The sequence below is a fragment of the Nocardiopsis akebiae genome (genome assembly GCF_018316795.1).
Taxonomy (GTDB): Bacteria; Actinomycetota; Actinomycetes; order Streptosporangiales; family Streptosporangiaceae; genus Nocardiopsis; species Nocardiopsis dassonvillei.
Genome location: NZ_CP074132.1, coordinates 3782626 through 4702401, shown reverse-complemented (window position 1 = coordinate 4702401; position 919776 = coordinate 3782626). Strand labels below are relative to the sequence as shown.

747 protein-coding genes, 4 tRNA genes, 11 pseudogenes and 4 riboswitches (2 of these 766 cut by a window edge) are annotated in these 919776 nt (G+C 73.1%); of the genes and pseudogenes, 434 read left to right on the top strand and 328 right to left on the bottom strand.

Annotated elements, in window-relative coordinates; genetic code table 11:
- The 3 genes from KGD83_RS20150 to KGD83_RS20140 form a co-directional block, all read right to left on the bottom strand.
- Positions 1 to 227, bottom strand: the 5' portion of a protein-coding gene (locus KGD83_RS20150; RefSeq protein ID WP_249351968.1) for a carboxymuconolactone decarboxylase family protein. The gene continues 142 nt to the left of window position 1, outside the view; 227 of the gene's 369 nt are visible here — the first part of the coding sequence; the start codon lies at positions 225 to 227; the stop codon falls past the left edge of the window.
- A gap of 194 nt (positions 228 to 421) precedes the next feature.
- Positions 422 to 1771 carry an MFS transporter gene (locus KGD83_RS20145; RefSeq protein ID WP_212640661.1) on the bottom strand — a complete coding sequence of 450 codons (1350 nt, stop codon included), beginning with the start codon at positions 1769 to 1771 and terminating at the stop codon, positions 422 to 424.
- 91 nt (positions 1772 to 1862) lie between these two features.
- A complete protein-coding gene (locus KGD83_RS20140) occupies positions 1863 to 2462 on the bottom strand; it encodes a TetR/AcrR family transcriptional regulator (RefSeq protein WP_212640660.1) in 600 nt (199 codons plus the stop codon).
- A 90-nt stretch (positions 2463 to 2552) separates the two neighbouring features.
- Here KGD83_RS20140 and KGD83_RS20135 point away from each other — a divergent pair, with 90 nt between their 5' ends.
- The 3 genes from KGD83_RS20135 to KGD83_RS20125 are packed head-to-tail and all read left to right on the top strand — an operon-like array spanning position 2553 to position 7133.
- Positions 2553 to 4109, top strand: a complete 1557-nt coding sequence (locus KGD83_RS20135) for a class I adenylate-forming enzyme family protein (RefSeq protein WP_212640659.1) — start codon at positions 2553 to 2555, stop codon at positions 4107 to 4109.
- Positions 4110 to 4125: 16 nt separating this feature from the next.
- Positions 4126 to 5307, top strand: coding sequence for an acyl-CoA dehydrogenase family protein (locus tag KGD83_RS20130; protein WP_249352481.1), 1182 nt, complete (start codon positions 4126 to 4128; stop codon positions 5305 to 5307).
- Positions 5304 to 7133, top strand: coding sequence for an alkyl/aryl-sulfatase (locus KGD83_RS20125; protein ID WP_212640657.1), 1830 nt, complete (start codon positions 5304 to 5306; stop codon positions 7131 to 7133). Before KGD83_RS20130 ends, KGD83_RS20125 begins: the two co-directional genes overlap by 4 nt.
- An 82-nt stretch (positions 7134 to 7215) precedes the next feature.
- Here the strand turns inward: KGD83_RS20125 and KGD83_RS20120 are convergent, their stop codons facing one another.
- From KGD83_RS20120 to KGD83_RS20100, 5 genes are all read right to left on the bottom strand, one after another.
- Complete coding sequence (locus KGD83_RS20120) at positions 7216 to 7674, bottom strand: carboxymuconolactone decarboxylase family protein (protein ID WP_212640656.1); 459 nt, start codon at positions 7672 to 7674, stop codon at positions 7216 to 7218.
- Complete coding sequence (locus KGD83_RS20115; protein ID WP_212640655.1) at positions 7671 to 8066, bottom strand: GNAT family N-acetyltransferase; 396 nt, start codon at positions 8064 to 8066, stop codon at positions 7671 to 7673. Before KGD83_RS20115 ends, KGD83_RS20120 begins: the two co-directional genes overlap by 4 nt.
- A 165-nt stretch (positions 8067 to 8231) precedes the next feature.
- The gene (locus tag KGD83_RS20110) at positions 8232 to 9335 is read right to left on the bottom strand and encodes an LLM class flavin-dependent oxidoreductase (protein ID WP_212640654.1); all 1104 of its coding nucleotides are present in this window, start codon (positions 9333 to 9335) and stop codon (positions 8232 to 8234) included.
- Between the two features lie 177 nt (positions 9336 to 9512).
- On the bottom strand, positions 9513 to 9980 hold the full coding sequence (locus tag KGD83_RS20105) for a MarR family winged helix-turn-helix transcriptional regulator (RefSeq protein ID WP_212640653.1): 468 nt from the start codon (positions 9978 to 9980) through the stop codon (positions 9513 to 9515).
- Between the two features lie 156 nt (positions 9981 to 10136).
- Positions 10137 to 11078, bottom strand: coding sequence for a DUF5996 family protein (locus KGD83_RS20100; RefSeq protein ID WP_212640652.1), 942 nt, complete (start codon positions 11076 to 11078; stop codon positions 10137 to 10139).
- A 522-nt stretch (positions 11079 to 11600) separates the two neighbouring features.
- Between KGD83_RS20100 and KGD83_RS20095 the strand changes: the two genes are divergently transcribed.
- Positions 11601 to 12257, top strand: a complete 657-nt coding sequence (locus KGD83_RS20095; RefSeq protein WP_212640651.1) for a hydrolase — start codon at positions 11601 to 11603, stop codon at positions 12255 to 12257.
- Between the two features lie 128 nt (positions 12258 to 12385).
- The gene (locus KGD83_RS20090) at positions 12386 to 12694 is read left to right on the top strand and encodes a GNAT family N-acetyltransferase (RefSeq protein ID WP_212640650.1); all 309 of its coding nucleotides are present in this window, start codon (positions 12386 to 12388) and stop codon (positions 12692 to 12694) included.
- Between the two features lie 761 nt (positions 12695 to 13455).
- On the opposite strand, the gene KGD83_RS20085 is transcribed toward KGD83_RS20090, so the two are convergent.
- Positions 13456 to 14142: a CBS domain-containing protein gene (locus KGD83_RS20085; protein ID WP_212640649.1), complete on the bottom strand. Its 687-nt coding sequence runs from the start codon at positions 14140 to 14142 to the stop codon at positions 13456 to 13458.
- A 223-nt stretch (positions 14143 to 14365) separates the two neighbouring features.
- Positions 14366 to 17059, bottom strand: a complete 2694-nt coding sequence (locus KGD83_RS20080; RefSeq protein WP_212640648.1) for a bifunctional acetate--CoA ligase family protein/GNAT family N-acetyltransferase — start codon at positions 17057 to 17059, stop codon at positions 14366 to 14368.
- Positions 17060 to 17289: 230 nt separating this feature from the next.
- On the opposite strand from KGD83_RS20080, the gene KGD83_RS20075 reads away from it, so the two are divergent.
- The 3 genes from KGD83_RS20075 (at position 17290) to KGD83_RS20065 (ending at position 19904) form a co-directional block, all read left to right on the top strand.
- Entirely contained in the window at positions 17290 to 17970 is a 681-nt protein-coding gene (locus KGD83_RS20075; RefSeq protein WP_212640647.1) for a helix-turn-helix domain-containing protein, read from the top strand.
- 157 nt (positions 17971 to 18127) lie between these two features.
- On the top strand, positions 18128 to 18799 hold the full coding sequence (locus tag KGD83_RS20070) for a response regulator transcription factor (RefSeq protein ID WP_212640646.1): 672 nt from the start codon (positions 18128 to 18130) through the stop codon (positions 18797 to 18799).
- 199 nt (positions 18800 to 18998) lie between these two features.
- Positions 18999 to 19904 carry a universal stress protein gene (locus KGD83_RS20065; RefSeq protein WP_212640645.1) on the top strand — a complete coding sequence of 302 codons (906 nt, stop codon included), beginning with the start codon at positions 18999 to 19001 and terminating at the stop codon, positions 19902 to 19904.
- Positions 19905 to 19941: 37 nt separating this feature from the next.
- On the opposite strand, the gene KGD83_RS20060 is transcribed toward KGD83_RS20065, so the two are convergent.
- Positions 19942 to 20469, bottom strand: coding sequence for a flavodoxin domain-containing protein (locus KGD83_RS20060; RefSeq protein WP_212640644.1), 528 nt, complete (start codon positions 20467 to 20469; stop codon positions 19942 to 19944).
- A 201-nt stretch (positions 20470 to 20670) separates the two neighbouring features.
- Between KGD83_RS20060 and KGD83_RS20055 the strand changes: the two genes are divergently transcribed.
- Complete coding sequence (locus KGD83_RS20055) at positions 20671 to 21393, top strand: DUF4389 domain-containing protein (RefSeq protein WP_212640643.1); 723 nt, start codon at positions 20671 to 20673, stop codon at positions 21391 to 21393.
- 89 nt (positions 21394 to 21482) lie between these two features.
- On the opposite strand, the gene KGD83_RS20050 is transcribed toward KGD83_RS20055, so the two are convergent.
- From KGD83_RS20050 to KGD83_RS20035, 4 genes are all read right to left on the bottom strand, one after another.
- Positions 21483 to 21902, bottom strand: a complete 420-nt coding sequence (locus KGD83_RS20050) for an Hsp20/alpha crystallin family protein (RefSeq protein ID WP_071621695.1) — start codon at positions 21900 to 21902, stop codon at positions 21483 to 21485.
- Positions 21903 to 21905: 3 nt separating this feature from the next.
- Entirely contained in the window at positions 21906 to 24329 is a 2424-nt protein-coding gene (locus KGD83_RS20045; RefSeq protein WP_249351967.1) for a heavy metal translocating P-type ATPase, read from the bottom strand.
- Positions 24330 to 24430: 101 nt separating this feature from the next.
- Complete coding sequence (locus tag KGD83_RS20040) at positions 24431 to 25216, bottom strand: HAD family hydrolase (protein ID WP_212640641.1); 786 nt, start codon at positions 25214 to 25216, stop codon at positions 24431 to 24433.
- Between the two features lie 95 nt (positions 25217 to 25311).
- Positions 25312 to 26322, bottom strand: a complete 1011-nt coding sequence (locus KGD83_RS20035) for a zinc-dependent alcohol dehydrogenase family protein (RefSeq protein WP_212640640.1) — start codon at positions 26320 to 26322, stop codon at positions 25312 to 25314.
- A gap of 161 nt (positions 26323 to 26483) precedes the next feature.
- On the opposite strand from KGD83_RS20035, the gene KGD83_RS20030 reads away from it, so the two are divergent.
- Positions 26484 to 27338 carry a universal stress protein gene (locus KGD83_RS20030; RefSeq protein ID WP_212640639.1) on the top strand — a complete coding sequence of 285 codons (855 nt, stop codon included), beginning with the start codon at positions 26484 to 26486 and terminating at the stop codon, positions 27336 to 27338.
- A gap of 17 nt (positions 27339 to 27355) precedes the next feature.
- Here the strand turns inward: KGD83_RS20030 and KGD83_RS20025 are convergent, their stop codons facing one another.
- Positions 27356 to 29095 (bottom strand): sensor histidine kinase, encoded by a 1740-nt coding sequence (locus KGD83_RS20025; protein ID WP_249352479.1) that lies wholly within the window; start codon positions 29093 to 29095, stop codon positions 27356 to 27358.
- A 191-nt stretch (positions 29096 to 29286) separates the two neighbouring features.
- Between KGD83_RS20025 and KGD83_RS20020 the strand changes: the two genes are divergently transcribed.
- Both KGD83_RS20020 and KGD83_RS20015 read left to right on the top strand, forming a co-directional pair.
- A complete protein-coding gene (locus KGD83_RS20020) occupies positions 29287 to 29952 on the top strand; it encodes a CBS domain-containing protein (protein WP_212640637.1) in 666 nt (221 codons plus the stop codon).
- Positions 29949 to 32315: a glycoside hydrolase family 65 protein gene (locus KGD83_RS20015; protein ID WP_212640636.1), complete on the top strand. Its 2367-nt coding sequence runs from the start codon at positions 29949 to 29951 to the stop codon at positions 32313 to 32315. Before KGD83_RS20020 ends, KGD83_RS20015 begins: the two co-directional genes overlap by 4 nt.
- On the opposite strand, the gene KGD83_RS20010 is transcribed toward KGD83_RS20015, so the two are convergent.
- From KGD83_RS20010 to KGD83_RS19990, 5 genes are all read right to left on the bottom strand, one after another.
- Positions 32301 to 33242 (bottom strand): universal stress protein, encoded by a 942-nt coding sequence (locus KGD83_RS20010; protein ID WP_249351966.1) that lies wholly within the window; start codon positions 33240 to 33242, stop codon positions 32301 to 32303. The two genes, KGD83_RS20015 and KGD83_RS20010, sit on opposite strands and share 15 nt — an antisense overlap.
- 138 nt (positions 33243 to 33380) lie before the next feature.
- Entirely contained in the window at positions 33381 to 34346 is a 966-nt protein-coding gene (locus tag KGD83_RS20005) for a universal stress protein (RefSeq protein ID WP_212640635.1), read from the bottom strand.
- An 818-nt stretch (positions 34347 to 35164) separates the two neighbouring features.
- Positions 35165 to 35241 (bottom strand) — tRNA-Val (locus KGD83_RS20000).
- 16 nt (positions 35242 to 35257) lie between these two features.
- Positions 35258 to 35328, bottom strand: a tRNA-Cys gene (locus tag KGD83_RS19995).
- Positions 35329 to 35369: 41 nt separating this feature from the next.
- Positions 35370 to 35442: transfer RNA gene (locus KGD83_RS19990), tRNA-Gly, on the bottom strand.
- A 231-nt stretch (positions 35443 to 35673) separates the two neighbouring features.
- Between KGD83_RS19990 and KGD83_RS19985 the strand changes: the two genes are divergently transcribed.
- On the top strand, positions 35674 to 36855 hold the full coding sequence (locus KGD83_RS19985) for a molybdopterin molybdotransferase MoeA (RefSeq protein WP_212640634.1): 1182 nt from the start codon (positions 35674 to 35676) through the stop codon (positions 36853 to 36855).
- Between the two features lie 148 nt (positions 36856 to 37003).
- Here KGD83_RS19985 and KGD83_RS19980 read toward each other — a convergent pair whose 3' ends face one another.
- Positions 37004 to 37921: an MBL fold metallo-hydrolase gene (locus tag KGD83_RS19980; RefSeq protein WP_249351965.1), complete on the bottom strand. Its 918-nt coding sequence runs from the start codon at positions 37919 to 37921 to the stop codon at positions 37004 to 37006.
- 151 nt (positions 37922 to 38072) lie between these two features.
- The gene (locus KGD83_RS19975) at positions 38073 to 39848 is read right to left on the bottom strand and encodes an MFS transporter (RefSeq protein ID WP_212640633.1); all 1776 of its coding nucleotides are present in this window, start codon (positions 39846 to 39848) and stop codon (positions 38073 to 38075) included.
- A 184-nt stretch (positions 39849 to 40032) separates the two neighbouring features.
- Between KGD83_RS19975 and KGD83_RS19970 the strand changes: the two genes are divergently transcribed.
- Positions 40033 to 40584: a TetR/AcrR family transcriptional regulator gene (locus tag KGD83_RS19970; RefSeq protein WP_212640632.1), complete on the top strand. Its 552-nt coding sequence runs from the start codon at positions 40033 to 40035 to the stop codon at positions 40582 to 40584.
- A 30-nt stretch (positions 40585 to 40614) separates the two neighbouring features.
- Here KGD83_RS19970 and KGD83_RS19965 read toward each other — a convergent pair whose 3' ends face one another.
- Positions 40615 to 41112: a GNAT family N-acetyltransferase gene (locus KGD83_RS19965; protein WP_212640631.1), complete on the bottom strand. Its 498-nt coding sequence runs from the start codon at positions 41110 to 41112 to the stop codon at positions 40615 to 40617.
- Positions 41113 to 41656: 544 nt separating this feature from the next.
- Between KGD83_RS19965 and manA the strand changes: the two genes are divergently transcribed.
- Together manA and KGD83_RS19955 are read left to right on the top strand one after the other, a co-directional pair.
- Positions 41657 to 42841 carry a mannose-6-phosphate isomerase, class I gene (manA, locus tag KGD83_RS19960; RefSeq protein ID WP_212640630.1) on the top strand — a complete coding sequence of 395 codons (1185 nt, stop codon included), beginning with the start codon at positions 41657 to 41659 and terminating at the stop codon, positions 42839 to 42841.
- A 345-nt stretch (positions 42842 to 43186) separates the two neighbouring features.
- Positions 43187 to 43561 (top strand): FKBP-type peptidyl-prolyl cis-trans isomerase, encoded by a 375-nt coding sequence (locus KGD83_RS19955; protein ID WP_212640629.1) that lies wholly within the window; start codon positions 43187 to 43189, stop codon positions 43559 to 43561.
- 250 nt (positions 43562 to 43811) lie between these two features.
- Here KGD83_RS19955 and KGD83_RS19950 read toward each other — a convergent pair whose 3' ends face one another.
- Complete coding sequence (locus KGD83_RS19950) at positions 43812 to 44987, bottom strand: acyl-CoA dehydrogenase family protein (RefSeq protein ID WP_212640628.1); 1176 nt, start codon at positions 44985 to 44987, stop codon at positions 43812 to 43814.
- 268 nt (positions 44988 to 45255) lie between these two features.
- Here KGD83_RS19950 and KGD83_RS19945 point away from each other — a divergent pair, with 268 nt between their 5' ends.
- A complete protein-coding gene (locus KGD83_RS19945; RefSeq protein WP_212640627.1) occupies positions 45256 to 45891 on the top strand; it encodes a TetR/AcrR family transcriptional regulator in 636 nt (211 codons plus the stop codon).
- Between the two features lie 61 nt (positions 45892 to 45952).
- Here KGD83_RS19945 and KGD83_RS19940 read toward each other — a convergent pair whose 3' ends face one another.
- The 3 genes from KGD83_RS19940 to KGD83_RS19930 all read right to left on the bottom strand — a co-directional run bounded on the left by KGD83_RS19940 (position 45953) and on the right by KGD83_RS19930 (position 49737).
- Complete coding sequence (locus KGD83_RS19940; protein WP_212640626.1) at positions 45953 to 48517, bottom strand: MMPL family transporter; 2565 nt, start codon at positions 48515 to 48517, stop codon at positions 45953 to 45955.
- Positions 48518 to 48559: 42 nt separating this feature from the next.
- Complete coding sequence (locus KGD83_RS19935; RefSeq protein WP_212640625.1) at positions 48560 to 49222, bottom strand: TetR/AcrR family transcriptional regulator; 663 nt, start codon at positions 49220 to 49222, stop codon at positions 48560 to 48562.
- 209 nt (positions 49223 to 49431) lie between these two features.
- A complete protein-coding gene (locus KGD83_RS19930) occupies positions 49432 to 49737 on the bottom strand; it encodes a hypothetical protein (protein WP_249352521.1) in 306 nt (101 codons plus the stop codon).
- On the opposite strand from KGD83_RS19930, the pseudogene KGD83_RS19925 reads away from it, so the two are divergent.
- From KGD83_RS19925 to KGD83_RS19910, 4 genes and pseudogenes are all read left to right on the top strand, one after another.
- Positions 49684 to 49821, top strand: a pseudogene (locus tag KGD83_RS19925) (LuxR C-terminal-related transcriptional regulator); the annotation flags it as partial. The gene KGD83_RS19930 and the pseudogene KGD83_RS19925 sit on opposite strands and share 54 nt — an antisense overlap.
- Before the next feature lie 84 nt (positions 49822 to 49905).
- On the top strand, positions 49906 to 50349 hold the full coding sequence (locus KGD83_RS19920) for a nitroreductase family deazaflavin-dependent oxidoreductase (RefSeq protein WP_212644512.1): 444 nt from the start codon (positions 49906 to 49908) through the stop codon (positions 50347 to 50349).
- Positions 50350 to 50789: 440 nt separating this feature from the next.
- A complete protein-coding gene (locus KGD83_RS19915) occupies positions 50790 to 51236 on the top strand; it encodes a carboxymuconolactone decarboxylase family protein (RefSeq protein ID WP_212640624.1) in 447 nt (148 codons plus the stop codon).
- 126 nt (positions 51237 to 51362) lie between these two features.
- On the top strand, positions 51363 to 53165 hold the full coding sequence (locus tag KGD83_RS19910) for an AMP-dependent synthetase/ligase (protein ID WP_212640623.1): 1803 nt from the start codon (positions 51363 to 51365) through the stop codon (positions 53163 to 53165).
- An 84-nt stretch (positions 53166 to 53249) separates the two neighbouring features.
- Here KGD83_RS19910 and KGD83_RS19905 read toward each other — a convergent pair whose 3' ends face one another.
- Positions 53250 to 54008: an IclR family transcriptional regulator gene (locus tag KGD83_RS19905; protein ID WP_130397229.1), complete on the bottom strand. Its 759-nt coding sequence runs from the start codon at positions 54006 to 54008 to the stop codon at positions 53250 to 53252.
- Positions 54009 to 54212: 204 nt separating this feature from the next.
- On the opposite strand from KGD83_RS19905, the gene KGD83_RS19900 reads away from it, so the two are divergent.
- The 3 genes from KGD83_RS19900 to KGD83_RS19890 all read left to right on the top strand — a co-directional run bounded on the left by KGD83_RS19900 (position 54213) and on the right by KGD83_RS19890 (position 57254).
- Positions 54213 to 55565, top strand: a complete 1353-nt coding sequence (locus tag KGD83_RS19900) for an RraA family protein (protein WP_212640622.1) — start codon at positions 54213 to 54215, stop codon at positions 55563 to 55565.
- A gap of 88 nt (positions 55566 to 55653) precedes the next feature.
- The gene (locus KGD83_RS19895) at positions 55654 to 57000 is read left to right on the top strand and encodes a TRAP transporter large permease subunit (RefSeq protein WP_212640621.1); all 1347 of its coding nucleotides are present in this window, start codon (positions 55654 to 55656) and stop codon (positions 56998 to 57000) included.
- Between the two features lie 2 nt (positions 57001 to 57002).
- Entirely contained in the window at positions 57003 to 57254 is a 252-nt protein-coding gene (locus tag KGD83_RS19890) for a hypothetical protein (RefSeq protein ID WP_212640620.1), read from the top strand.
- Positions 57255 to 57452: 198 nt separating this feature from the next.
- Here the strand turns inward: KGD83_RS19890 and KGD83_RS19885 are convergent, their stop codons facing one another.
- Complete coding sequence (locus KGD83_RS19885) at positions 57453 to 57986, bottom strand: DUF7144 family membrane protein (RefSeq protein WP_212640619.1); 534 nt, start codon at positions 57984 to 57986, stop codon at positions 57453 to 57455.
- A 225-nt stretch (positions 57987 to 58211) separates the two neighbouring features.
- On the opposite strand from KGD83_RS19885, the gene KGD83_RS19880 reads away from it, so the two are divergent.
- The 8 genes from KGD83_RS19880 to KGD83_RS19845 all read left to right on the top strand — a co-directional run bounded on the left by KGD83_RS19880 (position 58212) and on the right by KGD83_RS19845 (position 64859).
- Positions 58212 to 58736, top strand: a complete 525-nt coding sequence (locus KGD83_RS19880; protein ID WP_212640618.1) for an ArsR/SmtB family transcription factor — start codon at positions 58212 to 58214, stop codon at positions 58734 to 58736.
- Between the two features lie 10 nt (positions 58737 to 58746).
- The gene (locus KGD83_RS19875) at positions 58747 to 59823 is read left to right on the top strand and encodes a serine hydrolase domain-containing protein (protein WP_212640617.1); all 1077 of its coding nucleotides are present in this window, start codon (positions 58747 to 58749) and stop codon (positions 59821 to 59823) included.
- Positions 59820 to 60203, top strand: a complete 384-nt coding sequence (locus KGD83_RS19870; protein WP_212640616.1) for a hypothetical protein — start codon at positions 59820 to 59822, stop codon at positions 60201 to 60203. The genes KGD83_RS19875 and KGD83_RS19870 overlap by 4 nt, the downstream gene beginning before the upstream one ends.
- A 270-nt stretch (positions 60204 to 60473) precedes the next feature.
- On the top strand, positions 60474 to 62090 hold the full coding sequence (locus KGD83_RS19865) for an ATP-binding protein (RefSeq protein ID WP_249351964.1): 1617 nt from the start codon (positions 60474 to 60476) through the stop codon (positions 62088 to 62090).
- A gap of 61 nt (positions 62091 to 62151) precedes the next feature.
- Positions 62152 to 62577, top strand: coding sequence for a roadblock/LC7 domain-containing protein (locus KGD83_RS19860; protein WP_212640615.1), 426 nt, complete (start codon positions 62152 to 62154; stop codon positions 62575 to 62577).
- Complete coding sequence (locus KGD83_RS19855; protein ID WP_212640614.1) at positions 62574 to 62936, top strand: DUF742 domain-containing protein; 363 nt, start codon at positions 62574 to 62576, stop codon at positions 62934 to 62936. The genes KGD83_RS19860 and KGD83_RS19855 overlap by 4 nt, the downstream gene beginning before the upstream one ends.
- Positions 62917 to 63597, top strand: coding sequence for a GTP-binding protein (locus KGD83_RS19850; protein ID WP_212640613.1), 681 nt, complete (start codon positions 62917 to 62919; stop codon positions 63595 to 63597). Before KGD83_RS19855 ends, KGD83_RS19850 begins: the two co-directional genes overlap by 20 nt.
- Positions 63594 to 64859 carry a cytochrome P450 gene (locus KGD83_RS19845; RefSeq protein ID WP_212640612.1) on the top strand — a complete coding sequence of 422 codons (1266 nt, stop codon included), beginning with the start codon at positions 63594 to 63596 and terminating at the stop codon, positions 64857 to 64859. The genes KGD83_RS19850 and KGD83_RS19845 overlap by 4 nt, the downstream gene beginning before the upstream one ends.
- Positions 64860 to 64885: 26 nt before the next feature.
- On the opposite strand, the gene KGD83_RS19840 is transcribed toward KGD83_RS19845, so the two are convergent.
- A complete protein-coding gene (locus KGD83_RS19840) occupies positions 64886 to 66112 on the bottom strand; it encodes a cytochrome P450 (RefSeq protein WP_212640611.1) in 1227 nt (408 codons plus the stop codon).
- Between the two features lie 277 nt (positions 66113 to 66389).
- On the opposite strand from KGD83_RS19840, the gene KGD83_RS19835 reads away from it, so the two are divergent.
- Positions 66390 to 67361 (top strand): alpha/beta fold hydrolase, encoded by a 972-nt coding sequence (locus tag KGD83_RS19835; protein ID WP_212640610.1) that lies wholly within the window; start codon positions 66390 to 66392, stop codon positions 67359 to 67361.
- A gap of 52 nt (positions 67362 to 67413) precedes the next feature.
- Here the strand turns inward: KGD83_RS19835 and KGD83_RS19830 are convergent, their stop codons facing one another.
- A complete protein-coding gene (locus KGD83_RS19830) occupies positions 67414 to 68430 on the bottom strand; it encodes a methyltransferase (protein WP_212640609.1) in 1017 nt (338 codons plus the stop codon).
- A 195-nt stretch (positions 68431 to 68625) separates the two neighbouring features.
- On the opposite strand from KGD83_RS19830, the gene KGD83_RS19825 reads away from it, so the two are divergent.
- Genes KGD83_RS19825 through KGD83_RS19815 form a run of 3 tightly spaced genes read left to right on the top strand, consistent with a single transcriptional unit; the run spans position 68626 to position 70163 of the window.
- The gene (locus tag KGD83_RS19825; protein WP_256448871.1) at positions 68626 to 69141 is read left to right on the top strand and encodes a nitroreductase family protein; all 516 of its coding nucleotides are present in this window, start codon (positions 68626 to 68628) and stop codon (positions 69139 to 69141) included.
- Entirely contained in the window at positions 69122 to 69439 is a 318-nt protein-coding gene (locus KGD83_RS19820) for a DUF6092 family protein (RefSeq protein WP_212640607.1), read from the top strand. Before KGD83_RS19825 ends, KGD83_RS19820 begins: the two co-directional genes overlap by 20 nt.
- Positions 69423 to 70163, top strand: coding sequence for a tRNA-dependent cyclodipeptide synthase (locus tag KGD83_RS19815; RefSeq protein WP_212640606.1), 741 nt, complete (start codon positions 69423 to 69425; stop codon positions 70161 to 70163). Before KGD83_RS19820 ends, KGD83_RS19815 begins: the two co-directional genes overlap by 17 nt.
- 84 nt (positions 70164 to 70247) lie before the next feature.
- Here KGD83_RS19815 and KGD83_RS19810 read toward each other — a convergent pair whose 3' ends face one another.
- The 8 genes from KGD83_RS19810 to KGD83_RS19775 form a co-directional block, all read right to left on the bottom strand.
- On the bottom strand, positions 70248 to 71279 hold the full coding sequence (locus KGD83_RS19810) for a methyltransferase (RefSeq protein ID WP_212640605.1): 1032 nt from the start codon (positions 71277 to 71279) through the stop codon (positions 70248 to 70250).
- Between the two features lie 171 nt (positions 71280 to 71450).
- Positions 71451 to 72308: an NAD-dependent protein deacetylase gene (locus KGD83_RS19805; RefSeq protein ID WP_212640604.1), complete on the bottom strand. Its 858-nt coding sequence runs from the start codon at positions 72306 to 72308 to the stop codon at positions 71451 to 71453.
- Positions 72309 to 72376: 68 nt separating this feature from the next.
- Complete coding sequence (locus KGD83_RS19800; protein ID WP_212640603.1) at positions 72377 to 73003, bottom strand: dihydrofolate reductase family protein; 627 nt, start codon at positions 73001 to 73003, stop codon at positions 72377 to 72379.
- Positions 73000 to 73494, bottom strand: coding sequence for an SRPBCC domain-containing protein (locus tag KGD83_RS19795; protein ID WP_249351962.1), 495 nt, complete (start codon positions 73492 to 73494; stop codon positions 73000 to 73002). Before KGD83_RS19795 ends, KGD83_RS19800 begins: the two co-directional genes overlap by 4 nt.
- Positions 73491 to 73829: an ArsR/SmtB family transcription factor gene (locus KGD83_RS19790; RefSeq protein ID WP_212640602.1), complete on the bottom strand. Its 339-nt coding sequence runs from the start codon at positions 73827 to 73829 to the stop codon at positions 73491 to 73493. Before KGD83_RS19790 ends, KGD83_RS19795 begins: the two co-directional genes overlap by 4 nt.
- A gap of 189 nt (positions 73830 to 74018) precedes the next feature.
- Positions 74019 to 77399 (bottom strand): pyruvate carboxylase, encoded by a 3381-nt coding sequence (locus tag KGD83_RS19785; protein ID WP_212640601.1) that lies wholly within the window; start codon positions 77397 to 77399, stop codon positions 74019 to 74021.
- Between the two features lie 284 nt (positions 77400 to 77683).
- A complete protein-coding gene (locus KGD83_RS19780) occupies positions 77684 to 78271 on the bottom strand; it encodes a DUF488 domain-containing protein (protein WP_212640600.1) in 588 nt (195 codons plus the stop codon).
- Between the two features lie 5 nt (positions 78272 to 78276).
- Positions 78277 to 78498: a hypervirulence associated TUDOR domain-containing protein gene (locus tag KGD83_RS19775; protein ID WP_212640599.1), complete on the bottom strand. Its 222-nt coding sequence runs from the start codon at positions 78496 to 78498 to the stop codon at positions 78277 to 78279.
- 280 nt (positions 78499 to 78778) lie between these two features.
- Here KGD83_RS19775 and KGD83_RS19770 point away from each other — a divergent pair, with 280 nt between their 5' ends.
- Together KGD83_RS19770 and KGD83_RS19765 are read left to right on the top strand one after the other, a co-directional pair.
- Positions 78779 to 79261, top strand: a complete 483-nt coding sequence (locus KGD83_RS19770; RefSeq protein WP_212640598.1) for a hypothetical protein — start codon at positions 78779 to 78781, stop codon at positions 79259 to 79261.
- Between the two features lie 86 nt (positions 79262 to 79347).
- Positions 79348 to 79920: a suppressor of fused domain protein gene (locus KGD83_RS19765; RefSeq protein ID WP_212640597.1), complete on the top strand. Its 573-nt coding sequence runs from the start codon at positions 79348 to 79350 to the stop codon at positions 79918 to 79920.
- Positions 79921 to 79960: 40 nt separating this feature from the next.
- Here KGD83_RS19765 and KGD83_RS19760 read toward each other — a convergent pair whose 3' ends face one another.
- Both KGD83_RS19760 and KGD83_RS19755 read right to left on the bottom strand, forming a co-directional pair.
- Complete coding sequence (locus KGD83_RS19760; protein WP_449411053.1) at positions 79961 to 81643, bottom strand: glycoside hydrolase family 10 protein; 1683 nt, start codon at positions 81641 to 81643, stop codon at positions 79961 to 79963.
- Between the two features lie 282 nt (positions 81644 to 81925).
- Entirely contained in the window at positions 81926 to 82969 is a 1044-nt protein-coding gene (locus KGD83_RS19755; RefSeq protein ID WP_212640596.1) for a LacI family DNA-binding transcriptional regulator, read from the bottom strand.
- Positions 82970 to 83406: 437 nt separating this feature from the next.
- Here KGD83_RS19755 and manD point away from each other — a divergent pair, with 437 nt between their 5' ends.
- On the top strand, positions 83407 to 84621 hold the full coding sequence (manD, locus tag KGD83_RS19750; RefSeq protein WP_212640595.1) for a D-mannonate dehydratase ManD: 1215 nt from the start codon (positions 83407 to 83409) through the stop codon (positions 84619 to 84621).
- 214 nt (positions 84622 to 84835) lie between these two features.
- On the opposite strand, the gene aztD is transcribed toward manD, so the two are convergent.
- The 4 genes from aztD to aztB all read right to left on the bottom strand — a co-directional run bounded on the left by aztD (position 84836) and on the right by aztB (position 89159).
- Positions 84836 to 86038, bottom strand: coding sequence for a zinc metallochaperone AztD (gene aztD, locus KGD83_RS19745; protein ID WP_212640594.1), 1203 nt, complete (start codon positions 86036 to 86038; stop codon positions 84836 to 84838).
- Between the two features lie 79 nt (positions 86039 to 86117).
- Entirely contained in the window at positions 86118 to 87083 is a 966-nt protein-coding gene (gene aztC, locus KGD83_RS19740) for a zinc ABC transporter substrate-binding protein AztC (RefSeq protein ID WP_212640593.1), read from the bottom strand.
- Positions 87077 to 88273 carry an ABC transporter gene (locus KGD83_RS19735; RefSeq protein ID WP_212640592.1) on the bottom strand — a complete coding sequence of 399 codons (1197 nt, stop codon included), beginning with the start codon at positions 88271 to 88273 and terminating at the stop codon, positions 87077 to 87079. The genes aztC and KGD83_RS19735 overlap by 7 nt, the downstream gene beginning before the upstream one ends.
- Positions 88263 to 89159, bottom strand: a complete 897-nt coding sequence (gene aztB / locus KGD83_RS19730; protein WP_212640591.1) for a zinc ABC transporter permease AztB — start codon at positions 89157 to 89159, stop codon at positions 88263 to 88265. The genes KGD83_RS19735 and aztB overlap by 11 nt, the downstream gene beginning before the upstream one ends.
- 63 nt (positions 89160 to 89222) lie before the next feature.
- Here aztB and aztA point away from each other — a divergent pair, with 63 nt between their 5' ends.
- From aztA to KGD83_RS19710, 5 genes are all read left to right on the top strand, one after another.
- Positions 89223 to 89912, top strand: coding sequence for a zinc ABC transporter ATP-binding protein AztA (gene aztA, locus KGD83_RS19725; protein WP_212640590.1), 690 nt, complete (start codon positions 89223 to 89225; stop codon positions 89910 to 89912).
- A 70-nt stretch (positions 89913 to 89982) separates the two neighbouring features.
- Positions 89983 to 91224 carry an MFS transporter gene (locus tag KGD83_RS19720; protein WP_212640589.1) on the top strand — a complete coding sequence of 414 codons (1242 nt, stop codon included), beginning with the start codon at positions 89983 to 89985 and terminating at the stop codon, positions 91222 to 91224.
- A 248-nt stretch (positions 91225 to 91472) separates the two neighbouring features.
- Positions 91473 to 92840, top strand: coding sequence for an L-lactate MFS transporter (locus KGD83_RS19715; RefSeq protein WP_212640588.1), 1368 nt, complete (start codon positions 91473 to 91475; stop codon positions 92838 to 92840).
- A gap of 84 nt (positions 92841 to 92924) precedes the next feature.
- Complete coding sequence (locus KGD83_RS28990; RefSeq protein WP_019610327.1) at positions 92925 to 93053, top strand: MFS transporter small subunit; 129 nt, start codon at positions 92925 to 92927, stop codon at positions 93051 to 93053.
- Between the two features lie 187 nt (positions 93054 to 93240).
- Positions 93241 to 93801 (top strand): hypothetical protein, encoded by a 561-nt coding sequence (locus KGD83_RS19710; RefSeq protein ID WP_212640587.1) that lies wholly within the window; start codon positions 93241 to 93243, stop codon positions 93799 to 93801.
- 59 nt (positions 93802 to 93860) lie between these two features.
- Here KGD83_RS19710 and KGD83_RS19705 read toward each other — a convergent pair whose 3' ends face one another.
- Entirely contained in the window at positions 93861 to 95336 is a 1476-nt protein-coding gene (locus KGD83_RS19705; RefSeq protein ID WP_212640586.1) for a potassium/proton antiporter, read from the bottom strand.
- On the opposite strand from KGD83_RS19705, the gene KGD83_RS19700 reads away from it, so the two are divergent.
- Complete coding sequence (locus KGD83_RS19700; RefSeq protein ID WP_249351961.1) at positions 95335 to 96207, top strand: universal stress protein; 873 nt, start codon at positions 95335 to 95337, stop codon at positions 96205 to 96207. The genes KGD83_RS19705 and KGD83_RS19700 overlap by 2 nt on opposite strands.
- Before the next feature lie 101 nt (positions 96208 to 96308).
- On the opposite strand, the gene KGD83_RS19695 is transcribed toward KGD83_RS19700, so the two are convergent.
- From KGD83_RS19695 to KGD83_RS19675, 5 genes are all read right to left on the bottom strand, one after another.
- Positions 96309 to 96788, bottom strand: coding sequence for an SRPBCC family protein (locus tag KGD83_RS19695; RefSeq protein ID WP_212640585.1), 480 nt, complete (start codon positions 96786 to 96788; stop codon positions 96309 to 96311).
- Positions 96785 to 97114 carry an ArsR/SmtB family transcription factor gene (locus tag KGD83_RS19690; RefSeq protein WP_212640584.1) on the bottom strand — a complete coding sequence of 110 codons (330 nt, stop codon included), beginning with the start codon at positions 97112 to 97114 and terminating at the stop codon, positions 96785 to 96787. The genes KGD83_RS19695 and KGD83_RS19690 overlap by 4 nt, the downstream gene beginning before the upstream one ends.
- 182 nt (positions 97115 to 97296) lie before the next feature.
- Positions 97297 to 97689, bottom strand: coding sequence for a DUF2267 domain-containing protein (locus tag KGD83_RS19685; protein WP_150254920.1), 393 nt, complete (start codon positions 97687 to 97689; stop codon positions 97297 to 97299).
- A gap of 109 nt (positions 97690 to 97798) precedes the next feature.
- Positions 97799 to 99022, bottom strand: coding sequence for an MFS transporter (locus tag KGD83_RS19680; RefSeq protein WP_212640583.1), 1224 nt, complete (start codon positions 99020 to 99022; stop codon positions 97799 to 97801).
- A 172-nt stretch (positions 99023 to 99194) separates the two neighbouring features.
- Positions 99195 to 99791: a TetR/AcrR family transcriptional regulator gene (locus tag KGD83_RS19675; RefSeq protein WP_212640582.1), complete on the bottom strand. Its 597-nt coding sequence runs from the start codon at positions 99789 to 99791 to the stop codon at positions 99195 to 99197.
- Between the two features lie 163 nt (positions 99792 to 99954).
- Between KGD83_RS19675 and KGD83_RS19670 the strand changes: the two genes are divergently transcribed.
- The 4 genes from KGD83_RS19670 to KGD83_RS19655 all read left to right on the top strand — a co-directional run bounded on the left by KGD83_RS19670 (position 99955) and on the right by KGD83_RS19655 (position 103195).
- Entirely contained in the window at positions 99955 to 100320 is a 366-nt protein-coding gene (locus tag KGD83_RS19670) for a VOC family protein (RefSeq protein WP_212640581.1), read from the top strand.
- A gap of 155 nt (positions 100321 to 100475) precedes the next feature.
- A complete protein-coding gene (locus tag KGD83_RS19665; RefSeq protein WP_212644507.1) occupies positions 100476 to 101156 on the top strand; it encodes a phosphoribosyltransferase in 681 nt (226 codons plus the stop codon).
- Between the two features lie 84 nt (positions 101157 to 101240).
- Complete coding sequence (locus KGD83_RS19660; RefSeq protein ID WP_212640580.1) at positions 101241 to 101900, top strand: dienelactone hydrolase family protein; 660 nt, start codon at positions 101241 to 101243, stop codon at positions 101898 to 101900.
- Positions 101897 to 103195, top strand: a complete 1299-nt coding sequence (locus KGD83_RS19655) for an erythromycin esterase family protein (RefSeq protein WP_212640579.1) — start codon at positions 101897 to 101899, stop codon at positions 103193 to 103195. Before KGD83_RS19660 ends, KGD83_RS19655 begins: the two co-directional genes overlap by 4 nt.
- A 270-nt stretch (positions 103196 to 103465) precedes the next feature.
- Here the strand turns inward: KGD83_RS19655 and KGD83_RS19650 are convergent, their stop codons facing one another.
- Positions 103466 to 103798, bottom strand: a complete 333-nt coding sequence (locus KGD83_RS19650) for a hypothetical protein (RefSeq protein WP_212640578.1) — start codon at positions 103796 to 103798, stop codon at positions 103466 to 103468.
- A 27-nt stretch (positions 103799 to 103825) separates the two neighbouring features.
- Here KGD83_RS19650 and KGD83_RS19645 point away from each other — a divergent pair, with 27 nt between their 5' ends.
- The 6 genes from KGD83_RS19645 (at position 103826) to KGD83_RS19620 (ending at position 110175) form a co-directional block, all read left to right on the top strand.
- Complete coding sequence (locus KGD83_RS19645) at positions 103826 to 104530, top strand: hypothetical protein (protein ID WP_212640577.1); 705 nt, start codon at positions 103826 to 103828, stop codon at positions 104528 to 104530.
- 112 nt (positions 104531 to 104642) lie between these two features.
- Positions 104643 to 104716 (top strand) — tRNA-Pro (locus KGD83_RS19640).
- 584 nt (positions 104717 to 105300) lie between these two features.
- Positions 105301 to 106749 (top strand): GntP family permease, encoded by a 1449-nt coding sequence (locus tag KGD83_RS19635; RefSeq protein WP_212640576.1) that lies wholly within the window; start codon positions 105301 to 105303, stop codon positions 106747 to 106749.
- A gap of 345 nt (positions 106750 to 107094) precedes the next feature.
- On the top strand, positions 107095 to 108270 hold the full coding sequence (locus KGD83_RS19630; protein ID WP_212640575.1) for a CaiB/BaiF CoA transferase family protein: 1176 nt from the start codon (positions 107095 to 107097) through the stop codon (positions 108268 to 108270).
- Entirely contained in the window at positions 108270 to 109139 is an 870-nt protein-coding gene (locus tag KGD83_RS19625; RefSeq protein ID WP_212640574.1) for an HpcH/HpaI aldolase/citrate lyase family protein, read from the top strand. The genes KGD83_RS19630 and KGD83_RS19625 overlap by 1 nt, the downstream gene beginning before the upstream one ends.
- Before the next feature lie 16 nt (positions 109140 to 109155).
- Positions 109156 to 110175 (top strand): LysR substrate-binding domain-containing protein, encoded by a 1020-nt coding sequence (locus KGD83_RS19620; protein ID WP_212640573.1) that lies wholly within the window; start codon positions 109156 to 109158, stop codon positions 110173 to 110175.
- A 39-nt stretch (positions 110176 to 110214) separates the two neighbouring features.
- Here the strand turns inward: KGD83_RS19620 and KGD83_RS19615 are convergent, their stop codons facing one another.
- Genes KGD83_RS19615 through KGD83_RS19605 form a run of 3 tightly spaced genes read right to left on the bottom strand, consistent with a single transcriptional unit; the run spans position 110215 to position 112851 of the window.
- A complete protein-coding gene (locus KGD83_RS19615; protein WP_212640572.1) occupies positions 110215 to 111048 on the bottom strand; it encodes an ABC transporter ATP-binding protein in 834 nt (277 codons plus the stop codon).
- 2 nt (positions 111049 to 111050) lie between these two features.
- Positions 111051 to 112082 (bottom strand): ABC transporter substrate-binding protein, encoded by a 1032-nt coding sequence (locus KGD83_RS19610; protein ID WP_212640571.1) that lies wholly within the window; start codon positions 112080 to 112082, stop codon positions 111051 to 111053.
- 25 nt (positions 112083 to 112107) lie between these two features.
- Entirely contained in the window at positions 112108 to 112851 is a 744-nt protein-coding gene (locus KGD83_RS19605; RefSeq protein WP_249351959.1) for an ABC transporter permease, read from the bottom strand.
- A gap of 605 nt (positions 112852 to 113456) precedes the next feature.
- On the opposite strand from KGD83_RS19605, the gene KGD83_RS19600 reads away from it, so the two are divergent.
- The 4 genes from KGD83_RS19600 (at position 113457) to KGD83_RS19585 (ending at position 119798) form a co-directional block, all read left to right on the top strand.
- Entirely contained in the window at positions 113457 to 114209 is a 753-nt protein-coding gene (locus tag KGD83_RS19600; protein ID WP_212640569.1) for a cupin domain-containing protein, read from the top strand.
- A gap of 368 nt (positions 114210 to 114577) precedes the next feature.
- Entirely contained in the window at positions 114578 to 117571 is a 2994-nt protein-coding gene (locus tag KGD83_RS19595) for a family 16 glycoside hydrolase (protein WP_212640568.1), read from the top strand.
- 229 nt (positions 117572 to 117800) lie between these two features.
- Positions 117801 to 118367 (top strand): type I-E CRISPR-associated protein Cas6/Cse3/CasE, encoded by a 567-nt coding sequence (locus KGD83_RS19590; RefSeq protein ID WP_212644506.1) that lies wholly within the window; start codon positions 117801 to 117803, stop codon positions 118365 to 118367.
- A 582-nt stretch (positions 118368 to 118949) separates the two neighbouring features.
- Complete coding sequence (locus KGD83_RS19585; RefSeq protein WP_212640567.1) at positions 118950 to 119798, top strand: SigB/SigF/SigG family RNA polymerase sigma factor; 849 nt, start codon at positions 118950 to 118952, stop codon at positions 119796 to 119798.
- Between the two features lie 78 nt (positions 119799 to 119876).
- Here the strand turns inward: KGD83_RS19585 and KGD83_RS19580 are convergent, their stop codons facing one another.
- The 10 genes from KGD83_RS19580 to eccD form a co-directional block, all read right to left on the bottom strand.
- The gene (locus KGD83_RS19580) at positions 119877 to 123185 is read right to left on the bottom strand and encodes a right-handed parallel beta-helix repeat-containing protein (RefSeq protein WP_212640566.1); all 3309 of its coding nucleotides are present in this window, start codon (positions 123183 to 123185) and stop codon (positions 119877 to 119879) included.
- 66 nt (positions 123186 to 123251) lie between these two features.
- A complete protein-coding gene (locus tag KGD83_RS19575; protein WP_212640565.1) occupies positions 123252 to 124982 on the bottom strand; it encodes a hypothetical protein in 1731 nt (576 codons plus the stop codon).
- A gap of 60 nt (positions 124983 to 125042) precedes the next feature.
- Positions 125043 to 125396: a hypothetical protein gene (locus KGD83_RS19570; protein ID WP_212640564.1), complete on the bottom strand. Its 354-nt coding sequence runs from the start codon at positions 125394 to 125396 to the stop codon at positions 125043 to 125045.
- A gap of 57 nt (positions 125397 to 125453) precedes the next feature.
- On the bottom strand, positions 125454 to 125792 hold the full coding sequence (locus KGD83_RS19565; protein WP_249351958.1) for a YbaB/EbfC family nucleoid-associated protein: 339 nt from the start codon (positions 125790 to 125792) through the stop codon (positions 125454 to 125456).
- Complete coding sequence (locus tag KGD83_RS28785) at positions 125683 to 128784, bottom strand: hypothetical protein (RefSeq protein WP_249351957.1); 3102 nt, start codon at positions 128782 to 128784, stop codon at positions 125683 to 125685. Before KGD83_RS28785 ends, KGD83_RS19565 begins: the two co-directional genes overlap by 110 nt.
- 36 nt (positions 128785 to 128820) lie before the next feature.
- On the bottom strand, positions 128821 to 131529 hold the full coding sequence (locus KGD83_RS19560) for a prolipoprotein diacylglyceryl transferase (protein ID WP_212640562.1): 2709 nt from the start codon (positions 131527 to 131529) through the stop codon (positions 128821 to 128823).
- Between the two features lie 119 nt (positions 131530 to 131648).
- Positions 131649 to 131951 (bottom strand): WXG100 family type VII secretion target, encoded by a 303-nt coding sequence (locus KGD83_RS19555; RefSeq protein WP_047871722.1) that lies wholly within the window; start codon positions 131949 to 131951, stop codon positions 131649 to 131651.
- A gap of 51 nt (positions 131952 to 132002) precedes the next feature.
- Positions 132003 to 132329 (bottom strand): WXG100 family type VII secretion target, encoded by a 327-nt coding sequence (locus KGD83_RS19550; protein WP_249351956.1) that lies wholly within the window; start codon positions 132327 to 132329, stop codon positions 132003 to 132005.
- A 22-nt stretch (positions 132330 to 132351) separates the two neighbouring features.
- The gene (gene eccB / locus KGD83_RS19545; protein WP_212640561.1) at positions 132352 to 133797 is read right to left on the bottom strand and encodes a type VII secretion protein EccB; all 1446 of its coding nucleotides are present in this window, start codon (positions 133795 to 133797) and stop codon (positions 132352 to 132354) included.
- A gap of 1 nt (position 133798) precedes the next feature.
- Complete coding sequence (eccD, locus tag KGD83_RS19540; RefSeq protein ID WP_212640560.1) at positions 133799 to 135217, bottom strand: type VII secretion integral membrane protein EccD; 1419 nt, start codon at positions 135215 to 135217, stop codon at positions 133799 to 133801.
- Positions 135218 to 135428: 211 nt separating this feature from the next.
- Here eccD and eccCa point away from each other — a divergent pair, with 211 nt between their 5' ends.
- Positions 135429 to 139391 carry a type VII secretion protein EccCa gene (eccCa, locus tag KGD83_RS19535; protein WP_212640559.1) on the top strand — a complete coding sequence of 1321 codons (3963 nt, stop codon included), beginning with the start codon at positions 135429 to 135431 and terminating at the stop codon, positions 139389 to 139391.
- Between the two features lie 138 nt (positions 139392 to 139529).
- On the opposite strand, the gene KGD83_RS19530 is transcribed toward eccCa, so the two are convergent.
- From KGD83_RS19530 to KGD83_RS19505, 6 genes are all read right to left on the bottom strand, one after another.
- On the bottom strand, positions 139530 to 140789 hold the full coding sequence (locus tag KGD83_RS19530; protein ID WP_212640558.1) for a S8 family serine peptidase: 1260 nt from the start codon (positions 140787 to 140789) through the stop codon (positions 139530 to 139532).
- 612 nt (positions 140790 to 141401) lie between these two features.
- On the bottom strand, positions 141402 to 152177 hold the full coding sequence (locus tag KGD83_RS19525; RefSeq protein WP_212640557.1) for a hypothetical protein: 10776 nt from the start codon (positions 152175 to 152177) through the stop codon (positions 141402 to 141404).
- 396 nt (positions 152178 to 152573) lie between these two features.
- Positions 152574 to 153320, bottom strand: a complete 747-nt coding sequence (locus KGD83_RS19520; RefSeq protein ID WP_212640556.1) for a hypothetical protein — start codon at positions 153318 to 153320, stop codon at positions 152574 to 152576.
- Positions 153321 to 154120: 800 nt separating this feature from the next.
- On the bottom strand, positions 154121 to 154336 hold the full coding sequence (locus tag KGD83_RS19515; protein WP_212640555.1) for a hypothetical protein: 216 nt from the start codon (positions 154334 to 154336) through the stop codon (positions 154121 to 154123).
- The gene (locus KGD83_RS19510; RefSeq protein WP_212640554.1) at positions 154333 to 166740 is read right to left on the bottom strand and encodes a protein kinase family protein; all 12408 of its coding nucleotides are present in this window, start codon (positions 166738 to 166740) and stop codon (positions 154333 to 154335) included. Before KGD83_RS19510 ends, KGD83_RS19515 begins: the two co-directional genes overlap by 4 nt.
- Entirely contained in the window at positions 166713 to 167975 is a 1263-nt protein-coding gene (locus KGD83_RS19505; RefSeq protein ID WP_212640553.1) for a hypothetical protein, read from the bottom strand. The genes KGD83_RS19510 and KGD83_RS19505 overlap by 28 nt, the downstream gene beginning before the upstream one ends.
- 566 nt (positions 167976 to 168541) lie before the next feature.
- Between KGD83_RS19505 and KGD83_RS19500 the strand changes: the two genes are divergently transcribed.
- From KGD83_RS19500 to KGD83_RS19435, 14 genes are all read left to right on the top strand, one after another.
- Positions 168542 to 169009: a DeoR/GlpR family DNA-binding transcription regulator gene (locus KGD83_RS19500; protein WP_249351955.1), complete on the top strand. Its 468-nt coding sequence runs from the start codon at positions 168542 to 168544 to the stop codon at positions 169007 to 169009.
- Positions 169010 to 169574: 565 nt separating this feature from the next.
- Positions 169575 to 170108, top strand: coding sequence for a hypothetical protein (locus KGD83_RS19495; RefSeq protein WP_212640551.1), 534 nt, complete (start codon positions 169575 to 169577; stop codon positions 170106 to 170108).
- On the top strand, positions 170102 to 170965 hold the full coding sequence (locus KGD83_RS19490) for a hypothetical protein (protein ID WP_212640550.1): 864 nt from the start codon (positions 170102 to 170104) through the stop codon (positions 170963 to 170965). Before KGD83_RS19495 ends, KGD83_RS19490 begins: the two co-directional genes overlap by 7 nt.
- Before the next feature lie 21 nt (positions 170966 to 170986).
- Positions 170987 to 171661, top strand: a complete 675-nt coding sequence (locus KGD83_RS19485) for an SAF domain-containing protein (protein WP_212640549.1) — start codon at positions 170987 to 170989, stop codon at positions 171659 to 171661.
- A complete protein-coding gene (locus tag KGD83_RS19480) occupies positions 171661 to 172434 on the top strand; it encodes a P-loop NTPase family protein (RefSeq protein WP_212640548.1) in 774 nt (257 codons plus the stop codon). The genes KGD83_RS19485 and KGD83_RS19480 overlap by 1 nt, the downstream gene beginning before the upstream one ends.
- Positions 172431 to 173789: a CpaF family protein gene (locus KGD83_RS19475; RefSeq protein WP_212640547.1), complete on the top strand. Its 1359-nt coding sequence runs from the start codon at positions 172431 to 172433 to the stop codon at positions 173787 to 173789. Before KGD83_RS19480 ends, KGD83_RS19475 begins: the two co-directional genes overlap by 4 nt.
- Entirely contained in the window at positions 173777 to 174664 is an 888-nt protein-coding gene (locus KGD83_RS19470; protein ID WP_212640546.1) for a type II secretion system F family protein, read from the top strand. The genes KGD83_RS19475 and KGD83_RS19470 overlap by 13 nt, the downstream gene beginning before the upstream one ends.
- A complete protein-coding gene (locus KGD83_RS19465; protein ID WP_249351954.1) occupies positions 174661 to 175554 on the top strand; it encodes a type II secretion system F family protein in 894 nt (297 codons plus the stop codon). Before KGD83_RS19470 ends, KGD83_RS19465 begins: the two co-directional genes overlap by 4 nt.
- Positions 175555 to 175581: 27 nt before the next feature.
- Positions 175582 to 175752: a hypothetical protein gene (locus KGD83_RS19460; protein WP_212640545.1), complete on the top strand. Its 171-nt coding sequence runs from the start codon at positions 175582 to 175584 to the stop codon at positions 175750 to 175752.
- Between the two features lie 38 nt (positions 175753 to 175790).
- The gene (locus KGD83_RS19455) at positions 175791 to 176117 is read left to right on the top strand and encodes a TadE family protein (protein WP_212640544.1); all 327 of its coding nucleotides are present in this window, start codon (positions 175791 to 175793) and stop codon (positions 176115 to 176117) included.
- Positions 176114 to 176548 carry a TadE/TadG family type IV pilus assembly protein gene (locus KGD83_RS19450; protein WP_212640543.1) on the top strand — a complete coding sequence of 145 codons (435 nt, stop codon included), beginning with the start codon at positions 176114 to 176116 and terminating at the stop codon, positions 176546 to 176548. Before KGD83_RS19455 ends, KGD83_RS19450 begins: the two co-directional genes overlap by 4 nt.
- Complete coding sequence (locus KGD83_RS19445; RefSeq protein WP_212640542.1) at positions 176545 to 176946, top strand: TadE/TadG family type IV pilus assembly protein; 402 nt, start codon at positions 176545 to 176547, stop codon at positions 176944 to 176946. The genes KGD83_RS19450 and KGD83_RS19445 overlap by 4 nt, the downstream gene beginning before the upstream one ends.
- A gap of 16 nt (positions 176947 to 176962) precedes the next feature.
- Positions 176963 to 180118: an OmpA family protein gene (locus tag KGD83_RS19440; protein ID WP_212640541.1), complete on the top strand. Its 3156-nt coding sequence runs from the start codon at positions 176963 to 176965 to the stop codon at positions 180116 to 180118.
- 114 nt (positions 180119 to 180232) lie between these two features.
- Entirely contained in the window at positions 180233 to 181252 is a 1020-nt protein-coding gene (locus tag KGD83_RS19435; protein WP_212640540.1) for a glutathione S-transferase family protein, read from the top strand.
- Positions 181253 to 181355: 103 nt separating this feature from the next.
- Here KGD83_RS19435 and KGD83_RS19430 read toward each other — a convergent pair whose 3' ends face one another.
- Together KGD83_RS19430 and KGD83_RS19425 are read right to left on the bottom strand one after the other, a co-directional pair.
- Entirely contained in the window at positions 181356 to 182609 is a 1254-nt protein-coding gene (locus KGD83_RS19430) for an FAD-dependent oxidoreductase (protein ID WP_212640539.1), read from the bottom strand.
- Between the two features lie 15 nt (positions 182610 to 182624).
- The gene (locus KGD83_RS19425) at positions 182625 to 183464 is read right to left on the bottom strand and encodes a TetR/AcrR family transcriptional regulator (RefSeq protein WP_212640538.1); all 840 of its coding nucleotides are present in this window, start codon (positions 183462 to 183464) and stop codon (positions 182625 to 182627) included.
- A gap of 449 nt (positions 183465 to 183913) precedes the next feature.
- Between KGD83_RS19425 and folP the strand changes: the two genes are divergently transcribed.
- The 3 genes from folP to KGD83_RS19410 are packed head-to-tail and all read left to right on the top strand — an operon-like array spanning position 183914 to position 186259.
- The gene (gene folP, locus KGD83_RS19420; protein WP_212640537.1) at positions 183914 to 184774 is read left to right on the top strand and encodes a dihydropteroate synthase; all 861 of its coding nucleotides are present in this window, start codon (positions 183914 to 183916) and stop codon (positions 184772 to 184774) included.
- 13 nt (positions 184775 to 184787) lie between these two features.
- Positions 184788 to 185504, top strand: a complete 717-nt coding sequence (locus KGD83_RS19415; protein ID WP_212640536.1) for a class III extradiol ring-cleavage dioxygenase family protein — start codon at positions 184788 to 184790, stop codon at positions 185502 to 185504.
- The gene (locus tag KGD83_RS19410) at positions 185486 to 186259 is read left to right on the top strand and encodes a pyrimidine reductase family protein (RefSeq protein WP_212640535.1); all 774 of its coding nucleotides are present in this window, start codon (positions 185486 to 185488) and stop codon (positions 186257 to 186259) included. Before KGD83_RS19415 ends, KGD83_RS19410 begins: the two co-directional genes overlap by 19 nt.
- A 27-nt stretch (positions 186260 to 186286) precedes the next feature.
- Here the strand turns inward: KGD83_RS19410 and KGD83_RS19405 are convergent, their stop codons facing one another.
- From KGD83_RS19405 to KGD83_RS19385, 5 genes are all read right to left on the bottom strand, one after another.
- On the bottom strand, positions 186287 to 186982 hold the full coding sequence (locus tag KGD83_RS19405) for a TetR/AcrR family transcriptional regulator (RefSeq protein WP_249351953.1): 696 nt from the start codon (positions 186980 to 186982) through the stop codon (positions 186287 to 186289).
- A gap of 146 nt (positions 186983 to 187128) precedes the next feature.
- Entirely contained in the window at positions 187129 to 188277 is a 1149-nt protein-coding gene (locus KGD83_RS19400) for a PrsW family intramembrane metalloprotease (RefSeq protein ID WP_212640534.1), read from the bottom strand.
- Positions 188274 to 188885: a hypothetical protein gene (locus KGD83_RS19395; RefSeq protein WP_212640533.1), complete on the bottom strand. Its 612-nt coding sequence runs from the start codon at positions 188883 to 188885 to the stop codon at positions 188274 to 188276. The genes KGD83_RS19400 and KGD83_RS19395 overlap by 4 nt, the downstream gene beginning before the upstream one ends.
- 157 nt (positions 188886 to 189042) lie before the next feature.
- Positions 189043 to 189984, bottom strand: a complete 942-nt coding sequence (locus tag KGD83_RS19390; protein ID WP_212640532.1) for an MBL fold metallo-hydrolase — start codon at positions 189982 to 189984, stop codon at positions 189043 to 189045.
- 60 nt (positions 189985 to 190044) lie between these two features.
- Positions 190045 to 190968, bottom strand: a complete 924-nt coding sequence (locus KGD83_RS19385) for a LysR family transcriptional regulator (protein ID WP_212640531.1) — start codon at positions 190966 to 190968, stop codon at positions 190045 to 190047.
- A gap of 216 nt (positions 190969 to 191184) precedes the next feature.
- Between KGD83_RS19385 and KGD83_RS19380 the strand changes: the two genes are divergently transcribed.
- The 5 genes from KGD83_RS19380 to KGD83_RS19360 all read left to right on the top strand — a co-directional run bounded on the left by KGD83_RS19380 (position 191185) and on the right by KGD83_RS19360 (position 196815).
- Complete coding sequence (locus tag KGD83_RS19380; protein ID WP_212640530.1) at positions 191185 to 191967, top strand: enoyl-CoA hydratase/isomerase family protein; 783 nt, start codon at positions 191185 to 191187, stop codon at positions 191965 to 191967.
- 47 nt (positions 191968 to 192014) lie between these two features.
- Complete coding sequence (locus tag KGD83_RS19375; RefSeq protein ID WP_212640529.1) at positions 192015 to 193661, top strand: acyl-CoA synthetase; 1647 nt, start codon at positions 192015 to 192017, stop codon at positions 193659 to 193661.
- A 135-nt stretch (positions 193662 to 193796) separates the two neighbouring features.
- Positions 193797 to 195119, top strand: coding sequence for an MFS transporter (locus KGD83_RS19370; RefSeq protein WP_212640528.1), 1323 nt, complete (start codon positions 193797 to 193799; stop codon positions 195117 to 195119).
- An 89-nt stretch (positions 195120 to 195208) separates the two neighbouring features.
- Positions 195209 to 196198, top strand: coding sequence for a phosphotransferase (locus KGD83_RS19365; RefSeq protein ID WP_212640527.1), 990 nt, complete (start codon positions 195209 to 195211; stop codon positions 196196 to 196198).
- Positions 196199 to 196362: 164 nt separating this feature from the next.
- Positions 196363 to 196815, top strand: a complete 453-nt coding sequence (locus KGD83_RS19360; protein WP_212640526.1) for a hypothetical protein — start codon at positions 196363 to 196365, stop codon at positions 196813 to 196815.
- A gap of 27 nt (positions 196816 to 196842) precedes the next feature.
- Here the strand turns inward: KGD83_RS19360 and KGD83_RS19355 are convergent, their stop codons facing one another.
- Entirely contained in the window at positions 196843 to 198312 is a 1470-nt protein-coding gene (locus KGD83_RS19355; protein WP_212640525.1) for a bifunctional phosphatase PAP2/diacylglycerol kinase family protein, read from the bottom strand.
- Between the two features lie 299 nt (positions 198313 to 198611).
- Here KGD83_RS19355 and KGD83_RS19350 point away from each other — a divergent pair, with 299 nt between their 5' ends.
- Genes KGD83_RS19350 through KGD83_RS19330 form a run of 5 tightly spaced genes read left to right on the top strand, consistent with a single transcriptional unit; the run spans position 198612 to position 204067 of the window.
- Positions 198612 to 199898: an NAD(P)/FAD-dependent oxidoreductase gene (locus KGD83_RS19350; protein WP_212640524.1), complete on the top strand. Its 1287-nt coding sequence runs from the start codon at positions 198612 to 198614 to the stop codon at positions 199896 to 199898.
- A complete protein-coding gene (locus KGD83_RS19345; protein WP_212640523.1) occupies positions 199895 to 200758 on the top strand; it encodes a DUF1365 domain-containing protein in 864 nt (287 codons plus the stop codon). Before KGD83_RS19350 ends, KGD83_RS19345 begins: the two co-directional genes overlap by 4 nt.
- Positions 200755 to 202005, top strand: coding sequence for an SAM-dependent methyltransferase (locus KGD83_RS19340; RefSeq protein ID WP_212640522.1), 1251 nt, complete (start codon positions 200755 to 200757; stop codon positions 202003 to 202005). Before KGD83_RS19345 ends, KGD83_RS19340 begins: the two co-directional genes overlap by 4 nt.
- Positions 202002 to 203264, top strand: a complete 1263-nt coding sequence (locus KGD83_RS19335; protein ID WP_212640521.1) for an SAM-dependent methyltransferase — start codon at positions 202002 to 202004, stop codon at positions 203262 to 203264. The genes KGD83_RS19340 and KGD83_RS19335 overlap by 4 nt, the downstream gene beginning before the upstream one ends.
- Positions 203264 to 204067, top strand: coding sequence for a DUF1295 domain-containing protein (locus KGD83_RS19330; RefSeq protein WP_212640520.1), 804 nt, complete (start codon positions 203264 to 203266; stop codon positions 204065 to 204067). The genes KGD83_RS19335 and KGD83_RS19330 overlap by 1 nt, the downstream gene beginning before the upstream one ends.
- 156 nt (positions 204068 to 204223) lie before the next feature.
- Here the strand turns inward: KGD83_RS19330 and KGD83_RS19325 are convergent, their stop codons facing one another.
- Positions 204224 to 205723 (bottom strand): DUF6882 domain-containing protein, encoded by a 1500-nt coding sequence (locus KGD83_RS19325; RefSeq protein ID WP_212640519.1) that lies wholly within the window; start codon positions 205721 to 205723, stop codon positions 204224 to 204226.
- Positions 205724 to 206001: 278 nt separating this feature from the next.
- Complete coding sequence (locus tag KGD83_RS19320) at positions 206002 to 207051, bottom strand: NAD(P)-dependent alcohol dehydrogenase (protein WP_212640518.1); 1050 nt, start codon at positions 207049 to 207051, stop codon at positions 206002 to 206004.
- Between the two features lie 328 nt (positions 207052 to 207379).
- Here KGD83_RS19320 and KGD83_RS19315 point away from each other — a divergent pair, with 328 nt between their 5' ends.
- The 9 genes from KGD83_RS19315 (at position 207380) to KGD83_RS19275 (ending at position 217130) form a co-directional block, all read left to right on the top strand.
- Positions 207380 to 208222, top strand: coding sequence for an alpha/beta hydrolase (locus KGD83_RS19315; RefSeq protein WP_212640517.1), 843 nt, complete (start codon positions 207380 to 207382; stop codon positions 208220 to 208222).
- Positions 208219 to 209232 (top strand): ATP-binding cassette domain-containing protein, encoded by a 1014-nt coding sequence (locus KGD83_RS19310; RefSeq protein WP_212640516.1) that lies wholly within the window; start codon positions 208219 to 208221, stop codon positions 209230 to 209232. Before KGD83_RS19315 ends, KGD83_RS19310 begins: the two co-directional genes overlap by 4 nt.
- Positions 209233 to 209279: 47 nt before the next feature.
- Positions 209280 to 210131 (top strand): ABC transporter permease, encoded by an 852-nt coding sequence (locus KGD83_RS19305; RefSeq protein WP_212640515.1) that lies wholly within the window; start codon positions 209280 to 209282, stop codon positions 210129 to 210131.
- A gap of 121 nt (positions 210132 to 210252) precedes the next feature.
- Positions 210253 to 211872: an MFS transporter gene (locus KGD83_RS19300; RefSeq protein WP_212640514.1), complete on the top strand. Its 1620-nt coding sequence runs from the start codon at positions 210253 to 210255 to the stop codon at positions 211870 to 211872.
- Between the two features lie 180 nt (positions 211873 to 212052).
- Positions 212053 to 212442, top strand: coding sequence for a VOC family protein (locus KGD83_RS19295; RefSeq protein ID WP_212640513.1), 390 nt, complete (start codon positions 212053 to 212055; stop codon positions 212440 to 212442).
- A 164-nt stretch (positions 212443 to 212606) separates the two neighbouring features.
- Positions 212607 to 213599: a sigma-70 family RNA polymerase sigma factor gene (locus KGD83_RS19290; RefSeq protein WP_212640512.1), complete on the top strand. Its 993-nt coding sequence runs from the start codon at positions 212607 to 212609 to the stop codon at positions 213597 to 213599.
- Positions 213600 to 213866: 267 nt separating this feature from the next.
- Entirely contained in the window at positions 213867 to 214070 is a 204-nt protein-coding gene (locus KGD83_RS19285; RefSeq protein ID WP_212640511.1) for a cold-shock protein, read from the top strand.
- Positions 214071 to 214316: 246 nt separating this feature from the next.
- The gene (locus KGD83_RS19280; RefSeq protein WP_212640510.1) at positions 214317 to 215828 is read left to right on the top strand and encodes a DEAD/DEAH box helicase; all 1512 of its coding nucleotides are present in this window, start codon (positions 214317 to 214319) and stop codon (positions 215826 to 215828) included.
- 519 nt (positions 215829 to 216347) lie between these two features.
- Complete coding sequence (locus KGD83_RS19275; RefSeq protein WP_212640509.1) at positions 216348 to 217130, top strand: MerR family transcriptional regulator; 783 nt, start codon at positions 216348 to 216350, stop codon at positions 217128 to 217130.
- Between the two features lie 104 nt (positions 217131 to 217234).
- Here KGD83_RS19275 and KGD83_RS19270 read toward each other — a convergent pair whose 3' ends face one another.
- The 3 genes from KGD83_RS19270 to KGD83_RS19260 form a co-directional block, all read right to left on the bottom strand.
- Positions 217235 to 219127: a S9 family peptidase gene (locus KGD83_RS19270; protein ID WP_212640508.1), complete on the bottom strand. Its 1893-nt coding sequence runs from the start codon at positions 219125 to 219127 to the stop codon at positions 217235 to 217237.
- A gap of 373 nt (positions 219128 to 219500) precedes the next feature.
- A complete protein-coding gene (locus tag KGD83_RS19265; RefSeq protein WP_212640507.1) occupies positions 219501 to 220016 on the bottom strand; it encodes an ATP-binding protein in 516 nt (171 codons plus the stop codon).
- Between the two features lie 182 nt (positions 220017 to 220198).
- Positions 220199 to 221344 (bottom strand): methyltransferase domain-containing protein, encoded by a 1146-nt coding sequence (locus KGD83_RS19260; RefSeq protein WP_212640506.1) that lies wholly within the window; start codon positions 221342 to 221344, stop codon positions 220199 to 220201.
- Between the two features lie 500 nt (positions 221345 to 221844).
- Between KGD83_RS19260 and KGD83_RS19255 the strand changes: the two genes are divergently transcribed.
- Both KGD83_RS19255 and KGD83_RS19250 read left to right on the top strand, forming a co-directional pair.
- Positions 221845 to 223338: a helix-turn-helix domain-containing protein gene (locus KGD83_RS19255; RefSeq protein ID WP_212640505.1), complete on the top strand. Its 1494-nt coding sequence runs from the start codon at positions 221845 to 221847 to the stop codon at positions 223336 to 223338.
- The gene (locus KGD83_RS19250; RefSeq protein ID WP_013152317.1) at positions 223335 to 223817 is read left to right on the top strand and encodes a hypothetical protein; all 483 of its coding nucleotides are present in this window, start codon (positions 223335 to 223337) and stop codon (positions 223815 to 223817) included. Before KGD83_RS19255 ends, KGD83_RS19250 begins: the two co-directional genes overlap by 4 nt.
- 208 nt (positions 223818 to 224025) lie before the next feature.
- Here KGD83_RS19250 and KGD83_RS19245 read toward each other — a convergent pair whose 3' ends face one another.
- Together KGD83_RS19245 and KGD83_RS19240 are read right to left on the bottom strand one after the other, a co-directional pair.
- Positions 224026 to 224919, bottom strand: coding sequence for an alpha/beta fold hydrolase (locus KGD83_RS19245; RefSeq protein WP_212640504.1), 894 nt, complete (start codon positions 224917 to 224919; stop codon positions 224026 to 224028).
- A 56-nt stretch (positions 224920 to 224975) separates the two neighbouring features.
- Entirely contained in the window at positions 224976 to 225341 is a 366-nt protein-coding gene (locus KGD83_RS19240) for a VOC family protein (protein ID WP_212640503.1), read from the bottom strand.
- Positions 225342 to 225499: 158 nt separating this feature from the next.
- On the opposite strand from KGD83_RS19240, the gene KGD83_RS19235 reads away from it, so the two are divergent.
- Positions 225500 to 226144 carry a TetR/AcrR family transcriptional regulator gene (locus tag KGD83_RS19235; protein ID WP_249351952.1) on the top strand — a complete coding sequence of 215 codons (645 nt, stop codon included), beginning with the start codon at positions 225500 to 225502 and terminating at the stop codon, positions 226142 to 226144.
- Between the two features lie 141 nt (positions 226145 to 226285).
- Here KGD83_RS19235 and KGD83_RS19230 read toward each other — a convergent pair whose 3' ends face one another.
- Positions 226286 to 226882: a TetR/AcrR family transcriptional regulator gene (locus KGD83_RS19230; protein WP_212640501.1), complete on the bottom strand. Its 597-nt coding sequence runs from the start codon at positions 226880 to 226882 to the stop codon at positions 226286 to 226288.
- A 121-nt stretch (positions 226883 to 227003) separates the two neighbouring features.
- On the opposite strand from KGD83_RS19230, the gene KGD83_RS19225 reads away from it, so the two are divergent.
- A complete protein-coding gene (locus tag KGD83_RS19225; protein WP_212640500.1) occupies positions 227004 to 227840 on the top strand; it encodes an alpha/beta fold hydrolase in 837 nt (278 codons plus the stop codon).
- A 172-nt stretch (positions 227841 to 228012) separates the two neighbouring features.
- On the opposite strand, the gene KGD83_RS19220 is transcribed toward KGD83_RS19225, so the two are convergent.
- The gene (locus KGD83_RS19220) at positions 228013 to 228579 is read right to left on the bottom strand and encodes a GNAT family N-acetyltransferase (protein WP_212640499.1); all 567 of its coding nucleotides are present in this window, start codon (positions 228577 to 228579) and stop codon (positions 228013 to 228015) included.
- Positions 228580 to 229939: 1360 nt separating this feature from the next.
- On the opposite strand from KGD83_RS19220, the gene KGD83_RS19215 reads away from it, so the two are divergent.
- On the top strand, positions 229940 to 230830 hold the full coding sequence (locus tag KGD83_RS19215) for a glycoside hydrolase family 19 protein (RefSeq protein ID WP_047870968.1): 891 nt from the start codon (positions 229940 to 229942) through the stop codon (positions 230828 to 230830).
- A gap of 115 nt (positions 230831 to 230945) precedes the next feature.
- Here KGD83_RS19215 and KGD83_RS19210 read toward each other — a convergent pair whose 3' ends face one another.
- Positions 230946 to 231428 (bottom strand): SMI1/KNR4 family protein, encoded by a 483-nt coding sequence (locus tag KGD83_RS19210; protein ID WP_212640498.1) that lies wholly within the window; start codon positions 231426 to 231428, stop codon positions 230946 to 230948.
- Between the two features lie 234 nt (positions 231429 to 231662).
- Here KGD83_RS19210 and KGD83_RS19205 point away from each other — a divergent pair, with 234 nt between their 5' ends.
- On the top strand, positions 231663 to 232430 hold the full coding sequence (locus KGD83_RS19205; protein WP_212640497.1) for a class I SAM-dependent methyltransferase: 768 nt from the start codon (positions 231663 to 231665) through the stop codon (positions 232428 to 232430).
- A 32-nt stretch (positions 232431 to 232462) separates the two neighbouring features.
- Here KGD83_RS19205 and KGD83_RS19200 read toward each other — a convergent pair whose 3' ends face one another.
- Together KGD83_RS19200 and KGD83_RS19195 are read right to left on the bottom strand one after the other, a co-directional pair.
- Positions 232463 to 233224: a phytanoyl-CoA dioxygenase family protein gene (locus KGD83_RS19200; RefSeq protein WP_212640496.1), complete on the bottom strand. Its 762-nt coding sequence runs from the start codon at positions 233222 to 233224 to the stop codon at positions 232463 to 232465.
- 361 nt (positions 233225 to 233585) lie between these two features.
- On the bottom strand, positions 233586 to 234425 hold the full coding sequence (locus KGD83_RS19195; RefSeq protein WP_212640495.1) for a helix-turn-helix transcriptional regulator: 840 nt from the start codon (positions 234423 to 234425) through the stop codon (positions 233586 to 233588).
- Positions 234426 to 234843: 418 nt separating this feature from the next.
- On the opposite strand from KGD83_RS19195, the gene KGD83_RS19190 reads away from it, so the two are divergent.
- From KGD83_RS19190 to KGD83_RS19180, 3 genes are all read left to right on the top strand, one after another.
- A complete protein-coding gene (locus tag KGD83_RS19190) occupies positions 234844 to 235791 on the top strand; it encodes an SDR family oxidoreductase (protein WP_212640494.1) in 948 nt (315 codons plus the stop codon).
- Positions 235792 to 235834: 43 nt separating this feature from the next.
- Positions 235835 to 237196 (top strand): MFS transporter, encoded by a 1362-nt coding sequence (locus KGD83_RS19185; protein WP_249351951.1) that lies wholly within the window; start codon positions 235835 to 235837, stop codon positions 237194 to 237196.
- A 162-nt stretch (positions 237197 to 237358) separates the two neighbouring features.
- Positions 237359 to 238540, top strand: coding sequence for an oxygenase MpaB family protein (locus KGD83_RS19180; RefSeq protein ID WP_212640493.1), 1182 nt, complete (start codon positions 237359 to 237361; stop codon positions 238538 to 238540).
- Positions 238541 to 238654: 114 nt separating this feature from the next.
- Here KGD83_RS19180 and KGD83_RS19175 read toward each other — a convergent pair whose 3' ends face one another.
- On the bottom strand, positions 238655 to 240286 hold the full coding sequence (locus tag KGD83_RS19175; RefSeq protein ID WP_212640492.1) for a BCCT family transporter: 1632 nt from the start codon (positions 240284 to 240286) through the stop codon (positions 238655 to 238657).
- 236 nt (positions 240287 to 240522) lie between these two features.
- Here KGD83_RS19175 and KGD83_RS19170 point away from each other — a divergent pair, with 236 nt between their 5' ends.
- The 4 genes from KGD83_RS19170 (at position 240523) to KGD83_RS19155 (ending at position 244150) form a co-directional block, all read left to right on the top strand.
- Complete coding sequence (locus tag KGD83_RS19170; RefSeq protein ID WP_212640491.1) at positions 240523 to 241443, top strand: TetR/AcrR family transcriptional regulator; 921 nt, start codon at positions 240523 to 240525, stop codon at positions 241441 to 241443.
- Positions 241444 to 241578: 135 nt separating this feature from the next.
- The gene (locus KGD83_RS19165; protein WP_212640490.1) at positions 241579 to 242478 is read left to right on the top strand and encodes a BKACE family enzyme; all 900 of its coding nucleotides are present in this window, start codon (positions 241579 to 241581) and stop codon (positions 242476 to 242478) included.
- 224 nt (positions 242479 to 242702) lie between these two features.
- Complete coding sequence (locus KGD83_RS19160) at positions 242703 to 243701, top strand: 3-hydroxyacyl-CoA dehydrogenase NAD-binding domain-containing protein (RefSeq protein ID WP_212640489.1); 999 nt, start codon at positions 242703 to 242705, stop codon at positions 243699 to 243701.
- A complete protein-coding gene (locus tag KGD83_RS19155; RefSeq protein ID WP_212640488.1) occupies positions 243698 to 244150 on the top strand; it encodes a thioesterase family protein in 453 nt (150 codons plus the stop codon). Before KGD83_RS19160 ends, KGD83_RS19155 begins: the two co-directional genes overlap by 4 nt.
- Positions 244151 to 244344: 194 nt before the next feature.
- On the opposite strand, the gene KGD83_RS19150 is transcribed toward KGD83_RS19155, so the two are convergent.
- The gene (locus KGD83_RS19150; protein ID WP_212640487.1) at positions 244345 to 244962 is read right to left on the bottom strand and encodes a stage II sporulation protein M; all 618 of its coding nucleotides are present in this window, start codon (positions 244960 to 244962) and stop codon (positions 244345 to 244347) included.
- A 109-nt stretch (positions 244963 to 245071) separates the two neighbouring features.
- Positions 245072 to 245728: a hypothetical protein gene (locus KGD83_RS19145; RefSeq protein ID WP_212640486.1), complete on the bottom strand. Its 657-nt coding sequence runs from the start codon at positions 245726 to 245728 to the stop codon at positions 245072 to 245074.
- Between the two features lie 310 nt (positions 245729 to 246038).
- Here KGD83_RS19145 and KGD83_RS19140 point away from each other — a divergent pair, with 310 nt between their 5' ends.
- Positions 246039 to 246779, top strand: a complete 741-nt coding sequence (locus tag KGD83_RS19140) for a MerR family transcriptional regulator (RefSeq protein ID WP_212640485.1) — start codon at positions 246039 to 246041, stop codon at positions 246777 to 246779.
- Positions 246780 to 246813: 34 nt separating this feature from the next.
- Here KGD83_RS19140 and KGD83_RS19135 read toward each other — a convergent pair whose 3' ends face one another.
- The 8 genes from KGD83_RS19135 to KGD83_RS19100 all read right to left on the bottom strand — a co-directional run bounded on the left by KGD83_RS19135 (position 246814) and on the right by KGD83_RS19100 (position 255261).
- Positions 246814 to 247818, bottom strand: coding sequence for an arsenic resistance protein (locus KGD83_RS19135; protein WP_212640484.1), 1005 nt, complete (start codon positions 247816 to 247818; stop codon positions 246814 to 246816).
- 254 nt (positions 247819 to 248072) lie between these two features.
- The gene (locus tag KGD83_RS19130; RefSeq protein WP_212640483.1) at positions 248073 to 248987 is read right to left on the bottom strand and encodes a cytochrome c biogenesis CcdA family protein; all 915 of its coding nucleotides are present in this window, start codon (positions 248985 to 248987) and stop codon (positions 248073 to 248075) included.
- A complete protein-coding gene (locus tag KGD83_RS19125; protein ID WP_212640482.1) occupies positions 248980 to 249828 on the bottom strand; it encodes a DsbA family protein in 849 nt (282 codons plus the stop codon). The genes KGD83_RS19130 and KGD83_RS19125 overlap by 8 nt, the downstream gene beginning before the upstream one ends.
- Positions 249829 to 250067: 239 nt before the next feature.
- The gene (locus KGD83_RS19120; RefSeq protein ID WP_212640481.1) at positions 250068 to 251027 is read right to left on the bottom strand and encodes a M56 family metallopeptidase; all 960 of its coding nucleotides are present in this window, start codon (positions 251025 to 251027) and stop codon (positions 250068 to 250070) included.
- Complete coding sequence (locus KGD83_RS19115; protein ID WP_212640480.1) at positions 251024 to 251392, bottom strand: BlaI/MecI/CopY family transcriptional regulator; 369 nt, start codon at positions 251390 to 251392, stop codon at positions 251024 to 251026. The genes KGD83_RS19120 and KGD83_RS19115 overlap by 4 nt, the downstream gene beginning before the upstream one ends.
- A 58-nt stretch (positions 251393 to 251450) precedes the next feature.
- The gene (locus tag KGD83_RS19110; protein ID WP_249351950.1) at positions 251451 to 252686 is read right to left on the bottom strand and encodes a PQQ-binding-like beta-propeller repeat protein; all 1236 of its coding nucleotides are present in this window, start codon (positions 252684 to 252686) and stop codon (positions 251451 to 251453) included.
- An 86-nt stretch (positions 252687 to 252772) separates the two neighbouring features.
- The gene (locus tag KGD83_RS19105; protein ID WP_212640478.1) at positions 252773 to 253498 is read right to left on the bottom strand and encodes a DsbA family protein; all 726 of its coding nucleotides are present in this window, start codon (positions 253496 to 253498) and stop codon (positions 252773 to 252775) included.
- A gap of 248 nt (positions 253499 to 253746) precedes the next feature.
- Positions 253747 to 255261 (bottom strand): FAD-dependent oxidoreductase, encoded by a 1515-nt coding sequence (locus KGD83_RS19100; RefSeq protein WP_212640477.1) that lies wholly within the window; start codon positions 255259 to 255261, stop codon positions 253747 to 253749.
- A gap of 502 nt (positions 255262 to 255763) precedes the next feature.
- Here KGD83_RS19100 and KGD83_RS19095 point away from each other — a divergent pair.
- The 4 genes from KGD83_RS19095 to KGD83_RS19080 all read left to right on the top strand — a co-directional run bounded on the left by KGD83_RS19095 (position 255764) and on the right by KGD83_RS19080 (position 258293).
- The gene (locus KGD83_RS19095) at positions 255764 to 256717 is read left to right on the top strand and encodes a GNAT family N-acetyltransferase (protein ID WP_212640476.1); all 954 of its coding nucleotides are present in this window, start codon (positions 255764 to 255766) and stop codon (positions 256715 to 256717) included.
- Positions 256718 to 256811: 94 nt separating this feature from the next.
- Positions 256812 to 256982: a hypothetical protein gene (locus tag KGD83_RS19090; RefSeq protein ID WP_212640475.1), complete on the top strand. Its 171-nt coding sequence runs from the start codon at positions 256812 to 256814 to the stop codon at positions 256980 to 256982.
- An 83-nt stretch (positions 256983 to 257065) separates the two neighbouring features.
- On the top strand, positions 257066 to 257716 hold the full coding sequence (locus tag KGD83_RS19085) for a hypothetical protein (protein ID WP_212640474.1): 651 nt from the start codon (positions 257066 to 257068) through the stop codon (positions 257714 to 257716).
- Positions 257717 to 257831: 115 nt separating this feature from the next.
- Positions 257832 to 258293 (top strand): PPOX class F420-dependent oxidoreductase, encoded by a 462-nt coding sequence (locus tag KGD83_RS19080; protein ID WP_212640473.1) that lies wholly within the window; start codon positions 257832 to 257834, stop codon positions 258291 to 258293.
- Between the two features lie 87 nt (positions 258294 to 258380).
- Here KGD83_RS19080 and KGD83_RS19075 read toward each other — a convergent pair whose 3' ends face one another.
- The 6 genes from KGD83_RS19075 to mgrA all read right to left on the bottom strand — a co-directional run bounded on the left by KGD83_RS19075 (position 258381) and on the right by mgrA (position 265693).
- Positions 258381 to 258725 carry a hypothetical protein gene (locus KGD83_RS19075; protein ID WP_212640472.1) on the bottom strand — a complete coding sequence of 115 codons (345 nt, stop codon included), beginning with the start codon at positions 258723 to 258725 and terminating at the stop codon, positions 258381 to 258383.
- Between the two features lie 31 nt (positions 258726 to 258756).
- Positions 258757 to 259161: a four-helix bundle copper-binding protein gene (locus tag KGD83_RS19070; RefSeq protein ID WP_212640471.1), complete on the bottom strand. Its 405-nt coding sequence runs from the start codon at positions 259159 to 259161 to the stop codon at positions 258757 to 258759.
- A gap of 54 nt (positions 259162 to 259215) precedes the next feature.
- The gene (locus KGD83_RS19065) at positions 259216 to 260682 is read right to left on the bottom strand and encodes a cytochrome P450 (RefSeq protein ID WP_249351949.1); all 1467 of its coding nucleotides are present in this window, start codon (positions 260680 to 260682) and stop codon (positions 259216 to 259218) included.
- A 436-nt stretch (positions 260683 to 261118) separates the two neighbouring features.
- Entirely contained in the window at positions 261119 to 263143 is a 2025-nt protein-coding gene (locus KGD83_RS19060; RefSeq protein ID WP_212640470.1) for a CocE/NonD family hydrolase, read from the bottom strand.
- 15 nt (positions 263144 to 263158) lie between these two features.
- A complete protein-coding gene (locus tag KGD83_RS19055; RefSeq protein ID WP_249351948.1) occupies positions 263159 to 264520 on the bottom strand; it encodes an ATP-grasp domain-containing protein in 1362 nt (453 codons plus the stop codon).
- Between the two features lie 174 nt (positions 264521 to 264694).
- Complete coding sequence (gene mgrA / locus KGD83_RS19050) at positions 264695 to 265693, bottom strand: L-glyceraldehyde 3-phosphate reductase (RefSeq protein WP_212640469.1); 999 nt, start codon at positions 265691 to 265693, stop codon at positions 264695 to 264697.
- Positions 265694 to 265994: 301 nt separating this feature from the next.
- On the opposite strand from mgrA, the gene KGD83_RS19045 reads away from it, so the two are divergent.
- From KGD83_RS19045 to KGD83_RS19015, 7 genes are all read left to right on the top strand, one after another.
- The gene (locus KGD83_RS19045; RefSeq protein ID WP_212640468.1) at positions 265995 to 266351 is read left to right on the top strand and encodes a hypothetical protein; all 357 of its coding nucleotides are present in this window, start codon (positions 265995 to 265997) and stop codon (positions 266349 to 266351) included.
- A 264-nt stretch (positions 266352 to 266615) separates the two neighbouring features.
- Positions 266616 to 267830: an SDR family NAD(P)-dependent oxidoreductase gene (locus tag KGD83_RS19040; protein WP_212640467.1), complete on the top strand. Its 1215-nt coding sequence runs from the start codon at positions 266616 to 266618 to the stop codon at positions 267828 to 267830.
- A gap of 55 nt (positions 267831 to 267885) precedes the next feature.
- Positions 267886 to 268851, top strand: a complete 966-nt coding sequence (locus tag KGD83_RS19035; protein WP_212640466.1) for a TIGR03557 family F420-dependent LLM class oxidoreductase — start codon at positions 267886 to 267888, stop codon at positions 268849 to 268851.
- Between the two features lie 57 nt (positions 268852 to 268908).
- Positions 268909 to 269088, top strand: coding sequence for a hypothetical protein (locus KGD83_RS19030; RefSeq protein ID WP_013152406.1), 180 nt, complete (start codon positions 268909 to 268911; stop codon positions 269086 to 269088).
- Between the two features lie 302 nt (positions 269089 to 269390).
- Positions 269391 to 270680 (top strand): cellulase family glycosylhydrolase, encoded by a 1290-nt coding sequence (locus tag KGD83_RS19025; protein ID WP_212640465.1) that lies wholly within the window; start codon positions 269391 to 269393, stop codon positions 270678 to 270680.
- Positions 270681 to 270928: 248 nt separating this feature from the next.
- Complete coding sequence (locus KGD83_RS19020) at positions 270929 to 271390, top strand: hypothetical protein (protein ID WP_212640464.1); 462 nt, start codon at positions 270929 to 270931, stop codon at positions 271388 to 271390.
- Positions 271390 to 271734: a transcriptional regulator gene (locus tag KGD83_RS19015; RefSeq protein WP_212640463.1), complete on the top strand. Its 345-nt coding sequence runs from the start codon at positions 271390 to 271392 to the stop codon at positions 271732 to 271734. The genes KGD83_RS19020 and KGD83_RS19015 overlap by 1 nt, the downstream gene beginning before the upstream one ends.
- Before the next feature lie 176 nt (positions 271735 to 271910).
- Here KGD83_RS19015 and KGD83_RS19010 read toward each other — a convergent pair whose 3' ends face one another.
- The 3 genes from KGD83_RS19010 to KGD83_RS19000 form a co-directional block, all read right to left on the bottom strand.
- The gene (locus tag KGD83_RS19010) at positions 271911 to 274403 is read right to left on the bottom strand and encodes an ATP-dependent Clp protease ATP-binding subunit (protein ID WP_212640462.1); all 2493 of its coding nucleotides are present in this window, start codon (positions 274401 to 274403) and stop codon (positions 271911 to 271913) included.
- Between the two features lie 341 nt (positions 274404 to 274744).
- A complete protein-coding gene (locus tag KGD83_RS19005) occupies positions 274745 to 276265 on the bottom strand; it encodes an MFS transporter (protein ID WP_212640461.1) in 1521 nt (506 codons plus the stop codon).
- 114 nt (positions 276266 to 276379) lie between these two features.
- Positions 276380 to 276991: an NADPH-dependent FMN reductase gene (locus KGD83_RS19000; RefSeq protein ID WP_394358078.1), complete on the bottom strand. Its 612-nt coding sequence runs from the start codon at positions 276989 to 276991 to the stop codon at positions 276380 to 276382.
- A 222-nt stretch (positions 276992 to 277213) separates the two neighbouring features.
- Here KGD83_RS19000 and KGD83_RS18995 point away from each other — a divergent pair, with 222 nt between their 5' ends.
- The 12 genes from KGD83_RS18995 (at position 277214) to KGD83_RS18940 (ending at position 292576) form a co-directional block, all read left to right on the top strand.
- Positions 277214 to 280888: an AfsR/SARP family transcriptional regulator gene (locus KGD83_RS18995; RefSeq protein ID WP_212640459.1), complete on the top strand. Its 3675-nt coding sequence runs from the start codon at positions 277214 to 277216 to the stop codon at positions 280886 to 280888.
- 324 nt (positions 280889 to 281212) lie between these two features.
- Entirely contained in the window at positions 281213 to 282211 is a 999-nt protein-coding gene (locus KGD83_RS18990) for a substrate-binding domain-containing protein (protein ID WP_212640458.1), read from the top strand.
- A 233-nt stretch (positions 282212 to 282444) separates the two neighbouring features.
- Positions 282445 to 283962 (top strand): sugar ABC transporter ATP-binding protein, encoded by a 1518-nt coding sequence (locus KGD83_RS18985; protein WP_212640457.1) that lies wholly within the window; start codon positions 282445 to 282447, stop codon positions 283960 to 283962.
- Between the two features lie 17 nt (positions 283963 to 283979).
- Positions 283980 to 284990: an ABC transporter permease gene (locus KGD83_RS18980; protein ID WP_212640456.1), complete on the top strand. Its 1011-nt coding sequence runs from the start codon at positions 283980 to 283982 to the stop codon at positions 284988 to 284990.
- A 26-nt stretch (positions 284991 to 285016) separates the two neighbouring features.
- The gene (locus tag KGD83_RS18975; protein ID WP_212640455.1) at positions 285017 to 286108 is read left to right on the top strand and encodes a zinc-dependent alcohol dehydrogenase family protein; all 1092 of its coding nucleotides are present in this window, start codon (positions 285017 to 285019) and stop codon (positions 286106 to 286108) included.
- The gene (locus KGD83_RS18970) at positions 286105 to 287412 is read left to right on the top strand and encodes a hypothetical protein (RefSeq protein ID WP_212640454.1); all 1308 of its coding nucleotides are present in this window, start codon (positions 286105 to 286107) and stop codon (positions 287410 to 287412) included. Before KGD83_RS18975 ends, KGD83_RS18970 begins: the two co-directional genes overlap by 4 nt.
- Positions 287413 to 287477: 65 nt before the next feature.
- Positions 287478 to 288233, top strand: coding sequence for an SDR family NAD(P)-dependent oxidoreductase (locus KGD83_RS18965; RefSeq protein WP_212640453.1), 756 nt, complete (start codon positions 287478 to 287480; stop codon positions 288231 to 288233).
- Between the two features lie 25 nt (positions 288234 to 288258).
- Positions 288259 to 288990 carry a FadR/GntR family transcriptional regulator gene (locus tag KGD83_RS18960; RefSeq protein ID WP_212640452.1) on the top strand — a complete coding sequence of 244 codons (732 nt, stop codon included), beginning with the start codon at positions 288259 to 288261 and terminating at the stop codon, positions 288988 to 288990.
- Positions 288987 to 290132 carry a galactonate dehydratase gene (gene dgoD, locus KGD83_RS18955; RefSeq protein ID WP_212640451.1) on the top strand — a complete coding sequence of 382 codons (1146 nt, stop codon included), beginning with the start codon at positions 288987 to 288989 and terminating at the stop codon, positions 290130 to 290132. Before KGD83_RS18960 ends, dgoD begins: the two co-directional genes overlap by 4 nt.
- 17 nt (positions 290133 to 290149) lie before the next feature.
- Entirely contained in the window at positions 290150 to 291010 is an 861-nt protein-coding gene (locus tag KGD83_RS18950; protein ID WP_212640450.1) for an SMP-30/gluconolactonase/LRE family protein, read from the top strand.
- Positions 291007 to 291987, top strand: a complete 981-nt coding sequence (locus KGD83_RS18945; protein ID WP_212640449.1) for a sugar kinase — start codon at positions 291007 to 291009, stop codon at positions 291985 to 291987. The genes KGD83_RS18950 and KGD83_RS18945 overlap by 4 nt, the downstream gene beginning before the upstream one ends.
- A complete protein-coding gene (locus tag KGD83_RS18940) occupies positions 291980 to 292576 on the top strand; it encodes a bifunctional 4-hydroxy-2-oxoglutarate aldolase/2-dehydro-3-deoxy-phosphogluconate aldolase (protein ID WP_212640448.1) in 597 nt (198 codons plus the stop codon). The genes KGD83_RS18945 and KGD83_RS18940 overlap by 8 nt, the downstream gene beginning before the upstream one ends.
- 81 nt (positions 292577 to 292657) lie before the next feature.
- On the opposite strand, the gene KGD83_RS18935 is transcribed toward KGD83_RS18940, so the two are convergent.
- Positions 292658 to 293629, bottom strand: a complete 972-nt coding sequence (locus KGD83_RS18935) for an aldo/keto reductase (RefSeq protein WP_212640447.1) — start codon at positions 293627 to 293629, stop codon at positions 292658 to 292660.
- A gap of 205 nt (positions 293630 to 293834) precedes the next feature.
- On the opposite strand from KGD83_RS18935, the gene KGD83_RS18930 reads away from it, so the two are divergent.
- Entirely contained in the window at positions 293835 to 296165 is a 2331-nt protein-coding gene (locus KGD83_RS18930; protein WP_212640446.1) for a tetratricopeptide repeat protein, read from the top strand.
- Positions 296166 to 296209: 44 nt separating this feature from the next.
- On the opposite strand, the gene KGD83_RS18925 is transcribed toward KGD83_RS18930, so the two are convergent.
- Positions 296210 to 297940 (bottom strand): hypothetical protein, encoded by a 1731-nt coding sequence (locus KGD83_RS18925; RefSeq protein ID WP_212640445.1) that lies wholly within the window; start codon positions 297938 to 297940, stop codon positions 296210 to 296212.
- A gap of 277 nt (positions 297941 to 298217) precedes the next feature.
- Positions 298218 to 299603 (bottom strand): xylulokinase, encoded by a 1386-nt coding sequence (gene xylB, locus KGD83_RS18920; protein ID WP_212640444.1) that lies wholly within the window; start codon positions 299601 to 299603, stop codon positions 298218 to 298220.
- 291 nt (positions 299604 to 299894) lie between these two features.
- Between xylB and KGD83_RS18915 the strand changes: the two genes are divergently transcribed.
- Positions 299895 to 300419 (top strand): cysteine dioxygenase, encoded by a 525-nt coding sequence (locus tag KGD83_RS18915; protein WP_212640443.1) that lies wholly within the window; start codon positions 299895 to 299897, stop codon positions 300417 to 300419.
- Positions 300416 to 300808 (top strand): rhodanese-like domain-containing protein, encoded by a 393-nt coding sequence (locus tag KGD83_RS18910; protein WP_212640442.1) that lies wholly within the window; start codon positions 300416 to 300418, stop codon positions 300806 to 300808. Before KGD83_RS18915 ends, KGD83_RS18910 begins: the two co-directional genes overlap by 4 nt.
- Here KGD83_RS18910 and KGD83_RS18905 read toward each other — a convergent pair.
- Complete coding sequence (locus KGD83_RS18905) at positions 300751 to 301377, bottom strand: winged helix-turn-helix domain-containing protein (RefSeq protein ID WP_249351947.1); 627 nt, start codon at positions 301375 to 301377, stop codon at positions 300751 to 300753. The two genes, KGD83_RS18910 and KGD83_RS18905, sit on opposite strands and share 58 nt — an antisense overlap.
- Before the next feature lie 245 nt (positions 301378 to 301622).
- Here KGD83_RS18905 and KGD83_RS18900 point away from each other — a divergent pair, with 245 nt between their 5' ends.
- Positions 301623 to 302561: a MetQ/NlpA family ABC transporter substrate-binding protein gene (locus KGD83_RS18900; protein ID WP_212640441.1), complete on the top strand. Its 939-nt coding sequence runs from the start codon at positions 301623 to 301625 to the stop codon at positions 302559 to 302561.
- A 221-nt stretch (positions 302562 to 302782) separates the two neighbouring features.
- Here KGD83_RS18900 and KGD83_RS18895 read toward each other — a convergent pair whose 3' ends face one another.
- From KGD83_RS18895 to KGD83_RS18885, 3 genes are all read right to left on the bottom strand, one after another.
- Positions 302783 to 303850 (bottom strand): pectinesterase family protein, encoded by a 1068-nt coding sequence (locus KGD83_RS18895; RefSeq protein ID WP_212640440.1) that lies wholly within the window; start codon positions 303848 to 303850, stop codon positions 302783 to 302785.
- Between the two features lie 93 nt (positions 303851 to 303943).
- Positions 303944 to 304969, bottom strand: coding sequence for a hypothetical protein (locus tag KGD83_RS18890; protein ID WP_212640439.1), 1026 nt, complete (start codon positions 304967 to 304969; stop codon positions 303944 to 303946).
- 1080 nt (positions 304970 to 306049) lie between these two features.
- A complete protein-coding gene (locus tag KGD83_RS18885) occupies positions 306050 to 306643 on the bottom strand; it encodes a Dps family protein (RefSeq protein WP_212640438.1) in 594 nt (197 codons plus the stop codon).
- Positions 306644 to 306897: 254 nt separating this feature from the next.
- On the opposite strand from KGD83_RS18885, the gene KGD83_RS18880 reads away from it, so the two are divergent.
- Entirely contained in the window at positions 306898 to 307335 is a 438-nt protein-coding gene (locus KGD83_RS18880; protein ID WP_212640437.1) for a hypothetical protein, read from the top strand.
- A 16-nt stretch (positions 307336 to 307351) separates the two neighbouring features.
- Here the strand turns inward: KGD83_RS18880 and KGD83_RS18875 are convergent, their stop codons facing one another.
- A complete protein-coding gene (locus KGD83_RS18875; RefSeq protein WP_212640436.1) occupies positions 307352 to 308533 on the bottom strand; it encodes a PucR family transcriptional regulator in 1182 nt (393 codons plus the stop codon).
- A 396-nt stretch (positions 308534 to 308929) separates the two neighbouring features.
- Between KGD83_RS18875 and KGD83_RS18870 the strand changes: the two genes are divergently transcribed.
- On the top strand, positions 308930 to 309766 hold the full coding sequence (locus KGD83_RS18870) for an aldo/keto reductase (protein WP_212640435.1): 837 nt from the start codon (positions 308930 to 308932) through the stop codon (positions 309764 to 309766).
- A gap of 39 nt (positions 309767 to 309805) precedes the next feature.
- Here the strand turns inward: KGD83_RS18870 and KGD83_RS18865 are convergent, their stop codons facing one another.
- On the bottom strand, positions 309806 to 309967 hold the full coding sequence (locus KGD83_RS18865; RefSeq protein WP_212640434.1) for a hypothetical protein: 162 nt from the start codon (positions 309965 to 309967) through the stop codon (positions 309806 to 309808).
- Positions 309968 to 310054: 87 nt separating this feature from the next.
- Between KGD83_RS18865 and KGD83_RS18860 the strand changes: the two genes are divergently transcribed.
- Positions 310055 to 310585, top strand: coding sequence for a RidA family protein (locus KGD83_RS18860; protein WP_212640433.1), 531 nt, complete (start codon positions 310055 to 310057; stop codon positions 310583 to 310585).
- On the opposite strand, the gene KGD83_RS18855 is transcribed toward KGD83_RS18860, so the two are convergent.
- Complete coding sequence (locus tag KGD83_RS18855) at positions 310533 to 311639, bottom strand: DMT family transporter (RefSeq protein WP_212640432.1); 1107 nt, start codon at positions 311637 to 311639, stop codon at positions 310533 to 310535. The two genes, KGD83_RS18860 and KGD83_RS18855, sit on opposite strands and share 53 nt — an antisense overlap.
- Before the next feature lie 83 nt (positions 311640 to 311722).
- Between KGD83_RS18855 and KGD83_RS18850 the strand changes: the two genes are divergently transcribed.
- Positions 311723 to 312316, top strand: a complete 594-nt coding sequence (locus tag KGD83_RS18850) for a TetR/AcrR family transcriptional regulator (RefSeq protein WP_212640431.1) — start codon at positions 311723 to 311725, stop codon at positions 312314 to 312316.
- Positions 312317 to 312397: 81 nt separating this feature from the next.
- Here the strand turns inward: KGD83_RS18850 and KGD83_RS18845 are convergent, their stop codons facing one another.
- A complete protein-coding gene (locus tag KGD83_RS18845; RefSeq protein ID WP_212640430.1) occupies positions 312398 to 313282 on the bottom strand; it encodes a sulfotransferase family protein in 885 nt (294 codons plus the stop codon).
- Between the two features lie 242 nt (positions 313283 to 313524).
- Between KGD83_RS18845 and KGD83_RS18840 the strand changes: the two genes are divergently transcribed.
- Entirely contained in the window at positions 313525 to 314325 is an 801-nt protein-coding gene (locus KGD83_RS18840; protein WP_212640429.1) for an SIR2 family NAD-dependent protein deacylase, read from the top strand.
- A gap of 61 nt (positions 314326 to 314386) precedes the next feature.
- On the opposite strand, the gene KGD83_RS18835 is transcribed toward KGD83_RS18840, so the two are convergent.
- The 8 genes and pseudogenes from KGD83_RS18835 to KGD83_RS18805 form a co-directional block, all read right to left on the bottom strand.
- Positions 314387 to 317629: an NACHT domain-containing protein gene (locus KGD83_RS18835; protein WP_212640428.1), complete on the bottom strand. Its 3243-nt coding sequence runs from the start codon at positions 317627 to 317629 to the stop codon at positions 314387 to 314389.
- A gap of 137 nt (positions 317630 to 317766) precedes the next feature.
- Positions 317767 to 318438, bottom strand: a complete 672-nt coding sequence (locus tag KGD83_RS18830) for a uracil-DNA glycosylase (protein WP_212640427.1) — start codon at positions 318436 to 318438, stop codon at positions 317767 to 317769.
- Positions 318439 to 318512: 74 nt separating this feature from the next.
- On the bottom strand, positions 318513 to 318695 hold the full coding sequence (locus KGD83_RS28780; protein ID WP_249352475.1) for a helix-turn-helix domain-containing protein: 183 nt from the start codon (positions 318693 to 318695) through the stop codon (positions 318513 to 318515).
- Between the two features lie 186 nt (positions 318696 to 318881).
- Positions 318882 to 319019, bottom strand: a pseudogene (locus tag KGD83_RS28775) (DUF2283 domain-containing protein); the annotation flags it as partial.
- 5 nt (positions 319020 to 319024) lie between these two features.
- Positions 319025 to 319246, bottom strand: a complete 222-nt coding sequence (locus tag KGD83_RS18820; protein WP_212640426.1) for a DUF4258 domain-containing protein — start codon at positions 319244 to 319246, stop codon at positions 319025 to 319027.
- A 12-nt stretch (positions 319247 to 319258) separates the two neighbouring features.
- Positions 319259 to 319654 (bottom strand): hypothetical protein, encoded by a 396-nt coding sequence (locus KGD83_RS18815; RefSeq protein WP_249351946.1) that lies wholly within the window; start codon positions 319652 to 319654, stop codon positions 319259 to 319261.
- 247 nt (positions 319655 to 319901) lie between these two features.
- Positions 319902 to 320948, bottom strand: coding sequence for a medium chain dehydrogenase/reductase family protein (locus KGD83_RS18810; RefSeq protein WP_212640424.1), 1047 nt, complete (start codon positions 320946 to 320948; stop codon positions 319902 to 319904).
- A 145-nt stretch (positions 320949 to 321093) separates the two neighbouring features.
- The gene (locus KGD83_RS18805; protein ID WP_212640423.1) at positions 321094 to 321933 is read right to left on the bottom strand and encodes an RNA-guided endonuclease InsQ/TnpB family protein; all 840 of its coding nucleotides are present in this window, start codon (positions 321931 to 321933) and stop codon (positions 321094 to 321096) included.
- A gap of 119 nt (positions 321934 to 322052) precedes the next feature.
- On the opposite strand from KGD83_RS18805, the gene KGD83_RS18800 reads away from it, so the two are divergent.
- Positions 322053 to 322694: a TetR/AcrR family transcriptional regulator gene (locus KGD83_RS18800; RefSeq protein WP_212640422.1), complete on the top strand. Its 642-nt coding sequence runs from the start codon at positions 322053 to 322055 to the stop codon at positions 322692 to 322694.
- Between the two features lie 163 nt (positions 322695 to 322857).
- Here the strand turns inward: KGD83_RS18800 and KGD83_RS18795 are convergent, their stop codons facing one another.
- Positions 322858 to 324663, bottom strand: a complete 1806-nt coding sequence (locus KGD83_RS18795) for a glycoside hydrolase family 15 protein (RefSeq protein ID WP_249351945.1) — start codon at positions 324661 to 324663, stop codon at positions 322858 to 322860.
- A gap of 604 nt (positions 324664 to 325267) precedes the next feature.
- Positions 325268 to 326002, bottom strand: a complete 735-nt coding sequence (yczE, locus tag KGD83_RS18790) for a membrane protein YczE (protein ID WP_212640421.1) — start codon at positions 326000 to 326002, stop codon at positions 325268 to 325270.
- 264 nt (positions 326003 to 326266) lie between these two features.
- On the opposite strand from yczE, the gene yczR reads away from it, so the two are divergent.
- Positions 326267 to 327733, top strand: a complete 1467-nt coding sequence (gene yczR, locus KGD83_RS18785) for a MocR-like transcription factor YczR (RefSeq protein ID WP_212640420.1) — start codon at positions 326267 to 326269, stop codon at positions 327731 to 327733.
- A 134-nt stretch (positions 327734 to 327867) separates the two neighbouring features.
- On the opposite strand, the gene KGD83_RS18780 is transcribed toward yczR, so the two are convergent.
- Positions 327868 to 328704 (bottom strand): alpha/beta hydrolase, encoded by an 837-nt coding sequence (locus KGD83_RS18780; protein WP_212640419.1) that lies wholly within the window; start codon positions 328702 to 328704, stop codon positions 327868 to 327870.
- Between the two features lie 321 nt (positions 328705 to 329025).
- Here KGD83_RS18780 and moaA point away from each other — a divergent pair, with 321 nt between their 5' ends.
- The 4 genes from moaA (at position 329026) to mobA (ending at position 332548) form a co-directional block, all read left to right on the top strand.
- Positions 329026 to 330033: a GTP 3',8-cyclase MoaA gene (moaA, locus tag KGD83_RS18775; protein ID WP_212644497.1), complete on the top strand. Its 1008-nt coding sequence runs from the start codon at positions 329026 to 329028 to the stop codon at positions 330031 to 330033.
- A 169-nt stretch (positions 330034 to 330202) separates the two neighbouring features.
- Positions 330203 to 331390: an RtcB family protein gene (locus KGD83_RS18770; RefSeq protein WP_212640418.1), complete on the top strand. Its 1188-nt coding sequence runs from the start codon at positions 330203 to 330205 to the stop codon at positions 331388 to 331390.
- 89 nt (positions 331391 to 331479) lie between these two features.
- Positions 331480 to 331917: a hypothetical protein gene (locus KGD83_RS18765; RefSeq protein WP_212640417.1), complete on the top strand. Its 438-nt coding sequence runs from the start codon at positions 331480 to 331482 to the stop codon at positions 331915 to 331917.
- Positions 331918 to 331948: 31 nt separating this feature from the next.
- A complete protein-coding gene (gene mobA / locus KGD83_RS18760) occupies positions 331949 to 332548 on the top strand; it encodes a molybdenum cofactor guanylyltransferase (protein ID WP_212640416.1) in 600 nt (199 codons plus the stop codon).
- A 155-nt stretch (positions 332549 to 332703) separates the two neighbouring features.
- Here mobA and KGD83_RS18755 read toward each other — a convergent pair whose 3' ends face one another.
- On the bottom strand, positions 332704 to 332913 hold the full coding sequence (locus tag KGD83_RS18755) for a hypothetical protein (RefSeq protein WP_013152454.1): 210 nt from the start codon (positions 332911 to 332913) through the stop codon (positions 332704 to 332706).
- A 545-nt stretch (positions 332914 to 333458) separates the two neighbouring features.
- On the opposite strand from KGD83_RS18755, the gene KGD83_RS18750 reads away from it, so the two are divergent.
- Positions 333459 to 333668, top strand: coding sequence for a dodecin (locus KGD83_RS18750; protein ID WP_013152455.1), 210 nt, complete (start codon positions 333459 to 333461; stop codon positions 333666 to 333668).
- Between the two features lie 117 nt (positions 333669 to 333785).
- Here KGD83_RS18750 and KGD83_RS18745 read toward each other — a convergent pair whose 3' ends face one another.
- The 3 genes from KGD83_RS18745 to KGD83_RS18735 form a co-directional block, all read right to left on the bottom strand.
- A complete protein-coding gene (locus KGD83_RS18745) occupies positions 333786 to 334574 on the bottom strand; it encodes a hypothetical protein (RefSeq protein WP_212640415.1) in 789 nt (262 codons plus the stop codon).
- A 155-nt stretch (positions 334575 to 334729) separates the two neighbouring features.
- Positions 334730 to 335494, bottom strand: a complete 765-nt coding sequence (locus KGD83_RS18740) for a cell wall anchor protein (RefSeq protein WP_212640414.1) — start codon at positions 335492 to 335494, stop codon at positions 334730 to 334732.
- Between the two features lie 127 nt (positions 335495 to 335621).
- The gene (locus KGD83_RS18735; protein ID WP_212640413.1) at positions 335622 to 337139 is read right to left on the bottom strand and encodes an LCP family protein; all 1518 of its coding nucleotides are present in this window, start codon (positions 337137 to 337139) and stop codon (positions 335622 to 335624) included.
- 495 nt (positions 337140 to 337634) lie between these two features.
- Here KGD83_RS18735 and KGD83_RS18730 point away from each other — a divergent pair, with 495 nt between their 5' ends.
- Both KGD83_RS18730 and KGD83_RS18725 read left to right on the top strand, forming a co-directional pair.
- Positions 337635 to 338543, top strand: coding sequence for an Lrp/AsnC family transcriptional regulator (locus tag KGD83_RS18730; RefSeq protein ID WP_212640412.1), 909 nt, complete (start codon positions 337635 to 337637; stop codon positions 338541 to 338543).
- Positions 338544 to 338986: 443 nt separating this feature from the next.
- Entirely contained in the window at positions 338987 to 339739 is a 753-nt protein-coding gene (locus KGD83_RS18725) for an RraA family protein (protein WP_212644496.1), read from the top strand.
- A gap of 210 nt (positions 339740 to 339949) precedes the next feature.
- On the opposite strand, the gene KGD83_RS18720 is transcribed toward KGD83_RS18725, so the two are convergent.
- Complete coding sequence (locus KGD83_RS18720) at positions 339950 to 340651, bottom strand: FadR/GntR family transcriptional regulator (RefSeq protein ID WP_047870336.1); 702 nt, start codon at positions 340649 to 340651, stop codon at positions 339950 to 339952.
- Positions 340652 to 340820: 169 nt separating this feature from the next.
- Here KGD83_RS18720 and KGD83_RS18715 point away from each other — a divergent pair, with 169 nt between their 5' ends.
- Positions 340821 to 342107 carry a CynX/NimT family MFS transporter gene (locus KGD83_RS18715; RefSeq protein ID WP_212640411.1) on the top strand — a complete coding sequence of 429 codons (1287 nt, stop codon included), beginning with the start codon at positions 340821 to 340823 and terminating at the stop codon, positions 342105 to 342107.
- On the opposite strand, the gene KGD83_RS18710 is transcribed toward KGD83_RS18715, so the two are convergent.
- From KGD83_RS18710 to aceA, 4 genes are all read right to left on the bottom strand, one after another.
- Positions 342076 to 342897, bottom strand: coding sequence for a CPBP family intramembrane glutamic endopeptidase (locus tag KGD83_RS18710; RefSeq protein ID WP_212640410.1), 822 nt, complete (start codon positions 342895 to 342897; stop codon positions 342076 to 342078). The two genes, KGD83_RS18715 and KGD83_RS18710, sit on opposite strands and share 32 nt — an antisense overlap.
- A gap of 115 nt (positions 342898 to 343012) precedes the next feature.
- Positions 343013 to 343282 (bottom strand): hypothetical protein, encoded by a 270-nt coding sequence (locus KGD83_RS18705; RefSeq protein ID WP_212640409.1) that lies wholly within the window; start codon positions 343280 to 343282, stop codon positions 343013 to 343015.
- A 195-nt stretch (positions 343283 to 343477) separates the two neighbouring features.
- Positions 343478 to 343690 carry a DNA primase gene (locus tag KGD83_RS18700; protein ID WP_249352473.1) on the bottom strand — a complete coding sequence of 71 codons (213 nt, stop codon included), beginning with the start codon at positions 343688 to 343690 and terminating at the stop codon, positions 343478 to 343480.
- A 264-nt stretch (positions 343691 to 343954) separates the two neighbouring features.
- On the bottom strand, positions 343955 to 345253 hold the full coding sequence (aceA, locus tag KGD83_RS18695; RefSeq protein ID WP_212640407.1) for an isocitrate lyase: 1299 nt from the start codon (positions 345251 to 345253) through the stop codon (positions 343955 to 343957).
- A gap of 215 nt (positions 345254 to 345468) precedes the next feature.
- On the opposite strand from aceA, the gene KGD83_RS18690 reads away from it, so the two are divergent.
- From KGD83_RS18690 to KGD83_RS18650, 9 genes are all read left to right on the top strand, one after another.
- Positions 345469 to 346908: a helix-turn-helix domain-containing protein gene (locus tag KGD83_RS18690; RefSeq protein ID WP_212640406.1), complete on the top strand. Its 1440-nt coding sequence runs from the start codon at positions 345469 to 345471 to the stop codon at positions 346906 to 346908.
- Positions 346909 to 347073: 165 nt separating this feature from the next.
- Positions 347074 to 348303, top strand: a complete 1230-nt coding sequence (locus KGD83_RS18685; protein ID WP_212640405.1) for an acyl-CoA dehydrogenase family protein — start codon at positions 347074 to 347076, stop codon at positions 348301 to 348303.
- 318 nt (positions 348304 to 348621) lie between these two features.
- The gene (locus KGD83_RS18680) at positions 348622 to 348804 is read left to right on the top strand and encodes a hypothetical protein (protein WP_212640404.1); all 183 of its coding nucleotides are present in this window, start codon (positions 348622 to 348624) and stop codon (positions 348802 to 348804) included.
- Between the two features lie 71 nt (positions 348805 to 348875).
- Positions 348876 to 349655: a hypothetical protein gene (locus KGD83_RS18675; protein ID WP_212640403.1), complete on the top strand. Its 780-nt coding sequence runs from the start codon at positions 348876 to 348878 to the stop codon at positions 349653 to 349655.
- 34 nt (positions 349656 to 349689) lie between these two features.
- Positions 349690 to 350367, top strand: a complete 678-nt coding sequence (locus KGD83_RS18670) for a TetR/AcrR family transcriptional regulator (RefSeq protein WP_212640402.1) — start codon at positions 349690 to 349692, stop codon at positions 350365 to 350367.
- 237 nt (positions 350368 to 350604) lie between these two features.
- Positions 350605 to 351003 (top strand): MerR family transcriptional regulator, encoded by a 399-nt coding sequence (locus tag KGD83_RS18665; RefSeq protein WP_212640401.1) that lies wholly within the window; start codon positions 350605 to 350607, stop codon positions 351001 to 351003.
- Positions 351003 to 351980: an aldo/keto reductase gene (locus KGD83_RS18660; protein ID WP_212640400.1), complete on the top strand. Its 978-nt coding sequence runs from the start codon at positions 351003 to 351005 to the stop codon at positions 351978 to 351980. The genes KGD83_RS18665 and KGD83_RS18660 overlap by 1 nt, the downstream gene beginning before the upstream one ends.
- A gap of 166 nt (positions 351981 to 352146) precedes the next feature.
- Positions 352147 to 354699: a hypothetical protein gene (locus tag KGD83_RS18655; protein WP_212640399.1), complete on the top strand. Its 2553-nt coding sequence runs from the start codon at positions 352147 to 352149 to the stop codon at positions 354697 to 354699.
- A complete protein-coding gene (locus KGD83_RS18650; RefSeq protein WP_212640398.1) occupies positions 354597 to 354821 on the top strand; it encodes a hypothetical protein in 225 nt (74 codons plus the stop codon). Before KGD83_RS18655 ends, KGD83_RS18650 begins: the two co-directional genes overlap by 103 nt.
- Before the next feature lie 113 nt (positions 354822 to 354934).
- Here KGD83_RS18650 and KGD83_RS18645 read toward each other — a convergent pair whose 3' ends face one another.
- Entirely contained in the window at positions 354935 to 357238 is a 2304-nt protein-coding gene (locus tag KGD83_RS18645) for a HelD family protein (protein WP_212640397.1), read from the bottom strand.
- Positions 357239 to 357632: 394 nt separating this feature from the next.
- Here KGD83_RS18645 and KGD83_RS18640 point away from each other — a divergent pair, with 394 nt between their 5' ends.
- The 20 genes from KGD83_RS18640 (at position 357633) to KGD83_RS18545 (ending at position 381281) form a co-directional block, all read left to right on the top strand.
- Positions 357633 to 359861: an anthranilate synthase component I gene (locus tag KGD83_RS18640; RefSeq protein WP_212640396.1), complete on the top strand. Its 2229-nt coding sequence runs from the start codon at positions 357633 to 357635 to the stop codon at positions 359859 to 359861.
- Between the two features lie 199 nt (positions 359862 to 360060).
- The gene (locus tag KGD83_RS18635) at positions 360061 to 360201 is read left to right on the top strand and encodes a GPGG-motif small membrane protein (RefSeq protein ID WP_013152479.1); all 141 of its coding nucleotides are present in this window, start codon (positions 360061 to 360063) and stop codon (positions 360199 to 360201) included.
- A 257-nt stretch (positions 360202 to 360458) separates the two neighbouring features.
- Entirely contained in the window at positions 360459 to 361256 is a 798-nt protein-coding gene (gene thyX, locus KGD83_RS18630; RefSeq protein ID WP_212640395.1) for an FAD-dependent thymidylate synthase, read from the top strand.
- A 507-nt stretch (positions 361257 to 361763) separates the two neighbouring features.
- Positions 361764 to 362081: a hypothetical protein gene (locus KGD83_RS18625; protein ID WP_212640394.1), complete on the top strand. Its 318-nt coding sequence runs from the start codon at positions 361764 to 361766 to the stop codon at positions 362079 to 362081.
- 281 nt (positions 362082 to 362362) lie between these two features.
- The gene (locus KGD83_RS18620) at positions 362363 to 363376 is read left to right on the top strand and encodes a Gfo/Idh/MocA family oxidoreductase (RefSeq protein ID WP_212640393.1); all 1014 of its coding nucleotides are present in this window, start codon (positions 362363 to 362365) and stop codon (positions 363374 to 363376) included.
- A complete protein-coding gene (locus tag KGD83_RS18615; RefSeq protein WP_212640392.1) occupies positions 363360 to 364328 on the top strand; it encodes a sugar phosphate isomerase/epimerase family protein in 969 nt (322 codons plus the stop codon). The genes KGD83_RS18620 and KGD83_RS18615 overlap by 17 nt, the downstream gene beginning before the upstream one ends.
- Positions 364325 to 365728: a M20/M25/M40 family metallo-hydrolase gene (locus KGD83_RS18610; RefSeq protein ID WP_212640391.1), complete on the top strand. Its 1404-nt coding sequence runs from the start codon at positions 364325 to 364327 to the stop codon at positions 365726 to 365728. The genes KGD83_RS18615 and KGD83_RS18610 overlap by 4 nt, the downstream gene beginning before the upstream one ends.
- Entirely contained in the window at positions 365725 to 366858 is a 1134-nt protein-coding gene (locus KGD83_RS18605) for an Ldh family oxidoreductase (RefSeq protein WP_212640390.1), read from the top strand. Before KGD83_RS18610 ends, KGD83_RS18605 begins: the two co-directional genes overlap by 4 nt.
- The gene (locus KGD83_RS18600; protein WP_212640389.1) at positions 366855 to 367787 is read left to right on the top strand and encodes a Gfo/Idh/MocA family protein; all 933 of its coding nucleotides are present in this window, start codon (positions 366855 to 366857) and stop codon (positions 367785 to 367787) included. The genes KGD83_RS18605 and KGD83_RS18600 overlap by 4 nt, the downstream gene beginning before the upstream one ends.
- Entirely contained in the window at positions 367784 to 368245 is a 462-nt protein-coding gene (locus tag KGD83_RS18595; RefSeq protein WP_212640388.1) for a DUF6917 domain-containing protein, read from the top strand. The genes KGD83_RS18600 and KGD83_RS18595 overlap by 4 nt, the downstream gene beginning before the upstream one ends.
- Before the next feature lie 186 nt (positions 368246 to 368431).
- Positions 368432 to 368959: an EF-hand domain-containing protein gene (locus KGD83_RS18590; protein ID WP_212640387.1), complete on the top strand. Its 528-nt coding sequence runs from the start codon at positions 368432 to 368434 to the stop codon at positions 368957 to 368959.
- A gap of 241 nt (positions 368960 to 369200) precedes the next feature.
- On the top strand, positions 369201 to 369725 hold the full coding sequence (locus KGD83_RS18585) for an EF-hand domain-containing protein (protein ID WP_212640386.1): 525 nt from the start codon (positions 369201 to 369203) through the stop codon (positions 369723 to 369725).
- 72 nt (positions 369726 to 369797) lie between these two features.
- Positions 369798 to 371003 (top strand): DegT/DnrJ/EryC1/StrS family aminotransferase, encoded by a 1206-nt coding sequence (locus KGD83_RS18580; RefSeq protein ID WP_212644495.1) that lies wholly within the window; start codon positions 369798 to 369800, stop codon positions 371001 to 371003.
- On the top strand, positions 371000 to 372151 hold the full coding sequence (locus KGD83_RS18575) for a DegT/DnrJ/EryC1/StrS family aminotransferase (protein WP_212640385.1): 1152 nt from the start codon (positions 371000 to 371002) through the stop codon (positions 372149 to 372151). The genes KGD83_RS18580 and KGD83_RS18575 overlap by 4 nt, the downstream gene beginning before the upstream one ends.
- On the top strand, positions 372148 to 373134 hold the full coding sequence (locus tag KGD83_RS18570) for a UbiA family prenyltransferase (protein ID WP_212640384.1): 987 nt from the start codon (positions 372148 to 372150) through the stop codon (positions 373132 to 373134). Before KGD83_RS18575 ends, KGD83_RS18570 begins: the two co-directional genes overlap by 4 nt.
- Entirely contained in the window at positions 373131 to 374501 is a 1371-nt protein-coding gene (locus KGD83_RS18565; RefSeq protein ID WP_212640383.1) for a protoporphyrinogen/coproporphyrinogen oxidase, read from the top strand. The genes KGD83_RS18570 and KGD83_RS18565 overlap by 4 nt, the downstream gene beginning before the upstream one ends.
- Positions 374498 to 376159: a class I adenylate-forming enzyme family protein gene (locus tag KGD83_RS18560; RefSeq protein WP_212640382.1), complete on the top strand. Its 1662-nt coding sequence runs from the start codon at positions 374498 to 374500 to the stop codon at positions 376157 to 376159. The genes KGD83_RS18565 and KGD83_RS18560 overlap by 4 nt, the downstream gene beginning before the upstream one ends.
- Positions 376150 to 378150 carry a CoA transferase gene (locus KGD83_RS18555; RefSeq protein ID WP_249351943.1) on the top strand — a complete coding sequence of 667 codons (2001 nt, stop codon included), beginning with the start codon at positions 376150 to 376152 and terminating at the stop codon, positions 378148 to 378150. The genes KGD83_RS18560 and KGD83_RS18555 overlap by 10 nt, the downstream gene beginning before the upstream one ends.
- Positions 378147 to 380696 carry an AMP-binding protein gene (locus KGD83_RS18550; RefSeq protein ID WP_212640381.1) on the top strand — a complete coding sequence of 850 codons (2550 nt, stop codon included), beginning with the start codon at positions 378147 to 378149 and terminating at the stop codon, positions 380694 to 380696. Before KGD83_RS18555 ends, KGD83_RS18550 begins: the two co-directional genes overlap by 4 nt.
- A 111-nt stretch (positions 380697 to 380807) precedes the next feature.
- A complete protein-coding gene (locus KGD83_RS18545; protein WP_212640380.1) occupies positions 380808 to 381281 on the top strand; it encodes an SRPBCC domain-containing protein in 474 nt (157 codons plus the stop codon).
- A gap of 66 nt (positions 381282 to 381347) precedes the next feature.
- On the opposite strand, the gene KGD83_RS18540 is transcribed toward KGD83_RS18545, so the two are convergent.
- The 4 genes from KGD83_RS18540 to KGD83_RS18525 all read right to left on the bottom strand — a co-directional run bounded on the left by KGD83_RS18540 (position 381348) and on the right by KGD83_RS18525 (position 384416).
- A complete protein-coding gene (locus tag KGD83_RS18540; RefSeq protein WP_212640379.1) occupies positions 381348 to 382616 on the bottom strand; it encodes a tetratricopeptide repeat protein in 1269 nt (422 codons plus the stop codon).
- A 197-nt stretch (positions 382617 to 382813) separates the two neighbouring features.
- Positions 382814 to 383032 (bottom strand): hypothetical protein, encoded by a 219-nt coding sequence (locus tag KGD83_RS18535; protein WP_212640378.1) that lies wholly within the window; start codon positions 383030 to 383032, stop codon positions 382814 to 382816.
- Between the two features lie 260 nt (positions 383033 to 383292).
- Positions 383293 to 383616 carry a hypothetical protein gene (locus KGD83_RS18530; protein WP_212640377.1) on the bottom strand — a complete coding sequence of 108 codons (324 nt, stop codon included), beginning with the start codon at positions 383614 to 383616 and terminating at the stop codon, positions 383293 to 383295.
- A 236-nt stretch (positions 383617 to 383852) separates the two neighbouring features.
- The gene (locus KGD83_RS18525) at positions 383853 to 384416 is read right to left on the bottom strand and encodes an ATP-binding protein (RefSeq protein WP_212640376.1); all 564 of its coding nucleotides are present in this window, start codon (positions 384414 to 384416) and stop codon (positions 383853 to 383855) included.
- A gap of 235 nt (positions 384417 to 384651) precedes the next feature.
- On the opposite strand from KGD83_RS18525, the gene KGD83_RS18520 reads away from it, so the two are divergent.
- The 3 genes from KGD83_RS18520 (at position 384652) to KGD83_RS18510 (ending at position 387654) form a co-directional block, all read left to right on the top strand.
- Positions 384652 to 385470 (top strand): helix-turn-helix domain-containing protein, encoded by an 819-nt coding sequence (locus tag KGD83_RS18520; protein WP_212640375.1) that lies wholly within the window; start codon positions 384652 to 384654, stop codon positions 385468 to 385470.
- 8 nt (positions 385471 to 385478) lie between these two features.
- The gene (locus KGD83_RS18515; RefSeq protein ID WP_212640374.1) at positions 385479 to 385676 is read left to right on the top strand and encodes a DUF397 domain-containing protein; all 198 of its coding nucleotides are present in this window, start codon (positions 385479 to 385481) and stop codon (positions 385674 to 385676) included.
- A gap of 391 nt (positions 385677 to 386067) precedes the next feature.
- Positions 386068 to 387654 (top strand): RICIN domain-containing protein, encoded by a 1587-nt coding sequence (locus tag KGD83_RS18510; protein WP_249351940.1) that lies wholly within the window; start codon positions 386068 to 386070, stop codon positions 387652 to 387654.
- 182 nt (positions 387655 to 387836) lie between these two features.
- Here KGD83_RS18510 and KGD83_RS18505 read toward each other — a convergent pair whose 3' ends face one another.
- Entirely contained in the window at positions 387837 to 388394 is a 558-nt protein-coding gene (locus KGD83_RS18505) for a chorismate mutase (protein WP_212640372.1), read from the bottom strand.
- 269 nt (positions 388395 to 388663) lie between these two features.
- Here KGD83_RS18505 and KGD83_RS18500 point away from each other — a divergent pair, with 269 nt between their 5' ends.
- From KGD83_RS18500 to KGD83_RS18490, 3 genes are all read left to right on the top strand, one after another.
- Positions 388664 to 389272, top strand: coding sequence for a DUF6309 family protein (locus KGD83_RS18500; RefSeq protein ID WP_212640371.1), 609 nt, complete (start codon positions 388664 to 388666; stop codon positions 389270 to 389272).
- A gap of 190 nt (positions 389273 to 389462) precedes the next feature.
- Positions 389463 to 390338, top strand: coding sequence for a PRC and DUF2382 domain-containing protein (locus KGD83_RS18495; RefSeq protein WP_212640370.1), 876 nt, complete (start codon positions 389463 to 389465; stop codon positions 390336 to 390338).
- 108 nt (positions 390339 to 390446) lie between these two features.
- Positions 390447 to 391838 carry a flavin monoamine oxidase family protein gene (locus KGD83_RS18490; protein WP_212640369.1) on the top strand — a complete coding sequence of 464 codons (1392 nt, stop codon included), beginning with the start codon at positions 390447 to 390449 and terminating at the stop codon, positions 391836 to 391838.
- 52 nt (positions 391839 to 391890) lie between these two features.
- Here KGD83_RS18490 and KGD83_RS18485 read toward each other — a convergent pair whose 3' ends face one another.
- Positions 391891 to 392823, bottom strand: coding sequence for a hypothetical protein (locus KGD83_RS18485; protein WP_249351939.1), 933 nt, complete (start codon positions 392821 to 392823; stop codon positions 391891 to 391893).
- A gap of 123 nt (positions 392824 to 392946) precedes the next feature.
- Here KGD83_RS18485 and KGD83_RS18480 point away from each other — a divergent pair, with 123 nt between their 5' ends.
- The 10 genes from KGD83_RS18480 (at position 392947) to KGD83_RS18435 (ending at position 407278) form a co-directional block, all read left to right on the top strand.
- Positions 392947 to 394734, top strand: a complete 1788-nt coding sequence (locus KGD83_RS18480; protein WP_212640367.1) for a carbon starvation CstA family protein — start codon at positions 392947 to 392949, stop codon at positions 394732 to 394734.
- 24 nt (positions 394735 to 394758) lie between these two features.
- Positions 394759 to 395064 carry a cory-CC-star protein gene (locus KGD83_RS18475; protein ID WP_212640366.1) on the top strand — a complete coding sequence of 102 codons (306 nt, stop codon included), beginning with the start codon at positions 394759 to 394761 and terminating at the stop codon, positions 395062 to 395064.
- Positions 395061 to 395984, top strand: coding sequence for an ArsA family ATPase (locus tag KGD83_RS18470; protein ID WP_212640365.1), 924 nt, complete (start codon positions 395061 to 395063; stop codon positions 395982 to 395984). Before KGD83_RS18475 ends, KGD83_RS18470 begins: the two co-directional genes overlap by 4 nt.
- Before the next feature lie 249 nt (positions 395985 to 396233).
- On the top strand, positions 396234 to 396989 hold the full coding sequence (locus KGD83_RS18465; RefSeq protein ID WP_212644493.1) for a CDP-alcohol phosphatidyltransferase family protein: 756 nt from the start codon (positions 396234 to 396236) through the stop codon (positions 396987 to 396989).
- Between the two features lie 155 nt (positions 396990 to 397144).
- Positions 397145 to 399691, top strand: a complete 2547-nt coding sequence (locus KGD83_RS18460) for a sugar phosphate nucleotidyltransferase (protein WP_394358077.1) — start codon at positions 397145 to 397147, stop codon at positions 399689 to 399691.
- A gap of 625 nt (positions 399692 to 400316) precedes the next feature.
- Entirely contained in the window at positions 400317 to 400859 is a 543-nt protein-coding gene (locus tag KGD83_RS18455; protein WP_212640364.1) for an FHA domain-containing protein, read from the top strand.
- Between the two features lie 170 nt (positions 400860 to 401029).
- Positions 401030 to 401503, top strand: coding sequence for a bifunctional nuclease family protein (locus tag KGD83_RS18450; RefSeq protein ID WP_047870924.1), 474 nt, complete (start codon positions 401030 to 401032; stop codon positions 401501 to 401503).
- Between the two features lie 465 nt (positions 401504 to 401968).
- Entirely contained in the window at positions 401969 to 402457 is a 489-nt protein-coding gene (locus KGD83_RS18445) for a MerR family transcriptional regulator (protein ID WP_019609133.1), read from the top strand.
- Between the two features lie 215 nt (positions 402458 to 402672).
- Positions 402673 to 402762, top strand: a riboswitch (glycine riboswitch).
- Between the two features lie 98 nt (positions 402763 to 402860).
- Positions 402861 to 405755 carry an aminomethyl-transferring glycine dehydrogenase gene (gcvP, locus tag KGD83_RS18440; protein WP_212640363.1) on the top strand — a complete coding sequence of 965 codons (2895 nt, stop codon included), beginning with the start codon at positions 402861 to 402863 and terminating at the stop codon, positions 405753 to 405755.
- Between the two features lie 254 nt (positions 405756 to 406009).
- On the top strand, positions 406010 to 407278 hold the full coding sequence (locus KGD83_RS18435; protein WP_212640362.1) for a tetratricopeptide repeat protein: 1269 nt from the start codon (positions 406010 to 406012) through the stop codon (positions 407276 to 407278).
- A 129-nt stretch (positions 407279 to 407407) separates the two neighbouring features.
- On the opposite strand, the gene KGD83_RS18430 is transcribed toward KGD83_RS18435, so the two are convergent.
- The 4 genes from KGD83_RS18430 to KGD83_RS18415 all read right to left on the bottom strand — a co-directional run bounded on the left by KGD83_RS18430 (position 407408) and on the right by KGD83_RS18415 (position 411145).
- Positions 407408 to 407596, bottom strand: coding sequence for a DUF5999 family protein (locus tag KGD83_RS18430; RefSeq protein ID WP_013152513.1), 189 nt, complete (start codon positions 407594 to 407596; stop codon positions 407408 to 407410).
- A 185-nt stretch (positions 407597 to 407781) separates the two neighbouring features.
- A complete protein-coding gene (locus tag KGD83_RS18425) occupies positions 407782 to 409212 on the bottom strand; it encodes a threonine/serine exporter family protein (RefSeq protein ID WP_249351938.1) in 1431 nt (476 codons plus the stop codon).
- A gap of 377 nt (positions 409213 to 409589) precedes the next feature.
- Positions 409590 to 410282: a response regulator gene (locus KGD83_RS18420; RefSeq protein WP_212640361.1), complete on the bottom strand. Its 693-nt coding sequence runs from the start codon at positions 410280 to 410282 to the stop codon at positions 409590 to 409592.
- A gap of 41 nt (positions 410283 to 410323) precedes the next feature.
- Positions 410324 to 411145 (bottom strand): RecB family exonuclease, encoded by an 822-nt coding sequence (locus tag KGD83_RS18415; protein WP_212640360.1) that lies wholly within the window; start codon positions 411143 to 411145, stop codon positions 410324 to 410326.
- A gap of 217 nt (positions 411146 to 411362) precedes the next feature.
- Here KGD83_RS18415 and KGD83_RS18410 point away from each other — a divergent pair, with 217 nt between their 5' ends.
- The gene (locus KGD83_RS18410; RefSeq protein WP_212640359.1) at positions 411363 to 412427 is read left to right on the top strand and encodes a site-2 protease family protein; all 1065 of its coding nucleotides are present in this window, start codon (positions 411363 to 411365) and stop codon (positions 412425 to 412427) included.
- Between the two features lie 6 nt (positions 412428 to 412433).
- On the opposite strand, the gene KGD83_RS18405 is transcribed toward KGD83_RS18410, so the two are convergent.
- A complete protein-coding gene (locus KGD83_RS18405; protein WP_212640358.1) occupies positions 412434 to 412907 on the bottom strand; it encodes a hypothetical protein in 474 nt (157 codons plus the stop codon).
- A 32-nt stretch (positions 412908 to 412939) separates the two neighbouring features.
- Entirely contained in the window at positions 412940 to 414217 is a 1278-nt protein-coding gene (locus KGD83_RS18400) for a helix-turn-helix domain-containing protein (protein WP_212644490.1), read from the bottom strand.
- A gap of 208 nt (positions 414218 to 414425) precedes the next feature.
- Between KGD83_RS18400 and KGD83_RS18395 the strand changes: the two genes are divergently transcribed.
- Positions 414426 to 414791, top strand: a complete 366-nt coding sequence (locus tag KGD83_RS18395; protein ID WP_212640357.1) for a hypothetical protein — start codon at positions 414426 to 414428, stop codon at positions 414789 to 414791.
- 234 nt (positions 414792 to 415025) lie between these two features.
- On the opposite strand, the gene ppgK is transcribed toward KGD83_RS18395, so the two are convergent.
- Positions 415026 to 415790, bottom strand: coding sequence for a polyphosphate--glucose phosphotransferase (gene ppgK / locus KGD83_RS18390; protein ID WP_212640356.1), 765 nt, complete (start codon positions 415788 to 415790; stop codon positions 415026 to 415028).
- Between the two features lie 191 nt (positions 415791 to 415981).
- On the opposite strand from ppgK, the gene KGD83_RS18385 reads away from it, so the two are divergent.
- The 3 genes from KGD83_RS18385 (at position 415982) to KGD83_RS18375 (ending at position 420696) form a co-directional block, all read left to right on the top strand.
- Positions 415982 to 417046 carry a tRNA (adenine-N1)-methyltransferase gene (locus tag KGD83_RS18385; protein WP_212640355.1) on the top strand — a complete coding sequence of 355 codons (1065 nt, stop codon included), beginning with the start codon at positions 415982 to 415984 and terminating at the stop codon, positions 417044 to 417046.
- Between the two features lie 346 nt (positions 417047 to 417392).
- Positions 417393 to 419162 (top strand): proteasome ATPase, encoded by a 1770-nt coding sequence (gene arc, locus KGD83_RS18380; protein WP_212640354.1) that lies wholly within the window; start codon positions 417393 to 417395, stop codon positions 419160 to 419162.
- Between the two features lie 265 nt (positions 419163 to 419427).
- Positions 419428 to 420696 (top strand): hemolysin family protein, encoded by a 1269-nt coding sequence (locus tag KGD83_RS18375; RefSeq protein ID WP_212640353.1) that lies wholly within the window; start codon positions 419428 to 419430, stop codon positions 420694 to 420696.
- An 89-nt stretch (positions 420697 to 420785) separates the two neighbouring features.
- Here the strand turns inward: KGD83_RS18375 and KGD83_RS18370 are convergent, their stop codons facing one another.
- The gene (locus tag KGD83_RS18370; RefSeq protein ID WP_212640352.1) at positions 420786 to 421121 is read right to left on the bottom strand and encodes an STAS domain-containing protein; all 336 of its coding nucleotides are present in this window, start codon (positions 421119 to 421121) and stop codon (positions 420786 to 420788) included.
- A gap of 273 nt (positions 421122 to 421394) precedes the next feature.
- Between KGD83_RS18370 and dop the strand changes: the two genes are divergently transcribed.
- A complete protein-coding gene (gene dop / locus KGD83_RS18365) occupies positions 421395 to 422912 on the top strand; it encodes a depupylase/deamidase Dop (protein WP_338036921.1) in 1518 nt (505 codons plus the stop codon).
- Positions 422913 to 422985: 73 nt separating this feature from the next.
- Here the strand turns inward: dop and KGD83_RS18360 are convergent, their stop codons facing one another.
- Positions 422986 to 424500, bottom strand: coding sequence for a PucR family transcriptional regulator (locus KGD83_RS18360; protein WP_212640350.1), 1515 nt, complete (start codon positions 424498 to 424500; stop codon positions 422986 to 422988).
- 290 nt (positions 424501 to 424790) lie between these two features.
- Between KGD83_RS18360 and KGD83_RS18355 the strand changes: the two genes are divergently transcribed.
- Together KGD83_RS18355 and KGD83_RS18350 are read left to right on the top strand one after the other, a co-directional pair.
- On the top strand, positions 424791 to 426089 hold the full coding sequence (locus tag KGD83_RS18355) for an MFS transporter (protein ID WP_212640349.1): 1299 nt from the start codon (positions 424791 to 424793) through the stop codon (positions 426087 to 426089).
- A 161-nt stretch (positions 426090 to 426250) separates the two neighbouring features.
- Positions 426251 to 427864: an amidohydrolase gene (locus KGD83_RS18350; protein ID WP_212640348.1), complete on the top strand. Its 1614-nt coding sequence runs from the start codon at positions 426251 to 426253 to the stop codon at positions 427862 to 427864.
- A 122-nt stretch (positions 427865 to 427986) separates the two neighbouring features.
- Here KGD83_RS18350 and KGD83_RS18345 read toward each other — a convergent pair whose 3' ends face one another.
- Positions 427987 to 429147 carry a S1 family peptidase gene (locus tag KGD83_RS18345; RefSeq protein ID WP_212640347.1) on the bottom strand — a complete coding sequence of 387 codons (1161 nt, stop codon included), beginning with the start codon at positions 429145 to 429147 and terminating at the stop codon, positions 427987 to 427989.
- A 758-nt stretch (positions 429148 to 429905) separates the two neighbouring features.
- Positions 429906 to 431051 (bottom strand): S1 family peptidase, encoded by a 1146-nt coding sequence (locus KGD83_RS18340; protein ID WP_212640346.1) that lies wholly within the window; start codon positions 431049 to 431051, stop codon positions 429906 to 429908.
- A 792-nt stretch (positions 431052 to 431843) separates the two neighbouring features.
- Between KGD83_RS18340 and KGD83_RS18335 the strand changes: the two genes are divergently transcribed.
- The 6 genes and pseudogenes from KGD83_RS18335 to KGD83_RS18310 all read left to right on the top strand — a co-directional run.
- A complete protein-coding gene (locus KGD83_RS18335; protein WP_013152531.1) occupies positions 431844 to 432047 on the top strand; it encodes a ubiquitin-like protein Pup in 204 nt (67 codons plus the stop codon).
- Positions 432048 to 432213: 166 nt separating this feature from the next.
- Complete coding sequence (gene prcB, locus KGD83_RS18330; protein WP_212640345.1) at positions 432214 to 433056, top strand: proteasome subunit beta; 843 nt, start codon at positions 432214 to 432216, stop codon at positions 433054 to 433056.
- Positions 433057 to 433110: 54 nt separating this feature from the next.
- On the top strand, positions 433111 to 433872 hold the full coding sequence (gene prcA, locus KGD83_RS18325; protein ID WP_212640344.1) for a proteasome subunit alpha: 762 nt from the start codon (positions 433111 to 433113) through the stop codon (positions 433870 to 433872).
- Positions 433873 to 433986: 114 nt separating this feature from the next.
- The gene (pafA, locus tag KGD83_RS18320) at positions 433987 to 435345 is read left to right on the top strand and encodes a Pup--protein ligase (RefSeq protein ID WP_047871713.1); all 1359 of its coding nucleotides are present in this window, start codon (positions 433987 to 433989) and stop codon (positions 435343 to 435345) included.
- Positions 435346 to 435497: 152 nt separating this feature from the next.
- Positions 435498 to 436601, top strand: a complete 1104-nt coding sequence (locus KGD83_RS18315) for an FKBP-type peptidyl-prolyl cis-trans isomerase (RefSeq protein ID WP_212640343.1) — start codon at positions 435498 to 435500, stop codon at positions 436599 to 436601.
- Positions 436602 to 436773: 172 nt separating this feature from the next.
- Positions 436774 to 437763, top strand: a pseudogene (locus KGD83_RS18310) (methionyl-tRNA formyltransferase); the annotation flags it as partial.
- Between the two features lie 805 nt (positions 437764 to 438568).
- Here KGD83_RS18310 and KGD83_RS18305 read toward each other — a convergent pair.
- A complete protein-coding gene (locus KGD83_RS18305; protein ID WP_212640341.1) occupies positions 438569 to 439684 on the bottom strand; it encodes a DUF3866 family protein in 1116 nt (371 codons plus the stop codon).
- Positions 439685 to 439782: 98 nt separating this feature from the next.
- On the opposite strand from KGD83_RS18305, the gene KGD83_RS18300 reads away from it, so the two are divergent.
- From KGD83_RS18300 to KGD83_RS18280, 5 genes are all read left to right on the top strand, one after another.
- The gene (locus KGD83_RS18300) at positions 439783 to 441834 is read left to right on the top strand and encodes a helix-turn-helix transcriptional regulator (RefSeq protein ID WP_212640340.1); all 2052 of its coding nucleotides are present in this window, start codon (positions 439783 to 439785) and stop codon (positions 441832 to 441834) included.
- A gap of 60 nt (positions 441835 to 441894) precedes the next feature.
- Positions 441895 to 442080 carry a hypothetical protein gene (locus KGD83_RS18295; protein WP_212640339.1) on the top strand — a complete coding sequence of 62 codons (186 nt, stop codon included), beginning with the start codon at positions 441895 to 441897 and terminating at the stop codon, positions 442078 to 442080.
- A 66-nt stretch (positions 442081 to 442146) separates the two neighbouring features.
- Positions 442147 to 442494: a Sec-independent protein translocase subunit TatA gene (gene tatA / locus KGD83_RS18290; RefSeq protein ID WP_212640338.1), complete on the top strand. Its 348-nt coding sequence runs from the start codon at positions 442147 to 442149 to the stop codon at positions 442492 to 442494.
- A gap of 155 nt (positions 442495 to 442649) precedes the next feature.
- Entirely contained in the window at positions 442650 to 443501 is an 852-nt protein-coding gene (gene tatC, locus KGD83_RS18285) for a twin-arginine translocase subunit TatC (protein ID WP_212644489.1), read from the top strand.
- Between the two features lie 105 nt (positions 443502 to 443606).
- Entirely contained in the window at positions 443607 to 444032 is a 426-nt protein-coding gene (locus KGD83_RS18280) for a DUF397 domain-containing protein (RefSeq protein ID WP_212640337.1), read from the top strand.
- A gap of 139 nt (positions 444033 to 444171) precedes the next feature.
- Here the strand turns inward: KGD83_RS18280 and KGD83_RS18275 are convergent, their stop codons facing one another.
- On the bottom strand, positions 444172 to 445128 hold the full coding sequence (locus KGD83_RS18275) for a sporulation protein (protein WP_212640336.1): 957 nt from the start codon (positions 445126 to 445128) through the stop codon (positions 444172 to 444174).
- Between the two features lie 500 nt (positions 445129 to 445628).
- On the opposite strand from KGD83_RS18275, the gene KGD83_RS18270 reads away from it, so the two are divergent.
- A complete protein-coding gene (locus tag KGD83_RS18270; RefSeq protein WP_249351937.1) occupies positions 445629 to 446039 on the top strand; it encodes a hypothetical protein in 411 nt (136 codons plus the stop codon).
- Positions 446040 to 446398: 359 nt separating this feature from the next.
- Here the strand turns inward: KGD83_RS18270 and KGD83_RS18265 are convergent, their stop codons facing one another.
- Positions 446399 to 447703 (bottom strand): HNH endonuclease signature motif containing protein, encoded by a 1305-nt coding sequence (locus tag KGD83_RS18265; RefSeq protein WP_212644487.1) that lies wholly within the window; start codon positions 447701 to 447703, stop codon positions 446399 to 446401.
- 885 nt (positions 447704 to 448588) lie between these two features.
- On the opposite strand from KGD83_RS18265, the gene KGD83_RS18260 reads away from it, so the two are divergent.
- The 4 genes from KGD83_RS18260 to KGD83_RS18245 all read left to right on the top strand — a co-directional run bounded on the left by KGD83_RS18260 (position 448589) and on the right by KGD83_RS18245 (position 453505).
- Entirely contained in the window at positions 448589 to 449008 is a 420-nt protein-coding gene (locus tag KGD83_RS18260) for a DNA-binding response regulator (RefSeq protein ID WP_212640335.1), read from the top strand.
- A gap of 117 nt (positions 449009 to 449125) precedes the next feature.
- Complete coding sequence (gene tatA, locus KGD83_RS18255; protein WP_212640334.1) at positions 449126 to 449419, top strand: Sec-independent protein translocase subunit TatA; 294 nt, start codon at positions 449126 to 449128, stop codon at positions 449417 to 449419.
- Between the two features lie 324 nt (positions 449420 to 449743).
- Positions 449744 to 450640: a diacylglycerol/lipid kinase family protein gene (locus KGD83_RS18250; RefSeq protein WP_212640333.1), complete on the top strand. Its 897-nt coding sequence runs from the start codon at positions 449744 to 449746 to the stop codon at positions 450638 to 450640.
- Between the two features lie 12 nt (positions 450641 to 450652).
- Positions 450653 to 453505, top strand: coding sequence for a DEAD/DEAH box helicase (locus KGD83_RS18245; protein WP_212640332.1), 2853 nt, complete (start codon positions 450653 to 450655; stop codon positions 453503 to 453505).
- 76 nt (positions 453506 to 453581) lie between these two features.
- On the opposite strand, the gene KGD83_RS18240 is transcribed toward KGD83_RS18245, so the two are convergent.
- The gene (locus KGD83_RS18240; RefSeq protein ID WP_249352471.1) at positions 453582 to 454586 is read right to left on the bottom strand and encodes a LacI family DNA-binding transcriptional regulator; all 1005 of its coding nucleotides are present in this window, start codon (positions 454584 to 454586) and stop codon (positions 453582 to 453584) included.
- Positions 454587 to 455005: 419 nt separating this feature from the next.
- Here KGD83_RS18240 and panD point away from each other — a divergent pair, with 419 nt between their 5' ends.
- From panD to KGD83_RS29040, 4 genes are all read left to right on the top strand, one after another.
- The gene (gene panD / locus KGD83_RS18235; protein WP_212640330.1) at positions 455006 to 455410 is read left to right on the top strand and encodes an aspartate 1-decarboxylase; all 405 of its coding nucleotides are present in this window, start codon (positions 455006 to 455008) and stop codon (positions 455408 to 455410) included.
- Between the two features lie 291 nt (positions 455411 to 455701).
- On the top strand, positions 455702 to 455959 hold the full coding sequence (locus KGD83_RS18230; RefSeq protein ID WP_212640329.1) for a hypothetical protein: 258 nt from the start codon (positions 455702 to 455704) through the stop codon (positions 455957 to 455959).
- Positions 455960 to 456054: 95 nt separating this feature from the next.
- Positions 456055 to 457356 (top strand): MFS transporter, encoded by a 1302-nt coding sequence (locus KGD83_RS18225; RefSeq protein ID WP_212640328.1) that lies wholly within the window; start codon positions 456055 to 456057, stop codon positions 457354 to 457356.
- A gap of 517 nt (positions 457357 to 457873) precedes the next feature.
- Entirely contained in the window at positions 457874 to 458683 is an 810-nt protein-coding gene (locus KGD83_RS29040) for a DUF4352 domain-containing protein (RefSeq protein ID WP_212644486.1), read from the top strand.
- Positions 458684 to 458716: 33 nt separating this feature from the next.
- On the opposite strand, the gene KGD83_RS18215 is transcribed toward KGD83_RS29040, so the two are convergent.
- From KGD83_RS18215 to KGD83_RS18205, 3 genes are all read right to left on the bottom strand, one after another.
- Positions 458717 to 459577, bottom strand: coding sequence for a (2Fe-2S)-binding protein (locus KGD83_RS18215; RefSeq protein WP_212640327.1), 861 nt, complete (start codon positions 459575 to 459577; stop codon positions 458717 to 458719).
- Positions 459578 to 459953: 376 nt separating this feature from the next.
- Positions 459954 to 460082, bottom strand: coding sequence for a hypothetical protein (locus KGD83_RS28985; protein WP_256448789.1), 129 nt, complete (start codon positions 460080 to 460082; stop codon positions 459954 to 459956).
- A gap of 494 nt (positions 460083 to 460576) precedes the next feature.
- Complete coding sequence (locus KGD83_RS18205) at positions 460577 to 460822, bottom strand: hypothetical protein (protein ID WP_212640326.1); 246 nt, start codon at positions 460820 to 460822, stop codon at positions 460577 to 460579.
- Between the two features lie 620 nt (positions 460823 to 461442).
- Here KGD83_RS18205 and KGD83_RS18200 point away from each other — a divergent pair.
- On the top strand, positions 461443 to 462237 hold the full coding sequence (locus KGD83_RS18200; RefSeq protein ID WP_212640325.1) for a TetR/AcrR family transcriptional regulator: 795 nt from the start codon (positions 461443 to 461445) through the stop codon (positions 462235 to 462237).
- 125 nt (positions 462238 to 462362) lie between these two features.
- On the opposite strand, the gene KGD83_RS18195 is transcribed toward KGD83_RS18200, so the two are convergent.
- Positions 462363 to 463394 (bottom strand): methyltransferase, encoded by a 1032-nt coding sequence (locus tag KGD83_RS18195; RefSeq protein WP_212640324.1) that lies wholly within the window; start codon positions 463392 to 463394, stop codon positions 462363 to 462365.
- Between the two features lie 445 nt (positions 463395 to 463839).
- On the opposite strand from KGD83_RS18195, the gene KGD83_RS18190 reads away from it, so the two are divergent.
- Positions 463840 to 464469, top strand: a complete 630-nt coding sequence (locus KGD83_RS18190; RefSeq protein ID WP_212640323.1) for a class I SAM-dependent methyltransferase — start codon at positions 463840 to 463842, stop codon at positions 464467 to 464469.
- Positions 464470 to 464588: 119 nt separating this feature from the next.
- On the opposite strand, the gene KGD83_RS18185 is transcribed toward KGD83_RS18190, so the two are convergent.
- The 4 genes from KGD83_RS18185 to KGD83_RS18170 all read right to left on the bottom strand — a co-directional run bounded on the left by KGD83_RS18185 (position 464589) and on the right by KGD83_RS18170 (position 469770).
- The gene (locus KGD83_RS18185) at positions 464589 to 465791 is read right to left on the bottom strand and encodes a JmjC domain-containing protein (RefSeq protein ID WP_212640322.1); all 1203 of its coding nucleotides are present in this window, start codon (positions 465789 to 465791) and stop codon (positions 464589 to 464591) included.
- Positions 465792 to 466027: 236 nt separating this feature from the next.
- Positions 466028 to 468208, bottom strand: a complete 2181-nt coding sequence (locus tag KGD83_RS18180) for a prolyl oligopeptidase family serine peptidase (protein WP_212640321.1) — start codon at positions 468206 to 468208, stop codon at positions 466028 to 466030.
- Positions 468209 to 468410: 202 nt separating this feature from the next.
- Positions 468411 to 469625, bottom strand: a complete 1215-nt coding sequence (locus KGD83_RS18175; RefSeq protein WP_212640320.1) for an ABC transporter ATP-binding protein — start codon at positions 469623 to 469625, stop codon at positions 468411 to 468413.
- Positions 469597 to 469770: a hypothetical protein gene (locus KGD83_RS18170; protein WP_212640319.1), complete on the bottom strand. Its 174-nt coding sequence runs from the start codon at positions 469768 to 469770 to the stop codon at positions 469597 to 469599. Before KGD83_RS18170 ends, KGD83_RS18175 begins: the two co-directional genes overlap by 29 nt.
- A gap of 467 nt (positions 469771 to 470237) precedes the next feature.
- Here KGD83_RS18170 and lnt point away from each other — a divergent pair, with 467 nt between their 5' ends.
- Positions 470238 to 471983 (top strand): apolipoprotein N-acyltransferase, encoded by a 1746-nt coding sequence (gene lnt / locus KGD83_RS18165; protein WP_212640318.1) that lies wholly within the window; start codon positions 470238 to 470240, stop codon positions 471981 to 471983.
- A 196-nt stretch (positions 471984 to 472179) separates the two neighbouring features.
- Positions 472180 to 472743 carry an FxsA family protein gene (locus tag KGD83_RS18160; RefSeq protein ID WP_212640317.1) on the top strand — a complete coding sequence of 188 codons (564 nt, stop codon included), beginning with the start codon at positions 472180 to 472182 and terminating at the stop codon, positions 472741 to 472743.
- A 124-nt stretch (positions 472744 to 472867) separates the two neighbouring features.
- Here the strand turns inward: KGD83_RS18160 and KGD83_RS18155 are convergent, their stop codons facing one another.
- The gene (locus tag KGD83_RS18155; protein WP_212640316.1) at positions 472868 to 473347 is read right to left on the bottom strand and encodes a nucleoside deaminase; all 480 of its coding nucleotides are present in this window, start codon (positions 473345 to 473347) and stop codon (positions 472868 to 472870) included.
- A gap of 180 nt (positions 473348 to 473527) precedes the next feature.
- A complete protein-coding gene (locus KGD83_RS18150; protein ID WP_212640315.1) occupies positions 473528 to 476182 on the bottom strand; it encodes an HAD-IC family P-type ATPase in 2655 nt (884 codons plus the stop codon).
- Between the two features lie 299 nt (positions 476183 to 476481).
- Here KGD83_RS18150 and KGD83_RS18145 point away from each other — a divergent pair, with 299 nt between their 5' ends.
- On the top strand, positions 476482 to 477294 hold the full coding sequence (locus tag KGD83_RS18145) for an NRDE family protein (RefSeq protein WP_212640314.1): 813 nt from the start codon (positions 476482 to 476484) through the stop codon (positions 477292 to 477294).
- Positions 477295 to 477391: 97 nt separating this feature from the next.
- Here KGD83_RS18145 and KGD83_RS18140 read toward each other — a convergent pair whose 3' ends face one another.
- Complete coding sequence (locus KGD83_RS18140) at positions 477392 to 478663, bottom strand: family 16 glycosylhydrolase (RefSeq protein ID WP_212640313.1); 1272 nt, start codon at positions 478661 to 478663, stop codon at positions 477392 to 477394.
- A gap of 570 nt (positions 478664 to 479233) precedes the next feature.
- Here KGD83_RS18140 and KGD83_RS18135 point away from each other — a divergent pair.
- From KGD83_RS18135 to mshC, 3 genes are all read left to right on the top strand, one after another.
- The gene (locus tag KGD83_RS18135; protein WP_249351936.1) at positions 479234 to 479443 is read left to right on the top strand and encodes a hypothetical protein; all 210 of its coding nucleotides are present in this window, start codon (positions 479234 to 479236) and stop codon (positions 479441 to 479443) included.
- A 228-nt stretch (positions 479444 to 479671) separates the two neighbouring features.
- Positions 479672 to 479854: a hypothetical protein gene (locus tag KGD83_RS18130; protein ID WP_013152576.1), complete on the top strand. Its 183-nt coding sequence runs from the start codon at positions 479672 to 479674 to the stop codon at positions 479852 to 479854.
- A gap of 627 nt (positions 479855 to 480481) precedes the next feature.
- The gene (mshC, locus tag KGD83_RS18125; protein WP_212640312.1) at positions 480482 to 481705 is read left to right on the top strand and encodes a cysteine--1-D-myo-inosityl 2-amino-2-deoxy-alpha-D-glucopyranoside ligase; all 1224 of its coding nucleotides are present in this window, start codon (positions 480482 to 480484) and stop codon (positions 481703 to 481705) included.
- A 340-nt stretch (positions 481706 to 482045) separates the two neighbouring features.
- Here the strand turns inward: mshC and KGD83_RS18120 are convergent, their stop codons facing one another.
- On the bottom strand, positions 482046 to 482573 hold the full coding sequence (locus KGD83_RS18120; RefSeq protein WP_212640311.1) for a nitroreductase family deazaflavin-dependent oxidoreductase: 528 nt from the start codon (positions 482571 to 482573) through the stop codon (positions 482046 to 482048).
- A 110-nt stretch (positions 482574 to 482683) separates the two neighbouring features.
- Here KGD83_RS18120 and KGD83_RS18115 point away from each other — a divergent pair, with 110 nt between their 5' ends.
- Together KGD83_RS18115 and KGD83_RS18110 are read left to right on the top strand one after the other, a co-directional pair.
- Positions 482684 to 483868 (top strand): hypothetical protein, encoded by a 1185-nt coding sequence (locus tag KGD83_RS18115; RefSeq protein ID WP_212640310.1) that lies wholly within the window; start codon positions 482684 to 482686, stop codon positions 483866 to 483868.
- A 157-nt stretch (positions 483869 to 484025) separates the two neighbouring features.
- Positions 484026 to 484436: an ABATE domain-containing protein gene (locus KGD83_RS18110; protein WP_212640309.1), complete on the top strand. Its 411-nt coding sequence runs from the start codon at positions 484026 to 484028 to the stop codon at positions 484434 to 484436.
- A 38-nt stretch (positions 484437 to 484474) separates the two neighbouring features.
- Here KGD83_RS18110 and KGD83_RS18105 read toward each other — a convergent pair whose 3' ends face one another.
- Positions 484475 to 485314: a PAC2 family protein gene (locus KGD83_RS18105; protein ID WP_212640308.1), complete on the bottom strand. Its 840-nt coding sequence runs from the start codon at positions 485312 to 485314 to the stop codon at positions 484475 to 484477.
- Positions 485315 to 485595: 281 nt separating this feature from the next.
- Between KGD83_RS18105 and metH the strand changes: the two genes are divergently transcribed.
- From metH to KGD83_RS18045, 12 genes are all read left to right on the top strand, one after another.
- Positions 485596 to 489066, top strand: a complete 3471-nt coding sequence (metH, locus tag KGD83_RS18100) for a methionine synthase (RefSeq protein WP_212640307.1) — start codon at positions 485596 to 485598, stop codon at positions 489064 to 489066.
- Between the two features lie 322 nt (positions 489067 to 489388).
- Entirely contained in the window at positions 489389 to 490102 is a 714-nt protein-coding gene (locus KGD83_RS18095; protein WP_212640306.1) for an HAD family hydrolase, read from the top strand.
- 233 nt (positions 490103 to 490335) lie between these two features.
- The gene (locus KGD83_RS18090; RefSeq protein ID WP_249351935.1) at positions 490336 to 490839 is read left to right on the top strand and encodes a cellulose synthase; all 504 of its coding nucleotides are present in this window, start codon (positions 490336 to 490338) and stop codon (positions 490837 to 490839) included.
- 639 nt (positions 490840 to 491478) lie between these two features.
- Positions 491479 to 492528 carry an ABC transporter permease gene (locus KGD83_RS18085; RefSeq protein WP_212640305.1) on the top strand — a complete coding sequence of 350 codons (1050 nt, stop codon included), beginning with the start codon at positions 491479 to 491481 and terminating at the stop codon, positions 492526 to 492528.
- Between the two features lie 102 nt (positions 492529 to 492630).
- Positions 492631 to 494379, top strand: coding sequence for an ABC transporter substrate-binding protein (locus KGD83_RS18080; RefSeq protein ID WP_212640304.1), 1749 nt, complete (start codon positions 492631 to 492633; stop codon positions 494377 to 494379).
- A gap of 88 nt (positions 494380 to 494467) precedes the next feature.
- A complete protein-coding gene (locus KGD83_RS18075) occupies positions 494468 to 495481 on the top strand; it encodes an ABC transporter permease (protein WP_019609205.1) in 1014 nt (337 codons plus the stop codon).
- A 45-nt stretch (positions 495482 to 495526) separates the two neighbouring features.
- A complete protein-coding gene (locus tag KGD83_RS18070; RefSeq protein ID WP_212640303.1) occupies positions 495527 to 497308 on the top strand; it encodes an ABC transporter ATP-binding protein in 1782 nt (593 codons plus the stop codon).
- 423 nt (positions 497309 to 497731) lie between these two features.
- A complete protein-coding gene (gene rpmG / locus KGD83_RS18065; RefSeq protein WP_013152592.1) occupies positions 497732 to 497896 on the top strand; it encodes a 50S ribosomal protein L33 in 165 nt (54 codons plus the stop codon).
- Positions 497897 to 498050: 154 nt separating this feature from the next.
- Positions 498051 to 498299 (top strand): type B 50S ribosomal protein L31, encoded by a 249-nt coding sequence (locus KGD83_RS18060; RefSeq protein ID WP_047870211.1) that lies wholly within the window; start codon positions 498051 to 498053, stop codon positions 498297 to 498299.
- Positions 498300 to 498366: 67 nt separating this feature from the next.
- Positions 498367 to 498537, top strand: coding sequence for a 50S ribosomal protein L32 (gene rpmF / locus KGD83_RS18055; RefSeq protein ID WP_013152594.1), 171 nt, complete (start codon positions 498367 to 498369; stop codon positions 498535 to 498537).
- A gap of 205 nt (positions 498538 to 498742) precedes the next feature.
- Positions 498743 to 499408, top strand: a complete 666-nt coding sequence (locus KGD83_RS18050; protein ID WP_212640302.1) for a TetR/AcrR family transcriptional regulator — start codon at positions 498743 to 498745, stop codon at positions 499406 to 499408.
- Positions 499409 to 499591: 183 nt separating this feature from the next.
- The gene (locus KGD83_RS18045; RefSeq protein WP_249352467.1) at positions 499592 to 501988 is read left to right on the top strand and encodes a lysylphosphatidylglycerol synthase transmembrane domain-containing protein; all 2397 of its coding nucleotides are present in this window, start codon (positions 499592 to 499594) and stop codon (positions 501986 to 501988) included.
- A gap of 14 nt (positions 501989 to 502002) precedes the next feature.
- On the opposite strand, the gene KGD83_RS18040 is transcribed toward KGD83_RS18045, so the two are convergent.
- On the bottom strand, positions 502003 to 502461 hold the full coding sequence (locus tag KGD83_RS18040) for a hypothetical protein (RefSeq protein ID WP_212640300.1): 459 nt from the start codon (positions 502459 to 502461) through the stop codon (positions 502003 to 502005).
- Positions 502462 to 502597: 136 nt separating this feature from the next.
- Between KGD83_RS18040 and KGD83_RS18035 the strand changes: the two genes are divergently transcribed.
- Positions 502598 to 503374, top strand: coding sequence for a class I SAM-dependent methyltransferase (locus tag KGD83_RS18035; protein ID WP_249351934.1), 777 nt, complete (start codon positions 502598 to 502600; stop codon positions 503372 to 503374).
- Between the two features lie 19 nt (positions 503375 to 503393).
- Here the strand turns inward: KGD83_RS18035 and KGD83_RS18030 are convergent, their stop codons facing one another.
- The 3 genes from KGD83_RS18030 to KGD83_RS18020 form a co-directional block, all read right to left on the bottom strand.
- The gene (locus KGD83_RS18030; RefSeq protein WP_212640299.1) at positions 503394 to 504668 is read right to left on the bottom strand and encodes an MFS transporter; all 1275 of its coding nucleotides are present in this window, start codon (positions 504666 to 504668) and stop codon (positions 503394 to 503396) included.
- A 235-nt stretch (positions 504669 to 504903) separates the two neighbouring features.
- On the bottom strand, positions 504904 to 505383 hold the full coding sequence (locus tag KGD83_RS18025) for a MarR family winged helix-turn-helix transcriptional regulator (RefSeq protein WP_212640298.1): 480 nt from the start codon (positions 505381 to 505383) through the stop codon (positions 504904 to 504906).
- A 232-nt stretch (positions 505384 to 505615) separates the two neighbouring features.
- Complete coding sequence (locus KGD83_RS18020) at positions 505616 to 506650, bottom strand: NAD(P)/FAD-dependent oxidoreductase (protein WP_212640297.1); 1035 nt, start codon at positions 506648 to 506650, stop codon at positions 505616 to 505618.
- A 65-nt stretch (positions 506651 to 506715) separates the two neighbouring features.
- Between KGD83_RS18020 and KGD83_RS18015 the strand changes: the two genes are divergently transcribed.
- The gene (locus tag KGD83_RS18015; RefSeq protein WP_212640296.1) at positions 506716 to 507324 is read left to right on the top strand and encodes a helix-turn-helix domain-containing protein; all 609 of its coding nucleotides are present in this window, start codon (positions 506716 to 506718) and stop codon (positions 507322 to 507324) included.
- A gap of 90 nt (positions 507325 to 507414) precedes the next feature.
- Here the strand turns inward: KGD83_RS18015 and KGD83_RS18010 are convergent, their stop codons facing one another.
- Both KGD83_RS18010 and KGD83_RS18005 read right to left on the bottom strand, forming a co-directional pair.
- Complete coding sequence (locus KGD83_RS18010; RefSeq protein ID WP_249352465.1) at positions 507415 to 508368, bottom strand: glycosyltransferase family 9 protein; 954 nt, start codon at positions 508366 to 508368, stop codon at positions 507415 to 507417.
- A gap of 94 nt (positions 508369 to 508462) precedes the next feature.
- Positions 508463 to 508885 (bottom strand): CBS domain-containing protein, encoded by a 423-nt coding sequence (locus KGD83_RS18005; protein ID WP_212640294.1) that lies wholly within the window; start codon positions 508883 to 508885, stop codon positions 508463 to 508465.
- A 272-nt stretch (positions 508886 to 509157) separates the two neighbouring features.
- Here KGD83_RS18005 and KGD83_RS18000 point away from each other — a divergent pair, with 272 nt between their 5' ends.
- The 13 genes and pseudogenes from KGD83_RS18000 to KGD83_RS17945 all read left to right on the top strand — a co-directional run bounded on the left by KGD83_RS18000 (position 509158) and on the right by KGD83_RS17945 (position 523097).
- Complete coding sequence (locus KGD83_RS18000; protein ID WP_212640293.1) at positions 509158 to 510813, top strand: carbamoyltransferase family protein; 1656 nt, start codon at positions 509158 to 509160, stop codon at positions 510811 to 510813.
- A complete protein-coding gene (locus KGD83_RS17995) occupies positions 510810 to 512306 on the top strand; it encodes an HAD-IIIA family hydrolase (protein WP_212640292.1) in 1497 nt (498 codons plus the stop codon). The genes KGD83_RS18000 and KGD83_RS17995 overlap by 4 nt, the downstream gene beginning before the upstream one ends.
- Complete coding sequence (locus tag KGD83_RS17990; RefSeq protein WP_212640291.1) at positions 512303 to 513319, top strand: glycosyltransferase family 9 protein; 1017 nt, start codon at positions 512303 to 512305, stop codon at positions 513317 to 513319. The genes KGD83_RS17995 and KGD83_RS17990 overlap by 4 nt, the downstream gene beginning before the upstream one ends.
- A complete protein-coding gene (locus KGD83_RS17985; protein WP_212640290.1) occupies positions 513316 to 514368 on the top strand; it encodes a glycosyltransferase in 1053 nt (350 codons plus the stop codon). The genes KGD83_RS17990 and KGD83_RS17985 overlap by 4 nt, the downstream gene beginning before the upstream one ends.
- Positions 514365 to 515627 carry a glycosyltransferase gene (locus KGD83_RS17980; RefSeq protein ID WP_212640289.1) on the top strand — a complete coding sequence of 421 codons (1263 nt, stop codon included), beginning with the start codon at positions 514365 to 514367 and terminating at the stop codon, positions 515625 to 515627. The genes KGD83_RS17985 and KGD83_RS17980 overlap by 4 nt, the downstream gene beginning before the upstream one ends.
- Positions 515627 to 516217: a D-sedoheptulose-7-phosphate isomerase gene (locus KGD83_RS17975; protein ID WP_212640288.1), complete on the top strand. Its 591-nt coding sequence runs from the start codon at positions 515627 to 515629 to the stop codon at positions 516215 to 516217. The genes KGD83_RS17980 and KGD83_RS17975 overlap by 1 nt, the downstream gene beginning before the upstream one ends.
- Positions 516214 to 517026: pseudogene (locus KGD83_RS29170) on the top strand (PfkB family carbohydrate kinase); the annotation flags it as partial. The gene KGD83_RS17975 and the pseudogene KGD83_RS29170, both read left to right, overlap by 4 nt.
- A 149-nt stretch (positions 517027 to 517175) precedes the next feature.
- Complete coding sequence (gene rfaE2 / locus KGD83_RS29165; protein ID WP_338036920.1) at positions 517176 to 517598, top strand: D-glycero-beta-D-manno-heptose 1-phosphate adenylyltransferase; 423 nt, start codon at positions 517176 to 517178, stop codon at positions 517596 to 517598.
- 88 nt (positions 517599 to 517686) lie between these two features.
- Positions 517687 to 518373, top strand: coding sequence for an SDR family oxidoreductase (locus tag KGD83_RS17965; protein ID WP_212640287.1), 687 nt, complete (start codon positions 517687 to 517689; stop codon positions 518371 to 518373).
- Positions 518374 to 518612: 239 nt separating this feature from the next.
- A complete protein-coding gene (locus KGD83_RS17960; protein WP_212640286.1) occupies positions 518613 to 519605 on the top strand; it encodes a UDP-glucuronic acid decarboxylase family protein in 993 nt (330 codons plus the stop codon).
- A 152-nt stretch (positions 519606 to 519757) separates the two neighbouring features.
- Entirely contained in the window at positions 519758 to 520633 is an 876-nt protein-coding gene (locus KGD83_RS17955; protein WP_212640285.1) for a glycosyltransferase family 2 protein, read from the top strand.
- Positions 520630 to 521529: a glycosyltransferase family 2 protein gene (locus KGD83_RS17950; RefSeq protein ID WP_212640284.1), complete on the top strand. Its 900-nt coding sequence runs from the start codon at positions 520630 to 520632 to the stop codon at positions 521527 to 521529. The genes KGD83_RS17955 and KGD83_RS17950 overlap by 4 nt, the downstream gene beginning before the upstream one ends.
- Positions 521530 to 521882: 353 nt before the next feature.
- Positions 521883 to 523097, top strand: a complete 1215-nt coding sequence (locus KGD83_RS17945) for an MFS transporter (protein ID WP_212640283.1) — start codon at positions 521883 to 521885, stop codon at positions 523095 to 523097.
- Positions 523098 to 523136: 39 nt separating this feature from the next.
- Here KGD83_RS17945 and KGD83_RS17940 read toward each other — a convergent pair whose 3' ends face one another.
- Positions 523137 to 523667: a DinB family protein gene (locus KGD83_RS17940; RefSeq protein ID WP_212640282.1), complete on the bottom strand. Its 531-nt coding sequence runs from the start codon at positions 523665 to 523667 to the stop codon at positions 523137 to 523139.
- Between the two features lie 56 nt (positions 523668 to 523723).
- On the opposite strand from KGD83_RS17940, the gene KGD83_RS29160 reads away from it, so the two are divergent.
- Positions 523724 to 524059: a MerR family transcriptional regulator gene (locus tag KGD83_RS29160; RefSeq protein WP_338036919.1), complete on the top strand. Its 336-nt coding sequence runs from the start codon at positions 523724 to 523726 to the stop codon at positions 524057 to 524059.
- Here the strand turns inward: KGD83_RS29160 and KGD83_RS17935 are convergent.
- The gene (locus tag KGD83_RS17935) at positions 523972 to 525768 is read right to left on the bottom strand and encodes an acyl-CoA dehydrogenase (RefSeq protein WP_212640281.1); all 1797 of its coding nucleotides are present in this window, start codon (positions 525766 to 525768) and stop codon (positions 523972 to 523974) included. The two genes, KGD83_RS29160 and KGD83_RS17935, sit on opposite strands and share 88 nt — an antisense overlap.
- 134 nt (positions 525769 to 525902) lie before the next feature.
- Between KGD83_RS17935 and aroQ the strand changes: the two genes are divergently transcribed.
- Positions 525903 to 526391 (top strand): type II 3-dehydroquinate dehydratase, encoded by a 489-nt coding sequence (gene aroQ / locus KGD83_RS17930; RefSeq protein WP_212640280.1) that lies wholly within the window; start codon positions 525903 to 525905, stop codon positions 526389 to 526391.
- Here aroQ and KGD83_RS17925 read toward each other — a convergent pair.
- The gene (locus KGD83_RS17925; RefSeq protein ID WP_212640279.1) at positions 526382 to 527017 is read right to left on the bottom strand and encodes a histidine phosphatase family protein; all 636 of its coding nucleotides are present in this window, start codon (positions 527015 to 527017) and stop codon (positions 526382 to 526384) included. The two genes, aroQ and KGD83_RS17925, sit on opposite strands and share 10 nt — an antisense overlap.
- Positions 527018 to 527226: 209 nt before the next feature.
- Between KGD83_RS17925 and KGD83_RS17920 the strand changes: the two are divergent.
- Positions 527227 to 528014, top strand: a pseudogene (locus tag KGD83_RS17920) (SAM-dependent methyltransferase).
- An 83-nt stretch (positions 528015 to 528097) separates the two neighbouring features.
- Here the strand turns inward: KGD83_RS17920 and KGD83_RS17915 are convergent.
- Both KGD83_RS17915 and KGD83_RS17910 read right to left on the bottom strand, forming a co-directional pair.
- Positions 528098 to 530413, bottom strand: a complete 2316-nt coding sequence (locus tag KGD83_RS17915) for an FdhF/YdeP family oxidoreductase (protein WP_212640278.1) — start codon at positions 530411 to 530413, stop codon at positions 528098 to 528100.
- Positions 530414 to 530529: 116 nt separating this feature from the next.
- Positions 530530 to 530970, bottom strand: coding sequence for an Lrp/AsnC family transcriptional regulator (locus KGD83_RS17910; protein ID WP_256448870.1), 441 nt, complete (start codon positions 530968 to 530970; stop codon positions 530530 to 530532).
- 38 nt (positions 530971 to 531008) lie between these two features.
- On the opposite strand from KGD83_RS17910, the gene KGD83_RS17905 reads away from it, so the two are divergent.
- The 3 genes from KGD83_RS17905 (at position 531009) to KGD83_RS17895 (ending at position 535051) form a co-directional block, all read left to right on the top strand.
- Positions 531009 to 531593 (top strand): POT-type proton-dependent oligopeptide transporter, encoded by a 585-nt coding sequence (locus KGD83_RS17905; protein ID WP_256448869.1) that lies wholly within the window; start codon positions 531009 to 531011, stop codon positions 531591 to 531593.
- A 291-nt stretch (positions 531594 to 531884) separates the two neighbouring features.
- Positions 531885 to 533708: a SpoIIE family protein phosphatase gene (locus KGD83_RS17900; RefSeq protein ID WP_212640277.1), complete on the top strand. Its 1824-nt coding sequence runs from the start codon at positions 531885 to 531887 to the stop codon at positions 533706 to 533708.
- Between the two features lie 158 nt (positions 533709 to 533866).
- Entirely contained in the window at positions 533867 to 535051 is a 1185-nt protein-coding gene (locus KGD83_RS17895; RefSeq protein ID WP_212640276.1) for an alcohol dehydrogenase catalytic domain-containing protein, read from the top strand.
- Between the two features lie 449 nt (positions 535052 to 535500).
- On the opposite strand, the gene KGD83_RS17890 is transcribed toward KGD83_RS17895, so the two are convergent.
- From KGD83_RS17890 to KGD83_RS17880, 3 genes are all read right to left on the bottom strand, one after another.
- On the bottom strand, positions 535501 to 536370 hold the full coding sequence (locus KGD83_RS17890) for a glycoside hydrolase family 16 protein (protein ID WP_212640275.1): 870 nt from the start codon (positions 536368 to 536370) through the stop codon (positions 535501 to 535503).
- Between the two features lie 309 nt (positions 536371 to 536679).
- Entirely contained in the window at positions 536680 to 537684 is a 1005-nt protein-coding gene (locus tag KGD83_RS17885) for an iron-siderophore ABC transporter substrate-binding protein (protein WP_212640274.1), read from the bottom strand.
- A 195-nt stretch (positions 537685 to 537879) separates the two neighbouring features.
- Entirely contained in the window at positions 537880 to 538659 is a 780-nt protein-coding gene (locus KGD83_RS17880) for a siderophore-interacting protein (protein ID WP_212644482.1), read from the bottom strand.
- Between the two features lie 295 nt (positions 538660 to 538954).
- Here KGD83_RS17880 and KGD83_RS17875 point away from each other — a divergent pair, with 295 nt between their 5' ends.
- Both KGD83_RS17875 and KGD83_RS17870 read left to right on the top strand, forming a co-directional pair.
- A complete protein-coding gene (locus tag KGD83_RS17875) occupies positions 538955 to 540718 on the top strand; it encodes an ABC transporter ATP-binding protein (RefSeq protein WP_212640273.1) in 1764 nt (587 codons plus the stop codon).
- A 163-nt stretch (positions 540719 to 540881) separates the two neighbouring features.
- Positions 540882 to 542687 carry an ABC transporter ATP-binding protein gene (locus tag KGD83_RS17870; RefSeq protein ID WP_212640272.1) on the top strand — a complete coding sequence of 602 codons (1806 nt, stop codon included), beginning with the start codon at positions 540882 to 540884 and terminating at the stop codon, positions 542685 to 542687.
- Positions 542688 to 542700: 13 nt separating this feature from the next.
- Here KGD83_RS17870 and KGD83_RS17865 read toward each other — a convergent pair whose 3' ends face one another.
- Positions 542701 to 543066 carry a hypothetical protein gene (locus KGD83_RS17865; protein ID WP_212640271.1) on the bottom strand — a complete coding sequence of 122 codons (366 nt, stop codon included), beginning with the start codon at positions 543064 to 543066 and terminating at the stop codon, positions 542701 to 542703.
- A 183-nt stretch (positions 543067 to 543249) separates the two neighbouring features.
- Here KGD83_RS17865 and KGD83_RS17860 point away from each other — a divergent pair, with 183 nt between their 5' ends.
- Genes KGD83_RS17860 through KGD83_RS17845 form a run of 4 tightly spaced genes read left to right on the top strand, consistent with a single transcriptional unit; the run spans position 543250 to position 545173 of the window.
- Entirely contained in the window at positions 543250 to 543609 is a 360-nt protein-coding gene (locus KGD83_RS17860; protein ID WP_249351931.1) for a hypothetical protein, read from the top strand.
- The gene (locus KGD83_RS17855) at positions 543606 to 544505 is read left to right on the top strand and encodes a hypothetical protein (RefSeq protein ID WP_212640270.1); all 900 of its coding nucleotides are present in this window, start codon (positions 543606 to 543608) and stop codon (positions 544503 to 544505) included. The genes KGD83_RS17860 and KGD83_RS17855 overlap by 4 nt, the downstream gene beginning before the upstream one ends.
- On the top strand, positions 544502 to 544795 hold the full coding sequence (locus KGD83_RS17850) for a hypothetical protein (RefSeq protein WP_212640269.1): 294 nt from the start codon (positions 544502 to 544504) through the stop codon (positions 544793 to 544795). Before KGD83_RS17855 ends, KGD83_RS17850 begins: the two co-directional genes overlap by 4 nt.
- Positions 544796 to 545173, top strand: a complete 378-nt coding sequence (locus tag KGD83_RS17845) for a roadblock/LC7 domain-containing protein (RefSeq protein WP_212640268.1) — start codon at positions 544796 to 544798, stop codon at positions 545171 to 545173. It begins immediately after the preceding gene.
- 136 nt (positions 545174 to 545309) lie between these two features.
- On the opposite strand, the gene KGD83_RS17840 is transcribed toward KGD83_RS17845, so the two are convergent.
- The 3 genes from KGD83_RS17840 to KGD83_RS17830 all read right to left on the bottom strand — a co-directional run bounded on the left by KGD83_RS17840 (position 545310) and on the right by KGD83_RS17830 (position 549374).
- Positions 545310 to 547706, bottom strand: a complete 2397-nt coding sequence (locus tag KGD83_RS17840) for an ATP-binding cassette domain-containing protein (protein WP_212640267.1) — start codon at positions 547704 to 547706, stop codon at positions 545310 to 545312.
- 178 nt (positions 547707 to 547884) lie between these two features.
- Entirely contained in the window at positions 547885 to 548682 is a 798-nt protein-coding gene (locus KGD83_RS17835) for a siderophore-interacting protein (RefSeq protein ID WP_249351930.1), read from the bottom strand.
- Between the two features lie 149 nt (positions 548683 to 548831).
- On the bottom strand, positions 548832 to 549374 hold the full coding sequence (locus tag KGD83_RS17830; RefSeq protein WP_212640266.1) for a hypothetical protein: 543 nt from the start codon (positions 549372 to 549374) through the stop codon (positions 548832 to 548834).
- Positions 549375 to 549569: 195 nt separating this feature from the next.
- Here KGD83_RS17830 and KGD83_RS17825 point away from each other — a divergent pair, with 195 nt between their 5' ends.
- The 4 genes and pseudogenes from KGD83_RS17825 to KGD83_RS17810 all read left to right on the top strand — a co-directional run bounded on the left by KGD83_RS17825 (position 549570) and on the right by KGD83_RS17810 (position 556636).
- Positions 549570 to 549941 (top strand): VOC family protein, encoded by a 372-nt coding sequence (locus KGD83_RS17825; RefSeq protein ID WP_212640265.1) that lies wholly within the window; start codon positions 549570 to 549572, stop codon positions 549939 to 549941.
- Positions 549941 to 550243 (top strand): hypothetical protein, encoded by a 303-nt coding sequence (locus tag KGD83_RS17820; protein ID WP_212640264.1) that lies wholly within the window; start codon positions 549941 to 549943, stop codon positions 550241 to 550243. The genes KGD83_RS17825 and KGD83_RS17820 overlap by 1 nt, the downstream gene beginning before the upstream one ends.
- A 186-nt stretch (positions 550244 to 550429) precedes the next feature.
- Positions 550430 to 550765, top strand: a pseudogene (locus KGD83_RS17815) (pyridoxamine 5'-phosphate oxidase family protein); the annotation flags it as partial.
- Between the two features lie 387 nt (positions 550766 to 551152).
- Entirely contained in the window at positions 551153 to 556636 is a 5484-nt protein-coding gene (locus KGD83_RS17810) for an ATP-binding protein (protein ID WP_212640263.1), read from the top strand.
- A 141-nt stretch (positions 556637 to 556777) separates the two neighbouring features.
- On the opposite strand, the gene KGD83_RS17805 is transcribed toward KGD83_RS17810, so the two are convergent.
- Positions 556778 to 557209, bottom strand: coding sequence for a PPOX class F420-dependent oxidoreductase (locus KGD83_RS17805; RefSeq protein ID WP_212640262.1), 432 nt, complete (start codon positions 557207 to 557209; stop codon positions 556778 to 556780).
- Between the two features lie 320 nt (positions 557210 to 557529).
- Positions 557530 to 557743: riboswitch (cobalamin riboswitch) on the top strand.
- 59 nt (positions 557744 to 557802) lie between these two features.
- On the opposite strand from KGD83_RS17805, the gene KGD83_RS17800 reads away from it, so the two are divergent.
- Genes KGD83_RS17800 through KGD83_RS17770 form a run of 7 tightly spaced genes read left to right on the top strand, consistent with a single transcriptional unit; the run spans position 557803 to position 567528 of the window.
- Positions 557803 to 558837, top strand: coding sequence for an ABC transporter substrate-binding protein (locus KGD83_RS17800; protein ID WP_212644479.1), 1035 nt, complete (start codon positions 557803 to 557805; stop codon positions 558835 to 558837).
- The gene (locus KGD83_RS17795; RefSeq protein ID WP_212640261.1) at positions 558834 to 559850 is read left to right on the top strand and encodes a FecCD family ABC transporter permease; all 1017 of its coding nucleotides are present in this window, start codon (positions 558834 to 558836) and stop codon (positions 559848 to 559850) included. The genes KGD83_RS17800 and KGD83_RS17795 overlap by 4 nt, the downstream gene beginning before the upstream one ends.
- Positions 559847 to 560902, top strand: a complete 1056-nt coding sequence (locus tag KGD83_RS17790; RefSeq protein ID WP_212640260.1) for an ABC transporter ATP-binding protein — start codon at positions 559847 to 559849, stop codon at positions 560900 to 560902. The genes KGD83_RS17795 and KGD83_RS17790 overlap by 4 nt, the downstream gene beginning before the upstream one ends.
- A complete protein-coding gene (gene cobN / locus KGD83_RS17785; RefSeq protein WP_212640259.1) occupies positions 560899 to 564534 on the top strand; it encodes a cobaltochelatase subunit CobN in 3636 nt (1211 codons plus the stop codon). Before KGD83_RS17790 ends, cobN begins: the two co-directional genes overlap by 4 nt.
- Entirely contained in the window at positions 564531 to 565274 is a 744-nt protein-coding gene (gene cobF / locus KGD83_RS17780; RefSeq protein WP_212640258.1) for a precorrin-6A synthase (deacetylating), read from the top strand. Before cobN ends, cobF begins: the two co-directional genes overlap by 4 nt.
- Complete coding sequence (locus tag KGD83_RS17775) at positions 565271 to 566812, top strand: cobyric acid synthase (RefSeq protein ID WP_212640257.1); 1542 nt, start codon at positions 565271 to 565273, stop codon at positions 566810 to 566812. The genes cobF and KGD83_RS17775 overlap by 4 nt, the downstream gene beginning before the upstream one ends.
- Positions 566809 to 567528, top strand: coding sequence for a cobalt-precorrin-6A reductase (locus tag KGD83_RS17770; protein ID WP_212640256.1), 720 nt, complete (start codon positions 566809 to 566811; stop codon positions 567526 to 567528). Before KGD83_RS17775 ends, KGD83_RS17770 begins: the two co-directional genes overlap by 4 nt.
- Positions 567529 to 567580: 52 nt before the next feature.
- On the opposite strand, the pseudogene KGD83_RS17765 reads toward KGD83_RS17770, so the two are convergent.
- Together KGD83_RS17765 and KGD83_RS17760 are read right to left on the bottom strand one after the other, a co-directional pair.
- A pseudogene (locus KGD83_RS17765) lies at positions 567581 to 567811 on the bottom strand (Uma2 family endonuclease); the annotation flags it as partial.
- Positions 567721 to 568467, bottom strand: coding sequence for a TetR/AcrR family transcriptional regulator (locus KGD83_RS17760; protein WP_249351928.1), 747 nt, complete (start codon positions 568465 to 568467; stop codon positions 567721 to 567723). The pseudogene KGD83_RS17765 and the gene KGD83_RS17760, both read right to left, overlap by 91 nt.
- A gap of 131 nt (positions 568468 to 568598) precedes the next feature.
- Between KGD83_RS17760 and KGD83_RS17755 the strand changes: the two genes are divergently transcribed.
- Positions 568599 to 569774: a winged helix DNA-binding domain-containing protein gene (locus KGD83_RS17755; protein WP_212640255.1), complete on the top strand. Its 1176-nt coding sequence runs from the start codon at positions 568599 to 568601 to the stop codon at positions 569772 to 569774.
- 107 nt (positions 569775 to 569881) lie between these two features.
- On the opposite strand, the gene KGD83_RS17750 is transcribed toward KGD83_RS17755, so the two are convergent.
- The 3 genes from KGD83_RS17750 to KGD83_RS17740 form a co-directional block, all read right to left on the bottom strand.
- Complete coding sequence (locus KGD83_RS17750; protein ID WP_212644478.1) at positions 569882 to 571348, bottom strand: cobyrinate a,c-diamide synthase; 1467 nt, start codon at positions 571346 to 571348, stop codon at positions 569882 to 569884.
- Positions 571349 to 571452: 104 nt separating this feature from the next.
- Complete coding sequence (gene cobO, locus KGD83_RS17745; RefSeq protein ID WP_212640254.1) at positions 571453 to 572067, bottom strand: cob(I)yrinic acid a,c-diamide adenosyltransferase; 615 nt, start codon at positions 572065 to 572067, stop codon at positions 571453 to 571455.
- Positions 572067 to 574166: a VWA domain-containing protein gene (locus KGD83_RS17740; RefSeq protein WP_394358120.1), complete on the bottom strand. Its 2100-nt coding sequence runs from the start codon at positions 574164 to 574166 to the stop codon at positions 572067 to 572069. The genes cobO and KGD83_RS17740 overlap by 1 nt, the downstream gene beginning before the upstream one ends.
- Positions 574167 to 574194: 28 nt before the next feature.
- A riboswitch (cobalamin riboswitch) is annotated at positions 574195 to 574336 on the bottom strand.
- 50 nt (positions 574337 to 574386) lie between these two features.
- On the opposite strand from KGD83_RS17740, the gene cbiE reads away from it, so the two are divergent.
- Positions 574387 to 575670 (top strand): precorrin-6y C5,15-methyltransferase (decarboxylating) subunit CbiE, encoded by a 1284-nt coding sequence (cbiE, locus tag KGD83_RS17735; RefSeq protein WP_212640253.1) that lies wholly within the window; start codon positions 574387 to 574389, stop codon positions 575668 to 575670.
- Here the strand turns inward: cbiE and cobM are convergent.
- Genes cobM through KGD83_RS17715 form a run of 4 tightly spaced genes read right to left on the bottom strand, consistent with a single transcriptional unit; the run spans position 575639 to position 579493 of the window.
- Positions 575639 to 576421 (bottom strand): precorrin-4 C(11)-methyltransferase, encoded by a 783-nt coding sequence (cobM, locus tag KGD83_RS17730; protein ID WP_212640252.1) that lies wholly within the window; start codon positions 576419 to 576421, stop codon positions 575639 to 575641. The genes cbiE and cobM overlap by 32 nt on opposite strands.
- The gene (locus KGD83_RS17725; RefSeq protein WP_212640251.1) at positions 576406 to 577944 is read right to left on the bottom strand and encodes a precorrin-2 C(20)-methyltransferase; all 1539 of its coding nucleotides are present in this window, start codon (positions 577942 to 577944) and stop codon (positions 576406 to 576408) included. Before KGD83_RS17725 ends, cobM begins: the two co-directional genes overlap by 16 nt.
- Positions 577941 to 578606 (bottom strand): precorrin-8X methylmutase, encoded by a 666-nt coding sequence (locus KGD83_RS17720; RefSeq protein WP_212640250.1) that lies wholly within the window; start codon positions 578604 to 578606, stop codon positions 577941 to 577943. The genes KGD83_RS17725 and KGD83_RS17720 overlap by 4 nt, the downstream gene beginning before the upstream one ends.
- Positions 578603 to 579493, bottom strand: coding sequence for a nitrite reductase (locus KGD83_RS17715; RefSeq protein WP_212640249.1), 891 nt, complete (start codon positions 579491 to 579493; stop codon positions 578603 to 578605). Before KGD83_RS17715 ends, KGD83_RS17720 begins: the two co-directional genes overlap by 4 nt.
- 54 nt (positions 579494 to 579547) lie before the next feature.
- A riboswitch (cobalamin riboswitch) is annotated at positions 579548 to 579754 on the bottom strand.
- Between the two features lie 391 nt (positions 579755 to 580145).
- Between KGD83_RS17715 and KGD83_RS17710 the strand changes: the two genes are divergently transcribed.
- Positions 580146 to 580313, top strand: coding sequence for a CsbD family protein (locus KGD83_RS17710; RefSeq protein WP_212640248.1), 168 nt, complete (start codon positions 580146 to 580148; stop codon positions 580311 to 580313).
- Positions 580314 to 580503: 190 nt separating this feature from the next.
- Here the strand turns inward: KGD83_RS17710 and nhaC are convergent, their stop codons facing one another.
- Entirely contained in the window at positions 580504 to 581952 is a 1449-nt protein-coding gene (gene nhaC, locus KGD83_RS17705) for a Na+/H+ antiporter NhaC (RefSeq protein WP_212640247.1), read from the bottom strand.
- Positions 581953 to 581987: 35 nt separating this feature from the next.
- Positions 581988 to 583121: a trans-sulfuration enzyme family protein gene (locus KGD83_RS17700; protein ID WP_212640246.1), complete on the bottom strand. Its 1134-nt coding sequence runs from the start codon at positions 583119 to 583121 to the stop codon at positions 581988 to 581990.
- Between the two features lie 364 nt (positions 583122 to 583485).
- Between KGD83_RS17700 and KGD83_RS17695 the strand changes: the two genes are divergently transcribed.
- Complete coding sequence (locus tag KGD83_RS17695; RefSeq protein WP_212640245.1) at positions 583486 to 584289, top strand: FadR/GntR family transcriptional regulator; 804 nt, start codon at positions 583486 to 583488, stop codon at positions 584287 to 584289.
- A 162-nt stretch (positions 584290 to 584451) separates the two neighbouring features.
- On the opposite strand, the gene ligK is transcribed toward KGD83_RS17695, so the two are convergent.
- The 8 genes from ligK to KGD83_RS17655 all read right to left on the bottom strand — a co-directional run bounded on the left by ligK (position 584452) and on the right by KGD83_RS17655 (position 592059).
- Positions 584452 to 585135 carry a 4-carboxy-4-hydroxy-2-oxoadipate aldolase/oxaloacetate decarboxylase gene (gene ligK / locus KGD83_RS17690; protein WP_212640244.1) on the bottom strand — a complete coding sequence of 228 codons (684 nt, stop codon included), beginning with the start codon at positions 585133 to 585135 and terminating at the stop codon, positions 584452 to 584454.
- A gap of 41 nt (positions 585136 to 585176) precedes the next feature.
- Positions 585177 to 586193 carry an amidohydrolase family protein gene (locus tag KGD83_RS17685; RefSeq protein ID WP_212640243.1) on the bottom strand — a complete coding sequence of 339 codons (1017 nt, stop codon included), beginning with the start codon at positions 586191 to 586193 and terminating at the stop codon, positions 585177 to 585179.
- Positions 586193 to 587455, bottom strand: coding sequence for a 4-oxalomesaconate tautomerase (locus KGD83_RS17680; protein WP_212640242.1), 1263 nt, complete (start codon positions 587453 to 587455; stop codon positions 586193 to 586195). The genes KGD83_RS17685 and KGD83_RS17680 overlap by 1 nt, the downstream gene beginning before the upstream one ends.
- Before the next feature lie 111 nt (positions 587456 to 587566).
- Positions 587567 to 588592, bottom strand: coding sequence for an ABC transporter substrate-binding protein (locus KGD83_RS17675; protein WP_212640241.1), 1026 nt, complete (start codon positions 588590 to 588592; stop codon positions 587567 to 587569).
- 85 nt (positions 588593 to 588677) lie between these two features.
- Positions 588678 to 589538 carry an ABC transporter permease gene (locus tag KGD83_RS17670; protein WP_212640240.1) on the bottom strand — a complete coding sequence of 287 codons (861 nt, stop codon included), beginning with the start codon at positions 589536 to 589538 and terminating at the stop codon, positions 588678 to 588680.
- Positions 589535 to 590302, bottom strand: coding sequence for an ABC transporter ATP-binding protein (locus KGD83_RS17665; RefSeq protein WP_212640239.1), 768 nt, complete (start codon positions 590300 to 590302; stop codon positions 589535 to 589537). The genes KGD83_RS17670 and KGD83_RS17665 overlap by 4 nt, the downstream gene beginning before the upstream one ends.
- Entirely contained in the window at positions 590299 to 591270 is a 972-nt protein-coding gene (locus tag KGD83_RS17660; protein WP_212640238.1) for a DUF6282 family protein, read from the bottom strand. Before KGD83_RS17660 ends, KGD83_RS17665 begins: the two co-directional genes overlap by 4 nt.
- 111 nt (positions 591271 to 591381) lie before the next feature.
- On the bottom strand, positions 591382 to 592059 hold the full coding sequence (locus KGD83_RS17655; protein ID WP_249351927.1) for a GntR family transcriptional regulator: 678 nt from the start codon (positions 592057 to 592059) through the stop codon (positions 591382 to 591384).
- Positions 592060 to 592141: 82 nt separating this feature from the next.
- Between KGD83_RS17655 and KGD83_RS17650 the strand changes: the two genes are divergently transcribed.
- Positions 592142 to 592906 carry a DUF1932 domain-containing protein gene (locus KGD83_RS17650; protein WP_212640237.1) on the top strand — a complete coding sequence of 255 codons (765 nt, stop codon included), beginning with the start codon at positions 592142 to 592144 and terminating at the stop codon, positions 592904 to 592906.
- A gap of 197 nt (positions 592907 to 593103) precedes the next feature.
- On the opposite strand, the gene KGD83_RS17645 is transcribed toward KGD83_RS17650, so the two are convergent.
- On the bottom strand, positions 593104 to 595638 hold the full coding sequence (locus tag KGD83_RS17645; protein WP_212640236.1) for a sensor histidine kinase: 2535 nt from the start codon (positions 595636 to 595638) through the stop codon (positions 593104 to 593106).
- Between the two features lie 277 nt (positions 595639 to 595915).
- Between KGD83_RS17645 and KGD83_RS17640 the strand changes: the two genes are divergently transcribed.
- Positions 595916 to 596680, top strand: coding sequence for a response regulator (locus KGD83_RS17640; RefSeq protein WP_212640235.1), 765 nt, complete (start codon positions 595916 to 595918; stop codon positions 596678 to 596680).
- On the top strand, positions 596677 to 598116 hold the full coding sequence (locus KGD83_RS17635) for a TrkH family potassium uptake protein (protein ID WP_212640234.1): 1440 nt from the start codon (positions 596677 to 596679) through the stop codon (positions 598114 to 598116). The genes KGD83_RS17640 and KGD83_RS17635 overlap by 4 nt, the downstream gene beginning before the upstream one ends.
- A gap of 144 nt (positions 598117 to 598260) precedes the next feature.
- Here KGD83_RS17635 and KGD83_RS17630 read toward each other — a convergent pair whose 3' ends face one another.
- The gene (locus tag KGD83_RS17630; RefSeq protein ID WP_212640233.1) at positions 598261 to 599511 is read right to left on the bottom strand and encodes an FAD-dependent oxidoreductase; all 1251 of its coding nucleotides are present in this window, start codon (positions 599509 to 599511) and stop codon (positions 598261 to 598263) included.
- 47 nt (positions 599512 to 599558) lie between these two features.
- On the bottom strand, positions 599559 to 600893 hold the full coding sequence (locus KGD83_RS17625; RefSeq protein WP_212640232.1) for a YeeE/YedE family protein: 1335 nt from the start codon (positions 600891 to 600893) through the stop codon (positions 599559 to 599561).
- A gap of 845 nt (positions 600894 to 601738) precedes the next feature.
- Here KGD83_RS17625 and KGD83_RS17620 point away from each other — a divergent pair.
- Positions 601739 to 602014, top strand: a complete 276-nt coding sequence (locus KGD83_RS17620) for a hypothetical protein (protein ID WP_212644475.1) — start codon at positions 601739 to 601741, stop codon at positions 602012 to 602014.
- A gap of 8 nt (positions 602015 to 602022) precedes the next feature.
- Here the strand turns inward: KGD83_RS17620 and KGD83_RS17615 are convergent, their stop codons facing one another.
- Positions 602023 to 602949, bottom strand: coding sequence for a universal stress protein (locus KGD83_RS17615; protein ID WP_212640231.1), 927 nt, complete (start codon positions 602947 to 602949; stop codon positions 602023 to 602025).
- A gap of 480 nt (positions 602950 to 603429) precedes the next feature.
- Complete coding sequence (locus KGD83_RS17610) at positions 603430 to 603630, bottom strand: hypothetical protein (protein ID WP_212640230.1); 201 nt, start codon at positions 603628 to 603630, stop codon at positions 603430 to 603432.
- A gap of 302 nt (positions 603631 to 603932) precedes the next feature.
- Here KGD83_RS17610 and KGD83_RS17605 point away from each other — a divergent pair, with 302 nt between their 5' ends.
- Positions 603933 to 604469, top strand: a complete 537-nt coding sequence (locus KGD83_RS17605; protein ID WP_212640229.1) for a class IV adenylate cyclase — start codon at positions 603933 to 603935, stop codon at positions 604467 to 604469.
- Between the two features lie 5 nt (positions 604470 to 604474).
- On the opposite strand, the gene KGD83_RS17600 is transcribed toward KGD83_RS17605, so the two are convergent.
- Both KGD83_RS17600 and KGD83_RS17595 read right to left on the bottom strand, forming a co-directional pair.
- Complete coding sequence (locus tag KGD83_RS17600) at positions 604475 to 604690, bottom strand: helix-turn-helix domain-containing protein (protein ID WP_212640228.1); 216 nt, start codon at positions 604688 to 604690, stop codon at positions 604475 to 604477.
- Between the two features lie 175 nt (positions 604691 to 604865).
- Positions 604866 to 605318 carry an ATP-binding protein gene (locus KGD83_RS17595; RefSeq protein ID WP_212640227.1) on the bottom strand — a complete coding sequence of 151 codons (453 nt, stop codon included), beginning with the start codon at positions 605316 to 605318 and terminating at the stop codon, positions 604866 to 604868.
- A 241-nt stretch (positions 605319 to 605559) separates the two neighbouring features.
- Between KGD83_RS17595 and KGD83_RS17590 the strand changes: the two genes are divergently transcribed.
- Positions 605560 to 606375 (top strand): helix-turn-helix domain-containing protein, encoded by an 816-nt coding sequence (locus tag KGD83_RS17590; protein ID WP_212640226.1) that lies wholly within the window; start codon positions 605560 to 605562, stop codon positions 606373 to 606375.
- Positions 606372 to 606551: a DUF397 domain-containing protein gene (locus KGD83_RS17585; RefSeq protein ID WP_013152689.1), complete on the top strand. Its 180-nt coding sequence runs from the start codon at positions 606372 to 606374 to the stop codon at positions 606549 to 606551. Before KGD83_RS17590 ends, KGD83_RS17585 begins: the two co-directional genes overlap by 4 nt.
- A 46-nt stretch (positions 606552 to 606597) precedes the next feature.
- Here the strand turns inward: KGD83_RS17585 and KGD83_RS17580 are convergent, their stop codons facing one another.
- Positions 606598 to 607365 (bottom strand): AraC family transcriptional regulator, encoded by a 768-nt coding sequence (locus KGD83_RS17580; protein ID WP_212640225.1) that lies wholly within the window; start codon positions 607363 to 607365, stop codon positions 606598 to 606600.
- Between the two features lie 83 nt (positions 607366 to 607448).
- Between KGD83_RS17580 and KGD83_RS17575 the strand changes: the two genes are divergently transcribed.
- Complete coding sequence (locus tag KGD83_RS17575; RefSeq protein WP_212640224.1) at positions 607449 to 608261, top strand: sulfite exporter TauE/SafE family protein; 813 nt, start codon at positions 607449 to 607451, stop codon at positions 608259 to 608261.
- Between the two features lie 144 nt (positions 608262 to 608405).
- Positions 608406 to 609122, top strand: a complete 717-nt coding sequence (locus KGD83_RS17570; protein WP_212640223.1) for an SDR family NAD(P)-dependent oxidoreductase — start codon at positions 608406 to 608408, stop codon at positions 609120 to 609122.
- Between the two features lie 155 nt (positions 609123 to 609277).
- Here the strand turns inward: KGD83_RS17570 and KGD83_RS17565 are convergent, their stop codons facing one another.
- Both KGD83_RS17565 and KGD83_RS17560 read right to left on the bottom strand, forming a co-directional pair.
- On the bottom strand, positions 609278 to 610177 hold the full coding sequence (locus KGD83_RS17565; RefSeq protein ID WP_212640222.1) for a macrolide 2'-phosphotransferase: 900 nt from the start codon (positions 610175 to 610177) through the stop codon (positions 609278 to 609280).
- A 208-nt stretch (positions 610178 to 610385) separates the two neighbouring features.
- Entirely contained in the window at positions 610386 to 611327 is a 942-nt protein-coding gene (locus KGD83_RS17560; RefSeq protein ID WP_212640221.1) for a LysR family transcriptional regulator, read from the bottom strand.
- Between the two features lie 114 nt (positions 611328 to 611441).
- Here KGD83_RS17560 and KGD83_RS17555 point away from each other — a divergent pair, with 114 nt between their 5' ends.
- Positions 611442 to 611969, top strand: a complete 528-nt coding sequence (locus tag KGD83_RS17555) for a sugar O-acetyltransferase (protein ID WP_212644474.1) — start codon at positions 611442 to 611444, stop codon at positions 611967 to 611969.
- A 12-nt stretch (positions 611970 to 611981) separates the two neighbouring features.
- Here the strand turns inward: KGD83_RS17555 and KGD83_RS28755 are convergent, their stop codons facing one another.
- The 3 genes and pseudogenes from KGD83_RS28755 to KGD83_RS17545 all read right to left on the bottom strand — a co-directional run bounded on the left by KGD83_RS28755 (position 611982) and on the right by KGD83_RS17545 (position 612795).
- Complete coding sequence (locus KGD83_RS28755; RefSeq protein ID WP_249351925.1) at positions 611982 to 612215, bottom strand: hypothetical protein; 234 nt, start codon at positions 612213 to 612215, stop codon at positions 611982 to 611984.
- A gap of 202 nt (positions 612216 to 612417) precedes the next feature.
- A pseudogene (locus KGD83_RS29155) lies at positions 612418 to 612561 on the bottom strand (amidohydrolase); the annotation flags it as partial.
- Between the two features lie 57 nt (positions 612562 to 612618).
- Positions 612619 to 612795, bottom strand: a complete 177-nt coding sequence (locus KGD83_RS17545) for a hypothetical protein (protein WP_249351923.1) — start codon at positions 612793 to 612795, stop codon at positions 612619 to 612621.
- Here KGD83_RS17545 and KGD83_RS17540 point away from each other — a divergent pair.
- Positions 612794 to 613546, top strand: coding sequence for a LysR substrate-binding domain-containing protein (locus KGD83_RS17540; protein ID WP_249351922.1), 753 nt, complete (start codon positions 612794 to 612796; stop codon positions 613544 to 613546). The two genes, KGD83_RS17545 and KGD83_RS17540, sit on opposite strands and share 2 nt — an antisense overlap.
- Before the next feature lie 41 nt (positions 613547 to 613587).
- On the opposite strand, the gene KGD83_RS17535 is transcribed toward KGD83_RS17540, so the two are convergent.
- On the bottom strand, positions 613588 to 614727 hold the full coding sequence (locus KGD83_RS17535) for a sensor histidine kinase (protein WP_249351921.1): 1140 nt from the start codon (positions 614725 to 614727) through the stop codon (positions 613588 to 613590).
- Positions 614728 to 615100: 373 nt separating this feature from the next.
- Between KGD83_RS17535 and KGD83_RS17530 the strand changes: the two genes are divergently transcribed.
- The 4 genes from KGD83_RS17530 to KGD83_RS17515 all read left to right on the top strand — a co-directional run bounded on the left by KGD83_RS17530 (position 615101) and on the right by KGD83_RS17515 (position 620424).
- A complete protein-coding gene (locus tag KGD83_RS17530) occupies positions 615101 to 616369 on the top strand; it encodes a DUF418 domain-containing protein (protein WP_212640219.1) in 1269 nt (422 codons plus the stop codon).
- A 208-nt stretch (positions 616370 to 616577) separates the two neighbouring features.
- Positions 616578 to 618467: a S9 family peptidase gene (locus KGD83_RS17525; protein ID WP_212640218.1), complete on the top strand. Its 1890-nt coding sequence runs from the start codon at positions 616578 to 616580 to the stop codon at positions 618465 to 618467.
- A 166-nt stretch (positions 618468 to 618633) separates the two neighbouring features.
- A complete protein-coding gene (locus KGD83_RS17520; RefSeq protein WP_212640217.1) occupies positions 618634 to 619317 on the top strand; it encodes a hypothetical protein in 684 nt (227 codons plus the stop codon).
- A gap of 123 nt (positions 619318 to 619440) precedes the next feature.
- Positions 619441 to 620424, top strand: a complete 984-nt coding sequence (locus KGD83_RS17515) for a hypothetical protein (RefSeq protein ID WP_212640216.1) — start codon at positions 619441 to 619443, stop codon at positions 620422 to 620424.
- Positions 620425 to 620634: 210 nt separating this feature from the next.
- Here the strand turns inward: KGD83_RS17515 and KGD83_RS17510 are convergent, their stop codons facing one another.
- Positions 620635 to 620877, bottom strand: a complete 243-nt coding sequence (locus KGD83_RS17510; RefSeq protein ID WP_212640215.1) for a PLDc N-terminal domain-containing protein — start codon at positions 620875 to 620877, stop codon at positions 620635 to 620637.
- 325 nt (positions 620878 to 621202) lie between these two features.
- Between KGD83_RS17510 and KGD83_RS17505 the strand changes: the two genes are divergently transcribed.
- Entirely contained in the window at positions 621203 to 621577 is a 375-nt protein-coding gene (locus KGD83_RS17505) for a DUF427 domain-containing protein (RefSeq protein WP_212640214.1), read from the top strand.
- Positions 621578 to 621642: 65 nt separating this feature from the next.
- Here KGD83_RS17505 and KGD83_RS17500 read toward each other — a convergent pair whose 3' ends face one another.
- On the bottom strand, positions 621643 to 621852 hold the full coding sequence (locus tag KGD83_RS17500; protein ID WP_212640213.1) for a hypothetical protein: 210 nt from the start codon (positions 621850 to 621852) through the stop codon (positions 621643 to 621645).
- On the opposite strand from KGD83_RS17500, the gene KGD83_RS17495 reads away from it, so the two are divergent.
- Positions 621844 to 622572, top strand: coding sequence for a hypothetical protein (locus KGD83_RS17495; protein ID WP_212640212.1), 729 nt, complete (start codon positions 621844 to 621846; stop codon positions 622570 to 622572). The genes KGD83_RS17500 and KGD83_RS17495 overlap by 9 nt on opposite strands.
- A 12-nt stretch (positions 622573 to 622584) precedes the next feature.
- Here KGD83_RS17495 and KGD83_RS17490 read toward each other — a convergent pair whose 3' ends face one another.
- Positions 622585 to 622794, bottom strand: coding sequence for a hypothetical protein (locus tag KGD83_RS17490; RefSeq protein WP_249351920.1), 210 nt, complete (start codon positions 622792 to 622794; stop codon positions 622585 to 622587).
- 880 nt (positions 622795 to 623674) lie between these two features.
- Between KGD83_RS17490 and KGD83_RS17485 the strand changes: the two genes are divergently transcribed.
- The 3 genes from KGD83_RS17485 to KGD83_RS17475 are packed head-to-tail and all read left to right on the top strand — an operon-like array spanning position 623675 to position 626705.
- On the top strand, positions 623675 to 624322 hold the full coding sequence (locus tag KGD83_RS17485) for a TetR/AcrR family transcriptional regulator (RefSeq protein WP_212640211.1): 648 nt from the start codon (positions 623675 to 623677) through the stop codon (positions 624320 to 624322).
- A gap of 8 nt (positions 624323 to 624330) precedes the next feature.
- Positions 624331 to 625185, top strand: coding sequence for an ABC transporter ATP-binding protein (locus KGD83_RS17480; RefSeq protein WP_212640210.1), 855 nt, complete (start codon positions 624331 to 624333; stop codon positions 625183 to 625185).
- Positions 625182 to 626705: a fluoroquinolone export ABC transporter permease subunit gene (locus KGD83_RS17475; RefSeq protein ID WP_212640209.1), complete on the top strand. Its 1524-nt coding sequence runs from the start codon at positions 625182 to 625184 to the stop codon at positions 626703 to 626705. Before KGD83_RS17480 ends, KGD83_RS17475 begins: the two co-directional genes overlap by 4 nt.
- 193 nt (positions 626706 to 626898) lie before the next feature.
- Here KGD83_RS17475 and pepE read toward each other — a convergent pair whose 3' ends face one another.
- Together pepE and KGD83_RS17465 are read right to left on the bottom strand one after the other, a co-directional pair.
- Positions 626899 to 627657, bottom strand: coding sequence for a dipeptidase PepE (gene pepE / locus KGD83_RS17470; protein WP_212640208.1), 759 nt, complete (start codon positions 627655 to 627657; stop codon positions 626899 to 626901).
- A gap of 9 nt (positions 627658 to 627666) precedes the next feature.
- A complete protein-coding gene (locus KGD83_RS17465) occupies positions 627667 to 628518 on the bottom strand; it encodes an IclR family transcriptional regulator (RefSeq protein WP_212640207.1) in 852 nt (283 codons plus the stop codon).
- A gap of 216 nt (positions 628519 to 628734) precedes the next feature.
- On the opposite strand from KGD83_RS17465, the gene KGD83_RS17460 reads away from it, so the two are divergent.
- The 4 genes from KGD83_RS17460 (at position 628735) to KGD83_RS17445 (ending at position 632889) form a co-directional block, all read left to right on the top strand.
- The gene (locus tag KGD83_RS17460) at positions 628735 to 630384 is read left to right on the top strand and encodes an OPT/YSL family transporter (RefSeq protein ID WP_212640206.1); all 1650 of its coding nucleotides are present in this window, start codon (positions 628735 to 628737) and stop codon (positions 630382 to 630384) included.
- 14 nt (positions 630385 to 630398) lie between these two features.
- Positions 630399 to 631106 (top strand): AroM family protein, encoded by a 708-nt coding sequence (locus tag KGD83_RS17455; RefSeq protein WP_212640205.1) that lies wholly within the window; start codon positions 630399 to 630401, stop codon positions 631104 to 631106.
- Positions 631103 to 631780, top strand: a complete 678-nt coding sequence (locus KGD83_RS17450) for an aspartate/glutamate racemase family protein (RefSeq protein ID WP_212640204.1) — start codon at positions 631103 to 631105, stop codon at positions 631778 to 631780. The genes KGD83_RS17455 and KGD83_RS17450 overlap by 4 nt, the downstream gene beginning before the upstream one ends.
- A gap of 158 nt (positions 631781 to 631938) precedes the next feature.
- Complete coding sequence (locus KGD83_RS17445) at positions 631939 to 632889, top strand: DUF1177 domain-containing protein (protein WP_212640203.1); 951 nt, start codon at positions 631939 to 631941, stop codon at positions 632887 to 632889.
- A gap of 175 nt (positions 632890 to 633064) precedes the next feature.
- Here KGD83_RS17445 and KGD83_RS29150 read toward each other — a convergent pair whose 3' ends face one another.
- The gene (locus KGD83_RS29150; RefSeq protein ID WP_338036917.1) at positions 633065 to 633616 is read right to left on the bottom strand and encodes a hypothetical protein; all 552 of its coding nucleotides are present in this window, start codon (positions 633614 to 633616) and stop codon (positions 633065 to 633067) included.
- Between the two features lie 62 nt (positions 633617 to 633678).
- On the opposite strand from KGD83_RS29150, the gene KGD83_RS29145 reads away from it, so the two are divergent.
- From KGD83_RS29145 to KGD83_RS17425, 3 genes are read left to right on the top strand one after another with little or no spacing between them, the layout of a single operon-like run.
- Positions 633679 to 634332, top strand: coding sequence for an MmyB family transcriptional regulator (locus KGD83_RS29145; protein ID WP_338036916.1), 654 nt, complete (start codon positions 633679 to 633681; stop codon positions 634330 to 634332).
- A complete protein-coding gene (locus tag KGD83_RS17430) occupies positions 634229 to 634594 on the top strand; it encodes a helix-turn-helix transcriptional regulator (RefSeq protein ID WP_338036961.1) in 366 nt (121 codons plus the stop codon). The genes KGD83_RS29145 and KGD83_RS17430 overlap by 104 nt, the downstream gene beginning before the upstream one ends.
- A gap of 20 nt (positions 634595 to 634614) precedes the next feature.
- Positions 634615 to 635025, top strand: a complete 411-nt coding sequence (locus KGD83_RS17425; RefSeq protein ID WP_019611340.1) for a VOC family protein — start codon at positions 634615 to 634617, stop codon at positions 635023 to 635025.
- A 101-nt stretch (positions 635026 to 635126) separates the two neighbouring features.
- Here the strand turns inward: KGD83_RS17425 and KGD83_RS17420 are convergent, their stop codons facing one another.
- The 4 genes from KGD83_RS17420 to KGD83_RS17405 form a co-directional block, all read right to left on the bottom strand.
- Positions 635127 to 636050: an RNA polymerase sigma-70 factor gene (locus KGD83_RS17420; RefSeq protein ID WP_212640201.1), complete on the bottom strand. Its 924-nt coding sequence runs from the start codon at positions 636048 to 636050 to the stop codon at positions 635127 to 635129.
- A gap of 132 nt (positions 636051 to 636182) precedes the next feature.
- Positions 636183 to 636656: a carboxymuconolactone decarboxylase family protein gene (locus KGD83_RS17415; RefSeq protein WP_212640200.1), complete on the bottom strand. Its 474-nt coding sequence runs from the start codon at positions 636654 to 636656 to the stop codon at positions 636183 to 636185.
- 253 nt (positions 636657 to 636909) lie between these two features.
- Positions 636910 to 637950, bottom strand: a complete 1041-nt coding sequence (locus KGD83_RS17410) for an SMP-30/gluconolactonase/LRE family protein (protein WP_212640199.1) — start codon at positions 637948 to 637950, stop codon at positions 636910 to 636912.
- A 169-nt stretch (positions 637951 to 638119) separates the two neighbouring features.
- Positions 638120 to 639937: a flavin-containing monooxygenase gene (locus tag KGD83_RS17405; RefSeq protein WP_212640198.1), complete on the bottom strand. Its 1818-nt coding sequence runs from the start codon at positions 639935 to 639937 to the stop codon at positions 638120 to 638122.
- 219 nt (positions 639938 to 640156) lie between these two features.
- On the opposite strand from KGD83_RS17405, the gene KGD83_RS17400 reads away from it, so the two are divergent.
- Positions 640157 to 640633, top strand: coding sequence for a MarR family winged helix-turn-helix transcriptional regulator (locus KGD83_RS17400; RefSeq protein ID WP_041552577.1), 477 nt, complete (start codon positions 640157 to 640159; stop codon positions 640631 to 640633).
- 91 nt (positions 640634 to 640724) lie between these two features.
- Here KGD83_RS17400 and KGD83_RS17395 read toward each other — a convergent pair whose 3' ends face one another.
- The gene (locus tag KGD83_RS17395) at positions 640725 to 641282 is read right to left on the bottom strand and encodes a nuclear transport factor 2 family protein (RefSeq protein WP_013152735.1); all 558 of its coding nucleotides are present in this window, start codon (positions 641280 to 641282) and stop codon (positions 640725 to 640727) included.
- Positions 641283 to 641459: 177 nt separating this feature from the next.
- Here KGD83_RS17395 and KGD83_RS17390 point away from each other — a divergent pair, with 177 nt between their 5' ends.
- A complete protein-coding gene (locus KGD83_RS17390; protein WP_249351919.1) occupies positions 641460 to 642272 on the top strand; it encodes a helix-turn-helix transcriptional regulator in 813 nt (270 codons plus the stop codon).
- Between the two features lie 6 nt (positions 642273 to 642278).
- Here KGD83_RS17390 and KGD83_RS17385 read toward each other — a convergent pair whose 3' ends face one another.
- Genes KGD83_RS17385 through KGD83_RS17375 form a run of 3 tightly spaced genes read right to left on the bottom strand, consistent with a single transcriptional unit; the run spans position 642279 to position 643581 of the window.
- Positions 642279 to 642710 carry an HIT family protein gene (locus KGD83_RS17385; RefSeq protein WP_212640196.1) on the bottom strand — a complete coding sequence of 144 codons (432 nt, stop codon included), beginning with the start codon at positions 642708 to 642710 and terminating at the stop codon, positions 642279 to 642281.
- A gap of 53 nt (positions 642711 to 642763) precedes the next feature.
- Positions 642764 to 643153 carry an MFS transporter gene (locus KGD83_RS17380; protein ID WP_212640195.1) on the bottom strand — a complete coding sequence of 130 codons (390 nt, stop codon included), beginning with the start codon at positions 643151 to 643153 and terminating at the stop codon, positions 642764 to 642766.
- Positions 643150 to 643581: a hypothetical protein gene (locus KGD83_RS17375; RefSeq protein WP_212640194.1), complete on the bottom strand. Its 432-nt coding sequence runs from the start codon at positions 643579 to 643581 to the stop codon at positions 643150 to 643152. The genes KGD83_RS17380 and KGD83_RS17375 overlap by 4 nt, the downstream gene beginning before the upstream one ends.
- A gap of 245 nt (positions 643582 to 643826) precedes the next feature.
- On the opposite strand from KGD83_RS17375, the gene KGD83_RS17370 reads away from it, so the two are divergent.
- From KGD83_RS17370 to KGD83_RS17355, 4 genes are all read left to right on the top strand, one after another.
- Positions 643827 to 644078 carry a metal-sensitive transcriptional regulator gene (locus tag KGD83_RS17370; RefSeq protein WP_047872072.1) on the top strand — a complete coding sequence of 84 codons (252 nt, stop codon included), beginning with the start codon at positions 643827 to 643829 and terminating at the stop codon, positions 644076 to 644078.
- Between the two features lie 229 nt (positions 644079 to 644307).
- Positions 644308 to 644880, top strand: coding sequence for a rhodanese-like domain-containing protein (locus KGD83_RS17365; protein ID WP_212640193.1), 573 nt, complete (start codon positions 644308 to 644310; stop codon positions 644878 to 644880).
- Positions 644881 to 644980: 100 nt separating this feature from the next.
- Positions 644981 to 646399, top strand: coding sequence for an MBL fold metallo-hydrolase (locus KGD83_RS17360; RefSeq protein WP_212640192.1), 1419 nt, complete (start codon positions 644981 to 644983; stop codon positions 646397 to 646399).
- A 171-nt stretch (positions 646400 to 646570) separates the two neighbouring features.
- Entirely contained in the window at positions 646571 to 647446 is an 876-nt protein-coding gene (locus tag KGD83_RS17355; RefSeq protein WP_212640191.1) for a sulfite exporter TauE/SafE family protein, read from the top strand.
- 278 nt (positions 647447 to 647724) lie between these two features.
- Here KGD83_RS17355 and KGD83_RS17350 read toward each other — a convergent pair whose 3' ends face one another.
- Entirely contained in the window at positions 647725 to 648300 is a 576-nt protein-coding gene (locus tag KGD83_RS17350) for a snapalysin family zinc-dependent metalloprotease (RefSeq protein WP_212640190.1), read from the bottom strand.
- 218 nt (positions 648301 to 648518) lie between these two features.
- Between KGD83_RS17350 and KGD83_RS17345 the strand changes: the two genes are divergently transcribed.
- From KGD83_RS17345 to KGD83_RS29140, 3 genes are all read left to right on the top strand, one after another.
- A complete protein-coding gene (locus KGD83_RS17345; protein ID WP_212640189.1) occupies positions 648519 to 649556 on the top strand; it encodes a DUF6924 domain-containing protein in 1038 nt (345 codons plus the stop codon).
- A 69-nt stretch (positions 649557 to 649625) separates the two neighbouring features.
- Positions 649626 to 650228: a helix-turn-helix domain-containing protein gene (locus KGD83_RS17340; protein WP_212640188.1), complete on the top strand. Its 603-nt coding sequence runs from the start codon at positions 649626 to 649628 to the stop codon at positions 650226 to 650228.
- 222 nt (positions 650229 to 650450) lie between these two features.
- Positions 650451 to 651641: a mycothiol transferase gene (locus KGD83_RS29140; protein WP_212640187.1), complete on the top strand. Its 1191-nt coding sequence runs from the start codon at positions 650451 to 650453 to the stop codon at positions 651639 to 651641.
- A 67-nt stretch (positions 651642 to 651708) separates the two neighbouring features.
- On the opposite strand, the gene KGD83_RS17330 is transcribed toward KGD83_RS29140, so the two are convergent.
- Positions 651709 to 652989, bottom strand: a complete 1281-nt coding sequence (locus KGD83_RS17330) for an MFS transporter (protein WP_249351918.1) — start codon at positions 652987 to 652989, stop codon at positions 651709 to 651711.
- A gap of 60 nt (positions 652990 to 653049) precedes the next feature.
- On the opposite strand from KGD83_RS17330, the gene KGD83_RS17325 reads away from it, so the two are divergent.
- The 9 genes from KGD83_RS17325 (at position 653050) to KGD83_RS17285 (ending at position 660395) form a co-directional block, all read left to right on the top strand.
- Positions 653050 to 653409 (top strand): ArsR/SmtB family transcription factor, encoded by a 360-nt coding sequence (locus KGD83_RS17325; RefSeq protein WP_013152750.1) that lies wholly within the window; start codon positions 653050 to 653052, stop codon positions 653407 to 653409.
- Between the two features lie 321 nt (positions 653410 to 653730).
- On the top strand, positions 653731 to 654162 hold the full coding sequence (locus KGD83_RS17320) for a hypothetical protein (RefSeq protein ID WP_212640185.1): 432 nt from the start codon (positions 653731 to 653733) through the stop codon (positions 654160 to 654162).
- Positions 654163 to 654289: 127 nt separating this feature from the next.
- Positions 654290 to 654976 carry a DsbA family protein gene (locus KGD83_RS17315; RefSeq protein ID WP_212640184.1) on the top strand — a complete coding sequence of 229 codons (687 nt, stop codon included), beginning with the start codon at positions 654290 to 654292 and terminating at the stop codon, positions 654974 to 654976.
- Positions 654973 to 655617: a vitamin K epoxide reductase family protein gene (locus tag KGD83_RS17310; protein WP_212640183.1), complete on the top strand. Its 645-nt coding sequence runs from the start codon at positions 654973 to 654975 to the stop codon at positions 655615 to 655617. The genes KGD83_RS17315 and KGD83_RS17310 overlap by 4 nt, the downstream gene beginning before the upstream one ends.
- A 98-nt stretch (positions 655618 to 655715) precedes the next feature.
- Positions 655716 to 656837 carry an NAD-dependent epimerase/dehydratase family protein gene (locus KGD83_RS17305; protein WP_212640182.1) on the top strand — a complete coding sequence of 374 codons (1122 nt, stop codon included), beginning with the start codon at positions 655716 to 655718 and terminating at the stop codon, positions 656835 to 656837.
- A gap of 18 nt (positions 656838 to 656855) precedes the next feature.
- Positions 656856 to 657626: a glycosyltransferase family 2 protein gene (locus tag KGD83_RS17300; RefSeq protein ID WP_212640181.1), complete on the top strand. Its 771-nt coding sequence runs from the start codon at positions 656856 to 656858 to the stop codon at positions 657624 to 657626.
- On the top strand, positions 657623 to 658291 hold the full coding sequence (locus tag KGD83_RS17295) for a TIGR04282 family arsenosugar biosynthesis glycosyltransferase (RefSeq protein ID WP_212640180.1): 669 nt from the start codon (positions 657623 to 657625) through the stop codon (positions 658289 to 658291). Before KGD83_RS17300 ends, KGD83_RS17295 begins: the two co-directional genes overlap by 4 nt.
- Positions 658288 to 659001: a class I SAM-dependent methyltransferase gene (locus tag KGD83_RS17290; protein ID WP_249351917.1), complete on the top strand. Its 714-nt coding sequence runs from the start codon at positions 658288 to 658290 to the stop codon at positions 658999 to 659001. Before KGD83_RS17295 ends, KGD83_RS17290 begins: the two co-directional genes overlap by 4 nt.
- Positions 658998 to 660395 (top strand): hypothetical protein, encoded by a 1398-nt coding sequence (locus KGD83_RS17285; RefSeq protein WP_212640178.1) that lies wholly within the window; start codon positions 658998 to 659000, stop codon positions 660393 to 660395. Before KGD83_RS17290 ends, KGD83_RS17285 begins: the two co-directional genes overlap by 4 nt.
- Positions 660396 to 660525: 130 nt before the next feature.
- Here the strand turns inward: KGD83_RS17285 and KGD83_RS17280 are convergent, their stop codons facing one another.
- The 5 genes from KGD83_RS17280 to KGD83_RS17260 all read right to left on the bottom strand — a co-directional run bounded on the left by KGD83_RS17280 (position 660526) and on the right by KGD83_RS17260 (position 667083).
- Positions 660526 to 662130 carry an alpha/beta hydrolase gene (locus tag KGD83_RS17280; RefSeq protein WP_249351916.1) on the bottom strand — a complete coding sequence of 535 codons (1605 nt, stop codon included), beginning with the start codon at positions 662128 to 662130 and terminating at the stop codon, positions 660526 to 660528.
- Between the two features lie 145 nt (positions 662131 to 662275).
- The gene (locus tag KGD83_RS17275; RefSeq protein WP_212640177.1) at positions 662276 to 662683 is read right to left on the bottom strand and encodes a hypothetical protein; all 408 of its coding nucleotides are present in this window, start codon (positions 662681 to 662683) and stop codon (positions 662276 to 662278) included.
- Positions 662684 to 662892: 209 nt separating this feature from the next.
- Positions 662893 to 663525, bottom strand: a complete 633-nt coding sequence (locus tag KGD83_RS17270) for a DUF2461 domain-containing protein (RefSeq protein ID WP_212640176.1) — start codon at positions 663523 to 663525, stop codon at positions 662893 to 662895.
- A 109-nt stretch (positions 663526 to 663634) separates the two neighbouring features.
- Positions 663635 to 664486, bottom strand: a complete 852-nt coding sequence (locus KGD83_RS17265; RefSeq protein ID WP_212640175.1) for an LLM class flavin-dependent oxidoreductase — start codon at positions 664484 to 664486, stop codon at positions 663635 to 663637.
- A 101-nt stretch (positions 664487 to 664587) separates the two neighbouring features.
- Positions 664588 to 667083: an ATP-binding protein gene (locus tag KGD83_RS17260; RefSeq protein WP_249351915.1), complete on the bottom strand. Its 2496-nt coding sequence runs from the start codon at positions 667081 to 667083 to the stop codon at positions 664588 to 664590.
- A 293-nt stretch (positions 667084 to 667376) separates the two neighbouring features.
- On the opposite strand from KGD83_RS17260, the gene KGD83_RS17255 reads away from it, so the two are divergent.
- Positions 667377 to 668051, top strand: a complete 675-nt coding sequence (locus KGD83_RS17255; RefSeq protein ID WP_212640173.1) for a hemerythrin domain-containing protein — start codon at positions 667377 to 667379, stop codon at positions 668049 to 668051.
- Between the two features lie 359 nt (positions 668052 to 668410).
- Here the strand turns inward: KGD83_RS17255 and KGD83_RS17250 are convergent, their stop codons facing one another.
- Complete coding sequence (locus KGD83_RS17250) at positions 668411 to 669535, bottom strand: MFS transporter (RefSeq protein WP_338036915.1); 1125 nt, start codon at positions 669533 to 669535, stop codon at positions 668411 to 668413.
- On the opposite strand from KGD83_RS17250, the gene KGD83_RS17245 reads away from it, so the two are divergent.
- From KGD83_RS17245 to KGD83_RS17205, 9 genes are all read left to right on the top strand, one after another.
- Positions 669525 to 669671: a hypothetical protein gene (locus KGD83_RS17245; RefSeq protein ID WP_212640172.1), complete on the top strand. Its 147-nt coding sequence runs from the start codon at positions 669525 to 669527 to the stop codon at positions 669669 to 669671. The genes KGD83_RS17250 and KGD83_RS17245 overlap by 11 nt on opposite strands.
- A gap of 300 nt (positions 669672 to 669971) precedes the next feature.
- Positions 669972 to 670205 carry a hypothetical protein gene (locus tag KGD83_RS17240; protein WP_212644645.1) on the top strand — a complete coding sequence of 78 codons (234 nt, stop codon included), beginning with the start codon at positions 669972 to 669974 and terminating at the stop codon, positions 670203 to 670205.
- Between the two features lie 330 nt (positions 670206 to 670535).
- Complete coding sequence (locus KGD83_RS17235; protein WP_212640171.1) at positions 670536 to 673376, top strand: DUF4040 family protein; 2841 nt, start codon at positions 670536 to 670538, stop codon at positions 673374 to 673376.
- On the top strand, positions 673373 to 673681 hold the full coding sequence (locus KGD83_RS17230) for a sodium:proton antiporter (protein WP_013152765.1): 309 nt from the start codon (positions 673373 to 673375) through the stop codon (positions 673679 to 673681). The genes KGD83_RS17235 and KGD83_RS17230 overlap by 4 nt, the downstream gene beginning before the upstream one ends.
- Positions 673678 to 675195, top strand: a complete 1518-nt coding sequence (locus tag KGD83_RS17225) for a monovalent cation/H+ antiporter subunit D family protein (RefSeq protein WP_212640170.1) — start codon at positions 673678 to 673680, stop codon at positions 675193 to 675195. The genes KGD83_RS17230 and KGD83_RS17225 overlap by 4 nt, the downstream gene beginning before the upstream one ends.
- Entirely contained in the window at positions 675192 to 675569 is a 378-nt protein-coding gene (locus KGD83_RS17220) for a Na+/H+ antiporter subunit E (RefSeq protein WP_212640169.1), read from the top strand. Before KGD83_RS17225 ends, KGD83_RS17220 begins: the two co-directional genes overlap by 4 nt.
- The gene (locus KGD83_RS17215) at positions 675566 to 675823 is read left to right on the top strand and encodes a monovalent cation/H+ antiporter complex subunit F (protein ID WP_212640168.1); all 258 of its coding nucleotides are present in this window, start codon (positions 675566 to 675568) and stop codon (positions 675821 to 675823) included. The genes KGD83_RS17220 and KGD83_RS17215 overlap by 4 nt, the downstream gene beginning before the upstream one ends.
- On the top strand, positions 675820 to 676170 hold the full coding sequence (gene mnhG / locus KGD83_RS17210; RefSeq protein WP_212640167.1) for a monovalent cation/H(+) antiporter subunit G: 351 nt from the start codon (positions 675820 to 675822) through the stop codon (positions 676168 to 676170). Before KGD83_RS17215 ends, mnhG begins: the two co-directional genes overlap by 4 nt.
- Before the next feature lie 57 nt (positions 676171 to 676227).
- Positions 676228 to 676971 carry a GIDE domain-containing protein gene (locus KGD83_RS17205; RefSeq protein ID WP_212640166.1) on the top strand — a complete coding sequence of 248 codons (744 nt, stop codon included), beginning with the start codon at positions 676228 to 676230 and terminating at the stop codon, positions 676969 to 676971.
- A 162-nt stretch (positions 676972 to 677133) separates the two neighbouring features.
- On the opposite strand, the gene KGD83_RS17200 is transcribed toward KGD83_RS17205, so the two are convergent.
- On the bottom strand, positions 677134 to 677517 hold the full coding sequence (locus KGD83_RS17200) for a winged helix-turn-helix transcriptional regulator (protein WP_212640165.1): 384 nt from the start codon (positions 677515 to 677517) through the stop codon (positions 677134 to 677136).
- Between the two features lie 83 nt (positions 677518 to 677600).
- Here KGD83_RS17200 and KGD83_RS17195 point away from each other — a divergent pair, with 83 nt between their 5' ends.
- Complete coding sequence (locus KGD83_RS17195; protein ID WP_212640164.1) at positions 677601 to 678011, top strand: RidA family protein; 411 nt, start codon at positions 677601 to 677603, stop codon at positions 678009 to 678011.
- Between the two features lie 333 nt (positions 678012 to 678344).
- Positions 678345 to 679208: a SigB/SigF/SigG family RNA polymerase sigma factor gene (locus KGD83_RS17190; RefSeq protein WP_212640163.1), complete on the top strand. Its 864-nt coding sequence runs from the start codon at positions 678345 to 678347 to the stop codon at positions 679206 to 679208.
- Between the two features lie 261 nt (positions 679209 to 679469).
- Here the strand turns inward: KGD83_RS17190 and KGD83_RS17185 are convergent, their stop codons facing one another.
- Together KGD83_RS17185 and KGD83_RS17180 are read right to left on the bottom strand one after the other, a co-directional pair.
- Positions 679470 to 680576: a serine hydrolase domain-containing protein gene (locus KGD83_RS17185; protein ID WP_212640162.1), complete on the bottom strand. Its 1107-nt coding sequence runs from the start codon at positions 680574 to 680576 to the stop codon at positions 679470 to 679472.
- A gap of 599 nt (positions 680577 to 681175) precedes the next feature.
- A complete protein-coding gene (locus KGD83_RS17180; RefSeq protein ID WP_249351913.1) occupies positions 681176 to 682471 on the bottom strand; it encodes an MFS transporter in 1296 nt (431 codons plus the stop codon).
- 88 nt (positions 682472 to 682559) lie between these two features.
- On the opposite strand from KGD83_RS17180, the gene KGD83_RS17175 reads away from it, so the two are divergent.
- Entirely contained in the window at positions 682560 to 682922 is a 363-nt protein-coding gene (locus KGD83_RS17175; protein ID WP_212640161.1) for a hypothetical protein, read from the top strand.
- Positions 682923 to 683030: 108 nt separating this feature from the next.
- Here KGD83_RS17175 and KGD83_RS17170 read toward each other — a convergent pair whose 3' ends face one another.
- Positions 683031 to 684092 (bottom strand): class I mannose-6-phosphate isomerase, encoded by a 1062-nt coding sequence (locus KGD83_RS17170; protein ID WP_212640160.1) that lies wholly within the window; start codon positions 684090 to 684092, stop codon positions 683031 to 683033.
- A gap of 11 nt (positions 684093 to 684103) precedes the next feature.
- Positions 684104 to 684943 (bottom strand): SDR family oxidoreductase, encoded by an 840-nt coding sequence (locus KGD83_RS17165; RefSeq protein ID WP_212640159.1) that lies wholly within the window; start codon positions 684941 to 684943, stop codon positions 684104 to 684106.
- A 330-nt stretch (positions 684944 to 685273) separates the two neighbouring features.
- Here KGD83_RS17165 and KGD83_RS17160 point away from each other — a divergent pair, with 330 nt between their 5' ends.
- The 10 genes from KGD83_RS17160 (at position 685274) to KGD83_RS17115 (ending at position 695514) form a co-directional block, all read left to right on the top strand.
- Positions 685274 to 685579 carry a hypothetical protein gene (locus KGD83_RS17160; protein ID WP_212640158.1) on the top strand — a complete coding sequence of 102 codons (306 nt, stop codon included), beginning with the start codon at positions 685274 to 685276 and terminating at the stop codon, positions 685577 to 685579.
- 714 nt (positions 685580 to 686293) lie between these two features.
- On the top strand, positions 686294 to 686893 hold the full coding sequence (locus KGD83_RS17155) for a DUF7691 family protein (RefSeq protein ID WP_212640157.1): 600 nt from the start codon (positions 686294 to 686296) through the stop codon (positions 686891 to 686893).
- A 134-nt stretch (positions 686894 to 687027) separates the two neighbouring features.
- A complete protein-coding gene (locus KGD83_RS17150; RefSeq protein ID WP_338036914.1) occupies positions 687028 to 687324 on the top strand; it encodes a helix-turn-helix domain-containing protein in 297 nt (98 codons plus the stop codon).
- A gap of 145 nt (positions 687325 to 687469) precedes the next feature.
- A complete protein-coding gene (locus KGD83_RS17145) occupies positions 687470 to 687835 on the top strand; it encodes an ArsR/SmtB family transcription factor (RefSeq protein ID WP_212640156.1) in 366 nt (121 codons plus the stop codon).
- Between the two features lie 3 nt (positions 687836 to 687838).
- Positions 687839 to 690004, top strand: coding sequence for a heavy metal translocating P-type ATPase (locus KGD83_RS17140; RefSeq protein ID WP_212640155.1), 2166 nt, complete (start codon positions 687839 to 687841; stop codon positions 690002 to 690004).
- A gap of 78 nt (positions 690005 to 690082) precedes the next feature.
- Positions 690083 to 690799 carry a GntR family transcriptional regulator gene (locus KGD83_RS17135; RefSeq protein ID WP_212640154.1) on the top strand — a complete coding sequence of 239 codons (717 nt, stop codon included), beginning with the start codon at positions 690083 to 690085 and terminating at the stop codon, positions 690797 to 690799.
- A complete protein-coding gene (locus KGD83_RS17130; protein WP_212640153.1) occupies positions 690796 to 692049 on the top strand; it encodes an MFS transporter in 1254 nt (417 codons plus the stop codon). Before KGD83_RS17135 ends, KGD83_RS17130 begins: the two co-directional genes overlap by 4 nt.
- Before the next feature lie 339 nt (positions 692050 to 692388).
- On the top strand, positions 692389 to 693225 hold the full coding sequence (locus tag KGD83_RS17125) for a S1 family peptidase (protein ID WP_212640152.1): 837 nt from the start codon (positions 692389 to 692391) through the stop codon (positions 693223 to 693225).
- A gap of 240 nt (positions 693226 to 693465) precedes the next feature.
- The gene (locus tag KGD83_RS17120; RefSeq protein ID WP_212640151.1) at positions 693466 to 694842 is read left to right on the top strand and encodes a UDP-N-acetylmuramoyl-tripeptide--D-alanyl-D-alanine ligase; all 1377 of its coding nucleotides are present in this window, start codon (positions 693466 to 693468) and stop codon (positions 694840 to 694842) included.
- A gap of 93 nt (positions 694843 to 694935) precedes the next feature.
- Positions 694936 to 695514 carry a DapH/DapD/GlmU-related protein gene (locus KGD83_RS17115; RefSeq protein WP_212640150.1) on the top strand — a complete coding sequence of 193 codons (579 nt, stop codon included), beginning with the start codon at positions 694936 to 694938 and terminating at the stop codon, positions 695512 to 695514.
- A gap of 11 nt (positions 695515 to 695525) precedes the next feature.
- Here the strand turns inward: KGD83_RS17115 and KGD83_RS17110 are convergent, their stop codons facing one another.
- Positions 695526 to 695912 (bottom strand): pyridoxamine 5'-phosphate oxidase family protein, encoded by a 387-nt coding sequence (locus tag KGD83_RS17110; protein ID WP_019607553.1) that lies wholly within the window; start codon positions 695910 to 695912, stop codon positions 695526 to 695528.
- 595 nt (positions 695913 to 696507) lie between these two features.
- Entirely contained in the window at positions 696508 to 697527 is a 1020-nt protein-coding gene (locus KGD83_RS17105; protein ID WP_212640149.1) for a LacI family DNA-binding transcriptional regulator, read from the bottom strand.
- A gap of 322 nt (positions 697528 to 697849) precedes the next feature.
- Between KGD83_RS17105 and KGD83_RS17100 the strand changes: the two genes are divergently transcribed.
- The 4 genes from KGD83_RS17100 (at position 697850) to KGD83_RS17085 (ending at position 703305) form a co-directional block, all read left to right on the top strand.
- The gene (locus tag KGD83_RS17100; protein ID WP_212640148.1) at positions 697850 to 700204 is read left to right on the top strand and encodes an AbfB domain-containing protein; all 2355 of its coding nucleotides are present in this window, start codon (positions 697850 to 697852) and stop codon (positions 700202 to 700204) included.
- Between the two features lie 475 nt (positions 700205 to 700679).
- Complete coding sequence (locus tag KGD83_RS17095; RefSeq protein WP_249351912.1) at positions 700680 to 701180, top strand: substrate-binding domain-containing protein; 501 nt, start codon at positions 700680 to 700682, stop codon at positions 701178 to 701180.
- A 233-nt stretch (positions 701181 to 701413) separates the two neighbouring features.
- The gene (locus KGD83_RS17090) at positions 701414 to 702649 is read left to right on the top strand and encodes a hypothetical protein (protein WP_212640147.1); all 1236 of its coding nucleotides are present in this window, start codon (positions 701414 to 701416) and stop codon (positions 702647 to 702649) included.
- Positions 702646 to 703305 (top strand): hypothetical protein, encoded by a 660-nt coding sequence (locus KGD83_RS17085; protein WP_249351911.1) that lies wholly within the window; start codon positions 702646 to 702648, stop codon positions 703303 to 703305. Before KGD83_RS17090 ends, KGD83_RS17085 begins: the two co-directional genes overlap by 4 nt.
- Positions 703306 to 703310: 5 nt before the next feature.
- On the opposite strand, the gene KGD83_RS17080 is transcribed toward KGD83_RS17085, so the two are convergent.
- Together KGD83_RS17080 and KGD83_RS17075 are read right to left on the bottom strand one after the other, a co-directional pair.
- A complete protein-coding gene (locus KGD83_RS17080; RefSeq protein WP_212640146.1) occupies positions 703311 to 705437 on the bottom strand; it encodes an AAA family ATPase in 2127 nt (708 codons plus the stop codon).
- A gap of 598 nt (positions 705438 to 706035) precedes the next feature.
- Positions 706036 to 709218 carry an AfsR/SARP family transcriptional regulator gene (locus KGD83_RS17075; RefSeq protein ID WP_212640145.1) on the bottom strand — a complete coding sequence of 1061 codons (3183 nt, stop codon included), beginning with the start codon at positions 709216 to 709218 and terminating at the stop codon, positions 706036 to 706038.
- Positions 709219 to 710009: 791 nt separating this feature from the next.
- Here KGD83_RS17075 and KGD83_RS17070 point away from each other — a divergent pair.
- Complete coding sequence (locus tag KGD83_RS17070; protein WP_394358119.1) at positions 710010 to 711155, top strand: UDP-N-acetylglucosamine--N-acetylmuramyl-(pentapeptide) pyrophosphoryl-undecaprenol N-acetylglucosamine transferase; 1146 nt, start codon at positions 710010 to 710012, stop codon at positions 711153 to 711155.
- A gap of 136 nt (positions 711156 to 711291) precedes the next feature.
- Here the strand turns inward: KGD83_RS17070 and KGD83_RS17065 are convergent, their stop codons facing one another.
- From KGD83_RS17065 to KGD83_RS17055, 3 genes are read right to left on the bottom strand one after another with little or no spacing between them, the layout of a single operon-like run.
- Positions 711292 to 711897, bottom strand: a complete 606-nt coding sequence (locus KGD83_RS17065; protein WP_212640143.1) for a response regulator transcription factor — start codon at positions 711895 to 711897, stop codon at positions 711292 to 711294.
- Complete coding sequence (locus tag KGD83_RS17060) at positions 711894 to 713063, bottom strand: sensor histidine kinase (protein WP_212640142.1); 1170 nt, start codon at positions 713061 to 713063, stop codon at positions 711894 to 711896. Before KGD83_RS17060 ends, KGD83_RS17065 begins: the two co-directional genes overlap by 4 nt.
- Positions 713064 to 713079: 16 nt before the next feature.
- Positions 713080 to 714138 carry a CPBP family intramembrane glutamic endopeptidase gene (locus tag KGD83_RS17055; RefSeq protein ID WP_212640141.1) on the bottom strand — a complete coding sequence of 353 codons (1059 nt, stop codon included), beginning with the start codon at positions 714136 to 714138 and terminating at the stop codon, positions 713080 to 713082.
- A gap of 165 nt (positions 714139 to 714303) precedes the next feature.
- Between KGD83_RS17055 and KGD83_RS17050 the strand changes: the two genes are divergently transcribed.
- Positions 714304 to 714840: a hypothetical protein gene (locus KGD83_RS17050; protein ID WP_212640140.1), complete on the top strand. Its 537-nt coding sequence runs from the start codon at positions 714304 to 714306 to the stop codon at positions 714838 to 714840.
- Positions 714841 to 714951: 111 nt separating this feature from the next.
- Here the strand turns inward: KGD83_RS17050 and mug are convergent, their stop codons facing one another.
- Complete coding sequence (gene mug, locus KGD83_RS17045; protein WP_212644470.1) at positions 714952 to 715497, bottom strand: G/U mismatch-specific DNA glycosylase; 546 nt, start codon at positions 715495 to 715497, stop codon at positions 714952 to 714954.
- Between the two features lie 227 nt (positions 715498 to 715724).
- On the bottom strand, positions 715725 to 716675 hold the full coding sequence (locus KGD83_RS17040) for an MSMEG_6728 family protein (RefSeq protein ID WP_212640139.1): 951 nt from the start codon (positions 716673 to 716675) through the stop codon (positions 715725 to 715727).
- Positions 716676 to 716951: 276 nt separating this feature from the next.
- Here KGD83_RS17040 and KGD83_RS17035 point away from each other — a divergent pair, with 276 nt between their 5' ends.
- The gene (locus KGD83_RS17035) at positions 716952 to 717884 is read left to right on the top strand and encodes a polyphosphate polymerase domain-containing protein (RefSeq protein WP_249351909.1); all 933 of its coding nucleotides are present in this window, start codon (positions 716952 to 716954) and stop codon (positions 717882 to 717884) included.
- Between the two features lie 41 nt (positions 717885 to 717925).
- Positions 717926 to 718612 carry a DUF4956 domain-containing protein gene (locus KGD83_RS17030; RefSeq protein ID WP_212640138.1) on the top strand — a complete coding sequence of 229 codons (687 nt, stop codon included), beginning with the start codon at positions 717926 to 717928 and terminating at the stop codon, positions 718610 to 718612.
- 252 nt (positions 718613 to 718864) lie between these two features.
- On the opposite strand, the pseudogene KGD83_RS29135 reads toward KGD83_RS17030, so the two are convergent.
- A pseudogene (locus tag KGD83_RS29135) lies at positions 718865 to 719173 on the bottom strand (zinc ribbon domain-containing protein); the annotation flags it as partial.
- A gap of 98 nt (positions 719174 to 719271) precedes the next feature.
- A pseudogene (locus KGD83_RS29130) lies at positions 719272 to 719349 on the bottom strand (helix-turn-helix domain-containing protein); the annotation flags it as partial.
- Between the two features lie 110 nt (positions 719350 to 719459).
- On the opposite strand from KGD83_RS29130, the gene KGD83_RS17020 reads away from it, so the two are divergent.
- Entirely contained in the window at positions 719460 to 721070 is a 1611-nt protein-coding gene (locus tag KGD83_RS17020; RefSeq protein WP_212640137.1) for a CotH kinase family protein, read from the top strand.
- Positions 721071 to 721548: 478 nt separating this feature from the next.
- On the opposite strand, the gene KGD83_RS17015 is transcribed toward KGD83_RS17020, so the two are convergent.
- Both KGD83_RS17015 and KGD83_RS17010 read right to left on the bottom strand, forming a co-directional pair.
- Positions 721549 to 723015, bottom strand: coding sequence for a sensor histidine kinase (locus KGD83_RS17015; protein WP_212640136.1), 1467 nt, complete (start codon positions 723013 to 723015; stop codon positions 721549 to 721551).
- Positions 723012 to 723737 (bottom strand): response regulator transcription factor, encoded by a 726-nt coding sequence (locus KGD83_RS17010; RefSeq protein ID WP_212640135.1) that lies wholly within the window; start codon positions 723735 to 723737, stop codon positions 723012 to 723014. Before KGD83_RS17010 ends, KGD83_RS17015 begins: the two co-directional genes overlap by 4 nt.
- A gap of 515 nt (positions 723738 to 724252) precedes the next feature.
- Here KGD83_RS17010 and KGD83_RS17005 point away from each other — a divergent pair.
- Both KGD83_RS17005 and KGD83_RS17000 read left to right on the top strand, forming a co-directional pair.
- Positions 724253 to 725482 carry an anhydro-N-acetylmuramic acid kinase gene (locus tag KGD83_RS17005; RefSeq protein WP_212640134.1) on the top strand — a complete coding sequence of 410 codons (1230 nt, stop codon included), beginning with the start codon at positions 724253 to 724255 and terminating at the stop codon, positions 725480 to 725482.
- 4 nt (positions 725483 to 725486) lie between these two features.
- The gene (locus KGD83_RS17000; RefSeq protein ID WP_212640133.1) at positions 725487 to 727064 is read left to right on the top strand and encodes a sodium:solute symporter; all 1578 of its coding nucleotides are present in this window, start codon (positions 725487 to 725489) and stop codon (positions 727062 to 727064) included.
- Positions 727065 to 727187: 123 nt separating this feature from the next.
- Here the strand turns inward: KGD83_RS17000 and KGD83_RS16995 are convergent, their stop codons facing one another.
- Genes KGD83_RS16995 through KGD83_RS16985 form a run of 3 tightly spaced genes read right to left on the bottom strand, consistent with a single transcriptional unit; the run spans position 727188 to position 730342 of the window.
- On the bottom strand, positions 727188 to 728744 hold the full coding sequence (locus KGD83_RS16995) for a tripartite tricarboxylate transporter permease (protein ID WP_212640132.1): 1557 nt from the start codon (positions 728742 to 728744) through the stop codon (positions 727188 to 727190).
- Entirely contained in the window at positions 728745 to 729356 is a 612-nt protein-coding gene (locus tag KGD83_RS16990) for a tripartite tricarboxylate transporter TctB family protein (protein WP_212640131.1), read from the bottom strand.
- Positions 729353 to 730342 carry a Bug family tripartite tricarboxylate transporter substrate binding protein gene (locus KGD83_RS16985; protein ID WP_212640130.1) on the bottom strand — a complete coding sequence of 330 codons (990 nt, stop codon included), beginning with the start codon at positions 730340 to 730342 and terminating at the stop codon, positions 729353 to 729355. The genes KGD83_RS16990 and KGD83_RS16985 overlap by 4 nt, the downstream gene beginning before the upstream one ends.
- A 306-nt stretch (positions 730343 to 730648) precedes the next feature.
- On the opposite strand from KGD83_RS16985, the gene KGD83_RS16980 reads away from it, so the two are divergent.
- From KGD83_RS16980 to KGD83_RS16970, 3 genes are read left to right on the top strand one after another with little or no spacing between them, the layout of a single operon-like run.
- Positions 730649 to 731443, top strand: coding sequence for an IclR family transcriptional regulator (locus KGD83_RS16980; RefSeq protein ID WP_212640129.1), 795 nt, complete (start codon positions 730649 to 730651; stop codon positions 731441 to 731443).
- Positions 731440 to 732690, top strand: a complete 1251-nt coding sequence (locus KGD83_RS16975) for a CaiB/BaiF CoA transferase family protein (RefSeq protein ID WP_212640128.1) — start codon at positions 731440 to 731442, stop codon at positions 732688 to 732690. Before KGD83_RS16980 ends, KGD83_RS16975 begins: the two co-directional genes overlap by 4 nt.
- Entirely contained in the window at positions 732687 to 733556 is an 870-nt protein-coding gene (locus tag KGD83_RS16970) for a citryl-CoA lyase (RefSeq protein WP_212640127.1), read from the top strand. The genes KGD83_RS16975 and KGD83_RS16970 overlap by 4 nt, the downstream gene beginning before the upstream one ends.
- Before the next feature lie 70 nt (positions 733557 to 733626).
- On the opposite strand, the gene KGD83_RS16965 is transcribed toward KGD83_RS16970, so the two are convergent.
- The 4 genes from KGD83_RS16965 to KGD83_RS16950 form a co-directional block, all read right to left on the bottom strand.
- Positions 733627 to 734928, bottom strand: a complete 1302-nt coding sequence (locus KGD83_RS16965) for an MFS transporter (protein ID WP_212640126.1) — start codon at positions 734926 to 734928, stop codon at positions 733627 to 733629.
- A 480-nt stretch (positions 734929 to 735408) separates the two neighbouring features.
- A complete protein-coding gene (locus KGD83_RS16960; protein WP_249351908.1) occupies positions 735409 to 736293 on the bottom strand; it encodes a universal stress protein in 885 nt (294 codons plus the stop codon).
- A gap of 248 nt (positions 736294 to 736541) precedes the next feature.
- Complete coding sequence (locus tag KGD83_RS16955) at positions 736542 to 736850, bottom strand: hypothetical protein (protein ID WP_212640125.1); 309 nt, start codon at positions 736848 to 736850, stop codon at positions 736542 to 736544.
- 234 nt (positions 736851 to 737084) lie between these two features.
- The gene (locus KGD83_RS16950) at positions 737085 to 738530 is read right to left on the bottom strand and encodes an MFS transporter (RefSeq protein ID WP_212640124.1); all 1446 of its coding nucleotides are present in this window, start codon (positions 738528 to 738530) and stop codon (positions 737085 to 737087) included.
- A 100-nt stretch (positions 738531 to 738630) separates the two neighbouring features.
- Between KGD83_RS16950 and KGD83_RS16945 the strand changes: the two genes are divergently transcribed.
- From KGD83_RS16945 to KGD83_RS16905, 9 genes are all read left to right on the top strand, one after another.
- Positions 738631 to 739254 (top strand): TetR/AcrR family transcriptional regulator, encoded by a 624-nt coding sequence (locus KGD83_RS16945; RefSeq protein ID WP_212640123.1) that lies wholly within the window; start codon positions 738631 to 738633, stop codon positions 739252 to 739254.
- A gap of 621 nt (positions 739255 to 739875) precedes the next feature.
- Positions 739876 to 740763: an alpha/beta fold hydrolase gene (locus KGD83_RS16940; RefSeq protein ID WP_338036912.1), complete on the top strand. Its 888-nt coding sequence runs from the start codon at positions 739876 to 739878 to the stop codon at positions 740761 to 740763.
- Positions 740764 to 741019: 256 nt separating this feature from the next.
- Positions 741020 to 741655, top strand: a complete 636-nt coding sequence (locus KGD83_RS16935) for a maleylpyruvate isomerase family mycothiol-dependent enzyme (RefSeq protein ID WP_212640121.1) — start codon at positions 741020 to 741022, stop codon at positions 741653 to 741655.
- 76 nt (positions 741656 to 741731) lie between these two features.
- Positions 741732 to 742043 carry an ArsR/SmtB family transcription factor gene (locus KGD83_RS16930; protein WP_212640120.1) on the top strand — a complete coding sequence of 104 codons (312 nt, stop codon included), beginning with the start codon at positions 741732 to 741734 and terminating at the stop codon, positions 742041 to 742043.
- Positions 742040 to 742432, top strand: a complete 393-nt coding sequence (locus tag KGD83_RS16925) for a VOC family protein (protein ID WP_212640119.1) — start codon at positions 742040 to 742042, stop codon at positions 742430 to 742432. The genes KGD83_RS16930 and KGD83_RS16925 overlap by 4 nt, the downstream gene beginning before the upstream one ends.
- Positions 742433 to 742671: 239 nt before the next feature.
- On the top strand, positions 742672 to 743232 hold the full coding sequence (locus tag KGD83_RS16920; RefSeq protein WP_212640118.1) for a TIGR03086 family metal-binding protein: 561 nt from the start codon (positions 742672 to 742674) through the stop codon (positions 743230 to 743232).
- Positions 743233 to 743517: 285 nt separating this feature from the next.
- Positions 743518 to 744021, top strand: a complete 504-nt coding sequence (locus KGD83_RS16915) for a 2Fe-2S iron-sulfur cluster-binding protein (RefSeq protein ID WP_212640117.1) — start codon at positions 743518 to 743520, stop codon at positions 744019 to 744021.
- Positions 744018 to 745010 carry an FAD binding domain-containing protein gene (locus KGD83_RS16910; protein ID WP_212640116.1) on the top strand — a complete coding sequence of 331 codons (993 nt, stop codon included), beginning with the start codon at positions 744018 to 744020 and terminating at the stop codon, positions 745008 to 745010. The genes KGD83_RS16915 and KGD83_RS16910 overlap by 4 nt, the downstream gene beginning before the upstream one ends.
- Entirely contained in the window at positions 745007 to 747100 is a 2094-nt protein-coding gene (locus KGD83_RS16905) for a xanthine dehydrogenase family protein molybdopterin-binding subunit (protein WP_212640115.1), read from the top strand. Before KGD83_RS16910 ends, KGD83_RS16905 begins: the two co-directional genes overlap by 4 nt.
- A 410-nt stretch (positions 747101 to 747510) precedes the next feature.
- Here the strand turns inward: KGD83_RS16905 and KGD83_RS16900 are convergent, their stop codons facing one another.
- A complete protein-coding gene (locus KGD83_RS16900) occupies positions 747511 to 748416 on the bottom strand; it encodes a manganese catalase family protein (protein WP_212640114.1) in 906 nt (301 codons plus the stop codon).
- A gap of 247 nt (positions 748417 to 748663) precedes the next feature.
- Here KGD83_RS16900 and KGD83_RS16895 point away from each other — a divergent pair, with 247 nt between their 5' ends.
- A complete protein-coding gene (locus tag KGD83_RS16895; protein ID WP_212644467.1) occupies positions 748664 to 749710 on the top strand; it encodes a sodium:calcium antiporter in 1047 nt (348 codons plus the stop codon).
- Between the two features lie 145 nt (positions 749711 to 749855).
- Here the strand turns inward: KGD83_RS16895 and KGD83_RS16890 are convergent, their stop codons facing one another.
- From KGD83_RS16890 to KGD83_RS16880, 3 genes are all read right to left on the bottom strand, one after another.
- Positions 749856 to 750350: a metallophosphoesterase family protein gene (locus KGD83_RS16890; RefSeq protein ID WP_212640113.1), complete on the bottom strand. Its 495-nt coding sequence runs from the start codon at positions 750348 to 750350 to the stop codon at positions 749856 to 749858.
- Between the two features lie 106 nt (positions 750351 to 750456).
- The gene (locus KGD83_RS16885) at positions 750457 to 751128 is read right to left on the bottom strand and encodes a lysophospholipid acyltransferase family protein (protein WP_212640112.1); all 672 of its coding nucleotides are present in this window, start codon (positions 751126 to 751128) and stop codon (positions 750457 to 750459) included.
- Positions 751129 to 751276: 148 nt separating this feature from the next.
- Positions 751277 to 752200 (bottom strand): threonine/serine dehydratase, encoded by a 924-nt coding sequence (locus tag KGD83_RS16880; protein WP_212640111.1) that lies wholly within the window; start codon positions 752198 to 752200, stop codon positions 751277 to 751279.
- Positions 752201 to 752301: 101 nt separating this feature from the next.
- On the opposite strand from KGD83_RS16880, the gene KGD83_RS16875 reads away from it, so the two are divergent.
- Complete coding sequence (locus KGD83_RS16875; RefSeq protein ID WP_212640110.1) at positions 752302 to 753270, top strand: LysR substrate-binding domain-containing protein; 969 nt, start codon at positions 752302 to 752304, stop codon at positions 753268 to 753270.
- On the opposite strand, the gene KGD83_RS16870 is transcribed toward KGD83_RS16875, so the two are convergent.
- Positions 753225 to 753857, bottom strand: coding sequence for a trimeric intracellular cation channel family protein (locus KGD83_RS16870; protein WP_212640109.1), 633 nt, complete (start codon positions 753855 to 753857; stop codon positions 753225 to 753227). The genes KGD83_RS16875 and KGD83_RS16870 overlap by 46 nt on opposite strands.
- A 299-nt stretch (positions 753858 to 754156) precedes the next feature.
- Here KGD83_RS16870 and KGD83_RS16865 point away from each other — a divergent pair, with 299 nt between their 5' ends.
- Positions 754157 to 755515: a dihydrolipoyl dehydrogenase family protein gene (locus tag KGD83_RS16865; protein WP_212640108.1), complete on the top strand. Its 1359-nt coding sequence runs from the start codon at positions 754157 to 754159 to the stop codon at positions 755513 to 755515.
- A 109-nt stretch (positions 755516 to 755624) separates the two neighbouring features.
- Here the strand turns inward: KGD83_RS16865 and KGD83_RS16860 are convergent, their stop codons facing one another.
- Positions 755625 to 756476 carry a siderophore-interacting protein gene (locus KGD83_RS16860; RefSeq protein ID WP_212640107.1) on the bottom strand — a complete coding sequence of 284 codons (852 nt, stop codon included), beginning with the start codon at positions 756474 to 756476 and terminating at the stop codon, positions 755625 to 755627.
- Positions 756477 to 756853: 377 nt separating this feature from the next.
- Positions 756854 to 757870 (bottom strand): N-acetylglucosamine kinase, encoded by a 1017-nt coding sequence (locus KGD83_RS16855; protein WP_212644466.1) that lies wholly within the window; start codon positions 757868 to 757870, stop codon positions 756854 to 756856.
- A gap of 267 nt (positions 757871 to 758137) precedes the next feature.
- On the opposite strand from KGD83_RS16855, the gene KGD83_RS16850 reads away from it, so the two are divergent.
- Together KGD83_RS16850 and KGD83_RS16845 are read left to right on the top strand one after the other, a co-directional pair.
- Positions 758138 to 759406: a GNAT family N-acetyltransferase gene (locus tag KGD83_RS16850; RefSeq protein WP_212640106.1), complete on the top strand. Its 1269-nt coding sequence runs from the start codon at positions 758138 to 758140 to the stop codon at positions 759404 to 759406.
- A gap of 612 nt (positions 759407 to 760018) precedes the next feature.
- Entirely contained in the window at positions 760019 to 761626 is a 1608-nt protein-coding gene (locus tag KGD83_RS16845; protein ID WP_212640105.1) for an ABC-F family ATP-binding cassette domain-containing protein, read from the top strand.
- Between the two features lie 255 nt (positions 761627 to 761881).
- Here KGD83_RS16845 and KGD83_RS16840 read toward each other — a convergent pair whose 3' ends face one another.
- Positions 761882 to 762343: a GNAT family N-acetyltransferase gene (locus KGD83_RS16840; RefSeq protein WP_212640104.1), complete on the bottom strand. Its 462-nt coding sequence runs from the start codon at positions 762341 to 762343 to the stop codon at positions 761882 to 761884.
- Between the two features lie 354 nt (positions 762344 to 762697).
- On the opposite strand from KGD83_RS16840, the gene KGD83_RS16835 reads away from it, so the two are divergent.
- The gene (locus KGD83_RS16835) at positions 762698 to 763963 is read left to right on the top strand and encodes a GNAT family N-acetyltransferase (RefSeq protein ID WP_212640103.1); all 1266 of its coding nucleotides are present in this window, start codon (positions 762698 to 762700) and stop codon (positions 763961 to 763963) included.
- A 70-nt stretch (positions 763964 to 764033) separates the two neighbouring features.
- On the opposite strand, the gene KGD83_RS16830 is transcribed toward KGD83_RS16835, so the two are convergent.
- Both KGD83_RS16830 and KGD83_RS16825 read right to left on the bottom strand, forming a co-directional pair.
- Complete coding sequence (locus KGD83_RS16830) at positions 764034 to 765092, bottom strand: aminotransferase class V-fold PLP-dependent enzyme (protein WP_212640102.1); 1059 nt, start codon at positions 765090 to 765092, stop codon at positions 764034 to 764036.
- A 154-nt stretch (positions 765093 to 765246) separates the two neighbouring features.
- Positions 765247 to 765780: a MarR family winged helix-turn-helix transcriptional regulator gene (locus KGD83_RS16825; RefSeq protein ID WP_212640101.1), complete on the bottom strand. Its 534-nt coding sequence runs from the start codon at positions 765778 to 765780 to the stop codon at positions 765247 to 765249.
- A 358-nt stretch (positions 765781 to 766138) separates the two neighbouring features.
- On the opposite strand from KGD83_RS16825, the gene KGD83_RS16820 reads away from it, so the two are divergent.
- The 5 genes from KGD83_RS16820 to fahA all read left to right on the top strand — a co-directional run bounded on the left by KGD83_RS16820 (position 766139) and on the right by fahA (position 772464).
- Complete coding sequence (locus KGD83_RS16820; protein ID WP_071622006.1) at positions 766139 to 767101, top strand: MBL fold metallo-hydrolase; 963 nt, start codon at positions 766139 to 766141, stop codon at positions 767099 to 767101.
- Positions 767102 to 767175: 74 nt separating this feature from the next.
- Positions 767176 to 768960, top strand: coding sequence for an FAD-dependent monooxygenase (locus KGD83_RS16815; protein ID WP_212640100.1), 1785 nt, complete (start codon positions 767176 to 767178; stop codon positions 768958 to 768960).
- Positions 768961 to 768996: 36 nt separating this feature from the next.
- The gene (locus KGD83_RS16810; RefSeq protein ID WP_212640099.1) at positions 768997 to 770205 is read left to right on the top strand and encodes a homogentisate 1,2-dioxygenase; all 1209 of its coding nucleotides are present in this window, start codon (positions 768997 to 768999) and stop codon (positions 770203 to 770205) included.
- Positions 770202 to 771050: a hypothetical protein gene (locus tag KGD83_RS16805; protein WP_212640098.1), complete on the top strand. Its 849-nt coding sequence runs from the start codon at positions 770202 to 770204 to the stop codon at positions 771048 to 771050. The genes KGD83_RS16810 and KGD83_RS16805 overlap by 4 nt, the downstream gene beginning before the upstream one ends.
- A 196-nt stretch (positions 771051 to 771246) precedes the next feature.
- Positions 771247 to 772464, top strand: coding sequence for a fumarylacetoacetase (gene fahA, locus KGD83_RS16800; RefSeq protein ID WP_212640097.1), 1218 nt, complete (start codon positions 771247 to 771249; stop codon positions 772462 to 772464).
- A gap of 308 nt (positions 772465 to 772772) precedes the next feature.
- On the opposite strand, the gene KGD83_RS16795 is transcribed toward fahA, so the two are convergent.
- Positions 772773 to 772991 (bottom strand): hypothetical protein, encoded by a 219-nt coding sequence (locus KGD83_RS16795; RefSeq protein ID WP_212640096.1) that lies wholly within the window; start codon positions 772989 to 772991, stop codon positions 772773 to 772775.
- A 181-nt stretch (positions 772992 to 773172) separates the two neighbouring features.
- Complete coding sequence (locus tag KGD83_RS16790) at positions 773173 to 773622, bottom strand: ATP-binding protein (RefSeq protein WP_212640095.1); 450 nt, start codon at positions 773620 to 773622, stop codon at positions 773173 to 773175.
- Between the two features lie 251 nt (positions 773623 to 773873).
- Here KGD83_RS16790 and KGD83_RS16785 point away from each other — a divergent pair, with 251 nt between their 5' ends.
- From KGD83_RS16785 to KGD83_RS16775, 3 genes are read left to right on the top strand one after another with little or no spacing between them, the layout of a single operon-like run.
- Positions 773874 to 774683, top strand: a complete 810-nt coding sequence (locus KGD83_RS16785) for a helix-turn-helix domain-containing protein (RefSeq protein WP_256448787.1) — start codon at positions 773874 to 773876, stop codon at positions 774681 to 774683.
- Positions 774680 to 774847: a DUF397 domain-containing protein gene (locus KGD83_RS16780; protein ID WP_212640093.1), complete on the top strand. Its 168-nt coding sequence runs from the start codon at positions 774680 to 774682 to the stop codon at positions 774845 to 774847. Before KGD83_RS16785 ends, KGD83_RS16780 begins: the two co-directional genes overlap by 4 nt.
- Before the next feature lie 3 nt (positions 774848 to 774850).
- Positions 774851 to 775024, top strand: coding sequence for a DUF397 domain-containing protein (locus KGD83_RS16775; protein ID WP_212640092.1), 174 nt, complete (start codon positions 774851 to 774853; stop codon positions 775022 to 775024).
- Between the two features lie 421 nt (positions 775025 to 775445).
- Here the strand turns inward: KGD83_RS16775 and KGD83_RS16770 are convergent, their stop codons facing one another.
- Both KGD83_RS16770 and KGD83_RS16765 read right to left on the bottom strand, forming a co-directional pair.
- A complete protein-coding gene (locus KGD83_RS16770) occupies positions 775446 to 775604 on the bottom strand; it encodes a hypothetical protein (RefSeq protein WP_212640091.1) in 159 nt (52 codons plus the stop codon).
- A complete protein-coding gene (locus KGD83_RS16765) occupies positions 775601 to 776332 on the bottom strand; it encodes a hypothetical protein (protein ID WP_212640090.1) in 732 nt (243 codons plus the stop codon). Before KGD83_RS16765 ends, KGD83_RS16770 begins: the two co-directional genes overlap by 4 nt.
- Before the next feature lie 106 nt (positions 776333 to 776438).
- Between KGD83_RS16765 and KGD83_RS16760 the strand changes: the two genes are divergently transcribed.
- The 3 genes from KGD83_RS16760 (at position 776439) to KGD83_RS16750 (ending at position 777977) form a co-directional block, all read left to right on the top strand.
- Positions 776439 to 776969 (top strand): hypothetical protein, encoded by a 531-nt coding sequence (locus KGD83_RS16760; protein WP_249351907.1) that lies wholly within the window; start codon positions 776439 to 776441, stop codon positions 776967 to 776969.
- A gap of 133 nt (positions 776970 to 777102) precedes the next feature.
- Positions 777103 to 777564, top strand: coding sequence for a DUF3592 domain-containing protein (locus tag KGD83_RS16755; RefSeq protein WP_212640089.1), 462 nt, complete (start codon positions 777103 to 777105; stop codon positions 777562 to 777564).
- Between the two features lie 236 nt (positions 777565 to 777800).
- Entirely contained in the window at positions 777801 to 777977 is a 177-nt protein-coding gene (locus tag KGD83_RS16750; protein ID WP_212640088.1) for a hypothetical protein, read from the top strand.
- A gap of 21 nt (positions 777978 to 777998) precedes the next feature.
- Here KGD83_RS16750 and KGD83_RS16745 read toward each other — a convergent pair whose 3' ends face one another.
- Positions 777999 to 779216, bottom strand: coding sequence for an MFS transporter (locus KGD83_RS16745; protein ID WP_212640087.1), 1218 nt, complete (start codon positions 779214 to 779216; stop codon positions 777999 to 778001).
- A 118-nt stretch (positions 779217 to 779334) separates the two neighbouring features.
- Between KGD83_RS16745 and KGD83_RS16740 the strand changes: the two genes are divergently transcribed.
- The gene (locus KGD83_RS16740; RefSeq protein ID WP_212640086.1) at positions 779335 to 780267 is read left to right on the top strand and encodes an MmyB family transcriptional regulator; all 933 of its coding nucleotides are present in this window, start codon (positions 779335 to 779337) and stop codon (positions 780265 to 780267) included.
- A gap of 132 nt (positions 780268 to 780399) precedes the next feature.
- Here KGD83_RS16740 and KGD83_RS16735 read toward each other — a convergent pair whose 3' ends face one another.
- Together KGD83_RS16735 and KGD83_RS16730 are read right to left on the bottom strand one after the other, a co-directional pair.
- Positions 780400 to 780633: a tectonin domain-containing protein gene (locus tag KGD83_RS16735; RefSeq protein WP_212640085.1), complete on the bottom strand. Its 234-nt coding sequence runs from the start codon at positions 780631 to 780633 to the stop codon at positions 780400 to 780402.
- 506 nt (positions 780634 to 781139) lie between these two features.
- A pseudogene (locus KGD83_RS16730) lies at positions 781140 to 781801 on the bottom strand (class I SAM-dependent methyltransferase).
- A gap of 315 nt (positions 781802 to 782116) precedes the next feature.
- Between KGD83_RS16730 and KGD83_RS16725 the strand changes: the two are divergent.
- The 3 genes from KGD83_RS16725 (at position 782117) to KGD83_RS28730 (ending at position 784208) form a co-directional block, all read left to right on the top strand.
- Positions 782117 to 782329: a cold-shock protein gene (locus KGD83_RS16725; protein WP_013152914.1), complete on the top strand. Its 213-nt coding sequence runs from the start codon at positions 782117 to 782119 to the stop codon at positions 782327 to 782329.
- A gap of 448 nt (positions 782330 to 782777) precedes the next feature.
- Positions 782778 to 783476 carry a hypothetical protein gene (locus tag KGD83_RS28735; protein ID WP_249351906.1) on the top strand — a complete coding sequence of 233 codons (699 nt, stop codon included), beginning with the start codon at positions 782778 to 782780 and terminating at the stop codon, positions 783474 to 783476.
- Between the two features lie 129 nt (positions 783477 to 783605).
- Positions 783606 to 784208, top strand: coding sequence for a hypothetical protein (locus KGD83_RS28730; protein WP_249351905.1), 603 nt, complete (start codon positions 783606 to 783608; stop codon positions 784206 to 784208).
- 57 nt (positions 784209 to 784265) lie between these two features.
- Here the strand turns inward: KGD83_RS28730 and KGD83_RS16715 are convergent, their stop codons facing one another.
- From KGD83_RS16715 to KGD83_RS16705, 3 genes are all read right to left on the bottom strand, one after another.
- Positions 784266 to 785237, bottom strand: a complete 972-nt coding sequence (locus tag KGD83_RS16715; protein WP_212640084.1) for an MsnO8 family LLM class oxidoreductase — start codon at positions 785235 to 785237, stop codon at positions 784266 to 784268.
- Positions 785238 to 785546: 309 nt separating this feature from the next.
- On the bottom strand, positions 785547 to 788066 hold the full coding sequence (locus KGD83_RS16710; protein ID WP_212640083.1) for a DUF1963 domain-containing protein: 2520 nt from the start codon (positions 788064 to 788066) through the stop codon (positions 785547 to 785549).
- A 123-nt stretch (positions 788067 to 788189) separates the two neighbouring features.
- The gene (locus tag KGD83_RS16705; RefSeq protein ID WP_212640082.1) at positions 788190 to 790520 is read right to left on the bottom strand and encodes an ATP-binding cassette domain-containing protein; all 2331 of its coding nucleotides are present in this window, start codon (positions 790518 to 790520) and stop codon (positions 788190 to 788192) included.
- Between the two features lie 417 nt (positions 790521 to 790937).
- On the opposite strand from KGD83_RS16705, the gene KGD83_RS16700 reads away from it, so the two are divergent.
- Positions 790938 to 792386: a serine hydrolase domain-containing protein gene (locus KGD83_RS16700; protein WP_212640081.1), complete on the top strand. Its 1449-nt coding sequence runs from the start codon at positions 790938 to 790940 to the stop codon at positions 792384 to 792386.
- A 25-nt stretch (positions 792387 to 792411) separates the two neighbouring features.
- Here KGD83_RS16700 and KGD83_RS16695 read toward each other — a convergent pair whose 3' ends face one another.
- The 3 genes from KGD83_RS16695 to KGD83_RS16685 all read right to left on the bottom strand — a co-directional run bounded on the left by KGD83_RS16695 (position 792412) and on the right by KGD83_RS16685 (position 796971).
- Entirely contained in the window at positions 792412 to 793323 is a 912-nt protein-coding gene (locus KGD83_RS16695; RefSeq protein ID WP_249351904.1) for a class I SAM-dependent methyltransferase, read from the bottom strand.
- 123 nt (positions 793324 to 793446) lie between these two features.
- Positions 793447 to 794034, bottom strand: coding sequence for an XRE family transcriptional regulator (locus KGD83_RS16690; protein WP_212640080.1), 588 nt, complete (start codon positions 794032 to 794034; stop codon positions 793447 to 793449).
- Between the two features lie 147 nt (positions 794035 to 794181).
- Positions 794182 to 796971, bottom strand: a complete 2790-nt coding sequence (locus tag KGD83_RS16685; RefSeq protein WP_212640079.1) for an ATP-binding protein — start codon at positions 796969 to 796971, stop codon at positions 794182 to 794184.
- A gap of 185 nt (positions 796972 to 797156) precedes the next feature.
- Between KGD83_RS16685 and KGD83_RS16680 the strand changes: the two genes are divergently transcribed.
- Together KGD83_RS16680 and KGD83_RS16675 are read left to right on the top strand one after the other, a co-directional pair.
- Positions 797157 to 798062, top strand: coding sequence for an MBL fold metallo-hydrolase (locus tag KGD83_RS16680; protein ID WP_212644463.1), 906 nt, complete (start codon positions 797157 to 797159; stop codon positions 798060 to 798062).
- Positions 798063 to 798077: 15 nt separating this feature from the next.
- Positions 798078 to 799580, top strand: a complete 1503-nt coding sequence (locus tag KGD83_RS16675; RefSeq protein WP_212640078.1) for a carboxylesterase/lipase family protein — start codon at positions 798078 to 798080, stop codon at positions 799578 to 799580.
- A gap of 13 nt (positions 799581 to 799593) precedes the next feature.
- On the opposite strand, the gene KGD83_RS16670 is transcribed toward KGD83_RS16675, so the two are convergent.
- Positions 799594 to 800451: a helix-turn-helix transcriptional regulator gene (locus KGD83_RS16670; protein WP_212640077.1), complete on the bottom strand. Its 858-nt coding sequence runs from the start codon at positions 800449 to 800451 to the stop codon at positions 799594 to 799596.
- A 170-nt stretch (positions 800452 to 800621) separates the two neighbouring features.
- Between KGD83_RS16670 and KGD83_RS16665 the strand changes: the two genes are divergently transcribed.
- The 7 genes from KGD83_RS16665 (at position 800622) to KGD83_RS16635 (ending at position 808943) form a co-directional block, all read left to right on the top strand.
- On the top strand, positions 800622 to 801452 hold the full coding sequence (locus KGD83_RS16665; protein ID WP_212640076.1) for a Rossmann-fold NAD(P)-binding domain-containing protein: 831 nt from the start codon (positions 800622 to 800624) through the stop codon (positions 801450 to 801452).
- A 301-nt stretch (positions 801453 to 801753) separates the two neighbouring features.
- Positions 801754 to 803478, top strand: a complete 1725-nt coding sequence (locus KGD83_RS16660; RefSeq protein WP_212640075.1) for a SpoIIE family protein phosphatase — start codon at positions 801754 to 801756, stop codon at positions 803476 to 803478.
- A gap of 498 nt (positions 803479 to 803976) precedes the next feature.
- A complete protein-coding gene (locus tag KGD83_RS16655) occupies positions 803977 to 804681 on the top strand; it encodes a class I SAM-dependent methyltransferase (protein WP_249351903.1) in 705 nt (234 codons plus the stop codon).
- Between the two features lie 317 nt (positions 804682 to 804998).
- Positions 804999 to 805973, top strand: coding sequence for a SagB/ThcOx family dehydrogenase (locus tag KGD83_RS16650; RefSeq protein WP_249351902.1), 975 nt, complete (start codon positions 804999 to 805001; stop codon positions 805971 to 805973).
- A gap of 4 nt (positions 805974 to 805977) precedes the next feature.
- A complete protein-coding gene (locus KGD83_RS16645) occupies positions 805978 to 807258 on the top strand; it encodes an MFS transporter (RefSeq protein ID WP_212640073.1) in 1281 nt (426 codons plus the stop codon).
- A gap of 138 nt (positions 807259 to 807396) precedes the next feature.
- Complete coding sequence (locus tag KGD83_RS16640; RefSeq protein WP_212640072.1) at positions 807397 to 807987, top strand: TetR/AcrR family transcriptional regulator; 591 nt, start codon at positions 807397 to 807399, stop codon at positions 807985 to 807987.
- A complete protein-coding gene (locus KGD83_RS16635) occupies positions 807984 to 808943 on the top strand; it encodes an EamA family transporter (RefSeq protein WP_212640071.1) in 960 nt (319 codons plus the stop codon). The genes KGD83_RS16640 and KGD83_RS16635 overlap by 4 nt, the downstream gene beginning before the upstream one ends.
- Before the next feature lie 18 nt (positions 808944 to 808961).
- On the opposite strand, the gene KGD83_RS16630 is transcribed toward KGD83_RS16635, so the two are convergent.
- The 4 genes from KGD83_RS16630 to KGD83_RS16615 all read right to left on the bottom strand — a co-directional run bounded on the left by KGD83_RS16630 (position 808962) and on the right by KGD83_RS16615 (position 812191).
- On the bottom strand, positions 808962 to 809861 hold the full coding sequence (locus tag KGD83_RS16630) for a Vgb family protein (protein ID WP_212640070.1): 900 nt from the start codon (positions 809859 to 809861) through the stop codon (positions 808962 to 808964).
- A gap of 13 nt (positions 809862 to 809874) precedes the next feature.
- The gene (locus tag KGD83_RS16625) at positions 809875 to 810765 is read right to left on the bottom strand and encodes an alpha/beta fold hydrolase (RefSeq protein WP_212640069.1); all 891 of its coding nucleotides are present in this window, start codon (positions 810763 to 810765) and stop codon (positions 809875 to 809877) included.
- A 234-nt stretch (positions 810766 to 810999) separates the two neighbouring features.
- Positions 811000 to 811890: a dihydrodipicolinate synthase family protein gene (locus KGD83_RS16620; protein WP_212640068.1), complete on the bottom strand. Its 891-nt coding sequence runs from the start codon at positions 811888 to 811890 to the stop codon at positions 811000 to 811002.
- A gap of 106 nt (positions 811891 to 811996) precedes the next feature.
- Positions 811997 to 812191 (bottom strand): hypothetical protein, encoded by a 195-nt coding sequence (locus KGD83_RS16615; RefSeq protein ID WP_047868584.1) that lies wholly within the window; start codon positions 812189 to 812191, stop codon positions 811997 to 811999.
- Positions 812192 to 812565: 374 nt separating this feature from the next.
- Between KGD83_RS16615 and KGD83_RS16610 the strand changes: the two genes are divergently transcribed.
- Positions 812566 to 813366: an SDR family NAD(P)-dependent oxidoreductase gene (locus tag KGD83_RS16610; protein WP_212640067.1), complete on the top strand. Its 801-nt coding sequence runs from the start codon at positions 812566 to 812568 to the stop codon at positions 813364 to 813366.
- Between the two features lie 74 nt (positions 813367 to 813440).
- Here the strand turns inward: KGD83_RS16610 and KGD83_RS16605 are convergent, their stop codons facing one another.
- Positions 813441 to 815483, bottom strand: coding sequence for a BCCT family transporter (locus KGD83_RS16605; protein WP_212640066.1), 2043 nt, complete (start codon positions 815481 to 815483; stop codon positions 813441 to 813443).
- 1463 nt (positions 815484 to 816946) lie between these two features.
- Positions 816947 to 817849: an oxidoreductase gene (locus KGD83_RS16600; RefSeq protein ID WP_249351901.1), complete on the bottom strand. Its 903-nt coding sequence runs from the start codon at positions 817847 to 817849 to the stop codon at positions 816947 to 816949.
- Between the two features lie 274 nt (positions 817850 to 818123).
- On the opposite strand from KGD83_RS16600, the gene KGD83_RS16595 reads away from it, so the two are divergent.
- Positions 818124 to 818999, top strand: a complete 876-nt coding sequence (locus KGD83_RS16595; protein ID WP_212640065.1) for a helix-turn-helix transcriptional regulator — start codon at positions 818124 to 818126, stop codon at positions 818997 to 818999.
- A gap of 26 nt (positions 819000 to 819025) precedes the next feature.
- Here the strand turns inward: KGD83_RS16595 and KGD83_RS16590 are convergent, their stop codons facing one another.
- Together KGD83_RS16590 and KGD83_RS29035 are read right to left on the bottom strand one after the other, a co-directional pair.
- Positions 819026 to 819457 carry a transposase gene (locus KGD83_RS16590; RefSeq protein ID WP_256448786.1) on the bottom strand — a complete coding sequence of 144 codons (432 nt, stop codon included), beginning with the start codon at positions 819455 to 819457 and terminating at the stop codon, positions 819026 to 819028.
- 85 nt (positions 819458 to 819542) lie between these two features.
- On the bottom strand, positions 819543 to 820154 hold the full coding sequence (locus KGD83_RS29035; RefSeq protein WP_275956914.1) for a TetR/AcrR family transcriptional regulator: 612 nt from the start codon (positions 820152 to 820154) through the stop codon (positions 819543 to 819545).
- A gap of 187 nt (positions 820155 to 820341) precedes the next feature.
- On the opposite strand from KGD83_RS29035, the gene KGD83_RS28980 reads away from it, so the two are divergent.
- Positions 820342 to 820692, top strand: coding sequence for a transposase (locus KGD83_RS28980; RefSeq protein ID WP_338036911.1), 351 nt, complete (start codon positions 820342 to 820344; stop codon positions 820690 to 820692).
- A gap of 34 nt (positions 820693 to 820726) precedes the next feature.
- Here KGD83_RS28980 and KGD83_RS16575 read toward each other — a convergent pair whose 3' ends face one another.
- Positions 820727 to 823060 carry a tetratricopeptide repeat protein gene (locus tag KGD83_RS16575; RefSeq protein ID WP_212640064.1) on the bottom strand — a complete coding sequence of 778 codons (2334 nt, stop codon included), beginning with the start codon at positions 823058 to 823060 and terminating at the stop codon, positions 820727 to 820729.
- Positions 823061 to 823770: 710 nt separating this feature from the next.
- Here KGD83_RS16575 and KGD83_RS16570 point away from each other — a divergent pair.
- On the top strand, positions 823771 to 824178 hold the full coding sequence (locus tag KGD83_RS16570) for a hypothetical protein (protein WP_249352460.1): 408 nt from the start codon (positions 823771 to 823773) through the stop codon (positions 824176 to 824178).
- Positions 824179 to 824514: 336 nt separating this feature from the next.
- Here KGD83_RS16570 and KGD83_RS16565 read toward each other — a convergent pair whose 3' ends face one another.
- On the bottom strand, positions 824515 to 825414 hold the full coding sequence (locus KGD83_RS16565) for a helix-turn-helix transcriptional regulator (protein WP_212640062.1): 900 nt from the start codon (positions 825412 to 825414) through the stop codon (positions 824515 to 824517).
- Between the two features lie 194 nt (positions 825415 to 825608).
- Between KGD83_RS16565 and KGD83_RS16560 the strand changes: the two genes are divergently transcribed.
- Together KGD83_RS16560 and KGD83_RS16555 are read left to right on the top strand one after the other, a co-directional pair.
- A complete protein-coding gene (locus tag KGD83_RS16560; RefSeq protein ID WP_212640061.1) occupies positions 825609 to 826043 on the top strand; it encodes a nuclear transport factor 2 family protein in 435 nt (144 codons plus the stop codon).
- 206 nt (positions 826044 to 826249) lie between these two features.
- Positions 826250 to 827086: an SDR family oxidoreductase gene (locus KGD83_RS16555; protein WP_212640060.1), complete on the top strand. Its 837-nt coding sequence runs from the start codon at positions 826250 to 826252 to the stop codon at positions 827084 to 827086.
- A 246-nt stretch (positions 827087 to 827332) separates the two neighbouring features.
- On the opposite strand, the gene KGD83_RS16550 is transcribed toward KGD83_RS16555, so the two are convergent.
- Positions 827333 to 828250 carry a cytochrome P450 gene (locus KGD83_RS16550; protein ID WP_338036910.1) on the bottom strand — a complete coding sequence of 306 codons (918 nt, stop codon included), beginning with the start codon at positions 828248 to 828250 and terminating at the stop codon, positions 827333 to 827335.
- Positions 828251 to 829689: 1439 nt separating this feature from the next.
- Here KGD83_RS16550 and KGD83_RS16545 point away from each other — a divergent pair.
- From KGD83_RS16545 to KGD83_RS16480, 14 genes are all read left to right on the top strand, one after another.
- Positions 829690 to 853128, top strand: a complete 23439-nt coding sequence (locus tag KGD83_RS16545; RefSeq protein WP_212640058.1) for an SDR family NAD(P)-dependent oxidoreductase — start codon at positions 829690 to 829692, stop codon at positions 853126 to 853128.
- 2 nt (positions 853129 to 853130) lie between these two features.
- Positions 853131 to 866891 carry an SDR family NAD(P)-dependent oxidoreductase gene (locus tag KGD83_RS16540; protein ID WP_212640057.1) on the top strand — a complete coding sequence of 4587 codons (13761 nt, stop codon included), beginning with the start codon at positions 853131 to 853133 and terminating at the stop codon, positions 866889 to 866891.
- Positions 866888 to 875122, top strand: coding sequence for an SDR family NAD(P)-dependent oxidoreductase (locus tag KGD83_RS16535; RefSeq protein ID WP_212640056.1), 8235 nt, complete (start codon positions 866888 to 866890; stop codon positions 875120 to 875122). Before KGD83_RS16540 ends, KGD83_RS16535 begins: the two co-directional genes overlap by 4 nt.
- Positions 875115 to 884327: an SDR family NAD(P)-dependent oxidoreductase gene (locus tag KGD83_RS16530; RefSeq protein ID WP_212640055.1), complete on the top strand. Its 9213-nt coding sequence runs from the start codon at positions 875115 to 875117 to the stop codon at positions 884325 to 884327. The genes KGD83_RS16535 and KGD83_RS16530 overlap by 8 nt, the downstream gene beginning before the upstream one ends.
- A 1-nt stretch (position 884328) precedes the next feature.
- Entirely contained in the window at positions 884329 to 893559 is a 9231-nt protein-coding gene (locus tag KGD83_RS16525; RefSeq protein WP_212640054.1) for an SDR family NAD(P)-dependent oxidoreductase, read from the top strand.
- Positions 893556 to 894929: a PfaD family polyunsaturated fatty acid/polyketide biosynthesis protein gene (locus KGD83_RS16520; RefSeq protein WP_212640053.1), complete on the top strand. Its 1374-nt coding sequence runs from the start codon at positions 893556 to 893558 to the stop codon at positions 894927 to 894929. The genes KGD83_RS16525 and KGD83_RS16520 overlap by 4 nt, the downstream gene beginning before the upstream one ends.
- On the top strand, positions 894926 to 896092 hold the full coding sequence (gene fabD, locus KGD83_RS16515) for an ACP S-malonyltransferase (RefSeq protein WP_338036909.1): 1167 nt from the start codon (positions 894926 to 894928) through the stop codon (positions 896090 to 896092). The genes KGD83_RS16520 and fabD overlap by 4 nt, the downstream gene beginning before the upstream one ends.
- A 48-nt stretch (positions 896093 to 896140) precedes the next feature.
- A complete protein-coding gene (locus KGD83_RS16510) occupies positions 896141 to 897400 on the top strand; it encodes a hydroxymethylglutaryl-CoA synthase family protein (RefSeq protein WP_212640051.1) in 1260 nt (419 codons plus the stop codon).
- Positions 897388 to 898170: an enoyl-CoA hydratase/isomerase gene (locus KGD83_RS16505; protein ID WP_212640050.1), complete on the top strand. Its 783-nt coding sequence runs from the start codon at positions 897388 to 897390 to the stop codon at positions 898168 to 898170. Before KGD83_RS16510 ends, KGD83_RS16505 begins: the two co-directional genes overlap by 13 nt.
- Before the next feature lie 3 nt (positions 898171 to 898173).
- Entirely contained in the window at positions 898174 to 898926 is a 753-nt protein-coding gene (locus KGD83_RS16500) for a polyketide synthase (RefSeq protein ID WP_212640049.1), read from the top strand.
- Positions 898927 to 898930: 4 nt separating this feature from the next.
- Positions 898931 to 899176: an acyl carrier protein gene (locus KGD83_RS16495; protein WP_212640048.1), complete on the top strand. Its 246-nt coding sequence runs from the start codon at positions 898931 to 898933 to the stop codon at positions 899174 to 899176.
- A complete protein-coding gene (locus KGD83_RS16490) occupies positions 899157 to 900413 on the top strand; it encodes a beta-ketoacyl synthase N-terminal-like domain-containing protein (protein WP_212640047.1) in 1257 nt (418 codons plus the stop codon). The genes KGD83_RS16495 and KGD83_RS16490 overlap by 20 nt, the downstream gene beginning before the upstream one ends.
- 109 nt (positions 900414 to 900522) lie before the next feature.
- On the top strand, positions 900523 to 901476 hold the full coding sequence (locus tag KGD83_RS16485) for an acyltransferase domain-containing protein (RefSeq protein ID WP_212640046.1): 954 nt from the start codon (positions 900523 to 900525) through the stop codon (positions 901474 to 901476).
- A gap of 28 nt (positions 901477 to 901504) precedes the next feature.
- Positions 901505 to 902374, top strand: a complete 870-nt coding sequence (locus tag KGD83_RS16480; protein ID WP_212640045.1) for an SDR family NAD(P)-dependent oxidoreductase — start codon at positions 901505 to 901507, stop codon at positions 902372 to 902374.
- Positions 902375 to 902481: 107 nt separating this feature from the next.
- On the opposite strand, the gene KGD83_RS16475 is transcribed toward KGD83_RS16480, so the two are convergent.
- The 3 genes from KGD83_RS16475 to KGD83_RS16465 form a co-directional block, all read right to left on the bottom strand.
- Entirely contained in the window at positions 902482 to 903714 is a 1233-nt protein-coding gene (locus KGD83_RS16475; protein ID WP_212640044.1) for a cytochrome P450 family protein, read from the bottom strand.
- 65 nt (positions 903715 to 903779) lie between these two features.
- Positions 903780 to 904475, bottom strand: a complete 696-nt coding sequence (locus tag KGD83_RS16470; RefSeq protein WP_212640043.1) for a formylglycine-generating enzyme family protein — start codon at positions 904473 to 904475, stop codon at positions 903780 to 903782.
- A gap of 200 nt (positions 904476 to 904675) precedes the next feature.
- A complete protein-coding gene (locus KGD83_RS16465) occupies positions 904676 to 905056 on the bottom strand; it encodes a DUF4180 domain-containing protein (RefSeq protein ID WP_212640042.1) in 381 nt (126 codons plus the stop codon).
- 776 nt (positions 905057 to 905832) lie between these two features.
- Here KGD83_RS16465 and KGD83_RS16460 point away from each other — a divergent pair.
- Both KGD83_RS16460 and KGD83_RS16455 read left to right on the top strand, forming a co-directional pair.
- A complete protein-coding gene (locus tag KGD83_RS16460; RefSeq protein ID WP_212640041.1) occupies positions 905833 to 906396 on the top strand; it encodes a TetR/AcrR family transcriptional regulator in 564 nt (187 codons plus the stop codon).
- A gap of 265 nt (positions 906397 to 906661) precedes the next feature.
- Positions 906662 to 907222, top strand: a complete 561-nt coding sequence (locus tag KGD83_RS16455) for a DUF4865 family protein (protein WP_212640040.1) — start codon at positions 906662 to 906664, stop codon at positions 907220 to 907222.
- Here KGD83_RS16455 and KGD83_RS16450 read toward each other — a convergent pair.
- The 3 genes from KGD83_RS16450 to KGD83_RS16440 all read right to left on the bottom strand — a co-directional run bounded on the left by KGD83_RS16450 (position 907202) and on the right by KGD83_RS16440 (position 909797).
- The gene (locus KGD83_RS16450; RefSeq protein ID WP_212640039.1) at positions 907202 to 907432 is read right to left on the bottom strand and encodes an IS3 family transposase; all 231 of its coding nucleotides are present in this window, start codon (positions 907430 to 907432) and stop codon (positions 907202 to 907204) included. The genes KGD83_RS16455 and KGD83_RS16450 overlap by 21 nt on opposite strands.
- Before the next feature lie 1089 nt (positions 907433 to 908521).
- Positions 908522 to 908983 (bottom strand): type II 3-dehydroquinate dehydratase, encoded by a 462-nt coding sequence (locus tag KGD83_RS16445; protein WP_212640038.1) that lies wholly within the window; start codon positions 908981 to 908983, stop codon positions 908522 to 908524.
- A gap of 10 nt (positions 908984 to 908993) precedes the next feature.
- Positions 908994 to 909797, bottom strand: coding sequence for a shikimate dehydrogenase family protein (locus KGD83_RS16440; protein ID WP_212640037.1), 804 nt, complete (start codon positions 909795 to 909797; stop codon positions 908994 to 908996).
- Positions 909798 to 909967: 170 nt separating this feature from the next.
- Between KGD83_RS16440 and KGD83_RS16435 the strand changes: the two genes are divergently transcribed.
- Complete coding sequence (locus tag KGD83_RS16435; protein ID WP_212640036.1) at positions 909968 to 910291, top strand: TfoX/Sxy family protein; 324 nt, start codon at positions 909968 to 909970, stop codon at positions 910289 to 910291.
- Positions 910292 to 910297: 6 nt separating this feature from the next.
- Here KGD83_RS16435 and KGD83_RS16430 read toward each other — a convergent pair whose 3' ends face one another.
- The 10 genes from KGD83_RS16430 to KGD83_RS16385 form a co-directional block, all read right to left on the bottom strand.
- The gene (locus KGD83_RS16430) at positions 910298 to 911251 is read right to left on the bottom strand and encodes an SAM-dependent methyltransferase (RefSeq protein WP_212640035.1); all 954 of its coding nucleotides are present in this window, start codon (positions 911249 to 911251) and stop codon (positions 910298 to 910300) included.
- Between the two features lie 18 nt (positions 911252 to 911269).
- A complete protein-coding gene (locus tag KGD83_RS16425; RefSeq protein ID WP_212640034.1) occupies positions 911270 to 911668 on the bottom strand; it encodes a VOC family protein in 399 nt (132 codons plus the stop codon).
- A 70-nt stretch (positions 911669 to 911738) separates the two neighbouring features.
- Positions 911739 to 913247: an aldehyde dehydrogenase family protein gene (locus tag KGD83_RS16420; RefSeq protein ID WP_212640033.1), complete on the bottom strand. Its 1509-nt coding sequence runs from the start codon at positions 913245 to 913247 to the stop codon at positions 911739 to 911741.
- Positions 913244 to 914206 carry an ROK family protein gene (locus KGD83_RS16415; protein ID WP_212640032.1) on the bottom strand — a complete coding sequence of 321 codons (963 nt, stop codon included), beginning with the start codon at positions 914204 to 914206 and terminating at the stop codon, positions 913244 to 913246. Before KGD83_RS16415 ends, KGD83_RS16420 begins: the two co-directional genes overlap by 4 nt.
- A 3-nt stretch (positions 914207 to 914209) precedes the next feature.
- Positions 914210 to 914911, bottom strand: coding sequence for an HAD-IA family hydrolase (locus tag KGD83_RS16410; RefSeq protein WP_212640031.1), 702 nt, complete (start codon positions 914909 to 914911; stop codon positions 914210 to 914212).
- Complete coding sequence (locus tag KGD83_RS16405; protein ID WP_212640030.1) at positions 914908 to 915867, bottom strand: transglutaminase domain-containing protein; 960 nt, start codon at positions 915865 to 915867, stop codon at positions 914908 to 914910. Before KGD83_RS16405 ends, KGD83_RS16410 begins: the two co-directional genes overlap by 4 nt.
- A gap of 33 nt (positions 915868 to 915900) precedes the next feature.
- Entirely contained in the window at positions 915901 to 916272 is a 372-nt protein-coding gene (locus KGD83_RS16400) for a hypothetical protein (protein ID WP_212640029.1), read from the bottom strand.
- A complete protein-coding gene (locus KGD83_RS16395) occupies positions 916265 to 917338 on the bottom strand; it encodes a Gfo/Idh/MocA family protein (RefSeq protein ID WP_212640028.1) in 1074 nt (357 codons plus the stop codon). Before KGD83_RS16395 ends, KGD83_RS16400 begins: the two co-directional genes overlap by 8 nt.
- Positions 917338 to 918081: an SDR family NAD(P)-dependent oxidoreductase gene (locus tag KGD83_RS16390; protein ID WP_212640027.1), complete on the bottom strand. Its 744-nt coding sequence runs from the start codon at positions 918079 to 918081 to the stop codon at positions 917338 to 917340. The genes KGD83_RS16395 and KGD83_RS16390 overlap by 1 nt, the downstream gene beginning before the upstream one ends.
- Positions 918078 to 919776: the 3' portion of an AMP-binding protein gene (locus KGD83_RS16385; protein ID WP_212640026.1), read on the bottom strand. 611 nt of this gene lie beyond the right edge of the window; 1699 of the gene's 2310 nt are visible here — the last part of the coding sequence; its start codon lies off the right edge, out of view; the stop codon is at positions 918078 to 918080. The genes KGD83_RS16390 and KGD83_RS16385 overlap by 4 nt, the downstream gene beginning before the upstream one ends.

Genomic DNA, 919776 nt, shown 5'->3' with positions numbered 1-919776 from the left:
GTCGGATCGAGCACCGTCAACGACTCCGCCAGTTCGAGTGCGGCCCTCTGCTGATCGGTGAACAGCCCGGCCTCGCGCCAGGCGGGCAGTACGTCCGGGGCGCTCTGCCTCACCCCCGCCTCCCGTGCCGCGGTCCTGGAGGCCGCTGCGGCCTTGGGCATCGCCCCGTAGACCTCGGAGTGCTCCTTCCAGCGGCGGTGCACACCGGAGGGTGAGGACGTGAACACGGGGAGAACAGGGGTGTTCGCGGCGGCCTGGGAGCCTCGGGAGGCGGCGTGTTCCCGGGCTCTGGCGCCGCGCGGCCCCGGGGGAGGGTGTCCCGGGACGTCGCGCACACCCCGCCGTGCGCCTCTGCGGGGAGTCCCGGGTCCGGGCGGTCCGACCCCGGTTGGTCCGGGAACCCCCGGGTGTTCCGGGGCCCTCAGGAACTTCGGGAGTCCCCGGAGGTCTCGGCCGCGGCGACGGCCGCACCGGCCTCCTCCGCCGACGCGGAACCGGGTGCGCGCCGCAGGCGGCCCTGGACCTGCGTGGTGACGACCGCGAAGGCCGCTGTCGTCACCAGGGTGACCGTCATCCACACCCGCCAGTCGCCCACCGCGACCACCTGCGGCGCGAACAGCACCGCGGCGAGGATGAACAGCCGGCTCACGAAGTGGTTGAGGCCGAAGGCCACTCCCTGGGCGTCCGGGTGGACCTCCTCGGTGTACTCCGAGAAGCTGGCCATCCACGGGCCGAGGACGGAGCCGAGGGAGATGCCGACCCCTGTCAGCAGCACGACGACCAGCGGCAGCGAGACGGACGCCCCCGCGCCCATCGCGACCACGAGCGCCCCGAGCAGCAGCGTCGCCGCCAGCGCCCCGAAGACCAGGAACGGCTTGCGGTTCTGCGCCCTGTCGGAGAGCCGGGCGAAGAGCAGGCTGGCCGCCAGGTTGCCGACCCAGAACGACATCACGATCGCGGACGCCGTGCGCACCTCGACGGCGAAGTGGTCGACCAGCATGGTCTGGCCGTAGGCGTTCATGGTGGCGAGCAGTACGTAGAGCAGCGACATCGCGGCCACGTGCGCCCAGACGACGCGGTGGCGCAGGAGCAGCCGCAGCCGGTGCCCGGCGGGGGCCGCCCCGCTCCCGCGGGTCGCCTGTTCGGTGAGGCGGATGGTGCGCCGCAGGTTCGGAGCCAGGTCGCGCAGGGTGAGGGCGACGACCGTCGCGCCCACGAAGGCCAGGCCGGACATCAGGAAGATCTGCGCACGCCAGGAGCCGTCGAACAGGTCGAGCGTCAGCGCGGCGACGGCCGCCGCGAAGAAGTTGGCTCCGACGGGGCCCCAGCTCCAGAACGCGAAGGCCTGGGCCCGGCCCATCCGCGGTGTGAAGTCCCGGATCAGCGGCTGGGTGCCGGCCATCGCCACTCCCTCGACGAAGGCGAGTAGGACACGCGCGGCGGTGAAGTGGACGACCGACTGCGACAGCGCCATGAACAGGCACGCCGCCGCGGACAGGAACATGAACGGCACCAGTACGCGGACGCGGCCGATCCGGTCGACCAGCTCACCGCCCAGGTAGCCGGACACGGCGCCGAACAGCAGCGACACGGCGGTGATCAGCCCGTAGACCTCCAGGGACAGCCCGAGGTCGGCCAGCAGCAGGGGCAGGACCGGTGCGAGCTGTCCTTCGAAGGCCGAGATGAACAACGCCAGGACGACGACGGCGAGCAGGAGCCGGCGCCGGGCTCCGGTGGGGTACTCGTGGAGCAGTCTGCGGTACGACGGCACGGCACCGACCCTTCTCTCATTCCTGGACAGAACGTCCGATAACGTTCTGTGCGTCCAGAACATAAGGGCAGTGACCCGCGCCACACAACCCCTACGTGGGAACCGAGTCGAAACCCGTCGCCCAGTAGCGTCCGCGCCGGGACAGCTCGACCAGCGTCTCCACCACCTGTTCCGCCCCGGGGCGCGGCGCGGGCAGCTCCAGCCACCACAGGAGCACCGAGACCTGCTCTCCGACCCAGGCCCGCGCGATGACGCGCAGGTCCACCCGCGGGCTGGTCCGCTGGGTCCGCGCCCGTTCGGCGAAGATGTCGTGGGCCGCCGTGGTCCACGCCTCGACCAGGGCCCGCAGGCCGCGGCCGTCGCCCTCGCCGCGCAGGATCAGCCGGTAGACGTCGGGCTGCTCGGCCGCGTGGCGGAAGAGCTCTGCCACCGGCCGCCCGGTGAACCCGACCCCCTCCCAGTCCGCCGGGGTCATCCGCTCCCGCAGTTCGGCCAGGACGACCTCGACCACGTGGTCGTAGAGGGCCTCCTTGTCGCGGAAGTGCGTGTAGAACGTCGCCCTCCCGGTGTCGGCCGCCGCGGCGATGTGCTCCACCCTGACCCCGGCGTATCCGTGTTCGAGCACCTGGGCGACGAAGGCCGCCCGCAGTGCGGCCCGCGTGCGCAGGGTGCGTCGATCCTCGTTTGTCATGAGGCCTTTCTAGCAACGTTCACGCCGCTGGACAGATCCTGGACAGTATGTCTAGTATCTTCGCGTTCGCTCGTCGTCTCTGGAGGGTCCGTGAACCTTGGTGGCTACCTCACCCGAAGCGCGTCCTACTGGCCGCAGGCGCAGGCCCTGGTGTCCGGGGACCGGCGCTGGAGCTACCGTGATCTCGAACAGGAGGCCAACCGGCTCGCCTCCGCCCTGCTCGCCCGCGGCCTCGGCCCCGGCGCCGCGGTCGCCACCCTCGCCGGCAACCGCGGCGAACTGGTCGTCGCCGAGATGGCCCTGTGCAAGGCGGGGTGCCTGCGCGTGCCGATCAGCGCCCGTCTGGCGGCGGCCGAGGTCGAACACGTCCTGCTGGACGCGCGGGTGCGGCTGATCCTCGTCGACGCGGCCAACCTCGGGGCGGTGCGCGAGATCGTCGACAGGCGCGCGCCCGACTGCCTCGTCGTGGCCTTCGACGAGGGGGCCGACGCGCCCCTGACCTACACCGCCCTCCTCGCCGAGGGCGGTCCCGACCCGGTGGCCGTGGACCTCGACCCCCACGCGCCGGCGGTGCTGAACTTCACCTCCGGTTCCACGGGCACCCTCAAGGCGGCCGTCCAGACGGTCGAGAACCGCCTGTCCAACATGCGCAAGCTGGCGATGAACCCGCAGGGCTCGGTCGGACAGGACTCGGTCTACCTCGCCCCCGGCCCCATCACCCACGCCAGCGGCATGGGCATCCTCGGCTGCTTCTTCCGCGGCGCCGCGGTCGTGGTGCTCCCGTCCTTCGACGCCGAGGCCTACCTCGACGTCCTCGAACGCGAGGGCGTCACCCACACCTTCCTGGTGCCGGTGATGCTCAACATGGTGCTGGCCTCCCCGACCGCGGGTCGCCGGGACCTGTCCCGGCTGCGCAGCGTCACGGTCGGCGGCGCGCCGGTGAGCCCCGCGCGCCTGCGCGAAGCCGTCGAACTGTTCGGGCCCGTGGTCAACCAGGGCTACGGGCAGGGGGAGACCACGAGCGCCGTCACCTTCCTCACCTCGGAGGACGTGGTACGGGGGATCGAGTCCGACCCCGAACTGCTGCTCTCCTGCGGCCGTCCGGTCTTCGACACGGAGGTCCGTGTGGTCGACGACGGGGGAGAACCGCTGCCCGCGGGCGAGGTGGGCCAGATCGTGGCGCGGGGGCCCGACTGCGTCCGGGAGTACCACCACGCCGCGCAGGCCACGGCCGAGACCTTCCGCGACGGCTGGGTGTACACCGGCGACCTCGGCTTCCTGCGCCAGGACGGCTACCTGTTCATCGTGGACCGCCAGAAGGACATGATCATCTCCGGCGGCTACAACGTCTACTGCACCGAGGTGGAGGCCGCCCTCTACGAACACCCCGCCGTCTTCGAGGTGTGCGTGGTGGGCGCCCCGGACGAGCGGTGGGGGGAGACCGTCAAGGCGTTCGTGGTGCTCCGGCCCGGCGCCGGGGCCAGCGGGGAGGAACTGCGCGAGTTCTGCGCGACCCGGCTGTCCCGGGTCAAGCTCCCGCGCGTCGTCGAGTTCGTCCAGCAGCTCCCGCGCAACCGCAACGGCAAGATCGACCGCCGCGCCCTTCGCCAGCGCGAGTGGGCGGGCACCGAACGAAAGGTGGGGTGAGCGGGCCGTGACCTTCATGCTGCGACCGGGCTACCACGACAATCCGCGCCTCGACGCGCTGGTCACCGGGCTCCGGGACTACCTGTCCGGAGAGCTCGCCGACTACGAGGAGGAACTCGGACTGACCCCCGAGGCCGAGCTGCGCCGGTCCGTGCTGGAACCGGTGTGGCGGCGCAGCCGCGAACTCGGCTTCTACGGCGTCCACCTGCCCGAGCACCTCGGCGGGCAGGGACTGTCCCACACGGAGTTGGCGGCGCTCAAGGAGGAGGTGGGCGCCTCCGGCCGCGTGCTGGCCACGAGCGTGCTCGGCGACATGGGTGGACCGCTGCGGATCGGCGCGATCTTCGAGCACGCCACCGAGTACCAGACGGAGAAGTACCTGCTCCCGGTCGTCAGGGCCGAGCGCGCGTGCTGCTTCTCCATGACCGAGGACGACGCGGGCTCCGACGTGCGCCGTATGCGCACGACCGCGACCCCGGTCGCCGGTGGCTACCGCGTCACCGGGCACAAGGTGTTCAGCACCGGGGGCACCTTCGCGGACTTCTCGATCCTGGTCGCCCGCCTGGACTCCTCCGACGACCGGTACTGCGCGTTCTTCGTCGACCTGGACTCCCCGGGCTGCCGCGTCACACCCGGCAGGACGCCCCTGTCGGGCCAGAACATCGAGAGCGACGTCGTCCTCCAGGACTGTTTCGTCCCCTCGGAGAACCTGCTCGGCGAGGAGGGGCAGGGCCTGCGCATCGCCCTCGGCCGGGTCACGACGAACCGGCTGCTCCACTGCCCCACCGCGCTCGGCGCGGCCCGGCGGGCCATCCGGCTGGCCCTGGACTTCGCCGCCACGCGCCAGGTGTCCGGCGGACTCCTCATCGAGAAGCAGGCGATCCAGCACAAGCTCGCCGACATGGCCACGGACTTCTACGCCGCCCGTTCGATGACCTACGACGCCCTCGCCGCGCTCGACGCGGGGGAGCGGCCCCGGGTGGAGTCCTTCATGTGCAAGCTGTTCGTGGCCGAGCGCGCGTTCGCCATCGCGGACCAGGCGATGCAGATCCACGGCAAGGCCGGGATGGTGCGCGGCGCCCCGGTGGACGTGATCTGGCGGCAGCTGCGCATGTTCCGCGTGCTGACCGGCGCGTCGGAGATCCAGCGCAACGGCATCATCCGCGAACTCGTCAGAGCCGAGGGGGCCCCGGCATGACCGACGCGAAGCCACCGGAGCCGAACCTTCCCGCCGAGGACGGGCAGGACACGCGCGACGCCGAACGCGGCTTCCTGGGGACTCTGGAGCCCGCGCGCGTCACCGACGCCGCCGGACGCGTCGTCTACGACGCCGACGCCTACGCCTTCCTGGACGCACCGGCGCCCGCGACGGCGAACCCGAGCCTGTGGCGGCAGAGCCGGCTCGCGGCCGGGCATGGCCTGTTCGAGGTCACCGAGGGGATCTACCAGGTCCGCGGGTTCGACCTGGCCAACATGACCCTGGTCGAGGGCGACTCCGGCGTCATCGTGATCGACACGCTGACCTCGACCGAGACCGCGGCCGCGGCGCTGGCGCTCTACCGGTCCCACCGGGGCGACCGGCCGGTCACGGGCGTGGTCCTCACCCATCCGCACGCCGACCACTTCGGCGGTACGGGCGCCGTCCTCGCGGACGCGGCCGACGACGTCCCCGTGCTCGCGCCCGAGGGCTTCATGGAGCACGCGGTCTCCGAGAACGTCTACGCCGGACCGGCGATGGCCAGGCGGTCGGGTTTCATGTACGGCACCGCGCTGGAGGCCTCCGCCACGGGGCACCTGGGCTGCGGCCTGGGGCAGCGCCTGGCCGCCGGCACGATCGGACTGGTCGAGCCCACCGAGTCGATCACCCGGACCGGCCAGGTCCGGGTGGTCGACGGCGTGGAGATCGAGTTCCAGCTCACGCCGGGGACGGAGGCGCCGGCCGAGATGAACATGTACTTCCCCGCCCGGCGGGCGCTGTGCCTGGCCGAGAACGCCGTGCACACGATGCACAACATCATCACGCTGAGGGGCGCCCAGGTCCGCGACGCCCGGCAGTGGGCGCGCTACCTCACCGAAGCCCTCCAGCTCTTCGGCGGCCGATCCGACGTCGCCTTCGCCACCCACCACTGGCCCACCTGGGGCGCCGACCGGATCGAGGAGTTCCTGACCGGGCAGCGCGACCTCTACGCCTACCTGCACGACCAGACGGTGCGCCTGATCAACCGGGGCCTCACCCCCCGCGAGATCGCGGAGGAGCTGACGCTGCCGCCCGCCCTGGACCGGCGGTGGGCCAACCGCGGCTACTACGGATCGCTGAGCCACAACGTCAAGGGCGTCTACCAGCGCTACCTCGGCTGGTTCGACGGCAACCCCGCCCACCTGTGGGAACACCCTCCGGAGGAGGAGGCCAGGCGGTGGATCGGCCTGCTCGGCGGCGTCGACCGGGCGCTCGCGCACGCGGACGCCCTGGTCGAGGAGGGCGACCTGCGCTTCGCGGCCACCCTGCTCAACCACGCGGTCTTCGCCGAGCCCTACCACAGCGGTGCGCGGCAACGGCTGGCCGACGTCTACACCGCGCTCGGCCACGGCTGTGAGAACGCGACGTGGCGCAACTACTACCTCACCGGGGCCAGGGAGCTCCTGCACGGCCCCGGGACCGCGCGCCGCCCCGGCGGCCCGCGGCTGCTGGCGGCCCTCGACACCGGTCAGCTGCTCGACTCCCTCGCCGTGCGGGTCGACGGGCCCGCGGCCTGGGAACTCGACCTGCGCATCGACCTGCGCGTCGACGACGAGGAGGCCCTGTGGCACCTGCGCCTGGCCAACGGCGTGCTCGTGCACTTTCGCGGACCCGACCCCGACCCGCGGGCCCAGCTGACGCTCACCACGACCAGGAGACAGCTGGTCGCCGTCATGACGGGCCGCGGGTGGGAGGAGGTCGAGTACGAGGGCGACCTGCGGGTGCTCCGGGCGCTGCTCGACGTGCTGGAGGCGCCTGACCCCGCCTTCGACGTCGTGCGTCCCTGATCCGCCCGGCCCGGACCCGTGGCCGTGCCCCCGGCCCGGCCACGGGTCCGCCGTCCTCCCGCCGGTGCGGACGGTCTCCTCCCTACTGCCCGACCACCGGGTGGCCGCTGGCGATCGAGACGCGGTTGAAGGCGTTGATGAGGGTGGTGGTCCACTCCACCGCGGAGATCTGGGCGGTGGTCAGACGGGCCGCCGCGCGTGCGTTGACGGCCTGTCGGTCGACGGTCGGGTCGAGCACCGTCAACGACTCGGCCAGTTCGAGCGCGGCCCTCTGCTGATCGGTGAACAGTCCCGCTTCGCGCCAGGCGGGCAGCACGTCCAGGGCGCTCTGCTCGACACCCGCCTTGCGCGCCTTGGGGATGTGGACGCTCAGGCAGGTGGGGCACCCGTTGATCTGGGACACCCGGATGTTGACCAGTTCGATGGTGTCGTCGCCCAGGCCCGCCTGTCGTGCCGCGGTCCTGGAGGCCGCCGCGGCCTTGAGCATCGCCCGGTAGACCTCGGGGTGCTCCTTGTCGATGTAGGGGCGCTCCGCTCTCACGCGCCGCCCCCCTCGACGGTCTCCTCGACCAGGGCGAGGTCGGCCGGCCTGGGCCGACGGAACCGTCCGCCCCGGGCCGCGTACTCGTCGCCGTGCTCCCGCAGGTGCCTGGCGAAGAGCGGGCACACGGGGACGACGGTGAGCTCCCTGCGGGCGCTGTCGGCCAGCGCCTCACCGACCAGCAGCCCGGCCAGGCCCCGGCCGCCGAACTCCGGTGCGACCTCGGTGTGGAAGAAGACCCGCTCACCGGGGTCCCGGGGCGGGTCGACGAAGTCCGCGCGCCCGGCGAGGGTGCCGTCGTCCAGGCTCACGGTGTAGGCGCTGACGGCGCGTGACTCGTCCAGCGCGATGTGGACGACGGCGCCGGTTCTGTCTGTTCGCGGCTCTCTCATGGAAGGTCTCTCCGGTGGGGAAGGTGTTCGGTTCGGTCGGTGGCGGACAGGGGGCGCTCGGCCCGGGCGGGGTGGACGCGGGTCGGGCGCCCCGCCGCCGGCGCGGGGGAGTCGGGTTCTCGCCGCGGCCGGAGGGGGTTCGCAGCGCGGGTGCGCCGTCGGGGCTCAGCCCGTCGCCGCCGCGGAGGTGTTCGCGGCGTCTCGGGCGGCGAGCAGTGAGGCGTGGGTGGGCGCGTCGGGCACGTGCGCGGGCCGCCCGGCCGCGAACTCCTCGCGCAGCACCGGAACGACCTCCTCGCCGAGCAGGTCGATCTGCTCCAGGACCGTCTTCAGGGGTGTCCCGACGCCGTCGACGTTGAAGAGCTGGCGCTGGTAGTGGCCGAAGCTGTCGCGGAAGGAGAGGGTCTTGTCGATGACCTGCTGGGGACTGCCGACGGTCAGCGGGGTCTGGTCCATGTACTCCTCCAGCGACGGCCCGCCGCCCATCAGGGGGTGGTGGTCGAAGTAGGGGCGGAACTCCTTCACCGCGTCCTGGGAGTTCTTGCGCATGAACACCTGTCCGCCCAGGCCGACGATGGCCTGCTCGGCTCTGCCGTGCCCGTAGTGCTCGAAGCGGCGGCGGTAGAGCGAGATGAGCTTCTTGGTGTGCGTGGCGGGCCAGAAGATGTTGTTGTGGAAGAAGCCGTCCCCGTAGTAGGCGGCCTGCTCGGCGATCTCGGGGCTGCGGATGGAGCCGTGCCAGACGAACGGGGGCACGCCGTCCAGGGGGCGGGGGGTGGAGGTGAAGCCCTGCAGCGGGGTGCGGAACTCGCCCTCCCAGTCCACCACGTCCTCGCGCCAGAGCCGGTGGAGCAGGTTGTAGTTCTCCAGTGCCAGCGGGATGCCCTGGCGGATGTCCTGGCCGAACCAGGGGTAGACGGGGCCGGTGTTGCCGCGGCCCATCATCAGGTCCACCCGGCCCTCGGCCAGGTGCTGGAGCATGGCGAAGTCCTCGGCGATCTTGACCGGGTCGTTGGTGGTGATCAGCGTGGTGGAGGTGGACAGGACGAGCCCGTCCGTACGGGCCGCGATGTAGCCGAGCATCGTGGTGGGTGAGGAGGCCACGAACGGCGGGTTGTGGTGCTCGCCGGTGGCGAAGACGTCCAGGCCGACCTCCTCGGCCTTGAGCGCGATGGTCACCATCGCCTTGACGCGCTCGGCCTCGGTCGGCGTACGGCCGGTGGTGGGGTCGGTGGTCACGTCGCCGACGGTGAAGATCCCGAACTGCATCGCACCCGTCTCCCTGTGGTCGCTGTGCCGACTGCCGTGGCGGACACGGTCCCGGGCGTGGTCGCCCCCGTCGCGGCGTCATCGTCTTTTTGTTGATGTGTCAACCATGATAGCCCAAGAGGGGGTTGATCCATCAACGGAATCAGTGCGGTGCTCCCCGGGCTGCGCGCCGCCCGCTTAGTCCGGCTGCTTCTCCATGTGGTCCACGACGCGCTGGGAGAGCCGGGCGAACGTCCTGAGCTGGTTGGGGGACAGGGCGTCGACGAACAGGCGGCGGACGTGCTCGACGTGCAGGGGCGCGGCCTCCTCGATCGCCGCGTATCCGGCCGGGGTGGCGACGATGAACGCCCCGCGGGCGTCGTCGGGGCATTCCTCCCTGGCCACGAGCCCGCGCTTGGCCATCCGCCGGACCTGGTGGGACATCCGACTCTTCTCCCAGTTCACGAGCCTGGCCAGTTCCAGGAAGCGCATCCTGCCGTCGCTCGTCGCGGTGAGGTTGACGAGCACGAGGTAGTCGGAGGCGGACATCCCGGAGTCGGCCTGGAGGAGACGGGACAGCCGCCCGACTAGCGTCTCCTGCATGCGGATGAAGCTGTCCCAAGCGGCCTTCTCATCCGCCTCCAGCCAGCGCGGAGTCTCGTTCATGGGCGCAGTGTAACGAAGAAGTTGACACCTCATCCACTTGGGGCGAAGCGGCCGGGAGGCGGCCCTCCGTCGTGCCGGGCCCTCCGAAGGATCGGAGGGGACCCGTCGACGGGGGCCCTCACCCCGGCCCGGTCCGTCCCGTCGTCCCTCAGTCCCTCAGGAAGCGGAGGCGCCCTGCCACCGCAGGGGGTCGTCCTCCAGCGCGGAGCGGTCCCAGTTCCCGAGGTTCGCGGCGGCCTCGTAGGTGGTGCGGAGGAACTCGGCCACCGCGCGGTCGGGGTCGGGCGCGGTGCGGGCGGCCTCGTAGGGCAGCAGGAACTGCTGGAACTCGGTGCTGTAGTACGCGCCCTCGGGGCCCACCGGCTGGTCGGCGAACCCCTCGGGTGCGGGGTAGGCGTAGGAGTAGAAGGCGCCCTCCTCGCCGCCGCCGGGCCAGAACCCGCAGCTGGACAGCTCCCGGGAGTAGCCCTCGACCATGACCCAGTCCCCGCAGTTGGGCGCTCCGCCCGGGTGGGGCGGGGCCGTCCGTCCGGAGAAGCGGGTGCAGGCCAGGTCCATCGCCCCCCAGAAGAAGTGCACCGGGCTGACCTTGCCGACGAAGTGCGACCGGAACTCGCCGATCACCCGGTTCGCCTGGAGCAGCTGACGCCAGAACAGGGCGGCCGCCTCCCCGTCGTAGGAGGCGTGCTCGTGGTCCTCGGCGAAGGGGATCGCGGGCTCGACCTCGTTGGGGCTCGGCCGGATCGGCGCCTCGATCCCGAGCTGGCCGAGCATGTCCATGATCCGGGTGTAGAACTCGGCGACCGGCATCGGCCGCAGCGGGAAGCTCCGCTCGCCGCCGTCGCTGCTGCGGATCCGGAGCTGGTGGCCGACGAAGTCGAACTCGATCTCGAAGGCCCCCGTGCGGTAGGGGACGGCCGAGGTCGTCAACCCGCGCGGACTGACGTAGAGGGTCACCTGCCACCAGTGGTTGATCAGCGGTGCGTGGGCCATGCGGATCTTGCCCACGATCTGGGTCCACATGTGCAGGGTGTCGCGGGTGGGGGTCCAGTCCGAGACCCGAAGGCTCGGCCAGTTCGTCGCTGACGGGCTGGTCATCGCTCACTCACTTCCTTCCGTGCGCCAAGGGGCGGAGGCGGCCGTGCGCCGCGGACGGGTGTCCTGGCCCCCGGCCCCTCCCGGAGCGGGGCGGCCCGCGGTGCTGTCGGCCCCCGCAGCGCCCCCACGGCGGCCGACGGCCTCCCGGCGGGCGCTGCTCCGCCTCGCCTCCGGGCGCGAGACCCCCGCTGGTCGTTGATACATCATCCGGACAGTAGGTGACAAGTCAACTTGCTGGTGGGCGATTCGCGCTCGGTGCGGCGCTGGGCGCGTGGTCGAATTTGGTTGACACATCATCCAATGATGCTAATTTTGGTGATGCATCACCTAACTCGGCGGAGGCGGTCCGTCACCGGCGCGCAGGGCCGTCGCCCGTGCGGAGAGGTCGCGCCGGTCCGCGCCGACCGGCCGACGCAGCGCGGCGTCGGCGGGTCCGGGCGGAACGGGCGCGTGCGCCCGCGCGGCGACCGGCGGTGTCCCGGCCGAGCCCCCAGAGCACGAAACCCCTGAGAGGAACCCCCTGTGAGCACCAAGGCCAAGAACGGACTCCAGGCACTGCTGACGCCGGAGGAGAGCGTCCTGGTCCTGATCGACCACCAGCCGTTCCAGTTCGCCAACCTGAACAGCCACGAGCCCTCCATGGTCGTCAACAACACCGTCGGCCTCGCCAAGGCCGCCAAGGCGTTCGGCGTTCCGACCATCCTGACGACCGTGCTGGAGGAGCGCGGCGGCTACCTCATCCAGGAGCTGCAGGACGTGTTCCCGGAGCAGAAGCCGATCGACCGCACGTTCATCAACACCTGGCAGGACGAGCGCGTCGTCGACGCCGTCGAGGAGACCGGCCGGAAGAAGGTGGTCATGGCCGGTCTGTGGACGGAGATCTGCCTGGCCATGCCGGCGATCCAGGCGGCGGGCGAGGGCTTCGAGGTCTTCGCCGTCACCGACGCGTCGGGCGGTGTCTCGGCCGAGTCCCACGACATGGCCGTGCGGCGCATGGTCCAGGCCGGAGTGGCGCCGATCACCTGGCTGGCCGTGGCGGGCGAGTGGCAGCGCGACTGGGCCCGCGAGGAGACCATGCAGGGCATGGTCGACGTCCTGACCCGGCACGGCGGTGCCACCGGCATCGCCTTCGCCTGGGAGACGCAGATGCTGGCCAGCCGCGCCGCGAACGGCGCCTGAGGACACGACCGGGCGACGGGGCCGGGCCGCGGCGGGCGCGGCCCGGCCCCGACCGGTCCCGTCGCCGACGAGGACACCGCCGCTCGGCGGTGTGAACAGGCTGACACACCGACAGGAGGGGAGGACCCGTGGCGGTCCAGGTGGACGACGTGCCCCAGGCCAAGCGCTATGAGGCCCGCGTCGACGGAGAACCCGGGGTCGCGGGCGTCGCGGAGTACATCCGCACGCCGGAACTCGTCGCGTTCGTGCACACCGAGGTCGCACCGGAGTACGAGGGGAGGGGGGTCGGGTCCGCGCTGGTGCGCACCGCCCTCGACGAGGCGCGGTCCGCGAACCTGCGCGTGCTGGCGACCTGCCCCTTCTTCGCGGGCTGGATCGCCCGTCATCCCGACTACCAGGACCTGCTGTACCGGTCCCGGAGCAGGGCCAGCGACTGAACGGTCGGCCACGGCGGTCGTCGACGTCCCCCGACCGGGGATACGGCCGCGTCGTCGGGACGCCGTGCGGAACGCCTCCCTGACCGAAGCAACCGCTGACGGTCGTCCCGGGGTTTGAACACGCGTGCGCGGGAGGGCGGAGCCGCGGCTCCGCCCTCCCGCCGCGCTGCCCGGAGACGACCCGGGCCGGAGCGTGCGCTCCGGCCCGGGAAGGTGGTGGGCGATACAGGATTCGAACCTGTGACCTCTGCCGTGTCAAGGCGGTCCCGGCTCCGCAGCGACCTGCGCCGATGAGCGTCCACCCGGGTCGGAGGATGATGAGCGTCCACCCCGGTCGGAGGGTTCCGTTGAGGGATCTTCACGGCGGTTGGGAGCCGTTGGCAGACGGGTGTCTCCCACCCCGCCCGGCAGGGCGCTTCCGGTTCCGTGAAGGCCCCTCGGCCACCGGGAGAGGGCGATCGGGACGTAGTCCTCCCGCTGGCCACGCTGGGTCACCATCGCGGCTGTTCTGCTGCTCGCAGGCGTCGCCGCGGTGGCCGACCCCACGCTGTGGTCGCGGATCATCCACGCCCGGCCGGGCTTCGCGCTCATCGGTGCCCGCGAGCTGCTCGTGAGGGAGTTCCGCACGACGGCGAGGAGCTTACGCACCGCGTCCGCAGACGATGGACAGACGACGAAACCGATATTCGAAGCGAAGACCGAGGAGGCTCAGGACTCCATCGCGCCGGAGCGCCGATGGCGGTGGGCCGGAACCCGGAGCGTCAGGGCGTCCCCGCCCGCCACTGGACGTGCTGGGGAACGACGTCGTCGGCGTGCCAGCGCAGTTCGGAGTCGACGGCCACCACGCCTTCGATCTGCCGAACGCGGTGGATCAGCTTCTCGACGTCGCTGCGGTGCTCCACGTCCCCGGCGAGCCTCACCACCCCGTCCTCGACCGTGGCGGTGGGTTCCGGCAGGACCTCCCTGATCACGCCCCGCGTCTCCTCGGCGATGTCGTCGTCCTCCCGTACGAAGACCGACAGCAGGTCCCGTCTGCTGACGATCCCGAGCAGGTGTCCGTCCCCGTCGACGACCGGCAACTGTTTGACCCCGTGCCGCTCCATCAAGCGTGCGGCGAGGACCACGGACGCGTCGGAGGACACCGTGACGGCGGGGCCGGTCATCAACTCGGCCGCGTTCCTCGCCGCGGCCTTGTCACCCGCACTGCCTCCCGAACCCAGCCGGGCGCGCAACCGGGCGCGCAACGGAGGAGCGTAGTCCCCTCCTGTGAACTCCTCCTTGTGGAGCAGGTCCTCCTCCGAGACCAGGCCGAGCACACAGCCCTCCGCGTTGGTCACGGGCAGAGCGCTCACACCGTGCTTGACAAGCATCTCGGCGATCTCGCGGTAGCCGGTGTCCCCGGTGACGGAGAAGACCTCGGTCGTCATGACGTCGCTCACAGTGTGCATCGCGAACTCCCCTCGTGTACCGTCCCGTACTGCGGTCGGCACGGTCCCGTTCCCACGGGAACGCTCCTCGGGCGCTCCGGTTCCGCTCCGTCTCCCCTCCCAGCCTTCTGCGATGGCGGTCGGCGCACCAGGGTCGTGGGCCCCGGCGGCGTCGGGCCCTATGGCTCCTCCGTCAGGGACCCGTGTTCTCGGACGGACCGCGTAGCCGCGGCTCCGGCGACGGTCACAGCGGTCGGAGCGCGCGCAGGTACGGGTCCCCGTGCGGATATCTGGCCACCCGGACGCGGGCGTCGACGCACACCGCCGACGAAGGACCGATGACGACCGGGTTCATCTCGAGTTCCGCGATCTCCGGCAGGTCCTCGACCAGCTTCGAGAGCCTCAGCAGGGGCTCCCGCAGTGCCGCGGGGTCCGCGCCCCTCTCACCTTGACTTTCGCCCAGGCGCCTGAACTCGGGTACGGACCGGATCATCTCGTCGGCGCCGGTGTCGGTCAGTGGAGTGAGCCGGGACGTCCGTGAGCCCAGTACCTCGGCGTAGCTTCCGCCGGTTCCGCACGCGATCACGGGGCCGAAGTCGGGCTGCTGGACCGAGCCGATCAGGGCCTCGAAACCGGGAGGGGCCATGCCTTGGACGACGAAGCCGCGGACCCTTCCCCGGAACCGCTCCGCCAGCTCACGGTAGGCCTTCCGGAACCGCTCCTCCCCGGTGAGGCCGAGGTACAGGGCTCCGGCGCGGCCTCGGTGGACGACGCCCGCCACGTCCGCCTTGAGGGCGACCGGCCCGGGGATCTCCGCGGCCGCGCGCAGCGCCTCCTCCTCGTCACGTGCGCGGCGCCACGGTGCGAGGGCCATCCCGTAGCAGGCGAGCAGCTCCATCACACGGTGGAGGGGCAGCCACCCGCCCTGGGCGGGAGAGGCCAGGGACTCGTCCACGATCTCGGCCGCCCGGTACGAGGCCACGTCGGAGAGTTCTGGTGTCCTCCCTGACGGGCGGGCCAGCCATGAGGAGCGCCGCCACGCGGCGCCGAGCGCGGCCGCCGCCGACTCTGGTCCGTTGTAAGAGGGCACCGGTCTTCCCCCGCCCCCGAGGACGGTCACGGCCTCGGGCTGTTCGGGCGCGACCGCGACCACCGGGACGTCCCGCACCGCCGTGCTGACGGCCGGAGCCGGATCGGCCAGGGCCGTGGGGACCGTGACGACCATGACGGCGTCCACCTCCGGGGCCGCCGACAACAGCTCCAGACACGCGCGCAACTGGTCGCTGCGGACCTCCGGCGTGGTGTCGACGGGGTTGGCGCACACCGCTCCGGAGGGCAGCGACTCCTCCAGGCCGCGCCGCGTCCGCTCGGACAGTTCGACGATCTCCAGACCGGCGTCGCAGCACGAGTCGGCGGCCATTCCCCCCACTCCGGCGGTGTTGGTCAGGACCGCGACACGAGGGCCCCGGGGGAGGGGCTGGTGGGCCATGAGGGCCGCTGCTTCGACCAGTTCGCCGACCCCGGACACGGCGGTGACCCCGGCCTGGGCTAACAGGGCGTCGGCGGCCGGGACGGACGGCAGGGGGGAACCGCTGCGCGCCAGGGCCGCTCGCCTCCCCGCCTCCGAACGCCCCGCGTGCACGGCCAGGACGGGCATCCGCCGTCCGACCCCGCGGGCGAGGCGGGCGAACTTGCGGGGGTTGCCGAAGGACTCCACGTGCACCACCGCCATGGTGGTCGACCCGTCCGCCTCCCACCAGCTCAGCATGTCGTTGCTGCTGACGTCCAGGCGGTTGCCCACCGCCAAGAACGAGGACACCCCCACTCCCAGACGGGTGAGGTGGTCGAACAGGCTGATCCCGACGCCGCCCGACTGCACGACGAGGCCCGCGCCTCCGGGGGAGGGCGGACGCGCGGCGAAGGTCGCCTGCAGGCTCACCCCGGGCTCGGTGCAGACGACACCGAAGCTGTCCGGGCCCACGAGCCGCATCCCGCTGTCCCGGCAGACCGACAGCAGCTCCCGGCTCGTGTCGGGGCCGAGGGCCGGGGTAACGACCAGGAGCGCCCTGATCCCCCGCGCACCGCACGACCGCGCCACGGGGACCACGGCGTCGGGAGGGACCGTCACCACCGCCAGGTCCGGGGGCTCGGGAAGTTCCGCGACGGAACGGTGGACGGGCAGGGAGACGTCGGCCACACCCGACGCCTGGGGATGGACGGCGTACGTCGGACCGGTGAAGCCGTGGCACACGATGCTGCGAAGGACCGCGTTGCCGACCGACACCGCGCGGCTCGTCACACCGATGACCACGGCCGAACGGGGACGCAGCAACCGCTTGAGGCTCTCCCTGCTGGCCTGTGCCTCCCTGCGTACCACGGCGTCGACGTAGCGGTCGTCCTGCTCCAGGGGCAGGGTCAGCTCCACCACCCCCGCGTCGGTCCTGCGACGCGACCGCAGTCCCGCGTCGTCGCACACGCGCAGCATCTCGTGGTTGGCTGCCAGGACGTCGGCGTGGAAGGCCCTGACACCGCGTTCCCGTGCCACCGAGGCCAGGTGTTCCAGAAGCAGGGTGCCCACACCGCGTCCGTGCGCCCCTTCCGCCACGGCCAGCCCCAGCTCCCCGATGTGGGACCGCTCGGACGCGTCGTAACTCGCGACGCCGACCACCTCGCCGTCGAGGACCGCGAGGAGGGCCGCGCAGCGGGTGCCGCCGCCCACGCAGGCCCGCTCGGCCGCCACTCGGGCCGAAGACGTACTGGGCAGGAAGAAGCGCATGCGCAGGTTCTCCTGCGTCATCCCCTCGTACAGCTTCCGGACCCTGGTGACGTCCTCGGCCCGGGCGGGACGGATCAGCGCGACGGCGCCGTCGGACAACAGGGCGTGGGAGGTGCCCCGGTCCGTCGTCCGTACCGTTTCTTCGTCGAGTCGGCCGGTCATGGTCACCCTCCCCCGGGTCCTCGCGTCCGAGCCGCTGGTGTCGGCCCAAGGCGCGTCGTCGCGTGCGGCGCGGTGCGCTTCCCAGTCTTCTCCCTGTCCGCGGATGCGGCCCGGGGACGGAGGTCGCTCGCATCCGGGCCCAACGGCCCGTGCCGGGTGACTCCGCGACCGGTGAGGATGCGGGTAGTACGGGACGCGGGAGCGTCTTCTTCGGGCTGGGGGGCCGCACCATGACGCGGGAAGAGGGCACGGGCACCACTGGCAGCGACCTCGGGCGCAGGGCCGCCGCGCGCCGGGCCGAACTCGGTCTGACCCGGGAGGAGGTCGCGCACCTGGCCGACATGGACCCCGGGTACGTGGCCTACCTGGAGGAGTACGCCCCCCACATGACCAGGCAGGCTCTCCACCGCCTCGCGGAAGCCCTGAACACCACGCAGGACTACCTGCTGGGAAGCGCCACCGACGTACCGCCCGGCTCCGCGACCACCTCGGTCCTCCTTCCGGAGACGACCGTGCTCCCTCCGGAGAGGTGCATGGAACTCATCGGTCCGGGCGGTGTGGGACGCATCGGCTTCATGCCCGAGGGCGCGAAGGCGCCGATCATCCTTCCGGTGAACTACCTCGTCCGCGGCGAAGCCCTCGTGTTCCGGACCACGGACCGCGGAGTGATCGCCCGGCACCTGCCCTGCGGCGCCGCCTTCGAGGTCGACCGCGTCGACGGAGCGACGAGCGAGGGGTGGAGCGTCCTGGTCACCGGCCGGGCCGCACCGGTGACCGATGAGGCGGAGGCGGCCTCTCTGCGCACGAGCGCTCCCGTGCGCCCGTGGGCGGGAGGCGAACACGACCTCTTCGTCCGTGTCGTGGCGTACGAGGTCAGCGGGCGCCGCGTGGGGGGCCGGAGCATGCGCTGACGCGTGTCGGCGTCCCGCTTCGGGGCGGGTCCGCCGCTGGTATCCGACCGCCTTCGCGGGTAGGGGACGAGGCACACGACGGTACGCGGTCCGGCCGCGTACCGGGTCGCCCGGCCCCGTCGGGCGAGCCCGCCCGGGTGGGAGGAGATGACGGCCTATGCAGGAGGAGAGCCGGGCCATCCGCGTCTTCCTGGTCGACGACCACGACGTGGTGAGGCGGGGGATCACCGCCCTGCTCCAGGACGAGGGGGACATCGAGGTCGTCGGGGAGGCCGCCACGGCGGCCGAGGCGCTCGGCCGCGTACCGGCCGCACGACCCGACGTGGCGGTCCTGGACGTGCGTCTGCCGGACGGCAGCGGTGTGGAGGTCTGCCGGGAGCTGCGGTCGCGGTTCCCGGACCTGGCGTGTCTGATGCTGACGTCCTACTCCGACGACGAGGCCCTCTACGACGCCGTCCTGGCGGGCGCGGCGGGCTACGTGCTGAAGCAGATCCACGGTTCGGACCTGGTGGGGGCGATCCGCACGGTCGCCTCCGGGGAGTCCCTGCTGGACCCGCACAGCACCTCCCTCGTCATGCGGCGCATACGCGAGGGAGCGGAGTCGGCCGACCCCCTCGCCGGGTTCTCCCCCCAGGAACGGCGCGTGTTCGAGCTGATCGGCGAGGGGCTGACCAACCGGCAGATCGGCGAACGGGTCTTCCTGGCGGAGAAGACGGTGAAGAACTACGTCTCCAGTGTGCTGTCCAAGCTGGACATGCAGCGCCGTGCGCAGGCGGCGGCGTACGCCGCGCGGCTCAAGGACCGTGCCGCGCGCGGCGGATCCGGATGAGACCGCGCGTTCGCCCGGGTCCTGCGTCGTGCTCCGGAGACGGGCGGACACCCGGGCGGGCCGCACGGCGTCAAGTGGCACAGGTCCCGGATCCGCCACGGCCTTGGAGACCGCCCGACCGCGACACCCGTACCTGGTGCGCCCGCGCGGACGCTCCTAACGTGGCACGAGAGGGCTCCACAACCGGTGGGAGGCAGCCATGGACCAGGCAGCGAAGGCGCCCGTGGTGGCGGCGGTCAACGGAACGGCGGCGAGCGGACGGGCCCTGGACTGGGCCGCGGACGACGCGGGACGGCGGGGACGGGGGCTGCGTGTCGTGTACGCCTTCGACTGGCCGCTCTACCACTCCCTCCCCCGCGGCCTGCCGGGATTCGACGTGGACGAGTTCGCGCGCCGCATCGTCGACGAGGCGCGCGAACGTGCGCTGGAGCGGGTTCCGGACCTCGACGTCATGGCGGTGCACGTCACGGGCGACCCCGCGCCGGTGCTGCTGACCGAGAGCCGCAGCGCCCACTCCCTGGTCGTGGGAGCGCACCGCATGACGACCATGGACAGGGTCGTACCGGACTCCACGGCCCTGGAGCTGCTGGCCGACGCCTCGTGTCCCGTGGTGGTCGTCCCCAACCGGGAGCCTGGCCCCTTCCACGGCCGCCTCGTGCTGGGAACGGACGGGTCGCGGTCCGCACGTGCCGCCACGGAGTGGGCGTTCGCCACGGCCGGGACCTGGGGGGCGCGGCTGCGCGCGGTGACGGTACGCGAGCAGACCCGCTGGTGGCGCTTCGGCGCGTTGGAGGACCCGACCTGGACCATGACCGAGGAGGAGAGGAAGCGGGCCGAGGACGAGGACGTGCGCCGCGCGCACCGGGCCCTGTCGGAGGCGATCGGGGAGGAGCGGGCGCGCTGGCCGGGAGTGCGTGTCGAGGAGGTCGTGGAGACGGGCCACCCCGTCGAGGTCCTGTGCGCCGCGGCCCGGGACTGCGACCTGATGGTCGTGGGATCGCACGGACGGGGAGGCTTCGCCGGGATGCTGCTGGGGTCGGTGAGCCGCAACGTGATCTCACACAGCCCCGTTCCGGTCGCGGTGGTACGCCCTCCCCGGCACTGAGAGCGGCGGCCGGGCACGCCCGGGGCGCCGCGGACGGTCACACCGGTGCGGCGCCCGACGTCCCGGCGCCGGACAGGTCGGCGGCGATCGCGTCGGCCCAGCCGTCGATCTCGTCCCAGTCCCGGAAGTCTCCGTAGCGCCCCCTCATGAGCCGGTAGACCACGCGCCCGAACCGCGGCAGGTGTTCGGGCCGCAGGGATCCGGCCAGGAGGCGGTGTTCGCGGAAGCCCAGGGCGTCGCGCAGTTCGGCGACCTCCGCGGGTTCTTGGGCGTGCTTCTCGAACCAGCCGCCGACGACTCGCGCCAGGCCCACACTGAACAGCCAGACCGGCATCCTGCCGAGCGGCGCGGCGTTGGCGTGGAGGTAGCGGGAGGCCTCCGGGATCCAGGAACCGCCGTGGACCGCGCTGCCCAGCACCGCGGCCCGGTAGGCCCCGGCCCCCGGCGCTTCCGCCAGGGACCGCACGTCCGCCGTGTGGCCGCGTTCGCGCAGACGACCGGCGATCCTCTCCGCGATCTCCCGTGTTGAACCGTGCTCGCTCGCGTAGCCGACCAGTACGGACATGGCGGTACCTCCTTCGAGCGTCCTCCGTCACAGTCCAGTCTGGGCGCGCGGAGTCGCGCCGCCTCAGGGGCCTACCTCCCCGCGTACGGGGACGTAGGGCCCGTCCGGGCCAGCCGCTCGGCCCTGCCAGGAGGACGGATACGCAGGCAGTGTCGGAGGGGAGGGGGAGGCGGGCGTCTCCCCGGGGGGAGGTGTCCCGAGATGGCTCAAGGCACGCGCTACCCGGTTGTGGTCGAGGCCGATCCGGACCCGACGGCGGGCCGCTGGCTCTGGTTGGTCAAGTGGCTGCTAGCGATCCCCCACTACGTGGTGCTCGTCTTCCTGTGGATCGCCTTCCTCGCGCTGACCGTGGCGGCCTTCTTCGCGATCCTGTTCACCGGCCGCTACCCGGCGGGGATGTTCCGGTTCAACACCGGAGTCCTGCGGTGGAGCTGGAGGGTGGGGTTCTACGCCTACTGGGTGCTGGGGACCGATCGCTATCCGCCCTTCACCCTGTCCGGGGACGTGGACTACCCGGCCCGACTGACGATCAGGGAGCCGGGGCGGATGTCCCGGGGGCTGGTGCTGGTCAAGTGGTGGCTGCTGGCCCTGCCCCAGTACCTGGTGGTGGCACTCTTCGTGCGCGGCGGCGTGACCGTGGTGGCGGAGGACCCGGAGGCGGGGTCCGCCGAGACCTGGGAGGCGATGTACCAGTCACCCGGCCTCATCGGCCTCCTGGTGCTGTTCGCGGCCCTTGCGCTGCTCTTCACCGGGGCCTATCCGCGGAGCCTGTTCGACCTCGTGGTCGGGCTGAACCGGTGGGTCCTGCGCGTCGTGGCCTACGCCGCGCTCATGACCGACCGCTACCCGCCCTTCCGACTGGACACGGGCGGGCGGGAACGGGACGGGACCCGGGGAGCGGTTACCGGAGACGGGACGACCTGATCCGGCGGGCCCTGCCGAGGCGGAGCACGTGCGCGGGACCGGTGCCGGAGCACCGGTCCCGCGGCGTGGGCCTGAGCCGGCCCGGGCGGCTACTCCTCGGCCTTGCGCGAGATCGGCACCTTGCGGCTGCCCTCGGGCTTCTGCGACAGTCCGACGCTCACCTCCAGGATGCCCTGGTCGTATGAAGCGGCGACGTCCTCCTCATCGGCGTCGGCGGGCAGCGCGAGCGTGCGGCTGAAGGAACCGTAGCGGAACTCCGAGTGCTGGGGAGTCGACGTGCTCTCCCCGCGCTCGGCCCGGATGGTCAGCGTGCCGTGCTCGACGGTCACGCTGAGGCCGTCCTCGGGGTCCACGCCGGGCACCTCGGCCCGGACCAGGTACCGGTCGTCGCGCACCGAGGTCTCGACCCTCAGGTTGGAGGGCGAGCGCGTCGAGAAGAACGGGGCGTCGAACAGCTCGGCCAGGTCGGGGAAGCGCCCCAGCCCCTCACGGCGGGAGATCGCGTTCATGTCCTACCTCCTCCGGTTCGGGTTCCCGCGGCCGCCGCGCTTCGGCCGGGCCACGGCCTTCCACCCCCACCCAACACCGGTACGCGGACCTGCGCCAGGAGCCGAAGGCTCGGGACCGCCGGGCCGTTGGTCCCCCCGCCCACCATGCCCTTCGGGGTCGGCGAGCACGTGGAAGCTCTCCTCCTCCTGGGCGAAGTGCAGGCGCAGGACCGCGTAGAGCTCGACGGCCAGCCGGGCCGCGCGACGGCGCGCGTCCGCGCCCCCGACGCCGTCCACCTCCTCCAGGCACGTGCGCAGGCGCAGGCACAGTTCGGCGATCTCCGTGTGCCCGCGGCTCATCGCGGCGGTGGTGTCGGGTCCGCCCAGAGCCCGCGCGACCCTGGGGTAGAGCAGGCGCTCGTCCCGCTCCTCGTGGGCGGTCAGTGCGTCGATGAAGTCCCTAAGGCCGGCGGTCTCGGCGGACGCATCGCCTCCCTGACGGGTCAGGGCCTCCGCCGCGCGCGGCAGCGACTCGATCCCCGGCCACAGCCGGACGTGCTCCTCCTGCAGGGCGCGCACCAGGTCGGCGTCGTCACCGCGCAGCTCCGGGACCCGGTTCCCTCGCCCGCCCGACAGCGCGCGCAGGGCGTTGAGGATGACCGCGACGTCGATCGCCTCCTGGGTCAGCGCCCCCGCCGTCGGGGGAAGCAGCCCGACCGCGGCGACGGCCATCGCGGCCGCGGACAGCAGCATGCCGACGGCCGCGCTCTGCCGCGCGATCGCCAGGGTGCGCCGGGCGACGGCCAGGCTCTCGGCGACCCTGGTCAGGCGGTCCACCGTGACCACCACGTCCGCGGCCTCCGACGAGGCGGTCGAGCCGCGGGCGCCCAGGGCCACGCCCACGCCCGCCGCCGCCAGCGCGGGCGCGTCGTTGACCCCGTCTCCGACCATCACCGTGGGGGCCCGCGCGCTCTCGTCGCGTGCCACGGCGACCTTGTCGGCCGGGGACTGCTCGGCGTACACCGCGTCCGCCCCCACGTGCGCGGCGATGCGCTCGGCGACGTCCCGCCGGTCGCCGGTGACCATCACCGCGCGCTCGATCCCCGCCAGCCGTAGCAGACGCAGGGTGCGCGGGGCGTCCGCGCGCAGCCGGTCGCGCAACAGCAGTACCCCGCGCAGGACGCCGTCGACGCCCACGAACACGGTGACCGACCCGTCGCGCGCCGCCTCGGCGCGGGCCCGGGCGGCCCATCCGGGCTCGGCTCCCCCTCCCGCGGCCCACGCGGCCTTGCCCACGCGGACAGACCTGCCGCCGACCGTGCCGCCGATGCCCCGCCCCAGTTCCTCGACCACCTCACCCGGCTGTTCCAGACGCGCACCGCGGTCCCTGGCCGCGCGCACGATGGCCGACGCCAACACGTGCGGGGAGGCCTGGTCGAGCGAGGCGGCCAGGCGCAGCACCTCGTCGGCCGACGCGTCCTCCCCGGTGACGACCCGGCCCAGCACCGGGCGGCCCTCGGTGACGGTGCCGGTCTTGTCGAAGAGCAGCACCCGGGCGCGCGCCAGCCTCTCCAGGGCGTCGCCCCCGCGCACGATGACCCCCCGCCGGGCGCTGCGCGACATGCCGGAGGTGAAGGCGACGGGTGCGGCGAGGATGAGGGGGCACGGTGTGGCCACGACCAGCACGGCGACGGCGCGCACGGCCTCCCCCGACAGCCACCACGCCGCGCCGGTCAGCAGCAGTGTGAACGGCAGGAACAGGGCCGCGTAGCGGTCGGCCATGCGGACGAACGGTGCGGTGCGCGCCTGGGCCTCGCGCGCGAGGCGCACGATCGCGGCGAACGAGCTGCCCTCGGCGTCGGTCGTGGCGCGCATGCGGAAGGGGCCGCCCGCGTTGACGGTGCCGCCCCGCACGTCCTGGTCCGCGGACCGTTCGACGGGCAGCGGCTCGCCGGTCACCACCGACTCGTCCACCACCGCCGTACCCTCCGTCACGCGTCCGTCCACCGGCAGCGCCTCTCCCGCCAGGACCAGCAGCACGTCCCCGGGGCGCACCTCGTCCGCGGGCACCGCGGTCACCCGTTCGCCGTCGATCCGGTGCGCGACGCGGGGAGCCCGGGAGGCCAGCGCGCTCAGATCGCGCCGCGCACGGCGCGCGGCCCCGTCCTCCAAGACCCTTCCCCCGGTCAGCATGACGGCGACGATCGCGCCCGCGAGGAGTTCACCGACCAGCGCGGAGCCGACCAGCGCCAGCAGGGCGACGACGTCGCTTCCCAGGCTCCGGCGCAGCAGCGCCCGGACGACCCACACGGTCGAGGCGACGGCGGCGACTGCCGTGGCCGCCAACCACGCCGCGTCCGAGGCAGCGGTGAACCCCGACAGCCGCAGCGCCCCTCCGACGACGAGCCCCGACAGACACAGGAGCAGCAGCACGGTCTCGCCGGTCACGTATCGCGAACTGTCTCCCCGTCCTGTGTCCATACCGCCACTGTGTTCCGCGACGGCAGGGGGCGGCAGGGCTGGAGGTCGTGTCCGCAAGGGGTCGATGGTCACGCGTCCGGTGGAGTCAACCCGGCCTGCGAGGGGAGGAGCTCGGACAGGTCGGACACCACGACGTGCGCTCCCAGGGCCAGCATCCTGCGGCGGACACCGGTGCGGTCCACCCCCACCACCAGGCCGAACCCCCCGCGCCCGGCCGCCTCCACACCGACCAGCGCGTCCTCGGCCACGGCGGCCGAGCCCGGTTCGACCCCCACCCGACGGGCGGCCTCCAGGAACAGCGCCGGGTCGGGTTTGGCCGCCAACCCGAGCCGTGCCACGTCGACGCCGTCCACGCGGGCGTCGAAGAGGCCGTCGACCCCGGCCGACCGCAGCACCCTGGCGCAGTTGCGGCTGGCCGAGGCCGCCGCCACCGGCACGCCCGCCGAGCGCAGTGCGCGCACGAACTCCACAGTCCCGGGAAAGGCCCTGACCCCGTACCGGGACACGAAGTCCAGGAAGTACCCGTCCTTGCGGTCGGCCAGCCAGTCCGGCGTCACCCCCTCGGCTCCGTCCGGCGACGAGTCCTCGGGCAGGTGGACACCACGTGAGGCGAGGAAGGACCGCACCCCCTCCGCGCGCGGTCGGCCGTCGACGTGGCGCAGGTAGTCCTCGCGCATGTCGAAGGGGCGGAAACGCGTGCCCTCGGCACGGGAGCGTTCGAGCAGGAAGGCGTCGAAGACGCGCTTCCACGCCGCGGCGTGCACCGAGGCCGTGTCGGTGATGACTCCGTCGGTGTCCAGGACCGCCGCGCGTACGCGGTCGAGCGCCAGGCCGCTGTTCTCCCCCGCGTCCATGTGGTCGGCTCCTTCCCGCCCCGGTCGGCGAACGCCCGGCCGGGGGCCCGCCTCCACCGCGTCCACCGGTGCGGCGACGGCCCCCGAGCCCGTCCTCAGAGCCGCAGCACCGCCGCCCCGTCCACCCGGTCGGCGGCCAGGTCCGCCAACGCGAGGTCCGCGGACTCGAACGGGTACGGCGTCACCGTCACCGCCAGCTCGTGCCCGGACGCGAAGTCCAGGAACTCGCGCGCGTCCGCGCGGGTGTTCGCGGTCACGCTGCGCAGCGAACGCTCCTGGAACAGGTGTCTCCGGTAGTCCAGGGGAGGGATCACGGACAGGTGGACACCGGCCACCGCGAGGGTCCCTCCCCGGTCGAGGGCCCTGAGCGCGGTGGGCACCAGCTCTCCCACGGGAGCGAACAGGATCGCGGAGTCCAGCGGTTCCGGAGGCGTGTCGTAGGCGCCCGCCGCCGAGTGGCAGCCCAGCTCCAGGGCCAGCTCGCGGGCCCGCCGCGACCGCGTCATCACGTGCACCGTCGCCCCCCGCGCGAGGGCGACCTGGGCGGTCAGGTGGGCGGAGGCACCGAACCCGTATATGCCGAGCACCCCTCCCTCCGGCAGTTCGGCGCGGCCGAGGGCGCGGTGTCCGATGACCCCCGCGCACAGCAGTGGCGCCGCTGTCGTGTCCGGCAGTGCCTCGGGAAGGGGGTGCACGAAACGCTCGTCGGCGGTCAGGTAGCGGGCGAACCCGCCGTCGCGGTCCCAGCCCGTGTAGGTGGAGTCCGGACACAGGTTCTCGTCACCGCGCAGGCAGTAGCCGCACTCGCCGCACGTGGAGGCGAGCCAGGCGACGCCGACACGGTCCCCCGGCGCGTACGAGTCCGCGTGCGGCCCGAGGGCGTCCACCCGGCCGACCACCTCGTGCCCGGGGACCGTGTCCGGACGGCGCGGCGCGAGGTCTCCCTCGGCCAGGTGCAGGTCTGTACGGCACACGGCGCAGGCCAGCACCTCGATCAGCAGCTCGTGCCCCCGGGGTTCGGGGACGCGTCGGCGCACACGGCTCAGGGGTCCGCTCGCGATCGGTCCGGGACGGGTCACCGCCCAGGCGTCCATCATCGGTTCCATACGCCGAGTCCAGCACGGCGGCGGTGTCCGGGCCAGGGGTCCACGGTCCCGGGGCCGGAGGCCTTGTGCCCCCGACGCCCGGACGTTGGACCGTGGCGTGCGCCACGCCCCGGGCGTGACACTCGAAGACGGAGACCGAGCTGTTCGAGGGAAGGTGCGCCGTGCGTGAGAACATCCTCGTCGGAACGGACGGGTCGAAGAACGCGCTGGTGGCGGCCGAGTGGGCCGTCCGGGAGGCACGACGGCGGGGCGGTACGGTCACCGTCCTCGGCGTCTATGACGCGGACGTGGTCCTGAAACTGGTGATGAGGCCGTCGGACCTGCTCGAACGCGAGGCGCACAGGGCCGTGAGGGCCGCGGTCGAGCACGCCCGGGCGATCGCTCCCGGAGTCGAGGTGGTCCCGTGGACGGGTCCGGCGGCGTCGCCGGTCCAGGGCCTGCTGCGGCACGCGGAGTCGGCGTCGATGCTGGTGGTCGGCGCGCACGGGGTCAGTGCGCTGCTCGGATCCCGGCTGGGCTCGGTGTCCGACCAGGTGGCCGCGCACGCCCGGGTGCCGGTGGTCGTGGTGGGACCGGAGCCGGTTCCGGAGGACGCGCGCGAGGTGGTGGTGGGCGTCGACGGCTCCCCGGGGTCCCGAAGCGCCGTGTCCGCCGCGCTGGAGTCCGCCTCGGCGGACGGCGGCCCCGTGCGCGCCGTCTGGGCCTGGTCGGCGCCGACCGACATGGTCCCGTACCGGTCCGACGCGGAGGAGGAGTTGCGCCGGTGGCACCTCCAGGAACTGGAGGGGGCCCTGGAACCGGTGCTGGCCCGCCACCCGGGCACCGAGGTGGTCCGGGAGGTCTCGCGTGAGCACCCGGTCGGGGCCCTGCTGGCGCGCACGCGGAACGCGCGCCTGTTCGTGGTGGGAGCCCGAGGCGCGCGCGGCTTCGCGCAACTGGCCCTGGGCGGGGTCGCCCGCGGTGTCCTGTACCGGTCCGACCGTCCCGTGATGGTGGTCCACCGCTCCCAGGACTGAGAGAGGGGGCGGCTCCCTCACCCGAGGTCGTCGGGAAGGGGAACGCTCCACCGCACAACGGTCCCGCCCTCCGGGCCGGGGCCGGCCTCGAAGGTCCCTCCGAGCCGCGCCGCGCGCTCGGCCAGGTTGCGCAGACCGCTGCGGCGGCCACCCGGACGCAGACCCGCGCCGTCGTCGCAGACCTCGACCGTCAGGTCGCCGTTCACCCCCACCCTGGCGTCCACACGCCCGGCCCCCGCGTGCCGGGCCGCGTTGGACAGCGCCTCCTGGAGCACGGCTACCGCCTCGTCCGCGATCCGTTCGGGAACACGGCTGTCGAGGGGCCCGTCCATCCGGAGTCCGACCGCGAAGCCCAGGGACGGGGCGGCGACGTTGACCGCGTCCACGAACCTGTCACGCGGCCAGGGCTTCTCACGGTCCTCGCTCACCGCGGTCAGGGCGAAGATCGTCGTCCGGATCCGGCGGACGGTGTCGTCGAGGTCGTCCACCGCCCGCCGGACGCGTTCTGCGGCCTCGGGGTCGTCGATGCGGCCCCGTACCGCAGTCAGGGACAACGCGACCGCGAAAAGCCGCTGGATGACGGTGTCGTGCAGGTCGCGCGCGATGCGGTCCCGGTCCTCCAACACGCTGACCCGCTCGGCGTCCGCGCGCGCCGCCGCGAGTTCCAGGGCGATCGCCGCGTGTTCCGCGAAGGCCTGCAGCGTCCGCGCCGTCGAGGAGGGGAAGGGCTCGCCGCCCTCCCCCCTGCCCAGGCACAGGACGCCGCGCGCGGCGTCCCCCCTTCCCAACGGGACCAGCAGGACGGGGCCGACGCCCATACCGTGCAGCAGCGGAGCGCCGTGCCGACCGGGACGGGACAGGTCCGTGGACACCGGTTCGCCGGAGACGTAGGCCCTGCCGACCAGGGACCCCTCCACCGCCACACTGCGCTCCCCGAGGCGCTCGGCGCCCTCGCCGCTCGCCGTCCGCACCACGAGCTGCCGCCCGGAGGGGTCGGGGCCGACGATGACGGCTGTGTCGGCCCCCGACATCCGCCGGGCCCGCTGGGTGATCATGAGGAGGACGCTGTCGGCGTCCTCTCCGCTGAGCAGATGGGTCTTGACCTCGTCGGAGGCGTCCAACCACATCTCGCGGTGCTGTGTGCGCTCGTAGAGGCGGGCGTTCTCGATCGCCGCTCCCGCCGCCGAGGCCAGCGCCACCACCACGGACTCGTCGGCCTCGTCGAAACGGTCCCCTCCGCGCTTCTCGGCGAGGTAGAGGTTGCCGAACACCCTGCCGCGCACCTGGACCGGCACCCCCAGGAAGGAGCGCATGGGCGGGTGCCCCTCGGGAAAGCCGTGAGAGGCGGGATGGGCGCAGATGTCGTCCACGCGCAGCGGCCCCCGGGACCGGGCCAGCAGCCCGAGTACGCCCCGGCCCTCGGGCCAGCGCTCTATCCGGGCGATCCGCGCCGCGTCGACGCCGACCGGGATGAACTGCTCCAGCCGGCCGTCGTGCCCGACCACGCCCATGGCTCCGTACCGGGCACCCGCCAGGTCCATGGCGGCCTCGACGATCCGACGCAGGGTCTCGTGCAGGTCCAGGCCGCCACCGACCACGACCACGGCGTCCAGAAGCGCACGGAGGCGTTCGCGGTCGGCCAGCGCCTCGCCGACCAGCGACCGCAGTTCCCCGGGCAGCCGGGAGAGCTCGGCGTCCACGGCCCGCCCGTCCGTCGGCCCCCTCCGGAGCCGGGAGTCCTCGCTCACAGCCACCACCTCGCGATTCACCACCGCGCTCGGCCTCGTTCCCATCCTAGGTACGCGCGGCCCGTGAGGCGAAGGTCGTCCCCGGTACGGGTCCAACGTCCCCGTACCGGGGCCGTTCGCTCCGGTGCGCGGCGGAGCGGCTCCGGGCAGGTTCGGGGTGAGCACGATGGGCCGGACGGGTTACCGAGATCGGAGGCCCCATGACCAAGAGCGTCGGCGACCTGATGACCACGAGTGTCCTGGCCGCCCGGGACGACGCCGGGTACAAGGAACTGGCCGCCTTCATGCGGGACCACCATGTCAGCGCGGTGCCCGTGGTGGACTGCGGGCACCGCGTCCTGGGCGTCGTGTCGACCGCCGATCTGCTGCTCAAGCTCGCCGACCCCGACCCGGAGGAGGGGTACACCGGCGAGCCCTTCCGTGAGCGGCTCGCCCGGATCAAGAGCACGGGCACGACGGCTCGCGAGCTGATGACCTCTCCGGCGGTCACCGTCACCGCCGACACCGCGCCCCGTGAGGCGGCGGGGCTGATGAGACGGCACGGGTTCAGGCGGCTGCCCGTGGTGGACGGGGACGGGCGCCTCGTGGGCCTGGTCGGCCGGTCGGACCTGCTGCACGTGTACGCGGTGGACGACGCGGACCTCGAACGGCGGGTGCGGGAGGACGTCGTCCGCGGCCGGTTCGGGCTGACCGGCGTGGAGACCGGCGTCAGCCACGGAGTGGTCACCCTGAGCGGCGAGGTCGCGCGCCGGTCCGACATCCCGCGTCTGGCGCACGCGGTGCGCGGTGCCGAGGGCGTGGTCCACGTCCGCTGCCACCTGACCCACCGCCTCGACGACCTCACCCTCGGAGGAGCGCCCCGGTGAGCCGCTGGACGCTGGTCTACGAGGGGCCGGACCCGGATGGCCAGGGCGTACGCGAGACCCTGTGCACCCTTGGGAACGGCTACTTCGCCACGCGCGGCGCACCGCCCGAGGCCCGTGACGACGGAGTCCACTACCCGGGCACCTACGTCGCCGGCTGCTACGACCGCGCCGTCTCCGAGGTCGACGGGCACCGGGTGGAGAACGAGGACCTGGTCAACGCCCCCAACTGGCTCCCCCTGACCTTCCGCGTCGGTGACGGCGACTGGTTCGAACGACCCGACCCGGCGCTCCCGCAGCGCACCGAGCTGGACATGCGCCGAGGAGTGCTGACGCGGACCTTCCACGTGGTGGACGACGGCAGGAGGACACGGGTGGCCCAGCGGCGCCTGGTGTCGATGGACGCCCCGCATCTGGCCGCCCTGGAGACCACCCTGGTGCCCGAGGGCTGGAGCGGGACCGCGGTCGTCCGGTCCGCCCTGGACGGGAGGGCGGCCAACCGCGGCGTGGCGCGCTACCGCGACCTGAACGGACGTCACCTCCACCCGCTGGGCACCGGCTCCGACGGTCCCGGCCTCCACTGGCTGCGCTGCCGGACCCTCACCTCGGGCGTCGAGGTCGCGCTCGCCTCCCGGACCCTGGTCTCACAGGGGCCCCGGCCCGTGGCCCGCGAAAGCCCCGCGGGCGACGGCTGGGCGGCCACCGACCTGACCCTGGACCTGAGGAGCGGTGAACAGACCACCGTGGAGAAGACGGTGGCCCTGTACACCTCGCGCGACCGCGCCGTCGGCGACATCCTCGACGCGGCCCGCGACGCCCTGGAACGGGCGGGCGGATTCGACGAACTGCTGCGCCGACACACCACCGCCTGGCACCACCTGTGGCGGTCCTGCGCCCTGGAGGCCGGGGACGAGGAGGAACAGCGGATCCTCAACCTGCACCTCTTCCACCTCCTGCAGACGCTGTCGCCCCACACGGCCGACCTCGACGCGGGTGTTCCGGCGAGGGGCCTGCACGGTGAGGCCTACCGCGGCCACGTCTTCTGGGACGAGCTGTTCGTCCTTCCCTTCCTCAACCTCCACTTCCCCGAGACCGCGCGAGCCCTGCTGCGCTACCGGTGGCGCAGACTGCCCCAGGCGCGGGCCATCGCCCGCGCCGCGGGGCTGAGGGGCGCTCTCTTCCCCTGGCAGAGCGGGAGCGACGGCAGCGAGGAGTCCCAGCGCACGCACCTCAACCCCCGTTCGGGGAGGTGGATCCCCGACCACTCGCACCTGCAGCGCCATGTCGGGCTCGCGGTCGCCTACAACGTCTGGCAGCACCACCAGGCCACCGGCGACACCGCCTTCCTGACCGGGTTCGGCGCGGAGCTGCTGCTGGAGGTCGCCCGCGCCTTCGCGGACATGGCCGTCTACGACAAGGCGCTGGACCGCTACGTGATCCGCGGTGTGATGGGCCCCGACGAGTACCACGATGGCTACCCCGGCCGCGAGGAACCCGGTCTGGACGACAACGCCTACACCAACCTCATGGCGGTGTGGGCCATGCTGCGGGCGCTGGACACGCTGCGGGCGCTGCCGGGCCCGAGCCGCAGGGACCTGGAGGAGTCCCTCGGGCTGGACGCGGACGAGGTCGAGCGGTTCGAGACCCTCACCCGCAAGATGCGCGTCCCCTTCCACGAGGGAGTCATCAGCCAGTTCGCCGGTTACGGGGATCTGGAGGAGCTCGACTGGCGGGCCTGCCGCGGCGTCCGGCGCCTGGACCGCTTCCTGGAGGCCGGGGGCGACAGCTGCAACCGCTACAAGGCGTCCAAGCAGGCCGACGTGCTGATGCTGTTCTTCCTGCTCCCCGCGGAGGAGATCGCCGACATGCTGCGCCGCCTCGGCTACACCTACGATCCCGGGCTCATCCCCCGCACGGTCGACTACTACCTCGCACGAACCTCGCACGGGTCGACCCTCAGCTCCGTGGTGCACTCCTGGGTGCTGTCCCGGACCAACCGGGAGGAGTCCTGGGACTTCTTCCGCAGGGCGCTGAGCACCGACGTCGACGACGTCCAGGGCGGGACCACGGCCGAGGGCATCCACCTGGGAGCCATGGCGGGCACCGTTGACCTCCTCACCCGGTGCTACACCGGCCTGACCACACGCGGTGGAGCCCTGCACCTGAGCCCCCTGCTGCCCGCCGAACTGGACCGCCTCTCCTACGGTCTGCGCTACCACGACCACTGGGAGGTGGGCGTGGACGTGCGCCGCGACCACGTGCGGGTCACCCTGCCACCGTCGGCCGGGCCGCCCGTCCGGGTCCGGGTCAAGGAACGCGGTGCCCTGATCGCCCCCGGCTCGTCCTGTGTCCTACCCCTGCGGTGACCGGGCCGACGTAGCGCTCCGACCGGGGTGCACGCGTGCTACGACCACCGGGACGGGGCTGCGGTGCAGCACCTTCTGGCTGACCGAGCCCAGCAGCAGACCCCGGAAGCCTCCCGTACCGCGGGAGCCGACGACGACCACGTCGGCGGCGCCCGCGGCCTCGACGAGGGCGTGCGCCGGGTGGTCGTGGCGTACCAGGACCAGGACCCGGACGGCGACGTCCCCGGTCCGCTCGTCGCGGGCCTCGTCCACCATGCGGTGCATCCGCCTCTCGGCGTGCAGCATCACGGCCTCCGGTCCGACCAGGTCCAGCGTCAGCCGGCCCACCGCCTCGGCCGAGGGGCGGACGTGCAGGACCGTCAGGCGCGCGCCGCGCCGGGCGGCCTCCTCCAGCGCGAACCGCAGGGCGGCGTCCGAGTCGGGGGAACCGTCCACACCCGCCACCACGTGGCCGCACCGCTCCAAGGACGCCTGCGGCGGCACCACCGCCACGGGGCACGCGGCATAGGCGCACACACGGGGTCCCACCGCACCCGGTGGGAACCTCAGGGTGTCCGGCTCCCGGGAGCCCACCACGACCAGGGCGGCCCGACGCGACGCGGCGACCAGCGCGGCGGACGGATCGGCCCGCACGGACTCGGCGCGGACCGCGAGTCCGGGGTGGTCCCGGGCCGCCAGGGCGGCTTCCTCCGCCGGAGCGTGCCCAGCCCCGCCGTCCCCGTGGCCGAAGAGCGACGTCCGGAGGCGGACGAACGGCTCTCCGGCGTGCTCCGCGCCCTCCGCGCGCACGACGACCAGCTCCGCCCCCCGGTCGGCGGCCTCCTCGGCGGCCCAGCCCACCACCGTCCGGTCCCCGCAGGTGTGGCCGACACCGACGACGACCGGCCCACTCGCTTCCCAGGCGGTGTCCACGCCCTTCCCGACCACGGCGCTCCTCCTCCATCACCCGAACGGCGGTGCGGGGCGACGTCGCCCCGAGGGCGCACACGGCGGTGCGCGACCGTCGGTGTCGTCCTACCCCGTGACGCGGCCTCCTTCCGGGTTCTCCGGAAGGCGGTTCCGGGATCAGTCCTCGCTCCTCCCCGGGCGGGAGCGCGCCACGACCACCGGCACGCGGGCGTGGTGCAGCACCGTCTGGCTGACCGATCCCAGCAGCAGACCGGCGAAACCACCGCGTCCCCGCGAACCGACGACGATGAGGTCGGCATCATCGCCCCTGGTCAACAGGGCGTGGGCGGCCTGATCCTGAACGACCTCGACCCTCACCGGAACGTCTCCGGTGCGCTCGCTGCGGCCCTCTTCGACCAGGGCGCGCACGTGTTCGTCGGCGCGCGAGACCAGGTACTCGCGGACCGCGGTGTGAGCGGCGGGATCCAGCGCCGTGACGTCGACGGGGTTCGGTACCTCCCAGGCGTGCACCGCCACGAGTTCGGCGCCGGTACGGGCCGCCTCGTCCAGGGCGAAGCGCAGCGCGGCCTGTCCGCCCGCGGAACCGTCCAGTCCGACCACGACGCGCCCGCGCTCCCCTCGCACGCGGTGCTCCCCTCCGCCGACCGCCTCGTCGGGGCCCGGCACCACGGCGACGGGACATGTCGCGTGAGCGCTGACGCGGACGCTCACCGAGCCCAGGAACACCGAAGCGGTACCGCCCAGGCCGCGCGAGCCCACGACGGCCATCCCAGCCGACCGCGAGGCCGCGAGCAGGGCGCGGGCCGGATCCAGCTTGGAGACCTCGGTGCGCGTCCCCAACCCGGGACGGGTCCGCGCAACGTGGTCGACGGCTTCCCGGAGCAGGCGCTCGGCCCAGTCCGCGAGCTCCGGTGTGGGCGGGACCCGCCCCGTGAACCCCAGCGGTGCGCTGATCACGGGCATGCTCAGCGCGTGCAGGACCAGCAGTTCCAGACCGCGGTCGGCCGCCGCTCGGGCCGCCCAGTCCAGTGCCGCGCGGCTCCCCGGCGAGCCGTCCACACCCACGACGATCCCCTCCGTGCCGCCGTGTGCCCGGACGTCCTCTTCGTTGGCCTTACCCATGGGCGCGGTCCTCTCCTCGAAGGCGCGTCCACGGGACGCGCTCTGCGTCGGTGGGCGGGCGGTGTCCGCGCGTCGCGTACCGGACCCACAGCGCGGGTCGCCCCCCGCGCCGACTCCACCGGAGGAGCCGTGCGTGGCGACGGGGGCGTGTGTTCCGAAACCCGCGGTCCCTCTTGTCGGGACACCGTCATGCACCCGTGCCTTCGAGCCTGCCCGGAAACACTCTCGGGGGTTAGAGCCGTCGTACCCGGCGTGAGACGACCTTCGTCCCGGTCCGGCCGTCCGGCTGCGAGGTCAACGAACTTGGACTGGTCACCGCGGCGACCGGCCCGCGGGGCGACGAAGGGGGCGCGCAGGCTTCGGCCTCCACGTCATTGACGCGCTACGGCGCGCTCGGCCGCCTGACACCCGTGGACAGCCGAGCGCCGTGGCCCGAGGATCCGAAAACACCGCTCCACGAGCCCCGGTGGAGGTCGATCCGGGGTGGTCGCGCTCACCGCTCCTGCCGGGCTTCGCCTTCCACGAGGGACGTCACACGCACCGCACGTGGCTGGCCTAGCACGTGACCCGGGAGATGAGGCGGGCGTGTGCTCAGCGCGCCGGAGAACCGGTGGCGGGGGAGCGTGGCGGCTCTCACGGCCCGGGAGCGCGAGTGGCTCTTCGCCGTGGCGCCGGTGCTCGAAGAGCACTACCGTGGAAACAGCGAAAGCGGGCTCCGAGAGGAACCCGCTTCGAAGACGATCTCCCAGATATCTCCCAGTCTGGGCCGGCCGGTCTTCGCTCACATGTCAGATGAACCCTCTGACCTGTGGTGATGCTGGTGGGCGATACAGGATTCGAACCTGTGACCTCTACCGTGTCAAGGTAGCGCTCTAACCAACTGAGCTAACCGCCCGCGTGTAGCGATGGGGAGGTGGAGACGGGATTCGAACCCGTGTAGACGGCTTTGCAGGCCGCTGCCTCGCCTCTCGGCCACTCCACCGAGTTGCACGTAAGGCGCCGGGGCACCTCGCGTCTCCTCCGAGCGGACGACGGGATTCGAACCCGCGACCCTCACCTTGGCAAGGTGATGCTCTACCAGCTGAGCCACGTCCGCTTGCTGCCTGGCGTCCGGCCCGTGGGCCCCGCCGTGCTGCTGGTAAGAACTCTAGCGGAAAGTCGGCAGACGGCAAATCGGCGCTGGGAGGGGCCGGTTCGGCGCTCCCGGCGCGGGTGGGCGGCCGCGCTGTCGCAGGACGCGCCGGGGCCGTCGGAGCGGACGTTAACGTCCGCGCCATGCGCCCGGGTGGACAATGGAGGGCACCGGCGTGACGAGGGGGAGACGGGTATGGGAGCGGGCGGCGGCACCGGGGGACACGGCGGGCACCGGTCGTGGCCGCGGGCGCGCGAGGCCGCCCGGCTCCTGGGCGGCGTCAGGCCCCCGGCTCCGCAAGAGCTTCCCCTGGAGGACGCCCTGGGCGCCGTCCTCGCCGCGGACGTACACGCGCTGACGGGCTTGCCCGCCTTCGACGCCTCGGCCATGGACGGCTTCGCGGTGTCGGGCCCGGGGCCCTGGCGGCTGGTCGGCAGGCAGCTGGCCGGAGCGGCTGAGGCGCCCGTGGGCCTGCGCCCGGGCGAGGCCGTCGAGATCGCCACCGGCGCCCGTGTGCCCAAGGACACGGAGTGCGTCGTGCCCTACGAGCTGGCCGCCGTCCGGGACGGGACGGTGGACGGGCCCTCGGAGGCGGGCCGCCACGTGCGCTGGGCGGGGGAGGAGACCGCCCCCGGCGAGACCGTGCTCGAACGGGGGGCGGTGGTCGGCCCCGCCGCGCTGGGCCTGGCCGCCAGCCTGGGCCACGACACCCTGCCGGTGCTGCGCCCCCGGGTCTCGGTCCTGGTCACCGGTGAGGAGATCACCACATCGGGACTGCCCGGCGACGGCAGTGTGCGCGACGCCATCGGTCCGGCGCTGCCCGGGGTCGTCGAGCGCGCGGGAGGCCGGATCGCGTCCCTGCGCCACCTGGGCGACGAGCGGCGGCCGCTGCTCGACGCGCTGGCGGGCGCGGACGGCGACGTGGTCGCGGTCTGCGGTTCCTCGTCCCGGGGCCCGGCCGACCACCTGCGTTCGGTCCTGGAGGATCTGGGCGCCGAGGTCGCGGTGGACGGGGTCGCCTGCCGTCCGGGCCATCCGCAGCTGCTCGCGCACACCGACCGGACCGTGTTCGTGGGCCTTCCCGGCAACCCCGGGGCAGCCCTGGTCGCCGCGGCCACCCTGCTGGTCCCCCTGCTGGCCGCCATGACCGGCCGCCCTGACCCCGGAGCGGGACTGGCCCGCGCCGCCCTGGAGGGTGCCGTCACCGCCCACCCCCGGGACACCCGGCTGGTAGCGGTGCGTCTGGACGGCGGCCGGGCGCGGCCGGTGGGCCACGACCGTCCGGGCAGTCTGCGCGGCGCCGCGCTGGCCGACGCCTACGCCGTGGTGCCGCCGGACTGGGACGGCGGCGAGGTGGAGCTGCTCCGCTTGCCCTGAGACCGCCCTCACTCTCGGGGGCCGTTCTTCGGAGCCTCGTGTTCCCGCCCCGCGTAAGCGCCCTCCCGGGCGCCCTGCGCACCGGTACGGGAGCTCGCCGTCATCCGGTGCGGCCCCGCGCCCGCTCGGAGACCGGCCCCGCTCCCGTTCAGAGACCCGACCAGGGGTCCTCGCGCTTCCACAGGGAGGGGAAGTGCACCGGGACGCCCTGTTCGGCGGCGAGCCGGTCCAGGACGCCCATGGTGGCGTCGAGGTCGTCGCCGAGGTAGGGCAGCGCGCGCAGGGGTTCGTCGAGCGGCCGGAAGAAGTCGTCCCAGTGGACGAGGACGACCCGGCGCGCTCCCACCGCCTCGACCGTCTGCCTCCAGTAGGCCCGGATGTAGGCCTCCCCGCGCAGGCCCAGCTGGCCGACGCCGAGGTAGACCACCTCGGCCTTGTGCCCGTCCAGGGCTCCCGGGACGAAACCGGCGCTGCCCTGGACCAGGGCGGTGCGGCCTCCGGTGTGCTCCACCAGCAGGGACCAGGTCTCGCCGCAGCGGTAGGCCGAGGCCCGCACCGGCGGCACGACGGGTTCGGCGATCTCTCCCGGGTAGCGGTCGGGCGGGCAGTGGCGGGATCCGATCAGCGTCAGGGTGAAGGCGCCGCACGCGATCCGGTCGCCGGACACGGCCCGCGCGATCCGCGCTTCGGGCAGGCCGCCGCCGCGTCCGATGCGGGCCGCGGACGCGCCGCCCACCAGGCGTGCTCCGGTGCGGGCGGCGACCAGCGCCGTGTCCATGGCGTGGTCGAAGTGGGTGTGCACGGGGACGATCGCGTCGAGCGACTCCACCCCGGCGCGGGCCAGGGCGGCGTCCACGCGCGCGGGGTCCGGGGCGATGCGCCGCGTGCCCACGGCCGCGAGTGGGGGCCGGGAGAAGAACCCGTCGGTCATGACGGCCGAGGTCCCGTCCCTCATGAGGAGGGTGGTCACGCCCAGGAAGGTGACGGACGGTCCGTGACCGGCCTCGGGCAGGTCGAACCGGTCCGCGTAACGGGAGACGTCGGGACGACCGAACCGCATTCTCATGCGAGGACCCTACAGAACCCCTCGGCGCGGTCGCGCGGTGCCGTCCGTGGAGGCCACCGCGTCCGTTCCGCGCCAGCGGGCACCGGCGGGGCCCCGGACACGCGTCGGGCCCCGGAGGGCGTCGCCTCTCCAGGGCCCCGATCTTCGCGTGTCAGCCGCCGGACCGCTCCTGCCGCGGCGCGGCCGAGGCGTTCCCGGCCACCGAGTCGGCGGCCACCGGGCCCGGCTTCTCTGCGGAACCCTGGGTCTCCTCAGCACCCGCGGTCTCAGCGGCGACCGTGGCCCCCGCGGCCCCGGCGGTGCCCACGGCCTCGACCGCCTCCTCCGCGGCTCCCTCGGCGGGCCCCTCCACCGGCTCCACCGCGGGGTTGCCCCGACCGCGCAGCAGCACCCACGCCTGCGCGGCGGCCGACAGGACGATCACCACGGCGATGACGCTGGTCAGGTGCATGCCGTCGGTGAACGCCGTCCGCGCGGCGAGCATCAGCGCGTCGCCCGCGGCGCCGCCCACGTCGGCGGCGGCGTTCGCGGCTCCGCCCAGGGTCTCCCGGGCGGCGTCCACGGCCCCCGGGGGCACGCCCTCCACGGCGGTCAGGTTCGCCCGGTAGGACGCGGTCAGCACACTGCCCAGCAGTGCGACGCCCAGCGCCGCGCCCAGCTCGTAGGCGGTCTCGGAGATCGCCGAGGCCGCGCCCGCGCGCTGGGGAGGGGCCGCCGACATGATCGCGCCGTTGGTCAGCGTCTCGGCGAACCCGGAGCCGGTGGCGATCAGCGCGAAGCCCGTCGTCACGAGTGCCACACCGGTCACCACGTTCCCCTGCGGAGCGAAGACCAGGACCGCGAACCCCGTCGCGGTCACCAGCAGGGACCCGCCGATCACCGTGGCCAGGCTCAGGTGGCGCGACAGCCGCACCGCCACCAGTCCGGCCAGCACCGACAGCACCAAACCCGGCACCAGCACGAAACCGGCCCGCATCGGCGAGACGCCCAGCACCAGCTGGAGGTACTGCGTCAGGAAGAACAGCGACGACACCAGCGAGAACACGATCATCAGGTTGGTGGCCACCGCCACGCTGAACACGCGGTACCGGAACAGGCCCACGTCGATCAGCGGGTCGTCCAGGGCCTTCTGGCGCCGGACGAACAGGTAGCCCAGGACCAGACCGGCCACCAGGGACGCGACCGGGGCGACCGCCGGGCCCTCGGTGGCCAGGTTCTTGACGCCGTACACGACGGGCAGGATCGCGGCCATGGACAGGACCACGCTCAGCGGGTCCAGACGGCCGGAGCCGGGGTTGCGCGACTCGCGCACCAGCAGCGGGACCAGCACCAGGATCAGCGCCATCACCGGCAGGTTGATCAGGAACACCGAGCCCCAGAAGAAGTGCTCCAGGAGCCAGCCGCCCAGGATCGGGCCGAGCGCCGCGCCGCCGGAGAACCCCGACGCCCACAGGGCGATGGCCAGCAGGCGCTGGCGCGGGTCCAGGAAGATGTTGCGCAGCAGCGACAGGGTCGAGGGCATCAGTGAGGCGCCCGCCAGCCCGAGCAGGGCGCGGGCCGCGATGAGCACCTCGGCGGTGGGCGAGAACGCGGCGAGCAGCGAGGCCGCGCCGAAGGCGGCCGAACCGATCATGAGCAGGCGCCGCCGACCGATGCGGTCGCCGAGCGAGCCCATGGTGATCAGCAGTCCGGCCAGGACGAAGCCGTAGACGTCGACGATCCACAGCAGCTGGCCCGCGTCGGGCCGCAGCTGCTCGCTGAGCGCGGGAACGGCGAACCCGAGCACGGTGGAGTCGACCGAGATCAGGATCACCGGAAGGACCAGGACGGCGAGCGCGGTCCATTCGCGCGGGCCCGCGAGGGCGGGCGCCGCGCCGTCGCGGCCGCGCGCGCCGGCAGTGCCGTTTCCGGTCTGGGCGGAGCTCATCTTTCCTCGTTACGTGTCGCTTGTGTGCGCGCCGCACGGCTGTGAGGGCGCGTTCGGACCGGCGGGATGCGGAGGGCGAACGGCCGGGCGGAAGGACGGGAAGGCTGGTCGACCGGGGACGTACTTCCGGGACTCTTCGACCGTCCAGACGGTACAGTACCGTCCAGCCGGTACAGTGTCAATCGTGAACGCTTCGAACACCCGCGACCGCATCCTCGACTCCCTGCAGGACATCCTCGTCGGTGAGGGTTATTCCGCGGTGACCCTGGAGGCCGTGGCCCGTGACGCCTCGGTGTCCAAGGGAGGACTGCTGTACCACTTCCCGTCCAAGGCCGCCATGCTCACCGGGCTCATCGAGCGCCTACGCGTGCTGGCGGAGGAGGAGTTCCGGGAGGCCGTGGAGGGGGAGGAGGGCGTGGTCCGCGTCTTCCTGCGCACCTCGCTGCCCCGCAGCCCGGAGGAGCGGGAGCTGTACTGGGCGGTCATCGCGGCCCTGCGCGGCCAGGAGGACATGCCCGAGGAGGCCGTCCGCACGGTCCAGGGCCTCTTCAGCCGCTGGGGCGACCTGCTGCACGAGGAGCTCACCGACCCGGTCCTGGCCGAGATCATCCTGCGCGCGGGCGACGGGCTGTACATGGCGGCGATCGCCGGGTTGCCCCAGCCCGACCCGGCGCTGACGCAGCGGATGATCGACCGCCTGGTGGAGGCCTCCGACAAGGTGCGCCGCGAGCGCTGAGCGTCCGCCGTCCGGGCCGGCCGGGTCGGTTCAGACCCGGTACTCGAACATCTGGACCTCGGTGCCGCCCACCGGCACCCGCTCGACCGCGGTGAACCCCTGCCCCTCGTAGTAGCGCACCAGGGCCCCGTCCCCGCCCGCCCAGCAGTCCACCCGCACCAGCCCGACGCCGCGTTCGCGCGCCCGCCTGCGGGCGAAGGAGAGCAGTTTGCCGCCCACGTCGCGTCCGGAGTAGGCGCGCGAGACCAGCAGCAGGTGGACGTAGAGCTCGCGTTCGCGTACCCGCGGCGCGTAGCCGGGAGCCCGTTCGGTGACGGTGAGGAACCCGGCCGTGCCGTCACCGACCTCGGCCACCCACAGGCCCTCGGCGACCAGCTCCTTCACGCGTGCGACCCGACGGGGATCCTGTGACCAGGGGCGTTCGCCCCACTGCGCGGAGCGCCCGTGCTCGACCAGCCACGCCACGGTGGCGTCGAAGGTCTCCAGTACCGCTGACAGGTCCGCTGGTCCGCCCTGGCGCAGCCTCAAGTGTCCGCCTCACACGTCGGGGAACAAACACGACCAGAGCACGTTAACCGGTCGCCCGTCCGCCGGTCACCCCGGTTCCCCGGCGGGAGGGAGTGGCTTCGGCGGCGCGGCGGGTAGGCGGTTCCAAAGACGGGGCCGTGGCACCCCGGGCGCCGCTGCGGGACAATGGCGGAACCCCGCCCGGGGCGCGGTGGCCCGTGAACCGCACGGTCCGCGCGGTGGCGGCCGGTCGCCTCCAGGGGGGCGGTCGGTGCGGGATTCCCGCCGCTTCGCGGGGCGCCCGGCCCGTCGCCGGGTGGAAGGAGGAGGTCAGGATGTGGCGCTGTTCACGTGCTTCCGATCATGGTTTACTTCCCGGTAACTTCGTTGCCGCAGCCGGTACCCGTGTTCGTGGGGTGCCCGCCCACCCCGCGAGGTGAAGTGTGCACTACCTCAAGGTGTGGGGCGCGCCGTGTCGACCCGGACAGCGCCCTCCACGAGACTGTTGCAGCCTCGCCGGGGTGTCCACGGGGTGAGAACACGCAGACGGGAAAGCGGGGGGCGCATGCACAGGCTCACCAACCAGGTAAGGCCTTACGCCTGGGGAGCGCGCACGGCCATCCCGCGGCTGCTGGGCGCCGAACCCGACGGCACGCCCCAGGCCGAACTGTGGCTGGGGGCCCACCACGGCGCGCCCAGCACCGCCCACTGCGAGGACGGCCCGCGCTCACTGCCCGGCCTCATCGCCGACAACCCCCACCGCGTCCTGGGGCGGCGCACCGCCGAACGCTTCGGCGGGCGGCTTCCCTTCCTCCTCAAGGTCCTTGCCGCCGAGGCGCCCCTGTCCCTCCAGGTCCACCCCGACGCCGTCCGCGCCCGCGCCGGGTTCGAGGCCGAGGAGCGCGCGGGCATCCCCCTGGACGCCCCGCACCGCAACTACCGCGACCCCCACCACAAGCCCGAACTCCTCCTGGCACTGGAGCCCTTCGAAGCGCTGTGCGGCTTCCGCGAACCCTCCGCCGCCCAGGCCGACCTGCGCGGACTCACCTGCGAACTGGCCGTCGCGCTGCGCGGCGACCTCGGCCTGACCGACGCCGGAACCGCCCTGCGCGGCGCCCTCACCCGCCTGCTCACCCTCTCCGGGGCCGAGCGGGCCCGGCTGCTGGACGACTTCGTGCGCGAGTGGTCGGACTCCGGTCCGCGCGGGTCCCACGGCGCCATCGTCGCCGACCTGGCCGACCGCTACCCGGGCGATCCCGGCGCGGTGGCCGCCCTGCTGCTCAACCGGGTCACGCTCTGGCCGGGCCAGGCCCTGTTCCTGCCCGCGGGGAACATGCACGCCTACCTCCAGGGCACCGCGGTCGAGGTGATGGCCAGCTCAGACAACGTGCTGCGCGCCGGACTGACCGGCAAGCACGTGGACGCGCCCGAGCTGCTGGACGTGGTGGACTTCTCGGTGCTGCCCATTCCCTACGCCAGACCGGGCGTCTGCGAGGGGCGCCGGGAGTTCCGCACGGCCGCCCCGGAGTTCGCGCTGCACGAGATCGGCCCCGGCCGCATCACCGCCCACCTGCCGGGGGAGGGGCCGACCGTGCTGCTCGCCCTGCACGGGCAGGTGGAGCTGGTCGCCGAGGTCGGTCAGGGGATGACCCTCCAGCGGGGTGAGTCGGTGTTCGTGCAGGCCGACAGCGGGCCGATCAAGGTCGAGGGCCACGGCCACGTCATCGCCGCCACCGTCGGTGATATCTGAGACCCGGATCTGCGGAACCGAGACCGTACACCCGGGACTCGGGACCCCGGACCCCACGACCGAGTCACCGCATCCGAGATCCGGGACCTGAGACCTGGGACCCGAGGTTCCACACCCGAGGACTCACACCCCAGACCTGGGATCCGGCTCCCCGGACCTGAGACCCGTAGCCCGGGTTCCTCGACCCGAGACCCCAGATCCGGGTTCCCACACCTGGGTTTCGAGACCCGGGACTCCGGGCCTGAGAAGAGCACCCGGGCGGGACGTCCGTTTTGCTCCGGGAGGTTCCCGCGCACCGATACCCTGGGCCCCTCTGTTCACTGTGACCACACGAGGGGTACCACCATGGCGCTTGAGCGTCCCGAGATCGACTTCATCGAGGGCCCGCCGCCCGCCGAGCTGGAGGTCACCGACGTCCAGGTCGGTGAAGGCGCCCAGGCGGGCCACGGCAGCACCGTCGACGTCCACTACGTGGGCGTGTCCTTCTCCAGCGGCGAGGAGTTCGACGCCAGCTGGAACCGCGGCGCTCCGCTGAGCTTCCGCCTCGGCGCGCGCCAGGTCATCGCGGGCTGGGACCAGGGCGTCCTGGGTATGCGCGTGGGCGGCCGCCGCAAGCTGGTCATCCCGCCGCACCTGGCCTACGGCGAGCGCGGCGCCCCCGGAGCCATCGCGCCGAACGAGACCCTGATCTTCGTCTGCGACCTGGTCGGCGTCCGCTAGGTCCCTCCTCCTGCCCGCGGGGACTCCGCGTGGTCGCCGCAGCCCGCCCGCGGCCCCTTCCGGTCCGGGCCGCTCCCGCGCGTCCGGGCCCGGGGCCCGGCTCCCGCGGCGGCCGGTCGGGACACGCGCCCGCTCCGGCCGGGGCGCGCACCCGGCCCGCTCGGGGCGGAGGCGCCCGGGTCCGGGCACACGCGTACGGCAGGGGCCCGTGCCGCGCTCCCACGTGCGGCACGGGCCCCTCGTCCCGCCGCTAGCCCAGGGTTGCGCCCACCTTGACGTGGCCCTTGAGCAGGTCGCGGGCGATCGTGCGGCGCTGGATCTCGTCCGTGCCCTCGAAGATGCGCAGCAGCCGCACGTCGCGGTAGAAGCGCTCGATGGGCAGTTCACGGGTGTAGCCCATGCCGCCGTGGATCTGCATCACGCGGTCGACGATCTCGTTGGCCTTCACACCGCCGAAGAGCTTGGCGATGGACTGGGCGTGCCGCGAGTCCCGGCCCACCGACACCTGCCACGCGGCGTGCAGCACCAGCAGGCGCAGTGCCTCGATCTCGGTCTGGGAGTCGGCGATCATCCACTGGATGGCCTGCCGGTCGGCGATGGGCGCTCCGAAGGTCTCGCGGGTGCGCGAGTACTCGATCGCCATGTCCAGCAGGCGCTCGCAGCCGCCGAGCGCGCGGGCGGGCAGCAGGTAGCGGCCCTTGCCGATCCACTTCATGGCCAACTCGAAGCCGCGGCCCTCCTCGCCCAGGATGTTCTCGTGCGGCACGCGCACGTCCTGGAAGACCAGGGAAGCGGGCCGGCGCTCGCCCATGGTGTCGATGGGCTCGGAGGTCCAGCCCGCCTCGCGGTCGACCAGGAAGCAGGTCACGCCCCCGTCGGCGCCCTTGTCCGGGTCGGTGACCGCGAAGACCATGGCGAAGTCGGCCTCGTTGCCGCCGGTGATGAAGGTCTTCTCGCCGTTGACCACCCACGCGTCGCCGTCGCGGACCGCGCGCGTGCGGATGGCCTTGGCGTCGGAGCCCGCGCCGGGCTCGGTGATGGCGAAGCAGGAGCGGCGCTCACCGGCGATGGTGGGCAGCAGGTAGCGCTCCTTCTGCTCCTCGTTGGCGTGGTAGAGGATGTTGTCGGCCTCGCCGCCGAACTTGAAGGTCAGGAAGGTCCTGCCCAGCTCGATCTCGATGATCGCGGCGGTGACCGGGTCCAGACCCATGCCGCCGTACTCCACCGGCGTCTCCACGCCCCAGAAGTCGGACTTGCGGGCCAGTTCGCGCAGCCGGGTGCGCTCCTCGGCGTTGAGGCCGGGCGGCTGCCCCTCGCGCTCGCGGCGCAGCACGTCGTTCTCCAGCGGCATCAGCTCCCGCTCGACGAAGGTCCGCACCCAGTCGCGGACGGCGCGCTGCTCATCGCTCAGTGAGAAATCGATCACGGCCTGTCTCCCCAATAACCTAACGGCGTTCGGTTTGAGGGTACGGTCTTCCCCGGGGTGCGTGCAAGAGGTGCCGCCGAACAGGAGGAAACGGGTTCTGCTTCCGGTTCCGGACAGATCCCCGTGCCGGGGCGCGTGGGACCCGAGGACCGGCTCTCAGGTGCGCGAACACCGCCAGAGGGCCGCACGCGGTGTGCCGGCGTGCGATGATCGGGCCGGACGCCGGAGGGTCCGGTCCGTCCGCCGCAGTGGAGAAGGGGATCCCTCCGTGGCCCGACCCAAGACGCCGATCCTGAGCCGTCCGGGCATCCGCCGCGCGGCTCTCGCGCTCATCGACCGCGACGGGCTGGACGGCCTGTCCATGCGCAAGCTCGCCCAGGAGCTCGACGTGCAGGCGGCCTCCCTCTACAGCCACTACCGCACCAAGGAGGAGCTGCTCACCGAGGTCGCGGACGAGGTCACCTCGCGCATCGACGTCTCGGGCTTCGAGGGCGGGGACTGGCGCCGGGGACTCACCGTCTGGGCGCGCTCCTACCGCGACGCCCTGGCCGAGCACCCCCACCTGCTGCCGGTGGTCTCCTCCGGGCCCGGGCGCCGCGAGGAGGCGCTGCGCCGCGCCGACGCGGTGCACGGCGGCCTGGTGGGCGCCGGATGGCCGCCCCGCTACGCCACGATGATCGGCGCCTCCACCAAGTACCTGGTCGTGGGGGCCGCCACCAACTCCTTCGCGCGCGGGTTCGACGACGACGTGCGCGTCTACCGGGACCGCTACCCGAACCTGTCCCAGGCCCACCGGCTGCCCGAGCACGCCGCGGAGATCGACGACGCGAGCTTCGAACTCGCGCTCTCGGCCTTCCTGGACGGGCTGACCGGAGTCTTCGACGAGGTCGGGAACCGGGGCTGAGCGCCCGCACGCGAAGGGCCCGGGGGGCGGCCGCCCCCCGGGCCCGTGGAACGCGTGCGCCTCAGCGCCGCTCGGAGGACACCCGGTCCGTGTCGTCCTCCTCGTGGGAGGGCGAGCCCGTGTCCCCGGCGGCCGACGCGTCGCCGGTCGTTCCGTCGCCGTCGGCGTCCCCGCCGGTCCCGGCTTCCCGCTCACGCGGGTGGCGGCGCTCCAGGGAGGCGCCCTCCACGTCGATGTCGGGCAGGATCCGGTCGAGCCACCCGGGCAGCCACCACGCGGCGTTGCCCGCCAGGTGCATCAGCGCGGGGATCAGCGCCATGCGCACGACGAAGGCGTCGATGAGCACGCCGAAGGCGAGCGCGAAGCCGATCGAGCTGATCATGACGCTGTGCGAGAAGACGAACCCGCCGAACACCGAGATCATGATGATCGCGGCGGCGGTGACCACCGAGCGTCCGGCCCTGAAGCCCTGCACCACGGCCAGCCGTGAGGGAGAACCGTGCACGTAGGCCTCGCGCATGCCCGTGCCGATGAAGAGCATGTAGTCCATGGCCAGGCCGAACAGGATCCCGACCAGCAGCGTGGGCAGGAAGTTCAGTACCGGTCCGGTGTTCTCCAGTCCGAAGAGGCCGCCCAGCCAGCCCCACTGGTAGACGGCGACCACGCCGCCCAGCGCCGCGAAGAAGGACAGGATGAACCCGAGCGTGGCCACGACCGGCACGAAGATCGACCGGAACACCAGCAGCAGGATCACCAGGGACAGGCCCACGACCACCGCGAGGTAGGTCGGCAGCGCGTCGCTCAGCGTCTCGGAGATGTCGATGTTGCCGCTGGCCATGCCCGCGACGCCCAGCGGGCCGGTGCCCTCGATCGGCTCCATCGCGCGCAGGGTGTGCACGAGTTGCTCGGTGGAGGCGCTGGCCGGTCCCTCGACGGGCACGACCTGGAAGATGGCCAGGGTGTGGTCCTCGGATACGCCGATGGGCGCCACCGCCGCCACGTCGTCGTGGGAGTAGATCTCCTCGGCGACCAGCGCCTGCTCCTCCTCGGCGTTGCGCTCCGCGGACTCCTCGTCGGGTCCGCCGGTCAGCTCGGCCACGACCAGGAGCGTGCCATTCTGCCCCGCGCCGAAGTTCTCCTCCACGGCGGTGAAGGCCCGGTACTGGGTGGATTCGGTGGGCTCTGAGGAGCCGTCGGGCATGCCCAGGCGCAGGTCCAGCGCGGGCAGGGCGACCACGCCCAGGGCGATCACGGCCACCGCGGCCTGGGCCAGCGCGCGGCCGGTCGACATCGGCTTGACCCGCTCCGCCCCGTGCGCGCCCCCGCCGGCGGCGGAGGTGCTCTCGGCGAGACGGGCGCGCTCGCGGCGCGACAGGATGCGCGCGCCCACCAGCGACAGCAGCGCCGGAACGAGCGTGATCGCGATGAACACGGCGATGGCGATGGAGACGGCTGCCACGCTGCCCATCAGGCCCAGGAACCCGATCCCGGTCAGGTTCAGGCCCAGCAGCGCGATGAGCACGGTCGTGCCCGCGAAGACCACGGCGTTGCCCGCGGTCCCGTTGGCCAGGCCGATGGACGCACCGACGCCGACGCCCTGCTTGAGCTGGCGGCGGTGCCTGTTGATGATGAACAGCGCGTAGTCGATGCCGACGGCCAGGCCCAGCATCAGGCCCAGGATCGGTGTCACCGAGGCCATCTCCAGCACTCCGGACAGCGACATCGCGATCAGGGTGGCCACGCCGACGCCGACGAGCGCCGTCAGGATCGGCAGGCCCGCGCCCACCAGGGTGCCCAGCATGACCACCAGGACCACACCGGCCACGATCACGCCGATCACCTCGGCGGTGCTGACCAGGGAGGGCATGGTCATGGCCATGTCGTTGCCGAAGTCGACCGTGGTGCCCGGCACGGGGTCGCTCTCGAAGACCTCCATGACGGCGTCACGGGTCTCCGGGGTGATCTCGGTCTGGCTGTCGCTGAAGGCGATACGGACCAGGGCGGTGTCGCCGTCCTCGGAGACCGAACGGATCTCCGAGGCCATCTCCAGCATGGCCTCGCCCCGCTCCAGCTCCTCCAGGCCCGCGTCCAGCTCCTCGCGGTTCTGGTCGATCACGGCCTGTTCGGCGTCCAGCCCGGGGCCGACCTGGTCGATCAGCCCGGCGGCCTCGGCCTGCTCGCGGCCCGCGTCGAGCTCGGCCTGACCGGCCTCGAGCTCCTCCAGGCCGCTCTCCAGCTCGTCGCGGCCCTCCTCCAGCTCCTGCTGCTGGTCGGCGCGCTGCTGTTCCGTGGCGAACGGGTCGATCGCGTCCTCCACACCGGAGAGCCCGGCGGCCTGCTCGGTGCGGTCGGCTATCGCCTCCCGCTGCTCCTGGGTGAAGTCCGAGCCGTCCTCGGTCTGGTAGACGACGGTGCCCGAGCCGCCTCCCATCCCGGAGAACTCCTGCGACAGGAGCTGTTCCACCTCGTCGGTGGGCGTGCCGGGGATGGAGAAGCTGTCCTCCAGCTCGCCGGAGAAGAGGAAGAAGGCGGTGCCGGAGGCCACCAGGAGGGCCAGCCAGACCGCGATGACGGTTCGGGCGCGACGTGCGCACGCACGCCCGAGTCTGTAGAGAAATTCAGCCATGGTTCCTGCAAACGGAGTGGGTGGGAGGGAGCGCGTGTGCGCTCAGGAGGTGGGTGATCCGGCGTTCCCGTAGCCGTCACGGGTCACGGCGAGCATGCGGTCCAGCAGGTCGGCCCAGACCCGGCGGGAGTCGTCGTTGTCGACCCCTCCGGTGGTCTGCTCCCAGCGCTGGACCGTGATCGTGCCGCCGCTGATGACCGCGCCGCACATGAGGTCGACCACGAGCGGGTCGGCGTGCGGGTGGCGGCGCGTCATGATGGCCGCCAGGCGGACGCTCACGTCGTTGATGGCCCGCTCGAACAGCGCGGCCTGGCTCGGGGCGGGTTCGTTCCCCTGCTGCCGGAGGAGGCGCTTGAGCCGGGTGACCGGGGTGACCAGGTCGGTCCGGCGGATCGCCGCCGCGAACTCGTCGAACATGCTGCCCGCCCGCTCGCCGGTGACGGCGGGCAGGTTGGCCTCGATGCTGTCGACGATCGCCTCCAGCATCTCGCCGAACACCTCCAGGACGATGTCGTCCAGGGACCTGAAGTGGTTGAACACGGTTCTCCGGGAGACGTCGGCCCGTTCGGAGAGCTGGTCGACGGTGAAGCCGGTGTCCCCGCGTTCGGTCATCAGCGCGGCGGCCGCGTCCACGATGGCGCGGCGGTGGCGCGACTTCAGTGCCTCACGCCGGTCACGTGCGGGCGTTTCGTGCTGATTGTCCACGTCTCCACGGTACGGAGGTGGTTGCACCAAGTGCAACGAAGCACTGAGTGCACCCAGTCACACTCGGGGTGCGGGCTCGCGTCGGCCTCGGGGGTCGGCGGGGGTGTCCCGTGGCGCTGGTGGGGTGGACGGCCGTTCCCGCCGGGAGCGGCCCGCACGCGAGAAGGCGGCCGCGCGGCCCAGTCCCGGGTCGCACGGCCGCCGGCCCCTCAGGAGCCCGTCGGCTCGGTCTCGGCGTTGCCCTCGATCGCCGACCGCTCCAGGCGGTCCAGCCATCCGCCCCGTTTCGGTACGGTCTGGAGCGCGGCCTCCCGGCCGTACCTGATCCGGGTGGAGGTCTCCGGAAGCCGCGCCTCCAGCCTCCGGTAGGCGACGCGGCCCAGCAGCCGGGCCACGAAGCCCCCGTTGAACACGCCCACCGGTACCGCCAGCCACGGCAGCCCCCGCAGCGACAGGAACCCGACGCCGAGATCGCCGAGCGGCTGTACATGTCGACGGGCACCGTGAAGGCGCACGTGTCCAGCGCGCTGACCAAGCTGGACCCGCCCGGGCGGGTCCAGTTGGCGCTGCTCACCCACGACGCCCGCACTCCCGACTGACGTGGTACGGATGAGCCCCGTGGGGAAGTGATGTTGGCAGTGCTGCCGGCCAGTACGACGAGCAACGACGAGGGAGACGATTTCATGCCGCTCGAAGGCGAGTACGAGCCGAGTCCGACGGAGTGGGTGCGCGACCAGGTCGAGCAGATCGAGCGCTCCGGCGGGAGGGAGGGGATGACCCTGCGCGGGATGCGGGTCATCCTGCTCACCACGCGCGGGGCCAGGAGCGGCAAGCTGCGCAAGACGCCGCTGATGCGGGTGGAGCACGAGGGGCGCTACGCCGCCGTCGCCTCGCTCGGCGGTGCGCCCAAGCACCCCGTCTGGTACTTCAACGTCCTCGCCGAACCCCACGTGGAGCTGCGGGACGGGACCGTGAACCAGGACATGGTGGCCCGCGAGGTCACGGGCGAGGAGAAAGCGGTCTGGTGGGAGCGCGCGGTGGCGGCGTTCCCGGACTACGCCGACTACCAGAGGAAGACCGACCGGGAGATCCCGGTCTTCGTGCTGGAGCCCGTCGCCGAGAAGTGACGCGTCTGGAGGGCGGACCGGCCGGGGAAGGCGCCCCGGCCGGTCCGTTCGTGGTGGGGGGCGTTCGCGCTCACGCCAGCCCGTGGGGGTCGGGGAGGGCGCGGCCACACATCCTCAACCCTCAAAGACGTTGAAACCAAGACCTTATGAGAGCTGACGCGGGCGCCACCGCTTGAAGGTTGGTCTCAAGCCCCTCGAATCGTTCTTCGGCCCGCGCTCTGTGCCCGCTGGCAAAACGGTGAAGCAGAAACAAGGGAGATTCTGTGCTCTGTTGTCCCGGATTGGATTACGGAAAGCCGAAGAACACACGAAACTACCTTGATCTGGCCTTCCGTCTCCGGTTTCGGCATTGACCCCGCCGTGCCCGGACCCCGTTGGTAGCGTTGTGGTCCGGGTCCCGGCCGGGACGGTGAGAGTGTTCGACTAGGAGGGCGGCCCCCGTGGCGAAAGAACGCGTGATCTGGGCGAAGAAGCTTCCCGAGGTCTACAGCAAGCTGGACGAGATCGACAAGGTCATCTCCGGACACCTGGACCTCGGCCTGCTGGAACTGGTCAAGCTGCGCGCCTCGGTGCTCAACGGGTGCTCCTTCTGCATCGACCTGCACACCCAGCGCTCCCTGGAGGCGGGGGAGTCCCAGCAGCGGCTCTTCCTCGTGTCCGCCTGGTACGAGGCCGGTGAGATCTTCACCGACGCCGAGCGGGCCGCTCTGGCGCTCACCGACGAGATCACCCGCCTGGGCGAGCACGGGGTGTCCGACGAGGCCTACGAGGGCGCCGCCGAGCACTTCGAGGACCAGGAACTGGCCGCGCTCATCGCCGGCATCGCCATGATGAACCTCTACAACCGGCTGGCCGTCACCAGTCACCTGCACCCGCGCAAGCGCTGAGCCCGGCTCCGCTCCCGCTGCCGAGGAGTCGGCAGCGGGAGCGGAGCACCCGTTTCCCGGGTAGGGATGAGTGCACCCGACACTCCTCGTCGGCCGTGCACGGAGATCCCGGACCCAGGAGCGCCCATGCCCCCCACCGGACGAACCCTTCCGAGCCTGCTCGCCCGCAACGCCGCCGACCACCCCGACGCGTCCGCCCTGTCCTGGCGCGCGCCGGACGGCGGCGACTGGACCACCCTGACCTGGTCGCGGGTGCGCGACCGCGTCGCCGCGCTCGCCGAGGGCTACGCCGCCCTGGGCGTCGAACCCGGCGACCACGTCCTGATCATGATGGGCAACCGCCCCGAGCACTGGCTGTCCGACCTCGCCCTCGTCCACGCGGGCGCGGTTCCCACCACGGTCTACGACACCGCCGCCTCAGAACAGGTCGCCCACATCGCCCGGCACAGCCGAGCCCGTCTCGCCGTGGTGGGGGACAGCGCGGCCGCCGCCGCGTGGGAGGGCCTGCTCGCCGACCCCGAGGTGCCCCTGGCCGCGCTGGTCGTCGTGGACGGGGCCGACCCCGGCCGCGGCCACACCGACTACGCCTGCCTGGAGGGCGTCCCCGACGCCCCCGCCGGTACGGCCTTCGAGCGCTGGCGCGACCTGACCCCCGACGACCTGCTCACCGTCGTCTACACCTCCGGGACCACCGGGGACCCCAAGGGCGTGGCCGTCACGCACCGCGACGTGCTGGCCAACGCCACCGCCCTGGACGCGGCCGTCGCCCTCCCCGAGCACCCCGACCACGTGTGCTACCTGCCCCTGGCGCATATCGCCGAACGCATGCTCGGCCTCTACCTGCCGGTCTTCCGCGCCTCCCACGTGTGGATGTGCGAAAGCCTCCAGGACCTGCCCGGGGTCCTGCGGCACGTGCGTCCGCCCCAGTTCTTCGGGGTTCCCCGGGTGTGGGAGAAGTTCGCCTCCGCCCTGCGCGCGGGGCTCGCCCGCATGCCCGAGGAGAGGCGCGCCGCCGTGGACGCGGCCACGGCCGTGGCCGCCGAGCACGTCGCCCGCCGCGAGCGCGGCGAGGAGGTCCCCGCCGAACTGGGGGAACGCTTCGAGCGGGCCCGGACCGAGGTCCTGCTCCCCCTGCTGGCCCGGGTGGGCCTGGACCGGGTGAGCTGGGCCTCCAGCGCCTCCGCGCCGATGCCGCTGGACGTGGTGCGGTTCTGGGCCGGGTTCGGGGTGGTGGTCATGGACGCCTGGGGCCTCACCGAGTCCGTGGGCGTGGCCACCGTCAACAGCCCCGCCACCGGCTTCCGGCTGGGCTCGGTCGGCCGCCCCATCGCGAGCGTGCGGGTGCGGGTGGCCGAGGACGGCGAGGTGTGGCTGCGCGGGGAGTCGGTCTTCGGCGGCTACCTCCAGCCCGACGGTTCGGTGCGCCCGGCCACCGACGCCGGGGGGTGGTTCGCCACCGGCGACGTCGGCCGCGTCGACGGGGACGGCTACCTGTGGATCACCGACCGCAAGAAGGAGCTCATCGTCACCTCCCAGGGCAAGAACGTCGCGCCCGCGCCGGTGGAGAACGCGCTCAAGGAGCACCCGATCATCGGCCAGGCCTACGTGCACGGGGACCGCAGGCCCTACCTGGTGGCGCTGCTGGTGCCCGACCGCGAGACGCTGCCGGTGTGGGCGGCGGCCCGGGGCGTCGACACCGGCGGGGACTGGGAGGCGCTGGTCGCCCACCCCGAGGTGGCGGCGGAGGCCGAACGCGCGGTCGCGGCGGCCAACGCCCGGTTCAGCCGCGCGGAGGGGGTCAGGCGCCACCGGCTGCTCCCGGAAGAGTGGGGCCCGGACACCGGTGAGCTGACCCCCTCGCTCAAGCTCCGGCGCCGGGTCGTCCGGGAGCGCTACGCCGACGCCCTGGCGGAGCTGTACCGCGCCTGACCCGGGTCCGGTCAGCCGCCGCCCAAGCCCGGAACCTACCCGGCCGGGACCCGAGCGTGCCCGCCCGTCCCGGCGGGCGACTCCTCATGCGCGCACCCCGATGGCGTTGGCGCCCCGTGACAGCTCAGGAAGCTGGGACAGCAGTTCCTCGGGGCTGGTCCGGTCACTGGTGGTCACCAGGTTGACGGCGCCCAGGGTCTCGCCCTCGGAGTCGTACAGCAGCCGGGTCAGGCTGAGGGCGCCGGGTTCCCGCTCGGACTCGGCGAGGTGGTAGCCGACCTCCCGGATCCGCTCGATCTGCGCCCGGAGGTCGGCGGCGTCCTGGGTCCTGCCCGAGGCCAGGCGCACCTCGGCGTGGTCGGCGAGGTAGGCGTCGAGCTCCTGGTCGTCCCAGTCGCTGAGCAGCACCTTGCCGCCGCCGATGTAGAGGGGCACCCGGCGCCCGATCGGGAACTGGTAGCGCAGCGGGTCGGCTCCGTCCACGCGCGCGATGAGGATGCGCTCCTGTCCCGAGCGCACGTAGACCGACGAGGTCAGACCGGTCGTGGCCGACAGTTCGGTGAGGATCGGCGTCGCGACGCTGCAGAGGCGGTCGTTGACGACGAAGGAGTGCGCCAGGGACAGCACCACCGGCCCGAGCGAGTAGCCCAGGCGCTCCTGCTGGACGTACCCGCGCCGTACCAGCTGGTTGACGGTGCGCTGCGTCGTGGCCAGGTGGAGCCCGCTCTCCCGCGCGATGTCGCTGAGCCGCAGGGGGCCGCGCGCCCGCTCCAGGCACTCCAGCACGTCCAGAGCCCGGTCCAGGGTGCGCCCCTGGTTGCCACCCCCAGCCGTCGCTCCCATCCGTGCCCTCGCCCGCCCTTCCGTCGTCGTTCGCCCCGTCCCGGGAGAGGGCCGGTGTGCCCGTCCCCAAGGCGATGCGCGCATCGCCGCCCTCCCTCAACGTAGCGGACGGGTTTCCGGCAGGTTGACACCGCGAAGCGTCGCAGGTCACACTCACTATCAACAGGCAACAGAAGCTATCACTCAATGATAGAGGGTGGGATCATGAAGGTCGCCGTGCTCGGGCTCGGAGAAGCCGGTGCCGTCTACGCCGGCGCGTTCGCGGCCGCCGGTTGGCAGACCGTCGGCTACGACCCCTCGCCGGGGGCGCGGACGCCCGAGGGGGTGGCGCGGGCCGCCTCGACCGGCGAGGCGGTCGCCGACGCCGACTTGGTCCTCAGCCTCACCACGGCCGCGTACGCGGTGACCGCGGCCGAGGACGCACGGCCGGTGCTGCGCCGGGACGCGGTGTACGTGGACCTCAACGCCGCCGCTCCGGCGACCAAGACCGGGGTGGAGGCGGCCCTGGGGGAATCCGCCCAGGTCGTGGACGGTGCGATCATCGGTTCGGTGCTCAGGTACGGTGCCGAGGTCAACGTCCTGCTCTCCGGCCCCGCCTCGGAGGCCGCCGCCCGGCTGCTCCGGGCGGTGGGCTCCGACGCCGAGCCCGTCGGCGGCGAGGTCGGGGCCGCGTCACGGCGCAAGCTGCTGCGCAGCGTCTTCATGAAGGGCCTGGGAGCCCTGATCACCGAGGCCGTGGACGCCGGGAGGGCCGCGGGGGAGGAGGCGTGGATGCGCACGCAGGTCGCCGACGCGCTCGCCGACGGCACGTCCGCGCTGGAGCGCCTGGACAAGGGCACGCGCCTGCACGCACTGCGCAGGGCGCACGAACTCCGCTCCAGCGTCGAACTCCTCGGTGAACTGGGCGTCGAGGCGCCGGTGAGCACCGGGGCCGCCGACCGCCACCTGTACCTGGCGCGCTCGGGCGGGGAGGACGCGCGCGAGTTGGCGGACGCCTACGCAGGCGTCCCCACCGCCGCCATCGGCGACGGCCGCGACCGGCTGGGCTTCGTCTCCTCGCGCGTCCGCCCGGTCTGGCCCGGGGCGAGCGTCACCGGACGGGCGCTCACCGTCCTGACCCGTCCCGGCGACAACCGCGCCCTGCACCGGGCGCTGGCCCTCGCGAGGCCGGGGGACGTCCTGGTCGTGGACGGCGGGGGCGACACCTCACGCGCGCTGCTGGGCGAGCTCATCGCCGAACGCGCCCTCAACCGGGGCGTGCGCGGCATGGTGGTCGACGGTGCGGTCCGGGACGCCGACGAGCTCCGCGAGCTGGGCTTCCCCGTCTGGGCGGCCGGGATCTCGCCCGCCGGTCCCTACAAGGACGGCCCCGGGCACGTGGGCCGGACGGTCTCTGTGGGCGGCGCGGTCTGCTCCACCGGGGACATCGTGGTCGCCGACGGCGACGGGGTGTTCTTCGTCCCCCGCCTGGAGGCGGAGCAGACCCTGAGCGCGGCCCGTGAGGTCGTCGCGGAGGAGGAGCGCCGCCGCGGCGCCATCAGGGCGGAACGCCGGTGAGCGCCCGCCCCGCCGACCCCCGGCCGGACCGTTCCCCCGCCGCACCCGGCCGCCACCACTCCCCGACTCCCCTCCCGAAGGTCCACCCATGCCCATCGCACTCCTAGCCCTAGCGGCCTTCATCGCCGTGATCATCGTCTGGAACGTCGTGTTCAAACGGAACATGGGCGAGGCGATGCTGCTCGGACTGGTCGTCACCGCGCTGTTCGCCGGGGCGCAGGCGCCCGCGTACCTGCTCCGGGGGCTGGTCGACGCCCTCACCCACGAGGTGCTCTACGCGGCCCTGGCCTTCGTGTTCATGGCCTACCTGATCGACGTCACGGGCCTGATCCAGCGGATCCTGGCCATCCTCAACTCCCTCTTCGGGCGCGTCCGCGGCGGCCCCGCCTTCATCGACACGGCCGGTTCCGCGGTCTTCGGCGCCCTGTCCGGGTCCAACTCCGCCAACACCGCCTCCAGCGGCTCCTTCACCGGACCCTGGATGGTGCGCACGGGGTGGTCCCCCACCCGCGCCGCCACGGTGATGGCCGGCAACGGGGGGATGGGCGCGGCCCTGCCCCCCAGCGCCTCCATGGTCATCATGATCGGCTTCGCCGGGGGCATGGTCAGCACCGGCCAGGTCTACATGGGCCTGCTCGCGGCCGGGGCCTACCAGATCCTGCTCAGGTTCGCCCTGATCGCGTACTTCGTGCGCAGGGACGGCATCCCCAGGGCCGACGAGGCCGACCTGCTGCCACTGCGCGAGTCCCTGCGCCAGGGCGCGGGAGCCCTGACCATCTTCCTGGGCGCGCTCATCCCGATCGTGGTCACGGCGGGGCCCCTGGCCGACTACCTGGAGGACTCCACCCCGCTCGGCGAGGCCATGGGGGAGATCTCGCTGCTGATCTGGATCCCGATCCTGATCATCGTGTTCTCCCTCGTCGCCGGACGCGACCGCCTGCCCAGGAACCCGCGGGACTGGTCGGCCCTGCTCGACGGCGCCCTGCCCAAGTTCGCCACCATCGGGGCCCTGCTGTTCTTCGCCATCGCGGCCAGCGAGATCCTGGCCCGCCTCGGGCTCGCGGAGGACGTCAACACCCTGCTGGAGAACCTGCCGGTCAACCGCGTCCTGCTGGTGGTGGCCGTCGGACTGGTCATCGCCCTGGTCGCCGGGCCGCTCTCCTCCACGGCCACCCTCACCGCGGTCGGGCAGATCTCCTTCCTGGCACTGGTGGGCGTGGGCGTCGACCCGCTGCTGGCGGTGATCGCCATCCTGGTGTTCGCGTCCACCGAGGGGGCCTCGCCGCCCGCGTCCGGGTCGATCTTCGTGGCGGCCGGACTGACGGGAGCCCGGCCCGAGAGCACCTTCCTGCCGCTGATCGTCTACTACATGATCCCGATCTTCCTGATCGGCTGCCTCATCGGTTGGGGCGTCCTACCGGTCTTCGGAGGCTGAACATGACCACCATCAGATCCCGCGCCCTCCTCGTGGTGCGCACCCTGTTCAAGCTGGGCCTCCTCGCCTGCTTCCTCCTCGGCGCCCTGCTCGTCGCCGGCCAGCTGGCCGGGGTCGTCGCGCGGCGGCCGGACTGGATCACGACCACCTCGGACCTGCTCTTCGTCCCCGCGGTCGCGGCCGCGGCTGCCTTCGGGGTCCTCGGGTTCCTGGCCAACTACCTCACCGACGACAGGGGCGGGGGAGAGGACTGAGGCGCTCCGCGGGGGAGCGACCGACCCGCCGGGGGCGGCGGCCGAGGCCGCCGCCCCCGGCGGTGTCCGCGGCGGCCGTCCCCGGGCGAGCGTAGGTGACCTCCCCCCGGTCCGACGGTCCCACCACCGGCCGCGCGCGGTCGCGGGCGCGCGAAACCGCCCCCGTCCTGGGGAACGGGGGCGGCCCGGGAGGGGCTCTCAGTAGTTCTGCCCGCTGGTCTGCTGCGGTCCCGCCGTCTGCTGCGGCGAGCCGGTGCCCCCCTCCGGGGACCGCGCGGGCCTGGGCGCCGCGTGGGCGGCGTTGTATCCGCTCTGGTAGGCGCCCTCGTGGTGTTCGGTGCGCCCGGACCCGCGCTCGCGGTCGGGCCAGCCGGCGGTCAGGCCGTAGATCACCAGCAGGTCCACGGCGATGGCCACCATCGACCACAGCGGCATCGCCATGACGAAGCCCAGTTGGGCGACGGCGTTCACCGAGGCGAGGATCAGGGCGAAGCCCCGGGCCCACGTGCTGCGGGACAGCACGGCCAGACCGGCGACGATCAGCACCGCTCCCCACAGGCCCAGCAGTACGCCCCAGGAGGTGTACCCCACCAGGAGCACGTCCGTGCTCTCCACGGCGTAGAACTCGGGGGTCAGGAGCGCCACCAGTCCCTGGATGACGTTGACCGCCCCGATGACGATCAGCAGTGTCGCGACGAAGAACTGCCAGCCGTTGGCTGCCTGCGTTCGCATGTTCCGGATCCTTCCCGGCCGTCCCCGCTGGCCTCTGCGCGGTCCGGGACGTGGGAACGGCCGCTCGGGTGTCCCTCTGGCGGATGCGCGATCCGCGCGCCTTGTCTTCATCATCCGACTCCGCGGGTCAGCGACACCCCACCCGTTCCTACGGATCGGGCAAAGCTCACGGGTCTGCTAATCTATAATTACGTAATTACGGAAAACCATGTAAGGTGGGGCGCGGTGGACGGGACGACGGAGGAGCGGCTGGCCGAGCTGGAGGCGCGGGTCGGCGCCCTGGAGGCGGCCGGCGAACGCGCGGCCGCGTCACCCCGGGCGGAGGCGCTCGGAGACGTGTTCTTCGCGCTCAACGCCCTGCGGGAGCGCGTCACCGGACACGGCGGCGTGGTCTTCGCGGGGATCGTCCGCGACGGCGAGGGGGAGGAGGACGCGCTGGAGTGGCAGCAGGGACTGCCGGTCGAGCGCCTGGAGGAGTCTGACTGGGCCCGCCACGCCGCCAGCCTCGACGCCCTGGGCAACCCCGTCCGGCTCCAACTGCTGCAGGCGGTCTGGAGGGGCACCGGGACCGTCTCCGCCCTGGCCGAGCGCTCCGACTTCGGCACGACCGGCCAGATCTACCACCACGTCAACCTGCTCGCCGCCGCCGGATGGCTCATCACCGTCCGGCGCGGCCGCTACGTCATTCCACCGGAACGCGTCGTCCCCCTGCTCGCCATCCTCACGGCGGCCGGGGGAGCGCCCCAGTAAGGAGGGTTCCGTGAGAGCCAGGAGGGGGACCGTCGCGGTCGCCTGCGCGGCGGCCGTCCTGGTCGTCGCGCTCGGGATCGCCGCACGGCCGCACACACCCGCCCTGTCCGCTGAGGAGTCCGGGGACCCCGGACTCCTGGACCGGGCGCGCCCGCTGCTGTCCGAGGGCGTGCGCGACCGCGTCAGCGTCGTCGAGGTCGACGGCGGACGGGTGAGCTTCGCCCACTTCGGCGCCGACGACGGCACCGGCTACGAGATCGGCTCGGTCACCAAGGGCATGACCGGGATGCTGCTCGCCATCGCCGTCGAACGCGGCGAGGTCACCGCGGACACCCGGCTCGGGGAGCTGGTCGAGCTGGACGGCGCCCCGGCCGCCGACGTCACCCTGGCCGAGCTGAGCAGCCACCGCTCCGGACTGCCCCGGCTCTCCCCCCGCCTGCCCGACGTCGTGGTCTCGGCGGCGGCCTCCTACCTGGGCAACGACCCCTACCCCTACGACTACGACGACCTGGTAGCGCAGGTGGCCGCGGCGGAGCTGTCCGACCGCGGCGAGTCCCACTACTCCAACATGGGCACCGCCGTCCTGGGCCACGCCCTGGCCGACGCCGCCGGGACCGACTACGCCACCCTGCTGCGCGAGCGGCTGCTCGACCCCCTGGGCATGGACGACACGGTCCTGCCCGACTCCGGGGACGACCTGCCAGAGGACGCGGTGCAGGGCTACACCGACAGGGGGCGCCGGGCCGATCCCTGGCTGGCCCGCGCCTACGCGCCCACCGGGGGCGTGCGCTCCACCCCCGCCGACATGGCGCGCTTCGCCGGGGCGCTGCTGGAGGGCACCGCCCCGGGCACGGCGGCCCTGGAACCGCGCTGGGACGACGGGCCGGACCGCCGGATCGGGTTCGCCTGGATCACGCAGGAGCACGGCGGCACCGAGGTCACCTGGCACAACGGCGGCACCGGCGGCTTCTCCTCCATGGTCGCCCTGGACCGGGAGGGCGGACGCGCGGTGCTGGCCTTCGGCAACACGACCACCGGACTGGAAGGTCCCGTCCTGGAGCTGTTGGCGGGGGAGGGCGCCCGATGAGCGCGATGGACGTGCTGCCCTACGCCGGGGCCGTGTTCCTCAACGGCGTCTGCGTCCTGAGCGCGGCGGACGTGCTCCTGCGGCTCCGGGGCCGGGGCAGGTTCCGCTTCGCGGACCGCTGGGACGTGCTGAACCGGACGGTCAACACGCTCCTCTTCCTGGTGCTCTCGCTGCTGCTGACCACATGGGCCCTCTTCCCCGTGGCTGTCTGGTACCTGGACGTGGCCCTGAGCGCGGGGGCCGCCGCGGCCGCGGTGCTGTGCTGGCCCGGCCTGCCCGCGCGCGCCGACGACGCGGGCGCCGCCTCCCGGCGCCACTCCGCGATCGGCACGCTGGTCCTCCTTGCCGTGGTCCCCGCGGTCTTCCTCCTCTTCGCCTGACCCGAGCCGCCGCGCGGAAAGTTCGCAATGCAGGGGTATGTCGGAATTAAGAAGAGCGGAAAAAGCGGGATGACGCACTTCTCCGCCGTCTGAACGGGGTTCCTCGCGAGAAAGCCCACGTGCCTTTCGCCCGTGGTCTACGGTGATTTCCGTCCGCCCTCGAATTCCCCCGAGGGAAAACCGGGTGGACCTCCCCTGCCCGGAGACCGGGCGACGGGACCGGGCACGGCCCCGCCCCCTTCGCACGATTGCCCCGCGAGGAACCCGCCCATGCCAGTTCACCCGCCCGACCGACGACGGCGGCCCCCGCGCCCCGGACGACAGGCCCTGGTGGCCCTGTTCGCCGTGACCGCGCTGGCGGTCCCCGCCTGGTCCTGGGCGGTCGTCACGGCCCACCCCGACGCCCGCCAGAGCGTGGCCTTGCTCGTCGGCGCGGCCGGAGCCGCCCTGTGCGCCGCCGTCACCGCGGCGGCGCACCAGGCCGCGGCGGCCCGCGCCGCCCGCGAGCACGGCACCCGGGTCGACGCCACCGCCCAGGCCCTCGAACGCGAGGCCGAGCACCTGGTCGACCAGCTCCTGCCCGCCCTCGTCGAGGGCCTGCGCGCGGGCCGCGCCGCCCGCGAGGTCCTCGCCGAGCACCCCCAGCCCCGCCACGTCGCGCTGCACCGGCTCACCCACGCCGTCACCGCCGAACTCGACACCGCGCGCGTGCGCGCCGCCGACGCCCTGGCCCGGCGCACCGCCCTGGAGGAGCAGATCGCCGACCTGGACCGCGTCGGCCTGCCGCTCATGGTCGCCCGCATCCGCGAGGACCGCGTCAGCGCCGCCGAAACGCTCCGGGAGGAACTGCCCCCCGTCCACGACGCCCTCGCCCGCCTGCGCGCGCACACGCTGGAGGAGCTGCTGGCCGCGGACCGCCGCTCCGCCTCGGCCATGGAGACGACCGCCGCCTCCGGCGCCCGTATCCAGGCCCACCTGACCTCCCTGCTGGCCAAGCTCCGCGAACTCCAGGACCGCTACGGCGACAGCCCCGGCGTCTTCGGCGACCTCCTGGACGTCGACCACGGCGTCTCCCGCACCGGCCGCCTCGCCGACGGCCTCGTCGTCCTGGCCGGTGGGCGCTCGGGCCGTCGCTGGACCCGGCCCATCGTCATGGAGAGCATCCTGCGCGGAGCCATGGGCCGCATCAGCGCCTACCGCCGCGTGCGCCTGCACAACACCAGCACCGCATCCATCGCCGGGCACGCGGCTGAGGGGGTCATGCAGGCCCTGGCAGAACTCATGGACAACGCCGCCAACTTCTCCGCCCAGGGCACCGAGGTGCACGTCTACGTCCAGGAGGAGGACACCGGCCTGTCCGTCACCGTCGAGGACAGCGGACTGGGCATGCGCGTGCGCGAGCGCAGGCTGGCCGAGAGCCTTGTCACCGAGCCCCGCGACCTGTCCACGCTGCACGGCACCCGCACGGGCCTGGCGGTCGTGGGCCGACTGGCCGACAAGCACGCGCTCGGCGTCAGCTTCCGTCCCTCGGCCCGCGGCGGCGTCGGCGTCGTCGTCCTCGTTCCGCCGCACCTGGTCACCGAGTCCCGACCCGCGCACGGCGGTCCGCGCGCCGGGCACCGCCCCCAGCGCCCCGAGGGGCCCGCTCCCGCCTCGGGGCCGGATCTCCGGACTGGGGCGGCCCCGGGCCCCGGTGCCGCCGCCGCGCCCGCCCGCGCATCCTCCGGGCTGCCCCGGCGGCGGCGCGGCCAGACCCTGGCCGCTGCGCTGCGGGAGGAGCCCGACCAGCTCTCCGCGGCTCCGGCCGCGCCCGCGCCCGGCGGCGACCCCGGCACCAGGTTCGCGTCCTTCCGCAACGCCCGCCAGCCACAACGAGCCGAAGAGTAGAGAAGAGAAACGGAGGGAGGGGCACGCGACCGGATCCGCGCGCGGCTGCCCCGCGACCCCGATGAACACCATGGACACCAGCCTCGACTGGCTTCTGGAGAACCTGCGCCACCGCACACCCGGCATCCGCCACGTGCTCGTGCTGTCCAGGGACGGACTCAGGATGTGCCACACCCGCGAGCTGCACACCGACCGCGCCGACCAGCTCGCCGCCATCGCCGCGGGAATCCAGAGCCTGTCCCTGAGCGCCTCCGCCGAGTTCGGCGACCGCGGCGGCGCGGGCCAGGCCATGGCCGAGTTCGGCGGAGGAGTCCTGCTCATCATCCGCGCCGGGGAGGGCGCCCACCTGGCGGTGATCACCGACGGGGACGCCGACGTCGGCGTGATCGGCCACAGCATGAACGAACTCGTCGAGCGGATCGGCTGCTTCCTGACGGCCGCCCCGCGCCGCGGCGAGCGGGCCCGCACGGGCGCCGAACAGCGGTGACCCACCACGACTCCCTCCGGGGAGAAGCCCCCGACCGCCTGTACACCGTGACCGGTGGGCGCTCCGACGCGGACACCCGTGCCCTCGACTCGGTCACCCTCATCGTCGCCGAGTGCGACCCCGTGCCCGGCATGCAGTCCGAGCACGCCGCGATCCTGCGCCTTTGCGCGTACCCGACCGCCGTGGTGGAGCTGTCCGCGGAGCTGCGGCTCCCCGTCAGCGTCGTGCGGATCCTCCTGCTGGACCTGCTGGACACGGGGCGGGTGACGGCCCGCCACCCGGTGGTCCCCACCCGGCAGGAGGCCGGACACGACCCCGAGACCCTGAAACAGGTGCTCCTTGCCCTCCAACGCCTCTGAACGGTTGGCGCAGCCGCGCCGGACCCCGCTCGCCGCTACGGCCGACAACGCGCTCAAGATCGTCATCGTCGGCGGATTCGGTGTCGGCAAGACCACCCTGGTCGGCTCCGTCAGCGAGATGCGCCCGGTGAGCACCGAGGAGGTCATGACCCAGGCCAGCGCCGGGATCGACGACCTCAGCGCGGTCCGCGACAAGCGCACCACCACCGCGGCCTTCGACTTCGGGCGCATCACCGTGGACGAGCGGCGGGTGCTCTACCTCTTCGGCGCCCCCGGCCAGAAACGGTTCTGGTTCCTGTGGAACCAGCTGTTCGAGGGCAGCCTGGGCGCGGTCGTACTCGTGGACACCGACCGCATCCAGGACTCCTGGTACGCCGTGGACCGGCTCGAACACCACCGCACGCCCTTCGTCGTCGCGGTGAACCGCTTCGGCCCCGGACCCGGCCTGCCCGAGGTGCGCCGCGCCCTGGACCTGTCCGAACGGGTTCCCATGGTGGACTGCGACGCCCGCAGCCGCGAGTCCAGCCGCGACGTCCTGATCACCCTGGTCCAGCACGTGTCCGGACCCGTGGCCGGGTATCCGTCCGAGCCGGCGGCGGCGTTCGCACCCGGGTCCGGCTCCGCATCCGTATCCGCGCCGACCCAGGAGGAGACGACGTGAACCGAACCCCGGGCCCGGAGGCCGCGGCACCGGCCAGCAGCGGCCCGCCGCCACCCTCACCGGACCACGCGGGCGCCGCCCGCCTCTACGGCCCCGACATCGCCCGCGACCCCGCCGGGCTCTACGAGGAGCTGCGCGGGCGCTACGGCCCGGTAGCGCCCGTGCTGCTCGACGGCGACGTTCCGGCGTGGTTCGTCATGGGCTATCGGGAGCTGCACCACGTCACCAGCAGGCCCGAGTGGTTCGCCCGCGACTGCCGCCGTTGGAACCAGTGGGACCGCGTCGGCCGCGACTGGCCGCTGATGCCCTACGTGATGTGGACGCCCTCGGTCATGTTCGCCGAGGGGGCCGAGCACCAGCGGCGCGCGGGCGCGATCGGCGACGCCCTGGACGCCGTGGACCGCGCCGACCTCAGGGCGCTGTGCCAGCGGGCCGCCGACACGCTCGTCGACGCCTTCCGCACGGAGGGCGAGGCCGACCTGGTCTCGCAGTACGCGCACCACATCCCCGCCATGGTGGTCGCCCGCCTCTACGGCCTGCCGGAGGCGGAGGTTCCGGCTCTGGTGCGCGACGTCGTGCTCTCGCTCGACGTCACCGCGGACGCGGGCGGCGCCCATCGGCGCCTGCACGCCCGGCTGGACGCCCTGGTCGCCGACCGCCGTGCCGCGCCCCGCGACGACGTGCCCTCGCGGCTGCTGCTGCACCCGGCGGGGCTGAGCGACGCCGAGGTGGTCGTCGACCTGCTGGTGGTCCTCGCCGCCGCCCAGGCGCCCACCGGCAACTGGATCGGCAACACCCTGCGCCTGATGCTCACCGACGACCAGTTCTCGCTCGTCCTCCAGGGCGGTCGCAGCAGCGCGGGGGAGGCCCTCAACGAGGTGCTGTGGAAGAACACCCCCACCCAGAACTTCATCGGCCGGTGGGCCGTTCAGGCATGTGAGCTGGGCGGACGAGGTATCCGTCGCGGCGACATGCTGGTGCTGGGGTTGTCGGCGGCCAACGCCGACCCCCGCCTGCACGCGGGGCTCCCCGACGTCTGCGGCGGCAACCGCGCGCAGATGTCCTTCGGCCACGGCGAGCACGGGTGCCCCTTCCCGGCACCGGAGATCGCGGAGACGATCGCCCGCACGGCGGTGGAGAGCCTGCTGGACCGGCTGCCCGACGTGCGGCTGGCGGTGACCCCGGAGCGGCTGGAGTGGCGGCCGTCGTTGTGGATGCGCGGACTGTTCGAACTCCCGGCCCGCTTCACGCCGCAGCGATAGGGGACGGACGCGCGCCGCGCTGCCGGTCAGCCCCGGTAGGGGACCGGCGTGAAGCGCAGCGGCAGCCGGGACAGCCCCCGGGTGAAGACCCCCGTCTCCTCCAGGGTGACGCCCTCGGCCAGGCGGACGTCGGGCATGGCGTCCAGCAGCTGGTTGGTCGCCACCCGCACCTCCGCCTCGGCCAGCAGCGCGCCCACGCAGAAGTGGCGCCCCAGGGCGAAGGCCAGGTGCTCGGCCGCGGCGGAGAACGAGGTGGCCTCCCCGAGTTCGGCCCGGTGGACGTCGAAGGAGTCGGGGTCGGCGAAGCGGTCGCCGTCGCGGTTGGCCGAGCCGATCAGGCAGATGACGGTCGCTCCGGCGGGCACGGTCCCGCCGCCCAGTTCCACGTCGTGCGCGGGCTGGCGCATGATCATCTGCACGGGAGGGGTGTAGCGCAGCGTCTCGGCGAACGCGCGCGGGACCAGGCTCCGGTCCTCGCGCACCCGCGCGAGCTGCTCGGGGTGGGTGACCAGGTTGGCGAACATGCTGGACACGGCCTTGTCGGTGGTCTCCCCGCCCGCGGCGAGCAGCAGGCTGCAGAAGGCCTTGACGTCCTCGTCGCTCATCCGGGTGCCCTCGACCTCGGCGGTGCACAGGGTGGACAGCAGGTCCCCGCCCGGGTCCGCCCGCCGCTCGCGGATGATCGGCAGCATGTACGCGGCGAACTCCTCGCGGGTGCGCAGTCCCTCCTCGGCCACCCGCGGGTCCTGCGACAGGTTGCCCAGGAAGGCGATGATCGCGGTGTACCAGCGGTGGAACCGGTCGTGGTCCGCCCGTTCCAGGCCGAGCATGTCCGCGATGACGTTGACGGGGAAACGGGTGGCGAACTGCGCGACCAGGTCCACCTCGCCCGTGTGCCGGAAGGCGTCGATCAGCTCGCCGCTGTTGCGCTCGATGACGGGCCAGAACCTCTCGCGCAGTTCCCTGCCGCGGAAGGCCGGCGCCACCAGGGCGCGGCGCACCGCGTGCTCGCGTCCGTCCAGTTGCAGGATGGTGCGCCCGTGCACCGGTTCCAGCTGCCAGTCGTAGTTGCGGGTGGTGAAGGCCTCGTCCCGGAAGGCGCGCCGGACGTCCTCGTACCGGGAGACGACGTAGCTCTGGGTGGCCTCGTGCCAGAACAGGGGAGCCCGTTCGCGCATGGTGCGGTAGGCGGGATAGGGGTTGGCAAGGAATTCCGGGGAAAGGATGTCCGGAACCTCGGGAGCCGCGGTCATGGCCGATTCTCCTCACCGTTGGGGGTAGGCGCGGGCCTCCACCGTAGGTTTTTCCGCCACCCCAGTCCAGTGGGTCAGTTTTTTCGGGCATGTAGTATCAAGAGTTTTCTGGGTTGAATTCCTTTTATGTCAGATAGGTCGTTTATGGGGCTGGAGTGAAAGTGCGGCGCCGCCGGTCGAAGGCGCGCCCGCCGGGTCCCCGGGAGCCGGGAGGACCGGCCCCGCTGGGATAGCGTGACTGCGCCCCCACCCCTCAGCGACGAGGAGCACGTACGCCATGAACGTGGAACACAGGGACGTCGAGGTCAACGGAATCCGGCTGCACGTCGCCGAGCAGGGCAGCGGACCGCTCGTCCTGCTCCTGCACGGCTTCCCCGAGAGCTGGTACTCCTGGCGCCACCAGTTCGCCCCGCTGGCCGGGGCCGGGTACCGCGTGGTCGCCCCCGACCAGCGCGGTTACGCCCGCAGCGACCGGCCGGAGGCGGTGGACGCCTACACCCTGCCCCACCTGGTCGGCGACGTCGTCGCCCTCGTCTCCGCGCTGGGGGAGGAGAGCGCGGTCGTGGTCGGCCACGACTGGGGGGCGCCGGTGGCCTGGGCCACCGCCATGATGCGCCCCGACCTGGTCCGCGGCGTGGCGGGTCTGAGCGTTCCGCCCGTTCCGCCCGCCATGATGCCGTCTGTCTCGTCCTCCCGCGCCGTCTACGGCGACGGCTTCTACCAGGCCTACTTCCAGGAGCCGGGCGTCGCCGACGCCGAGCTGGCCGCCGACCCCGCCTCGACCCTGCGCCGCCTCCTGGTTGGGGCCTCCGGCGACGCCCCCTCCGACCGGCCCCGGCTGTGGATCGTGCCCGAGGGAGAGAGCGCGCTGGGCTCCCTGCCCGAACCGGAGGAGCTGCCCTCCTGGCTCACCGAGGAGGACCTGGCCGCCTTCACGGCCGACTACTCCGACCCCGGCGCCTTCACCGGTCCGCTCAACTGGTACCGCAACATCGACCGCAACCAGGGGCTCATGTCGCCCTTCCAGGGGCGCGTCATAGACGTGCCCGCGCTTTACGTGGGCGGGGACAAGGATCTGGTCAGGGCCATGCGCGGTGTTCCCGAACTCCTGGAGAACCTGTCGTTGGTCGCACCGGGGCTGCACGCCGGCGTCACCCTGCCCGGCTGCGGCCACTGGACCCAGCAGGAGCGGCCCGAGGAGGTCAACGCGGCCCTGCTGGACTTCCTCGCCGCCGTCCACGGGGGCTGAGCCGTGCCCGTGCGCGCCGGGGTCGGCGGCGCGCACGGCACCGGTGCGCCGCTCAGGCGCGCACCCCCTCGACGATGCTGGTCCCGTAGCTGGGCAGGACGCGGGTCAACTCCAGTCCGGCCTGCTCGAAGAGGTCGGCGAACTGGGCCCTGGTGCGCTGCTTGCCGTCGCAGTGGGCGAGCATGCTCAGGTCCATGAACTTGGCGGTCCGGGCGGGACCCGGGGAGTCGGGCACCACCACCTCCGCGAGCAGGACGCGCCCGTCGCGGGTCATCGCCTCACGGCAGTGGGAGAGGATCCGCGCGGCGTCCCGGTCGCCCCAGTTGTGGATGACGTTCGACAGCAGGTAGGCGTCTCCCCCTTCGGGAACGAAGGAGAGGAAGTCCCCGCTGACGACGCGGCACCGTTCACGTACGCCCTCCAGCACCGGTCCGGCGTGGGCGACCACGTCGGACCGGTCGAAGAGCACGCCGTGCAGACCGGGATGGGCCGACAGCACGATGGACAGCAGCCTGCCCCGGCCCCCGCCGACGTCCACGAGGGTGTGGTGCGCGCCGAAGTCGTAGCTGCCCGCCACACCCCGGGTGAGCTGGGCGGAGATGTCGGTCATGCCCTCGTCGAAGACCGCCGCGGTCTCGGGGTGCTCGTGCAGGTAGGCCCACGCCGTCAGACCGTGCACCTCCTCGAAGACCGAGCGCCCGGTCCGCACCGCCCTGGCCAGGTGGGCCATGGTGGACCGCTCGGCCTGGCTGCCGACCCACCGGGCGTAGCCGCGCATGGAGTCGGCCGCGTCCCCGCGCAGGGCGCGGCCGAGCCCGGTCAGGGCGAAGTGCCGCCTGGGCCCCTCCTCGACCAGGTCGAGGTCGGCGCAGGCGCGCAGGAGGCGGTGGAGGGCGTCGGCGTCGGCGCCGATCCGCTCGGCGATCTCGTCGACGGGCAGGGGTTTGAAGGTCATGGCGTCGGCGACGCCGAGTTCGGCCGCCGCGCTCACGGCGGCCGACACCCAGCTGGCGGTGATGAGCTCGAACAGTTTCGTGGCCGAAGGACTCGGGGGTGCGGATGCGGACATCGCGGTCCTTTCAGGTGGTGCCCCTCCGGGGGTGCGGAGAGGGGCGGCCAGATGCGCCCATGCGGCATCGATGGAGCCGTATAACAGGGTAAACTACGGAGCGTGCTTAGAAAATCGCATACTGTGGACACAGGTTCGAGTGAGCCGGATGCGAACCCGTGCCCCTCTCAGCGGTCACCACACGCCCTACAGACCCTGACCACCCGCCGTGCCGTACGCGCCTTCACCGACCGGCCGGTGGACGACTCCCTCCTCGAACCCATGCTGGACGCCATGCTCGCCGCCCCCTCGGCGTCCAACAAGCAGGCGTGGGCCTTCGTCGCCGTCCGCGAGCGGCGGAGGCTGAGGCTGCTGCGCGCGTTCGCCCCCGGGATCATCGAACTCCCGCCCCTGGTCGTGGCGGCCTGCTTCGACCGCTCTCGTGCGGTGGGGGGCTCGGGCGGTTCCACGGACTCCGGGGACTCCTGGGACGAGGGCATGCTCTGCGTCGCGATGGCGGTGGAGAACCTCCTCCTGGCGGCCCACTGCCTGGGGCTGGGCGGATGCCCGTCCGGGAGCTTTCGGAGGGGCCCCGTCCGCAGGCTCCTGGGTCTGCCCGACCACCTGGAACCCCTGCTCCTGGTTCCGATCGGGCACCCCGCCCGGCCGCTCGCACCCGCACCCCGACGAGACCGGAACGAGGTGGTCGGCCATGAGCGCTGGGGAACCTGAGGTCCGACAGGTCGGCGAGGAACTCCTCCTGCTCGCCGCCTACCTGCTCAGCAGCGGCCGCGGCCTGCTGGACGAGCCACGGCAGTACGGCACGTTCCGCTGCCTGGACGCCGCCCGGCGCGTCCTGGCCCTCGCGGCCGGAACCGGCCCGCACCACCCCGAACTCGACGCCCTGCGCGGTCGGATGGACGACGTCATGTGCGGGCCGATGGGCGACCGCGAACTGGACACCCTGCTCGACCAGCTGTGCGAGCGGCTGGCAACCGTCCTGGAGGACCCCGATGTCATCTCCGCCTGAGTTGGAGCCGCCCCCAGAGCCCGAGGAGGCCTTCGACGTCCTGCCCTTCACCGGTTCCTGCCGCCGCGTGTTCGAGCGCGGAGAGCACGCGCTCATCGGGATCAGTGCCGGGAACAGCTACTTCAGCCAGGAGCGGATCGCGCAGCTCCTGCGGTGGGCGCAGCGGCACTTCGCCGAGGTCGACGTGCTCTACGCCGACCTGCACCTGGAAACCATGTACATGGCGTCAGGCGGCAGCAGGGAGCACGCGTCGTCGCGGGCGAACAGGGCGCTCAAGGACGTGCGGCGGCGCATCCGGCGCGCCGTGGAGTCGGCCGCCCCGGACGCGGGGAACGTGCGCGTGCGCGCCCTGTCCCAGTGCACGGGCCTGCCCGGCTACCGCGACGTCGTGTACCGCCTCGACCGGGAGCACGCCACCGACGGCAGAGTCCGCCGCGCGTGCGAGGAGCACGTACGGCACGTCATCGGAGCTCAGCCGGACCCGGACGGGGCCAGGCTGCGCGCCGGGCTGGCCTACCTGCGCGCCGAACTGCCCCTTCTGCTCAGTACCCCGGGGGTGTTGGGGTTGCCCTCCTCGGTGTGCTGCTACCACGCCCTGATGCCGATCCTGTCCACGCTGCGCGGCGCCACCTCCTGCTTCCACCCGGGGCAGGGCCACGTGGTCGTCCGCCCGGCCCTGAGGCGCCGTACCTCCCCGGAAGCGGAGGCGCTGGCGTCCCCGTGACCGCCGAGCGGTGGCGCTCCGGGCGGGGCGCCACCGGACGGAGCGGTTGCGGCCGGGGCGTCGTCCCGGGCGGGGCGGGGCACGCTACGCGCGGCGGACGTCCATGACCGACTCCCCGTCCTCGACCCGGTGCACGGCGTGCAGCGCGAGGCCGGCCTCGGCGAACAGTTCCCGGTACTCCTCCGCCGTACGCAGCGGGGCGCCGTAGAGCACGAGCATGTACACGCTCATCGCCTGGAGGAAGGGGGTGGCGCCCTCCCGCTGCGGCAGGTGTCCGACGATCAGCAGCCGGGACCGCTCACCCATCGCCGCGCGGACGTTGCGCAGGATCCGTACCGCCTCCGGCCGGGGCCAGTTCTGCATCACCCGCGCCATCAGGTAGACGTCCGCGCCCGTCGGCACCCCGTCGAAGAAGCTGCCCCCCACCACGGCGCACCGGTCCGCCACGCCCCGCTCCCGCAGCAGCGGCCCGGCCCCGGACACCACGTGCGGAAGGTCGAACAGCACTCCCTCCATGCGCGGGTGGTGCCGCAGGAGGGCGGCCAGCAGCGAACCCTGGCCGCCGCCGAGGTCCGCCACGCGTTCGGTCCCGGACAGGTCCGCGTTCTCCAGCAGGGTGTCGGCGGCCACGGACGTGACCATCGCCCTGCGGAACAGGGCCTCGGCGTCCCCCCGCTCCTGCTCCAGGTAGGCGAACAGCGGGTGTCCGGTGTGCACCTCGAAGGCCGTACGGCCGGAACGCACCGCCTGCGACAGGCAGGTCCACGCCTGGAGGAAGGCGCCGTGCGTGCACATCCGGAAGAGGTCGTACAGGCCGCTGGGGTCCCCGGCGCGCAGGTGCCCGCCCGCCGCGGTCAGGGCGAACGACCCGGGCACGGGCTCCGAGAGCAGCCCGCTCACCGTCCCGGCCCGCAGCACCGCCGTCAGGGTCTGCTCGGGCACCCCGGTGCGGCGGACCAGGTCCGCCACCGGGCGCGGCCCGTCCGCCAGGTCCTCCACCACGTCCAGTTCGACTATCGCGACGACGGCGTGCATGAGCATGGCCGACGCCACCAGTCGGTTCAGCGGCAGGTCCGTGCGCTCCGCGCGTACAGCGGCCTCGTCCGTCGCACCCACAGTCGGTCCTCCCCGGGGGACGTCGTCATCGGGGCCGGCGCGGCCTCCCCCGGGACACGGCGCCGACCTCTCAAGACTACGGTGAGTGCGCGGGTGTGTTCCCGGGGTTGTGGAAAACGTAACCGGGCGGGAAGGAGCGGGGGACCGCGGCGACGGCGGTCGGCGGCCGGATCAGACCGGGGCGGCGTCCCCGGCCTCGTAGGCGTGGACCAGGGCGGTGAGCACCTCGGAGCAGCCCGCGTCGACGGTGAGCGCTGCGACGTCGTCGGCGCGGGTGGCGCCCCGGTTGAGGACCACCACCGGCTTGCCCTGCTCGACGGCCCGCTTGACGTAGCGCCGCCCCGAGAAGACGGTCAGGGACGAACCCGCCACCAGCAGCGCCCGCGCGCCGTCCACCATCGCGTAGCCCTCCAGCACGCGCGCCTTGGGCACGTTCTCGCCGAAGTAGACGATGTCGGGCTTGAGCACGCCGCCGCAGCCCTCGCAGTCGGCCACGCGGAACCCCTCGGTGGAGGCCAGGACCGCGTCGGCGTCGGGGGCGATCTCCACGTCGGGGACCCCGTCGGCGAAGTCGGGGTTGAGCGCGCTCAGACGCCCGGCCAGGCTCTCGCGGGAGGTCACGGCCGAGCAGGCCAGGCAGATGACGCGGTCGTAGCGGCCGTGCAGGTCGATCACCCGCCTGCTGCCCGCCGCCCCGTGCAGGGTGTCCACGTTCTGGGTGATGACGCCGGCCAGGGCGCCGCCCGCCTCCAGCGCGGCCAGCGCGCGGTGGCCGTCGTTGGGGCGGGTCCGGTGCACGTGGCGCCAGCCCACGTGGTTGCGGGCCCAGTAGTGGCGTCGGAAGGCGGCGTCGCCGACGAACTGCTGGTAGGTCATGGGCTTGCGCGGCGGTGAGTCCGGACCGCGGTAGTCGGGGATGCCCGAGTCCGTGGACAGGCCCGCGCCGGTCAGCGCGACCACCGGGCCCGAGCCGAGGACCTCGCGCATCCGGGCCGCCAGGGCCGCCGGGTCGTCGAGCGTGTTCCTCACGCCTTCGAGGGTACGCGGCGCCCCGGTGCGGCCGCCGCCGCACCACCGGGTTCCGGCCGGGCGGCCGTTCACACGAGGTCGGTGACCCCCTCGTACCGGCTCCGGCGTGCTCGGCCGACGACCTCGTACTCCAGGAGCAGCAGACCGTTCGGCGTGGCCTCGTGGTGCGCCAGACGCAGGTCGAGGGGCGCGCCGCGGTCCGTCAGCAGGCGCCGGCCGCTTCGTACGACGGTGGGCGCGACCACCAGGCGGAGCACGTCGACCAGGCCCGCCGACAGCAGCGAGTCGCCGAGCCGGGCGCTGCCGTGGATCTGGAGTTCCCGTCCCGGCCGGGACCTGAGTTCGCCGACCGTCCGGGCCGGGTCTCCCCTGAGGACGGTCGTGGGGTGCCAGGTCCCCTCGGTGAGCGTGTTGGTCACGACGTACTTCGGCAGGCTGTTCATCCGTTCGGTGAACGGGTCCTCCGGGTCGGTGATCCGCGGCCAGTCGCGCGCGAACGCCTCGTAGGTGCGGCGTCCGAGCAGTAGTCCGTCGGCGAGGTCGAGCCAGTCCGAGGCGCGCTGGACGAACGTCGCGTCCATGTGGGGGACGAGCCACCCGCCGAGTGTGAAGCCGTCGCTGGTGTCCTCCTCCGGCGAGCCGGGCCCCTGGCTCTTCCCGTCGAGTGTGACGAATTCGGTGATGGTGATCCTCACGGCGAGACCGTCCTTTCGGCGAGAGCGGTCAGTTGGTCGGCGACCGAACCCCATCCCTCCAGGAAGCCGAGCTTCTCGTGGCGGGCGCGGGACTCCGGGTCGCCGTGCCGGACGAGCACCCGGTAGCGCGTGCCCTCCGGGTGCTCCTCCAGTGCGATCGCGGCGGTCATCGCGACAGGTGCGGGGGCCGCCGGACGCCACGTGCCGTCGATCGCGTTGGTGAACACGATCCGTTCGGGTTCGTCGACGACGAGGAAGCACGCGTCCGTGTGCGGCAGGAACCCGGCGCCGTCGTCGCTCAGCCGGGTCACGAAAGCCCCTCCCGGCCGCGGCTCCAGGCGGTCCACACGGCAGCGGGACGGCGCCGGGACCCACCATCGGGCGAGCTGGGAGGGGTCGGTCCAGGCGCGCCACACGGTCTCGCGCGGGGCCCGGATGACCCGCTCCAAGGTGAGGTCGAGGTCGGGGTCGATGTCGGAGCCTGGGTTCACGGCCTGCCCTCCTGCGGATCGGTGACGAACTGTTCGAGTCGGTCGGTGCGCTCCTCCCAGATCCTGTGCTGCTCGGATAGCCAGTCACTGACGAGGGCGAGCCGCTCGCGGTCGAGTACGCAAGTGCGCACACGGCCGGTCTTGACCGTGCGGATGAGCCCGTTCGACTCGAGTTTGCGCACGTGCTTCATGAAGGAGGGGAGGGTTATCGGGAACTCGCGGGCGAGGTCGCCGACGGTGGAGGGCCCGCGGCCGAGGCGCCGGACGACGGCGCGTCGGGTCGGATCGGCGAGGGTGACGAGGACCCCGTCGAGTTCCGCCGAATACTTTGCCATGCGGCTAAGTATGACGGCTCGTGACGGTTAGCTCAAGGGCCAAGTGTTGGGACGTGCGCACGACCGCGAACCTGCGCCCGAGCCCCGGGTGGATGCCTCCGGAACCGCCCGGCCCGGGGCCTGCGGGCAGGGAAGGGCCCGGCGGGCGCCCGCGGGCGCCCGCCGGACCCGAACGACCGGACGTCCGGCTCAGCCGAGGCGGACCAGCAGGTCGCCGCCCTCCACCTTCTGCACCCGGTCGACCGCCACCCTCGTGACCGTCCCCGACACGGGCGCGGTGATCGCGGCCTCCATCTTCATCGCCTCGATGGTGGCCACCGTCGCACCGGCCTCCACCGCGTCGCCCTCGGCGACCGTCAGGGTCACCGCGCCCGCGAAGGGCGCCGCGACCTGCCCGGGGTCGTTGCGGTCCGCCTTCTCGGCGGTCCGCACCTGCGAGGCCAGGGCCCGGTCGCGGATCTGGAGCGGGCGCAGCTGGTCGTTGAGCGTGGCCATCACCGTGCGCACGCCGCGCTCGTCGGCCTCGCCCACCGCCTCCAGCTGGATGAGCAGCCGCACGCCCGGCGACAGGTCCACCGCGTACTCCTCGCCCGCGCGCAGGCCGTAGAAGAAGTCCGCGCTGGAGAGCACGCTGGTGTCGCCGTAGGCCGCCCGGTGCTCCTCGAACTCCCGCGTCGGGCCGGGGAAGAGCAGCCGGTTGAGCGTGGCCCGCCGGTCCCCGGCCAGCCCCGCGCGGTCCTGCCCGCTCAGCTCCTGCGCGGGCCGCGCCTCGGAACGCCCCTGGAGCGCCCGCGTGCGGAAGGGCTCGGGCCACCCACCGGGCGGGACGCCCAGCTCACCGCGCAGGAACCCCACCACCGAGTCCGGGACGTCGAAGCGCCCGGGGTCGGCCTCGAAGGCGGCCGGGGAGACCCCCGCGCCGACCAGGTGCAGCGCCAGGTCGCCCACGACCTTGGAGGAGGGGGTGACCTTCACCAGGTGCCCGAGCATCCGGTCGGCGGCGCCGTACATCGCCTCGACCTCCTCGAAGTGCTCGCCCAGCCCCAGCGCGACCGCCTGCGTGCGCAGGTTGGACAGCTGCCCGCCCGGGATCTCGTGGTGGTACACCCGGCCCGTGGGTGAGGACAGCCCGGCCTCGAAGGGCGCGTAGACCCGGCGCACCGCCTCCCAGTACGGCTCCAGCTCGTTGACCGCGTCCAGGCTCAGGCCCGTGGCGTGCTCGGAGTGGTCGAAGGCTGCCACGATCGCCGACAGGGACGGCTGCGAGGTGGTGCCCGCCATCGACGCCACCGCGCCGTCCACGGCGTCCGCCCCGGCGTTGACCGCCGCCAGGTAGGTGGCCAGCTGCCCGCCCGGGGTGTCGTGGGTGTGCACGTGCACCGGCAGGTCGAACTCGCTGCGCAGCGCCGTGACCAGCTTCGCCGCGGCCGGAGCGCGCAGCAGGCCGGCCATGTCCTTGATCGCGAGCACGTGCGCGCCCGCCTCCACGATCCGCTCGGCCAGCTTGAGGTAGTAGTCCAGCGTGTAGAGCTTCTCGCCCGGGTCGGACAGGTCCGAGGTGTAGCACAGCGCCACCTCGGCCACCGAGGTCCCGGTCGCGCGCACGGCCTCGATGGCCGGGCGCATCTGCTCGACGTCGTTGAGCGCGTCGAAGATCCGGAAGACGTCCACGCCCGTCTCGGCGGCCTCGCGCACGAACGCGTCGGTCACCTCGGTCGGGTAGGGGGTGTAGCCCACGGTGTTGCGCCCGCGCAGCAGCATCTGGAGGCAGATGTTGGGCACCGCCTCGCGCAGCGCCGCCAGCCGCTCCCAGGGGTCCTCGGCCAGGAAGCGCAGCGCCACGTCGTAGGTGGCGCCTCCCCAGCACTCCAGGGACAGCAGCTCGGGCAGGGTGTGCGCGACCGCGGGCGCCGCGGCCAGCATGTCGCGGGTGCGCACCCGCGTGGCCAGCAGCGACTGGTGGGCGTCGCGGAAGGTGGTGTCGGTGACGCCCAGGTTGGGCGACTCGCGCAGCCACCGCGCGAACCCCTCCGGGCCCAGCTCGGCCAAACGCTGGCGCGAACCCGGGGGCGGGGGCCCGGCGGGCTCGGGCAGCGGCGGCAGCTTGGTGGCGGGGTCCACCAGTTGGGGGCGCTCCCCGTGCGGCTTGTTCACCGTGACGTCTGCCAGGTAGGTGAGCAGGCGAGTGCCGCGGTCGGCGGAGGGCCGCGCGGTCAGCAGGTACGGGCGCTCCTCGATGAAGGAGGTGGTGATCCGCCCCGCTTGGAAGTCGGGGTCGTCCAGCACCGCCTGGAGGAAGGGGATGTTGGTGGCGATGCTGCGGATGCGGAACTCGGCCACGGCCCGGCGCGCCCGGCTGACCGCGGTGGCCAGGTCGCGCCCCCGGCAGGTGAGCTTGACCAGCAGCGAGTCGAAGTGCGGACTGATCTCGGTGCCCGCCGCCGAGGTGCCCCCGTCCAGGCGGATGCCCGAACCGCCGGGGGAGCGGTAGGCGCTGATGGTCCCGGTGTCGGGGCGGAAGCCGTTGGCGGGGTCCTCGGTGGTGATGCGGCACTGGAGAGCCGCGCCGCGCACGTAGACGCCCTCCTGGGAGATGCCCAGGTCGGACAGGGTCTCGCCGGAGGCGATCCGCAGCTGGGACTGCACCAGGTCCACGTCGGTGATCTCCTCGGTCACCGTGTGCTCGACCTGGATGCGCGGGTTCATCTCGATGAAGACGTGGCTGCCGTCCGCGCCGACCAGGAACTCGACCGTGCCCGCGTTGCGGTAGCCGATCCGGCGGGCGAAGCGAACCGCGTCCGCGCAGATGCGGTCGCGCAGGTCCGGGTCGAGGTTGGGCGCGGGGGCCAGCTCGATGACCTTCTGGTGGCGCCGCTGGAGGGAGCAGTCGCGCTCGTAGAGGTGCACGACGCCGCCCTCGCCGTCGGCGAGGATCTGCACCTCGATGTGGCGGGGGTCGACCACGGCGCGCTCCAGGAACACGGTGGCGTCGCCGAACGCGGCGGAGGCCTCGCGCATGGCCGCCTCCACCGCCTCGCGCAGCCGTTCGGACTCCTGGACGCGGCGCATGCCCCGCCCGCCCCCTCCGGCCACGGCCTTGACGAAGAGCGGGAAGCCGATCCGCTCCGCGGCGGCCACCAGGGCCTCCACGTCGTCGGAGGGCTCGCTGGACTCCAGGACGGGCACTCCCGCCTCCCGGGCGGCGGCCACGGCGCTGGCCTTGTTGCCGGTCAGTTCCAGCACGTCGGCGGGCGGGCCCACGAAGGTGATCCCGGCGCGCTCGCACGCGCGGGCCAGCTCGGGGTTCTCCGACAGGAAGCCGTAGCCGGGGTAGACGGCGTCGGCCCCGGCCCGGCGGGCGGCGCCCACGATCTCGTCCACGGACAGGTAGGCGCGCACCGGGTGGCCGGGTTCGCCGATCTGGTAGGCCTCGTCGGCCTTGAGCCGGTGCAGGGAGCCGCGGTCCTCGTGGGGGAAGACGGCGACGGTGCGGGCGCCCAACTCGTAACCGGCGCGCAGCGCGCGGATGGCGATCTCGCCCCGGTTGGCCACGAGCACTTTGCGGAACATGGCGCACTCCTCCTGGTCGGTCAGGCGTGGTGCCGGGGCGCAATAACCGGCACCGTCGCCGGGGGCCCGCGGCCGGGTGGAACACCCGTACGTTAACCAGAAGAGGGTTCGCCGGGGCCCACCGGGTCCGTCCTTCGCGCCGAGTACCGCCTCCGGCGGGCCTTCCGGGACGTCGGCGTGTCGCGCGGGACGGGGGGCGCGACGAGCCCGGGCGGGTGTCGCGGGCTGTTCGCGTGCGCCGGTGGCCCCCGGCACGGTGCGCCCCGCCCGGGGCCGGGCTCGCGTCACCCCTTGGGCGGCCCGTCCGCCTGGGAGGCCCCGCCGTCGTTCGCGTCCGTGGACCGCACCGGGTAGGTGACGGTGCGGTCGGCGTGCACGACGGCCCCCGGCGTGAGCCGGGCGGCCTCCACGCGGTGGGCGGCCATGACGTGGAGGACCTCGTGGCCGCGGGCGAGCAGGTGGTCGGCGATGATGCGCCGGTGGCACCGCCACCACACCGCCTCCGAGCACATCACGGCGGCGCGGCTGGCCGCGCCCGCGTCACCCAACCGGGCGAGACCCGATCCGAACCCGGTGGAAAGCGCGTAGTCGGCGTAGTTGTGGAAGCTGCGGTTGCGCCAGAACCCGTTGACCTCGGGGGAGACGTCCTTGGCGACCGGACGCCGTCCACCGAGTTCCGCGACGCGCGAGTAACGTACGCCGACGTTCCGCAGGGCCCCGGAAAGGGTGTCCTCGTCGAACTGCGGGTTGCGGCGCGAACCCGGGAGTCTGCGTACGTCGACCACCACGTGCACGTCGTTCTCGCGCAACAGCGCGGCGAACTCCTCGAACGTGCGGTCGGAGTGGCCGACGGTGAGGAACGGCGGCGCCATCGCGGTCAGCTGTCGCCGGAGACCCGGGTCAGGGCCCCGTCCTTGTGCGCGGCGACGCGGTCGGTCCTGTCGCTCCTGATCTCGTACTGCGGCTCGTCCTCGGAGGCGCGGCGCGTACGGCCCCTGAACTCGAAGTCGCCGGTGTGCACCCTCGTGATCGTGCCGGACACCCGTCCGGCCTCGGAGTTCCAGCTCACGTGGTCACCGACGTCGAAACGGCGTGTCATCGCGTACACCCTCTCCTCCGGCCGTGGCGCAGCGGCACCTGGTGGGACGGGTCCTCGCCTACCCCGGACGGCCTCGGGGTATGCGGGCGGGCGCCCGGCGCCCTCCGCACGCGCTCCGCGGCGTGGTCTTCCGGCCGGACCCCGGACCGGACCCAGGGGAACCCCGGGCTAGTGTTCCCGTCAGACGGGGCCTGCGGCGCGTCCGCACCGCTTCCGGCCGTCCGGGCGCCTGCCGCCGCGACGGCCGGGCCCGTGCTCCCCGGAGAGAGGCGGACCACCGTTGCGCGACACGGTACGAGTACCCCCGTGGCTGAGGACGGCCCTGTGGGCGACGCGGTGGCTGATCGCGCTCGTGGTCCACTTCGCGGTCCTGGTGGCCCTGCTGATGGCGTGGGGGACGGTCTTCCCGCACCTGCACTACGGGACCATGGTGCTGACCATGGCCTCCGGGTTCGTCTACGCGCCCTTCCACCTCCTGGTCCTGGTCGTACCGCTGTGCACGGCGGGCGAGTACATGGCCGACACGCGCGGCGGCAACCGGGTGGGGTGGTCGCTGCTGCTGGCGGTGGTGCCGTTGCTCCTCGGGACCGTGGCCCTCTACCTCCTCGTGCCCCTGGTGTGGGTGGTCTACATCGTGTATTTCGCTTCCGGGACGCTGTTCAGCGTGACGGCCGTCTACTCGGCTCTGCCCAACCGCTCCGGCCGGGACGCGAAGGAGCGGGCGGAGGCCGCCGACGCCCGTCCCTGCGTCGGGACGCCGTAGTCTGTCCGTTCCAGATGTCCGTATATCGGGCGCCTCGGGAGGGCCACCCCCCTGGCGGCCGAAGGCACAGCGGGGGGCCGGGTTCGTTGACGACCGGGGAGGACGCGCGGATCCGCGCGCTCGAACGCCACGTCCGGGAGTTCTGGCAGGGCCACGCCGTGGAGCCCGCCACCTGGGAGGAGGGGCCCATCCTCGACCGGGTCCCGGGCTTCGCCACCTACCGGGTGGCGCCCCGGAACGAGGGCGAGGGCTGGACCTACGTCACGGTGGGCTCGTCCGTGCACGAGGCGGAGGGCGGCACCGAGTTCTTCCTCATGTCGCCGACCGCGGAGCAGGAGCACGCCGAGACCCTGGCCATGGTCAGCCACCTGCACTCCTTCGAGGAGTACCGGCTCGGCGTCGGTTCGGTGATCGACGCGGGCCGCCCGTGGACGCGGGGCTCGCGCATGGACCACCTGCTGGTGAGCCTGCCCTACCCCCACGGGCCCGCGCTGGAGTGGGCGCCCGCCGAGGCCGGGGGAGCGAGGTTCCTGTGGCTGCTCCCCCTCCACCGGAGCGAGGCCGCCTTCGTCGCGGCCGAATCGCTCGACGCCTTCGAGGAGGTCCTGGAGGCGGAGGGCGTCAACGTGCTGGACGCCGACCGGGCCCCGCTGGTGTGAGCCGGCCCGGTCCGGTGTGAGCCGCCCCCGCCCGCCGGGGTCAGCCGCGCGGGTCGGCGATCCCGCCGACCGGGCCCTCCACGCGGTAGTCGTCCAGCGCGGTGACCACGTACGCGGAACCGGACTCCTCGCCGTCATCCTCGGCCTTCGCGGCGTCCTCGGCGGTGTGGCCGGAGTCCTCCAGCGAGGTCCCGCCGGTCACGCCCACGAGGTTGTCGGAGGAGAGCACGTCGCAGTACTCCTCCGGGTCGCCCGAGTCCGCCCGCGCGGCCTCCTGCGCGTCCAGGCGGTAGACGGCGTAGAAGCGCGCGTCCTCCACCCGCTCCCACTCCACCGAGGTGTGCTCGTCCGCGACCTCGGCGGTCACGTCGTCCACCGGGCCCGCCAGGGACTCGCCCCCGCGGTCGCCTCCGGCCAGGGGAGGCAGGGCGGGGTCGCCGTAGTGCTCGTCGGCCAGGTGCGCGTAGGCCTCCTCGGCCACGCCCGTCAGGGACTTGAAGGAGAAGTAGACGTCGCCGTCGACCTCGGGGTGGTCGGAGGAGTAGTCCAGCTGGGTGCTCAGCGCGTCCTCGCCGGTCCAGTTGCGGTCACCGACCCGGTACGCGCCCTGGCCGATGTACAGGTCCACGTCCGTGCCCTCGACCTGCTCGGCCCACCACGGCAGCAGCTCCTCGTAGTCGGCGGCGTCGAAGCCCCGCTCCCAGTACAGCTGCGGGACGACGTAGTCGACCATCCCCTCCCGGATCCAGGCGCGGGTGTCGGCGTGCTGGGCCCCGTAGGACTCCAGGCCCGAGGTGTCGGACCCGGCGGGGTCGTTCTCGGCGTTGCGCCAGATGCCGAACGGGGAGATCCCGAAGCGCACCCAGGGCTTGGCCTCCTCGATGCGCTCGTGCACCCCGCTGACGAAGTCGTTGACGTTGTCGCGCCGCCAGTTCTCGCGGTCCTCGAAGCCGCCGCCGTGCTCCTCCCACGTCCGGTCGTCGTCGAACTCCTCGCCGTCCTTGGGGTAGGGGTAGAAGAAGTCGTCGAAGTGCACGCCGTCGACGTCGTAGCGCTCCACCACGTCCATGATCACGCGGGTCACCCACTCCTGGACCTCGGGCCTGCCCGGGTCGAGGAAGCCCTCGCCGCCGTAGCGCACCAGCCAGTCGGGGTGCTCCCTGACCGGGTGGTCCTCGGCCAGCTCCTCGATGTCGGAGTCCATGCCGACCCGGTAGGGGTTGAACCAGGCGTGCAGCTCCAGGCCGCGCTCGTGCGCCCCGGCCACCGCGTACTCCAGCGGGTCGTAGCCGGGGTCGCCGCCCTGCTCGCCGGTGAGGTACTTCGACCACGGCTCCAGGTCCGACTCGTAGACCGCGTCGGCGGTGGGCCGCACGTGCAGGAACACGGTGTTCAGGCCGAGGTCCACCGCCTCGTCCAGGCGCTGGTCCATCTCCGTCTTTTGGTCCTCGGCGGACAGGCCCGGCTCGGAGGGCCAGTCGATGTTGCCGACCGTGGTCAGCCACGCCCCGCGCATCTGCCGCTTGTCCTGGGCGGCCTCGCACCCGGCCGAACCGGGGCCGGGGAAGGAACCGGAGGGGGAGTGGGCGGCGCCGACGAGGGCGTATCCGGAGATCATGAGCCCCGACGCGGCGGCGGCGGCCACCCACCGGGAGCGCCAGCGCGGTGAGAGGCCGGCTCGTCGTCCAGGGGTCAAGGAAACTCCTCTGAGCTGCGTTGACATCCGTTTGACGTCACGTCGGGCATCAGAGTAAGCGAAGAAGTAACGTTTTGGAAAACATGGGCGGTTTTGGTGGTTTGAATCTCATCTGCCTGGGGAGGGCAACCATCCGCCATCCCGGGCGGCACGCGGCCCGGTCCGTCCGCCGGAACCGCCCGCGAGGAAGGCCCCCGCCGCGGACCGGAACCGCCCGGCCCCGAGCGCGCGCCTCAGACGGGGACGGGCGCGCGGACCAGGCGCGGTCCAGGGAGCCCAGCGGCGGGCAGGGGTCCGCGCCGTCTTCGCTCAGTCCCCGGGCGGCGCCGTGGACTCGCGCACCACGAGCCCGGGAGGGGCGATCGCCGGCACGTCGGCCGGGGGCCCGTCCAGGGCGGCCACGAGCGTCAGCGCGGCGGCCCGACCGAGTCCCACCAGGTCGTGGCCGACCGTGGTCAGGCGCGGCTGCACGAGTGCGCCCAGGGGCAGGCCGTCGTGGCCGACGACGGACAGGTCCCGTGGCACCTCCAGCCCCCGCCTGCGCGCGGCGCTGATCCCGGCGATCGCCATCATGTCGTTGGCGAACAGGATCGCGGTGGGACGCTCGACCGCCGACAGAGCCTCGTCTGTGGCCGCGGCCGCCCCCTCGGTGGTGAAGTCGGGGACGGTCAGCACGACGGCGGCCAGCCCGTGCCGCCGCACCTGCTCCTCCACGATCCGGCGGCGGAACCCGGTGTGCACGCGGTCCTCGGGGCCGCACACGTAGGCCACCCGCCGGTGCCCCAGCGAGGCCAGGTGCCGGACCGCCTCGACCAGCCCCCGCTCCTGGTCGGGGGCGAGCACCGAGGCGACCGGGTCGTCGCGCCAGGGCATGCCGATCAGCACCGAGGGGAGCCCGAGCCGCCGCAGCAGGTCGAACCGGGGGTCGCGGACCAGGCTCTCGGTGAGGATGACGCCGTCCACCCGGCGCTCCTCGGCCAGACGGCGGTAGGCGCGCCGTTCGGCGTCCTCCTCCTCGCCCACGATGTGCAGCAGCAGGCCGTAGTCCAAGGGGGCGAGTTCGCGCTCGATACCCGAGATCAGCACGCCGAAGTGCGGGTCGTAGGACAGCAGGTCGGGGGAGCGGCGCGAGACCATGCCGATGGCCCGGGTGCGCGCCCCGCGCAGCGCCACGGCCGCGGCCGAGGGCGACCACTGGAGCTTGTCCACCGCGTCCAGGACCCGCCGCCGGGTGGGTTCGGCGATGCGGCCCTTGTTGTTGACCACCTTCGACACGGCCGAGACCGACACCCCCGCCAGCGCGGCGACGTCGGAGATCGTGGGGCGGCCGGTGGATCCGCGGACGGCCGTCACGGCGTCCTCCGGCCGGACGTGGCCCCGGGGGTCTGCTCGCGCACCAGTGCCGCTCCCTTCGCTGTGGCGGGCCCGGCCGCGTTCGCGCCGCCGTTCCCGGGTGTGGCGGGGCGGGCGGGGCCGGGGCGCGGACAGGCTACCAGTGGGTGTGTGGAGGGCCTCCCGGCGCGTACCGGAGAGCCCTTGGGAAAACGATGACCCCGGACTTTTCGGCGGACCCTACCGCATTGAGCGCGGTTTATCCAGGCCTCGACACCCGCATGGGAAAACGATATACCTACGACGTCAGGTACAGCGCGGGGAGTCGGCGCAAGCGCGGCGCGGCTCCGCCGGGCTCACCAGGGCCCCGGGCCGCGGGGGCGCGCCACCGTCCGGCCGCTCCCGCGGCCCGGTTACGCCGGGTGTCGCGGTACACCCCCACCCACGAGGAAGCACCCATGAGGATCACCTCCGCCGACGTCATCGTGACGTGCCCGGGACGCAACTACGTCACCCTCAAGATCACCACCGAGGACGGGACCACCGGCCTCGGCGACGCCACCCTGAACGGCCGCGAGCTCTCCGTCGCCTCCTACCTGCGCGACCACGTCTGCCCGCTGCTCGTGGGCCGCGACTCCGGCCGTATCAACGACATCTGGCAGTACCTGTACCGCGGCGCCTACTGGCGGCGCGGTCCCGTCACCATGACCGCGATCGCCGCCGTGGACTGCGCCCTGTGGGACATCCTCGGCAAGCAGGTCGGCAAGCCCGTCCACCAGCTGCTCGGCGGCGCCGCGCGCGACGGGGTCATGGTCTACGGACACGCCAGCGGCCGGTCCGTGGACGACCTCCTGGAGTCGGTCGGCGGCTTCCTGGACCAGGGGTACCGGGCGGTGCGCGTGCAGGCCGCCGTCCCGGGCCTGGAGAGCACCTACGGACTGCACCACCCCGGCACCGGCCACACCTACGAGCCCGCCGACGCGGCGGTGCCCACCGACAACGTCTGGCACACCCCCGCCTACCTGGACTTCGCGCCCGAGATGATGGAGGCGGTCCGGGAGAGGTTCGGCTACGGCTTCCACCTGCTGCACGACGTGCACCACCGGCTCTCCCCGCTGGAGGCCGCCCAGCTGGGCAGGTCGCTGGAGCCCTACCGCATGTTCTGGATCGAGGACCCCACCCCGGCCGAGGACCAGGAGGCGTTCCGCACGATCCGCCAGCACACCACGACCCCGCTGGCGGTGGGGGAGGTCTTCAACACGATCTGGGACTGCCAGCACCTGATCACCGAGCGGCTCATCGACTACATCCGCATGTCGGTCTCGCACAGCGGGGGCATCACGCACCTGCGCCGGGTCTTCGACCTGGCCGACCTGTACGGGGTGCGCACCGGCTCGCACGGCGCGGGCGACCTGTCGCCGGTGTCGTTCGCCGCGGCCCTGCACCTGGACCTGACCGTGCCCAACTTCGGCATCCAGGAGTACATGGGGCACCTGGAGCCCGCCGGCGAGGTGTTCCGGACCTCCTACACCTTCGCGGACGGCTACATGCACCCGGGCGACGCCCCGGGTCTGGGGGTGGAGATCGACGAGGAGGCCGCGGCCCGCTACCCCTACGAGGCCCGGTACCTGCCGGTCAACCGCAGGCTCGACGGCTCGATGCACGACTGGTGAGGCGCCCGCTCCGGGTCGGCGGGACCCGGTCCCGTCCTTTACCGGCCTCAGCTCGCGGGGGTCCGGTCCGGGCGCGCACGGGCCCTGCCCGCCCGCGCCCGGCATCGCAGACCATCCGGCCCGCGGCGCGCTGTGCCCGACCGGCGCGTTCCGGTACCGGAACGCACGTCGGGGCGGGCGAGCGGGGGACGCGCGCCCGCCCCGGACGAGGTGGCTAGGACGCCGCGCCGCTGAGCTCGTTGGGCTCGGCGTCCAGGGTCACCGAGGCGGTGACCTCACCGGACTCCAGGTCCAGTGCGTGGACCTGCTTCGTGGCGGGGTCGCTCACGTAGGCGGTGGCACCGCGCACGAACAGCGCCGGGCGGGGCTGCTGCCACTCCAGCGGCTCCCGCCACTCGTCCATGACCTCGATGCTGTCCACGACCTCGCCCGCCTCGGGGTCGATCACGTGCAGGCTGCCGTCGGTGCCCAGGACCAGGGCCTCCCCCTCGGGTCCGCGGCCCAGGGAGCGGAAGGTGTAGCTGGCGGGCAGGTCGACCAGGGTCAGTTCTCCGGCGGCGGTGTCCACGAGCGCGACCCGTTCGGGGCGCTCCAGTTCGGCGTCGGGGTCGGTCTTGTAGTCGCCCAGCACGATCGGCGACTCCTCGCTTCCGGCCTGGTTGCCGATGCGCCCGTACTCGTCGGGGCTGTCCACCTTGGTGAACTCGCCGTCCCGGTGGACCAGGACCCCGTCCTCGCAGCCGATGACGACGGCCTCGCCCTCGGCGGTGGTCTCGCCGTGCACGCCCGGGCACTCCTCGCTGCGGGCGACCTCCTCGCCGGAGGCGTCCAGGACGACGGCGCCGACCCGCTCCTCCTCGTCGCCCAGGGTCAGCAGCATCCCGCCGTCGGCCAGCTCCACGGCCACGCCGTGGTGGGCCTCCTCGGCGCTGCTCACGTCGGTCTCGGGCAGGCCGTCGCCCAGGGAGTCGGTGTCGAAGGCGGTGATCTCGCCGCTGCCGTCGGCGAACAGGACGGTCCGGCCCGCGTGCCGGACGACGTGGCCGGGGGTGTCGGCGGGGAAGAGGGTGTCGGTCAGCTCCGCGCCGGCCGCGTCCAGGACCCGGAAGCCCTCAGAGGTGGAGACCAGCACGTGCCGGTCGTCGCCCGCCGGGTTGATCCGGTTGAACCCCTCCAGGGCGATGTCCTGGACGACCTCCAGGCTCTGGCCGTCCAGGACGTACAGGCCGCCGTCGTAGGTGGTGACGACCGGGTTCTCCACCACGGCCTGCGCGGCGGCCTGCTCCTCGCCGCCCTGCTCCCGGCCGGTGTCCTCTCCGGTGCCGCAGGCGGTCAGCAGCAGTCCCGCGGACAGCAGCACGGGCAGCGCCGCGCGTGCCGGGAACAGCGTCGTCGCGTCGTTCGTCGGGGTGTTCACGTTTCTCTCTTTCGGGGTGGAAGGGTCCGCCGCGGGCGGGGGGAGGGACCGCAGCGGTCGTGCCGGGGCTGTGGCCCGGTCACTCGCCACGCAGTCCGGTGGCGATGGCCTCGGTGTTGGAGCGCATCATCTCCAGGTAGGTGGCCGCGCCCCCGCCCTCCTCGCTCAGCGACTCGGAGAAGAGGGGGACGACCTCGATGTGCACGCCCGCCTCCTCGGCCATGGCCGAGGCCAGGCGGTCGGGCTGGGAGGAGTCGGCGAAGACGGCCTCGACGCCCGCCGCGCTCACGGCGTCGGCCAGGGACTTGAGGTCGGAGCTGCTGGGCGAGGCCAGGGTGGTGCCGCTGGGGATCACGGCGCCCACGACCTCGAACCCGTAGCGTTCGGCGAGGTAGCCGAACACGTGGTGGTTGGTCACCAGGTTGCGGTCCTCCTCCGGGATCGCGGCGAACTCCTCGGCCATCCACGCGTCCAGCTCCTCCAGCTGCGCGGTGTAGGCCTCGGCGTTGGCGCGCACGGCCCCGGCGTCCACGCCGTCCACCTCGGCGACCACTTGTTCGGTGATCAGCTCGACCGCCCGGACGACCCGCCGCGGATCGGTCCAGAAGTGGGGGTCGGGCTCGCCCTCGTCCTCGTTGTCCGCGGCGTCCCCGCCGGGGGAGAAGGCCAGGGGGTCGACCTGCGCGCCGACCTCCAGGGCGGGTGTCCCGGCCTCCTCGGCGGCGGCGACGTTGCGCAGCACGCCCTCCTCCAGGCCGAGCCCGTTGTAGACCACGAGCGCCGCGTTCTCCACGAGCGCGGCCTCGCGCGCGGAGATGCCGAAGGAGTGCGGGTCGGCGTTGGGCTTCATCAGGACGGTGACCTCGGCCTCCCCGCCCACGACCTCCCGGGTGAGGTCGCCCAGGATGTTGGTGGTCACCACGATCCCCTCGCCCCCGCCCTCCGAGGGGGAGCAGGAGGCGGTGCCGAGGAGGGCGGCCCCGGCCAGGGCGGCGGCGGTCGCGGCGCGCGGGAGCGCCTTCGGAGCCGTCACTGCGGTCACCATCCCGTCTCGACCATGAGGTGCGGCGCGATGCCCGGGTCGAGGGTGCGCGCCACGCGCAGGTCGTCGTTGTAGTCGATCTCGTGCACGAGGCCGCGCCCGGTGTCGTTGACGTAGGCGCGGCTGGTGTCCGCGCGGATGACGGGGGCGTGCGCGGTGCCGGTGCCGTCGAGCAGGTCGGCGGAGGCCAGTTCCCCACCCGAGGCCGGGTCCAGGGAGTGCAGGGTCCCGTCGCCGGTCAGGGCGAGGACGGGGGCGCCCTCTCCGACGGCCGTCGCGGTCACGGCGCCCTCCAGTTCCAGCGCGGTCCACCCGGGTCCGGCCAGGTCCAGGACCCACAGGTCGCCGCCGGTCGAGACCGAGGCCAGGGTCGCCGAACCGGGGCGGTGCCCGAACTCCTCGACCCGTCCCTCCGATTCCCCGGGGTATGCGACGATCTCGCCGGAGAGCTCCCCGTCCTCCTCGGTGACGTGCAGGGCGCCCTCGGCGCAGCCGATGACCGCGCCGCGCCGGGTGAGCGCCTGGCCGAGGGGGTCGGTGCAGGCGGCGTCGAGCGTGGCGACGGGGGAGCCGTCCCGGTCACGCACCTCGACCGCGCCTTCGGAACCGCCCCCGGCCACCAGGAGGTGCTCGGCGAAGGGCAGGACCACCGAGGCGCCGTCGGGCGGGGCCGCGGCCTCCTCGACCGAACCCTCCTCCAGAGCGGCCCGGTCGAGCACGGCGGCGCCGTCCGCCGCGGTCAGCGCGGTCAGGGCCGCGTCGGAGGCGACCCGGCCCGCGGCCAGGCCCTCCACCGTGCCCGCGAGCCCGACGCCGGTCCGGTAGTAGTGCTTGTGGTCCCCGTGGTCGACTGTCCACGCACCGCTGTCCACCACGGTGGTCATCCGGTGGTCGGATGAGTACAGGTACGCGAAGCGGCCGTCCCCGGCGATGCCGTCGAGGCCCTCCACGGGGTCGAGTTCCGTCGTCTCCTCGGTGATCAGGTCGAGCACCCGGACGTCTCCGCTGCCGGGGTCGGCGACCACGAGGCGGGACTGGGGCTCGGCGGTCTCCTCGGCGCCCTCGACGTAGCCGTGCGGGACCTCCTCCTCCGGCTGCTCCGCGCCGTCCTGCGCGGCGCCGCAGCCGGTCAGCAGGACGAGGGCGGACAGTCCGGCCGCGCCCAGCGCGCCGGTGCGGTGTTCACGCCTCATGTGTCATCGGCCTCTCCATCTGTGCGGGGTGGTCTGGGGTGGTGTCGGGGGTCGGGTCGGGGTAGCCGCGCCCGCGGGAGCGCACGGCCGCCGCGAGCGCGGAGGCGAAGAAGAACGCTGTGGCCGTGGCGGCGATCGTGGCCCCGGCCGCCGTCTCCCAGTGCCAGGAGGCGAGCAGGCCGAGGAAGGTCGCGGCGCTGCCCAGCACGGCCGCGCCGAGCATGATCGCGGGCACGCTGCGCGCCCACAGGGCCGCGGCCGCCGGAGGCGCGATGAGCAGCCCGAACACCAGCAGCGTGCCGACCACGTGGAACGAGGCGACCACGGCCAGGGTGACCAGGCCGAGCAGGACGCCGTGGGCGGCCCGGGGCGCCAGCCCCAGGGTGGCGGCCTTGCGCGGGTCGAAGGCCAGGGCGAGGAAGGCCCGGTGTCCCGCGACGGCGACGACCAGGGACGCGGCCAGCGCCAGGCCCAGGTGGACCAGGTCCTGTTCGCGCACCGCCAGGACGTCCCCGAACAGGAAGCCCGTGAGGTCGACCGCGAAGGAGGACGAGTGCGAGACCAGGATCACGCCGAGTGAGAGCATCCCGACGAAGAGCAGCCCGATGCTCGTGTCCTGGGACAGCCGGGACGAGCGGCCCAGCGCGGTGACGCCCGCGGCCATCGCCCCGGCGGCCAGGGCCGCGCCCAGCATGAGGTTCTGGCCCAGCAGGGACGCCAGGGCCACCCCGGGCAGCATCCCGTGCGACATCGCGTCGCCGAGGAAGGCCATGCCGCGCAGCACCACCCAGGTACCGGCGACGGCGCAGATGAGGGAGACCAGGATGCCTCCCCACAGCGCACGCTGCACGAACACGACCCCGAACGGGGCGAACAGAGCTTCCATAGTGGGACACTGTATAACGATAACCATTGTCATTTGCACATCGGGGTGAGCGTGAGGAGCGGGATGAACCGTCTGGAACTGGACGGCGTGTACGCCGGGTACGGGCGTGAGGACGTCCTGCGGGGCGTCGACGCGGCGGTCCCGGAGGGCGCGGTCACGGCGCTCGTGGGGCCCAACGGATCGGGCAAGTCCACGCTGCTCGGCCTCATGGCGGGCACTGTCGCGGTCCGCCGGGGCGGGGTCCGGGCCTCGCGTCCGGGCCGCCCCGCCTTCGTGGTCCAGCGCAGCGCCGTCCCCGACGCCCTGCCGGTCACGGTGCGCGAGGCCGTCGCTATGGGGCGGTGGGCCCACCGGGGGTTCTGGCGGCCGCTGACCCGGCGCGACCGCGCCGTGGTCGCGGAGTGCCTGGACCGCCTGGACGTCGCCGACCTGGCCGACCGCCGCCTGGGGGAGCTGTCGGGCGGTCAGCGCCAGAGGGTGCTCATCGCCCAGGGCCTGGCGCAGGAGGCGGACCTGCTCCTGCTGGACGAGCCCTCGGCCGGGCTGGACCACCGTGCTCGCGAGTACGTGCGCCGCGTCCTGGAGCGTGCCCGCGCCGACGGTGTCACCGTCGTGCACGCCACCCACGCCCCCGACGAGGCCCTCGACGCCGACCACTGCCTGGTGCTCGCGGGCGGGCGGATCGCGGCCTCGGGGCCGCCGGAGGAGGCCGCGCGGGCCTGGGAGGGGGCGCGGAGCGCCGGATTCGGTTAGGGGGACCGGCGGGACGCGGCCGGGCCGGGGCGGCGGACCCGGCGGGCGACGCCTTCCCTAGGCTGGCCGGATGCTCGTACGGAACCGCTGGACCGTCCTCTCGGTCAGCATGGTGGCGCAGGTGGCCAGTGTGTCGGCGATGTTCGGCGTGCCCGTCGTGCTGCCGCAGCTCAGGGAGGCCTTCGGCGTCACCACGGCGCAGGCCGGGATGCTGGCCGGACTGCCCTCGCTCGGCCTCCTGCTTACGCTCCTGGTGTGGGGCCTGGTGATCGACCGGTTCGGGGAGCGGCCGACGATGGCGCTGAGCCTGGTGCTCACGGCGTGCGCGCTCGGCTCGCTCTGGGCGGTCTCTGGGCTGTGGGGGGCCGTCGCGGTCCTGCTGCTGGTGGGCGCGGTCGGCGGCCCGGTCAACGCGGCGAGCGGGCGGCTGGTGCTGTCCTGGTTCTCCGAGCGCGAACGCGGCCTGGCCATGGGCGTCCGCCAGTCGGCGCTGCCCCTGGGCGTGGGCCTCTCCGCCCTGGCGCTGCCCTGGGCCGCGGGCGCCTGGGGGTTCGTCGGCGCGATGACCCTCCCGGCGGTGCTCGCGCTCCTGGCGGTCCCGTTCGTGCTGGCGATGCCCGCCTCCGCCCCCGGGCGGCCCCCGGCGCCGGAGGCGGCCCGCGCCCCCGCGGGCGCGGACACCTCCGACGACGCCGTGCACGCCGAGGCCGCAGAGGCGGGTGAGGCCGCCGCGCGCCCCGCGGCCGGATCGCCCTACCGGCACGGGCACATCTGGCGGGTGCACGGGGTGAGCATGCTGCTCGGCGTCCCGCAGATCGCGCTGATGACCTACGCCGTCATCTACCTGGTGCAGGAACAGGGGTGGAGCCCGCCCGCCGCGGGCGCGGTCGTCGCGGTGGCGCAGGTGCCCGGGGCGGCCGGGCGGCTGCTGCTGGGCGTCTGGTCGGACCGGAACGGGGACCGGATGCGCCCGGTGCGGTGGCTGGCGGCGGTCTCGGGGGTCTGCCTGGTGCTGCTCGCGGCGCTGCCGATGGCCTGGGGGTGGACGGCCGTGCCGCTGCTCCTGGCCTGCCTGGTCCTGACGATGTGGCACAACGGCCTGACCTTCACCGCCGTCGCCGAGACGGCGGGGACCTCCTGGGCGGGGCGGGCCCTGGCCGCGCAGAACTGGCTCCAGGCGGTCAGCACGACCCTGACGCCGGTGCTCATGGCGGCGGTGATCACCCTCGCGGGCCTGCCCTTCGTCTTCGCGGTGAGCGCGCTCTTCTCCGCCGCGGCCCTCGCGGTGGTCCCGGTGACGCGGAGGAGCTGAGAGAAATGGGGTATTTGACCGGTTTGTGGGTACTGAGGTCTTGATCACGAAGCCCTCATCACATAAGTTCGCTTCCGGCACAGACGTTCGACATTCGCACGGTCACTTTCCGTGAGGATGCTGCTCCCGAAAGGGTGGAACACCCCGCCCAGCCAGGTTCCCGGCGACCCCGGGATGACCCCGGACCGGCAGGAGCGGCCCCGGCGTCCGCGCCCCCACCGCGACAAGCAGAACACGAAGCGGAATCCATGACGCGCACCAGTCCCCTGACCTCGTTCCTCGACTACGAGAGGAGCATCGCGCCGCCCGGCTACAGCCGGTGGCTCATCCCGCCCGCCGCCCTGGCGGTACACCTGTCCATCGGCCAGGTGTACGCGTTCAGCGTCTTCCGCAACCCGCTGGTCGAGCGGTTCGACACGTCGCTGACCGCGATCGGGGTCATCTTCAGCATCGCCATCGTCATGCTCGGCCTGTCGGCCGCGTTCGGTGGCAAATGGGTGGAGCGCAACGGCCCGCGCAAGGCGATGTTCGCCTCCGGCCTGTTCTGGTCCGGCGGGTTCGCGGTCGCCGCGCTCGGCGTGGCGACCGGCCAGCTCTGGCTGGTCTACCTCGGCTACGGCGTCCTCGGCGGGCTCGGCCTGGGCATCGGCTACATCTCGCCGGTCTCCACCCTCATCAAGTGGTTCCCCGACCGGCCCGGCCTGGCCACGGGCATCGCGATCATGGGCTTCGGCGGCGGCGCGCTCATCGCCTCGCCGCTGTCCTCCGAACTCCTGCGGCGCTACGCCGACACCCCCGCGGACGCCATCGCCCCCGCGTTCCTCACCCTGGGCGCGGTCTACTTCGTGATCATGATGCTGGGCGCCTTCACCGTGCGCGTCCCCCCGGCCGGCTGGCGGCCCCGGGGCGCCGCGGCCGAGGAGCCGAAGGGCGCCTCCGCGGACGCGCCCCCGGCCCTGGAGGGGGTGTCGGTGGAGACCGCCGTGCGCACCCCGCAGTTCTGGCTCCTGTGGACCGTGCTCTTCTGCAACGTCACCGCGGGCATCGGAATCCTGGAGCAGGCCTCGCCCATGGTGCAGGAGTTCTTCACCGGGGTCGGCCCGGCCGAGGCGGCGGGCTACGTCGGCTTCCTCTCCCTGTGCAACATGCTCGGGCGGCTCGTGTGGTCCTCGGCCTCCGACGCGATCGGCCGCAAGCGCGTCTACATCGGCTACCTCGGCCTGGGCGGGCTCCTCTACCTGCTGATCGCCATCGCCGGAACCAGCTCGATCGTGCTGTTCGTGGCGCTGACCGGCGTCATCCTGTCCTTCTACGGCGGCGGCTTCTCCACGGTGCCCGCCTACCTGAAGGACCTGTTCGGCACCTTCAACGTGGGCGCCATCCACGGCAGGCTCCTCACCGCCTGGTCGCTGGCCGGGGTCGCCGGGCCGATGATCGTCAACGTCATCGCCGACGCCCAGCTGGCCGCCGGACGCGACGGGGCCGAGCTCTACGGGCTCTCCCTCTACGTCATGGTCGGCGTCATGGCCGTGGGCTTCCTCGCGAACATGCTGGTCCGGCCCCTGCCCGAGCGGGTCCACCAGCGCGACCGGGAACGCGTCGCCGGGCGCGGCTGAGCCCGGAACCGGGAGCGGGGCCGCGACGTGTGCCTCCCCCGGAACCCAACACACGCCTCACCGGTCACCGAGGAAGGGCCACACATGTCAGGCAACCGGACCACCAACGCCTCCACCGTCACCGCGATCCTGCTGTGGGTGATCGTGCTCGCCGCCCTGGCCTACGGGGTGGCGCAGACCGCGGTGGACGCCGCGGCGCTCTTCGCCTCCTGAGGGGCGGTTCCGCCGAATCCGCCAGGCGGTACGCCGCCGCGCCGACCGCCCACCGCTCCACCCCCGTGGGGAGCGGTGGGCGGCCGGCGTTTCGCACGCTCCCCTCCGGGAATCGCGGCCGTGTGCCCGGGGGCGACGACGGGTCCTGCGGCCGACCGGCCGCCAGTGGAGAGCGGGGGAGTGGAGCGTGGACCGGCCCGAGGGGTCAGCGGAGGAAGGACCGCAGCGGGAGGAGACGCCTCGCGAGCGGACGAGGCGCCGTGCCGTCGGCCTCGGGTTCGTCCTGGGTGTCCTCGCCGGGGCGGTAGCGCTGATCCTCGGCCTGAACGCGGCGGGAGCACCGCGGCAGGCCTCCTGGATCGCTACGCCGCTCCTGGCCGCCGTGCTGTGCCGGGCCGTCCCCCGCAGGTGGGTGCTCCAGGCGATCATCCCCGCCGCCTGCGCCGTTCTGCTGATGATGCCGGTGGCCGTGGTCGTGCAGCAGTTCGTCGACTGGCTGCCCTTCTACTCGGTTCTGGTCTCAGCCATCCCCGGGATCGCTGTCGCGATCCCGGTGTGGCGCCGAACGCGCGCAGACGCGGCCGACGCCACACCGGTCGGGGACCCGCTCCAGGAGGCGCACCGCCGGGACGGAGGGGAGCCCCGGCGTCCCGACCGTCGCCGGGGCGCGGAGAATCCGCTGATCCTCGGACGCCTGCGCCGTTACCTCGACGGCCCCGGGAACGCCTCCCGGGGCGGCCCGTCCTGACCCGGGGAGCGGCCGGACCCGGCTCCCCGGCACCCGCCCCGGACCGGTTCAGGGCTCCGCTATCCGGCCCCGCCCGTGTTCTCGCCCTTGGCCCAGGCGGTGACCAGCCTCTGGGCGTCGGGGCGGCGCGGCATGGCCACGATGAGCAGGTCGTTCTCACGGACCCGGGTGTGCGCCGAGGGCACCAGCACCCGCTTGCCCCGCACGATCGTGGTGACCAGGCCGTGCGGCGGTTCCAGCTCCCCGAGCAGCCTGCCCACGATGTACAGCCCCGGCGCCGCGCGCACCTCGATCAGCTCGGTGCCCAAGTCGCTGATGGGCACGTCCGCCACCACGGGTTCGAGCGAGTGCCCGCCCCGGGTCAGCCCCAGCAGACCCGCCACGGTGCGGATGCTGGTGCCCTGCACCGCCGCTGAGACCAGCACGACGAAGAAGACGATGTTGAAGATCAGGGCGCCGTCGGGGTACCCGGCCACGAACGGGAACGTGGCCAGCACGATCGGCACGGCACCGCGCAGCCCCACCCAGCTGACGAAGGCGGTCTCCCGCCACGTGTAGTCGAACCACACCAGGCACAGCGCCACCGTCGCCGGACGGGCCACCAGCACCAGGACCGCGCTGACGGCCAGCCCCGAGAGCGCCACCCCCGGCAGGTCGGAGGGGAAGACCAGCATCCCCAGCAGCAGGAACAGCCCCACCTCGGCGGTGCTGGACAGCCCCTCGTGGAAGGTCCGGATGCCCCGCCGGTGCAGGGGCGCGCGGGCGCCCACGACCAGCCCGGTCACGTAGACCGCCAGGAAGCCGGAGGCACCCGCCAGCGCCGCGGCGCCGTAGGAGACCCCGGCCACGCCCAGCGCCAGCACCGGGTAGACCCCCGCCGGGCCCAGGTTGACGCGTGTCAGCAGCCAGCTTCCGGCCAGTCCCGCCACGGCGCCCACGACCAGGCCCCCGACCAGCTGCATGAGGGCGAACAGCGCCCATTCGGCCGGGGACGGCGCGTCCTGCCAGGTGGCGATGAGGCCGATGGTGAGCAGGACGGCGATCGGGTCGTTGGCGCCGGACTCCACCTCCAGCAGGGACGCGACCTTGCGGGGCAGCGGGGCCCTCCGTAGCATGGCGAACACCGCGGCGGCGTCGGTGGAGGCCACGACCGCGCCGATGAGCAGGGCGGTCAGGGGGCGCACGTCCAGCAGCAGGTACGTGCCCGCCGCCAGGACCAGCGCCGTGCCCGCCACGGCCACGGTGGCCAGCGCGAACCCGGGCGCGGCGGCGCGCCTCAGGTCCCCGGGCTTGGTCGTCAGGCCGCCCTCGAAGAGGATGAGGATCAGCCCGACGGCTCCGCCGATCTGGGCGACCTCGGGGTTGTCCAGCCGGACCAGCCCGAGCCCGTCGTCGGCGATGAGCATGCCCAGCGCCAGGAACAGCAGCAGGCCGGGCAGCCGGATGCGGTTGGCGAAGCCCGAGGCCAGGATCGCCGCCACCAGCAGGAGTCCGGCCGCCAGGATCCACCCGTCGGCGGGCAGGTGTACTGTCATGGTCCCCCGTCGTCGGCTCTGGGACGCGGTGGAGGGGGGAGTGCCGATGGCCGCCGGTGGTGAGGACGGCACCGCACGGGCCCCCGCCCGCGCCATCACCCGGTTCCTGGTGCCCCTGGACGGCACCGCCGGTGCGGCGGCCGCCCTCGGCCCGGCGCTGCGCGCCGCCCGCGTCCTGCGGGTCCCCCTGGAACTGCTGACCGTGCGCGACCGCGTGAACCGCGCCTGGGTCGAGGACGTCGACGCCGTCGCGGCGGGCCTGGACTACGACCGCGTCGAGGTCTCCATGGTCGGCTCCGGCTGGCCGGGGGACGTGATCGTCGACGCGGTCGCCGAGCAGACCGGAACGGTCGTGTGCATGGCCACCCACGACCGGGACCGGTTCTCACGCCTGATGGCGGGCAGCGTCACCGGACACGTGCTGCGCCAGGCCGCCGCCCCGGTGCTCATGATAGGTCCCGGGTACCTGTGTGACGGGGGAGGCGGGGCCGGTGGCCGCGCCCTCGTGTGCCTGGACGGCGGTTCCCGCGACGCAGACACCCTCGCCCTGGGGCGGGGGTGGGCCCGCCAGCTCGGGCTGGAGGTGGAGCTGGTGCACGTGGCCTCGCCCGGCGGGGCGGCCGTGGCCGGGGCGCGGCTGTCGGGGGCCGCGCGGAGGCTGGAGGCGGACGGCCTGGCGGTGCGCACGACCGTGCTGACCGGCACCGACCCCGCGGGCGGCATCACCGGGCTGCTCCACCGCCGCCCCGGTGCCCTGGCGGTGCTCGCCAGCCGCGCCCGGGTGGGGATTCCCAAGCTCGTCCTGGGCAGCGTCAGCTCGCGCATCCTCGCGGCCAGCCCCCGCCCCGTCCTCCTCACGCGCTCGTCCTGAGGCCGCGCTCCCCGACGCACTGACCGCAAGCGCCGTCCGCGCGGCGCTGGGGACCCGGCCCCTGAGCGCGCGGGGGTCGGCGTCCCCGCGCGACCGGTGCGTCAGTCGGCGGCCAGGGTCTGGCGGTAGTGCGCGATGAGCGCCTCGTCGGGACCGGCCTGCGCCGGTTCCGCGCGTCCGTCCAGCACGGCGGCGAGCGTGCGCAGGCACACGTCCCACCCGGCCGCGGTGTTGGCCGTCCACGCCGGGTCGGCGACGGTGTTGGACAGGCGCAGCACGCACCCGTCGCCGTCCTCCTCCAGGGTCCAGCGCAGGTCCTCGCCGTCCCAGCGGAAGGCCAGGACGTGCGGCGGCGCGAACTCGGTGATCGGCGCGGTCGACGGTTCCTCGCCGGGGAAGGTGAGCGTGAGCGCGCCGCCCTCGCGCGCGTCGATCGCCACCCGGCAGGGGAACCACCGGCTGAGCGCCTCGTCGGTGGTCAGCGCGGCCCAGACCGTCGGCAGGGGGTGCGCGTAGCGGCGGGTGAATCGCAGTACGGGAGCGCCGGACGTGTTCGTCCCGACGCGGACCTCGGTGCTCATGGCTGCTGCCCCTCCTGCGGGTGCGTGGAGTCCAGGTACTCGCCCAGTTCGTCCAGCCGGTCCGTCCAGAACGCCCGGTAGGGGCGCAGCCAGTCGTCCAGGTCGCGCAGCGCCTCGGCCCGCAGGCGGTAGCGCCGCCCCTGCCGCTCGGCGGTCTCGGAGACCAGCCCGGCGGTGCGCAGCACGCGCAGGTGCTTGGAGACGTTGGGCTGGCTCATGTCCAGCCCGGCGACCAGGTCCTTGACGAGCAGGCCCTCGCTGCGGCGCAGCGCGTCGAGGATGCGGCGCCTGCTGGGTTCGGCCAGGACGGCGAACAGATCGGGCATACATTGAGTATGGCTACTCGGTTATATAACCGTCAAGGCATACATGGGGGGCGGTGTGTTCCCCTGGGGAGGGGCCTGGCCTGCCCGGGAGCGGCGCCGGACGGCCGTCCGGAGGACCGGCTGCCCGAAGGGCCCGGCCCTCCTGGCGCGCCCGACGGGGCCCGGAGCGGTTCAGCCGCCCGTCAGCCGCTCAGCTCCGGCTTGCCGAACAGCGCGGCGTAGCCGGAGGGGAGCTGGCTGAGGATGTGGTTGAGCTGACCGCCGGTGACCCGGCGGGAGACGGTGGTGAGCACGGCGCTGGCGTCCCACTCGGCGGTCCGGGGCCGGGCGCCGGTGGCGGCGCCCACCCGGGTGAGGAACTCCTCCACACCGAAGGACTCCGCCTCCAGCAGTTCGCCCTGCTGGATCGCCTCGCCCAGTTCGTCGGGCAGCTGCGCGACCAGGTGTTCCGCGCCGTTCGCCTGGAGCCGGGGCGCCAGCACGCCCAGTACCGCCCGGCTGACCTGCTCGGCCTCGTCGCGGTCGGCGTATTCGCCCAGCTCGCGGACCTCGTTCAGGAATTCGTCGTAGTGCATCTCGACCTCCACGTGGTGGCGGATGTCCGGGTCCCCTGCCCGCTCCCCGGCGGAGGCAATCACCGGAGGAGCGGACGGGGTCCGCGCAGTTCGGAGCCTTCGGAGGAAGTCAGGCGTCCGTGGCGTGCGTGATCGGGTCCCCCTCCGTCGGACCCGGTGCGGGCGGGCCGTACAGGTCGGTGGCCTCGTGGCCCACCCTGCGCGCGGTCAGGGCCGCGGGCACCATGGCCAGCAGCGCGAGCAGGGCCAGGCCGACGCCGACCCACAGCGGTGCGCGCAGTCCGAAGGCGTCGATGCCCATGCCGCCGATCCAGGAGCCGACGACCACGCCCATGGTGATGAACGAGGAGTGGACGGTGTTGACCAGGGCGCGCGGGTTCCCGGCCCGCTGGACGCGGGTGATCATCGCGGGATTCAACGTGATGCCCACCAGGCCGATGCCCGCCATCGCCAGCAGGGCGGGGACCGGCAGGTCCGCGAAGAGCGCGAAGACGCCCAGGAAGACCGTGTTGAGCGCCAGACCGGCCACGATGACGGTCACGGTGCGGGACATGGCCAGGCGGCCGACCACGATGTTGCCGATGACCGTGGCCCCGCCGTAGCCCAGGAGCAGCAGCGGCACGATGTCGCGGGAGAACCCGGTGACCTCGGTGAGGATCGGTGTGAAGTAGGAGAACGCCGCGAAGGTGGCGCCGATGATGAGCGTGGAGGTGGCCATGACGGTCCACAGGCGCGGGCGGCGGAACACCTCCAGTTCGGAGCGCAGGGCCCCGGCCTCCTCGGCCCTCTCCAGGCGTGGCAGGGCGAGCGCGGTGGCCACGGCCACGACCACGGTCAGCACGCCGACGGCGGCGAAGGCGGCGCGCCAGCCGAACCGGCCGCCGATGAGCGTGGACAGCGGAAGGCCGAGCAGGGTGCCCACCATCAGGCCCTGGAGGGCCGCGCCGGTGGCGCGCCCGCGCAGGTGCGGCGCGGTGACCTGAGCGACCGCCGACAGGGCGACGCCGAAGAAGGCTCCGGCGGCCGCTCCGGTGACCACGCGGGCCACGAGCATGGGCCAGTAGGAGGTGGACAGGGCGGCCAGTGCGTTGCCGACGAAGAAGACGGCGAAGAGCACCATCAGGGCGTGGTTCGTGCGCAGACGGAGGACCGACAGGGCCACCAGCGGACCGCCGAGCGCCATCGCCAGTGCGAACGCGGTGATGAGGTAGCCGATCTGCGGGATGGTGACCCCCAAGTCCTCCGACATCTGCGGCATGAGTCCACCGACGAGCAGTTCGCTGGTGACCATGGCGAAGATGCCGAGCGCCATGAGGTAGACGGATACGGGCATGGGTTTCCCTCTCAAGTTTTGTATCGATCAGACCAAAATGAGAGCGCGCGGAGCGACGTGTGGAGAGGTGTACGGCGAACGCGCGGCAGCACCGGCGCCGAGCCGCGGGGGTCGCGCGGGCACACGGGGTCGGGGGCGGAGGGAGGGGCGGGAAGGGCGGGGGGAGCGCGGGTCAGGGGCGGAGCGCCCCGATCCCGGTGGAGGCGATGCCCTCCAGCACCGCCCTCCCGGCGCCCGACTGGGCCGCGACCCTCATCCCGGAGATGAGCGAGACCACGTACCAGGCCAGGTCGCCGGGGTCGCGGTCGGCGGCGACCGAGCCGTCGAGCTGGCCGTCCATGACGGTCAGGCGCAGTGAGGACAGGCGTTTGTGCAGGTCGGCCTCCACCACCTGGGCGACTTCCGGGTTGCGCGAGGCGATCGTGGTGATGGTGTTGACGGTGAAGCATCCTGCTCCGCGGCCGCTCTCCCGGTTGGCCGCCTCGTCGGCCACGATCACGGCGAGCAGCGCCCCGATCCGGTCCAGCCCGCTGCCCTCCGCGGAGTCCAGCACGGTCCCCTGGCGCGCGGTCACGGTGGTGACGTAGTGGGAGAGCGCCCGGCGGAACAGGTGCTCCTTGGAGTGGAAGGTGTTGTAGAGGCTGCTGCGGGTCAGTCCGGTCGCCTGGCACAGGTCGGCCGTGGAGGTCCCGTCGAAGCCCTTGGACCGGAACTCCTCGTAGACGGCCCGGATCACGTGCTCCTCGTCGAACTGGCGTGGTCTGCCCATGCTTCAAACGGTACCACTTTATGGACTGAGCGTCACAAAAATCGAGGGCGGAACCGGGGTGCCGACCGGCGCCGCGGGGTCTCCCGGAGTCGCGGGTCCGCGTCGTAGGGTGGCCGTGCGGTCCGCGGCCGCGGACCGCACGGCCCATCGAGGGGACCGCCACGTGCGCCTGGTCTGGGTACTCGACACCAACGACCTCCACGCCGCCGCCGACTTCTGGTGCGCCGTGCTGGGCTTCGAGCGCGAGGAGGGCCAGCACCCGGTCTACCTCGCCCTGAAGGACCCGGGCGGGCGCTGGCCCAACCTGGTCCTCCAGAAGGTGCCCGAGCCCCGTTCCGGCAAGAACCGGATGCACCCTGACCTGGTCGTCCACGACCTGGACGCGGAGGTCGAGCGGGTGCGCGCGCTTGGCGCGCGGGTGCTGCGCCCGGCCTACGAGGAGGACGGGCACCTGCTGACGGTCCTGGCCGACCCCGAGGGCAACGAGTTCTGCGTCGTCGAGCGCCTCGACGGCACCCTGGACGGGTAGCGCCGGACCGGTCCCGGAGGGCCCGGCCGGTCCATGTGTGCGCCGAGGGCCCCGGGGTAGCGCTCACCACACGGCCCGCGCGCGCCGCCGAGCCGCGCGGACGCGGGCCGTCGCGCCACGGGATCCAGACGAAGCGACCGGGTGAGGTGGCACACGTGTTTCGGGACCGGCGAGAGGCGGGCGAGCGGCTGGCCCGCGCGGTGGCGGAGCGGGCGGGACCGCGCCCGCGCGTGCTGGCCCTGCCCCGGGGCGGGGTCCCCGTGGCCGAGCCCGTCGCCGAGGCCCTCGGCGTACCGCTGGACATCGTGGTCGCGCGCAAGATCCCCGCCCCCGGGAGCCCGGAGACGGCGATCGGCGCGACCACGGCCGAGGGTCCCGCTCTGTTCGACCAGAGGGCATTGGACCTGCTGGGCATCCCCGAGGGGCGCCTGGCCGACATGGTCGGGGCACAGCGGGCCGAGGCGCGGCGCAGGCTGCTGGCCTACCGCGGGGAGGCCCCCGAACCCGGGGCCGCCGGATACGACGTGGTGGTGGTCGACGACGGGCTGGCCACCGGACTGAGCGCCCGGGCGGCGCTGACCTCGGTGCTCGCCCGGCGCCCCGCGTCCCTGACGCTGGCCGTCCCCGTGGGCGCGCCCGAAGCCCTCCGCGCGCTCTCCGACGTCTGCGACCGGATCGTCTGCCTGGAGACGCCGCAGGACTTCGGCGCGGTCAGCCTCTGGTACGAGAGGTTCGCGCAGGTCACCGATGACGAGGTGCGCGGCCTGCTGGCGAGGCCTCCCCGAGGCCCCGGAGACTCCGGCGGCCCCGGCGGCGGCCCTCCCGGCCGCCCCTGACAGCCACCGGCCGCCGTGCACGCGGCGGCCGACACCGGGTCGGCGCACCGCACGGGAGCCCGGCCCCCACGAAGGGAGAGGACCATGACCGCTGTCGACGTGACGGTACGCACGCCGGACGCGCTACTCGACGGGCGGCTGGCCGTGTTCCCCGGGGCGACCGCGGTCGTGGCCTTCGCGCACGGCAGCGGAAGCTCACGCCACAGTCCGCGCAACCGGGCCGTAGCCGAGGAGCTCAACCGGGTCGGGGTCGCCACCCTCCTGCTGGACCTGCTCACCCCGGAGGAGGAACGCGCCGACAGCGCGACCGGGCGGCAGCGCTTCGACATCGACCTGCTCACCCGGCGGCTCACCGGAACCGTGGACTGGCTGGCCGCGCACGAGGACACCGCGGGCACGCCCATCGGCCTGTTCGGCGCCAGCACCGGCGCCGCCGCCGCGCTGAGGACCGCCGCCGAGCGCCCGGACCTGGTCGCCGCGGTCGTCTCGCGCGGCGGCCGCCCCGACCTCGCGGGCACCGAGGCGCTCCAGGTCGTGCGCGCCCCCACGCTGCTCATCGTCGGCGGCGCGGACACCGAGGTCCTGCGTCTCAACGAGGACGCGGCCGACCGGCTCAGCGCCCCGCACCGGATCCACGTCGTCCCCCGCGCCACCCACCTGTTCGAGGAACCGGGCGCGCTGGCGGAGGTGGCCGACGCCGCCTCCGGCTGGTTCGCGGGCATCCTGGGCGAGGTGGAGCGATGAGCGGCGGAACCCTCCCGGACGCCTTCCCGCGGCTGACCGGACCGAGGTCGCTGGACCCGCTCGTGGAGCGGATCGGCGACGCGCGTTACGTGCTGCTGGGCGAGGCCTCTCACGGCACCGCCGAGTTCTACCGCTGGCGGGCGGAACTGACCCGGCGGCTGATCGAGGAGGCGGGCTTCTCCTTCGTCGCGGTGGAGGGCGACTGGCCCGACTTCCAGCAGCTGCACTGCGGCGTCGTGGGCGCGCAGGGGGCGCCCGAGGACCCGAAGGAGATCCTGGAGGGCTTCCGCAGGTGGCCGCAGTGGATGTGGGCCAACACCGAGGTGCTGGAGTTCGCCCGGTGGCTGCGCGGACACAACCTGGGGCTCGCGCCTGAGCGGCGCGCCGGGTTCTTCGGCCTGGACGTCTACAGCCTGTGGGAGTCGCTGTACGCGGTGCTGGGGTGGCTGCGCGAGAACATGCCCGAGCAGGTGGAACCGGCCCTGAACGCCTACCGCTGCTTCCAGCCCTACGGCGAGGACCCCCAGGCCTACGCACGAGCGACGCGGCTGGTGCCCGAGAGCTGCGAGGCGGAGGTCGTGCGCCTGCTGGCCGGACTGCGCGCCCGGGCGGGGGAGGCCTCCGCCGCCGAGGACCTGGCCGAGTTCGCCGCGCGCCAGAACGCCGAGGTGCTCGCGGACGCCGAGCAGTACTACCGGGCGCTGGTGCGCGGCGGCCCCGAGTCGTGGAACGTCCGCGACCACCACATGGCCGATACGCTCGACCGGCTCATGGAGTACCACGGGCCCGGTGCCAAGGCCGTCGTGTGGGAGCACAACACCCATGTCGGCGACGCGCGCGCCACCGACATGGCCACCGCGGGCATGGTCAACGTGGGGCAGCTGGTGCGCGAACGCCACGGCGACGAGGGCGTGGTCCTCGTCGGCTTCGGCACCTACGAGGGCCGGGTCATGGCCGCCCGGGCGTGGGGGGAGACCCCCGAGCCGATGCCGGTGCCCGCCGCGCGCCACGGGAGCGTGGAGGCGCTGCTGCACCAGTCGTTCGAGGGGGAGACGGGCCTGCTGATCCTGACCGGCGACGGCGCGGCCGATCCGTTCGCGGGCGAGGTCCTGCCGCACCGCGCCGTCGGCGTCATCTACCACCCCGGACGCGACGGGCTGCGCAACTACGTCCCGACCGTGCTGGGGGAGCGCTACGACGCCTTCGTGTTCGTCGACCGCACCCGCGCGCTCACGCCCCTGCACGAGGTCGAGGAGGACTCGGGCGAGGAGGAGACCTGGCCCGGCGGCCGGTGACGCGTACCGGCTGCCCCTGACACGCGCGTGGATTCCGGCCGCTTGCACGGATTCCATCCGTGTGCGCGCATTACAGCCTTGTGCATGGTTTCCGTCTGAGTGCAAGGATTATGGATTTATGTCTGGAACCGGGCGGGTAGGCGGGCGGCACCGGACGCCCCTGCCGTCCGGGTCGCGTCCGCTGCTAGGTTGTCCGCGGACATGACCGACGGTGCGGCCGCGCCGACACGGCCGCAGCGTGTGGGCCGACGACGCGCACGTCTACGTGCGCTACGTCCGCGGCGAGGTTCCCGAGGGCGCCGAACCCGGCGCGGACGGGGAACCGGTGGAGCGGACCACGGCGGTGCTCGACATCGCGACCGGCGAGGTCACCGGCGAGCACACCGCGCTCCAGCCGGACGGGTGGGGCGGTCTCGTCGCGATGACCCCCGAGGCGCGGATCGGGCTCGTCCGGACGGGGCCCGGCGGCTCGCTCACGCTGAGCGCCAGGGCCCTGGGCGGCGGAGAGGAGCTGTGGTCGCGCGCGCTGACGGAGGCCGACGAGGGCCGGGCCTGCCGCAACGAGGACCCCGGCGGTACGGCGACCTCCTGGTCACCCTGCACGGGTGCGCTCCCGAGCGGCAGAGCAGGTTGGGGGACCACTCGGACTACGAGGGCTTCTCCGACCTCTTCTCGGGTGAGGACCGGGTGGAGGTCGCGGTCACGGCGGTGGACCTCACCACCGGGGAGGAGACCTGGCGCCACACCTGGGACGCCGAACCGGGGCGGACGGCCCCCGAGCCGGTCGGAGGCGGTTACCCGGGCGGAGAGGGTGATCCGGTGGTCGCGCTGGAACAGTACGACGCCGATCCGGTCCTGCGCGTGCTCGACGCGGCAACCGGGGAGCGGATCGACGTCCTCCCCGACATCGTGGCGGACGAGGACTGGGGCGGGGACGAGGACTACGAACCGGAGAGCGTGGTGCGGGCCGGCACCACGGGCGGCGTGCTTCACGAGGACCTGCGCGGCGGTTCGCTGTTCCACCGCGTGGACGCCTCCGGCGGCATCACCGCGACGGCCGACCCGGGCGACCTCCTCAGCGGGCTCGCGAGCATGGAGAACGTGGTCGCTCTGGAGGAGGCGGTGGTCGTCCCGCGCGTGCCGCCCACCGCCTGGGGCGACGAGAGGGTGGTCGGGGTGGCGGTCGCGCCCTTCGGCCGTTCGGTGTCCCGGGACACGTCGCGGTGGATCGTCCCCGAGGGCCGGGTGCTGGTCGACGTGCTCGCGGCCCCGGGAGCGGTGGTCGTGCACACGGGCGACGACGAGGAGTCCCTCGTGGAGGGGCTGGTGTCCTGAGCGGGGCCCTCCGGACCCGGCGTCCGCGGCCCGGTATCCGGTTCGAGAGCCCTGCCGGATGCGATACAGTTTCACCTGTTGGCGGCGCCGGGAGCGGCGTTCGCGCAGCGGACGGGACGTAGCGCAGTTTGGCAGCGCACTTGACTGGGGGTCAAGGGGTCGTGGGTTCAAATCCCGCCGTCCCGACAGAGGAATAGCAGGTCAGCGAGGGGTCCACCATCAGGTGGGCCCCTTTCTGCGTCTCCGGTGGGGTGGAAGTGGGGCTGTAACCGGGGCGTGCGGCCCGTCAGCCCACGTCGTCGGGGAGGCCGTCGGCCTCCCGTGCCGTCGCCCGCCCGCCGCCCCCGTTCGCGCGGGGCACCGCCGCCCGCCTCCGGAGCCATCGACGCGGCTCGCCGTACCGGGCGCTCGCCCAGGTATAAGCCCTGCTTATGAGCCCCATGGGGACGGGCCCCTACCAGGCGGCCCCGACTTCGTGTTGCATGGTCAGGTCTGTGGCGCGGACCACAGGGCGACGCGTCCACCCGCCGCCGCGCGGCGCAGCGCCGTTCGCGGCCCTCCGCGGGACGTCCCGCCCGCGATACGGCACCGGCGCACGTCGGGGGCGGACCCGCTCACGCCGTTCAAGTGCGGATGTGCGAGCGTTTCCGCCAAGGAGGCCGCGCTTTCGCGCGGCCTCAGGCGGTGGAGGGACCGGACCGGTCGCGGTCCGCCTCAGTGACCCAGAGCCTGACACCGCCCCCCATCAGGTATGAACGGAAAAGAGCCAGATGACTGACACCTTGGTCGTGGCGCACACGGCGATAGCGATTATCGGCGTGGTGCTGCTGATCCTGGCCGCCCGCGTCGAGCCGGTGATCGCACTCGTGATCGGGTCGATCTACCTGGGACTCGCGGCCGGGCTGGGGTTCGAGAAGACCATCTCGACCATCGCCCAGGGCTTCGGCGACATCATGACCGAAGTCGGGCTGCTCATCGGATTCGGCGTCCTCCTCGGGTCGCTGCTGTTCCGCATGGGCGCCCTGCAGAAACTGGTGGAGCTGCTGCTGAGACTGCTCGGCCCCAAGCGGCTCCCCTACGCGCTCGCCTCCGTGCTGAGCACGGTCTTCCCGTCCATCTACGTGGACGTGCAGCTCGTGCTCGCCGCCCCGCTGGCCCGCTCCGCCGCGCCCGGCCTGGGCCGCAACGGCGTCGGCATGATGGGCGGCGCGCTCAGCACCGGCATCCTCGTCGGCTACGTGTTCGTGATCCCCGGTCTGGGAACCGTGTCGATCGCCGGTCTGCTGGGCGTCCCGCTCGGCACGATGCTCCTCTACGGCTTCGGGGTCGGACTGGCCACGGCGGTGCTCACCGTGTTCCTCTACGGGCTCCTGCTGAAGGTCGGGTTCTGGAACCCCGACAAGGACGAGACCGCCCCGGCGGCGGTCGGCGACCGCGAGCCCGCCGGTGCCGTGCAGCCCGCGGGCGCCGCCCCCGGCGGCAGCGGCAGCGGCGGAACCGGTGGAGTCGGCGACGGCGGTGGCGGCGACGGCACGGCGAAGGTCCCCGAGACGGCACCGCGGACCCCGCCGCTCTACGTCTCCCTGCTGCCCATCCTCATCCCGCTGGTCATGATCGCCGCCGGGGCGATCGCCGAGGCCGCGGGCGTGGCGTCTCCCGTGATCGCCTTCTTCGGCGACCCGGTGCTGGCGCTCTTCGTGGGCCTGCTCGGCGCCTACCTGCTGTCGCGGGGCGTGCTGGGCAACGCGCGCACCAACGACGCGCTGGGCGAGGGACTCAACACCACCGGGCAGATCCTGCTGGTCACCGGTGTCGGCGGTTCGCTGGGCGCGGTGATCGGCGAGACGGCCCTCGAAGGGGTCCTGGGCGGCCTGTTCTCGGCCGACGCGGGCACGCCGACGCTCGTGGCGGTGCTGCTGGCCTGGCTGGTGGCGGCCGTGCTGCACGTGGCCATCGGCTCGATCTCCGTCGCCGCCATCGCGGCCGCGGGCATCCTCGCCCCGATCATGGGCAGCCTGGACCTGCCGCCCGCGGTCCTTGGGCTGTCCATCGGCGCGGGCGCCCTGTTCGCGCTCCACGTGAACAGCAACTTCTTCTGGATGTTCCAGTCGCTGCTCGGCGTGACCACCCGGGGCACGCTCAAGGCGCTGACCTTCGTGACCTCACTGGCCTCGGTGGTCTCGCTGGTCATCGTCGTGGGCATCAGCCTCGTCGTCTAGGGAGTGTTCCGCGGAGGCCTTCGGAGCAGCGAGCGGCCGTCCGGGCGATCTCCCGCAAGACGGTTCGCGCGGGTCGGCCGTTGGCCTTGCAAGCGGAACCGGCGCAGCGGGAGGCGGCCCGGTGCTCGCGGAGGTACCGGAGCCGAAGGCCCTCCGTCGAGGGCGGCGGAGGGCGACGGGCTGGACCGAAATGCTCCGAGGAACACGACCCAGCCGGGACGACCGCCGCGAGCCGCGGCCACCGTCCCTACGGGTCGCCGCGCACGCGGCGGCCCGCGGGGACGCGGCTCGCGGCACCCCCGCACGCGTGGCGCGCCCGACCTTCACACACACAGGAGAGAAACCATGCAGCCGCTTCGCGGTGTAACCGTCGTGTCCCTGGAGCAGGCCATCGCCGCTCCCTACGCCAGCCGCCACCTGGCCGACATGGGAGCCCGCGTCATCAAGGTCGAGCGCCCCGGCACGGGCGACTTCGCCCGCGGCTACGACTCCCGCGTCAACGGTATGAGCTCGCACTTCGTGTGGGTCAACCGCAACAAGGAGTCCCTGACGCTGGACATCAAGGACCCGCGCGGCAACGAGGTGCTGCGCCGGCTGCTGGCCCGCGCCGACGTCTTCATCCAGAACCTGGCGCCCGGGGCCGCGGCCCGCGCCGGGCTGGGAGCCGCCGAGCTGCACGCGCGCCACCCCGAACTCATCGTCTGCGACATCTCCGGCTACGGTTCCCCCGGCCCCTACGAGACGATGAAGGCCTACGACCTGCTGGTGCAGAGCGAGTCGGGGCTGCTGTCGGTGACGGGCAGCGGAGAGGAGATGGCCAAGGTCGGCATCTCGGTCTCCGACATCGCCGCGGGCATGTACGCCTACAGCTCGATCCTGGGCGCTCTGCTCGAACGCGCACGCACCGGGAAGGGCGTCCACCTGGACGTGTCGATGCTGGAGGCCACCGCCGAGTGGATGGGCTTCCCGCTCTACTACGCATACGACGGCCAGGAACCGCCGACGCGCGCCGGCGCGGCGCACGCCACGATCTACCCCTACGGCCCCTTCGTCGCGCGCGACGGGCAGGTGGTCCTGATGGCGATCCAGAACGAGCGCGAATGGCGCGCGTTCTGCGAGCGCTTCCTGGAGCGCCCCGCGCTCGCCGAGGACCCCGACTACGCCACCAACGCCGCCCGCAGCGCCAACCGCGACACGCTCAGGGCCGTCATCGCCCGGCGCTTCGCCGAACTGGACGGTGACGAGGCCACCTCCCTGCTCGCCGACGTCCCGGTCGCCTACGCCCGGGTGAACAGCCTCGCCGACGTGTGGAACCACCCGCAGCTCGCCGCGCGCGGGCGCTGGCACCAGGTGGACACGCCGACGGGGCGGGTCCCGGCGCTGGCGCCGCCAGGACCGCGCGACCCGGCCCCCCGCATGGACCCGGTTCCCGGTCTCGGCGAGCACACCGACGCCATCCTCGGCGAACTGGGGATGACGGCCGAGGAGACCGGCGAGCTGCGGTCGGGCGGGGTGGTCTGATGGCGCCGCCGCGGACGAACGCCGCGCGCGCGGACGCGCTCGCCTCGGCCGTCACCTGGCTGTTCGTGCCCGCGTCCCGACCCGACCGGTTCGCCAAGGCGGTGCTCAGCGGCGCCGACGCCGTCATCGTCGACCTGGAGGACGCCGTCCCGGCCGACGGCAAGGACGCCGCGCGCGAAGCCCTGCGGGCCGGGTGGCCGAGCGTCGCCGACTCCCGTCCCCCCTCCGGCCGCGCCCCCGCCGTGGCCGTGCGCGTCAACGCGCGCACCACCTCCGAGTTCGCCGCCGACACGCGGCTGTGCCGTGAGCTGGCGCCGGACGCCGTCGTCCTGTCCAAGGCCGAGTCCGGTGACGACGTGCGCGCCGCGGCCGAGGCGAGCGGGGCACCGGTACTGCCGCTGATCGAGTCCGCCCGCGGGCTGGTGGAGCTCTCCGGCATCGCGAGCCGCACCGAGACGGTCCGGCTGCTGTTCGGCGGGATCGACCTGGCCCTGGACCTGGGCACCGCCGACGACGCCGCGCTGGACCCGTCGCGGAGCGACCTGGTGCGCTGGTCGGCGGCGTGCTCGCTGCCGCCGCCGGTCGAGGGCGTCACCACGGACGTGCGCGACGGCGCGGCCGCGGCACGCGACGCCGCCCGCGCCCGCCGCTGGGGGTTCGGCGGCAAGCTGTGCGTGCACCCCGCCCAGGTAGCGCCGGTGGACACCGCCTTCGCCCCCGACGCCGCCGAGCTGGAATGGGCGCGCGGGGTACTCGCCGCGGGGGACGGGGGCGCCGTGCGGCGCGGCGGTGAGATGATCGACCGGCCGGTCGTGGAACGCGCCCGCCGACTGCTGCGGCGCGCCGGGGGGAGGGACCGGACCGTGTAGGCCGAGGGGACAGCCAGTGGACATCGCCCAGTTGCGGGACTTCATCGCGGTCATCGACAGCGGGAGCTTCACCCGCGCCGCCTCGGTGCTGTTCGTCTCGCAGCCCGCGGTCAGCCAGCGGATGAGGCAGCTGGAGGGCGAACTGGGCGTGCGGCTCGTGCAGCGCGGCCCACGCGGGGTGGTGCCCACACCGGCGGGGCGGACCCTGTACCGGGACGCCCAGCAGCTCATCCGCCGGTTCGACCAGATCGCCGAGGACGTGGCCAAGGAGCCCCGGGCCATCCGCGGTCCGGTGGCCGTCGGGCTGCCCACCGCGGCCGCCGTCCACCTCGCTCCGGCGCTGTTCTCCTGGACGAAACGGCACTACCCCGGCGTCCGCCTGCGGCTGTTCGAGTCGGTGAGCGGGTACATCCAGGAGCTGCTCACGGTCGGGCGGATGGACCTTGCCGTCCTGTACCGCGACGACGCGGCGCCCCGACCGGCCGAGACGCCGCTGTACTCCGAGGAGCTGTACCTGGTCGGGCGCTCGGACGCCGAGGAGCCGCCCGCGGGCGGCCGGGCCGCCGGGCCCGCCCCGGTCGGCCCGGCCGCGGCCGGCACCGCGGCTTACGGGGACATCAGCCTGGCCGACATGCTCCGGGTGCCGCTGGTCGCCCCTGGAGCACGCAGCAACCTGCGCGTGCTCATCGACCGCGTCTTCACCGAACACGGCGCGGTGCCCACGATCGCCGCCGACGTGGAGTCCCTGGGCACGATGGTGCGCATCGCCGAGAGCGGGGAGGCCTGCGCCCTGCTCCCGCTGTCCAGCGTCGAGGCGTTGCGCAGCGCCCCCGACCTCGTGGTGCGGCGGGTCGTGGACCCCGTGATCGAACGCCACATCGCCGTGTGCGCCGGTTCGGACTACTACGAGCCGCGGGACGCGGTGTCCGTCGTCCGGCACGGCATCGTGCAGGTGACGACCCGGCTCGCCGAGCAGGGGGCCTGGCCGGGGATCCGCCTGGCGGCCCGGACCGAACCGCGCGCCGGCCGGCCCTGACCGACCGCGTCCGCGCGCGGCTCCGGGCACCGTACGGGCTCAGTCGGCGGTGGCGGTGGAGCCCAGCAGCTCGCGGACGCGTCCGGCGATCCTGTGGAACTCGGGGTTCTCCAACGTGGGCTCGTACTCACGGCGGCCCGGGATGCCGATGGTGAACTCCTCGATGACGCGTCCGGGGCGCGGCCCCATCACGACGGCACGGGTGGCGAGGTAGACGGCCTCGGCCACGGAGTGCGTCACCAGCACGACGGTCATGCCGGTGGCCTCCCAGATGCGGCGCAGTTCGACGTTCATGTTCTCCCTTGTCAGCGCGTCCAGCGCGCCGAAGGGTTCGTCCATGAGAAGGACGTCCGGTTCGTGGAGCAGGGCTCTGCACAGGGAGACGCGCTGTTGCATGCCGCCCGAGAGTTCGAAGGGCATGGCCTTCTCGAAGCCGGTCAGGCCGGTCATCTCGATGAGTTCGTCGGCCCGTCGACGGGACCACGCCTTGGGAAGTCCGCGCATCTCGGCCTGGAACAGGATGTTGTCGCGGGCGTTGCGCCATTCCAGGAGCGCGGCGCGCTGGAAGACGAAACCGACGTCGCGTCGGGGCCCCTCCACCGGGGTGCCGCGCAACGTCACCCCGCCCGCGCTCGTCGCGGTGAGTCCGGCGATCACCCGCAGCAGGGTCGACTTCCCGCAGCCGGAGGGCCCCGCGATGGTGAGGAACTCGCCGCGTTCGACGGTCAGGTCGATTCCGCTGAGGGCGTGCACCGTGCGCGCCCTGGTCCGGAAGGTGACGTCGACCCCGTGGATACCGACCATCGGGCCCCCGGGTTCCGGGGAGCCCGCGCCCGCCTCTTCCGGCGTGCTGTCCGCTGCCCTGGCGAACATGCTCACCGCTCCTCCGCCGTGAACGAGGCGTCGAAGTAGGCGCTCGTCTCCTTGGCCTCCTCGACCAGCCCGGCCTCGGCCAGCACCTCGATGGTCTGGCGCCAGTCCTCCTCGGCGGTGACGCCCGGAGCCCGGCCCCGGGTGTTCTCCGTGTGCAGCAGCGGGATGGTCTCCTCCCACTGGTGGAGGAGCACCTCCGCGCTCGGCAGCTGCGGATCCCGGCCCTCCATGGCGGCGACCGCTTCCCCGGGCGCCTCCTGGGCGGCGCTGTAGGCCTGCGAGGTGGCGGCGACCATCCGCTCGACCAGATCGGGATCGTCCTCGATGGTGGAGGTGTGGGCGAGGAGGCCGTTGCTGAAGAAGTTCAGTCCGGCGTCGGTGTAGCGCAGGTAGCTGACCTCCTCGCCGCTCTCCTCGGCGAGCTTGGGCCCCTGGTCGTGCGCGAAGCCGATGAGGCCGTCGACCTGGCCCGACATCATCGCCGCGTTCTTGCCGGCGGCGTCGAGGTTCTGCTGTTCGACGTCGTCCTCGGTGAGTCCGACGGCCTCCAGGTACAGGGGAAAGGTGGTCGTGACCGCGTCACCTGCGGAGACCGCGATCGTCCTGCCCCTGAGATCCTCCGGTTCCGTGATGCCCGTTCCGGAGAACACCTGGACCGCCGAGGGCGTGGACTGGAGGAAGACGCCCACGGACCTGACGTCGACCCCCTGGTCGATGTTGGCCAGCAGCGCTGGTGCGTCGGCCCAACCGAAGTCGTAGCTCTGCTGGCCGACGGCCTGCACGGTCTTGCTGGAGCCCTGCCCGGCCTCGATCGTGAGCGAGATCCCGTGCTCCTCGAAGATCCCCTGCTCCACGCCGTAGTAGAAGGGGGCGTGCTCGCCGTAGGGGTACCAGTTGAGCTGCAACGTGACCTCGTCGCCGCCGCCGTCCGAGCCCCCTCCGCCTGAGCAGGCGACGAGGGAGAGGACGCCGCTCGCGGCGGCGAGTGCGGCCAGTACCGAACGCTTGGGAGGGGGGAACATGCGAGTGGCCATGGGAGTCCTTCGTGGCGAGGGGTGGTCAGCCTCGGTTGCGGCGCGACGCGTGCCAAGGGATGAGGAACGTCTCTGCGACCTGGATGACGGCGAAGAGCAGGACACCGAGGGCCGACATGATGAAGAGCGCGGCGAAGAGCATGGCGGTGTCGATGTTGCCGTTGGCCTGGAGGATCACGTATCCGAGGCCGGAGTTGGCGCCCACGAACTCGCCCACGACCGCGCCGGTGACCGCCAGTGTCGCCGCGACCTTGAGCCCGGACAGCAGCTCGGGCAGCGCCGCGGGGAAGCGGACCTTCCAGAAGGTCTTGATCCGGGACGCGCCCATGGTGGAGGTGAGTTCGAGGAGTTCGGGGTCGACGGAGCGCAGGCCGCTGATACCGGAGATGACCACGGGGAAGAAGGCCATGAGCACGGCCACGAAGATCTTCGGGCTGGCACCGAAGCCCAGCCAGACGACGAACAGCGGCGCGATCGCGATCTTCGGAATGACCTGCGCGAACAGGACGAGCGGGTAGAAGGTCCTCTCCACCGTGGGGGAGTAGACCATGAGCACGGCGACGACCACGCCGACCAGGGAGGCGATCACGAAGCCGACGACGGTCTCCACCGTGGTGACGACCGTGTGCGTCCACAGGTAGGCGGTGTTGTCAGCGAACGCTTCCCACGTGTCCGCGGGGGAGGGGAGAACGTAGGGCTCGACGAGCCCCCCGGTGGTGACGAGGAACCACGACAGCGCGAGCAGTGCGAGGAAAACGAGGGGGTACATCAGCCCGAACGAGCTGAGCGGACGGCGGATGCGGGACCTGCGGAACGTGTCTGGCGCTTGTGCCTGCGGTGCGCGGGGAGCTTGTTCTGCCTGTTGAGTCATGTCCGACCTGATATCCCTCGTAGGGAGTGGGCGGTGGCCTGGGCCAGAAAGCGCTTTCCGTCTCAGGGATGTTAAATACACCACAGCGGAGATGTCAACGCCCCTTTCGGGCGGGGTGGCGGGGCGCGGCGCACGCGGCCCGGGGCGGATGCGGCGGATTCCGGTGCGTCGTGGAAGGCCGTCGGTCGACGGTTCCAGGGGGTCCGCGGGGAAGGGCCGACGCGTGAACTCTTCGTGATGTGATGTTGACAACGTGTGGACGCGCACGTACTTTTGCCGCACAGAAAGCGCTTTCTTTCGAGCGATCGAGGGTCTGCCCATGAGTACACCGCCGTCCTGTCCCCACCGGCCGAGACTCTCGGGCGGCGCGGTCCTCGCCGCCGTCCCGGCGGTCTCCCGTCCCGCGTTCCCCCGTCCAACGGCACCGGACCCGCCCGCCGCCGCGCATGGAAGGCGGCGGTCCGATCTGCGGAGCGCCAGCGGAGCGGTGAAGGGACTCGGCGTTGAACGCGGGGCCTGAGGCCTCCGCCTCCGAGGCGCCGTCGCCGCCTGGCGGGATCGGCCTGTCCCGGCTGCGCGTCTACGACTGGCCGGCCGCCCAGGGCTCCGACGGCCTCTGCGGCGGCACCCCGCACATGCACCTGGCCTGCGCCGAGGCCTACGCGGTGGTCGGCGGATCGGGCGCTGTGCAGACCCTGACCACGGACGGCTTCGCCTCGACCCCGCTCGCCGAGGGCGACCTCGTGTGGTTCACACCCGGAACGGTGCACCGCCTCGTCAACGACGGAGGCCTGCGCATCATCGTCCTCATGCAGAACGCGGGCCTCCCCGAGGCGGGTGACGCCGTCCTCACCTTCCCCCCCGACGTGCTCTCCGACGCGCGGGCCTACGCGGAGGCGGTCTCCCTCGATCCGGCCGACCCCGAGCGCGCCGCCAGGGCCCGACGAGACCTCGCCCTCTCCGGCTTCGCCGAACTGCGACACCGCCTGGAAGCGGGTGACCGGTCCGCGATGACCGACTTCCACGTATCAGCCCTGCGTCTGGTCTCCGCGCGTCTGCCCGACTGGCGCACCCGGTTCGAACGGGGTCCGGCGGCGGAGGTCTCCCGCACGGCCGCCCACCTCGACGCGCTCGCCGGGGGCGACACCGCGCACCTGTCCTCCGCGGCGGTCTACCGGGGCGAACCGGGCCCGGCCTGGGGCATGTGCGGACGGCTCGACAAGTTCGGGGAGGGCGGGGTGTCCCGCCTCCTCTGAGAAACCCCGAATCCTCCGAACGACCCCCGCCACGACTCCCCGACAGAGAACCCACCGAACCCACCGAACCCCGAAGGGCCCTTTCCGGAAACCCTTGCCTCCCTCGGACCCCCGGCCTTCCCGGGATGCTCCCACGCCTCTTCCCCCCTCCACCGCTGGCAGCCGCTCTCCTTCCGAGTGAGAGCCCTACCCCCCTTCCCCCCGCCCCGGCCGATCCTCTCGCCGCCCCCACCCACGTCCGCCAGGCGCGGCGGTCCACCGTGCCCCGACCCCCGACTCGTACCGCGTCCGCGCGTGCGCCCGGCACGGGCCAGCGCCGACGCGCGCCGACGAAGACGACGACACCCAGTCACGCGAGGTGATAGTCCATGCCTGCTCGACCACGCGGTTACCTGGCCGCGGCCCTGGGGTCCACCCTGGCCGCCGGGTTGCTCCTCCCGGCGGGAACCGCCGCCGCCGATCCCGCCGACCTGCCGCCGCAGGAGCCCGGAGTCACGCTCCAGGTCTTCGACGTCGGTTTCGAACCGCAGGAGATCTGCACCCTGACCGAAGGGCAGACGCCCAACGTCGACGTCCTGCGTTCGGACGTGGACTGGGAGACCACCGAGGAATTCGGCGGTATCGCCAACAACTTCATGGCGCGCGTGACCGGGAACGTCCACGTGACCGAGGAAGGCCTCTACGACTTCCGGATCATCAGTGACGACGGGTCACGCCTGGACGTCAACGGCGAGGAGATCATCGAGAACGACCGGAGGCAGCCCCCGACCGCGGCCGACGGCTCGGTCGAGCTGACCGCTGGCGCGCACGCCCTGCGCATCGACTACTTCCAAGGGGCCTTCGACAAGGCGCTGCGCCTGGAGTGGAGACCACCCGGAACGGACGGGTTCGTCCTCGTTCCCGAGTCGGCGCTGACCACCGACGCCGACGTCACCCGTGTGACCGCGCCCGGCGTGAAGACGTGCACCGACGCCGACGACAGTCCCGGTGACGGGGCTCCGCTGGCCGGAGTGCACCCGAACTACACCCTGACCGACCTGCGGCCGGAGGGCTACGAGCCCATGGTCACCGGCATGGACTGGTTCGACGACGGCCGCATGGTCATCACCACCTGGGCGGGGCGCGAGAGCTTCGACGGCGCCGTGGAGATCGTCGACGGCACCGTGGGGGAGGGCGCCGGCTCCGGCACCACCACAACGGAGGTCGTCGCGACCGACATGAACGAGCCCCAAGGGGTGCTCGTCGACGACGGCGAGGTCATCGTCTCTGAGAAGCACCAGCTCAGCCGACTGGTCGACGAGGACGGCGACGGGTTCTACGAGGCCACCGAGGCCATCGCCACCTGGCCCTCCGGCGGGACCTACCACGAGTTCGCGTTCGGACTCCTGGCGGACGAGGACCACTACTACCTCAACCTGTCGGTGGCCATCACGCCCGGCGGCCGGACCACGGTGCCCCAGCACGTCGAGAACCGCGGCACCTCGGTGAAGATCGACAAGCGGACCGGCGAGGTGGAGTACGTCGCCGGGGGTCTGCGCACCCCGAACGGCATCGGCTGGGGCCCCGGGGGCGAGATCCTCGTGGCGGACAACCAGGGGGACTGGCTGCCTGCCTCCAAACTGGTCGAGATCGAACCGGACGCCTTCTACAACCACTACACCACCCCGGCGGGGCCCTTCGACGACCAGCCGGTCACCGAGCCGGTGCTGTGGCTGCCGCACAACGAGATCTCGAACTCGCCCACCAACCCGGTGCTGGTCGAGGAGGGTCCGTTCGCGGGGCAGATGGTGTTCGGCGACGTCACCTACGGCGGGATACAGCGGGCCTTCCTGGAGGAGGTCGACGGAAGGAAGCAGGGCGCGGTGTTCCGGATGACCCAGGGCCTGGAGTCCGGCGTCAGCCGGCTCGCCCTGGGCCCGGACGGCTCGTTCTACGTCGGCGGAATCGGCGGAGGCGGCAACTGGGAGCAGCCGGGCAAGCTCCCCTACGGCCTGCAGAAGCTGACGCCCACGTCCGAGGAGGCCATGGACATCGTGTCGATGCAGGTCACGGAGACCGGGTTCGACATCACCTACACCCAGCCGGTGGCCGACGACGTGGTCGAGAACGTCGGCGAGCGGTACGAGGTCGAGCAGTGGTCCTACACCCCGACCTCGCAGTACGGCGGACCCAAGCGCAACGAGGAGACCCTGGCCGTCACCGGTGCCTCGGTCTCCGACGACGGGCGCACGGTGAGCCTGGACATCGCCGGTCTGCGCGAGGACCGCGTCGTGCACGTGCGCTCTCCGAGACCGTTCGCCTCCGCGGACGGCACCGAGCTGTGGAGCACCGAGGCCTGGTACACCGTCCACTCCATCCCCGGCTACGTCGAGCCGCCCAACGGGACCGGCGTGTACGAGGCCGAGGACGGGACGCTGCGGGGCGGCGCGGACATCGACGACGAGCACCCCCACTTCACCGGCGAGGGCTACGTCGACGGCTTCGGCGGCGTCGGCGCCTCTCTGACTTGGGAGGTCGGGGTCGACGAGGCAGGGACCTACCCGGTGACCCTGCGCTACTCCAACGGCCCCGACCCGTTCGCCGGCACCAAGACGATCTCGCTCGCCGTCAACGGTGAGGACCGGGGGCAGATCGCGCTGGAGACGACCGGGACCTGGCAGACGTGGGCCGACCACGTCGAGCGGCTCGACCTCCGGGAGGGGACCAACACCATCACGCTCTCCGCCGACGAGGACGATGACCGCCACCTGAACTGGGACCACCTGCGGGTCCAGCAGGAGTCCTGCGTCCCGGCCGAGCCGGACGAGGGCTACCGCATGCTCTTCGACGGCACCGAGGAGAGCTTCGCCGACTGGGAGATGGTCGGGCCCGGCGGCTTCGTCACGCAGGCCGACTGCACCATGCGCTCCATCGGCGGGCTCGGCCTGATCACCCACCCGGAGGAGCTCACCGACTACAGCCTGACCCTGGACTGGAAGATGGGCGGCGACGACAACTCCGGCGTGCACATCGGCCTCCCCGACCCCGAGGGCGGCCCCGGAGTACGCAACCGCGCCTTCGAGGTGCAGATCGACGCCACGGACGAACCCGAGCTCACCACGGGAGCGATCTACGACTTCCAGGGGGCCGACATCGAGGCCAGGGACGAGGCGCTCAACCCGCCGGGGGAGTGGAACACCTACGAGATCGTGGTCGAGGAGCTCAACGTCACGGTCTACCTCAACGGCGTGCTGATCAACGAGTTCGACACCGAGGGCGCCCACCCCGACCGGGACCTGTCCTCGGGCCGTGTCGGATTGCAGAACCACCACACCGGTTCCGACGTCTGGTTCCGTAACGTGCAGGTGAGGGACCTGGACTGAGGCAGCCGTCGGTTCCACACGTCCTGAACCGATGAACCGCTCCCCGGGAGCCGGGCCGGGAAGACCGGTGCCGGCTGCCGGGGAGCGGCCCCGTGCGGACGGGCCGAGCCGGGGCACGATGCCTCGTACAGTGGGAACTCCGTTCCGGGCGGAGGCGATCCTCGACGGCCCGAGACCGAACACGAACACCGACCCCCGCCCCGGCGGGGACGCCCCGGAGGGGAACTCCTTGTACCTGTCCCGCATCAACCTCGACCCCAAGCGCAGCGCCCGGATGGACCAGTGGGCGGTCATGGGGCAGGCCGTGCGCAGAGCGGTCGATCCCGACCCCGAGTCCGACGCCCGCGTGCTGTGGGCGCGCACCTCGCCGAGCACGCTGGTGGTCAGCTCCGACACCGCCCCCGCCTGGGGCAAGGTCCCCGGCGCGACCTCCGCCGCGATCCACCCGATGCCGCGCTACTCCGAGGGCGAGACCGTCCGCTGGGAGCTCATCACGGCGCCCGCCGCGCCGCGCGGTGCCGGGGCCTCCGGCGAGGGGGCGCGCCCGCGCGGCAAGCGGGTCCCCCTCGCGGAGGAGGAGTTCGAGGGCTGGCTGGACGGCAAGCTCGCGGGCGCGCTGGACATCACCTCGGTGCGGTGGAAGCACCTGGGCGGCAGGCCCGCGCGGTACCACTTCACCGGTGAGGCCGTGGTGCACGACAGCGAGGCGCTCCAGGAGCTGTGCCTGGACGGCGTCGGCGCGGGCACGGCCACGGGGGCCGGGCTGCTCCTCGCCAGTCCGCTCGCCCCGAGGTAGACCCGGGCTCCCCGGACGCCCTGCGAACCCCCGGACCCCGCCGGTCCCGCACGCCCACCGCGTCCTCGAAGCACCGGTCCGGAGCCCCTCCCGGCGGGGCCCGGGGGCCCGCCCGCCGCCGTCCCCGGTGACGGAGGCGGGCGGGCCGGGCGTCTCGCGCACGTGTCGGACCACGTCCGTAGCCCGGAACCGTGCGACTGTGTATCCGACCGACGCGGACGCCTCAGACCGGGCGAGCGGGCCGCGGTGCCTCGGGAGCACTGGCGGCGGTGCCACGGGACGAATGGATATTCGTGTCGGATTTGATGTAATTTGACGATTTTTGCAAGATAATTGTCGTATTGCAACAAAAATTTGGATTCGTGGCTTTTGAAGCCGTTCCTGACGGAACCTAGTCTGTGCATCGCGGCTGTCCCGCCAGCCACAGGGCCACCGGCCCCGCGGGTCGCGCGCGGGTTCGCGCCGCCGGTGTCCTGCCCAGGCAGGTACATGAGCACACAGGACAGAGCACCGGGGGGTTTCCTCTTGTCCACGTCTCTCAACGAAACACACACGTCGACGACCGTCACCGACCGACTGCCCGTGATCCCCAGACCGCGCAGGCCGGTCGAGGACACCGTTCCCGACGACGCGGGGAACGAAGACGTCCGGGAGGCCGGGAAGGTCCGCCCCGAGGAGCTGATCTCCCAGCTGCGCGACCTCGCCGAGGACGACCCCAGGGCCGACGACCTGCGCGAACGGGTGGTCGTGCTCTACCAGCCCCTGATCAACAAGATCGCGCGCCGCTACGGGGGGCGCGGCGAGCCGCTGGAGGACCTGAAGCAGACCGCGATGGTGGGTCTGGTCAAGGCCGTGCGCGGCTACGACCCGGACCGCGGCAAGCCCTTCGTCTCCTACCTGCTGCCCACGGTGACGGGGGAGATCAAGCGGCACTTCCGTGACCACACCTGGGCGGTGCGGGTGCCGCGCCGCCACCAGGAGAACCGGGTGAGGCTGCGCCGGGTGACGGGGGAGTTCCAGCAGGAGCACGCGCGCACGCCCACGATCGCGGAGCTGGCCCACGAGATGGGGCTGCCCGAGGCCGAGGTCAGCGAGCTGGCGCAGGTCTCGGAGTCCTACCGGTCGCTGTCGCTGGACGCGCCCGACTCCTCCGACGCCGAGGGCCAGGAGGGCACGCGCCTGGAGGACCACCTGGGCTGTGAGGACACGGCATTGGACCGGGTGGTGGAGCGCGAGTCGCTCAGGCCCGCGCTGGCGCGGCTGCCCGCGCGGGAGCGGGAGATCCTGCGGTTGCGGTTCTTCGGGGACCACACCCAGTCCGAGATCGCGGACCGGTTGGGCTACTCGCAGATGCACGTGTCGCGGCTGCTGTCGGGGGTGCTGGAACAGCTGCGCGAGGAGGTCGGCGGGCACGCGCCCGGCCACGGCTGAGTCCGCGGCCGGGCCGCCTCCCGGAGGACGGCCCCCGTGGCGCCCTCCGGGAGGCGGCCCCGCCCCCGCAGCGCGGGGTCAGCGGGCCGGGATGTCCTCGGGCAGCAGGGTGGTGAAGTCCTCCCGGGTGGCGTTCTGGACGCCGTTGACGAGGCGGCCCGCCTGCCGGGTGATCATCCGCTCCAGCACCTGGCGCGCGTAGCGGGCGTTGCCGAAGTTCACGTCGCGGACCACCCCGGAGAAGTGCTCGTGCAGGGCCGCCGTCGTCTGCTCACCGCAGGTGTAGCCCGACCCCTTCGCCATCCGCTCGACGATGGTGACCAGCTCGTCGTCGCTGTAGTCGGGGAACTCCACCTGGTGGTTGAACCGCGAGGCCAGACCGGGGTTGGAGTCGAGGAAGCGCTGCATCTCGTTGGTGTAGCCGGCGACGATGACCACCGCCTCGTCGCGGTGGTCCTCCATGAGCTTGACCAGGGTGTCGATGGCCTCCTGGCCGAAGTCGTTGCCCGCTCCCCGAGGCGCCAGCGAGTAGGCCTCGTCCACGAACAGGACGCCGCCCTTGGCCCGCTCGAACACCTCGGCGGTCAGTTGGGCGGTGTGCCCGACGTAGCGCCCGACCAGGTCCGACCGGGCCGCCTCCACCACGTGGTCGCCGCGCAGCACCCCCAGGGCGTGCAGGAGCTTGCCGTACAGACGGGCCACGGTCGTCTTACCGGTACCGGGGGGACCGGCGAACACCAGGTGGTGGCTCATCGGCGCCACCTGGAGCCCCATGGCGCGCCGCTGCTGCGACATCAGCAGCAGGTTGGCCAGGTCGTTGACGGTCTCCTTGACGCTGGCCAGGCCCACCATGGCGTTGAGCTCCTCGCGCAGGGCCGCGATCCCGTCCGCCGTGCCGCCGAGCTGCTCCTCCTCGGCCGCCTCTCCCAGGTCCTCGGGCAGAAGGAGGGTGAGCGAGTCCGGGCTGTCGGGGATGCTCCCGCCCAGCCGGAACGCCTGGCGGTCGATCATCTCCTCGAACAGCTTGCGGGCCTCGCGGCCGTTGCCGAACGCGGGTCCCTTGGGCACCCGCTCGAAGTGGGCGAGCAGGGCCGCCTCGGTCTCCTCCGCCATCCGGTAGCTGTGGGAGACGCACATGTTGCGCACGATCTGCGTCAGCTCCTCCGGCGAGTAGTTGGTGAACTCGATGGTCCGGCTGAACCGGGAGGCCAGGCCGGGGTTGCTGTCGAGGAAGCTCTGCATCTCCTCGGTGTAGCCCGCGACGATCACCACGACCTCGTCGCGGTGGTCCTCCATGAGCTTGACCAGGGTGTCGATGGCCTCCCGACCGAAGTCCGGGCCGCTGCCGCCGCCCTCGCTGCCGTTGGCCAGCGTGTAGGCCTCGTCGACGAACAGCACGCCGCCCTTGGCCCGCTCGAACACCTCGGTGGTCTTGATCGCCGTGCCGCCCACGTACTGCGAGACCAGGTCGGCGCGGGCCACCTCCACCACGTGCCCGTAGCGCAGCACGTCCAGTTCGGCGAGGATCTGCCCGTACAACCGCGCCACGGTGGTCTTGCCCGTACCGGGCGCGCCGCCGAAGACCAGGTGGCGGCTCATGGGCGGCGTGGGCAGGCCCATCTCCGCCCGGCGCTGGGCCATCTGGTTGCGGGTGACGAGCGTCTTGACCTCGTGCTTGACCCCGGCAAGACCCACCAGCCGGTCCAGCTCCATCATGGGGCCGACCTCCTCGGCCTCCCCGTCCCCCTCCTCGGAGACGGGGGCCTCCGGCATCGGAACGGGCGCGCCCGCCAGGTCGCCGAACGCGTCCGGGGCCCCGTTGCCGCGGCTGAGCAGCTCCTCCGTGCGCATGCTCTGGCTGGCCACGGTCTGGCGCAGCCCGGAGCGGCCGTTGTCGCGCACCGAGCAGTCCTCCACCGCCACGTCCTCGGCGGAGTGCACGAGGATGCCGTCGGCGCCGTTGCCGAACACCTCGCACCGGCGCAGCGTGGCGCTCGCCTTGGCCGCCACCAGCACGCCGTTGCGGCGGCCGTTGTAGACGCGGGTGCGCAGCACCGTCGCCCTGCCCCCGGCCCGCACGGCGACGCCGTCGCCCGTGCACTCGGACACGTCGCAGTCGCGCACGTCGGCGGACGCGCCCGAGCCCACCGAGATCCCGGCGTCACGGCTCCCGGTGATCTGCACGCCGGTCAGCAGGGGCGCGCCGCCCTCCTCCACCGACACCGCGCTCTTGCCGGTGCGCTCCAGGGTCACGTCCTCCAGGCGTCCGCGCCCGCCCTTGCCGAACACCACGCCCTGGCTCCTGGTCCCGGTGATCGCGGTCGCGCGCAGGAACGGGGCGCACTGCTCGACGACCACGCCGGGACCGGCGGTCCCGCTGACCAGGCCGCGGTCGAACTCCACGGTGCTGTCGCCGCCCAGGCTCAGCCCCTGCCCGCCGCGCACGACCAGGCCGAGGAAGGCGGTGGAGGCGCGCTCCTCCGCGCGCACGGCGTCGCCGCCCGCCTCCTCCACCTCGCACTCGGTGAAGGTTCCGCGCGCCCGGCCCGACAGGTGGATGGCCACGCCCTTGGCGCGCACCACCCGCACCCGGGCCACCTGCGGGTCCGATCCGTTGTGCACGGTGAGGCCGCGTCCGCCCACGTCCTCGAACACGCAGTCCTCGACCACCGGCCGCGACCTGCTGGAGACCACCAGACCGTCGCCCTCGGTGTCGTGCACGCGCGTGCCCAGCAGCGAGGCGGCCGATCCCTCCTCCATCGCCACGGCGGGCTTCTTCGTTCCCGAGATCTCGCAGTCGCTGATCGTGCCCCCGGACTGCCCGCTGGCGAACACCCCGTTGCCCCCGGCGTCGCGCAGCACGCAGGAGCGGACCGTGGGGCGGGCCCGCTCGCCGATGACCACGGCGCTGGTGTCGACCTCCTCGACCACGCAGTCCTCGATGACGCTCGGTCCGGAGGAGGTGATCACCACACCCGCTCCCGCCGAGCAGGTGACGCGGCTGTCGCGCATGGCGAGCGCTCCCTCGCCGCGCACCGACACCGCGGTCCACGAGGCGCCCTCCACCTCGCAGTCGGCCATCTCCAGCTGTCCGAGGGGGATGTCCACCGCGGGGTAGTCGGCGTGGCGGCCGCGCAGGACCAGCCCCGACAGCTTGACCGCCTCGGCGCCCGAGACCACGGCGCAGCCGCTGGCGGTGGTGATCTCCACGCTGCCCAGGCCGTCGCGGGCCATCAGGGTGACCACGTCGCGCAGGACGAGGCTCTCCTCGTAGCGACCGGGGGCGATGGTGATGAGGGCGCCGCTGTCAGCGGCCTCGACCGCCTCGGTGATCGTCGCGTGCCCGTCCTGAGCGTCGGCGTCGACGGTGAGGAGCTGCCTGGTCATCGGTGTCTTCCTAAGTCGGGGGAGGGGCGGTGGCGGGGCGGCCGGAGCCGCCCCGCCGGTGTGGGGTCAGGAGCAGGACGCGCGCACGGCCGAGGCGGCCACGTGCGAGCTGGCGTGCTCCCTGTCCGCGAGGGCGTCGGTCCCCGCGTTGGTGAGCTTGACGGTGAACTCCTCCGTGGGGGAGGTGAACCCGGTCACCTGCACCCAGCCGCCCCGGATCCCCGCCTGGTCGATCCCGAAGACCGCCACGGGCGACCCCTCGGCCGAGGGCCCGGAGAAGAGCTGGTACTTCGCCTCCTCCGGTGAGATCCACAGCGGGCTCTCGTCGTCCGGCACGTGTACGTACAGTTCGCACGACACGCCCGCCTCTCCCGGGGTGAACGTCCAGGTGGCGTACTGGCCGTTGCCCCGTTCCGGGTCGCCCGAGACGGGAAGGGCCTCGTAGCCGCCGTCACAGCCCTCCTGAGCGTACCCGCCGGGCCGGGTGGCCCAACTGGCGGTGCCCTCCGCGCTGTCCCAGCGCCCCTCGTTCGCGTAGGAGGCTCCGGGGGAGTCCTTGCAGCCGGGTCCCGCCACGGCGAGGAAGGACTCCTGCTCGGAGGCCCCCGCCATCGCGCCCGAGTCCGCCAGGACCGAGCCCCCGCCCTCCGAAGGCGGAGGGTCGGCGACCTGGCCGTCGCCGGGAGCCGAACCGCCGCCCGCGGCGTCGCCGTTCCCGGCGGCCCCGTTCTCGCGGGCGGTGTCCCCGGAACCGCCGGTGTCGGCGAGGGGGGAGTTCATCTCCTGCCCGCCGGAGCCGTTCCCAGCGTTCCCGGTGCCGGTGTCCCCGTTTCCGGCGGTATCCCCGGCTCCTCCGTCGGTCTCGCCCTCCCCGGAGGTCCCGGCGCCCTCGTCGCCCCGGGCTGGCGCGTCCTCACCGGCCGCCCCGTCCGAGCCCTCCTCTCCGGCGGGCGCGTCGGCCGAGTCGCCCTCCTCCGCCGGTGCGCCACCGGCAGAGGCGTCCCCGGCGCCCTCGGCGCCGTCGGCGCCGTCGGCCGTGCCGCCCTCCGTCCCCGGCTCTCCGTCCGTCGCGGAATCCGCGTCGTCCGGCTCCCCGGCCGTGGTGGCCTCGCGAGAGCCCTCCCCGGCCTCCAGGCCAGCGTCGGCGTCCGTGTCGGGGTTCTCCCGTGCGGCCGGGGCCGCCTCCACGGGGTCCTCACCGCCCCCGGCGGCGGTGCCCGGATCGGGCATCGTCGGAGTCCCGGCCGCGTCCCCGCTCACCTCGGGAACGTAGCCGGTCTCCTGGGGGGCGGCGCCCTGCTGGGGCGCGGGCGCCGCGCCCGCGTCCGCCGGTGCCGCGACGGTCCCGGACTCGCCGCCCGCGGAAGCCCCCGCCTCAGCGGTGTCCGAGGTCTGACCGCCGAGGGCGTCCGCTCCGCCCGCGCCCGAGGCGAGCGGTGTCGTCTCCAGGGTCACCCCGGGCACCCCCGCCGTCATGGCGAAGGGGGCGGCGACCAGCAGCAGACCCGCGATGGCCGCGCCCGCCAGGGCGGGCTTGCCCGGACGGTCCAGCGCCTCCTCCGGTACCTGTGGGGCGGCGGGTTCGTTCAGGGCACCGGTGATCCGGGGGCCCTGGACGGCCTCGGCCGCCACCGCGCCCTCTGGGGCCTCCCTCGGCGGGGAGGGGGAGCCGGGCAGTGCGGGCTCCTCCGCCCCGCCCGAGACCGTGGCGCCAGCACCTCCGGAGAGGGCCGAGCGGAACCCGGACTCCGCCGCGGAACGGCCGTCCTCGCCGCGCGCCTGCGCGTTCTCAGACATCGCAACTCCTTCTCAGGGGGCCCGGGCCGCGGCCCGGGGGCATGGGTACCGGGGCGGTGGTCACCGGCGTCCTCCGCGTCCGCCCGTGGTGTCCAGGTCCGGGACGTGGTTGGTGTTGTTCTCCTCCGTGCGGACGACGCTGTCCGTGGTCTTCAGGAGGATGTCGCTCGAGTCCTCCGCCGCGGTGGCGATGAGACCCACCAACTCGCTGAGGGAGGTCTTGAGCTCCCCCAGGGACTTGTCCATCTCCTTGGCGAACTTGTCTCCCTTGCCCCAGATGGGCTCCAGGGGTGCCAGCTCGCCGTCCAGCCACTGCTGAAGCTCGCGGGCGTAGTCGGCCGCTTCACGGACTTTCTGGCTGTTGCCGGTCATGCCGTCGGGGTCGGCGAAGAAGCCGTCGTTGCCGGACGCCATGTACGTCTCCTCTCCGTGTCCTCGTCCTCAGCCGCGGGCGGCGGCGGTCGGTGTCCTCTACTGCCTGGGGTCGTCGGAGGGGATGCCCAGCCGGTCGAGCAGCTTGAGCGGGTCGAGTTCGCCGCGCATGACCTCCTCCGCGCCCGCCATGTCCGGCATGAAGGGGCCGTAGGCCTCCGAGACCCGCTCGGCCATCTGGCTCCGCGCCTTGTTGACCACCTCGGTGATGGCGGCGGCCAGCTCGGTGGGGGCCATGTCCCGGTAGGCCTGGGTGTGGAACTTCAGCTCAACCAGTTCCCCCGTCGCGTCCACCTTCGCGCCCACGAGCCTGTTCTTGGCCACGACCTCTTCTGTTGCCGACTCCAGGCTTGCGCTTGCGTCCGCCAGCCGGTCCATCGTCTTGTGAAGCTGTGCCAGTTCCTCTTCCATCTGGCGCTGCATCTGCGAGCTCATGCCGCTGTGTTCCCTTCTTGTTCTGGCCGGGGACGGGTCGTCCCAGCGCGGACTTCTGGGCGTCGGCCGTGGTGCCCCAGACCTTCTCGTCCTCGGAGAGCCACGTGGAGCGCTGGCGGTCGCGGTTGTTGTCACCGCCGCCGCCCATTCCGCCGCCCATACCGCCCATCATGGGGGGCATCATCGGCATTCCGCCCATTCCGCCCATTCCGCCGCCCGCACCGCCGGCGCCTGCTCCCGCGCCGCCCTGGCCGTTCAGGCCGTTCAGGCCTCCCGCGCCGCCAGGGGCGCCCTGCCCGCCGGAGGAGCCGTTGGGGCCGCCCGTCTGGTACTGGGTGCCGTCGGGGTTGGCGAACAGCGAGGAGCGGTCGGAGCTGTCCGGCGCTCCCGGACCGTCGTTGGAGTAGGGGCCGGAGGCGGGGCTGAGGCCGCCGTAGTTGAGGCCCAGGTCCTCGGGCGACTCCAGAGGCGGAAGCTCGCTGGGGCGCGGCTGCGAGGGGCCGAGACCATCGAAGCCGTTCGTGATCGGCGCCCCGGTCTCGGGGTCGATCGGGTAGGGCTTGCCGGTGATCGGATCGATGACGTAGGGCTCGCCGGTGATCGGGTTGATCGGCACGTCCTCACCGGTGCCGGGCCCGTTGAGTCCGAGGTCCGGCGGGGGTGTGGGCACGCCGTTCCCGTAGTCGTAGCCGTCCTGCCCGGTGCCCGGACCGTTGAGCCCGAGGTCGGGCGGGGGCGTGAACGTGGGTGCCTGGCTCCCGTAGTCGTAGTCCGTAGGCAGTCCGGTCTCGGGGTCGATGCCGACCGGTTGTCCGGTGACGGGGTCGATGGGCAGGACCTGCCCGGTCTCGGGGTCGTAGTTGATGGGCAGGTCGGTTTCGGGGTTGTAGGGCAGTCCGGTCTCGGAGTCGATGGGGTAGGGCTGGCCGGTCTCGGGGTTGAGCGGGAGCCCCGTCGCCGGGTCGAACTCCAGGGAACTGCCGGTGCCCCCTTCGGGGACCGGTTGTCCGGTGACGGGGTCGATGGGCAGGACCTGCCCGGTCTCGGGGTCGTAGTTGATGGGCAGGTCGGTTTCGGGGTTGTAGGGCAGTCCGGTCTCGGAGTCGATGGGGTAGGGCTGGCCGGTCTCGGGGTTGAGCGGGAGCCCCGTCGCCGGGTCGCGTTCCAGGGAACCGTCGTAGCCCTGTGGGCGGCCGGAGCCGGAGCCGGGGCCGTTGAGGCCGAGGGGCGGCGGGGGTACGGGCATGGGCGGGGGGACCATGGGCCCGTTCTCGCCGAGGTTGTCGCCGGGGCTGTTGAATCCGGGCTCGTTGGAGCCGGGGCCGTTGAGACCCAGGGGCGGCGGGACCGGCGGTGGTGTCAGACTGCCGTTGTTGCCCAGGCTGTCGCCTGGTCCGTTGGAGCCGGGGCCGTTGAGACCGAGGGACGGCGGGATCGGCGGCGGTGTGAAGGATTCGGGGCCGCCGTCGCCCCGGGTGTCGCCGGGGTTGTCGATCTCCTGGTTCACCGGGGGCGGCGGGGTGAGGCCGTCGGGGCCGCCGCCCAGCCCGTTGGGGCCGTTGAGTTCCTGTTCGTTCGACGGCGGGTCGATACCCAGTTCGTCGAAGACATCGTTGAGGTCGACATGTTCGGGGCCGTCCTCGCCGTTGCCGGGGCCGTCCTCGCCGTCGCCTTCTCCGTCACCGAAGAGGTCGTCGAGGTCGATCTCGTCCGGGCCGCCGTCGCCTTCTCCGTCACCGAAGAGTTCGCTGAGGTCGATCTCGTCGGGGCCGCCGTCGCCGTCGCCGTCGCCGTCGCCTTCTCCGTCGCCGAAGAGCTCCTCGAGATACTTTTCGAGGTCGTCATCGCCGCCTCCGGGGCCGTCTCCTGTTGGAGTGGGCGTCTCCGTCGGTAGCGGCGGTGGAGCATCGACGGGCTTCAGGTCCGTCTTGACGTCATCGTAGGTGGTCTCCATCTTGGTGTACAGGCTGTTGGCGTACTCGTGGACGGCCTTGTAGTGGTCACGGAACCTCTGGTACAGAGCGTTGTTGACATTGGTGTCGGTGGGGGCGTCGCCGACGATGCCGCGGACCTCTCCCCGCTCCGTCCCGTCCGCGTTGGTCCCGGCCGGGATGATGAGGATGTCGAACTGGTCCCGGTGATCGACCCACTTCTCCGACCCCGCGGAGACTTGGAAGTACCAGTCGTCGACCACGTCACCGATCTGCCCCCCGCGCGTTTTGAGAGCCTTCTGGACTTCGTCGGCGAGGTCCATGGCGGGGTTCTTCAGGTCGTCGACGATCTTCTTCAGCCCAGCTTTGAGATTGGGCACCGCCTTGTAGAAATGTTCCATGCGGTGCGCCAGGTCCATGAGGCGGTACTTGTACGCCGCTGCGGCCGAGCCCCTCATAGGGCCGTCCGGGGTGTCGATCGCCTGCCAGAGCTTGTTCAGTACACCGCCGCCCTCCCCGTCGATATAGGGCTTCATCGCATCCCGAAAGTCGTCCAGATGGTCGATGGTGGCCTGTAGCCGGTCGAGATCCCAGTTGTCGGACTTCAGTTTGTTCGTGGCGTAATCGGCGAGGGAAGACAGGTTGTTCAATGATTGGCGGAACCCGACCTGGTCGCCGCCCTCAGCATGTTCGTCTTCGTCGGCCCCCCATACCTCTTTCTGCATGTTGTAGCCGGCGTAGTCATAACCGGTGTAGTCGTAGCTGTAGGAGGTGTACCCGGCGGTGAAGTACGACGTATGGGTTTCCCCATGCTTCCACCAGCGGTCAACTTTCTTGTCGCCACTGCCGGTCCAGTCCTTGAAACCGGTGGTCTCGTGGAAGTGGTAGCGCCCGTGGTCGAGCCAGGGGGAGTCGAAGAGCTTCTCCATGGACTCCATTTTTCCATAATCGCCTTTTTCATTGGCGAAGATGTTCAGGATCTCGTGAACCGGCTTGTCCGGCATCTCTTATTCCCTCCCCTCGTGGGCTGTGCTCAGGGCCTAGTTCTCGGTGCTGTCCTCGTCCTGTTCGCCGTCGTCATCGCCACCACCGCCACCACCACCGCCGCCACCGCCGCCGCCAGAGCTGCTCTGGTTCGAATAGATCAGATTTTGGACATCCTGAGCAGTGAGGTTCGCCTCGTCCTCGATTTCCAGGAATTTCCGAGTTGTTTCCGAGAGTCGGTTGTCGATCTGCAGCAGTTCTTTTTGCAGTCCGGTGATGAACTTGGAGAACTCGGCCATTGAAGCGTCGATTTCTTGGGTGAGTAGACCGGCCGGCTCGAACAGATTAGGATTTCCGAGCCTCTGGTAGCCGCCCTCGGTGTTGTAGCGGGCGAATTGCGTCTCCAGGCTTGCGACGTCTTCCATGAGTGGGATCACGACATCGGTCTGGAATTTATTTATCGCTTCCATGTCGATCTTGGTGCCTTTGTCGCCCTTGCCGTCGCCCCCCTTTCCGTCTCCCTCGCCCTTGGTGTCGTCCGTGCCGCCCTCGTCTTCGTCCTCGTCGTCCTCGTCGCCCTCCTCGTCCTCGTCGTCCTCGTCGCCCTCCTCGTCCTCGTCGTCCTCGTCGCCCTCCTCGTCCTCCTCGTCCTCGTCGCCCTCCTCGTCGTCCTCCTCGTCTTCGTCCTCGTCGCCCTCGTCTTCGTCCTCGGTCGTGCTTTCCGGGTCGGTGATGACCGCGGGGTCGAAGGGGCGGGTTTCGGGGGACTCGCCGCCGTCGCCTCCGCCGTCGCCTCCGCCCTCGGTGTCGTCTCCGCCGTCGTCTTGGGTGGTGGTTTCGGGTTTGACGGAGGTGACGGGCTCGATGGGGTGGGTCTCGTCGGGGGGCTGGCTGCCGCCGCCGTCTTCGGCTTCCGGAGTGGTCGTGGTTTCCGGGTCGGTGATGACCGCGGGGTCGAAGGGGCGGGTTTCGGGGGACTCGCCGCCGTCGCCTCCGCCGTCGCCTCCGCCCTCGGTGTCGTCTCCGTCGTCGTCTTGGGTGGTGGTTTCGGGTTTGACGGAGGTGACGGGCTCGATGGGGTGGGTCTCGTCGGGGGGCTGGCTGCCGCCGCCGTCTTCGGCTTCCGGAGTGGTCGTGGTTTCCGGGTCGGTGATGACCGCGGGGTCGAAGGGGCGGGTTTCGGGGGACTCGCCGCCGTCGCCTCCGCCGTCGCCTCCGCCCTCGGTGTCGTCTCCGTCGTCGTCTTGGGTGGTGGTTTCGGGTTTGACGGAGGTGACGGGCTCGATGGGGTGGGTCTCGTCGGGACCGCCACCGCTCTCCTCCCCGGGGTCGGAGGAGTCCTCGTCAGAGGGCGACGTGCTCTCGGTCGGAGGTGAGGTGGGGGTCTCCTCCGAGGCGTCGGAGTCCTCGTCCGGGGTGGGCTCGGGTTCGTCCCGCGGAGTCTCGTCCGTGACCGGAGGCGTGGTCCCGCCCACAGGGGTGCCCGGAGCTCCGCCGCCGCCCGGGTCGGTTCCGCCGGGGCGGTCGGGGTGGTGGCTCTCCACGTGCTCGGAGGAGTCATCCTGGCCGGTTTCGTCAGGCTTGTCCTTGCCCCCGCCGTCGCCGTCGGGGCGGTCCTCTCCGGGGGTCTCCTCCTCACCGGGGCCGTCGCCGCCCGGCCTGTCCTCGCTCCCGCCGTCCTCTTCGCCGTCCTCGTCCTTCTCCGAGACGGTGATCAGACCCGTCTCGGGGTCGACCTCCACCCGCCCGTCGCCGGGGTCGAAGGAGACCTCGCCGGTCTCGGGGTCCAGGGTGAGCTTCAGGTCGCCGATCTCGATCGTGGTGGGCAGGGCCTCCTCACCGTCGCCCGGGCCGGCCGTCTCGATCTCGACGGTGCCCTCCGCCGGGTCGATGGTCAGGCCCAGGTGTCCGGCCTCGATCGTGACCGGTGCCGCCTCGGGGTCGAGGGGTACGTTCCTGTCGCCGGGCTCGATCTCGATCGTGCCGGTGTCCGAGTCCAGGACGAACCTCAGCTCGCCCGCCTCGACGGTGGTGACACCCGTCTCGGGGTCCAGGGTCACGACCGGCGCCCCCGGGATCTCGTCACCGGCGGTTTCGCCGTACTCGGGGTCGTCGGCGTCGGCGGAGATGGGCTCCACGCCGGTGTCAGGCTCTCCGGCGGGGTCCCGGTCCGACTCCAGCGTCGCGTCCCGCTCCTCCTCCCGCTCCTCCTCGTTTCGGGGCTCGGTCACCAGGGCCGTCGTCTCGCCTTCGAGGGCGTCCGTCTCCTCCGAGGACATGTTCGAGGAGATGATCCGCGGTTCGGCGGGCACGCCCGGCTCCACGGGCACGCTCGGTTCGAGCGGGACGGTCGGCTCCGAGGCGCGCAGGGGCTCGAAGTCCTGTGCCCTCTGCTCGGTGAGGTCCTCGGCCTCGGGGGCGGACACCGCGACGACGTGCTCGGTGTCCTGACCGGCGAACAGGTGCGGGGAGGCGCTGTCCTCCGACCGCTGCGCACCGAACAGCATCACTCCGTCGTCGCCGACGGTCACCTCGGAATCGCCGGGGTCGAGCACCGCCTCCTGCGTGGCGGTGTCCACCTCCACGGAGGAGCCGGCGTGCCTCAGCAGGAGCAGGCCGCTGGTCAGGTCCACGCTCACCGGAGCCGAATCCGACCGGTTCGCGCCGGCGTTCTGCTCTTGGAGGAGGGTGGCCTCCTCGGCCTCGGTCGGGTCCGGCTCCTCCCCTGACAGGGCAGCACGGAAGTCGAAGAGGGGGGACTCCACGTCAGGACCTCCTTACCGCCCGTAGGGCGGCTGTTCGTGTGGGGTTTCGGAGTTGGGGGCGGGGCGGGCGGCCGCGAGGGGAGTGGTGGGCCGCCCGCCCCGGGGGGAGGGGGAGCGGACTACAGCAGCGCTTGCCAGTTCATGGCCTCGCGCCCGTCGGTGGAGGAGTAGTTGTTGCGGATCTCGTTCAGGGCGGCCTCGGCCTTGCCCAGCAGGAGCTGCATGTCGGCGACGTTGGCCCGCCAGGAGGCGACCTTGCGGTCGTACTCCGCGGCCATGGCGCCCTCGAGCTCGGCCTTGACCGTCTGCATCTGGGCGTCGAGCGACTCGATCTGGTTCTGCACGGCCTGCGTCTGTGTGCGCAGTTCGCTGGTGGCCTCGTCGACGTAGGCGTAGCTGACGTCGAAACCGTTGATGCTCATGGTCTCGCCTTCCGGAGAGGGGCTGGTTCGGTTGGAAGCGGCTGTCCTGCCTCAGCCGGACTGGTTCGGGTTGAGCTCGTTCATCCACCGCGAACCGGTGATGATGGCCGCGTCCTCCGTGGCGTGCATCGCGTGGACGGTGCCGCCGAAGGTGCCGATCATCTGGTTCATGTCGTTGGTGATGAGCCGCAGCTCCTCCAGCCAGCCGACGACCGCCTCGCTGTACCTGTTGGAGGCCGCGCCCTGCCAGGACATACGCAGCTTGTCACGTGTGTTGTCCACGTTGGTGTAGATGGTGTTGCAGTTGCTGTGGGCCTCGGTCATCGCCTCCTGGGCGATGCGCTCGGCCTCGTCTGTAGTCCTCGTCCTCTGGTTCACGGACTCTCCTCGGTTCTTTCCATCAGGGACATCCTGCGTCCTCGACCACGGACGAGGACGCGAGGGGGAGGGCAGCCGCGTCCGGGTCGAGCACCGGACCGGAGGGCAGCAGCCTCAGGAGGGAGGTCGGGACGGGGACGGCCTGGGCCGCCTCGTACCCGAGTGAGGTCAGGGCGGTCTCGTCGACCACCGGGTACTTCGCCGCGCTGTCGGTGACGAGGTAGTGGGTGGTGGCGCCTCCACCGCCGCCCACGGGTCGGGCCGCGGCGAGCGTACCCCGGCCGGAGGCGATGCCCACCAGGTCGGGGGTCGGACATCCCGGAGCGATCCCGGGCCGCTCCTGGACCGGCCACGCCTCCACCCCGGCGGGGTCGTCTACGGACAGCGACAGCGAGCCGTCCGGGGCCAGTCTCAGGCACGGCGCGCCCGCTCCGGTCCCCACCAGCTCCGGCGGGGTCTCGGGGTGGCGCTCCTCGCGCGGCCCCTGAGCGTCGGAGAGCCTCGTGTGCGCCTCGCCCGCGGGCAGCGGCAGGGCCTCGGCAGGGGCGTCGGGGTAGGCGGCGTCCGCGACGTCGGGATCCGCCAGCAGCAGCAGGGCCTGCGTCACGGAGAGGGGGACCAGGCCGTCCCGGGTGAGGAGGTAGTGCTGGTCGCTCTGGCCCGGGGTGGACACCGCGAACACCTGTCCCACCAGCCGGGGCTCGCCCGCCATCTCTCCGCCGTCCTCACCGGCGCCCGGAACCTCGACCGCGGTCAGGTCCGGGCCGGTGGGCACGGTGTTGAGGAACGCCGAGGTGACGGGCAGGGCGCTGCTCGTCCCGTAGCCCAGGGCCTGGACGGCGCCGCCCTCCGTGTCCAGGCGCAGCCGGGTACCGTTCCACAGCAGGTGCTGGCCCCCGTCCGGACCTGAGACCAGCACCGCCTGCTCGGCGGACGGGTGGAACGGGGCGGGCGCGGTGCCGACCACCAGAGCCGTACGTCCGAGCTCGCCCTCCTCGTCCTCGGGCCGCAGCGCGCACACCCGCCAGACCGCCTCCTCCAGGCCCGCCTCCGTGGGAAGGGAGTCGGGCGCTCCGGCGATCCCTACGGGCCCGCCCACGGGCACGCCCTCCAGGGACTTGGCCGAGACCAGGCTCACCGCGGCGTCGGCGCCCTGGATCAGACGGGCGGAGGCGCCGTTGGCCACGGGGCGCAGCACCCCGGCGGAGTACACGTAGGAGGCGCCGGTGTCGCGGTCCACGATCAGCCGGCCCTCCTCCCGCCAGCTGGTCGCGCCTCCGGGGAAGATGAGGCCGAACACGAGGAAGCCGATGCACAGCACGGCGCCGATCGCGATGCCGATGTAGGTGCCGGTACGGGTCCGGCGCATGGGCGCGTCGACCGCGTCGGGGTCGCCCTCCAGCATGGCCGTGCCCAGTCGGCCCACGGTGAAGTTGTGGGCCATCACCCTGTCGCGACGTGACTGCATGTCAGCCGCCGATTCCGCGCAGGAGCGAGAACACGCCGAAGATCGCCAGGACCAGGGGCACGATGGCCACCGTCAGCAGCGACTGGATGATCTCCGCGGCCCGGCCCCAATGCGGCAGCGGCCGTGTGCCCGGCAGGTTCCACGACACCACGGCCAGGATCGCGGACGCGGCGAACAGGCCCACCAGGGCCAGGGTGCGGGGCAGGGGCTCGGCGGTCCACACCAGGACCAGGACCAGCGCGGTCAGCCCGATCCAGGGCGGGGCGACCACGAAGGCCCGCTGCCAGGCGCTGGCCAGTCCCCGCGACTGCAGCAGCATCACCAGTGACACGATCACGCACAGGGTGATCGGTATCCATCCGGGAGAGGCGCCGAGCACGACCAGGCAGACGGCCAGGACCGCGCCGGTGGACGCGTACAGGGATGTCTGGAAGCGGTCGGCCAGTTCGGCCCGGTCCAGTACCCCGCGCGCCGGGTAGGGATCGATGCCCTCCTGGAGCTGTTCGGGGTTGGACGGCAGCGGCGGCAGCTTCAGGCCGGACAGCCGGAAGGCCAGCTGGGGAGCGAACGTGCCCAGCAGCAGCGCCATGAGCGCGACCAGAGCCGCCACCGCGGGGACGGTCGCACCGGGGATGAACATCAGGGCCAGGGCGCCCAGCGCGCACAGGACCTCGGCGGTGAACAGGCCGACGAAGAAGGGCACGGAGCCCGCGACCGCCGCCAGGCCGAGCACGCTGGCCCCTGCGGCGGTCACCGCGCCCGTCAGGACGCGCGCTCCGGTCAGCGCGGTGCCGGCGTCACCGGAGGGCACGGACGCGCCGGCCACCGCCATGTACAGGCTGGCCGCCGCGGCCAGACCGGTGGCGGCGGCCAGGTCGCCCATGGCCCGCGAGGCCGCCCACGCCGACAGCAGCATCAGCAGCGCCGAGCACGCGGCAGACACGGCCGTCAGGAGGCCGGGGCCACCGCTGACCAGGACGGCCAGTCCGGTGAACAGCACCACCAGGCCCAGCGTCTGGAGCAGGACCCGTGTGGCCTCGGGGCGCCACCGGTCGGCGCGCTCGCCCATGCCGGTGGCTACGCCGTCGGTCAGGTCGTCGAAGTGCACCGGCGGCAGCTGGTCGCGCCGTGGCCGCAGGTAGAGGGTCTCTCCGTGGCAGAGTCCCAGGGAGCGGAGGGTCTCGTCCTCCTCCAAGGGCTCGTCGCCCAGTTGCTGGAGGACCCAGCCGTCGTGCTCCAGACCGCTCTCGTCCAGGTCCTCGCCGTTGTCACCCTCGGCGTACAGCACGAGCGTGGGCAGGATCTCGGAGAGGGGGACCTCGGTCGGCGCGGCGATCTCGAAGGAACGCTCGGGAGCGCGGATCAGCAACCGGCACAGGTCCGGGGAGGCGACATCGTTCATCCGGTGGGGGCCCATCATGAGGCGGGGTCGTGACAGGGGTGGAAGTGACGGTAACACTCCGACGACCCATTTTGGAGGTGCGTTGTTTTAAATTTTGGTATCTGTCACTTTAGTTGGCAACGGTAGTGTTCTGGTTTCGGTCCCCGATTCCGGATACTGGTTGCGGTCCCGGTGCCGGAGCGGTGCCGGCCAGTCCCTGTCGCCCCCTGCAAGGTGAGGACCCCGTCCTGTGAGTACCATCCTCGTCCGGCGCCCTCCGCGGCGCCCCGGGCCGGACCTGCCGTCGGGTGAGGTCAGCCTCCAGGAGCCCCCGGAGCTGCCCGAACCGCAGGCGAACGTTTCGGCGGTGTTCATGTACCTGCCGATGGCGATGACGTCGATGGCGATGCTCCTGATGATCATGAGTCCCGGCCGTATGGGGGGCGGCAGCAGCATCATGCCCTACATCGCGGGTGGCATGATGCTCGTGGGAGCCGTCGCGATGCTCGGCGGCCAGTACCTGCGCGGCATGCTGGAGCGCCGCCGCCAGCTCAACGACGACCGCCGCGACTACCTGCGCTACCTCAAGCAGATGCGCACCCGCCTGCGGAGCGTGGTCACCGAGCAGCGGGACGCGATGCTGTGGAGGGCGCCCCACCCCGACGCCCTGTGGTCGATCGTGCGCACCTCCCGGCTGTGGGAGCGCAGGGGGACCGACGACGACTTCGCCGAGGCGCGCATGGCCGTCGGCGAGCAGGCACTGTCCATGACCATCTCCCCGGTCTCCTCCAAACCGGTGGAGGACCTCGAACCCCTCAGCGCCCACGCCCTGCGCCGCTTCATCCGCGCCTACGGCACCGTCGAGGACCAGCCGGTCCAGATCTACCTGCGCGGCTACTCCCGCATCACCATGCGCGGCGACCTGGACACCAGCCGGGGCCTCGTCCGCGCGCTCGTCGGCCAGCTCGCCGTCTTCCACGCCCACGACGAACTGCGCGTGGCCGTGTGCTGCTCGGAGGAGGCGCTGCCGCTGTGGTCGTGGGCCAAGTGGCTGCCCCACAGCCAGCACCCCACCGCCCGCGACGGCGCGGGTCAGGCCCGGCTGCTGTGCACGGACGCGATGGAACTCGAACAGCTAGTCCCCGACCTGGCGGACCGCCCGCGCTTCGACCCCACCGCCGCCCCCAGCCGGGAGGAGCCCTTCACCGTCGTCGTCGTGGACGGCGGACGCGTCCCCCCGGGCTCGCGCATGCTGGGCGGCGGTTACCGCAACGCGGTCGTCGTCGACGTCGCCGACCCGATGCCCCCCGAGGACGACCCCTACACCCTGGCCCTGCGGGTGGAGCCCGAGCGCCTGGTGATGCTCTCCCGCGACCACAGCGGCCGCGACACCGAGGAGGTGCTGGGCAGGCCCGACTCCTTGAGCCTGAACCGCGCCGCGTCCCTGGCCCGCCTGCTCTCGCCCTACCGGATCGGCATGGTCGTCGAGGTCACCGAGCCGCTCACCACAGACTTCGAGCTGACCACCCTCCTCGGCATCCCCGACCTGCACCGGCACGACACCGAGCGCATGTGGAGCGAGCTGCACGAGAAGGACCGGCTGCGCGTGCCGATCGGCATGAACTCCGACGGCGCGCCGCTGGAACTGGACCTCAAGGAGTCCGCGCTGGGCGGCATGGGGCCGCACGGCATGCTCATCGGCGCCACCGGTTCGGGCAAGAGCGAGCTGCTGCGCACCCTGGTGCTCGGCCTGGCCCTGACCCACTCTCCCGAGACCCTCAACTTCGTACTCGTCGACTTCAAGGGCGGCGCGACCTTCATCGGCCTCGACAAGCTCCAGCACACCTCAGCGCTCATCACCAACCTCGCCGACGAGGCCATCCTCGTGGACCGCATGCAGGACGCCCTGCACGGCGAGCTGGTCCGCCGACAGGAGCAGTTGCGCGCCGCGGGCAACTACAGCTCCGCCCTGGAGTACGAGAGGGCGCGCGAGACCAACCCCCACATGGAGCCGATGCCCACGCTGTTCGTGGTCGTCGACGAGTTCAGCGAGCTGCTGGCGGCCCACCGCGACTTCATGGACCTGTTCGTGATGATCGGCCGCCTGGGCCGCAGCCTCGGTGTCCACCTGCTGCTGGCCTCCCAGCGCCTGGACGAGGGCCGCATGCACCAACTGGAGGGCCACCTGTCCTACCGGATCGCGCTGCGCACCTTCTCCGCCATCGAGAGCCGCGGGGTGCTCGGCGTCCCCGACGCCCACCAGCTCCCCTCCGCCCCCGGCAACGGCTACCTCAAGACCGACACCGAGACCCTCACCCGGTTCAAGGCCGCCTACGTCTCCGGTCCCTACCGCGTCAAGCGCCGCGCCGCCCGCAGGAACACGGTCGGCGGCGAGGTGGTGCTCTTCGCCGACACCGCCGTGTCCGCGGCCGTCCCCGAACCCGAAGAGCCCGAGGTCCAGCTGGAGGAGACCAGCGAGTCCCTCCTGGCGACCGCGCTGGCGCGCATGGACGACCTCGGGCCCGCCGCACGCGAGGTCTGGCTGCCTCCCCTCGAGGTGCCGCCGCTCGTGGACGAGCTGCTCGCCATGGTCGGCACCCGGCTTCCCGAGGGCGGTCTGGCCTGGAAGAAGGAGACGACCCTGCGCGTGCCGCTGGGGATCATCGACCGCCCCTTCGAGCACAAGCGCCTGCCCCTGGTCGCCGACCTGTCCGGCGCGGGGGGACACGTCGGCATCGCGGGCGGCCCCCAGAGCGGCAAGAGCACCATGCTGGCCACGCTCCTCCTCACCCTCGCGGTCTGCAACACCCCCGCCCAGGTCCAGTTCTACGGGATCGACTGCGGCGGCGGCGTGCTGACCTCGCTCAAGTCCCTGCCCCACATGGGCAGCGTCGTCACCCGCACCGACGAGCGGCGCATCACCCGCACCATCATGGAGATGAACGAGATCCTCACCAAGCGTGAGGTCTTCTTCGCCGAGAACGGCATCGACTCCATGGGCACCTACCGCAGGCGCCGCGCCGCCGGGGAGTTCGCCGACCAGCCCCACGGTGACGTCTTCCTCGTCATCGACGGCTGGGGCACCATCCGGCAGGACTACGCGGACCTGGTGGGCCCCATCGTCCAGCTCGTGCAGCGCGGTCTCAACTACGGCGTGCACGTCGTGGTCGCCTCCCCGCGCTGGGCCGACTTCCACACCTCGGTCCGCGACCTGATGGGCACCCGCTTCGAACTGCGCATGGGCGACCCCGTCGACTCCATGGTCCACATGCGCGCCGCGCAGACGGTGCCCCGCGTGCCGGGCCGCGGCATCACCGACACCAAGCACCACCTGCTCACCGGACTTCCCCGCGCGGACGGCCACGCCGACTCCGTCACGCTGTCCGAGGGCATGACCGAGCTCGTCGAGCGCGTGCGCGCCGCCTGGGACGGCCCGTCCGCGCCCGCTGTGCGCACACTGCCCCCGATCCTGCACGCCCGTGAGCTGCCCGAGCCCAAGCTCACCAAGGCCAACGGCCTCAAGGTGCCCATGGGTCTGGAGAGCCGCCGGATGCAGCCGTTCTGGCACGACTTCGGTGTCACCCCGCACCTGCTCGTGGTCGGCGACACGGAGACGGGCAAGACCACGCTGGTGCGCCACATCACCAACGCGATCCGCAGCCACTACGGTCCGACCACCGCCAGGGTCGTGCTCGCCGACCAGCGCCGCCAGCTCTACGACGCCGTGCCCAAGGAGATGCAGCTCGGCTACGCGGTGTCGAGTGACAACGTCAAGGAGATGATGGCCGCCGCCGCCCAGGCCATGAAGGCGCGTCTGCCCGGGCCCGACATCACGCCCGACCGCATCCGCAAGCGCGACTGGTGGACCGGTCCCGAGCTGTTCGTCCTCATCGACGACTTCGAGATGGTCTCCGGAAGCGGCCCCAACCCGCTGACCCCGCTGCTGCCGATGCTCAGCCAGGGCGCGGAGATCGGCCTGCACGTGGTGCTCGTGCACGCGGCGGGCGGTTTCGGCCGGGCCTCCGGCGACCCCGTCATCCGGTCGCTCATCGACTCCAACACGCCCAGCATCCTGTTGTCCGCACCGTCGTCGGAGGGCATGCTGTTCGGCAACATCCGGCCGCGGACGATGCCCCCGGGGCGCGCCCTGTGGATCTCGCGCCGCGACCCGGTGGAGGTGCAACTGGCCATCGCCGAGGGCGCCGAGGAGTGATCGGGGCCCGCCCGACCCGCCGGCCACGGGCTGGTTCCGGCGGGGCGGGCGCCCCCTCTCCGCCGTGGGAGGGAGGGCACGGTTCCTGGAGCACAGCCGCGGAGGGGAGTCCGGCGCGCCGGACTCCCCTCCCGCGCGTCAGCGCACCGGCTCCTCGGAGCGCATCGGCACCGGATCGCCCGCTGCGGCGGGGCGCCACCCGCGCGCGCGTCCGAGCTTGATCACCGCCCCGCCCAAGCCGCACAGCACTATGAGCAGCAGTGCGACGGACACGACGGCGACCGTGGACGGCGCGTCCACCGAACCGTAGGTGGAGGGATCGGGTACGAACCCCTCACCCGCCACCCCGGCGGGGTCACCGCCCGGGGCGATGGCCATCGCCGCCAGCGGGTCGAGCCTGCCGTGTCCCGTCAGCGGGTCCGCTCCCCCGAGGGGAGAGGAGTAGGCCGTGGTCGTCAGGCGTTCGCGCACCTGCTCGGCGCTCAGGTCCGGTTCCCGTGCCATCAGCAGCGCCGCGGCCCCTGCCGCGAACGCCGCGGCCACGCCGTCGCCCGCGATGGCCACGTGGCCGCCGCCCGGGCCGGTCCCCACCACCCGGTCGCCCGGCGCGGTCAGGTCCACACGTGCCAGGTCCCCGCTGGGCAGGATCAGCGGCCCCTGGGCCACGGGGAGACCCTCCACGTCGTGCGCGGCCACGCTCAGCACAGACGCGTGCTGGGCGGGCTGGCCGGGCAGCGGTCCCCGTGAGGTGGGGACCGTCGCGGGGGCCACCACGAGCGCATCGGCCTCCTCGGCGGCGGCCACCGCCGACTCCAGGGCTTGCGACCCCTCCCACGTGCCTGTACCCACCAGGACCACCCGGGCCCCGGCCTCCACCGCGGTCCCGATACCGGCGGCGATCTCCTGCGGGGAGACCATGCCTGTCTGGGGACTGCCGGTGGCCACGGCCGTCACCGACGCGCCCGGGGCCACCCCGACCAGGCCGCTGCCCTCCACGGGCCGGGCGGCGAGCACCCCGGCCAGTGACGTGCCGAACCCCAGGCAGTCGGCGGACTGCCCTCCCTCCACGGCCTCGGTCAGCGCGGGGACGCCGCCGTCCACCTCAGGGGCCAGCAGCGCCACGCCCACCCCCTCGCCGGTGCTCAGGTCGTGGGCCCGTGACAGGCCGAGGAAGAGGTGCGTCCAGGGCGTCTGCTCCACGACGTCCCCGCCGGGGGCCGCGCACGGCTGGCTGTCGGCCTTGAAGGGGTGGACCTGCGCGAGCGAGACCGGGTCCTGGGGGGCCTCGGCCGCGGCCGGGGCCGAGGGGAGGGTTGCGAGGAGCCCGAGGGCCAGCGCCGCGGCGGCGGTGCGGCGGCGCCGGGACCGGGCGGTCCCCGGATCGGTGTGTGCGGTCACCTGACGTGTGCTCCAGACTCTCATGGGTGTCCTGGGGGCGCTTCGCGCCCGGTGGGGCGGCCCGGACGGGGCGTGGGGGGAGCGGGACGGGGGACCCGACCCTACGCCAACCCCACGCGGAACACCGGAACGGGAGGCACGCGCCGTCGCGGGGTCCTCTGCGGCGCCGTCCCGCGGTGCCCTTCCGCGCGGGGGGCGGGGCTGTGAACGCCGCCGTTGGCGCGCCGTCCGTGCGGGCGGGGCCCCGGACGGGAGGGCCGACTGCGGTAGCGTACTCGGTTTCCCGTGTACGTTCCATGAGCGTCCGGTGCCCGGTCCGCGTCGTTCCCCTCCGGAGCGCGGGCGCCACGGATCCGGGGACGGCGGCTCCGGGGTCCCCGGCGCGGTGTGCTGCTCCGCGCCGCGGGCGCCGTACGGTGCTTCCGTTCGGTGCTTCCGGCCGGGTGCTGGGGAGCGCCGGTGGGCCGTGCCGCGCCCGCCCCGGCTGTTTTCCACGTCCGCCCCCTCGGTCGCCGCCGCGTCCGCGGGGTAGCCCGTCGCCGCCCCGGTCGGCGGAGTCGGAGGGTCCGTTCGGGGGCGCCTGGGTGTTGCGCCACGGGACGCGGGGGCGTCCTACGGGTTTCCCGAGCCGCCGTTGTCCCCGAGCGCGGGCATCACCAGGAAGTCGGTCACCGAGCCGGGCGGAGGCTGGTCGAAGCCGGACCCGGGATTGAGCAGATCCAGGAAGTCGTCGGGGGAGGGCGTGGAACCGGACGCGTCGGAGGGACCGTTCTCCCTCTCCGCGGAGCCGGAGGAGGCGCGGTCCCGGCCCCGCGACGGTCGGATGCGCGGTTCGTCGAACGCCGATCCGCTGGGCCGCTGTACCGGTGTGCCGGGGAGGTCGTGCGGGGGCGGGCCGTCGTCGCCGTCGTAGACCTCCGTGCCCGGGACCGTGTCCCCGCCCGGTACGGCGCCGGGGCGGACCGGTGTCCCCCCGCGGCTGCGGTTCGCGCCGCCCCGGCGGCCTCCACGCGGGGACCGGTCCTCCTCTCCCCGCCCCTCGCGGCCCCCCTCCCAGGAACCGTCGGCCGAGCGGTCACCCCCACCGGCCCTGTCGCCGTCACCGCTGCCGTCCTGGCCGCCTGCGCCTCCGGAGCGGTCCCCACCGTTCCCCCCTGAGCGGTCCTCGTCATCACCGCCGTCGTCGCCGTCCTCGTCCTCGTGCTCGTCCTTGGCGTCGGCGGGGGCGTCCGCGGACTCCTCCCCAGCGTCATCCTTCTCCTTCTCCTCGTCCCGCGCGTGCTCGGGGTCGTTCGCCGTCTCCCCGCCCCCGGTCCCGGGCTGTTCCCGGGACCGTTCGGACCCGGTGCCCGCGGGTCCCGTCCCGGGCGCCGAGGTCCCCCGGCCCCCGTCGTCGGCCGACGCGGACCCGGCGGCCGCCTCCTGAGCGGAGTGGGATCCCGTGGCGCCCCGCGCGGAGCGGCCGTTCCCGCTGCCCGTGGGACCGTTCAACTCCTGGTCGAAGAACGCGAACAGGTCGGACGCCGGGCCGGGGCCGGTGGGAGCCTGCTCCGCCTGGGGTGCGGTCCCCTCCCGCCGCGAGGTGTCCGCGCGGTCCCACGACGGCGCGCGGGAGCCCTCTTCGCCCTGTCGCGGGGACAGGGGCCGGGACGCGGCGTCGGGGTCCGAAGGGCCCCCTGCCGGGGCGGGGGCGTGCTGGTCCCCGAGGCCGCCCGCCGGCTCCGTGCCGTTCGGGGGCGGTCCATCCCCCTCGGCGGGGAGCTTGCTCGGTGAGCGCGGCCGTTCCAGCCCGAGCCGTGTGTCCTCGGGCGCGTCCGGGGCCGGCGAAGACGGTTCCCGGTCCGGTCGCAGGTCCGTACCGTGGCCGTGTGCCGACCCGCTGCCGGAGGAGAGGCGCCGCCCGTCGAAGGCGGGCACCGCGTCCTCGAACGTTCGGTCCGGCGCGTCGTCCTCGGGCGGTGCGGGCCGCGGCCGCCGGCTCCCGACCTCGTCCGAGCGGTCCCGCTCCTGCGGCGTACCGGGCTCGGTGGAGGGGCGGAGCGGGCCGTCGGCGCCCTCTGCCGGCACGGAGTCCTGATCCGCCTGCGTGGCGAGCCGGTCATTGTCGCGGGGGCCGCCCGGGTCCATCTCGTACCGGAATCCCTCGGGCCGGGGCGGGCCCGCCGCCCGCTCCCGTCCACCGAGTGGTCGCGACAGCCGGTCGCGCTCGTCCCGGCTGAGCGAAGACGCCTCCGGGTAGCGCCTGTCGAGCCAACGGACGCGCGGCACTTCCTCCCCGTCGCCGTCGTCCTGGTCGCTGGCCTCGTACAGGTTCTCCGAATCGTCCGCCACGGGCCCGTCCGTGCGGTCGTCGGCGTGCTCCGGTACCGCAGAGCGCCGTGTCTCGGGCTGGTCTGAGGGGCGCCGTTCGGCCAGGTCGGCGCCGTGCGGGGACAGACCGCTCCCGTTCGCCGACAACAGCGGCCGACCGTTCGAGAGGTCGGGCAAGAGCCGCTCCGGCTCCTCCGCGGACTCCGGCGCCCCGCGGGTCCCGAGCAGACCGTCGGCCCCCGGTCCGTCGACGGGGCCCTCCCCGTCCGGGCGGACCCGTTCCTCCCCGCGCGGCTGTGCCGGGCCCTCCGCCGGCCGGATGCCGAAGTCCGAACTGAGCGTGTCCAGCATGCTGGTCCCGGTGCCGTGCCGTCCGGTGTTCCGGTCCGGCAGCTCGATGGCGGCCGGGTCGGCCGCGGGGTCGTCCGCTGGACCCGGAGCGCCGCGCTGCGGTGGAGGGGGAGGCGGCGGCTCCTCCTGGATGGTGTCGAGGGTCGGCGCGCTCACGGTCCGCGGCCTGGGCGGGGACGAGGGGGCGTTCAGGCCGCCGCGGAGCTCCCGGAGCGCCGCCTCCCAGTCGCGCAGCGCCGCGTTGAAGGCCTCCAGCCGGTCCTCGTAGGTGGACTCCAGATCGGCGTAGCGCTGCTGGATCCGCGGGTCGTCGGGGGAGGCGATCCGGTCGGATGCCGCGGCGTCGAGCGGCAGTCGGGCCTCGAGGTAGGCCTTCTCCGCGTCGCCGAGCGCCTTCTGGAAGCCGGCGAATCGCTCGGTCAGGGGAGCGATCCGGTTGGCGTTGTCGGGGGTGATGAGGCCCAGCCTCACCGCGTCACCGTGGGAGACCCACACCGTCACCTTGGCGGAGGTCTCGCCCCGCTGCCACCGGGCGGGACGGGACGGCGGCGGGGCGGGGGTGCTCCGGTCGCCGAACACGCCGCGCACCTTGGCCGCGGTGTACCTGCCCGCGGCCGCGGTCCTGTCCCCCACGTAGCGCGCCGAGCGCTTGTACCAGGGGCCGCGCAGCTCGGACCTGACGCCGATGCCCCAGGTGGTGTCGATCTCCACCAGGTAGGCGGGGCCGGTGCGGACGCGGTCGGAGTGGGGCGGCTCCTTCGGTTTACTGCCCCGTGCGGTGTCGCCCCCGGACGTGGACGATCCGGTGGCGTTGGCCCCGCCGTAGTGGATGGCCGTCGTCGGCGGTCCCGTTCCGGTGCGTCCCGAGGGGCGTGCGTCGACCCCCATGGTCGCCGTGGACGACTCGTTGTGGAACGGGGAGAACGTCCTGCTCGACTCCGAGGAGTCGGTCAGTCGCACGCTCGGGTTGAAGTCGATGACGCGTGCCGACTCCGGCCGGGGCACGGCGCGTATCCCCCACGTGGTCCGGCCCATCTCGATCAGCTCGGTGCCCGACTCCGCGTTGGCCTGGGGGAAGAGGGCCTTGAGGGCGATCGCGTTGAGGGACTGGTCGATGGCGTTGTTGCGGGAGTTGAGCTTCAGTTTGTCCGCCGCGTACCCGGCCGCCTGTTCGATCGCCCGCGGAGTGTAGCGCCCGTCTCTGACGGAGTCGGCGGGCGGGTTCCAGCCCAGCGACTTGGCCACGACGACGTGCGCGAGGTCGCGGACGTCCCTGCCGTTGTTCTCGACGGCCACGGGCATGACCACGCCGTCCTTGAAGTCTCCCCTGGCCCCGGGGTCCGTGGCCCGCGACCAGTCGCGCATCATGTCGGGCAGCGAGGCGTGGTGGTCGTGGGAGGGGTTCTCCGGCGGGGGCAGGTCACCCGTCCGCTGACCACCGCCCGTCGGCCTCGCACCGGCGGAGGTGCCGCCCGTGGCGCTGGGGGGCGCGGTCCGGCTGTCGGCGGGCCGGGCGGTGCCGCTTCCGCCCGCCGCGTCGCCTTCGTCACCTGTGGTCGCGTCGCCGGTCGTCTCGGTGGTGACGGTCCCGTCGGTGGTGTTCCCCGCTCCCGAGATGTCGAGGTAGGGGGTCGGGTAGAGCGCCTCCACCCGGCCCGAGCCGCCCGTGCCGGTGAAGTTCCGGCGTCCGCCCGCGCCCGGGGTCTCTCCCGTCAGAGTGTTGACCACACCCTGCTTGTCGGAGATGTGCAGGTCGATGGTCAGCCTCGTGTCCGACGACACCCGCGCGTAGGGCGTCTCCATGGTCAGCCCGATGGAGCGCTTGTCCGTGTCCCGGGTGATCAGGCCGTCGCCGTGCGCGTTCATCGCGGAGGCGTCGCCGTACACGCCCATCAGGTAGGGGCTGCTCGACGGGGTCGGGCCCCCGGTCTGGTCGCCCCCCGACCGCGGCAGCTGGGGCAGGAGAGCTCCTTGCGGGCCCGCGGACGCGGAGCTCTCACCGCCCCGCTGGAACCGGTCCCCGTCCTCCCAGTCCTGACGCTGCCGGTACTCCGTCTTGCCGCCCAGGTACGTGACCTCCGTGTCGCCCCTGTCGAGCCGCAGGTTCACGGTGGCGTCCAAGGACAGCGGAGCGGTGGTCGGCGCGTTGAGGTCGCCGATCGAGTGGTCGATGGCGCGGACCTTCACCGTCACCGGCGTTCCGGTGTTGGGGTTGAGCCCGGTGTGGGAGTTGAGGGTGTGCAGGATGGTCTCCCGGCTGTCCTTCGTCAGCTCCCATCCCTGCGAGGCCAGGTCGTCGGTGAGGCTCCGGAGGGCCTCGTCCGGGTTGGCCGGCCGCACCATCTTGCCGGATTCCTCGAAACCCGGGCGCGCCCTCACGGCCGCGGGCCGGTCGGGTTCGGGCTGTGAGACGCGGACCAGTCCGTCGCCGGACTCCTCGACCCTGTCCTGGACCAGGCCCGACTGGTGGGCGTCGCGGATGTGGATCAGCCCGGTGACCAGGTCGCGTACATCGGCCTGCCAGCCCCGGTAGCGCGCTGCCCGGGGGATCGTCGGACCGATGCTCCAGTGCTTGACGAACTCCACCGCCTGCGTCACGCGCCCCGAGGCGGAGAAGGAGTACGACATCGGGATCTTGGGGTGGAACTCGACCGTCTCGGAGAACTTCGACGCGGGCCTGGCGTTGGTGTAGCGGTCGAACAGGCTCTTGCCCGCGGAGGGACCGAGTTGGATCAGGGGAGCGCCGGCGGAGTTGGGCGGCGGCTCGGTGCCGCCGGAGGTCTGGCCGGCCGGTTGGACGGGGTTGGGGTTGTACCGGCCTCCGCCCGTGGCCAGGATGGTCCCGTCGGTCCTCCTGCCCTCCCTGGTGAACACCTCCAGGGTGTTCTTGTCCTTCCAGACGATCGCGCCGTCGGACTGCTCGAAGCGGTCGACCGAGTCGATGTCGAACCGGGTCGCCGTCGTCGCGCGGACGTCGTGCGGGGAGAGCGGGCCGCCGCTCATCTCGGTACGCGTGCGTGCGCCGCCGGAGGACTGCAACGCCGGATTCCCCGCGAGGTTCTCCGGGGACAGGGCGTTCTCGTAGAACTGCCTGCTGCCCTGGCCCCGGACCAGGAAGTGCCGCAGCTTGCGCTCGAACCCGAACCTTCCGGGGGTGCGCTCGACACCGTCGCGCGTCTCCCACTGCGGAACGGAGGAGAAGTTCTCGTAGGAGGCGTCGAGCAGGCTGCCCATCCGGTTGCCGTCGCCGGTGGAGAAGCGGGTGTTGACGTGCTCGACGGTCGGTCCCAGGTCACGGATCAGCTCGGCCCGGCGCTGTCCGGGTGTGCGGACGCCGGGGGTGTTCCCGGTGGTGTCCCGCGGACCGGTCGCCGGCGCGGGGGCCCGCCCGGCGGGAGGCCGCCCGTCCTGTCCCCCGCCGAACCACCTCCTGACCGTCCCGGTCACGTCGCGCCGCTTGCGGACGCCGTCCGGTGTCGGTGCCGTGCCGCCGTCGATCATCTCCTTGGCCCGGTCGACCGGTATCGGTCGGATCCGGGTGGCCCGCGGGGCGCCGCCGTCCCTGCCGCCGCCTTCCCCGTTCGGAACCGCCTTGGGTGTGTCCATCGTGGCCAGCGCCTCGATCGGGGCGTCGAGCAGGTCGTGTCCGCGGTCCCCCAGCGGCCTGTCACCGCCCAGGACCATGCCGATGTCGTCGTTCTCGTAGAGCTTCGCCGAGAACCGGACCGTGGAGTTCCAGACGCTGGAGTCCTCGGCGTACTGGATGATCTCCTCGCTCTGGGTCTTGACGCCCAGGCCCCGGCCGCGGCCCCTGGTGCTGTTCAGCTGGCCGGAGACCGAGAAAACGCCGCCGTCGCTCGGGTTGTCGGCCGCGTCCACGGTGTCGATCCGGCGGACGTAGGCGCCGGTGGTGACCCGGACCGACCTGCGGGTCTGCGAGCCGTCCGCGGTGGTGCGCTCGGACGCGCCCGCGTACTCGCCTCCGGTTCCCCTCGTTGTCTCCCCCGCGTGCCTGAGCGGGGAGAAGTCCGCGGTGACGCGCACCGCGACGAACGGGGGACGCAGCACCTTCTCACCCGGCTTGAGGAGTGCGCTGGGGTCGAACCTTCCGGTGTCGATCAGGTGGATGGGCTGGCCGTGCAGCGTCAGGTCGTCCTCGCCGCTCTTGAACACGGACGCGGAGATGGCGTCCATGACCCTGTGCGTGTTGAAGACCGCGACGTCGTGGTCGCGCCGGAAGGGACGGTGCTCACGCGTGGATCCGGTGAACGGTCCTGTTTCCTCGTGACCGGGCCGCCGGGCGAAGTTCTTCTCGTCGCGTGCCAGCTCGGGCAGGACCAGGCCGGGCCGCTTGTCCGCCAGGCCGGTCAGCACCTCGTGCGCGATCTGCTGGTAGACGGTGCGCTGCCGACCGCCGACGTCGCGGTACTGGCTGCCGTCGGGCCAGGTGAAGTCGCGGGGCACGGAACCGTGGAAGGTGACCGGCCGCTCCTGGGCCAGGTTCGCACGAGGGGGCCGCGGTTCCCCAGACCTCTCGTTCCGGGGGCGCTCTTCCCCCGGCGGCTGGTCTCCGGGCGGCCGTTCCGCGTCGTGTCCGTTCCCCCGTTCCCGGTCCCGTGCCCCGTCCCGCTCGTTCCCGTCCCGCTCGTTTCCGGGCCGTTCCTCCGGAGGCTGTTCGCCCTCGGCCCGTCCCGCCGTCTCCCGCCCGTCGCCGCGCTGCCCGTCCCCGGGCCGCTGGTCGCCTGCGGCGCCGGGGGCCGCCCCGGGGGTGTTGGCCAGCGGCGCCGTCGTGTTCCCCTGGGTCCGGACGGGGGCTGGGGGCCCGGGCACCTTGTCCGAGGGCTCGTCCCCGTTCAGGATGCGGGCCTCCTGGACGGTGAGGATCTCGACCGTTTCGCCCTGGAAGCGGTACACGGTGCCGGGTTCGCCGTCGAAGTGCACGTAGTAGTTGCGCTGGACGTCGTAGGCGGACGACTCGGTCTTGCCGTAGTTCAACCTGTTGGCCGATCCCGACGAGGACCGCGTGCTCTCGTCGACTCCCCGGCCCCGCAGGCCCCCCTCCACGGAGAACGCGTCGGCGCGGACCATGTGTGTGCCGCCCGGTGTCCCCGCGTCGACGCTCACTCCCGCGCCCAGGCTTCCGCCGAGGAAATCGGTGTGGCGGAGAGAGGTCCCGATCGCGCGTTCGGCCTCGTTGCCCTTGATGTACTTCGCGGGCTGGATGGTGTGGGGCCTGGCCTCGTAGGAGGTGGGCACCGACTGGACGCTCACCAGTCGGCGGGTGCCCGAGGGATCGGTGATGGTGAAGACCGCGGGCGCCGAGGTCATCTTCGGCAGGTTGTTGCGGACGGACTTCTCCGAGAAGGTCTCACCGACCTGGTCGCGGAAGGCGTCCAGCTTCTCCTGCCTGCGCTTGTCGACGAACCCCGGTGTCACCGTGTCGACCACCGACCTCCACCGTCCGCGCTGCCGCTCGGGGGACCAGAGGTGGTCGGCTATCCAGTCGGGGAAGGACTTGTCCGAGGATCCGTCGCTCAGGCGGATGTCGCCCACCGACACGGGGTGCCCCTTGTCGGAGTGCGGGCCCGCTGGTCTGGCGTCGTCGTCCCGGCCCCGCTGGTGGACCTCGGTCGCGAAGGGGTCGCGCAGGCGGATCGTCCTCGGACCGGCGTTGGCCACGACCTCGCCCGGAAGGACCAGGAGCACTCCGTTGGGGGACTCGGCCCGCGTGCGCACGGCCCGGTCCGCGGGGTCGGTGCCGTTCGCCGGAGCGTCGCCGTCCACGGGCCCGTCCCCGCGCGCGGGCCCGTCCTCCGTTCGGGGGAGGGGGGTCAGGTCGAAGGACATGGTCAGATCGGAGACGTAGACCGCGGGCTTGCCCTTGATCTCGTAGCTGCTGTAGCCGTCGTGGATGCTCGCCGCTGTCTCAGCGGTCTGCCGTTGGCGCGTTCCACCCGAGAAACTGACGGTGAAGCGGGGACCGATGTCGGTTCCGCTCACCGTGCCGAGGAGCAGCGGGGAGACCTGGAATCCCAGTCCGACGAACTTGGTGCCGCCGTGGTTGCCGCCGCCCTCGGCCGGATTGGCCTCCCCGGCCTCGTCCACCAGCTTGAGTTCGGTGGAGTTCGACCCCAGCACCGGCCGTGTGGGCGTGTGGTGGAAGCCGTCCTGGGAGGAGTTCAGCCGCAGGTCCGCCCGCCACCTGGAGCCGTCCGCCCCGGTGACCGTCGTGGAGAACCCCTCCGGGCGGAAGAACACGCCCGTCTGCCTGCGCGCCTGTTCGTCGACCCGCTCCCTGACCGCGTCGCGCACGGCGGCGTCGACGTGCCCGGCGTCGTCGGTGAGGGAGTCGTCCACGAACGAACGCAGGTGCTCCGCGTGGACCATGCTGGAGTTGACCAGGCTGGACGTCAGCAGGTAGCCGATGTCGTAGGCGGTGCCCGTCCGGTCCGTCGTGACGGAACCCGGGTAGTGACGGGGCGGGGGTTCCTCCCGCTGCCGCGTGCCGCCGGTGTCGGCGGTGGTGTTCCCGCCGTCGGTGCCGTTCCCGGTGTCGGTGTTGTGCTGCGCGGGCCGCTCGGGCGGGGGAGGCTGCGCTGAGGGAGGTGCGTGCTCAGTGCCGTCGGTGTCGGCGGGTTGTCGAGTCGACGTCTCCCCTCGCGCACCGTCGTCCTCCCTCGGAGCGGGCGCGGGGAGCGGCGGACGCGCCCTCTCCTCACCGTCGCTGCTTCCGGGCCGTGATACCTCCCGCGTGTTCGCGGGCGCCTCGATCCCGGTCGGCACGGGCGTGCGCACCGGCTCCCGCGTCGACTCCTCGGCCGTGACGGGCGGTGGGCTCGGAGGAGTCTCCCGCTCCCGCGGGACACCCTCCGTGTTCCGGGACGGGGCCTCTCCGGGCACCTCGTCCATTCTTGCGGGGGCGCCCTCGCGGGTCTGCCCCCCGTTCCCCTCCCGGCCGTCCTTCTCCTCGGCGGGGTCCTCCCCGTGCACGGACTCGCCGTCGCCCTTGGGTTCTCCGTCATCGTTCCCTGAGCGGTCCTTGCCGCCGTCCGATCCTTCTCTGCTCCCATCGGGACGCTGGCCGTCGCCGGAGCCGTCGGTTCCCTCGTCCGGCCGCCCGTCGTCGCCGGACCGGTCCTCGGCTTCGTCCTGGGAGCGGTCGTCTTCGCGGGAGGCGTCCTCGTCGCGCCCGTCGGACCGTTCGGCGTCGCGCTCGGGAGCGGTGCGTCCGCTGTCCTCGGTGTCCCGGGGCGGTCCGCTCTCGGTCCCGGGACCGGTGTCGTGCTGGTCGCCGGCGCTCTCGGCCGCGGGCTGCGGGGGCGGCGCGCTCTGCGTCCTGGGTCCGGTCTCGTGCTGGTCGTCGCCGGTTTCGGCGACGGGCCGCGGAGACGGCGGGACGTCCTCCGAGGCGGTCCGCTGCTCGGGTGCGGGTGCGGGTGCGGGTGCGGTGTCGGACTGTGGCGTGCTCTCGCCGGTACCGCGCGCACCGTCGCCGTTCGTCCCCTGGGGAGAACGTCCACCGTTGTCCCGCTCCGAGGACGCGGGGCGCTGGCTGTTGTCTGGGGTGGTGTTCTGCGGTGTGTTCGCGGGTGGTGCGGTGGTCTGGCCCGCGGGGGGTGCCACGGCCACGGGGGCGGGGGTGTGCCGCTGCTCTGGAGCGGGGTCGGGGCGGTCGTTCGGGTTGGTGTCGCCGGTGTCCCTGTTGTTGCCGGTGTCGCCGGTGTTGTCCGGGTGGGGTGTGGGCTGCTCGGTGCCGGGGGGCGGGTTCGTCATCGGGTTGTCGGGGACGATGGCGTTGAGGAAGTTCACGGTCAGGGGACCGTCGTTGGCTCCGGGATGGAAGGGACCGCCGCTCGGTGCGGGGTGTGGGGTGTCGGCGGAGTGGAAGGGGTCCTTGCCGGGGTCGGGGTTCTTGAGGGGGTCGGACGCGAGGGTGGGGGCGTCCTCGTCGCGGTGCACGTCGACGTCGTCGTCGAAGGTCCGGTCGCGGTCCTCGGGCCCGCCGGACTCGGTGTCGGTGTCGGTGTCGCCGTAGTCGGAGCCGGTGTCGCTGATCAGGTCGGGGACGTCGTCGACCTCGGGAACACCGTCACGGTTACCGGTCCCCTGCCCGGAGGACTCCGGAGCACCGTCGCCGTCGGGCCGCCTTTCGTCCCAGCGGTCGGGGCCGCCACCGTCGCGTCCGGTCCCCTCGCCCTCACGGTTCGTCCCGCCCGGGTTCTGTGCGCCGGACCCCTCGTCCCACCGGTCGGCCCCGTCTTCGAAGAGGAGCGAGCCGTTCCCGCCAGCCGGGGTTTCGGACCCCCTTCCGGCGTAGGAGCCGCCTTCGGTCGGGGGTGGTGGTACCGACAGGTCGGGTGGGGTCTTGAGCAGGTCCATACCGCGCAGGGCCCCGTCGGTGGCGCCCTGCTGGATACCGGCCTGGGAGGCGCCCGCGGTGGCCGACCACACCGAGGCCTGCCAACCGCGTCCGTCCATGAGGCTGCCCAGCCCCTCGCCCAGGTAGCCCTCCAGGGCTCCGGAGCCGAGGCTGCCCCCGGTCTGCTGGGCGTAGGCGCTGGCGGTGGAGAAGTAGTCGTTGAGGGGTTGGCGCAGGTTGACGGGCACGTCGGACAGGTGGTCGCGCATGTGCGGGGGCAGACGGTCCCCGATGCTCTGGCGCAGGTGCTGGCCCAGGGCGGGGTCGTTCCAGTGCCGGGTCAGGGCGCGGGCGTAGTCGCGGCCCAACTCGCGCGCCGCTTGGTGGCCCAGGTGGTCGCCGAAGTGGCGGGCGAACAGGTCGGCGAACTCCTCGCGGGCGGCGGCGGCCTTGGCGGGGTTGTCGAAGGCGCCCGCGCCGGGGGCGCTGCCGGGGTGGTAGGGGTCAGGAGTTCGTCGTTGTGGCGGCCCAGGATCTGGGCCAGGTCCTTGTTCAGGGTCGGTGGCGCCAGGGGTGTGCTGGTCGGGTCGTTTTGGGTGTGGGGGAGTCCGGGCCCCGGTCGGGGCTGGTGGGCGGGTCGTCCTTGACGGGTCCGGTGGGGGGCGTGTCGGGTCCGCCGCCGGGGGGCGGTCCGGGCGGGTCCTCGGGGCTCGGGCGCAAAGGGGGGCCGGGTGGTGGGGGGCCGCTCTCGCCGGTGGTGCGGGTCAGGGGCGGGGGTCGGGCAGGTCGTCGAGGTTCTTCAGGCCGATGTTGAACAGGTCGGTGAGGTTCTTGGCGAACAGGGTGTCCAGGCCCGCGGAGAGCAGGGCGGAGAGCAGGCCCTCGGCGGCGGCTCCGGTGTGGGCGCTTTGGGTGAGTTTCTTGTCCTGGTGGTGGCGGGTGCCGCGGCCGATCTGGATGCGCTGGATGATGCTGTCCATGCTCGCGAAGATCTGGCTGAGGATCTGGTGGCTGGGCACGGTGAAGGCGAGCCAGGCCAGGATGCGGCGCATGGCCAGGCTGCGGATGGCCTTGAAGACGGGGATCCACTTGAGGGAGGCGCCGAAGGTGAACTTGGCGGTGGCGATGGCCCAGGCGATCTCGACCAGGAGCTGGACGAACTGGCCGATGACCATCATGTGCATGTACTCGACGTTGGCGCGGGCCTTGAAGAGTTCGGTGGACATGACGGTGGAGTTGTTCTGGGCGGAGCCGACGTAGTTGTTGTCGCCCTTGGTGAACTGGTCCAGGGAGCGTTCGTAGTAGTCGGCGGTCTTGCCGTCGAAGTGGCGGCGGGCGTGGGAGCGGCTGAGGGCGAGGAGTTCCTCGAGGTGTTGCAGGCGTTGGGTGAGGGTGCCGTAGACCTCGGAGGCGCGGCCGAGTTCGAAGAGTCCGGCGCGGGGGACCTCGATGCCGGTGAGGACCTTGATCGCGTCGCGTGAGGAGTCGGACATGTTCGGGTCCAACGGCATGCCTACTCTCCCTCTACCCCCTGGTGCCGCTACGCGGCCACGAAGGTAACACCGGAGAATCAGTGCGATCCGGTTTTTCCATTCCCGGTTTGGAACTCGGTTCCGGGGTCGGATCGTCGAATCTGCTGAGGTCATGCGCGCGTTCCGCCGGCTGTGGGAGTTTCCTGAAACGCGTTCCACCCGATCGGGGTGCCGAGTATTTCCGCAACGGTTCCCCTGAAGCCGTCCGGATATTCTTTCTCTGTTCTCCTTGCGCGCCTGCTTCCGGGGTGGAGGCGCAGCCAGGGGCATGGCCGGGTGCCTGGTGGGGGCGGAGTGGGACGCTGTTCGGCCCGTGTCGGCCGACACCGTTCACCGCGTTCGCGCAGGAGTCGTCCCGGGCTCCGGATGAGTGGAGTCGGGCGTGGGGGCGCGTGAGGGCGTGCGAATGCGAGTTGCCCGCGGGGAAGCGGAGGTTCAGCCCCTGTTTATCGGGAATTTGCTGATCCGCTGTGGTTGGTAAAACTCTTTATTGCGATCGGGTGAATTCCAGGAGAACGGTTCGCGGAAATCATGGAAAGGGCCCTCCGCGAGGAGGGCTGCCATCTTTGTGGTATCGCGCGCGAAGGAGAGGGGGAGTCCCTTCGAGCAATCCTCGGAGCCGGCGGGCGCGGTGGTCCGTGCCGGACGCGGGGTCGTTCGGGTGCCGGGTCACGGGTTTTCCGGTGGGTGGCCGGGCCGGGGCGGGCCCGTTTCCGACGCCTTCGGCGAAGGCGCGCGTGCCGGTCCGGCCCCGGCGGTCGTGTCCAGGGCGGACCCGGTCACTCCGGTTCCTCGAAGTAGCGGACGTAGGCGTTGGACTGCGCGGCGCACTCGTGGAATATCCGCTCGCCGGACCAGCCGCGCGTGGCGCGCAGGCGCGGGATCGCTGCTGCCGTCTCGGGGTCGTGGGCGGTGAGGCTGCCGTCGTCGTGCAGTGTCAGGAACGCCCGTGTCCGCTGTGTGCGGCGGTCCTGGGCATAGAGCACACGGGTCATCGGCCGCCTCCCGCGAGAAGGCTGCTGGTCCCCCGCGCGTTACGGGCCAGCATGTCGAAGCGCTGGATCATCTCGTCGAACCAGCCGGACCGTCCCAGGCGGTCGAACTCGCCGGAGAGCCCGGCGAGCCGGGTCCGCAGGAACCGGATGTCGGCCCGGGTCAGCGGGTTGGCGATCCACGTATTGGCCTCGAAGTCGTAGAAGGGCCGCATGCCGTTGGTGTAGGCCAGCCCCTCCAGGTCGGTGGGGTCCTCCGGGGTGTACTCGTACTTGAACCAGGCCTTGCCGTGGTCGATGCCCGCCACGCGTCCCCCGCCCTGGTCCAGCCAGTTGCCCGGGTTGCGGTCGCCGTTGGCGATCAGCAGGTCCAGCAGGCCCAGCACGTGCCCGTCCCACGTGTTCAGGAGCGGGGACTGCGGGTTGTCCAGGTGGGTGAACCCGGACGCGCCGTTCATGAAGTGCATGAACACCTCGGTCTCACCGATGCGCAGGACACCAGGCACGTTGGCGCCGATGGCGCGGCCCACCAGTGAGGCGAGCTGTTCGGCGTCGGCGCGGTCGCGGGCGAAGGTGGCTCCCTCGGTGTCCTTGTAGACCGCCTGCGCCCCGTTCGCGAAGCGCATGAGAGTGGTGCTGCCGTCGGAGCCGTCCTCGACGAGCTCCTCCTGGTGCACCACATCGAATCCGGTGGTCTCGGCGAGGTCCTGGATACCGGCGAAGGTCCCGTTCCACATCATGAGCGTTTCCATCCGCGCGTCCTGGTCACCGCCTCGGTCCTGCGCGGGCTCCTCGGTCGAAGCCGTGGGCCGGTCGTCGTACTCCTCGGTGGAGTAGCCGTACGAACCGGTGGGGTCCTGGGTGTACTGGAGCGGGGTGGGGTACTGGGAGACCTGCGTGCCTTCGGGGTAGGCCGGGCCCGGGGCCGCCTCGTCGTCGTTGGTGTCCGCGTACCGCTCGGAGGGGTCGGCCTGCGTGCGGTGGCCGTGGTGGCGCCGGTGGTGGCCCGCCATGAAGACCTGGGTCTGTGCGTCCTGGGCTGTGCGGTGCCCGAGGTCTTCGAGCCCGTAGCGGTAGGTGAGGTCGGCGATGACGTCCTCGACCGTGGAGGGCCGATCGCCGTTCTTCTTGTCCGCTGAGATGAGCGTGCTCAGGTCGGGCCTGCTCGGAGGGTTGCCGCCCCACGGGTCGCCGGGATCGGCCGACGGCGTCTCCCGTGTGCGCGCCGTCGGAGCAGGGTCGTAGAAGTCGTCGGCGGGGTCGTCGGTCCGGTGCTGGTCGCTCTCCCGGCTCCGGGGCGCCTGCGCCGCGGGCGGCGGGGTGAGCGTAGCGCTGAACAGCTCGACGATGTCGCTGTGGGGCGGTCCCACCGTGGGTGACGGCTCGGGGGTATCGGTGGCGTCGTCCGACGCGGTCTGGGGGGAGGTGGTCCTCTGCCCGCCCGACCGCTCGCCGTGGCCGGTCCGGTCCCGGCCGTCACCGGACCGGCCCTCTCCCACGTCCTGGGAGCGGCCCTCGTCCGGGCCGCCGTCGCGCCGGCCCGGCTGCTGGTCGCCGCCTCGCCCCGCGGAGCCGGACGCGTCCGCTGACGGCTGGTCGTTACCGCGGGGACCGGTGGAAACGCTGGCGGGAGGCTGGCCGTTCTCCCCGTCCGCGGACACGGCGCCCCGCTGCCCCGGGACCTCGGTCAGGGGGTAGGCCACGATATCGGTCAGCGAGCCGGGCAGGGGGCTGTCGTTTCCGAAACCGGCGTCCAGGAGGCCGAAGGAGGCGTCCTGGGATTTGGGGTCGAGGAAGCCCAGGCCCTCGCTGCCGTAGCCGGAGTGTTTGGGGTCCGGGACGTGGTCGTCGCGGTCCCACCGGGGCGCGGACGGGAAGTCGTCGCCGAACGGCGAGCGCCGGGGACCCTGTACCTGTGTGTCGGGGTAGTCGTACAGGGACATGCCGTCGTCGCTGTCGTCCGAGCCGGAGTCCAGGTCCGGAACCGAGTCGGTGTCCGAGTCGGCGTCCGAGCCGGTGTCGCGTGGGGACGGATCGCCGCTGTCGCGGATGTTGCGTCCACCCTGGTCGCCGCCGCGCGAGGAGTGGCCCTCGCCCCCGCCTGTTCCGCGTTTACGTCCGTCCCCCTCGGGGCCGCGCCTGGTGCCGGAGTCGTCCCTGGTATCGGAGCGGCCGTTTCCGCCGCTGTTCCCGGACCGGCCGCCACTGCCGCCCGAACCGTCCTCGTCCTTCTTCCGGTGGTTCTCGGGACCGTTCCCGGAGTCGTCGTCGGAGTCTGATTCGTCGGAGTCGTCCCCGTCCTTGTCCGCGGGGCCGCCCTCGGACGGCGTCCTCCCCGGATCCGCGTTCGCGGCGAGCCTTTCCAACAGCTTCCGTACGTCTCCGACGCGCTCACGGGCTTCGCGGGAGATGAGCTCGGCGTCGTCCCGGGCCTCCTCGGCGGTCTCCGCGGCCTCCGCCGCACGCTCGGCCGCGGCCGCCGCCTTCTGGGAGGCCTGCTGCGAGGCCCGATGCGCGCTGCGGGCGAGGGCCGCGGCTTTGTCGGCGTTCTCCACGATCGTGTTGGTGGTGCCCTGGACCTGCTTGGCGATCTCCCATGCCTCTTTCGCGCGGGCCCTCGCCGCCCCGGCCTCGCGCACGGTGGTGTCCGCTTCGGTGCGCAGGTCCTCCGCCCGCTGGGCCAGCCGAGACGCGTCCTCGGCTGCCCGGGTCGCGCTCTCCGCGGCGTCACGGGCGGTCCGCCGAGCCTCCTGCGCCCTCGCCCGCGCGTCCTCCGCGTCCCGGCGAGCGGCCTCGTTCCGATTCTCCGCCGTCCTCCGGGGGCCGGTGCCGCCCGACTCCGGCTTCCCCGCGGGGGAGGGCCGGGTGGCCTTCGCCGCCGCCCGGGCGGCGAGGTCCGCGGCGGTGCGGGCCGCGCGGGCGTCGGCCGCGGCCCGCGCCGCGTCCCGGACGGCGTCGGCGGCGCGGTCGCCCACCTCGGCGGCTCTGCCCGCCGCCGCCTCCGCGGCGGTGCGGGCGGCCTTGGCCGCGTCGTAGGCCCGCCGTGCCGCCGCACCGGCGTCCTGGGCGTTCTGGACGGCCTGATCCGCTTTGTCCCTGTGGCCGGACGCGTTGGCGCTGAACTCCTCGGCCCATGTCCGCAGGGCCTCGGCGACCGTGGCCGCCCGGTCGGCCTTCTCCCGCGCGGTGTCGGCTTCCGCTTCCGCCTTCTCGGCCTCCGTCGCGGCCGAGTCCGCCTCCTCCCGCGCGCTGTCGGCGCGATCGGCGATTCCCTGCAGGTCGGGGATCAGGCTGTCGGCCTCGTCGCGCGCCCTCTGCACGGCCCGGTCGCTCACGGCGGTCTCGAGTGCCCGGTACCGCGGCAGGGTCCGGTCGAACTCGTCCCTGAGCCCGTCGACGGTGCCCTCGTGCTCGCCCGCGGTGTCCTGGGCTTCGGTCGCGGAGGTGTTCGCGCGCTCCACGTCGGAGACGGCCTCGCCGACGCGTTCGGTGAAGGCTTCTCGATCGGGTTCGGGCATCCGTGTGAGGGCGTCGTCGCGGAAGGCGTTGAATTCATCGCGAACGGTGGTGGAGTCGCCGTACGCCGTGTCCGCGGCCTCACGCGCGTCACGTTTCCGCCGTACCGCCGAGGGGGCTTCACCGGCACCGCTTCCGGCGTCGGGTGCTCCGTCGCCGGAGCCCGTGAGGAGACGGTCGCCCTCCCGGAGGTCGGCGTTGCCACGGTCCAGGGTGGCCGAGAGGGCGTTCGCGTCATCGTGTGCCCGACGGGCCTCCCGGGCAGCGGTGGCTGCGGTGTCGGAGGCGCGCTCGGCTCGCGCGTCCACGGTGTCCGTGTTCCGCTCCCGGCCGCTCCGGGGGCCGTCGGAGCCCTCCGGGTCCCGCGTGCCGGAATCCCCGGCCGGGGCGGCGTGCTCCGGCGCACGCAGGTTCAGCTCCGACAGGAAGCGGTCGACCAGGTCCTGGCGCGGTCCCGCGGGCGCGGGCTCCGGGGCCGGCGGGGTGACGGTGAGGGTCGGCGGGGAGCCTCCGGCGGCCGTGGCGGCCGTGTTCCCGGTGCCGGTGTTCCCAGCGGTCGTGTCGCCCGTGTCCCCGGTGGCCGGCGCACGGGTCGTCGTCCCCCCGTCGCCGCTCGCCGTGTGCACGGGCGGAACCGTGCCGCCCTCCCTTTCCCGCCCGGTGCCCCCCAGCGTGGAACGCGTGTCGTTCAAGGTCTCGACCAGGGCGTCGATCTGGTCGTTGAAGTCGGACAGCGCCTCTCTGTACTTCTCCTCCTGCGCGTTGTAGGCGCTCTCGGCGCTCCGGTCGCGCGGGGCGGCCGCGTACCCCCGGGCCAGGTCCTCCAGCGGGGCCCGGGTGTCGGCGTACGCGGCCTCCGCCTCGCTGAACTCCTGCCGCGCCTTGTTGACCCGGTCCATTACGGGGGCCAGGTCCTTCGCCTGGTCCGGCGTGAGGAAGCCCATCGCGACCGCGTCGGCCTCCGAGAACCAGCCCGCCATCCTGACCGTGACGTCGTCCATGTTCCAACGGGTGGGCCGGGAGTAGAACGAGCTCCGCGAAAGACCGGGATCGTTCGAGTGGAAAGCGGCGGGCGCCTTGAGCTTGCTCCCCGCGGCGAACGCCCAGGTGGCGTCGTACTCCACGAAGTAGACCGTCCCCTGGCGGAGCTGGTCGGACTCCTGATAGCCCTTGACGGTCTGGTTGGAGCCCCTCTCGTTCCCGTGGGACGAGCTGGTGTTCACCGCCGCCGAACCGGTGTGGATGCCCTCGTGGTTGTCGTAGGGGAGGCCGCCGGTGGTCAGCCCGGACGGGCGGAACTCTCCGCCGCGGCCCTGGCCCCCGCCCTGGGAGTCGCCGAAGCTGTGCGTACGGGGCTGGACACGGGAGTCGCTGAGCTGGCTTCCCGGCAGCGCGTCCAGGATCCTCGCGCCCTGGCTGCTCGGCACGACCTTGGCGCCCCAGCCGGTGCGGCTGATGTCCGTGAACCGCACACCGTCGGAGTTGCGTGAGGCCGAGGGGTACACGCCCTTGATGGCCTTGTCGGTGAGGCTGTGGTCGATCTGGTTGTACACCGGGTCCTGGCCGTAGGCGTCGGCGAGGTAGGCGCGCGCCGCGTTCGCCGTGGCGCGGGTCGGCTGCCCCCCTTCGGGGGTCTCCGCGGGTGGCTGCCAGCCGAGGGACCGGGCGATGACGACGTTTGCCTTGTCGCGCAGCGCCTGTCCGCCGTCCTCCACCATGACCGGCTTGGTGACGGCTGTGTCGTTGCCGGGCCGGGGGCCGGCGTCGTCCGACCAGTTGCGCAACGCGTCGGACACGGACGCGTAGACGGGCGCGCCGGGCCGCCGCGTCGTGCCGCCGTCCTCCGTGTCGGCGCGCTCGTCCCCGGCCGGGTCGGTCGCCGTCCGCTCACCGGTGCCGTCCCCGCCCTCCGCCTCCGGGAGGGTGCTCCGGTCGGCTGGAGCGTCCCGCGTGGGGCCGGTGCCGTCCTCGGGTGAGGCGGGGGGAGGCGTCGGCGCTTCGGCGCCGTTGTCCCGCGTGTCCTCTCCCGTGGTGGTGGTCTCCGGGGGGTCGAAGGTCATGTAAGCGAACGGGTACAGCGTCTCCACCCGCCCGCTGTCAGCGGCGCCCGTGTACGTCGACCGCGCGGGGTTGCCGTTCTCCCCGCCCTTGGGCTTGCCGAGTTCCAGTGTGAGGGTCAGCCTCGTGTCCGCGCCGACCTTGGCGTACGGGGTGTTCAGGTGGAGTTCGACGGTGCGGGCGTCGTCCTGGGCCACTCCGGACGAGCGGCCGTCGTTGCCGGATGAGGACACCGCTCCGGCGGGGGCGCCGAACAGCGGACGGGCCTCCGGCTGCCCGTCCGCCCCCTGGCCGTCCTGGGGGTAGGGGAGGGGCTGCAGCAGCGTGCCGTCCGCGCCCACGGTCGTGCCGGTCCCCCTGCTCCTCGAGCTCGCGTCGGTCGACTTCCACGTGTGCGACTCGATGTAGTAGCCGGACTGGCCGACGTATGAGACGTCGGTGCGGTTCGGGTCCCTGGTCAGGTTCACGTAGACCTTCGCGGGGGTGGCCCAGCGCATGCTGTGCGGCCCCGAGTCCGGGGAGGGCTCGGGCCCCATCGCGCGGACCTTGACCGGTACCGGGACGGTGGGGTCCGGGTTCTGGCCCAGGTGCGTGGTCAGTTTCTGGAGCAGGGCCTCCCGGCCGCCGCCCGTCAGTTCCAGTCCGTTCCGGGCGAGGTCGTTCACGAGCTCCTGGATGGCGGCCTCGGGGTCGGCGGGCTGGATCTGCCTGCCGTTGTCCTCGAACCCGGGGCGCACCCGAGCGGTATCGGGCGTCTTCGGGTTGGGCTGCGGGGACAGGTCCACCCCCGTCCCGCTCTCGTTGGGGGTCGCCCGGTCCATCACCAGCCCCTCCTGCTGGGCGTCGCGGGAGTGCACGTAGCCCGCGAGCAGGTTCTGGACGGGGGCCGTCCACCCGTGGAACAGGGTCTTCCAGTTCAGGGGCGGGCCGACGCTCCAGTTCTTCGTGAACTCGATCGCCTGGGTCAGGCGACCGGAGGCGCGGAAGGCGTACGCCTTGGTGTTGTCCGGGATGAACAGCACCGACGACGTGAACGAGGAGGCCTGGGTCTGCGATCTGCCGCGTGAGAAGAACGTCCGGTAGACGGAGGGCCCCAGCAGCGGGATCGGCCTGACGGCCTCGCTGGGCAGGGAGCCGTCCGAGGGGTACGGGTTGGGGTTGCGGCCCCCGCTCCCCCCGAACTTGGGACCCAGGCTTCCGCTCAGGGAGGAGTTGGTGGACAGTGTCACCTCGCTGCCGCCGTTCCACCGCATCTGGGCGTCGATGGGGCGGAAGTCGGTGAGGGCGTCGATGTCGACCTTGGTGGCGATGGTGGCGCGGACGTCGTGGGGTGACCAGAATCCGCCGCTCATCTCCTGGCGGATGCGGGAGCCCGAAGGCGTGGTCGCGCTCTTGCTCGTGGCGAGTTCCTCCGCCGACAGGTGGTTCTCGAACTGCCGACCGCCCCCGGAGGACTGGGAGAGGAAGGACTCGAGCTTGCGCCGGTAACCGTCGTGGAGTCCGCTGCGTGTGTCGGAGAAGGTCCGGTACGTCTCCTCCAGCAGCCCGCGCATGCCCCGGCTCCCGGCGTCGAAGTGGGTGTTCACGCGCTCGAAGGTGCCGCCTATGCGGCGGATCGCCTGGGCGCGGGTCTGGTCCAGGGTCGGCGGTCCCTGCTGGGGGCGGTCGGAGGGGGCGTCGTCGCCGTTCCTGTCGTCTCCTGGAGGAGTGCTGTCCGGCGTCGTCCCGGTGGTGGTGTCCGTGGTGCCTGGGGGAGGCGGTGGGGTGAGGGTGGTCGGCTGGTCGGTGCCGGTGGTGTTCGCGGTGGTGTTCTGGGGAAGGGGGACGACCTCGGTGCCCCCGCCGAACAGCCGTCCCCAGGTCTGCACGGCCCCGTCCCGGATCACGGTCCACCGGCCTCCACGGTCGTCGCCCGCCGTGTCGCCCGTGGTCGTTCGCGGAACGAAGTTCCGGATGATCATGTCCCGTGCCTGCTCGGGTGTGAGCGGTTCCCGGCCGAGCGTCGTGGCGGGCGCGGTGTCCTCGGCGGTGTCCGTCCGCGCGGAGTCCCCTTCCCGCGTGGCGGGGGTGTCGGTGGCCTCGGGGGTGTCGCGGGTCTCCCGTCCGTCGGAGGAGGTGACGGTCTCGCCGTCGCGGGTCGTCTCCGTCGGGTCGGACACGGTGTTCGGGGCGTCGGAGGCCGTCGGCGGCATCTTGGGCGTGAGGAGGAAGGCCTGGGCCTCCATCCCGTCCCCCAGGAGCGGGGTGCCGCGTTCGCGCTGGGACTGGTCGCCGCGCGCCATGCCGATGTCGTCGTGCTCGAACAGCCGTGCCGTGAATCGGGTGTTGGACGTCCACACGTCGGAGTCCACGTTGAACAGCACCGTCTCCTCGGAGCTGTGCGCGAGGCCCTGGCTGGAGCCCTTGCCCGTGTTCAGGGACGCGTTCAACGAGGCCGAGGGGTTTCCCAGGACCCGGGGGACGCCGCGTGCGTCGCCGCCCTCGTCGGTGCGCACGCTGGCGCCCGCGGTGATGCTGAGCGTGTGGCTGACGCCCGACCCCTTCGTGGTGGTGATCCCGGCCGAGCCCGCGAACCGGGCGCCCCCGCTGGCGGTCGTGTCCTCCCGGTGGACCAGGCGGTCGAAGTCGCCGTATACGCGCACGGTCACGGTCCCGGGTCGGCCGCCCCTGTCCTTGCGGATCATCTTCGGGTCGATGACGGCGGATTCCTTGAGACGGACCGGAACACCGTCGCCGGGCAGGTCGGAGGCACCGCTCCTGAGCCCGGACTCGGAGAGCGCGTTGAGGACCTTCAGGGTGTTCTCCCGCGCCGTGTCCGCGTTGCGGCGCAGGCCCCAGCGTTCGCGGAAGCTGCGGACCGCGTCCGTGTCCATGTGGCTGGGGCGGACGGCGTAGTCCTTGTTGGTCCGGGCCAGGTCCGGGATGACCATTCCGGGGCGCTTCTCGGCGATGGCGCTGAGCACGCGGTACGCCAGGTCGTCGTAGAAGGAGCGCTTCGGTGAGGAAGGAGACTGGCTGTCCCCGGTGGTGTCCGTCCCCTCGCCGTTGTCCTCGGGAGGGGGCGGGGGGAGGTGGTCGAACCCGCGTACGGTGGCCCCGCTGAGGTCGGTGGGGCGGTCCACCGCGAGGTTCGGGAAAGGGGGCCGGGGCGGTGCGGTCGACCCACCGTCCGGGTCCGGTGCCTTGGACGGTTCGCCGTTGAGCTGGCGGGCGTCCTCGATCGTGAGCAGCTCGACGGAGTTCCCCTCGAAGCGGTGTGCCCGCGGTTCGCCCTGGAAGCGGACGTAGTAGTCGCGCTTGACGTCGTAGGCCGCGTGGCCGGAGGGGGCGTGCACGACATGGCTGTTCGTCCCCGAGGTGTTGAGGGCGGTCCCCGTGCTCTTCTCGAACTTCGCCGAGTACTCCACGAAGGGCAGGTCCAGCCGGACGCTCTTGCCGTTGGGCAGTTCGAGCCAGATGCCGAAGCCGCCGCCGACCGAACCGGACGCCATCGCGGAGTGGTTCACGCTGGAGGAGTCGCCCTTGACCGCGGTGTTGCTGTGCAGGAAGTCGACCAGGTCGGGGGCGAAGTCCTTGCGGTTGTACTCGGTCGACACCGACCACATCCGCATGATGCGGGGACGGGTGTCGGGGAACACGATCCGGATGTGCGCGGAACCGTTGGACATCTGCGGCAGGTACTGCTGGACCCGGTCGTTGTCGAAGGTGCGCTCGATCCGGTCGCGGTACTCGTTGTCGCGCCGCTCCTTCCTGGAGGGGGTGTGGTCCCCTCCCCGGCTCCCCTCGGGGCGGGGGCCCAGGAGGTGGTCGGCGAGCCAGGTCCCCAGAGTGCCCTTCCCCGGTCGGCCGCCGCCCGTCGTCGCGCCGGTGCCGTCTTCGCGGTCGCCTTCGCGGCGACGGCCGGTCCCGCCGTCGCCGGACGTGGTGTCCCCGCCGGTTCCGCTGTCGGATGTCGCGGGGACCGGGGAGAAACGGGTGATCTCGAGCGGGTGGCTGGCTCCCACGAACGGCCGGTTGACCGGCTCGCGGTTCCCGTTCGCGTCCACCGGCCCGTTGTCGGGCACGATGCGCTGAGGGGCGTCTGGGGAGGAGACCGCCTCGCCCGGCAGGTTCATGGCCAGTCCGTTGTACGCGGTCCCCTCCCGGACGTGCGGCGAGGTGAGGCCGGGGCCGTTGACGGACATCCTCATGCCCAGGTCACCGACGTAGATGCTCGGGGCTCCGAGCAGCTCGATGCCGCTGGCGGCGTTGGCGCTGTTCGAGGCCGATCCGCCGGTGCCCCGAACCCTCATGCCGCCCCGCCCGCCCACGGCCCCGATCGGTCCGGCGTCGTTGCCGTCGATGCCCGTCACGTAGAAGGGGCTGAACGTGAACTTGCCGCCGACGGTCTTGCCCGCGCCGCGTGACCCGCCGTCGCTGGAATCCACCCCGGGGCCGTTGTCGTGGAGCCTCAGGAACCTGGAGTCCCCGCCGCCGCCCGGGACCTCGGTGTCGACGTGGTAGAAGTCGTCGCCGAGGGAGCGCAGATCGATGTCGGCGCTCCACGTCTGCCCGTCGTGCGTGGTGCTGACGGTGTGTCCGTCCTCGCGGAGGAAGGGGCGCGGCCCCTCCCTCGTGAGGATGTCCACCACGCGGTCGACGATCCCCTGCCGTGCGGGGTCGGGCATCCCCGGAGTGTCGGCCAGGACGTCGTCGACGAACCCCGGCAGGTGCTCGGCGAAGAGCATGTGCGGCCCGACGAGGGTCGACGTGGTCAGGTAGCCGAGGTCGTAGCTCTGACCGCTCCGGTCCGGCACGAAGCCGCCGTCGTAGGTGAGGGACGGCGGGGGCGTGCCCTCCGGCGGCGCTTCCTCCGGCGGAGTCCCCTCCGGGCGAAGGGGCGGGTCGGTGTCGAGGGGTTCGAGCCGGATGTCCCTGCTGGTACCACCCAGGGGGACGGGGCCGGTGTCGCCGCTCGGGCCCGCGGGACTCTCCAGGACGGTCATGACGGTGACCGGTTGGTCGGTGCGCAGCAGGTCGGCCTGCATCCGGGCGAGGCCGTCGTAGTTGCGGTAGGCCTCGTTGGCCTCGCGCTGTGCCTCGTGGGCACGGGCGCGCAGGTCGGCGGCGTCGGGGCGGCCCTGGCTCTCGGCCTCCCTGGTCTGGTCGACCAGGTCCTGGGCGCGTTGGTAGCCGCTGATCGCGTCCTTGATGCTGGCGGAGGCCATCTCCCCGAGCCGTGTGGCGGTGGTGATCCTGTCCGAGGCGGCCTGGGGGGAGGGAACCTCCTGGCGGCCGGGGGCCGACGGCGGGGGTTGGGGAGCGTCCACCGGCTCCGGTCGCCGTTCGGAGCTGTGTGCGGTGTCGGACTCCTTTCGCTGCCCGTCGGTCGAGCCGCCGGTGTCGTCCTGTCCGGTGGTGTCGCCGGTGGTCTCGGTCTGCGGCGCGGGAGTCGGGCTCTCGGTGGTGGGGCGCGCGTCGTCACCGGTCGTCTCACCCGCGGCCGTGTCCGGAGCGGCGGTCTCGTCGGCGCGCTGGGACGGGCGTCCGCCGCTGCCGTCCTCGCCGGTACCGCGCGCACCGTCGCCGTTCGTCCCCTGGGGGGAGGAGTCCGGCGCGCGGTTGTCGCTGGTGCGCTGGGGCGCGCGTCCGCCGCTGTCTGGGGTGGTGTTCTGCGGTGTGTTCGCGGGTGGTGCGGTGGTCTGGCCCGCGGGGGGTGCCACGGCCGCGGGGGCGGGGGTGTGCCGCTGCTCTGGAGCGGGGTCGGGGCGGTCGTTCGGGTTGGTGTCGCCGGTGTCCCTGTTGTCGCCGGTGTTTTCCGGGTGGGGTGTGGGCTGCTCGGTGCCGGGGGGCGGGTCCGTCATCGGGTTGTCGGGGACGATGGCGTTGAGGAAGTTCACGGTCAGGGGACCGTCGTTGGCTCCGGGATGGAAGGGACCGCCGCTCGGTGCGGGGTGTGGGGTGTCGGCGGCGTGGAAGGGGTCCTTGCCGGGGTCGGGGGTCTTGAGGGGGTCGGGCGCCAGGGTGGGGGCGTCCTCGTCCCGGTGCACGCCGACGCCGTCGTCGAAGGTCCGGTCGCGGTGCTCGGGCCCGCCGGACTCGCTGTCGGTGTCGGTGTCGCCGTAGTCGGAGCCGGTGTCGCTGACCAGGTCGGGGACGTCGTCGACCTCGGGAACACCGTCACGGTTACCGGTCCCCTGCCCGGAGGACTCCGGAGCACCGTCGCGGTCTCGCTCCAAGACCGAGCCGTTGCCGTGCGAGGGCGACCCGTCGTCCCGCGGGGACGGCACGGGAACCCCGTCGCGGTCCTCTTGCCGGTGGGAGCGGTCACCGCCGCGCTCGGGGGCACGGTCACCGTCCTGGTCGGGACCGCCGTCTCCCTGCGCCCAGGGGTTGGTGCCGCCGGGGCCGACGCGGTTACCGCTCTGGCCGCTGATGTCCTCACTCGTGGTTTCGGTCGGGGGTGGTGGTACCGACAGGTCGGGTGGGGTCTTGAGCAGGTCCATACCGCGCAGGGCCCCGTCGGTGGCGCCCTGCTGGATACCGGCCTGGGAGGCGCCCGCGGTGGCCGACCACACCGAGGCCTGCCAACCGCGTCCGTCCATGAGGCTGCCCAGCCCCTCGCCCAGGTAGCCCTCCAGGGCTCCGGAGCCGAGGCTGCCCCCGGTCTGCTGGGCGTAGGCGCTGGCGGTGGAGAAGTAGTCGTTGAGGGGTTGGCGCAGGTTGACGGGCACGTCGGACAGGTGGTCGCGCATGTGCGGGGGCAGACGGTCCCCGATGCTCTGGCGCAGGTGCTGGCCCAGGGCGGGGTCGTTCCAGTGCCGGGTCAGGGCGCGGGCGTAGTCGCGGCCCAACTCGCGCGCCGCTTGGTGGCCCAGGTGGTCGCCGAAGTGGCGGGCGAACAGGTCGGCGAACTCCTCGCGGGCGGCGGCGGCCTTGGCGGGGTTGTCGAAGGCGCCCGCGCCGGGGGCGCTGCCGGGGTGGTAGGGGTCAGGAGTTCGTCGTTGTGGCGGCCCAGGATCTGGGCCAGGTCCTTGTTCAGGGTCGGTGGCGCCAGGGGTGTGCTGGTCGGGTCGTTTTTGGGTGTGGGGGAGTCCGGGCCCCGGTCGGGGCTGGTGGGCGGGTCGTCCTTGACGGGTCCGGTGGGGGGCGCGTCGGGTCCGCCGCCGGGGGGCGGCGTGTCGGTGTCGCGGCCGGGTCCGTTGGTGGGCGGGTCGTCCTTGACGGGTCCGGTGGGGGGCGTGTCGGGTCCGCCGCCGGGGGGCGGTCCGGGCGGGTCCTCGGGGCTCGGGCGCAAAGGGGGGCCGGGTGGTGGGGGGCCGCTCTCGCCGGTGGTGCGGGTCAGGGGCGGGGGGTCGGGCAGGTCGTCGAGGTTCTTCAGGCCGATGTTGAACAGGTCGGTGAGGTTCTTGGCGAACAGGGTGTCCAGGCCCGCGGAGAGCAGGGCGGAGAGCAGGCCCTCGGCGGCGGCTCCGGTGTGGGCGCTTTGGGTGAGTTTCTTGTCCTGGTGGTGGCGGGTGCCGCGGCCGATCTGGATGCGCTGGATGATGCTGTCCATGCTCGCGAAGATCTGGCTGAGGATCTGGTGGCTGGGCACGGTGAAGGCGAGCCAGGCCAGGATGCGGCGCATGGCCAGGCTGCGGATGGCCTTGAAGACGGGGATCCACTTGAGGGAGGCGCCGAAGGTGAACTTGGCGGTGGCGATGGCCCAGGCGATCTCGACCAGGAGTTGGACGAACTGGCCGATGACCATCATGTGCATGTACTCGACGTTGGCGCGGGCCTTGAAGAGTTCGGTGGACATGACGGTGGAGTTGTTCTGGGCGGAGCCGACGTAGTTGTTGTCGCCCTTGGTGAACTGGTCCAGGGAGCGTTCGTAGTAGTCGGCGGTCTTGCCGTCGAAGTGGCGGCGGGCGTGGGAGCGGCTGAGGGCGAGGAGTTCCTCGAGGTGTTGCAGGCGTTGGGTGAGGGTGCCGTAGACCTCGGAGGCGCGGCCGAGTTCGAAGAGTCCGGCGCGGGGGACCTCGATGCCGGTGAGGACCTTGATCGCGTCGCGTGAGGAGTCGGACATGTTCGGGTCCAACGGCATGCCTACTCTCCCCTCCCGCTCGCTTCCCGGCGAGAGAATTGAAGGTAGCACCAGTACGCTTGAATGTGGAAGTAGTTGTTCTTCTGTTTCCGTTCTCGTCCGTATACGTTGCGTTGCCCGCCCGGCGGTTGTGGTAGATGTGCCTGCGGACGTCCTCCGCCCCGGATCCGGGGTCGGCTCGCCCCCTCGACGGAGCCGCCTCGCAGGTCGGCGGTGCTCCCCGAGGCTGCCGCGCGGGCTTATGTTGTCATTTCGCAACGATTTCCCCCGAACAGTGGGGGTATTCGCATACCGTTCCCTCTTGGCCGGGATCTTTGCTCCGCCGGGAAACAGAGGGCCCGATCGGATTCGCTCGGCGGGCGGAGAGAACGGCTTCCTCGGTCAAGGGGTTGACCATCGACGGATCGGAGGACCTTGTGAGTGGTCTCAGCGGTTGTGTTACGACTGTCGGTCATCCGGCGCGAGCGAACGCCACGACGACACCGTCCGGAACGGGGCGGCTCTCGGCCGCCGAGGGCAGGATCGCCAGGGCCGCGTTGTCGGAACTGCCGTACGATGGGGTGATCATGCTCGACGCCGGGTTGATGGCCGAGCGGATCGCGTGGCTGCTTCCCGTCGGCTGCGGGCTGAACGTCCTGACGAACTCGGTCCCCGTAGCGCTGGGACTGGCGTCGCGTCGCGACATCTCCGTGCACCTGCTGGGGGGACGTGTGAGCGCGGCGGCCGGCACCACGCTCTCCTCCGCGCGCCTGCTGGAGCAGCTCCACGTCGACGTGGCCTTCGTGGTCGCCGACGGTGTGTCCCCCGAGCGAGGCCTGACCTGTGCCGACCCCGCGGAGGTGACGACCAGGCAGGCCGTGGTGCGGGCCTCGTCCAGGGTCGTGCTGCTGGCGGACCACACCAGGATCGGCGGCGACCGCATCGCCCGCTTCGCGCGGCTGCGCGAGATGGACTGCCTCATCACCGACACCGGCACCGCTCCCGAGGACGTCCGCAGGCTGCGCGGACGCGGCCCGCGCGTGCTCGTGGTCTGAGTCCTCTTCGCCTGTCGGCGCGTCCGAAACGCAGACGGGTGTGTCGCGCTCCACACCCCGGGGCTCTTCCGCCCCGCCTCCGTCCCGTTCCGCGGCCCGGAGGCGGGGAAAGAGTCCTGACTGTTATGTCGTTCAGATGTTGTTTCGCGTGTGTTTGTCGGAGAGAAGTAGGTGTGTGGTCTTCCCGGGCTGACTCGAGGCCGGGATGTACGTAGGCTCGACCCGCTGACAGTCACAGAAGGGGCACGGGGGTTGTTACGGCAGGCGACTTCTCTATAAGCTCACGCAAGGACAGATAAAACCCAACCAATACCACGTGGTTTCGGTCAGTCCTCGGGCTCCGCCCCGCGCGACTCGGGTCACGCCAGCCCGCGGCGGACCGCAACCCGGGCGGAGGATCCCCTCCTCGGCCCGTTCCGCTCGACGGCCTCCGCGTCCGGTCCCGTGACCTCCCGGCGCAGGAGACCGTCCCCGCCCCTCGTCGGAAGGGAAAGGGCCCGTTCACCGGGTCGGTTCCGCCATGCTGCACCACCCCTCCCCTTCCAAGGCAGTGGAGAACGCACCGATGACGACAGCCGCGAGAAGAACCGGTGCCGTCCCGCGCGCGGCGGCGGTCGCGGTATGCTGCGCAGTCCTCGCCCTGGCCGCGGGCTGCGCGTCCTCCGATGACTCTGCTTCAGGGGCGGAGGCCGCACCGAGCACCCCGGCCGCCCCGTCCGGTGAGGAGGAGGCCGCGGCGCTCGCCGCCTACACCGGCATGTGGGACACGGTCGTGGCCGCCTCCCACGAGGGCGGCGAAGTTCCCCCCGAACTCCAGGACTACGCCGTGGGCGGCGCCTACGCCCTCATGAGCGCTGCCCTGGAGGGCGCCCGCACCTCCGGCGCGCAGGTCACCGGCGAACCCGCCCTCGACCCCGTCGCCGCGGTCGAGGGGCCCGACAACGCGACGGTCGAGGACTGCCTCGACGACTCCGCGTGGAACCTCGGCGTGGGCGGCTCCTCCGGGCAGGGTCCGCGCCTCGTCGAGGCCACACTCGTTCACGACGGACTCGCCTGGCGCGTGTCCGACCTCAGGATCTGGGAAGCGGGATCATGCTGAGACTCGTACGACCCGCGGCCACGGCCGCGGTACTGACCCTGCTGGCGGCCGGAGCCGTCGCCACTCCGGCGCAGGCCGACGAGGGCTCCTTCCTCGGCCAGGTCGAGTGCGGCAGCTCGGGCGGCCTGGGCTGCTCGATCCTGCTGCGCTGGTGGCAGACCCACGCCGGTCAGCAGGGCTCCGGCGGCTCCGGAGGCTCCGGCGACCCGGGCGCCCCGGCAGCCCCCTCCGACGGCGTCGACTGGAACGCCATCGACTGGGACGCGATCGACTGGTCCCAGGTGGACTGGGACGCCATCGACTGGGACGCCATCGACTACAGCGGAGAGGGGGAGACCCCCACCGACCCGGTCACCCTCATCCAGGAGTCCATGGCCGACTTCGAGCTGCCCCCGCCCCGGATCGAGACCTCCCCGGGCAGCGGCTCCCTGGTCCTGGTCAACACCCCCGTGTGGCTGTGGGTGGAGTCCCAGGACTGGGAGGCCGCCGAGGCCTCCGCCGAGGTCCAGGACTGGTCCCTCACGGTCACCGCCACGCCCACGTCCACCGTCTGGAACCTGGGCGACGGCACGCAGATCCGCTGCGAGGGCCCCGGAACCCCCTTCGACCCGGCCGTGCACGACCCCGAGTCGGCCTCCCCCGACTGCGGGCACGTCTACACCCTGCCCTCCGCCAGTCAGCCCGGCGGTGTCTACCCCGTCTCCGTCCAGGTCGGCTGGGACGTGGGCTGGGAGCTCTCCGAGGGCGAGTTCGCCGGGGGCGAGACGGGCGCGCTCGACTCGGTCACCACGACCTCGCAGGTCGAACTCCAGGTGGACGAATCCCAGGGCCTGGTCACCGGCACCGGCAACCGCTAACACCGAAAGAAGACGACAGACGTGGTGGACACGAAGACGGCACCGGCCCCCGCAGCCGCCCCGAGGCAGGGTGAGACCCCTCCGGTGCGGCTCCTGGGCAGCGGACCCCGCCGCTGGCGGTGGCTGGTCCTGGCCCTGGGCATGATGACCGCGGGCGGCCTGACCGGCGTGGTGGCCCTTGAGCAGATGGACGACCGGCAGGGTGTGCTCGTCGCCGACACCGACCTGCCCGCGGGCCACGTGGTGACCGCGGAGGACCTGCGGGTCGCGCGGATCTCCGTCGCCGACGGGGTCTCCTTCGTCGGCGCCGACCGCTTGGAGGCGACCGTCGGCCAGACCCTCACCGTGCCCGTCACCGAGGGCGGCCTCCTCCCCGAGGCGGCCCTGGGCGCCGAGGCCGCCTTCCCCGAGCGCGACCGCGCCGTGCTCGGCGTGGCCCTGCGCGTGGGCCGCTTCCCCGCCTCGATCGGCCCCGGCGCCGCGGTCTCCGTGGTGGTCCACCCCGAGGAGGGCGCCACGGGCGGCGGCGTGGAGGCCTACCGCGCGCTCGTGCGCGACGTCCAGCCCTCCGCCGCCGAGGACGGCTCGGTGGAACTCGAACTCGTCGCCTCCTCCGCCGACGCCGCCGCCATCGCCTCGGCCGCCGCCGTCGAGCGGGTCAGCGTCGTCCAGGTCAACCCCCGGGGAGGCGCGTGATGCCCCGGACCGTGGCGCTCTTCTCCCTGGGCGGAGCACCCGGCGTCACCTGCGCGGCCATGGCGCTGGCCGCGGTCTGGCCCGGCGGGGCCGGAGCCGTCCTGGTGGAGACCGACGCCTCCGGCGGCGACGTCGCCACCTGGCGCCGCCTCCAGCCGGACCCCGGCCTGACCGGCCTGGCCGCCGCGGCCCGGCACGGCGGGGCCTCCGCCGACCTGGCCGCGCACACCCAGATCCTCCCCGGAGGGCTGTCGGTGTGCCACGCGCCCGTCACCGCCGACCGCGCCGAGGGCGCGGTGCGACTGCTCGCCCAGAACCCCGGCGTGCTCGTCTCCGCCGACGGGCCCGCGGTCGTCCTGGACCTGGGCCGCCTGACCCCCGGCGCGTCCGCCGCCGGACTGGCCGCGTGGGCCGACGAGGCCCTGCTGCTCGTCGCCGACGACCTGGCGCAGCTGCGCCGGGCCAAGGAGGCCTCCGAGGCCCTGACCCGCAGCCTGCCGCGCCTGCGCACCGTCGTCGTCGGCGGCTCCGGGAACGTCCGCGAGATCGTGGGCGCGCTGGGCCCGGGCGTGTGGGGGCGGCTCCCCGACGACGCCCGCTCCGCGGCCTTCCTGCGCGGGGAGGCCAACCCGCGCAAGCCGCAGAGCAGGCCCCTGCTCAAGGCGGCGGCGCGCCTGGCGAAGGACCTCGCCGAGGGCGCGCGCCCCGCTGAGCGGGCCGACGGCACCGGAGTCCCGGCGCCGGCGCCCGAGGCGACGGGGGTCCACGCATGAGCAGCGGACACGACGCCGGATACGACATCACCGACGGCTACTTCCTGGACACCGACCGGGCACGCACAGTGGCCGACCGCGTGGAGCGGACCGTCACCGAGGCCACCCGGCGGCTGAGCGAGGAGACCCGCGGCCAACCCGAGGACACGCCCGAGGAGTACCGCGCCCGCGCCGAACGCGTCATCGCCCAGATCCTCGACGAGGACGCCAGCCGCGCCCTGTCCGAGGGCAGGCAGGTGCTCGACGCCACCACCGAGGCCTCCGTCGCCGCTGGCGCCCTGGCACGGGTGTGCGGGCTCGGCCCCCTCCAGCCGCTCCTGGACGACCCCGGGATCGAGAACATCAACATCAACGGCGTGCACGTGTGGGTGCGCCGCGCCGACGGCAGCCGCGAGCGGCACGACTCCCTCTTCGACGACCCCGACGAGGTCGTCGCCCTGGTCCGGCGCCTGGCGTCGGAGTCCGCCACGGGGGAGCGCCGCTTCGACCCGGGAGCGCCCATCCTCGACATGCAGCTTCCCGGCGGCGAGCGCCTCAACGCGGTCATGGAGGTCGCCCGGCAACCCTCGGTGTCCATCCGCCGCCACCGCTACGGCCGTACCACCCTCGAACAGCTCCACGAACTGGGCACGATCGACGACACCCTGGTCGCCCTGCTGCGCGCGGGGGTGCGCTCCCGCCGCAACATGGTCATCACCGGCGGCACCGGCGCGGGCAAGACCACCCTGCTGCGGGCCCTGGCCGCCGAGATCCCCGTGGACGAACGCCTCGTCACCATCGAGGACGTCTTCGAACTCGGGCTGGACCGCGACCGCGACGCCCACCCCGACTGCGTCGCCCTCCAGGCCCGACCGGCCAACGTCGAGGGCGTCGGCGAGATCACCATCGCCGACCTGGTGCGCACGGCCCTGCGCATGTCGCCGGACCGGGTCATCGTCGGTGAGACGCGCGGCCACGAGACCGTTCCGCTGCTCAACGCTATGAGCCAGGGCAACGACGGCAGCCTCACCACCCTGCACGCCGCCAACTCCGCGGGCGCCTTCACCAAGCTGGGCGCCTACGCCGCCCAGTCCGCCGAGCGCCTGCCCCTGGACGCCACCGCGTCCCTGGTGGCCGCCGCCGTGCACCTGGTCGTGCACGTGTCGGCGCTGCCCACGGGCGGGCGCATGGTCACGAGCGTGCGCGAGGTGGTGGGCGCCGAGGGGCAGAACGTGGTCTCCAACGAGGTCTACCGGCGCGACCGCAACGGGCCCCTGCCCGCGGCGCCGCCCAGCCCCAACACGCTCGACGCCCTGGCCGAGGCCGGGTTCGACCCGGCGATGCTGAACCCGGAGACGGTGGGGTGGGCGCGGTGACGACTCCTGTTCTGCTCGTCGCTGCCGCGGGCGTCCTGCTCGGCGCGGGGCTGTGGCTGGCCCTGGCGTCGCTGGCGGCGTCCGGTGGTAACTCGCGTACCTCGCGGGTTCCGCGGTGGCGCGCGCTCCTGTTCGGCCGCCAGCGCCCGTTGAGGCTGGTCGCGGCGATCGTCGGCGGCCTGCTGGTCTGGTTCGCCACCGGGTGGCCGGTGGCCGGTGTGCTCGCCGCCGCGGGCTGCTGGTGGGGCCCGGCGGTGCTGGGTCCCGACCGCGGTCATGAGAAACAGGTGGCGGGGGTCGAGGCCGTCGCGGCCTGGACCGAGATGCTGCGCGACCTGATGGCCGGTGCGGCCGGTCTGCACCAGGCCGTGGCCGCCACGGTGCCCATCGCGCCCGAGCCGGTGCGCGAGCCGGTCACCAGGCTGGCGGAGCGGCTGCGGTCCGGTCAGTCCACGCAGGGCGCGCTGCGGGCCTTCGCGGACGAGGTGGACAACCCCACCGCTGATCTGGTGGCCGCTGCTTTGAGTACAGCTGCCACCCGGCACGCCACCGACCTGGGCGTTCTACTGGGAACCTTGTCCGAGGCGGCCCGGGAGCAGGCGGCGATGCTGGTGCGTGTGGCGGCGAGCCGTGCGCGGCTGCGTACGTCCACGCGGATCATCGTCGGCGCCACCCTGGGTATGGCAGCGTTCCTGCTGCTGCTGAACGGAGAGTACATGGAGCCGTTCGACAGCCTCCTCGGTCAGTTGGTGCTCGCCAGTATCGGTGGCCTGTGGGCGGGTGCCTTGGTCTGGCTTTCCTACATGTCTCGTTTCGACCTGGGACCGCGTGTGCTTGCTCCTGCTCCCTCCCGAACCTCGGAGGCCGCCCGATGAACCCTGTCCTGGCCGCCGCTCTCGCGGGTGCTGCTCTCGGACTGGCCCTATGGGCGCTCTTCGCGGCTCGCTGGGCGGGTCCCACGCTTGCCGAACGTCTGGCCGCGCCGCCTCCTCCCCGGCCCGTCATTGTCGCGGGCCCAGACACCGGGGTACTGACGCGACTGGGAAAGTTCGGCGCCCCGATTCTTGAAGGCTTCGGCATGCCTGGACCCCGCACACGACGCAACCTGATGGTGTGCGAGCGTTCACCGGCCTCCTACCTCGCTGAGAAGTCCACTGCTCTGGTGCTGGGGCTTGCTTTCCCTCCGCTACTAGGCGGCATGCTTTCCCTGACAGGTGTTGTACTGCCAGGTGTCATCGCCGGAGCTATGTGGGTGGCCTTCGCTCTGATCGTTTGGTTCGCCCCCGACCTGTCTCTACGTGACGAGGCGGGTAAGCGTCGAGAACAGATGCGTCGCGCCTTGGCGAGTTTCGCTGACCTGGTCGTGGTGTCCCTTGCTGGAGGGGCGGGAGTCAACGGCGCTCTGGCTGACGCCGGTGCTGCAGGTAACGGATGGGCCATGGTTCGCATTCGTGAGAGCCTGCGCGAGGCGATACTCATGCGTCAGCCGCCCTGGGCCGCACTGCGTGACCTCGGGGAGCGCTACGACACCTCCGAGTTCGCTGAACTCGCGGCTAGCCTGCAGCTTGCTGGGGCCGACGGCGCGCGTATCCGCAGTTCACTGGCTGCTAAAGCCAAGACCCTGCGTACCCAGTTCTTGTCCGAGATGGATGCCCAAGCCCAATCCGCCACAGAGCGGATGAGCTTGCCGGTAGTCCTGCTCTTCGCTGGGTTTCTGGCTCTCTTGGGCTACCCGGCGATGAGTCACATTCTGTTCAGCTCATGAAACCCCGACGCACCTTGGAGACCTCTGATGCAGCGCATCACCGCCTACCTCAGTTCTCTGCTGTTCAGCCGGAGGGACGACGGCTACTCCACCGAGACAGTTATTGTCACAGCCTTGCTCGTCATCATGGCTGGCGGAGCGATCGGCATCATCACCACTGCAGTAATGGAACGAGCCGGGTCGGTTCTCGGTGGCTAACCTTGCGCACTTGGCGGGATGACCGCGGTAGCGCCGAGATGGTGGTCGCCGCGCCTCTCATGCTGCTCTTGGTGTTCCTTGTCATCCAGATGGCTCTGTGGATGCACGGCGATCACGTCGTTGCCGACATCGCTCGAAGGACCGCCGAACAGTCGCGTACGGCGGGCGGCGGCACGTCGGTGGCCGAGAGCGGCGGGAGCTCCTTCCTCTCCGGCCTCGACGTGTCCGTCAACCGCAGTGCGGAGGAGGTGCGTGTGGTGGTGGACGCCGAGGTGCCCAGCATCATCCCCGGCCTCAGTTGGCCGGTGGGCCACGAGGTCACCGCGCCCGTGGAGCGTTTCGTTCCTGCGGAGGTTACCCCGTGAGTTCTCGACAGCCCGCCGAAACGGCTCAGGGGGACCGCGGATCTGCCTCGGCGGAACTGGCATTGCTCACTCCCGCCCTCCTGGCGTTCGCCATGCTCATGGTGCTCGCCGGGAGGGTGGCGGACGCCAACTCCACCGCCGACCAGGTTGCGCACTCCGCCGCCCGGGCGGCCTCCCTCGAACGCAGCGTCGCCTCCGCTGAGGGGGCCGCTTCGAGCACCGCGGCGAGCTCCCTCGCCGAGAACGGTCTGGTCTGCGGCGATCACTCCGTCACCCTCGACCACGGCGGACTGACCCCCGGAGGGGCGGTCACCGCCGTGGTCGAGTGCCGGGTCGGGCTGAGCGATCTGACCGGACTGAGCGTTCCAGGTACCTTCGCAGTCACCGGGGACGCCACCGTCGTCGTCGACACCTTCAGGGGGCAGCCGTGAGACGCACGGACGACAGGGGTCAGGCCACGGCGTTCGTCGTCGTCATGGCGGCTGCCTTCCTCCTCTGCCTGGGCCTGGTCACCGACGGCGGCGGAGTGCTGCGCGCCCGCAACGAGGCCGCCACCCTGGCCCAGGAGGCCGCCCGGGCGGGCGTCCAGCAGCTCGACTGGTCCTCCTACCGCGAGGGCACGAGCGAGGTCGCCCTCGACCCCTCGGCGGCCTCCGCCGCCGCGCAGTCCTTCCTCAGCGCCGCCGGTGCCGCCGGTACGGTCGCGGTCAGCGGCGACACCGTGACCGTGACCTGCTCGGTCGACTACTCCTTCACCCTCCTGCCGATGGGCTCGACCACCGTCGACGCCACGGCCACCGCACGTCCCCACACCCAGCCGACTCCCTAGCTCCAGTGAGGCGGACATGACCCAGATCCGACGGCTGAGCGCCCTCCTGCTCGCAGCGGCGATCCTGCTCGGCATCCCCTACCTGCTCCTGTGGCATCTGCCCTGGCCGCAGCTGCCGGACTCCTGGGCCGTGGCCGCGGCCCACCTGCGCGGCTGGCGTCTGCCACCGGGTGTGTTCACCGCCCTGCTCATCACCGTGCTGTGGGCCCTGTGGGCTCTGTACGCGGCAGGACTGGTCGTGGAGACCTTCGCCCGCCTGCGCGGCATGCCCCGCAGGCTGCGCCCCCTCGGGCCGCTCCAGGTGGTGGCGGCGGCCGCCGTGGGAACCGTGGCGGTCGCCCCGGCCGCCGCGTTCGCCGACACCGTCACCGCGCAGGAGGACCGCGAGGCGGACGGTGAGCAGGACGCCGACGCGGCCTCCAACCCCGAGGAGGCCCCGTCCGCGCAGCCCGTCGAGCGGGTGCGCACCGTCTCCGGCTTCGGCGTCGGCTCTGCTGAACTCACCGAGCAGATGCGCGACGACCTCGCGCCGGTCGCGGACATGATCGACTCCTACGGTGACACCGAGACGCCCGTGCGCATCACCGGTCACACCGACCCCAGCGGGAACGCCCAGCTCAACCAGGAGCTGTCCGAGCGCCGGGCCCAGGCGGTCGCCGATCACCTCGACGAGGTCCTGGGAGAGGAAGCCCCGGAGATGGAGGTGGAGGGCGTCGGCTCCGAGCAGCCCCGCGAGGGCGGCGCCGCCGCCCAGCGCAGGGCCGAGGTCGCCTACACCGTCGTCCCGCAGCCGACCTCCCTCCAGTCGCGTGTGATGGCCGCCGAGACGCCGGACCCCGGCGCCGGGGAGACCGCTGCCGCCGTCGAGGAGGACGACCCCGTGGAGGCGGCTGCCGCCGAGGCGGCCGAGGACGGCGAGAACGTCCTGGTCGTGGAGATTCCCGACGGCGCCGTCACCGGAGCGGTGGCCTTCGCGGGTCTGGCCGGGGGATACCTGCTGGGCAAGCGCGGCGTCCGCATGCCCCGCGTCAGCCTGAGCCTGCCCCGCCTGTTGCCGAGGGCGCCCCGCCGCCTGGCCCTGACCGCCCCGCCGCCCCGGCCCACCCCCGGGGACGACATCGACGAGCGGGTGACGGTGGAACTCGACCACGTGCCCGGCCTCGGTATCACCGGGCCGGGCGCGGCGGGGGCCGCCCGGCGCCTCATCGTCAACGCTCTGGACCGCCTCGACGACGACGCCGTGCGCGTGCTGCTCACCGAGGCCGAGGCCGTCCGCCTGGTCGGCGACCGGGGCCGCGACCTGCTGCGCGCACACCCCTGCGAGCCCGTGCGGATGGTCGGCACGACGGAGGAGGCCCTGGCGGTCCTCCAGCGCGAGCTGCACCAGATCGTCGAGGAGCCGGGGGAGCGTCCGCACACGCCCCTGGCCCTGGTGACCTCGCCCACCTCCGAGCACGAGACCGCTCTGTCGGGTCTGCTGCTGCACGGGCAGCAGCAGGGCATCACGGCCGTGGTCCTCGGCCGCTGGCCGCTCGGCGGCAGCTGCGTCATCGAGGAGGACGGCCTCATCACCGAGACCAGTCCTCCGCTCAACCCGGTCTTCCACTGCTCATGGCCCGGCGCTACCGCCGAGGAGGTCATGGACGCCGTCCGCGCCTACCGACACTCCTCGCCCGCCCTGGAGGAGACCGTCGACGGGGCGCCGAGTCCGGAGACCGCCGCGGAGACCGTCTCGGACGCCGCGGTGGAGGAGGCCGGTACCTTCGCCGAGCCCTTCCTCGGTGCCCTGGGGGAGCAGACCGCCGTTGAGACGGTGGAGACGAACGAACCGGTGGAGACGGCTGAGCCGACCGAGTCGGTCGATGCGGTCGATGCGGCTGTGAGCGAGGAGAAGGAGCAGGAGAAGGCCGAGACGGCCGCGAAGCCGAAGAGGGCCAAGGGGATCAGGAAGGCCAAGGCGGCCGACTCCTCGGAGGAGGGCTTCTGGGACGCCGACGTCTGGAACACCGACTTCTGGGAGACCGACGCGCGCGCGGCCTGGAAGGCCGACACCGCCCAGTCCGAGGCCGAGCCGGCCGACACCGCGCCGTCCGTGCCCGAGCCGGCGGAGCCCCGCAAGGAGGCGTCCGAGCCTTCCGAGTCCGAGCGCGCGGCCACCGCTCGGACGGACGCGGAACGCGCGGGCACCGGAGCGGACCGCTCCGTCCCCGAGCCGTCCGAGGCCGAGGAGGCCGAGCCCCGGCCGTCCGCGTTCGAACAGCTCGACGCCGAGGAACAGGTGTCCCGGGAGACCGCGTCGGAACCGTCCGGGTCCGCGCGGCCCGCCGCCTCCGAACCCGTTCCGGAGAAGGCCGCCGCCGCCGGGGGGACCGCGCCCGAACAGCGTGCGCCGTCGCGGTCCGCCCGGGAGGAGGGCGCCCCCGTGGCGTCCGCGTCCGAACGGCCCTCCGCCGAGCTGTCCGCCCCCGCGCCGTCCGCCGTCAGGGAACAGCGCGCACCCGAGGGGACCGCAGCCGGGGAGACCGCGTCCGCGTCGTCCCCGCCTCCGGGGTGCGCGCCCGCGCAGTTCACGGCTCAGGGGAAGCCCGTGGCCTCAAGGCCTCCCATCGGGCCCTCCACCTCCGAACAGCCCGAATCCGCGCCCCCGAGGCCGCTTCCCGGTCGTTCGAGCACGGGCACGGTTCCGTCGGTGGTCTCCTCTCCCGCCCGCGCGGAGCGCCCCTCCCAGGACAGGCGCACGACGCCCTCCGAGCAGGAACGGATCCCCGAGGAAGAGGAGTCCGGGCCCGTCCGAAAGGCCGCCAAGCGCGCCGTGCGCTCCCGCCTCCCGCAGTCCAGCGGGACGTCGTCCGCTCCGGTGGTCCCGACGGCTCCGGCCGGGAGGCCCGAGCTCCCGGAGCAGTCCGCACGCCCCGACCGGGCCCGCGCCCAGAGCGTGGCCGCGACCCCCGCGGGCCGTACCGAGGCTCCCGCCGGCCGCGGGGAACGCCTGGAGCGGCGCGCCAGGGCCGAGCGCGGGAAGGCCACCGCCCCCGCCGGAGCCGTCGCCGAGCACTCCGTGGCGGACGCCGGGACCGGGGAAGCGGACGAGGCCCAGTCGTCCCGTCCCCTGGTTCGCAAGCCCAAGAAGGCGGGGCGCGGAAGGAGCTGGCGCCCCAAAGACAACTCCTGAACCGCTGCTCGCCCCCAGGTGTCGTGGCGCGCCCGCCGGAGCCGACTCCGTACACTGCACGGACAGTGTGCGCGGCTCCGGCCGCGCCCCGCCAGCGTGACGAGGGGGTCGCAGATGAGGGCCAACCAGACGCCCACCGAGGAGATCACCCGCGCCCCGGCGGCCTTCGCCGACCGGGTCACCGCCGACGGCCGCTTCGGCCGCCGCGCCGAGCCCGGCCGCTACCGCCTGGTCGTCAGCCGCGCCTGCCCCTGGGCGCACCGGGTCGTGATCACCCGCAGGCTCATGGGCCTGGAACAGGCCGTCTCCCTGGCGGTCACCGACCCCCGCCAGGAGATCATCGAGGGCGACCCGCACTGGGTGTTCACCGAGGCGACCGGCAGCCCCGGCGACAGGGACCCCGTCCTGGGCATCCACGCCCTGCGCGAGGCCTACCTGGCGCGCGACCCCTCCTACGACGGCGGGGTCAGCGTCCCCGGTCTGGTCGACGTGCAGAGCGGCCACCTGGTGACCAACGACTTCGACCAGCTGGTCCGGGACATGGACACCGAGTGGGGCGGCCTGGTCAGGGACGGCGCCCCGGACCTGTACCCGTCCGCGCTGCGCGACGAGATCGACGCCCTGTCCCGGGAGGTCTACACCGACCTCAACAACGGCGTGTACCGGGCCGGGTTCGCCCCCGACCAGAGGCGCTACGACGCCGCGGTCGCCGCCGTCTTCGCCAGGCTCGACGCGCTGGAGGAGCGCCTCTCCGGCCGGCGCTACCTGGTCGGGGACTCGATCACCGAGGCCGACGTCAAGCTCTTCCCGACCCTGGTGCGCTTCGACGCGGCCTACCACGGCCACTTCAAGTGCAACATACGCAAGCTGTCGGAGTACCCGGCGCTGTGGGCCTACGCCCGCGACCTGTTCCAGACGCCGGGGTTCGGCGACACCACGAACCTCGACCACGTCCGGATCCACTACTACTGGGTCCACACGGGGATCAACCCCACGCGGATCGTCGCCGCCGGGCCCGATCCGCGCGGCTGGCTCACCCAGCACCACCGCGAGGAGCTCGGCGGCAGCCCCTTCGGCGCGGGGACCGCTCCGGGGCCGGTCCCGGTCGGCGAGCGCGTCCCCGACATCTCCTGACGCCACCGACCCGGTCGTGCCCCTGGCCCGCTGATGGACCGGCCGGAACCGTTGCCGGTGTGGCACCGGGGTCCCGACCTGCGGCGGCGGAGGCACACCACTCCTACCGGGCCGTGAGTGCGGGGCCGCGGCGGGCGAAACCGGGTATGTGTTCGGGGCGAAGGCCCTTGCCGATGAGGTAGGCGGGCACGAACGACAGCCAGGGCGCGCGGTCCAGGGCCGCCAGCACGGGCTTGGGCGGGCCCTGCCGCTCACCCCTGACGATCGGTTCGGCCAGCCCTCTGTGCATGAGGCGCTGGAGCGTCTGGACCGCGACCGTCGGCACGATCCGCCGCCTGCGCACTGCGGCCAGGTCGCTGGAGGCGAGCGAGCGCCCCTTCAGCGGCCGGGCCAGCAGCGTCGCGGCGGCCACGGCGTCCTGCACGGCGAGGTTGATCCCCACGCCCCCGAGGGGGGACATCGCGTGGGCCGCGTCGCCGATGCACAGCAGGCCCTCCACGTGCCAGCGGCGCAGCCGGTTGATCCGCACGTCCAGGTGCTTGACCTCGTCCATGGATCGCAGAGCCCCCACCCGGTCGGCCAGCTCCGGCATGAGTTCGGCGAGGTCGCGCCGGAAGGCCCCGATCCCGCGTGCGCGCAGCTCGCGGTCGGCTCCCTTGGGCCCGATGTAGGCGATCTGGAGGTAGCCCTCGCGCGGAATGACCACGGCGAACCTGCCCGGGGCCGCACGCGGGGTCAGGGTCGCGAGGTCCCCCGCCCCGCGTGGCAGGCGGAACCACCACGCGTCGATCCCCACCGGGAACTCCCGGGACACCAGGCCCGTCTCGCGGCGGGCCAGCGACCACCGCCCGTCGCAGGCCACCGTCAGGTCGGCGCGGATCTCCCCGCCGCCGTCGAGGTCCCGGTAGCGCACGCCCGCCACCCGGCCGGACTCGTGCAGCAGCCCCGTCACCTCGGTGTCCATCCGCAGGGTGAAGGCCGCCTCCTCGCCTCCCGCCTCGGCGATGAGGTTGAGGAAGTCCCACTGCGGGACCATCGCGATGTAGGGGTGGGCGAGCCCACGCAGCCTGCGGAAGTCGGCGATCGTCACGGTGCGGCCCCCGCCCAGCGGGAAGGCCACCTCGTCCAGCCTGCTGTGCGGCAACCGGGCGAACCGCTCGTACAGGCCCAGTTCCTCCAGCAGCTCCAGGGTGGAGGGGTGCACGGTGTCCCCGCGGAAGTCCCGCAGGAAGTCGGCGTGCTTCTCCAGCACGGTGACCTCGACGCCGGCCCTGGCCAGCAGCAGGCCCAGCACCATTCCGGCGGGGCCGCCGCCGACGACCACGCAGGTCGTACGCTCGCTCGTTCGTTCACTCATGGCGACTCCGCTCACTCATGGCGATTCCGGTGACGTGTCGGCGACGTTCGGATCGGTCGCGACGGCGCGCAGGAAGGACTCGGCCAGCACCGCGCCGACGTCCTCGATCGGGGGGAACGCGATCTCCTCCACCTTGTCCAGCGCCGGGCGCAGCATGCAGTGCACGGCGATCGGGGCGAGCATCTGCTGGGCCAGCAGGGGTACCGGCAGGTCGCGGACGCGGCCCGCGGCCACCTCGTCGGCCAGCCACCCGCCCAGTCCGGCGAGCATGCGCGGCAGGAAGAGCCGGATGAGCAGGTCGGAGGCGGGGCCCTCGGGGCGGGCGAACACGTCGGCGAGTATGGCGGGCAGCACCCGGGGTTCGCGGCTGAAGACGTCGCCCATCAGGCGGTAGATCGCCCGGACCCGGTCGGCCAGGTCCCCCGCCGGTTCGCTGAGTACCGCCTCCAGGTCCAGGATCGGGCCGTAGCGCTCGAAGACCGCGCGCAGCAGCTCGTCCCGTCCGCCGAAGGTCGCGTAGAGGCTGTGCACGGAGCATCCGGCGGAGGCGGCGACCGCTTCCAGGGTCGCCGCGGCCAGCCCCTGCCCGCTGATGAGGCCGCCCGCCGCCTCGACCGCGCGTTCCCGTACGGGGCGCTGCCCGCCCGGGTCCACGCCCGAGGCGCCTACCGCCTCGTCCAGCGACCGGCGCGAACCCCCCACGCGGCGCAGGAGGGTGCTGCGGGAGATCCCCGCCTCCTCCGCGATGGCGATCAGGGGCACGTCGGCCACGTCCCTTCCTAGGTTCTCCGAGGCGCGGACCGCCGCGCTCACGAGGTCGGCAGGGATCCGCGGACTACTGAAATCTGACATCATGGCAAAGGTAACATGTAATCGAGTGTCAGAGAAGGGTGGAAACCCGTCGTCCCCGCAGCGCCGGAGCCGGTCCGGCCCGCGTCCCCGGCGGACACCGGGCACCGGCTGAGGGGCCGACCGGAGCTGTTGCCCGTGTGCTCCAAGAGCCCTGAGTCGCGCCGCGACCCTGTACCCCTGCTGCGTACCCGGGGCCGCGCGCCGACCCGCCCGTGGTCGTGAAGGGCCACACCCGGGGACACGCGTGCGGAGAACCGCGTGTGCACCCGGGCCCCTGCGCGCGGGCAAGGACGCGTCGCCGGACCCCCTCGGGCGGACGTGCCCTAGTGTTGGCCGCTGGGGGAGGTTCCGTGCGAGAGGGCCGGTGCGGACACCGGCGACCGCCGCCCTCGCCCCGCCGGTCGAGCGGCCGGTCCGACGCCGACAGGGAGACAGAGAGAATTGAGCGGCCGGTGCTGAGACTGCGCGGTCGGGAGTACGACGCGGACACGACGCTGGTCATGGCGATCGTCAACCGCACCCCCGACTCCTTCTACGACAGCGGTGCCACCTGGGACGACGGCGCCGCCTTCGAACGCGTGCGCAGGGTCGTGGCCGAGGGCGCCGACATCGTGGACATCGGCGGCGTCACCGCGGGCTACGGCCGACCGGTCGGCGCCGACGAGGAGAAGCGCCGCGTGGTCGACTTCGTGGCCGCCGTCCGCGCCGAGTTCCCCCAGCTGGTGATCAGCGTGGACACCTGGCGCGCGTCCGTGGGCCGTGCGGTGTGCGAGGCGGGCGCGGACCTGCTAAACGACGCCTGGGGCGGGTACGACCCGGAGCTGGCCGAGGTCGCCGCCGAGTTCGACGCCGCCCTGGTGTGCACCCACACCGGCGGCACGGCCCCGCGCACCCCGCCGCACCGCGCGCGCTACGAGGACGTGGTGCGCTCGGCCGTCGAGGACACGGTCGCCCTGGCCGAGCGCGCGGTCTCCCTCGGCGTGCACCCGGCGTCGGTGATCATCGACCCCGCGCACGACTTCGGCAAGAACACCTGGCACTCGCTGGAGCTGACCCGGCGCCTGGACGAGATGACCGCCACCGGCCGGCCGGTCCTGGTGTCGCTGTCGAACAAGAACTTCGTCGGCGAGACCCTGGACCTGCCCGTCGGCGAGCGCCTGACCGGCACGCTCGCCGCGACCGCCGTGTGCGCCTGGCACGGGGCGCAGGTCTACCGCGTGCACGAGGTGGCCCAGACGCGGCAGACGCTGGACATGGTCGCCAGCATCCGCGGGGTCCGTCCCCCCGCGCGGGCCGTTCGGGGACTGGTGTGAGGGAGGAGAAAGCGTGATCGTCGCGACCGCCGTCTGTCCGCACCCGCCGCTGCTCCTGCGCGAGCTCGGCGGCGGCCTGGACCCGCTCGCCGAACTGCGCAAGGAGTGCGCTTCGGCGGTGGAGGCCCTGGCCGCGGCCGAACCGGACGTCCTCGTCGTCGTCGGCGGGCACGACGTCTCGGCGGAGCGCACCGAGGCGCTCGCGCCGGTCCGCGAGTTCGGCGGAACGGGGGAGCGGGTGCCCCGTGAGCGGACGCTGCCGCCCAGCCTGGGAGTGGCCCGACGCCTGCTCGACACCGTCGGCTACCGGGGGCGCGTGGAGATGCTCACCATCGCCTGGGACGCCTCCGCCGCCGAGGTGGAGGAGTCGGGGCGGCGGATCGCCGCCCGCACCGGACGGATCGGCCTGCTCGTCCTGGGCGACGGCAGCGCCCGGCGCGGCGACAGGGCCCTCGTGCGGCCGGACGAACGCGCCTACGCCTTCGACGAGGAGGTCCGCCGCTGCCTGTCCGAGGGCGACTGGCGGGGACTCGCCCGGCTGGACCCGGCCCCGGCCGCCGAGCTGATGGCGCAGGGCCGGGCCGCGCTCCAGGTCATGGCGCACGCGCTCACCGCCGACGCCGCCGCCGACGACGGCCGCGGCGGCGAACCGGCGCGGCCGCGCGTGCTCTACGCCGACGACCCGTTCGGGGTCATGTACTTCGTGGCGGTGTGGCCGTGCGACTGCTGATGAACGACGCCGCCCCCGGCGCCGCCTCTCCGGGCGACGCCCTGGACGCCTCCGCCCTGGAACGGCTCTACGCCTACCCCGACCGGCCCTGGCTGCGCGCCAACATGGTGGCCAGCCTGGACGGGGCGGCGGCCGGGAACGACGGCCGCACCGAAGCCCTCAACACCCCCGCCGACCTGGTGGTGTTCACGCTCCTGCGCGACCTGGCCGACGTGGTCCTGGTCGGCGCCGGAACCGCGCGCGAGGCGGGCTACCGCAGGACGGGCCCGCGCACCGGCGACCGGGCGGACCGCGCCGTCGCCGAGGGCCGCGCCGACCGGGCCGAGATCGCCGTGGTCAGCGGCAGCGGACGGGTTCCGCCGCTGCTGGCCGAGCCGACCGGGGACGGCGGCGGAGTGCTGCTGGTGACCTGCGCGGCTGCTGGGAACGAGGCCCTGGACCGGGCGCGCCTCGTCCTGGGCGAGGACCGCGTGCTGGTGTGCGGGCGCGAGCGCGTGGACCTGCGCGCGGCGGTCGGGGCCCTGGCACGGCGCGGCCTGCCCCGCATCCTGTGCGAGGGTGGGCCCCGGCTGCTGGCCGACGTGGCCGCGGCCGGTCTGCTGGACGAGATGTGCCTGACGGTCGTCCCGCTGATGGCCGGGGGAGCCCAGCAGCGCGTCGCGGTCGGCACGGCGGCCGACGCCCCGCTCGTGCCCGGTGTGCTCATCGAGTCCGAGGGCACCCTGCTCCAGCGCTGGCTGCGCCCGCGGGGCTGACCGCCGTGCCGGGGCGCGGCCGCTCGGTCACCGGTGTTTCCCGCTGTCGGCCGACCCCGCGCCGCTCCCGGAGGGCGCTCCGGCCCCGGCCGCGTCCACCAGCGGGGCCAGCACGAAGTCGGCCAGCGGGAACGCGTGCTCGTCCACGTGCTCGCGGGCGCGTTCGCGCTGGCCGGGGCCCATGGTCAGCGCGTGCACCAGGACCGTCCCGTACAGCGCCTCGCTGAAGGGCGCGGTGTCGGTGCCCGGCGCCAGCTCGCCGCGTTCGACGGCCCTGCGCACCATGTCCCCCATCCCGTCGCGGTGCACGCGCACCAGCCGTTCCTGGAGGCCCACGAAGGTCTCCATCCCCGTGGTGGCGTCCACGGCCACGCGCAGGGTGACCCAGCCCGACGGGGCCAGGAAGTGGCCGAGCAGGGCGGAGGCCAGCGCGCGGGTGTCGCCGCGCAGGCTGCCGGTGTCGGCCGCGGCGGGCGGCCGGGTGTGCTGCTCGATGGCGTCGGCGAGCAGGCGTTCCTTGGTCGGCCAGCGCCGGTACAGGGCGGCCTTGCCCACCCCCGCCCGGCGGGCCACCGCGTCCAGGGTGAACGCGGCCCAACCCGCCCTGCCGTACTCGGCCAGCGCCGCCGCCATCGCCCGCGGCGTGAGGCTGGGGTCGCGCGTGCGCCCCCGCCCCGTCCTCGGCGGTGTCGTCCTCGTGCCCCTCCGTGCTCGCTCACCCATGGGGCACGTTATGCCCAGGTAACGGCCGATGAAAATTTTCGCTTCCGCCCACCCGGGCGTTCGCGCGCTGCGGCCGGTGCCTCTCGCGCCCCACGTCCCGCCCGCTACCCGGTCCGTCCGCCGCCCGGTCGGCCCGTGCCCGCCGGTCACGGCGTCCGGCGCACCGCCCGGTCCTCGGCGATCGCCAGCATCTGCTCCTGGCGCCGTTCCACGGCGGGCCGCTCCGGTTCCGCTACGTGGCGCAGCTCTCCTGCGCGTCCGCGCCGGTTGGCCAGGGCCACCGCCGCCGACCGCCGCATGCCCAGCGCCCCGCCCTCGGAGGCCAGCGTCGCGCGCACCCGGCGCCGGTGGGCGTGCCGGACGGTGAAGTACACGGCCATCGTGGTCAGGAAGACCACCGCGACCTTGAACACGACGCCGCCGAACCCGTCGAACAGCGGCGAGTCCAACAGCCAGTGCAGCGCCATCGCCAGGACCACCAGCAGGAGCGCGGCCACGGCCCTGCGCCTGCCGGGCCGCCAGGCCACCGCCGCCAGCAGGCCCACGGCGGTGCCCGCGACCGCCGACATCGCCCAGTGCGAGCCCAGCCCGGTCAGGACCAGCCGCACCACGGTCGTCTGCACCACCGGTACCAGCCCGCCGGTACCGCCCGCCTGGACGATCGCGTTCATCGAGTAGACGAAGTTCTCCGTCACCTCGAAGCCCAGACCCACCAGGGACCCGATCACGAACCCGTCCACCGGGCCGCGCACCGAGGCGGGAAAGGCCACCGCCACCAGCACGATCCCGGCGAGCTTGAGCACCTCCTCGTTGAGCGGGGCGGTCATGGCCGCCCCCCAGACCTCGGAGAAGGGCAGCCCCAGGCTCTTGGACCAGATGGAGCCCAGGCCCGCGTTGGCCACGACCCCGCCCGCCGTCGCGGCGGTCAGACCCCAGGCCACCGCGGCCGCGGAGGCGTCCACTGCGGGGTCGCGCACCGGACGGATGCGGCGCAGCACCCAGAACCCGAAGGCCAGCGTCACCAGTCCCAGGAACACCGCCAGCGCCGCCTCGGAGAAGAAGACGCGCACCAGCCCGGTGAACCGCACCGCCAGGTAGCCCAGGCCCACCGCGCACAGCACCCCGATCAGGACGAGCGCGGCCAGCGCGGGCAGCCGCTGTCCGCGGGCGCGCCCGCCCCCGGTCGGCCGTTTCCACGCGTGCCGGGGCTCGGAGTCCTCCTGACGGGCGCGGCGCGGCGAGGGCACGGAGCCCCGGTCGGTCGCGGCCGGACGGTTCTCGGGTTCGGAGTTCACGAGCCCTCCCGGGTGAAGGAGACCGAGCGCACGACGTCGGCGACTGCGCTGAGGTCGGCCGGGGTGGCCTCGCGCCCGGCCAGGGTCATCTCCACGGCCAGCTGTCCGTCGGGGGAGGGGTAGACCACCACAGAGCCCGGCCCCTCGCGGCTCTCCAGGGCCCCGGCGAGCCCCTCGACGCCGCCCCGGGTGGAGATGGCCTCGGGGTCACCCAGCCTCGCCGTCGCCTCACCGGCGCGCACGATCCGCCGCAGGCCCGCCCACAGCTCCTCCAGGCTGGGCGGCGGCGAGGTCACGGGGGTGACCGAACTGAGCGTCAGCTCCACGGGCCCCCGTGTGAAGCGGTAGATCTGCCCGGCCTGGCTGGAGCCGGTGTTGAGGTGCCAGCCCTCCTGGGGGAAGGTGAGGGAGGCCCGGTAGCCGCCCGCGGACCCCACGGGCACCGGTTCGCCTGAGGGGACGGACTCCGAGCCCGGCAGGAGCGCGTTGGCCAGCGGCCAGGCCACCACCAGCAGCGCGATCGCCGCCGCGGCCACGCCCAGTGGCACCCAGTTGCTGCGGGGGCCGCGCCGCCGTGCGCGCGCGTCCTCCCCGGTCGCCTCCGCCATGGCGTTCCCCCTCGTCGCTCACGGTGATGCCCTGTCACGGCAAGCGAAACATCCGAGGGTGCGTGCGTTGGTGGAGCGACGTCGACTTGGCACACGTTTACGGTGATTTCACCAATTCGCGGGATCGGTGCGGGGCCCGGTGACCGGCCGGGAGCGCTCAGAGGCCGGTGGGCATCAGACCCCCGTTCCACTCGACGGCGTCGGACAGCGCCGCCACCGGGTCCATGTCGGTACCGGTGAGGTCGGCGTGGGCGCGGTGCAGGTTGAGCACGATGCGCTCGGCGTCGTCCCAGTCGCGGAACCCGCCCAGGTCGCAGGCCCCGGCGTTCTCCAGCGGGGTGAGCCCCCGGGCGACACCCTCCCCGGCGGTCTTCAGCACGAACCTGTAGTAGCGCTCGTGGTCGCCCAGGACCGCGTCCAGGTCGGCGGCGCCCAGCGGCGGGCCGTGCCCGGGGACCACGTGCTCGGGCCCGAACGCGTGCAGCCACTCCAGCGAGCGCAGCGCGCCCTCCAGCGAACCCGTGAACACCAGCGGGGTCAGCCCGTGGAAGACCAGGTCGCCGGTGAACAGCACCCGCTCCTCGGGCAGCCAGGCCACCACGTCGCCGGGTGTGTGCGCCGTGTGGCCGGGGTGGCGCAGCTCCACGCGCCGCCCGCCGGTGTGGACGGTCAGCTCCCGCTCGAACACGATCGACGGCAGGCGCCGGGTGACGTCCCCCCAGTCCGGCGGTGGAGACCAGAACGGCGGGCAGGCGTCTATGATCGGGTCGAGCGCGAGCGCCTCGCGCATGGCCGCCTGCCCGATGAGCACGGCGGACTCGGGCAGCAGGCTGTTGCCGTGGGTGTGGTCGCCGTGGTGGTGGGTGTTGACCGCCCACCGGATCGGCGCGCCGCCGGTGGCGCGCGCCAGGGCGCCGAGGAACGCGCGGGTGCGTGCCTCGGTCGCGCAGGTGTCCACCACCAGGAGCCCGTCGTCCCCGGCGACGGCTCCCGCGTTGTTGACCCACCAGGTGCCGTCCGGCTGCACCCAGGCGTACACGCCGTCCACGACCTCGGCCAGGCTCGCCGCCTCCGGCCCGGTCCGTGCGGTCCGGTTCATGGGGTCCTCCCTCGCGCTCGGGTCCGGAAGGGGGAAGGAAGAGCGTACAGCGCCCCGTGCTCACTCCTCGGCGGTGCCGGTCCCGGGCTGGATGACGTGCCCCGCCGCCTCCAGGCCCGCCGTGGCCGCCGCCACGAAAACCGCCACGCTCGCGTGCCTGCGGCGGGGCGGCCACACCACCGACGTGCGCCACGCCAGCGGGCCGCCCTCCAGGGGTGACCACACCAGTCCCTCGGGCAGTCCGCCCAGCGGGCGCTCGTTGAGGTGCACGCCCCGCCCGGCCAGCACCAGCCCGTCGACGAAGTGCGGGTTGCGCGCGTGCCGGATCGCGCCCGGCCGAAACCCCTCCGACCTGCACGCCGACATGATCTGGTCGTAGAGCATCGGCGCCATCGCGCGCGGGAAGACCACCAGCGGCATCCCGTTGAGGTCGCGCAGCCGCACCGGCCCGCCCGCCGCCAGACTGTGTTCGGCGGGCAGCAGCACCCCCAGCCTGCGGCTGGCCACCGGGCCCGACTCCAGCCCGGTGGTGTCGGAGGGGTGGCGCACCATCCCCGCGTCCAGTTCGCCCTCGCGCAGCGCGGCCAACTGCTCGTCCGTGGTCAGTTCGTGCAGGTCCACCAGGACGTCGGGCGCCAGGCGGGCCAGTTCGGCGGTCAGCGTGCGCAGCGTGACCGCCATGGTGTCCGGCGGGATCCCGGCGCGCAGTATCCCGCTCCGCCCCGGGCGGATGCGCCGCATGGCCTCGCGGGCGGACTCGGCGCTCTCCAGCACCGGCCGCGCGTGCTCCAGCAGCAGCGCCCCGGCCTCGGTCAGCCGCACCTGGTTGCGCCCCCGGTCGAACAGCCGGACCCCCAGCTCCCGTTCCAGGTCGCGGATGCGCTGGGACAGCGGGGGCTGGGCCATGTGCAGGCGGGCGGCGGCCCGGCCGAAGTGCAGCTCCTCGGCCAGCACCGTGAAGTAGCGCAGGTGGCGCAGTTCCATGCGGCGACCCTACCGGCCATACCAATGCGATATCGCGTGAGGTCGCAACTGGTGTTGGACGCCGGAGCCGACGGACTGTTCTCATGGCGTTCACCGGAAAGGACGAGCCGGCTTCCTCCCCCGCCCACGACGCGGCGGCCCCTCGTCCCCGGCACCCCGGCGAACACGACGGTGCACGCCGACCACCCTTGCTTGTGAACATGTGAAAGGATCCACGTGTCCGACGAACTCGTCTTGGCGCACCGCGAACCCCTCACCGAGGGCCACACGACCGTCATCACCCTCAACCGCCCCGCCAAGCTCAACGCCTGGACCACCGCCATGCGGGCCCGCATCGTCGAGCTCTTCACCGAGGCCGGGGGCGACCCCGATTGCCGCGCCGTCGTCCTCACCGGTACCGGAGACGCCTTCTGCGCCGGTCAGGACCTCTCCGAGACCCGGGCCATCGACCCCGCGGACCACGCCGCCGCCGAGGCCTGGATCGACGAGTTCGACGTCCTCTACCGGGCCCTGCGCGGCATCGACAAGCCCACCGTGGCCGCCGTCAACGGCGTCGCCGCCGGGTCGGGCTTCCAGTTCGCCCTCCTGTCCGACCTGCGCGTGGGCCACCCCGGCGTCCGCATGGGCCAGCCCGAGGTCCGCTCCGGCATCCCCAGCGTCACCGGCATCTGGGCCATGTGGGACATCCTCGGCAAGGCCCGCACCATCGAGTTCACCCTCACCGGCGACCTGGTCGACGGCTCCGAGGCGCACCGCCTGGGCCTGCTCACCCGCCTCGTCCCCGAACGCGGGGACGTGCTCCCCGCTGCCCTCGACCTCGCCGCCTCCCTGGCCTCCCTGCCCCCCGGCGCCGTCGCGCTCACCAAGGCCCGCCTGCGCGAGATCGACGACGCGGCCCTCACCGACGCCGTCGCCGCCGCCAAGGAAGTCCACACCCGGGCCTACGCCAGCGGCGAGCCCCAGCGCGAGATGGAGCGGTTCCTGGCCAAGCGCCGCTGAACCTCCGCTCCACCGCCAAGCCACAGCAGGAACAGGGGAACCACCCGATGACCACCACCGGAACCGAGGCCGCCGCCTCCCAGACCCCCGGCCCGGACGCGCTCGCCGAGGGGGAGCGCCTCTACCGCCGACTGCGCTCCGAGCAGCGCTGGCAGGTGCCCGAGCGGTACAACATGGCCGTCGACGTCGCCGACCACCACCCCGGGGACCGGGTCGCCCTCGTCTTCGAGGACCACACCGGGCACCGCGACGAGGTCACCTGGGACCGCGTCCGCGACCGGGCGGCCCGCGTCGCCGCCCACCTGCACGCCTTGGGCGTGCGCGAGGGCGACCGCGTCGCGGTGCTGCTGCCCCAGCGCCCCGACACCCCCGCCACCTACCTGGGCGTGCTGCGCACCGGCGCCGTCCTGGTCACCATGTCCCCGCTGTGGGCCGACGACCCCATCGCCTACCGGGTCGCCGACTCCGGCAGTACCGTCCTGATCACCGAGGACGCCGCCCTGGAGCGCGCCGCGGGAGCCGTCCGCGCCGCCCGCGCCTCCCACGGGCTCGACGCCGACGTCCGCGTCGTCAGCGTGGACGACCCGGCCGTGGCCGCCCGCGAGCCCCGCCACGAGGCCGCCGACACCGCCGCCGACGACCCCGCGCTCATCTTCTACACCTCCGGGACCACCGGCGCGGCCAAGGGCATCGTGCACGCCCACCGCACCCTGCTGGGCCACAACGAGTTCCGCTACTGCCACGACCTGCGCCCCGGCGACGTGTTCTACGGGGCGGGTGACTGGGCCTGGTCCATGGCCAAGCTCATGGGCCCGCTGCGCGCCGGGGCCACCCACCTGGTCTACCGCCCCCGCGCGGGCTTCGACCCCGAGGGGCTGCTCGCCGCGATGGCGCGCAACGGGGTCACCACCGCCCTGGTCAACCCCACCCTGCTGCGCAAACTCCGCGCCGAGGCGCCCGACGCCGGACGCCGCCACCCCCAGTCCCTGCGCGTGGTGTGCTGCTCCAACGAGCCGCTGACCGCCGACCTCATCGCCTGGTTCCGGGAGCAGTTCGGCGTCACCCCGTTGGACTACTACGGGTCCACCGAGTCCTACCCCCTGCTCGGGAACATGCCCGGAATCCCGGTCAAGCCCGGCTCGGTGGGCCGCCCGCTGCCCGGCTGGGACGTCGCCCTGCTGGACGCCCGGGACCGCGGGGTCCCCGACGGGGAACCCGGCGAGATCTGCCTGCGCGCCCGCAGCAACCCGCAGTTCCCGCTGGGCTACTGGAACCGGCCCGAGGCCTCCGCCGAGACCTTCGGCGGCGCCTGGTACCGCACCAAGGACCAGGCCGTCCGCGACGCCGACGGCTACTTCTGGGTCCTGGGCCGCACCGACGACGTCATCAAGACCTCCGGCTACCGGGTCGGACCCTACGAGGTCGAGGCGGCCCTGCGCGAGCACCCGGCCGTCGCCGACGCCGGAGTCGTGGGCCTGCCCGACCCGCTGCGCGGACAGGTGGTCAAGGCCTGGATCGAACTCGCCGACGGACACGAGCCCAGCGAGGAGCTCGCCGACCGGATCCGCGCCTTCGCCCGCGAGCACTACTCCCGCTTCGCCTACCCGCGCCTGATCGCCTTCGAGGAGCGCCTGCCCCGCTCCGCCACCGGCAAGGTCCAGCGCGCGCAGCTGCGCCGACGCGACACGGCCTGAGATCCGTGCGGCGGCGGTGGCCGCCGCCGCACCCGGCCGCGCCCGGCCACCCCGGCGGGCCGCCCCCTCTCTTGTCCCCCCTACCATCGAATCCGGGCCAGGCCCGGACCAGTGAGAAAGAGGAGTTCGGGTACGGTGCTCAACGACCCCAAAGCCCCCGCGATCCCGGCGGAGGACATCGGCCGCGTCCGCCGCCGCGTCACCGTCGCCACCGCCATCGGCAACTTCGTGGAGTGGTTCGACTCCGGCGCCTACGCCGTCATGTCGGCGACCATCGCGGTGCTGTTCTTCCCCAACTACGACCCCGCCGCCGCGCTGCTGGCGACCTGGGCGATCTTCGCCGCGGGGTTCATCGCCCGCCCCCTGGGCGCCCTGTTCTTCGGCCACTACGGCGACCGCATCGGCCGCAACCGCGCCCTGGCGCTGAGCGTGCTGTGCATGAGCGGCGCCACCCTCGCCATCGGCCTGCTGCCCACCTACGCCGCGATCGGCCTGGCCGCGCCCCTGCTGCTCCTGCTCATGCGCGCCGTCCAGGGATTCTCCACCGGCGGAGAGTACACCGGCGCCTCCTCCTTCATCATGGAGTACGCCCCCGAGGGCCGCCGCGCCCGCTACGCCAGCGCCGTCCCCATCACCGTGGGCGTGGCCGCCGTCGTCGGCTCGGGCGTGGGCGTGCTGCTCACCGGCACCCTCAGCGAGGAGGCCCTGATGTCGTGGGGTTGGCGGGTGCCGTTCCTGATCGCCGGGCCGCTGGGCGCGATCGGCCTGTACCTGCGCTCCCGGCTCGACGACACCCCCGTCTTCCGTGAGATGGCCCGGGAGGACAACACCACCCGCAGCCCGCTGCGCGAGGCCTTCCGCGTCTCCGGCCGCCAGATGTTCACGCTCTTCGGCTACAGCATCACCAACGCCGTCGGCTACTACTTCATGAGCTCGTACATGATCAGCTACATGTCGGAGTCGCTGGACTACACCAAGACCCAGGCGCTGACGACCAGCGTGGTCGCGATGCTGGCCTACACGCTGATGTGCCCGCTCATGGCCAGGGCCAGCGACCGGTTCGGGCGCCGCCCCATGCTGATGACCGCCTGCGCCGGGTTCGTGCTGCTGACCTACCCCGCGTTCCAGCTCATGGGCACCGGGCTGGCCGGGGCCGTGCTGGGCACCTCGGCGCTGGCCGCGCTCGTGGCGGTGATCGGCACCTCCAACGTGCCGATGATGGTCGAGATGTTCCCGGCCCACCTGCGCGCCAGCGGGTCGGCGGTCGGCTACACCACCGCCTACGTGCTCTTCGGCGGGACGGCCCCGTTCGTGGCCACCTGGCTGGTCGCCGCCTCCGGCAGCGCCCTGACCCCGGCGTTCTACCTCGTCGGAGTCGCCGCGCTCAGCCTCCTGGTGGTGCTCACCCTGGTCCGCGAGACCCGGGACCTGTCCCTGCACCGCACCACGGTGGACTGACCCGCCCCGGGGGCGCCCGCGAAGCCACGCGGGCGCCCCGGGGGAGGAGGTTCCCGGCCGCGGCGCGGACCGGCTGGTAGTTTCGCCGCATGCGCGAACGGCTGACGAACCTGGAACCACGCCTGCACGACGCGCTGGCGGCGTGGGGCGTCCACGCGACCGCGATCGACCACGTCCCCCTGGGCTACGGCGACCACCACTGGAGCGTCACCGACACCGCGGGCCGCCGCTGGTTCACCACCGTGGCCGACCTCGCCCACAAGTCCTTCCTCGGCCCGGACCCGGCCGCCGTGCGGCGGCGCCTGACCCGGGCCATGGACACCGCGGCCCGGCTGCACGACGACGAGGGGCTCGGGTTCGTCGTCGCGCCCCTGCGCACCCCGGGCGGGGACACCGTCGTCCCGGTCGGCGACGGGTACGCGCTCAGCGTCTTCCCCCGCGTGGAGGGCGAGTCCGGCGACTTCGGCCAGGAGTTGGCCGCCGACCGGCGGGCCCGGCTGCTGGACACCCTCGCCCAGCTGCACCGCAGCGCACCGGGCGACGCGCCCGCCGTCGAGACCCGCCTCCCCGGCCAGGACCGGCTCGCCGCGCTGCTGGACCGCCCCGCCGCCGTCGGCGACGCGGGGCCCCACGCCGCTCCCACCGCCGACCTGCTCGCCGAGCACGCCCCGGTGCTGCGCGAGCGCCTGGCCGAGTCCGACCGGGGCGCGGCCGCTCTGGAGGGCGCGCCGACGGTCCTCACCCACGGCGAGCCCCACCCCGGCAACCTGCTGTGGCACGGCGACCGCCCGCTCCTGGTGGACTGGGACACCGTCGGTCTGGCCGCCCCCGAGCGCGACCTGTGGCTGGTCACCGACGACCCCGCCGAACTGGACCGCTACGCCCGGGCCAGCGGGCACGAACCCGACCGCGCCCTGATGGACCTGTACCGGCTGCGCTGGGACCTGCGGGACGTGGTCGAGTTCGTCGACTGGTTCCGCGCGCCCCACGAGGGCGGCCCCGACACCTCCCGGGCCTGGCGGGACCTGGTCCGCATCGTCGAGCGCCTCGGCGCGGGGGAGCGGTCCGGAACCCGCTGACGCCGCCCGGATCCGGCGGCCCGGCGGGTCGCGGCCCGCCCGCACGGTTTGCGGTCGGTAACATCTCCCTGACTCTTGGCGACCGGAAAGACCTGTTGTCGGCGCGGCCGGGCTGGAACCGGCCGACCGGGCACGCCACGGACCCGACCAGCTGTTGGAGCGACATGAACCTGCCCCTGAGCACCCGCGACCTGCCGCTGCGCGTCATCACGGGGGCGTTCGTCCTCAACTCCGGGCTGGAGAAGCGCGGCGCCGACGAGGAGGCCGCGCAGGGCCTGCACGGGATGGCGGCGGGGACCTACCCCTTCCTCAAGGACGTGGACCCGGTGACCTTCGCCCGGCTGCTGTCTGCCGGTGAGATCGCCCTGGGCACCGCCCTGCTGATCCCCGTCGTGCCGAGCCGCGTCGCGGGCGCGGGCCTGACCGCGTTCGCCGCCGGCCTGCTCGGCCTGTACCTGCGCACCCCGGGCATGCGGCGCCCCCAGAGCCTGCGCCCGACCGAACAGGGGCTGCCCCTGTCCAAGGACTCGTGGCTGCTGGGGGCGGGGCTCAGCCTCCTGCTGGGCGGCGACACCGGTCGGGAGTCCTCCCGCGGCTCCCGGCGGTGCCGCCGCTGACGGTCGGGCGGACGCCGCTTCCGGGCTTCACCGGTCTGTCTCGACGGCGGGCACGAAGACCCGCAGGGCCGCGTGCCGCTTGGTGAAGACCACCGTGCGCGAGCCCTCCACGACCTCGCCGTCCACGGCCAGCAGCCTGGGCTCGCCCGGGATGGTCAGCGTCAGCCCCGTGGTCAGCCGCTCGGAGTAGCCCTCGCCGTGCGCGAACTTGCCCAGCAGCACGTCCGCGACGGCGCGCAGCCTCGGGAAGGGCGCCCGCGCGGTGAGCACCCGCACGTCCAGCCGCCCGTCGTCCAGCTGCTCGCGCAGCGCGGGCACCCGGCCGTGCGTGCGGTACTGGCAGTTGCCCACGAACGCCCACCACACCTTGGCGGGCTGGCCGTCCACCACCGCCGAGGTCGGACTCACCTCCCGCAGGTCCTGCCACAGGGCCAGCGCGAACGCGGGCCACTTGCCGATCCGGTCGGCCCACTTGTCGCGCCGGTCCACCATGCGCGGGTAGGAGCCGAAGGAGGACGTGTTGAGGAAGATCCGTCCGTCCACCTCGCCCACGTCCACCCGGGCCAGCCGTCCGTCGTCGAAGGCCCGCAGCGCGATGTCCACCGAGGACAGCCCGAGCGTGCGGGCGAAGTTGTTGAGGGTGCCGTCCGGCAGCACCAGCAGCGGGCGGTCGTGGTCCAGCGCCGCCTGCGCCCCGGCGTTGACGGTGCCGTCGCCGCCCGCCACCGCCAGCACGTCGCTGGTGCGCGCGGCCTGGTCCATGACCCCGACCACGTCGTCCTCGGCCGACAGCGGGATGATCCGCGCCTTGGGCAGCGCCCGCGCCACCCTGCTCGTGACGTCGGCCGCGGTCAGTCCGGGCATCGTGCCCGAGGCGGAGCGCGGGTTGACGACCACCGTCACCCCGGAGCCCTCGCGGTCCACGTCGGTCTCCCCGTCGGCGACGGTGCGCGCGCCGAAGACCAGTTCGGGCCGGGGCGGCACCACCGTCCGGGCGAGCAGGGCCGCGCCGCACCCGATGGCCACTCCGGCGAGCACGTCGCCGGGGTAGTGGACGCCGCTGTGCACGCGTGAGAACGCCACTCCGCCCGCCAGGAGGGCGACCAGCCCGGCCAGCGGCTTGGGCGCGTCGGTCATGACCCCGGCCGCGTAGGCCGCGGCGGCGGCGGTGTGCCCGGAGGGGAAGGAGGTGCTCGGGTAGGAGCGGTAGGGGCTGCGCGCGGCCGGGACGGCCGAGTTGTCCGGGCGGGTGCGCCCCGAGATCTGCTTGATCCCCGCCGAGACCAGGTTGGCGGTGCCCGCGGCCAGTATGGCGCGCAGGGCGGTGCGCCGCAGCCTGGGGCCGCCGGTGGCGGCGAGGGTGGCCGACATGAGGAACCACGGCGCCATGTTGTCCGTCGCCTGTACGAACTTGGGGGTGTAGGCGTCCAGGGACGGGGGTCCCAACCCCGTCACGTGGTCGTAGACCTTCTTGTCAGCCCGTTGCAGTCGACTCATAAGGCTCATTGCCCCAGATTGGGCAAAGTCCCGTCAGATGTCCATAAGGGCGCGCCAGCAGGAGAGCCTCCAGTGTGTTGATGACATCACACACGATGTTGGTTTCGGTCGGGCGCCGCCGCCGGTTCGCCGGTGCGACCGGGCCGTGACGCCCGTGCGGCGGCCGACGCCGGGGTGCTCGGCCCCCGGTCGTCACCTCACCTCTTTCGAGACCTTTTCGTGATTTCACGGACCAATCCGCCTGGTTCCCGGTACCGAATCACTTCCGCCACACAACCCCCGGAAGTGAAGAGGACGCATTGGGTACAGGGCAGCACACCCTCCGTCGGCGCAGGGTCGCGGTCATCGGCTCGGGCGTCTCCGGACTGACGGCGGCGCACGTTCTGCACCGGGACGACGACGTCACCCTGTTCGAGGCCGACGACCGCCTGGGCGGACACGCCCACACCCACCGGATCGGCGGCGGACCGGGCGGCGAGCTGGGGGTCGACAGCGGCTTCATCGTGCACAACAGGCGCACCTACCCCCACCTGCTGCGACTGTTCGACGAACTCGGCGTGCGCACCCAGCCCACCGAGATGAGCATGTCGGTCAGCTGCCGGGGCTGCGGCCTGGAGTACGCGGGCGCGCGCGGCATGCGGGCCATGCTCCCCAACCGGTCCCGGCGCAGCCCCGCCTACCTGCGCATGCTCACCGAGATCCCCCGCTTCCACCGGGCCGCCCGGCGCCTGCTCGCCGCTACCCCGCCGCCCGGCGCGGCCGAGCCCACCCTCGGCGCCTTCGTCCGCCACCACCGGTTCACGCCCTACACGGTCGCGCACTTCCTGCTCCCGCTGGTGTCGGCGGTGTGGTCCTGCCCGCCCGGCACCGCCACCGACTACCCCGCCCGCTACCTCTTCTCCTTCCTGGCCAACCACGGCATGCTCAGCGTGTGGGGCTCCCCCCGCTGGCGCACCGTCACCGGCGGCTCGCACGCCTACGTCGAGCGCGTCGCCAAGAACCTGCACGCGGTGCGCACCGGCACCCCGGTCACCTCGCTGGCCCGCACGGACCGGGGGGTGCGCCTGCGCGCCGGGGGAGAGCCCCTGGAGTTCGACGCCGTCGTCGTGGCCACCCACGCCGACCAGGCCCTCGCCCTGCTCGCCGACCCCACCGACGCCGAGCGCGAGGTCCTCGGCGCCTTCGGCTACTCGCGCAACCGCACCCTGCTGCACACCGACGCCTCCGTCCTGCCCGCCGACCGCGACGTCTGGGCCAGCTGGAACCACCGCCTGGCCTCCTGCGAGCCCGACACCGAGCCCGTGCGCGTGAGCTACCACATGAACCGCCTCCAGCGCCTGGACGCCGACGAGCAGTACGTGGTCACCCTCAACGGAGCCGACGAGGTCGACCCCGACCGGGTCGTGGCCGCCATGGACTACGCGCACCCCGTCTACACCCCCGCCTCCCTGGCCGCGCAGCGGCGGCTGCCCGAGCTCAGCGACCGGGTCGTCGCCTTCGCCGGGGCCCACCACGGGTGGGGCTTCCACGAGGACGGGTGCCGCTCGGGCGTCCGGGCCGCCGCGAGCCTGGGGGTGCACTGGTGACGCCCTCCCCGGCGCCCGCGCTGTACGAGGCCACCGTCCGCCACGTCCGCTCCGAACCCGTCCGCAACGCCTTCGCCTACGGCACCTACTACTGGCTGGTGGACCTGGACGACCCGCCGCGCCTGCGCTGGCCGCTGCGCGTCCTGGCCGGGTTCCGCGCGAAGGACCACGCCGTGGACGGCGACCGCTCACCGGCCGCCACCCGCGCCCTCCCCGAAGCCGGTGCCCCGGCCGGCCCCCGCGTCCCGGCCGACACCGGTACCGCGCGCCGCGACCGCGCCGACGGCTGGGCGCGGGAGCTGCGCGCCGACATCGACGCCCTGCTGGCCGAGCACGGCGTGGACCTGGACGGCGGCCGGGTGCTCATGCTCGCCCACGCCCGCGTCCTGGGCCACGTGTTCAACCCCCTGACCGTCTACTGGTGCCACCACCGCGACGGCCGCCTCAGCCGCGTCGTCGCCGAGGTCCACAACACCTACGGCCAGCGCCACCGCTACGTCCTGGACGTGGACGGCCGCGGCCGGGCCGAGGCGGACAAGGCCATGTACGTCTCCCCGTTCAACGCGGTGGACGGCCGTTACCGCCTCAGCCTCCCCGAGCCCGGTGAACGCCTCGCGCTCACCGTCGCCCTGCACCGCGACGGGCGCCCGCCCCTCACCGCCTCGGTGCACGGCCTCCGATGCCCCGCCACCACCGCGTCCCTGCTGCGCAGGGCGCTGCGCCACCCCCTCGCGCCGCTGGTCGGCGCGCTGCGCATCCGGCGCCAGGGCATCGGCCTCTACCTGCGCGGGCTGCCCGTCCAGCCGCGCGGGCACACGCACACACCAGCGACCGAACGGAAGACCAGGACACGGCCATGACCACGACCAGCCCCCACACCCACCCGCCCCTGGACGCACGGCGCTGGCCCGACGTGGCCCGGGTGCCCGGCGGACGCCTGCGCGCGGCCGTCGCCCGCGCCATCGTCCGCCACGCCACCGCGCGCTCGGGCGTGCGCGTGCGCACCGGCTCCGCCGCGCCCGCCGCGGACGACGGCGCGCCCGTCCTGGAACTGCGCGACCCCGACGCCTTCCACCGCCGTCTGGCCGCGGGCGGCCTCATCGGATTCGGCGAGTCCTACATGGCCGGGGAGTGGGACTCGCCCGACATCGTCGCCCTGCTCACCCGCCTGGCCGCGGACTACGAGAACCTCGTGCCGCGCCCCCTCCAGCCCCTGCGCCACGTCACCCTGCCCCGCAGACCCGCCTCGGACCGCAACACCCGCGCCGGGTCCAGACGCCACATCAGCCACCACTACGACCTGTCCAACGACCTGTTCGGCCTCTTCCTCGACCGGACGATGACCTACTCCTCCGCGCTGTTCGAGGACGGCGAGGCCCGCGACCGCGACACCCTGCCCCGCGCCCAGGAGCGCAAGATCGACCGCCTCCTGGACGCCGCGGGCGTGGCCGAGGGCGTCGAACTGCTGGAGATCGGCACCGGCTGGGGCGAGCTGGCCGTGCGCGCCGCCCGCCGCGGCGCCCGCGTCACCACCGTCACCCTCTCCGCCGAGCAGCGCGACCTGGCCGTCGAACGCGTCGCCGCCGCCGGGCTCTCCGACCTGGTCGACGTCCGCCTGTGCGACTACCGCGACGTCACCGGAACCTACGACGCCGTGGTCAGCGTGGAGATGATCGAGGCCGTGGGCGAGCGCTACTGGCCCGCCTACTTCGCCGCCCTGGACCGGCTCGTGCGCCCCGGCGGACGCGTGGGCCTCCAGAGCATCACCATGGAGCACGCCCTGATGCGCGCCTCGCGCCGCTCCTACACCTGGATGCACAAGTACGTCTTCCCCGGCGGACTCATCCCCTCGGTCACCGCCGTCGAGGAGCAGTTGCGGGCGGGCACCTCCCTGCGCGTCACCGACCGCCTGTCCTTCGGCCGCGACTACGCCGACACCCTGCGCGTGTGGCGCCGGAACTTCACCGACGCCGCCGAACGGGTGGAGGCCCTCGGCTTCGACGCCACCTTCCGCCGCATGTGGTCCTTCTACCTCGCCTACTGCGAGGCCGGCTTCCTGTCCGGAATCATCGACGTCGAGCAGATCACCATGGAGAAGGCCCGATGAGCACCACCGCGACCACCGCCCCGCCCCGCGGGGCCGCCCACTTCCTCGCCCCCCTGGCCGCCGGGCTGTTCAACGGGGTGCTCCCCGTCCGGCTGCGCGCCTGGGACGGCAGCGAGGCCGGTCCCGCCGACGCCCCGCTGGCCGTGCTGCGCGACCGCGACGCCCTGCGCCACATCCTGGCCCGCCCCGGCGAGCTGGGCCTGGCCCGCGCCTACGTCACCGGATCGCTGGACGTGGAGGGCGATCTCACCGACGCCCTGAGCCGGGTGTGGGCGAGCGTGCGCGAGAACGGCACCTCGCTGCCCGGCCCCGCCGAGTGGGCCCGTGCGGCCCGCACCCTCCTGGCCCTTGGCGTGGTGGGCACCCCGCCGCCCGTTCCGCCGACCGAGGCGCGCCTGCGCGGACGCCCGCACTCCAGCGAGCGCGACGCCGCGGCCGTCTCCCACCACTACGACGCCGGGAACGACCTGTACGAGCTGCTCCTGGACGAGTCCATGGCCTACTCGTGCGCCTACTGGACCAGCGACGCCCCCGGCTACGGCCTCGCCGAAGCCCAGCGCGACAAGCTCGACCTCGTCTGCCGCGAACTGCGCCTGGACGAGGGCGACCGCCTGCTCGACGTGGGGTGCGGCTGGGGATCGCTCACCCTGCACGCCGCCCGCCACCACGGCGCGCGCGTCACCGCCGTCACCCTCTCGGCGCGCCAGCGCGACCACGTCGCGGCCCGGGTCCGCGAGGAGGGCCTGTCCGACCAGGTCGAGGTGCGCCTCCAGCACTACCGCGACGTCACCGACGACGGCTTCGACGCCGTGGCCGCCATCGAGATGGGCGAGCACGTGGGCCGCGACGAGTACGCGCCCTTCGCCCGCCGCCTGTACGACCGGCTGCGCCCCGGCGGGCGCCTGCTGGTCCAGCAGATGTCGCGGCGCGGCGCCCAGCCCGGCGGCGGCCCGTTCATCGAGCGCTACATCGCCCCCGACATGCACATGCGCCCCCTGGGCGAGACGGTCGGGCTGCTGGAGGACGCCGGACTGGAGGTGCGCGGCGTGCGTGCCATGCGCGAGCACTACGTGCGCACCGCCCGCGCCTGGCTGGAGGTGCTGGAGCGCCGCTTCGACGAGCTGGTGGCCCTGGCCGGACCCGAGACCGCCCGCGTGTGGCGGCTCTACCTGGCCGGGGGCGCGCTCGCCTTCGAGGAGGGGCGCATGGGCGTGGACCAGATCACGGCCGTTCGCCCGGACCGCGCCGGGAGCCGCTGATGGACGCCTCCGCGCTCGCCGCCACCCTCGGGCTGTCCGCCCTGGCCGTGCTGGCGCTCATGCTCGCGACCTTCGCCCTCGCGCTGCGCCTGGGCAGGCACAGCGTGGTGGACGCGGCCTGGGGGCTCGGTTTCGCCGCGGTGGCGGCGGTCGGCGCCCTGACCGCCTCGGGCGACCCCGCACGCGCCTGGCTGCTTGCCGGGCTCACCGCCGTGTGGGGACTGCGCCTGGCCGTGCACATCGGGCTGCGCTCCCGGGGCAAGGGCGAGGACCCCCGCTACGAGCGCCTGCTGGCCGGGGCGCCCGGGAACCGGAACGCCTACGCCCTGCGCGTGGTGTACCTGCTCCAGGGATTCCTGGTGTGGCTGGTCGCCGTCCCGATCCAGGTGGCGGTGCACACCGGCGCGCCCCTCCTCGGATCCCCGCAGGTGTGGCTTGCCGCAGCCGGTGCGGCCGTGTGGCTGCTGGGGTTCGTGTTCGAGACGGTGGGCGACGCCCAGCTCGCCCGCTTCAAGCGCGACCCCGCCAACAGCGGGCGGATCATGGACCGCGGCCTGTGGGCGTGGACCCGCCACCCCAACTACTTCGGCGACGCGTGCGTGTGGTGGGGGCTGTTCCTGGTCGCGCTGTCGGGGTCGTGGTGGGTGCTGCTCACCCTGCCCGCGCCCGTGGTGATGACCTACCTGCTGACCCGGGGGTCGGGCCAGCGGCTGCTGGACGAGCACATGTCCGGTCGGCCCGGCTGGGCGGAGTACGCCCGGCGCACCAGCGCGTTCGTGCCGATGCCGCCCGGCAGGGGCTGAAGGCCCCGGGCACGGGTTCCCGCCCCGGGGCCCCACGGAAGGGGGAGGGCCCCGGGTCGGGCCGTCGGATGCTTCCGCGCGGCGGACCGTGACGTGGTCCGACCGGGGCATCGCGCGACCGTGGCCGTTTCCGGCCGACCCCCGGCGGGCGGTCCGCTAGGACATCGTCTCGTGCGCCAGGCCCCAATCGACCCGGTTCAGGCTGCCGTCGCGCGCGAAGCGGACCCGTACCGCGTGCAGCCCCATGAGGCCGCCCAGTTCGTCGGGGCCGAAGACGTCCATGGGACGCACGCCGTGGCGGTCGAAGTAGCCGAGGACCATCGCCCGCATGGCCTCCCGCCTTCCCTCCTCCGGTACCAACGGATGCGTGAGGTCGGCGGCCCCCTCCAAGTCCTGGGAGGTGACCCGGGGGTCGGTGCCGGGAACCGGAATCCGCGTGTCGGTGACGGCCAGGTGGACCTGCTGCCCGTCGGGTGTCCCCACCACCGTCCAAGCCCCCGCGCCGTCGATGTCAGCCGCCGTACGGGAGAGGACCTGCGCGACACTACCGGGCAGATGGTGGGCGGACAGGTCGGCGCTGTCGGCGTCCAGGTCCGCGGCGCCCCCCTCGCGTGCCGCCGAGCGCAGGACGGACGCGCCCTCGGACGCGGCCCACTCCCACAGGCCCCGCCCGGGGGTGAAACGGCCGAGCTCCCGGGCCTCCAGCTCCACGCACCCGGGGTAGCGCAGGACCCCGGAGGCGGAGTCCCACTCGGGCTCGGAGCCCGCGGTCCACCCCAGGTCTTTGAGGTACTCCTCCAGCGCGGCCTCCCGGCGCAGCGTGGCACCGACCCTGGGCATCACGTGGGCCAGCACGCCCTGGGGTATTCTCTGGAAGCTCCCTGCGCCGGCCGCGTCCTCCGTGGCCGCGGGCACCCGGTGAGCGGGCTCCTCCACCGGCGCCGCACCGCCCGGTCCGGTCACGAACACGGACTCGACGTTGTCGGAGTCGTCCAGTGCCACGGTGACCCGGTTGCCGCTGGGCAGCTCCAGGGTGTTGCGCCCCGCCGAGCGCTCGACGTGCAGCCCGTGGTGCTCGGCGTAGCCATCGACCACCGACGCGGCGTAACCCCGGCCCTCCAGGATTTCCGGGCCGGGGACCAGCATCGCGCCCAGACGCAGGAACTGCTCGGCGGTGGCGGTCCGCGGAGGGGCCCACGGGATTCCGGGGTCGGTGACCGTGAGGAAGGTGCGCGCCCGTCCCGCATGGTTGAACACTATGCCGCCGCGTCCGCCGAGCAGGCCCATCGCGATGAGGGACATGTGGTCGGAGGCGAGCCGAGGGTCGGGGAGGTGGTTGAGGTCCACCAACCCCTCGGCCAGCTCCGGCACCGCGTGGCGTTCGCCCGTCTCACGCAGGCGCAGGGTGTCGGCGACCACGGGTCTCCCCTCGAAGGCCGGGTTCGCCCAGCCCCACAGCCACGTTCCGTCCTCGGCGTAGCTGCCGAGCAGCCCGACGCGCAGGCGTCGACCGCCGCGCCACGCCGTTTCCTGGGCGAGGTCGACCTCGAACTGGTCGAACGGCACGGTCTCGTCGAAGAAGGTCGTCTGCTCAACGACCCAGGCCAGATGGGGCTGAGCCATGCGTAGCAGGGCCGGGCTGAAGAAACCCGTCATTCCGCTCCTTCTCGCTTGCCCGGACGGCGGCACTTCGCCGCTCCTGCGCCGCCGCTCCGGCCGATTGTCGTGTTCTCGCCCCGTGGGAGTGTCGCGTCGGCTCCACGGTTCTCAACGGCCCGGATTTTTTTTCAGCGGCCCCTTCACCGAGCACTGGCCCCACCGGTCCCACTGGCCGCCGACCACGTACCGAACAGACGGGCCCACTCGCCGCATCGGCGGCACAAGCCGCGGACGGGGCCGGGACGCCGCACGCGCCCCGGCGCCATGCGGTTCGGTCAGCTCTGGTGCGGCACGACCACGGCGCGGCCGAAGACCTCCCCGGCCTCCAGCCTCCGGTAGGCCTCCAGGGCGTCCTCCAGGCCGAACCTCTCGACCTCCGGGCGGATCTGCCCCGCCCGGTACATGTCCACCACCTCCCACAGCTCTCCCACCGTCCCCCAGTAGGTGTTGGTGACGTAGGACTCGTACGGGTTGGCGAAGAACGAGAACTCGTGCGTGCCGCCCGCGATCCCGACCACGGTCAGCCGCCCGCCCCGGGCCATCGACGCCGCGGCGGTCGCGATCGTCGGAGTCACGCCCACGAAGTCGAAGGCCGCGTCCACGCCCCGGCCGCCGGTGATCTCGCGGATCTCCTCGACCTGGTGCGGGCCCGCCCCCACGGTGACCGCGCCGTTGCGCTCGGCCCAGGCCCGCGGCTCGGCCTTGACGTCGGTGGCGATCACCGTCGCGCCGGTCAGCGCTTTGAGGATCTGCACGCCGATCTGCCCCAGCCCGCCCAGACCGATCACCAGGGCGTGCCGACCGCCGCCCTCCAGGTGCGGCAGCGCCTCCTTGATCGCGTGGTAGGGGGTCAGACCCGCGTCCGAGAGCGGCGCGGCCTCCACCGGGTCGGCGTCGCCCAGCGGGACCAGGTGGTGGGCGGGCACGGTCACGTACTCGGCCATACCGCCGTCGCGCCCCAGGCCCACCGCAAGGTAGGGCATGGTGGCCGCGTTCTCGCAGTAGGTGTCCTGGCCCCGGACGCACATGCGGCAGTGCCCGCAGCCGATCGGGCCGTAGGCCATGTAGGCGTCGCCGACCCGGACGCGCTCGCTCACGCCGTCGCCGAGCGCCTCCACCCATCCGGAGTTCTCGTGCCCCAGGACGAACGGCGGTTTCTGGGCCCCGGCCTGCCCCTCCTTGAAGTGGCGGTACACGCTGACGTCGGAGTGGCAGGCGCCCGCTCCCGCCACCCGCAGCAGGACCTCGCCCGGCCCCGGTTCGGGCACGGGAACGTCGGTGAGTGACGGGAACCGCTCGTAGTTCTCGAAGACCACGGCTCGCATGGAGTACCCCCAGGCTCTCGCGGAGAGCGGGCACCGGCGCGCGACGACCGTATTTCCTGGCGCCCGTATGGCCGCTCGACACTGTCCGTCCAGTTCACGGCTGTCCGCCCACCACCTACCCGAAAGCCTTTCGTATTATTTGTCGCTTTAGTCGGAATTTGACCGTGCGTCGTACGGCCGGGAGTGGTGCCACCACTACCGAACCGGGTGGTCAACGCCAGACCCGGTTCGGGGGGACAGCGCCATGGAGGCCGACCCCGCCGCGGACCTAGCGTGAAAAGGGTCCGTTCCCCCCACCTGTCGGCACTCGAACTTCCCCAGGAGAGTCATGATCGCGGCGGGCCCACGTCACGCTTCGCCCCCCACCCCCCTGCGCTACGAGGAGCGCGAGTGGCACGGCCTGCGGCTCCTTGCCCACGACGAGACCGGAGACGGGCGCATCGTCGAGGCGCTGGGGGACGTCGCCGCGGCCGACCACGTCGTGGTCCTGGTCCCGGGCAACGACAACTACCTGGGCAACTACTTCGACGCCAACCGCCCCACCCGGCCCCGGGTCAACGGGGAGACGGTCCTGCGCACCATGCGGGCCCTCGCCCCCGAGGAGCGCTCCGCCGTCGTGGTCTGGGTCGGCTACGACACCCCGCGCGGCTTCGCGGAGGCCGCCTTCCGGGGACCGGCCGAACGCGGCGCCGAGGACCTGGCCCGCCTGACGGCCTTCCTGCCCCGCACCGCCCGCGTCACGCTGGTGGGGCACAGCTACGGCACCGTCGTGTGCGGGCTGGCCCTGCGGCACGGGCGCGTCGACGAGTGCGTGGCCCTGGGCAGCCCCGGCATGGGCGGGGACTCCGTCGCCGACCTGGGCTTCACCGGGAACCTGTGGGCGGCGCTGGGCCCCGCGGACTGGATCCGCTTCTTCCCCCGGGGGCGCTGGCGGGACCTGGGCCACGGCCCCTCGCCGCTGCGTCCCGGGTTCGGCGCCACCGCCTTCGCCACCGGCCCCATCCCCGGCCACTGCTCCTACTACACCGAGGGCAGCGAGTCGGTGCGCAACATCGCCCTTATCGGCCTGGGCCGCCACGCCGAGGTCACCCGGCCGGACGTGCCCGCCCAGCGCGCTCGCCCGGGCTGGCTCCCGGCCGCCGGGGCCCCGGTCGAGGAGGCCGCGCCGTGAGACCCGCTCCCGCCGTCGACGACCGTGCAGCCGAGCACCGCACCGCCGACCCTGTGATCCTGGCCCGCAACGTGCGCAAGGCCTACCCCGGAGCCCGCGGTCGCGCCGCCTTGGACGGCTTCGACCTGGAGGTGCCCCCCGGCGCGGTGCACGCGCTGCTGGGGCCCAACGGCGCGGGCAAGACCACCGCCGTGCGGGTCATGTCCACCCTGCTGCGCTTCGACTCCGGACAGGTGCGCGTCGCCGGGTCCGACGTGGCCCGCCAGAGCGCGCGGGTGCGTTCGCGCATCGGCTTCGCCGGACAGTACGCGGCCCTCGACGAGGTCCTCGACGGGCGGCGCAACCTGGAGATGTTCGCCCGCCTGCACCACCTGCGCGCGCGGGCGGCGCGGGCGCGGGCCGCCGAACTCCTGGAGCGGTTCGGCCTCACCGCCGCCGCCCACCGCCCGGTGCGCGAGTACTCGGGCGGCATGCGCCGCCGCCTGGACCTGGCCGCGAGCCTGATACCCGACCCCGCGGTGCTGTTCCTGGACGAGCCCACCACGGGCCTGGACCCGCGCAGCCGCGCCGAGGTCTGGCGTGCCGTGCGCGACCTGGCCGAGGGCGGCACGACCGTGCTGCTGACCACCCAGTACCTGGAGGAGGCCGACCGCCTCGCCGACCGGATCTCGGTGGTCGACGCCGGAAGGGTCATCGCCGAGGGCACCCCCGAGGAGCTCAAGTCCCGGGTCGGGGGCGGCCGGGTGGAGGCCGTGGTCGCCGACGCCGACGCGCTCTCGCCGGTCGCGGAGGTCCTGGGCCGCGTGGCCGGGGCCCTGCCCGAGGTGGACGCCGACGCCCTGCGGGTGTCGGTGCCCTTCGACGGCCGGGGCGCGGGACTGGTCAAGGCGGTGCGCGCCCTGGACGAGGCCGGGCTGGACGTGGAGGACGTCGCCCTGCGCCGCCCGACCCTGGACGACGTCTTCCTGGGGCTGACCGGCCGTCAGGGCACGCGCGGGGAGGGGCCGTGATGTCCGTGACCGAGGCGGGGCCGCCGGCCCCGGAGGAGGGAGGCGGCATGGCGTCCGCGACCGAGGCGCGACGTCCGGTTCCGGAGGAGCCCGGCCCCCTGGCGCGGGCGCGCTGGGCGGTGGCCGACACCTGGGTGGTGGCGCGCCGCTACCTGCTGCACCTGGTCTACAAGCCCGACGAACTCGTCGGCACGCTGATGGTCCCCGTCCTGGCCGTACTGCTGTTCGGCTTCGTCTTCGGCGAGGCCATGGGCGCGGTCATGGACGCTCCCGGCGAGGAGTACCGCGAGTTCCTGATGCCGGGGCTGTTCGCGCTGACCATGGCCTTCGGGATCGGCAACACCACGATCGCGGTGGTCACCGACGCGGGGCGCGGCGTGGTGGACCGGTTCCGCACGCTGCCGATGGCCCCCGCCTCGCTGCTGGCCGGGCGCAGCCTGGCCGACGTGCTCTCCGCGGTGGTGGACCTTGCGGTGCTGGCCGGAATGGGGCTGCTGGTCGGCTGGCGGTGGCACGAGGGCCCGCTCTCCGCCCTGGCGGCCCTGGGGCTGCTGTTGCTGCTGCGCCTGGCCTTCACCTGGATCGGCATCTACCTGGGGCTGGTGGTGCGCGGTCCGGAGGCGGCGATGAAGTTCTTCTCGCTGGTCTTCCCGCTGGCCATGGTCGCGGACACCTTCGTGCCCACCGACACCATGCCGGACTGGCTGGTGCCGGTGGCCGAGTGGAACCCGCTGTCGGCGACGGTGATCGCGGCCCGCGACCTGTTCGGCAACCCGGTGGCGGCCAACGACTCCTGGATCGCGCAGAACGCGCTGCTCATGGCGGTGGTGTGGCCGCTGGTGCTGATGATGGTCTTCGTGCCGCTGGCGCTGCGGCGCTTCCGGCGGCTCAGCCGCTGAGGCACCGACACGGCACCGCCCCGAACGCCCGTGGTCCGGGCCGATGAGTTTCCGCCGCCTTCGGAGTCCGTACGCGTGAACGAACCGCACCGTGCGGATCCGACGGACGAGGAAGACCACGATGAACGGCGCGAAGCCGACCCCCGCACGCGCGGGAGGGCGCGAGTGGCTCGGGCTCGGGGTGCTGGCCCTGCCCACCCTGCTGCTCTCCCTGGACATGAGCGTGCTCTACCTGGCGCTGCCCCACCTGGCCGCCGACCTGCGGCCCTCCGGCAGCCAGCTGCTGTGGATCATGGACGTCTACGGCTTCATGATCGCCGGGTTCCTCATCACCATGGGCACCCTCGGCGACCGCATCGGCCGCAGGCGCCTGCTCATGATCGGCGCCGCCGTCTTCGGCCTGGCCTCCGTGGCCGCGGCCTTCGCGCCCAGCTCCGCCGCGCTCATCGCCGTCCGCGCCCTCATGGGCGTCGCCGGAGCCACACTCATGCCCTCCACCCTGGCCCTGATCAGCAACATGTTCACCGACCCGCGCGAGCGCGCCGTGGCCATCTCGGTGTGGACGAGCTGCTTCATGGGCGGCACCGCCATCGGACCGGTCGTGGGCGGGGTCCTCCTGGAGTGGTTCTGGTGGGGGTCGGTGTTCCTGCTCGGCGTCCCCGTCATGCTGCTGCTCCTGGTGTGCGCGCCCCTGCTGCTGCCCGAGCACCGCGCGCCCGAACCCGGTCGGCTGGACCTGGTCAGCGTCGCCCTGTCCCTGGCCGCCATCCTGCCGGTCGTCTACGGCCTCAAGGCCGTCGCCGAGGGCGGGCCGATCCTCGGACCGCTCGCCTCCCTCGCCTTCGGACTGGTCATGGGCGCGGTGTTCGCCCGCCGCCAACTGCGTCTGCCCGACCCGCTGCTCGACCTCGCACTGTTCCGCCAGCCCTCCTTCGGGGTCGCCCTGGGCGTGATGATGGCGGGCGCGGTCACCATGGGCGGCACGTTCCTGCTGATCAGCCAGTACCTCCAGATGGTCGCCGGCCACTCCTCGCTGGTCGCGGGGATGTGGCAGGTCCCCCCGGCGCTGGCGATGATCGCCGCCACCATGGCCGCGGGGCCGCTGGCCGCGCGCGTGGGCCGGGCCAACGTCATCGGCGGCGGCATGCTGGTGACCGCGTCGGGCTTCGCCCTGCTGGTCCTGGTCCCAGCCGAGGGCGGAACAGCGCTCGTGGTCGCCGGGCTGCTGCTGGCCTCGGTGGGACTGGGGCCCGGCGCCGCGCTGGTCACCGACATCGTGGTGGGCTCCGCGCCCAGGGAGAGGGCCGGGGCCGCCGCGTCGATGTCCGAGACCAGCGGGGAGTTCGGCGTCGCCATGGGAGTGGCCCTGCTGGGCAGCCTGGCCTCGGCGGTCTACCGCGCTGAGGTCAGCGTTCCCGAGGGCCTGCCCGAGGAGGCGGGCCAGACCCTGCCCGCCGCCGTGGCCGTCGCCGCGGAACTGCCAGCGGGCCCGTCCGAGGGCCTGCTCGGTCCGGCGCGCGAGGCCTTCACCTGCGGCGTCAACCTGGTCGGGGTGATCGGCTGCCTGGCCATGGCCGCGTTCGGAGCGGCCGCCGTGGTCCTGCTGCGCCCCGCTCCGTCGGGGACACCGCCGGAGCGCGAACCGGCGGAGGCACCGGCGGGCGCCGAGGGGGAGGGCGCCGAGGACACGCCCGGGGCCGGGGCCGAGAGCGCTCCGGCGCCCGGACCGGCGGGCGGTTGACGGGAGCGGAGCCGGTGGCGGCGGACCCCGCCCGGAAAAACGGTGGCAGCGGAACCGCCGTCGGCCGATGAGTCCGCGCGTCCCGGAGAGTCGGTACGGGTGAGCGGCACCGGGCACCGGACCCGGGACCGCCCGGACCGGACGTCGCGGACCCGGACACCACACCACCCGGAGGAGACCATGGAACGCCCCAACCTCGACGGCATGCTGCTCGCCACCACCGACCCCGACCGCCTGCACGACTGGTACGCCGACGTCCTCTCCCCGCAGGACGACGTCGACGTGGACGGCTACCGCGTCCTGCGCCTGGGCGCCTTCCACCTGCTGATCGACCGCCGGGACGACGTCGCGCCCAGGGCGGGCGACCCGACCCGCATGATCCTCAACGTCGACGTGGACGACGCCCGCGCCGTCGCGGCCCGCGTGGACGCGCGGGGCACCGGATGGCTGGCGCCCCTGGAGGACCGCGACGGCAGCCTGTTCGGCACCGCCGTCGACCCCGACGGCAACCACGTCCAGATCATCCAGCTCAGCGACGAACACCGCGCCGCCATGGCGCGCGAGAGTTAGGAGAGGACCGTGCCGTCGTGGACGAGCGCGCCCGCCGCGGCGTCGGGACGCCCCGCTACGCGGGCTTCGGCCAGGAGGCAAGGGGATCTCGCGGGGCGTCCCGACGGTGGCGTGGTTCGCCGACCCCTTCGGGGACGTGTGTTTCGTCATACGGGAGGCGTAACGTGACGGTCGTGGTGGAACACGCGTCCGACCAGGACTTCATGAGTCTCGCCGACCCCTACCGGCGTGAGCTGTTCGCGCACTGCTACCGCATGCTGGGGTCGGTGCACGACGCCGAGGACCTGGTGCAGGAGACCTACCTGCGCGCCTGGAAGGCCTACGACCGGTTCGAGGGCCGCTCCAGCCTGCGCACCTGGCTCCACCGGATCGCCACCACGGCCTGCCTGACCGCCCTGGACAGGCGCCGGCGGCGGCCCCTGCCCACCGGGCTCGGCGGACCCGCCGCCGAGCCCGAGGGCGAACTGGCCGACCGCCCGGAGCTGCCCTGGCTGGAGCCGGTGCCCGACGCCCTGGTCGGCGCGGACGACCCCGGCGCGGTCGTGGCCGCGCGCGAGAGCGTGCGCCTGGCCCTGGTCGCCGCGCTCCAGCACCTGCAACCCAGGCAGCGGGCGGTGCTGATCCTGCGCGACGTGCTGCGCTACAGCGCGGCCGAGGTCGCCGACACCCTCGGTGCCTCCGTCCCCGCCGTCAACAGCCTGCTCCAGCGGGCCCGCGCCCAGCTGGCCAGGGTCACCCCCGCCGAGGAGGAGGTGGCCGAGCCCTTGCCGGAACAGCGCGAGCTCCTCAACCGCTACGTCGACGCGTTCGAGTCCTACGACATCTCGGCGATCACCGAGCTGTTCACCGCCGACGCGGTGTTCGAGATGCCGCCCTTCGCCACGTGGGTGCGCGGCGCCGAGCACATCGGCCGCCTCATCGCCGCCCACTGCCCGGCCAGCGGGCCGGGCGACATGGCGCTGGTGCCGACCGGGGCCAACGGACAGCCCGCCTTCGCGCTGTACATGCGGGGCGGTGACGGCGTCCACCGGGCGTTCGGGATCCAGGTGCTGGAGCTGGCGCCCGGGGCGGGCGCGGTCGCCCGCACGGTGATGTTCTTCGACACCTCGCTCTTCCGGCGCTTCGGGCTGCCCGCCGTGCTCTCCCCGCGCCGCTGAGGCGGCGGGGCGCGCGTGCGCCCCGCCGCGGCGGTCGCCGGGGCCCGGGGCCGGGACCAACGTGTTTTCCGGGTGGATCCTTACCACGTTTTCCGGTGCCATGTGACACACGGTATTTCTGTGGCGTAGGGGAGAAGGTGTGCTAGGTTCTGTGGAGTTGCAGTCGTGATTCCCGTTGGATGTACATCTTTTTCGGGTTATTGCCGCAGTGACGGGAAAATCGTCAGACCGCGGTTTTCTTCATACTCCCGAACGAGAGGAACACCCATGGCGACCGGCAAGGTCAAGTGGTTCAACGGTGAAAAGGGCTTCGGCTTCATCGAGCAGGACGGCGGCGGCCCCGACGTCTTCGCCCACTACTCCGCCATCCAGGGCAGTGGCTACCGCGAGCTCGCGGAGGGCCAGGCCGTGGACTTCGACGTCACCCAGGGTGCCAAGGGCCTCCAGGCCGACAACATCACCCTGATCTGACCGAGCTCAGACTCCTTCCGGGGCAGGGGCCCGCCCTCGCGGCGGCGGCCCCTCCCCGGTTCTGCTTTTCCCGGACCGTTTCTCCGGCCGTCGTTCTCCGACAGGCGCTGGTCCGGCTACTCCGCCACGACCCCGGGTTCTCCGTGCCGGCCGTGGATAAGACTCTTCCCGGCGCACACCCGGTGTCACACGCCGAAGCCCCCGAGGGCTTCCCGCCAGGCACGCGTCGGCGGCGAAAGGCCCCATATGAACCAACCCCGTACCGAAGCGCGCCGTAGCCGCCCCTCAGGCGGCTACGGCCGTCAGCGGCCCCGCCCGTCCGGCGGACGCCCCCAGCGCGGCGGCTCCGGCGGGCGCCAGGCGGGACGCCCCTCCGGAGAGTTCGCGCTCCCCGTCTCGACCACCCCCGCGCTCGACCCGGTCCACGCCTTCCAGGACCTGGAGATGCCCGCGCCGCTGAAGTCGACGCTGGCCCGCCAGGGCCTGACCACACCGTCGGCCATCCAGGCGGCGACCCTGCCCAACTCGCTGGCCGGACGCGACGTCCTGGGCCGCAGCCAGACGGGTTCGGGCAAGACCCTGGCCTTCGGGCTGGCGCTGCTCGCCCGGCTGGAGGGCCGCGTGGCCGAGCCCCGCCACCCCTTGGCCGTGGTGCTCGCGCCGACCCGAGAACTCGCCCAGCAGGTGAACGACTCGCTCGCCCCCTACGCCCGTTCGCTGCGCGTGCGCACGACGACCGTGGTGGGCGGCATGCCCATCGGCCGCCAGGCCCGCGCCCTGGGGCAGGGCGTGGAGCTGGTCGTGGCCACCCCGGGCCGTCTGCGCGACCTGATGGAGCGCGGCGACTGCGTCCTGGACCAGGTGGACGCCACCGTCCTGGACGAGGCCGACCAGATGACCGACATGGGCTTCATGCCGCAGGTCACCGCGATCCTGACGCAGGTGCCGACCGGGGGCCAGCGCATGCTGTTCTCGGCCACCCTGGACCGCAACGTCGACACCCTGGTCCGCCGGTTCCTGGACGACCCGGTGGTCCACTCGGTGGACCCGTCCGAGGGCGCGGTCTCCACCATGGAGCACCACGTCCTGCACGTGTCGCACACGGACAAGCAGGACACCGCCACCCGCATCGCGGCCCGGGAGGGGCAGGTCATCCTGTTCCTGGACACCAAGCACGCCGTGGACCGCATGGCCAAGCACCTGCTCAACAGCGGCGTCCGGGCGGCGCCGCTGCACGGCGGCCGGTCCCAGCCCCAGCGCACCCGCACCCTCAAGCAGTTCAAGGACGGCACGGTCACCGCGCTGGTCGCCACCAACGTCGCCGCGCGCGGCATCCACGTGGACGGGCTGGACCTGGTGGTCAACATCGACCCGCCCACGGACCACAAGGACTACCTGCACCGGGGCGGACGCACCGCGCGCGCGGGCGAGACGGGCAGCGTGGTCACGCTCGTGCTGCCCAGCGAGCGGCGGGACATGGCCAGGCTGATGCAGCGGGCCCGGATCGACGCGCACGTCGCACAGGTGAGCGCCGACGACCCCGAGCTGGCCCGGGTGACCGGCGCCCGCGAGCCCTCCGGTGTTCCGGTGACTCTGCCCAGCGCTCCCCGGGAGGAGCAGCGCCGCCAGGGCGGTCGCGGAGCGGGTTCGCGCGGCGGATCGCGCGGGTCGGCTGGGCGCGGCGGATCGGCTGGGCGCGGTGCGGCCTCGGGTAGCGGGTCGGCCTCGCGCCGCCGCGGTCCGCGCCGTCCGGTCTGAGGACCGCTCGTGCGCGCCGGGCGCGGGCCCTGATCGCCGCTCGCTTGTCTCCGGGAGCCCGTTCCAGGGGTCCTGTTCGCGGTCGCCCGTCCCCGGAAGCCTGTCTCCGGCCGCTCGTCCCCGGGGGTCTGTCCACAGGGACGGAACGGGGCCTGGCCGGATAGGGCGGGGCCGGGGGACACTGGATTCGGGGGCGCGTGGCGCGCTCATGGGCGGCGCGACAGCCCCCGGATCCGAGCCTACGTCCCCCGGTCCTCACCCCACCAGTCCGTGTCGTCCGCCTGTGCAAAAGCAACCGGGCTGCCCGTGGAAGGGCAATCGGTCCGCCTGCGGAGAGGCGTCCACCCCGCTCACCCGCTCACAGCCGACCACCGTGCTGCCCGGCCCGCGACCCCGGTCGGGTGCGCGGTCCTCGGCCCACGGTGACCGGACACGCGGTACTGGTCGCGGACCGCCTGGTCTGCACTAGCGTTCCTGGTGGAGCGAAGGCCGCCGGACCGTGAGCGCGGAGGTAACGTCATGGCGTGGAGCACCCGTCAACTGGCCGAGCTGGCCGGAACGACCCTGCGGACGGTGCGGCACTACCACGAGGTCGGTCTGCTGGCCGAGCCCGAGCGCGGCGCCAACGGCTACAAGCGCTACAGGGTCGAGCACCTGGTGCGGGTCCTGCGCGTCAAGCGGCTGTCGGACCTGGGGTTCTCCCTGGTGCAGATCGCCGAGATGGGGGAGGCCGACGCCTACCCCGAGCAGGAGCTGCGGGCGCTGGACGACGAACTCGTCCAGGCCATCGAACGCCTGCGGCGGATGCGCGAGGAGCTGGCCCTGGCGCTGCGCGGGTCCGGGCCGACCGAACTACCGCCCGACATGGCCCTGGCCACCGCCGGGATCGCCATGACCGAGGCCGACCGTTCGCTGGCCGCGGTCATGGCGCGCCTGTTCACGCCGCAGACGCAGCGGGCCCTCACGGAGTTGGTGCGCGCCTACGGCTCCGGTGCCTCCGACGAGGAGTTCAACAACCTGCCCACCGACGCCGACGAGCGAACCCGGCAGGAGCTCGCCGAACGGCTGTGGAACGCCTCCCGCGACGTTCTGTCCGACCGTCCGGAGCTGCGCATCTCCGAGGCCACGACGGCCATCGACCGGCACAAGGCCGCGCAGGCCTTCACCACGGCGCTGAACGACCTGTACAACCCCGCCCAGCTCGACGTCCTCAACCGCCTCTCCCGCGCGGCGACGGCGGACCAGCAGGCCGAAGAGCGGACGGACCAGCAGGCCGAAGATCAGGCCGACCAGCGGCCCTGACCGGTCGGGTGGCCCGCGGGGCCCCGGCCGTCGGTCCGGCCCGGCCGGGACACGGTGGAGGGCTGGGCCCCGGCCGCCCCCGCGCGACCCGGGCCCAGCCGGGCTCAGTCCCGGCGTCCGCCGAGGTGGCGGGCGAGGAAGCGCTCGGCCGTGCGGTGGAGGTCGAGCTGGTTCTCCGGGTTGACGAACCCGTGTCCCTCGTCCTCCTTGAGCAGGTACTCCACGTCCACGCCGCGCTCGCGCAGCGCGGCGACGATGTTGTCGGACTCGGCCTTGACCACGCGGGCGTCGTTGGCGCCCTGAGCCACCATCAGGGGCGCGGTGATCCGGTCCACCCGGCTGATCGGTGAGCGGGCCAGCATGTCGGCCTCCTGCTCGGGGACGTCCGGGTCGCCCACGTAGCGGTACCAGTTGTTGGCCAGCGCGGGCCGCACGAACGCCGGTTGGTTGCGCATGAAGTTGGCCAGGTCGGAGATGCCGACGTAGTCGACGGCGGCGGCGAAGCGGTCGGGGGTGAAGGCGACCCCGACCAGCGCGGCGTAGCCGCCGTAGGAGCCGCCGAAGACCGCCACCCGGTCCGGGTCTGCGTAGCCCCGCGCGACGGCCCAGTCCACGGCGTCGATGAGGTCGTCGTGCATCTTCCCGGCGAACTCGCCGATGGCGGCCTTCATGTGGGCCTTGCCGAATCCGACGGAGCCGCGGAAGTTGACCTGGAGCACGGCGTAGCCCCGGTTGGCCAACAACTGGACGGTCGGGTCGAAGCCCCAGGCGTCCCGCGCCCACGGGCCGCCGTGCACCATCAGCACCATCGGCAGGTTCTCCGGCTCCACCCCCACCGGAAGGGTCAGGTACGAGAGCATCTCCAGCCCGTCCCGGGCGGTGATGGTGACCGGCGTCATCGGGGCCATCGCCTCGGGGTCCAGGTGCGGGTGGGGGCGGAACAGCAGCCGGGACTCGCCGGTGGCGTGGTCGTAGAACCAGGTCGCGCCCGGGTCGCGGTCGTGGGTGAAGCCCACGACCCACCGCCGACCGCCGTCGTCACAGGAGATCGCGGCCAGGTCGCCCTCGGACAGCTTCTCCAGCTCGGCCAGCACCTCGGCGAAGTGCGGGTCCAGGGCGTGGACGACCTGGCGCTCACCCAGGTAGCGCACCCCCAGCAGCTCGCCACGGTGGTCGAGGATCAGCGGCGGGGGAAGGGTGGAGACCTGTGCGCGCGTGTCGATGTCGAAGTCCGGGTGGCTGTCCACCTCGGTCTCCTCGCCCGTGGCCATGTCGGCTCGTACCAGGCGGGTGCGGTCGGTGCCCCGGCTGGAGCCGATCCACATCCCGGTCCCGTCCGGTGTGACCTGCGCGGGAAAGACGCCCAGCGGATAGTCGGCGCCCTCGTACACGAGGACGCTGCTCGTGGTGCCCGTCGCGGAGTCGTGGCGGGAGATCTCGAAGTCGCTGTTCTCGTTGAGAGTGGTGGAGAGCAGCTCGCCCTCCCTGCCCCGCGTCCAGATCCTCGCGGCGCCGGGGCTCTGGGCCAGCATGGTGAGCTCGCCGGTGGCCACGTCCAGCTCGTGCAGGTCGAACTCGGCGGCGTCGCGGGCGTTGAGCGAGACGGTCATCCTCCCCGGCCTTCCCCGGGAGGGCTCGAAGCTGACGACCCGGGCGCCGGGGAAGGGGGTCAGGTCCACCACGGTGGGCTCGGCGGCCTCCAGGTCGACCCGGAACAGGTGCCAGTTCTCGTCCCCGCCGCTGTCCTGGAGGTAGAGCAGCCAGCGCGGGTCGTCGGTCCACTGGTAGCTCTGCACGCTGCGGGCCTCGTCGGCGGTCACGCAGCGCGGCTCGCCGTCGAAGTTCCCGGACGGGTCCAGGTCCTGGACCCAGACGTTGAGCCGGTCCTTCCACGGCGCCAGGTAGGCGATGCGGGTGCCGTCCGGCGAGATCGTCGCACCGGCGCGCTCGGGCGGGCTGAAGAAGTCCTCGACCGGGATCAGGTCGGGAAGTGCCATGTCGTTCCTCTCGTTCGTGCCCGGTGGGACCGGGGAGTCGAAGACCAGGAGAAACCATGCCGACACGGCACACTCAAGAATCCGCGATTGTGACGGGGGACACCCTTCGTGTTCGGGGGAGGCCCGGCGTTCGCCGGGGCGGCGTTGGACCCCTCGTACTGGCCGCCCGCCTCGTACCGATGCGTGTTCCCGGTCGGAGCCGCCGCGGTCCGGTTCCGCGTCGGGCCCCGGCCTTCCCCCGCCGGGGCCCGTCCGCCGGCCCGCTTCCAGGGCCGGTCCGCGTGCTCGTACACCGGCCCGCCTCCGGACCCGGTCACCGCGCCCGTCCGCGAGCCCGGCCCCGGGCCCAGCTCCGACCCGGGGCCCGAACCGCCTACGCCGCCACCCGGCGCGGGCTCCACCGAGGCGCCAGGTCGAACTCGGCCCAGATCACACGGCCCCCCTCCTCGCCAGGCGCACCGGCCCGACGGGTTCCCCAGCGGGCGGAGAAGTGGCCGATGAGCAGCAGCCCCTGCCCCAGTGCCAGTTCCCGCCAGTCCTGGTCCGCCTCCGGACCCGGCACGCTCGCCAGGGCTCCCGGAATCCACCGGTCCGCCACCGACAGCCGCAGGACGCGGCGTCCGCCGGGGTCATGGCGCAGCACGAGCGTGCGCACCACCTCCGCCCCGCTTCCGCCGGGCAGGACCCGACCCATGGTGCTGGTCAGCATCTCGCTGGCGCACAGCACCACGGCCGCGACCAGTTCCTCGTCGGCGCCCGAGACCCGCGACAGGTCGGCGCGCAGGTCGGCCCGGGCTCTTCGGATGGCTGCCAGGTTGGCGGGGTAGCTGCGGCGCTTCCAGCGCCTGTCCAGGTCGAGCGGTCGCCGTGGGCGTGGCAGGACGGTCATCTGTCTTCTCCTCGGTTCGTGCGACGGCCGCACGGGCGGTTCCCACGGGAACGGCCTCCGCGGTCCGTCGGGTCCTGGTGTTCTCTCGTGTCTGTGTGCCTTCATGCCTCGGCGTCCTCGGAGGTCTCGGAGGTCTCGGAGGTCCCGGGAGTACGCGGCCCCGGCGCTCCGCTGCCCTCTCGTCACCTCATGGCGGCGAAGATCGTGGCCTCGTCGTCCAGCCACACCAGCTGGTGTTCGGCCGACACCGTCAGTCCGAACCGGGTGTGGACGGGACGCCCCGCCTCCACCCACAGCAGGTGGGCCGCCTCCAACTCGTCGAACAGCCTGCGGGGGCCGTGCTGGCGCACCTCGTAGCCCTGGTCCCGGTGCCCGGGGTCGATGTGCCAGGAGGCCCACGACCAGGTCGATGAGTCCAGCAGGTACACCGTGAACCGCGGGTCCTCGGGGCCGCCCCCGAGCCGGACGATCCGGTGCACGTCCGGCATCTGCAACCCCACCGCGAAGGCTCCGTCGGAGTCGCCGACCACCTCTCCCGGATGCAGCCGGGAGCAAGTCGTGGTGTGCTCGTCGTCGTCCGGGCGGACGTAGGTCTCCAGCAGGTGGCGCGGGGTGCGGTCCGCGCGCGCCCACATCCGGTCGGTGTGCCCGGTGAACCGGCCGTGCGCCGTCCCGTGCGGGCCGACCACGAGATCGGCGGTCACCCCGTGGTGGAAGGCGGTGCCCCACGGAGTCAGGACGCGTCCGCCGGGCTGGCACTGCGCCACCCAGGCGTAGGGGACGCGCTGCACGGTCACCGCGCTGACCACCCGGTCGTAGGGCGCGCGCCCGGCCCAGCCGCGCATGCCGTCCCCGCTGACCACCAGCGGTGTGAGCCCCGCGCTCATCAGCCGCACCCGCGCCTGTTCGGCCAGCTCGAAGTCGATCTCCACCGAGGTGACGGCGTCGTCGCCCAGGAACCGGGCGAGCAGGGCGGCGGTGTACCCGCTGCCGGTGCCCACCTCCAGCACCCGCATGCCCGGCGCCAGCCGCAGCCGCTGCACCGTCTCGGCCACCGAGGACGGCGCCGGGGACGAGGACGTGGGCTCTCCTGGGCCGTAGCGGGCGCCGTCGTCGACCTGAGTGACGACGGGAACGTCGGCGTAGGCCGCCTCCAGCCACCGCAGTTCGCCGCGGTAGCGGTCGACGGGCACGCCCGTCTCGGGGCTGGCGATCTCGTCGGGCAGGAACAGGTGCCGCGGCACCGCCGCGAAGGCCCCGCGCCACTCCGCGGCCAGAGCGCCCTCCTCGACGAGGCGTTCGACCATCCTCTCGTGCGGGGGGATCATCTGCCGCACCTCCCGCACCGTCTGACGCACTGTGCGCTGACGCCCCGGGCCCGCCGGGCGTGCCAGGCGTGCCAGGCGTGCCCGGGGTGCTCGACGCGTCCGGGACGATCAGAGGTTCCGGTGTGGCTGGTTCGCCCAACGCGTCCGATGTGCCCGGGGCGCTCGGCGTCTTCTCCGAGTCCGGGGTACTCGGTGCGTCCGGCGTGTCCGACGTGTCCGGGGCGCCCGCTCCGGCCGCGCCTTCCGTGCGGCCGGACTGGCCTGTCACTCGTGTGAACAGCACCGACACCGGCTCCGGACCCGTGGCCCGTGCCGCCGCCGTGCCCTGCCTGTGGGGTGGAGGTCACCGCTCTTCTCCTCGGGGTGCCCCCGGTATGGACGAACCAGGGTCTTGCGTCCATTACGGGGACGGGAGTTTCCGGGTAAGGATTACTACGGAAGATGTAACGCCGTTCGTCCACGAGGACGGAATTCCGTGCCGATATACACCGGCGGTATGCATGACGAAATCCCAGGTCGGTCCACGTCTTTCCCCGTCACGGGCTTTCTGGGCCCGTGCCGACGTCCTGCGGTCGCTGGCCGAGCACGACGCCGGAGCCCTGTTCGGGCTCGTCCGACAGCACACCGGTGCCAGCCAGCAGACGATCGGCTCCGCCGTCGACATGGCCCAGCCACACGTGAGTGCGATCATGGCGGGAAGACGCCTGGTCACCGCGCTCAGCACGTGGCAGCGCATCGCCGACGGCCTGGCCATGCCGTCCGAGGCCCGCCGGACCCTGGGCCTCGCGGATTCGGGTGACGAGTATTCGAAGGGCGTTTCCTGGACAGAATCCTCTCTGCAAGAAGGCGATTTATGGTCCGCGTCCAGAACGGCGCAGGACATCGTCGACATCACGCTGAAGGACCTGATGAAACGCAGAGACGCATTCGCGGTCGGCGGCGCCCTCCTGATGGGCGCCGCGCTGACGGAGACGCTGGAACACTGGCTGCTGCCCGGCCCGGCCGCCCCCGGCCTGGTCCGCGGCACCATCGGAGAGGCCGAGCTGGGGCGCATCGAGGCCGCCACCGTGGCACTGCGGCACTGGAACGACCGGTGGCGCCTGGGCGTGCGCCGCAAGGCCGTCGTCGGACAGCTCTCGGAGGTGTCCGAACTCGTGGAGACCCCCCAACCCGCCTCCGTGCAGAACCGGCTGTTCGCGGTGATGGCCGAACTGTCCAAGACCGTCGCCTCGATGTCCTTCGACGCCGGGGACCACCCCACCGCGCAGCGGTACTACACCCTCTCCCTGCGCGCGCTCCACCAGGCCGGACCCGAGCACCGCCCCTACGGCGTCGGGGTCCTGGCCGACATGGCCCGGCAGATGCTCGACCTGCACCGGCCCGAGGACGCCCTGGACATCTCCCGCCTCGCGCTCGACAGCGCGGACTCCACCGGCGCGCCCGCGCTCGTCCGGGCGATGCTGCGCACGCGCGAGGGCTGGTCCTACGCGCGGATGGGCAGGTCGGAGGCCTACCGCCGCACCGTCATCCAGGCCGAGGACCTCCTGGAGGGCGCCAACGGCGAGGAGGTGCCCGACTGGGTGGGCGGCTTCGACCACGCCGAACTGGCCGGGGTGGTCGGCGCCCGCTACCGCGACCTCGCGGTGCTCCAGGAGGACCCGGGCGCGCGCCGCAGACACGCCGAGTCCTCCGCCGCCTACATCACCAAGGCGCTCCAGCTGCGCGCGCCCACCGGCAAGCGCGGCCGCGCCTTCGACCTCATCGGGCTGGGCCGCACCTACCTGCTGCTCGACGAGCCCGCCGAGGCCGCCCGGGTGGTGCGCCAGGCCGCGGCCCTCGAACCCTCCCTGGGCTCGGGCAGGGTCCGCAGGCGCCTGCGCGACTGGTACACCGAGTCCGCCACGCACCACCGCGACCCGCAGGTGGCCGCGGTCCGCGATGAGTTATCACATACGCTGCTGCACCATCAGCGAAATGTGAAAGGGATGACGTGACTCGTATCGGAATCACCGGTCATTCGAATCTTTCCGGCGACAGCGTCACCTTGGTGCGCAAAGCGCTGGTGGCGGCACTCGACCCCCACGCCGACGACAGGCTGGTCGGCGTCTCCTGCCTGGCGCGCGGCGCGGACCAGCTCTTCGCCGAGGCCGTGCTCGATGTCGGGGGCAGACTGGAGGTGGTGCTGCCCTCGGCCGACTACCGCGAGGCCAAGGTCAAACCCGCCAACCTCGACCGCTTCGACGACCTGCTCGTGCGCTCCTCGCTGGTGCGCTACATGCCGCACCGGCGGGCGGGCCGCGCCGCCTACGAGGACGCCAACGAGGCCGTTCTGGACTGGGTGGAGCTGATGTTCGCGGTCTGGGACGGCCAGCCCGCCGACGGCAGAGGCGGGACCGCCGACGCGGTCGAGGCGGCGCGGGTGAGGGGCGTGCCCGTGGAGGTCATCTGGCCGGAGGGGGTCCGGCGGGACTGAACCGGGAGCCCGGCGCCCCGCCCCGCGCGTGGAGTGGCGGGGCGGCACGGGCCGGTTCCAGGGCGCGTGCCGGAGCGGACGTGCCGGACCGTCCGGTCGTGTGCGTCCGAAACCCCGGCCCGTGTCGGGGAAGGGCGTGGTCGGGGCGGGGCGGTCCCGACCACATCCGGCCAACACTGCTCCGGTCGGTCGGTGCCGCCCCGGTCGGTCAGCGCCGCTGCGGTACGCCGTCCAGCGCGCCGTGCAGGGCTTCGGCGAAGGCGCGGGGACGGGTTCCGAAGCCCGTGTGATCACCCGGGAATGCGACCGGCTCCGTGCCCAGGAGCCGCACCAGCGCGAGCCCGATGGCGTGGATGGGCTTCCCGGCGGACGCGTCGCCCAGACCCACGGTCACCGGGACCCCGCCCGCCCGCAACGCCTCCACGTCCGGCCGGTACAGCGACAGCGGCATCAGCCCGTGGGCCAGGAAGTAACCGAAGTTGCCGCTGACCCGCTCGAAGGTCTCGGGGTCCTCGTGCATCGGACCTTCCGTCGCGGCGCCCTCCGGCTCACGCCCGTCCTCCTCCGGCGCCTCCCCGCCCTCCTCGTCCAGGCCGTTCAGCGCCATGAACTTGTCGATCGCCGCCTCCACACCCTCGCTCCGGTAGGTGTCGTAGACCTCCCGGTCGCGCGCGAGCACCTCGGAGGGGTCGTCGAGCAGCATGAGGCAGGGAGGCTCGTGCGCGAGCAGCGCGCGCACCGCCTCGGGGTGGCGCACGGCCATGTCGAGCCCGATCTGGGCGCCCGCGCTGTTGCCGAACACGTAGGCCGGGCCCCCGCCCACCTCGGCGACCAGTCTGGCGGCGTCGTCGCTGTGCACCTCCACCCGCTGGTCCTCGGGCTCGCCGTCCAGCCTGCTGCGCGAGTTGCCGCGGGGGTCGTAGGCCACGGTCGTGTAGCGGTCCGACAGGTGCTCGGCCAGGGCGGTGTAGACGCCCGCGTCCTGCGGGCCGCCGGGGATCATCAGCAGCACGGGGCCCGAACCGCGGACCTCGTAGTGGATGCTGGCGCCCGGCACCTTCAGCGTGTGCGCTCCCGGTGAGTGGCGCGAGTGGTGCGACATGTCTGCGTCTCCCTGCCTCTTCCCCCGTGTCCGGCGGTCGCTCGCGTGCCCGGCGGTCAGCTGTCGCTGAGCACCATGCGGTTGCCCTCGCTGTCGCGGAACTCGGCGGCCGTGACGCCCGGCTGCCACATCGCCTCCCCCGGTTCGGTGACGATCTCCACGCCCTTGGCGCGCAGGGCCTCGACCGTGCCCCCGACGTCCTCCGTCACCAGGACCATGACCGGCTCCGCGGACGGGTTCTCGTCCGCGCGGCGCTGGAAGTGCAGGCGGGTCCGCGAGCCCGGGAAGCCGAGCTCGATCCACCGCCACCCGTCGTCTGACATGGGCGCGTCGGTCGCCACGGTGCAGCCGAGCCGGTCGGTGTAGAAGGCCTTGGCCCGCTCCTGGTCGAAGACGGGGAGTTCGGCGAACTTGACGTACATGTGGTTTTCCCGTTCCCTCTGTCGCGCTACCGCGTTCGGTCCACCTTCAAACTGGACCGTCCAGTACCGCGTGTGGTGTGGAACTAGACCGTACGGTACCCATAGGACAAAAGGGTGGAAACGAAACCTGGAACGACGAAGACGAGGTGTCGAACAGCGTGAATCCGTCAGCGGAGGAGGAGCTGAGCCGCTCGGCCCGCAAGCGCCGGGCCATCCTGGGCGCCGCGGAGGAGGTCTTCCTGAGAGGGGGTTACCTCGGGACCAGCATGGACGAGATCGCCGCGCTGTCGGGGGTGTCGAAGCAGACGGTCTACAAGCACTTCGGCAGCAAGGAGGGGCTGTTCGTCGAGATCGTCACCAGCATGACCTCGGGCGCGGGGGACGTGGTCCGCGACGAGACGCCCGAGCCCGACCGTGTCGAGGACGTGGAGGCCTACCTGAGGGACTACGCGCGGCGGCAGCTCACGGTGGTGCTCACGCCGCGGTTGATGCGGTTGAGGCGGATGGTGATCGGCGAGGTCGCGCGGTTCCCGGAGCTGGCGCGGGTGCTGTACGAGTGCGGGCCGCAGCGGGCGATCGAGGGTCTGGCGGAGAGCTTCGCCCGGCTGGGGGAGAGGGGGCTGCTGGCGGTGGGGGAGCCGTCGCGGGCGGCGTCCCACTTCAACTGGCTGGTGATGTCGGAGCCGGTGAACCGGGCGATGCTGCTGGGGGACGAGGCCATTCCGACGGAGGCGGAATTGTGCCAGCACGCGGAGGAGGGCGTCCGGGTGTTCCTCGCGGCGTACGGGGTCGGCGGTCGTTAGAGGAGTCGTGGGTCTTATGGGGTTTATGGGGTCGGTGTCTGTTTTTCGAGAAGTTGGAAAAACGGCCGCTTGTCGCTGGTAAGTTTGCAGGTCGTTGACGTGCTCCCCGCGCACGCGGGGATGGTTGCAGTTCACACCGCTTTATGGGAGCGAAGCCTTCTCAGCCGCACCGCGGTTCGCCTTCTCCAGGGCCGCGTCGATCAGTACCTCGGCGGCCTCGCGCGCCCGGTCGGCCGCCTCCGCCTGGCCGGTGATCGCGGCGGTGGTCTGCGCGCCCTCTGCCAGCAGAGCGAGCTGCGCGGCCAGGGAGGGGTCCACACCGATCCGTTCCACTAGTTCGCCCAGGTAGCGCTGGAAGGACAGCTTGTGCTCGCGGGCGATATCGGCGACGTCGGAGTTGACCGCCCCCAGTTCGGCGAAGGCGTTGATGAATCCGCACCCCCGGAAGTCCTCCTCGCAGAACCAGTCGGACAGGAACGCGTAGACCGCCAGCAGCTTCTCCCGTGGTGTCCCGGCCGCGTTCACGTGCTCGTCCAACCCCTCGGCCCAGATGCGCCTGCGCCTGCGCAGCACCGCCATGACGATGTCGTCCTTGGAGGGGAAGAGCTGGTAGAGGCGGCGCAGCGAGACCCCGGCGGCATCCCGGAGCTGGTCCATGCCCACGGACGAGAAGCCCCGCGTGTAGTAGAGCCGGTCGGCCGCCGCGACGATCTGCTGTCGATACTCCTCGTTGTCCATGCCACCAGTGTACTTGCGCCGAGAACGATCGTTCTCTAAGGTGTGAAGCAAGCGAGAACGATCGTTCTCGCACACGTCTTCGGATGAGAACGACCGTTCTCGTCGAAAGAAGGGGTTCACCATGGGCCGCATCACCGTCGGAACCGAGAACAGCACTCCGATCGAGCTGCACTACGAGGACCAGGGCAGTGGTCAGCCCGTCGTCCTCATCCACGGCTACCCGCTCGACGGTCACTCCTGGGAGAAGCAGACCGCCGCCCTGCTGGACGCCGGTTACCGGGTCATCACCTACGACCGCAGGGGCTTCGGCCAGTCCTCCCAGCCCTCCACCGGCTACGACTACGACACCTTCGCCGCCGACCTCAACACGGTCCTGGAGACCCTCGACCTCACCGACGTCGTCCTGGTCGGCTTCTCCATGGGCACCGGCGAGGTCGGCCGCTACCTGGGCACCTACGGCTCCGCCCGCGTCGCCAAGGCGGCCTTCCTGGCCTCCCTTGAGCCGTTCCTGCTCCAGACCGAGGACAACCCCGGCGGGGCCGCGCCCCGGGACTTCTTCGAGGGTGTCGTCGCGGCGGTCAAGGCGGACCGGTACGCCTACTTCACCGACTTCTACAAGAACTTCTACAACCTGGACGAGAACCTGGGCACCCGCATCAGCGAGGAGGCCGTCCGCAACAGTTGGAACGTCGCGGCGGGCTCGGGCGCGGTCGCCTCGGCGGCGGCCCCGCTGACCTGGTTCACCGACTTCCGCGCGGATATCCCCAAGATCGACGTCCCCGCGCTGATCCTGCACGGCACCGCGGACAACATCCTGCCGATCGACGCCACCGGCCGCGCGTTCTCGGCGCTGCTGCCCTCGGCGGACTACGTCGAGATCGAGGGGGCGCCGCACGGCCTGCTGTGGACGCATGCTGAGGAGGTCACGCAGGCCCTGCTGGCCTTCCTGGCCAAGTAAGGGAGGCTGTCAGGGGGCATGCCGTGCCCCACGACGAGCAGTGCGCAGATCCTGTGGATCGGACTCGGGAGCACGTAGCTTCCCGGGGGGCGATCGATAGGCCACCTCGTCGAAAGCCCTGAGACGCTCTCCGTGAGCAGCCCCAGCCGATCCGCGGAAGCCGGGAGGATCTTCAGGCACTCATGCGCCGTATGTGCAGGTGGCCATCGCGGGGGAAGGAGGGCGGTGCCGCGGGCAGGATGGTGGCGAAGTCGTAGCGGCTCTTCCGCGCGACCCGGCACGATGCCAGATTGTCCACCTGGTGCAGGAGTTCGAGACGCTCCAGCCCGTCGGCGCCGAAGGTGTCGAAGGCCCAGCTGGTGAGTGCCTCCAGAGCACGGGAGGCCACTCCCCGCCCGCGAGCGTGCGCCGCGGTCCAGTAGCCCACTTCGGCCGCAGGTTTGCCGGGGGCGACTTCCTTGAGGACCACATTGCCCGCCAACTGTTCGCGAGCCGAACCTGGTCGTACCTCAAGGACGGCGAAGCCGAAGCGGTTCCCAGCTGCCCAGCCCCGCTGCTGGGCCCGCACCCAGCGTGCCCCGTCGGCATCGTCGTCCACGACGGAGTTCACCCACTGGCGCAGCGCGGGATCTCGGCTCACCTCGACCAACGCGGCAACGTCACCCATGTGCCAGGGACGAAGGAGGAGGGCGGGAGAGACCGGCGACGCGGCTACCTGGAGTTCGATCGGGGCGCCCATCAACCGATCATATGGGGCGGTGTTTTCGCCCGATGCCGACCACGTCCGCCCCATGCCGCCTTGCGGCCGCCCCGCCATTGCTGTGCCCGGACCCGCAGAGCTTGGACGGACCAGTTGAACACCGGAGCCAGACTCTCCGGAGCAGGCCAGTCGTCTACTACTGTGAGTAGCTGAAGGTAGCGCTCTTAGCGGAGGTCGTTCACGCCCTCCAGTCGGGTCGCCAGGCGGCGGCGAAGCTCCACGTCTTGACAATTCCTCCCTCTCGACCTCGGGGGCGCGTTAACGGGGGCGCTCCCGAGGGCGTCATCTGTGTCAGGACCGATAAACCGCGTTATGTTGCTGTGGGGCGAGGCTGCTGTGGGATGTCGAAGTGACACGGTTCGTCTCATGGAACGTGGCTTGTTGGCTTTTAAGGTTTTTGTAACCTATGGGATTTTGGTGGCTAGTGTCTGTTTTTCAAGAAGTTAGAAATTCGGCTGCTTGCCGCTGGTAAGTTCGCAGGTCGTTGGCTGAGCTCCCCGCGCACGCGCGGATGGTCCCGTCGGTTGATGAATCCTGCCGCCCGCTGATTTCCTAGCCGCCTCCGGACCCAAGGGAAAAGCCCCCGCGCGACAAGAGTTGTCGCGCGGGGGCTCCCGCGTCTCGCCGGACCGTCGCGGATCCCCCGAACCGCCGGTCCGGCGCGGGTCGTGCGCGCTCACCCCCGAGAGGCGCCGACCCGGCACCCGCGCCGCGTCATCCCGGGCCGTACGGCCGTGGAGGCCGTCCCCGCGGCCCGAGGAGCGCGCAGGTGCACACTCACCTCTCTACCCGCCCAACGGCGGGTAAACATGATCAATCCCGACCCCGCCGGGCGAGCGGTATGGCCAAACCCCGATCGGAGGGGGACGGCACCGCTGAAGAACACCGCGTCGTCCACCTCGGGTTGGACCGCGATCAGCGCCTGCTCGTGGCCGGGGTCCACGTTGAACCCGTAGGCGGGTGCACCTCCGGTCCCGGTCGGTGCGGCTTCGCGCGGGTAGCGGTATTACGACCAGGTCATGGAGCGCTTCGCCTGAGGACGGGCGTGGGGGTGCTGACAGTTGCGGCTGGTGCTGCTGTCAGCGCTTCCGCCAGCGCTCTTTGAAGCTTCCGGGGTGCGGGGTGTCCAAGGCGCTTGCCGCGCGTTCGTCGTGTGAGGGCGGACTTCCGGCTGCTCGGAGACGAGCCCGAGGCCGGTTCGCCGTCCTGGTCTTCCTGTCACCTTGTCCTCACGATCCGTGTTACTGGTCTTGACAGGTCTAGACCACCCTTGCTTTGGTGGCGGCACCCCCAGCGGCGCGCGGTCGGACGACGCGCCGCACCCTAGGAGTGTGAACACGTGATCCGTCGTCTCCTGAGCAAGCTGGCCGCGCTCGGCGCGCTCGCGGCTGTGCTCGTCGTCCTCCCCGTGACCGTCGCGCAGGCCGCCGCCACCTGCGCGCCGGCCTGGAACTCCTCCGCCGTCTACACCGGCGGTGGGCAGGTCTCCTACGACGGCCGCAACTACACCGCCAGGTGGTGGACGCAGAACGAGCGTCCCGGCACCTCCGAGGTCTGGACCGACCAGGGCCCCTGCGGCACCGACGGTGGCGGTGAGGAGCCCGGCCCCAGCGGGTTCGTCGTCACCGAGGCCCAGTTCAACCAGATGTTCCCGAACCGGAACCCCTTCTACACCTACAGCGGCCTCACCGCCGCCCTCAGCTCCTACCCGGCCTTCGCCAACACCGGCAGCACCGAGGTGCGGAAGCGCGAGGCGGCCGCCTTCCTGGCCAACGTCAGCCACGAGACCGGCGGGCTGGTGCACATCAAGGAGACCAACGAGGCCAACTACCCGCACTACTGCGACTGGAACCAGCCCTTCGGCTGCCCGGCCGGTCAGGCCGCCTACTACGGGCGCGGCCCGATCCAGCTCAGCTGGAACTACAACTACAAGGCCGCCGGTGACGCCCTCGGCATCGACCTGCTGAACAACCCCTACCTGGTCGAGCAGAACGCCTCGGTCGCCTGGCGGACCGGCCTCTGGTACTGGAACACCCAGTCCGGACCCGGCACGATCACGCCGCACAACGCCATCGTCAACGGCCACGGCTTCGGCGAGACGATCCGTGCGATCAACGGCTCGATCGAGTGCAACGGGGGCAACCCGGCGCAGGTCCAGAGCCGCATCGACAAGTTCACGCAGTTCACCCAGATCCTCGGCACCACCACCGGATCGAACCTGAGCTGCTGATCCCCGGACGCGGCCCAGCCGCCGCCGGACACATCCGGGCGGGGGCGCTCCCGGCCGGATGTGTCCGGGAGCGCCCCCGCTTCGGTGCTCCGTGAGCGCGGGGCTCACGACGTCCTCAACCAGCCGAAGCGCGGGAAGTCAGCCGCGCGAGGAACTCGCCGAACGACCGCGCTATCCGCCGGGGGACGCGGTCTTCGTCGATGTAGGCGATGGCGGGTTCTCCCGCGGGACCGCACCCGGAATAGTCGAGCATGACCGTGTCATGGCCACCGGAAGGCGTGTGGCAGACCACCACGCCGATTTCCGGATACCCCCATTCGGTGATGAGGTACGGGCTTCCCCCGTCGGACGCGGAGTCGATTCCCCAGTCTCCGCCGATTCCCCGGATCGCGCTGATCTCGAAATGGTCGTCGGCCCAGGACGTCGGAAACGACGTGGGGTAGCAGCGGCGTCGCGGGGTCCCTCCGTTTCGTGGCAGCAGCGCCTCCACGTAGCCGCGGGGAAGCCGCACGCCGAGGTCGGCCTCGGCACGACGGACCATTTCGCCGTCGAGAGGAGGACCGGTGTAGTAGTCGCTGTCCTCGAACAGCTCTGTCATCAGCAACCTCCGGTGTGTCCGGTGCCGACACGGACTCGCCCCTCGACGAGTTGCGCGGGCCCGGGGTCTCGATGATGCCGGTAAGGACAGCCGGAACCTCCGTCCGGGGTTGCGGCGGTGCCCGTCCCTCGCGCGGCCCCGCGTACTGCGATCCCTGCCGCGGCGGCCTCTTCCGTCCCACTCGGACCGTGACCGGGTCCGCCCGGCGGGCCGTGCGCACACTAGGATCCAGCGATGGACCGAGTCACCGATGCACCCCACACCCCCGTCCAGGCCGCGGATGCGGCCCGGGCGAACGACTACGACAGCTTCGCCGGGGCATACGCGGCGGACAACGAGAACAACATCCAGAACGCCTACTACGAAAGGCCCGCGATGCTGGCCCTGGCCGGGGACGTGACCGGCCGCCGCATCCTGGACGCGGGCTGCGGCGCGGGTCCCCTGTCCGCCGCCCTGCGAGACCGGGGCGCCGACGTCACCGGCATCGACGCCAGCGCCGGAATGCTGGCGCTGGCCCGGCGGCGGCTCGGGGACGACGCGGACCTGCGCCTGGCCGACCTGAGTGATCCCCTCCCGTTCGGGGACGGCGCGTTCGACGACGTGGTCGCGTCGCTGGTGCTGCACTACCTGGAGGACTGGGGACCGACGCTGGCCGAGTTCCGGCGCGTGCTCAGGCCCGGCGGTCGGCTGATCGCGTCGGTGCAGCACCCGTTCACGGACTACGCGGTCCAGGACCCCCGGCCCGACTACTTCGCGACCACCAGCTACCGCGACGAGTTCACGTTCGACGGGCGGACCGTTCCGCTGAGGTTCTGGCGCAGGCCGCTGCACGCGATGACCGACGCCTTCACCGCCGCCGGTCTGCGCCTGTGCACCATCAGCGAGCCGCAGCCCGATCCGGCCGCCCGTGAGCTGTTCCCCGACGAGTTCCACGCCCTGTCGACCAGGATCGGCTTCCTCTTCTTCGTCCTGGATGCACCGCCGTCGCCCGCCGGTGCGTGACGGCCGCGACCACCGCGCGGCCCCGGCGCGGGTCAGCCGGCTCGTAGCGCCTCGATGACCGGACGTTCGACCGGACTGGGCCGCCGCGCGCCGAGGTCGAGTCCCCCCACGGGCAGCAGCGGCGGCTGGGCCATGAAGCGCGGGGCGGCGCCCCGGTGCGGCTGGGCGGCGTGCACGAGGAACGGGTGGCACAGGAAGACGTCCCCGGCCGCGCCGGTGGCCAGCGCCTCGGGGCGGCCCTCGCTGGCCGGGACGGCGGCGCCGCACAGGTCCATGAACTCGCGGCCTCCGTCACCGGTGTCGGCCAGCAGGGGCGGCACGTCGCGGTGCGAGCCCACCCGGATGCGGGTGGGCGCGTCGTCGGGGCCGACGTCGGAGAAGAGGAAGAGCATCAGCAGGGCGCGCCCGCGCGAGCGGAGGTTGACGCGGGGCTCCCCCCGGGTTCCGGCGAACGAGGCGTCGAGGTGCCATCCGGCGTCGCCGGGGTCCTCGTCGCAGGGGAAGCGCACGGGGAAGGTGCCCAGCCCTCCCAAGCGCTGCCAGCGGCCCTCGCCCACCAACCGGTCGAACGCCTCGTGCAGCGCGGGGGTGGTGGCGGCCTCCCGGAACGGCGGGTCGTGGTAGCCGCCGAGGCGGACGACCGGCCGGTTCCAGGTGGCGGGGTCGTCGGGGTCGCAGCCGAGGTCGGCCCACAGCCGTTCCCGGCCCCGGTCGGCGAGTTCGCGCGGAAACGCCCCCCGCAGGGCGACGAACCCGTCCTCGACGAAGGCCCTGATGTCGTGATCGGTCAGCATGAACCGGTTCCCCTCTCGTTCACCGGCCACGTTAGGGAGCCTTCCGGGGGAGCGGCCCGACAGTTGCGGTTCGCCTTCGGTCGGGAACTCCGGCCTCCGGCATCCGGCCTCCGGCATCCGGCCTCCGGCATCCGGCCTCCGGCATCCGGCATCCGGCCTCCGGCCTCCGGCCGCTCGCGACGCACGGAGTCCGCCCGCTCTCGGCCGATTCCCTCGCGGGTCGGCGCGGCGGCGACCCTCATGCGGCGGCGACGCCTTGGCGTGCGCGGAAAGTCGGGGGCGCCCGCCGACCCCGCCGTCGGCTCGACGCGGGCGGCTCCGGCCTCCGCGTCCGCCCCGTGGAGTCGGGTACGACCCGGCCTCAGCCGAGCTTCTGCGTTCCGATGACCGACAGCATCCGGAGCTTCTCGTGGCTCTCGCTGCCGGGAACGGCGGTGTAGACCCTCAGCGAGTGGGCCTGGCCCGGATCGACCAGCCGCTGGCAGGTCAGCTCCAGCGCGCCGACCTCGGGGTGGACGAAGTGCTTGACCTCGTGGGGACGTATCCCGATCTCGTGGTCGCTCCACACCCGCCGGAACTCCTCGCTGCGGGTCAGCAGCAGGTCGGCCAGGTCGGCGGCGCGCGACCGCGGGCCGCGCAGGGTGACGAGCTCACGCAGCCCCGCGGCGTAGGTCCGGGTCAGGAACGGGTGCTCCTGCGGCGCGTGGATCCGCCGGGAGGCGGGGTCGGTGAACCACCGGTACCCCGCGCTGCGGGCGGGCCCCGTGAACCGCGTCGTGTCCCCGGTCAGCGCCACGCCCATCCGGGACTGGCGCAGGGTCTCGCCCAGCTCGGTGGTGATCTCGGCGGGTGTGTCGTCCAGGCGGTCGAGCACACGCAGGAGACCGGGGCCGACGTGCTCGTTGGACCCGCCCCTGGGCGGCGGGTTGTGTCCGGCGAGGCGGAACAGGTGGTCGCGCTCGTCGAGCGACAGGTGCAGTCCCTGGGCGATCGAGGCGAGCATCCGGTGCGAGGGCTGGGGGCCGCGTTCGCGCTCTAGACGGGAGTAGTAGTCGGTCGACATGTGGCACAACGACGCGACCTCCTCGCGCCGTAGCCCGCTGGTCCTGCGGCGCTGCCCGCGCGGCAGGCCGACGTCCTCCGGTTGCAGCGCCTGACGCCGGTTGCGCAGGAACTCCGCCAGCCCGGTGCGATCGATCACGACGTCCCTCTCCTCGGGTGCTGCCTGGTCCGTAGGGCCTGTCTACCGCCAGCGGACGGCGCCAGCCACGACCCGCCGATCCCCCCGTGAGCGGCGCAGAGGCGGTCCGGCGAGCCTGTGATCGGGAGGTCCTGGATAGGTCCGCGCCTTGCGCCCAGGATCGGTGCCAAGGCCCGAGCGGGACCCCGGAAGGCGAGCGGACACGTGCTCGCCCACCGCCCCGACGCGCCGCCGCGCGCCGCTCGGCGGCGGTCACCGGCGAACGCGACCGGCGTCCCCGACGGTGGTACGACCACCCGCACGAACAGTCGCTCCGAACCGCCCGCACCGGACCACCCGATCGGACAGGGGACACCGGACCGGCTCGGCGACGGGGACCGGCGGCCGACATCCAGACACGACAAGAGGGAGAACGACCATGCCACGTCGAACCATCGACATCACCGTGCCCGACCTGACCGGCAAGCGCGCCGTGGTCACCGGCGCCAGCGACGGGATGGGCCTGGCGATGGCCAGGCGGCTGGCCGCCGCGGGCGCCGAGGTGGTCATGCCCGTGCGCAACGAGCGCAAGGGCGAGGGCGCGATCGCCACGATCCGGCGGACGGTGCCCAGCGCGAACGTCTCGCTGCGCCGCCTCGACCTGTCCTCCCTCGCCTCGGTCGCGGCCCTCGGCGACACCCTGCGCGAGGAGGGCCTGCCGATCCACATCCTCATCAACAACGCGGGCGTGATGAGACCCCCGAACCAGCAGACCACCACCGACGGCCACGAACTCCAGTTCGGCACCAACCACCTCGGCCACTTCGCCCTGGTGGGCCACCTCCTTCCGCTGCTGCGCGCGGGTCGGGCGCGGGTGACCTCGCAGATCAGCGTCGCCGCGAGGCGCGGCTCCATCAACTGGGAGGACCTGAACTGGGAGCGCTCCTACAACGAGATGCGCGCCTACAGCCAGTCCAAGATCGCGTTCGGGCTCTTCGGCCTCGAACTGGACCGACGCAGCACGGCGCACGGGTGGGGCCTCACCAGCAACCTCTCCCACCCCGGGGTGGCCCCGACCAGCCTCCTGGCCGCCCGCCCCGAGATCGGCCGCGGCGAGGACACCCCCTACATCCGACGGATCCGGGCCCTGTCGGCCCGCGGCATCCTGCTGGGCACCCTCGAGACGTCCAAGCTGCCCGCGCTCATGGCCGCGACCGACCCGGCCGCCAAGCCGGGCGCGCTCTACAGCCCCAGCGGCCTCGGGAGGCTGGGCGGCCCGCCGTCCGAGCAGCGGCTCTACCCGCCGCTGCGCAGCGCGCGGGAGGCCGCGCGCGTCTGGCAGGTCTCCGAGGAACTGACCAGGGTCTCCTTCCCCGCCGCCGTCTGACCGCCACCGCCTGCCCGACCGCCCCACGACCCGCGGAGACCGCATGAGTACAGTCGCCCCCCGCACGCCCAGACCCGGGAGCCCCTGGTGGGTGATCGTCGGCAGCGGCACCGCCAACGCCGTCGGCCCCCAGATGTACCTGGCCACCATCGGCCTGTTCGTACTGCCGATCGTGGAGGACACCGGCTTCAGCCGCACTACCGTCACCGGGGCCTTCTCGGTCGCGGCGGTCGGTATGGCTATCGGCCTGGTCATCGTCGCCCAGCTCGTGGACCGCTTCGCCGCGCGGTACATCCTCGTGCCGGGGTTCGTGCTGTTCGCGGCCTCGATGGCGCTGATCGGGCTGGTGCCGCCGGTCGAGTGGGTCTACCTCGTCCCGTGCTTCTTCGTGGGCTTCTTCGGGGCCGGGACGGCCGTGCCCGCCACCAGGGCGGTGGTGAGCTGGTTCGACAACAACCGCGCCCTCGCCGTCGGAGTGGTGACGGGCATCATCGGGCTGGGCTCGGCCCTGGCCCCGCTGCTGGCCGGAGCGCTCATCGAAGGCGTCGGATGGCGGACGGCCTACGGCCTCATGGCGCTGATCTCGGCCCTGGTGTCGGTCACGATGGTCACCCTGTTCGTGCGCGCCCGCGCCGAACGGCACGTGCGCGGACGGCTCGTCCAGGAGACCCGGGTGGAGGGCCGCGAGGTCAGCCTCGAACTCCCCGGCCTGACGGTCGGCGAGGCGGTCCGCACCCGGCAGTTCTGGGCCATCGCGCTCGGCCTGGGGCTGGTCGGCGTCGTCGTCTACGGCCTCCAGGTCCACCTCGTGCCGATGATGACCGACCGCGGGCTGGGCGCCGACCAGGCCGCCACCCTGCTGGTCGTCTTCGGTCTCGCCTCGCTGGTGGGCCGGGTGGCGGGCGGCCTCATCCTCGACCGGGTGCACGCGTGCGTCATCGGTCCGATCGTGATGATCGCCCCCATCGCCGGGATGTTCTTCCTGGAACCGCCGTTCGGCGGCGCCGCCGTCGCGGTCGCCTTCATCGGCGTCGCCTTCGGCATCGAGGGCGATCTGCTCGCCCTGCTCATCACCCGCTACCTGGGCACGCGCTACTTCGGCCGCATCCTGGGCCTGGTCCAGGCCGCGTTCCTCCTGGGCAGCGCGCTGGGGCCGCTGCTCCTCGGGCTGGGGTACGACCTGCTGGGCTCCTACGACCCCGTCATCCCCGTCCTGATGGGTGTCCTCGTCGTCGGCTCGGTCCTCATCGCGACCCTGGGCCGCTACGTCTACCCCGCCGTCAACGGCTTCGACCGACTCGCCGCCCGCGACGAACTCGCCGCCTCCGAGGTGCTGAGCGACATCGCCGGGAGCGACGACGCCCACGGCTCCCCGGGCAGGGCGAGGGCCGGGGCCCACGGCTGAGCCGCCCCGGACCCGCACACCACCGGGCCCTCGCGGGCCCGGGGCCACGGTCCCGTGCCGTCCGCCCGGGCCGGAGCCCGTGGGCACACCGCCTGGTCCGGGCGGACGGCCGACACCTGACTGCTAACCCGACAGCGAACACCAGACCGCCAAGGAGAGACCATGACCGAGCAGGACCCGTGGCCGACGCGCAGGGCGGGGCGGTCGACCGTCCTGGCCCAGTTCGGCCGGGCCCGAGCCGATCTCATGCAGTGGGCGCTGACCACCGGTGACGTGCTCGCCGACGCGGTCGTCGCCGAGATGCACGAGATCGGAATGCGGCAGGCCAGGCCGGTGGTGAACAAGGGCGTCCGGGAGGGGCTGGCCTCCCTCGCCGATCCGCCCCCGGCACTGGCGGCGCTGCTGCGGCAGACCGAGAGCCCGCCCGACTACGTGGACGACGCCCTGCTCGACCGGGGCCCCATGCCGTTCTACACCTCGCCGCCGCCGGTGCACATCATCGCGCTCAACGCGGGCTCCCTGATCCGGGTCTACGAGTCGCCGTCGATCTCCAAGGTGCTGACGACGACGGGACGGCTGGTCGAGTCCGCGCAGCGGCGCATCCAGGAGACCGGGGCGTGGCTCACCCAGACCATGCTGCCCGGCGGCCTCCGCGTCGGACAGCCGGGCTACGCGGCGACCCTGGAGGTGCGGATGCTGCACGCGCACATGCGAAGGCTCGCGCTGAACCGCGGCTACGACAGCTCCGCGGACGGCTGCCCGATCAACCAGGTCGACCTGGGCAGGACCTGGATGGACTTCACCCTGACCGCCTACACCGCCGAGGGGCTCCTGGGGTTCGGGCTGAGCAGCCGCGAGCAGGCCGACCTGTACCGCTACTGGTGGTACGTCGCCCACCTGCTGGGGATCGACGCGCGCCTGGTCGAGGGGATCACGGGCAACGAGGCCGCCGCACGCGTGGACGCCGTGTTCCAGACCGTGACCGGACCGGCCACGGAGGAGTCGGCCGTGCTCGCGGACGCGACGCTGGCCTCGGCGACGTCCGCCCTGCACGCGGTGCTCAAGGTCCCCGGCGAACTGGCCCGGCCGGCGCTGAACGCGATCGCCCGCCGGATCCACGGCGACGGAGCCTGCCAGGACCTGCGGATACCTCCGGCCCCGATCGCCGACGCGTGGCTGGGCCCGGTGCTGTCCGGGCTCGCGCTGGCGCGCGAACGCCGCCGCCGGGACCCGGGGCGATGGCGGGCCGCGATCGACCAGAACCTGGCGGCCGCCCGCGAGTTGGCGGCCCGGCCAGGACAGCCGACCGCCTACCAGCGCGGCGCGACCGGTTCCGAGGACTGAGGGAGCGAACGCGAGTACGGGCGCTACGGGCCGGAGGGGTTCCAGCGGACCGCCGGGGTCGGGGATCCGGCGGAACCGCCGAGGACAGCGCGGGGTGTCACCGCGTGCGGGGGATCACCTCGCAGCCGGGGTCGGCGGGGACGGAGGCGTGTCCAGCCCCGGTTCCTTCCCCCGGTCCGGGTCGAGGCCGGGCTCGGCTCCGGCCCCGGGGCCGGAGCCCGCAGCGCCCGAACGGTAGCGGTCGTCCTCGCGGAGCCAGCGCACCAGGGAGGCGGCGACCAGGCTCAGGATGATGATCAGCGGGAAGGCGGTCACGACCGACAGGGTCTGCAACGCGTCGGTGCCTCCGGCCGACATCACCGAGACCGACACCGCGGCGAGGACGACGGCCCAGAGCACGCGGTTGGACCGGGAGGGCTCGACCTCGTTGGGCAGGTCACGGGAGGTGGCCGAACCCATGATGTAGGACGCGGAGTCCAGCGTGGTGGCCAGGAAGACCAGCAACAGCAGCAGGAACAGCGGGGTGATGATCCAGCTGAGCGGGAACGCCTCCAGCGTGGCGAAGATGGCCGGGACCGCGCCCTCGGACTCCAGGGTGTCGACGATGGAGGCCTGCCCGCTCAGCTCGAAGGCCATGCTGGAGTTGCCGAGCAGCGCGAACGAGAGCCAGCAGCCCAGGCTGCCGAAGCCGCACATGCCGACGATGATCTGCCGGACGGTGCGCCCCTTGGAGATCTTGGCGCAGAACATGCCGACGAAGGGCCCGTAGGAGATCCACCAGCCCCAGTAGAAGACCGTCCAGATCTCCTCGAAGCCGGACCCGCCGACCGGGTCGGTGTAGGTGCTCATCCGCACGATGTTCTGGGCGAGCATGCCGACGCTGTTGGTGAAGGTGTCGATGACGAAGACCGCCGGTCCCAGCACCAGGACCAGGACGCCCAGGGCGGCGGCCAGGTAGAGGTTGAGGTTGGCCAGGCGCTTGAGGCCGCGGTGCAGGCCCAGGGCGACGCTGCCCCCGAACAGCACGGTCCACAGGCCGATGACGACGGTGTTGAGGGTGGCGCCCGGCTCGAAGCCCAGCATGCGCGACGCGCCCTCGGCGACGGTGGGCACGGCCAGGGCCAGAGAGGTCCCCGCCGCCCCGATCATCCCGAGGATGAAGAAGACGTCGATCAGGCGCCCCGGCCAGCGGTCGACGCGGTCGCCGAGCACTCCGCGGCAGGCCTCGCTCAGGCGCAGGCGACGGATCCTGCGCACGTGGTAGGCGTAGGCCAGGGCCAGGGTCGGGACGCAGAAGACGGCCCAGGCGGTGGGGCCCCAGTGGAAGAGGGGGTAGGTGGCCGACCACTCGGCGGCCTCGGCACTGTGCGGTTCGAGTTGGAACGGGGGATCCACGTGGTAGTGCGCCCACTCGATGATGCCCCAGTACATGAGGCCGCCGCCGATCGCGGCGGTGAAGATCATCGCGAGCCAGGTGGGGGTGGAGAACTCGGGGCGGTCGTCGGGGCCGCCCATCCTGATGCGGCCGTACCTGCTGAAGAGCAGCCAGCCGAGCAGTACCGCGAGTCCGACGACGAACCACATGTACACCCAGCCCAGATCGGACTGGAGCCGGGACAGGACCTCGCCGAGCAGGCGTTCACCCGTCTGCGGCGCGATCACGAACGGTGCGCTGAAGCCGATCACCATGATCAGCGCGGGCCAGAAGACTTTGTTGTCGATGTTCCAGCGGATAGCTCGGGTCACCTCCGGGGTCGAGGGCGTGGACCATCCAGTTACTACTGTGTTGCGCTTGACTAATCAACCAGTCAGAATCGCCTCACCGCTGTTCTCCGCCTGCTGCCGTGCGCTGCCGTTATGCGGGAAAGCGTTTGTTAGCAAGGGTTTCCTGGGTAGTGGGGCGCCCGGGCCGAGGCCTCTGTAACGAAGTGACAACCACGTCCGCGTTGCGAAAATCGCCATCGTGCTGTTACGTTCCCACCGTGAGCGACAACGTGGCCGACGACGTCCGCGGCAGGGCCCGCGAGGCGATCCGCCGATCGGGCCTCTCCCAGCGCCAGTTCGCGACCAGACTCGGCATCGACCCCAGCAAACTCTCCAAGTCCCTGACCGGCACCCGGCGCTTCACCGCCCTGGAACTGGCCGGTATCGCCGACGAGACCGGGGTGACGGTCAACTGGCTGCTCAACGGCAAGGACGACGCCGAGACGGTCTCGGCGGTACCGCGCGACTCGTCGGCGGTGCGGCCGACCTCCGCGAGCCTGGCGGACCACCCCACGGCCGCCCGGGAGCACAGCCGCAGACTCCAGATCATCGAGGCCGCGTGGACGCTCATCGCCGAACGCGGCTTCCACTCGGTCCGCGTCGCCCAGGTCGCCCAGGCCTGCGGGACGTCCAGCGCCACCGTCCACTACTACTTCCCGACCCTCAACGACCTGCTGGTGGAGGCGCTGCGCCACTCGGTGAAGCAGGCCTTCGACCGCCAGGTCGCGGGGCTGCACACCATCGAGGACCCCTACGAGCGCCTCCTGCGGCTCATCGAACTCCAGCTCCCCGACTCCGAGCGCCTGCGGCTTGAGTGGTCGATCTGGCTCCAGGTCTGGACGGCGGCGGCGCTGGACCCGCGGATGCGCGGGCTGCACGCCGACTCCTACCTGCGCTGGCACGAGACCATCGCCCGCACCCTGCGCGAGGGCAGGGAGAACGGGGTCTTCGCCGACTTCGACGTCGAGGAGATGACCAGACGCCTCACCGCCCTCATCGACGGCATGGGCATCCAGGTCATGACCGGGATGCCCGGGCGGTCGGTCGCCCACATGCGTGACACCCTGCGCTCGGTCATCGACAGCGACGTCCTGGGCCGCCGCCAGGCCCCGGGGGACAGCGACGCCCCGGGGGACTGACCCGGCCCGCACCCGATCCAGACCCTTCCGGAGCCCCGACCTCGGTTCCGCGCGCCCGAAAACGCCCCCGAGACGGCCGACGGCCGCCCGTTCACAGAATCCGCGACGCCGCACACACGGAGACGGAGCACCGCCTTGAGCGACACCATGAACCCCAGACCCATCCTGACCTGCGCCCTCACCGGCGCCGGGGACACCGTCGGCCGCAGCGAGCACGTGCCGGTGACGCCCGAGCAGATCGCCGCCGCCGCGGTCGAGGCCGCCGGGGCCGGTGCCAGCGTGGTGCACATCCACGTCCGCGACCCCGAGACGGGCGCCCCCTCCCGGGACAACGCCCTCTACCGGGAGGTCGTCGACCGCATCCGCCAGACCGGCGTGGACATCGTCATCAACCTCACGGCGGGCATGGGCGGCGACCTGGTCGTCGGCCAGGAGGACCCGCTCAAGTTCGAGGAGGGCACCGACCTCGTCAACGGCCTGGACCGCCTGCCGCACGTGGAGGAACTGCTGCCCGACATCTGCACCCTGGACTGCGGCAGCCTGAACTTCGGTGACGGTAGCCAGGTGTACATCTCCACCCCGGACATGCTGCGCGCGGGCGCCAAGCGCATCCAGGAACTCGGGGTCCGCCCGGAGCTGGAGATCTTCGACACCGGCCAGCTGTGGTTCGCCAAGACCATGCACGCCGAGGGCCTCATCGACGACCCGTCGCTGTTCCAGCTGTGCACCGGCATCCCCTACGGGGCGCCCTCCGACCCGGGCGTCCTCCAGTCGATGGTGAACATGCTCCCCGAGGGCGCGCAGTGGGCGAGCTTCTCCATCGGCCGCAAACAGATGCCGTGGGTGGCGCAGTCGGTGCTGCTCGGCGGGCACGCCCGGGTGGGGCTGGAGGACAACCTCTACCTCAGCCGAGGGGTGAAGGCCACCAACGGCCAGCTCACCGAGAAGGCCGTCAACATCATCGAGCAGCTCGGCGCCCGGGTGGCCACACCGGCCGAGGCCCGCACCATGCTCGGGCTCCGCAGCGCCGCCTGAGGTCTGTTCTTTTGGACCGGTCTCGGCTTGTGGGGGCCGGTTCGGGCGCCCACGGGGTTCTGGAGGCGCCTGCGACGGGTTCGCGGGGAACGGGCGAACCCGTCGCAGGCGCCGAAGGTTCCCGTGCTCCAAGCGCCCGAACACGGACCGAAGCGGAGCGGAGGTCCAAAAAAACACTGCCTGGCCGCAGCCTCACACGAACCGCCGACCACACGAGGAGCACGATGACGGAGAACGCGAGAACCACCCCCGAGGCCGTGCGCACGGTCGCCTGCGTCGGAGCGGGTGTCATCGGGGGCGGCTGGGTGGCCCACTTCCTGGGCCGCGGCTACCGGGTGGTCGCCTGGGACCCCGCCCCGGACGCCGAGAGCAAGCTGCGCGGGCTGGTCTCCTCGGCCTGGCCCGCCCTGGAGGAGCTGGGCCTGGCCGAGGGGGCCGACACGGCGAACCTGCGGGTCGTGGACACGCTGGCCGAGGCCGTGGCCGACGCTGACTTCGTCCAGGAGAGCGCCCCGGAGCGCCTCGACCTGAAGATCGACCTGCTGGCCGAGATCGACGCCGCCGCCCCCGGGGGAGTGGTCATCGCCTCGTCCACCTCCGGCTACAGCATGAGCGAGATGCAGGTGGGGGCCCGCACACCGGGGCGGCTCGTCGTCGGGCACCCGTTCAACCCGCCCTACCTGGTGCCCCTGGTCGAGGTGGTCGGCGGTGAGCGCAGCGAGCGGTGGGCCGTCGAGTGGGCCTCGGACTTCTACCGCGCCGCGGGCAAGTCGGTGATCACCATGGAGCGGGAGCTGCCGGGGTTCATCGGCAACCGGATCCAGGAGGCCGCCTGGCGCGAGGCCCTGCACATGGTCGCCGAGGGGGAGGCGACCGTCGAGCAGATCGACCTGGCGATGACCAGCGGACCCGGGCTGCGCTGGGCCTTCTTCGGCCCCTGCCTGACCTTCCACCTGGCCGGGGGAGAGGGCGGCATGGCGCACATGCTCGACCACTTCGGGCCGTCCCTGAAGTCCCCGTGGACCCGACTGGAGGCGCCCGAACTCACCGCCGAGCTGCGCGACCGCATGGTCGCGGGCACGGACGAGGTCGTGGCCGGGCGTTCCACCGCCGAGCTGATCGCCCAGCGCGACCGCCGCCTGATCGCGGTGGCCCGCGCGCTGGAGGAGGTCGAACGCGCCGAGGCCGCCGAGGCCGCCGAGCGGGCGGGGGCGGACGCGTGAGCGCGACGCTCACCCAGCGGCTGCGGCCCGAGTGGATCGACTACAACGGCCACCTCAGCGAGGCCTACTACGTCTTGGTCTTCGGGTTCGCGACGGACGCGCTGATGGACCGGGTCGGCCTGGACGCCGCCTACCGGGAGCGGTCCGGCTGCTCGCTCTACACGGTGGAGGCGCACGTGCGCTACCTGCGCGAGGTCGCCGCGGACGACGAGGTCGAGGTCCGCACCCGGGTGGTCGGTCCGGGCCCGGACCGACCCGGTGCCAAGAAGGCGCGGATCTGCCACGAGATGCGGGTCGGCGAGGTCCTGGTGGCGACCGAGGAGCTGATGGCGCTCCACGTCGACCAGGCGCTGGGCCGTGCGGTCCCCTTCCCGGATGGGGCCGCCGCGCGCCTGGCCGCCCTCGCCGAACCCGCGCCCGACTACGCGGGCCGCGCAGTCGGGGGGTAGTCCGCCGTCGGCCCACGGGCGTCGAGGTCGACGACCATGCCGCGTCCGGCGCCAGGGAAGCCGTCGCGCGGTGCGGTCCTGGCGTCTCCTGGGTCGGCGGGGACCGTCTCGGCGGCGCCGACGCGCGAGCACCCGGTCGTCGTGGGCGGCCGGGTGCTTCGCTGGTGGTCCCCCGTCCAGCTGGCGCTTCGGGTTCAGCCCGCGAGCATGCGCGGGACGAGGTAGACGAGCTCGAAGGCCTCGTAGGCCGCGCCGACGACGAACAGCGCCAGCGCGGGCAGGCTCAACCAGCCGGCCTGCCGGAGGCCGTGGAGGTAGCCGCGGCGGCGGTCGGGGGCGCCGACCGCCGCGGGTCGCAGCCAGGCCCTTCCGATGAGGTAGGCGCCGAGCATGAGCAGGGCGTAGGCCTGGAACTCGATGACGAGCGTGAGCGAGTGCGGGATCATCAGCGTGGCCGTGGTCGCGTCGACGGGGGCGAGGATCACGCCGGTCTCGTACGCCTTGTAGGCGAAGAGGGGTATCCCGGCGAAGGGGACGATCATCGAGGGCAGCATGATCCTCAGCAGTGCGACGGTCAGCACGTTGACCCCGAAGATGGTCACGCCGAACAGCCAGGGGTTCGCGAACAGCTCACCCACCAGGTCGGCCGTCCCGTCCTCCTGCTGGGTGCCGACCTGGGCGGCGTTCAGCTCGGGGATGGCCAGGGCCGCCCCCAAGCCGATGAGGAACACGCCGTACGCGATCGCGTTCATCACGAGGTAGGCGCCGAGGTTCGCGCGGATGATCCGGAAGGGCTTGCGAAGGCTTCGCATGTGTCTGGCTCCGTGTTCGACGGGGTCGGTTCGATGGGATTCGGAGAGCCGCCGGGGCTCGCGGTACTCGGTGCCGCGCCGCGCGAACGCGCGTCCGCGGCGTCGGCGTTCAGTTGCTGCCGTCCAGCAGCGCGTTCCAGCGCAGCCGGGTCGCCCGCTCCACGCTGGAGGTCGAGGCGCACAACCCGAGCGCGACGTTGAGCCACAGCGGCAGGTCGACGGGCGAGGTGAAGGTGCCGAAGCGCTCGGCCACCGGCGGCACCTGCGAGACCGCTTCGACGATCTGGGGGACGACGAGAAGGATCGGGACGACCAGCAGGACCAGGGACACCGCCCTGACCAGCCGGCCCAGCGCCGGGTGCTCGCGGTCCAGGCGGGCGCGGCGGCCCTCCGCCGAGCGTTCGTCCGGAACGAGTTGGTGCTCGTCGCCCCCGGCGGTCACGTAGTGGCAGCGTTTGAGCCCGAAGGCCGTCGACTCCACCTCGACCACCCCTCCCGGCACCGGGAAGACCGCCGGGAGCGCGGACACCAGGTGGTGCCGGCCGTCCAGGTAGAGGTGGGCTTTGCCCTTGCCGTCCTCGGTCATGACCCGCTGCCAGTAGGGCACGTCGACGGAGTAGACCGCGCGGTGCCCGTCGCCGTCGGTCAGGGGCAGGTGGAACAGTGCGCGGGAGAGCGGCTGCCACCAGCGGAAGCTTTTGAGCGGACGGCCGTTTCCGTCCTTGATCCGCTTGGCCGCCTCGCGCCGTCCGCGTTCCTTGATCACTTCGGGCTCCCTGTCCGCTCGTGAGTACCGGTGGCCGACCCGACGCGGAATCCGGACCGCCGCATACCCGTCGGCGCTGAAGGCGCACCCGGCATGCTCGGTCGCGAACCGGTCACGATCGGCGTTCGTTCCTATTCCAAAGGCTGCCCCCGGGGCAGGGTCAAACCAGGGAGCCGTCCGGTGCCGGGGACGGCGGACCGACGGGGGCGAACGAGGGGTCGCTGCTCGACCCGGTCCCCGGGGCAGGATGTGGACTGTGTGTCCGCGTGGGGCGCGGCGCCGCCCGCGGTCGCGGAGGAGGAGGCATCGCGTGGCCTGGAGTACTCAGCAGCTCGCCGAGCTGGCCAACACCACGGTGAAGGCCGTCCGGTACTACCACGAGGTCGGCCTGCTGGACGTGCCGGAGCGGACGGCGAACGGCTACAAGCAGTACCAGGTCCCGCACCTGGTCCGCCTGCTCCAGATCAAGCGGTTGAGCGATCTGGGCGTCCCGCTGTCGGAGGTGGCGTCGATGGGACGGGCGGACGAGGACCCGGACGAAGCGATCCGCGTGCTGGACAAGGAGCTGGAGGCGACGGTCGACCGGCTCAACCGCGTGCGGGCGGAGCTGGCCGTCATCCTGCGCCACCGCGCACCGGCCTACGTGCCCCCCGCGTTCGCGCCGGTCTCCCGTGAGCTCTCCGACCGGCAGCGGTCGCTGCTGATGGTCTACTCGACCGTCCTCAGCGACAGGTCCGTCGAGGAGTTCCGCGCGCTGATCAACGACCCCGACGAGACGGACGAGGAGTTCGAGGCCCTTCCCGAGGACGCGGACGACGCCGCGATCGACCGCCTCGCCGCGCGCATGCTGCCGGTCGTGCGCAGGCGGCGCGAGGAGAACCCGTGGTCGGCCGACCCCGCCGTCGACGCGCCGGGCGGCGCGGAGCGCGCCGAACGCACGATGGCCGAGGCCATGGTGCAGTTGTACAACCCCGCGCAGCTGCGGGTGCTGAAGCGTCTGAGCGACCTCCTCCGGGAGGAGGCTCCGGACGGGGGAGGCGAAGCGCCCTGACGCGGTGTCCGGGCCGGCCCGGAGCCCGTGGCGGTCAGCGCTCCAGGCCGTGCCCCTGGCGGGTCCCGGCCGGAGCGGGCCGGTTCCCGGCGGGCCTTCGGACCCTCACCAGTTGAGCGAGCAGGGCCAGCACGGGCAGTTCCACCAGTGGTCCCACCACCAGCGCGACCGCGATCAGGGGCCGGTCCGGGAAGGCCGCGACCGCGATGGCCAGCGCGATGGGCGAGTTGCGGGCCGTAGTGGTCATGACCAGGGTGACCCCCTGGTCCGCCGGGAGGCCCATCAGCCGGGACAGGCCGGTGGCGATCAGGGGCAGCGCCACGAAGAAGACCGCCAGCGGCGGCAGCAGGGCGAGCAGGTCGGCGCCGTGTTCCAGGACGGTGCGGGCCTGCCAGGCGAACATCGCCAGAACGGCCGCGTACAGCAGCGGCAGGACCGGGCGCGAGGCCGGTCCGGTGACGTACCGCTCGCGCCAAGCCGCCCCCTTGAACCGGTATGAGGCCCACCGCAGCACCGCGGCCAGGGCCAGCGGGACGACGAGGACGAGCAGGACCGACTCGGCCAGGGCGGCGGCGTCGACCATGGCGGCCCGCCCGCCCAGCAGCAGCACGTACACCGGCAGAAGCGCGAGCTGGAGGACGAGGTTGACCGGGAGCAGGGCGGCGGCGACGCCGGTGTGCCCGCGCGCCATGGCGGTGAAGACCAGGTACCAGTCCGTGCACGGGGTCACCAGCAGCAACAGCAGACCGATGCGCAGGTCCGGTTCGCCTCCGAGCAGCCCCGCTCCCAGTGCCCAGGCCAGGGCCGGGGTGAACACGAAGTTGAGCACCAGGCTGAGGGCGACCAGGGTCCTGGCGCGCCCGACCTCGCCCACGCGGGCGGCGTCCATCTGCACGAACACGGCGGTCAGCATCGCCAGCAGGGCGGGCAGCACCACGTGCTCGGCCGCCGGGCCGACGGGCAGCAGCAGGCCCGCGGCCAGTCCCGCCACGGCTGCCATGGCCACGAACAGGCTCTGGAGGCGTTCGGCCAGCGACATCGGTTCAGCGCTCCCCAGCGGTTTCGAGGACCCGTATCAACACCATGCGCCCACGGTAGGCCCTCGCGCCGACCCGAGGGCCGGGCCCCGTACGAGCCGCGGGCGGGGTCCTCGCGCGCACGCCCCCGTGCGCGGCTCCGCGCAGTACACCGATCCGAGCGCCCACGGCCGGGACCGCCGTCGGGGTAAGGCGACCCGGCGCCACGCTGGTGCGTACGGTGCGCCGAGCCGGTGCCGCCCGCCGGGCAGCGCGCTCACGCTCCTCCGCCGGTGGTCTCGGAGCGCGCGCCCCGGGCACGCCCCTCCTGAACCTCCTGGGCGGGGTCCTTCCCCTCGGAGCCCTTCGACCCGCGCGCCCGGCTCCACTGCCGGACGCCCGCCGCGAGCAGGGCGATCCCGGCAGCGGCGAGGACGAACACGTCGATCCCCGCCCCGCCGACGGCGAAGAGCCACTCCTGGACCCGGTAGCTCTGGTCGTCGAACGCTCCGACGCCGCCGAAGAGGGACGCCGTTCCGTCATAGCGCAGGAACACGATGCCGATGGCGACGAACGACAGGCCCGACAGCGTGCTCGTGGTGTGGACGCGCACGGGGCCCAGGGAGACGGTGCGTCCGCGCAGCCAGCGCTTCTCCCCCAGGTCGTAGCGGTCCCACAGCAGCGCCAGCACGAACAGCGGACCGGCCATCCCCAGCGCGTAGACCGCCAGGAGCACGGCGCCGCGCAGAGGCCCGCCGGTGGCCGCGACGGTCAGTACCGCGCCGAGGATCGGCCCGGAGCAGAAACCGGCGAATCCGTACACCGCGCCCAGCCCGAAGACCGAGACGGTGTTCGTGCGTCCGGAGAAGCGCCCCTGGAGGCGCTGGGCCAGCCGCGAGGAGAACCCGAAGCCCACGATCTGCGCCACGCCGAAGGCGATGACGAGCGAGCCCGCCACGGTGATGAGGAGTTCGCGCTCTCCGTAGAACAGGCGGCTGACCACGGCCGATCCCGCACCGAGCGGAACCAGCGTGGTGCACAGGCCCAGGTAGAACACGCCGGTGCGGGCCAGGAGGCGGCGCGGGTCGCGGAACGCGTACCCGAAGAACGAGGGGAGCAGCAGGGCGCTGCACGGGCTGAACAGGGCGAGCACGCCGCCCGCCAGGGCCGCGACGAGACCGACGTCAGCCATCGCCGTCCCTCCCAGCGTCCGCCAGCGCGTCCTCGACCGCCGACACGAACGCGGAGAGCGGTTGTGCGCCCATGAGGGGCTGGCCGTTGACGAGGAAGGCGGGGGTGGAGGTGACCCCGATCCCCTGCGCCTCCGCGAAGTCGCGGCTCACCATCGCGGCGGCCTCGTCGCCGTGCCGGTCCTCCTCGAAGCGCTCGGGGTCCATGCCCAGCTCCGCGACGATCTCGTCCAGCACCTCTTCCAGGGCCTCGCCCTCGAACTTCTCCCCGTGGGCGAAGTAGGCCTCGTGGAACTCCCAGAACCCGCCCTGCTTCCCGGCGGCCCGGGCGGCGTGGGAGACCGTCTCCGAGGAACCGGTGATGACGGGGAAGTCGCGCCACTCGATGCGCAGGTCCCCCCGTTCGACGTAGTGCATCAGCTCGGGCTGGGTCTCCCGGGCCCAGCGGCCGCAGTAGGGGCAGTTGTAGTCGGAGTAGGCCACCATGACCACGGGGGCGTCGACCTCGCCCATCGCGGCGGGGTCCGCGGGGTCCCGGCGGGCCAGCAGGGCCCCGAACTCCCGCTGGTCGGGGACCTGGTCGTCGGCTCCGGCGGTGTGGGGGGCGGAGTCGGCCGCCGGCTCCCGCGCCGCGGGTTCCTGAGCCCGGTCGTCCACGGCACGGTTGGCCACGAGCAGACCCGCGACGACCACCAGGCCGAGGCCGGCGAACAGGAGGCCCCGCCACGAACCGCCGCCGCCCCCGTCCGGGGTGCGGCCCCGCCCGCGCTCCGCGCCCGGCGAGGGCCGGGCGTTCACCTGCTTCTTCCCGCGGCCGGGTTCGGACCCGGATGAGCTGGACATGTGGGTGCCCCTCGGTCGACTCACGATGTTTCTATCCAGCTTAGTACAATTTCTATGCCTGATAGAAGAAGCGTGCGGGGGACGGTGCGCGGTGTCTACTCCGGGACGGGCTCGCGGCGGTGCCACCGCCCGGGCCGCACGCGGACCCGCTCCCCGGCGAGCCGCGAGCGGGGACGGGCACGGCGCAGCGGGCGCGCCCCGGCCGGGGCGGCTTCCGGTGTTGACCGCGGACGGAGGAGTCAGTGGGCCGCGCAGTCGCAGTACGGGAGGAGGACCCCGGCCAGGGCCGAGGCGACCGTGACCACCAGGGGAGCCGAGACCAGGGCGGCGACCAGCGCGGTGCGCGCACGCGTCCTCCAGCGTCGGCATCCGGCGAGCGGTGCGACCTGGCGCCGGACCCGGGCGACCGGGCAGGCACCGCCGATGGACAGGACCTGCGGGGAGCCGCTCGGACCGGCCTCCGCCAGGGCTCCCAGGGCGTGCACCAGCGGGCGCACGCCGACCTCTCGCACGGCCCGGTCGTCGGCGGCCCACTCCACGAGGACGGGCACCTCGGACGCCGCCGCGCGGAAGAGGGGGACCCGGGGGAAGGCGGAGTCGAGCAGTCGCACCCACCCGACCACGAGGTGGTGGCGTTGGCGCAGGTGGGCCCTCTCGTGGGCCAGGACGGCGCGTACCTGGGGGCCGCTCAGCACCGCTAGGGCGCCCCGGGTGATGACCACGCCCCCCTGCGCGCCGGGGACGCAGTAGGCCCCGCTCTCGGCGGAGTCGACCAGCCACACTCGCTGACCGTGCAGGAGGCGGCGCCGCGCGCGGGAGAGCAGGTCACGGTGGTGGGAGCGCCTCCAGGAGCTGCCCGCCCTCCCGCGCCGCACCCCCGTCCACAGCAGGCGCAGCGCCGCCGCCAGGACCAGCGCGGCGCTGACGCCCACGCCCCATCCGGCGTTGTCGCGCTCCAGGGCCTGCAACACGCTCAGGCACGCGGCCAGGACCGCCTTGACCGAGGGCCCCAGGAGTTCGGCGGCGAACACGGCCGCCAGAGCCGCGCAGGAGGCCGACCAGACCGCGGTCGCCAGGGTCCACAGCGCCAGCATCGTCCTCGGCCCGGGGCCGCAGGAGCGGGAGGCGCGGCGCAGGAGTTCCGGCCCCCTGACGCCGAGCGCGACGACCGCGCAGACGGCGGCCGACGGCCAGATCACGCCTCCTCCTCGGGAGGGAGGCCGTCGAGCAGGGTGCGCAGGGCGCGCACGTCCTGGGGGCTCATGCCGTCCACGAACCGCAGCAGTGTCGCCTCGGAGTCACGGCTACCGGTCAGCGCCTCGTGCATCACGTCGGCGGCGTGCGCCGAGCGGTCCCGCACGGGGCGGTAGAACCACACGCGGCCGAGCTGTTCGCGGTCGACCCACCCCTTGCGCCTGAGGTTCTCCAGAACGGTGGAGATGGTGGTGTAGGCGGGCGCGTGGTCGGTGAGGCGCTCGCGCACCCGCCGCACCGCCAGGGGTTCGGACGCCTCCCACAGGACCTCCATGACCGCCGCCTCCAACGGTCCGAGTCCAGGAATCATGACGCCCGTGTCCCACCTTTCGCCGCGCGGATCGGGTTCAGCATAGTGGTGCCCCCTCTCAGTCCCGTCCGGGCCCGGAGCGGGCCACGGCGACGTAGGAGCCGTCGCCGTCGCCCGCCTCCACCAGTACCGGGCCGCGCGCCGGCCCCGCCACGGGGACCTCCCACGCCCCCTCATCCAGGGTCCGCCCGTCGGCCGTGGACAGGACGCGGTTCCCGTCGTCGGCGGCGGTGTACAGCAGGCCTCCGACGAAGCGTACGGGGCGTTCGCCGGAACGGGCCTCCACCGACCAGAGCTCTTCCTGGGAGGGTCCCCCGCGGCCCAGGAGCACGGGTGCGTCCGTCGTCGCGGAGACGCCCGCGACCGCCGCGCGCCCGGAGCCGTCCCCGACCGTGACGGGTGCGGTGCGCGAGGACAGCTCCGCCAGGAGGCGGCCGTCGCGTATGTCGTGCACCGTGTACACCGCCGCCCCGCCGCGTTCCCAGCGCAGCGTCACGAGCCCGGCCGAGTCGCTCGCGGGACGGCGGCCGTAGGTCAGGGTGGTCTCTCCCGACTCCTGGGCCAGGGACGCGGGGACGGGAAGCCCGGAACCCCGCCACAGCTGTTCGCCCGAGGAGGTGTCGATCGCGCGGAGCCCGCCGTCGCGGTGGACCAGGAGGGTTCCCTGGTACTCGTGGAGCACCGCGTCACCGTCCTCCTCGTCGGCCGCCACCGCCCCGGTGTCCGCGGCCAGGGCGACCCCGGGGCCGGTCTCCTCGCTCATGACCGTGTGCGAGACCCGGGCGAAGACCAGGCCGGGGCCCACCCACGTGCCCGGCACCTCGGTCGGCCCCCAGACCCTGCGCCCGGTGGAGGGGTCGTATGCCGCCGCGGTGACCGTGGCGGCCAACAGGCCGCGTTCGGGCGCGGCGTCGCTGTCCAGGAGCACGACCAGTTCCCCGCCCCGGCCGTCGCGGGTCGTGGTGAACCCCGTGCAGCTCGGGTTGCGCGGCGTTGACCAGCGGGTGCGCCCCCGGGCGTCCACCCCGAGGAAGCGCAGGTCCCCGCCCCCGCCGTCGGCGACCAGACCGACGAAACCGCCGTCGGTGGCCTTGGGTTCGGAGGAGTAGGGGGAGGTCCACAGCCCCCGGTCGCCGAGCACGCCGGGGATGCGCCCGGTGTCCACGGCCACCGGGGGAGCGGGCGGTTCGTCCAGGGGCCGTGCGTCCCGGGGAGCGGCGAGTTCGGGCCGACCGCAGGCGGTGAGCACCAGCAGCAGGCACGCCGCGGCTGCCGCGCGCGCTGGGCTGCGCACCGGGTCGCGTGCCCGTCGCGTGCGGCCCGGTCCGGGGGTGTTCCGGCGGGGCAGGGGCCGTCCGGGAGTCTGAAGGGGGGTCATGGTCACCGCCCGGCCGCGCGCAGCGCCGCGTCGACGCTGTCGGTGAAGGCCTCCAGGGGCTGGGCGCCCAGGACGGGGTCGCCGTTGACGAGGAAGGCCGGTGTGCCGCTCATCCCCATGTCCTGCCCCTCGGTGAAGTCCCGTTCCACGGCCGTCCCGGTCTCGGCGGAGTCCAGGTCGCGGGCGAAGGCGTCGGTGTCCAGGCCGATCTCCCCGGCGGCGTCGCGCATGCTCGCGCGCACCTCGTCCGCGCCGCCGGTGAAGTCCTCCGGGGCGGCGTAGACGCGGGCGTGGTACTCCCAGAAGCGGTCCTGGTTCCCGGCGGCGACCGCCCCCCGGGCGAGCAGGCGGGAGGCCTCTCCGAGGTAGGGGAACTCGCGCCATTCGATCCGGACCAGCCCCGGGTCGACGTAGGCCTCGACCAGTTCGGGCTGGGTGCGGCGGACCCAGTCGGCGCAGAACGGGCAGAGGTAGTCGGAGTAGACGATGAGCACCACCGGGGCGTCGGCGGCCCCCATCGCGTGCGGGTCGGCCGGGTCCCGACGGGCCAGCTCCTCTACCGCGGCCCGCGTCTCCTCGCTGACCGTGTCGGCGGCGGTCCCGCCGGGGGATCCTGCGGCCCCGGAGCCCTCGGCGTTCACGAAGAGGGCCGTGAGCAGCAGCAGCGCACAGGCGGCTCCGGTCAGCAGGAGGGCCGGGGCGCTGTTGCGTCGGGGTGGCTCGGACATGGTCGGGGGCCTCGCACACGGTAGCTTCTATGGACGATAGTTTTTATTCTATCCCGCATAGAACAACGTCCGTCGGCGGGCCGGCCCCTGTGCGCGCCGAACTGAGCGCGGGGCGGGGACGTCGGCGCTCAGGGCGTTTCGGCCCGCGCCGCGCCCGTCCGGGGGGAGCACGCCCGGGCGTGCTCCCCCGCCGTCGTGACAGTCGGGCAAACCCCCGGCCGCGCGCGTTCGCGACGCCCCTATGGACGTCAGGCGTCGTCGAGGTCGACGGTGGGCAGGGGCGTGACCGCCGGTCCGTTGAGCACGCCGCCGTCGGTGTCGTAGCGGGAGCCGTGGCAGGGGCAGTCCCAGCTGGTCTCCGCCGCGTTCCATGCCAGTCGGCAGCCCAGGTGGGTGCAGTTCAGGCTGACGGCGTGGAGCCCGCCCCGTTCGTCGCGGTACGCGCCGACGGAGTCGCCGTCGACCTCGATGACGCCGCCCTGGCCCCGGTCCAGGTGGCGGCCGTGGTGTGGGCGCAGCCGGCCCAGGTGTCCGCCGACCATGTCCGCGCCGACCTTGAGGTTGTCCTTGATCAGCCGCCCCACGGCCTTGGCGTCACCGACGCGGGTCGCGTCGAACATCGTCAGCCAGGGGTTGTCGCGGCCCTGTAGGAGGTCGCTCAGGATGACGGCGGCGGCGGTGCCGTTGCTCAGGCCCCACTTGTTGAACCCCGTCGCCACGAGGATCCGGTCGTTCATCGACGAACGACCGATGTAGGGCACCTGGTCGGCCGTGGTGTAGTCCTGGCCGGACCAGCGGTACTCCACCGCGTCCACGTCGAAGGTGGACCTGGTCCACTGTTCCAGGTCGTCCCACAACGCCTGGGTGTCCTGCCCGGTGCCGGTCTCGTGGCCGCCGCCCACCACGACCAGCCCGTTGGGGCCGCGGTCCAGCCACGGGCGCGTGGACCTGCTGGGCGAGTCGACCGAGATCGCCATCTCCCGGGGCGCCGGACCGTGGAGCCTGGCCGCCAGCCCGAAGGACCGGAAGGGGCGCGTCCTGGCGAAGTACCCGCCGATCATGTTGATCGGCAACAGCGTCGCCACCACCACGGAGCCTGCGCGGACCGTACCGTCGTCGGTGCGCACGCGCACGGTGCCGTCCCGCTCCTCATCCACCTCCAGCACGCGGGTGTGCTCGAAGACCCGGCCGCCGACCGCCGAGAGCGCCTCGGCCAGCCCGGCGACGTAGCGGCCCGAGTGGAAGTGCAGCTGGTGGTCGAACCGTACCGCCGCCTCGATCCCGAAGGGCAGGTCGGTCGTCTCCACCAGCGACGCCGGAAGGCGCAGGCGCTGGGCCGCGGCCGCCTCCTCCTCCAGGGTCCGGCGCTGTTCGGGGTCACGGGTGTAGGCCACGGCGGGCGCGCGGGTGAGGTCGCAGTCGATGCCGTACTCACCGGCCAGTTCCGCGACCAGTTCCACCCCGGCCTGGTTGGCGTCGGCGTACACGCGGGCCAGGTCCTGGCCGTAGCGGTCGACCAGCCCCGCGTAGACCAGCCCGTGCTGGGAGGTGACCTTGCCGGTGGTGTGCCCCGTCGTGCCCCGTCCCAGGCGCCCGGCCTCCAGCACCGCGACGCTGCCCGCACCGGCCCGCCGCGCCAGCAGCGCGGTCGTCAGCCCGACGATGCCGCCTCCCACCACCGCGACGTCGACCTCCACGTCCTGGCTCAGACGGGGAAACTCCGGTCGGTTCTCCACGACCGTCCACACGCTCCTGTGCCGCATCCTCTGCCCCTCCCGATCAGGTCCAGACGCCGTCGGCCCCCGTGCGACGGACAGCGCCTACACCAGCTACCCAGCGTTCCCGGCCGCTACCGCCGGAGCCTCGGGTCGGGGCATGGCCTGATGCGACTTCCAGTACCGGGGGAGGGGCGGTGCTGCTCTGGTGGTTCCCGAGGTGGAGAGGGATGGTGGTCTGTATGTTTGGTTCTCTGGAACGACAGCGTTTTGGTGGCTGGTGAGTTTCTTTGGTTCTTTTGGGGTCTGTGGTGTGTGTCTTCTTCTGAAGAAGTCGGAGAAATGACTGCTTGCCGCTGGTAAGTGCGCAGCTCGTTGACGTGCTCCCCGCGCACGCGGGGACGGTCCCCAGATCACGATCAACGCTGCCCCGAACGTGCCGTGCTCCTTGCGTATGCGGGGATGGGGCCCGAGCACCACTGACCGCCGCGTTCGTCGTCTCCGGAAAACCGCTCGACGGCTTCGCGGCGGCCTGACACAGTGGCGCACCATGACGGGTTCCGAACTTGTGACCGCCGAGGACGTGCGGCTCATGCAGGGGCTGGCGCAGCGCGTCACCGCGATCCGCCCGGACCTGGTGAACAGCGACGCCTCGTTCGGCGAGCTGGCCTGGAACTGGGGCCGGGGGCACGCCAGCGACGGCGCGACCTGGCCGCGTCGGCTGTGGTTCTCCGGCGGGGAACTGGTCGCGTGGGGCTGGGTCCGCCTTCCGCGCCGGGTGAGGCTGAGCGACGGCTCGGTCAGGGACGCCACCGGCGCCGACCTGATGCACCAGGTCCACCCCGACCACGCCGGGCTGGTCGACGAGGTGATCGCCTGGTACGACGCCACGGCGGCGGGCCTCGAACGCACGGTGCTGCCCAGCGCCGCCGACGGGTTCGCCCTGGAACGGTGGGCGGCGCACGGCTACGGGACCGACCCCGAATCGCTCGGCGACGACGGGACCTGGACCCAGCTCAACGAGCGCGACCTCACCGACGTGGAAAAGCCGGTGCCGCCGACCGGGTTCCGCTTCCGCACCGCCGACGAGGCCGGGCCGGAAGCCGCGGTCCGGGCCCACCTGGACGCCTGGGCCCCCTCGGCGTACACGGCCGAGGCCTACCGCGGCGTCCGGGGGGCGCCGGGGTACCGCGGCGACCTGCACGTCCTGGTGGAGGCGCCGGACGGGACGATGGCGTCCTCGACGATCATGTGGCTCGACGAGGCCAACGGGACCGTCGAGTTCGAGCCGGTCGGCACGCACCCGGACTACCGGCGCCTCGGGCTGGGCAGGGCGATGCTCCTGCACGGGATGCGCCTGGCGAGGGCGGCCGGGGCCACGCACGCGACGGTCGCCTGCCTGGGCGCGCCGGGGCACCCCGAGGCGCGCGGGCTGTACTACGGCGTCGGGTTCCGGATGCTCGTGCGCGACGCACCGCTCGTCAAGGCCGCGACCGAGAAGTGACGTCCGTGTGACTCCTGATGCATGAGATGGACGTGTGGTCCCTGGTGGCCTCGGGTAGGGGCGGGCCAGTCATCCGACAGGGAGGAGACCGGACATGAGCGTTCCGGAGGAGTCCAGGCCCAAGACCACGGACACCGACCAGGTCGTCGAGGCCGACCACAGCGACGACGCCCGCGAGCCGGACACCCGAGGAGAACTGGAGGCCGAGCTCCAGGACAGGATGGAGGAGCGGGACCTCAGCCGCGAGGACTTCGGCACGGAGTGAACCGGCCACGGTCCCGGGGCCGCACCGACCGACGGCGGCTCCGGGACCGGCCTGGCCGTGCGGCGAACGGGTAGGCCCACGGTATGAGCGATCCCTCCGCGCACGCCGCTCCCGAACCCCGTGACCCCCTCACCCGCCTGCGCCTCCGCGCCAACCGGAGCGAACGCAGCAGGAAGGTCCTCTACGGTCTCTACCAGGGTCTTTCCTTCGGCTGCGCCATGGGCTTCGCCCGTTTCCTGCTGAGCGGGTCCGACCCGTGGACCTCGCTGTTGCACGGCGTCATCGCCGGAGTGGTCTTCAGTTCGTTCACGGCCCTGTTCACCACTCCGCCGCGTCCGCGGGTGTCCCGCGACCCGGCGGTGCAGGCCGCCATCGCCCCCGAGACACTGCGCGCCGCCACCGAGCGGCTGATCCTCGGCCGACCCGGTGCCGACCCCGAGGCCAACCGTGTGGCCGCCCTCCAGGCCGAACAGGTGCTCAACGCCCCCTCCGTGAAGATCCCGGTCTCCGTGGCGGCCCTCGTCGCGGCCGTCTGCGCACTGGGCGCCCTCGCACTGCCCTCCGGTGGGGCGATGGACTTTCCGCGCGCCCTGCTGGGGGCGGTCGCCCTCGCCTGTGTCCTGACGCCGTGCCTCCTGCTCCCGGCGCGGCTCCTCCACCGGCGGCGCAGCAGGGAGTTCCTGGCACTCCGCACCCCGTCCGGCCAGGACCGCTCCGACTCCGGCCGCGACTGACCCGAGGCCCCGTCCGGGACCGCGCGTCGGCCCCGTCCGACCCCGCCCACAGGCGGATACGCTGTCCCGGTCCGCGCGAGGCGCGCGCGGACCCGCGAACAGCGAAAGCGAGAAGATGAGCCCTTCGATCGCCACCAACACCCGTGTCGACCTCGACGGCCTGCTGGAGTTCGTGCGCCCCCGCCACCACGCGCTCCTCATCACCCGCCGCGCCGACGGCGGGCCCCAGGCCTCCCCGGTGACCTGCGGCGTCGACACCCAGGGCCGGATCGTGGTCTCCACCTACCCCGAGCGCGCCAAGACCCGCAACGCCCGGCGCGACCCCCGGGTCAGCGTCCTGGTCCTGTCCGACGACTTCGACGGCGCCTGGGTCCAGGTCGACGGCGAGGCCGAGGTCGTCGACGGGGAGGACGCCGTCGAGCCCCTGGTCGAGTACTTCCGCGTGATCTCCGGCGAGCACCCCGACTGGGACGAGTACCGCGAGGCCATGCGCCGCCAGGGCAAGTCCCTCGTCCGCGTCACCCCGAAGCGGTGGGGCCCGGTCGCCACCGGCGGCTTCCCCGCCGACCGGGTCTGAGCCCGGCCGCCGAGCGCGGCCCCGGCCCGGGACGGGGTTCGGCCGACCGGACCCGGGCCCGGCGGCCCGGCCGCCGCGGTCTCCGGGTCACCGCCCCGCGGGCGGCGGCCGCCAGTCGTCGTCCGTTGGCGCGGCCCCGCGGTCCGGCGGGTCCCCGCCCTCCGGCGGCGGCTCCCAGTCCTCACCGGACGAGGCCCCCGAGGTCCCCTCCCCGGGCCGGGCGGTCCCCAGGCCCGGCATGCTGCCCCTGTCCCAGCCGGTCGGGTACCGCCTGCCCTCGGGCCGCTCCTTCCAGTAGTCCGGCGAGCGCACGGCCTCCTGCTTGCGGATCGTGTCCCTGCGGATGATCCACAGCACGAGGAGGATCACCCCGATCGGGATCACGAGGGCCATCAGGATTCCGAACAGCGCGCCGGGTGTCGCCCACTCCATCGCCTTCCTCCTTCACCTGGGGGCGCGGCCCTCACAGGGCCGCGAGAAGCTCGCGGCACGCGCACTCGCAGCGGCGGCACGCCTCGGCGCACACCCAGCAGTGCTCGTGCCGGGCGGCGTGCCGGTCGCACTCCTCGCCGCACAGGCGGCAGGCCTCCGCGCACGCCTTGACCAGAGCCCGGGCGAGGGTGTCGTCCTCCCCGGTCCGGCGCGAGAGCACCCGCTGGGCGGACTCGCACACGTCGGCGCAGTCCAGGTCCAGGCGCACGCAGGCGACCAGGTCGGCCACCGCCCGTTCGCCCAGACAGGAGTCCGCGCACAGCACGCACGCCTGAGCGCACGACCCGCAGGCCTCGATGCAGGCCCGCACCTTCTCCTCGACCCCGTCGCCCCGGCGGCCGGAGCGGGTGTCCAGCATCTGTTCGACGACGCTCATGACTCCTCCTCGAACGTTTCCGGTCCGGACCCGGGCGGGTCCGGACCGGGACCTTCAGAGCGTGAACCGCAGTGCGAAGTGGTTGAGTGAGGCGGGAAGCCCCGACGCGGGCAGCGGCCCGCCCGCGTCCACGCGGGCCAGGTTCCGGCCCCGGAGCAGGGCGCGCAGGAACAGCGACACCGTCAGCGGCACCAGGTCGCGCGCCGCGCACCCGGCGGGGCCGTAGCTGAAGGGCACGACCCCCGGCTCCGCCTCGGCGCGCCCGTCGAGCCAGGCCTCCGGCTCGAACGCGTCCGCGTACGGAAGCCGGGAGGAGTCCCGGTGGAAGTAGGAACTCGCGATGATGAAGGCCGTTCCCGCCTCGAACACCTCCTGCCGCCAAGCCGTCTCCCGCGTGCTCTCCCGGATCACCATGAGCGTGGTCGGCCACAGCCGCACCGACTCGCGCACCGTGGCCCGCAGCAGCGGCAGGTCGAGCCCCTCGCGGCCGTCCGCCTCCTCGCGGGCCGCGTGGGCGCCGGGGCTGAGCGAGGTCAGCAGCGCCAGGGAGCGGAACGCGGCGACGGCGGCCGCGTCGAAGGCGAACAGCCAGTGCGCCACCTGGTCCTCCGGGTGTACGTCCCCGCCGGGGGCGGTCGCGCCGCGGTCCCGCCCGTTCCCTCCGCCCCCGCCGTGGGGGCACCCGGCGGCCGACTTCGCGGCGGCCGCTCCCGCGACCAGGCGGGCGGCGAGGCTGCCCGGTTCGGCGCGTTCGATGTTGGCGCGCACCCGCCCGAGGAACTCCTCCCTCGCCGCGTGGTCGGTCGGCGCCGCGTAGGCCCAGTTCGCGCGCGAGCGCAGGGCGTGCAGGAGTCCGGTCGTGCGGCGGTCCTCCGCGGCGAACGAGCCGAAGACCACGCGCCGGGCCATGGCGTGGAAGGAGTCGGCGAACCTGCGCCAGTCCAGGACCTCCCCGCCGCGCAGGGCCAGTCTGAGCGCCAGCGCCTCGTCGTCCGCCTGCCCGGCGACGACGTCCCCGTCGGGGTGGATCGTCTGGCCCGGCACCAGGGCGGCCACGTTGGCCGCGCGGCGCCCGGGCCGGGCGCCGTGGTCGGAGACCAGCACCCCGTGGGGCTGGAAGTGGGAGAGCGCGCCGTGCTTCTCCATGCCGCCGGGGGAGAAGGGTTCGGGCGTCTCCCGCAGGAGCCGGCCCACGTCCTCCGGGGACAGGACCAGGGCGAGCCGCCGCCCCGCCAGGCGCAGCGGCAGCGGGTCGTCGCCGTGGCGCTCGCGCAGGCCCCGCAGGAGTGAGACCGCCCTGCGGTCGGCGTCCAGACCGGTGACCAGGCCCGTCATCAGCGGGCGGCGCACGATCACGCCCCGCGCCAGGTTGGGCAGCAGAACCGAGGACAGCAGGCGAGCCGCCTCCGCGGCGGTGGGGCGGCGCGCCCCCCGCCGGAGTTCCGCCTCCGGCCGGGAGCCCGCGTCCTGTGGCGGGTGCGCTCCCTGTCGCCGGTGCGCCTCCTGGTGTTCTGTGGGCATCGAGACCGTCCCCCTCGATCGGTTCGCTCCGGTGGATCGCTGTTCCCGGCTTCGGGTCCTTTCGGTTCCGGCTCCGTACCGGTCCCCGCAGCTCTCACGCCTCCTGCGGATCCCATGGCCCTCATGAGTGCCGGTGATCCGGTTCCCGTGTCCCCCGCCCGGGTGGGGTGCGGGCCTTCCCGGACCCGGTTTTCTCCGCCTCGGCCGTTTACCTGCCGGTTCCAGGCTCTACTCCGTCCCCTGCCCCGGTCCGGGCGTGTCCGAACGGGCACGTATGGGACTTCTGCGACTTGCGTGGTCGCCGTGCGCCGTTCGGCCCCCGACCAGGCCGCTTCGGGGCCGGGACGCCCCCGCACACACGGGCGCCCCGGTCCGCACCGGACCGGGGCGCCCGCCGTTCCCCGACCGCGAACGGCCGCGGGTCACCGGCCGCGGATCACAGGTGGTCCCGGGGCAGCGTCTCGGTCCACTGCCGGGAGAAGACCCGCTCGTCGTTCTCGAAAGCGTCCAGCGTCGCGTACACCCGGAACTCGGTCTCGGTGCACTCCAGCGACGTGTGGGTCTCGGTCCGGGTCCGCCACCCGTCCCGCGCGAAGCGCATCGTCCACGTCGACTCACCGCGCGCGGACGTGAAGTCGCCCGCCACCGACTCGTAGTACTCGTAGGCGCGCCGACCGACGTCCAGGTCGATGTCGTCGAAGTGCAGGATGCCGCCGTCCTTGACGATCTCCAGGGCCGACCTGGTGTCCACCAGGTCCCTGTAGACGGTCCAGCTGTGCTCAGGCTTCTCCCGGCGCGTGGTGGAGATCTCCGGCGACGCCTCCGGCTCCCCGAAGGGCTCCGGGTGCGGCTCGTCGGCCTCCGTGCGCGGACGGACCGGCAGCAGCAGCCTGCTGTCCTCCGGGTGCACGGTCAGCAGGGCGGGCTTGGGCGGCGGCCAGGCCAGCGGCCAGTAGGAGGTGGACAGCGACAGCCTGATGCGGTGCCCCACCGGGAACGCCTGCGCGACACCGTTCATCGTCACCTTCACCCGGTAGATCTCACCGGGTTCGAGCTTCTCGGGGCGCTCGTGGCTGTCGCGGTGGGTGAGGTTGAGCAGTCCGTAGGTCACCCGCGTGGCGCTGCCGTCCGGCGCGACGTCCACCAGCCGGGCGGCGACCATGGCCACCGGTTCGGTGACCGACACGTCCAGCTCCACCTCGGCGGCGCCCAGGATCTCCACGTCCTCCGACAGCACGTCGCTGTCGAAGACCAGGGAACCGCCGTCCTCCTCGCGCTGGTCGTAGGGCAGGTCCGGCGGGGCGTTGTAGGAGGCCCACTTGCCCGCGAACTGGCCCACGGTCAGCGGCGACCGCACGGTCAGCGACTCCGAGTGCACCTCCTCGCCGGGGCGGCCGATGCGGTACCTGGCCAGCGGGTACCCGCGGTACTCCACGCTCGGCGAGGGCCACGCGTCCTCGCGCACCCACCGGCCGGGGCGCTCGGTGTAGGCGGTGGAGGGGGGCACGCTGTCCTGCATCCACGCCCACAGGGACGGGCCCTCGTCGACGCCGTTCTCCTTGCCCTTGAGCCAGCGGTCCAGCCAGCGCACGACCTCCTGGAGGTAGCCGATCGCCGGGCCGGGGGCTCCCATGTGCGGGTAGCGGTGCGACCAGGGGCCGATCAGCCCCCGGCTGGGCGCCTCCAGGTTCTGCAGCAGCCGGAAGACGGCGTTGGAGTAGCCGTCCGCCCATCCGCTGGAGGCCAGCACCGGGCAGCGCACCTTCGAGTAGTCCTCGCTCACCGACGCGTGCCGCCAGTAGTCGTCGCGCCGCTGGTGGCGCAGCCACTCCAGGACCCACGGTTCGGTGGCCTCCAGCCTCTCGTGCCACATCCGCCGCCAGTCGTCGCCGACGGTCACCGGGTCCGGCGGGCAGGTGCCCGCGGAGAACATCGTCCCCGCCTCGGCGAGGTTGTCCGACAGCAGGCAGCCGCCCATGTAGTGGAAGTCGTCGCCGTACCGGTCGTCGGTGAAGGAGCTGATGACGATCGCGCCCAGGCTCGGGGGCTGGCGGGCCGCCACCTGGAGCGCGGCGAACCCGCCCCAGGACAGCCCCATCATGCTGGTCCTCCCGTTGCACCAGGGCTGCTTGGCCAGCCAGGCCAGCACCTCCTCGGCGTCCAGCTGCTCGCGCTCCAGGTACTCGTCGGTGAGTACGCCCTCGGAGTCACCGGTGCCCCGCAGGTCCACGCGGACGCAGGCGTAGCCGTGCCCCGCGATGTAGGGGTGGTGCATGGAGTCGCGCACCGACGTCAGGTCGCGTCTGCGGTAGGGGATGTACTCCAGCACCGCGGGGACGGGGGACACGTCGGAGGAGGTCGCCCGCCACACCCTGGCGGCCAGGTGCACACCGTCCGACATCGGTATCCACAGGTGCTCGTCCTCCTGGACGGCGTTGGGCAGGTTGTTGACCACGTGCATGGACCGGGGCCCCTCCTAGTGTTCGGCCAGCTTGTCCTTCGTGCCGTGCTCGTCCTCGAACTCGAACTCGAGCTCGTCCACGCAGCGCTCGTACTTGGCGCGCATCTCGGTCTCGTCCTCGGCCCCGATGGTGATCTTGGCGAGCTCGTAGCTGTAGCTGTCCTGGGCGTTCATGTCCGAGAGCCGCTGCCCCTGCTCGGGCACGATCTCGATCCTCACGCCGGGCAGGGACTCCTCCAGCGCGGACACCTCCTCGGGGGTGGGCACGCGCGCGGCGACGCCGTCCTCGAAGCGGCGGTGGTACCACTCCGCGGCCACCCGGTACTCGCCCCGGGCGTCCTCGTCCAGGGCGGGGTCCTGCCCGAAGCCCAGCCGCAGCATGCGCTCGTGGTTGGCGACCCCGTCCACCAGCTCGAAGAGCTCGGCGTGGGACTGGGAGTGGCGCGTGTTCACCTCCAGCAGGCCCAGCTTCTCCTCCACGGGGTCGTAGAAGAACTCGACGCTGAACGTGGAGTTGTCCATCCCCACCTGTTCGATGACCTTGACGGCCACTTCGGACATCCACCGGCACACGTTCTCGGGGAGGCCGGAGGGGTACTGGTGGCGCAGGAACACCGAGCTGCCCGGGTAGTCGACCGAGTCCAGGGCGCCGTAGACCACGACCTCGCCCTTGTACACGTAGCCCTCGACGGCCGCCTGCACGCCCTGCATCGCGGCCTCGGCGAGGGCCGTGCGCCCGCCCACGGAGGAGACCTCGGGAGGCAGGTCCACCATCTCCAGGATCTGCTCGAAGGGGCGGCCGATGCGGTCGACGCCGTCGCGGAGCAGGGACACCGCCTGCTGGAACGCCTCGTCGTCGCCGACCTTGTAGGCCAGCTCGGAGGAGGCCGACTTCACCGGCTTGAGCCACATCGGGTAGGAGGGGCTCTCGGGGGGCGCGGGGGCTTCCTCGGACAGTTCGACCAGACCGAAGGCCGGGTACTCGTCGATGACCTTCTGCTGCTCCAGCCTGCTCCAGTACTTGTGCTCACACTTGACGAAGGACTCCAGGGAGGACGAGGGGAGTCCGCGGCGGGAGCAGAGGATGGGCACGAACAGGGTCACCGGGAAGTCCCAGTAGCCCACGATCGCGTCGACGCTCCCGTCGAAGTCGTCCAGGATCCTCTCCGCCTTGGCCAGGAGTTCCTGGATGTCCACCTCGCCGACCTGGAGCTCGTCCAGGCCCAGCAGCTGGTGGAACTCACAGTGCCGACCTGTGGGGGTCCTGCGCAGGATCTCCAGGTTGTGCTCGTCCAGGCCGACCACGAACACGTTCTTCACGGCTACCCGCACCGCCTTCCTCTTCTGGTGCTCTTCCGAGCGGGGATGCATACGCATGCGCCTAACCCGTGCCGGGTGCTCCAAACGCGGGCGTGTCGCGCCTCACGCCGAGGAAGCGCTGGTCGTCGCGCCGCGACGGCGCGCGGCGCGCACGCGCGGGCCCCGCCGCGGACGGTCGGAGGTCCGCGGCGGGGCCGGTGGTGCGGCGGGGCCGGTGGTGCGGCCGGGAGGTCAGCGTGTGCGGGGGGCGTAACGGTCGATCCCGGCCAGCTCCTCGGCGTCGAACTCCAGGTTGGCGACCGCCGCCACGTTGTCCTCCAACTGCGCGACGCTGCTCGCGCCGATGACGGCGGAGGTCACCCGGCCGCCGCGCAGCACCCAGGCCAGTGCCATCTGCGCCAGCGTCTGCCCGCGCCGCCGGGCGATCCCGTCGAGCCCGCGCACCCGCTCCAGCACCTCCTCGGTGATGCCCTCGGCGTTCAGGAACGGGCTGCTCCCGGCCGCCCGCGAACCCTCCGGTACTCCGTGGAGGTAGCGGTTGGTCAGCAGCCCCTGCGCGAGCGGGGAGTAGGCGATGGAGCCCGCGCCCACCTCGTCGAGCGCGTCGAGCAGCCCGTCCTCCACCCACCGGTTGAACATCGAGTAGGAGGGCTGGTGGATGAGCATCGGCGTGCCCAGGTCGCGCAGGATCGCCGCGGCCTCGCGCGTCTGCTCGGGCGAGTAGTTGGACACGCCCGCGTACAGGGCCTTGCCCTGGCGCACGGCCGTGTCCAGCGCCCCCATGGACTCCTCAAGCGGGGTGTCGGGGTCGGGCCGGTGGTGGTAGAACACGTCCACGTACTCCAGGCCCATGCGCTCCAGGCTCTGGTCCAGGCTGGACAGCAGGTACTTGCGCGAGCCCCACTCGCCGTAGGGACCGGGCCACATCAGGTACCCGGCCTTGGTCGAGACCACGATCTCGTCGCGGTAGCGGCGCAGGTCCCGGGTCATGACCCGGCCGAAGTTCTCCTCCGCAGATCCGGGCGGGGGACCGTAGTTGTTGGCCAGGTCGAAGTGGGTCACTCCCAGGTCGAACGCGCGCAGCAGGACGGCGCTCTGGTCCTCGACGGCGCGCTCGTGGCCGAAGTTGTGCCACAGCCCCAGGGACAGGGCGGGCAGCCTCAGCCCGCTGCGGCCGCACCGCCGGTAGGGCATCGTCTCGTACCGCTCGGGGGCGGCGACGTAGGTCATGGCATCTCTCCCTCGTGTGGCTGTGCTCCGGGTCCTCGCGCGGGGGCGGGCCGACCGGCGTGCGGAGAGTACAGCGCTCGTGGCGGGCGCACCAACAGCGCCCCCGCGCCGGCGGTTCGGGGCGTCCGGAACCGTGTCGGCCACGACCGCCCCGTCGCCCCCGCGCGTGCCGAGCAGTCCCGCTGCCGGGGGCCGGAACCCGTCCCCGCCACGGCCACCTGCGGTTTCGCGTTGGGGCTCACGGGTAGCCCGTACGCCTGTCACCCCGGTTCCGTACCGACAGAAGAGGGAGTGAACGTCGATGCACCACGAGACCCAGCCCCCGATCGAGGGCTACGAGGGCCTTCCGCTGGGGACGCTCCAGCACCGTGTCCGCTCGCTCGACGCCGACCAGATGCGCCAGCTCATCCGCTACGAGTCCGAACACGCCAACCGGATCAACGTCCTGGAGGTCCTGGAGCACCGCCTGATGGAGCTGGAGCAGGGCGCCGAACCCTCCGGGGGATCGCAGGACTTCCAACCCGAGCGCCCGGGTCCGCCCACCGGCGGCTCACCGGTGAGCGAGCACACCGCCGCTCCCGCGTTCAGCCCGCCGCCGCAGGGCGTCCCCAACCAGCCCGCCAAACCCAAGGGCGACTACCGGCCCGGCGGCCAGTGAGGCGGTCCCCGGCCCCGCCGGGACAAGGGGGGCGCGGGACACCGCTCCCGTGTTCGCGGCGGTGCCCGCCGTCCCCGCCGCGGCTGACGGGAACCCGGCCCGGGGAGGCGGACCGGAGCGCGGCCACCGGCCGTTTTCGCTCCGCCGCCTCGGGTAGCCGTACACCCACATCCCCCTGAACGCTCTTCTCCGACGCACAGGGAGTGACATGGTGCTGGCATCCACCGCGGGCCCGGCCCGCGGCCACGGCGGACGGGGCGGCCGGTGATCCGCGGCAGGGCGCCCCTGGTCCTGGCCGGTGCGGGCTGGGCGGCGTCCCGACTCCGGGACAGGCGTGACCGGTGGGAGGACCCCGGACCGCGGCGGCGACGCCGACGCGGAGGGACGGTCCCCTGGATGGTGGCCGGTGTCGCCCTGGGCCTGGGGGCGGCTGCGCTGGCCGGTCCGCGGCGGCCCGCCCTGCTGGACGGCAGGGTCGCGCTGATCACCGGCGGCTCCCGCGGGCTCGGGCTCCAACTGGCCCGAGAGTTCGGCCGGCGCGGCGCGTCCGTCGTGATCTGCGCCCGCCAACAGGACGAGATCGACCGGGCGGTGGCCGACCTGGAGCGCCGGGGCGTGCGGGTGCGCGGCGTCCGGTGCGACATCCGCGACCCCGAGTGCGCCGAGGGCCTGGTCGAGGAGGCCACCGCGGCCTTCGGACACCTGGACTTCGTCGTCAACAACGCGGGCATCATCCAAGTGGGTCCGCACGAGACGCTCTCGGAGGACCACTTCCGCGACGCCATGGAGACCATGTTCTGGGCGCCGCTGCGCATCTCCCGTGCCGCGATCGGCCCGCTGGAGCGCACCCGCGGCTCCCTGGTCACCATCACCTCGATCGGCGGCCACCTGAGCGTGCCGCACCTGCTGCCCTACTCCTGCGCCAAGTTCGCCGAGGTCGGCCTCTCCGAGGGGCTGGGGGCGGAGGTCGCGCGCCGGGGAGTGCGGACCACCACGGTGGTCCCGGGGCTGATGCGCACCGGCTCCCACAAGGCGGCCGTCTTCTCCGGGAACCCCGAACACGAGTACACCTGGTTCGCCCTGGGCGCCGGGCTGCCCCTGGTCTCGGTGAGCGGGGAGCGCGCGGCGCGCCGGATCGTGGAGGCGGCCGCGCGGGGGCGCAGCTACCTGGTGCTCACACCGCTGGCCAGGGCGGCCATCGCCGCGCGGGGGCTGTGCCCCTCCTTCGTCCAGGGCGCCATGCGCGTCATGGACCGGGCCCTGCCGGACCCCGGCGGACCGGTGGGGCACAAGCCCGGACGCGAGGCGGACGACACCGCGGTCAACCGGGTGCTGAAACTGCCCACGGCGCTCAACGAGCGCGCGAGCAGGCGCCTCAACCAGAGGGACGGCGAGGGCGGCGGCGCGTCCGGGGACCAAGGGCCGGACGCCGACGGACCGGAGGGGACCGGGCCGGGGTCCGGCGGGCCCGGCCGTTGACCGGAGGCCGCCGCGGCGAACGGCGACCGGCGACCGCGAATCGGGAGAACACGACGTGACGCGTTTCGGATACTTTCTCGCCAGCGAGGAGCACGGGCCCCGGGAGCTGGTCCGCCAGGCGCGGGCCGCCGAGGAGGCCGGGTTCGACTCCCTGTGGATCTCCGACCACTACCACCCATGGCTGGACGCGCAGGGGCAGAGCCCCTTCGTGTGGTCGGTGGTCGGCGCCATCGGGCAGGTGACGTCCCTGCCGGTCACCACGGCGGTGACCTGCCCGACCACGCGGATGCACCCGGCCGTGGTCGCGCAGGCCGCGGCGACCGCCGCGTCGATGGTCCGGGGCGGGTTCACCCTGGGCGTGGGCACCGGCGAGGCGCTCAACGAGCACATCCTCGGCCAGCCCTGGCCGCCCGCGGCCCGGCGCCTGGAGATGCTGGAAGAGGCCGTGGAGGTGATGCGCAAGCTGTGGACCGGCAAGCTCGTCACCCACCGGGGCCGCCACTACGAGGTGGACACCGCGCGCCTGTACACGCTGCCCGAGGAGCCGCCGAGGATCTACATGTCGGCGTTCGGCCCCAAGGCCACGCGGCTCGCGGCCAGGGAGGCCGACGGCCTGATCCAGGTGGCGCCCAGCGACGAGACGGTCGAGAACTTCCGCTCCTGGGGCGGCGACGGCAAGCCCGTCCAGGGCGGGCTCAAGGTCTGCTGGGCGCCGAGCGAGGCCGGGGCCCGGCGGGTGGCGCACGAGCGCTGGCCCAACGAGGCGCTGGCGGGAGAGGCGCCGCAGCTGCTGCCGCTGCCCCGCCACTTCGAACAGCTCACCCAGGGCCTGGTCACGGAGGACATGGTGGCGCGGGAGATCGCCTGCGGGCCCGACCCGGAGGTGCACGCGGCGGCCATCCGCCCGTACCTGGAGGCCGGTGTGGACGAGGTCTACGTCTGCCAGGTGGGCGACGACCAGGACGGCTTCTTCGCGTTCTACGCGGAGGAGGTTCTGCCCCGGCTGCGGGCCGGGGCCTGACGAGCGGTGCGGCGCGCGGGCGGCTTAGTCCGCGGGCCGCGCCCGTGAGGAGGACAGATGCACACCCGTACCCGTGACGGCACCCTGCGCGAACCGGGGCCGATGCCGCCGGATCCGTTCCCCCCGACCCCGATGCCGCCTCCCTCCCCGCCCGAGCCCGTGCCCGAGCCGGAACCGCCCGGCCCGGGACCGCTCCCCGAACCGCCGGGACCGGAGCCCCAGCCCGAACCCGCCTGAGACACCCGCCGGAACTCCGCGCGGGCAGGACCGTGGGGCGCGCACCGCGGGTGACCCGCGCGCCCCACGGGTTCGCCGTGCGCGGGGAGGCCTCGCCCGGCCCGCGTGCGCCGCCGGGCGGGACCACTGGGCGGGGGACACACCCACCAGACGCCCGGCGCGGGCGTGCACGGACGTGAATCCGTGGCGTCAGGGGGATTGTCCCGTGCGTGACGGTCCGCCTAGGTTGCACGGGAAAGACTCCTTCCGGTCCGGACCGCCCGCCCGGGCGGTCCGGACCGCCACCTGCTGGAGGAACCACAGTGGTGCAACCCCCCGTCCCCGCCCGACGGCGACCCGCCCCCGTCCGCACCGCCCTCGCGGGCGCGCTCCTGCTCGCACCCCTCGCGCTCGTCACCGCGCAGGGCCCGGCCGCGGCCGCCCCCGCGGCCCCCGCGTCCGCGGTGGCCGAGGCACCGGTTCGGACCGCCTCCAGCCCCGTCGAGACCCACGGCCAGCTGCGTGTCTGCGGCCTCAAGCTCTGCGACGAGAGCGGCGAGACCGTCCAGCTCACCGGGATGAGCTCCCACGGCCTCCAGTGGTACAGCGACTGCCTCACCGACGGCTCCCTGGACGCGCTCGCCCACGACTGGAACGCCGACGTCCTGCGCGTGTCCATGTACATCCAGGAGGGCGGCTACGAGACCGACCCGCGCGGCTTCACCGACCGGGTCCACGAGCTGATCGAGGAGGGCACCGCGCGCGGCATGTACGTCATCGTCGACTGGCACATGCTCACGCCCGGCGACCCGAACCACAACACCGACATGGCGCGCACCTTCTTCTCCGAGATCGCCTCCGTCCACGCCGGCAAGGACAACGTCCTGTACGAGATCGCCAACGAGCCCCACGGGGTCTCCTGGGACGCGATCCGCGGCTACGCGGAGGAGATCATCCCGGTCGTGCGCGCAGGGGACCCCGAGGCCGTCGTGCTCGTCGGCACCCGCGGCTGGTCCTCCCTCGGCCTGTCGGAGAGCTCCGACCACACCGAGATCACCGCGGACCCGGTGGACGCCGACAACATCATGTACGTCTTCCACTTCTACGCCGCCACGCACGACGACTTCCACCGGGAGGGCCTGCGGGCGGCGGCGCGGGACCTGCCGCTGTTCGTCACCGAGTTCGGTACCCAGGAGGCCACCGGCGACGGGCCCAACGACTTCGCCTCGGCCCAGGCCTACCTCGACCTCCTGGCCGAGGAGCAGATCAGCTGGGTGAACTGGAACTTCTCCGACGACTTCCGCTCCGGCGCGGTGTTCGAGACGGGCACCTGCGCCGCCGACGGCCCCTGGACGGGCACCGAGTCGCTCAAGCCCGCGGGGGAGTGGATCCGCGACCGCATCCGCGAGAGCGGGGTCGCCCCGACCGACCCCACCGACCCGACCGACCCGGACGCGTGCGAGACCCCGGCCTGGTCCTCGGGAGAGGTGTACACCGGCGGCGACCAGGTCAGCCACGGCGGACGCCTGTACCGGGCCCAGTGGTGGACGCAGGGGGAGGAGCCGGGGACCACGGGTGAGTGGGGCGTCTGGAGGGACCTCGGCGCCTGTTGACCGAGGTCCGGGGGGCGGGCCGGGAGGCCCGCCCCCGCGCTCTCCAAACCTGGCGTGGGCTGGCGGAGGCGACCCCGACAGGCCCTGCTGCCCCGACACGCGTCGGCCATCTGCGGTCGGCGCGTTTTCGCATGTCAGTGAGGCGAACACGCGTCAGTGGCCTTCTCTGCGGCCCCGGCGTGTTTGACAGGACCCGATCCTTGGTATCTACTTTCCATATAGAAAGTAGATACGAAAGAGGAGACGACATGAACAGCAACCCCGAGCTCGACCAGGTCGCCGACGCCCGCCGCAGGCTCGCCGGCCACACCGACCCGCCCGCCGCCTACTGGGTCTTCCTCGCCGCCGCGAGCGTCCTCATCGCCGGCCTGCCGATCTGGTCGGCCCTCCTGCCCGGCGGCGGCCCCTACTTCCAGTGGGCCATCCTCGGCGTGGTCGTCATCGCCACCGCCTACTCGGTCGTCCAGCGCCGACGCAGCGGCGTGTACATGCCGCGCTACGTCTTCTCCTACCCCGGCGCCCGCCTGATGTGGATCGCCGCCCTGGCCATCACGGGCGTGGGCTACATCGGCATCAACCTCCTGGTCGACCAGGGCATGATCGGCTTCGCGCTCGCCGCGCTGGCGCCCGTGGCCGCCCTCGTGCTCGCCGGACAGATGATGGTCCGCTCGGCCATGCGCCGCAGCATCGAGAACGGCAGGGTCCAGTAGTGACCGCGCTGCACAGCCCCGGCGGCGGCGCCTCCCCCGGCGGCGCCGCCGCCGCACGCCAACCGATCCTGGAGACCGGCCCGCGCCTGGCGATGTGCGCGCTGTTGCAGAGCGCGAACTGGGTCGACTTCGCCACCGTGCGCGACCTGCTCGGCGTTCGCGATCCGATGGTCTCCAAGCACAGCCGCACCCTGGAGGACGCCGGACTGCTCGAAGTCCGCAAGGGAGCGGTCGGGCGCCGGCCGAAAACCTGGTTCCGCCTGACACCGGTCGGACGAACGGCCCTGCAGAGCCACCTGGCCTGGCTGACCGGCCTGGGATCAGCGATCGACCAGGAGCCTTGAGCCCGTCGCGACAGGAAACCTCCCCGTGGGTCGGCCGGAAGCGTTCCTGATGGGACGCGAGGTTCCCCACCTGCGGTGATCTTGTACTTATAGCTTGTCTCGGCCGCCCAACCTCGCTATAAGTACAAGATCACCGCGCAAGGGGCGGATTCCGGTCCGCCCCTGTGGTCACTGCGTCAGTACGACTGCACGGTGGAGATGCGCAGCTCACCCTGCTCGTCCACGTCCACCAGCACGTGGTCGCCCGCCACGAGCTGCTGGTCCAGCACCATGCGCGACAGCCTGTTGCCGACGTTGCGCTGGATGGTGCGCGCCAGCGGCCGGGCGCCGTAGGCGGGCTGGTAGCCGCGCTCGGACAGCCAGCCCACCGCCTCGTCGGTGAACCGCACGGTGATGTCCTGCGCCTTGAGCCGCTCCTCGGTGCGCTCCAGCAGCAGCCGGGTGATCCGGCCCAGCTGCTCCTCTCCGAGCTGCTTGAAGACGATGACCTCGTCGATGCGGTTGATGAACTCGGGGCGGAACTCCTCGCGCAGCCGCCGCATCACCCGCTGTTCGGTGTCGGGGTCCATCTGGCCGTCGGCGGTGAAGCCCATCGGCGCGCCCCCGGTGATCGCCTCCGACCCCAGGTTGCTGGTCATGATGACCACCGTGTTGCGAAAGTCGACGGTCCGCCCCTGCCCGTCGGTCAGGCGCCCGTCGTCCAACAGCTGGAGCAGCAGGTTGAACACGTCCGGGTGGGCCTTCTCCACCTCGTCCAGCAGCAGCACCGAGTACGGGTGGCGGCGCACCGCCTCGGTGAGCTGGCCCGCCTCCTCGTAGCCCACGAACCCCGGGGGCGCCCCGGTCAGGCGGCTGGCGGTGTGCCGTTCCTGGAACTCGCTCATGTCGATGCGGACCATGGAGTCCTCGGAGCCGAACAGGGCCTCGGCCAGCGCCCGCGCCAGCTCCGTCTTGCCCACGCCGGTCGGACCCAGGAACAGGAAGCTGCCCACCGGCCGGTCGGGGTCGCCCAGACCGGCCCGCGAGCGGCGGATCGCCTCCGAGACGGCCGTGACCGCCTCGTCCTGGCCGATCACCCGCTCGTGCAGCACCTCCTCCAGGTTGACCAGCCGGTCCCGCTCCTCCTGGGTCAGCTGGGAGACCGGGACGCCGGTGCTGCGGGAGACCACCTCGGCGATGTCGGCGCTGGTCACCTCGGGAACCGACGAACCGGTTCCGCGCGCCTGGTGGATCGAGCTCCGGGCGGCGGCGATCTCGTCGCGCAGCGCCGAGGCGCGCTCGTAGTCCTCCTGATGGACCGCCTTCTCCTTCTCCTCCTCCAGGCCCTTGAGCCTGCCCTCCAGCTCGCGCAACCCGGAGCTGGAGGACTTCAGGCGCAGGCGCACCCGCGCGCCCGCCTGGTCTATGAGGTCGATGGCCTTGTCGGGCAGGAAGCGGTCGGTGACGTAGCGGTCCGACAGCTCGGCCGCCGCCACCAGGCTCTCGTCGGCGAACCGCACCTGGTGGTGGGCCTCGTAGCGGTCGCGCAGGCCACGCAGGATCTCGACGGTGTCCTCCACCGAGGGCTCGGGCACCTGGATCGGCTGGAAGCGGCGCTCCAGGGCCGCGTCCTTCTCGATGTTCTTGCGGTACTCGTCCACGGTGGTCGCGCCGATGATGTGCAGCTCGCCGCGGGCCAGCGCGGGCTTGAGCATGTTCCCGGCGTTCATGGACCCCTCGGCGGCACCCGCGCCGACGATGGTGTGGATCTCGTCGATGAAGACCAGCAGCTGGTCGGACTGGGCGCGGATCTCGTCCACGATGGCGTTCAGGCGCTCCTCGAAGTCGCCCCGGTAGCGCGTGCCCGCCACCACCCCGGCCAGGTCGAGCTGGACCAGGCGGCGCCCGAGCAGGGTCTCGGGGACGTCCTCGTCGAAGATGCGCTGGGCGATGCCCTCCACGATCGCGGTCTTGCCCACGCCCGGGTCGCCGATCAGCACCGGGTTGTTCTTGCGCCGCCGGGCGAGCACCTCGATGCACTGCTCGACCTCGTCGTCGCGGCCGACCACCGGGTCCAGGCGGCCCTCGCGGGCCAGCTCGGTCATGTCGGTGCCGTACTGGTCCAGGGTCGGGGTGGCGGAGGGCTCGCTCTCGCCCCGGTCGGCGGCGGGCGGCGCCCCGGCGGCCTTCTGGAGCGACTGCGGGGTGATCCCCGAACCGCGCAGGAGCTGGCCGACGGCGCTGTCTGTGTTGACCGCCAGCGCGAAGAGCAGGTGTTCGGGAGTGATGCTGGAGCTGCCCGTGGCGCGGGCGATCTGGAGGGCGTCGAGGAGGGCGCGCTTGGCGGCGGGGGTGAGCCGGGCGGACCCGCGCACCGACCTCGGGGTCTGCGACACGGCCTGGTCGATCACGTCGATGATCTGCTGGGTGTCGGAGCCGCTGTGCTCCACCATCTCCCGCGTGGGCGGGTAGCGCAGCAGGGCCCACAGCAGGTGGACCGCGTCGACGTCGGCGCTGCCGGCCTCCAGGGAGCGGCGCACCGCGGCGTCGGCCACCTGCTGGGCCTCGGGGCTCATCAGCTTGGACAGGTCCACGCGGCGGACCGGTCCCCGGGCCCCCAGGAAGCGCGCCAGGAACTCGTCGAAGGAACCCGGGTCGCTGCCGCGGTCGTCGGGAAGGTCGTGTGTCATGTCGTCTTCGTCCCCCGTGCGTGCGGTAGTGGCTTGTTCACTCTAGGTGAGCACCCGGAGTTTGTTCGGTAGCGGTGGTCGGCGTGGGGGCCGAGCACACGCGGGGCGGCCGGTCCGCCCCGGCCGCGCCGAATGCTCCCGCCGAGGGCCGCTCCGGGCCGGGTCGTCCTCCGTCCCGGCCCGCTACCCGGCCCGGCGTCGGGATAACACCCGGTGGAGGGGCGCGAGAGGGTCGTCACACCCGGTGATCGGTCCGTTCCCGACGCACCCGCACGGGCCCCGTCACGTGTGCGCGCCGGAGCCGCGCACGGGCCCCGGCGCGCACACGCGCCGACCGCCGGTCAGTCGGGGCGGTGCCGCCACAGCCGCACCGACACCACGACGACCGTGCAGGCCAGCACCACCGCGCCGACCGCGCAGACCGTCTGGAGCGCGTCGCCCAGCGCCGTCTCGGCGGCCTCGCGCAGCGCGGCCCCCACCGCGCCGCCCAGGTCACCGGCGACTGCCGCGGCGGCGCCGACGCCCTCACCCGAGGTCTCGGCCGCGTCCGCGGGGACACCGGCGGGCAGGGAACCCTCCAGGACGCCCCGGTACACCGCCAGCCCCAGCCCGCCCAGCAGTGCCAGGCTCATGGTCTGCCCCATGCCCGAGGCCACGTCCGTCACCGCCGAGGCCGTCCCCGCCCGCTCCCGCGGCGCGGCGGACAGCGCCAGCTGACTGCCCAGAGTCATCGCCGGGCCGCCGCCGAGGGAGAGCAGGACGGTACCGGTGACCAGCCCCCACAGGGACCCGGGATTTGCGGACGCCGCCATGGCCACCAGCCCGACGAGGGCGACCGGCATCGACAGCGCCAGCACCTGTCCCGCGGTCGCCCACCGCAGCAGCAGCGGGGTGAGCATGGTGCCCGCCAGGCCCGCCACGGCGGGAAGGACCAGCAGCAGGCCCACCAGGCCGGGCGGCACCTCCAGGGCGGACTGGAGGAACTGCACGAGTAACAGGTTCGGGCCGCCCGCGACCAGCAGCATCAGCAGGGACAGGGACACCGCCGCCCCGAAGCCCCGCGCGGAGAACAGGCCCGGGGGCAGCAGCGGGTCGTCCAGCCGCCGCTGGCGGCGCCAGAACAGCCAGCCCAGCGCCAGCCCCCCGGCCACGGCGGCCAGCAGCGGGGGCTCCGGCCCCCGCGACACGGTCTCCTGGAGGCCGAACACGGCCAGCACCAGGGCGGCCGTGGACAGCAGGACGCTCGCGGGGTCCAGCCGCCCCGCGCCGGGGTCGCGGAACTCCGGCAGCAGGAACGGCAGGGTCACCAGCGCGAACAGGGCCACGGGCACGTTCACCAGGAACACCGACCCCCACCAGAGGAACTCCAGCAACAGGCCGCCCAGCGGCGGACCCAGCGCCATCCCCACCGAGAACGCGCTCAGGTACAGCGCCACGGCGGTGGCGAACTGCCGGGAGTCGGGGAACATCTGCCGCAGCAGCGCCAGCGCGGACGGCGAGATCACCGCCACGGACGCGCCCAGCACGGCGCGGGCCGCGATCAGCGTCACGGGGTCGGGGGCGAAGGCGGCCGCCGCCGAGGCGACCGCGTACACGGCCAGGCCGGTCAGGAGCAGCAGGCGCCGTCCCACCCGGTCGCCCAGGCGGCCCATGGTCAGCACCAGCCCGGCGCCCAGCAGCTCGCCCACGTGCAGGATCCACAGCGACTGGGCGGCCGAGGGCAGCAGGTCGGCGCCGATCCGGGGCAGCGCCAGGTAGAGCACCGACACGTCGTTGGCCATCATGAACACGGGCAGGGTCAGGATCGTCAGCCCTAGCCACTCGCGCCACGCCGCGCGGCGGTGCGGGGCCTGGATGGTCATGGTCCTCCGTGGGTCGTCGGGCGGCGCGGAGGGGGCGGCCGCGGGTCATGGGGGCGTCCGCCCCCGGCGACGGCGGGGGAGCGGCCGCTCGGGCCGGGGGCGGTGGGGCGGGCGTCAGGCCGGGTAGGGGACGGCCGCGCGGTGGGCGCGCAGCGCCCGCGCCCACCAGGTGAGCTCGTCGAGCATGCGCGCGGCGGCCTCCTCGGCGGCCTTGGGCTCGGAGGGCCAGCCGCCTTCGGCGTCGAAGCGGTCCCAGAAGTCGGCGAAGGACACCGAGTCGCGCACCGTGACGGCACGCAGTTCGGCGAAGACCTGGCGCAACTGCTCCACCGCGCGCAGACCGCCGGAGACGCCGCCGTAGGACACGAAGCCGACCGGCTTGGCCCGCCACTCGGCGACGAACCAGTCGATCGCGGTCTTGAGCGGGGCCGGGAAGCTGTGGTTGTACTCGGGGGTGACGACGACGAACGCGTCGGCGGCGGCCAGGCGCGGAGCCAGCGCCGCCACGGCGGTCGGGGGTTCGCCCTCGGTCAGGTGTTCGGGCAGACGGGTCCCGGCCAGGTCGACCGGGTCCACCGCGACGCCGCCGTGCTCGCGGGCGCGCTCCCGGAACCACGCGGCGGCGGTCGGACCGAAGCGGCCCTCCCGGGTGCTGGCGACGATGACGCACACGCGGACGGGCGCGTCACCGGGAACGTCGGCGTCGGTCGTGGTGTCGGCGGACACGGGGACCACTCTCCTTCGGGGGCGGTGTTTCGTCGGGTCCCACGCTCGCCGTCCCCGCACTCGGTCCGGCCCCGGTCCGCGCTCGGTCCGCACTCGCTTCGGCCCCGGGCGGCTCCGGGCGGCCCCGGTCAGGGCGTTCGCGCATGCGGCCGGTGTCCGGCCGGGGGTTTCGCGTCCGGTCCGCGCCGGGGCGCAGTACCCGCCCTCGGCTACGGTGAGGCCATGCGCTTCGGTGTCCTGGGTCCCGTCCGCGCGTTCACGGACGGCGGCCGGGCCGTGCCGATCCCCGAACGCAAGGCCCGCGTCCTGTTGGCGGCCCTGCTCGCCCACCGGGGCTGGCCGGTGTCGGCGGACCGGCTCGTGGAGTGGCTGTGGGCGGACGGGCCCCGGCCCGGCAGCCCCGGACGAGCCCTGCAACGCAAGGTGTGGGCCCTGCGCCGGGCGCTGGAGGAGGCCGAACCCGGCGCCCGCGAACTGGTCCGCCACCGCCCGCCCGGCTACCTCCTCGACGTGCCCCCCGCCTCTGTGGACGCCGAACGCTTCCAACTGCTGGCGGACGCGGCCCGGGACGCCGCCGCTCCCCGCGAACGGGTTCGGCTGCTCACCGAGGCCCTGGAACTGTGGCGAGGCCCCGCCTACGCCGACGTGGCCGACGAGGAGTTCGCCCGGCCGGCGGCCGCACGGCTGGAGGAGCGCCGCCTGGGCGCGCTGGAGGAACACGCCCTGGTCCGGCTCGACCTGGGCGAGCACCGCGGGGTGACCGGTCCGCTGGGTGCCCTCGTGGCCGAGCACCCCCTGCGCGAGCGGCTGGTGGCCGCGTACATGCGCGCCCTGTACGAGGGCGGACGCCAGGCCGAGGCCCTGGCCGCGCACACGGCCCTGGCCGGGCGCCTGCGCGAGGAGCTGGGGGTGGACCCGGGCCCCGAGGTGGCCGAGCTGCACGGCCGCATCCTGCGGCACCAGCCGACCCCACCGGTTCCCGGGGGCGCCTCCGGGCCCGGAACACCGGTGGAACCCGTGCCCGCGACGGCACGCGCCTCCGGATTTCCGACGGAACCCGCGCCGCGCGCGGGGGCCGTCCGCGCGACGCCGGGAGCGCCTGTTCCAGGGGCGGGAGGCGCCGCCGCGATACCGGGGGAACCGTTCCCGCAGGCGGGGAGCTCCCACGGGACGCCGGAGGAGCCCGTTTCCGCGCCGGGGAACGCGTCCGGATCGCCGGGGGAGCCGTTGCCGCAGGTGGAGGGCGGCCACGGAACGCCGGAGGCGCCTGCCTCCGGTACGGGGAACACGCCCGGAACGGTCTCGACCGTTCCTCCCCGAGCGGGGAACGCCCGTGGAACACCGGAGACGCCCACCCCCGTACCGGGAACCGCGACCCGAACCCGGGTCGCGCCCCCCGCCGGTGCCGCCCCGGCGCACACGCCCACCGGCCGCGTCTTCCCGCCCCTGCCGCTCACCGCGCTCGTGGGCCGCGAGGAGGAACAGCGGCGGGTGGCACGGCTGCTGGCCGGGGTCCGGCTGGTCACCCTCACCGGGATCGGCGGGGTCGGCAAGACCCGCCTGGCCCTCGCGCTCGCGCACGAACTCGCCCCCGGCTTCGGCGGCGGGGCGCACGTGGTGGAGTTCGCCGCCCAGCGGACCGTGCCGGGCTCCTCCGCCTCCGAACCGGACCCGGTCACGACCCTGGCCCGGGCACTCGGGGTCCGCGACGGCGGCGGCGCGGACCCCCTGCGCCACGTGCTGGGCGCGCTGGAGGGCAGGCACGCCCTGCTCGTCCTGGACAACTGCGAGCACATCGCGGACGAGGTCGCCGAACTGGTCGGCGCCCTGCTCGGCCGCCTGCCGGACCTGCGCGTCCTGGCCACCAGCCGCGAACCCCTCGGCGTGCCCGGCGAGGTCCTGTTCGGCGTCGAACCCCTGCCCGTGCCCTCCGCCGACACCCCGGCCGACCGCGTCGGCGACTCCGGGGCGGTGCGCCTGTTCGCCGAACGCGCCGCAGCCTCCGCCCCCGGGTTCGCCCTGACCCCGGACAACGCCGCCGACGTCGCCCTGCTGTGCCGCCGCCTCGACGGCATCCCCCTGGCCCTGGAGCTGGCCGCCACCCGCGTGCGCGCCCTCGGCGTCACCGGTGTGCTCTCGCGCCTGGACGACCGCTTCCGGCTGCTGGCCACCGCCCGCCGCCACCTGCCCCCGCGCCAGCGGACCCTGCGCGCCATGGTCGACTGGAGCTGGGAACTGCTCGACGAGCGCGAACGCGTCCTGCTGCGCCGCCTCGCCGTGTTCACCGGCGGGTGCGCCCCCGAGGACGCCGAGGCCGTCTGCTCGGGCGGGGGCATCGACGCCGCCGACGTCGTCGACCTGCTCACGAGCCTGGTCGACCGCTCCCTCGTCGTGGCCGTGGACGACCCCCTCACCGGCCGCCGCCACCGGCTCCTGGAGTCCATCGCCGACTACGCCTGCCAGCGCCTGTCCGAGGCCGGGGAGGCGCACGTCCTGCGCGGGCGCCACCTGGACCACTACACCGCCCTCGCCCACCGGTACGCGGGGCGGATACTGGGCTCCTCCCAGGGGGAGGCGCTCCGGCGCCTGGACGCGGAGGCGTCCAACCTGCGCGCGGCCCTGGACGAGGCCGTCGGGCGCGGAGCCGCGGGGCACGCCGCCCGCCTCGTCAACTCCCTGGGCTGGTACTGGTACATGTGCGGCCGCTACCGGGAGGGCCGCCGCCTCACCCGGCGCGTGCGCGACGCGGTGCGCGGGTCCGCCTCCGCGGAGGCGGCCATGGCCGGGGCGACCGCCGCGGTGTTCGAGATCCTGGCCGGGGACGGAGACGACCACACCGCCCTGGCCCGCACCGCGCTCAGGGCCTTCGACGACCTGCCCGGGGCGTCCGGCGACGCCGTGCTCGAACGCGCCCGCGCCGCCTGGATGATCGGGTTCGTGCTGTACAGCCGCGGGGACCGGGCCGTCAGCGAGGACCTGGTCGCCCAGGCGCTGGCCGTCTTCCGCGAGCGCGACGACCGCTGGGGGCTGGCCGCGGCCCTGACCGCGCGGGCCTCGCACGCCCTGGGGCGCGGAGACCTGGACGCGGCGGGCGTCCGCGCGCGTGAGGCGCTGGAACTCTTCCGCGGGCTCGGGGACCGCTGGGGCCAGCTCAACGCCCTGTCCGTCCTGGCGATGCCGGCCGAGGCCACCGGCCGCCTCGCCGACGCGGCTCGCTTCCGCGGTGAGGCCCTGGGCATGGCCGAGGAGCTGGAGCTGTGGTCCGAGGCCGCCGGGGCGATGGCCGGGCTGGGCCGGATCGCCCTGCTGGAGGGGGACCTCGACCGCGCCGACGAACTCCACCGCAGGGCGCTGGAGCTGGTGCGGGGGCAGGGCGACGTGCCGGGGGAGCAATACGCCCAACTCGGTCTGGGGCTCAGCGCGCGGCGCAGGGGAAGGCTGGCGGAGGCCGAGCGGTACGTGCGCCCGATCGCGGAGTGGTCGGCCCGGGTGGGCTGGCTGCCGGGCGCCGCCCTGGCCCTGGCCGAACTGGGCTTCTCGGCGGAACTGCGGGGCGACGCGGCCGAGGCGCTGCGCCTGCACCGGGAGGGGCTGGCCGCGGCCCGCCTCAGCGGCGACCCGCGCGCGCTGGCGCTGGCCCTGGAGGGCGTGGCCGCCGCGCACACGCTCACCGGCCGCCACGGCGAGGCCGCCGGGCTCCTGGGCGCCGCTGGGGCCCTGCGCGAGGGCGCGGGCGCGCCGGTGCCCGCCGGTGAACGGGGCGACGTGGACCGCGCGGCGGCGCGCGCACGGGCGGCCCTGGGCGAGGCGGAGTTCGCGCGGGCGTTCGCCCGGGGGCGGACGCGCCCGCTCGCGGACCTCCTCGACGGCGGGGAGCCGCACCCCGACCCGGCCTGAGGTCCCGAACACGCGCACGGCGGGGGAGGGTCCGCGCCTGTCCCCCCGCCCCGACGCGGTGCGCGCGTCCCCTGGCCGGCCCGCTCCCGCGCGGCCGCGTCCGTCCCCGGGCTCGCTCCGCGCCGCCGCCCCCTGCCGCCGTGTCCTCCTTCAGACGGCCGCAACGCCCTGTCCGCAGGGGATGCGGTGTGCCCTGCGCCACCCGAAAAATAATTAATTACTATTTATTCTTGACGTTACCTGAGTCACTCTGGCATGCTCTCCTGCAGTTGAGGAAGGTGTCCGCGCAGGTGAGCGCGTACGCCCTACGCCAAGGAGGACCCCATGGGCAGACGACCGCCGCGCCCCCCGGGCCGCGCGCTCGCCGCTCTCACAGCCGCCCTGTGCGTGCTGCTGCTCGCCGGATGCGGCGCCAGGCTCGGCGAGGACGGCCGCATCGGCGTCGTCTACATGGACGCGCAGGGCTTCTACGCCGGAGTCCGCGAGGGCATGCAGGACTACGCCGAGGACTCCGGCCGCGAACTCCAGCTCCTGGAGCTCAACGCCCGCGGCGACGCCTCCGAGGAGAGCACCTTCGTGGACGTCGTCTCCTCGGCCGACGTCGACGCCCTGGTGCTGTCCCCCGTCTCGGCCACCGCCTCGGTCCCCGCCGTTCGCCTGGCGCACGAGAGCGGCGTCCCGGTGATCTGCTACAACACCTGCATCGAGGACGAGGCCGCCGAGGAGTACGTGACCTCCTACATCCTGGGCGACCCCCACGAGTTCGGCCGCCTGCTCGGCGACGCCGCCGCCGACCACTTCGAGGACGAGGGAGTCGGGGACCCCCGGATCGGCGTCCTCAACTGCGAGTTCGTCGAGGTCTGCGTGCAGCGCCGCGAGGGCTTCGAGGAGGCGCTCTTCGCCCGCCTGCCCGACGCCGAGATCGTCGCCAACCAGGAGGGCGCCACCATCGACGAGGCCGTCAACGTGGGCGAGCGCCTGCTCACCGCCCACCCCGACCTAGACGCCTTCTACGGGGAGGCGGGCGGCGCCACCATGGGCGCGGTCCGCGCCGTCACCAACCGCGGCCTGGCCGGGGAGGTCGTGGTCTTCGGCAGCGACATGTCCACCGACGCGGCCCGCGCGCTGTCCGACCACCGCATCCTCAAGGCCAACGTCGACATCTCCGGAATCGCGGTCGGCCAGCTGGCCGGGGAGACGGTCGAGCGCATCATCGCGGGCGAGGCGCCCGAGGAGTTCGTCACCGAGGCGCCCATCGACCTCTACACCACGCCCGAGGACGGCGAGGAGTGGCTGGAGCAGCACCCGGACGGCGTCCCCTAGGCAGTGTTCTTTTGGACCTCCGCTTCGCTTCGGCCCGTGTTCGGGCGCCCGGAGCACGGGAGCCTTCGGTGCCTCCGGTGAGACGGCTCGTTCCTCGCAGCCTCACCTCCGGCACCTCCAGAACCCCGTGGGCGCCCGAACCGACCCCCGCAAGCTGAGACCGGTTCGGAGAACAGACCCTAGACCGGCCGTCCGAGCACGTCCGCCACCTTCGTCCCACCTGTGGAGTACCCATGAGCGACACCTCCGCCGCGCCCCCGGCCGACACCGACGTCGTGGCCCGCGTCCGCGGCGCGACCAAGAGCTACCCCGGCGTCCGGGCGCTGGACCGAGCCGACTTCGAGATCCGCGCCGGAGAGGTCCGCGCGCTGCTCGGACGCAACGGCGCCGGAAAGTCCACCCTGATCCGCCTGCTGTCCGGCGTGGAGGCGCCCGACGAGGGCGAGATCGAGATCGGCGGCCAACCGCTCGGCCAGGGCGGCATCCGCCGGGCGGCCAAGCTCGGCGTGGGCACCGTCTACCAGGAGCTCAGCCTGGTCCCGGAACTGTCGGCGGCCGAGAACCTCTACCTCGGCACCTGGCCCAAGGCCGCCGGGCGCATCGACTACGGCCGGATCAGGGCCGGGGCCGAGGAGGTCTTCGCCGAACTCGGCGTCGACATCGCCCCCGACACCCGGGTCGGCGAACTGCCCCTGGCCCAGCAGCAGCTCGTGGAGATCGCGCGGGCCTTCCGCGCCCGGCCGCGCCTGCTCATCCTCGACGAGCCCACCAGCGCGCTCGCCGCCGGTGAGGCCGAGACCGTCCTCAAGGCCGTCGAGCGCGTCGCCTCCCGCGGGGTCGGCGTCATCTACGTCAGCCACCGCCTGGACGAGATCCGCCGGGTCGCCGACACGGTCACCGTCATGCGCGACGGCGCCGTCGTGGAGACCACACCGGTCCGCGGCGCCACCACACGGCACATCGTCTCCCTCATGCTCGGAGGCGAGGCCAAGGAGGAGAACAGGCCGGTGCGCCGCGACGCCGCCTCCGCGACGCCGCTCCTGTCGGTCCGCGACCTGGCGGTCCCGCCCAAGGTCGACGGCGTCTCCTTCGACCTGCGGCCCGGCGAGGTCCTGGGCCTGGGCGGCCTCATGGGCTCGGGCCGGACCGAGATCCTGCGCGCGCTGGCGGGCTTCACCCCCTCCCGGGGGACCGTGGAGGTGGACGGCTCGCCGGTGGCCCGCCCCACCCCCCGCGCGATGAAGCGCCTGGGCGTGGGCATCACCCCCGAGGACCGCAAGGGAGAGGGCGTCGTCCCCCTCCTGGGCGTCTCCGAGAACATGGTCATGACCTGGTTCGGCGGCGCCTCCAAGGCGGGGACCGTGCTCCCCTCCCGCGTCTCGGGGATCGGCCGGGGCCTCATCGACCGGCTCTCGATCAAGGCCGCCGCGACCGACACCCCCATCGTCAACCTCAGCGGCGGCAACCAGCAGAAGGCCGTCATCGGCCGCTGGCTGCACGCCGGGAGCCGCATCCTGCTGCTGGACGAGCCCACCCGGGGCGTGGACGTCGAGGCCAAGGCCCAGATCTACGCCATCGTGCGCGAGCTGGCAGAGCAGGGGGCCGCGGTCCTCTTCGTCTCCAGCGAACTGGAGGAGCTGCCGCTCGTGTGCGACCGCGTGCTCGCCCTGCGCGGAGGGCGCCTGCAAGGCGAGTTCACCGGCGACGACATCACCCTGGACAACATCATGGCCGCCGCGATGGCGGCGTGAACGGCGAGGTAAGAGCAATGACCACCACCACCAAGGTCACCGGCGAGGCGGTCCCCGCCCGCGGCGACCTCATCGGCCGCTACGGCCACCGCCTCAACGAGATCGGCCTCCTGGCCGCCATCCTGATCCTCTACGTCGTCCTCGGGCTCTCCGCCTCCGGGTTCCTGAGCCTGGACAACCAGCTCGGCCTGCTGCGCAACGCCGCCACGATCGGCATCGCGGCCTGGGGCGTCACCCTGGTGATCATCGCCGGGGAGATCGACATCAGCATCGGCCCGGCCGTCGCCTTCGCCTCGGTCATCGCGGCCAAGGGCGCCACCGAGTGGAACCTGGGCGTGATCGGCGCCATCATGCTCACCCTGGCCATGGGCGTGCTGTGGGGCGCCCTCGCCGGATGGCTCCGGGCCCGGTTCAACGTGCCCTCCTTCATCACCACGCTGGGGCTGTGGAGCGTCCTGGGCGGTCTGGCGCTCTACATGACCGACGCGCTCCCCGTGCCGCTGCCCGAGAGCGGCCTGCTCGACGTGCTCGGCGGCTCCGTCCTGGGCATCCCCACCGCCGCGCTGGTCATGCTCGTGCTCTTCGCGGTCTTCGCCTACGTCGCCAAGTACACCGCCTACGGCCGCTCCGTCTACGCCACCGGCGGCAACGCCGCCGCCGCGCAGCTCGCCGGGCTCAACGTGGCCCGGGTGCGCGTGCTGCTGTTCGCCACCACCGGCCTGCTCTCCGCCATCACCGGCATCCTGCTCGCCGCCCGCCTGGGCTCGGGCAACGGCGGCGCCGCGGCGGGGCTGGAGTTCGACGTGATCGCCGCCGTGGTCATCGGCGGTACCGCCCTGGCCGGCGGACGCGGCTCGCTCGGCGGTACCTTCCTCGGGGTCGTCTTCATCACCGTCATCGCCAACGGCCTGGTGCTGCTCGGCGTCAACTCCTTCTTCCAGGACGTGGTGCGCGGCCTCATCATCGTGGGCGCCGTCCTGATCAACGTCGTCATCAGCAGGCGCAGCGCGGCCAACCGCCTCGCCTAGCCGCTCCGAACGGGGGAAACACAGTCATGAACACCACGGCCGCCGCCACCGCGCTCCCCGAGACCATGCGAGGGGTGCGCCTGCCCGGGGACTCGACCGCGGTCCTGGACACCCTGCCCGTGCCCGAGCCGGGCCCCGGGCAGGTGCTGATCCGGGTCGGCGCGTCGGGCATCTGCGGCAGCGACATCGGCTTCATCTACCACGAGCACAGGACGCACCGGGGGGTCGAGGGCCCCGCCTACCAGGGCGTCGTCGCGGGCCACGAGCCCTCGGGCACGGTCGTGCAGGCCGGGCCGGGGTGCCGCAGGTTCGGCCCCGGCGACCGGGTCATCGTGTACCACATCGCCGGGTGCGGGCTGTGCGACAACTGCCGCCGCGGCTTCATGATCAGCTGCACTGACCCCTCCCGGGCGGCCTACGGCTGGCAGCGCGACGGTGGCCACGCCGAGTACCTGCTGGCGCAGGAGTCCACCTGCGTCCCCCTGCCCGACGAGCTGTCCTTCGTGGACGGCGCGCTCATCGCCTGCGGCTTCGGCACCGCCTACGAGGGGCTGCGGCGCATCGGGGTCAACGGCGACGGCGACCTGCTCGTCGTGGGCCTGGGCCCGGTGGGGCTGGCGGCCGGGATGATCGGCCGGGGCATGGGCGCGGCCCGCGTGATCGGGGTGGAGCCCAACCGGCGCCGCCGCGAGTGGGCCGCCGGCCTGGACGTCTTCGACGCCCTGGCCCCGCCCGAGGAGGCGGCCGACGAGATCGCCCGCGCCACCTCCGGCCGGGGCGCGGCCACTGCCATCGACTGCTCCGGGTCGCGCCCGGGCCGCTCCCTGGCCCTGGAGAACGCCGCCGAGTGGGGCCGCGTCTCCCTGGTCGGCGAGGGCGGCACCCTTGAGACCGAGGTGTCGGACACCCTCCTGCACAAGCAGCTCACCCTGTACGCCTCCTGGGTGACCTCGCTGCCCGCCATGGCGGAGCTGTCGGTGAACCTGGTGCGGTGGGGCCTGTCCCCGGAGCGGGTGGTCTCCGACCGCTTCGACCTCTCCGACGCCGACGCCGCCTACCGCCTGGCCGCGGGCGAGAGCCGCGGCAAGGTGTGCCTGGTCAACGGAGCCGAGCGGTGAGCCGCCCCGTCGGGGTGCGGCGCGACGCCTCCGGGGCGCACGAACTCGTGGTCCTGGACAACGGAGTGCTGCGGCTGACCGCGGCCCCCGCGCTGGGCGGGCGGCTCCTGTCGGTGCGCCACCGCGGCCGCGAGCACCTGTACCGCAACCCCCGCCTGCTGGGCGAGGACCTCCAGCCGGTGGGGGGCGTGGTCCTCGGGCCGGTGGACGGACCCATGAGCGCGTGGAACAACGTCGGCGGCGACAAGACCTGGCCCGCGCCCCAGGGGTGGGACGGCCCCGACGAGTGGGCGGGGCCGCCCGACTCCGTCCTGGACTCGGGGCCCTACACCGCCGAGACCTCGACCGCCCCCGACGGCTCCGCCGTGCTCACCCTCACCAGCGGGGACGACCCGCGCTCGGGGCTGCGGCTCACCCGCCGCCTGACCCTGGCGCCCGACAGCGCCGCCTACCGGCTGGACCTGGAGGCGGTCAACGTCTCCGGCGCCCCGCGCCGGTGGGCGCTGTGGAACGTCACCCAGCTCGACGGCGGTCCCGGCGGGAGCGGTGGGACCGGCCGCCCCGGCCGGTCCGGTGGCTCTTGTGGGACCGACGGGCCGAGCGGGTCCGACTGGCAGCAGGACGGGCCCGGCGGACCGGGCGGCGCACGCGGGGTCTACGTGGGTGTGAGCGGCCCCGGCCCGCACACCGTGCCGCTCGTCGCGGGCAACGGCCGCCCCCGGGTGGTGGAGCACACGCCCTCCGTGGTGCGGGTCCCCCTCCAGGACGTGGTCGGCAAGGTCGGCTTCCCCACGGCCTCCGGATGGCTGGCCGACGTGGGCGTCGAGGGCACCCTCACCCAGCGCTTCGCCGTGCGCGAGGGTGCCGAGTACCCGGACGGCGGCTCCAGAGCCGAGGTGTGGCTCGAATGCCCCGTGGACCGGCCCCTGGAGCACCTGGGCGGGCTGTGCCCGGTGGACCGCGTCACCGAGGTCGAGGCGCTGGGTCCGCTCACCGAGCTCGCACCGGGGCAGTCCACCTCCCTCGCCGTCGAGTTCGGCTTCGGCGCGGGCACGGGGCCGGTGGCCGAGGTGACCCCCGACGGCTTCTGGAGCGAGGAGCCCCGCTGGAGCGCCTCCGAGCCGGGAGGGCGGCGTCTGATCGGGGTCTTCACGTCCTCGCGCGCGGGCGCGCTGGTCCACCGGGCGTCCGGCCGCACGGTCGCGCGGACCCGGCCGGGCGAGCCGGCGCGCTTCGACGCCCTGGTCCCCGAACCCGACACCGACACCGCGCCCGCCGTCGTGTTCGCGCCCGACCGGGCCTGAGCACCGCGGCGCCGCAGAGCAGCGACCGCCCCCGGCCCGGCCGGGGAAGCACCAGAGGGAGCGACATGACACACACCAGGCACCGCGGAGTCACCGCCGTGGTCACCGGCGCGGCCCGCGGCATCGGGGAGGCCACCGCCCGCCGCCTGGCCGCCGAGGGCGCCTCGGTGGTGCTCACCGACCTGTCCCCGAGCCTGGATGGGGCCGCCGAACGCATCCGCGCCGAGGGCGGGCGCGCCCTGGCGGTGCGGGCCGACGTGAGCGACGAGGCCTCCTGGGACGGGGTCGTGGCGGCGGCACGGGACGCCTTCGGGCCGGTGGGCGTCCTGGTCTCCAACGCCTACACCTTCGAGCAGGCGCCCGCCCACGAGACCACGCTCGGGTCCTGGGAGCGCCAGCTCGCCGTCAACCTCACGGGCGCGTTCCTGGGGGTGCGCGCCTGCCTGGACGACCTCTCCGCCAGCGGCGGCAGCGTCGTCATCACCTCCTCGGTCCACGCCTGGTTCGGGCTCCCCGGCCGACCGGCCTACGCCACCACCAAGGGCGGGCTCACCGCACTGACCCGCCAGCTCGCCGTCGAGTACGGGCCTCGGGTGCGCGTCAACTGCGTGCTGCCCGGCCCCATCCTCACCGCCGCCTGGGAGGGCGTGGGCGAGGAGGACCGCCGCGACAGCGTCGCCCAGACCGCCGCCGGCCGCTTCGGCGACCCCGACGAGGTCGCCTCCGTCATCTCCTTCCTCGCCTCCGCGGAGGCCTCCTACGTCACCGGGACGAGCCTGCCGGTCGACGGAGGGTGGAGTATCTACAAGGCGTCGTCGTGACGGGACGCCCGGAACGGAGGAAGTGATGGCGGCCTACTCGGGGCGCGGTGTGCACGGCCAGACGGTGCGGTTGCTGGGAGAACGCGTGCTCTCCGGACGGATCGGCGAGGGGGAGACGATCGACCTGGCCGCGCTCAGCGGCGAACTCGACCTGAGCCTGACCGCGATCCGCGAGGCGATCAAGGTCCTGGCGGCCAAGGGTCTGGTCGGCTCCCGGCAGAAGAAGGGGACGTTCGTGCGCCCCCGAGGCGACTGGAACCTGCTCGACCCGGACGTGGTCCGGTGGCGGATCGCCGCGGGCGCGGGGGACGTCTTCTTCGGCGAGCTGGCCGAACTGCGCGACGCCCTCGAACCCGCCGCGGCGCGCCTGGCCGCGCTGCGCCGCACCGACGCCGACGTCGCCGAACTGCGAACGGCGCTCACCGACATCGCCGACTCCGGCCACGGCCCGGCCGAGGAGGCCGCGCGGGCCGACCTGCGCTGGCACCGCGCGCTGCTCGCTGCCACGCACAACGAGCTGTTCACCCGCACCGACGTCTTCTTCGCCGCGGGGCTCTCCGAACGCGACCGCCTGGTCCACGGGGGCGTCCACGACGACCCGGTGCCCACCCACGGCGCGGTCACCGAGGCCGTCGCCGCGGGCGACCCGCGCGCCGCCGAGTCCGCCATGCGCTCCCTGCTGGAGCAGGCCCGGGAAGACCTCCTCCGCGTCACCGAGGACGACGCGGCCGTAGACGATCTGGAGAGACCGCAGTGAGAATCACCCGTATCGAGACCTTCCTGGTCCCGCCCCGGTGGCTGATGTGCCGGGTGGAGACCGACGACGGCGTCGTGGGCTGGGGCGAGCCCGTGGTGGAGGGGCGCGCGGAGACCGTGCGCGCCGCGGTCGAGGAGCTGTCCGAACTCCTCCTGGGCCAGGACCCCGCGCCCATCGAATACCACTGGCAGCGCCTCACCAAGGCCGCGTTCTACCGGGGCGGGCCCATCCTGTCCAGCGCCGTCGCGGGGCTGGACCAGGCGCTGTGGGACATCGCGGGCAAGCGCCTGGGCGTCCCCGTCCACCGGCTCCTCGGCGGCCCCGTCCGCGACCGGGTGCGCGTGTACGGCTGGGTCGGCGGCGACGACCCGGCCGAACTGTCGGAGGCGGTCGCGGCCCGCGTGGAGTCCGGGCTCACCGCCGTGAAGATGAACGCCTCCGGTGTGATGGGGCGCTCGGCCACCGTGCGCGAGATCGACGGAGTCGTGGAGCGCCTGGCCGGGGTGCGCGACGTGCTCGGCCCGGACCGGGACGTCGCGGTGGACTTCCACGGCCGCTTCAACGCGGCCACCGCCCGCCGGGTCCTGCCCCTGCTGGAGCCCCTGCGCCCCATGTTCGTGGAGGAGCCGGTCCTGCCCGAGTACGGGCACCTGCTCGGCGACGTCGTGCGGTCCAGCCCGGTGCCCATCGCCACCGGCGAGCGCCTGTTCGGCCGGAGCGAGTTCCTGCCCGCGCTCCAAGCCGGTGTCGCCGTCGTCCAGCCCGACCTCTCCCACGCGGGCGGGGTCTCCGAGGTGCGCCGGATCGCCTCCCTGGCCGAGACCTACGACGCCCTGCTGGCACCGCACTGCCCGCTCGGCCCCGTGGCACTGGCCGCGAGCCTGCAGGTCGCCTTCGCCACGCCCAACTTCCTCATCCAGGAGCAGAGCATGGGCATCCACTACAACCGGGACGCCGAACTGCTCGACTACGTCCTGGACACCGAGGTCTTCGCCTTCCCCGACGGGCACATCCACCGCTCCGAGGCCCCCGGCCTGGGCGTGAGCGTGGACGAGGACGCCGTGCGCGCCGCGGACCGGATCGGCCACCGCTGGAGGCCGCCGGTGTGGAGCCACCAGGACGGGTCCTTCGCGGAGTGGTGAGGAAGGAAGTGACGCGCATGCTGTGCGAACCGTGGAGCACCGACCGCTTCGAACTGGGTGAGGGGCTGCGCCTGCGGGGCCGGGACCTGCTCATGGTGGACATCCTCACCGGCCGCCTCCTGCGGCTCGACCCCCGCACGCCGGGACCGGCCGAGGTGGTCGCCGCCCTCGACGTCCCCTTGGGCGCGGTCGCCCCCGTCCGGGACGAACCGGGACGGTTCGTCGCGGCGGCGGGCACGGGCGTGGCGCTGCTGTGCGAGGGCGGCGCACCGCAGTGGCTGGCCAGGCCCGAGGACGGCGCCGCCACGCCGATGCGGATGAACGACGGCTGCTGCGACCCCGACGGGAGGTTCTGGGCCGGGTCGATGGCCTACGACGGCACCCCCGGGGCCGGTTCGCTCTACCGCGCCGACCCCGACGGCCGGGTCACCCGAGTCCTGGAGGGCTACACCGTCCCCAACGGCCCCGCCTTCACCGCCGACGGCGCCCGCATGTACCTCGCCGACAGCGCCGAGGGCCGCATCGACGCCTACGAGATCTCCCCGGACGGCACCCCCGGTGCGCGGACCGTCTTCGCCCGGATCGGGGAGGGCAGCCCCGACGGGATGCAGGTCGACGCCCGGGGACACCTGTGGGTCGCGGTCTGGGGCGCGGGGAGGGTGCACCGCTACGACCCCGACGGGACCCTGGAGCGCGTGGTGGACCTGCCCGCCGCCCAGCCCACCAGCGTGTGCGTCGTCGACGCCCCCGACCCGCGGCTGTTCGTCACCTCCGCCGCGATCGGCCTCGACCGCCCCGGGCCCGGCGACGGCGCCCTCTTCTCGGTTCCCGTGGACGTGTCCGCCCCGGCGGCCCAGACCTTCGGAGGAAATCCGTGACGCCCCAGGTCGCCTGCGTCGGCGAGACCATGCTGCTGCTCACCGCGGCCGAACCGGCCCCCCTGGACGGCGCCCCGCTCCTGTCCATGGGCACCGCCGGCGCGGAGTCCAACGTCGCGTGCGCCCTGGCCGCCCTCGGGCACGGGGCCGCCTGGCTCAGCGGCGTGGGCGACGATCCCTTCGGGCGGGTGGTCACCCGGAGCCTGCGCGAACGCGGCGTGGACGTGTCCGGCGTGCGGACCGACCCAGACCGGCCCACCGGCCTGCTGTTCAAGGACCCCTCGCCCTCGGGCAGCGCGGTCCACTACTACCGCGCGGGGTCGGCCGCCTCGGCCCTGGGCCCCGAACTGGCCGCGCACCCCCTCGTCCGGACCGCACGGGCGGTGCACCTGTCGGGGGTCACCCCGGCGCTCTCGCCCGGCTGCGACGCCCTCGCCGAGCGCCTGCTGGCCGACCCCGGCCTGACGGTGAGCTTCGACGTCAACCACCGGGCCCGCCTGTGGAAGGAGGGGCGGGCGGCCCCCCGCCTGCTGGAGCTGGCCCGGCTCGCCGACGTCGTCCTCGTCGGCAGGGACGAGGCCGAGGAGCTGTGGGGCACCCCCACCGCCCGCGACGTCCGCGCGCTCCTGCCCGGCGTGGACCGCCTCGTGGTCAAGGACGCCGAGCACGGCGCCACCGAGTTCCGCGGCGACGACGAGGCGTACGTGCCCGCTCCGGTGGTGGAGGTGGTCGATCCGGTGGGAGCCGGGGACGCCTTCGCCGCCGGGTACCTGGCGGGAGGGCTGCGCGGCCTCGACGCGCGGGGCCGCCTGCGGCTGGGGCACCTGTGCGCCGGGCGCGTCCTGCGCGTGGTGGGCGACCTGGCCGACCCGCCCCCGGAGGAGACGTTGGACGAACTGCTCGCGGTCCCCGACGACCGGTGGACCGACATGGCTTCGGCGGCCGTGGCCGCTGTGAGAGGAGACGGACATGAGTGACCAGGGACTGGACGGACTGTTCGGGGGACACCGCGTACTGGCGATCCTGCGGGGCATGCCCGTGGACACCACGGTCGGACTGGCCGAACGCGCGTGGGACCTGGGCGTCACCGCGGTCGAGGTGCCCGCCCGCGACGCCCTGGGCCTGGAGGCGCTGCGCGCGACCGTCAGGGCCGGTGCCGAGCGCGGTCACCCCGTGGGCGCGGGCACGGTGATCACCCCGGAGCAGGTGCGCGACGTGGCCGGGGCCGGTGCCGCCTTCACCGTCGCGCCGGGCTTCGACGCCGAGGTCATGGCCGCCTCGGAGGCGGCGGGGATGCCCCACCTGCCCGGTGTGGCCACCCCCAGCGACATCCAGGGCGTGCTCAGGGCGGGCGGTCGCTGGGTGAAGGCCTTCCCCGCAACGTCGCTCGGCTCGGCGTGGTTCCGCGCCATGCACGGGCCCTTCCCCGACGTGCGGATCGTGGCCACCGGCGGCATGGACGCCCGTAACGCGCGCGAGTACCTCGACGCGGGGGCGCGGATGGTGGCGGTCGGCTCGGCGCTGGCGGACCCCGAGCAGATCCCCCTGCTGGCCGAACTCGTCTGACCGACCCCGGAGTCCCGGGGCCCGGGGGACCGAAGCCCCGGCCCGCTGACCAGCGGGCCGGGGCCGGTGGGGTCCCGGGCCTCAGGCGCCCTCGGGCGGCTCCGGGTCGGTGGCCCTGGTCAGCAGGGCCGCGGACTCCTCGTCCAACCGCAGGTGGTTGGCGGGCAGGAGGTCGGCCAGTTGACGGGTGTCGCGGGCGCTGGCCAGTACCGACGCCACGGACGGCCGGTCCGCCAGCCACGCCAGGGCCGCGGCCGCCGGGGAGGACCCGCACCGTTCGGCGACCGTGTCCAGGGCGTCGAGCACCCGCCGACCGCGCGGTTCGTCCAGGTAGGCCCGGGCCTTCCCGGCGCGCGGGCTGTCCACGTCGGTCGATCCCTGCCGGTACTTGCCGGTGAGGAAGCCCCGGGCCAGGCCGGAATAGGGCAGCAGCGCCAGACCGCGCTCGCGCGCCAGCGGCACCAGGTCGGCCTCGATCCCGCGTTCCACCAGGTTGTACAGGGGCTGGACGCACACCGGGGCGTGCAGCCCCCGCTCCTCGCACACCTCCAGCCACGCCCGGATGCGGCCGGGCTTGTGGTTGGACAGCCCCACGTGGCGCACCACGCCCTCGTCCACCAGCTCGGAGAAGGCCTCGGCGCTCTCGGCCAGCGGGGTCTCGGCGTCGTCGAAGTGCGCGTAGTACAGGTCGATGGTCTCCACGCCCAGCCGTTCGAGCGAGGCCTTCGCGGCGGCCTTGACGTTGGACGCGGACAGGCCGCGAAAGTCCGGGTGCCCGCTGACCTTCGTGGCGATCACCATGTCGGCGGGGCGTCCGCGCGAGGCGAGCCAGCGGCCGATGACCGTCTCGGACTCGCCGCCCCGGTGCCCCTCGACCCACGCCGAGTAGGAGTCGGCGGTGTCGAGGAAGTTCCCGCCCGCCGCGGTGTAGGCGTCCAGGATCTGGAAGGAGGCGTGCTCGTCCGCGGTCCAGCCGAAGACGTTCCCGCCCAGGCACAGGGGGGACACGCGCAGGGATGACTCCCCAAGTCGGCGAAGCCGTACGTGGTCCATGTTCGCCCCGCTTTCGTCGAGTGGTGGATGCGCCGACAGGCTAGACCCGAGGGTGCCGGAGAACCGGTGTTTCCTCCCTGCTCGGGGTGTCACACCGGGCGGACGTGGCCGGAACCGGCCACCTTCCGGCCGTGCGGCCGGGTCGTCCGCGGGCCGCTGGGTAGGCTTCCCGTGCCCCAGCAGCGACGCGGCCGTGAGGTGACCCTTGAGAGACGACAGGCGTGACGACGAGCGGTCCGAGGGCACCCGAAGCACCGCGGGTGGTGTCTCCGGCCACGGGGCGCTGCTCCAGGGCAGGGACTTCTCGTTCACCGTCCTCCAGGGCGGGGAGCGGGGAGCGGCCGGGACCGCGGCTCCGCCGCGCTACGCGGTCCCCGCCCCGCCGCTGTTCGTCAACCGCGTCCGCCAGCTGGACCGGGCCCGCGCCTTCATCGCAGACGGCGGAGCCCACGCCCGGATCCTGGTCGTCCAGGCCTCGCACCGGGGCGGCGGGGCCAGCGCGTTCGGGCTCAAGGCCCTGCACGACTCCTACTCCGAGGACCCGCACCGGTTTCCCGGCGGCTACTTCTTCGCCGACGTCGAGCGCGACGGGGTCATGGAGTCCGTCAGCGAGGTCCTGCGCCGGGCCGGGGTCCCCGAGGAGGAGATCCCGGCCGCCCAGGACCGCCGGCGTCAGCGGCTGCGCGGCGAGTTCGACCGGCGCGGCGCCGTCGCCGTCATGGTCGACGGCCCCGGTTCTGTGAACGACGTCCTGCCCTTCGCCGCCACCAGCCCGGGGAGCCTGACCCTGGTCGCCACCGCGCACGACCTCGACCTCGGCGAAGCGCTGCCCCACGTCCACGACGAGCTGGTCGAACTCGACGCGCTGGACGAGGAGCACTCGGCCGAACTGCTGTGCGCGAAGGCGCGCCTGACCCCCGGCCGCGAGGAAGAGCGGGCGGCGGTGGCCGCGCTGGTCCGGCTCGCCGGAGGAAGGCCCGAACTGCTGCTGCGCTACGGGCGCAGGCTCTTCCGGGCCCGCCGACGGATGGGCGTACCGGAGGCGCTGGAGGCGGTGTACCGCGAGGCGGCCGGGGAGGGGAACACTGCCGGGGCCTCACCCGGTCCGCGTCCCGCTGGCCGGTGGACCTCCGGTGGCGGAACCTCCGACCGGGGACCGCGAACCGTGCACGGGGACGCTTCCTGGGAGGCCTCGGAGCCCGAGGAGCGTGCGGAGCCCGTGGCCTGGGCGTCCCCCGGGGCTCTGGCGGTCGCGCTGGCCTGCCACCCCGACACCGACTTCGGGGAGGCGCTCGCCCTGCGGCTGGCCCGCCTCGGCCCTCCGGCTGAGTGGGGCCGGGAGCCCGCGGCGGCGGGCGGGAGCGGCCCCGGGGCCGACGCCGACGCGGTGCGCGAGGCGTTGGCCGCGCTGGTCGAGGAGGAGGTCCTGACCGTGTCCGGGGAGGGATCCGGGCGCCGCCACCGGTTCCTGTCCGCGCGCGTGCGGCGGGCCTGCGCCGCGCGGGCGCTCGACCGGGACCGGTTCCTCCGGGAGGCGCTCACCCACTACTTCGAGCGGGCCGCGGCGGCGCACCGGCTGCTGCTGCCCGGCCGCTGGCTCCAGGCCGACCTCGACGGACGGTCGGCCTTCCCGGCGGGCGCCGCCACCGCGCACGCCTTCGCGGACCGGGAGGCCGCCCGCGCCTTCCTGGACGCCGACCGCGCGGCCCTGCGCGCCACCGTCATCGAGGCGGCCGTGCGCGGCGAGTACGAGCGCGCCGCCGAACTCTGCGAGCACCTGTGGGCCCTGTGGTTCACCTCCGGCCGCTTCGCCGACGTGGTCGACACCCACACCGCACTCCTCGACCAGACCCTGGGCACCCACCGCCTGCCCCCGGCCCGGCTCTCGCGGCTGTGTGTGCAGCGTTCCATCGCCTACCGGCGCGACGACAGCCTCGCGCGGGCCCGCGAGGACGCCGAGCGGGCCCTGGAGTTGGCCCGCGCCGTCGCGCCGCCGCAGCCGCTGGTGCTGCTCACCGCGCTGGAGGCGGTCGGCGACGCGGCGCTGCGCGGCGGCGGGACCGAGGAGGCGGCCGACCGCTTCGCGGAGGCGCTGGAGGTCGCCGGGACCGCGGGCGACCCGCGCGCGGTCCGCAACGCGCTGCGCAAGCTCGGCGGGGTGCGGTTGGAACAGGGCAGGGAAGCGGAGGCCGAGGAACTGCTGGTCCGGGCGCTGGAGTCGGCCGCGGGGGACCCGGTGGACGACCTCCAGAACCGGGCGCGGCTCGGCGCGGCCCTGGGCGACCTGCTGTCGCGGCGCGGCCGCCGTGGCGAGGCCCTCGACCGGTGGGCGCGGGCAGCCGAACTGCACGGACGCCTCGGTGACCACCGCAGGGTCGGCGACATGCACCTCAGGCGGGCCGACGCCCTGGAACCGGTGGACGCCGCGGCGGCGCGCGCCGCGCTGGAGGAGGCACTGGCCGGGTACGAGGCGGCCGAGGACCGGCGGCGGGCCGAACGGGTGCGCGCCCGCCTGGAGGCGGGGCCGGGGCGCTGAGCTGAGGGCCGCCGGAACCCGCGGCGGACCGGGAGCCCCGTGCCTCAGGGAAGTTCCCGCACCGCCCGGACCCGGGCGGCGCGGTCGCCCAGCAGCACGGTGAACACGAACCCCTCGGCGGGACCGGTTCCGGCGGCCCGGACACGGGGGTCGCGCCGCAGCCGCCAGAACGCCGAGGCGAACACCGCCGGGTCCACGTCCCGCGCGTCCTCCTCGGGGGAGAGCCGGTGGCGCAGCGCCGTGCGGTCACCGACCAGGCAGTCGTTACCGTCCACGGCGGCGGCCAGGCGGGCGCCGGGGTGGGCCTCCAGCGCCTCGCCGATCCGCCGCCACGGATCGCCGCCGTCCGGCCCGCACACCACGACGTCCGCGGCGTCGCGCCAGCGGGTCTGGGGTTCGTCGGCGTGCGTGACCGTGTGCGGTCGGCGCAGGGACAGCCGACCCGTGACCGCCGGTTCGGCCGGGTGGCGGGCCACCCGGATGCCGCCGTCCTCCTCCTCGGCGGTGGCCAGCAGCGGGGCGCAGTCGGCCGTGTCCGGCCATCCGCGCCGGTGGGGGACCGGCGGGTCGGGCGGTGCCACCCGCACCTCGTGGACGGGTTCGGGCAAATCGAGAACGCGATAGAACGCGGACCGAAGAACGGCGCCGGATTTCCCGGGAACGGAGGTGAGCATTCGCGTGGTGTGCGCGAACCTTTCCGCGGTGTGTTTCTCCGCGTCCCCCGCGATCTGTGAGAGGAGCGGTTCGTCCGGGCGAAGGAGAGTCGCGCTCCTTCCGAAGGCGGCGATGGGGGAGTCACCGGCCAATTCGTGGTGGGGGAACGCACCGAGAACCGTGTGGGTGCCCAGGGCGGCGCCGTAGAAGGTGACCGAGCCGTGGTCGCCGACGACGTGGTCGGCCGCGACGAGGGCCGCCTGCCAGCCCTGCCGGGGCGGCAGGACGCGCAGCCCGGCGCGTTCGGCGTCGGCGAGCCAGGCGCGCACCTGCCAGGGGCCGTGGCCGTGCCAGACGTTGGGGTGCAGGGCCAGCGCCACCCGGTACTCGTCCACCGGGAGTTCCTCCAGCAGGCGCACGGGCAGGTCGGGCCAGCGGCCGAGCAGGGAGGTCGGACCCCAGGTTGAGCTGATCAGCACGAGTCTGCGCCGTCCGGTCTCCAGGTGGTCGCGGTAGCGCTCACGCCAGGGGAGTCCGGCCAGGACGCGGTCGTAGGTGGGGTCCCCGGCGACGAGGGCAGCGCCCACAGCCTCGGGGCAGGCGGCGTTCAGCCGGTCGAGCTGCTCGGTGTGGGAGAGCACCAGGGTCTGCGGAACGAGCGCGCCTTCACGGAGCAGGGTCTGGCGGGAGAGGCCGAAGACCCCCTCGTCCTCCGGTGGGAATTCGGCCGCGTGCGCGCCCGCGGTTTCCGGTTTCGCCAACTTGTTGTATCCGGCGCCGTGGGAGAACACCACCATGGGCGCTTTGATCCGGTGCAGATCGTCGCCGTAACTCGCGGAGAGGGCGAGGTCGAACTCCTCCTCCACGGCCTGTTCCCACGGCGCGACGACGGCGCCGATGTCACTGAGGAGCTCGGTGACGCCCTCACGGAAGTTGGAGGTCCGCGCTCGGGTGAAGACGACCTGCACGCGGGGGTCGGACTCCAACAGGGGGAGGATGTCGAGCAGCCGTGTCAGCGCGGTCACGGTGTGGGCCACCACGAGGACCCGGCGGCTGTCGGGAGCGGTGGACCAGGCCGGTGCCGACCCGATGGGCACCCGCAGCCGCTCCTCGACCGACATGCGACCTCCCGCCACCGCTCGCGTCCGTTGCGCCCTGCCCCGCCCCGCGACGGAACAGCGTACCTAACAGCCCCGCCCTCCGCCCCGCCCGGGTGTCCGGGCGGGGCGGAGGGCCCCAGGGCGTGTTCGTTGGATGCTGCCCGTCGCGAGCGGCGCATCCGGTGCGCCTATCGCAAGACCGAAGAAGGGGTCAGGGCGGGTCCCGTCGACTGATGCGAACGCCGCCAGAGTTGTGCTGGGGTGTCGCACAGCAGGGTATGTATCCGCCGAACACGCCCTAGAGGCCGTGGGCGGAGCGGCGCGCCTCGGTGTAGCGCTCGCGCACGTGCGGCGCGTCCACGGTCTCGGCGGAGGCCTCCGGCTCGCCCAGGTCCCAGGTCGGCGCCTCTGCGGTCCCCGCCAGCGTCCACGCCGCCTGCCGGGCCGCGCCCACGGCCACGTACTCGGCGGGCCGCGGCACGACCACCCGCGCGCCCAGGACGGTCGGCGCGACCGCGCGCACGGCGGCCGACTGGGCAGCCCCGCCCACGAGCAGCACCCGGCTGACCGGGATGCCGGTGTCGGTCATCGCGGCCAGCCCGTCGGCCAGCCCGCACAGCATGCCCTCCACCGCCGCGCGGGCGATGTTCTCCGGGCGCATGTTGGACCGGCGCAGCCCGTGCAGCGACCCCGCGGCGTCGGGCAGCACCGGCGTGCGCTCGCCGTCCAGGTAGGGCAGCAGCACGACGCCCTCGGCGCCCGGCTCGGCCGCCAGCGCCAGCTCGTCCAGTCCCGCCAGGTCCACGCCCAGCATCGCGGCGGTGGCGCCGAGCACCCGCGCCGCGTTGAGGGTGCACACCAGCGGCAGGTACCGGCCGGTCGCGTCGGCGTACCCGCAGATGATGCCGCTGGGGTCCTGCGTGGGGCCCTCGCTCACGGCGAACACGGTGCCGCTGGTGCCCAGCGAGACCACCGCGTCCCCCGGGCGCAGTCCCAGGCCCAGGGCGCTGCCCATGTTGTCCCCGGTGCCCGGGGCCACCAGCGCGCCCGAGGGCGTGCGCCCCACGGCCTCGGCCGGTTCGGCCACGCGCGGTACCCGGATCTCGCGTCCGAAAGCCCGCGCCAGCAGGTCGGGGCGGTAGGCGTTGTCGGTCGCCGACCAGTAACCCGTGCCCGAGGCGTCGCCGCGGTCCGTGGTGGGCTCGGACCCGGCTCCGGTCAGCCGCCAGGTGAGCCAGTCGTGGGGGAGCATCACCGCGGTGGTGCGGTCTGCGTGCTCCGGCTCGTGCCGGGCCAGCCAGCGCAGCTTGCTCACGGTCAGGCTGGCGTTGGGCACGTTGTCCACGGCCTTGGCCCACTCGGCGGGGCCGCCCAGCTCCTCGATCAGGTCCAGGGCCGTTCCGGCCGAACGGGTGTCGTTCCACAGCAGCGCCGGGCGGACCACCGCGCCGACCTCGTCCACGGCGACCATGCCGTGCTGCTGTCCGGCGACGGCGACGGCGGCCACGTCGTCGAGCAGGCCGGAGGAGGCCTGTTCCAGGGCCGACCACCAGGCGTCGGGGTGGACCTCGGTCCCGTCGGGATGCGGGGCGCGGGCCTCGCGCACCACCGCGCCGCTGTCGGCGTCGCAGACCACGACCTTGCAGGACTGGGTCGAGCTGTCGATTCCGGCGACCAAGGGCATGGTTTTCGCTCCGTGAAGGCAGGGTGGGGTGGCAACCCCCACAACCTAGAGGATCGGAGCCGGTGCTGGAAAGCGTTGTAACTGTCCGTTGTTCCGTTGTGACCGTTTTCTCCGCGGTGCTCGGCGGCGCGCCCGCCTTAAGGAAACTAAACAAGTAGGGAATGTGGTTGACTGCGGTCGTGGCACTCAGCGCACCATCACCGCACCCGCGGGCGGCCGTCTTCGACGAGCGGTGTCAGCGGCCCGTGTGACCGACCGGGGACCGCTCACGACCTTCCGAAGGACCGCGCCATGACCGACACCGCCGCAGCGCCCACCCCGCTCACCCCGGACCGCCTGTCCGAGCTGACCGCCGAGGTCGCCCGGGAGGTCCGCGAGGGGCTCCACGAGGTCCGCTTCGACGCCGGGAACCGCTGGTCGGTGCGGCTGCGCGCCGACGACCACACCGACGTCTGGCTGATCTCCTGGACCCCCGACCAGTCCACGCGCCTGCACGACCACGCCGAGTCGCTCGGCGCGCTCACGGTCGTCGCCGGGGACCTGGTCGAGCGGTACTGGGACGCCGGGCTGCGCGAGCGCGCCCTGCCCGACGGCGGCGGAGGCCGCTTCCCGCTCGGCCACGTGCACGACGTCGCCAACGCCTCCGAATCGCCCGCCGTGAGCGTGCACGCCTACTCCCCGCCGCTGGCCGCCATGCACTACTACGAGGTCGGCGGCGACGGGGCGCCGCGCCGGACCCGCAGCGTCCTGACCACCGAGCCCGAGCCGGACGCCCCCGTCCTGGAGGAGCTGCCCGCCAGGGGAGGCCGCCGGTGAGCGCCGTCGAACGGCTCCTGGAGAGCGGGCGCGCCCGCCTGGACCGGCTCTCGCCCGCCGAGGCGCTGGCGGCCCAGCGCGCGGGGGCCCTGCTGGTCGACACCCGCCCCGCCGCCGACCGCGAGGCCGAGGGGGAGGTCCCCGGCGCGCTGGTGATCGAGCGCAACGTGCTGGAGTGGCGGCTGGACCCCACCAGTCCGGACCGGGTCCCCGAGGCCGACTCCGCGGACCGGCTCGTCGTGCTGTTCTGCAACGAGGGCTACGCCTCAAGCCTGGCGGCCGTCCAGCTCCAGGAGCTGGGCCTGTCCCGGGCCACCGACGTGGTCGGCGGCTACCGCGCCTGGCGGGCCCGGGGGCTGCCCGTCACCGGGCCCGCGCTCGGCGGCTGACGCCCCGGACCCCGGGCCGCGGAACCCGCCGCGCGGCCCCGCTCCCGGGGCCGCGCGGGCGTCTCGGCCTCCGGCGGCGGGAGCCGACGCCGGAGGCCCCTCGTAGACGTAGCCTCGACCCTGCGCACGGTGGTGGTGAGGCCCCCGGCGGGGTCGAGCTTGCGGCGCAGCCGGTGGACGTGCACGTCGATCGTGCGCGTGCCCTGTCCCCTGCGCGCGCTCCACACCCGCTCCAAGAGCTCCTCGCGGGGGATGGCGCGCCCGGGCGAGGCGGTCAGGCAGTCCAGCAGCTCGTACTCCTGGTACGCCAGCTCGATCTCCCGGCCGCCGGACCAGACCCGGCGGGCGCCGCGGTCCACGAGCGGCCCGGCGCGAACGCGGGGCGGCGGCCGGTCGGGTGCGCGCGGCGCGTCCACGGCGACGCCCCTGACCCGCATGTACCCGTCGCCGTCGGGCAGTGGCAGCACGCCGAGGGGCGAGTGCTCGGAGCCGGGCTCACCGGTCGGCGGCGGGTTCCAGCGCGGGGCGGGGGCGGGTGGTGCGCCGAGAGGGCTGTGTGCGCTGGACATGCCACCATGATGCGCGCGTAACCCTATTTTTTCTATCTGCTAGATAGGAAACATGGCGCGTGTGGCCGATGCCACGTGCTCGGAGTCCGAGAAGTGATAATTCCTACCAATTCGGTGGATTAGGCTCTGATCAGCCCCGCGCTACCCCACACGGTCCGCGGAGCCGCACCCTCGCCGGCACCCGTACCGGCCGCCGCGGGGCCCGTCCCCGCGATCCTCCATCCACGATCACGAAGGAGCGCACCATGCGCACGACTCCAGCCGCACTCGGAGCAGCCGCCCTCACCCTGGCCCTCGCCGCCTGCGGCGCGCCCAGCGAGCAGGCCGCCGAGTCCGGCGGCGAGGGGGACGTGCTGCGGGTGGGCGTCAGCCCGGTGCCGCACGGCGACATCCTCGCCTTCATCGAGGAGAACCTCGCCGAGGAGGCCGGGCTGAACCTGGAGATCGAGGAGATCTCCGACTACAACGTCCCCAACACCGCCCTGGTCGAGGGGGAGCTGGACGCCAACTACTTCCAGCACCGCGCCTTCCTCAACGAGTGGACGGCCAACGGCCCCGACGCCGAGCTCACCTACCTGACCGACGTCCACATCGAGCGGCTCGGCCTGTACTCCGAGAGCGTCGAGAGCATCGACGACCTGCCCGACGGCGCCGAGATCGCGGTCCCCAACGACCCGGCCAACCTCGCCCGCGCCCTGGGCATCCTGGAGGCCGAGGGCCTGGTGACCGTCGACCCCGAGGCCGGGGAGTCCGCCACCGAGAAGGACATCGTCGACAACCCGCGCGACATCACGGTGACCCCGCTGGAGGCCGCGCAGCTGCCCCGCTCGATCTCCGACGTGGACGCCGCGGTGGTCAACGGCAACTACGCCATCGAGACCGACCTGCCCGAGCAGTCCAACGTCCTGGCCTGGGAGCCCGAGGGCGACGACTACGTCCAGTCCTACGCCAACGGTCTGGTGACCCTGGCCGAGAACGCGGAGGACGAGCGCGTCCAGCTGCTCGCCGAGCTGCTGCACGACGAGCGGGTCCTGGAGTTCATCCAGGAGTCCTGGCAGGGCGTGGTCCTGGCCGTGGACGCCGAGGGCAACATCGTCGAGACCGCCGCCGACGACGCGGCCGAGAGCCCCGAGGCCAGCGCCGACGACGCCGCCGAGGAGAGCCCCGAGGCCGACCAGGAGTAGCCGGGGTCCACGGGTACGGGCGGACCCCCGACGGGAACCGCCGCCCGCACACCCCGTCCGTCCGCGAGGGCGGTGGAGCTGACCGCTCCACCGCCCTTCGCCGTGTCCGGAGGCCGGGGCCGGACGGGTCGCGCGGCGGGAACGAGCCCGGAGCCCTCCTGGCGCGCGACGCGCCCATCAGGCGGAGCCCGACCCCGGACGCGCCCGCACGGCGGACGGGATCAGCGTTCCCGCGTGGCGGAATCCGGGCGCCCCGCGCGCTCCCGCACGGGGTTCCACCCGTCGTCCCCGGCCAGGTAGGCCCCGATGGTGTGCCGGGCGGCCTCGGCCGGGTCCATCTGCGGCCGGTCCGCGGTGACCAGCGCGCCGGGGCCGGAGTTGCGGTACTCCAGCATCCTGAACCGCCGCCAGTCGTGGCCGGAGGCCATCGCGATCCAGCCCTGCCCGCGGAAGTGGCGGCCCATCCAGGAGTCGCGCACCAGCACCCGCGGCTCGGCGTCCGGATGCGAGCTGGGCACCCACGGGCGGCCCAGGTAGACGGTCCCGGCGGGGGCGTCACCGGTGAAGCGGCCGCGGGTGACCAGGAAGCCGAACTCCCGTCCGGGCCGGGTGCTCGGCGCGGTCACGTAGCCGTTGTCGGTGTCGCTGCCCCGGTCCAGGGAGTGGAACACGCACCCGTCGAACACGGCCGTGGCCCGGCCGAAGACGAAGTCCACGTCGCCCTCGACGTAGCAGTCGCGGTAGTACTGGCGCGCGGGGGTGTCCGCGTCCGGCGAGTCCGCGTACAGCGTGTCCTGGTGACCCAGGAAGCGCACGTTGTCGAAGACCAGCCGGTCCCCGGTGGCGCGCATCGCGACCGCCTGGGTCCCGGTGACGCCGGGGTGCTCCTCGCGCAGCCAGGAGTTCGCGAAGGTCAGGTCGCGGGCGTGCGTGCCGTCCCCGGAGATGAGGACGCTGGCGCTGCCGGACGTGCCGCGGACGCCCCCGCCGGGCCCGGGGGCGCCCGCCGCACGGTCGTAGGTGAGGACCACGTCCCGGGGGTCGCCGGTCGCGCCGAGCAGGGTGATCCCGGGTTTGTCCGGGGGAACCGCCACCGGCTCGCGGTAGACGCCCGCCCCGACGAGGATGGTGACGCCTTCGCCGCCGCCCGCGGGCACGGCGTCGATCGCGGCCTGGACCCCGGTGTGGTCGCCGGAGCCGTCGGCGGCCACGGTGATCACCCGGCCCTCCGCTCCGGGGGCGGGCCGGATGCGCGGCCCGGGGTCGGCGGGGGAGCTGCGGCGGACCATGGGAAGGCCCCTCTCCTGTGGTGATCGCTTGCTTCAAGGGCGCGGCGGTGCTGCAACCGATTGCAAAACTGTCCCCGACACGGCCGCGCCGCGTCAAGCTCGTGCACGGGACGCTCTGCGCTCCCGAAAGCGTGTCCGCGCGTCGTCTCGGCCACATGCGCACTTGCCTTCGCGGACAGGCCCGTCGGTCCAGGCTGCGGTCTCCCGGAGCCTTCGGCGACAGCAAGCGTTTGCGGCGCCAACCCTTCCACGCGACTCCCAGGAAGCGGGCGTGTCCGCTGTCGCTCCCTGCCCGGTCCGCTGCGGGCTCCGGGGCCCGGGCACGCACCCGGGTGCGTACGGGCCGGTCAGCTGGCCGGGCGCGGGCACCTCCGTGGTGTCCGGGCTCCGGCCGAACGAGCGGATCAGGCCGTCGGCCCCCCGGGCCGCGCGGTGCCCGTCCGCGGACAGCACGGACGGGTCGAACCCGCCCGTGCGCGCGGGAGGCCGGGCCAGCTTGCCGCTGTTGTCCACGACGGCGTAGCGCATCCCCGCATCGAAGGCCGCCACGTTCTTCCCGTCGTCGCAGCAGAAGGTGTGTCCGGCGTCGTCGCGCACCACGTGGACCACGTGCTTCTCGGCGTACATGGCGGTGACGTAGCCCGCGGCGGCGTTCCCGTCCGCCTCCACCGACTGCTGGTGCATCTCGGAGTCGGCGAAGGAGCGCGAGTAGCCCAGGGCCGTGGTCACCGACCCGCTCACCTTGACTCCGACGCCCTCCACCGCCACACCGGCCTCGAAACCCACCGTGACGCCGACGCTCTTGCTGTAGGTCCGGGTCCGGGTGTCGGTGGCTCCCCAGGAGACGGTCTGCCCCATGTGGCCGTCCTCGCTGCTGCCGCGAAGGTCCAGCGCGGCCACCAGCGTGTAGGAGCGGCGGCGCAGGGTGTAGGTGGGCGAGTTCTCGATGACCCACGACCGGGACCTGGTGCCGTCGTCGACCGCCAGGCACGGCACGACGACCTCGCGGTCGATGACCGCGTTCTGCTCGTCGGGGACGTTGTCGGGGTCGGTGATCGTGGGTCGGGCCAGACCCCCGCCCCTGGTGACGGGAAGGGGCAGGTCGAGTGCGTAGACCACGCCCGGGTCCTCCCCGAACATCTCGCCGTCCGCCGCGCCGCCCGTCCCGAGGGCCTTGCCGTAGACCCAGAACCCGGGGTCGGGGCGATCTGGACGCTGCCCTCCTCCAGGGTCTGCCGGGGCCGCTTGGTGCGCAGCGTCTCGTACGCCCCGCCGTCCGCCTTGGTGGAGTACTTGTCGCCGGGCACCGCGTACGCCACCCCGTCGGTGTCCTCCCTGACGCAGGCGATCTGCTCCTTGCGCACGGCATGGGGCCAGTACCACTCGTGGCCGGGAGCGTCGGCGAAGGCGCGGTAGCCGGGGGAGGGACCGCCCGGTGGCACCAGGCGACCTCGCGCCACTCCTCAGCGGGTCGGACCGCCCCGCTGGAGGGATCGGTGGACCTGATCCACGTGGTCGTCGCCTTGGGGTCGATGCCGCCGGCCAGGCGGTAGTGGTCCGCGCTGGGCCGGGAGGTCTCGCCGGTCGAGAAGACCGCGGTGATCTCGCCGGACACGCATTCCTTGGAGTAGGGCATGGGCCTCTTCCCGTGGTGCCGTGTGCGCGCACACGGGCGGGGCCAGCGGCCCTGGTCGGGTGCGCCCCTCCGTCAGGGCGCGGTGTGCCGACAGGGGGCAGGACCGGGTGAGCGGTTCCGACACCGCCATGACCTCCGCCAGCGGTGGAGCTGGGCCCGTGCCGCGCGGTCGCGTCCGCGTACGGCCGCATGTCACACGCCCGCATCCCAAGGAAAGGGGGCAAGAGGCCACCGAATCGATGAGGTCGTCATCCCGGGTCGAGGTTGTCCGCAACTTGTGCGCGCCGGGGTGGGGCCGGGCCGCGGAACCGCCGGGACCTGCCGACCCGGGACGGGGAGGGCACCGCGGCGGCCGAGGCACGGGGAGGGGACCCGAACGGGCGGCGGTGGCGCTCTTGCCGTGTCCTGCCCCGGACAGGAACGGGGAGGCCCCGCGCCGCTGCTCGGACAGCTCATTCGTGGGATACACGAAACCGCTCCCCGGTGGAGGGCACTGGATCCGCCAGTCCGACTTCCGGGGAGCGGTTCGGTCGCGCCGGACCCCTCGGCACGTGTGTTCCGCCCTAGGTGCGCACCAGCGGGGTGTCCACCAGGTGCTCGGCCACGAACCAGGCCTGGAGCTCGTTGGTGCGGATCACGTCCGACACCAGCAGGTCGTTCGTGCCGTCGTCCCCCAGCTCCTGCGTGCGCGCGGCGGCGTCGTGGCAGTCCTCCAGGATCGTCTCGTGCGCCTCCAGCAGGCGGGAGAGCATCGCGGGCACCTCCTCTGCGCCGTTGGGCGGGCGCGGGACGTTGGTGATCTCCGCGACGTGCCGGGGGTCGCCGACCGCCACCCCGCCGAGGGTCTGCACGCGCTCGGCCAGGTCGTCGATCAGCGCGGTCTGCTCGCCGGCGTGCTTGTCCATCAGCAGGTGCAGCTGGTAGAAGGTGTGCCCGCGCATGAGCCAGTGGTGCTTCTTGTACAGGTCGTGCAGGATGCGCGTGTCGCACAGCACCTGGTTGAGCCGCTGGCACGAGTACATCCGGGTGTCGTAGGACAGCCCGACCGGGAACTGGCGGACCGTCCCGAACTCCTGGATCTCCTCGCCGCTCTGGTGCAGCCACGGTTGGCTGCTCCTGGGCTTGGGTGCTCCGGTCTTGCGCTCTGCGGTCGTCACTCTGGTCCCCCTCCAGTCGGTCTGACTCGTGTCGCGGGGAGCGCGCACTGTGGCCGCGCTCCGCCTGTCAGTCTCGGCTACCCACAGCTCCCGGGGGTCTAACCCCGCGCCAACCGAGGGTAAGTTTCGTGTGCTTTCGCTGGTCGGAGCGCTCCGCCGGGTCCGGGGCGGCGTGTGCCGGGCCCCGGCGCACCGGAACCGTCGCAGGCGGACGCTAGTGTCCGGCCGGAGCATCCCCGTGAGAGAGGAGTCCCATGAGCTGGGACGTACTGCTGACATCGGCGCCCGCGGAAGCGAGGTCCGTCGACGACCTCCCCGAGGACCTCGGGACCGAGTCCATCGCGCCGCTGCCGCGGCTCCTGGCGACGCTGCGCGAGGCCTTCCCCGAGACGGACCTGTCCGATCCGGCCTGGGGCCACCTCCGGGACGAGGAGCAGGGGTGGAGCATGGAGCTCAACATCGGCGCGGAGGATCCGGTCGGGACCGTGATGCTCCACGTCCGCGGCGGTGACGCCGTGCCCGCCATCCTCCGCATGGCCCGGGTGCTCGGCTGCCGCGCCCTCGACTGCTCGAGCGGCGACTTCCTGAGCGAGGACGGCGGCGGCGGCGGATGGGAGTCCTTCCGGGAGTACCGCGACCAGGTCCTCCAGCAGACGCCACCGGAGCGGACCGGGCCGTCCACGGCGCCCTGATCCGCTCCGGAACCGGTCAGGGCGCGATCGCGCAGGCGGTCTCCAGCACGAACCGCTGCCAGGGCCGGTGCGGGTCGTGCCCGGTCAGCTCCCGCACCCGGCGTAGCCGGTAGCGCAGCGTCTGGGCGTGCACGTGCAGCGCCTGCGCGGCCGTGGTCGCCGCGCCCTCGCGCAGGTAGGCCCGCAGCGTCTCCAGCAGGTGGGCGTTGCCCTCGGCCAGCAGCGGCCCCAGCACGGTGCGGCGGACCGCGGCCGGGGCGACCGGGCCGCCGTTGAGCAGCGCCAGCACGCACGCGTCGGAGGTCCCGAGCAGCCCCCGGGAGTCGAAGGCGTGCGGGGGCGCGGTCTCCAGGGCGCCGTCGGCCAGCCGGTAGGCGGCCGACATGTCGGTCAGCGCCCGCGGCTCCAGCACGCATCCGCGCCAGGGGCGTGCGCCGAGCACGGCGGCCACCCGGTCGGCGTCGTCGGGGCGGACCAGCAGCACCACGCGTCCCGAGCGCGTGGTGACCAGCGGGTCGGCGCCCGCCGGTTCCACCAGGCCCAGCAGCTCCATCCCGGCGGCTGGCGCGGCCGACCGCGGAGCCCCGGCGGAGGGACCGCCGTCGGCCTCGGCCACCAGCAGCACCGCCGGGTCGGGCGGGGCGATGCCCAGGGTCCGCGCCCGGTCGCGGATGGCCCCGCGCGAGGCCTGCCGACCGATCAGCAGGTCGTCCAGGAAGGCCCTGCGTGCCCGCTCCAGGTCCGCGTCCAGGTGGCGCGCGGCCTCGGCGTGGCCCGAGGACAGGCTCTCGGAGATCTGGTCGATCGAGGTCAGCCACAGTTCGCCCAGAGCGAACACGTCGGCGGCGTCGAGCCGGTCGGAGGCCAGTTCGGCGACCAGGCGCACCGCCGCCGCCGAGCCCACCCGGTGCGCGCGCACCACCGCGCCGATCGAACGCCCGTCGGCCGCCCGCGAACGCCCGATCCCGCGCAGCCGCTCCACGTCCTCCGGCGGCAGCCGCGTCGCCCCGGCCGCCCACAGCTCCAGGGCGCGGCCCATCAGCCACCCGGTGATCGCCCGCACCTCGGTGAGCTGGGACCCGTGCAGCGCGCGGTAGGCCGGGACCTCGGCGTGCACCTCGGCGACGATGCGCTCGACCAGCCCGGCCCGCTCCCGCGCCAGCTCGGCGCCGACCCGGGCACGCTGTTCGTGTCCCATCGCCCCACCTCCAGAACGGCCAGGGCAGCCTATCGACGGCCGCCCCCCGGGCACAGGGGAGCGAAGGGCGTGTGGGCAGGACCGCTCCCGTCGGGTAGGGGGAGAGAGGAGAGAGCACAGTGACGCGTGGGAGGTGCCGCAGGGATGGGGAGGACGAAACCGGAGGGAACCCCGCGCCGCTCCCGCCGGGCCCCTCCGTCCGCGCGGCGACCTCGCTGTCCGGGATGTCCCCACACGTCGGCTGTCACCGGGCGTGAACGGTAAAAAGCCCGCACAGTCACGGCGCATCTGGGACCGCGACCCGCGCGGACGTGGCAGTATGCGACTGCGGTAGGGGGAAGACCGCACGCTGGAAGAGCAAGGCAGACCGTTCGGCGCTGACGGGGGATGAGACAGATGCAGCAGACGACCGTTCCAGAACTCACTCTGGGTAATGGCCTGCGCATTCCGCAGCTGGGCTTCGGCGTGTGGCAGGTGCCCCAAGAGGAGGTCGTGGCGGCCGTGTCCACCGCGCTGGAGACGGGCTACCGCAGCATCGACACCGCGGCCGCCTACGGCAACGAGGAGGGGGTGGGCGAGGCGCTGCGCCGCTCCGGCCTGGAGCGCGGCGAGCTGTTCGTGACGACCAAGCTGGCCAACCCCGACCAGGGCTACGACGCCACCCTGCGCGCCTTCGAGGCCAGCCTGGGCCGCCTGAACCTGGACACCGTCGACCTGTACCTCGTGCACTGGCCCATGCCCCGCAGGAACCTGTACGTGCCGACCTGGAAGGCACTGGAGCGCCTCTACGCCGAGGGCCGCGTCCGCGCCATCGGCGTGTCCAACTTCCAGCGCCCGCACCTGGAGCGGGTCATGGAGGAGGGCGGCATCACTCCCATGGTCAACCAGATCGAGCTGCACCCGCTGCTCACACAGGCGGACATGCGCTCCTTCGACGCCAAGCACGGCATCGTCACGGAGGCGTGGAGCCCCCTGGGTCAGGGCAAGCTGCTCGGCCACCCGACCGTCGTCGCGGTCGCCGAGGAGCACGGGCGCACGCCCGCCCAGGTGCTGCTGCGCTGGCACGTCCAGCTCGGCAACGTGGTGATCCCCAAGTCGGTGACCCCCGAGCGCATCCGCTCCAACTTCCAGGTCTTCGACTTCGAGCTCTCCCGCGCCGAGATGGACCGGATCAGCGGGCTCAACACCGACAGCAGGTTCGGCCCCGACCCCGACGACTTCGACGGCGCCTGAACCTCCCCGCCGCCCGCGGGGGCGCTCGGACGGGCCCTCCTAGCCGCGCAGATCCCGGTGCCTGCGGGCCCCGGCCAGGACGGCCTCGGTGCCGTTGCGGCGCACGCGGCCCACGTAGACGGCGCCGCCGACGAAGATGGCGGCGAAGACGCCCAGCGCGGCGACGAGGGCGAGGGCGGACAGCAGCACAGTGATCGACATGCGCCCATCGTAGCCGCACGCGCGGCGGGTCCCCAAAGGGGCCGCCCGGGACGGGCGGCGGGCGCGCACGGGCAGGAGGGGACGCCGATGGGCCGCACACCGCACGAGATCGTCAACCCGCTCACCCTCGTCGAGCCGACGGGCTCCGCCCACGCGCTCGTGGTCAGCCCCGGGCGGGTGGTCCACGTCGGCGGGCAGCGCGCGCACCGCCCCGACGGCAGGATCGTCGGAACGGGCCTGGCTGAGCAGTTCGACCGCGCGCTCGCCAACGCGGTGGAGGCGCTGCGCGCGGCGGGCGCCGAGCCCGCCCACGTGGTGGACATGCGCGTCTTCACCACGTCCATGGCGTCCTACCGGTCCCAGAGCCACAGCGTCGGCGCGGTCTACCGGCGCCACATGGGCCGCTTCCACCCGCCGATGACGGTCCTGGGGGTGGTCGACCTCCTGGACCCCGACGCCGTGGTGGAGGTGGTGTGCACCGCCGTGGTCCCCGACGCGGCCGGGAGCGGGCCCCTGCTCGCGGAGCAGGTGCGGAAGCCGGTCGAGGAGGCCGGGCGGCCCGGGGTCACCGTCTCCGCGGACGGGGTCGGCCCGCTTCCGGCCCGGGAGCGTCCGTAGCGCCCCAGGTCCGGCGTTCCGGCGCCCGGGCGGGCGCACCGGCGGCGGCCTCGACCCGCCGCTCCGGTTCCCGGTCGGGAGTGCTCGTGGTGCTCGCGGCCGTGTGCTCCGGTTCCCGGCCGGGAGCGCCGGTAGCCTTCGCGTTCGGCCGGGCGGCGCGGCTTCCTGTTCCCCCGGCGCTCACCAGCACCACGGCCACAGCGCACACCGCCATCCCCGCCAGGGCGGCCGGGCCCACCGGGTCGCCGAACATCAGCCACGACCACACCAGCGTGGTGGGCGGGGTCAGGTACAGCAGGGCCGACACCCGGGCCACGCCCGAGCGGGCCAGGACGGCCCAGTACAGGCCGTAGCCGCCCAGGGTGGACAGCACCACCACCCACGCCACCGCGGCCCAGAAGCCGGGGTCGGCGGGCGGGGCCAGTGTGCCGGTGGCCGCGGCCAGTCCCGTGAACAGCACCGCGCTCACCGCGCACTGCACCGCCAGGGCCTGCACCACCGAACCCCCGGGCCGCGCGCGGCGCTCCAGCAGGGTCGCGGCCACCAGGGACAGCATCGCCCCGAACGGCAGCAGGTAGCCCCACCACGGCGCCGCGCCAGGCCGGAACAGGTCCGCGCCCACCACCAGGCCGACCCCGGCCAGTCCCAGGGCGAGGCCCGTCAACTGGCGAGGCCGCACCCGCTCGCCCAGCAGCGGGACGGCCAGGGCGGTCGCCACCAGGGGCTGGAGTGCGGCCACCAGCGCGCTCGTCCCGGCGGCCACACCCGCCTGCGCGGCGGCGAACACCCCGTACAGGTACCCGGACTGGGCCAGCAGGCCCAGCGCGGCGTGCGCGGCCAGGTCCCGCCGACGCATCCGCGGGCCGCGCCACAGCCACCACCCCGCCAGCAGGGCGGCCACGACCAGGAAGCGCCAGGCCAGCAGCGTGGTCGCGGGCGCGTGCCGGGTTCCCAGCTCAGCGCCGACGAAGCCGGAGCTCCACATCACCACCAGTCCTGCGGCGAGCAGGAGGAACGGTACGGAACGGGAGGTGCGTGTCTCGGTGTGTTCCATGCGGGCAGGTAAACACACCGGTCGGTATACTCACAATGTAGTCCGAACGAGGCGTCCCCTGCGGCGGGGGCGCGACGGAGGGAGTGGGCACCGTGCCCGGCACCGCGACGACATCACTGACCCCGGCCGCGCGCCGCGTCCTGGACGTGGCGACCGAGCTGTTCTACACCCGCGGGATCAACACCGTGGGCATGGAGCTGGTCGCCGAGCGGGCGGGGGTGACCAAGAAGACCATCTACGACCGCTTCGGTTCCAAGCAGCAGCTCGTCGTCCACTACCTGCGTGCCCGCGACGCCCGCTGGCGCGCCTACCTGGACGGCTACCTGGAGCCGGCCCGGACCCCGAGGGAGCTGGTGGCCGCCACGTTCGACGCCCTGGACGCGTGGACGGGCGAGGAGAACCCGCGCGGCTGCGCCATGGTCAACGCCTACGCCGAGCTCTCCGACCCCGAGCACCCCGGCCGCGCCGTCGCCGAGGAGCAGAAGCGGTGGCTGCGCGGCCTCTACGCCGACCTCGCCGAGCGGTCGGGGGCACGGGACGCGGGGGCGCTCGGCGACGCGCTGGCCATGCTCCACGAGGGCGCCGTGGTGGCCCGCAACGTCACCGGGGTCGCCGACGCCGCGCGCACCGCCCGCGCCGCCGCGGACGCCCTGATGACGGTGCACGGCGCGGACTGAGGGCGCCGGGGCCGGGGCGTGTCCGGCCGTTTCGCACGGGGACCGGGGCCGCCATGGGCGCGCGCCGGTCCCGCCGGGGGCTCAGGTGTAACCGAGCCGGGACAGCTCCGTGCCCGCCACCTCGCGCACGTCGCCGTACTGGTCGCGGGTCAGGCGCTCGCGCCACGACCCCACGCCCCAGGACTCCGAGGTCAGCAGCTCCGAGGCCGACACCCGCGCTCCGGTGAACTCCCGCAGCCGCTCGGCCGCCTCCACCTCGCCGCCGTGCACGTCCTCGTAGCGCAGGGTCAGCAGCTGCTCGGCGCCGATGGAGCGGCGCAGCAGCGCCGACATGCGGATCGCCCCGCGCCAGCGCATCGCGCACTTGGCGGCGGTGGAGCCCTCCGTGAACGAGGACAGGTCCGACTCCTCCTCCAGGCCGAAGAAGTGGTTGGGGAACTCGTGGTCGAGCTTCATGAAGCTCGGCTTGAGCCAGGCCAGCGAGCGCTCGTCCTCCATCATGTCCGCGATGACGTCGCGGCCGTCCCGGATAACCTGCACGAACAGGGCGTCGGGGAAGGCCGCGTGCAGGGCGGTGGCGCAGAACAGCAGGTCGGGGCTGGCGTCGCCGTAGCGGCGCACCTCCGCGCTGTGCTCGCACGGCTCGGCGGCGGCGCTGGCGGGCACGCGCGCCCACGGCCCCGGACAGCGCGGGCAGGTCAGCGGCGTGAGCTGCCAGGCCTCGGCGTAGGCCTCGCGCAGCAGGCTCGCCGTCCCGGCGACCTTCTCCAGCGCGAGGGAGGGGCGTCTGGCCACGGCGTAGACGGCGTTGAGCACGCCCGAGGAGCCCGCGCCCAGGTGCAGGCCGGGCACGCGCGACAGGGCACGGGCGACCTCGGCGACTCCCGAGTGGGGAGCGCCCAGGACGAACACCGGGCGCTCGACCTTGGTCCCGTTGACCACGAGGATGTAGGACGGCTGATTCATGACGGTGTCGATTTTCGCACCCTTTGCCCACCTCGTGTGCATCGGCAGGGATGTGGCCTCCGCGCCCTTCCTGTACCCCCGAGGTTACGCCCCGGGCCGGACCGGCGCCGCGCGCCGTTCCGGCCCGGCCCGGGGCGGTACGGCACCGGCGGGCGCGCGGCACGGAGCAGCGGGGGACGCGCCGCAGGGAGCTGCGGGCGCGGTGGGGCGAACGGTGCCCCGACCGCGTAAGAATGGGGGGTATGGCCTCGACGACCACCGAATCAGCGCCCTTCTCCGACCCGGCGGAGTTCGAACGGGCCGCCGAACTCCTGGAGTCCGCCGAACGCGTCACGGTCCTCACCGGGGCGGGGGTGTCCACCGACTCCGGCATCCCCGACTTCCGCGGACCGCACGGGGTGTGGACCACCGACCCGGACGCGCAGGCCCTGTCCGACATCGACATCTACATGGGCGACGCGGACGTGCGCCGCCGGGTGTGGGCCCAGCGCCGCACCCACCCGGTGTGGCGCGCCCTGCCCAACGCCGCGCACCGCGCCCTGGCCGACCTGGAGGCCACCGGGCGGCTGCGCGCCCTGATCACCCAGAACATCGACGGCCTGCACCAGCGGGGCGGGGTGTCCGAGGACGCGGTCATCGAGGTGCACGGCACCATGCTGCGGGTGGTCTGCATGGCCTGCGGCCTGCGCACGCCGAGCGGGACGGTGCTGGCGCGCCTGGACGAGGAGTCCGACCCCCGCTGCCCGGAGTGCCGGGGCATCCAGAAGTCGGACACCATCTCCTTCGGTCAGCGGCTCGACGCGGAGGTGGTCGACGCGGCCAGCCGGGCGGCCCGCGAGTGCGACGTGTTCCTGGCCGTGGGCACGTCGCTGACGGTCCACCCGGTGGCGGGGCTGTGCGACGTGGCCATGATGGCGCGGGCCGTCCTGGTCGTCGTCAACGCCGAGCCCACGCCCTACGACGACTTCGCGGGCGCCGTGGTCCGCGACCCCATCGGCACGGCGCTGCCCGCCCTGGTGGAGCGGGTGCGCGCGGCGGGGTAGGGGCGGCGAAGACCGTCTCGGCCGTGCCGGGTTCCGGCACGGCCGGTCGCCGGGGCGGCGCTCAGCCCCCGCTGCTGCTGTACCGGCCCGTCGGGGAAGGCGTCCGGCGCAGCCCGGGGACGGTGTCGGCGGCCTGTTCCCCGATCCGCCCGACACCGCCGACGGCACGGGCGCCGTGCTCCGGCGCCCACGAGGCCCGTGCGAGTCGGAGGACCCGCTCGAGGACGTCCTCTTGCGTGTGCGGGGCCAGGGCCCGCAGGACCGGGACGACCGTCTCCTCCCGTAGCTGGGGCCCGACCACGACCGTCAGCACACCGTTGAGGTAGAGGTCGACGACCTCCACGAGTTCGGTGCCGAACGCGGACGCCTCGGGCACGAGGGCCAGGTCCTCCGCCGCCTGCCTGAGCACCACCAGTTCGAGGCGGCCGAGGGCCCGCTGCGCGAGCAGGCGCCGGTAGGTGTGCAGGCGCTCCCCGGGGCGTTCGGCGGCGGGTTCCAGCCGTAGCCGCATGACCTCGTGGGCCTCCGTCCACGTCGCCTCGGAGTGCACGTCCGAGTACCAGGTGCCCAGGTCCTCCGACACGTGGTTCAGGTAGGGCAGAAGACCGAACATGAAGCGCGCGGCCGTGCCGTTGACGCGCATCGCCATGGACCGGAGCAGGCGGGAGGCGACCGTGTCGTAGGACACGGAGATGTCGTATGGGTCGGTCACGGAGGGCGCGGCGTCGTTGTTCTTGCGCAGTTCGAACCCCATGCACTCCCCGACGTTGACCGGTGTGCCGTCCTCCCTGCCGACGACCGTCACGGGGCCGTCGGCCGCCCAGCCGTCCAGGTGGCGGACGCGGAGCACGGACACGATGCTGAACCACTCGGCACCGGGCAGGGTGCGCCACATCGTGGTGGTGCCCTGGAGGGTCTGGTCGGGCTCGTGAGCCTCCGGGAAGAGCTCGCGCGCGTCCACCGGCTCCTGACGCACGAGGCACAGCAGGATCATGAGGTTGCTGGTGTAGTTGGCCTCGCGTTGGGTCAGCGGCAGCCGCGCGGGCCCGTAGGCACCGTAGGAGCGGTTGGGGGCGGGGAAGGGCGCCTCCTGGAACAGCTCCACGAGCAGCCGCGCGTAGTCCTCGCGGGCCTCCGGTTCCTCGGTGAACCGCCGCTCCAGGAGTTCGTCGAGGAAGTCCACGACCTTCTCCCTGCCCGCGTAGCTGGCGAAGGAGGACAGGGCGTACAGCTCGCCGTCGTCGGGGCGGGTGCTGCGGCCCCGGCGCCGCGAGGAGCGCGCGCGTGAGGCCTCCAGCTCGTCCAGGGCGACGATCACCGCCCTCGCCACCAGGTACTCGCCGAAGGTGGCGTGCAGGAACTCGAACACGCTCGCGGTGCCCTCGCCGCGCCTGGCCCGGGACTCGTGGACGAAGAAGAACCTGCCCAGCACCTGGTGGGCGGGGTCGATCCGTCCGTGCAGGTCGGTCTCGGTCGCGCGCACCGCGGCGTCGGGCATGAGCACCGCGAGGTCCCGGTCCAGCTCGTCGGCGCTCACACTCTGCTTGCGCCGGGTGAACATGGCCAGCGCGGCGATCTCCAGACGGCGCAGCTCCTCCTCGACCGCGTCGTCGAAGTCGTTCCTGCCCAGACCGGAGTGGTGCTTGTCCACCTCGCGCCTGGCGAACATCGTCAGCAGCCGTTCGTACAGCTCCCCGTGGGACAGGGCGTGCGAGGCCCGCCGCAGACCGTTGTCCCCGGCGTCGTAGATGAGCAGCATGAGCAGCAGCAGGGGCTGCTCGGCCAGTTCGCGGTAGGGCAGGAGGGAGTCGACGGTCAGCGGTTCGAGGCCCCGGGAGGCCAGGGCCCGCGCGTTCGCCTCGTTCCACACCCGGACCATCTGTCCGATCTGGGCCTCGGTGAAGGGTTCCAGCCGGACCACGGTGGTGCCCAGGGGGAAGCGCGTCCGGTCCGCCACGACCGTGCGGCTGGTGACGATGACCGCCACGGGCTGCCCCAGGGCCTCCTGCTTGTGCTGGAACTCCTCCACCCGCTCCAGGTAGTCGGAGCGGTCCACACCGGTCGCCTGGAGGAGTTCGTCGAAGCCGTCCAGGATGACGACGGGCAGCGCGCCGTCCGCCGACTCGGCGAGTTCGCGCCAGGACACGCGGGTGTGGAGCGTCTCGGCGAGTCCTTCCTCGATCTGCGCGTGGATGGGCGCGTTCGGCTGGACCGAGCGAAGCTCCACCCGGATGGGGAGGAAGTCGGCGGCGGGCAGGTGGGCCGCGAGCATCTCGGTGAACTTGGACTTGCCCGCGCCCGGGTGGCCCAGGACGACCGTGGGGGTCTCGACGGAGTCCGCATGGATCAGGTGCAGCGCGAAGAAGCGCCGGAGGTCGTCCACGAGTGCGGCCTCCTGCCACGCCTCCTCCGTGGAGGGGGAGCCGTTGGTGCCGGTCCTCAGCACACGGCCGCACGGCGGCACGTAGGCGTCCTCCAGGGCGGGCAGGACCAGCCCCGACGACGCCTCGTCCGAGCGCAGCACGGGCTGGCGCAGCACCGCCCGGTAGGAGGCGGCGAGTTCCCGCCTGCGCTGGTCCACCGGTCGGCCGGAGCCCGCCAGCTCCAGCAGTCTGCCCAGCTCCCCGAACCCGTGGGCGAGGACCTGGCGGGTGTGGTCGTGCTCGTAGAGGTGCACCCACATGCCGAACTCGGGGACCTCGGCGGCGAGCTGGCGCAGGTACTCGGTGAGCCGCCGGGCGGCGTCCTCGGGGACCTCGTCGATCAGCCGTGCCATGAGGGGGTGGTCGTGGTCCACAGCGTGTGCGACGGCCTCGGGGTGGCCCACCAGGATGTCGCTGAAGCTGCCCGTGAGGAGGTGGAAGACCTGGAGGATCTCGTAGGGGGCCACGGCCTGGGTGTGCACCTCGGTGGGGGAGGGGAGCGCCCCCAGGTCCTGGAGCGCCGAGTCGAAGTACGTGAACGGTTCGGCCTCGGTGAGCCTGAGCTCGTCCAGGGAGAAGGGCGCCTCCGCCCTGGCCAGGCACTCCTCCACGGCCTCGAAGAACGAGATGACGACCAGCACCTTGTGCGCCGCCTCGATCTTCTCCGTCCGGGACAGGCGGCTCTCACCGCTGATCTTGTCCCGGATGCCCTCGATGGCCTGGCGGCCCTTGCTCACCAGGAACCCGCGCAACCCGAAGAGGTCGGGCACTCCCACCAGCCCCAGTCCGCCGTCCGTGAGCCTCTCGGCGAGGTTCATCACCTCCGAGTCGTTCTGGCCGAGGATCTTGAGCGCGTCCGCGTAGGTGAGCCGTTTCGCCATCGGGGGTGCCTCTTCCCGCTTCGAGGGAGGTTGTGGAAACACGGTCGGACCCGGCACCGGGGGCGGTGCCGAGTCCGCAGGTCAGCATGGGTTTCGGGGGTAGGGGAGGAGCGGGCGTGCTCCCGTGGTGGGATCCGCTAGGGCAGTTCCCAGTTCACCAGGTCGGAGTTCTGCTCCTTGAGCATCTCGTTGGCGCGGCTGAACGGCTTCGAGCCGAAGAACCCGTTCCGTGCCGAGAGCGGGCTCGGGTGCGCGGACTCCACACACGGCACGCCCGGCATCAGCGGGCGCAGGTTGCGGGCGTCGCGCCCCCACAGGATCGCCACCAGCGGCTTGTCGCGCTCGGCGAGCGCCCGGATGGCCTGCTCGGTGACGGCCTCCCAGCCCTTGCCCCGGTGCGAACCGGCCTTGCCCGGCTCCACCGACAGCACCCTGTTGAGCAGCAGCACGCCCTGCTGGGTCCACGGGGTCAGGTCGCCGTTGGAGGGCATGGGCACGCCCAGGTCGTCGACCATCTCCTTGTAGATGTTGCGCAGGCTCGCGGGCAGGCGCACGTCCGGGGCGACCGAGAAGCTCAGGCCCACAGCGTTGCCCGGGGTCGGGTAGGGGTCCTGGCCCACGATGAGCACGCGCACGTCCTCGAAGGGCTGCTTGAAGGCGCGCAGGACGTTCTCGCCGGCGGGGAGGTAGGTGCGGCCCTCCGAGACCTCCTGTCGCAGGAAGTCGCCCATCGCGGCGATCTGCGGCGCGACCGGCTCCAGGGCCTCGGCCCAACCGCTGTCCATGATTTCTTTCAGGTCCTTCGGCATGGCCAGAACACTAGCGGCAGCGGGCGACATCCACGTCCGCTTCGGGCCTGCCCGGCTCCCGGCAGCCGGGTTCTTCACCCGAGGACGCGGAGCCGGGAGCCCGTTTCCTCGACGTACTTGCGCACGGAGCGCTCGGGAACCCGGTAGGAGCGGCCCACCCGGACCGCCGGGAGGACTCCGGCGTGAACCATGCGGTACACCGTCATCTTCGACACGCGCATGATCGTGGCGACATCCGCGACAGTCAGGAAGCGCATCTCCTCAGGGGGTGCCTTCGGTCCGCGCCGGAGCGGCGGGACGGGCACCCGGTCATCGAGCCCCAGGATCTGGGCGGCGAACGCGTTCACCCACGCCCGTGTGTCCGGGTCCGCCGCTCCGGACTCACGCAGAACCTCCAGAAGGGCTGTGGTGTCCAGAGGACGCCCCAGGGTGAGGACTTCCACCCCCACCGGCCGACCGTCAGCGGAGTAGTCCACGACGAACGGACCGTGGTCGAGGGTTCTCTCCACGCGAGCGTCGGCGAGAGTCAGGTAACCCGCGTCCGCTTCCTGGTCGATCGTCACTCTCCGGGGCGCTGCCATGGGAATCACGATACTTCCACCACCGTCTTGATCACAGGGTCTGGAGTCCCCCAGGTCGTGTCCTTCACCGCAACGTAGATCTTCCTGCCGTCACCGGTGTGTCCGTACAGCTTGTAGGAGTTGTTCGCGGAGTCGCGCTCCTCTGCCAGAGGGCGTTGCAGCACCGCCAGGACGTCTTCCTCGGCGATGCGCCTTCGCCGCATCCTCTCGAGAAGGTGGGTGGTCATTCGCGGAGGCATCTACTCCGTCGCCTTCACCACGACATCGACCACTCGCACGGCCTGGACTCCACCGGCACGTACCCTCACGGTCCATTCACCGGTCTCGTCGATCACCACGTGGAGAGGGCTGGCCCAGACAGCCGCATGGCTGGAAGAGGGTGCATCCGCCTTTCCACTCATGGCCAGTGCGACATCCCCGGAGGGGCGAACGACCTCCAGGAGTATCTGCTGGAGCCGTTCCGCCCCACTGGTCTCCAGGAGCGCGAGGGCCACACCGAGTTCCACTTCGCAGGGCACCCGCTCCACAGCCAGCACACGCAGTGCCGGGTCACGTATCGAAAGGACGTCTCCGTCCACTCCGATCTCCCGCCCGAGAAGGAAGACGTAGTCGAGCGGGGCGTTGATCTGTCCCATAGGGCCCGAGACTAGGCCGAGGAGGTGGGAGGGCGCAGAAGAACGGCACAATCGCACCGGAATCACGACCGGCTCCCCGCACCTGCCTTCTGGGAGGGTCCTGCCAGTGGTGCACGTCGGCGCGGATGTGCTCGGTGATCGGACTTCACCGCTGTGCGGACGGACTCGCGGACGGGGGAGTACCACGGGCGGCGCCACCGGCTTCGAGGACCGTGGACCGGTGGCGGGAACCTCCGGAGCGCCGGTCTCACGCGTCGGGGACGAGCACGACCTTCCCGACGACGGTGCGGGACTCGGCGAGGGTCATCGCGCGGGAGGCCTCCGAGAGCGGGACGCGGGCCGCCACCCTCGGCGCCAGGACCCCGTCGGCGAGCAGCCGCAGCACCTCGGTCAGGTCCTCGCGCAGGCGGGCGCGGAAGGCGTCGGCGCGGCGGCCGCGTCCGGCCCAGAAGTTGTAGAAGTGGGCGCCGCGGCCGTTGGGCAGGGCGTTCCACACCATCAGACGGCCGAAGAGCGCGAGCACGGGCAGCCGGGAGTCGCCCTCGACGTCCTTCGTCGACGCCGTGCCGTAGGAGACGAGCGTGCCGCCGCGCCGCAGCAGGCGCCACGAGCGCACCAGGTCGCCGCCCCCGACGTGGTCGAACACCGCGTCCACGCCCCCGGGCGCCAGGTCCCGGATCCTGTCGTACGCGTGCGGGTCGCGGTAGTCGACGGGGGTCGCGCCGAGCGCGCGCACGGCCTCGTGGTGGCGCGGCGCGGCCGTGCCGATCACGGTGATCCCGGCGTGCCGGGCGAGCTGGACCAGGACCGTGCCGACGCCGCCGTTGGCGCCCAGCACGACGACGGTGCCGCCCCGTCGCACGCGGGCCGTGCGGTGCAGCATCTGCCAGGCGGTGATTCCGTTGACGAGCAGCGCCTCGACCTCCGCCGGGTCCGTCCCCTCCGGCACCGCGACGAGGTCGCGCGCGTCCAGGAGCAGGTGGCTGGCCCAGGCGCCGGTCTTGGTGACGGCGGCGAAGCGGCGCCCGACCAAGGAGGCGTCCACGCCCGGACCGGCGGCCTCGACGGTGCCGACGACGTCGTAGCCCGGCACGAACGGGAACGGGGGCTGGTCGAAGTACTTGCCCCGGCGCATCTGCTGCTCGGCGAACGATACCCCGGTCGCCTCCATCCGCAGCAGGACGTGTCCCGGTCCGGGAGCGGGCAGGGCTCGGGTCCGCACCCGGAGGCCGGAGGGTTCGACCCGGCCGGGCAGCAGGACCTGGGTGGCGGTGGTGGCGGCGACGGCGTTCATGGGGCCTCCTGTCGGAACAGTCTTGCTAACGCTCGTAAACTTACATGCGTAAACTCAAGGGTGCAAGACGGGCCCGACGACTTCCAGCCGTAAGGTGACACCTTGACTTCCTCTCCTGCCTGAGGGCAGGAGAATCCGGAACCACCTACCGGTGGTTCGAGGCCAACGCCTCGTCACGGGTCGCCCCGTGGCCTTCCTGCTTCACCGCCGGTCGCCCCGTCCGGGAGGACTCCCGTTGAGGTCTCACACCAGCTCCACAGGCAACAACCGCCAGCCCGGCGGCTTCGAGATTGAGCGCCGCGTTCACATCACGGTCGTGGGCCACCCCACAACCGGGGCACGTCCACTCCCGTACACGCAACGGCAACGACGCATTGAGGTACCCGCACCCGGGGGTCGAGCACAACTTGGAAGAGAAACAGAACCGGTCCACCAGGACCAGATCGCGTCCGTACCAGGCGCACTTGTACTCCAACATGCTGCGAAGCTCACGCCAGGCCACATCGCGCGAGACCGTCACCGTAGAGGGGCGTGCTCCTTCGGGCAGGGGCCGCGACCACACGATGTCCAGGGGTTCGGCCATCTTGGCCAGGGTCAGGCGGCCGTCGCGGTAGCCGAAGGCCGACCGGGTGTACTCCGCCGAGGCCCGGGAGGTCTTCTTGGACTTGAACCGCGGGTACTTCGCGCGGCGGTCGAAGAAGTTGCGAAAGGCGGTGTGCAGGTGGCGCAGCGTCTGCTGGAGCGGGACGGAAGAGACCTCGGTGAGAAAGGACAGCTCCTGCGTCCTCTTCCAGGCGGTCAGCGCGGCGGAGGAGTCGGTGTAGGAGAGCCACCGTTGTTCGGCGTTCCAGGCGGCGGTGCGTTCGGCCAGGGCGCGGTTGTAGACCAGGCGCACGCACCCGAACGTGCGCGACAACTCAGCCGCCTGCGCATCACTCGGGTAGAAGCGGTACCGAAACGCCCGCTTCACGCTCTTCCTGGCCATGCCACACACCGTAGCGACCGCCCTGCGGTCGCGTGAGCAGAATCCAACAGAAAGTCACAGAAAGGAGAGGGCGTTTCCTCCCCGCCCTGAAGGACGGGGTAACCACGCCCAACAAACAGATGAAGGACACGAAGGAGGCCTCCGCGCCGCGCACCCGTAACCGCCGGGGCCAGGGCGGCCGCCTGCGCGAGGAGATCGTCGACGCCGCGGTGGAGATGCTCGACGAGACGGGGGACGAGCGCGCCATCACCCTGCGCTCCCTCGCCCGCCGCGTCGGGATCGCGGCGCCGTCGATCTACCCGCACTTCGCCGACCAGCCCGCCATCATGCTGGCCGTGGTCCGCCGTGCCTTCGACGAGTTGGAGGCGGCGCTGAACGCGGCGGTGGCGCGGGCGGGCGACGACCCCCGCGCACGCCTGTACGCCGCGTGCCACGCCTACCTCGGCTTCGCCCGCTCACGTCCCGAGCGCTACCGCACCATGTTCGGCGGCCTGTGGATGCCCACGCTCGGGGACTCCTCGGTGACCGAGCAGGACCTCGTCAGCCTCGGGGACGCGAGCCTGCGCTTGCTCGGCGAGGCGCTCGCCGCCTGCGCCGAGGCCGGGATCTCCACCAGTACCGACCCCGGCGCCGACGCGGTCGGATTGTGGCTGGGCCTGCACGGGCTCGCCCACCAGCGCGCCGTGACCCGGGTGTTCCCCGGACCGGAGGACATCGGCGAGCGGATGATCCCGGCGCTGGCCCGCCTCCGCCGGGACTGAGCCACCGCGCTCCGGTCCGGGGGTCCGGGGGCCGGGGCCTCGGGACAGGGGCGCGGGGGCGTGCGTCGGCTCTGGTGCGCGTCCGCTGCGGTGGGGGACGGGAGCGGACGGGGGGAGGGCGTCGGGGAGAGGAGTCCGTGCGGGGGCGGCCGGGCGGCGCGGTCTACTCGGCGCGCCATCCACCCTGGCGGGTGGACAGGTTCAGCGCGGTGGTCACCAGCGGCACGTGGCTGAACGCCTGGGGGAAGTTGCCGACCTGGCGGTTCTCGCGCGGATCCCACTCCTCGGCCAGCAGGCCCACGTCGTTGCGCAGGGACAGCAGGCGCTCGAACAGCTCTCGGGCCTCGTCCTGGCGGCCGATCGACAGCAGCGCGTTGGCCATCCAGAAGCTGCACGCCAGGAACGCGCCCTCGTTGCCGGGCAGCTGGTCGGCGGAGTCGTCCAGGTCGGTGCGGTAGCGCAGCACGAACCCGTCCACCATCAGGTCCTTGCGCACCGCCTCGATCGTGCCGACCACGCGCGGGTCGTCGTAGGGCAGGAAGCCAACCTCGGGGATCAGCAGCAGCGCCGCGTCCAGCTCCTTGCTGCCGTAGTACTGGGTGAACGTGTTGCGCTGGGGGTCGTAGCCGTACTCGCACACCTCGGCGTGGATCGTGTCGCGCAGGGCCTTCCAGCGTTCGATGGGCCCCTCCTTGCCGAACTCCTCGATGCTGCGCACCGCGCGGTCGGCCGCCACCCAGGCCATCACCTTGGAGTGCACGAAGTGCTGGCGCGGCCCGCGCACCTCCCACAGGCCCTCGTCCGGCTCGTCCCAGCACCACTCCAGGTAGTTGACCAGCGAGCGCTGGAGGCCCCACAGGTAGTCGCCGCCGCGGATGTTGTGGCGGCGGGCCAGGTGCAGCACGTCCATGACCTCGCCGTAGACGTCGAGCTGGTACTGGCCCACGGCGGCGTTGCCGATCCGGACCGGACGGGAGGCCTCGTAGCCCGGCAGCCACTCGGCCTCCCACTCGGTGAGCCTGCGCTCGCCGCGGATGCCGTACATGATCTGCATGAGCTGGGGCTCGCCCGCGATCGCCCGTACCAGCCACTCCCGCCAGGCCAGCGCCTCGTCCTTGTAGCCGGAGCGGATCATCGCCTCCAGCGTGATGGTGGCGTCGCGCAGCCAGCAGTAGCGGTAGTCCCAGTTGCGCACCCCGCCGATCTCCTCGGGCAGGGAGGTGGTGGGGGCGGCGACGATCCCGCCGGTTGGGCGGTAGGTCAGGGCCTTGAGCACGATGAGGGAGCGGATCACCGCCTCGCGGTAGGGGCCCTCGTAGGTGCACTGGTTGACCCACTTCTCCCAGAAGCGCTCGGTGCGCGAGAGCGCCTTCTCCGCGTCCAGGTGGTCGGACTCCTCCACCTGTGAGGGGTGCCAGGTCATCACGAAGGGCACCCGCTGGCCCGCGGTGACGGTGAAGGTGGCGTCGTGGGTGAAGTTGTGGCCCTGGAGGGGGATGGGGGTGCTGAGCCAGATGGCGTCGGGTCCGGCGATGGCCACCAGTTCGGCCCCGGTCCGGTGCACCCACGGCACGACGTGGCCGTAGTCGAAGCGGATGCGCATGGCCGTCTCCATGCGCACGGAGCCGCTAAGCCCCTCGACGATGCGCACGATGTGCGGGGCGCCGCCGCGCGGCGGCATGAAGTCGATGACCCGGACCGACCCGGAGGGGGTGTCCCACTCCGACTCCAGGATGAGCGTGTCGCCCCGGTAGCGGCGGCGGGTGGCGCGCGGCTCGCCCTCGGCGGGGCGCAGGGTCCAGCAGCCGTTCTGCTCGTCGCCCAGCAGCGCGGCGAAACAGGCCGAGGAGTCGAAGTCGGGAAGGCACGCCCAGTCGATGGATCCGTCGCGCCCGACCAGCGCGGCGGTCTGCATGTCGCCGATCATTGCGTAGTCCTCGATCCAGCCGGGCACGCGGCTCACCCCCATCAGGTCGTCATCGTCTCTGCGGTCGGCGCCTCGTGGGGTGCGCGGTGTCCTGTGACGGCCGCCCGCGCGCGCACCCGTGCGCGCGTCACGCCGGGGTCCCCTCTCCTGCCCGCCTTGGGGGGCGGCACCGCCGCCAGGCGCCGTTCGGGCCACGTTCCGCCTCCGCACCAGCCGCCGCTCGCCTTCCACCCGGTAATGTGCCCAGGTGAAGGCAGCCGAAAAGGCCGGTGCCCGGGAACCGTCCCGAACACGGTCCTTTCCGTTCACCGCGGTCCCATCTTCCCTTCTCCTTCGGAGGGGCGCCACCCGCAGTTGCACGTGCACCGGCAGGTGCAGCGAAGTATGTGGCGGAATGGGGGAGTTCGTTGGACCAGAAGTTATGACGTGGTGATCAAGATCCGGTGACGGGAAGGCCGAGGTCAGCCGGAATGAGCGTACTCGGCGCGTCCACAACCCCTCCGGGCCTCCGGAGCCGAGCACCCGCGGCGATACGGGGCGCCCGCCGCGCACAGGGCGCCCCGTGCGCCACGAGCGGCCGCGTCCGTACGCGCGGCGGTACCGCGCGGTACCGCCGCCCCTCCGCACGGGTCCGTTCCGGGGCGGCTCACTCCGGGGGGACGCGCCCCGGCGCACTCCCGCGTTCCGCTCCCGGTGACCGGCGGGGACCGGGCCGCCCGGCGACCGGATCGGGCACGTGCATCAGGGGCAGGAAGACCTGGGCCAGCGGCCCGATCGCCACCGCGAACACCAGCGTGCCCACCCCCACGGTTCCGCCCAGGAGGAAGCCGGTGACCACGACGGCCACCTCGATCACGGTCCTGGCCAGGCGCACCGACCACCCCCGGGCCGCCAGGCCGGTCATCAGCCCGTCCCGGGGGCCCGGGCCCAGCCGGGCGCCGATGTAGCAGCCTGTCGCGACCGCGCACACCACCACCCCGAGCCCCAGCAGCAGCACCCGCACCAGCAGCGAATCCGCATCGGGCAGCAGCCACAGGAACAGGTCCACCGTCATGCCCACGACCACCACGTTGCTCAGCGTGCCCAGACCCGGCTTCTGGCGGAGCGGAATCCACAGCAGCATCAGCATCGCGCCCACCAGCACGCTCCACGTGCCGATGGACAGCCCCGTCTGGCGGGACAGCCCCTGGTGCAGCACGTCCCAGGGCATCGCGCCCAGCCCCGCGTGCACCAGCAGCGCGCCGCTCAGCCCGTAGAGGACCAGGCCCGCGTACAGCTGCGCCAGGCGGCGCCGCCGGGGCCGGGGCAGGGCGGGGGTGACCAGCACCCGGCCCAGCAGGGCGGCGGCCGCGTCACGGGCGGGACGGCGCTGTGCGGTCACGGAGACACCTGTCTTTCCTGGGATCATCGGACGGGAACCCGCGCGGAGGCACGGGCACGCCGTCCCGGCGCGGCACGGCCGGTGGCGGCGGCCCGGGACGGGGGCGTACGCGGCGCCCGGCCGGACTGTTCGCCGTCCCCCGTGGCTCCCGCGCCGGGCCCGGGTCCAGTGAGGGGGCCACCTGGGTATCGTGGCTGATGTGGCACCTGGAGTGAAGAGCCAATCCAGGTAACTGGCTTTTTCAACGCGGCGGCAGGGGACGGCATGGCGAGACAGGGCGCTCACCGCGCGGCGGAGCGTTCCGGGGGCGGCACCCGGCGGATCAACGGGCGTCTGCTGGCGCGCCTCATCGGCGAGGCGCCCGTGGAGCGCCCCTTCTACCTGGCCATCGCCCGCGCCGTCAGCGGACTGGTCCTGGACGGCCGCGTGCCCACCAACACCCGCCTCCCGGCCGAACGCGACCTCGCCGCCGCCCTCGGGGTCAGCCGCAACACCGTCACCGCCGCCTACGCCTGGCTGCGCGACAACCGCTTCCTGGAGAGCAGGCAGGGCGCGGGCAGCTGGACCGTCCTGCCCGACTCCGCGACCAGCGAGCCCTCGCCCTTCGTCCCCACCGCCGAGCACATCGACCTGGGGGTGGCCGCGCCCCCGGCGGTGGAGGGGCTGCGCGCCGCCGCGTTCCGGGCCGCCGAACAGCTCGCCGCGCACGTGGGAGGGCTCGGCTACTACCCCTACGGGCTGCCCGAGCTGCGGCACGCCATCGCCCGGCGCTACGTCGAGCGCGGGCTGCCCACCACCCCGGAGCAGATCTTCGTCACCAACGGCGCCCAGCAGGGCACCGCGCTGGCCGTGGACATGCTCGTGCAGTCCGGCGACGAGGTCCTGGTGGAGTCGCCCACCTACCCGCACGCGCTGGACGCCATCCGGCGGGCCGGGGCGCGGGTGCGCACGGTCGGGGTGACCCCGCAGGGCTGGGACATGGAGTACCTGGTCGACGCGTTCCGCCAGTGGAAACCCCGGCTGGCCTACCTGATCCCCGACTTCCACAACCCCACCGGCGCGCTGATGGACGACGATGAGCGCCGGGTCCTGGTGCGCGAGGCGCGCCGGGCGGGAACCCACCTGATCGTCGACGAGACCGTCGCCGAACTGGCCATCGACTCCGGCGACCTGCCCGCGCCGGTGGCCGCCCACGACACCGACGGCCGGGTGCTGACGGTGGGATCGGTGGCCAAGCTGCTGTGGGGCGGCCTGCGGGTGGGGTGGGTGCGCACCACGCCGCCGATGGCGGCCCGGCTCATGGCCACCCGACAGCGCTTCGACCTGGCCGGGGCGGTGCTGGACCAGCTCACCGCCACCCACCTGCTCGCCGACGTGCTGCGCATCCGGGCCGAGCGCAGCCGCCAGCTGCGCCGCAACCGCGACGCGCTGCTGCACGCGCTGCGCGAGCGCCTCCCCGACTGGCGGCCCAGCGTCCCCGGGGGCGGGATGGTGCTGTGGGCGACCCTGCCCCACCCCGTGGCCAGCGCGCTGGCCACGGCCGCGACCCGGCACGGGGTCCACCCGGCCGCCGGGCCGGTGTTCGGCGCCGACGGAACCCTGGAGCGCTACCTGCGCCTGGCCTACACCCAGCCGCCGGACGTGCTCGTGGACGCCGTGGAGCGCCTGGCCGCCGCCTACACCGAGACCCTGGTCCACCCGGCGCAGCCCCGGGGGCAGCTTTACGTGTGAGGGCACGCCGAGGTGAGGGGAGGGAACGAGGTCCCCTTGCCAACAGCTCACCACGTCCGGACGCCCCGGCACCACCCCGGATCCGCGCCTGTGGAGAAGTCGGCGCCGGGCCGGCGTCCGCTCCGGCACGCCCCTCAGGCGTCGCCCGCGGGCACGGCGAAGCGCTGGGCGAAGCGGACCACCTCGCCCAGCACCTCGTCCCGGTTGGTCTCGTTGAACACCTCGTGCCGGGCACCGGGGAAGACCCGCGCGGTGAAGTCCTCGCCCATGATCGCCGTCACGCCCACCCGCGTGCCCTCCAGCGGTACCAGCCGGTCGTCGGAGCCGTGCACCCACAGCAGTGGCAGCGGCCCCACGCTCCCGGCGGCCAGACCCCGCTCGATCTCGGTGAGCATGGCGTTCACCGTGGCGCGCTTGAAGGGTCCGTGCCAGACCAGTTCGTCGGCCACGTACGCCTCGCCCACGGCCGGGTCCCGCGAGAGAGTGGACGGGTCGATGGGGGCGTCGGGGATCTCCTCGGCGGCGGCGATCCGCTCCAGGGCCTCCCACCGGCCCAGCACCGGTCCGGACAGCACCAGCGCGCTCAGCCGCTCGGGGTGGGTCTGGGCGTAGCGGGAGGCGATGAGCCCGCCCATGGAGTGGCCGATGAGCACGAGCGGCAGCGTCCGGTAGGCGGTGCGCGCCTGGGTGATGAGCCGGTGCACGTCCTCGACCACGCCCGCGTAGTCCTCGATCAGGACCCGCTCACCGGAGGAGCCGCCGTGCCCGCGGTGGTCGGCGCCGTAGACCACCGCGCCCGCCCGGACCAGGTCCTCGGCCACCGCGTGGTACCTGCCCAGGTGTTCGCCGTAGCCGTGCACCAGCACCGCGAGCCAGGTCGGCTCGCCCTCGGCCGGGGCCCACGCCCGCGCCGCCAGCTTCCCCGAACCGTCCGGTCCGCCCGCCAGGGCCCACTCGCGTGTGCTGATCACCGTGTCCCGCCTCCTCGCCCGATCCTTCGTCTGCGACGATCGAAGCCGTGTACGACCGTCGGATGGTCACCCTACGGCGGGCCGGGGCCGGTGCGCAGCAGGGCGGAGCGGTCCGCGCGGTCCGCGGCCCCGGGGGGAGTGTGGGATCAGCCGATACGCCGACCGGTTTCTCGTGTCAGCCCACGAAAAACGGCATATGGCACGATAAGGACTGCCCGCCGCTTAAAGGGATCTTCTACGCTTATCTATGGGTACCCCTCGGGCCGGGTACACCTCCGTACACGGACCGCCCGACAACCCGGACTGGAGAGGGTGACGCCCGTGCTGGCCGACTCCTACGGACGAGTGGCGACCGACCTGCGGGTCTCGCTCACCGACCGCTGCAACCTCAGGTGCACCTACTGCATGCCACCGGAGGGGTTGGAGTGGTTGCCCAAGCCGGAACTGCTCACCGACGACGAACTCCTGCGCCTCATCCGCATCGGTGTCACCCGCCTCGGCATCACCGAGGTGCGCTTCACCGGCGGAGAACCCCTGCTCCGCCGAGGCCTGCCCGGCCTCGTCGCCGGGACCACCGCGCTGGAGCCCCGCCCCCAGACCGCCCTGACCACCAACGGCATCGGGCTGGCCCGCATGGCCCCCGCCCTCGCCGAGGCCGGACTCGACCGGGTCAACGTCTCCCTCGACACCCTGCGCCCCGACGTGTTCGAGACCCTCGCCCGCCGCCGCAGGCTCGACGACGTCCTCGACGGCCTGGCGGGCGCCGCCCGGGCCGGGCTCACCCCCGTCAAGGTCAACGCCGTGCTCATGCGCGGCGTCAACGACGACGACGCCCCCGACCTGCTGCGCTTCTGCGTCGAGCACGGCTACGAGCTGCGGTTCATCGAGCAGATGCCGCTGGACGCCCAGCACGGCTGGCGGCGCGACACCATGATCACAGCCGAGGAGATCCTCGCCACCCTCGAAACCGGGTTCACCCTCGACCCGGCCGACGCCGACACTCGCGGCAGCGCCCCGGCCGAGCTCTTCCACGTTCGCGGAGCCCGCTTCCCCAACGGGGAGCAGGCCACCGTCGGCGTCATCGGATCGGTCACCCGGCCCTTCTGCGGCGCCTGCGACCGCGTCCGCCTCACCGCGGACGGACAGGTGCGCAACTGCCTTTTCGCCCGCGAGGAGTCCGACTTGCGCTCCCTGCTGCGGGGCGGCGCCACCGACGACGAGATCGCCCGGAGCTGGACCGCCGCGGTGTCCGCCAAACTGCCCGGACACGGCATCAACGACCCCAGCTTCCTCCAGCCGTCCCGGCCGATGTCGGCCATCGGCGGCTGAGCCCCGGCCGCGGCAGGCCACCGGTGCGCCCTGATCCCGCGCACGCCCCGGCCGAAAACCCGTTGCCTCCCCCGGGCGGCTCTGGCTTGATGTTCCGGGGGCGCGACCGCGTACGCGCCCCGTACGAACGACCCCACAGGCCGTGCCGGGAAAGCGAGGTGGCCTGAACATGCCCTACACCGAGGTTTCCGGCGAACGCGTACCCATCCGCATGTGGGCCGCGCCCGACGGGGTCGAGGCCGCGGCCATGGAGCAGCTGCGCAACGTCACCCGCATGCCGTGGGTGCACGGACTGGCCGTCATGCCCGACGTGCACTACGGCAAGGGCGCCACCGTCGGATCGGTCATCGCCATGCGCGACGCGGTCAGCCCCGCCGCCGTCGGCGTGGACATCGGCTGCGGCATGACCGCCGTGCGCACCGGCCTGACCGCCGAGCGCCTGCCCGACGACCTCCGGCGGCTGCGCTCCGCCCTGGAGTCCGTGATCCCGGTCGGCCACCACGCCCACGACGAACCGGTCGACCCCGCCGCCGTCCCCACCCTGCGCGAGGCCGACTGGTCCGGCTTCTGGGCGGGGTTCGACGCCCTGGCCGACGCCGTGCGCCCCCGCCGCGAGCGCGCCCTTCGCCAGATGGGCACCCTCGGCGGCGGCAACCACTTCCTGGAGGTGTGCCTGGACGACGGCGGCGCCGTGTGGCTGGTGCTGCACTCCGGGTCGCGCAACATCGGCAAGGAACTGGCCTCCCACCACATCGAGCGGGCCCGGGAGCTGCCGCACAACCAGGACCTGCCAGACCGCGACCTGGCGGTGTTCGTCACCGGCACGCCCGAGATGGACGCCTACCGCCGGGACCTGTTCTGGGCCCAGGAGTACGCGCGGCGCAACCGCGACGTCATGATGGGCCTGGCCTGCCGCACCCTGGCCGAGCAGGTTCCGGGCGCCCGCTTCGAGCAGTGGATCTCCTGCCACCACAACTACGTGGCCGAGGAGACCTACGACGGGGTGGACGTGCTCGTCACCCGCAAGGGCGCCATCCGCGCCGGTGCGGGTGACCTCGGGATCATCCCGGGTTCCATGGCGACGGGCACCTACATCGTGCGCGGACTGGGCAACCCGGCCTCGTTCAACTCCGCCTCGCACGGCGCCGGGCGTCGGATGAGCCGCAACAAGGCCCGCAGGACCTTCACCGAGGCCGACCTGGTCGAGCAGACCAGGGGAGTGGAGTGCCGCAAGGACCGGGGCGTCGTGGACGAGATCCCCGCCGCCTACAAGGACCTGGAGTCGGTGATCGAGGCCCAGACCGACCTGGTCGAGGTGGTCGCCCGCCTGCGCCAAGTGGTGTGCGTCAAGGGCTGAGGCGGTACGCGGGACCGGCCCCCGAAGCGCCCGCTCCCGGGGCTCCGTCCGCGCGGACCGGGCCCCGGGAGCGGCGTACCCTTCCCTGCATGGGACACCGACACCCGAGCAAACTCAAGAACTCCGAGGTGAGCCACGCCCGCGCCCGCTGGCTGCTGCGGGCCGAACTGGACGGCTGCGACGAGTGCCGCCGGGAGGGGGACCGAGAGGCCTTGGCCGACCTCGCCACCGGCGGCGTGTTCGACTCGCTCCTCACCGGGTTCGTGCTGTCCCGCACCCAGCACTGGTACTCCCCGAGCAGGCCGGTCACGTACCCGGCCACGGTGTACCGCATCGCCCCCGTCGACGAGCGCGACTTCTGGCGCCAGCCCACCCAGCACTGCATGCGGGTGTGCACCGTGCAGGGCTCGGAGGGCACCAGCGTGGACACCGTCCCCGCGCTCAAGGAACTGCGGTTGATGTCGATGGACCACCGCCGGACCGTCCTGGACGACGTGATGGACGGGCTCGCCGAGACGGAGGGGTGAGCGCGCCGCCGCCGTGGGCCATGCTGGGACCATGAACGAGACCCTGGACGCCGTCGTCCTCGCCGGGGGCGCGGCCCGCCGCATGGGCGGCGCCGACAAGCCCGGCCTGTCCGTGGCCGGACGCACCCTGCTGGAGCGGGTCACCGACGCCGTCCGCGCCCACAACGCCGGGGCGGGGGACGGCGGACGGGTGATCGTGGTCGGCCCGCCCCGCGAGAGCCCGCGCGCGCTCTACGTCCGCGAGGACCCGCCCGGCTCCGGCCCCGTCCCCGCGCTGCGCGCCGGTCTGCCGCACGTGCGCACCCCCCGGTTCGCGCTGCTGGCCGCTGACCTGCCCCACCTGGACCCCGGACACCTGGCCGCCCTGCTCGCCGCCGCCGACCAGGACGCCGACGGCGCGGGCGCGGTGTTCGCGGACTCGGCCGGACGCGAGCAGTGGCTCACCGGCGTGTGGCGCACCGGGGCCGTGCGCGCCGCCCTGGCCGACTACCAAGGGCGCTCCCTGTACGGGCTGCTCGGTCCCCTCGCGCCCCGCGCGGTGGCCCTGGCCGACGACCTGGCCGTGGCCGACTGCGACACCCCCGACGACCTCGACCGAGCCCGCCGGATCCTGGAGCCGCCGACCGGTTGAGCGCCGCCCGGGGTTGCGCGGGCGGCCGGCGCAGCGCGGGTCCTTCCGGGCGGGGCGGGCGCGGTCTCCGGCCGTGCCGCCCGGAAGGCGACCCGCCGCGGAGGCCTACGCCGGGCCCGGTCCCCGCAGACCCGGACGACGGGTCCCGGGGCCGGTCAGCCCTCGAACTCGTCCATGGGGACGGTCTCGCGCAGGAACCCCCGCATGTCCAGGAAGGAGGACAGGTACTCGCGGTGCTCGTCGCAGGCCGTCCACACCTTGCGCCGGTCGGGGGTGTGCAGCTTGGGGTTGTTCCACACCAGCGCCCACGTCGCCTCGGCGCGGCACCCGCGCCGTGAGCACTGCGTCTCCGCCGGTTTACCCAATGCTGACCCCCAAGCCGGGAAACTGCCTCCGTGGTCAAGCCACGGGCACGTTCGGGTCTTCGCCTCCGGCCGCCGGCTAGGGCGGCCCGGGGCCGGACACAAGGCGACGCCGGGTGGTTACGGGGGCAAACCACCCGGCGTCGCAGGCGGTGCTCCAACGGGGGCTCGGAACACCGCTCCCGCGCTCCGACGGGGGACCGAAGCGCTAGGACCCAATGTACACCGATGCCCCCCGGTGTACGTCAAGAGTCAGTTACGACGTTGTCTCGGGAGAGTCCCGCCAATAAGAGGTCTTAAGTCCAATTTCGTCAATTACCTGGCATTTCGTTCATATCACCTGCTATGCGGGGTGCGATCGCGGGTCAAGCCGGTCCCAGCGGCGTCCCCCGGAAGCCCCCGCCAACGGCAAAGCGCCCGGCCCCTCCGCGCCGGCGCGAGGCGGGTGCGCCGGGAGGGCTCCGTGTGGTTCCGGGGGATTGGGGGGAGGCAGGAGGCGGGGGGTCGCGCTCCGCGCGGCCGAGAACCGACCACGCAGGGGGTCCCACATGTCCCACAACACCTACCGCGTCACGGAGATCGTCGGAACCTCGCCGCAGGGGATCGACCAGGCCATCCGCAACGGCATCGACCGCGCCTCGGCCACGCTGCGCGGCCTTGACTGGTTCGAGGTCACCGAGATACGCGGCCACATCGAGGAGGGCGACGTCGCCCACTTCCAGGTCGGCCTCAAGGTGGGCTTCCGCCTGGAGGAGTGAGGACGGGCGGTCGCGGTCACGGCCCGTGTCCGCCGTGACCGCGGCCGCCTCACCCCCGTGCCGACAGCGGCTTGCCCGGCCGCCCTCCGCCGCGCCCGCGACGGCTCCGGGGCCGCCTCACCCGCCATCGGGGGCCTCCCGCCCGCGCTGCACGTCCACGTGCACGTGGTCCAGGTGGCGCAGGATCTCGTTGTCGGGATCGGCCTCGTAGTCGCGCCACCCCAGCGACGGGAAGCTCGTGCTCCAGATCCGGTCGTCGAAGATGATCACGTCGATCTCGTAGTCGGGCGCGTGCGCGATCAGCCAGTGCGCCATCACCCAGCCCGCGCGGCGGTTGTCCTCGTTGACCGGCCGGTAGAAGACGTCGATCGCGCGCCCGTCGTAGTGCGCCGAGTCGTCGCCGTGGCCGGTGTCGAAGCCGCCCGGCTCGTAGCCGCCCAGGCTCAGGTCGGAGAAGTGCGCCTCCATGCCCTCCAGCAGGCGCTGGGCACGCGGCCTCAGGCCCGAGGGCTCCAGCCCCTCCTGCGCCTCAAGGTCCGGGTTCTTGGTGGAACGGCAGGTCAGAGACGGGCCGGCGTCCTCCTCCGGGCCCCGCTCCAGCAGCGTCGTCACCGTCTCGGGGATGTCGCTGGTGTCGGGCGCCCCGATCGGGGCGCTGTCGCCCTGCACGGCGACGGCGGCCGCGGTGGTCGCCCGCCGGGCCTGGTCCCGGTCCAGGCGCACGTCCACCTCGCCCGTCCACACCGAGCACTCCGGCCCCCAGGGCGTCGAGGCGGGGAACAGGTCGGTGTTGCGCGCCACCCAGCGCGCGCTCACGACGGCGACGACGGCCAGCACCAACAGAACGGCCACGGCCATGAGCACGCCGGTCCACCGGCGCTCGGGCCGCGAGCTGCTGTGTGTCATGCCCCGCTCCTCCGTGTTCGTGCCGGGCGGTGCCGTCACCGCCGACGCGTTTTCAGAGAGACAACTCCCGGGAGGACCCCCGGGTTTCCGGCGGCGCGGACATTTTTTCCCCCTGCCGGGGCGGCGCTACCGTCCCCGGAGGCCGTCCTCGCGGGTCACCGGACCGACCACAGGACGAACAGCCCGCCCAGGACCAGGGTCAGCGCCCAGATCCGGTCCATGGTCACGCCGCGCCAGCGCAGCGCGTGCACTCCCAGGAAGTCGTGCGCGAGCAGCGCCGCCACCCCCGCCGCGCCCAGCATCGCCAGCGTGTGCACGCCGGTCGCGGCCAGACCGACCAGCGTCGCGTCCCAGAGGGTCCAGGCCCCCTCGGCCACGGACCCGCCCGCCGCCTCCGCGCCAGCGCCTCCGGCCGCCTCCGCCGCCGGGCCCTCCGCTCCGCCGTCCGGGGCCGCGTCCTCCGCCGCGGCCTCCCCCGTCCCGGCGCCGTGTCCGCCGTGCCCGCCGGAGTGCGTGTGCGCGAGCTGTCCCGCCAGCACCGGCATCAGCATCAGCCCGGCGCCGTGCGCCGACGACATCAGGAACGACCACGCCGACAGCTGCCACAGCGGCAGCCGCACCTCGCGCCACTGGAAGTGCCGGTGCGACAGCAGCATCACCAGCCCCACCAGAACGATCAGCGTGCCGCCCGCCACCGGGAAGAGCACCGAAGCGGTGACCGATCCGGTGGCGGTGACGGCCACGGCCGCCACCGCCACGCTCGCGGCGTGCCCGGCGGCGATGGCGGGCAGTGACCGCAGCACTTCCGCGCGACCGCCCTCCTGGAGGCCGCGGCTCACGGCCAGCAGCCAGCCCATGCCCGGGTGCAGGCCGTGGAAGGCGCCCAACGCGGCGAGGGTCCAGATCTGCGCGGGGGTCACCGCGTCAGGGTCACACGGCGGTGAGCGGCCCGCAACGGTCCGCGTTCTTCTGACCGACACCGGTCACGCGCGGTTGCGCGCGGCCCCCGCGGGGGAGCGGGGGCCGCGCAACGGGTTCAGCGCCCGCTCAGGGGCACAGGGCCTCCAGGCTGCTGGGCTCCTCGCCCACCTGACGGCCCGGCTCCTCGGGCTCCTCCTCGTCGAGGCCCGTGTACTCCTGCCACTCGGTCGGCCCGTCGTCCTCCGCCGGCCCGGCCGACTCCTCCTCGGAGGGGGCCCCGGATGGCTCGGCGGCCACGTCGTCGCCCCCGGGCCCAGCACCGGTGATCGCCTCGGCGACCAGGGTCTTGACCTGCTCCCAGTCCGGGTTGGCCGTGTTGACCTGGGGCGGGGACAGCTGGAACGTGCTCATGCTCCCGGTGTCGGTGACGCTGTCGGCCAGCTCGACGAACGCGGGCACCTTGGCCTGCGGGATGTCCGTGCTCAAGGTGCGCTCGGTGGCGCCCGCGAGCCTGCGGTAGCTCGTCAGGACGGTCATCGGGGCGACCTGCTCGGCCACGTACTTGATCAGGCAGCCCTGGCGGCCCATCCGGCCGTAGTCGTCGCTGTTGGTCCGCGAGCGGCCGTACCAGAGCGCGTCGTGGCCGTCGAGGCGGCGCAGGCCCGGCTCCAGCACCCCGCCGTGCACGCCGTAGGGGATCGGCTCCTCGATGAGGACCTCCACGCCGCCGATCGCGTCGATCAGGTCGCGGAAGCCCATCATGTCGACCATCGCGTAGTAGCCGATCTCCAGGTCGAGGTTGTACCCGATGACCTTCTTGAGGGTGTCGGCGGAGGGGTCGGCCGCGTCCGGGTTGAGCGCGAGCTCCTCGGGTTCCTCGGCCACCGTCTGGTACACGTCGTTGAGCAGCAGGTCGAAGCCGTAGGGCTCGGGGTAGCGCTCGGCCAGGGCGCTGTCCTCGGGGAAGTGCACGTTCTCCAGGTTGCGCGGCAGTCCCACCAGCACGGTGTCGCCGGTCGCGGTGTCCATGCTGGCCACCATCATGCTGTCGGTGCGCACCCCGTAGCGGTTGTCCGCCGAGTCCGAGCCGATCAGCAGCACGCTGACCCGCTCCTGGCCGTTCCACGGGTCGGCCTCGTCGTGTGGGGGCAGAAGGGGGTCCTCATCGGCGTGGAAGACGCTGTTCAGCGTCTGGTAGGCCGTGTAGCCGCCGTGCAGGGCCAGCGCCGAGGGCGCCGCGACGGTCAGGCACAGCAGCAGCACCACGGCCGCGCCGAGAACCCGCGAGTTCCGGGGCGCCCCCACGGGCCGGGTGATCACCCACGAGTGCACGATCACAGCCAGCCACAGCACCGCCGCGACGAACACCACGCCCATGGCTCCCAGCAGCCACTGGTCCTGGAGCGCCATCGTGGCCAGCCGCGCCATGGTGTTCGCCTCGTCGGCGCCCAGCCGCCACGCCCACACGGCCAGCCCCAGGATCCCGGCCAGGTAGACCCCCAGGATCACCGCGCCCGCGACCCTTCGGCGCATCCGCAGGTGGGCCAGCCCGGGGAGGGGAACCGACGCCGCGGTCCACAGCAGCGCCCGGCCCGTAGCCGGGCGCGCGGGCGCCTCGTCCCGCTGATCGTCCTCCGCTGTCACCGGTGGTTCCTCTCCAGCCGCGGGGCGGGACCGCCCCGTTGTCTTCGCCGTGCCCGCCGCGGTCGCCGTGCGGTGCCACGCCGCGGGCACGGACTCGTGTCCGAAACCTCTGATATGTACACGCCGGAGAAGGGTCATCCGATTCCCCTACGGGCCTACCCGTGCTTTTCGGACGTACCGTGCGGGCCGTCCTCCTCCGGGCGTGGAGAGCCCGCGGGGTGCGTGTGCGGGCCCGACAGTTCTCAGTGTGGCGCTTTGCGAGGGTTTGTGTGCACCGCTACTCAGTCATGAGGGATGTTCTATACAAGTCTGTTATGTGTCTCGCACGCGGCGGATGGGGCGTTGGCCGACCCCTCCCACGCCGCCAAAGGGGGAGATCAACCGATTTCTTTGGCGATCAGTAGTGCGAGCACGCCGCAGCTGCGATGATCTGGCCGCAGGAGGGGGCGTCGTCCGGGGGAAGGGCGGCGTCATGGGAACGAAAGGCAAGCCATCGTGCTCGATGCGGTTGACACCGCGCTCATGCGCGCGCTGCAAGGGGACGGCCGAGCGACGTTCCAGGCACTGGCCGACGGAGTCGGTCTGTCGAGGACCGCGGTACGCGCCAGAGTGCGCCAGCTCGTGCAGTCCGGGGCGATCAGGATCGTCGGGGTGCTGCACGCCGGGGTCGTGGGAATGGAGGTCCTCAGCCACGTGTCGTTCCGCGTCAGCGGCCCCGTGGGACCGATGCTGGACGCGCTGGGGGAGAGGGAGGCGGTGACCTTCGCCGCGCACTCGGCCGGGCGTTTCCCGGCCGTGGCGCAGGTGCGGGTGGCCGACGACGCGGCCCTGACCAAGGAGCTCTCGGAGCTGCGCGCGCTGCCCGGTGTGGAGGGCGCGGAGGTCTTCCGCGCCAACTCGGTGTTCAAGGACGCCCACAGCAGCGTCCGGGAGCTGCGCGACGTCGAACTGGACGCCTTGGACTGGCGCCTGGTGCGGCAGCTGCTCAGGGACGGCAGGTCCTCCTACGCGGACCTGGCGCGCCAGGTGGGGCTGTCGCAGGCCGCGGCCCGTTCGCGTGTGGTGCGGCTGCTCGACTCCGGCGTGGTGCACGTGACCGCGCTGGTCGAGCCCACGGCGGTGGGGGCCAACGAGCGGCTGGGCTTCGGCCTGCGCTGCCGGGGCGACGCCGAACTGCTGGGGGCCGCGCTGGCGAACATGCCCAGGATCTCCTTCCTGGCCAGCGGTTTCGGGCGCTACGACGTCATCGGCACCCTCACCGCGCCCGACCGCTGCCAGCTGGTGGAGGCCCTGGAGTGGGTGCGCGCCACCCCGGGGGTCGGCTACGTGGAGTCCTGGGACCACCTGTCGGTGCGCAAGGAGCGCAAGGGGGGCGACCGTCCCCTGGAGTGGGTCGCGCCCTAGGCAGTGTTCTCGGACCTCCGCTCCGCTCCGGCCCACCCGTCGCCCGCCGTCGCCCGTCGGGGGCGCTGCGCGTCGGGACGGGCTGCCGTCCTCAACGGACGTCTGCGGAGCGGTGCCTTCCTTGTTCGGGCGCCCGGAGAACGGGAACCTTCGGCACCGGAGCCCCGTGGGCGCCCGAACCGGACCCCCACAAGCTGAGACCGGTTCGGAAAACAGACCCCTGGGGGCCGGCGGCCCCGGCGGCGGGCACGCTGGGTAGGCGCGGGCGGCCTCTTCTGTCCGTATCTGTAACCAGCGGTAGCATTTTTACGTGTTTCCGGCGCGCATGGCTTGCGTCACGCTTAAGTTACCGGTGAGTATGGGAAGGGGTCGGTCCGTACCGGCCGCACCGGGCGCGGGTGTAGTGGGAGGCTGACGTGGCACTGGCGGATACGTTGACGGCTGTGGGCACGGTGGCGCTCGCGCGCTGCGGCGGCCGGCCGTTCGGGACGCACCTGTTCTCCGTCTGGCCGGGAGCCGCCTTCGCGGCGACCGCCTTCCCGGTCCGCTGCACGCCCGGGGACAACCTCGCCATCCACGTCGCCGTGGCCCAGGCCCCGCCCGGCTCCGCCCTGGTGGTGGACGTGGCGGGGGAGGCCGAGTACGGCTACGTGGACGAGATCCTCGCCGTCGCCGCCAGCACCCGCGGGGTCGCGGGCATCGTCCTGGACGGCTGCGTCCGCGACATCGCGGCCATCGCCCGGTGCGCGCTTCCGGTCTTCGGGGCCGGGGTCGCGGTCCGCCAGGCCGCGCACGAGGCGGGCGGCTCGGTGGGCCGCCAGATCAGCATGACGCCGGGCGGCCCCGCGCCCCTGCCGGTGCGCCGGGGCGACTGGATCGTCGCCGACGACGACGGCGTGGTGTGCCTGCCCCGGGGGCAGGTCGGCTCCATCATCGCCGCGACCGTGGACAGCGTCTCGCGCGAACGCGAGATCATCGACGCCGTCTACGCGGGTGAGAGCACCCTGGACCTGCTCGGCCTGGACCCCTCGCGTGTCGCGGGCTGGGAGGACCGCTCCGAGCACCGCTCGCGGCGCTCCGGGCGCCCGCGGGCCCTGGGCGCCCTGCGCGACACCGCCGCGCGCGGCGCCGAGGGCCATCCTGCGGCCCGTTCGCGGGTCTGGCCGCGCTCGGCCGTGGGCGACCCCCGGGAGTGAGCCGTGGGCCCTCTCGGCGGCGGCCGGGGCGGTTCCGGAAGGCGTCGCCCGGACCGGGGCGCCCCGGTCCGGGCGACGCACCCGCCGGGTCCGCGCGGGCCCCTCGGCGGCGGAACGGGCCCGGTGCGCGCGCACCGGCCCGGAAGCGTGTGGGAACGCTCCCAGGCCTTCAAGGAGCCGCCCGGCCGGACCGGGTCCGACGCGGGCCGCTCAGTCCTCGGTGAACGAGAGCAGCTCGTCGATGTAGCAGGTGGCCTCCCGCGCGGCCCCGGCCGCGTCGGCGTCGCGGATCGCCTCGGTCAGCTTGGAGTGGTCCACGCCGTCGGTGGCCGAGGAGGGCCGGTCGGTCGCCTCGGCGCCCTGCTCGTAGGCCGTGTGGGCGATGCTCGCGTACACCACCTGCGCGATGTCGTCGTACAGGTCGATGAGCAGGGTGTTGTGGGTGGCGTTGACCACCGCGCGGTGGAACGTGAAGTCCGCCTCCACGAACGCGCCCATGTCGCGCTCGCGCCAGGCGGCCTCGCGCAGCGCCATGGCGCGGTCGATGTCGGCCATGTCCTCGTCGCTGTGGCGCAGCGCGGCCAGCCGGGCCGCCTCCACCTCCAGTGCGCGGCGCACCTCCAGGTTCTCCCGCAGGCGCGAGCGCTCCAGACGGCGCCGCAGGGCGCCGCCGAGTTCGCTGGAGGCCCGCACGAAGGTGCCCGCCCCCTGGCGGATCTCCAGCAGCCCGGCGTGGGCCAGGGCGCGCACCGCCTCGCGGACGGTGTTGCGGCCCACCTCGAGCTGGTCGGAGAGTTCCGACTCGGTGGGGATGCGGTCGCCCACACCCCACTCGCCCGAGTCGATCTGTGCTCGTAACTGACTGATGACCTGGTCGACGAGACCGGTCCGGCGTGTCGAGGCGAGGGGCACGCGTATACCTCCTAGGGGCGGGTCGCCGGATGACTGGGCCAGCGCACAGGTACGGAACGGTTAAGGCCGGAGCTTAGACCAGTTACCGACGGGAATTGGCTTTGAACGGTAATGCGTTATCCTCATGAAGTACATCGGGTCATCCTATGAATTTCTGCGAGTCGCCTCCATGAGCGCCGGACCAGCCCCCCGCACACCCGTGACGAGCGGCCCCGCCGCAGGCCGGACCGCCCCGAGCCGTCCCCCGCGCGCGGCACTGCTGCTGCTCGCCGCCGGGATCGCCCTGGCGGCCCTGAACCTGCGCACCGCCATCACCAGCGTCGGCCCCGTGCTCGACGAGGTGACCGCCGGGCTGGGCATGACCGCCGTCGGCGCGGGGATCCTCACCACCCTGCCCGTGCTGTGCTTCGCGCTCTTCGGCGGTCTGACCCCCGTCCTGGGGCGCCGCCTGGGAGAACACCACCTGCTGGTCTACGCGCTCGTCGCCCTCACCGTCGGCCTCGCCGCACGCGCCGCGGCTCCCGAGCCGTGGATGTTCCTGGCCCTGAGCGTGGTGGCACTGTCCGGCGGCGCGGTCGGCAACGTCATCCTGCCCGCCCTGGTCAAGGAGCACTTCCCCGACCGCGTGGGCCTCATGACCACCGTGTACACCACCGGCCTGGCGCTGGGCACCACCATCGCCGCCGCGGCCACCGTGCCCCTGGAGCAGTCCACCGGCGAGTGGCGCGCGGCGCTGGGCGCCTACGCGCTCTTCGGCGTCGCGGCCGCCGTCCCCTGGCTGCTGGTGCTGCGCCACGAGCCCGCTCGCGGCGACGCCTCCCAGGCCCTGGGCTTCGGCCAGGTGCTGCGCACCGGCCTGGGCTGGCAGTCCGTCCTCTACTTCGGCACCCAGTCCTCGGTCGCCTACATCATGTTCGGCTGGTACGCGCAGATGCTCCGCGACCAGGGCATGGACGCCCAGACCGCGGGCCTGGCGCTGTCCTACCTCACCGTCCTGGGCATCCCCATGTCCCTTGTGCTGCCCACGCTGCTGACCCGGACCAGCGACCAGCGCCCCTTCGTGCTGGCCTTCTCCGCCGCCTACCTCGCGGGGCTGGCAGGGCTGTGGTTCGCCCCCCTGTCGGGGGTGTGGGCCTGGACCACGCTCGTGGGGATCGGCATGGGCAGCTTCGTCTTCGCCCTGACCGCCTTCGCGCTGCGCACCCGCACCGGGGCGGGGACGGCGGCGCTCTCGGCCGTCAGCCAGAGCCTGGGCTACCTCATGGGCGGGGCCGGGCCCTTCCTGTTCGGACTGCTGCGCGAGGTCAGCGGCGGCTGGCACGCGCCCCTGCTCCTGCTGGCGGCGCTGGTCGCGGGCAACCTGGCCACGGGCCTGTTCCTGGGCCGCCCCCGCTACCTGGAGGACGCCATCGCCGCCCGCGGCCTCACGAGGGCAGCCAGTCCAGACGGCCGATGAGGTAGACCGAGCCGACGAAGGCCACGACGTCGATGACCGTGTGCGCCACCACCAGGGGCATCACGCGTCCGTAGCGCAGGTAGAACCAGCCGAAGACCAACCCCATCACCAGGTTGCCGAAGAACATCCCGACGCCCTGGTAGAGGTGGTAGAAGGCGCGCAGCACCGAGCTGGCCAGCACCGCCTTCCACGGCGTCCACCCCAGCTGCCCCAGCCGGTGCAGCAGGTAGCCGACCACGATCACCTCCTCCAGGATCCCGTTCTTGGCCGCCTGGAGCACCAGGACGGGCACGTCCCACCAGTTCCCGGCCAGGGTGCTGGGCCTGATCGTGACCGTCAGCCCCAGCTGCCAGGAGGCCACGTACAGCGCCAGGCCGCTGAAGCCGATCAGCGCGGCCAGCAGGGCGCCGGCGCCCAGGTCGAAGCCGGGGCGGCGCACGTCGAAGCCGATCGTGGCCGAGGAGTCGCCCGAGCGGCGCAGTAGGTAGGCCACCAGCAGAACCGGGACCAGGGCGCTGGCCAGCGCGAACAGCTGCCAGGACAGGTCCAGCCAGGGGCGCTCCTGGTCCGCGCGGGGGCGCACCAGGCTGGCGGTCTGCTCGGCCAGGGACTGGGGCTCGGTGAGCACGCCGAGGAAGGAGATGGTCGCCGAGACCGCGGCGGCGCCCAGGGACAGGGCGAGCACGCACAGGATCTCCCAGCGCAGCAGGCCCCGCTCGACGGGAGCGGAGGGGGCGGGAGGCGCCCCGGAGGGCAGTCCGGCGTCCGGGGTGCGGGTCTTGTCGGTCACGCGTTGCAATGTACGCGCTGTCGGCGGGGGCCGGTGACCTGGGGGAGCGGGGCGCGCCGGGGCGCGGCCCGAGGGCCCGCCCCGGTACGGGCGGCCGTGCCGACGCCGGGGGCGGTCAGTCGGTGTCGTTGTTCTCCATGTCGCCCTCGCCGCCGTTGTCCTCGTTCCCGCCGTCGTCGTCCTCGCCGCCGTCCTGGTTGTTCTCCTGGCCGCCGTCGTCCTCGTCGCCCTGGTCGTCGCCCGGGGTGTCCACGGTCGGGGCGTCGGCCCCTTCGGGGTCCTCGCAGGCCGCGACGCCGAACACGGCCACGGCGGCGATCGCCGAGCCCGCCAGCGCCCGGCGCAGGGCGGTCATGGTCTGCCTGCTGATGTCCTCGAAGCTCATCGCCGACTCCCTCGGGTCGCGGCTGGTGCCGGGGGCCGCCCGGTTCCGGGAGGCGGGCACGAGCCGGGTGTTATCCGTCCGTGACCCACCCTAGGGTGTGCTCCGTGTCCGTGGCCAGGAAAGCGCGGAGAGTGACGGGCCGCGCCGCCGCTCGGGGCGTGCCCGGCGGCGGCAGCGGGTCAGCGGGGCGCGGGCTCAGTCCTCGTCGTCACCGTCGTCTTCTCCGTCGTCGTCACCGTTGTCTTCTCCGCCGTCGTCTCCGTCGTCTCCGTCGTCGCCCTGTTCGACGTCCACGTTCGGCATGAGGTCGTCGCAGGCCGCGGTGCCCAGGACCACGACGGTGGCCAGGGCGCCCACGGCGAGCACCCGGCGCAGTGCGGCCAGGACGGTGAGGAGCGGTTCGAACATCTTCAAGCCAGACCTCCGGATCTGCGGGCGGGCCGCGGGGGCGCGGCCCCGTGCAGCGGCCAGCCTAGGGTCCGGCCGCGCGGGCGGTCGGGGCGCCCCCGTCCCTCCGGGGCGGACCCGGCGGACGCCGCGCACGGGACAAGCCGCCGGCCATGCGCGTGTGACACGGAGCGCGCATGGCCGACGGCTAGGGGGCGGAGGCCGCCCGCCCCGCCCCAGCCACGAAAGCGGGGAGGGACGGCCTCCTGGGAACGAAGACCAGTGTCAGTGAGCCGCTGAGAACTGGTCTTCCTCGGTGGAGCCGGTGAGAGCCGTGGTGCTGGCCTCGGGGGAGATGGTCGTGCTGATGGAGTCGAAGTAGCCGGTGCCGACCTCGCGCTGGTGGCGGGTGGCGGTGTAGCCCCGCGACTCTGCCGCGAACTCGGCCTCCTGGAGCTCGACGTACGAGGTCATCCCGTTCTGGGCGTAGCCCTTGGCGAGGTCGAACATCGAGTAGTTGAGAGAGTGGAAGCCCGCCAGGGTGATGAACTGGAACTTGTAGCCCATGTGGCCCAGCTCGCGCTGGAACTTGGCGATGGTCGCGTCGTCCAGGTGGCGCTTCCAGTTGAAGGACGGCGAGCAGTTGTAGGCCAGCATCTGGTCCGGGTACTCGGCCTTGATCCGCTCGGCGAAGTCGCGGGCCACCTCCAGGTCCGGGGTGGCGGTCTCCATCCACAGCAGGTCAGAGTGCGGGGCGTAGGCCAGGCCGCGCGCCACGCAGGCCTCGACGCCGTTGCGGAAGCGGTAGAAGCCCTCGGCGGTGCGCTCGCCCGTGATGAAGGGCTGGTCGCGCTCGTCGACGTCGCTGGTGATCAGGGTCGCGGCCTGGGCGTCGGTCCGCGCGATGACCAGGGACGGGACGCCGGCGACGTCCGCGGCCAGGCGGGCGGCGTTGAGCGTCTTGACGTGCTGCCCGGTGGGGATGAGGACCTTGCCGCCCAGGTGGCCGCACTTCTTCTCGGAGGCCAGCTGGTCCTCCCAGTGCACGCCCGCCGCGCCGGAGGCGATCATGCCCCGCATCAGCTCGTAGGCGTTGAGGACGCCGCCGAACCCGGCCTCGGCGTCGGCCACGATCGGCGCGAGCCACTCGGGCGCGCTGTCGTCGCCCTCGGCCCAGGTGATCTGGTCGGCGCGCATCAGCGCGTTGTTGATGCGGCGGACCACGGCCGGGACCGAGTTGGCCGGGTACAGGCTCTGGTCGGGGTAGGTGTTGCCCGAGAGGTTGGCGTCGGCCGCGACCTGCCAGCCGGAGAGGTAGATGGCCTTCAGCCCGGCGCGGACCTGCTGGACCGCCTGGTTGCCGGTGAGGGCGCCGAGGCTGTTGACGTAGTCCTCGGTGCGGAGAAGGTCCCACAGGCGCTCGGCGCCGCGGCGGGCCAGGGTGTGCTCCTCGGTGACCGAACCGCGGAGCTTGACCACGTCGTCGGCGGAGTAGGTGCGCTCGATGCCGGCCCACCGGGGGTTGGTCTCCCAGTCGCGCTGGAGTTCGGCGCTGGCTTCCTGTCGTCGAGCGCTGGTGCCCATGTTCGATCCCGCCTTACGTGTAGTCCCCAAGTGTTCACACCGGTCGAGAAGGCCGGGTCAGAGCCAGGGGGTGAGCCCTGAGCGGTAAGTTCCCCGCCGGTAACTAGATTCTTGGGCAACTTCCGAGTCTTTTCCACTCGAAATCTTGCGAAGATCGACGTTTCTTTCCGTACTATGAAGCCATGGCGTACTTTGGTGCTGAAGAAATACCGTCTTTGACGGGTGACCTGGATCTCGTCACCTTTGGTCAGCGGCTCCGCCACCTGCGGCGGGCGCGCGGCCTCACCCTTTCCGACCTGGGCGAACGCGTCGGCCGGGCCCCCTCCCAGCTCTCCCTGCTGGAGAACGGCAAGCGCGAGCCCAAGCTCTCCCTCCTCACCTCCCTGGCCTCGGCACTGGGCGTCTCGGTGGAGGAACTGCTGTCCAAACAGCCCCCGAGCCGCCGCGCGCAACTGGAGATCGCGGTCGAGGAGGCCCAGCGCGACACCCTCTACCAGGACCTGAACCTGCCGCACCTGAGGATCGGCAAGCGGGTCCCCAACGACGTGCTCGAACACATCGTGGGCCTGTACGGGGAGCTCCGGCGGCGCAGCGCCAAGCCGACGGCCACCCCCGAGGAGGCCCGCCGGGCCAACGCCGACCTGCGCCGCCAGATGCGCGAGCGCGGCAACTACTTCGAGCACATCGAGAAGGCGGCGGCCCAGACCCTCGACGCCGTCAACTACACCGCGGGCGCCCTGTCCCAGGGGCAGATCCTGGCCATCGCCACCCACCACGGGTTCTCCCTCAAGTACGTGCAGGACCTGCCCCGCTCGGTGCGCTCCCTCACCGACCACGTCAACCGGCGCATCTACCTCAAGCGCGAGACCACGCTGGGCATGCACAGCCCGCGCACGATCCTGCTCCAGACGCTGGGCCACGTCGTGCTGGGCCACGGCAAGCCGCGCGACTTCGGCGACTTCCTGCGCCAGCGGGTGGAGGCCAACTACTTCGCCGCCGCCGTCCTCATCCCCGAGACCACCGCGGTGCGCTACCTCCAGGAGGCCAAGCAGGCCCGCGACCTGTCGGTGGAGGACCTGCGCGACGTGTACTCGGTCTCCTACGAGATGGCCGCGCACCGGTTCACCAACCTGGCCCACCGCCACCTGGACCTGGTCTGCCACTTCATCCGCAACGACGAGACCGGCATCATCTACAAGGCCTACGAGAACGACGGCCTCGTCTTCCCCACCGACGACACCGGGGCCATCGAGGGCCAGCGCATGTGCCGCCAGTGGTCGGGCCGCCAGGTCTTCGCCTCGCCGGACCGCTACTCGATCTACTACCAGTACACGGACAAGCCCAACGGCACCCACTGGTGCGTGGCGCACGTGGACCCCAGCCGCGAGCGCAACTTCGCCATCACCCTGGGCGTGCCCTACAAGGAGTCGCGCTGGTTCCGCGGGCGCGAGACCACCAACCGCACCAAGTCCAACTGCCCCAGCGGCGAGTGCTGCGTGCACCCGCCCGCGGACCTGGCCGCGCGCTGGGAGGGCAACGTGTGGCCCTCGGCCCGCGCGCACTCCCACGTGCTCTCGGCGCTGCCCTCGGGGAGCTTCCCGGGCGTGGACGAGCACGACGTCTACACCTTCCTGGAGAAGCACAGCGTCGACTGAGCGGCGGGTCCGGCGGGGGAGGTCGAGGAAGGGGGCCGGCGCGCGCCGACCCCCTTCCCCCGCGCGTGCCGCCGCGCGGCGTTGTGGCACGCGAAGCCTGCTGTTACCGTTGGTAACACATGCTGGCCCCCTCCCCCGGAGGGCCCCGAAAAAGGATGTGAGCGCATGAGCGAGGCCACCGCGCCCGGCTTCAGCCTGGAACTGAGCGAGGACGTCCGCGAGGTCCGGGACTGGACCCACGGGTTCGCCGCCGACGTCATCCGCCCCGCCGCCGCCGAGTGGGACGAGCGGGAGGAGACCCCCTGGCCGATCATCCAGGAGGCGGCCAAGATCGGCCTGTACTCCCTCGACTTCTTCGCCAACCAGTGGCTGGAGCCCAGCGGCGTCGGCATTCCCGTGGCCTTCGAGGAGCTGTACTGGGGCGACCCGGGCATCGCCCTGGCCATCACCGGCACCGGCCTGGCCGCTGTGTCCGTCGCCGCCAACGGCACGCAGGAGCAGCTCTTCGAGTGGACGCCGCAGATGTTCGGCACCCCCGACGACGTCCGCCTCGCCGCGTTCTGCTCCTCCGAGCCCGACGCGGGCAGCGACGTCTCGGCCATCCGGACCCGCGCCGTCCACGACCGGGCCAAGGACGAGTGGGTGCTCAACGGCACCAAGACCTGGGCGACCAACGGCGGTATCGCCGACATCCACGTCGTGGTCGCCTCGGTGGAGCCCGAGCTCGGCTCCCGCGGGCAGGCCACGTTCATCGTGCCGCCGAACACGCCGGGGCTGAGCCAGGGGCAGAAGTTCGCCAAGCACGGCATCCGCGCCTCGCACACCGCCGAGGTGGTCCTGGACGACGTGCGCGTGCCCGGATCGTGCCTGCTGGGCGGCAAGGAGAAACTCGATGAGCGCCTTGCCCGCGCCCGCGAGGGCAGGGGGTCCAAGGGCCAGGCCGCCATGAAGACCTTCGAGGCCTCCCGCCCGACGGTCGGCGCGATGGCGGTGGGCTGCGCCCGCGCCGCCTACGAGTACGCCCGCGACTACTCCACCCAGCGCGAGCAGTTCGGCCGCCCGATCGGCGAGAACCAGGGCGTGGCCTTCACGCTGGCCGAGATGGCCACCCGTATCGACGCGGCCCGCCTACTGGTGTGGCGCGCGGCGTGGATGGCGCGCAACGACAAGGACTTCGACAGCGCGCAGGGCTCGATGAGCAAGCTCTACGCGAGCGAGACCGCCACGTTCGTCACCCAGAACGCGGTGCGCATCCTGGGCGGCAACGGCTACACGAGGGAGTACCCCGTGGAGCGCTGGCACCGCGACGCCACCATCTTCACGATTTTCGAAGGGGCCAGTGAGATCCAGAAGCTCATCATCGGCCGCGCCGTCACGGGCCTGCCCGTGCGCTGAGGCCGCCCGGACGGGAGACCGGCCCCTTCGCGTGACTCCACGCGCGGGGGCGGACCGACCGGCCCGCCCCCGCCCGTGCGCGGACGCCGGTGCGTTTCCGCGGCCAACCGGTGACTGGATGGGATCGGCGCTTCTGCGCTGAGTCATGAACCCCCCGCATCCGAGCGCCTCCCCCTCCGCCTCCTCCGGCACGCCCACCCCGGCGGACCTGCCGGAGGAGGGCAGGGGCCTCACCTCCTGTCAGGACGGGCAGCGCCGGGTCGCCGTCCAGCCCGGCGGCCGGATCCGGTTCCGGAGGAAGCGGGCGGCACGGAGATCGTGATCGGGTCGGTCAGCGGGGGAGAGGTGACCTTCCAGCAGAACCGCTCCGATGGCGGCTCGACCACGGTCACGCTCGAGGAGGCCGGTCGGGGCAGCGGCGTGCTCGCAGGCGGGAACACGTTCACCCCGGCCTTCCCCGAGACCGGCGACGGCGAGGCCGTCACGCAGGTCGACGTCTGACCCATGCCCCGGAGGCGGGGCTCTCCGGTCCGCCCGTTCGCCATGCGGGTGCGACCCCTACCCTGGCTCGCATGGACACCACCGCGGGCAACGGCGCCCCCACCCTCACCATCCCCACCGGATACAACGGCCCCGACGGGTCGGGCAACGGCGGCTACACCGCCGGACTGCTCGCCGCGCGGCTCACCTCCGTCGGCGGACCGGCCGTCCAGGTCACCCTGCGCACCCCGCCGCCCCTGGGCCGCCCGCTGACGGTGGAGAGCGGCCCCGGGAACGCCCTGCACCTGACCGACCCCGGAGCCGGGGAGGGCACCCGCCTGGTGGCCGAAGCGGTGACCGCCGACCTCCCGGGCACCTCCACCGTCCCCGGCGGCCCCGTCACCGTGCCCGGGGCCCGCGAGGCCGAGGAGCGCTACGCGGGCCTGACCGACCACCCCTTCCCGCGCTGCTACAGCTGCGGCCCCGAACGCGCCGAGGGCGAGGGCCTGCGCCTGTTCGCCGGTTCCGTGCGCCCGGGCACCGGCCCCCACGGGGTCGGCAACACCGTCGCCTGCGCCTGGACCCCGCACCCGTCCCTGGACGAGGGTTCCGGCATGGTCGACCCCGCCCAGGTGTGGGCCGCCCTGGACTGCCCCGGCGGCTGGTCCAGCGCCATCTCCGGCCGCCCCGCCCTCCTGGGCCGCATCACCGCCCGCGTGGACGAGACGCCCCGGATCGGTGAGGCCCACGTGGTGACGGGGTACCTGGAGGCGGTCGACGGCCGCAAGATCACGACCGCCAGCGCCCTCCACGACGGCGCGGGCCGCCTCCTGGCCCTGGCGAGGGCCACCTGGATCGCGCTCCGGGCCTGATCCGGGGCTCCGCGAGCCGCTACGGTGAACCCTTGTGGCACTCGAACGCGCGCGGCCGACCGCGCTGACCGACAGCAGTGACGCCTCCGGCGCGCCCGTGCCGGAGGCCCCGGCCGCCCGCGCGGGGGCGGGCGCGCGCGGGCGCGACCCCGAGCGGCGCCGCGCCATCCTGGACGCGGCCGACCGGGTGATCCAGCGCGACGGCCCGGACGCGTCGATGGTGGTCATCGCGGCCGAGGCCGGGATCAGCAAGCCGATCCTGTACCGGCACTTCGGGGACAAGGGCGGCCTGTACCGGGCGCTCGCCCGCCGCCACGTCGACCCGCTCATCGAGCGCATCCGCGAGGAGCTGCACCAGCACACCGGGTTCGAGGTCCGGGCCCGCGCCACGGTCGGCGCCTACCTGTCGATGATCTCCCAGAACCTCAACCTCTACCGGTTCCTGATGGACCGGGCCACCTCCGAGGACTCCCGGACCCGCGGCGACCTGGGCATGATGGTCCGCCGCCTGGGCGAGGAACTCGCCGACCAGCTCGTCGCCGAAGGGCGCGTCGGCGACCGACCGCGCTCCCAGATCGTCGCGCACGCCGTCGTGGGCATGGTGCAGGCGGCGGGGGAGTGGTGGCTGGAGCACCCCGGGGTCGGGGAGGAGGAGATCATCGACGACCTCACCGCCGCTGTGGTCGGCGCGATCCGCGCCAGCGAGACCTAGGCAGTGTTTTTTGAGCCTCCGCTCCGCTTCGTCCCGCCCGTCGCACGCCACCACCCCCAACCGACGCCTACGGCGCGGTTCCCCCCCACGGGAACCCGCCTCCGGCACCTTCAGAACCCCGTGGGCGCCCGAACCGACCCCCCGCAAGCCGAGACCGGTGCGAAGAACAGACCTTAGACGGCTTTTTCCTCTTCTCCCTTGACCTGGAGTGCGCTCCAGGTCCCATGCTTGCTGTCCATGAGGGACTACTACACGCCGGGCCAGGTCGCGCAGCGCTTCGACCTCACCCTGGACACCCTGCGCTACTACGAGAAGGCGGGTCTGCTGCGCCGGGTCGAGCGCTCCCCCAGCGGGCACCGCCGTTACCGGGCCGACGACGTCGAGCTGCTGGACATGATCCGGTGCCTGCGCGAGACCGACATGCCCATCGTCCGGCTGCGCGAGTTCGCCGAACTCATCCGCGAGGGCGAGCACACCGTTCCCGACCGTCTGGACCTGCTCCAGGGCCACCAGGAGCGGTTGGACGAGCGCATGGAGGAGATGCGCCGGTGCCAGACGGTGATCCAGCACAAGATCGACCACTACCGCGGCGTGCTCGCCGCCCGCGCCCCCGAACCCCTCAAGGAGACCTCCTGATGCGTTACACCACCATCGGCGACCGCCGCGTCAGCGCCCTGTGCCTGGGTGCGATGAAGTTCGGCAGCGAGACCGACGACGCCACCTCCGCCGCGCTGCTCGACCGCTTCGTGGCGGCCGGGGGCACCTTCGTGGACACCGCCGACTGCTACCAGTTCTGGGTGGAGGGCTTCGAGGGGCACGAGAGCGAGACCTTCCTGGGGCGGTGGCGGCGCGAGCGCGGCGTCACCGACGAGGTGGTCGTCGCCACCAAGCTCGGCGCGCAGCCCACCGTGCCCGGCACCGGGATGGAGACCAAGGAGGGGCTGTCGGCGCGGGCCGTGGCGACGGCCGCCGAGCGCAGCCGCGAGCGCCTGGGGATGGACCGCCTGGACGTGCTCTACGCCCACAACGAGGACCCCCGGACCCCGCTCACGGAGACCCTGGAGGCCTTCGCCGCGCTGGTCGACGAGGGGGCCGTCTCCCACCTGGGGCTGAGCAACCACCGCGCCTGGAAGCTGGAGCGGGCCCGCGCCGTCACCGAGGCCCGGGGCTGGCCGCGCCCCCGGGTGCTCCAGTACCGGTACAGCTACCTCCAGCCCCGTCTCGACGTGCCGCTGCGGTCCGCGGGCCACATGCACGCCACGCCCGAACTCCTGGACTTCGTCCGCGCCGAGACCGCCGAGGGCCGCGACTGCACGCTGGTCGCCTACACCTCCCTGCTGTGGGGCGCCTACACCCGGCCGGAGAAGGCCGCCGGGCTCGACCGGGCCTACGACCACCCGGGTACCCCCGCCCGCCTGGCCGTCCTGGACGAGGTCGCCCGCGAGACCGGCGCCACCCGCAACCAGGTCGTGCTCGCCTGGCTGATGGGCGGCGACCCGAAGGTGGTGCCGCTGGTGGGGGTGAGCTCCCTGGAACAGCTGGACGAGGCGATCGAGGCCACCGACCTGGTGCTCAGCGACGAGCAGTGGAGGCGCATGGCCGAGGCGGGGTAGCTCGGCGGCGGGCGTGGCCGGGGCCGGTCACCAGTCTCGGACAAACCACGTGTAACACCTCATATGTATTCATGCGCGGTTTTCACCATCCTTTGACCGGATACCTTCCCTAGTGGCGGCGGAGCGGCCGCGCCGCATCGGTCCGCGAACCCGTGGGAGGGGCGACTTGCCCGACAGCACGTACCACCAGATCCACTTCGCCTGGGCCGAACCCACCCTCCTCGGCCGCTTCGGCCCCGGGCCGGCCGCCTCCTCCCTCCCCGAGGCCGAGCAGCCCGTCCTGCGCTCATGGCGGGACCGCCTCCTCCCCGCGCTCACCGCCGACTACCGCTCCGCGCTGCCCGACACCGACCCGGGGGAGTACCCCGAGACCCTCTGGGCGCGCGCCTACCCCGACGGGCAGGCCGCCCTGGTCTACCGCTGGCCCGGCGACGTCCGGTCCGCGCACGCCTGGGCCATCGTGGGCCCCGCGCACGGCCTGACCCTGCCGCGGCTGCTCTCCCTGCACGAGAACCCCCACACCCGCCCTGCCCCGCGCCGACCCCCGGAGCCGGGCTGGGCGACCATGGACACCCTGCCCACGCCCGAGCCCTGGGAGCGCACCGCCGCGCCCGGGGCCGTGCGCACCCGCGACCGGCGCGCCGCCGAGACCACCGTCGGAGACGAACCCCTCCTGGTGGGCGCGGTGGCCGCCGCCCTGTACCGGCCCGACGCGCCGATCCACATCGCCCTGGCGCCCGAGCGGGCCGACCTGTGGCAGGCGGTGCAGCTGCGCTTCCTGTGGGGCGTGCACCGGGTGCTGCACGACGTGCTCACCCCGCCCCGCGCCATCCCCGCGGCCGGGTGGAGCTGGTCGTTCTCCACCTACGACCCGGTGCTGGGCACCTCGGACGGCCAGCACCTGGCCTTCGGCCCGCCGGTCGCCGACGCGCCCGGGCCCTTCCTGCGGCCCCCGGACCCCGACTACCGCGCGGTCGCCGAGGGGCTGGTGTCCGTCCTGCGGGAGGAGGGCGGGGACGCGCTCGCCCGCCACCTGAGCGATCGCGGTATCGCCGGGGCCCCGACCTTCGCCGACCGCCGCGCGCTGCTGCGCGACTGGCTCGACCCGCGGCCCCGGCGGTTCGACGACGTCCCCGCCCCCGAACGGCTGCCGGACGAGGACGCCGTGTACGCAGGGGAGCCCCTGCCCGACCTGCCCGAGGTCGAGGCCCCGGGGGAGGAGGAGACCGGCCCGTGGCCGCTTCCCGGGTCCCGCGTCCCGGTGGGCCGCCCGGGCCTGGACGCGGAGGCGGTCCCGGGTGTTCCCGGCGGCCAGCGCTCCCTGAAGGGGATCACCGACGAGGGCGTGGAGTCCTCCGCCGCCAAAGCGGGCGGCGGACGGCTCGGGGACGGCGAGGCGGACGGGGACAACGAGGCGCTCTGGCCCGAACCCGCGTCCGAACCCCCGCCGCGGGAACCGGCAGGCGACGGCCCCGGTGACGCTCCGCCGCGCCCGCACCCGCGCATCGCGCCCGCCCGGGGGCAGAGGTCCGCGGCCCCGGAGGGCCCCTCCGCGCGGTCCGGTGTCTTCGGGGCGCCCGAACCCCACCGCAGACCGCGTCTGGTCCCGGACACCGGCGGACCGGCTGACCGTGCCTTCGGGCCCGGTGACCCCGAGCCCCGTCGGTCAGCGGACGAGGAGGCGGAGCGGAGCGGGTCCCGGTCCGCCGGTGCGCCCGTGCCGGACGGACCGGAGGGGGAACCGCCCCGCGAGGGCGGGCAGCCCGCCTCCCGGAGCGGCCGGGAGGCCTTCCGGTTCCTCGGCCGCGGCAGACGCGCCGCTCCGGAGCCGGACGAGCCCCCGACCCGGGGTGAGGAGCCACGGGACGGGGCCGCGCCCGCCCACGGAGCACCCGAAAGCGGGACCGTGTCCGCCCTCCCGAGCGGGACGCGGGAGGAAGCGGCCGCGACGGAGCCCCCGTCCGCGTACGGAGCGCGGCCGGAGGAGGCCGTGCCCGCCCCCGAGGACGGAGCGCCCTCGGACGGGTCCGGCCCCCGGGCCGGAGCCCCGCGCGAGGAGAGCGCGCAGGCGTCACCGGCCCCGTCCCAGGACACCTTCGGAACGGGCGGCACTGTGGGCCGCGCAGGCGAGTCCGCCCCGCCCCCGAATCCCTGCCCCAGCCACCCGCCCCCGCGGACGAGTGGACCATCGCCGCCTCCCCCGGAACGCGGGGGACGCCGCCGGACAGAGGGACCGAGGAGCCCGACCCGGCTCCGGGGCCCGGCCTCACGGACGGCCCCGAGGACCGCGCCCCCGCCGACGCGCCGCCCCTGCCCGTGGTCCCCGAGCCGGAGACCGGCCCCCCGGCGGCTGCGCCCCTCGACTACGCGACCGAGACCGAACCCGACCCGGAGCACTTCCCCGACGGCGAGGTCCCCGAGGACAACTGGCCCACCCAGTACGTCGACCTCCCCCTGGCCCGGCTGGAGCGCTGGCACTCCCGGCACGGACCCGAGGGCGCCCGCGTCGACATCCTCGACGCCCGCGCCGCCGTCCGGGCCGAACGCTCCGAACTCCAACGGGTCCGCGAGGAGCGCGATCACTACCACGCGGAGGTCCAGGACCTGCGCCGCGAGGTGGCCCGCCTGGACCGGCCCTGGCTGGACCGGGAGGACGAGCAGGAGGACGTCCCCGAGGCGTCCCGCCCCCGCCGCTGGCCCTCCCGCGCCCTGGCCCTGATCCTCCTGGCGGCCTTCCTGGCCACCGGACTGGAGGCGGGAGCCCGCTTCGGCCTGGGCACCCTGGACCTGTTCGGGCTGCTGGGCGCCGCGATCACCGGCGCCTCCTGGTGGCCCCTCTGACCGACTGACCGGCGACACCGGAGCCCGGCCCGCCGACCGGTCTCCCCGCGTGCCCGCCCCCGTGCACGGGTCCGTCCCGGTGGGCCCGCACCGGGGTGCGGACAGCCCCGGCCTCACCCCTCGGCGGCCCCGGTCAGGCGTCCCAGCACCCGCGGCAGCTCCCCGGTGTGGGCCACCGCCAGCCGCCGCGTGGCCCGGGTGACCGCCACGTACAGGTCGTTGCCGCCGCGCGGCTGCGCCAGCACCGCCCCCGGTTCCACGACCACCACCGCGTCGAACTCCAGCCCCTTGGACTCGGTCGCGGTCAGCACCACCACCGCCTCCTCCAGGGGGTCGCGCACCCGCCCCGGGACCGCCGTCCCCGGCCGCGCGGCCCCCGGCAGCGCCGCCGCCACCGCGTCCGCGTGCCGGTCCGCGGTGACCACCGCGACCCGGCCGTCGCCGACCGCGGCCGCCTCCTCGGCCACCAGCGCGGACAGCTCCGCCAGCGACGCCAGCCGCACCGCGCGCGGCGGGTCGCCCTCCTCGCGCACCGACTCCGGCACCTCCTCGCCCGGAGCGGCCACCCGCAGCACGTCGGCGGCCACCGCCATGATCGGCTCCGGCGTGCGGTAGTTCACCCGCAGCCGCTCCACGTGCACCTTGCCGGGCGCGTAGGGTTCCAGCGCCTCCGTCCACGAACGGGCCCCCGACGCGCTGCCGGTCTGCGCCACGTCCCCCACCACGGTCAACGACCGGGTCGGCACGCGCCGCATCACCGTGCGCCAGGCCATCGGCGACAACTCCTGGGCCTCGTCCACGATCACGTGTGCGTACGCCCACTCCCGGTCCGTGCCCGCCCGGTCCGCGGTGGTGCGCGCGGCCCCGGCGTCCCGGTGACGCGCCGCCAGAGCCGCCGCGTCCATCATCCGGTCCTCGAACAGGCCGGTGAACTCCAGCACCCCCTGCGCGTACCGCTCCTCCTCGGCCCGCTCGGCGTCCTCGCGGCGCTCGCGCTCCCGAGCGGCGCCGTCGTCCTCCCCGAGCAGGTCCGCGGCCTCGTCCAGCAGCGGCACGTCCTCCACGGTCCACGGCTCCCCCGCGGAGCGCGCCAGGAGCGCGCACGCGTCCCCGCCGAACCCGGCCCGCGCGCCCACCCGCTCCAGCGCGGCCGGGTCGGCGAACAGCTCCCGCAGCAGCCGCTGCGGGGTCAGGTGCGGCCACAGGGCCTCCAGCGCCTCCCGCACCGGGTCCTCCGACCACAGCCGCGCGCCCGCGAACTCCAGGTCCCCCTCGTCCGCGGGCCGCCCGAGCAGGCGCGACTCGGCCCGGGCCAGCTCCGTGAGCAGGGACCCGACCGCGTACTTGCGCGCGGTGTTGTGCGGCAGGCGCAGCCCCCGGGCGGTCCGCAGCACCCGTTCGCACAGCGCCCCCGGCACGCGGAGCGCGCCCGCGTCGGTCTCCACGACCAGGTCCGCGCCGCCGAACGCCTCCAGCGGCGTGCGCTGGCGGTCGGCCACGGCCGCGTGCAGCAGGTCGGCCATCGCCAGGCAGCCCTTCACCGCCGCCGCGGCGTGCGCGTCGCGGCGGGTGGCCGCCACCCCCGGGAACAGCTCACCGACCGTGCGCATCACCGCGTCGGTCTCCCCTAGGGAGGGCAGCACGTCGCCCACGTAGCGCAGGAACGCCGGGTTGGGCCCCACCACCAGCACCCCGCGCCGCTCCAGCACGGCGCGGTGGGTGTAGAGCAGGTAGGCGGCGCGGTGCAGGGCCGCCACGGTCTTGCCGGTGCCCGGCCCGCCCTGGACCACCAGCACTCCGGCCAGTCGGGCGCGGATGACGCGGTCCTGTTCGGCCTGGATGGTGGCCACGATGTCGCCCATCCGCCCGGTCCGGCCCCGGCGCAGCGACGCCAGGAGCGCGGCCTCCCCGACCAGTTGGCGGCGGTCGGTCTCGCTCAGCCCGTCGGGGTCGAAGACCTCGTCGTCGAGTCCGAGCACCCTGCGGCGGCGCACCCGCAGGTGGCGGCGGCGGGTGACCCCGTGCGGGTCCCCGGGGGTGGCGGCGTAGAAGGGGCGTGCGGCCGGTGCCCGCCAGTCCACCAGGATGGTCTCGTACTCGGCGTCGCGCAGCCCGATCCGGCCCACGTACCGGGTCTCGGGCCCGTCGCCCTCAGGGGAGAGGTCGACGCGGCCGAAGCACAGGCCCTCCTCCACCGCCCCCAGCTGGGCGCGGCGGCGCGCCTGCTCGTAGGAGCGGGTCTCGCGCTCCACGAGGGCCGCGTACCCCCCGCGTTCCTGGAGGTGGGCGGAGGCGAGCTGCTCGGAGGTGTGGGCGCGCAGGGCGTCCAGGCGCTCGTACATCGCGCTGACCCTGGCCTGTTCCGCGGTCAGGGCCGACGGGGCGCCCCCGTCGGCGCCGGTTTGACAGAACTCCATCGGCTTGCTATGCTCCGTATATTGGATTTTTTGTGCGCAAATCCAAAAAGCGACAATGGGTTACGCACCCTAGCACAGCACCGCGCGCCCGCGCGAGAGCGCTTTCACGCTCTCCCGCCGACGCGCCGCCGCGCGTCCCCACCCTCCGCTCCGCGCGAGTTCCCCGCACGTCGCGGCCGGAAAACCTCCGTGTCGGCCTCCCAAGCACACACCGCACCCGCTACACTCGTGCCCATGCGACAGACGACCACCCAGGCTCAGTGGTGGCGCCGCCCCTAGGCGGTGCTCCGAGTTCGCATACCCATGCAGCGACCGCCCCGGACCGGCGGTCGTTTCGTGTTCCACGGCCCCGGACGGTGCGGCCCACCCGACCGCGCAGCCAAAAGGACCGGCCGTGAATCCCAGCGACGCACAGACCAGCACGTACCTCACCGAGGGCGGCGTCACCGTCCACCGCAGCGCCACCCCCTGCGACCCCGAGATCCTCACCGAGCTCGTCCGCTCGGTCGAGCTGCGCCGCGGCGGAGTGCTCTCCTCCGGCATGGAGTACCCGGGCCGGTACGACCGCTGGCACCTGGGCTACGTCGACCCGTGCCTGGAGATCACCACGCGCGGGCGCCGCGTCGCCGCCACCGCCCTCAACGCCCGCGGCCGAGTCCTGCTGCCCGTCCTGGCCGGGGCCCTGTACTCCGTCGGCCTGCCCGACCCCGACAGCACCCTTGCCGACCTCCGGCACGGCGGCGTCGCCGTCATCGTCCCCGAACCCGACCCGGGGGAGTTCTTCACCGAGGAGGAGCGCAGCCGCCGCCCCAGCGTCTTCACCGCGCTGCGCGCCGTCATGGCCGCCCTGCGCAGCCCCGAGGACGCCAACCTGGGCCTGTACGGCGCCTTCGGCTACGACCTGGCCTTCCAGTTCGAGCCCATCGAGCAGCACATCGACCGCGACCCCGGCGACCGCGACCTGGTCCTGCACCTGCCCGACGCCGTCATCGTCCGCGACCGCAAGCGCGAGACCTGCGTGCGCTACACCTACGACTTCACCGTCCCCGCCGACGGAGACCGCGCCGAGGCCACCACGCGCGGCCTGCCGCGCGAGACCGAACCCACCCCGCCCGTGGTCGCCGCCGAGGTGCCCGAGGGCCCCGAACCCGGCTCCTACGCCCGCGTCGTGGCCGAGGCCAAGGAGAAGTTCCGGCGCGGCGACCTGTTCGAGGTCGTCCCCGGGCACCGCACCTACGCCCGCTGCTCCTCGCCCGCCCGCTTCTACGAGCTGCTGCGCGAGCGCAACCCCGCCCCCTACGAGTTCTTCTTCAACCTCGGTGAGGGCGAGTACCTGGTCGGCGCCTCCCCGGAGATGTTCGTCCGCGTCACCGGCGAGCCCGGCACCGGCCAGCGGGTGGAGACCTGCCCCATCTCGGGCACCATCCGCCGCGGCGAGGACGCCCTGGGCGACGCCGAGAACATCCAGGAGCTGCTCTCCTCGGTCAAGGAGAAGTCCGAGCTCACCATGTGCACGGACGTGGACCGCAACGACAAGTCGCGCGTGTGCGAGCCGGGCAGCGTCCGCGTGATCGGCCGCCGCCAGATCGAGATGTACTCGCGCCTGATCCACACCGTGGACCACATCGAGGGCACCCTGCGCCGCGACTTCGACGCGCTGGACGCCTTCCTCACCCACATGTGGGCGGTCACCGTCACCGGGGCGCCCAAGACCTGGGCGATGCGGTTCATCGAGCAGCACGAGACCAGCCCCCGCCGCTGGTACGGCGGCGCCGTCGGCGTGCTCAACTTCGACGGCTCCATGAACACCGGCCTGACCCTGCGCACCGCGCACATCCGCGACGGCGTGGCCGCCGTGCGCGTGGGCGCCACCCTGCTCTACGACTCCGACCCCGAGGCCGAGGAGCGCGAGACCCTCCTCAAGGCGCGGGCCCTGCTGGAGACCCTCGCCCTGGGTGAGCGGGGGGACTCCCCGGCGTGTGCGGACGGGGAGGCCGAGGCCGGGCCCGCCGCGCTCCCGGGGCAGGGCATGCGGGTGCTCCTGGTCGACCACGAGGACTCCTTCGTCAACACCCTCGCCGACTACGTGCGCCGCCACGGCTCCGAGGTGACCACGGTCCGCTACGGGTTCGACCCGGCCCTGCTCGACCGGCTCGCCCCCGACCTGGTCGTGCTCTCGCCCGGACCCGGCCTGCCCGGGGACTTCGGGATGTCGGCCCTGCTGGACGCGCTCGCCGTCCGCGGCCTGCCGGTGTTCGGGGTGTGCCTGGGCCTCCAAGGGATGGTGGAGCACGCCGGGGGGGAACTGCGCACCCTGGACGAGCCGGTGCACGGCAAGCCGGGCCGCGTGCGGGTCCACGGCGGGCGGCTCCTCACCGGCCTGGGCGAGGCGGACGCCTTCCCGGCCGCCCGCTACCACTCCACCTACACCCTCCCCGAGCTGGTCAAGCACTTCGAGGTCACCGCCGTCCTGGAGGGCGGGGCGGGCGAGGAGCCCGTCGTCATGGCCGTGGAGGACCCGGCCGCGCGGTGGTACGCGGTCCAGTTCCACCCCGAGTCGATCCTCACCGCGACGGTCGGCGAGGGCATCGTGGCGCGGGTCCTGCGCCTGGCCCGCGGCTGAGGGCCGCGGCGGCGCCCCGGGGAGACGGTGCCCGGGGGCCGCGGACCCCCGCGCCGAGGGCGTGTGCGGAGGGTCACGCGGGCGTTTCGGGGAGTGCTGCGATAGCCGGTGCGCGGTCACCCACCTGCACCAAGACGCCTTTCCCAAATCACATCCAAGCAAAAAGTTTGGTCAACCCGTTACGGGACAGTGGTGGTGTATGGGTATTCTGCTGACAATCCTCGGAATCATTCTCATCGTCGCCGGTGTTCTCGGCGTGCTGCGCGGGCAGCTCCTGTGGGGCATCATCGCCATCGTCGTCGGGCTCTTCGTGGCCCCCGGCTACTTCTACGGCTTCTAGCGGGTTGCCCCTCATCTCCACAGCGGGACGGCACGACCACGAAGCACGCACAGCAACGATCGCGGGCCGGGCGCCCGACCGGGGACACCCGGCGGGCGCCCGGCCCGCACCCTGTCCCCGGCCGACCCCCGCCGACCCCGTGTACCCTCGGGGAGGGCTGGTCAGCCCCCGCCCCCGTCACGTCCTCCGCGCCGCCCGTCGGCCGCGGTGCTCAGGCGTGCGCACGGGGAGCCGGGAACACGAACGGGAGGCATGCTGTGAAGAGGGTCGAGCCGCAGGTCCGTCTGGTGGCGCGTCCGCAGGTGGACTACGACGCCGTCGCCGACTACCTCAAGGAGGTCGGCGGGGAGGCGTGGCTGGAGCGGTTCGACCGCGGTGAGCTCGACGCCCACCTCAACGACCCCCAGAACCTCGCCGAGTTCGCCGGTCGGCTGTGCTACCGCTCCTGGGAGCCGGGCCTGAACCCCAACGTGACCCGGGTGCGCACCGACCAGGACGCCTACCTCGGCAACATCCTGGCCAGCATGCACGGCTCCGTCCTGGAGCACATCAGCTTCAGCTTCGTCCTGCACAACGTCTCGCGCGTGCTCACCCACGAGCTGATCCGGCACCGCCCGGGCGTGGCCGTCTCCCAGGAGTCCCTGCGCTTCGTGCGCCTGTCCGACCTGCCGTTCTGGTTCCCCGACTGGGCCGAGGAGGACCCCGAGCTGATGGAGCGCGCCACCGCGATGCTCCGCCAGATGGAGGAGTTCCAGCTCTGGATGGCCGACCACTTCGGCCTGGACGACGAGGGCGTCAAGTTCGCGGAGAAGAAGCACAAGACCTCCTTCATGCGCCGCTTCGCCCCCGAGGGCGTGGCCACCGGCCTGGTGTGGACCGCCAACGTGCGCACCCTGCGCCACACCCTTGAGGCGCGCACCGCCCCCGGCGCGGAGGAGGAGATCCGCCTGCTCTTCCACCTCATCGGCCGGACCCTCCAGGAGGAGGCCCCGGCGCTCTTCGGCGACTACGAGGTCCGGGACGGCGCCTGGGTGCCCAGGTACCGCAAGGTCTGAGTGCCACGGGACACGGCGGCCCGCCCCTCGGGGCGGGCTTTTTGTGCGCGCAGGAAACCGGGTCTTCTCCCCTTCCGGCGGGTCCGCGGCCCGCCGCGCCCGCCGCGGGACTGGGGAGAGTCCGGGCAGCCGTTCCCGCGCCTGATCCGCCGTCACGGGGGACTTCCCCGCCTCTCGCATCCCCTGCGCACCCCGGAGAAAACGCCCGTTCCGGACTCGCTCCCTTCCGGAGAACGCGCCTTTTCTTCGATGACGCCCTCTAAGTCGCGAGCGTTGCATATATCAGCGAAGGCATGAAAAGCGTTCTTTTCGGTATTTTCCTCCCCTGGTGCTTTCTCTCCGGTTCGGCTCCGGGTAGCGGCTGCCCGAAACCTTCCGCTGGACCGCACCGGCCCTGGCCTTTGCGGTGATGGCGGGCCAGGATGTCCGGGGCGGCTTCGCCGTATCGGTGATATGCGCGGGCCGATCCTTCGGAAAAAGTGCGTAACGAAAATGGAGGCAATCGCAATGAGGGCTCTCGTGTCCGCCGCGGCGGCACTCGCGTTCGCGGCGGGCGGGTCCGTGGCGGGCGCCGCTCCGGCCCACGCCGCGACCGGTGAGGTCGTCGTCTTCACGACCGAGTTCGAGGAGCTGCGCCGCTACCCCGAACCCCCGTCGGGCACCTGCCAGAGGCTCCCCGAGACCGCGCACGTGCTGGTCAACCTCACCGACGCGGACGTGCGCATGCACGCCGGCACGACCTGCTTCGGGCCGTCGGTGCTGGTCGCGCCGGACCACGGCTGGCACGCTCCGCCCAGCGGGCTGTTCAGCTTCTCGGTGGCCTGACCCCGACCGGTCCCGCGGCTCCCTTCCGGCGGACGCGGGACCGGACGGTGTTCCGGCGGCGGCGCGGCCACAGGGAAGAAAACACCACGAAAGTACGCATTTCCTTCTCGCAGTGCGGACGGCAACATGTCCGTTTCCGAGTTTTCGGACCCAGGGGCTTGTTCTCTGCTTTGACGCTTTCGGTGCGATGTCCCAGTGTGGTCGGAAAGCGTGTGGCCGCCGCGCCCCGGTATTCGGCAGCGCACCTCCGTGAAAGCAGAAGGGAAAGGTGCCCGTACGTTATGCTGCACACCCTCATCGTCGGCCTGGGCAGATCGGGAGAAGGGCTGCACCTGCCGTCCCTGGCCAAGGCACGGGCCCAGGCCCCCGCCCTGTTCGCCCCGGGGCCGGTGATGGGGTTCGACCCGTTCCGGGGCCCCGTCGAGGGGGTCCTCACGGCCGGCTCCCTGGAGGAGGCGGCCCGCTGCGCACCGCCCCCGCGCACCGTGGTCCACCTGTGCACGCCGCCGCACCTGCGCTCCGGCCCGCTGGAGCACCTGGCCCGCCTCGGCTACCGCATGGTCGTCGTGGAGAAGCCGCTGGCCCCGGACCTGGTGGAGCTCGCCGCCGTCGCCCGGCTGCGGCGGCGCTGGGACCTGGACCTGACCGTCACCACCCAGTGGCTGGACAGCGCGCTCACGCGGCGCCTGCGCGCCGCGGTGCGGGGCCGCGTCTTCGGCGACCTTCGCGCCATCACGGTCCTGCAGAACAAGCCCCGCTTCACCCGCACCGCCCAGACGCCGGGCCACCCCACCGCCTTCGACGTGGAGGTCCCGCACGCGCTGGCCGTGGTGATCAGCCTGGCCGGGGGAGCGCACGTCACCGGGGCCCGTCTGGAGGACATGGTCACCGAGCAGACCCGGCTGCCCGGACTGGGCCGCGCCCGCCTCGACCTCGCGCACCACGGCGGGGTGCGCAGCCGGATCGACTCGGACCTGACCTCCCCCGTCCGCGAGCGCCGCATCGCGCTGGAGTTCGACCGCGCCGTGCTCACCGGCCACTACCCGTGCAGCGCGGCCGACCACACCGCCCAGCTGGCGGTGGACGCCACCGGACACCGGGCCTCCCACTCGGTCTTCGCCGACGACGCCCTCCCCGCCTTCCTCCGCGCCGCCTACGCCCGCTACTCCCGCTCCTTCCGCGGCCCCGGCACGCTCCCGGTCCAGGTCGAGGCGGTCCGGCTGCTCACCGAGGCCAAGCGGATGTGCGCGGCCACCGGCCGCAGGCAGGAGGTGGGCAGTGCCGTCGGCGCCTGAACGCACCGCTCCGCCGCTCGCCGGGATCGGCGACGAGGCGGCGCCCGACCTCGACGGACAGCTCGCCGCCCTCGCCGAACTCGGCTGGAACCGCCTGGAACTGCGCACCGTCGACGGGACCGCGCTGGCCGCCCTGGACGAGCGGACCTTCGACCGCGCCGCCGGACGGATCCGCGAGGCCGGGACCGACGTGGTCGCCGTCGCCTCCCGCATCGCCGACTGGTCCAGGCCCGCCACCGGCGACTTCGCCCCCGACCTGGCCGAACTGGACGTCCTGGCCCGGCGCTGCGCGGCGCTGGGCACCCGCCTGGTCCGGGTCATGTCCTACCCCCGCGACGGGCTCCCCGAGGCCGAATGGGGGCGGCGCGTCCGCGCCCGCCTGCGCGAACTGGCCCGCCGGGCCGAGGACGCGGGCCTGGTGCTGGTGCACGAGAACTGCGCGGGCTGGGCCGGGGACCGCGCCGACCGCGCCCTGGAACTGCTGGCCGAGGTGGACAGCCCGGCCCTGCGGCTGCTGTTCGACACCGGCAACGGCGTCGCCCACGGCTACCGGGCCCCGGAGATGCTGCGCCACCTCCTCGACCACGTCGCGCACGTGCACGTCAAGGACGCCGTCACCGCGCCCGACGGCGGCGTCGACTACGTCCTGCCCGGTCAGGGGGAGGCCGGAACCGCCGAGTGCCTGCGGCTGCTGGCCGCCAACGGCTACACCGGAACGCTGTCCATCGAGCCCCACCTGCACCTGCGCCCGCACCTGCGGGCCTCGGGCGCCGACCCCGGACGCGGCGACCGGCCCGCCTTCGCCGCCTACGGGCGCGCCCTGGAGGACCTCCTGGCCCGCACCTGGCGCACCGGGGACGACCCCCACAACGGCGGGGACACGGACCTCCGCGCCGCGACCGGGGCCGCCCGCACCGCTGACGGCCTCCGCCGCGCCGAGGGGGTCCGATGACCGCCGCGCTCACCCCCGCCGACCACGACCTGCTGCTGCGCCTGCTCGAACTGCCCACCGCGGGCCCGCTGGAGACCGGTCCCGACGGGCCCCCGCCTCTGCTGCGCCAGGCCCAGCTCCTCTACGCCCGCGCCGCCGCCGAATCCGGGTTCGACGTCGTGCGCCACGCCCCGGCCCGCCCCGCCGACATGGACCGGCCGGACGTCCCGGCCCCGGTCCGCGAGGCCCTGGCCCGCCCCGGGTTCCTCGGCTGCCAGCCCAGCCTCGTGCTGCGGCTGGGCCCCGACCTGCCCGCCGAGCGCACCGTGATGTTCAACGTGCACCTGGACACGGTCGCCGGGCAGCAGCCGGTCGGCTTCGACGGCGAACGCTTCCACGGGCGCGGCGCCATCGACGCCAAGGGCCCCGCGGTGGCGCTGCTGGCCGGGGCGCGGGCCGCCCGCGAACGCGACCCGGCCGTCGGCCGCGACGTCGCGGTGCTTATCCAGGCCGTGGCGGGGGAGGAGGGCGGAGCCATGGGCACCCTCGGCACCCGGCCGCTGGTCGAACGCGGTCACACCGGCCGCCTCAACATCTTCTGCGAGCCCACCCGGATGCGGTTCCTCACGCGCAGCACCGCGGCGATGACCGCCCGGATCTCGGTCCGCGGGGACGACGCCATCGACGACCGCCCGCACACCGGGCACAACGCCTCCGTCCTGCTGGGCCACCTGGCCCGGCACCTGGGCCGCGCCCTGGACGCGCACGCCCGCTCCGGCGCGGTGTGCCTGGCCGGGCTGCACACCGGCACCCTGCACAACAGGGTCTACGGCAGCGGGTCGCTGCTGCTCAACCTCGCCTATGCAGACGCCGCCGCCGGACGCGCCCTGGAACGCGCCCTGACCGACGCGCTCGACGCGGGACTGGACGCCTTCACCGAGGACTTCGCCGACACCGCGCTGTTCGCCCGCACCGCCGCCGACGCCCGCGCCCTCACCCGACTGGAGTGGACCAAGCGCGGCCTGCCCGCGCTGGACGACCGCGACCCCTGGGCGCCCGCCCTGCTGCGCCGCGCCGGAATCGCCCCGTGGCCCGCGGACGAACCCGCCTTCACCTGTGACGCGATCTGGATGTCCGGGGTCGCCGGAGCCAGCACCGCCGTGCTGGGCCCCGGCGACCTGGCCGCCAACAACGCGCACGCCGACGGCGAGTTCGCGCGCGCCGACGAGCTCGACGGGTTCGCCGACGCGGTCGCCCGCGTCCTGGCCGCCTTCACCGACCGGATCCCCCGTCGGGCCTCCGGGCCCGACGACCCGCACGAGGCCCAAGAGCCGCACACCGACGAAGAACCCCACACCACCCACGAGGAAGGCGACGAGGACATGCGCGCACACCACGACCCCGCCCGGGAGGCCCGGTGACCACCGCGGCCCCCACCCAGGCCCCGCCGGAACACGAGGCCGTGCGGGTACGCCACGACGACCTGGTCGCGTTCGCCGCCGGGGTGTTCGCCGACCGCGGCCTGCCCCCCGACCGGGCGGCCGAGGCGGCGCGCGCCCTGTGCCACGGAGACCTCGCCGGTCCGCGCTCGCACGGCCTGGCCAACCTGACCCGCCTCTACCTGCCGCTCCTCGACGAGGGCAGGGCCGATCCCGCCGCCGAGCCGCGCGTCCTCGCCGACCTCGGTGCCGCCGTGCTCTGGGACTCCCGGCGTGCCCTGGGCCTGTGGGCGGCCGGCGAGGCCATGGACCTGGCCGCCGAACGCGCCGCGCGCCACGGCATCGGACTGGTGTCCGTGCGCGGCGCCACCCATCTGGGCTGCGCCGGGTACCACGCGCTGCGCGCGGCCGAACGCGGCATGGTGGGCCTGGTGGCCAGCAACTGCGGACGCCAGCGCATCGCCCGTCCGCCCGGCGGCGCGGTCGCCATGCTGGGCACCAACCCGCTCAGCGTCGCCGCCCCGGCGGGGGAGCACCCCCCGTTCCTGCTCGACATGAGCACCACGGCCGCGCCCACCGGCCGGGTCCGCCAGGCCGCCCGCGAGGGCCGCACCCTGCCCGAGGGCCTGCTGTGCGACGACACCGGCGCGCCCGTCACCGACCCCGGCGCCTTCGACGCCGGGCGCGCGCACCTGATGTGGCTGGGCGGCGACGCGGGACGCTACAAGGGCTTCGGCCTCGGACTCATGGTCGAGGTGCTCTCCGCGCTGGTCCCGGGAGCCGGGACGGGCCCCCACCCCGACGCCCTGGACGGGGACGGCGGCCCGAGCGGACGCGACGACGACATCGGCTTTTTCGTGGCCGCGATCGCGCCCGACGCCCTGCGGCAGGGGACCGAGGACGACGCGCGCGAGCTGTTCGGCGCGCTGCTGGCCTGCCCGCCCACCGACCCGGACGCGCCGGTGCGCTACCCGGGCTGGCACGAGTACCACCGGGCGCGGGAACTGCGCCTGACGGGCGTTCCGCTGGAGGCGGAGCTGTACGCCGAGCTGGCGGAGCTGGCCGACCGGACCGGCCTGCCCCTTGAGGCGATGCGGGAGGAGACGCGATGAGCGCCCCGCTGCGCACCGGGCTGGTCGGCCTCGGCGTGATCTCCCGCTTCTACCTGGAGGCCCTGCGCACCGCGCCCGGCCTCGACCTTGTCGCGGTGTGCGACCGCGACCCCCGTGTGCTCGCCGCCCACCCGGTCGGGGCCCGGGGCTACACCGACCACGCCCGGATGCTCGACGAGACCGGGCTGGACGCGCTGGTGGTCACCGCGCCCAACGACGCCCACGCCCCCGTCTGCGCCGACGCGCTGCGGCGCGGGGTGGCCGTGTGCGTGGAGAAGCCGCTCGCGCTGGACGCCGTCCAGGGGGAGGCGCTGGCCGGGCTCGCCCGCGACCGGGACACGGTGCTGTTCACCGCCTTCCACCGCCGGTACAACTCCGCGCTCGCGCGGCTGCGCCGGGACCTGGCCGGACGGAGGGTGGAGGAGCTGACCGTGCGCTACCTGGAGCTGATCGAGGAGCACGCCGGGACCGACACCTGGTACCTGGACCCGGCCCGCTGCGGCGGCGGGTGCGTGGCCGACAACGGACCCAACGCCTTCGACCTGGTGGAGTGGCTGCTCGGCCCGGCCGAGGCCGAGTCGGCGCGCGTCACTCGCGACGCCGCGGGCACCGACCGCCGGGCCGAGGTCGTGCTGCGCGCCGCGGGGGCGCGCGCACGCGTCCTGCTCGACTGGTCCCACCCCGGCGAACGCAAGGACGTCGAGGTGCGCACCGCCGACGGGGCGGTGCTCACGGCGGACATGCTGGAGGGCCACCCCGGGTTCAAGGACTCCCTGTGGCACGAGTACGTGGGCGTGCTCGCCGAGTTCGAGCGGCGGGTGCGCGGCGGCGTTGTCGAGGACCCGGGCGGGCCGTCCGCGCTGCGGCTGGTCGGGGACGCCTACCGCCTGGCGGAGGCCGCGGAGCCCACGAGGGAGGAGGCGCGGTGAACCCCCGTGAGGACGGTCCCAAACGGGACGTCACCGCGACGCTGGTCAAGGTCCTGGTGCACCGCAGGAGCGAGCGGGGCATGCGGCTCGAACCCCACGCCAGCCGGTGCGTGCGCGCGGGGGAGGTGCACGAGCTGGTCGCCACCGACCACACCGAGACCGCCGAGGGGGCCCTGATCGACCGGGTGGGCTTCCTCGGTTTCGCCGAGATCACCGGCGCCGGGGTGGTGGACCGGGGCGACGAGGTGTGGATCGGCCCGCGCCGGGTGGGGACGGTGCTCGGCTTCGACGCCTGCCACATGCCCAACCACTACAACGTGCTCGTCCACGCCGACCCGCTGCCGACCGGGCGGGACCTGGGGCTGGCCGCGGGCGAGTGTCTGGTGTTCCGCCAGGGGGAGCCGGTCGGCGCCGACCCGGCAGCCGAAACGGTTTCCGAAGAATCTGGTATTTGCTGAAAAATGTCCGATATAAAAAATCAATTGCGCCCATGGATTCTTCTGAACCCCTTTTGTGTAGCACTCTCGCAGGCTAATGTTCTGGGTGTGGGGAAGGTTCGGCCCGGTTCGGCCGGAGATTCCTTTCCTGTGCTCGGAGAGAGCATCGTACGTCTGTTTTTCCATGGGAACCGAGAGGGAAAATAAATGACGACCGCCACCAAGGCCAACAGCCGCCTCGAAGAGCGCTTCCGCCTCTGGGACGCCAACGGCAACGGGACCATCGAGCGCTCGGACTTCGAGACCGAGGCCAACGACATCGTCTCGCGCCTGGAGGCCGAGGGCACCGTCCAGGGCAACGAGCTCAAGGCCGCCTACCTGGCGATGTTCGACCACCTGGCCGCCGCCGCCGGCACCCAGGAGATGAGCCGGGAGCAGTTCGTCCAGGCCGCCGAGCAGGAGATCATCAGCAAGGGCGACGCCGGCTTCGCCTCGGTCGTGCAGCCGACCATCCAGGCCATCGTCAACGTGCTGGACACGAGCGGCGACGGTGAGATCAGCCCCTCCGAGATGCAGAAGTGGTTCGCCGCCATCGGACTCCAGGGCGCCGAGGCCGACCGCGCCTTCGCCGAGATGGACACCGACGGCAGCGGCAAGCTGTCCACCACCGAGCTGGTCGACGCGGTCCGCGACTACCACCTCGGCCGCAACGACATCCCCCTCCTCGGAAGCTGAGCCCGCCCGTTCCGGCCGCGGTCGACCGCCGCGGCCGGGACCGTTTCCCGACCCCCCCTCCGTGGTGCGAGGACGCGGGAAAGCGAAGTGCCCCGGCCCTCGCGTTCCGTCTTCCCCGTCGCGTGCGGGAAGGGTGTCATCCGGCGTTGAAATCGATCGGGGTCCGATTTCGGATGCCCTTTTCGAACGCCGGTATGACGTCGTGATTCTGTTGTTCCACGGAAGAAGTGAGGGAAAGCCCATGACGACCGCCACCAAGACCGCCAGCCGCCTGGAGGAGCGTTTCCGCCTCTGGGACGTCGACGGCAACGGCGTGATCGAGCGCTCGGACCTCGCTGCCGAGGCCGACGGCATCGTCTCGCGGCTGGGCGCCGAGGGCACCGCCCGGGGCGACGCGCTCAAGGCCGCCTACCTGGGCATGTTCGACCGCCTGGCGGCGGCAGCGGGCACCGACCGGATGAGCCGCGACCAGTTCACGGAGGTCGCCGGGCGCGAGATGGTCGGCAGCGAGGACGGCTTCGCCGAGATCGCCCGGCCGACGCTCCAGGCCACCATGGACGTGCTCGACACCGACGGCGACGGCGAGATCAGCCGGAGCGAGATGCGCCAGTGGCTCGACGCCGTCGGCGTCAGCGCGCGGGACTCCGACCGCGTCTTCGACGAACTCGACACCGACGGCAGCGGCACGCTCTCCGCCTCCGAACTGGTCGACGCGGTCCGCGACTACCACCTCGGCCGCAACGACATCCCCCTCCTCGGCGGCTGAGCCCCGACCCGGCCGCGGCCCGCCGCCCCGGCCGTCGTCCGCCCCCTCCCGCAGCGTAGAAACGTGGAGAAGTTGAAGAGAACGCTCGAACCCCCCGAGGCGGCGCCCCCCGGCAGAACACGCCTCCCCGTCCCCTTCTTCGACCAGTCCCGGAGCTTCGCGGAACTGTGGCCGCGCATCCGCGACAACTGCCTCCGGGTCATGGACCGGGGCAAGTTCTCGCACGGGGCCGTGGTCGCCGAGTTCGAGGACGCCCTGGCCCGCTGGACCGGCGCCCGGCACGTGGTCGGCGTCAACTCCGGAACCGACGCCCTCGTCATCCTGCTGCGCGCCGCCGGGCTGCGCCCCGGCGACGAGGTGATCGTCCCCGCCTACTCCTTCGTCGCCACCGCCAGCTCCGTCGTCCTCGCCGGGGGCGTACCGGTCTTCGCCGACATCGAGGAGCACGGGTACGGCATCGACCCGGCCTCGGTGGACGCGGTGGCCACCTCCCGCACCCGGATGGTCATGCCGGTCCACCTGTTCGACCGCCTGGCCGACGTGGAGGGCGTGCGCGAGGTCGCCCGGCGCCGCGGCCTGACGGTGCTGGAGGACAGCGCCGAGGCCATCGGCATGCGGCTGCGCGGCGTGCACGCCGGACTGCTCGGCACCGGCGGAGTGCTGTCCTTCTTCCCCTCCAAGACCCTCGGCGCCATCGGCGACGCGGGCGCGCTGCTCACCGACGACGACGGCGTGGCCGAGACCGCGCGGGCACTGCGCCACCACGGCCGCTCCGGGCGGACCCTGGACGACTTCCCCGGCATCGCCAACCCGACGGTCGTCGCGGGCTGCAACAGCAAGATGGACGACGTCCAGGCCGCCGTGCTGCTGGCCAAGCTCTCCCGGCTCGACGCCGACATCGCCCGCCGGGCCGAGCTGTCCGCGCGCTACGACGCCCGCCTGCGCGACCTGCCCGGGATACGCGCCGTGCCCGGCGCCGTCGCGCCCCACCCCGGCGGCGACCGCGTCGTCTACGTCCACCTCGTCGAGGCCGACGACCGCGACGCCCTCGTCGCCCACCTGGCCGGGGCCGGGATCGGCACCGAGACCTACTACCCGATCCCGCTGCACCTGCAGCCCTGCTTCACCCGCCTGGGACACGCGCCCGGCGACTTCCCGCGCGCCGAGGCGGCCTGCGAGGCTGCGGTGGCCCTGCCGCTCTACCCCGACCTGACCGACGCCCAGGCGGACCGTGTCTGCGAGGAGATCGAGGACTTCTGCGTTCGGAGGCACCGATGACCACGGCGACCGGGCAGCGCATCCCCTTCTTCGCCCCCGACCTTTTCGACGCCGACCGCGACGTCCTGCTGGAGGCCGTCCACGCCACCGGCACCGGCGGCGCGCAGAAGTTCATCCTCGGCGAGGGCACCGCCCGCCTCGAACGCCAGCTGCGCGACCGCCTCGCCGCCGCCGACGTCGTCGCCTGCTCCAGCGGGACCTCCGCGCTCACCCTGATCCTGGCCGCCATGGAGATCGGCCCCGGAGACGAGGTGGTGGTACCGGCCTTCGGCTGCGCACCGCTGGCCAGCACCGTCGTCGAACGCGGCGCGAGCCCGGTCTTCGCCGACATCGACCCGGTCTCCCTGACCCTGGACCCGGACGCCGCCGAGGCCGCCCTCACCGCGCGCACCCGCGCGGTCATGCCCGCGCACCTGTTCTCCATGATGGCCGCCATGCCCCGGTTCCGGGACCTGGCCGACCAGTACGGGCTGCGCCTGGTCGAGGACTCGGCGCTGGCGCAGGGCGGAACCCTCGGCGGCCGCCCCGCCGGGCTGTGGGGCGACGCCGGGGTCTACTCCTTCGTCCAGGTCAAGACCTTCGGCATGCCCGGCGAGGGCGGCGTGGTGGTCACCGCGGACGCCGAACTCGCCGTGCGGGTGCGGATGCTGCGCAACCACGGCCAGGACGGCACGCACCGCTTCCTGCACCACCGGATCGGCCTCAACAGCCGCTTCGACGAGGTGATGGCCGAGTTCCAGCTGCACCGGCTGAGCAGGCTGGAGGACCGGCTCGCCCGCCGGGCCGACATCTCCACCTACTACTCCAGCCGGTTCGCGCAACTGGCCGGAGCCGGGATCACGGCGCCGCCCACGGGCGGCGACGGGCGCTGCCACTACGTCTACACGCTCCTGGCCGAGGAACGCGACGACCTGCGCGTCCACCTGTCCGCGCACGGGATCGACACCCACGTGTACTACCCGCGCGCCCTGCCCGCCCAGCCCGCGTTCGCCCCGTACGCCCGGGCCGGGGCCCGCTGGCCCAACGCGGAGTCGGCGGCCCGGCGCAACATCTCCCTGCCGCTGTACCCGCACCTGGACGACGCCCAGGTGGAGCGCATCGCCGACACCGTGTGCGCGTTCGCTGACCGTTCCAGGAGAACCAGATGACCGACCACACCGCCGCGCCCCCCGCCGGACCGGCGCCCTCAGCAGCGCCGCCCCGGGGCACCCCGGCCGCCTACGCCCGGCTGGCCAAGCTCGACATCTACGACTACTACATCGGCCTGCCCCTGGTACTGGCCATGCTCGCGCCCGCGCTGCGCTGGGAGCCGGGCACGCTGGGGCTGCTCCTGCTCATCCTGCTCGCCGAGGTGGCCGTGGTGGCCGCCATGGTCGCCTTCGACGACGTCACCGGCTACCGCGACGGCAGCGACGCGGCCAACTACGGCTCGGACGCGGCCCGCCGCCGGCTGGCCCGCAAACCCCTGGTCGCCGGGACGCTCACCGAACCGCAGGCGCTGCGCTTCGCCTGGGCGGCGACCGCGGTGAGCGCCCTGCTCTGGGGTCTGGTCGTCCTGGTCGCCCCGCACCAGCCCGCCTGGGCGGTCGCCCTGGCCGCCCTGTGCGTGGTCGCCTCGGTCCAGTACTCCTGGGGCCTCAAGATCAGCTACCGGGGCTTCCAGGAGGTCTTCCTCATCGGCCTGGGCGTGGGCTGGGTCCTGGTGCCCTACGGGCTGCTCACCGGCGAGCTGAACGGCTTCGTCGTGGTCCAGGCCCTGCTGTTCGGCTTCGGTCCGATGCTCTTCGGCCTGTACTCCAACACCAACGACGCCGCGGGCGACCGCGCCGCAGGGCGGATCACCGTGGCCGCGATGGTGCCCAGGCGCCTCAACACCGCCTTCATCATCGCGGCGACCGCGGCGGAGAGCCTGCTCATCAGCGGCTCCACCCTGGCCGGGGTCTCCCCGTGGTGGTTCCCGATCGTCCTGGCCCCCGTCTTCCTGATGCGGCTGGCCCAGCTCTTCATCGGGTTCGTCCAGAACGACATCCTGCGCGCCCGCCGCCTGGCCATCCACACCCACCGGGTCACCGTGGTCCTGCTCATCGCCGCCCACCTGCTGGCCCCCGTGCTCCTGGGAGGCGCCGTATGAGCGAGGTGCTCGACGTCGCCGTGGTCGGAGCCGGCCCCGCCGGACTGGCCACCGCCCACGCGCTGGCCCGCGCGGGCCGCTCGGTCCGCGTCCTGGAGGCCGCCGAGGCCGTGGGCGGACGCATGCGCACCCTGCGCGAGCACGGCTGCCTCATCGACACCGGCGCGGAGATGCTGCCCCCGGCGAAGGCCTACCCGGCCACCTGGAAGCTGATCCGCGAGGTCGGCCTGGACGCCGACCGCGGCGCGGTGCCCCGCGTCCGCGGCGCCCTGGCGTCCTGGCGCGGGGGCCGGGCCCGACCGCACGTGGGCCGCCCCCTGGGCCTGCTCACCGGCGCCGGGCTGTCCCCGCGCGCGCGGGCCGATCTGCTGCGCCTCCAGACCCATCTGGCCCGCCTCGGCCTGGACCCCGAACACCCCGAGCGCTCCCCGCTGGGCGCGCGCACCCTGGCCGAACTGCTCCGCCCCTACCACCCGGAGCTGCGGTACCGGCTGCTCGGCGCCCTGGCCGCCGGGTTCTTCGGCTGGGACCCCGAGCACACGGCCGCCGCCCCCTTCGCGGCGCACCTGGTCTCCGCGGGCAGCAGCGCCCGCTGGCGTACCTACCGCGACGGCATGGACACCCTCGCGCGGGTCCTGGCAGACCGGCTCGACGTGGTCACCGGCCACCCGGTGACCGGCGTTTCCGCGGGCCCCGACGGGGTCGGGCTGGAGTCCCCGGCGGGCACGGTCACCGCCCGCGCGGCCGTGCTGGCCGTGCCCGCCCCGCTCGCGGCCGTGCTCCACCCCGGCGCGACCGGCGTCGAGCGCGCCTACCTGGAGGCCTGCGAGTACGCGCCCATGCTCCGCGTCTCCCTGGTCCTGGACCGCCCGATGGAACCGGCCGGGGCGCGCGGCGGCTTCGCCACCCTGGTGCCCGCCCCGGAGGACCCGCTGCTCAACGTGGTCACCGCCGACCACAACAAGCACCCCGGCCGGGTGTCGTCCGGCCGGGGCCTGGTCTCCCTGGTCGCCTCGCCGAGCGGCGCGGCCCAACTCCTGGACGCCTCCGACGCGCTGGTGGCCGAGCGGCTCACCGCCCGCGCCGAACTCCTGCTGCCCGGCCTGTCCCGGCACGTGGAGGCCGTGCGCGTGCACCGCTTCCGCCACGGCCTGCCCGCCGCCGGGCCGCGCGCGCTGCGCGAGCGCGCCGCCTTCGCCGTCCGCCCGCCCGCGGCCGTGGACTACGCCGGGGACTGGATCTCGCTGCGCCCGTGCAGCGAGGGCGCGGTCTCATCCGGGGCCACGGCCGCCGCGCGGATCCTGGCCTTCCTGGCCCCCGCGGCCCAGCCCCCCGTTCCCGCCTCCAGTGAGGACCGACGACGATGACGCTGTTCACCAAGCCCCTGCACCTGGGCACACTCTTCGACGACCTGGTCGAGCGCGGCTCCACGACCGCCGTGCACCTGAGCAGGCCGCTGGACACCGCCCCCGGGCTGGGCACCGAGCTGGACGTGCCCCGGGTGGCCGAACTGGTGCGCGAGGCGGCCGGGTGGCTCGCGGCGGCCGGTGTGCGGCCCGGCGACCGCGTCGCGATCGCCAAGCGCAACCACTGGGACTACGTACTTCTCAACTGCGCCGCGGCCCGGCTGGGCGCGGTGCCCGCGTCGCTGTCGGCGCACCTGGAGCCGGACGCGCTGGAGGTCCTGCTCAAGCGGCTGGACCCGGCGCTGCTGGTCACCGACGCCGCCCTGCTCGCCGCGTCCCGGGAGGCGGGGGCCGACCCCGCCGTGCACGCGGCCCGCACCCTGGTCATCGACGGCCCGACAGGGGGCGCGGGTCCGGCCGGGGACGGGGTCCCCGTCGGGGGAGGGGGTCCGGCCGGGAGCGTCCTGCGCCTGGACGACGTGCGCGGCGCCGAGGCACCGCCGCCGCGCAGGCCGCACCTGGACGCGCCCCTGGCGATCATGCACACATCCGGCACTACGGGCGTGCCCAAGCTGGTCCCGCACTCCACCCGCACGATCATGCGCCGCCTGGCCGGGTTCGAGGCGCACCGCTGGCCCGTGCTGAGCAGTCGCCCCGACGACACGGTGACCGGCGCGTACTCCTTCGCGCACGGGCGCGCGCTCGCCTGGACCGCCAGCGTGCTGTGGCTGTCCCCGGGCGGGCTCTCCGTGGTCACCGGCGCCGACTGGGCCGAGGCCGGGCCGCTGCTGGAGCGGCACCGCCCCACCACCCTGGAGGCCGCGCCCGCGGTCTTCGCGCGCTGGCAGAACCGGGCGGAGCGGGAGGACGCCCCGTTCGACCGGGTGCGGCTCTACGTCAGCACCTTCGACGCCGTGCACCCGCCGACCGTGCGCGCCTTCCTGGGCGCCACCCGCCACCGGCGCCCGGTGTGGATGCAGGGCTGGGGCCAGAGCGAGACCGGGCCGCTGACCTTCCGGTTCCTCACCCGGAGGGCGATGGCCGCGGAGAACGAGCGCCACCCGACCACCCGCCACCTGGGCCGCGCCATCCCCACCCGCACCAAACTGCGCGCGGTCGACCCGCACACCACGCTCCCCGTACCGGCCGGTACGCCCGGCCTGATCTTCTGCCGCACCGAGGCCCTGTGCCTGGGCTACGTCGGCGAGGAGGGCCGGTGGCGGTCCAAGCTGGTGGGCGAGTGGTGGAACACCGGCGACATCGGCGTCCTCAGCCGCACCGGCGCGCTGCGGTTGGTGGACCGCGAGGTGGACGCCCTGCGCGAGGGCGGATGCCTGGAGGTGGAGGACGTCGTGGACGACCGCCTGCCCGAGGTGCTGGAGTGCGTCGTCCTGAGCGTTCCGGACGGGCCCCCGGTGCCGGTGGTGGCCACCGAGAGCGGGGGCCTGGACACCGTGGCCTGGCGCGGCGCCGTCGCCGACCTGCCCGAACTCGCCGACCCGGTGGTGCTGACCTGGGACGAGCTGCCGCGCACCGGCACCGGCAAGGTCCGCCGCTCCGTGCTGCGCGAGCACTTGGGCCTGCGCCCCGACACCTGCGGAACGGGTAAGTGGACGTGACCGCCGCGCCGGTGGACGCGGCCCCGTTCCCGCTGACCGGTGCCGCCGCGCGAGCGGTGGGCGGCTCGGTCGCGCTGCGCATCGCGGCGGCGCGCCTGGAGGCGCTCGGCTGCGCCGTCTCGCGCGCCGAGGGACCCCTGCCACCGCAGGCGCCGGCCGGGTGGATCGGCCTTGTAGCCGTTCCGGACGAGTGGGGCCCGGGCGGGAACGGCTCCGGCGGAGGGGGAACCAGGGTGCTGCCGGTACCGGTCGGCTGCGCCATCGGCTGGTCCGGCCCGGTCGCGGAGCCCCTGGCGGGGGAGCGCGACGTCCAGGCCGCCTGCGGGCTGGCGCACCTGCACGGCCGGGCCCATGGGGCGCCCCGGTTCCTGGGGGTGGACTACGCGTCGGTGTGCGCCGGGGTGCTGGCCGCCCAGGCGGTGGCGGCCTGCGCGCTCGCCCTGGCGCGCGGCGGCCCGGCGCTCTCGGCGTCGGTCTCCGCGGCCCAGGCCGCCCTGCTCGCGGCTGGACCCTACGTCGCCGCGGCCACCGCCCCGGGTCGGGGGGCTTCTGCGGGCGCGTCCGCGCTCGACGCGGGAGGAGCCGGCGCCGGTGGCGGCCGCGGTGCCGCCGTGCCCGGAACCGTCCCGCCCTTCCGCTCCGCCGACGGAGCGCGCTTCGAGATCGAGACCCTGGACGCCGAGGTCTGGCTGCGGTTCTGGACCGGCCTGGGCGCCGCCCCGGCCGCGATCGCCGCCGGGTGGCCGCCCTTCCAGAGGCGCTTCGCCACCGCGGTGTGCCCGCTGCCGCCCGAGCTGCCCGCCGCGATCGCGGCCGTGGACCTCGCCCGGGTCCGCCTGGCCGCCCGCGACGCGGGCATGAGCCTGGCCCTCGTCCGCGCCGTCCGGGACGCCCGGGAACCCGACCCGGCCTCGGAGTGGCGGCTGCGCGCGCGGGACGCCGCCGGGGCCCCGGCCGCCCCTCTGGAGCGGCTCGGTCCCGACGCCGTCGCCCCCCTGGCCGGACTGCGGGTGGTGGAGGCCACCAACCGCGTGCAGGGCCCGCTGGCCGGGCTGCTGCTGGCCATGCTCGGCGCCGAGGTCGTGCGGATCGAACCCCCGGGCGGCGACCCCATGCGCGGGGTGGCGCCGCTGGCGGGGGACAGCTCCGCCCGGTTCCTGGCCCTGAACCGGGGCAAGGGCGCGGTCGAGACCGACCTCAAGACCGCGACCGGGCGCCGGGGCGCCCGTGACCTGGCCGCCACGGCCGACGTCCTGCTCTACAACTGGCCTCCCGGGCGCGCCGAGGGGTTCGGCCTGGGCCCCGAGGACCTCGTCGGCCCCGCCCCCGGCCTGGTCCACGTACACGCCGACGGGTGGGGCGGCCGGGCCCCCGAACCCGGCGCGCTGGCCACCGACTACCTGGTCCAGGCGCACGGCGGGGTGGCCGACCTCCTGGCCGGACCCGGGCAGGAGCCCGCGCCGTCCCTGCTCACCCTCACCGACGTGCTCGGCGGAATCCTCGCGGCCGAGGGGGCGGTGGCCGCGCTGCTGCTGCGCGCCCGCACCGGCGCCGGGGTCCGCGCCCGGACCGCCCTGTCGGACGCGGCCCGGCTGCTGCGCCGAGCCGGACGCGGCACCGCGACCGGAGAGGGGGAGCGGAGTGCCCCCTCTCCCGGCGGGCGGAGCGGTCCCGTGCTCGTGGAGGACCTGGCGGCGATGGCCGCCGCACCGGCGTTCGCGACGGCCTTCGACACGGTCGGCGGCGCTTCCTGCGTCCGCGCCCCGTGGAGCTTCGCGTCCGCCGCCGACGCCCCGGGAGCCGAGACGGGCCCGCGTGCCGGAGCCGCGCGCCGGGGCGCGTACGTCCGGAACGAACCCGCTCCCGGCGTCACCGCCGGTCCCCGCGACGGCGCCAGCGTCAGGACCACCGGACCGGACATCCCGCGCGCCACACCGTCGACGTCTCCGGACGGCGACGTGGCCGCCCACACGCCCGCGGAGAACCGGTGACCTGGACCTCCTCCAACGGCCTGGAACTGCGCGACCTGGTCCCGGACGACCTGCGCGCGCGGTGGACCGCACGCGGCTGGTGCCCGGGCCAGGACCTGTACACCCTCTTCCACGAGCGCGCGCTCGCCCACCCCGGACGCGACGCCGTCGTCGATGACCGCGGCACGCTCGACTACGCCGGGCTGGACGCCGCCGTGCGCCGCGCCGCCGCCGCGCTGGCCGCAGGGGGGACGGGGGAGCGCGACGTCGTCGGCGTCCTGCTGCCCAACGGGCGCGAGGCCGTCGTGGCCGAACTCGCCGTCGCCGCCGTCGGCGCGGTCGCGCTGCCCGTACCCGACGGCCGGTCCCCGGCCGACGTGCGCGGCCTGCTGGCCCGTTCCCGGGCCGCCGACCTCGTCACCACCCCGGATCGAGCCCGACAGATCCGCCGCGAGGACCCGCCGCCGACCCTGCGCCGGACGTGGGCGTTCGGCCCGGCCCGCCCCGGGACGCGCAGCCTGGACCGGCCCGACGCCGGGACGCTGCGGGACTGGCGCCCCGCCCGGCCCGACCCCGAGTCCCCGGCCCGCGTCCTGGTCTCCTCCGGCTCGGAGGGCGAACCCGGCATGGTCGCCTACAGCCACAACGCCATGGCGGGCGGCCGGGCCAACTACGTCGCGGCGCTGCACACCGGACCCGGCCCCATGCGCAACCTGGTCCTGGTCTCGCTGGCCTCCTCCTTCGGCTCCTGCGGGGTGCCGGTGACCCTGGCCGGGCTCGGCGCGACCCTGGTGGTCCTGCCCCGCTTCGACCCGGCCGCCGCGCTGCGCGCGATCGAGCTGCACCGCCCCACCCACCTGATCGGCGTGCCCACCATGCTGCGGCGGATCGCCTCGCTGCCCGAGCGGGCCGACACCTCGTCCCTGCTCGCGGTGGTGGCCAGCGGCGCCCCGCTGCACCGGGAGGTCCACGACGCCTGCGCCGCCCGCTTCGGGCGGCCCGTGGTCAACGTCTACGGCTCCACCGACGGGGTCAACTGCCACACCGCCCGCCGCCCGGAGCCGTGGGAACCCGGCCTGGCCGGAGACCCCGCCCCCGACGTGGCCGAGGTGAGCATCCGCGACCCCCGGGGGCGCCCGGTTCCCCGGGGGGAGACCGGCGAGATCTGGGCCCTGGGACCGATGACGCCGCTGTGCCGCGTCGCCGCGCCCGAGCTGGACGCCGAGCGGCGGGCCCCGGGCGGGTGGGTGCGCACCGGCGACCTGGGCCGCCTGGACCCCGACGGCGCGCTGCGGGTGGTGGACCGCCTGCGCCGGACGGTGATCCGGGGCGGCGTCAACATCTTCCCGGCCGAGGTGGAGCGCGAACTCGGCGCCCACCCCGCCCTCGCGGAGGCCCACTGCGTCCCCGTCCCCGACCCCGACCTGGGCGAGCGGGTGTGCGCCTGCGTGTCCCCCGCGGAGGGGGCCGCCGCGCCCTCCGCGAAGGAGCTCATCGCCTTCCTGCGCGACGAACGCGGACTGGACGTGCGCGCGCTGCCCGAGCACGTGGTCGTGCTGCCCGAACTGCCGCTCGGCCCGACCGGGAAGGTGTGCACGGCCACCCTGACCCGCGTCGCCGCCGAGGCCGTCGGCGCGCACCGGCCGCCGGACCGGGCCGTGGCCGAGGGCGGTCGCGCCCCGTCAGACCCCGTAGTCCGAACGGCCGGATCGGCCCGACCTGCCCCGACGATCCGACCGACCCGACCGACCCCCGAGGAGAGACCGGTGACCGACACCGCCGAGGACCAGCGCTACGTCTTCGACAACCACAGCGAGCACGCCTTCGACCAGCACCGCTTCCTGGCCGCCGCCTACGACCCCGTGACCACCGAACGCCTGGAGCAGACCGGTGTCGGGCCGGGGTGGGACTGCCTGGAGGTGGGCGCCGGGGGCGGCAGCGTCGCGCTCTGGCTGGCCGACCGGGTCTCCCCGGGCGGGAGCGTACTGGCCACCGACATCAAGCCCGAGCGCGTCCCCGCCGTCGAGGGCCTGGAGGTCCTCCGCCACGACGTGGTCCGCGACCCGCTGCCCGAGGCCGCCTTCGACCTCGTCCACTCCCGGCTGGTCCTGCTGCACATCCCGGAGCGGATCGCGGTCCTGGACCGCCTGGTGCGCGCGCTCAAGCCCGGCGGCGTGCTCCAGCTCGACGAGTTCGACATCACCTACGGCCCGGCGCTGCTCATGCCCGACTCCGAGTCCCAGAAGCTCTACGAGGAGTTCCAGGAGGCCAAGACCAGGCTGATGCTCCGCGCCGGGGCCGACCCGGCCTGGGGGCGCAACGCCGCAGAAGCGATGCGCGGCGCGGGTCTGGTGGACATCGACCCCCGGCCCCGGCTGGAGCTGTGGGACGCCGACTCCCCTGGCGTGCACCTGATCGCGCACCACACCCGCCACCTGCGCGACGCCTTCGTGCGCGAGGGGATGAGCGACGAGCGGCTCGCCCGGGTACGCGCGCTCCTGGCGGACCCGTCCTTCCGGGCCAGCTCCTGCGCGATCTACTCGGTCCAGGGCCGCCGCCCCCTCTGAGCGCGTGGCCCGCGTCCGCCCCCGCGGCCGGTGCGGTCCGAGCACGCCGTCTGTCGGGAGTGTCGGCTAGGTTGCCCGCGTACACGCACAGCAGTGTCCGGGAGGGCGACCATGACATCGAGAGCACCGCGTACCGACCGGGCGAGCAGGACCGTCCGCGCCTCCGCGACGGCGGTCTACGCGGCGATGACCGAACCGGACGCCCTCGCGGCCTGGCTGCCGCCCCAGGGCATGACCGGCCGGATCGACCGCTTCGAGCCCTGGCCCGGGGGCGGGTACCGCATGGTGCTGACCTACCTCGACCCGGGGGAGGGGCGGGGCAAGACCTCGGAGACGGAGGACGTCACCGAGGTCGCCTTCGCCGAGCTGGTGCCCGGGGAGCGGGTCGTGCAGCGGATCGACTTCGAGTCGCCCGACCCCGACTTCGCCGGGACGATGACCATGACCTGGACCCTCGCGGCGGCGCCGGAGGGCACCCTGGTCACCGTCGAGGCCGCCGACGTGCCCCGGGGCATCGACCACGCCGTCCACGAGGAGGCGCTCGCCTCGTCCCTGGCCAACCTCGCGGCCCACGCGGAGCGCTGATCCGGTGGTCCGGTCCCGGGCGGACGCCTCCGCCCGGGATCGGAGCGGCTTCCCCGCCCGCGGTCATCAGCCGTCGGCGGCCAGACGGCCCAGGCGCTCCTCCACCTCGTCCGCGCGCGGGTCGTCGTGGTCGCGCAGGTACTCCAGGGCCGCGTTCCACGCCTCCCGGGCCTGGACCGCGTCGCCCAGTCCGGCTCGGGCGTCGCCCAGCCCCAGCAGCGCGACCGCCCGGCTGTCCCGGTCGTCACGCTCCTCGAAGACCCGGACGGCCGCCTGGTACTCCGCGACGGCCTCGGCCGCACGCCCCGAACCGGTGAGGCCCCGGCCCGCGGTGCAGCGCGCCCACGCCACGCTCCAGTCGGCTCCGATGGCCTCGAAGGCCTCGATCGCAGCCCGGCTGTGGTCGAGGGCCTCGTTCCAACGGCCGAGGTCCACGGCGAAGTCGGCCAGGCTCAGCAGCCCCATCGCCGCGCCGCGCCGCTCGCCCGCCTCGTGGAAGACCCCGATGGCCCGCCTGACGTTGTCGGGGGCGGTTCCGTCGCGCTCACCGCGCTGCCAGGCCACCACTCCCAGCTGGCGCAGCGCGAACCCCTCCACCCACGGATCACCGGCCTCCCGGTTGGCCTCCAGGGCGGACTCGTAGTGCCGCACGGCCGCGTCGAGATCGCCCAGCAGCCACTGGGCGTCGCCCATGCCCAGGTGGTTGCGGGCGAGCCCGAAGGCGGTGCCCGCGCTCTCGGCCGCGCGGAGGCCGACCGCGTGCAGGTCGCGCCACTCGTGCCAGTGCCGGTGAAGCTCGAACAATCCGTACACGCTCGCCGGCAGCCGCCAGGCGGTGTCGTGGTGGCCGTGCTCCAGTGCGGCCCGCACCACGGCCACGAGGTTCGCGCGCTCGGCCTCGAACCAGTTCAGCGCGTCCTGGACGGAGCCGAACTCGGGCAACCCGTGATCCTGTCCCCGCCCGGGGACGACCGGGAAGTCGGGGTGTTCCACGCGCTGGGCCCGGGCTGCGGCGTGCGTGTACCACCGGGCCGCCCTCCCGACGGCCTCGCCCGCCGCCTCCGGTCCTTCCTCGGCGCGGACCCGCTCGACCGCGTACAGGCGGACCAGGTCGTGCAGCCGGTAGCGGTCCTCGCGCGGGCGCTCCACGAGGTTCGCCCGGACGAGGCGGTCCAGGAGCCTCCGGGCCTCCGCCTGCGGGGTGTCGGTGAGCGCGGCGGCGGCCCCGGGGGAGAACTCCGGCCCCGGGTGCGGGCCCAGGCGTCGGAGGAAGCGGGCGGTGCCCGCGTCCAGGGCCTGGTAGGAAGCCGTCATCACGGCGCGCAGATCACTCAACTCGTCCTCCTCGGCGAGGGCGTCCAGACGGGAATCCTCGGCGGCCAGTTCGCGTACCAGGTCGCTCAGCGCCGCGTCCGGCCGGTCGAGCAGAAGTTCGGCCGCTCCACGGGAAACCGGGAAGGTTCGTACCGCTCCTGCCAGGAGACGAAGGCGCCGGGTTCCCCAGATGCTGTGGAACCCGGCGCCGTAGGAGGTCAGCCCTGTCTCTGTCGGTGGAGTTCGACGGCGGCGAGAACGACCTCGGGGGAGATGCGGACCGCGGTTTCCCCGGGCAGGGGGTTCTCCACCTTCGCCCAGTCCTCCGGTGCCAGAGCGGGGCCCTGGACGACGAACTCTCCGGTGTCGCTGAGGTAGACCGAGGGGCAGCCCTTGCCTCCGGACGCGGGGTCCTTGGCGAGCAGTTCCAGTTCCATGGATCTCCGTTCAGGCTTTGCGAGGGGCCTTCAGGGGACGCCGAAACTAGCACGCAGGCCTTGCGCCAAAGGGGTTCTGGCCGTTTCCGGTCCGTGCGGTCCTGGTCCCTTCTCTGCTCCGTTTCCACTCCTTTCCCCGGGTTCTCATCGGGCACGAGCGCATACAACCCTGCGGGGTTCATGGCTCTCCGTTCCTTCGCAGCGGTATGGCGGGCGGGGCGCCGCGACCGGCGGGCGGCCGGTCGCGGCGCCCCCGAGGGTCAGGGGTTCCGGTGGAACCCACGGAAGGGGGAGGTGTTCGGTGCTGCCGTGGCGTCAGCGACCGAGCGGATCAGCTCCTCGGGGCTGTCGGCACAGACCAGCCGCATGCGACCGGTGTGCGCGGCCCAGTACTGGCGGGTGCGCTGGCCGAACCAGACCGTCCAGCCGTGGTCGCGCAGCGCCGCGAGTCCGACTCGGGGGCCACCGTTCGGGCCGGGCCAGGGTGCTGGAGGGCGGGAACCGCGTCCGGGTTCCGGGCGGGCGACGGGGCCGGGCCACATGGGGAAGGCCTCCGGTCGCGGCGCCTCCGCCACGGCGGTCACCCGGCGGGCTTCCGCTGCGGAGACAGATGCGGAGACAGAGCCAGGGCCCGGCGCAGGGCCGTCGGGTCGCTGGCGGTGACCAGATCGGCCGGACAGGGGCAGCACCGGCGGGCCAGCGTGGCGACGAGGACCGGGCGCCCCGACTCGTCGTGGAGTTCGCAGATGAGGTGATCGGGGAAGTCGCCGCGCAGGCGACGGATCTCCGGGCTGGGATAGAGGCCGTAGCCGGGCACGGTTCACCACCCGCTCCGGTTCCGCATGGCCGTGCGGGGCGCCGGAACCGCAGGTGGCTGCTGCGGTGTCTGCGGCTGTGCGACCCGCTGCCGGGGCAGCCTGAGCGGCCGGGCGGGGCCCGGCGGCTGGTCCGGCCGGTCCGGGTTCCACCCCAGGGTGAAGAAGACGGCCGGTCCCTGCGGGGTGTGCTCGACGCCCCAGGTGTCGGCCAGGGCGTCGACGAGGAAGAGGCCCCGCCCGTGCTCGGATCCGGGGTCGGCCGGAACCGCATGGAGGGCCAGAATCCGGGTGTCGTCGCAGCCGCGCACGGAGACGCGGAGGCAGCGGGTCGAGGCGAACAGCGAGACGAGGAACGCCCCGCCGCGTGCTCCGGCGGGGGAGTGCAGCAGGGCGTTCGTGGCGAGTTCGCTCAGGATCAGGAGGGCGTCCCGGGCGGGGGAGTCGGGGGTCCGTGCCAGCTCCATGCGTCGGGACAGCCAGTCGCGCGCGTCCTTGACGGCGGACAGCGCGCAGGGGAAGCGCCCGAGGTAGCGCCGAAGCTCGGGCCGCGGTGGGGGTTCGGGCATGGGAGTACTACGGTTGTCCAAGGTCCTCACCTGGTCTCTCAGGTCGTGGGCTCAGGCCCTGCCCGGGCGCTGCAACGCCCGGGCAGGGCCGTTTTCATGCCACAGGCATCGCGCTCGGTAATCACCGGGCTGCATAGCGCTGTCGCACAGTCATAGTCCATCACGTCTAGCTTCTATGCAAGGTGCATTTCGAAAAAAGCTGATGGCAGGTGAAGATGTCCGCTACCCTCTCGGCATGAAGAGTCCAACGGTGGGACGCTGGCAGTTGGCCCAGGAGTTGGGGAAGCTGAGAGGGGAGAGGCCGCGCGATCGGGTGGCCAAGGCCATTGACGTGGCCCCGAGCAGCATCACCAGATGGGAAGACCCCAGCGGAGCGATACCGCGGCGCCGAGACCTGCATGCGCTGCTGGAGTACTACGAGGTGTCGGGCGAGGAGATCGGCCGCTATCTGGAGCTACGCGAACGTGCGCGCGAGTCCGGCTGGTGGCAGCGCTACGGGATCAAGGGCGGCTACGGCACCTACATCGGCTTGGAGAGCGACGCGCGGAAGATTCAGCGCTACGACGCCATCCACATCCCTGGCCTGTTCCAGACCGAGGACTATCAGAGAGCGTTGATAGCGGGTAGCGGAGCTGCGATCAGTCAAGAAGAGGTGGACCGTCGGATTCAGGTGCGCAGGGAGCGGCAGCGGGTCTGGATGAGTAATCGTCCGCAGACCTGGGCCATCATTGACGAAGCCGCCATTCACCGCATGGTTGGCGGGGCCGAGGTGATGCGGTCCCAGCTTGACCATGTCATGGCTTTGATGGATGAACCGCACGTCACCGTTCAGCTTTTGCCCTATGAGGTCGGGGCTCACGCGGCTATGGAGATGGGCTCGTTCACGGTCCTTGAAGTTGGAGTGCTCAGTGTTGTGCATACCGAGCAACGCAGGAGTGTCCTCTTCCAGGACGACTCCGCTGAGGTTGAGGAGCATCTCCGTGTGCTCGATAGGCTGCGCATGGAAGCATACGGAGATGCCAAGACCAAGACTGGTCTGCGTAGCGCACACTGAGGTGGAACTTGAGAGAGCAGTGGTACAAGAGCAGTTACTCCACCGCTAGTGGGGAGTGTGTGGAAGCTGCTCGCTTGGCCTCGGGGGAGCACGGTATGCGTGACTCCAAGCAGCCTGAGCTGGGCCACCTGGCCTTCGCCTCCGCCGAGTGGCACCCATTCGTCTCCTCGCTGAAGACGGCAGACACTACCTCCGCTACCTCCTGACACCCCGCCCCTCCCGAATCCCCGCAACGTCGAGCCCCGGCAGCGCCTTCGCTTCCGGGGCTTCGTGACGCACGGCTTCTCCCGGACCTGGTTTCAGTACAGGCCGCCCGGTGCGCGCGGAAGACCGCGCAGGTTCACCGCCCCCACCCCCCGGAACTCCGTCCCTTCCCGACCGTAGTCGCACGGCTACCGTAAAAACGTTTTTCGTGTTAGCTTCCGGTGCAATGGGAGCGCTCCCCACCCCCCACTCCTTCCGGACACCGCCGTCCGGAGTTCGCACAGAGGAGCAGCAGTGCCCATCAACCCCCCGGTTCCCCCCGGCGCGCCCCGGACCGCGCCGCCGTCCTCCCCGCCCTCGCGCAGACACCTCTCGCCCGCGTCACGTCTGCGAATGCTCCTGTACTCCGCCCTGGCCGTCGTCCTCTGCACGAGCGGACTCTCCGCCGCCGCCGTCGCCCCCGCCCAGGCCGCCGACATCGACACCGGTGCCTACTACGTCCTGCGCAATCAGCACAGCGGCCTGGTCGCCGACGTCGAGAGCGCCGGAACCCAGGACGGAGCGCGGATCATCCAGTGGGAGCGCACCGACCGCCCCTGGCAGCAGTTCCGCTTCGTGTCGTCCGGCGACGGCTACTACCGCCTCGTCAACCGCCACAGCGGTAAGGCCGTCGACGTATGGGAGCACTCCACCGCCAACGGTGCCGAGATCCGCCAGTTCACCGACCTCGGCAACGCCAACCAGCAGTGGCGCCCCGTGGACACCGGCGGCGGGGTCCAGCTGATCAACCGCCTCAGCGGCAAGGCCCTGGAGGTCTGGGAGTGGAGCACCACCCCGGGCGACCGCCTGTCCCAGTACGACTCCCTCGGCGGCGCCAACCAGGTCTGGGACCTGGTCCGCGTGGACGACGACGGCGGAGGCGGGGGAGACGGCGACTGCGGCAGCGGTTCCCACCACGCCGAGGCAGTCCAGAACGGCTCCACCTGGACCGCCCGCAACGGCACCGGCACCGTCTACACCGGCGGCGACATGCTCGCCGCCATGCGCGCGGCCGTCGGCGGTCTCGACCCCGGCCGCACCTCCCAGCAGCGCGTGGTGGTGCGCGGCTCCGGCTCCATGCCCGCCAACACCTCGCTCGACCTGCCCAGCCACACCTCACTGGAGGTCTGCGGCACCGTCCACGTGTCCGGGGCGGTGGGCGCAGACCACGCCGCCGTCCGGATCCGGAACGCCCGGGACGTCTCCGTCCCCCACCTGTCCGTGACCGGCTCGCCCTACTTCGGCGTCTTCGTGCGCGGTTCGCAGAACGTGCACTTCGGCCAGATCGACCTGCGCCTGTCCAGCGGCCTGGGCATGCGCATCGACAGCCGGGGCAGCGACGCCAACCGCACCACGCGCGACATCAGCATCGACGACGTGTACGTGTCGGGCACCGACAACCACGGCGTGGAGACCTACAGCGTGGACGGGCTGGACATCGGCACGGTCACCGCTCGCGACACCGGCTACTCGGGCCTGCTGCTCAACAACACCGTCAACGCCACGGTCGACCGGGTCGACGCAGAGGGGGCCGGAACCGGAACCGGCTACGCGGCCTTCCGCATGGCCAACCGCAACGGTCGCGTCGGCGGCGACCACCCGGTCAACGTCCGGGTCGGAGAGGTCCGCGCCCGCGGCGGCGGCCGGGGGGTCTTCTGCGTCTCCGAGAGCGGCGGCGCGGTGATCGACCGCGTGGACATCGCCCAGACCGGCAACAACGCGGTCCTGGTCGAGAACTGCCACAACGTCACCTTCTCCGGAGGGACGATCGCCGGTCCGGGCAGCGTCCGGATCGCGGCCCGCTCGGAGTTCGCCAACACCTCGAACGTCACGTTCCAGAACCTGACGCTGGCCAACACCTCGCTGGTCGAGAACCCGTGCTCGGTGAACCTGACCGTCCGCAACGTCACCTTCCAGAACAGCGGCGACCAGACCTGCTGACCACGCCCCGACCACAACCCGACCACGTCCGGAACACGCCCTGAACAGGCGTGACGCCGGGGCCCGACCCCCTGGGGCCCCGGCGTCGCCCGCCTGGAGCGGCCCGGCGGAGCCTGACACGTTCTCCCGTCGCCTCCGCTTCCGCTTCCGCGCCCACCGAGCGCGGTCCCGGATCACCGGGTTCAGACGCAGACCGACTCCAGCGCGCCGGACAGGGCGGCCGACGCCAACCGGTCGAGTCCGCGCGCCGCCGCGGTCTCGTCCGTGCTCCGCGCGATCCGCGCCGCGCAGCCGGGGGCGGTGCGCTCCTCCTCGGCGGCGGCCAGCGCCCCCACCAGCGCTGGGGTGATCCGGTCCAGCTCGGCGCGCACTCCGGCCAGGTCCGGCGCGTGCTCCGGTCGCCGGTCGGCCTGCGCGTACCACCGGGCGTGCAGGCCGCGCTGGACCACCTTGTTGGCCTCCATCTGGTCGCGCGCGACCGCTACGGCGGAGGCCGGATCCGTGCCGAGTTCGGACGCGTGCCGCTCGGCGGCGGCCAGGACCCGCGCCTCGCGTTCGGGGGCCTCGACGGGGTCGCCGGTGTGCCATTTGGCCGCGGCCACCAGCGGAGCGGTGTCGAGGCGGTCGGCGGACAGGAGCACGACCGCCTCCAGGCCGTTCGGCGGTGCGGACGCGGCGGCGGTGGAGGAGACCAGGAGCAGGGCCGCGACGGCGGCGGCGAGGGTGGCTGCGGTGCGCATGGACGAGGACCTCGGGCGACGGCGGGAACGACGGGACCCCCGCATCCTAGCCCTTTGTGCTTAGCTGAACGCGAAGGGTCACGGATCGGTGCGCGTTCCCTTTTCCGACGCGCCGTGTCCGTCTATCCTTCGCAGCGGTAACCGCCGCGGCGACAGGCGCCGGCCCCTTCGGTCGTCGGACCGCCGCCGTCCCCGTGACTCCCGAGGCCCCGCCACCGCCGAACCCCCGTGACCGCCCGCCCCGGCGGACCGACCTGAGGACCGAACCCGTGCAGATCCTCGAACCCGTCACCCCCGACACCGTCCTCCGGCGCTTCCGCGCCACCCACCCGTTGGAGGACGAGGTCTCCCGCGCCACCAACACCTACGCCGAGAGCGCTCTGACCCTGGCCACCCGCCAGCTCGGCGGGACGTGGCACCGGGTCGCCCTGGGCCGCGCGGACGTCCTGTCCGTGCTCCTGCCCTGGCACACGGGCGAGTGCGGGGAGCGCGAACTCGTCCCCCCGGGCGGGGCGACCGTCGCCGAGACCCTGGGCACGCTCACCGACTGGCGCCGGGAGTACCCCGTCGGCAACCCGGTGTGCTGGGGCAAGCTGGACTGGCACACCGGCGCGGCCCACGCACCGCTGTTCCTGAGTTCGCGCGCCCTCGACCACCCCTTCTACGAGCGGCTCGAACGCACGGACGCGGTGACCCACCTGGACGGCCTGCACCGCATGCTCGCCTGGGCGCTGGCGGACCGGCTCCCCTCGCGACCCGCCCTTGAGGCCTACCTGGCCGGTCCCCTGCCCGAGCCGCGCGACCCGGGCGCCCCCTCCGCGGCCCGTCCCGCCGCGACGGCTCCAGCCGAGGCCACCGCCGACACCAAGGACGCTTGACCCCGAGGGGCCGAACCCCCCGGTTCCGTCAACGCGCGACGGTCCGGGGCAAGGGGCGCGTCAACACTCGCCCCGGACTCGGTAGCGGCTTGGGTGAGCCGTTAGTCCGCGCGGCTCACGGCGGGTAGGGGGTGGGCGGACAGCGTTGGGGCACCCGCCCCTCGACCACGCGAACCACTAGGGGGACATCGTGGCACGCGATCGCACACCCGCAGACCTGATCGGGCACCACGTCCTCGATCGGGAGGGCCACAACGTCGGCAAGATCAACCAGGTCTACCTCGACGACAACACCGACCAGCCGAGCTGGGTGTCCGTGCACACCGGCCTGTTCGGCAGGCACGAGACCCTCGTCCCGCTCCAGGGCTCCCAGCCCGTGGAGGAGGACATCCGGGTCCCCTACGACAAGTCCGTCGTCAAGGACGCCCCGCACGTCGACGCCGACCGGCACATCTCTCCCGAGGAGGAGCAGACGGTCCGCCAGTACTACGCGCAGCACGGCGGTCCCCCGATGCGGGGTGAGGAGACCGGGATGGGCACCGGCCCCGGGCCGCAGACCACCGGCCGGGAGGACATGGCCGGGGGCGCCGCCGGAGGCGTGGCCGGGGGCGTGGCCGGTGACGCCGCGATGCGCGACCGCGACGCTGGTATGCGCGACCGCGACCCCGCGATGGCGGACGAGCGCGACGACATCTCGATGACGCGTTCGGAGGAGCGCGTGGACATCGGCGTGGAGCGGCGCGAGGCCGGCCACGCCCGCATGCACAAGTACGTCGAGACCGAGCAGTTCGACGAGACGGTCCCGCTGCACCACGACGAGCTCCAGGTCGAGCGCCGCCCGGTGGACGACCCCTCCGCGGTGCGCGAGCCCCGGGAGATGGGCGAGGACGAGCAGACCTTCACGCTCTACGAGGAGCGCCCGGTCGTCTCCAAGGAAGAGGTCCCCGTCGAGGAGATCCACGTCCGCAAGCGCGACGTGACCCGCGACGAGCACGTTCAGGGCCAGCGCCGCCGCGAACGGGTCGAGCTGGAGGACGACGAGGGGGAGCCGCCCGCCAACGCCTGACCCGGCCGCACGGCCGGGCCCGGCCGTGGCCGGAGTCGTCCCCGGACACGAGGTCCGGGGACGACGCGTGCGCACCGCTGCCGCGCGCCCACACGGAGGGGGAGGTACATGACTGAGCCGGGGGACGTCAGCGAGGAGACCACCGAGGACGGGGACGAGGAGAGGGAACAGGCCACGGTGTCCCCGCCGCGCGGGCGCGAGGCCGGGCCCGGGCGCGGTCACACCATCGTGGTGGGCGCGGGCGTCGCCGGGCTGGCCGCCGCCGACCGGCTCGCCGAGGAGGGCGAGCGCGTCACCGTCGTGGAGGCCCGCGACCGCCTGGGCGGACGCGTCCACTCCCTGCGCGAGTGGGACGGCACGACGGCCACCCTGGACGTGGGCGCCTCCTGGATACGCGGTGAGGAGAACAACCCCTTCGCGCGTCTGGTCCGCGAGATCGGCGTCCGCACGACCGTGTTCAACCGCTCCACCGAGACCGCCTACGACCCCAAGGGCCGCAGGCTGCTCTTCGACCGCCACCGCCGCAACATGGAGGACGTCAACCTCCTGCACGAGCACATGTACTGGGACAACGTCGGGGCCACGCCGCAGGAGTCGATGGAGGAGGGCATCAAGCAGGCCCTCTACGACGCCAACCTGGTGCGGGCCAGGGCCCGCGACGCCAACGAGATCGTGCACCGCCTCGTGGAGGGCGACCACGGCGCCGACGCCGACGAGGTCGCCTTCACCGCGGTGGCGGCCCTGCACGAGTTCAGCGGTGACGACGTGGTCTTCCCGGACGGCATGGCCCAGGTCACCGACTACCTGGCCCGGGGGCTGGACGTGCGCCTGGAGCACGTGGTGCTGTCGGTCTTCCACGACGGGGACGGCGCGGGCGTGCGCGTGGACACACCCGGCGGGGAGGAGACCCTGACCGCCGACCGGGTCCTGGTGACGCTGCCCCTGGGCGTGCTCAAGGCCGGAGGGGTCGACTTCGACCCGGCGCTGCCCGAGGACAAGGCCGGTGCCGTCCGACGCCTGGGCAGCGGCCGCCTGGAGAAGCTGTTCCTGCGCTTCGAGGAGGTCTTCTGGGGCGACGCCGAGGTCCTGGTGCACCTGGGGACCGAGGAGGGGACGTGGTTCCACTGGTACGCGGGGCAGCGGGTCATGGGGGCGCCGATCCTGGTCTGCCGCAACGGCGGCAACGCGGCCCGGTTCCTGGAGGAGAAGGACGAGGCCGACGTGGTCGGGCACGCGCTGGACTCGCTGCGCGGGCTGTTCCGCAAGGTGCCCGAACCCGTCGGCCACCACCTCACCCACTGGATGGACGACCCGTTCGCCCGGGGCAGCTTCTCCTTCACCGCCGTGGGGTCGGGGGACGAGGACCGGACGGCGCTGGGCGAGCCGGTCGGTGAACGGCTGTTCTTCGGGGGAGAGGCGACCGAGACCGAGCACACGGCCACCGTGCACGGCGCCCTGCTCTCGGGCCGGAGGGAGGCCGAGCGCATCCTGGAGCTGTGAGCCCGCTGCGGCGCGTCCGCGTGCGGACCGGTTACCTGAGCCGGGGCGCCGGTCAGAGCCCCAGACGGCTCTCCACGGCCCTGATCCCCGCGCGGCAGGCGCGTTCCACCTCCCGGTGGTTGCGCAGCCGCTCCAGCAGGCGGAAGGGCCGCGGGTCAGCTTCGGGGCCGCCGTCCGAGCCGATGACCTCCAGGACCTGCCCCGTCAGCCTTCCGGTGCGCGTCCAGCGCTCCCAGCGCTCGAAGTCGGGGCTGGCCTGGTGCCCCATCACCAGGGCCCGGCCGCCCCGGCCGGACAGGTCGCCGCCGTCGCGCGACCACAGTTCCACGCTCCGCCCCGGACCGGCCGACCAGTCCCGTGCGGTGACCACGTCCACGCGCACGTCCGCGCCTCGGCCCGCACCCATGCCGTCGTCAGCACCCGTGTCCGCGCGCGGCCCGCCGTCCGCGGCGGGCCCGTCCGAGTCCGCTCCGGTGCGCGCGCCCGAGCCGGTGCCCGCGTCGACGTTCGTCCCAGAGCCCGCGCCCCACTCGCGTACCAGCAGGGCGTCCTCAGGGCGGGCGCGCCTGCGCACCGCCTCCACCCGATCGGTCCCGACCAGGGTCACCAGGGCGCGCGCCATCCACCACCAGTTCTCCTTGCGGGCCATCAGGCTTCCCGCGCGCAACCGGGTCGGCGGGTGCTTGGCCGCCTCCTGCTCCACCAGGTCGCGACCGAACAGGCGGCCCCCCGGGTCCAGCCGCACCTGCACCGGACCGGTTCCCACCAGGCCGGTGTCCGTCCCCGGCACGGGCGAGGTCAGGCTGAACGCGGCGCGCGCGCCGAGCGAGTCCACCAGGTCCAGGTGGGCCATCGGAAGGGCCGCGCACGGAATCCCCCCGTCCGAAAGCGGCACTACCGGGACGCTCACCGGCGAACCCAGCGGAGTCACCCAGGAGAGCTCACCGACGGCCGAACGCCGCCAGACCGTGGCGAAATCTTCCACATACTTCCTTTTCTGTGATGTGCGACTCATGTTAATTTCTCGGGACTGTACCCGAACCGCCTGGACAGAGCACCCGCAGGTCCCGCCCAACCGGTCCGCACACCGGAAAGAAGGAACTCCCCGATGCCCGCTGTAGCAGTACTGCTCGGCACCCTGGCGATCTTCGCGCTGGCGTACCGCTTCTACTCGGCCTACCTGGCCAAACGGGTCTACGCCCTCGACCCCTCCTTCGCCACGCCCGCGCACACGCTCCAGGACGGTGTGGACTACGTCCCCACCAACAAGCACATCGTCCTCGCGCACCACTTCATCTCCGTGGCGGGCGCCGCGCCCATCGTCGGCCCGGCGATCGGTGTGTTCTGGGGCTGGGGACCCGCACTGCTCTGGGTCATCCTGGGCACCGTCTTCGGGTCGGGCGCCCACGACTTCGGTTCGATCGTGGTCTCGCTGCGCAGCAAGGGCCGCAGCATCGGCACCCTGGCGGGCGACGTCATCGGTTCCCGGGCGCGCATCCTGTTCCTGCTGATCATCTTCTTCCTGGTGACCCTGGTGAACGCGGTGTTCGCCATCGTCATCGCCGGGCTGTTCGTGAGCACGCCCGAGGCGGTGCTGCCCACCCTGGTCACCATCCCGCTGGCCATCGCCGTGGGCCAGGTGGTCTACCGCCGCCGCACCGCCGCGCTGCTCCCCTCGATCATCGCGCTGCTCCTGGTCTACGCCTGCATCCCGCTCGGGCAGATCCTGCCGATCAGCCTCGCGCCGGTCGCCGAGGCAACGGGGATCGCGGAGAACCTGCTGTGGATCGTGATCGTTTTCGCCTACGCGTTCGTGGCCTCCCGCCTGCCGGTGTGGCTGCTGCTCCAGCCGCGCGACTACATCAACCAGCAGCAGATGGTCGTGGCGCTGCTGGTCATCATGGGCGGTGTGATCGTGGGCATGGACACGATCGCGGCACCGCTCTTCCGCGACACCCCGGCCGGCTCCCCGCCCATCTTCCCCCTGCTGTTCATCACCATCGCCTGCGGCGCGGTCTCGGGCTTCCACAGCCTGGTCGCCTCCGGGACCACCTCCAAGCAGATCGACAAGGAGACCGACGCGCGCTACGTCGGCTACCTCAGCTCCCTGGGCGAGGGCACGCTGGCGCTGTGCTCGATCCTGGCCTGCACCGCGGGCGTCATGGTCTACTCCGCCAACACCGGCGCCGAGTGGGGCACCCTCTACGTCGACTGGGAGGCCGCCTCCGCCGACCCGCAGGGCATGTTCGTCCAGGGCGTGGCGGGCTTCGCCTCCAACATCGGCGTCCCCGAGAGCACCGCACTGGTCTTCGGCGCCCTGGTGATCGTCAGCTTCGCCGTCACCACCCTGGACACCGCGGTCCGGCTCAAGCGCTACATCATCCAGGAGATCGCCACGATCGCCGCCGACCGCTTCTCCACCGGCACCGCGCCGCACCGGGCGATGTCCTTCCTGGCCCGCAACATCACCGTCGCCACGCTCGTCGCGGTGCTCATCCCCCTCGCCCTGACCCTGGTCCCGGGCGACTTCGCCGTGGGCACCCTGTGGCTGCTGTTCGGCACCACCAACCAGCTCACCGCGGGCCTGGCCCTGTCGGTCATCGCCGTCTGGGTCACCAAGCGCCACCGCAACCCGGTCATGATCCTCGTCCCGCTGGTGTTCCTGGCCGCCATGACCGTCTGGGCGCTGGTCATCCAGCTCCGCGACTTCGCGGTCTCGGGCGACGCGATGCAGACCTTCCTGCTCGCGCCGCTGGACGGCGTCATCCTGCTGCTGGCCCTGTGGATGATGGCCGAGGCCGCCATCGCCCTGCGCAAGGCGCGCAAGAGCCCGCCGGTCGCCGAGGCCGCGACCGAGGAGACCACCGCCGGGAGGGACGAGGGTGAGGTCAGGTAACCGCCGCGCCCGGGGCGCCGCCCAGTGAGCGCCCCGGGCGCCGACGCCGGGCCCCCGCCGGGGGCCTGGCGCCGCGCCGTCGCCGCCTGGCGCCGCTTCGAGGACTTCCACCAGCAGGTCTTCGAGGCGCGCTGGGGGCACGCGCGCCGACGCGAGGCCCGCACCCAGCAGGACACCCTGCGGGCCCTGCTCATGCTGGAGAGCCTGGGAGTGGACAACCCCGTCGCCTACGAGACCCTCGACCTCATCCCCTACATGGTCGCCGACCTGCACGAGTGGCACCAGAGGATGGGCCGCAGGGACTTCGGAGCCCCCGGAGGCTGCTGTTGACCGAGTCCGCGACCGGCCCCGCCGCGCCGATCACCTTCTTCGGGGGCAAGGGCGGGGTCGGCAAGACCACCCTGGCCGCCGCGCACGCGCTGTCCCTGGCCGAAGCCGGGCAGCGGGTGCTGGTGCTCTCCACCGACCCCGCCCACTCGCTCGGCGACGCCCTGGAGGCACCGCTCGGGGACGAGCCCGTCCCGGTCGCCCCCGGTCTGTGGGCCGCCGAGCCCGACGCCGACGCCGCCGTGCGCCGCCGGATCGCCCAGGTGCTCCGGGACGCCGAGCGGGCCGTCCCGCCCGAGGTGATGCCCGCCGTGCGCCGCCACCTTGAGCAGGCCGGGGCCAGTCCCGGCATGGCCGAGTCCGCCCTGGCCGACCTGCTCGTGGACCGCATGGAGCAGGTGGGGCGGCGCTGGGACGCCCTGGTCGTGGACAGCGCCCCCACCGGGCACCTGCTGCGTCTGCTCAACCTGCCGACGCTCCTGACCCCCTGGGTGGTGGGGCTGACCCGCCAGCGCGAGCGGGCCCGCCGCGCCGAGGCCTTCGCCGACGTCGTCGGCGGCCCGCGGGAGGAGGCCGATCCCCTCACCGAGCGCCTGCACGCGCGCCGCCACCGCCTGGAGCGCGCCGCCGAACGCCTGCGCCGGGACGCCCGGGTGCGCCTGGTGACCCTGCCCCGCCGCATGGTGCTGGCCGAGACCGCCCGCGCCGTCGAACAGCTCACCGGGGCCGGGTTCCGGCTCGCCCCCGTGGTCGTCAACCAGATCCCGCGCGGGGACGCCGCGGGACCCGACACCGCCGAGGCCCTGGCCGCCACCCGCGAGCGCTTCGCCCGCCTGGGAACGGTGGAGGTCCCGCTCCAGGACGCCGAGCCCACCGGTCCCGAACGCCTGCGCCGCCTCGCCGCCCTGCTCGCCGCCCGCTGAGGGGGAGCCCGCAGCCGGGTAGAGGCGGTCGGGCCCCGTCCGGGGAACCCCGCCGGGCCGCCCCGCGTTGGACGGTGGTGAGGGGTCGCGGCCGGGGAGGCCGCAAAGCGTACACGGTACGATCGGGGTGCGGCCGCCCTCCGACCAGGGCGGGTGGATCCACGATGGCGGGAAACGACCCTCCCGCCCGTTATCGTTGGCGCCATGGGGCGATCCGCGCAAGAAGGCAGACACACGGCGGGGGGCGATGTGGTCAGCCCGGCGGTCAGTGACCGCGTCTGGACGGTTCCCAACCTACTGAGCATGCTCCGGCTGCTGGGCGTGCCCCTGTTCCTGTGGCTCGTGCTGGTGCCCCAGGCCGACTGGTGGGCCCTGCTCGTGCTGGCCCTGGCGGGCCTGAGCGACTGGCTCGACGGCAAGATCGCCCGCGCCTGGAACCAGACCTCGCGCCTGGGGACCGTGCTCGATCCCCTCGCGGACCGGCTCTACATCTTCGCCGCCCTGCTCGGCCTGGTCATCCGAGGCATCGTGCCCTGGTGGCTCATGGGCATCCTCGTGCTGCGCGACGTCCTGATCCTGGGCGCCCTGCCGCTCCTGCGCCACTTCGGCTACGGGCCCCTGCCGGTCAACTTCGCGGGCAAGGCAGCCACGCTGTGCCTCCTCTACTCGTTCCCGCTCCTGTTCCTCGCTGGTTACGCCACGATCGCCGCAGATGTGGCGAGAATTATAGGTTGGGCCTTCGCGCTCTGGGGAACTGCTCTGTACTGGTGGGCCGGACTGCTCTACGCCGTACAGGGACTGCGCCTGATGGCCCAGACCCGCCGCGACGAAGGCGCTGATCGCACCGGCGGCCCCAGGGCCGTGGGCGACAGCGACCCCGTACGCGGTCACGCCCGGGACCGACTCGGTCCAGCCGCACCGGCGACCGCTGACGGCGACCCCGGCGCGGCCGCCGAGGGCGCGGACCGACCGAGCCGCCCGGACCAGGGGCGGACCGGCCCCTGATCCGCACGCGGACCGGCTCACCACGAGTCCTGTCGGATCGAGAGGGAGTGTCGTCTCCGCATGAGAACATGTCCCGCCGCCCGCAACGGCGTGCGCTCCGAACACCGTCCCCCCGCGGTGCCCACCGGCGGCCCAGCGCTACGGAGGTACCGGCGATGAGCCAGGCCGCAGACACCACCCCGGAGGCCGCCGCGCCTCCTATGAAGGCCGTCGTGATGGCGGGCGGCGAGGGAACCCGCCTGCGCCCCATGACCGCCAACCAGCCCAAACCGCTTCTGCCGGTGGTCAACAAGCCCATCATGGAGCACGTGCTGCGCCTGCTGCGCAAGCACGGCTTCACCGAGACCGTGGTCACCGTGCAGTTCCTGGCCACCCTCATCCGCAACTACTTCGGCGACGGCGAGGAACTGGGCATGAAGCTCAGCTACGTCGCCGAGGAGGTGCCGCTCGGCACGGCGGGCAGCGTCAAGAACGCCGAGGAGCACCTGCGCGGCGAGCCCTTCATCGTCATCTCCGGCGACGCCCTGACCGACATCGACCTGACCGACATGGTCCGCTTCCACCGCGAGAGCGGCGCCAAGGTCACCATCGGACTCAAGCGTGTGGAGAACCCGCTGGAGTTCGGCATCATCATCGTCGACGAGCAGGGGCGCATCCAGCGCTTCCTGGAGAAGCCCACCTGGGGCCAGGTCTTCTCCGACACCGTCAACACCGGCATCTACATCATGGAGCCGGAGGTCCTCGAACGCGTCGCCGCGGGCGAGGTCGTCGACTGGTCCGGCGACGTCTTCCCCCAGCTGTTGGAGGAGGGCGAGCCCCTCTACGGCTACATCGCCGACGGCTACTGGGAGGACGTGGGCACGCACGAGAGCTACCTCAGCGCCCAGGCCGACGTGCTCTCGGGCAAGGTGGACGTGGACATCGACGGCTTCGAGGTCTCCCCGGGGGTGTGGGTCGGCGAGGGCGCCGAGGTCCACCCCGAGGCCGTCCTCAAGGGCCCGCTCTACATCGGCGACTACGCCAAGGTCGAGGCGGGCGCCGAGCTGCGCGAGTTCACCGTGGTCGGCAGCAACACCGTCGTGCGCTCGGAGGCCTTCGCCCACCGCACCGTCCTGCACGACAACGTGTTCATCGGCCGCGGCGCCAACCTGCGCGGCGCCGTCATCGGCAAGAACACCGACGTCATGGCGGCCGCCCGGATCGAGGAGGGCGCGGTCGTGGGCGAGGACTGCGTCGTCGAGTCCGAGGCCTATCTGCACAACGACGTCAAGGTCTACCCGTTCAAGACCATCGAGGCCGGTGCGGTGGTCAGCACCAACGTCATCTGGGAGTCGCGCGGGCAGCGCTCGCTGTTCGGCCCCAGGGGCGTGTCCGGCCTGATCAACGTGGAGATCACCCCGGAACTGGCGGTGCGTCTGGCCAACGCCTACGCCACCACCCTGAAGAAGGGCGCGATCGTCACCACCTCGCGTGACGTCTCGCGCGCCGCCCGCACGCTCAAGCGCGCGATCATCAGCGCGCTCACGGCGGCCGCCATCGAGGTGCGCGACCTGGAGGTGGTGCCGCTGCCCGTGGCCCGCTTCCACACCTCCCAGAGCGGCGTCAGCGGCGGCATCACGGTGCGCACCACCCCGGGGGACCCCGAGTCGGTCGACATCCTGTTCCTGGACGGCGACGGCGCCGACCTGTCGCCCGGCGCCCAGCGCAAGCTCGACCGGGTCTTCTCCCGCGCCGAGTACCGCCGGGCCTTCCCCGGCGAGATCGGCGAGCTGACCTTCCCGTCGCGCAACGTGGAGAGCTACTCCCACGAGCTGCTGCGCAAGGTGGACACCTCCGGCGTCGCCGAGGCCGAGCTCAAGGTCGTGGTGGACTGCGCCGGGGGCAGCGGCTCGCTCATCCTGCCCTCCCTGCTGGGCCGGATCGGCGTGGACGTGCTCACCGTCAACAACCGGCTGGACGAGTCCTCGCCCACCGACACCGTCGCCAAGCAGAACCGCGACCTGGCGCGGCTGGGCGAGCTGGTCTCTGGCTCCGGCGCCGACTTCGGCGTGCGCTTCGACCCCGTGGCCGAACGGCTCTCCATCGTGGACGAGAGCGGCGACCTGGTACACAACGACCGGGCCCTGCTGGTCGTCCTGGAGCTGGTCTGCGCCGAGTACGGGACCGGGACGGTGGCCCTGCCCGTCACCACCACCCGCGTCGCCGAGACCGTGGCCGCCTCGCACGGGGTCGAGGTCCACTGGACGGCCACGGCCACCGACGAGCTGACCAAGGCGGTCCAGGCCCAGGACGACGTCATCTTCGCGGGCGACGGCCGCGGCGGGTTCATCGTGCCGCGGTTCAGCCCCACCAGCGACGCCATCGCCGCCTTCGTGCGGCTGCTGTCACTGGTGGCCAGGACCCGCCGCTCGCTGAGCCAGATCGACCGCACGATCCCCCAGGCGCACCTGCTGCGCCGTTCGGTGCCCACCCCGTGGGCGGTCAAGGGGAGCGTGATGCGCGCCGTCGTGGAGGCGGCTGGCGGTCGCGAACTCGACACCACCGACGGCGTCCGGGTGATCGAGCCGGACGGAAGCTGGGCCCTGGTCCTCCCCGACACCGCGGAGGCCGTCACCCATCTTTGGGCCGAAGGTCCCAACTCCGACACAGCGCACCGTCTGCTGGACGAGTGGGCGGCCGTCGTGGAACGGGCCGAGGGCTGAGGCGGGCCGCGCGGGCGCGGGCGGGTCCTCCGTCCGCGCCCGCGCGGCGCGTGGCCCCTGCGTCACGCACCGTGCGCGGGCGCGGCCCCTACCGTGCGTGACCCGGCGGGTTAAAATGGGCATACAGGCAGGTCGTGGCGGTTCGGTGAAGTCGGTGCGAATCCAGGGGGATCCGTGGAGAACCAAACCCGCCGACACGGCATCAGCACCAGGACAGGCGTGTTGCCCCGACCCGGCCCTCCGCCGTCGGCGGACACCCTCCGCGACGACGAGCACACCGCTCGGCGATCCGTTCCAGGCGGGTCGTCCACAGCGGGCGGGGGAGGAGCAAAACCCTTCCTGGACAGGGATATGGTTTAAAGTCGAGTGTTCCCCGAAGCGCCGCGTCGCCCACCGGACCGGGTATCCCGGCAACGGCGGACACCCCCGCCGGTGGTGACAAGGAGTGCGACACGGGGGATGAGACCTAGCGACCGACCGCGTGAGGCGCACCGCTGCCGCGACAGCGGGCCGTCTCACCGCGTACCGGACGGCGTGCGGGCCCAGTGCCCGCCCGGCGCCCGGTACGTGCCACCGATCAGCCCAATCAAGCACCGCCCCGTGCGGTAGGAGGCCGAGCCGACCTATGTCGAGCGTTTACTGCACGCAGTGCGGTCACGCCGTTGCGGATGATGCCCGTTTCTGCTCCCACTGCGGAACTCCGATCCGCAGGGCCGAACAGCAGGGCCCCCGATCCGGCACTGGCAGGGACTCCGGCGGAGACGTCACGTCCACCATCTCCCTCTCGGGCATACAGGCCCTGGAAGAGGAGGAGTCCGGCGACGAGCTGGGCGGCGACGACCCCGCCAACCCGGACGCTCTGCCGCCGGGCACGGCGCTGCTGGTGGTCAGGCGCGGCCCCAACGCCGGGAGCCGCTTCCTGCTGGACAGTGACGTGACCACCGCCGGCCGCCACCCCAACAGCGACATCTTCCTGGACGACGTCACCGTCTCCCGGCGCCACGTGGAGTTCTTCCGCCGCGGCGACGGGTTCGGAGTCCGCGACGTGGGCAGCCTCAACGGCACCTACGTCAACCGCGAGCCGGTCGACGAGGCCCAGCTCGGCGGAGGAGACGAGATCCAGATCGGCAAGTTCCGGATGGTCCTGCTGACCAAACCGCGCCGCTGACCGGCGCGGGGACGACCGCGGGAGCGGCGGGTGGGCCGATGAGGTTTGCGGCCCCCCGCCGCCGGAGAGCTTTGTAACGAAGGGTGCCGATTTCGCCCTCGGGTCCTGATCCGCAGCGGGAGCAGGGACGAGCGCCCATCCGGCATCACGACTCGTGGGACGGAGACGCTGTGAAGCACATGGAGGTCGTCGGCGTCCGTGTTGAGATGCCCTCGAACCAGCCGATTGTCCTGCTCAAGGAATCCGAAGGCGACCGCTACCTGCCGATCTGGATCGGCGGTGTGGAGGCCACCGCGATCGCGTTGGCCCAACAGGGCGTCGCACCGGCCAGACCGCTCACCCACGACCTGTTCCGGGACGTCCTCGACGCCTTGGACACCGGGCTCAAGACGGTGAACATCACCGGCCTCAGCGACGGCATCTTCTACGCCCAGCTGGTCTTCAGCAACGGCGTGGAGGTGAGCGCGCGCCCCTCCGACTCGATCGCCCTGGCGTTACGGACGGGCACGCCCATCTACGCGCACGAGGACGTGATCGACGAGGCCGGGATGCCCATCCCGGACGAGCAGGAGGACCAGGTCGAGGCGTTCCGGGAGTTCCTGGACAACATCTCGCCCGAGGACTTCGGCAGGCGCGCGGAGTAGGCCCGTGGCGCACGTGCACTCCCCCGGGGCCCGCGCACAGGCGCGGGTCCCGTGCCGCGGTGGTGGCGCGCGCCGGGGAGGACACGCCCCGACCTGCGGCTCCGTCCGCGGGGCCGGTGATAGATTGGGTAACGGAAGTGGTCGTGATGATCAGGGCCGAAACCCCCGCTTGCGCGTCGGGCGCCACCGGGGAGGCCCCCGCACACCGGCGCCGCGCGCACTTGGCGACGCGCCGCGCGGTGTCGTTGACGCTGCCGGTCGGCCGTCCTACCTTCAGTGCAGTGGAACCCACGGCGCACCCGTTCCCTGAGTGGACATCCCCTGTCGAGCCCGCCGTGGGACGAGAAGCCGGAGGTCGGCGTGGCGGTAGCGAGCGGCAAGCGGGATCCCCATGACAGGCGGTCCGCGCTGCGGCTAGCGGGGCAGCAGGGCCTACTGTGCGAAGAAGACTTGGTGGCGCTGCCTATGGACGTCGGGTATCGGGGCCCCGCGGCGTGTACGGCCGCCGGGATCAGCTACCGCCAGCTCGACTACTGGGCCAGGACCGGCCTGGTGGAACCGAGCGTGCTCACCGGAGCCCACAACGCCCCCCTGTACAGCCTCCCCGACATCCTGTTGCTCAAGGTCGCCAAAAGGCTCCTGGACACCGGGATATCCCTCCAGCAGATCCGCACCGCGGTCGACCACCTGCGCGGCCGGCCCGCCCCCGACCTGGCCCGCATCACCCTCATGAGCGACGGTGTCAGCGTCTACGAGTGCACCTCCCCGGAGGAGGTCGTGGACCTCATGCAGCGCGGCCAGGGCATGTTCGGCCTGGCGCTGGGCAACGTCTGGCGCGAGGTGGAGGAGGCCTTGGGCGTGGTACCCGCGGAGGAGCGGGCCGACCTGCCCGCCGCCGCGCCCCAGCCCGTGGACGAGCTGGCCAGGCGCCGCCGGGAGCGCCGCACCGGCTGAGACCGACAGGCGCCGCCCTCAGCCCCGGGGGTGTCCGTGCGTCGGCCGGGGGCGCGGCTGCTTGGAGGAACCTCCAGGCTCTCGCTGTGTTCTGCGCGAAACGCCTGCCCGGGAGCGCTACCCCTGGCGACGATCGAGTACGGTCGTATTCACAACAGGGATGAAAAACGACATTCACCCTGCTTGTACACACGTACAGATCGTCAGCTGGCTGTCGACACCGCGCGAGAGAGACCCCGCAACGGGGCGCCGACGGGGCAATACTCCCCAGTAACCTCTCAGGCACCATGGACCGCGTGGAGGAGGCCGCTCTGAAGCCTGGGCACCCGCGTGCCCGGTGACAGAGGGGGAGACCGTGAGGAACACCGCCGACCCGACTCGGCCCTGTCACCAGGAGGTCTCCGTGCCAGACCAGCCCGTGCACACCCCGGGCGCGCCCGCCCGGGTGTTCGCCGACCGCCACATCGGCCCCACGCCCGCCGAGGTCCAGGAGATGCTCAAGGCGGTCGGCTACGGCTCCACCGCCGAACTCATGGCCGACGCCGTACCCGAGTCCATCCTCACCGGCCCCGGTCGCAGCGCGTCGCTGGACCTGCCCCCGGCGCTCAGCGAGGCCGAGGCCCTGGCCGAGCTGCGCGACCTGGCCTCCCGCAACCGGGTGCGCACCTCGCTGATCGGACAGGGCTACTACGGCACCCTCACCCCGCCGGTCATCCTGCGCAACATCATGGAGAACCCCGCCTGGTACACGGCCTACACGCCCTACCAGCCGGAGATCTCCCAGGGCCGCCTGGAGGCCCTGCTCAACTTCCAGACCATGGTCTCGGACCTGACCGGCCTGCCCGTCTCGGGCTCCTCCCTGCTCGACGAGGCCACCGCCGCCGCCGAGGCCATGACCCTGGCCCGCCGCGCCTCCAAGAGCAAGGCCGACGTCTTCGTCGTCGACGCCGACGTCTTCCCCCAGACCCTGCACGTGCTGCGCACCCGCGCCGAACCCCTGGGCATCGAGGTCGTGGTCGCCGACCTGTCCCGGGGCCTGCCCGAGGGCGACGCCTTCGGCGTCCTGGTGCAGTACCCGGCCTCCAGCGGCGCCGTGCGCGATCCGGGCCCGGTCGTGGCCCAGGCCCACGAGCGGGGCGCCCTCGCGGTGGTGGCCGCCGACATCCTGGCCCTGACGCTGCTGCGCAGCCCCGGAGACCTGGGCGCCGACATCGCCGTCGGCTCCACCCAGCGCTTCGGCGTCCCGCTCGGCTTCGGCGGCCCGCACGCCGGTTACATGGCCGTGGGCGAGAAGCTGCGCCGCCAGCTCCCCGGACGCCTGGTCGGCGTCTCGGTGGACAACGCGGGCAAGCCCGCCTACCGCCTGGCGCTCCAGACCCGCGAACAGCACATCCGCCGGGAGAAGGCCACCAGCAACATCTGCACCGCGCAGGTCCTGCTCGCCGTCATGGCCGGGATGTACGCGGTCTACCACGGCCCCGACGGCCTGCGCGCGATCGCCCGCCAGGTGCACACCCGCACCGCCGCCTTGGCCGACGCCCTCGCCGAGCGCGGTTTCGAGGTCCTGCACCACGCCTACTTCGACACCCTGCGCGTACGCGTGCCCAGCGCCGCCCGCGTCGTGGAGTCCGCCCTGGAGGCCGGGTACAACCTGCTGGCCGCGGACGAGTACACGGTCGGCGTGAGCGTGGACGAGACCACCACCGAGGCCGACCTGGAGAAGGTCCTGTCCGCCTTCGGCGAGGCCGAGCGCGGCTCCTCGCGCGTGCGCCTGAGCGTGGACGGGGACGCCGACCGCCTCCCCGTCGAGCTGGCCCGCCAGGTGGACTACCTCACCCACCCGGTGTTCGGCACCCACCGCAGCGAGACCTCGCTGCTGCGCTACATGCGCCGCCTCTCCGACCGCGACCTGGCCCTGGACCGCACGATGATCCCGCTGGGATCGTGCACCATGAAGCTGAACGCCACGGCGGAGATGGAGCCCGTCACCTGGCCCGAGTTCGCCGGACTGCACCCGCTGGCACCGCTGGACCAGGCCGCCGGGAGCGTGACCCTGATCCGCCAGCTGGAGGCCTGGCTGGCCGAGGTCACCGGCTACGACGCGGTGTCCCTCCAGCCCAACGCCGGGTCGCAGGGCGAGTTCGCCGGGCTGCTGGCCATCCGCGGCTACCACCGCTCGCGCGGCGAGGCCCACCGCGACGTGTGCCTGATCCCCAGTTCCGCGCACGGCACCAACGCCGCCAGCGCCGTGATGGCCGGTATGCGCGTGGCCGTGGTGGCCTGCGACGACAACGGCAACGTGGACCTGGAGGACCTGCGCGCCAAGACCGACAAGCACGCCGGCGACCTGGCCGCCATCATGATCACCTACCCGTCCACGCACGGCGTGTACGAGGACACCGTCACCGAGGTGTGCCGCCTGGTCCACGAGGCGGGCGGCCAGGTGTACGTGGACGGCGCCAACCTCAACGCACTGCTGGGCTGGGCCAAGCCGGGCGAGTTCGGGGCCGACGTCAGCCACCTCAACCTGCACAAGACCTTCTGCATCCCGCACGGCGGCGGCGGTCCGGGCGTGGGCCCGGTCGCGGTCCGCTCGCACCTGGCCGGTTTCCTGCCCAACCACCCGGGTCAGCCCGAGGCGGGCCCGCACACGGGGGTCGGCCCGGTCTCGGCGGCCCCCTTCGGTTCGGCGGGCATCCTGCCCATCTCCTGGGCCTACGTGCGCATGATGGGCGAGGAGGGGCTGCGCGCGGCCACCGAGACCGCGGTGCTGTCGGCGAACTACCTGGCCAAGAGGCTGGAGCCCTACTTCCCGGTGCTCTACACCGGTGCGGGCGGTCTGGTGGCGCACGAGTGCGTCGTGGACATCCGCCCGCTCCAGAAGGCCAGCGGCATCAGCAACGAGGACCTCGCCAAGCGGCTCATGGACTACGGCTTCCACGCGCCGACGATGTCGTTCCCGGTCAACGGCACCCTGATGGTGGAGCCGACCGAGAGCGAGAACCTCGCCGAACTGGACCGCTTCGTCGAGGCGATGGTCGCGATCCGCGGTGAGATCGACAAGGTGGCCTCGGGGGAGTGGGACGCGCAGGACAACCCGCTGCGCAACGCCCCGCACACCGCGGAGGCCGTGACCGCCGACGAGTGGTCGCACGGCTACACGCGCGCCGAGGCGGCCTACCCGCTGGCGTCGCTGCGCACGGACAAGTACTGGCCGCCGGTCGGCCGGATCGACCAGGCCTACGGGGACCGCAACCTGGTCTGCTCCTGCCCGCCGCCGGAGGCCTTCGAGATGTAGGGCGGCCCGGGCCCAGGTGAGGGGCGCCGGTCCTCGGACCGGCGCCCCTTCTTCTGTCCTTTTGCAGATCTACATCGTAAAAGTCCGGTTCGTTCTCCATGCCCGTCGGGGGAGGGGTGGGGAACGGGGTGGTGCCCACGGCCGCGGCGCGGGCCCCGGTCCCCGGCCGCCGCAGGCGTTAGAGTTGCCGCGACACGGATCGCGTTCCCACCACGCGGACCGCCACCCCGCCACCCCCATGGAAAGCGGAGACCATGACCACGACGTCCGGACCTTCCGCGCGCTCTGGCCCCGCCGACCCGCCCCCGGCCACCGATCCCCGGGACACGGACGAGGCGGAGGCGCCGACCGGGCAGGGCGCCGCCGAACTGTGCGACCAGGCCCAGGACCTCGCCGAGAGCGGCCACCTCAAACGCGCGGCCAGGCTCTACCAGCAGGCGGTGGCCGCCAACCCCCACCCGCGGGTGCAGGCCCGCGCCCTGCTCGGCCTGGCCGTGGTCGAGGACCAGCGGGGCGACCCGGCCGCCGCCCGTGAGGCCGCCCGCCGCGCCCTGGCCACGGGCGACCCGCGCTACGCCCCGCGCGCCGCCTACCACCTGGCGCTCTCCCTCGAACAGGACGGCGACCACGCCGAGGCCGACCGCGTCTGGCGCCGCCTGCTCGACCTGGGCGGGGCCGACTACACGGCGGTGGCGCGCTACGGGCTGGCCCGCTCCGCCGAGGGGCGCGGCGACACCGGCGGGGCCGAGGAGCACTGGGACGCGGCGCTGGCCCTGCCGCCCGATCCCGGTTCGCTCGGTCGCCTGCACGCCGCCACCGTCGTGGACGCCTCCCGTGACCTGGCCGAACGCCTGCTGGGGCGGGGGTTGCCGGGCGCCGCCGCGGCCGCGGTCGAGCGCGGCCTGTCGGTCGCCGACGATCCCGGTCTGCGTCTGCTGCGCGCCGCCGCCCACCTGGAGCACGCCATAGCCGACGTCGGCGCCGTCGTGGACCCGGACCCGGACGCGGTCTCCGAGGACGCCGGGGGGCCGGGGGCCGCGCCGGGCACCTTCGCCGCCGCCGTGGAACTCCTGGCGGGGCTGCTGGCCCTGCGCGGAGACCCCGGCGCGGCCGAGCGGGTCTGGCGGCTGGGTCTGGGGGACCGGGACCAGGACACCGCGGGGCAGGTGCGCCGGAGGCTGCGCAGGGGCTTCGCCGCGCCCGAGGAGGACGCGGACGGCGGGTCCGGGGAGGTGTGGTGGGACCCCTACCTGGAGGAGGCCGCGGCGACCGCGAGCGCGCCCGCGCTGGCGGGGGAGCTGTTCGCAGTGGTCACCCAGATGCACGCCCTGCTGGCGCTGCCGGTGGCCGAGGGTGAGGCGCGTCCGGCTGCGCTGCGGTCCGCCATGGAGCAGGCTCTGCGCACGCCGAGCGGACTGGTGTGGGGGCCCGGTGTGCACGCCGACTTCCGGCGCCGGCTGAGTGAGGCGACGGGGGGCCGGGACGTGCTGCCGGAGGGGTGGCCCGACCCGGTCCGCGAGTGAGGGCCGGGGACGGGCCCCGGTGCTCGCGCGGTCACCGGGGGCCGTCAGGGGACACGTCACCGCCCGGGGTGTGTGCGCCGGGCGGGGTGCGTCGGCCTCGCGGCCGGGGCGTGTCGGTGCGGCCGGGCGTCAGGCGGCGACGCGTGGACGGTGCGGGGCGACGACCGCCCCGTCGGGAAGCAGCTCACCGGTGTCGTCGAAGAGGACGACACCGTTGCAGAGCAGGCTCCAGCCCTGTTCGGGGTGGCTGGAGACGACCCGGGCCGCTTCGCGGTCGGTGTCCTCGAAGGACGGGCAGGCAGGTTCGTGGCTGCACATGGGACAGGCCTTTCGGTCCAGAGGTGCTCGTCGTTGAGCTGACGCCAAGAGTAGTGGTTCACATCACATGCTTGTCGCGGTTTAACACGGATGTGTTCGCCCCGCCGTTGTCGTCCGCTCTCGGGAAGTGAGACACCCCCAGGCCAGCAATGGTTCTGCCCTGTCCGGTCCCGGACACGAGGAGCTCAGTACCCGCCGCGTGTCCGGCGCGCCGCCGGGCGGCTGCGCATCCCCGCACCGGCCAGTCCGCCGTGCTGGAAGGCCCTGACCAGCTCGCCGCCGAGGTTGACCCCCGCGCCCAGCGCCAGGCCCACCGTGACCGCCTCCGCGAGGCTGAGCAGCCCGGCCGAGGGGTCGCCCTGCGTGATCTCGATCAGGCCCCGGTACAGGATGCTGCCGGGCAGCAGCGGGGCGATCGACGGGACCAGGTAGGGCAGCACCGGTCTGCGCGTGCGCCGCGCCAGCCAGTGGCCCACCACGCCCACCGCGACCGCGCCCGCGACCGTGCCCACGACCGCGGGCACGTGCAGCAGGTCGCGCATGCTCGCGTAGATCACCCAGATCATCACGCCGAGCACGCCGATCATCGGCAGCATCCGGGGCGGTACGGCGAGCGAGATCGCGAAGGCCACCGCGATCCCGGCCGCGCCGATCAGCACGGGGACCTCCATCGAGGTTCCCGCGGAGGGGAGGTCCTCCAGGTTGATGCTCACGCCCAGGCGCTGGGCGGTGTAGGCGACCGCGCCCACGCCGGACACGATCGCGCCCAGGATGAAGAAGGTCTCCAGCAGGCGTGCCGCCGCCGAGACGTAGGTGCCGCTGATGCCGTCCTGGAGGCTGGATACCAGCGGGCGTCCGGGCAGCAGGGCCATGATGTTGCCGGTGATGATCGCCCCGGCCTGGAGGCCGAGGTCCAGCGTGGTGCTGGCCCACAGCAGCGCCACGCCGATCGTGGCGGCCACCACCGCCGCGCCCGCCATCTGGTAGAACTCCGCGACGCCCCGCTTGGCCAGGAACACCGACGTGCGGTCGCCCATGACGGTGGCCAGGAAGGCCGCGGTCGCCACGATCAGGCCGCCGCCCACCATGAGGCTCGCGCTGGAGGCGATGAGGCCGAACCCGACCGCGATGAGCCAGTTGGGGTAGGGCATCCGGGCGCGCCTGATCTGGGTCAGGCGGGCGGTGGCGTCCTCCAGCTCCAGCAGGCCGAGCGCGCACTGCTGTACCAGGGTGTGCAGTTCGTTGACGCGGAAGTAGTCCAGGGTGCGGCGGCGCACCACCCGTTCGCCGGTGATCGGGGGGTGCTCGCCCCCGGGGTGGGTGGACAGGGTGATGGTGGTGAAGGTGACCGAGACCTCCGAGCGGGGCAGGTCGAAGGCGACCGAGAGGCTGAGCATCGCCTCGCTGACGGCCTCCGTGCCCTCTCCGCTGGCGAGCATCAGTTCTCCCACCCGCAGCACCAGGTCGATGGCGCGGGCGTCGGGGAGGTTGACGTCCTCGGTCTCGTCGAAGCCGTCCGGGGTCAGCTCCCGCTCGTGCGCCTCCCGCCAGTCCCGCATCCTGCTGAGCAGGCGGTCCTCGCTCGGGGGCACGGGCCGCTCCCGCTTGCTTGGCATTCCTGTCTCCGTCTCCTCCCCGCCTGTACCCGTGGTGACCGGCGTGCTGTGGACAACCCATGAGGGGACGCGGTCCCCGAGGGCGGGGTTCGCCCGGAACGGGGTTCGTGGCCGGTGAGTTCGATCACCGGATCATCCTGTCAAGGCCGGGGGCCCGTCCACAGCGACGCGCCGGGGCCCTCGGCGCCGTGCCCGGGGACCGTGCGCGGGGGGTCGGGGCCGGGGCCGGATCGGGCCGCAGCCCCGGCGGGGCGGGGCCTGGCGCGCCGGGCCGCGTGTCGGCGGAGGCCGGTGAACCTGGTGGCCCGATGCGCGTGCCGGGGGCGGGGGGCACGGCACCTGGTGGCCAGGTGCTCCCGGAACGCGGGTCGGCGGCGTCAGCCGGAGCCGTTGTCGCGCTCGCCGGGGCGGACCAGGCCGTGCTCGTAGGCGTAGACCACGGCCTGGACCCGGTCGCGCAGTTCCAGCTTGGTGAGGATGCTGCCGACGTGGGACTTGACGGTGGTCTCGCCCAGGACCAGGTGGGCGGCGATCTCGGCGTTGGACCACCCGCGCGCGAGCAGGCGCAGGACCTCGTGTTCGCGGGCGGTCAGGGTGTCCTCGGCGGGTTCGGCGCCGGGGGAGGCGGAGGGCAGGAGCGGGGCGAAGCGGTCGAGCAGGCGGTTGAGCACGGTGGGGGAGACGGCCGCCGCCCCGTCCGCGACCACCTCGACGGCTGAGACGAGTTCCGCGGGCGGCGCGTCCTTGAGCAGGAACCCGGAGGCGCCCGCGCGCAGCACCTCGACGGCGTACTCGTCCAGGTCGAAGGTGGTCAGCGCCAGCACCCGCACCCGGTGGCCCAGGGGCCGCGCCCACGACACGATCTGCCGGGTGGCCTCGATCCCGTCCATGCCGGGCATGCGCACGTCCATGAGGACGACGTCGGGCAGCAGGCCGCGGGTCTCGCGGACCGCCTCGCGGCCGTCGGAGGCCTCGCCCACGACGGAGAGGTGCGGGGCGGACTCCAGGATCATGCGGAAACCGGCGCGGACGAGGGGCTGGTCGTCGACCAGCAGTACTGAGACGGGCACAGGGGGAATTGTGCCGTATCCCGGGCGGCGTGCGGGCGGGGTCACCCGCGCGGGCGGTCCGTCGGCGCGGGCAGGGGCGGCGGGGTGCCGCCGAACTCCGGGCACAGGGCCTGGTGCTCGCACCAGCCGCAGAGCTTGCTCCTGCGGGGCTCCCACACCCCGGCGCGTCCGGCGGCCTCGATCCGCGCCCAGATGTCGGCGATCTCGGTCTCCGCGGCCCGGAGTTCGTCCTCGGTGGGGTCGTACCAGCGCACCGCTCCGTCGCCGCCCAGGTAGACGAGTTGGAGGCGGGTGGGGACGACGCCGAGGTCGCGCCAGATCATGACCGCGTAGAAGAAGATCTGGAACCGGGCCTTGTCCTCGAAGCGGGGCGCGGGTGACTTGCCGGTCTTGTAGTCCACGATCCGGATCTGGCCGGAGGGGGTGACGTCGATGCGGTCCACGTAGCCGCGCAGCCGCAGGCCGGTGGGCAGGGACACGTCCAGGCGCATCTCGCGGTCTCGGGGCTCCAGGGCTGTGGGGTTCTCCAGGTCGAAGTAGCGGCGGACCAGGTCGCGGGCGGACTCCAGCCAGGTGTCGCGCTCGGCGTCGTCGGCGAACAGCTCGTCCAGTTCGGGCTTCCTCTCGCGCAGCTTCTTCCACTGGGGCTCGACGAGGCCGACGGCGTTGCGCGGGTTGCGCGACTCGGCGGGCAGCTCGTACAGGCGCTCCAGGCAGGCGTGGACGAGGGTGCCGCGCAGGGCCGCCGTGCTGGGTGCCTCGGGGAGGCGGTCGATGGTGCGGAAGCGGAACAGCAGCGGGCACTGGAGGAAGTCGGAGGCCCGGGAGGGGGAGAGGGCGGACGGGAGGAGCGCGGTGGTCATGGATCGAGCCTATGAGAAGGTCGCGACAGGCCGCGAGGGGAGAGGGCGGCCTGTGGACGGGCGGTGCGGCGCGGAGCGCGGTCGTGGGCGCCGCGGGGCCGGGGCGGGCGGGCCGTAGGCTGGGGGTGTGACGACCGGTAGTGACCCATCCGCGCCCAGACCCCGCGAGCGTTCCGCCAGGCCGGGGTTACTGATCGGCCGCCCCTTCGGCATCCCCGTGTACGTGACCTCCTCGTGGCTGATCGTCGCGGCGCTGATCACCCTGGTCTACGGCGGCGTGGTCCAGGGGCGCCTGGCGCTGGGGCCGGGCGCCTACCTGCTGGCCTTCGTCTTCGCCGTGCTGCTCTACGCGTCGGTGCTGGTGCACGAGCTGGCGCACGCGGTGGTCGCGCGCATGTACGGTCTGCCGGTCCGGCGCATCGTGCTGTACGTGCTGGGCGGGGTCTCCGAGATCGAGCGCGAGGCGCCCACGCCGGGGCGTGAGTTCTGGATCGCGTTCGCCGGTCCGTTGTTCTCCCTGCTGCTGGCGGCGGGCGGGTTCGGTCTGTACCTGTTCACCGAGCCGCGCACGGTGGTGGGTGAGCTGCTGTTCCAGTTGTGGATCGCCAACCTGCTGGTGGGCGCGTTCAACCTGTTGCCGGGGCTTCCGCTGGACGGCGGGCGGCTGCTGCGTGCCGGGGTGTGGAAGGTGACGGGTCGGCCCTTCGCGGGGAGCGTGGCCGCGGCCTGGGGCGGTCGGGTGCTGGCGCTGCTGGTGGTGGCGCTGCCGTTCCTGATCACGTGGTGGGCGGGTGGACGGCTCAGCCCGTGGAGCGTGGTGTGGGGCTTCGTCCTGGGCGGTTTCATGTGGATGGGCGCCTCCGACGCGCTGCGCTCCGCCCGGGTGCGTGAGCGCATCCCGCGTCTGCGTGCCCGGGACCTGGCCCGGTCCTCGGTGACGGTGTCGGTCGACACGTCGCTGGCCGAGGCCGAGCGCCGGGCGCGGGAGGCGGAGGCGGTGGAGGTCGTGGTGACCGACGCCCGGGGCGTTCCCACGGCGGTGGTGCACCCGGCGGCGGCCGGGGCGATCGAGCCGCAGCGCCGGGCGTGGGTGCCGGTGTCGAGCGTGTCCCGGGCGGTGACCGAGCATTCTCTGGTGCCGGTGGGGTTGGAGGGTGAGGAGTTGTTGCGCGAGCTGACGGGGCATCCGCTGCCGGAGTACGTGGTGGTGGACGAGGACGGCGGGGTGCGCGGGGTGCTCAGGGCCGCGGACGTCAACGCGGTGGTCTCGGGCGGGCGCTGAACCGGGTCAGCGGCGGGCGCCCTCGGGCCACAGCACAGAGACCGGTCGGAAGAGCGAGCGCGCGTAGGCCACCACGTCGGCGGTGCCGCCGGGGCCGCGCGCGGGTCGGCCGTCCCAGACGGCCACGAGCTGGTCGCAGCGCCGTACGAGCAGCCTTCCGGCCTCCAGGTGCGCCTGGGGCGTGGACTCGGTGTGGGGCAGCGTGTGCACGTGGACGGCCCGTCGCAGGAGGCGGTCGTAGACGGGGTGGTGCTCCTCGGGCAGCGCCTCGCGGTAGCCGGAGGCGGGGATGACCGCCTCCAGCGGGGCTCCGGCGGCGACGACCGTCTCGGCGAAGACGGCGTCGGCGCCGTCGGCCAGGCACGACAGGCCCACCATCTCGCAGCCGTAGGGCGCCAGGTGGGCGGTGAGCAGCGCGGTGACGGTGCGTCGCACGTCCGGGGCCAGGCCGCGGTGACCGGTGACCGCGATGTGGATCACGGGACCTCCCTGATGGTCGCTTCGCGGTTTTCCTACCCCTGTGCGGCGGTGCCCCTCACCAGGGACAGGAGCCGGTCGTCCAGGGCGGTCGCGCAGCGCGCCCGCGTTCCCGAGTAGCGGCGGCGAAAGCCCCGGACCCGGCCGATGATCCGCTCGGACTCGTAGCGCACGCCCGTGCTCAGCGCCTCGTCGACCAGCCGGAAGGCCTCGTCCACGTCCCCCGCCTCGGCGTGCGCCGAGGCCAGTTCCACCTGGAGGACCGCGGACTGCTTGGGGTTGCCCCCGTGGGGAGTGAGGGCCTCGGAGAAGGCCCGCCGGGCGTCGTGCGGCTGGCGCAGCCGCACGCCCACCCGGGCGCGGTAGCCGGCGACCTTGGTCTCGTCGAAGGCGAACACCCACGGCCAGGGCGGGTCGGTGTTGGCGGAGCGGGCCACCTCCCTCTCCGCCCGTCCCAGGGCGCGTGCGGCCGCGGCGCCGTCCCCGTTCCCGGCGTGCGCGAGCGCCCCCACGCAGGCCAGCCAGGCGCGCGCGGTGGGGTGGGCGGCCGGGCCCAGGACGCGTTCGGCCTCCTGGACCAGTCCCAGGCCCAGGTGGTGGTCCTCGGCGGTGTCGGTCTCGAAGGCGGCCAGGGAGCCCAGCATGTAGACGTCGAGCAGGCGCATGTCCGCCTGGCGGGCGCGCGTCACGGCGGTGCGGTAGTGCGCCCTGGCCGATCCCATGTCTCCCCGGTCGGCGTGCAGCCAGGCGGCGAAGCCGGAGGCCTCGCTGGCCGCGGCGCTCAACTCGCCGTGGAACGGAGTCCCGTGCGACTGCCCACGCATGTGCTCGGCCAGATGCACGTGCGCCACAGCGCTGGGCAGCAGGTGGCGGGAGGGGGAGGTGGCGTCCATGCGGCGCTGTCCCCCGGTGATGGCGCGCAGGGAGTGCGCGGTCGTCTCGTTGACGGTGTCGGGGCACGGGTCCGACGCCACCGGGGCCTGAGCCGCACCGGTGGCGGTGGCGGTGAGCAGTGCTCCCGCGGCCACCGCGCGTCCGAAGTCGCGGCGCCTCGTGGTGTCCACCCCCTTCTCTGCGGGACGGGCCTGGGGCGCGGTGCCGCCGAAACGCAGCAGGTGCAGCGGGATGTCCAGGCGTCGGGCGAGGTCGTGTACCTGGCTGATGGTCAGCGACTGCTGGCCGTTGACCACGCGCGAGACCCAGCTCTGGGAGTAGTCGATCGCGCGGGCGAGGTCACCCTGGGACCAGCCGTGCGCCGCGCGCACTCCCTCGATGACCGTCGCCATGTCGCAGGTGGCCAGGGCACCCGCCATGCGGGGACGTGTCCACAGGTCCGCTGGAAGAACGCCGTCTGGTTGGGGCATGAGCTTAGGTTAGGGACTCCGGGCGCCGCTGGTGGCTATGTGTAAGAAAGAAGTACGTATGCGTGATCCGCATAGGACCGGCGATTTTCCCTCCGGGTACGGCAGAGTGCAAGGGTCGTTGGTCCCAGAGGCGTCTGGGAAGGGGAGGGGAGTCCAGTTGACCGTTGAGACCCCGCCGGCGGGGAGTCCGAGCCTGAGGCGTGACCCGGGTACGGCCGGGCTGGTGGACCGCGTGGAGCTGACGAACCTGGCCCTGCGCGGGCTGGTCGCCGAGTTGCGCTCACGCGGGGTGGAGGCCCGTGAGGACGGGTTGTGCGGGGCGGTGGACGCCGGTCCCCGCACCCGGCCCCACCGCGCCCTGCTGCGGCCCCACCGCGGGGACCTGTGGTGGTGGATGCGCTGGCCGCTCCAGGACGGGCTGCCCGCGGCGCTGGCGGGCGTGCCCCTCTCACCGGTCGCGCACACCTCCGCCGCCGCGCGGCGGATCGTGGTCGCCCTGTCCCTGTCCGTCGGCGAGGGCTGAGCGGGGGCGGTCCGCCGCGCGGAAGGCCCCCGGCGTGATCCCGTAGGAGCGCCCGGACCACCGCGTCAGGTGGCCCTGGTCGGTGACCCCCGAGCGCGCCGAGGACTCCGGCGACGGCACCCCCGCCGCGGACCCGGACCAGGCGGGCGTGGCCGTGTACGGGCCCGGGGCGGACGTGGACAAGGCGGTCGGGGGCTGCGCCCGCACCCCTAGGGCCGGGTGGCCCGGGTCGCCTCAGCCCGCCTCGGACTCGGCGGCGGCCAGGGCGGCGCCGACGATCCCGGCCGTGTTGAGCAGCGAGGCGGCCACGACGGGCGTGCGGATGTCCAGCAGCGGCAGGAACTTCTCCGCCTTGCGGCTGACCCCGCCGCCGACCACGATCAGGTCCGGCCACAGCAGGTCCTCCACGACCCGGTAGTAGCGCTGGAGCCGCTCGGTCGCCCACTCGCGGTAGGACAGCTCCTCGCGTTCCTTGGCGCCCGAGGAGGCCCGCGTCTCGGCGTCGTGGCCGTCGATCTCCAGGTGTCCGAACTCGGTGTTGGGCACCAGGCGCCCGTCCACCACCAGGGCGGTGCCGATCCCCGTGCCCAGGGTGGTCATCAGCACCACCCCAGGCACGTCCTTGGCCGCGCCGTAGCGGGTCTCGGCCACGGCGGCGGCGTCGGCGTCGTTGAGCACGCGCACCGGGCGGCCGGTGGCCTCGGCGAACAGCGACCGCGCGTCGGTGTCGATCCAGCTCTTGTCCAGGTTGGCCGCGGTGCGCACCACGCCCCCCTGCACCACGCCCGGGAAGGTCACGCCCAGGGGCATTCCCGCCGCCTCGGGGAAGTGCTCGGCGATCCCGTGCACGATCTCGGCCACCGCCTCGGGGTCGGAGCGGTCGGGGGTGAGGACCTTCATCCGCTCCTTGAGGAACTCGCCGGTGGTCAGGTCGACCGGCGCGCCCTTGATCCCGCTGCCGCCGATGTCGATTCCCAGCCCCGTGGTCAGCTGTGACATGGGTCGTCTTCTCCCGTGGTCCTCGTGTGGTGGTCGGGCGCGGTCAGGAGCCCGTCAGGCTGAATACTGCCCTGGGGGCGGGGATTTCGCACGCGCGGGCGCCCCGTGCGCGTTCGCCGCGGTACCGGGGGGCCGATACCCTGGGCGATCGCCCTGCCAACCAATAGCGACGTGGGAAGACGAGAGCGACGTTGACCGGTATCCATGGCCGCCGCGGCCCCTTCACCGACGGCGACACCGTGCAGTTGACCGACCCCAAGGGTCGCATGCACACCATCACCCTGCGAGAGGGCGCCGCCTTCCACTCCCACAAGGGCAAGGTCGACCACGACGACCTCATCGGACAGCCCGAGGGCAGTGTGGTGCGCTCCAACACCGGCACGGCCTACGTGGCGCTGCGCCCCCTGCTGATCGACTACACCCTGTCGATGAAGCGGGGCGCGACCATCGTCTACCCCAAGGACGCCGCCCAGGTGCTCGTGGAGGCCGACATCTTCCCCGGCGCGCGCGTGGTGGAGGCCGGGGCGGGCTCGGGGGCCATGTCCAACTGGCTGCTGCGCGCGGTCGGTGAGAACGGCATGGTGCACTCCTACGAGCGCCGCGCCGACTTCGCCGAGATCGCCCGCAAGAACGTGGAGAGGTTCCACGGCGGTCCGCACCCGGCCTGGAGGCTCACCGTCGGCGACCTGGTGGAGGAGCTGGACGAGACCGACGTCGACCGCGTCTTCCTGGACATGCTCGCGCCCTGGGAGTGCCTGGACGCGGTCGCCGACGCCCTCATCCCGGGCGGGCTGGTGTGCTGCTACGTCGCCACCACCACCCAGCTCTCGCGCGTGGTGGAGCAGCTGCGCGAGGACCCCCGCTTCTACGAGCCGCGCTCGTGGGAGACCATGCTGCGCACCTGGCACGTGGAGGGCCTGGCGGTGCGCCCGGACCACCGCATGATCGGGCACACCGGTTTCCTGGTGGTCGCGCGCCGCCTGGCAGACGGGGCCGAGGCCCCCGAGCGCCGCCGCCGTCCGGCCAAGGGCGCCTACGGCAAGGACTTCACCGCCGCGCGCGAGCAGGAGCGGCGCGCGGACGGAGCGGGCGAGGCGGTCCCGGCCGAGGAGGTCCGGGCGCTGGTCACCGACGCGGCGGTTCCCGAGGCGCCCCGCGGTGACGGTGGGACCGGCGGGGCGGCCGACGCCTCCGGCCCGCAGGCCGCGGAGGGCGCCGCCGACCCGCAGACCCCGCAGGACGGCGCCCGCGGCTGAGTCCGCGGCCCCACCCGACATCCACCGTCCGAGCCCGCCCGCGCGGGACGCACGCCGCTCCTCACCGTGCGTCCTCGGCGCGGTCCCCACGGGGACCCGCCCGGGCGGGCTTTGGCGTGTGCGGGCGGTTCCGCTGACGTGCGCGGGGAGGGATCGCCCGAAGGGGGCGGACTCCTTGCCCGCGGCCGGACCCAGAAGTTACGTTCTCATTACGTCGGGTCATCCGGTAGCACTCTGACCTGTGCTGACGCAAGACCTGGAAATGAGGCCTACGACACTCTGCGGCCTTGGGAGGTTAGGAATAGGGCGAGGGTAGGTAGGCTCCGATGTAGTTCCTCATAGGGAGGTGGCGGACGTGGCTGAGCGCGACGACGAGCGTCAGAGCGACCGGGACCGTGAAGTGGAAGAACTCACGGCCCAGGTCTCCTACATGGAAAAGGAACTCAGCGTTGTTCGGCGCAAGCTCGCCGATTCGCCCCGGCATGTACGCCTGCTGGAGGAGCGGCTGAGGGAGGCACAGGCCAACCTCGCCGCCGCCAACGGCCAGAACGAACGGCTCGTCTCCACTTTGAAGGAGGCGCGCGAGCAGATCGTGGCGCTCAAGGAGGAGGTCGACCGGCTGGCCCAGCCGCCGTCGGGCTTCGGCGTCTACCTCGGTTCGCGCGAGGACGAGACCGTCGAGATCTTCACCAACGGCCGCAAGATGCGGGTCAACGTCAGTCCCTCGGTGGACCTGGACAACCTGCGCCCCGGCCAGGAGGTCATGCTCAACGAGGCCTTCAACGTCGTCGAGGTGGAGTCCTTCGAGACCGTCGGCGAGGTCGTCATGCTCAAGGAGATCCTTGAGGACGGCGAGCGCGCCCTGGTGATCTCCCACCACGACGAGGAGCGGATCGTCCGCCTGGCCGAGCCGCTGCGCGACCAGGCGATCCGCCCCGGCGACTCGCTGCTGCTGGAGCCGCGCTCGGGCTACGTCTACGAGCGCATTCCCAAGTCCGAGGTCGAGGAGCTCATCCTCGAAGAGGTCCCCGACATCGCCTACACCGACATCGGCGGCCTCTCCGGGCAGATCGAGATGATCCGCGACGCGGTCGAGCTGCCCTACCTGTACAAGGAGCTCTTCTACGAGCACCAGCTGCGCCCGCCCAAGGGCGTGCTGCTCTACGGCCCTCCCGGGTGCGGTAAGACGCTCATCGCCAAGGCGGTCGCCAACTCGCTGGCCAAGCAGGTCGCCGAGCGCACCGGCCGCGACGTCGGCAAGAGCTTCTTCCTCAACATCAAGGGTCCCGAGCTGCTCAACAAGTACGTGGGCGAGACCGAGCGGCACATCCGCCTGGTCTTCCAGCGCGCACGGGAGAAGGCCTCCGAGGGGACCCCGGTCATCGTCTTCTTCGACGAGATGGACTCGATCTTCCGCACCCGCGGCTCGGGTGTGTCCTCCGACGTGGAGAACACGATCGTGCCCCAGCTCCTGAGCGAGATCGACGGTGTGGAGGGCCTGGAGAACGTCATCGTCATCGGCGCCTCCAACCGCGAGGACATGATCGACCCGGCGATCCTGCGGCCCGGCCGCCTGGACGTCAAGATCAAGATCGAGCGGCCCGACGCCGAGGCGGCCCGCGACATCTTCGGCAAGTACATCACCACGGACCTGCCGCTGCACGACGAGGACCTCGTCGAGCACGGCGGTTCGGCCAGGGCCACGGTGGACGCCATGATCCAGCGGGTCGTGGAGCGCATGTACACCGAGGGCGAGGAGAACCGCTTCCTGGAGGTCACCTACGCCAACGGCGACAAGGAGGTCCTGTACTTCAAGGACTTCAACTCCGGCGCGATGATCGAGAACATCGTCTCCCGGGCCAAGAAGATGGCCATCAAGGACTTCATCGACCAGCAGTCCAAGGGCATCCGGGTCTCGCACCTGATGCAGGCCTGCGTCGACGAGTTCAGCGAGAACGAGGACCTGCCCAACACCACCAACCCCGACGACTGGGCGCGCATCTCCGGCAAGAAGGGCGAGCGCATCGTCTACATCCGGACCCTGGTCACGGGCAAGAAGGGCGCGGACTCCGGCCGGAGCATCGACACGGTGCCCAACACCGGCCAGTACCTGTAGGAACACGGCTGTAGGAGCGCTCTGAGGGGCCGACCGGAACCTCCGGTCGGCCCCTTGTCGTGCCGGTCGTCCCCGGTCCCCGTGTCAGCAGGGTGTTAACACTTTCTGGGGGTCCGAGCGGACCGAGGAGCGTTCCTGTCGGCGCCCGCCCGAATCAGGCCGACAAGGCGGGGGCGGTCCCCGGGCGGGGGTGTGAGAGGCTCTGGTGCCACGGCCCGAACGGGATCCGTGCCAGAGCACTACAGCATCGGAGACGACAGCAGTTATGGAAAGCTACGGGGTTCAACTCGGCCTCGTCCTTGTCCTCGTTCTCGTCAACGCCCTGTTCGCGGGGAGCGAGATCGCCCTGATCACCCTCAGGGAAGGGCAGATCAAACAGTTGGCGGCACGGGGGCCCGGCGGCCGTGCGGTGGCTCGCCTGGCACGGGACCCCAACCGTTTCCTGGCCACCATCCAGATCGGCATCACCCTCGCGGGCTTCCTGGCCTCGGCCACGGCGGCCGTGTCCCTGGCCCAGCCCCTCATCGAGCCCCTGGGCTTCCTGGGCTCGGCTGCCAGCCCGGTGGCGATCGTCCTGGTCACGGTGCTCCTGTCCTTCGTCACACTGGTCTTCGGCGAGCTGGCGCCCAAGCGCATCGCCATGCAGCGGGCCGAGACGTGGGCGGTGCTGGTCGCCCGGCCGCTGGACCTGCTCGCCATGCTCTCCCGCCCCGTGGTGTGGCTGTTGAGCGTCTCCACCAACCTCGTGGTGCGCCTGACGGGCGGTGACCCCTCCGCGGCCAAGGAGGAGGTCAGCGAGGAGGAGCTGCGCGACATGCTCGCCACCCAGCGGGGCATGACCCGGGAGCAGCGCACCATCATCTCCGGGGCCTTCGAGATCGACGACCGGCGCCTGCGCCAGGTCGTCGTCCCCCGTGGCGAGGTGTTCACCATCCCCGCCCGTACGCCCGCGGCCCAGGCGGCGCAGATGCTCGCCGAACACGGGCACTCCCGGGCACCTGTGGTGGACGACGACGACCTGGACGACGTGCTCGGCGTCGTGCACTGGTCCGACCTGGTGCGCGGTGAGTCCGACGCCGGGGAACTTGCCCGCGAACCGCTGCTCCTGCCCGATTCCCTGGTGGTGTCGTTGGCCCTGCGCCGAATGATCGCCGAACACCAGCAGTTGGGCGTGGTCATCAACGAGGTCGGCGGCGTCGACGGAATCGTGAGCCTGGAGGACCTGCTGGAGGAGATCGTCGGGGAGATCTACGACGAGACCGATTCCGACATCCGCACCGTGGCCCGCAACGCCGACGGGTCCTTCACCCTGCCCGGGACCTATCCCGTGCACGACCTGCCCGACATCGACGTCCATCTGGACGACCTGCCCGAGGGGGACTACGTCACCGTCGCCGGACTGGTCATCGCCGTGCTGGGCCACATCCCCCGGGAGCCGGGGGAGGAGGTGGCGCTCAGCTCCTGGAAGGCCAGGATCGACCAGGCCAACGGGCGCACCGTCACCCAGGTGACCATGTACCCCGCCGCGACCTGACACCGCGCGGCCCGCACGGACGCGCCGTACCGCTGCCACACCCGCTTCCGGAGGGCGCCGTGTGGGCCGCCCTTCGGAAAGCGGGCCCGTCACCCGCTCGCAGCCGCCCGGGCCTCCCCCAGGCTCGTGTAGAGGGGCACGGCCTTCTCCAGGCCCACCAGGTCGAAGACGCGGCGCACACTCCGGTGGGACACGACCACGCTCATCGTCGAACCGCTGGCGGAGGCGCGGCGCAGCGCCCGCGTCAGTGCGCTGAGGCCGGAGGAGTCGCAGAAGGTGGTCGAGGACATGTCCACGATCACGTGCCCGGGCCCGCGCGTCACGGCTCTTTCCAGGCCCCGGGTGAGCTGGTCGCGCACGCTCAGGTCGATCTCGCGCGGAGTGGTCAGCACGCGCACGGGCCGGGACACGGGTGTGACGGTCATGAGTGGCTTTCCCCGGGTGTGTATAGCGGGAGGAGAGGAAGGGGCCTGCCGTGCAGGCGGACAGGCGCAGGCACGGGAGCCTCCACCCTGTCGTGCCCTGCTACCCGCTCATGGAGGAAGGAAACCCGTGACCTGCGGAAGCAGGCCCCCGTGTGCCGCGACCTGCGGGGGAACGGCGCGCCGCGGTACCGCGCAACGCCCCAGAACACGGCACTTGGGCCACAATTGGCGCGGAAGCGTTCAAGACCACGCCTCGGTGGATAACCTCTCACCATGAGTGTGCGGCGGATTATGGGTATCGAGACCGAGTACGGGATCTCCGTACCAGGCAACCCCGGGGCCAACGCGATGGTCACCTCCACCCAGGTGGTCAACGCCTATCTGGCCGCCTCGGCGGCCCGGGCGCGGCGTGCCCGCTGGGACTTCGAGGAGGAGAACCCGCTGCGCGACGCGCGCGGCTTCGACCTGGCGCGTGAGGTCGCCGATCCCACGCAGCTCACCGACGAGGACCTGGGCCTGGCCAACGTCATCCTCACCAACGGCGCCCGCCTGTACGTGGACCACGCCCACCCCGAGTACTCGGCGCCCGAGGTCACCAACCCGCGCGACGCGGTGCTGTGGGACAAGGCGGGGGAGCGGGTGATGGCCGACGCCTCCGCGCGGGCGGGGGCCACCCCGGGCATCGAGCCGATCCAGCTCTACAAGAACAACACCGACAACAAGGGCGCCTCCTACGGCTGCCACGAGAACTACCTGATGCACCGGTCGACGCCGTTCGGCGACATCGTCCGGCACCTGATCCCGTTCTTCGTCTCCCGCCAGGTGGTGTGCGGGGCGGGCAAGGTCGGCATCGGCTCCGACGGGCAGGGCAGCGGGTTCCAGATCTCCCAGCGCGCCGACTTCTTCGAGGTCGAGGTGGGGCTGGAGACCACCCTCAAGCGCCCCATCATCAACACCAGGGACGAACCGCACGCCGACCCCGACCAGTACCGGCGGCTGCACGTCATCATCGGCGACGCCAACATGAGCGAGATCTCCACCTACCTCAAGCTGGGGACGACGGCGCTGGTGCTGTCGATGATCGAGGACGGGTTCCTGAGCGCGGACCTGTCCCTGGAGACCCCGGTGGCCGACCTTCGGGAGGTCTCGCACGACCCCGGCCTCACCCACCGGGTGCGACTGCGCGACGGGAGGCGGATGACCGCGCTGGAACTCCAGTGCGAGTACCTGGACCAGGCCCGCAAGTACGTGGAGGACCGCTTCGGCACCGACGTGGACCCCGACACCGCCGACGTCCTGGACCGCTGGGAGTCGGTGCTCGACCGGCTGGGCGCCGACCCGATGAGCCTGGCCGACGAGCTGGACTGGGTGGCCAAGCTCAAGGTGCTGGAGGGCTACCGCTCCCGGGACTCCCTGGAGTGGTCGCACCCGCGCCTGCAACTGGTGGACCTGCAGTACTCCGACGTGCGGGCGGACAAGGGCATCTACAACCGGCTGGTGGCGCGCGGGCGGATGAAGCGCCTGCTGGAGGAGGCGCAGGTGGACCGGGCGGTCACCGAGCCGCCGGAGGACACGCGCGCCTACTTCCGCGGGCGCTGCCTGGCCAAGTACGCCGACGAGGTGGCCGCCGCCTCCTGGGACTCGGTGATCTTCGACCTGCCGGGCTACGACTCGCTCCAGCGGGTGCCGACCCTGGAGCCGCGCCGGGGCACCAAGGAGCACGTGGGGAAGCTGCTGGACGCATCCCCGACCGCGGCCGACCTGGTGGCGGTGCTCACCGGGGGCCGCTGACCCGGCGGGCGCCGAGGCCCCGGGGACCGCGTGTGCCCGTCCGGGCCCGCGTCCCGGTCGGCGGAGGGGCGCCTCAGGTGTGCCAGGTGCCGTCGTGGCAGCGGACGGGCTCCAGGCTCAGGGCGGTCCACAGCTCCAGGCGGGTACGGGGCTCGTCCAGGCTGCGGCCCATGACCCTCTCGGCGGCGCGCAGCCGAGAGCGCAGGGTGTTGCGGTGCACGCCCAGGTCCCGGGCGGTCGCCTCCACCTGGGCGCTGTTGTCCAGGTAGTGGCGCAGGGTGTGCGCCAGCTCCGTGCCGTTGCGGGCGTCGTGGGCGCGCAGCCTGCCCAGGACCGCCTGGTCGAAGGCGCGCGCCCCCTCGGCCGGGACCGCCGAGCGCAGCAGCGCCCAGGCGTCGGTCTCGTCCACGTGCCGGTACCCCTCCGTCGCGGCCTGGCGCGCCCGGTCCACGGCCGAGGACAGGTCGTCGGGTCCCCGGGCGGTGCAGGCCCCGGCCGCGACCGGGCCGCCGTCCGGGCCGGACAGCGCCTCGAACAGGCGCCTGCCCAGGCGCTGCGCACCTGCGCTGTCGGGCAGGACCGCCACCAGCACGTCCTCCAGGGGGCACAGGCCGCCGTTGCGCGCGGCAGCGGTGTCGCCGAGCACGTCGGTCAGCGCGTCCGCCGCGCGGTCCAGCAGCCGGTCGGGCGAGGGGGTGCGCAGGCACACCACCTCCCAGGGCGGTGCGGGCAGGGGCGGCGGCACCCGGGGCCGTCCCGTCACCGCGGCGAGCAGGACCGGGGCGCGTTCGCGGTGCAGCGCCCGCCGGGCGTCGCGCGAGTGCAGCAGGTCCACCGCCAGCAGTGAGGCCGCGTGGTTGGCGAGCATCCGCACGTGCGGTGTGACCGGAAACGGGCAGCGCAGCGCCAGCCAGCCCAGTGTCCGCCCAGCGGGGCCCAGGGTCTGGAGCAGGACGCTCGCCTCCCCGTCGGCCAGCACCGTCATCCCGCGCGGGCGCCCCGCCGAAGCCGAGCGCACCAGCGCGTGCCAGGGGGGTTCGGTGTCGGGCACGGCCGCGCTCGTCATCCCGTTGCGGTCCAGCAGCAGCGACGCCCCCGACGTGGCAGAGGACAGCTCGCCCATCACCCCGGCCGGTCCCGAGCGCAGCGACGCGCGCGCCATCGCGTCCTGCGCGGTGAGCACCCGGTGCTGTTCGCGTGTGCGCTCGGCCGCGTAGTGGTCGGCCACCGCCTCCACCACCGCGACGAAGGGGGTCTCGCCCTCCACGCGCAGGATCGGCAGGCCCAGGGCGTCGCCCTCCTCCAGCACCTCGGGCGGAACCTCGCGCCGCCACACGTCCACGGCCATCCCCAGGCCGGCGCATCCGGCCCGGTGCAGTCGGCGCACGTAGGCGCGGCGCGCCCGCTCGTCGGCGCCCAGCCCCAGCCCGACCGTGAGCACCAGCTCTCCGCCGCGCAGCCAGCGCACGGGATCGTGCAGCTCGATCACGTGTGCCCAGCGGATCGCCCGGTCCAGGCCGGACCGCCCCGCCGCCACCCGCACCTCCAGGTCCGGGTCGGCCGTGATGTCGCGGACCGTGATCGCCAAGGCCCCTCCTCCTGTCCCGCGGATTGTGCGCTGTGCACATGTGTAACAGCTTGCGCGGTGCACATTGTCCCGGCACGGATGGCCGGGGAGTGTCTACGGTCACAACAACACCCGAACCACGGGCTGTGGCCCGCGTCGGCACCCGTCCGCGACGTGTCGGCGGCGTAAGGCCGCCGACCGCGGGCGGGCCCCGCCACGGCGGAGCCGCGCCGGTCCGCGGTGCCGGTCCGCGGCGCCCGCCGACCGGACGACCCGGTCCGGGGCCGCACCGAACGCGCAACGGAGTACACATGTCAGAGCGGACCGCCCCCACGTCCTCGCACCCCGCGCGTGCGGCCGTGGCGGCCTTCGTCGGCACCACCATCGAGTGGTTCGACTTCTACGTCTACGCCACGGCCGCCAGCCTGGTGTTCGGCACCCTGTTCTTCCCGCCGGGAACCGACCCGGCGATCGGCCTGATGGCCTCCTTCGCCACCTTCTCGGTGGGCTTCTTCGCCCGCCCGCTGGGCGGCCTGGTCTTCGGCCACTTCGGCGACCGCCTGGGCCGCAAGTCCGCGCTGGTCATCACGCTGCTGATGATGGGCACGGCCACGTTCTGCGTCGGCCTGCTGCCCACCTACGAGCAGGCGGGGTTCATCGCCCCGGCGCTGCTGGTCCTGCTGCGCTTCGTGCAGGGCATCGCCGTGGGCGGGGAGTGGGGCGGCGCCGTCCTGATGGCGGTCGAACACGCCCCCGAGAACCGCAAGACCTTCTACGGCTCCTTCGCCCAGCTCGGCAACCCGGCCGGTGCGCTGCTGGCCACGGGCTCGTTCGGGCTCATCGCCGCCTGGGACGCCGACCTGCTCCACACCTGGGGTTGGCGTCTGCCCTTCCTCGCCTCGGTCCTGCTCGTCCTGGTGGGCCTGTTCATCCGTCTGAAGGTGGAGGAGTCGCCGGTCTTCGAGGCCATGCGCGAGGACACCGACCAGCCGCGGGAGCTACCGCTGCGCGAGGCCGTGCGCGGCTCCTGGCGCCCCCTGCTGCTGGGCATCGGCGTCCTGCCGGTGGCCGTCGGCGGCTACTACGTCGTCACCACCTTCCTCCAGGCCTACGGCGTCACCGAGGTCGGGATCAGCGAGCAGGTCATCCTCAGCGGCCTGAGCCTGGCCGCGTTCGTCGAACTCGTCGCGACCCTGGGCGTGTCCTGGCTGGGCGACCGCTTCGGCACCGTCCGCGTCGTCACCATCGGGCTGGTCGGCGTCATCGTGCTGGCGCTTCCCCAGTTCCTGGTGCTGGAGACCGGCAGCACCGTGCTGATCTTCGCGGTGCTGTGCGTGATGCGCCTGGCCATGGCCGCGGTCTACGGGCCCATCGCCCGCGTGCTCGCCCAGATGTTCCCGCCGCGCACCCGCTACACCAGCATCTCCATCGCCTACCAGGTCGCGGGGGCGGTCTTCGGCGGCCTCTCGCCGATCGTGTGCACCGCCCTGCTCGCCGCGACCGGCAGCATCCTCCCCGTGGCGGCCCTGCTCATGGCCATGTCGGTGGTGAGCATCCTGTGCCTGGCCAGGGCGCCGCGCCACCGCGACGACGAGCTCTCCGCCGCCTGAGGGCCTCCGTCCCACGAGCGCCGCGGGGAACCGGGGAACGCCCCCGGGCCCCGCGGCCCGTACCGCCGCACCCGCGAGCGGTGGCCCGACCACCGCGCGTCCCCCGCACCGCCGCCGGGCCGACCGGCCCGGCGCCAGCCCACCGAGGAGGAACCCCACCCGTGTCCGGTCTGCTCATCCACAACGCCAACGTCCTGACCATGGACGACGCCAACCCCCGGGCCCGTGCCGTGGCCGTGCGCGAGGGCCGGGTCCGCCTGGCCGGGGACACCGAGGCCGCCCGCGCCGCCGCGGGCCCGGGCGCGGTGGAGGTGGACGCGGGCGGACGGACCGTCCTGCCCGGGTTCATCGACCCGCACAACCACCTGCTCTCCACCGCCGAGTCGCTGGCCGCCGTCGACGCCGGGTACCCCCGGGTGGGCAGCGCCGCCGAACTGGTCGCCGTGATCGGGGCCGAGGCCGAGCGCACCCCGCCCGGCCAGTGGATCCGCGCCTTCCACATGGACGACGCCAAGTTCCCGGGAGGGCGGCCCACCCGCCGCGACCTGGACGGGGCCACCGGGGAGCACCCGGTCATCGTCTACCACGTCTCGGGCCACCAGGCCGTGGTCAACTCCGCCGCCCTGGCCTGGAGCGGCATCGGCGAGGACGTCCCCGATCCGGCGGGCGGCTCCTTCGTGCGCGACGAGGGCGGGCGCCTGACGGGCATGGTCCTGGACTCGGCCATGGAGCTGCTGCTGCCGCTGGCCGTGGACATCGGCTGCCACGGCCCCAACTTCCACACCGACCTGCCCGCCGAACAGCTCCTGGGCTGGCTGGCCTCGGCGGCCGACCCCTACCTGTCGGCCGGGGTCACCACCGTGTGCGACCCGCAGGTCTCGGCACGCGAGCTGCGCGTGTACCGGGCCGCCCGCGCGGCCGGGACCCTGCCGCTGCGCACGTTCGGCATGCCGCTGTCCCACCAGCTGGACGCGCTCACCTCCGCCGGGCTGGCCAGCCCCTTCGGCGACGACTGGCTGCGGCTGACCGGCATGAAGTTCTACTCCGACGGCACCCTGTTGGGAGGCACCGCCAAGTTCAGCGTCCCCTACGGCGAGCACGGCGAGTTCGCGGGCAGCCTCTACCACCACCCCGACCAGCTCGTGGACCTGGTCACGCGGGCCGCCGCGGAGGGCTGGCAGGTCGCCGTCCACACCCAGGGCGACGCGGCCATGGACAACACCCTGGCCGCCATCGCCTCGGCCGCGCGGGTGTCGGGACCCGACCCGCGCCCGCGCGTGGAGCACTGCGGCTATCCCACCCCGGAACAGGCCAAGCGCTTCACCGACTACGGCGTCATCCCCGTCAACCAGCCCAACTTCCTGTACGACAGCGGCGGCGACTTCCTGCGCCGCTTGGGGGAGCGGGCCCACCGGCTCCAGCCCATGCGCGAGGAACTGGACCTGGGGCTGCGGCCGGTGCTCTCCAGCGACTCCTTCGTCTCCAGCCTGCGTCCGATGGACACCGTGGCCAACGCGGTGTGCCGCACCACCCGCGAGGGCGAGGAGATCGGCGTCGAGCAGGCCGTCAGCCTGCACGAGGCCCTGCGCGCCCACACCCTGGACGCCGCGCACGCGCTGGGCGTGGAGGAGCGCCTGGGCGCGCTGCGCCCCGGGCACCTGGCCGACCTGGTGGTGCTGGACCGCGACGTGGAGTCCCTGCCCGCCGAGCGGCTGCGCGAGGTCGACGCGTGGATGACGGTGCTCGACGGCCGGGTCGTCCACCGCGCTCCCTGAGTCCCGGCCGGGACCGTGCCCGGTGCGCGCCCGCCGCCACCGCGGTCGCACGGCCCGGGGCCAGCACACGGGCGTCCCCCGCCCGCGCCTGCGCGCGGACGGGGGACGTGCTGGAGAGCGGGTCAGCTGGTGCGGATGTTGACGCCCCAGGAGTTGATCATCGGCGTGACCTCCTGGTAGTAGGTCGTGCCGCCGACGGAGCAGTTGCCGGAGCCGCCGGAGGTGACGCCCTGGGCCTGCGAGCCGGAGATGAACGAGCCGCCGGAGTCGCCGGGCTCGGCGCACACGTTGGTGCGGGTGAGCGAGTAGACGGTGCCCTGCGGGTAGCGCACGGTCTGGTTGCGGGCCTGGATGGTGCCGCAGTGCCAGCCGGTGGTGGAGCCGGAGCGGCACACGGCCGAGCCGGCCGGGGCCTGGCTGGTGCCGGTCACCGACTGGTAGCCGCCGGAGTTGTAGCGCGAGACCAGGTTGGTCAGGGTGAAGTTGGAGGTACCGCGGACGAAGGCGGCGTCGTTGCCCGGGAAGACCGAGTTCTGGAAGGTGCCGCTTCCGTTGCCGATGCTGACGCTGGAACCCACGCCGCCGCAGTGGCCCGCCGTGACGAACCCGGCCTGGCCGGCGCTGTTGGTCGCCGCGAAGCCGACGGAGCAGCGGCTGCTGCCGTTGATGTAGTAGGCCAGGCCGCCGATGATGTCGGCGTAGACCTGCGGGGTCTCCTCGGTCTCCTCCACCCGGACCGAGGAGGCGTCCACACCGGCGTCGGCGAGCAGGGCGGCGACGTCGGCGTCGGAGCCCTCCAGCACCTCGACCACGACGGTGTCGCTCTCCACGTCCGGGTACCAGCCGAGGACGCTCGCGGGAGCCTCGGCGCCGTTGAGGTCCTCGACGACCTCGGTCAGGCCCTCGGCGCCGTGTGAGACCACGGTGGCCTCGGCGCCGGTGGCCTCGACGGCCTCGACGGCCGAGGAGTCGGTGACCAGCACGGTGAGTTCGAGGGTCTCGGTGTCGAACAGGGAGCCGCCGTAGGCCGCGCCCGCGGCCTCGGTGGCCTCGGCGTCGGTCTCGATGGCGGCTTCCTGCGCCGAGAGCAGGTCCTCGGCCTCGGCCGAGGTGAGGTCGAGGTCGCGCTTGAGCGCCTCCGTCATGCTGGCGGCGCTGTCGTCGGCGACGGGGGTCTGGGGGACGGGGGCCGGGGCCGCGAGGGCTCCGGGGGCCATGGCCAGTGCCATACCGAAGGCCAGGGCTCCTGTGCCCACGGCAGAGATGATGCTGGAGGGTCTCATGGGGGTCCCTACTCTCCAAGGGGGATAGACGGGGGATTCGGGGCTCTGCGTTCCTGTAGGAGTGAAAAGCCCCTTTCGGGCAACGAAGTTGATCCGATTCCCGAAATTCACCGAGACGTCCGGTAAACGATCACCAACATAAGTGCACACTTTGACGCTGCAAAGACCCGTGTGGTGTGTATTCATTCAGAAGGACGAGGGATTGTCCCATGACCCTTCGTTTCGCGATGGCTACGCGTAGTCGCTCTGCGTGCGACCTTGCGATCCTCGCGTTCGTCCGGTGACGGAGCGAAGCGGAGCGGTGACGTCAAGAGGTGCTTCGTGGCCGGATGCGGACGCCGGTACCGGGTGCCATCCGTAACACCGCGGCTACAGGTGTGTAACTCCAAAGGTCAAGGGCGGCCGCCGGGGACCTCTCGGGCGGGTGCCGACCCGGGGCGGAGCGGACGCGCCCGTGGCCGGACCCGGACACGCGAGGGGCTTGCGGGACGCCTGAGGCTTACGCGTGCGCCCTCGGAGCGGCGCCCGTGCGGCGCCGCCGCGCCAGCGCGAGCGCCCACGCGGGTGCCTTCGGAAGCAGGGGCGGGGTGCTCCGGCGCACGGCCAGGGGGATCGCGCGCATAGGGAAGGTGCGGCCGTGGACGCGCGCGGGGATAAAGGGGAAACGGAGAACGGGCGCGCCCGTGCGAGGCGCCCCACGAGAAACGGCGCCCCCGCCCACTGCCGTGGACGGGGGCGCCGTGGGCGCTACCGGAGCGTCAACCGGTCACCAGGGACAGCCCCCAGCTGCTCAGCAGGGGCGTGACCTCCTGGTAGTAGGTCGTGCCGCCGGCGGAGCAGTTGCCGGAGCCGCCGGAGGTGACGCCCTGGGCCTGCGAGCCGGAGATGAACGAGCCGCCGGAGTCACCGGGCTCGGCGCACACGTCCGTCCGGGTCAGGTCCTGGACCGTGCCCTGCGGGTAGCTCACCGTCTGGCCGCGGGCCTCGATGGTGCCGCAGTGCCAGCCGGTGGTGGAGCCGGAGCGGCACACCGCCGAGCCGGCCGGGGCCTGGCTGGAACCCGACACGGCCTGGGGGCTGCCGGAGTCGTACCGGCTGACCAGGTTGGTCACGTTCCAGTTGGAGGTGGCCGCGACGAAGGCGCCGTCGCTGCCCGGGAAGACGGACTCCTGGAACGTTCCCGAGCCGCTGCCGTCGGAGCTCTCGGCGCCGGTGCCGACGGTGCCGCAGTGGCCCGCCGTCACGAAGCCGCCCGCGCCGGAGCCGTCGGTCACGGCGAACCCGACCGAGCAGCGTCCGCCGCCCATGTAGTACGCCTCGCCGCCGACGATGTCGGCGAACAGGCGCGGCGTCTCATCGGTCTCCTCCACCTGGACGGCGGAGGGGTCCACGCCCGCGGCCTCGATGAGGCCGTCCGCGCTGGCGCCCTCGGAGACCTGGACCACGACGGTGTCCCTCTCCGCGTCCGGGTACCAGCCGACGACCCCTTCCCGGCCGCCGGTCTCGTTGAGGTCCTCGACGATCTCGGCCAGGCCCTCGGCGCCGTGCGAGACCACGGCGGCCTCGGCGCCGGTGGCCTCGACGGCCTCGACGGCCGAGGAGTCGGTGACCAGCACGGTGAGCTGGAGGGTCTCGGTGTCGAACAGGGAGCCGCCGTAGGCCGCGCCCGCGGCCTCGGTGGCCTCGGCGTCGGTCTCGATCGCCTCTTCCTGCGCCGAGAGCAGCTCCTCGGCCCCGAGCGGGGTGAGGCCGAGGTCTCTCTGCAGCGCTTCCATCATCGTCTGGGCCTCGCTCGCTGGCTCGGCCGGTACGGTCGCCGCACTGGCGCCCGGCGTCACGGAGAACGCCAGGCCGAACGCGAGTGCGCCGGTGCCGATAGCGGAGATAGCGGGGGAGGGTCGCATAGATCCCTACTCTCCTCGGGGAACTGACGGGGGTTCGGGGCCCGACGCCCGCCGACGGGCGTCGGACTCCGGTGGGGCCGTGCAGGGGCCCGACCCCACGGTGTGCCTACCGAGGACCCTGTCGCCAAGACACTCGGTAAGCGAACACACACCATAAGTGCACAACCTGGATAGCGGAAGGGCGGATGCGGGGGTCGGCCTTTCAAGGGGTGATCGGCTCATCGGATGATCGAATGAATCGCAATATGTGACGCATGGTGATGGTGTGTCTGACCTTGTGCTTTTCTGCCGGTATCGCTTCCGCGACACGGAAGCGCGGTGTTGGCAAGGGGTGACCCCTGGCCGGATGCGGCCATCGGAACCGGGTGCCATCCGTGACCATTCGGACACGTAGGAGTAACCCCGAAGGTCAGGGCGGTGACCCATGGGTAACTCCGGTGCGCGGGCCGAGCGGCGGTACCTGTGGCGGTCCGCCCCCGGAGGGCGCGGCGCGGGTTCCCGCGGGACGCGTGGAGGACGGGAACGGGCCCCCCTCGCCTCCGCGCGGGCCGCACTGCTCCGCTCCGGACCGCAGGAGGCTCGGGCCCGGCGGCCCCGCCGATCCCGTGCCGAGCCGGCCGTGACACGCCCGGGGCGCGGCGCACACGCGTACGAGCACGTGCGCGCGCACATGGGACGACCCGAGGTAACTAGCGAGTATCGGGCTCGGGGAAGGGGGTTGAGGCGCCCGGTGTTGGGCCAAGATAAGGGCAAGAGCCCCGAACGGGGAGCCCGAACGGGAGGTAACAGGCTATGGCGACGAAGGACACGGGCGGCCAGAAGCACGCCTCGCGCCGCGACGAGGAGGTCGAGGAGACCGAGGCCTCGGCGGACGTTCAGGAGCGCAAGGACCAACTGGACGAGGACGTCGACGACATCCTCGACGAGATCGACGACGTGCTGGAGAGCAACGCCGAGGACTTCGTCCGACAGTTCGTGCAGAAGGGCGGCCAGTAGCCGCCCCGCGGCGGTTCGCTGACAGCGCACTCCAGCGCCGCCGGCCCCGCCGCGTACAGGACTAGGGTCAGTTCCAACGGTCGGCGCACAGCCACCGCAGACAACAAGGACAACAGGCGCCCCACCCGCCCCCATACCGGGGTGGGGCGCGCGTGGAGGGAGTCGCGTGTTCGAAGGGTTCGAGGGCGGACGGTTGCCCGCCGCTTTCATGAGTGCGGGAACCTCGTCCTTCACCGAGTTTCTCAGTTCGGTCCGCCCCGAGATGCTGCCCGGACACAAGCTGCCCCCGGGCGGCGGGACCGAGCACCTCACCCCCGACGCCACGACCATCGTCGCACTGACCTTCCCCGGCGGCGTGCTCCTGGCGGGCGACCGCCGGGCCACGCAGGGCAACGTCATCGCCAACCGCGACATGGAGAAGGTCTTCCGCACCGACGAGTACTCCGCCGTGGCCATCGCGGGTTCGGCCGGGTTCGGCATCGAGCTGGCCCGCCTCTACCAGGTCGAGCTGGAGCACTACGAGAAGATGGAGGGCCGCTCGCTCTCCCTGGAAGGTAAGGCCAACAAGCTCGCGCAGATGGTGCGCGGCAACCTCGGCCTGGCCATGCAGGGCTTCGTCGTCGTCCCGCTGCTGGTCGGCTACGACGAGAACACCGGGCAGGGCCGCGTGTTCAGCTACGACGCCACCGGCGGCCGCTACGAGGAGCAGCGCTACCACTCCATCGGCTCCGGATCGGTCTTCGCCAGGGGCGCGATCAAGAAGCTCTACCGCGAGGACCTCGACCAGACCGGCGCCGCAAAGGTCGCCCTGGAGGCCCTCTACGACGCCGCCGACGACGACTCCGCCACCGGCGGCCCCGACCTGCACCGCAAGATCTTCCCCCTCGTCGACGTCGTCACCGAGGACGGCCACCGCCGTCTGCCCACCGAGGAGGTGGCCCGCCTGGCGACCGAGGTGGTCCAGGGACGCGCGGCCGACCCCGACGGCCCCACGGCCACGCTGGGCTGAACCGGCCCCGTCCCACACCAGACATCTCCCGACTAGGTAAGGAAACGATCCGCGGTGTCGATGCCGTTCTACGTCGCCCCCGAACAGCAGATGAAGGACAAGGCGGACTACGCGCGCAAGGGCATCGCGCGCGGCCGCAGCGCCGTCGTCCTGCAGTACGAGGGCGGGATCCTCCTGGTGGCGGACAACATGTCCCGCACCCTGCACAAGATCAGCGAGCTCTACGACCGGATCGGCTTCGCCGCCGTCGGCCGCTACCCCGAGTTCGAGAACCTGCGCCTGATGGGCGTGCGCTTCGCCGACGTGCGCGGGTACCAGTACGACCGCCGCGACGTCAGCGGGCGCCAGCTCGCCAACATCTACGCCCAGACCCTGGGCACCGTGTTCAGCGAGAGCCTCAAGCCCTGGGAGGTGGAGATCGTCGTCGCCGAGGTCGGCGACACCTCCGCCGACGACGAGATCTACCGCATCACCTTCGACGGCTCCATCGTCGACGAGCAGGGCTTCGTGGCCGTGGGCGGCTCCTCCGAGCACGTGTCCGGCGTGCTCAAGGACCGCTTCGCCGCCGACGCCCCCCTCAGCGCCGCCCTCAACGCGGCCACCCACGCCCTGGCCAGGGAGAACGGCGAGGAGCGCGAACTGGAGGCCACCAACCTGGAGGTCGCGGTCCTGGAGCGGTCCAGGGAGCACCGCAAGTTCCGCCGCATCCACGGCCAGCGCCTGACCGACCTCATCGAGGAGGGCAGGGCGGCCGGAGGCGGCACCGCGAGCACCGGAACCACCGGGAGCACCACCACGGGCGGGACCGACGAGTGACCTGGAAACGATGATTCACGGTGCGGCGCTCCCGAGGCGCCGCACCGGCCGGGCGGGTGTGGACGGCGCGGCCCCGTCGTCCGCACCCCGGTGACGGGAAGTTGGTGAGGCCGCGTGGAACGACGGATCTTCGGGCTGGAGAACGAGTACGGGGTCACGTGCACCTTCCGGGGACAGCGACGGCTGTCCCCGGACGAGGTCGCCCGCTACCTCTTCCGCAGGGTGGTCTCCTGGGGGCGCAGCAGCAACGTGTTCCTGCGCAACGGCGCCCGCCTGTACCTGGACGTGGGCAGCCACCCCGAGTACGCCACCCCCGAGTGCGACAGCCTCGTGGACCTGGTGGCCCACGACAAGGCCGGTGAGCGCATCCTGGAGGGGCTGCAGGTCGACGCCGAGCAGCGCCTGCACGAGGAGGGCATCGCCGGGGACATCTACCTGTTCAAGAACAACACCGACTCGGCGGGCAACTCCTACGGCTGCCACGAGAACTACCTCGTGGGACGGCACGGGGAGTTCGGACGCCTGGCCGACGTGCTCATCCCCTTCCTCGTCACCCGCCAGATCGTCTGCGGCGCCGGAAAGGTGCTCCAGACCCCCCGGGGCGCCCTGTTCTGCGTCAGCCAGCGCGCCGAGCACATCTGGGAGGGCGTCTCCTCGGCCACCACCCGCTCGCGCCCCATCATCAACACCCGCGACGAGCCGCACGCGGACGCCGAGCGCTTCCGGCGCCTGCACGTCATCGTCGGCGACTCCAACATGAGCGAGACCACCACCCTGCTCAAGCTGGGCTCCACCGACCTGGTGCTGCGCATGATCGAGGCCGGGGTGGTCATGCGCGACTACACGCTGGAGAACCCGATCCGGGCCATCCGCGAGGTCAGCCACGACATGACCGGCCGCCGCAAGGTGCGCCTGGCCAACGGGCGCGAGGCCAGCGCGCTGGAGATCCAGCGCGAGTACCTGGACAAGGTGCAGAGCTACGTCGACCGGCACGGCACCGACGCCACCGGCAAACGCGTCCTGGAACTGTGGCAGCGCACCCTGGAGGCGGTCGAGACCCAGAACCTGGAGACCGTCTCCCGCGAGATCGACTGGGTGGCCAAGTACCTGCTGCTGGAGCGCTACCGCGACAAGCACGACCTGTCCCTGTCCTCGCCTCGGGTGGCCCAGCTCGACCTGACCTACCACGACATCCACCGCGACCGGGGTCTGTTCTACCTGCTCCAGAGCCGCGGCCAGATGGAGCGGGTGGTCGGCGACCTCAAGATCTTCGAGGCCAAGTCGGTGCCGCCGCAGACCACGCGGGCCCGGCTGCGCGGCGAGTTCATCCGGCGCGCCCAGGAGCAGCGCCGCGACTTCACGGTGGACTGGGTCCACCTCAAGCTCAACGACCAGGCCCAGCGCACGGTGCTGTGCAAGGACCCCTTCAAGTCGGTGGACGAGCGGGTGGAGAAGCTCATCGCCGGTATGTAGGACCTCCGGTCCCCTGCTCCCGGAGCCCCGTCCGGCGGTCGAAGGCCGTCCGCGGCGGGGCTCCGGCGTTCGTGGTGTTCCAGGGGGTGGTTACGGCCCTTCTTTTCGGTAGTGTGACTCTGTCCCAAGCCGGAAATCAGAGGTTGTGACCCATGCACCGACGTGCTGCCGCCCTCGCGGTGCCGCTGACCGCGATCGCCCTGGCGGTCTCAAGCTGCGGAAACATCCCCGAAGAGTGGCGTACTCCCGCCTTCATGCGTATGGGGGAGGACCAGCTCGACCCGCGGCTTCCCGAAGTCACCGGCGAGGTCGGTGAGGAACCGGAGGTCGCCTTCCCCGACGAGGAGCCCCCGACCGAGCAGCTCTCGGGCGTCGTCGACGAGGGCCCGGGCGAGAACGAGCTGGTGCGCGCCGACGACCTCCTGATCGCCAACGTCGTCCAGTTCCAGTGGACCGGCCCCGGCGAGGGCGCACCCGTCGAGGGGCAGTCCAGCTACGAGACCGGTGCCCCGGACCTGATCCGCATGGAGCAGATGCCCGCGGAGATCAGCGACGTCCTGGTCAGCCAGCCCGTCGGCAGCCGCGCCGTGTACGTCTTCCCGCCCCTCACCGAGCAGGAGCGCCAGCAGGCCGAGATGTCGGGGCAGCCCGTCCAGGAGGGCGCGAGCGTCCTGGTCATCGACCTGATGGACCGCTTCAACAAGGGTTCGGTCGTGGGGGGCGAGCAGGTCACCGACGGCGGCGACGGCCTGCCCACGGTGACCCAGGAGGGCCACAGCGAGCCCACCATCGAGGTCCCCGACACCGATCCCCCCGAGGACCTGGAGGTCGTGCCGCTCATCGAGGGCGACGGCGCCGAGGTCGAGGAGGGCCAGCAGGTCATCGTCCAGTACAGCGGTGTGCGCTGGGAGGCCGACGAGAACGGCGAGCACCCGGTGTTCGACTCCACCTGGAGCCGCGGCGGCGACCCCTTCGACACCACGATCGGAGGCGGCGCGGTCATCGAGGGCTGGGACGAGGGCATCGTCGGCCAGCCGGTCGGCAGCCGCCTGATGCTGGTCGTGCCCGGCGACATGGCCTACGGCCAGACCGAGGAGGAGTCCGGGGGAGCCCCCGCCGGGACGCTGGTCTTCGTCATCGACATCCTGGGCGCCTTCGACAACCCGCCGCCCCCCGAGCCCGCCGAGGGCGAGGGCGCCGACGGCGAGGAGCCCGCACCGGAGGAGTCCCCCGCGCCCGAGGAGGGCGGGGAGTAGCCCACCCGGACAGCCGTCACCGGACGCCCCCGCGGGAAGGTCACCCGCGGGGGCGTCCGCGTGTCCGGAGCGCTCCCGCCCGTGCGGACACGCCCGGGTACCGCGTTCCACGGCCCTTCCCCGACCGGTGCGTAGAGTCGAATCCATCGGTGGACGGGCGAGGGGGAAGCTCATGTCAGACCGTCGGCGCTACTGCTACGTCTCCGGGCTGGGCCTCGGGGTCCCGGCGCTGGAGGAGCTGTGCGCCCAAGGCTTCCCGCCCAGCCTGGTGGTGTCCCACCCGGCCGAACTGGCCCACTGCTCCGGCTACCACGACTACGGGACCCTCGCCGGCCGACTCGGTCTGCCGCACCTGCGCGCCGCCCTCGGCTCGCCCGAGGCGCGCCAGGCCCTCACCGACCACGGCATCGACCTGATGGTCGTCGCGGGCTGGTCGGGAGACGTTCCGGAGGAGGTCCTGTCCTCCCTGGCGTTGGGCGGGGCCGGACTGCACCCGGCGCCGCTGCCCGTCGGCCGGGGCCGGGCGCCCATCCCGTGGACCATCCTGCGCGACATGCGCTCCAGCGCCGTCACCCTCTTCCACATCGAAGGTGAGGAGCACAGCGGCGACATCGTCGACCAGGCCTGGTTCGACGTGGCCCCGGACGCCACCGCCGCCGATCTGTACGAACGAGTGGGACTCCTCCAGGCGGAACTGCTCGTGCGCCACGTGGAGGGGCTGTTGGAGGGCACCGCGCCCCGGCGGCCGCAGAGCGGACACGCGTCGGTGTGGCCGCGTCGGCGCCCCAGCGACGGCCACCTCGACCTCACCGCCTCCGGAAGCGACGTGGACCGGATGGTGCGCGCGCTGGCCGAGCCCTACCCGGGGGCGTTCGCGATGTTCGGCAGCGCCCGCATCACGCTGTGCTCGGGCCGCCTGCTGGGCGGGGTCACCGGCGGGGCGCCCGGGCAGGTGGTCGCGACCGGCCGGGGACGGGAGTGGGGGATCACCTGCGGGGACGGGGCCGTGTTCGTGCCCGAGGCGCTGCGGGTGGACGAGGGGGTGCGCGCCAGGCCGACCTCGTTGGCGATGTTCCGGCCCGGGACCTTCTTCGAGGCCCCCTCCCAGCACATGCTGGAGGGCACCCGGCGGGCACCCCTGCCCGGCCAGGCGCCGAGCGGGCCGAACAGGGTCGTGCCCGCGGCCCGGACCGCGCCGGAGGCGCGGGTCCCGGGGACGGGGGAGGCAGACGCGCGGTCGCGGACTTCGGAAGAGCGGTCACGGGCACCGGAGGAGGGGGATTCCGGAGCGGACGTGTCGGGTGCGTCCGATGGATCGGGTGCTTCAGGTGCTTCAGGCGCTTCGGACGCGTTGAGCGCGGACGGGGCGGCCTGGGCGGCGGCCCGGGGGCCGGAGCAGCGGGTCTCCGAGGCTCAGGCGCCGCAAGCACGGGTTCCCGATACCCGGGGGCCGGAATCCCGGACCCCGCAGGCGCGGGCGGGGGACGGTACGGACCTCGCGTCCGGGATCATGGCGGGTGACCCCGGTCCGGCCGACCAGCGCTGAGGGGTGAGGCAGGCCGGAGCCCGCGACCCACGAAGGGGCGTCCGCGGCCGGAGCCTGGAACCTGCGGTTGTGGGTGGGGCGCGCCGGAACCCGGAACCCGCAACCCTTGGCTCGCGGAGGGAGGCGGAGCCCGCGCGGGAGGCGTGGAGGCCCGCAGCCCCGGGGCGGGCGTGGTGGGGGTGCGGAGTTCCGGGTGGGGCGGTCGGAGCCGGAGCCCGGGACGGCAAGCGCGGAAGCCCGGAGTCCGGAGTCCGGGCCCTTGGGGTCGACCGGCCGAAGGGCGGGCAGCACGGAGCGGGCGGGGCGCGAGCGCCCCCTTTATTCAGGGTAGAAGCCCGGCACCGGCCCGAACCAGACCGTTCCTGGACCTGTGGACGACCCGCCCGCGCCGCCCTCGGCCCGGGCCGCCCTTCGCCCGCGCCTACAGCAGGGCGGCCGCGTGGCGGCCCGCCGCCGCGGCGCTCAGGAAGGCCGCGCGGTCCTCCTCCAGGCCCCGGCCCATCGTCGACACCTTCACCGGAAGCGTCCGCACCGCCTCCTCCAGGCCCTCCACACCCACCTCCACCAGGGTGTGCCGCTCGCCCAGAACCCCGGCCTGCACACGCACGCGCTCGCCGAACACCCCCGGCAGCAGCGGCACCACGACCTCCGCCCGCGCCAGCGCCACCCTCCCGTAGGCCGTCAGGCTGTGGTGCGACACCCCCCGGTGCCGCTCGCGCGCGTCGGCCTCGCTCACCCGCAGCGACGCCACCGGACGCCCGCCCAGCACAGCCGCCGCGTTCACCGCCTCACCGCACGAGACACCCGAGAAACCCCACGGAGTGCCGGTGCCCAGGTTGCCCGGGCCCTGGCACACCACCGCCACGTCCGCGCCCAGCACGTGCCGGGCCGCCAGCAGACCCGAGTGCACGGTCACCGCCTCCAGGTCACCGCCGAAGGACTGCCCCGTGGTCACGCACCCCGCCAGCAGCCCCTCCTCGCGCAGCGAGCCCACCAGCCGCGAGAACGCCGCGGGCAGCGCGCCCCCGTCCAGCATCACGTGGACGATCCGCGCCCCCGGCCGGTGCGCCCGCACCCCCGCCACCACCGCGGGCAGCGCCGAGTGCAGGTCGGCCACCACCACCGGCATGCCCTCCACGCCCTCGGCCGAGCGCAGCACCTCGTGGTGGGGCGAGCCCTGCTCGTCGGCGCCCAGCACGGTGGACTGCAACGGCGTGTAGCGGGCCTTGACCAGGTGGCCGGGGCCCCGGGGGTCGGGGGGCAGCCGGTCGGGCACGGCCACCACCAGCGCGTACCCTCCCGTTCCCAGCCCCAGGTCCAGGGCGCCGGTGTTGAGCAGCACGGTGTCGCCCGCCTCGGGCGAGCCCACCAGATCGGTGTAGGCCAGCGCGCGGCACGTCACCTCCCCGCCCGCTCCCGCGGCTTCGCGGCCTCTTCGCTCCGCTCCGGCCACGGGTTCCAGCGCCACCGCGCACAGCACGATCCCCGGCCAGGAGGGGAGGATCTGACGGACTTCACCACGGCGCCACCGGATCATGCAAGGCACGGTACCGTCGTTGCTGAACCGGTGCCCGGGCGACGCGCCAGCGTCAGCCGCCGCCGGTCCATCCACCACGGGCGAGAAGGGTGCGGACGATGTCGCGCAGGAAGACGGAACGACAGCTGAACCTGGTCATCTGTCTGTTGTCCACGCGCCGCCACCTGACCGCTCAGGAGATCAGGAAGACGGTGCACGGCTACGCCGAGGCCGAGACCGAGTCCGCCTTCAAGCGCATGTTCGAGCGCGACAAGCGCGAACTGCGCGACAGCGGCATCCCCATCCAGGTGGGCACCGGCGACGCCATCAGCGGCGAGGAGGGCTACCGCATCTCCCGCTCCGACTACGAGCTGCCCGAGATCGAACTCCTGCCCGACGAGGCCCTCGTCCTGGGGCTGGCCGCCCGGGCCTGGCGGCACGCCTCCCTGGGCGAGGCCGCCGCCAACGCCCTGTTCAAGCTGCGCTCCGCGGGGGTCCCCGTCGACAGCGAGGCCGCCCCCGGCCTCACGCCCGCCATGCGCACCGACGAGCCCTCCTTCGGCCCCGTCTGGCAGGCCGTGCGCGACCGGCGCCCCGTCTCCTTCGCCTACCGCAAGCCCGGGCAGACCGAGGCCGAGACCCGCGAGGTCGAACCCTGGGGCATCGTCAACCTGCGCGGACACTGGTACGTGGTCGGCCACGACCGCCTGCGCGACGCCCGCCGCGTCTTCCGCCTGGGCCGCGTCCGCGGGGAGGTGACCGTCCTGCGCGGCGGCCCCGACGTCGTCGTCCCCGAGGGCGTGGACCTGCGCTCGGTGGTCGCGGGCCACAGCGCCGAGTCCGAGCGCACCGCCGTCCTGCGGGTGCGCACCGACTCCGCGCACGCCCTGCGCCGCAGCGCCCTGCGCGTGGTGCCCGGCGAGCGCGACAGCTCCGGCGTCGGCTGGGACACGCTCACCCTGCCCTACACCGACACCCCCGACCTGGTGCGGCGCGTGGCCTACTTCGGCTCCAACGCGGTCGTCGTCGAACCCGTCGGCGCCCGCGAGGCCATGGCCGCGCACCTGACGGCCACCGCCGAGACCGCCCCCGTCGCCGAGGCCGCCGACGGCCCCGGCTCCGCGGAGGAGGCCGAGACCCCCGCCCGCGGTCCCCGCTCCGCCGACCAGCTGCGCCGCCTGCTGATGCTCGTCCCCTACGCCCTGGGCCGCGACGTGCGCGTGCCCGAGGTCGCCCGCCACTTCGGGCTCAGCGAGAAGCAGGTCGTCGCCGACCTCAGTCTGCTGTGGATGTGCGGCCTGCCCGGCTACACCCCCGGCGACCTCATCGACGTCGACCTCGACGCGGCCAGGGAGACCGGCGAGATCATCATCGCCAACGCCGACACCCTCGCCCAGCCGCTGCGCCTGACCGCCGACGAGGCGGCCAGCCTGGTCGTGGGCCTGTCCCTGCTGGAGGCGCTGCCCGAGACCGAGGGCCTGGAGACCGGCGCCCTCAAGCGCGTGGGTGAGAAGCTGCGCGCCGCCGCCGGGGCCGCCCTGGGCTCACTGGCCGACTCTGTCCAGGTGCGTCTGGAGGGCGACGAGCAGGTCGCCCAGACCCAGCGCCGCTGCGCCGACGCCCTGGAGGCGGGCCAGCGCCTGCACCTGCGCTACCTGTCGGGCTACCTGGACCAGGTCACCGAGCGCGACGTGGACCCCATGGGCCTGGTGGTCCAGGACGGCTACCCCTTCCTGGAGGGCTACTGCCACCTGCGCCGGGACGTGCGCCTGTTCCGCCTGGACCGGGTCCTGGAACTGACGGTGCTGCCCTTCGCCGCCGAGGTGCCCGAGGGGGTGGGCCGACGGGACCTGTCCGGGGGCGTCCTCCAGCGCTCGGAGCGCGACGCCCTGGTCGTCCTGGACCTGGAGCCCGCGGCCCGCTGGGTGACCGAGGACTACGTGTGCGAGTCGGTGACCGAGCTGCCCGGGGGAGGCGTCCGTGCCACCCTGCGCACCCCCGCCCCGGCCTGGGTGGTACGACTGGCGCTACGACTGGGACAGCAGGGACGCGTGGTGTCTCCCGTGGCTCTCGCCGAGGAGGCCAGGGCCGAGGCCCGCCGTGCGCTGGAGCACTACCGGACGCCCCAAACCTCAGCGAAATCGGTCGAGACCACTCCGTCTCCCGAGTGAGGCCCAGACGTTCACCCCGGGTCAGGGGACAGGTCGGTCCGGAAAGGATAAGGTTGCAGCGTGATCGTCCTCGCTGTCCTGTTCGGTGTGGTCACGGCCGGACTCGTCGCCATCGGCGCCCTGGCGCTGCGCGCACGCCGCGCGGCGGGGGTGCTGTCCCGAGCGGTGGCACGTGCGTCGGACGAGTACCGGGCGAGCAGCGCTGACCTGCGTGAGCGCGTCGGCCGCGGTGACGCGGGGCCGTGATGGCCCCGCGTTCGAATGCGCGTACCATCGAAAGCGCTTGGTCGCGCCCCACAGAGAGGTAGAACCATGGGACCGTTCAACGGACCTACCATCGCCATCCTCATCGTCCTGGCGATCCTGCTCTTCGGAGCCAAGAAGCTCCCGGACCTGGCCCGCTCCCTGGGGCGCAGCGCACGCATCCTCAAGGCCGAGAGCAAGGGCCTGGTCGACGACGACAACAACGAGTCCGAGGACAACGCGGACACCCGCGCCCAGACCCACCAGCAGCAGGCCCCCCAGCAGAACGCGCCGGGCCAGCCGCAGCAGGGTTACCAGCCGCAGCAGCCCCAGCAGCAGGGCTACCCGCAGCTGCCCCCCGGCCAGCGCATCGTCGACGAGTCCGGTGAGACCACGCACCGCACCTACGGCAACTAGGTTCCCGGAGGCCGCGCGGCGACGCCGCGCGCGCGGGCTCCGCCCCGCCCCGGAGTCCAGGGCCCCGACGCCGAGCGGTACGGGGCCGGAGCAGACGACGAGAGAGTGACCGCACGATGAGGGCACGAAGCCGGGCCACCAACCCCGAGGCCCGGATGCCGCTCATGGACCACCTGCGCGAGCTGCGCAACCGCCTGGCGAAGGCGATGATCGCCCTCGCCCTGGGCACGGTGGTCGGCTTCCTGGTCTACGACTGGGTCTGGGCCTTCCTGGTGGAGCCCTACTGCTCCCTGCCCGTGTCCCAGGTGACCGGTCCCGACGACTGCTCCCTCATCGTCACCGGGCCCTTCGACGCCTTCTTCGTCGCCTTCAAGATCTGGATGTTCGTCGGTGCGCTCGTCTCCGCGCCGTTCTGGCTGTACCAGCTGTGGGCCTTCGTCGCCCCGGCCCTGCACGGGCGCGAGAAGCGCTACGCCTACATCTTCGCGCCCCTGGCCGCGGTCCTGTTCGCGGCGGGCGCGATCCTGGCGTACTTCATCACCTCCTACGCGCTGACGATGCTCTTCGGGTTCCTGCCCGAGGACGCCGATCCCTTCCTCACCATCAGCGAGTACCTCAACTACATGCTCATCATGATGGGCATGTTCGGCCTGGGCTTCGTGCTGCCGCTGCTGGTGGTGCTGCTCAACATCATCGGGATCCTGTCGCACGCGGCCATCGCCAAGTGGCGCCGCGTCATCATCTTCACGGTGTTCGTGATCGCGGCCGTCATCACCCCGGCCGAGCCGATCTCCATGCTCGCGCTGGCCGTTCCGCTCGTCGTCCTCTTCGAGGCGGCCGAACTGTTCGCCTTCCTCAACGACCGGCGCAAGAAGCGCGACGACCCCTACGCCGGCCTGGACGACGACCAGATCTCCGAACTCGACGAGACGCCGTCCGAGTTGGACGAGACCCCCTCGCCGCTGGACGGCCCCGACGTCGGCGAGGAGAGCGGAAGGCGCTCCTGAGCCCCTCCGGCACACGCTAGGGTCGGGCGGTGGGACGGGGCCGCGGCGCCGTCCCGTCGGCCCGGGGAGCCCGGCCGACGCCGGTTGCTGGGAAGAGGAAGTGCGATGAGCGAGCGGACCGACACCGAGCGGGAGCTGCCGCCCGAGGCCATGGGCAACGAGAAGTGGCACGACACCACCGACGCGGTCTGGATGCGGTCCTCCCTGTCCAAGGAGGAGTCCGAGGCCGTGGTCGAGGTCGCCACCTTCGACGACGGCTTCCGCGCGGTGCGCGACGGCAAGTCCCCCGAGAAGGGCACCCTGTTCTTCACCCCCGCCGAGTGGGAGGCCTTCGTCCTGGGCGCCCGTGACGGCGAGTTCGACATCCCCGAGGAGTACCTCACCGAGGAGGAGCGCCGCATCCAGCGCGGTGAGGTCGACACCGAGGTGGCCTGGGTCCCCTCGCCGCTGAACACCCCCAAGGCGATGGAGGAGTACCACCGCCGCCAGCGCGAGGAGGCCGAGCAGGGCGGCGCGGGGGCCTCCGAGTAGGCCCGGCCCTCCAGCCCGCCGGGCCCCGCCAGTACGGCGGAGCCCGGCCCGCGCGGAGCGGGGCGGAAAGCCGGCCCGGTGCCGGACCCGGCCCCGAAGCGGTTGCCCGCCCGGAGGCGCGCGCCCCGGAGGCCCGCCCCTACTCCTCCTCTTCCACCTCCTCGGGCTCCTCCTCGCCCTCGAAGGCGTCGCCGATCTCGTCCACGACCTCGGCCGCCACGTAGCCCGCGGCGAGGCCGCCCGCGACACCGAGCGCGACCCCGCCTACGGCGCCGAGCACGCCGCCGCCCTCCTGCTCCCCGTACTCCCCCTCATGACGGGAGAACCCGCGGCGCCGGTACAGCGCCTGGCCGATCCACTCGTCCACCGCCCGCGCCCAGTCGGTGTGGTCGGCGTCGGAGTGCTCGACCCGGAACCAGCTGGGGGCGCCGCCCTCCGAGAACCCCTCGGCGTGGCGGTCGAAGGCGAAGCCCACCCCGACGCCCGCCGGGTCGGCGGCGAAGAGGACCTCCACCTCGCCCACCTCGTGCGCGTGGTGCTCGGCGGGGTGGAACACCAGTGTCTGCAGGAACCCGGCCTCCTCGTGGGGCCCGGGCGCCGCCCATCCCTCCACCCGCACCCCGGCGAACACGGCCCCCAGCTGCAGCATCGCCTCCAGCACGCGGTCCTGGACCGGCAGCGGGTGGACGTGGACGCGGTCGAGGTCGCCCTTGTCCGCGTCCCCGTCGACGATCACCTCGGTGCGCAGTCCCGCCAGGACGCCGGGTAGCGGCGAGCCCCCGGCCTCGGTGACGGGGGCCTGCCAGGGGACGGGATGGCTGAAGGGGATCGACAGGTGCTCCCCGGCGTCCAGGCTCACGCCCGCCGCCACGGGGACGCGGGTGCACTCCGCGCCGCCGGTGGCCTCCCCCTCCTCGTCCTCGGTCCGGGCGACCAGCACGAGGACGATCTCGGCGATCTCGGTGCGGCTCCCGCCGCCCGTGAGCTCGACGCTGCCCTCCAGCAGGTCTCCGGGACGGGTGCTGGGGTACGGCAGGACGGTGTCGACGGTGGGTCCGTCGTCACCGAAGGCGGCGAGCAGGCGTTTGAAGACCATGGTTTCCCTCCGGGAGGCGTCGTGTGCGCCCCGGCGCGCGGATGGCCGGTGCGCTGGTGTCGCCCGCCCAACGCGGACGCGGTGCGCACCGGTTCCGCTGGGACCGGGTCCGAGTTCCGGGGGAGGGCTTTGGGGGCGTCCGCAAACTCGCCCGTGCTCAGTGTGGCCGGAAGTGTGCGAACGGTGTCCGGCGGTGGCGCCGGTGGGACCGGCGGGCTCCGCAGGTCCACGGTGGGTCACGCCGTGGCCGGGCGGCAGCTGGAAGGTGGTCGGGCCGGGTGGCTGTGGTCCGGCCGAAGTCGTTTGGGGCGGGCCGCAACACGGACGCCCCGCGGTAGGGCCGTAGCGCCGTACCCCTTGGCCGGAAGCGGCCAGGGAGTGCGCCGACCGTGGTGGCGTGCCTAATCTTGTCCCCATCCTGTGGCCGACCCGACGCGCATGGTCACCGACCTCAGTCAGCCGTGCCCGGGCGATCCTCCCGACTCCGAAGGTGCGTGATTGTGCGATCCCTTACCGCGGTCCTCCTACTCGCGGCGGTGACGGCGTGCGCGGGCGCCGACGGAGGCGCTGACGACGGCGCCGCTCCTTCCTCTTCCCCGCTGCCCTCGGCTGCGGAGACGGTGACGCAGTCCCCGCCTTCCTCACCTTCCCCTTCGCCCTCGGAGTCCTCGGCGGCCGATTCCGGGGAGGACGCCACCGCCGACGTCTGCGGCAGAGCCGTCGAAGCCGCTCAGGCCCGGGAATCCGGTGCCGTCCAGCTCGCCGAGAGCGGGGAGCGGCTGACTCTGATGGCGGTGGCGGCGGCGCCCGCGATCGAGGATGAGGTGCTGCAGATCTACAACGACAACTACGACCAGCCGCAGGAGGCGGTATCGCTGATCGCGGACTGGTGCGAGGAGAACGGCTACTAGGTCGTTGAGGGGAGCGCTCCGGAGCGCCCCGGCGCGCCTCGGAGCGTCTCGGATCGCCTCGGAGCGTCTCGGAACGATCGCGGGTGTAAGGCAGGCGGTCAACGCCTGCTGTACGCGCGTGGTGGCTCGCTCCTGCGGCGCCTGCTGCCGTGTAGTGGTGCGGTTCGCGTTCAACGCCCGGGGTTGGGTGATAGTGGGGCTCTGCTGCGTTGGCAGCGAAGGCGGCGGGGCTGGCGGGCCTCGGGCAGCGCTACCGGCCCCTGGGGCGGGGCGGGCGACGGTGGCAGCGACGAGGGTGGGCGCGGGGCCCGGGCCGCCCGTTGGGCGCGGGCGTGCCGGGGACCGGCACGACCCGGGGGTCATTCCCGGGGCGGTGGAACCGGGTCCCTGTCGGGCGGGTGGTCTCGTCCCCGTCCCCGTCCCTGGTGTTGGTGCTGGTGTGTGCGTAGTTCGCGTTGGTACTTGGCCCGGTTGTGCGGCCCGCACAACGGTTGCAGATTGGCCACCACCGTGCGCCCGCCCCGGGAGAACGACCGCACGTGGTCGGCCTGGCACAACGCCACCGGCACCTCACACCCGCCCGGGTGGGCGCAGGTGGTGTGCCCGTGGAAGGCTGCCGCCCGCTGCCGGGCTGAGGCCAACCGTCGGCCGGACCCCACGTCCAGCACCTGTCCGGTGGGCGGTGCGGTGAGCATCCGCACCACCTCGGAGTCGGCGGCCAACTCGTGCACCAGCCCGACCGGGATCACCCGGCCGTGCTCGTCCAGCGCCGGAACTTCCTGACCTTGAACGTCCAGGTAGGTCTGTACGGGTACGACGATGCGTATCTGCGCCAACGGGGCGGGGGCGTTGGTGCATCCGGTGTGGGTGGTGGCGAAACGTAGCGCCGCGATGAGCGCGTCGTGCTCACGCTGCGAACGACTGCGCGTGTCCTCCTCCGAAGGTGGGGTGGTGAAGGTGTCGATGGCCGCGCGCACGACCAACGCGTCCCCGGACCCGCCCCAAGCCTGCAACTGGTAGCTGCCCTGGAAGGTCTCGTGCAGGCTCAGGCCACGGGCCGCGTGGGCGGCGGCGTGGTCGCGGTCCAAACGGTGCGGATCCAAACGGTAGGCGACCTGGCGGGCCACCGACTGGAGCTGGTTGACCGACAACGCGGGCCGCTCCGCCTTGGCCGCCACCAGAGCCGACTCGAACCCCTGCCGGTACTTTCCCTGGTCGGGGAAATGGTCCTCGTCACGGGCCTGGACGGCTTTGTCGGTGGCCTTGGCGATCACCACCGCCTCACCCAACACCACCCGGCCCGCAGCCACGGCCTGGGCGGTGGCGGGCAGCGTCTCCTCCTGTACATGCTGGGCCAAACGCGCCAAATCCTTGGCCTGGGCGGTGGGCAGCGCGGCGTGGTGCACCAGCCACTTGTCCAACGTGGAGTAACCGCTGTAGCGGGCCACCGCACCGCGCGCGTACAAACGCGCCATCCGCGCCAGAGCCTGGTAGCGGATCTGGTCCAGTTGGGCCCACAGCGCCGCGATCTCCTCAGCGGCTGCCTCGTCCGCCCCGGGCGGGACCTCGGTGTTCAACGCCCGGTCGATGATCTCGCGCGCACCGGCCAGCGCGGCCACGGCCGGGGAACATCCCCCGGGAGCCGCCTCGGGCGCTGCGATCATCATCTCCATACTTCTTATTATAGGCCAGCACCCGCCCTTTCCTCCACCATTCACAGAGCGAATATGAAGTCTTTCTTTCTGGGGCCCGATCCTCATTGGGGCTCCATATTTAAGGCGCACTCAAAAGGCGTCCGAAAATGCGCACCTGGAATAACGGCTGGCATTGGTGTTGCCGTCGCCCGCCCCGGCCGCAGGTGCCGGGATCGTTGCCCGAGGCCGGAGGGTCCGCTTGCCGTTGGTGCCGACGCAGCGAAGCCCGGCCACCTCCACACCCCGGGCGTTGGTCGCCCTCCGGTGGTCGTTCCTGCCTTTGGTGCCGCTTTTCGTCGGTCGCCCACGCCCCCACCCGGCCCCGGCCGTTCCCCGCCGTCCGTGCCCTTTCGCGGCAGCTGGCGCGCTTTCGTTGCCGCCAGCAACCCCCGCCAAGAAACGCGTAGAGGAGAAACCTGTGGACGGCCTCTCCCTGCCCCTCGCTTATTTATCCCTGCTGGCCTGTGAACTGCGGGGCATGGGGCGCGGGGCACGGGACGCGGGATGTTTCAGGGCACGCCGAAAAGCTCACTGGGTGGGATCCCCCCTATTTCCAGGAAACCATCACCGCACCACCCACGACCAGCCCCAATTCCCACCTGTGGAAAACCCAGCCGCTTCCAGGCAACCTGGGTACCGCCACCCACCCCGTCCCACACCAGCCCGACATTCCCCCTGCCCCACCCCGGGACCGTCCCTCCCCAACCACCCCGCTCGGCCCCGCATCCCCCGAGACACCGAGGTGTAGGGACTCCGTTAGCGTTCGCGCCCCGCCCCGTGGGCGACTACACGGCCAGGGTCTTCACCTAGCCGGAGGGCCTGCGGGTCGAGCGCGGGTTCTGCCGCCTGGTCGGCGTGGACTCCCGCTCCGAGCAGTCCTGGCCCGCCTACCTGCGCGCCCGCAGGGTGACCCTGCGCGCCCGCGGCCACCACATCGCGGTCGCCGCGGACGGCGCCGACGCCCTCGACACCGCCGTCGAGCAGCGCCCGGACCTGTACGTGATCGACCCGGGCATACCGCACCTGGGAGGGGTTGAGGCCGTCGAGGGCCTGCGCGGCCGGACCAGCGCCCCGATCCTCGTCGTCTCCGGGCGCACCGGCTCCGTGGACGAGGTCCAGACGCTCGACGCGGGCGCCGACGACTACGTCACCGACACCGGTTACCTGCGTCTGTGCGTCTTCCAGTTGCGCAAGAAGCTCGACCCCGATTCCAAGGCGTCGCGGTTCCTCATCAGCGAGCCCGGCATGGGGTACCGTTTCCAGCCCCCCGGATGACAGGCGTCGCACGCGTGGTTCATCGTTGAGTCGAGCGGCCGTGGACCCGGGGGACCGGGCACCCGAGCCGAGGAGGCCGTGCCGCGTGGCACGCCGCGGAAGAAGGAAGTGAGAACGATGGGTTTCGGGGCACGTGAGATCCTGATCCTCCTGGTCATCGCGCTACTGCTGTTCGGAGCCAAGAAGCTCCCGGACCTGGCGCGCTCCCTGGGCCGCAGCGCCCGCATCCTCAAGGCCGAGACCAAGGGCATGCACGACGACGCCGACGGCGCGCGGTCCGCCGAGCCGCAGCGGGCCGCCGCGCAGCCCCGCCCCCAGCCCCAGCAGCCGACCGCGCAGCCGACGCTGGAGGGCAGGGTCATGACCCCCGAGGAGTACGGCACCGCGCATCCCCACACCGCCGGGAGCTGAGGCCGCCTCGCGGGCCGGGGCCGGCTCCTCACCCCGGTGGTTGCACGGGCGCGCGATCCGGCATGACCGAAATCCGGGGCCCTCGGCCGGTGCGGCGGGGCCCGCACGGGGCCGCCGGAAACCTGGTGGCCGACTGGTGCGGCGGCGGGGCCGGTGTGGGTAGTGTGACCCAGCGGGTACCCCGGCCGGGCCCGCGGTCCGGGCCGGGAAGCCCGCAGCCACACCGCCGCGCGCCGTTCCCGCCCCCGTGGCCGATGGGAGACGAGCGCACCGGGCACGGGGCGCCCCGGCGCGCCCCGCGCCCCCGTTCCCGCTAGGACTCCCATGCCCCCACACATCGCCCTCCTGGTCAATCCCAACTCCGGGCGGCGCCGCGCGGCCGTCGTCGCGGTCCGCCTCAAGGAGGCGCTGCGCGAGGCGGGGGCCCGCGTGCACGTGTACACCGGCCGCTCGGCCGCCGACAGCCGCCGCATGGCCCGCCTGGCCGCCTCCGACCGGCCCGACGCGCTCGTGGCCGTGGGCGGCGACGGCCTCGTCCACCAGGCCCTCCAGGCGGTGGTGGGCACCGGGGTCCCCCTGGCCGTGGTCCCCACCGGGACCGGCAACGACATCGCCCGCGCCTTCGGCCGCCCGAGAGGGTCGGCCGGGGACGTGGCCGAGGCTGTCCTGCGGGGGCGCACCCGCCCCGCCGACGCAGTGCGCCTGACCCTGGCCGACGGCACCCAGCGCTACTTCCTCAGCGTCTTGGCCTGCGGCTTCGACGCCCGTGTCAACGAGCGCGTCAACGGTTTCCGCCACCGGATCGGCCGTGTCGGGTACGTGGCCGGGATCCTGGCCGAGCTGCGCTCCTTCCAGCCCATCGACTACGACATCGAGGTGGACGGACGCCGCATCGCCGAGCCGGGGATGCTCGTCGCGGTCGGCAACACCAGCGCCTACGGCGGCGGCATGCACGTGTGCCCCGACGCCGTCCCCGACGACGGCCTCCTCGACGTGGTCTTCGTCCGCCAGGCGCCGATCGGCCGCTTCCTGAGCGTGTTCCCCCGCGTCTTCAACGGCAGCCACACCGGCCTCGACGAGGTGGTGGTCGAACGCGGTCGCACCGTCACCATCCGCGGCGCGACCGGCGTCGCCTACGCCGACGGCGAACGCACCGGGGAAGCGCCCCTGGTCTGCGAGGTGGCACCCAAAGCGGTCGAGATGTTGGAGCTGACCTCATAGGCTGGAGGCCATATGAGTAGTCACGCTGAGCGGTACGCCGCCTTCCGTCGGCGCCAGGGGTCCTCCAGCGCCGCCATCGAGGCCTTCCAGGGCCTCTACGGGTTCGAGTTCGACCCCTTCCAGGTCCGGGCCTGCAAGGCGCTGGAGAACGGCCACGGGGTGCTGGTGGCCGCGCCTACCGGCTCCGGCAAGACCGTGGTGGGCGAGTTCGCCGTACACCTGGCTCTGGGCGAGGGCACCAAGTGCTTCTACACCACGCCCATCAAGGCGCTGTCCAACCAGAAGTACAACGACCTCGTCAAGCGCTACGGCGCCGACCAGGTCGGCCTGCTGACCGGTGACAACAGCGTCAACGGCGAGGCGCCGGTGGTGGTCATGACCACCGAGGTGCTCCGCAACATGCTCTACGAGGGCTCGGCCACCCTCGGCGGACTGGCCTACGTGGTGATGGACGAGGTGCACTACCTCGCCGACCGCTTCCGCGGCGCGGTCTGGGAGGAGGTGATCATCCACCTGCCCGAGTCGGTGCGCATGGTCGCCCTCTCGGCCACCGTCAGCAACGCCGAGGAGTTCGGCGAGTGGCTCCAGCAGGTGCGCGGCGACACCACCGTCATCGTGGACGAGAAGCGGCCCGTGCCGCTGTGGCAGCACGTGATGGTCGGCAACCGGGTCCACGACCTGTTCGTGGACATGGAGGAGGACGCCGGCCCCGGGTCCGAGGACGGGGAGGGGCGGGAGGGCTCCACCGGACGCGCCAAGAAGCGCAGGCGCGAGCGCCGCCGCCAGGGCTGGCAGCCCCGCGAGATCGAGGTCGGCGGGCAGAGGCTGCGGATCAACCCACGGCTGACCCGGTTCGCCGAGGAGGACTCGCGCGTCACCCAGCTGGCCAACCGCCGCCGCCACCCGCAGTCGCGGGCCCGCGGCAACGTGCGCCCGCGCTCGCGGTTCGCGCCGCCCTCGCGGCCCACCATCATCGAGGAGCTGGACGACGACGGCCTGCTGCCCGCGATCACCTTCATCTTCAGCCGGGCGGGGTGCGACGACGCCGTCCGCCAGTGCCTGGCGGCCGGGCTGGTGCTCACCACCCCGGAGGAGGCCGACGAGATCCGCGAGTACGCCGAGACGCGGTGCGCCGACATCCCGCCCGCCGACCTGGCCGTGCTCGGCTTCGAGCAGTGGCTGCGCGCCCTGGAGGCGGGCATCTCCTCCCACCACGCCGGGATGCTGCCCGCCTTCAAGGAGATCGTCGAGCACCTGTTCTCGCGCGGCCTCATCCGCGCGGTGTTCGCCACCGAGACCCTGGCCCTGGGCATCAACATGCCCGCGCGCACGGTGGTCATCGAAAAACTCGACAAGTGGAACGGCGAGACCCACGCCCAGCTCACCCCCGGCGAGTACACGCAGCTCACCGGACGCGCCGGGCGGCGCGGCATCGACGTGGAGGGCCACGCGGTGGTCGTGTGGCAGGCCGGGACCGACCCCGAGTCGGTGGCCAGCCTCGCGGGCACCCGCACCTACCCCCTCAACTCCAGCTTCCAGCCCTCCTACAACATGGCCGTGAACCTGGTCGGCCAGGTCGGCCGCCAGCGCAGCCGCAACATGCTGGAGGCGTCCTTCGCCCAGTTCCAGGCCGACCGCGCCGTCGTGGGCCTGGTCAAACAGCTGCGCAAGAGCGAGGAGGCCCTGGAGGGCTACGCCCAGGCGGCCGAGTGCCACCTGGGCGACTTCATGGAGTACGCCACTCTGCGCCGCGCCCTGAGCGACCGCGAGTCCATGCTCTCCAAGAACCGCTCGGCCCGGCGCCGCGACGAGGCCCTGGAGAGCCTGGAGAAGCTGCGCACCGGCGACATCATCCGCATCCCCTCGGGCCGCTACTCCGGACACGCGGTCGTGCTGGACCCGGGGCTGCGCCACGACCTGCCCGCGCCCCTGGTGCTCACCGTGGACAAGCAGGTCAAGCGGGTCAACGCCAGCGACTTCACCGTGCCGGTGCACCCCTCCGGGCGCATCCGCGTGCCCAAGTCGTTCTCGGCCAAGTCGCCGCGCTCGCGCCAGGACCTGGCCTCCACACTGCGCAACAAGCTCAAGGAGCGCGGCACCGACCCCGTCTACGAACGCGGCTCGCGCGAAGCGGGGGAGGACTCCGAGGTGCTGCGCCTGCGCGGGGAGATGCGCCAGCACCCCTGCCACGGCTGCGCCGACCGCGAGGACCACGCCCGCTGGGCAGAGCGCTACTTCCGCCTGCGCCGGGAGACCGACGGCCTGCGCCGCCGGGTGGAGGGGCGCTCGCACGTCATCTCCCGCACCTTCGACCGCGTCTGCGGGGTGCTGGACGACCTGGGGTACCTGGAGGGCGACAGCGTCTCCGACGACGGGTCGCGGCTGGCCAAGGTCTACTCCGAACTGGACCTGCTCGTGGCCGAGTGCCTGCGCCGCGGCCTGTGGAAGGGACTGACCCCGGTGGAACTGGCCGCCTGCGCCGCCTCGCTGGTCTACGAGGCGCGCCGGGGCGACGACGCCTACCCGCGCCTGCCCGGCGGCCGGGTGGACGAGACGCTCGCGGAGATGGTGCGCCTGTGGGGTGATCTGTCGGAGGTCGAGTCCCGGCACCGGGTGTCGTTCCTGCGCCAGCCCGACCTGGGCTTCGTGTGGACGGCGCACCGGTGGGCGGGCGGCGACCGGCTGGACGCCATCCTGCGCCAGGCCGACATGCCCGCCGGTGACTTCGTGCGCACCGCCAAGATGCTGGTGGACATGCTCGGCCAGATCGCCGGGGCCAGTGGCGACGCCGAGGTGCGCACCACCGCGCGCAAGGCCGGTGACCTGGTGCGGCGCGGAGTGGTGGCCTACTCCTCGCTCACCTAGCGCACCGGCCGGGACCGTCGCCGGTGGGCCGGGCGGCTGCACGGCCGCGGCGGGAGGGGCGGGCCCGGGCGGGCCGTCAACGCGGGTCCGGCGGTGGGATCTCCCCGGACCCGCGCACGACGAGCGCGGTGGGCACCCGCTCCTCGCGGGGCGGGCCGTCGTCGCCCGCGATGCGCGCGAAGAGCCGCCGCACCGCCAGGGCGCCGATCCGCATCACGTCCTGGGCGATCACGGTCACCCGGGGCGTGAGCAGGTCGGCCATGGGGAAGTCGTCGAAGCCCACCACCGCGACGCGCTCGTGCAGGCCGCGTTCCTGGAGGGCATGTATGGCGCCGATGGTCAGCAGGTTCTGGGCGGTGAACAGCGCCGTGGGCGGGTGCGCGGAGTCCAGCAGCGCACGGGCCGCCCGCGCCGCTGCGGCGGAGCCGCCCAGGTCGCACACCACGCGTCCGGGGCGCTCGGGCAGGCCCCGCTCGGCCAGGGCGGCCCGGTAGCCCGCCAGGCGCTCGCCCGCCGTGCTGACGCCGCGCTCGTGGCCAAGGAAGGCGATCTCGGTGTGCCCGTGGTCGGCCAGGTGCAGCACCGCCTCGCGGGCCCCCTCGGTGTTGGCGGCCATGACCGCGTCGGCGTCCAGGCCGCGCGGCGGTCGGTCGGCGAACACCACCGGGGTGCCGGTGCGGATCTCGCGGTGCAGGTAGCCGTGGTCTGGCGCGGCCGGGACCAGCAGGATGCCGTCCACCCGGTGCAGGGTGGCCGCCCGCACCAGCTCCAGCTCGCGCCGGGGGTCCTCGTCCAGGCTCCCGGAGAGGACGAGGGTGCCGTGCTCGCGGGCCACGTTCTCCACCGCCCGGCTCAGCGTGGCGGAGAAGGGGTTGGCGACGTTCTCCAGCAGCAGGGCGATCTGGCGGGTGGCGCCGTCGGTGCGGCGCAGGCTGGAGGCGGCCAGGTTCGGCCGGAAGTCCAGCTGCGCGACGGCCCGCATGACGCGGTCGCGCAGTTCCTCGGAGACGGTGGAGACGTCGTTGACCACGCGCGAGACCGTCTTGAGGCTCACCCCGGACAGGGCCGCGACGTCGCGCATGGTGGCCCGGCGCACCGGGTCCGCCGTGGTCCCACCGCCGTTGTGGTCCACCGCCACCAACCCCCTCGTCCCGACACCGGCCGCGGCGTCCCCGGCACGGAGCGGGGCACGGCGCGCGGCGACCGCCCGGGGGCTCAGGGAGGTCCGGGCACGCGCGGTCCCATTGTGCCCCAGCGGCCCCGGCGGGTGAGCGCGAACGCCGCAGACGCCTCCCCTTCGGCGAAGGGGGCGGTGGGGTGCGCGGACGCGGGAGAGCGCCCGGGTGGTGCACGCCACACGCGGAACACCCCGGCCGCGGGCGCTGTTGGACGCGATGGCGGGCCCCGGTGGCCCGAGCGGCACCCGGAGGGGGTCATCATGGAGAGACACGGGACCCTTGGGCCTGTAGTTCGCAAGACACCTGAAACGAGGCTTGAGCAGTGCTGCGCACCCTCATCAACGGCAAGATCCACCGCGCCACGGTCACGCAGGCCGACCTGCACTACGTCGGGTCGGTCACGATCGACGCCGACCTGATGGACGCCGCCGACATCGTCGACGGCGAGCAGGTCCACATCGTCGACATCGACAACGGCGCCCGGCTGGTCACCTACGCGATCACCGGCGAACGCGGTACCGGCGTCATCGGCATCAACGGCGCCGCCGCCCGGCTGGTCAGCCCCGGCGACCTGGTCATCATCATCTCCTACGCCCAGCTCACCGAGGCCGAGCGGGCCGAGCACGTCCCGCACATCGTGCACGTGGACCGCGACAACGGGGTCATCTCCCTGGGCGAGGACCCGGCCGAGCCCGTGCCGGGCAGCACACTGGTCTCCGGGCGCTGAAACCGGCCCCCCGGAACCGGAGCGCCTGACCCGGCCCCGCCCGCCGGACTCCCCGCGGTGCCCGTGCCGACGCCCCGCCGTCGGCGCGGGCACCGTCGCCGTACGGGGGCCGGCGTCCTCGCAGGCGGGACGCGCCTCCGGGGCGCGGGCGCGGCGTCCGCGCGGCTCCCCGACCCGCTTCCGTGCGGCCGAAACCTGCGAACCGGGAGACCGAATCCCGTGTTCGGCAAGGGCCGCAGGTCACTGGCGCCGTGGCCGGTTCCGGCCTGATCACCCTGGCCCGTGCCGGGTATGTCCACCATCGGCATGGACAGGACTGGGGAGCAGGAACAGCGCCGGATCGCCGAACACATCGAGTGGCAGAAGCAGGGTGCGTGGGTGGTCCTGTGGGGTCCCTACACCCGCTGTTTCTGGGCGTTCGCGTGCTGGCCCGTGATCCCCGCGGGCGGCGTCGTCATCAGCGCGCGCGACCCGCACACCCTGTACTCGGAGATGCGTTACGTCGAGCGCGAGCACGACTTCCTGCGGTGGCGCTACGGACGCCACTGAGCGGCGTCCGGGAGGATGTGTATTACGACATGGCGGACATAACACGCTTCTGACTAGGATTCCTCCGTTGGTAGGACCAAACAGAGGACGCACGCGTGTCGACACACACCGCTCAGCCAGGGCAACCCCTCACCGACCCGGAACGGGCCCGGCTCCAGCGGCGCACCGTCCTGGTCCTCATGCTCGCCCAGATCGTCGGGGGCGTGGGCATGGGCGCGATGATCGCGGTGGGCGCGCTCATCGCCCTCGAACTCACCGGTTCCGACACCTGGTCCGGCATGGCCACCACCATGATCACCCTGGGCGCCGCCGTGTTCGCCCTGCCGCTGGCCTCTCTGGCCGCCCGTCGCGGCCGCCGCCCCGGCCTCGCGCTGGGCTGGATGCTCGGCGCGCTCGGCGGCACCGTCGTCATCGCCGCCACGGTGCTGGAGGCGTTCGCGCTGTTCCTCGCGGGCATGGTCCTGGTCGGCGCCGGGACCGCCACCAACCTCCAGGCGCGCCACGCCGCCGCCGACCTGGCCTCCGAGCGCAGCCGCGGCCGGGACCTGTCGATCGTGGTCTGGGCGACCACCGTCGGCTCGGTGGCGGGTCCCAACCTCACCGGCCCCGGCGCGCGCGTGGCCGACCTGTTCGGCCTGCCCGACCTGCTGGGCCCGGTGCTGTTCACCACCACCGGGTTCGTCCTGGGCGGGCTGCTGATCCTGGCCCTGCTGCGTCCGGACCCGCTGCGCGCGGCCACGGCGGGCCGCCCCTCCGGCGGCGCGGCCCCCTCCGGCGACCGGCTGTCGGTGGGCGGGGCGCTGCGGGTGGTCGCGGCCAGCCCGGGGGCGCTGCTCGCGGTCGTGGGCATCGTGGCCAGCCACACGGTGATGGTCGCGGTCATGACCATGACCCCGGTGCACATGTCCCACCACGGCGCGGCGCTGACCGTGATCGGCCTGACCATCTCCCTGCACATCGCCGGTATGTACGCCCTGTCCCCGGTGGTGGGGTGGCTCACCGACCGGTTCGGTCGGGTGCCCGTGCTGCTGGCAGGTCAGGGCATTCTGGTCGCCGCCGCGGTGGTGGCGGGCACGGCCGGGCACGACGAGGCCAGGGTGACGGTCGGGCTGGTGCTGCTGGGGCTGGGGTGGTCGTTCGGGCTGGTGTCCGGGACGGCGCTGCTGGCGGAGTCCCTGGCCGCGGACGTGCGCCCCCGCGTGCAGGGCGTGAGCGACCTGGTGATGAACCTGGGCGGCGCGGCGGCGGGCGCCCTGTCGGGTGTGGTGCTGGCCCAGGCGGGCTTCGGCGGCCTCAACCTGTTCGCGGCCGTGTTCACCGTGCCGGTGTTCGTGCTCGCCGTGCGCGCCCGACTGGCCCGGGCGGACCGGCTGGAGCGGGCCGGGCAAGCGGGCTGACCACCGGTTCGTCCGCCGCCGCGGAGCGGGAGGACCGCGCCCCTCGGCTCCTGTCGTGCGCCCTTTGCCCGGGCATTGCCGAAAACGCCCCGTCACCTCCGCGCGCGGGCCCGCTCCCGCGGTTACCGTGCAGGCGTGAGGCGCCCGGCGGCGGTGAGCCGGCGGGCGGACCGCGCTGACATGAGGGGTGTTCTCAGTGTCCGATCGGGAGTCCGAGGGTGCGCCGCCGGAGCAGTCGGGGCAGCACCCGGACCCGGTGAACCACCGTCCGCCGGAGGAGTGGCGTCCCGGCGACGCCGGTGACCCGGTCGAGGGCGGGCCGCAGCCGCCGGGGGAGCCGCCGCACCGCTTCCCCCACCGGGAGACGCCGCCGCCCGGTGAGGGCCGACACCCGCACGGCGGTCACGAGAGCCCTCCCTCCACGGGTGCCCACGCCTACGGGGAGCCTCCGGCCGGGGGAGGAGCCCCCGCGGACGTCCCCCCGGGCGGGCACCCGACGGGCGCTCCGCCCGAACCGGTGACCGGTGAACTCTCCGAGGGGCCCAACGGTCCCGGCCAGGCCGGATACGAACACGCGGGCTACGCCCCCGGATACGGGGAGTCGGACGAGACCGCGACCGGTGCGGGCGGGCAGCCCCCCGGCGGCCCCCCGGGCAACTTCAGCTCCGGTCAGGGGCCGGGCTACGCGGCGGCGGGCGGCTACCCCTCGGGACAGGGGCCGGGGTACGCCCCGGGGCGGACCGGCGGCTACGGACAGGCCTACGGCTACGGACCGGAGTCCGGCGCTGGCCGGGGCTACCCGCCCCAGGGCGGTTACGGGCCGCCGGAGACCAGACCCACCCCGTGGGGCAAGATCCTCGGGATAGGCTGCGGCGTCCTGCTGCTGCTGATGTTCGTCATCGCCGGTTGCACGACCGTCGTCCTGTTCGCGGCGGCCCACAGGCAGACCCCGGCGCAGGAGACCGAGTCCCGGCAGGAGGGCGGCGAGGCGGCCGGGCCCCGGGTCGAGCTCACCGCCTCACCCGCCGACTTCGACCCCGGGCCGCTCTACACCGAAGGGGACTACACCAGCATCGACGTGTCGGTGACGAACACCGGCCAGGAGGACGTCGAGGTCAACCCGCTCTACTTCCGGGTCGTGGACGTCCGGGGCGGGCAGCACAGCACCTCCGAGGCCATCGGCATGGACGCCGACGAGATCGGCGCGCGCACGCTCGCCCCCGGGCAGAGCGTCTCGGGGGTCATCACGGTGGAGGGCGAGGTGGAGCCCGAGACGGTGGTCTTCTCGCCCTTCTTCGGCGAACCGGTGGAGGTGCCGGTCAGCTGACCGGCGGCGCCGCGGGAGGGCCCGGGGGAGGGCTCAGGGGGCCAGCGCCGGGTCGCGCAGCCACTCCGACAGGTCCTGCTGGCGCTCGCCGTCGCACTTGAGCGGGCACGTGGTGCAGTACCCGTGCTCCGGGTCGCCCTTGTAGTCGAAGCAGCAGGTGCCCCGCACCGCCCAGGTTCCGCGGGGGTGGTCGGGCGCGAAGGGGAACAGGCGCGGGCGCCTGCGGGTCACCGCGCCCGCCGCGACCACCGCGTCGCCCAGGCGGGTGGCCAGATCCCAGGCCTGTTCGGGGTCGCGCCCCAGGTAACGGGCCGGGTTGAGCATGTAGAAGTGCAGGGTGTCGAGGACCCAGCCCCACAGGGTGCGCTTGCCCGAGCGGGTGTGCCCGTGCAGGGCGTCGATGATCGGCTCGAACGTGGCGAACAGGGCCTCGGCGGCCATCCGCAGCTGGGCGTCCTCGTCCTCGGCGACCACGGTGCCGGGGTGGCCGACGGCGGGGTCGTCCGGCAGGACCGCCGTCCGGGTGCCGACCGAGGCGGGTGTGCCGAATCGCGCCAGCCCCGAGTCCCAGGGCAGGTAGAGGGTGTCCGGGCTCAGCAGCGGTGCGCGCCCGGTCAGGTACAGCGAGGCCGAGACCAGGAAGATGGGTTCGCGCAGGGTCACCCGCAGGAAGTTCGTGGCGGCCGGGAGGCGGTGGCCGGGACCGTGCTCGCTGCGGAGGCGGTCGTACAGGACCGGCAGCCAGCCGTCCGCGGCCATGGCGCCCGCCTGGTGCCACTGCACGCGGCCGCGGGGAGCGGCGGAGAGCTCCTCGAAGGAGAGCAGGTCGGGCAGGGGCGCGAACTTCAGCGGCGCACAGGCGTCGCGGAACGCGTCGAGCGGGTCTGGTGTCACCGCTGTACCTGCCCTTCGTCGCACGATGTCGTCATGTCCGGGGGTCGTGTGAGTGCAGTGACCTTCGGGGGACGAGTACATCTGCGCCTCTTAAGTGAGGCTACCCTAACGAACACGTGTCCCGCAATGATCATCGGATTATCCCCTAACCGAAACGCGGGTAGAAGATGCAGGTCCGGGTTGTTTTATCCGGGTGTGCGCCGGGGGTGGCGTAGGTCACCGGTGCCGTTTCCGTTGCATTTGCGGTGTGACGCGAGTGACGGAAGAGGTGACAGAGACAGACCCACGCGTCCCTCCAGTCCCACGCGAGCGGTGTCGAACGCGGGCGCCGCCCGACGCGCACGCCGCTGACACACGGAAGGACCCTGTGCGGGATTCAGGCCGTGGCGTGCGGACGCCGCCCGGGCGGGCGGCGGTACTTGAGCCACCACTCCACCAGCAGCAGCGGCACGATCCAGGACGGGAAGGCGTTGGCCGGGGCGATGAGCAGGCCGGGGACGCCCACGAGCGGGACCCCGGCCAGGGCGTAGACGCGGCCGCTCCAGCGGTGGACGGCCGGGTGGCGGGCCGAGGTAGGGCGGGAGGGCGTAGACCAGGCAGGTCGCGCTGAACAGGGCCAGGGGCAGGATCCAGGGGTGCTGCCACCAGCGGGCGCCGTAGCTCTTGTGCGACCGTTCCTGAACAGTGATCAGGAGGACCCCCCGGGGGGCACTTTGGCACCGCGCCCGTCCCGAACGGTGCTGGATGGGCCGGGTCACCGCGTTCCCGCCCCGCCCGGCCGCGCGCATCGCGTGCACGCGCCGTGACGGCTGGGCGGTTTGCCCCACGCCTGTGACTGCCCGGTGCGGCCTGGACGGTCCGATGCCCCGCACCATCACCCTGGTGGTGCGGGGGCGGTGCCGTCCGTCGCCGGGCCGGGTGTCCCTGGGCGCGCCGCCCGACCGCGATGCCGGCCGCATCGTGCCGGGAGACCTTCCGGCGTTTGGTGGTCAGGGGGTGTCACCAGTGCCGGGCACCCCACCGGGAGGTGTAGGCCGGGTCCACGGCGATGACCGACACTCCCAGGGTGCGGGCCATCGAGGTCAGCCGGGACCGCAGCCGGGCGGTGGGAGAACCACTGATCAGCCGCCGGAACCTCGTACGGCGTCCGTGCTTCTCGCGGGCGAAGTCCGGGTCCTCCGCGGCGACGGCCCGCACACCGTGTGTCGTGACCCAGCGCAACAGCCGGGACGGGGCGTGGCGCACCTGGGCGTCCCGGTGGGAGGCGCTGCCGGACAGGTCGAAAGCACGTACCGACCGCGCGGGGCGTCGGCCAGGTGCGCCGAGGGGGCGGGCGGCCGGGTACTGACCTGCCCGTCAGGGGTGATGCGGATGGTCCCGTTGCCGTGGCGTTCGCCGGACTCACCAGCAGCGGACAGGAAGAAGCGTCTGGAGGCGGTGCAGGTGGGCGGCCTGGCTGCGGCGTGCCAGCGCCCACTGCCGCCGCGTGCCGGTACCCGCCATCTCGCCCCCCTCCCACCCCGCCGGTTCCGCCGCTGCGTTCGATGCGACCGCAGCCAGGACCAAGGGCGCCTGTCCCGAGAATCAGCGAACTCCCCGGACGGGTCTTCTCCGTCGCGCCATGCGCAGGGGTGGGGCGCACAGCCGCACACCGCTTTCCGACAGCAGCAGGGGCTCGCTCGTGTGCCCTCGTGCGCGTTTGAGCGGCTTCCCGACCCAGCAGCCAACAACCCCTCGGTGCTGATGGCCGGGGCCGTGCGGACGCGGCAGTGTGCTCGATAAATTGTTTATGGCCTACATGTATAAGTGTAAGCGATACACAGATCTAGGATGGTGTCAGCGACGCAGCCGACGACGGGTGGGGTATGACGGCCGAGCACCAGGGGACGAGCCGGATGGAGCGGGAGGTCGAGCTCCTGTGGGGGCTGCGCCAGCCAGAACCGCGGAGGGGTCCCAAGCCCCGGCTCAGCCGGGAGGCGGTGGTGGCGGCGGCGGTGGCCCTCGCCGACGCCGAGGGTCTGGAGGCCGTGTCCATGCAGCGGGTGGCCCGGGAGCTGGGCTACACCACGATGTCGCTGTACCGGTACGTGGACAGCAAGGAGGACATGCTCGTCCTCATGAGCGACGCGGCCATGGACGGAGATCCGCCCCCGCCGCGCGAGGACGGGGACTGGCGGACCGGCGTGGAGGAGTGGGTCCGCACGGCGGTGGCCATGTACCGCCGCCACCCGTGGACGGTCTACCTCACCCTGAACGGGCCGCCCAGCGGGCCCAACGGACTGCGCTGGATGGAGGCGGGGCTGCGCGAGGTCTCACGGTCCGGCCTGGACATCGGCTGGTCGCTCCAGGTGCTGACGATGCTCTCCGCCGTCCAGCGCGAGACGGTCCGCATCGAGCTGGACATCAGCCGCGCGGCCCGGGCGGCGGGCGGCACGATGGCCGACACCGGCCGCGACTACAGCAGGGGACTGCGCCGGGTCGTCACCGCGGAGCGGTTCCCCACCATCGACCGGCTGCTCCGGGAAGGGGTCCTGGAGGAGACCCCCGGCGCCCCGCAGGAGGGCGCGGGCGGGCTCGCGGAGGACCTGGACTTCTCCGTCCGCCGGATCCTGGACGGCATCGAGGTCTACGTGGAGCGTCAGCGCGCCGGGGGGGAGTAGGACGGCCCCGCGCGCGGGGCGGCAGCGGGGACGGCCGCCGGAGCGGCTCTCGAGGCCGCTCCGGCACCGTCCGTGCGGCGGCCGCGACGCGGTGCGGCCACCGACGGGGCGAACGGGATCGGTCGCTAGTCCGCGGCCACGGCTTCGATCACCGAGTAGGGCCGCGAGATCGCCGTCTGCTTCGCTCTCCGCAGCCCCGCCCTGGTCAACAGGGCGTCGAACTCGGCCATGTCCCGCTCCTTGCCCTCGGTGATGACGAGCATGTTCATGTCCATGAGAGCGGCGTCCAGGCCGGGGTCCTCGACAGGACCCACGACCATCTCCACGATGCACACCCGCCCCCCGGGCGCCATGGCCTCGCGGCAGTTCTCCAGGATCCGCACGCAGTCGTCGTCCTGCCAGTCGTGCAGGACGAACTTGAGCAGGTACAGGTCACCCGGCGGAACGGCGTCGAAGAAGTCACCGCCGACCACGGTCAGCCGGTCGAGCAGACCGGCGCCTTCGGCCTCGGCGCGCGCTCCCGCGGACGTGCCCGGCAGGTCGAGGACGACTCCCCGGGCCCCGGGGTCGCGTCGGAGGAACTCGTGGACGAAGGTCCCGTTGGCCCCGCCGACGTCGACGATGGTCGGAGCTCCGGAGGTGTCGATCACCGCGGCGGCCTCGGGGGCGACGGGACCGGTCAGGTCGGTCATCGCGTCCGAGAACAGCGCGCCCTCCTCGGGGTTGTCCGCGAAGTAGTCGAAGAGCGGGGAACCCAGGGCCTGGGCGGAGCGGGTGCTCCCGGCGCGGACCGCGTCGGTGGCCTCGGCCCAGCTCCTCCAGTGCCCTGGCATGGTCTGGACCATGGACCAGTTGGCGAGGGTGCCGGGGGCGCCGCGCCGCAGCGTGGCGAGCAGGTCCGTCGCGGAGAACCGTTCCGTGGCCGGGTCGAAGGACACCAGGCCCAGGGCCACGCACACGCGCAGAAGCCGGAACATCGCCTCCGGGTCGGTGGAGGCGGCGTCGGCTATCTCCCCCGCGCTCCTGGGCCCTTCCTCCAGGTGTTCGGGGAGCGAGAGCGCCGCCGCGGTGCGCACGATCTGGCTCGTCCACATCCCCTGGGTGTAGGACATCATGGTCTGGTACTCGGTGCTGAGCGCCGTCTGCGGGGAGTTCACTTCTCTACCTTCGACTCTCTGTCTTGACTTCTCTTTGGAGTTGGCGCGTCACACAGGGTTGCGGCGTCGCGCGTTCCGCTAGCGCGGAAACGGCCGGATCGGTCCCGCGCACGGGGATGAACCGCACGGTTCGCGGCTCCGAGTTCGACGGACGCGGCCCGTCTCCGGGGCGAACGCCCCCGTCACCGGTCGGACACGGGGGCGTCCGTCTCAAGGAGTGCTTGGTCCGCGCGGCGATCCGCGGCGGGAGAGGGCGCGGGGCAGGGGGCGATGAGTGTCCGGGGCGCGGATACGTTCTGGTGCCATGCTCGTGCGCGCTCCCCCTCGGTTCCGTCGGCCTGGCGGCCCGCCACTGTCACGCGTCGCGAGCGTGAAGCCACCCGTACCCCCCGAAAAAGCCTCGAAACGGCACGGGAAGCGGCCGCGGGTGCTAGCTTGCTGTTCCGTGACAGAGCACCAGGAACGGACCGGGGCGGCCTACGACGGGGTCGTGGAGCTGTACGCGTCGATGTTCGCCGACCGGCTGGAGACGCAGCCGTTCTCGCGCAACATGATCGGCACCTTCGCCGAGCTGGTACGCGCGACGGGGAACCCGCGGGCGGCCGACGTCGGCTGCGGGCCCGGGCACCTGACGGCCGTGCTGTGCGAGCTGGGGCTGGACGCCCGCGGGTTCGACCTCTCCCCGGGCATGGTCGAGCACGCTCGGCGGGCCCATCCGGCACTGCGGTTCGACCAGGGGCGGATGGAGGCCCTGCCGGTCGGGGACGGCGCGCTCGGCGGTGTGCTGGCCCACTACTCGATGATCCACACCCCGCCCGGGGAACTGCCCGCGCTGCTCGCCGAGCAGGTGCGCGTCCTGGCTCCGGGGGGCCTGCTCCTGGCCTCGTTCTTCGCGACCGAGGGGCCGGAGCCGGTCCGCTTCGACCACAAGGTTGCGCCCGCCTACAGCTGGCCGGTGGACCGGTTCGCTGAGCTGCTGACCGGAGCCGGACTGGTCGTGTTCGCCCGGCTGCTCCACGACCCGGCCTCCGAGCGGGGCTTCCTGGACGCCCACGTGCTGGCGCGTCTGCCCTGAGCGGTGCCGGTTGCCCTCGGGGCGCGGGCAGCGCGAAGCAGGTGGGCCGGGGACCCCCTGCTACCCAGGCAGGCGCGCGCGGGCCGGACCCACCAGGCCCTTCCCGCGCCTGTGGACGGCTACCGCACCACCACCAGGTGGTGCCGCGACAGCGCGGACACGACCTCCGCCGTCCGCTCGACCTCCGCGCCCGCCCGCTCCGCCAGTTCGGCCACGCTCAGCTCCCGGTGCTCGGCCAACGCCTCCAGAACCGGTCCGACCACGGCCGGGAACCGGTACCGGCGCCCGCCCACCGTCACGGCCACCCTCTCGCCGTCGTGCGACACCGGCGGCGGCAGGATCGGCACGAACTCCACCCGGGCGTGCGCGGGCGGCGCCCCCTCTTCCACCGGCCACGGCAGCGAGAACGAGGTCCGGCGCGGGAAGCGCGCGTCCCGCTCGGCCAGGAAGCCGTCCAGGTCCAGCTCCTCGGCCAGCTCCGCCATCCGGGCCGCCAGCGCCCTCTGGTGCTTGCGCCGCACGTCCGGGTCGGCGAAGCGCGGCAGGTCCCTGCGGAACACCTCCTCCTCGAAGAGCCGCCGCACCAGCGCGTCCGCCCACTCCACGCCGGTCGCCCGGGTGAAGCCGAAGGTCAGGTGCATGCTCACCCCGCCGGTCCCGGTCACCGTGTGCCACCAGCCGCGCGGCACGTGGATGACCTGGCCCGGCCGCAGCACGCCCTCCCACACCAGGTGCAGCTCGCCGTCGGCGTCGCGTGGCGGCGTGTGGGCGTGGTCCACGTCGTTCTTCATCGGGTACGGGCGCGACCCCGGACCGTGCACCTGCCAGTGCTTGGTCCCCTCCACCTGGACGATCACCGTGTCGTGGTCGTCCCAGTGGGTGTCGAAGCCGCGCGAGCCGCCCCAGATCAGGTACAGGTTGGCCTGCGCGCGCTCGCGCACCAGCCGCATGAGGTCGTCGGCGGCCGCGCCTACCGGCGGGTGCATCCGGTCCACGCTGTCCAGGACCAGGCTCGCCCCCTCCCGCAGCTCCCGGTACAGCGCCTCGGGCCGCACCACCCGCCGCGCGCTGCGCGATGAGGTCGCCGCCTCGGTGTAGCGGTCGGCCGGGACCGGGGACCCGTCCCGGTGCAGGCGCAGCCTGGGCGGTTCGGGGGAGCAGGTGGCCAGCAGGCCGTTGAGGTCGTCGAAGGTCAGCAGCGAACGCACCGCGTCCGCGCCCAGGTCGGCGAAGACGAACTCCTCGGACAGGCGCTCGGTGAGGGCCTCCCTTCCCACGACGTCGCTCAGGGTCCGGGTGAACAGGTGGCCGGGATCGGTCATGAGGGGGCGTCCTCTCCGTGCACGGGGCCGGGCCCCGCCCGACCCGGGGGGACCGGGCCGGGCGGGACGCGATCAGATGAAGTCGGAACTGGAGTCGGTGCCGTCGCTGTCGCCGCCCGCGGTGATGTCGCGGGAGGTCACCTCGGCCAGGTCCTCGGTCTCGACCTCGATCGGGTCCATACGCACCACACCTCGCTTTCTGTGTGCCGTTTCTCTTGCCAGGACCGCCCCCGCGCTCAGCGCGGCGACAGCCCCGTCCGGTGGGCCGCGAACGCGTGCGCGTCGGCGGCCAGTCCCACCGCCCGGCTGACCGCGCGCGGGCCGTGGCCCACGTCGCGCTCGTACCGGAGCAGGACGGGCGGGCGCCCCTCCTCCCGCGCGGCCGCCGCCAGCAGCGCCGCGCACATCTTGCGCGGGTGGGCGGCGTCGGTGCGGGTGTCACCGTGGAAGCCGGTGAGCAGGACGCCGGGGAAGCGCCGTCCGGGCCCGTCCCCGGTGCTCTCCAGCACACGGTGGTAGGGGGAGTAGGACATCAGGGCGGCGAAGTCGTCGGGGTCGGCGGCGCTGCCGAACTCGCGGGTCCACATCCGGCCCAGGCCCATCCGCTCGAACCGGGCCATGTCCGCCAGCGGCGCGGAGGCGATCACCGCCCCGCACAGGTCCGGGCGCGCGGTCGCGGCGGCCAGGACGAGCAGTCCGCCCGCGGAGCCGCCCGACAGGCACAGCTGTTCGCGAGTGCACATCCCCGCCCCGACCAGGGCCGCCGCCGCGGCCACCAGGTCCTCCACGGCGCGCGGCTTGCCGCGGCCCGAACCGGCCAGGTGCCAGTCGCGGCCCGCGTCCCCGCCGCCGCGCACGTGGGCGACGGCGTACCGGCCGCCCGAGAGCAGCCAGGCCAGCACGGTCGCGCTGAACCCGAACTGGCGCGGGCGTCCGAAGCCGCCGTAGGCGTGCAGAAGGGTCGGCTCGGGGATCAGCCCGCTGCCGGGCGCCGCGTGGTCGCGGCCCGCGGCGGTGAACACGGTCACCGGGACCCGGGTGCCGTCCGCGGAGCGGCACCAGACCACCGAGCGCTCCACGTCCGGGGAGGGCGGGGCTTCGGCGGCGCCGGGCGGCCAGGGGCGCGGGGTGCGCTCCCCCGGGGGCAGGCGCAGGACCCGCTGCTGGGTGGCCACGTCCGCGTACCCCAGGTACACCGACCCGTCGGGCGCCGTCTCCGGTGTGGAGACCATCCCCTCCCCGGGCAGGTCCACCGTGTACAGGAGCCCGCCGGTCCGGGTGTCGTGGACGGCCGCGGCGCTGATACCCAGTCGGGTGCGCGCGACGAACAGGGCGGTGCCGCCCTCGGGTCCGGCGGGGCAGGGCGCGAAGGCGTCCAGGGTCGCCCCGTCCTCCTCGGGCACCACCTCGCGCCAGTGCCCCACACCCGGCTCCTCGGGGGAGACCGCGCAGATCCGCCGCCACGGCGCGCCCAGGGTGGTGCGCAGGTACAGGAGGCCGTCCGGGCCCAGCCGGGCCTCGGTCTCGGCCTCCTCGCCCACCTGGACGGGCCGCAGCGGGGGCCGCTCGGGGAGGTCGGCCGGGCCGGTCTCACAGGTCGGGGCGCTCGGGTCGGCCGGAGCGGCGGGTCGGGTCGGGCCGGTCAGGTCGGCCAGCCACAGGTCGGTGCGGTGCCCGGTGCCGTGGCTCTCGGACACCAGCAGCCACCGGCTCCCCAGGACGCGCACCCCGGGCACGGTCCCGGACGCCGCGCAGGCGTGGACCAGGGTCTCGGTGCCGTCCAGGACCCTGCGCAGCCACACGCCGCGCACGCCCCTGGCGCCGTCGCGGCGCACGTAGTAGAAGGCGGGGACGCCCCGGGGCGCCCAGGCCACGTGGGAGTAGCGCACCTCGGGCACCTCGGGGCCCACGGGCTCCCCGCTGCCCGCGTCGATCACGCGGAGGGCGCCGCGTTCCACGCCCCCCGACGAGGTCTGCACGGCGACCAGCCCCCCGTCGGGGGAGGGTTCCCAGGCGTCCAGGGTGGTGTGTCCGGCCGGGTCCTCGGCCACGGGGTCGTAGACGGTGCGCGGCGGGCCGTCCCCGGTCAGGACCACCAGGCGGGGGTGCTCGCCCCCGGCCGGGCGCACGGTGGCGAACACCGCGCCGGGCCGGTGCACCGGCGGGCTCCACAGGTCGGTGTCCACCAGGGAGCGGATGAGTCCGGCCAGGCGGTCTCGCAGGGGCCAGGTGAGCGACTCCGCCGCGTACTCGCGGCCCCGCTCCTCCAGCCAGCGCAGCGTCTCGGGGGAGTCGGCGGACTCCAGCCACCGGTAGGGGTCGGGCACGGGACGGCCGTGCAGGACGTCGACGGCGGGCTCGGGCTCGGGCGCGGACTCGGTGACGAGAGCGGCTCCGGGGGCTCGGTTGGACACCACACAATCGTTGGGGTGCGCTCATCCGGGGGTCAAGAAACAGATGCCTTGCCCCAAGGTGCGTGACTGTGTCCTAGGAGCAAGGTTTGCCCCGTTGCGCACTGGATAGGGTCCGGGCCCCCGCCGGGCCCCGCGCACGGGCGCGCCCCGCCGGGTCCCTCCCGGAGGAGGGGGAGAGGGCCCGGCGGGGCGCTGTGGGGCGGGCTCAGACGTTGTCGGGGTGGCCGATGGCCAGACCGCTCTGCGGGTCGAAGAAGTGCAGCTGGCTCACGTCCACCGACAGGTTCACCGGCTGGCCCGGGCGCACGTTGCTGCGGGGGCTGACCCGGGCGGTGAACAGCGAGGTGTTGCCGCCCAGCGGCAGGCCGTCGCCCTCGCCCTCCTCGCCCGCGGCGTCCTTGGCCAGGGCGGCGGCGTCCTCGTGGCGCACCGGCGGGGCGTCCACGGTGAAGATCACGTTGATCTCCGTGCCCAGCTCCTCGGTCACGCTCGCCTTGACCTGGATCTGCGGGTCGCCGTTGCCGTCCAGCTCGGCGTCGTTGAAGTCCGAGGGGCGGATGCCCAGGATGAGGCTGCGGCCCAGGTAGTCGCGCAGGCCCTGGCGCGCCTCCAGGACGCTCGCCGGGACCGGCAGCTTGTGCTCGGCGAAGGTGAGCACCGCGCCGTCGCCCTCGGCGACCAGCTCGGCGTCGACGAAGTTCATCGCCGGGGAGCCGATGAACCCGGCCACGAACAGGTTGACGGGGGCGTCGAACAGGCGCTTGGGGGTGTCCACCTGCTGGAGGCGGCCGTCGCGCATCACCGCGACCCGGTCGCCCAGGGTCATGGCCTCGATCTGGTCGTGGGTGACGTAGATGGTGGTGACGCCCAGGCGCTCGTGGAGCTGGTTGAGGGAGGCGCGCATCTGCACGCGCAGCTTGGCGTCCAGGTTGGAAAGCGGCTCGTCCATGAGGAACGCGCGCGGCTCGCGCACGATCGCGCGGCCCATGGCCACGCGCTGGCGCTGACCGCCGGAGAGGGCGCCCGGCTTGCGCTTGAGGTAGGTCTCCAGGCCCAGCATCTCGGCCGCCTCCTTGACGCGGCGCGCGATCTCGGGCTTGGCCACCTTGCGCAGCTTGAGGCCGAAGGCCAGGTTCTGCTCGACGGTCATGTGGGGGTAGAGCGCGTAGTTCTGGAAGACCATCGCGATGTCGCGGTCCTTGGGCGGGCGGTCGTTGACGATCTCGTCGCCGATGACCAGCGTGCCGCCCGTGATCTCCTCCAGGCCCGCGATCATGCGCAGCGCGGTGGACTTTCCGCAGCCGGAGGGGCCGACGAGCACCATGAACTCGCCGTCCTCGATCTTCAGGTTCAGGTTGTCGACGGCCTTGACGTCGCCGCCGTAGATCTTGTCAACGCCATCGAGGACGATCTCCGCCATGGTTGTCAGCTCCCGGGCCGGGGTCGAGGTTTGGGGTGACGCGGGTCATCGGGATGTCCGCGCCGCCGACCTGGAACTTTCGCAATTGATCGAACCAGGCCGTTGTGCTGATCACATCAGACATGATCATGATCGAAAAGTCCATACTTGGGTCGATGTCGATCCGATTGCGGTCAGACACAAACCCCGTCCGCTCAGCTGGCGTGGCGGCCCCAGGTGCGTTAGCCTGTCCGACGGTTCCTTCCTTTCTCCCCTCCACGCCCTCGGGGCGGCGGCCACGACACGGCAGCCGGGTTGAGGCATCGGGTCGGGGAGTCTGGGTAACCTAACGACCAGTCCAGCACTGGACGGACCGGTTGTGCGGCCCCCACTCGTCCGATCGGACGCTGCATCACGCGCCAGGTGCAGCTGGGATCGGGTGAGGGGTGGAGTACCGCGACCGGGCGGGGGGTTGGACCCGGAAAAGGCCCGAACATCCAGTAGACAACGGTCTTCCGAGCTCGCCGCCGACGGGACGGAGCCGGTCCGAAGGGTGGCTCGGGCCTTTTCCGCGTCCCCCCATATGCTGACCGCGAGCACCTCTCACCAGCCAGCGGAAAGCGAGCACCCCACGTGGTTGCCGAGCACACCGAGCGGGGCAGCGCCCACGGCTCCGACAGACCCTCGCCGGAACCGGTGGGGCGGGAGCGGACGGCGAACCCGGTACGCTCCCTCGCCTCCGCCTTCGCTCCGGGACACCGCTGGGGGCGCCACGACCTGCTGTGGCGGGTGCTCGCCGCGGTCGGCTCCGGTCTCGCCCAGCTCTTCGCGCTGCCGCCCTACGGCCTGTGGTGGCTGGGCCCGCTCAGCGCCGCGCTGCTCGCCCTCGCCGTCGCGGGGGCCCGGACGCGCCGCGCGGCCTGGCTCGGCGCCCTGTCCGGGGCCACGCTCATGGTGCCGCTGGTGCACTGGCAGGACATCTTCGGCGTCGACGTGTGGCTGCTCATCGCCGGAGCCGAGACCGTCTACTTCCTCCCCATGGCGATGGCCCTGGGCGCGGCCATGCGCCTGCCCGGCTGGCCGCTGTGGACCGCGGCCCTGTGGGTGGCCCAGGAGGCCGTGCGCGCCCGCTGGCCGCTGGGCGGCTTCCCCTGGGGCAAGCTCGCCTTCGCCCAGCCCGACACGCCCTTCGTCGGCTACGCCGCCCTCGGCTCCTCCGCCCTGGTGACCTTCGCGGTCGCCCTCACCGGCGGTCTGCTGCTGTGGAGCGCGCTGCGCCTGGCGGGCGCCCTCGGGGCCGGACGCGGTGATCGGGACGACCGAAACGATCGCGACGCCGCGCACGGGGCGGGGGCGGGCCCGGGCCGCCCCGCGAACACGGGCGGCCCGCTGCGGACCGGCTGGGTCCCGGCCGTCATCGGACTGGCCGCCGCGGCGGCCGTCGTCGCCGGCGGCGCCCTGGCCCCCGCCATCGGCCGCCCCGACGTCTCGCACACCGTCACCGTCGGCATGGTCCAGGGCAACGTCCCCAACGTCGGGCAGATGTCCATCGCGGGCGAGCGCATGCAGGTCCTCGACAACCACGCCGACGGGGTCCACGAGCTCGCCGACGCCGTCCGCGCGGGGGAGTACCCCCAGCCGGACATGGTGCTGCTGCCGGAGAACGCCAGCGACATCGACCCCTTCCGCGACCCCCAGGCGCGCGAGGTCATCGACGCCGCCGCGGCCGACGCGGGCGTCCCCCTGCTGTGGGGCATGAGCCGCTTCAACGACGACGGCACCCGCTACGTCAGCAGCGTGGTCTGGGACCCCCTGACCGGGCCGGGCGAGATGTACGACAAGCGCTACCTCGTGCCGTTCGGCGAGTACGTCCCCTTCCGTGACTTCTTCACGCGGTTCGTGGCCCGCCTCCAGCAGGTCAGCTCCGACGCCGTCCCCGGCACCGAACCCGGCGCCCTGGACGTGGGCGGCACCACCCTGGCCGTGGGCATCTGCTTCGACGTGGCCTTCGACCTGCCGGTGCGCGAGTCCGTCGCCGCGGGCGGGCAGGTCATCGTGGTCCCCACCAACAACGCCAACTACAACTTCACCGGCCAGACCAACCAGCAGCTGGCCATCACCCAGCTGCGCGCCGTCGAGCACGGCCGCCCGGCGGTGGTCGTCTCCACCAGCGGCGTCAGCGCCGTGGTCGACCCCGACGGGAGCCTGGCCTACAGTTCGCCCGAGGCGGTGCCCGACATCCACGTGGCCGAGCTGGAGGCGATGGAGGGCACCACCGTCGCCACCCGCCTGGGCGCCGCGCCGGAGGCGCTCCTGAGCGCCCTGGGGCTGGGCGCGGTGGCCGTGGCGGTGGTCCTGGGCCGCCGTCGCCGCGCCTGAGGGGGCGCGCCCGCTCCGCGCCCGGGAGGCACGGGGCCGACGGCGGGGCCCTGTGCGGACGCGCGGGAGGGCGCGTCCGGGGGCGTTGACGCGGACGCCCGGTCGGGGAGCACGCGCCCGGGGGAACCCTGGAGCCCGCACGCGCGTTCCCTCCTGTAGGGAGAGCTCCCGCCGACGACCCGGAGGATGGTTACGCATGCCGCTGCTGACAGTGCTGGCGCTGATGGCGCTGCCCTTCCTGGAAGTGTGGCTGATGATCGCCGTCGGCGGCTGGATCGGCGTCCCGTGGACGCTGGCCGCGCTGGTCTCGCTGATGGTCCTGGGCGTGGCCGTGCTGCGCCGGGCCGGGACCAAGGCCTTCCGGGACGCGGACCAGGCCATGCGCTCGGGCGAGCAGCCGCGTGGGGGGCTGCTCGATCCGCTCATGCTCATGGCGGGAGGCATCCTGCTCGTGATCCCCGGGTTCATCACCGCCGTGCTCGGCCTGCTGATGGCCCTGCCCTTCACCCGCCCCGTCCTGCGCTGGGCCTTCGCCTCGTGGGCGCGGCGCCGCGTGCGCAGGATGCAGGAGCGGATGAACGAGGAGTTCGTCGTCCGCGGGTCCACCGCCCCGGGCGGCCCGGGAGCGGGTCCGGCCGCGGGGCCGTTCGGCCCCGGCCAGAACCCGTTCGGCCCCCGCGCCGACGAGGACGCCGCTCCGCGCGACCGCGGCCGCGTCATCCAGGGGCGCTTCGAACCCCGCGACGACGACAAGGACTGACGGCGCCCACCGCGCCGACCGGCCCCACGCGCTGACAGTGCTCGCCGCGCCGACCGCGCGTCAGGGATCCTCCGGGTGTCCGCCCGGCCCGGCGGTGGCGACGCCGGGCCGCCCGGCGCCGGTGTCAGCTCCGGCCGTGGAAGCGGGCCTGGAGCGCCCGCACCCGCGTGACCAGGGAGTCCACCGGCCCCTCCACCGCGATTGCGGGCACGACGTCGCCGATCGGCAGCGCCCGCACCGGCGCCGGGGGGACGCCCCACTCCTCCAGCCACGAGACGAGCTGCGCCGAGGAGGCCACGTACACGATCCGGCCCAGCCCCGCCCAACCGTGGGCGGCCGAGCACATGGGGCAGTGCTCCCCGGAGGTGTAGACGGTCGCCGCCGCCCGTTCGCCGGGGCTCATGCGGGTGGTCGACCACCGGGCTATGGCGAACTCCGGGTGCTGCGTCGGGTCGCCGCCGGCGACGCGGTTGCGGTCCTCGAAGAGCACCGTCCCCTCCCCGGACGCCAGCACCGAGCCGAAGGGCTCGTCACCCGCCTCCAGGGACTCCTCGGCCAGATCGACCGCGCGCCGCAGACGGCGCATGTCGGTTTCGCTCAGCATGTCCTGCCCCTCTCCCTCTCCCCTCGCCCTCTCCAGGGCCCGGCCGCGGCTGCGTGCAACCGGGTCGCCCGCGACCGCGCCACCCGCGACCCGCCCCGGGACCGGGCACCGGAGCCGCTCCGCCGGACCTTCCGGGGCGGGTGCCCGCCCCCGGCCCCTTCACCTCTCGGAGAACGGCTGTCACACCGGCTCCGGGGTGCGCTCCTGGGCCTCGCGCTCGTCCTCCCTCTCCGCCGCACGCGCCTCGGACCGGGCCGTCATCCGGTCGTCCACCACCCGGATCACCGTGATCACCACGATCGCCACACCCGCCACGGCCAGACCGGTCAGCACCTTGGTCGGGTCGCTCACGTCCAGGTCGAAGAACCACTGCCCCAGCGGTGTCACCATCGCCAGCGTCAACAGGCCCACCATGGAGCCCACCATCAGCACCTTCCACCACACGTACGGCTTCGCCACCAGCAGCAGCACCCACAGCGTCGTCGCGCACAGCGTGATGACCACCGCCGTCCGGTCGGCCGGGTCGGGCACAGTACGACCGCCCAGCACCAGCAGGTAGGTCGTCACCGCGGCGAAGCCCGCCACCATGCCCGAGGGGATCGCCAGCCGCAGCGTCCGCATCACGAACCCCGGCCGGGCGATGTCGGTGTTGGGCGCCAGCGCCAGGAAGAACGACGGGATGCCGAACGTCACCGCGTTGATGAGCGTCGCGTGGCGCGGGAAGAAGGGATAGGCCACCGCCAGCAGGCCCACGATGATCGCCAGCGTCATCGTGTACACGGTCTTGGTCAGGAACAGGTTGGCCACCCGCTCGATGTTGCCGATGACCCGGCGGCCCTCGGCCACCACGCGCGGCAGCACCGCGAACCGGTTGTCCAGCAGCACCAGCTGGGCCACCGACCGCGACGCCGGGCTCCCCGAGCCCATCGCCACGCCGATGTCGGCCTCCTTCAGCGCCAGCACGTCGTTGACGCCGTCACCGGTCATCGCCACCGTGTGCCCGCGGTCGCGCAGGCCCCTGACCATGTCGCGCTTGCGCTCGGGCGTCACCCGGCCGAAGGCCGAGCGCTCCTCCACCTCGCGGGCCAGCCCGTCGCGGTCCTCCGACAGCGCCCGCGCGTCCACCGGCTGGTCCGCGCCCGGCAGCCCCAGCTCACGGCCCACCGCACCCACCGAGGCCGCGTGGTCGCCCGAGACGATCTTGACGTCCACGCCCTGGTCCTCGAAGTAGTCCAGGGTCGGACCGGCGTCCTCGCGCAGCCTCTGGTCCAGCACCACCAGGGCCACCGGCAGCACGGTCCCGGGCGCCTCGTCGGAGTCCACCCGAGCCGACGCGCGCGCCAGCAGCAGCACCCGGTGGCCCTGCGCGCCCAGCCGGGCCGCCTCGGCGGCCGCCGGGTCCTGCGGGGAGGCCAGCACGTCGGCCGCGCCCAGCACCCAGTGCTCCTCGCCGCCGGGGGCGAGGAAGCTGGCCCCGCTCCACTTGCGGGCGGACGAGAACGGCGCCAGCGCCGTGACCGTCCAGTCGGGCGCGGCCTGGCCCGCGGCCTCGCACCCGCGCGCGATCGCCGCCATGCTCGCGTTGTGGTCGGGGTCGCTGGCCGCCAGCGCCGCCAGCGCCGCCAGCACGAGCGACGAGGACGCCTCCCCGCGGTGCCCGCCCAGGTCGCGGATCCCGGCCAGCTTCATGCCCGCCTCGGTCAGCGTGCCCGTCTTGTCGGTGCACACCACGTCCACGCGGGCCAGGCCCTCGATCGCGGGCAGCTCCTGCACCAGGCACTCGTGCCGCCCCAGCCGGATCACCCCGACCGCGAACGCGATGCTGGTGAGCAGGACCAGGCCCTCGGGGATCATCGACACCAGGGCCGCGACCATGCTGCGCAGGGCGTCCGCCAGCGGGCCGGAGATCTGGCCGCCCGAGGTCGACTCCTCCAGGCCCACGTGCCCGCCCAGGACCAGCTGGCTGTAGATCAGCAGGGCGCCGATCGGGAACAGCGCGTAGGTGATCCAGGTCAGGATGCGGTTGATGCCCGACCGCAGCTCCGAGTGCACCAGCGAGAAGCGGCTCGCCTCCTCGGCCAGCCGCGCCGCGTAGGCGTGCCGCCCCACCTTGGTGGCCCGGAAGCGGCCGGTGCCCGCCACCACGAAGCTGCCCGACATCACGGTGTCCCCGGGCCGCTTGACCACCGGGTCCGCCTCGCCGGTCAGCAGCGACTCGTCGACCTCCAGCCCTCCGGCCCAGGTGACGGTACCGTCGACCACGATCTGGTCGCCCACGCCCACTTCCAGGACCTCGTCCAGGACGATCTCCTGCGTGGCCACGTGCACGGTGGCGCCGTCGCGCACCACGCGTGGCCGGGCGGCGTTGACGATGGCGAGCCTGTCCAGGGTGCGTTTGGCCCGCAGCTCCTGGACGATGCCGATCAGCGTGTTGAAGAGGATGACCATCGCGAACAGGCCGTCCTGCACCGGGCCGATCACGGCGATGATCGAGAACAGCACCGCGACCATGGCGTTGATCCGGGTGAACACGTTGCCGCGGACGATCTGGCCGACCGTGCGGCTCGCGCGCACCGGCACGTCGTTGGTCCGCCCCGCCGAGACCCGTTCGGCGACCTGCCGCCCGGTCAGCCCCGTCTCGGGCGGAGGGCCCGCCGGGCCCCTGGGGCCTGCGGGAACGGGCTCGGCGCAGGCTCCGGCGGGAGCTTCGGGGGCTCCGGCCGCCTCGGGGGCGCCGCCGCCCGCCTGCGGTCCTGGGACGGCGGAAACCGCGTCCCGCGGCCTGTACGCGGTGCTGTCCGCACCGTCGTCGGTCCGGTCGGGTTGCTCGGGCACGCACTACTCCTGTGTGGTCCGGGAAACTAGACGGGCGGGCAGGCGCCTCGGACGCGGCATCCGCCCCGCACACGCGAAGGGGGAGGGAGACTACAGACTAGAAGACTCCCGGACCGGGAACAGGGACACCGTCCCCCGGATCCGGGTGGTGCCCGCACTACCCCGGGCCCGCGCGGAGTACTGCCGAGGGCCCCTCCGGGTACGGTTGCGTTTGCCTCCTGTCCACATCCCCGTTCCGCCCGCACCGCCGCGGGGACCGCACCACACCGGGGACCCACAGCAAAGGTCACAAGGTCGTCATGTGCACTGTCATCGTCGGCTTCGACCCCGGCGCGGACACGCCCCTGGTCATCGCCGCGCTCCGGGACGAGATGTCCTCCCGGCCCTGGGACGGGCCCGCCCGGCACTGGCCCGACCGGCCCGACCTCGTCGGAGGCCGGGACCGCCTCGCGGGCGGTACCTGGCTGGCGGTGGATCCGACGGGCCCGCGCGCGGCGGCCCTGCTCAACGGCTGGCCCTGGGACGGGCGCATGCCCTGGGAGGGCACCTACCCGGCCAGCCGGGGCGAACTGCCGCTGCGCGCCCTCGCCCACGCGGGCCGCAACCCGGGCCGCGACCCGCTGCACGGCGACGACCCCACCCTCTACGCGCCCTTCCACCTGCTGGACGCCGACGCCCGCCGGGCCGGGCTGCACAGCTGGGACGGCCGGTGCCTGGACACCCGTCCGCTGCCGGTCGGCGTGAGCATGGTGGTCAACACCGGGCTGAACCCGGACGACCCGCGCGCCGCCCGCCACACTCCCGAGTTCGCGCGCACCCGGCCCGACCCGGCCGACCTGTCCCGCGCGAAGGGAGTGGAGGAGATCTGGGGGGAGTGGCCGCGCCTGGTCAACGAGGCCGCCGACTCCGCGCCCCGGTCGGCGGGCCCCGACGAGTCCGGCGACCCGGCGGGCCTGGTCGCCCGCGCCGACCTCGGCGGGGGCAGGATGTGGGAGACCGGCTCGGTGACCCTGCTGGCGATGGACCGCGAGACCGTGCGCTACGCCTTCACCGACGCCCCGGCCGATCCCGGGGCGTGGCGGATGGTCGACACCTCGGCCCCCCGGTTCTGAGACACGGGGGACCGAAGGCGCCGCCGACCGCCCGAGGAGCGGCGGCCGGCGCCGCGCCGTCCGCCGGAGGGGGTCGGCGGGCGGCACGGGGGAGGGGTCAGCCGTTCAGGCTCCAGCGCTGGACGGCGCTGCCGTCGCAGTCGGCGATCACCATCCGGGTGCCGTCGTTCTGCGCACGGCCCTGGGGTTGCAGGCAGCGGCCCGACTGCGGGTTGCGCAGGGCCTGCGTCCCGCTGTCGTGGGTCCACCGCTGCGCGCCGGTCCCGTTGCAGGTCCACAGCTGTACCGGGGTGCCCGCGGCGGTGGCGCCGCCCGCCACGTCCAGGCACTTGTTGAACGCCCGGAACGTGCCGTCGGAGCCCTCGGTCCACTGCTGGGCCTGGTTGCCGTTGCAGTTCGCCAGCTGGATCGGGGTCCCGTCGCCCGTCTGGGCCCCGGCCACGTCGAGGCAGATGCCGTTGGAGGCGGTGATCGTGCCGGTGCCGCCGCCGGGGCTGCCGCCGTCCGAGTAGATCCGGACGTAGTCCACGAGCATCTGCTGGGGGAACTGGGTGGTGCCGTCGGGGTAGCCGGGCCAGTTACCGCCCACGGCGACGTTGAGGATCATGAAGAAGGGCTGGTCGTAGACCCAGGGGTTCCCGCGCGTGTCGGCGGGGGTGTAGGTCTGGTAGGCGTTGCCGTCCACGGACCAGGTGATCGACCCAGGGCTCCAGTCCACGGCGAAGGTGTGGAAGTCGTCGGCGAAGGACCAGCCCTGCGGGTGCATGTAGGAGCCGGTCAGGGGGTTGCCCCCGGAGTAGCCGGGCCCGTGGAGGCTGCCGTGGACCAGGTGGGGTTCGCGGCCGATGTTCTCCATGATGTCGATCTCGCCGGAGTCGGGCCAGGGGGTGTCGGGGAAGTCGGCGCCGAGCATCCAGAAGGCGGGCCAGATGCCCTGGCCGCGGGGGATCTTGATGCGGGCCTCGATGCGGCCGTAGGCGTGTTCGACCTTGTTCTGGGTGGTCATGCGGGCGGAGGTGTAGCCGCCGTTGGCTTCCCTGCGCGCCGTGATGACGAGGTTGCCCTGGCCGTCGAGGGCGGAGTTGGCGCGGCTGTCGGTGTAGTTCTGGAGTTCGTTGTTGCCCCAGCCGTGGGCGCCGGTCTCGTGGTTCCAGTTGGCTGGGTCGGGGGCGCTTCCGGCGGCGCCGTTGAACTCGTCGGACCACACCAGGGCCGCCGCCTGGGCGGCTTCGGCGGATGCCGGGGCCGTCGTGTCCTCGGGGACGGGGGCGGCCGAGGCGGCTCCGGCCGGGATCACGAGCGCGGCGGCGGTGAGGAAGGACAGTGCTGCGGAGGCGAGGGACCTGCGGGGCCGGTACGCGGTGCGCATGGGCTACTCCGGGGGGAAGCCCCGCCGCGGCGGGGCGGTGACGGGCGGAGTCGGTCCCGGGCACGGAGGGCGTGCGCGGGACCGGGTGGGCGACTGCGCGCAGTCGCCGTGTTACGCAACGAATCTAATTGGTAAGTTACTGTACGTTTAGTTTTCCTTCAGCACAAGGGGTGTGAACGGGGGAAGGGCGACGGAACGGGGAACGCCCGCGGCGCGGACCGCTCGGGCGGGCGGCGGCTGGCCGGGCGGCGGGTCGGCGGTCGGCGGTCGGCGGGCACGCTCGCGCGGGCGCGGCCGGACGCGCTCGGGCCCTGGTCCCGAAGGCGGACACGTGTGCCTTCTATGTGCCAACTCCGTGCATTCCGGGCGGGACAACGGGTAGGGGACGGGAACACCGTGGAACGCTCCCTTCCCGTCCCCCGTTGACCTGGGGTGGAGCGAAAGGATTCCGGAACCGCACTGGAGGCGGACTGCGGGATCGTGTTCACGGTGAACCCGGGGCGCGGAGGCAGCGTCACACCGTGATCCGGGGTACCCCACGACCGCTGACCCACCCCCGAAGGACCGCCCATGAGCGTTATGCCCGTCCGCGACCAGGCCGCCCCCTCCCACCACGCCCTCAGCCCGCGACGGGAGCGCCGCGAGGTGTCCCGCGCCCGCTGGCGGCTCCGGGCTGTCCACTCCGACATCGTCGAGTTCGGCCCCGCCGGGGACCCCGAGCTGGCGCGCACGGCCGAGGCGCTGGACCTTCTCGAACTCGCGGACGCGGCCCGGCCCTGACCCCGGGCGGTCGGCCGGGGGCCGACCCCGCCCGTTCCGACCCCACCTGCTCCGGTCCGGCCCCTCGGCCCTGACCAGGGCGGGCGTGCGTCACCGGTGCGCATAACCACCGTCACACCCCCGGGTCGCGACGGCGTGTCAACCCCGAGAGTCACCACGGCGTCTCAGAGAGAGACGGCACGCGCCGTCAGGCTCGCGTGAGGGCACGCGTTCACGGCAGGGGGCACGATGGAGGGCCGTAACGGCAACCTGGTGGAGAGCGGGGCGTACTGGCTCCTCTACGTCGTCTCGGTCAGCGGCGCGCTGCTGCACTGGCGCCTGGGCAACGAGGGGATGGCCGCCCTGTGCGCCGCCGTGGCGGTGTTCGGCGCCCTGCTCATCAGCCGCAGGCACCACAACCTCGCCGCGTGACCCCGGCGCGGGGCCGTGCGGGTCCTCCGCCGCACGGGTCGCGTCCGGCTCGTTCCCCTCCCTTCCGGGGTGACCACCGCGTGCGGCGTCCACCCTCCCGCGCGCGTCCGGACGCGGCACGGGAGACCACCGTCCTCCGGCTCTGCGATCCCCCGTGTTCCGGTAATCGGTCAGCTGTTTGGCCCTCGCCCGCACGGCTCGTCGGTCCGTGAACGGGAGGGTTCCACCGCTCCGTCCGCGTTGCTCCCCCGGGCTCAGGACGCGGGCACGCTCGAAGAAGCCGCCTCCTTGATCGAGTACGTCTGCCCCGTGCCGGTTCCCGGATTGCTGTGATCACCCGGATGCGCGGAGATCGTCTTCCGCGGGGGCCGGCCGTTGTCGTCCGCGACGGATGTCCAACGGTCGGCCGCGTTGCGGTGTTCTCGCCATGAACTGCTTCGAGCGCGCGACGATCCCGGGGCGAAGGCTCCGACCCGGCGGGACCAGCGCGTAACCCCCGAACCGACGGCGGGTGGGGGTTCCGTCCCGGGCCGGTCTTATTCCCACCTCTTCTGGGGTGATCATCACGCGCGGTGCCCACCCTCCCGCGCACGCGTGTCGCACGCGCGTCCGGATAGGCTGCGCGGTATGCGTTCATGGTCTGCGCCTGACATCGTCCCCCTGCCGGGTACCGGCGGTCCCCTTCGTGTCCACGACACCGCCACCGGCCGGATAAGGACGACGACGCCGGGCCCCCGGGCGGGGATGTACGCCTGCGGGATCACCCCCTACGACGCCGCCCACCTGGGCCACGCCTTCACCTACCTCACCTTCGACCTGGTCAACCGGGTCTGGCGCGACGCGGGCCACGACGTCGACTACGTGCAGAACACCACCGACATCGACGACCCGCTGCTGGAGCGCGCCGAGGCCACCGGCGTCGACTGGCGCGACCTCGCCCACCGCGAGATCGACGTCTTCCGCGAGGACATGGCCGCCCTGCGGATCATCCCCCCGACCTCCTACGTCGGCGTGGTGGAGTCCGTCGACCTCATCAGCGACCTCGCCGCACGCATCCGCGACACCGGCGCCGCCTACGAGCTGGACGGGGACCTGTACTTCTCCGCAGCCGAGGCGCCCGAGTTCGGCGAGATCAGCCACCTGGACCGCGCGCGGATGCTGGAGCTGTTCGGCGAACGCGGCGGCGACCCCCAGCGCACCGGCAAGAAGGACCCGCTCGACTGGCTGCTCTGGCGCGCCGAGCGCCCCGGCGAGCCCGCCTGGGACAGCCCCCTGGGCCGCGGGCGCCCCGGCTGGCACATCGAGTGCAGCGCCATCGCCCTGGACCGGCTCGGCCCGGCCTTCGACCTCAACGGCGGCGGCAGCGACCTGATCTTCCCCCACCACGAGATGGGCGCGGCCGAGACCCGATGTGCCACGGGCGGACCCAACGCCCACAACCACCTGCACGTGGGCATGGTCGGCCTCGACGGCGAGAAGATGTCCAAGTCCCTGGGCAACCTGGTCTTCGTCTCCAAGCTCCGCCAGCAGGGCGTTGACCCGGCCGTCATCCGCCTCGCCATGCTCGGCCACCACTACCGCGCCCCGTGGGAGTGGACCGACGCCGAACTCCCCGCCGCCACCGCTCGAGCCGAGCGCTGGCGCGCCGCCCTGGCCCTTGGCGCGGCGCCCGACGCCGCCCCGGTGCTCGCCGCCGTGCGCGCGGCCCTGGCCGAGGACCTGGACTCACCGGCGGCCCTGGCCGCGGTGGACGCCTGGGCCGACACCGCCCTCACCGAGGGCGGCGCCGACACCGGCGCGCCCGCACTGGTGCGCGCGACCGCGGACACCCTGCTGGGCGTGCGCCTGTAACCGCGGGCCGCCTGGCGCCACCGGCGACACCGAAGGCCTTCGATGCCGCCGGTCCGCCGCCCTCCCTGCATACCGTCTATGAGCAGCCCGGGGTTGTTTTCCGGGCCACGCTCGATCTCTAGAGCCGCGGCCTCGTTCCCGCCGAACAGTCCGTCCTGCGGTAGCCAACCCGCGCATATCAGTCTGACCACGCGTCGTGCACGACACGCGAGCCACGCGGTGTGCTCCCACCGGTCTTCATGCAGTACCTGTTGCATGTGGTGGCGGGAAACCCGCGGTGGTGAGACCCTACGCATCACCGCAGGTCAACGCTGCTCTCTTGACACAAAGACCCCACATGTCAGGTGTACCGACCTGAGAGGCCGGGGCGGCGCTCACCGGCGGCCCCTGCGGGGGACAACCGGACGACCGGGATGTCGTTCCCGATGTCCGCACCCCTCCGCTCGAACCACCCATCGCTGTCGTCCACCTCGTACCCCAGCGCGCGCAGCAGCGCCACGGCGGCGGCGGGGTGCTGCTCGGCGTAGCTCACCAGCGCCTCACCGGACTCCTGCGGCGACAGGACGGCGGCGGTGCCCCGGTGGCGCCGGTTGCCCAGCTGGAACAGCACCCGCGGCTCGCGCTCGACGTTGCGGAACCACTGCGACCGCCTTCCGTACCCCGAGGCCACCAGCACGCTCCCCTCGGCGGCGTCGCCGCCGATGACCTCCAGCACCGCCTGGCGGGCCTCTCCCGTGGCCCGCCCCCTGTGCGTGAGCAGTACGAACCGGCGGCCCATCAGGCCGCCCAACCCGGTCCGGTAGATCCAGATGGGGGCGCGGAACAGGGCCCGGCGCAGGGGTGTGGTGGGCGGCTGGGCGAACGACATGGTGTGGCCTTCCTCGGGGGGCGGCGGGGCCCGAGTATAGCCAGACCGTTCCCAGCGCTCCCCGGCGGCACACCCGCGGACCGTCGGTGGGCGCTGCCACAATCCGGGACATGCAGACAGGACCGGACGTACTCCACACCACCGACTGGACCCGCACCTTCCACGCCTACGGCTCCGGTGCCGACGCCCCCGGGCACCTCGCCGCCCTGCTCACCGGCGACGCGCGTGAGCGCGGGCGCGCGCTGGACCACCTCCGCAGCGCGCTGCTGCACCAGGGCACGGTCTACCCGGCCACCGTCCCCGCCGCCCTGTTCGTCGCCGGGATCCTGGACCGCCCCGAACTCGACGGCCCGGCCCGGGCCCCGCTCCCCGAGGCGTCGGGCGAGGACCGGGGCTCCCCGCGCCGCGTCCTGCTGGGCTTCCTGGCCGCCGCGGCCGAGGGCGCGCTGTACCAGACGCCCTCCGGCCCCGTGGCCGAACCCCCCACCGGCGCCGAGCTGGACCGGGTCTACGCCGCGCTGGCCTCCGACGACGAGGAGGAGGCGGTCGGTGTGTGGGAGACCCCCGCCGTGGACGCGCTCATGGGGAGGGCGGGCCCGGAAATGCGCGCCGCCGCGCCCGTGCTGTACGCGGCGGTCGAACCCCACCTGACCGCCTCCGACGCGCACACGCGCATGTGCGCGGTGGAGGCCGCCGCGGCCCTGGCCCGGCTCGGCGGGCTGGAGCCGGACCTGTCCGGTGCCGCCGACATGGCCGAGACCCGCGACGAGGGCGCGGTCATCGTCCTGGCCCTGGGCGCCTGCGGCGCCGACACCACCGAGTTCCTCGCCCACGCCGACCCCGCCATCCGCGCCTGCGCCGCGCTGGCGCCCGGCCAGCGCGCCAACCCCGTGGCCGCCGCCGAGCTGGCCGCCGCGCTCGCGGACCCGGAGGCCGCCGACGCCTGGTTCACCAGGCGTCCCTCCCATTTCACCGGCCACGTGCGTTTCGCCCTGGTCCGGGAACTCGCCGAGCGCTCCACCGCCGAGGACGCCGCGCGCCTGCTCCCGGTGCTGCGCGCGCTGGCCCCGCTGGCCTCGCCCCTCACCGCGGCGGCCGACGCCGGACCGCTGCTGGACCTGGCCTTCCGGTCCGCCGACCCCGCCGGGCTGACCGCCGTCCAGCGCGACTACCTCAGGGTCCTGGCCGACCACGACGGCTTCTGGGACGGCCGGTTCGCCAACTTCCTGGTCGTGCTCGCCCGGCTGGGGCTGCCCCGCGAGCGCCACGGGCTCCGCGCGCTGCTCGCGGCCTGAGCCGGTCGGGCGCGCAGCCCCACGGTGAGCGGACCGGGAAGCGTCGCTTCCGTTTCGTCCTCACATGTCGATTTATGCACGTTCGTGGTGACCACCTGTGGCCACGGGCTCGCGAAAACGCCGGTATCCGGGGCCCGGCCGTGGTGGGATAGCCCCCATGACGACCCCTACGCGGCACAGCGCGGCCGCCGAACTCATCGCGGACTTCGTCTCCACCGGTGCCGGTCTCGCCGACCGGGCCGACCTCGCGCGGTTCCTGCGCGAGCACCGCCTGGCCACCGAGGGAGCCATCCCCATCACCCTCGCCGACCTCGACGAGGCCATCGCCCTGCGCGACGGTATCCGGGCGGTCCTGGAGCGGCGGGCCGAACCCGACCACGAGGCAATCGCCCGGGGCCAGAAGGTCCTGGACGGCCTCCGCGTCACCGTGCGCCTCCAGGCCTCACGCGAGGCCCCCGTGCCGCTGGCCCCCGCCGTCGTGGACGAGGTCCGCCGCGGGCTGGCCCGCATCGCCGGGGCCTGGGCCGTGGTGCTGTCCACGGGGGAGTGGCGCCACATGCGGGTCTGAGGGGCCCAGCCGGGCGCGCCCGGGGCCGCCGCGGGGCCTCAGCCCTCGTCGTGGCGGCGCAGGTAGCGCTCGAACTCCCGGGCGATCGCGTCGCCGGAGGCCTCCGGCAGGTCGGCGGTGTCCTTGGCCTCCTCCAGGCCGCGCACGTACGCGGCGATGTCCTCGTCCTCCGCGGTGAGCTCGTTGACGTTGGACTCCCACGCCACCGCGTCCTCGGGCAGGTCGCCCAGCGGCACCCGTGCGCCCAGGAAGTCCTCCACCCACGCCAGCAGCGCCAGGGAGGCCTTCGGGCACGGCGGCTGGGCGACGTAGTGGGGGATGGCCGCCCACAGCGACGCGGTCTCGATCCCCACCGCGCTGAACGCCTCGTGCACCACGCCCACGATCCCGGTCGGTCCCGAGTAGGTGGTCGCCTCCAGCCCCAGCCCCGCGCCCAGCTCCACGGGCGAGGCCATCCCGGTCACCGGGATCGGCCGCGTGTGCGGGGCGTCCGCCAGCAGCGAACCCAGCATCACCATCCGGGTGACGCCCAGCTCCCGCGCCACGGCCAGCAGGTCGGCGGCGTAGGAGCGCCACCGCATGTTCGGCTCGGGGCCCGTCACCAGCACCACGTCGCGCTCCGACCCCGGCGGCGTCGCCACCCGGACCCGGGTCGTGGGCCACTCGACCTCACCGACCGCACCGTCCACGATCGACATGCGCGGCCGGGTCACCTGGAAGTCGTAGTAGTCGTCCGGTGCCAGCGCGCACAGCTCGTAGGCGTCCCATTCCCTCGACAGGTGCTCCACGGCCAGGCTGGCCGCCTCACCGGCGTCGTTCCATCCCTCGAACGCCGCCACCATCACGGGATCAACAAGCTCCCGGACGAGCTTGGTCATGTGGCTCCTCCCTGCACGCGGACGAAGTCCACCCTACGGCGTGCCGACCCGCCCGGGGAACCGTTCGGGGCGCTCGGCCCGGGGCGCCCGGGCCGCCGCACCGCGGGATGCCCGTCTCATCTAGTGGAACAGGCGATGGGATAACCTCACAGACAGCGACTGACAAGGACACCGCCGTCCCCGGACGACCGACCCGCCCCGCACCGCGGGTCCGCCCAGTGCCACGCGTCACGGGGACACCGACTGGGCCGCCGCGGTGCTCCGACGTAGAGTTGCCAGATATGAGAGCCAGCCCCACCTTCCGCGAAACCCTGTCCCGCCGTGTGGTCGTGGCGGACGGAGCGATGGGCACCATGCTCCAGGCGCACGATCTCGACCTCGACCAGTTCGAGGGGCACGAGGGATGCAACGACATCCTCAACCTCACCCGTCCCGACATCGTCCGCGACACCCATGCCGCCTTTCTTGCCGTGGGTTCGGACGCCATCGAGACGAACACGTTCTCGGCCAACCTCGGCGGGCTCGCCGAGTACGGCATCGAGGACCGCACCTACGAGATCGCCCGAGCCGGAGCGCAGGTGGCCCGCGAGGCCGCCGACGCCTACTCCACCCCCGACCAGCCCCGCTACGTCCTCGGCTCCGTGGGCCCGGGAAACCGGCTGCCCACCCTGGGCCACGCGCCCTACGCCCAACTGCGCGACTACTACGAGCAGTGCGCGCGCGGCCTGATCGACGGCGGATCCGACGCCATCCTCATCGAGACCTGCCAGGACCTGCTCCAGGTCAAGGCCGCCGTGGTGGCCGCCCAGCGCGCCCGCCGCGCCGCGGGCAGGGACGTGCCGATCGTCGCCCAGGTCAGCATCGAGACCAACGGCACCATGCTGCTCGGCTCCGAGATCGGAGCCGCGCTGACCTCCCTGGAGCCGCTGGGCGTCGACGTCATCGGCCTCAACTGCTCCACCGGACCCGCCGAGATGAGCGAGCACCTGCGCTACCTGTCGCACCACTCGCCCATCCCCATCTCCTGCATGCCCAACGCGGGCCTGCCCCAGCTCGGACCCAACGGCGCGGTCTACAACCTCTCGCCCGCCGAATTGGCCGACGCCCACGACTCCTTCACCTCCGAGTTCGGCCTGAGCCTGGCCGGCGGCTGCTGCGGCACCACCCCCGAGCACCTGCGCCACGTGGTGGAGCGCGTCCAGGGGCGCGGCATCAAGAACCGCAAGCCCCTGGTGGAGGCGTCCTCCTCCTCCCTGTACCAGAGCGTGCCCTTCCGCCAGGACGCCAGCTACCTGGCCGTGGGCGAGCGCACCAACGCCAACGGCTCCAAGAAGTTCCGCGAGGCCATGCTGGAGGGCCGCTGGGACGACTGCGTGGAGATCGCGCGCGACCAGATCCGCGACGGCGCCCACCTGCTCGACCTCAACATCGACTACGTCGGCCGCGACGGGGTGAGCGACATGCGCGAGCTGGCCTCGCGCCTGGCCACCTCCTCCACGCTGCCGATCATGCTCGACTCCACCGAGCCGCCGGTCCTGGAGGCGGGCCTGGAGGCCCTCGGCGGCAGGAGCGTGGTCAACTCCGTCAACTACGAGGACGGCGACGGCCCCGACTCCCGCTTCACCCGCATCATGCGCCTGGTCAAGGAGCACGGCGCCGCCGTCGTGGGCCTGTGCATCGACGAGGAGGGCCAGGCCCGCACCGCCGAGTGGAAGGTGCGCGTCGCCACCCGCCTCATCGAGCAGATCACCGGCGAGTGGGGGCTGAACACCGGCGACATCGTCATCGACTGCCTCACCTTCCCCATCACCACCGGGCAGGAGGAGACCCGCCGGGACGGCCTGGAGACGATCAACGCCATCCGCGAGCTCAAGCGGCTCTACCCGGACGTGCAGACCACCCTGGGCCTGTCCAACCTGTCCTTCGGCCTCAACCCGGCCGCCCGCATCGTGCTGAACTCGGTGTTCCTGCACGAGGCGGTCCAGGCGGGGCTGGACTCGGCGATCGTGCACGCCTCCAAGATCGTGCCGATCAACCAGATCCCCGAGGACCAGCGCGAGGTCGCGCTCGACATGGTCTACGACCGGCGCGAGGGAGACTACGACCCCCTCTCGCGGTTCATGGAGATGTTCGAGGGCGTGGACGCCAAGTCCATGAAGGCCTCCCGCGCCGAGGAGCTGGCCGCCCTGCCGCTGTGGGAGCGCCTGGAGCGGCGCATCATCGACGGCGAGATGGCCGGGATCGAGGCCGACCTCGACGAGGCGCTGGAGTCCAAGCCCGCCCTGGCCATCGTCAACGACACCCTGCTCTCGGGCATGAAGACCGTCGGCGAGCTGTTCGGCTCCGGCCAGATGCAGCTGCCCTTCGTCCTCAAGTCCGCCGAGGTCATGAAGGGCGCCGTCGCCTACCTCGAACCCCACATGGAGAAGAGCGACGACGACGGCAAGGGCCGCATCGTCCTGGCCACCGTCAAGGGCGACGTCCACGACATCGGCAAGAACCTCGTGGACATCATCCTGTCCAACAACGGCTACGACGTGGTCAACATCGGCATCAAGCAGCCGGTGTCGGCGATCCTGGAGGCCGCGGAAGAGCAGCGCGCCGACGTGATCGGCATGTCCGGCCTGCTGGTCAAGTCCACGGTCATCATGAAGGAGAACCTGGAGGAGATGAACTCCAGGGGCCTGTCCGAGCGCTTCCCGGTCCTGCTGGGCGGCGCCGCGCTCACCCGCTCCTACGTGGAGCAGGACCTGGCCGAGGTCTTCGACGGCCACGTGCGCTACGCCAAGGACGCCTTCGAGGGCCTGCGCCTGATGGACGCGTTCATGGCGGTCAAGCGCGGTGAGGAGGGCGCCGAGCTGCCCGCCCTGCGCCAGCGCCGGGTCAAGACGGGGGCCAAGCTCAAGGTGACCGAGCCCGAGGAGCTGCCCGCCCGCAGCGACGTCTCGACCACCAACCCGGTGCCCAAGCCGCCCTTCCTGGGCGACCGGATCAGCAAGGGCATCCCGCTGGCCGACTACGCCGCCTTCCTCGACGAGCGGGCCACCTTCATGGGCCAGTGGGGGCTCAAGGCCGCCCGAGGCGGCGAGGGCCCCAGCTACGAGGAGCTGGTGGAGACCGAGGGCCGCCCCCGGATGCGGATGTGGCTGGACCGCATCCAGACCGACGGCCTGCTGGAGGCGGCCGTGGTGCACGGCCACTTCCCCTGCTACAGCGAGGGCGACGACCTGGTGGTGCTGGACGAGGAGGGCGCCGAGCGCACCCGCTTCACCTTCCCGCGCCAGCGCCGGGACCGCCACCTGTGCCTGTCCGACTTCTTCCGGCCCAAGGAGTCGGGGGAGCTGGACGTGGTGTCCTTCCAGGTGGTGACCGTGGGCCCGGCGATCAGCCGCGCCACCGCCGAGCTGTTCGCCAAGAACGCCTACCGCGACTACCTGGAGCTGCACGGGCTGTCGGTGCAGCTGACCGAGGCCCTGGCCGAGTACTGGCACACCCGGGTGCGCGCGGAGCTGGGCTTCGCCGGTGAGGACCCGGCCGAGCTGGACGCGTTCTTCAAGCTCGGCTACCGGGGGGCCCGCTTCTCCTTGGGCTACGGGGCCTGCCCCGACCTGGAGGACCGCGCCAAGATCATGCGCCTGCTGGAGCCCGAGCGGGTGGGCGTGACCCTGTCGGAGGAGTTCCAGCTGGTGCCCGAGCAGGCGACCGACGCGATCGTGGTCCACCACCCGGAGGCGACCTACTTCAACGTCTGACCGGCTCGTCCGGGGCGGAGCGCCCGGGGCGCGGCCCCGTCCCCCGCCGGGGGACGGGGCCGCGCGCGTGTGCGGGAGGCGCACGGCGCCCCGCCTCAGGAGCGCGCGTGCGCGGACGCGAGTGTGGGGCAGCTCTCCACCCGCCGACGTCCGAGTGTTCGTAGTGTGGAAAGGACGCCGACAGGTCCTCTTCACGGCGCGGGCGCCCCGCGTCCCGCACGATGACGACGCACAGCCCGGGTGTCCCGTGGGCCAGCGGGCAACCCATGACACACGAGGGGAGAGCGTGGTGCCGCCCGGTCCGGAAGGCGCCACCGAACGTATGAGCGAGCAGAGCACGCTGAGTCCCGAAGCCTCCGACACCCAGGCCCCCCAGGCCAGACGCCTCCAGGCCGTACTCCTGGACATGGACGGCACCCTCATCGAGAGCGAGCACCTGTGGGGTGAGGCCGAAGCCGACCTGGTCGCCGAACTGGGCGGCGTGTGGACCGAGGAGGACCACCGGCGCAACGTCGGCAACGCCGCCGAGTCCGTGGGCCGCTACATCATCGACCTGACCGGCGCGCACCACCTCACACCGCGCGAGGTCGCCGACCGCCTCTACGAGAGGTTCCGCGTCAGGCTCGCCGGAGGCGCCGACCTGCGCCCGGGCGCCAAGGAGCTGGTCACCCTGCTGTCGGAGTCCGGGGTCCCTGTGGTCCTGGTGACCTCCACCGAGAGGACGCTGGTGCGGTCGGCGATCGGCGGGATCGGCTTGGACAACTTCGACGACTCCGTGGCCGGGGACGAGGTCGAGGCGAACAAGCCCCACCCCGACCCGTACCTGAGGGCCGCCCGGCGGCTCGGTGCGGACCCCGCGCGCTGCGTGGCCTTCGAGGACTCGGTGGTCGGCGTGACCTCGGCGGCCGACGCCGGGTGCGTCACGGTCGCGGTGCCCAACCACGTGCACATCCCGCCGCGCGAGGGCGTGGTGTTCCGCGACAGCCTCGTGGGCGTGGACCTGGACTGGCTGGAGTCCCTGGTCGCCGACCGCTGAGCCCAGGCCCGCCGGTTTCCCCGCCCCCACCTGCCCCGACGCCCCCTTCCGTGCCCCGGCCGCCCGTCCGGGGCACGGGAGTAGCGTGGGTGGACAGGGGCCCCGGCTCCGGGGCCTGACCCAGGGCGTGTTCGGCGGACGCGCACCCTGCCGCGCGACGGGCGGCATCCACCGAACACGCCCTAGGGGATCGACCGGATGTGCGCTCCGGCGCCGGATGGGAGACTGGGCCCATGCCTGAGAACTTGACGTGGATGACCGGTCTGGTCCTGGGAGGCGGACTCACCCTCGCGGGACTGGTGATCTCCTTCTTCGTGTGGCGCGCCAAGGGCGCCGCCTCGGGTCTGCGGGGTGTGGCGTGGTCGCTGCTGCCGTTGGCCGCCGGTCTGATCGGGCTGATGAACGCCGTCTGGCAGTTCGCGATGAACATCTTCGGCATCCTGGTCGGCCTGCTGTTCAACCCTGCGGTGTGGGCCGGTGTGGCCCTGGCGGGCCTGGCGGTGGTGCTCTACGTCGTCTCGGGCGTCATGCGCGCCCGTGACGTGGGCACCCGACCCGGCAAGGCCAAGGAACCCGAGGCCGCCGGTGGAGCGGGGAGCGCGGCCGAGCCCGGTGCGGCCCCCGCGGCCCCGGGCGCCAAGGGGAAGGTGGGCCCGGCCCCCAAGGCCGGGGGCGCCGACGACCTCTCCGACCTGGGCGACATCGAGGAGCTGCTGCGCAAGCGCGGCATCGAGTGACCGGGGCGGGTCCGGCCCGCACACTTTCGTGACGACGGTTCCGCAGACGCGGGGCCGTCGTTCTCGTGTACGCCGTGACCGTCACCGTACGTGTTCGTGGTGGGTCCCTGGCGCGCCCGTGACCGTCGCTCTGCGCGTTCGATTGGACACGAGGAGACGTATAGCACTTGCCATAGCGTGCCTCTTCCGGGGTCGAACAGGTGCATATTCGGACGTATCGTGGGCCCGGCAGTGGAGGACGTCGCCGCAGCTCGCGGCCGGTCGTCGGATGAATGCGAACTCTGTAGCCTTTTGTTGTTATATAGGCCTTTTAACGTTGTTTGTCACGATTTAGATACATGATCGGATATTGGACGCTATGCGTTCAGATCGCGAGTAAGTTGGTCGCTGTGTAACAGCCCGGGCGCAACGGTCCCGGTGTGTCCAACTCCTCAGGTGATGTGGCACACCCCGCGGACCGGGTCTGCGGAGGCGGGTCATCCGCCCTCCCCGCCGACACGCAAGCCCACGCCAGCCAGCGTCGAGAACCGGCCGGCCCCACCGTGCGCGAACCGCAGGTCACCCCTCCTTGCGGTCGCGCGCGTGGGTTCTGTCCCGTTCCCCTCGGCCAGAAGCGTATGAGTGGAGAGTGGTGGCCTGATGAGCGCGCCCTCGCATGCCCCCGATTCGGCGGAGCAGGCGGAGCAGAACGACGCCGTGAACGTCGCTGCGCAGGCCCACGGGGTCCGCGGAGACTCCGACAACCGGTCCCTGCGCCAGATCGCCTGGCAGCGGCTGCGCAAGGACAAGGTCGCGATGGTCTCCGGCGTGGTCGTGGTCCTGCTCATCCTCGCCGCGATCTTCGCGCCCCTGCTGGCCAAGTGGTTCGGGCACCCGCCCACCCAGTTCCACCAGGACCTGATCGAGCCCAACACCGGTCTGCCGATGAGGGACCCGGACAACCCGAACCCCTTCGACACCGACCCCTGGGGCGCGATCAGCGCCGACCACCTGCTGGGCGTGGAGCCGGTGACCGGCCGCGACCTGTTCAGCCGCATCGTCTACGGCGCCCAGATCTCCCTGCTGGTGGCCTTCCTGTCCACGCTGCTGTGCGTGCTCATCGGCACCGTGCTCGGCATCATCGCCGGGTACAAGGGCGGCTGGGTCGACACCGTCATCAGCCGGGCCATGGACGTCTTCCTGGCCTTCCCGCTGATGCTCTTCGCCATCGCGCTCGTGGGCGTCATCCCCGACGGTGTCCTGGGCCTGACCGGCAACGGTCTGCGGATCGGCGTCATCGTCTTCATCATCGGCTTCTTCAACTGGCCCTACATCGCCCGAATCGTCCGGGGGCAGACGCTCTCGCTGCGCGAGCGGGAGTTCGTGGAGGCCGCCAGGAGCCTGGGCGCCAGCAACCGGCACATCCTCTTCCGGGAGATCCTGCCCAACCTGGTCACGCCGATCATCGTCTACTCGACCCTGCTCATCCCCACGAACATCCTGTTCGAGGCGGCCCTGAGCTTCCTGGGAGTCGGTATCAACCCGCCCACGCCCAGCTGGGGCAAGATGCTCTCCGACGCGGTCTCGCAGTACGCGAACGCGCCCTACTTCGTCGTCTTCCCGGGTCTGGCCATCTTCATCACCGTCCTGGCGTTCAACCTGTTCGGCGACGGGCTGCGCGACGCCTTCGACCCCAAGACCTCCGACTGACCCACGGTCGGTGGAGGCTGACCCGCCCAGCCTCCGCAAGGCAGGGATCCGACGACAGGTTGATCCCATCATCACCATCAGGTTCGCATGAGAGGCAGTTCCTTGAGGAAACGCACCCTCGGCTTCGTCGCGCTCGGCGCGGCGGCTTCCATCCTCCTTTCGGCGTGCGGGGGCGGTGGCTCCAACGGCGGAGGCTCCGCGTCCGACGCCGCCTTCGACCAGGGCTCGACCGAGGTCGTCAACGCGTCCGACCAGACCGGCGGCACCCTGCGCTACGCCATCTCCTCGGACTTCGACTCCACCGACCCGGGCGACACCTACTACGGGTTCAGCTGGAACTTCACCCGCTACTACGCCCGTACGCTGCTGGCCTTCACCCCGGCTCCGGCCCAGGAGTCCACCGAGCTGACCACGGACATGGCCGCGGGCATGCCCGAGCCCAACGAGGACTTCACCGAGTGGACCGTCAAGATCCAGGAGGGCCTCAAGTACGAGGACGGCTCCGAGATCACGGCGCAGGACATCAAGTACGCCATCGCGCGCTCGAACTACAACGGCGGTGAGCTGCCCAACGGTCCGCGCTACTTCGAGTCGCACCTGGACCAGGAGCCCTTCAACGTCTACGAGGTCGACAACCCGCTGGAGACCTTCACCGCGGTCGAGACCCCGGACGACTACACCCTGGTCTTCCACCTCAAGGACCCCTTCTCCGAGTTCCCCTACGTGCTGACCCAGCCGCAGACCGCCCCGGTGCCCGTGGAGGCCGACCGCGGCGCGCTGTACAAGGAGAAGGTCCTCTCCTCGGGCCCGTACCAGTTCGACGGCAACTACGAGCCCGGCGTGCAGCTCAACCTGGTCCGCAACGAGCACTGGGACGCCGAGACCGACCCGATCCGCCCGGCCCTGCCGGACGAGGTCACCGTCCAGATCGGCGTCGACCAGGACGAGATCGACCAGCGCCTGGTCAACGGCGACCTCGACGTCGACCTGTCCGGTGTGGGCGTCGGACCGGCGATGAAGAGCACCCTGCTCACCGACGAGGACGCTCAGGCCAACCTGGACAACCCGTACTCCGGCGCGCTGCGCTACGTCAACATCCACACCCCGGTCATCGAGGACGTGGCCTGCCGCCAGGCGATCATGTACGCGGCCGACCGCGACAGCCTGCACCGCGCCTGGGGCGGCGAGACCGGCGGCGACATCGCCACCAACCTGCTCCCGCCGACCATCCAGGGCTCGAAGCCTGAGTCGGACCTGTACCCCTCCGACGACGACAAGGGCGACCTGGCCGCCGCCGAGGCCAAGCTGGAGGAGTGCGGCGAGGCCGAGGGCTTCAGCACCACCATCGCGGTCCGCGACGGCCGCCCCAACGACATCGCCACCGCGGAGTCCCTCCAGGAGTCCCTCAAGCGCGTGGGCATCGAGGTCGACATCCAGACCTTCCCGGCCGAGGACTTCTTCGCCCAGTACGCGGGCTCGCAGGACTACGTCCGTGAGAACAACATCGGTCTGAGCGTCTCCGGCTGGATCCCCGACTGGGCCACCGGTTACGGCTTCGCCTCGAAGATCACCGACGGCGACGCCATCCAGGCCACGGGCAACTACAACACCTCCGAGCTCGACGACCCGGAGATCAACGCCCTGTGGGACGAGGCGCTGGCCACCGAGGACCCGGAGGAGCGCGCCAGCATCTACGAGCAGATCGACACCCTGGTCATGGAGCAGGCGGCCATCCTGCCGGTCGTCTTCGACCGCGCGCTGTTCTACCGCTCGGACGAGCTGACCAACGTCTACTACACGTCCTCGTACGCGATGTACGACTTCATGGCCCTGGGCGTGGACCGGGGTTAGCGCTCCGACCGGCCTGAACTAGTACGAGAAGGCAGGTGAAGGCGGTGGGGGTGCCACGGCCCCGTGGGTACCCCCGCCGCCGACCGCGATGCTGAACTATATTCTCCGCCGCCTGGGTGCGGGACTGCTGCTGCTCGCCGTCGTCACGGCGGTGACCTTCTGGATCTTCTACGTCCTGCCCCGCTGGGCCGGCGTGACCCCGCGCGGTATGGCCGCGATGTACGTGGGCAAGGCCCCCACTCCCGAGGCTCTCGACGCCACGGTGGCGCGCCTGGGCCTTGACCAGCCCATCGCCGTGCAGTTCATGGACTTCGTCAAGGGTCTGGTCCTCGGCTCCGAGTACACCTTCGGCCGGGAGACGATCGAGTGCGCGGCTCCCTGCCTGGGCTACTCCTTCACCACCAACAGCCCCGTGCTGCCCCAGCTGCTCGACCGCCTGCCGGTCACCGCCTCGCTGGCCCTGGGCGCGGCCATCATCTGGATCATCGGCGGCGTGGCCGTCGGCGTCCTCTCCGCGGTCAAGAAGGGCAGCATCTTCGACCGCATCGCCATGAGCGCCGCCCTGGTGGGCGTGTCCATGCCGATCTACTTCACCGGTCTGCTCGCCCTGGCCTTCCTCGTGCACGAGTGGGAGCTGTTCCCGGTCTCGCGCTACGTCCCCCTCACCGAGGACCCGGTCGGCTGGTTCCAGGTGATGTTCCTGCCCTGGGTCACCCTGGCCTTCCTGCACGCGGCGCAGTACGCGCGCCAGACGCGCGCGGGCATGCTGGAGGTCCTGGGCGAGGACTACATCCGCACCGCCCGTGCCAAGGGGCTGAGCGAGCGCCGCGTGATCTTCAAGCACGCGCTGCGCCCGACGCTGACCCCCATCGTGACCATCTTCGGCCTGGACGTCGGTCTGGTCCTGGGCGGCGCCATCCTCACGGAGAAGGTCTTCTCCCTGAACGGCATCGGCGCCTACGCCATCGACGCGATCATCGGCAAGGACCTGCCCGTGGTGCTCGGCGTGACCCTGATGGGTGCTGTCTTCATCGTCGTCTGCAACCTGATCGTCGACCTGCTCTACCCGGTCGTCGACCCGCGCGTGCGCATCGCCGCCTGACGACCGACAGCGTTGAACAGAGCAGCTCTAACGAAGGAAAGTGACATGGCCTCGACCGACCCCGTCGTCCGCGTGGACGACCTGCGGGTGACGTTCCCGACCATGGACGGCGACGTCCACGCGGTGAAAGGGCTGTCCTTCGAGGTGCCCGCGGGCGGTGCCCTGGGCATCGTGGGCGAGTCGGGCTCGGGCAAGAGCGTGACCTCGCTGGCCCTCATGGGCCTGCACCGGGGCAGCAAGGCGAAGATCACCGGCTCCATCGAGGTCGCGGGCCAGGACGTGGTCAGCGCCTCGGACAAGAAGCTGCGGCGGATGCGCGGCAACGACATCGCCATGGTCTTCCAGGACCCCATGCAGTCGCTGCACCCGCAGTACACGATCGGCAACCAGCTGATCGAGGCCTACCGCATCCACCGGCCCAAGGCCGCCAAGGCCGAGGCGCACGCCCGCGCGGTGGAGTCGCTGGAGCGGGTGGGCATCCCCGAGCCCGGCAGGCGGATCAACTCCTACCCGCACGAGTTCTCCGGCGGTATGCGCCAGCGCGTGGTCATCGCGATGGGTCTGATGTGCGAGCCCAAGGTGCTGCTGGCCGACGAGCCCACCACCGCCCTGGACGTGACGGTGCAGGCCCAGGTCCTGGACCTGCTGGACGAGCTGCGCCGCGACCTGGGCATGGCGCTGATCCTGGTCTCGCACGACCTGGCGGTGGTGGCGGGTTCGGTGGACGAGGTCGTGGTCATGCGCCACGGCGTCGCGGTCGAGCGCGGCGACGTGCGCGAGGTCCTGTCCGAGCCCGAGCACCCCTACACCCAGGGGCTCCTGGCCGCCGTGCCGCGCGTGGAGGTCTCCCGCGCCCAGCGGCGCGCCCAGGACCGGGTCGACCGGGTCGAGCGCGACAAGCGCGAGGGCAGGGTCACCGAGCCGGGCCAGTTCGCGGCCTTCACCCCCTCCGCCGACGGCGAGGGCTCCTCCGAGGAGACCCCGCTCCTGCGGGTGGAGGACGTGGCGCAGCGGTTCAGGGTGCGCGGCGGCACCTGGGGCAAGGCCACGGACTTCTGGGCGGTCAAGGGGGTCTCCTTCGACCTGCACCGCGGTGAGACGCTGGGGATCGTGGGGGAGTCGGGGTCGGGTAAGTCGACGTTGTCGCGGATGGTGATGCGTCTGCTGGAGCCCACGCGGGGCCGGGTGGAGTTCGAGGGCCGCGACATCACCCATATGCCCGAGCGGGCGCTGCGCCCGTTGCGCCGGGACGTGCAGATGGTCTTCCAGAACCCCTATTCCTCGCTCAACCCGCGGGTGACGGTGGGGGACGCGATCGGGACCGCGTTGCGGGTGCAGGGGGAGAGGGACGCCAAGAAGGTGCGCCGCCAGGTGCAGGAGCTGTTGGAGCGGGTGGGGTTGGAGCCCGATCACTACAACCGGTTCCCGCACGCGTTCTCGGGTGGGCAGCGTCAGCGGATCGCGATCGCGCGGGCGCTGATCCTCAAGCCGAAGCTGATCATCTGCGACGAGCCGGTGTCGGCGTTGGACGTGTCCACGCAGGACCAGGTGCTGCGGTTGCTGTCGGAGTTGCAGGACGACTTCGGGTTGACCTACATCTTCGTGGCCCATGATCTGGCGGTGGTGCGTCAGGTCAGTGACCGGGTCGCGGTGATGCGTGCGGGTGAGGTGGTGGAGATGGGGGACAGCGACGCGGTGTACGAGAATCCCGCCAGCGACTACACCCGCCAGCTGTTGACGGCCGCTCCGGTCCTGGACCCCGACGAGGCCCGCCGCCTGCGCGCCGGGCGCGTGGAGAAGCGCGCCGAGGGCAAGGCCGTCGCCTGACGGTCCTCACGGACTCGACGGTCCTGACGGTCCAGACGGACCGGTGGCCGACCGGCAGACCGACCCAGCGCCGGTGCCGCCGCGGAACCCCGCGGCGGCACCGGCGTTTCGCGTGTCCGGGACGAGGGCGCCGATGACAGCGCCGGGCCGTGCGCCGGGCCGCCCGAACCACGCGCCGGGCTGGGCGTTGGACCCGCCGAACAGCGCGCCGAGCAGGGCGGCTGGACTCGCTGGACCCGCTGCGCCGGGCACGGCCGTGCGCGACGAGGAGGACCGCCGGTACGGGCGCCCGGTCCGCGGCGGTTCCGGCGGCTGATCGCCGTCGGGCGGGGGGCGTCCACAGGAGGAAGATGACCTGGCCGGGTCGGGAATGAAAACGGTTATCATTGACTTGTAACGCGTGGGAACCCTGAGGAGGCATCCATGGCACGCAACGAGATCCGGCCGATCATCAAGCTCAAGTCCACCGCGGGGACGGGCTTCACCTACGTCACCCGCAAGAACCGGCGCAACACGCCCGACCGGCTCACCCTGAAGAAGTACGACCCGCGCGTGCGCCGCCACGTCGAGTTCCGCGAGGAGCGCTGAGCCGGGCCGCGCCCCGGCCGCCCGTCCCCGCGAGGCCCCGGCGAACCGGCGCCCCGACCGGCGGCGGTGCCGCCGACCCCGACGGGCGCCGTCCCGTCGCGCGCCGCCGAGCAGGCGGACCGCCGCGCCCAACGACCACCCCAAGGGGGCACACATGAAGCAGGGAATCCACCCCGACTACCACCCGGTCGTCTTCCGCGACCGCGCGGCCGACTTCTCCTTCCTCACCAGGTCAACCGCCACCAGCGACAAGACCATCGAGTGGAGCGACGGCCGCACCTACCCGCTGATCGACGTCGAGATCTCCAGCGCCAGCCACCCCTTCTACACGGGCAACGCCCGCGTGGTGGACACGGCGGGCCGCGTGGAGCGGTTCCAGCGCCGCTACCAGCGCAGGGGCTGACCGACACGAGCGCGGGGCGGGGCCCGGCGCCCCGCCCCCGACCACCCGAGAAGAAGGCAGAGGTCCCATGGCCGTACCCAAGCGCAGGATGTCGCGGTCCAACACCCGCACGCGCCGTTCCCAGTGGAAGGCCGCCACCCCCGACCTGGTGCGCGTCCACATCCGCGGCCGCGAGTACCTCGTGCCGCGCAACCTCGTCCGCGCCTACGAGCGCGGGCTGCTCGCGCCGCCCGAGTAGACGGGCCCGCCCCGGCCCGCCCGGCCCCGTGCGCCCGGTCCGGCCGCGACACCGGGCCCGGGCGCCGCTGACGCCGCCGCGCGTCCGCCCGCGCCGCCGCGCGCCGGGTCCCTCTCCCGCCCGGCGCGCGGCGGTGTGAGCACCGCCACCGAGCTCCTCCGCCGGGCAGCCGGGCGGGTCGGCCGAGAGCCGTAGGGTGGTGGGCATGCCCGCCCGAACGCCTCCCACCGCGCCCGGCGGCGACGCCCCGGGGCTGCGCGCCGACGCGCTGCACAACCGCCACCGCATCGTCGAGGCGGCCCGCGCGGCCTTCGCCGAACGCGGGATCGACGTGCCGATGTCGGCCATCGCCCGCCGCGCCGGAGTGGGGGTCGCCACCCTCTACCGCCGCTTCCCCACCCGCGAGGCCCTGGTCACCGAGGTGTTCGCCGACCAGTTGGCGGCCTGCGCCTCCCTGGTGGACGACGGCCTCGCAGACCCGGACCCCTGGCGGGGCTTCTGCTCGTTGGTCGAGCGGGTGTGCGCGATGCAGGCCGCCGACCGCGGCTTCACCGGCGCGTTCCTCACCGCCTTCCCCAGGGCGGTCCCCTTCGAGGAGAAGCGCGACCGCGCCGAACGCGGCATCACCGAACTCATCCGCAGGGCCAAGGCGGCCGGGCGGCTGCGTCCCGACTTCGCGGTCGCGGACCTCGCGCTGCTGTTCCTGGCCAACTGCGGGGCCGCCTCCGGCCCGCCCGAGGCGGCCGCCGCCTCCTCGCGGCGCCTGGTGGCCTACCTCCTCCAGTCCTTCGAGAACACGGAACGGCGCCGCCCCCTGCCCGCCGCCCCCGAGATCGGGCTGGGCCAGATCCCCGACCTCTTCACGGGCTGAGCGCGACGGTCCCGCGAAACGCACCGCCCCTGGCCCCCGGCCCCCTCGGATTCGGGCAGTCTTAAGGGTGTGACAACGCGAACCGACGAGATCCCCCCGCCGGACCCACGGACACCGAGAGCCCCGCGCAGGCCCGTCGACCTCCTCACGGGAACGGTCGGCCTGATCGCGGTGGCGGCGATCATGATCGCCGTCCGCGTGGTCACCGACGGTGTGGAGGGGACCGATCCCGACCGGCTCCGCGCGCTGCTGCCCTCCGGCCTGCTCCTGCTCGTCGCCGCGGGCGCCAACCTCCTGCTGATCGTCCTCGTCAGCTACGTCGTCCTGCGCACGCTGTTCACCGGGCGGCTGCGCTCCCTGGGCCGGCCGGTCGCCGCCGGGATCGCCGCCTACACGCTCGCCTCGCTGATCAACGCCTCCCTCTTCGCGCTGATCGGCCCGGAGCGGTTCCCCGACGCCCTCGCCCCCGACGACGTGTTCACCAGCGCCACCCTCGGCTACGTGGCCGCCGTCCTGGCCTTCATCCGCACCATGCCCGCCGGTCTGCCGCGGGTCCGCTCGGTCCTGTGGGCGGGCAACACCACGGTCGCGGTCTGCGCCCTGCTGGCCGGGGTCACCAGCTTCCTCGCCCTCGTCCTGACCGTCCTGGTCGGCCTCACCTGCGCCGCCCTGGTCCGGTACGCGCTGGGGGAGAGGCCGCCGCCGCAGACCGACAACGGCCTGGACGCCGAGCTGCGCAGGTTCGGGCTGACCGCCACCGGCGTCTCCCGCGCTGAGGACGACGAGGAGGGCAACCCGCGCCACCTGGCCGAACTCGACGACGGCCGCAGGGTGGAGCTGGTCGTGCTCAGCTCCGAGAACACCGCCGGGTTCTGGCGGCGCCTGCGCGACCTGCTGTTCCTGCGCGGTCCCGTGGCGCCCCGGATGCTCTACGGCGTGCGCCGCCGCGCCGAGCACGCCGCTCTGATGAGCTTCTCCGCCCGGCAGGCGGGGGCCGCCGTCCCCCGGGTCCTGGCCGTCGGCGAACTCGGGCCCGGCACCGTCCTGCTGGTCCGCGAGCTGCCCGCCTTCCGCGCGCTGGACGCGCTCGACGACGAGGAGCTCACCGACGGGCTGATCGACCTGTGCTGGCGCGAACTCGGACTGCTGCACCGCCACCGGCTCGTCCATGGCAACGTCAACGGCGCCACCGTCGGTGTCCTGGACCAGCCCTGCGACCCTGCCAGCGCCTTCACCCCGGTGGTCGCCTCCCTCCCCGAGGGCGCCTCGGAACCGGCAGGCGCCGCCACCCCGGCAGGCGCCTCCGAAACCGCGGTCCCGCCGGTCCCGGCGGCATCTCATGAAGCGGCGGTCCTGCTCACCGGGCTGGACCGCGGCGGCGTGGCCGCCCCCCAGCTCCAGGTCTGGCTGGACCAGGCCGCCATGCTCACCCTGCTGGCCATGCGGGTGGGGTCCGGGCGCGCCGTGGACTCGGCGGTGCGCGCGCTGGGCGTGACCGCCACGGCCGCGGTCCTGCCCTTCCTGCAACCCGCAGGCCTGCCCTACGCGCTGCGCAGGGGGCTGCGCGGGGACCGCGGGCTCCTGGCCAGGCTGCGCGAGCGCGTGGTGCGCATCGCCCCGGAGGCGCCCTCCGAGCCCGCACGCCTGGAGCGAATGCGTCCGCGCACCGTGGTCAGCGTCATCGTCGCCACCGTCGTCGGCCTGGTGCTGCTGTACCAGCTCACCGGCGTGGACTTCACCGCCATCGGCCGGGCCGACCCGGTGTGGACGCTGGCCGCGCTCGCCGCGTCGGTGGTGTGCACGCTCTCCGCCGCGATGATCCTCATCGGCTTCGTGCCCGTGCCGCTGCCGTGGTGGCGCACCGTCATGGTCCAGTACGCGGGGTCGTTCGTGCGCATCGCCGCCCCCGCCGGGCTGGGGTCGCTCGCGATCAACACCCGGTTCGTCACCAGGGAGGGTGTCTCCACATCCCTGGCCCTGTCCGCGGTGGGCCTGACCCAGCTGGTCGGGTTCCTGGTGCACGTGCCGCTGCTGCTGGTGTGCGCCTACCTCACCGGCACCTCGTACTGGACCGGGTTCACGCCCTCGCCGACCGTCGTCGTGATCAGCGTCGCCGGGACGGCCGTGGTGGGGGTGGTCCTGCTGCTGCCCCGGCTGCGGCACGCCCTCGGCGCCCGGATGCGGCCCTACCTGCGCGGGGTGCTCCCGCGGCTGCTGGACATGCTCCAGAGCCCGTCCAGCCTGCTGCTGGGCTTCGGCGGAACGCTGCTGATCACCGCGGCGTTCGTGCTGTGCCTGCAGTTCTCGGTCCTGGCCTTCGCCGCCCCGGGCGCCCAGGTGAGCCTGGTGGCGGTCGCGGTGGTGTTCCTGGCTGGCAACGCGATCGGCTCGGCCGCGCCCACGCCCGGAGGCCTGGGCGCGGTGGAGGCCGCCCTGATCGGCGGCCTGACCACGGTGGCGGGCGTCCCCGCCGCCGTCGCGCTGCCCGCGGTGCTGCTGTTCCGGCTGCTGACCTTCTGGCTGCCGGTCCTGCCGGGCTGGGGGGCCTTCTCCTACCTCCAGCGCCGCGAGGCCATCTGAGCGGGGTCCGCGCGTCAGGAGGCGTCGGCGCGGGCGGGCACCAGCCTTCCGATCCCCCAGGCGGCCAGACCGGTGACGGCGCCGACGGCCGCACCGGTGAACAGGCTGCTCACCACCGCGAAGCCGCGGACGACGACCGCGTGCGCCAGGGGCGGCAGGCCGCCGAGGTTGCCGCCGAGCGTCGGGGGGTTCCCCTCCCAGGCGGTGTTCCACAGCAGTTGGTGCCCCAGGGCCAGGAGCACGCCGTAGAGCAGTCCGACCACCAGCAGCGTCGGGAACGGGTTCGGGGTCCGGGCCAGGACGGCCACCGCCACCCACACGAGCGGGGGGACGAACACGAACAGGGCGTTGACGAGGGTTCCCTCGTGGATGACGCCGAGGTCGTGCAGGACCACGCGGGGCGCCGCGAGCAGGGCCAGCAGAGCCATGGCGGTCCAGGACAGGCCGAGGGCGGGACGTCTGTGTTCGGTCATGGCCACGACCCTAGGGAGGCCGCCGCGCCGGCACATCCGCGTTCGGTATCGACCGTGTACGCCCGTGGTCGGCCCCGGGGCCGCGTCCCGTCGTTATCCGGTTGAGCCCGCGCCGCCGGGTACGCACAATGGCCGGATGACCACGAGAGGGCGGGAACCCGTGCGAGACTTCGACGACCTGGTGGAGGAGGCCGTCCGGCGGCCGACCTCCGGGTGGGACTTCCGGTTCCTGGACGGAAGGGTGGTCGAGGACCCGCTGCCCTGGTCCTACGGGGAGCGCGCCGGGCGGCTCGTGCGTACCGTGCGGGCCCCCGTCCTGGACCCGGGCACCGGGGGCGGAGAGTTCCTCTCCTCACTGGCGCCGCTGCCGCCCGGCTCCCGGGCCACCGAGGAGTGGCCGCCGAACGCGCCCGTCGCCCGAAGCGGGCTCGCGGCCCTGGCGGTGGACGTGGTGGAGCCGGGCCCCGACGGGAGCCTGCCCCTGCCCTCCGGGGGGGTCGGCGCGGTGCTCGACCGCCACGAGGCCTACGACCCCGCCGAGGTCGCCCGGGTCCCGGCCCCCGGCGGTGTCTTCCTCATCCAGCAGGTCGGCGGAGACGACGGGTACGAGCTCAGCGCCCTCCTGGAGGGGCCGCCCCCGGACCGGAACGCGGACTGGGACCTCGACGCGGCGGTCGCGGGCCTGGAGGGGGCGGGCCTGGCCGTCACCCGCGCCCGCCGGGTCCGGACCCTGCGCCGCTTCCACGACGTGGGCGCGCTCGTGTCCTACCTGCGCATGGTGCCGTGGCAGGTGCCGGGCTTCGACGCGCGCGCCCACCGGGGGCCGCTGCTGCGGCTGCACCGGGACATGGCGCGGGGGACCCCGCTCACGTGCACGGTGCACCGCTTCCTCGTCGAGGCGTGCGTGCGCTGACCGCGCCGCGCACCGGCGCTCACTCGCCCAGTGTGATCGCCTCGGCCTCGGCCCGCGCTGACTCGGGGCCGTCGTCCACCCTGCGCAGCGCCCCGCGGCCCAGGAGCACGATCCCCGCGGCCAGCGCCACCGACCCCGCCGCCGCGTACATCGGGGCGCCGGGGGACAGGGCCGCGGCGAGCGCGGAGGCGGCCGGGGGAGCGGCGGCGCCGCCGAGGAAGCGCACCGCCGAGTAGGACGAGGACGCCACCGGACGCGGTAGGTCGCTGGCCTCCATCACGCACTCGGTCAGCACCGTGTTGAGCACGCCCAGCAGCAGGCCGCCCAGCACGATGGCGGTGATGAGTCCCGCCGTGGAGGAGACGAGCGCGCCCGCGGCGACCAGGTCCGCGGCCAGCAGGAGCAGGGTGGTCCACAGCACCCGCGTGCGCGGCCACCGGCGGGTGAGCACCGGGGCCACGAAGACCGAGGTCACGGCTACCGCCAGGCCCCAGCCGAAGAAGGTGAACCCCAGGCCCATCTCGTCCAGCCCCAGCGGGAAGGGCGTGTAGGCCAGCAGGGCGAAGAAGCCGATGTTGTAGAACAGCGCGGCCAGGGCCAGCACCAGGATGCCCGGGACGCGCAGCGCCGCGAACGGGGCCGACAGCGGCACCGGCGCGGTCCGCTCCGTGGCGTCGCTCCTGAGCAGCACGGCGATCGCGACGAACCCGACCGCCATCAGCGCGGCGGTACCGAAGAAGGGGCCGCGCCAGCTGACGCTGCCGAGCAGTCCGCCCAGGAGCGGGCCCGTGGCGATGCCCAGGCCCAGCGCCGCCTCGTAGAGCACGATCGCGGAGGAGGCCCCGCCGCTGGCGGCGCCGACGATGGTGGCCAGGGCGGTGGAGATGAAGAACGCGTTGCCCAGTCCCCACCCGGCCCGGAAGCCGATGACGGACTCGACGCTGCCGCTGGCCCCGGCCGCGGCGGCGAAGACCACGATCAGCGCCAGGCCGACCAGCAGGGTGCGCTTGGCGCCCAGGCGGCTCGACACCCAGCTGGTGACGAGCATGGCCAGGCCGGTGACCAGCAGGTAGCTGGTGAACAGCAGCGAGGTCTGGGTCTGCGTGGCCTCCAGGCTGCGGGAGATCGCGGGCAGGATCGGGTCGACCAGGCCGATGCCCATGAAGGCGATCACGCAGGCGAACGCCACGGCCCACACGGCGCGCGGCTGCCGGAGGACGGACCCCTCCGGCGCGTGTCCCCGGTCCGCGCCCTCGGGCGGTGCTGTACGCGGGGTTTCGGTCTTCGCCACCATGTTCTCGCTGCTCCCTGTCGTCGCCGATGGTGGTGAGGACGGCGGCCGATCCGGTCGGGGCCCTCATTCACATAGGTAACCTATGTTAATCCCCGCGCATTCCCGACCGGCACGCGAGGGGCCCGAGGGAGGGGAGGCGTCGATCACCGGAACCGCGGGAGGGCATGTGGGCGGCGGGCGCGAGGGCGGTGCGAGCCGAGGGCGCGACCGGGCTCCGGGGACCGAACCCGGCCGCTCAGGCCCCGCCGCGGCGCAGCCGCTCGTCCAGCAGCCGCACCGAGTCCGACAGCAGCTCCCGCTCGTGCTCGGACAGGTCGGAGAACAGCGGCGACAGCGCGTCGCCGATCCGGTGCCGCCAGTCCTCCAGCGCCGCCGCGCCTGCCATGGTCAGCTCGTGCAGCTGGGCCCGCCGGTCGTCGGGGTCGGGGTGGCGCGCCACGTACCCGGAGGAGAGCAGCGACTCCACGATCACCGTCATGGTGGGCTGCCTGACCCGGCAGTGCTCGGCCAGGACGCCCAGCCGCAGCGGTCCCTTCTCCTGGAGCACGCTCAGTGCGCGCCACGTCGCCGGGGACGTGCGCTCGCCGGTCTCGTGCGCGGCGTAGCGCCCGATCCGCTGGCTGATGTTGAGGAGGCGGACCAGGAGGTGGGCGACATCGGGGCCCCGGCCGTCCCCGGCGTCCGCGTTTCCGGCGGGCTCGTCGTCGTGGTGCACGCCGCCAGGCTAGGGCATCTTCGGCTGGCGTGCCCCGCCGTGCGCCGGGAGGCGTTCCCCCCGCGGCGCGGTACGCCGCGGGGGGAACGCGGGTCACGGGCGCCCGCGGGCCCGCACCACGGAGTCGTGCGGGGCGCCCTCGCGGCCGCCGTGGTCGGCCGTCATGGCCCCGGCGCCCGGGGCGGCCAGGCCCTGTCCACGTCCTCGGACGCGCCGTCCCCTTTCCCGCCACTCACAGGCCGTGGCGGCGCCCGCCCGTCACCAGCTCGCTCACCCGCGCCTCGGATCCGGCCGAGAAGGCGTCCCGGTGGGCGGCGACCGCCCGGCGGGTGTCCTCGTCGACCAGGTCGGCGTTGATCTGGGCCCCGGCGGCGGCGCCCGAGGCCGCCGAGGCGCCGACCTGCGCGCTCAGGTCGGTGACGTTGCCCGCGGCCCACACCCCGGGTACGTCGGTGCGTCCGCCCCCGTCGGTGGGGACGTACTCGCCGACCCCCATGGGGTGCTCCCGGGTGCTCAGGCCGAGCGTCTCCAGGAAGGAGGCGCGCGCCACCATCCGCGTTCCGACGGCCACCACCTCCCGGTCGACCACCGCGCCGTCCGCGAGCCGCAGCCCCGTGATCCGGCCGTCGGCGGTCTCCAGGGAGGCCACCGGGCCCTCCACCACGCGGATGCCCCGGGCGGCCAGCTTCTCGGCGTCCTCCTCGCCCGGCGAGGGCGTGGTGTGGGTGAAAAGCGTGACGTCCTCGCTCCACTGGCGGAACAGCAGCGCCTGGTGCACCGCCATCGGCCCGCTGGCCAGCACGCCGATGGTCCGGTCGCGCACCTCCCAGCCGTGGCAGTACGGGCAGTGCACCACGCCCGCGCCCCACTGCTCGCGCACGCCCGCCACGTCCGGCAGTTCGTCCACCAGCCCGGTGGTCACCAGGACCCGGCGCGCGCGCACGCCGCGGCCGTCGGCCAGCTCCACCCGGAACCCGTCGCCGTCGCGGTTCACAGCCGTGACCTCCCCTGTGATCACGTGGCCGCCGTAGCCGCGCACCTCCGCCCGGCCCCGCTCCAGCAGTTCGGCCGGGGACACGCCCTCCCGGGCCAGCAGCCCGTGCACGCCCGAGGCGGGCGCGTTGCGCGGGGCCCCCGAGTCGACCACCGCCACCGAGCGCCGCGCCCGGGCCAGCATGAGGGCGCCGTTCAGTCCGGCGGCGCCACCGCCGATCACCACCGCGTCGTAGCCGTTCTCCAACTGATCGTTCACCGCGATCACCTCCATGCCCCCACCATGCGGCCCCTCACCGGTTCGCGCAATCTTTGTTGCCGTTATGGCAAAATGGCGGCATGGAACACGACCTCGACCAGGCGCTCGACGCGGTCGGACCCCGGCTGCGCGCGCTGCGCAAGCAGAAGGAGACCACGCTGACCGACCTGTCGGCGGCGACGGGTATCTCGGTGAGCACCCTGTCCAGGCTGGAGTCCGGTTCCCGCCGCCCCACCCTCGAACTGCTGTTCCCGCTGGCCAGGGCGTACGGAGTCACCCTCGACGAACTCGTGGACGCGCCGCCCACCGGCGACCCGCGCATCCACCTGCGGCCGGTCACCCGCCACGGCATGACCATGCTGCCCCTGACCCGCCGTCCCGGCGGTATCCAGGCGTACAAGCTGGTGATCCCCGGTGACGACCGTCCCAGCGAACCCGATCCGCAGACCCACGAGGGCTACGAGTGGCTCTACGTCCTCAACGGGCGGCTGCGGGTCGTGCTGGGCGAGCACGACCTGGTGCTCGCCCCGGGGGAGGCGGCCGAGTTCGACACCCGCGTGCCGCACTGGTTCGGTTCGGCCGACTCCGGCTCGGTCGAGTTCCTCAGCCTGTTCGGTCGACAGGGGGAGCGCGCGCACCTGCGCGCCCGCCCCAGGGCGGAGGGCGCGTCCGGCGACGCCGACCCGTGATCGGAAGGGCGCGTCGGCCCGCCCACCGGGGATGAACCAGCCCCCGCAGGCTCGGTGGGTCGCGCAGAGCGCCCCCCGGGGCGCGGGGGTTCAGGAGCCGCGCACGGCCTCCTCGGCGGCGGGGCGTCCGGAGGCGCACACGCTCCGGCACGCGGCGACGACCTCCTCCACGCCGATCGCGTCCAGACCCGGGTCCAGTTCGGCCGAGTGCGGGTCGCCCGCACGGCCCGCCCACAGGCACACGTGGGCGTCCCGGTCCACGCGCGGCCCCCACAGCTCCGGGGAGACCGGTCCGAACAGGCGCACCGACGGGGTGCCGTAGGCCGTGGCCAGGTGGCCGACCCCGGTGTCCCCGCACACCACCAGCCGCGCCTCGCCGACCAGCCGCGCCAGCAGATCCAGGGACGTGCGGCCGGCCAGCACCGCCCGGCCGCCGAGCCCGGCGGCCCCGGCCACCCGCTCGGCCAGCGCGGTCTCGTTCTGCGAGCCGGTCACCAGCACCCGCAGCCCCGAGGCCGCCAGGTCCTTCGCCACCCGCGCGAAACGCTCCGGGGGCCAGCGCCGCGACCCGGAGGCGGCTCCCGGGTGGACGATCGCGGTGTCCTCCTCGAGCACCGCGTCCCGCCCCTGGGACGGGTCCGGCCACCGCAGGTCGTCCGGGTCGGCCGCCACACCGTGCGCGAGCAGCAGGCGGCACCAGATCTCGGCGTCGTGGACCCCCTCGGGCCACTCCGGGCCCGGCCACTGCGGGGCGGACGGGTGGCCGTGCGTCCACAAACGCCCCGGCGTCAGCGCCGCCAGGGCCGCGGTGCTCTGCGGCCCCCGGCCGTGCAGGTTGACCGCCAGGTCCGGGGAGCCCGTGTCGGGCGCGCGCAGCGGCCCGGTCGGCAGGACATCCCAGTCCAGTCCGGCCAGCGCGACCAGGTGCCGGTACCAGGAGGGGCCGGCCAGGGTGCGGCGCCAGGACGGCAGCGCCCGCTCCAGCGCGCGCAGCGCGGGAACGGCCGTGGCGAAGTCGCCCAGCCCCAGCGCCCGCAGCACCAGCAGGGACGGCCGTCCTTCCGTGCCGGGGACCCGGCCCCCGCCCGGGCCCCCGCGGCCGGGCGGCGGCGCCCCTCCCAAGGGCTTCACCGGTGCCTCAGCGGTTGGGGTCGGCGGCGCTGACGTCGGCCAGTGCCGAGTCCTCGTCCACGGCCCGCGCCAGGTCGCCCATGGACACCACGCCCACGACGCGGTCGCCGTCCACGACGGGGAGGCGGCGCACCGCGCTGGTGCGCATGACGTGCACCGCGTCGGCGATCCCGCTCTGCGGCGGTACGGTGGCCACCTCCGCGCTGCACACGTCGCCGACGCTGCGCTCGCCCGGATCGCCGCCCTCGGCCACGCAGCGCACCACGATGTCGCGGTCGGTCAGGATGCCGGTGATCTGCTTGTCCCGGGTCACGACGACGTCGCCCACGTCGGCGTCGCGCATGATCTCCGCGGCCTCGCGCAGGGACGTGTCCGGCGAGACCGTGCGGACCGGGCTGCTCATCACCTGGTCGATGGTTCGCACCACCATGGTCCTGCTCCTTTCGTGCCGGTCGTGCCTCTCAGTTCTCACCGGTCCCATAGCCCGCATCGGTGGGGGCAAACATGAGGGCTTCCCCGGCGCCGTGGGGGCGGACCGCGGGCGCGCGGGCGGCGGGCCCGGGGCAGTCCCCGCGCGCGTCGCTGCTGGTCAGCGGGTTCCGGTTCTCCTGCGGTCGATGTTTACGCGTCGCTGCTGCTGGTAGTCGAGTGGGTGCGCTCGGCGTCTGAGTTGCAGACCCGGCCTGAGGAGGGAGCGGTTACATGCGTGTCCTCGGTGTCAACGCCGTCTTCCACGACCCGGCGGCGGCGATCGTCGTCGACGGCCGCACGGTCGCGGCGGCGGAGGAGGAACGGTTCTCGCGGCGCAAGCACGGCAAGGCCGCCGTCCCCTTCTCCACGTGGGAGCTGCCGGAGCAGGCGATGCGCTGGTGCCTGGAGCGCGCGGGGCTGCGCCCCGCCGACCTGGACGCGGTCACCTACTCCTACGACCCCTCGCTGGCCGACCCCGACGGGCCCGGACAGGACCTCGGGTGGGAACGCCTGCGCCTGTTCTACGTCGAGCGCGCCCCGCACTTCCTGGCCACCGCCCTGCCGGGCCTGGACCCGGCCAAGGTCACCTACGTCCCCCACCACGTCGCGCACGCCGCCTCCACCGGGCTCGCCGCCCCGCCGGAGGCCGGAGGCGGCGAGTGCGCGGTGTTCGTCGCCGACGGCCGCGGCGAGAGCACCTCGCACCTGGCGGGCGTCTACACCGGCGGGAAGCTGGACGTGCTGGCCCGACAACCGCTGCCCGAGTCCCTGGGACTGGTCTACGAGGAGCTCACCGAGCACGTGGGCTTCCACCGCTCCAGCGACGAGTACAAGGTGATGGCACTGGCCTCCTACGGCGAGCCCACCATGCTCGACGCGGTGCGCAAGTGCGTGCGCTACGAGGGCGACGGCCTGGTCCGCGCCTCCGGCCTGGACTGGAACTCCCTCACCGACCCGTGCGAACCGGGGCGTGAGCCCTCCAAGGAGCACGCGAACCTGGCCGCCAGCGTGCAGGCCGCCATGGAGGAGACCCTCCTGGCTGTCGTCGGCTGGCTGCACGAGCGGACCGGCCGCCCGCACCTGACGATGGCGGGCGGGGTCGCGCTCAACTGCGTCGCCAACAGCCGCATCGCCCGCGAGGGGCCCTTCGAGAGCGTGTGGGTGCAGCCCGCCTCCGGCGACGCGGGCACCGCGCTGGGCGGCGCCCTGCACGTGGCCTCGCTCGTGGAGGACGTGGCGCCCATGCCCGGGGCCGACCTGGGCCGCTCCTGGGACGGGGACGAGCTGCACGCGATCCTGCGCGAGGCCGACGTCGTCTTCGAGCGCCCCGACGACCTGGCCGACACCGTGGCCGAGGCCCTGGAGCGGGACGCGCTGGTGGCCTGGTTCCAGGGCGCGGCGGAGTACGGTCCCCGCGCGCTGGGGCACCGGTCCCTGCTCGCCAACCCGTCCAACCCCGACAACCTCGAACGGCTCAACCGGGTCAAGGGGCGCGAGCAGTTCCGCCCCGTCGCGCCGATGGTGGCCGAGCCCAGGGCGGCGGAGATCTTCTCGGGCGGGCCCCTGCCCAGCCCCTACATGCTCTTCGTCCACGAGGTGCACCCCGACTGGCGCGACCGCCTGCCCGCCGTGGTGCACGTGGACGGCACCGCCCGCGTCCAGACCGTGGCCGAGCGGGACGACCCGCTCACCGCCCGCCTGCTGGACCGCTTCGAACGGCGCAGCGGCCTGCCCGTCCTGGTCAACACCAGCCTCAACACCGCCGGACGGCCCATGGTCGACTCCCCGCGCGACGCCCTGGAGTGCTTCGGGTCCGCGCCCGTGGACCTCCTGGCCATCGGCCCGTTCGTCGTGCGCCGCCGCGCGGGCGAGGGGGCGCACCGGTGAGCGCTCCCCGCTACTCCGTGGTCGTTCCCACCGCGGGGCGCGACACCCTGCCCCGCGTTCTGCGACCGCTTCTGGACGCGCCGTCGCGGGAGGCGCCCGAGGAGGTCGTCGTCGTGGACGACCGGCCGCCCGACGACACCGCGCCGCTGCCCGGGACCGACCACGCCCGGGTGCGCGTCCTGCGCACCGGGGGAGGCGGCCCCGCCGCCGCCCGACAGGCCGGGTGGCACGCCTGCGCCGCCGAGTGGATCGCCTTCCTGGACGACGACGTGGCCCCGCCCGCGGACTGGCCGACGCGCCTGCGCGCAGACCTGGCCGACCTGCCCGCCGAGGTGGGCGCCAGCCAGGGCCGCATCACCGTGCCCCGCCCGCGCGGGCACCGGCCCACGGACGCCGAACGGGCCACCCTGGCACTGGAGGGCGCCCGCTGGATCACCGCGGACATGGCCTACCGCAGGAGCGCGCTGGAGGCGGTCGGCGGCTTCGACGCCCGCTTCCCGCGCGCCTACCGCGAGGACACCGACCTGGCCCTGCGGGTCGTGGACGCCGGGTTCGTCCTCGTGCCCGGAGAGCGCGAGTGCGTGCACCCGCTGCGCCGCGGCGGGCGCTGGGCGAGCCTGGCCGCCCAGCGCGGCAACGCCGACAACGCGCTGATGGACCGCCTGCACGGGCGCGGTTGGCGCAATCGGGTCGGCGAGGGCTCCGGCGGGCTGCGCGGGCACGTCCTCACCACGGCCGCCCTGCTGGGCGCCGCCGGAGCGGCCCTGACCGGCCGCCGCACCGCGGCCGCCGCGTGCGCCGCGCTGTGGACCGCGCGCACCGCCGCGTTCGCCCGGCGCCGGATCTCCGGCGGACCCGCCACCCGCGACGAGGTCACCGACATGCTGGTGACCAGCGCGCTCATCCCGCCCCTGGCCTGCTGGCAGCGGCTGCGCGGCGAGATCCGCCACGCCGGTGCGCGGCCCGCCCCGGGAGTGGCGGCCGTGCTGTTCGACAGGGACGGCACCCTGGTCGAGGACGTCCCCTACAACGGTGACCCCGACAAGGTGCGGCCCGCGCCCTCGGCCGAGCGGGCGCTCGCCCGGGCCCGCCGCGCAGGACTCGCCGTCGGGGTGGTCAGCAACCAGTCGGGCATCGCCCGCGGACTGATCACCCGCGACCAGGTGGACGCGGTCAACCGGCGCGTGGAGGAACTGCTGGGCCCCTTCGACGTGTGGCGCGTGTGCCCGCACGGCGAGGAGGACGGCTGCGGATGCCGCAAGCCCGCGCCCGGCATGGTCCGCTCCGCCGCGGCTGAGCTGGGTCTGCCGCCCTCCCGCTGCGCGCTGGTCGGTGACATCGGCGCCGACGTGGACGCCGCGCGGGCCGCGGGCGCGCGCGGGGTGCTCGTGCCCACCGCCGCCACCCTGGACGCCGAGTGCCGTTCCGCGCCCGAGACCGCGCCCGACCTGGAGGCCGCCGTCCTGCGCCTGCTCGGAGAGGACGCTTCGTGAGCGGCGGGACCGTGATCGTGGCGCGCATGGACAGCATGGGGGACGTCCTGCTGTCCGGACCGGCCGTGCGCGCCCTCGCCCACGGAGCCGACCGGGTCGTCTACCTCGCCGGACCCCGGGGCGCCGAGACCGCCGCGGCGCTGCCGGGCGTGGACGAGGTCCTGACCTGGTGCGCGCCCTGGATCGCCGCCGACCCGCCGCCGGTGGACGCCGCCGACGTCACCCGGCTCGTGCGGCGCCTGTCCGACCCCGGCGCGGACGCCGCCGTGATCCTGACCTCCTTCCACCAGTCGCCGCTGCCGATGGCCCTGCTCCTGCGCATGGCCGGGGTTCCCCGCGTCTCCGCCGTCAGCGAGGACTACCCGGGAAGCCTGCTCGACGTGCGCCACCACGTGGCTTACGGCGTCCCCGAGGCCGAACGCATGCTGTCGCTGGCCCGCGCCGCCGGGTACCCGCCGCCGCCCGGCGACGACGGACGCCTGGCCGTGCGCCGCCCGCTGCCCGACACCCGCGGGCTGACCGGGCCCGACGGATACGCGGTGGTCCACGTCGGCGCGGACGCCCCCTCCCGGGAGCTGCCGCCCGCGCTGGCCGCCAAGACCGTCGCCGCGCTGGCCGAACGCGGTCACCGGGTCCTGGTCACCGGCACCGCCGGGGAGGCCGAGGCCGCCCGCGAGGTCGCCGCGCACGGCGCCGCGGATCTGGCCGGGCGCACCACCGTCACCGAACTGGCCGACGTTCTCGACCGCGCCGCCGTCCTGGTCTCGGGCAACACCGGCCCCGCCCACCTGGCCGCCGCCGTCGGCACTCCCGTGGTCTCGCTCTTCTCCCCGGTCGTGCCGGCCTCCGCGTGGGCGCCCCACGGCACCGCGGTCCGCGTCCTGGGCGACCAGTCCGCGCCCTGCGCCGACACCCGGGCCCGGGTCTGCCCCGTACCCGGCCACCCCTGCCTGAACTCCGTCTCCTCCGACGACGTCCTGACCGCCGTCGACGAACTCCTGGGGGCACGATGACCGTCCACCATCCGACACCCGCCGCCCCGGCGCGCGCCCCCCTGGGCATGGCGCAGGGCCGCGCCAGGACGCCCGCGCGCGTGCTGCGGATCCTGCTCTGGCACGTCCACGGCTCGTGGACGACCGCGTTCGTCCACGGCGGGCACACCTGCCTGCTGCCGGTGACCCCGGACCGGGGGCCCGACGGGCGGGGCCGCGCCCGCACCTGGGACTGGCCCGCCAACGCCGAGGAACTGCCCCCCGGGGCGGTGCGCGACAGCGAGCCCGACCTGGTGGTCCTCCAGCGTCCGCACGAGATCGCCCTGGCCGAGGAGCTCCTGGGCCGCGTACCGGGCCGGGACGTGCCCGCCGTCTACGTCGAGCACAACACCCCGCGCCGGGACGTGCCGGTCACCCGGCACCCCGTCGCCGACCGCGACGACATCCCCGTCGTCCACGTCACCCACTTCAACGACCTGTTCTGGGACTGCGGGCGCGCGCCCACCCGCGTGGTCGAACACGGCGTGCCCGACCCCGGGTACCGCTACACCGGTGAGGTCCCGCGCACGGGCGTGGTGCTCAACGAGCCCCTGCGCCGCTGGCGCTTCACCGGCACCGATCTGCTGCCCGCGCTCGCCGAGCGCGTGCCCCTGGACCTGTTCGGCATGGGCGTGGCCGGGGTACCCGACCACCTCGGGCTGACGCCCCCGCGGCTGCGCGCCCACGAGGACCTGCCCCAGGGCGCCATGCACGACGAACTGGCCCGCCGCCGCGCCTACGCCCACCCGCTGCGGTGGACCTCGCTCGGCCTGTCCCTCATCGAGGCGATGATGCTGGGCCTTCCCGTGGCCGCCCTCGGCACGACCGAGGCATACGAGGCCGTACCGCCCGAGGCGGGCACCGTCTCGACCGACCCCCGAGTACTCGCGGAGGCGCTGCGCGCGTTCCATGGGGATCGCGACCTCGCCGTCCGCGCCGGCAAGGCCGCCCGCGCGGCGGCACTGCGCCGCTACGGGCTCACCAGGTTCCTCGACGACTGGGACCGGGTGCTACAGGAGGTGACGTCATGAGGATCGCCATGGTCTCCGAACACGCCAGCCCGCTGGCGGCGATCACCGGAGAGGACGCGGGCGGCCAGAACGTCCACGTCGCCGAGCTGGCCGCGGCGCTCGCCGCGCGCGGGCACGAGGTCGTCGTCCACACGCGCCGCACCGACGCGGAGCGGCCCGACACCGTCTCCCTGGGCCCGGGCGTGCGCGTGGAGCACGTGCGCGCCGGACCGGCGGCACCGATCAGCAAGGACGAGCTGCCCCAGTACATGCCCGAGTTCGCGCACCGGCTGCGGGCGGCCTGGCGCGTCCAGCGGCCCGACGTCGTCCACGCCCACTTCTGGATGAGCGGTTTCGCCTCCCTGCGGGCTGCCGGCGCCCTGGGCCTGCCCGTGCTGCAGACCTTCCACGCCCTGGGCACAGTCAAGCGCCGCCACCAGGGCACGGACGACACCAGCCCCGCCGAGCGCGTCCCGACCGAACGCGCCGTGGCCGGTCAGTGCGACATGGTCGTGGCCACCTCCACCGAGGAGCGGCGCGAACTCGCCGAGTGGGGGATCCCGCCAGTGCGCGTGGCGGTGGTGCCCTGCGGCGTGGACACCTCCCGCTTCACCGCGAGGGGACCCGCAGCCGAGCGCGGCGACCGCCCGCGCCTGCTCAGCCTGGGCCGCCTGGTCAGGCGCAAGGGCGTGGACACGGTGATCCGCGCGCTGGCCCAGGTGCCCGGGGCCGAACTGGTCATCGCCGGGGGGACCGACCGCGAACGCCTGTGGACCCAGCCCGAGGCGGTGCGGCTGCGGATGGCCGCCGAGCGCGCGGGCGTGGAGGAGCGGGTCCGCTTCCTGGGCTGCGTGGACCGCGCCGAGGTGCCCGCCCTGCTCAGGTCGGCCGACGTGGCCGTCAACGTGCCCTGGTACGAGCCGTTCGGAATCTCCACCGTCGAGGCGATGGCCTGCGGTGTCCCCGTTGTCGCCTCCCGCGTGGGCGGCCACGTCGACACCGTCGTGCACGGGGAGACCGGGCTCCTCGTCCCGGCCAGGTCGCCCGAGCGGCTGGGCCGCGCCGTGCGCTGGCTGCTCTCGGACGAGGCGACCAGGACCTCCTTCGCCGAGGCCGCGGCAGAGCGGGCGCGCGACCACTACTCGTGGGCGGAGGTGGCCCGGCGTACCGAGGAGTGCTACCTGCACGTGACCACGACCGCGACCGGCACGGCCGTCCCCGCGCCCCGCTCGGGGCTCAGCGCGCCGGTCGCCACCACCACCGGGGGAGGCGAGGAGTGATGCACACCCACCTGAGACAGCTCAGCTCCGCGCTGGAGGGCACGGACGCGGCACTCGTCGAGGAGTGGGGACGCCGCGCCGCGCGCGCCCTGAGCGGGGGGCAGCGCCTGTTCGCCTGCGGCAACGGCGGCAGCGCGGCCGAGGCCCAGCACCTGACCGCCGAACTGACCGGACGCTTCGAGGACGAGCGCGAGCCCCTCTCGGCCATCGCGCTGCACGCGGAGACCTCCAGCGTCACCGCCATCGCCAACGACTACGGCTACCAGCAGGTCTTCGCGCGCCAACTGCGCGCGCACGCCCGCCCGGGCGACCTGCTGGTGTGCATGTCCACCAGCGGCAACAGCGAGAACGTCGTCGCCGCGGCCAAGGCCGCTCGGGAACTCGGCGTCACCTGCTGGTCCCTGACCGGCCCCGGTCCCAGCGCCCTGGAGTCGCTCAGCGAGGAGACCGTCCCGGTCCCCGCGCCCAGCACCTCCACCGTGCAGGAGGTCCACCTGGCGCTGGTCCACGTGTTCTGCGCCGCGGTGGACGCCGAGGTCGCCGCCCGCGCGCACGGGGTCTTCGTCCCCGAGGGGAGGGCGGCCACATGAGCCGGGGAACCGTGGTGGTGGTCGGCGACGCCCTGCTCGACGTGGACCTGCGCGGCGTGTCCCGGCGCGACTGCCCCGACGCGCCCGCGCCCGTACTGGAGGAGCCCGAGTCCCGGTACCGGCCCGGAGGCGCGGCCCTGGCCGCCCGCCGCGCCCGGCGGGACGGCCACGACGTGGTCCTGGTGACCGCCGTGGGCCGCGACGCGGCCGCCGGCGACCTGGCCGCGCTCGTGGGCGGGGGCGTCCGGCTGGTGGGGCTGCCCCTGATGGAGCACACGCCCACCAAGACCCGGGTCCAGGCCAACGGCCGCACCGTGGCCCGCCTGGACCGGGGGTGCGAGGGCGTGGAACTCGACGCCCGCGCCGAGGACGTCGCCGAGGCCCTGGCCGGGGCGGCGGCCGTGCTCGTGGCCGACTACGGGCACGGGCTCACCCGCCAGCGCGCCGTGCGCCGGGCCCTGACCGCATGCGCGCGGCGCGGGGTCCCGCTCGTGTGGGACCCGCACCCGCGCGGCGCCGACCCCGTGCCCGGAACCCGCCTGGCCACGCCCAACGCCGCCGAGGCCGGGGTCGCCGGGGCCGCCGACGGGCGGGCCCTGCGCCGGGCCGGTGAGCTGGCCGGGGCGTGGGACGTGCACTCGGTGGCCGTCACCCTCGGCGCGCGCGGCGCCGCCTGGTCGGGAACCGGGGACGAGTGCGCCCTGCTGCCGGGCACGCCCGTCGACTCGCCGACCGACACCTGCGGCGCCGGGGACGCCTTCGCCGCCGCGTGCGCCACGGCGCTCGCCGACGGCGATGACGTACGCGACGCCGTCCGGCGCGGGGTCGCCTCCGCCTCGGCCTTCGTCGCCGGGGGCGGGGCCTCGGCCTACGCCGCCCCGCGCCCCGCCGCCGGGCGGGCGCGCGACGCCGCTGTGCCCGGCCCCCGCGCGGGGAGGGCCGCCGGGCGGAGCGGATCGTGGCGACCGGGGGCTGCTTCGACGTCCTGCACGCGGGCCACGTCGACCTGCTGCGCCGCGCCCGCGCCCTGGGCGACCGCCTCGTGGTCCTGCTCAACAGCGACGCCTCCGTGCGCGCTCTCAAGGGCAGCGGCCGTCCGGTGGTCGCCGAACAGGACCGCGCCCGCGTGCTGGGCGCGCTCGACTGCGTGGACGAGGTGGTCGTATTCGACGAGCACACACCCGTGCGCGCCCTGGAGCAGTTGCGGCCCGACGTGTGGGTCAAGGGCGGCGACTACGAGGTGGACGACCTGCCCGAGACGCCCGTCGTGCGCCGGGCCGGGGGAGAGGTGGTCACCGTGCCCCTCGTACCCGGCCACTCCACGACCGGGCTGATCTCCCGCATCCGCGGCCGGGGCCGCGACGGCGTACCCGCCCGCTGAGGCGCTGAGACCGGACGCCCCCGCCCCGGCGCCCGGGAACCGGACACGAACGACCGACGACCACGAACACGGAGAACGAGGGAGACAGATGCGTCCACTCGGAAACACGCTGATCACCGGAGGGTCCTCGGGCCTGGGAGCGGCCACCGCGCGGGCCGTCGCCGACGGGGGCGGCCACCCGATCATCCTGGACCGGCAGCACCCCGGCAACGACCTGTCCTTCCACCAAGTGGACCTGGCCGACCGCGAGGCGGTCGAGCGCGTCGTACAGCAGGTCAGCGTCCAGCACGGCCGCATCGACGCCCTGGTCAACGCGGGCGGGACCGACGCCTGCGGCACGCTCGCCGACGTGGCCGCCGAGGACTGGGAGCGGGTCGTCCGGGTCAACCTCCTCGGCACCGCCGCCGTGACCCGCGCCGCCCTGCCGCACCTGCGCGCCTCCCGGGGCGCGGTGGTCAACTGCGCCTCCACGCTCGGTCTGCGCGCGCTCAGCGACGCCACGGCCTACTGCGCCTCCAAGTTCGGGGTCGTGGGCTTCACCCGTGCGCTGGCCGCCGAACTCGCCGGACAGGTCGGGGTGACGCTCTTGGTCCCGGGGGGCATGAGCACCTCCTTCTTCGACGACCGCCCCGACCAGTACAAGCCGGGCCCGGACGCCAAGCTCAACGCGCCCGAGGACGTGGCCCGCGCGGTGGTGTTCGCGCTGAGCCAGCCCCCCGGCTGCGAGGTGCGCGAGATGGTGATCTGCCCCTCGCAGGAGACGTCCTGGCCCTGACCGGTGTCTTTCGGGGGCCTCCGCTTCGCTTCGGCCCGCGTCCGGGCGCCGAAGTACGGGAGCCTTCGGTGTCTCCGGTGAGACGGCTCGTTTCTCGCAGTCTCACCTCCGGCACCTCCAGAACCCGGTGGGCGCCCGAACCACCCCCTCACGCCAAGACTCCGTTCACAAGACAGGCCCCAGGGGCCACAGAACAGCACCCAGGTAAGCGGTGAGACCATCCGAGGAGGTGGGCGACGATGCGCGAGCACGCGTCGAGAGGAAGGGCCCTGGTCACCGGTGGCGCCGGGTTTCTCGGCTCCCATCTGTGCGAACGGCTGCTGGAGAGGGGCGCACGCGTGGTGTGCCTGGACAACTTCGCCACAGGCCGGGCGCAGAACGTGGCGCACCTGGCCGGGCACCCCCGGTTCGAGCTGATGGAGGCCGACCTCACCGAACCTTTCACTCTGGAGGAACCCGTGGACACGGTGTTCCACCTGGCCTCGGCCGCCTCGCCGCCGGACTACCTGCGCCTGCCGGTGGAGACGCTGGAGGTGGGCAGCCTGGGCACCCGCAACGCGCTGGAGTGCGCCGAGCGCCACGGCGCCCGCCTGGTCCTGGCCTCCACCAGCGAGGTGTACGGCGACCCGCTGGAGTACCCGCAGCGCGAGACCTACTGGGGCAACGTCAACCCGGTCGGCCCGCGCAGCGTCTACGACGAGGCCAAGCGCTACGCCGAGTCGCTGACCATGGCCCACCACCGCGCCCGCGGGGCCGACGTGGGCATCGCCCGCATCTTCAACTGCTACGGGCCGCGCATGCGCGCCGACGACGGCCGCATGGTGCCCACCTTCGTCAACCAGGCGCTGGAGGGCAGGCCCCTGACGGTGGCGGGCGACGGCCACCAGACGCGGTCGCTGTGCTACGTGGACGACACCGTGCGGGGCCTGATCGCCCTGGCCGACAGCGAGACGACGGGGCCGGTCAACATCGGCAGCGACGAGGAGCTGTCCGTGCTGAACCTGGCCCGCGTCGTCATCGGCGTCACCGGGACGGGCTCGGAGATCACCTTCGTCGAACGCCCCGAGGACGATCCGCACTTCCGGCGCCCCGACATCCGCCTGGCCGAGCAGGCCCTGGGCTGGCGGCCGCGCGTCCGCCTGGACGAGGGGCTGCGCCGCACCGTCGCCTACTTCGTGGACCAGCGCGACCGCTACGAGGACCTGCCCGAGGGGACCGCGCCCGCCAACTGAGGGCCGGACCGGAGACGGTGCCGGTGCGGCGCGGGAGGTCCTGACCCGCGGCGGCCCCGTACCCGTGGCGGGTCCGGAGCACCGGACCCCGCCGTGAGCGCGAGGCCGCGGTGAGGGGCGGGTCGGGGCACGAGAGGGGAGAGAGGACCAGCGTGGGGAATCCGGAGCGCTCACGGGTCACCGTGGTGGTGGCCACCCGCGACCGGCGCGAAGAACTGCTGCGCACGCTGGGGCACCTGGAACGGCTGGAGCCCCGACCGCCCGTGGTGGTCGTGGACAACGCCTCCACCGACGGCACCGCCGAGGCCGTGTGCGAGGGGTTCCCCGGCGTCGAACTCGTCCGCCAGGACCGCAACACCGGCTGCGTGGCCCGCAACACCGGGGTGGCGCGCGCCCGGACGCCCTACGTCGCCTTCTGCGACGACGACTCCTGGTGGGCGCCGGGGTCGCTGGAGGCGGCGGCCGACGCCCTGGACGCCCACCCGCGCCTGGGGCTGGTCGCCGCGTCGGTGTTCGTCGGCGAGGAGGGGCGGCCGGACCCGCTCAACGGGGCGCTGGCCCACAGCCCGCTGCCGGACGGCGACGGCCTGCCCGGCCCGCGCGTCCTCGGCTTCCTGGCCTGCGCCGCCGTGGTGCGGCGCGAGGCCTTCACGGAGGCGGGCGGTTTCAGCCACTTGCTGTTCTTCGCCGGGGAGGAGGCCCTCCTGGCCCAGGACCTGGCGGCCTCGGGCTGGGATCTGTGCCACCTGGAGCACGTGCGCGTGCACCACCACCCGTCCTCGGTGCGCCCGCCGGGCCTGTGGCGGCGCACGCTGGAGGAGCGCAACGCCCTGCTGACGGTCTGGCTGCGCCGCCGCCCCGGCCTGGCCCTGGCGCGCACGGTCCGGCTGGCCGGGCGCTCGCTGCGCGACCCCGTCTCGCGCGGCGCCCTGACCGGGGCGCTGCGGGTCCTGCCCGCGGCGCTGGCCCGGCGCCGCCCGGTACCCGCGCACGTGGAACGGGACCTGGCCCTGCTGGAGGAGGCATGAACCGGAGCGCGCGCGTTGGCGTCGTGGTCATCACCCGCGACCGCCGGGAGGAGCTGCTGCGCACCCTGGACCGGCTGGCGGACCTGCCCGGACCGCCGCCGACCGTCGTCGTGGACAACGCCTCCGGCGACGGCACGGCCGCGGCCGTCGCCGAACGCCACGGGTGGGTGCGGCTCGTCCGGGCGGGGGCGAACCTGGGCTCGGTGGGCCGCAACGTCGGGGTCGAGGCCCTGGAAACGCCCTACGTCGCCTTCTGCGACGACGACACCTGGTGGGAGCCGGGCTCCCTTGAGCGGGCCGCCGACCTGCTGGACGCCCACCCCGGGCTGGGTTCGGTGACGGCGCGGCTGATCGTGGAGCCCGCGGGCGGGGAGGACCCCATCACCCCGGAGCTGCGCCACTCGCCGGTGCCCGGGCCGGACTGGCTGCCCGGCCCCGCCCTGCTCGGTGTGCTCGCCGGGGTCACCGTGTTCCGGGTCCGCGCCTTCTGGCAGACGGGGGGCTTCTCCCGGCGCCTGTGGATGGGCGGGGAGGAGGAGCTGCTGGCGCTGGACCTGGCCGCCGCCGGGTGGTGGATGTGCTGGGACGAGGACACGGTCGCCCACCACGCCGCCTCGCCGGTGCGCGACCCCACCCGGCGGCGGCGCCTGGGCATCCGCAACACCCTGTGGACCGCGTGGCTGCGGCGCCCGGTGGACGGGGCGTGGCGGCACACGTGGTCGGTGCTGCGGTCGGTGCCGCGCGACCTGCCGAGCGCGATGGCCGTCGCCGAGGCGCTCGGGGGGCTGCCCTGGGTGCTGAGGGAGCGCGCGCCGGTCCCGCCGCGGGTGGAGCGCGGGCTACGCGCCCTGGAGGCGCCCCGCAGGGAGTCCCGGGCGCGGCGCTACGTGGGCTGAGGCACCCGGGACGTGAGCCGTCCGGGGACGCCCGGGGCGGCTCCGGGGCGCGGGTGAGGGCCTGCCCGCGGTCCCGGGTGGGACGTCCCGGGGCGGGCCGCCCTCCCCTGCGCGGCGTGGAGGTGGCCGGTATCCGGGGACAAAAGCTGGAATTCCAGGTAAGCGACGGATGGCCATCGGGTGAATACTCGGTGTAGTGACGCGGGTATGTACACGAACGCGTCACCTGTCCGTTCGATCCCTGGGTCTGCCCCTCTCAGGGCGAGGAGTCCCCCCGTGCAAGCGCAACGGAACCCTGCCCCCGTTCCCCCGCTTCCTCCGAACACCCGACCGGCGCCGCGCGGGCGGCGCGTATGACCCACCGACCCCTCCGCGCGTCGGGCCGGGCACACTCCGGCACGGACGCGCGCAGGGCGTTGGCCGCCCTGTGCGTCACCGTCACCGCCAGCCAGGGAGTGCTGTTCTACGCCTTTCCCGTGCTGGCACCCGCCATCGCCGAGGACACCGGCTGGTCCCTGCCCGCCGTCATCGCCCTGTTCTCCGGCTCCCAGGTCGTGGCCGGACTGGGCGGGCCCCTGGTGGCCCGCTGGCTGCGCGTGCGCGGCCCCCGCCCGGTCATGACCGCGGCGGCCCTGCTGGGCGCGGTCGCCGTCGCCGGACTCGCGCTGGCCCCGAGCCTGTGGTTCTTCGGCGCGGCCTGGCAGGTCGCCGGAGTCGCCGTGGCCGGGCTCTCCTATCCGCCCGCCTTCGCCGCCCTGACCCGCTGGTACGGGCCGGGCAGGGTCCGGGCGCTCACCGCGCTCACCCTGGTCGGCGGACTGGCCAGCACCGTCTTCGCCCCGCTGACCGCCGCCCTGGAGGCGCAGGTCGGCTGGCGCGGAGCCTACCTCGTCCTCGCCCTGGTCCTGGCCCTGGTGGTGCTGCCGCTGCACGTCCTGGCCCTGACCCCGCCCTGGGCTCCCGGCGGCACCGCCGACCGGGCCGGGAGCCGCAGGGCGGTGCGCGGAGTGGTCCGCAGCGGCGCGTTCTGGGCGCTGACCACGGCGCTCGCGCTGGGCACCCTCACCGTGTACGCGGTCGTGGTCGGCATCGTCCCGCTCATGGAGGGGCGCGGGTTCGGCACCGCCGAGGCCGCCTGGACGCTCAGCGTCGTGGGCGTGGGCCAGGTGCTGGGCCGCCTCGTCTACGCACCGCTGGCGCGGCGCAGCGGGGCGGTGCACCGGATCGCCGCGGTGCTCCTGGCCTGCGCCGGGGCGACCGGACTGATCGCCCTGGTCAGCGGGCCGCTGGCCCTGGTCATGACCGCGGCGGCGCTGGTCGGCGCCGCGCGGGGCGTGCTCACCCTGCTCCAGGCCACGGCCGTGGCCGACCGCTGGGGGGAGGAGCACTACACCACGCTCAACGGCATCATGCACACCCCGCTCATGCTCACCATGGCCCTGGCACCGGGGGCGTGCGCGCTGCTGGCCGGGCCCCTGGGCGGCTACCCGGCGGTGTTCCTGCTGCTGGCGGCCCTGTCGGTGTTCGGCGCGCTGGTCGCGCTGGCCAGCGGACCGGCCCGCCGTTAGCGCTGTGACCGGCGGGGTCCTCCGGGGCGCGTCCGCCGGTCAGGCCCCGGGTCCCGACGCGGCCCGCAGCAGCCGCAGCTGCCCGAGCTCGGCCACGTTCTTCATCAGCTCGCCGTTGACCCAGGCGGCCGTGTGCTCGACCGCCAGCCCCGAGTCCGGCGGCCAGGGGAACGCGGCGGGGGCGTCCAGGTCCGGGCCGGTGAGCCCCTCCAGCACCTCCAGCCACTGCGTCCGCAACCCTCGCAGCCAGTCGGCCGCCTCCTCCGGGCCCGGCCAGCGGACCTCCTCGCGCTCGCGCGGAACGCGCCCCCGCAGTCGGTCGAGGGCGGTGGACCACCACCAGCCGATGTGCCAGGTGACCCAGGCCGCGGTGGGGACGGGCACGGGATCGGGTTCGGTGTCCGCCCAGTCGGGCACCCACCGGCCCTCGCCGTCCCGGCGCACCGTCCAGCACAGGGGGCCGGGCTCCCAGAGGAGGTCACCGGGTTCCAAACGTTCCAGGTGGTACTCGAACAGGGACCAGGTGAAGTCGAACTGCCAGCGCAGCAGGGCGCGACGGGGGTCGGACATGGGGCCAGCCTGGCACAGGACCCCGCCCGCGCCGAAGCGGTTTTCCCGCGCGGGACGTGCGCGGGCTGGAACGCGCGGCCCGTTGGCCCCCGCGGCCGGGTTTTCCCGCGTCCGCGTCCGCGTCCGCGCGGACGCGGATCGGCCCCGGCGGGATCCGCCACTACGGGCACGGCCAGCTGCTGCGTCTCCAGCGCATCCTGGTGATGCGCGAGCTGGGCATGGGGCTGTCCGAAATCGCCCGTGTGCTGGACGAGCCCGGGGACCGGGCCGGGGCGCACGCGCTCCGGCCCCCCGGCACCGCCCCTCAGAGGACGTCGGGCGAGACGTCCAGTACCGTCCGGTCGCGCGAGGCCACCAGGTCGAACTGCGGCCCTGTGCGCGGCAGTTCGTGACGGAAGAAGTACGCCGCCGCGGCGCGCTTGCCCTCGTAGAATCCTCCCTCGCGCCCGTGCGCGGCCACCAGCTGCTCCAGCCACATCCAGGCGACCACCACGTGCCCCACCGCCTCCAGGTAGGGAGTGGCGTTGGCCAGCGCCACCGCCGGGTCGCCCTCGGCCCAGGCCGCGGCGGCCGTCCCCGCGGTCCGGTCCAGGGCATTCGACAGCAGCTCCGCGTACTCGGCCTCGCGTCCGCCCAGCTCCCGGGCACGGTCCGCCGTGGCACGCGCGGTCTCCACCAGCAGCGACAGCCGGGAGCCGCCGTCGAGCACGGCCTTGCGGCCCAGCAGGTCCAGGGCCTGGATGCCGTGGGTCCCCTCGTGGATCGGGTTGAGCCGGTTGTCCCGGTAGTGCTGCTCCACGTCGTACTCGCGCGTGTACCCGTACCCGCCGTGCACCTGGATGGCCAGGCTGTTGGCCTCCACGCACCACTGGGAGGGCCAGCTCTTGGCGATCGGCGTGAGCACGTCCAGCAGCAGGTGGGCCCGGTCGCGCGCCTTCTCGTCCCCGGCGCTGGCGGTCTCGTCCACCAGCCGGGCGCAGTACAGCACCAGGGCGAGCGCGCCCTCGACGTAGCTCTTCTGGGCGAGCAGCATCCGGCGCACGTCGGTGTGCTCGACGATGGGGACCTGCGGCCGCTCGGGGTCCTTGTCGCCCAGCGGGCGGCCCTGGAGGCGCTCGCGGGCGTAGGCCAGCGACTTGAGGTAGCCGGTGTAGCCGACGGCGGCGGCGCCCGCGCCCACCCCGATCCGGGCTCCGTTCATCATGTGGAACATGTACTTCAGCCCCTGGTGGGGCTCGCCGACCAGGTAGCCCACCGCGCCCGGCCGCCCGCCGGGGGCGTGGCGTCCCTCGCCGAAGTTGAGCAGCGCGTTGACGGTGCCCCGGTAGCCCATCTTGTGGTTGAGCCCGGCGGGCACGACGTCGTTGCGCTCGCCGACCGACCCGTCGGCCTCCAGCAGGTACTTGGGCACGACGAACAGTGAGATGCCCCGGACCCCGGGCGGGCCGCCGGGGATCCTGGCCAGCACCAGGTGCACGATGTTCTCGGTCAGTTCGTGGTCGCCCGCGGAGATCCACATCTTGTTGCCGAACAGCCGGTAGCCGCCTTGCCCGTCCTCCTCGGCGCGGGTGGTGATGTCGGCCAGCGAGCTGCCCGCCTGCGGCTCGGACAGGCACATGGTCCCGGTGAAGCGCCCCTCCACCATGGGGCGCACCCAGGTGTCGACCTGCTCGGGGCTGCCGTGCGCCAGGAGCAGGCGCGCGTTGCCCGAGGTGAGGAAGGGGTAGGCCGAGGTGCCCAGGTTGGCGGCCTGGAAGTAGGCGCCGCACGCGCTGGAGACCACGTGCGGGATCTGGGCGCCGCCCACGGAGGCGGGCATCCCGGCGGCGCTCAGCCCGGTCCCGGCGTAGACCTCCAGGGCCTTCCTCACTTCGGGGATGACGTGGACGCGCTCGCCGTCGAATCGGGGCTCGTGGGCGTCGTTGGCCTTGTTGTGCGGCGCGAAGTGGTCGGTGGCCACGCGTTCGGCCAGCTCCAGCGCCGCGTCGAGGGTCTCGCGGGAGTGGTCGGCGTAGTGCGGCCGGCTGGTGAGCGCCTCGGTGTCGAGCCACTCGTAGAGCAGGAAGTGCAGGTCGCGCGTGGACAGCAGGGCGGACGCCACGGGTCGCCTCCTCGAATCGTTGACCGACTGGTCGGTATGTTACCCCGTCAGCAGGACTCCGGGGCGACCGGGGCCGCGACGCCTCCAGGGCCCTAAGCTTGCTGCCACCGACCCGAGAAGGAGCGCTGACCCGCATGTCCGCTGTGTCCGACCCCTCCCGTGCCGTCCTGCTGCTCAACGGCCCCAACCTCAACCTGCTGGGCACCCGCGACCCGGGGCAGTACGGCACCACCACCCTGGCGGAGGTCGAACGCCGCGTGGTCTCCCTCGGCGAGGAGCTGGGCGTGCGGGTGGTGTGCGCGCAGAGCAACAGCGAGGGCGTGATGGTGGACCGGATCCACGCCGCGCGCGACTGGGCGGGGGTGGTGCTCAACCCCGGCGCCTACGCGCACTACGGCATCGCGCTGCGCGACGCGATCGACGCGGTCGAGGCGCCGGTGGTGGAGGTGCACGTCTCCAACGTCTACGCGCGCGAGGAGTTCCGGCACACCTCGGTGACCGCGCCGGTGGCAGCGGGCTACGTCGCCGGGTGCGGGGTCTTCGGCTACGAACTGGCCCTGCGCGCGGTGCTGCGGCGCGACGCCGAGCGCCGGGAGGCGGGCGGCACGGGCGCTCAGCGGTAGGTCATCAGCGCGGGGCCGCCCTGCTCCAGGTGGGCGTGGTCGTTGAAGGACAGCAGCCGGGTGCCGCCCCGGCCGTGCAGCAGCTTGCTCACCGAACCGTTGACCACCACGCGGTTCAGGGCCAGGAACCCGGCGGGCGCCGTGCCCAGCAGGGTCGAGCACACCGTCGCGATCACCCCGGCGGAGGTGAAGACCAGCGCGGTCTCCCCCCTGCCCAGCCCGGCGACCAGGTCGTCCAGCGCCTGCCGGACCCCGCTCCGGAAACCCTCCCAGGTGCCCGGACCGCTGCCCCCGGCCTCGATCCACGAGGTCAGGGAGGCGTCGAGCCGATCCTGGAGCGAGCCGGTCGCGACCGGGTGGGCGCCCAGCAGGCCGAGGTGGTCGTACTCGTTCCACCGCTCGTCGCCGACCGGCTCCAGGGCCAGGCCCGCCTCGGCCAGGGCCGCGGCCGCCGTCTGGCGCTGGCGGCGCAGCTCACCGGTGACCACGCGGCCGACCCGGGGGCCGCGCCGCCGGAGTTCGGCGCCCAGCAGCCGCGCCTGCTCGTAGCCGGTCGGGCTCAACTCGTCGTAGTCCTCCGCGTCGGGGGAGGCCTTCCCGTGGCGGATCAGGTAGATAGCTGGCATCGCACCAGGGTACGAGCGGCCCCGCGGACGCCTCCGCGCCGGGGACGCGATCGGAGGACGGGGACGAAGGCGCCGACGGGGTCGGGGCGGGGGGGCGGAGGCGTCCGCCCTTCGCGAACGCCCGCCCACACGGCGTTCACGCTTGCGCCGGGCTTTCCGCGAGCAGGAGGATAACGGTGCCGGACGCGCTTTCCGTGAGAGGGCACGCCATGGCGGACACACCCCCCATCGACACCACCGTGGCGCACTCCGCCCGGGTGTGGAACTACTGGCTGGGAGGCGCGAACAACTACCCGGCCGACCGCGAGGTCGGCGACCACGTGCTCCAGGCCTATCCGGAGATGGTCGCCGCGGCCCGCGCCGACCGGGAGTTCCTCATCCGCGCGGTCACCCACCTGGCCCGCGAGGAGGGCGTCCGCCAGTTCCTGGACGTGGGCACCGGGCTGCCCACGCACAACAACACCCACGAGGTCGCCCGGGCCGCGGCTTCCGACGCCCGCGTGGTCTACGTGGACAACGACCCGCTCGTGCTCACGCACGCCCGCGCCCTGCCGGCGAAGGCGGACACGGGGGACGTCCACTACGTCGACGCCGACCTGCACGAGCCCGAGAAGGTCCTGAAGACGGCCGCCGCGCACCTGGACTTCGGCAGCCCGATCGCGCTCACCGTCCTGGGCGCCATGGGCACACCCCCGACAACGCCCGGGCCTACGCCACCGTGCGCGCCTACGCGGACGCGCTGCCCCCGGGCAGCTTCCTGGCCCTGTGCGACGGGACCGACGCCAGCGAACCGATGATCGAGGCGTCCCGGCGCTGGAACGGGACCGCGTCCCTGCCCTACCACCTGCGCAGCCCCGAGGAGATCGCGGGCTTCTTCGACGGGCTCGACCTGCTGGAGCCCGGCGTGGTCTCGGCGCCCTTCTGGCGGCCCGACGCCGCGGAGGCGGGCGGGATCGTCGCGGCCGACCAGTACTGCGGCGTCGCCCGCAAGGCCTGACGGCCCCGCCGGGCCCCGGGGAGCGCGTCCCGGGACAGAACGGCCGAACGGGCCCCGGGAGGACGACCGCACCGGTCACGGGGTCATACGGCCCCGGAGTCCGGCTCGAAGCGCACCACCACCGACTTCGACGTCGGCGTGTTGCTCACCTCGGCCGTGGAGTCCAGCGGCACCAGCACGTTCGTCTCCGGGAAGTAGGAGGCCGCGCACCCGCGCGCGGTCGGGTAGTGCACCACCCGGAAGTGCGCCGCGCGCCGCTCCCTGCCGTCGCGCCACTCGCTCACCAGGTCGGTGTAGGCGCCGTCGGCCAGTCCCAGCTCCCGGGCGTCCTCGGGGTTGACCAGCACCACCCGGCGGCCGTCCTTGACGCCCCGGTACCGGTCGTCCAGCCCGTAGACCGTGGTGTTGTACTGGTCGTGCGAGCGCAGCGTCTGCAACAGCAGCCGACCCTCGGGCACCTGCGGCGCGTACGTCCCGTTCACCGTGAAGTTGGCCAGCCCGGTCGCGGTCGGGAAGCGCCGGTCGTCGCGCGGCGCGTGCGGCAGGGTGAACCCGCCGGGCCTGCGCGCGCGGGCGTTGAAGTCCTCGAACCCCGGCACCACCGCGGCCACGTGCTCGCGCACCCGGTCGTAGTCGGTCAGCTCCGACCACGCCACCGGGAAGTCGCCGAGCACCCGTCCGGCCAGGTCGCAGACGATGTCCACCTCCGAGCGCATGCCCGGCGACAGCGGGGCCAGCACGCCGTGGGAGGCGTGCACCTTGCCCATGGAGTCCTCGACCGTCACCCAGCGCGGCTCGCCGTCGCGCAGGTCGCGGTCGGTGCGCCCCAGGGCGGGCAGGATCAGCGCCCGCGTCCCCGTCACCACGTGCGAGCGGTTCAACTTGGTGGACACGTGCACCGTCAGCCCCACCCGGCGCATGGCGTCCTCGGTCACCAGCGTGTCCGGGGTGGCCGCGACGAAGTTGCCGCCCATGGCGAAGAACACCCGCACGTCACCGCGTGCCATGGCGCGGATGGCGTTGACGGTGTCGTACCCGTGCTCGCGCGGCGGCGTGAAGCCGAACTCTGCGCCCAGGGCGTCCAGGAACTCCTCGGCCGGGCGCTCGAAGATCCCCATCGTGCGGTCGCCCTGCACGTTGGAGTGGCCGCGCACCGGGCACACGCCCGCGCCGGGGCGGCCCACGTTGCCGCGCAGCAGCAGGAAGTTGACCACCTCGCGGATGGTGGGCACCGAGTGCCGGTGCTGGGTCAGCCCCATCGCCCAGCACACCACGATCCGCTCCGAGGAGGTGACCATCGCGGCGATCCGCTCGATCAGCTCCCGCTCCAGGCCGGTGTCGCGCTCGGTGCGCGCCCAGAACTCCTCGTCCGGCTCGGCCAGCAGCGCCTTGGCGAACTGCTCGAAACCGTGGGTGTGGGCGGACACGAACTCCCGGTCCAGGACCGGCTCACCGCGCTCGTCGGCCTCCAGCAGCAGGCGGTTGAGGGCGGAGAACAGGGCGAGGTCGCCGCCCAGCCGCACCTGCGCGAACAGGTCGGTCAGCTCGGTGCCGCGCCCCAGCAGGCCGCCCGGGCGCTGTGGGTTGCGGAACTCGCGCATCCCCGCTTCGGGCAGCGGGTTGACGGTGACGATCCGCGTCCCGGACTTCTTGGCCCGCTCCAGGGCGCTGAGCATGCGGGGGTGGTTGGTGCCGGGGTTCTGTCCGGCCACGATGATGAGGTCGGCCTCGCGCAGGTCCTCCAGGGACACGCTGCCCTTGCCCACGCCCAGGGTCTCGGTCAGGGCCGAACCGGACGACTCGTGGCACATGTTGGAGCAGTCGGGCATGTTGTTCGTCCCGAGGGCGCGGGCGAACAGCTGGTAGCAGAACGCCGCCTCGTTGCTGGTGCGCCCGGAGGTGTAGAACACCGCCTGGTCCGGGGAGTCCAGCGCACGCAGGTCCTCGGCGACCAGGTCCAGCGCCCGCTCCCAACTGACCGGCTCGTAGTGGGTGGCGCCCTCGGCCAGGTACAGCGGCTCGGCGAGGCGGCCCTGCTGGCCCAGCCAGTACCCGGACCGCCCGGCCAGCTCGGAGACCGGGTGTTCGGCGAAGAACTCCCCGGTCAGCGCCGTGGCCGTGGCCTCCTCCGCGACGGCCTTGGCGCCGTTCTCGCAGAACTCGGCCCGGTGCCTCTTGTCACCCTCGGGCCAGGCGCAGCCGGGGCAGTCGAAGCCGCGCTTCTGGTTGATCGCGAGCATGGTGGGCAGCCCGCGTCGCACACCGGTGTGCTCGTTGAGGTGGCGGAGGCTGTTGAGCACGGCCGGGAGTCCGGCGGCGCTGCTCTTGGGCGGGCTGATCCGGGGGGAGTCCTGGGCGGGGTCTGCGTTGTCCGAGTGCTGGTGTCTCACACTGCGCATTCTGGCACCGACCGTCCGATGGTGGGACGTCCGGGGGAGCGTCACCGGTCCGGACGGGGCGCCGGGCGGGCCGGGGCCGCCCCCGCGGGGCGCCGCGCACCGGGCCGCCGGGACGCTCAGCGCGGGAGCGCCAGGTCGTTCTCCTCCTTGACCGCGTGCAGGTGCGTCCACGACTCCACCGCGCGGATCCCGGGCAGCCCGCGCAGCCTCTCCAGAACGGCGAACACCTCCTCCTGCGAGGCGGCCCGCACGGTGCCGATCGCGTTGCACCAGCCCAGGCCCGTCGCCGGGCAGTCGACCTCCTCCAGCGCGACCACCTCGCGGGCGACGGGCTCGGCCGCCCCGTCCGCGGTGAGCGCGAACCCGACCGTGTGCACCGTGCTGAGCGGACTGAGCCGTACCAGGGCGCCGACGTGCACGACACCCGAGTCGACCAGGCGCAGCACGCGGGCGCGCGCCGCTCCGGGGGACAGGCCGCTCGCCTCGGAGAGCTCTACGTAGGAGGCGCGTCCGTCGGCGCGCAGGCGCTCCAGCAGCGCGTGGTCGGAGGCGTCCAGCCCGAGGCCGCCCGCGAGGCCGGGGCCCTTTCTGGGTCATCCAGGAACAGGGGGCGACCGTGATCGCGCAGTACGCGGCGGAGAGCACGGACCTGACCGCGTTCGGCTTCGCCGTCCCCGCCCCGTGGTTCCAGTCGGTGGGCTCGGTCGTGCTGATCGCGCTGACCCCGCTGTTCGCGGTGATGTGGCTGCGCCTGGACCGGTCCGCGGCCCCGCCCACGACGGCCCAGAAGTTCAGCGCCGCACTGGTCATCGCGGGCCTGTCCTGCGTCCTGCTCGTCCTGCCCGCCGCACAGGAGGGCCTGAGCAGTCCGCTGTGGCTGGTGGGCAGCATGGCGCTGGTCACGGTGGGGGAGATGTTCCTGGCCCCGATCGGGCTCTCCGCGACGTCGAGGATGGCGCCCGCCGCGTTCTCCACCCAGACGATGGGCCTGTGGCTGGCCTCCGGCGCGGCGGGCCAGGGCATCGCCGCCCAACTCGTCGTGTTCTACGACGCCGACACCGCGGGCGTGTACTTCGGCGTGGTCGGTGCGGGGACCCTGGTCCTCGGGCTCGGGCTGTTCGCCCTCGCCCCGGCCCTGCGCGGGCGTACGGAGACAGCGCTCCCGGCGGCAGACCGGTGACCGTTCGGCGGGAGCCCGGCCGGTCCGGGCCGCTCCTCCCGGGCGCGGCGCGGCGTTCACCGGGGGAGGGGCCCCGTCCGGTGGCGTGTGACATGCCGCCGACTCCGCAATGCGCTCCCCTGGCCGCTTCGCGGGGCAGACTGGCGACGCCGGTCGTCAGGAGGAACGCGGGTACGCGAACCGCATGGGTGTCTTCGAGCGCGACCTTCGGACGAGCCCGGTGGGGCCGGGGCGAGACTCCGCGCGGCGACGCGGCCGCGCGCCGAGGTGTGGGAACCGGAGGGCGGCGCGATGAGCGACGACGGCTGGCCGCTGGAGACCGGCCTGCTGCGCGCGGTGTTCGACAGCGTGGGCGCGGGGATGTTCGTCATCGACACCACCGGCCGCATCACCGCCGCCAACCCCTACGCGCAGCGCATCCTGGACCGGCCCAGGGATCGGATGCTCGGCCTGGACCTGCACGACCTGCTGCACCGCGACCCGGAGGGGGAGCCGACGCCGCGGGAGGAGTGCCGCGTCCTGGCCGTGCTCGACAGCGGCCACCCGGCCGAGGGGAGCAGCGAGTCCTTCCTGCGCGGGGACGGCACGCTCGTGCCCATCATCTGGGCGACCACCCCGCTCCAGAACGAGGGGCGTCTGGAGGGCGCGGTCGTCGTCTTCCACGACTTCCGGGCGCACCGCGACGCCGTCGAGCAGACCGCGGCGCACCTGGCGGCCCTGGAGGAGCTCACCGCCCGCTTGAGCCTGGTCGCGGAGATCTCCGTGGTCCTCGTCTCCACCCTGGACGTGCCCGAGATGCTGGACAGGCTGGTCCGGCTGCTGGTGCCGGAACTGGGGGACTGGGCGGTGGTCGACATGGTCACCGACGGGCGCACCAAGGAGGTGGAGCGCGTCGCCGTGCACGCCTTCGGCGACCAGGACACGGCCGAGGCGCTCAAGGGACAGCTGCCGCCGCTGCCGCCCGCCTCCCACGCGGCGCTGATGCGCGCCCTGTACAGCACCCAGCCCGTCCTCTTCGACGCCGGTGACCTCGCCCGCGAACCGGACGAGCCGCTCGCCGGGGCCCACCGGCGGCTGTTCGACCGCCTGGGCGGGCACTCCGCTGTGGTGGTGCCGCTGCACACGCACCGGCAGGTCTTCGGGGCGCTGACCGTGGCCCGCACCGGGGAGCGACCCGCCTACACCGACGCCGAGGTCCTCGTACTGGGGGACGTCGCCCGGCGAGCCGGTCTGGTGATGGAGAGCGCCCAGCTCTTCGCGCAGCAGCGCCACGTCGCCGAGACCATGCAGCGCCAGCTCCTGACCCCGCTGCCGCAGGTCGACCACCTGCGGTTCGCCGCCCGCTACCAGCCCGCGCAGCAGGCCGCCGAGATCGGCGGGGACTGGTACGACGCCTTCCTGCTCGCCGACGGCGTGATGACCATGGTCATCGGCGACGTGGTCGGACACGACCTCCAGGCCGCCGCGCACATGGCCGAGGTCCGCAACATGCTGCGCGCCCTGGCCTGGGACCGCCAGGAACCGCCCAGCCTGATCATGCGGCGGCTGGACGAGGCCATGACCAACACCAGCGACGCCCCCATGGCCACCGCCGTCTTCGCCCGTATCGAGGGCCCCGAGGGCGGGCCTTGGCGTCTGCACTGGGTCAACGCCGGACACCCTCCGCCGCTGCTCGTCACCGCCGACGGCCGCACCCGCTACCTGGAGGAGGGGCACGGGCCACTGCTGGGCATGAGCGCCGCCCTGCACCTGGGCCTGGACTGGACCGACCCACGCGAGGAGATCCCCGCGCGGTCCACCCTGCTGCTGTACACCGACGGCCTCGTCGAGAGCCGCGACCACCCCATCGACACGGGCCTGGCCAACCTGCGCCGCCACGCCGCCGCCCTGGCCCGCCGCGACGTCGAGGACTTCTGCGACGAGCTCCTGGCCCGTATCGACCCCGGCGGCGACGACGTCGCCCTGCTCGCCCTGCGCGTCCCGGCGGCGGGCGAGGGCGCGGGCGGCGAAACCGCGCCGCACCAGCACGCGCACAGCCCCGCCGCACCCGAGCGCGGGGCGCCCGGCGCGGCCGTCGAGGGCGGTCCGGTCAGGGACACCTCCGAACCGGGGTGAGCGGGGGCGGCCCCGGAGTAGGGGCCGGAGCGGACCTGTTCCGCAGCGCCCGTGCCCCCGTTTCCGCCCATACGGGCCGGGTAGTGGCCGAGGGCAGCCCAGGGGGCAGCGCGCTCCCCAGGCGGCGACCGCGACCGTCGCGAGACCAGGGGGAACCGATGAGGGCAGTAGTGTGGAACGGCACCAGGAACGTCGACACGGTGACCGTTCCCGATCCGCGGATCGAGGAGCCCGGCGACGCCGTCGTCCGGATCACCAGCTCGGGCCTGTGCGGCTCAGACCTGCACCTGTACGAGGTGCTCGGACCGTTCATGACCCCGGGGGACATCCTCGGACACGAACCCATGGGCGTGGTCGAGGAGGTCGGTTCCGGCGTCACCTCCCTCACCCCCGGACAGCGGGTCGTCATCCCCTTCCAGATCTCCTGCGGGCACTGCCTCATGTGCGACACCGGTCTGCAGAGCCAGTGCGAGAACACCCAGGTCGAGGAGCAGGGCATGGGCGCCGCGCTCTTCGGCTACAGCAAGCTCTACGGCGCGGTGCCCGGCGCGCAGGCCGAGTACCTGCGCGTTCCGCGCGCCGAGACCACAGCGATCCCGGTGTCCGACCAGGGCCCCGACGACCGCTACCTGTTCCTGTCCGACGTGCTGCCGACCGCCTGGCAGGCCGTCCGCTACGCCGACGTCCCCGAGGGGGGATCGGTGGCCGTCCTGGGACTGGGGCCGATCGGCGACATGTCCTGCCGGGTCGCCCGCCACCTGGGCGCGGGCCGGGTGTTCGGCGTGGACCCGGTGCCGGAACGGCGCGCCCGCGCCGCCGCCCGGGACGCGGAGGTGTTCGACTCCTCCAAGGGCACCGACGACGTGGTCCAGGAGATCCGCGACCGCACGGACGGGCGCGGCCCGGACGCGGTCATCGACGCGGTCGGCATGGAGGCGGCCGGGCACGGCTCGGCCAGGTTCGCCCAGCGCGTGGCCAACCTCATGCCCCGCGGCGTGGCGGCCAAGATGATGGAGACGGCCGGAGTGGACCGGTTGACCGCCCTGCACACCGCCATCGACCTGGTCCGGCGCGGCGGGACCGTCTCCCTGATCGGCGTGTACGGCGGCATGGCCGACCCGATGCCGATGCTCACGCTCTTCGACAAGCAGATCCAGCTGCGGATGGGGCAGGCCAACGTGCGCCGGTGGGTGCCGGAGATCCTGCCGCTGCTGGAGGGGGCCGACCCGCTGGGGGTGGACGGCTTCGCCACCCACCACGTGGGCCTGGACGCCGCCTCGATGGCCTACGAGAAGTTCCAGAAGAAGCAGGACGGCGTGTTCAAGGTCGTCTTCCGGCCCTGACCGGTCGAAGGCGGGCGCCCCGGGCCGGGGTATCGGCCCGGGGCGCCCGCGTGCGGGGACGCGGCCGCCCCGCGGCTGCACATCACGCTGAACGAGGCCGAACTGCTGGGGGAGGTCCCCTTCTACCGCGCGATGGTCCGCAACGTCCTCACCGCGGTGGAGCAGCTGCGCACCCGGGGCGGTCGGAGCGGGTTTCGAACGCGTTGCCGCGGGAGACGCACGTCACCGGGTTGCAGGCATCGTTCCTCAGCTGCCTGAAGACGTGCCACGGGCGCTGGGAGCCCGTCCCCCCGGGCTGACACGGCGAGCGGGCGCGCGACCGACAGCGGCCCCGCCGGGAGGTCGGACGACGCTGGGACTTCGGTCCGATCCCCGGCGGGGCCCTGGTCGGCGGGTGTCCGCCGCCGTGCCGCGGTCCGGAGTCGCGCGCGGGACTCCGGGAGGGGCGCTCAGTTCTCGTAGATCCGGACGTAGTCGACGACCATCTGCTGGGGGAACTGGGTGGTGCCGTCGGGGTAGCCGGGCCAGTCGCCGCCCACCGCGACGTTGAGGATCATGAAGAAGGACTGGTCGTAGACCCACGGGTTGCCGCCCACGTCGGCGGAGGTGAGGGTGTGGTAGGCGTTGCCGTCCACGGACCAGGTGATCGACCCGGGGCTCCAGTCCACGGCGAAGGTGTGGAAGTCGTCGGCGAAGGACCAGCCCTGCGGGTGCATGTAGGAGGAGCCGATGCCGTTCGCGCCCGAGTAGCCGGGCCCGTGCACGGTGCCGTGCACCATGTGGGGCTCGTACCCGACGTTCTCCATGATGTCGATCTCGCCGGAGTCGGGCCAGGGGGTGTCGGGGAAGTCTGCGCCGAGCATCCAGAAGGCGGGCCAGATGCCCTGGCCGCGGGGGATCTTGATGCGGGCCTCGACGCGGCCGTAGGCGTGTTCGACCTTGTTCTGGGTGGTCATGCGGGCGGAGGTGTAGGAGCCGTCCGGCTCCTGGCGTGCCGTGATGACGAGGTTGCCCTGGCCGTCGAGGGCGGAGTTGGCGCGGCTGTCGGTGTAGTTCTGGAGTTCGTTGTTGCCCCAGCCGTGGGCGCCGGTCTCGTGGTTCCAGTTGGCTGGGTCGGGGGCGCTTCCGGCGGCGCCGTCGAACTCGTCGGACCAGATGACGTCCCCGGGCGCGGCGCTGAGTTCGGCGTTGGCGCCGTCCGAGGCGCCTCCCGTCCACTGCGGTGCGGTGAGGACCGCCGCGGCCAGCGCGGCGGAGGCGGTCACCGCCGTGGCGACGGTGGCGGTGCGGCGGGTACTGCGGCGGCTGCTCTTGGTCATGGCGTACTCCGGTGAGCGGGGGGGACGGGCGCGCCCGGTGCCGTGACGCGTGCGAAATAGCGGGTTCCGCACGGGCCGCGGGGGCGTGCCCGCGTGGGCGGGCGCCCACTGAACAAGCGTTAAGTGACTGTACGTACGCGACTGCTCGCGGACAAGGGGGGCCGGGCGAAAAATTGGGATCGCTCCCATGGGACTGGGGTGAAAAGTGTGGTCTGTGTGCTTTTGGGGGGTGCCACCTTCGCGGGGGGAGGTGCACCGACGACGACGGGCCCCGCGGAGCGCGCTCCGCGGGGCCCGGCAGGCGGTGCGTCAGCCGTTCAGGGTCTCCTGGAGCAGCGGGACCAGTTCGTCCAGCGCGTGGGAGATGCCCGGGTACGAACCGCTGGAGAAGGCGTTGGCCAGCTCCATGTCGTCCAGGATGACCATGCGGCCGTCCTCGGCGGAGGGGATGCCCTGGAGCACCGGGTCCTCGTGCAGGCGGTCCGCGGTGCCGCCGATGGGGAACATGACCGTCAGGTCCGCGTCCAGGACCTCCAGCCGCTCGGGGCTCAGGTCCACGTAGAAGGCGCCGTCGGCCATCTCCTCGACCTCGGGCTCGTACTGGAAGCCCAGCTCCTGGAGCAGGTCCACCCGCGAGTCGCCGGGCACGTAGGCGCCGTACTGGCCGTCGAAGTAGGCTCCCACGGTCAGGGTCATGTCGGCGAACTCGGGGTTCTCCTCCCGGATCCGGGCGAAGCGGCCCTCCAGCTCCTCGATGAGCTCCTCGGCGCGCTCCTGCTCGCCGACCACCTGGGCGACCTGGCGGGTCTGCTGCTGCCAGGTGGTGCCGTAGGTGACCTCCACGCCGGGCGGCGGGCCGACCACGGGGGCCACCTGCGAGAGCAGGTCGTAGCGGTCCTGGCTGTTGTCGGAGCGGGTGTCGAGGATGACGTCGGGCTCCAGGGAGGCGATCGCCTCCAGGTTCGGCTCCATGGTGCCGAGCTGGACCGGCTCCTCCTCGAACATGTCGGCCGCCCACGGGCCCACGCCCGTGCCGCCGTAGGCCTGCCAGTCGGCCACGCCGACCGGTTGCGCGCCCAGCGCCAGCGCGGTCTCGGCGTCGGACCAGCCCATGGCGACGACGTTGGTCGGCTCGTCCGCGATCTCCACGTCGCCGAAGACGGTCTCGACGGTGACCGGGTACCCCTCGGCGACCTCGCCGTCCGAGCCGCCCTCCGCTGAGCCGGAGGTCTGGCCGCCGCAGGCGGCGAGCAGCAGGAGGGACAGCGCGCCGGCGGCGATCGCGCCGCCGCGGGTCAGCGGACCGGGGTTCATGGGGCCTCATTCGGTCGAGTCGGTGAGCTTAGCCTTGCCTAAGCAAAGGTTATGGTGCTGGAGTCGGTGGTTTTGCGCAAGCCCGCGGCGGAGGGCGCGGAAAGCCGCGTATGCCGGTGGAGTCCGTTGTGCACGGTCGTCCGCGGGGCCGCGCGGCGCCGCTCGCGGGCCGCGAGCGTGTCGAGGGTCACACCGTCACGAGTAGGCCGCCACGCCGTGGCGCCAGTAGCCGATGAAGGCGATGTCGTCCTTGGGGACGCCGTGGTGGCGGACGAGGGTGCGGCGTAGTTCGGTGGGGAGGGCGTTCTCTCCCGCGACGAAGCAGTAGGGGCGTCCTTGGGGGAGTTCGGCGGTGCGTACGGTCTCCAGGGCGAGTCGTCCGGGGACGGTGTGGGGGTCGGTGCGGGGGAGCCAGTGCACGTCCACTCCGGGCGGGGCGGTCACGGGTCGGACGTCGTCTGTGCCGGGGACTTCGAGGTAGGCCTGTCCTCGCAGGTCGTCGGGGGCCTGTTCGAGGATGGAGAGCAGGGCGGGCACGGCGCTCTCGTCTCCGACGAGCAGGTGCCAGTCGGCCTCCTCCGGGGGCAGGTAGTAGATCCCCTCGGCGTACAGGCCCAGTTCGTCGCCGGGCCGGGCGGCCAGCGCCCACGCCGACGCCGGGCCCTCGTCCCCGTGCGCGACGAACTCGATGTCCAGCTCCAGCGCCTCGGCGTCGAAGCGGCGGACGGTGTAGTTGCGCACGTGCGGGCGCAGGTCGTCGGGCATGGCGCGGAACGCGGCCACCCACCCGTTGCCGTCGCCGCCGCCGTCGGCGACGGGCAGGTGCAGCCTCTCCTGACCCGGTCGGGCGAAGAGGATCCGCGTGCACTGGTCCAGGCCCAGGAACTCGAACCCGGTCAGCTCCTCGCCGGTGAGCGTCACGGTGAGGAAGTGCTCGCTGGTCCGCTCGGTGCGCGCCACCCGGGTGCGGATCATGGTGCGGTGCTTCGGATGCCTGATGCGCAAGGCGCGGCCCCTTCGTTCGGGTCGGAGAGCGGCGGGTGTCTGGTTCGTCCGTTCTCGGGGTGCTGTGACCGTATGTCGTCACGGGAAAGGTTAGCCTAACCAAGGTTGGTGTGGCACGGTGGTCCGGGGCCGGTCCTCCCGGTTCCGCGTGCGCTCCGGCCGCCCACTAGCCTTGCCCAGGGCACGACACCGCGGGGGGAACGGGACATCGGATGAGTAGACGTCTGTACGGGGCCGCACGCCCCGCGCCGAGCGGACGCGCCCTATGAGCGCAGCCCCCGCGACCGCCCCCGCCGCCGAGCGCGGACCGCGCTCCCCCCGCGCCCCCCGGCGCGAGGTCCCCGACAGCGTGCGCGCCCTGCGCCGCCGCACCCTGCGGCGCAACCGCGGCCGCGTCCTGGTCGGCGTGGTCCTGCTCTCCCTGCACCAGGTCGCCGAGGCCCTCGTGCCGGTGGCCATCGGCCTGACCATCGACTGGGCGGTCTTCTCCGGCGACGTCGGCGCCCTGGCGGTCTGCGTCGCGGGCATGGTCGTGCTCTTCACCGTCCTGGCCCAGGCCTACCGCAACGGCGCCCGCTTCACCCTGCGCGCCGTCGAGAACGAGGCCCACCTGCTGCGGGTGGAGGCCGCCCGCCGCGCCCTGGACCCGCGCGGCGAGCGCAGCGGCCTGCGCGCGGGCGAGGTCCTGTCGGTGGCCACCTCCGACGCCGAGCAGGCCGCCCTGTACGTGCGCGCCTGGTCGGCGTCGATCGCCGTGGCTGTCGCCATCATCGTCACCACCGTCGCGCTCCTGGCCGTGGACGTCCCCCTGGGGATCGGCGTCCTGGTCGGCGTCCCCCTGCTCATGCTGCTCCTGCGCCTGCCCGCCGCCCGCATCACCCGGCGCAGCGAGGCCAAGCAGGCCACCGCCGCCGGGGCCACCGCCCTGGCCACCGACCTGGTCAGCGGTCTGCGCGTCCTCATGGGCATCGGGGCGCGGCGCAACGCGGCCGCCCGCTACCGCAGGGCCAGCGCCCTGGCCCTGGACGCCTCGGTCGGCGCCGCCGCCAGCAACGGCGTCTACCGCGGCCTGGTCACCGCCGCCAGCGCCGTGTTCCTGGCCTGCGTGGCGGGCGTGGCCGGGTGGATGGCCCTCCAGGGCCGCCTCAGCGTCGGCGAACTCGTCACCGTGATCGGCCTCGCCCAGTTCCTGGCCGAACCCGTCCAGAGCCTGGGCATGGTCGGCCAGCTGTTCGCCACCGCCCGCGCCTCCGCCCGGCGGCTGGTGCGCCTGCTCAACGCTCCCGAAGCGGTCACCCCGGGCGAGCGCGCCTGCGCGCGGGAGCCCGTGGTCGCGCTGTCCGGGGTCGGCTACCGCACCCTGCGCGGGGTGGACCTCGAACTCGCCCCCGGCGAACTCGTCGGCGTGCTCACCACCGACCCCCGCGACGCCGAGGCGCTGCTGGAACTGCTCTCGGGCCGGGCCGAGCCCGCGGCCCTGGAGGGCGCGTTCACGGTGGGCGGCGTCCCCGTCCCCGAACTCGCCCTGGACGCCCTGCGCGAGGCGGTCCTGGTGGAGGAGCACGGGGCCGCCCTGTTCGAGGGCACCCTGCGCTCCAACCTGGACACCGGCGCGGGCGGCGACGAGGAGCGGCTGCTGGACGCCCTGCGGGCCGCCTCGGCCGCGGACCTGGTCGACGGCCACCCCGAGGGCCTGGACCGTCCGGTCGCCGACCGCGCGGCCAACCTCTCCGGCGGTCAGCGCCAGCGCGTGGCCCTGGCCCGAGCCCTGGTCGCGGACCCGCCCGTCCTGGTGCTGCACGATCCCACCACCGCCGTGGACGCGGTCACCGAGGAGGCCATCGCCCGGGGCGCGGCCGCTGCCCGCTCGGGTGCGGCCAGGTCCACCCTGGTCGTGGCGAACAGTCCGGCGCTGCTGGCCCGCGCCGACCGCGTCGTGGTGCTGGCCGAGGGCCGGGTGCGGTGCACGGGCACGCACGCGCGGCTGGTCGAGGAGGACGCGGACTACCGCGAGGCGGTGCTGCGGTGACCGCCCCGCCGAGCACGGCACCGACGCGGTCCGCCCTGTCGCGGTCCGCCGAGTTCGGGGCCGCTCCGCCGTGGTCCGCGGCACACCGGAGCGCCCCGCCGCCGACCGCCGCCCCGGGCCGCCGCGCCCTCCTTCCCCGCCACCACGACCCCGAGGACGACCGATGAGCACGCCGGTGGAGGACTCCGCGAGCGAACACGGGGAACTGCTCCCCACCGCCTCGGCCCGCCGCACGTGGGCCGTGCTGGGCGAGGGGGTGCGCGGCACCGGCTGGGGTGCCCCCCTGGCCCTGGCCACCGTGCTCGCGGGCAGCGCCGCCGGACTGGTCGCCCCCTGGGTGCTGGGCCGGATGGTCGACGACATCTCGGCGCAGCGGGGGCTGGACGCCGTCCTGTCCTCGGTCCTGCTCATCGCCGGGGCGGGGCTGCTCGGCGGCCTGCTCACGGGTGTGGGCAGCTGGCTGGTCAGCCGGGTCGGCGAGACCGTCCTGGCCCGTCTGCGCGAACGCGTCATGGACCGCGTCCTGCGCATGCCCGCCGCCCGCCTGGAGCGGGTGCGCATCGGCGACCTGCTCTCCCGGGTCGGAGACGACGTCGCCGTGGTCACCGCCAGCATCGCCCGCAGTGGCCCCGACGCGGTCGTGGCCCTGGCCACCGTCCTGCTGACCGCGGTGGGCATCACCGCCCTGGACTGGCGCCTGGGCCTGGCCGCGATGCTCTGCGTCCCGGTCTACGTGACGGCCGTGCGCTGGTACCTGCCCCGCTCGGGCCCCTACTACGCCCGCGAGCGCGTGGCCATGGGCGAGCGCTCGCACGCGATGATGGGCGCCCTGCGCGGTCGCTCCGCCGTGCGCGCCTACCGACTGGAGGACGAGCACGAGTCCCGGGTGCGCGACCGCTCGGCCGCCGCCATGGACATCACGGTGTCGGTGTTCCGGCTGTTCACCCGCTTCGGGTCGCGGCTCAACGCCGCCGAGTGCGTCGGACTGACCTCGGTGCTGGTGGCCGGGTTCTGGCTGGTGCGCGCCGACCTGGCCAGCGTCGGCATGGTCACCGCCGCCGCCCTGTACTTCCACCGCCTGTTCGGCCCGCTGATCTTCCTGGTCATGAACTTCAACGAGGTGCAGTCGGCCGGGGCGAGCCTGGCCCGCCTGGCCGGTGTGGTCGACCTCCCGGTGGAGCCGGACCCGGACGCGCAGGAGGGCCCGGCCGGTTCCTCGGTCCGCGTCGCGGCGGTCACCCACTCCTACGGCACCGGCGGCCCGGTCGCGCTGGAGGAGGTGTCGCTGGAGGTCGCCCCGGGCGAGCGCGTGGCCCTGGTCGGGGCCAGCGGCGCGGGCAAGACCACGCTGGCCGCCCTGGTCAGCGGCCTGCGCACGCCCACGGCCGGAACCGTGTACCTGGGCGGGATCCCCCTGGAGGAGCTGGGGGAGCGGCGGGTGCGCGAACACGTCTTCCTGGTCAGCCAGGAGACCCACGTGTTCGCCGGAACCCTGCTGGAGGACCTGCGCCTGGCCCGCGCCGGGGCCGACGCGGCCGAGGCGGAGGCAGCCCTGGCGGCCGTCGGCGCCCTGGAGTGGGTGCGCGCCCTGCCCGAGGGGCTGGACACGGTGGTCGGCGAGGGCGGGCACGCCCTGACCGCCGAGCAGGCCCAGCACCTGGCCCTGGCCCGGCTGGTGCTGGCCGACCCGGACGTGGCCGTCCTGGACGAGGCCACCGCCGAGGCGGGCAGCTCCGGCGCCCGGCGGCTGGAGCGCGCCGCCGCCGCGGCCACCGCCGGGCGCACCACGCTGGTGGTGGCGCACCGGTTGACCCAGGCGCAGACCGCCGACCGCGTGGTGGTCATGGACCGGGGCCGCGTCGTGGAGCAGGGGACGCACGCCGAACTGGTCGCCGCCGCAGGGCGCTACGCCGACCTGTGGCGCAGCTGGCAGGGCGCGCCGGACGACGGGGAGCTGCTCTCCCGCTGACCGCGGGCGGGGGTCACAGCTGGAGTTCGCTCTCCACGCGCCGGAGGGTGTGGCGGGCCATGGCCAGATTGGCGCGCTGGCGGTCCAGCGCCAGGTAGAGGAAGACGCTGCCGTGCGCCTTCTCCAACAGGCGGATGAGGTGGTACTGGCTGCTCAGCGTGATGAGGATGTCCTCGATGCGGTCGTCGAGGCCGATCGCGCTCAGGGCGCGCGTCTTGGCGCGCACGACCTCGGTGTTGGCCGCGGCGGCCATCTCCAGGTCGAAGTGGCCGCCCCCGCCCATGGTGCCCAGGGACATGCCGCTCTCGTAGTCCACGACCGCGACGCCGATGGCGCCCTCGATCCCCATGGCTTCCTTCATCGCCGCGTCGGCGTTCATGGTGTCTCCTCACGCTCGGTGTCCACCGCAGGAGCGGCGATACATGACGAAAATTAGCGAAACGCCTGGAGGGTGCGTAAGTGGACAGTTTGTGGCGCGAGTCCATCGTTACCACAGTGTGTTCTCTTTGCTCCTCTTTGACTGTTAAATGTCTTTCGGAGGCAACCAGACACCGGGGGGCACGTGTCGAGCACAGCTGTATCCACGGAGCGTTACCTGAGCTGTGACGGCGTCGTGGCCGCGATGCTCGTGGACCGCGCGACGGGCCGCGCGCACGCGCGGTCGGGGTCGGTGTCGGCGCTGCCCGACCCCGAGCACGTCGCGGACTCCCACCACCTGGCCCTCGACCTGGCCCTGGCCTCGCGCGAACCGGCGGTCCGGGAGAGCGTGGTCACCACCGACGGGCACCACGTGCTGACCCGCCCCGTGCCCTCCCCGGGCGCGGACGAGGCCCTGCTCGTCCTGGTCTTCGACCGTGCGCGGACCAACCTCGCGCTGGCCCGCCTCCAGGCCGACGAGCACACCGCGGCGCTGCTGTCATGAGCGACGCCGCGCTCCCGCGGGCCCTGACCGAGGCCCTGCTCCGAGCCCGCGAGGAGGAGTTCACCGGAGCCCTGCGCCTGACCGGCCCGCCCGAAGCCCTGCTCCACCTGGCCGCCGGACGCGTCACCGCCGTCACCACACCGGCCGCGCCCACTCCCGAGACCCTCCTGGTCAGGTCCGGCGCGGTCCCCGCCGGTGTCTGGGCCGCCGCCTACGAGGCAGCCGCCCACACCGACGGCCTGGCCCGGGAGCTGCTGGAGCGCGGCGCGGTCTCGGCCGCGGTGCTGGAACTGGCGTGCGCCACGGCCCTGGCGGACGGCGTCCTGGCGCTGTGCCTGTCCCCCGGACCCCGCGTGGAGGCCTCGCTCTCCGACGCAGCGCCGCCGCTGCTGGGCCTGGAGCACGGCCTGGACCCGGAGGAGGTGCTGGCCGAGGCCGGGCGCCGCCTGGCCTTCCTCGCCGACCGGTGGGGCCCGCCCGCGGACCTGGCCCGTCGCCGCCCCGTGCCCGCCGGGCCGGTACACGACTCCCTGCCCTACGCCTACCGGCTCCTGCTCACCCAGGCCAACGGCCGCCGCACCCCCCGGGACCTGGCCTTCGCCCTGGGGCGGGGGCTGACCGGGGTCATGGCCGACGTCGCGCGCCTCACCGAACGCGGGCTGCTGGAGGCCGCGGCCCCCGGCGGCGCGGACGGCCTCACCCGCCGCACGCCCGAGGCCGCCGCCCCGGATGAGGGGCCGTCCGCGCTGGCCAAGCGGCGTCCGGGCGCCAACACCGTGCGCCCCGCGCCCCCGGTCCCGGCGGTTCCGGTCCCCGGGAGCGTGCGCGAACGCCTGCGCTCGCTGGGCGCCGATCACGGGACGGCCGCGCCGGTCGGGGAAGAGGAGGCCCGATGAGCACGACCGGACGACCCCGTCCGGCCCGCGGCGGCGAACCGCCCGCCGGGGGACAGGAGGCGGGCGGCCTGACCGCCCTGCCCAAGCGCACCCCCTCCCCGGTACCCCGGGGGCCGCGCCCCCGGCCGGGGCTGTTCGGCCCCAAGGAGCCCGAACCCGGGCCGATCGCCGCCCTGCGCCGTGCGCAGCGCGCCGCGGTGCCCCTGGAGAGGGTGCGCAGCGCGCTTCAGGAGCTGGACGCCCACACCGGCCGCACGCCGCGGCCGACCGACGAGCACGGGAGCGATTAGATGGTTCAGGGTCAGATCGCCGAGGAGCTGGCGCTGCTGCGCGAGCGCGTCGTCGGCGTGACCGACAGCGCCGTGGCCGCCTCCGACGGCATGCTGGTGGCCTCCGACATCCAGGGCGGCCGCCCCCACGCGCTGGCCGCGCTCGCCGCCGCCTCCCTGGGCCTGGGAAAGCGCACCGGTGACGAGACGGGGCTGGGGCCGCTGCGCGAGGTCGTCACCCGCTGCCAGGGCGGCTACGCGGTCGTCTACGCGGTCGGGATGGAGGCCCTGCTCGTCGTGCTGGGCGACGAGGGCATGGACACCGCCGCCCTGCGCCGCGAGTCCCGCCCGACGGTGGAGCGCGTGGGCTCGCTGCTGGAGGTCACCGCCGCGGGCTGAGTCCCCGCTGGCGGGGCCCTTCCCGGGTCCGGCCCGCCACCCGGTGGACGGTGGACCGGTCGCCGTTCCGGCACTGGACCGGGGACGCCCGCGCGGTCAGGGGGCCGGCCCGGGCCCGCTGCCGGACCCGGGCCGGTCAGGCGCCGACGTAGGCCGCGAGGTGCTCGCCGGTGAGGGTGGAGCGGGCGGCGACGAGGTCGGCGGGCGTGCCCTCGAACACGACCCGGCCGCCGTCGTGGCCCGCCCCGGGGCCGAGGTCGATGATCCAGTCGGCGTGCGCCATGACCGCCTGGTGGTGCTCGACGACCACGACCGACTTCCCGGAGTCGACGAGCCGGTCGAGCAGGCCGAGCAGCTGCTCGACGTCGGCCAGGTGCAGGCCGCTGGTCGGCTCGTCCAGGACGTAGACGCCGCCCTCCCCGGCCATGTGGACGGCCAGCTTGAGCCGCTGCCGCTCGCCGCCGGACAGGGTGGTCAGCGGCTGCCCGACCCTGAGGTAGCCCAGGCCGACCTCCTCCAACCTCCGCAGGATCCGCTCTGCCGCGGGCACCTTCGCGCCCTCGCCGCCGAAGAACGCGCGCGCCTCGGCCACCGACATCGCGAGCACCTCGCTGATGTCGCGGCCGTCGTCCGGACCGCCCAGGCGGTACTCCAGCACCTGCGGCTGGAACCTCCTGCCCCCGCACTCCTCGCACGGCGAGGCGACCGTGTCCATCGTGGCCAGGTCGGTGTAGAGCACCCCGGCGCCGTTGCAGGCCGGGCAGGCTCCCTCGGAGTTGGGGCTGAACAGCGCCGGTTTGACGCCGTTGGCCTTGGCGAAGGCCTTGCGGACGGGGTCGAGCAGCCCGGTGTAGGTGGCCGGGTTGCTGCGCCGCGAGCCGCGGATCGCGCCCTGGTCCACCGACACCACGTCCGCTCCCGCGGGCATCGACCCGTGGACCAGCGAACTCTTTCCGCTGCCCGCCACCCCGGTCACCACGCACAGCACGCCCAGCGGCACGTCCACGTCCACGCCGCGCAGGTTGTTGGCGTCGGCGCCGCGGATCTCCAGAACGCCCCGGGGCGTGCGCACCCTCGGCTTGAGCCGGGCCCGGTCGTCGAGGTGGCGGCCGGTGAGGGTACCGCTGGCGCGCAGCCCCTCGACGCCGCCCTCGAAGACGATCCGCCCGCCGTCGTCACCGGCGCCGGGGCCCAGGTCGACCACGTGGTCGGCGATCGCTATGGTCTCCGGCTTGTGCTCCACGACCAGTACGGTGTTGCCCTTGTCGCGCAGCCGCAGCAGCAGGCGGTTCATCCGCTCGATGTCGTGCGGGTGCAGTCCCACGGTGGGCTCGTCGAAGACGTAGGTGACGTCGGTGAGCGAGGAGCCCAGGTGGCGGATCATCTTGGTGCGCTGCGCCTCGCCGCCCGAGAGCGTGCCCGAGGAGCGGTCGAGCGAGAGGTAGCCCAGCCCGATCTCCACGAACGAGTCCAGCGTGTGCCCCAGTTTGTCCAGCAGGGGCCCGACGGACGGCTCGTCGAGGCCGCGGACCCACTCGGCGAGGTCGCTGATCTGCATCGCGCACGCGTCGGCGATGCTGGTCCCGCGGATCTTGGAGGACCGGGCCGCCTCGCTCAGGCGGGTGCCCTCGCACTCGGGGCAGGAGGTGAAGGTGGCCGCCCGGTCCACGAACTCCCGGATGTGCGGCTGCATCGCCTCGCGGTCCTTGGACAGGAACGACTTCCTGATCTTGGGGATCAGCCCCTCGTAGGTGAGGTTGACGCCCTCGATCCTCACCTTGACCGGCTCCTTGTGGAGGAAGTCGGCGAGTTCCGCCTCGGTGTAGTCGCGGATCGGCTTGTGGGGGTCCACGAAGCCCGACTCGGCGTAGACCCGCACCGTCCAGAAGTTGTCCGACTTCCAGCCGGGGATGGTGAACGCGCCCTCGGCGATCGACTTGGAGTCGTCGTAGAGCTGGGTGAGGTCGATGTCGGAGACCGTGCCCCGCCCCTCGCAGTGCGTGCACATGCCGCCGGTGCGGCTGAAGGTCTGCTTCACGGCCTTGCCGGTGCCCACCTTGATGGCGCCGCTGGCCTGGACCGAGGCGACGTTGAACGCGAACGCGTTGGGCGAGCCGATGCGCGGTTCCCCGAGGCGGCTGAAGAGGACGCGCAGCAGCGAGTTGGCGTCGGTGGCGGTGCCCACCGTGGAGCGGACGTTGGCGCCCATCCGCTCCTGGTCGATGATGATCGCCGTGGTCAGCCCGTCGAGGACGTCGACGTCGGGCCTGGCCATCGTCGGCATGAGGCCCTGCACGAAGGCGCTGTAGGTCTCGTTGATCATCCGCTGCGACTCCGCGGCGATGGTGTTGAACACCAGGGAGCTCTTGCCCGACCCGGAGACGCCGGTGAACACGGTCAGGCGGCGTTTGGGTATCTCGACGCTGACGTCCCCGAGGTTGTTCTCGCGCGCGCCGTACACGCGGATCAGGTCGTGGCTGTCGGCGGCGTGCGGTTCGGGCGCCTCCGCGTCCGCCCTGGTGGCCGTGCTCATCGTGATCTCCCTCGGTCGGGTGAGGCCTCTGCGTCGGCGTCGTCTGGGTCGGGCCCACCAGTGCCGGGCGACGGCCGTCGCGTGCCGGCCCGTGTGACCGGTGGGGTCCGTGGTGCCAACGCTAGACGGGGGAGCGGGGGCGGCGCTTCTCGATTCCTGACCGGACGGCCCGGAGCGCCTAGTCCATGGCGGCGCGGCCGTGGCGCCAGTAGCCGATGAAGGCGATGTCGTCCTTGGGGACGCCGTGGTGGCGGACGAGGGTGCGGCGTAGTTCGGTGGGGAGGGCGTTCTCTCCCGCGACGAAGCAGTAGGGGCGTCCTTGGGGGAGTTCGGCGGTGCGTACGGTCTCCAGGGCGAGTCGTCCGGGGACGGTGTGGGGGTCGGTGCGGGGGAGCCAGTGCACGTCCACTCCGGGCGGGGCGGTCACGGGTCGGACGTCGTCTGTGCCGGGGACTTCGAGGTAGGCCTGTCCTCGCAGGTCGTCGGGGGCCTGTTCGAGGATGGAGAGCAGGGCGGGCACGGCGCTCTCGTCTCCGACGAGCAGGTGCCAGTCGGCCTCCTCCGGGGGCACGTAGTACACGCCGTCCGCGAGCATGCCCGCCTCGTCGCCGGGGGCGGCGGCGCGGGCCCAGGCGGAGGCGGGACCGGCGTCGCCGTGGTCCACGAACTCGATGTCCAGCTCCAGCGCCTCGGCGTCGAAGCGGCGCACCGAGTAGCTGCGCACGTGCGGCTGGCGGCTCGGCGGCATGGCGCGGAGCTGCTCGAACCACCGCTTGCCGGCGTCGGCGGGCATGTGCAGCCGGTCCTGGCCCGCGCGGGGCAGGAACAGGCGCACGAACTGGTCCCGGCCGAGGAAGGCGAAGTCGGCGAGCTCGGCGCCGCCCAGGGTCACCGTGACGAAGTGCTTGCTAAGGCGCTCTGTCCGCACCACGCGGGCGCGGATCATGGCGCGGTGGCCGGGCTGTTCGACGCGCACGGGACCTCTTCTTCCGGGTTCGGGGGCACGGGGGCGGAACGCCTCCAGGTGAGGTTAGCCGAACCTTGCTTCGCCCGCGTTGTCCCGACTTCGGACCCGGGCACCCCTCCAGCGGCTGGGCCGCGCGCGGAGCCCGGACACCCGGCCGGTCAGTTCCGGGGCCCGGGGCGGGCCCGGAGCCATGCCTCCTCGAAGTCGTCGCCGCTGGTCTCCGGGGACGCGTACCACGGGTCGTACAGGTCGCAGGGCGGGTTGAACGGCCAGTCCTCCGGTCCCGTCTTGACGGCGGTGCCGTCCGCGCCGATCTCGACCTGCCGCAACCGACGACCGTCCGGACCGATCTCCATCAGGAAGACCTCCGGGGCGTCCTCCCCCTGCCAGCGCGGGTACACACGGTCCCGACCCGCCAGGGCACCGAAACCGGGCTGGTCGCGCTGGGCGTTGCGCTGCGCGTCGCGCTGGGCGCGCGGATCGGACAGCGGGTTCGGGTCCGGCGCATCGAGGTGGACCTCCTCCAGGGCCCACGTCCGCACGCGTTCGAGGATGTAGGGGTCGGTGACCACCTCGACCTCGGCGCAGGCGAGCGCGATCTCCTCCGCGGACCCGGCCCACACCCACCACCACAGGCCGCCCATCCCGTAGTCGTGGAGGACCAGGTGGCGCGTCTTTCGTTCGCCACTTCGTCGGTGCACGACACGTGGGCCCACGCCGCCCTCGGACGGGCCGCCGCGCGGACCGGTGCGTGTCTTTCGCGGCTCTCGCCGGAGAGATGAATCCGCATGGCAGAGGTGCCGCTTGTCCGTCTTGTCTTCAGTAAGGGCTTCTCCGGCCGGAGGCCGAGTCCACGACCGGACACGACTGTCGGCGCCGTGCCGGACAATCGGCGTATGACACAGGCAGCACACCGACACCACGCCATCGACTACCTGGAGCTCACGGTCACCGACCTGGACCGGGCGCGGCGCTTCTACTCCGAGGCGTTCGGGTGGCGCTTCAACGACTACGGCCCCGGCTACGCGGGCATCCAGAACCCCGAGGGGCCGGACGCCCCCGAGGTGGGCGGCCTCGCGCTGGGCGGGGAGTCGCGCCCGGGCGGTCCCCTCGTCCTGCTGTACTCGGCCGACCTCGACCGGTCCGTCGAGGCAGTGGAGGGCGCGGGCGGCGGTGTCGTGCGGGGCCCCTACGCCTTCCCCGGCGGGCGCCGCTTCCACTTCACCGATCCCAGCGGCAACGAACTGGGCGTCTGGGCCGAGGCCTGATGGGCGGGCAGGCCCCCGAGGGGGGAGACCCCGCCGTGGAGCACCTTGCCGCGACCCTGCGCCGCCGCCGGGAGGAGCTGACGGGCGCGGGCGGGGTGCGGATCGGCAGCGCCCTGGTCGTGCACGCGCTCAGTACGCACATGTGGGCGGGCGTGCCGGTCCCGGCCGTGGCCTGCCACGCCTCCGTCGACCCGCTGCGGCTGCGCGCCTCCGCCGGGCCGGTGACCTGCCGCCGGTGCCTGGCCCAGAACGGTCAGGAGCGGCAGCGGCAGGTGCCCGGGCAGACCGCGCTGGAGGTGTGACCGGCCGCGGCCCGGGTCCGTCGGCACGCGGGGCGCCGTGCTCCTCCGCGGTCGCGGAGCGCGGGTCCCGCACCCGGCTCCGCCCCCGCGCGCTCCCCGCCGCCCGGCTCAGGCGGGGCCGCCGGTGCGGCTGGCGACGGCCTCGTTGAGGACCGCGCAGGCGCGGCGCAGGTCGGCGGGGTGCGCTTCCACCACCCGGTCAACCACCGCTCCGCGATGGTCTACGGTGTGCCGCGGGTGGTCGAGGACGAGCGGGAGCGGCTGGAGGGTCTGCGCGCGCTGGTCGAGCGGTCGGCTCCGGGGCGGTGGGAGGAGGACCGGGAGCCGACCGCGAAGGAGTTGGCGGCCACGCGCGTGCTGGCGCTGTCGCTGGAGGAGGCGTCGGTGAAGGTGCGGACGGGGCCGCCGGAGGACGACGAGGAGGATCTGGCCCTGCCGGTGTGGGCGGGTGTGGTGCCGGTGCGGCAGGTGTTCGGGCAGCCGGGGCCGGATCCGGGTCTGGCGCCGGGGCTGGGGGTTCCGGTCGGGTGGCGGGGCGGTCGTCCTGAGGCGGGCCGTTCCGGGAAAACGGTGCGCGGGAAAACCGCTGCGGTCGCTCTGCGGGCATTCTTCGTCCTATTGGATAGGCCAATAGTCCTTTATTGCGACGTGTTCGCCGGGCGGACGCCGTCCTGGTCGCCGCCGCCGCAGGGGCGGCCCTTCAGTGTGGCCGAACTCGCGTGAAACGGGGGTCGGACTGTGCCGCAGGGCGTTTTTTGTGGGGTTCCCACAACGCATCGCCTTCGCTATGCGTGGTTCGGCCCATTGGTGTACCCGGCGGTAATCGACCAGGGTAGAAAGGGTAGGTGCAGGCGACGCTCCGAGACCCGGACGTCGCCTTCTGCGCGTGGTACTTGGGAGGCTCAACCGGTGTTCAGTCGTGTCGCCATCGTCAACCGTGGAGAGGCCGCTATGCGGCTCATCCACGCTGTCCGGGACCTCTCAGCGGAAACCGGCACGCGGATCGAGACGGTGGCTCTCCACACCGACGCCGACCGCGACGCCACCTTCGTCCGCGAGGCCGACGTCGCCTACTCGCTCGGTCCCGCCTCGGCCCGTCCCTACCTCGACCACGCCGTCCTGGAGCGCGCCCTGGTCCGGACCGGCGCCGACGCGGCGTGGGTGGGCTGGGGCTTCGTCGCCGAGGACCCGGCCTTCGCCGAGCTGTGCGAGAGGATCGGCGTCACCTTCGTCGGGCCCAGCGCCGAGGCCATGCGCAAGCTCGGCGACAAGATCGGCGCCAAGCTGATCGCCGAGGAGGTCGGCGTCCCGGTCGCGCCGTGGAGCCGCGGCGAGGTCGCCACCCTGGAGGAGGCGCTGCGCGCCGGTGAGGAGATCGGCTACCCGCTGATGCTCAAGGCCACCGCTGGCGGCGGCGGTCGCGGTATCCGCATGGTCGCCTCGGGTGAGGACCTGGCCGAGGCCTACGAGCGCACCAGCCAGGAGGCGCTTCGCGCCTTCGGCTCCGGCGTGGTCTTCCTGGAGCGCCTGGTCACCGGCGCCCGCCACGTCGAGGTCCAGATCATCGCCGACGGGCAGGGCACGGCCTGGGCGCTGGGCGTGCGCGACTGCTCGGTGCAGCGGCGCAACCAGAAGATCATCGAGGAGTCGGCCTCCCCGGTCCTGGACGCGGAGCAGACCGCGCACCTGAAGGCGTCCGCCGAGCGGCTGGCGCTGGCCGTGGGCTACCGGGGCGCGGGCACCGTCGAGTTCCTGTACCACCCGGGCGAGAAGCTGTTCGCGTTCCTGGAGGTCAACACCCGCCTCCAGGTCGAGCACCCGATCACCGAGATCACCACCGGCACCGACCTTGTCCGGCTCCAGCTGCACGTGGCCGGCGGCGGGAAGCTGGAGGGGCCCCAGCCGGTCGAGTCCGGCCACGCCGTCGAGGCCCGGCTCAACGCAGAGGACCCCGACCGCGACTTCGCGCCCGCCCCGGGCCGCATCGCGCGCCTGTCCCTGCCCACCGGTCCGGGCGTGCGCGTGGACACCGGTGTGCGCGAGGGCAACACCATCCCGGCCGACTTCGACTCGATGATCGCCAAGGTCATCGCCTACGGCCGCGACCGCGAGCAGGCGCTGGGCAGGCTGCGCCGCGCGATGGCCGAGACCACGGTGATCATCGAGGGCGGCGCGACCAACAAGAGCTTCGTGCTCGACCTGCTCGACCAGCCCGAGGTGATCGACGCCAGCGCCGACACCGGCTGGATCGACCGCGTGCGCGCCCAGGGACGCCTGGTCAGCCACCGCCACTCCGCGGTGGCCCTGGCCGCGGCCGCGATCGAGGCCTACCAGGACGAGGAGGAGGTCAGCCGTCAGCGGCTGCTGTCCACCGCGCACGGCGGCCGTCCGCAGGTGCAGCACGAGAGCGGCCGTCCACTGGACCTGAAGCTGCGCGGCGTGGGCTACCGGGTGAGCGTGGCCCGCGTCGGGCACCGGCGGTTCCGCGTCGGCGTCTCCGGAGGCGGTGACGTGCACCCGGCGGACGTGGAGGTCGAGCGCTTCGACGCGCACAGCGGCCAGATCGTGGTCAACGGCCACCGGTTCCGGCTGGTGTCGGCCACGCACGGGCCGGTGCACCTGGTCGAGGTGGACGGCGTCACGCACCGGATCAGCCGCGACGAGGGCGGTGTGCTGCGCTCCCCGGCGCCCGCCCTGGTGGTGGCGACGCCGTTGGCGGTGGGCGACGAGGTCGAGTCCGGCGCGCCCGTCCTGGTGCTGGAGAGCATGAAGATGGAGACGGTGTTGCGCGCGCCGTTCCGCGCCCGGGTGCGCGAGTGCCCGGTGTCGGTTGGCAGCCAGGTCGAGACCGGTGCGCCGCTGATGCGGCTGGAGCCGCTGTCCGACGGGGACGCCGAGGAGGCGGAGTCGGGCACGGAGGCCGTGGCGATCGAGCTGCCCCAGGAGGCCGGTGAGGCGTCCGCGGCCGAGCGCGTGGAGCGCGGCCTGCAGGACCTGCGCGGTCTGCTGCTGGGCTTCGACGCCGACCCGTACGACCGCGGGCGGGTGCTGGCCGACTACCTGGTCGCCCGCGCCGAGCTGGGCGGGCGTCCGGTCGAGGGCGAGCTGGACCTGTTCACCGTGTTCGCCGACCTGTGCGAGCTGAGCCGCAACAAGCCGGGCGGCGAGCCCGACACCGAGCCGCACAGCTCGGTGCACAGCCCGCGCGAGTTCTTCCACAGCTACCTGCAGAGCCTGGACGTGGAGCGCGCCGGTGTGAGCGAGGGCTTCCGGGCCAAGCTCACCCGGGTCCTGGCCCACTACGGGGTCGAGGACCTGGACCGCACGCCGGAGCTGGAGGCCGCGGTCTTCCGGATCTTCCTGGCCCAGCAGAACACGGGCGCCGCGCTGGCGACCGTGTCGGAGCTGCTGCGCCGCTGGCTGGCGGGCGGTCCGCCCGCGGGGGCGCTCAGCGAGCGCGCCGGGCTGGCCCTGGAGCACCTGGTGGAGGCCACGCAGGTGCGCTTCCCCGCGGTGTCGGACCTGGCCCGAGGTGTGGTCTTCCGCTGGTTCGCCCAGCCGCTGCTGCGCCGCAACCGGGCCCGGGTCTACGCCGCGGTGCGCGACGGCCTGCGCCACCTGGACCGCAACCCGGACGCGCCGGACCGGGCGGAGCGGATCCAGGCCATGGTGGCCAGTGCCGAGCCGCTGGTGCGGCTGGTCGGCCAGCGCATGGGTCGGGCGGGGCGCGACCACGCCCCGCTGCTGGAGGTGCTGACCCGCCGCTACTACGGCAACCGGGGGCTGTCCGGGGTCGCCGCGCGCGAGGTCGGGGGCTGCCGGTTCGTCACCGCCGACCACAACGGCGCGGGCGGCCTGACGCGCGTGGTCACGACCGCCGTGGACATCGCCGCCCTGCCCGACGCCGTCGGCGCGGTCGGCGAGCTCGCCGCCGACGTGGCCGAGCACGGCCTGGTGGCCGACCTCTACCTCACCTGGGAGGACCAGCCCGACGCCGACGCGATGGCGGTGCGGCTCAGCGGGCTCCTGGCCGAGCACCCGCTGCCCGCGGGCGTGCGCCGGGTCACCGCCACCGTCGCCGGCACCAGCGGCGCGGTGATGCACCACCACTTCACCTTCCGGCCCGAGGGTGACGGCTTCGCCGAGGACCGGCTGATCCGGGGCCTGCACCCGCAGATCGCGCGGCGCCTGCAGCTGCAGCGCCTGCGCGAGTTCGACCTCACCCGGCTGCCGTCGGCCGACGAGGAGATCTACCTGTTCCGGGCGGTGGCCAAGAGCAACCCGGCCGACGAGCGCCTCTTCGCGATGGGCCAGGTCCGCGACCTGACGCCGCTGCGCGAGGCGGACGGGCGCCTGGTCGCGCTGCCCGCGCTGGAGGACACGGTCACCGGGTGCCTGGACGCGATCCGCAACATCCAGGCGCAGCGTCCTCAGAACCGGCGCTTCGACACCAACCGCATCATGATGTACGTGTGGCCGGCGACCGAGCTGACCCCCGAGGAGCTGGAGACGCTGGTCCAGCGGCTGCTGCCGACCACGGCCGGGGCGGGGCTGGAGGAGGTCCAGTTCCTGGCCCGCCAGCGCACCTCCTCCGGTGAGCTGACCGAGGTCGCGGTGCGCATCAGCCTGGACCAGGGCCAGGACGCGCGGGTCCACGTCGAGGAGCCCTCGACGGAGCCGGTGCTGCCGCTGGACGACTACCGCCAGAAGGTGCTGCGCGCGGCCCGGCGCGGGACCGTCTACCCCTACGAGCTGACCGGTCTGCTGTCGGGCCCGGGCGGCGGTTTCACCGAGTACGACCTGGACGACAACGGCGTGCTGGTCCCGGTGGACCGGCCGCGCGGGCACAACGCCGCGGCGATCGTGGCCGGTGTGGTCACCACGCCGACCGTGCGCCACCCCGAGGGGGTCACGCGCGTGGTGCTGCTGGGCGACCCGACCAAGGCGCTGGGCGCGCTCTCGGAGCCCGAGTGCTCGCGGGTGATCGCGGCGCTGGACCTGGCCGAGTCGATGCGGGTGCCGCTGGAGTGGTTCGCGCTGTCGGCCGGCGCGCGGATCTCGATGTCCTCGGGCACCGAGAACATGGACTGGGTCGCGGCCGCGCTCAAGCGGATCGTGGAGTTCACCCAGGACGGCGGCGAGATCAACGTCGTGGTCGCGGGCATCAACGTCGGCGCCCAGCCGTACTGGAACGCCGAGGCGACGATGCTCATGCACACCAAGGGCGTCCTGGTGATGACGCCGGACTCGGCGATGGTGCTCACCGGCAAGCAGTCGCTGGACTTCTCCGGCGGGGTGTCGGCCGAGGACAACTTCGGCATCGGCGGCTACGACCGGGTGATGGGCCCCAACGGGCAGGCGCAGTACTGGGCGCCGAACCTGGCCTCGGCCCGCGAGATCCTCATGGCGCACTACGACCACACCTACGTCGTGCCGGGGGAGGAGGCGCCGCGCCGGGCCAGGACCCTGGACCCGGTCGACCGCGACGTCTCGGCGTTCCCGCACGCGGTGGCGGGCAGCGACTTCGCCACCGTCGGCGAGATCTTCTCCGCCGAGCACAACCCGGACCGCAAGAAGCCCTTCGACATCCGCACGGTGATGCGTGCGCTCTCGGACCAGGACCACGCGGTGCTGGAGCGCTGGGCGGGCATGGCCGACGCCGACACGGCGGCGGTGCAGGACGCGCACATCGGCGGCTGGCCGGTGTGCCTGGTGGGGATCGAGTCGCGGTCGGTGCCGCGGCACGGCTTCCCGCCCACCGACGGGCCCGACACCTACACCGCGGGCACGCTGTTCCCGCGTTCGTCCAAGAAGGTGGCGCGGGCGATCAACGCGGCGTCGGGCAACCGGCCGCTGGTGGTGCTGGCGAACCTGTCGGGGTTCGACGGTTCGCCGGAGTCGCTGCGCAAGCTCCAGTTGGAGTACGGGGCCGAGATCGGGCGCGCGATCGTCAACTTCGACGGTCCGATCGTGTTCTGCGTGATCTCGCGGTACCACGGCGGCGCGTTCGTGGTGTTCTCCAAGGCGCTCAACCCGAACATGACGGTGCTCGCGCTGGAGGGGTCGTTCGCCTCGGTGCTGGGCGGGGCCCCGGCGGCGGCCGTGGTGTTCGCCGGTGAGGTCAACACGCGTACCGCGAGCGATTCGCGGGTGACGGGGCTCCAGGAGCAGGTGTCGGCGGCCAGCGGCGCCGAGCGGGCCGCGCTCAACGCGCGGCTGGCCGAGACGCAGTCCTCGGTGCGGGCGGAGAAGCTCGGCGAGGTCGCCGCGGAGTTCGACCGGGTGCACAGCATCCAGCGCGCGGTCGAGGTGGGTTCGGTGGACGCGATCATCAGCGCCGCCGAGATGCGGCCGCGCATCATCGAGGCGATCGAGCACGGCATGAAGCGCTGAGGGCTGGGACTGGCGGGGCGGGGCCGCGGCCCCGCCCCGTCGGCGTGCGCCGAGGGGTGGGCGGCGGGCCCGTCTCCGGTGTGCGGGCGGACGGGGCCGACGGGCGCAAGCGCCGGTCGGCCGTACCGCCCGTCCGTCCGGTCAGCGGATCTTCTCGCCGTACACGTGGTCGACGGGCATGGTCATGAGCACCCTGCGGTCGGAGACCATGACCGACCGGTACTCCTCCCAGTCGGGGTGCTCCCCGGCGGCGAGGCGGTAGTAGTCCACCAGCGCCTCGACATCGGGGCCGTGCGGGTCGGTGCCGGGGCCGGTGAGGGTGGCCACGCCCTCGGCGGTGGCCCACGCCCAGCCGTCGGCGCTGGTGACCTGGAGCGTGGCGCGCGGGTCGCGGCGCAGGTTGGCGGTCTTGGCCCGGCCCTCGGTCATGGAGACGTGCAGCAGGTCGGTCTCGGCGTCGTAGAAGGGCTGGACGGGGGAGAGCTGGGGGCGGCCGTCGGCCTTGATGGTGGCCAGGACCCCGAGCTTGCTCCGGGCGAGCAGCGCGCGCGGGTCGAACGTCGTCGCGGTCATGTTCCAGGACCCCTCTCTGCCGGGTGGTGGCGGTGCGCGGTGGCACCGGCCGTGTGCGGCCGGTCACGATCGTACTCCCGGTGCGCGCGGCCGTCCCGCTCCCGCCGCGCGGCGCACACCGCCGTGTCCGTCGGCCGGGGCGCGCGACCGGGCCCGCCACCCGGCGCTCCGGGCCACCCGTGTGCGCGTCGGCCGGGGCGGGGGTGCGGCCTGAGCACTCCGACGACTCCCCCGGGGTGCGCTGAACAGCGCGGACACCGGAGCGGTGGCGCGGGCGCGGCCCCTGTGCGCCTTCCGGCCGCAGAGGGCCGAGGGGGCCTTGATAGTCTGCCGGGGCCAGTCGTACCACGTACGTGGTCAGGGAATCCGGTGCGAATCCGGAACTGACGCGCAGCGGTGAGGGGGACGGGCGGGGTACTCACGCCACTGGGGCGGAGGCCGCGGAGACCACGGCGTCGAGGCGGCACCGACCTGGGAAGGCACCCCGTCCGGACGAACCCGAGTCCGAAGACCTGCTGGCCCCTCCGCGTCGAGTGCGCGGAGGCGTCCCGTGCCAGGCTCCGCGTTCGAGCCCCGACATCCAAGGCATGCCCATGCTGCGTCGCGCCCCGCGCCCCCTTCCCCTCCTGCTCGCCTCCGCGCTGCTGCTCACCGCCTGCGCCCCCTCCCCGGGAGGGGGGAGCGGCGGGGGGGAGGCCGCCGCCGACGCCCGCGCGGTCGACAACTGCGGGCACCGGGTGGGCGTCGACGCCCCGCCCGAGCGCGTCGTCTCCCTCAACCAGGGCAGCACCGAGATCCTGCTCTCACTGGGGTTGGCGGACCGCCTCGTCGGCACCGCCACCTGGACCGATCCGATCATGGAGGGACTGGAGGAGGCCAACGGGGGCATCCCCCGCCTGGCCGACAACGCCCCCTCCTTCGAGGTGGTCCTGGACGCCGAACCGGACTTCGTGACCGCCTCCTTCGTCTCCACGCTCGGCACGGGCGGTGTCGCCACCCGCGAGCAGTTCGAGGAGCTGGGCGTGCCCACCTACGTCTCCCCGACCGACTGCGCCACCGGCAAGGACAACGACAGCGGGGGAGACGGCTCGCGCAGCGAACCCCTCACCCTCGACGCCGTCTACGGCGAGATCCGCGACCTGGCCCTGCTGTTCGGGGTCGAGGAGCGCGGGGAGGAGCTGATCGCGGAGCTGGAGGGGCGGGTGGCTGCGGCCACCTCGGACCTGGACGCCTCCGGCGTCTCCCTCATGTACTGGTTCGCCAACTCCCAGTCGCCCTACCTCGCGGGCTGCTGCGGCGCTCCCGGCGCCATCACCCGCGCGGTCGGCGCGCGGAACGCCTTCGACGACACCCACGACGAATGGCCCCAGATCAACTGGGAGACCGTCGCCGACCGCGACCCCGACGTCATCGTCCTCGGTGACCTGACCCGCGACTCCCAGACCGCGGAGTCCGCCGACGCCAAGATCGCGTTCCTGGAGTCCAATCCCGCCACGGGCAACCTCACCGCCGTGCGCGAGGAGCGCTACGTCCTGCTCAGCGGCCAGGCGATGAACCCCTCGATCCGCACGGTCGAGGGGATCGAGCAGGTCGCCGAGGGTCTGCGCGGCCTCGGGCTCGGCCGGTGAGCGGTGCGCGTCTGGCGCTGCTCTCCTGCGGTGGACTGGTGCTCCTGGCCGTGTCGGTCTCGGTCGCGGTGACCATCGGCCCCGCCGACATCACCACGGCCGAGGTCTGGGGGTCGGTCGCCGCGCGGCTGGGGTTCGGGGAGAGCGGGCTGTCGCCGCTGCGCGAGGGCATCGTCTGGGACCTGCGCATGCCCCGCACCCTGCTCGCCGCGGTGTGCGGGGCCGGGCTGGCGCTGTGCGGGGCGGTCATGCAGTCCCTGCTGCGCAACCCGCTGGCGGACCCCTTCGTGCTCGGGGTGTCCTCGGGGGCCTCCACCGGGGCGGTCGCCGTGCTGGTGCTGGGCTGGGGCGGTGCGGTGGTGTCGCTGTCGGCGGGCGCCTTCGTCGGCGCCCTGCTCTCCTTCGGGCTGGTGGTGCTGCTCGCGCACACCCTGGGCGCGAGCATGGACCGCGTGGTGCTGTCGGGGGTGGCGGCCATGCAGCTGTTCTCGGCGCTGACCTCGTTCATCGTGCTGACCTCGGCCGACGCCGAGACCACGCGCGGGGTGCTGTTCTGGCTGCTGGGCTCCCTCAGCGGCGCCGGGTGGGACGACGTGGTGCTGTGCGCGGCGGTGCTGGCCGGTGTGCTCGCCGTGTGCCTGGCGCACACCACCACCCTGGACGCGTTCGCCTTCGGTGAGGAGGCCGCGGCGAACCTGGGCGTGCGGGTGGCCCGCGCCCGCATGGTGCTGCTGTGCGCCACCGCGCTGCTCACCGCCGCCCTGGTCAGCGCGGCCGGGGCGATCGGCTTCGTGGGGCTGGTCCTGCCGCACGCGGCCCGCGCGCTCACCGGCGCGGCCCACGCCAGGCTCCTGCCGGTGACCGCGCTGGCGGGCGCCGTCTTCCTGGTGTGGGTGGACACGGTCGCCCGCACCGCGCTGGACCCCCAGGAGATCCCGGTGGGGGTGGTGACCTCCCTCATCGGGGTTCCCGCCTTCGTCGCCGTGCTCTACCGCGCCAGGAGGCACACGTGACCCATTCCGACCAGGCGGTGGCGCGCGGCCGCGACGGCGCGTCCTCCGTGACGGCGCCGGGGACGGCCGCCGCGCCCGAGGTGCTCGGCGCGACTGCTCCGCCCGCCCGCCCGGCGCTCACGACCGACGGCCCACCGCCCGAGGAGGGGGAGCCGACGCGGGGCGGCGGTCCCGGCGCGGCCGGGCTGCGCGCCGAACGGGTGAGCCGCCTGATCGGCGGAGGGCTCGTCCTGGACGGCGTCACCCTCGCTCCGCGCCCCGGCGAGACCGTCGGCCTGCTCGGCCCCAACGGTTCGGGCAAGTCCACGCTGCTGCGGCTGCTCTCGGGCGTCCTGGCGCCCTCCGCGGGCGTGGTCGCCCTCGACGGCGAGCCGATCGGCCGGACCGCGCGCCGGACGGTGGCGCGGCGCGTGGCCGCCGTCGAACAGAACGCGCACACCCAGACCGAGCTGACCGTCCGCGACGTGGTGGCCCTGGGGCGCGTCCCCCACCGCCGCGCCTGGACGCCCATGTCCGCGGCCGACGCGGACGCCGTCGCGGCGGCACTGGAGCGCACCGGCCTGACCGCCACCGCCGACCGGTCCTGGCACACGCTCTCCGGCGGTGAGCGCCAGCGCGCCCAGATCGCCCGCGCCCTGGCCCAGGAGCCGAGCGAACTGCTGCTCGACGAGCCGACCAACCACCTCGACATCCAGTACCAGCTCGACCTCATGGAACTGGTCGCGGGCCTGCCGGTCACCACCGTCATCGCCATGCACGACCTCAACCTGGCCGCGATGTACTGCGACCGGCTGCTGGTGCTGCGCGGTGGGCGAGTCGTCGCCGAGGGCGCGCCCCCGCGGGTCCTGACCCCCGACCTCATCGAGGAGGTCTACGGGGTCCGGGCCGAGGTCGAACCCGGACCCGGACACCCGGTGATCCGCTTCCTGCGCCGCGGCTCCGAGCCGCCGCGCCACAGTGACGCCCCCGCCGCCGAGGCGCGGACGACCCCCGGACCCGAACGGTCCGACCGACGATGGGGAGCTAACCCCGAAGGAGGAATCCGGCCATGACGGTACGGATCGCACTGCTGTCCACCTCCGACACCGACCTGCTCTCCGCGCGGGCCAGCGACCGCGCGTACGCGTGGGCCAACCCCTCCCGCGCCTCCGACGCCGAACTCACCGGCGTCGTCGAGGGCGCCGACCTGGTGGTGGTGCGGCTGCTCGGCTCCCCGCACGACCTGTGGCCGGGTCTGGCCGCCGTCCGGGAGCGGGGCACGCCGCTGGTCGTCCTGGGCGGCGAGCAGCAGCCCAGCGCCGAACTCATGGAGCACTCCACCGTCCCGATCGGCCTGGCGGCCGACGCCCACCGCTACCTGGCCGAGGGAGGTCCGGCCAACCTCGCGCGCCTGCACGCCTTCCTGTCCGACACCGTGCTGCTGACCGGCGAGGGGTTCGAGGCTCCCGCCCCCGTCCCGCTGTGGGGCTTCGCGGAGCGGGACCGGCCGTCGTCCACCACATCCGACGACCGGTCCCCGACCGCGGGCCCCTCCTCCGACGGGAACCTGCCGAAGGTGGGCATCCTCTACTACCGGGCGCACGAGGCGGGCGGCAACACCGCCTTCGCGCACGCCCTGGCCGACGCCGTCGACGCCACCGGGCAGGCCGTGGGCGTGCCCGTGTTCGCCGGGTCGCTGCGCTCGGCGCCCGACGAGCTGTACGAGGCGCTCGCCGGCTTCGACGCGCTGGTGGTCACCGTCCTGGCGGCGGGCGGCAGCGTCCCCGCGTCCGCGAGCGCGGGCGGGGACGACGAGGCGTGGGACGTGGAGCGGATGGCGGCCCTGGACGTCCCCGTCCTCCAGGGGCTGTGCCTGACGAGTCCGCGCGCGGACTGGGAGGCCTCCGACGACGGCGTCACCCCGCTGGACTCGGCGAGCCAGATCGCCATCCCCGAGTTCGACGGCCGCATCATCACCGTCCCCTTCTCCTTCAAGGAGATCGACCGCGACGGCCTGCCCCGCTACGTCGCCGACCCCGAGCGCTGCGCCCGCCTGGCCGGGATCGCGGTCGCCCACGCCCGGCTGCGGCACGTGCCCACCGCCGACAAGCGCGTCGCCGTCGTCCTGTCCGCCTACCCCACCAAGCACTCGCGCATCGGCAACGCCGTCGGGCTCGACACGCCCCGCTCCCTGGTGCGCCTGCTGCGCCGGATGCGCGCCGAGGGATACGACCTGGGCGGGCCCGGCGCCCTGCCCGGCCTGGACCTGCCCGACGAGACCGAGGCCGGGGACGCGCTGATCCACGCCCTGATCGCGGCGGGCGGCCAGGACGAGGACTGGCTGACCTCCGTGCAGCTGACCGACGCCCAGGTGCGCATCACCCCCGAGGAGTACGCCGCCTGGACCGAGGGCCTGCCCGCCCCGCTGAGGGAGGCGATGACCGAGGCGTGGGGCGCCGCGCCCGGCAGCCTCTACGTCAACGACGCCGGCGAGCTGGTCCTGGCCGCGATGCGCGCGGGCAACGTGGTCGTCCTGGTCCAGCCCCCGCGCGGCTTCGGCGAGAACCCGATCGCGATCTACCACGACCCCGACCTGCCCCCCAGCCACCACTACCTGGCCGCCTACCGGTGGCTGGAGCGCGGCTTCGGCGCCCACGCCGTCGTCCACCTGGGCAAGCACGGCTCGCTGGAGTGGCTGCCCGGCAAGAACGCCGCGCTCTCGGCCGCCTGCGCCACCGACGCGGTGCTGGGCGACCTGCCGCTCGTCTACCCGTTCCTGGTCAACGACCCGGGCGAGGGCGCCCAGGCCAAGCGCCGAGCCCACGCCACGGTCGTGGACCACCTCATCCCGCCGATGGCCCGCGCCGAGTCCTACGGCGACATCGCCCGCCTGGAGCAGCTGCTCGACGAGCACGCCAACATCGCGGCCATGGACCCGGCCAAGCTGCCCGCGGTGCGCGGCGAGATCTGGTCGCTGATGCGCGCGGCCGAGATGCACCGCGACCTCGGCCTTGAGGAGCGGCCCGACGACGAGGAGTTCGACGACTTCCTGCTCCACGTGGACGGCTGGCTGTGCGAGATCAAGGACGCGCAGATCCGCGACGGCCTGCACGTGCTCGGGGAGGCGCCCGAGGGCGAGGCCCGGGTGAACCTGGTCCTGGCCGTCCTGCGCGCCGCCCAGGTGTGGGGAGGGGTGGGGGCCGCGGTGCCCGGTCTGCGTTCGGCGCTGGGCCTGAAGGAGGACGCGCCCGCCGCCGAGGTCGACCAGGTGGAGGCCCTCGCCCGCGGCCTCGTCGAGCGGATGGAGGCCGCGGGCTGGGACCCGGCCGCCGCGTCCGGTCTGCACGACGACCCCGGGGTGCGCTCCGTCCTGGAGTTCGCCGCCGCGCAGGTGGCGCCGCGCCTGGCCCGCACCACCGACGAACTCGACCACGTCGTCCACGCCCTGGCGGGCGGCTTCGTCCCGGCGGGCCCCTCCGGCTCCCCGCTGCGCGGCCTGGTCAACGTGCTGCCGACCGGCCGCAACTTCTACACCGTCGACCCCCGCGCCGTCCCCTCCCGGCTGGCCTGGCAGACCGGGCAGGCGATGGCCGAGTCCCTGCTGCGCCGCCACCTGGAGGAGACCGGGACCTACCCCGAGTCGGTGGGCCTGTCGGTGTGGGGCACGTCGGCGATGCGCACCTCCGGCGACGACGTGGCCGAGGTGCTGGCGCTGCTGGGCGTGCGCCCGGAGTGGGACGAGGCCTCGCGCCGGGTCTCGCGGCTGGACGTGGTGCCGCTGGAGGAGCTGGGCCGCCCGCGCGTGGACGTCACGGTGCGCATCTCCGGCTTCTTCCGCGACGCCTTCCCGCACGTGGTCGCCATGCTCGACGACGCGGTGAACCTGGTGGCCGACCTGGACGAGCCCGAGGAGGGCAACTTCGTGCGCGCCCACACCCGAGCCGACCTGGCCGAGCACGGCGACCGGCGCCGCGCCACAACCCGGATCTTCGGCTCCGCGCCCGGCTCCTACGGCGCGGGCATCCTCCAGGTGGTGGAGTCGGGCACCTGGCGCGACGACCGCGACCTGGCCGAGGTCTACACCGCCTGGGGCGGCTTCGCCTACGGGCGGGGCCTGGACGGCGTCGCGGCGGCCGACGACATGCGCGCCAACTACCGCCGGATCAAGGTCGCGGCCAAGAACGTGGACAGCGCCGAGCACGACATCGCCGACTCCGACGACTACTTCCAGTACCACGGCGGCATGATCGCCACCGTCCGCGCCCTCACCGGCGCCGACCCCAAGGCCTACGTCGGCGACTCCACCTCGCCCGACGCGGTGCGCACGCGCACCCTGGCCGAGGAGACCGCCCGCGTGTTCCGGGCCCGGGTGGTCAACCCGCGCTGGATCTCGGCCATGCGCCGCCACGGCTACAAGGGAGCCTTCGAGCTGGCCGCCACGGTCGACTACCTCTTCGGCTTCGACGCCACGGCCGGTGTCGTGCACGACTGGATGTACGACAAGCTCGCCGCCGAGTACGTGCTCGACGCCGACACCCAGGAGTTCCTGCGCCGCTCCAACCCGTGGGCGCTGCACGGTATCGTCGAGCGGCTGCACGAGGCCGCCCGGCGCGGTCTGTGGGCCGAGCCGGACCCGGCGACGCTGGAGGCCCTCCAGGAGGTCTACCTGGAGGTCGAGGGAGACCTGGAGGACCGGTCCGAGTGAGGGTGCGCATCCTGGGCATCGGCATGGGGCCGCGGCACCTCACCCCCGAGGCCGCCGACGCGCTGCGCGGCTGCGACTACGCGGTGGCCGCCCGAAAACGCGGGGACGACGGGCTGCTGGCCCTGCGCCGGGCCGTGTGCGAGGCGCACGGCGTGCCGCTGGTCGCGGTGCCCGACCCCGAGCGCGACCGCGACGACCCGGCGGACTACGCGGCCGCGGTGGCCGCCTGGCACGAGGCGCGGGTCGCCGCCTACGAGCGGGTGCTGGGCGAGCGCGGCGGCACCGCGGCGTTCCTGGTCTGGGGCGATCCGGGTCTGTACGACTCCACGCTGCGGATCGTGGAACGGATCGCCGCGCGGGGGGTCGTCGCGGTGGAGTACGACGTGCTCCCCGGCGTCAGCGCCCCCCAGCTCCTCGCGGCGCGGCACCGGATCGTGCTGCACGAGGTGGGGCGTCCGGTGCACGTGACCCCCGCGCGCCTGCTGGGCGAGGCGGTGGCGGCGGGGCAGGACAACATCGTGGTCATGCTCGGCGGCGAGGCGGTGCTGGGGGGCGGGCTCGCGTTCGGCGAGTTGAGGGACTGGACGGTCTGGTGGGGCGCCAACCTGGGTACCGACACCGAGGAGCTGGTCGCCGGGCGGGTCGGCGCGGCGCAGCCCGACATCGCCGCGCGCCGCAGGAGGGCCCGGGCGCGGGCGGGCTGGGTGATGGACGTCGCGCTGCTGAGGAGGCCGGTGTGAGCGGTGCGGGAACGGGGGCGGGGCTGCTGGTCGCCGGGACCACCTCCGACGCGGGCAAGAGCGTGGTCACCACCGCCCTGTGCCGGGCCTTCGCGCGCCGCGGCGCGCGGGTCGCCCCCTACAAGGCGCAGAACATGTCCAACAACTCCATGGTCTGCCACGGTCCCGACGGCCGTCCGGCGGAGATCGGCCGCGCCCAGTGGGTGCAGGCCCTGGCCGCCCGCGCCGTGCCCGAGCCCGCCATGAACCCGGTGCTCCTCAAACCGGGCACCGACCGGCGCAGCCACGCCGTCCTGCTGGGCCATCCCGCGGGGGACGTCTCCTCGGCCGACTGGGAGGCGGGCCGCCGCCACCTTGCCCGGGCCGCGCACGCCGCCTACGACGACCTCGCCTCCCGCCACGACGTCGTCGTCGCCGAGGGTGCGGGCAGTCCCGCCGAGATCAACCTGCGGGCGGGCGACTACGTCAACATGGGCCTGGCCCGGCACGCGGGCCTGCCCGTGGTGGTGGTCGGCGACATCGACCGGGGCGGCGTCTTCGCCGCGATGTACGGCACGGTGGGCCTGCTGGAGCCCGCCGACCAGGAACTGGTCGCGGGCTTCGTGGTCAACAAGTTCCGCGGGGACCCCGGGCTGCTGCGGCCCGGCCTGGAGGACCTCGAACGGCTCACCGGCCGCCGGGTCTACGGCACCCTGCCGTGGGACCCGGGGCTGTGGCTGGACTCCGAGGACGCCCTGGACCTGGAGGGTCGCCGTGCGCGCGGGGGAGAGGGGCTGAGGGTGGCCGTGGTGCGCCTGCCCCGGATCAGCAACTTCACCGACGTGGACGCCCTCGGGCTGGAACCGGGCCTGGACGTCGTCTTCGCCTCCGGCCCGCGCGATCTGGCCGACGCCGACCTGGTCGTCCTGCCCGGTACGCGTTCCACCCTGGCCGACCTGGCCTGGCTGCGCTCGCGCGGGCTCGACCTGGCGATCGTGGAGCACGCCCGGCGCGGTCGGCCGCTGCTGGGGATCTGCGGCGGGTTCCAGATGCTCGGCCGCACCGTCACCGACGCCGACGGGGTCGAGGCCGAACCCGGGGCGCGCGCGGACGGCCTCGGGCTGCTGGACGCCCGGACCGACTTCACCGCGGACAAGACCCTGCGCCTGCCCTCGGGGGAGGCGCTCGGGGCGCCCGCGCACGGCTACGAGATCCACCACGGCCGGGTCACTGTGGGCGGCGGAGCGGAGGGGTTCCCGGGGGGAGCCCGGGCGGGCAACGTCTTCGGCACCATGTGGCACGGCAGCCTGGAGGGCGACGCCTTCCGCGCCGCCTTCCTGGCCGAGGCGCTGGGCTGCGCGCCCTCCGGGGTGCGCTTCGCCGCCGCCCGGGAGCGGCGACTGGACCTGCTCGCCGACCTGGCGGAGGAGTACCTGGACGTGGACGCCCTGCTCGCCCTGGCCCGCGGGGGAGCCCCGGCGGGTCTGCCCGCGCTGGCCCCGGGGACCCCGCCCGCCGCCCGTCCGCGGCACGGGTCCGGGACGGAGGTGTCCGGGTGAGGCTGCTGCTCTTGGGGGGAACGTCCGAGGCCCGTGAGCTGGCCGCCCTCCTGGTCGAGGCGGGCGTGGACGTGACCACGTCGCTGGCCGGGCGGGTGGCCCGGCCCCGCCTGCCGGTGGGGAAGGTGCGGATCGGCGGCTTCGGGGGAGTGCCCGGCCTGCGCGCGGCGCTGGCCTCCTACGACGCGGTGGTGGACGCCACCCACCCCTTCGCCCTGGGTATGACCGCCAACGCGGCGGCGGCCTGCACGGACCTTCCCCTGCTGCGGCTGGAGCGGCCGGGCTGGGATCCCGATCCGGCCTGGCGGTACGCCGCCACCCACGACGAGGCGGCGGAGCGGGCCGCGGCGCTCGGGGAGCGCCCCTTCCTCACGGTGGGCCGCCAGGAACTCGCCCGCTTCGTGCCGAGGCTGGGGCGGCGTGCGGTCCTGGCCCGGGTGGTGGACCTCCCCGAGGCCGTGCTGCCCGGGACGTGGTCGCTGCTGACCAGCCGGGGGCCGTACACCCTGGACGGCGAACTGGAGCTGATGGGCGGGCACCGCGCGGACGTGCTGGTCACCAAGGACTCCGGCGGCGCCTACACCCGGCCCAAGATGGAGGCCGCCAGGACGCTGGGGGTCCCGGTCGTGGTGGTGCGGCGCCCGCCGGGACCCGCCGGTGTGCCCACCGTCCACGACGTGGCCGCGGCGTTCGCCTGGGTGACCGCCCTGGGGTGAGGGGAGACCGCGGGACGGCCGCGGCCGTCGCCACCGGCGCACGCGGGCCGTGTCAGCGGGCGAACCGGCTCTTCAGCTCGTCGGTGTCCAGGATGATCCCGGTGCCGGGGATCTCGACCCTGCCGCCGCAGACGTGCCTTGACCGGTCCTGGTACCCACCGTGTCCGGGACGGGGGTGCGCCACCACGGCGTTCACGTCACGGTCGGCCAACAGCTGGGCGGGGGTTTCGGTGGCGGCGTAGGCAGCGGGCTTCCCGACCCGGTCGCGGGCGTGCGTTCCGGCTCCGTTGAGGGGGCCTCGCCCCGGGGTCCGCGCAGCGCGGGCATCAGGACGCCGTCCACCAGCGACACGAGGAAGTCCCGGTCGAAGGGCCTGCGCTGGACGAGCGCGCGGTAGGCGGCCATCGACGCGACGACCTGGGAGAGGGTGTCGACGTCGGCCGTGGCCGCGGCCTCCCCGCGTTCGACGGCGCGCCGCATGAGGAGGCGGTGGGCCTCGGCCCAGGGCTGGACGATCGCGGCGCCGACGGCGTCGGCGCAGGACTGGTCCTGGACGAGCAGCGAGGCCAGCCCCGCCATGATCCGGAGCCGGCGCTCGCCCTCCCGCGCCGACTGGGGCCGGAACAGGCCGAGCAGGTCCTCCCGGAGGTCGCCGGTGTCGGGCAGGCTCCCGGTGTCGACCTGGTCGCGCTTCATGCGCGCCACCGCGTCGATCACCAGTTCCGTCTTTGAGGGCCAGCGGCGGTAGAGCGTGGCCTTCCCGGCTCCGGCGCGGGCCGCGACGGCGTCCATCGTCAGCCCGGCGAACCCGGAGTCGGCCAGGACCTCCAGCGTCGCGTCGAGGATGGCGCCGTCACGGGAGCGGTCCCGCCTGCGTCCGGGACGCGCGGGACCGCCGCCGGTCGCGGCGGGGGAGCGGGTGCCGCCGTCTCGTGTCATGGTGCTCTCCTCCTCGTCTCACCGCTGGTCAGAACGATACACACCAGTTCCGGAACAGAGTAGTTCAGGAACGAAATAGTTCCGGAACTGGCTTGTATCGAAATGTCGGGACGGTGTGGCACGATGAGCCGATGCACCACGTGAGTGACGACGAACGGCGCGCCCGCATCGGCGTTCGGCACGCCCTGGCGACGGGTTTCCACGCGGACTCCCCGGAGGCGGCCACGCGGGCGGTGACCGCCCTGCACGCCACCGAACCGGCCACCGTCTACCTGTCGTGCCGGGCGCGCGTGCCCTCGCTGACCGTGGCCGACCTCGACGGGGCGCTCTACGGGGAGCGGCGGCTGGTGAAGCAGTTGGCGATGCGGCGCACGCTCTTCGTCTTCCCCCGTGGACTGCTGCCCGCCGTGTGGCCGAGCGCCTCCGCGCGCGTCGCCGCGGCGGAGCGAGCCCGCATGCGCAAGGACCTGGTCAGGGAGGGGATCGCCGACGACGGCGACGCCTGGCTCGACCGGGCCCGCGCCGAGGTCCTGGCCCTGCTCGCGGACGAACCCGGGGGGCTGGTGGCCGCCGACGTGCGCCGGGCGGTGCCGAGGATCGACGTGAGGGTGGCGGGGTCGGCGGGAGAGGTGTGGTCGGCCCCGCGGGTGCTCACCCTCCTCGGCGCCGCCGCCGACATCGTGCGCGGCGCCAACACCGGCCGCTTCGCGGTCTCGCAGCCGCGCTGGACCCTGACCGGGCACTGGCTCGACGCCGTTCCCGCCCCGTGGAGCGCCGCCGAGGGCTACCGGGAGCTCGTCCGCCTCTGGCTGCACAGTTTCGGTCCGGGTACCGAGGACGACATCGTCTGGTGGCTGGGGTCCACCAAGACGGCGGTGCGCACGGCGCTGGCCGAACTCGGCGCGGCCATGGTCTCCCTCGACGGCGGCGCGACCGGCTGGCTCCTGCCCGACGACCTGGGCGAGGCGGCCGACCCGGGCCCGTGGGTCGCCCTGCTGCCGGTGCTCGACCCGACCGTCATGGGCTGGCGCGGCCGGGACTTCTACCTGGGCCCGCACCGCGCGCGGCTCTTCGACGACCGCGGCAACGCGGGCACGACCGCCTGGGCGGACGGCCGCGTGGTCGGGACGTGGGTGCAGGACGGCTCCGGCGCGGTCCGGGTGCACCTGCTCGAACCGGTGCCGACGGCCACGCGCCGGGCACTGGGGGAGGAGGCGGCCCGCCTGACCGAGTGGCTCGGCGGTGTGCGGATCGGCACCGGCTACGTGTCGCCCGCTATGAGGGCCGCCCGGGCCGTGTGGGAGTGAGAACGGCCCGGCGCGGCCGCGCACGGCCTGACCGGAAGAGGCGGCGGTTTCGCCCGGTCCGGCGCGGGCCGTCAGGAGGGGCAGGCGGCGCGGGGCCGGAACGGGGGCTAGGAGCGCACGGCGTCCGCGAAGCGGGCGGCGAGCCGGGGATGTCCGGCCCAGTGGACGTGCAGGTAGGAGGCGTGCAGCGTCGGCGAGGCGAAGCCCTCCGGCGCGCCCTCGATCTCCCAGGCCGCACGGTCGCCGCAGGCGCCGGGGGTCGTCGCGGTGCGGTGGAACTCGTGCCCGGTGACCCGCTCCCCGGCCCGGGTCAGCAGGGTGTCCCCCGACGAGAGCGCCTCGGGGTAGCGCAGGGTGAGCCGCCCCGTCATCCGGGCGCGCGCGGGGACGGCCCCGGCCATGGGCTCGCCGTCGAGCGACTCGGCCAGGTAGAGCAGGCCCGCGCACTCGGCGACGGTCGGCACCCCGTCCCGCACCGCCTCGCGCAGCTGGGTCAGCAGGCCGCGGTTGGCGGCGAGCTCACCGGCGTAGACCTCCGGGAAGCCGCCGCCGAGGTAGACGCCCCGGGTGCCCGGGGGGAGCGCGGTGTCGCCCAGCGGATCGAAGGCGACGACCTCGCACCCGGCGGCGGCGAGCAGTTCCTCGGTCTCGGCGTAGCGGAAGGTGAAGGCCCGGCCGCCCGCCACCGCGACCACCGGCCGCCGTGGAGCGAGGGGCTCGTGGGGTCCGTGGTCCGTGTGGGCTGTGTGACGACCACGGGAACCGCCGGGGACACGAGCCGTTCGGGGCCCATGATCCGTGCGCACGGCGTGAGAAGCACGGGCCGCCTCCCGCGCGGGCCCTCCGGGCGGGGTCCCCGGAGCGTGCGTCCCCAGCGCCCGTGCCGCATCCCACGGGCGGGCCTCCAGCGCGGGCGCCGAGCGGGCCACGGCGAGCAGCGCTTCCAGGTCCACCCGGCGCGCGACGTGCTCCCCGAGCCGTTCGACCACGCGCGCCGACTCCGCCCGCTCCGACGCCGGGACCAGCCCCAGGTGCCGGGACGGGCTGGCGATCCGCTCGTCGCGGTGGACCACGCCCAGGACCGGCAGGTGCGTGGCCCGGGTGATCTCGGCGACGTTGCGCGCCGAACCCGCCTGGTTGAGGATCACCCCGACCACCTCGACCGCCGGGTCGTAGGCGGCCATCCCCGCCACCAGCGCGCCCACCGAACGCGACATCCGCGACACGTCCACCACCAGCACCACCGGTGTCCGCGTCAGGGCCGCGACGTGCGCGGACGATGCGAACCCGTCGGTGCCCAGCCGCCCGTCGTGCAGGCCCATGACCCCCTCGACGACGGCGACGTCCGCGCCGCGCGCCCCGTGCAGCAGCAGCGGCACCACGCGTTCCTCGCCGACCAGGTGCGGGTCCAGGTTGCGGCCCGGACGCCCGGTGGCCAGGGCGTGGTAGCCGGGGTCGATGTAGTCGGGCCCCACCTTGTGCCCGCTCACCGCGTGCCCGGCGTCGCGCAGCGCCGCCATCAGCCCGGTCGCGACCGTGGTCTTGCCCTGCCCGGTCATGGGAGCGGCGATCATCAGCCGGGGCAGCGCCGTCGACCGCACCGGCGGCGTCGGCCCGGCCGACCCCGGTCTCCCGGCGCCCCGGCCCTCCGCCGAGCCCCCGCAGGCTCCGGGGGAGGTCACCACTCGATCCCCCGCTGCCCCTTGCGCCCGGCGTCCATGGGGTGCTTGACCTTGGTCATCTCGGTGACCAGGTCGGCGGCCTCCAGCAGCCGCGGGTCGGCGCGGCGGCCGGTGATCACCACGTGCTGGCGGCCGGGACGGTCCCGCAGGGCGGCCAGGACGTCCCCGACGTCCACCCACCCCCAGTTGAGCGGGTAGGTGAACTCGTCGAGGATGAGCAGGTCGTGCGTCTGGTCGGCGAGCCTTCGCCTGATCTCCGCCCACCCCTCGGCGGCGTCCGCCGCGTGGTCCTCGGCGTCGCCCTTGCGGCGGCTCCACGACCAGCCCGAACCCATCTTGTGCCACTCGACCGGGCCGCCCTCGCCGGTCTGCTCGTGCAGCTCGCCCAGGCGTTCCAGCACGGTCTGCTCGCCGATGCGCCACTTCGCCGACTTGACGAACTGGAACACCCCGATCCGCCATCCCTGGTTCCAGCCGCGCAGCGCGAGGCCGAACGCGGCGGTCGACTTGCCCTTGCCGTCACCGGTGTGCACGGCGAACAGGGGCTGGTTGCGGCGCTGGCGCGTGGTGAGTCCGTCGTCGGGGACGACGAGCGGCTGTCCCTTGGGCATCAGGCGGCCCTCTCTCGTACGGCGGTGCCCAGCGCGTCGGCGCTGACCTCGCTGACGGGCATGTGGTCGGCGCCCAGGCGGGCGGCCAGGGCGGCGGCCAGGCCCAGGCGCAGCGGTCCGGACTCGCCGTCCACCACGACGGTGGTCACGCCCAGCCCGGCGACGCGGTCGGCGGCGGCCATCGCGCGGCCCACCGCGCCCTTGCCGCCGGTGGCCCGGCCGTCGGTGACCACGACCAGGAGCGGGCGCAGCCTCGGGTCCCGCAGCCGCTCGCGGCGCAGGACGCGGGCCGCCTCCTCCAGCCCCTCGGCCAGCGGGGTGCGCCCCCCGGCGGGCAGGTCGTCGAGGCGGGCGGCGGCCACGTCCACCGACCGGGTCGGCGGCAGGGCGAGTTCGGCCTCGCGCCCCCGGAAGGTGACCAGGCCGACCTTGTCGCGGCGCCGGTAGGCGTCCAGGAGCAGGGACAGGATCGCGGTCTTGACCTCGGTCATGCGCCTGCGCGCCGCCATGGAGCCGGACGCGTCCACGCAGAACAGCACCAGGTTGGTCTCCTGCCCCTCGCGGACCGCGACGCGCAGGTCGCGGGGGCGCAGCCGCAGTCGGCCGCCCTCCTGGGGCCGCAGCGCGGCGGCCCGCACGGTCTCCACCAGGTGGACGGCGCTGCCCGAACCCCGTCCGGGCGCGGCGGCGCCGATCCGGCGGCCCCGCGCGCCCACGGCCCGGCTGCGCCTGCCGTCGGCGCCCTCGCCGGAGCCCCGCACGGTGAGCAGCCGGGTCCGGTAGGGGGCGGCGGCCTTGGCGGTGGCCGGTGGGGCGCCGGAGGGGCGGGGCTCGGCGGAGTCGCCCTCGGCGCCGTCGGGCGCGTGCTCGGCGGAGGCGGGGGAGTGCTCCCGGCCGGGCTGTTCGGCGCCGGGGGTCTGGGCTTGCCCGTCGTCCCCGGAGTGATCCTGGGGGCTGGCGTCGTCGGAGGGGTCCTGTGGGTCTTGTGCGTCCGACGGGGCCTCGGAACCGTCGCCGTCGTCGCTTCCGCGCGGGCCCGGCGGCTCCGGGGGGTCGGGCGGCGGTTCCTCGTCGCCCAGGATCCGGTCCAGGAGCTCCTCGTCCAGTCCCGGCGCGTCGAAGGGGTTGCGTCGGCGCCGGTGCGGCAGGGCGAGCGTGGCGGCGCGGCGGATGTCGGCCCGGGTGACCCGCGTCCGGCCCGCCCAGGCCGCGTGCGCCATCGCCGTGCGCGCGGTCACGATGTCGGCGCGCAGGCCGTCCACGTCGTAGGCCGCGCACACCTCGGCGATCTTCAGCAGCGCCGCCTCGGACAGGCGCACCCGGCCCAGCGCCTCCCGTGCCGCCGCGATGCGTTCGGCCAGGGCCTTCTCCGCCTCGTGGTAGCGACCGGCGAAGGCGGCGGGGTCGGCGTCGTGGGACATGCGCCTGCGCACCACCTCGGCGCGGGTCGCGGGGTCGGACGGCGCGGCGACCTCGACGGTGAGCCCGAACCGGTCCAGGAGCTGCGGGCGCAGCTCGCCCTCCTCGGGATTCATGGTGCCGATGAGCAGGAACCGGGCCGCGTGCTCCACGGAGAACCCGTCGCGCTCCACGGTGACCCGGCCGGTGGCTGCGGCGTCCAGGAGCAGGTCCACCAAGTGGTCGTGCAGGAGGTTGACCTCGTCGACGTAGAGGATGCCGCGGTGGGCCCGGGCCAGCAGACCGGGTTCGTAGGCGACCCTGCCGTGGGTGAGGGCCTGCTCCAGGTGCAGGGACCCCAGCACGCGGTCCTCGGTGGCGCCGACGGGCAGTTCGACCAGGCGCACCGGGCGGCTCTCCACGGCCGTGCCGGACCCGAAGGGCCCGTCGGGGGAGTGCTGCGCCGGGTCGGCGGGGTCCACGGAGAACCGGTCGCCCTGGTAGACGTCGACGGGCGGCAGGAGGGAGGCCAGGGCACGGACCGCGGTGGACTTGGCGGTGCCCTTCTCGCCGCGCACCAGGACGCCGCCGATCTCCGGCGAGACGCTGGTGAGGACGAGGGACAGGCCCAGGTCGTCGAGTTCCTCGGCGTCGCAGCCGACGATCGCGGAAAAGGGGTAGTGCGGTGACCGCAATGGCATGTAGAGGCTCCCGCTCATGTCGCCATCGGTAAGGGACGGGCGCGAGGCCGGTCTTCGGACTTGCCGGGTCCTTCCTGGACGGAAGGCTCGGTTCACCGCAGCGGGCCTGTGCCGGAGTCTCACCGGGCTTCCCAGATTCTCCCCGTCGGCCGTCCCCACCGTTTCCGATGGCTGGGTCGTTGGGGCACCTCATGCCTGCCGCCACGATAGCGTCCGAGGAATGAAGGATGACGCGCCCCCTCCCCCCGAAACCAGGATCACCGTCGTCGGCATCGGCGCGGACGGCTGGTCCGGTCTGCCCGAGCGGCTGCGCGCACTCGTCCTGGCCGCCGACACGGTGCTGGGCGGGCGCAGGCACCTGACGATGCTCCCCGACCGGCCCCGGCAGCGCCGCCTGGCCTGGCCCTCACCCCTGCGCGAGGGCCTGCCGCCACTGCTGGCCTCGCTCGACGCCGCCTCCGCCGACCCCGCTTCCGCCGACGGCGCCTCCCCTGACACCCCCTCCACCGTGGCGCTGGCCTCCGGCGACCCCCTGGTCTCCGGCATCGCCACCACCCTGATCGACCTGCTGGGCGCGGACGCCGTGCGGGTGGAGCCCGCCGTCTCCTCGATCGCCCTGGCCCGCGCCCGCATGGGCTGGCCCGCCGAACGCTGCGCGGTGGTGGGCCTGGTCGGCCGCGACCCACGCCTGCTGCTGCGCCAGGTCGCCCCCGGCCACCGCGTCCTGGTGCTCTCCTCCGACGGCGCCACCCCCGCCGCGGTCGCCGCCCTGCTGGTCGGCGCGGGCTACGGCGCCAGCCGGATGACCGTGCTGGGCGACCTGGGCGCGGACTCCGAGTCGCGCCTGGAGACCACCGCCGACCACTGGCTCGCCTCGCCCCCCGGCGCGGTGCCCCCGCTGCACGTGCTGGCCCTGGAACTCCTCGGCCCGCCCGGCCACGGCCTGGTCGCGGGGCTGCCCGACGACGCCTTCGAACACGACGGGCAGCTCACCAAGCGCGACCTGCGCGCCTCGGCGCTGGCCCGCCTGGCGCCCTCGCCGGGCCAGCACCTGTGGGACGTGGGCGCGGGCGCGGGGTCGGTCGGCGTGGAGTGGATGCGCGCCCACCCCTCCTGCACCGCCACGGCGGTGGAGGCCCACCCCGAACGGGCCGCGCGGATCGGCCGCAACGCGGGCCGCCTCGGCGTTCCCGGACTGGAGGTGGTCACCGGCCGCGCGCCGGACGCGCTGGCCGGGCTGCCCGCGCCCGACGCGGTGTTCGTCGGCGGCGGCGCGACCCGGCCGGGCGTGCTCGACGCCTGTCTGGGGGCGCTGCGGCCGGGAGGTCGGATCGTGGTGCACGGGGTGACGCTGGAGACCGAGCAGCTGCTCGCCGACGCCCACCGGCGCCACGGGGGCGAGCTGACCCGGATCGCGGTCGAGACCACCGCGCCCATCGGCGCGTTCACCGGCTGGACGCCCGCCCGCACGGTCACCCAGTGGTGCCTGGCGGCGGGCCGCTGACCCGAGGCCGGGCCGGGTCGTAGAGGTAGGACTCACCACCCGTCTCCGGATCGAGCGCCCGCCCCACCAGGATCACCGCCGCCTGCCGGAACCCGGCCTCCTCCACCGCGTCGGCCACGGTGGAGACCGTGCCGCGCAGCACCGCCTCGCCCGGCTGGCTGGCCCGGTACACCACGACCACCGGGCAGTCGCCGCCGTACTCGGGTTCGATCTCGGCCATCAGCTCGCGCACCCGCCGGATCGCCAGGTGCAGCACCAGTGTGGCCCGGGTCGCGGCGAACGCGGCCAGCGACTCGGTCCCGGGCATGGCGGTCGAGCGGGCCCGCGTCCGGGTCAGCACCACCGACTGGGCCACCAGCGGCACGGTCAGCTCCCGTCCCGCCAGGGCCGAGGCGGCCGCGTACGCGGGCACCCCGGGCGTGACGTCCCACGGAACGCCGTGCGCGTCCAGCCTGCGGGTCTGCTCGGCCAGCGCCGAGTACAGCGACGGGTCGCCGGAGGTGAGCCGTACGACGTCGCGGCCCGCCGCGTGCGCACGGACCAGGTGGTCGGTGATGCGGTCCAGGTCCAAGCCCTGGGTGTCCACCAGCTGCGCGCCGGGCGCGCAGTGCGTCAGGACCTGCGGGTCCAGGTAGGTGCCGGGGTAGAGCACCACGTCGGCCCCGGCGAGCATGCGCGTGGCGCGCACGGTCAGCAGGTCGGCGGCGCCGGGCCCCGCGCCCACGAAGTGCACGGTCACGGCTTCACCCACCTGGGGGTCCACACGCGGCCCGCCTCGGTGACCCGGGTCCCGGACGCGCCGACGATGAGCAGGCAGCGCATGTCCACGGCGGCGGGGTCGAGTCCGCCCAGGCTGGTCACCGTCAGGGACTCGCCGTCGCGGCCCACGTCGCGGCCGACGACGACCACGGTGTCGGGGCTGCGGTGCTCCAGCAGGACGCGGCGCGCGGTGGCGATCTGCTCGGTCCGGGACCGGGAGGCGGGGTTGTAGACGGCCAGCGCCAGGTCGGCCTCGGCGACGGCGCGCAGCCGCCGCTCGACCACCTCCCAAGGTTTGAGGCGGTCCGACAGGCTCATCACCGCGAAGTCGCCGCCCACGGGGGCTCCCGCGCGGGCCGCGACCGCCTGGACGGCGCTCACCCCCGGCAGCACCCGGACGGGCACGTCCCGGTAGGCGGGGTCCTCGGCGGCCTCGAACACGGCGGTGGCCATGCCGAAGACCCCGGCGTCCCCGCCGGAGACCACGGCCACGCGTTCGCCGCGCCCGGCCAGGTCGAGGGCGAACCGGGCGCGCTGGAGTTCGACGGTGTTGCCGGAGGCGTGCCGGGTCAGCCCGGGGCGCTGCGGGACCCGGTTGACGTAGGGGCCGTAGCCCACCACGTGGTCCACCCCGGCCAGCGCCGCGCTCGCCTCGGGGGTGAGCCATTCCTCGGGGCCGGGGCCCAGACCCACGACCAGCAGTTCGGCCGCCGGTCCGGCGGGACCGGGCTCGACCCCGGCCGCCGGTTCCGTCCGCGCCCGCGCGTCCGCGCCGACCCGCCGGGAGCGCGGGCCGTTGCGGCTGTCCCCGGTCACCAGCACCAGGGAGAAGTAGGGCACCGTCGCCGGGTCGACCTCGGCCACCGGCAGCCGCCGCTCCCCGCCCATCGAGGCCCGCTCCACGTACACCGCGTGCTCCAGCCGACCCGCCGCGGCCAGGGCGCGGCGCACCGCCGGGAAGGTCCGGCCCAGCTTCATGACCACGGCCGCGTCGGTGTCGGCCAGGCGCCGGGCCAGTTCCGGCTCGGGCAGGGTGCCGGGCAGCACGGTGAGCACGTCGGTCTGCCGGGCCAGCGGGGCGGCCGCGGCGGCCGTGGCGGCGGCGAACGCCGGGACGCCCGGCACGATCTCGGTGGGGTAGCGCTCGGACAGCCGGTCGTGCATGTACATGTACGACCCGTAGAACAGCGGGTCGCCCTCCGAGAGCAGGACGACGTCGCGCCCGGCGTCCAGGTGGGCGGCCAGCCGCGCGGCGGACTCCTCGTAGAAGTCGGCCAGCGCACCCGCGTAGCCGCCCGGGTGGTCGGTCGCCCCGGTGGTCACCGGATAGGTCAACCGCTCCTCGACCACGCCGTCCGGGATCAGCGCGTCGGCGATGCGGCGGGCGTTGGACTCCTTGCCCACGCCCGCGTGGTAGGCGACGACGTCGGCCGCGGCGATGAGCCTGGCCGCCTTGAGGGTGATCAGCTCGGGGTCGCCCGGGCCGACGCCGACGCCGTGGAAACGACCGGTCATTCCTGCTCCTTGGCGAGTGCGTTGAGGGCCGATGAGGTCATCGCCGAACCCCCGCGGCGGCCGCGTGCGGTCACGTAGGGGACGTCGACGCCGTGGCGGTCGCACAGCTCGGTCAGCGCCTGCTTGGACTCGGCGGCGCCGATGAAGCCGACCGGGCAGCCCACGATCGCCGCGGGGCGCGGAGCGCCGTCGATCAGCATCTCCAACAGGTGGAACAGGGCGGTGGGCGCGTTGCCGACGGCGACCACGGCGCCGTCGAGCAGCGGCTCCCACAGCGACACCGCGGCGGCCGTGCGGGTGGTGCCCCACTCCCGGGCCAGGCCGGGCACCCGTTCGTCGCCCAGGAGGCAGAGCACCTCGTTGTCGCTGGGCAGGCGGCTCGCGGTCACGCCGGAGGCCACCATGCGCGCGTCGCACAGGATCGGCGCACCGGCCCGGAGGGCGGCGCGCGCCGCGGGAACCAGGTCGGGGTGGACGACGAGGTCGTCGGCGAGGTCGACCTGGCCGGTGCCGTGGATCATCCGCACGGCGAGCCGCTCGGCGTTGGCCGGCAGGTGGTCGAGCCGGGCCTCGCGCCGGATGGTGGCGAAGGAGTCGGCGTAGATGGCGGGACCGTCGTCGACGTACTCGTAGTGCCGGTTCGGTCTTCTGGGGGAGGTCACCGCGCCTCCCCGGGGACGAGCACGGCGCGCCACGGCGTGACCACGAGTTCGCCGGAACCGGCCTCGACGGCTTCGGCGGTGAGCGCTTCGGCTGCGGCCCGGTCCAGGCCCGCCTCGGGCACGGGGACGTGCCGACCGATCCCGGGTACCGGGCCGTGCGGCAGCGGCGGCGCGGGCTCGGGCAGTCCCGGGTCGGGCGGCGCCGGGTCGGTCAGGGGCGAGGGGAGTTCGGCCACGTGCCAGGGGGCGTCGGGGCCGTCGCCGCGCAGCTCCAGGAACCGGTCGGCGAGGCGCACGAGCGACGCGGGGGCCTCCTCCAGGGGCGTCGGCGGGCCCCAGTGCTCCCCGACCCTGAGCTGGGCGGTACGCGCGTCGAGGGCGACGAGCCCCAGGTCGCAGGTGCGTTCCAGCAGGTCGCCGCTTCCGTCGTCCAAGGCGAAGAGGAAGCGGCCGGGCAGGGCGGCGCGGCGCGGTTCGGCGCACAGCAGCGCGTCCAGCTCGGCGGCCACGGGCCGCAGGTCCGTCCTTCCTGCTCCGAGCCCCGTGCGGGGGGAGACCATGACGTTGCGGACCAGTTCGTGGGAGGGCGAGGGCAGCAGTCCGGTTCCCTCCAGGGCCCGGAGCACGTCGGGGGAGAGCCGCGCCCCGTCTCCGGGCAGGGCGCGCAGCTGCACGTTGGCCCGCCCGGTGACGTGGATCCGGCCGTCGCCGTACTCCTGGGCCACGGCGGCCAGGGCGCGCAGCGAACGGACGGGAAGCCTGCCGCCGACGAGCCGGAGCCGCACCAGCAGCCCGTCGTCGGCGGGCCAGGGCCGCAGGGCGCCCGGGCAGCGGTCGCGCCGGGCGCGGACGGTGGGGGATGGGGATGGGGAGCCCATCGGGGACATGCGCGTCCTTCTGGTCAGGGACCCGTTCGCGGGGTCCGCGGTCGACCTGGCGGCCCGTCACCGCCAGCGCCAGCAGGTCTTCGGACTCGGGATCGACCGGTGCGGAGCGCCTTCCCGGAGCGTGCGCTCCAGTGGCTGTCCCGGGGAAGCGCGTCCCCGGGGCGTGCCCGCCCGTCACCCTCACCGCTGCGCGTCAGTCCCGGGTTCGCACCGGGTTCCCTGCCCCACGAGGTGGAGTTCGACTGGCTCGACGAGGGTACCGTTCCCCTCCCGGGCCAGGTCCGGGGGCCTTCCCCCCAAGGGCCGCGGACCGGTGCCGCCCCGGGACGCCGTGGCGGAACCCGGGGGGCTCGCGAGTGCGGCCCGCTCCCGGAGGCGGAGGCGGAGGAGGCCCCCGGGGCCGCGGGGCCGAACGGCGCCCCGCGCGGCTGTCCGCGACCGGAGGCGGCGGCGCGCGGGTCCGCGGCGGCGCGTGTTTTCGGGCCCGGTTCCGGTCCGTTTTCGAGCGCGAAAGCGGTCGTGGCGGCGGGCGTGGGGCGTTCCGGGGGCTTTGCGGGGATTTTAGGGTTTCCTGTTTCGGGCAGTGGGACGGGCCAAGGACGGTTCGCAGCGGTACACCGCTCCCCGCGAGGACCACCGAAGGAGGAAGAACGTGAGCGCCAGTGAGAAGGGCCGCAGCCAGGCCGAGATGGTCAAGGGCAAGGCCAAGGAGACCACCGGCAAGGCCGCCGGCGACGACCGCATGAAGAACGAGGGCCGCGCCGAGATGGCCAAGGGGCGCTTGCGCCAGGGCAAGGAGGACATGAAGAAGGGCCGGTAGGTGCCGCCTTCGCGGACGGTCGCGGACGGCCCCCCGACAGCGCGCGCCTCCCCGCCCGGACGGACGGGGAGGGCGCCGAGCCCCCGCCCCGCCTGGGCCGCCGACCCGGCCGCCCCCATGCCCGAGGGGAGCGGAGCACGTGTCTCGCACGCGCTCCGCTCCCCTTTCGCGTGGCCGCCCAGGGCGGGGCTCACGTCGTGGAGCGCTCCTGCTCCGGTTCGAGGTGGCGGATGCCGAAGCCCCGGGTCAGCGGCGCAAGGAAGGCGATCAGGGCGGAGAAGAGGAAACCGCCCCAGTTGAACACCGCCCACGGCAGGAACTCGAAGTTGGCCACGCCCAGGGTCGTGGCGAAGAAGACGCCCGACACCGTCCAGGGCATGAGCACCTCGGTGATCGTGACCGAGTCCTCCATGCTGCGCGACAGGTTGACCGGGTGCAGGTTCCTGGCCCGGTAGGCGTCGCCGTAGACGTCCTTGACCAGGAAGAAGGTCACCAGGGCGTTGGAGGTGCCGTTGATGATGGTGAAACCGGAGAGCAGGGTGGTGAGGATCAGGCTGCCCGTGGACCGCAGCCTGGCGATGAGCCCCTCCAGCAGGACCCGGAGCACGCCCGACTTCTCCAGCGCCGAGGCGAAGAAGAAGGCGCAGAAGACGAAGAACGCCGAGTTGTACATCGAGTACAGCCCGCCCCGGTTCACCAGCTCGGCCAGGACGTCGGAGACCCCGTCCCCCTGCGGCAGCATGTCGGTGGTGAAGCCGGAGACGACCGCGGCGAACAGGTCGCCCACGCTCGCCCCCTGGACCAGCAGCGCGATCAGCAGCGCCGTCATGGACGAGGCGAACAGCACGACCAGCGGCGGTTTCCTCATGATGGACCCGGCGAGCACGACCACCGCCGGGATCAGCAGCAGCGGGTTGAGGGTGAACAGCCCGTTCAGCTCGGTGACGACCTCGTCGATACCGCCCAGGCCGGCGGGCGAGGTGGTGATGGTGGTGCCCGCGAGCAGGAAGACGACGGCGGCCAGCACCGACGAGGGCACGGCCGTGTAGAGCATGTGCCGGATGTGCTCGTACAGGTTGGCGCCCGCCGCGAGCGAACTCATGTTGGTGGTGTCCGACAGCGGCGAGAGCTTGTCCCCGAAGTAGGCGCCGGAGACGACGGCGCCCGCCGTGATCGCCAGCGACGCGTCCATCGTCTGGGCCACCCCGATCAGGGCGACCCCGACCGTGCCGCCCGAGCCCCAGGAGGTGCCGGTGAAGGTGGAGACCAGCGCGGTGGCCAGGAAGGCCAGTACGTACAGGTAGGACGGGTTGATGAGCTCCAGGCCGTAGTAGACCATCAGGGGGATCGTTCCGGCGATCATCCACGAGCCGATGAGCATGCCGATGCTGAGCAGGATCAGGACAGCGGGCAGGGCGCTCCTGAGCTTGTCGCCCATGTTCGTCAGCACGTCGTCCCAGCGCACGCCGTGCCAGAGCGCGAAGAGGGCGAACACCACCCCCGCGAAGATGAGCATGAGCTCGGCGGGGTACTTCAGGACGCCGATGCCGCCGACCAGAATCGCGACGGTGATGACCACGGGGACGCACGCCGCCGCCACGCCGGGTCGGCGGACGTTTTCGTCCGGGGGGTTAGCCATCTACTTTCCTCTCGGTGATGACCGCTTTCGGTCTTCTACAGTGCGGTGAAGGCCCTTTCGAGATCCTCGATCTGGCTGTCGGCCCCCTCCAGGCCCACGGAGAGGCGGACCATTCCGGGTGAGAACCCCTTCTCCCGCATCGCCTCCTCGTTCCCGGGCCGAACGGGGGCGGTGACCAGGCTTTCGTAGCCGCCCCAGCTCGCGCCGATCCGGAACAGCGACAGACGGTTGACGAAAGCCGCGACCTTCTCGAAGGAGGCGTCCTTCAGGTCGAAGCTGAGCAGCCCGGAGAAACCGCTGAACTGGTTCTCGATCAGCGGGTCGTCGGGCCGGTGGTCGTGGTGGGGGTGGTGGATCGCCGCCACCTCGGGCCGGGTCGCCAGGTAGTCGATGACCCGCACGGCGCTGCGCTCGTGCTCGGCCATCCTGATCGGCAGCGTCCGCAGCCCGCGCAGCACCATCGACGCCTCGACGGCCGACATGACCGAGCCCAGGAGCTGGAACCCCGTGTAGAAGAGGTCGCGCACGAAGGAGGCGGGGCCGATCACCGCCCCGCCCAGGACGTCGCTGTGACCGCCGATGTACTTGGTGCACGAGTGGATGACGATGTCCACCCCGGCCAGGATCGGCTTCTGGAAGAGCGGCGTGGACCAGGTGTTGTCCATCACGGTCCAGATCCCCCTGGCCCGGGCGGCGCGGGTGATCGCGCCCAGGTCCAGGACCTTCATCCGCATGGTCCCGGGGCTCTCGACGTAGACCAGCGCAGTGTTCTCCCGCAGGTGGGGCTCGATGTCGGAGGTGCCGTCGGGGAGCACGGTGTGGTCGATACCGAAACCCCGCAGGTGCTCGGCCATCTCCAGGGCCGGACCGTAGGTGCTGTTGACGAAGAGGATGTGGTCCCCACCGCGCAGCAGGCTCATCAGAACGGCGCTGATGGCGCCCATTCCGGAACCGAAGCACTTACACGCCTCGCCGCGCTCCAGAAGGGCCAGCCTCTCCTCCAGAAAGGCCACCGTGGGATTGGCGCCGCGGCTGTAGACGTACCTCTCGTGTTCCTGTTCCTGCTCCGCGATGAACGCCTCGAACGAGGGTTTGGTGAAAATGCTGGTCTGGAACACCGGAGGGGCGACCGCGCCGTGGACGTTCTCCGCCCCCTCCCACGCGCTCATGCAGATTTCCCTGTCGGACCTGTCCACCGTTGCCCTCCGGTCGGCTCGTGGGCGCGGTCGTGCGGGTGCGGTGGGGGAAGGTCTCCGTCTCCCGCCGCCGCTCCCGCCGTCGTCGCCCGTGCGCGGGCGGTGCCCGTGCTCGTGTCGGTGCGGTCGGCGGCCGTCCGGAGTCGGACGCACCGCTCGCACGCGTGCTCACGGCAGGGCTGCGCGGTCGAGACGACGCGGAGCCCGTGCCGGTGCGGTCATCTTGTAGTACAAGCTGCTAGGTAGTCAATGGGGTGGCGCCGGTCCGTCCGCGGGCCCCGGCGTCTGTACGCTGAGGGTTCGGCACATCCCTCCAGCGAAGGACGAGGCGTACACGATGGGATCAGCGTCGCCGGGAACCCAGGGCGAAGGGCTCGCGGGCCGGTCCCAGCCGCGGCACGCCCGACCGAACTCGCTGACCTCGCAGGTCGTCGCCTTCGTGGAGGAGCTGTGCGTGGGTCCCGACGCGCAGCCGGGCAGCCAGCTGCCCTCGGAGAAGGAGCTCGCCGAACGCTTCGGGGTGAGCCGGGTCGTGCTGCGCGAGGCGCTGAGGACCCTGGAGGCCAAGGGCCTGATCCACCGCCGCCAGGGCAAACCCGCGGTCATCGCCTCGCCCAACGCCCTGCCGGTGGAGAACTTCGTGGCCCTGTCGGTGCTGCGCGACCGTCGTGCGCTGATGGAGTTCACCGAGATCCGCAAGGCGCTGGAGGTGCACGGCGCCCGGCTGGCCGCGCAGCGCATCGCCGGGCCGGAGGAGGAGCGCACCCGCGAGGACATCGCCCGGGCACGCCAGGCCATCGCCGACATGCGCGCCGCGCCCCTGGACGTGCCCAACCGCGTGCGCACCGACTTCGCCTTCCACCAGGCCCTGATCGCGGCCTCGGGCAACCGGAGCCTCACCCAGATCCTGGACGCGCTCGAACGGTCGCTGGCCGACAGCCGCGAGCAGAGCCACCGCCGCTTCCTGGCCACGGCGGAGGACCCGGCGGTGTCGGCGACCGAGCACGAGGAGGTCCTGGAGGCGGTGCTGAGCGGCGACCCGGCCCGCGCGGTGGCGGCGATGGAGGAGCACCTCCAGGTCACCCTGCGCGAGATCGAGACCCGCCCCAAGGCGGAGGGGGCGCGGGAGGACCCGGCCTGACCGGCCGCCGGTCGCCGGGACGGGTGCGTGGCCGCCCGTGCGCAACCGTCCCGGAGGGGCGGTGCCCCGCCCCCACGCGAACGGCGTCCACCGGGCCGTGGACGCCGTTGTCCTCAGCACTCCCGCGTTAGGGGGCGCGCCGACGGGACGCTCCTGCGTGCGTCAGTCGACGTAGCGCAGACCGGCCGTCGTCAGCTTCTCGCGCATGCCGTAGACGTCCAGGCCCAGCTCGCCGTTGCGGAACCGGGCGCGCTTGGCCTCCTCGTTCTCCTCGCGCAGTCGTGCGGCCTCGGCCACCTGTGCGGCGCGGTCGCGGGGCACCACGACGACGCCGTCGGCGTCGGCGACGACGACGTCGCCCGGGTGGACCAGGGCGTTTGCCACGGTGACGGGCACGTTGACCGAGCCCAGCGTCGCCTTCACGGTGCCCTTGGCGTTGATCGCACGGCTGAAGACGGGGAAGTCCATCTCGGCGAGTTCGGCGGCGTCCCGGCAGCCGCCGTCGATGACCAGGCCCGCGGCGCCCCGCGCCCGGAACGAGGTGGCCAGCAGCTCGCCGAAGAACCCGTCCTCGGACTCCGTCGTGCAGCCGGCCACGACGACGTCGCCGGGCCGGATCTGTTCGGCGACGACGTGGAACATCCAGTTGTCACCGGGCTGGAGCAGCACGGTGACGGCGGTCCCGCACAGCCTGGCCCGCGGGTAGACCGGACGGACGTAGGGCCGCAGCAGACCCGTGCGGCCCTGCGCCTCGTGCACGGTGGCGACCCCGAAGCGGGACAGCGCCTCGACGGCTTCTGGCGCGGCGCGCTCTATGGAACGGTGGACGACTCCGAGCTCGGTCATGACTCTCCCTCGTGGGTGTGTGGATGGGTTCGGGGCGGTCCTCAGCGGCCCTGCTCCCTCAACCTGGCGTCGAGCCGCGGGTACACCCGGCGCGCGTTGCCCTCCAGGATCGCCTCGCGTGCGGCCCCGGGCAGGTCCGCGCCGAGGAGGTAGCGGCCGGTGTCGTCGAAGTGGTGCCCCGTGCGCGGGTCGATGTCGCGGACGGCGCCGATCATCTCCGAGGCGAACAGGACGTTCTCGTGCGGGACGACGTCGAGCAGCAGGTCGATGCCCGGCTGGTGGTACACGCAGGTGTCGAAGTACACGTTGCCGAGCACGTGCTTCTCCAGTTCGGGCCTGCCGAGCGCCATCGCCAGCCCGCGGAAGCGCCCCCAGTGGTACGGCGCCGCGCCGCCCCCGTGGGGGATGACGAGCCGCAGGTCCGGGAAGTCGGCGAAGAGGTCGCCCTGGACGAGCTGCATGAAGGCCGTGGTGTCGGCGTTGAGGTAGTGCGCCCCGGTGGTGTGGAAGGCGGGGTTGACGCTCGTGGACACGTGCACCATCGCGGGGATGTCGTACTCGCACATCGCCTCGTAGACGGGGTACCACGAACGGTCGGTGAGCGGAGGGGAGTCCCAGGCCCCGCCGGAGGGGTCCGGGTTGAGGTTGATCGCCACCGCGCCGAGCTCCTCCACGGCGCGGCGCAGCTCGGGCAGGCATCCGGCCGGGTCCGCACCCGGTGACTGCGGGAGCATGGCAGCGGGGGCGAAGCGTTCCGGGAAGAGCTCGGCCACGCGGGCGATGAGGTCGTTGCAGATCCGGGCCCACCGGGAGGAGGTGGTCGAGTCCCCGATGTGGTGGGCCATGAAGGAGGCCCGCGGGGAGAAGACGGTCAGGTCGATCCCGCGCTGGTCCATGAGGGCGAGCTGGTTGCCCTCGATCGCCTCGCGCAGCTCGTCGTCGCCGATGTGCAGCCCACCGGGCTCGGGGCCGCCGTCGAGCGCCGCTATCTGGGCCTGGCGCCACTGGCCCAGGGCGGCGGGCGCGGTGGTGAAGTGTCCGTGGCAGTCGATGATCATCAGAGTTCTTCCTTCGGGTTCCAGGCGTTCAGGGGGACGCGGATGTCCCCGGCCATGAGCGCGCGTGCGGTGCGCACGAGGGCGGAACGGGTGACGCGGGCGGGGTCGCCGGGTTCCCAGCCGAGCTGCACCTCGAAGGCCCCGCTCGGATGCTCGATGGACAGCGTGGCCTCGGCGCCGCGCGTGACCGGCGGGACCGCCAGCTCGTGCGCGACCGTTCCGGGGAGCACGCAGGCGGTGGCGGCGGTGACGGCGGCCAGCACCCCGATCGACTCGTGGACGACCCGGGGGATGAAGCTGCGCGTGGACAGGGCCCCTCCGTCGCGCGGCGGCGAGACCAGCGTCATCTTCGGGTAGTTGCGGGCCGAGACGTCGCCCAGGCCCATGAGTGCTCCGGCGGCCAGCCGCAGCGCCTCGACCCGTTCGCGCAGCACGGAGTCCGCGGCGAGTTCGGCGGGGCCCTCCCGTCCGGTGGCGCCGAGTGCCGAGGCGGCCACGATGACGAGGGGCTGCCCGTTGTCGATGCAGGTGACCTCGACCGGTCCCAGGCCGGGCACCTCCACCGTGTCGCGGCGGTTCCGTGTCGGCAGCAGGGAACCGGCGACCGATCCGGCGGTGTCGAGGAAGCCGATCGTCACCGGTGAGGAGGAGCCGGGTGCGCCGTCGATACGGGTGTCCCCGGCGTACTCGACGCCGCGCACGCCGTCGCGGTCGCGGGGCGTGCGCACCGAGATCTCCGCGACCGCCCCGGTGTTGAGGGTGCGCACCCGCGCGGTGGTGGTGTCCGCGACGGGCACGACCATCCCGGTCTCGACGGCGAAGGGCACGACCGCGGCCAGCAGGTTGCCGCAGTTGGCGTTCATGTCCACGGAGTCGTCGTCGGGCCGCAGCTGGGCGAAGCGGAAGTCGAGGTCGACACCGGGCTCCGTGCTCGGACCGACGATGCCCGCCTTGGAGGTGAGCGGATGCCCGCCGCCCAGACCGTCGACCTGCAACGGGTGGGGGGAGCCGAGCGCGGCCCGCAGCACCCGGGCGAGGGTCTCGTCGTCGGCGGGAAGGTCCGCGCGGGCGAAGAACGGTCCGCGTGAGGTGCCTCCGCGCATCAGGACCGAGGGGATCGCCAGCTGGTGCCCGCGGACCCGCGTCCCGGGGCGCGGCTCGCGGGCCCCGGGCGCGGCGGCCGGGCCGGTCGCCGCCGGGGCCGGCCGCGCCTGCTCTCCCGCGTGCCCTTCCCCGGTCGGCGGTGTCTTCGAACGTGTCATCCTCGTCCTCGTGCGGTCGTGCGCGGAGCCCGTTGTGCTCGGCGCGGTGCGGTGGCCGTCGGGGCGGGCCGCGCGCCGCCGCGGCAGCGCCGGGCGGCCCCCCGTGCCGTGCTACTCCTGGACCCCGGACCAGACGAGGGAGGCGTAGTCGGGCGTCTCCTCGACCAGCTGGGACTCCTGGTGGAAGTTCACCGCGACGTCGAAGGAGTCCTCCGTCACCAGGGTCGAGGCGGCGAACTCCTGCGGGAGGATCGTGGTGAGGGCCTCCACCGCTTCGGGGTCGGTGCCCTCCAGATAGGCCGCGAGCAGCTCCGCGCTCCCCTCCCGGTCGGTCGCGATGAACTCCAGGGCCCGGTTGACGGCCCGGTTGAAGGCGTCGATCTGCTCGCCCTTGCGCTCGATCACCGAGCCGGTGCTGAACAGCGTGCCGTGCAGGGCGCCGGACAGGTCGGGGATGTCTCCGCGTTGCGGGGAGACGTAGATCTGACCGGCCCCCTCCGCCGCGGCCATCTGGCCGGTCGGCTGGAAGAAGGCCAGCGCGTCCACCTGCCCTCCGGACAGGGCGCCGATGGCCGACGAGGGGACCGCGCCCAGGTTCACCAGGGTGGCGTCGGTCTTGGCGTCGAGGCCCACCTGCTCGAACAGGTAGATGAGCAGCGCCTCGGTGCCCGACCCCGGGCCGGTGATGCCGATGTTCCTGCCCTCCAGGGCCCGGATCCTCTCCTCCAGGGGAGCGTCGGCCGCCGGTCCGTCGAAGTCCGTGGTCGTCACGATGTCCACGTAGTACTCGGTGACGAGGGAACCGGTGATCTGGGTGTCCGGATTGTTTTCCGCCAGGTTGAACGCGTCGGTGAGGACCCCAGCGGCGACGTCGATGGAACCGGAGGTGAGGGCCGCCGCGAGCTTGGCGCCGGTGCCCAGGCGGGGGCGCTCGCCGAGTTCGACGCCCTCGTCGTCGAAGTAGCCCTGCTGTTCGGCGACGTAGAGGGGGAAGAACGCGACCGAGTCGCTGATCTGGCCCACGTTGAGGACGTCCGGGTCGGAGTCGGCCGCGCCGCCGGCGCAGCCCGCGGTCGCGACGAGGCTCAGGGTCGCCGCGACCGCGGCAGCCCTCTTGAGGTGCGTGCTGAGTTTCATGGTGTGTTGCTCTCGGTTGAGGGGTGGGCGGCCGCGGAACGTCCTCGGCCTCGGGGGGATGCGCCGCACGGCGTTCGCTCGGGGCCTACTCGGCGTCGAGCGGCTTCCAGCGGTTGGCGCGGGAGGCCAGGACGCCCACGATGGCGTTGAGTGCCATGGCCAGCGCGGTCAGCACCACGACCGCGGCGAACACACCCGCCGTGTTGAACTGCGCGGCGGCGTCGTTGATGAGGTATCCCAGGCCGCGGTTGGAAGCGACGAGCTCACCGATGACCGCGCCGATGAGCGCGTACGGGATGGAGACCTTCAGTCCGGTCATCAGGCCGGACATGGAGCCCGGCAGCACCACCTTGAACGCGATGTCCCTGTTGGAGCCGCCCATCAGCCGGACGGCGTCGATGAGGCCCCGGTCGACGTCGCGGACGCCGGCGGCGGTGTTGAGGAACACCAGGAAGAACACGCTCACGGCCGCCAGGATGACCTTCATGTCGATCCCGATGCCGAACCACACGATGAACAGCGGCGCCAGGGCCACCTTCGGGATCGAGTACAGCGCCATCATGAACGGCTCGAACACGTCGTAGACGAGGCGGACCGAGGCGAGCGCGAACCCGGCGAGGGCGCCCGTGGCGGCGCCGATGACGTAGCCGAGCAGTACCTCCTGGATGGTGATCCAGGTGTGCGTGCCCAAGGTGCCGTCCACGATCCAGTCGCGCAGCTGTTCGCCCACCGCGACCGGACTTGAGACGAACATGGGGTTGGCGACCGCCCCGCCGGCCACCTGCCAGAACAGCAGGAAGACCAGGAGCGCGCCCGCACGCAGTCCCCACACGAGGGTGGTGCGGCCGTTGCGGTGCCACCAACTGCGTCGGCGGGCCTCCTTGACGGGTCCGCTCGTGCTCAAACCGTCGTTGGCACGGGTGCCCGAAACCGATCCGGTGGTCATCGCCGCGCTCCCTTCTTCAGCGCGGAGGCCAGTGTGGTGTGCAGTTCCACGAACCGCGGCAGCACCTTGGTCTCGTCGGGGTCGCGCGGTCGGTCGATGTCCACTTCCTGGTCCAGCAGGACGGTGCCCAGCGGGCCCAGCACGACGACGCGGTCGCCGAGCAGCAGGGCCTCCTCGATGTCGTGGGTGACGAACACGATGGTGTGCCCGGTCGCGGCCCACAGGCGAAGCAGTTCCCGCTGGAGTTCGGAGCGCAGCTGCGCGTCCAGGGCGCCGAAGGGCTCGTCCATCAGGATGGTCTCGGCGCCGTTGGCCAGCATGCGGGCCAGGCTGGCGCGGCGGCGCATGCCGCCGGAGAGCTCGCGCGGGTAGCTGTCGGCGAAGTCGGCCAGGCCGACCGTGGCGATGAGCTCGCGGGCCTTGGCCTCGCGCTCGGCCCTGGCGGTACCCGTGATCTCCATGGGCATCTCTACGTTGCGCTGCACGCTCCGCCACGGCATGAGCGTGTCGGTCTGGGTGAGGTAGCCGATGTCGGGGGTGGGGCCGGTGTGCGGCCTGCCGCGGTGCAGCACCCGCCCCGAGGTCGGCTTGGACAGCCCGGAGAGCAGGTTCAGCATGGTGGACTTGCCGCAGCCGGAGCGGCCGAGGATGGTGACGAAGGTGCCCTCCTCGATGGTGAGGTTGAAGTCGCGCAGGGCCACCGTGGCGACGTCGTCGCGCTGGAACTCCTTGGTGAGGTGCTCGACCTCCAGGACGACGCTCACGGGGAGACCGCCTCCTCCGCGCGGTGGGCCGCCGGGGCGTCGGGGAGCGGGTCCGCGCCCGCGAGCCGACGCGAGTTGTGCACCACCATCAGGCGCACCTCCTGATCGGTGAAGCCGTTGTCGAGGAGGACGTCGGCGGCCAGCGCCAGGCCGTCCTCCACCGGGGGGTTGAAGGGCTGCCCCAGGTCGGAGCTGATGACGGAGGACTCCGGGCCCGCCGACCGGATGTTGTCCAGCCACACCTGCCAGGACACCTTGCCGGTTAGGGGGGTGGTCAGACAGCGCTCCAGGTAGGCGCCGTGGTCGGCGAGCGCTCTCTGGTTCTGTGCGGGGATGCGCTGCGAGGTGAACTCGGGGTGGGTGACGACGAGGCGCCGGACGCCGCGTTCGCGGGCGAGCGCGATCACCTTCGCGGACTCGTCCCCGTGCAGGTGCCCGGTGGCCAGTGTCATGTCGTGCTTGGCGATGACGTCGATGACCTGGCGCGTCGCCGCCGTGACCTCCCCGTCCTCGTCGAGCACGTCGACGGCGGGGCTGACGATGCCCGCGTCCCGCAGGTCCTCCTGGATGCGGGCCCACATGGGAGGTGTGGCTCCCTCGGGGGTCTCCTCCAGACAGCTGCGCTGGTTGTCGCTGTCCACGGTCGGCAGCCAGACGAACTGGGCGCCGCCGCGCGCCGCGATCTCGACCGCGACGGGGTTGAGCCCGCCCACCGAGGCGTTGAGCGTGATGGCGCCGAGCACGTCGACGCCCGGGTGGACGCTGCGGACCACCTCGGCTCGTTCGGCCGTGGGCGTGTAGTGGGACTTGAGCACGAAGCCCGCCATGCCGAGCTGTTGGAAGCGCGGGGCGAGTTCGAGGTCGCTCACCCTGCGCTTCATCACATCGGGGGCGATGTGGACATGGATGTCGTAGGCACCCCGGACGAGCTCGCGGGCGTGAGCGCTGGGTTCTTGATGATGCAACATGTCGCCCCTTTGCAAACAAACTGGTCAGCGACATTGTTAACGATCTTGGTGACGACAGTCAATACCCGCGTAACATCTGGTCAGAGCCGGTGCCCCCCCCGGGGCGGGTGCTCATCCCCGCTCGGCGAAGTACTCCCGAGTGGCCTGGTGAACGCTGTTCAGGTGCGCCCGCATGGCTTCCGCGGCGCGCTCCGGGTCCTTTGCGCAGACCGCCTCCACGATCTCCAGGTGCTCGGGTAGCGATGTGGCCGGACGGTTGGGCTGCATGGCCAGCCGGATGCGGTACCTGACGTTCTGGGCGCGCAGGCGCATGACGACGTCGGGCGCCACCTTGGCGCCGCTGATGTCCATCACCTCCTGGTGCAGGTCTCGGTTGGCCTGCGAATAGGCTTCGCCGTCGCCCGCCTCCACGGCCTCGCGCATCACCTCGCCGAGGGCGCGCAGCCTCGCCACGCCGGTCTCGTCGATGCGTTCGGCGGCCCGGGCCGCGCACAGCGACTCCAGGGCCGCGCGCACCTCGACGATCTCCAGTGCCTCGTCCAGGTCCACGGCGCGCACCCGGGCGCCGCGGTTGCGGACCCTTTCCACCAGGCCCTCCACCGTGAGCGTCGCCAGGGCCGCGCGCACCGCGCCCCGGCTGGCGTCGAACATCTCGATGAGGTCCGTTTCCACGAGCCGCTGCCGGGGTGCGAACTCTCCGGCGACGATGGCCTGCCGAAGCTGTGACGTCACGCGTTCGGCGTCGCTCACGCCCTGGCGCGCCCCCCGGTCCACTGCCTCCTGGGTCATGGTCTTCCTTTCGCTCAACTTGGTGTGCATTATTGTAAACAATGTTGTTGACGCCAAGATGGCTTCGTTGATGGAGGACGAGATGACCGTCATCACAATGGTCGGCCTGGGCGAGGCGGGCCGGCTCATCGGTGAGGGACTGGCGCGGGCCGGGGCGCGCGTCCAGGGCCACGACCCCTTCGTCTCGTTGTCCGACACGCCCATCGTGCAGCGCTCCGGGCTGGAGGACGCGATCACCGGTGCGAAGGTCGTCATCAGCCTCGTCGGCCCCTCCGCCGCGGAGGAGGTCGCCGCGCGGGTCCTGCCCCTGCTGCCCGCCTCGGCCGTCTACGCGGACCTGAACACCCTCTCCCCGGGCGAGAAGAGCGCGATCGGTGCGCTGGCCGCCGACTCCGGGGTGCCCTTCGCCGACGTCGCGGTCATGGCCCCCGTTCCGCGGGCGGGCAGCCGCACACCGCTCCTCGCGGCCGGAACCGGAGCGGAGGCCTTCACCACGCAGCTGTCCTCCCTGGGTACGCCCGTTCGCGCGGTCTCCCGCGAGGCCGGTGACGCCGCGGCCAGGAAGCTGCTGCGCAGCGTGTTCATGAAAGGGCTGGCCGCACTGATCATCGAATCCCTCGACGCCGCGGACGCCGCCGGGGCGGAGGAGGAGATCCGCGACCAGATCGCCGCCGAGCTCGGCGAGGGAGGCCGGGACCTGGTGGAACGGCTGGTGGAGGGCACGCGTCAGCACGCCGGTCGGCGCGTGCACGAGATGGAGGCGGCCGCGGACTACCTGGCCGAGCTCGACGTGGAGCGCCCCGTCACCGAGGCCACGCTGACGCACCTGCGACGGTTGAGCGCCTGAAGCCGCCCGGTGCGGCGGCCCCGGGGCGGCGTACCCGCACCTGCCCGGGATGACCGTGCACCGGGTCGTCGGAGACGGGGCGCACGGTGCCCCGGCCGCCGCCCTGCGGGGCTGAACGGACGCGGCAGGCACCCGCGTTCACCGGTTCCGCGAGCTCCGGGTGCTGCGGTCGGCGGGCGGCGTCCACCGCCCGTGCCCTAACCCTCCGCCCCCGTCACGGGCAGGGTCAGGCGCAGCGTCAGACCGCCGCCCGGGGTGGTCTCGGGCAGCAGCGAGCCCCCCATGGCCTCCATGAGCCCGCGCGCGAGGGCAAGGCCCAGCCCGAGCCCCGTGGCGGCGTCGGTGTCCCCGAGCCGCTGGAAGGGCACGAACATGCGCTCGCGCTCGTGCTCGGGCACCCCGGGCCCGTGGTCGGTCACCAGCAGTTCCACCTGCTCGCCCGTCCAGGAGGCGGTGACCGAGGGCGGCCGGTCGGGCGGGCTGAAGCGCAGGGCGTTGCCCACCACGTTGGCCAGCACCCGCTCCAGCAGGCCGGGGTCGGCCGCGACATCCGGCAGCTCCTCGGGCACCCGCACCCGCACGGCGCGCCCCTGCCCGCCCAGCTCGTCCAGGACCGCGAACACCGACTCGCGCGGCGACAGGCCCGTGACCGTCACGCCCAGCACGCCCGCCTGGAGGCGGCTCATGTCCAGCAGGTCGGTCACCAGCCGGGTCAGGCGGTCCAGGGACTCGTCCGCCGTGGCCAGCAGTTCGGCCTGGACCTCCTCGCTGAAGCGCACCTCCCGGCTGCGCAGGCTGGTCACCGACGCCTTGGCCGATGCCAGGGGAGCCCGCAGGTCGTGGCTGACCGCGGCCAGCAGCGCGGTGCGCATCCGGTCCGCCTCCGCCAGCGTCCCGGCCGCGGCCGCCTCCTGGGCCAGCCGCTCCTGGCGCAGCGCGACGGCGGCCTGCGCGGCGAAGGCCTCGATGATGCGCCGCTCGCCCGCGCGCGGCCGGTGCCCGTGCAGCACCAGGGTCAGACCCTCGTCCACCGGCACGTCCACGTCGGCCCCGCCCGGGGCCCCGAGGGGGCGCTCCCCGACGGAGGCGACCGCCTCCCACGCGGCCGGGTCGTTGCGGTGGTCGGGCCGGGAGGAGGCCTGAGGCCTGCGCTCCAGCAGGGCGACCGACTCCAGGGAGAAGGTCTCGCGCAGCCTCTCCAGCAGCGCCTCCAGGGGGCGCGAGCCCCGCAGCACGCTTCCTGCCACCGCGGCCAGGGTCTGGGCCTCGGCGCTGGCCCGCGCCGCCTCGCGGGTGCGCCGCGCGGCCTGGTCGACCACCACGCTCACCGCCACGGCCACGAACACGAACACCACGAGGGTGAGCAGGTTGCCCGGCTGGTTGACCACGAGGGTCTCGTAGGGCTCGGTGAAGAAGAGGTTGAGCACCACGAAACCGCTGAACGCCGCGGCCAGCGCGGGCCACAGCCCGCCGACCAGCGCCGTCGCCGTCACCGTGGCGAACACCAGCAGGATTCCGCCGCTGAGGTACTCCTCGGTGTGGGGGACGCCGGTGCCGAACGCCAGCAGCGCCAGCGCGGTGAGCGCCAGCGCGTACCCCGCCAGCCTGCGGCGGCGCGAGACCGCGCCCGAGCGGGTCCGCCCCGAACCGCGGTCGGCCTCCTCCAGGGTGACCAGGTGGACGTCGATGGACTCCGACAGCGCCGCGGTGGCCGCGCCCACCCCCGGACGCAGCAGCCGGGCGAGCCTGCCCCGACCGCTCGCGCCCAGGACCAGCTGGGTGGCGTCCGCCCCTTGGGCGAACGCGGTCAGCGCGGAGGGCACGTCCTCGCCCAAGACCTGGTGGTAGGTGCCGCCGAGGTCCTCCACCAGCACCCGCTGCCGGGCGAGCATGGCGGGGTCGGCGCCCACCGGACCGTCCCCGAGCGCCACGTGCACGGCCAGCAGTTCGACCCCCTCGCCGCGCCCCGCGATCCGGGCGGCCCGCCGGATGAGCGCCTCCCCGCCGGGGCCTCCGCTCAGGCCAACGACCACGCGTTCGCGGGTCTGCCACGCCCGGGCCGCGCGGTGCCCGCCCCGGTGGCGCCTCAGCTCGTCGTCCACGCGTCCGGCCAGCCACAGCAGCGCCAGCTCGCGCAGGGCGGTCAGGGTGTCGATCCGGAACCGGTGGCCCAGCGCGGCGTCGATCCGGTCGGGGCCGTAGACGTTGCCGTGCGCGAGTCGGCGCCGCAGGGCCTCGGGCGTCATGTCGACGAGTTCGATCTGGTCGGCCCCGCGCACCCACGCGTCGGGCACCGTCTCGTTCTGGCGGGTGCCGGTGACGCGCTCGACGACGTCGTTGAGCGACTCCAGGTGCTGGACGTCGAGCGTGGACAGCACCGTGACCCCCGCCTCCAGCAGGGCCTCGATGTCCTGCCAGCGCCGGGCGTTGCGCGCCCCGGGGGCGTTGGCGTGCGCGAGGTCGTCCACGAGGACGACCTGCGGGCGGCGGGCCAGCACGGCGTCCAGGTCCATCTCCTCCAGGCGGGCGCCCCGGTGGGTCAGGACGGCGCGCGGGACCGTCTCCAGGTCGTCCACCATCGCCTCGGTCATCGCCCGGCCGTGGCTCTCCACGAACCCGATGACCACGTCGGCGCCGCGGTCGCGGCGCCGGTGCGCCTCGTCCAGCATCCGGTAGGTCTTGCCGACACCGGGCGCCGCGCCCAGGTAGACGCGCAAGTGGCCGCGTGTCATCGTGTGCCCCCTTCCGGCCTCCCCATCCTGACTGGTCACGGAGGTGTTTTCGGACATTTCACCGCTAACGGGGCGCTAAATCCGGCACCGGGGCTCTGAGGGAGCGTTAGCGTGCCTCTCGTGCCGGCCGCCACCGCGCGGAGTCGTCGCGGCGCCGGTGCCGTCGCGACCCGCGGACACGGCGCTCGTGCCGCGGCGACCCGCGGGCGCGGCGCGCCTAGCATCGTGAGCGCGAGGCCCCGAGCGGGGCGTCCGAACGGGGGAGATACGGACCAGCATGGACACGGACACCGGCAACGGCGCGGACAGAGCGCCCTCGGTCCTGGTCGTCGACGACGACCCCCTCATCCGCAGGACGCTGGAGGTGAACCTGCGGGCCCGCGGCTACACGGCCTACCTGGCCGACACCGGTGAGCACGCACTGCGGCTGGTGGCCCGCCACCGCCCCGACCTGCTCCTGCTCGACCTGGGCCTGTCCGGGATGGACGGCCTGGAGGTCCTGCGGGGGCTGCGCGGGTGGACGGACGTGCCGGTGGTCGTGCTCTCGGGGCGCGACACCGAGCCGATGAAGGTCCGGGCGCTGGACCTGGGCGCCGACGACTACGTCATCAAGCCCTTCGGGATGGACGAGCTGTTCGCCCGGGTGCGCGCGGCCATGCGCCGTTCCGCGGTGCCCGAGTACGCGGCGTCGGTGGTCACCGCCGACTTCACGGTTGACCTGGCCGCCAAGCAGGTCCTGCGCGGCGGTGAGCCGGTGCGGCTGACGCCGCGCCAGTGGCACATCGTGGAGGTGCTGGCGCGCAACCCCGACCGCCTGGTCACCCACAAGCACCTGCTCAACGAGGTGTGGGGGCCCTCGTACGGGCGTGAGACCAACTACCTGCGGGTGTTCATGACCAAGATCCGCCAGCGCCTGGAGCCGGACCCGCCCCGGCCGCGCTACTTCCTCACCGAACCCGGACTGGGCTACCGGTTCCGGCCCGGCGGAGGCGGCGCAGGCGGAGGGGCCGTCGGACCGGAAGTCCGGGAGAACGGACCGTGAGAACGGGAACCGGGCGGCACCCGACGGGTCCGAGGCCCCGACGGGCCCCGCGGAGACCGGTCCGCGCCGGTGCCCGCGCGGACCGGAGGCTGCGCGACCTGTCCGGATGGATCAAGCCGCCTCAGCTCACGGCGGCGGCCTTCGCCGCCCTGATCCTGGTCGGCGCGGGCCTGCTGTCGCTGCCCGCCGCCACCGGGGCCGGGGAGCGCGCGCCCTTCGACACGGCCCTGTTCACCGCCACCTCGGCGGCCAGTGTGACCGGCCTGGCGGTGGTGGACACCGCCTCCTACTGGTCGGGGCTGGGCGAGGCGGTGATCCTGGCCCTGATCCAGGTCGGCGGGTTCGGCATCATGGCGCTGGCCACCGTCCTGACCCTGGTGGTCGGGCGGCAGCTCGGACTGCGGATGGCGGTGCGCACCGGCTCGGAGGCCAAGGTGGTCACGCTGGGCGAGGTGCGCCAGCTGGTCACCGGGGTCCTGGTGGTGACGGTGGTGTTCGAGACGGCCCTGGCGGTGGCGCTGGCGCTGCGCTGGTGGCTGGGGTACGGGCTGCCCCTGCCCGAGGCCGTCTACACGGGTGTCTTCCACGCCGTCTCGGCCTTCAACAACGCCGGGTTCGCGCTCTACGCCGACAGCCTCACGGGGTTCGCCGAGGACCCGTGGATCTCGGTCCCGGTGGCCCTGGGGGTCCTGGCCGGAGGGCTCGGGTTCCCGGTGTGGGTGGAACTGTGGCGCTTCACCCGGCGCCGGGCCGAGCACCGCCACTGGACGCTGCACGTCAAGATCACCCTGGTGATGACGGGACTGCTGCTCGGGGTGGGGTTCGCGGCCTTCCTGGGCCTGGAGTGGTCCAACCCGGCGACCATGGGCGGGCTCGACCTGCGTGGGAAGCTGCTCACCGCCTTCTTCCAGTCGGTGATGCCGCGCACGGCGGGCTTCAACAGCCTCGACTTCGGACAGATGAACACCCAGACGCTGCTGGTCACCGACATCCTGATGTTCGTCGGGGGCGGCAGCGCGGGCACGGCCGGGGGCATCAAGGTGACGACCTTCGCCGTGCTGGCCTTCGTGATCTACGCCAACGTGCGCGGTGAGCCCACGGTCCACGTGTCGGGCCGCCGCCTGGCGGAGGGCACCACCTCGCAGGCGACCACGGTGGTGCTGCTGGCGCTGGGCCTGGTGCTGGCGGGGACGCTGACGCTGATGACGATCACCCCGTTCACCCTGGACCAGATCCTGTTCGAGACGACGTCGGCCTTCGCCACGGTCGGGCTGTCCACCGGCATCACGGCCGATCTGCCGTTGCTGGGGCATGCGGTGCTGATGTTCTTGATGTTCGTGGGCAGGATCGGGCCGATCACGCTGGCCTCGGCCCTGGCGCTGCGCCGCCGCCCGCGCCTGTACGAGCTGCCCGAGGAGCGGCCGATCGTCGGTTGAGCGGTCAGCGGTGATCGTTCAGCCGTAGGCGCTGGCCAGCGCGCGGTCAGAGGTGAACGGTCAGCGGTGCACGGGACGCTGGAGCCGCGTCCCCGTTCCTGTCCGCTGTCGCGCCGGTGGCGGGCGCCGCTGCCGAGGGGCGTTTCACCCCTGCCGGGCGGGGGCGGCGGTGATCTCGGCGACGGTGGCCTTGGCCGTGCGCCCGGCGCCGACGAGGGTGGCCGACGCGGCACCGGTCCAGTCCCCGTAGCCCAGCAGGAACAGCCGGGGCTCGGCCACGGAGCGGGTCCCCTCCAGCGCGATCCGGCCCCGGCCGTCCGCAAGCCCCAGCGGGGCCAGGTGGTCCAGCACCGGCCGGAACCCCGTGCACCACAGGACGGCGTCGCAGTCCAGGGCCGTGCCGTCGTTCCAGGCCACACCGGTGCGGGTGAGGCGGTCGAACATCGGCCCGGCCCTGAGCGCGCCGCGCTCGCGCGCCTCGCGGACACTCGGCACCGCCACGATGTCCCCGAGGCCGCCGACGCCCTCGGGGGGCCGCTCGCCCCGCCGCGCCGCCCGCTGCGCGCGGGTGGCGATGTCGAACAGGGCGCGCCCGTCCAGGTCGTCGGGCATGAACCGGGGCGGTCGAGCGGTGGCCCAGGTGGTCTCTGCCACCTCGGACAGTTCGGCGAGGATCTGGGCCGCGGAGTTGCCGCCGCCCACGACCACGACCCGCTGTCCGGCGAACTCCTCAGGCCCCCGGTAGTCGACCGTGTGCAGCTGCCTGCCCGCGAACAGCCCCCGGCCCGGAGCGTCGGGGACGTGCGGTGCCCGCCAGGTGCCGGTGGCGCTGATGACGTGGCGGGCGCGCCAGACCACCAGAGGGGGAATCCCGGCGGGTGAGTCCGGGGAGCCGGTGCAACCGGGGGGACCAGTGGCGCCGGGGGCGGCCGGTGGAGGCCCGCCGCGCGTTTCCCCCTCCTGCGGCCCGCCGCCGTCCAGGGGCCGCTCCGCCGCGGAGCGGGGCGCCCCCGACGGGAGCCCGCGCCCGGTCCCCTCCCGGGCGAGCACGCGCAGGGCCCCTTCCTCCCGTTCGACCGCCTCCACGCGGACCGGGCGGCGCACGGGCAGCTCGTAGCGGCGCTCGTACTCGGCCAGGTAGCGGGCCACGTGCCGCGCACCGGGGTACTCCCGCCCCTCCTCGGCGGGCATCCACCAACCCGGCAGCATGCTGTGCTCGGCGGGGGAGAACAGCCGCAGCGAGTCCCAGTACTCGGTCCAGGAACCCCCCGGCGCCTCACCCGAGTCCAGGACGGCGAAGTCGAGCCCGGCCCGCCGCAGGAAGTACCCCGCGGCGAGCCCGGCCTGTCCGCCGCCGACCACCACCACGTCGTGCACGTGCTCCGCGCCGTCCATTCCCCGTCCTCCCGTCAGCGGTGCGGCGGCGACCCCCGCGCCCGTGTTCAGCAGACGCTGTCGCCCGGCTTGGGCACGCCCAGACCGAACAGGCTGCGGGTCCGCAGCCCCGCCCAGGTCCCGGCCAGGGCGAAGACCGCCCACAGCCACCCGTGCAGGCTGCCCGAACCGATTCCGGCCAGGTAGGCGCCGATGTTGCAGCCGCCCGCCAGACGCGCGCCGATGCCCATGAGGACGCCGCCCAGGAGCCCGGCGGCGACCAGCCTCCAGCTCAGGCCGGTGTGCAGCTTCCACGCCCCGGCGGCGGCCGCGGCCGCGGCGGCGCCGAGGATGATGCCGATGTTGGTCAGGCTGGTCTTGTCCTGGAGCACCGGACCGGCGAGCTGCGCGGCCTGCTGGGGCTGGTTCCAGAACGCCCAGGCCTCGGGGTGCGCGCCCACCAGCTGGAGCGCCTTGGCGCCCCACAGGTTGAAGGCGGAGGTGACGCCCCAGGCGCCGCCGGAGACCAGCAGCACCGCTGCGCCGAGCACCGACAGGACCAGGGCGCCGACGATCATGGGCCAGCTGCCCCGGACCACGCGCAGCAGGCCCCGCGCCGAGGGCGGCGTGCCCACGGGCGGCGGGACGCGGCGGTTCTGCACGACGCGCGTTCCCACGACCACGGCCGCCAGCACGGCGATGGTGACCGCCCAGGAGCCGCCCCACCCGACGTGGTCGGAGAGCAGGAACGGCGGCAGCGCGGGCAGGTCGTTGACCAGCGGCCACGCGGCGCTGTAGATCACCGATCCCGCGATGAAGCCGACGAGGGTGATGACGATGGCCGACTGGCCGGAGCCGACCGCGAAGAGCGTGCCCGATGCGCAGGCGCCGCCCAGCTGCATGCCGACGCCGAACAGGAACGCGCCCAGGAACAGGGCGATGCCGATCGGTCCGGCCGAGGCCTGCGGGTCGTTGCCGAACAATCCGGTTCCGGTGCCGATGACCAGGGCGAACAGGGTCGCGGTGGTGCCCAGCAGCACGGCGTGCGCGCGCAGGCCGGTGCCGTTGCCCACGGCGAGGAACTGCCGCCAGGCGGAGGTGAAGCCGAACCGGGAGTGGAAGAGGGTGAAGCCCAGGCCCGTGCCCAGGATCAGCAGGACGGCGGGCAGCGCGCCGTGGGTGTTCCACACGTAGGCGGCCAGGCCCGCGGCCACGGCCAGGGCGATGCCGAGCGGCCACCAGCGGACCGGTTCGGCCTCGGCCGCGCGGGGCTGCGGCACGGACAGGGCCGGACGCCAGCCCAGGGACAGGGCAGAGGGGACGGGCGCGGCGGCGGCGTCCGGTGCTGCGTCCGCAGGGGCGGGTTCGGCGGCGCCGGGAGGCGCGGAGGGGTGAGTGGTCACGGAGAAGCTGTCCAAACGGTGACGGGGCGGGTGTCGGCCGTGGCCGAACGGGGACGGGGACACCGGTACCGCGGGGACGCCGGGCGCGGAGGAGACCGCGCGCGGGGGGAGGGGGACGGGGCCCGGTCAGCGCACGCCGTCGCGGCACCGGCGGCGACAGAGTCCGTCGTCGGTGCTCGTCAGCGACATGGAGATGAGCACCATGCGCAGGAAGCGGGCTTTATCGGACACGGGGCTCAGTGTAGGACAAAGTCCGGCGAGGGTGAGGAGACCGTGACGAAGCGCACGGGCGCGCACCGGTCCGGGACGCGGGGCGCGTCGTCCGGCAGCCGGTGACGCGTACCGGCGCGCGGAGGGGTTTCGCGGGCAATTCGTGTGGGGTGCGCGGAATCCGGCGGGTGGCGTCGTTCCTGGTAGGCGGGTGTCAGAGGCTTGTATCGTCCGATGTCCGCGGCGGGCCGCCGGGCGGGTCCGTGTTTACCCGGAGCAGGGCGGGTAGACAGGGGGTTGTGCACCTGCGCACCCCGCGGACCACGGGGGCGGCCTTCGCGGCCGTGAGGTCCCGGGGGCACGGCGCGGGTGCGGGGTCGGGCGCCCACGGGGGTGAGCGCGCGGCCCGCGCCGGACCTCCGCTATCGGGGGATTCGAGAGGGTCCGGCGAGACGCGGGAGCCCCCGCGCGACTCGGTCGCGCGGGGGCTTTTCCCTTTCCGGTAAGCGGCTTGGCAACCGCATGTATTTACTGAGAGTTGCTGTATAACTACACATGGTGAACACTGGATGTGTTCCGCCGCCGCGGCCCGTCCGCGGGCCTCCGCCCGAGAAGGAAGAACCCTCCCCGTGCCCATGAACCTGACCCGTGCCGCCCTCACCGCGGCCGCGGCCCTGGCCCTGGCCGGGCTGGCCGGCGCCCCCGCCCTGGCCGACGAGGCCACCGCCGAGCCCGCCACGGAGCCCTCCTGCGGCAGCCCCCTGGTACTGCTCTCGCCCGGCGCGCAGGTCGAGGGCAGCAGCTGCTCGGTGGTGAGCACGGTCGACCAGGAGCTCCAGAGCCTCGGTCCGGGCGGCCTACTGCCCAGCGTGCCCGACATGTACAGCATGCCCGGCACCGGCTGGGGCTGATCGCGGGCTCAGTCCTCCTCCGCGTGCCGGGGCACCACGACCACGGGCACCGGCGAACTGTGCATCACGCCCTGGCTGACCGACCCCAGCAGCACGCCGCGCACACCGCCCCGGCCGCGCGAGCCCACGACCACCAGGTCGGCCTCGGCGGCGGCCTCCACCAGTGCGTCCACCGGGTTGCGCTGGGTGCGCACGGCGGAGACGTCCACGTCGGCGGTGGCGTCGTCCATCACCTCGGCCAGCACACCCGAGACGAGTTCCTCGGACTGGCGTTCCAGCAGGTCGTCGGGCGGCGTCCACCCCGACTCGGTGAGGGAGGCGGTGGCGAAGGGCAGCGGAACCTCCCAGCTGTGCACCACCACGACCGAGGAGCCCTCCTGGAGCGCGGCCCGGTGCAGGGCGAAGTCCAGAGCACGCCGGGAGTCCACCGAGCCGTCCACGCCGACCGCGATCCGCAGCGGCCCCGACAGTCGCGGCGCGCGTCCCCCGGGGCCGGGGACGACGACCACCGGGCAGTGCGCCTTGGCGGCCAGCCGCATTCCGGCCGCGCCCGCCAGCACCGAGCGCACCGGGCCCATACCGCGCGAGCCCACGACCACCAGGTCCCCGCGTCCGGTGCGGTGCAGCAGCGCCAGCGGCGGTTCCTCCAGCCCCAGCGCGGTCTCCACGCGCAGACCCGGCCGCAGCGAGCGCACGTGCTCGGCGGCCTCCTCCAGGATGCGGCGGCCCTGGGCGGTCATCTCCTCGGTGGGGGGAAAGCGCGTGGGGCCCGCGTAGACCGACATCACCAGCGGCATGGACAGGGCGTGCACCACGTACAGGGGGAGCTGCCTGAGTTCGGCCTCCGCCGCGGCCCACTCCAGGGCTCCGCGCGCCGACGCCGATCCGTCGACGCCCACCGCGACCTTGGGAGAGGGGATCGGGTCATCGGGCATGGCTTCCTGCCTTCTCGTCGCGGGACGTGTTCTGTGGGAGGTGGACTCCTCCCACCGCAGAGCGTGCCCTACGGCGGGGGTCCGCACCCGCCGCGGCGGCGGTGTGGCGCGAAAAACGTCCGCCTCTCCGCGCGGTTCCCCTACCCGGGTCGCCCGCGCGGACGCACTCGTGTGAGCGGTGGGGGATGGGTGCTGCCGTGTGCTGGGTGGGATGTACGCCGAGGCCAAGGGTGTTCTCCCGGGCTCCGCAGCGCCGCGCACGCGGAGGTGGACTGCTCTTCCGGGGAGCGTGACAGGGGTGCCCGACCCGCACGGGCGCCCCCCGTCCGTGTTCGGCCACGACCCCGCACACCCCCGCCGGGTACATCCCCGTGTGGAGGTGGTCATGTCAGGCGACTGCCCAGCGGGCCAGCACGACCGGCGATCCGGCCCCAACGGCACGGCCAGGTGCAGCAGATGCGGAGCGATCAGCTCGAAGAACTACTGCCCCCCGACCTCGCAGGCCGGGGGGTGGCAGTCCACACAGTCCTCCCGGCACTCGCCGTAGTTCGTCATCGACATCGACTTGCACCGTGTGCACAGCAACCGCTTCCCGCCCGGCGGGTCGTGCCGCCACTGGTGGTGGCCCCGGCGGCAGATTCCGGACGGCTGGATACGGGTGCGGTCTGTGGAGGTCTCCATGGATGCTCACCGTAGCCGTGACGCGACAGGCGGGGAAGGCCAATCGGTCACAACCTCCCCTGACCCCCGCCCAAGCTACGCGCACGCGGGGATGGGCCGCTGATCAGCCCGGCGACGGTGGAGACCACCCGGTGAGCCCCGCGCACGCGGGGATGGACCTCTCTTCGACAGCAGGGTGTTGGCCGGCGCCACGTGAGTCCCGTGCAGGCGGGGATGGGCCCGTCTTGGGAAACTCCCGACCGGCGCGGCCGGGTCTCGGTACGCTCGCCGGGACGGTGGTGCCGAGACGCGAGGGGCCTGTGGTGCGGGAGATCGAGACGAAGTACCGGGTGGCCGACCTCGAAGCGCTGCTGGCCGCGCTCAAACAGGCCGGGGTGTACATGAGCGACCCCGTCTACCAGGACGACCAGGCCTACGCCCCCGCTGGCTGGCGGCCGGAGCTGGGCCAGGTCGGCCACACCTTCGCCCGTGTGCGCACCCAGGGCAGCGTGCACCTGCTCACCACCAAGACCCCGCTGGCCAACGCCATGGAGTGCGTGGAGTACGAGACCATCGTCGCCGACCGCGAGCAGATGCACGGGGCCCTGCTGGCGCTGGGCTACGAACCCACGGTGCGCATCGTCAAGCACCGTCGCACCGGCACCACAGGGCCCATCGGGGTGTGCGTGGACCTGGTCGAGGGCCTGGGCGTCTTCGTCGAACTGGAACTGGTGGTCGATGACGACCGCGATGGCCTGGCCGTCCAGGCCGAACTCGACGCGTGGGCGCGAGGGCTCGACGCGGCCCTGGAACGCACCACCGACACCTACGACACCCTCGTGCGCGCCGCGACGGCCTGACGGCTTCAGGGGGTGGAGGTGGACTCATCCGGCTGGTTGAGGAGTGCCGCGATGTGTTCTTTGGGGTAGCGGCGTGCTCCGCCGGGGGTGCGGAAGGGTTTGAGGACGTTGTCCCATTCGCCTCGGTGGAGGCTGCGGGGGCGGATGTTGAAGAGGGCGGCGACTTCGCTGGGTGTGAGGACGTCGGGGCGGCCGTCGAGGAGGTAGCTGTAGTCGGGCATGAGGGGCTTTCCGTGTCCGGTGTTGTGTGAGTTGTGGATTGAGTGGCCCCGCCTCCCCGGGGAAGGAGGAGGCGGGGTTTCGGGCCGGTGCCTTCCGCATCGGCCCGTCCGCACCGGCCCGGGGGACAGGTCGGGTGGTGCGGAGCCTGGAAGGGCTCGCCTGCCGGGAAGCGGGCTACCAGGGGAAGACGGCGCGGACGGTGATAGCGCCGCAGGAGTGCTGCTTCCAGTCCCAGTAGGAGCACAGGGCCTCGACCAGGCGCAGCCCGTTGCCGCTGGGGCGCAGGGGCTCGGGGTCGGGCACGGCCGGGAAGCTGGGTTGTTCTCCGGGGCGGGGGCCGTTGTCGGTGACGCGGAGTTCGAGGTGGCGCGGGGTGCGTTCGATCTCGACGCGGATGGTGCCTCCGGGGAGCCCGGACGCCGAGTGGCGCAGGGTGTTGGTGACCAGCTCGGAGACGGCGATGCCGACGGGTCCGGCCAGGCTGGGGCGGGAGCGGGTGGCCTGGGCGGCCCAGCGGCGGGCGATCCTGACGTGGCCGAGTTCGGGGCCGAGCAGAATGCCTGATTTGGTGGCGGTTCCGCACAGTCGGCGTGGAAGTGCCGGGGCCTGGACGATAGGCTTGTTCATGTCTCACCTCGGGGCTTTCCGGGTGGGGCACCTTGCCTCGGAGATCGCTCTCACCTTCGGTATCCGGGGCTTTTTCATGCCCTTGTGAATATTTCGCCCGATATGGGCTGCGAAGCTTTCTGTATTTGCTTCGCTACAGACCTTGCCAACCTCGCCGCCCCCTGGTCTAGGCTTATCGTCACCCTCGGTATTTTTTGCATAGGCGGCCATAGGTCGCGTTGAGAGATCGGAGTGCGGCGGCATGTCCGACGAAGACCTCAAGGTTTCGAAGGAACGTTTCGGGAAGCTCCTCAAGAAACTCCGGTCCAGGGCTGGGATGACGCAACAGGAGCTGAGCGCCCTGTCCATGGTTGGCCAGAGCACCATCAGCGATATCGAGCGTGGGAAAAAACGGACGCAGAGGGACTACGTCGCCCATTTGGACTCAGCCCTCACCGCGCGTGGAGTTCTGCTGGGCGCGTGGGACGCGTCCTTCTCCGACGGTGGAACCAGCGCCTACTTCCGCGAAGTGGCCGAAGCCGAGCAAACCGCGGAGGAGATTCGGGAGTACGCCTTGGGTCTTGTCCCCGGCCTGCTCCAGGTTGAGGGGTACGTTCGGGCGATCAGTAGTCTCGCCCGACCGAAAGCCGCTCCTGAGAGCATCGACAAGATCGTGATTGCCCGCCAGTACCGGCAGGAACTTCTTACTCGCGCGCACCCGCCTGCGGTAACGGTCCTGTTGGATGAGACGGTGCTCCTACGTCGGTTCCAGGACCCCGAGATCATGAATGCCCAGATCCAGCACCTCATCGAACAGTCACGACGACCCCGGTTGCGGATTCAGATCGTGCCGTTGAAGACTGAGGGACATGCCGGTCTGGGTGGCGCTTTCAAGCTGATGGAAGTTCCCGACACGGGGACGTTCGCTTACGTGGAAAGCCAGGAGACGGGGTTCGTCCTGAGGCAGTCAGAGGTTGTGGCAGGCTACGAGCACACGTTCGCGGAGCTGAGGAGCGCCGCGCTGCCGGTCCCTGAGAGCCGCGTCAGGATGGAAGAGATTCGAGGCATGATCGCATGATGACCGAGGACTGGAGCAAGTCCAGCTACAGCAACGGCACCGGTGGTGACTGCGTGGAGGCCCGTCGTGACCAGGCGGCCGTCCTGGTCCGCGACACCCAGAACCGGTCGCTCGGCCACCTCGCGACCCCCACCGTCGAGTGGACGGCCCTGGTCAGCGCCGTTCGCGCCCAGTAGTCCACAGACACGACCGGCCCCGCCCAGACGAACCGGGCGGGGCCGCTCACTGTCCCGCCGCGTAGTCCCGGGGCGATGACCCCAGCACGCGCAGGAACATCGTGGAGAACGCCGACGGGCTCTCGTACCCCAACTCCATCGCCACCCTGGTCACCGGCTCACCTCTGGCCAACAGCGGCAGCGCGTGCAGCACGCAGGCCCGCTGCCGCCACCGCGCGAAGCTCATTCCCGTCTCCGCCCGGAAGAGCCGGTGCACCGTCCGCTCACTGACGTGCAACCTCCCCGCCCACCGTGCGGGCGGATCGTGCACGTCCGGCGCCTCGAGGAACTCCTCGCACATCCGCCTCAACCCCTCGTGCCCGGGCAGCGGCAGATCCAGCGGCAGCGGCACGAGCCGACGCAGTTCGTGCAGCACCAGCGCGAACACCGCCGCGTCCCTGCCGTGCGGGGGGTAGCGCGGCTCCAGGTCCACCGCCGTCAGCAACAATTCCCTGAGCAGCGGCGACACCTCCACCACCTGGCAGCGCCCCGGGAACCACGCGACCGCGCCCGGTTCCAGGTACAGGCTGCGCGTGCTCACCCCCGTCATGACCACCCGGTGGTCGGTCCCGGCCGGGATGAGCACGGCCCGGTGCGGCGGCACGGTCCACTCCCCGTCCGCGGTCTGGACCCGCATCACCCCCGTCGCCCCGTAGAGGAACTGCGCCCGCCGGTGCCGGTGGGCGGGCAGCACGTGCTCGGGCGGGTAGTCGGTGCCGATCGCCAGGACGGGCCGGTCGATGGAGTCCACCTCGGCGACGGGGACGTTGCGCATGGGGTGGACGCTACCGGGTGTTGTCCGCTGCGCGAAGGACGGTGGCGTTCTTTCGAAAGCGCGCCAACCACTGTCTGCCTAACGTGGTCCGGGTGCTCACCTTCGTCCTTCCCCTGCTGGCCCTGGGCCTGCTGACCGGCGTCACCACCGTCCTGTTCGGCTTCGGCGGCGGCTTCGTGGTCGTCCCCGTCGTCTACTACGTCACCCGCGCCCAGGCCGACCCCGGCGTGGACCCGATGGCCGTGGCCGTGGCCACCTCCACCGCCGTGATGGTCGTCAACGCGCTCAGCGCCACCCTCTCCCAGCGCCGAGCCGGGCGGCTGCGCCGCGACTACGTGTGGCCGCTGGCCGCCTACATCGGCGTCGGCGCGGTGCTGGGCTCCCTGGTCGCCACGGCCGTCGGGGGAGGAACCCAGCGCGTGCTGTTCATCGCCTACATCGCCGCCACCCTGCTCGACACCCTCCTGCGCAAGGGTTTCCTGACCCGTGACCCCCACGCCGGGCCCCGTCTGCTGGGGCGGCGAACCACCACGGCGGGCGGGGTCGCCATCGGCGCGGTGACCAGCTTCCTGGGCGTGGGCGGCAGCGTCATGACCGTCCCCCTACTGCGACGCCGGGGCCTGCCGATGGGGGAGGCGACCGCGATGGCCAACCCGCTCAGCCTTCCCGTCGCGGTGGCGGGCACGGCGGTGTACGCGCTGTTCGGCGAGGGGGGAGGCACCGGGCCCGGCCACCTGGGCTCGGTGGACCTCGTGGCCGGGGCCCTCCTGCTGGCCGGTTCGCTGCCCGCCATCGCCGTCACCCGCCGCCTGGTGGGCCGGGTGCCCGACAGGGTGCACGCGGTCTCCTACGTGGTGCTGCTGGCGGTGGTCCTGGCGTCCTTCCTGTTCGTGTGAACGTTCGGCCTCGGGGCGGTCCCGCCTCTGGCCCCACCGCCGCGCACCGCTGGCCGCCGGGCGCTCCGGCGGAGGGGACGTACCGGCGTCCGGGGGTGCGTGTCGGTGCCCGTTCCCTTTACCACCTGCGGAAATACTGACCGTATGGATCTTGAGGGAGCCCGAGTCCTAGTGGCCGGGGCCACGGGCGTACTCGGCGGACACATCAGCAGGGCACTGAACCGGGAGGGCGCACGGGTCGTCCTCGCCGGACGCGACGAGGAGGCGCTCGGCGCGCTCGCGCGGGAACTCGACGGGTCCTCCACGGCCGTGTTCGAGGCGGCCGACACCGAGGGCTGCGCGGCGCTCGTGCGCCGCACCGCCGAGGAGCAGGGCGGTCTGGACGGGCTGGTCATCGCCTTCGGCGTCGTGGCCTTCGACACCGGCTCCGACTCCGAGGGCGGTATCGAGGACGCCGCGGTCGAGAAGATGTTCCAGGTCAACACGCTCGCGCCGATGGCGATGCTGCGCGCGGCGGTCGACGCGGTCAAGCCCGGCGGGGCGGTGGCGGCGGTCACCGCCGTGACCGCCGAGTACCCGACCCACGGCATGGCTGCCTACTCGGCCAGCAAGGCCGCCCTGTCGGCCTGGCTGACCGCTGCCCGCGCGGACTACCGCGCCAGGCACGTGGCGGCCCTGGACGTGCGCGCGCCGCACATGGACACCGGCCTCGCCGACCGCCCCCTGGCCGGAACCGCGCCCGGGAACCTGCCCGAGCCCCACCCCGTGGACGAGGTGGTGGACGCGATCGTGCGGGCGCTGCGCTCCGACGCCAGGTCCGTGGCCTTCGACCCCCGGGAGCGCAAGCTCACCGTCCGGTAGCCGGTGGTGCCCCCGTCCGTGGGTGGCCGGGCGGTGGACCCCAGTCCGCGAGGACGGGTTCCGGCCCGCCGGGCCGTCGCAGGAGGGGGCTCACCCGGGGCGCGTCGGCCTTTTCCGCCCCGGGCGGGCCCGCCGCCGTGGGACCGGGCGGCGCGTCAGCCTTGGGGGTCCAGCATCGCCGCCGCGGCGGCCAGATCGGCGTCGGCACCGGTGGTCAGCGCGTACAGGGCGTACCCGATCGGGGCGGCGTCCCACAGGTGCCTTGCCTGCGCCGCCAGGCCGGGGTGGACGTGCCCGCCCGCCCGCTCGTAGGCGGTCAGGGTGGCCCGCAGCATCGCCTCGCCCGCGGCGCCGTACTGGGCGGACAGGTCGCGGGCGGGGTCGTCCACGCGGGCGGTCGTCCAGTCCAGGACCCCGGTGACCGCGCCCTCCCCGTCGAGGAGCACGTGCGCGGGGTAGATCTCGCCGTGGGTCATGACGGTCCGCTCGGGCCAGCAGGCGTCGTCGTCGAGCCAGGACCGCCAGGCCCCGGCCAGGGCGGGGGAGACGGTGAAGGCCTCGCTCACGCGGACGATGTCGTCCCGCCACGCCTGGCGTACCCGGGCCGGGGTGCGGACCTCGACGCCCGCCGCCTCGGCCCGCTCCGGGGTGATCGAGTGCAGACGGGCCAGCAGGCGCCCCAGGCGCTCGGCGTAGTCGGGGCTGGCGGGCTCCATGTGCCAGACGGGCTCCCCGGAGTCGGTCAGGGTCAGGCCCGGCGCGCCGGGCAGGGCCGGGTAGGCGATCAGCTCGGGGGAGCGGACCCGCCAGTCGGGGACCGCGACGCCGTCCTCGGTCAGGACCGGGGCGACCAGGTCGAGGACGCGCTTCTCGGCGGCCATGCCTTCGGTGACGTCGGCGCGGCGCGGGGAGCGCAGCACCCACTTCCGGCCGGTCGCGTCGCGGGCCATGACGACGCGGTAGTCCAGGCCCGCCTCGTTCACCGTGGCGTCCCGCGCGGACAGGTGCAGGCCGTGGGCGGCGGCCAAGGCGATGATGTGATCGATGGTGCTCATGGGACCAAGCTCGCACCCGCGTCCGCGTAACGCGAGGCGACAGGTCGTGCGGGCGCGGTCGGGCATGACCGGCGAGCGGTCGTGCTCCGGCCCGGACCCCGGCCGCCTCTGAGCACCGGCGCGGGGCCGTTGTCGCCTTCCGTGCAGGACGGGGCCGAGCCCCCGCCGCCGACATCCCGTCGTGGACGGACCGGAGCGGGCGGCCGGATCACTCGTCCGCTCGGCGGACCACCCAGTCCGGGGTCCACACGTCATCCGGGGTTCGCGGGCCCGAGGTGCGCAGGTACTCGCGCAGCGCGGCCAGCACGGGGTGCCGCTCCCCGCTGCGGGACAGCAGCACGTGCGGGTAGACCGGCGTCGGGTCGCGCAGGGGGACGCGCCGCAGGTCGTGGGCCCGGGGCCACAGGTACCGGTCCCCGCCGCCGACGAGGGTGGCCAGGGAGGCGGAGTCGGCCAGCGCGTCCATCAGGGCCTCGTCGCCGAAGTCGGGACCGAGCGCGTCGATGCTCAGACCGAAGGCGTCGGACAGCGCTTGGTAGAAATCCGCCCACTCCGTGCCGGGTCTGATCCCGGGAATCCAGATCCGGTGACCGGCCAGGTCCGCGGGCCTGGCCTCGCGTGCCTCCGCCAACGGGTGGGCGGGCCCGACCAGGAGCTCCAGGGGTGCGTCCAGGAGCCGTTCGCCGCTGATCCCGGCCGGGAGCCGCTCGGCCGACAGGGCGCGGAAGGACGCGTCGAGGGTTCCTTCGAGCACCGCATGGGCGGCCTGGACGGCGTTCTCGCCGCTCAGCGCGACCGCGTCCAGGTCCACCCCGGGATGGGAGCGGTAGAACCGGTAGACGGCCTGGGCCGGGGCGATGCGCCGGTTGAGCACGTCCACGCGCAGGGGCCGACTGCCGGGGCGCACGGCCCGCTCGGCCTGCTCCAGGGCCGCGAGGACCCTCCGGGCGTGCGGCAGGAGGACCTGCCCGTCCAGGCTCGGTCTGGAACCCCGGGAGGTCCGCACCAGGAGAGCGGCTCCCAGGTGCCTCTCCAAGGCCGCGATCCGCTTGGAGACCGCCTGCTGGCTGATCCCGAGCTCGTCCGCCGCGGCCTGGAACTGGCCGGTCCGGGCGACGGCCACGAACGTCCGCAGCGCTTCGACATCCACGGCTGCAGCCTATCCAAACAACCTATGGTTGTGTGCGGTGGGCCGTGCGGTTGTTTGACCGCGTGTTCCGCCGGGTGGTGGGATCAGTGCATGTCCACACGCACAGAGCAGGTCATGTACGTCCGAACGCCGGATTTCGCGCGTCACGTGGAGCGCATCGCGGAGGTGACCGACGCGACGTCCCGGCTGAACGTGCTGCCGTTCAGTGACGGCGAGGGCCGCGCCGAACTACTTTCGGTTGTGTTCGGTGGAACTCTTCCGGAGTCGGTGACGATCTACCCGCCGTTCTTCACCGAGTACGGGCTCAACACGACGTTCGGGGAGGAGGTCTTCGTCAACCAGGGCTGCACGTTCATGGACAGGGGCGGCATCCGAGTCGGCAACCGCGTCATGATCGCGCCGAGGGTCAGCCTCATCACCGGCGGGCACCCCCTGCCCCTCGCCGAGCGCCGCGAGTACCTCTCCTTCGCCCCGATCACCCTCGGGGACGACGTCTGGATCGGAGCGGCCGCCGTGATCACGCAGGGGGTGACCGTCGGCGCCGGTTCCGTGGTCGCCGCGGGCGCGGTGGTCACCCGCGACGTCCCCGCCCGCACCCTGGTCGGGGGAGTCCCCGCCCGCGTGATCAGGGCGATCGACTGAGCCCGCCCCGGGTCACCCGGTCCGGAGGGGGCCGGACTCCGACGCCGGGGCGGCGAAGTACTCGTGCGCCGTGCGGGCGAGCGGCGCGGCGCCGTCGGAGACGACCCCGTTGGCGGCCTCCCCCACGCAGACGGCGGCGAACTCGGGCTGGTGGTTGTTGACCGGGAAGCAGCCCAGACCGATGTAGGGGTGGATGGCCGGAACGTGCTGGGAGACGTTGCCCATGTCGGTCGAGGCGCGGTTCATCGTCTGGTGTTCGGGGGGGCGCGTCGAAGCGCCGCCCGAGCGCCAGGGCGTGACGCGTGTAGACCTCCAGGGCGCGCTCGTCCGTGCGGAACTCCGAGTAGGGCTGCGACTCCGGGGTGAACTCCAGGGCGGTGTCCGTCGCCGGCGCTCCGGCCCGGAAGCACCGCTCCACCCGGCGGCGCAACGGCTCCAGCTCGGCCAGGCTCCCGGCCCGGGTGTACCAGCGGCCCTCGGTCACCGCGGGGATGGCGTTGGGCGCCTGCCCGCCCACCGTCTGGATGCCGTGGACGCGGGTGCCCGGCGGGAGCTGCTGGCGCAGCAGGCCGATGGCCGCCTGGGCGACCACGAAGGCGTCGTTGGCGTTGCGGCCCTCGTGCGGGTAGGCGGCGGCGTGGGCCGACCGTCAGGCAGGAGAGCAAGTCAAGAAGGTCTCGATGCCGACCGTCGGGAGGAACTGCCCGCCGTTGGAGCGGAACACCTCCACGACCGGCTGGCTCGGCACGTTGTTCATGTCCTCCAGCGCGCGGTACTCGGGCGTGTCCTCGACGCGCAGGCGGATGTAGAGGCCCACTGCGGCCATGGGCACCGTCAGCAGGAAGGGGATGCGCCCCACCGCGTCGGGGCAGCGCGCCCTGGCCGTGGCCGACGACGTGCGGGCCAGCCTCGAACAGCTCCGGGAGACCGCCAGCCGGGAGAGGGAGGAGGTCGAGGGGGAGCTCACCATCGACTGCTACGCGACGATCCTGCTGCCCAGGGTCATCGCGGAGTTCTCGCGTCGGCACCCGCAGGTGCGGCTCTCGTTCGTCGAGGCCTCCCACGGGGCCCTCGTGGACGACCTGCTCAACTCCCGCATCGACCTGGCGATCACCTACCACTACGAGCCGGCGGGCGTGCGCCCGGCGGTCGGCGTGACCTCGCAGTGGCTGCGGTCCGACCCTCCCTACGCGCTCACCCCGGTGGACGGGCCCCTGAGCGCGAAGGGGGAACTGACCCTGGCGGACCTGGCGGTCGAGCCGCTGATCCTCTTCGACCTGCCGCCCGGCGGCGACTACTTCCTCGGCCTGTTCGACAGGGCGGGGCTGACGCCCGGCGTGCGCTTTCGCACCACGAGCTTCGAGATGGTGCGGGCCCTGGTGGCCCGCGGCCTGGGCAACGCCCTGCTCACCCAGTGCACCGTGCTGGAGCACAGCTACGAGGACCTGCCCTACGCCACCAGGGAGCTCGACATCCGGTCCGAGGGGCTCGGGATCGAGGTCGTGCGGCTGGCGGGGCGCAAGCCGGTGCGGCGGATGGAGGCCTTTGCCGAGGTCTGCAGGGAGGTCGTGGTCTGACCCGCCGGGGCGCCGTGGTCAGGGCCGCCCGGGCCGAGCGCTCACCCCCGCGCGGTGTTCTCCGGGCTCGGCACGGGGGCCAGGTGCGGGAACTCCGCGGCGGTCGTGAACCGGCCCCCGTCGTGTCGGACCGTCAGTTCGCCGCCGCTGTCCGCCACCCGTTCGCGCAGGGTGGCCAGCCCCCGCAGGCGCTCGGGCGGTTCCTCGGCGGCGCCGTCGTTGACGATGGTGATGCCCGTATCGGTCAGGGTGATGCGCACCTGCGCGGCCTGGGCGTGGCGCAGGATGTTGGTGGTGGTCTCGCGCAGCACCTGGCCCAGCAGCTCGCCCGCGCCGGGGGCCACCTCGGCCTCGCGGTCCACGCGCACGTCGATCTCGGCGGCCTCGAAGAGGTTCTTGGCGTTCTCCAGCTCCGCGGACAGGTTCAGGCGCCGTTGGGCGTGGGCCAGCTCCCGGGTCTGGGTGATGGTGTCGCCCACCAGGGACTGGATCTCGCCCAGTTCCTCCTCGGCGCGGTCGGGGTCGGCGCGCACCAGTCTGCGGGCCAGCGCGGTCTTGAGCTTGACCACGTGCAGGGTGTGGCCCTGGATGTCGTGCAGGTCGCTGGCGAAGCGCATGCGCTCCTGGGCCACGGCCAGCTCGGCCTCGCGCTCACGCGCCGCCGCCAACTCCGCGATGAGGCCGTGCATCGCGTGGACGAGGATCGTGAGGACGACCCCTCCCAGGGCGACGCCCGCCGAGGCGACCACGTACTGCAGCAGGAAGTCGACCACGCCCTCGCGCGACACCACCAGTTTCGCCGTGAGCCCGGCCGCGGCGAAGGCGGCGATACCCGCCGTCGCCGCCCGCTGGTGGCGCGGCAGGTCGAGGATGATGATGGTGGCCACGATGGCGAACCCGTAGGCGGGCATGGAGACGTCCACCAGGAACATGCCGAGCAGCCACAGGAGCGCGGTGACGGCCAGCCCGGCGAGCGTGACCCGGGAGAGGCGGCCCACGTGCCACCGGGTGACGACCACCAGGGTCACGGCCAGGCTCAGGGCCATGGGGAGCGCGTCCTGCCACGAGCTGGCGTTCACCGCCACCAGCAGCGCCCCGACGGCGGAGACCGCCCCGGTGATGAGGTCCACGTGGAGCTTGCGCAGCCGTCCCTGCGCCTCCTCGGTCTTCTCGGACGCCATACGTGTCCCTTCCAGGTTCGTGTCCACCGCGCACGGTCCTTCGCCTCGGCCCCTCCGCCGCCGCCGGAGCGGCGGCGCCCGGGCCGCGGGGTCCGGGCGGAGCGCGAGCGCGGGTGCGCCGCCCTCCTCGGACGCGGCCGAGGACCGCGTCCGCGTGAGGGCGCTCCGCGCGAGCGGGCGCCGGTCGCGCCCCCAGTATTCTCCCGGCTCCGCCGAGTGCACCAGTGACGCCGCGTCATGACCTGGACCCGACAAACGTCACGGCCGGGCGGTGACGTGGTCCCACTGCCGCCGGAGCGCGGCGACCGCTGCAATGGAGTCAGTCCCCCGAACGCAGACCGATCGCCGCGAAGACCCTCTGGAGCCCGTCACCATGACGACCGACCGCGCCGCAGGCCCACCCTCCGTCCCCGGAGGCGAAGACCCGCCCGCTGCCGCCGCCGACACCCGGGCCCCGGCCGGTTCGACGCCGGTCGCCGAACGCGCCCTGGCCCCCGACCTGGCCCGCGGCATGATGCTGCTGCTGATCGCGCTGGCCCACGTGCCGTGGTTCCTGTACCAGGCGCCCACCGGCCTGGCCATGCTCCACCCCGTCGACGGCGGCCTGGCGGACAGGGTCGCGCAGTTCATGACCATCGTCGTCGTGGACGCCCGTACGCACACGATGTTCGGCTTCCTCTTCGCCTACGGCATCGGGCAGATGTACCGCCGGCAGAGGGCGCGCGGCACCAGTGAGAAGGAGGCCCGCGGGCTCCTGCGCAGGCGCCACCTGTGGATGCTCGTCTTCGGCGCGGTGCACGCCGCCCTGCTGTGGCAGGGCGACATCCTGGGCACCTACGGCCTGATCGGGCTCATCATGGTGCCGCTGTTCCTCAACCGCAGCGACCGCACCCTCAAGATCTGGCTGTCCGTCCTGTTGGCACTGGGCGCCCTGGTCACCCTCCTCTCGGTGGTCTCGGTCCTGCTGGCGCCGGACGCCGTGTCCACGGCCGCGGCGACCGACATGCAAAGGGCCAGCATCGCCGAGACGGGTTACCTGCTCTCCGCCGTGTTCCGCCTCCCGGCCTGGTTCTTCGGGCTCTTCTCCGGCCTTTTCACCCTGGCTCTGCCGACGGTGTTCCTCATCGGCCTGCTCGCGGCGCGGCACCGGTTCCTTGAGGACCCGGCGCGGCACCTGGGGCTGCTGCGCCGGGTCGCGGTCCTGGGCATCGGCGCGGGGTGGGCCGCCGGAGCGGTGCTGGGCCTGCAGCACGTGGGCGTCCTGGACGCCACCTACGTTTCGGTGGCCTCCTCGGTGCACTTCTACACCGGGATCTTCAACGGGGTGGGCTACGCGGCGCTCTTCGGGCTCCTGGCCCACCGGCTCTCAGCCCGGGAGGCCCGGAGTTCCCTGCCGGTCCGGGCGCTGGTGTCCCTGGGGCGGCGCTCCCTGAGCGGCTACCTCGCCCAGTCGGTGGCCTTCGCCCCGTTCCTGGCCGCCTGGGGGCTGGGCCTGGGCGTGCACCTGTCGAGCTGGTCGGCGGTGCTGGTGGCCGTGGGCACCTGGCTGCTGACCGTCGCGGCGGCCTACTGGCTCGACCGCGCGGGCAGGCGCGGACCGGCGGAGGTCCTGCTGCGGAGGCTGACCTACCGCAGGCCGTGACGCGCCCGATGCGACGGTGCGACACCACAGTCACGGCATGACGTTTTCCCGTTCCCACTCGTGACGTGCTGTCACTGGTGGGGTCCCGGAGACGGGAGAACACTGAAAGACGGATACCACCCGACGCCGCGCGGCCGTGGTCGGACGTGAGGGAACGGCCCTCCCGGTCCACGGCCCCGGCGCCGGACACCGACGAAAGGAATATGACATGGCACTGCCCGACCTGATCCCCGTCGAGGACTTCTTCGGTGCGCCGGAGCGCGCCGGTGCGACGATCTCGCCGGACGGCACCCGCATCGCCTACCTGGCGCCGTGGAAGGACCGGCTCAACGTCTGGGTCCAGGACCTGGACGCGGCCGGGGAGTTCGACGGCGAGCCGCGCTGCGTGACCGCCGACGAGGCGCGCAGCGTGCAGAGCTACCAGTGGACCGACGACTCGCGCTGGCTGCTCTACCTCCAGGACAGCGGCGGGGACGAGAACTGGCACCTGTTCCGGGTCGACCTGGACGCGCCGGGTTCGGCGGCGGTGGACCTGACCCCCTTCCCCGGCGCCCGGGTGGTGGGATTCGAGCCGTCCCGTGGACGCCCGGGGAGGATGACCGTCTCGCTCAACGCCCGCGACGCCGCGGAGTTCGACCTGCACGAGCTGGACGTGGCCACCGGCGAGCTCACCATGCTGGCCCGGAGCCCCGGCGCCGGCGAGTCCTGGTTCCAGGGCCGGGAGGGCGAGTTGTTCAGCACATCCCTCAACGCCGACGGCGACTTCGAGGTCTCCCGCCGCGACCCCGGGACGGGCGCCCTGCGCCCGGTCCTGGTCCACGAGGGCGCCGACTACCCGGTGGGCGTCTTTCCCACGCAGGTCACCCCGGACGGGACCGGGCTGTGGATCGGCTCCAGCCGGGGCACCGACCGCACCCGCCTGGTACGCGTGGACCTGTCCACGGGTGAGGAGACCGAGGTCGACAGCCACCCGGAGTTCGACATCGACACGCGCGCGCAGGTCTTCCCGACCTTCCCCCCGCCGCTGATCCGCGACCGGCGGGGTGAACTGCTGGGGGTGCGCTACGTGGGTGAGCGCCAGGTCGTCCACGCCCTGGACCCGCACTTCGCCGAGGTGCTGGCCGAGCTGGAGAAGCTGTCCGAGGGCGACCTGGCCGCGATCTCCTGTGACGACGGCGGTCGGCGGTGGGTCGTGGGCTTCACCCACGACCGCGACCCGGGCGCGACCTGGTTCTACGACCACGCCACCGGCGAGTCCCGGCTGCTGTTCCGTGCCCACCCGCACCTGGACCCTGACGCGATGGCCCCCATGCGGCCGGTCACCGTCACCGCCCGGGACGGGCTGGAACTTCCCTCGTACCTGACCCTGCCGGTGGGCGTGCAGCCCCGGAACCTGCCGATGGTGCTGATGGTGCACGGCGGCCCCTGGGCCCGTGACAACTGGGGGTTCAACGGTTCCGCGCAGCTTTTCGCCAACCGCGGTTACGCCGTGCTCCAGGTCAACTTCCGCGGCTCCAGCGGGTTCGGCAAGGCCCACATGAAGGCCGCCATCGGCGAGTTGGCCGGGAAGATGCACGACGACCTCATCGACGCCGTGGACTGGGCCGTCGCGCGGGGCTACGCCGATCCGGACCGGGTCGCGATCCTGGGCGGCTCCTACGGCGGCTACGCGGCACTGGTGGGGGCCTCCTTCACCCCCGACCGCTTCGCCGCCGCCGTCGACGTCGTCGGGATCTCCGACCTGGCCAACTTCATGCGCAACCAACCGGCGTTCGTGCGGCCCGCGCTGGTCAACAACTGGTACCGCTACGTGGGCGACCCGGCCGTCCCCGAGCAGGAGGCCGACATGCTGGCCCGCTCACCGATCAGCCGGGTGGACCGGATCACCGCGCCGCTGATGGTCGTCCAGGGGGCCAACGACGCCCGCGTGGTCAAGGCCGAGTCCGACAACATCGTCGCCGCGCTGCGCGAGCGCGGAGTGGACGTGGAGTACCTCGTCTTCGACGACGAGGGACACGCCATCGTCAACCCGGAGAACCTGATCACCATGTTCGGCGCCATCGACCGCTTCCTCTCGCGCCACCTCGGCGGACGGTGAACCCCTGACCGCCCGGACCGGTCGCCGCCGTGCCGCGGCGCACCTACCCCCTGAAGGGGTTGAGTGTGCCGTGACGGCACGGTGTCGACTGGTCCCGGTCGTGCCCCGGCACGGAACCCGGTCGTGACACGGCGCGAGACCCGACCGCGGGGAAGAAGGAGGGACTGTGGACTGCCTCGGACAACCGTCGGAGCCGGAGGAGGGCTATGCGGAGGAGGCGCGGCACGAGCACGAAGCCGCAACGGCGGACGGCAAACCGCTGCGGCCGTTCCGGCGCCGCGAGGTGCTCCACCGCGTGCTCTACACCGTCGAACACCCCGGCCCGGGCGGTGGACGCGTCGTCTACACGGCCGAGGTGGACCTCGGCCGGGAGGACGGGTGCGCCGAGCTGTACGCCGACGGGAGGAGTCAGGCCAAAGCCGAACTCCCGGCGGCCTTCCCGGTCCCCGGCGGGGTGATCGAGGTCGACGTCTCCCTGTACGGCGTCCGCCGCGTGCACCTGGTCCTGGACGACGGCCGGGAACAGCGGCTCACCCCCGCGCCGGGCACCATCGAGGACCTGCGCGGCCGACTCCACCGCCGACACCCCCGGGTGAGCCGCGCGATCGCGGGGCTGGCGGTCGCGATCCTGGCCCTCAACCTCGTCCTGGCCGTTCCCCAGGCGCTCGAACTCGTCACCGGTATCCCCAGGGTCGCCGAACTCTTCGGTTCCTTCACCTCGCCGGTCGCGCTGCCGCGGTGGCTCAACGCCGCGCTGATCCTGGCCGGGGTCCTGGCCGCCGTGGAGCGGGTCCTCACGCTGCGGCGCAACCGCGTGCTCGACGCCGAGACGCTCTGGATGAACTTCTGACACCTCTCGGCCGACGGCTCCGGTCGGGCGGCCCCGGTGGGCTTCCCGCCCGTTCCACGGCGCGCACGCGTAAGCGCCGCCACTTCAGACCGATGCCGTAGACCCATGGAAAGGACGGTCCGCGTGACGGCCGCGAACCGAGGCAGGATCCTTCGACCGCTGGGCGCGTTCGAGCGGACGCGGCCGATCCCGCCGGTGTCCGGCCCCCTGGCGCGCGCGGTGCTCGTGCCGGGGGAGCCGGGGTCCAGCGCCGTGGTGCTCACCTTCGCCCACCAGATCGCCGACGGCGTCGGCGGCCTGCGGGCCCTGCTGGACCTGGCGGCGGCCCTGGGCGGTGAGGACCTGGAGCGCGGCGGTCTCCCGGGAACGCAGGAGGAGCTGCTCGCGCGCACCGGCCAGGAGGCCGGAGGCGGTGAGGCGGCGGCCGGAGGCGAGGCGGCGGAGGGCGGTGGGGCCGCGAACGGTACGCCCCCGGAGAGAGGACGCGCGCATGGACGCCGTCGGCGAACTCGTGCCGTTCTCCGGGCGCGTGCCGCACGTCGACGCCCTCGCACTGCGAGAGGGGCTGACCGAGCGGCTCGTCCACCGCTGCCGCCTGGGGGCGCGTCGGTCCACGCCGCGCTCTGCGCCGCCGCAGCGACGGTGCTCAACCGTGAGGGGCGTGAGTTCGTGCGGGTCCTCAGCCCGATGGACCTGCGCCGCGCGGTCGGCCTGCCCGACGAGGTGGCCGTCCGGTTCGCGGGCGCCCGGACGGCGAGCACCGCGGACGAGGCGAAGGACTTCTGGGCGCTCGCCCGGCGGACCGGCGGATCGCTGGCCCGTCTGCGCGCACCGGGCGCGCTCAGGGCGGGTGCCGCGGCCGTCGCGGAGCACCCTCCCGAGGGCTCCGGCGACGCCGAGGCGATGAGGGCCGCCGCCGCGGCCGACATCCGGATCACCGACCTCGGGGTCGTGGGGGTGGCGGGGGGCGCGGGCGTCGCGGGGTCGCGCACCCGGGCGGGCAGAGCCTGGCGGCCCTCTCCGCCTTGTGGGGTCCCGCGCAGACCACACGGCCGCGGGGCGAGCACGTGCTGGGCGTCGTCACCGCGGGCGGGCGGCTGCGGATGACGGAGCTGACCCGCGACCCCGTCGCCGGGCTCCTTCCGCGGATGGGCGCCGTGCTGGCCGAGCCGGCTCGCGGCTGAGCGGGCGGTTCCGGCTCCAGGGCCGGGGACCGGGGGAGCGGCTCCGGCCCTGGCCCGGATGTGGGCCGGGCCTGCGGCCGGTCGGGAGCACGCGGGGGCTCCGCCTCCCGTTTCCCGGGAGGCAGGGGTCCGGTCAGTAGGGGACGCGGTTGCGCCCGACGAGGAACCACAGGATGGCCCCGATCAGGGGCGCGATGCAGACGAAGATGAGCCAGACGACCTTCATCGCCCCGTCCACCCGCGACATGAGGATGCTGAACACGGCCGCGATGATCAGTACGACCGTCACCAGGGACACCAAAGCGACCCCGACCAGCAGCAGGATCGGGAGCACGGTGTGGACGAGGTTCGGATCGTTCGCCGCCAGGAGTGACATGTCGTTCCCTTTCGAGGTCCGGGGTCGGGCGTGGTGTCCCCGCCCGGCCGCGGCGGGACCGCGGGCGGAAGGGCTCCCGGCGGTCCGTCGGTGCGGGCCGACCGGGCTCCCCTGCGGGGACGAACACCACCCTAGGTGCGGGACCTGCGGGGACGCATCCGTCTGGAGAACCCACCGTGCCGTCTCCTAAGGCGGCACGCCCCGGGGGAGGGGAGCCGCTTTGGTAGGTGCGCCGACCGACTTTCGTCGGTGCCCCGAGGAGTGCCGCCGTCCCACTGATTCCCGTCCGGGCGAAGTAGCCTCGGCGGGGAGAGGGAGGACCACCATGACAGGACAGGGCAGGACACCCGGCCCCGACCACCCCATCACCGTCGAACCCGCCGGCGCGCGCGTCGTCGCGCGGGTCGGGGACCGGGTGGTCGCCGACACGGAGGACGCGCTGACCCTGCGGGAGTCCGTCTACCCGCCGGTTCAGTACGTTCCGCTCGCCGACGTGGATCCCGCGGTGCTGCGGCCGAGCGCCACCACCACCCACTGCCCCTACAAGGGCACCGCCACCTACCGCACCCTCGCGGTCGGGGAGGGCGAGGAGCTGGTCGACGCGGTGTGGGCGTACGAGGAGCCGTACCCGGCGGTCGCGGAGATCGCCGGGCACGTCGCTTTCAGCCCCGACAAGGTCCGGGTCACCGTCGATTCCTGAGCGGTCGCGCGGCGGGCGCTCCCCGGTGGGAGCGCCCGCCGCGCCGAGCGACTCGGCTCCCGTGATCACGCCCGCGTCACCGGAGCCCGTACGCCGATCGGGACCATCGTCGCGCCGGTGGCGAAACGCACCACGATCGTGCCGACGACGCCACCGCGCTCGCCGGAGTCTGTCCGGTGCCGAACGCTCCCCACGCCGCCGCGGACGGCCTTGGGCGCCTCCCACGGGACGCGATCGTTGGACGGGCAGTCGTCGTACTGGTTGGCGTGAGTCATGACGCCGTTCCGGCCCCCGTCCGGATTCCGGGGTACCACTCGGAGAACCCCCTCAACCGGAGCCCGGAACTCCTCGATGAGAGGCTGTTCTGGCTGGTGCACCTCTACGACGGCGCCCAGGGCGAGATCGGAGGGCAGCTGTTCGGTTCGGACCACACGTTGGACGGCTACGTACGCTTCCAACGTCGGGTGTGGCGCCGGGACGCCCTGCCGACCTCTACCCTCCCGCTCGCCACCGGCCACTGCTTCTACGCCGTCTACAGCATCGGCGACGGCGATACGAGCGTTGATCACCTCCTGCGCCATCCGGGCTGGGGCGAAGCCGATGTCATCGCCGTCCACGCCGGAGAGGGCACGGTGCCCGGTCTGTCCTGGCCGGAACTGCTCGCCGCCGCGGACAACGGTCCGTCCGGAACAGGGAACATCGATTCCCACGCCCGTCTGCTGCTTCTCCCGCCCGCCTGCGCGGACGGTTCCGCGCGGGGCGGTGCGGTCCGCCGGTTGGCGGCGGCGCTGCGCGCGCGTGTGGGAGCCGAGGCCCCGGAGGTGCTCGCCTCCGCCATCGTGGAGCGCTGGTCGGCGTCCGGTCCGGTGCGCTGGAGGACGACCGGTGCCGGGGTCCGGGTCAACGACGGAACGCACTCCTTCCGCAACCCCGACACCTTCTCCGCCCTGGCGGGGGCGAGCCTGGCCCGTGTGTCCGCCGCACTCGCTCCGTGAGGCGGATTCGGCTCAGCCCTGTCGCGGGGCGGTGTTGACGCGGTACACGTGCGCGTTCGGGTCCGGCTCGTGTTCGAGGAGGTGGTCGACGGTGTTCCAGAACAGCGGCAGCCACGGGTGCGGCAGGGCCCCCTCCCCGTCGAGGCGGTCACCGTAGCAGGGGTTTCCCTCGTGGAACCGGGCGGCCTGGACGAGCGGGCACGCGGGCGCGGGGCCCTCCACCGGACCGACTCGGCAGTTGAGGGTCGTCCGGCGGGGACCGGGCGACCGCTGCCTTGACGGCGGTCCGCCGCAGGTGGGCCACGGAGTGCAGCGGCAGACCTTGGCGCAGGTCGTCGAGGTCCTGCCTGGCGGCTTCGGGGTTGCCGCCCATGAGCCCCCACCACCACTGGCGAGGGTCTCGGATGACGTCGGGGATGCTTCGGGTGCCCGCGGTGTCGCGGGAGGCGAGGGCCGTGTGGGGGGCTTTCCGGGACCGGTCCCGGTGTCGCGCCCTCCGACGGAGGGGACGGCGTACGGGTTCCCCGCCCCGGGGCGCTCTCAACGGCCGTGTTCTTCGGGAGCGGGGCGGAGCCGCCGCCCCTCGGGGAGACGGTGGAGGCCGCGCGGAACGGGCCGCCGCCGAAGCGCACGGCGAGCGGGACCGGTTCGGGGCGTGCGGGAGGCCGGGAGGGCTCGGCTCCGGGTTCGGTGCCCTTCCAGAGGTGGAGGAACACCACCGGCCGACGCGGGTCCTCGGTGGGGAAGCCCGGCCTCTTGCCGGGGAAGGGGCCGGTTGCGCCGGGCAGAACCGACGCGGGACCGAACTCGGCGACCGCCTCCGCCCACCCGCGGTCGGTCTGCGCTCAGCGGCGGCCCCGGCCCGTGAGCGCGCTGCGGTCACCGGCGTCCAGGGCGCGTTCGGGCGCCGGTCGGCCGCGCCGGTGCGCGAGTTCGGCGGAGGCCGTGCCGTGCTCGTAGTGGCCGCCCCGGACATGTGCGCATTCTTCCCGCTGAGCCGCTCCGGCGCCGCCGCGGTCTCTGGGCCCTCGCGAAAGGGATTGACGAACTTGTGTTAGTGAATAACACTTCTTGTGTCGGAACCGGACGGGGAGGAGCGGACGTGGACCAGCGCACGCGCCGCAGACGGCGCAACAGGGCCGCTATCCAGGAGGTCGCCCTGCGCCTGTTCGAGCGGCAGGGCTACGAGGCGACCACGGTCGCCCAGATCGCCCGTGAGGCGGGCGTCTCGCACATGACGTTCTTCCGCTGCTTCCCCTCCAAGGAGGACGTGGTCCTGCGCGACGAGTACGACCCGATGCTGGAGGAGCTGGTCCGCGAACAGCCCGACACGCTTCCGGCCGTCGAGCGGATCCACCGGGCCACCCTGGTCGGACTCGGCCGGGTCTACGAGGACAGCCGGGAGGTGCTGTTGGCCCGTGCCCGCCTCCTGCTGTCCATCCCGGCCCTGCGCTCACGCATCGGCGAGAACCTGGCCTCGGCGAGCACCGCCTTCGAACGCGGTCTGGCCCCGGCCCGGAGTGAGGCCCCCGACCCGATTCCGTCCGGAAGCGGAGCCCCCGACCCGGCAACGCCCGGGACCGAGCCCCCCGGCCTGGAGACCAGGGCCGTCGCCGCCGCCTGTTCGGCGGTGCTGTCCGAGGCCGTCGTCGCCTGGGTGGACTCGCACGGCCGGGACGAACTGCCCGCGCTCGTCGACCGGGCCTTCCTCGCCCTGCGCGCTCCCTCGACCACCCGCCACCGACCCTGAGGACCCCCATGACCGACCAGGTCATCACCGTCGAGGACCTCCGGGTCCGCTACCCGAACGCCGACCGGCCCGCGGTCGCGGGGATGAGCTTCTCCGTGGCCCGCGGCGAGGTCTTCGGCTTCCTCGGCCCCAGCGGCGCCGGAAAGTCCACGACCCAGAAGGTGCTCACCCGGCTGCTGCGCCGCTACGAGGGCGAGGTGCGCGTCCTCGGTCGGCCCCTGCGCGACCGGGGCGCGGACTACTTCGAGCGCGTGGGCGTGGGTTTCGAGCTCCCGGCCGGGTTCGGCAAGCTCACCGCCCGCGAGAACCTCGCCGCCTTCGCCTCCCTCTACCGCGGTCCCGTCGAGGACCCCGGCGAACTCCTGGCCCGGGTGGACCTGGCGGACGCGGCCGACCGCAGGGTCGACGACCTGTCCAAGGGCATGCGCATGCGGCTCAACCTGGCCCGGGCGCTGGTCAACAGACCCGAACTCCTCTTCCTGGACGAACCCACCTCGGGCCAGGACCCGGTGCGCTCCGCCCTGGTGAGGGAGGTCGTCCGGGAGGCGGCCGACCGGGGGTGCACGGTCTTCCTCACCACGCACGACATGGTCACCGCCGACCTGTTGTGCGACCGGGTCGCCTTCGTGGCCGGTGGACGGATCGCCGCCGTGGACGCACCGCGCGGCTTCAAGCTCCGCTACGGCCGCCCCGGACTCGTGGCCCGGGTGCGCGGACGGGCCGCCCGGGAGATGCCGATGGAGGCCTTGGCCGGGGACGCCGAACTCCTGGATCTGCTGAGGCGGGGCGAGGTGGAGACGCTGCACACCCGCGAGGCCTCTCTGGACGAGGTCTTCGCGACGGTCACCCGGGAGAGGCTGTGAACCGCCTGCTCGCGGCCGCCGCGCTGGAGTCGAGGGTCGGACTGCGCTACGGCGTCGTACCCGTGGCCGCCGCTCTCGGCGCCGTGTGGAGCCTGGTCCTGCTCGCGGTCCCCGCCGAGGCGGCCGGGACGGTGGCGGCCTACCTGCTCTTCCTCGACACGGCGGGCTTCGGCGCGCTCTTCGCCGCGGCCCTGCTGCTCTTCGAACGCGCCGAGGGAACGCGTTCGGCGCTGACGGTGACCCCGCTGCGCGCGGGGGAGGGGGTGGCGGCCCGGCTCGCGGTGCTCACCGCGCTGACGCTGCTCATCGCCGTGCCGATGCTCGCGGCGGCGCTGCGGGGCCGCTTCGCCGACCTCGCGCAGGCCCTGCCGCCGGTCCTGGGCGGGGTGGCGCTCACCTGTCTGCTGCTGCTCACCGTGTGCCTGGCGGTGGGAGCCCGCTCCCGGGACCTGTCGGGCTTCCTCCTCGCGGCACCGCTCACCGTCGCGCCGCTGGTCCTGGTCCCCCTCCTGCACGTCAGCGCGATCCTGGAGCACCCGATCCTGTACGCGGTGCCGACCACCGCGGGCGCCGACCTCATCCGCCTGGGGGCCGCGCCCGGCTCCCTGGACGCGTCCCCCGCGGCCCTGGCCGCGGGCACGGTCTACGCCGTGGCGTGGGCGGCGGCCGGGGTGGTCGCCGCCTCCCGCGCGGTCGAGCGCGGAGCCGCCCCCGCTCCCCGGCCGCACACGAACGGCAGGGGTGCGGGCGGGCCCGCCCGGCCGGTCACCGGACGCGGCGGCCTCCCGGCGATCGTGCGCTTCGCCCGCGTCGACCTCTTCGGCACCGGGCGCGACCCCCTGCTGCTGCTCATGCTCGGGGCCCCGGTCCTGCTGGCGCTGGCCATCCGCTTCGCCTTCCCGGCGGCCTCGGAGTTCGTCCTCGGCTCCTACGGGTTCGACCTCGCGCCGCACACCCCCGTGGTCCTGGCGGCGCTGGTCCTGCTGCACGTGCCCATGATGTTCGGGGTGGTCGGCGGCCTGCGCGCCGTCGAGGACTCCGACGAGAACGTCCTGCTCGTGCTGCGCGCCTCGCCGGTGTCCGTGCCCGCCTACCTCGGCTACCGGACGGTCCTGGTCACCGTCCTGTCCCTGGCCGGGCTCGCCGCGGCCCTGCCCCTGAGCGGGCTCATGGCCTCAGGGTGGTCCGCGCCGGTCGCGGTCGCCCTCGTGCTCGCTGCCCTCCAGGCGCCGCTGCTGACGGCGTCGATGACCGCGCTGTCGGCCAACAAGGTGGAGGCCCTGGTCGTGGTCAAGGGGATCGGCGCGCTCCTGGTCCTGACCCCCGTGGCGGCCTGGGTCCTGCCCGCGCCCTGGAACCTCCTGCTGCTGCCGCTCCCGCCGTCCTGGCCCGCCCTGGCCCTGCCCGGCTACGACGCCGGACCGCTGGGGCCCCTGCTGTGCCTGGCGGGCGGGGTCCTGGTCGCCGCCGCGCTGGCGCTCCTGCTGCGGCGCACCGTGCGGCGGATCGAGGGCGCGTAGGCCGACGCGCGGGGAAGGCGTCCCGCCCGGCCCGCGGCTGCGCTCCTGCAGCCGTACGGATCGGGCCCGCTCCCCCCACGGAGGAGCGGACGGGCCCGATCCCGACATCCTCCTCCCGGCGGTCGAACGAGCCGGTTGCCCGAACTCCCCCGTCCGACAGCCGGGCGGACCGGACCCGACCCCGCCGCGGAGCCTAGACCGGCTGGTCGAAGCGGGGCGTGCGCGCGAACAGGTCGGTCACCTCGCCCGACGCCTCGAAGGGGTCCGCGCCGCGCCGGAAGACGATCGCCGGGCCCGGCGCGCCGGGCTGCACCGCGGTGCCTCCCACGGTCGCTCTGACCACGTCCGACCCGGCGCCCCGCACGCGCAGGTGCGTTCCCTCGCGCAGCCCCAGGACGTCCACGTCGTTGGCCTCCAGGAACTCCGTCAGCCTGGTCTCACGGGTCTCGCCCTGGTGCGTGGACCGGGGGTCGGCGTCCAGGTAGTGCGGGTTGATCTGGAAGGGGACGAAGCCCAGCGCGGTGAAGGAGGGCGGCTCCACGATGGGCATGTCGTTGGTGGTGCGCAGCGTGGGAGCGGTGATGTTGGTGCCCGCGCTCGCCCCCATGTAGGGCAGCCCGGCCAGGACGCGGTCGCGCAGGTCGTCCATGAGCCCGGTGCGCTGGAGGGCGGCCACGAGGCGGAACGTGTTGCCCCCGCCCACGAAGACGGCCTGCGCCTCGTCCAGGACCCGCGCGGCCCCGGCGTCCGCAGGAACCCCCGTCGCACGGATTCCGCGCGCCGCGAAGGCCTCGGCCACCCGAGCCGTGTAGGCGGCGTGGTCGCCCCCCGCGAACGGCACGAAGGCGATCGAGTCCCGGCCGTCGAGGAAGGCCTCCACCTCCTCCCACGCGTGGTCGAGGTAGCCCCGGCCGTGGTTGGTCGAGTTGGAGAAGAGCAGCAGCTCGGGCATGGTCCCCCTTCAGGGAGCGGTCGGGCGCGTGGAGGGGCGGGAGCCGTGCCCCCGCCTCCAGTTGCGCGTGGGCGGTGCCGGGCGGCGGTTGGAGAGCAGCCCGGTGAGACCGTCGGCCGCGGCGCGCAGCGGCGCCAGGTGGTCGAGCAGGTCGTCGTCGTGGTCGGAGTGCTTGTTCTCCACCAGCGTCACGGAGCCGACCGCGCGCTTGCCGCCGAACACGGGGACGGCCAGCGCGCGGGACGCGGCGTCGTACTCGCCCTGTGAGAGCGCGTAGCCCTGCTCGACGGCCTCGTCGAAGAGCTCCTCGACCTGCTGCTCGTCGAAGGGCGTGAGGTCGGAGAAGCGGGCGGAGGGGCGCCCCGCCAGCAGGGCCCTGCGCTCAGCCGGGTCCAGGAAGGCGAAGTAGGCCCGGGAGGTGGCCCCGGCGTGGGCGGGGTAGAGCTCGTCGAGGAAGGGGTGGGAGCGGCGCGGGCCCTCGGAGCCGCCGACCGCGGCGATGCAGCGCACGTGCGCGCCGTCGGGGACGCAGAACAGGCAGGTGCGGCCGCTGGAGCGGGCCAGGTCGGCGAGCAGGGGCTCGGCCAGGACGGAGAGGCCGCCCGAGCGCTCCCACAGCCCGGCCATCCGCCACATGGCGGGGCCCATGCTGTAGCGGCGCGTGTCGGGGTCGGCGCGCAGGAACCCCTTGCCCGCGAGGGAGGCCAGGAGGCGCTGGGCGGTCGACTTCGACAGGCCGAACTCGTCGGCGAGTTCGAGGACGCCCCAGCTCGTGCGGTACTCGTCGAAGCTGAGGAGGACGTCGAGCGCCCGGTCGACCGTCTGGAGCGGGCCGGTGCGTTCCGTGGAACCGGTGGACATGGAAGCCCACCCTACGTCCGCCCCCGGGTCCGAGACCCTCGACCTCGGGGATCGAAATGTGATCTTAACTCCCACATAGTGGGAAACCTTTGCCCCGGCGGGTGAACGGGAGGCAGCCTGGGCGTGACGGGCCGGGACGCGGCAGCCGCGCACCGCAGGCCTTTGACCAGCGACACTCCGTCCTCGACGGACGTGAGCCACCCCTGAAGGACACACATGGAACCGTCGGCACCTGGTTCGTCCACCGAACCGCAGACCCCGGGAAGCGCCCGCCACCCGCGCGCGTTCGAACCCGTCGTCGTCATCGTCACCGTCCTGGTGAGCCTCCTCGGGGCCGTGATCGGCATCCACATGATCACGACGCTCGGGGTCTCACCCAACACCAGCGTCATCGGCGCGGTCGTGGCCATGCTCATCGGCCGGATCGGGTTCCTGGGGCTGCGCTCGATGCGCAACACCAACCGGCAGAACCTCATCCAGTCCTCGATCTCCGGCGCGACCTTCGCCTCGGCGAACTCCCTGCTCACCCCGATCGCCATCCCCTTCCTCTTCGGCCGCCCCGACCTGGTGTGGCCGATGCTGCTGGGCGCGTCCCTTGGCCTGCTCATCGACGTGTTCGTGCTGTACAAGGCGTTCGGCTCCCGGTTCCTGCCCGCCGACGCGGCCTGGCCGCCCGGGGTGGCGGCGGCCGAGACCATCAAGGCCGGTGACAGGGGCGGACGCCAGGCGGCCATCCTGGTGGGCGGCGGCGCGGTCGGGCTCGGCGCCTCCTTCCTGGGCATGCCGATGTCGGCGGCGGGCATCGCCATGATCGGCAACGTCTGGGCCCTGCTCATGTTCGCCGTGGGCCTGCTCGTCGCCCAGTACTCCCCGGCGGTCATCGGGATCGACCTCAACTCGATCTACGTGCCGCACGGCGTCATGATCGGCGCGGGCGTGGTCGCGCTGGCGCAGATCGTGGTCATCCTCGCCGGCCGCCAGAGCCGCAGGGAGAGGGAGCGCGAGGCCGCCCGCGACCGCGCCGCCCGGGACGACCCGTCCCTGGCCTACACCGTGGACCGCGCCACCCTGGGCCGGGCCCTGGGCTCGGGCTACGTGCTGTTCGCCCTGGGCGCCCTCGTGCTCGCGGTCACCGGCGGGATCTGGGCGGACATGAGCTGGCCGGGCATCCTCGGATTCGTCCTGTTCGCCGCCGTGGCCGCCCTGGTCCACGAACTCATCGTCGGCCTGGCCGCCATGCACGCGGGCTGGTTCCCGGCCTTCGCGGTCACCCTCATCTTCCTCATCCTCGGCCTGGCGCTGGGCATCCCCGGCGTGCCGCTGGCCCTGCTCGTGGGCTACTGCGCGGCCACCGGCCCCGCCTTCGCGGACATGGGCTACGACTTCAAGGCCGGATGGGTCCTGCGCCGCGACCGCCGCCCCTACACCGCCTTCGAGCTCGACGGACGCCGCCAGCAGCTCATCTCCTCCATGATCGGGTTCGCCGTCGCCATCGGCATGGTCGCGCTGCTCTGGCAGGGCCTGTTCGAGGACGGCGCCGTGCCGCCCACCTCGATCGTCTACGCCGACACCATCAAGGCCGGGCTGAACGACCCCTCCGTCCTGCTCCAGCTCGCCCTGTGGGCCGTGCCCGGCGCGCTCGTGCAGCTCCTGGGCGGCCCCCGGCGCCAGATGGGCGTCCTGCTCGCCACCGGCCTGCTCGTGGCCACGCCCAACGCCGGATGGCTGGTCCTCGCCGGGCTGGCGATCCGCCTGGTGTGGGAGCGCCGCCGCGGCGAGAAGGGCGAACAGGAGATCGCCCTGGTCGGCGCAGGACTCATCGCCGGGGACTCCGTCCACTCCGTCGGCACCGTCTTCAGCCGCTGAACCCGGGAGGAACCATGACACGACTCGGAGTCGTCACCATCGGCCAGGCTCCGCGCACGGACCTGACCCCGGAGATCACCGCCCTGGTACCCGAGGCCACCGTGGTCGAGCGGGGCGTTCTTGACGGCCTCACCCGCGCACAGATCGAGGCGCGGCCGGTCGCCCCCGACGATCACGCCCTCACCACCCGCCTCGCCGACGGCACCTCCGTCGTCCTGGGCGAGTCCCTGGTCATGGAGCGCCTGCCGGGCCTGCTCGCCGACCTGGAACGCGAGGTCGACGCGGTGCTGCTCGCCTGCACCGGCGCCTTCCCGGAGCTGGAGCACGACAAGCCGCTCTTCGTGCCCGACCGGATGATCGCCTTCGGGGCCGCGGCCCTGCTCGGCGACACCGGACGCCTGGGCGTCGTGTGCCCCCTGCCCGAGCAGAGGCGCGACACCGAGGCCAAGTTCGGCCGCCGCCTGCCCGCCGGGACCCGGGTGCTCACCGACGTGTGCTCCCCCTACACCGGCACCCCCGACGACCTCGCCGCCGCCGCGCGGCGCCTGGCCGACGCCGGAGCCGACCTCCTGGCCCTGGACTGCGTCGGCTACACCGAGGGGATGCGCGCCCGCGCGGCCGCGGCCTCGGGCCTGCCGGTGGTCCTGGCCCGGTCGGTGTGCGTGCGCCTGGCCTCGGAGGTCCTGGACTCGCTCGGCGCGCGGACGGAGGCGGCGGCATGAGGATCGGCGTCATCCGGGTGGTCACCACCGACGACCATGAGCAGCTCCACGCGCACGGCCGCGTCATCCGCGAGGAACTCGGCGTGGACACCGTTTCGCGGTGCCTGCCCGACCAGCCCGACGGCGTGCACGACGACGCCACCTTCGCGCTCGCCTCGGCCAAGGTCGCCGACCTGGCCGCGCGCATGGAACGCGAGGACGGCGTGGACGCGCTGCTCGTCAGCTGCGCCGCCGACCCGGGCCTGGCCCCGGCCCGCGCCGCGGTCGGAATCCCCGTCGTCGGCGCGGGGGAGGCCGCGGCCCGCCGGGCCCTGGAACTGGGCTCGCGGGTCGGCGTCCTGGACCTGACCACCCGCACCCCGGCCTCGGTCACCTCCGTGCTCGGGCCCGCCCGCGTCGCCGCGCTCGTGCCCGAGGGCGTGCGCCGAACCCACGACCTGCGCACGGACGCGGGCCTGGCCGCCTCGGTCCGGGCCGCCGAACGCCTGGTCGCCATGGGCGCGGACACCCTGATGTTCGCCTGCACCGGCATGACCACCATCGGTCTGGCCGCCCGGCTCGCCGACCGGGTCGGCGTCCCCGTCGTGGACGCCGTCCGCGCCGGCGCGCGCGCCGCCGTGCGAGCGGCGGAGGGCGCGGCCGAAGGCACGTCCGCGGGCACGGCCGGGGACTGAGCCCGGAACCGCGACAACCCGGTAACGCGCCGACGCGGCAAGCCGTGTCGCCCGCGCGCACAGGCCGCGCGGCGACCACCCGAACGACCGCCCCGGCCGGGGCGCCGACCGCGGCGCCCGGCCGGACCCGGCGGTCCACCACCTGAGAGAGGGAACCCATGTCCTGGAGCCACGTCATCGAGACCCACGACCTGCTCGACACCCCGAGCGCCGACGGGGCGTCCGTGGCCGAGTACCTGCGCCGCCACGGCGCGGCCGACGGCGAGGTCCTCGTGGAGACCGTCGCGGGCGAGGGCGGGTCCACCGACTTCGTCCGGGTGACGATCGCCGGTACCGACGGCGCCGCCTCCGGCGGCTCCGCGCCGACCCTGGGCATCCTCGGCCGCCTCGGCGGCCTGGGCGCGCGCCCGGAGCAGATCGGCTTCGTCAGCGACGGCGACGGCGCCCTCACCGCCGTCTCCGCGGCGGCCAAGCTCCTGGACATGCGCCGCCGGGGCGACACCCTGCCCGGCGACGTCGTGCTGGCCACCCACATCGACCCCGACGCCCCGACCCAGCCCCACGACCCTGTCCCGTTCATGGGCTCGGTCGTGGACCAGGACGTCAGCAACCGGCACGAGGTCCTGCCCGCCATGGACGCGATCCTGTCCGTGGACACCACCAAGGGCAACCGGGTCTGCAACCACCACGGCATCGCCATCACCCCGGCCGTCGTCGACGGGTGGATCGTGCGGGTCCCGGAGAGCCTGCTCGACATCGTCTCCCGCACCACCGGCCGCGCCCCGGTCGTGATGCCGCTGACCATGCAGGACATCACCCCGTACGGCAACGGCGTCTACCACGTGAACTCGATCCTGCAGCCGTCCACGGCCACCAGCGCCCCGGTCGTGGGCGTGGCCATCGTGACCGAGGAGGCCGTGGCCGGTTCGGCCACCGGCGCCACGGACCTGCGCAGCGTGGAGAGCGCGGTCCGGTTCGTCATCGAGACCGCGAAGGACTACGGCCGCGGCATCGCCCGCTTCGTCGACGCCGACGAGGTGCGGCGGCTCCAGGAGCTGTACGGGAGCATGTCCCACCTGCGCGGCGCTGGCGAGTCCGCCGGCTCCTGACGCTGTGGGGAGTGCCGTCCCGCCCGGGCCACGGGGCGGGACGGCGCGTTCCGTTTCCAGGCATGGGCGTCCTGGGCGCCGCCCGAGAGGGTCTGCGGCGCCGAGCACCGCGCACGCGCCGGGGCGCTGCGGCGACACGGTGATCGTCCGACTCCCGCGGAGGAGGCGCGTGCGGTCAACGCACCAAAAGTCGCCCCCACCGAGTCCGGTCACGACTGTTTCCAGTACGGCTGTCTTCGGCTGGAGCCTCTGCAAGCTTGGCGATGCTCGTATTCCGACGCTTCGGAGGGATCACCGTGGGATTCCGTGTCCATGGATCCGCCTTCGAGGGTTCGGTGAGAGTTGCCCCCTGGAGTTCCCCTTCGGGTTGGAAAAGGGTTTCGTTCATCCCTCCGATGTGATCCGAGCGTGTTCCCACTATTTCTCCCTCGGTCTTTCGTGTGAGTTCGAGGAACGGATCGGGATGCTCCTGTCCGACGAGGAGGACCAGGTCGTTCCGCTCCTCTCCCTCTGGCGTTCCCGCCTTCCCCGAGACTTCCCGCACGAGGATCCTGCCAGGGTGTGGGTCTTCCTCGTCTCCGGTGAGGTGTCCAGGAAGGACATTTCCCTGGAGAGGGAACTCAGTGCGGTCGAGGACCTGTGGGCGGGGCTGGACTGTCCGGACATTCTTCTGGACGTCGTCCACCCTCCTCCGCGTTTCGATCACTACGGGCTCAACCTGCCTCACGCGCGAAGGGAACTGGATGCCCTCGTCGCCGGTATGGGCGCATCTTTCGGCGCGAGGGAGAGGTGTACGCGCCGCTCTGTCGAGGGTGCTGGTGCCGACCGGTGGAACGGCGCGGAGAACGCCCGCCCTCGCGTGCTGCCGAGAGGAGTTCCGGGGACCGCGTGATCGAATGTCCTCTCGCCGATGACGCACCAGCACCGCGCGGCACCAAGACCATCGCCGCCCCCGTCGTGGGCAGGCTGGAACTGGCCTTCGAGGCCATGGAGCCGACCGCGGACCCCGGCCCGTCGCTCTTCGCCCACAGCGCCGAGCCGGGTTCGCCCTCCGCGGAGGGCCTGGACCTGCTCGCGAGCCGGGCCGCGACCTCCGAACGCGGGCGGGACGAAGCCCCGGCGGCCGACGAGTACGCGTGCGGATCCACCGCTGCCGGACCCGACCGCCGCGCCGCGCTCGCCGCCGTGCTGAGCGCGGAGGACGCCCCGGCTTCCCCCCGCTCTGTGCACGACCGGTCCGATCCGGGCGCGGCGTGGGATGATGGCGCCCATGGCCGACAGGGACGCACGGGAACAGCGGTTGCGCGACATCGCCGCCATCCGCCGTGTCCGGGACAGGATCGACCGCGAGTACGCCCAGCCGCTCAACGTCGAGGCGCTGGCCCGCGGGGCGCACATGTCGGCCGGGCACCTGAGCAGGGAGTTCCGCCGCGTCTACGGTGAGTCGCCGTACTCGTACCTGATGACCCGGAGGATCGAACGGGCGATGACGCTGCTGCGGCGCGGGGACCTCAGCGTCACCGAGGTCTGCTTCGCGGTGGGCTCGTCCTCGCTGGGCACGTTCAGCACGAGGTTCACCGAGCTGGTCGGCGTGCCGCCGAGCGTCTACCGTCGCGACCACTCGCGGGCGGCGGCGGGCATCCCGCCCTGCCTGGCCAAACAGGTGACCAGACCGGTCAGGAATCAAGAAGCGCGCTCCCCGTAGCCGGACCTAGCGTTGGGGGCATGGACATCACCATTCACCACGCCTTCCTGCCGCACACCGACGCCGAGGCCGCCCTGGGCTTCTACCGCGACCTCCTCGGGTTCGAGGTCCGCAACGACGTCGGCTACGAGGACATGCGCTGGATCACCGTCGGGCCGGTCGGACGGCCCGCGACCTCCATCGTGCTGCACCCGCCCGCCGTCGACCCCGGCGTCACCGAGGACGAGCGCCGCACCGTCCTGGAGCTGATGGCCAAGGGCACCTACACCGCGATCACTCTGGCCACCGACGACCTCGACGGCCTCTTCCAGCGCCTGGAGGCGGCCGGGGCGGACGTGGTCCAGGAACCCATCGACCAGGACTACGGGGTCCGCGACTGCGCCTTCCGCGACCCGTCCGGCAACCTCGTGCGCGTCAACCAGACCGTCTGAACGGGGGGTTCGTACGGCCCCCCGCACGACCCTGCGGCCCGGCCTTCGGCCCGCCCACCGGTCGGGGCCGGTCCGATCGGGGCCGGTCCCGGCCGCGGGGGTCAGCGCGACCGCTTCCGTGCCCGCCTCACCTCGCGGTCCACGGCCCAGGCGTCGGCGACCGGGCCGAGGTGGCCGAGTTTGTCGGGGTTGATCACCCCGTGTACGTTCTGGACCCGCCCGTCGAGCACATCCAGGACCAGCGTCTGGAGGACCCGGCCGTCCCGGTCGCGCAGGAGCGCGCCGGGCTGGCCGTTGACCTCGTGCGGCTCCAACGTCACGCCGATCCGCAGCAGCTCGGGGAAGACCGTGCCCAGCAGCCGCGCCACCCTCGCCGCGCCCGTGACGGCCCCGGCCAGCTGCGGGGCCCGGCCGCCGCCGTCCCCGACCAGCTGCGCGTCGGCGGCCAGCAGGTCCCGCAGACTGTCCACGTCGCCGTTCTCCAGCGCGTCGAAGAACCGCGTCGCCAGCTCCCGCCGCTCACGACGGTCCGCCGCGAACCGCGGCCGTCCGGTCGCCATGTGCCGCCGCGCCCGCACGAGCAGCTGTCGGCACGCCGCCTCCGAACGCCCCACCGCCGCGGCGACCTCGTCGAACCCGAAGCCGAACACCTCCCGCAGCAGGAACACCGCCCGCTCCAGCGGGCTGAGCCGCTCCAACAGCAGCAGCGCCGCCATCGACACCGAGTCGGCCAGTTCCACCGTCCGCGCCGGGTCCTGGTAGGGGTCGCTCAGCAGCGGCTCGGGGAACCACGGCCCGACGTACTCCTCCCGCCGCACGCGCGCCGAACGCAGCACGTCGATCGAGATCCGGGTCACCGCGGCCGACAGGAAGGCCCTGGTCGACGCGGGGCGGGTCGTCGAGCGGTCGAAGCGCAGCCACGTCTCCTGCACCGCGTCCTCGGCCTCGCTCACGCTGCCCAGGATCCGGTAGGAGATCGAGAACAGCAGCGGCCGCAGCTCCTCGAAGTCCTCCACCTTGCCCACGCCGCCCCGCCCCTCTCCCAAGCCCTTCCGCCCGGCCTTACTCCGCGGTACGGGCGGCTCGCGCCGACCGGTCCGACCCCGGGCCCGGGGCCGGAACCCGAAGTCCGCAGCCGCCGGGCCCCGTGCCGGAACCTAGTGGAACTGCCCGGGCTCGTAGCTTCCTGCGGGCTGCCGGGTGATGATGTTGAGCCGGTTCACGGCGTTCATGAACGAGACCAGCATGACCAGGGCGGTGAGCTGCTCCTCGTCGTGGTGCTCGGCGGCGCGCTCCCACACCTCGTCGCTGACCCCGCCCGCCGCGCCCGCGACCCGGGTGCCCTCCTCCGCCAGCTCCAGCGCGGCGCGCTCGGCGTCGGTGAAGACCGTGGCCTCCCGCCACGCCGCGACCAGGTTCAGCCGCACGGCGGTCTCACCGGCAGCGGCGGCGTCCTTGGTGTGCATGTCCAGGCAGACGGCGCAGCCGTTGATCTGGCTCACGCGCAGCGCCACCAGTCCCTGCGTCGCCTTCGGCAGCGCCGAGTCCCTGAGGGCCCTGCCCACGGACATGAAGGGCTTGACGGCCCTGCCCGCGGCCGGGCTGGTGAAGTAGTCGAGTCTCGCGTCCATGGGGTGCTCCTTCGCGGTCGTCGTCGGTTACACCCCCTGAGACGAGACAGCCCGACAGCCTGTGACACGGGTGGTTGTGACCCGGGTCTCCTGTGGGTTCGGGGGTTGGCTGACGTGCCCCCTGGGGCGGGACGGCCCGTCGCCCCGCCACCTGGACGCGCGTGACCCGGGCCCTCCCGCCCGGGAGCCGGTCGACGTGCTCCCGGGCGGGCCGCGCGACCGGTTCCGTCCCTTCCCCCGCGGGGGCGGACGGTCAGCCGCCGTTGGACTGGCGGATCCCCTCGGCGAGCGCGTCGAAGGAGTAGACGAACCCGCCGTCGTCCCCGCTGACGGTCATGTAGGCGTCGGTCGTCCCCGGTGCGATGGCCACGTTGGTGGCCGAGTACAGCCCCTCGGCGGCGTCGGCCGGGACGCCGACCGTCGCCAGGTGCTCACCGAGCGGGCTGTACACGAAGACGCGCGGCTGGCCGTGGACGGCCTGGTAGAGGTTGCCGTCGGCGTCCACCGCGATGGAGTCGATCCGGCTCGTGCCTCCGTCGAAGTACAGGGCGGCGTGGGAGGTCTCCACCTCGGTGCCGTCCTCGTTCAGCGCGTAGTGGTCGACGCGGTTGGCGCCGTACTGGCCGACCCACAGCCCCGAGAAGTCCGCGGTGAACGAGATGCCGTTGGGCGCGGGCAGCTCCTCGGCCAGGACGGTCGCCTCCGCGGTCTCGTGGTCGATTCTGACGACCCTGCCCCGGCGTTCCCACGCCGGGTCCATGACACCGGCCGAGTCGCTGACGTAAATGTTCCCGGCCTCGTCGAAGGCCAGGTCGTCGGGGTTCATCGGCGCGCCGTCGACCTCCCCGGAGAAGAACGTGGTGTGGTCCCCGCCCTCGGGGGTGATGCTGTCGATCTTCCCGCCGGCGAAGTCGGTCAGGTAGAGCCGGTCGTCGTGCGGGCTGAACTGCGCGGAGGTGTAGGCGCTGGTCTCATCGGTGAACACCGGGGTCACCTCCCGGGATTCGGTGTCCACCCCGAGCACCTTGGGCTCCCCGGCGGGGGCGGTGACGTCCACGACGAGCAGGCGCCCGTCGGCGTCGAAGGTCGGGCCTTCGAGCAGGGTCATCCCCGTCTCCTCGTGGACGGAGGTCACCTGGACCAGGAGTTCGGCGGTGCGCTCGGTTCCGCCGTCCTCTCCGTCCTCGCTCGTGGCGGCGGGGGCGGCGCATCCGGCCGCCGCGCCGGTCAGGGCCAGCGCGGCGAGTGCGCGGGCGGCCACCGTTCGTCGCGGCCTGGGGCAGTGCGGTTCCATACGGTTCTCCCTCGGGGTCTGGGATGCGGGATCGGGTGTCAGGGGGCGTGCCCGGCGCACGCGCGCCCGCCGCGCGGCGGGGCGCGCGTGCGCCGGGCACGCCCCGGAGGACGGGGCGTTCCGGAGGAGGGCGCCCGCGAGGGTTCCCGGCCGGAACGGCCGCGCGCTGTTAGGGCCGTGCGTCCATGACCTCGTGCATGCGGCTCCCGCGCCAGTCCGCCAGCAGCCGGTGGAAGGCCACGGGACCGGGGCTGTAGGAGAAGCCGCCGTGCACGCCCGCGCCCTCGCGGTTGTAGTAGCCGGGAGTGCACTCGGCCTGGAACGCCGAGTTGTCGTGCGCGGTCTCCCGGACGGTCCGGCCCCACTCGTCGGCGGCCTCCTGGGAGGGCTCGACCACCGGGGCCCCGGTCTTGCGCGCCTCGGCGACGACGGCGGCGATGTGCTCGGCCTGCTCCAGCAGGATGTGCGCGAAGTTCACCGAGTTGGCGTTCTGGAGCGCGCCCAGGTGGAACAGGTTCGGGAACCCGTTGCTGTAGAAGCCGTGCAGCGTGCTGGGTCCGCGGCTCCAGGAGGCCAGCAGGTCGCGCCCGCCGCGCCCGCGCACCGGCAGCGTTCCCGACATCACCCCGGACACGCCCACGTCGAACCCGGTGGCGAAGACGACGCAGTCCACGGGGTACTCGGTGTCCCCGACGACGATCGCGTCCTCGGTCATGCGGGTGATGCCGCCGTGGTCCGCGGTGTCCACCAGGGTGACGTCGGGCCGGTTGAAGGTCTGGAGGTAGTGGTCGCTGAAGCAGGGCCGCTTGCACATGTAGCGGTACCAGGGCTTGAGCAGCTCGGCCGTGGCCGGGTCGTCCACGACCTCGTCCACGCGCGCCCGGATCTGGTTCATCTTGCGGGCGTCGACGAGCTCGTCGATCCGCTCGCGCTCCTCGGTCGGGACGCTGGTGTCCAGCGCGCCGGAGATCATCTTGCGCTGGAGCCGGGCGGTGGAGGTCCAGCCGTCGCGGGTCAGGTCGGTCTCGACCCGCTCGCCGGAGACGATCGCCAGGAAGTTCTCCATGCGCTCGCGCTGCCAGCCGGGCTTGAGGGAGGCCGCCCACTCCGGGTCGGTGGGGCGGTTGTCGCGCACGTCCACCGAGGAGGGGGTGCGCTGGAACACGTACAGGTGCTTCGCGTCGCGTCCCAGGTGCGGGATGACCTGTACGCCGGTCGCGCCGGTGCCCACGACCGCGACCCTCTTGTCGGCGAGGCCGGTGAGGCCGCCGTTCTGGTCGCCTCCGGTGTAGCCGTAGTCCCAGCGGCTGGTGTGGAAGGTGTGGCCCCGGAAGGTGTCGATCCCCGGGATGCCCGGCAGCTTGGGCTGGGTGAGCGTGCCCGAGGAGGTGATGACGAACCGCGCGCGCATCCGGTCGCCGCGGTCGGTCTCCACTACCCACTCGTCAGCGTCCTCGTCCCAGGTCAGCGCGGTGGCGCGGGTGTGGAACAGGGCGTCGCGGTACAGCCCGAAGGTCTCGGCGACGGCCACGGCGTGGCGGCGGATCTCCTCGCCGGGTGCGTAGCGCCACTTCGGTACGTAGCCGACCTCCTCCAGCAGGGGCATGTAGGAGTAGGACTCGATGTCGCAGTGGATGCCCGGGTAGCGGTTCCAGTACCAGGTTCCGCCGAAGTCGCCCGCCTCGTCCATCATCCGGATCGACTCCACGCCCGCCTGGCGCAGCCGCGCGCCGGTGGTCAGGCCGCCGAAGCCGCCGCCGATCACGAGCACCTCCACGGTGTCGGTCAGCGGTTCGCGTTCGGTCCGGGGGGTGTAGGGGTCCTTGGCGTAGTAGCCGAACCCGCCCTTGGCCGAGCGGTACTGGCCGGTGCCGTCGGGGCGGACGCGGCGGTCGCGCTCGCGGGCGTACCTGGCCCGCAGCGCGTCGAGGTCGATCTCCCCGGTGCGGTCGTCGGTGTCGGCGGTCGTGTCGGAGGCTGTGCCCATGTGCCGTCCTCACTTCGTTGCCGTCGCATCGCGACGCGGACGCGGCGCCGGGCTCGCGCGGGGGATGGCCGTGGTGCTCACGGGAGCGTGGAACGGGATCCGGGCGGCTGCCATCCCGATGCGGCGGCGGTGTCGTTGAACCGTGCGCCAAAAAGCTTAGCATCAGGCTAAGTATTTGGGGTCGGGGGGCGCCCGTCGCGGCGCTCTATCATGGCGGCTATGCGGCAACAGGCGACCGAACAGGGCGAACACGAACGCGAACGCATCGTGCGCGAGATCCAGACCCTGAACGGGATGATGGAGGAGACCGTGATGGCCGCCCTCCTGCAGAACCTGCTGTCGATGGACCTCACCATCCAGCAGCTCAGGGTGCTCATGGTCCTGGTCACCACGAAGGAGGGCGCGACGGGCAGGGGGCTGTCGGAGTCGTTCGGCGTCTCCATGGCGTCGATGTCGGGCGTGCTCGACCGGCTCGTGGCCCACGGTGTCGCCGAACGCTCGGCCGACCCCGACGACCAGCGCGTCCGCCGCCTCCGAGCCACGCCCCTGGGCGCCTCGGTCGTGCGGCGGCTGATGGTGGCGCGGCCCTTTCGCGACGACATCCTCATGGGCCTGCCCATGGAGGACCTGCGCGCCCTCGAACAGGGGTTTCGCGCGGTGAGCAAGGAGATCTCCCGGCTGGGCGCAACGGACTGACCCCGCGCGCCGGGCGGGCCGGTCACCGGGCGGCCCCATGTCCGGGGCGACTGGGGACAGGGGCGCGCCCCGCACGTGCGGGGCGGGAGGGTTACCGGCCCGACCGGGCGGACAGCCGTGGCGAGACCATGCGTCCGACCGCGCGCAGCAGGGCCCGGAACTCGGCCCCGTTCGGGCGCACGCCCAGACCGGCGTACATGAGCGCGTTCCCGTACTCGGCCATGAGGACGATCCGGCCGTCCTCGACGTCGAACCGCGTCACGTAGGTGTTGCGGTAGGGCTGGCCCGTGCGCGCGACGACCATGTCGCCGACGCCGTGGAAGAAGAGCTGGCGGCCGTCGGGCGAGACGCGCCACGCGTGGTCGCGCCACCGCAGCGGGGCGAACTTGTCGAACAGCGCGCCCGTGTAGGCCAGGACCTCGCTCCTGCCCTTGACGTCCGCCACGCACAGGCCCCGTGTGCGCCCCTCGATGATGTCCGTGACGCCCTCGGGGGTCGTGGCGCCCCGGGCGTGCATGAACAGCTGCCGCGCGTCGTCGGCCAGGGTCCGGGCCACGGCCTCGATGTCCTCGGCCTCGACGGCGCGGACGAACTCCCGGGCCACGGCGAGTCCGGCGTGGGTGGCGGGGGTCAGCCTCTGGTCGTGCATGGAAGTCTCCGATCGTCGTGTTCCGCCGCGCGTTCCGGGCGGTCCCGGTGCGCCCGGTGCGGTGTGCTCTCGATGATCCGGGGAGCCGGACGGGGGAGGAAGACCGCGTCGAGGGTGGTACCGGCAGGACCAGGCTCGCCCGACGGCACGGGGCGCGGGGCGGGGACAATGGGGGGCATGTCGAGCAGCGATCGGACCGAGTTCGGGGAGTACCTGCGGCGGCGCAGGGCCGCGATGAGCCCTCCGGAGCCTCGGGGCGGTGTGCGGGTGTCCCGTCGGCGGGTTCCGGGGCTCCGCCGCCAGGAGGTCTCCGACATCGCGGGTATCTCGGTGGAGTACTACACGCGCCTGGAACAGGGCCGGGCGCCCCGCCCCTCGCGTGAGGTCCTCTCCTCGCTGGCCCGGGCGTTCGGGCTCTCGGACGCCGAACGCGACCACCTCTTCCGGCTGGGGGGCGAGCCCCCGCCCGAACCGGCCTCGCCCTCCTCGGTCATCCGCCCCGGGCTGCTGCGTCTGCTGCGCGGCCTGGACGAGACGATGCCGGTCACCGTGCACGACGGGCGGCTCGACCTCCTCGCCCGCAACAAGGCCGCGCGGGAGCTGCTGGGGTCCCTGACCGGCGGCGGTCCGTTCGATCGCAACATCGCCTACCAGGCCTTCACGACCGACGTGCTCACGCAGCTGCTCGGGGGCGGGGGCGCGGACCGGTTCCTGCGGGCGGCGGCCGCCGAACTCCGGACGGCGCTGAGCCGGTACCCCGAGGACGCCTACCTTCGCGCCCTGCTCGCCGAGCTCACCGAGACCAGCCGGAGCTTCCGCGACCACTGGGAGGAGGGGGAGGTCGGCGTTTCGAGGTCCGCGGTCAAACAGATGCGCCACCCGGCCCGGGGGTGGTCCCGCTTCGAGATCGAGGTGCTCCACGACCCCGAGCGGGACCACTGGATCATGCTCTACACGCCTCACGGCGAGGAGCAGCCCTCCGTGCCGTGAGGGGCGTCAGTCCCTGGGCGCGACGGCGTGGTCGAACCCCAGTTCCCGGAGGGCGGTACGCAGCCGCTCGGCCGAGCGGTCGAGGACGCCGTGGTCCGTCTCGGTCTCGACGCCGCTGAGGTCGAAGTCGGACATGTCCCAGACGGGGGCCACGTGGACGTGCATGTGCGGCACCTCGAAGCCCGCGACGAGCAGCCCGGCGCGGGGCGCGTTCCAGGCGGCGCGAACGCCCCGGCCGACGGCCTGGGCCACTTCCATGCACCTGGTCAGGAGGGCGGGGTCGGCATCGGTCCAGTGGTCGACCTCCGCCCGGGGGACGACCAGGGTATGGCCCGGCCGGAGCGGGGCGATGGACAGGAAGGCCACGACCTCGGGGTCCTTCCACACGAAGTGTCCGGGGAGGTCGCCGGCGATGATCTTGGAGAAGAGGGTCGGCAAGGGCAGGCCTTTCCAGCACGGGTGGGAACAGACGGTTCCTCACAGTGTGGGGGTCAGGACCCGGTGGGGCGTCCGGAACCGGCGGGCTCCGGGACTCCACCGCCGAGCCCTCGCACGGCGCGTGCCGCGATGAGCTGTTCGAACGTCACCGCCGAACCGCTTCCCAGCGCACCCGCCACGAAAACCGCGAAGCCCGCCAGCAGCACCGGGCGGCCGCCGAACCGGTCCACGGCCCACTCGGCCAAGGGCAGCGCCAGCCCTGCCATCAGCAGGAAGACCGTCGTGACCCACACGAGCGAACTCATGGCGGTCCCTAGAGCCTGTGCCAAGGTGGCGAGCGCCATCGACGTGACCGAACTGGCCAGTAGCGAGACGGAGCCGATGACCGCCAGCGCGGCGGGCGTCAGGGGGAGGCAGCGCGCGGAGGCGGTCGTCGGCGTCATCGGTCCGTTCCGCGCCAGACGGCGACCAGCGCGGTGATCCCCGGGAGAGCCGGAGGACAGAGCAGGGTCATGCCCAACCGCAGGGGAACGATCCGGTCGTACGCACCGCCTGCGCCCCCGGCGCTGAGCACGAGCGCTCCCATGCCGACCGCGAACAGGGCCGTGACCATCCCGCGCTTCCGCCATCCGCGTCGAACCGCCGCCAGGGAGATGAGCCACCCCGCGAGCCCCGTGGCGTCGACGATCACCAGGTAGAGGATGACCGCCGTCCGGTCGGCGGCTATCTCGACGGCGCCCCACTGGGGTTGGGCGGCCCGCACGTGCCCGTGCGCAACAAGGAGGCGCTTGAGGACGCGATCGTCGAACGCGTCCTCGCCGAGTCGATCCCGTGAACCCGAGGCGTCGTACTCGTGGCAGGAGGCGATCACCGGTTATGAGAGCCTTCTGTGAAAGCCGCGGGATTCCCGCCGCGTCGCACGTCATCGTCCTCCGCTCGCTGATCAGGTCCCGGAACGGGGCACTCCTTCGAGCAGGGCGGGGGCGGATTCTGGGAGGGTGTTCACCGGTCCGTGCACGGGCTCCTGGGGCCGGTGTGACCTACGCGACTGGCGGTGCGGATACACCCGGGGGTATGGTGGGTGCACGGGCGGAAGGAGACCAGATGAAGCCTGAAATGGTGGGCGACGCCATCACGCGACTCAAGCGCGCGCAGGGCCAGCTCTCCGGTGTCATCTCGATGATGGAGGCGGGGGAGGACTGCACCGCCGTCCTCCAGCAGCTGGCCGCGGTCTCCCGGGCCCTGGACCGGGCGGGGTTCAAGATCGTCGCGAGCGGCATGCGGCACTGCAACACCGCACGCGAGCGGGGCGAGGAGCCCGAGCTCACCGAGGAGGAGCTGGAGAAGCTGTTCCTGGCCCTGGCGTGAGGGTTGGTGGGCGCCGACCGGGTGTCGGGCGCCCGCTCGCCGCCTTTCGCGCGGAGCCCCGCGCAGTTCTCGACCGGGGCGTCTCCATGGCTTCTGGATACTCCCCCCTGTATATGGCGGGCGGGTAGCCGGCAGTCCGGGTTCCCGCGCGTCCGTAGTCCCGATCCGCCCACTGGATACCCCCGGGTGTATCCAGATCCGCTCCCGCAACACCGAAGGAAGGAAACACATGAGTGACCACGGCATCGACGTGCGCGCCGTGCGCGTACTGCTCGAAACCGACCCCCGCGCCCTGATCGTCGACGTGCGCACCCCCGCCGAATACGAGGGCTCCCACATCCCGGGGGCCGTCAACCTGCCGCTGGATCAGGTGGACGCCCACCTGGAGCGCATCGTCACCGGCGCGGGCGGCCGCCTCGTCCTGGTCTGCCGCTCCGGCAGGCGGGCCGCGCGGTGCCGGAACACGCTGGCGGGGGCGGGCCTGGGCGACGCGGTCGTGCTGGAGGGCGGCATGAACGCCTGGGAGGCGCAGGGGGCGCCCCTGGAGCGCGGCCGCGAGAGATGGGCGCTGGAGCGCCAGGTCCGACTGGTGGCGGGCGGCATCGTCCTGGGCTCGGTGCTCGCCTCCACGCTGTGGTTCCCGGCGGTGGCGGTCGCAGGTGTCGTCGGTGCGGGGCTGGTCCTCGCCGCCGCCACCGACACCTGCGCCATGGGCATGGCCCTGTCCCGCCTTCCCTACAACCGGCCGAGCGAGGAGGTCGACGTCGAGGACTCCCTGGCCCGCATCGGCGTCGGCCGATGAACGCACGCGAACAGGGCCGCCTTCTGCCCTCTGGATACTCCCCCCAGTATCTGAACAGGACTGACACGTCACACAGCACCCACCGGACAAGGAGCAGAGCATGCTGCTGGAACGCCTCTACGACGACGACCTCGCCCAGGCCGGCTACTTCATCGGCTGTCAGGCCAGCGGAGAGGCCGTCGTGGTCGACGCCCGCCGCGACATCGACGACTACCTCGGACTGGCCCGCGCACACGGCATGCGCATCGTCGCCGTGACCGAGACCCACATCCACGCCGACTACCTCTCCGGCACCCGCGAACTCGCCGCGGCCACCGGCGCCACCGCTTACGTCTCCGGCGAGGGCGGTCAGGACTGGCAGTACGGATTCGACGCCGAACGGCTGCTCGACGGTGACGCCATCACCGTCGGCAACATCACGGTCCGGGCGAGCCACACCCCCGGGCACACACCCGAGCACCTCTCCTTCCTGGTGACGGACGGGGCGTTCAGCCGCGACCCCGGTTACCTGCTCTCGGGTGACTTCGTCTTCGCCGGGGACCTGGGCCGTCCCGACCTGCTCGACGAGGCCGCCGGGCGGACCGGCACCCGGTTCGAGGGCGCCCGCCAGCTCTTCGAGAGCCTGCGCCGGGTGTTCCTGAACCTGCCGGACCACGTCCAGGTCCTTCCCGGACACGGGGCGGGCAGCGCCTGCGGCAAGGCCCTCGGCGCTCTTCCGGCCACCACGGTCGGGTACGAGCGGCTCAACGCCTGGTGGGGTCCCTACCTGCGCGCCGACGACATGGAGGGCTTCGTCGCGGAACTGCTCGACGGACAACCCGACGCCCACGCCTACTTCGCGCGGATGAAGCGCCAGAACAGGGAGGGGCCCCGGGTCCTGGGCCGCCTCGCCCCGCCGCCCGCGCTCTCCCGCGAGGAGGTCGGCAGGTCCCTGAGCGAGGGCGGGAGCGTCCTCGTCGACACCCGTCCCCACACCGAGGTCCACCGGGGCACCGTGGCCGGGGCGCTGAACATCCCGGGTCCGGCCAAGGCCGCGACCTTCGGGGCCTGGGCCCACGACCCCGAGTCCGAAACCCGCCCCCTGGTGCTGCTCGCCGACGACGGGGACACCGCCCGCCGGGTGCGCGACCACCTGCTGCGGGTCGGCATCGACCACGTGTCCGGTTACACGACCAGCACGGAGGGGCTGCCGAGGACGGTGCCGCCGCGCGTCACCCCCGAGGAGCTCGAACAGTCCGGCGCCGCGCTCCTGCTGGACGTGCGCACCAGGGGCGAGCACGCCGAGGGGCACATCCCCGGTTCGCGGCAGCTCAGCGCGGGCCGTGTGCTGTGGAACCTCGACGCGCTGCCGACCGACGGCACCATCGTGAGCTACTGCCAGTCCGGCGCCCGCAGTTCCGTGGCGGCCTCGGCTCTGCGCCGCGCGGGATACGACGTCGTCGAACTCGACCGGGGTTACGGCGCCTGGGAGGACTGGAGGCGGGACCGGGACGCGCCGGTGCGCGCTGGTGCCGACTGAGGCACGCGGCGGGGCCGCGCCCGCCGCCCCGCAGCGGGGCGCGCGTGGGCGGGCGCCGCCCCCGCGTCGTCCGGGCGGCCTCCGCGCTGTCCGGACCGCCCCCGCGCCCCACCATCCCCGAGCCATCGGCCGCCCGCGCCCGCCGCGGCGAGCCACGGAAGCGGAGTCAACATGGAGTTTCAGATCGTCCTCGCCCTGGGCCTCGCCGCGGTGGTGGGGCTCGCGCTCGGACTGCTCGGCGGAGGCGGTTCCATCCTGATGGTGCCGCTGCTGACCTACGTCGCGGGCATGGACCCCAAGGAGGCCATCGCCGCGTCCCTGTTCGTCGTGGGCCTCACCTCGCTTGTCGGCGCGCTCGCGCACGCACGCGCGGGAAACGTGCGCTGGCGTACCGGGCTGGTGTTCGGAGCCGCCGGGATGGCGGGGGCCTTCGTCGGCGGAGTGGTGGGGGCACACGTCCCGGGCGCCCTCTTGATGACCGCCTTCGCCCTCATGATGGTCGCGACCGCCCTGGCCATGCTCCGGGGCGGGAGGGCGACCCCCGACCGGGGGTCGGCCGCCGTGGCGCCGCCGCTGGGACGCGTCGTCCTCGACGGAGTGGTGATCGGCGCGGTCACCGGGCTGGTCGGCGCCGGAGGAGGCTTCCTCGTCGTGCCCGCCCTGGTGCTGCTGGGCGGACTGGCCATGCCGGCCGCCGTGGGCACCTCCCTGCTCGTGATCGGCATGAAGTCCTTCGCCGGACTCACCGGTTACCTGACCGCCGTGAGCCCGGACTGGGCCCTGATCGGCGCGGTCAGCGCGCTCGCGGTGGCCGGTTCGCTCGTGGGGGTGCGCCTGACCTCCCGCGTGCCCGAAGCCGCCCTGCGCAAGGGGTTCGGCGGCTTCGTGCTGCTCACGGGTGTGTTCGTGCTGATCCAGGGGCTCTCCGACCCCCTCGGCGCGGCCCTGGTCGCCGCGGCGGCGGGTCTGGCGGCCCTGGCCCTGGTGTGCCGCCTGGTCGGTGACCGCTGTCCCCTGGTCCCCCTCCTCCGGCCGCGCGCGGGATGAGCGGGATGACCGAGGCGGATACGCCCGGTCCGGTCGTGGGCCTTGTCCGGCCGCGCGGGACGATCCCTCCCTCCGCCGGAGGCGCGGCGGCCCCGTGCGGAGGCGGACGCCCGCGCGGTTGGCGGCGGCCCCGGCGGACGGGGCCCCGCTGCCCGCGAGGGCCGGTTCCGTCCGGGCGCGACGGGGTGCGCGACGCCTCGGGCCTCGGCCCGCCGGTGCGGACCGAGGCCCGGGGCCGTCGGTTTCGGAGCCGGGGCGCCCGCGCGGGCGCGGTCGGCTCAGAAGCGGTCGACCAGGAGCTGTCCGTCGGCGGCGCGCTGGCCGCTCAGGCCGCTGCCGTAGTTGGCCTCCACCCGCGAGCGCTCGGAGGCGTTGGGGTAGCGGCTGGTGCAGTCCACGCCGCCGGTGGAGCCCGACATCAGCGACGAGCACGGGCCGGGCTTGGCGTCGGGCAGGCCCAGGCTGTGGCCGAGCTCGTGCGCGGCGATGCGCACCGCGTCGTAGCCCTGGGCGGTGCCCTGGCGGCCCATCCAGACGGTGACCTGCCCGCCCGGGCGCACCGGGCCCAGGTGGGCGCGGGGCCAGCCGTCGTCGGCGACGATCCGGATCTCGGCGCGCCGTCCGGCGGAGGCCGGTTCCAGGCGCACGTTGCCGACGCTGGAGTTCCACACGTTCACGGCCGAGGCGACGGCGGAGGTGTACTCCGCGGCCCGGCTGGCGTCGTAGTACAGGACGGTCTGGCGCAGCGGCTGGTTCTGCTCCGCGGGCGCGGCGGTGGCCGGGGCGGCGCCCACCAGCGTCAGCGCCAGGGCGCTCAGGGCGATCAGGAAGGGCATGAGGACACGTCTCAGCATGGGGGTCTCCCGGGGGTGAGGGTGCTGATGCTGCTTGGTGACCCGGTGGGGTCGGGTCGATGCTATGCGTAGCGGTGTGCCGCCACAAGATGTGCTGGACGCCTAATTGGGGCACCGCGTACCGGTTCGCGGGCCCCGGGGAGAGCGCGCCGTTCTGTCGTAGAGGTCCGATACAACGGAGGAATCCGTACGCCACGACCACCGCGAGGTACTCCCTGATGGACCGTCCCGCCCTGCCCCTGCCGCCCGCCGACGACGCGTCGCACGTGTCCGGGATGCTGCTCCTGCGCACCGACCACGACGACGGGGCCTGGGAAGACGTGCTCTCCCGCATGGGCGAACTGCCCGGTCTGGTGGCGCCCGCCCCCGGTCGGCAGGCCTCCGAGGTGTCGGAGGCCCCCGTTCCCCGTCGCCTGGTCGTGGTGGACGACCCCGCCTGGCGGGGCGCCACCCCCGAGGAGGTGGTCGGGGCCCTGGGCCGGGACGGGGAGTGGGTCCCCGACGTGGTCCTGCTCGCCAACGACAGGACCACGGCCAACGCCGGTCCGCGCCCGCTGCTGGCGTTCCGCGGCACCGGCGGGGAGGCGTTCCGCATCACGCCCCGCCAGGCGGCCCTGACCTACCTGGTGATGCACTGCCAGGACCTGGACGCGGTCCTGGACGACTTCGAGGATTGGGCTCCGGCCGAACCCGAGTGGGAGGCCGAGGAGGACGAGACGGTGGAGGACTGGGAGGACGGCCTCCCCGACCCGGTGGGCGCCCACCTGGAGGCCCAGGAGGCCCCGCCCCGCTACGAGCCCCCGGTTCGGCCCCTGCCTCCGCTCACCCACGCCAACGACGGTCTGCTCGTGCGCACCGACTTCGCCGACGAGGCCGCCTGGACGGCGCTCCTGGACACCGTGTACCGCCCGGGCCGGGGCTACGGGAATCCGATCGACGACTTCGGCGACCACATCGGGGTCGTGGACGACCCGGTGTTCGAGGGCGCCACCCCCGAGCAGCTGATGTCGCTGGTACGCGCCGACCCGGAGGACCCCGACGAGGGCGCCGCGGACGCCCTGCTGGTGGCGGACCGGACCGCCATGAGCGATCCGGAGCACCGGCTCCTGGTCGTCCCGCTGGAGGCGCACGCGGGGCGCACCTTCCGGCTCGTCCCGGAGAAGGCCGGGCTCATGCTGGTCAACCTGGCCATCGCCAACCAGGACGTCGAGGACTACATGGACGCGGAGGAGAAGGCCCGCATGCACGGGTGGTGACCCGTGGGGGCGGGGCTCCGCCCGGCCGGAGGAGCCTGCGCCCCCGCCCTCGCGCGGTAGGTTGCGGATATGGATGAGAGCGGGAATCACCGTGCCGACGAGGGCGACGCCGAAGTGCTGCGTGCCGTGGGCGCGCGGCTGCGTGTTCTGCGCAACCGCGCGCGGCTGACCCTCGCCGAGCTGTCGGAGCGCACGGGGGTCACCCCGAGCACGCTGTCGCGCCTGGAGACCGGGCGCGCGCAGCCGACGCTGGGCCAGCTGCTCCCGCTCTCACGCGTGTACCGGGTGCCCATCGACGATCTGGTGGACGCGCCCAGGGTGGGCGATCCGCGCGTGCACCTGCACCCGGTGCGCCGCTTCGGACTGACGTTCGTCCCGCTCAACCGGCGCGCGGGCGGGGTCCAGGCGTACAAGGTCCTCTACCCTCCGGCGCGGACGCTGCCGCCGCCCGAGCTGCGCACACACGAGGGGCACGAGTGGTTCTACGTGCTCTCGGGGACCATCCGGCTGGTTCTGGGCGCAGAGCAGGACCTGCTGCTGGGCGCGGGGGAGGCGGCCGAGTTCGACACCCGGACCCCGCACTGGATCGGCAACCCGGCCGAGGACGGACCGGCGGAGACCATCGCGATCTTCGGAACCCAGGGCGAACGCGTCCACCTGCACGGGACCTGAGGGGCCGGGCGCGCGGAGGGGACGGACACCCGCGCAGCCGCGTGCCCGCCCCCGGCCCGCCGGAGACGGGGCCGCAGGGAAAGGGGCCCGGAACCACCGGGAGGGATCCGGGACGATCGCGGGAGGCGCCCGGAGCTGTCGGGGACGCGCCGTGCGCACGTGCTTTTGCAGTTCTGCAAGAGAACTGGCCCCGCGGCCCCGGCGGGGCGAACACTGGCGTCCATGGAGACAGACAAGAACGCCTCGCCCAGCCGCGATTTCTGGGAAACCCGCTACCGGGACGGGGACCCCTCGACGCCGCCGCCCGGTCCCAACGCGGCCTTCGCCCGACTCGCCGGGGAGCTGGCCCTGGTGCCACCGCCGGAGCCGGGAGGCGGGGCGGGCGCGAGCCGCGCCCTCGAACTCGCCTGCGGCCGGGGCGGGGACGCCCTGTGGCTGGCGGACCGGGGATGGAACGTCACGGCCGTCGACGTCTCGGAACACGCCCTGGCCGTGCTGGCCGAGCGGGCCCGCCGCGCCGGAGTCCAGGGCGCCCTCACCACGCGGCGCCACGACCTGGCGCTGTCGGTGCCCGACACCGGACCGTGGGACCTGGTCTACGCGAACTACTTCCACACGCCGGTGGACATCGACCGTGACGCCGTGCTGCGCCGGGCCGCGCGGTCGGTGGGCGGGGGCGGGCTGCTGGCCGTGATCGACCACGCTTCCAGCGCGCCCTGGTCCTGGGAACAGCGCGACGACTTCCCCGCCCCCGAAGACCTGTGGCGGTCGCTGGACCTGGGCTCCGACTGGACCGGACTCGTGTGCGAGCGGCGTTCGCGAACGGCCCACGGCCCCGACGGCCGGAGTGCGCGGGTGAGCGACAACGTGGTGGTGGCCCGGCGCCGTACGGGGGCGGCGCCGAAGGGTTCGACGAGGACGGCCGATGCACCCTCGCGCCGACGCGACCAGCCCCCGCCCAGGACGGGGTCCGCGGAGAAGGAGGTCCTCACGGGGTTCCTGGCCTACCTGCGCGAGAGCGTCCTCGCCAAGCTGGACGGCGCGCCGGAGCAGCACGTGCGCACTCCGGGCGTCGCGTCCGGCACGAACCTGCTCGGACTGGTCAAGCACCTGGCCCACGTCGAGCGCGCCCTCTTCCTCGGGGAGGAGGTCGGCGACTGGCAGGCCACGTTCCACGCCGACACCGGTGAGACCACGGCGGGCGTTCTGGAGGGATACCGCGCGGCCGTGGCCGCCGCCGACCGTGCCATCGCCGCCTGCGACGACCTCGGCGGGCCCGCGCACGCGGGGCGCCGGAACGGACCGGCCCCGTCGATGCGGTGGGCGCTCGTGCACATGATCGAGGAGACCGGCCGCCACGCCGGGCACCTGGACATCCTCCGCGAGCTGGTCGACGGCCGCACCGGCCGCTGACCACCACCGCGTCCTCCCGCGCGCCCCTCCCACCGCCTCGCGGTCCGGGACCGGTGCGGCGGGCACCTCAGCGGCCCCCGGAGGCGGGGGCCGGGTCCGCCGCGACCGCGCCGGGGCGCCACAGGCCCGCCGCCGCCAGGGCGCACGCGCCCGTGAGCACCCCGGCGCCGCCCAGCACCAGGACCGGTTCCAGGCCCCCGGCCCACCCGGCCAGCGGGTAGGTGAGCAGGAAGCAGGCGTGGGAGAGCGAGAACTGGGCGGCGAAGACCCCCGCCAACGCGCCCTCGGGAGCGGCCCCGCGCAGCAGCCGCCCCGTGGGCGCGGACACCAGCGCGCACCCCGCGCCCAGCACCGCCCATCCCGCGCCGAGCACCAGCGGTCCCGGTGCCAGGGCCCAGCCCAGCGCCAGTGCCGCCGCTCCCGCCGTGAGGACGCCGGGACCGGTGAGCATGAGCGCGCGCGTGCCGAACCGCTCCACCAGCGCCCCCAGGGCCAGCGCCACCGCCATGGAACCGCCGCCGAAGCAGGCCAGGACCAGCGCCACGGCGGTGTCGCCGCCGCCCAGGTGGGAGCGGACGAGGACGACGGTGTCGACCAGGACCAGGGCGGTGACCACGGCCACCGCCGTGTTCAACGCCGTCAGCGCCAGCAGGCGCCGGTCGGTGCCGAAGGCCCGCCAGCTCGCCGCGGCCCGGCGGGGACTCCGCGACCCGGGCGTCGGGGCGGGCAGGGCCGTGGCGGCCACCAGGGCGGCGGAGGCGGCGAAGCCGAGCGCGGTCAGCGCGAACAGGCCGTCGAAGGGGATCGCGAGCAGCACGAGAGCGGCCAGCAGCGGTGAGGCCAGCGCCTCCAGGTCATAGGCCAGCCGCGACAGGGCCAGCGCCGAGGTGTAGCCGCGGTCGTCCACCAGTTCGGGGATGACCGCCTGGAAGGTGGGCGTGAAGGTCGCCGAGGCGCACTGGAGCACGGCGATGAGCGCGTACACCTGCCAGACCTGGTCCACGAACGGCAGACAGGCCACCGCCAGGGCGCGCACCGCGTCCGAGCCCACCAGCACCGCCTTGCGCGGGGCCCGGGCCAGGGTCGCGGTCAGCAGCGGCCCCGCGCCCACGTAGGCGAGCATCTTGGCGGTCAGGGCGGTGGCCACCACCTGCCCCGCCCGGCCCGGAGCCAGCTCGTAGGCCAGCAGCGCCAGGGCGACCGTGGCCAGCCCGGTGCCCGCCAGCGCCACGACCTGGGCGTAGAACAACCTGCGGTAGGAAGCGAAGTCCGTCAGCACCCGCCACACCACGACCACCACCCGGAGAAGAAGGAAGAGCACGACCAGGAGCACCATATATGTGCGCAAGTACGCACATGATGTCATATTCCGCGGGGTCCTCCCTCCTCCGGGCCCTAGACTGCGCACATGCGCACCAGCGACGAGCAGGCCGTCCCCAGCCGGGTGCACCCGGCTCCGCCCGAACCCGAGCGGCTCGCCGTGGCCGCGAGCGTGTTCGCCCTGCTGGCCGACCCCACCCGGCTGCACCTGCTGTGGACCCTGGCCGGGGGCGAGGCGGACGTGGGCCAGCTGACCGAGGCCTGCGGAGCGTCGCGCACCGCCGTCTCCCAGCACCTGGCCAAACTGCGCCTGGCCGGTCTGGTGGAGTTCCGCAAGGAGTCCCGGCACGCCATCTACCAGCTGCGCGACGGCCACCTGCGCCGCCTGGTGCTGGAGGCGCTCAACCACGCCGACCACGTCGTGACGGGTGAGCCCTTCCACGACTGACTGCGGGTGTGCGCAGTGGCTTGTCCGAACAGGTCCGACCCGCCGACCGACCGATGCCGACAGGGTGTCCTCGACGCGGTTCGCCGGTCTGCTCGGGGGAGCCGCTGCACGCGACGGGCCGGGCGATCGTGACCCCATGGGAGCCTTGGTCCAGAAGCCCCGCCCCGGGCGCGTCCGCGACGCCGCGGGACCGGGCGGCCCGCCCGGCTCCGGGGAACGCCGGACGCACCGGTGCGCCCCAGCGCCCGCCGACAGCGGTGCGGGGTTCCCTATCCCGTGGCCGCCGAAGGCCCCGCCGACACCACCGCTACAGTTCCTGGCATGGACCGGCACACCTCCACGCGGCGACAGCGCACCCTCGCGGTGCCGCTGGTCGCGCTGGTGCTCATGTGCTTCATGTGCGCGCTGTGCCACAGCACGGGCCCGGTCGCCCAGACCGTTCCCGCCGCCACAGCAGCCGCGTCCACCTCCGCTACCACCGCCGCGACGGCCGACTGCCCGGAGCGGCCCCGGGAAGCCGCCGCGGTCACCGACGCGGCCCCGGCCCCGCAGACCGCGCACGCGTGCGCGGTCACCGAGGGGCACGGACTGCCCACCGCGCCGCCCCTGTTCCTCGTCGTGCTCGGCGTCGCCCTGGTCCTCGCGCTCCTGCTGGCGCCGCGGCCGGGACCGGCCCCGCGCCCCGTCAGCCGCCCGCCCCTGGCCCCCCACGGGTACGGGCTGCTGACCCTGCTCTGCGTCCAACGGGTCTAGGACGCGGTCACCCGCCCCCTCCCCGCGCCACGCGCGGGGGGCATCAGCCGCGCTCCGCGCGGCTCCTTCCCCGTGACCGTCTCCCCGGGCGCGCTCCGCCGCGCCCCGCACCCCAGGACACACCCACATGAGCAAGAACCTCGGCATCACCCTCGGCCTGATCATGGTCGCCGTCATCGGCCTCGGCCTCCTCATCGCCCTCGACGACCGGGGCGGCGGCGCCGCCCCCGCGGCCACGGACGGCTCCGCCGACCCGCAGGCCGCACCCACCGCACCGACCGGACTCCTGGTCCGCGAGGACAGCCGACACCTCGACCGGGTGGAGGAGGCACCGGTGACGGTCGTGGAGTTCCTCGACTTCGAGTGCGAGGCCTGCCGCGCCCAGTTCCCGGTCATGGAGAAGATCCGAGAGGACTACGACGGACGGATCAACACGGTCATCCGCTACTTCCCGATGCCCGGGCACACCAACGCCGAGCCCGCCGCCGCGGCCGTGGAGGCCGCCGCCCAGCAGGGTGCGCTGGAACAGATGTACGTCCGGATGTACGAGACCCAGGCCGAGTGGGGCGAGTCCCAGGACTCCAAGGCCGAGGTGTTCGTCGGCTTCGCCGAGGACCTGGGCCTGGACACGGAGGAGTTCACCGCGACCATGGAGGACCCCGCCACGCTGGAGCGCGTGCGGTCCGACTTCCGGGACGGCGTGGCCCTGGGCGTGCGTGGCACCCCGACCATCTTCGTCAACGGCCGCCCCGCCCCCAGCATGCCCGGCTACGAGGCGCTCTCGGAGATGATCGACCGGGAGCTGGAGGGATGAGCACCCCGACCGCGCCCCGCCGCGCCGCGGCGGCCCCGCCCGGTGCCGCCACACCCGTCGTCAGCAGGGCCCTGCCCTGGCTGCTCACCCTGGGCGGCGGCGCCGGGCTGTTCGCGGCACTGGCCCTGCTGGTGGAGAGGATCCGGGTGCTGGCCGACCCCGGGCACGTGCCCGCGTGCAGCCTCAACCCGGTGCTCTCCTGCGGCACCGTCATGGCCGCCCCGCAGGCCGAGGTCTTCGGCGTGCCCAACCCGGTCATCGGCGTGGTCTGCTTCGCCGTGGTCACCACCGCGGGCGCGGCGCTGGCCGCCGGGGCGCGCTTCGACCGCTGGTTCTGGCTCGGACTCCAGGCTGGCGTGGTGTTCGGCGCGGTCTTCGTGCACTGGCTCATCTTCCAGAGCCTGTACCGCATCGGCGCGCTGTGCCCGTACTGCCTGGTCGTGTGGGCGGTGACGATACCCCTCTTCTGGTACGTCACGCTGCACAACGTGCGCTCCGCGCACCTGCCCGCGCCGGGATGGGCCGCCAGGACCCTGGACCTGCTGGCCCGCAACCACACCGTCGTGCTCACCGTGTGGGCGCTGGCGGTCGTCGGCGCGGTCGCCCAGGCGTTCTGGACCTACTGGTCCACGCTGCTGTGAGCCCGCCCCCCGGCGGGCCGCCGCGCGCGTCGGCGGATCGGCGCCGACGCGCGTGGCGCAACCCGTGACGGAGCGTGCGCGGAACGTAGGTTGGGTCCATGCGCGTACTGGTCACGGGTGGTGCCGGGTTCATCGGATCGAGGGTCGCGGAGGAACTCCGCCTGGCCGGGCACGAGGCGGTCACCCTCGACGCCTACCTGCCCCAGGCCCACACCGGGAGGGACACCGAGCACAGAACCGTGGACGTCGTGGGCGACGTCCGGGACGGCGAGATCGTCGAACGCGCCCTGCGGGGCGTGGACGCGGTCTGCCACCAGGCGGCGATGGTGGGGCTGGGCTCCGCGGACTTCCTGGACGCCCCCGACTACGTCCGCTGCAACGACCTGGGCACGGCGGTCCTGCTGGCCGCCATGGCCAGGACCGGCGTCCGCGACATCGTCATGGCCGGTTCGATGGTCGTCTACGGGGAGGGGCGGTACACGTGCCCCGAGCACGGCGACGTCCGTCCCGGCCCGAGGTCGGAGGCGGACCTGCGGGCGGGGGTGTTCGACCCGCCGTGCCCCCGGTGCGGGGCGCCGCTCGTGCCAGGCCTGGTGGGGGAGGACGCGCCGAGCGACCCGCGCAACGTCTACGCCACCACGAAGCTGGCGCAGGAGCACCTGTGCGCGTCGTGGGCCCGCTCCGTCGGCGGACGCGCGGTGTCGCTGCGCTACCACAACGTGTACGGGCCGGGGATGCCGCGCGACACCCCGTACGCGGGCGTGGCCTCCTTCTTCCGCTCGGCGCTGGCCCGGGGCGAGGCGCCGCGCGTGTTCGAGGACGGCCGCCAGCGGCGCGACTTCGTGCACGTGGGCGACGTGGCGCGGGCCAATGTGGCGGCGCTGGAGGCAGTCGCGGGCAGGGCCCCGGGGGAGCTGTCCGCCTTCAACACCGGCAGCGGGACCCCGCACACCATCGGTGAGATGGCCCGGGCGCTGGCGGACGCGCACGGCGGCCCCGAGCCCGTGGTCACCGGCGAGTACCGGCTCGGCGACGTCCGGCACATCACCGCCTCCTCCGACCGCCTGACGCGGGAGCTGTCCTGGCGGCCCGGGGTCGGCTTCGCCGAGGGGATGGCCGAGTTCGCCCGCGCCGAACTGCGCGGTTCGACCGGTTCGGCGGCGCCGGAGGCCGAGGCGTCCGCGTGTCGCGACCGCCTTTCCCGCCCTGTGTCCACATGACTTCGTAGCGTAACCAGGGTGAGTAGAGAACCACACGAGTACGGCCAGGACGAACCGGCGCAGGCGTCGCCCGACACGGCGGGCGGCGACCCGCCGCCACCGGTCGACGTGGTGCTGCCCTGTCTGGACGAGGCGTCCGCCCTGCCCTGGGTGATGGAACGCGTCCCACCGGGGTGGCGGGCGATCGTCGTGGACAACGGGTCCACGGACGGCTCGGCGGGCGTCGCCGCGGAGCTGGGGGCCCTGGTCGTCTCCGAACCGCGCAGGGGGTTCGGCGCCGCGTGCCACGCGGGCCTGTCCGCCGCGACCGCCGAGTTCGTCTGCTTCTGCGACTGCGACGCCTCCCTGGACCCCGCCCTGCTCCCGCGGATGGTGGAACGGGTGCGGGTCGGCGGGGCGGACCTGGTCCTGGGCAGGCGGCGCCCCGTCCGCCGGGGGGTCTGGCCGACGCACGCCAGGGTCGGCAACGCCGTCGTCGCGCGGATGCTGCGTACGCGGACCGGGGTGCGGGTGCGCGACATCGGGCCGATGCGCGCCGCCCGCAGGGCGGACCTGCTCAAGCTGGGGATGACCGACCGGCGTTCGGGCTACCCCCTGGAGACTGTCGTGCGCGCCGCCGACGCCGGTTGGCGGGTCGACGAGGTGGACGTCCCCTACCTGCCCAGGTCGGGGGCCTCCAAGGTGACGGGGACGTGGCGCGGCACCTGGACCGCCGTGCGCGACATGACGGCGGTGCTGCGCGAGCCGCCGGGCCCGGAGGGCGTGCGCGCGAGGGGAGGGCGGCCATGACCCGTGACGGCGGGCCCGGCCTCCCGGCGGGGGAGGCCACCCTGATGGTGATCGCCAAGGAACCCGTTCCCGGACGGGTCAAGACACGGCTGACCCCCGAGTACTCGCCGCGGGAGGCCGCCGCGGTCGCCGAGGCCGCCTTGGCCGACACCCTGCACACGGTGCGCTCGCTCCCCGCCCGCAGGAGGCTCCTGGTGCTGGAGGGGCGGCCCGGGCCCTGGCTCCCGCCGGGGTTCGAGGTGGTCCCGCAGTCGGGCGGCGGGCTCGACGAACGGCTCGCGCACGCGTTCGCCCGGTGCTCGGGCCCCTCCCTGCTGATCGGCATGGACACCCCCCAGGTGACCGGGGAACTCCTGGGACCCGCCCTGGCCCCGGACGCCTGGGAGCGCGCCGACGCGTGGTTCGGCCCGAGCGAGGACGGGGGCTTCTGGGCGCTCGGCCTGGCCGACCCCGACCCCCGCCTGCTGCGGGGCGTGCCGATGTCCACGGAGCACACCGGGCGCTTCCAGCGCGCGCGGCTGGTCGGGGCCGGGCTGCGCGTGGGCGACCTGGACGTGCTCACGGACGTGGACACGCCCCGCGACGCCGCGCTGGTCGCCTCGCTCGTCCCCGGCAGCCGCTTCGGCAGGGCGGTCCGGCACGCCGGAGCGGGGTGTCGGCGGTGAGCGCGACCGAGACCGGGATCGACACGAGGTCGGCTCCGTGGCTGTGCGACCCCTACTCGCGGGCGCTCGCCGACGGCCGCGGCCCCCTCTTCCTGCGACGGCCCGACGGGTGGATGCTGCGCCTGGACGTCGAACGCTGGTGCGGGGGGACCGACGCCGCGGACGAGAGCGTGCTGGAGCGCTGCGAGGGCGACACGCTGGACGCCGGGTGCGGGCCCGGGCGCATGGTCGTCGCGCTCGCCGCCCGGGGCCGCCGGGCGCTGGGCGTGGACATGAACCCCGTGGCCGTGTCGCGCGCGGTCGAGTCGGGCGGCCGGGCGGTGTGCGCCTCGGTGTTCGACCCCCTGCCCGGCGAGGGGAACTGGCGCACCGCGCTGCTGCTCGACGGCAACATCGGCATCGGCGGAGCCCCCGGCGACCTGCTCGCCCGCATGCGGCAGATCGTGCTGCCCGGCGGCCTGCTCATCGTCGAGACCGCCGCCCACGAGGTCCACGAGTGCGTGACGGTGCAGGTCACCGACGGCCGGGGGGAACCGGGCTCCCCGTTCCCGTGGGCGCGGATCGGCCCCCGCGCCCTGCGGTGGTGCGCACGGGAGAGCGGATGGGAGTGGTCGGAGGCCTGGCAGGTGCGGGGACGCCGGTTCGCGGCGCTGCGCGCGCCGCGGGGCAACCCGGCGCCGGCGCCCGCCCGTCCCGCGGTGACGGCGTGACGCGGCCCGGACTCCACCAGCGCGACGTCCGGGACGCGGTCGGCGCGGCCCGGACGGGAGCGCGCGCCGATCTGGCCGTGGCGGCCCTGGCCGCGCTCCTCTTCGCGGCCGCCGCCGTCATCGGCACCCGGATCGAGCGCGCCCACGGCGTCCTGCACGTGGACTGGCCGCCGCTGTACGCGTCCTGGTTCCCCCACACGGGACCCGGCACGGTCCCCGCCCTGGCCCTGGCCGCGGCGGTGGCTGTCTGCGGGCCCGCGGCGGCGCGCGCCCTGCCCTGGCGCGTCCTGGTGTGGGCGGTCTGGGCCGCGTCCGCGCTCTGGACCACCGCGCTCGCGCTGGTCGACGGGTGGCGGCGCGGGATCGTCGGCCGCATGCTGTCGCCCCACGAGTACCTGTCCTCGGTCGACCGCTTCGAGGACGTGGGCGCGGCGCTGAGCACGTTCACCCGGCACATCCTCATCGGGCAGCCCGACAACTGGCCCACGCACGTGGCCGGACACCCTCCGGGCGCCGTCCTGACCTTCGTCGCGCTGGACCGGATCGGCCTGGGCGGCGGGGCGTGGGCCGGGCTGTGGTGCGTCGTGGTCGGCGGCTCGGCCGCCGCCGCGGTCCTGGTCGCGATGCGCGCGCTCGGCGCGGAGCCGACGGCGCGCCGGGCGGCCCCGTTCCTCGTGCTGCTGCCCGCCGCGGTGTGGGTGGGCACGTCGGCGGACGGGTACTTCGCGGCGGTCACCGCGTGGGGCCTGGCCCTGCTCGCCGTGGCGGCGGCCCCCGACGCGCGTGCGCCGCGCGCCACCGCGCTGGCGGCCGGTCTGCTCCTGGGGTGGTCGGTGTACCTGTCCTACGGGCTCGTCCTCATCGGGCTCCCGGCCGTGGCGGTGCTCCTGTGCGCGCGGACCGCGCGCCCCCTGCCCTACGCGCTGCTGGCCGCCCTGGCCGTCGCCGCGGCCTTCACCGCGGCCGGTTTCCATTGGTGGGAGGGCTACCAGCTGCTCGTGGAGCGCTACTACCAGGGGTTCGCGTCCGTCCGGCCCTACGGCTACTGGGTCTGGGCGAACCTGGCCGTCGCGTGCCTGACGACCGGAGCCGCGACGGCGGCGGGCCTGCGCCGGGCCCTGGCGCGCCTGCCCGGGGCGGTGCGCGGCCTGCGCCGGGCGCCGTCCCGGGAGGAGGCCACGACGGCCCTGCTGGTGGCCGCCGCCCTCGGCGCGGTCGCGGCCGCCACCCTGTCGGGGATGAGCAAGGGCGAGACCGAACGCATCTGGCTGCCGTTCGTGCTGTGGCTCGTCCCGGCCGCCGCCCTCCTACCGGATCGCCACCACAGGGCCTGGCTGGCCGTCCAGGCGGCCACGGCACTCCTGGTCAACCACCTGCTGCTCACCGGTTGGTGAACCGGGGCGCTCCCCGGGGCCGGTGCCCGAGGCCCCGGCGTCCGCGCGGGCACCGGCGAGGGAACCCGTCCGCGGCGCGGACGCGGGGGAGCGCCGCGGACGGGACGAACGGTGTCGTCCCCCCCGTGGCTCAGCCGCGCAGCTGGTCGAGGGTCTCGGTCCGCGACCTCTGGACCTCCTCGTCCAGCCCCAGGCCGGAGGCCCCGGAGGCCTCACAGGAGACGTCCTGTTCCGGGAACCCGCCGTCGACCAGGTAGCTCGTGGCCACGTCCCAGGCGCAGGGGTTGTCGCCGTAGACGTATGCGCCGTGACCGCTGTCGTCGACGCTCACCAGGCGGGAGCGCTGGCCGAACTTCTCGTCCAGCGTCACGCCGCCCAGGTGCGGCGTGGCCGGGTCGCGCAGGTTCTGCATGATGAGGACGTTGTCCGGACCCTCACCGGTGATCTCCACGGCGGGCTCGGACGGAGCGTCGTTCCAGTACGCGCAGGGCATGACGTTGGCGCTGGCCGCGCCGTACATCGGGTACCTCTCCCGGTCCTCGGCCACGCCCTCCCGGTAGGCGGCCAGGTCCTCGGGCCACTCGACGTCGTTGCAGGTCGTCGCGAGGAACACCGACCATGCGTTGTCGGAGGGCCACAGCTCTCCCGTCGCCGCCCCGGCTCCGCCGAGCCCGCTCTCCTCCATGTGCCGCCGCACCGCCTCCTCGTCCGCGAGGCGCACCGACTGCCACAGCTGCGCGGTCCGCCCGTAGCTGCGCTCGTTGTAGAGCCCCACGAAGACGGACAGCCGGAAGAGGTGGCCGTTGACACCGGCCACCGGACCCTCCTCGTCCAGCCGCTCGGCGGTCTCGAAGTAGGTCTCCCGGACCTGTTCGGGCGAGTCGCCCAGGCCGTAGCTGCCGTCGCGCTCCGCCGCCCACGCGGCGAAGTCGGGGAAGGTCTCCTCGAAGCCCAGGCCGAACCTGCGCATGCCGTCGTAGTCGAGGAAGGTGTCGCCGATGTTGCTGTCGAGCACGATCCGGTCGGTGCTCTCGGGGAACATCGAGGCGTAGGCCGCGCCCAGCGCCGACCCGTAGGACAGCCCGAAGTAGCTGGCCTCCTCCTCGCCGAGGGCGGCCCGGATCCGGTCCAGGTCGCGGGCCGTGTTCGCCGTCGAGATGTGGCGCATCAGCCCGTTCTCGTCGCTGCGCGCGCACTGGTCGGCGACCGCCTCGGCGACCGCGGCCTGTTCGGTGACCGCCGCCTCGTCGACGGCGTAGGGCGGGATGTTGCCGAAGTACTCCTGGTCGGTGGTGAAGCCGCAGCTCACCGCCGAGGAGTGCCCGACGCCGCGGGTGTCCATGCCGATCAGGTCGTAGCTGTTCAGGACGCTGGCTGGCATGCCCAGGGAGGCCAGGTCCGCGGGCATCGACAGCCCGGACCCGCCCGGGCCGCCGGGGTTGAGCAGCAGCACGCCGCGCCTCTGGTCCGGGTCCGTGCTGGCCAGCCGCGACACCATGATCTCGATCCGGTCGCCCCCGGGGTCGTCGTAGTCCACGGGCACCGGCACGGTGGCGCACTCCAGCGGGTGCGTCCCGGCCGGAACGTCCTCGGGGCAGGCTCCCCACGCCAGATCCGTCGCCGGCGCCCCGTCCCGCTCGTCGGCCGCGGCCGGTGCGGCCGCGACCAGTGAACCGGCCAGGCACACCGCCACCACCGGGGGCAGGCTCCGGCCCGCGCTCCGCCTTCGTCCCATGTCTGCAGCCTCCTGGATGTCGATTTCACCGGCGCTCCCCGGGCACGGCGCCCCGCCGCCTGTGGCGGGAGGGCCGTGCCCGGGGAGCGCCGGAGGTACGCGTCCAGCCTGCTGTCACTCCGCCGAGTCCACCAGTGACGCCGTGTCATGCGTTGGCGGTGCGAACCTCACGGAAAAGCCGTGACAGGCACACATCGTTCGCGGGTGGTGTCGGTGTGCGACGGGGCCGGGGCGCCGCGCGGCGGCGCGCAGCGGGGGGTGCACCCCCGGCGTCCCGGGCACCGCGCGGGGCGTCCGGGGCCAGCACGAGCGGTCGGCCCCGTGCGGAGGAGTCGATCCGCCAGCCGGTCGGGCGCACGTCCGCGCCGACCGGCAGCGCGGCCCGGTACAGGCGGTTGCGGAAGGAGGTGGAGAAACCGCCGACGAACGTGCACCAGCGGTCGCCGAAGCGGTGCACGTTCGGCTCGCTCAGTCCGAGGAGGCCGTGCGGGACGGTGGCCTCCGGCACGTCCCACTGGACGGCGGGGCCGGTGACGGCGGGGGAGTGGTGCACGGACCCGCCTTCCGCGCTCAGGGCGCGCGAACGCGGACTCCCCTGCGGATCAGGTAGTTCGTTGCGGGAAACGTACCACCGCTCCCGCAGACGCAGGACCGGCCACGGGCGGTGACCGGGACGCGGAGCCCGCTGACCGGGTTCCGCGTGCGCGGTGGATCAACGCGCGGCGGGAGGCCGTGCCCGGTGGGAGCCCGCGTCCGCCGGGATCAGCCGGTGACGTGCCGGTCGAGCCAGTCCATGAGGGGGCCGGTGGCCCGCCAGTCCGCGCGCACGGTGTCCAGGAGCTTCGCGGATAGCGGCACGTCCGACCGCTGCACGTTGTGCTCGGCCCCCAGGGAGCGGTGGCGCAGCAGGTGCACGCGCGGGTGGTCGCCGCTGTACCCGCGTGGGTGGGTCTTGAGGGTGTCGCCGACGATGTCGAAGCCCCGGGCCGTCAGCTCGTCGACGATCCGCGCCAGTCGCGGGCCCTGGCGCTCGTCGTCCACGCCGTCGCGGTAGCGCTCCACCTGCGCGCCCGACATCGCGTGGTAGCCCGCGCCCGCCGAGAGCCCCTCCAGGCCGATCTGGAGGTAGTAGCCGACCGGTCCCCGGGACTGGCTGACCAGGCCCACGTGGGTCTTGTACGGGCTCTTGTCGTGGGAGAAGCGCACGTCGCGGTTGGGGCGGCCCACCTTCACCGGGCCGAAGTCCTCCTCCAGCGCCTCGGCCAGGGCGCGCGCGGGCTCGCGCACCGCGCGCACGTACACCTCGTGGTGGCCGTGGAAGTAGTCCTTGGAGTTGTCCCGGGCCAAGCCGTCGAAGAACGCGAAGGTCTCCTCGGTGAAGCCGGTGAAGTCCATCCCTCTCCCCGTGCTGTGGCGGACGCGCGCCCGCCGTCCTACCCCGGGCGGCACCTCCCCGAACCCGTCCGCAGCCCGCAGGACCCGCCGGGAGAAGGCGTGCTTGGAGTCAGAGGACTATGTCGGCCAGGCGGGCGACCTCGTCGAGGTCGTCGGTTCCGGGGCCCAGGATCAGTTCGTCGGCACCCAGGGCCTCGAACCGCTTGACGGCGTCGCGCAGTGATTCCGCGTCGGTGTGCACGTTGTCGACGACTATGTCCCTGTATTCGCCGGTGGCGGCGTAGTAATCGGCGATGTTGGCCCGACCGCGGTCGGGATCGCCCAGCGAGAAGTAGTTGAGGGCGACCAGCCGGGGCTGTCCCGGCCGCCCGGCCGCCCGCCACGCGGCACGGGCGGCGTCGAAAGCGCTGGACGCCAGGGCCGCCGGTACTGATCCGGCTATGTAGCCGTCCGACGACTCGGCCATCCGGCGGTAGGCGGTCGGGGTATTGGCGCCGAACAGCAGCGGCACCTGCCGTCCTCCGGCCGGAACCGCCGGATTCGGGCTTCCCGAAAGGGGTTCGCCGGCCCAGACCGACCGATAGGTCGCCAGGTCGCGGTCCATCCGGGCGCCCCGGCCCCGGGGTCCGTGCCCGGGCACGACGAAGTCGTCCTCGCGGATGCCCACCCCGATGCCGAGCGTGAGCCGGCCGCCGGAGACTCCGTCGATCGACGCCGCCTCCTTGGCCAGCAGCGCGCCCGGCCAGGTGGTCGCCAGCAGTACCTGGCTCATCAGCCCGATCGTGGTGGTGGCCCCGGCGGCCGCGGCCAGGGCGACGGTGTCCATCACGCCCGGATAGGCGACTCGGCCGGTGGTGCCCAGGGTGGCGAAGCCCGCTTCCTCCGCTCGACGGGCCCAGGCGGGGATCACCGGGGCGTGGACGTCGCGGACCTGGTTGGGTAGTCCGATGCCGATGCGCATGGAGACCGTCCTTAGCTGGTACGGGTGTCGGCGTTGCACGGGCCGTGGAGCGGCCGGCTCAGTGATCCTGGCCAGACACCCATACACCCGGGTTGCAACCGTCAGACAGCGCGCACCGGGGCGTTCAGGACGGCGACGGCGTCGTCGAGCGTCGGCGGCTGTGAGGGAGGGGCGCCTTCGTACCAGCCGTGCGGTACGACCGACCGGAGGTAGGTGCCGGTCGGCCGGATGCCGCTGCGCGCTTGGTGGAAATGGACGACGTCGCGGAGCAGCGCGGCGCCGGCCGCGTCGCCGACCGCGTCCAAGGCCAGGGCCCCGTTGTGCAGCACTGCCAGCTGATTGCTCAGGTCGCCTTCGTCGAGGAAGCGCCGCAGCGAGGTCCGCAGCAGGGGCAGCGCTTCGCCGTCCCCCGCGTCGACCAGGGTCTGGGCCAGCATCAGCTCGCTGAGCGCGGCCGTCCAGACCAGCTCGGAGGCGTCGGCGAGCCGTACCGCGTCCCGCAGCCGGCGCCGGCCGTCGGCGATCCGGCCGGCCATGACGAGGGCGGCGCCCCACGCCATCGAGGTGGCCGCGATCAGCCAGGTGGTCTGCGTCTCTGTGGCGATGGCGTGCGCCTCGGCCGACGCGGCCAGCGCGATCTCCGGGTCGCCTCCCGGCAGCTGGACCAGAGCCTGGTAGTAGCGGACCTCGGCGAGCAGGCCGCGATGACCCGGTTCCGAGCCCACTGCCAGGAGCGCCTCGGACAGCATGCGCCGTGCCGTGGTGACGTCGCCGGTGAAGTAGGACAGTCCGGCCGACGAGGCCTTGGCCCGCACGAAGTCACCGAGCGGGGCGTCCGGCGCGGCGGCCATGGCCGCGGCCAGCATCCGGTTGCCCTCGTCTAGCAGGCCGCTGCGGATCCAGAACCACATGAGCCGCGCGGCCGTACGCAACGCCTCGACCGGGGCATGCGTCAGGTCGTGCGCGAGCCCTGCGCGCAGGTTCGGCAACTCCAGACGCAGCGCCGCCATCGTGCTCGCTGACCGCACGCCCTGCAGATCGCCCGCGGCCCGGGCGACCAGCCCGCGAACCCAGACCGCGTGTGCGGCCCGGGTCGCCGCCGGATCTCCGTCCACGGACCGGCAGTACGCCCGGATCGTCTCCAGCATCCGGTAGCGCGCCGTGCTGCCGCCTGTCTCGGCGGTGACCACGGACTGGTCGACCAGCGAGACGAGCGCGTCGAGCCCGGCGGCAGCGGAGGCCGCGGCCTCCACGGGAAAACCACCCTCGTAGGGCCAGAGCCGCACCGCGAGATCACGCTCGTCGTCGGAGAGGAGAGCGAAACTCCAGGCGACGGCCTCCTGCAACGTCGCGTGCGAGGTCATCGTGCCGTGCGGAATCCGGCCCAGCACGGTGAAGCGGTCGTTCAGATGCTCGATCAGCCCCCGTACGCCGAAGGTCCGCACCCGCGCCGCCCCCAGCTCCAGGGCCAGCGGCAGACGGTCCAGCGCGTCGGCGAGGCGGCGCAGGTCACGGCGGTCGGCGTCCTGCTCGACCCAGCCGGGCCGGCCCGCGCGGATGCGATCGGCCAGCAGCGCCACGGCGTCGTCCGCGGCCAGCGGCCCGAGCGGGAGACTGTGCTCGCCGTCGACGCCGAGCGGTCCGCGGCTGGTGGCCACCACCCGCAACGCGGGAATCCGGTCGAGCAGGTCGATGACGAGCCGGGCCACCTCGCCGACGAGGTGCTCGCAGTTGTCGAGCACCAGGGGTTTCCCGCGCAGACGCAGCCGCTTGACGAGTACCTCGTACGGGTCCCCGGCGAACCCGGTGACGTCGACCGCCGCGGCGACCGCCGAGACCAGGTGGGCGGGGTCGGCCACATCGGCGAGCCGGACGACGGCGTCCCGCCCCGCCCATTCCACGGCCAGGCGGGTCTTGCCCGACCCGGCGGGCCCGACGACGGTGACGAGCCGATGCATGCCGACGAGACGGTCCAGCATTGCCAGATCGGCGTCGCGGCCGATGAACGACGACAGCGGCCGATCACCGGGCGTCGCGGCCCCGGCTCCGGCTGCCGCCAGAGCCGGGTCCTGTGACAGGATGCGGTCTTCGAGCCGCCGCAACTCCGGTCCGGGGTCGACACCCAGTTCCTCGGCCAGCAGGGTCCGGACCCGGCGCACCGCGTTCAGGGCGTCGGCCTGGCGTCCCGAACGGTAGAGCGCCAGTGCCAGTAACTGCCATCGTCGTTCGCGGTACGGCTCGGCGTGCACCAGCGGCTCGAGCCTGGCCGTCGCACCGGCGTGGTCTCCGGCGGCCAGCAGCGCCGCGGCGCCCTCCTCCTGGGCGCTGTCGCGCTGTTCCACCAGGGCGGCACGGATCGCGGCCGTCGACTCGTCGTCGGCCAGATCCTCGTACGGTGTCCCGCGCCACAACCGCAGCGCCGCGTCGAAGGCCTCGTGCGCATCGGCGTGGCGGCCGCCGGCCACCAGCGCACGGGCGCGGACGAGGTGGCCGCGGAACCGTTCGACGTCGGTGTCGGCGGCAAGAAGCCGATAGCCACCGGGGGACCGCTGCAACGCCGTGCCCGGCAGCACCCGGCGCAGGCGGGAGATGTACACCTGCAGGGCGCCCGCCGGATTGCGTGGCTGGCGGTCACCCCACAGTCCTTCGGCCAGGCCGTCATCCCAGACCGGCCGCCCTTCCGCGGCGATCAGGATCGCCAGCAGCCTGCGGGGCAGCCGGCCCCCGACGTGGAGCGGCTGATCTCCCGCGCGAACCTCGAACGGACCCAGCACCGAGAATGTCAGCACCGCACTATGTAAGCCCATGCCACCGACGGCGGCAAACGGCGCGGCGGCCGCCGTATCCGTGCTGTATGCGGCTTGAAAGGCACAGCCTCGAAGCTGCTCCCATGCACAACGAGAAAATGGCCGACAGCCGCGACATGATCGGCGCGCACGACGCGATGCGGCGGCAGTTCGGCGCTCTGCCCGCGCTGGTCGCCGGTGTGTCGGCGGGTGACGCGGACGGCACCACCGTCGTCGCCCGCCACGTCCTGATGATGGTCGACTTCCTGCACGCCCACCACACCAGCGAGGACGACCACGTGTGGCCCCGGCTGCGGGAGCGCTGCCCCGCCGACGTCGAACCCCTCGTCGAGACGATGGACCGGCAGCACGCCTTCATCGACGGCGAGCTGGAGGCGCTCGCCGCGGGCAGTCGGCGTTGGCTCGCCTCCGCCGACGCCACCGACCGGGATGCCGTCGCCGCCGTCGCGGAGCGTCTGTTGCCGGCGCTGTACGAGCATCTGGCGCTGGAGGAGGAGCGGATCCTGCCGCTCATCGATCGCTACCTGACCGAACGCGAGTGGAAGGCGGCCGTCGAGGCGTCCTTCGGCAAGGTGACCTTCGTTCGACGTCTGCTGATGCTGGGCATGGCCCTGCACGGGGCGAGCGAGGAGCAGGCCCAGCTCCTGCGCGCCGCCGTCCCCGCGGTCGTCTGGCATGCCGGTCGCCCGATCGGGACCCGTCTCTATCGCACCCACCGTGAGCGGCTGGCCGCCGCGAGCCGGGGTTCGACACTCTGATCCCCGACCATTCGCCCGCGCGCGAGCCGCGGCCGTGATCACCACGTCGTCGCGGTAGTGCGCGGTCCTCTCGTCGAACCGTCCGCCGCAGGCGATCAGGACGGGCCGTGCCGCTCCACCGCGGGTGAAGGAGTCCTCCCCCCGCTCCCCGGCCCGGTGGACACCGGTGTCGACGGTACGGCGGACCGCGATGTCTCGGGCGGGGAGTGCGGTCGCGCCTTCGATCCATCCGCTGTCGTGGTGGCGGGGACGCGCGTGCAGCCGGTCGTAGGCGAACCGGCGCTGGAGTCCGGTCGGCGGGACGGGGCTCTCCGCGCCGCCCGGGGGTCAGGCGTCGGCTCTGGCGGGGGCGCGGCGGATCAGCGCGCTGAGCAGGAGACCGAACCCGGCGGCCGCAGCGGCGGCGGCCGGGACCAGGCCGGGGCCCATCGCGACCGCCGCGCCGCCGAGCACTCCGCCCAGGGCCGCCCCGGCGTACACCGAACCGCTGTGCACCGCCATGGCCTGCTGGGCGGCGCGTGTACCCGCCCGGTCGAGCATGAGCGTCTGCAGGCTCGGCGGCACCGCCCGCGCGGCGGCTGACCAGACCATGAGCGGGGCACCACCGCCCACGCGGGCACCGGGGCCGCCAGCCACAGCGGGGCCATGGCGGACATCGTCAGGCAGAAGGGCACGACGGCGCACAGGAAGGCGCGGAAGGGCTCCACCAGGCGGCCCGAAGCCTGCGTGCCGAGCAGGCCACCGACGCCGGAGCACGCCGGCAGCACCGCCAGCAGGGCGGGGGTGACGCCGGAGAGCCCGGAGAGGACGACCGCGATGTAGGTCTGGAGGGCGAGGTTTGCGGCCACGGTCCGGTTGGCCAGCGGGCGGACGAGGTCCGCCAGGGCCCGGCACTCCTGGTCGCTACCTTCCGTCCCGGCGGGCAGGGCGCGGGCGGCGAGGGCGAGGCGGGCCAGTCCCAGGAGACCGCCGAACACGAAGGTCGCCTGCCAGCCCGGCGGGGCGCCGATCCACGTCCCGAGGGGGACGCCGATCAGGATGGCGCCGGTCAGGCCCGTCATGACGGTGGCCAGGTGGCGGCCCCTGTGCTCGGGCGGGGCCTGTGTGCCCGCGATCGCCAGGGAGGCGGGCGGGACCACCGCCGCCGCCAGCGCCGCCACGACCCGCAGGGCCACGAGCGGGAGGTAGCCGTCGACGAGCGGGACGGCCACGTTGGCGGCCGTGAACACGGCCAGGGCCCAGAACAGGGCCCGTCTGCGGGAGACCCGGGCCAACAGGACCGCCCACGGGGGCGCGGTGAGCGCGTAGACGAGGGAGCAGACGGTGACGAGCTGTCCGGCCGCGGCCTCCGACACGTCCACGTCGGAGGCGATCGAGGGGAGCACGCCGATGATGACGAAGTCGTCCGTCCGGACCGCGAAGGCGGCCAGTGCCAGGGCGAGGAGCCGCGGGGGCGGCCGTAAGGCGGCCCTCGTGCGCGCCACCGCGCTCAACGCCGCCTTCGCCGGTCTGGAGGCCGACTTCCTGATGACCGGCGACCGGGAGCGGACCGAGGCCGCCCTGGAGGACCTGTGCGCCTGGACCGACTCCCGCGTGGCCGGAGCGCGACCCGGCGGGTGAGGCGCAAGGCCCGGCCCCCGGCGGATCGCCGGGTGCCCGGCCCGCGCACCCCTCCTCGCGTTCAGGGCCCCGCCAGCGCACCCGTCCGAGGGGGCGTGCGAGGGGGTCCGCCCGACTGCCCGGAGCCGCTGCGTGCGCCCGCGCCCTCCCGGGCCCCCGGAGGGCCGGTCGGTCGAAACCAGAACATACTGAGATCCTGTTCACATCCAGTGCTCGGCGTCCTCGTCTGGTCCGCGTGAAGTAGCGGCTGGTACGGTGGCAGTCGCTGTGATCGAACAAGACGTGAGGGGAGGCGCCGTGATGTACCGGACATCGGCCACGGTGCCCCCGCCGCTTCGTCACACGCCCGTCCTCCTCGAAGGCGCGCGCTTCCGCGCCCTGGAGGTCCACGCACGCGTCGGCCGTTCGCGCTTCGCCGAACGGCACAAGCTGCCCGTGCGCAACCCCCGCCCCCTGGGCACCAACGGCTACTCCACCTCGTGGGGTACCAACGCCCACGGCGAACTCAGCTCCTGCCCTCCCGGACGCAGCTGATCCTCCCGCCTCGGTCGAGGCGTCTTCTCTTCTCCGCATGACGGCCGCCCCGTGTCCGCGCGCCGTCGGCCACCGGCCCGCCCAAGGCGCCGGTGTCTGACGTCATCGCCCGCGGTCCTCTTCGGGTACCGGTCTGCCCAAGGCACCGGTATCCGACGTCAGTGCCCGCGGTCCTCTTCGGGTTCCGTCCTGCGCGAGGCACCTTTCGCGTGCCCTCTTCCACCTTCGTTCGCTGAACGCCGACCGTGCCGCGCCCCCGTGCGCCACGGCCGTCCCCGGCGTATGCCCGCATGCCCGGGGACCGGCGCGCAACCGTGAAAGGACAGCGGCGTGCTGCTGCTCCTCCTTGCCGTGCTCACCGTCACCACCCTGCTCGTTCCGCTGCTGGAACGCCCGCTGGGCCGCGCCGCGGGGTGGCCCATCGCCCTGGTACTGGCCCTGGCGGCCCTGTGGGTCGGCGCCCAGGGGCCCTCCCTGTGGAACCACGACCGGGTCCCGGAGGCGTCCCTGCCCTGGATGCCCGCGCTCGGCGTGGGGCTGCACCTGCGCATGGACGGCCTGGCCTGGCTGTTCTGCGTGCTCGTACTCGGCGTGGGCGCCCTGGTCATGGCCTACTCCACCCGCTACTTCCCGCCCGGGCGCAGGACGGGCTTCTACGTCCTGATGAGCGCCTTCGCCCTGTCGATGACGGGCCTGGTCCTCGCCGACGACGTGGTCCTGCTCTTCGTCTTCTGGGAGCTGACCACGATCTGCTCCTTCTACCTGATCGGCCTGTCCGGCCCGGACGCCTCACGGCCGGCCGTGCGCACGTTCCTGCTCACCGCCATGGGCGGACTGGCACTGCTGACCGCGGTGGTACTGCTGTGGGTGCGTACCGGCACCACCCGCCTCAGCGCGATCCTGGGCGACCTGTCCTGGACCGAGGACACCGCCTTCACCGGCACCGTGGCGGTGCTCGTCGTCGTCGCGGTGTTCACCAAGTCGGCCCAGTTCCCCTTCCACTACTGGCTGCCCGACGCCATGGCCGCGAGCACCCCGGTGAGCGCCTACCTGCACGCGGCGGCGATGGTCAAGGCGGGCGTCTACCTGGCGATGCGCTTCTCCCCGGCCTTCACCGGCACAGCGCTGTGGGGCACCACCCTGATCGTCGTCGGTCTGGCCACCGCCGTGATCGGCGCCGTGCTGGCCCTGCGACGGCACGACCTGAAGGAACTCACCGCCTACTCCACGGTCAGCCAACTCGGCTTCCTCATCGCCGTCATCGGTGTGGGGACCCCGCAGGCCCTCGTCGCCGCCGCAGTGCACACCGCCGCCCACGCCCTGTTCAAGTCGGCGCTGTTCATGTCGGTGGGCGTGATCGACCACCAGACCGGTACCCGGGACCTGCGCGAACTCGGCGGTCTGCGCCGGACGATGCCCGTCACCGCGGCGGTGAGCGCGCTCGCCGCCCTGTCCATGGCCGGGGTCCCCCCTCTCCTGGGATTCGTCAGCAAGGAGAACCTCTTCGAGGCGCTTCTACAGGCGCCCGGGCCCGCCTGGGCCGGTCCGGCCGCCGGGACCGTCGCGGTCGCCGCGGCTTCGTTGACCTTCGCCTACGCCTTCCGGTTCGTGTACCTGGCCTTCGGCGGGAGCGGCAGACGCCGTCCCGACCGGGAACCGCCCCGGGAGGCGGGCGCGCTCCTCCTGGCCGCCCCCGTGGTCACCGCGGCGGCGGGCCTGGTCCTGGGGCTGGGGGCCACGGCGCTGAACCCGGCCGTCTCCCGGGCGGCCGCCGACGCTGTCCTGGCTCCAGCGGACTCCCACCTGGCGCTGTGGCACGGACTCAACCCGGCCCTGGGGATGTCGGCCGCCGCCCTGCTCCTGGGCGCCCTCCTGACCCGGGCCTCCCGCTCCGGGGAGAAACTCGCCGGGCGCCGGTTCCTCCCCCTACGGGGCACAGGCGCCTTCGAGCGCGTGCACGCGGCGGTCATCGCCCTGGGAACGCGCGTGGGCGACCCCACCCGCACCGACGCGCCCACCCGCCACCTGGCCGTGCCGTTCGTCATGCTCATCGTGCTCGCCGCCGTGGTCTCCTCCCTCGGACTGGACTACGGGCTGCCGCCCGCTCCCACCTCACGCCCGCTGGACTGGCTCCTGGTGGCGCTGGTGGCGGTCGCGGTGCTCACCTCGGTGGTGACCCGCTCGCGGATGGCCGCCCTGGCACTGGTCGGCGTCGCCGGGTTCGCCACCGCGCTGTGGTTCGTCTTCCTGGGCGCCGTCGACGTGGCGCTGACCCAGTTGCTGGTGGAGACCCTGACGGTGGTCGTGGCGGTCCTGGTACTGCGCCGGCTTCCCCGCGAGTTCCACCGGGTCCGCCGTTCACGCACCGCCCTCACCGCGGCGATCGCCCTGGCCGCGGGAATCGCGGCGGGGCTGGGCGCCTACCTGCTCACCGGCCGCAGGGAGCTCTCCGGGGTCAGCGACTACCTGCTCTCCAACGCGCCCGAGGACACCGGCGGCACCAACGTGGTCAACACGATCCTGGTCGACTACCGGGCCCTGGACACGCTGGGCGAACTCACCGTCCTGGGCGTGGCCGGTCTGATCATCATCGCCGTCCTGCGGTCGTCCGGTCTCACCGCGAACGGCGAGGTCTCCCCCCGCGTGGCCGGGACCAACCCGGTCTGGGACGCCGACGACAACACCGTGATCATGCGCACCGTGGCGCGCTGGCTCATCCCGCTGCTGGTGCTGTGGTCGCTCTACCTCCTGCTGCGGGGCCACAACGCCCCGGGAGGCGGCTTCATCGCCGGACTGGTCGGCGGCTCGGCCTTCGCCCTGGCCTACCTGACCGCGCCCAGCGCCTCGGCGGCCCGCATCCGCCTGGCCTACCCGGCCTTCATCGCCGCGGGCGTCCTCACCGCAGCGGCCACCGGACTGCTCGGTTACGCCGACGGGTCCTTCCTGCGGCCCCTGCACGCCGAGATCCCCCTGCCCTGGGGCGGTTACTACCACTTCACCAGCGCGCTCGTCTTCGACGTGGGCGTCTACCTGGCCGTGGTCGGCGTGCTGCTGACCGCGCTCAACCAGCTGGGGCTGCCCCGGAGCGGGCGCAAGAGCCCCCCGGAGCCCGAAACGCACCGCACACACGACCCCGTCCAGCACGGTCCGGCCACCGGAGGCACCCGATGACCCTGGCCATCACGATCGGCGTCCTGACCGCCGGAGCCGTCTACCTGATCCTGCAACGCGGCATGGTCCGCGTCGTCCTGGGCTTCGTCCTGCTCAGCCACGGGGTCAACCTCCTGCTGATGTCGGCGGGCGGCGCCTTCCGCCGGGGCGAACCCCTGTTGGGGAGGGACACCGGCGCCGCCATGGCCGACCCCCTGCCCCAGGCGTTCGTGCTCACGGCGATCGTCATCGCCTTCTCCATCACCATCTACATGCTCGCCCTCGCCGCGACCGGTGAGAGCGACGACACCGAGGACGCCTCATGATCCCCGTTCTCCTGCCCGTGCTGGTCGCGGTTCCCCTCCTGACCGCCGCGCTGCTGGTGCTGCCCCTCGCACGCGGGGTGGCCCGCGCCCTGTTCCTGGGGACCAGCGCCTTCGCGCTCGCCGCCGGTGCCGTACTGGTCTGGTGCACGCGGGAGGGACAGGTACACGCCCACCAGGTGGGTCTGTGGCCCGCCGGGGTGTCCATCCCCTTCGTCGCCGACACCTTCAGCGCGCTGATGGTGACCACCACCGCCCTGTTGGTGCTGGTGTGCTCGGCCTTCGCCGTGGCCACCGGCGAGGCCGGTCGGCGCTTCTTCCCGTCCCTGGTGCTGGTGCTGTCCGCCGGGGTGTACGGGGCGCTGCTCACGGGCGACCTGTTCAACCTCTTCGTGTTCGTCGAGGTGATGCTGCTGCCCTCCTACGGGCTGATGGCCATCGCCGGGACCCTGCGCGGCCTGCGGGGCGGACGGACCTACGTCGCGGTCAACCTGCTCACCTCGACCGTGTTCCTGGCCGGTGTCGCCCTGGTCTACGGCACCGCCGGAACCGTGCAGCTCGGCGAACTCGCGGGCGCCGCCCAGGAGTCGCCCGTGGTCGCGGCCGCCATGGGCGTGGTGCTGCTGGCGATGTCGGTCAAGGCCGCCGTCGTGCCGGTGCACGGCTGGCTGGCGCGCACCTACACCGCGCCCTCCCCGGCGGTGACCGCCCTGTTCTCCGGTCTGCACACCAAGGTCGCCGTCTACGCGATCTACCGCCTCTACGCGGTGGTCTTCGGCGGCGAGTCCTCGCTGCTGTGGGTGGGCCTGGTGCTGTTCGGCGCGACCATGCTGGTCGGGGTCCTGGGCGCGGTGGGGGAGGGCACCACACGCTCGATCCTGGTCTTCCACATGGTCAGCCAGATCGGCTACATCCTCCTCGGCGTCGCCCTGTTCACCGAACTGGGACTGATGGCGGGCATCTTCTACCTCGTCCACCACATGGTGGTGAAGGCGTCCCTGTTCCTGTCCACCGGCGCGATCGAGCACGTCCACGGCACCGGCGTACTCGACCGGCTGGGAGGCGTGGCCCGCCGGGAACCGCTACTGGCCCTGGCCTTCCTGGGCGCGGCCCTGTCCCTGGCCGGACTGCCCCCCTTCTCCGGGTTCGTCGCCAAGCTCACCCTGGTCGCCGCCGCCTTCGCCGACGGCCGGTGGGTGGTCGCCGCCCTCGCCGTCGCCGTCAGCCTCATCACCCTGATGTCGATGCTCAAGATCTGGGGCTCGGTGTTCTGGGGCCCCGACCCGGACTCCGGCCCCGAGCCCGGGGGCGGAGGGTCCGCCGACAGGGGCCCGACGGCCACCGCGGCCCCGGCCGCCACGAGGATGCGCGCCGGCCTGGTGCTGCCCGCGGTGGCGCTGACCGGCGTCACCCTGTGCGTCGGCCTGGGCGCCCAGGTCCTGCTCGACCTGAGCGCCCAGGCCGCGGCCCACCTGCTGGACACCTCCACCTACGTCGAGGCGGTGACGAACCGATGACCCCTCTCCTGCGCCGGGCACTGCGGATCGCGTGGTTCCCGTTCTTCTACGGCTCCCGGGTGGTGACCTCCACGCTCCGGGTCGCCTGGGACATCGTCACCCCCGGCAGCGCGTCCGTGCCCGCCCTGATCGAGGTCCCGTTGCGCTGCCGTACCGACCTGGAGATCACGGCCGTCGCCAACATGGTCTCCCTGACCCCCGGAACGGTGACCGTGGCCACCCGCACCGACCCGCCCACCCTGTGGGTGCACGGCATGTACACCGCTGACGAGTCGGCCTTCCTCGACGACATCCACCAGATGGAGGACTACCTGTTGGGCCTGACACGCGCCGGACGGACGAAGACCGCGCACCGGGGGGAGGAGACCCGATGAACCCCGTCGACGTCGCGCTGCTGCTGCTCGGCGCGTCCATGGCGGTCGCCGCCTACCGGATCCTCAAGGGCCCCGACACGGGGGACAGGGCGGCCGGGGCCGACGTGGTCCTCTTCGGTTTCGTGGGCCTCGTGGTCGTCCTCGGCCTTCGCGTCGGCTCCGACCTGGTGGTCGACATCGTGCTCGTGTGCGCCCTCGTGGGGTTCCTCTCCGCCCTGTCCCTGGCCCGACTGATCTCCGGAGGCAAACGATGACCCCGTTCGAGACGCTCGCCGCGGCCTGCGTGATCGCGGGCGCGTCCGTCTTCGCGGTGGGAGCCCTCGGCCTCGTGCGCCTGCGCGACTTCTACGCCCGCCTGCACGGTGTGTCGGTCTCGGCCGGTCTGGGGACGGCCCTGCTCCTGCTCGGCCTGCTGCTGTGGTTCCCCTCGGTGGAGAACGCGCTCAAGATCGGCCTGGCGCTGCTCGTGCAGCTGGCCACCGCCGCGGTGGGCGGCAACGCCCTGGCCCGGGCGGGATACCTGGCGGGAACACCCCTCTCCGCCGCCACCCGGCACGACGCACTCGCCGACGCGGACCCTGACCGTTCGGAGGAGGGCTGAGCCCGCGTCGTGCCGGTGGCCCGCCGCCACGGCCACCGGCACGAGGAGGTGGCGACCATGGATGACATGTTCGTCGGCGGATCGCGGACCGCGTTCCAGCTCCTGGCCCTGCTGGCCACCGTGCTCAGCGCCCTCCTGCTCTCCCGGGAGCTGCGCACGCGCGCGCGGTCCCACAGGATGCGCGGTTCCCGGACGCCTCCGCTGCGGGACCTGCCCCGCTCCGGCACGCCCGTCCTGGTCGACGGGAACGCCGTGCCGGGGCCCTCGGGACCGCTGGTCGCCCCCTACTCCGGGACCAGGTGCGTGTGGTACCGGACCGAGGTGTGGGACCACCGCCCCGCCGAGGACTCCCACCACGAACGCCTGCGCGTGACCCTGGTCCACGCGGAGCAGAGCGAGGCGCCCTTCCGGCTCCAGGACAGGACGGGGAGCGCGTGGTGCCATCCCCGAGGGGCCGTCACGGACAAGGTCGACCTCACCCACGACTCCTTCGTGGTGGACCCGCTGGCGGAGGGCGCTTTCGGCAGGACGGAGACGAGGCGGGAGCTGCGGCCCGAGCACGCGCATTCGAGCGCCGGCCGCTCCTACCGGGAGTGGGCCGTCGCGCCCGGGACCCGTCTGCTGGTCAACGGAACCGCGTACGAGTGGAACGAGGAGACCCTCGTCGCGAGCTCCTGCGACGGGTACCTGCTGCTCTCCACGCGCACCGCCCCGCAGTTGTACGACGCCCACCTGACGAGGCAGGTCCTGGCCGGAGCCGCCTTCCTCGGGTCGCTCGCGGTCACCCTGTGGCTCTCGTGACGGTCCACGCCGGGTTCTCGGAGGCGGTCGGTCAGCCCGGGGCGGAGGCGATGCCGACCGCCGTCCGGACCCGCGCGGCGGAGCCCGGCGCTGTCGAGCCGTCGGAACCCGTACTCTCCAACCGGACACAGGACCTGACCGGGGCTCCGGCCGCCCCGGGCGTCAGCCGCCGTCCTGTTCGAGGTCGAAGCGCTCGCGAGCCCGCTCGATCTCGGGCGTGTGCGCCGAGATCCAGTCGAGCAGCACGTCCACCGGGTGCCGGAGGGTCTTGCCCAGCGCGGTGATCCGGTACTCGACGGCGACCGGCCGCGAGCCGACCACCGCGCGGTGCACGATGCCGTTGCGTTCGAGGCGGCGCAGGGTCGCGGTGAGCGACTTCTGGGTCACCGAGGGTATCGCGCGGCGCAGTTCGTTGAAGCGCGAGGGGCGCTCGCAGAGCACGTTGAGCACCTCCATGGACCACTTGTCCAGGATCTGGTCGAGGAGCTCGCGGTGCGGCGCGGTGATCCCGATGCCGTCGTGGGCTGCCTGCCCGGTATCCGTCATGACACCTGGTTTCGTTGCGGTTTCTTTCTGATACCAGGTATCAACATTAGACCAACTCGGTACCAGTAGCGAGGAGACAGGAAATGGCCGTTCGGCGTTTCACCCCCGAGGGCATGATGCAGCCCACCCCGTACCACCACGTCGCGATCGGCACCGGCACGCGCCACGTGCACGTCAGCGGACAGGTCGCCCGCCGCGCCGACGCGACCCCGGTGGCCCCGGGCGACCTCGCCGGGCAGGTGGCCCAGGTGCTGCGCAACACCGCGGCGGGCCTGGCCGGGGCGGGGGCGACGTTCGACGACGTCCTGCGGCTGACCTTCTACGTCACGGCGTGGGAGCCCGGCAGGATCGACGCCTTCATGGCGGGGGTCGCCGAGGTCGCCGAAGAGGTCGGGCTCCCGACGCCGCTGCCGCCCTCGTCGCTCATCGGCGTGGACTACCTCTTCGAACCCGACGTGCTCGTCGAGGTCGAGGCGACGGCCGTCCTCGACTGACGGCGGCCCACCGGACGCGGCTCCCCCGCGCGTCGGGTAGGAGTGGAACGGTCGCCGGTTCGTGGGCGCGGGGGCGTCGCCCGCGGGCGCGGCGGCCTCGCGTACGACTTGTTTGGGCTGGTGGAGGCGCTCTGACGTGGATATTTGTCGTGCGACAACAAAAGTTCGGTTCAACAGCTTTTGAAGCGTTTTCTGTGGGAACGGTAGTGGTCGCACCGGCCCCGCCCGCCGGGCCGCAGCACCCGAACTGCGGTCGCCGACGGGTGAGCGCACCGGTGTCTGCCGAGGCAGACAGACAGGAGCACACAGGACCAGAGCACCGGGGGTTTCCTCTTGTCCACCACGCTGAACCAGGACACCGTGTCGCAGACCGACACCGACCACACGACCCTCCTCCCGAGGAGGCGCACGTCCTCCCCGGGGGAGGAAATCCCGGTCGAGGAACTCCTCGCCGAACTCCAGGGCCTGGACGGCCACGACCCGCGCGCGGTCAGACTGCGCGAGCAGGTCGTCGTCCGCTACCAGCCGCTGGTCAACAAGCTCGCCCGCCGCTACAACGGCCGGGGCGAACCGCTGGAGGACCTCAAGCAGACCGCCATGGTCGGTCTGGTCAAGGCCATCCACGGCTACCGGCCCGACCGCGGCAAGCCCTTCATCTCCTACCTGATGCCTACGGTCACCGGTGAGATCAAGCGGCACTTCCGCGACCACACCTGGGCGATCCGCGTCCCCAGGCGCCACCAGGAGAACCGGATCAAGCTGCGCCAGGTGCTCAACACCTTCCAGCAGACCCACGCGCGCGTCCCCACCAACGCCGAGATCGCCAAGGAGATGGGGCTGGACGAGGAGGAGGTCGTCGAACTCGTCCAGGCCTCGGAGTCCTACCGCTCCCTCTCGCTGGACGCCCCCGACTCCTCCGACTCCGACGGCCAGGAGGGATCCCGCCTGGAGGACCACCTGGGCAGCGAGGACGAGGGCCTGGAGCGGGTCGTGCAGCGCGAGTCGCTCAAGCCCGCCCTGGCCCGCCTGCCCGAGCGCGAGCGCGAGATCCTCAAGCTGCGCTTCTTCGGCGACCACACCCAGACCGAGATCGCCGACCGCATGGGCTACTCCCAGATGCACGTCTCCCGGCTGCTGAAGAACACCCTGCAGCAGCTGCGCGAGGACGTGGGCGAGCGCGGACCCGCCCGGGGCTGAGGACCCCGAACGCTTTCCGGAGGGCGCCACGGGGGCCGTCCTCCGGAAAGCGGGTCGTCCCGCCCCGGTCCGGCCCCGCGGCGGGTGCGGCGGGACCAGGAAGCCCGTGAGGCATCCGAGTGGTCCGCGCTGGCACGGCGCCGTCGGCCGCTCCGTCGACGACCCGGGTTGCGCGGCCGTCCGGGCGGAACAGGAGTCCGCCCTCAGCGGTCGCGGCTCCGAGGTGCTCAGCCCGTCGGCTGCGCCGCCCCGGCGTCCTGCTCACCGCTGGCCCTCCGCCCCCGAGCGCCCGCCGCCGAACACCTCCTCGACGAGCCGCCGCGTCGTCTCCTGGAACGTCTGCGCCAGGGACAGCCCGGCGTCGTCCACGTAGGTCAGTGAAGCGGTCAGGGTCCTGCCGCCGTCGGCCGTGGAGTACATCAGCGCCGCCGAGCCCGCGATGCCGCCGTTGTGGTGGAAGAGGGTCTGGCCGTCGGCCTCCTGGACGAACACCCCCAGGCCGTAGCCGACCTTCTCCTCCGGCGTGCGCATCTGCTCCAGCAGCTCGGCCGGCAGGAGCCTGCCGCCCATCAGAGCGGAGAAGTACGTGTCCAGGTCCCGGGTGGTCGAGATCATGTCACCGCCGCTGGAGATCCAGGAGGGGTTCTGCCGGGTGACGTCGACCGTCCTCTCCCGGCCCTCCTCCTCGTACCGGTAGTAGGCGTGGGCGTGCGGCTCGGGCACCTCCGTCCGGGTGGTCGGCACCACGGTGCCCGTCAGCCCGAGCGGGCCCAGTACCAGCCGCCGCGTCTCCTCGGCGAGCGAGCGGCCGGTGACCCGCTCGACCAGCAGCCGGGCCAGCACGTAGTTGGTGTTGGCGTAGCTCCAGTCCGTCCCCGGCTCGAACCGGTAGGGCTTGGACAGCGCCAGCCGTACCAGCTCCTCCGGCGGGTAGGTCCGGAACCGGTCCTCCACCCACTCCCGGCCCGACCAGGTGATCCCCGGCGCGAACGTTCCGTCCTCGTAGACCTCGCCGGTGTGGTTGAACACCCCGCTGGTGTGCTGGAGCAGCATCCGCACCGTGATCCGCCGGTCCAGCCCGAACTCGGGCAGGTGGTCGGCCACCCGGTCCTCCAGTCCGATCCCGCCCTCGGCCACCAGCATGAGCACCGTGGTCGCGACGAAGTTCTTGGTGGCGCTGCCGATCCGGAAGTGCCCGTCGGTCGGCGGCGGCTCCGCCTCGCCCAGCCTGCGCGCCCCGGCGCTGCCGACCCACTCGCCGCGCTCGTCGCTTACGCGCAGCTGTATTCCGACGAAGCCGGAGTCGACGATCTCCTGCATGGTCTTGTGCAGTTCCGGGCGGTCCTGCTCGGTGGGGGCGAGGGACATGGTGGTGTGCTCCTTCGAAGCGGTGACGCGGTGGGAGTGGGGGAGGGGCCGCAGCTGGAGGCGGCGGCGCGGATGCAGGGTTCGGTGGTGCCGTTGCCCCTGAAGGCGGTTCGGTGCTTTTCCCTCTGGTGCGCCGTTGGCGCTTCTCGATGTTTCTGACACTGGAAAAGCTACGTTGCGTTCGTGATTGTGGCAACGGAATCTTCGCGGGAAAAATCCATTTTCGCAGGCAAATCAAGGGAAATTATTGCAATGGCTCTGAATCTAACGCAACAAAACCCGCCCCAGGAATTGCAATGGATGGAAAGCGAACGCTACGGCCGCCCCCGGTGATCACGCGCGAGTCGGTGCGCGACGGGAGGGCCGGCGCGCCGCGCCCGGTCCACCCCGGCCTTCGCGGCACCGCACGCGCGTCGACGCGGCCGGGCCCCCTCCCGGCTCCGCCCCGGCCGGTGCGATCAGAAGCCGAGGCGCCGGGAGGGCGTCCGCTTCGTCGACGCCCTCGACCGCTGAACCCGGCGGCGCCGCCGGACGCCGCTACGGACCGGCGATGCTCGTCGGCTGGACGCTGTGGGGGCGGTCCGCCCTCCACGTGGCCTTCAGTTGCACCCAGAGCACCGGGCAGGGCCGGACCGCGCACGGCGCGCACTCCGCCGACGCGGTCGCCCACCCCGCCCTGTCGGTCTGGCGGATGATCGCCGGGTCGGCGGGGCCGAGGCGCGGCGAGGGCGCGCGCGGTGCGCCACCGCGAGGGAGGACGCCACCAGCAGGAGCGCGAAGCTGCCGACGAGGGCGGCCCGCAGACCGAGGAGGGCGAGCAGGCCGCTCACGGCGATGACGCCGAGCGAACTCGCGGTGCGCAGGAGCGCGAACATCTCCGCGCGGCGGTCCGGCGGCGCGAGCCCGTCCAGGGCGAGCGAGTAGAACGTGCCAAGCATCGGCAGGAAGAGCCCGATGACGGCCGCGCCGGTGAGCGTCAGGGACAGGTGCCCGCCGACCAGGACCAGCCCGGAACCCGCGGTGGTCGCCGCCAGGAAGGCGACGACCCGCCAGGGGGCGGGCGTGCGGTTGCGCACGCTCACCCAGACCCCTCCCGCGACCGAGCCCGCGCACAGCACGAGGGCGAACAGGAAGGCCCAGCCCGGTTCGAGTCCGAAGGACAGCGCGAAGGAGACCGCTCCGACCTCGACGGCCGCGACCGCCCCCGCGCTCGCGGTCGCGCAGAACAGCCACAGGAACACCGCGCGGGCTACCGGCGTCCGTACGCGGGGAGCCTCGCCGACCTGCGGTACGCAAGCCCCGGTAACGCTCGGCATCAGGAGCATCGGGCCCGCGCCCAGCACGGTGACCGCCGCCATGGCCCAGACGGGCGAGACGGCGCCGAGCACCGATGCGAGCACGGGGGACAGCGCGAAGCCGACCTCGTTCAGCGTCGCGGCCACGCCCAGCGCACGGGGGAGCCCGGACGGTTCCACGAGGTGGTTGAGCAGGAGCCGCTGGTAGCCGTACGCGGCGCCGTTGACGGCCCCCGCCGCGGTGACCGCGGCCAGGAGCAGCCCGAAGGGGGCCTGCGCCGCCGCCAGTGCGGTGACGGCGGCGAGCGCGAGCGTTCGGACGGTGATGAGCACGCGCAGGTAGTGGACGCCGTTGAACCGGCGGCCCATACGGGACACGGGGACGGCGCCGAGCACCTGCGCGGCCGTCATGGCGAAGACCAGCGCCGCGCCGGACTCGGCCGTGCCGGTGACGGGGAGGGCCAGCAGGGCGAAGGCGATGGGGGCGGCGGCCTGGGGCACGCCGAACATCCCGTATCCGACCTGCCAGCGCACGACGTCGAGTCGGGAGCGCGACGCGCCGGTGTCCCGCCCGGGCTGCCTCGCCTGGGTCCGTGCCATCAGGGCCTCGCATCCTCGCGTTCGTGCGCCGTGGGGGTCGGCCCGGGGCCGAACAGGGCAGACGGTGGGCAATATAGCGCTCACCGATGTGACCGTCGACGGAACGGCCGAGCGAGGACGCGTGGCCGAGCGGATACGACCCGAGGTGGCCGTCCTCGTGGGCAGGCGCATCCGCTCACTGCGGTCGGAGGCGGGGCTGAGCGTCACGGCGCTCGTCGGACTGCTCCCGGATCCCTCGCCCGACGGGATCGAGGTCTGGTCGACTCCCAACGGGAGCTGGGCTTACCTCCTCAAGGCGACCGGGACGCCCCAGGTGTCTGTCGAGCTGTGGAAGTGGCGCATCGCCGGGGACGACGGCCACCGGGCGGCTCCGGCGGCGGGCGCCCCCGACTCCATGGCGCACGTGCTGCGCGGCCGCCTCCGCGTCCGGTCGGCTTCCTGCGGGTGGTGACGGTTCCCAGAAACGGCGGCCGACGTGCGGTGCCGCGGGAGCGGTCCGCTGCCCGACCGGCGGGCCCGGCCACCACCGCGGCGGCGGTGGCCGGGCCCGTCCGTGGGCTCACAGGCCCTCGCCGAGGAAGGCGACGACCTCACGGGGGTAACCGGCGGCGGTCAGGGGGGCGACCACGTCCCGGTACAGGTCGGGCAGGTAGCCGAACAGCACGTCGGCCGGGCCCGCGATCTCCACCCGGCCCACCGCGGCGGGCAGCAGCAGCGTACGGGCCCGGCCCAGCTCTGCGCACCAGTCGCCGCAGCGCACCCGCACGGGCGCCCCGACGTTGGTGAGGACCTGCGCGGTGGCGAACGCGTGGCGCAGGGGCTCGGCGGTGCCCGCGTGCCAGCGTTCGAGCGCGAAGTGCGGCCCGGCGCAGCAGAACACCCGCTCCACGCCGTCGCCGACCCCGATCCTCAGCCCCGGGTGGAAGTCGGGCCTGTGCTCCGGCCGCACCTGGGCCATCAGCGCCTCCACGTTCGCGCGCCACCGCTCGTCCGGGACCGGTGAGCCGTCCTCCATGTCCCAGCGCATCGCGTGCTGCTGGACGTCGGAGGTCTGCTCGATCTCGTAGACCAGGGTCCGGGGGCCGAAGCTGTGCACCGTGCCGCCCGGGACGTAGACCGTCTCGCCGGGCCGCACCGGCAGACGGCGCAGCACCGCGTCGAAGTCCTGGTCGAGCAGCGCCCGGTGGAGCTCCTCCCCGGACACCCCGCGCCTGACCCCGCACAGCGCGGTGGCGCCGGGAGGCGCGTCGAGGACGTGCCAGGCCTCGGTCTTGCCGTTGGGCTGCCCCTCCAGCCGCCGGGCGGTGGCGTCGTCGGCGTGCAGGTGCACCGGCAGCGTCCCGGAGGCGTCGATGAACTTGGTCAGCACCGGGAAGACATCCCCCGACCAGCCCTCACCCACCAACTCCCCGGGCCAGCGCGCGACGAGCTCGCGCAGGGACCGGCCGGCGAGGGGCCCGTCGAGTACCGTGCTGCCGTTCCCGTCGACGTCGCTGACCTCCCAGGTCTCCGCGACCGCCCAGTCGGGCAGCCCCTCCCGGCCCAGGTGGCGGGCGATCGCGTGGCCGCCGAACACCAGCTGCCGGGCCGGAGCGCTCACCCTCAGCGGATACCAGTCCACGGCCGTCCCCGTCACAGGACCGGCTTGCCGCCGGTGACCGCGATGCGTGCGCCGGAGACGTAGCTGGACTCGTCCGACGCCAGCATCACGTACACCGGAGCCAGCTCGGACGGCTGCCCGGCTCGGCCCAGCGGTACCTGGGAGCCGAAGCCCTCCACCTGCTCGGGCGGCATGGTCGAGGGGATCAGCGGGGTCCAGATCGGTCCCGGCGCCACGGAGTTGGCCCGGATGCCCTTGGGCGCCAGCATCTGGGCCAGCGTGGCGGCCATGTTGGCGATGCCCGCCTTGGTGGCGTTGTAGGGCAGCAGGGTGGGCGGCGGGGCGTCGGAGTTCACCGACGTGCTCGCGATGATCGAGGAGCCGGGCCGCATGTGCGGCACGGCGGCCTTGGCGAGGTGGAAGAACGCGCTGAGGTTGACGGCCAGGGTGTGGTCCCACTCCTCGTCGGGGATCTCCTCCAGCGTCTCGTGGGTCATCTGGAAGGCCGCGTTGCTGACCAGGACGTCCACCCGGCCGAACTCCTCCACCGCCTTATCCACGAGGGCGCGGCACCGGTCCGGGTCCGCCAGGTCCCCGGGGAACAGGACGGCCCTGCGGCCCGCCTCGCGCACCCAGCGCTCGGTCTCCCGCGCGTCGTCGTGCTCGTCGAGGTAGGCGATGAGCACGTCGGCGCCCTCGCGGGCGAAGGCGATGGCCACCGCCCGCCCGATTCCGCTGTCGGCGCCGGTGATGACGGCGGTCTTCCCGTCTAGCCGCCCCGACCCCCGGTAGGACTCCTCACCGTGGTCGGGCCTGGGGTCCATGGCGTCGGTGCGGCCGGGCGGGGTCTGCTGCTGTGACGGCTGGGGCACGAGGTCCTCCCGTAGACGAAGTGACCACAAGGCTACGTTCCGTTCGCTCCGGTGGCGGGGAGGGACGCGGCGCTCACGGTGAGGGCCGGGCCCCGCGCCGGGCGCCTTCCCGCGGCCCGCTTCGGCGGTGCGCCCACGGACGTGTTGACCGGTCAGCGCATGTCCCGGGACCGGTCTCCGGGAACCGGACTGTCGCCGCGGGCCCGGACGTCCTAGGGTGTGTGGTCCGTTCCGTGAACGCCGTGCGAGGAGGTGGCCGTGATGGGGATGTCGACCTAGCCGCCCGCCCGGAGGGTCCGGGAGGGGGCGGCGGGTTCCGGGAGGAACGAGATGTCCCGTACGGACAAGACCAAACCGCTGTGGGTGCGCCAGCGCGAACACGGAGCGGTGGCGCTGCACGACCACAGCCTCGGACCCTGCGACCTGCCGCAGGAGCCGACGCGTGCGGCGCCCGACACGCGGTGCCGGTGGGCGCACCCCGATTCGGTCCCGATGGGCCACGGATGCTGTTCCGGGTGCCAGAGGCGCGGACGCACCGCGGAGTGGCAGCAGTACGTCGAAGCCGGCAACCGCGGGCGCCGCCACGCTGACCGCCTCCTGACGCACCGCTGGGCGCGCGAGGCGAACAGCCGCTGAGGGGGCTCTTCCGCGTCCCTCCGCGCGGGTGCGCCCGTTGCGCGGAGGACGCGGGTCCGTCCCCATCCGGCGGGCCCCGGCGGCCGGGGGCCGCCACACGCTCCGGGTAAGGAGAACACTTCGGAGGGGGCTTCTCCGGCGTTCTATTCCAGTACGAGAGTACGTGCGTGGAGCTGACCCCCGACGAACTGACCTTCCTGGGCCCGGTCATCGAGCGCCCCCGACACGGCTACGACCTGGAACAGGCCATCGAGCGCCTCACCCGCATGCTGGGGGAGCGTGGGGATCCCCGAGATCGGTGTGGTCCGCTTCCGGCGGACCAAGGGCCTGCCCGTGGGCAAGCACGCCGACGCCGCCAACCGCATCACCGGCGCCAGGCCGTCACCGGGGCGGCCGGAAGTCCGGGGACCGGTTCGTGTGCCGGGCACCGGGGTGCGGGTACGCCGCGCACGCCGACACCAACGCCGCGCGCAACGTCGAGCGCGCGGTCAAGCAGCAAGGGCCCGGGGCATCGCGGGTGCCAGGACGTGGGGCCCTCGCCGTCGAGTGGGCTGTGAAGCGCAGACCACCAGCGGCGGACACGTTCGTTGGCTGGGTCCTTTCGCCTTCGTGCGGAAGGGGATGCCAACTCAGCGACTTGCGCAGGGTCGCGCCGGACGGGCTGCGCACCATCCTGAGACAGCCGGTGTCCCCGGCCGCCGATAGTGTCCCGCCATGAGTTACGCCCTGACGACCTACGTGGTCGACCTCGACGTCCTGCACGGTTCCGTCGGGTCGGGGGACGACAAGCTGCGCCGCATGATCGGCGGCCGGTTCAAGCATCACCTGGCCCGCTTCGACGCCCAGTTCGACCACGTCGTCGGCGCGGGAGGCCCCGGCGTCCGCGACGCGATCCGCGCGGTCGTCGAGGGAGGGCCCTTCGACGACCGCCACGGCACCGTGTACGGCTACGCGTACAAGTGGATCTGCGAGTTCCACGGCCGCGCCCTGTTCAACAACGACTTCTCCCCGATGAGGTCCGGGTGGCTGGAGACGGTCGACGCGGGTCTGAACGCGCTGGGCGTGACCGCGGTCGGCGTCGAGGAGTTCAGCTTCGGCGGCGCCCCCTCGCCGATCCCGGCGCCGGACCACCTGCCGGGCTACGGCGAGTGGAGCCTCACCGAGTGCCGAAAGGCCCTCGAACAGTGGGAGGCCGCCACCGACGAGGACAGGGCGGCGCTCGACCCCTCCGTCCTGAGCGCCGCCGAGTCCTGCATGGACTGGTGCAGGACCGCCGCCGCGGCGGGCCGGGGCGTGGCCGGTTTCTTCCACTGACCGGCGGCCGGACCCCGCCGGACCTCCGTCTGAGGGGGTCTGGGAGGGCCTGCCGCTTTCCGGCGGGTCCTGTCTAGCCCGGTGTTACGGACAAGAAGACCGCGCACGAGTTCCTGGTCACCGGACGAGCGCGTGTGACACCCGAGCAGGCGGGGATTCCGGCCTACGGGGACGACCGCCGGGTGCCCGGGCTGCGCCGCGAGGAGGTCGCGATGCTCACCGGGGCGAGCATCGACCAGTACGCCCGCCTGGAGCGCGGCGACATCGGCGCCGCCTCCGACAGCGTGCTGGAGGCGGTCTCCCGGGCCCCGGCGCCGGACGAGTTCGAGCGCGCCCAACTGTCCCCCTCGTGTTCGTGTGCCGTGCGGTGGGCCCGGCCGCACCCCTCGGGCTCCGACGTTCCCCGGATACCCGCCGTCCGACCGCGGTAGGCGTCCGGACCCGGCTCCTGGCAGGGCCCGTCACATCCCCCGGCGACTGTTCGCCACCCACGGGGGAGCCGGTGCCCGAACGCGCTCCGGGCCGGATCGGGGTTCCCTGTTGCTCCAACATAACAACGAGCGTTAGTTTGTTGGTATGTCCTCCGACTCCTGTGAACTCCTCTGCCTCGACCTGCCCCAGGCCGAGGCGGTCCGCGCCCGCGTGCCCGCCGACGGGGACGTCCGGTCCGCCGCCGACCGGGCCCGGGCCCTGGCCGACCCCACCCGGCTGCGCGTCGCCCGCGCGCTGGCGGTCGGCGACGAACTGTGCGTGTGCGACCTGGCCTGGGTCTGCTCCGCCTCGCAGAACCTCGTCTCCCACCACGTGCGCCAGCTGCGCACCGCCGGTCTGGCCTCCTCCCGGCGCGAGGGCAAGCTCGTCATGTACCGCCTCACCGACGCCGGACGCGCGCTGTTGGCGCTGCTGCTGCCCGACCCCGAACCCGCCGTGAGAGAGGGCTGACCCGTGTCCGACCCGTGCTGCGGCGACGACGGGGCGCCCGGGCCCCGCCGGGACCTCCCGACGCCGAACCCGACACCCGAGCCCGTGTTCGGGGCCCCCGCCTCGGTCACCTGTTCCTGCTGCTCGGGCGACGACGCCCCCGGGCGCCCCCGGGCGGTCACCGCCGTCGGTGCCTCCGACGACGGCCACGCCGGTGCCGGGGCGTGGGCCGACGACGGCTGCGGCGACCCCACCTGCGGCGCGGACGCCCCGGACCCGGATGAGACGCCGGGCGCCTGGTGGGACTCGGCCACCGTCCGGTGGGCGGGCCTGGCCGGCGCCCTGTGGCTGTCCGGGCTGATCGCGCAGTGGCTCACCCAGGTACCCGTCGTGCCGACCGCGCTGTTCGCGGGGGCGATCGCGGCGGGCGGGCGGACCTTCGTCCCCGGCACCCTGCGCGCCCTGGTCCGCGCGAAGCTGGGCGTGGGCACGCTGATGACCGTGGCCATGGCCGGAGCCGTCCTGCTCGGCGAAGTGGGCGAGGCCGCCATGCTCGCCTTCCTGTTCTCCCTGGCCGAGGCCCTGGAGGACCACGCCGTGGCCCGCACCCGCCACGGCCTGCGCGCCCTGCTCGACCTGGTCCCGCCCCGGGCCGCCGTGTTGCGCGACGGCCGCGAGGCCGCCGTGGACCCCGCCGAACTCGTCGTCGGGGACCTCCTCCTGGTCCGGCCCGGCGAGCGCATCGCCACCGACGGCGCAGTCCGTGCGGGCCGCTCCACCGTGGACACCTCCACCGTCACCGGTGAGTCCGTCCCCGTCGAGGCCGTCGAGGGGACCGAGGTGTTCGCCGGTACCGTGAACGGCGGCGGCGCCCTGGAGGTCGAGGTCGGCGCCCGGGTGGCCGACAACTCCCTGTCCCGCGTCGTGCGCGTCGTCGAACGCGAGCAGGCGCGCAAGGGCGCCGCCCAGCGCCTGGCCGCCCGGACCGCCCGCCCCCTGGTGCCCGGCGTCCTCGTCGCCGCGGCCCTGATCGCCGTCGCCGGTTCGCTCTTCGGAGACCCGGGAGTGTGGGTCGAGCGCGCCTTGGTGGTGCTCGTGGCCGCCTCCCCGTGCGCCTTCGCCATCGCCGTCCCGGTCACCGTGGTCGCCGCGATCGGCGCGGCGAGCCGGTCGGGTGTGCTGGTCAAGGGCGGGGCCGCCCTGGAGGCGTTCGCGACGGTGCGGGTGGTCGCCCTGGACAAGACCGGCACCCTGACCCGCAACGCGCCCGCCGTGGTGGCCGTCGCGCCCGCGCGCGGACGCACCCGCGAGGAGGTCCTGGCCCTGGCCGCCGCGCTGGAGGCGCGCAGCGAACACCCGCTGGCCGCCGCGATCCTGGCCGCCCACCCCGACCCCGTGCCCGCCCGGGACGTGGAGGCGGTGACCGGTAGCGGCCTGACCGGCACCTCGGCCGACGGCACGCCCCTGCGGCTCGGCCGCCCCGGCTACGTCGACCCCGGGGCGCTGGCGCCCGAGGTGGCCCGACTCCAGGAGCGGGGCGCCACCACCGTGCTGGTCGAGGCGGACGGCCGCCTGGTCGGCGCCGTCGCGATCCGCGACGAACCGCGCGACGAGGCCGCCGAGGCGGTCGCCGCCCTGCACCGCATGGGCGTGCGCACCGTTATGCTCACCGGCGACAACGAGCGCGCCGCCCGCGCCCTGGCGGCGCGGGTCGGCGTCGACGAGGTCCACGCCGACCTGCGTCCGGAGGACAAGTCCGCCCTGGTCGGCGCCCTGCGCCGCCACGGGCCGGTGGCGATGGTCGGCGACGGCGTCAACGACGCCCCCGCCCTGGCCACCGCCGACACCGGTGTGGCCATGGGCGCCATGGGCACCGACGTCGCCATCGAGACCGCCGACGTCGCCCTCATGGGCGAGGACCTGCGGGCGCTGCCCCGAGCCCTGGCCCACGCCCGTCGGGCCCGGCGGATCATGCTCCAGAGCCTCCTGCTGTCGGGGGCGATCCTGCTGCTCCTCGTCCCGTTGTCGGCGTTCGGGGTGCTGGGCCTGGCCGCGGTCATCCTCACCCACGAGCTGGCCGAGGTCCTGGTCATCGCCAACGGTGTGCGCGCAGGGCGCCGTGTTCCGGCCGCCGCGCCCCCTCCCGCTTCCCCCGGCCCGGAAGCCGCGCGGACGCCGGAGCGCGGGTGAGAGCCGCCGCGTTCCGGCTCCACCCGGCCCGAGCCCTCTGATGCATGCATCAATGCATGCATCATCTATCCTGGGGTCATGTCCGCCCTGCCCGCGCTCCCCTGGGAGCGCCCCGACGACCGGTCGCCGCTGAGCCACCGCCTGGCCGCCGACACCGCGCGCGCCGTCATCGAACGCCGGCATCCCGCCGGAACCCTGCTCACCGAGACCGACCTGGCCGCCGCCCACGGAGCCAGCCGCACCCCCGCCCGGGAGGCCATGCTCCGCCTCCACTCCTGGGGACTGGTGCGCCTGCTGCCCAAGAAGGGCGCGATCGTCTCCGAGGCCACCCCGCGCGAGCGCCGTGACCTGCTCGCGCTGCGCGCGATGCTGGAGGTCGAGGCCGTGCGCACCCTGGCCGCGGACCCGGGTCGGGGGAGCGGACCTGCGACCGGCCGGGAGGACGGACCGGCCACCGGACTGGCGGCCGACCTGGAGGCGATCCTGGCCCGCCAGCGCGCCGCGCTGGAGTCCCGCGACGTCCTGGACTTCGCCGGGGCCGACTACGCCTTCCACGCACGCGTCATCCAGAGCGGGGGCAACCACGTCGTGGCCGAGCTGCTCGACACCCTCGGGCCGCGCTGGGCCCGGCTGACCTACCTCGCCGTCACCGAGAACCCGCCCCGGCTGGAGACCTTCCTGCGCGAGCACGAGGGGCTGACCGCGCGCGCCCTGGCCGGGGACGCGGAGGGGTTCTCCGCGCTGGTGCGCTCACACATCGAGTACGGCCACTTCACCGACGGGGACCGCCCGTGAGCACCCGTACGCGTACGGGTGCGCCCTGGCTCAGGACCGCCCCGGCGGTGTTCCTCATGGCCTGGGGCGGCAACCACTTCACCCCGCTGCTGCACCTGTACGAGCATCTGGGCGGCTACGCCGTGTGGCAGGCCAACCTGCTGCTGGGCATGTACGTCGCCGGTCTCGTCCCCGGCCTGCTGCTGGCCTCGGCCCTGTCGGACCGGCACGGCCGCAGGCCGGTGCTCCTGGCCGGGATGGTCCTGGCCCTGCTCGGCAGCGCCCTGCTGGCCGCCGGGCTGCCCTTCTTCGGACTGCTGTGCGCGGGCCGGGCCCTGGCCGGAGCCGGGGTGGGGGTGGCCATGTCCGTGGGCACGAGCTGGATGAAGGAGCTGTCCGCGCCGCCCTTCGACCACCGGGCGGGGGCCACGGCGGGGGCGCGCCGACCCTCCCTGACCCTCACCCTGGGCTTCGGCGTCGGTGCCGCGGTGACCGGCCTGCTCGCCCAGTGGGGACCGGCCCCGGCGCTGACCCCCTACCTCGTGCACGCGGCACTCGGCACCGCGGCCCTGGTCGTGGCGGCCACGGCACCGGAGTCGCTGCCCCGGGAACGGCGCGCCGCCCAGGCGTGGTGGCGGGACCTGCGCGTCCCGTCCGCCGGGCACCGCCGGTTCACCCGCCTGGTGCTCCCGGCCGCCCCCTGGGTGTTCGCCGCCTCCGGCGTGGCCTACGCGATCATGCCCGCGATCTCCCAGGACCGGCTGGGGGACTGGACCACGCTGTACGCCACCGCCCTGACGGTGCTCACCCTGGGCGCTGGCGCGGCGGTGCAGAACCTCGTGCCCTGGATCGACCGGCGCACCGGCGGGCGCGCCCTGGTGGTGGGCCTGTCCCTGATGTCGGCGGGGATGGTCCTGGCCGTGGTCGCGGCCCTGCTGGCCCACCCCGTCCCGGCGCTGCTGGTGGCCGTGGTCCTGGGCGCGGCCTACGGCGTCTGCGTCGTGGCGGGGCTGCTGCACGTCCAGGCCGTGGCCGCGCCACGGGACCTGGCCGGTCTGACCGGGGTCTACTACTCCCTGGCCTACACCGGTTTCCTGCTGCCCACCCTCCTGGCCGTGCTGCTGCCCGTCGCGCCCTACACGGTGTCGCTGGCCGCGGTGGCCGCGGTGTGCCTGGCCTGCCTGGTGGCGGTCGCCTCCGGGGTGCGCGCCGTGGGCCGCGACGCCGCCTCCGCCGGCTCGCCGGTCCGGGAACCGGCGGGCCGGTCCTAGGCGCGGGCCGCCGCAACCGCCGTTCCAGGTCGGGCGGAGCGCCGGGGCCGGTGCGCCCCACGGCGCGGACGTGACCGGCGCCGGTCGGCGGGAGGGCCGAGGGCTGGCCGCTTGGGGCCCGTCCGGAAGCGGGCAGCCGATCCGCTGGCCGTCCGCGCGGCGGCGAAGGGCACCGCGCGACGGGCGACTTTCGTAGGCGGTCGGCTCCCGCGATCGACGTTTCGTCGGGGGAGGGGTTGGTCCTCGCGGCCGATGCCCCGGCGTGGGCGGCCCCTTAGGTTCGTGTGTGACGCCACGCAGTGGAGTGGTCACACGCACGACCGAAGGGACGGGACGGACATGACCGACAGCAGCGGGGACCGGAACGGGCGGAGCCGGAGGCGGACGGTGGCGGTCGCGGGGGCGGTGGGGGCCGCGTCGCTGCTCGGCCCGCTGACGCTGGCCGCTCCCGCTTCCGCCATCATCGGCGGGGTCGACGCCACCGAGGAGTACCCCTTCGCGACCGCGCTGTTCGACGACGGGGGCCACCACTACTGCGGGGGTTCGCTGATCGACGAGCAGTGGGTGCTCACCGCCGCCCACTGCTCCGACTTCGACCTGCTCGGGGGGTCGGAGAGCATCTCCGTGCGGGTGGGCAGCAACCACCTGGGGGAGGGCGGCAGCGAACGCGAGGTCGTCGAGGTGGTCCAGCACCCGGACTACGAGGCGGAGGACGTCAGCGACGATCCCGACTACCCCAATTCGTTCCTCCTGGTGCGCAAGGACATCTCACTGCTCAGACTGGACTCCCCGGTGGAGCAGACCCCCGTCCGCCTCGCCGAGGACCCGCCGGAACCGGGTGCGGCGGTGCGCGCCCTGGGCTGGGGCGTGGCCGACGACCTCGGCCAGGTGCCCAAACCGGAGTTCCTGCAGCAGCTCGACACCGGGATCGTGCCCGACGACCGCTGCGCGGAGATCGACGGCGAGCTGTGCTCCGAACACCCCACCGAGGAAGCGCAGGTCTGCTCTGCCGACTCCGGCAGCCCCATGGTCCGCGGCGAGGAGGGCGACTGGGAGCTGGTCGGCCTCACCAGCCGCGACGGCGACTACGACGAGAACGTGTCCTGCGTGGGCCCGTGGGTCTTCACCGAAACGGCGAACTACGCCGGCTGGATCGCGGACACGGTCGGGAGGTAGCCCGCCCTCCGGGTTCCGGCCGCGCCCCGTTCCCGCCCGCGCGGCGGGAGCGGGGCGTTCGCGTGCGCGGCGCGCTCCCGCGAACGGAGGCGGACCGGCGCGCACGGGACCGACCGGCGGGCCGCACCCCGCGCCCCGGGTCCGTGCCGACCGGCTGCCGAGTTCTGCCCCGAAATCACGGTGTCGCCCGGCCTTCCTCGGTACGGTCGAACCTCAAGCCGAGCGCATCCCGGAGGTCACGTGCAGCCCTTGTCCCTCGCCCAGATCGCCGCCGCCACCGGAGGCCGGGTCACCGACGCCGATCCCGAGACCCGGGTGACCGGGGTCGCCTTCGACTCCCGCGAGGCGATCCCCGGGGACCTGTTCGTCGCACTGCCCGGACAGGGCCGCGACGGACACGACTTCGCCCCGTCCGCCGTCGAGGACGGGGCGGTCGCGGTGCTCGCCGCCCGCCCGCTCGGCCTGCCCGCCGTGGTGGTCGAGGACCCCCTCGCCGCGCTGGGCGCCTGGGCCCGCGCCCACGTCGAGGCGCTGGCGGAACTGGACGTGATCGCGGTGACCGGCTCCTCGGGCAAGACCTCCACCAAGGACCTCGTCGCCCAGGTCCTCGACCGCGCCGGAGCCACCGTCTTCACGCAGGGTTCGTTCAACAACGAGATCGGCCTCCCGCTCACCGCCCTGGAGGCCACCGCCGACACCCGCCACCTGGTGGTGGAGATGGGCGCCCGCGGCCAGGGGCACATCGCCTACCTCACCGGCATCACCCCGCCCCGGATCGGGGCCGTGCTCAACGTCGGCACCGCGCACGCCGGGGAGTTCGGCGGCCCGGACATGACCGCGAGGGCCAAGGGCGAACTGGTCGAGGCGCTGCCCTCCGCGGCCGAGGGCGGCGTGGCCGTGCTCAACGCCGACGACGCGCGGGTGGCCGCGATGTCCGCGCGCACCAAGGCCGAGGTGGTCACCTTCGGGGTGGAGCGCGTCGCCGACGTGTACGCCACCGACGTCTCCCTCGACGGGCAGGGCAGGGCCTCGTTCACCCTGCACACCCCGGTCGGGCAGGCCCCGGTCCGCCTTCGGGTGGTGGGGGAGCACCAGGTGCCCAACGCGCTCGCCGCCGCCGCGGTGGCCGGGGCGGCGGGGATGGACGTCGACCAGATCGGCAGGGCGCTCACCGCGGCGGTGCCGGTGTCGGAGGGGCGGATGCGCGTCACCGAACGCTCCGACGGGGTGACGGTGGTCAACGACGCCTACAACGCCAACACCGACTCCACGAGCGCGGCGCTGCGCGCGCTGGCCCACCTGGGCAGGGGGAGCGGCGGACGCACGATCGCCCTGCTCGGGGAGATGCGCGAACTCGGTGACAGCTCGGAGCGGGAGCACCGCAGGGTGGGCGCGCTCGCCGCGTCGCTGGGCATCGACGTGCTGGTCGCGGTGGGCCGGGCGGAGGCGCACGCGCTCGCGGGCGAGTACGGGCCCGGCGGTCAGGTGGTCGCGGACAGGGCCGAGGCCGGGGAGTGGCTGGAGCGGTACGACCTCCGGGCGGGGGACGTGGTGCTCGTCAAGGGCGCCAACTCCCTGAAGCTGGGGGAGCTCGCGGACGCGCTCGCGGACCGGTAGCCGACCGGGGCGGGGCGGCCACGGGCGCCCCGCCCGGCGGGTCACCCGTGGCCGCCGTCGCCGACCCGTCGGCGGATGCGCCACAATCACCCGATGACCGACGACCGCTTCATGCCGATCCACGACCCGGAACTCCAGGCCAGGGGTGAACGCGTCCTTGGCGCGGAGTTCCGGGCGATGAGCGAGCGGGTGCTGCGGGCCACGGAGCTGACCTCCCGCCTCAACGTCCTGCCGTTCGACGACGGGGAGGGGAGGGCGGCGCTGTTCGAGCAGATCCTGGGCCGCCCCCTCCCGGCGCGGGTGACGATCTATCCGCCCTTCTACACCGACCACGGCCTGCGCCTGGAGTTGGCCGAGCGCGTCTTCGTCAACCAGGGCTGCACGTTCCTCGACTACGCGGGCATCCGCCTGGGCGAGGGCGTGATGGTCGGCCCGAAGGCCACGTTCATCACGGTGGGCCACCCGGTGGACCCCGGCGAGCGGCGCCGGTTCCTCAGCGGCGCGCCCATCGACGTGGCGGAGAACGTGTGGATCGGCGCCGGTGCGACGATCCTGCCCGGCGTCAGCATCGGCCGAGACGCCGTCGTGGCGGCCGGGACGGTCGTGGCCGACGACGTTCCGGCCGCGAGCCTGGTTGCCGGACCCAAGGGCACGGTGCGCCGACGCTGGTAGCGCTGAACCCCTCAGCCCGGACGCACGTTGCCCAGGAACCGCTCCACGGCGATCTCGATGACCACCCGGCCCGGGTTCTCCCGCGGGGTCTTGTAGCGCTCGCCGTAGCGGCGCACCGCCTCCGCCACCCGCTCGGGGTCGTCGGAGACCGTCGCGGAGCCCTCCACCGTGCACCACGCGCGCCCCTCCACCTGCGACACCGACACCCTGGCGCCGGGGTGGGCCGCCAGGTTGCGCGCCTTGTAGCTGCTGCCCGAGGAGATCACCCGAACCAGGCGCGCCTCGGCGTCGTAGGTCGCCCCCACCGGTACCTGGTGGATGGACCCGTCCGGGCGCGGCGACGCCAGCATGCACAGCCGCCGCTGCGCCCAGAACCGCGTGAACTCGTCCTCGTCCATCCTGTCCCCCCTGGTCCGACCGCCCCCAGCATCCCACCGCCCCGCCCCGGCCCTCCAGCGGGGCCGGACCACCGGCGCGCCCGCGGCATCGGTGCCGGTTCCCGCTGGCCCGAGCCCGCGGGGAGGGGGACACCGCGGCCGTCCCCGCCGAAGATCCGGACTGGCATCCGCCCGCCCCTCGCCCTCCGGCCACGTGGACGGGGACCCCGAACGGGCGGCCCACCAGTTCCTCGCCCGGCTCCAGACCACCGACCGGCGCTGGCTGGTCGTGCTCGACAACCTCGACGTCCCCCGGCACGCGAGCGGTCTGTGGCCGCCCAGCGCCACCCCCGCCGCCGACGACGCCCCGGGACCCCAGGGCCGCCTCGTGGTCACCACCCGTCGCACCGACACCGCGCTGGCCGGTCGGGGCCGCACCTTCGTCGGCGTCGGCGCCCACGCGCCGCCGGAGTCCCCCGCTACCTGGCCACCGCGCTCCCGGGCGCCCCCGCGCAGCCAGCGCGCGGTGGCCCAGCTCAGCGGGCAGGACGGGTCGAACCAGGAGGTCGGCAGTCCGGGACCGGCGGGGTCGTGGCGGGGCCTCCTCGTAGCGGCTTCACGGCCGCCCGAGCGTACTCTCCCTGGGCACCAGCGCGAACCCCGGACGCACGCGCCGCGACTCGGCCGCGCCCTGCGCGCCGCCCTCCAGCCGGGCCAGCAGCGCGTCCACCGCGGCCCGCGCGATGGCCTGCTTGTGCGGCGCGATGGTGGTGAGGGTGGCCGTGCAGTAGCGGCCGTCCTCTATGTCGTCGAAGCCCACGACCGCGACGTCCCCGGGCACCCGCAGGCCGCGCTCGGTGAGCGTGCGCATGGCGCCGATCGCGATGAGGTCGTTGTAGCAGAAGACGGCGTCGGGAGCGGCCCCCGAGTCCAGGAGGCGGGCCATCGCCTGGGCGCCGTCCCGGCGGGTGTAGCCGTCGGTGGTGGCCACCAGCGCGTCGTCCGCCGCCGCACCCGCCGCGGTCACGGTCTCGCGCCATCCGCGCAGGCGCAGGTGGGCGGGCTGGCGCGAGCGGTCGTGGCGGGCGCCGATGAAGGCGATGCGGCGGCGGCCCAGGTCGAGCAGGTGCCGGGTGGCGGTGCGGGCGGCGGCCACGTTGTCGATGGCGACGTGGTCGTAGGGCGCGTCGTACTCGCGCTCGCCCAGCAGCACCAGGGGGGCGTCGTGCTCGCGCGCGAGCAGGTCCTCGTTCTCCAGTTCGATCGGGCTCAGGATCAGCCCGTCGATCAGCCGGGCGCGCAAACCCTGCGCGAACAGCACCTCCTGGTCCCTGCGGCCGTAGGTGTGGTCGAGCAGGACGATGCGGTCGAGCCCGGCGGCGTAGTTGATCACGGCGTCGGCGAGTTCGGCGAAGTAGGGGTTGCCCAGTTCGGGCAGGGCCAGCGCGATGATGCCGGTGCGGCCCTTGCGAAGGTGGCGCGCGGTCAGGTTGGGCCGGTAGCCGAGTTCGTCGATGACCTGCTGCACGCGCTGGCGGGTGGCGGGTGTGACGTGGCGGTAGCCGTTGACCACGTTGGACACCGTCTTGACCGAGACGCCCGCGCGCTCCGCGACGTCCTTCAGGCTGATGGCCACAGCGCCTCCTCCGCACATGGCGCACACGTGAACCCGTGCGTTTTCGGGCGATTTTTCTATCGTTATACAGCACAGGACGGCTCCCCGTGCAACGCTCCTGCCCAGCGGATCTCCCGTTCGTGCGCTCCAGAGCCTTTCTGGTCAGGGTTTTCCCAGATGACTTTCCGGGTCTGGACAGGCCGATGTGACTGTGCTCTCATCATGTGGAAACCGGTTTTCTCACGTTGTAAAGAACACGACGACGCCGCACACGGTCTCTTTCCCCGGGCCGCCACGTCCCGTGGCCGCGTGCGGATCGGATCTCCCCCCTCCGGAGGCCCCCATGAGACGCCGCTCCTCCGAACCCCCCGCCGGACCGACTCCCCGCACCCCCTCCGCCGACCGCCCCGCCGGGCACGGCCGCCCCCGCGCCGCCGCGCTCCTCCGGGCGGCCCTGGCCTCGCTCCTGCTCCTGCCCTTCACCGCCGTGAGCCCCGCGGCGGCCGACGACTGGGCGCCCGTCGAGCCGCCGATGACCACTCCCTGGACCGACGAGGTCTCCCCGGACAACGCCCTGCCCGAGTACCCGCGCCCGCAGATGGTGCGCGAGGACTGGCTCAACCTCAACGGACTGTGGGAGTGGGCCCCCGCCCGGGAGGGCGAGGCCCCGCCCTTCGGCCGGACGCTGGACCGCGGGATCCTCGTCCCCTACCCCGTGGAGTCCGCGCTCTCGGGCATCGCCGAGGACCACGACCGCATGTGGTACCGCCGCACCTTCACCGTCCCCGACTCCTGGGACGGGCGCCGGGTCGTCCTCAACTTCGACGCCGTCGACTGGCGGGCCCGCGTCTGGGTCAACGGCACCGAGGTCGGGGAGCACTCCGGCGGCTACGACCGCTTCTCCCTCGACGTCACCGACGCCCTGCGCGAGGGCGGCAACGAGGTCGTCGTAGGCGTGCACGACCCCACCGACGGCGGCGGCCAGCCCGTCGGCAAGCAGCGCGACGAGCCCGGCGGCATCTTCTACACCTCCTACACCGGCATCTGGCAGACCGTCTGGCTGGAACCGGTCGCGCCCGCGCACACCACCCGGGTCGACCTCACCCCGGACCTGCCCGGCGAGACACTCGAGGCCGTCGTGCACGCCGAACGCGCCCGGGGGGCCACCGCCAGGGTCACCGTCCTGGACGGCGACACCGTGGTCGGCACCGCCACCGGCGCGCCCGGGACCGAGATCGCCGTCCCCGTCCCCGACCCCAGGCTGTGGTCGCCCGACGACCCCTTCCTCTACGACGTGGAGGTCACCCTGGAACGCGGCGGGCGGGTGCACGACCGCGTGGAGAGCTACGCGGGCATGCGCTCCATCGGCACCGAGGAGGTCGACGGGGTGCTGCGCCCCGTGCTCAACGGCGAGTACGTCTTCCAGGTGGGCACCCTCGACCAGGGCTACTGGCCCGACGGCGTCTCCACCGCCCCCACCGACGAGGCGCTGAGGTTCGACATCCAGGCGCACCTGGACCTCGGCTACAACACCATCCGCAAGCACGTCAAGGTCGAACCCGACCGCTGGTACCACTGGGCCGACCGCATGGGCCTGATCGTCTGGCAGGACATGCCCTCCATGGCGCACGCCCCGGACCAGGCCGCGCAGGAGCAGTTCGAGACCGAACTGCGTGAGATGGTCGACCAGCACCGCAGCTTCTCCTCCATCACCCAGTGGATCCCCTTCAACGAGGGCTGGGGCCAGTACGACGGGGCCCGCATCGCCGACGAGGTCGCCGCCATGGACCCCTCGCGGCTGGTCACCGGCGCATCGGGCTGGTACGACACCGGCAACGGCGACGTCATCGACTCCCACGTCTACGTGGGGCCCGGCGATCCGACCCCGGCCACCGACGAGCGGATCTCGGTGCTCGGCGAGTTCGGCGGTCTGGGGCTGCGGGTCCAGGGCCACGAGTGGAGCCCCGGCGACGGCTTCGGCTACGCGATGGTCTCCGACGGCGAGGCGCTGACCCACCGCTACGTCGGCCTGATGGCGGGCGTGCAGCGGTTGGAGCGCACCAACGGGCTCTCGGCCTCCATCTACACCGAGATCACCGACGTCGAGAACGAGCTGAACGGCCTGTGGACCTACGACCGCCAGGAGCTGAAGGTCGACGCGGACCAGGTCAGGGCCGCGCACGAGGACCTGATCGCGGGCCGCCCGATCGGCGGCACGGTCGACCTGCCAGAGGACGACTACCGGTCGCTGCGGGTCACCACCCCCGGCCACACCGACCGCTACGTCCGCCACCAGGACGCGCTGGGCTTCACCGAGCCCGTCGACGGCTACAGCTCCGACCTGCTCAAACAGGACGCCACCTGGCGGATCGTCGCGGGTCTTGCCGACGAGTCCTGCTACTCGCTGGAGTCGCGCAACCATCCCGGCGAGTACCTGCGCCACCGCGAGTCCCGCGTGTACCGCGAGGCCCCCGACGGCTCGGAGCTGTTCCGCCGGGACGCCACCTGGTGCGCCGTTCCCGGGCTGTCCGGGACCGGGGTGTCGCTGCGCTCCTACAACTTCCCCGACCAGTACCTGCGCCACCACGACTCCGAGCTGTGGCTGGCCGGAATGGGCGGCCCCGAGCCCTACGAGACATCCCACCTGTTCTTCGAGGACGCCAGCTGGGCGGTGGAGGACCCCTGGGCGGCGCCGTGAGCGCGGCCCCGCCGCTGACCGGCGGCTGACAGAGCGCCCACACGGCGCCGCCGCGGCACGCACACCCGGCTCGCGCAGCGCTCACACCGGGCGCGCACGGCGCTTGCCGACCACTGACGGACCACCGACCACGACCGGGGGCCGGTGTCGGCGCCGCCCCGCGCACCGCCGACACCGGGCCACCCGGCGGGGCCGTGCTCCCACGGCCCCGCCGCCCCCTCCGTGCGCGACCCCGCGTGACCACACGACCGACACCGCTCGACGGCGACCCGCGCGGGCGCTCCTTCCCAGGTGGAGACTGCACATGACGGCACCACCCTTCGACCGGGCCGCGAACCCCCCGCGCGGACCGGTACTGGTCCTCAGCGCGCTCGCCTGAGCCGCGCTGACCCTGGCGGCCACCTCCTGCGCGCGCGGAGAAGACGAGGCGGCCGGGTCCGCGCAGTCCTCCGGCGACCCCTCCGCCCAGGCGCAGGTGCTCGACGACGCGGCCGGGAGCGCGGAGACCCGCACCGTCGGCCAGTACGGCGGCGAGGAGTTCGACCTCGCCGACACGACGGTGTGCTCCTCCCAGTCCGAGGCCGAGTCCAACCCGTTCCGCATCACCGAGACGGCCTCCATCGAGGCCGAGGCCGAGGAACGCGGCGTCGAACTGCTCACCGCCAACGCCCAGTCCGACTTCGCCCAGCAGATCAGCGACGTGCAGGGCCTGATCTCCCAGAGCGCGGAGCTGCTCGTCATCGCCCCGCTCAACTCCGACGGGTGGGAGCCGGTACTCGCCGAGGCCCAGCGCGAACAGATTCCCATCATCACCATCGACCGCCAGATCAACGGCGATCCCTGCCAGGACTACGCCACCTTCATCGGCTCGGACTTCGTCGAGCAGGGCCGCCGCGCCGCCGACCGGGGTTCGTCTCCGGCTCGCCCGCGGGCGTGCTGCTGCTCGCCGTCATCCAGAACACCGTCAACGCCGTGAGCGGCCTGTCCTCCGCCTACCAGCAGGTGGTCAGCGGGGCGTTCCCGGTCGTGGTGGTGCTGGCGCAGAACCACCTCAGCGGGAGGCACCAGCGGGAGTGACCCGGGTCGCGCCCGCGGTCCAGTACCGCGTCCGAGGCCGTCCAGCGGGCCGTCCAGCGGTGTGTCGAGTCCGCCCTCCCATCCTCACGGTGACGGCCGCACCCGTGCGGAACAGCTGGGAGGGAGCTTCGGATGGGGAACTCGGAATGGGCGCGCGCGCCGATCGGGATGGACGCGGGGCGGTGGACCACCTGGGACGGGTGCCGCCGCGTGCTGGCCGTGGCGTGCACGGTCGCCGACGCGCAGCGGCTGATGGACCCGGTGGCGACCGTGGCCTCCGACCCGCGCGTGCAGGTGGTCTTCACGGCCGCGCCCGACCAGGTGTTCGGGGCCGGGCTCGCCGCCTGGCTGGCGCGGGCCGGGGTCGTGGCGGTGCCCTGGCAGCAGGCTGTCAACACCCGCTTCGACCTGGCCCTGGCGGCCAGCGCCAGCCGCGTCCTGGACCGGGTCCACGCGCCCGTGGTGCTGTTCGCGCACGGCGTGGGCTTCAACAAGCTCACCCCCGCCCACCCGGGCGGACGGGGCGCGCTCGGCCGCACCACCTACGGCCTGGGACGCGAGGGCCTGGTCCGGGACGGCCGCCTGGTCGCGGAGCGGATCGCGCTCGCCCACGACGACGAGGCCCTGCGCCTGGCCTCCGCGTGCCCCGAGGCGGTCGGCGGCGCCCGTGTCGTGGGGGACGCCGCCGCGGACCGGATCCTGGCCTCCTTGGAGCGGCGCCCGTGGTGCCGGTCCCAGCTCGGGCTGGGCCCCGACGACGTGTGGGTGGTGGCGGCCTCCACCTGGGGGCGCTCGTCGCTGCTGGGGTCGCGGCGGCCCCTGCTCGAACGCCTGGTCGTGGACGCGGTCTCCGCGGCCTGCCGGGTCGGTCTGCTCGTGCACCCGAACGTGTGGGCCGCCCACGGCGACTGGCAGGTGCACCAGTGGCTGGGCCCGCTCATCGCCCAGGGGCTGGAGGTGGTGCCGGTCGACGCCGAATGGGCCAGCGCCCTGGCCGCCGCCGACGCGGTGGTGGGGGACCACGGCTCCACCACCGTCTACGCCACCCTGACCGGACGGCCGGTGCTGGTGGCCGACGACGGGCGGGCGGACGTGGACACGGCCTCGCCCATGGGGCAGGTCCTGCGCACCCTTCCGGCCGTGCGCGGGGAGGCCCCGCTCGTGGGCCGCGCCCTGGGCTCCGTGGGGGAGGCCGAGCGGGAGGCGCTGCGCGCCGTGGCCGCGCGGATCACCTCCCACCCCGGCCGCTTCGCCCAGCGCACGCGCACGGTGCTCTACGAGGTCCTGGGATTGGACGAACCCGACATCCTGCCCGCCGCGCGCCCGCTGCGCCCGCTGGGCTGGGACATGCGCGGGTGGGCGGCGTGACCCCGGAGGCCTCCCCGGCACGGGGCGGGCCGAGGGGCGCCGCCGAGTCCGGGGAGCACGCGTTCACCGCCGACCCGTCCCGGGGACGCCCTCCCTTGGGAACGGGGGCCTACGCTCCGGCCCGGGAGTACGTCCTCGTGGTGCCGGGCGCCCCCGACCCGCTCCGGGGGCGCCTCGCCGCCGGGCCGGACACCCCCCTCGTCGCGGACCCGTGCCGCCCGGCCGACCGGTCGGACATCGCCGACGTCCTCCTGTGCGGCTGCGGGCACGCGGCCCCCTCCCCGGAGGAGGCGGGGCGCGCGCTGCTGCGCGCCCACCCGGGCTGCCTCCTGGCCGCCGTGCACGGTCCCGACGGCCGGGGCGTCCTGACCACCCCGTGGGGGCTCGTCCTGGTCACGCCGCTCGCCCGCGCCGGACGGGCCGAGCGCGGCGAGCACCTGTGGGGGACGGCCGCGGCCGCGGCCCTGGTGTACGCGTGGCTGGTCGGCGGTCGCGACCTGACGGCGCTGCCCGGCACCGTGCTCAGATCCGCGCGGAACCCGCCCCTGCCCTCACGGCCCGGGACCGGCGCGGACGGCGGCCCGGCTCCGGAACGCGCCCCGGTCCCGGGACGGCCGCCCGTCCACGAGGTGTACGTGCGCGCCGAACCCCGGTGACGGGGTCATCCCAACGCCTCCAGGCGTCCCTCCACACGCAGTCTGGCCGGGTCCGTGGGCGGCAGCAGCCCCACCGCCCCCTCGTAGGCCTCGCGGGCCCGGCCGGGCTCCCCTCGGCGTTCGGCGAGTTCCCCGATCGCCTCCAGTGCCTTGACCTGGCCGGAGGCCGAGCCGCGCTCGCGCATCACCTCCAGCGCCCGCTCCAGTTCCTCCGAGGCTGGGGCGAACTCCTCCATGGCCGCGAGGACGGTGCCCAGGACGATCCGGGTCCGGGCCTGGTTGTAGGCGTCCCCGTCCAGGAGGGGGAGGGCGCGCTCCAGGGCCAGGCGGGCCGGGTCGAACTCCCCGAGGGCGTGGCGGGCCCGGCCGAGCATGAACAGGCTGATGGCCAGGTTGTGTGCGACCCCGGTCCGCTCGTCCGTCGTCACCGCCCGGGCGAGGTGGTCGGCGGCCTGTCCGGGGAGGTTGTTCTGGAAGGCCACGGTGCCCCGGCGCTGCTGGGTCTGGGCCAGGCGTTCCAGGTCCCGGTGGCGCCGCCAGACCCGTTCGGCGGCGTCCAGGTCGGCCATCGCCTCCTCGACACGGGAGAGGTGGCTGTGCACGAGCGCGCGGTTGTTCAGCAGCCGCGCGACCGTCGTCTCCTCCAGTCCGGCCGAGGGCTCCCCGAGCACGGGCGCGGCGGCGCGCAGCCACAACCGCGCCTGGCCGTGGTGCAGGAACAGCGACCACAGGCCGTCCAGCAGGCGCGGCACGTGCTCGTGCGCTCCCAGCTCCGGCGCCAGTTCGGCCAGGGCGGCGAGGTTGTCGCGCTCCCGGTCGAGCCAGGCCGTGGCCTGCGCTGCGTCGGTGAAGGGGGAGCCCGGCACCGCCCGGTTGCCCGCGTAGGGCCGCAGCACGGCGTCGGCCGACACCGCCAGGTCGGCGTACCCGGACACCAGCCGCGTCAGCGACCGGCGGCGGGCGCCGGACTCCTCCTCGGCCTCCGCCTTCTCCGCGGCGTGCAGGCGCAGCAGGTCGTGGAAGGCGAAGCGCTCGGCGCTGTGCTCGGTCAGCAGGTGGTGGCGGGTCAGGGCGGCCAGCCCCGCCTCGCACTCGGCCACCGGGCGGCCGGTGAGGCGGGCGGCCAGCTCACCGGTGACGTCGGGGCCCGGGTGCCAGGCCAGACGCCGGTAGAGCAGGGCGGGAAAGTCCGACAGGGAGGCGTAGGACAGATCGAAGGCGTTGCGCACGGACACGTCCATACCCATTTCCCTGCTCGCGGTGTCCAGGTGGTCGAGCCGACGGGGAGCGGAGCGCAGGCGCCGCTCGGTGTCCCGCCAGGTCCGGCTGCGGCTGCCGTGGTCGACGGCGACCGTGCACACGGCCACCGGCAGCGCCGAACACAGGGAGACGACGCCGTGCATGGCCTCCCGGTCGGCCTCTCCGGCGGGGGAGCGGCCGCTGAGCTCCGAGAGCAGGGCCACGCCCTCGGCCCCCGTCATCGGCGGCAGGTCGACGAACTGTCCGCCGTCCAGGCGCAGCCCGGCCAGCCGCAGGCGCGTGGTGACCACGACCGTGCCGCGGTCTCCTCCGGGCAGCAGGGTGCGGACCTGGGCCGCGGACAGGGCGTCGTCCAACAACAGCGCGACGGGCGCGTGCGCGGTGGCCGACCTCCACCAGGCCGCGCGTGTGGCGAGGTCCGCAGGTGCCGTCCCGATCTGCACGCCCACGGCGCGGAGCAGCACGTCCAGCACGTCGTGGGGATCGGCGGGCGGTCCGGGCGAGAAGCCGTGCAGGTCCACGAACAGCTGCCCGCCGCCGCCCAGTTCCGGGTGCGCGCGCAGGAACTCCGCCGCCAGGGCGGACTTGCCCACCCCCGCCGAACCCGTGATCACCACCAGGGCGTGGCGGCCACGGGCGTGGGCGCGCGACACGGCCGCCTCCAGCGCCCGCATCGGGCGGGGCCGGTCCACGAAGACGGCGGGCGCGGCGGGGAGTTGGCGGGGGACGCGGTCGGCCTCGGGTGCCAGGTGCAGGTTCACGTCCCCGTGGATCGAGCCGACCTGGACGGCGGTTCCGCTGATGTCGCCGCGCACGGTGTTGGTCCGGGTGCTCGGGTCGGGGGTCGGGGAGGTGTGACCGGGGGAGTCCACGTGGTCTCCTAAAACACCTGTGACAAATGGTGTGTAAGGGGCTCAGGGTGCAGGCCGAGTTCAGGTAATTATTTTTTGGCGCTGATTTATTTTCCCTGACAAGTGGCTCCTCGAAACCGTCGTGTGCTCGGGGTCCGATTGTAGCCGTGCATTTGCACGTGCGCATGCTCGGTGCCTCGAAGGATGCGGGTGTGTGGTCAGTCGAAACGCGGTCCAGAAAAAGGAAAAGGGCCCAACGCCAACAGCGTCAGGCCCTACCGCTCAAGCTGGCCCAAAGGTCAGCCAAGCACCACCATTGGGGCAAGCGGGGCCTCCCAAATGTAAGCCCAGGTGTGCGGAGCCACGGCAAGGAGGGAACCCAGGAGGAGTACGCTTATTACCTTCATCGCCATCTTTCGCGTCGGGCCCCTGCGTCGCGCTCGAAGCAGTGTCAGGGGTCGGTCGTGGCGCGATGAAAAGAGGGACGCCCCAGGTGCTACTGGGGCGTCCCGTCTTTTACCGCAAAGAGCACATGTCACTCACATGACTCCAGGCTGGTGTCAGCCTGGCTAAGTGTACCGATTGCACCCTGGGATTTGGGCCAGGTAGAAGCCTGTTTTTATCGCTTCGGTAAGGTGTCAAGCAGTGACCGCACGACCTGTGCCTCGGGTGAACCGAGTTCGGTGAAGATCGCCTCGGACCGGATCAGGCTCGTGCGTCCTTCGCGCACTTCGCCGTGCGAGCTCAGGTGCTGGCCCAGGGCACGTAGAGCCTCCGCTCGTTCCTTGCGCAGACCGTGTTGCTCGGCCGTTGCGGCCGCCTTCCGCAGGTACGTGCCCACGAGACCGCTGTCTCCGTCCGTTGCTTCGATGCGGGCCAGCCCCAACATGCTGTCAACGGCCGCCAGGGGATTGAGGAACTCGCCCATGGCCAGGCCGCGGCGGAAGTAGGACCGGGCCTCAGCCAGCTGTCCCGTGGCGGTTTGGGCGGTCCCCAGGGTCGTCAGGACCGTGCCCGTCGTCCACGGGTCGCGGAAGGTCTCGAGGATTTCCAGGGCTTTCCGGAGGCACGGCACGGCTTGCTCCGGTCGCCCTCTCTGGAGGGACAGCTCGCCCATGTTCGTCAGTGCGAACGCCTCCTTGCGCCTGTCGCGGCGTTGGCGGGCCGTGGTCAGGACCATCTCGCACAGCGCCCAGGCCTGACGGTGGTACCCCAGTTGCTGGAAGGCACCCGCCAGGTTGATCCGCACCTCCATGAGCAACTGCGGGTCCCGCGAGCGTTCCAGTACCGCGGCGGCGTCGCTGAGGTCGGCGATCGCCTCGTGGGAAGCGCTTATCGAAAGGTGGCACAGTCCGCGCACACGCAGGCAGAACACTATGCCGGGGCGGTGTCCGCGCTCCTCGAACGTCTCCAGTGCCCGTTCGACCAGGGCCCGACCTCCGGCGTAGTCGTTGCCTACAAAGGAGATCATCGCCCGCTGGGCCACGGCCCACGCCTGTCCCAGGACGTCCCCCGCCTCAGACCACCGCTCATGGGCCGAACGGCTGTGCTCCCCGGCGCGTTCCAGCTCTCCCACGCGCAGAAGGGCGCGGGCCAGGTCGAAGTGGGCCCTGGCCCGCTCGCGGTCCTCCCCCCGCTCGCTCGCCCACTCCACCATGGCGGTGTGCAGGGTGACCGCCTCGGACCAGGGACCGTGCGCGTCCATGTGGTCGCACAGCACCCGCGCCAGCCGCAGGGCGGTGCGGCCCGCGCCGTGCCGGTCCGCCTCCGACAGCATGGTGAGCACGGTCGCCAGTTCGCGCCGGAACCAAGCCATGGCCCTCTCCTCCGGCCATCGCTCCCCGATGGGAAGCGGCTCGTGGTCGTCGCGTCCCGGCCGGTGCGGGTGCAGGGCGTGGTCGGCCCGGCTCGTCAGCGACAGGTAGGCAGCGTGCATCCTCTGCCTGGCCGCTTGGGCCCGTTCCGGGGACAGACCGTCGCGCGCGCGGTGGCGTGCGTGGACCTGGAGCAGCGCGTGCATCTCGAAGCGGTCGGGTTCGGGCTCGTCCAGCAGGTGGGCGCTGACCAGGTCCACGAGGGCCTGCCGTGAAGCGTGCTCGTCGGGGCCGACCAGCGCCGCCGCCACCCGCCCGTCCATACCGCGGGTGGGGTGCAGACCCAGCAGGAGGAAGGCGTCACGGGCCTCCGGGGCCATGGCGTCCACGGACACGTCGAAGATGCGTGAGAGGTCCCGGCCCCCCACCCGGAAGGCGTTCAACCCCGGTTGGGAGGGCGAGGGCAGCCGGTGCAGCAGGTCGTGCGGCGACCACGACGGATGGAACTGGGCCAGGTTGGCCACCAGCCCGACGGCTATCGGCAGCCTGTCGCACCGTTCGATGATCTCGGCGAGGGTGTCGGCCTCCTCCTCGCCCCACGGCCGGTCGAGGGCGCCGGTGAACATCTCGGCGCACTCGTCGTCGGAGGGGAGCCCGAGCGGCAGGTGGTCGGCGCCCTCCACCTCCGGGAGGAAGAGGCGGCTGGTGATCACCACGGCGCACCGGGTTCCGCTGGGGAGCAGGGGAAGGACCTGTTCGGCGCTGGCGGCGTCCTCCAGGAGGAGCAGAAGGCGCATCGACCGCGTGTGCTCGCGCCACAGCGCGACGCGTTCGGCCAGGCTCAGCACGGTGGGCGGCACCGGCACGCGCAGCAGGCGCATGAGTTCGGTGAGCGCCTCCTCCGCGCTCAGCGGAGCGGCCCGCTCGTCGTGCCCGCGCAGGTCCACCGACAGGCGCGCGTCGGGGTAGAGGTCCTTGACGCGGTGGGCCACGTGCAGGCTCAACTGGCTCTTGCCCACCCCCGCCATCCCGCAGACGACCCACAGGTGCGCGAACCCGGACTCCGTCTCCCGCAGCCGCGAGCAGAGCAGGCGCGTCTGCGCGGTGCGTCCCCGGAAGCGCCGGGGGGCGCGCGCCAGGTTGTCCACGATCGTGCGCGGCCCCCCGGCCGTGGGCGGCGGGGCCTGCGGCCCACCGTCCCCGTCCGGCCCACCGTCCCCGTCCGAGCCACTACCCCCCGCCGGACCGGCGGTGGCCCGCAGCAGCAGTTCGAACCGACGCCGCAGTGCGGGTGAGGGGTCCACGCCCAGCTCCTCCGACAGCCGCTCCCGCAGCCGCTGGTAGGCCGCGAGGGCGTCGGCGGTCCGGCCCAGGGCGTGCAGCCCGTGCAGGAGGTGGCCGTGCAGGGACTCGTTGACGGGGTAGGCGACCAGAGCCGAACCCAGGACCTCCACCGCCTCCGCGTGGTCGCCCTCGGCGATGGCCAGCGAGGCCCACACCGCCAGTGCGTCCTGGTGGGAGCGTTCCATGGCCACACGCAACTGCTCGACCCAGCGTCCGCCCACGCCCGCCAGGGGCGGCCCCTTCCACAGCGCCAGCGCCTCCTCCAGGGCCGTGCGCGCCTCGGCGGACCGGCCCGCCTGGTGCAGGGCGCGGGCGCGTGAGCGCAGGCTCCGGAAGCGCTCCCAGTCCAGCGCCTGTGCGGGGAGGCGCAGCAGGTAGCCCTCGGCGGTGTGGGTGAGGACGGTGCGGTCCAGCCCCGCCGACTCCAACTTGCCCCGCAGGCGGGTGACGTAGGTGTGCAGTGTGCTGCGGTAGCCCTCCGGGGGAGAGCCGTTCCAGAGCCGGTCGGCCAATTCCCGAAGGGGCAGCCGTGCCGGGCTGGTCAGCGCCAGGGCGGCAAGGAGCGCGCGCTCCTTGCCGGTGGTCGGGGTGACCTGGCGTCCTTCGCTGCTCAGATGGATGGAACCCAGAACGCAGAGTCTCACCGGCGGATCCTTGTTGGGAAGTGCCCCCGTTTATCGCTCTCGCTTATATGTGTGCCCCGCTGGGATTTTTGAAACTTCTTTCGGCCCCTTTGTAATGGTGCTCGATATTCTGCACGTGCATTTTCTGGTGAAAGTACTTTTTGGTAATATCGAATGTTGTCTGAGGTGGTCTGTGTGGTTTCTGTGTGCCCGGATGGCGGTGGGTTTTCCTGTTCCCTCCTCCGGTATGCGTGCTGGTGAGCGTGCTGCCGGTGGTCCGCCGTGCGCTGCGGAGCCGCATCGCGAGGCTGCTTTTCCGGGGTTCGCGTGCACGGCGGTGACGCGAACCGGGGACGGCCGGACGCGTGCCCGCGGCGCGCGCTCCACCGAGGCGCCGATCGCCCGCCCGGTTCCACCGGTCCCGCCTTTCCCGTGCGGCGCGGTCGTGCCGCACCGGTGTTTCCCGGAGGGCTGATGACACGGCCTGACACGTCCTCCGCCCTCCCCGCGTCGCCTCGCCCCACGGGTGCCGTTCTCCCCTCCGCGCACGGAGAACGGCGCGGTGGGCCGACCGCGGCCGCGCCCCGCCGGTCCGGCGCGCCCGCTCGGGGGCCGGTGTGGCAGTCCCCACTCCGGCTGGAGCGGGGGGTGTACCGGGGCGGGTCCGGCGGCGGCTACGGTGCTGTTGGGCACAGGACGAGCGCCGCGCCGCTCCGTGTGGCCCTTTTCTTTGTCGGTAGCTTCTTGCGGCCCCGTTCCGGGGCATCCTCCGGGAGGAACTGGTGAACAGCGGCAACCCCCCTGCACGGGACATGCGCCTGATCGTGACCGGAGGGGGAACAGGCGGACACACCTACCCGGCCCTCACCGCCGTCCGCGCCCTGCGTGACCGGCTGGCGGCGTCCGGGGTCGCCCTGAGCGTGCTGTGGGTGGGCACGGCGGACAGCCTGGAGTCCCGGGTGGCCGCGGCCAACGGGATCGCCTTCGAGCCGGTCGCGACCGGCAAGATCCGGCGCTCGAAGAATCCCCTCAAACTCGCCTCCCGGGCCAACATCAAGGACATGAGCAACGTCCCCCGGGGCGTCGCGCAGGCCCGCGCGCTGGTCTCGGACTTCGCCCCCGACGTGGTGCTGGCCACCGGCGGCTACGTTGCCGTGCCCGTGGGCCTGGCCGCGAAGATGTGCCGCCGCCCCCTGGTGGTGCACGAGCAGACGGTCCGGCTGGGCCTGGCCAACAAGGTCCTCGCCCGCGTCGCGGCCCGTGTGGCGGTGTCCTCCCCGTCCACGACCGAGCTGCTGCCCGACTCCGCGCGCGACAACGCGGTCATCACCGGCAACCCGGTGCGCCCCGAGGTGCTGACCGGGCAGGCCGACCGGGCGCCCAAGGAACTCGGGTTCACCGGCTACGACTCCTCGCTGCCCACCGTCTACGTCACGGGCGGGGCGCAGGGGGCCGTGCAGATCAACGGCATGGTCCGCGACATCCTGCCCTGGCTGCTCGCGCGCGCCAACGTCGTGCACCAGTGCGGTCCGGCGAACCTGGAGGAGGCCCGCCGCAGCGCGGCCCAGCTCCCGCCCGGCCTCGCCGAGCGGTACCACCTGACCGACTTCGTCGGCCCCGAACTCCCCGACGTGCTGGCGCTGGCCGACTTGGTGGTCTCCCGCAGCGGCGCGGGGACGATCGCGGAGCTGACCGCGCTGGGCAAGGCCGCCGTGTTCGTTCCGCTGGCGTCGTCGGCGGGCGACGAGCAGCGCCACAACGCCCGCCACCTCCAGGAGTCGGGCGCTGCGGTGGCCCTGCTGGACCGGGTCGACGCCCAGGGGCTCCAGGCGGCGGTGGAGCCGCTGCTGGCCGACCCGCGGCGGCGCGAGCGGATCGCGGAGCGGGCCCGCGAGCACGGGCGTCCCGACGCCGCCGACCGGCTGGTGGACGTCCTGCTCGCCGCTGCCCGGGGTTAGCGGGCGCGGAGGGCGCCGCCGGGTCGGCGTGCTCCGGCTCCGGTCCCGTCGCGGCCCGCACGCGGGTCGCGGCAACCGAGTCCCCGACGGGCGGATCGTCGGCCCGCCCGCGGGCGGGCGCGGTGAACCGTTCCGTTCAGATCCAGCCGTGTTCGGCGGCGATGTGCGCGGCCTCGTGCCGGTTGGCGGCGTCGAGCTTGGCGACGGCGGCCGCGAGGTAGTTGCGCACCGTCCCCCGGGAGAGCGAGACGCGCCGGGCGATCTCCTCCACGGGCGCGCCGTCGCGGGCCAGGGCCAGCACGTCGGCCTCGCGCGGGCTGAGCGGGGAGTCGCCCGCGCTGATCGCCTCGGCCGCGAGTTCGGGATCGACGTAGCGGCCCCCGGCCGCGACCTTGCGCACGACCTCGGCGAAGGTGCGCGAGGACACGGTCTTGGGCAGGAAACCGCTCACACCCGCCGCGAGCGCCGACTTCAGGTAGCCGGGACGGCCGTGGGACGTGACGATGACGCACCGGCACCCGGGCAGCTCGGCGGCGAGCCTGCGGGCGATCTCGATGCCGTCGGGTCCGGGCAGCTGCAGGTCGAGCAGTGCCACGTCGGGTCGGAGCTTGAGTGCCATGGCCAGCGCCTCGTCGCCGGAGGCCGCCTGGGCGACGACCTCGAAGTCCTCCTCCAGGTCGAGCAGTCCGGCGATGGCGTCGCGGATGAGGTGTTCGTCGTCGGCGACGAGGATGCGTGTCATCTGGGGGCGTCCTTCGGAAGCGGGAGCGCGGCGTCGAGCAGGAACCAGTCTCCGTCACGGTGCACCGTGACGTGTCCGCCGAGCGCGTGCAGGCGCTCGGACATCGCGCGCAGCCCGGTGCCCCCGCCGTCCCGCGCGGACCTCGGGGGACCTGCTCCGTCGTTGGCGATGGTCAGGTGCACCTCCCCGCCCTCGTTCGCGGTGGCGATGGTGACCTGGGTGGCCGAGGCGTGGCGCAGCAGGTTGGTGACGCCCTCGCGCACGACCCACGCCAGGGGCTCCGCGCACCGCTGGGGGACGGGGTCGCCGGTCACCGTGCAGCGGATGCCCGCGGACCTGAGCAGCGAACGGGCGCCCGACACCTCGTCCTCCCAGGTCGTGCGCAGCTCACCGCGTACGATGCGGCGGACCTCTGTGCCCGCCTCCTCGGCCAGCCCGCGGATCGCGGAGATCTCCGTCGCGGCCCGTTCGCCGTGGCCGCGCTGGACGAGTTCGGAGGCCAGTGAGCTCTTGACCGCGATGGCGGCCAGGGTGCGGCCGAACACGTCGTGCAGGTCGCGGGAGATGCGCAGGCGTTCGTTGGCCAGGGCGAGCGCCGCGCGGTCCTCGTGCGCGGACTGGAGTTCGCGCAGCACCCGCAGCATCCACGCGCTGGACCAGCACAGCCACAGGGCGGCGCTGACCATGACCGCCGCGACCAGCAGGAGCGTGATGTCGGCGACTCCCACGAGCGCGGCGATCAGCACCAGCACCACCGCGTTGAGCAGCAGCACCCTGCGCGAGTGCAGGACGGGGGCGAAGCTCGCGGCGGCCGAACCGATCGCCGCCGCGACCGTCATGCCCATCGCGGGCAGGGGGATCGTCAGGGTCAGCGCGACGAAGGCCGCCAGGACCAGCGCCCACGCGATGACGCCCGTGAGGGGGAGCCGCCGCGCGCGGCCGACGACGACGTCGATGCTCCACCTGGTGACGAGGATGTTCCCGAGGACCAGGACCAGGCACAGCCCACCCGCCGTGACCAGGCTGGCCAGGGGCGCTCCGGTGAGCCGGTCGACATCCACCGCGCTCCTGAGGAGGGTGCCGGACGGAAGCGAGACGGCGATGTAGGTGGACCAGCGCACGTAGGTCTCGAACCTGCGTGCGCCGACCAGCGGCGGATTGCTCATGGACGTCATTGTCGCGTCAGGTCCGCGTCGGCTGCGGACTGGAAGGGGTCAGTGCGGGTCCCGTCTTGCGGGTGCGCCACCACACCACCGCCGTGATCACGACGAGGGCGACGCAGGGGATGCCCAGGATGATCGTCCCCGTACCCGCCGACCGTTCCAGCGCGGCGTTCAGGTCGGCGTGCAGGAGGATGTAGATGAGGAAGGAGAGCGTGTTGTTCAGGGCGTGCCAGACGATCGATACCTCGATCCCCCCGGTGCGCCAGGTGACGAGGGCCATGCTGGCGCCGATCACGAAGAACAGGACGTTGTGCCACAGGTCACCGGAGAGGTGGACCACGGCGAACACCAGGCTGGAGACCAGGACGGCGACGACCAGCGCCGTGCGCGGTCCCCGGCTCCAGCTCCCGGCGACCCGGAAGACGAGTCCGCGGTAGCCGTACTCCTCACCGGCCCCCTGCAGGGGCGTCAGAACGAGGGTGAGGGCGAACATGCTGAGCAGGCTGACGGGCGACCAGGGGACCTGCTCCTGGGGCTTGAGGACGAACAGGGCGATCGAGACGGCCAGCCAGAGGGGGCCCGTGAACAGGAGTGCCCGGCCGAGCAGGTCGAACCGGAAGCTCGACAGCACCGAGTGCAGCGAGGCGCCCTTCACCCCGTAGAGCCACCGTTGCAGGAACATGCTCCACGGGATGAGCAGGGCGATCGAGAACAGGTTGGCGGCGTGGAAGAGCGGCGTGTAGTCGGTGCCGCCGAAGGTCGGGTTGGTCCTGCCCATCAGGCTGTCGACGAAGGCGGCGGCCGCTGCGACGGCGACGCCGAAGGCGAACATCCCCACAACCAGGAGCGTGATCGCGAGGACCCCCCGTCCGATCCGGGGTTTGTCCCCGGCGAGTACCCGGTGGTACTCCACGCCCGGCGGGACGGGTCGCGGGCCGCCGCGGCGCGGGTGCGGCGCGGCCGGGCCGGAGGGCGTGCGCGTGGGATCCTGCGCCCCGCCCGCACCTGAGGCCGCGGAGAAGGGGGCCTCCGTCTGGGGGAGGGGCACGCGGGGCGAGGAGCTGTCGTCGCTGTGCATGGTTCGACGCTAGTACGGAGCGTGATCGCCGCAGGGTGCCGCGGGTCACGGGTTCCCCCTGCGTTCCGCACGGGCCGGGCATGACATCTGTCATGCGCCGACGGGGCTCGCGCCGCCCGGGCGCGCACCGGCCGTATGTCGGCGGGGACGTCTAGCATCGGCCCCATGACCACTCTGTCCCAGCTGCGCGAGGCCGCGCTCGCCCTTCCGGAGGCCGAGGAGGACACCCGCTTCGGCACGGTCGCGTTCTCGGTGCGGGGCGGGGACTTCGCCTCGGCGACCGGGGACGGCCGGGTGCTGCTCCACCTCCCGGACGCCGAGGTCGAGGCCGCGCTCTCCGCGCACCCGACGGGGGAGCGGTGGGAGCGTGCGGGCACGCCCGTCGGCTTCTGCGTGCCCCTGGCCGACGTGAACGGCAAGGAACTCAACGCCCTGGTCCGGCGCGCCTGGCTGTCCCGCGCTCCCCGGCGGCTGGCCGAGGCCGCCGAGGCCGCCGCGTCGGCGGTACCGGGTGAGGTGGGGGACCTTCCCCGGGCCATCGGCGCACCGGCGACCAGGGCGCTCGCGGAGGAGGGGCTGACCACCCTGGAACGTGTCGCCGCGCTCACCGAGGCCGAACTGGGCGCACTGCACGGGGTCGGGCCCAAGGCGGTGCGGATCCTGCGCGAGGCCCTGGCCGAACGCGGACTGTCCCCGCGCTGAGCGGGCCGGACGCCCTCGGGCGCGGGCCCCGGCACGGCCGGGAGCGGAGGACGCCGGTCGGTGCGCCCTCCGACGTGGTGGGGCGCTTCGGCGGGTCGGAACGCTGCCGGGTCAGGACGTCCCGGCGGACCGGTCCGGCAGTCCGGCGGCGCGCCGCAGGCGCGCGAACTCCCCGATGAGCGGCCCCAGCTGCCAGTGCGCGTTGCGGCCGCTGGGGTTGGGCAGCAGCCACACCCGGGCGCCGCCGATCTCCGCGTCCTGGGGGCCCACCGCCGCGCGGCGTTCGGCGAAGGCCTCCCGGTAGGCGGTCACGCCCAGGACGGCCAGCCACCGGGGCCGCCACCGCAGGACCTTCCCCCGCAGCCTGCGCCCGCCCTCCACGTACTCCTCCCGGTCCAGCTCGTCCGCCTGGGCCGTGGTCCGTTCGACGACGTTGGTGATCCCCAGGCCCAGGGACAGCAGTTCGTCCTCCTCGTCCGGCCTGAGCTGGCGCGGGGTGAAGCCGGACCCGTGCAGCGAGGGCCAGAAGCGCGTACCCGGCTTGGCGAAGTGGTGCCCGACCGCGCCCGAGGTCAGACCGGGGTTGATCCCGCAGAAGAGCACGCTCAGGTCCTCGGCGATCACGTCCGGGACCAGCCTGTTCCGGGCCGCCTCCAGCTCCGCCTTGCTCGGGCCGGACCTGCGCCCGGCCGGTGCGGAGCGTGCGCGCTGGCGCTCCGCACCGCCCTTCGACACGCCCTCTGCCCGTCCGCTCGCGGAGTCCATGTGCCACCCTTCCGTGTGCGCTGTCGGTGACGCGGGGACCGCGTCGCTGTCGCGGTCACCTGCCCGGGACCACTGTGCCCCAAGCGCCGCGGGGTCGGGCGCCGCCCCGGGGATCGGCGCTAGGCCTCCACCGCGGGCAGCAGGCGCAGCACCAGCGGGGCCGAGCGCGGCTCGGCCAGTCCGGCGCCGTCGAGGACGACCAGCCCGGCCCCGGTCGGCACGGGAGCCTCGGCTCCCTCCCCGGGAGCGACCCGGCGGAACCGGAACTCGGGTTCCCCGGCCTCCTCGCGCATCGCCGCCTCGTCCTCGGGCCCGGGCTGCCGCGCGGTCGATCGGCTGGTCCGCCCCACCGCCTCCGAGGGGCCCGGGTCGGCGCCGCCTCCCCGCGGCCGGGGCGGCGGCAGTCCGGGCACCAGCCACAGCGTCTCGCCGGGCGTGCACAGCCCGGCCAGCAGGCCGGGCAGGGTGTCGCCGGGTCCGGTGGGCCGCAGCGACGCGCTGCGGCCCTCGACCAGCCGCCCCAGGGCGGCGACCTGCCCCTCCGGGAGCGCGACCGCCTCCAGCAGTTCCGCCGCCTCCTCCACCGGCGTCGCCGCGGAGGTACCGCGCCGCAGCGGCCACCGGGGGAAGACCGGCCGGGGCCAGACGTAGGGCAGGCCGCCGGGCGTGCCGGGGAACAGCGGCGCGTAGTGCGCCGGGTCCTTGTACACCAGGGCCGAGCGGTGCGACAGGTGCAGCGCGTCGTCGCCCAGCCACGGCGGGAGCATGTCGCGCTCCCACAGCTCCTCCTCCTCGGGGGCGCGGCCCCCGGCGAAGGCCAGCAGCGAGGGCAGCACCGAGTCGGCGTACCCGCGGCGGCGCCACTCGCGGCACACCGCCACCCCGTAACCCACCAGCGCGGGTACGAAGCCGCGCCACATCGCCACGGCCGGGTGGCGCTTCCACCCGTACTCGGGCCACACCAGGGCCCGCAGCACCTGCATGGTCTCCACCCGCTGCTTGCCCAGCCGGCGGTCGTCCAGCGCCCGCGCGCACTCGGCGAACCCGGGGTGGGGCAGGAAGGTCTGCATCGTCCCCCCGTCCGGCCCGCGGCGTTCTCACCGTTCAGGCCCCTCGTGCGGTCCGCTACCCGCCCGCCGCCGGTACTACCCCCGGCGCCGGTCCGCTCCTCCCCGGGCGGTGCCCGAACCGCGTTCTCACCCACCTCTCACCTTCACCCGCGACCACGCGCCCACCAGGGGACGCCGCCCCGGCTCTCAGGAACCTCTCAGGAAGTTCTCCGCCTCTTCGCAGGGTCGTCGGGTTGTGTCCTTCCCGTCGTCACCACCATCAGTGAAGGAGGCACCGTGGTAGCACTACGCCTCGCCGGGAACGCCGCGGAGGCCGCACCGGCCGGTACCCCGACCGGCACCGCCGCCGGGGACCGGCTGAGGGCGCCGAGCAGGCTCCACGCCTTCAACCGCTACGAACTCAAGTACCTCGTCCCCGCCGACCAGGCCCGGGACGTGCGCGCCGAACTCACCGCGCGCATGCGGGCCGACCGCAACGCCGGGCCCGACGGCTACGGCGTGTGGAGCCTGTACTACGACACCGACCGGCTGCGCTTCTACTACGAGAAGATCGAGGGCCTGAGGTTCCGCCGCAAGCTGCGCGTCCGCCGCTACGGCGAGGTCGGTCCGGCCGCCGAGGACACCCCCGTCTCCGTCGAGATCAAGCAGCGCGTCAACCGCGTCACCCAGAAGCGCCGGGTCCTGCTGCCCTACCACCTGGCCCGCGACCTGTGCGACCGGCGCGTGCGCGTGGAGCACCCCGGCGCCGACCAGGCCTTCGTGGACGAGGTCCTCGACCTCGTGCACCGCCTGGACCTGCGCCCGACCGCGATGACCGGGTACCGGCGCGAACCCTACGTGGGTACCGGCTCCGACCTGGGGCTGCGGGTGACCCTGGACCACCGGGTGCGCGGGCGCGACCGCGACTTCGACCTGCGCGCCGAGGCCGAGAGCCGCTACATCATCAGCCCGCACCTGGCGGTCATGGAGGTCAAGGCCAACGAGCGCGCCCCCTACTGGGTCACCGACATGGCCGCCCGCTTCGGCCTCCAGGTGCAGCGCGTCTCCAAGTACTGCCAGAGCGTGGAGGCCCACGGCATGGCCCCGCGCTCGGTCTTCCACCTGCCCGAGGAGGACGTCGTGGCCGAGGCGCGTCCGCTCGGCCCCGTGGCCGGTGCGCCTGCGCCCGGTCCCGCGGCCGGGGGCGAGTCCCCCGGCACCCGTTCCTGAACCCCGTTCCCACCCGCTCCGTACGAAGGCACACCCGCACCATGAACCTCGATTTCGGCGTCACCGACCTGTCCGGCACGTTCAGCGTCATGGACGTGGTCCTGTCCCTGACCCTGGCGTTCGTCACCAGCCTCGTGGTGGCCTGGACCTACCGCGCCACCCACCGCAACATCAGCTACTCGCAGAGCTACGTCCACACGCTGATCATCCTGGGCATGCTCATCGCCCTGATCATGCTGGTGGTGGGCTCCAACATCGCCCGCGCCTTCGCCCTGGTCGGCGCGCTGTCGGTGGTGCGCTTCCGCAACGCCATCAAGGAGACCCGCGACGTCGGGTTCATCTTCCTGGTGATGGGCGTGGGCATGGCCTGCGGCACGCGCTTCTACACGCTGGCGGTCATCGCCACCGTGGTCATCTGCGCGGTCGTGCTGCTCATGCACCGCTTCAACTGGTTCGCGCTCAACGTGCAGCGCCAGGTGGTCAAGGTCCAGGTCCCCGCGGACGGCGACGACTACGGACCCGTGATCGACGACGTGCTCATCCGCTTCACCGACGAGTACGAGCTGATCAGCACCGAGACCGTGCGCGGCGGCTCCCTGCTGGAGACGGCCTACACCGCACGGCTGAAGAAGGGCGTCAAGCCCGGCGACGTCATCCAGCGCCTGCGGGAGATCAACGCGGGGCAGAAGGCGACCGTCCTGACCGGCTACGACCAGACGGACCTCTGACCTCCCCTCCTGCCTTGAGGCAGAAGGTTCCGGCCAGGTCCACCGACCTGGTACCGCCATGGCGGTGACCCTCACAGGCCCGGTTTCCTGTTTCTTCGCCGGTTGCGACAGGGAGGACCCTTGACGTCCGACACCAGCTCCGCAGGCGTCGTCCAAGGCCGAACCCCGGACTGCGACCCGACCAGCCGCACTGATGTCCCTCGCCGCGTTCGCTTCCCGGTCATGGCGGGCACGGCAGCCCGAACACGACCGCACCCGGGTTCTCAACGACAATCCAGCGAGCACGTAGTGGCACTCACCGCAGGTCTTGGCGGAGGCCAACCACCGGTCGACCACCACCAAAAGGCGACCCGCGCGTTGTGTCCTGTATTCCAACCGGCGGCGTATCTCGCCGAAGGAGGCGTCCGGTACCGCTCTGCCTTCCCCCGAGCCTTGAACCGGGGACAGCGGTTGCGTCCGGTGAAGGAGCCGACAAGGGCCGCGTGCTGGTGCCGGAGTGTCCGCTGCGACGGCACCGAGGAAGCCTGCCCCGAAAACGCCGGTTCCGGTGTCTTCTTCCATCGGGTCAACGCGGCGTCAGTGTCCCGACAGGAGGTCCTTTTGCCTTTCTCCCGCCAGACGCGGGTGCGCTCTGCCAAGGTGCGGTTCCACACCAGGCGCAGGCATCCGAACGTGCGGCTCAGCTGAGCCGATTGTTCGGGGTCCGGGTATGCCCGGCACTTGTATGCCCTCCGCATGGCCATCACGGTGGCAGAACTCCCGGATGGGTGTACATCGAATCCGAAAACACCGCTCGGATCCGTCTCCGGACTGAATGCCGAGGAGGTCCTACGAGAGGAACGATGACATGCACAGCCTCAATGACGAAGAGGGCGAAGGCGGCACCGCCGCCGGGCGGCGCCAGCGCGGGCCCGCGCGCCTGCGGCACCGCCTCCCGGTGCGCCTGCGCCAGCACTGGAGGAGCACCGCCGTCGTGTGCGCCGCGCTGCTCGCGCTGGTCCTGGTCTTCGGCGAGGCCCGGGTGCGCCCCTACGTCACCTCCGAGTTGGTCTCGCCGGACGCCGTCACCCAGAACATCGAGGGCGAGGGCGACCTGTTCGACGGCGGGGAGCACACGATCGAGGTGAGCTTCGACGAGACCGAGTACGCCGACATGATGAGCACCTTCCGTCAGGAGGGCGAGAAGGAGTACGTCCGGGCCGACGTCACCATCGACGGCACCGCCGTCGAGGACGTCGGACTCCGCCTCAAGGGCAACTCGACCCTGAGGAGCCTGCGCGGCGACGCCGGGGCGGGGGCGGCGGCCGACACCAGGGGTGGACAGGGGGCCGGCCCGGGCGCGGGGAGAGCGGCCGGGACGGGCACGGTGACCCTGTCCGAGGACGAGCCGGAGAACCTCCCCTGGCTGATCAGCTTCGAGGAGTTCGTCTCCGGCCGGGCCTACCAGGGGCACACCGAGATCGCCCTGCGCCCGGCGACGGCGACCTCCGACACCGCGCTCAACGAGGCCCTGGCCCTGGAGCTGACGGCGGCGGCCGGGCAGACCACGCAGGACTACACGTTCACCTCGTTCGCGGTCAACGGCGGCGAGGAGGTGCCGCGCCTGCTGCTGGACGCACCCGACGCCGCCTGGGCCGACGGGTACGGGGACGGCGTGCTCTACAAGGGCCGCGCGGGGGGCTCCTTCGACTACCTGGGCGGGGACGCCACCGAATACGAGGAGGCCTTCAACCAGATCAACGGCGAGGGCGCCCACGACCTCCAGCCGGTGATGGACCTGCTGCGGTTCGTGGCCGAGTCCGATGACGAGGAGTTCGCCCGCGAGCTGGACGAGCACTTGGACACCGAGTCCTTCGCCCGCTACCTCGCGCTGCAGAGCCTGATGTCCAACAGCGACGGCATGGACGGCCCGGGCAACAACTACTACCTGTGGTACGACAGCGCCCAGGAGCGGTTCACCGTCCTGTCCTGGGATCTGAACCTGTCCTTCGGCGGCATGGGCGGCATGGGCGGCGGTGGGAGAGCGATGCCGGAGGGAGCGCAGCTCCCCGGCGGCGGCACGCCCCCCGAGGGGGTGGAACCGCGCGAGGGGATGGAACCGCGCGAGGGGATGGAACCGCCGGAGGGGATGGAACCGCCCGAGGGGATGGAGGCTCCCGAGGGGATGGAGGCTCCCGGGAGGATGCCCGCGCCAGGGGAAGGGGAAGCGGCCGGGGGCGGTATGTCCATGGGCGGCAGCGGGGCGCTCAAGGACCGCTTCCTCGCCGACGAGGGCTTCCACCGCCTCTACGAGGAGGCCTACGCCGACCTCCACCAGGAGTTGATCGGGAACGGCACCGCCACCGGACTCCTGGAGTCGGCCGTCTCCCGGGCGGGGGCCGCCGGCGACGCGGGGGCCGACGCCGCGGGCGAGCAGCTCGCCGAGCGGATCGCCGCCGTCTCCGAGGAAGCCGGGTGAGGCGGGCCCCGCTGGCGTCCCGTGCCTGCCGGAGAAAGGTCTCGGCCAAGGTGCCGTGAGGACTCCGTGACCCGCCCGCGCGGGGCGGCGATCACCCCGGGCCGAGGGCGTTCTCGCAGTTCGTGCGGTACCGGACCGAGTACGCGGCGCAGTTCGATCTCGGCTTCCGTGACCGACATCGCCGTGGCGGGTCCGACGGGAACTAGTGGACCCGCCGCCGCACGGGACCCTTCCCGGCCGGTCATCATCGTGCGTGCGGCGCTGTGTGCGGTGATCGGATGGTGTTCCGGGAAGTCTTCCGATGCAGGGCAAGCCGGGTCGACATGCCTTTTTCGTTTCGTTTCTGGAACTTTTTCCTTTTCACGAAACGCACTCATGTGCTGGCCTCCCGCGGCGAAAGGTGTGTTTCGTTGATCCCATCGCTGCGATATGTCCGGCGGCGGTGACGCCAAACCGCGGTGCCGCAGCGGTCCCGGGATCAGCCCAGCGGCAGCACCACGGTGAAGACGCAGCCCCCGCCCGGCGGCGACTCAGCGGTGACGTAGCCGTCGTGCGCGGCCACGAAGGCCGCGCTGATGGCCAGGCCCAGCCCGGCTCCGGCCCGCTCGCGGGGCCCGTCCGCCCGGTAGAACCGGTCGAACACCCGGGGCAGCTCCCCGGCGGGGATGCCGGGCCCCTCGTCGCGTACCGCTATGACCGCCACCTCCGCCACCCCCGGCGGCAGCGCGCCCGCACGGGCCGGTCCCGGAGGCGGCGGGTCCTGGGTCCGGCGCACCGACACCCGCACCGGCGTGCCCTCGGGCGTGTGGGTCAGGGCGTTGCCGACGAGGTTCTCCAGCACCTGGCGGATCCGGTCGCCGTCGCCCACCGCCCGCACGGGCCCCTCGGCCTCCAGCGCCACGGGCGTGCGCGGGGCCCGGGCCCGGGCGCTGAGCACCACCCGCTCGGCGATGGCGACCAGTTCCATGTCGGAGTGCTCCAGCCGCGGCGCCTCGTCCACGCGCGAGAGCGTCAGCAGGTCGTCCACCATGCTCCCCATCCGCCCGGCCTCGTCCTCGATCCGCGACATCCACCGGTCCGCCCGGGCGTCCTCGGCGACCAGCCCCCGGCCCCTGCCCTGCCGGTACAGCTCGGCGAACCCGCGGATCGAGGACAGCGGCGTGCGCAGCTCGTGGGAGGCGTCCGCGACGAAGCGCCGCGTCGTCTCGACCGCACGGTCCCGCTCGCTCAGGGCCCGGGTCAGCTCACCGAGCATCGTGTTGAGGGAGTCGCCCAGCCGACCCGTCTCGGTGGCCGTGTCCTGGGGCGGGATCCGCCGGTCCAGGTCGCCCCCGGCGATGGCCCGCGCCGTGGACTCGATCTCCCGCAGCGGCCGGAGCTGGAACCGCACGATCGCCGCGGTGCCGAACCCCACGGCCGCCAGCACCACCAGCCCCGTCACGGCCTCGATGAGCACGAGCCGGTCGAGCGTGTCCTCGATCCCCGTCAGGGACTGGGCGGTCATGAAGACCCCGCCGTCATCCCGGGCCGTGGTCAGCACCCGCCATTCGCCCCCGCCCCCTGTTCCGGGCAGCGTGAAGGGCTCCCCGGACCGCGCCCGCAGCTCCTGGGCCGTCACCGCCGACACGTCCGGCAGGCCGTCGTCGGAGCCGGTCTGGCCCACGCTGTCCACCACGTCGCCGTCGGCGCCGACGACCAGCGTGCGCAGGTCGGTCGGCAGCGGGGGCGGCTGGGCCCCGACGGGCGGGTCCATCTGCCCGGTCGCGTGCCGGGGCGCGGGCAGGGTCCGCAGCCGGTGGTCGACATCCTCGGTCAGCGAGTGCTGGAGCAGCAGGGTGGCGACCGCGCCGAAGGCGACCAGGCACACGGTGGTCAGGCACAGCACCGCCAGGGGGATCCGGCCGCCCAGACCCCGCGGCCAGCGGAGCCCGCTGCGGCCGCTCACCCGTTCCCCCCGGCCGCCAGGCGCAGGCTGTATCCCACGCCGCGCACGGTGTGGATCAGCGCGGGGCGGCCCGCGTCGACCTTGCGGCGCAGGTAGCTGACGTAGGTCTCCACGACGCGGATGTCGTCGCTCTCCCCGCCCCACACCCGGTCCAGGATCTGCGCCTTGCTGACGACCTTGCCCGCGTTGAGCATGAGGTAGCGCAGGAGCGCGAACTCGGTGGGCGAGAGCCGCACCGGCGCGCCAGCGCGGCGCACCTCGTGCCCCTCCTCGTCCAGCTCCAGGTCGGCGTAGCGCAGGGGCTCTGCGTCCTCGGAGCCGCGGCGGCCCGACCTGCGCAGGATCGCGTTCAGCCGCAGCACGACCTCCTCCAGGCTGAAGGGCTTGGTGACGTAGTCGTCGGCGCCGACCCTCAGGCCCGCCACCCGGTCCCGGACCGTGTCGCGCGCGGTCAGGAACAGCACCGGCAGGCCGGGCACGACCCCGCGCAGGTCACCGGCCAGGTCCAAGCCGCTGCGGCCGGGCAGGGTCACGTCCAGGACGGCGATGTCGGGGGTGAACCCGTCCAGCGCTGCCAGGGCGGCCCCCGCGTCGGGCGCGCCGCGCGTGGCGAAACCGCTCAGCTCCAGGGAGGCGGTGAGCAGTTCGAGGATGTTGGGCTCGTCCTCGACGATGAGGGCCCGGGCCGCCGGAACGGCGGTGCCGGAGGGCGCGTGGGGCATGCGGGAGTCCTGAAGGTTCGTGGGACGTACGAACACGAAAGGTTACGGGTCGCGGGCAAGAATTCGGTGAGAACTCTCCGGCACCGGGAGACACCGCCGTGCCGGTCACGGGGAACGGTTGACGCACCGCGACGCGCGGTATACCGCTGGTACGCGTTCGAGACCGGGAGGGTTGGTCGCATGGGTGGTGTCCACGGGTTTCCCGCAGGCCGGGTCCGCGCAACCCGGCCGGAGGCCCCGCCCGCGCCCACGGTCGGATACGGGTTTCCCGCCTCCAGACCGCCCGCGCGCACCGCCGTCACCAGACCGCCCGATCCTGCGGCGGGGTCCATACCTCCTGTACCCGGGGCCGCCGCCGGTCCCGGGGAACTCGCGCCCGGAACCGGGCCCATGCTCCCCGTACCCGGGGGGCATGCGGCAGGGGCCGCGCCTCCGCCTCCCGGGCCCGCACCCCTCGCTTCCCCGATCCGCTCTGACGCGCCCGCCCGGCCCCGCCGACCCCGGGCGGGCGCCGCGTGATCGTCATCGGCCTGTCCTCGGGAACCTCGGCCGACGGCATCGACGTCGCCGCCGCCCGCTTGGCCCTGGACGGGGACCTCGTCCTCCTGACCCCGCTCGGGCACCGCACCGAGCCCTACCCGGGCGACCTGCGGGAGGAGATCCGCGCCGCGCTCCCCCCGGCCCGCACGACCGTGGAGGCCGTCTGCCGGCTCGACACCCGCATCGGCCGGGCGTTCGCCGACGCGGCGCTGCGCGCGGTCGGCGAACTCGCCGGGGGCCGGGCCGACCTGGTGGCCTCGCACGGCCAGACCCTGTTCCACTGGGCTGATCACCGCGCCGATCACCGGGCCGACCGCGCCGCGGTCCACGGCACCCTCCAACTGGGCCAGCCCGCCTGGATCGCCGAGGCCACCGGCCTGCCCGTGGTCTCGGACCTGCGCACGGCCGACGTGGCCGCCGGCGGACAGGGCGCGCCGCTGGCCGGCCTGCTCGACGCCCTCCTGCTCGGCGCGCGCTCCGAACCCACCGCCGCCCTCAACCTCGGCGGCATCGCCAACGTCACCGTCCTGCGGGCGGGGCAGCCGCCGCTGGCCTTCGACACCGGCCCCGGCAACTCCCTGCTCGACGCCGCCGCGCGCCGGGTGAGCGGCGGGCGCGCCGACTTCGACGTCGACGGGGCCATGGCCCGCTCCGGCCGCCCCGACCCAGCCCTGCTGGAGCACCTGCTCGCCGAGTCCTACTACCGCCTGCCCCCGCCCAGGACCACCGGGCTGGAGCTGTTCGGCTCCGGCTACCTCGACGCGGCGCTGCGCGCCGTCGGCACACCCGACGACGCCGACCTGATGGCCACCCTGGTCGAACTCACCGCCGCCACCGTCGCCGACGCGCTGCGCCCCCACGGCGTGGCCGAGGTGCTCGCCTCGGGCGGCGGCACCCGCAACCCGGTCCTCATGGAACGCCTCGCCGCACGGCTCCGCCCGGCGCGGCTGTCCCCGTTCGACGCCCTGGGGCTGGACAGCGACGCCAAGGAGGCCTACCTGTTCGCGCTGATCGGCTTCCTCACCTGGCACGGGCTCCCCGGTTCCGTGCCCTCCTGCACCGGAGCCCGCCGCGCGCCGGTGGCCGGACGCCTCACACCGGGCGCCTCACCGCTCCGGCTCCCCGAACCCGCGCCCACCGTCCCCGCGCGCCTGCGCGTCGGTGCACGGGACCGGCGAGACCCCGCCCCCCACCACCCGGAGTAGCGCAGTGCAGACAATCGACCTCGTGGTCATCGCGGTGTACCTGCTGGGATCGGCCTGGCTCGGCCTCAGGCTCTCCGGCCGACAGCGCGATGTCAAGGACTACTTCATCGGCAGCCGACAGCTGCCCTGGTGGGCGGTGTGCCTGTCGGTGGTGGCCACCGAGACCAGCGCCCTGACCGTGATCAGCATCCCCGGCGTGGCCTACCTGGGCAACGTCACGTTCCTCCAGGTGGCGGTCGGCTACCTGATCGGGCGTGTGGTCGTGGCCTTCGTGCTGCTGCCCCGCTACTACCGGGGCGAGATGACCACGGCCTACGCCTACCTCGGCATCCGCTTCGGCCGCGGCATGCAGGGCACGGCCTCGGTCGCGTTCCTGTTCACCCGGCTGCTCGCGGACGGGGTGCGGCTGTTCGCCGCGGCCATCCCCGTCAAGATCATCCTGGACTCCTACGGGATCGACCTGTCCTACTTCGCGATCATCGCGCTGCTGGGCGTGGTGACGATCCTGTACACCCTCGTCGGCGGCATCCGGGCCGTGGTCTGGGTGGACGTCCTCCAGATGGCGGTGTACGCGGTCGGCGGCGTCGCCGCCCTGGCGGTCATCGCGGGCGGCCTCGACGTGAACTTCCTGGCGGTGGCCGCCGACGCGGGCAAGACCCAGTTCCTCGACTTCACCTCGAACCCGGTCTCGGCCCCCTACGCGACGGTCACCGCGGTCCTGGGCGGGGCCCTGCTCTCCACCGCCTCCCACGGCGCCGACCAGATCATCGTGCAGCGGCTGCTGGGCTGCCGCAGCCTGCGCGACGCGCAGAAGGCGGTGATCGGCAGCGCCGTCGTGGTGTTCTTCCAGTTCGCGCTGTTCCTGACCGTGGGCCTGGCGCTGTACGCCTACTACGGGGGCGCCTCGGTGGAGGATATGGGCCTGGCCAATTCCGACGAGCTCTTCCCGACGTTCATCGTGGAGGGGCTGCCGGTCGGCCTGTCGGGCCTGCTGCTGGCGGGAATCCTGGCCGCGGCGATGAGCACCCTGTCGTCCTCGCTGTCGGCGCTGTCCTCCTCCACGATGGCCGACCTGTACCAGCGGTTCAGCAGGCGCACGCTCACCGACGCCCGGGGCCTGAGGCTGGGCAGGCTGTTCACCCTCGGCTGGGGGCTGGTCTTCATCGGGGCGGCGGCGATGTTCACCGGCACCGACAACCCGGTCGTGGAGCTGGGCCTGTCCGTGGCCAGCCTGACCTACGGCGGCCTGCTGGGCGCGTTCTTCCTGGGGCTGTGGGTGCGCGGGGCCCGCCAGCCCGACGCGGTGATCTCCTTCGCGGTCGCGGTGGCCACCATGCTCTGGCTGTTCCTCTTCCAGCCCGGCCTGGTCGGCTTCACCTGGTACACCGCCATCGGTACGACCATCGTGCTGGGCCTGGGATACCTGCTGTCGCTGCGCCACCGCGGCGCCGCGCCCCGACCCGAGGAGGCGCCCGGGGAGCCCTTCGGCGCCGGAACCGGCGAGGGCTCCGGCGCCGCGACCGGCGGGGCGCCCCGCGCGGAGGGCCGGACCACCCCGGCGGACGAGGGGGAGCGGCCCTGACCCCGCCCGGTGCTGCCCCGGCCCGCGCCGAGGTCCCGCCGCGCCGGCGGACGGTGCGCCCGCCTCCGCGCACACGGCAGGGGCCGGTCCGGGAACCCCCGGACCGGCCCCCGTACACCGGAATCACCCCGCGTCGACGGTCTCCTCGCGCCGCGCCTCGCGCGAACGCGCGCGGGCGCGCACCCGCAGGAAGGCCACCAGCGCCACTGCGGCCACGAGGACCGCGTAGATCCCGATCGTGATCGGCCCCGCCAGGAGCACCCCCACGTCGCCCTGGCCGATGGCCAGGGCCCGGCGCAGCTCCGTCTCGGCCAACGGACCGAGGATGACCGCGATGAGCACCGGCGCCACCGGGATCTCGTACCGCCGCATCATGAACCCGAGCAGCCCCAGGACGATCAGCAGCCACAGGTCGGTGATGGAGTAGGACGCGGCGTACACGCCCAGCGCCGCGAAACCGGTGATGCCCGCGTACAGGTAGCGCCGCGGGATCAGCAGCAGCTTGGCCCACAGCGGCGCGAAGGGCAGGTTGAGGATGAGCAGCATGACGCTGCCGACGAACAGGCTGGCCAGGAGAGCCCACACCAGGTCGGCGTTGCGCTCGAACAGCAGCGGGCCGGGCTGCATCCCGTACTGCTGGAAGGCGGCCAGCATGATCGCTGCCGTGGCCGAGGTCGGCAGGCCCAGGCCCAGCAGTGCGCCCATCGCGGTTCCGGCGGTGGCGCTGGCGGCCGACTCGGGCGCGGCCACGCCCTCGATCGCGCCGTCCCCGAACTCGTCGGGCCGCTTGCCCCGGCGCGCCCGGAGCTGGGAGAGCTTGCGCTCGGTGCCGTAGGCCAGGAAGGTCGGGATCTCCGAGCCGCCCGCCGGGATCGCGCCGAAGGGCAGGCCGAAGCCCAGCCCGCGGATCCACGCCGGGACGGCGCGGCGCAGGTCCCGCCCGCTCAGCCAGGGGGTGCCGGTGCCGGTGATGAGCTTGTCGCCCGCGCCCCCGCCCCGGTGCACGCGCGAGACCACGTGCAGCACCTCGCCCAGCGCGAGCAGGCCCACGGTCACCGTGACCACGCTGATCCCCTCGAACAGGGAGGGGACGCCCAGGGTGAAGCGGGCCGCGCCGCTCTGGGCGTCGATGCCCACCATCGCGATGGCCAGGCCGATGGAGAGCGCGATGAGCCCGCGCACCATGGACTGGGCCACCACCGCCGAGGTGGCGACGAAGGCCAGGACCGCCAGCGCCAGGTACTCGGCCGGGCCGAAGCGCAGGGCGATGTCGATGATCACCTTCGAGAAGAAGGCCACCACCGTCGTGGCCACCACCGCGCCGGTGAACGCGCCGATGGCCGACGTGGCCAGCGCCTGGGAGGCCCGGCCCTTGAGCGCCATCTTGTGCCCCTCGATCGCGGTGGCGATCGCGGAGCTGTTGCCGGGCGTGTTCATCAGGATCGACGTGGTCGAGTCGCCGAACAGGCCGCCGTAGTACACGGCGGTGAACATGATGAAGGCCCCGGTGGGGTCCAGCTTGAACGTGACGGGCAGCAGCAGGGCCACGGCCATGGCCGAGCCCAGGCCGGGCAGCACGCCCACGGCGGTGCCCAGCAGGACGCCCACGAACGCCCACAGCAGGTTCTCGGGGGAGAGCGCGGCGGCGAACCCGCCGCCGAGCAGACTCAGCGTCTCCACTTACAGCACCCCTCCCAGGATTCCGGCGGGCAGGTTGAGGCCGAGCCCGCCGACGAAGGCGAGCTGGACCACGGACGAGTAGGCCAGCGCGACGGCGGCCTCGAACAGCGGGCGCCTGCCGCCGAAGGCCCAGGTCACGCCGTAGAACAGCAGCGCGCCGGACAGCAGCCAGCCCACCGGCTGCAACAGCAGGGCGAAGAGCACCACCGAGCCGAGCACGGTGCCCACGGCGCGCCAGTCGCTGTGGGCGGCCGGGGCGCCCGCGGCCGGGCCGCGCCCCTCGACCAGGTCGCCGACCACGCCCGCGTCGCCGCCGGGGTGGTCGGTCCCGTCCGGTTCGGGCGCCGCGGGTCGCAGGGCCACCTGGACGACCAGGGCCGCGCCGAGGACGAGCATCAGCACCGCGACGATCGCGGGGAAGAGCTGGGGGCCGGGGGAGGCCGAGTTGTCGGGCACGTGCATGGTGAGCGTCTGCACGCCCACGAACACGCCGATGCCGATGGTGAGCAGGCCGACGAAGATCTCGCTGCGCCCCCTCCACCAGGTGCGCCGCTCCTCCGGCGGACGCGCGCCGGGCCCGCCCGGGGCGGTGGATGTACTGTGCTGGCTCATGAGAGTCCCAGGTCCTCGGTGACGTCGGTGATGCGTTCGATCTCGGCCGCGAGGAACTCCTCGAACTCGGGGCCGCTCTGGAAGGTGTCGTCCCAGCGGTTGCGCTGGAGGGTGTCGCGCCACTCGTCGGTGCGCACCATCTCCTCCACGATCGCGGTGAGCTCCGCCCGCTCGGCCCCGGTGATGCCGGGCGGGGCCATGAACCCGCGCCAGTTGGGCAGCACCGCGTCCACGCCCTGCTCGGGCAGGGTGGGGGCGTCGATGCCCTCGACGCGCTCGTGGGCCGAGACCCCCAGGACGCGGATGTTGCCAGCCTCCACCTGGTCGCTGAACTCGTTGTAGCCCGAGACGCCCACGTCGAGGCTGCCCGAGAGCAGCGAGGTGAGCGCCTGCGCGCCGCCCGCGAAGGGGATGTAGTTGACGGCCTGGGGTTCGACGCCCTGCGACTGGGCGGCCAGCCCCGCCAGGAGGTGGTCGGTGCCGCCCAGGGAGCCGCCGCCGACCGCGACCCCGCCCGGGTCCTCCCGCCAGGCCTCGACGAGGTCGCCCATGTCCTGCAGCGGGGAGTCGGCGGGGACCACGAAGACCTCGTAGTCGTCGGCGACGCGGGCGATGGGTGTCACGTCCTCCAGGGTCTGGGCCGAGTCGTTGACGATGATGCCGCCGATCATGACGGTGCCCGTGGTCATCAGCGTCGTGGCGCTGCCCTCGCGGCGCACCGTCTGCGCCAGGCCGATGGTCCCTCCCGCGCCGGGGAGGTTGAGGACCTGGGTGTTGTCGACGATGTCGTTCACGCGCAGGGAGTGCTGCGCCTCGCGCGCCACCAGGTCCCAGCCGCCGCCGGGGTCGGCGGGGACGACGATGTCGATCCTGGCGCGGGCCTCCGACGCGTTCGTGTCGGACAGCGCGGCGTTCGTCGCGGCGGCGCCCACCAGGAGCGCGGTGGCCACGGCCCCCGACGCGCGGAGGATCCGCTGTCTGTTCATCCTTCACTCCCTTTCGGCCCGTTGGTCCACCAGATGGTCCAACGGGACCGTTTCGTGGTCTGGGAAATCATGCGAGCCCCCGTGATCACTGTCAATGGCGATTCGAAACCTTTTGTTAACGAGTGTGTTGCGGCGCACAGTCCCGTGTTGGTCTTTCCTTCTGCCCAGGCCAGTCCGGTTCCCGCCGGTGGAAGTGCTCTTCGGGGAGGGGCTGGCCGTGCGCCGGGGGGTTGCGCTACGCTGACGGCGCGATTCCACTTAGCGGTCTTTGTGAACCACCTGGTGGACCAAACGGAAGGGGGAGGGATGCCTGACGGCGACTCCGGCGGCACCGTGCGCAGCGTCGCGCGCGCCCTGGACCTGCTCGACCTGTTCGACGAGAGGAACCAGCGCTACTCCACACGGGAACTGGTGGAGCGCACCGGCCTGGCCAAGACCACGGTCCTGCGGCTGGTCGCGACCCTGGAGCAGCGCGGCCTGCTGTGGACGGCTCCCGACGGCCGGGTCGGTGTCGGCCCCAGCCTGCTGCGCTGGTCGCGCCTGGCCCACGCCGTCTGGCAGGTGCCCGAGGCCGTCCGGTCCGTCATGCGCGAACTCGTCGCCGACACCGCCGAGACCGTCAACCTCTACGTCCGCGCCGACGCCACCCGCGTGTGCGTGGCCAAGGAGGAGGGCCCCCAACGGCTGCGCCACGTCGTCAACGTCGGCGACGAGATGGTCCTGTGGGGCGGGGGCGCCAGCAAGGTGCTGCTCATCGGCGCCGGGGAGTCCCTGCTGCTGCGCGTGGCCGCCGCCTCCCCCCACGGCCCCGGGCACGTCGGCCGCCTGCGCGAGGAGGTGGAGCTGGCCCGCACACGCGGCTTCGCCGTCAGCCACGGCGAGCGCGAGCGGGGCGCCTCCGGCGTGGCCGCGCCCGTCTACGGACCCGCCGGCGGGGTTCCGGTCGCCGCGCTGGCCGTGGGCGGCCCCACCGCCCGCTTCACCGACGCCGCGGTGGAGGGCTTCACCACGGCGGTGGTCGACGCCGCCCGCCGCATCACCGACATCGGGCTCGACCCCTCGGGAGGGACCGCGGGACCCGGAACACAGGAGAGACGTTGACCGACAACGACACCGACACAGGCTCCGGCTCCGAGGCCGGGGAGAGGGCCCTGCCGCTGGCGGGGGTGCGCGTCCTGGACATGACCAACGTCCTGGCCGGACCCTACGCGGGCTACCAGCTGGCGCTCATGGGCGCCGACGTGGTCAAGGTCGAGGTCCCCGGCTCCGGTGACCTGGCCCGCCAGCTCGGCGCCTCGGCGGAGCTGAACGGACGCGGGCTGGGCGCGTCGTTCCTGGCCCAGAACGCGGGGAAGCGCTCCCTGACCCTGGACCTGAAGACCCCCGGCGGCCGGGAGACCATGACCCGCCTTGTGCGCCGCTCCGACGTGCTGCTGGAGAACTTCCGGCCGGGCGTGCTGGAGCGCCTGGGCTTCGGCTGGAAGGACCTGAGCGCGATCAACCCCGGCCTGGTCTACTGCGCGGTGTCCGGGTTCGGCTCCGACGGCCCCCTGAGCGGACGCCCGGCCTACGACCAGATCATCCAGGGCCTGTCGGGGATGATGAGCACCACCGGCACGCCCGGCACCGGCCCCCTGCGCGCGGGATTCCCCATCGCCGACGTCCTGGGCGGCCTCGCCGCCGCCTTCGCGATCAGCACCGCCCTGGTCAGGAGGGAGCGCACCGGCCGGGGGAGCAGCGTGGACGTGTCCATGCTGGAGACCGCGATCACCGCCATGGGCTGGGGCGTGTCCAACTACCTGTCCGCGGGTGCGGAGCCGGTTCCCATCGGCAACGAGAACGCCACGGCGGCCCCCTCGGGCACCTTCGCCACCGCCGACGGCGCGCTCAACATCGCCGCCAACAAGCAGGAGCAGTTCGAGGCGCTGTGCGCGGTCGTGGGCGCGCCCGAACTGGCGCGCGACCCGCGCTTCGCCCAGCGCGAGGACCGCAAGACCCACCGCGAGGCCCTGCGCGAGGTACTGGAGGAGCACCTGCGGGCCCGGCCCGCCCTGGAGTGGGAGGGCGAACTGGCCCGGGTCGGGGTCCCCGCCGCCCGCGTGCTGACCGTGGCCCAGGCGTTGGAACTGGACCAGGTGGCCCACCGCGGGCTGGTGCACACGCTGCCCTTCCCCGGCGGGGAGGACCGCGAGCTGCGCGTGCTCGGCAGCGGCGTCCGCGTGGACGGCGCGCCCCTGGGTCCGCGCACGGCGCCGCCCCTGCTGGGCGAGCACACCGAGCAGGTGCTGCGCGAGGCGGGGTTCAGCGACCAGGAGATCGACGCACTGCGTGAGGAGAAGGCGGTATGAGCGCGCCGGACACGCCGTCCATGACCCACGAGGAGATCGGCCGCTGGTGGCGGACCGGGCTGATCCGGATCGCCCCCGGCGAGATCGAACCGGGCGGCTACCCGGTGCAGGAGCTGATCGGCCGGGTCTCCTTCGTGGACACCGTCTGGCTCATGCTGCGCGGCGAGCTGCCCGACCCGCGCCGCTCCCGCCTGCTGGAGGCCGCACTGGTCTCCGCCGTGGACCACGGACCCCAGGCGCCCTCCATCGCCGCCGCCCGGATGGCCGCCAGCTGCGGGGTGGGCCTGAACAACGCCGTCGCCACCGGCGTCAACCTGCTCGGGGACGTGCACGGCGGCGCGGGCCAGCAGTGCGTCGCCCTCCTGGAGGAGATGGCCGGGCGCGTCGCCGAGGGAGCCCCGGTGGCGCGGGTGGCCGAGGAGGTGGTCGCCGAGTACCGCGGGCGCGGCGCGTACGTGCCGGGCTTCGGCCACCGCTTCCACCCGCGCGACCCGCGCCGCGACCCGCTCCTGGGCCTGGTGCGCGAGGCGGTCGAGGAGGGGCTCGTCCCCGCGGGACCGCTGGAGGCCGCCCTGGCGCTGGAGGAGGCGCTGGCCAAGGGGCGCGGACGCCCCGTCCCGATGAACATCGACGCCGCCACCGCGGTCGTCTACGCCTCGTTGGGCTTCCCCTCGGAGCTGGCCCGGGGGCTGTTCGTCCTCTCCCGCTCCGTGGGCATCCTCGCCCACGCCTGGGAGGAGCACCAGGGCGGCGCGCGCATCAAGGGGCCCCTGCCCAGGGCTGTGCTGGCGGGCTACGACGGCCCCGCGACCCGCCACCTCGCCGACGACGACCCGCGGCTCTCCGCGGGCCCCGGCCGGGACTGAACTGCGGGTCCCCCTCGAACGGCGGGCGCCGGTGCTTCCGTCCGGCCCGGTGCCCGCCCCCTCCTCCGCGTCACCCGGCGGGGCGGTCCGGGCCCGCGGCCCCGGTCCTACCGTGTGGTCGGCTCCGCCTCGGAGGGGTTGTCCCTCCGGGAGGGCCGTCGCCGTCCTCGGCGGTGGGAGGGCGCAGTGCGCCCGCCTTGGCGGCCACCACCAGTATCAGCGCTATGGGCAGCAGTAGTCCCCAGGACAGCCCCGCCCGCTCGGCGAGCGCGCCGATGCCCGGCGGACCGATCAGGGGGCCGCAGTAGCCGAAGGCGGAGACCGTGCACAAGTGCCGTCCGGCTTTGGCCGGTTCGTAGTCGGCCGCGGCCGTGAACACCTGGGGCATCACGCACGACAGTCCGATCCCCATCAGGGCGAAGCCGGCCGGTGCCGTCACCGTGTGGGGTACTGCCACGGCCAGCCCCAGGCCGCACGCGGCCAGCAGGCTCCCGGACCTCACCAGAGTCACGGGGCCCAGCAGCCGTGTCATGCGGTCACCGACCAGCCTGCCCACCGTCATGGCGACCGTGAAGGCCGCGAAGGTCCCGGCCGCCGCCGTTTCGGAGCCCCCGAGTATCTCGCGTGTGAACAGGGCGCTCCAGTCCTGCGCCGCTCCTTCGGCGAGCATGCACGACATCGCCAGGGCGCCCAGCAGCACGATCCGACGGGAGGGGAGCCGGGGTCCGCGCTTCGGGCCCTTCCCGCTCCCCGGTACGCGCGGATACGCCGGCATCAGCGAGGTGAGGACCGGGTACAGTCCGCAGGCCGGTGCCACGATCAGGACGCAGGCCACCTGGAACGTGGTCAGCGCGTCGAGCCGGGCCTGGGCCGCGAGCATGCCCATGACGGCCCCGAAGCACGCTCCCAGTGAGGCCAGAGCGTGGAAGGAGGCCATGATCGGGCGCCCCCGCGCGCGTTGCAGGTGTGTGGCCTGGGCGTTCGCGGATATGTTGAGCAGCGCGTGGCTCGCGCCGAACAGGAACAGCACCGCCGCCAGTTCGCGGTGTCCGCTCACGTGGCCGGGCAGCACCAGGGCCAGCCCCGAGGCCGCAGCCGAGAGCGGGACGAACCGGGTGGGGCCGAAGCGGTCCAGCAGTCTGCCCGACAGGAGCATGGCGGTCACGGCTCCCAGGGCCAGGGCCAGCAGGGCGACCCCCATTTCTCCTGAGCTGCTTCCCGTCTGCACCGTCACTGCGGGTATGCGGGAGGCCCAGACCGCCATGAGCATGCCGATGGCGAAGAAGTAGAAACCCAGTACCGCTCGATCCCTTACGGGGGCTCGTGCTGTGCCGTTCGTGTGTGTGCCGGTGTGCGGAGTGTCAGGTTCCATGGACACGTTCCATTGTTCGCTCCTGGGGTTCACTCAACGGCGCAGGTTGTCACGATTTCCACCAAAGTTGCTTTTCAGGGCGGTCTACCGCTGTTTTTCCATGGCGGAGTGAGGCAGAATTTCCGCTCGGCGGAAGGGGTTGGGAAAAGACGTCTTGCGCCGGGTGTTAATCCTAGTTCGATTTAACAAAAGGCAAGGCAAAAGGCCCCGGCGGGCCTCTTTTTTGTTCGAAGATACAAAGCGGGGGCTGATTAATTGAGGAAAAATGATAAAAATGAATGAGTTTTTATTTTTAATGGCCTCTTGTGGGGCGGGCGGAGGTCCGACCGGTCGTCGGCCCGCTCCCGGCGAGCGGGGAGGGCGCGGGGCCGGTGCCGGGTACGCCAAAGGGGCGGCGCCCGCGCGTGAACGGTGCGCACCGTTCACCCGCGGGCGCCGCCCCGCGCGTTCCGTCGGGGAGTAGCGGCCCCCGCCGCCCCGTCAGCCGGAGTGGACCACCATGACGGGACAGGGGGAGCGGTGCAGTACCCCGTGGGCCGCCGAACCCAGGGCCAGGCGGGTCAGTCCGTACTCGCCGCCCGCCCCGACCACGAGCAGCCGCGCTGCTCGCGCCGCGTCCGTCAGGGCCGCGACGGGACGACCGTCCACCACCTCGGTGCGCACCTCCACCTCCGGGTACCGGGCACGCAGGGGCCCGACCGCGCGCTCCAGGGCGGCCCCATCGTCGGGCCCGTTCTCCCGGGCCCGGGGAGGCGACGCGATCACGGGGGGAAGGAACGGCAGCGGCGACTCCCGGACCCGCACGACGCGCAGCGGCCCGCCCCCGGCGGAGGCGGCCTCGAACGCCTCGGCCACGACCCGCTCCGCGCGGGCCGACCCGTCGTCCCCCACCACCACCTCGGCGCTGTCGTCGGCCGCGGGCCGCGGCCCCACCACGACGACCGGCACCGACGACTGCGCGGCCACGCGGTAGGCCACCGATCCCACCCTCAGCCCCGAGAACCCGCCGCGCCCCCTGTGCCCGACGACCACCAGAGCCGTCCCGTCCCGCCCCGCGCACGCCAGCAGCGCCCGGCCGGGGGAGTCCACCGCCACCTCCCGGTCCACCGCCACGCCGGGGGCCGCGGCCGACGCGCGTTCCTCGGCCAGGCCCAGGACGGAGCGCGCGCCCGCGCGGATCTCCTCCTCCGGCCAGACGAAGGCCGCGTCCGGCGGCGGCGCGGGGAAGGCCGTGAGCGTCCGCAGGCGGCAGTGCCGCCGGGCGGCCTCCGCCGCGGCCCACTCCACCGCCCGCAGGCTCTCATCGGAACCGTCCACCCCGACGAGGACCGACCGCTCCATGACAACCTCCACTGCTCTCGTCACCACCGCTTCACCCACCATCATCACCAGGACGGGCTCACGGAGCGGCCGCTCCCGGTTCCCGGGCGAGTCCCGCCCGGTCCGTCCCGGTCCGGTCCTCCCGGGCCCGGGACGGGCGTGCCGCGCAAGGCCGCGGGGCGGGCCTCCAAGGGCCCGCCCCGCCGTGTCGCGCGTGGTGTCACGCCGTGTTGTCCGAAGCCGTCGTCCTCCTCGCCCGGCGCTGTCGCGCCGGACCGGGTCCGCCGCCCGGGTCAGATGCGCGGCCTGCGCCTCCTGGTCAGGGAGTTGATCCACCGCAGGGCCTGCCCGCCGGGGCTGCTCCGTCGACCCGGAGGCGTTCGGCGCGCCGGACCCCGTAGCGGATCCGCGCCGCCGCGTCCCAGCGGGCTGCCGCCCCGGGACCGGGCCGCGGACCGGGCGAACCGCTGGGCCATCGCCAGGGGGTCGCTGCCGCGTCCACCCGTGCGCCCACCGGCACCCGGGCGCCTGCCCGGTGCCGGGCGGGCCAGCCCGGTGCGCCGCATCAGCTGGTTCTTCGCCGTCCTCAGGGGGTTCCTCATGGCGGTTTCCTCCTCGTCTGTCGGTCCCGTGTCCCGGTCGGCCACCCCACTACCGGGCGGATGATGACGAACGGAGCACGTTCCTTGTCCCTGTCTGTTGCGCTACCCCCGAGTGTGATATTGATGCGTCTTTCCTCGATCGGGCTGGCGGAGTGACCCCGGACGGGAAGCGCGTCGGCGTGTCTCCCGGGATGGTCAGCGCAGGCCAAAGGGGTTCTTGAACCTCAGCGGGGCTCACGCGCCCTCGGACGGATCCCGTCGCGTTCCGCGCGGCAGCACCGGTGTCAGGGCGGCCGCCGCGAGCTGCACGGCCGCGAGCAGGCCGAAGACCGGGCCGTACGCCTCCCCTCCGGGTGCGTGCCCCGGGGCGGCCGTCGTCATCAGCGCGGCCAGGCCCAGCGCGCCGCCCGTCTGCTTGGCCGCGTTCATCAGGCCCGAGACGGCCCCCGCGTCACCGGGGGCGGCGCCCGAGGTCACGACGGCGGTCAGCGGAGTGGTGAACAGGCCGCCGCCCACGGACATGAGGACCGCTGGCCCCAGCACCGCCGCGGCGTAGGTCTGCTCGCCCACCGCCGCCGCCTGCCAGGCGAAGCCCGCCGCGGCGGTGAGGCACCCGGCCCCGATCAGCGTCCGCGCCCGCACGAACCCCATCAGCCACGGGGTGGCCAGCCAGCCCACGGCCATGGTGACCAGGGTGTGCGGCAGGAAGCCCAGGCCGGTCAGCAGCGGCCCGAAGCCCAGTTCGTCCTGCATGTAGAAGGTGAGGAAGTACCACATGGGCACCTGGAAGCAGGCTCCGGCCAGGAACACCATGGCGTTGCCCGCCCAGACCGCGCGGCGGCGCAGGAGTCCCGGAGGCAGCAGGGGAGCGGGCGCACGGGACTCCACCGCGGCGAACAGCACCAGGGCGAGGACGCCCGCGGCCAGCACCGCCACCGTGGCCGGGTCCCCCCAGCCGTGCTCCGCCGTGCGGGTGAGGCCGTAGGTGAGCGCGACCGTCCCGCCGGTGGCGGTCACCGCCCCGGGCAGGTCGATGCGTCCGCCGCCGCCCCCTACCGGGTTCCGGTCGTGTGGTCCCGGGCCGTGCGGGTGACGGCCCGGGCGCTTCCGGCCCAGGAGGTAGGGGGTTACGGCCAGCGCCGCGACGCCGACGGGCACGTTGACCAGCAGGATCGCCCGCCAGGACAGCGCCTCGGTCAGCGCGCCGCCGAGGATGTTGCCGAACGCGCCGCCCGCCACGCTCACCGCCGTCCAGGCGGCCAGCGCCCGCACACGGGCCCGCCCCTCCGGGAAGGAGGCGGTCAGGACGGTCAGGGTCGCGGGGGCCAGCACCGCCGCGCCCACTCCCTGGAGCGCGCGGGCGGCGACCAGCAGACCGGGGGAGGGGGACGCCCCGCCCAGCAGGCTGGCCGCGCAGAACAGCGCGAGCCCGGCGGCGAACACCCGCCGGTGTCCGTACAGGTCGGCCAGCCGTCCGCCCAGCAGCAGGAGGCCGCCGAAGGCCAGGGTGTAGGAGTGGGCCACCCAGGGCAGCCCCGTCGCGGAGAACCCCAGGGAGGAGCGGATCGAGGGCAGGGCGACGTTGACCACCGACACGTCGAGCACCACCATGAGCTGCGCGGCGCACACCAGGGCGAGCAGCGGGCGCGCGGTCGTCTCCCCCGTCCGGGTTCGGGGCACGGGACCACCTCGTTCCAGCAAAGCAATGTGGTTACATTGATTTGAACGGTAGTGCCGACGAGGCCGCAAAGCAATGTGTTCGCATCGATAAGGGGGGCGCATGAACGCACCGACGCGGGGACCGGGAGCCGAGCACGAACGGCGCCGCCGCCAGATCGCCGACGCGGTCCTCGCCGTGGCGGCAGAGCACGGTATGGCGGCCGTGTCCCAGGCCAGCGTGGCGGCCCGCGCCGGGGTCTCGCCCGGCCGCGTCCAGCACTACTTCCCCGCCAAGCACCGGATGATCGAGGCCGCCTTCGACCGGGGCAACGCCCTGAGCTCCGCGCGTATCGCGGCCAAGGCCGGCCCAGGCGGCGATCCGCGCCGCCTCCTGATGACCGTGCTCACCGAGCTGATCCCCTACGACGACGCCACGCGCGCCCACATGCGCGTCCGCCAGGCCTTCACCGCGCTCGCCCTGTCCGACGAGGCCATCGCCCGGCGCATGCGCCGGGAGTACGCCCGCTTCCACGGCCGGGTCGCGGACCTGCTGCGCCGCGGTCAGGACGGGGGAGCGGTGCCCCGCGCCCTGGACCCCGCGGAGCGGGCGGTCGCGCTCGTCGCCCTGGCCGAGGGGCTGGCCTACTACGTGCTCGTGGACGTCCACCCGGCCGAGGCGGCCCGCGAACGGGTGCTCGCCGAGGTCGCCGCCCTCCACGCGCCCGGTCCCGGCGCGGAGGGCTGACTCGCGGGTGGCGCACGTTCGCCGGTGCTCCTTCGCCTTCGGTCCCGTCGTGCGGCACCGGCCGTTTCCGGGGGCCACCGTTCACCGTTGACACGGAGGCGGCCCGGAGCGACCGGTGTCCGGGCACATACCGCCGTTACCGCCGACGGGCACCGAGGAAGGCGGTGCCCGTGGTTACGGGAACGTCGGCGGACCCGTCGGACGCGGCGCCGTGCACGTGTGCCCGCCTTCGCGGGCGGGACGCGGCCCCGCGGCACACCTTGCCCCGGACGGTCGCCGGAAAAGTCGCCGGAAAACCCGTCGCGCCCCGGGCGGCTTGCCCCGTAACGTGCTCCTCGCCGAACCTCCGGCCCGCCCCCAGGGCACGCCCTGCCTCCGAGAGGACCCCCGATGCGCACCGCCAACGTGCCCTCCATCCCCGCGACCTCGACGACCGGGAGCGCGTACGACCGCGCTCCCGGCCTCGACGGCGCACCCTGGTGTGCGCCGAAAGCGCGCTGAGTCCGACGGAGGCGCCACGAGTCCCCGACGCTGTGCTCTCCTCGCCCCTGTCGCGCGACAGCTGTTCGCCCTGTTCGTGGGGGAGGCGGATTTCAGTTGCGGGACGCCGCGTCCGCGTTCATGATGCTGATCATGACTCGGTACGTCACAGCTCCCGTCCGCCTGGGCCAGAGCGCCCTCTCCGATGGCCGGTCGCTTGGCTGGGCCGAGTGGGGGCCGTCGGACGGAGTGCCCGTCCTGTTGTGTCCGGGGGCGGCCACCAGCCGACGGCTCGGATTCGGTGCAGGTGCTGTCGAGGCACTTGGAGTGCGGCTCGTCTCCGTGGACCGTCCGGGCCTCGGCGCCTCGACACCCGCCCCTGGGCGGACCTTCTCCGACTTCGTTGGTGATATGCGACAACTCTGTGTGCTGCGGGGGCTGGGGCGGCCGGCCGTGGTCGGCAATTCCCAAGGCGCGCCGTTCGCCCTGGCCTGTGCCGCGGAGGGAGTCGCCTCGGCGCTCGCCGTCGTCTCCGGCGCGGACGAGGTCGCCGCGCCGGAGTTCGCTCCCGTCCTGGACGCGGACCTGCGCGGTCTGGTCGAGCGGACCGAAAGCGATCCGGTCGGCGCCGAGGAGTTCTTCGCGGGTTTCACCGCGGACGCGATGTGGGACATGGTCATGACCGGGAGCCCGGGGTGCGACCTCGCCGTGTACCAGGACCCCGGTTTCGCGGCTGGTTACCGCAGGGCCTTGAACGAGGCGTTTACCCAAGGCGCCGCTGGTTACGCCCGCGACACGGTCCTGGCGATGGGGCGGTGGCCGTTCGCCCTCGACGCGATCGCCGTCCCGGTCGACATCTGGTACGGCGAGCTGGACACCAGCCACTCGCCCGACGGCGGATCGCTGCTCGCCGCCCGTGTGCCCGGCGCCAGTCACCATGTCGTGCCGGATGCCGGCGGCGCCCTGCTGTGGACACATGCCGAGTCGATCCTCGCATCGCTCCTGGGCAACGCCGTCGCCGACGGGTAGGAGACAGCCTCGGGCCCGCACCGGTGCGGGAAGCGCCCGCGTGGCCCGACGTGTGCGCTTCCACGGGATCGATGCCCTGCCTCCGCGCCGTGAACGGCGCGAACACCGTGTGCCCGTGGGCGAGGGGACGCGGAAATGTCGCAGGCCCGGGCCATGATCCCGGCGTCCGCCCACCACCGCAGGACGGGGCGAGAGCCCGTCCCGAGGAGAGCCCCATGACGTCACCGACACCCCGCCCGCGCCGCGGAACCCGCCGGTGAGCGGCCGTGCGGACCTGTGGCCGCTGATCCACCGGGAGCGGGCGGCGCTGGCCGACGACCTGTCGGGACTGACCGAGGAACGGTGGGCGACGCCGTCGCTGTGCGCGGGACTGACCGTGCGCGAGGTGCTCGCGCACCTGACGTCGTCGGCGAGCCTCAACGGCCTGCGATGGCTGGCCGGGGTCGTCCGCTGCCGGTTCGACTTCGACGCCCAGGTCGCGATGCGCCTGGCGGAGCAGATGGGGGACTCCGGAGCCGACACCCTCGCGCGCTTCCGGGGGATCGTGGACAGCACGACCTCACCGCCCCTGCCCGAGCCCGCCGTCCTGGGTGAGGTGATCGTGCACGGCGAGGACATCAGGCGGCCCCTGGGCATCGTCAGCGCACGTCCGATCGCCACGCTGACCCTGGTGGCGGACTACTACCGGGGCTCGGACCAGGTCGTCGTCGCCAGGAGCCGGATCCGGGGGTTGAGGCTTCAGGCCACCGACGGCCCGTTCGCCTCCGGCACCGGACCCCTCGTCAGCGGGAGCACGCTCGCCCTGATCATGGCGATGACCGGCCGCTCCGCGCACCTGGACGAGCTCACCGGCGACGGTGTGCGGATCCTGCGCGAACGCGCGGAGGGCTGACCCGCAGCCGTGGAACGGGGGACCGCTCCGCGACACGCGCGCCCCGACTCGACATGCAAGTGATTGCTTGCCTATCATGGTGGCCGTGGCAGACGACCTCTTCAAGGCCCTGGCCGACCCGACCCGTCGCACCATCCTCGACGAACTCACGGAGAAGTCCGGCCAGACACTGTTCGAGATCTGCTCGCGGTTGGCCATGAAGCACCAGCTCGGCATCTCGCGCCAGGCGGTCTCCCAGCACCTCGCCGTGCTGGAGGCCGCCGGGCTCGTCGAGACCAGGCGCGAGGGCCGCTACAAGTTCCACGACCTCAACGCGGCCCCGCTGCGGCGGATCGCCGAGCGATGGCTTGCGCCAGACACGTCCGGACCGGAGGAGAGCAACCCGTGAAGATCCACCTGACCAGCATCTTCGTCAACGACCAGGCCGAGGCCGAGCACTTCTACACCGAGATCCTCGGTTTCGTGAAGAAGCACGACGTCCCGGTGGGGGAGAAGGACCGGTGGCTGACCGTCGTCTCGCCCGACGAGCCCGAGGGCACCGAGCTCCTCCTGGAGCCCGCCGGCCATCCGGCCGTCGGCGCCTACCGCGACGCCCTGGTCAAGGACGGCATCCCGCTCGCCCAGTTCGCCGTCGCCGACGTGCGGGCGGAGCACGAGCGCCTGCGCGGCCTCGGTGTCCGCTTCACGCAGGAACCCCTGGAGACGGGCCCGGTCACCACCGCCGTCTTCGACGACACCTGCGGCAACCTGATCCAGATCGCGACCGAGCCGCGGTAGGCACCCACCAGGGTGCGGGGTACGACCGCCCCGGCGGCCGGACTCCGCCCGCGCCCAGCGCACGGATCTCCGCCGCCGAGATCCCCGTCGCCGGACCCCGTAGCCCGCCCGCGCGTACGGGCGGCCGTGGCCGCCGCGGCCGGTCGGCCCCGCCCGGGTGCACGCGCGGGCGGATTCACCCCCTGGCGGCACGGGTAGGGGACCGGCGCACAACCGCTACTTCGTCCCGGGGGACACTCATGGCACACCTGACCGAACTGCACGGAACCGCGATGGGGGAGTTCGACCGCCGGGTCCGCGAGGTCAAGCTGACGGACTGGGCGCTGCCCACGCCGTGCGCCGACTGGGACGTGCACGACCTGGTCAACCACCTGACCACCGAGCAGCTGTGGGCGCCGCTCCTGCTGGACGGCGCCCGGGTCGAGGAGGTCGGCGACCGCCTCGACGGCGACAACCTGGGCGAGGAGCCCATCACCACCTGGGAGGTCGCCGCCCGCGAGGCCCGCACCGCCTGGCTGGCGCCGTCCTCCCTGGAGAGCACGGTGCACCTGTCCTTCGGCGACGCGCCCGCCGAGCTCTACCTGTGGCAGATGACCTTCGACCTGACGGTGCACGCCTGGGACCTGGCGCGCGCCCTGGGCGCCGACGAACGCCTCGACCCCGACCTGGTCAAGGAGGTCCACGCCTGGCTGAGCGACCAGGACCTGGGCCCGGGGCCGATGTTCGGTGCCCCCGTCGAGGTCGGACCCGACGCGAGCCCCCAGGACCGCCTGATCGCCCGCACCGGCAGGACCCCCTGACCGACCGCGCGGCCCCGGCCGGGTACCGCACCCGACCGGGGCCGGTCCGTGCGCCCGGCCCGCTCCGCACGCGCGGGCGCCGGGTGTTTAGCCCTCCCTCCGCGGGTTACGCGCCAGGGTGGCGGCTCCCCGGACTCCCGCTTCCCGGCACCGCGCGCCGTGTCGGCTTCCGGGAGCCCCCCGACTGTCACAGACTGTGACGAGTCCCTGGCGCGGTGCGCCGGGCGGGCCGCGTGGACGGCGGCGCGCAGGACACCGACCCACACACGAGGAAGGGCACTGCCGGTGGAGGCCACGATCACACTGCACGTCGACGGGGAGAAACGCGAGCTCACCGTCGACACACGCACCACGCTGCTGGACGCGCTGCGCGACCGGTTGGGCGTCACCTCGCCCAAGAAGGGCTGCGACCACGGCCAGTGCGGGGCCTGCACGGTCCTGCTGGAGGGCCGCCGCGTCGTGTCCTGCCTGACCTTCGCGGTCGCGCACGACGGCGCCAGCGTCACCACCGCCGCCGGACTCGCCGAGGAGGGGCAGCTGCACCCCGTCGCGCGCGCCTTCGTCGAGAACGACGGCTTCCAGTGCGGCTACTGCACGCCCGGCCAGGTCTGCTCGGCCGTGGGCATGCTGGAGGAGGCCGCCGCCGACTGGCCCAGCCACGTCACCGAGGACCTCCAAGCGCCGGTCGGCCTCGACGACGACGAGATCCGCGAGCGCATGAGCGGCAACCTGTGCCGCTGCGGCGCCTACGTCAACATCGTCGCCGCGATCCGGGAGGCCGCGCAGTGAAACCCTTCCACTACACCCGTCCCGCCGGGGCCGCCGAGGCCGTCACCGCGGTCGCGGGCGACCCCGGTGCCTCCTACATCGGCGGCGGCACCAACCTGGTCGACCACATGAAGCTCGGCATCGCCGAGCCCACCTCCCTCGTGGACGTGCGCGACCTGCTCAGCCAGCGGATCGAGGAACTGCCCGACGGCGGCCTGCGCGTGGGCGCCGCCGTGCCCAACAGCGACCTGGCCGCGCACCCCGGCGTCCGCCGCGACTACCCCGTGCTCTCCCAGGCACTGCTGGCGGGCGCCTCCGGTCAGCTCCGCAACGCCGCCACCACGGGCGGCAACCTCCTCCAGCGCACCCGGTGCGTGTACTTCCAGAACACCGCCATGCCCTGCAACAAGCGCGAACCCGGCACGGGCTGCTCGGCGATCGAGGGCTACGGCCGCTACAACGCCGTCCTGGGCGCCTCCGAGCACTGCGTCGCCACCCACCCCTCCGACATGGCGGTCGCACTGACCGCCCTGGGCGCCCGGGTCCACGTGCTGGGACCGGCCGGGGAGCGCACCGTGGACATGCCCGGCCTGCACCGCCTCCCGGGGGGCGAACCCCGACGCGACACCGTCCTGGGACACGGCGACCTCATCACCGCCGTCGACCTGCCCCGCCTGCCCCTGGCCGCCCGCTCCGCCTACCGCAAGGTGCGCGACCGCGCCTCCTACGCCTTCGCCCTGGTGTCGGTGGCCGCGGCGCTGCGCGTGGTGGACGGCACCGTCGAGGACGTGCGCGTGGCCTTCGGCGGCCTGGCGCACGCGCCCTGGCGGGCCAGCCGCGCCGAGGAGGCGCTGCGCGGGGGACCGGCCACCGAGGAGGCCTTCCGCGAGGCCGCCCGCGCCGAACTCGCCGACGCCGCCACCGGCCCGGACAACGCCTTCAAGGTCCCCATGGCCGTCAACACCCTGGCCGCGACCCTGCGCGGCCTGACCGCCGAGGAGGCACGATGACCGGGACGCTGGACGCGCGGGCCATGGGCCAGCCGCTGACCCGCCTGGAGGGCGCCGACAAGGTCACCGGTCGGGCGCCCTACGCCTACGAGCACCCGCTCGCCGACCCCCTGTACCTGCACCCGGTGCTGTCCACCGTCGCGCGCGGACGCGTCACCGCGGTCGACGCCTCCGCCGCCGAGGAGCTGGCCGGGGTGCGCGCCGTCCTGACCCCGGACAACGCCGAACGCCTCGCCGACACCGAGGACCGCGAGTTCGCGGTGCTCCAGTCCCGCGAGGTGTCCTTCCACGGCCAGTTCGTCGCCGCGGTCGTGGCCGACACCCCCGAGACAGCCCGCCAGGCGGCCGGACTGGTGAGGGTGGACTACGAGCGCTCCGCGCACGACGTGGTGCTCACCGCCGACCACCGCGGCCTCTACCGGCCCGTGGGCGAGGACGACGAGGGCCCCGCCTCCGACACCGAGCAGGGCGACCCCGACGCGGCCCTGGCCGCCGCCGAAATCGTGGTCGACCAGACCTACAGCACGCCCACCGAGCACAACAACCCCATGGAGCCGCACACCACCACGGCCCTGTGGGAGGAGGACACCGGCGACCTCACCCTCTACGACTCCACCCAGGGCGTGCACGTGGTCCGCGCCTCCGTGGCCGGGGTGTTCGGGCTCGACCCCGAACGGGTCCGGGTGGTCGCGCCCCACGTGGGCGGCGGCTTCGGCTCCAAGGGTGAGGCCCACGCGCACGACGTCCTGGCCGCGATGGCCGCCCGCGCCCTGCCCGGGCGGCCGGTCAAGTTCGCGCTGACCCGCCAGCAGATGTTCTGCCTCGTGGGCTACCGCACGCCCACCATCCAGCGGGTGCGCCTGGGCGCCGACCGCGACGGGCGCCTGTCCGCGGTCGTCCACGACTCCGTGGAGCAGACCGCCAGGATCAAGGAGTTCACCGAGAACAGCGCGATGTGCTCGCGGTGGATGTACGCCGCGCCCAACCGCCGCACCACCCACCGGATCGCGCCCCTGGACGTGCCGGTCAACTTCTGGATGCGCGCCCCCGGCGAGGCGCCGGGGATGTACGCGGCCGAGGCCGCCATGGACGAACTCGCCCAGGCCTGCGGCGTCGACCCGATCGAGCTGCGCGTGCGCAACGAGCCCGAGACCGACCCGCAGAGCGGCTCCCCGTGGTCGGACCGGCGCCTGGTGCGGTGCCTGCGCGAGGGCGCCGAGCGCTTCGGCTGGCACGGGCGCGACCCCCGGCCCGGGGTCCGCCGGGAGGGGGACTGGCTGGTGGGCACCGGTGTGGCCTCGGCGAGCTACCCGCACCTGTTCAACCCCGGCTCGGTGGCCCGTGTCCGCTACGGCGGGGACGGCCGTTACGAGGTGTCCATCGGCGCGGTGGACATCGGCACCGGGGCCTGGACCGCCCTCACCCAGATCGCCGCCGACGCGCTGGGCCTGCCCGCCTCCGACATCCGTCTGCGCATCGGCGACACCGCCTTCCCGTCGGCCTCGGTCGCGGGCGGCTCCAGCGGAACCAGCTCCTGGGGGACGGCCATCGTGGCCGCCGCCCGGGTCTTCCGGGACCGGCACGGGGACTCCCCGGCCCCGGGCGCGGAGGCCGAGGGCAGCGGGGCGGAGGACACCGTGGACGAGTCGTACTCGGTCTACTCCTTCGGGGCGCACTTCGCCGAGGCCCGGGTGAACGCGGACACGGGCGAGGTCCGGGTGCCGCGCATGTACGGCCTGTTCTCCGTCGGCCGGGTGGTCAACCCGCGCACGGCGCGCTCGCAGTTCCTCGGCGGGATGGTCATGGGCCTGTCGATGGCGCTGCACGAGGAGAGCTTCCGGGACCCGCGCCACGGCCACATCGCCAACGGCGACTTCGCCGAGTACCACGTCCCCACCAACGCCGACGTGGGCGACCTGCGGGCGGAGTGGCTGGACGAGGAGGACCCCCGCGCCACCCCCATGGGCTCGCGGGGCGCCGGTGAGATCGGCATCGTCGGCACCGCCGCGGCGGTGGCCAACGCCGTCCACCACGCCACGGGGACCAGGGTGCGGGACCTGCCGGTCACGGCGGACAAGCTCCTGCGCTGACGGCCGGTCGTGGTGCGTCCGCGCGGGCGCGCCACGACCGGGGCGTGCCGGGAGCGGACCACACGGCGAGGGCGCGGCGCTGTGGACGGCCGCAGCGCTGTGCCCCCGATAGGCGGGGAACGCTACGGGAGGAGCGGCCCCGTCCGGGGCGCGGTCCGCGCCCGTGTCGCGGCAGAGCCTACGCCCGCGCCGTCCGGGTCGGGACGCGGACCCGTTCGTGGACTGCGGCCCTTCGGCAGCCGTCGGAGCCGAGGCGCCGGGAACGCGCCAGTGCCGCCGGGGTCCCGAGTCCCTCGCGCCCGGGGCCGCTCCGCCAGCCCGCGAGACGGCCCCTCACCGCGGGCACCCCCGAACGCGCGTCCGCCCGCCCCGCGCGGAGCGGGGCGGGCGGACGGGAGAGCCGGTTCCGGTCACTCCAGGGAGTCCTTGAGCTTGTCCACGAAGCCCTCGCCCTTGGTGGCCTTCGACGGGCCCTTGACCGAGCCCTCACCGCTGGGGCCGCCGTCGGTCCCGTACAGCGCGGGGTCCGGGGGCGGCGCGGAGGCCGGGCCGCCGAGCGGCTGGGGCTGGTCGAGGTAGCGCAGCTCGTGGCGGCCGTCCGGCGCGGGCCGGTGCGACCAGCCGCCGTTGGCGGCCGCCGTGCCGTCCGACAGGCCCCAGATCGTGTTGGCGTGCTCCTGGTTCTCCTCGTCGAAGAGCGCGTTGGGCGCGATCTCGCCCTCCATGCCGTCCTCCTGGAGCTCCTCGATCGCGGCCAGCCACATGTTCTGGTGCACGGTGTCGCGGGCCAGGTTGAACTGGAGCATGGCCTTGACCCCGGGGTCGTCGGTCATGTTGTACAGGCGCGCGGTCTGGAGCCTGCCCTGGGCCTCGGCCGCGGCGTTGGCGCGGAAGTCGGCCAGCAGGTTGCCGCTGGCCACGATGTACTTGCCGTTCCAGGGGGTGCCGCCGGAGTCGGCCGGTACGGCGCCGCCACCGGCGACGATGGCCTGCTGCGGGTTCATCCCGCCCACGACCGCGGCCACGGCCGGGTCCTTGACGGCCTTGGCCACCGTGGTGGCCGGAGCGCCCTCCAGCAGGCGCGCCACCATCGTGGCGAGCATCTCGACGTGGCCGATCTCCTCCGTGGCCACGTCCATGATCAGGTCCTTGTACTTGCCCTCGACGCGGCAGTTCCACCCCTGGAACAGGTACTGCATGGTGACGGTCATCTCGCCGTAGGCGCCGCCGATGAGCTCCTGGAGCTTGGCCGCGTAGAGCGCGTCGGGAGCCTCGGGCTTGGCCTCGAACTGAAGGTGTTTGGTGTGCCGGAACATGTCCACCTCATCACTGGGGGATGTGGCCGTCGCACTGCGTGCTTCCGACTCCGGCTACCCGGGGCCTCCGGCCGGTAACGGTGATTGGAGGGGATTTGGCCTTTCCGTGCAGCCGCGTCTGCCTTCCGCTGCCGCTCAGCCGACGCCCCTCCCGGCGGCGACCCGCCCGTGTCCGCCCGGGTTTGTCGTACAGGGAGGGGGTAGATGCGCTCCGGAAGCACAGCAGAAGGAAAAGGAAGAGGTGGGCATGCTGGAGGCTTTATCTCCCCCCTGGCCGCTGGGGTGGAGCGTCGCGATCTTCGTTCTGGTGGCCGCGGTGACCGTGGCGGCCAGTGTTCGGATGACCTCCCTCGGCGACGTCCTGGCCGACCGCACCGGCTGGGGCGAGGCGGTCTTCGGCGCGGTCTTCTTCGGACTGGCCACGTCCCTTTCGGGGATCGTGATGACCGCGGTCAGCGCCGCCGGGGACCAGCCCGGACTGGCCTACAGCAACGCGGTCGGGGGCATCGCCGCGCAGACGCTGGCGCTGGCGGTGGCCGACTTCTTCTACCGGCGAGCCAACCTGGAGCACGCCGCCGCCTCCTCGGCGAACCTGCTCTTCTGCTGCCTGCTCATCGGACTGCTGTCCGTGGTCGTGCTCACCGCCTTCGGCCCGGATGTGACGCTCCTCGGGGTGCACCCGGCCTCGGTCGGGATGATCGCCTTCTACATGGGCGGGCTCTGGCTGATCAGGCAGGAGAACGAGCAGCCCATGTGGCGGGCCGTGCGCACCCGGGAGACCGTGGTGGACGTCCCCGACGACGACGGTACCGACGAGGAGGACGGCACCGGCACGGGCGTGCTGTGGGCGCGCTTCCTCGCGGTGGGTGTCGTGGTGGCCGTGGGCGGGTGGGCGCTCGCCGAGGCCGCGGGCGTGATCGTGGAGTCCACCGGGCTCAGCGCGGGGCTGGTCGGGGCGGTGGCCATGGGCGCGGTGAACGCCATCCCCGAGACGGTCGCGGCGGTCGCCGCGGTACGGCGGGGGGCGATGACCCTGGCGGTGTCCGCCATCATCGGCGGCAACAGCCTGGACGCGCTCAACGTGGCCGTGGGCGACGCCTTCTACCGCGGGGGTTCGCTGTACCACGCGGCCACTGCCGACGAACTCTTCCTCACCGTCGGCGCGCTGCTGATGACCGTGGTCCTGCTCGCCGGGCTCATCATCCGCCAGGCGAAGGGGTGGGGCCGCATCGGCTTCGAGGGCGTGCTGCTGATCGTGCTCTACCTGGGAATCCTCGGCGTGCTCACGTTCTGACGCCGTCCGCGCCCCGGGCTCCGCGCCGGGCGGGAGGCCCTCCGACGCCGGTGGCGGCACCCTCTTCGTTGAGCGGTCCTGCCTTCGGCGGGGCCGCGGGCCCTTACGAGCGGGGTCCTCCCTCCGGCGGCCCCCGGGCTCCCCTTCAGCCCACCCGGTGCAGCCGGACCCCGTCCAGGCGTCCGTCCTCGGCCACCAGCGTCATGTACGTGTGGTGGGGCTGGCGCCGCCGGTCGGTGGGGGAGCCCGGGTTGAGCAGGCGCAGACCGGAGGGGGCCGTGGTGTCCCAGGGGATGTGGGAGTGCCCGAACACCAGCACGTCGCAGTCGGGGAAGCGCTCCTGGCAGCGCTTCTCGCGCCCGCGTGCGTCGCCGGTCTCGTGCACGATCGCGAAGCGCACCCCGCCGAGCGTGGCGCGCGCGACCTCGGGCAGCCGCGCGCGCAGGTCGGCGCCGTCGTTGTTGCCGTGGACGCCGATCAGGAGTTCGGCCCGCGCGTCGAGGCGCTCCAGGCCGGCCAGGTCGCACCAGTCCCCGGCGTGGATCACCGCGTCGGCCCGGTCGACCTCGCGCCAGACCTGTTCGGGCAGGTCACGCGCGCGGCGCGGGATGTGGGTGTCGGACACGATCAGTACGCGCATGCGCGCAAGAGTAGGCGACGCGGGCGCCGTCCGGGTGCCTCCGCACGCGGGTCGCGCCGCCGCTCACGCCCGCGCGCTCACCCGCGCGGTCGCGGACGCGCTCCGCTCACTCGTCCGCGCCGAGGGAGTTGTACCCCTTGGCCCGCTCCTGGCCCGACAGCGCGTGGATGGAGTCCATGATCCGGTCGGTGATCTCCCGGCGCGCCTTGCCCGGGGCGAGGTGGTCGTAGCCGGTGGAGAAGTCCAGCGGTTCGCCGAAGCGGATGCTGTAGGGGCGCGGGCGCGGCATGGAGGCGCCGACCGGCTGCACGTCCTGGGTCCCCGCCACCGCCACCGGCACGACCGGGGCCTTGGACTCCATCGCCAGGTGGGCCACGCCGGTGCGGCCCCGGTACAGGCGCCCGTCCCGGGAGCGGGTGCCCTCGGGGTAGATCACGCAGGCCTCGCCCTCGTTCAGCCGCTCCAGCATCATCTCCAGGGACAGCATGGCCCCGCGCGCGTCGCGGCGCTGCACCGGCATGGCGCCCAGGGAGGAGAACACGGTCTTGGTCACGCGCCCCTTGATTCCGGTCCCCTCGAAGTAGTCGGACTTGGCCAGGAACCGCACCCGGCGCTGGGTGACCGACAGCGGGATGATCACGCTGTCGATGAAGGACAGGTGGTTGCTGGCCAGCAGGACCGCTCCGTCGGCGGGGACGTTCTCACGGCCCTCGACGGTCGGACGGCACAGGGTACGGGCGAGTACCGATACCGTCTGCCGCAACGCACCGTAGAACACGTGTTCTCCCTCACCAATGGTCGGATGCCGGAGTCCAATGTAAGGCCGACCCATGGGTAACAACGGGTCGGCCACGAGGAGAGTGCTCCAGGTCACCATGCCGGGAGGGCGGTCGGAACAAGCCCGTGACGTGCGGATTCCCGCGGGGTCAGGCGGTGCGGCGCCACTCGGCGTTGGCTCCGCACACCACCAGGCACGGCCGCTCGCCGGGGACGCGCCCCGCCAGCCAGGCGGCGAAGGGCACGGCCGCGGCCGGTTCGGTGGCGATGCGGAACTCCTCCCAGAGCCGGTCCTGGGCCCGCAGGATCTCGGCGTCGCTCACCAGGGCCCGGGTCACCGGGTGGGCGCTCAGCACTTCGAAGGGGACCCGGCCCAGGGTGGCCGCGCCCAGCGCGGAGGAGGCCACCGAGTCCACGGGGGTCTGGACGGGGTGCCCGGCGGCCATCGCGGCGTGCATGCTCGCGCAGCCCTCGGGTTCGGCGCCCACGACCTCGCGCCCCTCCGCCCCCAGGCGCACCCCGGCCGCCAGTCCGCCGCCGCCCACCGCGACGACGATGGTGTCGCACTCGGGCGCGTCGGCGGCGATCTCCAGCCCGATCGTGCCCTGACCGGCCACGACGAGGGCGTCGTCGAAGGCGTGCAGGTAGCGCACTCCCTCGGCATCGGCGCGGGTGCGGGCCGCCTCGGCGGCCACCGCGTAGTGCTCTCCCACCCTGACGATCTCGGCGCCGGTGGCGGCCAGCGGCGCAGCCTTGGCCTCGGGGACCGACTCGGGGACGTAGACCGTCGCGCGCACGCCCAGCAGGCGGGCGGCGGTGGCCACCCCCAGGCCGTGGTTGCCTCCGGAGGCGGTGATCACCCGGTCGGTCTCCTCCCCGCCCAGCAGGGCGTTGAGGGCGCCGCGCAGCTTGAACGCCCCGGTGAGCTGGAGGTGCTCCAGCTTGAGCGTCAGCGGACGCCCGTCCACCTCGGCGTGCATGACCGGGGTGCGGCGGGCGTAGGGGGCGATGCGTTCGGCGGCGGCACGGACGTCGGTGGCCGTGGGCGCGGCGTGCGCGGTCGTGGTGCTCATACAGCCCACTGTGCCCGTACCGGCCATTAACTTAAAGTTGGGTCTGCTAAAGATCGTTAAGCGAAACTTTGTATCTGACTTTGTGTGGAAGGAGGGCCGCCGTGCTGGACGCCAACCGGGTGCGGGTGCTCGTGGAGATCGCGCACGCGGGGTCGATCGCAGCGGCCGCCGAGCGCCTGTCCTTCACCCCGCCCGCGCTGTCCCAGCAGCTCACCAAGCTGGAGCGCGAGGTCGGCTGCACCCTGGTCGAACGCGGCCGCACCGGGGCCACCCTCACCGAGGCGGGCCGGGTCCTGCTCGAACACGGCGAACGGGTGCTGGGGGAGCTGCGCGACGCCGAGGCCGCCGTGCGCGCCGTGGCGGGCGAGGCCCCCGACCGCCTGTCCCTGGGGGCCTTCGCCAGCGCGGGCAAGGTCCTGCTGCCCGCCACCCTGGCCGCCTTCGGGCGCCAGCACCCCCAGGTGCGGCTGTCGCTGTCCGACATCGAGCCCCCGGGCGGGTACGGCCTGGTCGCCTCCGGCGACCTGGACCTGCTCCTGACCCACCGCTACCCGGGCGTGCCCCTGCCGCGCGCCGGGGGCCTGCACCGCGAACGCGTTCTGGTGGACCCGCTGCTGGCGGTCGTGCCCGAGGGCCACTCCCTGGCCGCCCGCGAGGTGGCGCTGGCCGACCTGGCGGGGGAGGAGTGGATCTGCGGAGCCCCGGGCATCTACAACCGGATCAGCCTGGACACCGCCGCCGCTGCCGCCGGGGTGCGCCTGAACGTGGCCTATGAGACCCGCGACTACGAGGTGGCCCTGGCCCTGGTCGAGGCCGGTGTGGGGGTGGCCCTGGTCCCGCTGAGCATCCTGCGCTCGGACCGCCGTGGCGGCTGGGTCAGCCGTCCGCTGCGCGGCACCCGTCTGGCCCGCGAGATCTACGCCGTCCACCGGCGCCGCCCGCCCGAGCCGGTCCCGGCGATGGTCGAACTCCTGCGCGGCGTCGCCTCCCGCGCGCTCGGCGGAGCCGGGGACGCTGACGGTTCTCACAGCGGAGGGGGACCCGGCGGGCTGGGCGCGTTCCAGCGGTAGAGCAGCGCCAGCAGCCGCACGGTGAAGCACAGCACCGCTCCCACCACGGCGATCCAGCCCCAGGTCAGGCCCGCCCAGTACGCGACGGCGACCAGGCCCGCGCCCAGCAGGGCGGGGACGGCGTACAGGCGCGAGTTGGCGCTCAGCACCGTCGGCACCCGGTTCAGCAGGACGTCGCGGATCGTGCCGCCGCCCACCCCGGTGACGACGCCGAGCAGGGTCGCCTGGAGCGGACCGAAACCCGATTCCAGGGCCTTGGTCGCCCCGATCACCGCGAACAGGCTCAGCCCGGCCGCGTCGAAGACGAGGATGGGCCGGTTCAGGTGGGTGAGCTGCCTGCTGAGGAAGAACGCGGCGGTCGCGCCCAGCAGCGCCGTGCATATGTAGCGCCAGTCCTGGAAGGTCGCGGGGGTCACGCCGAGCAGCAGGTCGCGGATGACGCCGCCGCCCAGGGCGGTCACCACGCCCAGGGCCAGGACGCCGACGATGTCCAGGCGTGCGCTGCGGATGCCGGTCAGCGCCCCGTCGACGGCGAAGGCGAGGATGCCGACGAGGTCCAGGACGAGGATCAGGGTCTGCGTGGACATGCGCGTGCGCCGGGGACGGCGGTTCCTTTCGGACGGTGTGGCGGCCAGAACGCCGATCGGCTATTCCACCACGTCCGGGAGGCGTGTGACGCGCGCGGGTGCTGTGACGCGCCGCACCGGGTTGTTCCACCGCCGCGGGCGGCCCGAACCGCGGCGCGCACGGCCGCGACCGGGGCACCGTCCCCCCTGCCCGGGCCGGGCCGCGCGAACCCGACGAATGACGGCGTGTCGGGACTTCCCCGGAACACGGGCAGGCGACACCATCGGGGGTGACCGGGACCCGGGTGGAACGAGGACACATGCAACACATGGACGCGATCGTCATCGGAATGGGGCCGGGCGGTGAGACCGTCGCGGGCAGGCTGCTCGCCGCCGGCAAGCGCGTGGCGGTGGTCGAGCGCGAACTCATCGGCGGCGAGTGCGGCTACTGGGCCTGCATCCCCACCAAGGTGCTGCTGCGCCCGCCGGAGGTGCGCCAGGAGGCCGACGGCGCCGCCGGGGTCTCGCGCCCGGACCTGCGCTGGCCCGAGCTGCGCGACTACCGGGACCAGATGATCCGCCACCTGGACGACTCCGCGCAGGTCCAGGGGTACCGGGACCAGGGCGCCCTGGTCCTGCGCGGCGAGGGGCGCGTCATCGGCCGCGACCCTTGGCGGGTGGCGGTGGGCGACACCGAGCTCACCGCCGACCACGTCGTCGTGGCCACCGGCTCGGAGGCGGTGCGCCCGCCGATCGAGGGGCTGGACGACCTGGACCCCTCCGTGGTGTGGACCAACCGCGAGGCCACCACCCTCACCGACGTGCCCGGCCGGGCCGTCGTGGTCGGCGGCAGCGCCGTGGGGGTGGAGCTGGGCCAGTTCCTGGCCCGGATGGGCTCGCAGGTCACCCTGGTCCAGCGCGGTCCGCGCCTGGTGAACCGCGAGGAACCCCGCCTGTGCGAGCTGATCAGCGACCAGTTCGACCGCGACGGCGTCACCGTGCACCTGAACACCCAGGTCTCCGCGGTGGCCCGGGACGGGGACGGGATCCGCGCGACCCTGGAGAACGGCGAGCACGTGGAGGCGGACGTGATCGTGCTCGCCACCGGCCGCCGCCCCCGCGGCGGCGGCCTGGGGCTGGAGGAGGTCGGGGTGGAGCTGGACCGCGCCAGCCTGCGTGTGGACGAGCGCTGCCGCGCCGCGCCCGGGCTGTGGGGGGTCGGCGACGCCACCGGCCGGGCCCTGTTCACGCACGTGGCCAAGTACCAGGGGCGCGTCGTCGCCGACAACATCCTGGGCACCGACCGGGCCGCCGACTACACCGGCGTGCCGCGCGTGATCTTCTCCTACCCCGAGATCGCCGGGGTGGGGCTGACCGAGGCCGAGGCGCGGGAACAGGGGATCGACACGGCCACCGCCGAGGCCGACCTGCCCCAGACCCTGGCCCGGCCCTGGACCTACGACACCGACCCGCGCGGCACCATCGGCCTGGTCGCCGACCGCCGCCGCGGGGTGCTGGTCGGCGCGTGGGCGTTCTCCCCGATGGCCTCGGAGTGGATCCACACCGCGGCGCTGGCGATCCGCACCGGCCTGCCGGTCGCTGCGCTGCTCGACTCGATCCCGCAGTTCCCCACGTACAACGAGGCCTACCTCATCGCCCTGGAGAACCTCGAAATGTGAGGCGGCGGCACCGGCCTACCCGGAGGCGGAACCCACCGGCGGAGAGGCCGCGGGTGGCCGGTGTACGAGGCGCCGACCCCTCCGGACGCGGGCGCTCCCGGCGGGGAGGTCAGGCCCTCCCCGTCAGGGCGGCCTCCTCCTCGGCCTCCACGCCGCGGTTCCACTCTGCCTTGCTCGACTGCCAGCCGTCCTCGTCGCGGCCCAGGCGCCAGTAGCCCGACACCGACAGCTGCTCCTTGGGCAGGCCGTGCTCGACGCGCAGCAGACGGCGCAGGTCGCGGACGAAGCCGGCCTCGCCGTGCACGAACGCGTGGACGCGGCCCTCGGGGAAGTCGAGGGCGCGCACGGCGGGGACAAGGACCGAGCCCACGGCCTCGTCCCCCCGGTGCAGCCAGTGCACGCGGACGCCCGGGCCGCCCTCCAGCTTCAGCTCGTCCTCTGGGCCGCCGACCTCGACGAACACGTGGGCGGTGGCGTCCGGGGCCAGGGCCTCCACGGCGGCGGCGATGGCGGGCAGGGCGCTCTCGTCCCCGGCCAGCAGGTGCCAGTCGGCGCCGGGGTCGGGGGAGTAGGCCCCTCCGGGGCCCATCAGGCGCAGCCGGTCGCCCGGCCTGGCGCCCGCCGCCCACACCCCGGCCAGTCCGGTGCCGCCGTGGTGGACGAAGTCGAGGGTGAGCCGCCGGGCCCCGGCGTCCCAGTCGCGCACGGTGTAGGTGCGGGTGACCGGCCACTCCTCGCGGGGGCGCTCGGCGCGCACGCGCTCCAGGTCGAAGGGCTCGGTGTCGCCGGGCGCGGGCGGCGGGAAGAGCAGCTTGACGTAGCTGTCGGTGTGCCCGTCGGTGGCGAACGCGTCCAGGCCCTCCCCGCCCAGGACGACCCTGACCATGTGCGGGGTGATCTGCTCGACCGCCTCGACCCTTCCGGTGTGGACGGTCCTGGCCCGTCCCTGCCGCTGTGCCACGGCGCCCTCTTTCTTCCGGGGTGAGTTAGGTGAACCTAAGTAGGACTTACCGTAAGGCACAGTGACGCACCAGGGCAAAACCTGAGCCCCGGCGGAACCCGGATCAGGATCGATCGTCGCGCTACACCCCGTCGGGCGGCTGCGGCAGCCCGCCCGGGGCGGGACCGGCTCGCGCGTGCGGGGTGGTCAGATCGGGGCCGGAGCCCGCGCCTGCGGCCCCGGGAGCGCTTCCGCTGCGGGCGGTCGACCGCGCCGACCCGGATCGCACCCTCTGGGGACGATTCCGCTGCCAGGGCCGCCGCCGTCGCCGACAGCGACGCCGGTAGCGCGATCACCGTGGGCAACCCGCCGCCACGGCGCAGTGCGGTCGTGCGCCCTCAGGCGGCGTCGGGGCGGTCCTTGCCCGGGGCTCGGTCTGCCAGGGTGAACGCCGCGTGCAGCCGCCGGTCGTCCTCCGGAGCCCCCGCCCGCAGGGCCGCCAGCCAGGCCGCCGCGCCCGCCGTGCACCCGGCCGTGGCCACCTGCGCCCCCGCCGCGCACAGCGCCAGCTTGCGGGTGAGCGCCGCGCGCACCGGTTCGGACCGTGAGAGCACCCCGCCCGCCAGCACCACCGGCAGGCTCTCCCCGGGCGAGCGCACCTGGTGCACCGAGTGCGCCAGGTGCCCCGCGGCGGCCTCCACGATCACCTCGGCCGCCGGATCGCCCTGCGCGTGGGCCTCGCTGACCAGGGGCGCCAGCGCGGCCAGCGTGACCGGGGCGGCCGTGGTCAGGATTCGGGCGAAGTTGCGGGCGTGCTCCTCGGGCAGGTGCTCCTCCCCGCCCGGAGGGCGCTGGCCCGGGATGACCCGCTTGGCCACCGCGCGCGCCAGCGGACTCAGCTCCCCGCCCCGGGACAGCTGCCGCGCCGTCTCCCGTGCCGCCTGGTGCCCGATCCAGAATCCCGACCCCTCGTCGCCGATCAGCCACCCCATGCCGTCCGCGGAACGGGTCCGCCTGCGCTCCTCGACCCGGGTGGCGATCGCCCCGGTCCCCGCGATCAGCACCGTGCCGTCGGGCCCCGGGGTGCCCGAGGCGAAGGCCACCTCGTCGTCGCCGGTGAACGCCGTGTTCTCCGGCGCCAGTCCCGCCCCGCCCAGGGCCCGCTCCAGGCACGCGCGCACCTCGTCGTCGCGCAGCGCGGACACCCCCGCCAGGCCGACCACGCCGAAGGCCACGGCCCCGCGCGCCCGCGGTCCGGCCGCGTCGAGCGCTCCCGCCACCGCCTCGGCCAGCCGCTCGGCGGCCCGGTCCGCGCCGTGGGAGTTGGGGTTGGCGCCCCCGGCCCGGGCCTCGCCCAGCCGCTCTCCGGAGAGGGTGGCCACCAGCGCCCGGGTGGCGGTGCCCCCGGCGTCCACCCCCAGGACGAGTCCGCGCCGGTCGTCCGACTGGTCGGACCGGGCACGGGAAGAAGAGGAGATCGTACGTGTCACAGGGGAGAGGTGCCCCGTGGCGCCGCGTATTACTCGTCGCGGCGGCCCGGTCCGCCCGGCGGACGAGGAAGGGGCGGACTGTCTCAGCGGCCGAGCACGGGGGAACGGGCGTCCGCGCCGCGCGCGGGAGGCGGGCGGCGCGCCGGGCAATCCACTGGCGTCCGCCCGGTGGCGGCTGAGAGGCTCGGTGCCATGACAGGAGCGCCACAGCACGACCCCTCCCGCCGCGACGACGCCCCCGCGTGGACCGTGCGCGAGGGCACGGAGAAGGACCACCCCGAGGCCGTCGGGGTCTTCTGCGAGGCCCTCAACCTCTCCGCCCGGGAGATCCTGGACAACCAGCGCGACCACCCCACCATCGAGCACGACCGCACCCTGCTCGCCGTGGACGGCGACCGCGTCGTCGGCACCGCCCTGTCCAACGGCTTCGAGATGACCATGCCCGGCGGACCCCGCCGCGTCGCGGGCGTGACCGGCGTGGGCGTGTGGCCCACCTACCGCCGCCGCGGCGTCCTCAGCGCGCTCATGCGCCGCCAGCTCGCCGACGTCCGGGACCGGGGCGAGAACCTCTCCGTGCTGTGGGCCTCCGAGGGGGGCATCTACGCCCGCTTCGGTTACGGCCTGGCCTTCCGCGAGACCAACGCGACCCTCCAGCGCGCCCACGCCCGCCTGCGCCCCGACGCGCCCCGGGACCCCTCCCTCACCCTCGAACTGGCCGAGACCGCCGAGGTCCGCCAGGAGGTGGAGCGGGTCTACCGCGAGGCGCTGCCCCAGCGCGCCGGCCAGCTCGCCCGCGACGAGCACTGGTGGAGCCTGATGCTCCAGGACAAGGAGGCCGGCGGGCCCGGACGGCTGCGCGCGGCCCTGGTGCGCGGCCCCGACGGTCCCCTCGGGTACGCGCTGTACCGCGTCGTCGACCGCTGGGAGGACGGTCTGGCCTCGGGGCGGGTGGTGGTGCGCGAGCTGGTCTCCGTCTCCACCGCCGCCCGGGTCGCCCTCTACGAACACCTCCTGGACCGCGACCTGACCAGCGAGGCGGTCTTCGAGAAACTGCCCGGGGACGACCCCCTCACCGTCCTGCTGGCCGACCCCCGGCGCCTGGTCCGGCGGGACTTCGACGCCCTGTGGGTGCGCCTGGTGGACCTGTCCGGCGCCCTGTCCGACCGCCCCTACGCCGTCCCGGTGGACACGGTGCTGGAGGTCGCCGACCGCTACGCCCCCTGGAACGCCGGGCGCTGGCGCTTGGAGGCGGACACCGGGGGCGCCCGCGTGAGCCCGACCGAGGCCGCCCCCGACCTAGCCCTGGACGCCTCCCACCTGGGCGCGGCCTACCTCGGCAGGCGCACGCTGACCGCCTTCGCGGACGCGGGGCTGCTCACCGAGCACGCTCCCGGCGCGGCGGCCCGCCTGGACACCGCCCTGCACGCGCCGCGCGCGCCCTTCTGCGGCACCGACTTCTGAGGAACCGGCCCTCTGAGGACCCGGCCCCGCGCCTCCGCCACGGCGCGGGGCCGGACGCGCTCCTAGGACCGGACGTGCTCCCGGGATCGGAGGGGCCCCGGAGCCCGCGGGGCCCGCTGGTAACATGACGGCCATGGAGCTCATCGAGGTCGACAGACTCTAGCCACCGAACCGCCGGTGGCCTTCACCCGCGAGGGCGCGTACCGCGCCCCGGTGAACGACCTCGACCTCGTCGGGGGCGCCCTGTCCGCGTACGCCCTGCAGCGTCGCGGCCCGCTCTCCGACCCGGTCCGTTCCGGCGCGTTCCGACGCCGACCACCGATCGCGCCCCCGTGCGCGCGGTGACGTCCGCCCCGCCCACGGGAGCGCAGACGATCGGCACCTCTTTGCGCGTGCGCGCGGCGACGGCCCGGGAAGTCGTCGAGGACCTCCCGCCCCTTCCGCGTGCGCGCCCGGTGACGCCGGTCCGCCCGCTCCCGCGGCCCGCCACGGGTCGAACACGCACCCGCCCGGCACAGCCCCGTCGGCGTCCGCGTGTTCCCCCGCCAACGAACCCGCCCCGCGGCCCGACCACGCAGTCGCCCGCCGCCGGGCACGAGGAGAGCTCCCAGCATGTCCACCAAGTCCGCCGTCACACTCACCGACCTCACCTTCGCCTGGCCGGACGGCACGGTCGCGATCGACCGCGTGAGCGGCACCCTCACGACCGGGCGCACCGGGCTCGTCGGCCGCAACGGCGCGGGCAAGTCCACCCTGCTGCGCCTGATCGCCGGTCGACTGCGCCCCACATCGGGGCGCGTCGACGCGGTCGGCGACGTCGGCTACCTCCCGCAGAACCTGACCCTGGGCACGGACGCGACGGTCGCCGAACTGCTCGGCATCGACGCCACCCTCACCGCCCTCCGCGCTATCGAGGCGGGCGACGCCGACGAACGCCACTTCGACGCGGTCGGCGACGACTGGGACATCGAGGCGCGCGCCGACGAGGCCCTGCACGAGATCGGGTTCACCGCCGCCGACCTCGACCGCCGCGTCGCGCAGGTCTCCGGCGGTGAGGCGGTACTCATCGCCGTCACCGGCATGCGCCTGCGGCGCACCCCGATCACCCTGCTCGACGAGCCCACCAACAACCTCGACCGGCCCACGCGGGCCAGGCTCGCCGCGTTCGTCGACACCTGGCCCGGCACCCTCGTCGTCGTCAGCCACGACCTCGAACTGCTCGAACACGTGGACAGCACCGCCGAACTCCACGCCGGGAGCCTCGACGTGTTCGGCGGCCCCTACAGTGCCTGGAAGGAGCACCTCGAACAGGAGCAGGCCGCCGCCGTCCAGGCGGCCCGGTCCGCGCAGCAGGCCCTCAAGGTCGAGAAGCGCCAGCGCGTGGAGGCCGAGACCAAGCTCGCCCGCCGCGAGCGCACGGCCAGGAAGACGCAGAAGGACGGCGGCATCCCCAAGATCCTCGCGGGCAACCGGGCCAGCAAGGCGCAGGCCTCGGCCGGGGCGATGCGCTCGACCCTCGACGACAAGGTCCAGGCCGCGCAGGCCGCGGTCGACGCCGCCGACGCCCGCGTACGCGAGGACGAGCACATCCGCCTCACGCTGCCCGACCCGGACGTGCCGCGCGGCCGCCGCCTGGCGGAGTTCCACGCCGAGGGACGCACCGTCGTCGTCCAGGGTCCCGAACGCGTCGCCCTGGTCGGCCCCAACGGGGCAGGGAAGTCGACCCTGCTCCAGCAGCTCGTCCACGGCGGCGATCCGGTTCCGGGCCGCGCGCACGGCACACTCCTGACCGACCGCGTGGGGTACCTGCCCCAGCGCCTGGACGGCCTGGACGACGCGGCGAGCGCGCTGGAGAACGTGCGGGCGGTCGCCCCCGGCACGCCGCCGGGCGAGGTCCGCAACCAGCTCGCCCGCCTGCTGCTGCGCGGGGACGGCGTCGACCGCCCCGTCGCCACGCTCTCCGGCGGCGAGCGGTTCCGCGTCTGCCTCGCCACGCTGCTCCTGGCGGAGCCGCCCGCGCAGCTGCTCGTCCTGGACGAGCCGACCAACAACCTCGACACCTCCAGCGTCGAGCAGCTCGCCGAGGCCCTCGACGCCTACCGCGGCGCGCTCCTGGTCGTCAGCCACGACCACGGGTTCCTGCGCAGGCTCGGGATCGACACCGTCCTGGAGATCGACCGGGAGGGAGGCCTGCGCCAGCGCGCTGAACTGGGGGACTGACGCCGACCGGTGCCCGCTTAGGCGTCCACCGAGAGGGAACCGGCACCCGTCCGGGCGCCCGCCGGGAGGAAACCGGCGGGCGCCCGACGCCTCCTGTCCACCGTGATCTTGTACTCATAGCGAGTTTGGGCCGTCGAGCCTCGCTACAAGTACAAGATCATCGCAGTTCAGAACCCTTGTGCCACACCGGTAACGGTTCCGGCCGGACCGGACCCGGTAGCCACCGGCGCGCGCCCCTACCGTCTCCGCTCCGGGCTACCCGGCGCCGCGGGTCCACCGCCCCATGGCGGGCCACTCCCCGCCGGAGCCGTGCACGGGAGTGAACCCGCACCGGAGGAAGAACTCCACCCTGCCCTCGGCGCCCTCGCCCTCCTCGGGCAGCAGGAACACCCACTCGACCCCGGCCGCGCGGGCCCGGTCCGCGAACCCCTCCAACAGGCCCCTGCCGACCCCGCGCCGTCTCCACCCCGGGTCCACCACCACAGCCAGCACGTACCCGTGCGGCGGCGGTACCGGGCTCCCCGACCCCTCGTAGACGCCGTCCAGCACGCCCTCCACCCACCCCACCACAGCGCCCTCCGCCTCCGCGACGAGCACCACCATGTCCTCGGGCAGCAGCGAGGCCGGGTAGCCCTTCTTGTCCAGGTGCGGTGAGGCGCGGCCGATCAGGGCGGCGATGCCCGGGCCGTCCCCGGGGCGGGCGGAGCGCAACAGCATGGCAGCACGGTAGTACCGGCCGCGGTCGGCCACCAGTGCGCGCACCGGAGATGCCGGGAACCCGCCCGGAACGCGCCCCCGCGACCGCACGGCGGGACGGCGCCGGACCCGCCCCGCGCCGGGAAAAGGAGTGGCACCCCGCCGGTGGAGTCCGTACGTTGTGGCTCTGGCCCCCGGGCCCTGCTCGCCGTGCTTTCCGCGCCGGGATCCACGGGCGCGTCACCCGGACCTGAGGCCTGGGCCATATGCCCGGAATGTGCAAGTATCGCCCTGAACATGAAGTGGAACCCGGGCTCGTCCCGCCCTCGCCGCGAGTGCGCCGGTCCCCGGTTCGAAGAGTGGAGGACCGCACACGTGAATGCCGGAGGGGACCTCACCCCGACCGAATGGACCGTACGGGGAACCGACCGCGACGAGTACGCCGAGGTGATGCGCGTCGTCGGCGAGGCGCTGCTGTCCTCGGACCCGCCCGAGGACCGCGAGCCCTTCCTGCGCCCCCTCCTGGACGCCGAGGGCTACGACCGCGTCCTGGTCGCCGTGGACGGGGACGAGGTCGTGGGCGCGGTCAACGACTTCGCCTTCGAGATGGCCCTGCCCGGCGGTCCTCGCCCGGTGGCCGGGGTGACCGGCGTGGGCGTGTGGCCCACGTACCGCCGCCGCGGCGTGCTCAGCGCTCTCATGCGCCGCCAGCTCGCCGACACCCACGCGCGCGGGGAGCGCTACGCCGCGCTGTGGGCCTCCGAGGGCGCCATCTACGGCCGGTTCGGCTACGGCCCGGCGGTCACCGAGATGGAGACCGCCGTCCGCCAGCCCCACGCCCGACTGCGCGCCGACGCGCCCCGCGACCCCGCTCTGCGGGTCCGCCTGGCCGACCCCGGGCAGGTGCGCCCGGACCTGGAACGGGTCCACCGCGAGGTCGCCGCCGTGCAGGTCGGCCAGTTCCAGCGCGCCGCCCACTGGTGGGACCGGGTCCTGCGCGACCAGGCCCAGTTCCGCGAGGGCCGCGGCCCGCTGCGGGCCGCGGTGGTCAGCGGACCCGACGGACCGCTGGGCTACGCGCTCTACCGCACCCGCAACAGGTGGGAGCGCGACGGCTCGCGCGGAGAGGTGTACGTCAAGGAGGTCACCGCCACGACCCCGGCCGCCTGGACCGCTCTGTACGACCACCTGTTCAACCGCGACCTGGTCACCGAGATCACCTTCGACTTCCTGGCCGTGGACGACCCGCTGCGCCACCTGCTCGTGGACAGCGGCCGGGCGGCGCCCACGCTCTACACCTCCCTGTGGGTGCGGCTGGTGGACGTGCCCGGAGCCCTGTCCGAACGTTCCTACGCCGCGCCGGTGGAAGCGGTCCTCGAGGTCGCCGACCGGTTCGCCCCCTGGAACGCCGGGCGCTGGCACGTCGAGGCCGACACCGGCGGCGCCCGCGTGGAGGCCACGGACGCCGCCCCCGACGTCAGCCTGGACGTGTCGCACCTGGGCGCCGCCCACCTGGGCCAGACCACCCTGGACGGCTACCTGCGCGCGGGCCTGATCACCGAGCACACACCGGGAGCGGTGGAGCGCCTGGACGCGGCCCTGCGCCGCTCCCGCGCGCCCTTTTGCGGTCTGATCTTCTGACCGCGGGGGCGCGGCGGTCCGGCCCCGCCCACCGGCGGGGCCGGACTCGCGTCCTCAGCCCTTCAGCACCTCAGCCCTTGAGCGCCTTGACCAGCCGGTCCACGTCGGACTCGTCGTTGTACAGGTGGAACGCCGCGCGCATCCGCCCGTTGCGGGCCGCCGTGGCGATACCCGCCTCTGCCACGCGCTCCACCGCGCCCTCGGGCACCGGGACCGACACGATCGCCGACCCGGCGGGCTCCATGTCCATGGCCTCGCGGAAGCGGTCGCCCAGGGCCGCGTCGTGCTCGCGGATGACCTCCACCCCCACCTCCTCCACCAGGGACAGGGTCTCCTCCAGGCCGACCCACGCCCCCCACACCGGCGCCAGGTCCAGGCGTCGCGCGCCCTCGGCCAGCCGCAGCGGGCCGCCGTAGAGCGACTTCCAGGGCTCGTGCGCGCCGTACCAGTTCGCGGCCAGCGGGGAGAGTTCGGCCAGCGCCTCCTCGGTGCCGGTGAGCAGAGCGGAACCGCGCGGGCCCAGCAGCCACTTGTACGCGGCGCACACCGTGTAGTCGACCCGGTCCACGGGCAGCGGCAGCCACCCGGCGGCCTGGGTTGTGTCCAGCAGCAGCCGCGCCCCGTGGTCGGCGCAGGCCGCGATCAGGTCCTCCACGGGGGCGATGGCGCCGTCGGCGGACTGCACGGCCGAGACGGCCACCAGGTCGGTGTCCGGGCCCACCCGCGATGCCAGGTCGGCCAGGGGCACCTCGCGCACGCTGATCCCCGCGTCCGCCCTGGCCATGAACGGGTGGACGACCGAGCTGAACTCGTCGGCCGCCGTCAGCACCCGCGCGCCCGGGGCCAGGCTGGCGGCGACGGTGCCCACGAACTGGGAGACGTGGCTGCCGATGGCCACATCGGCGGGGGACACCCCGTTCAGGCGCGCGTAGGCGGAGCGGGCGCGCTCGATGCCGGCGTCGGCCGCACCCGGCTGGAACCGGCCCGCGGCCACGTCGCGGGTGTGCTGGTCCAGGGCCCGCAGCGCCCGCCGGGGCGTCAGGCCGTGCGTGGCGGTGTTGAGGTAGGTGTTCTCGGCAGCGAACTCCTGCTGCGCGGCCCGCAGGCGGGCCCGTCCGGCTTCGTCCATGCCCCCGATGCTCACAGCGCGGCGGGGGCCGCTCAAGGTCCATTCCGACCGGGAAAGGACTGCCTTTGGCGGCGTGGGCCGAGCCGTCGGGCAGGCCCTCCGTGCCCGACGGCGCTCGGAGGCTGACCGCCCTTCGCGCCGGTGCCCCGGCCCTTCAGATGCGGAACTTGGCCTCGGCCTCCGTGGAGCCCGCCATGAGCTTGTTGAGCAGGCGCACGAGTTCCCGGCGCTCGTCGGGTTCCAGCGCCTCGGCCCAGGCGCTCTCGCGCCGGTTGTGCGCACGGAAACCGCCGAGGATCGCCCGGTACCCGGCCTCGGTGAGGCTGAGCTGGAGGGCGCGCCGGTCGTGGGCGGCGCGCTCGCGCACGATGAGCCCGTCGCGTTCGAGGGTGTTGAGCAGCGCGGACAGCGCGGCCCTGCTCATCCCCGAGATCTCGGCGGTGGTCTTGGCCTCCATGGGCCCGGCCAGCCACAGCGCGAAGATGACCCGGAACCCGGGCCAGGTGAGACCGCGCGGGCGGTGCACCGACGACTCCAGGTCGTAGATGACCATGCTCGTCGCCCGGTTGAGGGTCAGGACCATCCGCATGGCGTCGGCGTTCACGGAGGGAAGTTCCTGCTCGGCCTTCCGCACCGCGTAGTCCACGAAGGACCAGAAGGTGAGTTCGGGGGCGGTGTCGTGGGTCACGCCGGTCAGCCTAGTGCCTGATCCCCCGGCGGGCCGGTCGCGTCCGGCCCCGCGCGTCCGCGCCGGTCGGCGGACCACCGCCTCCGGTCCCGGCGCGCGGCGGGCGGCACGGCACGCGTCGGCACCGGTCGAAGCCGCCGCGCGCGCCGCGCACCCCCGTCACGACCGCGGGCGCGAACCGCCGGTCGGCAGGTCGGCGGGCACGCCAGCCCCCCGCCGTATCATGTGATCTGTATCACTCAGTAGCGGGCTCCAGGCCTCTTGGTCCTGTGGCGCGGAGCACGTTATGGTCAAGATCATCAAACCTTTGATCAATTGGGCGGCGGCAGCCGTCCGGAGCGAGTGAAGGGCCCCGACCATGGCAGCCAAGCCGTTCGCCTCATCCGCCGACACCGAGGCCAAGGAGCAGACCCTGGAGGTCCTGGCCGACGGCGTCTACGCCCTCACCGCCGAGGGCGACCCGAACGTGGGCGCCATCGAGGGCGAGGACTTCCTCGTGGCCTTTGAGGCCCTGGCCACGCCCGCCGCCGCGGGGGAGTGGCTCGCCAAGCTGCGCGAGCACACCGACAAGCCGATCCGCTACCTGGTGCTCTCGCACTACCACGCGGTCCGCGTCCTGGGCGCCAGCGCCTTCGACGCCGAGATCATCCTGACCCACGAGAAGACCCGCGAACTCATCCGCGAGCGCGGCGAGGAGGACTGGGCCAGCGAGTTCGCCCGCATGCCGCGCCTGGCCAAGGACGCCGACTCCGTGCCCGGGCTGACCTGGCCCACCCAGACCTTCGCCGACCGCACCACCATCGACCTGGGCGGCGACCGCGGCGAGCTGGTCCTCCAGTACTTCGGCCGCGGCCACACCGAGGGCGACATCGTCGCCTGGCTGCCCAAGCAGAGGATCCTCTTCGCCGGCGACCTCGTCGAGGCCCAGGCCGCCCTCTACACCGGCGACGCCTTCCACCACGACTGGGCCGGGGCCACCCTGGACGGCGTCAAGGCCCTGGAGGCCGAGATGCTCGTCGGCGGACGCGGCGCGGTCAGCCGCGGCCGCGAGGAGGTCGACGCCGCCATCGAGCAGACCCGCGGCTTCCTCGACGTCATGATCCGCGAGGTCGGCGCCGTCCACGGGCGCGGCGGCACCCTCAAGGAGGCCTTCGAGGCCACCCACGCCGCCCTCGTCGGCGACTACGGCCACTGGCCCATCTTCGAGCACTGCCTGCCCTTCGACGTCTCCCGCCTGTGGGACGAGTTCTCCGGCATCGAGCGCCCGGTCATCTGGACCGCCGAGCGCGACCGCGAGGTCTGGGACCAGCTCCAGGGCTGACCCGCCGCCCCGCCCACCGACTCCCGATCCCTTCCGCGCCCGTACGGGGCGCCCACGCCGAACGGAGCCACCAGATGCGACCCCCCGCTCCACGCACCCCCGCGGACACCGCCGCCGATCCCGTCCTGGTGCTCGGCGCGGGCCCGGTCGGCCAGACCGCGGCCCTGCTGCTGGCCCGGCGGGGCGTCCCCGTACTGCTCATGGACGCACGGCCCGAACGCGACGCCGTCGGCTCCAAGGCCATCTGCCAGCAGCGCGACGTGCTCGACGTCTGGGACTGGCTGGGCGCCGGACGGGTCGCGGAGGAGGGGCTGACCTGGGACACCGCCCGCACCTTCTACCGCGACAGCGAGCTGTTCAGCGTCCGCCTCCCCGACCCGGGAGCCTCGCCCCTGCCGCCGTTCGTCAACATCTCCCAGTCCCGCACCGAACAGGTCCTCGACGAGCGCCTGGCCGCCGCCGGGGTGCGCACCCTGTGGAACCACCGGGTCACCGGCGTCTCCCAGGACGCGCGCGGCGTCACCGTCGAGTGCCGCACGCCGGACGGCCCCGTCCGCCTGCGCGGCTCCCACGCCCTGTCGTGCCTGGGCGCCCACGGCGGGGTGGTCCGCGAGGCCCTGGGCCTGTCCTTCGACGGCACCACCTTCGACGACCGCTTCCTCATCTGCGACATCCGCGCCGACCTGGCCGGATGGGAGCGCGAACGCCGCTTCTACTTCGACCCCGAGTGGAACCCCGGGCGCCAAGTGCTCATCCACCCCTGCCCCGGCTCGGTGTACCGCATCGACTGGCAGGTCCCCTCCGACTTCGACCTCGACGCCGAGGAGGCCAGCGGCCGACTGGAGGCCCGCATCCGCCAGATCATCGGCGAGCGGCCCTACGAGATCGTCTGGCAATCGGTCTACCGGTTCCACACCCGCGTGGCCGAGCGCATGCGCGCGGGCCGAGTCCTGCTGCTCGGCGACAACGCCCACCTGGTCGCCCCCTTCGGCGCACGCGGCCTCAACTCCGGGGTCCAGGACGCCGAGAACGCCGCCTGGAAGCTCGCCTACGTCCTGGCCGGATGGGCGGGCGAGGAACTCCTGGAGAGCTACCACGCCGAGCGCCACGCCGCCGCCCTGGAGAACGCCGACGTCACCAGCGCCACCATGCGCTTCCTCGTCCCCCAGGACGAGGAGGAGCACCGCGTCCGCCTGACCGTGCTCGAAGCGGCCCTCACCGAGGAGGCGGCCCGCGCCCGCGTCGACTCCGGACGCCTGGCCGAACCCTTCTGGTACACCGACTCGTCCCTGACCACCCCCTGCCCCGAACGGCCCTTCGGCGGCAGGCCCCCGCGCGGCCGGGCCCCCGCCCCCTGCCCCGGGGTGGTCCTGCCCGACGCCCCCGTGGACCTGCCCGGCGACGACGCCCCCGCGCGCCTGCGCCCCCTGCTGCGCGAGGGCCTGACCCTGCTGGTGGGCGCCGCTCCCGAAGGCGCCGACCCCGACGCGTTCCTGGAGGGCGTGCGCGCCGCCGCGCGCGGGGCCACCCCGGCGCCCGTCACCGCCCTGTACCTGGACCGGATCGACACCACCGGCGCGCTGACCAGGGCACTGGCGCCCGAACCCGGACAGGTGTGGCTGGTGCGCCCCGACGCCCACGTCGCCGCCGTCGTCGCGGGCGCCGACCCCGACGCCGTGCGCGCGGCCGTGCGCACCGCGCTGGGGCTGGCCCCGGCCCCGGCGGTGCCCGCCTCGACGGACGGCGCGAGCGGTCCGGCCGCCGACAGCACTTGCGACCCCGGGGCCTCCGCCGCCGCGGACCGCCCCGCAGGAACCGTGCCCGACCCGCGCGGCGACGAGCCCGCGCCGACCGCCTGACCCGGACCCACTCCACACGGAAGGGACGACACCGCCATGGCCTACTACCGCCAGGTCGGCGAGGTGCCCCGCACCCGCCACACCCAGCACCGCACCCCCGAGGGCGGGCTGTACTACGAGGAGCTGATGGGGGAGGAGGGCTTCTCCGCCGACTCCTCGCTGCTCTACCACCGCGCCATCCCCTCGGCCATCGTCGACGCCGCCGAGTGGGAGGTCCCCGACCAGTCCCGCACCCGCAACGCCCCGATGGTGCCGCGCCACCTCAAACTGCACGAGCTGTTCTCCGACCAGGAGTGGAAGGCCGCCGACGTCGTCGAGTCGCGCCGCCTGGTCCTGGGCAACGACGACGTGCGCATCTCCTACGTGGTCGCCGGGGCGCCCTCGGAGCTGTACCGCAACGGCATCGGCGACGAGTGCGTGTACGTGGAGTCGGGCACCGCCCGCGTGGAGACCGTCTTCGGCCTGCTGGAGGTCGGCCGGGGCGACTACGTCGTCCTGCCGCGCGCCACCACACACCGCTGGGTGCCCACCGGCGAGCAGCCCCTGCGCGCCTACGTGGTGGAGGCCAACAGCCACATCGCCCCGCCCAAGCGCTACCTGTCCCGCTACGGGCAGTTCCTGGAGCACGCCCCCTACTGCGAACGCGACCTGCGCGGCCCCTCCGAGCCGCTGCTGGCCGAGGGCGAGAACGTCGACGTGCTCATCAAGCACCGCGGCGACGGACCCGGGGGCATCTCCGGCACCCGCTACACCTACCCCACCCACCCCTTCGACGTCGTGGGCTGGGACGGGTGCCTGTACCCCTACGTCTTCAACGTCGCCGACTTCCAGCCCATCACCGGCCGCGTCCACCAGCCGCCGCCCGTGCACCAGGTGTTCGAGGGCCACAACTTCGTCATCTGCAACTTCGTGCCGCGCAAGGTGGACTACCACCCCGGCGCCATCCCGGTGCCCTACTACCACTCCAACGTGGACTCCGACGAGGTCATGTTCTACTGCGGCGGCGACTACGAGGCCCGCAAGGGATCGGGGATCGGCCAGGGCTCCATCTCCCTGCACCCCGGCGGCCACTCCCACGGCCCCCAGCCCGGCGCCTACGAGCGCAGCATCGGCGCCGAGGCCTTCGACGAACTCGCCGTCATGGTCGACACCTTCCGCCCGCTCGACCTGGGCGAGGGCGGTCTGGCCAGCGACGACGGCACCTACGCCTGGACCTGGGCCGGGGGACGGAGGGAGCGGCGGTGAGCGCCGAGCTGTACCGCGGCCTGTTCGACGACGCCGCCCTCTTCCCGCCCGGCAACGCCCCCATGGGCGGGGCGCTGCCCGCCCACCGCGCCCACCGGGCCGGGCAGCGCGCCGAGTACGTCGGCCCGTTCCTGGTCTCCGACGCGCGCGTGGGCGAACTGCGCGCCGTCCTGGCGCGTGAGGAGCCGGGCCACGGCCCGCTCGCGGTCGTGGTCACCGTCCCCGGCGGAGCCGAGGGCGTCGGCCCAGCCGTGGCGGCCGCGGGCGCCGACCCGGCGCTGCGCCTGGCCGGGGTGGAGGCCGCCGCCGCGCCCGGGACGGCCGCCGAGGTAGCCGCGCGGCTGACCGAGCACCTGCCCGAGGGGGCCGGGGGGTTCGTGGAGGTCTCCCGCCAGGGGGACGTGCCCGCCGAACTGCGGTCGTTGGCGGGCACCGGCCACAGCGCCAAGTTCCGCACCGGGGGGCTCACCCCCGAGGCCCATCCCGGCGAGGAGGAGCTGGCCGAGTTCCTGCACGCGGCCGTGGGACTGGGCGTGCCCTTCAAGTGCACGGCCGGGCTCCACCACGCCGTCCGCCACACCACCGCCGAGGGCTTCGAGCAGCACGGTTTCCTCAACGTGCTGCTGGCCACGGCCGCCCTGCTCGACGGGTCCTCCGAGCGGGAGGCCGCCCTCGTGCTGGCCGACCGCGACGGCCCGCGCCTGGCGGCCCTGGCCGCCAAGCTCACCGACGACGAGGCGCGGCGGGTGCGCGGCCGGTTCCGCTCCTTCGGCACGTGCAGCGTCACCGAACCCCTGGAGGACCTGGTCGTGCTCGGGGCGCTGCCCGCCTCCCGCGCCCGCTGAAACGTCCGGTCCCGGGGCAGGCCCGCCCCAGGGCCCGGCCCGCTCCCAGGGGCCGCCCGCTTCGGAAGCCCGCCCGCTCCGAGGGCCGGGCCGCTCCGAGGGCCGGGCTGCTCCGAGGGCCGGGCCGCTCCGAGAACCCGTCCATGTGAAGAGCCCCCCGCTTCGAGAAACCGTCCACTCCAAGAAAGCGAACGCCATGCCCGAAAGCTGGCTCGACCTCGCCCCGGACGCGCAGTTCGGCCTGGCCACCCTGCCCTACGGCGTGTTCGGCACCGCCGACGACCCCGCGCCTCGCACCGGTGTGGCCGTCGGTGACCACGTCCTCGACCTGGGGGCCGCGGCCCGCGCCCTGGACGCGCCCTTCGCCGACGCCGTCGACCGGCCCAGCCTGGACGCCCTGCTGGCCGCCGGACGGCCGGTGTGGGACCAGGTGCGCGCCGCGCTCACCGACTGGTTCACCGACCCCGCGCGCGCCGGGGCCGTGCGCCCGCACCTGGTGGACCGGGCGTCCGTGCGCATGCACTTGCCCTTCACCGTCGCCGACTACGTGGACTTCTACGCCTCCGAGCACCACGCCAGCAACGTCGGCCGCATGTTCCGCCCCGACCAGGAGCCCCTCACCCCCAACTGGAAGCACCTGCCCATCGGCTACCACGGGCGTTCGGGCACCATCGTGGTCTCGGGGACCGACATCGTGCGCCCCACCGGCCAGCGCAAGCCGCCGACCGAGCCCGTTCCCGTCTTCGGGCCCTCGCTCCGCCTGGACATCGAGGCCGAGGTGGGCTTCGTCGTCGGGACCGGAACCGAGATGGGCGAGCGCGTGGGGGTGGACGACTTCGCCGACCACGTGTTCGGGGTGTTCCTGCTCAACGACTGGTCCTCGCGCGACCTCCAGGCCTGGGAGTACGTGCCGCTGGGGCCGTTCCTGGGCAAGTCGTTCGCCACGTCGGTGTCGCCGTGGATCGTGCCGCTGGCCGCGCTGGAGTCCGCGCGCGTGGAGCAGCCCGCCCAGGACCCCGAGCCGCTGCCCTACCTCCGGGGCGACGGCGGGCCCTGGGGCCTGGACCTGCGCCTGGAGGTGCGGCTGAACGGGCACCTGGTCTCCACGCCGCCGTTCTCGCAGATGTACTGGACGGCGGCCCAGCAGCTCGCGCACATGACCGTCAACGGGGCCTCCCTGCGCACCGGGGACGTGTACGCCTCCGGCACGGTCAGCGGCCCCGAGCGCGGGCAGCGGGGCTGCCTGCTGGAGCTGACCTGGAGCGGGAAGGAGCCGCTGAGCCTGCCCGACGGCACCGAGCGCACCTTCCTGGAGGACGGCGACGAGGTGACCATCACCGCCACCGCCCCGGGCCCGGATGGAACGGTCGTGCACTTCGGTGAGGTGACCGGCAGGGTTCTCCCCGCGCGGTAGTCGCGAGGATCGGCGGTTTTCGGGCCCGGTCGCGCTTCGCCACAGGCGGAACGCGACCGGGCCCCTGCCGTGTCGGGTGCCTGTCCGGTAGCACGTCACCGGCCTTCCAGGGAGCCGGAATCGGTGGTGACTGGTTTCGGCACACACGTCGCAGGGGGCCTGTGGGGTTCGCGGTGGGGGCAGTGCCCATGTCGGCCCTGTTCCCACCCCCACAGGACCGTGTGCCGGGCACCGCCTCGGGTTCCCCGACTGGCGAGGCGGCGGTCGTTTCGCGCGGTCGTGAGGCCGCGTGGGTCCTTCACCACGGCTCAGACGTCGGGCAGGGCGGGATCGTCCGGTTGGTTGAGGAGGGTGGCGATGTGTTCTTTGGGGTAGCGGCGTGCTCCGCCGGGGGTGCGGAAGGGTTTGAGGACGTTGTCCCATTCGCCTCGGTGGAGGCTGCGGGGTCGGATGTTGAAGAGGGCGGCGACTTCGCTGGGGGTGAGGACGTCGGGGCGGCCGTCGAGGAGGTAGCTGTAGTCGGGCATGAGGGGCTTTCCGTGTCCGGTGTTGTGTGAGTGGTCGATCGGGTGGGGTGGCCCCGCCTGCCCGGGGAAGGAGGAGGCGGGGCTTCGGGCCGGTGTTCTTCGCGTCGGCCCGTCCGCACCGGCCCGGGGGACAGATCGGGTGGTGCGGTGTCTGGAAGGGCTGGTTTGCCGGGGAAGCGGGTTACCAGGGGAAGACGGCGCGGACGGTGATCGCGCCGCAGGAGTGCTGTTTCCAGTCCCAGTAGGAGCACAGGGCTTCGACCAGGCGTAGGCCGTTGCCGCTGGGGCACAGGGGTTCGGGGTCGGGCACGGCCGGGAAGCTGGGTTGTTCGCCGGGGCGGGGGCCGTTGTCGGTGACGCGGAGTTCGATGTGGCGCGGGGTGCGTTCGATCTCCACGCGGATGCTGCCGCCGGGGAGCCCGGACGCTGAGTGGCGCAGGGTGTTCGTGACCAGCTCGGAGACGGTGACGCTGACGGGTTCGGCCAGGCTGGGGCGGGAGCGGGTGGCTTGGGCGGCCCAGCGGCGGGCGATCTTGACGTGGCCGAGTTCGGGGCCGAGCAGAATGCCTGATTTGGTGGCGGTTCCGCACAGTCGGCGTGGAAGTGGAAGGGGTGGAGCGGTAGACTTCATTGGTCTCACCTCGTGTCTTTGCGGGACAGGTGGGGCACCTTGCCTCGGCGACCGCTCTCTACTTCGGTCTCCGAGGCTTTTGCGTGGGGCCGTCCCTGGTTTCTGGCTTAGCGAAGGGGGCGGCCCTCGCTGCTGTCACAAGGGAACACCATCGAGGAAGGTGCCAGAAAGTTTTTTCTGGAAAGCTGAAGATTCTTGAGATCTAAATGCGGACTCTTGAGGCTTCCTGAGGGTTCGCTTACAGTAGTCATGTGTCGAAAGATAAAAACCCCTCAGATGTCCGTTTTGGTGCAGCTCTAATGCGACTGCGCAAGAAGCGCGGGCGAACGCAGGCGTGGCTTGCTGACCAGCTCGGGTGCAGTGACGGGCACATTGGGAACGTTGAAAACGGACAATGCCCGCTTCATGCTGCGCGAGTTGACAAAGCCGACGAAGCTCTCGAAGCGGGCGGCGTCCTCGCACGGCAGTACGCTGAGCTTTACCAGCCGGAGACCATCGACTGGCTGGACGAGTTCCATCTGCTCCAGAAGTCGGCTCAGGTGATCCGGGAGTACCAGCCAGTGCTCTTCCCCGCCCCTCTGCAAACGCCGGGGTATGCGCGCGCAGTCATAAAATCGAGTGCTCCATGGTTCACCGCAAAAACAGTGGATGAGCGAGTTGCGTTGCGTGAGTCCCAAGGAAAAGCAGTCCTTGAAGGGGAAGCTCCGCATTACCACATAGTCCTTGACTATGCTGTGGTGATCCGCCCTGTGGCTGCCCCGGAGGTAATGGCGCACCAATTTACCAGCGTCGTGAAACTCATGGAGTCCGCTCGGATCATGCTCCAGGTGTTCGACTGGGACGCGCTTCCCCAGCTCGGCCTGGGTGGACCCTTTTCACTCCTGTCTAGCATGAACGCTCCGGATGTGCTCTACGCCGAATCGTTGTACCTGGGCCAGACCACAGACGACCCCGGCCGAGTACGCCAGTATGGGATGCTGTTTAGTGAGTTGCAGGCCAGGGCCCGGTCGCCGGGCGCGACGGTCGACCTGCTAAGGAAGAAGGCTGAGGAATTCCGATGACGGAGTGGCATAAGTCCTCCTACAGCACTGCTGCGGAGAACTGTGTGGAGGCCCGTGAGGGCGCTGTCGGTGCGGAGGTTCGTGACACCCAGAACCGTCACCAAGGGCATCTGACATTTACTCGACAGGAGTGGGCTGCTGTTCTCGCTGTCACGAAGGGATGAGCTGTGAGGTCTGACTGGTACAAGTCCAGCTACAGCTCCACTGGCGGGAACTGTGTGGAGGCCCGTAAGAGTGCTGTCGGTGCGGAGGTCCGCGACACCCAGAACCGGGACCTGGGCTACCTGTCGGCCCCGGCGCCCGAGTGGACCGCCCTGCTCGCAGCGGTGCGCGTCCAGTAGCAGCACAGCGTGAACCGGCCCCGCCCAGGCGTAGTGGGCGGGGCCGGTTTCATGCTCACACGCAGCAGAAGCTATCGCGTTGTCGCCATGCTGCCCATAGGCCGAAAGGCCCGGCCGGGACGTCAGCCCACAGCCGGAGTCCTCCTCACCGTTACGCCGGACTGGACCCGGCCCGGTGATCGGCCCACACTTCAGCCGCCTCAGCCATCGCACCCAACCACTTCTCGCCCGCGCGCAGTTCAGCGAACCATCGGTTCAGCGGTGCGTTCGCTCGGGCGACAGCCCCCAGACTCTCCGCGCTGGAACTCTCCCACGCGACCATCTTGGACACCCACGACTCCGCGGACTCCGGAGAGTGTCCAGAAGACACCAACTGCACCGCGAGGCACGTTGGCATGGCCGCCGGGTTGGCGCGGGTAGGTCACTCCCAGTTCACCAACCAGGCACCCTCCGCGCCGATGAGGAAGTTGTGGCCGTGGATGTCGGTGTGCGTCAGCGCGTCGCCCCTCAGGAGCTCCTTCTCCGCGTCGGTGTCGAAAGGGAGGGTGGACGTGCGCTCGGCTCTGGTGCCCCTCGTCATCTCAGACCGTTACCGAGCACGCGAGCGCTGCGGAACGTACCGAGGATCCCCATCTGTGACGGATCGTAGGGATGTGCCTGGTGGCCCGCTCGCGTAGCCGAGATCTCGGCCTCTGCTGCGGCGGACGCGCTCTCCGCACTAGCGGCCAGACGCAACTGCAGCTGGGCGCGGGTGTGCTCGAACTTCGACCTGCGCGGGTCGTCGGGGTGGGCCACCGCCAGCGCGCGCTCGGTCAGGGCCAAGGCCTCGGTGATCCCGTCCGGGCCCTCAGCGCCTTGGCCGAGGAACTCCGCCACCTGCACCAGCCGAACCGGCAGATGCGGACTGTTGGCGTCGGTCATCCCCAGGGCCTCGCGGGCCAGGCGCAGGGCCCCGGCCAACTCCGTGGGATCGGTGTTCGGATCCCGCGCGAACGCGGTTGCCCACCGGGCACCCAGGGTCCCGGCGAGTTGCTGACGGAACGTCGCGGCGTCGGGGTCCCCGCTCCCGCCCAGACGGATCGCCTCCTCCAGATGGTGGCAGCTGCCCTCCGCGTCGGCCGGGTCCTCGCCGTCCAGGTAGCGCATACCCAGGGCCAACCCCAGGACGTAGTGCGGCCAGGGGTCTGCCTCCCGGGCCCGTTCCAGGGCACGGGCCCTCTCCACCACCCCGTCGAGGCCCCCGCGGGAGACGTTGGGCAGGAGGATCTCGTCAAGGATTTCGGCGCGAACACGAGCGGGGTCTGACATCCTGTCCCCAGGGGGTCGTCGGGCACAAAGTGCCCATGCTACCGGGTGACGAGGATCACTCGTCATAGGGTGTTCCCGGGCCATGAGTACGCGGAATGGAGACGGTGTGTCCACCCCCTCACAGCAACTCCCCCTCCTCAACCAGGCCGTGGCGACCTGGTTTCGCATGGAGACCCTGATCGGCACGCCCCTCGGAGAGCAGGCGTGGCGGGAACACTGGGAACTGGTGCTGCGGCTGCGCAGGTCCTACGTCCTCTTCTGCCTGGGCACCGGGCTGTTCACCGCGGGGATCGCCGCCGTGTCGGTGACCCTGCTGGGCCTGGTATGGCAGCAGGGCGGGGATTTTCCCCTGTCCGTCCTACCCTTCGTGTTCACCCCGGTGATTCTGGGGCCGATGTGGAAGCGCAGGACGGCAGTGACGGTCGCCCCGTTCCTGGGCCAGCGCCGACACGTGTGGCCCCGCTGGCTGTTCGGACTGGTCTTCCCCGTCGTCCTCATCCTCGGAGTGTTCGTGCCCTGGAGCCCCGCGTGGGCGGTCCTGGCGGGGCTCCTGTGCTCCGCGCCCTGGTGGCTGAGCGCGACCCTGGAACAGCGGAGGCCCGCTCCGTCCTACCCGACCGAGTGGCTCGGCCCCTGACGTCAGACCCGAGCCAGACGTGGTTTCCGTACCACCGCCTCAGGGCACATGGTGCCGTATGGCTGACAGCGGCCCCCTCCAATCGCCGGCCCCCTCACCCCGGAGACCGCGTCTGCGTGACCGCGTCCTCTCCGTGACACCGGTGCTGGTGGTGTTCGTCCTGGTCGCGACCCTGGGGGTACGGTTCACCCGACCCGACATGGAGCAGTACCCCGACTACTCGGAACGGGCCCGGGCGGAGGTCACCCATGTGCGGGTGATACCCGGATCCGGCCAGGCGGGGATGGGGGCGCAGGACACCTTGGTGCCAGAGGTCGTCTACACGGTCCAAGGTGTGACCCACACCGCCGAAGTGGCCGGGAGACTGCCCGAAGAATCGTCCGAGGGGGACGTGCTGACCGTCGCCTACGACCCCAGCTCCCCTGGGGAACCGGCGTCCCTGATCCTCGCGGCGGATCCCGCGCACAAGCGGCCACGGCTGTTCATCGCCCTGTTCCTCGGCTGGATCGTCTCGGTCGGTCTGGTGGCCCTCGGCGTCGTCGTCTGGCGCAACCCCTATGAGTGGACCCCCGTTCCGGGACGGGGCGGGGGTTGAGCACGGATCTGTTGGTTTCGTGCCGGAGGGTTCCACACCGTCGGGTGCGGGGCCTCGGTCTTGGGCTACCGGAGCCGCTTCAGTTCGCACCCCCCGGCAGCAGACATGTGTGGGACCCATCGGCCTGACCGCCCGAAGGGGCTGGGTGCTGGAGTTCGATCAGGCACCGCCGAGTAGTAGGAGGTCGCCACCAACGCACCGGGCCTCTGGAGCAGCTCCCACCAGGAGTCGGAGACGTGGAGCAGGTTCGAGTGCACCTCGACGCGCACTCCGGCCGTGAGAACTCGGTGAGCGATGTCCAGAGCGTCCGGGTGCAGGGTCGGTTCACCGCCGATGAGCTGGACGAGTTCCGTTCCGTTCGCGGCAGCTCGGTCCACGCTGGCCATCTGACGGAAGAAACCGCCCCATCCTGAAAACCGGCAAGCAGACGACCGTCAGCGGACCCGAGCCGGTCCGGCAGGCTGCCGACCGGCGGCGGACTTCCTGGATTGCAACCAGATGACGACCCCGACCACGAGCGCCCCGGCGGCGAGCAGGCCGCCCGCGAGGTTGGGGCTGCTGTCACCGAGCCCCGCGCTGATGACGTAGCCGCCCAGCCAGGCGCCGATGGCGTTGCCGAGGTTGAACATGCCGATGTTCATCGAGGAAGCGAGGTTCGGGGCACCAGCGCGTTCGGCCCGCTCCATCACCAGACGCTGGATCGGGGAGACCGTGGCGAACCCGGCGGCGGCCATGAGGAACACCGCCGCGAACGTGACCACGACGCTTCCCGCGGCGAGCCAGAACACGAGCAGCGTGACCGTGAGCAGGGCCAGGCTGCCCAGCAGCAGACCCATGAGATTCCTGTCGGCCAGCCGTCCCCCCACGATGTTGCCGATGAACAGCCCGAGTCCGAAGACGAGCATGTAGGCCGTGACCCAGCTCTCCGGGGTGCCGGTCGCGTTCATGGTGATCGGGGCGACGTAGGTGATGGAGGTGAAGAACCCCGCCGGTCCGAGGATGGTGATCAGCATCGCGAGCAGCAGTTGCGGATTGGCGAAGGCGCGTACCTCCGCGGCGAGGTCGAACGACTCGTCGGTGTCGCTCGCCGGGATGCAGGCGAGGATGCCGACCAGGACGATCAGGCCGATCGCCGAGATCCCCAGGAACGAGGTCCGCCAGGAGAACTCCGTGGAGACCCATGTGGCGACCGGGGTGCCGATGAGCGTGGCCAGGGTCAGACCGGAGAACATGAACGCGATCGCGCTGGTCCTCCTGTGCGCGGGAACCGCGCGCGAGGCGATGATCGAGCCGATGCCGATGAAGGCCGCGTGGGTCAGCGAGGAGACCACTCTGCCCAGGAGCGTCAGCGCGAAGGACGGGGCGAATGCGGTCAGCAGGTTCCCGACTACGAACAGCGCCATGAGGACGAGCAGGAACCTCTTCTTCTCGAACCGCTGCCCAAGCAGGACCAGGACCGGGGCGCCGAGGAAGACGCCGAGGGCGTAGGCCGTCGCGGCCCAGCCCGCGGTGGTGACCGAGATTCCGAATTCGGTGGCGATTCCGGGCATCAGGCCGGAGATCGCAAACTCCGTGGTGCCGATTCCGAAGGCACCGGCGGCCAGGGTCAGCAGCGCCAACCGGGTGCGTGGGGCGTTGTCTCGCGAAAGCATGCCCACCAGCCTGACCAGCCCGGGACGCGGCAGCCAGACACCCGTTGAGCGTCCACCCGGGGTTCCTACCACTGACAGGGTCATGCTCGCGCAGGTCAGGATGCCTACCCTGGTGTGTATGACACCTTCGGCGAGCACACCATCGGGAAACCTGGGCGAGTTCCTGCGCTCACGCCGCGCCGCCCTGGACCCCGAACGGACCGATGTCGTCAGCTGGGGCCGACGCCGCAGGGTTCCCGGGCTGCGACGCGAGGAAGTCGCCCAGTTGGCCGGGGTCAGCGTCGCCTACTACACACGGTTGGAACAGGGACAGGCGCGCAACGCCTCCACCGAGGTCCTCCTCGCCCTGGCTCGGGCGCTACAGCTGACGCCGACCGAGACGGAGCACCTGCTCGACCTGGCCAAACCCTCGCCGCTGCGCCCCGCGCCCAGGACCCGGCCCGAGCGGCCGCACCCCCGGGCGCTGGCGACGCTGGAGGCCATGTCCGACCAGGCCGCCGTGCTCCTGGGGCGACGCAACGACGTGCTGGCCTGGACCCGGACGGGCCATGCCCTGTTGGCCCCGCACCTGCCGTTCGAGAGCACCGCCGACCCCGCGACACGGCCGTCCATGCCGAGGCTGCTGTTCCTGGACCCGCAGGTGCGGGACTCCTACGCGGACTGGAGGACCGAGGCGTGCACGAACGTCGCCTACCTGCGGCGGATCAGCGGCAAGTACCTCGACGACACCCGCCTGGCCGAACTCGTGGGAGAGCTCAGCATGAAGGACACCGAGTTCGCCTCCCTCTGGGCGTCCGGCCGCGTGGGGGAGTGCGTCGGCGGCACCAAGCGCTTCCGTCATCCCCTGGTCGGTGAGCTGAGCACGGAGTTCCAGATCTGGCTGCAGGCCGACAGCCCCGACCACCGCCTGAAGGTCTACACCCCGGCCGACCAGATGTCGGCCGACGCTATGGCCCTGCTCGGAACCCTCACACACGACCCGGGTGCGGGCGGCGGTCCTGCCGTCGCGGCCAGCACCGGCGACAGGGCTCCGGCACGGACGTCCTCGTAGTACCGGAGGAACTGACCGGCACCCGAGGGGACCGTCCCGCTCGCGGCGGTGCGCGTCCGGCAGCGGTACGGCGCGAACCGGCCCCGCCCGGGCGTGGTGGGCGGGGCCGGTCTTACCTCAGGCGGCTCCGGATCAGGGCTGGTCGCCGGTGTAGCGGTAGATGTTGTTGTTGGCGTTGACGCCCCAGACGGTTCCGTCGGCGGCGGCGCTGATGTCGACCAGTCCTCCGGGGATGTTGACCCAGGGGTTGGCGTCGTCGTTGGTGTAGCGGTAGATCGATCCGCTCGCGTTGACACCCCACATGTTGGTGCGGGAGCCCGCCGAGATCCTGGTCAGTGCTCCGGAGATCTGCTTCCAGTACGCCATGTCAACCTTCTCCGTCCATTCGGGGGACTGCGATGAACTGTCGGGAACACATGTGGCACAGCCGGTCCGGGGGAGACCGGTACACCTGTGGGGCGACGGTGGACGCGAAGAATTTCGACGGCTCGCGGACATCGGCCGCTCGACCTTTCCTCTTCCAGAAAGGAATTCTCTGAATGGGGCTGGTGCGACGATGTTCCGCGTCTTCTCGGTGGAGCCGTGGAATCTTCGCCTTTCCCGGTCTCGCGCGTCGCTGCCGTTGAGATGCCCGAGGGTGGGGGAGTGCAATCCCTTTGGACCCGTTTCGGCCAATGCTCGGAAAATTATTCCCACACAAAAAGATCCGTGATATGGAGATGGCAAATCCACTACAGGAGAAAAAGTATAAGATTCCCGGAATGTATTCCCGTGTGCCGACGGTGGTCCAGGGGCATGGAGCGTCCGGAGGCCGGTCGTCGTTCGGCCGACGTCGTTGCCCGCGTGGGCTGTTGCGGCGGCGGCACGGGAACTCATCGCGAAGCGGTTCCGATCAGGGTTCCCACGTGGTCGGCCTCCGGGGCCGCCTCCTCCCACATACGCACCTCACGGAACCCGTGGCCAACCAGGATCTCCTCCCACACCGTGGGCTCGTAGGCCCACCGGTACACCCACACCTCCCGGCCGTTGAACCCGCCTCCGTACATGCCCTGCACTCCGTACGACCCGGGAACCGCGGGGGCGCAGGAGAACACGAACCTTCCACCGGATTCCAGACGGTCGTGCACCAGCGGGAACAGCACGCCGGGATCGGTGAACCAGGCCGCTCCCCACACCGAGTAGACGGCGTTCCACCGCTGGCCGGTCCCCGCCGGGAACTCGACCGCGTCCGCGTGGTGGAACTCCGCGCCCAGGTGTCCCCACTGGTGGCGGGCTTGCTCCACCGACACCGGTGACACGTCCACTCCCGCGGCTTTCACCCCTCGGGAGGCCAGCGCGGCGACGGCGTTGCCCCGCCCGGGGCCCCCAGCTCCAACGCGGAGGCGGATCCCCCCAGCAGTTCGAACCCGGGACCGTGCCCCGGGTACTGGGTCCACTCCAGGGCGGTGGCCAGAGCCTCCTCCGGGTCCTGTGGGGTGACGCCCCGGGCGTAGCGGTCCCAGTAGCTCGGGACGTCCGTGGTCGGGTTGCCCATGGTCGTGGTCCTCGTGACGCGGCGTGCAGGAACCGGACCAAGGTAGTCACGCCGCGGCCGGGGCAGCAGGAGAATGGCGAAACAGACCGCCACCCGCGCAGGTGTCTACCTCGCCCGGGTCCGGCGCGGAACAGGCAGCGGTGGACCGACCCGCGGGTGCACGGGGCGTCCTGGAACGCGAAGCCGCAGCGTGCCCGGGTCGGGGTTCGCGAAGTCGGGTGTTTCCGGCCGTTTCTGCGTCTTTCCGAGGCGATCCCATGCCATGATTTTTGGGGTTCGCTGATGGGAACCGCCGACTACTGATGGGGAAGACACGTGGCTGAGCGCCAGACCGGCACGGTGAAGTGGTTCAACGACGAGAAGGGGTACGGCTTCATCACGCCGGAGTCCGGGCCCGACCTTTTCGTTCATTTCAGGGCGATCGAGGGCACCGGCTTCAAGTCGTTGCAGGAAGGCCAGACGGTCAGCTTCGAAGCTGTCCAGGGCCAGAAGGGCATGCAGGCGGACAAGGTTCAGGTGGAAGGGTAGGCAAGGCCCGCCTGAACTGAAGCGCGCGAAGCCCCCGCACCCGGTCTCCCGGGCGCGGGGGCTTCGTCGTGTGCGGCGCGAACCACCCCGGCCGGTGGTGTCGGCGGCGTCCTCATGGGCCGCCCGGTCGAGTCCGGAGCGTCGCGCCGGGTCGGGGATGGCTACCGGGCCCGGCCCTCCGGGTTCTGTTCCTTTTTCGTGCCAATCGGAAAACACAGAGCAAAACCGCTCTATGTGAATTGTGTGGCAAACCAGACAGTTCAGGATTCTGGCATGTGCGGACTTGACGGAAAATTACGCGAACCCGTGTTCGCTGCGCTAGCGTGTGCCCCGAAAAGGAAAATCCCGGCCGGTGCTACCAACACCGAACCGGGATTTGGCCGACGCCTGCGTCAACAAACGTCCGGCCGCGCCACCTGCCCAACTCGAACCAAGAAGGCGACTCGTCATGGAGTCTACCGCCCCCACTCCCCGTGCCACCACCGAACGCCGTGATTCGGGCCGGTTTTTCGGCCCGCGTCAACGCCCCCGCGGGGCAATGCACGGAATTGGTTTCATACCGGACATCTGGGTCAATGAAGCCCGCGAAGCCGGACTCTTTCCCACATCCCGCGCTTTCATCGCCGCCACGGTCATCGCCCGCGCCGCCGACCTCGACGGCCGCTGGTGCTTCCTCTGCCTGGACACCCTGGTCGGCCGGTCCGGCCACCTGCTCAGCCTCTCCGTGGCCAAGCGCGCCGTCGCGGATCTCATCGCCGCCGGGCTGCTCCGCAAACTCGACCCCGGTCAGACCCGGGCCTTCTTCGCCGAGGACATCAGGGAGCGCACCCGCTCGCCCGACCGCCTGCCGCTCGTCCTCGAACTGCTGATCCCCGCCGAGGACTTCCCCGAACCGGTCCGCGAGGAGATCAACGCCGTCCGCGCGGCACTGGGGGAGGAGCCCCTGGACGAGACCACCCGACCCGGGATCAGGAAGGCCGCGACGGTTCGAATCGACCTCGGCGACGGGTCGAATCGACCCACACACCTGTATCCCATTCACCTCTCCTCCGACGAGCGCCCCGATTCCGTCCGGAGGAGCCCAGACACAGCAGCGCGGCCCGAACCCGCGAGGCCGAGCACGTACGGACGTCCTCCACACGCGTGACACCCTCCGCACGTCCGGCCCTCGCAAGGGCACCCCCTGCTCCGGTACCTCCCCGACGCCGCCCTCAACGTCCCGCGCGCCGACCGGGCCGCCCTGACCCGCGCCCTGCTGCGCCTGCGCGACGCGGGCTTGGCCGAACAGGAACTCACCGCCCTCGTCCGGGGCGCGGAGAGGCTGCGCCGCCCCTTCCCGGCCCTGATGCTGCGCCTGCGCGGCCCGGCCGAGGCCCGCGCCTTCCTCACGGGAGTCCTGGGCCGGGGAGTCGCGCCCACGACGCCCCGGCAGGCGGGGATTCCCGCGCCCCGGAGGCCCGCCGAGGAGCACGGCCCCGACGACGGCGACCCCTTCGCCCGGCCGCCGGGGTTCGACGTGGACGCCCGGGGCACGGCGGTGCGCACCTGTCCCGACCACCCCGGTGTTCGCAACGTTCCCGGCGGCGCCTGCCGGGCGTGCGGCGGCCCCTGCCGGTCGGTGCCGGGCGAACTCCCGCGCCCACCGGCCCCGCCCCGACCACCCCAGCCGAACGGGGCGGGGGAGGGGCCGGACGTCGAGGAGCTGGCGGGGGAGGGAACCCCCGCACTCGAACCGGCCCTCACCGAACGCATCCTGGCTTCGCTCATGGGAGGCGGGTCGATCGCCGCCGACGAAGCCCCCGCACCTGGGACAACACCAGTGCACCCGCCCGCGCGTCAGGTGATCATCGACCGGATCCGCCGACGGCTCGCCGCATGAGGCCCCAGTGGCAGACACGGCACGGCGGCAGACGCGGCCCGGCGGACACGCGGCCCGTCACCGGGCCTGGAGCGAGGCGAGGAACTCGTCGGTCCTGCGGACCTCGTCGCGGTCGTAGGTGCTGACGTTGGCGAGCACCTCGGAACCGCCGGTGCGGTCGAGGAGGTCGGTGAGCGCGTCCGCCACCTGTTCGGGAGTGCCCGCGATCGCGGAGTCCATCCAGCCGTGCACCTCCCTGCGCTTCCTGTCGCGGCTCGTCTCCCCCAGCAGCCGACGCACCTCCTCGACGGGGCGGAGCGCGCGGAACTCCCCGACCTCCCGCGAGTCCGCGTACGCCCAGGCCTCGGGCAGCAGCAGGTCGCGGGCGCGCTCCTCGGTCTCCGCGACGGAGACGTCCACGTTCACGACCAGGTAGGGAGCGGGCGCGGTCGGGCTCGGCCGGAAGTCCTCGAAGTACGCGGCGATCCTGTCCGGGTCACGAAGGACCGGCCCCCCGACCACCGCCGGAAGTCCCAGCTCGGCGGCGAGTGCCAGCCCCTCCCGGACGGCGAGCAGGAACACCGGCGGAGGCGCGACGCTGGGCCTGGCGGTGATCCCGGCCCGCCCGCTCAGGTACTCGCGCACCCCTTCGACCTCGGCCGGGTACTCGCCCTCGCCCAGGGCGGTGCGCCCGAGCGCACGCCGGATCGGAGCGGTGAAGCCGAGCGAACCGCCCAGTCCCAGGTCGATCCTGCCGGGGAAGAGCGCCTCCAGGAGCAGCGCCTGCTCGGCGACCACCAGCGGACTGTGGTTGGGGACCATGACCCCGCCCGTCCCCAGGCGGATGCCGCGCGTGCGGGCGCCGATGGCCGCGAGCAGCACGGTGGGGGCCGAGCTGGCGATACCGGGTACCGCGTGGTGCTCGGCGGTCCAGAACCGGTGGAAGCCGAGTTCATCCGCGCGCACGGCCCTCTCGACGGTCGTCGCGATCGTCTGGGCGTCGGACTCGCCGCTGCGCGTCCGCGAGCGGTCAAGCAGGGAGACCCGCATCGGTCCTCGCCTCCGTCCGTGTGGTGGGACAGCGCTTCGTCCTCCTCCGCCCGGAGCGTACTCCCTGCGAGCCCTGCGGGCCGGAAGGATCTCCGGCCCCGGGGCATCAGCGGCCTCAGCCCTGTGCTCACGGGCGATGATGAAGATCTACATTGTCAAGGCAGCGGTTGACCACACCCCTTCGAAGCTCGCCCCCTCACAACGCACGCTGACGGGAACGGCTCCAACACTGAGGTCGCGACGCGCCGTCAGCCGAAGGAGCGCGAACCCCGGCCGCGTCGGCGGCCGGGGCCCGCTTCCGCGGCACCGTCAGGGGTTGGAGTACATCTGCACCACGACGCGGTCGAAACGGCGCGCCTGGAGGTCCTGGCGGGCGATGGTCCAGTACAGGATCCCCATCGGCACCCCGACCCACTGCGCGAGCAGGACCCAGTCCTCAGGGCTGGACCACTGCTCGCCCTCCTCCGGGAACGCCGAGGCACGGGCCGGGTCCCCGTAGCCGTCGAAGTCCGCGGCGTAGCCGCCGATCTGCCACTCACCGCCCCCGTCGGTCTGCTCCGACCAGACCCTCTGCAACGTCTCCGCGTGGGGGTGCAGGGCGAGGTCCCCGTCCTCGACGGGGCAGGAGGGCAGCCCCACGCCGGGGATCAGCCGCAGGTCACCGGTGCGCCGCAGCTCCTCGTCCAGGGACTCGGGGGAGTCGTACTCGTAGGGCTCGTAGCTCGGGGAGGACTCCCGCTCCTCCACCGGCGTCCCCGCCGGTACGTACGCGGCGCCGCCCGGGATGACGAACTCGTCCAACTCGACGTTCGCGAACAGGAGCAGGTGGCCGTCGGGCGGCAGCGGGATGCCGGTGGCCTCCGGCGGGATCGCGGCCAGGTCGAGCGTCGCGATGAGCTGGTGATCGTCGCGGTTGCCGGGGTCGTCGTCCCACACCGTGCCCGGGGTGGGCGCGTCCGGCGGGAGCATCAGCGGGCCGCCGAGCCTGCCGACGACCGTGCCGCCGCCGTCGCGCGCCGTCCGCAGCTTCGGGCGGGCCAGCCCGAGCCACCGGTCGACGTCGTCGGCCGGGACCCCCTTGTCGAGCGCCTGACCCCGGAACCGGTCCAGCCACCACAGCGCCGACGCGGGCAGGGCCCTCACCGACGGGTGCAGCACCCCCGCGCCGAACTCCCAGCCGGGCTCCGGCGCCACCACGCCCGGCTCGCCCAGCCCCGCGAGCCACTCCGCTGCGGACGACCGCGTCCGGGCGTCGGCGTCCGACAGCGCGGCCGCCGCTGCCGCCCGGGCGTCCGGGTGGTCGCCGAGCACGCGCCGGGCCGCCAGCCGGTGGCGGTTCGCGCCGAGGGCGAGCGAGGTCAGGCGCGGGACCAGGGCCTCGGGGGCGGCGGGGAAGCGTTCGAGGACGGTCAGGATCATCGTCCTCGCGTCCACGGCGGGCTGGTCCGGGTGCCGCCTCCCGTCGCCGCCGTCGAGGTACTCGTCCGCGAGGTCCAGACGTTCGGCGAACAGGGGCCACCAGCGCTCGGCGTCCTCCGGGGTGAGGAAGGCGCCGATCTTGTGTCCGCGTGAGTCCGTGCGGGTGACCAGCAGCGAGGCGGTCCGCCGGTCCGCGTCGGACATCCCGGCGGCGCGGAACGCGTCCCGCAGGGCGCGGACGTCGGGCATCAGCGCCAGCCGCCCCTCGACGCGGTGCCAGGAACGGTCCCCCTCGGACCCGCCCCCGGCCCCAAGCGTCCGCAGTTCCTCCGCCAGGTCCGCGTCCTGCGGCGCGGCGACGTCGGGCACGGGGACGGCGGCCTCCGCGGTTCTCAGCGCCCGCACCCGCGAGGCGGCCCGGCGCAGCAGCCCCTCGCGCTCGGGGTCCTGGGACCCGTCGCCGCCGCCGTCGGCCAGGGCCTCCTCGATCGCCGCGACCCCGCCGTCCAGGTCGGCCAGGCGGGCCAGGACGTCCGGCAGACGGTCAAGCGGCGCGGTCCGCAGGTGCCGGCGCAGCAGGTCCACCTGCCGGGGGCCGTCGATCCGGGCCAGCGCGGACAGCGCCTGAGCGCGAACGCTAGCCTCGGAGTCCACCGCCAGTTCGGCGGCGAGTTCCGCGTGCGCCTCCGCCCGGTGCGCGCACCGGTCCGCCACGTACCTGCGAGTGTTCGGACCGGACCCGGTGACGACGTCCGCGAGCGCGTCGGAGTGCCGGGCGAGGAACGCGACGCCCGCCTCGCTCTCCAGAAGCCGGTGCCGACGAAACGGCCAGTGGCCGGAGCCCGAGTACAGCAGCGCCGACAGGGCGGCGTGCACGGGAGTCCGGCCGGGTGCGCCGCCCGCCCGGGCGACCTCTGTGAGGGTGCGGGGGTCCCACCGCCGCTGGGCGTCGTCGGCGTCGGTCCCGTCGGCCGCGCCGTGGACACGGAGCACGTCGTCGGCCAGCACGAGGAGCCACGACGGCTCCCCGGACGTCGGGGCGTTGCCGGTGACCGCGTGCAGCACCTGTCCGAACCGGACGAGCAGGTCGATCGGCGCGAGCCGGTAGAGCACCAGCCGTGCCGCGTCGGCCTCCCGCAGCGACCAGCCGGGATGCGCGTCGGCGACGGCGGCCAGCCGGTCGGCCCGCCAGACCGCGTCCGGTTCGGCGACCATGTCGGCGCCGGTCGGCCGCTCCCGCAACGCCGCCAGGGCCTCCGGTCGGGTGCCGCTCAGCACGTGCTCGACGACCGGTTCGTGGGCCTCGGAGAGCCGCAGCGGCGCGAGGCAGTCCCGCACCGCCGCCGCCACCCGGGCAGCGGTGTCCGTGCCGCCGCCCGAGACAGCCGTTCCTGCTTCAGATTCGTACATGCCGGAAGACTAGGGGCGGACTCGGACAGGCGGTTTCGCCACCGTTCCCTCGGCCTGGGCCGCGCCCACCGCGCCGGGAGGTGGTCACCGAGGTGCCCGGCGGCGGGCGGACGGCTCAGCGCGTCACAGCAGCCCCTTCAGGTAGGGGCCCGTGCGGCTGTCCGGGGCCGCTGCGACCTGCGCGGGCGTGCCCTGAGAGACGATCCGTCCCCCCTGCGATCCGCCGCCCGGGCCCAGGTCTATGACGTGGTCGGCGGTGGCCACGACCCGAATGTCGTGCTCGGCCGCCACCACTGTGGCGCCCGCGCCGACCAGGTCGCGCAGGCGGCCGACGAGGACGTCGGTGTCGTGGGGATGCAGGCCGGTGGTGGGTTCGTCGAGAAGGTAGACCGTGCCGGTGACCCGGCGGCGCTGGAGTTCGGCGGCGAGTTTGATCCGCTGGGCCTCGCCGCCGGACAGCTCCGTCGCGGGCTGGCCAAGGCGCAGGTAGCCCAGGCCGACGCCGGACAGGGTCTCCAGGGAGCGCCGCACCGACGGTTCCTCGGTGAAGAAGCGCGCCGCCTCCTCGACCGACATCGCGAGCACGTCCGCGACCGTGCGCCCCCGGTACCGCACCCGGAGGGTGTCGTCGTTGTAGCGCGAGCCGCCGCAGGCCGGACAGGGGGCGTAGGTGGTGGGCAGGAACAGCAGCTCCACCGACACGAACCCCTCGCCCTCGCACTCCTGGCAGCGTCCTCCCACGACGTTGAAGGAGAACCGGCCGGGCCCGTAACCGAGCGAGCGGGCCTCCTCGGTGGCCGCGAACAGCTTGCGCACCGTGTCGAAGAGCCCGGTGTAGGTCGCCAGGTTGGAGCGCGGTGTCCGTCCGATGGGCTGCTGGCTGACCCACACCACCCGGCCGTGTTCGGCGGCCAGGTCCGCGATCTCCGCCAGCAGGGAGGACTTGCCCGACCCGGACACGCCGGTGAGGGCGGTGAACACGCCGAGGGGGACGTCGGCGTCCAGCCCTTCGAGGTTGTTGCGGGTGGCCCCGCGCAGCTCCAGGTGTCCGCTGGGCGTTCGGGGCCGGTGCTGCGGGAGGTCGTCGCCGAACAGGTAGCGGCGGGTCACCGACTCCGGGACCTGGCGCAGGCCGGGGACCGGGCCGCTGTACAGGACGCGCCCGCCGTGTTCGCCCGCCCCCGGTCCCACGTCGACGATCCAGTCCGCGCCGCGCACCACGTCCAGGTCGTGCTCGACGAAGCACACGGTGTTGCCCCCGTCGCGCAGGCGCCGGAGGATCTTCGAGAGCGCCTCGACGTCGGCCGGGTGCAGGCCCGCGGAGGGCTCGTCCAGGACGTAGACCACCCCGAAGAGCCCCGTGCCCAGCTGGGTGGCCAGCCGGATCCGCTGGAACTCCCCTGTGGACAGGGTCGGCGCCGGTCGGGCCGCGCTCAGATAGCCCAGGCCCAGCTCCGACAGCACCCCGACCCGTGCCGTGATCTCCGCGACCAGCGCCCCCGCCGCGCCCGTGTCCTCCGCCCAGGGGCGCAGCAGGGCCACCAGTTCGGTCAGGGGCAGCGCCGCGAGTTCGGCGATGGTGCGCCCGGCGAAGGCGACCCGCAGCGCCTCCTGCCGCAGCCGCCGACCGCCGCACTCCGGGCAGGTCCGGTCGACCATGAACTCGGCGGCCCTGCGCCGCCGGGCCTCACTGGCGGAGGAGGCGTACGCCTTGAGCACCAGCCTGCGGGCGCTGCTGTACTTGCCCTGGTAGGGCCGGTGGACACGGCCCGCCTCGCGGACCGGGTGGACGGTCACCACGGGCTGCTCCTCGGTGAACAGGATCCAGTCGCGCTCGCCTTGGGGCAGCTCCCGCCAGGGCCGGTGGACGTCGTATCCGAGGGTGTCGAGGATGTCGCGCAGGTTCTTGCCCTGCCAGGCCCCGGGCCAGGAGGCGACGGCCCCCTCGGCGATGCTCAGCCCGGGGTCGGGCACCAGCGACCCCTCGGTGACCTCGTACTCGACCCCCTCTCCGTGGCACGTCGGGCAGGCCCCGGCCGAGGTGTTGGGGGAGAAGGAGTCCGAGTCCAGGCGCCGCGCCCCGGGCGGGTAGTCGCCCGCCCGGGAGAAGAGCATGCGCAGCGTGTTGGACAGCGTGGTGAGGGTGCCCACGGTGGATCGGACCGAGGGCGCCGAGCGCGGCTGGGCGAGCGCCACGGCGGGCGGCATCCCGGTGACGTCGTCCACCTCCGGGGCCGGGAGCTGCTGGAGCAGGCGCCTGGCGTACGGAGCCACCGACTCCAGGTACCGGTGCTGGGACTCGGCGTAGAGGGTCCCGAAGGCCAGGGAGGACTTCCCCGACCCGGAGACGCCGGTGAAGGCGACCAGGGCGTCGCGGGGCAGCTCCGTGTCCACGTTCCGGAGGTTGTGGATGCGGGCGCCGCGCACCCGTATGCGGTCGTCGTGGTTGTCCATGGGACAAGGATTACCCGGTCACGGGACCGGAGCGGACCCGCGGACCGCCCGGCCACGGCGAACCGCGGTCCGCACCGGCCCTCCCGCCGGGGGATGCGGGCGGGGCGGGGCCGGAACCGGAACAGGCGGTCTCCCCGTCCGCCCGAGGGGGAGGGGCGTACCGCCGTGCGGGCAGCGCGTCACGCCAGGCCCCCTGGGGGAGGCGGTGTCCGCACGGGGCCTCTCGTGCGGCGGGCCCGTCGCACGGCAGGGAACACCCCGAGGGCGGCCACGGGGGAGACCCGGGGCGGAATCAGGGAGCTTCCCGATGCGCGCCGACGCGGCCCGGTGGGACGGTGGCGTCTGACCGTGACGCGTGTACGGGCGGACCCCGCAGCGGTGTCCGCGCCGACCGCCCCCCGACGACGAGAGCCCCCGATGCGGCCCACCTTCCTGCTCCGCCTGTTGTTGGCCGTGTCGGCCCTCCTCGCCGTGGCGGCCCCCGCCCAGGCCCGGGAGGACTTCACCCCGGCGCGGGTGGACGCGTTCGTCACCGCCTACCTCGACCGCCACGGCCTTCCGGGGGCCGCCGTCGCCGTGGTCAAGGACGGCGAGACCGTGTACGAGGCGGGCTACGGCCAAGACTCCGAGGGCCGCCCGATCACCCGGAACACCCGGTTGCGCGTCGGCTCCGTCTCGAAGTCGTTCACGGCCTTCGCCGTGCTGCGGCTCGTGGACCAGGGCCGTGTCGACCTCGACGCGCCCGTGGCGCGGTACCTGCCCGGGTCCGCGCCCGACGGCGTCACCGTCCGCCAGCTCCTCTCCCACACCTCGGGGCTGCCCGACCCCACCATCGTCGGCCCCGCACGGACGCTGGAGGAGGGCGTGGCCGGCATCCAGGACCTGCCCCCGGCCGCCGACCCCGGCACCTCCTACCGTTACAGCAACCTCAACTACTGGGTGGCGGCGCTCCTGGTGGAGAGGGTCGCCGACCAGGACTTCACCGAGTACCTGGCCCAGGAGGTCTTCGCCCCGCTGGGCATGGACGACACCGTCGCCACCACCACCACGCGCGACCCCGTTGACGGGCTCGCCCCGGGGCACGTCACCGCCTACGGCGCAGCCTTCCCCGCGCCCACCCCGGAGGCGATGAACAGCGGATCGGGAGCGGTGGTGAGCACCTCGCACGACATGGCGGCCTGGCTCGCCGCGCAGCAACGGGAGGGCGTCGGCCCGAACGGGCGGCGCCTGCTCTCCAGCGCCCTCGTCGAGGAGTCCCACACCGCGCAGCCCGCGGCCGAACGGGCGGGGCTCGGCTGGAGGCACAGCGGGCCGCAGGTGACGCCCGCGCGCATCTCGCACAGCGGCATCGTCTCCGGCTTCAACTCCCAACAGGACCTGGTGCCCGGCAGCGGCTACGGCGTAGTGGTGCTGCTGAACAGCTTCTCCCCCTCCCGTGAGAACGCCTACGAGATCAGCTCCGGCATCATCGACCTGACCGAGGGCCGCACCCCCGATCCCGGCACGGCGACCGCCACCGTGATCGACCTGGTCCTGGGCGCGGTCACCGCCGCCGTCGTGGTCCTGGGAGTCCTCGGTCTGCGTCGCTCGCCGCGGTGGGCCGCGCGCCGGGCGGCCTGGCCCGCCTGGGGGTTCGCACTGCGCCTGCTTCCCCAGTGCCTCGCCCCGGCGTTGGCGGTCTTCCTGTTCCTCGTCGCTCCCGCGCTGCAGGACAACAGCTACGTTCCGGTGGACGTGTTCTGGCTGTTCCCCGCGCTCGCGGTCCTGCTGGGCGCCCTCGCGGCCGTGGGGGCGGGGCTCACCGTCGCGCGGGCGGCGGCACGGCTCCGGTCCGTGCGGGCGGCCGAGCCGCCCCGCCCCGCGTGAGAGCCGGGGCGGCTCGGGACCGGGGTCAGCGGCGCGCGGCCCACACGGCGCGTTCGGTGCGCACGGCCAGGTCGTCGCGGCGCAGGATGCTGTGCGGGCCGTCGGTGTCCAGGAGCCGGTCGAGCGCGGCCAGGTCCTCGGGGGAGAGCTCTCCGGCGACGCCGGTGCGGATGCGCCGCAGGCCGCTGAGCGCGTAGCGGCCGACCGCTTCGCTCCGGGAGCCCCCGATGTCCACGGCGATCGTGCGCTCCCCCTCGACCGTGAAACCGGCGGCGGTCAGCATCGGGCCCCAGTCGGCGCCGCGGTGCGGCATGTGCTCGGCGTGGAGGCGGTCGGCCGCGGCGTGGACGCGCTCCTCCAGGCCGGGCCGGTCCTCGGGGGCGTCCCCGGGCAGGAAGCGGGGGAACCCGGCCAACTCCACGACGGCGAACAGGCCGCCGGGCGCGAGCGCGTCGTGGACGCTGCGCAGCGCGCGGTCGGGGCGGGCCATGTGGTGCATCGAGGCCGAGGCCCACACCAGGTCCGGTGAGCCCAGGTCGGGCCAGTCGGGGGCGTCGAGGTCGGCCCGCACGGTGCGCACCCGCTCCTCGACGCCGAGGGCGCGCGCCTTGTCGCGCAGCCGCTGGAGGTGTCCGTCGGAGGTGTCGACGGCCGTGACGCGCGCGCCGGGGAAGCGGTCGAGGAGGGCGAAGGCGCCCGCGCCCGTGCCGCAGCCCAGGTCCACGATCCGGCGCGGTTCCGCCGTCAGCGGCAGCCACGCGGTGATGGAGTCCGTGTGTTCGGCCAGGACCTCGGCGTCCAGGTCGAGGATCTCCCCCTGGGCGTCGGCGTCCCGTCCCTGGTGGCCGTGCTCCTGGTGGCCGTGTCCCCGGTGGTGGTCGTGCTGGGCGCCGTGGTCGTGGCCGTGGCCGCGGTTGTGCGGGTGCGTCTGGTTCATGTCCCCCACATTAGGAGGTCCATGCGCCCCGAGCATGAAGGTTCCCGATTTGCGCAAGACATTGACCGGATGTGCTGCCCGATGCGCAAGAGGCGCCCCTCCAGCGGTCGGTGCCGCCGCTCCTCAGGCGTCCCGTGCGTCCGGGCCGTCCTCCTCCCGCTGGTGGCCGCGGCGGGCGTCGCGGTCGAAGATGCCCAGGATCTCGCACGGCCCGCCCTCGGCGCCGATGGCGTGCGGCGTCATCGTGGGGAACTCGGCGGCCTGGTTGGTCTCGACGCGAAAGCGCCGGTGGCCGAGCATGAGCGTCGCGGTGCCGGACAGGACGACGAGCCATTCGCGGCCGGGGTGGGCGCGCATGCGGGCGGGGTTGTCGGGCGGCGGTTCGGTCACGCGCTGGCGCACCACGCTCATGCCGGGGTCGCCCTTGACGGGCCAGCGCATCCGGCCGCGGGCGCCGTCGATCATCGGGCTGATGACGACGTCGTCGTCGGCCGTCTCCACGAGCTGGTCCAGCGTGGTGTCCAGCGCGCGGGCGAGGGTGACGAGCTGGTCCAGGGCGAGGCGGCGCCGACCGTTCTCGATGCGGCTGAGCGAGGACTGGCTCAGGTGGGCGCGGCGGGCCAGTTCCTCCAGGGACCAGCCCTGCGCCACCCGCAGGGCGCGGATGCGCCTGCGCACGAGGCCGTCAAGTTCTCCGTCTTCTTGCGTCATGGGCATCATGGTATGCCGTTGATGCAAAGCCGAAGGCGGTGGCCGGTCGCGGCGAACGCGAGGGCTCGGCCGAGGGCGGACGCGTCCGGGGCCGGTCGTGGACCGCGTGAGGCCGGGGACCGCTGCCCCGGCCCTTCCGGACGGGCCTCATCCCCGGTGGCCGCTCGCCGGAAGGGCGCTCTCCACGAGGTCGCGCAGTTGGGAGCGGGCGGTGACGCCCAACTTGGGGAAGCTGCGGTAGAGGTGCGAGCCGACCGTGCGCGGGGAGAGGAAGAGCCTCTCGCTGATCTCCCGGTTGGTCAGCCCGCGGGCGGCGAGCCTGATGATCTGCTGCTGTTGCGGGGAGAGCCGGGAGAGCGCGTCGGGGACAGCGTCCGTGACGTCGAGGCCCGCGGCGCGCGATTCGGACCGTGCGCGCTCGATCCACGGGCGCGCTCCCAGACGCCGGAAGACCTCCAGAGCCTCGGTGAGCGGCCCCCGCGCCTCCGCGACGCGCCGACGGCGACGCAACCATTCGGCGAGGTCCAGCAGGGTCTGGGCGCGCTCGAAGGGCCAGTGCTCCAGCCGCGGATCGGCCAGGGCCGCCCGGAAGTGCGCCTCGGCGTCCTCGGGGCCGGACAGGAGGGCGCGGGCCCGGCTGATCAGCGCGCGCAGGCGGGGCGAGGCACCGTCCCCGAGCGCGCGTGCGCAACGCTCGACGATCGCGGCGGCCTCCGCGCGCCGACCACCCCGCGCGGCGGCGACGGACAGGTCCGCCAGGGCCGGGTGGGAGGCGTGGTAGTGCACCGGGTCGCCGTCGGCGGTGAAGACCGCGCGGAGGTGGTCGTAGGCGGTCTCGTACGCGCCGTCCGCGATCGCCGCGGCACCGAGCGCGCGTCGGGCGTAGACGGCCACGGCACGGCTCTCCAACGGATCGATCAGGGCGAACACCTCCCCGATCCGGGTTCGGGCCGCCGCCGTGTCCCCCTGGTAGGCCAGCACGGTGGCGTCCACCGCGGCCGCGCACGCCATGGCGTGGTCGAGGCCGGCCCTCGCCCCGACGGCTGCGGTGCGGGCGCAGACCTCGCGTGCCCGCTCCCACCGCCCCTGTTCCACGTAGCTCCAGGCGGCCGCGCCTTCCAGGCCCTCCGGCAGCGGCCCCTGCGACCGCCAGCCGTCGAACGCCTCGTCGAAGGCGCGGACGGCCCGCGGGGTCTCGTCCAGGAGCCACGCCATCACCGCCAGGGCGGTGAGCCGGTCGGGCCGCCGCCGCGCCTGCGACGCCGACCGTTCGAGAACGGACAGGTGCCCGGCCCTGTCCTCGAAGGGGTCCGACACGGCCCTCACCCAGGCGCGCGGCCAGGCCTGCGACTCCTCCTCGGGAAGCAGCCCCAGGACGGCCCGGACGCGGTGCCGTTGGGCGTCCTGTCCGGAGTAGAAGCGGACCACGGCGGCATCGGCGAGCAGGTCCAGCGCGGTGGCGGGCCGCGAGACCGCCGTCTGCTCGGCGGCAGCGGCCAACCGGGAGAAGACCACCGAGTGGCGCAGGGTCAGCACCTCCAACCGTCCGACCTGCACGGTCAGGGACGCCAGCAGCGACGCGTCGTCGGTGTGCGCGCGTGCCTCGGCGGCCAGTTCCTCCACCCAGGAGATGTCACCGGTGGACACGGCCGCGGTGGCCGCTTCGACCAGCAGCCCGGCCCTGTCCCCGCGCCGCGGCGCGAGTTCGGCGGCGCGCTGCAGGGCGCTGGCCGCCGCCGCGTAGCCGCCGCGGCGGAGGGCCCGTCCCGCGCTGCGCTCCAACTCCGCCGACACGGCCGCGTCGGGGCCCGTACACGCGGCGGCGAGGTGCCAGGCACGCCGATCAGGTTCGTCGCGCAGTATCCCGGCGAGCGCGAGGTGGGCCTCGCGCTGCGAGGCGGGGGACGCGGCGTGGTAGGCGGCCGACCGGACCAGGGGGTGGCGGAACCGGACGTCCCGGCCGGTCCGCCGCACCAGCCCGGCCCGCTCGGCGGGCAGCCACGCGTCGTCCCCGGCGTGCGGCAGTCCGGTCGGGGCGGCGATCGCGGAGTCGGCGCCGTCCATGGCGGCCAGGAGCAGCAGGGCCCGCCTGCTGGAGTCGGGCAGGGCGTCCAGACGGGCCGCGAAGACCCCCTCCAGGTGGTCGGTGAGCGGAAGCGGGCCCGGGGAGGGCGTCCTCGCGGGCGCGTCGGGTGCGGTGGACGCCCTCGCCAGTTCGGTGAGGGCCAACGGGTTCCCGCCGGCCTGGTCGAGGATCCGTGCTCGGATCCGGCCGACGGGGTCGCCCGGCTGCATGTCCAGCAGCCGCTCGGCGGCCTCGTCGCCGAGCGCTCCCAGGGTGAGCGTCGGCAGGTGGCGGTCCAGCCCCGGGAGGCGGGCGCCGGCGCGGACCCCGAACAGCATCGTGACCGGTTCACCCTCCAACCGTCTGGCGGCGAAGGACAGCGCGTCCAGGGAGGCGCGGTCCGACCACTGCGCGTCGTCCAGCACCACGAGCAGGGGGCGCCGCTCGCCCAGGGACGAGAACAGCCCCAGGACGGCGACCCCGACGAGCATGAGGTCGGGTTCGGCCGTGGCCGGTCCCGAGCCGAAGGCGTCGCGCACCGCCGCACGCTGCCTCTCCGGCAGCGTCTCCACCCGCGCCGACACGGGCCTCAGCAGCTGATGCAGAGTGGAGAAGGCCAGGCCCGACTCCGACTCGCTGCCCTCGGCGCGCAGTACGAGAGCGCCGCCCGCCCGGGCCCGGTGCGCCGCGGAGTCCAACAGCGTGCTCTTGCCCGCGCCCGGGTCGCCGATCAGCACCAGACCCCGCTCGGCCGACGCGGAGTCCACCGCGCGGAAGAGGCGCGCCAGTTCCGCGTCCCGGCCGACGATCGGAGCCGCGGGACCCCGCCCCGGCCCCGCGATCGCACCGGAACCGCCTGCGTGATCGCCCACGGGGTCTCCAGGAGTCGTGGCTCCCCGATCGGAGCCGCCTTGCCTCGGCCCCCAGGCTACAAGCGGCGCAGCCGCCGCGGGGGCGTGCGCGCAGGTGCAGTCACGTGACGGATACCGCGTGCGCCGGGGCCGCCCGTAGGGTCCCAAGAAAGCATCCGAATTACTGAGGAACCCTCATGGAACAAATGCGACTCGGCAATGTCACGATCACTCGGGTCCGGGAGTACTACGGTTCCGTGGAAATGACGCCCGACACCTTCTTCCCGGAGGTTTCCAAGGAGGTCTGGGACGACGGAGCCCCCTGGCTGAGCCCGTATTTCGTGGATTCCGAGGCCAATACGGTGAACTCGGCTATCCAGACCTGGGTGCTGCGCAGCGAGGGCAAGACCATTCTGGTCGACACCGGTGTGGGCAATCACAAGGAGCGCCCGTACGCGCCGGTGTGGAGCCGTCTCGAAACCGGATTCCTGGCCAATCTCGCCCGTGCCGGAGTCGCACCCGAGGACGTGGACATCGTGGTCAACACACACCTGCACATCGACCACGTCGGCTGGAACACCTACCTGGACGGCCGGGACTGGGTGCCCACCTTCCCCAACGCCACGTACCTGATGCCCAAGGACGACTTCGACTTCTGGAATCCCGCCAACGGCCACAGGCCACGGCTCGGCCGCGGCAACCAGAACGTCTTCGAGGACAGCGTGGCCCCCGTGCACGAGGCCGGTCAGACGCTGCTGTGGGAGACCGGCCACCGGATCGACGCCGACCTGCGCCTGGACGCCGCCCCCGGGCACACCCCCGGCTCCTCCGTGCTGACCCTGGCCTCCGGAACGGACCGGGCCGTGTTCGTCGGCGACCTGCTGCACAGCCCAGTGCAGATCCTCGAACCGGACGCCAACAGCTGCTTCTGCGAGGACCCCGCGGGCGCCCGCGCCACCCGCCGCGAGGTCCTGGGCAGGGCGGCCGACGACAACTCCCTCGTGATCCCCGCGCACCTGGGCGGCCACGGCGCCGCCGAAGTGGTGCGCGACGGAGACAAGTTCGCCGTCAAGGGCTGGGCCCCCCTCGCCCCGTACACCGACCAGGGCTGAGGCCAGCGGAAAGGCATGCCTGTGAACCACCACCCCGACCCCGTCGTGACCACCGCGCAGGGAGCGGTCCGCGGCCGACGCCGCGACGGCGTCACCGCCTTCCTCAACATCCCGTACGCCGCGCCTCCCCACGGCGCAGACCGGTTCGCGCCGCCGCGACCCCACGAACCCTGGGACGGCGTACGGGACGCCACCGTGCCGGGACCCAACGCGCCGCAGGCCGAACGCGGACTCGGCGGCGTGGACATGTCCCCCTACTTCGGCGACGGTTGGAGCCGCGGAGACGACTACCTCACCGTCAGCGTCTGGACGCCCGAGACCGCGGACGGCGGCCTGCCCGTCATGGTGTTCGTCCACGGCGGGGGGTTCGTCGCCGGTTCCACACGCTCGGACATGTACGACGGCGGCGGCTTCGCCCGCGACGGCGTCGTCCTCGTCACCCTGAACTACCGGCTCGGCATCGCCGGGTTCCTCGACCTCCCGGGAGCGCCCGCCAACCGCGGTCTGCTCGACGTCGTCGCCGCGCTGCGCTGGGTCCGCGAGAACGCCGCCGCCTTCGGCGGCGACCCGCGCCGGGTCACCCTCTTCGGCCAGTCGGCCGGAGCGACCATCGTCGGCGCCGTCCTGGCCGCCCCCGAGGCCACGGGCCTCTTGCGCCGGGCCATCGTCCAGAGCGGCAGCGGACTGGGGGCGTTCACGGCCGAGCAGGCCGCCCGCGTCACCGGCGCCGCGGCCGAACTCCTGGGCGTGCGGCCCCACGCCGACGCCTTCGCGCAGATCTCCGACGAGCGCCTGGTCGAGGCCGCCTCCAAGCTCGCGGGCATCGACCTGCGGACCCGGACCCACCGCGACCCGCTGATCGGACTCAGCCCCTTCAGCCTGGTCCTCGACACGCAGCCCGCCGCATCCGTCGCCGCCGGGCTCGGCGCGGACGTCGACCTGCTCATCGGGACCAACACCGAGGAGGGAAACCTCTACCTGGCCCCCGTCGGCGGCTACTCCACCTCGACCGCCTCCGACGTCGACGCGGCCGCGGCGCGCTCGCACCCGGACCCGGCGCGGCTCGTCCGGACGTACCGCAGGGCGCGCCCCCGGGCGTCCTTCGGCGAGCTGCGGTCCGCCATCATGGGCGACGCGCTGTTCGGCGCCGGCAGTTGGGCCCTGACCAGCGCCCACGCCTCCCACCCCGAGTCCGCCACCTTCGCCTACGAGTTCGCGTGGCGCTCCGACGCCCTGGACGGAGAACTCGGCGCCGCCCACGCGGTCGAGCTGCCCTTCGTCTTCGACCTCGCGCACCTGCCGCGGCTGCGCGGGCCGGGCGGTCTGCTGGGGCGCGGCGAGCCCCCCGCGGACCTGGCCGCCCGCGTCCACCAGACCTGGATCCGGTTCGCCGGGACCGGCGACCCCGGCTGGACCCCCTACGACGACGAGCGCCGGGCCACGATGCGCGTCGACACCGAGTGGGCCCAGGTCGACGACCCCCGGAGCCCGGAGCGGCGGGCCTGGACGGCGCCGTGAGGAACGGCCCCCGCTAGCGCCGCGACGAGGGCTCGGCGACCGCGAGGCCGAGCTGGAGGCGGGTGAGCTTGTCGTGCTCCAGGGTGCCCGGCTGCGCGCTGAACACGACCACGCGCAGCTCGGTGCCCGGCACGGCCAGGGTCTGGCAGTCGAGGTCGAGCACGCCGAGTCCGCCGTGGTGCACGCGCTTGCGCAGCGTCGCGCGCGGCCGCACGTCGTGCCGCCGCCACTGCGCCGCGAACCCGGGATCGTGCTCGGCGAACTCGCCGACCAGCCGCCGCAGCGCGGAGTCGTGCGGGCGGCGGGCCAGCGCCTCGCGCGTCTGGGCCGCCGCCTGCGCCTCGAACCCGCCCGCCGCCTCCGGCGGCGCCGAACACACTGTTCCGCCCAGGCGCATGGACAGCCGCAGCACGTTGCGCTCGGCCGGGGCCAGCGCGGCGAAGTCCGCGATCAGCGCGGACGCCAGGCCGTTCCAGGCCAGGACGTCGTGGCGGGCGTCGCAGACGTAGGCGGCGACCGGGCCGAGCCGCTCCAGCAGGGCGAGCACCCCCGCGGGGACCTGTTCGGCCGGGCCGGGCCGTGCGGGCGGCGCGTGCCCGGCGAGCCGGGACAGGTGCGCCCGCTCCGCCTCAGACAGCTTCAGGGCACGCCCGATCGCGTCGATGACCTGCGGTGACGGGCGCGGAGACCGGGCCTGCTCCAGCCGCTCGTAGTAGTTGACCGAGACCCCGGCCAGGTCGGCCACCTCCTCGCGCCGCAGCCCCGGTGTGCGCCGCGCGCGCCCGCCCGCGGTCTCGGGCAGGCCGGCGTCGGCCGGGCGCAGGGCCTCGCGGCGGGCGCGCAGGAATCCGCCGAGTTCTCGCTTGTCCACGTCCCCAGCCTGCCACGCCCGCGCCCGGCCGACCACGGACCACTGGTCCGGGGACGACGCGGCCGTTCCCCCGCGCGATGAGCCCCGCCAGTGTGGCGGAGGACGGACCGAGAGACACGGGCCGGACGAAGCAGGCGCAGACGGACCGAACATCCGAAGGGACCGAAGACATGAGCATCCTCGTCACCGGCGGCACGGGCAACACCGGCCGCCCCCTCACCGAGGCGCTGCGGGCGCGCGGCGCGCACGTGCGCGCAGCCAGCCGCGGGCCGGGGCCCGGCGGCGTGCCCTTCGACTGGGCCGCCCCCGAAACGCACGCCCGGGCGCTCGACGGCGCTCGGGCCCTGTACCTGGTCCCGCCGCCGATGACGCTGGACCCCATGCCGGCGGCCGGGCCGTTCCTGGAGGCGGCCCGGGCCGCCGGGGTGCGGCGCGTGGTGCTGCTCGGCTCGCTGGCGCGGCTGTCCGAGGCCTCAGGCGTCGCGGAGCTGGGCGAGGCCGTGCGCTCCTTCCCGGAGTGGGCGGTGCTGCGTCCGTCGGGGTTCATGCAGAACTTCACCGGGGCGCACCCGGTGGCGGCGGGCATCCGCGAGCGCGGCGAGATCCGCTCGGCGACCGGCGAGGGGAAGCTGGGGTGGATCGACGCCGCCGACGTCGCGGCCGTCGCGGCGCAGCTGCTGCTGGCGCCGGGACCGGTGGCCGACGAGCACGTGCTCACCGGCCCGGAGTCGTTCGGGTACGCGCGTGCGGCGGCGGTCATCGCCGAAGCCGCCGGTCGGCCGGTGCGCCACACGCCCGCCCCGGCGGCCGAACTGGTCCGGCGCAACCTGGACGCGGGCATGCCCGCGTCCTTCGCCTCGGCGCTGGTGCGGGTGGACGCCGACATCGCCGGGGGCCGCGAGGACCTCGTCACGGACACGGTCCACCGCCTGACCGGCCGCCCGCCCCGCGCCTTCGCCGACTTCGTCCGCGCCCGCCCGGGGGAGTGGTCGGCGGGGTGAGCGGCGGGCCGGTGCCCCCCGGGCCGCCCCCGTCCACCGGGGTGAGGCGGGGCCATCGCGCACGGGCGCCCTGGTGTACGTTGTCCGAGGTGGTCGTGGCCGCCGCGGGCAGGTGCGGGCGAGAAGCTCCCAGCACCGGAGCCCCGCCGGCACCGGCCGCCGCGGGACTCGTCCCGCCCGTCGAACGGACACGAGCGTTTCGGGCCCGACGGCCCCGCGCGGGCGTGGCGGACACGCACCGGGTGCGCCCGTCCCCCCGGTCGGGGCGCGTGCGGGCGGGCCCGCCAGACAAGGAGCCGCTGTGAGCGATGGTCCCGGCACTTACAGCGATTCGGCCGGTCCGTCGGATCGGCGCCGGTTCCTCACGGAGGCGCTGGACCGCGTGAACGCGGGCGTGTACGCCGTCGACGAGGAAGAGCGCCTGGTCGCGGTCAACGCCACCGCTCTGCGCCTGCTGGCCCGTTCGGCGGACGAGGTGCTCGGGCGCGACGTCCGGTCGCTGCACCGCGACGCCCGGGGCCGAAAGACCGTCGAGGAGGCGGACGACGCCTTCCGCGGGAGGCCCTCCGGTCCTTTCTCCCGCGCGGGGGAGTCCTGGTTCGAGCGCGGCGACGGCACGCTCCTCCCCGTGTCGTGGTCCGCCCTCCCCTGTGAGCCCGACGGTTCGCGGATCGCGGAACTGGTCTTCTTCCAGGCCGTCGAACAGGACGGGGAGAGCCCCGGGCGAACCTCCTTCCCCCGCCGGACACTGTCGGAAACGGAGCGGCTGGCCCTGCTGGCCGACACCACCGCACACCTGATCAACAACGTCGACGTGGAGAAGTCCCTGCTCCGGGTGGTGGAGCTGATGCTTCCGCGACTCGCGGACTGGGCGGTCATCGACCTGATCACCGAAGGCGACGAGGTCTTCCGCTCCCTGGTGGTCCAGGCGGACCGGGGCGGGACCACGGTGCGCGAGGACCTACAGGGCCCGATGCCTCCGGTGCCCGAAACCTCCGGCATGCCCCTGTCCAAGGCCCTGCGAGGCGCCGCCTCCACCCTCGTCGACCGTGAGGTCTACGCCGGTCCGCCCGACACGGGTATCGCGGTGGAGCAGCGCAGGCTGTTCGAGGCGACGGGCATCAACACCGCGGCCATCGCTCCCGTCCGAGGGCCCCGGGAGGTACTCGGCGCCGTGACCCTGGGGCGTACGGGCTCGCGGCACCCCTTCGCCCGCGACGACCTCGCCCTTCTGGAGGACATCGCCCGGCGCATCGGCCTGGCCCTGGAGAACGCGCGCCACCACCAGCGCCAGCGCCAGGTCGCCGAGACCATGCAGCGCTACCTGCTGCCCCAGCTCCCCCGGCTGTCGGGCGTGGAGATGACCGCCCGGTACCTGCCCGCACCAGACGTCTCGCACGTCGGCGGTGACTGGTACGACGCCTTCCCCCTGCCCAGCGGCGACACGGCCCTGGTCATAGGTGACGTCGTCGGCCACGACCTGGACGCGGCGGCCGGGATGGCCCAGCTCCGCAACATGCTCCGGGCCTACACCTGGGCCCGGGAGCAGTCCCCCCGCCGCACGCTCGAACGCATGGACCAGGCCCTGGAGCACATCAGCGACGTCCACATGGCGACCCTCGTCCTGGCCCATCTGACGGTCGACGAGGCCGGACGGTGGGAACTGCTGTGGTCGAGCGCCGGGCACCCCCCGCCCCTGCTCGTCCACCACGACGGCATCACCCACTACCTCGAGGAGGGGAGCGGGGTCCTGCTCGGAACGGGGATGGCGCGGCCGCGCGCCGACGCGCGCATCGCCCTGCCGCCCGGTTCCACGCTCGTGTTCTACACGGACGGCCTGATCGAAGCCCGGGGGCAGTCACTGGACACGGGCCTCGGACGCATGCGCCAGCACGCGGCCTCCCTCGCGCACCGCTCCCTGAACTCCTTCGCCGACCAGCTGCTGGAGCGCGCACGGCCGAACGGCAACGACGACGACGCCGCCCTGCTCGCGATCCGCGTTCCGGCGGACCCGCCCGGCGGCTGAAGCGGAGGCCGCCGGGGAGAGGGGGCCGGAACCGGGGCCTCCGTCCCGCACGTGCGCGCACCCGCCCGGACCCGTCCGGAACGACCACGCCGCGGGGGCGTCCGACGACCCGGACGGCCCCGCTCCCCGGCGAACCCGGCGGGAACACCGTTCGCGAGACCATGTCCACCGGGCTCCCGCAAGGCCCCCAACCGTTCTTTCGGGCCTCTCTCATCCGTCCGCGCGAACACTCTATTTCTCTGCCTGAACCCCGGCTACCTGGCCGTACTCCGCCCATTTACCGTGTTTTCTGTGCACCGCCGGGTCAGCGATGTCCGTATCCGGCCAGGACCTTGACGGAGCACGGCGCCTACCATAATTTCAACTCAATCACCTGAGGGCTGAATTTGGAGGCCGAAGATTACCGCTCATCCCCCATCGGCGTCTCCCCTGGAAGCCTATGAAGCGCTTGCCAGTCAATACGACGCGACATCGAGAGCTCCTGACTACTACCGCTGGATGGGCCTTTTCAGCGATCTCCTGAAAGAATTCGGTGTCCCCGGGGAACGGTTGGTCGATCTCGGATGCGGTACCGGGAACAGTTCCGTCGAACTCCACAGGAACGGATACGGGGTCACCGGGGTCGACATCTCTCCCGCGATGGTTTCGGTGGCCGGGGGAAAGGAGGAGACGCGGGGAATCGATTTCCTCGTGGGAGGGCTTTCGGACCTCCCCCTGGCCTCCGCGCGGTTCGACGCCGCGGTCTCCGCGGGTGAGGCGTTCCACTACCTCGTCGAGGACGAGGAGTTGGACGCGGCCCTCGCCGAGGCCGCGCGGGTGTTGGTCCCCGCTGGTCTCCTGGTCGTGGAAGTGAACACCGAACTGTCCTTCCGCCTGCTCTCCCGGGCTCCCAACATCCGCCGTTCCGACGACGGGTTCGTCTCCTTCTCCCCGCTGGCGCCGGGCGGCTTCACCCCCGGCGGAACCATCGACCTGGAGGCGGACACCTTCGCGCGGGTGCGGGGTGGACTGTGGGAACGCTCCGTCACGCGGCACCGGCTGCGCCACCTGACACACGAGCGGATCCTCGAAGGCCTCACCTCCGCCGGCCTGGAGTTCGTCTGCGTCCGGGGCTTCTACGCGGGAGCCCTGGAGGAGGGCCTGGACGACGAGAAGCACCCCAAGGCTCTGTACGTCGCCAGGCGTGCAGATTCCGCGGACTGACTGCGGAAATCCCCCCGTCGGATCGTGCATCCGACAGCTAAGGAGAAGGTCATGATCAAGATCGAGCGCGTCGAAGAGTTCACCGTCATCATTCAGTTCAGCGCCAGCTAGCACGTGGCCGGAGGAGGTCGGCCCCTTGGCGGGGCCGGCCTCCTCGTCTTACAGGGAGCGGTACTGTGAAGTACAGGTCGGCCAAGCACCTCGAATGCTTCTGGGACGCGTCCGGTTTCTTCGTCAAGAACCCCCTGACTAAGGTCAGGATCAGCACCGAACCGATCACCGTAAGCGTTCTCCACAGTTTTTCCGAATTTCGGTCCGTGTCCGATGTCGCGCAGGACCTGGGGCTGGAGGAGGACGTCCTGGAAAACGCGGTTTCCTCCCTTGCCGCCCTCGGTTTCCTCGAATCCGGAGAACAGGGCGAGGCCGGAAGCGGGTCGGGGGGATTCGACGCCTGGGCGCCCTGGGGGAAGGAGGGGATCTCATTCCACTTCTCCACCAGGGACGTTCCTTTCACGAAGAGCACCGACGAGGTGAGGGAGGAACTCACGAAGGACCCTTCTCCCCCCGTGTTCAAGGAGTACAGGGATGCGGACAGGATCTTCCTCCCCCGTCACCAGAAGGACCCCGGGCACTCCTACCGCGAGGTCCTCTACCGCAGGAGGACCCACCGGGACTTCGTCGACGCGCCCGTCAGGCGCGAGGTCTTCTCGACCCTCATGGCGATGACCTTCGGAGCGAAGGACTTCATCGACGCCGAGCAGTTCGGCGCCCTCATGCTGCGCACCAGCCCCTCCGGCGGCGCCCGGCACGAACTGGAGGCGTACGCGGTCGTCACCGACGTTGCCGGGATCGCTCCGGGGACTTACCACTACAACGTCCGGGAGCACTCCCTGGAACTGCTCCGGGAGGGCGGGTTCCGGGACCGCCTGACCCGGGCGTGCGACTCGCAGTCAGGGGTGGGTGAGGCGCCCTTCTCCGTGGTCCTGACCTCGGTCGTCTCACGCCTGAGTTTCAAGTACCGCCACCCCCGTGCCTACCGGGTCATGCTGATGAACGCCGGGCACCTCGGCCAGACCTTCGCCCTGACGGCGACGGCGCTGGGGCTGGGCCCCTTCCAGACCGCCGCCTTCAACGACTCGGCAGTCGAGGAGCTGCTGGGCGTCGACGGGGTCCGGGAGACCGCACTGTACGTCCTCTCCGCCGGTGCCCCCGCCGTGGACGCCGCCGGGGAAGCGGTTCTCACCCACCCGCCGATGAGCGTGGAGGGATACCGCAGGGCCAGGTTCGAGTAGGCGCATGGGCACCGACTCCTCGCAGGCCGGGGACGCCCCGCCGGTCGTGGGACCGGGGGGAGCCTTCCACCGCTTCTGGGCCGGACACACGTCGGCCAACCTCGGCGACGGCGTCCTGCTGACCCTCTTCCCGCTCATGGCCGCCGCCCTGACCTCCGACCCCCTCGCGGTCTCGATGCTGACCGCGGCGGCCTACACGCCCTGGCTGCTGTTCGGCCTCCACGCCGGGGCGCTGATCGACCGGATCGACAAGCGCCGCGCCATGGTCGTCGGCAACGTCGTGCGCTGCGTGCTGCTCGGTGTGCTGGCGGCGTTCTCCTGGTTCGGCCCGGTCCCCGTCTGGGGACTGTGCCTCTTCGTCTTCGTCCTGGCGGTCTGCGAGGTCTTCCACGACGGCTCGGCCCGGGCGCTGCTGCCCGTGCTGGTGGCGCGCGGCCTCCTGGTCGCGGCCAACAGCCGCCTGCAGGGGACGCGTGTGCTGGCCTCGGACTTCCTCGGCGGCCCGCTCGCGGGACTGCTGTTCGCCCTCTCCGCGGGGACGGCGCTGCTGTTCAACGCGGGGGTGTACCTGGTGGGGTCGCTGTTCCTGCTCGCCGTCCCCGCCGCGCTGCGCTCCCCCGGCGGGGAGGGGCAGAGGAAGGGGGCGGAGGGCGGGCGGACGCCGGACACGGAGCGCCCCTCGCTGACCCGCGAGGCGCTGGAGGGGCTCCGGTTCGTCAGGAGCGACCGCGTCCAACGGGGGTTCGCCGCGGCCGCCGCCGTCTCCGGATTCGCCACCGGCGGAGTGTCGGCCATCCTCGTCCTCTACATCACCCGGACCCTCGGCGTCCCGGAGGCGCTGTTCGGTGTCTACACGATGCTGTCCCCGGTGGGGGCGCTGGCGGCCTCGTTCCTGTGCGCGCCGTTGGGGAGGTGGTGCGGCCACGGACCCCTGCTCATCACGGCCCACCTCCTCGGGGGCGGGGTCCTGCTGACCATGGGGCTCCTCCCCGGCGTCGTCGTGGGAGCCCTCGCGCTGGGCGTGTTCGGCCTGGCGGCGACGACGATCGCGGTAAGCGCGGGCTCCATCCTCCAGGCGGTGACGCCGGAGCCGATCCTGGGACGCGCGTCCATGGCCCGCATGATCCTGGCCCAGTCCTCCGTTCTCATGGGGGTCCTCACCGGAGGCCTCCTGGGAGGGCTCGGACTCCCGGCGCCCTTCGTCGTGGGAGGAGTCCTGCTGCTGGCCGCGCCCCTGCTGTTCGGCCGCGTGTTCCGTGAGGGAGCGGAGCGCGCCCGGGTGTGAGCGGGCCCCGGCTCGCGCCAGGGGTTCCTCCGCGCTCCGCACGCCCCTCGGCGAGCGGTGGGGGGCGGGCCCCGCTGGAGGGGTCCGTCGCCAGATATAGGTAGACTGGTCTACCTAATACGACACCGGAGGTGCACCATGGCGAACGTCGAGGAGGCCCGGCCGCGTGCGGGCTCGGCCCGGGAGAGGCTGCTCGGCGCGGCGGCGCGGCTGTTCTACGCCCACGGCATGACCGCCACCGGCATCGACGCGGTCACCGCCGAGGCCGGTGTGGCCAAGATGAGCCTGTACAACAACTTCTCCTCCAAGGAGGAGCTGACGCTGGCCTACCTCCAGGAGCGGCACCGGGAGTGGCTCGACCTGTACCGGCGCCGCCTGGAGGGGGCCGACACCCCCCGGGAGGGGGTCCTGGCGGTGTTCGACGCCTACGTCGACCACGCCTCGGCCGCCTACGAGCACGGGTTCCGCGGCTGCGGTCTGCTCAACGCCGCGGCCGAACTCCCCGCGGGCGCGCCGGGCAGGGCGCGGGTGCGCGAGCACAAGGAGCAGGTCGAGGCGCTCGTGGCCGGGCACCTGGAGCGGATCACCGACCCCGACACGGCGGCGCGCACCGCCCGGCACTGCTCGTTCCTGCTGGAGGGCTCCATGGCCCGGGCCGGACTGGAGGGGGCGCCGGACCGCCTCCTGGAGGCGCGCGCGATCGCCGCGGCCCTGGTGGACGCGCTGTGAACCGCCACCGGTCGCTGGGCATCGCGGCCATCACGGTCACCTCCGTCCTCTGGGGCACCACCGGCACCGCCGCCACCTTCGCCCCGCAGGCCGGGCCCCTGGCCATCGGCTCGGCCGCCCTGGGGATCGGGGGCCTGCTCCAGGCGTTGATCGCCCTCCCCGCGCTGGCGGCGGCCCGTTCCCGGCTGCGGGACAACCTGCCCCTGGTGGCGGTGGGAGCCCTGGCCGTGGGCCTCTACCCCCTGGCGTTCTACGGCTCGATGCACCTGGCGGGTGTAGCGGTGGGCACCGTGGTGTCCCTGGCTTCGGCACCGCTGGCCTCCGGCCTGCTGGAGCTGGTGGTCCAGCGCACACCGCTGAGCCGGTGGTGGATGCTGGCCGCGGCGGCGGGCATCGTCGGCGGCGTGCTGCTGTGCGTGTCGAACACGGCCGCGCCCGCCGCCTCGCCGGGCGGGACGGCGGCCGGTGTCGCGCTCGGGCTGGTGGCGGGCCTGACCTACGCCGCCTTCTCCTGGGCGGCGCACACCCTCATGGGGCGCGGCATCGACCGGGCGGCGTCCATGGGGGCGGTCTTCGGCTGCGGCGGCCTGCTGCTCATGCCGGTGCTCGCGCTCACCGGCGCCCCCCTGGCGGCCTCCGGGCAGGCCTTCGCGGTGGCCGCCTACATGGCGCTGGTGCCCATGTTCCTGGGCTACCTCTTCTTCGGCTTCGGCCTGACCCGGGTCCCGGCGAGCACGGCCACCACGGTCACGTTGAGCGAACCCGCGGTCGCGGCGCTCCTGGCGGTCCTGGTCGTCGGGGAGACGCTGACCGGCGCGGGGTGGTTCGGCCTGGGGCTCATCGCCCTGGTCCCGGTCGTGCTCGCCGTCGCCCCGGCCCCCGGCCCGGCGGCGCGGCCCGTCGAACCGGCCCGTGCGGCGGGGACGACGGTGACCGGGGACCGCGAACCGGCGTGAGCGCCGGGTCGCGGGGCCTCACGGCGCCAGGGAGGCGATACCGCCGGTCTCCAGGGCTACCCAGACCGTTCCGTCCGCGGTGACCGCGACGCCGTGGGGTTCGCGGGAGGGCGCGGGCAGGTCGAACAGGTCGATGCCGCCCTCCGCGGTGATGTGCCCGACACGGTTCGCGCCCCACTCGGTGAACCAGCAGCCCCCTTCGGGGTCCGCGGTGATGGCGTGGGGGCGTGAGTCGCGCCGGGGGAGGGGGAACTCCCGGATGCGTCCGTCCGTGGTGAGGCGGCCGATCTGACCCGCGCCGATCTCCACGAACCACAGGGCGCCGTCCGGACCCGCGGTGATACCCACGGGCCCCGCCTGGCTGGTCGGGAGGGGATGAAGGGTCACGTCCCCGCCGACGGTGACGCGGCCGACGGCGTCGGCCTGGTTGAGGGTGAAGTACAGGGCTCCGTCGGGCCCGGAGGCGATGAACGACGGGAACCCTCCCCTCGTCGGCAGGGGGAACTCGGTGACCTCCCCGTCTGTGGTGATACGGCCGATGCGGTCGGCGTTCATCTCGGTGAACCACAGCGCCCCGTCGGGCCCGGCCGTGATGCCGAAGGGCCGGGCACCAGGGGTCGGCAGCGCGAAGGAGTCGGCCTTCCCGTCCGCGGTGACGCGGCCGATCCTGTCGTCCTCGGCACGGGTGAACCAGATCGCGCGGTCGGGGCCCGTGGTGATGAGCGAGGGCGCGCACGCGGTGGAGTCCAGCGGGTACACGGTCGCTGAGCCGTCCGGTGCCATACGGGCGATCCGGCCGAGGTGGACGAGCGTGATCCACAGCGAACCGTCGGTCCCGGCGGTGATGCCGTACGGGCCGGAGCCCTGCGCGGCCACGGGGTACTCGCGTACGGAACGCTGCTGGAGGCGGTCTGTCACAGGCGTTCTCCGGTTATGCGGTGGGTCGGGCGCGCACGACGTCCCAGATGACGCGGGCGAGTTCCTCCGGGCGGGCCATGGGCACGTTGTGGTGCGCGCGCATCTCCACGAGTGCGCGTTCCGGGCGTGCGGCGACGACGGCCCGTACCTCGTCGCGGCGCGCGGCGTACAAGCCCCGGTCGGGAAGGACGACCGTGAGCGGGCAGGTGAGGTGCTCGTAGACGTCCACGCTGGGGTAGACGGCCGCGTCCGGCGCGGGGGCGCTGATCACCGCGATCTGCTCGGCGGTCGGACGCCGCAGCCACGCGTGCTGGTCTTCGCTGAAGGAGCGCTCCAGCACGCCGCGCACCAGGCCGGGGCGGCAGTCCCTGTTGAGTTCGTCCCCGGGGGCCTCCCGCACACCGCGCTCGATGTACTCGCGCGCCTGTTCGGGGGTGGCGGACCACCCGTAGCCGAACCGGGCGCGCACCCGCTCCATCGCCTCGGGCGTGGTCCAGCGCTCCTGGTTGGCCACGGCCTCCTCCCGGGTGTCCAGGACGAGCCCGTCGACGACGCACACCGCGGCGGGGCGGACCAGCCCGCTGGCGGCCACGGCGGTGACGGCGTAACCGCCCAGCGAGTGCCCGACCAGGACGGGGTCCTCCCAGCCGAGGGCCCGGACCGCACCGGCGAGGTCGCGCCAGTACTGCTCCGCGTCCTGGGAGTCGGCCCTGGTCCGGCCGTGTCCGCGCAGGTCGACGGCGACGACCCGGCAGCGGTCGGTCAGACGGGCCGCCACGTCCGTCCAGGCGGCCGCGTTGTGCCCGCTGCCGTGAACGAGGAGGACCGGGGCGCCCGCGCCGCCGAAGTCCAGCGCGGCCAGGACCTCATGGCCCAGGTCGAGTGCGGTCTCTCGGGTCTGCACCGGAACATTCTGGGCCCGGTCCGTCCCGGCCGCAACCGTATTTCCCGTGTCGCGGCGCGGACCGCTGGGGGCTGCCTCCGGAGTCGGCGGACTCGGCGACCGTCATGAGCAACGGCTTCGAGCAACCCGTGCGAGTCGGCTCCGAGAGCCCGTTCCTCCTCTCCCGCGCCCGAGCGGCTGCCGGGGACGCAGGCGCGGCCACACGCTCCCGGGGGGCGCCCCCACAGGCGCCGCTCAGGCCAGGCCCAGCTGCTCGACCACACGGGCCACCCGCTCCCGCTCGGCGGCGGGCAGTCCCAGGATCGGGCGGGGCAGGCAGCGCGGGGCCACCAGCCCCAGGTGTTCGGCGATCGCGGCGACCACGCGCAGGCTGCCGTGGGAGGCGAACATCTCCCACAGCGGGCGCAGCCGTTCCGACTCCGCCTCCGCCCCCTCGGCGTCACCGCTCAGGGCGGCGCGCACCAGGGGCAGGGCGGTGGCGGGCAGGGTTCCGCCCACCACGGAGAACCAGGCCCGGCAGCCCGCGTTGAGCCCCGTCGCGGCCACGCCGTCACCGGAGCCCCCGACGGTCACGTGGTCGGGCACGGCCGCGCGGACCGCCGCCACACGCTCGCGGGCGGCCGCCGGGTCCGCGGGCACCGGCGGGATCTTGACCGCGGCCACGGCGGGCAGCGCGGCGACGCGCGCGTACAGTTCGGTCGAGAAGGTGAAGCGCGTCGTGCCCGGGTTGTCGTAGACCACCAGGGGCACCGACAGTTCGGCGGCGACGGTCGCGTAGAGCGCGAACACGTCCTCCTCGGTGAGCGGCTGATAGCTCACCGGGGCCAACAGCACGGCGGACGCACCGGCCTGCTGGGCGTCCTGGGCCAGGGCCCGCACGTGGGAGGTGCGCAGCGCGCCGATACCGACGACCACCGGTGTGCCGTCCGCGTGCTGTACCGCCGTCCGGGCCGCGCGGCGGCGCTCCTCGCGGTCCAGGTAGGCGTAGGAGCCGGTCGAGCCCAGCGCGCCGATGGAGTCCACGCCCGCCTCCGACAGGCGGGTGATCAGCCCCGCGTAGGCCCGCTCGTCGAAGCGGTCGTCGTTCAACGGGGTCAGCGGAAAGGCGCTCAGGCCGGTGAACATGCTTTCTCCCTCATGTGTGCGGGACGGGTGTGGCGGCCGGGCACCCCGACCCCGCCCCCTGCTGTTCGCGGGGCCCGGCGCCGGCGAACACCTCCGCGCGGTCGTGCTACCGGGACCGCTGGTGCGCCTTCCACTCCCGGTGGAGTCCACGCCGGCGCTCGTACTCCCTCTTCGCGCGGTGCTGCGGGTCGGTCTCGGGGGTCAGGGACGCCGGGCCCATGACGTGCAGGAGCGCGTAGTTGATACGGAACCCCGTCCTGTACAGCAACGAGAACGAGTCCTTTCCACGCGGCTTGTCCACGGCCGTCCACCTCACTGTTCCCAGGATCGCGGACGCGCGCCGCGACAGTGCGAGAGAGCGGGGGAGTCCATCGCCGCGGAAGCGGCGGCCTTCCCCGCCCAGCAGCGTATCCGCCCGGTTCTCACCGCCCCGGTCGGCCCGCCCTGTACGGGCACGGCCCGCGAACGGCTTCGCGGCTTCCGGCGCCCGAACCGCCGTCCGGGCCGTGCGGTGGCGGTCGTCCCGCTCTCCCCGCCCGTGGGGCGGGCCCCTCAACCGGGGCGGCGGACATCGGTCGAGGTCAACCTCTGTTGACCGGTGGTGGCGGCCGTCATACCGTTGGAGCGCGCGGTCGGCCGAACCGGCGGCGGCCCCCTTCTGTGAAAGGCACCCACATGGCCACCATCCTGGTCACCGGCGCGTCGGACGGACTCGGCCGGGCCTTGGCCGAGGACCTCGCGGGGGCGGGGCACCGGCTCCTGCTCCACGGTCGCGACACCGGACGGCTCGCACAGGTCGCCGCGGACACCGGCGGCGAGGTCTACCGGGCCGACCTCTCCTCCCTCTCCGGGGCCAAGCGGCTCGCCGCCGAGGTCGCCGCCCGCCACGACCGGCTCGACGTGCTCGTCAACAACGCCGCGGTGGGCTTCCGGATCGATGGCGCCGAGCGCACGACCTCGGCTGACGGCCACGAGTTGCGCTTGGCGGTCAACTACCTGGCGCCGGTGCTGCTCACGAGGGAGTTGTTGCCGCTGCTGCGCCGGTCCGCTCCCTCACGGGTGGTCAACATCGCCTCCCGGGGACAGCAGGAGTTGGACCTGCAGGATCCGCAGTTCGAACGCGGCTTCGCCGAACCCGCCGCCTACCGCCGGTCCAAGCTGGCCCTCATCAGCCACACCCTGGACCTGGCCGGGGAACTGGTCGGCAGCGGGGTCACGGTCAACTCCCTGCACCCGGGGACCTACATGGAGACCTCCCTGACCAGGGCCGCGGGCGTGGAGTTCCACGACCCCCTGGAGAAGGGGGTGGCCGCCACCCGCCGTCTGGTGGACGCGCCCGAGCTGGAGCGGGTCAGCGGACGCCACTTCGACGACGGCGTGGAGACACCGCCCTCCGTCCCTGCCGCCCTCGACCCCGGGTACCGTCGTCGTCTCGCCGAACTGACGAACGAACTGCTGGAGAAGTCCGGCGTCTGACCGGCGGGGCGGGGCCGGCCCCCGACGTCGGCTGAACGGCGGAGGCCGGGGCGGTGGAGGCCGGGGCGGTGGAGTCAGCGTGCCTCAGGCTCGGTCCCGGCCTCCGCCACCTCGACGTGGTTCTCCCTTGTCGCTACCGCCCCTTCAGGGGCGGTCTCCGAGGTCTCACCAGCGGCCGGGTCGTAGCCGTCGGCCCACTCCCCGGTCTCGAAGTCGAAACCGACCGGTTCGCCCTCCTCGTTGGTGCGCTGGTACCACTCCGTGTAGCTCTCGTCGGTGGAGTCGATACCCGCCCCGGCACCGTTGCCGGGCCGTGATTCCACGACCTTCAGGGAGAAGTCGTCGCCGTAGCGGTCCACTCCCTCGGTCACGGCGTTGTCCATCGCCGTGTCGATGTAGTGCATGCGCAGGGTGAGGGGGTCGGTGCGCAGCTCCCTGAACCACGCGACCACGGCGAGGACCAGCACGAGCGCGAAGGGCACCGCTGTCACGATCACCAGCTGCTGCAGGCCCGTCAACGCCGTCGCGTCGCCCAGAAGCAGCATCACGATCGCGATCCCCGACATGACCAGGCCCCAGAAGACGACCACCCACAGGCGCGGGTTCTGGTCCCCCTGCGTCGTGAGCATGCCCATCACCACCGACGCCGAGTCGGCGGCGGTGATGAAGAAGATCGCGAGCACCACGATCACGACCAACGGCAGCCACTCGACGTACGGCAGGTTGTCGATGAGGGCGAAGAGCACCTCGGGCGCCGGCATGCCCTCGGTGAGACCGGGGGCGCCCTCCCGGTACATCCAGATGGAGGTGCCGCCCATCACCCCGTAGGCGACGAAGAGCAGCGAGGACGGGATGATGATCGTGCCGAGGGTGAACTGGCGGATGGTGCGGCCGCGGGAGATGCGCGCGAGGAAGATGCCCACGAAGGGCGACCAGGAGATCCACCACGCCCAGTAGTAGACGGTCCACAGCGACTGGAACTCCTGCGTCTCGGGACCCCACGAGAGCGACCGGCCCATCATGTCGAACAGGGAGCCGAAGTACTCCATGACCGCCGAGGGGAGCAGGTTCAGCAGGAACAGCGTGGGCCCGAGGAAGAGGAAGACCGCGACGATGCCGATCGTGAGCACGATGTTCACGTTCGACAGGAGCCGGATGCCCCTCGCGACGCCCGAGACGGCCGAGACGACGAAGCCGACGGTCAGGACCGCGATGATGACGACCAGGGTGTTGTTGGTGAGGTCCCCGGCGCCCGACACGATGCTGACGCCCGAGCCGATCTGCATCGCCGCGATACCGAGGGCGGCGGCGGTGCCGAAGAGCGTGGCGATGATCGCGAAGATGTCGACGAGCTTTCCGGCGAAACCCTCGGTGAGCCGTCGGCCGAACAGGGCGCGGAAGATCGAGGACATGAGCAGGGGACGGCCGCGGCGGTACGCGGCGTAGGCGACGGCCCCGCCGACCAGGGCGTAGATGGCCCACGCGTGGAAGCCCCAGTGGTAGTACATCTGGGCCAGGGCCGTGTGCAGGGCCTCGACCGACTCCGGCTCGTCGGTCAGCGGAGGCGGTGAGATGAAGTAGCCGAGCGGTTCCGAGGGCCCCCAGAACAGGACCGCCACACCCAGCCCGGCGGCGAACAGCATCGCCGTCCAGGAGAACGTGCTGAACTCGGGCCGCTCGCCGTCCTTGCCCAGCGGGATCCTCCCGTAGGGCGAGAACGCTATGCCCACGGTGGCGACGAGCACGACGATGGCCACGACGTTGAACATCCAGCCGAGGTTGTCGGTCGACCAGTAGAACGCCGTCTCGGCGACCCCGGCGACACTCCCCGGCGACCAGATGCCCCAGACGACGAAGGCGACCGTCAGCGAGCCGGCGATCGCGAAGACGAGCCAGTCGACCCGGTAGCTGCGGCGCTGGTCGTCGATCGAGATGCCCGGAACGAGGACCGGGTGCGTGTCGTGGGGATACGTGGGGTGCTGGTAGTCCAGGCTTCCGAGCGCGGTGTGGCCCGTCCGGCCCCGCGAACCCGAGGACCGGCCTCTGCCTTCGTCGTCCTTGTCCTCCTTTCCGTGCTGGCTCGTTTGCTCTTTGTCTTTGTTCGGTTTTTCGGGCATGGAGAACACAGCCTCACGAATAGTGGAGCGGGGGTGCGAATCGCGCCTGGGGCGCGAACGCACGCAGGAAAGGTTGATGAAAGGGGCGGGAGAACCGGCGGCCGTGCTGCCTGGTCCCGGCGAAACTAGCAGCCGCTGCCGCTGGGTGCACCACCGCGCGGTCCGTGTGTCTCTGCGCGTCCGCACTGGTGTCGGGGAGCTCCGGTCACCGTTTGCCGCGATGTCGGACCGATGTCCCTAAGGGTTCCTGGGCGCGGCTCACCTTCCCGCCGGCCGATCACCGCGTCCGCTCACCGGTCGTTCCCGGAGCCCACCGTGTCGGTGGGGTCAGCGGGGTGGCGGGGCCGCCCGGCGCGGTTCGGGCCGTAGGTCCTGTTGTGAGCCCGCGCCCTGGTCGGCCTCGCGCCAACGATGCGAATTTCGACATAAGCGATGACAATAACTGTGCCGTGGGCCGTTGTCAACTGGAAGGGCGGCAATTCGTTTTGGCGGTTGGATTTCACGACTGCAGTCGAGGCCTGTTTCCCCTTGATTGCTCGTGTATTTCCTTGCCTTTTTCGCGGACGCGGCCACACCCCCTCCGGATTCAGCTCCCGAGATCAGGCCGGGAACCGGAACACCTCCAGCCGCTCCCAGCGGGCCGTTGTCCGGCGCGCCCTCGATTCGACATGACGAAGATCGTTGTTCCACATGAGTGCGATCGGCTCTTGGAAGCGGGGTCCTCGCCTTTTCCGGGCGGTGTTCGATCCGGCTGCTCCACACGGCCGTTCGCGTCTCCTGGCGCGCCGTATACGTCTGCGCGGGCGTGTTGTGATCCAACGCGGAGTCCAGGTGCCAGGTCGTCGGTCTGGCCCCGGGCCGCGTTACAGGCGATCTGGGCGCGTGCGGTGAGACGGCGCTGACGTCACACCCGGAACGAGACATCGTGCTGGGCGATGCCACCGTGGAGAGCGCAGGCGGTGGGCGGACGCAGGTGGGGTGTGTGCTCTACGGCGGCCCGGACTGGTTGGGCGGGCGTGAGCAGTCCTTGATCCAAGGCTCCCCGGACGTGGCGGGGGACTCCGAGGCCGGGAGGAGACGTGCGCGCAGGTGACGTTTGCCGAGTTCGGTCGGGGACTGTCCCGGTAGGTGTCCATCGCCGGTGCGCGGTGGGCCTTGGTGCCGAACGGGGACCGGCCCACCGCGCTGGTCGTGGTGGGCCGGGGTACGCGAACACGTCCCCGCCCAGGGGCGCCGAGGTCACGGGACGGCGAAGTGCTCCGACAGGTGGGCGCCCACCTGTACTGGACCCTGCGCTGGTGATCACACGGGGAGCATGTCAGGCCCCGGTCCGGGCGCGGTGCCTCACCTGTTCGACTCGTACACACCGCCTGAGCTGGGGTTTTGTGGCATACCCGGCAGGATTCGAACCTGCGACCATCGGATCGGAAGACTCGCCCCGACTACCAGGCCGGGCGACGCGGTCAGCGTGGCTGGTCGAGCGGGAAGGAGAACTCCTCCCCGACGACCCGGACCGTGGTGTCCCACAGCAGCGCGGCGGACTTCGGATCGCGGGCGGCCCGTGAAGGCTTGCCTACCTTGGGGTAACCCCGGACGCTGGCCACCCCGTCGGGGCCGACATACGCATTGCCGTCAATCTTCTGAGTCGCGGCGTACAAAGTAGGAAGAGCGCCGTGCTCGGCGTCGTTCAGCAAGGGCTGCGCCAGACCGTTGAGCCAACCTGACACACCACCGACGTGGCTGACCAGATTGGTCCTGGCGATCCCGGGATGCGCGACGACCGACCGCACGGGGCTGTCCACAGCCTCGAGCCTGCGCTGCAACTCGTAGGAGAACAGCAGGAGGTCGAGCTTGGAATCGCAGTAGGCGTTCCAGGGGTTGTACTTGCGCTTTCGCCAGTTGAGGTCGTCGGGCCGCATAGTCCCCATCCGGTGCAACTGCGAAGCGACGCTGACGACACGGTCGGTGATGCGCGGAAGCATCGCGTTCGTAAGCGCGAACGGACCGAAGTAGTTCGTGGCCATCTGGCTCTCAAGGCCCTCGTGAGTGTTCGCGTACGGGACCATCATGATGCCAGCGTTGTTGATCAGGACATCGACGGAACCAGACCAGGAGTCGACGAACGCACGGATGGACGCCAAGCTCGCGACATCGAGCCGCTGCACGTCGATCTGTCCGCGGGTACGGCCGAAGGTGCCAGCCACTTGCGCTCCCTTGGCCGGGTCACGAACGGCCATCACGACATCGGCCCCGGCACGGGCGAGCTCGCGGGTCGTGACCAAACCGATTCCGCCAGTCGCGCCGGTGACTACGACGGTCTTGCCGGTCAGGTCGGGAAGGTGCGCTGCTGTCCACTTCATCGTCATGTCTTCCTCTGCTTTCAGATGCTGGGAGATGGCAGGCCGTCCGGGTCCGAACGCAGGATGCGGCCGAAACACAGGGCTCTGGAGTCCGAACCGCCTCGCGCCCGGCATGCGAGGTCCGGACTGAACACGACCGGTTCCGGCCGCCTCAGGGGATGACGACGCGGCTGCCTGTGCTGCTCACACTGAAGAACCTAGGGACGCGGCCGGGGTGTATCCAGGGCACGCGGATCAGGGACCTGGCAGGGCCTGGATGAAGGCGAGGCGGCAAAGGAGGATGGTTCTCATGGACAGAAGAGGGCTGGCCGGGTTTCTGCGGTCGCGACGTGAGAGCTTGCAGCCAGAGGACGTGGGCGTGGTTGCCGGTGCGCGCAGGCGTGTGCGGGGGCTGCGACGAGAAGAGGTCGCACACCTCGCGGCGATGTCAGTCGACTACTACGGTCGGCTGGAGCGCGGGAGCGGCACTCAGCCGAGTACGTCGATGCTGGACGTGCTGGTGCGCGTGTTCCGTCTGAGTCTGGACGAACGGGACCACCTGTATCGGCTGGCAGGTCACAACGCCCCGGATCGCGTCTCAGGGACATCCCACGTCTCTCCCGCCCTGCAACGGGTCCTGGACAACCTCTCCGAAACTCCCGCCTTCGTTGTCTCCGACATCGCCGAGCCCCTGGCGCAGAACTTGCTCGCCGCGGCACTATTCGGAGACTGGAACCAGTACACGGGCAACGACCGCAGCGGTATCTACCGCTGGTTCATGCGACCCGACAGCGAGAGAGCCGTGTACCCGCCCGAGGACCGTGAGCGCCAGGGCCGCTCGCTCGTGGCGTCCTTGCGCATCGCTGTCAGCCGCCGGGGAACGAGGTCCGTAGCCGCCAGGCTCGCCCTTGAACTCGAGCGAAACAGCCCCGAGTTCGCGGAGCTGTGGGCAGACTATGACGTGGCCAACCGGTTCGAGGACCACAAGGCCCTCGTTCACCCCGAGGTCGGAACGATCCACTTCGACTGCCAGGCGCTCTTCAACGAGGACCAGTCGCAGACACTCGTCGTTCTATCGGTCCCCCCGCGCAGCGCCCAAGCGGAGAAACTGCAACTGCTGTCGGTGCTCGGCTCCGCGCGGTTCACGACTCCGGACACGCACGACCGTGGCGGCTGAGGGGGCCTGCGATTTCCGGGCGGGGCTTACTGAGTTTTTCGTTGGTTGCGTGGGGTTGGAGGTTGGATCTCCAGCCCGGTGTGAGCCAGGAAGGACCAGGGGAGTCGGTCATCTTCGCAGACACGGTTGATGCCTTGCTCCGCCGCGTCGGCGACATCGGCCAGGTGGTCACCGGCCACGTTGGCCAGCTCCCGGGTCTTGACGGGCGACCACAGCATCTCCACGGGATTGAGCTCGGGAGCGTAGGCGGGCAGCCGCTCCAGCGTCAGCCAATCCCGACCCTCCACCCAGGCGCGCATGGCCCGGCTCCAGTGCGCGGAAAGCCCGTCCCAGACCAGCACGACCTGAACGTGTGTGGTGTTTGGGGCGGACGTGGCCGGTGGGCTATGTTCGCTCCAGTCCGGAACCGCGGAGCACGAACGGAGCGCACACCGGCCCCAGGCGGCATCCGATGGCACCTCGCGAGGTCCCGGTGTGCTGTGGCGGGTTCTCGCGCGAGTCCGTTGAGCGGCCCTTCGGTCGCGTCTGTCCTGCGTGTGTGTCTCAGTCCTTGGCGAACATCCCGTGAGTGAGCAGCCGCTGGTTGGCCGTGCTGCGTTCGGCGACCACCTCGGGGTCGAAGACCGGTGTGTCCATGTCCGGTCGCATCACCGGTTCCAGGAGCATGGGGCCCAAGACGAGGAAGAGCACCTGGTAGGGGGCCCATCGCTCGTCCGTGCCGCCCATCGTCGAGAGCCGTACCCGTACCCCCTCCAGTAGACGGGCGAAGAGGCGGGCGCTCAGGTCGCTGCCTTCTGCCAAGGCGCGGCGCAGGTATTCACGCCGGATCGCGTCCGTTCCGAACAGCCTAGCGCTGGCCTCACCGAAAGCAGCGAGGCTCTCCTGCGCGCCTTCCCTTTCCCCGATGTCGGCGAGGACCGTGTCGAAGGCGTCCAGGACGTCCTCGTCCACGGCCTCGCGAAGTTTCTCCTTGGAACCGAAGTGGTGCCGGACCAAGGCGTGAGAGACCCCGGCGTCGGCCGCGATGGCGCGGAGCGAGGTGCTAGAGAAGCCGTGTTCGGCGAACAGTCGCAGGGCGGACATCCGGATGCGGTCCCGGCCGGTGAGATCGGCACTGTGCGTCTTCGGTCCGGGTTCGACAAGTCTGTTGGTCACATAGCGAGGAGACGCCGTGGTTCCTCAGGTCCGACCTGATACATGTACACGGCCTCAGCGTCGGCGGGACGCCAGCACGGCTGCGGGGCGTAGTACGGTGCCCGCGGGCGGTTAACGAGCAGTCCGGCTCAGAGCTCGTTTCGAATAGCCCTGCGAGACGGTTCTCGTTTTGACATGATCACGTTCTGTGAGTGATGTGTCGCCCGATGGGCTCTGGGAGGCCGTCCAACCACTGCTGCCTCCCGCTCCGAAGACCGGTCGGCCCATCGTGGACCAAAGAGCAGTGCTGACCACGGTGCTGTTCGTCCAGACCTCTGGGTGTTCTCGGGAGAAGGCCGACGGCTTGTTCGGCGTCACCCGCGCTACCGCACATCGCTGGTTTCAGACATGGACCGAGATGGGCCTACGGCCCACGATCCACCGCACCGTCCTGGACGAGCTGGGCGGACGCGCCCTGCTGGACTGGTACCGCGTCACCGTCGACTCCCCGTCGATCCGCGCCAAACGAGGGGGAGAAGACGGGGCCGAACCCGGCTGATCGCGGCAAGGGCGGCTCCAAACCACCCGTCGGTCTACGCAACACGCCAGTTCTGCAGAACCTGCTTGCCGGCTTGTGTTTCGGGGTGTTCAGGGCCGAGCACGCGTGTCCGATCGTTGACCAAGGCGGTGAGGAGTTCGATGGCCTGGTCGGTAGCACCGGAAGCGTAAGTCCAGTGGGCGAGGTTGGCCCGGGTCCTGAGGGTGCGGGGGTGGTCGGGGCCCAGGATTCGCAGGTGGTCGGTGAGCAGGTGTTCGTAGGCGGTGGCGGCGCCTGTGGCGTCTCCAGCTTCGCCGCGCCAGCCAGCGAGGTTGTTGCGGGCGGTGAGGGTGTGGGGGTGGTCGGGTCCCAGGGCGCGCAGCATCTCGGTGAACACGTGTTCGTAGAGGGTGGCGGCGCCTGCCGCATCTCCGGTTTTGCCGCGCCAGGTAGCGAGGTTGGCCCGGGTCCTGAGGGTGTGGGGGTGGTCGGGGCCCAGGATTCGCAGGTGGTCGGTGAGCAGGTGTTCGTAGGCGGTGGCGGCGCCTGTGGCGTCTCCAGCTTCGCCGCGCCAGCCAGCGAGGTTGTTGCGGGTGGTGAGGGTGTGGGGGTGGTCGGGGCCCAGGATTCGCAGGTGGTCGGTGAGCAGGTGTTCGTAGAGGGTGGCGGCGCCTGTGGCGTCTCCAGCTTCGCCGCGCCAGGTAGCGAGGTTGTTGCGGGTGGTGAGGGTGTGGGGGTGGTCGGGGCCCAGGATTCGCAGGTGGTCGGTGAGCAGGTGTTCGTAGGCGGTGGCGGCGCCTATCGCATCTCCGGTTTTGCCACGCCAGTGGGCAAGGTTGCCTCGGGTGGTGAGGGTGTCGAGGTGGTCGGCCCCCAGGTGTTTCTCAGCCGCTTCAGCCATGTGCCCCCATTGGGCCAGGGCCTCACCCGCATGGCCTGCCTCGCCTAGGCTGGTGGCTGCGCGGTACAACACCGGATGCCTTGCGGGATCCCATAGCCAGTCCTCTCCGGCTTGTCCCCGCGTTGCGCTGTGAGAGCGCAGAACGGCGGTGTTGGCGCGCAGCAGCTGAGCCAGGACGGTGTCGCGTTCGATCTCGGGCCACACATGGACGAGAGCGTCCGCCATGGTGTGCACGCTGGTTCGAGTGGGGCGAGTGGCGGCGTGTTCGCGGGTGGCGCGTTGAACCAGTTGGTGGGCCCCTACCAACACCGGTCCGGGTGCATTCTGCTGTGTGGTGCGGCTGGTCAGGTTCAACCGGGCCAGGGCGGCCAGGGCGGCCCGGGCTTGATGAGAGGTGAGAACGGGCGGAGCGGTAACACCGCCCGTCGTTTCGGTGCGGTGATCAGCCAAGTACCGCAGGACGGGCGGGGCTGTGAGCACCTGTTCGGGGACACCGGCTCCGTCCAGCAGAGCGATCAGTCCCATCATCGGTCTGGCTACTCCTTGCGGAGTGAAGGTATCGGCCTGAGACAGGGACAGGTCCCAGGTGGCCGCCAACGGCACGGGAGAATCCCAGTCGGGGAACACCTGGTCCAGAGTGTTCATCCGGTCGTGGAACGCCTGGAGGTAGTCCTCACAGCCCATGCCGAGTTCAGCCACGTAGGTGACCGCCTGGCCCAACGCGAGGGGTAGGTACCCGAGGTCGCGGGCGAGGGCGTCGGCCTCGGCAGTGGTGTGGGCGGTCCCGGCCTCGTCCAAGGCGTGGGTGAGAAAGGTCCGGGCTTCGTCGGGGGTGTAGACGTCTACTTTGAGCAGGTGGCGGCCCTGGGTGGTCAGGGAGTGGTCTCGCCTACGGGTGGTGACTAGGGTCCGGCCGTGGGGTTGATCGTGCGGGGGCCACAGGTCCCGGGTGTATGCGGGGTCGGTCAGGTCGTCCCACACCACCAGCCACCGTCGATTCTGGTGTTCTCCGGGGTCGTGGAGCCAGACGAGGAAGAGCTCGGCGGCGTCTTCGGAGTCATCGGGCACGGTCGCGTACAGGTGCCGGGCTGCTTGGGCGTAGGCGTAGGTGATCTGCTCCCGGCTGGTGGCATTGGCCCACACCAGTACGTCCACCCGACTGTCTGGGTCGGTGGTGTGGGCCAGAGCACGGGCGTACTGGGCAGCCATCTGGGTCTTGCCGACCCCGCCTGTGCCTGAGAGCACTTGGTGCGGGACGGCGGTGCCGAGTCTGTTCAGCGCGGTGTCGAGGTGGCCAGCGGCGGCGCGGTGCCGGTAGTGGGGAGCCGGTTCGGGGATGACTCCGACACGGACGGGCCAGGCCACTTCGTGAGCTGTTCGGTTGACTACCCGGATATCCCGGCCTTGAATGACGCTGCCACCGTAGATGTTCCCGTTCACGGTGTTCACGACGCCGCCGGGTTCTCCTTCTGCCTTACTCATGTTCATCACTCATGTTCATCGATTGTGGCGTGGCAACACCGACGGAGTAAGGAGTTTCGGCTGAATCGACCGTATCCGGCCAGTGCGGCGACGGGGTACGCCCGGGATCCAGAAGGCCCACGCCGACGGGGCGGGAGCGGTTGCGGGGGGCGCTGGTGGGTGGACGCGGAGCCGTGTCGGGCGGGCCACTAGGTTCCCGGAACGGCAAAGTGTTCCCGGAACGGCAAAGTGCTCCGCGAGGTGGGCGCCCACCTGTACTGGACCTCGCACTGGGGAGCACCCGGGGAGCACTTCAGGCCCCGAACCAGACCCGGCGCCTCGCCTGTTCGACTCGCGTACCCCGTATGAACTGGGGTTTTGTGGCGCACCCGGCAGGATTCGAACCTTCGGCCATCGCATTAGAAGTTCGCTGGTTACGCGACGCCACGTGTCGCTTCGTGCCGTTCCGTCCGACACCATCCGATCCGCTGCGCCGTCCGGTGCCATGTCATGCCGAGTGGCGCCGCCCCGGTCCAGAACCGTGGAGCACGAACGGAGCACACACCGGCCCCGACGGCGTCCGAGGGCACCTCGCGAGGCCTTCGCCGGCCGCTCGCTCGCGGGGACCACGTCGAGTGCCGTCCCGACGTAGCCCTTGCGCCCGAGCCCCTGCGTCTTCGCTCCGGTCACGGCTGTGCGCGGCGAAGTGTCTCCGTGGTATCGCACAGTTGGTGAACATGGTGACCCAACCCGTGCTCCACCGCGTGCGCGACTACTACTGGGGCTGCATCCTGTGCGAGGACTTCGAAGGCTACGACGGCGACTACGACCACCTCGCCGGTGAAGGCCCCTTCTTCGCCGCGGACGACCAGGTCACCGTTCCGGTGGTCGACAGCCGCATGGTGGACCCCCAGGACGCCGCCGTCGAACTGAACGTGTACGTCCATGCTGCTCCCGTGCCCTCGTACGACCACGCGTCCGTGATCGTCCTACGCTCGGGGGTTCTTTCGCTCGGCGACGCCGACCGTTTCGACGAGGTGTACCTTCAGCCCGGGCGTTGGCTACTGCAGATCGATCTGGACCCGCGCCGACCGGATGAAGCCCGATGGGTGACTGTCCACCTTTCTCCTGCGGATGCCCGTTAGACGCCTGCCTCGACTCGGGCTCCAGTGAGAGCGGGATCGCCTTCCGACCCTCGTGTGAACTTGGGAAGCCGCTGAAGGCGATGCTGAGTCCGGTCGGCACCGTGTCACCGGATGCGGCGGAGCGGACGGCATGGCTGTCCCGCCGGCGGGGTTCGAGGACGACTTCCATGGGCAGCAGGCCGGGTCGACAGAAGACGAAGCGTTGGTTCCTCGCCTCCAATGAATCCGGAGCGAGACACCTGGAATCTCCCAGCCCCGGTCACCGGGGCTGGGTGACATGGGCTCCGCAGGTGGCCGCAAGCGGGGCGGAACGGTTCTTCGGGCCGATAGCGCCCGTCAGGGCCGCCGGGCCGACGGTGCGCTGGTGGATTGTGCGTCCTGCTCCTGTCCGGTTGCGGCGGACCAGTCGGCGAGCAGTTTCAGGCCGTCCTCGGCGGCGGTGTCGGGGGGTGCGCTGTAGACGACCACGCTCAGGCCGCTTTCGTCCGGCAGGCTCATGGTCTCCTGATCGAGTTCCAGGTCGCCGACGAGCGGGTGGTTGAGGCGCTTGGTGCTGTCGCGGAAGACATGGACGTCGTGGGATCCCCACATCACGCGGAAGGTGTCGCTGCGAGTGGACAGTTCACCGATCAGGTTCGACAGTTCCCGGTCGTAGGGGTTCTTCCCCGCCTCGACGCGTAGCGCGCCCACGGCGAAGCGGGCCATGCGGGCCCAGGCGGTGTAGAACCGCCGGGCCGCCGGGTTGAGGAACGCGAACCGGGCGACGTTCGCCCCGCAGGTCGCATCGGCGTACATCTCCGAGTAGAGGGACCGGCCCAGCGGGTTGGCGGCCAGCGCATCGAGCCGGTTGTTCATCACGAACGCCGCCATGCCCGGCATGCCCTCGACGACGCGCGCCACGCTCGGCCGCACCGCCGACCGCACCTGGCGCTGCCGTGCCCGCGCCCCGGGTGCCGGTCCAGCGGCGCGGGCGAGGTCGTACAGGTACATGCGCTCGGTGTCGTCCAGCCGCAGGGCCTGGGCGAGGGCGTCCAGCACGCCGTCGGAGACCCCCCGCAGGTTGCCGCGCTCCAGGCGCGTGTAGTACTCGACGCTCACCCCTGCGAGCGTGGCGACCTCGCCCCTTCGCAGTCCGGGCACCCGCCGCTGACCGTACACGGGCAGTCCCGCCTGCCCGGGGGTGATCTTCCCGCGTCGGGAGCGGAGGAAGGCGCTGACTGCGTCCCGGTTGTCCATGAGACCAGGGTAGGCAGGCCGCGCGAACGCTGGGGGTCCCCGCCAGTACCCCTCACAGCAAAGACTCCCCCGTCACGGTCGTCTGCCGTTGCATGGTGCGTGCCCCGTTCCCACGGGGCTGACCGGTACGAGGACGTATCCGCCTTGGCCGACCGACCTTTCCCGTACCGAAGCGAAGAAGAAGGGCACGCAAGATGAGCGACCAGAGCGAGACGGTGACCCGGACCCCCGCGGATGTCGTGCGAGGGCTGTATGACGCGCTGGGCAGGGGCGATGTGCCGGGTGTCCTGGCCAAGCTCGACCCCGAGGTCATCGTCGACGAGCCGACCCAGCTGCCCTATGGCGGTGTGCACCAGGGCCGCGAGGTGTTCGTGCAGTCGATCCTGGGCGCGATGACGGGTTACGCGAACATCGCCATCACCGATGCCGCAGTGTTCGAGGGCCCGGCCGGCGTCATCGGAACGCTCACCGGAACGCTCACCGCCCACACCACCGGTGAGCAGTTCCCGCTGACCATGGTCGAGATCCACCAGGTCGAGGACGGCGCGGTGCGCGAGATCGACGTCTACACCAAGAATCCCCACGAGCTCGCCGCGTTCTACGCACGGGCCGAGTCGGGCACCCGCTGACGACAGCATCCCTTCACGAGTCCGGCCGAGTCGCCCCACGGCAGCGCAGGCGGCTCGCCCGACTCGTGCCCGCACTCAGGCGCGGCCCGTCGCGTCGACGACCCTCGTCGGCATCAGCGACACCGCGACCAGCCACTCGGACCGCGCGTGACTTCAAACCCGACTCGACACCGTGGCCGCGCGCACCACGCAGCGAAGGAAACACCATGACAGCCACCTGGTTCATCACCGGCACCTCCTCAGGCTTCGGGCGACTGCTCACCGAACGCCTCCTGGCCCGTGGCGACCGCGTCGCCGCCACGCTCCGTCGGCCCGAGGCCCTCAACGACCTCCGCGCCGAGCACGGCGACCGGCTCTGGACCGCCCAGCTCGATGTCACCGACACCGAGCAAGTGCGTCGCGTCGTCAGCGAGGCGTTCAAGACCCTCCGCACGATTGACGTCGTCGTCAACAACGCCGGTCACGGCGTCCTCGCCTCCGTCGAGGAGGCGTCCGACGAGCAGATCCGACGCGTCATCGGCACCAACCTGCTCGGCTCGATCCAGGTCATCCGCGCCGCCCTCCCGCACCTGCGCGCCCAGGGCCGAGGCCGCGTCCTGCAGGTGTCCACCGCGGGCGGTCAGACCACCTACCCCGGTCTCGGCTACTATCACGCCTCCAAGTGGGGCATCGAGGGGTTCTGCCAGACCGTCGCCCACGAGATCGCGCCGTTCGGCCTGGCCCTGACCATCATCGAGCCGGGCGCGACCCCCACCGGCTTCGGCGGCTCGCTCGACATCGCACCGCCCCTGCCCGAGTACGAGAACACCCCCGCGGCCGATACCCGGCAGGCGTTCCTCGGCGGCCACTTCCCGGTGCCCAACAGCGCGGAGAAGCTCACGGACGCGATGATCGGCCTCGTCGACTCCGGCGCGACCCCGCTCCGCCTCCCGCTCGGTCCCGACGCCTACGAAGACGTCCACGCTGCCCTCACCGATCGGCTCGCCGAACACGAGGCACATCGCGACGTCGCCCACTCGGTGGCGGCCACAACCTCCCGGTGACCGAGACCCGCGTCAGTCGCCGCCGACGAGTGACTAGATTGAAGAAGAGGCTCCCGACGGAGAGAACGCGAAATTGGCCGGGGAATACGCGGACCGATTCGATGATGGAAGCAGTAAGAGCCCATCTCAAAAGCCGTCAGCATGCTCGGCCAGGTGCTTGTAGCAGGTGAGGACGCAGGCGATACCGGCCATGGCCAGGAAGGCGGAGGCCTTGCGCTCCCAGCGCACGTTCACTGCGGTGCGGGGTTACGGCCGCCCCGCCGTGACGGGGAACGCCGACAGCCCGCGTACGGTCAGCATGTCGCTCCGGGTGGGCATCGCGGTCGGCCGCAGCCCCGGCATCCGCTCGGCCAGGGCGCGCAGTGCGATCTCTCCCTCCAGCCTGGCCAGCGGGGCGCCCAGGCAGTAATGGATGCCGCTGGAGAACGCGAGGTGGTTCGAGGCATCAGCGCGGGTGATGTCCAGGCGGTCCGGGTCCGCGAACTTCGCCGGATCCCGGTTCGCCGACCCCACCAGCACGAGGAGGTGGTCACCTCGTTTCACGGGGACTCCGGAGACCTCGGTGTCGGTGTTCGCCCAACGCGAGACCATGGGGATGGGGCTGTCGAAACGCAGGATCTCCTCCACCGCGCTCGAGGCCAGGTTCGGATCGGCGACGAGGGACTCCCACTGGTCGCGGTGGCGCAGCAGCGCCTGGACACCGTTGCCGAGGAGGTTCACCGTGGTCTCGAAACCCGCGATCATCAGCAGGCGGAACACCGCGGCCAGCTCCTGCGGTGTGAGTCCGCCCTCGTCCATCTGCGCGATCATGGACGAGACCACGTCGTTGCGCGGTGAGGTCCGGCGCAGTCGCACCAACCGCTCGCAGATGTCGTCCAGTTCCGCGGACGCCTCCTGGATCTTCCGGGTCTCCGAGTCCGACCGCATGCCGTCCAGTGCCTTGCCGACGATCGCGCCGATGCGCTCGAAGTGCGAGGCGTCCTCCTCAGGGACCCCCAACAGTGCGCTGATCACCCTGATCGGCAGGGGATAGGCGAAGTCCCTCATGAGGTCGAACCCGTCGGGCCGGGCCTCCGCCGCGTCCAAGAGCTCGTCGGTGAGCCGACGGATCAGCGACCGGTATCCGGCGATCGGCTTCGGGCTGAACGCGCCCTTGGTCGACATGCGCAGCCGTGTGTGGTCCGGCGGGTTCCTGTGCAGGAAAGACAGGTCGAGCACTTCCAGCCTGTCGCCCGCACCACTTCCCTCAGGGGGCACGACACCGAAAGAGCGGTCACGCAGTACCCGGGAGGCCGACTCGTGGGTGTGAACGGTGCGAAAGCCCAATCGGCTGGTGACCACGGGCCCCAAGGCGCGCAGACGACCGTAGGTGGGGAAGGGGTTGTCGCGCCACGGATAGAACAAGAGGCGGCACGGATGGTCACCAGCCTGGGCCATCGCCCACACGAAACCCCTCATTGCGAACGCGGAGGCCTGTTTGCGCACGTCGTCGATCATCAGTAAAGAAACCGCCCTTTCAGCGACGCACAAGATACTAGGATCAATAGGCGTATCAGAGGCCGGGGCAAGGCGGCATTTGGCCTCTGCCGGTCACTCGGGAACTTGTCGACTGGTCTATTCGTTCGTTCGTGTTCTCACGGTCCGTGGTGATCACAGTCCGTTCTGGGCGGTATCCCTGGGTGAGGGCCGGCCGGGGGGCGGCGGAAGTCCTTAACGGCGTTCGCGTCGTGGTTCCGGGCCCTCGCCGCGGAGTCACGGAAGGTTTCGTCCCCGTTTTGGGCCGAAGGCGGCACGTGTGGGATGCCGGTCCGACTACTCGTAACAACCCGGTGAGGAAACGGAGTCGGGCCACCGGGAGGAGCCCCGGGTGCATGGATTTGCCGTGATCTTTTGATGACGACTGCGGAGACCGTGCTGCTGCCAGGGTCTCTTTCACCAGGCGCTTGTACTGTCGGTAGTGGTTTCGTTTCGATTGTGTCCGGCCGCGGTCCGCGCCTTTGGTTTTCAAGAGGCTTTGGCTAAACGTTGACGCTTGACAGGAGGGTGGTCCATACTTTCCTCGGTGGCTGGCCCAGTGGGGCCGGAGGGGCTGCGAGAAGTAGGGGTGGTGTGAAGTTTTGCCACGTCAGGGTATGCGCAGGAGTCGACGGAGGCCCTGTTTCACGTGTTGTGACTGCTGCTCGTGTGAGTGGTGAACCCTTCGGGGGTCGGTCTCACGTTCTGCTGTCCTGTGTTTTTCCGTGTCGGATGATAAGCCCCTCGACCGGCGTGCCGACCCTTGCTCGGCCGAAGATGAAGTAAAGCGGTGAGGTTTTCATTTCCCTGCCGTCGGATCGACTGGTGAGGAGTGGGAGTCCTCGGAGCACGTTATGCTTTCGCTGATGGGACGGGTCTTCTCTTTGATGTGAACACGGGTTCCAGCGGGGTCGGACATTCTGGTTTGTGAACCCCGTTCAAGAGTGACAGCGACATGGCCGTGAACTTGCCTGCTCGGATCAGTACTTTTTCGTGTTGTCGTTTATTCATTCGCGCTGTGCTTGAGGAAAAGAAGGTTTTTTCGTTGCAGCCCGGGCGATGGACGGTGAGGGGGGTCCGCAATTTCCGTGCAGCAGGATGGAATCGCCGCCATCGGTATCGCGTGCAGGTTTCCTGGGGCGAAAGGGCATCGAGAGTTCTGGAAGAACTTGGACGAGGGCCGTTCCACTATTGGTGAGGTCCCCCGGGACCGCTCGGTTCTGTCGGGGCACGGGGCGCCGGGGAGCGCCTGGGCCGGGCTGATCGATGACGTGGACAGCTTCGACGCGCCGTTCTTCCGCCTCTCCCCGCTCGAAGCGGAGAGCACGGACCCGCAGCAGCGGATCATGCTCGAACTCGCCTGGTCCTGCATCGAGGACGCGGGTGTTCCCGCCGGTGCGTTGACGGGGCGCGACGTCGGAGTCTTCCTCGGTTCGTTCAACCTCGACTACAAGGAACTCCAGGAACGCCGGTTGCGTGAGGTCGCCGCACACCACTCCACGGGGACCATCGGTGCGGTCATCGCCAATCGCGTCTCGCACTTCTTCGACCTCCGCGGTCCCAGCGTGGTCGTCGACACGGCGTCCTCCGCCTCCCTGCACGCGCTCCACCTGGCCGTCCAGTCGCTGCAACAGGGCGAATGCGATCTCGCGCTCGCCGGTGGCGTCAACCTCGCCCTGACCTCCGCCCGGTACACGTCGTTCTCCAAGACCGGCATGCTGTCTCCGACGGGCGCGTGCCGTCCCTTCGACGAGAGCGCCGATGGTTACGTGCGCGGTGAGGGCGCCGGTCTGGTCCTGCTCAAGCCTCTCGCGGACGCGGTCAGGGACGGCGATCCGGTCTACGGGGTCATCAGGGGAACCGCCGCCAACCACAGTGGTAGGACACGCACCCTGACCCATCCCAGTGACGTGGCGCAGGCCGAGGCCATCACGAACGCCTTCCTGCGAGCCGGGATCTCTCCCGACACCGTCGGCTACGTGGAGGCGCACGGCACGGGCACGCCGACGGGCGACCCGGCCGAGTTCCAGGGTCTGCTCGCGGGTTTCCGCCAGGCCCGTTCCGGGAGCGAGCCCCCGGGGCGGTACAACTACTGCGGTCTGGGATCGGTCAAGCCCAACATCGGCCACCTGGAGGCCGCGGCGGGGATCGCCGGCGTGCTCAAGGTCCTGCTCGCGATGGAGCACAAGCGGCTGCCGAAGCTGCTGAACTTCCAGAAGCTGAACCCGCGCATCGAACTGGAGGGCACGCCCTTCCACATCGTCGACTCGTCGCGCGACTGGGAACCCCTGCTGTCGGAGTCCGGCGAGCCCCTGCCCCGACGCGCGGGCGTCAGCTCGTTCGGTATCGGCGGCACCAACGCGCACGCGGTGTTGGAGGAGGGGCCGCGAGTCGTCCCGGAGGCCGTCCCGCGGACCCGGCCGTCCTACCTCGTCTGCCTGTCCGCCAGGACCCCGACGGCCATGGAGCGGAGGATCCGCGACCTGGGGGAGTGGTTGGACACGGACGGGGCCGCCGCCGACCTGATGGACCTCAGCGCCACGCTGCTCCTCGGACGCGAGCACCTCGGCCTCCGGACCGCGCTGGTCGTGCGAGACCGCGACGACCTCAGAGCGAAGCTGGACCGGCTGTTGGACACCGGCCTCGCCGACGACTGCTTCCGCGCGACCGCCGCCGACTCGGAGGCGGCCGCGGAGCACCGGACCGGAACCGGGGACGCCTTCCGCCTCGACGCCCACCTCCCTGAGCCCGAGTACAGGCAACGGCTGCTCGATCTGGCCGAGGACTTCGCCGGGGGAGGCACGCACCCTTGGGAGGACCTGTTCACGGGTGTCGGGGCACGCCGACTCCGGTTGCCGACCTACGCGTTCGATCGGCGCCGTTTCTGGATCACGCCGGACGCGGCAGGCGAGACGCCGACGGGCCCACCGAACGGGCGCGAACCGCTCAGGGCGGAGAACGAGCTACCCGTACCAGAGACCACCGTGCACAGACGCCGCGAGGAGTGGGCAGGCTTGGGCATCCAGGAGAGCGTCGAGGCGGATCTCAGAATCCTCGCTGCCGGTGTGCTGAAACTCGGGGCCAGCGAGGTCCATCCGGGGGAGCGGCTGTCCGACCTGGGCTTCGACTCGGTCGGTAACACGCTGCTCGCTCTGCGGCTGAGCGAGCACTTCGGCGTGGACGTCACGCCCTCGCTCTTCTACACCTACTTCACGCTGGACATGCTCAGGGACCACTTCCTCCGGGAGCACGCTGACGCCGTGGCGCGTACGTACGCGGTCACCGGCACCGCTCGGAGCACGGCCGCCGCGGAGCGCGGGGAGCCGACCGCCTCCCGCTCTCCGGCGCCTGCGACCGACGACGCCATCGCCGTCATCGGTATGAGCGGCCGCTTCCCGCAGGCCCGCACCGTCGACGAGTTCTGGCAGCTCCTCGCCGACGGCCGGGACGCGGTGGGGCCCATCCCCGCTGACCGGCTGAGGAACTGGCGCACCGACCGGGACGCGTCCGGGGTCAGGGGCGGCTGGCTGCCCGGAGCCGCCGAGTTCGACCCGCTGTTCTTCGAGATCTCCCCCAGGGAGGCCGAGGCCATGGATCCGCGGCAGCGCCTGCTGCTGCAGGAGTCGTGGCGGGCACTGGAAGACGCCGGATACGGGTCGAAGCAGCTCCGGGACAACACCATGGGGATGTTCGTCGGAGCCGAACAGGGCGACTACCAGCGCCTGCTCGGCGACGAAGAGACGCTCACCTCCAGCCATGACGGGATCCTCGCCTCACGCCTCGGCTACCTACTGAACTTCTCCGGTCCGGTGCTCAGTATCAACACGGCCTGCTCGGCGGGTTTGGCCGCCGTGCACCAGGCGTGCCTGAGCCTGCGCGCAGGCGAGTGCGACACCGCCGTCGCCGCCGGGGTCAACCTGCTGGCGGGGGGCCAGTTCCACGAGCACGCGTCCCAGGCCGGAATGCTGTCGCCCGACGGGGTGTGCCACGCCTTCGACAAGCGCGCGAACGGCATGGTGATGGCCGAGGCGGTGGCCGCGGTCGTGTTGAAACCGCTCAGCCGGGCGCTGGCGGACCGCGACCGAGTGCACGCCGTCATCCGGGCCAGCGGCGTCAACTACGACGGCCGTACCAACGGAATCACCGCGCCCAGTCAGACTTCGCAGGCCGCCCTGCTCGACTCCGTCTACCAGCGGTTCGGCGTCGACCCGGCCGACATCGAACACGTGGTCGCCCACGGCACGGGTACCCGGCTGGGGGACCCGATCGAGGTGAACGCGCTCGCCGAGGTCTTCGGCCGGTACACCGACAAGACCCAGTACTGTGCCCTGACCTCGGTCAAGACGAACGTCGGGCACACGCTGGCGGCCTCGGGCGTGGTCAGCCTGATCGCCCTGGTGCAGTCGCTGCGGCACCGGAGCGTGCCCGCGAGCCTGCACTGCGAGCAGGAGAGCGAGTACATCGACTGGTCGCGCAGCCCGTTCTACGTCAACACGGAGACCCGGCCCTGGGCGGGCGAGCCAGGACGCACCAGGCTGGGCGCGGTCAGCTCCTTCGGTATCAGCGGGACGAACGCCCACGTCGTCGTCGAGAGCCATGACCCCCCGCCGGAGACGGGCCCGGACGCCGCCCGGCCCTGCCACCTGCTCGCACTGTCGGGCAAGACCGACGAGGCGTTGCGGCAGCGGGCGGCTGATCTGCTCGCCTTCCTCCGGTCCGAGGCGGCCGGAGGCGTGGGACTCGACCGGATCAGCAGCACGCTCCTCGCGGGGAGGCACCACTTCGCGCACCGGCGCGCTCTGGTCGCGGCCACCCCCGAGGAGGCCGAGCGGCTGCTCCAGGGGATCCTCGACGGCGAGGACTCCCCCCGGGCGTTCCACGGCGTCTCGGGCAGGGGGTTCCGGGCACAGCCCGCCCTGGCCGATTACGGCAACGAGCTGATCGGACGGGTCGCCGGTACGACGGGCGACACGGACCGGTACCAGGACCAGGTCCGGGCACTGGCCGACCTCTACTGCCAGGGGTACGAGCTGGACTGGGAGAAGATGTTCGGCGACCGGCCGCTGCCGTGTGTGTCGCTGCCCGGCTACCCGTATGCGCGCGAGACCTACTGGGCCGACGCCGCGCGGCCCGTGCCGAGCCCTCTCCCCGGGTCCGGACCCGCTCGGCGCACCGCGCCGCACCCGCTGCTGGACAGCAACGACTCCACACTCCAAGCGCAGCGCTTCACCAAGCACCTCTCAACGGACGAGTTCTTCCTGCGCGACCACGTCGTGGACGGGAAGATCCTGCTGCCGGGCGTCGCCCACATGGAGATGGCCTACGCCGCCTCCCGCCTGTCCACCGGCGCCGACACCGTGGTCCTGCGCGACATCATCTGGGGCCACCCCGTCGTCATGGCCGACGACACCCGGACGGTGGGCATCGAGCTGTCCCCGCTCCCGGGAGACGCGCTCGAGTACACCGTCTACGACGAGGTCGACGGCGAGCGGACGGTCTTCTCCCAGGGCCGGGCCAGCTACGCCGATGGCCCGCCGACGCGGGAGCGGAGCGGCATCGACGTCGCCGCGATCAAGGAGCGGTGCTCCGTGCGCAGGGAGAACGCCGAGATCTTCGCTGACTTCCGGGAGTTGGGCTTCGGGTACGGCGAGACCTTCCAGGCCATCGAGACCCTGTACTGCGGCGAGACCGAGGCGTTGGCCAGGATCACGCTCGGGGAGGGCCTGGACGAGGAGTTCTCCCGTTTCACCCTGCACCCCTCGCTCTTCGACGCCGCGCTCAACACCCTGCGCGGCATCGGGGAGCAGGACGGGGTGCTGCGGATCCCGTTCAGCCTCGAAGAGCTGGTGGTGTTCGCCCCGATCCCGCGCCTGTCCTACTGCCACGCCACCATCCACCGGATCGCCCGGGACGGCGGAGTCAGCGTCAACCTCGCCATCTGCGACGACGGCGGCACCGAGTGCGTACGGCTCACCGGCCTGGTGTTCAAGGAGTTCGTATCGCAGAAGGACGACGAACTGCACTTGTACGTCCCGCGCTGGAAGGACTCCGAGGCCCGGGCCCCCGAAGCTCCCCCCGGCCCCGGGCTTACCCTGCTCGTCCTCTCCGACGACGACGCCTACCCGCAGCGGTTCCGGGCCGTGCACCCGGGCAGTGTCGTGCGGGTGCGCTCCGGAGGCGGTTTCCGGGAACTCGAAGCGGACCTCTTCGCCGTCGACCGGCGTAGCCCGGAGGACTTCGACCGACTGCTGCGGACCCTGCGCGAGCGGAGCCGGACACCGCACGCGATCGTCGACCTGTGGCCGCTGACGGCGGAAGGGGCCGACCTCACGCTCGGGCTGGAGAGCCTGCTCCACCTCTTCCGAGCCGTGCATCGGACCGGTGCAGAGCAGGAGACCCGGTACCTGTCCGTGTTCGCGGACGAGCCGGGGCCGGACCGTGTCGCGGCGGAGGCGCTGTCCGGCTTCGGCCGTGCCATGACGCCGGTCGACCACCTGTTCCGCACGGACAGCCTCCAGGTCGACGCCGCACGGGACGTGCGGGCCGTCGTCGAGAGCGTGCTGGGCGAACTCGGCGAGGCCGAGGGCGCCGTCGCCCGAGACGGACACGAGATCCGGCGCACCGGCGGTGTCCGCGCGGAGCGGGTGCTGCGTCCGTGGACCGGCGGTGCGCGGCGCGCCGAGTCGCGGCTGCCCCTGAAAGAGGGCGGTGTCTACGTCGTCAGCGGCGGTGCCGGAGTCCTCGGGCTGCGCCTTGGCGAGTTCCTCGCCCGGCAGTGCCGTGCCCGGCTCGTCCTGCTCGGCCGCCGACAGCCGGACGCCGGGTTGAGGGAGAAGACCACCGCGTTGGAGGCCCTCGGAGCCGAGGTCCTCTACCTCGCGTGTGATGTCGCCGACCGCGAGGGCCTCGACGCCGCGCTCACCGTGGCACGCGAGCGCTTCGGGAGGCTGGACGGCGTCTTCCACAGCGCCGGGGTCATCGGCGGCACGGCCGTCACGGACGTGGACCGGGCGGGTTTCGAGGCGGTCCTGTCGCCGAAGCTGCACGGCACCGTCCACCTGGACGAACTAACCGCCGACGACCCGCTCGATTTCTTCGTCCTCTTCTCCTCCATCGCCGCGTACGTCGGTGACTTCGGACAGGGCGCCTACGCCGCGGCCAACAGGTTCCTGGACGGCTACGCCCACCAGAGGGAGGCGCTGCGGTCGGAGGGGTCGCGGCATGGCCGGAGCGTCTCGATCAACTGGCCGTACTGGGACGAGGGGGGCATGCTCGGCGAACTCGCCGAGGACGGCGCCGCCAAGACCCTCTACCACGACTATTCGGGACTGCGCGGCCTGGGCACGGAGGAGGGCATCCGTGCGCTGCTGCGGATCCTCGCCTCCGACGAGACGCAGGTCGTGGTGACCAAGGGCGAACGCCGGAGGATCGAGAGGGTGCTGCGTGTCGCCGGGGCCGGACGCCTCCGGGGCCCGGTGGAGCGGGGGACGGCGGCTCCAAGCGATCCGGCGGCGGTGGTGAGCGCGGCCGCGCCGTCCACGGTGGCCGCGGGCGAGCTGACCACGCGCACGGTCGACTACTTGAAGGACCGGCTGTCGCAGGTCTTCCGCATCCCGAAGGGGCGTATCGACTCCGCCGCGGAGCTGGGCGAGTACGGCATCGAGTCGATCCAGATCATGGAACTGACGCGGCTCCTGGGGAAGGACTTCGAGTCGATCCCGGGGACGCTGTTCTTCGAGTACCGCACGGTTGACGAGCTGGCCGGATACTTCACGGAGAACCAGGCGGGGCGCCTGGCGGAGCTGCTGGGCTTGGAGCCGTCCGCCGCGGAGGGGTCGGCGTCCGTGCCCCAGCGCGGACCCGCGGACCCCCCGCCCACCGCGCCCCGCGGCCGTGACACCCGGACGGTCGCCCCACGTCCCACCACGGCCCCGGGGCCGCTGCCCGCGGACCGGGGCCCGCACGGGGGCCGGTCGCGCGACGTGGCCATCATCGGTCTCAGCGGCCGGTATCCGAAGGCACGGAGCCTCGACGAGTTCTGGGGGGTGCTGGAGCGCGGCGAGGACTGCGTCGAGGAGATCCCGCCGCACCGCTGGGACAAGGACGCCTACTACGCCGCCGAGAAGACCCCGGGCAAGACCAACAGCAAGTGGGGCGGCTTCATCGACGGCGCCGAGAACTTCGACGCGCTGTTCTTCAACATGTCCCCGAACCAGGCCGCCCTGACCGACCCCCAGAGCCGGCTGTTCCTTCAGTCCGCGTGGGAGGCGATGGAGGACGCGGGGTACACGCGGCGGACCCTGGCTCCCGGCAAGACCCGGAACATCGGTGTCTACCTGGGGATGATGTGGAACGAGTACCAGCTGTACAGCGGACAGGACGTCGTCCTGTCGGATCGGGCCGCGGCCTCCAACGCCGTCTCCTACTTCTTCAACCTGCACGGGCAGAGCCTGACCGTGGACACCGCCTGCTCCTCTTCGCTCTACGCGATCGCCATGGCGGTCGAGAGCATCAGGAGCGGGGCCTCGTCGTTGGCGTTCGCGGGCGGGGCGAACCTGTCGCTGCACCCCAACAAGTACGTCTCGCTGAGTCAGATGAACTTCTTCGCCGAGGACGGCCGGTGCCGATCGTTCGGCGCGGGCGGCACCGGCTACGTGCCGGGTGAGGGCGTAGGCTGCGTCCTGCTCAAGCCGCTCGACCAGGCGGTCGCGGACGGCGACCACATCCACGGTGTGATCCGCGGCGTGGCCACCCTGCACGGCGGCAAGACCAACGGCATGACCGTGCCCAACCCGTTGGCCCAGGCGGACATGGTCGCCGCGGCCCTGGACGACGCCGGACTCTCGGCCGAGGACATCAACTACGTCGAGGGCCACGGCACGGGGACCTCCCTGGGCGATCCCATCGAGATCACCGGCCTGACGCGGGCGTTCCGCAAGCACACCGACGAGAAGCAGTACTGCCCCATCGGTTCGGTCAAGTCGAACATCGGCCACCTGGAGGGCGCGGCCGGTATCGCCGCCGTCACCAAGGTCCTCTTGCAGATGCGGCACCGGAGGCTCGTGCCCTCCCTGCACTCCGACCGGCTGAACCCGCACATCGACTTCCCCAGCTCGCCCTTCTACGTCCAGCGCGAGGCGGAGCCGTGGGAGCCGCCCACACGGACGGTCGACGGCGTGCCGCGGACGATGCCGCGCACCGCCGGAGTCTCCTCGTTCGGCGCCCACGGGGCCATCGCCCACGTGATCATCGAGGAACACCTGTCCGACCAGGAGCGGACCCCGCGCCAGGCCCCGTCCGAGAGCCCTCAACTCGTGGTGCTGTCGGCGAAGGACGGCGAACGGCTGCGGGAGAAGGCCGAGGCCCTGCTCACCTGGCTGTCGGAAGCCGGCCGCGACACCGACCTGGCGGACGTCGCCTACACGCTCCAGATCGGCCGGGAGGCCATGGAGGAGCGGATCGCCCTGGTCGTCAGCGGTAAGGAGGCGCTGCGCGAGAAGCTGCGGGTGTTCCTCGACGGCCAGCAGGGGCAGGACGCCGTCTTCCGCGACGGAGTGCGCCAGAACAAGGACTACGTGGCGCTCCTCGAAGGCGACGAGGAGATGCGCGAGGTGGTGCGGACGTGGCTTGAGCAGGCCCGCTACGAGAAGCTGGCCGAGGTCTGGGTCAAGGGAGTGGACCTCGACTGGGACTCACTCGTCCGGGGCACCCGGCCGCGCCGGGTGCCCCTGCCGACGTATCCGTTCGCGCAGGAGCGCCACTGGCTCGACCCCTCCCCCGCGCCCGCCCCGCCGACGAGTGGCTCCCGGTCGAGTTCGGCGCCCGAGACCGCCTCGCGCGCTTCGGTGCCCGCCGCAGAGGAGCAGAGCCGGACGCTGGCCTTCGTTGAGGACTGGGAGCCCGCGGCGCTGGACCCCGCGGCGTCGCGCGAGATCGGCGCCGTCGTCTTCCTGTGCACGGGGTCGGAGCGCCAGGCCGAGGTCGCGCGGGCCCTGCGCGTCATCGATCCCGGTGTCCGCGCGATCTTCGTGGGGTACGGGCAGGCCTACCGAAAGCTGGCCCCGGACTCCTATCAGATACGCCGCGGCCAGCCCCAGGACTATCGGGACGCCTTCCAGGACATCGCCGAGGGCAGGGCTGGCGTCGACGCGATCGTGAGCCTGGAGGCGCTCGAAGCGGGTGCCGTGAGCGACGACTTCGGCGACGTCGTCCTGACCCTCCGGGCCGTCGCCGAAACGGAGCTGGGCGCGCGGTGCCTGGTGATCGCCGGGCAGTACCGCGACGACATCGAACGCGCGCTGCTGGAGGCCCACATCGGCTTCGAGCGGTCGCTCGGCCTGGTGATGCCGAAGCTGTCCGTGGCGGCCGTGCTCCAGGACCGCTCCGACCCGCTCCGACCCGCGGACACCGCCGGGTGGCTGGAGCGGTTGTTCGGCGAGCTGCGCCAGGACAGGACTGTCAGCGCGTTGTACCGCCAGGGACGCCGCTTCGTCAGCAGGGTGCGGGAGACCGCGCTCACCGAGGGCGGCCCCGACGGCCTGAGGCACGGCGGCACCTACCTCATCACGGGCGGCTGCGGGGGACTGGGCATGATCGTCGCCCGGCACCTCGCCGAGAACTTCGGGGCGAACCTCGTCCTGACCGGCCGCTCCCCGTTGGACGAGGCGCGAAGGGAGGCGCTTCACGGCCTCGGCGCCGGCTCCCGGGTCCTCTACGTACGGGCCGACGCCGCCGACGCCGACGACATGCGACGCGTCGTGGCGCGGGCGCGCGAGCGCTTCGGGCCTCTGCACGGCGTCGTCCATGCGGCCGGTGTCCAAGGGCGGGGCAGTGTCCTGCGCAAGGACCTGCGCGACTTCGATGGGGTCCTCGCGCCCAAGGTCCGCGGGACGCTGGTGCTGGACGAGGCGCTGCGGGGCGAGGAACTGGACTTCGTCTGCTACTTCTCCTCCATCTCCGCCGTCGTCGGTGACTTCGGCACGTGCGACTACGCGGTCGGCAACCGTTTCCAGATGGCCTACGCGGAACACCGAGACGCGCAGGTGCGGGCGGGGCGCCTGTCCGGCCGCACCGTGGTCGTCAACTGGCCGCTGTGGCGCGAGGGCGGTATGGGCTTCGACCACGACACGACCACGATGATGCTGAGGTCCAGCGGACAGGAGCCTCTGGAAACGGGGGAGGGTGTCGCGCTGTTCGAACGGCTGCTGTCCCAAGAGGCGACGCGGCACGTGATCCTCGTTGGCGAGCCGGGCCGGGTGCACCGCTCCCTGGGACTGGCGGGGCCTTCCGGCGCACCGCTCGCGGCGGCGCCGCCCAGCGCCGCCCCGCCCGAGGCCGCCCCGCTCCCGGCACCGGGACACCTCACCGAGGAACGCCTGGAGCGGGACCTGAGGGAGATCGTCGGCCGCACCCTCAACCTCGACCCGGACCGGTTCTACGAGGACGACAACCTCGCCGACTACGGCTTCGACTCGGTGACCCTGACCGAACTGGCGGACGGGTTGGGCAGGCACTACGGCATCGAGGTCACGCCCTCGATCTTCTACAGCCACTCCACGCTGCGCAAGCTCGGGGAGTACTTCGCCGCCGAGCACGGGGACCTCCTGGCCGCGTTCTACGGCCACAGCGGCACCGGCGCGTCCGACCCCGAGCCGGTCAGGGCGGAGCCGGTACCGGAACCCCCGCGGTCGCGGGAGGCACCCGCGGACCGAAGCACCCCTGTCGGGGACGACGACGCCATCGCCGTCATCGGCATGAGCGGGCGTTTCCCCGGAGCCGACAACGTCTCCGAGCTGTGGTCCGTGCTCGCGGACGGACGCGACGTCGTCGGCCCGGTCACCCGCGAACGCCTCAGCCTCTGGGGCGAACCGCACGACAGCCCTTTGGCGGCGTTCCGCATGGGCCAGCTGGCCGACCCGGACGAGTTCGACCCGCTGTTCTTCGAGATCTCACCCAAGGAGGCGCGGAGCCTGGACCCGCGCCAGCGACTGCTGCTCCAGGAGTCGTGGCGCGCTCTCGAGGACGCGGGGTGGACGCCCGAGCAGTCCCGTCGCATCGGCGTGTTCGTGGGTGTCGAGCAGGGTGACTACGATGACGCGGCTCCTGAGGAAGGGAGCGTCACCGCCAACCACGACGGCGTTCTCGCCGCGCGTCTGTCCTACTTCCTGGACCTGAAAGGCCCGGCGATGGCCGTCAACACGGCCTGCTCCTCGGGGTTGGTGGCCGCCCACCAGGCCTGCGCGAGCATCCGCAACGGCGAGTGCGACTCCGCCCTCGCCGCCGGGGTCAGCCTGGTCACGACCCCGCGGCTGGTCACCCGCACGCGGGAGGCCGGCATGTTGTCCGAGGACGGTCTCACGTACGCCTTCGACAGACGCGCCAACGGTATGGTGCTCAGCGAGGCCGTCGCGGTCGTCGTGTTGAAGCGGCTGTCGGCGGCCGTGGCCGACGGGGACACCGTCCACGGCGTCATCCGCGCCAGCGGTGTCAACTACGACGGCAGGTCCAACGGCCTCACCGCGCCCAGTGGTGAGGCCCAGGCCGACCTGCTCCGTGCCACGTACCAGCGGTACGGCGTCGACCCGGCCGACATCGACTACGTGGTCGCCCACGGCACCGGCACGCGGCTCGGCGACCCCGTCGAGGTCAACGCGCTCAACGAGGTGTTCCGGGGCTTCACCGACAAACGCCGGTACTGTGCCCTGACCTCGATCAAGCCGAACGTCGGGCACACGCTCGCGGCCTCCGGGCTCGTCAGCCTCCTGGGGGTCCTCCAGGCCATGCGGCACGAGACCATCCCCGCGTCCCTGCACTGCGAGCAGGAGAACGAGTACATCGACTGGAACGACAGTCCGTTCTTCGTCAACAGGGTGAACCGCGCCTGGCCCGAGTCGGCCGGGCGCAGGAGGACCGCGGCCCTGAGCTCGTTCGGCATGAGCGGCACCAACGCGCACATGGTCGTGGAGAGCGCTCCAGCGAGGGAGGACGGGGGGAGCGCCGCGAGGCCCGCCCACGTGCTGGCGCTGTCGGCCAAGTCCGAGGAGTCGTTGCGTCGCCGCGTCGCCGACCTGATCGACGTCCTGGAGGACGCCGCACGCCTCCACGGCCTGTCCGGGGTCAGCGGGACCCTGCTGGAGCGGCGGACGCACTTCCGGCACCGCTGCGCCGTCGTCGCCGGCGACGCCGCCGAAGCGGTGCGCCTGCTGCGCCAGTGGGCCGCGGGCGAGCAGGGGCCCGACGTCTTCCACGGAGTCGTCCCCAAGGGCTTCGCGCGGCGCCCGGAGGTGCGGCGGGCCGGTGACCGCCTGCTCGAGGAGGCCCCCGGACTGGACTTCGACGGCACGGCCTTCCGCGAGGCGCTGCGCGCCGCGGCGAAGGTCTACTGCCAGGGGTACGACCTGGCGTGGCGCCGGCTGACGGGCGGCAGGCACACCGCGCCGGTCGCGCTGCCCGGCTACCCCTTCGCCAGGAAGCGCCTGTGGCGGAGCAGGACCGCTCCGCCGTCGGCCGACGGGGCGCCGCGACCCGGCGGGGCCGACGCGGCGGGAACGCGGTTCACGACGACGTTCACCGGAGAGGAGCCCTTCCTGCGCGACCACGTCGTGGCGGGGGAGAGGGTCCTGCCGGGCGTCGTCCACCTGGAGCTGGCCCGCGGCGCCCACGACGCTTCCCGCGCCGAACGGAACGGCCGGGCCGTCGGTGTCGCGATCCGCGACGTCGTGTGGCTGCGGCCGGTCAAGGGCGGCCACGGACCTCTCGACGTGGTCGTGGAACTGGAACCGGCCGGTGCTGAGGGGAGCCGCTACCGCGTTCTGGCCCCGTGCGCCGACGGCGGGAGGGCCGTGCACAGCCAGGGCCGTGTGGAGACCCTCGGCGCCCCCAGCGGGGCCCGGCTCGACCTGGCGGAGCTGAGGGCCCAATGCGGCCTCTACGAGATCTCCGGGGAGGAGGTCCGCCTCGCCTACCGGCGCCAGGGGATCGACTACGGACCCTCCTTCCAGGGCCTGGTACGGCTCTTCGTGGGCGAGGCACAGGTGCTCGCCGAGATCCGGTCGCCCGAAGGGGCGGAGCGGGGCCCCGAGGGGCGGGTACTGGACCCGGCCCTGCTGGACGCCGCGCTGCAGGCGTCCCTCGGGCTCCGGGGGGCGGGTGAGGGCCTCCGCCTTCCCTACGCCGCGGAGAAGGTCGAGATCCTGGGGCCCTGCGAACCCGTCATGTGGGCACGGGTCCGTCGTTCCGGACCGAGCGCAGCCCAGGGCGTCGAGAAGTTCGACGTCGACCTGTGCGACGCCGGGGGCGTGGTCCGCGTACGGGTCAGCGCCTTCAGCACCAGGCCCCTCGGTACCGCCGCGGCCCCGGTCGCACCGGAACGGTCCGACGAGGACGGGGACCTGACGCTCCTCGAACCGGTGTGGGAAGTGGCGCCGCCACAGCCGGACCCGCCCGCGGGGCGGGAGCGTCCGGAAGGGCGGACCCTGCTCGTGGGCGAGGACCCGGAGGTGCTGGCGTCCGTCCTCACCGGGCGCGGGGACGTGGACGTGTTGCTGCTGCGCGCCGACGACACCGTGGACGGCCTGCGGGCGCGGCTCTCACGCGGCGGGCCGTACGGTGCGGTCGTCTGGCTCGCGCGCGGCGGAGCCCCGGTGGCTCCGGAGAGCCAGGACCTGATCACGCGCCAGGAGGAAGGCGTATACGCCGGTTTCCGCCTGGCCAAGGCGCTTCTCGCGCTGGGTTACGAGCGGCACGCCCTGGAGTGGACCGCCCTCACCGTCCGCAGCCAGTTCGTCCTCGACTCCGATCGCGTCGACCCCTCGCACGCGGGCGTACACGGTCTACTGGGTTCGCTGGTCAAGGAGAACCCGCGGTGGCGGATGCGCTTGGCCGACGTGGAGGAGTTGCGGGACGGGGTGCTGGAGGAGGCGTTCGGCCTCCCGGCGGAGCGCTCCGGCGGCACGTGGGCGCACCGCGGTGGGCGCTGGTACCGGCAGACCCTCAGGCCCGTGGAGGCGGCCGCCGCTCACGAGGACACCGCGCCGTACCGGCGCGGCGGCGTCTACGTGGTCATCGGCGGAGCCGGTGGGATCGGCGGGGCCTGGACCGAACACGTGATACGCGACTACGGGGCGCAGGTGGTCTGGATCGGCCGCCGCGCCGAGGACGAGGACATCCGGGCCAGGATCGACGAGCTGGCCCGGATGGGCCCGGCCCCCTGGTACCTGCGGGCCGACGCCACGGACCGGGAGGCGCTGGCGGACGCGGTCGCACGGATCAGGGCGCGCTTCCCCGAGATCCACGGTGTCGTCCACGCCGCCCTCGTCCTGCTCGACCAGAGCGTGGCCGGGATGGCGGAGGACCGCTTCCGGGAGGCCGTGCGCGCCAAGGTCGACACCAGCGTCCGCATGGCGCAGGTCTTCGCCGACGAGCCGCTGGACTTCGTCATGTTCCACTCCTCGCTCAACTCGTTCCAGAGGTCCGCGGGGCAGAGCAACTACGTCTGCGGCTGTGTCTTCAAGGACGCCTTCGCCCAGCTGTGGCGGCAGAGCCGCCCCGGTCTCGTGAAGGTCGTGAACTGGGGGTACTGGGGCAGCGCCGGGGCCGTCGCCTCGGAGGCCTACCGACGGCGGATGGCGCGCAACGGCATCGGCTCCATCGAGCCCGCCGAAGGAATGGCGGCGCTGGACCTCCTGCTCTCCGGGCCCTACGACCAGCTCGCCCTGGAGAAGACCGCCAGCCCCCGGCGGAGGGGCACCGAGGCCCGGACCACCGCTTCCGGGGACGCCCACGACCAGCGCATGCGCCGGATCGTCGCCGACTCCGGCAGCGCCCGGGGCTTCGACGACGACCTGCTCTGCGAGCTGCTGCTGGCGCAGTTGCGGACGCTGGGCATGAGCGGCGAAGGCGGCTCCGTGGCCGACCTCAGAGCCGTCCTCCGACCGGGCGGCGGCTACGACCGCTGGCTCGAGGAGAGCCTGCGCGTCCTGGCGGAGCACGGCTACCTGGAGTACGGCCCCGACCGCTACACGCTGACCGGCAAAGCGACGGACGATCGCGCCGCCGTCTGGCAGCGGTGGGAGGCGGTGTGCCGGGAGAGCGGCGGTTCGAACGCCTACGTCAACCTGCTGGACCCGGCGATCCGCGCGCTGCCCGACGTCCTCACCGGACGCAGACCCGCGACCGACGTCGTCTTCCCCGGTTCCTCAACGGCCCTGGTGCGGGGCCTGTACCGCGACTGCGACAGCGCCGAGGCGCTCAACGAGGTCGTGGCCGACATGGTGGCGGCCCGCGTCGAGTCCCTGCTCGAACGCGACCCCGGCCACCGCGTCCGCATCCTCGAGATCGGTTCCGGCACCGGCGGCACGAGCGAGAAGGCGCTGGGCCGCTTGGCTCCGTACCTGGCCAGCGTGGCGGAGTACTGCTACACCGACGTGTCCGGGTACTTCCTGCGCAGCGGTCGGCAGGAGTTCGGCGCCGACCACCCCTACCTGAGGTTCGAGCTGTTCGACGTGGAACTCGACCCCGCCGGACAGGGGCTGGGCGAGGGGGCGTACGACATAGTCCTCGCCACCAACGTCCTGCACGCCACCCGCGACCTGCGGGCGGCCGTCCGCAACACCCGGGCCCTGCTGGCCGCGGAGGGGGAACTCATCCTCAACGAGCTGGCGGCGCGCACCCCGTTCCTGCACCTGACCTTCGGGCTGCTGGACGGCTGGTGGCTCTACCAGGACGCCGACCTTCGTATCCAGGGCTGCCCGGGTCTGGCCCCCGACACCTGGCGGCGCGTGCTGGAGGAGGAGGGCTTCGACGACGTCTCCTTCCCCGCCTCCGCCGTGCACCACGTCGGCCACCAGATCGTCGGCGCCCGCGTCGCCGGGTACTCCGGGGCAGCGGCTTCCGCCTCCGCTCCGCAGGACGGGGGGAACCTGCGCGAACGGGTCGGGGAGGTGATCGTCTCCCGGCTGCAGGTGTCCCTGGGCCTGGACCGCGGTGAGATCTCGGAGGAGGACGCCTTCGCCGACTACGGCGTGGACTCCATTCTCGGGGTCGAGCTGGTCGAGCGGTTGAACGAGGACCTGGGCGGTGTCCTGGTGACCACCGACCTGTTCGACCACGGCTCGGTACGGCGTCTGACGGCCTACGTGGCCGACACCCTCCTCGAACAGGGACGCGCCCTGCCGGGCGCCCCGGCCGCGACCGCACCGTCCGCGCCGGAGCCCGAGCCCGCAGCCGACGCGGTCGCGCGTGCGGTGACCGGTGGCGGGGCGACCGTCGAGTCCGTGCTCAGTGAGGTGATCGTCTCCCGGCTGCAGGTGTCCCTGGGCCTGGACCGCGGTGAGATCTCGGAGGAGGACGCCTTCGCCGACTACGGCGTGGACTCCATTCTCGGGGTCGAGCTGGTCGAGCGGTTGAACGAGGACCTGGGCGGTGTCCTGGTGACCACCGACCTCTTCGACCACGGCTCGGTACGCGCGCTGGCGCGGTACGTGGCGCGCCACCATCCCGACGTCCGGCCCCCGGCACCGGACGCCGCACGGACGGCCGTTCCGGACCCCGAGGCCGCTCCCGCGAGGGACAGCGCACCGGCCCCGCCGGTCACGACGCGGCCGGACGTGCCCGCCGCCACGGGCTCCCCGGTTCCAGAACCGATCGCGATCATCGGTATGAGCGGGAAGTTCGGCACGGCGAAAGACCCCGATGAGCTGTGGCGCCACCTCAGCGAAGGCCGCAGCCTGGTCGGCGAGATCTCCCGCTGGGACCTCGCGGCCCAGGCGGCCCCGGGCGCCTCCTACCCCCGGTACGCCTCGCTGATGGACGACATCGACCGATTCGACCCGGCGTTCTTCCAGATCTCCGGTCTTGAGGCCACCTACATGGACCCCCAACAGCGCATGGTGCTGGAGGAGTCCTGGAAGGCTCTGGAGGACGCCGGGTACGCGGGCGAGGCGGTCCGCGGCCGCTCCTGCGGCCTCTACGTCGGCACCCAGGTCAGCGACTACCTGACCGCGCCCGGCGAGGACGCCCCGGCCCAGGCCATGTGGGGCAACGCGGAGGCCGTCATCCCGGCCAGGGTCTCCTACTTCCTCGACCTGCGCGGCCCCGCCATCGCCGTCGAGACGGCGTGCTCCGGCTCCCTCGTCGCCCTCCAACTCGCCTGCCAGGCACTGCGTACGGGCGAGGTCGCGATGGCCCTGGCCGGCGGTGTGTCCGTCCAGTGCTCGCCCGACTACTACCTGGCAGCCCACAAGGCCGGAATGCTGTCCGAAGCGGGCCAGTGCCACTCCTTCGACGAACGCGCGGACGGCTTCGTCCCCGGCGAGGGCGTCGGCATCGTCGTACTCAAGCGGTTGCGGGACGCCTTGGCCGACGGCGACCACATCCACGGCCTGGTGCGCGGTTCGGCCACCAACCAGGACGGGACCTCGAACGGCATCACGGCGCCGAGCGCGAAATCGCAGGAGCTGCTGGAGCGCGAGGTCTACGACGCCTACGGCATCGATCCCGCCGGGATCCAGCTGGTCGAGGCACACGGAACCGGGACCAGGCTCGGTGACCCCATCGAGTTCCAGGCGCTGACCCGCGCGTTCCGCCACTACACCGACAAGCGGGAGTACTGCGCCATCGGCTCGGTCAAGACCAACATCGGGCACGCGGCTCCGGCCTCCGGCGTGGCGGGGCTCATCAAGATCCTCCTCGCCCTGCGCCACCGCGAGCTGCCGCGGTCCCTCCACTTCGAACGGGGCAACGCCCATATCGACTTCGCGGGCAGCCCGTTCTACGTGAACACGGCGCACCGCCCCTGGACGACCGAACCGGGCCGTCCGCGCCGTGCGGCGCTCAGCTCCTTCGGTTTCAGCGGCACCAACGCCCACGCGGTGGTCGAAGAGGCCCCCGAGCCGCCGCGTCGCGAGGCACCGCCGGCCCCGGACCACCTCACAGTGCTGTCCGCGTTCTCCCGGGAACAGCTGCGTACCCAGGCGGAGCGGCTCGCGGCACACCTGCGCCGCCGTCCGGAAACCCAACTGGGGGACGTCAGCCTGACGCTGTTGCTGGGCCGTCGGCACTGCCCCGTCCGGATGGCCTGCGTCGCCCGTGACACCGCCGAACTGGTGGCGCTGCTGGACCGGTGGCTCGAGGACGGAAGCGCCGAACACGTGCGCACCGCCGATCTCACGGAGAGCGGGGCGGGTCGACAGGCGTCGCTGCAGAGTCTCGGTGACCGCTGCGTCCAACAGTGCGCCGAGGGCGCGACCGGGAGCACTCGCCGGGAACACCTGGAGGCCCTTCGCGACCTCCACCTCCAGGGCTACGAGATCGACTACGCGCGGCTCTTCCCGGCGGGCGTGTACCGGCGTGTGCCCCTGCCGGTCTATCCCTTCCAACGCCAGCGCTACTGGCTGCCCGAACAGGACGGGTCGGGCCTGGCCACGCCCGCCGGGCGCGCGCCCGTGCCGAGTGTCGAGTCGCCCGCTGCGCACGGCCATCTGGCGCTGGCGCCGACGTGGGTCCTGGAGGAGCCGCACGAGCCCGGTCGGGAACCCCTGCCCGCGGACGGCGTCGTGGTCGTGGGCGGCGGCGCCGAGGAGCGCGCCGCCCTGGCGGCCGAGTGCCCCAACGCTCGGTTCGTCGGCGACTGCGGCGCGCTGGACGTCGAGGAGCTCACCGAGCGGCTGCGGCGCACGGGCGGGGTCCGCCACCTCGTCTGGATCGCGCCGGACGACGCCGGAGCCGACCCCGATGCGCTGCTGCGGCGCGTCGACGCCGGGGCGGTCGCGTTCTTCCGCCTGGTCAAGGCGCTGTTCGCGCTGGGCTACGGCGGTGAGGAGCTGGTGTGGACCGTGGTGACCCGACAGAGCCAGCCCGTGCGCCAGGGCGAACCGGTGCTGCCCGCGGACGCGGGTGTGCTCGGCCTTGCCGAGGTGATGACCAAGGAACTGCCCCACTGGACCGTGAAGTCCTTCGACCTCGGCGCAGCGGACGACCTCCCGGTACGCACCGTCCTCGGAGCCCCCGCGCGGACCACGCGGGCGCTGCGCGACGGACAGTGGTTCCGTCGTGGCCTGTCCCGGGTGGGCCTTCCCGAGCCGAGCCACTCGCCGTACAAGGAGGGCGGCGTCTACGTCGTCCTGGGCGGGGCCGGTGGTGTCGGTCGGCTCTGGACCGAGGATCTGATCCGCCGCTTCGGCGCTCAGGTGGTCTGGATCGGCCGCCGGGAGGTGGACGCGGCCATCCGGGAGGAGACCGACCGGCTGGCCGCGCTGGGTCCTGCGCCGTGGTACGTCCGCGCCGACGCCTCCGACGAGGATTCGCTGCGGGCCGCCCACACCCGGATCAGGGAGCGCTTCGGTACCGTCGACGGCGTGGTCCAGTCCGTCTTCGGGCTGGTGGACCAGAGTCTGCCCAACACCACCGAGCAGCGGTTCCGGCAGGGCCTGAGCGCCAAGGTGGACGCCAGCGTGCGCATGGCCGAGGTCTTCGACGCCGACGACCTCGACTTCATGCTCTTCTTCTCCTCGATCGCGTCGGTCAATCCGACCATGGGCTACTGCAGCTATGTGGCGGGCAACGCCTTCGAGGACGCCCTGGCACGCCGCCTGGCCGGGGAGCGGCCGTACGCGGTCAGAGTGGTCAACTGGGGATACTGGGGAGCGGTCGGCAGCGGGCTCGAGGTTCCCGAGCACGTGCGCGAGCGCATCTACCGGCAAGAGCGGCTGGGCGACATCGACCCCGAGCGGGCGATGGACGCGGTCGAGCGGCTGCTCGCCTCCCCGGTCGCGCAGCTGGTCTACCTCAACACCAGCGAGCCGGAGCGGTTCGAGGCCTACTCGGACCGGGAGACGGTCCGCGTACTGGGCACCGCCGCGCGCCGGAGCGAACCGCTCGCCGCGCTGCTGCCCGCGCGCGGCGAAGAGCTGCGGGCGGTGGAGGCGGGGGCCAAGTCCAGGCTGCGGACGTTGGACGAGCTCCTGGCCAGGCTGCTGTGGTGCGAGCTGCACGGCCGCGGCTGGCTCGGTGACGGCGTCTTCGACGCGGGTTCCCTGCTGCGTGCCCACGGGATCACCGGCAAGTACGACCGCTGGCTGGCGGAGGTCCTGAAACTCTTCGCGCGGCGGGGCTGGCTCGTGGAGACGGACTCCGGTTACCGCGCCGCCGGGGCCCACCCCGTCGACGCCGACGCGACCGCGGCCGAGTGGGAGCGCCACGGGCACGAGTGGGCCGAGGACCCCGAACTGCGGGCGTCGGTCGGCCTGGTGAACAGGACCCTGCCCGCGCTCGCGGACATCCTCACCGGCGGGACCCGCGCCGTGGACGTGGTCTTCCCCGGCTCCTCACTCGACCTGGTGGAAGGCGTCTACAAGCGGAACGCGGTCGCCGACTACTTCAACGAGGTCGTCGGAGACTGCGTCGTCGCGCAGGTCGAGCGCGTGCTGGCGGGGGACCCGCAGGCCCGGCTGCGCATCCTGGAGGTCGGTGCCGGAACGGGCGGTACCACCGCCACCGTCCTGCGCGCGCTCCGCCCCTACCAGCGCCACATCCGCGAGTACTGCTACACCGACCTTTCCAAGGCCTTCTTGGTCCACGGCCGCCGGGAGTTCGGTGAAGGCAACCCCTTCCTGCGCTGTGAGCTCTTCGACGCCGGCCGACCGGTGGGCGAGCAGGGGTTCGAGGAGGGCGCGTACGACATCGTCGTCGCGACCAACGTCCTCCACGCCACCAAGGACGTGCGCGTCTCACTGCGCAACAGCAAGGCGCTGCTGAGGCCGGGAGGCGCCGCGGTCGTGAACGAGATCGACGGCTACACGGTGTTCGGCATGCTGACGTTCGCTTTGCTGGACGGCTGGTGGCTCTACGACGACGCCGGGCTGAGGGACGTCGGGGGGCCCGCGCTCCGGCCCCGGATGTGGCGGTCCGTGCTTGAGTGGGAGGGCTTCGAGGGCGTCGAGTTCCCCGCGTGGGACGCGCACCCGCTCGGCCAGCAGGTCGTGGTCGGCTTCAGCGACGGCGTGATCCGCCAGTCCCGTGGCGGGCTTCCGGCCACCGCGGCCGAGCCGGTACCTTCGATCGAGCCGGTGCCCCCGGCCGAGGCGGCCTCCCGGCCCGCGGCACCGGTCGGGCGTGCACACGCCGGGGTGGAGGCGGCGACCCTCAGGGACGCCGTGCGCACCTATCTGAAAGAGCTGGTCGGGCGGACGCTGCTGATCCCGGTCGAGAGCATCGACCCCCGCGAACCGCTGTCGGTGTACGGAATCGACTCCATCCTCATCCTGCGGCTGCTGAAAGCCGTCCAGAAGGATCTGGGGGAGACGAGCAGCACGCTCTTCTTCGAACACCGCACGGTCGAGGCGCTCACCGAGTACTTCGTCACCGCGCGCGCCGAGGCCGTGGCGGGCGCCCTCGGCCTCGCCCCCGCCGCTCCGGACGAACCGTCGACGGAACCGACGGACACCTCCACCGCACGGCCCGCTCAAGGCCTCGGCGCCATCCGGGCCGCGGCGCGGCCCGATCCGACCGGTGCCGTGGCGATCATCGGCATGAGCGCGCGGTTCCCCCAGGCCGAGACGCTCGACGAGTTCTGGGAGAACCTGCGCGCCGGCCGGAGCGCCGTGACGGAGATCCCCGCCGACCGGTGGGCGCTCGAGGGCTTCTACGAGCCCGACAAGGAGAGGGCCGCGGCCGAGGGCAAGAGCTACAGCAAGTGGGGCGGATTCCTGGACGGGTTCGCCGACTTCGACCCGCTGTTCTTCGAGATGACGCCGAACGAGGCCACCGAGATCGATCCCCAGGAACGGCTGTTCCTCCAGGAGTCGTGGCGGGCGTTCGAGGACGCGGGCTACACACGGGCCCGCATCGAGCGGGAGCACGACTCCCAGGTCGGTGTCTTCGTGGGAATCTCCCGTGCCGGGCACAACCTCTACGGGCCCGACCGGTGGCGTCGCGGGGACACGGCCCACCCGTACAGTTCGTTCGGGTCGGCGGCTAACCGGGTGTCGTTCAAGCTGAACCTGAACGGTCCGAGCATGCCAGTGGACACGATGTGCTCCTCCTCCCTGACGGCCCTGCACGAGGCGTGCGAACACCTGCTGCGCGGCGACTGCGAGCTGGCCCTGACCGGCGGTGTGAACCTCTACCTGCACCCGTCCAGCTACATCAGCCTGTGCAACCTGCAGATGCTCGCGGACCAGGGCGAGTGCCGCAGTTTCGGCGCGGGGGGCAACGGTTTCGTTCCCGGGGAGGGGGTCGGCGCGCTCGTCCTCAAGCGGCTGACGGACGCGGAGAGGGACGGAGACCACATCCACGCCGTCATCCGGGGCACGAGTATCAACCACGGCGGCGCCACCAACGGCTACACGGTGCCGAACCCGGTGGCGCAGGGAAAGGTCGTGCGCCAGGCGATCGACCGGGCGGGCATCGACGCGCGCACCATCAGTTACGTCGAGGCGCACGGAACCGGTACCGCGCTGGGGGACCCGATCGAGGTCAACGGCCTGACACGGGCGTTCTCGCGGGACTCGCCGGACGCGCGCAGTTGCGCCCTCGGATCGGTCAAGAGCAACATCGGACACCTGGAGGCGGCCGCCGGCATCGCGGGCGTGTTCAAGACCCTGTTGCAGATGCGGCACGGCGAACTCGTCCCGAGCCTGCACGCCGAAGAGCTGAACCCGCACATCGACTTCGACTCGACGCCGTTCGTGGTCCAACGCGAGGCGGAGGAATGGAAGCGCCCGGTCGTCACGGTGGACGGCGCCGCCCACGAGGTGCCGCGCCGCGCCGGGGTCTCGTCCTTCGGCGCGGGGGGCGCCAACGCCCACGTCGTGCTGGAGGAGTACACCGGCGCGGAGCCCGCCCCCGGGACCGACCGGGACGGGGAGCCCGCCGTCATCGTCCTGTCCGCCAAGGACGAGACACGGCTGCGGGAGCGCGCGAGTGCCCTGGCCCGTTGGCTGCCGGAGGCGGAGCGGTCACGCGTGGCGCTCGCAGACGTCGCTCACACCCTGCAGACCGGACGCGAGGCCATGGCGGAGCGGCTGGGAACGGTCGTTCACTCCTACACGGAGCTGGCGGAGCGCCTGCGGGCCTTCCTCGAGCAGCCCGGAGGGGCCGAGGGGGTGCACCGCGGCCGGGCGCGGCGCACCGACCCCGCGCTGTCCGCGCTCATCGCCGACGAGGACATGAGCGCGATCGTCGCGACGTGGCTCGCCCAGGGCAGGTACGCCAAGGCCCTCGAACTGTGGGTGAACGGTTTCGCGCTGGACTGGAGCGGCCTCCACCCGGAGGGAGCGGCGCGCGTCGTCCCGCTGCCCACGTACACCTTCGCCCGCGAACGCTACTGGATCGGGGACAAGCCGCTCGACGGCCGAACCCCTCCGGCCGACCAGGAGGAGGCCGCCATGGGCGGCTTCCCGGACTCGGTGATCGAGGACGTCCTCGACGACTTCCTCAGCGGTTCTCTCGACACGGCGGCCGCCGCCGAGCACATTCGCCTGTCGCTGGAAGACGGCACCGGTCGACACACGGACAACGGGGGGCGCTGACCATGGACAGGCGACTGGAACGACTTCTGTCGGACCTGAAGGCCGACCGGGTCTCCAAGGAGGACGTCAAACGGTTCCTGGCGAGCCGGGGACAGGCGGTTCCCACCGGTCACATGCCGGTTCAGGCGCTGCGGCCCGAACCGGAGCTGCTGCGGTGCGAGCCCGTCTGGCGGGCGTCCGAAGGCGCGGTGACCGGTCGTGAGCCCGGCCACGTGGTGCTCCTCGTCGGGGAGTCCGCGTTCGAGCGGCCGCTGCGCGAGCTGGACGCGGCCGTCGACGTGCGGCTCCTGGAGAGCGGGGCCGCCGGGCTCGCGGAGCGTTACGCCGACTTCGCCGCCCAAGTGCTCGCCGCGCTGCGCGCGCTGCTCGGCCAGCCGTCATCGTCCCGCACGCTGGTCCAGCTCGTCTGCTCCCGGTCCGGGGAGGCGTTCCTCCTGTCCGGCCTGTTCGGCATGGTCAGGAGCGCGGCCCTGGAGAACCCCCGGATCGTCCCCCAGATGGTCCTCGTCGACGCGGCTGAACCGCCGGACGGCGCGGCCGAGCGGATCCTGGCGTGCCGGGACCGAACCGGCGACCGCGTCGTGAGACTCCGCGACGGCGGGGTGCGCGAGGTGCTGACCTGGCGGGAGCTGCGGGCCCCGGAGCACACCGCCCTTCCCTGGAGGGAGGGGGGTACGTACGTCATCACCGGTGGCCTCGGCGGCTTGGGGCTGATCTTCGCCCGGGACCTGCTGACGTCGGTACGGAGCGCGTCCGTCGTGGTGACCGGCCGTTCCCCGCTGGACGGTGACCGTTCGCGGTTGCTGGAGGGGCTGCGCCGCACGCACGCGCGTGTCGAGTACGAGCGGCTCGACGTGAGCGACACCGCCGGTGTCGAGGCGCTCTTGAGCGGGGTGCGGCACGAGCACGGCGGCGTGCACGGCATCATCCACGGCGCCGGGGTACTGCGGGACGGCTTCGTGCTCGGGAAGGGCGCCGAGGAGATGCTTGAGGTCCTCGCGCCGAAGGTGGCGGGCACCGTCAACCTCGACGCCGCCACCAAGGACGACTCGCTGGACTTCTTCGCCCTGTTCTCCTCCGCGGCGGCGGTCACCGGCAACGCCGGCCAGTCCGACTACGCGGCGGCCAACGCGTTCATGGACGCCTTCGCCCACCACCGCGGCGCCCTGGCCGCGGAAGGGCTGCGCTCGGGGCTCAGCCTCTCCCTCAACTGGCCCCTGTGGGCCGAGGGCGGAATGCCCGTCGACGCCGAGACGGAGCGGGAGCTGTGGGACCGGGTCGGCATGCGCGCCCTGCGCACCGAGTCGGGCGTCCGCGCGTTCCACGCATGCCTCGCCTCGGCCCACCAGCAGGTGATGGTGGTCGAAGGCGACGGGACGCGTATCCGCGGGACGCTCCTGGGCCAGCAGCCGGTCGCCCCCGCCCCGGCGCCCGCCTCCGCACCCGTCGCGGAGGCGCGGGCGGGCGTGGAGGAGGAGGCGCTGCACGACGCGGTCGTCAGCGGTCTCACACGGATGTTCGGCCGGGTCACCGGCCTTCCGGGAGAGCGGATCGACGCCCAGACCCCGTTCGAGCAGTACGGCATCGACTCCATCGTCGTCACCCGGATCAACAGGAGGCTCGCCGAGACCTTCGCCGACCTGCCCAAGACGCTGCTGTACGAGACCGCTTCCCTGGACGCCCTCGCGCGTCGTCTCCTGCGGGAGCGCCGGGAGGCCTGCCTGGTCTGGACGGGGACAGCGGTCCGGCAGGCCGCTTCCGCGCCGAGGCCGCAGCGGGCCCCGGAACAAGCTCCCCGGCGTCCCGGCTCGGAGCCGGCGCCCGCCGCCTCGGCCGTCGCGCGGCCCGCCGCGCCCTCCGCGGACGCCATCGCGGTCGTCGGTATGAGCGGGCGGTTCCCGCAGGCTCGCGACCTGAGGGAGTTCTGGGAGAACCTGGCCGTCGGGCGCGACAGCGTCACGGAGCTCCCCGAGGACCGCTGGCCCCTGGACGGCTTCTACCATCCCGACCGCGACGAGGCGGTGGCGGCGGGCCTGAGCTACGGCAAGTGGGGCGGATTCCTGGACGGGTTCGCCGACTTCGACCCTCTCTTCTTCAACATCTCGCCGCAGGAGGCGATGAACACGGACCCGCAGGAGCGCCTGTTCCTGCAGGAGTCCTGGAACGCGCTGGAGGACGCCGGGTACACCCGTCGGCGTCTGGCCGAAGCGCACGGAGGGCGCGTGGGCGTCTTCGCCGGCGTCTCCAAGACCGGCTTCGACCTGTACGGGCCGGAACTCTGGCGGCGCGACGAGAGGCTGCACCCCCTGACCTCGTTCGCGTCGGTCGCCAACCGGGTCTCCTACCTCCTCGACCTCAAGGGCCCGAGCCTGCCGATCGACACCCTCTGCTCGTCGTCGCTGAGCGCCGTCCACGAGGCCGTGGAACATCTGCGCCGGGGCGAGTGCGACCTGGCCGTCGCGGGCGGGGTCAACCTCTACCTGCACCCATCGAACTTCACCCTGATGTCCGGCAAGCGGATGCTGTCCGACGACGGCGCGTGTCGCAGTTTCGGAGCGGGCGCCAACGGTTTCGTGCCGGGTGAGGGCGCGGCCGTCGTCCTGCTCAAGCGGCTGGTCGACGCGGAGCGGGATGGCGACGTGATCCACGCCGTGGTGCGCGGAAGCAGCATCAACCACGGCGGACGGACCAACGGGTACACCGTCCCCAACCCGGTCGCGCAGGCCGGGGTCGTGCGCGAGGCGCTGGACCGCGCGGGCGTTCGCGCCGACGAGGTCAGCTTCGTGGAGGCGCACGGCACGGGGACGGAGCTGGGCGACCCGATCGAGATCGACGGACTCTCCCAGGCGTTCGCGCCGGACACCGACGCCCGGCAGTACTGCGCGATCGGCTCCGCCAAGAGCAACATCGGCCACCTGGAGGCGGCCGCGGGCATCGCCGGTCTGCTCAAGGTGATCCTCCAGATGCAGAACGGGCAACTCGTCCCCAGCCTGCACGCGCGGGAAACCAACCCCAACATCGACTTCGCGCGGACCCCGTTCCGCCTCCAGCGGGAGACGGCCGAATGGGCGCGTCCCACGGTCCGCGGGGCACACGGGGAGACGGTGGTACGCAACCGGATCGCCGGTGTCTCGTCGTTCGGAGCCGGTGGATCCAACGCGCACGTCGTTCTGGAGGAGTACCGCGGCCGCGCCGCGCGCCTCTCGGAGGCCCCGGACACCCCGTGGCTGATCGTGCTCTCCGCCAAGGACACCGCTCGGCTGCGCGAACGGGCCCGGGACCTGATCGGCTGGCTGAGCCGCCAGGACCCCGCCGACCTCGACCTCGGCGCTGTCGCCCACACCCTCCAGCTCGGACGCGAGGAGATGGAGGCGCGGCTCGCACTGCGGGTCGGTTCACCGGACGAGCTCACAGGAAAACTCGCCGCGTTCGCCGCCGGGGACGGGGACGTCGAGGGCCTCCACCTCGGTGCTGTCAAGGAGCACCGCGAGACGCTGGCCGCCTTCGGTTCCGACAGCGACATGGCGGCGACCGTCAACATGTGGATCGACAAGGGCAAGTTCGACAAGCTGCTCGGTCTGTGGGTCAAGGGGTTGGCCGTGGACTGGGGCAGGCTCTACGGCGACCGGCGGCCCCGGATGCTCGCGCTGCCCGGTTACCCGTTCGCCCGCGAGCGCTACTGGGTGGGCGACCTCGTCCGGGAGCCCGCCGGCGCGGCGCCCGGCGTCCACCGGCTCCACCCCCTGGTCCACGCCAACACCTCCACCCTCGACGTCCAGCGGTTCGGTTCGGTCTTCTCGGGAGAGGAACCCTTCCTCGCGGACCACGTCGTCCAGGGCCGCAGAATCCTTCCTGGAGCCGCCTACCTGGAGATGGCGAGGGCGGCGCTGGAAGCCTCGCTCGACCAGAACCCGCGTGGGACGGTCCTGCGCGATGTGGTGTGGGCCCGTCCCCTCGTGGTGGGCGAACACCCCGCCCACCTGATGACCACCCTGCACGCGCTGGAGGGGGACGGGGGCGCCGACGGCGTCGCCGGGCGGGCCGACGCGGGCGGGCGGGTCGCCTTCGAGATCTCCAGCGTGCCGGGCGGCGGGCCCGGTTCGGAACCGGTCGTGCACAGCCAGGGCGTGGCCCTGGCCCTGCACGACGGCGAGGTACCGGCCGAACCGGTGGACCTGGCCGCGTTGCGGGCCGCCTGCGGTGCCGCGCGGCTGGACGCGGAGCACTGCTACCGCGTCTACCGGGACCTCGGTCTGGACTACGGCGCGGCCCATCGCGGCTTGGAGAGCATCGAGATCGGTGACGGCCAGGCGCTGGCGCGACTGGGGCTGCCGTCCGGGCCCCGGGCCGCGGGCGAGGGCTATGTCCTGCACCCGAGTCTGCTGGACGCCGCCCTGCAGTCCTCCATCGGCCTGTTCGCCCGCGACGGTGCCGCCGCGGACTCCGCGAACGCCGTGCTCCGGCTCCCGTTCGCGCTCGACGAACTGCGGATCCTGGGACCGTGCACCCGGCGGATGTGGGCCTGGGTCCGGTTCAGCCACGACGATCAGCCCGACAGCGGAGTCCGCAAGCTGGACATCGACCTGCTCGACGACGCCGGTGTCCCGCGCTGCCGACTCCGGGGGCTCACCTCCCGCGCCTACGAGGCGGACCCGCCCACGACGCGTCCGGCCGGGGACCTCCCGCACCGTGCAGCGCAGCCGTCGGCCACCGCGGGCACGACGGACGGAGGTGCGCCACCGCGGGGCACGCTGGAGGAGAGGGCTCGTCGGTACCTCGTGTCACTGCTGGCCTCCGAGCTGCGGCTGCCCGCCGACCGGATCGACGCGGGCGTCGCCTTGGAGCATTACGGCATCGACTCCATCATGGCGATGAACCTGACCAACAGGCTGGAGCAGGTCTTCGGACCGCTGCCCAAGACCCTCTTCTTCGAGTACCAGGACATCAGCTCCCTGGCGGAGTACTTCCTAGACCTCCACAACGAACGCCTGTCGGCCCTGCTCGCCGAGGCCGCCCCGGAAGCGCCCGGGGGCGCTGAGGGCGGGACCGGCCGGGACGGCGGTGCCGTGTCAGCGCGCGTCCGGCGCCGCCCGGCCGCACGGTCCGCGCAGCGTCGCCCGGAGACCGCGGACGAGGACACGGACGTCGCCATCATCGGTCTGGCGGGTCGCTACCCCCAGGCGCGCGACGTCGGGGAGTTCTGGCGCAACCTTGCCGAGGGCCGTGACTGCGTCACCGAGATCCCCGCCGACCGCTGGGACCACAGCCGCTACTTCGATCCGGACAGGAGCGCGTCGGGCAGGACGTACACCAAGTGGGGCGGCTTCCTGGACAAGGCGGACCACTTCGATCCGCTCTTCTTCAACATCGCCCCGCGTGAGGCGGCGTTCATGGACCCCCAGGAGCGGTTGTTCCTGGAGTGCGTGCACGCGACGATGGAGGACGCGGGCTACACGCGTGAGGCGCTGAGCCGCCACGCGGAGCGCGGTCTGCCGGGCGGCGTCGGCGTCTTCGTCGGAGTGATGTACGAGGAGTACCAGCTCTACGGCGCGCAGGAGCAGGAGCGGGGACGCAACGTCACGCTGTCCGGCAGCGCATCGACGATCGCCAACCGGGTCTCGTACGTTTTCGACCTGCACGGTCCGAGCCTGGCCGTCGACACCATGTGCTCGTCGTCCTTGACCGCCCTCCACCTGGCCTGCCAGAGCCTGCGGCTCGGCGACTGCGAGGTGGCCGTCGCCGGCGGGGTGAACCTCTCCCTGCACCCCAACAAGTACCTGATGCTCGCCAGCGGCAAGTACGCGTCGAGCAGGGGCCGGTGCGAGAGCTTCGGTGAGGGCGGCGACGGCTACGTACCCGCCGAGGGCGTCGGCGCGGTCCTGCTCAAGCCGCTCTCCAGGGCGGTCGAGGACCGCGACTTCATCCACGGCGTCATCAAGTCCACCGCCGTGAACCACGGCGGAAAGACCAACGGGTACTCCGTTCCCAACCCCCGCGCCCAGCACAACGTCATCGGCCACGCTCTGCGCGCCGCCGGAGTCGACGCGCGTTCGGTGAGTTACGTGGAGGCGCATGGTACCGGTACCTCGCTGGGTGATCCTGTGGAGATCGCGGGGTTGACGAAGGCGTTCTCGCGGTACACGGGGGATCGGCAGTTCTGTGCGATCGGGTCGGTCAAGAGCAATATCGGGCACGCGGAGAGCGCGGCGGGTATTTCGGCGTTGACCAAGGTGCTGTTGCAGATGAAGCACGGGCAGCTGGTGCCTTCGCTGCATGCGGAGGTGTTGAATCCGCACATCGATTTCGGTTCGACGCCGTTCAGGGTGCAGCGGGAGTTGGCGGAGTGGCGTCGGCCGACGGGTGCCGACGGTGTCCGGGTGCCGCGGATCGCGGGTATCTCCTCCTTCGGCGCGGGGGGTTCCAACGCCCACGCCATCGTGTCGGAGTACGTCCCGCCCAACGGTCGTGAGTCCGGAACCGACGCCGAAGGACCCGCCGTAGTCGTCCTCTCCGCCCGGACGGAGGACGGCCTCCGGGCGCAGGCCGGACAGCTGCTGAGTTGGACGAGCGGGCAGGAAGGGGCCGCGACCGCGCTCGCCGACATCGCCTACACCCTCCAGGTGGGTCGGGAGGCGTACGAGGAGCGCCTCGGCCTCGTCGCGGCGACCACCGGTGAACTCACGGCCAAGCTGGAAGCGTTCCTGGAAGGCGGGGCGGAGGCCGCGGGGCTGTACCGGGGACGCGTCGAGCGCCGCCAGGGTGCTCTGGCCGTCTTCACCGCCGACGAGGGCCGGGCGCGGGCGCTCGACGCCGACATCGCACGGCGCTCCTACGACGCGCTGCTCGCACTCTGGGTCGTCGGGCTGACGGTGGACTGGACGAAGCTCCACGGCGACACCGCGCCGCGCCGCGTACCGATGCCCACCTACCCCTTCCAGGGGGAACGCTACTGGCTGCCCGAGCCCGCGGACGTCGGGTCCCACCCGCCCGCGCCGTCCGGGCGGATCCATCCGCTGCTGCACGTCAACACATCCACCCTGAACGAGCAGCACTTCACGTCGGTCTACACGGGAGAGGAGTTCTTCCTGCGCGACCACCGGGTCCAGGGCGAGCGGGTGCTCTCCGGCGCGGCCTGCCTGGAGTTGGCGCGAGCCGCCGTGGAGGCCTCGCTCGACGAACCGTACGCCGCCCTGACCATCGGCAACGTCGTCTGGACGAGGCCGGTCACCGCGGGGGAGGGCGGACTCACCGTCCAGGTGCGCCTGCGGGCCAGGAGCGCGAACGAGATCGGCTTCGAGATCCTCACCCCGGGCGACGCGGACCGCGCGACCGGTGAGGCGGTCCACGGTGAGGGCGTGGTGGTCGTGACGCGCTCGTCCGCGGACGCGGACGACGACGTCCGCGTCGACCTGTCGGCCCTGCGCACCGAGTGCTCGGCCCCGGGACCCGACGCCGATGAACTGTACGCGGCCTTCGAGGCGCGCGGACTCCGCTACGGCCCCGGTCACCGCGGCGTACGGCGTCTGTGGACGGGCGCGGACCAGGTCCTCGCCCGGATCGCGCTGCCGTCCGGGATCCGGGACACCCTGGATGAGTACGGTCTGCACCCGACACTGCTGGACGCGGCACTGCACGCCTGCGCGGGACTGCGGACCCCGCTGGGCGGCGAAGGCCTGCTCCTGCCCTTCGCCGTCGACGAGGTCCAGATCCTGGGACCCTGCCCGCCCGAGATGTGGGCCTGGGCGAGGAACACGGCCGGGCGCGAGGGCGAGAGGGTGCGACGCCTCGACATCGACCTGTGCGACGACGAGGGTCGGGTGCGCGTCCGGCTCGGAGGCGTCGCCCTTCGCGCCCACACGACTCCGACGCCCGACGGGGAACTGCTCGCCGCGCCCGCCTGGATCGCCGAGGATCTTCGCGAGGCGGCCGACCCCGCGCCCGAGGGCCTGGTCCTGGTCGCCGAGCTGCCGGACGTCGCCGCCGCGCTGGAGGCGCACGACACGGCGCGGGTGGTCCGCCTGGACTCGGACGCCGCGGACGTCGGCGCCCGCTACACCGACCACTCACTGCGCGTCCTCGGTGAGGTGAAAAAGCTGCTCGGCGAGCGCGAGCGGCACCCCGTGCGAGTCCAGCTGGTCGCCTCGTCGGCCGATCCGCGCCCCTGTGAAGGGCTGATGGCCCTCCTGAGGTCGGCGCAGCTGGAGAACCCGAGGCTGCTCGGGCAGTTGGTCCTGCTGGACCCCCGGGACGGCGTCGGACGCGCCGCGGCCCGGGTGAGGGCGGAACGCGCCGGGCTCGCGGACACCGCCGTCCGCTACCTCGGAGGCTCGCGTGAGGTCCTGCGGTGGCGTGAGGAGGACGGCGGCGCCCGCCCGGCGCAGGTGCCCTGGAAAGACGGCGGCGTCTACCTGATCACCGGGGGCGCCGGTGCCTTGGGCGGCGTGTTCGCCCAGGACATCGCGGTACGGGTGCGTGCTCCGCGGATCGTGGTCACCGGCCGCTCGCCCCTCGACGCGCACAAGGAGGCGCTGCTGGAGCGGTTGCGGAGGCTCGGCGCGGAGGCGGTCTACGAGCAGGCCGACGTCGCGGTCCGGGACGAGGCCGTCGAGCTCGTGCGAGGGGTCCGCCGGAGGTTCGGCCGCATCGACGGCGTACTGCACAGCGCCGGCCTCATCAGGGACGCGTTCGTCCTGAGCAAGGACGCCGGCGAGTTCGCCCGGGTGCTGGCGCCGAAGGTCGCCGGACTGGTGCACCTGGACGAGGCCACGCACGACGCGGACCTCGACTTCCTGGTCGCCTTCTCCTCTGTCGCCGGAGCCCTGGGGAATGTCGGCCAGTCCGACTACGCGACCGCCAACGCTTTCATGGACGCCTACGCGGCGCACCGCAACGCGCTGGTGGCGCGGGGCGAGCGGCGGGGCCGGACGCTCTCGATCGGCTGGCCGCTCTGGGCCGAAGGCGGCATGCGGGTCGACGCGGCCACGGAACGCTCGCTGCGGGAGAGCTTCGGCCTCGTGCCCCTGTCCAGCGAGACGGGAGTGCGCGCCCTGTACCGGGCCCTGGCGTCCGGCCGCGACCAGGTGCTGGTGCTGGCCGGTGACCGCCCCAAGCTCCGCCGGACCCTCCTGGGGGGGTTCCTCGTCGACGGCCCGGCGGAGCAGTCCCCGCCGGAGGCGGAGGCGGTGCCCATGGCTGGTAAGGACCGTGCGCCGGAGCCCGACGGGGCGGCCCTGGACGAGAGCACCGCACAGCGCGCGGTGTCGTACTTCAAGCGGCTCCTTTCGTCGGCCATCGACCTGCCCGTCGCCAGGATCGACGCCGAGGCGTCGCTGGAGGACTACGGTATCGACTCCGTGATGACCATGGAGATGATCCGCGTCCTGGAAGGGGTCTTCGGCTCGCTCCCGAAAACACTGTTCTTCGAGCACCGGACCATCGCGGCGCTGACACGCCACTTCCTGGAGGCCTACCCCGACCAGATCCGGGAGCTGCTGCCCGCGGCGGGCGTCCGTTCGCGGGAAGCGGCCGAGGGGAGACCGGTCCGCCCGGACCGGCGGGCGCCGGAGGCCGAGCGCGGCCGGCGCACGCTCCCCGCCGCGCCGGTGAGGGCCACAGCGGTCCGCGGCGGGGAAGAGGAGACCGGGGACGTCGCGGTCATCGGCCTGGCGGGCCGCTACCCGCAGGCCCGCGACGTGCGGGAGTTCTGGCGAAACCTCGCCTCCGGGAAGGACTGCGTCACGGAGGTCCCGGCGGACCGGTGGGACCGCGACCGCTTTTTCGACCCCGACCGGGGGGTCTCCGGGAAGTCGTACAGCAAGTGGGGCGGGTTCCTCGACGGCGCCTACGACTTCGACCCGCGGTTCTTCGGCATCTCCCCTCGCGAGGCGGAGATCATGGACCCACAGGAGCGTCTGTTCCTCCAGTGCGTCCACGACGCGGTGGAGGACGCGGGGTACTCCCGGGACACCGGCAAGGACCGGAAGGGCGTCGTGCTCGACGGGCGGGTGGGCGTGTTCGTCGGCGTGATGTACGAGGAGTACCAGCTCTTCGGCGCCCAGAGCCAGCTCGGTGAAGCGCCGTTGGCCGTGGCGGGGAACCCCGCCTCCATCGCGAACCGGGTCTCCTACTACTTCAACCTCCGCGGTCCGAGTATGAGCGTCGACACGATGTGCTCGTCCTCGCTGACGGCCATCCACCTGGCCTGCCGGAGTCTGAGATGGGGCGACTGCGAGACGGCCGTCGCCGGGGGCGTCAACCTCTCACTGCACCCGAACAAGTACCTGCTCCTGAGCCAGGGCCGGTTCGCCTCGAGCAACGGCCGCTGCGAGAGTTTCGGCGCGGGGGGCGACGGCTACGTCCCGAGCGAGGGCGTGGGCGCCGTTCTGCTCAAACCGCTGTCGAAGGCGGTCGCGGACGGCGACCGGATCTACGGCGTCGTCAAGGGCACGGCGGTCAACCACGGCGGCAGGACCAACGGCTACTCGGTGCCCGACCCGTCGGCCCAGGCCGACACCGTCAGCCTCGCCTTGGAGCGGGCGGGCGTGGACGCGCGGGCCGTGAGCTACGTCGAGGCGCACGGCACGGGTACCGCCCTGGGCGACCCGATCGAGATCGCCGGGCTGTCGAAGGCGTTCGGCGCGGACACGGACGACCGGGGGTTCTGCGCTATCGGCTCCGTGAAGAGCAACATCGGCCACGCCGAGAGCGCGGCCGGTATCGCCGGTGTCACCAAGGTCCTGCTCCAGCTCCAACACGGCCGACTGGCCCCGTCCTTGCACGCCTCGGCCCTCAACCCGCACATCGACTTCGAACGGACCCCGTTCGTGGTGCAGCGGGAGCTGACCGAGTGGCCGCGCCAGCGGGACGGGGGAACCGGCCGCACGGTGCCACGCGTGGCGGGAGTGTCGTCGTTCGGCGCCGGGGGAGCCAACGCCCACGTCGTCATCGCGGAGTACACACCGCAGGACCCGGAGCAGACCTCGCCCGACGGCACGGCTCCACCCACCGTGGTCCCGCTGTCCGCGCGCAGGCCGGAACAGCTGCGGGCGCGGGCTGAGCAGCTGTGGGAATGGCTGGAGCGCCCCGAGAGCGCCGATCTCGCGCTCGCGGACGTCGGCTACACGCTGCAGGTCGGGCGCGAGCCCATGGAGGAGCGCCTGGGCCTGCTCGCCACCTCCCTGCCCGGCCTGAGGGAGGGGCTGCGCCGGTTCCTGGACGGCGTATCCGCCGTCGGCGAGGCCTTCCGGGGAACGGTCACCCGCGACGGCGCGGTACCCGCGCTGTTCGACGCCGACTCCGACCTCGACGCGATGATCGCTGCGTGGGCTGACAAGGGCAAGTACGAAAAGCTCCTCGAACTGTGGGTCAACGGTGTGCCCGTGGACTGGCGGCTCCTCCACGGCCCGCGCACACCCCGGCGGATCGCCCTGCCGACCTACCCCTTCGCGCGTGAGCGGTACTTCCCCTTCGACGGCGCGTCCGCCGTGAACCCGACCCCGCACGGAGGCCCGGTCCCGCTGCACCCGCTGGCCCAGGTCAACACCTCCGACTTCACCGAGCAGCGCTTCACCTCGGTCCTCACCGGCGAGGAGTTCTTCCTGCGGGACCACGTCGTGCACGGAGCGAGGGTCATGCCCGGCGCGGCCCTCTTGGAGGCGGTCGTCGCGGCCGCCTCCCTCAGCTGCCGCACCGCCGTCGGGCCCTCGGCGCCGCTGGCGCTGCGCGACGTCGTCCTCCTCCGGCCGCTGCGCGTGGCCGACGAGCCGTACGAACTGCACGTCGGCCTGCGCCCGGAAGACGACGGCGACATCCGGTTCCGCGTCAGCGGAGCTCTCAAGGGGACGGACGCGGAAGAGGCCGTGTCCTGCACCGAGGGTGTCCTCTACCTCGTGGAGGGCGTCGAGGAGACCGTGCTCGACCTGCCCGCTCTGCGCGCCGCCTGCGATCTGCCGGGTCTGACGGCCGAGCGGTGCTACGAGCTCTACCGCGAGTCCGGGATCGCCTACGGCCCCGCCCACCGCGCGGTCCGCCATGTCTGGGCCGGACGCCGACAGGCGCTGGCCCAACTGGCGCTGCCGGAGCCGCTTCGGGGCACCGAGGACGACTTCACGCTCCATCCCAGCATGCTCGACGCGGCTCTGCAGGCGTGCGTCGGCGTCCTCGGCCGACTCCGGGGCTCCGACGCGGCCGAGAGCGGGGCCGGACTCCCCGTGCCCTTCGCCGTCGACGACGTCCTCGTGCTCGACGCCTGTACGACCGAGATGTGGGCGTGGGTCCGGCCCAGCGCCGAGCAGGACCCGGCTACACCCAAGCTCGACATCGACCTCGCCGACGAGCGGGGCCGGATCCGGGTCCGGATCGGCGGGCTGTCGTTCCGAGGTTTGGACGGGGCGCCGCTCCGTGACCCCGTTCAGGTGAGGGGGCCGTCGCTGGCGCAGGACGAAGCGATACTCCTGCGCCCGCTGTGGCGAGAGCGGCCCGCCCCGCTCGGAGCGTCCGGCACGGACGACGCGCGGACCACCGTGCTGCTCGCCGGGCTTCCCGAGGTAGCGGACCTGCTCGAGGACACAGACCCCGGCGAGGTGGTCCCCCTGACCACGCGGGACGAGTCGGTGGACGGCCGGTACGCCGCCTACGGAACGCAGATCCTGGAACACCTGCGGTCCAGGGTGCGCGGCGCCGCGGGCCGGAGCCGCATCCAACTGGTGGTCCCCGGCGCCCCGGACGCGGTGCCGCTCACCGGTCTCGCGGCCATGCTCCAGACCGCCCACATCGAGAACCCGGACGTCACAGGGCAGGTGGTCGTCCTGGACCCCACGGATACTCCCGAGCTGGCCGCGGCCCGGATCCTGGAGAACCGGAACCGCTTCGAGGACGCCTTCGTGCGTTACGCGAACGGTCGCCGCGAGGTGCGGACATGGGCCGAGGACGACTCCGCCCCGCCTTCGGCGCTGCCGTGGAAGGAAGGCGGTGTCTACCTCGTCACCGGCGGAGCGGGCGCGCTCGGCCAGGTCTTCGCCAAGGAGATCGCCGCGCGGACCGGGAACGCGACCCTGGTCCTGACCGGCCGGTCGCCTCTGGACCCGCAGCGGCGCGGCGCGGTCGAGGCAGTGGAGGCCGCCGGAGCGGGAGCGGCCTACTACGAGCAGGCGGACGTCTCCAACCGGGCCGAGGCCGACGCGCTGATCGCGCGGACGGTCGAGCGCTGCGGCCGGATCGACGGCGTCATCCACAGCGCCGGCATCACCCGCGACTCCTTCATCCTCGGGAAACCGGTGCGGGACTTCCTCGACGTGCTCGCCCCCAAGGTGTCGGGCACGGTGAACCTGGACGCCGCGACCCGGCACCTCCCGTTGGACTTCTTCGTGACCTTCTCGTCCGCTTCCGGGGCGCACGGGAACACCGGTCAGGTCGACTACGCCGCGGCGAACGCCTTTCTGGACGCCTACGCGTGGTACCGCCAGGACCTGGTCGACCGCGGCGAGCGCTCCGGGCGCAGCCAGTCCGTCGGCTGGCCGCTGTGGGCCGAAGGCGGCATGCGCGTGGCCGAGGGCACGGAGGCCGTGCTGCGCGGGCGCCACGGCGTCGTGCCGTTGGAAACGGCCGCCGGGGTCCGGTCCCTCTACCGGATCCTCCACTCCGAGTACACCCAGGTGACGGTGTCCGCCTCAGTGAGGGGTCGCGCCCCGGTCGGGTCGGACAGCGGCTCACCCCTCTCTCGGCAGTCGCTCCTTGTTGCCCCCTCCGTCGGGACGGAATCGTGACGCACTACGACAACGACGCGCCAGAAGAGCAGGCGACCGCGTACCTCAAGCGCCATCTCTCCGAGGTGACCAAGCTGCCGGTCGACCTGATCGACGCCCACACGCCGTTCGAGGACTTCGGCATCGACTCGGTTATGGCCACGACCATGACGGCGCGGATGGAAGACGCCCTCGGGCCGCTGCCCAAGACCCTCTTCTTCGAGTTCCGCACGCTCCGGGAGCTGTCCGGGCACCTCGTCGCCACCCGCCGGTCCGAGCTGCTGGCGCTCTTCGGGGACGCCGGAGACACCGGGGCCGCGGGGGAGGGGACGAAGGGCCCGACCACCGGGCGTCCCGCCCCGAGGACCGGCGTCCGGGGCGCGGGTGCGCCGCGGCGCAAGTCCCTGGACTCGACCCGGTGGTCGGCGGCCGGCGCCGCGGCGCCATCCGCACGGCGCGTGAGCGCCGTGCCGCCCGCCCCTACCGAGGAGCGGGGACTGGACATCGCGATCATCGGACTGGCCGGGCGCTACCCGAAGGCCCGCACCCTCGACGAGTTCTGGGCCAACCTGGCCGCCGGGCGCGACTGCGTCACGGAGATCCCGGCGTCCCGCTGGGACCACGGCGCGTACTTCGACCCGGACCCGGACGCGCCCGGCAAGACGTACAGCAGGTGGGGCGGGTTCCTGGACGGCGTCGACGAGTTCGACCCGCTGTTCTTCAACATCTCGCCTACCGAAGCGGAGCTGATGGACCCCCAGGAACGTCTGTTCCTGCAGTGCGTCCACGACACCCTCGAGGACGCCGGTTACACCTCCGCCCGGCTGAACGAGCCGGAGGGCTCTGCCGCGAGGGCCCGCGTCGGCGTCTACGCCGGTGTCATGTACGAGGAGTACCAGCTGTACGGAGCCCAGGAACAGGTCCTCGGCAACCCGGTGGCCGTGTCCGGGAACGCCTCGGCCGTCGCCAACCGGGTCTCGTACTTCTTCGACTTCCACGGGCCGAGCATGGCGGTCGACACGATGTGCTCCTCGTCGCTCACGGCGATCCATCTTGCCTGCCAGAGCATCCGGTCCGGCGGGTGCGACGCGGCGATCGCCGGTGGTGTGAACGTGTCGGTCCACCCCAACAAGTACCTGATGCTGGGCCGGGGAAAGTTCGTCTCCGGCACAGGACGGTGCGAGAGCTTCGGCCGGGGCGCCGACGGGTACGTTCCGGCCGAAGGCGTGGGCGCCGTCCTGTTGAAGCCGCTGGAGCGGGCGGTGCGCGACGGGGACCGCGTCCACGGGGTCATCCGGGGCGCGGTCGTGAACCACGGCGGCCGCACGAACGGCTACTCCGTGCCCAGCCCCGTGGCCCAGGCCCGCTGCGTCACCGACGCGTGGCGGCAGGCCGGGATCGACCCGCGGACGATGGGCTACGTCGAGGCGCACGGCACCGGTACCCCCCTCGGTGACCCCATCGAGATCGCCGGGCTCACCAGGGCCTTCAGGGATCACACCGGGGACGACCGGTTCTGTGCGATCGGCTCGGTCAAGAGCAACATCGGGCACGCCGAGAGCGCCGCGGGCGTCTCCGGGCTGACCAAGGTGCTCCTCCAGATGCGGCACGGCAAGCTCGCCCCCTCACTGCACTCCGCGGAGACCAACCCGAACATCGACTTCGACACGACGCCGTTCACGGTCCAGCGGACCCTCGCCGACTGGCGGCGGCCGACCGCGGCCGTCGACGGGGCGGAGCGAGAGGCCCCCAGGCTCGCCGGCCTGTCGTCCTTCGGCGCGGGTGGTTCCAACGCGCACCTCGTCGTCGAGGAGTACCTGCCGGCGCCGGGGGAGGCGGCCGAGCCCGCCGTCGCGGGTCCCGCCCCCGTCGTCCTGTCCGCCCGCGATCCAGAGCGGCTCCGGGAGAGGGCCGAGCGACTGGTCGACTGGATCGGGGACGAGGAGCTCTCGGACCGGGATCTGGCCTCGCTCGCCCGCACCCTCCAGGTGGGGCGGGAGGCCATGCGTGAGCGGCTCGGCCTCGTCGTGGACACTATGCCGGACCTGGTCGCCCGCCTGCGGGACTTCCTGGCCGGACGGAGCGGGGCGGACGGGACGCTCCGGGGCCGCTCCGGCGGCGACACCGACGACTTGGCGCGGTTGGCCGCAGAGGAGGACCTGCCCGGAGCGCTTGCCCGGCGGGACCTCGCCAAGCTGGTGGAGTTGTGGGTCAAGGGAGTGACCGTCGACTGGGACGCGCTCCATGACGGGCGGCCACCGGCGCGCATCGCCCTGCCGTCGTACCCCTTCGCCCGTGACCGGTACTGGATCGACACCTCACGTACGACCGCCGCCCTCGCCCGCGACAACACGGACCGGCGCACGAGCCCCCTCCTGTTCACCGAGTCCTGGGAGCCGGAGGAACTGCCCGCTCGCCGGACCGGTACGCCTCGCACCCTCGTCTGCCTTCACACCGGAGCCGGTGACCGGGCCGAGATCGCCCGTGCCGCCCAGCGCCTCGACGCGGAGTCCACCCCGGTGTTCGTCGCGCGGGGACGGGGCTACGCCCGGACCTCCGAGCACACCTACGAGACCGACGACCAGGACCTGGACGCGTGCGTCCGCGTGTTCGAGGACATCAGGGCCCGACACGGCGCGGTCGACGGCGTCCTGAACCTGTGGACCTTGGAGGGGGGTTCGGACCCGGGCGCGTACACGGCCACCGTGCACGTCCTGCAGGCCATCGCCGCCTCGGGGCTGCCGGTCGGGCGGGTCCTGCAGGCCGGAGAGTTCCGCGACGGGACCGAACGGGCTTATCTGGAGTCCTGGCTCGGGTTCGAGCGTTCCCTCGGCCGCGTGCTGCCCGGAGTGGAGTTCGCCGCTGTCCTGGAGGACTCCCGGGACTCCGGCGACGGAACCGCCCCCGGCGCCTGGTTCACCCGCCTGTGGGAGGAGCTGTCCGCGGAGCGGTCGGTGAGTACGCTCCACCGAGGTGGCGTCCGCCACGTCAGCCGGGTCCGGTCGAGCACCCTCGCCCCGAGCGGGGATCTCCTCAGGCGGGGCGGTACGTACCTCATCACGGGCGGCACCGGCGGTCTGGGCCTGTTGTTCGCCGAGCACCTGGCCAGGACCCGGTCCGCGCGTATGGTGCTGACCGGCCGCTCGCCCCTCGACGCGGACAAGCGGCGTCACATGGCCCGGATCGAGGAGCTGGGCGGCGAGGTCCTGTACGGGCGGGCCGACGCCGCGGACCGACGGGCCATGCGCGAGGTGCTCGCCGCGGCCCGTGAGCGCTTCGGACCCCTCCACGGGGTCGTGCACGCGGCCGGGAGCGCGGAAAGCGGCTCCCTCCTCTCCAACGACGCGCGTTCGCTGCGGGACCGTATGTCCGCCAAGGTCGACGGCACACGCGTACTCGACGAGTTGCTCGCGGCGGAGCCCCTCGATTTCTTCTGCCTCTTCTCGTCGACCTCGGCGGTCCTCGGGGACTTCGGCAGCTGCGGCTACGCGGTCGCCAACCGCTTCCAGACGGCCTACGCCCGGCACCGCGACGAACAGGTGCGCCGGGGAACCCTCTCCGGCGCGACCGTCGCCGTCAACTGGCCCCTGTGGCGCCAGGGCGGAATGGGGTTCGACGACGCGCAGGGCGCGGAGCTGTACCTGTCCACCAGCGGACTGCGTCTCCTGGAGGAAGAAGAGGGCGTCGACCTCTTCGAACGGCTCCTGGGCCAGGGGAGGGCACAGCAGATCGTCATGGCCGGGGAAACCGAGCGGGTACGGCGCATGCTCGGCGTCGACCCGCCGGACGAGGAACCGCACCGGCACGAGAACCCGACCCCCGCCCACCCGGACGGCCCCTCGCCCGTCCCGGAGACGGGACACGCGGACCTCGACGCCCTGGTCCTTTCGGACCTCGAAACGGCTATCGGCGCGACGCTGCGGGTACCCCGCGAGCAGATCCACGCCGACGAGAGCCTCTCGCAGCTCGGCTTCGACTCGATCACGCTGACCAAACTGGCCACGGCACTGAGCCAGCGCTACACGGTCGAGGTGCTCCCCTCGGTCTTCTTCTCCCACCCCACCCCGCAGAAACTGGTGTCACACCTGGTCTCGGAACACGGTGAAGCCCTCAGGCGACGCTACGCGGCACCGTCCGCCGAGGCGGTCGGACCGCCGGGGGAGAGCACCTCCGAACCCCCCGCCGGGCAGCGGTCCGCGTCGGCCGCGCGGTCGGAGCCGGGCACCGCGACGGCACCGGAACCGATCGCCATCGTCGGTATGAGCGGTCGCTTCCCCGCGGCCGACTCCGTTGACGGGTTCTGGCGGATCCTCACGGAGGGGGAGGACGTACTCTCGCCCGTCCCCGAGGACCGCCGCGCCGACTGGAGCGAGCTGGCGGCCGAGGAACGGGAACGCGTCCGGTGCGGGTTCGTTCCGGGGATCGCGGAGTTCGATCCGGCCTTCTTCGAGATCTCGCCGCGTGAGGCGCAGAGCATGGACCCGCGCCAGCGGCTGCTGCTCCAGGAGGCCTGGCGCGCCCTGGAGGACGCGGGCTACGGCGAACGCAGGCTGCGTGCCGGGGAAGTCGGCATGTTCGTCGGCGCGGAACAGGGTGACTACGCGCACCTGAGCGGGGTACGGGGCGGCATCACCGCCCAGCACGAGGCGATCATGGCCTCCCGCCTCGCTTACCTCCTCGATCTCTCCGGCCCTGTGCTCGCCGTCAACACGGCCTGTTCCTCGGGGCTGGCGGCGGCCCACCAGGCGTGTACGAGCCTGCGCGGTGGCGAGTGCGACACCGCGGTCGTGGCCGGGGTCAACCTGAACAGCACCGCGCGCGTGTACGTCGAGACGGGCAAGGCCGGAATGCTCTCCGGGAGCGGTGTGTGCCACGCCTTCGACAAGCGCGCCGACGGCATGGTCCTGGGTGAGGCCATCGTCGCCATCGTCCTCAAACGCCTGTCCCGAGCCGAGGCCGACGGCGACCGCGTCCTGGCCGTCGTCCGCGGCAGCGGCATGAACTACGACGGCAGGACGAACGGCATCACCGCCCCGAACGGCGCCGCCCAGACCAGGCTCTACCGCAGCGTCTACAGGCGACACGGGATCGACCCCGAGCGCATCGGGCACGTCGTGGCCCACGGCACCGGTACCCGGCTCGGCGACCCCGTCGAGGTCAACGCCCTGAACGAGGCGTTCAAGGAGCGAACGACCAGCACCGGCTTCGCCGCGCTGACCTCGACGAAGACCAACGTCGGCCACACGCTGGCCGCCTCCGGACTCGTCAACCTGGTCGCCCTCGTCCAGTCGTTGAGGCACGGCGTCATCCCGGCGAGTCTGCACTGTGAGCAGGAAAGCGACTACATCGCCTGGGCGGACAGCCCCTTCTACGTCAACAAGGCGGCCAGGCCCTGGCGGACGGGTCCCACGGGAACCCGGCTCGGCGCGGTCAGCTCCTTCGGTATGAGCGGGACCAACGTCCACATGGTCGTGGAGAGCCACCCGGAGCGGCCCCGCCCGCTCCCCGCACGGGCCCCGGCCCGCCTGCTGCTCGTCTCCGCCAAAACCTCCGAGGCCCTGCGCGAGCGCGTTCGGGAACTGCGGCTGGCCCTCGCCCAGGGGGAGTGCGACGCTTCCCGTCTGGGTGACGCCGCCTACACCCTCATGGCGGGAAGGCACCACTTCGCCCATCGCCGCGCGTTCTTGGTCCTCGACGCCGAGGACGCCCTCGACGCCCTGGCCGCCGCCGAGCGCGGCGGGCCGAATGACGCGCTCCACCACGGAGAGGTGCCGCGCGACCGTACTGCCGCACCGCTGGACGCCCAGGCCCGCGCGGTCCTGGACGGGCTGGCGGAGCCCGGCGTCCCGGCGGAGCGGTACCGGGAGGCGCTTCGCGCTCTGGCCGACCTCTACTGCCGGGGCGCCGACCCGGAGTGGCCGGAGCTCTTCGCGGACGACCAACCGCGCTTCATCGCCCTGCCCGGCTACCCGTTCGCGCGTTCCCGGCACTGGGCGACCGACGAACGCCCCGCACGGCCGACCGCGGGGGAGCCGACACCGGCTCCGAAGGTCGAACCGGCAACGACCCGCGTCGGCGCCGACGCGCGGCCCGTCCCCGAGCGGGCCGAGGCTCTCGGGGCGGGAGCACAGGTCCTGCTGCGCAGCCCGGACACGATGGCGGTCGTGCCGTCCCCACCGGTCGACAAACCCCGGAACGTGGTCCTCGAAGACCTGGGCGGCCCCGGGGAGCGGAGCGTCGCCGCGCAGGCCCCGGCGGCGCCGGAGCACCCCGTTGCCGGGCCGGTGCGTTCCGTGGGCCGGCTGAGACGGGAACTGCGGTCCGGTCTCGCGGAGGTCCTGTACCTCCCGGAGAGCGGTATCGACATCGGCGGCAACTTCATGGAGCTGGGCCTGGACTCCATCGTCGGGGTCGAGTGGACCAAGGCTCTGAACAAGGAGTACGGCACCTCGCTCAGCGCGACGCGGCTCTACGACTACCCTTCCGTGCGGGAACTCGCCGACTTCCTGCACGGGGAACTCACGCGTTCGGCCGCGGAAAGCGCCGACCGTCCGGCCCCGGAGCCCGGGCGTGCACCCGAGCAGGTCCCCGCCCCCGCCCCCGCCTCCGACACCGCGGCTGACGGACCCGTGCGCTCCAGGTCCGCCTTCGTCGACGAGCTGCGCGCCAGTCTGGCCGAGGCGCTGTTCCTCGATCCGGCGGAGGTCGACGCCCGGCGCGACTTCGTCGAGCTGGGCATGGACTCCATCATCGGGGCCGAGTGGGTCAAGGACATCAACAGGGCCTACGGCACCTCGATCAGCGCGACGCGGCTCTACGACCATCCCACGGTGCTGGAACTGGTCGCTTTCCTGGAAACGCTGCTCCCGGCGGAGGAGGCCGCTCCGCCGGGAGCAGCGGCGGACACCACGCCCGAGCCGGCGGCCCTCCCCGCCCCGGCCGGGGGCGCGCCCCCGCGCCCCGGTGACCGCGCGGCGGTGATCGGCATGTCCGGTCGCTACCCGGAGGCGGAGAACCTGCGCCGGTACTGGGCCAACCTCCGCGACGGCCGCGACTCCGTACGGGAGGTGCCTCCCTCCCGCTGGGACGTGGCCGAGCACTACGACCCGCGGCCGGGACGCAAGGGCAAGACGTACTGCAAGTGGATGGGCTACCTGGAGGACGCGGACCGCTTCGACCCGCTCTTCTTCAACATCTCACCGGTCGAGGCGGAGGGCCTCGACCCCCAGCAGCGCCTCTTCCTCCAGGAGGCCTACCGGGCCTTCGAGGACGCCGGATACGACCCTTCTTCCCTGAGCAGGAAGAAGTGCGGTGTCTTCCTGGGCGTCAGCGGCAACGAGTACAGCTTCCTGGTGTTTCGCGACGGTGAGGAGACCAACGCCGCGACGAGTGGCAGCAACGCGATCGCGGCGGCGCGCATCGCCTACTTCCTCAACCTCAAGGGTCCGGCCATCGCCCTCGACACCGCCTGCTCCTCCTCCCTGGTGGCTCTGCACCTCGCTCAGCAGGCGCTGGCGAGCCACGAGATCGACCTGGCGCTGGTCGGCGGCGTTTCGCTGTACCTGCTGCCGGACACCTTCGTCGGGATGTCCGAGGCGGGCATGCTCTCGCCCCGGGGGCGCTGCCGGTCCTTCGACAACGGAGCCGACGGCTTCGTCCCCGGTGAGGGGGTCGGGGCCCTGGTACTCAAGCGCACGGAGGACGCCGAGGCCGACCACGACCACATCTACGGGGTGGTCGCGGCGTCGGGCACCAACCAGGACGGTAAGACCAACGGCATCACCGCGCCCAGCGCCAACAGTCAGATGGAGCTGGTCCGCTCGGTCTACGACCGCCACGGCATCGACGCGGCCTCCATCGGCTACGTCGAGATGCACGGCACGGGGACGAGGCTCGGCGACCCGATCGAGCTCGACGCCCTGGGCACCGTCTACCGGGAGCGCGGGGTGCCCACCGGGTCCTGCGCGATCGGATCGGTGAAGAGCAACATCGGGCACGCTTCGGAGGCCGCGGGGGTCGCCGGAGTGCACAAGGTTTTGCTGGGTATGCGCCACGGCCTGCTCGCCCCGACGCTCCACTTCCAGACGCCCAACGAACACTTCGACTTCGACCATTCCCCGTTCCGGGTCAACACGGGGCTTCGGCCCTGGGAGGCGCGGAGCGACCGCGAACCAAGGCGTGCCGCCGTGAGCTCGTTCGGATTCAGCGGAACGAACGCCCACGTGGTGCTGGAGGAGTACCGCCATGCGTGACAGTAGAGCGCAGATCCTGTCGTCCTCCGTCGTGGTCACCCTGTCGGCCATGGCGGAAGCGCAGCTGGACAGCGTGGCACGTAACCTGCTCGACTTCGTCGAGGAGGAGGAAGGGCTCGATCTCATCGACCTGGCCTTCTCCCTCCAGGTGGGGCGAGCCGCGCTGGACCACCGGCTGGCCTTCGTCGCCGACTCGCTGGACGCGGTGGCGGAAGGACTCAGGGCCCATCTGCGGGAGGGCACCACCACCGGACTCCACTACGGCCGAGTGCCGGAGCCGTTGACCTGGGAGGAGCAGGACGAGGACGACCGGGACCTCATCCGCTCGCTGATCGCTGCCGGAGACCACCATGGCCTGGCGCGGGCCTGGGTCGGCGGCCGCGTCGTGGACTGGCCCCTGCTGTACGCTCCGCGCAAGCCCTACCGCACCCCGCTGCCCACCTATCCGTTCGCCGAGGAGCGGTACTGGGTCCAGGCGCGCCCGGGCCCGCGTGCCGGTGCCGCCGCTCCCGCCGCTGACCGGCTCCACCCGCTGGTGCACCGCAACTCCTCCGAGTTCGGCCGGCAGCGCTACAGTTCGGTTTTCACCGGCGAGGAGTCCTTCCTGGCGGACCACCGGACCCGGGGGACGAGGACGCTGCCGGGCGCGGCCTACCTGGAGATGGCGCTCGCGGCGGTGGCGGACGCGGGCGGGAGTACGGCGCCCGACGGCGGGGGCACCGCTCTCACCGACGTGGTCTGGGTCCGCCCGTTCCGCGTCGACGACGCACCCCGCGAGCTGCACGTGGAGCTGTGGCCGAACGAGGCCGGCGCCGTCCGGTTCGAGGTGCTCGCGCCTGCCGCCGACGCGGACGCGGACACCGCCGGTCCCGTCGTGTACTGCGCGGGTTCCCTCCTGCCGAGTGGGGCCACGGCCACGCGCCTCGACCTGGCGCGGCTGCGGACCGAGTGCGCCGCGGGCAGGCTCGACGCGGCAGAGGTCTATCCGGCGTTCCGTGCGGCCGGGATCGAGTACGGTGACTCGTTCCGCGGTATCGACCACCTGCTGCTCGGCGAGGACCAGGTGCTCGGGCGCCTGGTCCTGCCCAAGACCGCGCGCCCGGAAGGGGACGGTTACCGTCTGCACCCGGGGCTGCTGGACGCGGCGCTCCAGGCCTGCATGGGCATGATGGTCGCGGACCCGGACGCCCCGGGGCGCGCCCTGCTGCCGTCCGGGGTGGAACGGGTCGAGGTGTTCGGTGCCCCGCCGACCGACGCGTGGGTCCGGGTCCGGCGCGGTGCCCAGGACACGGGGGAGGGGACCACCCGCCACTTCGACCTGGATCTGTGCGACGACGCCGGGCACGTACGGGTGAGCCTTCGGGGTCTGGCGGTCCGGGCCCCGCGTTCGGCGGACGCCACCGCCGCGTCGGCCGCCCCCGGGACGGGAGAGGTTCTGGCCGTCCCCCGCTGGAGGGAGAACCCGCTGCCCGAGCCCGGGCCGGACGCCTCCGGTCCGCGGCCCGGCGCGGTGTTCGCCGAGGCGGGCCTGCTCGGGGACGGCCGGGCGGGGGATCCGGCGTGCGAGGTGTGGGAACTCACCTCCCGGGCGCCCACCATCGACGCCCGCTACACGGACTACGCGCTCCAAGTGTTCGAGGGGACGCGTCGGCTGCTGCGCGACGGCGACCGGACCGGGACGGTCCTCCAGGTCCTGGTGGAGGACCGGCCGGAGTCCCGGCTGCTGGCCGGTCTCGGCGGCCTGCTGAGGACCGCCGGTCTGGAGGACCCCGGGGTCACCGGTCAGGTCGTCATCGTGGACGCCGACACCCCCGTACGCGAGCGGTGGGCCCTTCTCGAGGCGGAGCGGCGAGTCCCCGCCGACGTCACCGTCAGGCACCGCGGAGGCAGACGCGAGGTGCTGTCCTGGGAGGAGGAACCGGCCGCGGCCCGTCCCGGCCCTCCGTGGCGGACCAGCGGCGTCTACCTGATCACCGGCGGCCTCGGCGGTCTCGGGCGCGTCTTCGCGGAGGAGATCACCGCTCAGGTGAAGGACGCCACGCTCGTCCTCACCGGCCGCTCTCCGGAGTCGGAGCGATCGGGGCAGGTCCTGGAACGGCTGCGTGCCTCGGGAGCGCGTGTCTCCTACACCTCGCTCGACGTGGCCGACCTGTCGGGTGTCAAGGCCCTGGTCGACCGGGTCCTACGCACCTACGGAACCGTTCACGGCGTCATCCACAGCGCCGGCGTCATCGAGGACGACTTCCTCCTCCGCAAGACCGAACGCGCGTTCCGCGAGGTCCTGGCTCCCAAGGTGAGGGGACTGGTGAACCTCGACGAGGCGACCAGGGGCATCGACCTGGACTTCCTCGTGTCGTTCTCCTCCGGCGCCGCCGTCACGGGAAACGTCGGCCAAGCCGACTACGCGACGGCGAACGCGTTCATGGACGCCTTCGCGGAGTACCGCCGGGACCTGGTCGCCAGTGGACTCCGGCGCGGCCGCACCCTCTCGGTCAACTGGCCGTTGTGGGCGGAGGGCGGTATGCGCCCCGACGCGGACACGGAGGCATTGCTCCTCGACCGCCACGGACTCGTCCCGCTGGAGCGGGCTGCCGGGGTCGAGGCCCTGGAGCGGAGCCTCCAGACGGACCACCACCAAGTGCTCGTCGCCTCGGGCGACGTGGCCCGGATCAGGAACGCGCTCGCGAAACAGCGAGTCGGTGAGGATACAGGTCCCGTGAGCAGTGACGAACCCGGCCGTGCGCGCAAGAGCCAGGACGACGGACTGGAGGGCAGGACGGTCGAGTACGTCACCTCGTTGCTGTCGAGCGTGCTCAAGGTGCCCGCACGGCGCCTCGACGCGGGCCTCCCCCTGGAGCGCTACGGCATCGACTCGGTGATGGCCATGAACCTGACCGCCCGGTTGGAGACGGTCTTCGGGGACCTGCCGAAGACGCTGTTCTTCGAGTACCGCGACATCGGGGAGCTGAGCCGCTACCTCCTCGACTCCCACGAGCACCGGTTGCGTGAGCTGCTCGACGGCAGGTCCGCTACGGCGCCCGAGCCCGCGGCCGTCCGACCGCGGGAGGCCGCGGTACGGACCCGGACGGAACGCCGGACCGGACCGGAGACGCCCGTGTCCGTACCGGAAAGCGAGGACATCGCGGTCATCGGCCTGGGCGGCCGCTACCCGCAGGCTCGTGACCTGCGCGAGTTCTGGCGCAACCTGGTCGAGGGCCGCGACAGCGTCACCGAGGTCCCCCGCGACCGCTGGGGCCACGACGCGGACGGCGGGGGGCCGGGCGCGCCCTACTCCGGGTGGGGCGGGTTCCTCGACGACGTCGACCGGTTCGACCCGCTGTTCTTCAACATGTCTCCGCGCGAGGCGGAGGCCACCGACCCGCAGGAACGACTCTTCCTCGAGTGCGTCTACGAAACACTCCAGGACGCGGGCTACACGCGACAGGACCTGGCCGCGCACGCCGTGAACGGCGTCGAAGGCAACGTCGGCGTGTTCGTGGGCGCCATGTACGACGAGTACCAGCTCTACGGCGCGACCGAACGGGCGGTGGCCGACGGCCGGCCCATCCCCGGCAACGCCGCGAACATCGCCAACCGGGTCTCGTACTTCTGCGACTGGCGGGGGCCGAGCCTCACCGTCAAGACCATGTGCTCGTCGTCCTTGACCGCCCTCCACCTGGCCTGCCAGAGCCTGCGGCTCGGCGACTGCGAGGTGGCCGTCGCCGGCGGGGTGAACCTCTCCCTGCACCCCAACAAGTACCGGTTGCTCGAACAGGCCGGGTTCGCGTCGAGCAGGGGCCGGTGCGAGAGCTTCGGTGAGGGCGGCGACGGCTACGTACCCGCCGAGGGCGTCGGCGCGGTCCTGCTCAAACGGTTGGACCGGGCCGTCGCCGACAACGACCGGATCTACGGTGTCATCAAGTCCACCGCGGTGAACCACGGCGGCCGGACCAACGGGTACACGGTCCCCAACCCGAACGCCCAGAGCGGCGTGATCACCCGCGCCTTGGACAAGGCGGGCGTGGACGCGCGTTCGGTGAGTTACGTGGAGGCGCATGGTACCGGTACCTCGCTGGGTGATCCTGTGGAGATCGCGGGGTTGACGAAGGCGTTCTCGCGGTACACGGGGGATCGGCAGTTCTGTGCGATCGGGTCGGTCAAGAGCAATATCGGGCACGCGGAGAGCGCGGCGGGTATTTCGGCGTTGACCAAGGTGCTGTTGCAGATGAGGCACGGGCAGCTGGTGCCTTCGCTGCATGCGGAGGTGTTGAATCCGCACATCGATTTCGGTTCGACGCCGTTCAGGGTGCAGCGGGAGTTGGCGGAGTGGCGTCGGCCGACGGGTGCCGACGGTGTCCGGGTGCCGCGGATCGCGGGTATCTCCTCCTTCGGCGCGGGGGGTTCCAACGCCCACGCCATCGTGTCGGAGTACGTGTCCGTCGAGCCTCCGGCGGCCGACGCCCCGGCTAGGCGGCCTCTGGCGTCCGTCGTCGTGCTGTCGGCGCGGACCGGGGAGCAACTGCGCGACCAGGCCCAGCGGCTGCTGGACTGGGTCCGTGAGGAGCGGATCGAGGACGCGGACCTGACCGGTATCGCGGTCACCCTCCAGGTGGGGCGCGAGCACATGGACGAGCGGTTGGCGTTCCTGTGCGAGTCGGCCGACGAACTCGCCGCCCGACTGCGCGACTACCTGGAAGGCGGGGACGCGGCCGAGGCGGTCTACCGGGGCCGGGTCAAACGAGCCGAGGGCACGATCTCCTCCCTCGCTGACGACGAGGACATGGCGCACACCATCGACGCCTGGGTCCGCAAGGGCAAGTTCGGCAAGCTGCTCGAACTGTGGGTCAACGGGCTGGACGTGCCCTGGCGGCGCTTCTACCCCGATCCGCTGCCGAGCCGGGCCCCGCTGCCGACCTACCCGTTCGCCCGCAAGCGGTTCTGGCCGGTCGGCGACGCCGCGACCGGCGCCGCGACCCCCGGCCGCCGGGCGCCCACGGTCACGGAGACCGCGGAGCGGCCCGCACCGCGTCACGAACCGCCGGTCCCCGCCAGCCCGTCGCCCGCCCCGGTGAACCGCGCGCCGGCCCTCACCAAGCCGCGCGGCATCGGCCTCACACCCCTGGCCCACGCCTTTGGTCCGGCCCGCCGGGAGGTACCGGCGCTCCGGGTCGCGCTCTCACCGACGGTGGAGGAGGCCCCGGGCCCCCGCGCCGCACCCACGGGTCCCGAACCCGAGCCGCCCCCCGTCTCAGCCCCTGCGGCCCCGGACCCGGACGCGCTCGTCCGAGAGCTGTCGGCGACCCTCGCAGAGGCCCTGTACATGGCCGAGGAAGAGGTCGATCCGGACACGAACTTCACCGATCTCGGACTCGACTCCATCGTCGGCGTGGAATGGGTCAAGGTGATCAACAGGCGGTACGGACTCGACCTGGCCGCCACCCGGCTCTACGACGCACCCACAGTGCACCAGTTGGCGGACTACCTGCGCGGACTGTCGCCGACGGAGTCCGCGCCGACGCGGGACAGGGCACCGGTCGCTCCCGCCGTGCCGCCGGGTGGGCCGGCGGCCTTCTCCGAGCAGGAGATCCAGGCGGACCTGCTGGCCAGTCTGGCCGAGGCCCTCTACCTCGACGAGGACGAACTGGACCTCGACCGGAACTTCACCGACTTCGGACTCGACTCCATCGTCGGCGTGGAATGGGTCAAGGTGATCAACAGGCGGTACGGACTCGACCTGGCCGCCACCCGGCTCTACGACCACCCCACCCTCCTGGAACTGACCTCCTGCGTCCGACAGGAACTGGAGAGTGGAGGCGCCCTCCGGGAGGGTCTTCCCGGGGTGGCCGATTCCGTACCCGTACCCGAGCCGGAGACCGCCTCCGAGGCCGAAACCGGTCCCGGGCCGACCACGGCGTCGGCCGCCGTCGCCGAGCCCCTCCCCGCGTCGCCCGGCGCGGGCCCGACCGACGCCATCGCCGTCGTGGGCATGTCGGGCAGATACCCGCGGTCCGAGACCCAGGACGAGTACTGGGACAACCTGGCGAACGGGCGGGACTGCGTCCGCGAGATCCCCCGGTCCCGCTGGGACGTCGAGGAGTACTACGACCCGCGTCCCCACCAGAAGGGCAAGTCCTACTCCAAGTGGATGGGGTACCTCGACGACGTCGAGGCCTTCGACCCGCTGTTCTTCCACATCCCCCCTGCCGAAGCCGAGTCGATGGACCCGCAGCAGCGGCTCTTCCTCCAGGAGGCCTACCACGCCTTCGAGGACGCCGGCTACGACCCCCGCTCGCTGACCGGCCACAAGTGCGGCGTGTACCTGGGGATCATGAGCAACGAGTACAGCATGCTCATGCAGAAGCGGGGCGGGGAGTCGAGCGGGGCGGCCACGAGCAACAGCAACGCCATCACGGCGGCGCGCATCGCCTACTTCCTGAACCTCAAGGGCCCCGCTATCGCCCTGGACACGGCCTGCTCCTCGTCCCTCGTCGCCACGCACCTGGCCGCGCAGGCCCTGCGGAGCGGCGAGATCGACATGGCGCTGGTGGGTGGCGCCACCCTCTATCTGAGCCCCGAGGCCTACGTCAGCATGTGCGGCGCGGGGATGCTGTCGCCGGACGGCCGGTGCAAGGCCTTCGACAACGGCGCCGACGGTTTCGTCCCGGGCGAGGGTGTGGGCGCGCTCGTCCTCAAACGCCTGGACGACGCCGAGCGCGACGGCGACCACATCCACGGCGTCGTCCTCGGCTCGGGCATCAACCAGGACGGCCGGACGAACGGCATCACCGCGCCGAGCGTCGCGAGCCAAACGGAGCTGGAGCGCGACGTCTACGAGCGTCACGGCATCGATCCGGCGGGGATCGGCTACGTCGAGACGCACGGGACCGGTACGAAGTTGGGCGACCCGATCGAGCTGGAGGCCCTGGCCGCGGTCTACCGGGAGAAGACCGACAAGACCGGGTACTGCGCCATCGGCTCGGTGAAGAGCAACGTCGGCCACACGTCCGCCGCCGCGGGAATGGCCTCGATCCAGAAGGTCCTGCTGTGCATGCGGCACGAGCAGCTGGTGCCGACACTGCACTTCGGTCGGCCCAACGAGCACTTCGACTTCGAGGGCTCCCCCTTCTACGTCAACACCGAGCTGAAGCCCTGGAAGACCGAGTCGGGCGCCGCGCGGCGCGCGGCCGTCAGCGGGTTCGGGTTCAGCGGTACCAACGCGCACCTCGTGCTGGAGGAGTACCTGCACGAGAGCGGGGAGGCCGCTGCGCGGCCACCCGCGGCCCCCCAGGTGTTCGTGCTCTCGGCCAGGGGCGAGGAGCAGCTGACCACCCTGGCGGCCCGTTTGGGAAAGCACCTCCAGGAGCATCCGTCGCTGGATCCGGCGGACGTGGCCCACACGCTGCAACAGGGCCGCGAAGCGATGAGGAGGCGACTGGCCACCGTGACCACCACCGTCGGGGAGCTGGTGGAACGGCTCACGCGGTACGCCGAGGCCGGTCGCGCGGACGGGGTGTTCACCGGCGAGGCCTCCCGCGGCCGGGCCGGGGAGACCGCGGTGGAAACGGGGAGCGCCCCGGGCGGCGCGCTGTCCCGGGCGGAGGCTGAGCGGCTGGCCGCCGCCTGGGTCGGTGGAACCCCCGTCGACTGGGAGCCGCTCCACGCGAACGCCCGGCCCCGCCGAGTCCCGCTGCCCACATACCCCTTCGCTCGCGAACGCTACTGGTTCGCCGACGCCCCGGTCGGGGCACCTCCGACACCCGAGGTCCAACCCCCGGCGGCCGAACCCGAGAGCGCCGAAGCACGTCCGGCGTCCGTCACCGAACCGCCCGGCGGTGAGGCCCGTGCGGGCACGAGCGTTCTGCTCAAACCCGTATGGGACGCGGTTCCCGCTCCGGCGTACCGGGACCCCACCGCTCCGTCCGGCCGGGTCGTGGTGGTCGGCGGCACGGAGGAGCACTGGGAACGTGTCCGTGCCGTCCACCCGCGCGCCGAGCGACTGGAGGCGGGTCCCGGGGACACGGCGGAGGCCATCGCCGCGCGGCTCGACGCGACGGACGACGACCTCGCACACCTCATCTGGCTGGCTCCCCGGGCGGTGCCCGCGGGCGCCATGGACGACGCGCTGCTGGAGGCGCAGGAGAGCGGCTTGTACGCCTGTTTCCGCACCCTGAAGGCGTTGTCGAACCTGGGTTACGCCCGGCGCGCCCTGGAGTTCACGGTCGTGACCGAGCGGAGCCTGCGGGTGCGCCGGGCCGACGTCGTGGACCCGACCGACGCCGGATTGCACGGGCTCCTCGGCTCGGTGGCCAAGGAGTACTCCAGCTGGACGGTGCGCCTCGTGGACCTCGACCCGGACCGGGACTGGCCCCTGCCGCAGCTCTTCGCGCTGCCCTGCGAGGAACGCGGCGGCGTCTGGGCGTACCGCCGCGGTGGCTGGTACCGGCAGGCTCTCGTCCCGGTTCGGGTCGCCGACGCCGAACCGGCTGACCGCCCGGCGTACCGGCGGGGCGGCACGTACGTCGTCGTCGGCGGTGCGGGCGGCATAGGCGAGGCCTGGACCGAGCACGTGATCCGCTCCCACGCGGCGCGAGTCGTCTGGATCGGGCGGAGGGAGGAGGACGCCTCGATTCGCCGGAAGCTGCGGCGCCTGGGCGAGCTGGGCCCCGAGCCGCGCTACGTGCGGGCCGATGCCACCGACCGCGCGTCGCTGGAACGCGCCTACGAGGACATCAAGAGGACCCACGGGGCCGTCCACGGTGTGATCCACTCCGCGATCGTGCTGCTCGACCAGAGTCTGGAGCGAATGGACGAGGAACGCTTTCGCGCCGCGGTCACGGCCAAGCTCGACGTGAGCGTAAGACTCGCCCAGGTCTTCCACGCCGAGCCGCTGGATTTCGTCCTGTTCTTCTCCTCCATGAACTCGTTCCTCAAGGCCCCGGGACAGTGCAACTACGTGGCGGGGTCAGTGTTCGAGGACGCCTACGCCCATCGGCTCGCCAGCGAACTCCCCGTGCCGGTCAAGACGATGAACTGGGGCTACTGGGGCAGCGTCGGCATCGTCGCCGAACCGCAGTACCGGGAACGCATGACCAAGGCCGGTGCCGCCTCCATCGAACCCGCGGACGGGATGGCGGCCCTGGACGTCCTCCTCACCGACGCGTTCGACCAACTCGGCCTGGTCAGGACCCACGGGGGGAACTCCTAACATGCAGCACATCATCCGGCCCGAAGCCATCACCAAGGCCCCGAAGGGCACGCGAGTCCCCCTGGAGCGACTGTGCCGGGAACTCGCCGACCGCGTGGAGGCCCCCGTCGCGAGCGCGACGGGCACCCCTGCCGCCATCGACGAGGACCTGCTGAGCCGCCTTCTGCTCGTCCAACTCGACAGCGCGGGGCTGTTCTCCGGCCCGGCGGCCGGACCGCCCCTCAGCGGCGGACCACGGCGCTGGTTGGACGAGTCCGTGCGGCAGCTGCGCGAACGCGGCCTCCTGCGGGGTGCTCCCGCGCAGCCGGTCCCGGTCGGCCCCGCGTCCGCTCGCGACGTGTGGGCGGAGTGGCGGGAGCGGGGCAGCGCCTGGCGGCGCGACGCCGGCCTGCGGGCGCAGACCGCGCTGCTCGACGCCACGCTGCGCGCGCTGCCGGACATCCTCCGCGGTGATGTGCTCGCCACCGACGTGATGTTCCCCCGCTCCTCGACGGAGCTGGTGGAGCCCGTCTACCGCGACAACCCCGTCTCCGACTGCTTCAACGCCATCCTGGCGGAGGCCGCGGCCGGCGTGGTGGGGGAGATCGTGTCCGCCGACCCAGCCGCCCGCGTCCGTGTCCTGGAGATCGGAGCGGGCACCGGAGGCGGAAGCGTCAAGGTCTTCGAACGCCTTGAGCCCTTCGCGGCGCACGTCGAGACGTACTCCTACACGGATCTGTCCAAGTCCTTCCTGATGCGCGCCGAGCAGGAGTACGGGCCGCACCACCCGTACCTGGACTACCGGATCTTCGACGTCGAGGAACCGCTGGCGGCCCAGGACGTCGTGCCCGGATCCTACGACCTCGTCCTGGCCACCAACGTGCTGCACGCCACCCGGCGCATCCGCACGACCCTGCGCAACGCCAAGGCCGCGCTCAAGCGGCACGGCGTCCTCATCGCCAACGAGTTGTCCGCCCCCTCGCTCTTCACGCACCTGACCTTCGGCCTCCTCGACGGCTGGTGGCTGTACGAGGACGACGAGCTGCGCATACCGGGCTGTCCAGGCCTGACCCCGGACTCCTGGCGGGAGGCGCTGGACGACGAGGGCTTCGGCTCCGTATCGTTCCCGGCGAGGCGGCTGCACGACCTGGGCCACCAGGTCATCGTCGCCGAAAGCGATGGCGTCGTCCGTCAGGAGACCGCGGCACCCGCCCCCGTCGACCGCCCGGAGCGCCGTCCGACCCGGTCCCCGAAGGCCGCGCCCTCCGCTCCGGACCAGGCGCTGGAACAGCACGTCAGGGGCGCGATCTTCGAGCAGCTGCAGTCGTCGTTGAAGGTCGACCGAACGCAGATCGCCGCGGACGACGCGTTCATGGACTACGGAATCGATTCGATCATCGGCGTTCAGCTGATCCAGGAGATCAACCGTGAGATCGGCACGGACCTCACCACGACCGACCTGTTCGATCACGGATCCGTCAGCCGACTGACCCGACACATCATGGACGCCTACCGGGACCGGATCGCGGAAGCACTGCCGCAGGCGCAGCGGGTCGCGCCGGAGGAACCCGCGCCGCCGTCGACCGCGTCCCGCCCGGCCGCCCCGCAGGGCCGCGGAAACGCGCCCGGCAGGGCTCGTACCCCGGCGGACACCCGGAGCAGGGAGCCCATCGCCGTTATCGGCATGAGCGGCAGGTTCGCCGGATCGGACGACGTCGAGCAGCTGTGGGAACACCTGGTGCGCGGCCACGACCTCGTCGAGCCGGTCTCACGCTGGGACCTGACGCGGTACCGCCGGGAGGGGGCGGGGCACTGCGAGCACGGGAGCTTCATCGAGGGCATCGACCGGTTCGACCCGACGTTCTTCAACATCTCCGGTGTCGAGGCGACCTACATGGACCCGCAGCAGCGGCTCTTCCTGGAGGAGTCGTGGAAGGCGCTCGAGGACGCCGGATACGCGGGATCCGGCACCCAGGGCCGCCGCGTCGGAGTGTACGTCGGCTGCCAGGAGAGCGGTTACGCGCAGCTGTTCCGGGAAGAGGCTCCCCCGCAGGCCATGTGGGGCAACGCGCTGTCGGCGATGCCGGCACGCATCTCCTACCACCTCGACCTCCAGGGCCCGGCGATCGCCGTCGACACCGCTTGCTCCAGCTCACTCGTCGTCATCCACCTCGCCTGCCAGGGGCTGTGGAACGGCGAGACCGAGATGGCTCTGGCCGGCGGCGTCTCCGTGCAGTGCACGCCGCAGTTCTACGTGATGGCCGGGCAGGCCGGTATGCTCTCCGCCGCGGGCCGCTGCCACGCCTTTGACGACCGGGCCGACGGATTCGTCCCCGGCGAGGGGGTGGGGGTCGTCGCCCTCAAGCGGCTCAGCGACGCCCTCGCCGACGGCGATCACATCCACGGCGTCATCAGCGGATCCGGGATCAACCAGGACGGCGCGTCCAACGGGATCACCGCCCCGAGCGCCGCCTCCCAGGAGCGGCTGGAGACCTCCGTCTACGACACCTTCGGGATCAATCCCGAGCACGTCCAGATGATGGAGGCCCACGGCACGGGTACCAAGCTCGGCGACCCGATCGAGTACCACGCCCTGAAGCGGTCCTTCCGCCGCTACACCCGGCGCCGGGACTACTGCGCCCTGGGCTCGGTCAAGTCCAACCTCGGCCACACGATCACCGCCGCCGGAGTCGCCGGCGTCATCAAGGTCCTGCTCTCCCTGCGGCACAGGCGTATCCCGCCCTCGATCAACTTCGAGAAGGCGAACGCGCACATCGACACGGCCGACAGCCCCTTCTACGTCAACACGGCCGACCGCCCCTGGGAGGCGGGCGAGGACGGCGCGCGGCGCGGCGCCGTCAGCTCCTTCGGCGTCAGCGGGACCAACGCCCACGTCGTGATCGAGGAGGCGCCGCGCCCGGCCCCACGCGCCGACGCGCGCTCCGCGTACCTCCTGACCCTGTCCGCGGGCACCGCCGAGCAGCTCGGTGAACAGGTCGAGCGGCTCTTGAGGCACTGCGAGCGGCGGCCCGAACTCGACCCCGGCGACATCGCCCTCACCCTGCTCCTCGGCCGGAAGCACCTCGCACACCGACTGGCCTGTGTCGTGCACGACCACGCGGAAACGGTGCGGACGCTGCGGGCTTGGCTCGACCTGGGCGAGAGTTCGCGCGTGAGCGTGGGCGAGGTCCCGGCGCAGGGGCTCGACGAGCGGGCCGCGCTGCGCGACCTCGGCAACGACCGCATCCGAAGGGCCGCCGCGACCACCGATCCGGTCTCCCGTGCCGAGCTGTTGGCCACTGTGGCCGACCTCTACGTCCAAGGCTACGGTCTGGACTACGCCGCCCTCTTCGCCGACGACAACCGCACCAGGGTGCCCCTGCCGACCTACCCGTTCGCCCGAGACCGGTACTGGGTGCCCGAGTCGCAGCAGCCGGCACCGGCCCGCCCGGGCGCGGACGAGGGGCACCCGCTGCTCCACGGCGAGGCCTCGGACTTCTCCGTCCGGCGCTACCGCACGCGGTTCACCGGCGACGAGCCCCTCCTCACGGACCACGTAGTGAAGGGCAAGAAGGTGCTGCCCGGCGTCGCCTGCCTGGAGATGGCGCGGGCCGCGGCCGCCCTGACCCTCGGGAAGGACGACACCGGCGACCCCGGGATCACCCTGCGAAACGTCGTGTGGGCGCGCCCCGTGACCGCCGGCGACGAGCCCGTCGACCTCGTCACGTCCCTCAGGCCCATGGGCCGATCGGAGGCCGATTTCGAGATCACCGGCGCGGGGGACGACGCTCGCGGAGCCGCCCCGGCGGTGCACAGCCAGGGGCGGGTCGTGCGGCGGACGGCGACCCCGGCCCAGCTCAGCCTGCCCGAGCTCCAGGCCGGATGCGAACGCGCCGTGCTGACCGCGGACCAGCTGTACCCGGCGTACGCGTCCCTCGGTTTCCGCTACGGACCCTCGCACCGCGGCCTCGAACGGATACACATCGGACGCGACCAGATCCTGGCACGCCTGGTCCTCCCCGACGCGGTGCGCTCCACCCGGGACGCGTTCGTACTGCACCCGAGCCTGCTCGACGCCACCCTCCAGGCCTCGCTCGGCATGGGGGCCGCGGCAGGTACGGCAAAGGACCTCGACGTCACGGGCATGAGGCCCTCGCTGCCGTTCGCCATGGACGAGCTGGAGGCGCTGGGCCCCTGCGCGGAGTCGATGTGGGCCTGGATCCGCTACAGCCCCGGCTCCCCGGCGGACGGCTCGGTCTTCAAGCTCGACATCGACCTCTGCGACGACCGAGGACAGGTGCGCGTGCGGATCCGCGGCATGTCCTACCGCGTCCTGGAGGCAGAGGTCGCCCAGGAGACCCCGATCGCGGTGTCCGCCGTCAGCTTCCTACCGGTGTGGCGTGAGACGGAGCCAGGCGACGCAGAACCCGAACCGCGCAAGCGCGTCGTACTCCTGCCCGACATGCCGGCCCTCGGCGAGGCGCTGGTACGGCGGGACCCGGCCTCGCCGCCCCTGCACCTGCACTGCACCGCACCCGGGATCGCAGAGCGGTTCGCGGCGTACACCGCGCAGGCGCTCGCTCACGTTCAGGGCCTGCTGGCCGACGGCGCACGGGAACAGGTGCTGGTGCAGCTCGTCGTTCCCGACGAAGCCGGACCCGCCTTGACCCAGGGGGTGCTCGGCCTGTTGAGGTCGGCGCAGGCGGAGGAACCCCGGCTGCTGGCCCAGGCCGTCCTCGTCGACCCGCACCAGGGCGTCGAGCGCTCGGCGGACCAGCTCGGCGAAGCACGCCGGTACCCCGGCACGACCTTCCTGCGTTTCCGGCGCGACCGCGTCGAAGCCCTGGCCTGGCGGGAGAACACCGCACAGCCTGAAACCCGGGTGCCTTGGCGCAACGGCGGGGTGTACCTCCTCACGGGCGGGCTCGGCGGGCTCGGCACGCTCGTCGCGCGGGACATGGCGGCCAAGGCGGACGGTGTCACACTCGTCCTCGCGGGCCGCTCGCCGCTCAGCGCCGAGCAGGAGGACGTCCTCGACGCGTTGCGCGCCCAGGGCGCCGAGGCGCGCTACGAGCGGGTGGACGTCGCAGACGGGCCCGCTGTGCGCTCCCTGGTCGAGGGCATCCTCCGTGAGGAGGGCGCTCTGCACGGCATCGTCCACGCGGCCGGAATCCTCAGGGACGGCCTCGTCCGGAACAAGACCGAGCAGCAGTGCCACGAGGTCCTCGCCCCGAAGGTGGCGGGCATGGTGAACCTGGACGAAGCCAGCAGGGGCGTGCCGTTGGACTTCCTGGTGGCCTTCTCCGGCGCCGCGGGCGTCTTCGGTAACACCGGCCAGGCCGACTACGCGGCGGCCAACGCCTTCCTGGACGCCTACGCGCACCACCGGCGGCGGCTGGCCGCCGAGGGCGAGCGCTCCGGCGCCACCGTGTCGGTCGACTGGCCGCTGTGGGCCGAAGGCGGAATGCGAGTGGACCCCGGCACCGAGGAGACGATGCGCGAGCGGCTGGGCATGGCCCCCATGCCCACGCCCCTGGGCATCGGAGCGCTGTACGCCGCGCTGGACGCACCCCACACGCAGGCCCTGGTGCTGGCGGGTGACGCCGACCGGATCCGGAGCACCCTGCTCGGCCGTTCCACGGTCCCGGAGCCGTCCCCGACCGCGTCGCGGCCCGACGTCCCCGCCGGTCGCACGGCCGACCCCCGGCCCCGCGACGCGACAGCGGCAGGGGGAGACGCGTTGCGCACCGCGCTCGTCGACCACCTCAGGGACACCCTCGCCGGGGTGATCCAGATACCCGCGCACCGGATCGAACCTGGCGCGCCGTTCGAGCGGTTCGGCATCGACTCGGTGCTGGCGATCACCGTCACCAATCGGTTGGAGGAGGACTTCGGCTCACTGTCGAAGACGCTTCTCTTCGAGCACCAGAGCATCGACCGGCTGAGTGACTACTTCCTGGAGTCCCACCCGGACGCGCTCGAGCGGATTCTCGGAGTCCGCGCCGAGACCGTTCCGCCGGCTCCGGTCCAGGAGCCGCCGCGGGCGTCAGCGGAGACCGTTCCGTCGACGCCGGTCAGCACGCGCACGCCCTCGAAGCCGACGGGGCCCGCCACCGACGACGCGATCGCCGTGGTCGGGCTGTCCGGCCGCTATCCCGGGGCGAAGGACCTGGACGAGTTCTGGGAGAACCTGGTCGTGGGCCGGGACGGCGTGACCGAGGTGCCCCGAGACCGCTGGGACCACGACCTCTACCACGGCAGTGAGAGGAGCGAGCCCGGGAGGACGCCGGCGAGGTGGGGCGGGTTCCTCGACGGGGTGGCCGACTTCGACGCGCTCTTCTTCAACGTCTCGCCGCGCGAGGCCGCCATCATGGACCCGCAGACCCGCCTCTTCCTGGAATGCGTGTGGAACCTGCTGGAGAGTTCCGGGTACACCAGGGACCGGCTGCGCGACGCGCACGGCGGCAGCGTCGGCGTCTACGTCGGTGCGATGTACCAGCACTACCAGCTCCTGGCATCCGACATCGTGCACGAGTCCATCACCTCGGTGACCGGACCCAGCGCCATCGCCAACCGGGTGTCGCACTTCTTCGACCTCCAAGGGCCGAGCCTCGCGGTCGACACCACGTGCTCGTCCTCACTGGTCGCCATCCACATGGCGTGTGAGGAACTCCGTCGTGGCACCAGCGAGATGATGATCGCCGGCGGCGTCAACCTCACTCTCCACCCCAAGAAGTATCTGGGACTGAGCCTGACCGGCCTCGCCGGCAGCGGCCCCGACAGCAGGGCCTTCCTGGACGGCGACGGCTTCATACCCGCTGAGGGCGTCGGCGCCGTCCTGCTCAAACCCCTCTCCAAGGCCGTCCGCGACCGCGACGAGGTCCTCGCCGTCATCAGGTCGAGCGCGACCAACCACAAGGGTCGTACCAACGGCCCCATGGTTCCCAACCTCGACCAGCAGGCCCGACTGATCGAGGAGAACCTGGAACGGGCGGGGGTGCACCCGCGCACGGTCAGCTACGTGGAGGCCTCGGCGAACGGCTCCCAGATCGGCGACGCCCTCGAGTTCGCGGCCCTGCGCAAGACGTTCGGCGAGCGCACACGGGACGAACGGTTCTGCGCCGTCGGAACGGTCAAGTCCACGCTGGGCAACCTCGAGGCGGCCTCGGGCGTAGCCCAGCTCAGCAAGGTCGTCCTGCAGATGGGGAACCGCCGGATCACCCCGTTCACCGGGCGCGGCCGACTCAACCCGGGCGTGGAGTTCGAGGGCACCGCGTTCTACCTTCCGCGGGAGGCGGAGCAGTGGGACCCGCCCGTCGTGAACCTCGACGGCCGGGAGCGGGCCTACCCCCGGCGGGCGACCATCAGCGCCTTCGGGGCGGGCGGCACCAACGCCCACCTGGTCGTGGAGGAGTACGTCTCGGGGGACTCCGTGGAGCCAACGGCCGCGGATCCGGGCCCGCAGGTCGTGCTCCTCTCCGCCCCCACCGAGGAGCGGCTGAGAGCCGTGGCCGACCGGCTGAGGGAGTTCGTCGGCACCCGGGAGGAGCTGTCCCTGGTGGACCTCGCCTACACGCTCCAGCGCGGGCGCGAGGCGATGGACTTCCGCCTGGCCCTCGTGGCGGGAAGCCACCGGGAACTGGTCACGGGCCTCACCCACTACCTCGACGGCTCCGCGACGAGCGCCCCCGTGCCCCTCTTCACCGGCGACGCCAGGCGACAGGACTCGGACCTCGGCACGCTTCTGAGCGGCGGAGTCGGGGAGGCGGTGGTCCGCGAGCTGCTGACCGAGAACCGCCCCGAGAAGCTGGCCCTCCTCTGGGCGCGGGGCGGCAGCGTCCCTTGGGAATCGCTGTCGCGCGGGGGCGTGTCCCCCCGGATGCTCCGGTCGCTGCCCACCTACCCCTTCGACCGGAGACGGTACTGGGTGAGCTCGCCCGCCGGGCGGGGGTCCGTGGACGCGACGCCGCCCGTCACCGGGCCCGAGTCACTGCCGGACGCGGCCCCGCCCACCGTGGCGGCCGACCCGGCCGACGCCACCGAGGGGCGGATCACGGCCCTCGTCGCCGCATCGCTGGGCGTACGAGTGGACGAACTCGATCCCACCGCGCCGCTGGAGGACCTCGGTTTCAGCTCGATCCTCGCGCCGTCGTTGCTCAAGGCGCTGCAGACCGAGATCGATCCGAAGGCCGACCTGGCAGCGCTGGCCGAGTGCCGGTCGACCGAAGACCTGCTACGGCGCTTCGGAACCGGGGACCCCTTCGAAACCGGACGGAGGACCGCCGACCCCGAGTACGTTCCGGAGGCCGTTCGACTCAACGCCGGACGTGAGGGCCGACCGGTCTTCTGGTTCCACGGAGGGCTCGGCGGTGTGGAGGCCTACGCCCCGATCGCCGACAGTGTCGAGCGGCCCTTCTACGGCATCCAGGCGCGCGGCTGGATGACGAACAGCGATCCGCTCCATGGCGTTGCGGCCCTGGCGGAGCACTACACGCGGATCATCCGGCGGGTCCAGCCCGAAGGCCCCTACGACCTCGGCGGTTACTCGTTCGGTGGCCTGCTCGCCTACGAGGTGACACGGCGGCTCCAGGACGAGGGCGCCGTGGTCGAGACGATCGTCATGGTCGACGCCATGTACGGCGACAGCATCAAGAAGATGACCATGTCGCGCACGGACATGGCCCTGCAGCAGGTCAACGCCCTGCTCTCCGCCGCGGTCAAGCCGTCCCCGCGGGAATTCGCCACCGCGTTCGTGACCGCGGGCGAGGTGGACTGGGCCCAGGACGAGGGTGACCTGCTCGATCAGCTCATCGAACTCGCGCGCGCCCGCGGCCTGAGGGGCGAGGCGCGGGCACTGCGTGCCCGCGTTGAGCAGAACCTGCGGGTCCAGGAGGCCTACGGGGTGACCGACTACGAGCTCCGGCCGCTTCCCCGGCCGGCTTCGGTGACCTGCTTCTACTTCCGAAACAGCAGCGGCCTCTTCTACGGGGAGATGGAGCCCCTGTTCTCGGCCAGGGAGAACGGAGGACTCCTGGACCACGTCGACTACTGGGGCGAGTGGCAGCGGCAGTTGCCGAACTTCCACCGGACCGACGTGGAGGCCGCGAACCATTTCGTGCTCCTCAGCGACCCGGAACCGCTCACGGCCATCCGTTCCTTCTGCGCACTGCTCTACGCAGGTGGCCGAGGTAAGCGGGTCCCGGTGGCGAAGGCCTGGGTGACTCGTCGTCGCACGGCTCGGGGGGAGCAGTGAGCACGGAAGGGCGTGTGGACCGGATGGCCCGCAGCCTCGGCTGCGCGTCCTTCCGCCGGGACCTCGGCGTCGACTACGCCTACCTGTCGGGGTCGATGTACCGGGGCATCGCCTCCAAGGAGCTGGTGGTCGCCATGGGACGGAGCGGCTTCATGGGTTTCCTGGGCGCCGCGGGGCTGAGTCCCGAGCGGGTGAGGAAGGACATCGCTCACATCCGGCGGAACCTGGGACCACACCAGCCGTTCGGCGTCAACCTGCTGTGCCACCTCCAGGAGCCGGCGCGGGAGACCGCCAACGTCGAACTGCTGCTCGCGGAGGGGGTACGTGTGATCGAGGCGTCGGCCTTCGTCAAGGTCACACCGGCGCTGGTCCTGTTCCACCTGAGCGGACTGCGACCGCGGCCGGAGGGCGGGGTCGCACGCGACACCCGGATCCTGGCCAAGGTCTCCAGGCCCGAGGTGGCCCGCGAGTTCATGCGGCCCGCGCCGCCGGAGATCGTCGCACGGCTGGTGGCGGAGGGGCGTGCCACCCCCGAACAGGCCGACCTGGCCCGGGGGGTCCCGGTGGCGCAGGACGTCATCGTGGAGGCGGATTCCGGCGGCCACACCGACCGGGGCGTGGCCACCGCGCTTCTGCCGTCGATACAGAGCCTGAGGTCGCGTGTTGCGCGGGAGTTCGGCTATGAGGAGCCGATCCGAGTGGGGCTGGCCGGGGGGATCGGCACGCCGCAGGCGGTCGCCGGAGCCTTCGCCATGGACGCGGACTTCGTGGTCACGGGCTCCATCAACCAGTGCACGGTCGAGGCCGGGATCAGTGACGCGGTGAAGGACCGCCTGCAGAGCATCGACGTCCAGGACACCGACTACTGTCCGGCGGGTGACATGTTCGAGATCGGAGCGCTGGTCCAGGTACTGAAGAAGGGCGTTCTCTTCCCCGGCCGGGCGAACCGGCTGGCGGCTCTCTACAGGACTCACGACTCCTGGGAGGAGATCCCGGAGGGCGTTCGAAGGCAGATCCAGGAGACGTATTTCAAGAAGAGCGTCGACGAGGTCTGGAGGGAAACCCTCGAATACCTGGAGAAGACCGGACGGCAGGCGGAAATACGGCGCGCGGAGCACAGCCCGAAGCGTCGGATGGCGCTCATCTTCCGCTGGTACTACGGCTACAGCAGCCGCCTGTCCTTCACAGATCCCGAGCGCGACCCGGTGAACACGCAGGTCCACACAGGACCGGCCCTGGGAGCCTTCAACCAGTGGGCACGGGGAACACCCCTGGAGGACTGGAAGAACCGGCACCCCGACCGGATCGCCGGGGAACTCATGCGCGAGGCGTCCTCGATCCTCCTGGAACGTCTGCGTGCGCTGGCATGAGAACGCCGCGAGGACACCCTGAGGGGACGGGCGGAACATCCCCTCGCGAACAGAGAAGAAACAACCAGAGAGGGCTCTCCATGCGGGCATACGTCTTTCCCGGTCAAGGGTCGCAGATGAAGGGGATGGGATCGTCGCTCTTCGACGAGTTCGAAGACCTCACGCGCGCGGCCGACGCGATCCTCGGATACTCCGTCAGGACCCTCTGCGTGGAGGACCCGGACGGGCTGCTCGACCAGACGCAGTACACGCAGCCGGCGCTGTATGTCGTCAACGCCCTCTCCTACTACAGGAAAGTCCGTGAGACCGGGCTGGTTCCGGACTTCACCGCCGGTCACAGCCTGGGCGAGTTCAACGCGTTGCTGGCGGCCGAGGCCTTCGACTTCGAGACGGGGCTGCGGCTGGTGCGCAAGCGCGGCGAGCTGATGTCCCGGGTCAGCGGCGGGGGTATGGCGGCCGTCCTGAACGCCTCCGAGGAAGAGATCCGGGCCGTTCTGGAGGAAAACCGGCTGACCTCGATCGATCTGGCGAATTTCAACACCCCGTCCCAGGTCGTGATCTCCGGCCGTGCTGAGGACATCAAGGCGGCACAGCCGTTCTTCCAGACCGGGAACCACCTCTTCGTGCCGCTGCGGACAAGCGGCGCCTTCCACTCCCGTCACATGGAACCCGTGCGCGCGGAGTTCGCCGATTTCCTGGCCGACGTGCCCGTCTCCGGGTTGCGGATCCCGGTCATCTCCAATGTGACCGCGAGGCCCCACGAGAGCGGACTCGTCAAGGAGAACCTGGCGAAGCAGATGGTCAGCCCCGTGCAGTGGTCCAGGAGCGTGGAGTACCTCCTCGGACACGAGGGGATGGAGTTGGAGGAGATCGGCCACGGTGACGTCCTCACCAAACTGGTGAGGAAGATCCGCCGCGAGATCCCGGACGTGAGGACGCGCGCCGATTCCACCCCGAAGAGGCCGAAGGCGAATGCCGATGAAACGGTTCGCCGGTGGAACGAGAAGTATCCGGTCGGTACCCGGGTCCGGTCCACCGGCGGAAACTACGAGAACCTTGTGACCGCCACTGAGGCGACGGTGCTGTTCGGGCACCGTGCGGCCATCTACATGCACGGTTACCAGGGCTATTTCGACATCACCGAGATCGAACCCGTCTCGTAGCGTGCCGAAACGCACCCAGCCGAGCACAAGACTCCAAGAGGAGAACTGATGACCACTGTCGGAATCGAGGCGATGAACGTCTTCGCCGGCACCTGTAGTGTCAACGTGGAGAAGCTGGCGCACCACCGGGGACTCGACACCGCGAGGTTCGAGAACCTCCTCATGCGGGAGAAGACCGTCGCGCTGCCTTACGAGGACCCGGTGACCTTCGGCGTCAACGCCGCCAAACCGCTCCTGGACGCCCTGAGCCCCGAGGAGCGGGACCGCATCGAGATGGTCATCACCGCGACCGAGTCGGCCTTCGACTTCGGAAAGTCCATGAGCACCTACTTCCACGACCTGCTCGGGCTCAACCGGAACTGTCGGCTCTTCGAGATCAAGAACGCCTGCTACTCGGGTGTGGCGGCGCTCCAGACCGCGGCGAACTTCGTCCTCGCCGGGACCTCGCCGGGCGCCAAGGCCCTGGTGATCGCAACCGACCTCACCCGCTTCATGGTGGCCGAGGGCGGGGACGCGCTCTCGGAGGACTGGTCCTTCGCCGAGCCGAGCGGCGGCGCCGGCGCCGTTGCGATGATCATCAGCGACACCCCGCACATCTTCCAGATCGACGTCGGCGCCAGCGGTTACTACGGCCACGAGGTGATGGACACCTGCCGACCGCTGCCCGACAGCGAGGCGGGCAACGCGGAGCTGTCGCTGCTGTCCTACCTCGACTGCTGTGAGAACGCCTTCCGCGAGTACGAGCGCCGCGTCGGCGACGTGGACTTCGTCGGGTCCTTCGGCTATCTGGCCTTCCACACTCCGTTCGGCGGCATGGTCAAGGGTGCTCACCGCAATCTGATGCGCAAGATCGCCAAGGCGGCCCCGGTAGCGATCGAAGAGGACTTCCAGCGCCGGATGGGCCCGGGCCTGGCGTACTGCCAGCGCATCGGCAACATCATGGGCGCGACCACGATGCTCTCGCTCGCCAGCACCATCGACAACGCCGACCTGTCCAGCCCCCACCGCGTCGGTGTCTTCTCCTACGGCTCCGGCTGCTGTTCCGAGTTCTTCAGCGGCGTGACCCGGCAGGAGAGCCAGGACCGCCTGAGAGCCCTCGGACTCGGCAATCGCCTCGACGGACGCTATGAGCTGACCATGCCGGAGTACGACTCGCTCCTGGAGGCCAACCACGCCGTCAAGTTCGGCACCCGCAACACCGTCCTGGACACCGGAATCGTCCCGCAGGCGCGGACCGCGCTCGGCGGGGAGGTCCTGTTCCTGAACCGGATCGACGAGTTCCACCGGGAGTACGAGTGGGTGTCCTGAACACCGCGGGATACGAGACCGTCAGGGTCCGCTTCGAGAACGAGATCTGCTTTCTCCAGATCGACCGGCCCGACGCCGACAACACCATCGACCGCCGCCTGGTCGAGGAGTGCACCGAGGTCGTCCGCCTGTGTGAGGACCGCGCCAAGGTCCTCGTCCTGGAGGGCCTGCCGGAGGTGTTCTGCTGGGGCGCCGACTTCGGGGACATCAGCGCCGGAGCCGGCGGCGGGCACGACCAGTCGCACGCCGAGGCCCTGTACGACCTGTGGCTCTCGCTGGCGCTCGGGCCCTTCGTCTCCGTGGCGCACGTCCGAGGCAAGGTCAACGCCGGGGGACTGGGTTTCGTGGCCGCGTGCGACATCGTGCTCTGCGAGGACAGGTCGGTGTTCAGCCTCTCGGAGCTGCTCTTCGGACTGATGCCGGCCTGCGTCATGCCCTTCCTGGTCAGGAGGGTCGGACCGGCCAGGGCCAACTTCGTCACGCTGACGACCCAGCCGTTCGGCGCCGAGCAGGCCGTGGCATGGGGGCTCGTGGACGCCAGCGCGGAGAACAGCGGCAACCTGCTGCGCCGACACCTCCTGCGCCTGCGCTACCTGCCCAAGACCGGGGTGGCCCGCTACAAGAAGTACCTGCGTGATCTGGACGACGTCCTCCTCCCGTCACGGGACAAGGCCGTCGACGCCAACCGGGAGGTGTTCTCCGACGAGGAGAACCTGCGTAAGATCGCCCGTTACGTCAGCACAGGGCAGTTCCCCTGGGAAGGTGAGTAGGGAATGCGGAGCGCACCCGTGGGATACCGGGAGGTAGGGCCCTCCGTCGTCCAGATCACGATGGAGGACAGGGTCCACAAGAACACCTTCACCGACCAGCTCATCACCGGGTTGAGCGATGCCTTCGCGAGGGTGCGGGCGGACGAGCGGTGCAAGGCGGTCGTCCTCACCGGGTACGGCACCTACTTCGCCAGCGGCGGCACCAAGGAGAGCCTGCTGCAGATCCAGGAGCGGCGGATCAGCTTCACCGACTCCGACATCTACAGCTTGGCGCTGGACTGCCCCGTCCCGGTCATCTCGGCGATGCAGGGACACGGCATCGGCGGCGGGTTCGCGATGGGGTTGTTCTCGGACTTCCTGGTCCTCAGCCAGGAGAGCATCTACACCACGAACTTCATGAAGTACGGCTTCACACCCGGGATGGGAGCGACGCTGATCCTGCCCAAGAAGCTCGGGTTCAGCCTGGCCCAGGAGATGCTGCTCTCGGCGAAGACGTACTACGGCCGTGAGCTCCGGGAACGGGGGGTGCCGTTCCCGGTCCTGCCGCGTGCCGACGTCCTTCCCCACGCCCTTGAGCTGGCCGAGACCCTCGCCGAGAAACCCAGGATCTCCCTGGTCACGCTCAAGGACCACCTCGTGGCCGAGCTGCGCGCGGAACTCCCGCGCTGTATCGAACGCGAGGTGGCCATGCACGAGAAGACCTTCCACCAGCCCGAGGTCCGCGACCTCATCACATCGCACTACACAGGGGGTTGACCAAATGTCCAACCAGGATGTCTTCGATCTGGTCGTGGAGCACACCCGTGAGGTGCTCCCCGAACTCGGGAGCCACGCCTTCACGCCTTCCAGTTCGCTCCGTGAACTGGGGGCCAACTCCATCGACCGCGCCGAGATCATCATGATGACCCTGGAGTCGCTGTCCGCGAGCATTCCGCTCATCGAACTGGCGGACGCGAGGAACATCGGTGAGCTGGCGGAGCGCATCCATGACAAGTCCTCTGTCTGACGTGCGGAACGTCCTCGTCACCGGCCTGGGCGTGACCACCGCGGTAGGCCAGGGCAAGGAGGAGTTCCTCTCCGCGCTCCTCGACGGCCGCCACGCCTTCGGGCACCTGCGGCGTCCGGGCCGACAGGCACCAGTCGGCCCGGACGCGGCGGGCGGTGGCCCGGCGGCCTTCCTGGGCGCCGAGATGGGCGAACCGGCCCTGCCCGAAGACGTCTCCGCACGGGATCTGCGCACGATGTCGCTCTCGTCCAAGGCGGCCCTGGCCACCCTGGACGAGGCCTGGCGCGAGGCCGGACTGGAGAACGCCGACCCGTACCGTATCGGTCTGGTGGTCGGCGGATCCAACGTCCAACAGCGGGAGCTCCTCCTGCTGCGTGAACGCTACGCGGAACGCCCCGAGTTCCTACGCCCCACCTACGGCCTGAGCTTCATGGACACCGACCTGTGCGGGATCTGCACCCAGCAGTTCCCGATCCGGGGCTTCGCCCACACCCTGGGCGGGGCCTCGGCCAGTGGGCTGCTCGCGGTCATCCAGGCCGTGCGGGCGGTGCAGTCGGGCCAGGTCGACGTGTGCGTCGCCCTGGGCGCGCTCATGGACCTGTCGTACTGGGAATGCCTCGCGTTCCGGGCGATGGGCGCCATGGGTTCCCACCGCTGGGCCCATGACCCGGCCCAGGCCTGCCGCCCCTTCGACCGGGGCCACGACGGCTTCGTCTTCGGCGAGGCCTGCGCTGCTGTGGTCGTGGAGCGTGAGGGCGTGCGTCGGCACCCGAAGCCGTACGCACGCTTTCTCGGGTGCGGCACCGCGCTGGACGGGAACCGCAACCCCAACCCCTCCTTGGAAGGGGAGATCGCCGTCGTCGAGGCGGCGTTGCGGGAGGCGGGCCTGCCGCCCTCCGCCATCGACTACGTCAACCCGCACGGAACCGGTTCGCCCACCGGCGACGACACCGAACTGCGGGCGTTGCGGAGCTGCGGTCTCACCCACGCGCGCATCAACGCGACCAAGTCGATCACCGGGCACGGGTTGACGGCGGCCGGCGCGGTGGAGGTCGTCGCCACTCTCCTGCAGATGGGGGAACAGAAGCTCCACCCCACCCGCAACCTGGTCGATCCGCTGGATGAGGAGTTTTGCTGGGTGGGTGAGAAGGCCGAGGAGCAACCGTTCCGGACGGCGGTCAGCCTCAGTATGGGCTTCGGTGGAATCAGTTCGGCTGTCTGCCTGGAGAAGTGCTGATGGCCGATCAGGAAGAGGCCGCTCCCTCAGGCTCCCCGCGCGCCCGTCACCGACCGCCTACGACCACTGACCGCACTCGGAAAGAACCCGGCGAGGTAGAGCACCGGCGATGACCAAACCGATCGTGTTCATGTACTCGGGGCAGGGTTCCCAGTACTTCCACATGACCCGTGAGCTGTATGAGCGGCATCCCCGGTACCGGCTGTGGTTGGAATACTGCGACGAGGTCGCCTCCCCTGTCCTCGGTACGTCGGTACTGGAGACCGTGTTCGACCCGGCGCGCTCGAAGGGCGATCCGTTCGATGACCTGGCGGGTTCCAACACCGCGCTGATCTGTGTGGAGTACAGCCTCACGCGTGTGGTGCAGGAGATGGGGTACCGGCCTGACTACCTCCTCGGCTACAGCCTGGGGGAGATCACCGCGGCCGTCGTCGCGGAGGTCTTCCCGTTGGAGACCGGGATCTCCTTCGCCGTGGGGATCGCTCGGATGCTGGCGGAGGCGACGCCGCAGTCGGGCATGCTCGCGATCGTCGGCAACCAGGACCTCCTACTCGGCCACGCCGGGTTGTTCGCCGACTGCTGGGTGACAGGACGCAACTTCGACGGCAATTTCGTGGTCAGCGGCCGTGCCGAGGCGGTGGACCGGCTCGAGCGCGCGCTGGGCCGAGAGGGCGTCCTGACGCAGCGGCTACCAGTCAACTACGGAGTCCACACGGAACTCATCGATCCCGTGGAGAAGCGGGCACGCGACCTACTAGGCAGCGTGAGCTTCGCGCCGCCGCGGATCCCGATCGTCTCCTCCGCGTCCACGGGCCGACTCGACACGGTGACGGTCGACGGCGTCTGGAACGCCATGAGGAGTCCCGTGGAGTTCTCGCAGACCATCGAGAAGATGACCGCCGAGGTCGATGCCACCTTCGTCGACCTCGGCCCCAGCGCCACCCTCGCCACGTTCGTGAAGTACATCCTCGCGCCGGACAGCGGATCCACCCAGGTAAGCACGGTCAACCGTTTCGGAAACGACCTGAAATCGCTGAGCGAGTTCCGGGCACGGACCGCCTGACCCCACTCGTCGAAAGGGAAACCCGGCCATGGCAGTACAGAGCGCCCTCAGAACCTACGGGGACGCCACCGCGATCATCACGGGCGGGGCGTCCGGCATCGGCCGCGCGCTCGCCGAGGAACTCGTTGCCAGAGGCTGCGAGGTGGTTCTGGCCGACCTGCAACTCGAGCAGGCCGAGGAGGTGGCGGGCTCCCTTCGCGAGGGAGGGGGGAAAGCGACCGCCGTCCGGTTGGACGTGACCGACCACGCGGAGTTCGAACGGCTGGTCAAGGACACGGTCGCGCGGACCGGTCGCCTTGACTACCTGTTCAACAACGCCGGAATCAGTCACGGCATGGGTGCGGGGGCCCGGCACTACCGCACCGAGGACTGGCGGCGCGTGATCGACGTCAACCTCGGTGGGATCGTCAACGGCGTCCAAGCCGCCTACAGTCCCATGATCGAGCAGGGGTTCGGGCACATCGTCAACACCGCCTCCATGGCAGGGCTGGTACCGAGTCCCGGGACCACCTCCTACGTCACGACCAAACACGCCGTGGTGGGCCTGTCGCACAATCTTCGGGCGGAGGCCGCCCAGCTCGGAGTCCGTGTGAGCGTGCTCTGCCCCGGTGTCATCCGCACCCCGTTCATCGAGGGCGGTAAGTACGGCCGCGCGGTCGAGGGGGTGACGGGCGCGGCCTCCCGGGAGATGTGGGAGCAGAGGAATCCGCTCCCGCCGGAGGACTTCGCCAGAAAGGCACTCGACGCGGTCGCCAAGAACAAGGGGATCATCGTGGTCCCCGCCTTCTGGAAGCTGTTCTGGTGGCTCTTCCGGCTCTCACCGACGCTCTGCCTGAACATCGCGACACGGAACTTCCAGGACCTCGGGAGGCCTGCCGTCTCCGGCGGACGGAATTGAGGAGGGACCGCCGGAGACGACCGGCGTCGCGTCCGGGACCGTGCCCTCGGCACGGCCCCGGACGCGACACCCGTGGGGTCGCCGTCCGGCGGTCCATGCGGTGGGGGTCAGTCCTGATCGGCGCGGAGCCGCACCGGCAGGCTCTCCAACCCGCGCAGCACGGTGCCCGGCCTCCAGCGGAAGTCGGCCGGTTCGGCCGCCAGCCGCATGTCGGGGAATCGCGTGAAGAGCTGGTCGAAGGCGATCTGCGCCTCCAAGCGTGCCAGGGGCGCACCCACGCAGTAGTGGATACCGTGTCCGAACGCCAGGTTGCCGCCAGCCTGGCGCCGCACGTCCAGGCTGTCGCCATCGGGGTACTGCGCGTCGTCGCGGTTGGCCGAAGCGAGTGCGACCACCACCAGTTCGCCCTCGGGGATGACGACCCCTCCCAGCTCGACGGCCTCCGTCGTGTACCGGAGCGACGCGGTGTTGACCGGACCCTCGTAGCGGAGGAACTCCTCGATCGCCCCGGGAACCAGTGAACGATCCGCGCGCACGGCGGCGAACTGGTCGGGATGACGCAGGAGAGCGAACATGCCGTTGCCGATGAGGTTGACCGTCGTCTCGTGTCCGGCGACCAGTAGCAGGAAGGCCATCGAGACGAGTTCCTGGGCGCTCAGTTTGTCGCCGTCTTCGCTGGCGTGCACCAGGCCGGTGAGCAGGTCCTCCGCGGGTTCGGCCCTCTTGCTGGCGACCAGTTCGTGGAGGTACCCCAGGAGGGCGGGCGCGGCCTGCGCGACTTTCTCCGGGTCTCCGGAGAGCTGCGCGGCCACCCAGCCGTGGAAGCGGTCGCGGTCGATCTTCGGGACGCCCAGCAGCTCGCAGATCACCGAGATGGGCAGAGGATAGGCGAAGGCGCGCATCAGGTCCACCTGATCACGGCCCTCCATCTCATCGAGGAGCTCGGTGGTGATCTCCTCGATCCGCGGGCGCAGTTTCTCCACCGCGCGCATGGTGAATACTTTGTTGACCAGCTTGCGCAGCCGAGTGTGGTCCGGGGGGTCGGAGTTCAGCATGTGCGCGGACAGCTCAGTGGCGAACACCATCACGTTGTCCGCGTTGGTGGAGTTCCGCTCGATCACCTTCTGTCCGACCACGACGTTCTTGGACAAGCGAGTGTCGACCAGTGCGGATTTCGCGTCTTCGTAGCGTGTGACGAGCCAGACCTTCAGGCCGCCGGGGGCGATGACCTCGCGTACAGGTGCTTCGACGCGGAGGACGTCATACAGCGCGTGCGGGTCCTGTTCGAATTCTTCCTCGTTGATGCGGAGCGCTTCCGCGCTGCCGGGTCTGCTGGTCATGGGAACTCCCGTCTGCTCTCATCAAGATTTCCTGCGCTGAGAGCGAATGGCTTTCTGTCACTGTGCTATCGGGCCGATCGGGCGAGTCGGAAACTCAGATCGTCGATTCGGAAGGTCGGATGGCTTTTGCGTCGGCAGGATGCCCTGCACGCCCGGGGCAGGTCGTGGGCGCCACCACCGCGGAAAACCCGATACGGACCGTAAACCGCCGGGTCGTAGGTGTCCCAGCACCACTCCCACGCGTTGCCGATCATGTCGTGGAAACCCCAGGCGTTCGGGGCCCGTGTGGCGACGTCGTGCACCTCGTCCTCGGAATTCCCGCGATGCCAGGCGATGTCGTCCAGCTCGCCGTACCGCACTGCGGGGCTCCCCGCCCGGCAGGCGTACTCCCACTCCGCTTCTGACGGGAGGCGGTAGCCGTTCGCCTCCCAGTCGCAAACCACGTCCTCCGCGTTCGGTTCGTCGATCTCCGTGTAGCAGGGTTCGAGCCCTTCCGACAGCGAGAGCAGGTTGCAGAAGCGCACGGCGTCGATCCAGGAGACCTCGGTCACCGGCTTGCGCCGTTCGGCCTCGGTCTCCGGTGTCTCGTCCCGCACGGCCCTGTACAGCTCGCGGGTGACCGGGTGCGGCGCCAGACGGAACGCGGCCACCTCGACGCTCCAGTCCGTCATAGTGCCTTCGTCGCGCAGTCTGATCCGGCCGCCGGGCAAGCCGATGAGTGTTGCGGAGTTCGTGGAGGTCGACGGTTGTTCAAGGCTCATGGGTTTTTCCCGGTTCGGGTGTGGCCGGGCCCCGGTGGCCGCGGTCGCGTGTTCTAGTGGGGTCTGGGTCCTGTCGGGGTTGCCGCGGCGGAGCCCGCGACCGTCGGGTCTCTTCGGGATGCGCCGTCGGAACCGTCTTCCGGTTCAGACCGCTTATCGCGCACCGGGCGTACACGCGGACTCGGATACCGGTTAGTCGGTCATGACGGCTGTGCTGACCCCGCTTTCAGCCTCTCGTCCAGGGCCTCGGTGCTGGAAAGGAACCAGATATGGCCTGCCGCGTTCGATTCATGGACAAGGGCGCGCAGGGCGCTACTGGCTTCCAAGTGACGGGAGATGTCGCCGATGACAGCAAGGCGGAGCTTGTAGTTCACGAACTTCTGCATGATCTCACCCGCGAATCGGGTGCCCAGCGAGAAGAACCGCTCGTCCAACCGCTCTGCGGGCACGGCGACGACCTCCGCGCCGAGGAACACCGCGCCGATGAGGTCCAACGCATCCTCCGTGGTGACCACCTTGGGGCCGTCCGGATCGCACATCAGGATCTGGACTCCACAGCGTTCCTGAATTTCATCCGCCATTATTCGCCTCCTGCGCGATGAGCCTGGCACCTTGCTCGTCAAACCTATCGGTAACCGTTCGGGCGTGCGGAAGGGGTTGACCGGTTCTCCTTGGGGACAGGGTCCGGAACCACCGCCATGAGGCAGGCGGATCGCTCCTCGTACGGCTATCCCACAAGTCGCGCCGCGATATGCCCCGGGGTATGGCTGTCTCCGGCGAGCCCTCGTCCCAGACAACCGAACGCGGTTTTCATGAGGAATTCCGTTCGACTTTTCGATTCGGTTTGTGACAATGGGTGAGGACATAGTGGGCGGGCGGCGTGGCCCAGTCGTCCCGGTCGAGGCCAACCGTGTGATCCCGGTCCGTCTGCGCCTCACGTGGACTTCTCGGCACTACAGGGGATTCCCGGCGGTTCGGCCGCGTGCCGAGGGCCGAACGGCCGGTACAGGACGAGCCCGTGGGAGCCGTCCCACCGGGCAGCGCCCGCGGCGCCCACCCGGCGGACGGCGCGGACGAGGAGACCGCCGGGTCCTGGCCGTGACCGACCTCGTGGTCACCACCGGCCACGGGGAGGAGACCACGTCTGGACTGAAAAAGCCTGCGGCGTAGAACGTCTCACGGAGGACGAGGTTCTCCGGGCCGCCGGCTTCGGGGAGACCCGCCGGACGGTGTTCCCGGGCGCGGCCAGGGAGGCGGCCGCAGCGGCGCGGCCTCGTCCCGGTCGATCAGGCCGTGTCCCCCCGGGCGGGGAGGCCTCCGGTCGATAGCTGTACATACTGATAGGTACAATTCGGTCATGGAGACTCGAGAGCGCTTGATAGCCGCTGCCCAGGAGCTGTTGTGGGCGCGCGGCTACGCGGCGACCAGCCCGAAGGACATCCAGAAGGCGGCCTCGGCTGGCCAGGGCAGTATGTATCACCACTTCCAGGGGAAGGAGGACCTGGCGGTCGCGGCGCTTGAGGAGAGCGCCCGGCGCATGCGACGCGACGCTGAGGCCATGCTGTCCGGACCGGGAACCGCACTGGAGAGGCTGGAGGGCTATCTGCGCCGCCAGCGGGACAGCCTTCGCGGTTGCCGGATGGGGCGGATGACCTACGACGCCGACGTGCTGGCGTCCCCGCCGTTGATGGCTCCTGTGACGACGACACTGGACTGGCTGGTGGACGCCGTCGCCGCTGTCGTCCGTCAAGGCATCGAGAACGGTGAGCTGCTCGACGACATCGACCCGGCGGCTCTGGCATGCACCATCGCCGCGGTCGTGCAGGGCGGTTACGTTCTCGCGAGAGCTCACGGCGGCGCCTCGCGCTTCGACGCGGCCATCGAAGGCGCTGTGGGCCTGCTGGAACGCGCCGCGGCGTGAGCGCCCCCGGCCAAGCGGCGTCCACGGGCCGCGTTAGCGCGAAGGTGGCGCGCTCCGCAGACGGGGGTTCGAGGCCGGTCGCGTACGAGGTCATCCCCGCAGCGGACGTCCGCACCCACTGGCGCGGGTCCGGAGCACGGGGACCGATGGCGCGTGCAGCCACGCGGGAAGCCGCGGCCGACGGCGGCACCGCGGCCTGGAGCGCACCCGTCTCGGATGCTGCCTACGACGGCTACCAGACAATGATGGGGAAGGGAACTCTCTGATGTACGCCATGCAGTATTCGGTCCCCCTGCCAGCTGACTACGACATGCGAATCATCCGCGATCGCGTCGCTCGAACCGGCCATCTGCTCGACGGCTTCTCGGGCTTGGACTTCAAGGCGTACCTGATCCGGGAGAAGGCGAACGGCGCGCCGGTCAACGAGTACGCCCCGTTCTACGTATGGAACGACATCGACGGGATGAGGGCGTTCTGCTGGGGCGAGCCCGGATACTCCGCGATCGTGCGTGACTTCGGGCGACGTCCGATCCAGGACTGGACCCTCATCGGCCTCGTCAGCGGACCTCGCCGCCTTGACGAAGCCCGGTCGATGTCGATCTCGACGAGGCCGCTGCCTGCCGGCGTCGCGCCCGTCCACGTGGTCCAGGACCTTACCGGAGGCTTCCTCTCCTCGGCCGGTTCGTCGACCGTGCGCAGGGTGGCGGCAGTCGATGTCACGACCTGGACCCTGCTGCTGGCCGAACTGGGCGCCGATCAGCCAACGGTCGACGGAGAGGCGAGCAGTTACGAGGTGTTGCACGTTTCACCCGGACCCGATAGCTGAGTTGGCATGTCCTGAGTCTGGTGGAGCCGTGTTTCTGGATTCCCAGGCCACGGTGCTCGGTTTCTTGTTCTCGAACTCTACGGGTGTCAGCCAGCCGATCGCTGAGTGTCGGCGCTGCCGGTTGTGGAAGATCTCCAGGTACTCGAAGATCGCGTTGGCCGACTCCAGCCGGGTCCGCCGCCTGCGTCGATCCAACAGTTCGACCTGCATGCGCGGGCGGGTTCCTCGGACGGATGGCGGTGTGAAGGACCTCCATCCAACCGGATCGGACACGCCCGCACCGCTGCCCGACTTTGCCGGAGCCCGGGGTCCAGGGCTCATGCCATCAGGTGGTGGCGCGGAAGGTCCCATGGGGTGAGGGGTTTCGGCTGGAGCAGCCATATGCGGTCGATGGGGCGACGGGCGTGTCCGGGCTCTGGGGTGCCCGCGCGGGCGGGTGGGGTGGCTGTGGGGCGCTGGTGGCCGTACACGGGCCGCCCCGGCCCGGGCCGGGGCGGTCACGGGACGGCAAAGTGCTCCGCGAGGTGGGCGCCCACCTGTACTGGACCCTGCACTGCGGAGCACACGGGGAGCGTTTCAGCCCCCGATTCGGGACCGGCGCCTCGTCTGTTCGACTCGCGTACCCCGCCTGAACCGGCTTTTGGTGACCGGGTGGCTCCGGTGCGGCGGAACCGACCCGGCACCGGACTGGAAGTTACTCCTCAGAGGCGTTGCGGACGCCGGGGAGCTGACCCGAGGAGTGCGTGAGGACCTGGCCGCCGAGCGATCCCTCCCGCCCGTTCTGGAACCCGCCTGCGAGGCCACTTGGTATTGCTGACCGTGCCGAGCTGCGGATGGCCTCCTGCACGGCTGAACACACCGACGTGCGTGTGCGCCGTCAGGCCAGTGCCATGGTGCATCTGGCCGTACCGGCTCAGGAGGAAGGTGCGCCGTGGCGGTTGCGTGTGCCGACCGCGACCGACCCTGTCCGGCTTCGCGCGCGGACCGAGGCGTTCGACGGTGGGGGACGGGTTCGCATCGGCGAGAGCCGGGGTGAGCCGCAGCGCTTCGTGGTGGGTGACGACGCTCTGACTCTTGGCGCTCGCGCTTGGAGCCAGGAGCCCTCGTTGGACTGATTCGAGACCGGGGTGAGCAGTTTGGTGATCGCGTTGTGCGCCGGGGATCGCCTCCGTCGCACACCAGAGCCTCCAGTAAAACCGGCACGAGACATTCCCGGTCCGGGCGGTGTGCCGGTCCTCGCCATAGGCGGTGTCCCGCACCCAGCGGGTGCCCGGGCGCGGCGGGGCGTGGGCGCCCGGGTCAGTCGGTCCGGTCCTCCCGCGTGTCCCGCCGGGGCACCATGTCGACTAGGGCCCGTGCCGCCAGCCGGTAGCCGCGGGGACCGAGGCCGACGATCACCCCGGAGGCCAGGGGGGAGAGCACCGACTCGTGCCGGAAGGACTCACGTGCCCAGACGTTCGACAGGTGCACCTCGATCCACGGTGAGGGGTAGTCGTCGAGCGCGTCGCGCAGGCTCCACCCGGCCATCATGAGCGCGCCCGGGTTCACCACCGCCCCCACAGTCCCGTAGGCGTCCTCGATCGCGTCGATCAGCTCGCCCTCGCTGTTGCTCTGGACGGCGCGCACGCGCCACCCGCGCGGCGCGACCTCCTCGCCGACGGCCGCGGCGACGTCGTCGAGGGTGTCCGTGCCGTAGAGATCGGGGCGCCGTCGGCCCAGGCGCCCCAGGTTGGGTCCGTTGACCAGCAGGATCTCGTCCATCCGACTCACCTCATGCCTGTTCGGGGAAGAAGAACGCGCGGTAGTGGTCGATCTGCCGTGCGAGCATCGTGCGACCGCACACGGCCGGGCGCCCGTGCGCGCGCGCCCCGGCCACCAGGGGGGTGGTCCCGGGACCGAGAGCCACGTCGACGACGGCGGCCCCGGCGCGCAACGTCCCCGGGTCGAAGGGCGGCGGATCGTCGGCGCGCGTGCCCAGGGGGCTGGCGTTGACGGCCAAGTCCACCCCGACGTGGGGACGCCGCCCCGCCGCGGTGACGCGGTCGCCCCCGAGGGGGCCGAGCCTCTCCAGCAGCTCCGCGACCGCGCTCGGGTCGGCGTCGTACACCTCCAGGCTCGCGACCTCCGCGTCGAGCAGCGCCGCGGCGAGGGCGCGGCCGACGCCGCCGGCGCCGACCATCCACGCACGGAGCCCCTCGGTGGCCACGCCCTGTTCACGCAGCCCGTCGAGCATGCCGACGCCGTCGAGCGCGTCGCCGTGCCAGCCTCCGTCACGCCCCCGACGGATCACGTTGACGCCGTCGGCGCGGACGGCGCGTTCGGTCGCGGTGCCCACCAGCCGCAGCGCGGCGGGCTTGTGCGGGACGGTCACGCACAGGCCGTCGACGTTCGCCGCGCGGCGCAGGCCCTCCAGGACGGTCGGCAGGTCGGCTGCCGGGACGTGCAGGGGCACCAGGACCGCGTCGACGCCCCAGCGTCCGAAGGCGGCGTTCATCAACGCCGGCGAACCGGCCTGCTCGACGGGGTCGCCGAGGACGGCGAGGACGCGGGTGCGTCCGGAGATCGCGACGCTCACTCGGCGACCCGCCCGCACGGCGTCGCGGCGCAGCGGTCGTCCGCCGGTCTCCGGGGGGAACGCGGCCCCCGCACGGTCGGCGGACCGGACGGGGACGACCTCTCGGTTCTCGTCGGGGTCACGGCGTGCTCCTCTCCACGGGCACCGGGGGTGCCTGCTAGCCTCCGCAGATGGCTTCCACACCCGAGACGATCCGCTGGATCGTCGAGCAGCTGCGCCCGCTCGACGTGCACACGCGGGCGATGTTCGGCGAGTACGGGCTCTACTGCGACGGTGTCTTCGTCGGGGTCGTCTGCCATGACACCCTCTTCCTCAAGCGCAACACGGCCACGGACGAGGTGCTGGGCACCGACCGCCTGGCCCCGCCCTACGACGGAGCCCGGGACCACCACGTGGTCCCCGACACGCTGCTGCGCGCCGACGACGCGCTCGTGCGCCGGGCGGTCTCCGGCGCGGCCGAGGTGCTGCCGCCCCCGCGTCGACGACGTCGCTGACCGTTCTCAGGCCCGCGCCACCACCAGGCCGCTCGACAGTGTGGGCGGGGTGACGGTGCGCGCCCCGTGGAAGCCGCTCGCGGCCAGCTCCTCCACCAGCTCCCCGGACGTCAGGACGAAGTCCGAGCCGGCGGCGATCCAGTCGACGGCGCTGCCGGCGAGCTGACCGAGCGGTTCGGGGTCGTCGTACAGGAAGTCGTGCACCACTAGTACGGCGCCGGGTTCCACCGCCGCGCGTACGCGGTCGAGCAGGTCCCGCCGCCCCGCCCGGGGCAGCAGGTGCAGGACGTGGGAGAGCAGCGCGCCGTCGTGACCCGCGGGCAGCGCGTGCGCCGTCATGTCCCACGGCACCAGGTCGACGCGCCCGTCGAGTCCGGCCCGGCCGACGGCCTCCGCCGCGTGTTCGAGCATGGGCGCGCGGTCGTAGACGGTGGCGCGCATCCCGGCGCGCAACCGGCACAGCGCCACGGTGTACCCGGCACTCCCGCCGCCGACGTCGGCCAGGTGGTTCACCCCGCGCAGCTCCGGTAGGCGTGCCACGTGCGGGGCGGCCGAACGGGCGCCCACGGCCATCGCGGCGCCGAGTTCGCCGACCACGTCCTCCGGCACCGCGGTGTCGCACTCCCGGCCGCGCAACGCGGCGACCAGGCCCGCGGCGTCGAGGTGGTCCCCGGCGGCCCAGCGCTCGATCCGCAGCAGCCCGCGCGCGTCGTCGGCCCCGCCGGGGGAGCCGAGGAACACCTTCATCCCCGGCCCCGCCGACCACCGGCCGTGCGCGTCCCGGACGGCGACCTCGTGCCACCCGAGCACGCGCAACAGCCTCTCCACCAGCTCGGGGCGTGTGCCGGTGGCCGCCGCCAGGGCGGCGGCGTCGGTCGGTGCGGAGAGCCGATCGAGAAGCCCGACCGCGTCCGCGGCCTCCAGGACGGCGAGGAACTTGCGGGCGGCGTGCAGCCGCATCAACTCCCGCACCGTGACTCACCCGCCCAGGGGGGCGAACAACTCGACGAGGTTGCCGTCGGGGTCGAGCACCAGGGCGTAACGCTGACCCCAGGCCGCGTCCCACGGCGGTGTGTGGCGCGCGTAGCCGAGCGAGCCGATGCGCTCGTACTCGGCGTCGACCTCGGCCGGCGAGTCCAGCTCCACGGTCAGGGCGATCCGGTGCCCGCCCTCGGGCGCCTTCCAGTCGGGCACGAAGCCGCGGACCACGTCCACGGTGTCCCAGAGCAGCTTCACCCCGTTCGCGAGCCGGGCCTCCGCGTGCGGCGTCCCGGCGTCGACCTCGGGGACGTCCACGCCCAGCTCGCGGTAGAACGCGAGGGAGCGGGGCAGGTCCTCGACGACGAGGCCGAAGCCGGTGATGCGGGCAGACGACATGCTGGTCTCCTCCTTCGGATCGGGTGGGACGGTCGCGTCGCGTGCACGGCCGACCGCGCGGCCGTGACCGTCAGCCCCGCCACAGGACGTCGTAGGACGGGGCCGGACCGTCGGGCGCCGTCCGGATCCACCGGCCCTGCCGGTACCGGTCGATCTCGCCGGACAGCCGGTACCACCATAGGTCTCGAACCCCGGACGCGGGGGCCGATCCGGGATCGGCGGTCCCGACCATCGGGTACTCGTTGATCCACACCTGCTCGGCGCGGATCCTCCCAGCGACCGAGCGCGCGCGCACCGGGTCACGCGACCACACCCCCGCGGCCAGGCGGTGGCGGGTGCCGTTGGCGACGGCCACCGCCTCCTCCTCGTCGTCCACGCGCAGCACCGACAGCACCGGCCCGAACACCTCCTCCTGCGCGACGGTGTCGTCGACCCCGACGCCGGTCAGGACCGCGGGACGCACGTAGGCGCGCGCGTCCAGCCCCTCGTCCAGCTCGCCGGGGGCCGGAGTCTCCCCGCCGCAGGCCAGGACGGCCCCCTCGCGCAGGGCGGTGCGCACGTAGCCGCGCACGGTGCGGGCGTGCTGGCGCGAGACCAGGGGGCCGATGTCGGTGTCGGGGTCGAGCGGGTCGCCCAGGGACAGCGCCCGGACACGGGCCACGAGGAGCCGCACGAACGCGTCGTGGACGTCGCGGTGCACCACGGCGCGCGAGCCGGCCATGCAGATCTGTCCGTTGTGCAGGAAGGCCCCCCACACCACGCCGTCGACGGCGGCCCCGAGGTCGGCGTCGTCCAGGACCACCTGCGGCGACTTGCCCCCCAGGTTCAACCGGGCGGCCGTACCGGCCGCCGCGGCCGCGCCGGCCACGTCCTGGCCGACCCCGTCCGACCCGGTGAACACGACCAGGTCCACGTCGGGGTGCCCGGCCAACCGTCCCCCGACCTCGCCCCCGGGGCCGGTCACCACCTCCAGGACCCCGGGCGGCACGCCCGCCTCGCGCAGCACCGCGGCCAGCTCCAGCACGGCCAGTGACGCGAACGAGGCGGGCTTGACCACGCAGGTGTTCCCCGCGGCCAGGGCCGGGGCGATCCGCAGGGCCCCGAGGGAGAGGGGGAAGTTCCACGGGACGATGGTGCCGACCACGCCGACGGGGTCCCAGACCATCTCGGCGCCGTCCGGCCCGGCGAGCCGGTCGGGGAACCGCTCGGCCTCCCAGGCGGACCGGGTCAGACAGTCGCGGGCGCCGGGGACGTCGACGGCGCGTGCCTTGCGCAGCGTCGCCCCGTTGTCCAGCACCTCCAGCCGGGCGAGGTCCTCGGCCCGCTCACCGATCAGGACCGCGGCCCGGCGCAGCACCGCGGCCCGCTCGGCGGTGGGCAGCGTCGGCCAGGGCCCCTCGTCGAAGGCCGTGCGGGCCCGGGCGACCGCGACGTCCACGTCCGCCGCGGTGCCCGCGGGCACGTCCGCGAGGTGGCGTCCGGTGGCCGGTTCGTAGGTGCGGTAGGTCGGGCCCGTGCCGTCCCCGGGCCGGGTCCAGCGCAGTCGTGGGGCCCGGGGCCCGGACTCCGTCGTCGTCATGCCGCCTCCTTCGGGGCCGAGGGGTCGTCGGTCCGCGCGGGGGCGCCCCGCGCGGCCAGGCCGTGGGCGAGGAGCACCGCTCCCGCCAGAGAGGAGTCCCCGCCGTGCAGGGCGGGGGCCACCGTCGGGCGTGTCCTCCCGGCACGCGGCTCCAACCGGTCGGCGACCCGTTCGCACAGGCCGGGAAGGCTCGCGAGGAGCCCCCCGCCGATGCGCACCTGTTCCGGGGCGACCAGCTCCACGAGCACCTCCACAGCCCCGGCCAGCGCCACGGCCACGGTGTCCCGTTCCCGGAGCGCCCACGGCGCGGCCGCGCGCACGGCCCCGGGCAGTTCGGCGAGGCCGTGCCGGCCCCGGGTGCGCCGCGTCACGCGCCGGGCCACGGCCGGCCCCGACACCGTCGCCTGGAGGCAACCCGTCCTCCCGCACGGACAGGGCGGTCCCGACGCCGGGCCGGCGACGGACAGGTGCCCGACCTCGCCCGCGCCCCCGTGCGCCCCTCCGACGACTCGCCCGTCGGCCACCAGACCGCCGGCCAGGCCGGTGCCCAGACCCAGGTACACCAGGTGGTCCGCGCCGGAGGCGACGGCCTCGGCGCGCGCGGCGGCGTTCCCGTCGTCCTCGTGCGACGCGGGCGCCCCCGGGCAGAGCCGGGCCAGCGCGCGGGGCAGGGAGCACCCGACCCACGTGGGCCGGTTCGGCCACGCGGTGATGGTCCCCTCGGCGTCGACGGAGGCGGGCCGGGAGACCCCCAGGGCCTCGACCCGCCCGGGGTCGCCCCCCGTGACGCGCTCGACGGCCGCGCCCAGGAGGGCGAGGTCCTCCTCGACGCCGACGCCGGACGGCCACACCAGCCTCTCCTCGACCGGGGCCCACGGCGGTCCGCCGCCGTCACGGGGACCGGGCACCAGCCTCAGCCGGGCCCCCGATCCCCCGACGTCCATCCCCAGACAGGCCACGGGTCACCTCCCCCCGAGCGGCAGACCGGCCACGGACAGCAGGTCACCGGGGTCGTCCAGGGTCCACACCGGGTCCTCGGCGGCCAGTTCGACGGGGTCGCCCTCACCCCAGGTGGCGGCGATGGGCACCACGCCCGCGGCGCGCGCGCTGCGCAGGTCGGCGACCGCGTCGCCGACCATCACGGCGGCCTCCCGGCGACCGCCGACCCGTGCCAGGGCCTCGACGACGATGTCCGCCGCGGGTTTGGGCCTGGGCACCTCGTCGCTGCCGACGACCGCGCCGAAGAACCCGGACAGGCCCACCGTGTCCAGCAGGGAGCGCGCCCGCACACCGGACTTGCCGGTGGCCACGCACAGCTCCACGCCGCCGGCGCGCAGACCGGTCAGCATGTCCACGACCCCGGGGAAGACCCGGACCTGGTGCGCCAGCTCGTGGCTGGCCCGCACGAAGGGCTCCTCCAGCGTGAGCGGCAACCCCATGCTGCGCATGATGTCGGGGAAATAGCGGCCCAGGTGGGTGCAGTACTCCTCGAACGGGGGCTCACCGGCCCCCATCACCTCGTGGTAGGCGTGGGCGAACGCCTTGCGCATCACCGCGAAACTGTCGACGAGCACGCCGTCCAGGTCGAACACCACGACCGGGTCCGGTCGGTCGGCCAGGCGGGGCTCGACGGCGGGGGTGGCGCCGTCGGGGAGGGTGGTCATGTCAGACGCTCCGTGTTCAGTGAGGTGGACGCCCACACGCCACGGTGGGAGACCACGATGGTGTTGTCGTCGGAGAGCCGCCGGAACAGCGGCGCCGGGCTGTCGTCCTCGTCCCACGCGGCGGGGTCGACCCCGCCCCAGCCCTGCAACAGACGCACCAGCAGCGGGTCGACCGGCCACCAGCGCCCGTCGACGCGGAACTCGGCCCAACAGTGCGGCGAGGAGTAGGGGCGGGCGACGATGACGCCGAAGGAGAACCGGGCCTCCAGGCCTCGGCGGGCGGCCTCGGCGACCAGCCACGCCGCGGTGCCCCCGCAGTCGGAGACGCGTGCACGGTCCAGGAAGGCCGGGTCCCAGCGCACCGCCTCGGGCAGCATCAGGAACTCGACGTCGGCGATCCGCGCGGTGATCTCCCGTACCGGCCCCGGCAGGCGCAGGCCCCGGGTCGGCATGGGGAGGACCCAGCGGTCGAGCGCCCCACGGTCGCGGGGGTCCCGCAGCCGTTCGTGCCGCCCCCGCGGGCCCAGGACGGTGAAACGGCAAAGGCCCGGGTGGTCGGGCAGCGGACAGGTGGCGCCGACCTCCACGCAGTAGCGGGCCGGCGCGTCGTCGGACCCGGGGCCGCGCAGGGCCACGGCGTTGTGCCGCAGGGACGCGCCCCAGGACTTCACCGCACGCCTCTGGATCGACGGCCTGCCGAGCCACAGCGCGGCGTTGCTGAGGTCGTAGGGGTCGAAACGGCGTGCCTCCCCCCGTCCCACCGTCGGCAGGCCGGCGTCGAGCAGGGCGTCCAGCAGGTCCGCGTCGAGACGGTGCCAGCGGCGAGCCACGGTCGCGTCCTGGGCGAAGCGACGCGCGGTGTCGGGCACCCGTCGCAGGCGTTCGACCACGGGCCCCACCGCGTCCGCGGCGTACGGTCCCGGCGAGGCCGCGCGCGTGGCCGGTGCGGATGGCACGGGAACACCTCCTCGGTGACGTGGTGTCGTGGGTCAGCCCAGGTAGCCGAGTTCTTCGAGACGCCGCGCGACCGCGGCCTCCTCCTCCGCGGAGTAGACCTCCTCGTGCCGTGCGGTCAGGCCGCGGCGCTCCAGCTCCTCGACGACGGCGCGGCTGTCGGCGGCGGCGTCGTTCCCGCCCTCCGCGCCGAGCGTCAGCCGGACACGCCCCGGGACGACGCGGTCGGCGCCCTCCGGGACGACCTCGGCCACCGCCGACATGTGCGCGGTGAAACGGACCAGGTCCGCCTCCCGCTCGGCGTCGACGCCGAGGGCGCGCAGGTCGGCGGCCAGTCGCTCGGCCAACGCGTGGTCGTGCCGGGCGGACCCGGTGGACACGTGCAACCGGACGGTGTGCTCAGACATGGACGAAGTCTCCACTCGTGTCGTAGATCCCCTCGATGGCGGCGAGGATGCCGTGGGTCCGGTCGAGCGCGTCGCCGGTCCGGCCGGGGTCGGCCACCGCGGCGACCAGCGCGTCGACCTGCGCCCGGTACTCCGCGCCGACCTCCTGGTGGGGCAGGTCGACCCCCCGTTCCCGACCGGCCACCCGCACGGTGAGCTCGGGCCGGGTCCGGTGGGGGCTGAACCCGAAGGTGGTCTCCAACGTCGCGCTGCCCCGCGCGCCGTGCAGCGCCAACCGGGTGAGGTCGCGGGCGTTGTGCGAGGCCCAACTACTGCGCAAGCTGATCCCGGTGCCGTCGGTGGTGGTCACGAAGCCGTAGGCGCTGTCCTCCACCCCCCGGCCCCTGACGGTGGAGGTCGGCGCGCCGGCGTGCCAGGAGGCGGCGCGGTCGTCGCGGTCCACGAAGTCGGCGGAGACCACCCCGCACGCGTGGAGGACACCGGGACCCCCCAGCAGGTCCAGGCCCACGTCGAGCAGGTGCCAGCCCAGGTCCACCAGGGCGCCCCCGCCCGAGCGCGAACCGTCCCGGTACCAGTCGGCGTGGCTGGGCACCCCGGCCGCGCGCACCCATTCCAGCTCCGCGTACCGCACGGGCCCCAGGTCGGCGCGGAGGGAGGCGAGCGCCGCCACGTCGGCGCGGTGGCGGGCCGGGCTCCAGGCCAGGAGCCGCCCCCCACCCGTCGCGGAGGCCGAGGCCAGGGTGTCCGCCTCACCGCTGCTGAGGCACACCGGTTTCTCCACGAACACGTCCATCCCCCGGCGCAGCAGGGGGGCCGCGACCTCCGCGTGCCGGTCGTTGGGCACCGCGACGACGACGGCGTCGGCCACGGAGCGGTCGATTTCCTCCGACGTGGTGGGCACCGCGCCGGGACACGCGGCGAGGGCTGCCTCGCGACGTTCGGCGACCGGCTCGACGACGGCGGTGACCCGCGCGCCGGCGTGGGCCGCCAGCATCGGCAGCCACACACGGCGGGCCATCCAGCCGGTCCCCACCACGGCGATGCGCGGGACGGGATGTGCGGACATCAGAACCGCGCACCCCCGTCCACCCTGAGCGTCGTGCCGTTGACGTAGGAGGCCCCCTCGGAGAGCAGGAAGGACACCGCGGCCGTGACCTCCTCCAGCTCCGCCGGACGGCGGGCGCCGATGAGCTCACGGACCCTGGCGGCCTCCTCGGCGCCGTGCCGCGGGGAGCCGTCGTCGACGACCCCGGGCGCGACCACGTTGACGGTGACGCCCTGGCGACCCACCTCACCGGCCACCGACGCGGCCCACGGCTCCAACGCCCCCTTGGAGGCGGCGTAGGCGCTCTGGCCGGGCAGCCCGCGCTGTCCCGCCCAGGACCCGAACAGGACGATCCGGCCGCGGCGGGCCCTCATCATCGGGCGCAGGCAGGCCCGGGCGAGCGCGACGGAACCGCCGACGTTGACCCGCATGAGGTGGTCCAGGGTGGCGGCGTCGGTGGTCAGGGCCGGGCGGCGCAACAGGACCGCGGCGGCGGCGACACAGCCGTCGACGCGCCCGAACCGCTCCGTCGCCGCCTCGACGAGCTTCTCCGCGCCCCCGGGCTCGGACACGTCGGCCCGGACGGGGACACAGGTGGCTCCGCGCTCCTCGGCCTCGGCCCGCACCTCCCGGACCGCATCGTCCCCCCGGTGGTAACCGGCGACGACGGCGGTGCCCTCGTCGGCGAGGCGGCGCACGCAGGCCCGGCCGATGGTGCCCGAGGCGCCGGACACGACGACGACGCGCACGGTGTCGCTGCTCATCTCTCCTCCTCGTTCGCGCTGCGTGTGGTGCGGGGGACGGTGGCCGGTACCAGGGCGGCGGCCCCGCCGGGCAACGGCACGCCGCGACCGACACGGGCGCCGCGCGCGGTCAGCGCCTCGACGAGGCCGCGCAGGCGCGGCCACGACGTCCCGCCGTGGGTGCACCAGTCCAGGGCCAGCTCCGATCCGGGCCCGCCGCCCTCCGGGAGGAAGACGTCGTCGACCAGCAGCCTTCCGCCGGGGCGAAGACGCGACAGGAGCCAGTCCAGGTCGTCCCCGGGCGCCGGACCGTGCACCGCGTTGACCACCACGCAGACGTCGAACCCCCTCGCCCCCGGGTCGGGGGAGACCTCGACCCGGGCGCTCCCGCCGAGCGCGGGGTGGGGCTCGCCGGCCAGCGCCCCGACGGGCACCAGGTGACCGGTGGCCTCCGGGTCGGCGTCGATCAGGGAGGGCAGGTAGCGGCCCGGACCGGCGGTGACCTCCAGGACCCGCGCGCCGCGCGGCACGCGCAGCAGCCGTGTCCCCAGGACGGCGCGGGCCCGGGCCGAGGGAGCCTCCATCGCCCGCCGGTAGGCGCGGGCGAACCCCGGGTCCGGGGCGCTCCGCTCGAACGGCCGCCCGTCCCGCCCGTCCCGGCCGTCCCGGCCGTCGCCACGGGCTAGGGCGGCGAGGGCCTCGCGCGAGGTCCAGCCGCGCGAGAGGGACGCCTCCAGGTCGACGAACCCGAGCGCCTCCTCGGGCGCGACCCCGGCGTCGTCCCCGTCCGGGTCGGCCGTCACCAGCCCCAGGTCGGCGGCCACGTCGAGCAGCCGCGTCAACGCGTCGACGCGGCACCCGGTGCGCAGGGCCAGGTCGACGACGTCGTGGTCGCCGTCCAGCCGTTCGAGGACCCCCACCTCGCGCAGGGCGAACAGCAGCTCGGACGCCTTGTAGGCGCGGGTGGCGGCGAGCCCCGCGGCGGTCAGGCGCGGACGCGCCGGCGCGGGCACCTTGCCGGTGGCGGTGCGCCCCAGGTCCTCGCGCGCACGCAGCTCGTCGGGGCGTTTGGCCGGTGACAGGTGCTCGGCCACGTGGCGGCGCAGGTCCTCGACCCCGGTGCCCCCGGCCAGGACGACGTCGGCCACCAACCGGTCGGCGCCCGCGTGGCGCCCCGGCCGCCCGGTCACGTGCGCGTCCCGCACACCGGGGTGGGCGCGCAGCACGGCCTCCACCTCCAACGGGGCCACCCAGCGGTCGCCGCGGCGGACCGCGCTCGCGCGCCGCCCCAGCACCTGCAGCCCGTCGGCGGTATCGGTGACCAGGTCGCCCGTGTCGTGCCAGTCGGCCCCCGGAGCCGTGCGCACCCGCAACAGGCCCGTGGACGGGGACGCGGCGTCACCCGGGTCGCCCACGATCTCGTGGACCACGCCGGGCAGGACCCGTCCGACGCAGCCGGGCTCCAGACCGGGTCCGTCGGGGTCCGCCACACCGGCGCACAGGGCGCCGGTCTCGGTGGAGCCGTAGTTGCGGGAGGTGGGGACGCCCAGGGCGTCGCGCACGGCGCGCTCCAGACCGGCGTCCACCGGACCCGCCCCGACCATCGCCATGCGCAGCCGTGGCGCACGCGGCCCGTCCCGGCGGACCGTCCGCAGGGCCGACAACCGTGCCAGGGACGGCGTGAGCACGACGACGGTGGCGCCCCCGGCCAGCTCG

Excerpts from the sequence above, each read along its gene's own strand:
- rpmF (WP_013152594.1), top strand. The coding sequence starts at position 498,367 with ATGGCCGTACCCAAGCGCAGGATGTCGCGGTCCAACACCCGCACGCGC.
- KGD83_RS18585 (WP_212640386.1), top strand. The coding sequence starts at position 369,201 with ATGACGACCGCCACCAAGACCGCCAGCCGCCTGGAGGAGCGTTTCCGC.
- KGD83_RS19905 (WP_130397229.1), bottom strand. The coding sequence starts at position 54,008 with ATGGGAGCGACGGCTGGGGGTGGCAACCAGGGGCGCACCCTGGACCGG.
- KGD83_RS17900 (WP_212640277.1), top strand. The coding sequence starts at position 531,885 with ATGAGCGACGACGGCTGGCCGCTGGAGACCGGCCTGCTGCGCGCGGTG.
- KGD83_RS18000 (WP_212640293.1), top strand. The coding sequence starts at position 509,158 with ATGCGTGTCCTCGGTGTCAACGCCGTCTTCCACGACCCGGCGGCGGCG.
- KGD83_RS19705 (WP_212640586.1), bottom strand. The coding sequence starts at position 95,336 with ATGACAGTACACCTGCCCGCCGACGGGTGGATCCTGGCGGCCGGACTC.
- KGD83_RS18110 (WP_212640309.1), top strand. The coding sequence starts at position 484,026 with ATGACGACCCCTACGCGGCACAGCGCGGCCGCCGAACTCATCGCGGAC.
- KGD83_RS18490 (WP_212640369.1), top strand. The coding sequence starts at position 390,447 with ATGACTGAGCCGGGGGACGTCAGCGAGGAGACCACCGAGGACGGGGAC.
- KGD83_RS16770 (WP_212640091.1), bottom strand. The coding sequence starts at position 775,604 with ATGACGAGGGGCACCAGAGCCGAGCGCACGTCCACCCTCCCTTTCGAC.
- mshC (WP_212640312.1), top strand. The coding sequence starts at position 480,482 with ATGCGTTCATGGTCTGCGCCTGACATCGTCCCCCTGCCGGGTACCGGC.
- KGD83_RS19230 (WP_212640501.1), bottom strand. The coding sequence starts at position 226,882 with ATGGACAACGAGGAGTATCGACAGCAGATCGTCGCGGCGGCCGACCGG.
- KGD83_RS18560 (WP_212640382.1), top strand. The coding sequence starts at position 374,498 with ATGACGCTGTTCACCAAGCCCCTGCACCTGGGCACACTCTTCGACGAC.
- KGD83_RS19575 (WP_212640565.1), bottom strand. The coding sequence starts at position 124,982 with ATGTCTGAGAACGCGCAGGCGCGCGGCGAGGACGGCCGTTCCGCGGCG.
- KGD83_RS20065 (WP_212640645.1), top strand. The coding sequence starts at position 18,999 with ATGGACCAGGCAGCGAAGGCGCCCGTGGTGGCGGCGGTCAACGGAACG.
- KGD83_RS18315 (WP_212640343.1), top strand. The coding sequence starts at position 435,498 with ATGCACCGACGTGCTGCCGCCCTCGCGGTGCCGCTGACCGCGATCGCC.
- KGD83_RS19520 (WP_212640556.1), bottom strand. The coding sequence starts at position 153,320 with ATGCCGTTGGACCCGAACATGTCCGACTCCTCACGCGACGCGATCAAG.
- KGD83_RS19570 (WP_212640564.1), bottom strand. The coding sequence starts at position 125,396 with ATGGCGTCCGGCAACGACGGCTTCTTCGCCGACCCCGACGGCATGACC.
- KGD83_RS19760 (WP_449411053.1), bottom strand. The coding sequence starts at position 81,643 with ATGTCAACGCAGCTCAGAGGAGTTTCCTTGACCCCTGGACGACGAGCC.
- KGD83_RS16780 (WP_212640093.1), top strand. The coding sequence starts at position 774,680 with ATGACGGAGTGGCATAAGTCCTCCTACAGCACTGCTGCGGAGAACTGT.
- KGD83_RS17960 (WP_212640286.1), top strand. The coding sequence starts at position 518,613 with ATGCGCGAGCACGCGTCGAGAGGAAGGGCCCTGGTCACCGGTGGCGCC.
- cobO (WP_212640254.1), bottom strand. The coding sequence starts at position 572,067 with ATGCCCAAGGGACAGCCGCTCGTCGTCCCCGACGACGGACTCACCACG.
- KGD83_RS28780 (WP_249352475.1), bottom strand. The coding sequence starts at position 318,695 with ATGCGCTTCCTGACTGTCGCGGATGTCGCCACGATCATGCGCGTGTCG.
- dop (WP_338036921.1), top strand. The coding sequence starts at position 421,395 with ATGAGTGTGCGGCGGATTATGGGTATCGAGACCGAGTACGGGATCTCC.
- KGD83_RS16565 (WP_212640062.1), bottom strand. The coding sequence starts at position 825,414 with ATGGACAACCGGGACGCAGTCAGCGCCTTCCTCCGCTCCCGACGCGGG.
- KGD83_RS17805 (WP_212640262.1), bottom strand. The coding sequence starts at position 557,209 with ATGACCGCGACGACGTTCGACCCGCGCGCGCTGCTCGCCCGGAGCAAG.
- KGD83_RS19440 (WP_212640541.1), top strand. The coding sequence starts at position 176,963 with ATGACCCAGATCCGACGGCTGAGCGCCCTCCTGCTCGCAGCGGCGATC.
- KGD83_RS16740 (WP_212640086.1), top strand. The coding sequence starts at position 779,335 with ATGACACCTTCGGCGAGCACACCATCGGGAAACCTGGGCGAGTTCCTG.
- KGD83_RS17590 (WP_212640226.1), top strand. The coding sequence starts at position 605,560 with ATGTCCGACGAAGACCTCAAGGTTTCGAAGGAACGTTTCGGGAAGCTC.
- KGD83_RS17380 (WP_212640195.1), bottom strand. The coding sequence starts at position 643,153 with ATGACGCCGACGACCGCCTCCGCGCGCTGCCTCCCCCTGACGCCCGCC.
- KGD83_RS20055 (WP_212640643.1), top strand. The coding sequence starts at position 20,671 with ATGGCTCAAGGCACGCGCTACCCGGTTGTGGTCGAGGCCGATCCGGAC.
- KGD83_RS19465 (WP_249351954.1), top strand. The coding sequence starts at position 174,661 with ATGAACCCTGTCCTGGCCGCCGCTCTCGCGGGTGCTGCTCTCGGACTG.
- KGD83_RS19630 (WP_212640575.1), top strand. The coding sequence starts at position 107,095 with ATGCAGCCGCTTCGCGGTGTAACCGTCGTGTCCCTGGAGCAGGCCATC.
- KGD83_RS16395 (WP_212640028.1), bottom strand. The coding sequence starts at position 917,338 with ATGTCCGCACATCCCGTCCCGCGCATCGCCGTGGTGGGGACCGGCTGG.
- KGD83_RS19260 (WP_212640506.1), bottom strand. The coding sequence starts at position 221,344 with ATGATCCCCCCGCACGAGAGGATGGTCGAACGCCTCGTCGAGGAGGGC.
- KGD83_RS18035 (WP_249351934.1), top strand. The coding sequence starts at position 502,598 with ATGACCACGAGAGGGCGGGAACCCGTGCGAGACTTCGACGACCTGGTG.
- KGD83_RS17160 (WP_212640158.1), top strand. The coding sequence starts at position 685,274 with ATGTCCCGTACGGACAAGACCAAACCGCTGTGGGTGCGCCAGCGCGAA.
- KGD83_RS18520 (WP_212640375.1), top strand. The coding sequence starts at position 384,652 with ATGAAGAGTCCAACGGTGGGACGCTGGCAGTTGGCCCAGGAGTTGGGG.
- KGD83_RS17155 (WP_212640157.1), top strand. The coding sequence starts at position 686,294 with ATGAGTTACGCCCTGACGACCTACGTGGTCGACCTCGACGTCCTGCAC.
- KGD83_RS20060 (WP_212640644.1), bottom strand. The coding sequence starts at position 20,469 with ATGTCCGTACTGGTCGGCTACGCGAGCGAGCACGGTTCAACACGGGAG.
- aztA (WP_212640590.1), top strand. The coding sequence starts at position 89,223 with ATGAACCGTCTGGAACTGGACGGCGTGTACGCCGGGTACGGGCGTGAG.
- KGD83_RS19430 (WP_212640539.1), bottom strand. The coding sequence starts at position 182,609 with ATGAGTGAACGAACGAGCGAGCGTACGACCTGCGTGGTCGTCGGCGGC.
- KGD83_RS17915 (WP_212640278.1), bottom strand. The coding sequence starts at position 530,413 with ATGCGCAGTGTGAGACACCAGCACTCGGACAACGCAGACCCCGCCCAG.
- KGD83_RS19605 (WP_249351959.1), bottom strand. The coding sequence starts at position 112,851 with ATGTACCCCCTCGTTTTCCTCGCACTGCTCGCGCTGTCGTGGTTCCTC.
- KGD83_RS17220 (WP_212640169.1), top strand. The coding sequence starts at position 675,192 with ATGACCCCTCTCCTGCGCCGGGCACTGCGGATCGCGTGGTTCCCGTTC.
- KGD83_RS17230 (WP_013152765.1), top strand. The coding sequence starts at position 673,373 with ATGACCCTGGCCATCACGATCGGCGTCCTGACCGCCGGAGCCGTCTAC.
- KGD83_RS17640 (WP_212640235.1), top strand. The coding sequence starts at position 595,916 with ATGGACACGGACACCGGCAACGGCGCGGACAGAGCGCCCTCGGTCCTG.
- KGD83_RS16500 (WP_212640049.1), top strand. The coding sequence starts at position 898,174 with ATGCGGAGCGCACCCGTGGGATACCGGGAGGTAGGGCCCTCCGTCGTC.
- KGD83_RS18425 (WP_249351938.1), bottom strand. The coding sequence starts at position 409,212 with ATGCCAAGCAAGCGGGAGCGGCCCGTGCCCCCGAGCGAGGACCGCCTG.
- KGD83_RS19890 (WP_212640620.1), top strand. The coding sequence starts at position 57,003 with ATGACCACCATCAGATCCCGCGCCCTCCTCGTGGTGCGCACCCTGTTC.
- aztB (WP_212640591.1), bottom strand. The coding sequence starts at position 89,159 with ATGGAAGCTCTGTTCGCCCCGTTCGGGGTCGTGTTCGTGCAGCGTGCG.
- KGD83_RS16840 (WP_212640104.1), bottom strand. The coding sequence starts at position 762,343 with ATGCTGTTGCGCTCCGCCCGCCCCGGGGACGGCCCGGGCATCGCCGCC.
- KGD83_RS18120 (WP_212640311.1), bottom strand. The coding sequence starts at position 482,573 with ATGTCGTTCGCCCAGCCGCCCACCACACCCCTGCGCCGGGCCCTGTTC.
- KGD83_RS17680 (WP_212640242.1), bottom strand. The coding sequence starts at position 587,455 with ATGACACGTTCGAAGACACCGCCGACCGGGGAAGGGCACGCGGGAGAG.
- KGD83_RS17800 (WP_212644479.1), top strand. The coding sequence starts at position 557,803 with ATGCTGCGTCGCGCCCCGCGCCCCCTTCCCCTCCTGCTCGCCTCCGCG.
- KGD83_RS16850 (WP_212640106.1), top strand. The coding sequence starts at position 758,138 with ATGACAGGAGCGCCACAGCACGACCCCTCCCGCCGCGACGACGCCCCC.
- KGD83_RS16880 (WP_212640111.1), bottom strand. The coding sequence starts at position 752,200 with ATGAGCACCACGACCGCGCACGCCGCGCCCACGGCCACCGACGTCCGT.
- KGD83_RS18265 (WP_212644487.1), bottom strand. The coding sequence starts at position 447,703 with ATGATCGCAGCGCCCGAGGCGGCTCCCGGGGGATGTTCCCCGGCCGTG.
- KGD83_RS20100 (WP_212640652.1), bottom strand. The coding sequence starts at position 11,078 with ATGACCAGCCCGTCAGCGACGAACTGGCCGAGCCTTCGGGTCTCGGAC.
- KGD83_RS19425 (WP_212640538.1), bottom strand. The coding sequence starts at position 183,464 with ATGATGTCAGATTTCAGTAGTCCGCGGATCCCTGCCGACCTCGTGAGC.
- KGD83_RS18175 (WP_212640320.1), bottom strand. The coding sequence starts at position 469,625 with ATGGCGGAGATCGTCCTCGATGGCGTTGACAAGATCTACGGCGGCGAC.
- KGD83_RS19395 (WP_212640533.1), bottom strand. The coding sequence starts at position 188,885 with ATGGCGGAGGCGACCGGGGAGGACGCGCGCGCACGGCGGCGCGGCCCC.
- KGD83_RS18990 (WP_212640458.1), top strand. The coding sequence starts at position 281,213 with ATGGGCAGACGACCGCCGCGCCCCCCGGGCCGCGCGCTCGCCGCTCTC.
- KGD83_RS19225 (WP_212640500.1), top strand. The coding sequence starts at position 227,004 with ATGGGCCGCATCACCGTCGGAACCGAGAACAGCACTCCGATCGAGCTG.
- KGD83_RS19205 (WP_212640497.1), top strand. The coding sequence starts at position 231,663 with ATGGACCGAGTCACCGATGCACCCCACACCCCCGTCCAGGCCGCGGAT.
- KGD83_RS17030 (WP_212640138.1), top strand. The coding sequence starts at position 717,926 with ATGAACCTCGATTTCGGCGTCACCGACCTGTCCGGCACGTTCAGCGTC.
- KGD83_RS17615 (WP_212640231.1), bottom strand. The coding sequence starts at position 602,949 with ATGCCCGATGACCCGATCCCCTCTCCCAAGGTCGCGGTGGGCGTCGAC.
- KGD83_RS17870 (WP_212640272.1), top strand. The coding sequence starts at position 540,882 with ATGAGCACGCCGGTGGAGGACTCCGCGAGCGAACACGGGGAACTGCTC.
- KGD83_RS19280 (WP_212640510.1), top strand. The coding sequence starts at position 214,317 with ATGAACCAACCCCGTACCGAAGCGCGCCGTAGCCGCCCCTCAGGCGGC.
- KGD83_RS18590 (WP_212640387.1), top strand. The coding sequence starts at position 368,432 with ATGACGACCGCCACCAAGGCCAACAGCCGCCTCGAAGAGCGCTTCCGC.
- KGD83_RS19490 (WP_212640550.1), top strand. The coding sequence starts at position 170,102 with ATGCTGAGACTCGTACGACCCGCGGCCACGGCCGCGGTACTGACCCTG.
- KGD83_RS18510 (WP_249351940.1), top strand. The coding sequence starts at position 386,068 with ATGCTCCTGTACTCCGCCCTGGCCGTCGTCCTCTGCACGAGCGGACTC.
- KGD83_RS18455 (WP_212640364.1), top strand. The coding sequence starts at position 400,317 with ATGTCGAGCGTTTACTGCACGCAGTGCGGTCACGCCGTTGCGGATGAT.
- KGD83_RS19240 (WP_212640503.1), bottom strand. The coding sequence starts at position 225,341 with ATGTACGTCAAGTTCGCCGAACTCCCCGTCTTCGACCAGGAGCGGGCC.
- KGD83_RS17315 (WP_212640184.1), top strand. The coding sequence starts at position 654,290 with ATGAGCAAGAACCTCGGCATCACCCTCGGCCTGATCATGGTCGCCGTC.
- KGD83_RS19580 (WP_212640566.1), bottom strand. The coding sequence starts at position 123,185 with ATGACCAGGCAGCTCCTCACCGTCGACGCCGACGCTCAGGACGGGCAC.
- KGD83_RS19295 (WP_212640513.1), top strand. The coding sequence starts at position 212,053 with ATGGAACGCCCCAACCTCGACGGCATGCTGCTCGCCACCACCGACCCC.
- KGD83_RS29140 (WP_212640187.1), top strand. The coding sequence starts at position 650,451 with ATGGAGACAGACAAGAACGCCTCGCCCAGCCGCGATTTCTGGGAAACC.
- KGD83_RS16455 (WP_212640040.1), top strand. The coding sequence starts at position 906,662 with ATGTACGCCATGCAGTATTCGGTCCCCCTGCCAGCTGACTACGACATG.
- KGD83_RS16540 (WP_212640057.1), top strand. The coding sequence starts at position 853,131 with ATGGACAGGCGACTGGAACGACTTCTGTCGGACCTGAAGGCCGACCGG.
- KGD83_RS16870 (WP_212640109.1), bottom strand. The coding sequence starts at position 753,857 with ATGTCCACGCAGACCCTGATCCTCGTCCTGGACCTCGTCGGCATCCTC.
- KGD83_RS18700 (WP_249352473.1), bottom strand. The coding sequence starts at position 343,690 with ATGTTCGAACCGCTCCTCACCGTCCTGGCCGCACTGCGCCGGGTGCTC.
- KGD83_RS19625 (WP_212640574.1), top strand. The coding sequence starts at position 108,270 with ATGGCGCCGCCGCGGACGAACGCCGCGCGCGCGGACGCGCTCGCCTCG.
- KGD83_RS19885 (WP_212640619.1), bottom strand. The coding sequence starts at position 57,986 with ATGCGAACGCAGGCAGCCAACGGCTGGCAGTTCTTCGTCGCGACACTG.
- KGD83_RS19860 (WP_212640615.1), top strand. The coding sequence starts at position 62,152 with ATGAACACCATGGACACCAGCCTCGACTGGCTTCTGGAGAACCTGCGC.
- KGD83_RS16575 (WP_212640064.1), bottom strand. The coding sequence starts at position 823,060 with ATGAACATGAGTAAGGCAGAAGGAGAACCCGGCGGCGTCGTGAACACC.
- rpmG (WP_013152592.1), top strand. The coding sequence starts at position 497,732 with ATGGCACGCAACGAGATCCGGCCGATCATCAAGCTCAAGTCCACCGCG.
- KGD83_RS17510 (WP_212640215.1), bottom strand. The coding sequence starts at position 620,877 with ATGTCACTCCTGGCGGCGAACGATCCGAACCTCGTCCACACCGTGCTC.
- KGD83_RS16735 (WP_212640085.1), bottom strand. The coding sequence starts at position 780,633 with ATGGCGTACTGGAAGCAGATCTCCGGAGCACTGACCAGGATCTCGGCG.
- KGD83_RS18170 (WP_212640319.1), bottom strand. The coding sequence starts at position 469,770 with ATGGACTTTTCGATCATGATCATGTCTGATGTGATCAGCACAACGGCC.
- KGD83_RS17010 (WP_212640135.1), bottom strand. The coding sequence starts at position 723,737 with ATGCCCCACGCGCCCTCCGGCACCGCCGTTCCGGCGGCCCGGGCCCTC.
- KGD83_RS18625 (WP_212640394.1), top strand. The coding sequence starts at position 361,764 with ATGAGGGCTCTCGTGTCCGCCGCGGCGGCACTCGCGTTCGCGGCGGGC.
- mgrA (WP_212640469.1), bottom strand. The coding sequence starts at position 265,693 with ATGACCTACGTCGCCGCCCCCGAGCGGTACGAGACGATGCCCTACCGG.
- KGD83_RS17685 (WP_212640243.1), bottom strand. The coding sequence starts at position 586,193 with ATGATCATCGACTGCCACGGACACTTCACCACCGCGCCCGCCGCCCTG.
- KGD83_RS16710 (WP_212640083.1), bottom strand. The coding sequence starts at position 788,066 with ATGTACGAATCTGAAGCAGGAACGGCTGTCTCGGGCGGCGGCACGGAC.
- KGD83_RS19360 (WP_212640526.1), top strand. The coding sequence starts at position 196,363 with ATGAACCTGCCCCTGAGCACCCGCGACCTGCCGCTGCGCGTCATCACG.
- KGD83_RS18795 (WP_249351945.1), bottom strand. The coding sequence starts at position 324,663 with ATGGGGGTGAGCCGCGTGCCCGGCTGGATCGAGGACTACGCAATGATC.
- KGD83_RS18240 (WP_249352471.1), bottom strand. The coding sequence starts at position 454,586 with ATGCGCGACGTCGCGGCCCTGTCCGGGGTGAGCCTCAAGACGGTCTCG.
- KGD83_RS17660 (WP_212640238.1), bottom strand. The coding sequence starts at position 591,270 with ATGTTGCATCATCAAGAACCCAGCGCTCACGCCCGCGAGCTCGTCCGG.
- KGD83_RS17880 (WP_212644482.1), bottom strand. The coding sequence starts at position 538,659 with ATGATCCGCACCCGGGTGGCGCGCACCGAGCGGACCAGCGAGCACTTC.
- KGD83_RS18960 (WP_212640452.1), top strand. The coding sequence starts at position 288,259 with ATGGCGGCCTACTCGGGGCGCGGTGTGCACGGCCAGACGGTGCGGTTG.
- KGD83_RS18005 (WP_212640294.1), bottom strand. The coding sequence starts at position 508,885 with ATGGTGGTGCGAACCATCGACCAGGTGATGAGCAGCCCGGTCCGCACG.
- KGD83_RS19900 (WP_212640622.1), top strand. The coding sequence starts at position 54,213 with ATGAAGGTCGCCGTGCTCGGGCTCGGAGAAGCCGGTGCCGTCTACGCC.
- KGD83_RS17305 (WP_212640182.1), top strand. The coding sequence starts at position 655,716 with ATGCGCGTACTGGTCACGGGTGGTGCCGGGTTCATCGGATCGAGGGTC.
- KGD83_RS16790 (WP_212640095.1), bottom strand. The coding sequence starts at position 773,622 with ATGAAGTCTACCGCTCCACCCCTTCCACTTCCACGCCGACTGTGCGGA.
- KGD83_RS18020 (WP_212640297.1), bottom strand. The coding sequence starts at position 506,650 with ATGGAGGTGATCGCGGTGAACGATCAGTTGGAGAACGGCTACGACGCG.
- KGD83_RS17610 (WP_212640230.1), bottom strand. The coding sequence starts at position 603,630 with ATGGAGACCTCCACAGACCGCACCCGTATCCAGCCGTCCGGAATCTGC.
- KGD83_RS16495 (WP_212640048.1), top strand. The coding sequence starts at position 898,931 with ATGTCCAACCAGGATGTCTTCGATCTGGTCGTGGAGCACACCCGTGAG.
- KGD83_RS17535 (WP_249351921.1), bottom strand. The coding sequence starts at position 614,727 with ATGGCGTCCGAGAAGACCGAGGAGGCGCAGGGACGGCTGCGCAAGCTC.
- KGD83_RS20110 (WP_212640654.1), bottom strand. The coding sequence starts at position 9,335 with ATGCAGTTCGGGATCTTCACCGTCGGCGACGTGACCACCGACCCCACC.
- KGD83_RS17595 (WP_212640227.1), bottom strand. The coding sequence starts at position 605,318 with ATGAACAAGCCTATCGTCCAGGCCCCGGCACTTCCACGCCGACTGTGC.
- aztC (WP_212640593.1), bottom strand. The coding sequence starts at position 87,083 with ATGGTGACCGCAGTGACGGCTCCGAAGGCGCTCCCGCGCGCCGCGACC.
- KGD83_RS17845 (WP_212640268.1), top strand. The coding sequence starts at position 544,796 with ATGGTTCAGGGTCAGATCGCCGAGGAGCTGGCGCTGCTGCGCGAGCGC.
- KGD83_RS17480 (WP_212640210.1), top strand. The coding sequence starts at position 624,331 with ATGACCGACCAGGTCATCACCGTCGAGGACCTCCGGGTCCGCTACCCG.
- KGD83_RS19305 (WP_212640515.1), top strand. The coding sequence starts at position 209,280 with ATGGCGTCCGCGACCGAGGCGCGACGTCCGGTTCCGGAGGAGCCCGGC.
- KGD83_RS18860 (WP_212640433.1), top strand. The coding sequence starts at position 310,055 with ATGGGCCGCACACCGCACGAGATCGTCAACCCGCTCACCCTCGTCGAG.
- cbiE (WP_212640253.1), top strand. The coding sequence starts at position 574,387 with ATGAAGGATGACGCGCCCCCTCCCCCCGAAACCAGGATCACCGTCGTC.
- KGD83_RS18875 (WP_212640436.1), bottom strand. The coding sequence starts at position 308,533 with ATGGGACACGAACAGCGTGCCCGGGTCGGCGCCGAGCTGGCGCGGGAG.
- KGD83_RS18145 (WP_212640314.1), top strand. The coding sequence starts at position 476,482 with ATGTGCACTGTCATCGTCGGCTTCGACCCCGGCGCGGACACGCCCCTG.
- KGD83_RS18665 (WP_212640401.1), top strand. The coding sequence starts at position 350,605 with ATGAGGGACTACTACACGCCGGGCCAGGTCGCGCAGCGCTTCGACCTC.
- KGD83_RS17110 (WP_019607553.1), bottom strand. The coding sequence starts at position 695,912 with ATGGACGAGGACGAGTTCACGCGGTTCTGGGCGCAGCGGCGGCTGTGC.
- KGD83_RS17050 (WP_212640140.1), top strand. The coding sequence starts at position 714,304 with ATGACCACTCTGTCCCAGCTGCGCGAGGCCGCGCTCGCCCTTCCGGAG.
- KGD83_RS17740 (WP_394358120.1), bottom strand. The coding sequence starts at position 574,166 with ATGCCATTGCGGTCACCGCACTACCCCTTTTCCGCGATCGTCGGCTGC.
- fahA (WP_212640097.1), top strand. The coding sequence starts at position 771,247 with ATGCCCGAAAGCTGGCTCGACCTCGCCCCGGACGCGCAGTTCGGCCTG.
- KGD83_RS17070 (WP_394358119.1), top strand. The coding sequence starts at position 710,010 with ATGCGCCTGATCGTGACCGGAGGGGGAACAGGCGGACACACCTACCCG.
- pepE (WP_212640208.1), bottom strand. The coding sequence starts at position 627,657 with ATGCCCGAGCTGCTGCTCTTCTCCAACTCGACCAACCACGGCCGGGGC.
- KGD83_RS19940 (WP_212640626.1), bottom strand. The coding sequence starts at position 48,517 with ATGGCTGAATTTCTCTACAGACTCGGGCGTGCGTGCGCACGTCGCGCC.
- KGD83_RS17145 (WP_212640156.1), top strand. The coding sequence starts at position 687,470 with ATGTCCTCCGACTCCTGTGAACTCCTCTGCCTCGACCTGCCCCAGGCC.
- KGD83_RS18575 (WP_212640385.1), top strand. The coding sequence starts at position 371,000 with ATGACCACGGCGACCGGGCAGCGCATCCCCTTCTTCGCCCCCGACCTT.
- KGD83_RS17655 (WP_249351927.1), bottom strand. The coding sequence starts at position 592,059 with ATGACCCAGGAGGCAGTGGACCGGGGGGCGCGCCAGGGCGTGAGCGAC.
- KGD83_RS16640 (WP_212640072.1), top strand. The coding sequence starts at position 807,397 with ATGGCGAACGTCGAGGAGGCCCGGCCGCGTGCGGGCTCGGCCCGGGAG.
- KGD83_RS17060 (WP_212640142.1), bottom strand. The coding sequence starts at position 713,063 with ATGAGCAATCCGCCGCTGGTCGGCGCACGCAGGTTCGAGACCTACGTG.
- KGD83_RS17135 (WP_212640154.1), top strand. The coding sequence starts at position 690,083 with ATGTCCGCCCTGCCCGCGCTCCCCTGGGAGCGCCCCGACGACCGGTCG.
- KGD83_RS19980 (WP_249351965.1), bottom strand. The coding sequence starts at position 37,921 with ATGAGAATGCGGTTCGGTCGTCCCGACGTCTCCCGTTACGCGGACCGG.
- KGD83_RS17525 (WP_212640218.1), top strand. The coding sequence starts at position 616,578 with ATGGCACTGCCCGACCTGATCCCCGTCGAGGACTTCTTCGGTGCGCCG.
- KGD83_RS17370 (WP_047872072.1), top strand. The coding sequence starts at position 643,827 with ATGGTGGGCGACGCCATCACGCGACTCAAGCGCGCGCAGGGCCAGCTC.
- KGD83_RS16845 (WP_212640105.1), top strand. The coding sequence starts at position 760,019 with ATGTCCACCAAGTCCGCCGTCACACTCACCGACCTCACCTTCGCCTGG.
- aceA (WP_212640407.1), bottom strand. The coding sequence starts at position 345,253 with ATGGGCACCAGCGCTCGACGACAGGAAGCCAGCGCCGAACTCCAGCGC.
- KGD83_RS17340 (WP_212640188.1), top strand. The coding sequence starts at position 649,626 with ATGGATGAGAGCGGGAATCACCGTGCCGACGAGGGCGACGCCGAAGTG.
- KGD83_RS16470 (WP_212640043.1), bottom strand. The coding sequence starts at position 904,475 with ATGAGCCTTGAACAACCGTCGACCTCCACGAACTCCGCAACACTCATC.
- KGD83_RS19090 (WP_212640475.1), top strand. The coding sequence starts at position 256,812 with ATGAGCGTTCCGGAGGAGTCCAGGCCCAAGACCACGGACACCGACCAG.
- KGD83_RS19720 (WP_212640589.1), top strand. The coding sequence starts at position 89,983 with ATGCTCGTACGGAACCGCTGGACCGTCCTCTCGGTCAGCATGGTGGCG.
- KGD83_RS17020 (WP_212640137.1), top strand. The coding sequence starts at position 719,460 with ATGCACAGCCTCAATGACGAAGAGGGCGAAGGCGGCACCGCCGCCGGG.
- KGD83_RS19660 (WP_212640580.1), top strand. The coding sequence starts at position 101,241 with ATGACCGCTGTCGACGTGACGGTACGCACGCCGGACGCGCTACTCGAC.
- KGD83_RS18940 (WP_212640448.1), top strand. The coding sequence starts at position 291,980 with ATGAGTGACCAGGGACTGGACGGACTGTTCGGGGGACACCGCGTACTG.
- KGD83_RS17090 (WP_212640147.1), top strand. The coding sequence starts at position 701,414 with ATGGGGAACTCGGAATGGGCGCGCGCGCCGATCGGGATGGACGCGGGG.
- KGD83_RS18985 (WP_212640457.1), top strand. The coding sequence starts at position 282,445 with ATGAGCGACACCTCCGCCGCGCCCCCGGCCGACACCGACGTCGTGGCC.
- KGD83_RS19910 (WP_212640623.1), top strand. The coding sequence starts at position 51,363 with ATGCCCCCCACCGGACGAACCCTTCCGAGCCTGCTCGCCCGCAACGCC.
- KGD83_RS19320 (WP_212640518.1), bottom strand. The coding sequence starts at position 207,051 with ATGCGAGCCGTGGTCTTCGAGAACTACGAGCGGTTCCCGTCACTCACC.
- KGD83_RS28755 (WP_249351925.1), bottom strand. The coding sequence starts at position 612,215 with ATGAACCGCGCCTCGACCGACATGGGCAACGTCTCCCAGCACGTTCCG.
- KGD83_RS19220 (WP_212640499.1), bottom strand. The coding sequence starts at position 228,579 with ATGGGCGCCCCGATCGAACTCCAGGTAGCCGCGTCGCCGGTCTCTCCC.
- KGD83_RS20075 (WP_212640647.1), top strand. The coding sequence starts at position 17,290 with ATGACGCGGGAAGAGGGCACGGGCACCACTGGCAGCGACCTCGGGCGC.
- KGD83_RS17875 (WP_212640273.1), top strand. The coding sequence starts at position 538,955 with ATGAGCGCAGCCCCCGCGACCGCCCCCGCCGCCGAGCGCGGACCGCGC.
- KGD83_RS16480 (WP_212640045.1), top strand. The coding sequence starts at position 901,505 with ATGGCAGTACAGAGCGCCCTCAGAACCTACGGGGACGCCACCGCGATC.
- KGD83_RS18415 (WP_212640360.1), bottom strand. The coding sequence starts at position 411,145 with ATGACCACCGCGCTCCTCCCGTCCGCCCTCTCCCCCTCCCGGGCCTCC.
- KGD83_RS18050 (WP_212640302.1), top strand. The coding sequence starts at position 498,743 with ATGCCCGCCCGAACGCCTCCCACCGCGCCCGGCGGCGACGCCCCGGGG.
- KGD83_RS17325 (WP_013152750.1), top strand. The coding sequence starts at position 653,050 with ATGCGCACCAGCGACGAGCAGGCCGTCCCCAGCCGGGTGCACCCGGCT.
- KGD83_RS17205 (WP_212640166.1), top strand. The coding sequence starts at position 676,228 with ATGGATGACATGTTCGTCGGCGGATCGCGGACCGCGTTCCAGCTCCTG.
- KGD83_RS19685 (WP_150254920.1), bottom strand. The coding sequence starts at position 97,689 with ATGCACTACGACGAATTCCTGAACGAGGTCCGCGAGCTGGGCGAATAC.
- KGD83_RS16570 (WP_249352460.1), top strand. The coding sequence starts at position 823,771 with ATGGTGACCCAACCCGTGCTCCACCGCGTGCGCGACTACTACTGGGGC.
- KGD83_RS17675 (WP_212640241.1), bottom strand. The coding sequence starts at position 588,592 with ATGAAACTCAGCACGCACCTCAAGAGGGCTGCCGCGGTCGCGGCGACC.
- KGD83_RS17505 (WP_212640214.1), top strand. The coding sequence starts at position 621,203 with ATGACAGGACAGGGCAGGACACCCGGCCCCGACCACCCCATCACCGTC.
- KGD83_RS16450 (WP_212640039.1), bottom strand. The coding sequence starts at position 907,432 with ATGCAGGTCGAACTGTTGGATCGACGCAGGCGGCGGACCCGGCTGGAG.
- KGD83_RS18400 (WP_212644490.1), bottom strand. The coding sequence starts at position 414,217 with ATGGCGGGTGCCCTGGCCACCTGCGACATGGCGACGGTCATCGAGGGA.
- KGD83_RS18460 (WP_394358077.1), top strand. The coding sequence starts at position 397,145 with ATGAGCCAGGCCGCAGACACCACCCCGGAGGCCGCCGCGCCTCCTATG.
- KGD83_RS17255 (WP_212640173.1), top strand. The coding sequence starts at position 667,377 with ATGCACAACGAGAAAATGGCCGACAGCCGCGACATGATCGGCGCGCAC.
- KGD83_RS20125 (WP_212640657.1), top strand. The coding sequence starts at position 5,304 with ATGACCGACGCGAAGCCACCGGAGCCGAACCTTCCCGCCGAGGACGGG.
- tatC (WP_212644489.1), top strand. The coding sequence starts at position 442,650 with ATGCCGCTCATGGACCACCTGCGCGAGCTGCGCAACCGCCTGGCGAAG.
- KGD83_RS16400 (WP_212640029.1), bottom strand. The coding sequence starts at position 916,272 with ATGTCTGAGCACACCGTCCGGTTGCACGTGTCCACCGGGTCCGCCCGG.
- KGD83_RS16530 (WP_212640055.1), top strand. The coding sequence starts at position 875,115 with ATGCGTGACAGTAGAGCGCAGATCCTGTCGTCCTCCGTCGTGGTCACC.
- KGD83_RS18480 (WP_212640367.1), top strand. The coding sequence starts at position 392,947 with ATGCCCGCTGTAGCAGTACTGCTCGGCACCCTGGCGATCTTCGCGCTG.
- KGD83_RS19895 (WP_212640621.1), top strand. The coding sequence starts at position 55,654 with ATGCCCATCGCACTCCTAGCCCTAGCGGCCTTCATCGCCGTGATCATC.
- KGD83_RS17395 (WP_013152735.1), bottom strand. The coding sequence starts at position 641,282 with ATGCACGACCAGAGGCTGACCCCCGCCACCCACGCCGGACTCGCCGTG.
- KGD83_RS17645 (WP_212640236.1), bottom strand. The coding sequence starts at position 595,638 with ATGACACGCGGCCACTTGCGCGTCTACCTGGGCGCGGCGCCCGGTGTC.
- KGD83_RS16955 (WP_212640125.1), bottom strand. The coding sequence starts at position 736,850 with ATGAGGAACCCCCTGAGGACGGCGAAGAACCAGCTGATGCGGCGCACC.
- KGD83_RS19315 (WP_212640517.1), top strand. The coding sequence starts at position 207,380 with ATGATCGCGGCGGGCCCACGTCACGCTTCGCCCCCCACCCCCCTGCGC.
- KGD83_RS20085 (WP_212640649.1), bottom strand. The coding sequence starts at position 14,142 with ATGCACACTGTGAGCGACGTCATGACGACCGAGGTCTTCTCCGTCACC.
- KGD83_RS17460 (WP_212640206.1), top strand. The coding sequence starts at position 628,735 with ATGGAACCGTCGGCACCTGGTTCGTCCACCGAACCGCAGACCCCGGGA.
- KGD83_RS16410 (WP_212640031.1), bottom strand. The coding sequence starts at position 914,911 with ATGACCACCCTCCCCGACGGCGCCACCCCCGCCGTCGAGCCCCGCCTG.
- mnhG (WP_212640167.1), top strand. The coding sequence starts at position 675,820 with ATGACCCCGTTCGAGACGCTCGCCGCGGCCTGCGTGATCGCGGGCGCG.
- KGD83_RS19700 (WP_249351961.1), top strand. The coding sequence starts at position 95,335 with ATGGTCCCCCGTCGTCGGCTCTGGGACGCGGTGGAGGGGGGAGTGCCG.
- KGD83_RS19105 (WP_212640478.1), bottom strand. The coding sequence starts at position 253,498 with ATGTCCGAGCCACCCCGACGCAACAGCGCCCCGGCCCTCCTGCTGACC.
- KGD83_RS18060 (WP_047870211.1), top strand. The coding sequence starts at position 498,051 with ATGAAGCAGGGAATCCACCCCGACTACCACCCGGTCGTCTTCCGCGAC.
- KGD83_RS17215 (WP_212640168.1), top strand. The coding sequence starts at position 675,566 with ATGAACCCCGTCGACGTCGCGCTGCTGCTGCTCGGCGCGTCCATGGCG.
- manA (WP_212640630.1), top strand. The coding sequence starts at position 41,657 with ATGCACAGGCTCACCAACCAGGTAAGGCCTTACGCCTGGGGAGCGCGC.
- KGD83_RS17885 (WP_212640274.1), bottom strand. The coding sequence starts at position 537,684 with ATGAACCCCGGTCCGCTGACCCGCGGCGGCGCGATCGCCGCCGGCGCG.
- KGD83_RS18950 (WP_212640450.1), top strand. The coding sequence starts at position 290,150 with ATGCTGTGCGAACCGTGGAGCACCGACCGCTTCGAACTGGGTGAGGGG.
- KGD83_RS18525 (WP_212640376.1), bottom strand. The coding sequence starts at position 384,416 with ATGCCCGAACCCCCACCGCGGCCCGAGCTTCGGCGCTACCTCGGGCGC.
- KGD83_RS16675 (WP_212640078.1), top strand. The coding sequence starts at position 798,078 with ATGCCTGTGAACCACCACCCCGACCCCGTCGTGACCACCGCGCAGGGA.
- KGD83_RS17350 (WP_212640190.1), bottom strand. The coding sequence starts at position 648,300 with ATGCTGAGACGTGTCCTCATGCCCTTCCTGATCGCCCTGAGCGCCCTG.
- KGD83_RS17895 (WP_212640276.1), top strand. The coding sequence starts at position 533,867 with ATGAGGGCAGTAGTGTGGAACGGCACCAGGAACGTCGACACGGTGACC.
- KGD83_RS19385 (WP_212640531.1), bottom strand. The coding sequence starts at position 190,968 with ATGGAACTGCGCCACCTGCGCTACTTCACGGTGCTGGCCGAGGAGCTG.
- KGD83_RS17965 (WP_212640287.1), top strand. The coding sequence starts at position 517,687 with ATGCGTCCACTCGGAAACACGCTGATCACCGGAGGGTCCTCGGGCCTG.
- KGD83_RS19065 (WP_249351949.1), bottom strand. The coding sequence starts at position 260,682 with ATGCCCACAGAACACCAGGAGGCGCACCGGCGACAGGGAGCGCACCCG.
- KGD83_RS19285 (WP_212640511.1), top strand. The coding sequence starts at position 213,867 with ATGGCGACCGGCAAGGTCAAGTGGTTCAACGGTGAAAAGGGCTTCGGC.
- KGD83_RS20020 (WP_212640637.1), top strand. The coding sequence starts at position 29,287 with ATGACCAAGAGCGTCGGCGACCTGATGACCACGAGTGTCCTGGCCGCC.
- KGD83_RS19775 (WP_212640599.1), bottom strand. The coding sequence starts at position 78,498 with ATGACACGCCGTTTCGACGTCGGTGACCACGTGAGCTGGAACTCCGAG.
- KGD83_RS18445 (WP_019609133.1), top strand. The coding sequence starts at position 401,969 with ATGGACGTCGGGTATCGGGGCCCCGCGGCGTGTACGGCCGCCGGGATC.
- KGD83_RS17555 (WP_212644474.1), top strand. The coding sequence starts at position 611,442 with ATGTACGTCCGAACGCCGGATTTCGCGCGTCACGTGGAGCGCATCGCG.
- KGD83_RS17700 (WP_212640246.1), bottom strand. The coding sequence starts at position 583,121 with ATGAGCGCGTGGGAGGGGGCGGAGAACGTCCACGGCGCGGTCGCCCCT.
- KGD83_RS19020 (WP_212640464.1), top strand. The coding sequence starts at position 270,929 with ATGAACAGCAACCCCGAGCTCGACCAGGTCGCCGACGCCCGCCGCAGG.
- KGD83_RS18250 (WP_212640333.1), top strand. The coding sequence starts at position 449,744 with ATGCCCCCACACATCGCCCTCCTGGTCAATCCCAACTCCGGGCGGCGC.
- KGD83_RS17365 (WP_212640193.1), top strand. The coding sequence starts at position 644,308 with ATGAGTGACCACGGCATCGACGTGCGCGCCGTGCGCGTACTGCTCGAA.
- KGD83_RS19070 (WP_212640471.1), bottom strand. The coding sequence starts at position 259,161 with ATGAGCGTCGTCGAACAGATGCTGGACACCCGCTCCGGCCGCCGGGGC.
- KGD83_RS18750 (WP_013152455.1), top strand. The coding sequence starts at position 333,459 with ATGTCCCACAACACCTACCGCGTCACGGAGATCGTCGGAACCTCGCCG.
- KGD83_RS16525 (WP_212640054.1), top strand. The coding sequence starts at position 884,329 with ATGCAGCACATCATCCGGCCCGAAGCCATCACCAAGGCCCCGAAGGGC.
- KGD83_RS18610 (WP_212640391.1), top strand. The coding sequence starts at position 364,325 with ATGACCGCCGCGCTCACCCCCGCCGACCACGACCTGCTGCTGCGCCTG.
- KGD83_RS16920 (WP_212640118.1), top strand. The coding sequence starts at position 742,672 with ATGGCACACCTGACCGAACTGCACGGAACCGCGATGGGGGAGTTCGAC.
- KGD83_RS19300 (WP_212640514.1), top strand. The coding sequence starts at position 210,253 with ATGAACGGCGCGAAGCCGACCCCCGCACGCGCGGGAGGGCGCGAGTGG.
- KGD83_RS28785 (WP_249351957.1), bottom strand. The coding sequence starts at position 128,784 with ATGCCGGACAAGCCGGTTCACGAGATCCTGAACATCTTCGCCAATGAA.
- KGD83_RS18900 (WP_212640441.1), top strand. The coding sequence starts at position 301,623 with ATGCGCACGACTCCAGCCGCACTCGGAGCAGCCGCCCTCACCCTGGCC.
- KGD83_RS16595 (WP_212640065.1), top strand. The coding sequence starts at position 818,124 with ATGGTTCTCATGGACAGAAGAGGGCTGGCCGGGTTTCTGCGGTCGCGA.
- KGD83_RS20130 (WP_249352481.1), top strand. The coding sequence starts at position 4,126 with ATGCTGCGACCGGGCTACCACGACAATCCGCGCCTCGACGCGCTGGTC.
- KGD83_RS16890 (WP_212640113.1), bottom strand. The coding sequence starts at position 750,350 with ATGCGCGTACTGATCGTGTCCGACACCCACATCCCGCGCCGCGCGCGT.
- KGD83_RS16690 (WP_212640080.1), bottom strand. The coding sequence starts at position 794,034 with ATGACGCAAGAAGACGGAGAACTTGACGGCCTCGTGCGCAGGCGCATC.
- KGD83_RS19080 (WP_212640473.1), top strand. The coding sequence starts at position 257,832 with ATGAGCCCTTCGATCGCCACCAACACCCGTGTCGACCTCGACGGCCTG.
- KGD83_RS18070 (WP_212640303.1), top strand. The coding sequence starts at position 495,527 with ATGGCCTCGACCGACCCCGTCGTCCGCGTGGACGACCTGCGGGTGACG.
- KGD83_RS19920 (WP_212644512.1), top strand. The coding sequence starts at position 49,906 with ATGCCGCTCGAAGGCGAGTACGAGCCGAGTCCGACGGAGTGGGTGCGC.
- KGD83_RS16900 (WP_212640114.1), bottom strand. The coding sequence starts at position 748,416 with ATGTTCCGGCACACCAAACACCTTCAGTTCGAGGCCAAGCCCGAGGCT.
- KGD83_RS17980 (WP_212640289.1), top strand. The coding sequence starts at position 514,365 with ATGAGGATCGCCATGGTCTCCGAACACGCCAGCCCGCTGGCGGCGATC.
- KGD83_RS18075 (WP_019609205.1), top strand. The coding sequence starts at position 494,468 with ATGCTGAACTATATTCTCCGCCGCCTGGGTGCGGGACTGCTGCTGCTC.
- KGD83_RS17950 (WP_212640284.1), top strand. The coding sequence starts at position 520,630 with ATGAACCGGAGCGCGCGCGTTGGCGTCGTGGTCATCACCCGCGACCGC.
- KGD83_RS17320 (WP_212640185.1), top strand. The coding sequence starts at position 653,731 with ATGGACCGGCACACCTCCACGCGGCGACAGCGCACCCTCGCGGTGCCG.
- KGD83_RS16620 (WP_212640068.1), bottom strand. The coding sequence starts at position 811,890 with ATGTTCACCGGCCTGAGCGCCTTTCCGCTGACCCCGTTGAACGACGAC.
- KGD83_RS17425 (WP_019611340.1), top strand. The coding sequence starts at position 634,615 with ATGGACATCACCATTCACCACGCCTTCCTGCCGCACACCGACGCCGAG.
- KGD83_RS20140 (WP_212640660.1), bottom strand. The coding sequence starts at position 2,462 with ATGACAAACGAGGATCGACGCACCCTGCGCACGCGGGCCGCACTGCGG.
- KGD83_RS19435 (WP_212640540.1), top strand. The coding sequence starts at position 180,233 with ATGAGGGCCAACCAGACGCCCACCGAGGAGATCACCCGCGCCCCGGCG.
- KGD83_RS19785 (WP_212640601.1), bottom strand. The coding sequence starts at position 77,399 with ATGTTCCGCAAAGTGCTCGTGGCCAACCGGGGCGAGATCGCCATCCGC.
- ligK (WP_212640244.1), bottom strand. The coding sequence starts at position 585,135 with ATGACCGAGCTCGGAGTCGTCCACCGTTCCATAGAGCGCGCCGCGCCA.
- KGD83_RS16475 (WP_212640044.1), bottom strand. The coding sequence starts at position 903,714 with ATGACCAGCAGACCCGGCAGCGCGGAAGCGCTCCGCATCAACGAGGAA.
- KGD83_RS19180 (WP_212640493.1), top strand. The coding sequence starts at position 237,359 with ATGACCGAGCAGGACCCGTGGCCGACGCGCAGGGCGGGGCGGTCGACC.
- KGD83_RS20035 (WP_212640640.1), bottom strand. The coding sequence starts at position 26,322 with ATGGAACCGATGATGGACGCCTGGGCGGTGACCCGTCCCGGACCGATC.
- KGD83_RS19500 (WP_249351955.1), top strand. The coding sequence starts at position 168,542 with ATGCTCGACGCCGGGTTGATGGCCGAGCGGATCGCGTGGCTGCTTCCC.
- KGD83_RS17620 (WP_212644475.1), top strand. The coding sequence starts at position 601,739 with ATGAACCTGACCCGTGCCGCCCTCACCGCGGCCGCGGCCCTGGCCCTG.
- KGD83_RS18040 (WP_212640300.1), bottom strand. The coding sequence starts at position 502,461 with ATGACCGAACACAGACGTCCCGCCCTCGGCCTGTCCTGGACCGCCATG.
- KGD83_RS17975 (WP_212640288.1), top strand. The coding sequence starts at position 515,627 with ATGCACACCCACCTGAGACAGCTCAGCTCCGCGCTGGAGGGCACGGAC.
- KGD83_RS19330 (WP_212640520.1), top strand. The coding sequence starts at position 203,264 with ATGGACGCCTCCGCGCTCGCCGCCACCCTCGGGCTGTCCGCCCTGGCC.
- KGD83_RS17530 (WP_212640219.1), top strand. The coding sequence starts at position 615,101 with ATGACGACCGACCGCGCCGCAGGCCCACCCTCCGTCCCCGGAGGCGAA.
- KGD83_RS18830 (WP_212640427.1), bottom strand. The coding sequence starts at position 318,438 with ATGCCGAAGGACCTGAAAGAAATCATGGACAGCGGTTGGGCCGAGGCC.
- KGD83_RS18305 (WP_212640341.1), bottom strand. The coding sequence starts at position 439,684 with ATGATCCGGTGGCGCCGTGGTGAAGTCCGTCAGATCCTCCCCTCCTGG.
- KGD83_RS18685 (WP_212640405.1), top strand. The coding sequence starts at position 347,074 with ATGAGCGAGGCCACCGCGCCCGGCTTCAGCCTGGAACTGAGCGAGGAC.
- KGD83_RS16555 (WP_212640060.1), top strand. The coding sequence starts at position 826,250 with ATGACAGCCACCTGGTTCATCACCGGCACCTCCTCAGGCTTCGGGCGA.
- KGD83_RS17295 (WP_212640180.1), top strand. The coding sequence starts at position 657,623 with ATGACCCGTGACGGCGGGCCCGGCCTCCCGGCGGGGGAGGCCACCCTG.
- eccB (WP_212640561.1), bottom strand. The coding sequence starts at position 133,797 with ATGCAGTCACGTCGCGACAGGGTGATGGCCCACAACTTCACCGTGGGC.
- KGD83_RS16695 (WP_249351904.1), bottom strand. The coding sequence starts at position 793,323 with ATGAACCAGACGCACCCGCACAACCGCGGCCACGGCCACGACCACGGC.
- KGD83_RS19735 (WP_212640592.1), bottom strand. The coding sequence starts at position 88,273 with ATGAGGCGTGAACACCGCACCGGCGCGCTGGGCGCGGCCGGACTGTCC.
- KGD83_RS19115 (WP_212640480.1), bottom strand. The coding sequence starts at position 251,392 with ATGATTCCTGGACTCGGACCGTTGGAGGCGGCGGTCATGGAGGTCCTG.
- KGD83_RS16425 (WP_212640034.1), bottom strand. The coding sequence starts at position 911,668 with ATGTCGTCTGCCCGCATCACCGGCTTCGGCCTCGTCGTCGAGGACCTG.
- KGD83_RS19160 (WP_212640489.1), top strand. The coding sequence starts at position 242,703 with ATGACGGAGAACGCGAGAACCACCCCCGAGGCCGTGCGCACGGTCGCC.
- KGD83_RS18430 (WP_013152513.1), bottom strand. The coding sequence starts at position 407,596 with ATGTGCAGCCACGAACCTGCCTGCCCGTCCTTCGAGGACACCGACCGC.
- KGD83_RS18925 (WP_212640445.1), bottom strand. The coding sequence starts at position 297,940 with ATGTCGGTCGAGGAGCGGCTGCGGGTGCCCATCGGGTCGGCACCGGCC.
- KGD83_RS19390 (WP_212640532.1), bottom strand. The coding sequence starts at position 189,984 with ATGAACCGGACCGCACGGACCGGGCCGGAGGCGGCGAGCCTGGCCGAG.
- KGD83_RS17695 (WP_212640245.1), top strand. The coding sequence starts at position 583,486 with ATGGGATCAGCGTCGCCGGGAACCCAGGGCGAAGGGCTCGCGGGCCGG.
- KGD83_RS18355 (WP_212640349.1), top strand. The coding sequence starts at position 424,791 with ATGTCAGAGCGGACCGCCCCCACGTCCTCGCACCCCGCGCGTGCGGCC.
- KGD83_RS16485 (WP_212640046.1), top strand. The coding sequence starts at position 900,523 with ATGACCAAACCGATCGTGTTCATGTACTCGGGGCAGGGTTCCCAGTAC.
- KGD83_RS17600 (WP_212640228.1), bottom strand. The coding sequence starts at position 604,690 with ATGCCCGACTACAGCTACCTCCTCGACGGCCGCCCCGACGTCCTCACA.
- tatA (WP_212640338.1), top strand. The coding sequence starts at position 442,147 with ATGGGACCGTTCAACGGACCTACCATCGCCATCCTCATCGTCCTGGCG.
- KGD83_RS16465 (WP_212640042.1), bottom strand. The coding sequence starts at position 905,056 with ATGGCGGATGAAATTCAGGAACGCTGTGGAGTCCAGATCCTGATGTGC.
- KGD83_RS18095 (WP_212640306.1), top strand. The coding sequence starts at position 489,389 with ATGAGCGAGCAGAGCACGCTGAGTCCCGAAGCCTCCGACACCCAGGCC.
- KGD83_RS18840 (WP_212640429.1), top strand. The coding sequence starts at position 313,525 with ATGGCCTCGACGACCACCGAATCAGCGCCCTTCTCCGACCCGGCGGAG.
- KGD83_RS19055 (WP_249351948.1), bottom strand. The coding sequence starts at position 264,520 with ATGCGTATGCATCCCCGCTCGGAAGAGCACCAGAAGAGGAAGGCGGTG.
- KGD83_RS17065 (WP_212640143.1), bottom strand. The coding sequence starts at position 711,897 with ATGACACGCATCCTCGTCGCCGACGACGAACACCTCATCCGCGACGCC.
- KGD83_RS17405 (WP_212640198.1), bottom strand. The coding sequence starts at position 639,937 with ATGGGCACAGCCTCCGACACGACCGCCGACACCGACGACCGCACCGGG.
- KGD83_RS18015 (WP_212640296.1), top strand. The coding sequence starts at position 506,716 with ATGGAACACGACCTCGACCAGGCGCTCGACGCGGTCGGACCCCGGCTG.
- KGD83_RS19245 (WP_212640504.1), bottom strand. The coding sequence starts at position 224,919 with ATGTCGCACCACTCGCGCCACTCACCGGGAGCGCACACGCTGAAGGTG.
- KGD83_RS17240 (WP_212644645.1), top strand. The coding sequence starts at position 669,972 with ATGTACCGGACATCGGCCACGGTGCCCCCGCCGCTTCGTCACACGCCC.
- KGD83_RS17500 (WP_212640213.1), bottom strand. The coding sequence starts at position 621,852 with ATGACTCACGCCAACCAGTACGACGACTGCCCGTCCAACGATCGCGTC.
- KGD83_RS16460 (WP_212640041.1), top strand. The coding sequence starts at position 905,833 with ATGGAGACTCGAGAGCGCTTGATAGCCGCTGCCCAGGAGCTGTTGTGG.
- KGD83_RS17445 (WP_212640203.1), top strand. The coding sequence starts at position 631,939 with ATGTCCTGGAGCCACGTCATCGAGACCCACGACCTGCTCGACACCCCG.
- KGD83_RS18335 (WP_013152531.1), top strand. The coding sequence starts at position 431,844 with ATGGCGACGAAGGACACGGGCGGCCAGAAGCACGCCTCGCGCCGCGAC.
- aroQ (WP_212640280.1), top strand. The coding sequence starts at position 525,903 with ATGTCCGCTGTGTCCGACCCCTCCCGTGCCGTCCTGCTGCTCAACGGC.
- KGD83_RS16745 (WP_212640087.1), bottom strand. The coding sequence starts at position 779,216 with ATGCTTTCGCGAGACAACGCCCCACGCACCCGGTTGGCGCTGCTGACC.
- KGD83_RS18880 (WP_212640437.1), top strand. The coding sequence starts at position 306,898 with ATGAGCTGGGACGTACTGCTGACATCGGCGCCCGCGGAAGCGAGGTCC.
- KGD83_RS17390 (WP_249351919.1), top strand. The coding sequence starts at position 641,460 with ATGTCGAGCAGCGATCGGACCGAGTTCGGGGAGTACCTGCGGCGGCGC.
- KGD83_RS19865 (WP_249351964.1), top strand. The coding sequence starts at position 60,474 with ATGCCAGTTCACCCGCCCGACCGACGACGGCGGCCCCCGCGCCCCGGA.
- KGD83_RS17715 (WP_212640249.1), bottom strand. The coding sequence starts at position 579,493 with ATGTCCCCGATGGGCTCCCCATCCCCATCCCCCACCGTCCGCGCCCGG.
- KGD83_RS18105 (WP_212640308.1), bottom strand. The coding sequence starts at position 485,314 with ATGACCAAGCTCGTCCGGGAGCTTGTTGATCCCGTGATGGTGGCGGCG.
- KGD83_RS18200 (WP_212640325.1), top strand. The coding sequence starts at position 461,443 with ATGACGGCCGAGCACCAGGGGACGAGCCGGATGGAGCGGGAGGTCGAG.
- KGD83_RS19790 (WP_212640602.1), bottom strand. The coding sequence starts at position 73,829 with ATGGCAAAGTATTCGGCGGAACTCGACGGGGTCCTCGTCACCCTCGCC.
- KGD83_RS16490 (WP_212640047.1), top strand. The coding sequence starts at position 899,157 with ATGACAAGTCCTCTGTCTGACGTGCGGAACGTCCTCGTCACCGGCCTG.
- KGD83_RS19680 (WP_212640583.1), bottom strand. The coding sequence starts at position 99,022 with ATGCCCGTATCCGTCTACCTCATGGCGCTCGGCATCTTCGCCATGGTC.
- KGD83_RS17760 (WP_249351928.1), bottom strand. The coding sequence starts at position 568,467 with ATGACACGAGACGGCGGCACCCGCTCCCCCGCCGCGACCGGCGGCGGT.
- cobN (WP_212640259.1), top strand. The coding sequence starts at position 560,899 with ATGACGGTACGGATCGCACTGCTGTCCACCTCCGACACCGACCTGCTC.
- KGD83_RS16645 (WP_212640073.1), top strand. The coding sequence starts at position 805,978 with ATGGGCACCGACTCCTCGCAGGCCGGGGACGCCCCGCCGGTCGTGGGA.
- KGD83_RS19495 (WP_212640551.1), top strand. The coding sequence starts at position 169,575 with ATGACGACAGCCGCGAGAAGAACCGGTGCCGTCCCGCGCGCGGCGGCG.
- KGD83_RS20050 (WP_071621695.1), bottom strand. The coding sequence starts at position 21,902 with ATGAACGCGATCTCCCGCCGTGAGGGGCTGGGGCGCTTCCCCGACCTG.
- KGD83_RS16865 (WP_212640108.1), top strand. The coding sequence starts at position 754,157 with ATGCAACACATGGACGCGATCGTCATCGGAATGGGGCCGGGCGGTGAG.
- KGD83_RS16705 (WP_212640082.1), bottom strand. The coding sequence starts at position 790,520 with ATGGACAACCACGACGACCGCATACGGGTGCGCGGCGCCCGCATCCAC.
- KGD83_RS17310 (WP_212640183.1), top strand. The coding sequence starts at position 654,973 with ATGAGCACCCCGACCGCGCCCCGCCGCGCCGCGGCGGCCCCGCCCGGT.
- KGD83_RS18915 (WP_212640443.1), top strand. The coding sequence starts at position 299,895 with ATGACCGACACCGCCGCAGCGCCCACCCCGCTCACCCCGGACCGCCTG.
- KGD83_RS16980 (WP_212640129.1), top strand. The coding sequence starts at position 730,649 with ATGCCTGACGGCGACTCCGGCGGCACCGTGCGCAGCGTCGCGCGCGCC.
- KGD83_RS17925 (WP_212640279.1), bottom strand. The coding sequence starts at position 527,017 with ATGCCAGCTATCTACCTGATCCGCCACGGGAAGGCCTCCCCCGACGCG.
- eccD (WP_212640560.1), bottom strand. The coding sequence starts at position 135,217 with ATGATGGGCCCCCACCGGATGAACGATGTCGCCTCCCCGGACCTGTGC.
- KGD83_RS17270 (WP_212640176.1), bottom strand. The coding sequence starts at position 663,525 with ATGGACTTCACCGGCTTCACCGAGGAGACCTTCGCGTTCTTCGACGGC.
- KGD83_RS18810 (WP_212640424.1), bottom strand. The coding sequence starts at position 320,948 with ATGAACGCCGTCGCCGCCACCACCGCCACCCAGGTCCTGCTGCCCGGC.
- KGD83_RS17820 (WP_212640264.1), top strand. The coding sequence starts at position 549,941 with ATGGGCGGGCAGGCCCCCGAGGGGGGAGACCCCGCCGTGGAGCACCTT.
- yczR (WP_212640420.1), top strand. The coding sequence starts at position 326,267 with ATGGCGAGACAGGGCGCTCACCGCGCGGCGGAGCGTTCCGGGGGCGGC.
- KGD83_RS16390 (WP_212640027.1), bottom strand. The coding sequence starts at position 918,081 with ATGAGCAGCGACACCGTGCGCGTCGTCGTCGTGTCCGGCGCCTCGGGC.
- KGD83_RS17355 (WP_212640191.1), top strand. The coding sequence starts at position 646,571 with ATGGAGTTTCAGATCGTCCTCGCCCTGGGCCTCGCCGCGGTGGTGGGG.
- KGD83_RS19325 (WP_212640519.1), bottom strand. The coding sequence starts at position 205,723 with ATGACGGGTTTCTTCAGCCCGGCCCTGCTACGCATGGCTCAGCCCCAT.
- KGD83_RS16895 (WP_212644467.1), top strand. The coding sequence starts at position 748,664 with ATGCTGGAGGCTTTATCTCCCCCCTGGCCGCTGGGGTGGAGCGTCGCG.
- KGD83_RS19815 (WP_212640606.1), top strand. The coding sequence starts at position 69,423 with ATGTCATCTCCGCCTGAGTTGGAGCCGCCCCCAGAGCCCGAGGAGGCC.
- KGD83_RS19185 (WP_249351951.1), top strand. The coding sequence starts at position 235,835 with ATGAGTACAGTCGCCCCCCGCACGCCCAGACCCGGGAGCCCCTGGTGG.
- KGD83_RS17755 (WP_212640255.1), top strand. The coding sequence starts at position 568,599 with ATGCACCACGTGAGTGACGACGAACGGCGCGCCCGCATCGGCGTTCGG.
- KGD83_RS18570 (WP_212640384.1), top strand. The coding sequence starts at position 372,148 with ATGACCGACCACACCGCCGCGCCCCCCGCCGGACCGGCGCCCTCAGCA.
- KGD83_RS17945 (WP_212640283.1), top strand. The coding sequence starts at position 521,883 with ATGACCCACCGACCCCTCCGCGCGTCGGGCCGGGCACACTCCGGCACG.
- KGD83_RS17225 (WP_212640170.1), top strand. The coding sequence starts at position 673,678 with ATGATCCCCGTTCTCCTGCCCGTGCTGGTCGCGGTTCCCCTCCTGACC.
- KGD83_RS19985 (WP_212640634.1), top strand. The coding sequence starts at position 35,674 with ATGGGAGCGGGCGGCGGCACCGGGGGACACGGCGGGCACCGGTCGTGG.
- KGD83_RS17195 (WP_212640164.1), top strand. The coding sequence starts at position 677,601 with ATGGCCGTTCGGCGTTTCACCCCCGAGGGCATGATGCAGCCCACCCCG.
- KGD83_RS19010 (WP_212640462.1), bottom strand. The coding sequence starts at position 274,403 with ATGACACACGACCTTCCCGACGACCGCGGCAGCGACCCGGGTTCCTTC.
- KGD83_RS18675 (WP_212640403.1), top strand. The coding sequence starts at position 348,876 with ATGGACACCACCGCGGGCAACGGCGCCCCCACCCTCACCATCCCCACC.
- KGD83_RS18770 (WP_212640418.1), top strand. The coding sequence starts at position 330,203 with ATGCCCTACACCGAGGTTTCCGGCGAACGCGTACCCATCCGCATGTGG.
- KGD83_RS18185 (WP_212640322.1), bottom strand. The coding sequence starts at position 465,791 with ATGACCGATCCCGGCCACCTGTTCACCCGGACCCTGAGCGACGTCGTG.
- KGD83_RS16600 (WP_249351901.1), bottom strand. The coding sequence starts at position 817,849 with ATGACGATGAAGTGGACAGCAGCGCACCTTCCCGACCTGACCGGCAAG.
- KGD83_RS19835 (WP_212640610.1), top strand. The coding sequence starts at position 66,390 with ATGAACGTGGAACACAGGGACGTCGAGGTCAACGGAATCCGGCTGCAC.
- KGD83_RS18835 (WP_212640428.1), bottom strand. The coding sequence starts at position 317,629 with ATGGCGAAACGGCTCACCTACGCGGACGCGCTCAAGATCCTCGGCCAG.
- KGD83_RS16430 (WP_212640035.1), bottom strand. The coding sequence starts at position 911,251 with ATGCGGCTGCACGCCGCCCGCAAGTTCCTCGCCGTCCTGGAGGCCGCG.
- KGD83_RS18715 (WP_212640411.1), top strand. The coding sequence starts at position 340,821 with ATGAGCGCCGGACCAGCCCCCCGCACACCCGTGACGAGCGGCCCCGCC.
- KGD83_RS19840 (WP_212640611.1), bottom strand. The coding sequence starts at position 66,112 with ATGACCGCGGCTCCCGAGGTTCCGGACATCCTTTCCCCGGAATTCCTT.
- KGD83_RS17125 (WP_212640152.1), top strand. The coding sequence starts at position 692,389 with ATGACCGACAGCAGCGGGGACCGGAACGGGCGGAGCCGGAGGCGGACG.
- KGD83_RS16930 (WP_212640120.1), top strand. The coding sequence starts at position 741,732 with ATGGTGGCCGTGGCAGACGACCTCTTCAAGGCCCTGGCCGACCCGACC.
- KGD83_RS19695 (WP_212640585.1), bottom strand. The coding sequence starts at position 96,788 with ATGAGCACCGAGGTCCGCGTCGGGACGAACACGTCCGGCGCTCCCGTA.
- KGD83_RS18815 (WP_249351946.1), bottom strand. The coding sequence starts at position 319,654 with ATGGGACAGATCAACGCCCCGCTCGACTACGTCTTCCTTCTCGGGCGG.
- KGD83_RS18660 (WP_212640400.1), top strand. The coding sequence starts at position 351,003 with ATGCGTTACACCACCATCGGCGACCGCCGCGTCAGCGCCCTGTGCCTG.
- KGD83_RS18645 (WP_212640397.1), bottom strand. The coding sequence starts at position 357,238 with ATGGAGTTCTGTCAAACCGGCGCCGACGGGGGCGCCCCGTCGGCCCTG.
- KGD83_RS19475 (WP_212640547.1), top strand. The coding sequence starts at position 172,431 with ATGAGCAGCGGACACGACGCCGGATACGACATCACCGACGGCTACTTC.
- KGD83_RS16700 (WP_212640081.1), top strand. The coding sequence starts at position 790,938 with ATGCGGCCCACCTTCCTGCTCCGCCTGTTGTTGGCCGTGTCGGCCCTC.
- KGD83_RS18800 (WP_212640422.1), top strand. The coding sequence starts at position 322,053 with ATGAAGGACACGAAGGAGGCCTCCGCGCCGCGCACCCGTAACCGCCGG.
- KGD83_RS18435 (WP_212640362.1), top strand. The coding sequence starts at position 406,010 with ATGACCACGACGTCCGGACCTTCCGCGCGCTCTGGCCCCGCCGACCCG.
- KGD83_RS20105 (WP_212640653.1), bottom strand. The coding sequence starts at position 9,980 with ATGAACGAGACTCCGCGCTGGCTGGAGGCGGATGAGAAGGCCGCTTGG.
- KGD83_RS17185 (WP_212640162.1), bottom strand. The coding sequence starts at position 680,576 with ATGTCCCTCGCCCCCACCGAGCAGGACCGCCCGGAACTGCACAAGACC.
- KGD83_RS19100 (WP_212640477.1), bottom strand. The coding sequence starts at position 255,261 with ATGCGGCACAGGAGCGTGTGGACGGTCGTGGAGAACCGACCGGAGTTT.
- KGD83_RS16965 (WP_212640126.1), bottom strand. The coding sequence starts at position 734,928 with ATGGAACCTGACACTCCGCACACCGGCACACACACGAACGGCACAGCA.
- KGD83_RS19135 (WP_212640484.1), bottom strand. The coding sequence starts at position 247,818 with ATGTCGCTGGCCGAACGCCTCCAGAGCCTGTTCGTGGCCATGGCAGCC.
- KGD83_RS16560 (WP_212640061.1), top strand. The coding sequence starts at position 825,609 with ATGAGCGACCAGAGCGAGACGGTGACCCGGACCCCCGCGGATGTCGTG.
- KGD83_RS18745 (WP_212640415.1), bottom strand. The coding sequence starts at position 334,574 with ATGACACACAGCAGCTCGCGGCCCGAGCGCCGGTGGACCGGCGTGCTC.
- KGD83_RS19265 (WP_212640507.1), bottom strand. The coding sequence starts at position 220,016 with ATGACCGTCCTGCCACGCCCACGGCGACCGCTCGACCTGGACAGGCGC.
- KGD83_RS18895 (WP_212640440.1), bottom strand. The coding sequence starts at position 303,850 with ATGGTCCGCCGCAGCTCCCCCGCCGACCCCGGGCCGCGCATCCGGCCC.
- KGD83_RS19505 (WP_212640553.1), bottom strand. The coding sequence starts at position 167,975 with ATGCCGTTGGACCCGAACATGTCCGACTCCTCACGCGACGCGATCAAG.
- KGD83_RS19565 (WP_249351958.1), bottom strand. The coding sequence starts at position 125,792 with ATGGACCGGCTGGCGGACGCAAGCGCAAGCCTGGAGTCGGCAACAGAA.
- KGD83_RS17455 (WP_212640205.1), top strand. The coding sequence starts at position 630,399 with ATGACACGACTCGGAGTCGTCACCATCGGCCAGGCTCCGCGCACGGAC.
- KGD83_RS17400 (WP_041552577.1), top strand. The coding sequence starts at position 640,157 with ATGCGGCAACAGGCGACCGAACAGGGCGAACACGAACGCGAACGCATC.
- KGD83_RS16445 (WP_212640038.1), bottom strand. The coding sequence starts at position 908,983 with ATGGACGAGATCCTGCTGGTCAACGGACCCAACCTGGGGCGCCTGGGC.
- KGD83_RS18870 (WP_212640435.1), top strand. The coding sequence starts at position 308,930 with ATGCAGCAGACGACCGTTCCAGAACTCACTCTGGGTAATGGCCTGCGC.
- KGD83_RS20040 (WP_212640641.1), bottom strand. The coding sequence starts at position 25,216 with ATGGACGCGGGGGAGAACAGCGGCCTGGCGCTCGACCGCGTACGCGCG.
- KGD83_RS16795 (WP_212640096.1), bottom strand. The coding sequence starts at position 772,991 with ATGCCCGACTACAGCTACCTCCTCGACGGCCGCCCCGACGTCCTCACC.
- KGD83_RS18635 (WP_013152479.1), top strand. The coding sequence starts at position 360,061 with ATGGGTATTCTGCTGACAATCCTCGGAATCATTCTCATCGTCGCCGGT.
- xylB (WP_212640444.1), bottom strand. The coding sequence starts at position 299,603 with ATGCCCTTGGTCGCCGGAATCGACAGCTCGACCCAGTCCTGCAAGGTC.
- KGD83_RS17465 (WP_212640207.1), bottom strand. The coding sequence starts at position 628,518 with ATGTCCACCGGTTCCACGGAACGCACCGGCCCGCTCCAGACGGTCGAC.
- KGD83_RS18230 (WP_212640329.1), top strand. The coding sequence starts at position 455,702 with ATGTCCACCATCGGCATGGACAGGACTGGGGAGCAGGAACAGCGCCGG.
- KGD83_RS18545 (WP_212640380.1), top strand. The coding sequence starts at position 380,808 with ATGACATCGAGAGCACCGCGTACCGACCGGGCGAGCAGGACCGTCCGC.
- KGD83_RS18980 (WP_212640456.1), top strand. The coding sequence starts at position 283,980 with ATGACCACCACCACCAAGGTCACCGGCGAGGCGGTCCCCGCCCGCGGC.
- KGD83_RS18765 (WP_212640417.1), top strand. The coding sequence starts at position 331,480 with ATGGGACACCGACACCCGAGCAAACTCAAGAACTCCGAGGTGAGCCAC.
- KGD83_RS19150 (WP_212640487.1), bottom strand. The coding sequence starts at position 244,962 with ATGCGAAGCCTTCGCAAGCCCTTCCGGATCATCCGCGCGAACCTCGGC.
- nhaC (WP_212640247.1), bottom strand. The coding sequence starts at position 581,952 with ATGGCTAACCCCCCGGACGAAAACGTCCGCCGACCCGGCGTGGCGGCG.
- KGD83_RS19275 (WP_212640509.1), top strand. The coding sequence starts at position 216,348 with ATGGCGTGGAGCACCCGTCAACTGGCCGAGCTGGCCGGAACGACCCTG.
- KGD83_RS16940 (WP_338036912.1), top strand. The coding sequence starts at position 739,876 with ATGATGCTGATCATGACTCGGTACGTCACAGCTCCCGTCCGCCTGGGC.
- KGD83_RS19595 (WP_212640568.1), top strand. The coding sequence starts at position 114,578 with ATGCCTGCTCGACCACGCGGTTACCTGGCCGCGGCCCTGGGGTCCACC.
- KGD83_RS28990 (WP_019610327.1), top strand. The coding sequence starts at position 92,925 with ATGTCAGGCAACCGGACCACCAACGCCTCCACCGTCACCGCGATCCTG.
- mobA (WP_212640416.1), top strand. The coding sequence starts at position 331,949 with ATGAACGAGACCCTGGACGCCGTCGTCCTCGCCGGGGGCGCGGCCCGC.
- metH (WP_212640307.1), top strand. The coding sequence starts at position 485,596 with ATGAGAGCCAGCCCCACCTTCCGCGAAACCCTGTCCCGCCGTGTGGTC.
- KGD83_RS18535 (WP_212640378.1), bottom strand. The coding sequence starts at position 383,032 with ATGGAACTGGAACTGCTCGCCAAGGACCCCGCGTCCGGAGGCAAGGGC.
- KGD83_RS18280 (WP_212640337.1), top strand. The coding sequence starts at position 443,607 with ATGAGCGAGCGGACCGACACCGAGCGGGAGCTGCCGCCCGAGGCCATG.
- KGD83_RS16665 (WP_212640076.1), top strand. The coding sequence starts at position 800,622 with ATGAGCATCCTCGTCACCGGCGGCACGGGCAACACCGGCCGCCCCCTC.
- KGD83_RS18135 (WP_249351936.1), top strand. The coding sequence starts at position 479,234 with ATGAGCGTTATGCCCGTCCGCGACCAGGCCGCCCCCTCCCACCACGCC.
- KGD83_RS19635 (WP_212640576.1), top strand. The coding sequence starts at position 105,301 with ATGACTGACACCTTGGTCGTGGCGCACACGGCGATAGCGATTATCGGC.
- KGD83_RS18975 (WP_212640455.1), top strand. The coding sequence starts at position 285,017 with ATGAACACCACGGCCGCCGCCACCGCGCTCCCCGAGACCATGCGAGGG.
- KGD83_RS19060 (WP_212640470.1), bottom strand. The coding sequence starts at position 263,143 with ATGCACGTGGTCAACAACCTGCCCAACGCCGTCCAGGAGGACGAGCAC.
- KGD83_RS19335 (WP_212640521.1), top strand. The coding sequence starts at position 202,002 with ATGAGCACCACCGCGACCACCGCCCCGCCCCGCGGGGCCGCCCACTTC.
- KGD83_RS19975 (WP_212640633.1), bottom strand. The coding sequence starts at position 39,848 with ATGAGCTCCGCCCAGACCGGAAACGGCACTGCCGGCGCGCGCGGCCGC.
- KGD83_RS18565 (WP_212640383.1), top strand. The coding sequence starts at position 373,131 with ATGAGCGAGGTGCTCGACGTCGCCGTGGTCGGAGCCGGCCCCGCCGGA.
- KGD83_RS17280 (WP_249351916.1), bottom strand. The coding sequence starts at position 662,130 with ATGGGACGAAGGCGGAGCGCGGGCCGGAGCCTGCCCCCGGTGGTGGCG.
- KGD83_RS19715 (WP_212640588.1), top strand. The coding sequence starts at position 91,473 with ATGACGCGCACCAGTCCCCTGACCTCGTTCCTCGACTACGAGAGGAGC.
- KGD83_RS16945 (WP_212640123.1), top strand. The coding sequence starts at position 738,631 with ATGAACGCACCGACGCGGGGACCGGGAGCCGAGCACGAACGGCGCCGC.
- KGD83_RS19130 (WP_212640483.1), bottom strand. The coding sequence starts at position 248,987 with ATGGCTGACGTCGGTCTCGTCGCGGCCCTGGCGGGCGGCGTGCTCGCC.
- KGD83_RS16550 (WP_338036910.1), bottom strand. The coding sequence starts at position 828,250 with ATGTCGACCAAGGGCGCGTTCAGCCCGAAGCCGATCGCCGGATACCGG.
- KGD83_RS19955 (WP_212640629.1), top strand. The coding sequence starts at position 43,187 with ATGGCGCTTGAGCGTCCCGAGATCGACTTCATCGAGGGCCCGCCGCCC.
- KGD83_RS19340 (WP_212640522.1), top strand. The coding sequence starts at position 200,755 with ATGACCACGACCAGCCCCCACACCCACCCGCCCCTGGACGCACGGCGC.
- KGD83_RS18140 (WP_212640313.1), bottom strand. The coding sequence starts at position 478,663 with ATGCGCACCGCGTACCGGCCCCGCAGGTCCCTCGCCTCCGCAGCACTG.
- KGD83_RS19615 (WP_212640572.1), bottom strand. The coding sequence starts at position 111,048 with ATGTTCGCCAGGGCAGCGGACAGCACGCCGGAAGAGGCGGGCGCGGGC.
- KGD83_RS19515 (WP_212640555.1), bottom strand. The coding sequence starts at position 154,336 with ATGACCCGTGTGCTCTATGCCCAGGACCGCCGCACACAGCGGACACGG.
- KGD83_RS20115 (WP_212640655.1), bottom strand. The coding sequence starts at position 8,066 with ATGAGAGAGCCGCGAACAGACAGAACCGGCGCCGTCGTCCACATCGCG.
- KGD83_RS19365 (WP_212640527.1), top strand. The coding sequence starts at position 195,209 with ATGCGCGAACGGCTGACGAACCTGGAACCACGCCTGCACGACGCGCTG.
- KGD83_RS18865 (WP_212640434.1), bottom strand. The coding sequence starts at position 309,967 with ATGTCGATCACTGTGCTGCTGTCCGCCCTCGCCCTCGTCGCCGCGCTG.
- KGD83_RS17650 (WP_212640237.1), top strand. The coding sequence starts at position 592,142 with ATGACCGTCATCACAATGGTCGGCCTGGGCGAGGCGGGCCGGCTCATC.
- KGD83_RS19820 (WP_212640607.1), top strand. The coding sequence starts at position 69,122 with ATGAGCGCTGGGGAACCTGAGGTCCGACAGGTCGGCGAGGAACTCCTC.
- KGD83_RS17115 (WP_212640150.1), top strand. The coding sequence starts at position 694,936 with ATGACCGACGACCGCTTCATGCCGATCCACGACCCGGAACTCCAGGCC.
- KGD83_RS18130 (WP_013152576.1), top strand. The coding sequence starts at position 479,672 with ATGGAGGGCCGTAACGGCAACCTGGTGGAGAGCGGGGCGTACTGGCTC.
- KGD83_RS18845 (WP_212640430.1), bottom strand. The coding sequence starts at position 313,282 with ATGAATCAGCCGTCCTACATCCTCGTGGTCAACGGGACCAAGGTCGAG.
- KGD83_RS17565 (WP_212640222.1), bottom strand. The coding sequence starts at position 610,177 with ATGAGCACCATCGATCACATCATCGCCTTGGCCGCCGCCCACGGCCTG.
- KGD83_RS16820 (WP_071622006.1), top strand. The coding sequence starts at position 766,139 with ATGGCAGCCAAGCCGTTCGCCTCATCCGCCGACACCGAGGCCAAGGAG.
- KGD83_RS19655 (WP_212640579.1), top strand. The coding sequence starts at position 101,897 with ATGAGCGGCGGAACCCTCCCGGACGCCTTCCCGCGGCTGACCGGACCG.
- KGD83_RS18935 (WP_212640447.1), bottom strand. The coding sequence starts at position 293,629 with ATGGACCACGTACGGCTTCGCCGACTTGGGGAGTCATCCCTGCGCGTG.
- KGD83_RS16610 (WP_212640067.1), top strand. The coding sequence starts at position 812,566 with ATGGCCACCATCCTGGTCACCGGCGCGTCGGACGGACTCGGCCGGGCC.
- KGD83_RS19005 (WP_212640461.1), bottom strand. The coding sequence starts at position 276,265 with ATGACCATCCAGGCCCCGCACCGCCGCGCGGCGTGGCGCGAGTGGCTA.
- KGD83_RS17585 (WP_013152689.1), top strand. The coding sequence starts at position 606,372 with ATGATGACCGAGGACTGGAGCAAGTCCAGCTACAGCAACGGCACCGGT.
- manD (WP_212640595.1), top strand. The coding sequence starts at position 83,407 with ATGAGGATCACCTCCGCCGACGTCATCGTGACGTGCCCGGGACGCAAC.
- KGD83_RS18340 (WP_212640346.1), bottom strand. The coding sequence starts at position 431,051 with ATGCGACCCTCCCCCGCTATCTCCGCTATCGGCACCGGCGCACTCGCG.
- KGD83_RS19190 (WP_212640494.1), top strand. The coding sequence starts at position 234,844 with ATGCCACGTCGAACCATCGACATCACCGTGCCCGACCTGACCGGCAAG.
- KGD83_RS18995 (WP_212640459.1), top strand. The coding sequence starts at position 277,214 with ATGCGCTTCGGTGTCCTGGGTCCCGTCCGCGCGTTCACGGACGGCGGC.
- KGD83_RS18505 (WP_212640372.1), bottom strand. The coding sequence starts at position 388,394 with ATGCGCACCGCAGCCACCCTCGCCGCCGCCGTCGCGGCCCTGCTCCTG.
- fabD (WP_338036909.1), top strand. The coding sequence starts at position 894,926 with ATGAGAACGCCGCGAGGACACCCTGAGGGGACGGGCGGAACATCCCCT.
- KGD83_RS20070 (WP_212640646.1), top strand. The coding sequence starts at position 18,128 with ATGCAGGAGGAGAGCCGGGCCATCCGCGTCTTCCTGGTCGACGACCAC.
- KGD83_RS16970 (WP_212640127.1), top strand. The coding sequence starts at position 732,687 with ATGAGCGCGCCGGACACGCCGTCCATGACCCACGAGGAGATCGGCCGC.
- KGD83_RS19125 (WP_212640482.1), bottom strand. The coding sequence starts at position 249,828 with ATGTCCAGCTCATCCGGGTCCGAACCCGGCCGCGGGAAGAAGCAGGTG.
- KGD83_RS19690 (WP_212640584.1), bottom strand. The coding sequence starts at position 97,114 with ATGCCCGATCTGTTCGCCGTCCTGGCCGAACCCAGCAGGCGCCGCATC.
- KGD83_RS16815 (WP_212640100.1), top strand. The coding sequence starts at position 767,176 with ATGCGACCCCCCGCTCCACGCACCCCCGCGGACACCGCCGCCGATCCC.
- KGD83_RS18805 (WP_212640423.1), bottom strand. The coding sequence starts at position 321,933 with ATGGCCAGGAAGAGCGTGAAGCGGGCGTTTCGGTACCGCTTCTACCCG.
- KGD83_RS19045 (WP_212640468.1), top strand. The coding sequence starts at position 265,995 with ATGCACCACGAGACCCAGCCCCCGATCGAGGGCTACGAGGGCCTTCCG.
- KGD83_RS17840 (WP_212640267.1), bottom strand. The coding sequence starts at position 547,706 with ATGAGCACGGCCACCAGGGCGGACGCGGAGGCGCCCGAACCGCACGCC.
- KGD83_RS18370 (WP_212640352.1), bottom strand. The coding sequence starts at position 421,121 with ATGACCGTCACACCCGTGTCCCGGCCCGTGCGCGTGCTGACCACTCCG.
- KGD83_RS17450 (WP_212640204.1), top strand. The coding sequence starts at position 631,103 with ATGAGGATCGGCGTCATCCGGGTGGTCACCACCGACGACCATGAGCAG.
- KGD83_RS17265 (WP_212640175.1), bottom strand. The coding sequence starts at position 664,486 with ATGCGCATCGGCATCGGACTACCCAACCAGGTCCGCGACGTCCACGCC.
- KGD83_RS19200 (WP_212640496.1), bottom strand. The coding sequence starts at position 233,224 with ATGCTGACCGATCACGACATCAGGGCCTTCGTCGAGGACGGGTTCGTC.
- KGD83_RS20005 (WP_212640635.1), bottom strand. The coding sequence starts at position 34,346 with ATGGGTAAGGCCAACGAAGAGGACGTCCGGGCACACGGCGGCACGGAG.
- KGD83_RS19480 (WP_212640548.1), top strand. The coding sequence starts at position 171,661 with ATGCCCCGGACCGTGGCGCTCTTCTCCCTGGGCGGAGCACCCGGCGTC.
- KGD83_RS17200 (WP_212640165.1), bottom strand. The coding sequence starts at position 677,517 with ATGACGGATACCGGGCAGGCAGCCCACGACGGCATCGGGATCACCGCG.
- KGD83_RS16830 (WP_212640102.1), bottom strand. The coding sequence starts at position 765,092 with ATGGACGAAGCCGGACGGGCCCGCCTGCGGGCCGCGCAGCAGGAGTTC.
- KGD83_RS18275 (WP_212640336.1), bottom strand. The coding sequence starts at position 445,128 with ATGGTCTTCAAACGCCTGCTCGCCGCCTTCGGTGACGACGGACCCACC.
- KGD83_RS16510 (WP_212640051.1), top strand. The coding sequence starts at position 896,141 with ATGACCACTGTCGGAATCGAGGCGATGAACGTCTTCGCCGGCACCTGT.
- KGD83_RS17100 (WP_212640148.1), top strand. The coding sequence starts at position 697,850 with ATGAGACGCCGCTCCTCCGAACCCCCCGCCGGACCGACTCCCCGCACC.
- KGD83_RS17345 (WP_212640189.1), top strand. The coding sequence starts at position 648,519 with ATGGACCGTCCCGCCCTGCCCCTGCCGCCCGCCGACGACGCGTCGCAC.
- KGD83_RS17850 (WP_212640269.1), top strand. The coding sequence starts at position 544,502 with ATGAGCACGACCGGACGACCCCGTCCGGCCCGCGGCGGCGAACCGCCC.
- KGD83_RS17855 (WP_212640270.1), top strand. The coding sequence starts at position 543,606 with ATGAGCGACGCCGCGCTCCCGCGGGCCCTGACCGAGGCCCTGCTCCGA.
- KGD83_RS17580 (WP_212640225.1), bottom strand. The coding sequence starts at position 607,365 with ATGCGCAACGTCCCCGTCGCCGAGGTGGACTCCATCGACCGGCCCGTC.
- KGD83_RS18160 (WP_212640317.1), top strand. The coding sequence starts at position 472,180 with ATGCCGCTGCTGACAGTGCTGGCGCTGATGGCGCTGCCCTTCCTGGAA.
- KGD83_RS17540 (WP_249351922.1), top strand. The coding sequence starts at position 612,794 with ATGGGCACCGTCAGCAGGAAGGGGATGCGCCCCACCGCGTCGGGGCAG.
- KGD83_RS17415 (WP_212640200.1), bottom strand. The coding sequence starts at position 636,656 with ATGGACGCGAGACTCGACTACTTCACCAGCCCGGCCGCGGGCAGGGCC.
- KGD83_RS17630 (WP_212640233.1), bottom strand. The coding sequence starts at position 599,511 with ATGGACGGCGCGGAGCACGTGCACGACGTGGTGGTGGTCGGCGGCGGA.
- KGD83_RS18045 (WP_249352467.1), top strand. The coding sequence starts at position 499,592 with ATGATCGCCGTCCGCGTGGTCACCGACGGTGTGGAGGGGACCGATCCC.
- KGD83_RS17360 (WP_212640192.1), top strand. The coding sequence starts at position 644,981 with ATGCTGCTGGAACGCCTCTACGACGACGACCTCGCCCAGGCCGGCTAC.
- KGD83_RS18030 (WP_212640299.1), bottom strand. The coding sequence starts at position 504,668 with ATGGTGGCGAAGACCGAAACCCCGCGTACAGCACCGCCCGAGGGCGCG.
- KGD83_RS18705 (WP_212640409.1), bottom strand. The coding sequence starts at position 343,282 with ATGAGCTTCGAGGACATCAGCAGGCAGACCATGACCGCCCTGCGCCGG.
- KGD83_RS16990 (WP_212640131.1), bottom strand. The coding sequence starts at position 729,356 with ATGAGCCAGCACAGTACATCCACCGCCCCGGGCGGGCCCGGCGCGCGT.
- KGD83_RS17940 (WP_212640282.1), bottom strand. The coding sequence starts at position 523,667 with ATGTCCGACCCCCGTCGCGCCCTGCTGCGCTGGCAGTTCGACTTCACC.
- KGD83_RS19355 (WP_212640525.1), bottom strand. The coding sequence starts at position 198,312 with ATGAGTCGACTGCAACGGGCTGACAAGAAGGTCTACGACCACGTGACG.
- KGD83_RS17725 (WP_212640251.1), bottom strand. The coding sequence starts at position 577,944 with ATGACCGGTCGTTTCCACGGCGTCGGCGTCGGCCCGGGCGACCCCGAG.
- KGD83_RS19780 (WP_212640600.1), bottom strand. The coding sequence starts at position 78,271 with ATGGCGCCGCCGTTCCTCACCGTCGGCCACTCCGACCGCACGTTCGAG.
- KGD83_RS18090 (WP_249351935.1), top strand. The coding sequence starts at position 490,336 with ATGCCTGAGAACTTGACGTGGATGACCGGTCTGGTCCTGGGAGGCGGA.
- KGD83_RS16655 (WP_249351903.1), top strand. The coding sequence starts at position 803,977 with ATGGGCCTTTTCAGCGATCTCCTGAAAGAATTCGGTGTCCCCGGGGAA.
- KGD83_RS19455 (WP_212640544.1), top strand. The coding sequence starts at position 175,791 with ATGGTGGTCGCCGCGCCTCTCATGCTGCTCTTGGTGTTCCTTGTCATC.
- KGD83_RS16810 (WP_212640099.1), top strand. The coding sequence starts at position 768,997 with ATGGCCTACTACCGCCAGGTCGGCGAGGTGCCCCGCACCCGCCACACC.
- KGD83_RS18905 (WP_249351947.1), bottom strand. The coding sequence starts at position 301,377 with ATGTCCAGCGCACACAGCCCTCTCGGCGCACCACCCGCCCCCGCCCCG.
- KGD83_RS19085 (WP_212640474.1), top strand. The coding sequence starts at position 257,066 with ATGAGCGATCCCTCCGCGCACGCCGCTCCCGAACCCCGTGACCCCCTC.
- KGD83_RS17865 (WP_212640271.1), bottom strand. The coding sequence starts at position 543,066 with ATGAACGCCGACGCGGCGATGAAGGAAGCCATGGGGATCGAGGGCGCC.
- KGD83_RS16605 (WP_212640066.1), bottom strand. The coding sequence starts at position 815,483 with ATGCCCGAAAAACCGAACAAAGACAAAGAGCAAACGAGCCAGCACGGA.
- KGD83_RS19555 (WP_047871722.1), bottom strand. The coding sequence starts at position 131,951 with ATGAGCATCAACGGTTTCGACGTCAGCTACGCCTACGTCGACGAGGCC.
- KGD83_RS19830 (WP_212640609.1), bottom strand. The coding sequence starts at position 68,430 with ATGTCCGCATCCGCACCCCCGAGTCCTTCGGCCACGAAACTGTTCGAG.
- KGD83_RS19095 (WP_212640476.1), top strand. The coding sequence starts at position 255,764 with ATGACGGGTTCCGAACTTGTGACCGCCGAGGACGTGCGGCTCATGCAG.
- KGD83_RS17890 (WP_212640275.1), bottom strand. The coding sequence starts at position 536,370 with ATGACCAAGAGCAGCCGCCGCAGTACCCGCCGCACCGCCACCGTCGCC.
- KGD83_RS17410 (WP_212640199.1), bottom strand. The coding sequence starts at position 637,950 with ATGGAACCGCACTGCCCCAGGCCGCGACGAACGGTGGCCGCCCGCGCA.
- KGD83_RS16435 (WP_212640036.1), top strand. The coding sequence starts at position 909,968 with ATGGCTTCCACACCCGAGACGATCCGCTGGATCGTCGAGCAGCTGCGC.
- KGD83_RS17040 (WP_212640139.1), bottom strand. The coding sequence starts at position 716,675 with ATGCAGACCTTCCTGCCCCACCCCGGGTTCGCCGAGTGCGCGCGGGCG.
- KGD83_RS18345 (WP_212640347.1), bottom strand. The coding sequence starts at position 429,147 with ATGAGACCCTCCAGCATCATCTCTGCCGTGGGCACAGGAGCCCTGGCC.
- KGD83_RS19030 (WP_013152406.1), top strand. The coding sequence starts at position 268,909 with ATGCACACCCGTACCCGTGACGGCACCCTGCGCGAACCGGGGCCGATG.
- KGD83_RS19610 (WP_212640571.1), bottom strand. The coding sequence starts at position 112,082 with ATGGCCACTCGCATGTTCCCCCCTCCCAAGCGTTCGGTACTGGCCGCA.
- KGD83_RS19405 (WP_249351953.1), bottom strand. The coding sequence starts at position 186,982 with ATGGGTGAGCGAGCACGGAGGGGCACGAGGACGACACCGCCGAGGACG.
- KGD83_RS19210 (WP_212640498.1), bottom strand. The coding sequence starts at position 231,428 with ATGACAGAGCTGTTCGAGGACAGCGACTACTACACCGGTCCTCCTCTC.
- KGD83_RS18155 (WP_212640316.1), bottom strand. The coding sequence starts at position 473,347 with ATGCTGAGCGAAACCGACATGCGCCGTCTGCGGCGCGCGGTCGATCTG.
- KGD83_RS17670 (WP_212640240.1), bottom strand. The coding sequence starts at position 589,538 with ATGACCACCGGATCGGTTTCGGGCACCCGTGCCAACGACGGTTTGAGC.
- KGD83_RS18115 (WP_212640310.1), top strand. The coding sequence starts at position 482,684 with ATGCAGACAGGACCGGACGTACTCCACACCACCGACTGGACCCGCACC.
- KGD83_RS17750 (WP_212644478.1), bottom strand. The coding sequence starts at position 571,348 with ATGATCGCCGCTCCCATGACCGGGCAGGGCAAGACCACGGTCGCGACC.
- ppgK (WP_212640356.1), bottom strand. The coding sequence starts at position 415,790 with ATGTCACAGCTGACCACGGGGCTGGGAATCGACATCGGCGGCAGCGGG.
- KGD83_RS18965 (WP_212640453.1), top strand. The coding sequence starts at position 287,478 with ATGACACACACCAGGCACCGCGGAGTCACCGCCGTGGTCACCGGCGCG.
- KGD83_RS19075 (WP_212640472.1), bottom strand. The coding sequence starts at position 258,725 with ATGGAGTGGGCGACACCCGGCGCGCTGTTCGGAATCCTGATGGCCCTC.
- KGD83_RS20080 (WP_212640648.1), bottom strand. The coding sequence starts at position 17,059 with ATGACCGGCCGACTCGACGAAGAAACGGTACGGACGACGGACCGGGGC.
- tatA (WP_212640334.1), top strand. The coding sequence starts at position 449,126 with ATGGGTTTCGGGGCACGTGAGATCCTGATCCTCCTGGTCATCGCGCTA.
- KGD83_RS16765 (WP_212640090.1), bottom strand. The coding sequence starts at position 776,332 with ATGTCAGACCCCGCTCGTGTTCGCGCCGAAATCCTTGACGAGATCCTC.
- KGD83_RS19375 (WP_212640529.1), top strand. The coding sequence starts at position 192,015 with ATGACCACCACCGGAACCGAGGCCGCCGCCTCCCAGACCCCCGGCCCG.
- KGD83_RS18245 (WP_212640332.1), top strand. The coding sequence starts at position 450,653 with ATGAGTAGTCACGCTGAGCGGTACGCCGCCTTCCGTCGGCGCCAGGGG.
- KGD83_RS18300 (WP_212640340.1), top strand. The coding sequence starts at position 439,783 with ATGTCGCGCAGGAAGACGGAACGACAGCTGAACCTGGTCATCTGTCTG.
- KGD83_RS17055 (WP_212640141.1), bottom strand. The coding sequence starts at position 714,138 with ATGCACAGCGACGACAGCTCCTCGCCCCGCGTGCCCCTCCCCCAGACG.
- KGD83_RS18600 (WP_212640389.1), top strand. The coding sequence starts at position 366,855 with ATGAGCGCCCCGCTGCGCACCGGGCTGGTCGGCCTCGGCGTGATCTCC.
- KGD83_RS19675 (WP_212640582.1), bottom strand. The coding sequence starts at position 99,791 with ATGGGCAGACCACGCCAGTTCGACGAGGAGCACGTGATCCGGGCCGTC.
- KGD83_RS17825 (WP_212640265.1), top strand. The coding sequence starts at position 549,570 with ATGACACAGGCAGCACACCGACACCACGCCATCGACTACCTGGAGCTC.
- KGD83_RS17570 (WP_212640223.1), top strand. The coding sequence starts at position 608,406 with ATGGATCTTGAGGGAGCCCGAGTCCTAGTGGCCGGGGCCACGGGCGTA.
- KGD83_RS18375 (WP_212640353.1), top strand. The coding sequence starts at position 419,428 with ATGGAAAGCTACGGGGTTCAACTCGGCCTCGTCCTTGTCCTCGTTCTC.
- KGD83_RS28735 (WP_249351906.1), top strand. The coding sequence starts at position 782,778 with ATGGAGTCTACCGCCCCCACTCCCCGTGCCACCACCGAACGCCGTGAT.
- KGD83_RS19870 (WP_212640616.1), top strand. The coding sequence starts at position 59,820 with ATGAGCGCGATGGACGTGCTGCCCTACGCCGGGGCCGTGTTCCTCAAC.
- KGD83_RS16985 (WP_212640130.1), bottom strand. The coding sequence starts at position 730,342 with ATGAACAGACAGCGGATCCTCCGCGCGTCGGGGGCCGTGGCCACCGCG.
- KGD83_RS16905 (WP_212640115.1), top strand. The coding sequence starts at position 745,007 with ATGACCGGGACGCTGGACGCGCGGGCCATGGGCCAGCCGCTGACCCGC.
- KGD83_RS19255 (WP_212640505.1), top strand. The coding sequence starts at position 221,845 with ATGACGAAATCCCAGGTCGGTCCACGTCTTTCCCCGTCACGGGCTTTC.
- KGD83_RS18085 (WP_212640305.1), top strand. The coding sequence starts at position 491,479 with ATGAGCGCGCCCTCGCATGCCCCCGATTCGGCGGAGCAGGCGGAGCAG.
- KGD83_RS18620 (WP_212640393.1), top strand. The coding sequence starts at position 362,363 with ATGCTGCACACCCTCATCGTCGGCCTGGGCAGATCGGGAGAAGGGCTG.
- KGD83_RS18820 (WP_212640426.1), bottom strand. The coding sequence starts at position 319,246 with ATGACCACCCACCTTCTCGAGAGGATGCGGCGAAGGCGCATCGCCGAG.
- KGD83_RS16420 (WP_212640033.1), bottom strand. The coding sequence starts at position 913,247 with ATGACGACGACGGAGTCCGGGCCCCGGGCCCCACGACTGCGCTGGACC.
- KGD83_RS16715 (WP_212640084.1), bottom strand. The coding sequence starts at position 785,237 with ATGCGGGTCTCCCTGCTTGACCGCTCGCGGACGCGCAGCGGCGAGTCC.
- KGD83_RS19270 (WP_212640508.1), bottom strand. The coding sequence starts at position 219,127 with ATGGCACTTCCCGACCTGATCCCGGTCGAGGACTTCTTCAGCCCGCCC.
- KGD83_RS17545 (WP_249351923.1), bottom strand. The coding sequence starts at position 612,795 with ATGGCCGCAGTGGGCCTCTACATCCGCCTGCGCGTCGAGGACACGCCC.
- KGD83_RS19460 (WP_212640545.1), top strand. The coding sequence starts at position 175,582 with ATGCAGCGCATCACCGCCTACCTCAGTTCTCTGCTGTTCAGCCGGAGG.
- KGD83_RS17985 (WP_212640290.1), top strand. The coding sequence starts at position 513,316 with ATGACCGTCCACCATCCGACACCCGCCGCCCCGGCGCGCGCCCCCCTG.
- KGD83_RS17180 (WP_249351913.1), bottom strand. The coding sequence starts at position 682,471 with ATGGCACGGACCCAGGCGAGGCAGCCCGGGCGGGACACCGGCGCGTCG.
- KGD83_RS18855 (WP_212640432.1), bottom strand. The coding sequence starts at position 311,639 with ATGGAACACACCGAGACACGCACCTCCCGTTCCGTACCGTTCCTCCTG.
- KGD83_RS16680 (WP_212644463.1), top strand. The coding sequence starts at position 797,157 with ATGCGACTCGGCAATGTCACGATCACTCGGGTCCGGGAGTACTACGGT.